The sequence below is a fragment of the Pseudomonas sp. LBUM1647 genome, assembly GCF_059716175.1.
In genome coordinates, this window is record NZ_CP166809.1 from 1541429 (window position 1) to 2464174 (window position 922746).

Genomic DNA, 922746 nt, shown 5'->3' on the forward strand with positions numbered 1-922746 from the left:
CGTGATGATCGTCAACGCAACGATCGCCACCGGAAAACACCGACGCGCCGGTAATCTCATTCGTCATTACGTGTGGCCGTTGGGCGGGTTTATCGGCGTGGGCGCGGTAGTTGGCGCCGTAGCGGCGATGTGGGCAAGTGGCGAAATGATCCGCTATGCCTTCATCGCGTACCTGGCCGTGACCATCGCGGATTGCCTGTTGCGACGCGGCTTTCTTACAGCGTCCGATACCGCCATTCCACGGCGATTGGGAAGGGCAGAAGTGTCTGGCGGCGGCGTAGGAATCGGCACCATCGCCACGTTTCTCGGCGTAGGCGGCAGCGTCATGACCGTGCCGTTACTGCGGCGCTGTGGATTGAGCATGTCCCAGGCGACGTCCATGGCCAATCCGCTCAGTTTGCCCGTGGCGCTGGCCGGGACGCTGACTTACATGGCGATGGCCGGCTTCACCGAGTTTGATCTTGGGCCGTGGTTTGTCGGTTATGTGGATGTGCTGGCGTTTGCGGTTTTGACGTTGGGGTCGCTGGTGGGGATTCGGCTGGCCACGCCGTGGATTGGGCGGATACCGGATCGAATGCATGCGCGGGTGTATATCGGTTTGCTGGTGGTGGTGATGATCAGCCTGTGCCTGAGTTGAATGTTATCGGCGCGTAGCTTTCCATCGCTCGAACGATGCTTCGCCTCTTGATACCCGATCCGGAAACGCCCTGACGCTTGATGACGTGTTGTAGGTGGGCCAGGGCAAGCCACTGCAATCCGGTCATTCACCAGCTTCCGTAGGGGATGCCGTACTTTTCGATATAGCGTTTGGAATCTTCTTCCAACGAGAAATAGCTGCCATGGGAGAGCCCTAACCCAGGCCCCTTGGGTTCAATCTCGGCTTTGCTGCGTGCAACTTTGATTGCTCGTCGGCACTCATCCAACGCCCACACTTGCACTACACCGCCGGGGGCAATGCCTATCTGTATAGAAGCTGATTTATCCAGGAAAGCTGCCTCTGGAACACTTGCGCACTCCTTGGTCAATGCATCACGCATGATCTGTCTAGCTTCTTCCGGAATTTCAACCCAACCTTGATAGGTTTGAGGTTCGACTAACGATTGCCAGCGAACATAGATCCGTACCGGAAGCTTGGCACTCTTTACATCCCTCTCGGTGCCGCCGCCAGTCACCAGCCAACCATTAGCCCCTGGCATGCCATTTTTCCTTCCGCCAGAAGCTACGCCACTGCCTATTCGACGATAGAGAGTCCCATGGGTATCAATTGTGGCAGCGTCCTCAACCCATGCGTCCATTGCGTAAGGAGTAACAAAACCCAGCGCCCACGGCCCGGCGTCGGGGTCTGAACGCCCCAACGGCTCGCCCGACGCTTGGCAACCGCTCACAAAAAAAGCCCCCAACAAGATCCATAGTGTTCGCAAGATTTTCGACTCCTAGTCAGGTACATGGGGATGTTGTACGCGGATCCCGTCCGTGGTTGGGGAATTAAAGTAGAGTAAACCTGCGCTGGTTCGAGGTGTTGAACCTTGCAAATTTGTCGGTGGGTTCCAACTGGCCGAATTGTGAATGTACTTCAGTTTAAGCAATTGCTCCTCGGCGGGCGTTGTACTGTAGTCACCCGCCACAAAGCGGTCACTCAATGCTTGAAGCTCAGATGGGATGGCATAGGTCGGGTACTGCTCATCAAGGTCCTTAAATCGAACTCCCCGTTGTTTCGCCAACTCATACATGACCCGCAGGTATACCCGTGACAACTCGCCTCGCACTGGGCGCTTGAGCTGTAACGCCGCATAGACCCGCTTGTTTGGATTCAAACGGTCTTGCTGAGACGGAGGCAAGCTTCGAACGTAGGGGGTCACGATCTCCAGCATATTGGACGGCCAGCCTTTGGCCTCCCACTGCGCCTTCACCCGTTGAGCGTCCCGGTAGATCGATGTGTATTTCACGTCTGTCGTGGTGGGAACATCCAGCGCCTGCATCGGGCTAATCAGCAGGTTCTCTTCTGATTCAGGAAAGTACCCGCCGCCAAGGTCCGAGTGGACACCGGGCAATGTGATTTCCAGGTGATCGGGTTTTACTCGGGTCAAGGCGAAGTTGGCACGGATTTCATCCCGGGCAGCCAATTGGACGACATTCGGAAACAAGCTGCGAGGTAAGTACAGTTTGAGCCCTGGTTGTGTTTGGCTACGTATATAGCCCAGGTTGGCCAAACCGCCTACTGACGGTACGGTATCAAACAAGCCGATAAAACTCATTTGGATATCGTGCTGGTACTCAACGTTATAGGTTTGGTGGAAAGCCCCACGAAATATCTTGGAGATATTGCCCAGCGGACCATTCTGTCCCCGCGCGACTTCGTTGGAGAAATGTCGTGCAGCCGCTGCACCCCTGCTGAAGCCAAACGTATCGAACATTAAGTTAAGGATTTTTGAATCGGGATAGGTTTGGGAAAAGTCAAAGATAGCTCGTCCGATTTTTTAAATGCCTCATCTACCTTCGCAGTTACCCCCATCGCACCGCGCCCCATCCCGGCCCCAAGCATACTATCGGGTTGACCAGATGATGTGCCTATACCATCCACATAGACCGTTTCAAATCTTAGATGTAATGCCCCCTCATCCAGAGTATCGCGAGAGGAAAAATACAAATCGCTCAGCTTCTTGATGTTCGACTCATCGTTTGCATAACTGCTGTCTGGGTCGGACATATAGGGTTTACAACTGGCGTCCAGATCTTCGGGCTTGATGGCGTGGCTAGCGCCACATAGCAGTCCCATTTCACTGTTGTTTGCATTGTTCAGCGTGCCATCGAAGAACACGCCAATGCGCAAGGTGATACCCACCGGTTTCTCTTCATTCAGCTCTTCTTCCTCTTCTTCCTCCTCTAAAGCCGAGTCATCAGCAGCTACAGTCGGCGCTGAGGTAGGCGCCGTACATCGACCGGGGGTTGGTAGCTGGAAGGCTCAACTAGATGCGCAGGCATAGGACTAAACGACGAAAAAGGCGCAGGTGTGAAGCTGTTGCCGATGATAATGCTCGATGACCCACTCGTGATGGTGTCGCCATGCGTTCCTTGCGAGCCGGTGACCAGCGCGGCCTGGCCATTGATCTGTACCGAGGACATGGCAGCCGTGGTCAAGATACTGCCGCAGGTGGTGCAGTCAGTTACCCGGGCAGCGGGGAGTCCATCAAAAAACACATTCGGTGACCCGGATTCGATGGCTGATCCACCACAGCGGGGACAGCTCACAGTATCGGACTTGCGTGCAGCAGGCTTGCCAGACATTTCGATATCCATATCAGCATTCATAGAGGCAGCACCTTACCCGCACCCATGAATAGAAAACAATCAGACGTTTCCCAAACTTGACTACGTAAATAGCTCGCGTCCAGGTGTCCGGCCACGTTGCATTGAAGTTGCCTTGACGCTGAATTATTTATCCGCCAGCCCCGGCGCTTCCCGAACAATGAAGTGATCCAGGTTCTCAATATTGGCACTGAACACCCCGAACGTCTGATCGGGGTTTTTCTTGCTCGGCACCTGCTTCAACTCCGGCGTCACACCATAAAAGAAGCAATACAACTCTTTCCCGCTCTCACTGGCATGCTTGATCTCTTCCAGAAACGCTTTGCGCTTGCGGTAGTTGTCGATCAGCTTTTTGCTCAGGTAAACGTTGACTGAATAAGGCTTCTTCTTCACCTCGTCCGCTTGCTTGAACCAGACCTTTTGTTCGAAATCGATACGAAAGCTCTGCGTGTAATCCTTGATCTCCTTGATCTTGCCCCAGTAAATCAGCCCCTTGTTGTCCTGCAGATACTCGATCTTCTTAAAGAACGACCCATAAAGCGCCGTGTGCTCACCAATCTTCAGCGGCATGCGCTTGAGCAGCTCCTTGTCCTCGAAGTTCGACACAAAACACTCCACCGGATGGGCGAAGACACTGGTCTTTTCCGGTGCTGATTCGCGGCTCGGGTGTTCGACGACACTGGCTGCTGAAGAGGGTTTCGGATCGTCCCGCATCACGTCAGCCGCCACCGCCGGGTTCGACGGCTTACGCACATACTCACGCCGCGTCAGCAACAACTCCGACGGGAAGTGCTCCTCGCGACTGTCATCCGTTTCCGCGCCGTCCGCGTCCACACCTGACGCCGACGCCTTGAGACTGACATAAGGACAATCCGCAACATGCCGAGTGCTGGGCGTGTTCTTGAAGTGCGGGGTGCGCACGTAATTCACGTTCTTGGCGTTGAACGTCGTCAACACATTTGCCGCATCGAAGGCCAAACGACAGGCGTCGTTGGGGCACTGGAAGTGCTCCTTGGCGGAATCGAACTCTATCGTCTCGTCGAAATTCAAATCGCGCACGTCATAGATCGACAGCTTGTCGTCGAGGCTGAGGCAGTAGGCGAGGTCGAATTTCATGGCGGGCTCGGGTCCTTGAGTGGGGAAGGGTATTAATAGCGGGAGGCGCGTGATGGCGCACCTTTTAATTCATATTAGTCGTGCCAACACCTTCATTTTCCGGACGATGTCATAGCCCGGTGAGAATAGTAGGCGCGACATATTCGCCACCGTTGCTCTCGAGATTCTGGTTCGAGCTGATCGAGAGAGCTTTCCGTTAATCGTGTAGGAGAATTCTCTAATTTTGGTAATCTTCATCCTCTGATAAGAGGATGAGTGGATGCCAGCTGTCATTGCCGAAAATGATGAATCGAAGTGGGCCGATGAAACTGGGGTCCGATATCACTTCCCGAAACAGTACCGAGCAATTCTGACCGAAGGAACGGCGGTGCTGTATTACAAAGGGAAGATGACAAACAAGGCTTTTTCGGATCAGCGTTTGAGTACCAACCCTCATTATTTTGGTGTTGCTCGAATCGGAAAGGTTCATGCGGATGAGAACAGCACGCAAGGTGATTTGTTCGCTGTCATTGAGGGCTTCAGACCCTTTGAATCTGCAGTTCCGATCAAGTTCGACGGGGAGTACCTTGAGCAGATTCCAGTAAAACTGAAAAGTAATTACTGGCGTAATGGTGTCCGGTTAATTGACCAAATGGTGTTTGACGACATCTGTTCCCATGCGGTGCTGAAGTTGGAGCAGGTCGACGATTTCAGCCTAATCGATAGTGCGCAGGAGTTTGAGACTAGTGTTATCGGGACTGAAGGGAAAAAAATCACCTTTTACGGTGTGAGGTATGAGCGCTGTCCAAAGCTTAGGCTTCAGGCAATCGCTATTCATGGGCTTCGATGCAAAGCCTGCGATTTTGACTTCGAGAAAGCGTATGGCGCGCATGCAAAAGGCTTTATTCATGTGCACCATGTGAAGCCCATTTCCGAATTTGACGAGGACCAGGTTGTCGATCCAGCGACTGACTTGGTCCCACTCTGTGCAAATTGCCACGCGATTGTTCATAGGAAACCCCAACAGTTGCTGAGCGTTGAGCAACTGAAAGGCCTTCTCAATGGTCGATGGGTTTTCGACGATTTAACCTAAGCGAATGCTTCGACGAATGAAACATTTGCACGACCCTCCGCCACCAAGGCTCAACCACCGTCACCCGTTGTTGCGGCTGATCGTGCAACAGGTAGGGCATGTCTCGCAGCCGAATCCAGCCTTCATCCTGCCAATGCAACAGACTCAACGACATCTCTGGCCAGTTCAGCAAACTCAACATCGGCCGATCTGCATGCTTCGATTGCCCCGCATCGCGCAAGGCCGGGACGACTTGATGGGTCAACCACTCACGCAATAAGCGATTCCCGGGTACGTAGTGATACACCAATAACGCATAAGCACCGGATTCGCTGAGCATTAGTCGCTTCTCAGATTGTCCGTAGTACTCAATCAGCAACGTATGCCGCTGATCCTCGTCCAGTTTGTTGACCACACGATCACTTAGGTGGAAGCCCATTAGGCGACCGAGATCGCGGGCGCAGATCCATGGCTGGTTTTCCAAAAGGAGGGCATGGAGGTGGAGGTTGTGGCGTGTGAAGCGTGTTGGAATGATCGGATCAGGCATGTCCGATCTCCGAGAAGGAGGATGAGCAGAGTGGTCTTTGTGTCGGCATATCCATTACCTCTACGTGTGAATTTTGAGAGGGCCAAAACCCGACGTAGAGGACTTAAGGAAATCCCAACAAGCATTCTCTTCAAACACAAAGTCGTATGTCTTTTAGGCATGCGCGATCACTGTGTGATTGAGTAGCTTCCACGTTGGGCGTTTCTTAGGCACCTGCAATGAAGCTTAGAGGTGCTTTGAAAGCGCATCAATGCAGAAGCGGCTGTAAGTGCTGTAGGAGTTTTAGCGTCGTAGCGTAGGGGGTGGAAAAAAGGATTTTAATTCCCCAATAAAAAAGCCCCGATCAGATCGGGGCTTTTTATGTTTTCGATTTGTCGATTCAGATTGCAATCGTCAAATCGTGGCGAGCTTGGAAATCAATCCCAGCTAAGCGCACCACCGGTTTGGTATTCAATAACCCGAGTCTCAAAGAAATTCTTCTCTTTCTTCAAGTCCATAATCTCGCTCATCCAAGGGAACGGATTCGTAGTCCCCGGATACTCTTCCTTCAACCCAATCTGCGACAAACGACGGTTAGCGATGAACTTGAGGTAGTCCTCCATCATCGCCGCATTCATCCCCAACACCCCGCGAGGCATGGTGTCGCGCGCGTATTCAATCTCCAGCTGAGTCCCCTGCAGAATCATCTGCGAAGCTTCTTCCTTCATTTCAGCATCCCACAGGTGTGGGTTTTCGATTTTGATCTGGTTGATCACGTCGATGCCGAAGTTCAGGTGCATGGATTCGTCGCGCAGGATGTATTGGAACTGCTCGGCGACGCCGGTCATTTTGTTGCGGCGGCCCATGGAGAGGATCTGGGTGAAGCCGCAGTAGAAGAAGATGCCTTCCAGAACGCAGTAGTAGGCGATCAGGTTGCGCAGCAATTCTTTGTCGGTGTCGACGGTGCCGGTTTCGAACTTCGGATCGGAGATCGAACGGGTGTATTTGAGGCCCCAGGTGGCTTTTTTCGCGACCGATGGGATCTCGTGGTACATGTTGAAGATCTCGCCTTCATCCATGGCCAACGATTCGATGCAGTACTGGTAGGCGTGGGTGTGGATCGCCTCTTCGAACGCTTGGCGCAGGATGTACTGGCGGCATTCCGGGTTGGTGATCAGGCGGTACACGGCCAGTACCAGGTTGTTGGCAACCAGGGAGTCGGCGGTGGAGAAGAAGCCGAGGTTGCGCATCACGATGCGGCGCTCGTCGTCGGTCAGGCCTTCCGGGTCTTTCCAGAGGGCGATGTCGGCGGTCATGTTGACTTCTTGCGGCATCCAGTGGTTTGCGCAGCCGTCCAGGTACTTCTGCCAGGCCCAGTCGTACTTGAATGGCACGAGTTGGTTGAGGTCGGCGCGGCAGTTGATCATGCGCTTTTCGTCGACCGCCACACGGGCGGAGGCGCCTTCGAGTTCGGCGAGGCCTTCGGCGATGTCGAGGTTGTCCAGGGCAGCTTTTGCACGGGCGATTGCGGCGGAGTCGGACGCGGTTACAGCGCGGGCTTCTTGAGCCGCGACGCCGCCAGCGGTGTCGAGGCGGTCCATGTTGGCTTCAGTTGCGTGCCCAGCGTTGGCGCCTTTTACAACGGTTTCGCCGCTGTCTTCTTTGTCGAATTCGTCCCAGCTCAGCATGACGTGTCGTCTCCTGCGTGAGGGCCAGATGCCCGTGTGAAAACTGATAGGTTGGTTTTTCACACGACCGTACTGGCCGCGTTGGATAGCGTTTTTTGCAGCGGTACACGCAGGCAAATAAACATAATTTTGTACGGGGTTCCGAGAGCCTCTGACGGGCGCAGAAATCGATGAAGACTTCGGCGTGGGCTTCAGACTGGCTGTTATCCCTGTAAGGGAATATTGCAGGCCCGTTTAAGGCGGCATTATAGGGAAATTTTTGCGGTCGTGGTGGGGCGAATCCGCGCATGGAGCGGACGAGACGGAGGGTTTTTCGGTCGGAGCGAGGGTTTACAGGGCTTTGGCTGGATGTCGCGGGTGCAGATTTTTTTTCATAAATTGTAGCGGGCAATTTTTTTGTTCAAAAAACAGCCAAAAAATTGCATGTTTCACTACATGTTGTGTTTTGAGTCGGTTTTCGAAGGCCCTAGACACAACTAGGCCCGACCGAAGTCGGGCTGTAACGTCACGCTACATGATCAGCTGAAGCGAGCGGCACCCACGTGATCTGCGCCATCGGCAGCCAGTTTGGCAGCGCCGGTGTGATCAAAACCGTCAGAAGCGAGTTTGGCAGCGCCCGTGTGGTCGGAGCCATCGGAGGCGAAAGACGCCGAGCCGGTATGGTCGTAACCGTCAGAAGCGACAGCCGCTTGTGTGGTGTAAGTAGCCGAGCCAGTGCGGTCGTAGCCGTCAGCGGCGAAGGTGTTAGCGGCCAGGACAGAGAGGGTCAGGGCGAGGATCAGTTTGGTTTTCATGGTAGTGGCTCCAGGTTCGTTGGCGTTTTGTGCCTTGGGTGTGGAATTGATACTACGCCAGCTAATTTGATTAAAAAGCGCAAATAAACGCTTAAATCAATCGAATAAAACGATATGTAAGGTTTGGCGCTTCATCTGCCTTAATAGCGGGCGGGTGGGTCGAACCTTGGGAGAGTGAGAGCGGGTGATTAGCCGTTAGAGCAGCCGTTACCCATAACGCTGTAGCGCAGAATGTGGCGTTGACCTTTGGAGTCGTCGTATTCCATTTTCGCCGGAACAACTTCGCAGACGTTCGGGATTTCGCTCATGGAGATAACTTTGGCGATGTCCAAGTGAGTGGAGTAAGTGTATTCCTCGATGGCGGGTTGCTGCTGCGCGACATCAGTCGGGACCTCGTCTGCCATGGCGGTTGCGCACAGGCTGCTGAGGGCCAGAACTAATAAAGCTTTCATTTCAGATTTACCTTTTAGAGGTCGAATGGGGTCACGCAACCTTTTTGGGGTTGCGTGTAGAACTTAAGTACTGGTTTTGGATTAACTGCCTTCGTGGGGGCTGCAACTTGGTTAATCACGTTGCCTGGTTGGCGAGGCTGATTTTAGGCGTGGGGTTTACATTCATATAGGCGTGCTTTTGATAAACACTATTGGCAGATCCTGTAACAATCCTCGAAAAGCGACCTTTGGCTCGCTGATGAAGCCAATTTAATAAATGCCCAAAGCCCCTGAAATCACCGCCCTTGAGCGTGTTGGAGAGGTATAGCTACATTTTGTAGGGGCTTGTTACTACCATCGTCGAATGGTTCTATAGGCCCGGCCCGGCTACAACTGGGTCATACAAAAACAACTATTCCACCGAGGTAACAAAGATGAGTGCGGCTTCTCTGTATCCCGTTCGTCCCGAGGTTCTGGCTAACACGCTGACTGATGAGGCGACCTACAAGGCCATGTACCAGCAGTCCGTCGTTAACCCGGACGGCTTCTGGCGCGAGCAAGCCAAGCGCCTCGACTGGATCAAGCCTTTCACCACGGTGAAACAGACTTCTTTCGACGATCACCATGTCGACATCAAATGGTTCGCCGACGGCACCCTGAACGTTTCCTACAACTGCCTCGACCGTCATCTGGCCGAGCGCGGCGATCAAGTCGCGATCATTTGGGAAGGGGATGACCCTGCCGAAAGCCGCAACATCACCTACCGCGAGCTGCACGAACAAGTCTGCAAGTTCGCCAACGCCCTGCGCGGCCAGGATGTGCACCGCGGCGACGTGGTGACTATCTATATGCCGATGATCCCCGAAGCCGTGGTCGCCATGCTGGCGTGTACCCGGATCGGCGCGATTCACTCGGTGGTGTTCGGCGGTTTCTCGCCGGAAGCCCTGGCGGGTCGGATCATCGACTGCAAATCCAAAGTGGTGATCACCGCTGATGAAGGCGTTCGTGCCGGCAAGAAGATCCCGCTCAAGACCAACGTCGACGATGCGCTGACCAACCCGGAAACCAACAGCATTCAGAAAGTCATCGTGTGCAAGCGCACCGGTGGCAACATCAAGTGGAACCAGCATCGCGACATCTGGTACGAAGACCTGATGAAGGTGGCAGGCAGTGTCTGCGCGCCGAAAGAGATGGGCGCTGAAGAAGCGCTGTTCATCCTTTATACCTCCGGCTCGACCGGCAAGCCGAAGGGCGTGCAGCACACCACCGCCGGTTATCTGTTGTACGCGGCGATGACTCACGAACGCGTGTTCGATTACCGTCCGGGCGAAGTCTACTGGTGCACCGCCGACGTCGGCTGGGTCACCGGCCACAGTTACATCGTCTACGGCCCGCTGGCCAATGGCGCGACCACGCTGCTGTTCGAAGGCGTGCCGAACTACCCGGATATCACCCGGGTGGCGAAAATCGTCGACAAGCATAAGGTCAACATCCTCTACACCGCCCCCACCGCCATCCGCGCGATGATGGCGTCGGGCAAGGCCGCCGTTGAAGGCGCCGATGGCAGCAGCCTGCGTCTGTTGGGTTCGGTCGGTGAGCCGATCAACCCGGAAGCGTGGGACTGGTACTACAAGAACGTCGGCCAGTCCCGTTGCCCGATCGTCGACACCTGGTGGCAGACCGAAACGGGCGGCAACATGATGAGCCCGCTGCCGGGTGCGCACGCGCTCAAGCCGGGTTCTGCTGCACGTCCGTTCTTCGGCGTGGTGCCGGCATTGGTGGACAACCTGGGCAACATCATCGAAGGCGTTGCCGAGGGCAACCTGGTGATTCTCGATTCGTGGCCAGGCCAGGCGCGGACGCTGTATGGCGACCATGACCGTTTCGTCGATACCTACTTCAAGACGTTCCGCGGCATGTACTTCACCGGTGACGGTGCGCGTCGTGACGAAGACGGCTACTACTGGATTACCGGTCGCGTGGATGACGTGCTCAACGTGTCCGGTCACCGCATGGGGACCGCCGAGATCGAAAGCGCGATGGTCGCCCACCCGAAAGTCGCCGAAGCAGCCGTGGTCGGTGTTCCGCACGACATCAAAGGGCAGGGCATCTATGTCTATGTCACTTTGATCGGTGGCGAAGAGCCGAGCGAGCAACTGCGTCTGGAGCTGAAAAACTGGGTGCGCAAGGAGATCGGCCCGATTGCTTCGCCGGATGTCATCCAGTGGGCGCCGGGTCTGCCGAAAACGCGTTCGGGCAAAATCATGCGCCGGATTCTGCGCAAGATTGCCACGGCCGAATACGATGGGTTGGGGGATATCTCCACTCTGGCGGATCCTGGTGTGGTGCAGCATTTGATTGATGAACACAAGATCATGAATGTTGCGTAAGTAGAGGTTCTTGAGTCATCGAAGCCCCGTCAGGTGTTGAGCCTGGTGGGGCTTTTTGTTGGAAGATCAAAAGATCGCAGCCTCGTTTCACTCGACAGCTCCTACAGGGGGGGGGCGATCCGTGTAGGAGCTGTCGAGTGAAACGAGGCTGCGATCTTTTGATGTTGATCTCTAACCAATATTTATCGGCTCACCCGTAGGACCCTTCCCACTGTTACCCACGACCGTTCAAGTTACTGAATGTGTAACCGCGCGCACGGATGCGGGGCATTGGGAAACGCAAAGCCCCATCATCGGGTCGCTCCAACCCCAATAAAAAATAAGACCCAACGCTATGCTTGCCGGATTAGAAGGGTTTGCCAATAATAGGCCCGCAATTTGCAGCATAGATCGGTTCACTGTCTTTTGCTCTTGCATGAATTTGCAAGGCTGTCAACGCGTCCAAGCGGCTTTCTCGGTGCTTCTGTAATTAGTTGTCGCATTGAAGAAATATCGGCTTCGGGCCTGTCGTTAGAATGCCGATCACTCGCTCGTTGTTGCTCGCGTTGAAAAAAGCGCGCGATACCTACGACGCAGCACCGCTTTGCGGTTCCACTCATTCGCATATTGGGCTATCGCTCACTCTGCCGTTTTTAGCCCTTTACCGATGGAGTCCCAAGATGAAGAAACTCGTGCTGCTTGGCGCCCTGGCACTGTCCGTGCTGTCCCTGCCGACTTTCGCCGATGAAAAGCCTCTGAAAATTGGTATCGAAGCGGCTTACCCTCCGTTCGCTTCCAAAGCGCCGGACGGCAGCATCGTTGGTTTCGACTACGACATCGGCAACGCTCTGTGCGAAGAGATGAAGGTCAAGTGCGTTTGGGTCGAGCAAGAGTTCGACGGTCTGATCCCGGCACTCAAAGTGCGCAAGATCGATGCGATCCTGTCGTCCATGTCGATCACTGAAGACCGCAAGAAGTCCGTGGACTTCACCAATAAGTACTACAACACTCCGGCTCGCCTGGTCATGAAGGCCGGCACTCCAGTCAGCGACAGCCTGGCTGAGCTCAAGGGCAAGAACATCGGCGTGCAACGTGGTTCGATCCACGAGCGTTTCGCCCGTGAAGTCCTGGCCCCGCTGGGTGCCGAGATCAAGCCTTACGGTTCGCAGAACGAAATTTACCTCGACGTCGCAGCTGGCCGCCTCGACGGCACCGTGGCAGACGCTACGCTGCTGGATGACGGTTTCCTGAAAACCGACGCTGGCAAAGGTTTCGCCTTCGTCGGCCCAGCCTTCACCGACGTCAAATACTTCGGCGACGGCGTGGGTATCGCGGTTCGCAAGGGTGACGCGCTGAAAGACAAGATCAACACCGCGATCACCGCCATTCGCGAGAACGGCAAGTACAAGCAAATCCAGGACAAGTATTTCGCCTTCGATATCTACGGCAAGTAACACGTCCCGGCGACAAGTCCGAAATGGCGCAAGCAACAGGATCTCTGAGGTTTGCGCCATTTTTTCATCCCCCTTTTCGAGGACCTGAATCATGTTGAAAGGCTACGGGGCTGTCATCCTCGATGGCGCATGGCTGACGCTTCAGCTCGCCTTGTCGTCCATGGTCTTGGCCATTGTTCTGGGTCTGATCGGCGTTGCGCTGCGTCTGTCCCCGATTCGCTGGCTGGCCTGGCTGGGCGACCTGTATTCCACGGTGATCCGCGGTATTCCCGACCTGGTGCTGATCCTGCTGATTTTCTACGGTGGTCAGGACCTGCTCAATCGCGTCGCGCCGATGCTCGGTTTTGACGACTACATCGATCTGAACCCGTTGGCCGCCGGTATCGGCACCCTGGGCTTCATCTTCGGTGCGTACCTGTCGGAAACCTTCCGTGGTGCCTTCATGGCGATCCCGAAAGGTCAGGCAGAAGCCGGAATGGCGTACGGCATGAGCAGTTTTCAGGTGTTCTTCCGGGTGTTGGTGCCACAGATGATTCGTCTGGCGATTCCGGGTTTCACCAACAACTGGCTGGTACTGACCAAGGCCACCGCGCTGATTTCGGTGGTAGGTCTGCAAGACATGATGTTCAAGGCCAAGCAGGCGGCAGATGCCACCCGCGAGCCTTTCACCTTCTTCCTCGCAGTGGCGGCAATGTACCTGGTGATCACCAGCGTCTCGTTGCTGGCATTGCGTCACCTTGAGAAGCGCTACTCGGTAGGCGTAAGGGCGGCTGATCTATGATCTTCGACTACAACGTCATTTGGGAGGCCCTGCCGCTGTACTTCGGCGGCCTGGTGACCACCCTCAAATTGCTCGCGCTGTCGCTGTTCTTCGGCCTGCTGTGCGCGTTGCCGCTGGGCTTGATGCGTGTCTCGAAAAACGCGGCCGTCAACATGAGCGCCTGGCTCTACACCTACGTGATCCGCGGCACACCGATGCTGGTGCAGCTGTTTTTGATCTACTACGGTCTGGCGCAGTTCGAAGCGGTGCGTGAAAGCTTCCTCTGGCCGTGGCTGTCCAGCGCCACGTTCTGTGCGTGCCTGGCCTTCGCGATCAACACCAGCGCCTACACCGCTGAAATCATCGCCGGCAGCCTGCGGGCCACGCCGAACGGTGAGATCGAAGCGGCCAAGGCGATGGGCATGTCGCGCTACAAATTGTACAAGCGCATCCTGCTGCCGTCGGCCTTGCGCCGGGCACTGCCGCAGTACAGCAACGAAGTGATCATGATGCTGCAGACCACCAGTCTGGCGTCCATCGTGACCCTGATCGACATCACCGGTGCCGCGCGCACGGTTAACGCGCAGTTCTACTTGCCGTTCGAAGCCTACATCACCGCCGGTGTGTTCTACCTGTGCCTGACGTTCATTCTGGTGCGGATGTTCAAACTGGCCGAGCGCCGCTGGCTGGGCTATCTGGCCCCGCGGAAGCACTGATATGGAACGCATCGATCATTCATTGCCGTGGAGCCACCTGGGCAGCGAACGCCAGATTTCGGTGTTCTGTTTCGGTAATAGGGAGCGCAGTGGCGGGCGCAAGGCCTACATTCAGGCCAGCCTGCACGCCGATGAATTGCCGGGCATGCGTACGGCTTGGGAGCTGAAAAAGCGCCTGACCGAACTCGAAGCCCAAGGCTTGCTCAACGGCGTGATCGAACTGGTGCCAGTGGCCAATCCACTGGGCCTCGGCCAACTGCTTCAGGGCAATCATCAAGGGCGTTTTGAGGCGGGCAGCGGCAAGAATTTCAACCGGGATTTCGTCGAGCTGAGCGCGCCAGTGGCCGCCGAGCTGGAAGGGCACCTGGGTGATGATCCGCACGCCAATATTCAGCTGATCCGTCAGGCCATGAGCGATGTGCTCGCCGCATTGCCGCCAGCCGCCAGTCAGTTGCAAGGCATGCAGCGCATTTTGCTCAGCCATGCCTGCACCGCTGACGTGGTGCTGGATCTGCATTGCGATGCCGAAGCGGCGCTGCACATGTACGCCTTGCCGCAACACTGGCCGCAATGGCGTTCGTTGGCCGCGCACCTGGACGTGAAGGTGGGGTTGTTGGCGGAAGATTCCGGCGGCAGCTCCTTTGACGAAGCCTGTTCGCTGCCATGGTTGCGTCTGTCGCGTCAGTTTCCTGATGCGCAGATTCCCTTGGCCTGCCTGGCAACTACCATTGAATTAGGTGGTCAGGCCGATACCGGTCGCGCTGAAGCCTGCGCTTACGCCGAAGGCATTCTGGCGTTCCTCGCCGAGCAAGGCCTGATCAGCGGCGAATGGCCAAAACCTGCGCAAGATGCTTGCGAAGGCATGCCGTTCGAAGGCACCGAATTACTGTTTGCGCCACACCCTGGCGTGATCAGTTTCTTGCGTAAACCCGGTGAATGGATTGAAGCCGGCGATGAGATTTTCGAAGTGATCGATCCGTTATCGGATCGGGTCAGCACGGTGTGTGCTGGTACGTCCGGGGTGCTGTTTGCCATTGAACGGCTGCGTTATGCCCAACCCGGTTTCTGGCTGGCCAAGGTGGCGGGGCGCGAAGCGCTGCGTCACGGGCGCTTGCTCAACGACTGACTGACTGTTTTTGTGAGAACCGACCGCATGTACAAACTTGAAGTCCAAGACCTGCATAAACGCTATGGCAGTCACGAAGTGCTCAAGGGCGTGTCCCTGAAAGCGGCGGCTGGCGATGTGATCAGCATCATCGGCTCCAGTGGCTCCGGCAAAAGTACCTTCCTGCGTTGCATCAACCTGCTGGAGCAGCCGCACGCGGGCAAGATTCTGCTCAACAACGAAGAGCTGAAACTGGTCGCCAACAAGGACGGCGCGCTGAAGGCGGCCGACCCGAAACAGCTGCAACGCATGCGTTCGCGCCTGTCGATGGTGTTCCAGCATTTCAACCTGTGGTCGCACATGACCGCGCTGGAAAACATCATGGAAGCGCCGGTCCACGTGCTCGGCATGTCCAAGGCCGAAGCCCGCGAGAAGGCTGAGCACTACCTGAACAAAGTCGGTGTGGCGCATCGTAAAGACGCTTACCCGGGCCACATGTCCGGTGGCGAGCAGCAGCGTGTGGCGATTGCCCGTGCGCTGGCGATGGAACCTGAGGTGATGCTGTTCGACGAACCGACGTCGGCGCTCGACCCGGAGCTGGTCGGCGACGTGCTGAAAGTCATGCAGGCACTGGCGCTGGAAGGCCGGACCATGGTGGTGGTGACGCACGAAATGGGCTTCGCCCGTGAAGTGTCGAACCAGCTGGTGTTCCTGCACAAAGGTGTCGTCGAAGAAAGCGGCAACCCGCGTGAGGTGCTGGTCAACCCACAGTCCGAACGTCTGCAACAATTCCTCTCGGGCAGCCTGAAGTAAACCGAACTCCCGTTGCGCACCGGGATAGTGCATGCTTCGCAATCTAGAGGCTGGCCCCGATCCCCTGTAGGAGCTGCCGAAGGCTGCGATCTTTTGATCTTGATTGTTCAAATCAAAAGATCGCAGCCTCGTTTTACTCGACAGCTCCTACAGGGAGGGCGACAAGCCCGCTCCCACATTTGATCGTTGTTGGTTTTGAGATTTGCGTTCATTTACGGGCTAGCATTGGCCCATGCCTTCATCACTGTTTTCGTTTCGGATTGCCCGCTATGACTGCCCATCGAATTGGTTTCCTGATTTGGCCCAGCACTAAAGCACTGACGCTTGCGCTGGCTGAGGAGGCCTTGCGTGTTGCCCAGCGTGTGCATCCGGACGTTGTCTACGAACTGTCGTTTTTGCAGGCCGAACCGCCGACCGAAGGCGCCTGGCAATTGCCGGGTGAGCCGTGGGCCGGCAAGCTCGAAAACTTCCAGAAACTGTTCCTGCTCGCCGATGAGCCGCCGACCACGCTCGCGCCGGCGCTCAGCAGTGCGCTGAAACAATTGGTGCGTGCTGGCTGCGTGATTGGCGGTTTGTCTGCCGGTGTTTACCCGTTGGCCCAGCTGGGTTTGCTCGACGGTTATCGCGCTGCCGTGCATTGGCGCTGGCAGGACGATTTCACCGAGCGCTTCCCGAAGGTCATTGCCACCAGTCATTTGTTCGACTGGGATCGTGATCGTCTGACCGCGTGCGGCGGCCTGTCGGTACTCGACTTGCTGCTGGCCGTGCTGGCCCGCGACCACGGCGCCGAACTGGCCGGTGCGGTATCCGAAGAGCTGGTGGTCGAGCGCATCCGCGAGGGTGGCGAGCGCCAGCGCATTCCGCTGCAGAACCGTCTCGGTTCCAGCCATCCGAAGCTCACCCAAGCGGTGTTGCTGATGGAAGCCAACATCGAAGAGCCGCTGACCACTGACGAAATCGCCCAGCACGTGTGCGTGTCCCGTCGGCAGCTGGAGCGGATCTTCAAGCAATACCTCAACCGTGTGCCGAGCCAGTATTACCTGGAACTGCGCCTGAACAAGGCCCGGCAAATGTTGATGCAAACCAGCAAGTCGATCATCCAGATCGGCCTGTCGTGTGGCTTCTCCTCGGGGCCGCATTTCTCCAGCGCCTACCGCAACTTCTTCGGTGCCACGCCGCGGGAAGATCGCAACCAGCGGCGCAGCAGCAGCCCGTTCGAGTTGTCGTCGGTGCCCTCGGAGCGTGGGTGACAGAGCAGCCACGCCACCTGCTGAAGGTTGATTTATTCCTCCATGTCGGAGCCTTCAGAAGTCGAGATATTCATCTCTCCTCGATTGATCACCTCTTCCACGCCAAAGTCCATGCCCGTGAGCTCGAAGTAACCGATCAGCCGTAGCAGGCTCTCTTCGGAAAACCGATTACCTCGAAAACTGATGTTTTCAGCGACTTCCACCGGCAGTTCCAGCACATCGCTGGGGACTTCGGTGATGGCGTTGCCACTGAGGTCGGCCCAGTCCAGCTCTGTCATTTGCAGCAGGCCGTGCGGTATTTCGGTGATACCGGTGTCATTCAGCAGTACGGTAGCGAGCTCCATCATCTGACTCAGGTCAGGCGTTTGTCCCAGGGGGTTGTGGGCCAGATCGAGATAATCGAGCTGTTCCATTCCCGCCAGCGCACTTGCCGATTCCGCTGACAGTCTGACGCGACACTCAGGGAGCGACAGCGACCGCAGTTGACCCATCTTGAACACAGCATCGGGAATGTTGCCCAGATTACAGTCGCGAAGCTTGAGGCTTTTGAGGTTGGGGAAAGACTCCAGAAAATGCCCGGCGCGGGTCACTCCGTCGGCGCTGCGTAACTCCAGCGATGTCACATGACTGAAGTCGGCGTTCAGGGTAGGCAGGTCGCCGTTGATGCGGGATTCGAAAACGAGTTCATAGGTGGGCTCCAGCGCCTCATTGAAATCATCCAGTTCGCTTTCATGCCGCCAGCACTGCTCCAGTGTCTGTTTGAACTGGTCGCGGTTCATGTGCTCGACAAGCTGTTGTTGGGCGGTGAACGGTGCGCCCGTCAACGGGTGTTGGGCCGGAAGGTTGGCGGTCCATGCCGCCAAGTCGTTGCTCAGCTGTGCCAACTCCGCCTCAAGGTTTGCCAGCTCGATTCGGCCGTCTGCCAGTGTGCCTGCCAGTTCATAGACAAACTCGCTCGCCTGTTCGACCTCCAGGCTCGGGTACAGCGCCATGACTCGGTTGATATCTGCCTCGGGGGCATAGATACCCAAGTCGTATGAGCTGTCGAAGTAGTGATGCTTGATCAGTTGTCGGGCGTTGTCCGAGAGCGGATTGTGCGTCAGGTGTATTGCTTGTTTGGTGTACACCGGGCTTTCGAATAATTGCGAAGGCAGCTCACTGATCCTGTTGTGTAGCAGCTTGGCGGTATCAAGTTTGGGGTGGCGAATTACGCTGTCGGGAATGTCGGTCAGGCCGGTACGGCTCAGGTCCAGGTGAACAAGCTCAGGCATGGATTCGACACTGGGCACCATAGTGAACGGGTTCTGGTACAGATCCAGCAAGACCAGCTTGTTCAATGAAGAAAGTTTCGCCCAGTTGGCTGCATCGAACCTGATTGCGCAATCGCTTAACACCAGCGCATCAAGGTCCGTCATTCGAGGAATGGCCTCGGGGAGGGAGGTCAGGGAAAAGCGTTTTAAATCGAGGCGGCGCAAGCTGGTGAAGCGCTGAAGAAACTCGGGAACACCCTGCACAGCATGACTGCCTTCAAGGGACAGCAATGACACATGGGGGAAATCGGCCGTCAGCGTCGGTAGATCGCCAAGAATGGGCTCGGCAAATTTGAGTGCATAGCGCGGCGTGTCATCCGGGCCATTGAAGTCCTGCTCTGATTGTCGGCGCCAGGTTCGCTGGATTTCCTGGGCCAGCAGCCTGCGATTGTGTCGAGCGACCTGCCGTTCCAATTCGTTCAAGGAGGCTCGGGTTTGCGGGTGAACAGTGGGCGAGTCATTTATCCAGGTGTTCAGGTCCTGCTGCAGTCGCGAGAGCTCGCTGGACAGGCGTGAGAGCGCCATGCGAGCGCCGTCGGGATGCGTTTGTAACTGGAGAACAACAGACTGGAGTTCCTCCTCGGAAAGGCTGGGGTAAACCTCGCGAACACGGTCGTTGAGGGACGGCGTCGGGAAGTAACTGCGCCGGTATCCATCCGAGCCGCCAGGCAAGCGCATGGTCGTCGGGTCGTAGAACGGTTTTCGATTGGGATTTTTTGCGAACAGCTTGCGTAGTGCCGGTTGGTCCAGGGCATGTTCGGTGATGTGTTGTTTGAGTGTCTGAGCATCAGTGATCGATGGGCTCAATGCATTACGCTGTGCTTGCGGCAACGCTTGAAAGAGTCCCTGATAAAAATCACCGGGCGCCGATTCATTGTCTTGATAAACCTGATAGGTACCGTCTTCGGCGCGCACCAGTGTTTTCAGGATTGGCGCATCGACCTGACCAATGCTGTCGCGCACAAGACCGTCATGGGCGTAATCCCTCACTTCAATACGCAGCTCGGCGGGAAAACCGGGCAGCGAATTCAGGCTTTGCAAGGCCAGTCGGTGGGTGTCGGTGTTGTCCAGAATGTCGGAATAAAGGCCTTCACAGGCTCGGGTTGCGCGTACGGCCTCCATGGCTTTTAGTGCTGCCTCCTTGAGCCGTTGGGGCGCGCGACCGTTGTGCAGCTGGCGTAATTCGGTCCCGGTTGCATTGCTCACCAGCTCTTGCGCGACATCGGTCGGCAATCCATGCACGTCGTCGAGCAGTCGCTGAGGGGGCTGATCATTGGTTTTTTCCTGTGCTCGATAGCGTGTCTCGAACAGCGATTTGTCGTGCTTTCGGGCGAGTTCGGCCGTTAGTTTTCTGAAGGCTCGCGTTTGGGTTTCCGGTGCCGGCATTGGCGTGTCGACAGGCCAATCGTCGTAGCTGGTCAGCAATTGATGTTGCAGGATCAGATCGGCCTTGCGATAGCGCTCGGGTTGGTCGCTGCCGATCTGTTCGATAAAGGTTTCGATGTCCCGGTTGATCCTGAAGCGCTTGATCGTGTCTGTCAGCAACGAAGGCGGGCGATAATGTTCGACATGCATTTCGCGCATTACGTTGTCGTGGTAACCGCTGACCCGCAGGATCTGTTCGCGCTCGGCACTGGTGAACGACTCGACGCTATGGCCGAGGCGGCGCATGACCTTTTCCCGGTCCCAGTTCAGCGGTTGCTCCAGTTCTGTGTGCCAGGCGCCGTGGTTGTTATGCAGCAGAGGTGGCTGATAAGCATCGGTTCGGTTCGGATGCTCAATCTGAAACGTGCCTGGCACGCGGGCGGGCTTCACGCCATACAGTTTTCCCTCCAGTGGCAGCAGCGTCTTGCCCTCGTTTTGATAGAGACCGAGATGATCGGGCTTTGCTCCTTCGGGCAAAATGAGTGCTTGTTCGTAAGGCTTGAGATCCGGCTTCCAGTAGCGGGTTTTTCCTTCGGGCGTTGTGATGGGTTTGAGTGGGTCGACAAGCGCAATAGCTTCAGGAGGGAGCAGACGGCTGAGGGTCCGGGCCGCGATGGCGCCGCCCACCGCAAATGTCCCCACCTGAACCACCGTTTCGACGAACGTCATCAGATGCCCGAACGCTTCTGTTTTCAGCCCTTCAGCCAGGTCCACGATGCCTTCGAAGGTTTCGTCGAGTAACTGGTAGGCCATGTAGCCCAGCATCAGTTCGCCAAGAAACGGGACGAACGGCAGCGCAACGAACGTCGCGATTTCAGGGATTGTCGAGGCCACTTTGCTGAAGGCATTCCACAATGCCCATCGCGCGTTGCTGTCGGCAGTGGCGGTGGAGACGGCGAGCGTGCTTGCATCGTTGAGGATCTTGTTCAGCTGTCGCTGATAGAGATGGTTCCACAGGTCTGCTCTGAACGGGATCGCCGAAAACCGCAAATCAGGCTTGTCGATGGGCGTTTCGCGCCAGCTCGGCAGTGGGTCGCCCTGTCGGCGTTGATGCCAGGTCGCTCTCTGGAGGCGACGGTTGAGGTCCGCGAAAAAATGTCCTCTTTCCTTGTGGTCGACGAAACGACTGAAGAACGTTTGATAAGCGGGCGAGCGCAGTTTGCGGGTCAGCTCGGCCATGAACGCCAATGTGTTCGGGTATTCCTTGAGAGGCTGCTCTGGATCATCGGGAATGTAGGCAATGATCCGTGTTGCCGTGCGTGCGCGCTCCAGGCTCGCCGCGAAAATGACAATTCCGGTCAGCGAGGAGGACATCATTGTCAGGTCGTGACCATACAGCGGCTGCCCATCCAGTCGAGCACCCGAACGCCCTTCCAGAATGCGCAGGATCGAGAGATGGGCATCCGCTGGAATATCCTTTCGGATTTGCGCCATCTGCAGCGCAGATTTGAGTGCTGTTTTGTGCGAGCCGATCACCTTCGATTTCAACACCGCGCCGGCCACCGGGTTGGACGGTCCCAGATTGTCTTTGAGGTAAGCGTTGTACCGGGCGCCGATATCCAGTTCCCGGCATAACCGGGTAAAGGCCGGGATAGTGAGCTTTTTCTTGACCGCCGGCAGCGTATCGAACTGTCCTGTGGGCGAAGGTTTGGTGATGAACGTCGAGGCTGGCTCGTAAGCCCCTGCCGCTGTTTCCGATTCCTGAAAGTTATGCAGGGCGGCGTCGAGCATCGACACGGTCCAGGTGCGCGCGGCGCCAGTCTTGATTCCGAAAAGCGGCACGGTTTGAGGGATGTACAGGCGCAGGAAGGTGGTTTTGACGTCCAGATCCAGGTCAAACCGGGTTTTCAGGGCGTCGTTCAGCAGCGGTTCGGCAAAGGCTTGTGCGCTTTGCAGCTTCGACAGCATTGAGTCCAGACGATTTCGATGGGTCCAGTGTTCCTGACTGATCTTTTTCAGCGACTGGTGCTGCTGGGGTGTTGCGGTGCCATGCCAGTCCGGCGTCATAAACGTGGCGTTCTTGAGAGCTCGGTGTGTACTGGACGATGCTTCTAATACCCAGGCTGGCAGATTGTTGAACAGGTGATGGTAGTGATCGTCCGGTTGCGTAGCGGATTCACTGCCTCCAGTAGTGGAAAGGCGATCGTTCTCGTATTGGCTCATGCGCTATTCCCTTAGCGTTTTGGATGAGCCGCCAGCAAAACAGACGATGATCGGTTCCGTGCGGTACATATTTACCGCACTGCTCGACAAGCCTGCCTATAACCTGTCCCGGCGGTTTAAACTGCGCCTTTGCGACCCTATATGTCGCATTGCCGTAAACCCGGCTGAAACCGGGGTTTGCGCTATAAGAAGTTGTCGCTTGGCGGCAAGGCCGGGCTGAAAACTGTCCTTACAATCCCCCCATCGCTCGCCAGTTTCAGGCGAGTGTTCCTCATCAGGAGACTCCGATGTCCGTTGAGCACGCTGCGGTACAACGCGCCGATTTCGACCAGGTAATGGTTCCCAACTACGCGCCTGCCGCATTCATCCCTGTGCGTGGCGCCGGTTCCCGCGTCTGGGACCAGTCTGGCCGCGAGCTGATCGACTTCGCCGGCGGGATTGCCGTTAACGTATTGGGCCATGCGCACCCGGCGCTGGTCAGTGCCTTGACCGAGCAGGCGAACAAGCTGTGGCACGTCTCCAACGTCTTCACCAATGAGCCGGCCTTGCGCCTGGCCCATAAGCTGATCGACGCCACGTTTGCCGATCGCGCGTTCTTCTGCAACTCCGGCGCCGAAGCCAACGAGGCCGCCTTCAAGCTGGCCCGTCGCGTCGGTTTCGATCGTTTCGGCAGCGAGAAGTACGAAATCATCGCCGCGCTCAACAGCTTCCACGGTCGTACCCTGTTCACCGTGAACGTCGGTGGCCAGTCGAAGTATTCCGATGGCTTCGGTCCGAAGATCACCGGTATCACCCACGTGCCGTTCAATGATCTGGCCGCTCTGAAAGCCGCTATTTCCGACAAGACTTGTGCCGTGGTGCTCGAACCGATCCAGGGCGAGAGCGGCGTGATCCCGGCTGAACTCGAGTACCTGCAAGGCGCCCGTGAACTGTGCACCGCGCACAACGCGCTGCTGATTTTCGACGAAGTGCAAACCGGTATGGGCCGCAGCGGCAAGCTGTTCGCCTACCAGCATTACGGCGTGATCCCGGACATCCTGACCAGCGCCAAGAGCCTGGGCGGTGGTTTCCCGATCGCCGCGATGCTGACCACCGAAGACCTGGCCAAACACCTGGTCGTCGGCACTCACGGCACCACCTACGGCGGTAACCCGCTGGCGTGTGCTGTCGCTGAAGCCGTGATCGACGTGGTTAATACCCCTGAAGTGCTGGCCGGCGTCAACGCCAAGCACGACAAGTTCAACGCCCGCCTGGAACAGATTGGCGAGAAGTACGGCCTGTTCACCCAGGTCCGTGGTATGGGCTTGTTGATCGGTTGCGTGCTGAACGATGCCTGGAAAGGCAAGGCCAAGGACATCTTCAACGCCGCTGAAAAAGAAGGCCTGATGATTCTGCAAGCCGGCCCGGACGTGGTTCGTTTCGCGCCAAGCCTGGTGGTTGAAGACGCCGATATCGATGCCGGTCTCGACCGTTTCGAGCGCGCCGCGGCCAAACTGACTCAAGCCTGATAGGCCCTTCGGCGCCTGAGTTTCAGGCGTCGAAACAATTTTTGTTCCAGACCGGACCAAATGTGGGAGCGAGCCTGCTCGCGAAGAGGGCCTGACAGCCAACATCTTTGTTGACTGACAGGACGCAATCGCGAGCAGGCTCGCTCCCACAGTGTCTCAGTGATCTGTCTGGACTATTTCCCTCAAAGAGTTTTATGAGAAAGGAGTGACACCATGCTGGTGATGCGCCCCGCGCAAATGGCTGATCTGGGCGAGGTACAGCGTCTGGCTGCGGACAGCCCGATTGGTGTCACTTCCTTGCCGGATGACGTTGAACGCCTGAGCGACAAGATCGCGGCAAGCGAAGCCTCGTTCGCCGCCGAAGTCAGCTTCAACGGTGAAGAGAGCTATTTCTTCGTCCTCGAAGACACCGCCACCGGCAAACTGGTGGGATGCTCGGCCATCGTTGCGTCGGCCGGTTATTCCGAGCCGTTCTACAGCTTCCGTAATGAAACCTTTGTGCACGCTTCCCGCGAGCTGAAGATTCATAACAAGATCCACGTGCTCTCCCAGTGCCACGACCTGACCGGCAACAGTTTGCTGACCAGTTTCTACGTGCTGCCGGAGCTGGTGGGGTCGGCTTGGTCGGAACTCAACTCCCGGGGTCGCTTGCTGTTCGTGGCCAGCCATCCGGAGCGTTTTGCCGATTCTGTGGTGACCGAGATCGTCGGTTATAGCGATGAGAATGGTGATTCGCCGTTCTGGGATGCCATCGGTCGTAATTTCTTCGACCTCAACTACGCCGCTGCCGAGCGTCTGTGCGGTCTGAAGAGCCGGACGTTCCTGGCCGAGCTGATGCCGCATTACCCGATCTATGTGCCGCTGCTGCCGGACTCCGCTCAAGAGGCGATGGGCCAGGTGCACCCACGGGCGCAGATCACCTTCGACATCCTGATGCGCGAAGGCTTCGAGACCGATCACTACATCGACATTTTCGACGGCGGCCCGACCCTGCACGCCCGTGTTTCGGGGATCCGTTCGATCGCCCAGAGCCGAGTAGTCCCGGTGAAAATCGGCGAGCCAGTCAAAGGTGCCGGTCGTCAGTACCTGGTGGCGAATGCCCAGTTGCAGGATTACCGCGCCGTTTTGCTTGAGCTCGATTACGCGCCGGGCAAACCCGTGACCCTGGATGTTGAGGCGGCCGAAGCCTTGGGCGTCGGTGAAGGTGCCAGCGTGCGCCTGGTGGCGGTTTAACGTCTGCTGCTACGCCTGGAAAGTTTGCTTGGAAAGAATGCCTAAAAAGCAGCGAGTTTCACGGGTGGCGCAAGCGGCCCGTTTGAGGAGATAGCATGATCGTTCGTCCCGTACGCAGCAGCGATTTACCCGCTCTGATCGACCTGGCCCGCAGCACCGGCACCGGCCTGACCACCTTGCCGGCCAATGAAGAGCGTCTGGCCCATCGGGTCGGCTGGGCCGAGAAGACCTTCCGCGGCGAAGCCGGGCGGGGCGATGCAGACTACCTGTTCGTGCTCGAAGACGATGACGGCCGCGTGGTGGGTATTTCCGCTATCGCTGGCGCCGTTGGTCTGCGTGAGCCTTGGTACAACTTCCGGGTTGGCCTGACGGTCAGCGCTTCGCAAGAGCTGAACATCTACCGCGAAATCCCGACGCTGTTCCTGGCCAACGACCTGACCGGTAACTCCGAGCTGTGCTCGCTGTTCCTGCACGCCGACTACCGCACCGGCCTCAACGGCCGCATGTTGGCCAAGGCTCGGATGCTATTCATCGCCGAGTACCCGCAACTGTTCGGCAACAAGATCATCGCCGAGATGCGCGGCATGTCCGACGAAGCCGGGCGTTCGCCGTTCTGGGAAAGCCTGGGGCGTCACTTCTTCAAGATGGAATTCAGCCAGGCTGACTACCTGACTGGCGTGGGCAACAAGGCTTTCATCGCCGAACTGATGCCGAAATTCCCGCTTTACACCTGCTTCCTGTCGGAAGATGCGCGCAACGTGATCGGCCAGGTTCATCCGGACACCGAGCCGGCGTTGGCCATGCTCAAAAGCGAAGGTTTCAGCTATCAAGGCTACGTCGACATCTTCGACGCCGGTCCTGCGGTGGAGTGCGAAACCGGCAAGATCCGTGCAGTGCGCGACAGCCAGGCGCTGGTGCTGGCCATCGGCACGCCGGGTGACGACGCCACACCGTTCCTGATTCATAACCGCAAGCGCGAAGACTGCCGGATCACTGCTGCTCCTGCACGTTTCGCCGCCGGTACGCTGGTGGTCGATCCGCTGACCGCCAAACGTCTTCAACTCAACGCCGGCGATCAAGTGCGCGCCGTTCCGTTGTCCGCTGCCAGGGAGTCGAAATAATGAATTCGCTATACGTCGCAGGTGAATGGCTGGCCGGCCAAGGTGAAGCCTTTCAGTCGCTGAACCCGGTAACCCAACAAGTGCTGTGGGCCGGCGAAGGCGCTACCACTGCTCAGGTTGAATCGGCCGTGCAAGCCGCGCGCCAGGCATTTCCGGGCTGGGCCCGACGTACTCTGGAAGAGCGCATCACCGTGCTGGAGGCCTTTGCCACCGCGCTGAAGAACAATGCTGACGAACTGGCTCGCACCATCGGTGAAGAAACCGGCAAGCCCTTGTGGGAAGCGGCGACCGAAGTCACCAGCATGGTCAACAAGATTGCGATCTCGGTGCAGAGCTACCGCGAACGTACCGGCGAGAAGAGCGGCCCATTGGGCGATGCCACCGCCGTGTTGCGCCACAAGCCACACGGTGTGGTCGCGGTATTCGGGCCTTATAACTTCCCTGGTCACCTGCCGAACGGTCACATCGTGCCGGCGCTGCTGGCCGGTAACAGTGTGCTGTTCAAACCCAGCGAGCTGACGCCGAAAGTCGCCGAACTGACGGTCAAGTGCTGGATCGAAGCCGGTCTGCCGGCAGGCGTGTTGAACCTGCTGCAAGGCGCTCGCGAAACCGGTATCGCCCTGGCGGCGAACCCGGGCATCGATGGCTTGTTCTTCACCGGCTCCAGCCGCACCGGCAATCACCTGCATCAACAGTTTGCCGGTCGTCCGGACAAGATCCTCGCGCTGGAAATGGGCGGTAACAACCCGCTGGTGGTTGATCAGGTTGCGGACCTCGATGCTGCCGTTTACACCATCATTCAGTCGGCGTTCATTTCTGCCGGTCAGCGTTGCACCTGCGCCCGCCGCTTGCTGGTGCCGCAGGGCGCCTGGGGCGACACACTGCTGGCGCGTCTGGTGGCGGTCAGCCGTACGATTGAAGTCGGCGCGTTTGATCAGCAACCGGCACCGTTCATGGGCTCGGTGATTTCTCTCGGCGCTGCGAAAGCACTGATGGATGCGCAGGAACATCTGCTGGGTAACGGCGCAGTAGCATTGCTGGAAATGACTCAACCTCAAGCTCAAGCCGCCTTGCTGACCCCGGGCATTCTGGACGTCACGGCAGTGGCTGATCGCCCTGACGAAGAGCTGTTCGGCCCGCTGCTGCAAGTGATCCGCTACGCTGATTTTGAGGCGGCGATCGCTGAAGCCAACGACACCGACTATGGCCTGGCGGCCGGTCTGCTGTCGGATTCCGAAGCGCGTTATCAGCAGTTCTGGCTGGAAAGCCGTGCGGGCATCGTCAACTGGAACAAACAGCTGACCGGTGCTGCGAGCAGCGCGCCATTCGGCGGTGTCGGCGCCTCGGGCAACCACCGCGCCAGCGCCTACTACGCGGCAGATTACTGCGCGTACCCGGTTGCTTCGCTGGAAACTCCGAGCCTGGTGATGCCTGCGACCCTTACGCCAGGCGTGAAAATGGCGTAACGCCCATTCGCGGGCAAGCCCGCTCCCACAGGATTTGCGTCGGACACAAAGTGTGTGAACACCTCCGAACCTGTGGGAGCCGGGCTTGCCCGCGATGGCCGCGACCCGGTCGCACTGAACAGTTAGTTACTGATGCCTATAACAACAGATTCTCGTGGAGCCTCGCTGATGAAATCCTATGAAGTCAATTTTGACGGTCTAGTGGGGCCGACCCATAACTACGGCGGTTTGTCCTACGGCAACGTCGCGTCCCAGAGCAATAGCCAGCAGTCTTCGAACCCGAAGGAAGCCGCGCTGCAAGGCCTGGCGAAAATGAAATCGCTGATGGAAATGGGCTTTCAGCAGGGCGTTCTGGCGCCACAGGAACGCCCGGACGTGGCAGCCCTGCGTCGCTTGGGTTTCAGCGGCACCGACGCTCAGGTGATCGAGCAGGCGGCTAAAGATGCAATGCCGTTGCTGGTGGCCAGTTGCTCGGCGTCGAGCATGTGGGTGGCCAACGCCGCCACTGTCAGCCCGAGTGCCGACACTGCGGATGGCCGTGTGCATTTCACCGCGGCTAACCTGAACTGCAAATATCACCGCAGCATCGAACACCCGACCACCAGTCGCGTGCTGGGGGCGATGTTCGCTGACCAGAAGCACTTCGCTCACCACGCCGCCTTGCCGGCCGTGGCACAGTTCGGTGACGAAGGCGCAGCCAACCACACCCGTTTCTGCCGTGAATACGGCGAAGCGGGCGTCGAGTTCTTCGTGTTCGGTCGCAGCGCGTTCGACACCCGTTACCCGGCACCGCAGAAATACCCGGCACGCCAGACCCTCGAAGCCTCCCAGGCGGTTGCCCGCCTGCACGGTCTGAGCGATGACGGCGTGGTCTACGCTCAGCAGAACCCTTCGGTGATCGATCAGGGCGTGTTCCACAACGATGTGATCGCGGTGGGCAATGGCGAGGTGCTGTTCTATCACGAGGACGCGTTCCTCGACACCGAGCAGATGCTGGCCGAATTGCAGAGCAAACTCGCTAAAGTCGGTGGGAAATTTCAGTCGGTCTGCGTACCGCGTTCCGCAGTCACCGTGGAAGACGCTGTTCGGTCCTACCTGTTCAATAGCCAACTGCTGTCGCGTCCTGACGGCACGATGCTGTTGATCGTGCCGGAAGAATGCCGTGGCAACGAGCGTGTCTGGCAGTACCTGCAAGGTTTGACCAGCTCCGGCGGCCTGATCCGCGAAGTGAAAGTGTTCGATTTGAAGCAAAGCATGCAGAACGGCGGCGGCCCGGCTTGCCTGCGACTGCGCGTCGCGCTCAACGAAACCGAACTGGCGGCCGTCAACCCAGGGGTTATCATGACGGCACCGTTGTACGGCACGCTGACCGAATGGGTCGACAAGCACTACCGCGACCGCATGACCGAAAACGATCTCGCGGACCCGCAATTGCTGCTTGAGTGCCGGACGGCACTGGATGAACTGACGCAAATCCTTAAACTGGGCGCGGTTTATCCATTCCAGATCAATTGAACGTCGAGAGCGTAAAAAACATGAGCGATACCCTGCAGCTGATCCTTGAAGACACCGACGGCACGCAACTGGAAACCTCCTGCACCCGCGTCGCGGTCATGTGGCAAGGCAAAGAGCTGTGGATTCAGCAAGACGGCCGCGGCCAATTGCTGATCGGCGTGGACGTCGAAGAAGGTGACGCTGAATACGCAAACCTGCTGCTGCGCCCATTGGCGACTAATCTGGTAAGTCTGCAACTGGAAATGGAACCGGCTGAAGTCGGTGACGAAGACCACGTGCACGGCCCGGATTGCGCGCACGACCACTAAGGAAACCGCTCTATGCTCGCCCTCGGCAAACTGCTTGAACTGACCCTCGCCGGCCGCGAACCGGCGGAGAAGACTCAACTGACTGTCGAAGGCGTGCGCATGCGCTGGTTGAGCGAAGGTGCGCTGGAAGTCCGGCCACCTGAAGCCCGCGACAACGGCCTGGACCTGCTGCTATCGGCCGGCATCCATGGCAACGAAACAGCGCCGATCGAGTTGCTTGATCGCCTGTTGCACGACATTGCCCGCGGCGATCTTAAGCCCCGCGCACGTATTCTGTTCCTGTTCGGCAACCCGGAAGCGATTCGCAAAGGCGAGCGCTTCATCGAGCAGGACGTCAATCGGCTGTTCAACGGCCGTCACGAACAAAGCAGCGGCTCCGAAGCCCTGCGCGCGTGTGAACTGGAGCGGCTGGCGGCGAGTTTCTTCAGCCTGCCGGATCGCAACCGTCTGCACTACGACCTGCACACGGCCATTCGCGGTTCGAAAATCGAACAGTTCGCGCTGTATCCCTGGAAAGAAGGCCGTCAGCATTCACGCCTGGAACTGGCGCGCCTGCGTGCCGCCGGCATGGAAGCAGTGCTGCTGCAAAACAAGCCGTCCATCGTTTTCAGCTCCTACACTTACGACAAACTCGGTGCCGAGGCTTTCACGCTTGAGTTGGGCAAGGCGCGGCCATTCGGGCAGAACGACGGGGTCAACGTCGATCTGCTGGAAACCCGCCTCAAACAGATTATCGAAGGCAACGAGCCGGCCCAGACCGAAGAGGCGCTGGACGGTTTGCAGCTGTTTAGCGTGGCGCGAGAAATCATCAAGCACAGCGATAGCTTTCGCCTGAACCTGCCAGTGGACATCGAGAACTTTTCGGAGTTGGAAGTGGGTTACCTGCTGGCCGAAGACATCGCCCAGACCCGGTGGATCATTGAGGAGGAGGGTGCCCGGATCATCTTCCCGAACCCCAAGGTCAAGAACGGCCTGCGCGCCGGCATCCTGATTGTGCCGACTACCGACGAAAACCTCGCCTGACAGCGATCTCAAGCTCACCATAAAACCCATGTGGGAGCGAGCTTGCTCGCGATAGCGGTATATCAGTCAACATAGTCCTCGACTGACAGTCCGCCATCGCGAGCAAGCTCGCTCCCACAGGTTATTCGGTGTTTAGACGGCTACCGCACGTGGCTCGCTACGACGCAACGCACGCATCTTGTGCAACGTATCCGCGCACGTCTTCGCCGCTTCCTGGCCCTTATGCACAAAGTGCTCGAAGAAGAATTTCTGATGTTCTTCGCCGGCATGGAAGTGGTGCGGGGTCAAAACCACCGAGAACACCGGCACTTCGGTTTCCAGCTGAACTTGCATCAAACCGCTGATCACCGACTGGGCGACGAATTCGTGGCGATAGATACCGCCGTCGACTACCAGACCCGCCGCGACGATGCCGGCATAACGACCGGACTTGGCCAGTAGCTTGGCGTGCAGCGGAATTTCAAAGGCGCCGCCGACTTCGAAGAAATCGATCTCCGACTCCTGATAACCCTGAGCAATCATTTCGGCGACAAAGCCTTTACGGCTCTGATCGACGATTTCCTTGTGCCAGCAGGCCTGGATGAACGCAACGCGCTCGCCCTGATGGTTTTTGCTTTTGCTATCGATTGCGGTGGGTTGCATGTTCTGACTCCTGTTTATGTAAAAAACAGGGCATATGAATCGAATGGGATTTAAGGGTACGCACGCTCGCACGAATGCCTGCGGACGGCCCTTTGGCGCCAATCCCGTTCTCTCTTCATCCGGACTATGACCGTCGGCCCCGGGATCACACCGGGTCTGCTGACCTTGCCAACATCACAGCCATTGCCGTGCCTGTCGCCAAGCGCTCGCGGGCTATGCGCATTGCGCGCAATTACCGCCGGTGGGGAGTTGCACCCCGCCCTGAGAACGTTTTGCCGCCAGATTGTTTGGCGGCGAAGCGTTTTTAACACATATTTCTCACCTGTGCATTGCTGCTATCTGATGATTGCTATCGACTTTTTCGTCGGTTCTAGAAGCCTTTTCCTACTCAAGGGTTGATTATTCATCGGCATGACCGCAGTAATTCCTGACTGAAAGGGATTTTCCCTGCTTACCGAGGCCAGATTCATGAGCGTTATCGATCTTCGCAGCGACACCGTCACCCAACCGACCGCAGGGATGCTCGACGCGATGGCCACTGCGGCCACCGGTGACGACGTTTACGGCGAAGATCCGACGGTCAATCGTCTGGAAACCGAGCTTGCAAATCGGTTGGGTTTTGCTGCGGCGCTGTTTGTTCCGACGGGCACCATGAGCAATCTGCTGGGCTTGATGACCCACTGCGAACGCGGTGACGAATACATCGTCGGCCAGCAGGCGCACACGTATAAGTACGAAGGTGGCGGCGCGGCGGTGCTCGGCTCGATCCAGCCGCAGCCACTGGAAGTGCAGGCCGACGGCTCGCTGGACCTGGCGCACGTCGCGGCGGCGATCAAACCGGATGACTTCCACTTCGCCCGCACCCGTTTGCTGGCGCTGGAAAACACCATGCAGGGCAAGGTTTTGCCGCTGGAGTATCTGGCGCGGGCTCGAAGCTTTACCCGTGAACATGGGTTGCAGCTGCACTTGGACGGCGCGCGGCTGTACAACGCGGCGGTCAAGCTGGGTGTCGATGCCCGTGAGATCACTCAGTATTTCGATTCCGTCTCGGTCTGCCTGTCCAAGGGCCTGGGCGCGCCGATCGGTTCGGTGCTGTGTGGTTCGGTCGAGTTGATCGGCAAGGCGCGGCGTCTGCGCAAGATGGTCGGCGGCGGCATGCGCCAGGCCGGGATTCTGGCAGCGGCGGGTTTATACGCGCTGGATAACAACGTTCAGCGTCTGGCTGATGACCACGCCAATTCGCAGTTGCTGGCCGAAGGCTTGCGAGCTGCGGGTTACGAAGTAGAGCCGGTGCAGACCAACATGGTTTACGTGCAGATGGGCGACAAGGCTGAGGCCATCAAAGCGTTTGCCGCCGAACGCGGGATCAAGCTCAGCGCTGCTGGCCGCCTGCGGATGGTCACGCACATGGACGTCAGCCGCGCACAAATCGAGCAGGTCGTCGCGACATTCGTCGAGTTTTCTCGTAACTGATAGCGTTAGCGGTCCAATTGACCGTTTCTATCGTATAAACACGCTGTACCCCGCGCGCTGGGCCGATATAATGCGGCCCTTTGCCGTCGCTTCGTCTGTTGACGTTTCGCACAGGCCTTTGGCCGCAGCCTCCGTGGAAGAACCTAATGAAAAGCGCAGAAATCCGTGAAGCCTTCCTTCGCTTCTTCGAAGAGCAAGGCCACACCCGTGTAGCCTCCAGCTCTTTGATTCCGGGCAACGACCCAACCCTGCTGTTCACTAACGCGGGGATGAACCAGTTCAAGGACTGCTTCCTGGGCCAGGAAAAACGCGCGTACACCCGCGCGGTCAGCAGCCAGAAATGCGTGCGCGCCGGCGGCAAGCACAACGACCTGGAAAACGTCGGTTATACCGCCCGTCACCACACATTCTTCGAAATGCTGGGTAACTTCAGCTTCGGTGATTACTTCAAGCGCGATGCGATCACCTACGCCTGGAACTTCCTGACGTCCGACCAGTGGCTGAACCTGCCGAAAGAAAAGCTCTGGGTCACCGTCTACGCCAGCGATGACGAGGCCTACGACATCTGGACCAAGGAAATCGGTGTTCCGGCAGAGCGCATGGTTCGTATCGGCGACAACAAAGGCGCGCCGTACGCGTCCGACAACTTCTGGACCATGGGCGATACCGGCCCGTGCGGTCCTTGCACCGAGATTTTCTACGATCACGGCGCCGACATCTGGGGCGGCCCGCCGGGCTCGCCGGAAGAAGATGGCGACCGTTACATTGAAATCTGGAACAACGTGTTCATGCAGTTCAACCGCACCGCCGATGGCGTGTTGCACCCGCTGCCAGCGCCGTCGGTCGATACCGGCATGGGCCTGGAGCGGATCAGCGCCGTGCTGCAACACGTTCACTCGAACTATGAAATCGACCTGTTCCAGAGTCTGTTGAGTGCATCGGCCAAGGCCATCGGTTGCACCAACGACAATCAGGCGTCCCTGAAAGTCGTCGCCGACCACATTCGCTCGTGCGGTTTCCTGATTGCCGACGGTGTGCTGCCGTCCAATGAAGGCCGCGGCTACGTGCTGCGCCGGATCATTCGTCGCGCCTGCCGTCACGGCAACAAGCTGGGCGCCAAGGGCAGCTTCTTCTACCAGATCGTTGCGGCACTGGTCGCCGAGATGGGCGAAGCCTTCCCTGAGCTGAAATCCCAGCAGGCGCACATTGAGCGCGTACTGAAAGCTGAAGAAGAGCAGTTCGCCAAGACCCTGGAGCAGGGCCTGAAAATCCTCGAGCAGGATCTGGCCGATCTCAAAGGCGACGTGGTGCCGGGCGACGTAGTGTTCAAGTTGTACGACACCTACGGTTTCCCGATGGACCTGACCGGCGACATCGCTCGCGAACGCAGCCTGACCATCGACGAAGAAGGCTTCGAGCGCGAAATGGAAGCCCAGCGCGTCCGTGCCCGTTCCGCCAGCTCCTTCGGCATGGACTACAACAGCCTGGTCAAGGTTGATGTGGCCACCGAATTCACCGGCTATGAAGCGACTAAAGGTTCGGCGAAAGTCGTTGGCCTCTATAAAGATGGCCAGTCGGTCGACGTGCTCAGTGAAGGGGAAGAGGGTGTGGTTGTACTGAACCAGACGCCGTTCTACGCTGAATCCGGCGGTCAGATTGGCGACTGCGGTTACCTTCAGGTCGGCAATGCACGCTTTGACGTACGCGACACCACCAAAACCGGTGGCGCATTCTTGCATCACGGCGTGCTGGCGTCGGGCAGCCTGACCATCGGCGCGCCGGTAGAAACTCATGTTGATGCTGAAGTGCGTCATGCGACTTCGTTGAACCACTCGGCGACTCACTTGCTGCACGCGGCATTGCGTCAGGTGTTGGGCGAACACGTTCAGCAGAAAGGCTCGTTGGTCGACAGTCAGCGCCTGCGCTTCGACTTCAGCCACTTTGAAGCCATCAAGCCTGAGCAGCTGAAGGCGCTGGAAGACATCGTCAACGCCGAGATTCGCAAGAACTCCGAAGTTGAAACCGAAGAAACCGATATCGAAACCGCCAAGCAGAAGGGCGCGATGGCGCTGTTCGGCGAGAAGTACGGCGACAATGTGCGCGTACTGAGCATGGGCGGTGATTTCTCCGTCGAGCTGTGCGGCGGTATCCACGCCAACCGTACCGGCGACATCGGCTTGTTGAAGATTATCAGCGAAGGCGGTGTGGCCTCCGGCGTGCGTCGTATCGAAGCGGTCACCGGCGCCGCGGCGCTGGCATACTTGAACGCTGCTGAAGAACAACTCAAGGAAGCGGCCAATCTGGTCAAGGGTAGCCGCGACAACCTGATCGACAAGCTGTCGGCTGTGCTGGAGCGCAACCGTCTGCTGGAGAAGCAACTCGAGCAGTTGCAGGCCAAGGCTGCCAGCGCGGCGGGCGACGATCTGTCGGCTTCTGCTCTGGATGTCAAAGGCGTGAAAGTGCTGGCCGTGCGTCTGGACGGTCAGGACGGCAAGGCGCTGCTGGCGCTGGTCGATCAACTGAAAAACAAACTCGGCCGCGCAGTGATCCTGCTCGGCAGTGTCCATGAGGAAAAGGTCGTTCTGGTTGCAGGCGTAACCAAAGACCTGACTGGCCAACTCAAAGCCGGTGATTTGATGAAGCAAGCCGCTGCGGCAGTGGGCGGGAAGGGCGGTGGTCGTCCAGACATGGCGCAAGGCGGTGGTACTGACGCTGGCGCACTGGATGCGGCATTGGCCCTGACTGTTCCATTTGTAGAGCAGGGTTTATAAGGCAGTGTGTCCGGCCCGCAGTCTAGTGGCGGGCCAGAATGCTGTTTGAGTGATTATTTGGGCGCCCTTCATGGGCAGAGGCGGCTTTGAAATGGCTTTGATCGTACAGAAATTTGGAGGCACCTCGGTCGGCACTGTCGAGAGAATCGAGCAGGTCGCCGACAAGGTTAAGAAATTCCGCGATGCCGGCGATGACCTGGTGGTTGTGCTGTCTGCAATGAGCGGCGAAACCAACCGTCTGATCGATCTGGCCAAGCAAATCAGTGGCGACGGCCAACCGGTTCCGCGTGAGCTGGACGTGATCGTCTCCACCGGTGAGCAGGTGACGATTGCACTGTTGGCCATGGCGCTGATCAAGCGCGGCGTGCCTGCGGTGTCTTACACAGGCAGTCAGGTGCGGATTCTGACGGACAGCGCTCACAATAAAGCGCGTATCTTGCAGATTGATGAACAGAAGATTCGTGGCGACCTGAAGGCCGGTCGTGTGGTTGTTGTCGCCGGTTTCCAGGGCGTCGACGAGCACGGCAACATCACCACCCTCGGTCGTGGCGGTTCCGACACCACCGGCGTGGCGCTGGCGGCAGCCTTGAAGGCTGACGAATGCCAGATCTACACCGATGTCGACGGCGTCTATACCACCGACCCGCGTGTGGTGTCCGTGGCTCAGCGCCTGGACAAGATTACCTTCGAAGAGATGCTGGAAATGGCCAGCCTCGGTTCCAAGGTGTTGCAGATCCGTGCCGTGGAATTCGCCGGCAAGTACAACGTTCCGCTGCGCGTACTGCACAGCTTCAAGGAGGGTCCGGGCACCCTCATTACTATTGATGAAGAGGAAACCATGGAACAGCCGATCATTTCCGGCATCGCTTTCAACCGCGATGAAGCCAAGCTGACCATCCGTGGCGTGCCAGACACCCCGGGCGTTGCGTTCAAGATTCTCGGCCCGATCAGCGGCGCGAACATCGAAGTCGACATGATCGTGCAGAACGTTGCGCACGATAACACCACCGACTTCACCTTCACCGTGCACCGCAATGACTTCCAGGCCGCGCAAACCGTGCTGGAAAACACCGCTCGCGAGATCGGTGCCCGTGAAGTCGTTGGCGATATCAAGATTGCCAAGGTGTCGATCGTCGGTGTCGGCATGCGCTCCCACGCAGGCGTGGCCAGCCGCATGTTCGAATCCCTGGCCAAGGAAAGCATCAACATCCAGATGATCTCGACTTCGGAGATCAAAGTCTCCGTAGTGATCGAAGAGAAGTATCTGGAACTGGCTGTGCGCGCTCTGCACACGGCTTTCGAACTGGACGCACCGGCCCGTCAGGGCGAGTGATGCGTTAACCGAAGGGCGCGGTCTGACCGCGCCCTTTTGTTTTTTTGAATGGCGCGACTCGAGGCTGTTCTTTTGCTCGCGCTAGTCAATACTCAGGCATGTAGGGCTGCGATCGTTCAGGTTGTAGGTCGAGTGCCTTTTTTTTGCAGACTGTTGTCCCTGAAATGAAATGCGTGAGGAGAAAGGTATGCTGATTCTGACTCGTCGGTGCGCAGAAAGCCTGATTATTGGTGATGGCGAAATCACCGTGACCGTGCTCGGCGTCAAAGGAAATCAAGTGCGTATCGGTGTCAACGCCCCGAAAGAGGTTGCGGTCCACCGTGAGGAAATTTACCTGCGTATAAAGAAAGAGAAGGACGAAGAACCAAGCCATTAATTTTTATCGTTTTTTATGTTTGCAAACGGGGAAGAAGCTGGTTAATATACGCCCCGTGTTGCGGAGAGCTGGCCGAGTGGCCGAAGGCGCTCCCCTGCTAAGGGAGTACACCTCAAAAGGGTGTCGGGGGTTCGAATCCCCCGTTCTCCGCCATTATTTGCGTAGTACGTTGTAATCTAGCTTCTTCGGTAAGTGTTTGAAATTACTAGAAAAAGTGCTTTACATAGAGATTAAACGGCCTATAATGCGCGGCAACAAATGCACTCGTAGCTCAGCTGGATAGAGTACTCGGCTACGAACCGAGCGGTCACAGGTTCGAATCCTGTCGAGTGCACCATTTAAGAGTTGTTTGCAGTAATGTGAATGACTTGGCTTCAACCAGTTGTGATCTGGTATAAAAACACAAATGCACTCGTAGCTCAGCTGGATAGAGTACTCGGCTACGAACCGAGCGGTCACAGGTTCGAATCCTGTCGAGTGCACCAAACACCAAAAAGCCCGCGTTTAACGCGGGCTTTTTGCCGTCTGGGATTTGGCTTTTCCTTTGGTGCATCCTCTCTCATCGAACTCGACGTGTGCGCTACGACCTCGCTGGGTGTTGTAACGGTAGCTCGTGGCTGAATTGCGAATACTGATCTTGTCTGGCTTGCCAAGGGCGCTCTCGACGTCCTGCTGACTCATGCCGGCGACAACCCGCTGATTGATGATCGCTTCGCGGCGCTCTCTGGCGCTGATGAGGTTTCCACATTTGTCCTCGGTCTTGCCGACGACAGTCGGGTCTCTCCTTTTGATTTTCATGCCTGATGTTTCGCGATTCTCGGCTTCCGGCATGAGAGCGGTCACGCTGCCCAGGGTGAAGGTGCGGACATCCTGAAGCGAAAGGCTGTCTCCGGCCTTGCAGCTCAACGTAGTGAAGGTAATGCGCCCGTCGGCCGCCTCGCAGCGGTGAACGGTCGTGGCAAGCGCCCAGGGCGACGGGCAGAGCAGGGTGATCAACAAAAAACAAAATGCATTGGATGGCATTAAACGTCCTCCGTGACGGTCCAACTCAAGGGTAGTCGTTACGTTTTTCAGCTGTGGTGTGTTTTCTTTTCAGAATGAGTCGTCGCAGTTTTAGAGATCAGGACTGCACTCAGCTTTGTCTTGCAACCGCTTGTTTCAGCCACGATTTTTTAACGTTTAAAACCGTCGGGCGGTGTATCATTGCGCCCGTCAGCCCCGCCGGGGCTTGTGGAATACCTCCATGGACTTACCCAGTAGTTACTCAGTACCCCGTTTTTCCAATCATGAATTGACTGATTGATCCTTCCGGCGTGCCCCGCTGCTGGGAGTGGAGTTCGCCTATGTCTGAAGTTGAAGTAAAGAAAACGCAGGAAAGCTTGCAGGACCGCCTCGCTCAAGTTGTTGAGCTGCTGCAGCGTCAGCGGGTGGTCGAAGACCTGACTCATCGCCAGGAAGGTCCGCATCACGACCGGGTCGAGAACCTGGTTCACCGGCAAAACCTCGTCGAGTTGCAACGCAAGCTCGATGATCTGCACTCCGCCGACGTCGCCTACATCCTTGAAGCCTTACCGCTGGGCGATCGTCTGACGCTCTGGCAATTGGTCAAGGCCGATCGCGACGGCGACATTCTGCTCGAAGTATCCGATTCTGTTCGTGAAACGCTGATCGCCGATATGGACGATCACGAGCTCCTGGCTGCGGCCAAGGACATGGACGCCGACGAACTTGCTGACCTGGCCTCCGAGCTGCCGCGCGACGTCGTCCACGAGCTGATGGAAACCCTCGATGGTCAGCAGCGAGAGCGCGTACGCTCTGCGTTGTCCTACGACGAGGATCAGGTCGGTGCGCTGATGGACTTCGAGATGGTGACGATCCGTGAGGACGTCAGTCTCGAAGTGGTTTTGCGTTACCTGCGCCGCCTCAAAGAGCTGCCCAGCCACACGGACAAATTGTTCGTGGTCGATTACGACGGTGTGCTCAAGGGCGTGCTGCCAATCAAGCGTTTGCTGGTAAACGATCCGGAAAAACAGGTTTCCGACGTCATGGCCAGCGACCCGGTGAGTTTTCACCCGGACGAAGACGCCTATGACGCTGCTCAGGCGTTTGAGCGTTACGACTTGGTCTCGGCGCCTGTGGTCGACAAGAACGGCAAGCTGATCGGCCGTCTGACCATCGATGAAATGGTCGACCTGATTCGTGAAGAGAGCGAAAACGAAGTTCTCAACATGGCGGGTCTGCGCGAAGAAGAAGATATTTTTGCGTCAGTCTGGAAATCCCTACGTAACCGTTGGGCCTGGCTGGCCGTGAATCTGATCACCGCGTTTATCGCATCCCGGGTGATTGGTCTTTTCGAAGGCTCCATCGAGAAATTGGTGGCGTTGGCGGCACTGATGCCGATCGTGGCGGGTATCGGTGGTAACTCGGGTAACCAGACGATCACCATGATCGTACGGGCCATGGCGCTGGATCAGGTCAGCACCGGCAATACTTCGCGCCTGATGCGCAAGGAGTTGGCGGTAGGCTTGATCAATGGTTTGGTGTGGGGCGGTGTGATCGGCGTCGTCGCCTATCTGCTGTATGGCAGTTGGTCTCTGGGGGTAGTGATGACCGCTGCCATGACGCTCAACCTGTTGCTGGCGGCATTGGCGGGGGTATTGATTCCCATGACTCTGGCGCGGCTTGGGCGCGATCCAGCGATGGGTGCCAGTGTGATGATCACCGCCATGACGGACAGCGGCGGGTTCTTCATCTTTCTCGGGTTGGCGACGATCTTCCTGCTCTGACTTATCGACATCAGAAACCCGCCAATCGGCGGGTTTTTTATGCCCGAATTTCAGGCAAAAAAAAGCCAGCGATTAAGCTGGCTTGAACTTTCGGATGAAATCAGGAAGCGTCTGCGGCCATTTCGGCATCATGCGCAATCAGCGAAACAAGAGCGTTCTGCTGACGGTGGGAGAGTTGGCGGAAGCGTTGCAGCAGTTCACGTTCGTGCAATGACAGCTCCGGGCTGTCCAGGCGCATGCTCAATTCTTCGCCCAATGCGCCTTCCTGAATAAGGCTTTGCTCAAGGCGCGCGATGATTTCGGAGTTCATGCTGCGATGATGATTGCGAGCCACCTCGGCAATGCGTTCACGCATTCCGTCTGGCAGACGTACGACGAACTTGTCAGCCGTACGGCTGGAATAAATTGCCTGTTTCAATGGGCGCATATATTTAACCGGTTAGTTCAGGGGAGCGGTTCTCGGGATTGGCCGCAGGATGTCTGATAGGACAAGCGGTCTGGCCAAATGTTCAACCTGAATTGATAAAGGCTCGCATCATGCCTCAAAGTAGCCAGTTCGTTGGCGTCAATTCTGTGACAAATATTGAACTGGATAAAGGCGTTATGCCAGCACCAATTATCAGAAATGCGGACTGGTTTGAAAAGTTTGCGCTGGTCCGTATTACTGACCGCCTCCTCTTGCCCGACAGGTGATGTCCTGGGACGCCTGAAGGCGCATGCTGTGCAGATTCGATCAGTGTTCCTTACTTGTACAGGATAGTGGCAATTGGCCGATTTACTAGGGGAAGACATGCAGTGCAAGGTGATTTCAAGATGGATGGCAGGCTGATTTACTTGATGGGGCCTTCTGGGTCCGGCAAGGACAGTCTCATCGAAGCCGCTCGAGAGCCGTTGCAGACGCTCAATTGTGAAGTGGTGCGTCGGGTCATCACGCGTTCGGCCGAATCAGTGGGCGAAGATGCGATTGGCGTTTCCCGGGAAGAGTTTGAGCAACACAGAGTCGAGGGCGATTTCGCGCTGTGCTGGAACGCCAATGGCCTGGATTACGGTATTCCGATCGAAATAGATCAATGGCTCAATGACGGTCGGCATGTCTTGGTCAACGGTTCTCGCGGCCATCTGGCTCAGGCGCTGCACCGGTATCCAACGCTGTTGGCGGTTCTTTTGACGGTCAAGGATGAGGTCCTGCGAGAGCGCCTGCTGCGCCGTGGTCGCGAGAGTTTTGCGGAGATTGAAGCAAGGCTGCATCGCAATGGGTTATTCACGGCAGAGGGTTCAAACGGAGATACGCGGATCCATCGACTCGACAATTCAGGTGAACTGACCACCACAGTTGCCAATCTGCTGGATCTGTTGAGGATTAACGCAGTACCGGATCGAACTTGATTTTGCGCCCGGCAATCAGCGCCAGCACAAACAGCGCACCGAACACGCTGCTGGCGATCAAAGGCAGGGTGAGGACCGTATCCTGGACCACTGACAGATGAAGAATGCCGCTCAGTAAGGCGAGGATGAAAAACCCTGCGGCTGATTTGGACATGCGGTGCTCCTGATGGGGTGATTCAAAATACCAAACGTTCTGAAGACTGAGCCGGCAGCAAAATGCCCTCCTGGCTCACCTCTTGGCTGACAAAGCTGCGCTTGTCGCTCATAACCGCCAGTTGAGGTGCTCTTTGCACCTGAAGGTAATGAGGCATGCGCTGAGCAACCAGCTCTACACCGCTCTCGGGGACAAAATGAAAACCCAACAGAACCGCCAGAGCGATCGCGTTCGCGAGTAAAAGAGTGCTGTTCATGAAGCTTGCCTCTGATGTTCTTCGAGAACAGCTAAAGCAGCCCGCATGCCAAGAGTCTAACGGTAATTAAATCCTTTAAAAACAATGAATTAAGATATTTCACCGAAGTGCCTGCATTGCATTTTGCAATGATGGCATTTTGCGGTGATGCAATTTGCACGGTAAACAAAGCCACGCTTCTGCGAGGCGTCTGCCTACACTTAAAAAGCCCAACGGACGACATGACAAAAGCGGGCCTGCCCGTTAACATGCACGCCGTCCATCGCACCGCGTTTCTTTGTGGTCGATCTGTGTCTCAGTAGCTCAATTGGATAGAGCATCCCCCTCCTAAGGGGAAGGTTGGCAGTTCGAACCTGCCCTGGGACACCATTAATTCGTACCTCTTCGGTCACCTTCTGACAGGGCATGTTCTCCTCGTCAGCAGGTAGCACCAAGAGGCAAAAAAGCCCCGCCGGGCAGTTCTCCGGCGGGGCTTTTTTGATTCTGTTGTCGCGGCTAGTTGAGATTGTCCCCTTCGACTTTGCCAATCGAAATACTCGCCTCGGTCATTCGCCGTCGTCCATTGACCTGATAACTACGTTCGACACCCTCGAAATCAGGTCTGCGCAGTACAAGTTGCGCAGATAGCCCATGCCTGGCGCTGTAGCCTCCAAACCAATCCATCATTCTCCCGATAAAGCACTCGTTACCGATCACGACACCTGTGTCGCCGACGATTTCGAACGTGTAATGTCCCGGGCCGAAACCGTAATAAGCACCTTCACCTTCTCCGTTCGGGGGGATGGGGCAAAGGGGTTGGCGATGGTCGCCAATGTCTTTGGCTTCGGTTTTGCTCACGTTGCTCAATGCTTGAGTGAGCGTTTTGTGTAGGGCAGGGCTCAAGGTAGTGGTAGCGCCACTGCCTTCGTCTTTTTGAGTCTTGGGGATAGACAGCTGATAGCGGTAGTTAACGATCACTGTGGGGACTACGTCGTTAAGCTTCAGCGGATTGAGGAGGTAGAGGTGGTCCTCACCGTAGTAGCTGTTTCGGTAGGCTGCATAAACGTTGTCACGCACTTTTATCCAGTCGACTGATTGGTTCGCGCCGCGATCATTGATAGAGAAAAGAGCGCTGCCAGAGCTTGTTTCAGGGTCGAAAACAGCTGTCCTTCTGACGAAAATCTCCCCAGTGCGGCGATACGTTTCCACATAAGAAAACAACCCCGTGCCACCGGTGTAAGTATCGACGACAAGATCCCGCAGTCCATCGCCGTCCAGGTCCATCAAGGTGTACGAGCTGTTACCGGACTCGCCAGCCGCCTCAATTTTAGAAGCGCTCAGAGCCCGCCATTCGTCCTGTGTGACGCCCTTTGGGGTGGTCTTTGGAAAGTGAGTTTCGTCGGAGGAGCTGTCGTCATCCGCGACGTCTGAAAAGGTGCTGGTGCCCGTTTTGATCGCGAGGCCGTCGAGTACCTTCTCTAACGGAAACTCTGCAGCGCCATGACTGGCTGCTTGAATGGATTGTCGCAGGTCTTCCAGCACAGGTTTATAGGCGACGGCTACACTGCGTTGCGCTTGTAATGACCGCAGGCGCTCGCGGTAGCTCTGGTCGAGGCACTCTATGTTTTCTGCGCACTGATCGCGGGTTTTCAGCCAGATACGCTGCGCTTTGCGCAATTCGGGCTGTGCCTGGGGGATGGCGTCGATCAACTCGCGGTAAGTCGATCCCATTTGGGTATCCAGCCCGTACAGATCTGTATTCGCACAAAGGGTCTTTTCAACGGGACTTGCTGCTTTTGTACAGTCCATTCCAGTCGCCAGTGCCTGCTGGGTCAATAGCAGGGCACAAGCGGACAACATGTAGCGTCCTTTGATGTACACAGTAGAAGTGCCTTGAATTTATGGGATTAGTGCAATCGCCATGGTAGCCGCCGCAGCTTCAGGAGTGCGACATCGAAAATCGTTTGAGGCATGAAATAGCCCCGCCAGACATTGTCTGTCCTGCGGGGCTTTTTTACGTGTAATCACCCGACGACCTACATGGAAAGTCAGTCATTGCTGTGCCTTACTCCAGACACAACTCATGGAGCGACGTCGATGCGGCGTAGAGGCACAAAATTCTGGTTATGGACCAACACGCAGTTACCCCTCCATACGCATGAAGAGGTACTCAGTAATGGGCTGCACATCGAGGTGCAGGCACGGGTCAGTCATGAGGGGATTGCCCAGGTATTTATAGGTGTCTACGGCACCAATGGCTGGGCTGTTGGCGAGGAGGTTCATGACCGGCACGTCGGTGAGCATTACTGCGTGGCCTTGAAGTGGGGCGCTCAGCGAGCGAGGGAGATTGTCGCAGACACCCTGGAGTTCGTCGCGCCGCACCGGGTGCAGTTGACCTTGAGTCCGGTGATTACCGATGAGTCGGAACTGGCCCTGCGGCGGATGGAAATGACCGAGCGCGAGTCTTTGAAACTCAGGTCCGACGATGCCTGGTCGGAGTACCTGGCCGCCAAGGCAGCCATGCTGGCGCTGATGCGCTCAACCAAAGTCGATCCTAAGGTCTGGGCTGATCACAAGGAGCGGCTCAGGCAGGCCATCGATCGACGAGCCTGCGTACAACGCGCCTATCTGCGCTGACCCTGTCTCAGGTCTAGGAGCGTCGCAGACTCTCAATGGTTTCGATCAGCTCATCGTAGGACACCGGTTTTCCAATGTGCTGGTCAAAACCCGATTGCCGTGATTTTTGAATGTCGTTAAGGGCGCCATAGCCCGTCAGTGCAATGGCCGGCACATCCTTGACCAGCGGCAACTGACGCAATGCGCTTATCAGCTCGTGGCCGTTCATGACCGGCATGCCCAAGTCAGAAATGATCAGGTCAAAGCGCGTGCTTTTTGCGGCATCCAAAGCCGCCACCGGACGGTCGAACGCAATCACTTGCGCGTCTTCCATTTCCAGCAGCATTTTCAAGGTTTCCAGTACATCGGCGGAGTCGTCGACCAGAAGGATCGTCAAACCGCTCAGCCTGCCAGAGGATTCTTCGACCTGAGTCGGGGATTGCGGCTCATCTTTGATATGGGACAAGGGCAGATAAACCGTGAAGGTACAGCCTGTTCCCACCCCGGCAGAGTTCACCTCAACCGTTCCCCGTTGGGCTTCGGCCAACTGGCGGACCAGTGACAAGCCTATTCCCAGGCCTTCACGGTTGTGGCTGACGTGCTGCTTTTCAGCCTGGCTGAACAGGTCGAACACGTGATCGAGGTTTTCGGGTGCGATGCCGGCACCGTTGTCTTTGACGTCCAGCCGCGCCATGTTTCCAACCTGGCTGGCGATCAATTGCACGTGGCCATTGGAGGGCGTGAATTTCAGCGCGTTATTTACCAGGTTCCAGATAATTTGCTCCAAGCGTGTCGGGTCGGCGTGGACCATCAAGGCGCCTGAAGGCACGAGCAGTTTGACGGTGGCATCGTGTCGGTCGCTTAGCACGACGGCATGAATGTCGCGCAACACACCGGCCAGATCCACGGCGATGGGTTTCAGTTTGAGTTTGCCGGTGCGCACCCGGGCAACATCCAGCAGATCATCGATGATCCGTGTCTGGCTGTTGACGGCGTCGCAGATGGTGTTGACGGCCTTGGCGGCCGGCGCCACCGACTTGGTCACCGGCAAGCGACGCAGTAGTTCTGCATTGAGCTGAATCAGGTTCAACGGATGCTTGAGTTCGTGGGACATGACCGCGAAGAACTCATCCTTGAGGTAATTGGTGTTGCGCGTTTCGGCCAGTTGTTGGCTCTGTTCTTCATGCTGGCGTTTATGGCCGGTCAGGTCGCGAGCGATTTTGACGTAGCCCTTGAGATTGTCGCCGCTGAGCAAGGTCACCTCGCCGCTGCAAAAGAAGCGGCTGCCGTCCTTGCGCAGATGCCAGCGCTCGTCTTCGCTGCGGCCATGGGTGCGCACCGACTGCAGTTCGTTTTCAGGCACGCCGGACGCACGATCTTCAGCCGAGAAAATGAAGTCGTAATAGGCGCCCTCGGTCTCGGCCTTGCTGTAGCCGAAGATCAATTCGGCACCTTTGTTCCAGGTGGTGATCAAGCCCTGCTCATCAAGGGTGATGATGGCGTAGTCGCGAGTGCTTTCAGCGACCAGGCGCATACGTTCCTCGCCCAGTCGCAGCTCTTCTTCAGCCGCCCGACGTTTGGTGATGTCGATGAACGTCAGCACGGTGCCGTCGATGTGGTCTTCGCTGGAACGATAGGGCAGCAGCCGGGCGATGTACCAGCGGTTGTCAGTGCTGCTGACTTCGCGTTCGATCATGTTCAACGAATCGAACACCTGCGCCGCGTCTGCGACCAGGTCCTCGTAATGCAGGCGATGGGTAATGTCGAGCAAGGAGCGCCCGGTATCCACCGGCAACATGCTGAAGATGTCAGTGGCGCGTGGGGTGAACCACTTGATGCGCATGCTGCGATCGACAAACACAGTGGCGATGTCGGTGGAGGCAATCAGGTTGGTCAGGTAGTCGTTGATCTTGTCGGTTTCTTCGACTTTGGTTTTCAGCTCGTAGTTGACCGTCAGCAGCTCTTCCTTGCTGGTCTCCAGTTCTTCGGTGGCCGAGCGCAGTTCTTCGTTGATCGCCTGCATTTCTTCGTTGGAAGCCTTGAGCTCTTCGCTGGAGACTTCCGATTGTTCGATGGTGTCCTGCAAGTGCAGCTTGGTGCGTTGCAGTTCGCGCTCAAGGTTGGACAGCACCTGGCTTTCGGTCTGTAGCACGGTGGTGGCCGCACGTTCGGAAGGGTCGACCTCGACTTCTTCGAAAATCACCAGAACGTATTCGCCGTCCGATTCTTCATCCTTATAAGGGTGGGCGATCAGATCAATCAGGTAACTGCGCTCATCACGCTTGATCGGCACTTCGCGGGACTTGACCGGCAGGCCGCTCTGCTGGACCTGGAACAGCGTAGTGCGAATTTCCAGGCGCAGTTCCGGAAGAATCAGCGTCAGCAAGTTGCGCGACAATTCGCCGCCAACATGACGCAGGAATCGCCCGGCACTCTCGCTCATGTGCAGGATGTCGGCGTTGGCATCGACGATCACGCTCGGTGGTGCGGACTGTTCGAGGGCGCGTTGATGGATATCGGCGAACGACAGTTTGCGTGGCGCGCTGCTTTGCGGGACCTGTTGAGAAGTGTTGGTCCGCACATAGCCGCCACGCGGCATGGTCGGTGTGCGCCGACTGTTGGCCGTGCCGGTCTTGGCGCGGAAGATCCGGTTGCGTTTATCCACCGGGGCGAACAAATCGGGGCACGCGTCCGCGCTCTCGGAAGAACCGAGGAACAGGAATCCGCCGGGACGCAGGGCAAAGTGGAACATCTGGAGAATTTCGCGTTGCACTTCGCGGTCCAGATAGATCAGCAGGTTGCGGCAAACAATCAGGTCGATCTGCGAGAAGGGCGGGTCGGACAACAGGCTGTGCTTGGCGAACAAGACCTTTTCGCGGATTTCCTTGCGGATCCGATAGTGATCGCCTTCCTTGATGAAGTAGTGGCGCAGCCGCGAGGGTGGTACATCGGTGATGATCGCTTGTGGATACAGGCCGGCCCGGCCGACGCTGATGGCGCGTTCGTCGATGTCGGTGGCGAACAGCTGCATCGACGCCGCACTGGCGTCCAGTTGCAATTGATCGTTGAGCAGCATTGCCAGGCTGTAGGCTTCCTCGCCCGTGGAGCAGCCCGCGGACCAGACGCGGATTTCTTCTTTCTCGGGTTGTGCGGACACGACAGCGCTGACCAGTTGCGGCACAACATCTCGTTCGAGGGCTTCGAAAGCCTCCCTGTCACGGAAGAAGTTGGTCACGCCGATCAGCATGTCGCCCAGCAGCGCCTTGGTTTCTTCGGGGTTAGCTTGCAAATAATGGTAGTAGGCGCTCAGGTCCGGCTGTCCGGTGACCTGCATCCGGCGTTCGATCCGGCGCAACACGGTGGCGCGTTTGTAGTGCTTGAAGTCGTGACCGGTGCCGGTGCGCAACTGAATCAGGACGTCGCGCAGCACTTGTTCGGCAAGTGCTGCGTCGCGCTCGGACACCGCAGCAATGGTTTGCAGTTCCGGATCGTTGGCGGTGGGCAAGCAGATTTCCCTGGAGTTGCGCCATAGCTCCAGCAGTTTTTGCGGCATTTCCACTACGGGCAGCACCAGGTCAACCATGTGGGTTTCGATGGCGGCGCAAGGCATGCCATCGAATTCGGCGTCTTCCGGTGCCTGGACCAGTGTGATGCCACCTTGTTCCTTGATCCGTGACAAGCCCACAGCGCCGTCCGAGCCGGTGCCCGACAACACCAGGCAGAAGGCGCGCTCGCGGTGCACATCGGCCAGGTCACGGAAGAACAGATCGATGGACGCGTGGCGACCTTCGCGCGGGTCTGTGGCGCTGATCTCCAGAAAGCCATCGTTCATTGCCAGCCGTTGCGCCGGTGAAATGACGTACACCCGGTTTTTCTCGATGGCCACCGTTTCGGTCACCTGCAGAACCGGCATCTTGGTCGATTCCTGGATGATCTTGTCAGCGATGCTCTGGTGGTCGGGCGACAGATGGAGAATGATCACGAACGCCATGCCATTGTCCTGGGGCATGTTTTCAAAGAACAGTTTGATCGCTTGCAGCCCGCCCGCCGACGCACCGATGCCCACCACCGGAAAGTCCAGGGTGCTGGGGCTCAGGGCCTTTCGCTCGGGAGCAGGGGCCGAGGGGGTGGGAGTGGTCATACCGTTGCCTTTGGCAAGGGGAAACGCCTCGAATTCAAGTGGGGTGAGGTGCGCTGTAACAAATCAGAGTAATCCCGTTTTTCAATAACACCTTCAAATATTTAGCGCGTACTGAGCGGTATGACTTCTCAAGGGAACGCCACTACTGGCCGATAACCCGAACAGTCATGGTCTTCTTCTTAAATTGCCTGGAAATCTTCGATGCTGTCGTATCACCAAAAGCGTTTTTTGATCGTCGATGATTTCTCGGATTTCCGCAGTTCCGTCAGGTCCATGCTGCGCGAGCTGGGCGTCAAGGATGTCGACACCGCCGATTCCGGTGAGCAGGCGCTGCGGATGTGTTCGCAGAAGGCCTACGATTTCATCCTGCAGGACTTTCACCTGGGCGATGGCAAGAAGAACGGTCAACAGGTGCTTGAAGACCTGATGATCGAGAAGCTGATCAGCCATGAGGCCGTGTTCGTCATGGTCACCGCCGAGACCAGTCAGGCGATGGTGCTCAGTGCGTTGGAACACGAACCCGATGCGTACCTGACCAAACCGTTCAACCGTTCCGGCCTGGCTCAACGCCTGGAGCGGCTGGAGCAACGCAAGACCTTGCTCAAGCCGATTCTGCAGGCCCTTGACCGGGGCAAACCGGTTGAAGTGCTTAATGCCTGCATCGCCCTGTGCAAGCAAGACATCCGCTACTCGCCGTTGTGCCTGCGCTACCGCGCCGATGCCTTGCGCGACCTGAATCAGAACGAGGCGCTGGAGCGTCTCTACGACGGCATCATTGCTGATCGACCGTTGCCGTGGGCGTTTGCCGGGTTGGGCAAGTTGCTGTTCAAGCGTGGCCAGGTCGCTCAGGCCAAAGGCGTCTACGAAAAAGCCCTGAAAGTGTTCCCGATGATGCCGGCGCTCTACGACGGCATGGCCGATGTGTTGGTCGCCGAAGGCGACACCAAGGCGGCCCAGCGTGTGCTGGAAGAGGCGATCCGCTTGTCGCCACTGGCGGTGCGCCGGCAAGCGCTGCTGGGCAAGTTGGCGATGGCCAACGAAGATTTTGAAACCGCCTCCAAAGCCTATCGCCAGGCTGTGGCGCAGGGCGCGCAGTCTCGTTTCAAGGATGCGGAGAGCAACCTTGGCCTGGCCCATGCCTTGATCAGTAAAGGCAGCGAAAAAGGTCTGGATACCCGGACTCGACTGGAAATCAACACAACGCTGAGTGCGGTGGCCAAGGAAAACCCTTCCGACCCGGGTCTGCAGATTCGTGCGCGATTGATGAAAGCCACCAGCCTGCTGCTCAACGATGCCGAAACTGCCGAGAAGCTCACCGAGCAGGCGATGATGCGCCTCGATGGCATGGAACAGTTCATGAGCGCCGAAGCGGCGCTGCTGGTGGCCAAGCAACTGCAGATGCTCGGCCAGGCCAGCGCCGGTGCCTCGATGTTGAAAAACTGCGCGGAAATCTACGGCGATGACCCGACGGTGATGAAGGGCATCGCCAAGTTGACCGACGATCCGACCATCCTCAACTCCGGCAACGCCGCTGCGGACCTCAACCGTCAGGGCGTGCGGGTGTACAAGACCGGCAACCTGGTGGAGGCGCGGCAGGTGTTCCGTAAAGCCCTGGCGCTGCAACCCAAGAACATCAGCATCGCGCTGAACATGGCGCAGTCGCTGCTGCACGGCACCGACACCAATGTCCCTTCGGCGGAGCTGGAGGAATGTCGGACGTGCCTGAAAATGGTCGGCCTGATGCCCGACACCGATGCGCGTTTTCCCCGTTATCAGAAGTTGCGAAGCAAGGTGTTTGGCGAATGAACGACAGCGAACAGGCACTCGATTTTTCCACGGTGATTGCCTCCACCGTGCACGACATGAAGAACTCCCTGGCGATGCTGATGCAGGCCCACAGCCAATGGTTGGCGCGCTTGCCGGATCCGCAGCACCACACCCCGGAGCAGGGCGTGATCGAATTCGAGTTCGCGCACCTCAATGGCATGCTCGTGCAGTTGCTGGGGTTGTACAAACTCGGGGTCAACCAGATGCCGTTGCAACCGGCCTACCATGAACTGGATGACTTCATCGAAGCGCAATTGGCCTGCCACCAGGACGTGTTCGCCAGTCGCGGCATCATGGCGACCTATGAAGTGGACCCGTTGAGCCCTCTGGGTTTTTTCGACCGGGAGCTGATTGCTTCGGTGCTGGGCAACAGCATCAACAACGCCATTCGTTACGCCCGCCACGCGGTGTTGATCAGTGTCAGCGATGAAGCCGGGCAACTGGTGCTGACCGTCAACGACGATGGCGAGGGTTATCCACCCGAGATGATCGAGCGTCAGGCCGATTACGTGCAGGGCATCAACCACAGCAGCGGAAGCACTGGCCTGGGCCTGTACTTTGCCGGGCGGATTGCCGCACTCCATCAACGCAACGGCGTGGGCGGACGCACCGAAATCAGCAATGGCGGCCCGCTGGGTGGCGGGGTGTTCAGCCTTTACCTCCCCTGATGGGAACGTCCCCCGTAGGAGCTGGCAAAGCCTGCGGTCTTTTGATCTTGCCTTTAAACAGCAAAGTCAAAAGATCGCAGGCTTCGCCAGCTCCTACTGGATTGTGGTGTCCGTAAATCAGAGGTGTTCAGCCAATGACTTTCTTTTTGTGCGCTGCTTGATATTCCGAACAGGCGGAGCCTATTTTGTACGGGTCGCCGTTCGCGGCTCGCACACCAACAAAGGATTGCGTCATGACAACCGATGGCCATCGCTCACTCGCACAGCGATTGACGGGCATTGATGAGATTGAATGTGTCACGCCGGATTTGAATGGCGTACCCCGTGGCAAGGTAATGACCGCCGAAGGCTTTCTCGAGGGGCGGCGTTTGCAGATGGCGCGGGGGGTGCTGCTGCAATGCATCATGGGCGGATATCCGCCAGCGCGCTTTTACGGCAGCGATGATGGCGACCTGGCGCTGGTGCCCGACCCTGCACAGATCCATCGCTTGCCGTGGAGCCAGCAGCCGCGAGCCTTGGCCATTTGCGATGCGGACGAGCTGACAGGCGAAAGCTCGTCTCTGTCGACCCGCGGCCAACTCAAAGCCGTGATCGCGCGTTACGCGGCCCTCGGCCTGGCGCCGGTGGTGGCGACCGAGCTGGAATTTTTTGTGTTTGCGCCCAACAACGATCCGACTCAACCGTTCCAGCCGCCGCTGGGCCTGGACGGTCGTCGCGAAGACGGCCATTCGGCGTTCAGTATCAGTTCCAATAATGGTTTGCGGCCGTTCTTCAGCGAAGTCTACGCCTGCATGGCGGCCCTGGGCCTGCCGCGCGATACCTTCATGCACGAGATGGGCGTCAGCCAGTTCGAGATCAATCTGCTGCACGGCGATCCGCTGCTGCTGGCCGACCAGACTCTCCTGTTCAAACATCTGCTTAAAGAAGTCGCGCTCAAGCATGGCCTGACCGTGGTTTGCATGGCCAAGCCGCTGGCGCACACGCCGGGCAGTTCGATGCATATTCACCAGAGCATCATCGAGATCGGCAGCGGGCGTAACGTGTTCAGCGACAAGGCTGGAGAGCCGACCGCGACCTTCCGTCATTTCATCGCGGGTCAGCAGGCCGGCATGGCGGATTTCACCGCGTTGTTCGCACCGAACGTGAACTCGTATCAGCGCTTGTGCCATCCCTACGCATCACCGAATAATGCCTGCTGGTCCCACGACAACCGTGCGGCCGGATTGCGTATTCCAGCCAGTTCGCCCGCCGCTCGTCGGGTCGAGAACCGCTTGCCGGGGGCTGATGCAAATCCTTACCTGGCGATCGCCGCCAGCCTTGCCGCAGGGTTGTATGGCATTGAACACAAACTGGAGCCTAGCGAGCCGATCCAGGGTGAGTTCGAAGTGCCGGACAATCTTTCGTTGCCGTGTACCTTGCATGCTGCTCTTGAGCGTCTGAAACGTAGCCAATTGGCGAAGGAACTGTTTGGCAAGGAGTTCATCGAAGGCTACATCGCCTCGAAGACCATGGAGTTGACCAGCTTCTTTGATGAAATTACTCCCTGGGAGCGGCGTGTTTTAGCGGCCCAGGCCTGACGATCCATCGTCTTCGGGCTATCTTTTCGGGTAGCCCGATTCTCACTGCAAGGAGCCGCTCGGAACGCCGATGCGCCAAATCTGGAAACCCTTTCGAGCGCTTTATTTTGCCTCGCTGATGATGTTGATCGGCTCTGGCCTGTTGAGTACTTACCTGGCCTTGCGCCTGGCCGCCGACCACGTCGACAGCCTGTGGGTCGGTGCGTTGATGGCAGCCAACTATTGCGGCCTGGTGCTGGGTGGCAAGATCGGCCACCGGCTGATTGCCCGGGTCGGGCATATTCGCGCCTATTCAGCCTGCGCCGGGATTGTCGGCGCGGCGGTGCTGGGCCATGGCCTGGTGGACTGGTTGCCTGCCTGGATCTTCCTGCGGGTGATTGTCGGCCTCGGCATGATGTGCCAGTACATGGTCATCGAAAGCTGGCTCAATGAGCAGGCCGAAGCGTCGCAGCGCGGCACGGTGTTCAGCGGCTACATGATCGCCTCGTACCTGGGGCTGGTGCTGGGTCAGTTGATTCTGGTCATGCACCCGGGCCTGGGTCTTGAGCTGCTGATGCTGGTCGCCTTGTGCTTCGCGCTGTGCCTGGTACCGGTGGCCCTGACTCGCCGGATTCACCCGGCGCCGTTGCACCCGGCACCGATGGAGCCGCGGTTCTTCATCAAACGCGTGCCGCAGTCGTTGAGCACGGTGCTGGGGGCGGGGCTGATCATTGGTTCGTTCTACGGTCTGGCACCGCTGTATGCCTCACAGCAGGGGTTGTCCACGGAGCAGGTCGGTCTGTTCATGGGTAGCTGCATTTTTGCGGGCTTGCTGGTGCAATGGCCGTTGGGCTGGCTGTCCGACCGTTATGACCGGGCGCTGTTGATCCGCTGTTTTGCGCTGGTCCTGGCGCTTACCGCGTTGCCGCTGGCAATCATGCAACAGGTACCGCTGGAGATTTTGTTTATCACCGGGTTCTGCTGTTCGCTGGTGATGTTCTGCCTCTATCCGCTGGCGGTGGCATTCTCCAACGACCACGTCGAAGGTGATCGTCGGGTGTCCCTGACAGCGATGCTGTTGGTGACCTACGGTGTCGGCGCCAGTATCGGGCCGCTGGTGGCCGGGGTGCTGATGAAGCTGTTCGGCAGCCACATGCTCTATGCCTTCTTCAGCTTCTTCGCGTTGGTGCTGGTGTGGCGAATTCGCCCGAAAGCGGTGACCAACCTGCATGTGGTCGACGATGCGCCGCTGCATCACGTCGCCATGCCGGACAGTATGTCGAGTTCGCCGTTGGTGGCTTGCCTTGACCCCCGTGTCGATGAGCAGGTGGTTCAGGATCAGATGCAGAACCCGATCAACCCTGAGCCGGACCCGGAACCTGAATCAGAGCCCGAAACCGATCCGCCGCCCGAAGACCCTGATGCACCTCGCGAGCAAAGTTTTACCGAGGCCAGGCCTTAAGCATAAAAACACCGCATAAAAAAACGGGCAGTCACCGCAAGGGACTGCCCGTTTCTATTGACGCGCCTTATTACATGTCGTCTTTATCGAAGCGCCGCGCTTCGCGCTGAAGCTGATAGACGAACCGCTCGACCTGCCGCTGCACCAGCCCGCTCATGTTGTGAAAGCGTACGCCGGCGAAGGTGGTGGAGATTCTTTCTTCGAAGTGCAGGTAACGCAGCTCGACGGGTGCCGTCATGTTGCCAAAGGGCAGGGCGGCGATGAAGCGGTCATAGACCTGGCCCAGTTGCAGGCTGCCCGTGATGTCGCCTTCGAAGCGCAACTTGCAGCCGGTGGCGGAGATGTCCAATAGCTTGCCGCTGATCGGCGACTTGAGCTTTTCACCGCCCAGATCGACGTTGACCAGTTGTGCCAGCTTCAATGCTGCGCGGAATGCATTACGACGCTGGTGGTAAACCACCTCGGCGGGCAGGGCGCCACGGTAGCAGCGACCGCCACCGGATTCGTCGATGGTCAACGGGCCGTTGCTTTCCCAGGCAATACGCACGCCGTCGTGAAAGCCTTCGACCTTGAACGGTTCGCCGGCCAGCAGGAAGCGTTCACCGTCGCGGGGAATCATTTCGTCCAGGGCAATCATGTTGCTGTCACGGTCAATGTCCACCAGATAACTCTGGAAGCGCTGGCTGCGCTCATGGAACGTGATGATCAGCGGATCATGGCTGTCTTGCAGCTGGCGCAGGTTGCCGGAGATCTCCAACGGCGTGGTGAGCACCTTGGGTGGCTGCGGAGCATCTTCCGCGCTTAAGGCATTGAACACGGTTCATCAATCTCCAGACAAAATATGACTACTACTGGCTAGCATATTGCCAGCATGTTTCGCGTCTTGATAGTGCGCACTTTTCAGCAGCCTCAAGCCTGACTGAGCGGGCGCGGCTTCGCAAGCATGGAGGTTGATCCGCGTGCATCATAGAGCGCTGGCGGCTCGCCGCCGTTGAGGATTTTCAGCTGATTGGCCGTCGCGGCCTGCTGCACCAGGATCGACTGGCCATTCTTGACGTTGGCCGCCTGGCACTGAGCCAGAAGATCGGTCAATACATCACTCTGCTCCAACAGCTGATCGCCAATGCTCGAATGGCTGGCAAGTTGCTCCAGTCCATCGCGATTGGTCGGCAGGTTGAGGCTGGCGAGGATTTCACTGCGCTTGCGGCCATGCTGATCGAGCAAAATGATCAATGCCTGTTTCTGCGCCAGAATCTCTTCGAGCAGTGGCATGTCGCGACCGTGCAAGGCGAGGGACTCGGTTTGCAGTAACTCCAGCAAGTGCTGTGCTGGAGCGAAATCGTCGGTGATCAGTTGCAGTAAATTAGTGTCGTGCATGGCTGGCCTTGGGTTTTAAGCGTCCAAAAGCCTGGCGCAGGCCTTGGCCTAGCGCTGGGCTTCGAAGTTGAGCAGTTTGCTGGCTACACGGTTGCTGTCGACTTTGTAGCTGCCATCGGCAATCGCTGCTTTCAACTCGGCCACGCGGGCGTTGTCGACGGCAGGCTGATCGCGCAGCTTGTCAGTGACCTTCTGCAACTGTTGAGCCTCATTGCTGAGATGTACCGATTCCCCGCTTTTGACGGTACTGGCCTGTTCGGCCGGGGTATTCAGCGGCGTGGATTTGCCGGCTTCGGCGGTTTCCTTTGCTGCGCTGGTACGTGTACTACCGGTAAGTGACGAGGAACTGTTCAAACGGCTGAAATCGATGACCATGACAAAAAACCTCTGGGTATTTGGACGCTTGCCATGTTTTCGGCCATACCCGGAAAAACTTTAGGCCCAATTATCAATGAGCTTGCGCGCGTCAGCGCTTGCCCTGCATAGGGCACAGTCTAGGGAACAGTCGAGCGGCGCGCCAGTGTTCTACATGGCCACTTCCACCTGGCCGGGTGCGGTGACTTGCGCCTTGATGACCCGCTGGGAGTTGAGGTTTTTCACCCGAATCTGTTCGCGCAAGCCGCCGTTGGACAGCGCTTCACCCGGCATGCGCACGCTCAGCGTTCCACTGCGGGCGGTAATCACCACCTGGTCGCCCTTGCTGATGACTTCTGCCTGTTCAATGTGCACCAGGGTCATGACCTGGTCGGCGACCATTGGTCGGGTAAGCTTCTGCCCAATCGCCTGGTCGACGGAAGTCAGGTAACCCTGGCTGATCAGACTGATGTCACGCTCGCGCAGGGTCACATCCTGGGGCTCGACGATACCGGCGCGTCGCAGCGGGCGGGTGGTGGTCACAATGTCGCGAAACAGGCGCACTTGAGCGGGTACGAAGACCGTCCAGGGCGACGCGCCCTCGCAGCGCACCTTGACCGTAACCCGGCCCAGCGGCGTGGCCGGGCTCTCCAGGGACGCTGTCAATTCCTTGTCGCACATGGGCATGCGCAGCCGCGGATCAAGCTGCTTGACCTCGATCTCGTAGCGGCCTTCCGTTTGACTGGTCGCCAGATAGTCTTCTACGGTGAATTCAAGAAAGCCCTGAGTGACGCCGATAAGCATGTCAGGCAAGGTAACCGCGTCAGCAAGGGCAGGGCAGCCAGCGTTGAACAGGCAGACGGCCGACACCACGCAAAGCAATTTGCGGGCGTTTGATGTCAGGCGTCGGAAAAATGTCGGTTCTGTGTTCATAAGAGTTAAAAAGCAAGCGCCGTGCCGTTTAGTGATGAATGCGCGTCGCAACACACTTAAGCGTTGGTGTAGGAGTCTGTGCATGGCTGGTGTAATGGATGCGGTAAACCAGCGCACGCAACTGGTAGGGCAGAATCGCCTTGAGCTGTTGTTGTTCCGTCTCGACGGCCAGCAGCTGTATGGGATCAACGTGTTCAAGGTTCGGGAGGTGCTGCAATGCCCGAAACTGACGCTGATGCCAAAATCCAGTCCTGTCGTGTGCGGTGTGGCAAATATTCGGGGGGCGACCATTCCGATTCTTGATCTGGCCATGGCGACCGGTTCCGGTGCGCTGAAAGATCAAAGCAATCCCTTCGTGATCATCACGGAGTACAACACCAAGACCCAGGGTTTCCTGGTGCGGTCGGTGGAACGCATCGTCAACATGAATTGGGAGGAGATTCATCCGCCACCCAAGGGCACGGGACGCGATCATTACCTGACGGCTGTGACTCGGGTCGACAATCAGTTAGTCGAAATCATCGACGTCGAGAAAGTGCTGGCAGAAGTGGCGCCGACACCGGAAGCGATTTCCGTTGGCGTGGTGGATGTCGAAACCCAGCACAAGGCGCTCTCTTTGCGAGTACTGACGGTCGATGACTCGTCGGTGGCGCGCAAGCAAGTGAGCCGTTGCCTTCAAACGGTCGGTGTCGAAGTGGTGGCGTTGAACGACGGTCGGCAAGCGCTGGATTACCTGCGCAAGCTGGTCGACGAGGGCAAGAAGCCGGAAGAAGAGTTCCTGATGATGATTTCCGACATCGAGATGCCGGAGATGGACGGGTACACCCTCACGGCCGAGATCCGCAACGACCCTCGCATGCAAAAGCTTCACATCATCCTGCATACTTCGTTGTCGGGTGTATTCAATCAGGCGATGGTCAAGAAGGTCGGTGCCGATGACTTCCTTGCCAAATTCCGTCCTGATGACCTGGCATCCCGGGTAGTCAACCGGATCAAAGCAGCAGACATCAGCTAGGGGCCTTCTGCCCCTAACGGTTAATACGATTTAAGAGGCGGCATCTTTGTCTACGGGTAATTTGGATTTCGAACAGTTCCGGGTCTTCCTGGAAAAAGCCTGTGGCATTTTGCTCGGTGAAAACAAGCAGTACCTGGTCTCGAGCCGTCTCAACAAACTGATGGAACAGCAAGGCATCAAGTCCTTGGGTGAGCTGGTCCAGCGCATCCAGACCCAGCCGCGCAGCGGTTTGCGCGAGATGGTGGTGGATGCCATGACCACCAACGAAACCCTGTGGTTTCGTGATACCTATCCGTTTGAAGTCTTGAAGAACAAGGTGCTGCCCGCAGCGATCAAGGCCGCCCCTGGCCAGCGTCTGCGGATCTGGTCGGCGGCCTGTTCGTCGGGTCAGGAACCCTATTCGCTGTCGATGTCGATCGATGAGTTCGAGCGCGTGAACATGGGCCAGTTGAAGATGGGCGTGCAGATCGTTGCCACCGACCTGTCCGGCACCATGCTGACCAACTGCAAGACCGGCGAGTACGACAGCCTGGCCATCGGCCGTGGCCTGTCGCCCGAGCGCCTTCAACGTTATTTCGACCCGAAAGGGCCGGGACGCTGGGCCATCAAGGCGCCGATCAAGAGCCGGGTGGAGTTTCGCTCGTTCAACCTGCTGGACAGCTACGCGAGTCTCGGCAAGTTCGACATCGTGTTCTGCCGCAACGTACTGATCTACTTCTCCGCCGAGGTGAAGAAGGACATCCTGTTGCGCATTCACAGCACGTTGAAGCCGGGCGGTTATCTGTTCCTCGGTGCTTCCGAGGCACTGAACGGTTTGCCGGATCATTACCAGATGGTCCAGTGCAGCCCGGGGATCATTTACCAGGCGAAGTGATTCGTTGGCGTCATCAAAAAAAAGGGAGTCCTCAGGGGCTCCCGTTTTTTTTGCCAGCTCATTCCTCAAACCCACCGCCCATTCCCTGTAGGAGCGAGCCCCGTGGCGAGGGGATTTATCCCCGTTGGGCTGCGAAGCGGCCCCGGCATTTCAAAGTAAAACCGCGTTTACGACTGCTTCGCAGCCGAACGGGGATAAATCCCCTCGCCACGGGGTCAGGTGGTGTTCTACAGACCGTGTAAAGCGGCAGAAAAGCGGCAGGCGGCGGAAATCGGTTGCCGCTTTTCTGGCATTGCCACATTGCCACTGCCCGCAAAGCCCCGGTTTACGGCCTTTTTTTCAATTGGCACGACGCTTGCTATGTCCATGTTACGAAAAATCAGGTCACCCGAAGGTTTCCGACATGAGCATCAGCTTCGATAAAGCGCTCGGTATCCACGAACAAGCCCTGGGCTTCCGCGCTCAGCGTGCCGAAGTCCTGGCCAACAACATCGCCAACGCCGACACCCCGAACTACAAGGCTCGGGATCTGGACTTCTCCAAAGTGCTCGCCGCACAGAACGAGAAGACCAAGAGCGGATCTTTCGCCTTGAACATGACCAACAGCCGTCATATCGAAGCCGAAGGCCTGGGCAATGGCGACGAGTCGCTGATGTATCGCACGCCGATGCAACCGTCGATCGACCAGAACACCGTGGACGCCCAGCTGGAACAGTCGAACTACGCGGAAAACGCGGTCAACTTCCAGGCCAGCTTCACCCTGCTCAACAGCAAATTCAAAGGGCTGGTGTCAGCCCTTCGTGGAGAGTAAGTCATGTCTCTAGCCAGTGTTTTCAACATTGCCGGTAGCGGCATGAGTGCCCAGACCACTCGCTTGAACACCGTCGCCAGTAACATCGCCAACGCCGAGACCGTCTCGTCGAGCATCGACCAGACCTACCGTGCACGGCACCCGGTATTCGCCACCATGTTCCAGGGCGGTCAGAGCGGCGGCAGCGATTCGCTGTTCCAGAACCAGGACGCGGCCGGTCAAGGCGTGCAAGTGCTGGGCGTGGTCGAAGACCAGAGCAACCTTGAGGCGCGCTACGAGCCGAACCATCCGGCGGCCGACGCCAAGGGCTACGTCTACTACCCGAACGTCAACGTGGTGGAAGAAATGGCTGACATGATTTCCGCGAGCCGTTCGTTCCAGACCAACGCCGAAATGATGAATACCGCCAAAACCATGATGCAGAAGGTCCTGACCCTCGGTCAGTGATAAGGGGCGACTCAGATGAGTGTTACCGATACCACCAGTGGTTTGAGCCTCAAGGACATCCTGGCCAACTCCTCGATCAAGACCAACACCAGTGCCGACGGCCTGGCGGCGGCAACGAACAGCGCCACCGGCAAAAAGGCCCTGGGCAAGGACGCGTTCATGCAGTTGCTGGTGACGCAACTGAAAAACCAGAATCCGCTGGAACCGCAGGACAACGGCGAGTTCGTCGCCCAGTTGGCCCAGTTCAGTAGCCTGGAAGGCATCACCACGCTCAACGATACCGTCAGTGGCCTGGCAAGCAATTACAACTCGTCCCAGGCATTGCAGGCATCGTCGCTGGTCGGGCGTTCGGTTATTGCACCGGGCGACAAGTCGGTGGTCGATACCTCCAAGAGTTTCAGCGGCACCATTGCCGTACCGGCGTCGGTGGACCCGGTCAAGGTCAAGATCACCGATGCCGATGGCAAGGTTGTCCGCACCATCGACCTGGGCAGCGAGGTCGCCGGTACTTCCACTTTCATCTGGGACGGCAAAAACGATGCAGGCGAAGTGGCCAAGGCGGGTACCTATACCTTCGGCGCTACGGCGACCTACGACGGCAAGGCGACCTCGCTGGTGACGTACCTGCCGGCCACCGTCAACAGCGTGACCATCAGCCAGACGGGCGGCGAGTTGATGCTCAACCTGGCCGGGGCCGGCAGCATCGCCCTGTCCAAAGTACAAACTATTGGTATGTAGAGCCGACTAACACGGCACAAAGGAGTGGAATATGTCTTTCAATATCGGCCTTAGCGGTCTCTATGCAGCCAACAAACAACTGGACGTGACCGGCAACAACATCGCCAACGTCGCGACCACCGGTTTCAAATCGTCCCGTGCGGAATTCGAAGACGTTTACTCGGCTACCAAGCTGGGTTCCGGCAGCAAAACCATCGGTAACGGTGTGCGCCTGGCCAACGTTTCCCAGCAGTTCACTCAGGGCGACGTCAACAACACCGGCAACGTGCTGGACATGGGTATCAACGGTTCCGGCTTCTTCGTGCTGAGCGAGAACGGTTCGATGTCCTACACCCGTGCCGGTACGTTTAAGGTCGACAAGGACGGTTACGTCACCAATAGCGATGGGTCTGCGCGTCTGCAGGGTTATGGCGTGGATGCCAATGGCAAGATCCTCAATGGCGTTTTGACTGACCTGCGCATCGATACTTCGAACCTGGCGCCAAAAAACACCTCCACGGTTTCGTCGACGATCAACCTGAACTCCACAGCTCCCATCATCAACCAGACTACCAATCCGTTTGACCCGTCCAAGGAAGCGTCCTTCACCAAGCAGTTCAGTACCCCGATTTACGATACCCAGGGTAACCAGCACATCATGGATCAATTCATGGTCAAGACGGGTGACAACACCTGGAAGACCTACACCCTGATCGAGGGTCGCAACCCGGATGGCAGCGATCCTACTCTTGCCGCTTCCCTTCCAGTCGCTTCAACCATGAACTTCGACAGCTCCGGCAAGCTGACTTCGGTCACCACACCGGTTGTTCCAGCGACCGTTCCGCCATCCGTGACAACCAGCCCTGACCTGAAGGTCACCGGCTGGATTCCGGGTACCGTGACCAATGGCACGTTCAAGGCCAACGGCGCTGCCTCCGGCGTCATTACGGTCTCCATGGACAAAACCACGCAGTACAACGCTGACACCGCGCGTTCGATTCCTTCGCAGAACGGCTACGCCACTGGCCAGATCACCAACCTGACCATCGACACCAGCGGTGTCATGCTGGCCAACTTCAGCAACAGCCAGACCAAGCCCATCGGCCAGATCTCGCTCGCCAGCTTCACCAACGAACAAGGTTTGCAACCGGTAGGCGGCACCAGTTGGAAAGAAACCTATTCGTCGGGTATCCCGGGCTACGATGCGCCGAACACCGGTACCTTGGGCGAGATCCACTCCAACTCCCTGGAAGAGTCCAACGTCAACCTGACCAATGAACTGGTCGACCTGATCAAGGCGCAGAGCAACTACCAGGCGAACGCCAAGACTATCTCGACTCAGAGCACCATCATGCAGACCATCATTCAGATGACCTGATGCGGGTTGGCTGAAAGCGCTGCACAAAGAGCCCCTCAATCGAGGGGCTTTTTTTGTGGGCTGGATAAAGATCAAAAGATCGCAGCCTCGTTGCACTCGACAGCTCCTACAGGTGAACGCGGTTTTATGTAGGAGCTGTCGAGTGTAACGAGGCTGCGATCTTTTGATCCTGCTTCCTCGGAGGCAAAAGAAAACCCCCGACAATCCAGAGGACTGTCGGGGGTTTCGGGTTACCGGCTCAGCTTATTGGCAAGCTTCGCAATCCGGCTCGTCGATGGCGCAAGCCTTCGGCACTGGAGCAGGGCCGGCAGGTGCTGCCAGGACCGAATCTTCACCGTGGTTGCCGCCGCTGGAAACAGCGTTCAGCTTGCCGGTGTTGATAGTCGACTTCTCGGTGCTGGTCGCGGCCAGGGCACGGAGGTAGTAAGTGGTTTTCAGACCACGGTACCAGGCCATGCGGTAGGTCACGTCCAGCTTCTTGCCCGATGCGCCAGCAATGTACAGGTTCAGCGATTGAGCCTGGTCGATCCACTTCTGACGACGGCTTGCCGCGTCAACGATCCACTTGGTGTCCACTTCGAAGGCAGTCGCGTAGAGCTCTTTGAGTTCTTGCGGGATGCGCTCGATCTGTTGCACCGAACCGTCGTAGTACTTCAGGTCGTTGATCATGACCGAGTCCCACAGACCGCGAGCTTTCAGGTCGCGAACCAGGTACGGGTTGATCACGGTGAATTCGCCCGACAGGTTCGATTTCACGTAGAGGTTCTGGTAGGTCGGTTCGATCGACTGCGATACGCCAGTGATGTTGGCGATGGTCGCGGTCGGTGCGATGGCCATGATGTTGGAGTTACGAATGCCTTTCTGCACACGGGCACGAACCGGTGCCCAGTCCAGGGATTCGTTCAGGTCAACGTCGATGTACTTCTGGCCACGTTGCTCGATCAGGATCTGTTGCGAATCCAGCGGCAGGATGCCTTTGGACCACAGCGAACCCTGGAACGTCTCGTAGGCGCCGCGCTCGTCGGCCAGATCGCAGGAAGCCTGGATCGCGTAGTAGCTGACCGCTTCCATCGACTTGTCGGCGAACTCGACGGCAGCGTCGGAACCGTACGGAATGTGCTGCAGGTACAAAGCGTCCTGGAAGCCCATGATGCCCAGACCGACCGGACGGTGCTTGAAGTTGGAGTTCTTCGCTTGTGGCACCGAGTAGTAGTTGATGTCGATAACGTTATCGAGCATGCGAACGGCGGTGTTCACGGTGCGTTCCAGCTTGGCGGTGTCGAGCTTGCCGTTGGTGATGTGGTTCGGCAGGTTGATCGAGCCCAGGTTGCAAACGGCGATTTCGTCCTTGTTGGTGTTCAAGGTGATCTCGGTGCACAGGTTCGAGCTGTGAACCACGCCGACGTGCTGCTGCGGGCTGCGCAGGTTGCACGGGTCTTTGAAAGTCAGCCATGGGTGGCCGGTTTCAAACAGCATGGACAGCATTTTGCGCCACAGGTCTTTGGCCTGGATGGTCTTGAACAGCTTGATCTTGCCCGGGTACTGCGACAGGGCTTCGTAGTACTCGTAACGCTCTTCGAAGGCTTTGCCGGTCAGGTCGTGCAGATCCGGTACTTCGGATGGCGAGAACAGGGTCCACGGGCCGTCATCGAAGACGCGCTTCATGAACAGGTCAGGGATCCAGTTGGCCGTGTTCATGTCGTGGGTACGACGACGATCATCGCCGGTGTTCTTACGCAGTTCGATGAACTCTTCGATGTCCATGTGCCAGGTTTCCAGGTAGGCACAGACAGCGCCTTTGCGCTTGCCACCCTGGTTAACGGCGACGGCGGTGTCGTTTACTACTTTCAGGAACGGGACAACGCCCTGGGATTTGCCGTTGGTGCCCTTGATGTACGAACCCAGTGCACGAACCGGGGTCCAGTCGTTGCCCAGGCCGCCTGCAAATTTCGACAACATGGCGTTGTCGTGGATTGCGTGGTAGATGCCCGACAGGTCATCCGGCACGGTGGTCAGGTAGCAACTCGACAGCTGTGGACGCAGGGTGCCGGCGTTGAACAGGGTCGGGGTCGACGACATGTAGTCGAAGGACGACAACAGGTTGTAGAACTCGATCGCACGGTCTTCTTTGTTCTTCTCTTCGATCGCCAGGCCCATGGCCACGCGCATGAAGAAGATTTGCGGCAGTTCGAAGCGGATTCCGTCCTTGTGGATGAAGTAACGGTCGTACAGGGTTTGCAGGCCCAGGTACGTGAACTGCTGATCGCGCTCGTGGTTGATCGCCTTGCCGAGTTTTTCCAGGTCGAAGGTAGCGAGGACCGGGTTCAGCAATTCGAATTGGATACCCTTGGCGATGTACGAAGGCAGGGCCTTGGCGTACAGGTCGACCATTTCGTGGTGAGTCGCGCTCTCGGCGACTTCCAGGAAGTTCAGGCCTTCGGCACGCAGGGTGTCCATCAGCAGGCGGGCGGTCACGAACGAGTAGTTCGGCTCACGCTCGACCAGCGTACGGGCGGTCATCACCAACGCGGTGTTGACGTCGGTCAGTGCCACGCCGTCGTACAGGTTTTTCAGGGTTTCGCGCTGGATCAGGTCGCCGTCGACTTCTGCAAGGCCTTCGCACGCTTCGGTAACGATGGTGTTCAGGCGGCCCATGTCCAGAGGAGCAAAGGTGCCATCGGCGCGGGTGATGCGGATCGACGGGTGAGCGTTGACTGCTTCTTCGGCCGGTGCGTGGGCGGCGCGTTCTTTCGAACGACCGTCACGGTAGATCACGTAGTCGCGTGCCACTTTCTGCTCGCCAGCACGCATCAGGGCCAGTTCGACCTGGTCCTGGATTTCTTCGATGTGGATCGTGCCGCCCGATGGCATGCGACGCTTGAAGGTCGCGGTGACTTGTTCGGTCAGACGGGCAACGGTGTCGTGGATTCGCGACGAAGCGGCAGCGGTGCCGCCCTCAACTGCGAGAAACGCTTTGGTGATGGCGACGGTAATCTTGTCATCGGTGTAAGGAACGACAGTGCCGTTACGCTTGATCACGCGCAGTTGGCCAGGCGCGGTGGCGGACAGATCCGAAGTCGAATCAGCGGCCTGCGGCAAGGTGCCCTGCGGGTTCTCGCGAGTTGTGTCGGTTTGCATGGGGGGTTGTCTCCACATTCTCTATGTTTGTTTGGGCACCATCTGGGTGCCCACCGTTCCGTCCTGAAGCACTACAACCGGCGAGGGGCCGGGCATACCAACTTCGGGACAGATCAGGAAGGGGCAATTGGGGCGCCGCTTCCATGCCGAAGTCTTTGGTCCCAGGCCTTGAACCTGAAACCGGGATCCTTTTGGGTGACAGTAATTGACTGCAACACCCGTACCGTTAACGCCGTTTTCGGCTCAAAAACAGTAGCCATCCGCACGCGCGGTTTGGTCTTTCGAAAATACGTTTGGTTCAACCGGACAGAGGCAATAAAAGCGCTTGAAATCGGTGTCTGGTTTGTGTTTGGTTTTTTACGCAAAACCCTACATGTAGGGTTTTTTTGGCGCCGGGGTACAAGATAATGCGTTTTGGGGGGTGTTGCAACGTACTACCTGTGGATAAACCTGTGCGTAAATTGTGTGTGAAAGGTGGAACGGGCGTGTAGGCCGCGACCTAGCTGGAGCGGACCGTTTTTCACTGATTTTCACCGATTGAAAACAGTCGCTCGGGTTTTTAAGGGCGCGAACCCTATCACAAAAATCCGGGTTGTCCGAACGCATTTACCGGCTTGTGTTCTTGGCGAGCGGCGTTTATACAATCGGCCAATGCAGATGCATTCTTATCCTCCCCAATCATTACAAAAAGACGGGTGGATCCTTCCTTATTAAGTGTTGTTGGCAAGCAGAGGTCACCGTGGAGCAAGAAGCCTGGCAGGTATTGATTGTCGAGGACGACCAGCGTCTGGCCGAACTGACCCGCGACTACCTGGAAGCCAATGGTCTGCGCGTATCGATCGAGGGCAACGGCGCCCTGGCCGCGGCACGGATCATCAAGGAGAAACCGGACCTGGTGATCCTCGACCTCATGTTGCCGGGCGAAGATGGCCTGAGCATCTGCCGCAAGGTCCGCGACAAGTATGATGGCCCGATCCTGATGCTCACCGCCCGCACCGACGACACCGATCAAATTCTTGGCCTGGACCTGGGCGCCGACGACTACGTGTGCAAACCGGTTCGCCCCCGTCTGCTGCTGGCACGCATCCAGGCCCTGTTGCGACGCAGTGAAACTCCTGAAGTGGCGCCGGAAAAACAACGGCGTCTGCAGTTCGGTCCCTTGGTGGTCGACAACGCATTGCGCGAAGCCTGGCTGAACGACAACGGCATCGAACTGACCAGCGCCGAGTTCGACCTGCTCTGGCTGCTGGTGGCCAACGCCGGGCGCATTCTGTCCCGGGAAGAGATTTTCACTGCATTGCGCGGCATTGGCTATGACGGCCAGGACCGTTCCATCGACGTGCGCATCTCGCGCATTCGCCCAAAAATCGGCGATGACCCGGAGCATCCGCGGCTGATCAAGACCGTTCGCAGCAAAGGTTATCTGTTCGTTCCTGAAGCCTGCACGCTGTGAACTCGATCTTCCTGCGCATCTATGGCGGCATGTGCGCGGCGCTGATTCTGGTGGCGGTACTCGGCGTGCTGGCCTTGCACCTGCTCAACCAGGTGCGCGGCGAGCAATACCGCGAACGCCTGGCCCACGGCACATTCTCGCTGATGGCCGACAATCTGAACCCGATGAACGAAACCGAGCGCCACCGTGCCTTGCTGGTATGGGAGCGGTTGTTGGGGATTCCGCTGGCGCTGAAGACGTTTGCCCAGACCGACCTCGACCTCACCCAGCGCACCCGCGTGCTGCACGGTCAGGCGCTGGTGGAGCAGACCGGTCCGCATGCGGCGAAGGTTTACCGGTTGGTCAGCGACAAGGAACAGCTGGTGCTGACCGGCGAAGTCCAACAGATCAGCGAACAACTGGCCCGGGCGACTATTTACCTGCTGGCCGATGAACTGGTGCGCTACCCGGTGGCCGAGCAGCCCGAGCGCCTGGCGCAGTTGAAGCGCGACAAAGGGTTTGGTTTTGACTTGCGGCTGGTGAAGGTCGAACAGGCGGACATGGACGAGGACCAGAGTCGCCGGGTGTCCGAGGGCGACACGGTGATGGCGCTGGGCAAGGGCGGCGATTCGATCCGGGTGTTTGCCGGCATGGTCGGTACGCCGTGGGTGCTGGAAATCGGCCCGTTGTATCAGATGAATCCTTATCCGCCGGAGTGGCTGGTACTGATTGCCGCCCTGGGTTTGAGCCTGATCGGTTTGATCGTCTATTTGTTGGTGCGCCAACTTGAGCGCCGCTTGCGTGGCCTGGAAGCGGCCGCCACGCGCATCGCCAAGGGCAGCCTGGAAACCCGCGTGCCGGCACGCGGCGCGGACTCGGTGGGTCGGCTGGCTTCGGCGTTCAACGGCATGGCCGAGCACTTGCAGCAGTTGCTGGCGATTCAGCGTGAGCTGGTGCGCGCCGTGTCTCATGAGCTGCGCACACCCGTGGCGCGGTTGCGATTTGGTCTGGAAATGATCGGCTCGGCCACCACGCCGCAGGCGTTGGAAAAATACTGTGAAGGCATGGACCACGACATCGAGGATCTCGATCGCCTGGTGGACGAGATGCTCACCTACGCACGTCTGGAACAGGGTTCACCGGCGCTGAATTTTCAGCGGATCGATCTGGATGCGTTGGTCAATCAGGTGATCGAAGAACTGGCGCCGTTACGCGCCGAGGTCACGGTGCAGCGCGGTTTGTGTTTGTCCGCCGCTGACAACGACGACGCCTGGGTCGAGGCCGAGCCGCGCTACCTGCACCGGGCGTTGCAGAACCTGGTGAGCAACGCCATGCGCCACGCTCAATCACGGGTGACCGTCAGCTATCAGGTGGGGCAGCAGCGCTGTCGGGTGGATGTCGAGGATGACGGCCCGGGTGTGCCGGAAACGGCCTGGGAGAAGATTTTCACACCATTCCTGCGCCTCGATGACAGCCGCACCCGCGCCTCCGGTGGGCATGGGTTGGGGTTGTCCATCGTGCGGCGAATCATCCATTGGCATGATGGCCGGGCGTTGATCAGCAAGAGCAAAAGCCTGGGCGGGGCGTGTTTCAGCCTAAGCTGGCCGAGGAATCAGGAGAAACGGTGAGATTTTTGGTGTCTGTTCTGGCCTCATCGCGAGCAAGCTCGCTCCCACATTGGATCTGTGCAACACCACAAATCCCTGTGGGAGCGAGCTTGCTCGCGATGGGGCCCTCACAGTCGCTACAAATCTTCAGGCCTTGATGCTGACCAGACTCAACAACTGCCCATCCACCACCCCAAACTGCGCATCCAACTCAGTGCCATTGCACCATTCGCTGGACAGATCAGTCAGCAACCGCAGCCGCACTTCACCGCTCTCGGTCCACTCCAACACTTCAGCGTGCTCGAAATAAAAGCGCTGCTGAACGATCGGATACAGCGCCTTGAACAGGCTTTCCTTTACCGAAAACGTCAGGGTCACCAGCATCGCCAACTGATCGCGACGGCCAGCAGTCATGCGTTGCAACTCGGGCGGGGTGAGGATTTCCCCGGCCAGTCGCTCTGCCCGTTCAGGGTTGAGCAGATTTTCCAGGTCCATCCCCAGGCCGCGCCAGTGAGCTTTCTTCGCGACAATCGCCGCGGCCCGGCCGGTGCTGTGGGTAATCGAGCCCGTGATGTGCGTCGGCCATACCGGTGCCCGGTCCTCGCCGATGGCCGGGATAAAGCTCAGCCCTTCCAACTGTTGCAACGCCGCCCGAGCGCAAACCCGCCCGGCGAGGAACTCAGCCTGACGCTTGGCGACCGAACGCTGAATGCTCGCCGGCGGCTCGATGGCGCTGCGCTGGAAATCATCGCTGGCCAGTTGCAAGGTATCGAAGTGAGTGCTCAACAGCACCGTATCGGGCAGCGCAAACGGCAGCGGCCAATGGGCATCGAGTGGGGTACAACAGACGGGTAGGGCGGGGGCGCGATTCATGTCGGGCATTTTGCCGGGTTGCTCTCAGGCTGGGTAGTAGCAACGGCTTTTGTGGCGAGGGGATTTATCCCCGTTCGGCTGCGCAGCAGTCGTAAACCCGACGATCGCAGTTTCTCTGCTGAAATGCGGTTGCAGGTTTTGGGGCCGCTTCGCAGCCCAACGGGGATAAATCCCCTCGCCACAAGGTTCACTGATCAGGCAAAGATTTTCTTGAAGAACGCCTGCATGTCCGCCCAGGATTTTTCATCCGCTGCTTTGTTATAGCCAATATCCGGCCCGGCATGATCGCCATGGCTCAGACGATCCGCATCAGGATTACTGAACCCATGCTTGGCACCTTCAAGGCTGACGAACGTGTAATCAGCCCCAGCCTTGTCCATTTCAGCCTTGAAGGCCGCAACGTTATCCGCCGTTATCATGCTATCCAGAGCGCCATGTTCGACGAGGATTTTTGCTTTCACGCTACCCGGTGTGGCAGGCGTCTTGGTCGCCAGCGCACCGTGAAAACTCACCACGCCCGCCAGTGGCAAACCCTGACGTGCCGCATTCAGCACTACACCGCCACCGAAGCAATAACCGATAGCAGCGATTTTGTTCGGGTCGGTTTGCGCCTGTTTCTTCAACAGATCGAGCCCCGCCTGGAACCGCGCACTGGATGCCACGCTGTCTTTCAGCGCTGCCTGCATGAAGGCCATGGCGTCCTTGGGATGCTCAGTGTTTTTGCCATCGCCATACATGTCGATGGCCAGCGCGCTGTAGCCCAGACCGGCGAGGTCACGGGCGCGACGCTTGGTGTACTCGTTGAGCCCCCACCATTCGTGCACCACCACAACGCCAGGACGTGCGCCTTTGATGGCGTCGTCATAGGCGAAGTAGCCGATCATCTTGGTGCCGTCAGCACTTTGATAGGGGATTTCCTGAGTCTTGATAGCGGCTTGGCTGAGCCCGCTCAAGGCCAGTAATACGAGGGCGAGGAAAATACGCATCGTCGGATCTCCTGCAGAAAAGTCATCAAACCAGCCGAGTCGATTTGATTCAGCTCAGGTTCAGAGTGCGTTCAGGGGGAGTTCAGGGCGGGGTGAGTAACCTTGCCCCGTACCCAAATAGCACATAGCGCATAAGGAACTCCCCTATGACTGGCTTCAAAAAACTGCTTCTGGCTTTCACTGTCCTGAGCGCGAGTACCGTAGCTTTCGCTTCCGACGACAATTTCGCCAGCCTTACTTTTGGACAGACCAGCGACAAGGTCAAAAAGTCCCACGCCCTGAACGACAACCTCAACAGCCCGAACGCCGACGGCGTGATCGGCAAGGACAACACCTGGGGTGTACGTCTGGGCCAGCAAAACAGCCAGGGCCGCTACTACGCCACTTACGACAACGTGTCGGGCTCGCACAATGGCATTAAACTGCGTCAGGAAAACCTCTTGGGCAGCTACGATCTGTTCTACCCGGTGGGCGGCAGCACCAAGCTGTTCGGCGGCGCCACGGCCGGTTTGACCAAAATGACTCAGGAGTCGCCAGGCTTCAGCCGCGACAGCGACATCGGTTACGCCATCGGCGGCCAGTTGGGTGTCCTGCAACAGGTTTCGCAAAACACCTCGGTGGAACTGGGTTACCGTTACCTGCGCAGCAACGCCAGCACCGAGATGAGCGAGCGCGGTGGCAGCAAACAGGGTTCGCTGGACCTGACCAGCAGCGCCCAGACCTACCTGTCGGCGAACTACGCTTTCTAAGAAGCGTTCCGCGAAAGGCCTGCGCCGGATCAACCCAAGCGGCTGATCCGGCGTCGCCATGTTAGCCATCGAGGTACGCGTGCCTCTGGAGATGTTGATTTGCGTAGGAGAGCGTTATGAAACTGCTGGTCGTCGAAGATGAAGCGCTGTTGCGCCATCACCTGCAAACCCGCCTGACGGACAGCGGCCACGTGGTCGAGTCCGTGGCCAATGCCGAGGAGGCGCTGTACCAGACCGAGCAGTTCAACCATGACCTGGCGGTGATCGACCTCGGCCTGCCGGGTATGGGCGGGCTCGACCTGATTCGTCAACTGCGCTCGCGCGGCAAGACCTTCCCGATCCTGATCCTCACCGCGCGCGGCAACTGGCAGGACAAGGTCGAAGGCCTCGCCGCCGGCGCCGACGATTACGTGGTCAAGCCGTTCCAGTTCGAAGAACTCGATGCCCGGCTGAACGCGTTATTGCGCCGTTCCAGCGGTTTCACCCAGTCGACCATCGTTGCCGGGCCGTTGCTGCTGGACCTCAATCGCAAACAGGCGTCCCTCGACGAACAACCGCTGGCGCTGACCGCTTACGAGTATCGGATTCTTGAGTACCTGATGCGGCATCACCAGCAAGTGGTGGCCAAGGACCGCTTGATGGAACAGCTCTACCCGGACGACGACGAGCGCGATCCGAACGTGATCGAAGTGCTGGTCGGCCGTCTGCGCCGCAAACTTGAAGGCCCGGCCGGCTTCAAACCGATCGATACCGTGCGTGGCCTCGGCTACCTGTTCAATGAGCGCTGCACTTGATTCGTTCCCTTCGTGTCCGGTTGATGCTCGCCGCCACGATCCTGGCGGTGTTGTTCATGCTGGCGTTGCTGCCGGCGATGCAGGGCGCGTTCAGCCTGGCGTTGCAGGACTCGATCGAACAGCGCCTGGCGTCAGACGTCACCACGCTGATCTCCGCCGCCCGGGTGGAGAACAACCGCTTGCAGATGCCGGCGCAGTTGCCCGATGAGCGTTTCAACCTCACTGACGGCCGTTTGCTTGGCTACATCTATGACCGCGAAGGGCATCTGGTCTGGCGCTCGAAGGGCACCCAGGAAGAGCACATCAACTACAAACCGCGTTACGACGGACGCGGTAACGAGTTCGCGAGAATCAGCGAAGCCAACGGCCAGGAATTCTTCGTCTATGACGTCGAGGTCAAATTGCTCGGCGGCAAGAGCGCGGCGTTCAGCATCGTCGCGCTGCAACCGGTGCGTGAGTACGAAGCCACCCTCGAAGGCCTGCGGGAAAATCTTTATCTCGGATTCGGTGCCGCCTTGCTGGTGTTGCTCGCGCTGCTGTGGATCGGCCTGACCTGGGGCTTGCAGGCGTTGCGCCGGCTCAGTCAGGAACTGGACGAGATCGAAAGCGGCACCCGCGAAAGCCTCAGCGAACAACACCCGCGCGAACTGCTGCGCCTGACCGGCTCCCTCAACCGCTTGCTGCACAGCGAGCGCGAACAACGCAGCCGCTATCGCGATTCCCTCGACGACCTGGCCCACAGCCTGAAAACCCCGCTGACCGTGCTGCAAGGCGTCAGCGAAGACATGGCCCAGCGCCCGGCCGATCGCGATCAGGCCTGGGTGCTGCAAACCCAGATTGAACGCATGAGTCAGCAGATCAGCTATCAACTGCAACGCGCCAGCCTGCGCAAAAGTGGTCTGGTGCGCCATCAAGTGCGCCTGCGCCCGGTGCTGCAAAGCCTCTGCGACACCCTGGACAAGGTCTACCGCGACAAACGCGTGCGGGTCGCCTTCGACCTGCCGGAGCAGTGTTACGTGCCGATCGAACAGGGTGCGTTGCTGGAAATGATGGGCAACCTGCTGGAAAACGCCTATCGCCTATGCCTGGGTGAAGTGCGCATCAGCGTGCGCGAAAGCCTTGGCGGGGTTGAGTTGTGTGTTGAGGATGATGGGCCGGGTGTGCCACCGGATCAGCGAGCGCGGATTCTGCAAAGGGGTGAACGGCTGGATCGACAGCATCCGGGGCAGGGGATTGGGTTGGCGGTGGTGAAGGACATCATTGAGAGCTACAGCGCGAAGCTGACGCTGGGGGATTCGCCGATGGGTGGGGCGGCGTTTCGGATTCATTTTTCCGTGGTTTGAGATCGGTGCGTGACCGAAAAGATCGCAGCCTCGTTTCACTCGACAGCTCCTACAGGGTTTGGCGTGCACCTGTAGGAGCTGTCGAGTGAAACGAGGCTGCGATCTTTTTATCTTAAACGGCGGTGTTTAAAACACATCTCCAGACACTCACTCCGGCTACACATCCTTGCGCCGCTGCCTACGACTGCGCCAGAATCCGCCGGCTTGTGCGCCTGGGGCGTGGGCTCTATCGTTTCCCTGTCGCTGACTATCAGCGATCGGGTTTAGCAGCTCGGGTCATCTCTAGACGTACAGCGTCCGCCGTTGATGTTATGGCGGCTTTGCGTGGGGCACTTCGGTGCGCCGGGTTCTAGAGTCCTGGTCTGCTAACCCGCGTACAGCCGCCACCCCTTTTTCGTTTAGCAGCGATGCGTAGCGGCTCCATCACTCTAGGAGCTCAAATGTTCAAGATCACCCCAAGTCCGCCAGAAACCGACGACGTTTCCCCGCACGAAACCCCCGATTCCAAAAAACTCAACGAAGCCGCCGACCGCGCCCTCGATCACTACCTCAACCCGGCGGCCCACATCAAAGCCACCCCGCGCACACCCGGCACCATGTTCATCGTCAACCCGGAACTCGATACCGAAACCCTGCTGGCCCACGCGTGCGAGTCGCTGGCCTCGGCCAATGTCATGACCATGGACCTGGCGGATCATATGGAGGGGCCGAGTCGCAATTCGCTGTTGGGTATTGCACAAATCATCATGCTGGGCGAACTGGCGGTAAATCGGGCGCTGGATAACATCGATCCACAGTAGTCGTTCGGTCAGGTAGACCGCGTCATCGTTCAATCGCGAGCAGGCTCGCTCCCACATTTGGATCAGATGGGTTCACAAAATGGTGTGTGCACAGCAAATCTATTGTGGGAGCGAGCCTGCTCGCGAAGGGGGCAGTCAATTCAACCGGAGATTCAGTTCTCTTGCGCGCGGTAGGCCCCCGGCGTCAACCCGGTCCATTTCTTGAACGCCCGGTGAAACGCTGAAGGTTCGGAAAACCCCAGTTGCTCGGCAATCTGCTGCAACGACAAATCCGCCCGCCCCAGGTGATAAATCGCGATGTCCCGGCGCAGCTGATCCTTCAATTCCTGAAAACTCGACCCTTCTTCACGCAAATGCCGACGCAAGGTCTGCGGGCTGATGTGCAAGTGCGCGGCCACCGCTTCCAGGTCTGGCCAGTGTGAACTGTCGCGGCTGAGCAACCTTCGCAACTGGCTGCTCAAACTGTCACCGTCATCCGGGCGCGACAACAGGTCGGCGGGGGAGCGTTCGAGGAAATGTTTGAGTGTCCGTTCGTCCTGCAGCAGTGGCATGTTCAAGTAGCGACTGTGAAACAGCAGACTGCTCTGGGCGCTGGAAAACTCCATCGGGCAGGGGAACAGCAAATCGTATTCGGCGCCGTGCTCGGGTTTCGGGTAGCTGAACGTCGCCTGTTCCAGCCGAATGCGCTGGCCAATCAGCCAGCTGCCGAGTCGATGCCACACCATCAGCTGGCTCTCGGTGAGGAAGTGGTCCGGGTCGCGGAACTGCGAATCGTCGAGGCTCAGGCGAATCATGTCGTCTTCGCGGGTCAGGGTCAGACGCGGACCGTCCGGGAATAAGCTATAAAACAATAAGCCGCGATGGAGTGCTTTCTCCAGATTGCGGCAGTGGATCACCGCATGGCACATCATCGCGAAGCTGCCGGTTTTACTCGGAACCGGCCCGAAGCCCAGGTATTCGTCGTCCAGTGCCAACCACAGTCCCTGGATCAATCGGGTGAATTGTTCAGGCGCGATTCTCGCTCGTGGCTCTTCAAGCAACTCGGGGCTGATGCCGAGTTGTTGCAGCAGGTTCGAATAGTCATAACCCAGCCGCCGTGCGCCACCGAGGGCGGCACGGGCGAAATGACTGGCGATGGTGCGTTCGCGCATAGAAGGCAAGTCCGTCCATTGAACGGCGGATGGTAGCCGTGGTGCCTGATGATGAACAAGGCGGATATCCGCCAATTTGTAGGACGAGGTTTGGTCGATGGGCGGAAATCCGCCACTTTGCCGTAACCGCTTGGTGACAAAGAAAAACCTGCAACCCTTGATGTCAAAAGGCTTGATGGCGATTTGACGAAGGTGGCACGGGCCTTGCGATACAACCCGCAGATGCCTGCCGTTGCGCAGCTCGACAAAACAAATCCCTCCAGTGCAGGAGGGTTCGCAATTGAAGTGTCTTTGGCAACAGATGGATGTTGTCACCGGGCACTCTTGAGGAACTTTGCAATGACGACTCGTCAGCCACTGTACAAATCCCTGTATTTCCAGGTGATCGTTGCTATTGCCATCGGCATCCTGCTCGGTCACTTCTACCCACAGACCGGTGTAGCCCTCAAGCCGCTGGGTGACGGGTTCATCAAACTGATCAAAATGATCATCGCCCCGATCATCTTCTGCACCGTCGTCAGCGGTATCGCGGGCATGCAGAACATGAAGTCGGTCGGCAAGACCGGCGGTTACGCGCTGCTCTACTTCGAAATCGTATCGACCATCGCTTTGCTGGTGGGTCTGGTGGTGGTCAACATCGTGCAGCCGGGTGCCGGCATGCACATCGACGTTGCTACGCTGGATGCCTCCAAAGTCGCTGCTTATGTAGCGGCCGGTGCTGATCAAAGCGTTGTTGGCTTCCTGTTGAACGTGATCCCGTCCACCATCGTCGGCGCTTTCGCCACGGGCGACATCCTGCAAGTGCTGATGTTCTCGGTGATCTTCGGTTTCGCCCTGCATCGCCTGGGTGCCTACGGCAAGCCGATCCTGGACTTCATCGATCGCTTCGCCCACGTGATGTTCAACATCATCAACATGATCATGAAGCTCGCGCCACTCGGTGCCTTCGGTGCCATGGCGTTCACCATCGGTGCCTACGGTGTCGGTTCGCTGGTGCAACTGGGTCAGTTGATGGCGTGCTTCTACATCACCTGCCTGGTGTTCGTGCTGGTGGTGCTGGGCGGTATCGCTCGCGCTCACGGCTTCAGCGTGCTGAAAGTGATTCGCTACATCCGTGAAGAGCTGCTGATCGTGCTGGGTACGTCTTCTTCGGAATCGGTGCTGCCACGCATGCTGATCAAGATGGAACGTCTGGGCGCGCAGAAATCCGTTGTGGGTCTGGTGATCCCGACCGGTTACTCGTTCAACCTCGACGGTACTGCGATCTACCTGACCATGGCGGCGGTGTTCATTGCTCAGGCAACCGACACCCACATGGACATCACTCACCAGATCACCCTGTTGGTGGTGTTGCTGCTGTCCTCCAAAGGCGCTGCGGGCGTGACCGGTAGTGGGTTCATCGTGTTGGCGGCCACCTTGTCCGCCGTTGGTCACTTGCCGGTTGCCGGCTTGGCGTTGATCCTCGGTATCGACCGCTTCATGTCCGAAGCCCGTGCCCTGACCAACCTGGTCGGTAATGCTGTTGCCACCCTGGTTGTCGCCAAGTGGGTCAAGGAACTGGACGTCGACGTGATGCACGCCGAACTGGCTTCTGGCGGTCGCGGCATCTCCGACGAACGCGTAGAAGACGACCTGGGCGTGGCCGAAGGCCCAACCCCAACCAACGTCAAATAAGACGGTTGCACTGAAAAAAACCCGCTTCGGCGGGTTTTTTCATGCCTGGGATTTGAGCTCAACGGTCAGCGCATCTGACGCATAAGGTGATTGCTGCAAGGGCGTTGCCTGCCTAGTCTGGAGGCATCGTTTACGGAGAACGCACATGCTCGGTCCACTGGCATCACTCAAGGTTCTGGATTTCTCGACACTGCTGCCGGGGCCGTTCGCCTCGTTGTTGCTGGCTGACATGGGCGCCGAGGTGCTGCGCATCGAATCGCCAACGCGCATGGACCTGCTGCGGGTTTTGCCGCCTCACGATCAGGGCGTCTCCGCCAGCCACGCCTACCTCAATCGCAACAAGCGCAGCCTGGCGCTGGACCTCAAGCAGCCTGAGGCGCTGGAGGTGATCAAGCAGTTGCTGCAGGAGTACGACATCGTGCTGGAGCAGTTCCGCCCCGGCGTGATGGAACGATTGGGCCTGGGTTATGAAGCCTTGAAGGCGATCAATCCGAAACTGATCTACGTGTCGATCACCGGTTACGGCCAGACCGGCCCCTACAAGGACCGCGCCGGCCACGACATCAACTACCTGGCGCTGGCGGGGCTAGCGAGCTACACCGGCCGCGCCGACAGCGGGCCGCTGCCGTTGGGCATGCAAGTGGCGGATATCGCCGGTGGCTCGTTGCACGGGGTGATCGGGCTGCTGGCGGCGGTCATCGCCCGGCAGCAAACCGGGCAGGGGCAGCATCTGGATGTGAGCATGACTGACTGTGTGTTCAGCCTGAACGCCATGGCCGGCGCTGGGTATCTGGCCTGTGGCGTGGAGCCGGGAAGGGAGGATCAGATGCTCAACGGTGGCAGTTTCTATGACTATTACCGTTCCCGCGATGGGCGCTGGTTCTCGGTGGGCAGTCTGGAACCCGCGTTCATGAAACAACTGTGTGCGGCGCTGGGGCTGGAGGAGCTGGAAACCTTGGGGTTATCGCCGGAACCGGCCTTGCAAAAGGCGCTGAAGAACGCGCTGAGGATTGAGTTCGAGACGCGCGATTTCGCCGAGTTGTGCGCGTTGTTTGCCATGTTGGATGCGTGTGTCGAGCCGGTGTTGAGTTTGGGCGAGGCGGTGCGGCATCCGCAGTTGAAGGCGCGGGCGCTGGTGACCGAAGTGCCACGGGGTGACGGGACGACTCAGGCGCAGATGGCGTGTCCGTTGAAGTTTTCAGAGGGGTTGCCCGAGCCGAAGCACACTGGCGCCGCGCTGGGACAGCATACGGATCAGGTGTTGGGGGAGCTGGGGTTTAGTGCCGAGCGGATCGAAGCGTTGCGGCGTGCCAAGGTGGTTGTGTAGCGTCTGATCAGACGCCTTCGCGAGCAGGCTCGCTCCCACACTGGATTTATGTCACGCCGAAGATCCCCTGTGGGAGCGAGCCTGCTCGCGAAGTGGCCAGATCAAACAACACAAACCTGACCTACTCGACCCGCATTTCCCCACTGAACACCAACGTGCTGCGGCATCGGCGACACAAGTACCGCCGCCCCTGTCTCACCAAGCCATGGCGCTGGGCGGAAAACGGGAAGTCACTGTCCGCACACGGACACTTGTAGATGTAGCGGGTCACGCTGCGGCGTTTGACGTCATAGGTGTGGCAGCGATTGGGTGGCAGCTCGTACACGCCGCGCATGATCAGTTGCCACTCTTCGCCATGCGGCTGGATGCGGTCGCCGAACAGTTGATGGGCGATCAGGTGCGCAACCTCGTGGGCCACGGTTTGCTTGAGGAAGTCTTCGGTGTTTTCCCGGTACAGCTGCGGATTGAAGCGCAGCAGGTTCTCGTGCAAATGCGCGACACCGGCTTTTTGCCCGCGCAGCTTGAGGCTCACCACGGGGCGTTTGAAAGGTCGTTTGAAAAAGGATTCGGCTAGTTGGTAACAGTCTTCGACGCGGGTATTGAGTTGCTCGGGCATGCTTGATGGATCTCCAGAGACGTCGAGTATGCCGCAACCCTCGAGAGTTGCGAATCGCCGAGGCGCCGAATGGTCGTCACCGTTTTCTATCCTTGAACATTAGAAGGCCGCCTTGCGGCGGCCTGTGTTGGCAGATCTTGTTTTTGGGTGAAGTGTTGCTAATTGGTGTAGACCGGCCCCACGCCGAGTCCCCAGACAATTACAGTGAACGCCATGATGGCCACCAACACCACCAGGCCTACAGCAAGCACCGAACTTGAAAAAAGAAATCCCTCGTCTGATGGAATGTTCATGAAAGTGGGTAGCCCCACATACAGCAGGTACACCGTGTAGCAGATGGCCGCGGTGCCGACGATCATCCCAAGCCACATGTGTGGGTACAGCGCCGCCAGACCGCCGATAAACAGCGGTGTCGCGGTGTAGGTCGCAAATGCAACGCAGCGTGCCAGACTCGGGTTGGCGTCATAGGTACGAGCCATCCAGTGGATGAACGCGCCCATTACCGCCACACCGCCGAGCATCGCCAGGTACGACATGACCGTCATCCATATCGCGCTTTCCACCGTGAGCATCACCGGTGCGCGACTGCCAATGACCCAGCCAACCTGAGTGGTGCCGATAAACGCGGACACCGCGGGGATCGCCGCCAGAATCAGGGTGTGAGTGAGATACATGTGGCTGATGCTTTCCTCCTGATCGCCACGAATCTCTTTCCATTCTTGGTCAGGGTGGGTGAAGAGCCCCACTACGTGATGGATCATGCCAGTCACTCCTCTTGTTTTTACCGTCGCCCCCCAGTGGAGCGCCTACGGGCCAAAGTGGCCGAGTAAGGAAAGGTCTGGATATGTGTGTGACCTTATGTCGCAGTATAGAAAGGTCTTAACGACGCAGGTTGCAGGGCTTTAGAGCAAATTGCGCTGTAAACCCCTGGCTTAATCGCGGTTATGACTTGTAGGAGCTGCCGCAGGCTGCGATCTTTTGATCTTCGGCAATTTCTGTGCTCATCGAAGATCAAGATCAAAGATCGCAGCCTGCGGCAGCTCCTACGGATCGGTACGATCTTTTGATCTACCGGCGATTTGCGTAAAATGCCGGCCTTTCGTCACACCTCACGGATTTCGCGTCATGGGCACTCTTACGGTCAACCAGAACAAACTGCAAAAGCGCCTTCGCCGCCAGGCCGGTGAGGCTGTTGCCGATTTCAACATGATTGAAGACGGCGACAAGGTCATGGTCTGCCTGTCCGGTGGCAAGGACAGCTACACCATGCTCGACGTGCTGATGCATTTTCAGAAGGTCGCCCCGATCAAGTTCGACATCGTGGCCGTGAACATGGACCAGAAACAGCCGGGTTTCCCTGAGCACGTGCTACCGGCCTACCTCAAAGAGTTGGGCATTCAGTATCACATCGTCGAGAAAGACACCTACTCGGTGGTCAAGGAGCTGATCCCGGAGGGCAAGACCACCTGTTCGCTGTGCTCGCGCCTGCGTCGCGGTACGCTCTACACCTTCGCCGACGAAATCGGCGCGACCAAGATGGCCCTCGGTCATCACCGCGACGACATCGTCGAGACCTTTTTCCTGAACATGTTCTTCAACGGTTCGCTCAAAGCCATGCCGCCGAAGCTGCGCGCCGACGATGGCCGCAACGTGGTGATCCGTCCGCTGGCCTACTGCAACGAAAAAGACATCCAGGCCTACTCGGACTTCAAGCAATTCCCGATCATCCCGTGCAACCTCTGCGGTTCTCAGGAAAACCTGCAACGTCAGGTGGTCAAGGACATGCTTCAGGAGTGGGAACGCAAGACGCCAGGCCGCACCGAAAGCATTTTCCGCAGCTTGCAGAACGTGATCCCGTCGCAGCTGGCAGACCGCAACCTGTTCGACTTCACCAACCTGCGTATCGACGAGACTGCTGCATCGCGGTTCGTCAACGTCGTCAACCTCTGACACAAATTGTGTGGGAGCGGGCTTGCTCGCGAAGGCGGTGTTTCAGGCAACTAAGTTGTCGACTGACACTCCCTCTTCGCGAGCAAGCCCGCTCCCACAAAGTTTTTCGTTAACCTCAGGAGAGGGCATGCGCGATTACAAGTGGCTGCACGAATACTGTCTGAACCGCTTCGGTTCGGCAGCTGAACTGGAAGCCCATCTGCCCGTTCCGAAAACCCCGGCGCAATTGCGCAAGATCAGCGACGACCGCTATCTCTCGACCATGGCGCTGCGCGTCTTCCGCGCCGGGCTCAAGCACAGCCTGGTGGACGCCAAATGGCCAGCGTTCGAAGAGGTGTTCTTCAAGTTCGACCCTGAGAAAGTCGTGCTGATGAGTGCCGAACACCTTGAGCGTTTGATGCAGGATGCGAGGATCATTCGTCACCTGGGCAAACTCAAGAGCGTGCCGCGCAATGCGCAGTTCATTCTGGATGTGGCGCATGAGAAGGGCAGCTTCGGCGCGTTGATCGCCGATTGGCCGGTCACGGATATCGTTGGGTTGTGGACCTACCTGAAAAAGCGCGGTCATCAATTGGGCGGGTTGTCGGCACCGCGGTTCTTGCGGATGGTGGGCAAGGATACGTTTGTGCCGAGCTACGACGTGGTCGCGGCGTTGAATGCGCAGAAGATCGTCGACAAGGTGCCGACCAGTCTGCGGGATCTGGCCACGGTGCAGGGCGTGTTCAACCAGTGGCATGAAGAGAGTGGTGGACGGCCGATGAGCCAGATATCGATGATGCTGGCGTATACCGTCAATCATTAAAATTGGGGTTGAGGTCAAAAGATCGCAGCCTTCGGCAGCTCCTACAGAGATTGGCGTAGGAGCTGCCGAAGGCTGCGATCTTTTTGATCAGGCGACGCTGATCTCGCCCTCGCCAGCAAGCTTGCGGTTCAACTGAAACCGCCACCGCACATACAGCAGCGCCGAGCAGAACACCGCCAGGCTCGCGCCCATCTCGAGCAAACCAAACAGCTGCCGGTTCGGGTCATACGCCGCCAATGCGCCCTTGATGAAATACAGGTTCACCACAAAACACATCCATGAATGCCCGCGCGCGCTGCCGATAATCATCCCCGGCGCCAGCAACAGCAGCGGCACCAGTTCGATCAGCAGAATCACCCACGGCCGGGCGCCGTGCAGGTCGGCGACCACCAGGTAGTAGGCGCACAGCAAACCCACCAAACCGAAGTAACACAGCAGGCTGATGACACGCATCGCCCGAACCCGCGGTTCGAGCCATTCGATGGAGGGCAAAATCTTCGGCTTTTTGGCCACGTCAGTTCCCCAGTTTCTGTGCAGTCTTCGCCAAGCGCAGGCCCAAGGCCCGACACAGCGCGACTTCATGTTCATCCAAGCCGCTTTTGCCATCGGCCCCGGCGTGATGGCTGGCGCCGTAAGGCGTGCCGCCGCCACGGGTTTCCAGCAGGGCCGATTCGCTGTAAGGCAGTCCGGTGATCAGCATGCCGTGGTGCAGCAACGGCAACATCATCGACAGCAGCGTGGTTTCCTGGCCGCCATGCAGGCTCGCGGTGGAGGTGAAAACGCCAGCCGGCTTGCCCACCAGAGCGCCGGTCAGCCACAGGTTGCTGGTGCCGTCGAGGAAGTACTTGAGCGGCGCCGCCATGTTGCCGAACCGGGTCGGGCTGCCCATGGCCAGGCCCGCGCAGTTCTTCAAGTCGTCGAGGCTGGCGTACAGCGCGCCTTCGTCCGGAATGTCCGGTGACACGGCTTCGCACTCGGTAGAGATCGGCGGGACCGTGCGCAATCGGGCTTCAAGGCCGGCCTGCTCGACACCCCGGGCGATCTGCCGGGCCATTTCATTGGTCGAGCCGCTGCGGCTGTAATACAGAACCAGAATGTACGGCGCACTCACGGCAGCAACTCCAGTACATTCTCCGGCGGACGTCCGATGATGGCTTTGTCGCCGACTTCCAGAATCGGTCGCTCCATGAGTTTCGGGTTGGCGGCGATGGCGGCGATCAATTGCGCCTCGTTGAGGCTGTTGTCGGCCAGGTTGAGGGTTTTGTACTCGTCCTCACCGGTTCGTAGCAGTTGCCGGGCGCTGATACCGAGCTTGGTCAGAAGGCTCTGGATTTGCGCAGCGTCCAGCGGGGTGTCCAGGTAGCGGACCACTGTCGGGGTCAGGCCACGGGCTTCGAGCAGTTCGAGCGCACCGCGGGATTTCGAGCAGCGCGGGTTGTGATAAAGCGTCAGATCGGTCATGTGCGGTTCGCATCTTGCGTAAGGTGACGGCTATTCTAACTGTGCAGCGCGTAATCCAGAACCTTGGGAGGCGATGGGTCGCAGGCGCATTCAATTTTGAACAAGGGATACGACATGACTAGGCGACTGGCAGCGGCATTGGCGATCATCGGTACGTTATTGCTGGGGGGCTGTGGTAACGACTATGGCATCGACCAGAGCGGCCAGAAAGTCGCCGCCGACCGTCTGGACAAACAATGGCTGGTGCTCAATTACTGGGCTGAATGGTGCGGGCCGTGCCGGACCGAGATCCCGGAATTGAACAGCCTGGCCGATCAGCTCAAGGACAAGAAGATTGGTGTGTTCGGGGTCAACTTCGACAATATGCAGGGTGAAGAGCTGAAAAGCGCCAGCGAGAAGTTGGGGATCAAGTTCACCGTGCTGGCCTCTGATCCGGCCGATCTTTTTGAGTTGCCGCGCAGTGAGGCGTTGCCGGTGACTTACATCATCGATAACAAGGGCAAGGTAAGGGAACAGTTGATGGGCGAGCAGACGGCGGCGGGGGTGATGGCGAAGCTTGAGGCATTGCAGGCGAAGAACTGAGTGCTCCTACCTGTGGCGAGGGGATTTATCCCCGTTGGACTGCGCAGCAGTCCCTTTTTTGGGGTCGCTTCGCGACCCAACGGGGATAAATCCCCTCGCCACAATGGATCAACCCTCTTCAAGCCACCAACGCAACGGCTTGCCTTCTGCCGGCCAGAAGCGCATCTGGTCGATCGGCGAGACGTCCCAGCGCTGAACGTTTTCCAACGCCTGGAGGAAGCGCTTTTCCTGCTCCATCAACGCCGGCGCGCACAGTTTGCGGGTGCTGCCGACCTTGCCGAAGCTCAGCTTGTCGCCTTCCAGGGTGTACGGCGCGAACCAGTGGTTGCAGCCGCCGTTGCCGTAGGCCCGACCGTCTTCACCGAGGGTGACGGTCAGGTGGCTGTAATCCATCAACGGACGTTCGCCAATCCACTCCAGAATGTAGCTGCGGTTCTGTTGCAATTGCACCGGCTCGGCGGCGCAGCCCAGCAGGCTGGCGCCAACCATAGCGGTCAGAGCGAGGCGTTTCATCACGCAGGCTCCTGGCATTTCGGGCACAGGTGCTTTTCGCCAAGCGTGGTCCAGCCCAGTTCGGCGATCCGTGCGGTGGCAGCAGGCTTTTCAGCCTTGTTGCCCAGCTTGGCGTCGACCGCGAACTCGAAGCTAAGCTCTTTGGCGCAGCTGTCGCAGTTGACTTTCCAGGTGTGGATCGCCAGTTCACCGAACACCGGACCACTGGCCACCGCGACCCATTGGCCGGGCGGATTGATCAAGTGGCGAACCGTTTCGACGGTCAGGCGCATGGACAAGTCCTTGGCGCCTTTGAGGGTCACTACCAGCACGTCGTTGTTACGAATCGAGCCGCCGTTGCCGGTGACTTGATAACGCCCCGGCACAAGGGCGCGGCATTCGGTGAGGGTGTGTTGCGGGTTCATCAGGCTATAGCGGAAATCGTGTTCGACCATGGGTCCTCCAAATATGCGCGGCATGCTAGCACGGACATCAGCGCAGCATGGCGCGGGCGTATGACCTTCGATCTGGTTCAGTCACCCATTACCAGATTCGCAGGCGCGCCCGCCGCCCAGGCGGCGATGTTAAGCAGGGTGGTCGCGGCAATCGCGCCCAGGGCTTCGCGGGTCAGGAAGGCCTGGTGAGCGGTGATGATCACGTTCGGAAAGGTCAGCAGCCGCGCCAGCACATCGTCCTGCAGCGGCAGGTCGGAACGGTCCTCGAAGAACAGCTGTGCCTCCTCTTCATACACATCCAGCCCCAGATAACCCAGCTGACCGTCCTTCAACGCGTCGATCAGCGCCGGGGTGTCCACCAGACCACCGCGGCCGGTGTTGATCAGCATCGCACCCGCTTGCATGTGCGCCAGTGACTCACGATTGATCAAGTGTTTGCTTTGTTCGTTGAGCGGGCAGTGCAGGCTGATGATCTGCGACTCGGCCAGCAGTTCCGGCAGGCTCAGGTAACGGGCGCCGAGGGCTTCGACTTGCGGGTTGGGGTAAGGGTCGTACGCCAGCAATTGGCAGCCAAAGCCGTTCATGATTTTCGCGAAGGTCGCGCCGATCTGCCCGGTGCCGACCACGCCGACGGTCTTGCCCTCGAGGTCGAAGCCGGTCAGCCCGTGCAGGCTGAAATCCCCTTCGCGCGTGCGGTTGTAGGCGCGGTGCAGGCGTCGGTTGAGCGCCAGGATCAGCGCCACCGCATGTTCCGCCACCGCGTGGGGCGAGTAGGCGGGGACTCGCACAATCGCCAGCCCCAGACGCTTTGCCACTGCCAGATCGACATGGTTATAACCGGCCGAGCGAAGGGCGATCAGGCGTGTGCCGCCCGCGGCCAGGCGTTCGAGCACCGGCGCGCTGAGGTCATCATTAATGAAGGCACAGACCACTTCGTGATGCTCCGCCAGCGCCACCGTATCAAGGCTCAGTCGCGCCGATTGAAAGTGCAGCTCGATACCGGCGGGCAGATCGGCGCTTAGAAAACTGTCGCGGTCGTAGGTCTGGCTGCTGAAAAGAATCATACGCATGCGGTCCTCCTGGAAAATTTCACGCTTTTCACGCTTTTCACGCTTTTCACGCTTTTGTAGCAGCTGGCAAAGCCTGCGTTCGGCGACGCAGTCGTCGTAAAATCAGGCGCTGCGGTCTTTCAGGTAAACCGCGTTTACCGGATTTACGACGACTGCGTCGCCGAACGCAGGCTTCGCCAGCTGCTACAGAGTCCGGTGAGCTTAGCGCTGAGGGTGTTCGGCGCCATTGTGTTGCATCAAGCATTTATACGGGCATGGGCGGCCAGGCGATTGATGGCCCGGTCGAGGTCTTCCAGTGCGCTGGGGGCTTTCGGGTCCTGTTGCTTGAGCAGGGTTTCGCTGCGCTGGCAGGCAGCGCGCAGTTGCGGGACGCCGCAATAGCGCGTCGCGCCGTGCAGGCGGTGGACGCGCTCGATCAGGGCGTTATGGTCGTTGGTTTCCCGGGCGAAGCGAATCGCCTCGCGATCGGCTTCCAGCGACGCCAGCAGCATTGCCAGCATGTCCGCGGCCAGATCGGCCTTGCCGGCGGCCAGGCGCAAACCTTCTTCGTGATCGAGCACCTGCAACTCATGACCGCCACCGTGGCTGTCGCTGGAGCGCTCCGGCCCATGATTGCGCAGCGCGAGGCCGGTCCACTTCAGCACCACCTGGGCCAGCTGCCGTTCGCTGATCGGTTTGGTCAGGTAGTCGTCCATGCCGCTTTGCAGCAACGCGCGTTTTTCGTTGGCCATGGCGTGAGCGGTGAGGGCAACGATTGGCAGCGGTGTGCAATGCCGCTCACTTTCCCACTGGCGAATCGCTTCAGTGCTTTGCCGCCCGTCCATGCCGGGCATCTGAACGTCCATCAGCACCAGGTCGAAGGTTTCGGTCTGCACTGCCTTGACCGCCGCGTAACCGCTTTCCACCGCGAGGACTTTGGCGCCCATGTCTTCGAGCAGGGTTTGCACCAGCAGCAAGTTGGCCGGGTTGTCGTCGACACACAGCACTTTTGGCGCACGACTGGACACCGGTTCGCCGGGTTCGCTGCGGTGCTGACGCGGGTTGACCAGGTCGGACAAGGCCCGCCGCAGCTTGCGGGTGCAGGCCGGTTTGGCCTGGAGCTGGCTGTGCGGGTTGGGCACCGAGAGGTGGAACAGCGTCTGTTCGGTGGTCGGGCACAACACCAGCACCTTGCAGCCCAGGTGTTCGAGGTCCCAGATGTGCTGGTTGAGGCGCTCTGGTGGCATGTCGTTGCTGGTGATGCCGAGCACCGCCAGGTCGATCGCCTGATCGGTCTGATGCGCGCCGGTCACGCCATTAGTCAGGCTTTCCAATGTATTGAACGGGGTGACGTCGAGGCCGCAGTCTTCCAGTTGATGCTGCAACGCCTGACGGGCCAGTTCGTGGTTTTCCAGCACTGCCACCCGACGCCCGAGCAACGGCGGACCGGGCAGGTCTTCGGCGTCGTCGCGGGTTTTGGGCAGGCTCAGGCTGATCCAGAATTCCGAGCCTTCACCGGGCGTACTGTCGACGCCAATCTCACCGCCCATCTGTTCGATCAGGCGTTTGGAAATCACCAACCCCAGACCGGTGCCGCCAGGTTGCCGCGACAGCGAATTGTCAGCCTGGCTGAAGGCCTGGAACAAGGCGCGCACGTCCTGGTTCGACAGCCCGATGCCGGTGTCCTGAATGCTGATGCGCAGTTGCACGCTGTCTTCGTGCTCTTCTTCAAGCATGGCCCGGGCGACGATGGTGCCTTCGCGGGTGAACTTGATCGCGTTGCTGACCAGGTTGGTGAGGATCTGCTTGAGCCGCAGCGGATCACCCACCAGCGACAGCGGCGTATCGCGATAAACCAGGCTCACCAGCTCCAGTTGCTTGGCATGGGCGGCCGGGGCGAGGATGGTCAGCGTGTCCTGGAGCAGGTCGCGCAAGTTGAACGGAATATTGTCGAGCACCAGTTTGCCGGCCTCGATTTTCGAGAAGTCGAGAATCTCGTTGATGATCCCCAGCAGGCTGTCGGCGGACTTTTCGATGGTGCCCAGATAGTCGAGCTGGCGCGGGGTCAGCTCGCTTTTTTGCAGCAGATGCGTGAAGCCGAGAATGCCGTTGAGCGGCGTGCGGATTTCATGGCTCATGTTGGCCAGGAACTCGGATTTGATCCGGCTGGCTTCAAGGGCTTCCTTGCGCGCCAGGTCCAGTTCGATGTTCTGGATCTCGATGGTTTCCAGGTTCTGGCGCACGTCTTCGGTGGCCTGGTCGATGCTGTGTTGCAATTCTTCCTGTGCGTTCTGCAGGGTGCCGGCCATGCGGTTGATGCCGGACGCCAGTGTGTCCAGCTCCTGGCTGCCGAGGGGCGGCAGTCGGGTTTCCAGATGACCGTCCTTGAGTTGCGCCACCGCTTGCTTGATCTGACTCAGCGGCCGATTGATGCTCCGACCCATGCGCAACGCCAGTAACGCCGCACCGGCCAGGCCTGCGCCGATCAGCAGCAGGCTGGCGAACAGGCTGCGGTAACCGCGTAGCAGCATGCCGTTGTGGGACAGTTCGAGTTCGACCCAGCCCAACAGGCGGTCGGCTTCTTCGGGAATCAAGTCACCGGCCAGATTGCGGTGCTTGCCGAACACCGGCAGCAAGTAACGCGTCGCGTCATTGCCGCTGCGGCGCAGCATCTGCGAACTGTTGCCGACCGGCGCCTGATTGAGCATGGTCGGGCCGGCATGGGCCAACAGGGAGCGGTCGGGCGCGAGGAACGATACGGCGCGAACGTCCGGTTGCTCCAGCGATTGGGTGGCAATGCGTTCCAAAAGCTCGGTGTTCTTGTGGCCCATGGCCGGGGCCACCAGGGGCGCCAGTTGTTCGGCGATCATCTCGCCACGCTGCATGAGCTGGGTTTGCAGGTCGGATTGCTGCATCCAGGTGAAATAGCCGCCCAGAACCAAGGCCATCAGGCTGGTCGGCAACAGGGTCAGCAATAGCACGCGGCCTTTAATTCCCAGTTTCTTGAGCACGCATCTCTCCTGCATCCAGCGAATTAATGACCTGCACGTACGTCCAGCACGCGCCACCTGCGCAGTGTAGCGATTTGCAGGCGGGCAATCTTCGTAAAATTGATGTCGGCATTCGTCGGCTGGATCGCCACTTTTACCTCACGGGCAAACCTTGTGTTGCCCGCAGCGAGGCAATCTTGAATAATCGCCAACTGAGAATTATTTGCAGATAGTCATGACTCCCATCACTGCCAGCCATCCTCGTATCCTGTCTATAGAAGACGACCTCGTACTCGGTGCTTATGTTCATGAGCACCTGGGGCGCTGCGGTTTTCAGGTGACGTGGTGCCAGAACGGTCTGGAAGGCTTGACCATCGCCCGCCAGCAAGCCTTCGATGTGGTGCTGATGGATATTCTGCTGCCGGGCCTGGACGGGCTGAATGTACTGACGCAGTTGCGCCAGAGCCATTCCACCCCGGTGGTGCTGATGTCGGCGCTCGGTGCCGAGGCGGATCGCATCAGTGGTTTTCGGCTGGGCGCCGATGATTACCTGCCCAAACCTTTCAGCATGGTCGAGTTGCGGGTGCGCATCGAAGCGATCCTGCGGCGTGTCGCGCTCGACCGCCGGCCAGCGCCGGCACCGATTGCCCCTTCGGCGGACAGCCTGCGTTTCGACGATGAATGCTGTGATGTCTTTTATGGCGAACACGCTGCCGGCCTGACCCGCAGCGAATACCGGTTGCTGGAAACGCTGAACCGCAATGGCGATGAAGTCCTGAGCAAAGCCTTCCTTTACCAGCATGTGCTGCAGCGCGGTTACGCGCCCCATGACCGCAGCCTCGACATGCATATCAGTCAGATCCGCCGCAAGCTCAAGGCCGTCGGTTACGTCGAGCGCGAAGTGCGCACGGTGTGGGGCAAGGGTTACGTATTGAGTGCTGTCGATGAAGTGGACTGACCTGCCGGGCAGGCATTCGCTGTTCTGGAAACTGGCGTGTTTGTTGGTGGCGTTCTGTCTGCTGATGATCTGGCTCAGTTGGTCCTGGGGGCGCTACATGGAACAGAAAAACCTGTTCCTGTCCGACGAGGCGCGGGGCACGCTGACGCGCTACGCCGCCGAGGCCGAGCAGGTGTGGAATGAGCGCCAGGGTGCGGGCATCGATGCCTGGTTGCAGAGCGTCGGGCATCGCGAGTCGACATGGGTCGGTGTGATTGGCGGCGATTTGCAGTCATTGAGCAGTTACCCGCTGACGGAAAAAGAAACTCAGCGCCTGACCTTTTTACGCGGTCTGGACTGGCCGACTAGTCGCCATACCAAAGGTTTGCCGTGGTTGAGAGTGCCGTTTCCCAACGATCCGTCCGTTGGCAGTCTGGTGATCGAACTGCCCCAGCGTTTCGTACCTGGGCACTACCGGGTGTTCTGGCGGGTGATCACCAACGGGGTGATTCCCGGTCTGTTCACCTTGCTGTTGTGCGTCGGTCTGTATCGGTTGCTGGTCGTGCCTTTGAACAGTCTGCGCGAACAGGCCAATGCCTGGTGTGCCGACCAGTTGAACGTGCGGTTGTCGAGCCGCATCACCCATCGCCCGGATGAGCTGGGTGAACTGGGCCGGGCCTTCGATCACATGTCCGAGCGCCTGCAAAGCACGGTGGCCCTGCAACAACAACTGCTGCGCGACCTGTCCCACGAATTGCGCACGCCACTGAGTCGCCTGCGGGTGGCCAGTGAAAGCGAGCAGGGGTTGACGCAATTGCGCGAGCGCATTGGCCGAGAGGTCGATGGCATGCAGCGTTTGGTGGAAGACACTCTGCAACTGGCCTGGCTCGACACCGAGCGCGCGCCGCTGCCCGAAGAATCGATCCAGGTTCAGGCGTTGTGGGAAATGCTCACGGAAAATGCCTGCTATGAAAGTGGCTGGCCGGCGAGCCAGTTGCAGTGTGCGGTGGATTCGTCCTGCTGGGTGCGCGGCCATCTCAATACGTTGGCTCAGGCGCTGGAAAACATCCTGCGCAATGCCATTCGTCATTCACCGCAGGGCGGCGTTGTGCGCCTTGGTGGGCAGCGTGATGGCGATTTCTGGCATGTGTGGCTGGAAGATGAGGGTGGCGGGGTGGCAGAGGCAGATCTTGAGCGGATCTTCTGTCCGTTCATTCGACTCGACGGTTCACGGCCGGGGGATGGCGGGTTCGGGTTGGGGTTGAGCATTGCGAGGAATGCGGTGCAGCGGCAGGGTGGGAGTTTGTGGGCTGAGAACACTGAGTCCGGGTTGCGGCTGAATATGCGGTTGGTGGCTGATATTGATGGCGTTAGTGATGACGCTTTCGCGAGCAAGCTCGCTCCCACAGTGGAAGTGTGTCGGCCACAAATTGTGTGATCAACCCTGATCCCTGTGGGAGCGAGCTTGCTCGCGATAGCGATCTCACATCTGCCACAAAATACGGCCTTATTCCCATAAACCATAAGCACCGTACTTTGCGTGATATGGCCTGCGAAGGTTTGCCGGTATGATAGGCGCCCCCGCAGTCTGGATTGCGAATTACGCCATGACCTTGCAGTACCCAACCATCGCCGATTGCGTCGGCAACACTCCGCTGGTCCGTTTGCAGCGCCTGCCCGGCGCCACCAGCAACACCCTTTTGCTCAAGCTCGAAGGGAATAATCCGGCGGGTTCGGTCAAGGACCGTCCGGCGCTGTCGATGATCACCCGCGCCGAGTTGCGCGGGCAGATCCACGCCGGCGATACGCTGATCGAAGCGACCTCGGGTAATACCGGGATTGCGTTGGCCATGGCCGCCGCAATCAAGGGTTACAAGATGATCCTGATCATGCCGGACAACTCCAGCGCCGAACGTAAAGCCGCCATGACGGCCTATGGCGCCGAGTTGATCCTGGTCACCCAGGAAGAAGGCATGGAAGGCGCTCGCGACCTCGCCCAGCGCATGGAAGCCGAAGGCCGTGGCAAGGTGCTGGACCAGTTCGCCAACGGGGATAACCCTGAAGCGCACTACACCACCACCGGCCCGGAAATTTGGCGTCAGACCGAGGGCACCATCACCCATTTCGTCAGTTCGATGGGCACCACCGGCACCATCATGGGTGTCTCGCGGTACTTGAAAGAGCAGAACGAAGGCGTGCAGATCGTCGGCCTGCAACCGATGGAAGGCTCGGCGATTCCGGGCATCCGTCGCTGGCCGCAGGAATACCTGCCGAAAATTTATCAGGCCGATCGTGTCGACCGTATCGTCGACATGGCGCAAAGCGAAGCCGAGGACGTGACCCGTCGTCTGGCCCGCGAAGAAGGCATTTTCTGCGGCGTGTCCTCGGGCGGTGCCGTGGCAGCCATGCTGCGTCTGTCCAAAGAAGTTGAAAACGCGGTGATCGTCGCGATCATCTGCGACCGTGGCGACCGTTACTTGTCGACCGGCATTTTCGACGCGCCCAACTGATGGCCAAGCAAGAGAGAGGCCTGCGCTTCCAGCCCACCGGCGGCAGCAAGACCCCGCAAATTCCGACTGGCAAAAAGCAGCGCTTGAGTATTGAGCGCCTGGCTAATGACGGTCGCGGTATCGCGTTTTTTGAAGGTCGCACCTGGTTCGTCATCGGCGCATTGGCCGGTGAAGAAGTCGAAGCACGCGTATTGGGCGCCCACGGAAAAGTGGTCGAGGCGCGCACTGAACGGGTGTTCCAGGCCAGCGAGCTGCGCCGCCCGGCACCGTGTCCGCATGCCGGTCGCTGTGGCGGTTGCAGCGTGCAACATCTGCCGCACAACGAACAACTCGCCCTGAAACAGCGCATGCTCGCCGAGCAACTGTCCAAGGTCGCCGGTGTCGAACCCGAAGAGTGGGCAGCGCCATTGAGCGGTCCGGAATTCGGTTACCGCCGTCGTGCCCGAGTGGCGGTGCGCTGGGACATGAAGGCGAAAAAACTCGAAGTCGGTTTCCGCGCGGCGGGCAGTCAGGACATCGTTGCGATCAACGAATGCACGGTGCTGGTACAGCCCTTGCAATCGATCATGACCCGCTTGCCGGAAATGCTTCGGCGCTTGAGCAAACCTCAGGCGCTGGGGCATGTGGAGTTGTTCAGCGGTTCGTCGCTGGCGGTGTTGCTGCGGCACATGGCGCCGCTGTCCGACGCCGACATGACGATCCTCAAGGATTTCTGCGCGTTCCATGAAGCCCAATTGTGGCTGCACGGCGACGGGGAACCGCAACCGGTCGAGGCTGACCAGTCGTTGGGTTATCGACTTGAGCAGTGGGATTTGAACCTGGCGTACCGGCCAGGGGATTTCATCCAGGTCAACGCCGGGGTCAACGAAGCGATGATCGCTCAAGCGTTGGAATGGCTGAAGCCTACGGCGGAGGAACGAGTTCTCGATCTATTCTGTGGTTTGGGTAACTTTGCGTTGCCGCTGGCCAAAGTCGTTCGCGAAGTGGTGGCGGTGGAAGGTGTGCAGGCGATGGTCGAGCGAGCAGCCGCGAACGCTGCTAGCAACAATCTTCATAATGCGAAGTTTTTTCAGGCCGATTTATCCCAGCCTTTGACCGATGCCGAATGGGCGCGCGAAGGCTTTTGTGCGGTACTCTTGGACCCACCGCGTGACGGTGCTTTCGAGGCAGTGCGCAAGCTTGCGTCCCTGGGCGCCAAACGGTTGGTGTATGTGTCGTGCAATCCGGCAACTCTGGCGCGCGATACGGTCGAATTGATCAAGCAGGGCTACCGGTTAAAACGTGCCGGGATTCTCGATATGTTTCCTCAGACGGCACATGTCGAGGCCATGGCGTTATTTGAAGCGAGCTAGGACGGCTCGTCTGGTCCGACTGGCCCGCCCGTGCAGCCGCGTACCGGCCCTGATGTGGGCGCACGGGCAACGAAGGTCAGCGATTTGACGCATTGAATCTGCGTCGTAGGGAAGGTAAGCAAGATGGTACAGGTGAGAGCACACCAGCCGATCAACACCGACGGCAGTATCAATCTCGAGGCTTGGCTCGATCACGCGGTCAGTGTCGATCCGGCACTGGATCGCGAAGCCTTGAAGGAAGCGTGCGAGTTTGCTCGTGCGTCTGAACAACAAGCCAATGCGGCGAAAAACCTGTGGTCCGAAGGGACCTCGAGTTTCCGCACGGGCCTTGAGATCGCCGAGATTCTCGCCGACCTCAAACTCGATCAGGATTCGTTGGTTGCCGCGATCCTGTATCGCGGCGTGCGCGAAGGCCAGATTGAATTGCCGGCGATCAGCCAGCGCTTCGGTCCGGTGGTCGCCAAACTCATCGACGGCGTGTTGCGCATGGCGGCGATCAGCGCCAGCCTCAGCCCCCGTCAATCCCTGGTGCTGGGCACGCAGGGCCAGGTGGAAAACCTGCGCAAGATGCTGGTCGCCATGGTCGACGACGTTCGCGTCGCGCTGATCAAACTGGCCGAACGCACCTGTGCGATCCGTGCGGTGAAAACCGCCGATGACGAAAAACGCAACCGCGTCGCCCGTGAAGTCTTCGACATCTACGCGCCTTTGGCTCACCGTCTCGGTATCGGTCACATCAAGTGGGAGCTGGAGGACTTGTCCTTCCGTTACCTCGAACCCGATCAGTACAAGCAGATCGCCAAGTTGCTGCACGAGCGGCGTCTGGATCGCGAGCGCTTCATCGCCGACGTGATGACTCAGCTGAAAAATGAATTGCAGGCCACCGGCGTCGATGCCGACATCAGCGGCCGGGCCAAACACATCTATTCGATCTGGCGCAAAATGCAGCGCAAGGGTCTGGAGTTCAGCCAGATCTACGACGTGCGCGCCGTTCGCGTGCTGGTGCCGGAAATGCGCGACTGCTACACCGCGCTCGGTATCGTCCACACCCTGTGGCGGCACATCCCGAAAGAATTCGACGACTACATCGCCAACCCGAAAGAGAACGGCTACCGCTCGCTGCACACCGCGGTGATCGGCCCCGAGGGCAAGGTGCTGGAAGTGCAAATCCGCACCCACGCCATGCACGAAGAAGCCGAGCTGGGCGTTTGCGCGCACTGGAAGTACAAGGGCACCGACGTCAAATCCGGCTCCAACCACTACGAAGAGAAAATTTCCTGGCTGCGCCAGGTCCTCGAGTGGCATGAAGAATTGGGCGACATCGGCGGCCTGGCTGAACAGCTGCGGGTCGATATCGAGCCGGACCGGGTCTACATCTTCACCCCGGACGGTCACGCCATCGACTTGCCGAAGGGCGCGACGCCGCTGGACTTCGCCTACCGCGTGCACACTGAAATCGGTCATAACTGCCGTGGCGCGAAGATCAACGGGCGCATCGTGCCGCTCAACTACAGCCTGCAAACCGGTGAACAGGTCGAGATCATCACCAGCAAGCACGGCACCCCGAGCCGCGACTGGCTGAACCCGAACCTGGGTTACATCACCACCTCGCGGGCACGGGCGAAGATCGTTCACTGGTTCAAATTGCAGGCGCGCGATCAGAACGTCGCCGCCGGTAAAACCTTGCTGGAGCGCGAACTCAGTCGTCTCGGTCTGCCAGCGGTGGATTTCGACAAGCTGGCCGAAAAGGCCAACATGAAAATGGCCGAAGACATGTTCGCCGCGTTGGGCGCAGGCGATTTGCGTCTGGCACAACTAGTGAACCTGGCGCAGCAACTGGTTGAACCGGAGCGCGGCAACGAACAGCTGGAACTGATTCCACGCAAGGCCACCGGTTACAAACCGGGCAAGCGCGGCGACATCCAGATCCAGGGTGTGGGCAACCTGATGACCCAGATGGCCGGCTGCTGCCAGCCGCTGCCGGGGGATGCGATCGTCGGTTACATCACCCAGGGTCGTGGCGTGAGCATTCACCGTCAGGACTGCGCCTCGGTGCTGCAACTGGGCGGGCGCGAGCCCGAGCGGATCATCCAGGTCAGCTGGGGGCCGGTGCCGGTGCTCACCTATCCGGTGGACATCATCATCCGCGCCTACGACCGGTCCGGCCTGCTGCGTGACGTTTCGCAAGTGCTGCTCAACGAGCGGATCAATGTGCTGGCGGTGAACACCCGCTCGAACAAAGAGGACAACACCGCGTTGATGTCCCTGACCATCGAGATTCCGGGGCTGGATGCACTGGGGCGGTTGCTGGGGCGGATTTCCCAGTTGCCGAACATCATCGAAACCCGCCGTAACCGTACGCCGTAAGCGGTGATCGGTCCCCTGTAGGAGCTGCCGAAGGCTGCGATCTTTTGATTTTCAAGAGCAAGATCAAAAGATCGCAGCCTTCGGCAGCTCCTACAGGGATGTGATTTGTCTGATGCACCGCTAACCGAGAAGATTGATGTATTCACTTGAAGACTTGCTGCACCTGATGAGCCGTCTGCGCGACCCGCAGTTCGGCTGCCCGTGGGACATCAAGCAAACCTACGAAACCATCGTCCCGCACACCCTAGAGGAAGCCTATGAAGTCGCCGACGCCATCGAGCGCGGTGACTTCGATCACTTGCAGGGTGAGTTGGGGGATTTGCTGTTCCAGGTGGTTTATTACAGCCAGTTGGCACGGGAAGAAGGGCGATTCGAATTCGCGGGTGTCATCGACAGCATCACCCGCAAGTTGATTCGCCGTCATCCGCACGTGTTTCCTACCGGTGATCTGTACGCGCCGCTGGATGTTCCGCGTCTGAATGAAGATCAGGTCAAGCAGCGCTGGGAAGAGATCAAGGCTGAAGAACGGGCGGAGAAATCTTCGGCGCCCGAACAGCTGTCCTTGCTCGACGACGTACCAGCAGCACTGCCGGCATTGTCTCGCTCGGCGAAGTTGCAGAAGCGCGCGGGGCAGGTCGGGTTCGACTGGCCTGACGCCTTGCCGGTGCTCGACAAAGTGCGCGAAGAGCTCGATGAAGTGCTCGAAGCCATGGCCGACAATGACTCGGTAGCGATTGCCGATGAAGTCGGTGATTTGTTGTTTTCCGTGGTCAATCTGGCGCGTCATCTCAAGGTCGATCCCGAAACTGCACTGCGTGGCGCCAACAGCAAGTTCGAAAGACGCTTCCGTTTTATCGAACAGGCATTGCGCGACACCCACCGTCCCATAGAAGATTGCACCCTCGAAGAGTTGGACGCCTTGTGGGGCGAAGCCAAACGTCAGGAAAAGAATTTGCCCAGCTGCGGTTGAGCAGTTGCCTAAGTGAGTAATAAGCACCATGAGCATTTCCCTTCGCGACCAGTTGCTCAAAGCAGGGCTGGTCAACCAAAAGCAGGCCAAACAGGTCGGCAAAGATAAGCAGAAGCAGCAGCGTCTGGCCCACAAAGGTCAGATCGAACTCGATGACTCCCAGCAGCGTGCCGCCCAGGAAGCCATGGCCGAGAAGGTCAAGCGCGACCAGGAGCTGAACCGTCAGCAACAGGAGAAGGCCGAGGCCAAGGCCCGCGCCGCCCAGGTCAAGCAATTGATCGAAGTCTCGCGTCTGCCGAAGCTGACGACCGAGGACTACTACAACTTCGTCGACGACAAGAAGGTCAAGCGCATCTCCGTCAACACCCTGATGCGCAACAAGCTCAGCAGCGGTTCGCTGGCCATCGTGCATCACGCCGGCGGTTATGAAGTGATCCCGCGTGAGGCGGCCCTGAAGATCCAGGAGCGCGATCCACAGCGTATCGTGCAGCTGAATGTGAAGACCGAAGAAGTCGCTGTCGAAGACGATCCGTACGCGGCCTATCAGATCCCGGACGATCTGATGTGGTAAGCCGTTAAAGGCTGCAACAACGACAAACCCCGCTCATGGCGGGGTTTGTCGTTTTCAATGCTGTCATTGCTTATGCGGATTGGAGCTCTCGTTGCTGCTCCAGTTTTTCCAGTTCGGCCTTGTAGCTGTGGGCATCGGTTTCGGAGTGGAACATCCCCACCAGCATGTCTTGTTGGTGCACGTCCCAGATCCGGATACCGGCGGCTACGCCTTCGTGGGACTTATGTGAATCGTCGCGTTCAGTTACTTTTACAGTCATCTGCTAGCTCCAATCTCTGTTATCTGCAGCAAGGCGTGTGCAGGACTCCGTTATATGTTTGGTTAGCCTGCTAAGTAAACGACTGAGTTTGGTAACGGACTTTTGCGAGTTTGGTAAAAGTCCTGCAGCCCGCCAAACACGCGACATTCGGTCGCAGGGCATTGAGTTTCATGACAAAAGCTTCATGTTCGTGACGCAGTCCATGAAGACACAAAACCTGTAGGAGCTGGCGAAGCCTGCGATCTTTTGACTTTGATAATCACAAACAAAATCAAAAGATCGCAGGCTTCGCCAGCTCCTACAGATGACCGTAGTGAAGCCATTTTTTCAGGCACAAAAAAACGCCCCGAACCAGTCGGGGCGTTTTTATGTGCAGCGAAACGGGGAGGTATTACTTACCTGCCCAGCGCTTCAGTACCAGCGTAGCGTTGGTGCCACCGAAGCCGAAGCTGTTGCTCATCACGGTGTTGATGGTGGCGTCTTCACGAGTCTTGGTCAGGATCGGCATGTCAGCCACTTCCGGGTCCAGTTCGTCGATGTTGGCGGAACCCGCCATGAAGTTGCCTTCCATCATCAGCATGCAGTAGATCGCTTCGTGAACGCCGGCGGCGCCCAGGGAGTGACCCGACAGGCTCTTGGTGGAGCTGATGGCCGGAGCCTTGTCGCCGAACACTTCACGCACACCTTTCATTTCCATGACGTCGCCGACCGGAGTCGAGGTGCCGTGGGTGTTCAGGTAGTCGATCGGAGCGTCAACGGTGGACATGGCCATCTGCATGCAGCGGATGGCGCCTTCGCCGCTTGGGGCAACCATGTCGTAGCCGTCGGAGGTCGCGCCGTAGCCAACGATTTCCGCGTAGATCTTCGCGCCGCGGGCCAGAGCGTGTTCCAGCTCTTCGACCACGACCATGCCGCCACCGCCGGCGATGACGAAACCGTCACGCTTGGCGTCGTAGGCACGGGAAGCTTTCTCCGGGGTTTCGTTGTACTGGCTGGACAGTGCGCCCATGGCGTCGAACAGGAACGATTGGCTCCAATGCTCTTCTTCACCGCCGCCGGCGAACACGATGTCCTGCTTGCCCATCTGGATCTGTTCCATGGCGGTACCGATGCAGTGAGCACTGGTGGCGCAGGCAGAAGCGATGGAGTAGTTCAGGCCCTTGATCTTGAACGGCGTGGCCAGGCAAGCGGAAACGGTGCTGCTCATGGTCCGCGTAACGCGGTATGGGCCGACGCGCTTGACGCCTTTCTCGCGCAGGATGTCCAGCGCTTCCATCTGGTTCAGCGTGGAGGCGCCACCGGAGCCGGCGATCAGGCCGGTACGCGGGTTGGAGACTTGCTCATCGGTCAGACCGGAGTCGGCGATGGCGTCTTTCATGGCCAGGTAGGCGTAAGCCGCCGCGTGGCCGACGAAGCGATAGATCTTGCGATCGATCAGCTCTTCGAGGGGAAGGTCAATGGAGCCGGAAACCTGGCTACGCAGACCCATTTCGGCATATTCCGGGTTGAACCGGATGCCAGGGCGGCTTGCACGCAGGTTAGCGGAGACGGTCTCTTTGTCATTGCCCAGGCACGAAACGATGCCCAGACCAGTGATAACGACGCGGCGCATGCGGATAACCCTTAGAAGTTTTCAGTGGAGGTGAAAACGCCGACCCGAAGGCCTTCGGCGGTGTAGATCTCGCGGCCGTCGACGCTGACCGAACCATCGGCGATGGCCAGGTTCAGCTTGCCCTTCAGTACGCGCTTGATCTGAATGTTATAGGTTACTTTCTTGGCGGTCGGCAGAACCTGACCAAAGAATTTCACTTCGCCCGAACCCAGGGCGCGACCGCGGCCCGGCAGACCTTGCCAGCCGAGGAAGAAGCCGACCAGTTGCCACATGGCGTCGAGGCCCAGGCAGCCTGGCATCACCGGATCACCTTCGAAGTGGCAGGCGAAGAACCACAGGTCCGGAGTGATATCCAGCTCGGCGACCAATTCACCCTTGCCGTACTTGCCACCCTCGGCGCTGATATGGGTGATGCGATCCACCATCAACATGTTCGGGGCGGGCAGTTGTGCGTTACCTGGGCCGAACAGCTCACCGCGACTGCAGCGCAGCAGGTCTTCCCGAGTAAAGGCGTTTTGTTGGGTCATGCGAGCTCCTCAATAGTCCCATGCGGCAGGTGGGGCAAATCTTCCCGGCCGATCGAAGCGTTCATGCCTCGAGTCAGCAGCCTACTCATAGACTATTGCGTTGTGGTGAAAGTCACAGCACCAAGGACATGAATGTACACTTGTGCACTGAAATTATTATTCAAGCCCCTTTTCGAGCCTGTTCGGGTGCCTAAGACTGCCGCACTTTCGCCTTCCGCGCCAGTCGCAGATAGCCGAAAGGCCTGCACTACTGCACCCAGCGCTGCAGAATCTGCTGCAAATCTGTGCGTTTGAAGGGCTTGGCCAGGTAATCGTTCATTCCCGCCGATAAACAGGCTTCGCGGTCACCCTGCAAGGCGTTGGCGGTCAGCGCGATGATCGGCAAGTCTGTGCAGCCGGGCAATTGGCGAATCTGTCGGGTGGCCTCGTAGCCGTCGATGATCGGTAGCCGGCAGTCCATCAGAATGGCTTCGAAAATCAGACTCTCCGCACTGCGCACTGCCTGGGCGCCATCGGTGACGACGCTGACAGTAAAGCCCAGACTGCGCAACATTGCTTCGATGACCGTCTGATTGACCGGATTGTCTTCCACCAGCAGCACGTTGCGCCCTTCGCCATCACCGTTGCCGGTCGGTGCGCGCAGCGCCCGCACGGGCAGCGTCTGTTTATAGAGCGCCAGCGGGATTTCCAGGGTGAACACCGAGCCGCGACCTTCCTCGCTCTGGGCGCGCAACGTGCCGCCCATGCGTTCAGCCAGCGTGCGAGCAATCGGCAGGCCCAGCCCGGTGCCACCGTATCGCCTCGAAATAGAACTGTCGGCCTGCTGGAAGGCGTTGAACATCAATTCCAGGCTTTCAGCCGAGATTCCAATCCCGCTGTCGCGCACAGTGCAGGTGAACCACAGCAGTTCGTGATCCAGCGACTGCCATTGCGGTTCGATGCAGACGCGGCCCTGTTCGGTGAATTTCAGCGCATTGCCGATCAGGTTGACCAGGATCTGCCGGATCCGCGTCGGGTCGCCCTGCACCTGCAACGCGCGCATGTCGTCCGGAATCGACAGTGCCAGGTCGAGCCCGCGTTGCACGGCGCCATGCGAGAACGACTGGGCGCAACTGCCGATCAGGTCGGCGAGGTTGAATGGAATGTGCTCCAGCTCCAGTTCCGAACGCTCGATGCGCGAGAAATCCAGAATGTCGTTGATGACTTTGAGCAGGTGTTCGGTGGACTCCGAGGCAAGCGCCGCGTATTCGACCTGCTCCTCGGTCATCTCGGTGGTTTCCAGCAGTTGCAGCATGCCCAGCACGCCATTCATCGGCGTGCGCAGTTCATGGCTCATCATCGCAAGGAAATCGGATTTGGCGTTGTTGGCTTTTTCCGCTTCCTCGCGAGTCTGAATCAACTGCGCCATCGCTTGATGCTGTTCGCGACTGGCTTGTTCGAGCCCGTTGGCGAGGTTGTTGATGTGTTGCGACAGCGCGCCCAGTTCAGTGTCGTCGACGATCGGCAGCGGCGTTTTGTAGTCGCCGTCCTGAATCGCCTTGACCGCGTTGCCGATGTCGCGGATCGGTTGCGACAGGCTGCCGGCCAGGCGCCGGGCGAGCAGAAAAGTGAACAACAGGGCGAACAGCGCCAGGATCCCGGCCTTGAGCAGGATTTCCTGCTGACGCTGGCTGAAGGCGTCATTGGACAGGCCGACGATCACCCGACCCAGATAATCCTCGGTGGGTGCCGTGTTGGCGACGCGGCTGCCCTGCAGGAAATCATTGTGCAGCTGGATTCGTTGCAGCCGCACCGGGGCCTGGAACACTTCGACCTGGTGCGAGCGGTTGTGGGTTTCCGACGGTTGCTCGACGTACACCAGAATCCGGTTGGCGCTGTCCTGGACTTCCAGAAAGCGCACGTTGGGCGTGGCCAGGGTGGCCTTGAGCAAACTGTCGAGCACCTCGTTGTTGCCCGAGATCACCCCGTATTCGGTGGCCGGCGCCAGTTGGTTGGCGATCAGTTGCCCGGTGTGATTGAGCTCCTGACGCAAGTCCTGGATCCGCACGAAGGTGAAGAAACTAATCAACAGCAACGTCAGCAACAGGGCAGGGCCGAGGCTGATGATTTGTGTGCGGGTGTTGATGTCCCAACGGCGACGGAAGGTCATGGGCGATTTTCTCCTTCGGCCAACTGTGTTGCGACAGACGCTTCATTCATCTGTTCAATACCTAATGAACGAGCCACTTGCGGGTTGCTTAAGACTTTGAAGCGTTGCGGGTAGTGCGTGCGTGGCCATGTGGCCGGTGGCCGGTCGAGCAGTTCGTCGAGTATCGCCAGCCAATCGCTCTGATCGCTGTAGGTGCTGGCCAGGCTCCCGGCCCTGACGAACCCGGCGTTAGGGCCGATCAGCGCCAATTGCCGGGCATAGCTGCTGAGCAACAGGTTTTTCGCGGTTTTCGGGTTGTACAGGTCGGGGTCGTCGAGGCCCAGCAACACGTCGCTGTTCTTCAGCAAGGTCTGCAGGGGCCGGCTGTCATTGGTGTTATCCCAGCGCTCGGGGACCACCTCAAGGCCCAGGGAGTGGGCGGCCTGATGCAATTCTTTCAAAAGGAATTCGCTGTGGCTGTCGAAGAGCACGCCGACCCGTTTGGCCTGCGGCAGCAGCAGTCGGGTCAGGCGCAATTGTCGGTCCAGGGGCGGGTCGCTCCAGAGCAGGCTGAGGTGCGGGGGCAGGGTGGTCCCCAGATGCTGACGGGCTTGCAGGCGGCTGATGCGCAGCACTAGCGTCGCCGGGCCCTGGGTGTCTTGCAGGCGCCAGTCGAGGCTCGGCAGGTCGAGCAGAATCAAACGGGTGCCGGCGGGCAGTTTGCCTGGCGCCGGCAGACTGGCCAGTGGCTGGAAGTGCACGTTATCGGCAGGCCGCAAGTCGCTCAGGGCCTGGGTGAAGGATTGCATGCCCGGGCTGTCCTCGGCGCCGGTCAGCAAAATGTCCGCGGCGCTGGCTTCCAGGCTGCTCAGCAGTCCGGCAAGCACCAGGCACAACCCGGCCAGCAGGCGGCCAAGGATTGGCGTCTTGCGTGACGGGCTATAGAGCATCTTAGAACGCCAGCTCTGCGCTGAAGTAAAGCACCCGGCGCTCGTCGTAGTTGTTGTCGACGAAGGTTGTGGGCTGGCTGTCGAGGCGTTGCTGGAGCACACCGGCCAGTTCCAGGCTGGCCTTGCCCAGGCCGATGCGTTTGGCGATGCGCGTGTCGACCCGTTCGAAGCGGTAGCCGTTCAGGGCATCGTCACCATAGTAGAAGAGCGCGCTGTTCCAGCCATGGCCCCAGTTGCGCAGCCAACCGGCGGAACCGCTGTTTCGAGCAGTCTGTTGTGCATCCTGCGGGTTGCTCGCCTCGGCATCGACGTAGGCATACGTCAGGCGCAGGCGATCGGCGCTGCTGATTCTCCAGTCGAGCTGGGTTTCTGCCCCGGAGAAGCGCGCGCTGTTTGAGTTGCTGGCGATGTACTGATTGTTGCGCAGCGGTTCGCTGATCATCCCGGTGATTTCGTCGTAGAACAGCTTCACATCGACCGCCAGCCCCACTTCGGCAAAGTAGCCGTTATAGCCCAGCTCCCGGGAGCGCATGTGTTCCTGTTCGAGGTCGCCGGGGCCACGGGTCTTGACGAAATAACGGGCACTGGACTGGCCATAGGCGCTGGGCCGCAGGTTCTTTACCTGATAGCTCCAGTTGACGTTGTTCTCGAACATGTCCGGCGAGCGGATGGCTTCCGAATACACCGCCCGCAGGCCATGGCGCGGGTTGATCAGGTAGTTGACCGCCACCCGGGGGGTGAGCGAACTGCCGATCAATTGCGTGTCTTCGAACATCGCACCGCCTTGGAGCAACCAATGCTCGGTGACGCGCCACTCGAGTTGGCCGAACGCCCGCCAGGTGGTGTCGTCGAGGGTGCCATTGAAGTAGGTCTCGGAATCTGCCCGGTCGTAACGATAGTTCATGCCGCTGACCAGCCGCAGACTGTCGGACAGGCTGAGGGTGTCCTGTAATTCGAGGTCGTAGCGCGATTCCCGGGTGCTCTGGTCAATATCGCCACAGAGGGTTTGCCGGGCGCCGTTTCGCCATTGGTCGAGCACTTGATTGGCCAATGCGCGTTGGGCTGGGTCACCTGCGGGCGCGCCGGGGCCGGTGTAGCGCTCCATGTTGCGCGCCAGGCGTTCGGTGTAATTCGGGTTGAGCTGCCAGAGCTCGGTCAACTGCGGGCTGAACGAGACCTCGGCATCGCAGGCACGCCAGGTCTGCTGACGATCCCAGTGCTGCGCCGAACCCTGGATGTAAAGGCTGTGATCGGGATTGATGTCGAGGTTCCAGCGCAGCGAGCCGGCATAGTCCTTGGCGATGACGTCAGAATTGTTCCCCGCAGCGGTAATCCCCGAGAAGACCGGGCGGTAGGTATACGGCCGCTGGTTGCTCCCGTCCTTGGCATTCAATTGCCAGTCGATGCTCTGGTTTTCAGTGAGCGTCTGGCTGACGGCGAGGTTGAAGCGGTTCAAGCGGCGGCTGTCGCGGTAGTCGGCGCCATTGCGGTCCGAGTCGAAGCCGTCGTCTTGCTGGCCGGACAGTGACAGGCGCAGGTCGCCGCCGTCCCAGCCCACGCCCTGGCTGGCGTAAAAGTCGTCGATACCGCGCTGCCCACGGGTGACCTTCATTCGCGTGCCGTGGCTGTTGGCCGGGTTGCGCGTGATGATGTTGACCACCGCCATCAGCGCATTGGCGCCATAGCTGACGGTGTTCGGGCCGCGGAAAACTTCGATGCGTTCGATGTCTTCCAGGGCCACCGGAATGTCACTCCAGTCCACCGTGGCCAGGCCTGCGCGGTACACCGAACGGCCGTCGATCAACATTTGCAGGCGTCGCGCTTCGGTCGCATTGGTGCCGTGATAGTTCACCGCCGCCTGGTTGCCGTTGATGTTGCCAACCATCATTCCCGGCACTAGTCGCAGCAACTCACTGATGTCCCGGGCGCCACTGGCGTTGATCAGTTCGCTGTCGATCACCGTCATGCTCCCCGGTACCGCGGCCGGCGACTGCTTGAGTCGCGTCGCGGTCAATACTTGCGGCAGCGGCTCGCTGTCGAGGAACAAGTCGTCGGCGAGCAATGGCGAGCTGAAAATCAGCGCCAGTACCAGCGGCGAGCGAGGTGAAGGGGAGCCAAACGACACAACACATCCTTGATAGCGAACAATTGGCGCGCATGTTAACCGAGCGCAATGACTTTTCCAGTCACGTTGTGGGCATTTTCCTCGGTTTTCTTGGTCTTCTTCCTACAAGTGTCGGTAATTGATGCGGGGGCTGGCCGCCACTGGGCCGCTCCGTATAATGCCGACATCGCCACTGGTATGGATTAACGGATTGCATATGACTGAACAGCGCCCAATTGCGGTCCTGGGAGGCGGAAGTTTTGGTACCGCCGTGGCTAACCTGCTGGCCGAGAACGGGCATCAGGTCCGGCTGTGGATGCGTGACCCTGAGCAGGCCGAGGCCATTCGGGTCAATCGCGAGAACCCGCGTTACCTCAAAGGCATCAAGATTCTGCCGGCCGTGGAAGCGGTTACCGATCTGCTGGCCACTCTGCAAGCCTGCGACCTGTGCTTCGTCGCACTGCCGTCCAGCGCGCTGCGCTCGGTATTGATGCCGCACGCCGAACGTTTGAGCGGCAAATTGTTGGTGAGCCTGACCAAAGGCATCGAAGCCCACACCTTCAAGTTAATGAGCGAAATCCTCGAAGAGATCGCCCCGCAAGCGCGCATCGGCGTGCTGTCCGGGCCGAACCTGGCCCGTGAAATCGCCGAACACGCGCTGACTGCCACGGTGGTCGCCAGCGAAGACGAAGAACTCTGCCTGCGGGTCCAGGAGGCGTTGCACGGTCGGACCTTTCGCGTGTACGCCAGCGCCGACCGCTTCGGCGTGGAGTTGGGCGGTGCGCTGAAAAACGTTTACGCGATCATTGCCGGCATGGCGGTGGCGCTGGGCATGGGTGAAAACACCAAAAGCATGTTGATCACCCGGGCGCTGGCGGAAATGACCCGCTTTGCGGTGAATCAGGGCGCCAACCCGATGACCTTCCTCGGTTTGGCGGGCGTCGGCGATTTGATCGTCACCTGCTCGTCGCCGAAAAGCCGTAACTACCAGGTCGGATTCGCCCTCGGCCAGGGTTTGAGCCTGGAAGATGCAGTGACGCGCCTGGGCGAAGTCGCTGAAGGCGTGAACACCCTCAAGGTGCTCAAGGCCAAGGCTCAGGAGGTGGGCGTGTACATGCCGCTGGTCGCCGGGCTGCATGCCATCCTGTTCGAAGGGCGCACGCTGGAGCAGGTGATCGGTCTATTGATGCGTGCCGAGCCGAAAACCGACGTCGACTTTATTTCCACCAGTGGTTTCAACTAGGCATCAGGGAGAGCGAGACATGAACGATCCGAAAACAGAGGACAAGTACGAATCCATCCTGCTGCGAGTGTTGTGGATGATCGTCTATGTGCTTGTCTGGCAAGTGGCGCAATTCATCCTTGGCGCCGTGGTATTGGTTCAACTGATCTATCGTTTGATCTATGGCGCCCCAAGCGCCAGCCTGATGAATTTCGGCGACAGCCTGAGCCAGTTTCTGGCGCAGATCGGTCGATTCGGCAGTTTCCACAGTGACCAGAAGCCCTGGCCGTTCGCCGACTGGCCGACGCCGCGTACACCGGAAGGTGAAGCTCCGCACACCGTGGCGCCTGCACCACATCCGGCCCGAGATGAGGAGCCCAAGCTATGAAACTCTGGATACTGCGTCATGGTGAAGCCGAGCCACACGGTACTCGCCCGGACTCCGAGCGGACCCTGACCGTCAAGGGTCGTGAAGAGGTGTTGCGCACCGCGGCAGAGTTGATCGGTAAGCCGCTCACTGCAATTTATGCCAGTCCTTACCTGCGAGCGCAGGAGACGGCAGAGATTGTGCGTGCAGCGCTGAATTTCGCGCCGGAGATTCGCACTGTCGAATGGCTGACACCCGACAACCGCCCGCAAGCGGTGGCGGAGCAGTTGGTGTCTGTGGATCACGCGTTGCTGGTCAGTCATAACCCGCTGGTGGGCAACTTGCTGGGTTACCTTCAGCATGGACATGTGCAGGACCCGGAAGCGGTCCGCACCGCTGGCCTTGCGGAGCTGGAAGGCGACTTGCCGCTGGCCGGCGCGATGAAGCTCAAGGGCATCAAGCACCCTTGAAAGCAAAAGATCGTCCGAACGCGGCCCGAGCCTTCGGCAGCTCCTACATGGGTTTCGCATTCCCCTGTAGGAGCTGCCGAAGGCTGCGATCTTTTGATCTTGTTTTTGCCGACAAATAATTAACCAAGCAACTGCTTGGTTGACTACGCTTGCTCCAGACCAGAAATAAAGGAGCGAGTCGCATGCCTGCTGCTTTTCGTTTGCCGCTGGACGTTTTCTACGAGCGCGAGGCCCGTCATCCCCGTCAGCGCTTTCTGGTCCAGCCCGTGGGCGACGGACAGGTCGAAACGCTGACCTGGGAAGACGTCGGGCATCAGGCTCGCTGCGCTGCGCATTGGTTGCGCGCGCGCGAATTGCCCCAAGGCAGCCACATCGCTCTGATCTCGAAAAACTGCGCGCACTGGATCATCGCCGACCTGGCAATCTGGATGGCGGGCCACGTGTCGGTGCCGCTCTACCCGAACCTCACCGCCGAGACCGTGGCCCAGGTCCTTGAACATTCCGAAGCGGCGCTGGTGTTCATCGGAAAACTCGATGACTGGCCTGGAATGTCTCGCGGGGTCAGCCCTGATCTGCCAACGATCAGCCTGCCGTTGCATCCGCCTGGTACTTTCGACTACAGCTGGGCCGACCTGCAAAAGAGCTCACCGATCCAGGACGATCCCAAGCCGTCCGCCGACCAGTTGGCGACCATCATTTACACCTCCGGCACCACCGGCATGCCCAAAGGCGTGATGCACAGTTTCGCCAATCTGGGGTTTGCCACCACTCGCGGCACGCAGTTGTTTGGCTTGAATGAGTCGGATCGGCTGCTGTCCTACCTGCCGCTGTGCCATGTCGCCGAGCGGATGTTCGTTGAACTGGCGTCGATCTACACCGGGCAAACGGTGTTTTTTGCCGAGAGCCTCGACACCTTCCTGGCCGATTTGCGCCGTGCCCGACCGACCGCGCTGTTCGGCGTGCCGAGGATCTGGACCAAATTCCAGATGGGCGTGTACAGCAAGATCCCGGCAAAGCGCCTCGACTTCCTGCTCGGCCTGCCAATCATCGGCAAGCGGGTTGGCCACAAAGTCCTGGCCGGGCTTGGGCTGGATGCCTTGCGCATCGCCTTGTCCGGCGCCGCGCCAGTGCCGCAGACCTTGCTGCTGTGGTACCGCAAACTGGGGCTGGATGTGCTGGAGGTCTACGGCATGACCGAAAGCTGCGGCTATTCGCACGTTGGCCTGCCGGGTCAGAACAAACCCGGCTGGATCGGCAAGCCCTGCCCGGAGGTCGAGGTGCGGATCGCTGAGTCGGGGGAGGTCATGGTGCGCAGCGGCGCAACCATGCTCGGGTACTTCAAGGAGCCTGAGAAAACCGCTGAAACCATTACCGAGGACGGCTTCCTGCGCACCGGTGACAAGGGTGAGGAAGACGCCGAAGGCAACCTGCGCCTGACCGGGCGACTGAAAGAAATATTCAAGACCAGCAAAGGCAAATACGTCGCCCCGGCACCGATCGAGAATCGTCTGGCGGAGCATTCGCGCATCGAGCAGGTGTGCGTGGTGGGTGATGGCCTGAGTGCACCGCTGGGTTTGTGCGTGCTCTCGGCGGTCGGTCAGCAGGACGCCAGCGGAACGGCGCGGGCGGGCCTGCATTCAAGCCTGGAAAAACTGTTGGAGGAGGTCAACGGCGTCCTCGACAAACACGAACGCTTGCATCGATTGGTGGTGGTCAAGGACAGCTGGGCGGTGGAGAACGGCTTTCTGACGCCGACCCTGAAGATCAAACGTAACGTGATCGAAGCGGCCTACGGTGCCCGCTTCGAAGAATGGAGCGAGCGCAGTGAAGCGGTGCTGTGGCAGGATTGAGTCACGAATAAAACCAACAAAGGAAAGCAACAATGAGTCTGTGGCGTACCACTCCCAACGTCGAGCAGTTGAACGCAATCCAGAAAAACACCATCGGCGAAGTACTGGATATTCGCTTCGAAGCCTTCGACGACGAGTCCCTGACCGCGAGCATGGTCATCGACCATCGCACTCACCAGCCTTACGGCTTGCTGCACGGCGGCGCCTCGGTGGTGCTGGCCGAAACGGTCGGCTCGATGGCCAGTTACCTGTGCATCGACGCCAGCAAGTTTTACTGCGTGGGCCTGGAAATCAACGCCAACCATTTGCGCGGCTTGCGCAGTGGGCGGGTCACGGCGTTGGCCAAGCCGATTCACATTGGCCGCACGACGCATGTCTGGGATATCCGTTTGACCAGCGATGAGGGGAAGGCCAGTTGTGTGTCGCGGTTGACCATGGCGGTGGTGCCATTGGGTGAGAATCCGCCGGGGCGTTGATGTTTCAAAATCAAAAGATCGCAACCTGCGGCAGCTCCTACATTTAACTGCGTACATCCTGTAGGAGCTGGCGAAGCCTGCGATCTTTTGATCTCGCGACATCCCTTACCACCATTCCTGGCAGTTATGGTCATTGCTGTAGGACGTCGTCTTACGGACAATCAACCCTTGTTTTCGTTGATGGATCACCGGTATGTCGCAACAGATATTTTTCGCCCACGCCAACGGTTTTCCCTCGGGCACCTACGGCAAGTTGTTCGCGGCGCTGGCGCCCGAGTATCAGGTGACGCATCTGCAGCAGCACGCCCACGACCCGCGTTTTCCGGCGGACGACAACTGGTACAACCTGGTGGACGAGCTGATTCATCACCTCAAGCAACAACCGGAACCGGTGTGGGGCGTCGGCCATTCCTTCGGTGGCGTGCTGCATCTGCACGCGGCGTTGCGCTGCCCCGAGCTCTATCGCGGCGTGGTGATGCTTGATTCGCCGGTGCTGACCCGCGCTGATCAATGGGTGATCCGCGCTGCCAAACGCTTCGGTTTCATCGATCGCCTGACCCCGGCCGGCCGTACGTTGGGACGTCGGGAAGAGTTCGCCGATCTGGAAGCGGCCCGACTCTATTTCGCTGGCAAAACCCTGTTTCGCAGTTTCGACCCGGAATGCTTCGACGCTTACCTGCAACACGGCTTGCACAAGGTGGGTGACAGGTTGCGCCTGCGCTTCGACCCGGCCACGGAAATCAGTATCTACCGTGGCGTTCCGCACACCAGTCCCGGCCGCACACGGCAACTGAAAGTGCCGCTGGCGGTGGTTCGGGGGCACAAGAGCCGGGTGGTGATGCGTCATCACGCAAGCCTCGTGGGGCGCTTGCCGATGGGCGAGTCCCTGACCATGCCTGGCGGCCACATGTTTCCCCTCGAACGTCCCCAGGACACGGCCACGCTGCTGAAGAATCTGTTCAGCCGTTGGGAAGGTCGCCGCCAACAGGATTGCGCATGAGCAACGTCGTTGAAGAAGTTCGCCTGAGCTTGCCGCACATCGAGTTGGCAGCGCACTTGTTCGGCCCCGAAGACGGCATGCCGGTGATCGCCTTGCATGGCTGGCTGGACAACGCCAACAGCTTCGCCCGGCTGGCGCCGAAGCTCAAAGGCTTGCGCATCATCGCGCTGGACATGGCCGGTCACGGTCATTCCGGGCATCGGCCGACCGGTGCCGGTTACGCACTGTGGGACTACGCCCATGACGTGCTGCAAGTGGCCGAGCAATTGGGCTGGAAGCGCTTTGGGCTGCTGGGGCATTCCATGGGCGCGATCGTTTCGCTGGTGCTGGCCGGTTCGTTGCCGGAGCGGGTGACCCATCTGGCGTTGATCGACGGCATCATTCCTCCTACAGACAAAGGCGAAAACGCTGCCGAACGGATGGGCATGGCCCTGCAAGCGCAGCTGGATTTGCGGGAGAAGCGCAAACCGGTCTACAACACCCTCGACCGGGCCATCGAGGCGCGCATGAAAGGCTTGGTCGCTGTCAGTCGCGAAGCCGCAGAACTGCTGGCCCAACGTGGATTGATGCCGGTGCCGGGCGGTTATACCTGGCGCACCGATAACCGCCTGACCTTACCGTCGCCGCTGCGTCTGACCACCGAACAGGCGATGGCCTTCGTCCAGCGAGTCAGTTGTCCTGCAAAACTGGTGGTGGCTGCCGACGGCATGCTCGCCAAACATCCCGAGTTGCTGGAGCGTCTACCCTTTAGCCGTGAACAGCTGCCTGGCGGCCATCATTTACACCTGAATGACGAACCCGGCGCCGACCTTGTCGCAGACTGTTTCAATCGGTTGTTCGCCGTTCCTTGACTTGCGCCGGGCAACTGTCGAGGCTGGGCGGGTTGAAATGGGAGACAACCATGATAGATCTCTACACCGCTGCGACCCCGAATGGCCACAAGGTCTCTATCGTGATCGAGGAACTCGGCCTGCCCTACACGGTGCACGCCTTGAGTTTCGACAAAAAGGAACAGAAGTCCGAGGGCTTCCTAAAGATCAATCCCAATGGCCGGATTCCGGCGATTGTCGACCGCGCCAACGGCGATTTCGCCGTCTTTGAATCCGGCGCGATCCTGATTTACCTGGCTGAACTGAGCGGCAAACTGCTGCCAACAGACCCCAAGGGGCGTTCAGTGGTCTTGCAATGGCTGATGTTCCAGATGGGTGGAATCGGCCCGATGCAGGGTCAGGCCAACGTGTTTTTCCGTTATTTTCCGGAGAAACTCCAGGGCGCCATCGATCGCTATCAACATGAAACCCGCCGCCTCTATGAAGTGCTCGACACGCGCCTGCAAGCCGTGGAGTTTCTGGCCGGTGAATACAGCATTGCCGACATTGCCACTTATCCGTGGGTCCGTGGCCATGAGTGGTCCGGTGTCGAGGTCGACGGTTTGCCGGCCCTGCAGCGCTGGATGGCAACCATGGAGGCGCGTCCGGCGGTACAGCGCGGTTTGCTGGTGCCTGAGCGCATCGATGACGCCAGTATCATCAAGGGTGCCCAGGCCATGCTGATCCGATGAGTCTATCCATGCGTTCATTCAGTCTGCTGGCGCTGTGTTGCTTCAGTCCGCTGTTATTTGCCGCCGATGTCCCGGGCAGTCAGGACCTGCCGATCGTGCCGCGTATGGCCGATGCGCAGATCGTTGACTATCGTCCGGTCGCCGAACTTGAGCGGATCTATCCACTGGGCTCGATCCGCAAAATCAGCGGCCAGTTGCGCTTTGACGGCCAGGTCGCTGCCCGAGGGCAAACCACTTCGGTAACCTACGAGTTGCCACCGGAGCATTCCTCCACCGAGGCCTTCACCGCCGCGCGTGAAGCCTTGCAGAAGCAGGACGCCCAGTTGCTGTTCTGGTGCCAGGCCCGTGATTGCGGTGAAAGCAGCCTGTGGGCCAATGATGTCTTCGGCAATGCCAAGCTTTATGGCGCTGATGATCAGCAAGCATATTTGCTGTTGCGCCTGGCGGCCCCACAGGACAACACGCTGGTGGCGCTTTACAGCATCACGCGCGGCAATCGAAAAGCGTATCTGCACGTCGAACAGTTTGACGCCGCCGCGCCGCTGGGTGACTTGCTGCCGACTTCTGCAACCTTGCTTCGAGAGCTCAAAAGCACCGGTGAACTCGATTTCCCCAAATTGACCGGCGATCCTGACGATACCTGGTTGCGCCTGATCTCTCGTGGGCTGAATCTGGACACCACGTTGCGGGTCAGTGTTTCCGGGCCGAAGGCCGAAGCCTGGCGACAGGCACTGATCGGGCAGGGTGTGCGTACCGCCAGGATGGAAGCGGGTAGCGTCGAAGGTGCTGGCTTGCACATCGAACTGTTGCGATAAGCTTTATCAGGCGAACGTACAAGCTACGTTCGCCTACTCTTTTGCGGACTGACTTTTTTCGAGATTTAGATGATCAATAACGATCGGCTGTTGGTGCAGATCCTGCTCCTGGTGCTGTTTGGCGCGAGCTTCTGGGTGATGGCGCCGTTCTGGTCGGCGCTGTTCTGGGGTGCGGTGCTGGCGTTTGCCAGTTGGCCGCTGATGCGTTTGCTGACGCGTTTGCTCAACGGTCGCGAATCTCTGGCGGCCGCAGTGCTGACGCTGGGCTGGATGTTGCTGGTGGCGTTGCCGTTGGTTTGGCTGGGGTTCAACCTCGCGGACCATGTGCGCGATGCCACGGCGTTCATCAAGGATGTGCAGGTGGACGGGCTGCCGGAAGCGCCGACCTGGCTGGGCAGTATTCCCTTGGTGGGCGAGCGGCTGGTGGGAGTCTGGAACAGCATCGATCAGCAGGGCGCGGCGATGATGCTGGCGGTCAAACCTTATCTGGGCCAGGTCGGCAATTGGTTGCTGGCGCGCAGTGCGCAGATTGGCGGCGGGATACTTGAGCTGACGTTGAGTATCGTCTTCGTGTTCTTTTTCTACCGTGACGGGCCGCGTCTGGCGGCGTTTGTTCATGGGTTGTTGGAACGTCTGATTGGTGACCGTGCCGGGTATTACATTGAATTGGTGGCGGGCACGGTGCAGCGGGTGGTGAACGGCGTGATCGGGACGGCGGCGGCCCAGGCGGTTCTGGCGTTGATCGGGTTTTTGATTGCCGGGGTGCCCGGGGCGCTGGTGTTGGGGATCGTCACGTTTTTGTTGAGCCTGATCCCGATGGGGCCGCCGCTGGTGTGGATTCCGGCCACGGCCTGGCTGGCCTGGAAGGGTGAGTACGGGATGGCGGTGTTTCTCGGAATTTGGGGGATGTTCATCATCAGTGGCGTCGACAACGTGCTCAAACCGTACCTGATCAGCCGGGGCGGTAATTTGCCATTGGTGATTGTCCTGCTCGGGGTGTTTGGCGGGCTGATTGCCTTCGGGTTTATTGGCTTGTTCATCGGCCCGACGTTGTTGGCGGTGGCCTACAGCTTGCTGAACGACTGGAGCAAGAGTCAGGCTCGGGTTGAGGATCGCCGGCCCTGAGATTTTTGTTGGAGATTAGGGCCTCTTCGTCGGAACGCCGCCCGGAGCAAGCTCGCTCCCACATTGATTTTGTATCGATAACAAATTATGTGATCAATGCAGATCAACTGTGGGAGCGAGCCTGCTCGCGATGCTTTTGACTTAGGTCGCGACGTTCAGGTATTTACCCACGGTCGCCACGTTGTCGAGCGAGTACTGCTTGCTCAGGTTGGCGATCATTTTGTTCAGGGCTTCGGTCACGTTCGACTGATCGGTGGAACTGTCGGTGTTTCGCTCGCGGCCGGCTTGTAACGCCGCTTTCAACTCGTCGCTGCTGACGCCGCCACTGCTGTCGCTATCCAGCACTTTGAGCAACGCAGCGCTGGTATCGGTGCCGGTCGATGAGGTGCTGCTGGTCTGCAACGCGCTGGTCAGTTCGGTGGCGGTGACACTGCCGTCGCTGTCCGCATCGAGCTGGCTGAACAGTTCCTCGCTGGACACTTGTTGAGGTGGCGGCGGAGGAGGGGCGAGGCTGGCGGCGAGTTCGTCCTGGCTGACGGAGCCGTCTTCGTTCTTGTCCAGAGCCGAGAAGATTTCTGTGCTGTCGGCGCTGCTGCCGGCGTTGGCCAGGCCGTTGCTCAGTTCATCGCTGCTGATGGCGCCGTCACCGTCGGCGTCCAGGGCGCTGATCAGCGCGTCAGCCAGTTCGGTGTTCGGTGCCTGGTCCCGTGGCGGTGGCGGTGGCGGGGCCATCGCGGCCATTTCTTCGCTGCTCAGGCTGCCGCTTTCGTCGCTGTCCAGGTCGGCGAAATTCTGGCTTAGGCTGACCAGTAGGCCGTCGTCGGTTTTCTGCGACAGGGCGCTCTTGAGTTCATCCTGATCCACCGCGCCATCGCTGTTGCTGTCGAGTTTGGCGAGCAATTCTTTCTGAAATTGCTGACTGCGGGCGGAGCTGGTTGTGGTGCTACTGGTGCTGGTATAGCTCGTGTAACTGCTGACGCTACCGATCATTGCGCTCACTCCTTGGAATGGATAACCGGTGGGTGCACCGGCTTATGCAGCCTCAAGGGGCAAGTTGTCGCGGGTATGTGAGGTTTGTACCGAACGGTACACAGAGCACGACGGATCCTGTAGCAGCTGGCGAAGCCTGCGTTCGGCTGCGAAGCAGTCGTGAAATCAAGCGCTGCGTTCTTTCAGATTTATCGAGGAGGAAAATTGACGACTGCTGCGCAGCCGAACGCAGGCTTCGCCAGCTGCTACACGGATCGAGGTAACCGTATAACGGCGGTCAAACCACCACCGGGCGTTTCTTCCAGGCTCAACTGTCCGCCCAGGCGTTCGGCCGCCTCGCGGGCGATGGTCATGCCTAGCCCGACCCCGCCGGAGTTGCGGTTGCGCGAACCTTCCAGGCGAAAGAACGGCTCGAACACAGCTTCACGTTTATCCGCCGCAATACCCGGCCCATGGTCGATGACCCGGATCACCAGGGTTTCGCGCGTGTCTTCGAGCGTAATCATGGCCTGCCCGGCATAACGCAGGGCATTGTCCAGCAGGTTGTTGATGCACGAACGCAAGGCCATCGGCTGCACTTGCAACGGTGCGCAGTGGCCGCTGGTGAGCACATCGGCGCCCTGGTCCTGGGCGTTTTCACTCAGGGATTCGACCAGCGCCTGCACGTCCATCCATTGCAGGACCTCACTGGTGCGCTGCTCGTGCAGGTAGGTGAGGGTGGCGTCGAGCATGCTGATCATGTCGTCCAGATCCTGACGCATCTGGCCTTGCAGCTTGTTGTCGTCGATCTGCTCCAGCCGCAGCTTGAGCCGCGACAACGGCGTGCGCAGGTCGTGGGAGACGGCGCCCAGCATCCGCGAGCGTTGCTGCACTTGTTCACGAATGCGTTGCTGCATCTTGTTGAAGGTGTGTGCCGCTTGCCGTGCTTCCCGTGGGCCGGACTCATCCAGAGGCGGGCTGTCGAGGTTTTCGCTCAGTCGCTCGGCCGCATCGCTCAGGCGCTGGATCGGCCGGCTCAGCAGTTTGGCGCCGTACCAGGCGGCGATGATCAGCGAGACCAGCTGAAAGGTCAGCGGCACCAAGGGGCCGCCGAACCACGGCCGCGGTGGCCGATTTCCGAAGCGCGGGTCCATCGGCGGGCGCTGTCCGTCGAAGTTTTCGGAAAACCCCGGCGGCGGAGGGGGCGGCGGCGGGCCGTAATAGTGAAACCAGAAAAACGCCAACAAGTGCGCCAGGATGATCGCCACCAGCAGCATGCCAAACAGGCGGCCGAAGAGCGTATCGAAGCGCGCACGCATCAGCCGATGTCTCTGGCGTCGAACAGATAACCCTCACCGCGAACGGTTTTGATCAGTTGCGGGGCTTTGGGGTCATCACCGAGTTTCTGGCGCAGGCGCGAGACCAGCAAGTCGATGCTGCGATCAAAGGCTTCGATCGAGCGACCGCGAGCAGCATCCAGCAATTGTTCGCGGCTGAGTACCCGGCGCGGACGTTCGATGAACACCCAGAGCAAACGGAACTCGGCGTTGGACAGCGGCACCACCAGGCCATCAGCGGCGATCAATTGGCGCAGCACGCTGTTCAGGCGCCAGTTGTCGAAACGGATGTTCGCCCGTTGTTCGGTGCGATCGTCGCGTACCCGGCGCAGGATTGTCTGGATGCGCGCCACCAATTCTCGCGGTTCGAACGGCTTGGCCATGTAATCGTCGGCACCCAGTTCCAGGCCGATGATCCGGTCGGTGGGTTCGCAGCGGGCAGTGAGCATCAGGATCGGGATGTCCGATTCGGCGCGTAGCCAGCGGCACAGTGACAAACCGTCTTCGCCGGGCAGCATCAGGTCGAGCACCACCACGTCGAAATGCTCCGCTTGCAGCGCCAGGCGCATCGCGGCGCCATCGGTGACGCCGCTGGCGTGAATGTTGAACCGGGCCAGATAGTCGATCATCAATTCGCGGATCGGGACGTCATCGTCGACGATCAGGGCGCGAATGCTCCAGCGTTTGTCGTCGCCGGGCGCTTTTTGATCGTCGTTCACAGGTGTGTGGAGGTTGTGCATGCGTGCGTTCATCTGCCAGGTAGGCTGCCAACCACAAAGATGGGCTGCGAGGTTGTGGTTTCAGCATAGGCGTCCGGCCCGGAGGCGGGAAGTGCTGTAGGACGTGTTGCGGCTGCCGAAGGTAACGTTGAAGGGTGTTGCAGGCGTGTCATGTGTGTATCTGACTCGACACAATGGGTGCAAGGGCTAGTCTTGCTTGAGCCGCCTCGACGAATTACCGATCATCGGGTCCCGCAGAGGCGCTGGTTCCGCTACAATGCGCGCCGATTTCGACCTGCCTGAGAGCCCACTCATGTCCGCCTGCCAGACTCCTATCATCGTCGCCCTGGATTTCCCCACCCGTGACGCCGCACTGAAGCTGGCCGATCAGTTGGACCCGAAGCTGTGCCGGGTCAAAGTCGGTAAAGAACTGTTCACCAGCTGCGCTTCGGAAATCGTTGGCACCCTGCGTGACAAGGGTTTCGAAGTGTTCCTGGACCTCAAGTTCCACGACATCCCGAACACCACCGCCATGGCCGTCAAGGCGGCTGCGGAGATGGGCGTGTGGATGGTCAATGTGCACTGCTCCGGTGGATTGCGCATGATGGCCGCGTGCCGCGAAGTGCTCGACCAGCGCACCGGTCCGAAACCACTGCTGATCGGCGTGACCGTGCTGACCAGCATGGAGCGTGAAGACCTGGCGGGTATAGGTCTGGATATCGAGCCGCAGGAGCAAGTGTTGCGCCTGGCCGCGTTGGCGGAAAAAGCCGGGATGGACGGTCTGGTTTGTTCGGCTATGGAAGCCCAGGCCCTGAAATCTGCGCACCCGTCGTTGCAACTGGTGACCCCGGGGATTCGTCCAGCGGGCAGCGCCCAGGACGATCAGCGCCGCATTCTGACGCCGCGTCAGGCGCTGGATGCCGGTTCCGATTATCTGGTGATCGGCCGTCCGATCAGCCAGGCCGCGGATCCGGCCAAGGCGTTGGCAGCTGTGGTTGCCGAACTGGCGTAAAAAGATCGCAGGCTGCGCCAGCTCCTACAGGGGAATGGGATCCCGTGTAGGAGCTGCCGAAGGCTGCGATCTTTTGTTTTACGGCTTTTAAACCTTCAGCACCAACTTCCCGAAATTCTCGCCGCTGAACAACTTCATCAGCGTCTCCGGGAACGTCTCCAGTCCTTCAACAATATCTTCCTTGCTTTTGAGTTGCCCCTTGGCCATCCAGCCGGCCATTTCCTGTCCGGCGGCGGCGAACTGCGCGGCATAGTCCATCACCACAAAGCCTTCCATCCGGGCGCGGTTGACCAGCAACGCCAGGTAGTTGGCCGGGCCTTTGACCGCTTCCTTGTTGTTGTACTGGCTGATGGCACCACAGATCACCACCCGCGCCTTCATGGCCAGGCGACTCAACACCGCGTCGAGGATATCGCCGCCGACGTTATCGAAATACACATCGACACCTTTCGGACATTCGCGCTTGAGGCCGGCGTGGACGTCTTCGTTTTTGTAATCGATGGCACCGTCAAAACCCAGTTCGTCGATCAGGAACTGGCACTTGTCCGCGCCCCCGGCAATGCCGATGACGCGGCAACCTTTGATCTTGGCGATCTGCCCGGCAATGCTGCCCACTGCGCCGGCCGCGCCCGACAGCACCACGGTGTCGCCAGCCTTTGGCGCGCCGACATCGAGCAGGGCGAAATAGGCGGTCATCCCGGTCATGCCCAGCGCCGACAGATAGCGGGGCAGAGGCGCCAGTTTCGGATCGACCTTGTAGAAACCTCGTGGCTCGCCGAGGAAGTAATCCTGCACGCCCAGGGCACCGTTGACGTAGTCCCCGACCACGAAGCCCGGATTATTCGAGGCAACGACTTTGCCTACGCCCAATGCGCGCATCACTTCGCCGATACCGACCGGCGGGATGTAGGACTTGCCCTCGTTCATCCAGCCACGCATGGCCGGGTCCAGGGACAGGTATTCGTTTTTGACCAGAATCTGACCCGCAGCCGGTTCGCCGACTGGCACTTCTTGATAGGTAAAGGTCTCGCGGGTTGCCGCGCCCACCGGACGTTTGGCGAGCAGGAACTGGCGATTGGTCTGGGTTGTCATGACAGGCACTCAAGATGAATGAAGCCTTGTTGATAGACCTTCATGATCGATGCCGCAAGTTTGGCTGATGCGGCGAATGCACATCGATCCAGTGCAGTGATAGTCAAACCGGCGGTTTTATCACTGTTACTCATGGGCACCCAACCGGCCTCCTGATAGTGCTGCCGCACCGCGGGCCCTTGTGGCTAGATTGAGAATACGCGATCCCCCGCATCTTCTCTTCGAGGACATAACAATGAGCATGACGTTTTCTGGCCAGGTCGCCGTGGTGACGGGCGCTGCCAATGGCATTGGCCGCGCGACCGCCCAGGCATTCGCTGCTGAAGGCTTGAAAGTGGTAGTGGCCGACTTGGACGCGGCGGGTGGTGAGGGCACGGTAGCGCTGATTCGTACAGCTGGCGGTGAAGCCACCTTCGTGCGCTGCAATGTCACGCTGGAAAGCGATGTAAAAAATCTGATGGACGAGGTGGTCAATACCTACGGCCGTCTCGACTATGCCTTCAACAATGCCGGCATCGAGATCGAGAAAGGCAAGTTGGCCGAAGGCACGGTCGATGAGTTCGACGCGATCATTGGCGTCAACGTTAAAGGCGTCTGGTTGTGCATGAAGTATCAGTTGCCATTACTGCTGGCCCAGGGCGGCGGTGCGATCGTCAACACCGCATCGGTAGCTGGCCTTGGGGCTGCGCCGAAGATGAGTATTTACGCGGCGTCGAAACATGCGGTGATCGGCCTGACCAAGTCGGCGGCTATCGAATACGCCAAGAAAAAGATTCGGGTGAACGCGGTGTGTCCGGCAGTGATCGACACCGACATGTTCCGCCGTGCCTATGAAGCCGACCCGAAGAAAGGTGAGTTCGCCAATGCCATGCACCCGGTCGGGCGCATCGGCAAGGTCGAGGAAATTGCCAGTGCGGTGCTGTACCTGTGCAGTGACGGCGCAGCGTTCACCACGGGGCATTCGCTGGCGGTGGACGGTGGCGTTACGGCGTTCTGAAACCAGGCACTGCAACGTAGGAAAAAACCCGCATTTGTGCGGGTTTTTTTTCGGTTCCTTAAAGGTGCCGGGGCAATGTGTTTCAAATGGTTAGAACTGAGGGTTTTGGGGGCGTTGTCGCACAGCTGATCGGCCGATCCTGTGATTAACTGTTTCCCGCAAAACGGACAGGAGTTTGCTTGCTCATGGAGTTGAGAATCGATCGACAGGCATTGGTGCCGGTCGTACAGCAAATCGTCGACGCGTTAGCCAGCTGGCTCCGTCGTGGCGAGGTGCCGCCGGGGACGCGTTTGCCTTCTGTGCGGCAAATCGCCCGGATCAATTTGCTCAGTCAGTCCAGCGTCGTTGAGGCCTGTGAGCGTCTGGTGGCTCAAGGGGTGCTCGCGTCGCGTCATGGCGCCGGTTTCATAGTCGCCATGCCAGCGCTGGCCGCTCAGGGGCAACAGGATTGCCCCCGGTTCGAGGGGGCAGAAGTGAAGCAGGGCGGCACCTCGGGCGAACTCAAACTGGGGTGCGGCGGACTGCCCGAGAGCTGGCGCGAAACTGACGACCTGAGCTACGCGATCCGTCAGGTCAGTCGCTCCGACATGGCCGGCCTGTTCAACTACAGCACGCCGCTGGGCCTGCCAGCCTTGCGCCAGCAGATTCACAAACGGCTGAAACAGCTGGATATCGTGGTGGAGGAAAGCCGGATCCTGACAACGGCGGGGGCCAGTCAGGGGCTGGACCTGATCGTGCGGACCTTGTTCAAGCCGGGTGATTGCGTGGTGGTGGAGAATCCCGGTTATTCCTTGCTGTTCGATTTGCTCAGGCTGCACGGGATCAGCATGATCGAGGTGCCGCGAACCCCGCGCGGGCCGGACGTTGAAGCGCTTGAGGCGCTGCTGGTTAAGTACAGGCCCTGCGGGATCTTCATCAATAGCTTCTATCACAATCCCACTGGCAGCAGCCTGGCGCCGGCGGTGGCGCAGCGGGTTCTGCAACTGGCCAAAACTTATGGCCTTCTGGTAATCGAAGACGATGTCTATGCGGATTTTCACAGCGGCCCCGGTACGCGCCTCGCTGCGTTAGGTATCGATGACAACGTGATCTACGTCGGCAGCTACTCCAAAACCCTCAGCAGTTCGTTACGGGTCGGTTTTGTAGTGGCCGGCGCCGGGGTTATTTCGCAACTGGCCGAGGTCAAGATGATCAGCAGCATGGGCGCTTCACGGTTTTGCGAGTCGGTGTTGGCCAGCCTGTTGGCCAGCGGCGCCTATCGCAAATTGGTCCAGCGCCAGCGCCAGCGTTTGAGCAGTGACAGGGAGGCGGCGTTGCAAGTGCTTGAAGACGCCGAGTGGGAGGTGTTCGGCAAGCCGGTCGGAGGCCTGTTCATCTGGGCGCGATCGCGGATGTCCGACTACGCTCAGGTGCGCAAACAAGCCCAGCGCTTCGGTGTCCTGTTGTCTTCTGCGACGGCATTCAGTCCCACCGCAGAGGCCAATGACTGGCAGCGTATCAATGTGGCCTATGCCTGTGATCCGCGAGCCCGGGCGTTTTTTCAGGCCACCGCTCTGGATCGACCTCAAGCGTTCTGAAAACGACGTGAGCGTAGCTTTTTGCCATTATTCCGACGCCAGAGACTTGTGTTGACACAGGCCCGTTGCGAATCTGCGTCAACAGACTATGTCAGGGGACTAAGTGCAATGATTTCGGCCGTGCAAGGACGTTTTGCCAACCTCGGTATGGCGAAAAAACTGGGTGTCGGGTTTGTACTGGTGCTGCTGTTGACCGCCTTGGTGGCGGCCATCGGCGTATGGTCCCTGCAAACCATCAGCCAGCGCTTCGACGGGCTCAAGCAGATGTCGTCGCTCAACAGCGGTTTGCTCAAGGTGAGACTGCTCGAGCAGGAATACGCCTTGCACGGCAATCCGAAAACCGCCGATGCCCTGCACGAGGGCGTTGACGGCCTGATCGCCCTGGCAACCCAGTTGAAAGCGGCGTCTGCGGCCAACGTGCCGGTGATGAATGACGTCGAGCAGTCCCTGGGGGCTTACCGCAAGGCCTTTGACGAGTTCGTCTCGCTCAGCCAGGCCAAGGACCTGGCACTGGAAATGGCCAGTTGGTCGGTGTCCAGCGTGGCCAATAACCTCGACGTGTTGCAGGCCGGGCTGGCCGATGACGGCGCTTATACCTTGAAGGAGTCCGAAGGCAAGGACGGTGGTCAGTTTATCGAACAGGCCAATCAGGTCAGCCAGGTGTCGCGGTTGATGTTGCAAGCCATGAACGAAGCGCGTGTGCGCCTGGACCTGAGCCGCAAGGGCGACGACAGCGCAGGGCAGGGCAAGATCGAGCAGGCCGACCAGGCACTGACCCAGGCCGAGCAGCTGAAAACCACGGTCAAGGATGAGGGTTACCAGACGGTCCTCAATGAAGTGGTCGGACACATTGGCGGATTCAGCGAAAAACTCGCTGAGTACACCGGCCTGCTGGCGCAGGAAAAAACGGTCTATGAGCAGCTGCATCAGCGCGCCGCTCAGGTGGTGGCGCGGGTGGATCAGGCCTATGTCGCCGAAGACCAGTCAATGCAGGCGGAGCTGAAAAAGAACTCGCTGCTGATCATCGGTTCCTCGGCGCTGGCGCTGCTGGTCGGGCTGATTGCGGCCTGGGTGATTACCCGGTTGATCGTGGCACCGCTGCGCAGTGTGATCCGTGTTGCTCAACAGATTGCCTCTGGCGATTTGAGTGCAACGGTTGAAGTGACCCGTCGTGATGAGATCGGGCAGCTGATGCAGGCCATGCAGCAGATGGGCGCGGGGCTTAGCAGTATTGTCAGCGGTTTGCAGGCGGGTATCGAACAGTTGGCCAGTTCGGCGCAGTCGCTGTCGGCGGTGACCGAGCAGACCAACCTTGAAGTCAGCAGCCAGAAGGAAGAAACCGAACAGGTTGCTACCGCGATGAATCAGATGACCGCCACCGTGCACGACGTTGCGCGTAACGCGGAGGAGGCTGCCCAGGCGGCGCAGACGGCCGACGGCAAGGTTGAAAGTGGTCAGCAGGTGGTGCGCCAGAGCATGGCGCGGATCGAACAGTTGGCGGATTCCGCCACCTCGGCCAGTTCGAGCATCGAAAGTTTGAGTGCCGAGATCCAGAACATCGGTACGGTGCTGAGCGTCATCAAGAGTGTGGCTGAGCAAACCAATCTGTTGGCCCTCAACGCCGCGATCGAGGCGGCTCGAGCCGGCGAGCAGGGCAGGGGCTTTGCGGTGGTGGCCGATGAAGTGCGGGCACTGGCCAAGCGCACTCAGCAATCGACCGAGGAGATTGAACGACTGGTGAGCGCCTTGCGCTCGGCGGCTCAGTCTTCTGTTCAACAGATTCAGAACAGTGGCGAGCTGGTGAAGCTGGCGGTGAGTGATGCGTTGCAGACTGAGAGTGCGCTGGGGAGTATCGCGGCGGCAGTGTCATTGATTCAGCAGATGAACCAGCAGATTGCAGCGGCTGCCGAGGAGCAGAGTTCAGTGGCCGAGGAGATTAATCGCAGCGTCACGAGTATTCGGGCCAGTGCGGATCAGTCTTCGTTAGCGATGCAGGGGAATGCGGCTTCCAGTATTGAGTTGGCGCAGTTGGGGGTTGAGTTGAAGGGGATGGTGGGGCACTTTCGGCTCTGATTTTTGATTGGGTACATATCCGTTGCTGCGGTAACGGCCACTTAGGGTTTCGCCCTTACGGCGACTCACTTTTTTTTCAAACGCCAAAATAAAGTAAGCAAAAAAAGGCTCGCCCCGAGCGTCCGGCCCCTCGCTTAGGCTCGGCGTTCCTTCGTTCCGGTATCCATCCGGGGACACTGCCCTCCGGTCTGCTTCGCGACGACCTACATGCAGCGTGTTCGACTGCGTCGAACGGCGCTGCGCGCCACTCCCCGGATGAACACCTCCACTCAGCCTCCCGAAGGGGCGGGTAGATCAAAAGCGGTCCGAGGCGGCCTACCGGCCGACCTATCTTTTCTGTGTGTGCTCCCCATCAAACTCAACGCAAAAAAAAGCCACCTGTCTAGGTGGCTTTTCTACTTTTTGTAGATCAGTCGTAGATCACTTTTTTCTTCCAGTCCGCATCGGCCTCGACGTCTTTGAGGCCTTCGGTCAGCTGGTTCACTTCGCCTTCTACCGGGGCGATGTTGTCCATGACTTGTGCGTTGGCGCGAGCCAGGAGTTTTTCCAGGTATTCCAGCTGTTCGGCGTAGACCTGGGGTTCCTGTTGTTTGCGCAGGTATTGCACGCCGCGTTCGAATGCCAGGCGGGCCTGGCCGGGCTGGTTCTGTTGCAGGGCGTGCTGGCCAAGATTGTTGAAGAATTCGATGTGCAGCAGGACCAGGATGTGGCGAACTTCGCGGATCCAGCGTTTGGCTTCGTTGGTCGGCAGGAAGCCGTCCTGTGCAGCGCGAGTGATTTGGCCGTGCAGGGCTTCGAGCAGGAAGCGTACGTCTTTGGCTTTGGCTTCGGTCTGGATCGGTGCCGGCGGGTTGTTGACCGGGATCGATTCGCCCTGGCCGACCAGGGCGCTCAGTTCGCCGATCCGTGCCTTGAGGTTGGAGCTGGTTTTTTCCAGATGGAGCAGGCGTTGGCAGACGTTCAGTTCCAGACGGGTCAACAGCAGCTTGAGTGCCGGTGTCATCAACTGGCCGGGGAAGGTCTCGGTGATTTCGCCGCAACGACGCAGACGATCGTTGAGCTCAACCTTGGCGCGGGCCTTTTCCAGCTTATTGTTTTCCACCACATGGTTCATGTAGCCAATGGCGATCAATAGTGCGATCCCGGCTACGACTAGCAGGGTGATCATGAGTGGTGTCACCGGTAAGACCTCTTTATGGGGTTCGCGTGCGAGTGTAGTGGCTTGGCATGGGGACGCATAGCGCCGCTCGGCGAGTTGAATCGGCTACTGCACTGCCTGTATCGGCCGCGTTCCTGCTTATATAAGTAATAGCGTGCGAGGTGCACATTGCCATCATCTTTGGCGTGGGTGGACTATAACGTCTTGGCGGGTGTCAGAATATAGGCGTCAAACGCCGGGCGACGGAAATGCCGGATTAGTGTCTCAAAGCAGGGCGAAGTCATTGATTTAAATAAATTTATATCTGGGGGTTGACGACCCCTCAATCCATCCATAGAATGCGCGCCACTTACAGCGTAAAGCACACAGCGAAACGCGGTAGGGAGTGAATGTTGTACGTGTGTCCCCTTCGTCTAGTGGCCTAGGACACCGCCCTTTCACGGCGGTAACAGGGGTTCGAGTCCCCTAGGGGACGCCAATGCGGGAATAGCTCAGTTGGTAGAGCACGACCTTGCCAAGGTCGGGGTCGCGAGTTCGAGTCTCGTTTCCCGCTCCAATTTTAAACAGTGTTGCTTTCGGGCAGGGCTGAGTGAAACCAGAACCGGTATCTTCGGATGCGGATTTGGGCACTGAAATACACACCATGTGTTTCAGTTAGCGTGTCCCCTTCGTCTAGTGGCCTAGGACACCGCCCTTTCACGGCGGTAACAGGGGTTCGAGTCCCCTAGGGGACGCCATTTGCGGGAATAGCTCAGTTGGTAGAGCACGACCTTGCCAAGGTCGGGGTCGCGAGTTCGAGTCTCGTTTCCCGCTCCATATTTAACGAAAACGCCGCTCAGCAATGAGCGGCGTTTTTGTTTGTGTGTAATCCATAAAAAAGGACCTTAAGAGGTCCTTTTTTTGTTTGTGTTGGAATCAACCCATCGGACCCGCCTGAACAGCGGGTCCGAAAGAACATCAGAGTTTCGGCAACTGCCCGATGCGCCCCATCATCTCCGTCACGATCTGCAGGTCCAGCAGGAACTGGTCGACGGTCTTGAACTCGTTGTCAGTGTGGCCGGTGTACTTGACCTCGGGCCGTGCCAGGCCGAATTGCACGCCATTGGGCAGCTCATGCACCGAGGTGGCGCCGGCGGAAGAGCCGAACTTATGTTCCATGCCCAGGTTTTCAGTGGACACAGCCAGCAACGCCTTGACCCACTCACCTTCAGGATTGCGATACATCGGCTCGGCAATCGAGTAGTCGAAGGCCACCGCAACGTGGGTCTTTTTGCTCCAGGCGCCAAGCTTATCGGCAATTTCGGTCTTGAGCGTTTCCGGGGACTTACCTTTCGGTACCCGCAGGTTGACTGCGAGCTTGAAGGCTTTATCGTCCATCCCGACATAGGTCAGGGAAGCGGTCAGCGGTCCCATGAAGGCATCGGAAAAACCGACCCCCAATTTCCCACCCAGGTAATCCAGCCCCCAGTTGTCGGCAGCGTAGCGGGCGGCGTCGGTGATGTGGTTGTGCTTGAGCGCGACCTTGCCGTCGAGACTGTTGATGAACTCCAGCATCCTGGCCACCGGGTTGACGCCGGACTCGGGCTCGGAGGAGTGGGCGGAGACGCCGGTGACCGTCAGCTTGACGTCCTTGCCATCGACCTTGGCGGTCACGTCGAAGTTGCCGCCATTGCGCTTGGCATAATCAGCCCCGGCCTTCTGCAAACTGGCGGCCAATTCAGCGGGCTTGTCGCTCAACAGGATGGCAACGGAAGTCGAGGGAATCTGGTTGGTGGCCATGCCGCCGGTCATCGAGATGATTTCAGCGCCCTTGCCCTCTGCCTTGCGCTTGGCGAAGTTCGCCATGACAGTGCCGTAGCCTTTCTCGGCGATCACCACCGGGTAGCCACCATCCAGCGCCAGGTTGTAGTTGGGTGTCGGGTTGTTTTCGAAGTAATAGGGGATGGCGTCGCCGGTGGTTTCTTCGGTGGTGTCGACCAGCAACTTGAAATTCCTGGCCAGCGGCAGCTTCTCTTCCTTGATGACCTTCATGGCATAGAGCGCCACCACGATGCCGTTCTTGTCATCCTCGGTGCCGCGGCCATACATGCGGTCGCCGATCAGGGTGACCTTGAACGGATCGAGTTTGGTGCCGTCTTTCAGGACCCAGTTTTCTGGTGTCACGGGTACCACGTCGGCATGGGCGTGAATGCCCACGACTTCATCGCCACTGCCTTCGAGGGATATTTCATAGACACGATTGTCGATGTTACGGAAGTTCAGATTGAAGGCCTGGGCCAGGCCCTTGATCTTGTCGGCGATCTTGATGAATTCGGGATTGTCGTGCTGGGCAACACCGTCCACGCGAAAGGTCGGGATGGCCACCAGCTCGCGCAGGGTCTCGGTGGCGGCGCTGCCGTACTTAACGCGTGCATAGAGGCCGAGCAGGCGATGGATCTCGTTCTGCTGTTCGGGGGAAAGGGTCTTGTTGTCGAGAAAGGCACTGATGGCCGGGCCGAGGTCGTCGGTTTTGCCAAGGTCGCTTTTGGCCAGGCCTCCCAGGAACTGCCTGAAATCCGTTACCGATGCGTCGCTGAAGGTCTTGAGGATGGCCGCGCTCTGTTGCGGGGTGATGTTAGCGTGCGCGGTCAGGGTGAACGACGAAAGGCTGGCCAGTATCAGGGTCGACGCGGCCAGGTACTTGAGTGAGAAATTCATTGCGGGGGGCATTCCTTTGCAGGCGTTTGTGAGAAGTTTCTGATCGATGGGGCAAGAAAACGTTCCCAAACTAACACCACGAGTGAGCAGTACGGGAGTCCCTGAAGTGAGATCTGTCGCACAGAAATGCAAAAGCGACGCGGAAACGAAAAAGGCCCGCCAGTCGACTGAGCGGGCCTTTTGCATGGGCGAAGGTTTTACATCGACAGAATCAGGCGCCCGGCGAACAGGATCAGAATCACCCCCATGGTGCGTTCGAACCAGTGCCCCATGCGCATAAACAGCAGGCGTACCCGAGCACTGGAAAAGAACAGCGCGACGATCACAAACCACAGCGCATTCACAAAACACATCCAGATTCCGTAAAGCGCCTGGATCTTCAGTGGCGTTGTGGCGCTGATGATGGTGGTGAAGATCGCCAGGAAAAACAGTGTGGCTTTCGGGTTGGTCGCGTTGGTCAGGAAGCCGGTGGTAAATGCCTTCAGCAACGTTTGTTCTACGACCGGTTCGTCAGGCTTGTCGCCTTCCAGTACGGTCTTGGGTTTGCTGCGCAACAGGCTGACACCGAGGTACAAAATGTAAGCGCCACCCACAACCTTGGCCACCGTCAGCAGCCAAGGTGTCGTGTGCATCAGCGCGCCGACGCCGAGCAAGGTGTAAAGCACATGCACGGAAATGCCCGCGCCGATGCCCAGCGCCGTGCAAATCCCGACCAGTCGACCGAAACGTACGCTCTGACGGATGGTCACTGCGAAGTCCGGTCCGGGTGCAACCACGGCCAGAAAGTGGATAGTTGCCAGCGCCAGAAACTCGCCCAGGTAATTCGAAAGCATCTCAACTCCAGAAAGTAAGGGGTGAAGCATTGCCGCGATAGCCGACAAAGAACGAAAGGCTCAAGCGCGGATCAGCCACACCCGGTGTCACCGAGTGCATGCAGCGCGAATTGAACATGATGAAATCACCCGGCTCGGGAAGAATCTCCAGGGTCGGAGTCCCGAGCAGAGCCGGATCGATTCCGTAACTGTCGCCACGCATTTCGTCGAACTGGTCCGGGGAGATGTCGTGGTCCCACATCTGCAGTGCACCGCCTTCGGCGGGCATGTTCAGGTAAACATTGCAGGCGAACTGCGCTTCCAGGCTCTTGGCCTGGTAACTGTCCGGGGCGTCCTTGGCGAAAATGTCGTGGTGGGCCAGAAAACAGATCCCGGGTTTCACCACCCGGGACAGCCCGACATACATCTTGCGACCGTAGAGATTTTCCAGGTGCGCACCCGCCGGCCAGGACTCGTCGAGCATGCAGCGCAGGGTGTCGACGGGGGACGAATAGGGCGCACACCGGTTGCGTAATTCCGCAATGTTGCGGGTGGCGCGTTCGAAATAATCTTCGATCAGCAGCGGCTGGTTTTCGGCTTCATAAAACGCCATGCCGATGCGACCGATGCTCGGCGCATTGATATAGCCTTCGAAGCCCGGGGCGAGGATCTTGTCGCCAATCTGAATCGCCAGCGCCTTGGGCAACAAACCTTTGACGCGGATGGCGAGGACTTCTTCGTTGGCCAGTTTTTTTATGCACGTCTCATCGAGACGCTCGACGTCAAGCATCATGTCTTAGGTCCATCTATCAGATAGTCAACAGAACCTGCGACCGCAGGTTCCCCCGGCGTCAGGCGATGACAGGAACATCGCCCAAATGCTCAATCCACGCTGTAGTGGACTGACAGCGTTCCCTTCTTCAGTGAAAGGGACGTGATCGTGACCGTGCCCAAATCCTTCAGGCTGCGTACATGGGTGCCGCCGCAGCCGTAGGCGGGCAGTTCACCGAAACCGATTTCCCGGGCGCCTTCACGCATCGACGTCAGGCGCGGCAGGTCATTGGCGATCCACTGCTCGATGCCGCGCTGAATCATCTCGGCATCAACCTCTTTTGCCGACTCTGCCGGTTTGAATTGCACGCGTCCTTCGCCCGGCCAGTGATGAGCCTTGATCGGCATCCAGCCCATGGCCTGGACGAAGTGGCCGATCAGGTGGCCGGCGGAATGCATGCGTGAATTGAACTGACGGCGTTGTTCGTCGACCCGAATCTGAGTCATGCCCGGTTTTACCGGATGGTCGACGAAATGAATGATCCGGTCCGGATCCTGAACAACCCTCAGCACCCGGCTTTCGCCGATCCAGCCGGTGTCAAAGGGTTGTCCACCGCCTTGGGGATGAAACAACGTGGCGCGCAGAACCACGGCAAATTCGTTCTCGTGGGGCGTGCAATCCAGGACTTCCACATTGGCCTTGAGGTCATCACTATGGAAAAAGAGGCGAAGCGTCATAGTCCATGCCCTTATTAACTATTCTATTTTTTATTATATGAAGCGTGGAATTGCGTGATAATCCATTCAAACATCAAAGGACTGTTGCGTTGTGAGCATAAATCTTCCACTGCCGCTGCTCGGTGAAATGGCGATTTTCGTCAAGGTAGTCGAGACCGGCAGCTTCTCCGAGGCAGCTCGCCAGTTGGGCTCTTCACCCTCGGCGGTCAGTCGCAGCATTTCGCGTCTTGAGAAGGCGCTCGCCACCCGTTTGCTGCAACGAACCACGCGCAAGTTGCGCTTGAGCGACGGTGGCGAAGAGGTGTTCAAGCGTTGCCAGGAGATGGTCAGCGCAGCCAAGTCGGTGATGGAAATCAGCGGTCAGTTCACCCATGAAGCAGAAGGACTGGTGCGAGTCAGCGTGCCGAAGGCGGTGGGGCGGTTCGTGATTCATCCTCATATGCCGGAATTTCTGCGGCGTTACCCCAAAGTGGATGTGGAGCTGTTGCTCGAGGACCGCCAGGTGGATTTGATCGACGACAACGTTGATCTGGCGATTCGTATTACTGATCGGCCACCCGCTGGACTGGTCGGGCGGCAACTGCTGACCATCGATCATTTGCTCTGTGCAACCCCGCAATACCTGGCCGAACACGGCACACCGACCCACCCTCACGACCTGCTCAACCACAGCTGCATCTACCTGGGCGAAACGCCGAGCGATGCACGCTGGAAATTCAAGAAAGGCACCAAGGCTGTCACCGTTGGCGTGCGCGGACGTTATGCGGCCAATCACACCGGCGTGCGGTTGGGCGCAGTGTTGCAACACATCGGGATTGGCAGCCTGCCGTACTTCACCGCACGTTATGCGCTGGAGCAGGGGCTGATCGTGCAGGTGTTGCCGGACTGGATCTTTCTGGCGTCATACCACGGCGGTGCCTGGCTGCTGCATTCGCCAACCCGTTATCTGCCGCCGAAATTACGGGTGCTGATCGACTATCTGGTGGAGTGCCTGGAGAAGGAGCCGACATTGAGTAAGCCGGGTAAGCCAAGTGCATTGAGCAAGGTCGCGGCAGAGTATGAGTTGCCCGAGAGTGATGGGTTATTTTAAAGCAAGATCAAAAGATCGCAGCCTGCGGCAACTCCTACATTAGAATTGCGCTCACCCTGTAGGAGCTGCCGCAGGCTGCGATCTTTTGATCTTTGCGGCTAGTAAAAAAGGCCCGCATATTCAACCATGCGGGCCTTTTGCATTTCTGACCGAGGATCAGTGCTTGCTGTCGTCTTTCGACATCGCCAGCAGCTGTTTTTCCTGGTTCCAGTCGAACGGTTCGTCGTTTTGTTCAGCTTCGAAGCGACGTTCTTCCAGCGCCTGGTACAAGTCGATTTCATCGTCGGGCATGTAATGCAGACAGTCACCGGCGAAGTACCACAGCAGGTCGCGCGGGACCAGGTGGGCGATTTGCGGGTAGCGGGTGATCACCTGGCACAGAATGTCCTGGCCCAGGTATTGGCTTTCGATCGGGTCGACCGGCAGCAACGCACGCAGTTCGTCGAAGCGCTCCAGGAACAAGGCATGGCTTTCTTCGGGAACCTGTTCGGCCTCACCTACGGCGACCAGGATGCTGCGCAGGTGGTCGAGCAAGACAAGATGATCGGCAACGACATTGGACACGAGATAAGTCCTCAAGAGCAAAACGGGCGCGGGAGTATAAAGCTCTCGCGCCCTTTTTTACACGGTAAGCGGGATCAGCGGACCTTTCCTTTGCCCAGCGCCAGTTCCTTTTTGTCGAAATCATCGACATCAATCACCTTGCGCCGCGCCGCTTCGGCGTCACGCAGGGTCTGCGCTTCCACGGGCTGCAACACGCCAGCCTCAAGCGCTGCATCGATGACGGGTTCCCCGGCGACCGGTTTGACCTGGCCGCTTTTGAGCGCGACATGAAGCTTTTTCCGCAGCGGTTGCGCGGCACTCAGCAGGTTACACGCATGCTGCAGGGCGCCAACCGGGTCATCCGTGGATTGCGGCCGGTAGCAACCGCCGAGCAACTCTTCCAGGGTCGGATCGCCCTTGGCGCGGCCGATCACCGCGGCCACTTCGGCGCCGAGTTTGTCCGATGGCCCTTTGTGACGACGGCCGAACGGGAACACGATCACCCGTAACAGGCAACCCAACACCTTGTTCGGGAAGTTGGTCAGCAGTTCATCCAGCGCTCGTTCCGACTGACCCAGGCTTTCTTCCATGGCCCAGGTAAACAGCGGTGCCATGTGCTCCGGTGAATCGAGGTCGTGGTAACGCTTGAGTGCGGCGGAGGCGAGGTACATGTTGCTGAGCACATCCCCCAGACGTGCCGACAGACGTTCGCGTCGTTTCAATTCGCCGCCCAGCAGCATCATGCTCAGGTCAGCGAGCATGGCGAATGCAGCAGCCTGGCGGTTGAGGGCGCGGAAGTAACCCTGGCTGAGCTTGTTGCCTGGCGCGTGTTCGAAGTGACCGAAACCAAGGTTCAGCACCAGCGTGCTGGCGGCGTTACTCACGGCGAAACCGATGTGCTTGAGCAGCAGGCCATCAAATTCGGTGAGTGCCTGGTCCTTGTCTTCACGACCGGCGAGGGCCATTTCCTTAAGCACGAATGGATGGCAGCGAATCGCGCCCTGACCGAAGATCATCAGGTTGCGCGAGAGAATGTTCGCGCCTTCCACGGTGATGAAAATCGGCGCGCCGTTCCAGCTGCGACCGAGGTAGTTGTTAGGCCCCATGATGATTGCCTTGCCGCCATGAACATCCATGGCGTGGCTGATGCACTCGCGGCCGCGTTCAGTGAGGTGGTACTTGAGAATCGCCGACAGCACCGATGGCTTCTCGCCCAAATCCACCGCATTGGCCGTGAGCATCCGCGCGGCGTCCATCATCCAGGCGTTGCCGCCGATACGGGCCATAGCTTCCTGAATACCTTCGAAGGCCGACAGTGGAACGTTGAATTGTTCGCGGACCTGAGCGTACTGGCCGGTCACCAGGCTGGTGAACTTGGCGGCGCCGGTGCCGACCGCTGGCAACGAAATCGAACGCCCGACCGACAGGCAGTTCATCAGCATCATCCAGCCTTTGCCGAGCATTTCCTGGCCGCCGATGAGGAACTCCAACGGTACGAACACATCTTTGCCGGAGTTCGGGCCGTTCATGAATGACGCGCCCAACGGCAAGTGACGGCGACCGATTTCAACACCGGCGGTATCGGTCGGGATCAACGCCAGACTGATCCCCAGGTCTTCCTCCTCACCCAGCAGGTGATCCGGGTCGTAGGCCTTGAACGCGAGGCCGAGCAGGGTGGCGACCGGGCCAAGTGTGATGTAACGCTTCTCCCAGTTCAGGCGCAGGCCCAAGGTTTCCTTGCCTTCCCATTCACCTTTGCAGATCACCCCGGTATCGGGCATGGAGCCGGCATCAGAACCGGCCAGGGGGCCGGTCAGTGCAAAGCACGGGATGTCATCGCCGCGCGCCAGTCGTGGCAGGTAGTGGTTGCGTTGCTCGTCGGTGCCGTAATGCAACAGCAGTTCGGCCGGGCCGAGCGAGTTGGGGACCATCACGGTAGAGGCAAGGTCGCCGCTGCGGGTCGCCAGTTTCATCGCCACCTGGGAGTGGGCATAGGCGGAGAAACCTTTGCCGCCGAACTCCTTGGGAATGATCAGGGCGAAGAAGCCGTTTTCCTTGATGTAGGCCCAGGCTTCGGGAGGCAGGTCCATGGTTTGACCGATCTGCCAGTCGCTGACCATGGCGCAGAGTTCTTCGGTCGGGCCGTCAATAAAGGCCTGTTCCTCTTCGCTCAACTGTACTTTTGGATAGGACAGCAGTTTGTTCCAGTCCGGGCGGCCGCTGAACAGTTCACCGTCCCACCACACCGTGCCGGCATCGATCGCATCGCGTTCGGTTTGCGACATCGGTGGCAGGGTTTTCTGGAACCAGCTGAACAGCGGCGCACTGAAATATTTACGACGCAGGTCTGGCAGCAACAAGGGCGCTGCAACAGCCGCGATCAACACCCAGAAAACCAGCAGCAACCAGCCTGGCGCGCGGCTGAAAGCGCCCATCGCCACCACGTAAACGGCAACGACGCACAGGGCGGGCAGCGGGGCGACACGACGGTGGGCTAAATAAGCAATCCCGACAACCAGAACCAGTATCCACAACAGCAGCATATTTAATCCTCCGTGAAACCAGGGCAAAACCAACTTTCAGAGCTTAGACGGCATCCGCAAAACAGGGTGGTCAGAGCGATGTGATTGAATTCGTGGGAAACCATGGATGAGTTTTGTAGGCCCGGTGGGCAACAGGCCGGGGAAATCGTTCGTTGGGCGGGTGGCAAAGCGTTCATGTTTGGCCGAAACGTCGTTATCTCTGTGCTGAACGTGTCGCTAGACTCGTGGCTTCCCCAGGAGATTGTCCTCATGCACGAGTATCTGAGTCCCGGCCGGTTCATCGATAGTGACCACCCGTCGGTGGTGGAGTTCGCCGAAAAACATCGCGGCAGCCGTCGCGATCCTCTAGAGCAGGCGATCAATCTCTATTACGCCGTGCGCGAAGCCGTGCGTTACAACCCTTACACCTTCAGTCGCGACCCGGATACCTTGCGCGGCAGCTATGCGCTGGCAGCGGGGGAGAGTTATTGCGTACCCAAAGCCACGTTGCTGGCAGGTGCAGCCCGGCATTGCGGGATTCCCGCGCGGATCGGTCTGGCGGACGTGCGCAATCATTTGTCGACGCCGCGGTTGCTCGAGTTGCTCAAGAGCGACGTGTTCGCCATGCACGGCTATACGGAGCTGTATCTGAACGGCCGCTGGGTAAAAGCCACGCCAGCGTTCAACCAAGGCTTGTGCGAACTGTTCAATGTCGCACCACTGGAATTCGACGGAATCAACGACAGCGTTTTCCATCCATTCAATCGCGACGGCGAGCAATTGATGGAATACCTGATCGACCACGGCCAGTTCACCGACGTGCCTGAAACGTTCTTTTTCGAGCACCTGGAGAAGTGCTATCCGCATCTGTTCAGCGACACACTGCCCGTACTGCTGGGTGACATGCAGAGCGATTTGAGTCGCGCCTGATCCGGCGTATGCTGCCTGCGCATTCATCCATAAAGAGGCGGTCATGCTGAAGATCTGGGGTCGGAAAAACTCGTCGAATGTCAGAAAACCTTTGTGGGCCGCCGAGGAGCTGGGCCTGGCTTATGAAGCCATCGATGCGGGCGGCGCCTTTGGTGTAGTCGATACGCCGCAGTACCGCGCGATGAACCCCAATGGTCGCGTGCCGGTGATTGACGACGAGGGTTTCGTGCTGTGGGAATCCAACGCCATCGTGCGTTACCTGATGGCTCGCCACGCCAACGGCACCGCCTGGTATCCAGAAGATCTGCAGGCCCGGGCCTCTGCCGACAAGTGGATGGACTGGACCACTTCAAGTTTTGCCGGGCCGTTCCGCACGGTGTTCTGGGGCGTATTGCGCACCCCGGAAGACAAGCAGGACTGGCCGGCCATCAACGCCGCGATCAAGGAGTGCGATGGCCTGCTGTCCATGGCTGATCAGGCGCTGGCGACCCAACCCTACCTTTCCGGCGATGAGATCGGCATGGGCGACATTCCTCTGGGCAGTTTCATTTATGCCTGGTTCGAGATGCCGATCGAGCGCGCGCCGCAGCCTCATCTGCAAGCCTGGTATGCACGCCTGAAACAGCGTCCGGCGTATCAGAAAGCGGTGATGACCGCGTTGACTTAATACTCACTATCGACACACTTGACTGTACTTGTGTGGCGGTGACAAGCACCATTGCGCTCGTGCGCCGCGGTTGTATTAGTCGCCGCCCGCCCTTATTTGTCCCTTTCTTCCCTTCTTGGTGCGTAAATCCGATATGAGTTCCGCTCTGTCCATCCGGCAGCTAACCAAAACCTACGGCAACGGTTTCCAGGCCCTGAGTGGTATCGATCTGGACGTCGCCGAAGGTGACTTTTTCGCCTTGCTCGGCCCTAACGGCGCCGGCAAATCCACGACCATCGGCATTCTCTCGACCCTGGTGAACAAGACCAGCGGGACGGTGAATATTTTCGGTCACGACCTGGACAAGAATCCTGCGCAGCTCAAGCGCTCCATCGGCGTGGTGCCTCAGGAATTCAACTTCAATCAGTTCGAAAAAACTTTCGATATCGTCGTGACCCAGGCTGGTTATTACGGCATCCCGCCGAAAATCGCCAAGGAACGCGCCGAGCAGTACCTGACCCAACTGGGCCTGTGGGACAAACGCGATACGCCGTCGCGCTCACTGTCTGGCGGAATGAAGCGTCGACTGGTGATCGCCCGTGCGCTGGTTCACGAACCGCGCCTGCTGATCCTCGACGAACCGACGGCGGGTGTGGACATCGAACTGCGTCGCTCGATGTGGACGTTCCTCACCGAGCTGAACAAGAAAGGCATCACCATCATCCTCACCACCCACTACCTGGAAGAGGCTGAGCAGTTGTGCCGCAACATCGGCATCATCGATCACGGCACTATTGTCGAGAACACCAGCATGAAACAGTTGCTCGGCCAACTGCATGTGGAAACGTTCCTGCTCGACCTCAAAAACACGTTGCAAACCGCGCCGCAATTGCTCGGTTACCCGACCAAGCTGCTCGACAGCCACACCCTTGAAGTTCAGGTCGACAAGGCCATGGGCATCACCGCGCTGTTCACCCAATTGGCGCAGCAGAACATCGAAGTGCTGAGCCTGCGCAACAAAACCAATCGCCTTGAGGAGTTGTTCGTGTCCCTGGTGGAGAAAAATCTGTCGAAGGTGGCAGTATGAGTTCCGAGCTGCAACCCAACCTCGTTGCCCTCAACACCATTGTTTACCGAGAGGTCAAACGCTTTACCCGGATCTGGCCGCAGACGCTGCTGCCGCCGGCCATCACCATGGTTCTGTACTTCGTGATCTTCGGCAATCTGATCGGCCGGCAGATCGGTGATATGGGTGGTTTCACTTACATGGAGTACATCGTGCCGGGGCTGATCATGATGTCGGTGATCACCAACTCCTACGGCAACGTGGTCTCGAGTTTTTTCGGCAGCAAGTTCCAGCGTTCCATCGAAGAGTTGATGGTGTCGCCAGTGTCGCCCCATACGATTCTGATCGGCTACACCCTGGGCGGCGTGCTGCGCGGCTTGATGGTCGGGGTCATCGTGACGCTGCTGTCGCTGTTCTTCACCGATTTGCAGGTGCATCACTTGGGTGTGACCATTCTGGTGGTGGTGCTGACGGCGACGATCTTCTCGCTGCTGGGCTTCATCAACGCCGTGTTTGCGCGCAACTTCGATGACATCTCGATCATCCCGACGTTCGTGCTGACACCGCTGACCTACCTGGGCGGGGTCTTCTACTCGATTTCCTTGCTGCCACCGTTCTGGCAGACCGTGTCCTTGGCCAACCCGGTGCTGCACATGGTCAACGCTTTTCGTTACGGCATTCTTGGCGTTTCGGACATCAGGATCAGCGTGGCGATCACCTTCATGCTGGTGGCGACCGTGGTGTTGTATATCGGTTGCGCACGGCTGCTGGTCAGCGGTCGCGGGATGCGTACTTAAGGAAGACCGAGTCGCCTGCATCGTCGGAACGCCGCCTGGACCAAGCTCGCTCCCACATTGGATCTATGCCGTAACGAAGAACCCCTGTGGGAGCGAGCCTGCTCGCGAAGGCGTCAGCCCAAACACCACAAAAAACGGCCTCCAAAAATGGAGGCCGTTTTGCATTTCTACATCCGGTTTTTCTTGCGCCGCTTCCACTGCCGCCCGACCCACCAGCGCCAGTACATCATGGTCAGGCAATAGGCGAGGGCGCCCAGTACCAGCCCCATCACTACTGAGCCGAGCAAAAACGGCTGCCAAAGAGTCGAGAGTTCGCCGCTGATCCATTCCCAGGTCAGCTCGTCCGGCAAATGGCGGGTGGGAACGTCCATCAGCCAGGCGCCGGTCTGGTAAGTGCAGAAGAACACCGCCGGCATGGTGATCGGATTGGTCAGCCAGACCAGGCTGACCGCAATCGGCATGTTGCCGCGCACCATGATGGCGAGAATGGCGGCGACCAGCATCTGCAACGGAATCGGCAGGAACGCCGCGAACAGACCCACCGCCATGGCCCGTGCGACGGAATGGCGGTTGAGGTGCCAGAGGTTCGGGTCATGCAGCAGGGTGCCGAGAAAGCGTAAGGATTTGTGTTCCCTGATGCTGGTCGGGTCTGGCATGTAACGTTTGAATAAGCGCCGGGGCATAAGGCTTCTCGGTCGGTTAAGGCGGCAAGTATGTCTGGATTCTATGAACCGCCCATTCAGACTTTGTGACAATTAATAACGATGCCCGTGCGGTTAGGCGGCTATGCCTAGGAGAGGACTCTCAAGGACGGGCGTATGCGCACAGGGATGATGGCGCTGGCGTTGGGTCTGTTGATCCTGCGTTTTTTACCGGTATTACCGCCGGTCTGGTTATGGATGTTGCTGCCGGTAATCGGTTTGATGTTGCTGCCGTTTCGCAGCTATCCACTGGCATTTTTGCTGTTCGGCTTCAGTTGGGCAGGCGCGAATGCACAGTGGGCGCTGGATGATCGGCTGCCGATGAGCCTCGATGGCGAAACCCGTTGGGTCGAAGGTCGGGTGACGGGATTGCCCCAGAACAATGAGGCCGTCGTGCGTTTCGAGTTGGCGGACGCCCGGTCGCGACACGGCAAGGTGCCGCAACTGATGCGCCTGGCCTGGTATGACGGGCCGCCGGTCAACAGCGGCGAACATTGGCGACTGGCGGTCAAGTTGAAGCGTCCTGCGGGGCTGCTCAATCCCCATGCCTTCGATTACGACGCCTGGCTGTTGGCGCAACGCATCGGCGCTACCGGGACGGTCAAGGCTGGCGAGCGGCTCAAGGAAGCCCAATGGGCCTGGCGCGACGGCATCCGTCAGCGCTTGCAGTCCGTGGATGCCCAGGGGCGAACGGGAGCGCTGACGGCGTTGGTGCTGGGGGATGGCGCCGGGCTGAGTCGGGAAGACTGGCAGGTGCTGCAAGACACCGGCACCGTCCATCTGTTGGTGATTTCCGGACAACACATCGGGTTGTTGGCAGGGCTGGTGTATCTGTTGATCGCCGGGCTGGCCCGTTATGGCCTATGGCCGAAACGCCTGCCTTGGCTGCCGTGGGCCTGTGGACTGGCGTTCGCGGCCGCTCTCGTTTATGGGCTGCTGGCCGGTTTCGAGGTGCCGGTGCGGCGGGCCTGCGTGATGATCGGCCTGGTGCTGTTGTGGCGCCTGCGATTTCGTCACCTCGGCGCCTGGTGGCCGCTGTTGCTGGCGCTCGACGGTGTTTTGCTGCTGGATCCGCTGGCGAGTCTGCAACCGGGTTTCTGGCTGTCGTTCGCGGCGGTGGCGGTGTTGATCTTCACCTTCGGTGGTCGGCTGGGCCCATGGCGTTGGTGGCAAACGTGGACCCGCGCCCAATGGCTGATCGCGATTGGTCTGTGCCCGTTGCTGCTGGTGCTCGGGTTGCCGATCAGTCTCAGCGGGCCGGTGGCCAATTTGCTCGCGGTGCCGTGGATCAGTCTGGTGGTGCTGCCTCCGGCATTGCTGGGTACGTTGCTTTTACCCCTTCCTTACGTGGGCGAAGGGTTGCTGTGGTTGGCAGGAGGTTTGATCGACCTTTTGTTCAAGGGCCTGACGCTGATGGCCGGGTACTTGCCCGCGTGGGTGCCGGTGGCCATCCCGTTGTGGATATGGGCACTCGGCTCACTCGGTGCCTTTCTACTATTAATGCCTCGAGGTGTGCCGTTTCGCGCGTTGGGTTGGCCGATGCTGCTGTTGCTGGTTTTTCCACCCAGGCAGGTCTTGCCTGAAGGCATCGCCGAAGTCTGGCAGCTGGATGTCGGCCAGGGTTTGGCCATCCTGGTGCGCACCCGCCATCACACATTGTTGTATGACACCGGGCCGCGTTTCGGCGATTTCGACCTGGGCGAGCGGGTGGTGCTGCCGGCACTACGCAAACTGGGCGTGGAGGGGCTCGATTTGATGCTGATCAGCCATGCTGACGCCGATCATGCGGGCGGCGCCCGGGCCGTTGCCAATGGCCTGCCGGTGAAACGGGTGGTCAGTGGCGATCCCCAGGCGCTGCCGATCGAGTTGCAGGCAGAAGGCTGCGAGAGCGGCAAGCAATGGGTCTGGGATGATGTGAGGTTCCAGCTCTGGCAATGGTCTTCGGCCCGCGACAGCAATCAAAAATCCTGCGTCCTGCAGATCGAAGCCAACGGTGAGCGTCTGTTATTGACCGGTGATATAGACGCCGCAGCCGAGCGGGCGCTGCTTGACAGTCCACTGGCCGTCACCACGGATTGGTTGCAGGCTCCGCACCACGGCAGTCGCAGTTCGTCTTCGATGGTGTTGCTTGCCGCGTTGCAGCCCCAAGCGGTGTTGATCTCCCGCGGCCAGGGCAATTCATTCGGTCATCCCCATCCCACGGTCGTCGCGCGCTATCAAAAGCGCGGCATGTCGATTTATGACAGCGCCGAACAGGGTGCCATCCGTCTGCAACTGGGACGCTTCAAACCGCCATGGACGATGCGTCAAGAACGGCGTTTCTGGCGCTCTGCGCAGTAACCCGGAGTGATTAAAGACCGACTGGATGCGACATCACGGTCTTCGGTGCGCTCACCCCCTATGTTAGAGTGGCGCACTTTTTCGAGGGGACTGTCACTGTGTGGGAATTGGTCAAATCCGGCGGATGGATGATGATACCGATCATTCTGAGTTCCATCGCAGCCATGGCGATCGTCGCCGAACGTCTCTGGACCCTGCGAGCCAGCCGTGTGACCCCGGAGCATTTGCTCGGGCAGGTCTGGGTCTGGATCAAGGACAAACAACTCAATAAAGACAAACTCAAGGAACTGCGCGCCAACTCGCCGTTGGGCGAGATCCTGGCCGCTGGCCTGGCCAACTCCAGGCATGGTCGCGAGATCATGAAAGAGTGCATAGAAGAAGCCGCCGCGCGAGTGGTTCACGAGCTCGAACGCTACATCAATGCGCTGGGCACCATCGCCGCCATGGCCCCGTTGCTGGGTCTGTTGGGGACGGTGTTGGGCATGATTGATATCTTCAGCGCATTCATGGGTTCGGGCATGACCACCAACGCTGCCGTGTTGGCCGGTGGTATCTCCAAGGCGCTGATAACCACAGCCGCAGGCCTGATGGTCGGCATCCCGGCGGTATTCTTCCACCGGTTCCTGCAACGCCGGATCGATGAGCTGGTGGTGGGCATGGAGCAGGAAGCGATCAAACTGGTCGAGGTGGTACAGGGTGACCGCGATGTTGACCTGAATGGGGGCAAAGCGTGAAATTCCGCCGCAAGCAACGGGAGAATGTGGACATCAACCTCGCGTCGCTGATCGACGTGGTGTTTATCCTGCTGCTGTTTTTCGTTGTCACGACCACGTTTACCCGTGAAACCCAGTTGCGCGTCGATCTGCCGGAAGCGGTCAGCGGTTCACCTGCCGAAGACCAGCAGGTCAAGCATCTGGATGTTGCCATCAGTGCTGAGGGCGTATTCTCGGTGAACAACCAATTGTTGCCGAAAAACGATCTGGCCACGCTGATGGACGCGTTGCAGAAAGAATCCAATGGCGACACCAACCTGCCGCTGTCCATCAGCGCCGATGGCAAGACCCAGCATCAGTCTGTCATCACCGCCATGGACGCCGCCGGTAAACTCGGTTTCAGCCACCTGCGCATGACCACTGTCGAGGCGGCGCCGCCCGCGCCCTGATGGCCATGTCCGATCGCTTGCTCGCCGCGTGGTACCAAGGTCATCCGGCCCTGAAACTGTTGCAGCCGCTGGAGTGGTTGTATCGGCGCGTGGTCATGAACAAGCGCAAGCGTTTTCTGGCGGGGGAGGGCGAGATCTATCAACCGCCGGTGCCGCTGATCGTAGTCGGCAACATCACCGTCGGCGGCACCGGCAAGACGCCGCTGATTCTGTGGATGATCCAGCACTGCCAGCGCAGCGGTTTGCGGGTTGGGGTGGTTAGCCGGGGTTATGGCGCCAAACCGCCGCAATTGCCGTGGCGGGTTGAGGCGGATCAAAGCGCCGATATCGCTGGTGACGAACCGCTGTTAATCGTCCAGCGCACTGGCGTTCCGTTGATGATCGACCCGGACCGTAGCAGCGCTGTCAAAGCCCTGCTGGCGAGTGAACCACTGGACCTGATCCTGTCTGACGACGGCATGCAGCATTACCGTCTGGCTCGCGACCTTGAACTGGTGTTGATCGATGCAGCCCGAGGTTTGGGCAACCAGCGCTGCCTGCCCGCCGGGCCGTTGCGTGAGCCGGCCGAGCGTCTGCAAAGCGTCGACGCGGTGCTCTACAACGGTGCCGATGCCGATCGCGACGGCGGTTTTGCCTTCCAGCTTCAACCCACCGAACTGGTCAATCTGCACAGCGGCGAGCGCCGTCCCCTCGACCATTTTCCCGCTGGCCAGGCGCTGCACGCCGTGGCCGGGATCGGCAATCCGCAGCGTTTCTTCACAACCCTCGAAACGCTACACTGGCAGCCAGTCCCGCATGCGTTTGCCGACCACGCCGAATACAGCGTGCAGGCCTTGAATTTCACACCGTCATTGCCGTTGGTGATGACCGAAAAGGACGCGGTGAAGTGCCGTGCCTTCGCCGCCGCCGATTGGTGGTACCTGGCGGTCGATGCTGCGCCATCGCCGGCCTTCGTGGCCTGGTTCGATACGCAGCTGATGCGTCTGTTGCCGGCTCGTCTTTTGCCTTAAATCCGTTTTTATCCAGGGAATGCTCATGGACACCAAATTGCTCGATATCCTCGCTTGCCCGGTCTGCAAAGGCCCGCTCAAGCTCAGTGCCGACAAAACCGAGCTGATCAGCAAGGGCGCAGGTCTCGCTTACCCGATTCGCGACGGCATCCCGGTGATGCTCGAAACCGAAGCCCGCACCCTGACCACCGACGAGCGTCTGGATAAATGACCACAGCCTTTACCGTTGTCATTCCATCGCGTTACGCCTCCACCCGCTTGCCGGGCAAACCGCTGCTGCTGATCGCCGGCAAGCCGATGATCCAGCACGTCTGGGAACAGGCGAGCAAAAGCAGTGCTCAGCGCGTGGTGGTTGCCACTGACGATGCGCGTATCGTCGAGGCCTGCAACGGGTTTGGCGCTGAAGTGGTGTTGACCCGCGAAGATCATAATTCCGGCACCGACCGTTTGGCCGAAGTCGCCGCGAAACTGGGCTTGGCGCCCGACGCGATTGTGGTCAACGTTCAGGGTGACGAACCGCTGATCCCGCCGAGTGTGATCGATCAAGTTGCCGCCAACCTGGCCGCCCACACCGAAGCGCGCATGGCCACGCTGGCCGAGCCGATCGAAGACGTGGAAACCCTGTTCAATCCCAACGTGGTCAAGGTAGTCAGCGACCTTAATGGTCTGGCGCTGACCTTCAGTCGTGCCACGTTGCCGTGGGCCCGGGACGCGTTCGCCAAAAGCTGCGAGCAATTGCCGGAAGGCGTGCCGTATCGTCGGCACATTGGCATCTATGCCTACCGCGCCGGTTTCCTGCATGACTTCGTCAGCTGGGGCCCGTGCTGGCTGGAAAATACCGAATCCCTGGAACAACTGCGTGCCCTGTGGCACGGCGTGCGGATTCACGTCGCCGACGCCTTGATCGCGCCGCCAACCGGCGTCGACACCGTCGAAGACCTTGAGCGCGTTCGTCGCCTGCTGGAGGCCTGATGCGGGTTTTGTTTGTCTGCCTGGGCAACATCTGCCGTTCACCCACGGCCGAAGGCGTGCTGCGGCATAAACTGCGCGAAGCGGGGCTGGCCGATCAAATCGAAGTCACCTCCGCTGGCACCGGTGACTGGCACGTCGGCAAGGCCCCGGACAAGCGCAGTCAGGCGGCGGCCAAGCTGCGCGGTTATGACTTGTCCGCTCAGCGCGCCCAGCAAGTGTCCCGCGCCGATTTCGCCACCTACGACCTGATTCTGGCGATGGACCACAGCAACCTGCGCAACCTCAAGGCCTTGCAACCGGCCAAGGGCAAAGCCGAGCTGGATCTGTTCCTGCGTCGCTACCAGTCGGAAATCGATGAAGTGCCGGACCCGTACTACGACGGCGACCAAGGCTTTGAGCAGGTGCTGGACCTGATCGAGCGGGCCAGTGATTTGCTGGTGATCGAATTGAAGGGACGGTTATGAGTTTGCAGGTTCAACCCCGGGTTTCGCTCAAGCCGTTCAACAGCTTTGGTGTCGACGTTCAGGCCCGGCTGTTTGCCGAAGCCCACAGCGATGCAGACGTGCGTGAAGCCCTGGCTTATGCGGTGGAACATGACGTGCCGCTGCTGGTGATTGGCGGTGGCAGCAACCTGCTGTTGACGGCCGATATCCAGTCGCTGGTGCTGCGCATGGCCACCCGCGGGATTCGCATCCTGAGCGATGACGGCAACAAGGTCGTGATCGAAGCCGAGGCGGGCGAGCCTTGGCATCCGTTCGTGCAGCACACCTTGGCGCAGGGTTTGTCGGGGCTGGAGAACCTCAGCCTGATTCCCGGCACCGTCGGTGCGGCACCGATGCAGAACATCGGTGCTTATGGCGTGGAGATCAAGGACGTGTTCGCCGGCCTGACCGCGCTGGATCGCCAGACCGGCAAACTGCGGGACTTCACCCTGGAAGAATGCAACTTCGCCTACCGCGACAGCCTGTTCAAACAGGAACCGGGGCGTTGGTTGATCCTGCGGGTTCGTTTCATCCTGGACCGCGCCGCGCACTTGCATCTGGAGTACGGCCCGGTGCGTCAGCGCCTGACTGAGCAAGGTATCGATCATCCGACCGCCACCGATGTCAGCCAGGCGATTTGCAGCATCCGCAACGAAAAGCTTCCGGACCCGGCAGTGCTCGGCAATGCCGGCAGCTTCTTCAAGAATCCTTTGGTGCCAGCGGCGCTTGTCGCACAACTCAAAGGTGAGTACCCGGATCTGGTGGCCTACGCGCAGCCTGACGGGCAGATGAAACTGGCGGCGGGCTGGCTGATCGAGCGGGCCGGCTGGAAAGGTTTCCGTGACGCCGATGCCGGCGTTCATAAATTGCAGGCGTTGGTGCTGGTCAACTACGGCAATGCGACCGGTCTGCAATTGCTGAACCTGGCGCAACGCATCCAGAAAGACATTTCAGAACGCTTCCATGTCGACCTGGAAATGGAGCCCAATCGGTATTGAGGCTGCGCTTTCAAGACTGATTTCAAAGCCCTGCACATGTTTAACGGTGCAGGGCTTTTTTGTTAATGCTGGGTTAACTTAGCCACCTAACGATGCAAACGTTTGCTCCATCAAAGGCCCGATGCAGACGCTACCGTCCGCATAAGAGAGCCTCATTAGCCTGAGCCGATCTGCGTGATGCCAACCGCCAACCCCAGGCGGCAGATTGCTCGACCCCATAACCAATAACTATGCGGGCGTGCCCATGATTACCCTGAAACTCAATGGTCAAGACCATCAACTCGATGTCACCGAGGACATGCCGTTGCTCTGGGCGATCCGCGACGTGGCCGGTTACAACGGCACCAAATTCGGCTGCGGCATGGGCCTGTGCGGTGCCTGCACCATCCATATCGAAGGCGCCCCGGCGCGCAGTTGCATCACGCCGATCGGTTCAGTGGTCGGCCAGAACGTCACCACCATCGATAACCTGCACGCCGACCCGGTCGGGCAAGTCGTCCAGCAAGCCTGGCTCGACACCGCCGTGGCCCAGTGCGGTTTCTGTCAGGGCGGGCAGATCATGTCGGCGACAGCGCTGCTCAAGACCAACCCGAACCCCAGCGACGAACAGATCGAAGAAGCGATGGTCGGCAATATTTGCCGCTGCGGCACTTACAACCGCATCAAGACCGCCATCCGCCAGGCATCCACTCACCTGAAGGAGGCCAAGGCATGAGCCAGTTACCGAATGATTTCGCGCTGAGCAACCTCAGTCGTCGCGGTTTCCTCAAAGGCGTTGGCGCCACCAGTGCGCTGGTACTGGTGGCGAGCTGGGGCTGGCAAGACGCTTTCGCTGCCGAGAAAGAGAAGAAATTCGGCGCCGATGGCATGCCCAACGGCTGGATCGACGATCCCAAGGTATACGTCAGCATTGCCGCTGACGGCATGGTGACTGTGGTCTGCAACCGTTCAGAAATGGGCCAGGGTGTGCGCACCAGCCTGACGATGGTGGTGGCCGATGAACTGGAAGCCGACTGGGCGATGATGAAGGTGCAACAGGCGCCGGGCGACGAAGTGCGCTTCGGCAACCAGGACACCGACGGCTCGCGCAGCATGCGCCACTGGTACGAGCCGATGCGTCGCTGCGGTGCTGCCGCGCGGACCATGCTTGAACAAGCGGCTGCCGAACAGTGGAAAGTGCCGGTCAGCGAATGCCACGCGCAACTGCATAAAGTCATCCATAAACCGACCGGTCGTGAACTGGGGTACGGCGCTTTGGCCGCCGCTGCCGGTGCGTTGGCAGTGCCGGCGCGTGACAGCCTGCGACTCAAGCAGCCGTCGGAATTCCGCTATATCGGCAAGGAGGACACCAAGGCGATCGACGGTGCCGACATCGTGAATGGCCGCGCCATTTATGGTGCAGACGTACATTTCGACGGCGTGCTCTACGCCACCATTGCGCGCCCTGCGGTATACGGCGGCAAGGTCAAGTCCGTCGACTCCAGCGCCGCGATGAAAGTCCCGGGAGTGATCAAGGTCGTGCAGATCGAAGGCAGTCCGCTGCCGTCGGCGTTTCAGCCGCTGGGTGGCGTGGCCGTGGTGGCCAGCAATACCTGGGCGGCGATCAAGGGTCGCGAGGCGCTGAAAATCGAATGGGACGATGGCCCCAACGCCAGTTACGACTCGATCGCCTACCGCAAGGAAATTGAGGCAGCATCCCTCAAACCCGGCAAAGTGGTGCGCAATACCGGCAACATCGACGAGGCCATGGGCAGTGCCGACAGTACGCTCGAAGCGTCCTATTACCTGCCGCACCTCACGCAAGCACCCATGGAACCGATGGTCGCCATCGCCCGCTTCAAGGACGGTGTGTGCGAAGCCTGGGCCCCAAGCCAGGCTCCACAAGTCACCCGCCAACGAATTGGCGAACGCCTCGGCATTCCGTTCGATAACGTCACCTTTAACGTCACCTTGCTCGGTGGTGGTTTCGGTCGTAAATCCAAATCGGACTTCATCATCGAAGCCGCGATCCTTGCCAAGGAATTCCCCGGCAAGGCAGTGCGGGTGCAATGGACCCGTGAAGACGACATTCACTGCTCCTATTTCCACACGGTGTCGGCCGAGTACCTGAAAGCCAGCCTGAACAAGGACGGCCTGCCGTCCGGCTGGTTGCACCGCACCGTGGCGCCGAGCATCACCGCGTTGTTTGCGCCGGGCATGAACCATGAGGCGGCCTTCGAGCTGGGCATGGGCTTTACCAACATGGCTTACGCGGTTCCTAACGTGCGCCTGGAAAACCCGGAAGCGACGGTCCATACCCGCGTCGGCTGGTATCGCTCGGTGTCGAACATTCCTCACGGTTTTGCGATTCAGAGCTTTGTCGATGAACTGGCGCACAAGGCCGGCCAGGACCCGCTCAAGTACCAGATCAAATTGCTTGGCCCGGACCGGCAGATCGATCCGCGCACCTTGAGCGAAGAGTGGAACTACGGCGAATCGCCCGAACGGTATCCGATCGACACCGCACGGCTGCGCACGGTGCTGGAAACCGCTGCCAAAGCTTCCGGTTGGGGCCGCGAGTTGCCCAAGGGCCGAGGCCTGGGTCTGGCGGTGCATTACAGTTTCGTGACCTATGTGGCGGCGGTGATTGAGGTTGAAGTCAAAGACGACGGCACGTTGATCGTGCACAAGGCCGACATCGCGGTGGATTGCGGTCCGCAGATCAACCCCGAGCGGATTCGCTCGCAGTTCGAAGGCGCCTGTGTCATGGGCCTGGGCAACGCGGTGCTGGGGGAAATCAGCTTCAAGGACGGCAAGGTCCAGCAGGACAACTTCCACATGTATGAAGTGGCGCGCATGTCGCTGGCGCCGAAGGAAGTTGCGGTTCATCTGGTCACGCCGCCAGGCAATGTGCCACTGGGCGGTGTCGGTGAACCAGGCGTGCCACCGATTGCGCCAGCGCTGTGCAACGCAATCTTTGCCGCCACCGGCAAGCGCATCCGCAACCTGCCGGTTCGCTATCAGCTGCAAGGTTGGCAGAAGGCGCAAGCCTGATGGACAGCGTCGATCTGAACGTCCTGCGCAGCGTGCTCGAATGGCGCCGCGCCGGTCAGCGGGTGGTGTTGTACAGCGTGGTCCAGACCTGGGGTACCGCGCCGCGGGCACCTGGCGCCATGCTGGCCTTGCGTGAAGATGGTGTGGTGATTGGCTCGGTGTCCGGTGGTTGTGTCGAAGACGATTTGATTGCCCGGCTGCACGACGGTCGTATTCCAGCCGATGGGCCGCCGGTGCAATTGATCACTTACGGCGTCACCCGTGAGGAAGCGGCACGCTTCGGTTTGCCGTGCGGCGGCACCTTGCGCCTGACCGAGGAACGGGTCGGTGACCCGACGTGGGTTGCCGAATTACTGGCGCGCTGCGAGGCGCATGAAATCGTGGCTCGCTCGCTCAGTGTCGAGACGGGTGAAGTCATGCTGCAACCGGCTGACAAGACGGATGTGCTGACGTTCGATGGCAAGACGTTGCGGGCCATTTACGGTCCGCGTTGGCGGATGTTGCTGATCGGTGCGGGGCAGTTGTCCCGTTATGTCGCCGAGATGGCGCGGCTGCTGGATTTCGAAGTGCTGATCTGCGATCCGCGCACCGAGTTCGTTTACGGCTGGGAAGAGCAGCACGGGCGCTTTGTCTCGGGCATGCCCGATGACGCGGTGCTCAGCATCCAGACTGACGAGCGTACGGCCATCGTCGCGCTGACCCACGATCCTCGCCTCGATGACATGGCGCTGCTGACGGCGCTGGATTCCAGGGCGTTTTATGTCGGTGCGCTGGGGTCGCGGGTCAACAGCTTGAAGCGCCGGGACAACCTCGCTCAGCTAGGCTTGTCACAAGAGGCTATCTCTCGGCTGCACGGCCCGATCGGTTTGCACATTGGCAGCCACACACCGGCGGAAATCGCCTTGTCCCTGCTGGCCGAAATCGTGGCGATCAAGAACGGCGTCGAACTGAAGCAGAAGAAGCTGTTGCAGGAGGTGGTATGAGTGAGCCCATCGGCGTCATTGTGCTGGCAGCGGGGCAGGGCAGTCGGTTTAGACAGGAGGCCGGTGCCGAGAAGGACAAGCTGGTGGCGGATTGCACGGGGCGCGAGGGTGCTGTTCATTCGATGATCGAGCAAGTGCTGGTGAATTTGCCGGCTTCCCTTGAGAAGCGCGTCCTGGTGACGACTGTGGATCGACCGCAAGTGATCCGCATGGCCAAGGCGTATGGTTGCGAGATTGTGCTGATCGAATCGACCGGCATGGGCGACAGCATCGCGGCCGGGGTGGCGACGTGTCCGCAGCTCGGCGGCTGGCTGATTGTGCTGGGGGATATGCCGTTTGTCCTGTCATCGAGTATCGAGCAGGTGCTCGCGGGGATTGCTGATGATTGCGTCAGTGTGCCGGTGCATGAGGGAACGTTTGGGCATCCGGTGGGGTTCGGGCGAACCTTCGGCCCAGGATTGATGGCGTTATCGGGTGATCATGGGGCCAAGCCGTTGTTTGCGCAGGCGAGGTTGGTTGAGGTAGCTGTGGATGATGCTGGCGTGTTGTGGGATGTGGATGTGCCGGAGGCGCTGGTCTTCAAGTAAACCTCTCTAACCTGATGGTTCCCCGGTGAAGCATGAGGAACGAGCCAATGAGTACTGAAAAGCCCTGCAGCGCCAAGAGTGTTGCAGGGCTTTTTTGTTAATGCCGGGTTAACTCCGCAACTTGAGCATCCAGGCGTTTTTACCTTAAAGGCCTATCAGCCTGAGTCGATCTGCGTGACACCCACCGCCAGACCCGGGCGGCAGATTGCTCGACCCCATAAACTTAAAAATAGGCTGGCGTGCCATGAATACTCTGATGCTCAACGGTCAAGATTACAAAATGGATGTTCCGGACGAGATGCCACTTTTGTGGGCCATTCGCGATGTGGCAGGCGGCCATCTCGGCACCAAATTCGGCTGCGGCATGGGCCTGTGCGGCGCCTGTACGATTCATATCGACGGCCAGCCTGCACGTGCGTGCATTACGCCTCTCAGTTCCGCGAACGGACAGAATGTCACCACGATCGACGAGCTGCACAACGACCCGATTGGCCGGATGGTCCAGCAAGCCTGGCTCGACACCGCCGTGGACCAGTGCGGTTATTGCCAGGGCGGGCAGATCATGTCCGCCACTGCGCTGCTCAAGGCCAATCCGTATCCGGGCGACGAGCAGATCGAAGAGGCGATGATTGGCAACATCTGCCGTTGCGGCACCTACAATCGCATCAAGATCGCCATCCGCCAGGTCTCCACCCGCCTGAAGGAGGCCAAGGGATGAGCCGGGTACCGCATGATTTCGTCCTGAATAACCTCAGTCGGCGTGGTTTTATCAAGGGCGTCGCCGTCAGCGGGGCCTTAGTGCTGGCGGCGAGCTGGGGTTGGCAGAACGCATTTGCTGAAGCAAAACAGAAGAAGTACGGCGCCGACGCGATGCCCAATAGCTGGATCGATGATCCCAGGGTTTATGTCAGCATCGCCACCGACGGTACGGTCACGGTGATCTGCAACCGTTCGGAGATGGGACAGGGAATCCGTACCAGTCTGGGGCGAGTGGTCGCTGACGAACTTGAGGCTGATTGGGCGAAGGTCAACGTGCAGCAGGCACCGGGCGACGAGCTGCGCTACGGCAACCAGAATACGGACGGTTCGCGCAGCATGCGCCACTGGTACGAGCCGATGCGTCGCTGCGGTGCCGCCGCGCGGACCATGCTCGAACTGGCCGCCGCCGCGCAGTGGAAGGTTCCGGTCGGCGAATGTCGCGCCCAACTGCACAAAGTCATTCACCAACCGACGGGGCGCGAGCTGGATTACGGCACCCTGGCCGCCGCTGCCGGAGCGCTGGCAGTACCGGCTCGTGAGAGTCTGCGGCTCAAGCAGCCATCGCAATTTCGCTACATCGGAATAGAGTCGAGCGCTGCCGTCGATGGTGAGGACATTGTCCGTGGCCAGGCCACTTATGGGGCAGACGTGCATTTCGAGGGAATGCTTTTCGCTACCGTGGCGCGGCCCCGGGTGTATGGCGGAAAAGTGAAGTCCGTCGATGCCAGCGGCGCAATGAAAATCCCCGGCGTGATCAAGGTCCTGGAAATAGAGACGCTTCCATTGCCGTCCGGATTTCAGCCGTTGGGTGGAGTGGCGGTGATCGCCAATAACACCTGGGCGGCGATCAAGGGGCGCGATGCACTGACAATCGAGTGGGATGACGGCCCCAACGCCGGTTACGACTCAGTCGCCTATCGCCAGCAATTGGAGGCTGCCGCCTTGCAGACGGGCAAAGTAGTGCGCGACAGCGGCAATGTCGAAGACGCAATGTCGAATACCGATAACACGTTGCAAGCCACGTACTACATGCCTCACCTGGCCCACGCCCCCATGGAACCCATGGTCGCTGTTGCCCGTTTCACTGAGATGGGCTGCGAGGTCTGGGCACCGGTTCAGTCACCTCAACGGGCACGGGATACCGTCGCCGAGCGCCTGGGGATTTCTGTTGAAAACGTAAAGATCAATGTCACGTTGCTGGGGGGCGGTTTTGGTCGGAAAGCCAAGCCGGACTACGTCATTGAAGCCGCGATTCTGGCGAGGGCCATGCCAGGTAAAGCGGTGCGTGTGCAATGGACCCGGGAAGACGATTTGCACTTCGGCTATTTGCATACCGTATCGCTGCAATACCTCAAGGCCAGCCTGGGCAATGACGGTCTGCCGTCCGGCTGGTTGCACCGCACGGTGGCGCCGAGCATGACGGCCTTGTTTACGCCGGATGTCGTTAACCAAGGCGCGGCAGAACTGGGCATGGGCTTCAAGAACATGGCCTACGCGATCCCCAACGTGCGCCTGGAAAACCCCGAGGCAACTGCCCATACCCGCGTGGGCTGGTATCGCTCGGTGTCGAACATCCCCCATGGCTTTGCGATTCAGAGCTTTGTCGATGAACTGGCGCACAAGGCCGGGCAGGACCCGCTGAGCTACCAGATCAAATTGCTCGGTCCGGACAGGCAGATCGATCCGCGCACCTTGAGTGAGGAGTGGAACTACGGCGAATCCCCCGAGCGTTATCCGATCGATACCGGGCGCATGCGCACGGTGCTGGAGATCGCCGCCAAAGCCGCCGGTTGGGGTCGCAAGTTGCCCAAGGGCCGAGGCCTGGGCCTGGCGGTGCATTACTGTTTTGTCACCTACGTGGCGGCGGTGATCGAGGTTGAAGTCAAAGACGACGGCACGCTGATCGTGCACAAGGCCGACATCGCGGTGGATTGCGGTCCGCAGATCAACCCGGAACGGATTCGCTCGCAGTTCGAAGGCGCCTGCGTCATGGGCCTGGGCAACGCGGTGCTGGGCGAGATCAGCTTCAAGGACGGCAAGGTCCAGCAGGACAACTTCCACATGTACGAAGTAGCCCGCATGTCGCTGGCGCCGAAGGAAGTCGCCGTGCATCTGGTGACGCCGCCGGGTGAAGTGCCATTGGGTGGAGTGGGCGAGCCGGGTGTGCCGCCGATTGCGCCGGCGCTGTGCAATGCAATCTTCGCCGCTACCGGTAAACGTATTCGTAACTTGCCGGTTCGTTATCAACTGCAGGGTTGGCAGGCGGCGTAAACCTGATTCAGGACTAGTCACAGACATAAAAAAAGCCCCGCCTGGATCACCAGGCGGGGCTTTTTAGTGGCCGATGGAATCAGACGAGAGGTTTAGGCTCGTGTTCTTTTTCCAGGGCTTGCTCGTGTTGCTCTACCGCTTCCTGAACGGAGCGCGGTGTTTCGTCGATCACCGATTCAGCTGGTTCGGCAGCAGCGACTTCAGCAGCCGGGGCAGGTGCAGCCTCGACGACTTCAGCGACAACCGGTGCAGCTTCGACAGCAGCCGGAGCAGCTGCGGCAGCCAGTTCGGCTTCTTTCTGCAGACGCTCGGCTTCACGCTTGCGGCGACGCACTTCACGTGGGTCGTTCGGCGCACGGCCACTTGGCGTCAGGGCGCTGACAGGGGCGGCTTCGACTTCCGGTGCGGCCACTTCGGCAACAACCGGCGCTTCAACCACCGGAGCAGGCTCGGCAGCAGCAACCACTGGCTCGGACACCATGGCCTCGGCTTCTGGCGCTTCGGCGGCGGCAGGCTCGGCAACCCAGTTGAACGCGGTTTGCTCTTCGCGAACTTCACGGACAGCTTCGGTTACTGTTTCGGTGGCTGTTTCGGCAGCCGGTTCTGCGGCAACTACTGGCTCGGCGGCAGCTTCAAATACAGGCTGTGCTTCCCGAACCGGGGCCACTTCGATTTCCGGAGCGGCGGTGGCTTCGACCGGCGTCGTTGCTTCAACCACTGGCGCTTCCACTGGAGCAGTTTCCAGGGTGGCGGCAGTCGCGCGTTCCGCTTGCTCGTTAGCCTGTGCTTCGGCTGGAGCGCTGATCACGGTGCTGGCAACGGCTGCGGTAACAGCCAGGCCGGCGGCCAGATCGGCAGCGCTTGGCGCTTCGTTGGTTTCGGCAGCTTCGTTACCTTCGGCGGACTCGGATTCTTCCGAACCTTCGATCACATTACCGTTGGCATCGCGTTGACGCTCGCGACGGTTGCTGCGACGACGCTGGCCACGGGAGCGGCGGCGTGGACGATCGCCTTCGGCGCCGTCCTGACCGTCTTCCTGCAGTTGCTCTTCGTTGGTAACCAGTTCTTCTTCGGCAACGGCGGCGGTAGCTTGCTCGGCACGTGGCTGACGTTCTTCACGCGGTGGGCGTGGAGCACGTTCTTCACGTGGCTGACGGGCTGGACGCTCTTCAGCGGTAGCAGCGGCGGCCGGAGCGGCATCCAGAGGCTCACGCAGTTCACGAACCGGACGCTCTTCACGATCGCCACGTGGCTTGCGATCTTCGCGAGGAGCGCGCGGTGCACGTTCTTCACGAGGGGCGCGTGGTGCGCGCTCTTCACGTGGAGCACGTTCTTCGCGGGCGACTGCTACTGCTGGCGTTTCTTCGCGGGCTTCACGTGGCTCACGCGGTGCGCGCTCTTCACGCGGTGCACGTTCCTCACGAGGCTTGCGTTCTTCATCGCGGCGACCATTACGGTTGCGGCTCTGCTGACGACCGTTGCGACGCTCTTCGTTGCGGGCCGGACGCTCGGTAGTTGCTGGTTTTTCAACCACAACCGGAGCGGCTGGCTCTTCCTTGGTCGCGAACAGGCTGACCAGCGACTTCACCAGGCCTTTGAACAGGCTTGGCTCTGGCGCGGCGGCCGGTGCGGCAACCGGTGCGGCAGCGACGACTTCGGTCGGAACCGGAGCGTTGGCGCGGGCCGGAGCTGTCTTGACCGCGGCTTCCTGGCGAACCAGGGTGCGGGTCGCAGCGGCTGGCTGGACTTCTTCCACTTCGGCAGCGGCAGCAGCGATTTCGTAGCTGGACTGGCCGACCGCGGCTTCCGGGCTGTCATCGCGCAGACGCTGAACTTCGAAGTGCGGCGTTTCGAGGTGATCGTTCGGCAGAATGACGATGCGGGCACGGGTGCGCAGTTCGATCTTGGTGATCGAGTTGCGTTTTTCGTTGAGCAGGAACGCTGCGACCGGGATCGGCACTTGTGCGCGAACTTCGGCAGTGCGGTCTTTCAGGGCTTCTTCTTCGATCAGGCGCAGAATCGCCAGCGACAGCGATTCAACGTCACGGATGATGCCGGTGCCGTTGCAACGCGGGCAAACGATGCCGCTGCTTTCGCCCAGCGATGGACGCAGGCGCTGACGGGACATTTCCAGCAGGCCGAAGCGCGAGATGCGACCGACTTGCACGCGAGCGCGGTCGGCTTCCAGGCATTCGCGGACTTTCTCTTCCACGGCGCGCTGGTTCTTGGCAGGGGTCATGTCAATGAAGTCGATGACGATCAGGCCGCCGATGTCGCGCAGGCGCAACTGACGGGCGATTTCTTCGGCGGCTTCAAGGTTGGTCTGCAGAGCGGTTTCTTCGATGTCGCTGCCTTTGGTGGCGCGCGCCGAGTTGATGTCGATGGACACCAGGGCTTCGGTCGGATCGATAACGATGGAGCCGCCGGAAGGCAGTTCAACGACGCGCTGGAAAGCGGTCTCGATCTGGCTTTCGATCTGGAAACGGTTGAACAGCGGAACGCTGTCTTCGTACAGCTTGATCTTGCTGGCGTACTGCGGCATCACCTGGCGAATGAAAGTCAGGGCTTCGTCCTGGGCTTCAACGCTGTCGATCAGCACTTCGCCGATGTCCTGGCGCAGGTAATCGCGAATGGCGCGGATGATCACGTTGCTTTCCTGGTAGATCAGGAACGGCGCGGAGCGATCCAGCGAGGCTTCTTTGATGGCGGTCCAGAGTTGCAGCAGGTAGTCGAGGTCCCACTGCATTTCTTCGCTGCTGCGGCCCAGGCCGGCAGTGCGAACGATCAGGCCCATGTCGGCTGGAGCAACCAGACCGTTCAGGGCTTCACGCAGTTCGTTGCGCTCTTCACCTTCGATGCGACGGGAAATACCGCCGGCACGCGGGTTGTTCGGCATCAGAACCAGGTAACGACCGGCCAGGCTGATGAAGGTGGTCAGGGCTGCGCCCTTGTTGCCACGTTCTTCTTTTTCGACCTGAACGATGACTTCCTGGCCTTCGCTCAGGACGTCCTTGATGTTGACGCGGCCTTCTGGGGCTTTCTTGAAGTATTCGCGGGAGATTTCTTTGAGGGGCAGGAAGCCGTGGCGCTCAGAGCCGAAATCGACAAAGGCAGCCTCAAGGCTTGGTTCGATGCGAGTAATCCGGCCTTTATAGATGTTGGCCTTTTTCTGCTCGCGTGCACCGGATTCGATGTCCAGGTCGTAGAGGCGTTGGCCATCTACCAGTGCAACACGCAACTCTTCGGGTTGAGTTGCGTTAATCAGCATTCTTTTCATGTAGTACCGTCGGTTTCCGGGCTGCCGGAAACGGCGTTCGGCACACACGACTTCTCATGGTCGGTGTCAGGTGCGTCAGGAGTGGTTGGACACTCCAGTGTCTAGCGAACCCCGACCAATTGGGCCGGCGTCGCGACGTACGCGTCCTGCTTGCTGTGGCTACTTAAGCACTCAGTCAGGAGGAGGAATCAACCAGCGGCTGTGGACGAGATGAAGCGTCTTGATAAAGCCTATTGCTACACAGTCCAGCGGTTGTGCATCTCCACCCTACACGTATCCCTGATAATTCGGGTGCTGCCGCGCGCAGAATCCGCAGCGGGTTGGCATTTACCGTGAGCTCCGAAAGGGGAGGTCACGCATCATGGCTAATTTAGGCGTTGTTTCCGAAGCGTTCGCTCGGGGTTGTTCGAAGTTGACTGCACTTTGTGAACTGGCCGTGAATATTTGCTCGCAAGGCGAGTGAAAACTCTGCTTTGCGGCATGCTTCAGGCCTCATGTCACCTGCGCTCGTTACAACTGCAAACTCTACCGTTTCGTAGCGAAAGCCCCGTAGGACGGCCTCTCGTCCTCGTGAATTGCGTTGGTCAGGGCCGGTTTTTGACCGTTAGTCCGCTGTCCAGGCCACTTTTGGCGGCGTTCGCGACTATAGCAGCAATGATTAAGTGCTTCAATTCCATAAAAAATTGTTATCATCCGCGCCATGACGACTACTGCCCCTTCGACCCCAGCCGTACAACTGCTGGAGGTCTCGCCGGAATATGCCGGCCAACGTATTGATAACTTCCTTCTCGCTCGGCTCAAAGGCGTGCCCAAGACCTTGATTTACCGCATTTTGCGCAAAGGCGAAGTGCGAGTGAACAAAGGTCGGATCAAGCCCGAATACAAGCTGCAGGCGGGCGATATCGTGCGCGTGCCACCGGTTCGCGTGCCTGAGCGCGACGAGCCGGTGCCGCTGGCACAAGGCCTGCTGCAACGCCTCGAAGCCTCGATCGTGTTCGAGGACAAGGCGTTGATCGTGATCAACAAGCCTTGCGGCATCGCGGTTCACGGTGGCAGCGGCTTGACTTACGGGGTGATCGAAGCCTTTCGTCAGTTGCGTCCCGATTGCAAGGAGCTCGAACTGGTTCACCGTCTCGACCGTGACACCTCCGGCCTGCTGATGATCGCCAAGAAGCGCAGCATGCTGCGTCACTTGCACACGGCATTGCGCGGCGATGGCGTCGATAAGCGCTACATGGCGCTGGTTCGCGGCAACTGGGCGGCCTCGATCAAGCAAGTCCGGGCGTCGCTCGGCAAGAGCAACCTGCGCTCCGGCGAGCGTATGGTCGAGGTCGACGAGGAGGAGGGCAAGGAGTCCGTGACCGTGTTCAAGGTCCTGCGTCGTTTTGGCGACTTTGCCACCCTGATCGAAGCCAAGCCGATTACCGGCCGGACTCACCAGATCCGCGTCCACACCTTGCACGCCGGGCATTGCATCGCTGGCGATACCAAGTACGGCGATGAAGGCTTCAGCAAAGAGATTCGTGACCTGGGCGGAAAGCGCCTGTTCCTGCACGCCTACATGCTGACCGTGCCGCTGCCTGATGGTGGTGAGCTGAAGTTGCAGGCGCCGGTCGACGAGATGTGGGCCAAAACCGTGGAGCGATTGAGTGCGCCCATCTGATTACAAGCTGCTGATTTTCGATTGGGACGGCACTCTCGCCGACTCCATTGGTCGGATTGTCGAGTCGATGCATGTCGCGTCCGAGCGCTCCGGCTTTCAGTTGCGCGATGATTTTGCTGTCAAGGGCATCATCGGTCTGGGCTTGCCGGAAGCGATTCGCACGTTGTATCCGGAAATCGGCGACGACGAATTGGTGGTCTTCCGTCAGCACTATGCTGATCACTACATCGCCTCGGAAGCCGTGCCTTCGCCGTTGTTCGAAGGTGTGGTCGAGTCGATGGAGGCGTTTCGTGCCGAGGGTTATCACTTGGCGGTCGCGACCGGCAAGGCTCGTCGCGGGCTGGATCGGGTGCTGAAGTCTCACGGCTGGGAAGATTATTTCGATATCACCCGCGCGGCCGACGAAACCGCCAGCAAACCCCATCCGCTGATGCTTGAGCAGATCCTCGCTCACTGCGAGGTTCGCCCGGAGCAGGCGCTGATGGTGGGCGATTCGTCCTTTGATTTGCAGATGGCGCGCAACGCCGGCATGGATTCGGTGGCCGTCAGCTATGGCGCGCAATCGATCGAGGCGTTGAAAATATTCGAGCCGGCACTGGCCATTGATCGTTTTTCAGAATTGCATGCCTGGCTGAGTCAGCGGGCTTAATAGGTTTTTGCTGGGGTAGATGTCATGACCGACGAATGGAAAGCGCCCGCCAAGGCAAGCGCAGAGAGCGGTGACGAGAAAAGCTGGAAGCTGCTGGAAAAGACCCTGCTGGCCGGCGTGCAGGAACAGCGCCGGTCCCGTCGCTGGGGGATTTTCTTCAAGCTGCTGACCTTTGTGTACCTGTTTGGCGCGTTGATCCTGTTCACGCCGCTGATGGACATGGAGAAAGTTGCCACCCGCAGTGGCAACTACACCGCGCTGATCGACGTGACCGGCATGATCGCCGACAAGGAGCCTGCCAGCGCTGACAACATCGTCGGCAGTCTGCGTGCGGCTTTCGAGGACGAGAAGGTCAAAGGTGTCGTCCTGCGCATCAACAGTCCGGGCGGCAGTCCGGTGCAGTCGGGTTATGTGTATGACGAAATTGTCCGTCTGCGCGGCTTGCACCCGGATACCAAGGTGTACGCGGTGATCTCGGATCTGGGCGCTTCCGGTGCTTATTACATCGCCAGTGCGGCGGATCAGATTTACGCCGACAAGGCGAGCCTGGTGGGTTCCATTGGTGTGACGGCGGCCGGTTACGGCTTTGTCGGCACCATGGAGAAGCTCGGCGTCGAGCGTCGGACTTACACGTCGGGCGAGCACAAGTCGTTCCTCGACCCGTTCCAGCCGCAGAAGCCTGAGGAGACTCAGTTCTGGCAGGGCGTGCTGGATACGACACACCAGCAGTTCATCAATAGCGTGAAAAAGGGCCGTGGCGACCGTCTCAAGGACAAGGAGCATCCGGAGCTGTTTTCCGGGTTGGTCTGGAACGGGGAGCAAGCGTTGCCGTTGGGCCTGATCGATGGCCTGGGGAATGCCGGTTCGGTGGCGCGTGACGTGATCGGCGAGAAAGAGTTGGTGGATTTCACCGTTCAGGAATCGCCGTTCGATCGCTTCTCGAAAAAACTCGGCGCCAGTGTCGCTGAGCAATTGGCGATGTGGATGGGCTTTCACGGTCCGTCGTTGCGCTGATTTTCTGGCTGCATAAAAAAACCGGCTTTTGCCGGTTTTTTAAGTCAAAAGATCGCAGCCTCGTTTCACTCGACAGCTCCTACATTGAAATGCGTATCTCTTGTAGGAGCTGTCGAGCGAAACGAGGCTGCGATCTTTTGATCTTTAAGGTATCTGCACGCCTTCGGCCAGCAACATGTCCACCAGGCGAATCAATGGCAGGCCGATCAGGCTGGTGGCGTCAGGGCCTTCGGTGCTTTGAAACAGGCTCACCCCCAAGCCTTCGGCTTTGAAGCTGCCAGCGCAGTCGTAGGGCTGTTCGGCGCGCAGGTAGCGTTCGATGCGTGCGGTGTCGAGTGTGCGCATGTTCACCGTGAACGGCACGCAGTCGACCTGGCAATCGCCGGTCTGGCTATTGAGCAGTGCCAGGCCGGTGAGGAAGGTCACGCTGGCACCGCTCGAGGTCAGCAATTGTTCGCGGGCCTTTTCGAAGGTGTGGGGTTTGCCGATGATCCGATCGCCAAGTACGGCGACCTGGTCGGAGCCGATGATCAGGTGAGCGGGGTGGCTGCTGGCCAGCGCGCGTGCTTTTTCCTCGGCGAGGCGCTTGACCAACGCGATGGCGGACTCGCCCGGACGATGGCTTTCGTCGATATCCGGCGAGCTGCAGGTAAATGGCAGCTGCAAGCGGGCCAGCAATTCCCGGCGATAAACCGAGCTTGAAGCGAGTAATAAAGGCAGCATGCGCATCTCCAAAAGACAGGCACGAATTCTAGCGAGGCTTCCAAGTGACGGACAGGGCTGAATTTCCTTTGACATGGCTGGGGGCATCCCTATAATGCTGCGCCTATGTTGAATGACCCGATTCCACCTCACGTTGACCCGCGCAAATTGGCTGATCGTGGCACCACCCTTCAAGGTGAACTGCTGCTGGCCGATTTGGAGAGACTCTGCGACCCGCTTTCCGATACTGTCGGTACGGTGCAGGCTAAATTCGTTTTTGAACGAGATGAACGTAAGTCTGTGGTAATCCACAGTTTTATCGACACCGAAGTCAAAATGGTTTGCCAGCGTTGTCTTGAGCTGGTCACCCTGCCGATCCATAGCGAATGCAGTTATGCTGTGGTGAAGGAGGGTGCGAATACCCAGTCGTTGCCGAAAGGTTATGACGTGCTGGAACTGGGCGAAGATCCTTTGGATCTGCAGTCACTGATCGAGGAGGAGCTTCTGCTCGCCTTGCCCATTGTGCCTGCTCATCATCCGGAAGAATGCCAGCAGCCGGCGGGTCTCGATGAGCCCGAACCGAGCGAGGACGAGGTAACGCGGTCCAACCCGTTCAGTGTATTGGCGCAGTTAAAGCGTGACCCAAACGTTTAGGAGTTAATCAATTATGGCTGTTCAGCAGAACAAAAAATCCCGCTCTGCCCGTGACATGCGTCGTTCGCACGACGCCCTGACGGCAAGCACTCTGTCTGTAGAAAAAACCACCGGTGAAATTCACCTGCGTCACCACGTATCGCCAGAAGGCGTATACCGTGGCCGTAAAGTGATCGACAAGGGCGCTGACGAGTAATCACTTGTCTGCTCAAGTCATCGCGATTGACGCAATGGGCGGGGACTTCGGTCCCCGCAGCATTGTTCAGGCCAGCCTTGCTTGTCTGTCTGCTACGCCCTCGCTGCACCTGACCCTCGTCGGTCAACCCTCCCTTCTTGAAGAATTGCTCTCTGGCCAATCGGCTGTGGATCGCTCGCGTCTGTCGATTGCTCCGGCGTCCGAAGTCATCACCATGGACGAAAAACCTGCCCAAGCCCTGCGCGGCAAGCCCGACTCGTCGATGCGCGTGGCGCTGGAGTTGCTGCGAGACGGCAAGGTCCAGGCCTGCGTCAGCGCCGGCAATACCGGTGCGCTGATGGCGTTGTCGCGGTTTGTGCTCAAGACCTTGCCGGGCATAGATCGGCCGGCAATGGTGGCGGCGATTCCGACGCAGAAGGGTTATTGCCAGTTGCTCGACCTGGGCGCCAATGTCGATTGCAGCGCCGAGCATCTATTGCAGTTCGCTGTGATGGGGTCGGTGGCGGCGGAAACCCTGGGCATCGTGCGTCCGCGAGTGGCGCTGCTGAACATCGGTACCGAAGACATCAAGGGCAATCAGCAGGTCAAGCTCGCTGCAACATTGTTGCAAAGTGCCCGTGGTATCAACTACATCGGTTTTGTCGAAGGTGACGGTGTGTACCGTGGCGAGGCGGATGTGGTGGTCTGTGACGGTTTTGTCGGCAATATCCTGCTCAAATCCAGCGAAGGCCTGGCAACCATGATTGCCGCGCGCATCGAAGCCTTGTTCAAGAAAAACCTTGCGTCGAAAGTGGTCGGTGCTTTGGCATTGCCGCTGATGAAGCGCTTGCAAGCTGATCTGGCGCCTGCGCGGCATAACGGTGCAAGCTTCCTCGGGTTGCAGGGAATTGTGGTGAAAAGCCATGGTTCGGCGGGGGTTCAGGGCTTCCAGAGTGCGATTCAGCGTGCCTTGATCGAGATCCAGGAAAACCTGCCGGAACGCATTCACGGTCGTCTTGAGGATTTGTTGCTTTAGGCGTTTTCGTCGGACAATGCTTAAATGTGACCGCTCAGTTCAATTTGCCATCCAACTGTCAGTTTCTTGCGTCCCCCAAGCGGGACGTCAATTCTCCGACGACAAGATCATTAGGGGCTTGTTACATGTCTGCTTCCCTCGCATTCGTCTTTCCGGGACAGGGTTCGCAGTCCCTCGGCATGCTGGCCGAGTTGGGCGCGCAACATCCGGTTGTCCTCGAAACATTCAAAGAAGCTTCCGATGCTCTGGGTTACGACCTGTGGGCACTGACCCAGCAAGGGCCGGAAGAGCAACTCAATCAAACCGATAAAACCCAGCCGGCCATTCTGACCGCCTCGATTGCCTTGTGGCGTCTGTGGCTGGCTGAAGGCGGCGCGCGTCCGGCTTATGTTGCCGGTCACAGCCTGGGTGAATACAGCGCTCTGGTCGCTGCGGGCAGCCTGAGCCTGGGCGACGCGGTGAGGCTGGTTGAATCCCGGGGCAAGCTGATGCAGGAAGCCGTTCCGGCCGGGCAAGGTGGCATGGCCGCCATTCTCGGTCTGGACGATGCTGATGTGCTGGCAGCCTGTGCCGAAGCGGCGCAAGGCGAAGTGGTCAGTGCGGTCAACTTCAACTCCCCTGGCCAAGTGGTCATCGCCGGTGCCAAGGCGGCGGTCGAGCGCGCCATCGAAGGCTGCAAGGCCCGTGGTGCCAAACGCGCCATGCCGTTGCCGGTCAGCGTGCCGTCCCATTGCGAGCTGATGCGTCCGGCGGCCGAGCGTTTCGCCGAGTCGATCGCAGCGATCAACTGGCAGGCGCCGCAGATTCCAGTGGTTCAGAACGTCAGCGCCAATGTGCCGGCCGATCTGGAAACCCTCAAGCGCGATCTGCTCGAGCAGCTTTACAAGCCTGTACGCTGGGTCGAATCGGTTCAGGCGCTGGCCGCCAAAGGTGCTACCCAGTTCGTCGAATGCGGCCCTGGCAAAGTGCTGGCTGGCCTGAACAAGCGTTGCGCCGAAGGCGTGTCGACATCCAACCTCAATACCCCCGACGCCTTCGCTGCCGCTCGCGCAGCGCTGGCCTGAATCAGGAGAAGCCTGCATGAGTCTGCAAGGTAAAGTTGCACTGGTCACTGGCGCGAGCCGCGGTATCGGCCAGGCTATCGCCCTGGAACTGGGTCGTCAGGGCGCCATCGTTATCGGCACCGCGACGTCTGCCTCGGGTGCCGAGCGCATTGCGGCAACCCTGAAGGAAAACGGGATTCAAGGCACTGGCCTGGAACTCAATGTTACCAGCGATGAGTCCGTTGCGGCAGTGCTGGCGAGCATCACATCGCAGTTCGGTGCGCCGGCGATCCTGGTCAACAATGCCGGTATCACCCGCGATAATCTGATGATGCGCATGAAAAATGACGAATGGCATGACGTCGTCGATACCAACCTGAACAGTCTGTTCCGCCTGTCCAAGGGTGTTTTGCGCGGTATGACCAAAGCCCGTTGGGGACGAATTATCAGTATTGGCTCGGTTGTGGGTGCCATGGGCAACGCAGGCCAAGTAAACTACGCAGCCGCCAAGGCCGGTCTGGAAGGTTTCAGCCGTTCACTGGCGCGTGAAGTCGGTTCGCGTTCGATTACGGTAAACTCGGTGGCCCCTGGGTTCATCGACACCGATATGACCCGCGAACTGCCCGAGGCACAGCGTGAAGCCTTGCAGACGCAGATTCCGCTGGGCCGTCTGGGGCAAGCTCAAGAGATCGCGTCTGTGGTCGCTTTTCTTGCATCCGACGGTGCGGCTTACGTTACTGGGGCTACAATCCCGGTGAACGGCGGGATGTACATGAGTTAAATGTGACGGGTTGCTTCAAAAAAATGTCATACGAGCTGTCTAAAATCCGTTATAAAGCTGCAATCTATTTATAGGCAGAGGGTCGTCGGGTTTGAGGAGTGAAGCTTTCAGTTGAAAAACTGAAAAGTCTTTCTATACACTTACCCACTGGCCAGCTGCCTGAATTTGTCCATTAGGAGTGAAAACAAGGTATGAGCACCATCGAAGAGCGCGTCAAGAAAATCGTTGCTGAGCAACTGGGCGTTAAAGAAGAAGAAGTGGTCAACACTGCTTCCTTCGTTGAAGACCTGGGTGCCGACTCCCTTGACACCGTTGAGCTGGTGATGGCTCTGGAAGAGGAATTCGAGACCGAAATCCCTGACGAAGAAGCTGAGAAAATCACTACTGTACAAGCCGCAATCGATTACGTTACTAACCACCAGGCTTAATAGCTTGTAATCGTTGCTTGCTGTCATGGAAAAACCGCACTGCCATCACGGCGTGCGGTTTTTTCTTTAGGCCTGATGCAAAGTCGTCATTTGAAAAAGGAGAGTGCTGTGTCGCGTAGACGCGTCGTAGTCACCGGTATGGGTATGTTGTCGCCACTGGGCACGGATGTGCCGAGCAGTTGGCAGGGCATTCTGGCTGGCCGCAGTGGCATTGGTCTGATCGAACACACCGACCTTTCTGCCTATTCCACCCGTTTTGGCGGCTCGGTAAAGGGCTTCAATGTCGAGGAATACCTGTCGGTCAAGGAAGCTCGCAAGCTCGACCTGTTCATTCAATACGGTTTGGCCGCAGGTTTTCAGGCAGTTCGTAACGCCGGTCTGGAAGTCACCGACGCCAACCGTGAGCGCATCGGTGTGGCCATGGGGTCGGGTATTGGCGGACTGACCAATATCGAAGAAACCAGCCGCACGCTGCATGATTCCGGCCCACGACGGATTTCTCCGTTTTTCGTGCCTGGCTCGATCATCAATATGATTTCCGGTTTCCTGTCCATCCATCTGGGTGCACAGGGACCTAACTACGCCATCGCCACCGCGTGTACCACCGGTACGCACTGCATCGGCATGGCGGCACGCAACATCATGTACGACGAAGCCGACGTGATGATTGCCGGCGGCGCTGAAATGGCAGCTTGCGGTCTGGGCATGGGCGGCTTCGGTGCCTCCCGCGCACTGTCGACCCGCAACGACGAACCGACCCGTGCCAGCCGTCCGTGGGACAAGGGCCGTGATGGCTTCGTGCTGTCCGACGGTGCCGGCGCTCTGGTTCTGGAAGAACTGGAACACGCCAAGGCCCGTGGCGCGACCATCTACGCCGAGCTGATCGGCTTTGGCACCAGTGGCGATGCCTACCATATGACTTCGCCTCCTGCCGACGGCGCCGGTGCTGCACGTTGCATCACCAATGCCCTGCGCGACGCCAAGATCAATGGCGACCAGGTCCAGTACATCAACGCCCACGGCACTTCGACCTCGGCCGGCGACCTCGCCGAAGCCTGTGCGATCAAGTCGGTGTTTGGCGATCACGCTTACAAGCTGGCGGTCAGTTCGACCAAGTCCATGACCGGTCACCTGTTGGGTGCGGCGGGCGCGGTCGAGGCGATCTTCAGTGTGCTGGCGATCAACAGTCAGGTAGCGCCGCCGACCATCAACCTTGATGAGCCGGACGAAGGTTGCGACCTCGATTTCGTACCGCATACCGCGCGCAATATGGATATCGATGTGGTGTTGTCCAACTCCTTCGGGTTTGGCGGTACCAACGGCTCGCTGGTGTTCCGCCGGTTCGCTGACTGATGGACAGCTGGGTCGACGGTCAGCCGGCTGACGCTTTGTCGCTGAAGGATCGCGGCCTGGCTTACGGTGATGGTCTGTTCGAGACCATTGCCGTGCGCAACGGCGCTCCGGTGTTGCTGGATCGGCATCTGGTGCGTTTGGTCAAAGGTTGCCATCGGTTGGCAATTAATCTCGATCATGCGGCTGTCTGCACAGAGTTACTGACCTATGCCCAAGCGTTGGGCGAAGGTGTGCTCAAACTCATCGTCACGCGTGGCGAGAGCGCGCGCGGTTATGCGTCCGATCCTTCGGCTCAGGCGCGACGCATCATGCTGGGCAACCCACCTGCGGTTTATCCTGCTGCCAATGCGGAGCAGGGCGTTCGCCTCTTTCCCTGTGCGACGCGGCTTTCCAAGCAGCCTCTGCTCGCCGGGCTCAAACACCTGAACCGTCTTGAGCAGGTCATCGCCCGCTCCGAATGGCAAGACACCGATCATGCCGAAGGCTTGATGCTCGATCAGGCCGGGCGCGTCATTGAAGGCGTGTTCAGCAATCTGTTCCTGATTCGCGATGGCGTACTGATCACAGCTGATTTGAAGCGCTGTGGCGTTGCCGGCGTGATGCGTGCCGAATTATTGTTTCAAGCCGAGTCATTGGGGATCCCCACACAAATCACCGACATCACCCTCGATCAGCTGCAATGGGCTGATGAAGTCTTTGTCTGCAACAGCGTGTATGGCGTTTGGCCGGTGCGCGACTATGCCGCACTGAGCTGGCCGGTTGGTCCGCTCACCCGTAAACTCCAAACCATTGCCCGCGCGCTACTGGATGCTTGATACGTGAGACGTAAATTCTTGCTGTTGCTGGAAACCGGATTGGTTTTGGCAGGGCTGTGTCTGGGCGCTTCCGCCTGGAAAATCCATTCGGCGCTGGAACAGCCGCTGAACATCACTCAGGAAGAACTGCTGGAGGTGCCAAAAGGCACGACACCGACCCGCACCTTCTATCGACTCGAAGCCGATGGCGTCATCAAGGATGCTTTCTGGTTGCGTGTGTATTGGCGCTTCAATCTTGCCAAACAACCGTTGCACAAGGGCGAATACCGCATGCAGCCCGGCATGACCGTCGAAGGCCTGATTGACCTGTGGAAGCGCGGGGAAATGGTTCAGTACAGCCTGACCCTGGTCGAGGGCTGGAATTTCCATCAGGTCCGCGCTGCTCTGGCCAAGGATGAAAAACTCGAAAAGACCCTCGACGGTTTGAGTGATAGCGAGGTGATGGACAAACTCGGCCACAGCGGGATTTTTCCGGAAGGGCGATTCTTCCCTGACACCTATCGCTTCGTGCGCGGCATGACCGATGTCGAGCTGCTGAAAAAAGCCTACGACCGCCTCGACGAAGTCCTTGCCAAGGAGTGGAGCCAGCGGGCCGCTGATGTGCCGTACACCGAACCCTATCAGGCGCTGATCATGGCCTCGCTGGTGGAGAAGGAAACCGGCGTGCCGCAGGAGCGCGGGCAAATCGCTGGCGTGTTCGTGCGTCGCATGGAAATGGGCATGCTGCTGCAGACCGATCCGACCGTGATCTACGGCCTCGGTGATCGTTACACCGGCAAATTGACTCGTGCTCATCTCAAGGAAGCGACGCCGTACAACACCTACATGATTTCGGGACTGCCGCCGACCCCGATCGCCATGGTCGGCCGCGAAGCGATTCATGCAGCGCTGAATCCGGTGGCTGGCAATAGCCTCTATTTCGTTGCTCGTGGTGATGGCAGCCACGTGTTCTCCGATGATCTGGACGCGCACAATAACGCTGTGCGTGAGTTCCAGATCAAGCGCCGTGCCGACTACCGCTCCAGCCCCGCGCCCACCACGGCGCCAGAGGCGACGGATGAGCAGGCACCGATTCCGGCTGCTTCGCCCGACACAGCCCCCGAGGCTTTGCCGCAAGTGCCACCGCAGGAGCCTGCTCAGGCGGCGCCACCAGAACCGCAAGCGCCTGACCCGTCGCCATCACCGGAGCCGGCGCAAGAACCCGCTCAAGAACCCGCAGCCGCACCCGCGCCCGAATCGGATGCAACCGCTCCGCAAAGCCCGCAATGACTCTGACTAAGGACTGCCTGTGACTGGCTTGTTTATTACCCTGGAAGGCCCGGAAGGGGCCGGCAAGAGCACCAATCGCGAATACCTGGCCGAGCGCTTGCGCGCCGCTGGTATCGAGGTCGTGCTGACTCGCGAACCAGGCGGTACGCCGTTGGCCGAGCGGATCCGCGAAGTGCTGCTGGCGCCGGTTGACGAAGTCATGAACCCCGACACCGAGTTGCTGTTGGTGTTCGCCGCGCGAGCCCAGCATCTGGCCGAGGTGATTCGCCCGGCACTGGCCCGCGGTGCGGTGGTCCTGTGTGATCGCTTTACCGATTCGACCTATGCCTATCAGGGGGGCGGTCGAGGCCTGTCGCTGGAGCGCATCGCGACTCTGGAAGCCTTCGTCCAGGGCGATTTGCGCCCGGACCTGACGTTGATTTTCGATCTGCCGGTGGAAGTGGGCCTGGCCCGCGCCAGCGCTCGCGGTCGTCTGGATCGCTTCGAACTCGAAGGCCGAACCTTTTTTGATGCGGTGCGCAGTGCTTTCCTCAAGCGTGCTGAAGCGGATCCTGCGCGTTATGTCCTGGTCGATGCCGCCCAGCCGCTGGCGCAGGTTCAGCAGTCACTGGATGCCTTGCTGCCACGTCTGCTGGAGTTGACCCGTGGCTGAAGCCTATCCGTGGCAGGACAGTCTCTGGCAGCAGTTGGCCGGTCGCAAGCAACATGCTCACGCCTATCTGCTCCATGGCCCCGCCGGGATCGGCAAGCGCGCGCTGGCCGAGCGCTTGATGGCCAGTTTGCTGTGCCAGCGTCCGAGTGCCGCCCACGATGCTTGTGGCGAATGCAAATCCTGTCTGTTGCTCAAGGCCGGCAGTCACCCTGACAACTACATTCTGGAACCGGAAGAAGCCGATAAGGCGATCAAGGTCGATCAGGTTCGTGATCTGGTCAGCTTCGTGGTTCAGACCGCTCAGATGGGCGGTCGCAAAGTGGTGCTGATCGAACCGGCGGAGTCGATGAACGTCAACGCCGCCAACGCCTTGCTCAAAAGTCTTGAAGAACCTTCCGGCGATACCGTTTTGCTGTTGGTCAGCCACCAGACCAGTCGTCTGTTGCCGACCATCAAGAGCCGCTGTGTGCAGCAGGCTTGTCCATTGCCGAGCGAAGCCATGAGTCTTGCGTGGCTGGCGAAGGCTTTGCCGGACTGCGCGGAAGAAGAACGCGTCGAACTGCTGACCCTGGCCGCCGGTTCGCCACTGGCCGCCGTCAACTTGCAGGCCCAGGGCGTGCGTGAGCAACGGGCGCTGGTGGTCGATGGCGTGAAGAAGTTGCTCAAGCAGCAACAGTCACCGACGCAACTGGCCGAAGGCTGGAATGCGATTCCGCTGTTGCTGTTGTTCGACTGGTTCTGCGACTGGTCGAGCCTGATACTGCGCTATCAGCTGACTCAGGACGAAGAAGGCCTGGGACTGACGGACATGCGCAAGGTGATTCAGTACCTGGCGCAGAAAGCTGGCCAGGACAAAGTCCTGAATATTCAGGACTGGATCCTTGCCCAGCGCCAGAAAGTGATGAGCAAAGCCAACCTCAATCGGGTGTTGTTGCTGGAGGCGCTGTTGGTGCAATGGGTGGGTTTGCCTACCCAGAAGTGACCGTCTGTGCTTAGTATCCTGTCTCGCAAATACTGTTTGTGACACGGGACACTAGACACTGAGCATCAGCAACGGAGGTCAGCATGAATGAACTCGTCAATCCGGGGCCGCGCAACGGCATTTTGTCCCTGACGATCAAGGACAAGTCCGTGCTTTACGCGGCCTACATGCCGTTCATCAAGAACGGTGGCCTGTTTATCCCGACCAACAAGAGTTACAAGTTGGGCGATGAGGTATTCATGCTGTTGAACCTGATGGACGAGCCGGAGAAGATTCCGGTCGCCGGCAAGGTCACCTGGATCACCCCAAAAGGTGCGCAGGGCAACCGGGCCGCCGGGGTCGGCGTACAATTCAACGATGGCGACAATACCGCGCGCAGTCGAATCGAAACCCATCTGGCCGGAGCCCTGAAGTCCGACCGTCCCACTCATACGATGTAAGTTGCAGCCCTTTTATGCTCGTAGATTCCCATTGCCACCTTGATCGCCTCGACCTCGCCGCCCACGACGGCTCTCTGGATGCTGCACTTGATGCGGCCCGTCTGCGCGGGGTAGGGCACTTTCTGTGTATCGGCGTCAGCGTCGAGAATGCCGCCGACGTCAAAGCCCTGGCCGAGCGTTACAACGACGTCGACTGTTCGGTTGGCGTGCATCCGCTGGATGTGCAACCAGGCGCCGCGCCAGCACTGGATTGGCTGTTGCGCGAACTCAACCACCCGCGTGTGGTGGCGATCGGTGAAACCGGTCTGGATTACCACTACGAGCCGGAAGCAGCGGAGTTGCAGCAGGAGTCGTTTCGCCTGCATCTGCAAGCGGCACAGCACACGGGCAAACCGGTGATCATCCACACCCGTGGTGCCCGTGCCGATACGTTGAACCTGTTGCGCGAAGCGGCGCTGCCCCAGGCTGGCGTTCTGCATTGTTTCACCGAAGACTGGGACATGGCCAAAGCGGCGCTGGACATGGGGTATTACATTTCCTTGTCCGGGATTGTCACTTTCCGCAATGCCGACGCTCTGCGTGACGTCGCCAGTAAAGTGCCGGCTGACCGATTGCTGGTGGAAACCGACTCGCCTTACCTGGCGCCAATCCCTCATCGCGGCAAGCCGAACCTGCCGCAGTACGTGCGCGACGTTGCGGAATTTCTGGCAATGTTGCGAGGTGAGCCCTACGAGCGGTTTGCCGAGCAAACCACCGAGAATTTCAAGCGACTGTTTCCGCTGGCGCACGTGAAAGGTTAAATCGCAGGCAAAAAAAACCCGGGTTCTGGGGGGTGAATCCGGGTTAAGACCATTAGGAGTAAAACAAAGGCACGCGGTCCGTTGGTACCTATATCGGCGCAACACTTGGGGGAGATGTCCCGCCGACATTTGAAGTATTGATCAGTATTGCGCCGAGTCCAGTTTACCGGCGCCGGTTTTTAAACAAATTTGGAATACGGGCGCTTCGGTTGAGTTCTCATTAATCTGCGAGGCTGCCGGAATTCATCAAGAAACACATATATGGTCGGATGATCCGTGCATTTTTGCGCAAGTTAGGCATAATACGCGGCTTCGAATTTTGACCCCTACAGACCTTTTCTTATGCACAAAGAACCTCGTAAGGTCCGTGAGTTTCGTCGCCGCGAGCAAGAAATTCTCGATACCGCGCTCAAGCTGTTCCTCGATCAAGGTGAAGACAGTGTCACCGTCGAGATGATTGCTGATGCCGTCGGTATCGGCAAAGGCACGATCTACAAGCACTTCAAATCCAAGGCCGAGATCTATCTGCGCCTGATGCTCGATTACGAGCGCGATTTGAACGAGCTGTTGCATTCGGCCGATGTCGACAAGGACAAGGAGGCCCTGTCCCGGGCCTACTTCGAATTCCGCATGCGCGACCCTCAACGCTATCGGTTGTTCGATCGCCTGGAAGAAAAGGTGGTCAAGGGCAATCAGGTGCCGGAGATGGTCGAGGAGCTGCACAAGATTCGCGCCTCGAACTTCGAACGCCTGACCCTGCTGATCAAGGGCCGGATCAGCGAAGGCAAGCTCGAAGATGTGCCGCCTTATTTTCATTACTGCGCATCCTGGGCGCTGGTGCACGGCGCCGTGGCGCTGTATCACTCGCCGTTCTGGAGCAATGTGCTGGAAGATCAGGAAGGTTTCTTCCAATTCCTGATGGACATCGGCGTACGCATGGGCAACAAGCGCAAGCGCGATAGCGACACCCCGAACAGCTGAGTCCATACAGTTCGCCTTATCGCGCCGTGATATTCACACCATGGCGCAGTACCGCAGGAATATACTCAGGCATAGGACTTGCTAAAACTTGATTTGTGAGTCAAGTTTTAGCGGTCCGAATATTCTTCCGCCGGAGTAATCCATGATCGTTGACCGTCAAGGCAGGCGTTTTCGCAATTTGCGAATCAGTCTGACTTCAGCCTGCAATTACGCTTGTACCTACTGCGTGCCCAACGGCAAGCGGTTGGTCGCTGCGCAGGATGAATTGTCGGCCGAGGCCATGGCGCGTGGCGTGGCCTATCTGATTGAAGCAGCGGGCATTGAGCGTTTGCGCATCACCGGCGGCGAGCCGCTGGTCAGCCCCAAACTCGAAACCTTCATGACCGCTGTCGGGCAGATGGGCCTGGCGGATATCAGCCTGACCACCAATGGTCAGCTGCTGACGAAAAAGCTGCCACTGCTGGTGGACGCCGGCATTCGTCGCATCAACGTTTCCCTCGATACCCTGGATGCCAGCGCCTTTCGCAGCATTGCCCGTGGCGGCGATCTAGCGACGGTGCTCGACGGTATGGATCAGGCCAGCGCCGCCGGCCTGAAGATCAAGGTCAATATGGTGCCGCTGCGTGGGCAGAACCTCGATCAAGTGATGCCACTACTCGATTACTGTCTGGAGCGCGGCTATGAGCTTCGCTTCATCGAGTTGATGCGCATGGGCCATCTGGCCAGCGATTCCAATGCTTTCCTGCAACAGTTTGTCAGCCTGCAGCAGTTGCTCAGCTTGATCGGCGAGCGCTACGAGTACCTTCAGGCCGATGCGCCGGTAGACGCCACCGCCGTGCGTTACGAGATTCCGGGGCAGGGCTACTTCGGCGTTATCGCCAACGAAAGCGTCCCTTTCTGCCGCACCTGTTCGCGGCTGCGTCTGTCCTCCACGGGCTGGCTGCACGGCTGCCTGTCGTCGAGCAACCGCCACTATGTCGGCGATCTGCTGGACAAACCCCGGCATCAAGCCTTGCCCGCCTTGCAGAGACTCTTGGTGAAAGCCTTGGGTGATAAGCAGGAAGTGGCATTTTCCGGTGGCGCGACCATCATGAAAATCATCGGCGGCTGAGCTGGCCTCATCGCGAGCAAGCTCGCTCCCACAGGTCCTGTGCCAACCCTGTGGGAGCGAGCCTGCTCGCGATGCGATCTGTGAGGCGCTGCTGATCCCGAGCTGGCGCGGAAGCTGCATCCAATGGCCATTCGCCGGTTTTCCGTCACCGGCCTCTGGAGGGTAGGATGCGTAGCCTGGTTTTGCTGCTGGCCGTTTTGGTGCTTGGTGGCTGCATGAATGTCAGCGATCTGGCTGAAGGGACTCGCTACCACATGAGCGACGCGGGGTTGCTCGACCATAGCGACAGCCGCCGTGTGAATAACCTGCGCATCCAACCGGACTCATTCGTCTATATCGCCCAGGGCGCTTTTGTGCCGCCAGGCAGCACTGTCTACCCACGACCTAACGTGATCGCCGAAGTCGCCTTCGATGGCTTTGTCGAATACTTTCCCATGGTCCGCCGCGCCCGTGCCCCGGAAGGTCTTGATCAAGCCATGGGCGAAGCCCGTGCCGCCGGTGCCCATTACCTGCTCTATACCCGGTTCGCCAAGTCTGATGACCGTATCGGCAACTCGGACGAGTGGCTCGATCAGGAAGCCCTGGATCGCCTCGGTATCGATGGCGGCGTGATTCAGATCATGTTGATCGAGACCAGCACCCAGTATTTGATTGATACTGCACGCATCAAGAGTCGTGGCGGTTTACTGACGTTCCACGACAAAAAGCCAGAAGACCTGATGGGCCCGCCGCTGGAACAATACGCGCGCAGCCTGCTGGGGCTCAGCGACCAGTAATTCAAAAGGAGAACGCCATGAGTGGCCCGCAAAAAGCCAACGATCTGTTGGGGCAAATCCCCAAAACCAAAGGCTTGCCGCCGGTCCACCTGTGGAACCCCGATTTCTGCGGCGACATCGACATGCGCATCGCCCGTGACGGCACCTGGTATTACCTGGGCACGCCGATCGGGCGCAAGCCGATGGTCAAGCTGTTCTCCACCATCATTCGCCGCGATGGTGACGATTACTTCCTCATTACCCCGGTCGAGAAAGTCGGCATCAAGGTCGACGATGCACCCTTCGTGGCGATTGCCGTGGAGGTCGAAGGCGAGGGTGAATCCCAGGTCCTGCGCTTCACCACCAATGTTGACGAGACCGCCGAGGCCGGCAGCGAACACCCCATGCGTGTGGTGATCGACCCGGTCACGCAGGAACCTGCGCCCTACGTGCATGTGCGCACCAACCTCGAAGCCCTGATCCACCGCAACGTGTTCTACCAACTGGTGGAGCTGGCCGTCACCCGCGAGATCGACGGACAGCGCTGGCTGGGTGTGTGGAGCGGCGGCGAGTTTTTCCCTATCGGGCTTGAGCCGTAATCGGTAAAAAATGTGGGAGCAAGCTCACTCCCACATTTGTTTTGTATTGGCTCTAAAAATTCAAATTGACACTCAATCGTATGATGATTAGCGTGGACACCCATCGCGAACGGCTTTGTGCCGTCCCTGAATTGAGGTGTCCATGTCCAGCAGTTTTCATGCGTCGACGGTCGATTGGCTGGGTTGCTGGATCGCCACGGGGCAGGTCAAGCCGGGTGAGACGCTAAAGGTCGAAGCCGACCTGGGCGAACAACTCGGTGTCAGCCGCACCGTTATCCGCGAAGCCATCAAAACCCTGGTCGCCAAGGGCATGCTCGAAGTCGGGCCGAAGGTCGGCACGCGGGTGTTGCCGGTGCGCCGCTGGAACCTCTTCGATCCACAAGTCGTAGGCTGGCTGTCACGCAGCGGCTTGCCGGAAAACTTCGTCGACGACTTGCTCGACCTGCGCCGCACCATCGAACCCATGGCCGTGCGCTGGGCTTGCGAGCGCGCTACCGTCGAGCAGGTTCACGCCATCCTTCAGGCTTACAACGCCTTGGAACGGGCAGTGGACAGCGGCGTCGATTACAACCGTGCCGATCAGTTCTTCCACGAGTGCATCCTCGCTGCCAGCCACAATCAATTCATCGAACAAATGGTCCCGGCCCTTGGCGCGCTGTTGGCGGTGTCTTTTGAAGTGTCCGCCGCCGACCCGGACGAACTGCGCCGCACGCTACCGATTCACAAAGACATGGCCGAGGCCATCGCCGCCCGGGATGCCGCGCGAGGTGTCTGGGCCTGCATGACCCTGATCGATAACGCCGACCTGGCCATCAAGCGCTTCTACCCGCAAGTCATGGCTGACAAAAAGGCCAGTTGATCACACAAATCCCCTGTGGGAGCGAGCTTGCTCCGGGCGGCGTTCCGACGATGGGGTCATTACATTCAACATCAATGTTGCCTGTTATACCGCCATCGCGAGCAAGCTCGCTCCCACATAAAAACAAGAACAATGCAGGAGGTTTCATGACGTGGACTGCGGTTACCGAACACCGGGCACGACTGGGTGAGGGCCCATTCTGGGACGCGCCAACCCAGGCGCTGTACTGGGTTGATATCGCCGGTCGACAGGCGCTGCGGCTGATTGGCGCCAACGTGCAGATCTGGCAGATGCCCGAGCATGTGTCCGCCTTCATCCCCTGCGAAAGCGGCGATGCGCTGGTGACGTTGAACAGCGGTGTGTATCGACTCGATCTGGATTCCCCGGGCCTGGAGCCGCGACTGACCTTGCTCTGCGTCGCCGATCCGCAACGCGGCAATCGCGCCAATGAAGCCCGCTGCGATGCTCAGGGCCGGCTCTGGCTCGGCACCATGCAGAACAACATCGGCGAGCAGGGCGAAGACGTGCCCATCGTGCGGCGTTCCGGTGGCCTGTTTCGCATCGATCGCGATGCTCGGGTCACGCCGTTGCTTCGAGGGTTGGGCATCCCGAACACGTTGCTGTGGAGCGACGACGCGACCACCGTGTATTTCGCCGACAGCCTCGACAGCACGCTCTACCAGTACTTCATCCGCACCGACGGCAACCTCGACCCGGCCCAGGTCTGGTTTGGGCCCCATGAACGTGGCGGCCCTGATGGCTCGGCGATGGATGCCGAAGGTTACATCTGGAACGCCCGTTGGGATGGTAGTTGTCTGCTCAGGCTGACCCCGGACGGGCAGGTTGATCGCGTGATCGAACTGCCAATCAGCCGCCCCACCAGTTGCGTATTCGGCGGTGAAGACCTCAAAACCCTTTACATCACCAGCGCCGCGAGCCCGCTCAACCATCCGTTGGACGGCGCGTTGCTGTCGATTCAAGTCGATGTGCCCGGAAAAACCTGTACTCGGTTTGCGGGATAGATCCCAAAATATGGGATGTAAAATTATATATTGAGATTATTTGGCGGTCGGGTTTATAGTCGGCTCCATCAGTTACACGCACTCACACTTAAAAAAACAAAACAGGTGAAGTGATGCAGCGATTTTCCAAAAAGCCTTTTGACCGGACATCGACAGATGCCCGGTTTTTTTCGTACCTTCAAAAAGGAGTTTTGACCCATGGCTGAACCTCTTTCCTTGCCACCGGTGCCCGAACCGCCGAAGGGTGAGCGCCTGAAAAACAAGGTCGTGCTGCTGACCGGTGCTGCTCAGGGTATCGGCGAGGCGATTGTCGCGACCTTCGCTTCCCAGCAGGCCAAGCTGATCATCAGCGATATCCAGGGTGAGAAAGTCGAAAGAGTCGCAGCTCACTGGCGCGACAAAGGCTTTGATGTTCAGGCAATCAAGGCTGACGTTTCCAACCAACAAGACCTGCACGCCATCGCCAGACTGGCGATCGAGCTGCACGGTCGGATCGATGTGCTGGTCAATTGTGCCGGGGTCAACGTGTTCCGCGATCCACTGGAAATGACCGAGGAAGACTGGCGCCGCTGCTTCGCCATCGACCTCGACGGCGCCTGGTATGGCTGCAAAGCGGTGCTGCCGCAAATGATCGAGCAGGGCATCGGCAGCATCATCAACATCGCCTCGACCCATTCCACTCACATCATTCCGGGCTGCTTCCCGTACCCGGTGGCCAAACACGGTTTGCTCGGCCTGACCCGCGCTCTGGGCATCGAGTACGCGCCGAAGGGCATTCGCGTTAACGCCATCGCGCCGGGTTACATCGAAACCCAGTTGAACGTTGATTACTGGAACGGTTTCGCCGACCCGCATGCCGAGCGTCAGCGTGCCTTCGATCTGCATCCACCGCGTCGCATCGGCCAGCCGATTGAAGTGGCCATGACCGCCGTTTTCCTGGCCAGCGATGAAGCGCCGTTCATCAATGCCTCGTGCATCACCATCGATGGTGGTCGCTCGGTCATGTACCACGACTGAGTTAATCGGGTTTCAGGCGCGGAACTACGTCTGAAATCCAATCATCATACGATATGACTATTAGCTGCACAGTTTGATTGGCTTTCAAATAACGCTCAAAAAAAATAACAAGGAGTCAGCTTATGAATCGTCGTCGTGGGATCCGTTCCCTGTGCTGTGCCGCTTTGGCGGTCACCGCGGTCAGCCTGAGCAGTTCGTTGCTGGCGGCCGAGGAAGTGAAGATCGGTTTTCTGGTCAAGCAGGCGGAAGAGCCCTGGTTCCAGACCGAATGGGCATTTGCCGAAAAGGCCGGGAAAGAGAAGGGCTTCACCGTCATCAAGATCGCCGTGCCGGACGGCGAGAAAACCCTCTCGGCCATCGACAGCCTCGCCGCCAACGGTGCCAAGGGCTTTGTGATCTGCCCGCCAGACGTATCCCTCGGCCCGGCGATCATGGCCAAGGCCAAGCTCAACGGTTTGAAAGTCATCGCTGTCGATGACCGCTTCGTCGATGCCAGCGGCAAGTTCATGGAAGACGTTCCATACCTCGGCATGGCAGCGTTCGAAGTCGGCCAGAAGCAGGGCAGCGCCATGGCCACCGAAGCGAAGAAACGTGGCTGGGAATGGAAAGACACCTACGCGGTGATCAACACCTTCAACGAACTCGACACCGGCAAGAAACGCACCGACGGTTCGGTCAAAGCGCTGGAAGACGCCGGCATGCCGAAAGACCACATTCTGTTCTCGGCGCTGAAAACCCTCGACGTACCCGGCAGCATGGACTCCACCAACTCGGCGCTGGTCAAACTGCCGAGCGCGGCGAAAAACCTGATCATCGGCGGCATGAACGACAACACCGTGCTGGGCGGCGTGCGCGCCACCGAGAGCGCCGGTTTTGCCGCGGCCAATGTGATCGGCATCGGCATCAACGGCACCGACGCCATCGGTGAATTGAAGAAGGCCAACAGCGGCTTCTTCGGCTCGATGCTGCCGAGCCCGCACATCGAGGGCTACAACACCGCGAGCATGATGTACGAGTGGGTCACCACCGGCAAAGAACCGCCGAAGTACACCGCGATGGACGACGTGACGCTGATCACTCGCGAGAACTTCAAGCAGGAACTGGAAAAGATCGGCCTCTGGAACTGAGGACCGGTTGATTTCATCGGTGGCCCTGGCGACGGGGCTGCCTGATCTGTGTGAAGAGGTGGGTTATGCACGCGCAATCAAAAACACAACAACACAATGCCGGCGGCAGCTTGCGCTTCAACGGGATCGGCAAGACCTTTCCCGGGGTGAAGGCGCTGGATGGCATCAGCTTCGTCGCCCACCCGGGGCAGGTTCACGCCTTGATGGGCGAGAACGGCGCCGGCAAATCGACCCTGCTGAAAATTCTCGGCGGTGCTTACACCCCGAGCAGCGGCGACCTGCAGATCGGCGAGCAGGCGATGGTCTTCAAGTCCACCGCCGACAGCATCGGCAGTGGCGTCGCAGTGATCCATCAAGAGCTGCACCTGGTCCCGGAAATGACCGTGGCAGAGAACCTGTTCCTCGGTCATCTGCCGGCCAGTTTCGGCCTGATCAATCGCGGCGCGTTGCGGCAACAGGCATTGGCCTGCCTCAAGGGCCTGGCCGATGAAATCGATCCGCAAGAGAAAGTCGGGCGCCTGTCCCTCGGTCAGCGGCAACTGGTGGAAATCGCCAAGGCCTTGTCCCGTGGTGCGCATGTGATCGCGTTTGATGAACCGACCAGCAGCCTCTCGGCGCGGGAGATTGATCGTTTGATGGCGATCATCGGTCGCCTGCGCGACGAAGGCAAAGTGGTGCTTTACGTCTCCCACCGCATGGAAGAGGTGTTCCGCATCTGCAACGCGGTGACGGTGTTCAAGGACGGTCGCTTTGTGCGCACGTTCGAGGACATGAGCGAACTGACTCATGACCAGCTGGTGACCTGCATGGTCGGTCGCGACATTCAGGACATCTACGATTACCGCCACCGTCAACGTGGTGCGGTGGCGCTCAAGGTCGACGGTTTGCTGGGACCTGGTTTGCGTGAGCCGGTGAGTTTCGAGGTGCACAAAGGCGAGATTCTCGGGCTATTCGGTTTGGTCGGCGCCGGTCGCACGGAGCTGTTCCGCATGCTCAGTGGCCTTGAGCGCAACACCGCCGGCCGCCTGGAATTGCGCGGTCATGAACTGAAGTTGCGTTCACCCCGCGATGCGATTGCTGCCGGGATTCTGCTGTGCCCCGAGGACCGCAAGAAAGAGGGCATCCTGCCGCTCGCCAGCGTCGCCGAGAACATCAACATCAGCGCCCGCGGCGCCCATTCCACCTTCGGCTGCCTGTTGCGTGGCCTGTGGGAGAAGGACAACGCCGACAAGCAGATCAAGGCGCTGAAAGTGAAGACCCCCAACGCGGCGCAGAAAATCATGTACCTGTCCGGCGGCAATCAGCAGAAGGCCATTCTCGGCCGCTGGCTGTCGATGCCGATGAAAGTCCTGCTGCTCGACGAACCGACTCGCGGCATCGACATCGGCGCCAAAGCCGAGATCTACCAGATCATCCACAACCTGGCCGCCAGCGGCATCGCGGTGATCGTGGTCTCCAGCGACCTGATGGAAGTGATGGGTATTTCCGACCGCATCCTGGTGCTCTGCGAAGGCGCGATGCGCGGCGAGTTGTCTCGCGCAGAGGCCAATGAATCCAACCTGCTGCAACTGGCTTTGCCGCGCCAACGCGCTGACGGCGTGGCGAACTGAGAGGTGACTATGACAATTCAAAACAACGCTTTGCCCACCCAGCGCAAACCCCTGGACCTGCGGCGCTTTCTAGATGACTGGGTGATGCTGCTGGCGGCCGTCGGGATCTTCGTGCTCTGCACCTTGCTGATCGACAACTTCCTCTCGCCGCTGAATATGCGCGGCCTTGGCCTGGCGATTTCGACGACGGGGATTGCCGCTTGCACCATGTTGTATTGCCTGGCGTCCGGGCACTTCGATTTGTCGGTGGGGTCGGTGATTGCCTGCGCCGGCGTGGTCGCAGCGGTGGTGATGCGCGACACCGACAGCGTGTTTCTCGGTGTGGTGGCGGCGCTGTTCATGGGGCTGATCGTCGGGTTGATCAACGGCATCGTGATCGCCAAGCTGCGGGTCAATGCGCTGATTACCACGCTGGCGACCATGCAGATCGTTCGCGGCCTGGCTTACATCTTCGCCAACGGCAAAGCGGTGGGCGTGTCGCAAGAGCAGTTTTTCGTCTTCGGCAATGGCCAGTTGTTGGGTGTGCCGGTGCCGATTCTGATCACCATCGTTTGCTTCCTGTTTTTCGGCTGGTTGCTGAATTACACCACCTACGGGCGCAACACCATGGCCATCGGCGGTAACCAGGAAGCGGCGCTGCTGGCCGGGGTGAACGTTGACCGGACCAAGATCATTATCTTTGCCGTGCACGGGTTGATTGGGGCGTTGGCCGGGGTGATCCTGGCTTCGCGCATGACGTCCGGACAGCCGATGATTGGCCAGGGTTTTGAGCTGACGGTGATCTCGGCGTGTGTATTGGGCGGGGTGTCGTTGAGCGGCGGGATTGGCATGATTCGGCATGTGATTGCCGGGGTGCTGATTCTGGCGATCATTGAGAATGCGATGAACCTGAAGAATATCGATACGTTTTACCAGTATGTGATTCGGGGTTCGATCCTGTTGTTGGCTGTCGTCATCGACCGATTGAAACAGCGCTGAGATCAAGATCCACCCCTCCCAACCCTCTCCCCAGTGGGGAGAGGGGAAAGGGAGCAGATCTATGTCGCTTCTAAAACCTGAGTTCGACTCGGACTTTCAGGTCGCAGTAAATCTAAAATCCCCCTCGGTCAGCCCCCTCTACCCCTTGGGGAGAGGGTTGGGGTGGATTCACCTGACACCACACGCCTCCGAACATCCCACCTCCCGTCACTTCCCCAAAATATCCCTTGCCCGCCCAACCCCGTTTCGGGTATCTCTTTGTACATGATTAGACAGGTACGATTTGACAAGAAACAACGGGTGGTCGACGAACTCATCCGGCGCATCGAAAGCGGCCTCATGGAGGACGGCTTTCTGTTGCCGGGCGAGCATCAATTGGCTCAAGAATTCAAAGTCAGCCGCGGCACGCTGCGCGAAGCCCTGGCTGAATTGAAACGGCGCAATTACATCGCGACGCAAAGCGGGGTGGGTTCCATCGTCACCTTCGACGGCGTGGTGCTCGATCAGCGCAGCGGCTGGGCCCAGGCCCTGGCTGACAGCGGGGCGCTGATCAATACCGAAGTGCTGCGGTTGGAGGCGGTCACCCGTCCCGACCTGTTGCCGCGTTTCGGCACCGACCAATTCATCACCCTTGACCGTCGCCGCCGTTCCAACGAAGGCAAGCTGGTCTCCCTTGAACGCTCATTGATGCCCGCCACCGGAGGCCTGGAAAGCCTGCCGCGGGTCGGCCTTATCGACAACTCCCTGACCATCACCCTGGCCGCCTACGGCTATATCGGCGAGCGCGGCGATCAATGGATCGGCGCCGAGCCCTTGAACGCCGAAGACGCCGAGCTGCTCGGCCGTCCGGAAGGCACGGTGTTCCTCAAGGCCTTGCGCACTACCTACGACCGGCAAAACCGCTTCATGGAGCAGGTCGAAAGCTTGCTCGATCCGGTGCATTTTCGCCTGCACCTGCAGTTTGGAGAGTCAAAATGACCGCGCTCAATCGTGCATTGGGCGCGTTCTACGGACTGGCCCTGGGCGACGCGCTGGGCATGCCGACCCAATCCCTGAGCCGTGCCGAGATCAAGGTGCGCTTCGGCGAAATTACTGACCTGGAAGACGCAGGCCCCGATCAACCGATCGCCGCCAACATGCTCAAAGGCTCGATCACCGATGACACCGAACAGGCGATTCTGGTCGGCCAATTGCTGGTTGAAGGCGAGGGTCGGATCGAACCGTCGCTGCTAGCCCAACGATTGATCGAATGGGAAGCCGCAATGCAGGCCAAGGGCTCGCAAGACTTGCTCGGCCCTTCGACCAAACGTGCCATCGAGATGATCCTCGCCGGCCACTCGCCGGAGGAGGCGGGGCGCTACGGCACCACCAATGGCGCGGCAATGCGCATCACGCCGGTCGGGATCGCGGCGGATGTCGCCAACCCTGAACGATTCATCAACGCTGTCGTGCAGGCTTGCCAAGTCACCCACAACACCACGCTGGGCATTTCCAGTGCGGCGGCGGTGGCGGCGGTGGTTTCGGCCGGTATCAACGGCATGGACCTGGGCGAGGCGTTGAACCTCGGCCAGCAGATCGCTCAGCAAGCTGAAAGCCACGGTTACTGGGTGGCTGGCGGACGCATCGCCTCGCGCATCAGCTGGGCGCGGACCATCAGTGTCGACAGCGACAAGGCATTGCTGGCGGATTTGATGTACGACGTGATCGGCACTTCGGTGGCTTCACAGGAATCGGTGGTGGTCTCGTTTACCCTGGCCCAGCAAGTGGCCATTGGTGAAATGAACGCCTTTGAAGCGCTGTGCATGGCCGCGAGCCTTGGCGGCGACACTGACACCATCGCGGCGATTCTCGGTGCCATGCTCGGCGCCTGCCTGGGGCTTGAGAGTTGGCCGGCGGCGATGATCGACAAGGTCAAAACCGTTAACGATCTGGAGTTGGAACCGTTGGTAAAAGGGCTCCTCGCCCTGCGCTGAGGTACGCATTCCCCCTGTAGGAGCTGCCGAAGGCTGCGATCTTTTGATCTTGATTTTCAGCGGCTAAAAGGCCGCCGAGATCAAAAGATCGCAGCCTTCGGCAGCTCCTACAGGGGGGGCATAGGCCTTCCGATATCTTAATTGCCCACAACCACAACAAAGGCAACAGGAGCATTCACATGAGTTCATCAAACGCCGGGCAAAGTGCCGGGCAACTGGAAACCCGTGGCATCGAACCGGTGCCGGAAGCGGAGTGCAACGGTCATCCGCTGCAGCTGTTCTGGGTCTGGTTTGCTGCCAACATCTCCATCCTCGGCTTGCCGTTGGGTGCGACCCTTGTAGCCTTTCGCGGCTTGGCGATCTGGCAGGCGATCATAGTCGCGATCCTGGGTGCCGCCGGTTCCTTCGCGGTGGTCGGGATCATCTCCATTGCCGGTCGCCGTGGTCGCGCACCGAGCCTGACGTTGTCGCGAGCGATCTTCGGTGTACGCGGCAACATCGGCCCGACCCTGGTCTCGCTGATGTCGCGTCTGGGCTGGGAAACCGTCAACACCACCACCGCCGCGTTCGTGTTGCTGTCGCTGTGCTCGATCCTGTTCGGCTCACCGGTAGAAGCCAAAAGCGCACCCGTGCTGACGTTGATCTTCATTGCGATTTTCGTACTGCTGACCCTGTCGGTGTCGGGCCTCGGTCACGCCACTTTGCTGGTGATCCAGAAGTGGGCGACCTACGTGTTCGGCGCGCTGAACATTCTGGTCGGCGGTTTCCTCTGCGCCACCATCGACTGGAGCGCGGTGTTCAATGCCACGCCGGCACCGCTGAGCGCAATGATCATCGGCGTCGGCACCATGGCTGCCGGCACCGGGATCGGTTGGGCCAACGCCGGTGCCGACATGTCGCGCTACCAGCACCGCAGCGTCAAAGCTGTGCGCCTGGTAGCGTCGGCGGCGTTCGGTGCGGGGATTCCGCTGGTGCTGCTGATCAGCCTCGGTGGCCTGCTGTCAGTGGGCAACAACGACCTGGCCTCGGCCACCGATCCGATCATCGCGATCCGCGACATGCTGCCGACCTGGATGGCCGTGCCGTACCTGATCACCGCGTTCGGCGGGTTGCTGCTGTCGAACAACCTGTCGGTGTATTCCGCCGGATTGACCACGCTGACCCTCGGCCTGAAGGTCAAACGCGTCTACGCGGTGGTGGTGGACATCGTCGCGATCTTCGCCGGCTCGATCTATTTCATGCTGATCGCCGACAGTTTCTACGGCCCGTTCATTACCTTCATTTCGCTGCTGGCCGTGCCGATCACCGCGTGGGTCGGGATCTTCGTCGTTGACCTGATCCATCGTCATTACTACAGCCCCAAAGACCTGCTGGACGTCAGCCCGAGCAGCGCTTACTGGTACAGCGGCGGTGTCGAGTGGCGCGCCTTCGGTGCGTGGGCATTGGCGATCGCGCTGGGCTTCAGCTTCACCACCATCGGTACGACCGAACAAACCGTCTGGTTCCGCGGCTTCCTGTCCGACTCCTGGCTGGGCCATAACGGCCTCGGCTGGATCGTGACGTTCCTGGTGGCGGGTGGCATTTACTTTGTACTCGGCGGCGCCAAGGATCGCCGCGCCGCGTTGACCGAGAATGCTCATGCCTAGATTGCTGCACACCGGCCAGGTCATGATCGACCTGGTCATGGCCGTGGATAAACTGCCGCATTCAGGTGGCGACGTGCTGGCGCAATCCGCCAGTTTCGAGGCTGGCGGCGGCTTCAATGTGATGGCTGCCGCCCAGCGCAATGGTTTGCCGGTGGTTTACCTCGGTCGCCACGGCACCGGCCGTTTCGGAGATCTTGCCCGTGAGGCGATGAAGGCTGAAGGCATTCGGATCGGCATCACTCACCGCGCCGAACGGGATACGGGCTTGTGTGTCGCGTTGACCGAAGCCTCGGCCGAGCGCAGTTTCATTTCCTATATCGGTGCCGAAGGTGAGCTGACGGCCGAGGATTTGGCCAGCGTGCCGGCGGAGGCGGGAGACTATGTCTACGTCAGCGGCTACAGCCTGCTGCATGGCGGCAAAGCCCAGGCGCTGGTGGATTGGGTGCTGGATTTGCCGCGAGGGATCAACGTGGTGTTCGATCCGGGTCCGCTGGTGGATTCGCCGGATGAGCCGTTGATGCAAGCCTTGCTGGCGCGTATCGATCTGTGGACCAGCAACAGTGTCGAGGCGTTGAAGTTTACCGGTGCGCCGGACATTGCCGAGGCGTTGAACCGGTTGGCCGATCATCTGCCGGCCGACGTGTTGATGGTGGTGCGTGACGGCCCGCGAGGGTGCTGGATCAGCCAGCGTGGAGACCGCCAGCATGTGCCGGGTTTCAAGGTTGAGGCGGTAGACAGCAATGGCGCGGGGGATGCGCATGCCGGGGTGTTTGTGGCCGGGTTGGCGCAAGGGTTGGTACCGGTTGACGCGGCGCGGCGGGCTAATGCGGCTGCGGCGTTGGCGGTGACTCGGTGGGGGCCGGCGACTTCGCCGGGGACTGCTGAGGTTGACGCGTTAATCCGTAAGACTTTCGGTGCCTGATCGGCCGCCATCGCGAGCAAGCTCGCTCCCACAGGGATTTTGTGTCGTTCACAGACCCAATGTGGGAGCGAGCTTGCTCCGGGCGGCGTTCCGACGATGGGGCCATAAGATTCACCATCAATCCTGACCTTACCCGGTCGCAGCCGCGCACGACTGCGACCTGATTCGTCTAGTTAAACGTCCAGCTTGCGCGCCGCCTCAACCCCTGCGGCACTGAGTTTGATCGGCAGGTTCAACGAGTGCTCACCGGCCTCGTTGCAGATCACATGACCATGCTGGATCAATCCACGATCCTGCAGCGTGGCGAGGGTGCTGGCCACGACTCTCTCCCCCCGGTAATTGTCCAGGACCTCTTTGCCCAAGCCGCTTGGATGGGCATGTAGCAGACGGGTCAGGACTTCGTTCTCAAGGTTTTTATCGGCGTTCATGGTTACCTCTTCATGGATGTGGATAGGTCCATTTAATTAGAGTCCTTACCTGATGTTGGTCCGCCCCCGATTTGGATTGGTGCCTGATGAACGACGAACGGTCTAGGCCTGCTGCAACGCTTTGCTGGTAACGGTTCGGCGCCAGACCAGCCGGCCGACGCTGATCAGCCAATTCAATACAGCAACCGCCAACACCGTGAGCAACAACGTCGCCATCCCCTGTTCCACGATGATTTTCCCGGCCAGCAACGGGAAGCCAAACACGCCAATAAAGTAGGACAGGCTGAACAGCAGCAAGGATTGCGCGGTGGTGCCGTTCGGTGCCTCGTTGGCCGCGAGGCCATTGATCACCGAATAGGTCAGCCCGTAACCGACCCCGAGCATCACCGCCGCCAGCACGTAGCTGAACCCGTCGTCGACGACAAACCCGAACATCAGGATCGAGCCCATCATCAAGCCCGACAGCAGGCAGGACGCCCGGAACGGGTCGCGCTTGACCACGAAACCGGCGATCAACATTCGGCTGCTGATCGCTGCGCTCATGAAACCGAGAAAGAACAGTGAATAGTCGAGTGAACGCGCCGCCGCGTAACTGGTTTGAAAACTCGACAGACCGCCGAAAACGCACCCACCGAGGCCGACCATGATGATCGGGAACACCGCTCTGGACGACAGCACTTGCGCCGCTGCACGCCATGAAATTCGTGACACTGCTGCCGAGTGGGCCGGCGCTTTTTTCAGCTGCGAATCCAATCGCCAGAACAGCAGCACACCGATCAGGCTGGCCAGCGCCGCGAGGTAAAACGCCGCGGTGATCGGATACCCGAGCGCACTGGCAGCGCGACCTAACAAGGGACCGCTGCCGATCCCGGTCATCATGCTGCCCGACAACAGCGCAAAGTATTTCGCGCGTTGGGCAGGCGTTACCAGACTCGCCACAATGATCGGGCCGAGGGTGTAGAACACGCCCCAACCCAGCCCCAGCAAGAGTCCGAAAAACAACAGCAGATTGCCAAAGCCTGGCGCCAGGGCGAAGCCCAGGCTGGCGGCCACCAGCAGAATGCCGAACAGCGCAATCGAGCGCGCCGCGCCGAGCAAATCGGACAAGTGCCCCGAGACGATTACTGCTGCAAACGTACTGAGCATCGCCGCCGAAATCACACTGCCGGCATCGTGCTCGTTGCCGCCGCGGGAACCGATCAACAACGACAGCAAAAAGGTCGAGCCATAGGACAGCGACAGCAAATAGCTGGCCAGGCAAAACAGGCCGAACAATCTGCTGGAGACTTGGGGTGTTGCACTAGGCATGACGCGGTTCCTTGACCCGATAGAAGAGAGCTTCATCTATCTATCACGCAAGGTGCTGATGTTAGGTCTGAGGTTATCGATTTCAGGGTTAGTGGTGGCCGGAGTAAAGCCTTCAGCAGGCTCCAATTTCTTCCTTGAACAGCTCCATGAAACCCTTCAACCGTTCGTGGCGAGTCTGTGCCAGGCGCTGGCCTGTTGTCGTCTGGAATCCATCCGCCAGGTGCAGCAGTTTGGTTTGGAAATGGTCGAGGCAAAAACGTTTGTCATCGTACTCGCGGTCCTTCGCCTCGGGATCCTCTGGGTCGTACAACGCGCTGCCCATACGACCAGCGATGTAAAAGGTTCGCGCCACGCCGAGCATGCCAAGGGAGTCGAGGCGGTCGGCGTCCTGCATGATTTTGGCTTCGAGCGTGGTCGGCGCGATGTTGGCGGAAAAACTGTGCGCTTCGATGGCATGGGCAACCGCGCTGACTTTTGCGTCTGGCCAAGCCATGTCCGCCAACAATTTCGATGCCTTCCCGGCGGCCAGCCGCGACGCCTGAGAACGCAGCGGCGAGTTCTTCTCTACCGCCACACAATCATGCAGAAGCACCGCCGCGAGCAATACCTCAAGATCGCCTCCTTCTTCAGCGTGAAGCGTACGCACGTTGTGCCAGACCCGCTGCAAGTGCGACAGATCATGAGCGCCATCTTCCGACGGCTCCAGCGCGTGAGGCAGCAGTTGCGCAGCGAGGAGTTGCAGTGGCGCGAAAGCATCAGTGTTCATAAACATCCTGTTAAGTGAAAACGTCGTTTGCAGCGACATGCTCCATGGATCAGCTTTGAATTTCCAGTGTGACGAGCGCCGCTCGCCGCCTTAGTATGGCGTTTTCCACTTTTGACGAAGGCACGTCCATGACGATCGAGATCCGCCCGGCGACCCCGAGCGATGCACCGCAAATCCTCGGGTTCATCACTGAACTGGCCGACTACGAACGTGCCCGCCACGAAGTCATCGCCAGCGTCGCCGACATCGAGCGCAGCCTGTTCAGCGAAGGCGCCACCGCCCACGGGCTGATCTGCCTGCGCGATGGCTCGCCAATCGGCTTTGCGGTGTTTTTCTTCAGCTATTCCACGTGGCTCGGCAGCAACTGCCTGTACCTCGAAGACCTCTACATCACCCCCGAACAACGCGGTGGCGGCGCGGGTAAAACCTTGCTGCGTCACCTGGCGAAAATCGCCTGCGCCAATGATTGCGGTCGATTTGAGTGGAGCGTATTGGACTGGAATAAACCGGCGATCGAGTTCTACAAGTCGTTGGGTGCGCAGCCGCAGGAAGAGTGGGTTCGGTATCGGATGGATGGGGCGGTGTTGCGGGAGTTTGCCGAAGGCTAGATCGCAACCGACGTCTATTAAAGATCGCAGCCATCGGCAGCTCCTACACCTATCCGTAGGAGCTGCCGAAGGCTGCGATCTTTTTTTGACTTCATCTCAATATATGGGATCAATATTTATATATTGAGATTTAAGCGCGTACGGGTTTATAGTCCAGCTCACTCACTGCCAATAAACAAAACAGGTGAAGCGATGCTGGCGCAATTGATCGCGCTCGATTGGGGGACAACCTCATTACGTGCTTACAAACTCGCCGCAGGTGGCCAGGTGCTCGAACAGCGTTCGCTGTCGTCGGGGATCATGCAGCTGCCGAGGACGCCGCGAATGATCGCGGGTCAGGAATGTGCCGACGGTTTTGAACTGGCCTTCGATGAGGCCTGCGGTGACTGGCTCGACGCGCAGTCCGATTTGCCGGTGATTGCTTGCGGCATGGTCGGCAGCGCACAAGGCTGGCGTGAAGCGGCTTACCGCGATACGCCGGCGAACGTCGCCAATCTCGGAATCTCCCTACAAACGGTTCGCAGTCTTCGCGGTGTCGATGTGCACATCGTGCCGGGCGTGATTCAGCGTTCGCGCTTGCCGAACGTGATGCGCGGCGAAGAAACCCAAGTGCTCGGCGTGCTGCAGAATCTACCGGCCGAGGCGGGCGGTGATCTGTTGATCGGCCTGCCGGGCAGTCATTCGAAATGGGTGGAAGTGGCCGACGGCTGCATCGTGCATTTCGATACCTTCATGACCGGCGAAGTCTTCGCCGTGCTCAGCGAGCACAGCATTCTCGGGCGCACCCAGCAAAAGGGCGCGTCCTTCGATGGCCACGCCTTTGATCGTGGTGTGCAGGTGGCTCTATCGACGGATGGCGAGATCGGGCCGTTGTCGACATTGTTCAGTGCCCGCAGCCTCGGGTTGACTGGCGAACTCAGCGCCACCGCCCAACCTGACTACTTGTCCGGTCTGTTGATTGGCCATGAACTGTCAGCGTTGGCGACTGTTCAGCGCCGCCGACGCAACAGCGTTCATCTGCCTTCGATCATCCTCATTGGTAATGCCCAACTCTGTGCCCGTTACAGCCGGGCGCTCGACGCCTGCGGTTTTGCGCGGGTGACCCTGGCCGAGCAGGCCACCGAACGCGGCTTGTGGCAGTTGGCGGTTGCCGCCGGACTGATCACACCCAACCCATCCCGTTAAACCTGACTGGAGGTCTGACATGCTCAAGCAAGCATTGGCGCAAAACGGTCTGATCGCGATTTTGCGTGGCCTGCGCCCGCAAGAAGCGGCAGCCATCGGCGAAGTCCTTTACGCCGCCGGATTTCGCGTCATCGAAGTGCCGCTCAATTCCCCTGAGCCGTACGAAAGTATCCGCATCCTGCGCAGTACCTTGCCCGCCGATTGCCTGATCGGCGCCGGCACGGTGTTGACGCCGGAGCAGGTCGAGCAAGTGAAAGCGGCGGGCGGTCAGGTGATCGTCATGCCGCACAGCGATGCCAAGGTGTTGCGGGCAGCGAAAGCGGCTGGGCTATTCCTGTCGCCGGGTGTGGCCACGCCGACTGAAGCATTTGCGGCATTGGCCGAAGGGGCGGACGTACTGAAGATGTTCCCGGCCGAGCAGATGGGCCCGGCAGTCGTCAAAGCCTGGCTCGCTGTTCTGCCTGCGGGAACGATTCTGGCGCCGGTCGGCGGGATCACGCCGGACAACATGCAGGTGTTTATCGATGCGGGCGTCAAAGGCTTCGGCCTCGGTTCCGGGTTGTTCAAACCGGGAATGACGCCTGAGGAAGTGGCGGTAAACGCCAAGGCTTATGTCGCTGCATGGAACGCTCTGCGTTAAGACTTTTTGGCGCCGAGCGCGCTACATCTATAAGAGCTGCACTTATAAAAAGAGAGCACAAGATGAAAATCACCAAACTGACCACCTTCATCGTTCCGCCGCGCTGGTGCTTCCTCAAGGTCGAAACCGACGAGGGCGTGACCGGCTGGGGCGAACCCGTGGTCGAAGGCCGCGCCCACACCGTTGCTGCTGCCGTTGAAGAATTGTCCGACTACCTGATCGGCAAAGACCCACGCAACATCGAAGACATCTGGACCGTGCTGTACCGCGGCGGCTTCTACAGGGGCGGCGCAATCCACATGAGTGCGCTGGCCGGTATTGATCAGGCGTTGTGGGACATCAAGGGCAAGGCCCTGGGTGTGTCGGTCAGCGATCTGCTGGGCGGTCAGGTGCGGGACAAGATTCGCGTCTATTCGTGGATCGGCGGCGACCGGCCGGCGGACACCGCTCGCGCCGCGAAAGAGGCCGTCGAACGTGGTTTCACTGCGGTGAAAATGAATGGCACCGAAGAGCTGCAATTCCTCGACTCCTTCGAGAAAGTCGATCTGGCCCTGGCCAACGTCGCCGCCGTGCGCGATGCGGTGGGCCCGAATGTCGGCATCGGCGTTGACTTCCATGGCCGGGTGCACAAGCCCATGGCCAAGGTGCTGATGAAGGAACTCGACCCGTACAAACTGATGTTCATCGAAGAGCCGGTACTCAGCGAAAACTACGAAGCGCTGAAAGAATTGGCACCGCTGACCAGCACCCCGATTGCCCTCGGTGAGCGGCTGTTCTCGCGCTGGGATTTCAAGCGTGTGCTCAGCGAAGGTTACGTCGACATCATCCAGCCGGACGCGTCCCACGCCGGCGGAATCACCGAGACCCGCAAGATCGCCAACATGGCCGAAGCCTACGACGTGGCGCTGGCGCTGCATTGCCCGTTGGGCCCGATTGCACTGGCGGCGTGTTTGCAGCTGGATGCGGTTTGCTACAACGCGTTCATCCAGGAACAGAGCCTGGGCATTCATTACAACGAGAGCAATGACCTGCTGGATTACGTCAAGGATCCGCGGGTGTTCGACTACGACAAGGGCTTCGTGAAAATCCCGAATGGCCCGGGCCTGGGGATCGAGATCAACGAGGAATACGTCATCGAACGCGCGGCCGTCGGCCACCGCTGGCGTAACCCGATCTGGCGCCATGCCGATGGCAGTTTTGCTGAGTGGTGAGTTCTCCCTGACCCACCGCAAATCCCTGTGGGAGCCAGCCTGCTGGCGATTTGGTCGGCACCCCCAGCATTCTTGGTGACTGACACACCGCTATCGCCAGCAGGCTGGCTCCCACAGTTTGATCTCCATGGACAGGGAGATTTGCGGCAAACCCCGATTTCACATCGACCTCAATAAACATAAGAAGAGGCATTCCCCATGCAACCGCAAACCCTCACCGGGCAGGCGTCGTTGGTGACGCCCAGTCGCAAGCGTTTTTTCATCATGGTGCTGCTGTTTATCACCGTGGTGATCAACTACCTGGACCGCAGTAACCTGTCGATCGCCGCTCCGGCGCTGACCAGCGAACTGGGCATCGACCCGATCCACGTCGGGCTGATTTTCTCGGCATTCGGCTGGACCTACGCTGCCATGCAAATCCCCGGTGGCTGGCTGGTGGATCGGGTTCCACCGCGGATTCTTTACAGCGTCGCGCTGCTGCTATGGTCGATCGCTACCGTCATGCTCGGCTTCGCTGCCAGCTTCATCGCACTGTTCGTGTTGCGCATGGCAGTCGGTGCACTGGAAGCGCCGGCGTACCCGATCAACAGCCGTGTGGTCACCACCTGGTTCCCTGAGCGCGAACGCGCCACGGCCATTGGTTTCTATACTTCCGGGCAATTCGTCGGTCTGGCGTTCCTGACGCCGGTATTGGCCTGGCTGCAGCATCAATATGGCTGGCACATGGTGTTTGTCAGCACCGGTGCGGTGGGCATTCTCTGGGCAGTGATCTGGTACGCGGTGTATCGCGAGCCACGGGATTTCAAAGGTGCCAATGACGCCGAAATCGAGCTGATCCGTGAAGGTGGCGGGCTGGTGGATATCCAGGCTGAACAAGCCAAAGTGAAAGCCAAATTCAGCTGGATAGATCTCGGCATTGTGCTGACCAAGCGCAAGTTGTGGGGCATTTATCTCGGCCAGTTCTGCCTCAACTCGACGTTGTGGTTTTTTCTGACGTGGTTCCCGACCTACCTGGTGAAATATCGCGGTATGGACTTCATCAAGTCCGGCCTGTTGGCGTCGCTGCCGTTTCTCGCCGCCTTCGTCGGTGTGCTCTGTTCCGGGTTCTTCTCCGACTGGCTGATCCGTCGCGGCTACACCGTGGGTTTCGCCCGCAAGTTGCCGATCATTGGCGGCCTGCTGATTTCCACCTCGATTATCGGCGCCAACTTCGTCGAGTCGACACCGCTGGTGATTGCCTTCCTCGCGTTGGCGTTCTTCGGTAACGGGTTGGCTTCGATCACCTGGTCGCTGGTGTCAACGTTGGCTCCGGCGCGATTGCTCGGGTTGACCGGTGGGGTGTTCAACTTCATCGGCAACCTGTCGGCGATTACCACGCCGATCGTCATCGGTTTCCTTGCAACCGGTGATTCGTTCGCTCCCGCGATCACCTATATCTCGGTTCTGGCGTTGATTGGCGCGCTTTCCTACATCTTGCTGGTCGGCAAAGTCGAGCGTATCAAGTTGTAGTGGCGGCATTCGGGCGACCATAATGCCGCCCGTTCACTCGCTCAACGGTAAAGGCTGGATATGCAGGAAGACGCCCAAAAAATCGCCAAGGACGCCGCACCGACCGGCACCCAGACACTGCTTCGTGGTCTGGGTGTGGTTCAGGCCGTGGCCAGTGGCGCCCGCGATCTCAAGGAAATCGCCCGGCTGATCGGCACGACGCGCAGCACCACCCATCGTCTGGCCAGTTGCCTGGTGGACGAGCGTTACCTGCGTGTGGTGCCGCAGGTCGGTTATTTGCTGGGGCCGAAGCTGATCGAGCTGGGTTTCCAGGCGCGTGAAGAATTGCCGCTGGTCACATTGGCCGGGCCGTATCTGGATGAGTTGTCGGCGTTGACGGGTGACACCATTCACCTGGCAATTCGTGAAGGCGACGAAGTGCTGTACCTGCACAAGAATCCGGGACGCAATGGCCCTGAAATGCGTTCGCGGGTTGGCCATCGCATGCCGTTGGCACGCACCGGGATCGGCAAGGCGCTGATGCTCGATGACACGCAGGAAGAATGGCAGCGGCTGTACGAAGTCAGCTTGCCGGCGGGTGGGAAAAATCAGTTCTGGCCGCAGCACCCGGAGCAGTCCTGGGAGCAGTTTCAGCAGCGCATGGTCGAGTATGTGGCGGGCGGTTATGCATTCGACCTGGAAGATAACGAACCGTCGATCCGCTGTGTGGCGGCGCCGATCCGTGATGCCAGCAAACGCATCGTTGCCGGCATCAGCATCGCCAGCACTGTGCCGTACATGCCGCTGGAGAAAATGGCCGAGCTGATTCCCCTGATCAAAGGGGTCACGGCTCGGCTTTCGGCGGAGCTTGGCGCTAAGGTTTAGACCTTCAGCGTTGTCATGTCGATCACGAAACGGTACTTCACGTCGCCGGCGATCATACGGGCGTAAGCCTCGTTGATCTGGCGGATGTCGAGCATTTCGATGTCGCAGGTGATGTTGTGCTCGGCGCAGAAATCCAGCACTTCCTGGGTTTCGGCAATACCGCCGATCAGGGATCCGGCGAGCACCCGACGGCCCAACACCAGTTTGGCCGCATGGACTGGCGGATCGACCGGTTCGATCAGGCCCACCAGAATGTGCACGCCGTCGAAACGCAGCGTATCGAGGTAGGGGTTGAGGTCGTGCTGCACCGGAATGGTGTCCAGCAGGAAGTCGAAATGTCCTGCGGCGGCCTTCATCTGTTCGGCATCGGTGGACACGATCACGTGGTCCGCACCTTGGCGACGACCTTCTTCAGCCTTGCTCGCCGAGCGGGTGAACAACGTGACTTCAGCGCCCATCGCCTTGGCGAACTTGATGCCCATGTGGCCGAGGCCGCCCATGCCGAGAATCCCGACCTTGTCGCCCGCCTTCACGCCGTAGTGCTTGAGCGGCGAGTAGGTGGTGATACCGGCGCAGAGGATTGGCGCGGCGCTGGCCAGGTCGAGTTTCTCGGGAATGCGCACCACGAAGTGTTCGCTGACCACGATGCTGTCGGAATAACCGCCCATGGTGTTGCTGCCATCGACGCGGTCCGGGGTGGCGTAGGTCATGGTCGGACCTTCGAGGCAGTATTGTTCGAGGTTCGATTGGCAGGCTTCGCAGCTGCGGCACGAATCGACCATGCAGCCGACGCCAACCAGATCGCCGACTTTGTGCTTGGTGACATTCGCACCGATGGCGGTAACTTTGCCTACGATCTCGTGGCCGGGCATCAGTGGGTAAACGGCAATGCCCCACTCGTTGCGTGCCTGGTGGATGTCGGAATGGCAGACGCCGCAGTAGAGAATATCGATCGCAACGTCGTCGGCCCGAGGGCTGCGGCGCTCGAATTGCACGGGGGCGAGGGGAGTGGTGGCCGACTGGGCGGCGTATCCGATGGCGGTGTACATGATGAACCTCGCAAAAGCTGTGACGGGTGAGGTGGCGCATTCTGGGCGCCGCACCGGCCACCGGCCATGGCGATTCCTCCGGGTGTCATGCCTAATCCTCCGGCATCAGCCTTCAATGGGTCGCATTGGCCATCAGACCTGCGATGATGCTTTCATCCCTATTTCCGCGACTTTTTTGTGAAGAGCCCTCATGTTGTTGACCCGTCATCTGGATGCCAATGCCACGCTGGTTTCGCTGATTCAGCCTTTGACTAATCGCGACGGTTTCGCGCCCACGGCGTTGCCGGGTGTGCAGGTTTTGCGGGCCAGTTGTGATGTGGCTCGCGGCCCGCAGATTTACGAGCCGAGTCTGGTCATCATCGCCCAGGGCAGCAAGTTGGCGTATCTGGGGCCGCGTACGCTGGAGTACGGCGCCGGGCATTATTTGATACAGGCATTGCCGGTGCCGTTCGAATGCGAGACGTTTTCAGCACCCGATGGCCCGATGTTGGGCGTTTCCATCGCCATTGACCGGGTGTTGCTCGGTGAGTTGGTCTTGGCCATGGGGCTGGCGCCGGGGCGTAGTATTGCGGCGCAAACGCCAGAGTCCATGACCTCGGCGGTGCTCGACGATGCGATGCGTGGTTGTGTTGAACGGCTGTTGCGTTGCCTGCACGATCCGCTGGAATGCCAAGTTATGGGGCAGGCGCGATTGCGCGAGTTGTTGTTCGTCGCCTTGCGTGGGCCGCAAGCCGATGTGTTGCGGGCGCTGGTCGAGCAACAGGGGCAATTCGCCCGGATCGCGGCATCGCTCAGCCATTTGCATGCGCATTACACCGAGCCCTTGAATGTCGAGACGCTGGCCAGTTGCGCGAACATGAGTGCGTCGACCTTTCATGAACATTTCAAACGCAGCACGCTGCTGTCGCCAGTGCAGTACTTGAAGCGCTTGCGCTTGCTCAAGGCGCAGACGTTGCTGGTGGCCGAAGGTTTGGGCGTGGCGCAGGTGGCGCATCGGGTCGGGTATCAAAGTACGTCGCAGTTCAGTCGCGAGTACAAGCGCTACTTCGAGCGTAGCCCTGGCGACGAACGCGCTGCCTGACAGGCAACAAAAAGGCCCCCGTTCGGGAGCCTTGATGTTCAGCCGTTCGACTTACATGTTCGGGTAAGTCGGGCCGCCAGAGCCTTCCGGCGCCACCCAGGTAATGTTCTGTGCAGGGTCCTTGATGTCGCAGGTCTTGCAGTGAACGCAGTTCTGGGCGTTGATCTGGAAGCGCTTCTCGCCGTCTTCCTTGGTCACCACTTCGTACACGCCGGCCGGGCAGTAACGCTGGGCAGGCTCATCGTAGAGCGGCAGGTTCTTGGCGATCGGGATGCTCGGGTCGGTCAGCTTCAGGTGGCACGGCTGCTCTTCTTCGTGGTTAGTACCCGAGATGAACACCGAGCTGAGTTTGTCGAAGCTGATCTTGCCGTCCGGTTTCGGGTAGTCGATCTTCTTGCAGTCGGCCGCAAGCTTGAGGCAAGCGTAATCCGGCTTGGTGTCGTGCAAGGTGAACGGCAGCTTGCCGCCGAAGATGTTCTGGTCGAGCCAGTTGAAACCGCCGCCGACGATGGCGCCGAACTTGTGGATCGCCGGGCCGAAGTTGCGGCTGGCGAACAGTTCGTCGTAGAGCCAGCTCTTCTTGAACGCGTCGACGTAGGTGGTCAGTTCTTCGGTGCCGTCCTTTTCAGCGAACAGCGCTTCGGCCACCGATTCAGCGGCGAGCATGCCGGACTTCATCGCGGTGTGGCTGCCTTTGATCTTGGCGAAGTTCAGGGTGCCGAGGTCGCAACCGATCAGAGCGCCGCCCTTGAAGACCATTTTCGGCAGTGAGTTCAGGCCGCCTTTGCTGATGGCGCGAGCGCCATAGCTGATGCGCTTGCCGCCTTCCAGGTACTGCTTGAGCACCGGGTGATGCTTGAGGCGCTGGAACTCGTCGAACGGCGACAGGTAAGTGTTGCTGTAGGACAGGTCGACGATCAGACCGACTACGACCTGGTTGTTTTCCAGGTGATAGAGGAAGGAGCCACCGGTGTTCTCGGTGCCCATGATGTCCAGCGGCCAACCGGCGGTGTGGACTACCAGGCCTGGCTGATGCTTGGCCGGGTCGATTTCCCAGATTTCTTTCAGGCCGATGCCGTAGTGCTGGGCGTCGGCATCGCTGTCGAGGTTGAAGCGCTTGATCAGTTGCTTGCCGATATGGCCGCGGCAACCTTCGGCGAACAACGTGTACTTGCCACGCAGTTCCATGCCCGGGGTGTACAGGCCTTCTTTCGGATGGCCTTCGCGGTCAACGCCCAGATCACCGGTGATAATCCCGCGAACCACGCCGTTCTCGTCGAACAGCGCCTCCTGAGCGGCGAAGCCGGGGTAGATTTCCACGCCCAGGTTCTCGGCCTGCTGGGCCAGCCAGCGGCACAGGTTGCCCAGGGAGATGATGTAGTTGCCTTCGTTGTGCATGGTCTTGGGCACAAAGAGGTCAGGAATTTTCTGCGCGCTGTCAGCGTTCTTGAGAACGAAGATGTCATCGCGGGTGACTGGCGTATTCAGCGGGGCGCCGAGTTCTTTCCAGTCCGGGAACAATTCGTTCAGGGCGCGTGGTTCGAACACGGCGCCGGACAGGATGTGAGCACCGACTTCGGAGCCTTTTTCGACCACGCAGACGCTGATTTCCTTACCGGCTTCAGCGGCCTTCTGCTTCAAGCGGCAGGCGGCGGAAAGACCAGCGGGGCCGGCACCGACGATGACCACGTCGAATTCCATGTATTCGCGTTCCACAGGTTATCTCCTACTCAAGGCTCAACAGTTTTTTTTCTAATTGGAGGTTTGGTGTCGCATCCATGAATCCCTGCGCAATGCAGGAAGAGGACAATCGATGAGCCACCTTTCTCTCTAAGGTGGCGCATTATATCTACACCACTCCTAGCGTCCAATACAAACGTTTGTTTGAATCGGCTCAAAGCCAGAGAAATCAAAGTCACGCGGCTTATGACTGGCCATTTTGCCGTATTGACCGGAATAGGCGTTCCGGTCAAGATACGGTCGGTTTTGCGCTCGCCGTAGGCTGACTGTTGGTATCAAGAGCACCTCTAAAGACAGGGCGATGGCAGTACAAGGTGATGCGTAGCGCAGGTTCTGGCGTGCAGTTTACACGCCGCGATAATGAATGACTCGTCAGTCACCACTGACGAACGGTCATCTTCATCGTGAGCGCTTGTCACTTGACACCTTTGCCAGCGTTTTTAGAGGTGCCCTTGCGCCGATGAGCATCAAACCGCCAGGTTCGCCTAGGCGACTTTCTTTTCACCGGAGAGTAACGAGGAATCCATGAAGGTTCTTGTAGCTGTCAAACGCGTTGTGGATTACAACGTCAAGGTTCGCGTCAAGGCGGACAATTCCGGCGTCGACCTCGCCAACGTCAAGATGTCGATGAACCCGTTCTGCGAAATCGCAGTGGAAGAAGCCGTACGCCTGAAAGAGAAAGGTGTTGCGACTGAAATCGTCGTCGTCTCCATCGGCCCGTCCACCGCTCAAGAGCAACTGCGCACCGCGCTAGCTCTGGGTGCCGACCGCGCCATCCTCGTCGAATCCGCTGAAGACCTGACGTCGCTCGCCGTTGCCAAGCTGCTCAAGGCTGTTGTCGACAAGGAACAGCCTCAGCTGGTGATCCTTGGCAAACAAGCCATCGACAGCGACAACAACCAGACTGGTCAGATGCTCGCGGCATTGAGCGGCTACGGTCAGGGTACGTTCGCCTCCAAAGTCGAAATCAGCGGCGACACGGTTGCCGTGACTCGCGAAGTCGACGGCGGCGCGCAGACGGTTTCCCTGAAACTGCCGGCTATCGTCACCACCGACCTGCGTTTGAACGAGCCGCGCTACGCGTCCCTGCCAAACATCATGAAAGCCAAGAAGAAGCCTCTTGAAGTGCTGACTCCGGACGCTTTGGGCGTTTCCACCGCCTCCACCAACAAGACCGTGAAAGTCGAAGCGCCAGCTGCACGCAGCGCGGGTATCAAGGTCAAGTCGGTGGCTGAACTGGTCGAGAAACTGAAAAACGAAGCGAAGGTAATCTAAATGACTATCTTGGTTATTGCTGAACACGACAACAAAGTGCTGGCCCCGGCCACGCTGAACACCGTGGCTGCCGCCGTTAAAATCGGTGGTGACATCCACGTTCTGGTTGCAGGTCAGGGCGCTGGCGCCGTGGCTGAAGCCGCTGCGAAAATCGCTGGCGTGGCTAAAGTGCTGGTGGCCGATAACGCCGCCTACACTCACCAACTGCCGGAAAACGTTGCGCCGCTGGTGGCCGAGTTGGGCAAGGGCTACAGCCACATCCTGGCTGCCGCGACTTCCAACGGCAAAAACATCCTGCCGCGCGTTGCCGCTCAGCTGGACGTTGACCAGATCTCCGAGATCATCTCGGTCGAAAGCGCTGATACCTTCAAGCGCCCGATCTACGCCGGTAACGCCATCGCAACCGTTCAGTCGAACGCTGCGGTCAAAGTCATCACCGTGCGTGCTACCGGTTTCGACCCGGTCGCTGCTGAAGGTGGTTCGGCGGCTGTTGAAGCCGTTGCAGCTGCTCACGATGCTGGTATTTCCAGCTTCGTCGGCGAAGAACTGGCCAAGTCCGATCGTCCGGAACTGACCGCTGCCAAGATCGTCGTTTCCGGCGGCCGCGGCATGCAGAACGGCGACAACTTCAAACACCTGTACGCCCTGGCTGACAAGCTGGGCGCTGCCGTCGGTGCTTCCCGCGCCGCGGTCGACGCAGGTTTCGTACCCAACGATATGCAGGTCGGTCAGACCGGCAAGATCGTTGCTCCACAGCTGTACATCGCCGTCGGTATCTCCGGCGCGATCCAGCACCTGGCCGGCATGAAAGACTCCAAAGTGATCGTTGCGATCAACAAGGACGAAGAAGCGCCGATCTTCCAGGTGGCCGATTACGGCCTGGTGGCAGACCTGTTCGAAGCAATCCCTGAGTTCGAGAAGCTGGTCTAATCCAGCGGCCTGACTTATAAAGAGCCCGACCTTTTGGTCGGGCTTTTTTTTGTTCCGGATTTGAGTGGGAGAGTGTCGCCATGGATCTGCGCCGCGTTTACGGCTGGTCATTGCTGCTGGGGCTGACGGTATTGCCGGCGCTGTCCGTCGCCGCGGGCAAGTGCGAACGCCTGGTGGTGACCGGCAGCCCGGACGCGCCGCCGTACCTGTGGCAAGACCCGAAAAACCCCAAGCACCTGATTGGCGCCAGTGCTGACCTGTTGCAGCAAGTGGCGGGGGAGTTGGGGATCAAGGTCGAACTGCTTTACGCCGGCAAACGCTCTCAGGCTCTGGACGAAGTGCGCAGTGGGCGAATGGACATGCTGGCGGATGCGTCATTGACGGTCAGTGAACTGGAATCCCTGGATTACATTCATCCTCCGTTACTGGAGAACGATTACCTGGTCTGGACCCGCAAAGACTCGACGCTGGTCTACAACGAAGCACAGGACCTTCACGGTCATCCCGGCGCATTGTCGGAAAAGTCTCGTATGACCCCAGAATTTGGCGTGTTCGCCGAGCAGCAATTGACGCTCGCACGTACGCCTAACCTGACCCAGGCCTTTCAGAAATTGCTGCTGGGCGAGGTGGAATTTGTCCTTGCCGGACGCTACTCGGGCATGGCGGCCGCGCAGACACTTAACTTGGCCAATGACCTGATCGTCCGTCCACAACCGATCGACAAACCCGGCCTGTTCCTCGCGGTTTCCCACAACTCCGCCTGCAACGATCCGTGGTTGCGCGGACAGCTGGCCAAAAAGATGACAGAATTGCCCGCGTCCGGACTGACGGAAGCCGTGCTGCAACGCAATATCGAGCGCTGGAAGGCGCAGCTCTCACAACCGCAGCAACAACCTGTCAGTACCCCAAAACAGTAGGGATTTTTAGTGAGTATTCGACCTCTTTTCGCTGCCCTGGCCGTTCTGGCTCTGGCGGGTTGTGCAGCCGACCCGGCGCCGAATGAACAAATGCGCCTGACCGAGCAGGCACTCGAACAGGCCAAGGCCGTGGGCGCCACCGCCGCCGACGTGCCGGAAATGAAACTGGCCGAAGACAAGTTCAACCGCGCCAAGGGCAGCATGAACGACCAATCCTTCAAGAACGCGCGCATGCGGGCCGAGCAGGCCGAGCTGGATGCGCGTCTGGCCGAAGCCCGGGTTCTGACCCTCAAGAGCGAGGAGCAGTTGAACGTGCTTAATACCCGCATCACTCGCCTGCGCAAGCAACTGGGAGATGCCCAATGAGCCTCAAGACCAAAGCCCTGGGCGGTTTGATCCTGGCAGGCTGCGCCAGCCTCTATGGTTGTGCCGGTCAGCACAGCGAGGCCGCATTGCAGCAGGCCAGTACTGACTTTCAGAAGGTCAAGGAAGATTCCAACGTGCTGCGAATTGCGCCCAAGGACGTGATTCGCGCCGGTGAGTCGCTGGCCCGCGCCGATCGTCTGTCCAGCTATTGGGGCAGTGGATCGGACGTGCTGCATTACGCTTACTTGAGTGAGCGCTATAGCGAAATCGCGCGCGAACACACCAATCAGGTGCTCAACGAAGAACGTGCGGCGAAGCTCGAACTGGAGCGTCAGCGCCTGCAACTGGCCCTGCGCGAATCCAAACTGCTCAGCGTGCAGCAGCAGGGCAAGTGGCTCGAAGAACAGATTGTCGCGCTGGCGACCACCCAGACCGACCGCGGCCTGGTGATGACCTTGGGCGACGTGCTGTTCGACACGGGCGAAGCGGAGTTGAAAAACTCGGCGAACCGCGTGGTGTTGAAGATCGTGCAGTTCCTGCAGCTCAACCCCAAGCGCGTGGTGCGCATCGAAGGTTACGCCGACAGTACCGGCGGCAAGCAGGAAAACCTCAAGCTGTCCCGTGACCGTGCGCAATCGGTGGCGGACGTGCTGATGGATTTGGGCATCGACGATAAACGTATTCAGGTCGAAGGCTACGGTGATGAATATCCGGTCGACGTGAACGCCTCCGAACGGGGACGTGCACAGAATCGTCGGGTAGAAATTGTGTTCTCTGACGAAAAAGGCCAGCTAGGCGCTGCCCGGTAGGAACTGGCGGAGCCTGCGATCTTTTGATCTTTCGCTTGAAACTCAAGTGGACGTGGAAAGATCGCAGCCTCGTTTCACTCGACAGCTCCTACGCAGCTCCTACAACCCGGTCTGCCCGTCAGCGCCGGGTTTTTTTACGCCTGCTAATCCACTCACAAAACAGTACAGTTTTTGCTGACACTGCACTGTACGGTCGACTATTGTGGCAACTGTCCCCGTACACTTCTAAACTGTTCCGGTATTGTTTCACACAAGAATAAAATGCCCGTGAAATCGAGTGCTGCGTCATGACCAATCTCTTGCTCTACCAACGTATTGCTCAACAACTGGCCGAAGACATCCGCCGTGGCGTCTATCAACCGGGGGAGCGCGTGCCTTCTGTGCGCAAGATGAGCTCGCAGCTCAACGTCAGCCATGCGACGGTGTTGCAGGCTTACGCCAACCTCGAGGATCAGGGGCTGATCCGCGCCCGGCCGCAGTCCGGTTACTACGTGCACCAGACCCCGGCCCTGACCGCGCCGACACCGGACATCGCCCGGGTCGAGCGTCCAGGTCTGGTCACTCGCAGCAGCATCATCCAACAAGTTCTGGTCGAATCCCGCCGCGAGGGTGTGTTTCCCTTGGGCGCGGCGGTACCGAGCGTTGATTATCTTCCGGTGCGGGCGCTGCATCAGCAACTGGCCAAAGTTACCCGTTTCCATAGCCCGCGGGCGTTCAGCTACATGTTCAGCCCGGGTTTCGAACCGTTGCGCCGACAAGTGGCGATCCGCATGCGCGATGCCGGCGTGGTGGTCGATCCGTCGGAAGTGGTGATTACCCACGGCTGCGTTGATGCGTTGCAGATGTCCCTGCGCGTGCTGACACGCCCGGGCGACCTGATCGCCGCCGAGTCGCCGACCTACTACGGTTTGCTGCAACTGGCTGACCTGCTGGGTCTCAAGGTTATCGAGATTCCGAGCGATCCGGCCACCGGTATGAGCCTCGAAGCCCTGCAGCTGGCGGCCAACCAGTGGTCGATCAAGGCGCTGGTGCTGACCACGCGTCTGAGCAATCCATTGGGCGGCACCATGCCCGAAGAGCGGCAGAAGCAACTGCTGCGGCTGGCCTCGGATTTCGATATCCAGATTGTCGAAGACGATATCTACGGCGAACTGATGTTCGAGCAGGGTCGCACCAAATCACTTAAAGCCTACGATCGGCTGGATCGGGTGATCTATTGCTCAAGCTTCTCCAAAACCCTGTCGCCGGGCGTGCGGATTGGCTGGATGATTGCCGGCAAGTACCAGCAGGAAATCCAGCGTTTGCAGACCTTCAGTACCCATTCGGCCTGCAGCGTCACGCAAATGGGCATTGCGGCGTACCTGGAGAACGGCGGCTACGACCGGCATTTGCGCTACATCCGTCAGGAGTACCGCAAGAACCTCAGCGCTTTCCAGCTGGCGGTGCAGCAATACTTCCCGGAAGGCACGCAGATGACCCGGCCGACCGGCGGCTTCATTCTGTGGGTCAGCCTGCCGGGGCGGGTCAACACGCAGGAGCTGCACGTTCGTGCGTTGCAGCAGGGCATCAGCATCGCGCCGGGGCTGATTTTCAGTAACACCGAGCAGTTCAACCACTGCATTCGGCTGAACTGCGGCACACCCTGGAATCGTGAAGCCGAACGTGCATTGATGACCCTGGGCATGCTCGCCACCCAGCTCTGTCAGGAGATGGTCGGCGGCTTTTGAGGGGGCGGGCAGGATATTCCTGCCCGAGCTTGTCATGTCGCGTGCAACAGGCGAGCATATGGCTCCTGCCGTTTGTACCGTTGGGTCCATGAAGCCGATTTTTCCCGCCGTCTGGCTATCGATCTGCCTGCTGATGACCTTCCAGGCCGAAGGTGTATTAGCGGCTTCCGTTCAAGAAAAACCGGCAACCAGCGCCACTTCGAAAAAACCAGCACCGGTCAAGAAAGCCGCGCCGGTCAAAAAGAAAGCGGCCAAGGTGAAAAAGCGACCGCCGATTGTCTCCAAGTCCAAATCCGCCAGTGAGATCGTGAAAACCAAGCTTCCTTCGGCCGACCTGGACTTGAGCCTGCCCCAAGACATGGCCGAGGAGCTGAAACCGATCGGCACGGTACCGTTGCCACGGCACGATGCAGTATTGCCGCAAATGTTTGGTGACAAGGCTGGTCCGTTTCAGCTCAACGGGAGGCTGATCAGCAACGAAATGCAGTTGCAACTGCGCAATGAAGAGCGCCATGAAGTCGAAGGCGCAGCCCTGGAATTCGAGTTCAAACGATAATTTCTTCCCGTCCGTGACCCGCTGGCCAGACGCTTTGTCGGAGACTGGTCAGTCACGCTCGTTTAAGCGAAAAAACCCGGGGCCAGGCAATTTTAAACAAGCGTTTTAGCGGTTACCCTGTGCCACGTCCTTTAACACATCGCCCGTCGAGGAGCTCGTCGTCATGAAATGCCGTGAAGGCTGTGGCGCCTGTTGCATTGCCCCTTCCATCAGTTCACCGATTCCCGGTATGCCCAATGGCAAAGCCGCTGGCGAACGCTGCATACAACTCTCTGCCGAAAACCTGTGCAGTATTTTCGGTAAACCGGAACGGCCGGCCGTTTGTTCGGCGTTTGAGGCCAACGTCGAGGTCTGTGGCAGCAGCGATGACGAAGCAATCAAATTGCTGGGTTGGTGGGAGGAAATGACGGCGGCGTGATGTGTTCAACGAACGGATCTTCAACAATAAGGAATAAGACTATGGGTTCGCTGCAACGTATGGCTGTGCTGTGTGGTTTGACGGTTTTGCTGGCTTCCACGGCTGCTCAGGCAGAAGACTGGAAAGTTGCCAAGAATGAAGACGGCATCAAGGTTTCCTTGAGTGAAGTGGCTGGCTCCGATTACAAGGCTTACCAGGGCGTCACCCTGATGAAGACCACCATGGCCAAACTGCGGGCGTTGCAGGAAGACGTGCCAGGCGCTTGCGTCTGGATTCACGAATGCAAAACCCAAAAATTGCTTAAGCACGAGGGCGATCAGAGCTGGACCTACACTCAGTTCAATACGCCTTGGCCCGTTACCGCGCGTGATTCGGTGTTGCATGTCACCACCACCGAAGGCGCCGATGGCAGTCTGACTCGCAAACTTGAAGGCGTGCCGAAATACCTTCCTGAAGAAAAAGGCTTTGTACGGGTGACCAAGGTTGATGGTTTCTGGAAGTTTGTGCCCAAGGGCGATCAGATTGAAGTGACCTATCAGGTGCACACCGAGCCGGGCGGTAGCATACCGTCGATGGTGGCCAACAAGTTTGTGGTGGATGCGCCGTTTAATACTTTGAAAGCCCTGAAAGAACGCGCTGAGAAGTAATCGATTCGCTCTTTTGATAAAACGCCTCGACTGGTTCGGGGCGTTTTCTGTTTGGTAGGGCGGTTTATTTGATCGGGGGCATATCCGTTTCTGCGGTCACGGCCGCTTAGGGTTCCGCTCTTACAGCGGGTCACTTTGAAAAGCCCAAAGTAACCAAAGGCTTTTGCCCCGTTCGTTCGGTGCCTCGCCCAGGCTCGGCATGCCCTCGCTCCGGTCCTGCTCCGTGGGCCCGCCGCCATCGGCCATCCATGGCCGGGGGCGGCTAACCCGGCATCCATGCCGGGTTGCCCACTGCGCAGAACCTCCACTCGGCCTCTCGAGGGGGCGTACACCGCAAAAGCAAAAGCGAGGCGGCCTACCCGGCCGGCCTGGGCTCAAGCGCATGCGTTCCCCTGTAGGAGCTGTCGAGCGAAGCGAGGCTGCGATCTTTGATCTTGCCGTTGCTGTTGCTGTTGCTGTTGCTTCAGATCTGCCGCCCCTTTCCCGGAGCAACGCCGGAGTGAGGGCATGCCGAGCCTAGGCGAGGCACCGAATGGCGGGGCAGGAGCCCTTGGTTACTTGGGGCTTTTCCAAGTGACTCGCTGTAAAAGCGAAACCGCCAGTCGCCGTTACCGCAGAAACGGATATGCCCCCGAACTAACCGGCATCAGAAGCAGGGGGACTTTATTTTGTTTCCGAATATACGTTGCACGAAATTTTCACAAAGCCTCCAAGACAATTCGCCCGCGCCAAACATGCCGGACAGTAATCAATGGCAATGCCGCGGGTGATCGTGCAACATTTGCGCACCGCGCAAGCCCCGGGGCCGAGTACTGGCCAACAGAGGGCAAGGCGCAGCTGTATTTTTGAAACTTCAACTTCCAATGGGTCCTAAAACGACATGGCAAACCCGGACGCCCTGAGTCAGCAGCGAGCTTCTAGTCGCCTGCTGCAACCGACCGTCAAATCGCATCTGGCCTACACGCTGCTGTGTGCCCTGGTCATGATGGTCATGTTCAGCCTGCTGCGCGTTGCGCTGCTGGTTTACAACCGCGAGATGATCCTCGACACCCCGGCTTCGACCTTTCTCGAAGCGTTCGCCAACGGTCTGCGTTTCGACCTGCGCCTGGTGGTCTACCTCAGCATTCCATTGCTGCTGGCGCTGTTCAGCGCCCGGGCGATGGCCGCACGCGGATTCTTCCGGTTCTGGCTGACCATTGCCTCGAGCATCGCCCTGTTCCTCGGCCTGATGGAGATGGACTTCTACCGCGAGTTCCACCAGCGCCTCAACGGCCTGGTCTTCCAATATGTAAAGGAAGACCCGAAAACCGTGATGAGCATGCTCTGGTACGGTTTTCCGGTGGTTCGCTACCTGCTGGCCTGGGCCGTGGGCACCTTGATCCTGACCCTGGCGTTCAAGGGTGCCGACCGCGCTACCCGTCCTCGCGGCCCGTTCAGCGGCGGCAGCATTGGCACCCGCCAGATCGCCCCGTGGTATTCGCGCATCGCGGTGTTCGTGGTTTGCCTGCTGGTCTGCGTGGTCGCTGCTCGTGGCACGCTGCGTCAAGGCCCGCCGATGCGTTGGGGTGACGTCTACACCACCGACTCGAACTTCGCCAACCAGTTGGGCCTCAACGGCACCCTGTCGCTGGTCGAAGCGGCCAAAAACCGGATGTCCGAAGATCGCGACAACATCTGGAAGGCCACCCTGCCACAGCCTGAAGCGCAGAAAGTCGTGCGTGACATGCTGGTGATGGCGGACGACAAACTGGTGGATGCCGGAACCGCAGCCGTGCGTCGCGACTACACGCCGCCGGCCGACAAGACCCTGCCGATCAAGAACGTCGTCGTGATCCTGATGGAAAGCATGGCCGGTCACTCGGTGGGCGCCTTGGGTGCACCGGGCAACATCACGCCGTACCTCGACAAATTGTCGAAGGAAGGTCTGCTGTTCGACCGCTTCTTCTCCAACGGCACCCATACCCACCAGGGTATGTTCGCCACCATGGCCTGCTTCCCGAACCTGCCAGGTTTCGAATACCTGATGCAGACGCCGGAAGGCAGCCACAAATTGTCCGGCCTGCCGCAATTGCTCAGTGCCCGTGACTATGACGACGTGTACGTCTACAACGGCGACTTCGCCTGGGATAACCAGTCGGGTTTCTTCAGCAACCAGGGCATGACCAACTTCATTGGTCGTAACGACTTCGTGAACCCGGTGTTCTCCGATCCGACCTGGGGCGTGTCCGACCAGGACATGTTCGACCGTGGTCTGGTAGAGCTCAAGGCGCGGGAAAACGGCAAGCCGTTCTATGCGTTGCTGCAAACCCTGTCCAACCACACGCCATACGCCTTGCCGACACCATTGCCTGTTGAGCGCGTGACCGATCGCGGTAGCCTGAACGAGCATTTGACCGCTATGCGCTATGCGGACTGGGCGCTGGGCCAGTTCTTTGAAAAGGCCCGCAAGGAGCCGTATTTCAAGGAAACCCTGTTTGTGATCGTCGGCGACCACGGTTTTGGCAACGAGCGTCAGATCACCGAAATGGACCTGGGCCGCTTCAACGTGCCGATGCTGATGATCGCACCGGGCATCCAGGAAAAGTTCGGCGAGCGAGACCATACCGTGGGCACGCAGATCGACATCGTGCCGACCATCATGGGCCGTATTGGTGGCGAAGTGCGTCATCAGTGCTGGGGCCGCGATTTGCTCAACCTGCCTGAAGGCGACACTGGTTTCGGCGTGATCAAGCCGTCGGGAAGCGAGCAGACCACCGCCATCATCACGGCTGATCAGATTCTGGTGCTGCCGAAGGAAAAGGAAATGGCGCCGAAGATGTACCAGTACGAACTGGGCGCGATACCTCACGCCGAGATCGTTCCGGATGCACCGCGTACCGCTGAGCTGAAACTCAAGCTCGAAGCGTTCCTGCAAACGGCGACCAAGAGCCTGATCGACAACACCGCCGGTGTGGTTGACGGCAAGCCGGACTAAGTCTTGATGCAATAAAAAAGAGGCCCTTGAAAAGGGCCTCTTTTTTTTGCCTGTTAAACCTTTAAATCTTGCCGAGCAACAGCAGGATCAACAGCACCACCAACACCACGCCGATGATACCCGACGGGCCATAACCCCAGCTTCTGGAGTGCGGGAAGACCGGTAAACCACCTACCAGCAGGAGGATCAGAATAACGATAAGAATTGTGCCCATGTCTATTTCCTTGTTGGAAGTGTTCTGGAATTACCTGCCCTTTAACTGTCAACCGGGATGCTAAAAAACCAGGCTGCTTACAAAATCCGACTGTCGCACACGATAGAAAATTCCAAGTTTTTTTAATGTTTTTCGAAGAAAGGCTTATTTCGTTTTTAATGAGTCTAGTTGGTTCAGGCGCTGCCACGGTTTGCTCGGGCCATTCAGCAATCTGATGGAGCGTGGGTCGGGCATTGTCCTTCGCTACACTCGATGCATCTTCCCCGGAACAACAAGGCTGTTTGCTATGCAAAATCGCATGATGATCACTGGCGCGGGCTCGGGCTTGGGTCGCGAAATCGCGCTGCGCTGGGCGCGTGAAGGCTGGCAGCTGGCCTTGTCGGATGTCAGCGAACCCGGTCTGCAGGAAACCCTGAAATTGGTTCGCGACGCCGGCGGCGACGGTTTTATCCAGCGTTGCGACGTGCGCGATTACAGCCAGCTGACCGCTTTCGCCCAAGCCTGCGACGAGAAACTCGGTGGTATCGATGTCATCGTCAACAACGCCGGCGTTGCCTCGGGCGGGTTCTTCTGTGAACTGTCCCTGGAAGACTGGGACTGGCAGATCGCGATCAACCTGATGGGCGTGGTCAAGGGCTGCAAGGCCTTCCTGCCGCTGCTGGAAAAAAGCAAAGGCAAGATCATCAACATCGCGTCGATGGCCGCCCTGATGCAAGGCCCGGCCATGAGCAACTACAACGTGGCCAAGGCTGGCGTGGTGGCGTTGTCCGAAAGCCTGCTGGTCGAACTGGCGCAGCAGGAAATCGGCGTACATGTGGTGTGCCCATCGTTCTTCCAGACCAACCTGCTGGACTCGTTCCGTGGCCCGACGCCGGCCATGAAGGCCCAGGTCGGCAAGTTGCTGGAAAGCTCGCCGATCACCGCAGCCGACATTGCCGATTACATCTATCAGCACGTCGCCGCCGGCGAATTCATGATCCTGCCCCACGAACAGGGCCGCATGGCCTGGGCGCTCAAGCAGAAAAACCCGCAACTGCTCTACGACGAAATGACCGTCATGGCCGACAAAATGCGCGCCAAGACCAAACAAACCGCAGGTTGAGCTTGCCCCTTACACAAAACCATCGTTAGGGTGGCCGCCATCGGCCATCCTCGCGAGACTTTTGCATGCTCAATTACCTGTGGTTTTTCCTCGCCGCGCTGTTTGAAATCGCCGGCTGTTTCGCCTTCTGGATGTGGCTGCGCCAGGGTAAAAGCGCCTGGTGGGTCGTACCGGCTCTGCTCAGTCTGACCTTGTTCGCGCTGTTGCTGACCCGCATCGAAGCGACCTACGCCGGTCGCGCCTATGCCGCTTACGGTGGCATCTACATCATCGCGTCGATCGGCTGGCTGGCGGTGGTCGAGCGGATTCGTCCACTGGGCTCGGACTGGCTCGGCGTGGCGCTATGTGTGATCGGGGCCAGCGTCATCCTTTTCGGCCCGCGCTTCTCCGCTTCCTGAAGGATCGGTCTTTCATTCAATGGGTTTGTAGGACGTTTCCATAGGAGCTGTTCGGAGTGCGCTGTAGGGCGGGACTGATTTGCTGCCGTCGCATTGAAGCCCCACTCAGTGCAGGGCATCTTCAGGGTTCGATAACCCTGAAGGACGAATGCCATGCTTGTACTCAGTCGCGTTGTGGGCGAGTTGATTTCCATCGGTGACAACATTTCCGTGCGCATTCTTGCCGTCAATGGAGGCAGTGTGCGCTTCGGTGTCGAAGCGCCGCAGAACGTCAACGTGCACCGGGCCGAGGTCTACGACCGCATCCAGCTCAAACGGGCGAAAAACAAAGGACGCTGAGGTCTCAGTCGAACAGGTGCTTGGGCACATCGTGTTTGAGCATCAACTGGCATTGCTCGCTTTCCGGGTCGAAGACAATCAGCGCCTGGCCCTTGGTCAATGCCTGGCGAACACGCAGAACACGGGTTTCCAGCGGCGTGTCATCGCCATTGTCCGTACCGTCACGGGTCACGAAATCCTCGATCAGGCGGGTGAGGGTGTCGACTTCAAGTTGGTCGTGGGGGATCAGCATAGGCACCTCGGCTAAACAATGGCGCGATGCTACGGCGGTTCAACGCACAGGACCAGTAGGAGCTGCCGCAGGCTGCGATCTTTTGATCTTTTGATCTTTTGATTTTCAGCGATGCAACTGACGCCAGAAGATCAAAAGATCGCAGCCTGCGGCAGCTCCTACGATTTTGCGTTCGCTTTAGCTCTCCGACCGCTGCCCTACGAGGCTATCCACCGACGGCACCCGCGTATCGCTTTCCATCTGTGTGTCATGTTCGATCTGATGACTGAACCGGTCCAGCGACCCTTTGGCAGGTTGTGCATCGCTGGCAAACACCGGCGGACTCAGAATGTAGGCGCCGAGCAACCGACTGAGCGCAGCGAGGCTGTCGATGTGGGTGCGTTCGTAGCCGTGAGTGGCGTCGCAGCCGAAGGCGAGCAGGGCGGTGCGAATGTCGTGCCCGGCGGTGACCGCCGAATGAGCATCGCTGAAGTAGTAGCGGAACAGGTCGCGACGAACCGGTAACTCGTTGTCACTGGCCAGGCGCAGCAGATGCCGCGACAGGTGATAGTCATAAGGTCCGCCGGAGTCCTGCATTGCCACGCTCACGGCATGTTCGCTGGAATGCTGGCCCGGCGCGACCGGGGCAATGTCGATGCCGACGAATTCGCTGACGTCCCACGGTAACGCCGCCGCGGCGCCACTACCGGTTTCCTCGGTGATGGTGAACAGCGGATGACAGTCGATCATCAGCTCTTCGCCGCTGTCGACGATCGCTTTCAATGCCGCCAGCAATGCGGCAACGCCGGCCTTGTCGTCGAGATGTCGGGCGCTGATGTGGCCGCTTTCGGTGAACTCAGGCAAAGGGTCGAAGGCGACGAAATCACCGACGCTGATGCCCAGCGAGTCGCAATCGGCACGTGTGGCGCAATAGGCGTCCAGGCGCAGCTCGATGTGATCCCAACTGATCGGCATTTCATCCACGGCGGTATTGAACGCATGCCCGGAAGCCATCAGCGGCAGCACGCTGCCACGGATTACGCCGTTGTCGGTAAACAGGCTGACCCGGCTGCCCTCGGCAAAACGGCTGGACCAGCAGCCGACAGGCGCCAGGGTCAGACGACCGTTGTCCTTGATCGCGCGAACCGCCGCGCCGATGGTGTCGAGGTGGGCGGAGACCGCGCGGTCGGGGCTGTTTTTCTTGCCCTTGAGGGTGGCGCGGATGGTTCCGCGGCGGGTCATTTCAAAGGGAATGCCCAGTTCTTCAAGCCGCTCGGCGACGTAACGCACGATGGTGTCGGTGAACCCGGTCGGGCTGGGAATGGCGAGCATTTCCAGCAGGACTTTTTGCAGGTAGTTCAGATCCGGTTCTGGAATGTTGCTGGTCATGGAAACTCCTGATGAGTTGAGGCCATCGATGGTTCCGATGAGGGGGAAAATTTGGTGCCTGACCTGACGCCTTCGCGAGCAGGCTCGCTCCCACAGTGGAGTGCGGTCAAATGTGGGAGCGAGCCTGCTCGCGAAGGCGCCAGTCCAGGCACTACATCACTAAGAAACCGCCGGCTGACTATGCGGAAACAACAAATCCACAAACCGCTCAGCCGTCGGCTGCGGCTCATGGTTGGCCAACCCTGCGCGCTCATTGGCTTCGATAAACACATACTCCGGCTGATCGGCAGCAGGCACCATCAGGTCGAGCCCGACCATCGGAATGTCCAGCGCCCGCGCCGCTCGCACTGCTGCATCCACCAACGTCGGGTGCAGGATCGCCGTCACATCCTCAAGAATCCCGCCGGTATGAAGATTCGCCGTACGCCGTACGAACAGATGCTCACCGGCCGGCAGAATGCTGCTGTAGTCGTAACCGGCAGTATTCAATGTGCGCTCGGTCTCATGATCCAGCGGGATCTTGCTTTCACCGCTGGTAGCAGCTTGACGACGCCGGCTCTGCGCTTCGATCAGCGCACCGATGGAATGCTGACCATCGCCCACCACTTCTGCCGGTCGGCGAATGGCCGCGGCGACCACCTCAAAACCGATCACCAGAATCCGCAAGTCGAGACCTTCGTGGAAACTCTCCAGCAGCACGCGACTGTCGAACTGGCGAGCGGATTCGATGGCTTGCTGGACCTCTTCGATGCTCCGTAAATCCACCGCGACGCCTTGGCCCTGTTCGCCATCCAGCGGTTTGACCACCACCCGTTCGTGCTCATCGAGAAACGCCAGATTGTCATCGGCATTGCCGGCCAGTTGCTGCGACGGCAAGTTCAAACCGGCGGTCTTGAGCACTTTGTGCGTCAGGCTTTTGTCCTGGCACAACGTCATGCTGATGGCGCTTGTCAGATCGCTGAGGGATTCACGGCAACGTACGCGACGACCGCCATGGATCAAGGTGAACAGGCCGGCATCGGCGTCATCGACTTGCACTTCGATGCCTCGGCGGTGAGCTTCCTCAACGATGATCCGTGCATAAGGATTGAACTCGGCTTCGGGACCCGGGCCGAGAAACAGTGGCTGATTGATGCAGTTTTTGCGCTTGATGGCGAAGGTCGACAGGTTGCGAAACCCCAGCTTGGCGTAAAGACTTTTCGCCTGCCGGTTGTCGTGCAGCACGGACAGGTCCAGGTAACTCAGCCCACGGCTCATGAAGTGCTCGATCAAATGCCGCACCAGCACTTCACCGACGCCCGGTCGCGAACATTGCGGATCGACCGCCAGGCACCACAGGCTGCTGCCGTTCTCTGGATCGTTGAAGGCCTTGTGGTGATTGAGGCCCATGACGCTACCGATGATCGCGCCGCTGTCCTCATCTTCGGCCAGCCAATAGACGGGGCCACCCTGATGGCGTGGGGTCAGCAAGTTGGCGTCGATCGGCAGCATGCCGCGCAACTGATACAGCTGATTGATCGCCTGCCAGTCCGCATCACTCTGGGCCCTGCGGATGCGAAAACCGCGAAACACCCGAGTGGACTGGCGGTAGTCGCTGAACCACAGGCGCAAGGTGTCGGACGGGTCGAGAAACAACTGGGCCGGCTCCAACCCCAGCACTTGCTGAGGCGCAGCCACGTACAGGGCGATGTCGCGTTCACCGGTGTGCTCGTTGAGCAGCTCTTGGGCCAGGCTCGCCGCATCCGGGAAGGTATGGCCGATCAGCAACCGGCCCCAGCCGCAGTGCACGGCAATCGGTGCGGCGCCCAATTCACTGCCGTCTTCGGCCAGGCGTGCCTGCAAGCGTTCGTAAGAGGGCGCCTGACCGCGCAACAAGCGTTGGCTGTAGGCCGTGGCGTGGGGTTTCATCGATCAGATTCCTTGTTCACTGAGCCACAGGTTCAGCGCCGCCAATTGCCACAGCTTGGAGCCGCGCAATGGGGTCAACTGGCCTTGCGGATCGGTCAGCAGGCGGTCGAGCATCTCTGGCTTGAACAGTCCGCGATCCTGACTCGGATCGAGCAGCAGTTCGCGCACCCAGTTCAGCGTATCCCCCTGCAAATGCTTCAGGCCCGGCACCGGGAAGTAACCTTTCTTGCGATCGATCACTTCACTCGGAATGACCAGTCGCGCGGCTTCTTTCAAGACTTGCTTGCCGCCATCCGGCAGTTTGAATTTGCCCGGCACGCGGGCCGACAATTCCACCAGGCGATAGTCGAGAAACGGCGTACGCGCTTCCAGGCCCCAGGCCATGGTCATGTTGTCGACGCGTTTGACCGGGTCGTCCACCAGCATGATCGTGCTGTCCAGACGCAGGGCTTTGTCCACCGCTGCATCGGCACCTGGCTGTGCGAAATGTTCCTTCACGAAGTCGCCAGCGGCGTCATTCGCTGTCAGCCATTTCGGCTGCACGGTGGCGGCGTAGTCGTCGTAACTGCGGTCGAAAAACGCATCGCGATAGGCCGCGTACGGATCATCGGCACCGTCGACTTGTGGGTACCAGTGATAACCGGCGAACAACTCGTCGGCGCCCTGGCCGCTTTGCACCACCTTGCAATGCTTGGCCACTTCACGGGACAGCAGATAGAAAGCAATGCAGTCATGGCTGACCATCGGCTCGCTCATGGCGCGGAACGCCGCAGGCAGTTGCTCGATGATCTCTTTTTCGTCGATGCGCAATTGGTGATGCTGGGTCCCGTAGTGTTTGGCGATCAGGTCCGAATACTGGAACTCGTCGCCGCGCTCGCCGCCGGCATCCTGGAAACCGATGGAGAAGGTCGACAGGTTTTCAACACCGACTTCACGCAACAGACCGACCAGCAGGCTCGAATCCACACCGCCCGAAAGCAGAACACCGACATCGACCGCCGCACGTTGACGGATCGCCACCGCGTCGCGGGTGCTGTCGAGCACACGGTCACGCCAGTCTTCGAGTGTCAGATTCATCTCGTCGGCGTGTGGGCCGTAGGGCAGGGTCCACCAGGTTTTCTGTTCGGTGGTGCCGTCCGCTTCGATGCGCATCCAGGTCGCCGGTGGCAGTTTTTCGATGCCGGCCAGCAAGGTGCGCGGGGCAGGGACCACGGCGTGGAAATTCAGATAATGATTGAGCGCCACCGGATCGAGGATCGGGTTGATGTCGCCGCCCTTGAGCAGCGCTGGCAGCGTCGAGGCAAAGCGCAGGCGCTGACCGGTGCGCGACAGGTACAGCGGCTTCACGCCGAGACGGTCGCGGGCGATGAACAGACGTTGGGCATCGCGCTCCCAAATGGCGAAGGCGAACATGCCATTGAGCTTGGGCAGCAGCGCTTCGCCCCAGGCGTGATAGCCCTTGAGCAGCACTTCGGTGTCACCACCGGAATAGAACGCGTAACCAAGGCTTTCAAGCTCGGTGCGCAGTTCGGGAAAGTTGTAGATCGCGCCGTTGAAGGCCAGGGACAAGCCCAATTGGTTGTCGACCATCGGCTGCGCCGAGCCGTCCGACAGGTCCATGATTTTCAGGCGACGATGGCCCAGGGCAATCGGCCCCTGGCTATGAAAGCCCCATGCGTCAGGGCCGCGAGGGGCCAGGTGATGGGTGATTCGCTCAATGGCTGCAAGGTCTGCAGGTTGATGATCAAAACGTAACTCGCCAGCTAATCCGCACATAAAGTCCTTACCGGTTTTTCCGTTGGGGAGGGTCAATCGATACCGCGCCAAAAACGGCGGGTACTCAGAAACTGACCCGGCTGAATCCCCGGAGTTTTAGACCGATAAGTTATAAGGCGCGCCGTCAGACTTTTCCGCGGATTAACTGGCGCACGGCGAAACGGTTGGGGTGGCAGGCCTCGGCGACCATTCTGGGGAGGGGCAGCGGTTCGTTTTCGACCCATGCCGCGAGCAATTCACCCGACAGTGGCGCGGTGATCAGGCCGCGAGAACCGTGGCCGCTGTTGACGTAAAAACCCTCAAGCCACGGGCAGGGAATGTCCGGTACTTGCCGGGCGTCCTTGCTCAGTACGGCGTAGGCATCGGCGAAGGCCACTTGCTCAGCCAACGGGCCAACGATCGGCAGATAGTCCGGACTGGTGCAGCGGAACGCGGCGCGTCCTTCAAGCTGTTGCGGGTCCAGTGCCTGTGCATGCAGTCGCGTGGCCAGGTCGGGGGAGATCTCCTCGAGCAAAGCCAGGTTGCCGAGGTGTTCGGCTAGGGTTGGGGTCAGGTCCTCGCTCTTGAAGTCGAAGCTGGCGCCGAGGGTGTGTTCGCCCAGTCGAGCCGGCGCCACATAGCCTTCGGCACAAACGACGGTGGCCAGGCTCTGGCTTTCAGGGGTTTGCGCCAGTCGGGTGATCTGGCCACGAATGCGTTTGAGGGGCAGCTCGGCGCTGTGTGGAAAACGCTTGATCTCGGCGGCACCGGCCAAAATCACCACAGGGGCACTGGCCAGCAAATCATCACCGTCCCAGGCCTGCCACTGATCATCAACCTTGCGCAGTTCCAGGACATCGCGATGGGGCATCCACTGAATGTTCGCCGAAGACGCCTGCCAATGGCACAACGCTGGCGGATGAACCCAGCCGCCCTCCGGGAAGAATAATCCGCCGTGCTCCAGGGCGATGCCGGCCTGAATCTGGGCTTGCGGTTGATCGAGCAAGTGCACCAGGTCTGGCGAAAAGGCGGCGGCCAATTGCGCCTGACGTTCGGCTTCCTTGGCGTTGAAGGCCAGTTGCAAGACCCCGCAATCGTCCCAGTCGACGCCCCGTTGCAAATGTTCAAGCAAGCGCCGGGTGTGACCGAAACCACTGACAATCAATTGCGATAACGCCGTACCGTGGGCCGAAAGCTTGAGGTACAGCACGCCCTGAGGATTGCCCGAGGCTTCTTGCGCCAGCGCATCGTGACGCTCCAGCAGACTGACTTGCCAACCCCGCGCCGCGAGACTGGCGGCCGTGGCGCAACCGGCCAGGCCGGCGCCGATCACCAGTGCCCGACGTTCGCCGGTCAGTGGCGTCGGGCGCGCGAACCATGGTTTGGCCGCGGCGGGCGCCGGGACTTCTTCAGGCCAGCCGAGAAACACGCCCCGCAAAATCTCCCATTTGTGGCCGATGCCGGGCGTGCGCTTCATCTTGAAGCCCGCCGCATTCAGCAGGCGGCGCACCCAACCGGTGCTGGTGAAGGTGCTGATGGTCGAACCGGGGGCCGCCAGACGCGCCAGTTCGGCGAACAGCTCGGCGGTCCACATGTCAGGGTTTTTCGCCGGGGCAAAACCGTCGAGAAACCAGGCATCGATCTGCGCGTCGAGTTGTGGCAATTGCTCCAGCGCATCGCCGATCAGCAGGGTCAGGGTCACGCGGCCGTTGTCCAGCACCAGGCGCTGGAAGCCTTGGTGGATTGCGATGTATTGCGTCAGCAGTTGATCGGCAAACGGTTTGAGCTCCGGCCACAAGGCCAAGGCACGCTGTAGATCGGGCAGGCTCAGCGGGTACTTTTCGACACTGACAAAATGCAGCCGCGCTCCGGCCACCGCGTGCTGCTCGAACAACTGCCAGGCGCAAAGGAAATTCAGCCCGGTGCCGAAACCGGTTTCGCCAATCACCAGTCGACCGCCGGCTGGCAACGCAGCGAAGCGTTCACGCAAAGCGTTCTGTTCGAGGAACACGTAGCGGGTTTCGTCCAGCCCCGACAGATCGGAAAAGTACACATCATCGAACACCCGCGAACGCGGGAGCCCTTGGTCGTCCCAGTCGAGCTGGGCGTGGGGCAATACAGGTTTCATGGCAGGCTCGGCAACGGCAAGGCGGCCATTCTAGCCGATCGCCGGAGCGGTGCTTGATCCATGGCAAGTGTCAGGTTGGGGGCGTCAGGGACAATCGTCACTTTTGTGAAGAGAGAGCGCTTTCTGTGGCGAGGGGGCTTGCCCCCGTTCGGCTGCGTAGCAGTCGTGAAATCAGCAAACGCGGTTTGCCAGGCAGACCGAGTCGTTTGGCTTCAGGGCCGCTTCGCGACCCAACGGGGCGATGCGGCGTTCCGACAAGCCCCCTCGCCACAAAAGCCCAAACCACAGGGAATTTTCTCTGCTGACTATCGGCCCAATCCGCTAGTCTTGCTCAATCCTGGAAGGAGCCGTCCCATGTTCGAATCCGCCGAAATCGGTCACGCCATCGACAAAGAAACCTACGACGCCGAAGAGCCGGTCCTGCGTGAAGCCTTGCTCGAAGCGCAGTTCGAACTTCACCAGCAGCGCCGCTTTCCGGTGATCATTCTGATCAATGGCATCGAAGGCGCCGGCAAGGGCGAGACGGTCAAGTTGCTCAACGAATGGATGGACCCACGCTTGATCGAGGTCCGCACGTTCGATCAGCAGACTGACGAAGAGCTGGCGCGGCCACCGGCCTGGCGCTACTGGCGGATGCTCCCGGCCAAGGGCCGCATGGGGATTTTCTTCGGCAACTGGTACAGCCAAATGCTGCAAGGCCGGGTTCATGGCTTGTTCAAGGACCCGGTACTGGATCAGGCGATCAACCAGTCCGAGCGTTTTGAAAAAATGCTCTGCGACGAAGGCGCACTGATCTTCAAGTTCTGGTTCCACCTCTCCAAGAAGCAAATGAAGGCGCGGCTCAAGGCCCTGGCGGATGACCCGCTGCACAGCTGGCGCATCAGTCCACTGGATTGGCAACAATCGAAAACCTACGACAAATTCGTGAAGTACGGCGAACACGTGTTGCGCCGTACCAGTCGCGACTACGCGCCTTGGCATGTGATCGAAGGGGTGGACGCTCATTACCGCAGCCTGGCGGTGGGCAAGATCCTGCTCGAAGGCCTGCAAAGCGCTCTGAAGCGGCCCAGGATTCACCCCGCCAAGGTCAGCGCCGCGCCCTTGGGCAGCAGCATCGATCAGTTCAACCTGCTCGACAGCCTCGACATGACCCAGCGCCTGGACAAGGACGATTACGAAGAACAATTGATTACCGAACAGGCACGATTCTCCGGCCTGATGCGCGACAAACGCATGCGTCGGCACGCCTTGGTGGCGGTGTTCGAAGGCAATGATGCGGCAGGCAAGGGCGGGGCGATCCGCCGGGTCGCGGCGGCCCTCGATCCGCGTCAGTACAGCATTGTGCCGATTGCTGCACCCACTGAAGAGGAGCGGGCGCAGCCGTATCTGTGGCGGTTCTGGCGGCATATCCCGGCCAAGGGCAAGTTCACGGTGTTCGATCGTTCGTGGTACGGGCGGGTGCTGGTGGAGCGCATCGAAGGCTTCTGTCCACCGGCGGACTGGTTGCGGGCCTACAGTGAAATCAATGATTTCGAAGAGCAGATCGCTGAGGCCGGAGTGATCGTGGTCAAGTTCTGGCTGGCCATCGACAAGCAGACGCAACTGGAGCGTTTCCAGGCCCGGGAAGAAATCCCCTTCAAGCGTTTCAAGATCACCGAAGATGACTGGCGCAATCGTGACAAATGGGACGATTACCGCGCGGCGGTCGGCGACATGGTTGATCGCACCAGCACTGAGATTTCGCTCTGGACACTGGTGGAAGCCAATGACAAGCGCTGGGCGCGGGTCAAAGTCCTGCGCACCATCAATCTGGCGCTGGAAGAGGCTTTCGAAAAATCCGACAAACACGACAGGAAAGTGAAACAGCACAAGAAGTGAGCGATGGTTACGCATACGCGGGGTGAATGATTGTCGCGGTCGGTAATGCAGTGGACTTATGCTCGGTCCACTCCCAACCGACAACAACAATGAGGTATGCCATGCGTGAAGTGGTGATCGTCGACAGCGTGCGGACCGGCCTGGCCAAATCCTTTCGCGGCAAGTTCAACCTGACCCGTCCGGACGACATGGCGGCCCACTGCGTCAATGCGCTGCTGGCGCGTTCGGGCATCGATCCGGCCAGCGTCGAGGACTGCATCGTCGGTGCCGGTTCCAACGAAGGTGGCCAGGGCTTCAACATCGGTCGCAACATCGCGGTGCTGTCGCGCCTGGGCACCGGCACTGCCGGCATGACCCTCAACCGTTTTTGCTCGTCGGGCTTGCAGGCGATTGCCATCGCCGCCAACCAGATCGCCTCGGGTTGCAGCGACATCATCGTCGCCGGTGGCGTCGAGTCCATCAGCCTGACCATGAAAAGCATCAACACCGACAACCTGATCAATCCGTTGCTCAAAGAGCAGGTGCCCGGCATCTATTTTCCGATGGGCCAGACCGCCGAAATCGTCGCTCGTCGTTACAACGTCAGCCGCGAAGAACAGGATCTGTACGCGCTGCAAAGTCAGCAACGTACCGCTCAGGCTCAGGCCGATGGATTGTTTGACGATGAAATCGTGCCGATGGCGGTGAAGTATCGCGTTGAAGACAAGGCCACCGGTCAGGTGCAGATCCTTGACGGCATCGTCGATCACGATGACTGCAATCGCCCGGGCACCACCCTGGAAAGCCTGGCGGGATTGAAACCGGTGTTTGCCGAAGACGGTTCGGTGACGGCGGGCAATTCTTCGCAGCTGTCCGATGGCGCGTCGATGACGCTGGTGATGAGCCTGGAAAAAGCACTGCAACTGGGGTTGAAGCCCAAGGCGTTCTTCCGTGGTTTCACCGTGGCCGGTTGCGAGCCGGATGAAATGGGTATCGGCCCGGTGTTCTCGGTGCCGAAGTTGCTCAAGGCCAAGGGTTTGCAGGTTGCCGACATTGATCTGTGGGAACTCAACGAAGCGTTCGCCTCGCAATGCCTGTACAGCCGCATTAGGTTGGAGATTGATAACGACAAGTACAACGTCAATGGCGGCTCGATTTCCATCGGCCATCCGTTCGGCATGACCGGCTCGCGTCAGGTCGGGCATCTCGTGCGTGAATTGCAGCGCCGCAACGTGCGTTACGGCATCGTCACCATGTGTGTGGGTGGCGGAATGGGTGCGACCGGGTTGTTTGAAGCGGTACGTTAAGACTGCAAGAATTGTGTTGCCTGGTTAACCGCCATCGCGAGCAAGCTCGCTCCCACATTGGATCTATGTCGCACATCAGATCACTGTGGGAGCGAGCTTGCTCGCGATGGCAGCGCCGCAGTCTATAAGCTCATACGCAAAAGCAGCATCCGCTCAATGTAAGCCTGTACCTCCCGCGCCAACTTCTCCGGGTTTTCGAACGGCCCCTCCAGGGTGTTTTCCCGGGTGCTGAAATACAAATTCCCATTCACGCGACACACCCGGTCACAGCGAAAGTGAGTGGCGGGGGCATTGTCCTGGGCGCGCTTGCCGTACATGGCGATCTCCTTAGGAATGTTCCTGTTGGCGAATCCCATGAGCTTATGCATGAACCACTTGCAACGCCTGGCCAACCGATCGACGGCATAGCGCCAATTTAATGGTGCGACCTGCACAGTTTCATTCGCGGCCAACGCCCAACTGTCCCTGTGTGCCGAGCGGCGCTAAGCCTAGAATGACCTTTCTCGCCACTTGGCTTCGGGGTTCGCAATGCACATTTCATCGGGTCGCTGGGTTTACGGTCTGTTCCTGGCCTTGGTGACCGCGCTGCTGTGGGGAATCCTGCCGATCAAACTCAAGCAAGTGCTGCTGGTGATGGACCCGGTGACGGTGACCTGGTTTCGCCTGATCGTATCCGGCGGCTGCCTGTTCATTTATCTGGCGGCGACCAAACGCCTGCCGAGCCGCAAAGTGTTGGGGCCGCGCGGAGGCTGGTTGGTGTTGATGGCGGTGCTCGGCCTGGTGGGCAACTACGTGCTGTACCTGATGGGCCTGAACCTGCTTAGCCCCGGCACCGCGCAACTGGTGGTGCAGATGGGCCCGATCATGTTGCTGATCGCCAGTCTGTTTGTGTTCAAGGAACGGTTCAGCGTGGGGCAGGGGATTGGCCTGCTGGTGCTGTTGATCGGCTTTGCCCTGTTTTTCAATCAGCGGCTCGCCGAGTTGCTGACCTCGCTGACCGATTACACCGCCGGCGTGCTGTTGGTGCTGTTGGCGTCCACGGTCTGGACGTTCTACGCCTTGGGCCAGAAGCAATTGCTCACGGTGTGGAATTCGCTGCAGGTGATGATGGTGATCTACCTGTTCTGCGCGATGTTGCTGACGCCGTGGGTGCATCCGCTGGAAGCGCTGCAACTGAGTCCGCTGCAAGGCTGGCTACTGCTGGCGTGCTGCATGAACACCCTGATCGCCTATGGCGCGTTTGCCGAGGCTCTGGCGCATTGGGAGGCATCGCGGGTCAGTGCAACGTTGGCGATTACGCCGTTGGTGACGTTTGCTGCGGTGGCTGTGGCCGCGTGGATGTGGCCGGACTATGTGCATGCCGAGACGATCAATGGTCTGGGTTATGGCGGGGCGGTGCTGGTGGTGCTGGGGTCGGCGCTGGTGGCGTTGGGGCCTTCGTTGATTGCGGGGTTAAAGGCCCGTCGTGTTCGGATGGCTTGAAGATCAAAAGATCGCAGCCTTCGGCAGCTACAGAGACCGGTGTAGGAGCTGCCGAAGGCTGCGATCTTTTTGCGTCACTTTAAATCTAACCTTTGGCACCCGCCTCCAGCATATTCTCCGGCCTTACCCACGCATCAAACTCTTCATCCGTCAGATACCCCAACTGCAACGCCGCCTCACGCAAGGTCAGCCCTTCGGCGTAAGCCTTTTTGGCGATCTCCGCCGATTTGTCATAACCAATGTGCGGATTCAGCGCTGTCACCAACATCAACCCACGCTCCAGATGTTCAGCCATTTTCTCTGCATCCGGTTCCAGGCCGGCGATGCAATGCTGCTGGAAGTTGCTGCAGCCATCGCCCAGCAGGCGGATCGATTGCAGCAGGTTGTGGATGATCACCGGTTTGAACACGTTCAGTTGCAGGTGCCCCTGACTCGCTGCAAACCCGATGGCGACGTCGTTGCCCAATACCTGACAAGCAAGCATCGATAGCGCTTCGCACTGAGTCGGGTTGACCTTGCCCGGCATGATCGAGCTGCCCGGTTCGTTGGCCGGCAGTTTGACTTCGGCGAAGCCTGCTCGCGGCCCGGAGCCCAGCAGGCGCAGGTCGTTGGCGATTTTCATCAGGGTCACGGCGAGGGTTTTCAGCGCGCCGGACAGCGTGGTCAGCGGCTCATGGCCAGCCAGGGCGGCGAATTTGTTGGGTGCGGTGACGAACGGCAGGCCGGAGAGGGCGGCCAGCTCGGCAGCGATGGCTTCGCCAAAACCGTGGGGCGAGTTCAGCCCGGTGCCGACCGCGGTGCCGCCCTGGGCCAGTTCACAGACGGCCGGTAGCGCGCTGCGGATCGCCCGCTCGGCGTAATCCAGTTGCGCGATGAACGCCGACAGTTCCTGACCGAAGGTGATCGGCGTTGCGTCCATCATGTGGGTGCGGCCGGTCTTGACCAGTTTCATATGCCGCGCGGACAGCTCGGCCAATCCGCCCGACAGTTCGTTGATCGCCGGCAGCAATTGCTGTTGCACTGCCTGGGCTGCCGCGATGTGCATGGCGGTCGGGAAACAGTCGTTAGAGCTCTGGGAGCGGTTGACGTGATCGTTAGGGTGAACCGGCGACTTGCCGCCGCGAGCATTACCGGCCAGTTCGTTGGCGCGACCGGCGATCACTTCGTTGACGTTCATGTTGCTCTGGGTGCCGCTGCCGGTCTGCCAAACCACCAGCGGGAACTGGTCGTCATGGCTGCCGTCGAGCACTTCGTCGGCGGCTTGTTCGATCAGCCGGGCGATGTCGGCGGGCAGGTCACCGTTGCGGTCATTGACCCGCGCCGCGGCTTTCTTGATCAGCGCCAGGGCATGCAGCACCGCCAGCGGCATTTTTTCGTTGCCGATGGCGAAGTTAATCAGCGAGCGTTGCGTCTGAGCGCCCCAGTAGGCTTCATCCGGGACTTCCACCTGGCCAAGGCTGTCGGTTTCGATACGGCTCATCATGCACACTCCTGTAGGTCTGATAGCGCAGTTTAGGCCGTGATCGCCGGCCGTGGTTCCATCAGTCTGGTTTTTGACCATTCAACCCCTCTAAATCAGGCCAGACAAGGCTTGGGGTTGAGTGACACACTTTTTTAGGTGCAGAATGGTCGCCCTTGGGGTAATGACCTCGCCTGCTAGAAAAGGAAACTCGATGACTCGTCTTCGTGCCATCTGTACCGCGGTTGCACTGGTTTGCGCCAGCGGCCCTGTTTTTGCCGATACTGCCAGCCACAACGCCAGTGCCGAAGCTTTCCTGACCCTGGCGCACGCTGACAAATTGGGCACTCCGGTGTACATGCAAGTGCAGCAAATGTTCGCTCAACGCTTTGAACAAACCAAAGCCCCTGCGTCGAAAAAAGCCTTGCTGGAAACCTACCAGGCCAAAGCCAACGCCGCGCTGGACCAAGCCATTGGCTGGAACAAGCTGAAGCCGGACATGGTCAAGCTCTACACCACCAACTTCAGCGAATCCGAGCTGAAAGACCTGGTCGCGTTCTACCAGTCGCCACTGGGCAAGAAAGTCCTGGAAAAAATGCCGCAGCTGACTCAGCAATCGGCCCAGATGACTCAAGCCAAGCTGGAAAGCGCCGTGCCTGTGGTCAACAAACTGCTGGCTGACATGACGGCCGAGCTGGAGCCTAAAGGCGCCGCCGCTCCAGCCAAGAAAAAGCCTTAAGCGGAGTTCGGTATGACCATGCAACAACGCATCGAATCGACGCTGGGCCTGTTGCAGCCGCAGCATCTGCAAGTGCTGGATGAAAGCCACATGCACAGCCGTGGGTTGCAGACTCACTTCAAGGCCGTGGTGGTCAGCCAGCAGTTCGAAGGGCTTAACCGGGTCAAGCGTCACCAAAAAGTCTACGGCACGCTCGGCGAGCTGATGGGCGAGTTCCATGCGTTGGCGCTGCATACCTACACGCCAGAGGAGTGGGCACAGATCGACGCGGCTCCGGCCTCGCCGACCTGTGCTGGCGGCAGCAAGCATTAAGCATCGGTTTTTTGCTAGAATCCGCAACGCGCCGCTCACCCGGCGCGTTTTTTTTCGCATCCGGTTCACCCCTTACGAGGGTAGCCACCTGGAGAATCACCCATGACACAACAGATTGTCGTGGCGGCACTGTATAAGTTCGTCACCCTGGAAGATTACGTCGCCCTGCGCGAGCCACTGCTGCAAGCGATGGTCGACAACGGCATCAAAGGCACCCTGCTGATCGCCGAAGAAGGCATCAACGGCACAGTGTCCGGCAGCCGCGAAGGCATTGACGGGCTAATGGCCTGGCTCAAGAACGACCCACGCATGGACGACATCGACCACAAAGAGTCGTACTGCGACGACCAGCCGTTCTATCGCACCAAGGTCAAACTCAAGAAAGAAATCGTCACCCTCGGCGTCGAAGGCGTGGACCCGAACAAGAAGGTCGGCACTTACGTCGATCCAGAGAACTGGAACGCGCTGATCAGTGATCCGGAAGTGCTGTTGATCGACACTCGCAACGACTACGAAGTCTCGATCGGCACCTTCGAAGGCGCCATCGACCCGAAGACCACCAGTTTTCGCGAATTCCCCGACTACATCAAAGCCCATTTCGACCCGGCCGTGCACAAGAAAGTCGCGATGTTCTGCACCGGTGGCATTCGTTGTGAAAAGGCGTCGAGCTATATGCTCAGCCAGGGCTTCGACGAGGTTTATCACCTCAAGGGCGGCATTCTGAAGTACCTCGAAGAGGTGCCGCAGGAAGAAACCAAATGGCAGGGCGACTGCTTCGTGTTCGATAACCGCGTGACCGTTCGTCACGACCTCAGCGAAGGCGACTACGATCAATGTCATGCCTGTCGTACACCGATCAGCGTCGAAGACCGCACATCCGAGCATTACGTGGCCGGCATCAGTTGCCCGCATTGCTGGGATAAGCTGAGCGAGAAGACCCGTCGCAGTGCCATCGACCGGCAAAAGCAGATCGAACTGGCCAAGGCTCGCAACCTGCCTCATCCGATCGGCTACAACTACAAGCAAACTCCTTCCGAGGCTTGAACCATGTCTGCGCAACGCCTGCTCTATGTGATGGACCCGATGTGTTCCTGGTGCTGGGGCTTCGCGCCGGTGGCCAACGCGCTGGTCGAGCAGGCGCAAGCAGCGGGGGTGGATGTGCACCTGGTGGTGGGCGGTTTGCGTACCGGCAGCGGCTCCGCGCTGGAGCCGACCACCCGGCGCTACATCCTTGAGCATTGGCAAGCGGTCACCGAAGCCACGGGTCAACCGTTCAAGCTGGAAGGCGCGTTGCCCGACGGGTTTGTCTACGACACCGAACCTGCCTGTCGGGCGCTGGTGACCGCGCGCAGCCTGGCGCCGGATTGCGCGTGGAAACTGCTCGGGCTGATTCAGCACGCGTTTTACGCCGAAGGGCGCGATGTCACGCATGCCAGTGTTCTGGTGGAGTTGGCAGAGCAGGCCGGTCTGCCGCGTATCGAGTTCGCCGCCGCGTTCGACCGTGCCGATCAGCACGCCGCGACGGCGGCCGATTTCACCTGGGTCCAGGACCTGGGCATTGCCGGTTTCCCTACCTTGCTGGCTGAGCGTGATGGTCAATTGGCGCTGTTGACCAATGGCTATCAGCCGCTCAGCGTATTGTCTCCGTTGCTCGGCCGCTGGCTGGAGCGCGCTGCCTGTGCATGATCTGCCCGACGATGCGCCAGCTCCTTCGCGTGTCGACCGTCTGAGCTGGGCGGAAATCCGTCGCCTGGCGCTGCATCACAAAAAATCCCTGTGGATCGCCAACGGCGTGGCGGTGCTGGCAACCCTGTGCAGCGTGCCGATTCCCTTGCTCTTGCCGTTGCTGGTCGACGAAGTGCTGCTGGGCCACGGCGACGCCGCACTGAAGCTCATGAACCACGCATTGCCCGAAAACTGGCAGAAAGCCGCGGGCTACATCGGCCTGATGTTGCTGGTGACGCTGGGACTGCGGTGCGCCGCTTTGCTGTTCAACGTCGTGCAGGCGCGGTTGTTCGCGGCGCTGGCCAAAGACATCGTCTACCGCATCCGCGTGCGGCTGATCGAACGGCTCAAGCGCATTTCGCTGGGTGAATACGAAAGCCTGGGCAGCGGCACGGTCACCACGCACCTGGTGACCGACCTGGACACGCTGGACAAATTCGTCGGCGAAACCCTCAGTCGTTTCCTTGTGGCCATGCTGACCCTGGTCGGTACCGCCTCCATCCTGATGTGGATGCACTGGAAGCTGGCGTTGCTGATCCTGCTGTTCAACCCGTTGGTGATCTATGCCACCGTGCAGTTGGGCAAACGGGTCAAGCACCTGAAGAAACTCGAGAACGACAGCACCTCGCGCTTTACCCAGGCACTCACCGAAACCCTCGATTCCATTCAGGAAGTGCGTGCCGGCAACCGTCAGGGCTTTTTCCTTGGGCGCCTGGGTCAACGCGCCCGGGAAGTGCGCGATTACGCGGTGAACTCGCAGTGGAAAACCGATGCCTCGAACCGTGCCAGCGGCTTGCTGTTCCAGTTCGGCATCGATATTTTCCGTGCGGCGGCGATGCTCACCGTGCTGTTTTCCGACCTGTCCATCGGCCAGATGCTCGCGGTGTTCAGCTACCTGTGGTTCATGATCGGTCCGGTGGAACAGCTGCTCAATCTGCAGTACGCCTATTACGCGGCCGACGGCGCGCTGTCGCGGATCAACGAGTTGCTGGCCCGGGCCGATGAGCCTGAATACCCGGGCGGTGTCGACCCGTTCAACGGTCGCGAAACCGTGGGCATCGAAGTCCAGGGATTGAGTTTCGGTTACGGCGACGAGCTGGTGTTGAACCAGATGAACCTGTCGATCGCCCCCGGCGAAAAGGTCGCGATTGTCGGCGCCAGCGGTGGCGGCAAAAGTACTCTGGTGCAGTTGCTGCTGGGCCTGTACACGCCGCTCGCCGGGACGATCCGCTTCGGCGGCTCGACCCAGCAAGAGATCGGCCTGGAAACCGTGCGGGAAAATGTCGCCGTGGTCTTGCAACATCCGGCGCTGTTCAACGACACCGTGCGCGCCAACCTGACCATGGGCCGCGAACGCAGCGACGAAGCCTGCTGGCAGGCTTTGGAGATTGCTCAGCTGCACCACACGGTTCGTGAGTTGCCCAACGGCCTGGACAGCATCGTCGGACGTTCCGGCGTGCGCTTGTCCGGCGGGCAGCGCCAACGCCTGGCGATTGCGCGGATGGTGTTGGCCGAGCCCAAAGTGGTGATCCTCGACGAAGCCACCTCAGCGCTGGATGCAGCCACCGAATACAACCTGCACCAGGCGTTGGCGCGGTTCCTGAGCAACCGCACCACGCTGATCATTGCGCACCGGTTGTCCGCGGTGAAGCAGGCTGATCGGGTGCTGGTGTTTGATGGCGGACAAATTGCCGAGGATGGCGACCATCAGCAGTTGATTGCTGATGGGGGGTTGTACGCCAAGCTTTATGGGCATTTGCAGCAGCACTAGCCAATGCGCACAGCAGCACATCGCTCAAGGGCGATGGAGTGCGGGTCCGATTACAAGCGATAGAAAGAAGGGCGGGGCGGTATATAGATCGGTGAGGGAAAGTCTTGCCGTGGAGCTGTTATTTCCTTTGTTTGTCTGCTGCGCTCCAAAAAAACAGCGACTTATAGACACTTCCTCGCAGCGGGAGCGGCTACTCGCTTGCCGGGATCAAGAACGCACCCTAGTCTAGCTGTAGCGATCACGTTGGATGATGATCTGGCAGTGCTAAAACAAGGGACCTCATGAATCAAGCGCGGACTCTCGGAACGCCACGGTTGTTGGGCATCGTCTGGCCATTTATTGCCGTCGTGTTATTTCAAGCCTTGCTGGGTGGTGTCAGCCTGTATGTTCTGTCGGCGGTTCGCGGCTACGTTGCCGGTGAAAGCCTGTGGTCCAAAGGCCAAAAAGACGCCATCTATTACCTCAATCTCTACGCCGACAACCGCGACGAGACGATTTTCCTCAAATACCAAAACGCCATCGCCGTACCGCAGGGGGGCCACGAGTTGCGTGTGGCGCTGGATCATCGGCCACCGAACATCGAAGCGGCACGGGTGGCGATTCTAAAGGGGGGAAATCACCCGGATGACGTCTCCAGTGTGATCTGGCTTTACCTCAATTTCCGGCACTTCAGTTACCTCGAAAAAGCCATCGACCTTTGGACGGTGGGCGACGCGTACCTGGTGCAACTCGATGACGTTGCGAAGGAAATGCATCAGCACATTCCTGTCAATCACGCCGCCGAGGCTGACATCAAGCGCTGGAAAGACCAGATATTCGCCATCAACGATGGTGTGACACCGGCGGCGAAAGCCTTCAGCGATGCCTTGGGCGAAGGTTCACGGGTGATCCTGCGGCTGCTGCTGGTGACCAACCTCGCCACCGCCCTGGGCTTGATTGCGCTGGCCTTGATGCGCACCCACAAACTGCTCAAGCACCGCAATGCGTTCGCCGAGGCCCTGCAGTTGGAGAAGGACCGAGCGCAGATCACCCTGCAATCGATTGGCGATGGCGTGATCACCACGAATGTCGAAGGCGCGATCGCCTACATGAACCCGGCCGCCGAGGCGCTGACCCACTGGAAGGCCGAACAGGCGACGGGTTTGCCGCTGGCGGCGCTGTTCAATCTGCTGGACGAGAGCGCTCAGGCCGATGGCTTCACGCTGATCGAGCATATTTTGAGCGGACAGCTCAGTAGTGGCAGCGAACACTCCAAATTGATTCAGCGCCTGGATGGCAGCACGGTTTCGGTCACCCTGGTCGGTGCGCCGATCCGCAATGCCGGCAAGGTCAGCGGCACGGTGCTGGTGCTGCACGATATGACCCAGGAGAGACAGTACATTGCCAATTTATCCTGGCAGGCGACCCACGACGCCTTGACCGGGCTCGCCAACCGCCGCGAGTTCGAATATCGCCTGGAGCAGGCGCTGCACATCCTGACGCGGCAGTCGGGGCGCCATGCGCTGATGTTCCTCGATCTGGATCAGTTCAAACTCGTCAACGATACCAGCGGCCATGCGGCCGGTGACGAGTTGCTGCGGCATATCTGCGCCTTGTTGCAATCCGGTTTGCGCGAAGGCGATACCCTGGCCCGGTTGGGTGGCGACGAGTTTGGCATCCTGCTGGAGAACTGCGCCCCGGAAGCCGCTGAGAAAATCGCTGAGAGCCTGCGGCAGACCGTGCAGAACCTGCACTTCGTCTGGAAAGGCCGGCCGTTCGTGACCACTGTGAGCATCGGGCTGGTTCACGTCGCTCAGAATCCGACCACTCTCGAAGCCTCGCTACGCGCTGCTGATATGGCTTGCTACATGGCAAAGGAAAAAGGCCGTAATCGGGTTCAGGTCTATCACGCCGACGATTCGGAACTGTCCCTGCGCTTCGGCGAGATGGCTTGGGTGCAGCGCTTGCACATGGCGCTGGAAGAAGACCGCTTCTGTCTGTACGCCCAGGAAATCGCGCCCCTTGGTCATATCGAGAAGGGCGGTGGACATATCGAAATTCTGTTGCGCCTGCATGACGAAGCCGGACGCATGATTTTGCCCAACAGTTTTATTCCGGCTGCTGAGCGTTATGGTCTGATGACGTCCCTTGACCGCTGGGTTGTACAAAACGTTTTCAAGATCATTGCCCAATGCATAGCCGAACAGCACAAAGGACCATTGGCCATGTGTGCGATTAATCTGTCAGGCACAACTATCGGAGATGAGGCGTTTCTGCACTTCCTGCGTGAACAGTTTGTTACTTACTCCATACCGCCTGAAATGATTTGTTTTGAAATCACTGAAACCAGTGCTATTTCCAATCTCGGAAGTGCAATCAGATTTATTAATGAACTCAAAGGTTTAGGTTGCCACTTTTCACTGGATGACTTTTGCGCCGGAATGTCCTCATTCGCATACTTGAAACATTTACCTGTAGACTTCTTGAAGATCGACGGGAGTTTCGTAAAGGATATGCTGGACGACCCGATTAACCGCGCCATGGTCGAAGTGATCAATCACATCGGTCATGTTATGGGTAAGCGTACGATTGCCGAGTTTGTTGAAACACCCCAGATCGAGCAGGCATTGCTGGAGATCGGGGTGGATTACGCTCAAGGGTATGTTATTGAACGCCCGCATTTGTTTACCTGCGACAGTTTACAAAGTCGTCCAGCCAGGCCTCAGCCTTTGTTGTTCAAGGCGCCTGGCACGTTCCGTTGAAATCTCTTGCTGATCCTTAATAATCACAATCAAAAGGAGCTCGACAGTGATCGACACATTCAACCGAACCGGACCACTCATGGAAGCTGCAAGTTATCCCGCCTGGGCTCAACGCCTGATCCAGGATTGCAGCGAGAGCAAACGCCGGGTTGTCGAACACGAACTGTATCAGCGTCTGCGTGATAACAAACTCAGTGCAAAGACCATGCGCCAGTACTTGATTGGTGGCTGGCCGGTAGTCGAACAGTTCGCGTTATATATGGCACAGAACCTGACCAAGACTCGCTTTGCCCGCCATCCAGGTGAAGACATGGCACGTCGCTGGCTGATGCGTAACATACGCGTCGAATTGAACCATGCCGATTACTGGGTGCACTGGAGCCGTGCTCACGGTGTCAGCCTGGAAGATTTGCAAGCGCAAAAGGTTGCCCCTGAACTTCACGCCTTGAGCCACTGGTGCTGGCACACCAGTTCGTCGGATTCGCTGATCGTTGCCATTGCCGCCACCAACTACGCCATTGAAGGTGCGACCGGGGAGTGGTCGGCGCTGGTCTGTTCCAGTGGCGTCTACGCGGCATCATTCCCCGAGGAAGATCGCAAGCGGGCCATGAAGTGGTTGAAGATGCATGCCCAGTACGACGATGCCCACCCGTGGGAAGCCCTGGAAATCATCTGCACGCTGGCGGGCATGAACCCAAGCAAATCCCTGCAAGTGGAATTGCGTCAGGCGGTCTGCAAGAGCTACGACTACATGTTCCTGTTCCTGGAGCGCTGCATGCAGCTTGAGCATGCGGAAAAGGCTCCTGTCGCGCGTGGACGCATGGCGATGGCCGAGAGCTGATCGTTTAATACACGCCATTGAAAAAGCCTGCTCCCCCTGTCTGTATCGAAAGGGGGGCGGGCTTTTTCGTAATGACAGCAATCAGTCAGGCGCTGATCTTCAGCCCGACCAGCCCGGAAATGATCAATGCCACGCTGGCGAGCCTGAACAGCGCCATGGATTCACCAAACAGAATGATCCCGGCAATTACCGTCCCGACCGCACCGACACCCGTCCAGATCGCGTAGGCCGTGCCCAGCGGCAATTCCTTCATGGCAAGGCCCAGCAAGCCAAGGCTGATGGCCATGGCGGCAACGGTCAATGCGGTGGGGAGAGGGCGGCTGAAGCCATCGGTGTATTTCAGGCCGACGGCCCAGCCAACTTCGAACAGGCCGGCGAAAAACAGAATGATCCAGGACATGAGAGACCTCCATCGATTGACGGGGTCGTCCCCAGATTAATGACTCGATCGAGCCGCGAGGTCGTCCTCGCGTTGCACAATAGAGTGCCCATCATTAACCCGAGGATCAAGTTTTCGGATCAGTCGATAGCCTGCTGCGCCGCAGTTTTCCGATCTTCTTTCTCGCTCATCCGGCGGAAATACGTCGAGAGCAGCGCCCCGGAGATGTTGTGCCAGACGCTGAACAACGCACTCGGCACCGCCGCCAGCGGTGAGAAGTGTGCACTGGCCAGGGCCGCACCCAACCCGGAGTTCTGCATGCCGACTTCCAGCGCCAGGGATTTACGCTGGGCCAGTGGCAACTTGAACAGCCTCCCGGTGAAGTAACCCAGCAGATAGCCGAAGCTGTTATGCAGCATCACCACGGCCATGATCAGCAGGCCGGATTCGGCAATCTTCGCCTGGCTGGCGGCCACCACGGCTGTGACGATAATGACGATGCTCACCACCGAGATCAGCGGCAGCACCTCCACCGCGTGGCGAACCCGATCACCCAGCAGACGCTGGGCAACCACGCCAAGCACGATCGGCAACAGCACCACTTGCAGGATCGACCAGAACAGCTCCATGAACGACACCGGCAACCAGGCTGAGGCCAGCAACCAGATCAGAGCCGGAGTCAGCAGCGGGGCGAGGAGGGTGGTGACAGCGGCGATGGCCACCGACAGCGCCAGATCGCCGCGGGCCAGCCAGGTCATCACGTTCGACGAGGTGCCGCTAGGGCAGCAGCCGACCAGGATGACGCCGACAGCGATCTCCGGCGGCAAGTGGAACGCCTGGCAAAGCAACCACGCCACACCGGGCATGATCACGAAATGCGCAACCACGCCCAGGGCCACGCGCCATGGATGGCGAGCGACTTCGGCGAAGTCTTCAAGTTTGAGGGTCAGGCCCATGCCGAACATCACCAGGCCCAACAGCGGCACGATCGCGCCCTTCAGGCCGATGAACCAGGTCGGTTGCAGGAACGCCACGACGGCGAAAATCAGTACCCAGTAAGCGAAGGTGTTGCCGACAAAACGACTCAATGCAGCCAGTGCGCGCATGGCCTGATCCTTATTATTCAATACCAACACAGATCCAATGTGGGAGCGGGCTTGCTCGCGAAGGCGTCATAACATTCAACATCGAAGTCGACTGTCAGTCCGCTTTCGCGAGCAAGCCCGCTCCCACATTAGTAGACATCACAAGCCTTTAGATCCCCTGCGGAGTCTCTTCGCCGCCCAGCGCTTCAACCAGCGCCGGCAGGAAGTCGCCGAAGGTCAGCATCATCAGGGTGAAGCTGGCGTCCAGTTGGCCGAGGGCTTCTTCGCCACCGTCCTGTTCCGCCTGGTCTTGCAGCAGGTCTTCGAACTTCAGGCGCTTGACCACCATCTTGTCGTCAAGCACGAAAGACAGCTTGTCTTGCCAGGCCAGCGACAGCTGAGTGACCACTTTGCCGGTGCTCAGGTGCAGCTGGATTTCTTCGCTGGTCAGGTCCTGGCGCTTGCAACGCACGATGCCGCCGTCTTCGTGGGTATCACGCAGCTCGCACTCGTCCAGCACGAAGAAATCGTCCGCGGCTTTCTGGGTGGTGACCCATTCAGTCATGGTCGCGGTAGGGGACATCTTCACGGTCAGCGGACGTACCGGCAGCGTGCCGATGACTTCACGCAGGGTGGACAACAGGTCTTCGGCACGTTTCGGGCTGGCCGAATTGACCAGGATCAGGCCCTGTTTCGGCGCGATAGCAGCGAAAGTCGACGAACGACGAATAAAGGCGCGCGGCAGGAAGGCCTGGATGATTTCATCCTTGATCTGATCGCGTTCCTTTTTGTAGACCTTGCGCATTTGTTCGGCTTCGATCTCTTCGACCTTTTCCTTCACCGCGTCACGCACGACGCTGCCCGGCAGAATGCGCTCTTCTTTACGCGCGGCGATCAGCAGGAAGTCGCCGCTGATGTGCACCAGCGGAGCATCTTCGCCCTTGCCGAATGGCGCGACGAAACCGTAGGTGGTCAACTCCTGGCTTGCACATGAACGCGCCAGTTTGGTGGCCAGTGCAGTTTCCAACGCCTCGGCATCAAAAGGCAGATCTTGGGTCAGGCGATAGATAAGCAGGTTTTTGAACCACATGGGGCGAGTCTCTCCTTTATACAAAGGGGGGCATTATTCTCTTCGCGGCGCCATAGGCCAACCCTTCTCTAAGCCTTTGGAAGGCCTGAAAAAATTAATTAAAAAAGTGCTTGCCAGAGATGTGGTCGCTCCGTAGAATGCGCGCCACACCGAAAGTGAAGGGTGATTAGCTCAGCTGGGAGAGCGTCTGCCTTACAAGCAGAATGTCGGCGGTTCGATCCCGTCATCACCCACCATTCGCTTCCAGTGTTACGCGCAGCGGTAGTTCAGTCGGTTAGAATACCGGCCTGTCACGCCGGGGGTCGCGGGTTCGAGTCCCGTCCGCTGCGCCATATTCGGTTATCTGGAACGCTAAACGCCAGGTCACCACGGAAAAGCCCGCTTAACGCGGGTTTTTTTCTGTCCAAAGTTTGTAAGTTGTTCCTGCAGGTCGCGTCGTTTTATGGGTTTTCAGATTTTTTGAAGAATTATTCAATTAAATCAACACTTTATGAAAATCTGTGGCACAATGCGCCCCGCAACGAAGGTAAAGGGTGATTAGCTCAGCTGGGAGAGCGTCTGCCTTACAAGCAGAATGTCGGCGGTTCGATCCCGTCATCACCCACCACTTACTTTCAACGCTACGCGCAGCGGTAGTTCAGTCGGTTAGAATACCGGCCTGTCACGCCGGGGGTCGCGGGTTCGAGTCCCGTCCGCTGCGCCATATTAGGTAACCTGGAACGCTGAACGCCAGGTCACCACAGAAAGCCCGCTAAATGCGGGCTTTTTGCTGTCTGGGGTTTGGCCTCTGCCGAGGCTCCACCCAGAAAGCGACCTTTGGGTCGTTTTTTTCGTTCTGCCTTCTTATCGTTCGGCGTTGCGGCTGTGCCGGTAGTCGCTCACGGCTTCATACACCGCTTTGCGCAACCGGTTGATGCCGCCAATGGGGCGATGAGCCTCAAGGCCAAACCACGGGTTGAATGACTGGTTATCGCATTGCACGTTCAGCGCAGGCGTATCAAAGTCCTGGGCGGGTACTTTGATCCGCGCCACGGTCTCGAACAGGGCATCGCTTTGCTGCCACTCAATGCTCGTGTCTTCGATCGGCATGTACTTGGCCGGGTCCTGGCGCTGAATCTGCAGGACGAAGCAGGCCTGCATCCGGTCGGTCGACAGTTGCTGGTTCAACGCATTGCGCAGGAAGTTCGGCAACTTCTGGTTTTGCGCAGGCAGGGTGTAAGTCGGGCAGCTTGCCGGATCGGGCATGACGCGGAACTTGGCATTGGCTTCGCCGAATTTGTAGGGCGAAACCGAAAAGTAAGTCGTCTGAGTCGGGCTTTCCGGGGCGGGTGAAAGTGTCGCCAGCGCGATAAACAAATGGCGAACCTGCCAGGTCTGCGGGTCCCAACCTGGAAAGAACGCCATCAGCTTCTTGCCGTCAGCCTGTGCGGCTACATTCTGACGATACTCGGCGACATCACTGACGAAGAAATTCGGATGGCTGAACATCACGAAGTCCTGTTCACCACGACTCTGTTGGTCATGCAGCAGTTGTTTACCGGGCACATCGATCAATTTGATCGCCATGCCCCGTGCATCGCGGATGCTGTCGAACTGCGGGTAGGCATTGCCGTTGGACAGCCGCATCGTCGCTTGCCAGGTTTTGCCGGGTTCGCTGAACACACCCAGACGCAGTTCGCCCGCCAGATCCGGCAGCACCTGAACCTCGGCCTTCACGCAGCCATGGGCCTTGGCATGGGCGTCGCGCAGGTAGCGAGTGCTTTCACGGTGCTGATCGACGATGCGCACGGCGGTCTGGATGATGTCTTGGGTCATCGCTGATTCGCCATCCGGAATCAGTTCTTCAGCCGAAACCGGGCCGCTGTGCTGCCAGGCGAACCACGCCGTGGCCAGCGCCCAGCCGAGCAATCCAAGGCCCAGCAACCACAGCAGGGTTTTGCCGAGAAAAGCGCCAAAACGCATCCAGAGTCTGCTCATGGCAATTGTGCCTCCAATGGACCGCCCAACACTTTCAGATACTCCAGTAGCGCCCAGCGCTCTTCCGGCTGCAGCAGGCGACCGATGACGCCATTGCCACGCTCGCCTGCCCGGAATTCATGGCCGCTGTTGTGATTGCCGGTGATGCGCGTGTCGAACAAAAATCCATTGGTGAAAGCCTCGGTGCGATAGCCGAGGTGACTCGGGTCGTACTCGAAAGTGCCCTTGTAGAAGGTGGTTGCACGTTCATCCTGGGGCGAGAGCAGCTGATAAATGCTCGGCACCGAACCGTTATGCAGAAACGGTGCGGTGGCCCAGATTCCCGCCAATGGCCGCGCCTTGTAGGCGCGCAATTCGCGCACGCCAATCGGCAGGCCGAAGCCATCCATGCCCGGTCGTTCTGCCGTAGGAATGTTTGCTTCACGGAAGGCCCGGTTTCCGACGAAAGCGGTGACGTAGGCCAACCCTTTAGCCGATGAGAGCTTGCTCAAATCCAGCGATTCAGTGGGCGTCGGCTGCAACTGAACATCCAGCTGCGCCAGCTCTGCCGGGTCCCATTTCAAGGCTGTGAGGTCGAAGCGATGGTCGGCGATGTTATTGGCCGCGCCCGGGTCTGTGCCGATGAACTCCACGGGCAGCATTTTCAATTGTTGCACCCAGCGCCCGTCGCTTTGGACCGATCGAGGTACATGGCAGCCGGCGCAGTTCTCGGTGAATAATTCGCGACCTTTTGCGGCCTGGGTTTTGTCGATGGCGCCCAGCAGTTCTTCCGGCCAGGCCGGTGGTTTGAGCCGTTGCAGGGTTTGTTCGATCAGGTGCAGATCGCGCAAGCGGACACTGGACGGATAACGGGCGTCTCCTTTAAGCGGTTGGCCGTTAGCGTCGAAGAAATTCAGCGTGGCGCCCACCCCCAAGGCCTCGCCGATGTTGCGGGCCATCGGTTGCTGCGCCGAACCGTTCCACTGCACCCAGTCGAAGGTCCACATGTCCCACAGTTGCGGATAGTCGACCGGAGCGTTGGCGACGCGGTAGTTGGCGGGGGAAATCGCATCGCCAAAACTGGCGTTGGCAATGCGCCCGAAAGCGTCGGTGCGGCCGGGGCCTTCTTCGGTGGGATAGAGCCCGCGATGGGTGTCGTTCCAGGCCACCTTCAAGAAGGTGTCGAGCGAGACTTTGACGTCTTTGCGCAGTTGTTGATGCCGGGCCTCGTAGTCCTGGCCCAATGCGTTGCGTGCGAAACGTTCGAATTTCCACGGGTTGTAGTAAGTCGACGTCAGACTCGCTACCAGCGCTTGCCCGAAACTGCCGCCGCGCAACGTAGGAACGCTGGATGGCAGAACGTGCTGCGCCGAACCGCCATCGATGCGCACGGCCTGGCCGTTAAAGCGCAGTTCGCCGGTGTGGCAGGCGGCGCAGGTAATGTCCAGAAACTCGTCCTGGCTTCCAGGGTTTTGATGACGGGCAAAACCCACGGGCAGATTGCCGGGGTTGTTCGGTGTGGGTCTCTGGCTGGGGTCGATCAGAAAACCGAAGCGGGCGAGGTATTCGGGAGCGGCGAATCGCTGTTGCGAGAACGGTAGTTCGAGGGCCTTGAACCAGTCATAGCGCAAGCCTTTGACCTGAGTGCCCTGGGGCGTGAAGTAGTAAATCTCGCGGTCGGTGGCGCTCCATTGCTCCAGGTAGTGCACCTGCTGCACAGGTGACCAGGCCGGCAGTTTCGGGTTGGCGACGTAGTACAGAGCCACGGCGAGGCCCAGCCCCAGCAGAACTGCGAGCAGAACCAGCAAGCGGATGAAGAGGCGCAAGATAAACGTCCTTGTCGATTTATAGCTCCCTTATGCCTCAGCACCTGAGGTGCGGCAAGTGGCCATTACGCCAGATGCTGGGGGATCCGGTATCGGTCTCTGTGAGCGCAAGATGACAGAAGCTTCATCATCCCATTCCCGAAATGCGTTAAAACACCTGAACTTATCAGAAGTTTCCTGCTCTCATGCCGGTAGCCATTGGTCGTGGCCGCCTGATAAGCTCGCGGCTTTATTCGATTGCCCTTTAGGCGCATGAACAAGGAAATAGCATGAAACAGCATCGGTTGGCGGCGGCGGTGGCCCTGGTTAGCCTGGTACTTGCGGGTTGTGATTCGCAGACCAGCGTAGAGCTGAAAACCCCGGCGCAAAAAGCTTCCTACGGGATTGGCCTGAACATGGGCAAGAGCCTGGCTCAGGAAGGCATGGATGATCTGGACTCCAAAGCCGTAGCCCAAGGCATCGAAGATGCCGTCGGCAAGAAAGAACAGAAGCTGAAGGATGACGAGCTGGTCGAAGCCTTCGCAGCACTGCAGAAGCGTGCTGAAGAGCGTATGGCCAAAATGAGCGAAGAGTCGGCATCCGCTGGCAAGAAATTCCTCGAAGACAACGCCAAGAAAGCCGGTGTAACCACCACTGCTTCGGGCCTGCAGTATGAAGTGGTCAAGAAAGCTGATGGCGCACAGCCTAAGCCGACCGACGTAGTGACCGTTCACTACACCGGCACCCTGACCAACGGCACCGTTTTCGACAGTTCCGTCGAGCGTGGCAGCCCGATCGATTTGCCGGTTAGCGGTGTGATTCCGGGTTGGGTCGAAGGCCTGCAGCTGATGCACGTTGGCGAGAAGTACAAATTGTACATTCCTAGCGAACTGGCTTACGGCGCCCAAAGCCCAAGCCCGGCGATTCCAGCCAACTCGGTGCTGGTATTCGACCTGGAACTGCTCGCAATCAAAGATCCAGCAAAACAAGACGCCGCTACCAAGTAATCAGCGTCTGCTCTAAAAACAACGCCTCGCTTATGCGGGGCGTTGTTGCATCTGGCGTTCAGGGAAGGTAAACAAAGCGAACGGATGCTGTAGGCTGGAGTCATAGCCATTGAGGACGCCCGTGCTAGCCGCGCCAGAGCGCCAAGTCAATGAAATCTTGGGTTTTTTTATGTGAGTAAAAAACGCCCGATCTGAGTTAGGCCCTTATGAAACGGGGCTTTCAGCCGTGAAAAGCAGCTCTGTTCACAAGGTTATCCACAATTTGTGTGGATAACATTTCAGTGGGAGGAAATGATGAAAACACCCTGGAGTTTCGCTCGTTTCCTGCCTCTGGCCGGACGCCTGCTCGCGCGTGGACGTTTGCCGACCTTGCTCTTCGCGGTGGCCAGCAAAGGTGCCAGCCAGGGTAACCGGCTGGGCAAGCTCAAGGATGATCTACGCCTGTTGCAGGCACTCTGCCTGGCTTACTGGCGCGGTGAGTATCGGGCCATCAGCCCCAAAGCCCTGATATCGGTCGTGGCTGGCCTGATGTACTTCCTTAGTCCGGTGGATGCCATTCCGGACTTCATTCCAGTGTTCGGCATGCTCGATGACATCGCGGTGCTGGCGTGGCTGATGAAAGTTCTCGACGACGAACTCAACGCCTTTCGCGCCTGGCGCAAGCGTCAGTTGCCGGAAAAGCTTGCAGTGGTCGAACGCCTGCCCGATACCCCGGAACAACTTCAACTTCAGGGGCCGAAAAAAAAACTGAACTGATTCAATCTCATCCATAGATTGATACCCCCGCGACCTTGGCCGCTGTTAGGATTACACTTCTAGGGAAAAGTGCCGACTCGCTAAGTGTTGTTGTCCTACGGGGTAGTCATGGATATTCAGATAATTACACGCGAAGGAGAGCCCGAGTATGCGGTTCTGCCATGGGCTCAGTATCAGGCTCTACTAAAAGCAGCAGGCATCAATGAACAACCGCCGCGGGTCGCCCCAGAGCGTCACGCGGCAACACCAGACCAGATTCTTCCGGGTCTGGATCAACTACGCAGTTTGCGCGAAGGGAAGGGCATCGCCATCGAGGCGTTGGCCCGCACGGTAGGCATCAGCCCGTCTTATCTGGCCTTGATCGAAAGTGGCGAGCGTCTACCCGACGCTGCGATTCGCCGCAGCCTGGCCTGGGAATTGACGGTGCCAGGGTGGAGGGATGAATCGTGAGCGTACGCATCAGTCGTCAACATTGGGACGGGTTGCTGGGTGAACTGGATCAGGCGCGTCGCCAGCGTCATCTTTTGACATACCGGGCGTTGCTCGAACGTTTGCAACTGCCCACACCGGCCATGCAAACCCTGACCGCCGCGCTTGAACATCTGGCCGCGCTGGACGCCAAGGCCGAGCAGCCATTGCGTAGTTCGCTGGTGATCAGCCAGGGCGCCAGCCGCCTGCCGCGCACCGGATTCTTTGAATGTGTCGAGCGATTAGGGCGTTTCTCCGGCCCTTCCGATGGCATTGCCGCAGCGTCCTGGCATGCCTCGGAAGTGGTGCGGGTGTTCGAGTACGAATACCCCGAATCGGCAGAGGCCTGAGTGTTTCTACGACTCAAGGCGAAGGCCAGTTACTGGCTGGCGCGTAGGCTGTTTCACTGGTCATGGTTTGTGCGCCAACCGCGTGGCTGGAGCTGGCTCGAAGGCCAGTTCGCACGCATGGCGAACCTGGGTGATGTTGGCGCCCAGAGCTTCTATGGCCACATCCTGACTTTTCGCGGTGTCGGCCTTGGCGCTCGCGAAGAGGGAGTGCGATTGCTGCGCCTGGCGGCGTTGGCGGGGGATGGCAAAGCGGCGTATCAGGTGGGCGTGATTAGTCTGGCGGGGACGCCGAGCAAGGCGCCGGATGCGGTTGAAGCTGCGCGGTTTTGGGAGATGGCCGCCAAAGCAGGACATCCGTTGGCCGAGCTTAAACTGAAAGAGTTGGCGTCTCGCGGTTCCGAGGCGCCGCCCCCAGTCTGAGTTGAATGATCGTTCCCACGCTCTGCATAGGAATGCAGCCCGTGACGCTCTGCGTCAAATCGGTGTCAGGCTCGACACCGGTGGTGGGGCTGGAACGCAGAGCGTCCCTTGAGGCATTCCCACGCAGAGTGAGGGAACGATCAGGATCAGCAATCACCGCTGCCCGACGAGCAATTCTTCTTCGGCTTCAGGCACCGCCAAACTATCGATCACATGCAGGCTATACCCCGGCACATTCTTCGCGTGATGCTTGGCCTGCAATGCCATCTCCGCCGACTGGCTTGCATCGAGTTGTCCACAGGCCTGTGGATGTAAATGCACCACGCCGCTCGACAGTGATAATGAAAAAAGGGACGGATCTGGGACGGATCTATTTTTCAGAAGGGAACGGAAAAACAAAATCGTCCCCTTTTTTAATTGGCCAATAGCGGGTATTTAGATGTGTCTACGAAGTTAGCGGCGGTTCAAGTAAATCGAAATCTCGTTAAGCGCCGAAGTTAAAAGCGATAGAGATTCGTGGTCTCGCCCCTTCAAAACGTTGTACTGAATGCATTAGCCACGATGGAAACATGATAAAAGTTCCACTTCTGGCGGCACAGGTAATACTAAAGCCGGCAGTAAGGCAATCTTCGACTCTCATTCGCAGAGCAGGGTTGTATGTCGATGCAACCATGCCGCGCGGGTCTATAAACTCTAGATCACCTCCAATTGCCGGATCATCCTCCCGGCCGCCGGCATCGACCCAGTAAACCCCTGACCAAAACGCACCAGGGTGCCCATGAAGTGAATTGCTGTGGCCGGCCTCGTTAACGTTTGCCCACGCGTTGAGTTTCCATTCGAAACTGGGCTCGGTTAATCCGTATTGCTCACTATGAACCGCGGTAAGTTGAATGGCGAACTCTGTGGCAAACCTCACTAAAGCATCGCACGCTTCCCCTCCCCATTTAGGGAAATCGTTCGTGGACTGCCAGCCGCCGTCATTGCTACGCTGCGTGCCGCCGCGATCTTCCGCCATACGACTTGTGACTATAGCTTTCAGCTCAGCATTGAGTCTTTCTGCGTCGGGGTACTGGATACTTGCCAAAGGGGTTGCGAACAGTCGTCGAATTTTTATCAGTTCAGGATCTCCTCCAAGCTTCGCGAGTTGCGAAAAACTATACCGGACGAAATTTATGGCTGATGTAAACCTTTGTTAATATTTGCGAAGTTGATCACTCACTTACACCGAGGCCAACCCTATGACCCGAAACTTGCGCTTGCCCGGTGAGGGTCAAGACGGTATCTACAGGGTGTACGCATTTCAATGTAGGAGTTGCCGAAGGCTGCGATTTTTTTTGTGGTGATCACCGGTGCCCGGCCATTAGCGTTTCTTCGACTGCCGGCACTGCCAGGCTATCAATTACATGCACGCTATACCCCGGCACGTTCTTCGCGTGATGTTTGGCCTGTGACGCCATCTCCGCCAATTGGCTGGCATCGAGTTGTCCACAGGCCTCGGGATGCAAATGCACCACCCCAATCGATAGCGACAACAACGGAAACTCTTGCCGCACACCCTGGCGATTAGGCGCGATAAAGCATCCAGCCTCCAAATGTTCGGCGCGATAGAAGCGCCGGCACTGGCTGTGGAAATCGTCGAGTAACTGGTTCAGGCGTTTGCGCCAGTCTTCCGGGCCGAGTACCAGCAGGAAGTCATCGCCTCCGATATGACCGACAAAGTCGCGGGAAGGGTCGACGCGATCATTCAGGCATTGCGCCAGGCATAGCAGGACTTCATCCCCACGGCCGTAGCCGTAGATGTCGTTGAAGGGTTTGAAACTGTCGATGTCGACGTAGCAGATCACCGACTCCCGTTGCTGTTGCAGTAGCCGCGTCAGGCATTGCTGAATCGGCACGTTGCCCGGCAACAGGGTCAGCGGGTTGGCGTAACGGGCTTGCTGGATCTTCAGTTCGGTAATCAGTTTGAGTACGTCGATCACTCGGCCCAATCCCAAGTAACCGCCGTTAAGGGTGATGATGAAGTCTTCTTCGATGCGCTGCCGCGCGCGGCTGGTGATCAGGCGACTCACTTGTTGCAACGACTGGCTCATCTCAACGGCGAGGAAGTCATCACTCATTAAACGGCTGATCGGCTTGCGGGCGAACAGGTCGGTGGCAAAAGGCTTGAGCAGTGCATCGGAGAGCGAATGCCGGTGGACGATGCCGCAGGGCTGACTTTGCTCGTCGAGTACCGCCAGGGAGTTCAGGTTGGCCTGGCGGCGAAAGGCTTCCAGGACGGTGGCGGTCGGGGTATCGCGACCCACTGCCGGTTGGTCATTGAGCAGGGCGCTGAGGTCACTGCCTTCATCGTTTAACGCCACGGCGGAGCTGTCGTGTTTGGGCATCATCGCTCGGGCATCCCGGGGCGGTTGCTCTTGAGGCCGACAGAGCAGGTAGCCCTGGACCAGATCGACGCCCATCTCGGTCAGCACCGCGAGTTCTTCCGGCAGCTCGATACCTTCTGCGATCACTTGCGCCCGTGAGGCTTTGGCAATTTGCAGGATCGAGCCGACGAATTCGCGCTTGAGGGCATCCTGGTGAATGCCGTCGATGAAGTGTCGATCAATCTTCACGTAGTCCGGACGCAATTCGGACCACAGCCGCAAACTCGAATAGCCTGCGCCCAGATCATCCAGAGCAATGGAAAACCCCATCGCTCGATAGTGATGCAGAGCGGTTTGTAGCAGCTCGAAATCGTCGGTTGGGGTTTGTTCCGTCAGTTCGATCACCACCTGACTCGGCGGTATGCCGAAATCCTGCAGCAGTTGCAGGGTGCGCCCGGGTTGGTGGGCGGCTTCGAGCAGGGATTCAGGGGAAACGTTGAGGAACAGTTTGCCGGGCAGTTGCTGCTCATTGAAACGTCGGCAGGCGCTTTGACGGCAAGCGATTTCCAGCTCGCTCAGGCGGCCAGCCTGACGGGCGACGGCGAACAGTGCGAGGGGGGAGTGCAGTGGACTGTTGGAGGGGCCGCGACTAAGAGCTTCGTAACCGAGAATGCGTCGCTCAGAGAGGGAAATGATCGGCTGGAACAAGCTGTGCAAACCGCTTTGAGCCAGTATGGAACTCAAAGCACTCAGCTGTTCTGTGGTGGTCATGGCTTTCTCTGGCGATAAAAAAAGGACTGGGAGCACCTCTTGGATAAAGAGGGCTCCCAGTCCTTTATTTCACGACAGAATGATGACTGTTTGATGACGCTCCGGGGAGCGTCAGCATTAAATTGCCATCATCTTGCTTGTAACAACTTAGTGCTTGGCTACCGTGGTATTGAGTTTCAGGTAGTCCAACAGAATCCGCCCTGTTTCGCTCAGGTAGGCATCGTCTTCCGGTTTGGTCTTGTCCGGCTCGGCCGCAATAGCATCCTCGTCTTCTTTCTTCAGCTCTTTGAGCGGCTCTTCACCCTTGGCCTTGCGACGGATGTTTTCCATGGCAAGTTGCTTGGCTTCGATATCGGCGTGTTGTGCACGACGATCGGCTTCATTGAGGCTGACGGTTTTTTCCGCCATCAGTTTCTGCGCCAGGGCCAGTTTGTCGCGGATGAACACGAACTCCGCGTCTTTGGCCGAGCGTACGTCATGCTCGGACTTGAGCTGCGAGATGTACGGCTTGAACGGGTCGACCGCAGGCTTGATGGCCGCGCGGATGGTGTCCCACGGCATGGCTTCAGGCAGTGCGCTTTCGCCGATTTCCTTGGTGTCGATGATCGACGGGTAATCGATGTCCGGCAGTACGCCCTGATGCTGGGTGCTCTGGCCGGAAACCCGGTAGAACTTGGCCAGGGTCAGTTTCAGTTCGCCATGGTTCAGCGGCTGAATGGTCTGCACGGTGCCTTTACCGAAGGTCTGGCCGCCAATGATCAACGCGCGGTGATAGTCCTGCATGGCGCCGGCAAAAATCTCCGAAGCCGAGGCAGACAAGCGGTTGACCAGCAACGCCATCGGCCCTTTGTAGAAGGCACCCGGGTTTTCATCTTCCAGTACATCGACCCGGCCATCGGCATTACGCACGAGAACGGTCGGACCTTTGTCGATGAACAGACTGGTCAGCTCGGTAGCTTCCTGCAGGGAACCGCCGCCGTTGTTGCGCAGGTCGATGACCACGCCGTCGACCTTGTCTTTCTGCAACTCGGTCAGTAGTTTCTTGACGTCGCGAGTGGTGCTCTTGTAGTCCGGGTCGCCAGCACGGAAAGCCTTGAAGTCCAGGTAGAAGGCCGGGATCTCGATGACGCCGAGCTTGTAGTCCTTGCCGTCCTGTTTCAGGTTGAGGACCGACTTCTTCACCGCCTGGTCTTCAAGCTTCACCGCTTCGCGGGTGATCGGGACGATCTTGCTGGTCTGGTCGTTCGGCGCATTGCTGGCCGGGATCACTTCCAGGCGCACCACGGTGCCTTTCGGCCCACGGATCAGCTTGACCACTTCGTCCAGGCGCCAGCCGACCACGTCGACCATCTCTTTGTTGCCTTGGGCAACGCCGATGATCTTGTCGGCCGGTGCGACTTGCTTGGTCTTGTCGGCCGGGCCGGCAGGCACCAGACGCACGACTTTCACCTGGTCGTTGTCGCTCTGCAACACGGCGCCAATGCCCTCGAGGGACAGGCTCATGTTGATGTCGAAGTTCTCCGCGTTATCCGGCGACAGATAGTTGGTGTGCGGGTCGTAGGACATGGCGAAGGTATTGATGTACGCCTGGAAGATATCTTCCGGACGGGTCTGGTCTAGGCGCGCCAATTGGTTCTTGTAGCGCTTGGTCAAGGTTTCCTGAATCTGCTTGGAGTCCTTGCCCGCGATCTTCTGCCGCAGCACTTCGTCCTTGACGCGTTTGCGCCACAGGTCGTCGAGTTCTGCGGTGGACTTGAGCCAAGGGGCGTCCTTGCGATCGATCAGCAAGGTTTCCTTGGTGGTGAAGTCGATCTTGTCGACGCCTTTGTTCAGCTCGGCAAGGGCGAAGTCCAGACGCGCTTTGACGCGGTCCAGGTAGCGCTTGTAGATGGTGAACCCGGCATTCAGGTCGCCGCTTTTGAGGAAGTCGTCAAACTGGGTTTTCCACTTGTCGAATTCTGCAATGTCGCTGGCCATGAAGTAGCTGCGCGACGGGTCCAGCAGCTTGAGATAGCTGTCATAGATGATCACGGAGCGCGCGTCATCGAGCGGCGGCTTGCTGTAGTGATGGCGCTTGAGCAACTCGACGACGTTCAGGCTGGCGATCACTTCGTCACGATCAGGCTGAAGCTTGTCCCAGCTATTGGCTGCAAACGAATTGGTCGACATCGGCAACAGACCGATACCAATGAATAGGGCTAGGGCGGTGCTGGGGAAAAAATGCTTCATGCTGATTCGACGCGGGGACAATTGATCACGCATATTAGGCCGTCTTTGAATTCGCCGGTACCACCAGGTTCTGTACGAAAACTGCCTGCTAGATTTCGTATAGGCCCCAGGGCCGGTCGCATAATGCAAGAAAGCCCGGCGCTACAGCTACGGGCTCAGTCCAGACTCACTATGGAGGCACTGTGAAAGCATTGCAAGGCGTTGAAGGTCAAGTGGAGTGGGTTGAAGAGCCCAGTCCTACATGCGATGTAGGACAAGTTCGGATTCGAGTGGCGGCTGCGGGTCTCAATCGCGCCGATTTGTTACAGAAGGCGGGTCTTTATCCGCCACCGCCGGGAGCCAGTCAGGTACTGGGTCTTGAGTGTTCGGGGGTAATCAGTGAGGTGGGGGCTGGCTCGTCCTGGCAAGTCGGGGATCGGGTTTGCGCCTTGCTGGCCGGGGGCGGGATGGCCGAGGAGGTAGTTGTCGACGGACGGCATGTGTTGCCGGTTCCCGAAGGTTTGTCCCTGGCGGAGGCAGCAGCGCTGCCAGAAGTGTATGCGACCGTTTGGCTGAATTTGTTTCAACTGGCTGCGCTCAAGCCGGGTGAGAAAGTTCTGCTGCACGCCGGAGCAAGTGGAATCGGTTCAGCTGCCATTCAGCTGTGCAAGGCGTTTGGTAACCCGTGCTGGGTCAGCGTCGGTTCCGCCGAGCGTCTGGCTTACTGCGAAGCGCTGGGGGCCCAAGGTGGGGTCGTGCGCAACGGGGATCTGGACAGCTTGAGCGACCTGGGGCCGTTCGATGTGATTCTCGACCCGGTGGGCGGCAACTACGCCGCGTTGAATCTGAAACTGCTGGCGCGCGATGGTCGTTGGGTACTGATCGGCCTGATGGGCGGTCGTGAGGCCCAGCTGGATCTGGCGCAGGTGCTGGCCAAGCGCGTGCAGTTGTTGGGTTCTACCTTGCGCAGTCGCGACGATCAGTTCAAGGCGGATCTGTTCAGCGATCTCAGCCAACATGTCTGGCCGCTGTTTGCCGAAGGGCGTTTAAGCCCGCAATTGGCCAAGACCTTTCCGATCAAGGACGCCGAAGCGGCGTTTGCGGAGTTGGCGACTAATAAGGTGTCGGGAAAGTTGGTGTTGGTGATCGACGAAAACCTCACCTGATAACACCGAACCTGTGGCGAGGGGATAAATCCCCTCGCCACATGGCTCGCTCCCGCAGGGAATTGAGTTTACTTCCAGAGGTGGATCGGCCAGCCGGCCTTTTCGGCGTGCTCAAGCAGCACCGGATCCGGGTTTACCACGTGTGGGAAATCCACCTTCAGCAGCAACGGCAAATCATTGCGTGAGTCCGAGTAGAAACTGGCGCCCTCAAGGTTTTCCTCTTCCGCATCCAGCCATTCCAGCAAACGTGTGATCTTGCCTTCGCGGTAGGTCAGCGTGCCAACGGTGTTGCCGCTATAAACCCCATGTGCCACTTCCAGTTCGATGCCGAGAATCTCGTCAATGCCCAAACGATCGGCAATCGGTCTGACCAGGTGCGTGCCCGACGCCGAAATCACCAAAATCCGATCACCGGCCTTGCGATGGGCCGCAATGGCTTTGGTGGCGTCACTGAAAATGATCGGCTCGATGAAGTCTTCCACCCAAGGCCCTACCAAATGGTCGACCTCTTCCGGCGTGCGCCCGATCATCGGCTCCAGGCTGAAGGTCATGTATTCCTCCATCCGCAGTTTGCCGTGGCTGTAGGCGTCCATCAGTTCGTTGTTCTGACGCATGAACGACTCGGGATCGACCCAACCCAGGCGGCCCATTTGCTCGCTCCAAAGTGTGGCGCAGTCGCCGTGGATCAGGGTTTCGTCCAAATCAAAAATTGCCAGGGCCATCAGTGCGGTTCTCTCTTCAACATCAGCAAAGTCATCAGGCTACCTCACACAGGGCCGTTGGATCGATGGAAAGCGCCAGACGCTGACCATCGGGATGCAAATCGGCCGCCGAGCGGTTCAGCACATCCACCACCAATTCCACGCCCCGGGCTTCGACCCGGTAGCGAATCACGTTGCCCAACAGGCTGTGGCTGCGGATTTGTGCGTCGAGTTCGCCGTTGAGGCTCAGCTCGATGGCTTCCGGGCGAATCGCGATGCGGTGGGTAATCGTTCGCTGCAGCAGTTTTGTGGCGCTGTCGGCGTCCAGCAGGTTGTAGTTGCCGATGAAACCTGCGGCGAAGACATCGATGGGTGCGGTGTAAAGGGTCTGGGCGTCGCCGCTTTGTACGATCTTTCCCTGATTCATCAAGAAAATTCGGTCGGACATGGTCAGGGCTTCTTCCTGATCGTGAGTGACGAAGATCGTGGTCAAGCCGAGTTCACGCTGGATCTGACGGATCTGTTCGCGCAAGTGCTTGCGAATCCGCGCATCGAGGGCCGACAGCGGTTCATCCAGCAACAACAGGCGAGGCCGGGTCACCAACGAGCGGGCGAGGGCGACTCGCTGGCATTGGCCGCCGGACAGTTGATGCGGATAACGCGCGGCGAAGTCGTTGAGCTCCACCAGTTTCAGTACTTCGGCAACACGCTTGCGGCTGTCGTCGGCATTGACCTTCTGCATGCGCAAACCAAAGGCGACGTTCTGTTCAACGGTCATGTTCGGAAACAGCGCGTAGCTCTGGAACACCATGCCGATCCCGCGTTTCTGCGGGCTCAACGGAACGAGGTCCTGGCCATCGAGGAGGATTTTGCCGCCATCCACCGAGGTCAGCCCGGCGATGCAGCGTAGCAGTGTGGACTTGCCGCAACCGGACGGGCCGAGGAGGGTGACGAACTCACCCTTCTGGATTTCACAGTTGATGTCGCTGAACACCGTGGTGCCCGCGTAGCTTTTCAGTAGGTGTTGGACGCTGACGAAGCTCATTGGCTTTTGTCCTTGTTCAAGATATTGGCAGCCCAGGTCAGAACCAGCACAAAGAAGAAATAGGAAATCACCAGCGCACTGGTGAAGTGGCCGCTGCTGTTGCGCATGTTGTTGAGGTAGACCTGCAGGGTTTCGTAGCGGGTCCCGACGAGGATATTGGCGAACACGAACTCACCGAACAGGAACGAGAACGACAGCAGCAACGCCACCATCAAACCTTTGCGCAAGTTTGGCAGCACCACTAGGAACGCCGCTTGCCAGGTGCTGGCACCGAGCAGTTGGGCGGAGTCCATCAGGTCTCGCAGGTTGATCGCTTGCAGGTTGTTGGTGATTGCCCGGTACATGAACGGCAGCGCCACGGTGAAGTAGCAACCGATCAGAATCCACGGCGTCCCGACCATCGCGAACGGCCCGGAACCGTAGAGTTGCAACAGGCCCACCGACGACACCACCGGCGGCACCGCGAAGGGCAGCAGGATCAGGATGTTCATCAGCGCATCGAGTTTCGGGAAGTGGTAATGCACCACAAACAGCAACGGCAGAATCAGCACCACCGACAGAATCAGCGAGCCGACGCAGACCAGCAGCGATTGGCCGAACGAATGGAGAAAGCGCGGGTCGCTCCACAGCTCCACGTACCATTTAACGGTGAAGCCGCTGGGCAGAATGGTCGCCGACCAACTGCTGGCGATCGAGTAGATCAGCGTCCCGAGCAATGGCAGCAACAGGATGGCAAACAGCAAATACACCACCATCCGGTGATAGACACCGACGGGACCCAGTTCAGCGCGAGACATGGTAGCTCCTCTTCAACAGCAGCTGATGCACGATGGTCACCAGGGTCATCAACGCCACCAGCACCACAGCCAGGGCACTGGCCAGGTTCGGGTCCAGGGAAATGTCCCCGGAAACCATCGCCGCGATGCGGATTGGCAGCACGTTGAAGTTGCCGGTGGTCAGGGCGTACACCGTGGCGTAGGCGCCCAGGGCGTTGGCCAGCAGGATCACAAACGTACCGAGCAGCGCCGGAGTCAGCACTGGCAAACCGATGTACCGCCAGTACTGCCAGCCATTGGCGCCGAGCAGCGCGGCGGATTCACGCCAGTCTTCGCGCAGGGCATCAAAGGCCGGGTAGAGCAGCAACACGCCGAGCGGGATCTGGAAGTAGGTGTAGAGAATGATCAGCCCGGTTTTCGAATACAGGTTGAAGTCCTGAATGATCCCGGCCTGCTTGAGCATGATGGTGAAGCTGCCGTTGAAGCCCAGCAGAATGATGAACGCGAAGGCCAAAGGCACGCCGGCAAAGTTGCTGGTCATGTTGGCGAAGGCGTTGACGAAGTTGCGCAATTTCGAGTCGACCCGGCGCAAGGAATAGGCGCCGAGCACCGCGATGATGATCCCGAACACGCTGGACCAGAAACTGATCTCGAGGCTGAACTGGATCGCCTGCAGATAGAACTTCGAATTGAAGATCCTGGTGAAGTTGGCGATGCCCCAGCCGAACTCTTCCGATTGCAGGCTGTTGATCATCACCCAGGACAACGGGGCGATCTGGAACACGATAAAGAACAGTGCAAAAGGCACCAGACACAAGGCTGCCAGCCATTTTCCGCGCGTCATGGTGTTCACTTGAGCAGCTCCTGGCACACAGGTTTGTCGTGGGCCACACCCAGCAGTTCGCAGACGGTGCCGCAGATTTCAATCTGTTTCGGTGCGGCGTTGGCATTGAAGCTGAAAGCGTCGCCGAGGACGAATAGCGGTACTTCGCGCTCTTCCGGCAGCAGGCCGTTGTGAGAACGGTCGTTGTTCATGCCGTGGTCGGCGGTCACCAGCACCTGATACCCGGCGTCGAGCCAGGTGTGCAGGTAGTCGGCCAGAATAATGTCAGCCGAGCGGGCGCTGTTGCGGTATTGCGGGGTGTCGAGGCCGTGCTTGTGCCCGGCGTCGTCGATGTTCATGGGGTGGACCAGTAAAAAGTTTGGCGCATGACGCAGGCGCAGGTTTTCGGCGTCGGCGAACAGGTGCGAGTCCGGGTAGTGATCGCTCCAGTAGAAATGACCGTGCTGGATTGGCAGGTCCGGGTCGTCGGTGTGTCGATCCCGCGCGGCAATAAACGGCGAACGGTTATACAGCTCGCTGACCCAGTGATAGGCCGCGGCGGCGGTTACAAGGCCGGCATCGCTGGCGTAGTGATAGATGCTGCGCTGGTTGGACAGGCGCGAGACATTGTTGTGAACGATTCCACTGTCGATCGGCGTGACGCCGGTCAGGATGCACTCGTAAAGCGGACGGGACAGCGCCGGCAGTTCGCACTCCAGTTTGTAGAGCGCCGCGCGTCCTGCGCCGACATAAGCCTGCAGGTGCCCCATGGCGTGACGGGCGACCTCGTAATTGAGGCCGTCGAGCACGACAAGGATGACGTTGTGCTTCATAGGGGCTGGAACTCCGAAAAGCGAAACTGGATCTGATCGTCGTAGGAGCTGGCGGAGCCTGCGATCTTTTTGCTTTCACTTGAGTGTTGAGTGAAAGATCAAAAGATCGCAGCCTGCGGCAGCTCCTACGGATACATCATTGCTTCATATTGACGATGACTTCTTCCTGCCACTTCTGAGGAAGGGCTTTGGAGGTTTTCTCCCAGGCATCTGCGTCCTTGATCGGGGTCACGCCTTTGTACTGCTCGTTAGGCAGCAACTGGGCCTGAACCTCAGGCGGCAGTGTCAGATGCTCGGCGCGGATCGGACGGGCGTTACCGCGTGCCAGATTGGTCTGGCCGGCGTCGCTGAAGATGTATTCGCGGGCCAGTTTGGCGGCATTCGGGTGCTTGGCGTATTTGTTGATGATGGTGGTGTAACCGGAAATCACCGAACCATCGGATGGAATCAGCACAGTGTAGTCATCCGGGTTGACCATTTTGGCCTTGTAGCTCAGACCGTTGAAGTCCCAGACCACGCCGACTTCGATTTCACCCTTTTCCATGGTGGCAATTGTCGGGTTGGCCATCGACAGGCGCCCTTGCTTGGCGATCTCGGAAAACAGATCCAGCGCCGGCTGGAGGTTTTTCTCATTGCCACCGTTGGCGAGCGCGGCAGCCAGAACGCCGTTGGCGGCTTGGGCAGCGGTGCTCACATCACCGATGGAAACCTTGTATTTGCCGTTCTTGAGGTCAGCCCATTTGGTCGGAGCGTCGGAGCCGTGCAGCAACTTGTTGTTGACGATGAACGCGATGGTGCCGGTATAGGCGAGCGCCCAGTTGCCGTCCTTATCCTTTGCCCAGCTCGGGATCTGATCCCAGGTGCTTGGCTTGTACGGTTGTACAACGCCTTGCTTCACCGCGATCGGGCCGAACGCTGCACCGACATCACCGATATCGGCAGTGGCGTTGTCTTTTTCAGCGGCGAACTTGGCGATTTCCTGGGCCGAGCTCATGTCGGTGTCGATGTGTTTCAGGCCGTAGTTCTTGGCCAGGTCATCCCAGGTGCCTTTCCAGTTGGCCCAGTTGTCGGGCATGCCGACGCTGTTGACTTCACCTTCCGCTTTCGCCGCGGCTTCCAGGGTTTTCAAATCGCTATCAGCCGCCATCGCGGCGGTACACATGGCAATGGTCGAGCCTAACAGTGAGGCCAGGAAAAGCTGTTTCATCCGAAGCTCCTTTGGGCGTTTTCAACGCTGCGATTGCGGTTGTGTTGGTCTAGGTCAGCAATACCTGAGCCAATTTAGGCGCCTCTGATGACATTTTGATGTCGACGACCGGTCGGCCTATATTTTTTGAGCTGCAATGCTCAGGCTTCGGAGTAAGCGTAGACCATGGCTAATAGGCTGATATAAAAGGACTTGGCCGTGAAATTGCAGGTGTCTGGATCAACCGTTCGGCGGCTTTGTCATCTGTCAGTCATGTGCAGTGCCTAGGCTTGTCGGGAGTTGAGGGAACCGGTTTGAATCGCGGTTCCGCCCCGAAACAGTGCTGGTCTAGTCCAGATAGGTAACGTTGATGCGCATCGAGACAACCAAAGCGGTGACAGCCATCGGGCAGGTTCTGCAGGAACAGCTCGACCATGGCCTGTTGGCGCCCGGGAGCAAACTGCCGGCCGAGCGCAAGCTTAGTGAGTTGTTCGGTACCACGCGGATCACCGTGCGAGAAGCGTTGTTGCAACTGGAAGCCCAGGGGCAGATTTATCGGGAGGAGCGCCGTGGCTGGTTCGTGTCGCCACCGCGCCTGGCCTACAACCTGATGCAGCGCAGTCACTTTCACGCGATGGTCAGTGCACAGGGGCGGGTGCCATCCACCGAGGTGATTTCCGCGCGGTTGCAACCGGCGTCGGCAGCGGTCTGTGCCTGGTTGCAGTTGCCGGCGTTATCCAGCGTGATTCAGATTTGTCGGGCGCGGCGGATTGATGAGCGGCTGGTGTTGTACGTGGAGCACTATTTGAATCCGCAGTTTTTTCCGGGGATTCTGGATTTCGATTTGAATCAGTCGATTACCGAGCTGTACGCGCGGCATTACGATTTGCACTACGGGCGGGTGCGTTTCGAGATTGTGCCGACGGCGTTGTCGGTGGATGCGGCGGCGGCTTTACGGGTGTCGGTGGGGAGCCCGGGGTTGCGCATCGCTCGGGTCAATTACGATCAGCATGAGCGGTTGATTGATTGTGACCTGGAGTTTTGGCGGCACGATGCGATTCATGTCGGCGTTGATGTAGTCTGAGCCTGGCCGCCACAGGTTGAGCTTATCCGAAGCGGTAAATGTCCATGCCCAAGGCCCCCATGGTGAATCCCTTGTGGGTCACGCTGAAATGTCCTCCGGCGCCGCGGGCAAAATACAAAGGCAACAAATGCTCATCACTCGGATGGTTGCGCACGGCATTCGGTGCTTGCTGACGGTAATCGTGCAACGCGGTTTCGTCGTTGGCAGCGAGTTTTTCGATCATCCAGTCACGAAATGCCTGGGCCCAGGGTTCGACGCTTTCTGTGCCGGCGTGCCAGTCCAGTTCGCGCAGGTTGTGGGTGATGCTGCCGGAACCGATCAGCAGCACGCCGTGTTCGCGCAGACCGGCCAGGGCATGACCGACGCGGGTCTGCAGGGGCGGGCCGCCGCTGGTGGGCAGCGAGACTTGCACCACGGGGATATCGGCTTGTGGATACATCAATGACAAGGGCACCCAGACACCATGGTCGAACGGCCGTTCGGCGTCGATGCGTGCGGGCAGGCCATCGCTCTTCAGCAGTTCGACAACCTCTGCGGCCAATTGCGGATTGCCGGGCGCCGGGTATTGCACGTCGAATAACGCCTGCGGAAACCCGCCGAAGTCATGCCAGGTTTCAGGCTGAGGATTGCCGCTGACCAGCAACTCATTGCTTTCCCAATGCGCAGAAACAATTACGATGGCTTTGGGTTTCGGCAATTCTGCGGCCAGGCGAGCGAGGGCGGGCCCGCTGGCGCCCGGTTCCAGTGCCAACATGGGGGAGCCATGGGATATGTACAGGCTGGGGAACATGAATGAGCTCCTGAGGGGTAAGATGGCATCATCTTCAGTCAGATCATTGATCTAAATCTAATATAAGTTTTAGGGTCTTTTGATCGAATTTTCGGGATTAATTATGCAGCCGGAGTTTTGGCACAAGCGGTGGACGTCGAATCAGATCGGCTTTCACCTGCCGGAAGTGAATCCATATCTGCAACGGTACTGGCTGCAGCTGGGCCTGGAAGAGGGCTCGCGCGTACTGGTGCCGCTATGCGGGAAAAGCCTGGATCTGCTGTGGCTGGCGAAATGCGGTCACGAGGTGTTGGGCGTCGAGTTGTCGGAAAAAGCGGTGGAAGACTTTTTTCACGAGCATCAATTTGATCCGGACGTCAGCGACCAAGGCCCCTTTACTGTCTATCGGGCGGGCTCGATCGAGATCTGGTGTGGTGATTTCTTCGCGTTGACGGCCGGCGATGTCGCCGATTGCAGTGCGCTGTACGACCGCGCTGCGTTGATCGCCTTGCCACCGAAGATGCGGGAGCAATACGCCGAGCATCTGAAGCGGATTGTGCCGAAGGATTCGCTGGGGCTGCTGATTACCCTGGATTACGATCAGGCACAAATGGAGGGGCCGCCCTTTGCAGTGCTGGATGATGAAGTGCAACGGTTGTTCGGTGCTTCGTGGGAGTTGAAGATTCTGGAGGACCAGGACGTTCTGGGCGAGAGCTGGAAGTTCCTGGAAAGCGGTGTTACGCGGCTTGAAGAGCGGGTTTATCGCTTGATGAGTTGATGGAACAGCAAGGCACAAAAAAGGGGCGATCAGATGATCGCCCCTTTTTGTATCACCGCAAAGCTATCAGCCCCGACGACGCAGTGCGTCGATGCGCTCTTCCAGCGGCGGGTGGCTCATGAACATGCGGGCGAACCCTTGTTTGATGCCACCGTTGATGCCGAAAGCAGTCAGGGTGTCCGGCATGTGCACCGGCAGGCCCTGTTCGGCACGCAGGCGTTGCAGGGCGCCGATCATTGCGGCGGTGCCGGCCAGACGTGCACCGGCTTCGTCTGCACGGAATTCGCGTTTACGCGAGAACCACATGACGATGGCGCTGGCCAGAATGCCCAGAACCAGTTCGGCGAAGATGGTTGCCACGTAGTAGGCGATGCCCTGGCCTTCTTCGTTCTTGAAGATCACCTTGTCGACAAAGTTGCCGATGATCCGTGCGAAGAACATCACGAAGGTATTCACCACGCCCTGGACCAATGCCAGTGTGACCATGTCGCCATTGGCTACGTGGCCGATTTCGTGGGCCAGAACGGCCTTCACTTCATCTGGCGAGAAACGCTCGAGCAGCCCTTGGCTGACCGCGACCAACGCGTCGTTCTTGTTCCAGCCGGTGGCAAAGGCGTTCGCCTCGTAGGCCGGGAAAATACCGACTTCGGGCATCTTGATCCCGGCTTCCCGGGACAATTGCTCGACGGTTTGCAGCAGCCATTGCTCGTGACGTGTGCGCGGCTGGCTGATGATTTGGGTGCTGGTGCTCATCTTCGCCATCCACTTGGAGATGAACAGCGAGAACAGCGAACCGGCGAAACCAAAGACCGCACAGAAAATCAGCAGCTGATTGAGGTTGAGATCAACCCCGTTGGCCGCCATGAACCCGTTGAAGCCGAAAAGGCTCAGGGTGATGCTGGCAATCAGCACGACCGCCAGGTTAGTGGCCAAAAACAGCAGGATGCGCATCATGGTTGTAGAAATCTCCTCATGCTAAAGATGTAGCGTACTGCGGGGTATATAAGGTGCTGACCCGGGCTATTCAACCGGGTGACTATTTCAAACTGTGTCCTACGGCAACAGTCTAGCTGTTTGAAGGGCGTTTCCGACGTCGATGCGGGAAGCGTTTGTCAGCCAATTAGCGTCGTAAGCCCCGCCGTTGTTAGACGCGAGCACGCAACGAGTCATCAGTCAGCGATTGAAGAAGCGATGTTTGGCAGGGCGCAAAGAAATGTTGCTGAATCAATCACCGTGCGACTTGCGCAAGCGTCGCACGGTGACAGGCAGGTTATTGACGGTAGGACTTGAGGAAGTTGCCGATACGTCCGATGGCCATGTCCAGTTCGTCCACACGCGGCAGGGTCACCACACGGAAGTGGTCCGGCCATGGCCAGTTGAAGGCCGTACCTTGAACCACCAGCAGCTTCTCCGAGAGCAGCAGGTCGAGCACGAATTTCTCGTCGTTATGGATCGGGCAGACTTTCGGGTCGATCCGTGGGAACGCATACAGCGCGCCCATTGGCTTGACGCAGCTCACGCCGGGAATGTCGTTGAGCAGTTCCCAGGTGCGATTGCGCTGTTCCAACAGTCGTCCGTTGGGCAATATCAGATCATTGATGCTCTGGTAGCCGCCGAGGGCGGTCTGGATCGCATGCTGGCTCGGCACGTTGGCACACAGACGCATGTTGGCCAGCATGTCGATGCCTTCGATGTAGCTCTGGGCGTGGTGTTTCGGGCCGGAAATGGCGATCCAGCCGGAACGGAAGCCGGCCACGCGATAGGACTTGGACAAACCGTTGAACGTCAGGCACAGCAAGTCCGGCGCCAGCGAGGCTGTGCAGATGTGCACGGCATCGTCGTACAGAATCTTGTCGTAGATCTCGTCGGAAAAAACCACCAGGTTGTGCTGACGGGCCAGTTCCAGCATGCCCAGCAGGACTTCTTTCGAATACACCGCGCCCGTCGGGTTGTTCGGGTTGATGATCACCAGTGCTTTGGTGTTCGGGGTGATCTTGGCCTTGATGTCGGCCAGATCCGGCCACCAGTTGGCCTGCTCGTCGCACAGGTAATGCACCGGGTTGCCGCCCGACAGGCTCACCGCGGCGGTCCACAGCGGGTAGTCCGGGGCCGGCACCAGCACTTCGTCGCCGTTGTTAAGCAGGGCCTGCATCGACATCACGATCAGCTCGGAAACGCCGTTGCCCAAATAGATGTCTTCAATGCCGACGCCTTCTACCTGCTTTTGCTGGTAGTACTGCATCACGGCCTTGCGGGCGCTGAACAGACCTTTGGAATCGCTGTAGCCCTGAGCAGTCGGCAGGTTGCGGATGACGTCCTGGAGGATTTCATCCGGCGCTTCGAAACCAAAAGGCGCCGGGTTGCCGATGTTCAGCTTGAGGATGCGATGGCCTTCCTCTTCCAGGCGTTTGGCGTGCTTGAGCACTGGGCCGCGAATGTCGTAGCAGACGTTGGCGAGCTTGTTCGATTTGCTGACCTGCATGGCGATGTGTTCCCGAAAATGAACGATCCAGGCGGCGTATGAACGACCGTACTGGGAATCCTGCGTATTCACACAGGCCTGACGCCTTGAGAGGCAGCACCCATAAATCCGTTTGAATGCGCGTGGTCTGGCTGCCAGACTGGCGTTTGACGAGGCGCAATCATACGTGCCGCCCGATCCGTGGAAAAGGTACAGATCGGGCTTTTTCAACTGCTGAGGTGTGACGATGGAAAAGTTGGAAAAAACCCTGGAAGAATGGCGGGCGATGCTCGACCCGGAGCAGTACAACGTTTGCCGCCTCAAGGGCACCGAGCGACCGTTCTCCGGCAAGTACAACGACAGCAAGGTCGACGGCATTTACCACTGCATCTGCTGCAACGAACCGCTGTTCGACTCCAAAACCAAATTCGACTCCGGCTGCGGCTGGCCGAGCTTTTATGCACCGATCGGCGACAGCGCCATGGTCGAGATCCGTGACGTCAGCCACGGCATGATCCGCACCGAAGTGGTCTGCGCCAAATGCGATGCGCACCTGGGGCACGTGTTCCCGGACGGCCCGCCGCCGACCGGCCTGCGTTATTGCATCAACTCGGTGTGCCTGGACCTGGTGCATCGCGGGTAGGAGCTGCCGAAGGCTGCGATCTTTTGATCTTTGCTTGAGATTTAAAAGAGCCAGATCAAAGGATCGCAGCCTTCGGCGGCTCCTACAGTTGGTCGGCAATTGATTTATTAAATTGCACACAATTCAATTGCTCGCTATGTTTGTCTCATCTTCCCTCATTTAGAGTCCGAACCATGAGCGACAATCTGCTGAGCATCCCTTGCACCACCATCAAGGGTGAGCAAAAGACCCTGGCGGATTTCGCCGGCAAGGCCGTGTTGGTGGTCAATACTGCGAGCAAATGCGGCTTCACTCCGCAGTACAAAGGCCTTGAAGAGTTGTGGCAGACCTACAAGGATCAAGGTCTGGTGGTGCTGGGCTTTCCGTGTAACCAGTTCGGCAAGCAAGAGCCAGGCAACGAAGGGGCGATTTCCGAGTTCTGCGAGTTGAACTTCGGCGTCAGTTTTCCGCTGTTCAAAAAGATTGAAGTCAATGGCGCCGGTGCCCATCCGCTGTTCGTTCAACTGAAAAAGCGCGCGCCGGGTGTTCTGGGTTCCCAAGGCATCAAGTGGAACTTCACCAAGTTTCTGATCGGCAAGGATGGCCAGCTGGTCAAGCGCTTCGCCCCCGCGACCAAGCCGCAGGACCTGACCCGCGAGATCGAAGCCCTGCTCAAATGAACACCTTGTCAGTCGATTCCCTGAAGCTTGACAGTCAACTGTGCTTCAAACTGTACGCCGCTTCCCGTGCGGTGATCCGCGCCTACAAGCCGATGCTCGATCAGCTCGGCCTGACCTACCCGCAATACCTGGCGATGCTGGTGTTGTGGGAATGGCAGGAGGCAGCCCCAGAGCAGCCGACGGTCAAGGCGTTGGGCGAACGCCTGGCGCTGGATTCCGGCACGCTGACGCCGTTGCTCAAGCGTCTTGAGCAACTGCAACTGGTTCAGCGTCAGCGCTCGGCGCGGGACGAGCGTGAAGTACATTTGAGCCTGTCGCCAACCGGCAAGGCTTTGCGTGATCAGGTCGGGCCGCTCAAGGCTCGTCTGTTATGCGACAGCGGTGTGGATCTGGATCGCCTGAATGATCTGCGCGATGGCCTTGATCACCTTTTGGGGCAAATCAAAGCACTGTCGTAGTAGGGACCCACAAGTCCAGCAGGGCAGCCAACTCTTCCCGGCGGAAGGGTTTTGCCAGGTAATCGCTCATGCCTGCCGCACGACAGCGTTCGCGCTCTTCGGACATGGCGTTGGCGGTCAGGGCGACGATGGGCAGCTGTGGCCAGCGTCCGCTGCGACGGATTTGCCGACTGGCCTCGTAGCCGTCCATCACCGGCATGTTGCAGTCCATCAGCACCAGATCGAATTCACTCTGCTCCAGCTGATCCAGCGCCTCACCACCGTGACCGGCGACAATCACCTCGCAACCGAGTTTTCCGAGCATCCCCTTGGCCACCAGTTGGTTGACCGGATTGTCCTCCACCAGCAGCACGCGTCCGCGTCGTTGTGGGGAGAGGGCGTCGAGCCGGGCACCGTTGATCGTGTTGAGTTCCGGCTGCAGGGTTCGCCGCAGTGTCTGGTACAGCGCGTTGCGCGCCAGAGGCCGCGCCTGTTGTTGCAAAGGGGCGAGGGCGATGGCTTCTTCGCTGGGCATGAAACTGCCGTAAGCGGTGACCAGCAGAATGGGGGCTGTACACGAGGGGCGCAGGCCAAACAGGCATTCGGGGCAATCGGTAATCAGTACATCCGGGTTCAGGCCCAGCAACGAGTCATCGATGGAACGCTGCTCATAGTCGAGCCCCCAGCCGGGCAACACACTGTTCAACAGTTCTGCCAGACCACTGCTGGCGGCGGTGATGGCGATGACCTTGCCCTGTAAAGAGGCCGGGGCAAGGGCGCGGGTGTGGCTGGGCAGCGGCAGATCCGCACAGAACTGGCTGCCGAAGCCTGCTTCCGAGCTGATGGTGAGGCGCCCTTGCATGGCTTCGCAGAGGTTGTAGGTCAATGCCAGACCCAACCCGGTCCCGCCGAATTGCCGGGTAATGCCGGCACCCGCTTGCGTGAAGGGCTGGAAGATCTTGACCTGGGCGTCCTGGGCGATACCGATGCCGGTGTCGCAGACTTCGATTCTGACGCCGTCTCCGAACGTCGACAGGCGCACATCGACCCGACCGAAACGGGTGAACTTGAGGGCGTTGGACAACAAGTTGCTGACGATCTGTCGGACCCGGGTCGGATCCCCGAGCACCAGGGCCGGAAAGTGCGGGTCGATCAGGCAGCTCAGCTCGACACTCGGCGCGGCGTTTTGCGATAGCAGGTTGGCGGTGTCCTCGATCAGCGAACCGAGGTCGAACGGAATATGTTCGAGCTCCAGTTGGCCGGCATCGAACTTCGACAAATCGAGAATATCGTTGAGCAGTTCCACCAGTACTTTGCCCGAGTCATGGGCGATGGACAGTTGTTGTTGCTGCTCGGCATTGAGCGGGCCGTCCAGGGACAGCGCGATCATCCCCAGCAGGCCATTGAGCGGCGTGCGGATCTCGTGGCTCATGTTGGCCAGGAACACCGAGCGCGCTTCGGCCATGTCCAGGGCGGTGCTGCGGGCGACTTCAAGCTCCTCGTTGGATTGGCTGAGCCGGGAGTTGATCGCCTTGAGTTCCGCAGTGCGGGCCGAGACGATGTTCTCCAGTTGCCCGAGGTAGTCGGTCAGGCGGTTTTCCGCGTTGCGTCGCTGTTGGATTTCGGTGGCGATGTTTTCGAATTGCTGATTGGCAACCTTGACCAGTACACCGATTTCATCGTTTTCATGGTCCGTCGGACACTCCAGCGACGTCAACTCCGTACTGCGCGGGTCGCGACTGCTGAGTTCACGGATGACCCGCACCAACGGCTTGGTCAGCATCACGTAGAACAGCGCCAGCAGGATGCCGGTCAGCAGCAGGCTGCGAGCGAAGCCATTGAGCAGGGTCACCTCGGCCCGACGCAGGAACCGGTTGCCGAATGAATAGGTGTCGACGTCCAGACGCAGGGTGCCGAGGGATTCGGTTGGCAAGTGATCCAGGTAGAGACGGTCTTCGAACTGCCGGTTGGCGCCGAACAGAAAGTCGCTGATCACCCGATAACCGCTTTGCACACCCGGGCGTTTGACGTTGGCGAGCACGGTATTGTTGTTGTCGGTCAATTGCGCGCCGATGATCGCCGGCGAGCGCAACAGGCCCAGGGTCAGTTCCTGAGCGAGTTCGGCGTCGATGTTGTAGGCGATACGGGACGCGGGATTATGGCTGATTTCCAGCAAAGACAGGATTTCGCGGTTGATGGAGGCGTCTTCACTGGCATAATCGATGCCTATTTGCAGCAGACTGAGCAGTGTGCCCAGAATGAAACCGACCAGCACAGTAAGCCTGGCTTGCTTGTAAGACAGCCGGTTGGTGAACTTGATATCCATGGGGTGTTGAACCACTTCCGTTTCCCTTCGCTGCTCAAGCATAGTCGATCATGCATGGATACCGATGTTCTCGCGAGCCCTTGTACAAAGGGATGAACCGGACACCGAACGCTGTGTTTCGTCGCTGTATCGCCATCATTACTGTGAACGTGCCCGAGGAGAAGACGTGGATTCCCGATTAAATGCTTTTCTTGAACGCGCCGATGCCGTTTTGGCCCGTATCGAACCGCTGCTGCCAGCACCTCGGCAAACCATCGACTGGACTCACTGCCTCGCCGCGCGCTGGCAACGTGAGGGCCGCAGCGGTTTTCTGTTGCCGCTGCAAGTCAGCCTCGACACGCGTTTGACCGACCTGATCGGTGTAGACCGTCAAGTGGAGCAACTGGGGCGTAATACCCTACAGTTCCTCGACGGCATGCCGGCCAACCATGCGCTGCTCTGGGGCTCGCGTGGTACCGGTAAATCGTCGCTGGTTCGCGCCTTGCTGGCCGAACACGCCGAAGCCGGTTTGCGCTTGATCGAAATCGAGCGCGATCACCTGGCGGACTTGCCGCGTATTGTCGAACAGATCGCCAAGCTGCCCCAGCGTTTCGTGCTGTTCTGCGATGACCTGTCGTTCGAGTCGGGCGAGGGTGACTATCGCGTGCTCAAGAGCGTGCTCGACGGTTCTCTCGAACAGGCCCCGGATAACGTTTTGCTGTACGCCACGTCCAACCGTCGCCATTTGGTGCCGGAAAAGGAAAGCGATAACGAAAACTGGAAACGCGTTGACGGCGAACTCCATCCCAGCGAGGCGGTGGAAGACAAGATTGCGCTGTCGGATCGTTTTGGATTGTGGCTGTCGTTCTATCCGTTTACTCAGGAGCACTTCCTCAACGTCGTCGAACACTGGATCGGTCAACTGGCCGACAAGGCGGGCCTTAAGTGGCAGCGAGACGAAGAACTGGACATCCTCGCGGTGCGCTGGGCTACGGGCCGCGGTAATCGCAACGGACGTTGCGCGTATCAATTTGCCCGCTATTGGGTCGGGCTGAAGTTGTTGGAGCACAAGGCATGATTGATTTACAAAAGAGCGGCCAAGGCCTCGAAGGCTATGGCATGTTGTGGGCGCAATTGGAGTCATTGCTGGCGGACGAGCGGGATTTTATTGCCAACGCCGCGCAGTTTTCTGCGTTCCTGTACAACCAGCTCGATGACCTGAACTGGGCCGGTTTCTATCTCAATCGCAACGAAGAACTGGTGCTTGGCCCGTTTCAGGGACAAATCGCCTGCGTGCGGATTCCGTTCGGTCGGGGGGTGTGCGGCGCGGCGGCGGCCACCTTGCAGACCCAGTTGGTCAAGGACGTGCACGCGTTCCCCGGACACATCGCTTGCGACAGCGCGTCGAACAGCGAACTGGTGGTGCCACTGGTCAAGGACGGTCGCCTGATCGGCGTACTGGATCTCGATAGCCCGAAACTGGCACGTTTTACCGCTGAAGATCAGGCCGGTATCGAGCAATTGGCGGCGATTTTCCTGCGCCTGACCGACTGCTGATCATGCCCGCAAGCCTGCCTTGACCAGCAGGCTTGTCGGATCAACCGCATCGATCTGTTGGGGATCGAGGAATCGATCGGCGTACTGCAAGTAGATTTGCGCGTTGATGAACAGCCCGAACAACTCAGGATCGATGTGGGCATCCCGGCACATCGTGGCCATGATGCCCAGCGCTTCGCTCAACGACTTGGCTTTCTTGTAGGGGCGATCGGCGGCGGTCAGTGCTTCGAAAATATCGGCAATCGCCATCATCCGCGCCGGCAGGCTCATTTCTTCGCGCTTCAACTGTTTGGGATACCCGGTGCCGTCCATTTTCTCGTGGTGGCCGCCGGCGATCTCCGCGACGTTGGTGAGGTGGCCGGGGAAGGGCAGGTGGCTGAGCATCAGAATCGTCTGCACCATGTGGTGATTGATGATGTAACGCTCCTCGCGGGTCAGGGTGCCTCGGGCAACGCTCAGGTTATAGAGCTCGCCCCGGTTGTACTTGTAGCGCGGCACATCGAGCTTGAACCCCCACGGATTGTCCTCCGGAATCAGTTCGGCTTCGGGCCGTTCGAACAGATGCTCGGGTTTGTCCGCCAGCAATGGCTCGCTGACCGGCAGTGTCGGTGCCGGAGTCCGCGCCTGACGCCGGTTCTCTTCCCAGGAAACACCCAGCCGGTCATCCAGGGTTCGGATCCAGGTGCGTTGGGCGATGCTGCGCAGGCGTTGCAGATCGGTCTCAGCCATCGCCTCGCCACCCAGGTTGCAGCGGGCAACGAACGCGAAATCATCGTCCAGCGCTGCCAGCGTGGTGTTGCGCAGTTCGGCCAGGTGCTGCTCTTCACCGCCCAGGGCCATGGCTTGCCAATAGCTGATCCAGGCATCGCGCTTGAGCACTTCGAAGCGGGTGCGGATTTCGTGAATACGGTCGTTTAGGGTTTCCAGCTTCGTGGCTTTATCGACCACGTATTCCGGGGTGGTGACCTTGCCGCAGTCGTGCAGCCAGGCGGCGATGTGCAGCGCTTCCCATTCATCTTCGGTGGGTTGATAGCCACTGAAGGCCGGGTCCTGGCTGGCCGCGGCGGCTTGGGCAAGCATCAGGGTCAGCGCCGGCACTCGCTGGCAGTGACCGCCGGTGTAGGGGCTTTTGGCGTCAATTGCACCCGCCAGCAGTTGAATGAAGGAGTCCAGCAGTTGTTTTTGTTTGGCTTGCAGACGCTGACTTTCAATACTCACGGCGGCTGCACCGGAAACGGCCTGGAGGAACGCGATGCGGTCCGGACGAAGTTTCTCCAGATCGCTCTGATTGCCGGTATCGGCCAACAGCAGGATCAGCAGGCCCACGGTTTCGTTATGACGATTGTGCAGCCGAATGCCGATCAGGTGAACGCGCGGACACTCCAGCGCAAGCAACACCTTCTGCAAATCCCCGGCTTGTTCAAAACCAAGCGTGGTGACGACGTTGTCGGCATTCGACAGCTGTTGTAGCCATGCAGGGCTTTGCGGAGACTGGAGTTCGTGTCCTCGAAGATCAAATGACGGCAATGCCCGTGAGGTGCCGTTGACGACCAGACCATGGGGCTCCATGCGATCGCCATCACTTTCGCGCAGGTAGATCAGACCGGCCTGGGCCTGGCCGATTTTCACGGTTTCAAACAACACCCGTTCCAGCAAGGGGGCGAAGCGGGTCTCGGCGCTCAGGCTGTCGGTGATCTGGAAAAAACTCGCCAGGGTGTCTTTCATGCGCGTCATCGACACGCTCAGTTGGTCGACTTCGAGCACGGGAGAGCGACGTGAGGCCGGAAAATTGAAGTCGAAACTGCGAACTGCATCGGCCTCCCGCACCAGCGCGCGCAGGGGTTTGACCAGAATCCGCGAGGTCAGCCAGCCCAGCGGCAGGCACAGTAACAGCGTGGCCAGGGTAATCAACGCGCCTTGCCAGCGCATGCGGTAGGCATCGACGAGTAACTCATCTTCCGGCACCAGCAGCGCCAGTTGCAGTCCCTGGGGGCCGCCTTCCTGCATGCTGCTGCGGGCAACGATCCATTGACGACCGGCGACATCCAGGCGATTACCTGCGGGGGGATTGTTGAGCAATGCGCCAAGGCTGGGGCTCAGGTCGGCGGCTTTGATCAGGCGGGCAGTCTGATCGTCGATGATCAGTTTGCTGCTGTCGGGATACGCGATGGCATTCCCTTCAGCATCGAACAGCACAATGTCGGTACTCGGAGTCACAACATGTTTGGCCAGGGTTGCGGAGAGCTCCACCAGGGTCAGATCGGCACCCATGACCGCCTGTTCGCCACTGCGCCGGGCCAGGGTAGTGCCGACATTGTGGGTGGAGAAAAAGATGTAGGGTTCGGTGGTGATCTGATCGCTGTCGCTACGGGCGTTGGCATACCAGGCGCGGGTTCGCGGATCGTAGGTTTCGTCGGGGTTGTCCTGGCGGCTGACGAGGGCCAGATCCTGATCGAAAAACAATGATTGGGAGCGGACCTGACCGCTGTTGCCTGTTTGCTCAATGCTCCACACCTGATAAGCCGCAGTATCCGGTGCCTTGAGGAGCGTTTTCAGGTCGGGGGTTCGCAAGGGTCGAACCATGAAGAAATCACCGTTGCCATAGCCCAGATACAACGAGGCCAGGTCGGGGTTGTCCTTGAGCGACTGGCTGAAGGGTTTGAGCAGTGCCAGGCGTTGCTCAAGGTCAGGTGCCTGAGTCGCCGGGTATTCCGCCAGCAGGGACAGCAGATGGCGAATCGGCTCATAGGTGGCGTGCAGGTCGAGGCGGACGTCCTGCTCTATGCGGTTGAAGAGTTGTTCACTGCTGGAAAGAATGATCTGCGTGGTTTGCCGGTAGTTGAAAACGCCCAGCACCACGCCAGTCAGCAACAGCAGGAAAGTGAACATCACGCTGATATGGACGTGCAGGGGGAACCGACGTTGATCCGGGCGCAGTGGGCTGGGCATTGCAGGTCTCTCCATGATGGTTAACGCACTGCTCAGCGTCCAAGCATAGTTAAGGCTCTGTCATTCTGCTTTTGTCGTTTTGGCCGATCTGTTGCTGCAATGCTTGCTCCAATTCGAGCATGGCGCGCTCTATAGCCTTGCTGCAATCGGCCACTTCGTCGTGATGAAACACTTCATGGCAGGCCTTTTCCATCGCCTCGCAGCTGTCGATCACCCGGGACGCCTGGACGATTCGGGCGGCGCCCTTGATTTTGTGGGCGACGTCGAGAAATGGCTGAGGTTCTTTGGAGGGGGACAGCGCCAGCAGTTCTTGTCGGTCCAGACGGTTGCTGTTCAACAGTTCGGTCAACAATCGCTGGTCCAATACCGGATCTCCGCCGGTCAAAAGACGCAGTCCTTGCAGGCTGAACGCGGGATCGCGGACAGTTGGCCTGATACCTTCAAACCACTGACTCAAGGCTGTCAGGGTAAGGGGCTTGAACAGGCAGTCGTCCATCCCGGCTTGTTTGCAGCGTTGTATTTCTTCCGGTTGTGCGTTGGCGGTAAAACCCAGCACGGTACAGGGCGGGCGGTGCGTTTCTTGTTCATGTCGGCGAACGGCGCGGGCCAGTTCGTATCCGTTCATGATCGGCATGTTGCAATCGACAATCACCAGATCGAACGGCTCAGCTTCCCATGCCTGAAATCCCGCCTGGCCATCCGGGGCGACGCTGAATCGGTGGCCCAGAAACTCCAGTTGCTGGCACATAAGCAAGCGATTGGCGGGGTGATCGTCGACCACCAGAACATTCAACGGGGGCGTCGTGGTGCGGATTTGCGCTTCAGCAGTCTCCGGCATCTGTACGAGTGGCAGTGTTGCCAGGTGCAACGACACCTCGACGTGAGTACCGACACCCGGCTGGCTGCTCAATTGCAAGCTGCCGCCCATCATTTCGCACAGGCTGCGGCTGATCACCAGCCCAAGCCCCGCACCGCCTCTGGCTGACTGCCCGGAGTGATCGGCCTGAGCGAAAGGTTCGAACAACCGCCGCTGATCCTGTTCACTGATCCCTATGCCGCTGTCGTGAACCTGCAACAGCATCCGGACCCGCTCAGGCTCGGCGGTTGGGTGCAGGTCGACGATGATCCTGATTTGGCCGCGCTCCGTAAACTTGATGGCGTTGCTCACCAGGTTGGACAGCACCTGTTTGAAGCGCATCGGGTCCAACAGGACATCAAACCCCGGATTGGCAGGGCGGAATTCCAGCAGCAGCCGGAGACTTTTCTGGCGCGCCAGTCCATCGAAGACCCGCACCACCGAGGCCACGATTTCACTTGGATTGACCCGTTCAGGGCTCAGGCTCAGCCGTCCGGATTCAATCCGTGCAATGTCGAGAATGTCCCCGATCAGCTCCAGCAGGTCCTTCGCCGAGTTGTACGCCACATCGATGGCCGGGCGATCCGGGTGCTCATGATCGATGCGTTTCAGCGTGAGTTCGAGCATGCCGATGACCGCATTCATCGGGGTGCGGATCTCATGGCTCATGGTCGCCAGAAAAGTGGTTTTGGCACGGTTGGCTTCATCGGCGCGCTCTTTGGCATAGCGCAGATCATCGAACAGTTGCCGCCGTTCACTGATGTCGATCCAGCCGCCGATGATGCCTTGTACTTCACCGCTCGAATCGCGGTAGGGAAGAATCCAGTGGTAAATCGTCAGCCTGCGGTCGCCGATGTGCAGCGCGCGATCGAGAATCAGCGGTATGCCCTCGGCCACGACGCGCTGGTAATCGGCCTGATATTCCCGGGCTTCGAACGCATTGCTCATATTGCCTTGCATGACGCCTTTACCGATGACGTCTTCACGTCTCGCACAGAAGGCTTCCAGGTAACTGTCGTTGCAGCTTTGCAGCAGTCCCTGACGATCGCGGACGTAAATGGGATGAGGCGTCCCGTTGACCAGTGATCGCATGAATTCGAGTTGATCGTTCAATGCACGCTCGGCTGCCTGACGCTGCTTTATCTGGCGACGCATGTAAGCGTTCCAGGCAACGGAAATCAGCAGCAGCACCCCGGCACCGATGACGATTTGGTAGAACAGTCGGTGATAGTTGCGCCAGGTACTTTGCGAGGACGCCGAATAGCCGCGCCAACGGCTGTTGATGATGCCCAGTTCTTCCGGAGCAATACTCAGCAGTGCCTTGTTGAGGATGGCGTTCAGTTCTTTGGCATCTCGGCCTGTGGCCAGGGAGAACGCGGCCTGCCGGGTGCCGATGGTGGTACTGATTTGAAGGGTGTGCTCGAAGAGCTGCGATGAGATGAAGTAGTTGGCAATCACCAGTGAATTCACCGCACCTTCTGCCTTGCCCTCGGCCAACAACTCCACGGCGCTGAACGTGTCCGGGGTTTCAATCAGCCTGATCCGGGAACTCGCTGCGCAGGTAATCCACCAGGGGATTGCCTTGGGCAATTGCCAGGCGCTTGTCCTGCAACTGCGCAAGGCTTGTCGGGCTGTTGGCGGCTTTGCGAGTCAGCAGGACAAAGGAGTTTTGCAGATAGGGGCGGGTGAAGTTCAGCGTCATTTCACGTTGGGCGCTGGGGAGCAGGGCGGCGATCAAGTCGACCTTATTGTCCCTGATCTGCTCGATCATCTCGTCATCACTGCGGCTGCGACGGACGTCGAAGCGCAAACCGGTGCGCAATCTGATCAGCTCGAGCAAGTCCGCGGTAACCCCACGAAAGTTGCCATCACTGTCGAAAAACGTCAGCGGCGCAAAAGCCTCATTGACCACCACACGCACTACCGGGTGTTGTGCCAGCCAGCGTTCTTCGTTGTCGGTGAGTTGCAGTTTTTGATCGGTGAGAAGCATGTCACTGCCGGCACTCCAGCGTTTGGCAATGTTGTCTCGTTCGCTGGTGGGGATGGCCATGAGTATTGCGTTGATGATCCCGAGCAGTTGCGGGTTGTTCTTGTGCACGGCAAAGCTGAAACCGTGTGCTTCGTGTTTGCCGAAGTTGGCCATGCGGATGTTGTTCAGATACCCCTTGTTGATCATGTAATGGGTGGAAATGGTGTCACCCAGAAAAACGTCAGCCTGGTCGAAGGCAACGGCATTGATCGCATTCTGGTAGGACGGAAAGGACGTGATGATCGCCCTCGGATACATTGCCTTCACCTCCTCCTGCCGCAAATAGTGATACACCATGCTCAGGCGCAGACCGGCCAGGCCATCGGTCAAGGATCTGGTTTCACCTTCGCGTGTCACCAGAACCGGCTGGTCCACGGCGTAGGGGGTGGAAAGTACGATGTCAGCGTTGTGGGCTTCGAATCCATTGGCGGTCCCCAGCAAATCGATCTCGCCGTTTTCGAGTGCCTCTATAGCGGCCTCCCGGGACGAAAATCTCAGAACCTTGATTAGCAAACCGGTTGTTTTGCCGAGGATGCCCGCGTAATCGGCGGTAAAACCTTCGTAATCGTGACCACTGATGGTCAGGTCGAAAGGGGGGTAGTCCGGGGCTGACGTGCCCAGGATCAGTTCCCGTTTATGCTCAATCCATTGTCGTTGTGCGTTATCCAGTTGGACTTCCTGGTGTCCGGCCATTGAGCGACTCATCAGGGTGTAGTTCTCGCTGACGGTCTGCGCAGCGGCCACTGAGGCGGTCAGGCATAATCCTGCGGCTATGAGTGTCAGATAATCCTTTATACGACTGGGCATCCTGTTTCTCACACTAACGCGTTACGTTTTGCCATATCGATGAGTTCAACCAGGGATTTGGCTTTGAGTTTCTGCATGAGGCGTTTTTTATAAGTGCTGACAGTCTTGTTGCTAAGAAACATGCCTTTGGCAATTTCCTTGTTGGTTCGGCCTTGGGCAAAGAGTTGCAATACCATCAGTTCCCGGTCATTGACTGACTTGAACAGTTCCAGGTCGGCGAATCGCGCGTCATCACAGCGGACAGGATTCAAGGCCTGACTTGGGAAATAGTTGTAACCTGACAATACGGCCTTTATAGCGCTGACCAGTTCACTCAGATCTTCCTGTTTACACACATATCCCGATGCGCCGGATTGCATGCAGCGAATACCGAAAAGTGTCGGGCACTGTGCTGTTAACACCAATGTTTTCAGGCGGGTACTCATTGCGTTGAAACGGGCGAGAACTTCCAACCCGTCCAGTTTGGGAATGCTGATGTCGAGAATGACCAGATCAGGCATGCATTCGCGAACCATCTGCATGGCGTCGACCCCATTATCAGTTTCGCCGACGACTTTGTAACCTTCATGTTCAAGCAACATTCTGACGGCAAGGCGGATGACCGGGTGATCGTCGACAATAAAAACGGAGTTCATAATCAAATCCCATACGAGCTCTAATAAAGCGCGCACCTTAGCTCAGATAGTTGAGGCGACGCATGAGCTGACGGACCTGCAGCGGCAATATAGGAACAATCCTACAGCTGAAGAAGAATGGGACTACGTATCAACTAGGTTTTTTATGAAGAAGGGTAAAGGTTGTTGATAATTAATCGAGAGGTTGGAAGTATTTAATTGTAAGTTTTGAGTTGTGTTCTGGCTGAATTTTTAGTGCGTTTGGTGTGCAATTTTTTACAATGAGGCCAAGGTCAACAAGTTTCTAAATTCGGATTGTTTCAGCGGTTTGATCAAGTACCCCAACAATGGCAGTCCGTGTTCGTTAGCCTTTTTTTCAAGTTCATCCAGTTCGGCGGATGTCAGGCTACTTAACAGTATGGCCTGTCTAATCATCCCCCGGTGGCTGGCGAATTCGACCAGATCAAGCCCGGAGAGGTCGGGCAGACATTGATCGCACAAAAGAATATCAAATGGTTGCACAGCCTTGAGCATTTGTTGCAAGGCGCCATCGGCACTGTCGGTAGTGGTCAGTTGGGTGAAACCGTAACTCTCAAGCAGATATTGAGTGGCCCGGAGTTGGAAGGGATGATCTTCCACCAGCAAGATGCGCAGATCGTCTTTGAACATAGGAGTATTCACGCTTCTTCTGTCGAGCTGAAGGAAGCGAGATTATTTCGCGAGGTTACCGAATAATCGATCAGTTAGCTCAGCGCATGTTGTAGGGGGATTCGGCGAACGTTGAGTGCACTTGGGTTTTGAGAGGCAAATCAACCATTGCAGGCGGCAATGGCTGATCACCCAGGTCTCATCAGTGGCTCGAACGACCGGTCATCTCCAGCGCCATTTCGCTGGCATAGCTGTCGGTCATGCCGGCGATGAAATCAATCATCCGTAGAAACGAGGCGTGCAATGGGCCGTGGGGATCGGGCGCATTGTTACCCAACAGGTCGAGGACTCGGCGACTCTTGAAGGACGGCGTTCGACCGTTATGCTGTTCCAGTGCCGCACCGCAGAAGGCGTTGAGCAAGATTTCCAGCGTGGTGTAGGCGCCGATTTCATGCAGGGTCTTGCGCTTGTCCTGGAAGATTTTTTTGCGCGCCATGTCCTTGGCATTCAGTACGCATCGCTTGGCAGGGCCGTGCATGTGCTCCACCAGATCGCCGGGCAGCGTGCCGGCCAGCAACGCGTCCTGTTGCTCGACAAAGGCCCGTGCTGCGGCGTTGGTCAGGTGTTCAATGGCTTTGCCTCGCAGGATCGCCAGTTTGCGCCGGCGCGAATCCAGTGGACCAAGCTGGCGATAGGTTTCCGGCAGATCGTCACCCACAAGGTCCAGCAACAGGGACTCGACTTCGGCGTACTCCAACAACTCCATTTCCAGACCGTCTTCCAGATCGATCAGCGCGTAACAGATGTCATCGGCAGCCTCCATCAGATACACCAGCGGATGGCGCGCCCAACGCTGCTCCTCGAGTTGCGGCAAGCCGAGTTTATGGGCGATTTGTTCCAGAAGCGGCAATTCGCTCTGATAGCAGCCGAACTTGTGTTTCTTGTAGCCCAGTGAATCCGCGTGTTTTGCCGTCCATGGATACTTCAGATAAGTACCCAGCGTGGCGTAGGTCAGCCGGGTGCCGCCGTCGAACTGGTGATACTCCAGCTGGGTGAGTACCCGGAAGCCTTGGGCATTGCCTTCGAAGTTGAGGAAATCATTGCGTTCGACTTCGCTCATTGCATCCAGCCAGCCACGGCCGGCGGCTTGCTGGAACCAGTGGCGAATTGCGTCTTCGCCGGAATGGCCGAAGGGCGGATTGCCGATGTCATGGGCCAGGCAAGCCGATTGCACCACCATGCCCAGGTCGCTGGGCTCGCACCAGTCGGGCAGGGCGCTGCGGATGGTTTCTCCGACGCGCATGCCCAGCGAACGGCCGACGCAGCTGACTTCCAGCGAGTGGGTCAGGCGCGTGTGGATATGATCATTGCTGGTGACCGGATGGACCTGGGTCTTACGCCCGAGGCGGCGAAACGCGCCCGAGAAAATGATCCGGTCGTGGTCTTTGTGGAAAGGACTGCGGCCGAGTTCTTCCGGGCTGTGCAGAGGCTTTCCGAGGCGTTCGCGGGTAAGCAGGGTTTGCCAATCCAAGGCGGGTTCTCTCCGTCAGGTGTTTGATTGCTTAAGCTTCCGGGTTCGCGTCCGGACCTGCAAGCGGAACTACAGCCCGGCGGCGTCGATATCGATGAGCAGCAGTCGTTCGCCGTTGTCGAAAAATTGCCCGGCGGTGAGGCAGTACTGGTTGGTGGTGGCATCGCGGTAAGTATTGGAGAGCGTCAACCTGCGCTCATCCCAACCCTCTGCCAGCAGGTGGTAGAAGTAGGGGCGCCATGACCAGTTGTGGCCCAGGTAGCGATTGTCGGCCTCCCAGCCGTTGTTGCGCCATTCAAGGTTGGGCGTCAGCTGCGTACCGTGGCGGTCGCATTGATAGAAGCGCAGCAGCCAGGGAAATGCATCCAGTTGTGGCAAGGCGCTGAGTGGCGCGCGGGCCTGAGCCCATGCTTGCAGGATGGTCATCAGCTCGCTGAGTTGCTGGCGCATGATCATCAGGCGACCGCGCTCAGCCAGCTTCTGCTGAACATAGCGCTGACGCAGTTGCGCGAAGCGCTCGACAAAGGCGTCCGTGGCAAAGAAATCGGTTTGCGCCCGGGCGAACAGAAAACCCTGAACGTAGCGCGAACCGCACTCCAGGGCAAAACTCAGTTGAGCTTCGGTTTCCACCCCTTCGGCGATGATCCAGCAACCGGTTTTCTCCGCCATTTGTGCCAGCGCCTTGACCACGTCGCTGCTCGGTCCACCCAACGCTGCGGCCTGGAACAGGCGCATGTCGAGTTTGAGAATGTCCGGTTGCAGGGCCAGTACGCGATCAAGCTGAGAGTAACCGGCACCAAAATCATCGATGGCGATCCTCGCGCCGGCCTGTCGGTAGCGCGCCACGACGTCGGCCAGGCGCTGAATATCGCCCCCCAGTTCGGTGATCTCGAAGACAATGCGTTGCGGGTCGACGTTGTGCCTGCTCAATTGCTTGAGGCTCGGTAGAGCCTGGTCCTGTCGCAAGCGGTTGATCCAGCGTGGCGATATGTTCAGGCTCAGAAACCAGTCCGAGGGCGCTTCATGCAGGCGGCTTAGCGCGTTATCGCGGATCTGGCGATCCAGACGGCGCAGCGCGATGGCGGGCGTTCGCTGGTCGGCGAACAGCGGCCCCACCGAGGTCAGTTGACCGTCGGCCTGGCGCAATCTTCCCAGCGCCTCGACACCAGCGATACGGCCGGTGGCGGTATCGATGAACGGCTGAAAACAGGCGAGCGGTTGCCCGTCGATCACGAGGCCTCCTTGGTCAGGTCTTGTTATTGGATAAAACCTGTTCACCGGTCAGGCACGCAGGATTGAACCCCTCGATAAAGAGGTTCAATCCCGATGTTGCAAGAATGTAGCCAGATAGTGGCCTTAGTTGTGACGCGAAGAGCCTTGCATGACCAGCTTGATCAATGGCCCCAGTGTGGTGCCCAGACGAACCAGTCGAGTGACGCTGCTGACGCCACCGCTCTTGGCGCCCTTGCCCGTCAGAAAGCCCAGCAAGGTGACGGCTGCCACGCCCCAGAGTGGAGCGTGCTTGATGCCGAAGCCATCATGCAGGTTCTGCGTCATCCCGCGCACACGCTGTAAGGGTTGCAGCAATTCCCGGGATTCGTGGCGAATTTCCTGGCGATGCATTTCCATGCGCAGGCGAATCAGCGCCTTGCGCATTTCAGTGCGCGAGCTGTTGTGAGGCAGTTCAGGCAGGCTCATGGCAGCAGGCGCTCCCGATCGTTGGCCAACTCTTCCAGGGTGCCGTGGAAGGGCGAAGATTCATCGAAAATCGCCGCTCTCAAGCGCATCGCACAGAAAATGGCCGCAAGTGTGTAGAAAACACAGAGCCCGATGATGGCCGCCAGTCGATAGGTGTCCCAAAACAGGATCATCACCAGCGTCGACAACCCCACCAGCAACAGCAAGGCAAAAACCAGCGCCAGGCCTGCGAACAGCAACAGGCTTACCGTGCGGGCTTTTTGTTCCTGCAATTCGATGCCGAACAGTTCGACATGGCTGTGCAGCAGTCCAAGAAACGCGGCACCCAGGCGCCGCGGTGAGGAGCTTGGGCCCGTTGCGGACGAGCCGGATTCGCCGATCGCCATATCAGCGCCGAGTGGCCAGCAAGCCAATCAGGAAACCAACCCCGGCCGCGATCCCGACCGATTGCCATGGGTTGGCCTGGACATAGTCTTCGGTGGCGGTAACGGCGGCCTTGCTGCGTTCGCGCAGGGAGTCTTCGGTCAACTTCAAGGTTTCGCGCGCACGCAGCAGACTGTCGTGGATTTGCTCGCGCAACTCATCAGCCTGATCGCCGGCCAACGTTGCGGTGTGTTCCAGCAACCGTTCGGTGTCGCTGACCAGCGTCTGAAAATCGTTCATCAGGATTTCTTGAGCAGTCTTTGCCTTGATACTGGCCATGGGTGGATCTCCGTAAGTGGCTTCTGAATCGTTCGAGTATGAGCCTTGCGCGAAGGTTCAGTACAAATGACTGGTACAACTTTTGCTACGTCGTGGTGCGTCTGCCTGCACCGTTGCGCTGTTGCTGGGCAGGATTCGAGCAAAACCTTATCTCAAATAATGAAAACTCGCGCAAAGGTTCCAGCCTTGTGCGCCAAAGCGACTCATCGGGATCAATCTGCTGATCCCGGCAAGGTGCAACTTGGTGCATGAATTGTCTGTGCGAACTGCTTTAGTGCTTTTTTAGCCTTCAGGTCTGCCAACCCCATGGAAAATCTGCAAAGCGCTGTGGACAGTCTGGTCCATAGCTCCAATACGTTGTTCATTCTGATCGGCGCGGTCATGGTGCTGGCGATGCACGCCGGTTTCGCCTTTCTTGAAGTCGGCACGGTTCGACAAAAGAACCAGGTCAATGCCTTGTCGAAGATCCTCAGCGATTTCGCCATTTCGACCCTGGCCTACTTCTTTATAGGCTATTGGATTTCCTATGGGGTGACCTTCATGCAACCGGCGGCGGTGATCAATGCTGATCATGGCTATGGGCTGGTGAAGTTTTTCTTCCTGCTGACCTTTGCTGCGGCGATACCCGCGATCATTTCCGGCGGCATCGCCGAGCGTGCCCGCTTCGTCCCGCAGCTGTGTGCAACGGCACTGATCGTGGCGTTCATCTATCCGTTCTTCGAGGGCATGATCTGGAACGGCAACTTTGGCCTGCAAGCCTGGTTGCTGGAGCACTTTGGCGCCAGCTTCCATGATTTCGCCGGCTCGGTGGTGGTCCATGCCATGGGGGGTTGGCTGGCTCTGGCGGCGGTGTTGTTGCTCGGGCCGCGCAATGGTCGTTATCGCGAAGGGCGACTGGTGGCGTTCGCGCCCTCGAGCATTCCCTTTTTGGCGCTGGGGTCGTGGATCCTGATCGTTGGCTGGTTCGGTTTCAACGTGATGAGCGCGCAAACCTTGCAAGGTGTCAGCGGACTGGTGGCGGTGAACTCGCTGATGGCCATGGTCGGCGGCACCGTGGCGGCACTGATCGTCGGGCGCAATGACCCGGGCTTTCTGCATAACGGCCCGCTGGCCGGACTGGTGGCGATCTGTGCCGGTTCCGATCTGATGCACCCGGTGGGCGCGCTGATCACTGGCGTCATCGCCGGCGCATTGTTTGTCTGGTGTTTCACTGCGGCTCAAGTCAAATGGCGCATCGACGATGTGCTGGGGGTTTGGCCGTTGCATGGTTTGTGTGGCGTCTGGGGCGGAATCGCCTGCGGCATTTTTGGCCAAAGTGCGTTGGGTGGGCTGGGCGGCGTGAGTCTGATCAGCCAGTTGATCGGCACTGCGTTGGGGGTGGTTGTGGCGCTGGCTGGTGGCTTTGCCGTGTATGGCGCGATCAAGGCGTTCCATGGTCTGCGCCTGAGTCAGGAAGAAGAGTATTACGGCGCTGACTTGTCGGTGCACAAGATCGGCGCTGTGAGCCAGGACTAGGTTTCTTCGTCGTCAGCGCCAGGATAGAAACCGTGCAACAGACGATAGCGGTCGTGGCGTATCTGGTCGGCCCGCTCCTGTACCTGATGCGCGGGTAATCCCAGCATGATCAGCGCGTGGGAGGCGAGCATCAGGCTCGACTCCAGCAGTTCAGGCACGACTTCGCTGGCGCCGGCTGCCTTCAACTCGGCCAGTTGGCTGTCGTCGCGTGTGCGCACCAGAATCGGCACGGTCGCGTTGAGTCGCCGCGCTTCCTTGAGGATCAGCAATGCGATGTCGGTCTGGTCCACGGCGATGACCAGCAGCCTGGCGCGCTCCAGCCCTATCGCAACCAGCAGTTCACCGCGACGTGAGTCGCCATAATGCACACAGGTTTCACCCACGGCGGCTTCGTGGACACGCACCGGATCAGTATCCAGTGCGATGTAGGGTTGCTGCGCGTTGCGTAGTGCGCGTCCGATTGACTGACCTACACGACCGTAGCCACATATAACGACATGGTTGTGTAACCCGGCATTGAGCGCGCTGATTTCTTCAAGTTTTGCTTCTTCGTTGGGTTTGCGGTGCAGGCGTGCGGCGACGTGGGGTGCGGCGCGCAGCAACACCGGCGTGACGAGCATTGAACAAAAGGTCGCCGCCAGCAGCAGGCCGCCAAAATCCGCGGGCATCAGTTTGTTCTGCTGCATCTGTGCCATCAGCGCAAAGCAGAACTCGCCGCCCTGGGCCAATGCCAGGCCGCTGCGCCAGGCGGTTTCGCCATCGCTGCCACGCCATTTGACCAGCAGCGCAACGACGCTGCCCTTGAGCAGCAACAGCCCCAGGGTCAGGCCGAGAATCAGCAGGCCGTGGCTGGCGAACAACTGCAAGTCGATCAGCATGCCGATACTGACGAAGAACAGCCCGAGCAGGATGTCGCGGAACGGGCGGATGTCGGCCTCGATCTGGTGCCGGTAATGGCTTTCCCCCAACAGCATGCCGGCGAGAAACGCACCCAGGGCAGGGGAGAGGCCGAGCAGGTGCGTCAGCCACGCCGTCAGCAGAACAATGACCAGCGCCAGTAGCACGAACAGTTCCGGGGAACGGGCAGCCGCCACTTCATGGAACAGCCGCGGCAGCAACCAGCGACTGGCCAGCAGCAGGCCGACGAACAATACGACGGTTTTACCCAGCGTCAGTGGTAGCGCCCAATACCAGGCTTGATCGCTGCTACCAGCGAACACGGGCACCAGGGTCAGTAGCAATACCGCCACGACGTCCTGGAACAGCAACACGGCAATGGCATTCTGGCCGTGACTGCTGAAAATCTCGCCGAGACTGCTCAACTCTTTACTAACAATGGCCGTGGAAGACAGCGACAGGCCGGCGCCGAGTAACAGCGCAGGCGTGATCGGCATGCCGAGCAGCATCAGCAAACCACCTAGCAGTATCCCGGAGCACAGCACCTGCAGACTGCCAAGCCCAAACACCACTCGGCGCAACACGAGCATCTTCGACAGGGAAAATTCCAGCCCGAGGGAGAACAGCAGGAACACCACACCCAACTCGGCGAGGTCCGGCAGCTCTTCGCTTTCATTCACCCAGTTGAATGCGGTTGGCCCGATCATCAGTCCCACGCACAGGTAGCCCAGCACCGGTGGCAATCGCAGGCGCTGGAACAGCGCAATCACCACCAGGGAGGAGGCGAGGATGATCAACAGGTTGGCGAACACGAAAAACTCCGGTGATGGGCGCTGGCAATTCAAGCGTAGAGGCAAATAATCCGTGAGCATCGCGCAATGGGTATTGAAGACGACTGATGTGCGTCAGCGTATTGCCGCGGCCCGTTGCCGTTCATGGCTCAAGGGTAGAGTATTCAATGGCTCGACGGCTTTTCGGGGCGGGCCTAGAATAGTCACTTAATTTTTTCGGTTGAGCGCTCATGCTTCCTGAATGTCAGCTGTTCGGCACCCTTGGGTGTCATCTCTGTGAAGTCGCCGAAGCCATGCTGATGGAATTTGTCGAGCGCGAAGGTCTGCTGGTGGAGCTGGTGGATATCGCTAACGACGAAACATGGTTCGAAGCTTACAGTCTGCGTATTCCGGTGTTACGACGGGTCGATACCGGTGCTGAGTTGGCCTGGCCTTTCAGTGCCGAGCAAGTGGTGGCACTCCTGCGTTGATCGGTTTTTGTGGCGGCGAATTTCCCGCCTGTCGAACTTTGCGATTGATCCCCTTGGCTTTACCGGTCGCGTTCGGATACTGTATGCGCATACAGTTATTCGTAATGCCTGCCTTGTCGTCCCTGGTTTTCGGGTTTGACCAGGCAGTCCGGGCGTGAGAGGGATGAATCGTGGTCAATGTCGAACAATTGAAGAACAGCGTGAACCGGATGTCGGCGGATGTGGTGCGCGAGGCGGTCCTCGAGTTGCGTCTGGATGGCCTGGTGACAGAAGGAAAAACCCCCTTCAATAAACTGCATTTCAATACCTGTTTCGCCGAAATCGAAGCCTTGTTCCAGCGCGCGGGCTATCACCGGCAGTTGGATGTCGTGGGCTATCAGGGTTTGTTGTATGCGCTTTATGACCCTGGTCGATGGGAGGCGGTCGATGTGCTGCGCTGGCTCAAGGAGTTCACCGAAGCGGCAGCGCGCACGCAGATACCGGCTTGAGGATTCTCTTCTAGGTTCGTTCCGGCCGCTGTTGGATAATGCCGCCCTGTATTGAGGGTTAGAACTTTCGTATGTCCACTTCATCTTTTTCTGCTGCACACAACCAGGCCAGCACGCTCTACTTGCCGCCTGGTCCGTGGCAGACCGTACTCGATTGTCTGTGCGAACACTTCAGCGCCATCGGTCGTGAACAATGGCTGGACAGAATCGCTCGCGGTCGTGTCCTCGACGGTCACGGGATGCCGATCGCCCTTGATCTGCCTTACAAGGAAGGCTTGCGGATTCATTATTTCCGTGAGGTGCCGGACGAAAAGCCGATCCCGGTGGTTGAGTCGATTCTGTACGCGGATGAGCATCTGGTCGTGGCGGATAAACCGCATTTTCTGCCAGTGACCCCGGCGGGTGAATACGTGGAGCAGACCCTGTTGCGACGGCTGATTCGTCGACTCGATAACCCGCATCTGGTGCCATTGCATCGCATTGACCGGCATACGGCGGGGCTGGTGCTGTTTTCCGCCAACCCTCAGAGCCGTTCTGCCTATCAGTCGTTGTTTCCTACGCGGCAGATCGAAAAGCGCTACGAGGCAATTGCCCAAGCGTTGCCTGAACTCTCTTTTCCATTGGTCCATAAGAGTCGCCTCGTCGATGGTGAGCCTTTCTTCCGCATGCAGGAAGGTCCGGGCGTCAGCAATACCGAAACGGCTATCGAAGTCAGGGAGAAGAATGGTGATCTCTGGCGTTATGCGCTTTACCCGGTGACGGGCAAGAAGCATCAGTTGCGGGTGCACATGACAGCCTTGGGCGCCAGCATCTGCAACGACCCGTTTTATCCGCACGTACTCAAGGATATTGAGGATGACTATGCCAATCCTTTGAAACTGCTCGCTCAGGGGTTACGGTTTGTGGACCCGGTCACCGGTGAGGAAAGAGCATTCGAAAGCACCATCACCCTGCAGTGGTGATCACGAGGTTCAGCGAATCTGCTGATCTTCAGCCACGAAAAAGCCCGCATAAAGCGGGCTTTTCCATATCCGGTTGTCACCGCAAAAATTACAGCTCTTTAACGGTACGAACCTGATCCTTGTTGATGCGGGTCTGCTTGCCATCCAGTTGTTCGAATTCGTAGAAACCCGAATCCTTATCGAACTTTGGCGCGTCGACAGCCTGGATTTCTCGACCGTCATTCAAGGTGATCACTGTAGGCGATGCGCAACCGGCGAGGGTAGCGAGGCCCAGTGCGAGCATGAAAGTGGCGAGGGTCCGTTGAGTCATGAGTGTGTCTCCGAATATGAATTCTTTTGGTTACTGAGCTTGAGACGTGTACAGCGCGTGCAAGTTCCTTCTCCTGTCAGTCTGACACAGAGTTGTGGGCACTTAACAGTTCTGGTGTGTTGAGGTTGGCCAGGCGTGGATCATTGTCGGGGCATTGCAGGGCGGTAGCGCCCAGTTTGCGCATGAGGCGACCCGGGCTGCGTTCGCCGTCGTTCCAGGCACTGTCGAAATCGGCCGAGAGTGCCACGGGGATAATGCACAGCAGAGGTTCCCAATGTTCGCCATGGCGCAGCATCAGCGGTTCGTCCGGGTGCTGGCTGGCGGAGTCGCGCATGCTATTGAGCAGCGCGGCGTCTATGCGTGGTACGTCACAAGGCAGCACCAGCAAATGCGCATGGCGGGCGGCCTTCAGGCCTGCGCGAATACCGGCCAGGGGGCCAGGAAAGTCGCCTTCATCGTCATGAACCAGCTGGTCGGCGTAGGGCGCGTACTTTTCCAGGTTTCTGTTGCAGGAGATGATCAGGTCATCGCTCAGTGAACGGGTTTTGCGGTGCAAGTGGGCAATCAATGGCTCGCCGTGCCATTCCAGCAGCCCTTTGTCCTGACCGCCCATGCGTTGGCCACGACCACCTGCCAGGAGCAGAATGGAGCAGGGCGGCAAATGTGTATTCGAGGTCATGGCAGGTCTCCATGGGGGCGGCGAAAAAATGAGGCGCTGTGATATAACACCGGGCTGTTTCTCCTACAACTGGATGAGCCTATGAAAGCCAAGGCTGATGTACCTTTCGCACCGCTCAACATCGCGGTGCTGACGGTCAGCGATACCCGTACCCTGCAAACCGATACCTCAGGCCAGGTCTTCGTCGACCGTTTGAGCGCTGCCGGCCATAACCTGGCAGCCCGGGTTCTGCTCAAAGATGATCTCTACAAAATTCGCGCGCAAGTCGCCAACTGGATTGCCGACGATGTCGTGCAGGTGGTGCTGATCACTGGCGGTACCGGTTTCACGGGACGCGACAGCACTCCGGAAGCGGTGAGTTGCCTGCTGGATAAACAGGTCGACGGTTTTGGTGAGCTGTTCAGGCAGATATCTGTGGCGGATATTGGCACCTCTACTGTTCAGTCCCGTGCCCTGGCCGGCTTGTCCAATAGCACGCTGGTCTGCTGTTTACCGGGTTCGACCAATGCCGTGCGCACCGGTTGGGATGGCATTCTTGCCGAGCAGCTGGATTCTCGGCACCGCCCGTGCAACTTCGTGGCTCACCTTAAACAGGCGGCACCCTGTGAATCCCGCGGGTAAGCCAGGCAAGACCGGCAGTTTGTTGGCTGTCGAGGTGGCGCTGGCTCGCTTGCTGGCAATGGCCGAAGCCTCACCGATTCGTGAGCGTGAACGCTTGCCATTGGCGCAGGTTCAGGGCCGGGTGCTAGCCGATGACCTGGTCTCGACGCTTGATCTGCCACCTTGGCCCAACAGTGCCATGGACGGCTATGCCTTGCGCGTGGCCGACTGGATTGGAGAGCCACTGGTGGTCAGCCAGAAGATTTTTGCCGGTCAGGCTCCGGAGCCCTTGAAGCCTGGCACCTGTGCACGAATCTTCACCGGTGCGCCAGTGCCCGCCGGTGCTGATTGCGTCGAGATGCAGGAAAATACCGAGGTTCAGGCGGATGAGCGGGTATGTTTCACCGAAACCATGACCCCCGGACAAAACATTCGTCCTCAAGGCCAGGAAGCCACTGTTGGTGAATTGATTCTGCCAGCCGGAACGCGCCTCGGGCCGATCGAACAGGGGTTGGCTGCATCGCTGGGATGCGCAGAGCTGGACGTCATTCGCAAGGTTCGCGTTGCTGTTCTGTCCACCGGGGATGAACTGATTGAACCGGGTCAGGCTCTGGGGCCGGGACAGATCTACAACAGCAATCGAGTGTTGCTGTGCAGTTGGTTGCAGCGCCTGGGCTGTGAGGTGATCGATGCCGGAATTCTTCCGGATGATTTAGCGACCACCCGCACTCAACTGGGTGAATTGAAAGATGTCGATCTGATCCTTTCCACCGGTGGTGTCTCGGTGGGAGAGGCTGACTTTCTGGGCATTGCCTTGCGTGAAGAGGGCGAGTTGACGTTGTGGAAACTCGCCATCAAACCCGGCAAACCGCTGACATTCGGGCATTTTCGCGGCGTACCTGTGATTGGTTTGCCTGGCAATCCGGCTTCAACGCTGGTGACCTTTGCTTTGTTGGCAAGGCCCTATCTCTTGCGCCGACAGGGTGTAAAAGAGGTTGAGTCCCTGAAGTTTCAGGTGCCTGCAGGGTTTGCATGGCCAAAAGCAGGCAATCGACGCGAGTACTTGCGCGGACGTCTGGAGAATGGCCGGGCAATTATCTACAGGAATCAAAGTTCTGGTGTACTGCGGAGCGCTGCCTGGGCGGATGGTCTGGTTGAGGTGGTGGAGGATCGCACGCTGATCGAAGGTGACTACGTGGGCTTCATCCCGCTGAGCGAAGTCCTGAGCTGACTCCTGCCGCTGGCTTACTGCGCAAACCCGGTTGATCGAACCGGGTTTTGCGTTCATGGCTTACCCTTGGTGAGCCAGGAGTGTCACGAGCTGGTCGAAACGGCTATTGGCGATCCAGGCCAGAACCCCGATGACGACGGCTGTACCAATAGCCGAATAGGCGAGCCGGTGTTTTATGGATTTGAGGTCACTACGGACTTCATCCATGTCTCGTCGGATGTATTTGAGGTGTGCCTCCAATTCAACGACGCGAGATTCCATAGCAGCTTCTCCAATGGGCTTTGCGCTGTTTTTGAATTCAGCTTGATGATTGGCGCGTTTTTCTGCGAACGGTGCAACCGGAATGACCGGTGACCTGATCTCTTGGCTTTGCATGGCACGTCCCTGTGTAGTTCCTGCTGATGTTTGATAACTGCAGGCGCCAAGGTGTACCACTCGCACTGGTCGGTCAATTGAGCCGATTCCTCATGTTTTGTAAGAAAAAGTCCCGCCTTGTAGGACGCCCTATGGCTCGACTTCAAATAATTCAAATTCTTGCGACTTTTATGTGGCGAGATGAGGTCAACATCTTCCATACGGAATTCAATCATGGGAGTGACAACTAATGAGCGAACGCAAGGCGCTGTTGATTCTGCATGGCAAGCAAGCGCTCAACGAGGCGGTTCGTTCTGCCGTTGCGGACAAGCGCAAACAGGGTTGGGAGCTGGCCGTTCGAGTGACCTGGGAAGCGGGCGACGCACAGCGTCTGGTAGATGAAGCGCTGGCGGCAGGCTACACGCAGATCATCGCCGGTGGCGGTGACGGTACCTTGCGTGATATTGCCGAAGCCTTGGCGGCGCATTCGACGAAGGCCAGTCTGGTACTGATGCCCTTGGGGACCGCCAATGATTTTGCGCGTGCCGCCGGCGTGCCTCTGGAGCCCGCGCAAGCGCTGGAACTTCTCGACATTGCACCGAGCGCCATTGATCTGGGGGAGGTCGGCGGGCAGGTGTTCCTGAATATGGCCACGGGCGGTTTTGGCAGTCAGGTCACGGCAAACACCTCGGAGGACTTGAAAAAAATCCTCGGGGGCGCGGCTTACCTGTTCACCGGTTTATCGCGCTTCAGTGAGTTGCATGCAGCCTATGGCGAGTTGCAGGGGCCTGATTTCCAGTGGAGTGGCGAGCTGTTGGCATTGGGCATCGGCAATGGCCGACAGGCCGGCGGTGGACATGTGTTGTGTCCAGAAGCGCTGGCTGACGACGGTCTGCTGGACATCAGTATTCTGCCTGCGCCGCAGGAAGTCGTCGGCACCTTGAAAACCCTGCTGGCCGATGGCTTCGGCATCGACAACATGTTTGTACGAGTCCGGTTGCCATGGGTCGAAATCAAGGTCTCGGAAGGCCTCTACATCAACCTCGATGGCGAACCTCTGGAAGGTGACAACTTGCGTTTCTCGACACGTCCAGCGGCACTGCGCGTGCATTTACCTGAAAACTCGCCGCTGCTGGGGTCATCGCAATTGATCAATCATCCAGGCTGATGATCTGCTCGCGCACGGCGAACAGCACCAGGCCCGCCACATCGTAGATCTGCAAGCGCTTCATGATCTGCGAGCGGTGGGTTTCAACGGTCTTGATGCTGAGGCCCAGGCCATTGGCAATTTCCCGGGTGGATTTTCCGCGAACGATCAGCCGAAGGATTTCCAGCTGACGCGCCGTCAAGTTGTGTGAGTCTGCAGGTTCCGGCTGGTTTTTCTGAGTTCGGGTCAGCGCCTGGTTGATGACGGTGTGGGCGATGGCCGGGCTCAGGTAGCGTTCGTTGTTACGCAAGGCATCCAGGGCATGTTCGAGCTCGGTGGCCGTGGTGTCCTTGAGCAGGTAGCCATGTGCACCGGATTCCAGTGCCTGCATGATGAGTGCTGGATCAGTGTGCATCGACAGGATCAGCACCTTGCTCTGCGGGCGTACTCGCTTGAGTCGCAGCAATGCGTCAAGGCCACTGGTTTCCTTCATGGAAATATCCAGCAGGATGATGTCGGGGGACAGTTGCTCGACCATCTCGAGCAACTGCGAGCCGTCATTGGCCTCACCGATTACCGCGTAGCCGGGAATATCCAGCACCAGAGCGCGCACGCCTGCCCTGATAAGCGAGTGGTCATCCACCAGAAGTAAGTTACAAGTCAACGCATAACCTTATTCGTACTGGCCCGTTCGAGCGCACGAGGCGCCCAGGGGAAGAGTGCTTCGATTTGAGTGCCTTTGCCCGGCTCGCTGGTCACGCTCAGAGTGCCTCCCAGCTGATTGATCCGTTCCGACATCCCTGCCATTCCACGTTGCCCCTCACGACCTGGATCGGTCGCTGGCGCGAATCCCAGGCCATCGTCACTGATCAACAGTGTCAGGCCCTGAGGTAGACGTTGCAGGCGGACCAACAGATTTTTCGCTTCGGCATGGCGCAATATATTGGTCACCGCTTCCTGAGTGATTCGAAAGGCAGCCAGCGTCATTTCCTCCGGTATACCTGCCAAACGCTGATGGCATTCCAGGCTCCAGTGCACCGGCGTGTTGGCCAGCGTCTTGAGTAAATGCGCCCGCAGACTGGCTTCCAGCCCGAGACTGGTCAGTTGCCTCGGATTGAGAATGGCCGATACGTCTCGCACTTTGGTCAGGGTTTCTTCCAGCGTGTCACAGAGCACCGAACATTGTCCCTGTAGTTCTTCAGGCATTCGGCGCTTGAGCCAGTCGCTTTGAAGTTTTGCCGCAGTCAGCAATTGGCCGATGTCATCATGCAGTTCCCGACTGAGCCGGTGACGTTCGTTTTCCTGAACCTCCAACAGTCGGTCAGCCAACTCCTGGGGTTGAAACTTTATCGACTTGCGCGAAAGACAATGCTGCACCCAGACGCAGGCCAATGCGGCGATATTGAGTACCAGCAGACTCAGCGGCAGGCGAATGGACAGGCTATAAATCAGCAGGCTGCCAAGCGCCGAGCAGGTACACAACACAAGCGTGACCAAGCGCGCGTTTTTTGGGGAGGGTGGCCTTAGGGTGATTGACTTGAGGCTGGCGTACATAGCGGATGGAGCCAATGGATGTTCGCTGCGGGAAGACCGGTCATCGTGGATGACGGGTCTCTGTCTGGAGTCACTCTGCCATTAATTGACGTCAACTAATGGGCGGCATAATACCACTTAAGATACCGTTGGTCGCGTTTGGTATATATGTCTGCAGAGTCAGGAAACAAGAGGTTATGGAAGGCAGTTCCATAATGGAAAAAGTTGGGTGGCAGGATTGGTTTATTGCTTTCGAGTTGTCGTTAGCAGGTATGAAATATTTAATTGCGACATGACCTCGTTAACGTTAAAGAGGCGGTCATGGCAATAAAAATTCGGAGCGCCGCATAGTGCTCCGATAAGTTCAGGCTTGCCGACCCGAAAAGGAAACGAGTGTGAACGGTTTGGAATTAGCGGGGGGCTGAAACTGACTGTGTCCGACCTGAAAGGCGAAGGCTTCGATCAGGGAGGTCTGTTCACTGTCATCAAGGCTGAGTTGGCCGGTCTTCTGATCAATAAGCTCGAGTTGCCAGGCGATCAACGTCAGGCAATCTTTCAGCGCATCCAAGGCCTGGTCGTGCAAGTCCATGTGATTCTGGGCGTGGCTCAGCAAACCATGAATGAGCAGCGAAAACTCCGAAACGGCTGCCAGAGCCAGCGCATCAGCCTTGTTGGCCAGTTTGAGCAGGGTGCTAAGCATGCAGTCGATGGCGTCCTTGTCATTGCTGATCAGTTGCAAATGACTCAGGCATTCCTCGGTTTTAACCAGGAGTGTCTCTGCTTCGACGAGAAACTCCGGGAGCCGTTGAGCCCACTCTTTACGATCGTTCGGCATGCTTATCTCCACAACGTCATGTCAAATGAGGGGATGTCGTGTGTGTCGACGGGGACGATCAGAGTCCCCGCATTGCCATGCCGTCGTGAGATCGCGCGCCGGCCTGCCTGGGTGCAGGCTGGGGAATTCGATAGGGTGGATGGCCACTTACCTGCGATCGCACACAAAAGCCTGACTCCGTTCATGCAATGAGAATGGCGTCACATTAATGGCTATTGGATATTGCGAATATCAGGTTGGACCTGATTGCTACTAGGGGAATCCCTTACACGGGGGAACCAGCCGAACGAAACGAGGTCTCGCGGCAGGCAATGGGGCAGATGAAATCGCCTGGCCAGTAAAGCATGATGTTAATGTGACATCAACGTTTGGTCGTGGCATTTTACACGGGGGTCAAGGTCCGGCAAAAACAGCCGATAACCCCCTTTAGTGAATTCATCAGAACAAGCCCAGGAGTCATTGATGGCCGGCATTCTCGACACGGTAGACCAACGCACGCAACTGGTGGGTGAGAATCGCCTGGAAATTCTCATGTTCCGGCTGGCCGGACGGCAATTGTTCGCGATCAACGTCTTCAAAGTGCAGGAAGTGCTGCAACTGCCGAAGCTGACCCTGATGCCCCAGCGTCATCCGTTTGTCTGCGGTGTGGTTAATTTGCGTGGCCAGACCCTGCCGGTGATCGACCTGTCCCAGGCCATCGGTATGCGTCCGCTGGTGCCAAGCCCGACCAGTACGATCATCGTCACCGAGTACAACCGTTCGGTGCAGGCGTTCCTGGTCGGTGGTGTGGACCGTATCGTCAACATGAACTGGGAAGCCATTCTGCCGCCGCCGGCCAGCGCCGGTCGTCAGCATTATTTGACGGCCATCAGCAAGGTCGACGATCAGTTGGTGGAAATCATCGACGTCGAAAAAGTCCTGGCGGAAATCGTCCCGTACAACGCCAAGGTATCGCGCGACAAACTCGACGATCCGGTTCTGGAACGCGCCCGTGGCCGTGAAGTGTTGCTGGTAGACGACTCGAACGTTGCCCTGTCGCAATTGCGTGACACCCTGGGTCAGTTGGGCGTGAAGATGCACATCGCCAGCGATGGCTTGAAGGCACTGAACATGCTCAAGGCCTGGGCCGATACCGGTGTGAACATGACCGACAAACTGCTGATGATCTTCACCGACGCGGAAATGCCGGAGATGGACGGCTATCGCCTGACCACGGAAATCCGCAACGACCCGCGTCTGCGTGGCCTTTATGTGGTTCTGCATACCTCGTTGTCCGGCAGCTTCAACGACTCGATGGTGAAGAAGGTCGGCTGCGACAACTTCCTCTCCAAATTCCAGCCGGACAAACTCGTCGATGTGGTGCGCCAGCGCTTGATGCTCGATGAAGTGCCTGCCTGATAACGGTGCAGGCTGACCTGAAGTCAGCCTTTGATTCGGCGATCAAGCTCGTATAGGGTGGCGTTTTTGCCCACCAGGGAGCTGGCCATGTTGCGTCTGAGCGCGCTTTATCGTTATCCGTTGAAATCCGGCAAGGGCGAGACCCTGCAGCAGGTCAGCCTCGACAAGCTGGGCCTGAACGGTGATCGACGCTGGATGCTGGTGGACGAGGCCAGCGGGCGCTTTCTGACTCAACGTGCAGTGGCGCAGATGAGTCAGCTGTCGGCGTTGTGGAATGCCGACGGTGGCTTGACCCTCAGTGCGCCGGGCCGCTCACCGATCGATATCGCCTTGCCTGCCAGCGACGCGGAACTGCGTGGCGTGACCATTTGGCGCGATACGTTGCGTGTGCCGGATGCCGGTGACGAGGCGGGTGCCTGGGTCAGCGAATTCATTGGCAAACCGACTCGCCTGGTACAAGTACCTCTTGATCGCGCACGGACCACTCAGGCCGGCTACGGCAAGGATGACGATCAGGTGGCCTTCGCCGATGGCTTTCCGCTGTTGCTGATCGGACAGGCCTCACTGGAGGACTTGTCGCAAAAAGTCGGGCGCCCGCTGGAAATGCTGCGCTTTCGGCCCAACCTGGTGATCGAGGGCAGCGAGGCGTATGCCGAAGATGGCTGGAAGCGTATCCGCATCGGCGATGTCGAGTTCCGCGTGGTCAAGTCGTGTTCACGTTGCATTCTGACCACCATCGACCCGCAAACCGGTGAGCGTAGCGAAGATCGCGAACCTCTGGCCACGTTGCAGAAATACCGTGCCGAAGCCGATGGTGCGATGTTCGGGCAGAACCTGGTCAACGACAGCAATGGCCGACTTGAAGTCGGTATGCCGGTGACGGTTCTGGAATAAGACAATCTGGCTGACTGCCCTTGAACAAAAAGTGCCCGTGTCCAAGGACACGGGCATTTTTTTGTCGCTGTGAAAACCCAGGGGTTTAGCCGCGGTATTCGCACAGGTAAGCGGTGTCGACGGCCACTTTCAGCTGGAACTTGCTGTTGGCGGGCACGTTGAACTGGCTGCCGGCGGCGAAGGTTTCCCAGTCGCTGCTGTCCGGCAGTTTGACGGTCAGGGCGCCGGACACCACGTGCATGATTTCACGCTGGCTGGTGCCGAATTCGTATTCGCCCGGTGCCATGACGCCGATGGTCGCAGGACCTTCAGCGGTGCCAAAGGCGATCGACTTGACGGTGCCGTCGAAGTACTCGTTGACTTTAAACATGGGCGATTCCTCGAAAAGGGCTGAAAAGGGCCGGCCAGTATGCACAAGGGGCCCCGCGCCGTCACCTCTCCAAAGGAGGGAAAATATGCGGTAACAGACGCGCCGTATTGCGCGCATCCTCCAGCGCCCGGTGTTGCTGGCCATTGAATTGCAGGCCAGCCAGTTGCAGGGCGCCATTGAGCCCCAACGGACGCTCCAGTCGATGGGCCTTGGCAAAGCGCTGTTTGAGGTTGATGTGCGGCACGCGGCTCAGGGCGCTGTCGAGTTGCAGGCGCTGCCATTCCTGAAGCAGTTGCTTGCGATCGTAATCGCCCCAACTGACCCAGCCTTCCAGGTGCGAATGATGTGGCCCGAGCCACTGCTCGAACGACGGCCAGACCTCGCTCAACAGCTCGGCCATATCGACGTTGGCCTGAGTAATGTGCGTCAGCTCCCGGCAAAACGGCGTCAGCAGGGGCCGCCGCAATGGCCGCACGAAGCGCTGGAAATGATCCACTTCACGCCCCTTGCGGTCCACCAGGGTGGCGCCGATTTCGATGACTTCCATTTCCGTTACTGGCCAACCACCCTCATCGGTGGTGGCTTCTAGATCAATGACCAGCCAGTGAGGCATCGCAGGGTTCCTGGTATCCGCGTCCTGATAGGGCTTGAGCGTAGCCAAACCCGGCGGATCCGCCTAGCGGCTTATTCGACCTCCAACAAAATCTGACGATTTTTCACCTGGTCACCGACCCTGACCTGCAAGCGTTTGAGCACGCCGTCGATGCCCGACTTGAGCGGATGCTCCATTTTCATCGCCTCCAGCACCACCAATAACTGGCCTTTACTGACCGGGCTGCCCTCAGTCACCAGCACGTCGACGATCGCCCCGTCCATCGGAGCCTTGAGGGTGCCGGTGCTGACGCTGGCCTGGCTGTTGACCACGGCCTGCGTCCGGTCCTCCAACCGCACACTGCCGGGACGGGTGAACAGCCAGAGTTGTCCTGCCTCGAGACGATAAGCATTACGTCGCCGGATACCGTTGATTTCCAGGCTGGCCCAGCGTCCATCGCACTGGATGACCTTCAATTCAAAGGGCGTTGTGGCGACTTGAATCCGATACGGTTCACCCGGCACAGCGTTCAATTCCACTGACCACTCCTGATCCTCAAGGCCGATTCGATAGTGCAACGGCACGCTGGCGTTGTTGCGCCAACCGGCCAGTGGCGCGTGATGAACCTGCGCCGAGGCCTGATAGAACAGCGCAGCAGCGATGGCCAGTTCTTCGGCGCTCGGCACATGCGCATGCAGGCAAGGATGCTCGGAAAAGTGTGCCGGGATGAACCCGGTGCTGAACTCGCCACTGATGAACTGCGGGTGTTCGAGCAGGCTGGCGAGCAAGCGCTGATTGCTTTGCACGCCGAGCAGCACGCTGTCCTGAACCGCCCGCAGCAATTTGCGCCGGGCTTCTTCGCGGGTGGCGCCGTGGGCGATGATCTTGCCCAGCATCGGGTCATAAAATGGGCTGACTGTCTGGCCTTCGATCAAGCCATGATCGATCCGCACGCCGCTCTGCAACGCAGGCTCCCAGGCGGTGATGCGACCGGTCTGTGGCAGAAAACCGTGTGCCGGATCTTCGGCGTACAAACGGACTTCCATGGCATGGCCGTTGAGCTGAACCTGCTCCTGGCGCAAGGGTAGCGGCAGTCCTTCGGCGACGTGCAACTGCCAGGCCACCAGATCGAGGCCGGTGATCAATTCGGTCACCGGGTGCTCCACCTGGAGTCGGGTGTTCATCTCCAGAAAGTAAAACTGCCCACGCGCATCCAGCAGGAACTCGACAGTGCCAGCGCCGACGTAATTCACTGCGCGCCCCGCCTTGAGCGCCGCTTCACCCATGGCCTGACGCAACTCGGCGTTCATCACCGGGCAGGGCGCTTCTTCGATGACTTTTTGATGGCGACGCTGGATCGAGCAATCGCGTTCGCCAAGGTAGATAAGGTTGCCGTGCTGGTCGCCGAACAGTTGAACTTCGACGTGACGCGGGTCGATCAGCGCTTGCTCGAGAATCAGTTCGTCACTGCCAAACCCGTTCAGCGCTTCGGAGCGGGCGGTTCGCAGTTGTTCGAGCAAATCATTGGCCTCGTGCACCAGGCGCATGCCACGCCCGCCACCGCCGGCACTGGCCTTGATCATCAGCGGATAGCCGATGTCTGCGGCTTCGCGGCTCAGGGTGGCGTCGTCCTGTTCTTCGCCCTGATAACCCTTGATGCACGGCACACCGGCATCGAGCATGGCGAGTTTCGACAGGCGTTTGCTGCCCATCAGTTCGATGGCTTCGGGGCTGGGGCCAATAAAGGTGATGCCGGCATTCTGGCAGGCGCGGGCGAACCCGGCGTTTTCCGAGAGGAAGCCGTAGCCTGGATGGATTGCGTCAGCACCCGTGCGCCGGGCGGCGTCGAGAATGGCCGGGATATTCAGATAGGACTGCTGCACCGGTGCCGGGCCGATGCTCACGGCTTCGTCAGCCAGCTGCACATGCAGCGCATCGGCGTCGGCATCGCTGAACACCGCGACCGTGCGATAGCCCAGAGCCTGGGCGGTGCGCTGGATGCGGCAGGCGATTTCACCGCGGTTGGCGATCAGGATTTTGCTGAAGGCGGGCATTGGGTCTTCTCTGGAGTTGTGCGGTGAAAGTGATGGCCTCTTCGCGAGCAAGCTCGCTCCCACAGGGGAATGCATTTCAAATGTGGGAGCGGGCTTGCTCCGGGCGGCGTTCCGACGATGCTTTTAAAGGGCCCAGCCCGGTTTACGTTTCTGCACGAAGGCCATGGTCCCCTCAATACCTTCAGCCCCGGTCACCGCCTCGCTGAACCAGTCGGCCGCTTCATCCAGCAACGCATTCGATGGCTGTCCGGCACTCGCGAGCAAGAGTTTTTTGGTCGTCGCATTGGCCTCAGGCGCGCAGCACAACACATGGGCCAGAATTTCATCGAGACGCTCGGCCAACGCTTGCGCGTCATGCTCGACAAAATGCACCAACCCCATGCGTCGTGCCTGTGTGCCATCGAAACGTGCCGCGGTCAGCGCCAGTCGACGCGTCTGGGTCAGGCCGATGCGCTGCACCACGAACGGCGCGATTTGCGCCGGCAGCAGACCGAGGCTGGTTTCCGGCAGACCGAATTGCGCCTGATGATCGGCCAAGGCGACGTCGCTGACGCAGGCCAGCCCAAAACCACCGCCGAGCACCGCGCCTTGCAGCACCGTGATCACCACTTGTGGTGCGTGTTGTACCTCTTGCAGCAGCGCACCGAATGCGCGATTCAAGTCGCGATACGCGCTCGGGCCTTGAGCGCGTGCGTTGGCCATGTCCTTGATGTCGCCACCAGCGCAAAAATGCCCGCCCGCACCACCGATCACCAGCGCGCGAATGGCTCGGTCGTCACGCACCGCCGCCAGCACCGCACGCAGTTCGGCGACCATCTGCAAGCTCATGGCGTTGCGGCTTTCGGAGCGGTTGAGGGTGATGTGCAGGACACCGTTATGCGGTTCGAGCAGCAAGGTCTGGCAAACCGGCAAAGTGCTCATTTCTTTTTCCCCGGCAGGATGCCCATGAGTTTGCAGATGATCCCCAGCATGATTTCGTCGGCACCGCCGCCGATCGACACCAGCCGCACGTCACGGTAAGCGCGGGCCACCGGGTTGTCCCACATGAAGCCCATGCCGCCCCAGTATTGCAGGCAGCTGTCGCTGACTTCCCGGCCCAGCCGTCCGGCCTTGAGTTTGGCCATCGACGCCAGACGGGTGACGTCCTGGCCTTTGATGTATTGCTCGGTGGCTTGATAGACCAATGCCCGCAGGCATTCGATTTCGGTTTGCAGTTCGGCCAGGCGGAAGTGGATGACCTGATTGTCGATCAGCGCATTGCCGAAGGTTTTGCGCTCCTTGCAGTACTCGATGGTGCTGTCGACGCAGTACTCCAGGCCCTTGATCATGTTTGCCGCGCCGAACAGCCGTTCCTCCTGGAACTGCAGCATCTGCATCATGAACCCCGCGCCTTCATGGCCGATGCGGTTGCGTTGCGGCACGCGCACGTTGTCGAAAAACACCTGGGCGGTTTCTGAACTGCGCATGCCGAGCTTGTCCAGGTGCGAGCTGAGGCTGATACCAGGGGTGTTCATCGGCACCATGATCAGCGATTTGTTGATGTGCGGTTTGTCGTCCGAGGTGTTGGCCAGCAGACAGATGAAATCGGCACTCGGTGAGTTGGTGATCCACATCTTGCTGCCGTTGATCACGTAGTCGTCGCCGTCCTTGCGGGCGGTGGTTTTCAAACCGGCCACGTCGGAACCAGCGCCGACTTCGGATACACCGATGCAACCGACCTGCTCGCCAGTGATCGCCGGACGGAGAAACTCTTCGCGCAGTTCATCGGAGCCGAAACGCGCCAACGCCGGGGTGCACATGTCGGTCTGTACGCCGATGGACATCGGAATGCCGCCGCAGTGGATGGTGCCGAACTCTTCAGCCGCGACGATCGAATAGCTGTAATCGAGCCCCATGCCGCCAAACTTTTCCGGTTTGGAAATCCCCAGCAGGCCGAGGTCCCCGGCCTTGCGGAAGATCTCGTGGATCGGAAAGCGCCCGGCCTTTTCCCATTCCTCGACGTGAGGATTGATCTCGTGATCGACGAATTGGCGGACGGTGCGGCGCAGTGCTTCGTGTTCCTGGGTGAAGATCATTTTTTATTGTTCTCCTGAGCGCCCTTAGAAACGGGCTACGCCAAAACTGTTGGTTTGCAGCGGCCACACGTCGGCTTCATGACAGATATCCAGCAAGTACCCGAGCAAGGTCCGGGTATCCCGCGGATCAATCAACCCGTCGTCCCACAAACTGGCGCTGCCATAGAGTGCGGTGGACTGGCTGTCGAGTTTCTGCGCGGTGACTTGTTCCAGCATGTCGAGCATTTTCGGGTCGGGCACCAGGCCGTCCTTGGCCTGCTTGGCCTCGGTGACGATTCGCAGCACTTTGCCGGCCTGGGCGCCGCCCATCACCGCCGTGCGGCTGTTGGGCCAGGCAAAAATGAAGCGCGGGTCGAGGCCGCGGCCGCACATCGCGTAGTTGCCGGCGCCGTAGGAGCCACCGACGACGATGGTCAGTTTAGGCACCCGGGCGTTGGCCACCGCTTGAATCATTTTCGCGCCGTGTTTGATCACGCCTTGCTGCTCCGACTCGGTGCCGACCATGAACCCGGTGGTGTTGTGAAAAAACAGCAGCGGCGTCTGGCTTTGGTCACAGAGCTGAATGAACTGCGCCGCCTTGCTCGCACCCTTGGGCGTGATCGGCCCATTGTTGCCAATGAACCCGCAGGCGCGGCCTTGAATCTGCAAATGGCCGCAGACGGTTTGCTGATCGAACTCACCCTTGAATTCGAGAAAGTTAGAGCCGTCGGCAATCCGCGCGATGATTTCGCGCACGTCGTAAGGTTTTTTCGCGTCGTCCGGAATCAGCCCGAGCAACTCGTCGATGGGGTAGAGCGGTTCTTCCCACCGACGTTCGGGTACCCAGGGCAACTGATCATTCCACGGCAACAGGCTGACAATCTCGCGCACCTGGCGCACGCCATCGGCATCGTTCTCGGCCAGGTATTCCGCGGTGCCGGCGATTTGCGCATGCATCTCGGCGCCGCCCAGTGCTTCATCGGTGGCGACTTCGCCGGTGGCAGCCTTGAGCAGCGGCGGGCCGGCCAGAAACAGCTTGGCCTTACCACGCACCACCACCACGTAATCCGACAACCCCGGCTGATAGGCGCCGCCCGCCGTGGCCGAGCCATGGACTACGGTGATTTGCGGCAGGCCCATGGCCGACATCCGCGCCTGATTGGCAAAGCTGCGGGCACCTTCGACGAAAATCTCCGCCGCGTAATTGAGGTTGGCGCCACCGCTTTCGGCCAGGGTAATGACCGGCAGTTTGTTCTCCATGGCGATCTGTTGCAGGCGCAGGGATTTTTTCAAACCGCTGGGGGAAATGGTCCCGCCCTTGATCGCACTGTTGTTCGCCACCACCAGTGCCCGCACGCCGGACACGTAGCCGATCCCGGCGATCAATCCGCCGCCTGCGGAGCTGCCATCTTTGTCGTCGTGCAGCTTGTAGCCGGCGAGGCTCGCCAGTTCGAGAAACGGTGCGCCAGGGTCCAGCAGCAGATTGAGGCGTTCGCGGGGCAACAATTGGCCGCGCTTGTCAAACCTGGGTTTTGCTTCGGCCGCCTTGTTCAGCAGGTTCTGTTCGAGCTGGCGGACGTGCTCGATGCCGACCAGCATCGCAGCGCGATTGCGCGCGAACTGTTCGCTGAACGGGTCCACTTGCGAATGAATCACCGGCATGACTTATTCCTTATCCTTGAGGACGTCCGGCAAGTAGGCGCGATGGAAGCCGTTATACGACTCGCTGATCTGCGCCTTGTGTATCGGCCAGGCGCGCCCGCCCAGGCTGGCGGCGCCGTCGATGCGCAAGGTGCTGCCACTGACAAAAGCCGCGGCCGGGCTAAGCAGGAAAACGATTGCCGCGCTGACTTCCGATTCGGTGCCGATGCGTTTCAGTGGAACGTGCTCACGCAACGTCGGGATCACCGCTTTGAACGCGCCTTCGTAGGTGTCCATGCCACTGGACGCGATCCAGCCCGGCGCCACGGCGTTGACTCGCACCCCGGCATAACCCCATTCGAACGCGGCAGTCTTGGTGAGGTTGTCCATGCCCGAACGCGCCGCACCCGAGTGGCCCATGCCGGGCATGCCGCCCCACATGTCGGCGAGCATGTTGACGATGGCGCCGCCGTGCGTGCTCATGGACTGGTTGAACACTTCCCGGGCCATCAGGAAGCCGCCCATCAGGTTGGTGCGCAACACCGTGTCGAAACCTTTTTGATTGATCGATGCCAGTGGTGACGGGTACTGCCCGCCGGCATTGTTGACCAGACCGTGAATCGGTCCGTGCTTGCGGATCAACTCACTGACCACATGCTTGACCGCTTCTTCCTCACGAATATCGCAGACCATCCAGTCAGCCTTGCCGCCATCTTCGGTAATCTCGGCGGCGACGTTTTTCAGCTTGTCAGCCTTGCGCCCGAGCAGCAGCACATGGGCGCCGAGGGCCGCCAGTTCGTGCGCGGTGCAACGGCCGATGCCGCTGCCGCCACCGGTGACGATGATGTTTTGGCCTGCAAACAAATCGGCTTTGAAAATCGAATCGTAAGCCATGGCGACAGTCCTCTAGTTGACCTGGTCGGCGATGCGCTGAGGCACCGGTATCTGGATTTCCAGCAGTTGCTGGGCGAAGGCTTTGCCTTGCGGATCGATCCGCAGGCTGGCCACGCCACCGCCTCCCAGGGCGTTTTCCAGCAGAAAATTAAGGCTGTGGGTGCCCGGCAGGTACCAGCGTTCGACACGTCCGTGGATCGGGTCGAGGACATGACTCATCCAGTCGACGATCACTTCCGGCGTCAAGGCTTCGGCAATCCACGGCAGGTACTCCGGCTCACGGGCCATGACGCCGATGTTGCTGTGATTGCCCTTGTCACCGGAGCGCGCCACGGCGAGTTTGACCAGGGTCACGCTGGCATCGGCCCGGCCTGAGGGTTTCGGTGGGGCGCACGCCACGGGAAGGTCGGCGGTGTCGAGTACATCAACGGCGGGCAGGGCGCAAGGGTGGCGCTGGCCCTTGAGATCAATTTCCAGCGTGCAGGCGGTTTTGTCGATAAGGAACGAGAACAGCCGGATCAGCGGATACACCGTCGGCCGTCCACCGACAATCCCGGTCAGTCCCGGCGCCATGCCGGTGGCGGCCTGGGCGATCTCACGGGAGAACACAATCAACGCCTGTTTACCCGGATGGCGCACCGCGAGTTTGATCACCACTTCGCGGCTGTCCTGACGCTGACCGTGGGGGCCGTAAGTGGCTTCGCTGCCGAGCAGTTCGATGTTCACTTCGCTGTAGGGTGGCCAACCGCGCTGGCTGAAGATGTCCGACGTCTTGTTGATGATGGCTTCGCTGACTCGACGCGCCTTGTCGACCGCATCGATCCCGGCGATCAGGCAACTGGCGGTGCAGCGGAAACCGTCCGGGTACGTCGCGCTGACCTTGTACTGATCGGTCGGCGGCAAGCCTTTTGCGCCGTGCACCTGAACCGCATTTTTGCCTTGTTGCACGAGTTTGACTTCAGTGAAATCGCAGACCACGTCCGGCAGCAGATAGGCCTGCGGGTTGCCGATTTCATACAGCATCTGCTCGCCGACCGTCAGGGGGGTGACCAGTCCGCCGGAGCCTTCGGGTTTGCTGACGATGAACTGGCTGTCGGCGCTGACTTCGACGATGGGGAAGCCGATGTGTTCGTAGTCGGGCACCTCGCGCCAATCGGTGAAGTTGCCGCCGGTGCACTGGGCGCCACATTCGATGATGTGCCCGGCCAATGCGGCTTGGGCGAGTTTGTCGTAGTTGTGCCACGACCAGCCGAACTCATGCACCAGCGCGGCGCTGACCACGGCGCTGTCGACCACGCGCCCGGTGATGACGATGTCGGCGCCCAGACGCAGGGCTTCGACGATGCCCGGTGCGCCGAGGTAGGCGTTGGTCGAGACACACATCGGCGGCAAGGGCGCGCCGCTGAACATTTCATGGATACCGCTGCCGCCCAGCTGTTTGAGCTGCGGCTGCAGGTCATCGCCCAGCAGCACGGCGATTTTCAGCGCCACTCCGGCCTTGTCACAGACCGCTTGCAGGGCGGCGGCGCAGGCTTGCGGGTTGACCCCGCCGGCGTTGCTGATGACGCAGATTTTCTGTTCGGCCAGTTGACCCAACAGCGGGCTGAGGACTTCAATGAAGTCGCTGGCGTAACCGGCCTGGGGATCTTTCATCCGCGCGCCGGCCATGATCGACATCGTAATTTCGGCCAGATAATCGAAGACCAGATAGTCCAGACGCCCACCTTCCACCAGTTGCGCGGCGGCGGTCGAGGTGTCGCCCCAGAAGGCGCTGGCGCAACCGATGCGGATTGTTTTGGGCACAGTCAACTCCATAGCCACCTCCGATAGAAGTGCATCGAGACTACCAAGCAAGCGCTTGGTTTGTAAACGGCTTAACTATCTTCAGCCCGAGCGCTTGCTTGGTCGCGCCGGCCAGCTTAAATTGCCCGCGCAACCCCGCAGTTTTAGCGGCGAGCGGCGTATTTGATTGATCGACTGTAGGAGAGAACGGGTGGACGAGCAAAAAGCCCTGAGGGTGATGCGCGAATTGGTCGACAGCGGCCAATTGACCGACCCGGACAGCGCCCGCGGCAAACTGCTGCAAGTGGCGGCTCACCTGTTCCGCAACAAAGGTTACGAACGCACCACCGTGCGCGATCTGGCCGGCGCCGTGGGGATTCAGTCCGGCAGTATTTTTCATCACTTCAAAAGCAAGGACGAGATCCTGCGGGCGGTGATGGAAGAAACCATTCGCTATAACACTGCGTTGATGCGTGCAGCCCTGGCGGAAGCCGGCAGTGTGCGCGAGCGGGTACTGGCGCTGATTCGTTGTGAGTTGCAGTCGATCATGGGCGGCAGCGGCGAGGCCATGGCGGTGTTGGTGTATGAATGGCGCTCGCTGTCCGCAGACGGGCAGGCGCAAGTCCTGGCGCTGCGCGACATTTATGAAGAGCTCTGGCTACAGGTGCTGGGCGAGGCCAAGGAGGCCGGCTTTATCCGCGGTGATGTGTTCATTACGCGTCGTTTCCTGACCGGTGCGTTGTCCTGGACCACCACCTGGTTTCGCGCCGGCGGCAGCATGAGCCTCGATCAATTGGCCGATGAGGCATTGATTCTCGTGCTGGAAGAAAAACAGTAGGTTTGTTTTGAATCAGAAGGAAACTGGCTAAGTGGCCGAAACCGCCTAGCTTGAATGCATTGAAGCGTATTTTTTTGGGGAGTGGGTTGTTTTGATGTCTTCGCCAATTCGGACGGCTTCGCGGCTTTTGCTGGCGACGCTTGCGGTGTTATGCGTGGTTCCATCCCAGGCCGCACAGCTGGTGCGGGTCGGCGCCGCACATTTTCCCCCTTATACCGTGCGCCCGGAATCCGGTGCTGACACCGGTTTGCTGCCGCAGCTGGTCGAGGCACTCAATGCCTTGCAGAACGACTATCAGTTTGTGTTGGTGCCCACTTCCATTCCCCGGCGTTTCGGTGACTTCAAGCAAGGCCGGGTGGACATGGCGATTTTCGAGAACCCGGACTGGGGCTGGAAGGACATTCCGCACACCACCGTCGACATGGGGCTGGAAGACGCCGAGATTTTTGTCGCGCAACGCCAGCCCGATGGCCAGCCGGTTCGTCAGCAGAATTATTTTGCCGACCTCGCCGGCAAGCGTCTGGCGCTGTTCAGCGGCTATCACTACGAATTCGCCAACTTCAATGCCGATCCAAAATTCCTCGCGCAAAACTACGGCGCAACGCTGACATATTCCCATGACAGTAACCTGCTGATGGTGCTGCGCGGGCGTGCCGACGTTGCCCTGGTGACACGCTCTTACCTGAGCGATTACCTATTACGCAACAAGGAAGTCGCTGATCAATTGCTGGTGTCCCAACGTATCGATCAGGTCTATCACCACTACGCCATCCTCCGGCCGGCCGCACCAATCAGTGGCGAGGCATTTGGCAAGTTGCTGCAAGGGTTGCGGGACAATGGCCAGATGCTGAAGATTTTCGATCCCTACAAGATCGCCGTGGTGCTGGTCCCGGGTACCTGAGATCGCACCACAGGTCGCGTATTTACCGACTTCTCTTAAATTTCCCGCACTGGCTCACGTCACCTCGTTGAACTGTCGACGATTAACGTGAGCCCGACCCATGTCTACTCTGAATGACCTGACTGCCCTGGCCTTGCCGACAGGAAGCCGTCTTGTAGCTGATGAAACCGAAAGCCGCCTGTGCCTCAGCCTTGAAGGGCAACCGCTGATTCAGTTGCGTCTGACTCGCGAGCCCGCGCTGCAAGTGCAAGTAGAAGAGCGCTTCGACCACGCCGACAATCGGGCCGTCTGGGCGGCCTGTTATTGGCTGTTTGCCCGTGACCTGGCCTGCCAGCGCCTGACCTGGCATCTCGATGAAGCCCCCACCGAAGCATTGCTCAGCGGGTTGCTGATCCCTGACGAAATCGTCGGCCAGTATCGTTGCGAACGCACGCTGTTCTGGCAGTTGCCTCAGCCTTGGCTGGGCGCGTCAATGACACCGAGTTATCCGCAGCAACTGGTCATCAGTGGCGGCAAGCGTCATCCGCTGCGGCCGGTGAAACCGCGCGGTGAAGTCTACCGGCGTTTTGATGCGCGCCTCGGTGCCTGGATTTCCCTGCGCACGGTGGACATCGACCTGGACTTGGCACGTTTCAATCGTTGGCAGAACAGCCCGCGCGTGGCGAGTTTCTGGCAGGAGGAGGGCAGCCTCGAGCAGCATCGCGAGTACTTGAGCAAACTTGAAGCCGATCCCCACACCTTGACGCTGATCGGTTGTTTCGATGATCAGCCGTTCGCCTACTTTGAAGCCTATTGGGCCAAGGAAGATCGCATCGCGCCGTTCTATGACGCCGGCGATTACGACCGCGGTATTCACATGCTGGTGGGTGAAGAAAATCACCGTGGCCCGCACAAGGTGGCGAGCTGGTTATCGGCGTTGACGCATTACCTGTTTCTCGACGATCCACGCACTCAGCGAGTGGTTGCCGAGCCTCGCGCCGACAACGCGAAGATGATCGGGCATATGCAGAACCAGGGTTTTCACTGCGAGAAAGCGTTCGACTTCCCGCACAAGCGCGCGGCGTTGATGGTGCTGGGGCGTGAGCGGTTTTTTGATCGGTGCAAGTTGGCGTGATCCGGGGTTAAGCCTAAAAGATCGCAGCCTTCGGCAGCTCCTACATGGGATTGCGTACACCCTGTAGGAGCTGCCGAAGGCTGCGATCTTTTTTATGAAACCGGCAAGGTTTCAGCGACGAGCAAAGGTATCCACACGACTGCCCGACACCTTGCGGCAGTGCACCAGCGCATCGCGAATCATGAAGTTCACCAGGGTCGGCGAGACGCCAAGCTCCTTGGCGATGTCCTTTTGCGGCACGCCGTGCAGGCGGTACATCTCGAAGGCGTAGCGGGTGCGGCTGGGCAGCTCGGTCAGCGCGTCGGCGATGTGTTCCAGCGTCGAGAAGTTGATGTGCGAGGTTTCCGGCGAAGCGCCTTGAATCACCACGTTCAGGCCTTCCTCTTCAGGGCCCGAATACTTCTGCTCCAGCGCCTGTTTGCGGTAGTGATCGATCGCCAGGTTGCGCACGATCTGGAACAGGTAGCTGAGCTGAGCCTTGAACGAGGACGTGATCTGCGGCGCGGATTGCAGCCGGAAGAACGCATCCTGCACCACGTCTTCAGCACGCGACCGGCAGCCGGTAATGCGGGCTGCAATCTTGACCAGAATCAGTCGATTGTCGACGAATGCCTGAAGTAGCGGTGAATCGCACCTGCTTGTGGACACTTGTTCCGTCATGGAAATCACCTTGCTGCAAATAGGTTCGTGGGACGGCAAGCGGGGGCTGAGCCGTCCAACACATCGAGCGACAAATTATGCTTAATGATAATGATTGTCAAATGAGAAAGAGAACTAATGCTCTGCAAAGGTGCAGAGTGAGAACTGCGACACGCTGACGCACTTGGCCCTGTTGGGTTTCAAGCCTGCGGACTAATTATTTCAAGACGTCAACCGTTCTCATTGGTGAATGGTTCCGGGTAGCGGCTGCGGCCAAAACAGCATTCCCAAGCCTTGCGCGGTCGGCGAAGACCGCGTCCTGCACGCCTCGAAGGGGCGTGACGTCAGAAAACCGATTTCACTTGCAAGCCGAATTCAGGCAGGAAACCTCATGACCGACGCGTTCGAACTCCCCAGCACACTGGTCCAAGCCCTTCAGCGCCGAGCGGCCCTGACGCCGGATCGGGTGGCCTTGCGTTTTCTTGCCGAAACCCAGGATCAGGCTGTGGTGCTCAGTTATCGCGAGCTGGATCAGCGGGCGCGGACCATAGCTGGCGCGTTGCAGGCCGAGGCTGCGTTTGGCGATCGCGCGGTGCTGCTGTTTCCCAGCGGCCCGGATTACGTCGCGGCGTTCTTCGGCTGTCTGTACGCCGGTGTGATCGCGGTACCGGCCTATCCGCCGGAGTCGGCGCGTCGTCATCATCAGGAGCGTCTGCTGTCGATCATCAGCGATGCCGAACCGCGTTTGCTGCTGACCAGCGACGCTCTGCGCGATGCGTTGCAGCAAATAGAGGGCGCGCCGCCGTTGCTGTGTGTCGATACGCTCGACAGTGCATTGGCCGAACATTGGGTGGCGCCGAACCTTACAGACGACCACATTGCGTTTCTGCAATACACCTCCGGCTCCACCGCGTTGCCTAAAGGGGTGCAAGTCAGCCACGGCAACCTGGTGGCGAACGAACTGCTGATTCGCCACGGCTTCGGCATCGATCTGAATCCTGACGACGTGATCGTCAGCTGGCTGCCGCTGTACCACGACATGGGCCTGATTGGCGGTCTATTGCAGCCGATTTTCAGCGGTGTGCCGTGCGTGTTGATGTCGCCGGCGTATTTCCTCGGCCGGCCGTTGCGCTGGCTGGAAGCGATCAGCGAGTACGGCGGCACCATCAGCGGTGGGCCGGACTTTGCCTATCGGTTGTGCAGCGAGCGGGTCAGTGAATCGGCCCTGGAACGCCTCGACCTGAGCGGCTGGCGCGTGGCGTATTCCGGTTCCGAACCGATTCGCCTCGATACGCTGGAACGCTTCGCCGAGAAGTTCTCGGCCTGCGGTTTCACCCAGGACAGTTTCATGGCGTCCTACGGGTTGGCCGAAGCGACGCTGTTCGTGGCTGGCAGCCCTCGCGGTCAGGGCATTGGCAACCTGCGCGTAGACGATCAAGCCCTGGCACAAAACCGTGCGGAGCCAGGCGAAGGCAGCCCGATCATGAGTTGCGGCATCAGTCAGCCGGATCACGCGGTGCTGATTGTCGATCCAACAGCGCTCAACGAGTTGGCTGACAACTCGGTCGGCGAAGTCTGGGCCGCCGGGCCAAGCATCGCCCACGGTTACTGGCGTAACCCGGAGGCCAGCGCCAAAACCTTCGTTCAGCACGCTGGCCGTACCTGGCTGCGCACCGGCGATCTGGGCTTTATGCGCAACGGTGAACTGTTCATCACCGGGCGCCTGAAAGACATGTTGATCGTACGCGGTCACAACATTTATCCACAGGACATCGAGCAAACCATCGAGCGCGAAGTGGAGGTGGTGCGTAAAGGTCGTGTCGCCGCTTTTGCCGTGAACATCGAGGGTCAGGAAGGCATTGGCATTGCGGCGGAAATCAGCCGCAGCGTGCAAAAAATCCTCCCCCCCGACGCCCTGATCAAAGCCATCCGCCAAGCCGTGGCCGAGGCGTATCAGGAAGCGCCAAGCGTGGTGGTGCTGCTCAATCCGGGCGCGTTGCCCAAGACCTCCAGCGGCAAACTGCAACGCTCGGCATGCCGCAATCGCCTGGCGGACGGCAGCCTCGACAGCTATGCACTTTTCCCGTCGACGGTCACCGATAGCGTAGGGAAAACCGAAACGGGTTCTGAGCTGCAAACCTTGATCGGCCAGATCTGGTGCGAACAGCTGAGCGTCAAACAGATCAGTGCCGACGATCACTTCTTCCTGCTGGGCGGCAACTCCATCGCCGCCACTCAGGTAGTCGCACGTCTGCGCGAAGCACTCGGTCTGGAACTGAACCTGCGCCTGCTGTTTGAAGCGCCGACCCTTGGCGCGTTTGCCGCCGCGGTGGCTCAGCAACAGCAGGACGGCGGACTCGCCCAAGGCGCGATCACCCCGCTGTCGCGCACCGAAGCCATGCCGCAATCGCTGGCGCAAAACCGTCTGTGGATCACCTGGCAATTCGACCCGCAGAGCAGCGCCTACAACATTCCCGGCGCCTTGCGCTTGCGCGGCGAGCTGGATGAAGACGCCTTGCGCGCCAGTTTCCAGCAGCTGATCGAGCGTCACGAATCCCTGCGCACGCGGTTCTTCGAACGTGATGGTGTGGCGCTGCAACAGGTCGATGCAGCGAGCGAATTCAACCTGCAACTCATCGATATCAGCGACCTGCCGGTTGCCGAGCGTGAAGTCCGTGCGCAGCAGATCCGAGAAGACGAAGCCCGTACTCAATTCGATCTGGAGAAAGGTCCACTGCTGTGGGTGACCCTGGTGCGCCTCGATGATGAGGACCATCAACTGTTGGTGACGATGCACCACATCATCGCCGACGGCTGGTCGCTGAACGTGCTGATCGACGAGTTCTCGCGCCTGTATGCCGCCGCGTCACAAGGACAAAAGGCGACACTTCCGGTATTGCCGACCCAGTACGCCGATTACGGCAGCTGGCAGCGTCAATGGCTGGCGCAGGGGGAGGGCGAGCGTCAGCTGGCGTACTGGAAAGCGCAATTGGGCGTTGATCATCCGACCCTGAGCCTGGCCACTGATCATCCGCGTTCGGCGCACCACATTCACACGGCTGCCCGCCATTCTGTGAAGCTGGGCGCGACTCTGAGCGATGCCATTCGCCAGACCGCCCAGGCCCATGAATCCACTTCGTTCATGCTGTTGCTCGCCGCGTTCCAGAGCCTGTTGCACCGCTACAGCGGCCAACGCGACATCCGCATCGGCGTGCCGAACGCCAACCGTCCGCGCCTGGAAACCCAAGGGCTGATCGGCTTCTTCATCAACACCCAGGTGCTGCGCGCCGAGTTGGATTCGCAGCTGCCATTCGTGGAACTGCTGGCGCAAACCCGTCAGGCCGCATTGGGCGCGCAAGCGCATCAGGATCTGCCGTTCGAACAATTGCTCGAAGCCTTCCCGCAAGCCCGCGAACAAGGTTTGTTCCAGGTCATGTTCAACCACCAGCAACGGGACTTGAGCGCACTGCGTCGCCTGCCTGGACTGCTGGCCGAAGAGCTGCCGTGGCACAGCCGCGAAGCCAAGTTCGACCTGCAACTGCACAGCGAGGAAGACCGAAATGGTCGCCTGAGCCTGTCCTTCGACTACGCCAGCGAACTGTTCGACGTGGCGACCATCGAGCGTCTGGCCGAGCATTTCAGCAACCTGCTGCGAGCCGTTTGCGAACAGCCCCAAACCACCATCGGCGATCAGCAACTGCTGACCCCGTCCGAGCTTGATCAGCAAGCATCGTGGAGCGCTGCACCGTGTACGCCGGCCAGCGTTTGGCTGCCGGAATTGCTCAACGAACAAGCACGCCAAACCCCTGAGCGCACTGCGCTGATGTGGGACGGTGGCGCCATGGACTTTGCCGAACTGCACACCCAATCCAACCGCCTGGCCCATTACCTGCGCGACAAAGGCGTCGGCCCGGACGTCTGCGTGGCCATTGCCGCCGAGCGTTCGCCGCAGTTGCTGATCGGCCTGCTGGCGATCATCAAGGCCGGTGGCGCCTACGTGCCACTGGACCCGGATTACCCGGCTGAACGCCTGGCCTACATGCTCAGCGACAGCGGCGTCGAGTTGCTGCTGACTCAAACCCAATTGCTTGACCGCTTGCCGGCCACCGATGGCGTCAGCGTGATCGCCATGGACGCCTTGCCTCTGGAGAGCTGGCCGAGCCACGCACCGGGTCTGCACTTGCACGGCGACAACCTGGCGTACGTGATTTACACCTCCGGTTCCACCGGCCAGCCGAAGGGCGTCGGCAACACCCACGCAGCCCTCGCCGAGCGCCTGCAATGGATGCAGAACACCTATCGCCTGAACGACACCGACGTGCTGATGCAAAAGGCGCCGATCAGTTTCGACGTGTCGGTGTGGGAGTGCTTCTGGCCGCTGATCACCGGTGCACGCCTGTTGATTGCCGGCCCCGGCGAGCACCGCGATCCGCACCGCATCGCGCAACTGGTTCAGCAATTCGGCGTGACCACGCTGCACTTCGTACCGCCGCTTCTTTCGTTGTTCATCGATGAACCGCTGACCACCGAGTGCACCAGTCTGCGCCGCGTATTCTCCGGCGGCGAAGCCTTGCCTGCCGAACTGCGCAATCACGTGCTGGAACAACTGCCCGCCGTGCAATTGCACAACCGCTACGGCCCGACCGAAACCGCGATCAACGTCACCCATTGGCACTGCACAACCGCCGATGGCGAACGCTCGCCGATTGGTCGTCCGCTGGGCAATGTGCTGTGCCGCGTGCTCGATGAGGCACTCAATCCCGTTCCGGCCGGTGTGCCGGGTGAACTGTGCATCAGCGGTATCGGTCTGGCCCGTGGCTATTTGGGCCGTCCAGGCCTGACTGCAGAGCGTTTTGTCGTTGATCCATTGGGCGAGCAGGGCGCGCGTTTATACCGTACCGGCGACCGCGCGCGCTGGACCGCCGACGGCGTGATCGAATACCTCGGCCGTCTCGATCAGCAGGTCAAACTGCGCGGCTTCCGTGTCGAGCCGGAAGAAATCGAAGCACGATTGCTGGCGCAGGACGGCGTCGCTCAAGCCGTGGTGCTGGTGCGCGAAACGGCGGCTGGCGGACAGTTGATCGGTTACTACACCGCAACCGATTCCACAGAAGATGTTGATGCTCAAACCGTACGCCTGAAAGCTGCGCTGGCCGCCGAGTTACCGGAATACATGGTTCCAGCGCAGCTGATGCGTCTGGACGAAATGCCCCTGAGCCCCAGTGGCAAACTCGATCGTCGCGCCTTGCCGGAACCGCAATGGCAAGTGCGCGAACATGTTGAGCCGGTTACCGCGCTGGAACAACAAATCGCCGGCATCTGGCGTGAAGTATTAGGCCTCGCGCAAATCGGTCTGCGCGATGACTTCTTCGCCCTCGGCGGCCATTCCTTGCTGGCCACGCAAATCATTTCCCGCACTCGTCAGGCCTGCGACGTCGAATTGCCGTTGCGAGCACTGTTCGAAAACAGTGAGCTGGGCGCGTTTGCCGAACAGGTTCAACTGATCCAGGCCAGCGGCAACACCAACCAGCAACCGCCGATCGAGAAAGTCGACCGCCGCCAACCGGTGCCGTTGTCCTATTCCCAGCAGCGCATGTGGTTCCTCTGGCAGATGGAACCGGACAGCCCGGCTTACAACGTCGGCGGCATGGCGCGGTTGCGCGGAGTGCTGGATGTCGGGCGGTTCGAGGCGGCGCTGCAAGCGCTGATCATGCGTCACGAAACCCTGCGCACCACCTTCCCGAGCGTCGACGGCGTGGCCCGGCAACAGGTGCATCCGGATACCGGGATGTGCATGGAGTGGAAGGATTTCTCCGCGCTGGACGCCGCCACCCGCGAGTGGCAGGTGCAGCAACTGGCCGACGATGAAGCGCACCAGCCGTTCGATCTGGAAACCGGACCCCTGCTGCGCGCCTGCATGGTCAAGACCGCCGAGCAGGAGCATTACCTGGTGCTGACCCTGCACCACATCGTCACCGAAGGTTGGGCGATGGACATTTTCGCCCGGGAACTGAGCGCGCTCTACGAGGCCTTCGTCGATGACCTCGAATCGCCGTTGGAGCCGCTGCCGGTGCAATACCTGGATTACAGCGTCTGGCAGCGCCAGTGGCTGGAGTCCGGCGAACGTCAACGGCAACTCGACTACTGGACCGCGCAACTGGGTCGCGAACATCCGCTGCTGGAATTACCGGGCGACCGTCCGCGTCCTCCCGTGCAAAGCCATCAGGGCGAACTGTTCCGTTTTGATCTGAGCGATGATCTTGCCGCGCGCGTTCGTGCCTTCAATGCACAAAACGGTCTGACCCTGTTCATGACCATGACCGCCGCGCTGGCCGTGCTGCTTTACCGCTACAGCGGCCAGACCGACCTGCGCATCGGCGCGCCGGTGGCCAACCGGATTCGTCCGGAAAGCGAAGGGCTGATCGGTGCGTTCCTCAACACCCAGGTGTTGCGTTGCCAGCTCGACGGGCAGATGTCCGTGGGCGAGTTGTTCGAGCAGGTTCGCCACACCGTGATCGAAGGCCAGTCCCACCAGGACCTGCCGTTCGATCATTTGGTGGAGGCTTTGCAGCCACCGCGCAGCGCGGCGTACAACCCGTTGTTCCAGGTGATGTGCAACGTGCAGCGCTGGGAATTCCAGCAGAGCCGCACACTCGCCGGCATGACTGTCGAGTACCTGGCCAACGATGCGCGAGCAACCAAGTTCGACCTCAATCTGGAAGTCACCGACCTCGACCATCGCCTGGGTTGCTGCCTGACCTACAGCACCGATCTGTTCGATGAACCACGCATTGCGCGGATGGCCGGGCATTGGCGCAACCTGCTGGAAGCGCTGCTGGCCGATCCACAACAACGCCTCAGTGAGCTGCCGCTGCTGGAAGCCACCGAACAGCAACACCTGCTCGACAGCCTCGGCGTCGAGCCGGGCGAACATCGCCTCGACCAGTGCATTCATCACCTGTTCAGCGAGCAGGCCCTGGCGCGTAAAGATGCGCCTGCCCTGACCTTCGCCGGGCAAACCCTGAGCTACGCCGAGCTCGACAGCCGGGCCAATCGCCTGGCCTGGATGCTCCGTGAGCGTGGCGTCGGGCCGCAGGTTCGGGTGGGTCTGGCGCTTGAGCGTTCACTGGAAATGGTCGTCGGTCTATTGGCGATCCTCAAGGCCGGCGGCGCCTACGTGCCGCTGGACCCTGAGTACCCGCTGGATCGTTTGCACTACATGATCGAAGACAGCGGCATCGGTTTGCTGCTCAGCGATGCGGCGATGTTCGAAGCGCTTGGCGAGCTGCCGCCAACCGTGGCTCGCTGGTGCCTCGAAGAGGACGCCGCCACACTGGCCAACTACCCGGCCAGCGAGCTGCCGTTTATCAGCCTGCCACAACATCAGGCGTACCTGATTTACACCTCGGGCTCTACCGGCAAACCGAAAGGCGTGGTGGTGTCCCACGGTGAAATCGCCATGCACTGTCGCGCCGTGATCGAGCGCTTCGGCATGCGCCCGGATGACTGCGAGCTGCATTTCTATTCGATCAACTTCGATGCCGCGACCGAGCGTCTGCTGGTGCCGCTGTTGAGCGGTGCGCAGGTTGTCCTGCGCGCTCAAGGCCAGTGGGACGCGGAAGAAATCTGCGGTCTGATTCGCCGTCACACCATCAACATCCTCGGCTTCACCCCAAGCTACGGCAGCCAGTTGGCGCAATGGCTGGCGACTCAGGGCGAAACCCTTCCAGTGCGCATGTGCATCACCGGCGGTGAAGCCTTGACCGGCGAACACCTGACGCGAATTCGTGCAGCGTTCAAGCCGAGTCTGTTTTTCAACGCTTACGGCCCGACCGAAACCGTGGTCATGCCCCTGGCCAGTCTGGCGCCCGAGCAATTGGAAGAAGGCCTCGGCAGCGTGCCGATCGGCAGTGTGATTGGCGCGCGCGTGGCCTACATCCTCGACGCTGATCTGGCGTTGGTGCCGCAAGGGGCGACGGGCGAGTTGTACGTCGGCGGCGCCGGTCTGGCACAGGGTTATCACCAGCGTCCGGGTATGACGGCCGAGCGTTTTGTGGCTGATCCGTACGCCGCCAATGGCGGGCGTCTGTACCGCACCGGCGATCTGGTGCGCCAGCGCGCCGACGGTCTGGTGGAATACCTCGGACGCATCGACCATCAAGTGAAAATTCGTGGTTTCCGCATTGAACTGGGCGAAATCGAAACCCGTCTGCTGGAACATGAATCGATCCGTGAAGCCGTGGTGCTGGCGCTGGATGCACCGAGCGGCAAACAACTGGTCGGCTATCTGGTGACTGAAGTCGCCGGGCAAGACGAAGCGCAACAAGCTGCACTGCGCGAAGCGCTCAAGGCGCACCTCAAATCGCAACTGCCGGATTACATGGTGCCGACGCACCTGATCCTGCTCGCCAGCATGCCGCTGACCGCCAACGGCAAACTCGACCGCCGTGCATTGCCGGCACCGGACCCGGAGCTGAACCGTCAGCATTACGTGGCACCGAGTAACGAGCTTGAACTGACGTTGGCCGCCATCTGGTGCGAAGTGCTGAACGTCCTGCAGGTCGGCCTCAACGACAACTTCTTCGAACTGGGCGGCGATTCGATTCTGTCGATCCAGGTGGTCAGCCGTGCGCGGCAGCAGGGCATTCACTTCAGCCCGCGTGACCTGTTCCAGCACCAGACCGTGCAGACCCTGGCCGCTGTGGCGACCCGCACCGAGCAGGTCACGGCCGAGCAAGGTTTGCTGACCGGCGAATCACGGTTGACGCCGATCCAGCACTGGTTCTTCGACACCGACATCCCCCAGCGCCAACACTGGAACCAGGCGTTGCTGCTGGAACCTACCGTAGCATTGGAACCTCATCGTCTGGAGCAAGCGCTGCTGGCAGTGATCGAACAGCACGACGCCTTGCGTTTGCGCTTCTCTGAAATTGCAGGCCAATGGCAGGCCGAGCACCAGGCGATTTCCGACGCGCCGGTGTTGTGGCAAGTGCGTGTTTCGTCCATGGACAAATGCGCGGCACTGTTCGCCGATGCCCAGCGCAGCCTCGACCTTGAGGAGGGGCCGCTGATGCGCGCGCTGCTGGTCGATGGTCCTGAGGGGCAACAGCGGCTGTTCATCGCCATTCACCACTTGGTCGTGGATGGGGTTTCGTGGCGGGTGTTGCTGGACGATTTGCAAACGGTGTATCGCCAACTGGACGCGAGGCAGTCGGTAAAACTGCCAGCGAAAACCAGTGCCTTCAAGGACTGGGCCGCACGTTTGCACGCGTATGCCGGCAGCGAATCCCTGCGTGAAGAACTGAGCTGGTGGCAGTCACAACTGGCCGGTCAAAGCGTTGAGTTGCCGTGTGATCGCCCCGAGGGTGGTCGGCAGAATCGTCATGCACAAACCGTCAGCGTGCGCCTCGATAGCGAGCGCACCCGGCAATTGTTGCAGCAAGCGCCAAGTGCCTATCGCACCCAGGTCAATGACTTGCTGCTGACCGCGTTGGCCCGCGTGCTGTGCCGCTGGAGCGGTCACGAATCGGCGCTGATTCAACTCGAAGGCCACGGTCGTGAAGCACTTTTCGACGAGATCGACCTGACCCGCACCGTAGGCTGGTTCACCAGCGCTTATCCGCTGCGGCTGATGCCGGAAAACGAGCAGGGCGCCTCGATCAAGGCGATCAAGGAACAACTGCGCGCGGTGCCGCACAAAGGTCTGGGTTATGGCGTGCTGCGTTATCTCGCCGATGACTCGAGCCGGCAGACCATGGCGGCCTTGCCGGTGGCGCCAATCACCTTCAACTACCTCGGTCAATTCGACCAGAGCTTTGGCGCGGACGCCTTGTTCCGTCCTCTCGATGAAGCGGTCGGTGCGGCCCATGATCCGCGTGCGCCGCTGCCCAATGAGCTGAGCGTCGACAGTCAGGTCTATGGCGGTGAACTGGTGCTGCGTTGGACCTTCAGCGCCGAACGCCACGACCCGCAGACCATCACTGAATTGGCAGGCGCCTATCTCGGCGAATTGCAGAGCCTGATCGAGCATTGCCTGCGCGACGATGCGGGAGGCCTGACGCCGTCGGACTTCCCGTTGGCGAAACTGACCCAGCCACAACTCGACGCTTTGCCCATTCCTGCCGCCGCTATCGAAGACGTCTACCCGCTAACGCCGATGCAGGAAGGCATGTTGCTGCACACCTTGCTGGAACCGGGCACCGGCCTCTACTACATGCAGGATCGCTACCGCATCAACAGCGAGCTCGACCCGCAGCGTTTCGCCGAAGCCTGGCAAGCGGTGATCGCCCGTCACGAAGCCTTGCGTGCGTCGTTCTGCTGGAACGTCGGCGAAGACATGCTGCAAGTTATCCACAAGCCGGGCAGCACGCCGATCGAGCCTCTGGACTGGACGGCAATCGCCGAAGCCGAGCAGGAGCCGACGTTGCAGGCGCTGCTCAAAAGCGAGCGCGAGGCCGGGTTCGATCTGCTCAATCAGGCACCGTTCCACCTGCGCCTGATCAAGGTCGGCGCGGCGCGCTACTGGTTCATGATGAGCAACCACCACATCCTCATCGATGCCTGGTGCCGTTCGCTGCTGATGAACGATTTCTTTGAAATCTACACCGCCCTCGGCGAAGGCCGGGACGCGCAGCTTGGGCTTGTGTCGCGTTATCGCGACTACATCGGCTGGCTGCAACGCCAGAGCCTGGCCGAGGCGCGGCAGTGGTGGAAAACCAACCTGCAAGGCTTCGAGCGCACCACACCGATTCCGAGCGACCGGCCGTTCCTGCGCGAACATGCCGGCGAAAGCGGCGGCATGATCGTCGGCGACCGCTACACAAGGCTCGATGCCCGTGACGGCGCGCAACTGCGCGAACTGGCTCAGGCCCATCAGCTGACCATCAACACCTTTGCCCAAGCGGCGTGGGCGTTAGTGCTGCGCCGTTTGAGCGGTGATCGCGACGTGCTGTTCGGCGTCACGGTGGCCGGGCGTCCGGTGGACATGCCGGAGATGCAGCGCACGGTCGGGCTGTTCATCAACAGCATCGCGCTGCGGGTGAAAATGCCGGAAGACGATCAGCGCTGCAGCGTTCGTCAATGGCTCAGTGGCTTGCTCGACAGCAACATGCAACTGCGCGAGTACGAATACCTGCCCTTGGTGAGCATTCAGGAAAACAGCGAACTGCCCAAGGGCCAGCCGCTGTTCGACAGCCTGTTCGTGTTCGAAAACGCCCCGGTGGAAGTCTCGGTGCTGGACCGTGCGCAGAGCCTCAACGCGACCTCGGATTCGGGCCGCACCCACACCAACTTCCCGCTGACGGCGGTCTGCTATCCGGGCGATGACCTGGGCTTGCACCTGTCTTACGACCAGCGTTATTTCGATGAGTCGACCGTCGAGCGCATGCTCGGTGAGTTCAAGCGGTTGCTGCTGGCACTGGTCGAAGGTTTCCACGGCGACATGGCCGATCTGCCGCTGCTGGGTGCCGAAGAACAGGACTTCCTGATCCACGGTTGCAACCAGAGCGAACATAATTATCCGTTGGAGCAGAGTTACGTCGAACTGTTCGAGGCCCAGGTTGCTCAGCATCCGCATCGGGCTGCCGCCAGTTGCCTGGATCAGCAGCACAGCTACCTTGAACTGAACGAGCGCAGTAACCGTCTCGGTCATGCCTTGATCGCCGCTGGTGTGAGGCTGGATCAACCGGTGGCGTTGCTGGCTGAACGTAACCTCGACCTGCTGGGCATGATCATCGGCAGCTTCAAGGCTGGGGCGGGTTATTTGCCGCTGGATCCGGGGCTGCCGAGCCAGCGTCTTAGCCGGATCATCGACCTGAGCTGCACGCCGTTGCTGGTTTGTTCTCAGGCCTGCCGCGAGCAAGCGCTGGTGCTGCTGGATGAGTTCGGTTGCGCCAACCGGCCGAAGTTGTTGGTCTGGGAAGAGGTACAGGCGAGCGATGTTTCGGTTGCCAACCCGGGCCTCTACAGCGGCCCGGACAACCTCGCCTACGTGATCTACACCTCGGGCTCCACCGGTTTGCCGAAAGGCGTGATGGTCGAACAGCGCGGCATGCTCAACAACCAGTTGAGCAAGGTGCCTTACCTGAACTTGAGCGATGCCGATGTGATCGCCCAGACCGCCTCGCAAAGCTTCGATATTTCGGTCTGGCAGTTCCTCGCCGCACCGCTGTTCGGCGCTCGGGTGGACATCGTGCCGAACACCATCGCCCATGATCCGCAAGGGTTGCTGGAGCATGTGTCGGCCCAGGGCATTACCGTGCTGGAAAGCGTGCCGTCGCTGATTCAGGGCATGCTCGCCCAGGAACGCATGAGCCTCGACGGCCTGCGCTGGATGCTGCCGACCGGTGAGGCAATGCCGCCGGAGCTGGCGCGCCAGTGGCTGCTGCGCTACCCGGAGATCGGGCTGGTGAATGCTTACGGTCCGGCGGAATGCTCGGACGACGTGGCGTTCTTCCGCGTTGACATGGCGTCGACGCGCGGCAGCTATCTGCCGATTGGTACGCCGACCGACAACAACCGTTTGTACCTGCTCGACGGCGCGCTGGAACTGGTGCCTTTGGGTGCGGTGGGTGAGTTGTGCGTCGCGGGTACCGGTGTCGGCCGTGGCTACGTCAGTGATCCGTTGCGCACCGCTCAAGTGTTTGTGCCCAACCCGTTTGGCGCGCCCGGTGATCGTCTGTATCGCACCGGCGACCTGGCCCGTCGGCGCAGTGACGGCGTGCTGGAATACGTCGGGCGGATCGACCATCAAGTGAAGATCCGCGGCTACCGCATCGAACTGGGTGAAATCGAAGCGCGTCTGCACGAGCGACCGGAAGTGCGCGAAGCGGCGGTCGGTGTACAGGAAGGGGTCAACGGTAAGCATCTGGTCGGCTATTTGGTAGCGGCTGATTCTTTGATCAATCCAACCGAGCGACTGGAACGCATCAAGCAACGCCTGCGCGCGGAACTGCCGGAATACATGGTGCCGCTGCATTGGTTGTGGCTTGAGCGGATGCCGCTGAACGCCAACGGCAAACTTGATCGCAAGGCACTGCCGGTGCTGGAGATCGGCCAGTTGCAGAGCCAGAACTATCAGGCACCGCGCAATCAGCTGGAGCAGACGCTGGCGGATATCTGGGCCGAGGTGCTGAAGGTCGAAAAGGTGGGGATTCGCGACAACTTCTTCGAGCTGGGCGGGCATTCATTGCTGGCGACGCAGATCGCTTCGCGGGTGCAGAAAGCCCTGCATCGTGATGTACCGCTGCGGGCAATGTTCGAATGCAGCACGGTGGCGGAGTTGGCTGAATACATCGACGGATTGGCGGCGAGCGACATCACCGGGGAGAAGGTGGATCGCCTCAATGACCTGATGGCGGAGTTGGAGGGGCTTTGATTCTCTAGCGTCTGTGAAGGCCCCTTCGCGAGCAAGCCCGCTCCCACATTTGATCTGTGTACGCAGGACTAATGTGGGAGCGGGCTTGCTCGCGAAAGGGCCGCCGGAAGCACCAAAAAGTTGACTGTGGAACGACTCCGGCACAGTCTGCCTGCTCCATTTTTTGCGAGAGGAGACAGTCAATGCCCTTCGTTACGGTTGATGGACAACCCCTTCACTACATTGATCAAGGCACCGGCCCTGCCGTTCTGCTGGCCGGCAGTTATCTGTGGGATCAGGCCATGTGGGCGCCGCAGATTGCCGCTCTGTCGCAGCAATATCGGGTGATCGCTCTGGACCTGTGGGGCCACGGTGAATCCGGGCGGATGCCCGAGTTCACACACTCGCTGGATGACATTGCGCGCCAGGCACTGGCGCTGCTCGATCACCTGGACATCGACCGTGTCACGTTGGTCGGTCTCTCGGTCGGCGGCATGTGGGGCGTGCGTCTGGCGCTGTCGGCACCGCAGCGCATCAACGGTCTGGTGCTGATGGACACCTACGTCGGCGTCGAACCCGAACAGACTCGCCAATACTATTTCTCGCTGTTCAAACAGATCGAAGAAACCGGCGTGATCGCACCGCAGCTGCTCGATATCGTCGTGCCGATCTTCTTCCGTCCGGGCATCGATCCGCAGTCGGCGCTGTATCAGGATTTCCGCGCCAAACTGGCCGCACTGCCGTCGGAGCGTCTGCGCGAGAGCATCGTGCCGATGGGGCGGATTACGTTTGGGCGGGATGATCTGTTGCCGCGTCTGGGCGAATTGAATCCTGACACCACGCTGCTGATGTGTGGCGATCAGGACAAGCCGCGGCCGCCGTTGGAGACAAGGGAAATGGCCGAGCTGATCGGTTGCCCATCTGTGCTGGTGCCGGAGGCGGGGCATATCTCCAATCTGGAGAATCCGCAGTTTGTCACCGAAGCGCTGCTGTCATTTTTGTCTAAGCGGAATCCGGCGTAGCGTTTGAGAAAAAGATCGCAGCCTTCGGCAGCTCCTACAGGAGGACGCGCACTCTGTAGGAGCTGCCGAAGGCTGCGATCTTTTGATCTTGCTTACTTAGGCCCGAGAATTTGCACCAACTTGTCCGGCGACGGCGCGCCTTGCTGTTGTTGCAGCTCGCCCTTGTCGTCCATGTAGAAAATCGCCGGGGTGGCCTGCAGCTCCAGGTCTTCCATCAACTGCATGTTGGCCGCCAGTTTCGCCTGAATCGCCGGGGGCACGTTTTTCAGGGCTTTTAGCGAGCTGTTCTTGCCGGACTTCTCATGGTCTTCCAGGGCTTTCTGCGGGTCCTTGGCGGCCAGCAGCGCAGCCGATTTCCCCGGACTGTCTTCGCGGATGATGCCGACCATGATGTGCCGCAGCTGCACCTTGCCAGCCTTGACCCATGGTCGCGCCTGTTCCCAGAACACGTTGCAATAAGGGCAGTTCGGATCGCTGAACAGGTACACGATCCGCGGTGCATCTTTCTTCCCGTCGCCGATCCAGTTGCTGGTTTCCATCTTGCCCCAGACTTCCTTGGACATCGGTGCGTAAACCAGCTTCTGCAACGGCGCGCTGCTCAGGTCGTTGCCGTCGGCATCGTACAGATTGCCGAGCAGCACGTGCTTGCCATCCGGGGTCAGGTACAACGCTAAGCCACGGTTTTGGTACTGCGCCGCATAACCGCGCAAGCCGTCGGGTGCGTCGAATTGGCCGACGATTTTCGCGCCCTTGGCTTCGATTTTCTTGATCGCTTCGGGTAATTCTTCGGCGGCCTGCACCGACGGTAGATGCAGCAGGGCAGCGCCCAGGGTCAACGTCAGCAGGTGGCGGAGGCGGGGCATGGCAGTTTCCTTGAAGAGGTGGCCGGTGCGGCAGGATTCGGGGTGTCGAAGTTTTCCAGGGCGCGGGCCAGGCTGGCTTCCGACAGCTCACCCAGATGGCTGCCCAGCAGGCGACCGTCGGGGCTATAGAACAGCGTAGTCGGCAACGCCATGGAGCCGACGGCCTGGCCCAATCGGCCACTGCCGTCGAACAGCACGTTGGACAGGCTCAGGCCCTGGGTTTCCAGAAAAGTACTGACGCTTTGCATGCTTTCAGCCTGATTGACGAACAGGAACGTCAGGTCCGGGCGGTGTTGCTGGGCGTTTTCCAGCACCGGCATTTCCCGACGGCACGGCGGACACCAGGTGGCCCAGAGATTGATCACCAACGGGCCGCCCTTATAGTCCGCCAATTGCACGGTTTCACCGGCGGCATTGCGCAGGGTAATTTCCGGCAGGCGTGTGCCTTGTTCGTAAAGGGTCAGGGAGAAGGTCGCCAGCAGCCAGAACGCCAGGCCGCTGGCCACGCCAAAGCCCAACGGCCGGCGCAAGCCCGGACGACGCCAGCCTCGATACAACGCGGCCAGCAGCAGTACGATCACGCCCGGCCAGGCGAGGAAACCGCCGTCGCGCAGGTCGATGATCTGCCAGAGGTCATCGCGATAGTGCGCCCAGTAAACGGCCACGAAGCCGACCCGGGCGGCCAGCATGCCCAGCAGGAACAGACTGAACAGCACCGACTCCGGATTCTCGCCGCCGCGCTTGGCCACCCGCCAGCCGATGAAGGTCGCCAGCGCCAGGGCGCTGATCAGCAGCAGGTGATTAAGCGCGATGGCAAAAGTGCCGAGGGTAAAGGTCAGCATTAACGGGCGTCTCGGGTAGTGGTCCAGCGTTGCAGGAAGGTGCCGGCATCGACCTCGCCGGTGATGCGCTGGCTGCGACGCTCGATGCCGTCGGCGCCGATCCACAACAGGCTCGGTGGCCCCGGCACTTTATAACGGCCGAGCAGTTCACGGCTGGCGGCATTGTCGGCGGTGACGTCCAGCCGTAGCAAGCGCACATCGCTCAAGGCTTGCAGTACGTGAGCTTTGCCGAACACCTGTTTTTCCATGACCTTGCACGACACGCACCAGTCGGCGTAGTAGTCCAGCAGCACCCACTGGCCTTGACCCTGGGCCGCGTCGAGCTCCCGTTGCAGAGCTGCCGGGTCCTTGATCGTGGTGAATGCGTCGTGGCCGACCGGGTTTGCGGCGCTGCTCGAGTTTGAAGCGCTGTAGACCTGCAATGGCTTCAACAAGTCGTCGCCGCCGCCGGCGGCACCGATCATCAGCAGGCTGCCCCACACACCCAGCAAGAGTGAGCTGGCGCCGAACACATGGGCTACGCGACTGAAACCTTCCGATTGCTTCCAGGCGCTGTACGCGGCAATCAGCAGCAAGGCACCGCACAAACCAATCCACAGTGATTCATCCAGCACCGGACGCAACATCATCAACGCGGTAGCGAGGAACAGGAAGCCGAACACACCTTTGAGCAGGTTCATCCATGCGCCGGGTTTGGGCAGGAAGCGATTGCCGACGGTGACCAACAACAGCAGCGGCACCCCGATGCCGATGCCCATGGCGAACAGAATCAGCCCGCCATGCAGCGCATTGCCGCTTTGAGCGATGTAGAGCAAGGCGCCCGCCAGCGGGGCGGTCATGCACGGGCCCACCAGCAAACCGGACAAGGCCCCCAACACACCGGCGCCGAACAGGCTGCCGCCGCGCTGATTGCGCGAGACGTTTTCCAAACGATCACGCACGGCCACCGGTAGTTGCAGCTCGAAGAAACCGAACATCGGCAACGCCAGCAACACAAACACAGCCGCGAAACTGCCCAGCAACCAAGGGTTCTGCAGCAAAGCCTGAAGGTTCGCGCCCAGCAGCGCCGCCAGAACGCCCATCGCCGCATACACCAGCGCCATGCTCACGACGTAGCTGGTGGCCAAGGCGAAACCGCGCTTGGGCGTGGCGCCACTGCCGACGATCAATCCGCCCAGAATCGGCAGCATCGGCAGCGAGCAAGGCGTGAAGGCCAGCAACAGACCCAGACCAAAGAACACCAGCAAGCTCCAGCCCAGCGCCCGTTGTTGCAGGCCGCTGGCCAGGGCTTGGTCCGGTGCTTCGTTTGTCGCAGCGATAGCGGATGTGCCGCCCAGATCAACGACCTGAGTTTGCGGCGGATAACACAAACCGGCGTCGGCACAGCCCTGGAAGCCCACTTTGATTTGCCCCGTGGCGCCAGCCGGGATCTTCAGTTCCAGGCCTTGGCGATAGACCTGCTGTTCGCCGAAGAACTCATCGCTGTGCGACTCTCCATCAGGCAAGGCAGGTTTGTGTTCCGCGGGCAAGCCATCGAATTTCAGGCGTTGCTGGTAAAGGTAATAACCGTCGGCGATCTGCCAATAGAGTTGGGTCTCACCGGATTCAAGACGTTCGGAGGTGAAGATGAACGCCTTACCGACGGGAAGAAAATCGGGTTTTGTCGCGAACGGATCAGTCCCTGCCTGGGCCGCACCCGAGATCAAGAGAACCAAAAATAGAAACAGTCGACGCATGGGTAAGCCTTATCCCTGTGCAAGTGAGATGCAGGATGGGAGGCGGCGATTAACCGATGATTAACCACAGTGGCCTTGTGGCAATGGCGCTTGCGGCATAATGTCCGCTTAATCGGCCACCGGCCTAATCACCTTTTTTCAACAGGTCTCACCATGCACGTACTGGTTTGCGAAGACGACGAGTTGATCGCCAGCGGCATTGTCGCCGGCCTCACCGCTCAGGGCCTGACGGTAGAGCATGTCGCCACCGCATCGTCTGCCCGGGCGATGCTCAAGGTCGCCGAGTTCGATGTGATGGTGCTCGACCTCGGTCTGCCCGATGAAGACGGTTTGAAGCTGCTGCAGCAGTTGCGACACAGCGGTCTGGAAATCCCGGTGTTGATTCTTACCGCCCGGGATTCAGTCACCGACCGCGTCGACGGCTTGCAAGCCGGCGCTGACGATTACTTGCTCAAGCCTTTCGACCTGCGCGAACTCGCAGCGCGCCTGCATACCCTGCTGCGACGGGTGGCGGGGCGCAGTGTCAACCTGATCGAGCACGGTCGCCTGACTTACGACCCAAGCAGCCGCGAAACCATGCTCGGCGGCCAGCCGGTGGACCTTTCCCGTCGTGAGCAGTCGCTGTTGCAGGCCTTGCTGCATAACCGGGGCCGGGTGCTGTCCACCGAGCAACTGAAAGACAGCGTTTATGGTTTTAACGATGAGCTGGAAAGCAACGCGCTCAATGTGCATATCCATCACCTGCGGCGCAAACTCGGCAATAGCATTGTCGAGACGGTGCGCGGCCTGGGCTATCGTCTGGGGCCGGCCGATGGCGGAGAGGAATTGAAAAAGTGATGAGCCTGCGTTTGCGCCTGAGCCTGACACTCGGCGCCGCTTTTGCCCTGATCTGGGCCTTGGCTGCGGCCTGGATGCTCAGCGACCTGCGCAATCAGATGATGTTTTCCCTCGACCAGCGGCTGGTGGCGTCGGCACGCATGGTCGCCGGCCTGATGGAGCAATTGCCGGCGTTGCCGAGCAAGGGTGAGGGCACCCATTTCAGCGCTGAACAACTGAACCTTCCCGGCGGCATGGCCTGCCAGGTCAGTTCATTGCGCGGCGAAATCCTCGCCCGCAGTCACACCGATCCGCAACAAACCCTGGAAGCCGAGAAAATGGGCTTTCACGACCAGATGATCGACGGCGCACCGTGGCGCAGTTTCACCCTGGCCCGCGGCGACGTGCGCATCACCACCGCCGACCGGCAGATCGAGCGTGAGGCGCTGAACATGTCGATTCTGCTGGCGGCTTCGGTGCCGGTGGGCGTGGCGTTGCTCGGCTGCCTGTGCCTGCTGTGGCTGGGGATCGGCCAGGGGCTGGCGCCGCTGAATCGCATGCGCGATGCCTTGATGCGCCGCAGCGCCGATTCTCTCGAACCCTTGCAAATCCAGCCGCTGCCCAGCGAACTGCAACCGTTGCTGGACACCCAGAATCAGTTGTTCCAGCGCATCGGCAAGACCATCGAACGGGAACGCCGTCTGACCGGTGACGCCGCCCATGAATTGCGCAGCCCGCTGACGGCGATCAAGACCCACCTGCAAGTGGCGCGCATGACCGACGGCGCGGCCCGGGATCAATCCCTGGCCCGGGCCGAAGAGGGCGCCGATCGCCTGCACCGGACCCTTGAGCAATTGTTGTTGCTCGCGAGGGTCGAGGGCAGTCTGTCGTTCGATGATGGCGTGCAATGCAGCGCCGAGCAGGTGGCGAAACTGGCGATTCAGGACGCTGCCAGCGGTGATCGTCAGCGGATCAAATTTCAGATGCCGCCGAAAATCTCTCACGCCCCGGTGCAAATGCCCGCGGTGCTGTCGATTGCCGCGCTGCGCAACCTGCTGGACAACGCGCTGCGGCATACCCCGGGCGACGGCGCGGTGGAGTTGAGCCTGCAAACCACCGGCAACCGCGTGCAGTTTGTGGTTCGCGACCATGGGCCGGGCATTGCCGAAGACGATCTGCAACATTTGACTCAACGCTTCTGGCGCAACGGCCAGAGCACCGGCTGCGGTCTGGGTCTGGCGATTGTCCAGGCGATCGTCCAACGCTGCGGTTGTACGTTGCATTTCGACAGTCGGCCGGATGGGTTGCGGGTTGAGCTGACGATGCCGTTGCAACCTATCTAACAAACACCACGAACCCCTGTAGGAGCTGTCGAGTGAAACGAGGCTGCGATCTTTTGATTTTGCTTTTGATCTCGAGTGAGTCCGGAGAAAAAATCAAAAGATCGCAGCCTCGTTTCACTCGACAGCTCCTACAGTGAATCTGTGTTGCACATCAAATGTAACTTCTCTCCATTGGCATTCGAGCCGTTACCGGCGCTATCGTCCCCGGCAGCTTTTTCTCAATGGATTGAGGTAACAGCGCCATGGATGCACCCCTACACATTTGCAAGGCAACCCCCGCCGACGCCGGCATCATCAGCCGGATCGTCGAGCGATCCATTCGCGTGGGTTGCGCGCTCGACCATCGCAACGATCCGCTAACCGTCGCCACCTGGACCCACAACAAAACCATCGAACACGTGCAGCCCTGGCTGACCGACCCGCGGTTGTACCTGAACATCGCCCTGTTGCAGGACAAACCGGTCGGCGTCGCGATGGCGGCGATCAGCGGCAAGGTCGCGTTTTGTTACGTGCAACCGGAATGGTTTCGTCGCGGGGCCGGGCAAGCGCTGGTGCGCGACCTCGAAGCCTGGATGACCGATCAGGGTTTGCGCCAGGCACGACTCAACAGCACCCGCACCAGTGAAGCGTTTTACCGTCATCTGGGTTACCAGCCTTGCGCCGAAACCTTCGCCGTAGCCGGGCTCCACGCCATTCCCATGCACAAAGCGCTGACACCCCCTTCATAGAAAGCTGATCGAGGGTCTAAATCCTCGGCGCCCTGATGCGTTTCCAGAACAGGAAAACCTTATTGAGGGGTCGAGAGATGTCAGTCGCTACCAGCCTTATGGAAGATCAGTCGGCCCGGATCACTCCGGCGCCGACCGAGACGCTTTATCAGTTCAACGAATCGCCGCTGCTGTCCCGTCAAAATCAGCAGGAATCGAATGCCCGCAGCTATCCGCGACGCATTCCCCTGGCCCTCAAACGTGCCAAGGGCATTTATGTCGAAGACGTCGAAGGCCGCCGTTTCATCGACTGCCTGGCCGGCGCAGGGACGTTGGCTCTTGGGCACAACCATCCGGTGGTAATCGAAGCGATCCAGCAAGTGCTGACCGATGAACTGCCACTGCACACCCTCGACCTGACCACCCCGGTCAAGGATCAGTTCGTTCAGGACCTGTTCGGTTTGCTGCCGCCGGCGTTGGCCTCTGAAGCCAAGATCCAGTTCTGCGGCCCGACCGGCACCGACGCGGTGGAAGCCGCGCTGAAACTGGTACGCACCGCCACCGGACGCAGCACCGTGCTGTCGTTTCAGGGTGGTTATCACGGCATGAGCCAGGGCGCGCTGAGCCTGATGGGCAGTCTGGGGCCGAAGAAACCCTTGGGCGCCTTGCTCAGCAGCGGCGTGCAGTTCATGCCGTATCCCTACGATTACCGCTGCCCGTTCGGGCTCGGCGGCGCGCAAGGTGTGAAGGTCAATCTCAACTACCTGGAAAACCTGCTCAATGATCCAGAAGCCGGCGTGCAATTACCCGCAGCGGTGATCGTTGAAGTGGTGCAAGGCGAGGGTGGGGTGATCCCGGCCGATCTCGACTGGCTGCGTGGCTTGCGGCGGATTACCGAAAAGGCTGGTGTCGCGCTGATCGTCGACGAGATTCAGAGCGGTTTTGCCCGCACCGGCAAGATGTTCGCCTTCGAGCACGCCGGGATCATTCCCGACGTGGTGGTCATGTCCAAAGCCATCGGCGGCAGTTTGCCGCTGGCGGTGGTGGTCTATCGCGACTGGCTCGACACCTGGCTGCCGGGCGCCCATGCCGGAACCTTCCGCGGCAATCAGATGGCCATGGCCGCAGGTTCTGCGGTGATGCGTTACCTGACCGAACACAAGGTCTGCGAGCACGCTGCCGCCATGGGCGAACGCTTGAGCGAACACCTGCGCATCCTGCAACGGGACTTCCCGCAGCTGGGTGATATTCGCGGTCGCGGCTTGATGCTGGGTGTTGAACTGGTCGATCCATCTGGCGAGCCGGATGCGCAAGGTCATCCACCTATATTCGGCCGTCTGGCGCCGCTGGTGCAGCGTGAATGCCTCAAGCGCGGTTTGATCCTCGAACTGGGCGGCCGTCATGGCGGCGTGGTGCGTTTCCTGCCGCCACTGGTGATCACGGCGGCGGAAATCGATCGGGTAGCCGAGATTTTCGGCAGGGCCATGGCTGCTGCCACCGCCAGCCTCTAAATTTCTCAGCCTCTGACACGTTCCTTCTACATAACGGCTGCGCACGCAGTGCAGCCCACCCTACAACGATGGAGAAACACCATGACTTCAGTATTCGACCGCGAGGACATCCTCTTTCAGGTCGTGGTCAACCACGAAGAGCAGTACTCGATCTGGCCCGACTACAAAGCCGTGCCTGCAGGCTGGCGCACAGTGGGCAAGAGTGGCCTGAAAAAGGAATGCCTGGCTTACATCGAAGAAACTTGGACTGACATGCGTCCGCTGAGCCTGCGCCAGAAGATGGAAGAACAGGCGGCTGTGGCTCACTGAGTCACCGCGCAAAAAGAAGCCCGCTGAACCGGTAAGGTCAGCGGGCTTTTTGTTGAGCATTAAAAGATCGCAGCCTCGTTGCACTCGACAGCTCCTACAAGGGATTCGCGAAAACCTGTAGGAGCTGTCGAGTGAAACGAGGCTGCGATCTTTTGATCTTAGGCCGATGGCTTGCCGCTCAACCCCTTGATCAGCAAATCCACATTCCCCTCCAGCTCGGTCACCGGATCCGCCGCATCCACACTCAACACCACCAACCGACTCCCTGCCTCGGCAATCACCGCTTTCACCGCCTCCGACGGTTGTCGATGATGCAACACCACCGCCACGTCATTGTCCTTGAGCGTCGCACCCAATTGCTTGAGCGCTTCAGGTGTCCACTCGGCATCCGGCCGCGCATCGAGGCCGATCAGCTCCAGGTTGAGGCCGCCAACCAGATAGCCAAAGTGATCGCTCAGGCTCATCACGCTGAGGTTGTCGGCACTGGCCAGCCGCGCTTCGCTATCGGCGCTGAACTTGAGCAAGCGCTGTTTGAGCGCCGCCAGGTTGGCCTCGATCTTCGGCTTGGCCTCGGGCGCCAGGCGCACCAGGTCCGCCGCCATGACGTCCGCCATCCGCCCCATGTTGTTGCTGGAAAACCACGGCTGACTGTTCAACCCATCGACCTTGTTGCCAGGCTGCACGGCGATGCCGGGCAGAGCGCCGTCCACCGGGCGCGCGGCGTCGACTTCGACGATGCGGATGTTGCTACGCCGGGAGATCGGGTAAAGCGGATCATCCGCCCACAGCGAGCGCAGACCAATCACTGCATCGGCGTCGGTCGCCAGTTTGGCCAGCGCCGGAGCACCACGACCTGTGAAGTACGCGGTCTGACGGCTGCCGGGCAGGTTCGCCGGCGCGGCACGTTCAAGGTTGACGTCGGTGCCTTTGAGCAAGACTTCACCCAGACCATAAGTGATCGGCAAGGACGCCAGCACGCGCAGCGGTTTGGCGCTGTCAGCTGCAAAGGTTGTGTTGACCAGCCCGCACAAGGCTACGGCCAGGGTCAGTTGACGCAGAGAGAAAGACATTTATCCGAGATTCCCTTTCAGACTGGGGACAACGCCACGCGCAATGGCGGCGAGAGCGAAGGCGATACCGGCCACCAGAATGATCGCGGCGCCGGACGGGATAGGCAGGTCGAAGACAATCGGCGCGAGAATCCCGAACAGCGTGCTGACCGTGGCGATCAGCACCGAGCACCAGAAGAAGCCCTTCAGCGACTGACTCAGCAATCGCGCAGCTGCCGCCGGAATCACCAGCAGAGCACCGACCAGAATCGCGCCGATGACTTTCACCGCCGCTACGGTGATCAGGGTCACCAGAATCACAAACAGATAATCCAGCGTCTTCACTGCCACGCCACGCACGGCCGCCAGTTGCGGATTGAAACTGGCCAGCATGATGCGGTTGTACAGCGGCAAGGCCAACGCCATGACCAGCGAACCGACGATGGCCAACACCAGCAAGTCATTGCCGTTCACCGTCAACACCGAACCGAACAGCACGTTTTCCAGGATGTGCACGTTGATCATGCCCGCCAGAATCAGCAGCAGACTGGCACCCAGCGCCAACGACACCGACAGAAACACACCGATCAACGTATCCGGCGCCAGCCCCGTGCGGTTGCGCAGGTAGTTCAGCAAGATGCCGAACAACAAGCAGTAGCCGAACAGACTGCCGTAAGGCCCGGTGTACGGTTCGCCCAGCAGAATGCCAATGGCCACGCCGGTCAACGCCGCGTGGCCTACCGCTTCAGAGAAAAATGCGAAACGCTTGACCACCACCAACGTACCCAAACCGCCCAGCACTGGGCCGATCAGCAAGCCGGCGAGCAACGCGTTGACCACAAATCCATAGGCCAGCGCCTCGGGCAGATAACCCGACGAGGCCCAGCCCTGGACCATCAAACGAAAGGCTTCGTAACTCATCAGGCAACGCTCCGTGGATGGGTCGAAAACAGGGTCAGCAATCGCTCCGGAGTCAGTGCCTGTTTCGGCGTGGCATCGAACAGCACCCGGCGATTAAGCCCTGTGACCCGATCCGCCAGACGACCCACGGCTTCCAGATCATGCTCGATCCACAGCACGGTGATGCCGCTCTGGCGCCAGTCACCGAGCAGCCGTTCGAACACCTGAATTCCCGCCTCATCCAAAGCCGACATCGGTTCATCCAACACCAACAATTGCGGCGCCGGAATCAGACCCTGGGCCAGCAACACCCGCTGGCGTTCACCGCCCGACAACGCACCCATGCGCCGCTTGCGTTTGTCCTGCATACCGACCCGTTCCAGCGCTTCGCCAATCGCGGCGGCGTAGTGCTTGCTCAATCCGAGGAACGCCGGACGCCGCTGGCACATCGCGGCCATGAAATCATCGACGGTCATCGGCAAACCCCGATCGAATTCCAGGGCTTGAGGCACGTAGCCGATGGTTCCCGGTGTGCCGGGCCATTGCAGACTCAAGCGACCCTGATGCGGCATCTGCCCGAGCAAGGTCTTGATCAGCGAACTTTTGCCGCCGCCGTTGGGGCCGACCAGCGCATGCACGCTGCCGGGCTGGACCTGAAAAGTGACGTTGTCGAGGATCGTCGTGCGACCCAGCGTCAGGCTGACCTCCGCAAAATCCAGCGTCGGCCCGCAAACCTGTGGGAGTGACGGTGCGACGATTCGACTTGCTCGCGAAGAGGGAGTGTCAGTCGACATCAATGTTGACTGACCCGCCGCTTTCGCGAGCAAGCCCGCTCCCACAGGGGATTCGCTGATGGTTTCTTTTGCAGTCATGCGCCCGACTCCTGAATCGCCCGGACCACCGTGTTGAGGTTGCCGGTCATTTCTTTTTCGTACTTGTCGGCGTTGTACTCGCCATAGGAAATGTGCGACAGCGGGTACAGCTTCACCCCGGATTCACGCTGGATGGTGTCGACGTAGGTGGACGGGAAATCCATCTCCGAGAAGATCACTTTCACGTCCAGTTCGCGCAGTTGATCGATGGTCTTTTTCAGCTGACTCGGGCTCGGCTCGATGCCGTGGGCCGGTTCGACCACGGCGGTCACTTCCAGGCCGAATTCGCGCAGCAAATAATCGTAAGCCGCGTGAACCGTGGCCACTCGCAGTTCGGCGTTCGGTGCCTGGGTCAGCTTCGCCAGGGCATCAGCGCGCATCTGCCGCAGGCGTTTGCCGTAGGCGCGGGCGTTCTGGGTGTAGGTCTTGGCGTTGGCTGGATCGAGCTTGCCCAGTTCCCGGGCGATGTTGTTGACCTGGGCAATCGAGGCGCTGATCGACAGGAACGTATGCGGGTTGACGACCTTGCCGGCACCACGAGCGGCAGTACCGGTGGCGGCCAGCAACGGCACGTTTTCGTTGGCTTCGATCACCGAGATGTTCGGGGTTTCGCTGGCAGCGATCATGCGGTCGGCAAAGTCGTCATGGCCGACGCCGTTGAGCACGACCACGTCCAGACCGCTGATGCGCTTGATGTCTTCGGCGCGTGGCTCGTAGGCATGCGGGTTGAAGCCGGCCGGAATCAGCGGCACCACCTCGGCCTTGTCACCGACGATGTTCGCCACGTAGCTGTAATAAGGGTGCAGGGTGATGCCGATGCGCAGGCGCTTGGCCTCGTCGGCACTGGCCAGCGGGGTCAGCAGACAAGCCAGTAAGCCGACCAACATCAGGCGCAAGAAAGAACGTTGAGATGAAATAGGCATGGGAAAGCGGTCTTCTCTCGGGTGAAGGCGAGGGTTCAGTGCCGGTGCTGGCGGGTCACGCCGGCATCGAATTGCGCGACGATCTGCTGCCAGCCGGCGCTTTCCAGCGCGGCGTCGGTAAGGTCGGTTGGGGCCGCGAGGGCTTTGCCGCGGTTGAGCCAGACGTCCGGAGCATCGTCGTCAGCGGTCAAGCGCATCAGAAACGAACCCGCCACGGTGGGCGTCTGGCTCTGGCCGAAGTAAGCCTTGGCGTCGAGCAATTGCCAGGCATGACCGCCGCGGCTGACGGAACTGGCGTCCTGGGCGAACGGCGCAAAACCCTCATCGGCGAGGGCTGCGGGGGCGGGCAGGGCCTGTTGCTCCTGACGCAGCAGGTGAATTTCGTCGAGCGTCACCCGCAGGTCGGCGTAGATGCCTTGCTCGGACGCGCTCAAGTCACGGCGGGCATCCAGTTGATGGCTGCCAACGCTGCTGACTTCCTGAGACTCTCCGCGCCAGGCGACCACCGAGCCGGCAACCGCGAGGATCATCAGGCATAACAGCAACACATAGAGGGTTTCATGGCCGGCACCGGCCGGGCGGACGACTTGCGTGGTTGGTGTACTCATGGGGCTTCGATGTCCGCTTGATCGATCTCGACGACGTGGCCGGGACCGGCATCGAACAGCACGTAGAACTCGGCGCCGGGCTTCTTGAAAGTCAGGGTCGAATCGGCGCCGAGCTTGCCCGGCACCAGGATGGTTTCGTCGTAGCCGATCACGTCCAGGGTCACCCCCGGCGCGCCGCTGCCGTCGGAGAAACCGCCGGTGCATTTGATCTGCTCGGCGTCGATGGCTTTGCATTCGCACATCGGGTTGTGGGCCAGGGCGCTGGCGCTGAAACCGGCGCAGAGCACCAGCAGCGCGGCGCTCAGAGGACGTATAACGTTGATCATGGTTTGCCTCCTTGTTGGTTCAGCCAGGCGAGGGTGACCGGGGATGCCTGGCTCAGGGGGATGGAGGCCTGATGCATTGCGCCATCCCAGCCTTCCATGGTGATCCACAGCTCGGCGTCGGCTTTGGTTTTCTCGGAGATCGGCAACATCGCGCCCATGCGGTACGGCGTGCCGAAGAAAATCACCCCGGCAGCGCGCAGGCTGCGCGGTTTGCCAATGCGCAGGTACGTCGCCTTGACCTGATCGCGGCAGCTGTCGCACAGCGCCGCGTTGAAGTTCTTCATGTAACCGGCCGGGCCATCGAGCCTCGGTGCTTCGTTGCGCAACTCGGCCAGGCGCAGGCTCCAGGGCCCTACCTGAACCTCGCCGATTTCCCGCTCACCCAGGCCGGTGTCACCGCGAAACAGCGCGGCGTCGGCGAAGTACTTGGGCATGAACCCCAGCGGCACCAGCAACAGCAGAACGTTGATGTGGAAGCGCCATTTGTGCCAGAAACGGCTCAGTTTCGAAGCCGGTTTATCAGCGATGAACAGACTCATTGGCTGACCTCCGTGGTTTCATGGCTCGCGGCCGGAGCCGTCTCACTGCGCGGGCGTTTGTTGCTGCGTTTGAGGGCATTGGCCGTGGCGAGGGCGGTACGCTTGGTCCAGATCAACAGGCCGCTGAGGACCATCATGCTCAGGATCAGGCCGAAGATGAACCAGATCAGTTTGATCCAGATGCCGCCGAAATCCCCGGTGTGCAGCGGACGCATGGATTCGGTCACCAGCTCCAGGCCGGAACGGTCCGACAACAGGCGGGTGGCGGCGATGTCACCGGTATACGGGTTGATGTCCGCGGTCTGGAACATCAGCGGATACCAACTGCGTCCGCCTACCGAGAGGTAGCTATAGGCATTGGCGGGCAGGCTGACAAAGCTGTCGTCCAGTCCGGGAATACGTTCCTTGGCTTCGCGGATCGCCGTCTCCAGGCTGATCATCGGCGCCGGCGAACCGTCGGCAGTCAGCGGGACACTTTCACGCGGAGCCACGGCCGCCACCGGCGCGGTGGAAATCGAAATCTGGTTGTCGAACATGAACGCCTGAATCAGGAACCAGGTGCTGGTGATGGAAATCACCGCGATAAACCAGATCGACCAGATGCCGCTGAGGCGGTGAAAGTCGCCCCAGAAAATCCGCGCACCGTGACGAATGCGTAAAGTCGGTCGCAAGAATCCTTTCCAGAAGCGCTTGTAGACCACCAGCCCGGTGACCAACGAAGCCAGCAGCGGCAAGCTCAGGAATGACACTAGGTACCAGCCCCAGCTGTAACCGTTGGTGAACGGCACCAGCCACCAACCATGCAGTGCGCGGGTAAACGCCTTGAAATTGAATTGCGGGGCAGTGCCCTGAATGACGCCGCTGTAGGGGTTGACGTAAACCGTCACCGAGCGACCGTCGGGGTAGCTGACGTCCACGTCGAGGGCGAAGTGCGATTCATCGGGCCGACTGATGCCTTCGACCAGCGTGTTCGGCTCCGCTTTTTTGATCGCGGCAATGATCTGGTCATAGCTGAGCAGTGGCGCATGGTCCGAGGGTTGGCTGGCGCGCATTTGCGGGTTGGCCAGCCAGACGATTTCCTGGCTGACCACCGCCAGGGTGCCGGTTACACAGACGATCAGCACGAAAAACCAGATCGGCAATGCCAGCCAGCTATGGACCAGAAACCAGAGTTTTGAACGGGATTTCTTCGACATGATTAAAGGTCTTGTTTCGATGGGAGGGCCTCTGCTGCGGGCTTCCCAGCGATGAGGTCCATGAAAGGCCGGCCGTGGCTTTTGCCTACGCGGGCCGACTGCATCTAAATAAGACGGATGAGCATCGAAAATCCCGAAGGGGGATATGAAAGAAAATGTTTCGTATTGCAATGAAGCCTGCCCTCTGTGGGAGCGAGCCTGCTCGCGATAGCGCTTTGACATTCAGCATTGAAGTTGACTGACCCAACGCCATCGCGAGCAGGCTCGCTCCCACAGGTGATCTTGGGTGTTCACAAATAATGTGTTCGCAGAAGATCCCATGTGGGAGCGAGCTTGCTCCGGGCGGCGTTCCGACGATGAGGCCAGATCAGGCCCCAAAGATTTCAACCCTGTTTAAACATCTCCCGCGCCCGCTGCTCAATCTGCTCCTGCGTCAGATCCTCCTTGCGCGTGGCCAGAAACCACAGATGCCCATAGGGATCCTTCAAGGTCCCCGAACGGTCGCCATAAAACTGATCCTTGACCTCGGAAACCACCGTGCCACCAGCGGCAATCGCCTGTTTATACGACTTGTCCACATCGTTCACATACAGATGCAGCCCTACGGACGGCGACTTGTCCGGATTGCTCAGCGGACCCTGATCGCAAGGCGTGCCAAGCATGATCGGGCAATCGCCGATACGCAGTTCGGCGTGGCCGATGCCGCCATCGGGCATGGACAGGCGCATGACTTCGGTGGCGCCAAAGGCTTTCTTGTAGAACTCGATGGCTTCGGCCGCTTTTTGAATGCCCAGATATGGGGTGATGCTGTGATAACCCTCTGGAATGGGTTTGACGCTCATGATGGTTCTCCCTGTTTTTTGTTTTGGGATGAAGGTGGTCCTTCGCCGATTTCCAACCTATGAAGAGTAGTAGGAGCTGCCGAAGGCTGCGATCTTTTGACCTTGGCAGCGGTGCGGCCGACGAAAAATCAAGTTCAAAAGATCGCAGCCTTCGGCAACTCCTACAGGGTGTAAGGCATAACAACGCCACTGTTCAGCCATCAACAGCGAAACAGCAGATTGCTCTTGCTCGTTATCTTGAGATCGCGAAAATACCGCTGAACTCCCCGAAAACATTGGCTCGGACGGTCAGGCACAGAAGCTGCAATGCCCTCTGGTAAACATTGGTGCCGAGAGACTTGTATGCCTGAATCTGCCGTTTATCCGATCAACCCACCGGCCGCCCATCGGATCGCCGACGAAGCCGAAGCCCTGCGGGTCGCCGAACAGGTCGCCGCGATCCTGCTGGAGCAAGACGCCGAGCGCGACCGCACCCGCCAAGTGCCGGCCGAGATCGTTGATCTGTATTCCAACAGTGGTTTGTGGGGCATCAGCGTGCCGAAGGAGTTCGGCGGTGCGCAGGTGTCCTATGCGGTGCTGGCGCAGGTCATCGCGATCATCTCGGCGGCCGATCCGTCCCTGGGGCAAATCCCGCAAAACCACTATTGCCTGCTGGAAGACATTCGCTTGCAAGGTACGCCTGAGCAGCAAACGCACTTCTTCGGGCTGGCGCTGCAAGGTCACCGCTTTGCCAATGCCTTGTCGGAAACCGGCGGCAAGAACGTGCAGGATATTCAGGCGACCCTCCGCCGTTTCGGCGACGGCCATGTGATCAACGGCCGCAAGGGTTATTGCACCGGTTCGCTCTACGCCCACTGGCTGGCGGTGCTGGCGCTGGACGAAGAGCAGAAGGGCCAGTTGGCCTTTGTCGAGCGCGGCACCAAAGGGCTGGTGATCGTCGACGACTGGGACAGCATCGGTCAGCGCACCACCTCCAGCGGCACGGTGCTGGCCGAAGATCTCCACGTCTCGGCGTTCAATCTGTTCCCGACGTATCGCTCTTATGAAACACCCACCCTGGCGGGCCCGTTCGCGCAGTTGACCACCGCCGCCATCGACGCCGGCATCGCCCGCGCGGCCCTGCGCGACACCATCACCTTTGTTCAGCAATTCGCTCGACCGTGGATCGACGCCGGAGTGGAAAAGGCCAGCGAAGATCCGCTGACCATCATTCAGGTCGGCGGCCTGGAGATTCGTCTGGAAGCGGCCGAAGCCTTGCTGGAACGCGCCGGTTGGGCGCTGGATGCCGCACGTTCGGCACCTGATGAAGACAACGTCGCGCAAGCCTCCTTGGCCGTCGCCAAAGCCAAAGTGCTGACCACCGAAATCGCCATCGAAGCCAGCAACAAACTCTTCGAACTCGGCGGCACTCGCTCGACCCTGAGGAAACACAACTTCGACCGCCACTGGCGCAACGCCCGGGTCCATACCCTGCATGACCCGGTGCGCTGGAAGTACCACGTGGTCGGCAACTGGCTGCTCAATGGCGTCAAACCACCGCGCCACGACTGGTCCTGACCATGGCCGAGTGGTTGAAAAACATCTATTGGGCCGACATCGCCCAGGCCTGCCTCGACACCTTGAGCATGCTCGGCGCCGCCCTCGGTTTTACCGTGCTGCTGGGGTTGCCGCTGGGCGTGGTGCTGTTCCTCACCGGCAAGCGCCAATTGCATGAAGCGGTCGGTGTGTATCGGGTGCTGTCGGTGATCGTGAACATGCTGCGTTCGCTGCCGTTCATCATTTTGCTGATCGTGCTGATTCCCCTGACCACGTTGCTGGTGGGCACCTCCCTCGGCGTGCCGGGGACGATCCCGCCGCTGGTGGTGGGTTGCACGCCGTTCTTCGCACGTTTGGTTGAAACCGCCTTGCGCGAAGTCGATCGCGGGGTGGTGGAAGCGACTCAGGCCATGGGCGCCAACACGTGGCAGATCATCCGCCATACCTTGTTGCCCGAAGCGCGGGGAGGCTTGCTGGCGGCGGTCACGGTGACCGCGATTGTGCTGGTGGATTACACGGCGATGGCCGGGGTGATCGGTGGCGGTGGTCTTGGCGACCTGGCGATCCGCTACGGCTATCAGCGTTTTCAGACCGACGTGATGGTGGTCACCGTGGTGCTTCTGCTGATCCTGGTCCAGGCCCTGCAAATGACTGGCGACCGATTGGTGGCGCGCTACAGCCGACGATAAAAATGCGATTCAACCATTAAAGAAACGGCCCAACGTCCGCCCCACGACGGCCACTCAATCTGCCTAGGAGCACACCATGAAAAAGACCCTGGCCATTCTGGCTGCCGTCCTGTCGTTCAACGCTCACGCCAACGAAAAACTCATCGTCGGCGCCACCCCGGTGCCGCACGCGGAAATCCTCGAATTCGTCAAACCGACCCTGGCCAAGGAAGGCGTGGACCTGGACATCAAGGTTTTCACCGACTTCATCCAGCCCAACCAGCAACTGGCGTTGAAGAACCTCGACGCCAACTATTACCAGTACCGACCGTTCCTCGATGACTTCAACAAAACCCGCCATACCGATCTGGTGCCGGTGGTCGGTGTGCACATTGAACCGTTTGGCGCTTACTCGACCAGGATCAAAAGCATCGCCGAACTTAAGGATGGCGCCACGGTGTCGATTCCCAACGATCCGGTGAACACAGGTCGCGCACTGGTGCTGTTGCACGAAGCCGGCCTGATCAAGCTCAAGGACCCGAGCAACACCCTGGCGACTCAACGGGACATCATCGAAAACCCCAAGCACCTGAAAATCCGTGAACTGGAAGGTGCATTGCTGGCGCGTTCGGTGAGCCAGGTGGACCTGGCGTTTGTCTTTGCCAACTACGCACTGGAAGCGGGGATCGATACCAACAGCGCGTTGATCGTCGAGAAGGGAAAGAGTTTGTACATCGAGTTTCTGGTCGCGCGGCCGGACAACATCAATGATCCAGGCTTGCAAAAACTGGCCAAGGCGTTGAATTCCGATGAGGTTCGGCAGTTCATCCTGACTCGCTACAAAGGACAGATTGCGCCGGGGTTCTAAGGCCACATACTCAGTGACTGAATGAACTCATTGTGGCGAGGGGGCTTGCCCCCGTTGGGTCGCGAAGCGGCCCCTAAACCGGAGAAAGCGGTGCTTCAGACAGACCGTGCAAGCCGATTTTACGACTGCTGCGCAGCCGAACGGGGGCAAGCCCCCTCGCCACAGGTGTGGGAGCGATCACTCGAGCAGCTGCGCCCCCGGCCCTTGCTCCCCCAGCACATCGCCAAAGTTGCGCAACGGACATGCTTCCATCGACAAACACCCACAGCCAATGCAGCCATTGAGCTTGTCCCGCAGCAAGGTCAGCTGATTGATCCGCTCATCCAGATCCCGACTCCACTGCGCCGACAACACCTTCCAGTCCGCCGCCGTTGGGGCGCGGTTATCCGGCAGGGACTTGAGCGCCTCACCAATCTCCGCCAACGGAATACCCAATCGCTGAGCCACTTTGATCAACGCCACCCGCCGCAACACTTCCCGGGGATAACGCCGCTGGTTGCCTTGGTTGCGATTACTTTTGATCAAACCCTTGGATTCGTAAAAGTGCAGTGCCGTGACCGCGACGCCGCTGCGCGCAGCCACTTGGCCGACGGTGAGTTCTTTATGCAGATTTTCCGAGGTGATCATTTAAAAAATGCCCCTTGACCTCAAGTTAACTAGAGGTTTTACCCTGCAAGCCTTCGGATCGCAAGATCCGGCTTACAGGTCAGTGGGGACTCTTCATGCAACTGTCAGAGAAAAATCGCAGCTTCACCCAATTGATTGAATTCGAGATTGAACCCCATCAACAGCCCGCACTGGTGTCGGCGCTGTCGAAGCAGACCGAGCGTCTCGCCCAGGGTTACAGCGGTTTTCTGAGTGCCAGCATCCAGGCCAGCGGCGATGGCCGGCGGGTGCTCAACTACCTGCAATGGCAAACACGCGAGGCGGGAGAGGCCGCGTTTAAAAGCTTTGAAAGCGGCGAGCAGGATTTCTGGCAACTGATCCGTGCCCATCAGGCGAAAACCGTGACCTTCGGCTCGTTCCAGGTGCTGCACAGCCTGGAACGCAGCCACGACAACGCGCTGCACTGCAATCTGGTGGGTTAGATCGACAGCTGCATGACACGCTCGCCCTGAAGGTTTTCCGTGGGGCGGCGCTTGTTCACGGCCAGTTCGCCAATCTTGATCAGTCGCGTGCGGGTTACATTGCGGCTCAACCCCAGCAGCGCAGCGGTGTGCACCTGGTTGTAATGGCTGAATCGATAAGCGGCTCGCAGCAACGCGTCTTCGACTTTCTCGTGCAGCGCTCCGGCCTGTTCTTCGAAGAGCTTTTGAAAGGCCCGATCGAGCAGGGCTTCCGGTGAGTCGTCGACGTTGCTGTGGTAATCGTCCTGACGCTCGATGCGCATGTTCGACAGGCGCAAGTCGTCGCGTTCGATCACGCCGTTACGGCAGATCAGCAGCGTGTGGTGAATGACGTTTTCCAGTTCGCGGATGTTGCCCGGCCAGCTGTAGCTGCGCAGTTTCAGTTCGGCCTCTTTGCTGATGGTGATGGTGCCGTAGCCGAGGCGCTGGCTGTAGGCTTCGACGAAATGTCGGGTCAGCGGCAGGATGTCGCCGGGGCGGTCGCGCAGCGGGCTCAATTCCAGGCTGACCACGTCGAGGCGGTAGTACAAATCCTCACGGAAGTGCCCGGCGTTGATGGCTTTCTCCAGTTGCACGTTGGTCGCGGCCAGCACGCGCACGTTGATGGGAATGCTCTTGCGCGAACCCAGTCGCACCACTTCGCGCTCCTGCAACACGCGCAACAGCTTGACCTGAATCGCCATCGGCAAGTCGCCGATTTCGTCGAGGAACAACGTGCCGCCATCGGCCTCCTCGAACCAGCCGGCCTTGGCGCTCAACGCACCGGTGAAGGCGCCTTTTTCATGGCCGAACAGCTCGGCCTCCACCAAAGATTCGGAGAACGCGCCGCAGTTCACTGCCACAAAAGGCCGGTTGCGCCGGGCGCTGAGGTTGTGGATATGCCGCGCCACCAGCTCCTTGCCGGTGCCGGTCTCACCGATGATCAGCACGCTGGCTTCACTCGGTGCGACTTGTTGAATGTGGGCGAGCAAGGCCTGGGATTTAGGGTCTTCGAACACCTGCGCCGTGGCGCGGATCGAGGTGGCCAGAGCGGGCGAGGGTGGTAAGGTCAGCAGTTGCATGGGCAGGCTCCATGAATAGAAGGCTATGAATAGAAAGTCGGAATCGGCAGGGACTGGTTGAGCGCCCAGTCACCCAGTTCATGGAGTTTGTAATCCACCGGGTCGTGCAGGGTTTGCGTGCGCAGGTTGCGCCAGTGGCGATCCAGTCGCAGTGAGGCATGGGTCGAACGGGCGCCGGTCACTTCGAACAACCGGCTACAGAGTTCCAGACCGTTGCGGGTGGCAGCGACCTTGGCCGTGGCGATGGCGTTAGCGAGGTGTCCACGTTCTTCGGCGCTGAGGTTCGGGCCTTTCGCCCAGGCCTTGTCGAGCAGCCCGGCAGCGCGCTCCACCAGCAGTCGAACACTTTCGAGGGCGACCCAGAATTCGCCGTAGTGGCCGAGGACATAAGGATCCTGACGCACATCCTGAGCACTGGATTTGTGCCAGGGACGGGTCTCGGTGAGGGTGTATTGCCGTGCTTCTTCGAAGGCACCCTCGGCGATGCCGAGAAACATGTGGGTGAAGGTCAGCTGGGCAATCAACGGCCGCAGGCAGGCGAATGGCGTACTCAACGGACCCGGATCGAGCAGCAATTCCGACTCTTCGACCCGTACCCGTTCGAACGTCGCGCTGCCGCTGTCGGTCTGGCGCTGGCCCATGTTGTTCCAGTCGTTGTGCAAGGTGATGCCGCTGCGGCCGCTGGGAATCGCGGCGATCAACAGCTTGCCGCCAGCGCTTTCGTCCACCGCCGAGGCGATCAGCATTTCCGAATCGCTGGCGCCGGAGCAGAAGCTTTTCTTGCCGGAAAACTCACGCCAGCCACCGAGGTTTTTCACCACGGTGCGGGTGTCCAGCGGGTTGAGGGCGTTGCCCCAGAACCAGTTCTTGCGCGCGGTCTGTTCGAACCATGGCTGCCACTGCTCGGGTCGGGCGAACAGGCGCACGGTGGCGAGCATCAGGTGATGGAAGCCGAAGACATGGGCAATCGAACTGTCGACCTTGGCGAACTCGCGCACGATGGTCAGGGTTTCACTCCAGCTGGCGCCTTGGCCGCCGTACTGGGTGGGAATGCTTAAGGCGAGCAGACCGCTGTGGCGCAAGGCGTCACGTTCGGCTTTGGGCGTACCGCCACGTTCATCGCGCTCGACAGCGGTCAGGGCAAACTCGGCCGCCAATCGGCGAGCGGTCTGCAAGGGGGATATCAGGGCGCTTTGCGGCTTGGCAGTCACACGGAATTTCCTATATGTCGATGGACCACCGTAGGAGCTGCCGCAGGCTGCGATCTTTTGATCTTGATCTTTAACATCAAAAGATCGCAGCCTCGTTTCACTCGTCAGCTCCTACAGGGTCGGGGCGGATCCGGCGGGCAGGATCAGGCTTTGGCGTGAGCCGGCAGCACATCATTGGCAATCATTTCGCCAAACGGTCCGGTGAGATTAGTGACGCCGCGCCCCGCAAGGCTGGCGTACGGCTCAGGCAACAGCGGGAACACCAGCTCGGCAAAACGGTAAGCCTCTTCGAGGTGCGGATAGCCGGAGAAGATAAAGCTCTCGATCCCCAGATCTGCGTACTCCTTGATTCGCGCCGCCACTTGCTGCGGATCGCCCACCAACGCCGTCCCGGCACCGCCACGCACCAGGCCGACACCGGCCCACAGGTTGGGGGAGATTTCCAGGTTGTCACGACGGCCGTCATGCAACGCGGCCATGCGCCGCTGACCTTCGGAATCGAAACGCGAGAACGACTTCTGCGCGGCCGCGATGGTCTCGTCGCTGATGTGCTCGATGAGTTTATCCGCGGCTTTCCAGGCCTCTTCGGCGGTCTCGCGAACGATCACGTGCAAGCGAATCCCGAACTTCACCGTGCGACCGTTTCGCGCTGCACGTTCACGCACATCGGCCAGTTTTTCCGCCACAGCGGCCGGTGGTTCGCCCCAGGTCAGGTAAACATCAACCTGCTCGGCCGCCAGTTCATGCGCTGCCTCGGAAGAACCGCCGAAGTACAGCGGCGGATAAGGTTTTTGCACCGGCGGATACAGCGCCTTGGCGTTCTCCACTTGCAGGTGTTTGCCTTCGAAATCCACCGATTCGCCTTGCAGCACCCGACGCCAGATTTGCAGGAATTCGTCGGTCACTTCGTAGCGTTCGCTGTGGTCGAGGAAGATGCCGTCGCCACGGTTTTCATCCGGGTCACCGCCCGTGACCACGTTGATCAGCAAGCGGCCATTGGACAGTCGATCCAGTGTCGCGGCCATGCGCGCCGAGACCGTTGGCGAGATGATTCCCGGCCGGATCGCTACCAGATAACGCAGGTGTTCGGTCAGCGGCACCAGCGCCGAAGCAATCACCCACGAATCCTCGCAGGAGCGCCCGGTGGGAATCAGTACACCGTGGTAGCCAAGGCTGTCAGCCGCCTGGGCCACTTGTTTCAGGTAGTTGAGTGTCACCGGGCGAGCGCCCTGAGTGGTGCCCAGGTAATGGCCGTCGCCGTGAGTCGGCAGAAACCAGAAAACATCCATGAAGAAATCCTTAAGCGATTTTCAGCAGATTTTTGGGGTGCACGCCAAACAACGGCGCGGCGCGTTCTGCAGCCAGTTGTATGCGGGCCTTGAGAAGTTCACTGGTTATTTGGTAATTGGAGAAATCGGCTTCGGTGGCATAGACGCCAATCGGCAAGGTCAATGCCTGGAAGAAGCTGAACAGCGGTCGCAACTGGTGATCGAGCACCAGTGCATGACGCTCGCTGCCACCGGTGGCGGCCAGCAATACCGGCGTGTCAATCAATGCATTGAGGTCGATCAGGTCGAACAGATGCTTGAGCAGTCCAGGGTAGGAACCGCGATAAACCGGCGCGGCGACGATCAGCAGGTCGGCGTTCTCGATCGCTTGCAGCTCGGCTTCGATCTCGGCGCTCAATTCCTGACGGGACAGCGCGGCGCCCAACGGTCGGGCGATGTCGCCCAGTTCGATCAGCTTGCTTTCAATCGGCAATTGCTCGGCCAGTTGCGCCAACAGCGCCTGGGTCAGCACCAATGTGCGGGACGGACGCCATGTACCGCCGGAGAGGGCAACGACTTTCAATGGACGCGACATGATCAGTTCCTTTTTAAACAGTTGCTCAGGGAGCAGTGAGTAGTCACTGACAGAGAGCAAGAGCTGTACCAATCCCTCGGAGCCCCGATTTACGGGGCTTTCAGCGCGTTGGCCGGTAGACGCTGTACGAATGGCAGAGCTGTTTGTTGAATGACTGTTGCCTGGCAAACAGTTGCTTGGGCAACAGTGCGTGAAGCGATGACAGTTGTTATAAAGACTCCGTGTTATTCCGTAAAAGACCTTAAATTAATATTTATAGATCGTTTGGAGATATAAGGCGCTCTACCTGAGCGGCATCAGTCAAAGTCGATAGCCACTATCGAGAGCGTTGATTTCTGCTGACCGGATGCCCGGCGTAGCCTGTGTTCATTGCCTCGAACCCAGATGTCAGGACGCTCACAATGAAACCACTAATCGCTACTTTCTTGCTGCTTGCGGTCTCCGTACTCGCCGGATGTGCCAGCCATGTTTCCCCGGAATTACGGCCGTACACCGCGGAAGAAACCAGGGAATTGGCGCTTGAGGAGCTGAATCGTCGAGGTTTGTCCTTCGACGAGTACCACGCGAAGAAAGCCGAATTGCTCGGCCAACCACAAAAATCGTTCAGTTTCGACAAACAAGGCGAGATGAACGCCGAACGTGCTGTACAGCTTCACGGTCGTCCTAGCTGATCGAAAACTGTACCGCTTGAAGTTTCACGCAACTGTCCATGGGTTTCCCTGAAGGCATGCGATAGGGTCAACACCTGACTGACCCCGATGGACTGCCACCCATGACGCTCTCGCTCGATTTGCTGCTGGGCTTTGCCCTGTTTGCACTTGTTACCTCGATTACTCCCGGCCCCAACAACACTATGTTGCTGGCATCGGGTGTGAACTTCGGCTTTAACCGCACCATCCCCCACATGCTTGGCATCACCTGCGGCTTCTTTGTACTCGTCGTCGCGGTAGGTTTTGGCTTGGGCGCAGTGTTTCAAACCTATCCTTTGCTCTATAGCGTTTTGCGTTACGTCGGCGCGGCGTATTTGTTGTATCTGGCGTGGAAAATCGCCCATTCGGGACCGGTTTCCGAGAGTGAAAAGGGCGAGAGCAAGCCGATCAGCTATTTGGGTGCCGCAGCGTTTCAGTGGGTCAATCCCAAGGCCTGGATCATGGCCATCGGTGCCATCAGCACCTACACGCCAATGCAGGGTTATTTCACCAACGTGATCGTGATTGCGGCCGTGTTTGCCTTGATCAACCTGCCGAGCGTCAGTGTCTGGGCAGGCTGCGGCACGTTGTTGCGCAACGTGCTGAAGGATCGCCGCTGGTTGCGGCTGTTCAACTGGGGCATGGCCTTGCTGCTGGTGGCTTCGCTGTATCCGTTGTTGCTCGAAAGCTTTCACTGACGCATTGCTTCAACCGGTTGCCCGATGCCTGTTAAGCTCGACTTCAGGAGCGTTCCTACGCACTTTTAAATGAAGTTGTTCTTCTTTAACGGCCTCCGATCAGGTATTTCTAACGCTCTGAACGATCGGCGCAGCTCACGAGGCTGCGCTTTGACGTATCAGTGACGAGCCTCCTGATCCCGGAACATGCTCTGCGAGTTTTCTATGAATAAACGTCCTCTGTATTTCGACTACGCCGCCACCACGCCGGTGGATGAGCGGGTCATCAAGGTCATGGTCGAGTGCCTGGGTTTTACCGGCAACTTCGGCAACCCAGCGTCCAGCTCCCATGCGTTCGGTCAACAAGCCCGGCAATCGGTCGAGCAGGCGCGGCGTCAGGTCGCCGAACTGGTCGGCGCTCAGGCGGACCAGATTGTCTGGACCTCCGGCGCCACCGAATCGAACAACCTCGCGCTCAAGGGTGTGGCCCAGGCTCGCGGCGTTTCTGGCGGCCACATCATCACCAGCCAGATCGAACACAAAGCGATTCTCGACACGGCGAAGCAGTTGCAGGACGCCGGTGTTGCGGTGACCTATCTGGTGCCTGACGCCGAGGGTCTGATTACCCCGCAAGCGGTCAGCGAAGCGATGCGCGAAGACACCTTTCTGGTGTCGCTGATGCTGGTCAACAATGAGTTGGGCACGGTCAACGACATCTCGGCCATCGGCGAAGTCGTGCGTGCACGCGATGCGTTGTTCCATGTCGACGCGGCTCAAGGTGCAGGCAAAGTGGTGATCGACCTGGCCCGGTTGCCAGTGGATCTGATGTCATTTTCCGCCCACAAGATTTACGGCCCCAAAGGCATCGGCGCGCTGTACGTCGGGCCGCGCGCGCAGCAGCGTGTGCAGGCGCAGATTCACGGCGGTGGTCACGAGGGCGGTTTGCGTTCCGGCACCCTGGCGACTCACCAAATCGCTGCCATGGGTGTGGCGTTCGCGTTGGCGGCCTCTTTGTTCGATGAAGAGAAAGCCACGATCGTCCGGTTGCGCGAACGCTTGCTCGAACAGCTGCTGAGTATTCCCGGCGTTCGTCTCAATGGCAGTCCGACCCAGCGCATCCCTCATACCTTGAGCCTGACCTTCAACGAAGGCGAGTTCAATTCCGCGGCGTTGAGCACCTCGATCGCGTTTTCCGCGACCTCGGCCTGCAACTCCGCCAGCAATGCGCCCTCCCATGTGCTGCTGGCCCTGGGGCATGACGCCCGCTCGGCGAGTCGCACCATTCGCTTGAGTCTCGGCCGGTTCACCACCGAGCAGGACGTCGACCAAGCGGTACACCTGATTAAAGCGGCCTGCGCCAGTGCTCCGGCATTTTGGCAATAAGGTCTGAAAGTGTCGGCGTTGATCGGCACTCAACAATAATGATGAAGTGATTAGCAGGAGACATGATGAGTACGCAGCCTTCGATCAATGGATCGGTGCCCCAACGCCTGGCGCAAACCCGCGAACTGATGAGCCGGGAGGGCATTCATGCTCTGCTGGTGCCGTCGGCCGATCCGCATCTTTCGGAATACCTGCCAGGTTACTGGCAGGGGCGGCAATGGTTGTCGGGCTTCCATGGCTCGGTCGGCACGCTGATCGTTACGCCGGACTTTGCCGGCGTCTGGGCCGACAGCCGTTATTGGGAACAAGCGACCAAGGAGCTCAAAGGCAGCGGGATCGAACTGGTCAAGCTGCAACCGGGTCAGCCCGGCCCGCTGGACTGGCTGGCCGAGCAAACCCCTGAAGGCGGCGTCGTCGCGGTAGATGGTGCGGTAATGGCCGTGGCTTCGGCGCGTACGTTGGGTGGCAAGCTCGAAGAGCGCGGCGCACGTCTGCGCACCGACATCGATGTGTTGAACGAAGTCTGGAGCGACCGTCCAACGCTGCCAAATGAACCGATCTATCAACACCTGCCGCCTCAGGCGACGGTCAGCCGTGGCGAGAAACTGGCCAAGCTGCGTGAGGTTTTGAAAGATCGCGGTGCCGACTGGCATTTCATCGCCACCCTTGATGACATCGCCTGGCTGTTCAACTTGCGCGGCGGTGACGTGTCGTTCAACCCGGTGTTTGTTTCCTTTGCCTTGATCAGCCAGCAGCAAGCAACTTTGTTCGTTGCGTTGAGCAAGGTCGATGCCGAGCTGCGCGCGATCCTCGAACAGGACGGCGTGACCCTGCGCGATTACAGCGAAGTGGCCGCCGCCTTGCGCGCTGTACCGAGCGGGGCGAGTCTGCAAGTCGATCCGGCGCGCGTCACCGCCGGCTTGCTGGATAACCTGGATAACGGCGTGAAGCTGGTCGAAGGCCTGAACCCGACGACGTTGGCCAAATCGCAGAAAAGCCTGGCCGATGCTGAGCACATTCGCCAGGCCATGGAGCAGGACGGCGCGGCGCTGTGCGAATTCTTCACCTGGCTGGACACTGCGTTGGGTCGTGAGCGCATCACCGAACTGACCATCGACGAACACCTGACGGCGGCGCGTACCCGACGTCCGGGGTATGTATCACTGAGCTTCAACACCATTGCCGCGTTCAACGCCAATGGCGCGATGCCGCACTACCACGCCACCGAAGAAGAACACGCGGTGATCGAAGGCGACGGTCTGTTGCTGATCGACTCTGGCGGCCAGTACCTGGGCGGCACCACTGACATCACGCGGATGGTGCCGGTCGGTACGCCGACCGATGAGCAGAAGCGCGATTGCACGCGGGTGCTCAAAGGCGTGATTGCGTTGTCCCGTGCACAATTCCCTCGTGGCATTCTCTCGCCGTTGCTCGATTCGATTGCCCGCGCGCCGATCTGGGCTGAAAGCGTTGATTACGGTCACGGCACCGGTCACGGCGTCGGCTACTTCCTCAACGTGCACGAAGGCCCGCAGGTCATCGCCTATCAGGCCGCCGCTGCACCGCAAACCGCGATGCAGCCGGGCATGATCACTTCAATCGAACCGGGCACTTACCGTCCGGGCCGCTGGGGTGTGCGGATCGAGAACCTGGTGTTGAACCGTGAGGCGGGCAAAAGCGAATTCGGTGAATTCCTGAAGTTCGAAACCCTGACCTTGTGCCCGATCGACACTCGCTGCCTGGAACCGTCGCTGCTGACTGACGACGAAAAGCAGTGGTTCAACGCCTACCACGCCGAGGTGCGCCAGCGCTTGAGCCCGTTGCTCGACGGCGCAGCCCTTGAGTGGTTGAACACCCGGACTGCGGCTATTTGATCGGTTTGAGTTCAGGCGCTTCTTCGAGCGCCTGGCTCATGTAGTCGACAAAGGCTTTGACCCTGGCGGATTGGCGACGATTCGCCGGGGACACGGCATGAATCGGCAGTGACTGTGCGCTGTATTCCAGCAGAATCGCGGTCACGCGTCCCGCCTTCAAGTCCTCGCTGAACAGCCAAACCGGCGACAGCGCAATCCCCAATCCCCCTAATACCATCTCGCGGATTGCCTCGGAGTTGTTGCTTTGTGCGTTGCCCTTGATTCGCACTTCGTGACGTTGTGCCTCTCTCTCGTAAACCCATAGGTTCTGACTGTTCAGCAGGTTGAACAGCAGACAGTTGTGTCCGCTTAATTCTTCGGGCGTTTGCGGGTGGCCGTGTTGTGCAAGGTAGTCGGGCGCTGCGACGGTCACTCGGTGGGTGGTGCCGATGTGGCGGGCAATCAATCCGCTGTCGTTCAACTCGCCGATTCTGAACGTGACGTCCAGTCCTTCACTGACCAGGTCCTGATTTTGATCGCTCAGTTGCAGATCAATCTGCACTTGTGGATGTTTTTTGAGGAATGCCGGCAGTCGCGGAGCAATCTGCAAGCGCCCGAAACTCACGGAAGATCCGATTTTCAGGTTTCCGGCAACAGCTTCGCTGCCGGAGTGAAACTGTGTTCTGCGGCGTCTACGGCCGCCAGAATTTGTCGACATTCGCTGTAGTACCGCTGACCTTCGTCGGTCAGGGACAGTTGTCGGGTGCTGCGGGAAATCAGCTTCCCACCCAGCTCAGTTTCCAGTGCTCGCAGCACTTTGCTAATGGTCGGCTGACTGGTCTGCAATTCCCGGGCGACGGCAGAAAAGCTGCCTCGTTCGACAACGCGAACGAAGATCGCCATTGCATTGAGTTTGTCCACGGGATTTCTCATTGATGCCAAATGGGCATGGTCACTATAGCTATATAGCGTCTTATCGGCATGAGTGAGGGGGAGGAAGATTAATCCCACAGCCACCTCTGACGGGAAATTGCGAAATGACTGACTCACTTGAAATGCGCGCTCTGATTGTTGATTCGGCCAACGGGCCTTTACGCTTGGCTTCCATTCAACGGCCCGAGCCTGGAGCCGGTCAGGTATTGGTCAGGATCAAGGCCAGTGGGGTGAACCCTTTGGATGGAAAGATTCGGTCGGGTCAGGCTGCTCATGCGCGCCAGCCGCTGCCGGCGGTATTGGGTATTGATCTTGCGGGAACTGTGGAGGCATTGGGGGAGGGTGTCTGCGGATGGCTATTGGGTGATGAGGTCTATGCGATGGCCACCGGCATTGGCGGTGCGCAGGGTTCACTGGCTGAATACGCCGCCGTCGATGCACGACTGCTGGCGCGCAAGCCAGTCAATCTGAGCATGCGAGAGGCGGCGGGGTTGCCGTTGGTGCTGATCACGGCGTGGGAAGGATTGGTGGATCGTGCGCGGGTGCGGGCGGGTCAGAAAGTGCTGATTCACGGTGGTGCGGGTGGTGTCGGGCATGTGGCTGTGCAAATTGCCCGGGCTTTCGGTGCTGACGTGTTTGCCACCGGGTCGGCCGGGCAGCAGGCGATCATCGAAGGGTTCGGTGCGAAGTTTATTGATTATCGAAAATCTTCGGTTGAGGAGTATGTGGCTGAGCACACGGCGGGGGAGGGCTTCGACATTGTCTACGACACGGTGGGTGGTGAGACGCTGGACGCTTCATTCAAGGCTGCTCGGGTCTACGAGGGGCATGTGGTGAGTTGTCTTGGATGGGGGCAGCACAGTCTTGCACCGCTCTCGTTTCGTGGGGCGACTTATTCAGGAGTGTTTACCTTGTTGCCGTTGCTGACTGGCAAAGGGCGTGAGCACCATGGGGAGATACTTCGGGAGGCTGCGCAGTTGATCGAGGCGGGTCGGTTGAAACCGTTGCTCGACCCTCGGCAGTTCACCCTGCAAACCGCCGAGGCCGCCCATGAGCTGCTCGTTTCGGGAGCTGCGCAGGGGCGGTTGGTTGTCGAGATTTAACTCAGGGCTTCAAGGACGAAGTCCAGGCGATCCTGGCCGAAGAACAGCTGATTATCGACAAACATGCTCGGGGCACCGAATACGCCCCGTTGCACGGCTTTCTCGGTGTTGTCCTTGAGAGTGGCTTTGACTTCCTCGTCGGCGGTCAGGGCCAGCACCTCATTTGGATCGAAACCGTTCTGTGTCAGTACTGACGCGACGGTCGCCAGGTCATCGAGGCTGCGGCCTTCAACCCAGAGGGCGTGAAACAGGCAGTCGATGAACGCCTGAAAGCGTTCGGGATGGCGCAACTGCATGCCGGTGACGGCGCGCATCAGCATCAGGGTGTTGATAGGGAATTGGGGATTGAACTTCAGTGGCACGCCATAGCGCTTGGCATAGCGGTCCAGGTCTTGAAACATGTAGCGGCCCTTGGCGGGGATGGTCGCGGGGGAGGCGTTACCTGTGGCTTTGAAGACGCCGCCCAGCAGGATGGGTATGTAGATCAACTGGCTGTCGGTCCGCTCGCAAATCTTCGGCAGCTGGGTATAGGCCAGGTAAGTGGCGGGGCTGCCGAGGTCGAAATAGAACTCCACGGTTTTGCTCATGGTCGATGCGCTCTGTTTATTATTGTTGGGGAGGGCTTACCAGCGTTCGCTCCAGGGGCGCAGGTCCAGCTCGAAGGTCCATGCGTCACGGGGCTGGCTGTGCAGGTACCAATAGTTCTCGGCAATGTGCGTAGGATTGAGAATACCGTCCTGGTCCTTGGTCGCGTACTTTTCGGGGAAGCTCTCGCGGATAAAATCGGTATCGATGGCACCGTCCACTACAACGTGGGCGACGTGAATGTTCATCGGCCCTAGTTCACGTGCCATGCTTTGCGCAAGGGCACGAATCCCGTGCTTGGCGCCGGCGAACGCCGCAAATCCTGATGCCCCACGCAGGCCGGCGGTAGCACCGGTGAACAGGATAGTCCCGCGTTGACGCTTGGCCATGCGCTTGGCCACTTCACGAGCGTTGAGAAAGCCTGAGAAGCAGGCCATTTCCCAAATCTTGAAATATTTGCGCGCGGTTTCTTCGAGAATGCTGCAAGGCACATTGGCGCCGATGTTGAAAACGAACGCTTCGATTGGTCCGATCTGGCTTTCAATCTGCTCGACTAACGCAATCACGTCCTCTTCCTTGCGCGCATCGCAGGCAAACCCGTGGGCTTCACCGCCGTCGGCCTTGATGGCGTCCACCAACGGCTGGAGTTTGTCCGCGCTGCGGCGGGTGACACAAGCCACAAATCCTTCCTGCGCAAAGCGTTTTGCAATTGCGCCGCCGGTGGCATCCCCTGCACCTACAACCAGTACGACCTTCTTGTTATTCATGGGTAGATCCTTTTGATAAACGATCGTTAACTAAACGAACGTTATGCTACGATTCGGCAAGCGTCAAGGCGATCAATCCTGAGGGCAAGGCAATGCGTTACTCGGCCAATCACAAACTGGAAACCAAAGAGAAACTACTTGAAAGCAGTGCGGTGTCGGCCAAGAAATCTGGTTTTTCAACGGTTGGTGTCGACGGTTTGATGAAGGCGATCGGTTTGAGTGGCGGGGCTTTCTACAGTCACTTTTCGTCGAAGGATGAGCTGTTCGCTTCAATCGTCGAGCGTGAGCTGTCTCAAAGCCTGGAGCGTTTAGGGGCGGTCCAGAATCCTGAGAGGTTCCAGCGCTGCCTGAAACACTACCTGAGCATGGCCCATGTCGAGCACCCGGAATCCGGTTGTGCTTTGCCGGCATTGGGGGCTGAGATTGCACGTTCAGACCTGATGATTCGTCAGCAGGCGGAGAACTGGATTTGCCGGCTTCAGAAGAGTTGGGCGCAAGTTCTGGAAAGCGACAGCCTGGCCTGGGCGATTCTGTCGCAATGTATCGGTGCGTTGGTCATTGCGCGAATGCTGGCCACGCCAGACATCCAGCGCGCGGTACTGAAGTCCAGTTACGATGAGATTGGCCGCCAGATCGCAGGTCCACGAACCTGACAAGGCGGCATCAATCTATTTGCAGATGACGATCATGCTGCGGCTGGTATAGCCTGCCGGGTTGAGGCCGAACGGGTAATCGCCTGGTTCTTCCACAGCGTCCCCTGACTTGGCGATGACTTTGTAACCTTTGGGTGCGCACGAGTTGGCAGCACTGGTGTAGCACTTGTCCCAGGATGACGAGAGCCCGGAACAGTTGATATGCAGCCCTCTCTTGCCGTGTTTTACCTGGGTTTTCGATGTCGCCGCGCAGCCCGCAACGGCAAGTACGGCGATCAGTATCAAAATTCGTTTCATTACTGTCCTTATAGCGTCCCCGGATCTTTGCGCCCGGGTCTGGCTGCATTCGCTTTCGCTTGAAGCGTTCTGATATCCCTATCTGAAAAATCCATGTCTGGCACTGGGTTACGGGCCTAAACATGGCCTAATTGCGCGGCAAATACCAGACCCTCGTCAAATCCTGTCTCAATCTGCAGCGACAGCAGGCTTGGCCGTACTCCCCATCGTCATGGTCGCGCCTATGGAAGCCAGAATGATGCACATGATGGCCATCCATTGTGACAGTGAAAGGTACTCATGGAGAAACAACAGGCCTGACAGTGCGCCGATCGCAGGTTCAATGCTCATCAACGTGCCGAAGGTCCGGGTAGGGATTCGGGTGAGGGCGACCATCTCCAGCGTGTAGGGCACGGCGGTCGACAGAATGGCGACCGCGATGGCCACGGGGATCAGTGAGGGAGTGAGCAGCGCGGCGCCAGCATGGACGATGCCGATAGGGGCTACAAAAAGTGCCGCAATCATCACCCCCAGTGCCGCGGTCTGCACCCCATTGTCGGCGCCGGCCTTTTGGCCGAACAGAATGTACAGCGCCCAGCAGACACCTGCGCCCAATGCATAACCGGCGCCTACCAGATCGATCCCCGCGGTCGTTTCTCCCATAGGTATTAACAGCAGCAAGCCGACGGCTGCCAGGGCGATCCACAAAAAGTCGATCGCGCGACGTGAGGCGTAGATGGCTACCGCCAGTGGGCCGGTGAATTCCAGCGCAACCGCGATACCGAGGGGGACGGTTTGCAAGGACATATAGAAGAGGAAGTTCATGCCGCCCAACGCCATTCCGTAGACGATGACGGTGCGCAGGGATTTTGCGGTGAGCTTCGCTCGCCAGGGGCGCAGTATCAACATCATGATCACGCTGGCGAAGATCAGCCGCAGGGTGGTGGTCCCTTGCGCACCGATAATGGGGAACATGCTTTTAGCAAGGGAGGCTCCTGACTGGATTGATGCCATGGCTATCAATAGCAGGCCAACCGAAAACAGGGTCGAGGCAAGGCTGCGAGGTTGGTCATTCATGGCGTGGCATCGTCCGAAGTAGGAAGCGAGAGTGTTGTTGGGCAATATACTGCGCATTCATGGTGGGCGCGTCTATATATAAGCGGCGATTTTGAGCATCCTTATATAAAAGTGTAATTAAGGGTTGACGGCAGATTCTGGAAGTCTATAATTTGCCCCACTTCCGGCGCAGTCGAAACGGAAAACTCCTTGGTAAACAATGAGTTACGCAGTTTTCGACAGCGAGTTGCTTCAGGTCATCGAAGCCCAGAAGGAGTTGAAAGAGCGGGGTTGTTTGGCTCTTTTAACGATTCGATCTTCTCGGTCGAAAGCGGTGTAAAAGAGGTGTTGACAGCAGCGAGTAACGCTGTAGAATTCGCCTCCCGCTAACGAGAGATCGGAAGCACAAGTGGTTGAAGTTGCAAAGGAAACTTTGAAAACTTCGAAAAATAACCGCTTGACAGCAACAGAGGCTGCTGTAGAATGCGCGCCTCGGTTGAGACGAAAGATCTTAACCAACCGCTCTTTAACAACTGAATCAAGCAATTCGTGTGGGTGCTTGTGGAGTCAGACTGATAGTCAACAAGATTATCAGCATCACAAGTTACTCCGCGAGAAATCAAAGATGTAACCAACGATTGCTGAGCCAAGTTTAGGGTTTCTTAAAAACCCAAAGATGTTTGAACTGAAGAGTTTGATCATGGCTCAGATTGAACGCTGGCGGCAGGCCTAACACATGCAAGTCGAGCGGCAGCACGGGTACTTGTACCTGGTGGCGAGCGGCGGACGGGTGAGTAATGCCTAGGAATCTGCCTGGTAGTGGGGGATAACGCTCGGAAACGGACGCTAATACCGCATACGTCCTACGGGAGAAAGCAGGGGACCTTCGGGCCTTGCGCTATCAGATGAGCCTAGGTCGGATTAGCTAGTTGGTGAGGTAATGGCTCACCAAGGCGACGATCCGTAACTGGTCTGAGAGGATGATCAGTCACACTGGAACTGAGACACGGTCCAGACTCCTACGGGAGGCAGCAGTGGGGAATATTGGACAATGGGCGAAAGCCTGATCCAGCCATGCCGCGTGTGTGAAGAAGGTCTTCGGATTGTAAAGCACTTTAAGTTGGGAGGAAGGGCATTTACCTAATACGTAAGTGTTTTGACGTTACCGACAGAATAAGCACCGGCTAACTCTGTGCCAGCAGCCGCGGTAATACAGAGGGTGCAAGCGTTAATCGGAATTACTGGGCGTAAAGCGCGCGTAGGTGGTTTGTTAAGTTGGATGTGAAATCCCCGGGCTCAACCTGGGAACTGCATTCAAAACTGACAAGCTAGAGTATGGTAGAGGGTGGTGGAATTTCCTGTGTAGCGGTGAAATGCGTAGATATAGGAAGGAACACCAGTGGCGAAGGCGACCACCTGGACTGATACTGACACTGAGGTGCGAAAGCGTGGGGAGCAAACAGGATTAGATACCCTGGTAGTCCACGCCGTAAACGATGTCAACTAGCCGTTGGGAGCCTTGAGCTCTTAGTGGCGCAGCTAACGCATTAAGTTGACCGCCTGGGGAGTACGGCCGCAAGGTTAAAACTCAAATGAATTGACGGGGGCCCGCACAAGCGGTGGAGCATGTGGTTTAATTCGAAGCAACGCGAAGAACCTTACCAGGCCTTGACATCCAATGAACTTTCCAGAGATGGATTGGTGCCTTCGGGAACATTGAGACAGGTGCTGCATGGCTGTCGTCAGCTCGTGTCGTGAGATGTTGGGTTAAGTCCCGTAACGAGCGCAACCCTTGTCCTTAGTTACCAGCACGTAATGGTGGGCACTCTAAGGAGACTGCCGGTGACAAACCGGAGGAAGGTGGGGATGACGTCAAGTCATCATGGCCCTTACGGCCTGGGCTACACACGTGCTACAATGGTCGGTACAGAGGGTTGCCAAGCCGCGAGGTGGAGCTAATCCCAGAAAACCGATCGTAGTCCGGATCGCAGTCTGCAACTCGACTGCGTGAAGTCGGAATCGCTAGTAATCGCGAATCAGAATGTCGCGGTGAATACGTTCCCGGGCCTTGTACACACCGCCCGTCACACCATGGGAGTGGGTTGCACCAGAAGTAGCTAGTCTAACCTTCGGGAGGACGGTTACCACGGTGTGATTCATGACTGGGGTGAAGTCGTAACAAGGTAGCCGTAGGGGAACCTGCGGCTGGATCACCTCCTTAATCGACGACATCAGCTGCTCCATAAGCTCCCACACGAATTGCTTGATTCATTGAAGAAGACGATAAGAAGCAGCCCGAAATTGGGTCTGTAGCTCAGTTGGTTAGAGCGCACCCCTGATAAGGGTGAGGTCGGCAGTTCGAATCTGCCCAGACCCACCAATTTTGTGTGGGAACCTGTAGAAATACGGGGCCATAGCTCAGCTGGGAGAGCGCCTGCCTTGCACGCAGGAGGTCAACGGTTCGATCCCGTTTGGCTCCACCACTAACTGCTTCTGTTGTTGAAAGCTTAGAAATGAGCATTCCATCCTGGTGATGGTGAATGTTGATTTCTAGTCTTTGGCTAGATCGTTCTTTAAAAATTTGGGTATGTGATAGAAAGATAGACTGAACGTTACTTTCACTGGTGACGGATCAGGCTAAGGTAAAATTTGTGAGTTGCTCTTTATGAGCAAGCATCGAATTTTCGGCGAATGTCGTCTTCACAGTATAACCAGATTGCTTGGGGTTATATGGTCAAGTGAAGAAGCGCATACGGTGGATGCCTTGGCAGTCAGAGGCGATGAAAGACGTGGTAGCCTGCGAAAAGCTTCGGGGAGTCGGCAAACAGACTTTGATCCGGAGATGTCTGAATGGGGGAACCCAGCCATCATAAGATGGTTATCTTAAGCTGAATACATAGGCTTAAGAGGCGAACCAGGGGAACTGAAACATCTAAGTACCCTGAGGAAAAGAAATCAACCGAGATTCCCTTAGTAGTGGCGAGCGAACGGGGACTAGCCCTTAAGTGGCTTTGAGATTAGCGGAACGTTCTGGAAAGTACGGCCATAGTGGGTGATAGCCCTGTACGCGAAAATCTCTTAGTCATGAAATCGAGTAGGACGGAGCACGAGAAACTTTGTCTGAATATGGGGGGACCATCCTCCAAGGCTAAATACTACTGACTGACCGATAGTGAACTAGTACCGTGAGGGAAAGGCGAAAAGAACCCCGGAGAGGGGAGTGAAATAGATCCTGAAACCGTATGCGTACAAGCAGTGGGAGCCCACTTTGTTGGGTGACTGCGTACCTTTTGTATAATGGGTCAGCGACTTATTTTCAGTGGCGAGCTTAACCGAATAGGGGAGGCGTAGCGAAAGCGAGTCTTAATAGGGCGTCTAGTCGCTGGGAATAGACCCGAAACCGGGCGATCTATCCATGGGCAGGTTGAAGGTTGGGTAACACTAACTGGAGGACCGAACCGACTACCGTTGAAAAGTTAGCGGATGACCTGTGGATCGGAGTGAAAGGCTAATCAAGCTCGGAGATAGCTGGTTCTCCTCGAAAGCTATTTAGGTAGCGCCTCATGTATCACTGTAGGGGGTAGAGCACTGTTTCGGCTAGGGGGTCATCCCGACTTACCAAACCGATGCAAACTCCGAATACCTACAAGTGCCGAGCATGGGAGACACACGGCGGGTGCTAACGTCCGTCGTGAAAAGGGAAACAACCCAGACCGTCAGCTAAGGTCCCAAAGTTATGGTTAAGTGGGAAACGATGTGGGAAGGCTTAGACAGCTAGGAGGTTGGCTTAGAAGCAGCCACCCTTTAAAGAAAGCGTAATAGCTCACTAGTCGAGTCGGCCTGCGCGGAAGATGTAACGGGGCTCAAACCATACACCGAAGCTACGGGTATCACTTAGGTGATGCGGTAGAGGAGCGTTCTGTAAGCCTGTGAAGGTGAGTTGAGAAGCTTGCTGGAGGTATCAGAAGTGCGAATGCTGACATGAGTAACGACAATGGGTGTGAAAAACACCCACGCCGAAAGACCAAGGTTTCCTGCGCAACGTTAATCGACGCAGGGTTAGTCGGTCCCTAAGGCGAGGCTGAAAAGCGTAGTCGATGGAAAACAGGTTAATATTCCTGTACTTCTGGTTATTGCGATGGAGGGACGGAGAAGGCTAGGCCAGCTTGGCGTTGGTTGTCCAAGTTTAAGGTGGTAGGCTGGAATCTTAGGTAAATCCGGGATTCTAAGGCCGAGAGCTGATGACGAGTTACCCTTTGGGTGACGAAGTGGTTGATGCCATGCTTCCAAGAAAAGCTTCTAAGCTTCAGGTAACCAGGAACCGTACCCCAAACCGACACAGGTGGTTGGGTAGAGAATACCAAGGCGCTTGAGAGAACTCGGGTGAAGGAACTAGGCAAAATGGCACCGTAACTTCGGGAGAAGGTGCGCCGGTGAGGGTGAAGCATTTACTGCGTAAGCCCATGCCGGTCGAAGATACCAGGCCGCTGCGACTGTTTATTAAAAACACAGCACTCTGCAAACACGAAAGTGGACGTATAGGGTGTGACGCCTGCCCGGTGCCGGAAGGTTAATTGATGGGGTTAGCTAACGCGAAGCTCTTGATCGAAGCCCCGGTAAACGGCGGCCGTAACTATAACGGTCCTAAGGTAGCGAAATTCCTTGTCGGGTAAGTTCCGACCTGCACGAATGGCGTAACGATGGCGGCGCTGTCTCCACCCGAGACTCAGTGAAATTGAAATCGCTGTGAAGATGCAGTGTATCCGCGGCTAGACGGAAAGACCCCGTGAACCTTTACTATAGCTTTGCACTGGACTTTGAATTTGCTTGTGTAGGATAGGTGGGAGGCTTTGAAGCGTGGACGCCAGTTCGCGTGGAGCCAACCTTGAAATACCACCCTGGCAACTTTGAGGTTCTAACTCAGGTCCGTTATCCGGATCGAGGACAGTGTATGGTGGGTAGTTTGACTGGGGCGGTCTCCTCCTAAAGAGTAACGGAGGAGTACGAAGGTGCGCTCAGACCGGTCGGAAATCGGTCGTAGAGTATAAAGGCAAAAGCGCGCTTGACTGCGAGACAGACACGTCGAGCAGGTACGAAAGTAGGTCTTAGTGATCCGGTGGTTCTGTATGGAAGGGCCATCGCTCAACGGATAAAAGGTACTCCGGGGATAACAGGCTGATACCGCCCAAGAGTTCATATCGACGGCGGTGTTTGGCACCTCGATGTCGGCTCATCACATCCTGGGGCTGAAGCCGGTCCCAAGGGTATGGCTGTTCGCCATTTAAAGTGGTACGCGAGCTGGGTTTAGAACGTCGTGAGACAGTTCGGTCCCTATCTGCCGTGGACGTTTGAGATTTGAGAGGGGCTGCTCCTAGTACGAGAGGACCGGAGTGGACGAACCTCTGGTGTTCCGGTTGTCACGCCAGTGGCATTGCCGGGTAGCTATGTTCGGAATAGATAACCGCTGAAAGCATCTAAGCGGGAAACTAGCCTCAAGATGAGATCTCACTGGGACCTTGAGTCCCCTGAAGGGCCGTCGAAGACTACGACGTTGATAGGTTGGGTGTGTAAGCGCTGTGAGGCGTTGAGCTAACCAATACTAATTGCCCGTGAGGCTTGACCATATAACACCCAAGCAATTTGTGAACTCGAAAGAGGCCAGATTGCGGTGTGTGAAGACGAAACGAACCGAAAGTTCGAGATACTCACAAAACACCAAACTATCGCATACCCATTCGCTGGAGCGTGATCCGTAAGGAGAACGACCTGGCTACCGAATTTCTTGACGACCATAGAGCATTGGAACCACCTGATCCCATCCCGAACTCAGCAGTGAAACGATGCATCGCCGATGGTAGTGTGGGGTTTCCCCATGTGAGAGTAGGTCATCGTCAAGATTAAATTCCGAAACCCCTATCTGCGTATGCAGGTAGGGGTTTTGTTTTGTCCGCAGGAAAGTGGCGTGGCGAAAAAGGGATAGTCCATCGGCTATCCCAGGTTCCAGCAGCATCGTTAGTGAAACTTCGGCAGAACGTATTCAGCGATCTCTTCAATAACCTCGGCAACCGGTCGCTCGCTACGACGCAGATGCAAGCCAACGTGCTGCACACCTGCTTCACGCAAAGCCTGGAGCTCATCGATCAGTGCCAGCCTCCCGCAACTGCCGCCAAAACGCACGCGTCGCATCGGTGCATGAGGATTGGCCGCCAGATCCAGGTGAACGAAGCTGATGTAGGGTTTATCGCCACCGACCTCTCGCCACAGTCCCACTCGGCGCCGATGTTCCTCCGGAGTACCAGGGTAGGCGAGCCAGCCGTCCATGTGTTGGCCGATCCACGCAGGGGATTGCTGACCAAGACCTGCGACCAACAATGGTACTGGCTGATCTCGCTTCGGTAACAGGCGAGCACCTTCCGGCAAGCGTCCTTCACCTTGGCTGCGCAACAACTCGACCGTATCGCGAAAGATCTCTCCCCGCTGATCGTAGTCCACACCAAACAACGGATACTCCATTGGTCGGTCGCCACTGGCCACACCCAGTAGCAGACGTCCATCACTCAGTTCATCAACACTGTTGGCTGCCTTGAGCGTTAACCAAGGTTGGCGTAGCGGTAATACAACCGCCGCTGTACCCAGCATGATGTTGTCGGTGATCCCTGCCAGGTAGCCGAGGTAGGAAAAGGTTTCGAACACCTGTGCCGCATCACCAAAATTGGGATCATAAACCGGCACATCGCGTACCCACAAAGCGCCGAAACCAGCCTTGTCTGCGAGGCGCGCCATAGCGGCGTGCTGCTTCAGGTCCGGAACACCAAAAGGCCGGTCTTCGGCAATCCGCAACCGCTGCCCATCGCTGGACCAATCATTATCCAGCGGCAGTTCAAGCCCAATGGAAAATCCATTGGAGCCCAGTAAACGTTGAAATCGTGGATGCATGAAAAGACTCCAAAAAAACATAACGGAATGACATACACCCAGTATCTACAGGCCCTCCTTCAAGAAAAATGCATGAATGGGAATATCAATCTTGAGCAAAACGCACGAGTCATAAAGAAACCGAACGACGTTTTAGTCTTCAAGGACAACCGTTAGAGGAAATCGCACTAAAGTGACCGTCCGGTTTTTGGTATGGTGCAGCTCGTTTTTTAACGGACTGATTACAAGCCTACGGATCGGCACCCCCCTTTACAGTCAAAGAGCTGCTGCAGAAATGCCCCAACCGATACCGATCAAGGACCACGAAAAAGAGACGCGCCTGGTCAACAAAAGACTGATGGCTTGCGCCCTGTTCGTTGTCGTCATTACCTGTGCGCTGGTGGTGCGCCTGTATGTCCTGCAGGTGGTCGAATTTGACTATCACTCTACGATCTCAGAAAACAATCGCGTCCATGTCCTGCCGATCACCCCCACGCGCGGATTGATCTATGACCGCAACGGTGTAGTTCTTGCGGACAACCGTCCCAGCTTCAACCTGACCATCACCCGTGAACGCGCCTCCGATGTCAAAGAGGAACTGGATGAAGTGGTCAGCCTCCTGCACTTGCCGACCGAAGACCGCTCGTTGTTTGACAAGGCGATGAAGCAGGCGCGCCATCCATTCGTGCCGGTCACCTTGTTCTACGAACTCAGCGAAGAACAGATCGCCGTGTTGGCGGTCAACGAGTTCCGTCTGCCGGGGATCGACGTAGAGCCACAATTCGTTCGCCACTACCCGATGGGCGCGCACTTTGCGCATTCGATCGGCTATGTCGGCCGCATCAACGAGAAAGAGTCCAAAGCCCTGGACACGGTGGAATACCGTGGCACTCAATCCATCGGCAAGACCGGCATCGAAAAATTCTACGAGTCGCAATTGCACGGCCAAGTGGGTTACGAAGAAGTCGAAACCAACGCTCAGGGCCGGGTCCTGCGAGTGCTCAAGCACACCGACCCGATCCCCGGCAAAAACATCGTACTGAGCCTCGACGTCAAACTTCAGGAAGCCGCCGAGGAGGCCTTGGGTGATCGTCGCGGTTCGGTGGTCGCACTCGATCCGTCGACCGGCGAAGTACTCGCGATGGTCAGCAAGCCGAGTTTCGACCCGAACCTGTTCGTTACCGGGATTAGCTTCAAGGAATACGCAGCGCTCCACGACTCGATCGACCGGCCGCTGTTCAACCGCGTCCTGCGCGGTCTCTACGCACCGGGTTCGACCATCAAGCCTGAAGTGGCCATTGCCGGCCTCGACGCCGGCGTCGTTACCCCGCAGACCCGAGTCTTCGACCCCGGTTATTACCAACTCCCGGACTTCGATCACAAATACCGCAACTGGAACCACAGCGGCGATGGCTGGGTGGACATGGATGCGGCGATCATGCGCTCCAACGACACCTATTTCTACGACCTGGCCCACAAGCTGGGTATCGATCGCCTGCATGACTACATGGCCATGTTCGGCCTCGGCGAGAAAGTCTCGCTGGACATGTTCGAAGAGTCTGCCGGCCTGATGCCATCGCAAGCCTGGAAGCGTGCCACGCGCCGTCAGGCATGGTTCCCGGGTGAGACCGTGATCCTCGGCATCGGCCAGGGCTACATGCAGGTCACGCCCCTGCAACTGGCCCAGGCCACTGCACTGATCGCCAACAAAGGTGTCTGGAATCGCCCGCACCTGGCCAAAACCGTGGACGGTGTTGCGCCAGTGGATGAGCATCCAATGCCGAACATCCTGTTGAAAGACCCGCGTGACTGGGAGCAGGTCAACCACGGCATGCAAATGGTGATGCACGACGCTCGCGGGATTGCCCGGGCGGCAGCGGCGGGTGCCCAGTACCGTATCGCGGGCAAGAGTGGTACCGCGCAAGTGGTGGCGATCAAGCAAGGCGAGCGCTACAACCGGGCGAAAACCCTTGAGCGCAACCGCGACAACGCCCTGTTTGTCGGTTTTGCCCCGGCCGAACATCCGAAGATTGTCATCTCGGTGATGATCGAAAACGGTGAGGCCGGCGGTCGAGTCGCAGGTCCCGTGGTGCGGCAGATCATGGATGCCTGGTTACTCGATCAGGACGGCCACCTGAAGCCGCAATACGCTACACCGAGCAAAGTGCCGGGCGACCCTCACGTCTAAACGATCAAGGCTTCACAGCACAGGCTCACGAATACTGAGCATGTGCTGGAAGCTTTCGAGGAACACGGTTTCGGCCTGACTCATCTTCTGCTCACGATTCCACAACAGCTGGATATCGAAATCCACCACCCCATCTTCCGGCGGTAAACGCCAGAGCAAACCTTGCTCGACATCCCTTCGTACCAGGTGCGTCGGCAGGCAGCCAATGCCGAACCCTGAACAGATCAAGCGATAAATTTCTTCGAAACTCGTCGATGACGCGACGATCTTGCCGGTAAAGCCTTGCTGGTCGCGGAACAATGTCAGGGGTGAAAGATTGCCCCCGAGTTGGTCACTGGTGAAGCTGACAAAATTCTCCGCCGCGAGCTGTTCCAGGGTCAGATTTTCTTGCCCAAACAACCGATGACGCTGCCCGCAGAAGTACGCATAAGTCTCACGAAACAGTACTCGCTGCTCCAGCCGCGGCTGCGGTAAACGGCACAGGCCGACACCAATGGTCGCCGTCTTTTGCAGCAGTGAACTGATGATGTTCGAGCTACCCATCACCTCGACTTCAAACTCGATTTTCGGATGGGTTTCGTGGAAATCGGCGAGGAACTCGTCGTAATGTCGTGCCTGCACGCCGCTGACGGTAAGGATGCGAACCTTGCCGACCACGTCGTCGTTACGACTCTCCACCACTGTGCCCAGTCGTGAAATATCGCCGTAAATGTCCGCCGCAATGCGCAGGACTTCTTCCCCGGTTTCCGTCAGATCAAACCGTCGCCCGCTGCGGGCAATCAACACACATTCCAATTGTTCCTCCAGCCGTTTCAGTGCCTGGCTGACGGCTGACTGCGTGATGTGCAATCGCGCGGCGGCCCGGCTCATGCTGCCTTCCTGGCCGATCACCAAATAGGTGCGTAACAGGTTCCAGTCGAGGCGGTCATTCAGAAAGCGGCGACCGACCCAAGGGTTAGAAGTGGAGGGCATAAAAACTCCATGTAGTAGCAAGGCTAATAGTAAAGATAAGAATTTGAAAATTGACTAATCCTGGCACGGAAGCGATAAAGCTAACAAGCGCCACAGAGTGCAATCCGTAAACAGCCTTCAGTACCTGCCCAAAACTATAAATACACAGGGTCCTTGCATGCACACTACCCCTCAACCGCGTCGAGCGGCGGCGGCAGCCTTCATTGGCACGACCATCGAGTTCTACGACTTCTACATCTATGCCACGGCGGCAGCGCTGGTGCTCGGGCAAGTGTTCTTTCCCAGCCACGACCCGGTGATGAGCACCCTGGCAGCGTTCGGCAGTTTCGCCGTCGGCTTCATCGCTCGCCCAATGGCCGGCATGGTTTTCGGTCATCTGGGTGATCGCCTGGGTCGCAAGAAAATGCTGCTGGTGACCATGGCGCTGATGGGTTTGGCGACCGCCGGCATCGGTCTGTTGCCCAGCTACGCCAGCGTCGGCATCTGGGCACCGGTCGGTCTGATTGTGCTGCGTTTGATCCAGGGCATTTCCGTCGGTGGCGAGTGGGGCGGGGCGGTGCTGATGGCCAGCGAGCACGCACCGGCCAAGCGCAAGACTTTCTATGCATCGTTCGCTCAACTCGGTAGCCCGGCGGGTTTGCTGCTGGCCTTGATCGCTTTTCGCTTGGTGACATCGCTTGAGCCAGAGGACTTCCTCGCCTGGGGCTGGCGTCTGCCGTTTCTCGCCAGCGGTGTATTGATGATGGTCGGCCTGATGATCCGTTCCGGCGTCCACGAGTCGCCGGAGTTCGCCAAGGCCCGGGACAATAACGAGACTTCCAAGTACCCGGTGAAGGACGTGATCCGCACCTGCTGGCGACAGATCCTGTTTGCTGCCGCCGCCGTGACCATCGGTTCGGCCGGGTTCTTCTTTACCAACACTTTCATGATCACCTACGTCACCCAGTACCAAGGCATCGCGCGCTCGACGATTCTCGATTGCCTGTTCCTGGTAACCGTCATTCAGCTGCTCTCGCAACCACTCTCCGCGTTGCTGGCCGAGCGCATCGGCGAAGGCCGCTTCCTCAAACTCGTCGCGCTGCTGTGCATGGTCACGCCGTACCCGATGTTCATGCTGGTGGGCACACAGAACATTGTGCTGATGACTGTCGGCATCGCTCTGGCGGTGGTGATTCTCTCGGCGCTGTACGCGGTGATCGCCGGTTACATGACCCAGGCGTTCCCGGTGCACCTGCGCTACTCGGGCATTTCTATCGCCTACCAACTCAGCTGCGCGCTGGCCGGCGGCACCACGCCGCTGATCGGCACGCTGCTGGCGAGCAAGTTTTCCGGACAATGGTTGCCGTTGGCGGTGTTCTTCACCTTGCTCTCGGCCCTGTCCTTGATCGGTGTTTGCGGCCTGGCCCGCCTGCGCGCCAACCCGGTCGTCACCCACGCTGCTAAAGAGGTGTATTCGTGAGTAAACCTGAACACATCGGCCCGGTTGAATGGCAAGCCCGTTGCGAGCTGGCTGCGCTGTATCGCCTGGTCGCGCACTTTCGCATGACCGACCTGATCGACACCCACATCACCCTGCGTATTCCAGGGCCAGAGCACCATTTTCTGATCAACCGCTACGGGGTGATTTTCGACCGCATGCGTGCTTCGGACCTGGTGCGTATCGATCAGGACGGGCGAGTCGTTGACCCGGAATATGAAGGTCATCGGGTCAACGCCGCCGGCTTCGTCATTCACTCGGCGATCCACATGGCCCGCCCGGACCTCAACTGCGTGATCCACACCCACACAGCCGCTGGCATGGCGGTCGCCGCGCAGAAACAAGGCTTGCTGCCGATCAGTCAGCACGCGCTGAAGTTTTACGGCAAGTTGGCGTATCACACCTATGAAGGCATCGCGCTGTCGCTGGATGAGCGCGAGCGTTTGATTGCCGATCTGGGGCCGCACCGGGCGATGATCCTGCGCAATCATGGACTGTTGGTCGGTGGTTTTGGAGTGGCCCAGGCGTTCCAGGAGATTCACTTCCTGGAGCGTGCCTGTCAGGCGCAAGTTGCGGCGTTGTCCGGTGGTTCGGCGTTGCATTACCCGTCCCCGGAAGTCTGTGCGCACACCGCCGAGCAGTTTGACCGCGATGAGCAGGACAACATCATCGACCTGGCCTGGGAGGCCGCCCTGACCTTGATCGAATCCCAGCGTGAGTCCTACTTATCGTGAAAACCGTCACCAATACCGTGGTTCTGCTGTCCCGCGACAGTCTTCTACTCAAGCAATTGCAGGCCGCATTTGCCCGCAGTGCGCCGCAACTCAAGGCAGTCCTGGCCGATGATCCGCAGGCTGCCAACGCGCAGATTGCCGCATGCTGGTTTCCCTTGCCGGGCAGCCTCACCGCATTGCCGAACCTGCAAGTCATCCACTCGGTGGCCGCCGGTATCGATCACCTCGATCACGACCCGTCGTGCCCGGATCTGCCGATCTGCAGAGTGGTCGATCCCGGTCACCGCCAAGGCATGACCGAGTACGTGCGCTGGGCGGCGATTCACTATCACCGCGGCTTCGATCAGGTGCTGTTGCAGCAACAGGACCAGCGTTGGGAGCGGCCGCTGCAACGGGCGGCGGGGCAGTTCAAGGTCGGTGTGATGGGGCTTGGGTCGTTGGGCAGCGCCATTGCCCAGGACCTGGCCGCCGCCGGTTACGACGTTCGTGGTTGGGCGCGTCGCAGCAAGGATTTGTTGGGCGTACAGACGTTCGCCGGAGCGGAAAAACTGAACCCGTTTCTCGATGGATTGGAGTTGCTGATCAACCTGTTGCCGCTGACCAGCGAAACCCGCGGCATCCTCGGCAGCGCAACGTTCGAGCGGCTCGCCAATGGCGCCGCGCTGGTCAATTGTGGTCGCGGCGGTCATCTGAATATCGACGACCTCGAAAAAGCCCTGGCTCGAGGAAAACTGCGCGGTGCGTTGCTGGATGTTTTCGAACAAGAACCGCTGCCGGTCGATCACCGTCTCTGGACAATGCCCGGCGTCACCATCACTCCGCACATGGCGTCCGCGGCCTCCCACGACTGTATCGCCGAACAAGTAGCAGAGAACTTTCGCCGTTTGAATACCGGTGAACCGTTATTGAATTGTGCGGACCGAACACTCGGTTATTAATAAGAAAGTGCCTTGCGAGCTCGCCCATTGAGTTGGGCGCTATATAACAACAATCCCTCACTTCGAACGTTTTACTGCCAGTTAAAACAATTAAATACGAGTTCTTGATGAACTCCTGGAGACAGTAATGAGCGATCTATCGCCTGTAGAAAAGTCCGGCGCACCTCCGGAAGTTGCAATCAGCATGAAGAAAGTGGCCGTGGCCAGTGTGATTGGTACCACGGTGGAATGGTACGACCTGTTTGTTTTCGCCACGGCTTCGGCGCTGGTGTTCAACAAAGTGTTCTTTCCGGATTTCGATCCGTTGATCGGTACATTACTGGCTTTCGGTACGTTTGCTTCGGCCTACCTGGCCCGGATTGTCGGCGCAGCACTGTTCGGTCATTTCGGTGACCGCTTGGGACGCAAGTCGATGTTGTTGGTTTCACTGTTGACCATGGGTGCCGCTACGTTCGCCATCGGGTTATTGCCCAATTACGCGGCCATTGGTATCTGGGCGCCGATCCTGTTGTTGCTGCTGAGGGTGATTCAAGGCCTGGCGTTGGGTGGCGAGTGGGGCGGTGCGGTGCTGATGGCGGTGGAACACGCTCCCGCCAACAAACGCGGCTTGTACGGCTCTTGGGTACAGATCGGCGTCCCGGCCGGGACCATGATTGCCAACCTGGCCTTCCTGCTGATTGCCGCGTGGCTGTCCCCTGAAGACCTGTTGGCCTGGGGCTGGCGTATTCCGTTCCTGGCCAGCGTGCTGCTGATCGCCGTGGGCTTGTACATCCGTTTGAACATCTCTGAAACCCCGGCCTTCAATAAGGTCAAGGAAGCCGAGGTGCAGGTGAAAATGCCGCTGGCGGAAGTGTTTCGCAAGTACTGGAAACAAGTGGTGCTGGGCGGGATCGCCACCATGTCGACCGGGGCGTCGTTCAACATCATCGTTGCCTTCGGCCTGACGTACGGCACGCAGAATCTGGGGTTCAGCCGCAGCGTGATGCTCGGCGTGGTGTTGCTGTCCTGCGCCTGGTGCATCGTTATGTTGCCGGTGTTCGGCGCGCTGTCGGACCGCTACGGACGCAAGCCGATCATCGTCGCCGGCATCGTGGCCGAAGCGTTGGTCGCGTTCCCGATGTTCTGGTTGATGGACACCAAAGAGTTGCCCTGTGTGATCTTCGGCTACCTGCTGTTGATGACTGCCTTCGCGGCCAATTACGGGCCGATCGCGACCTTCCTTGCCGAACTGTTCGGCACTCGGGTGCGCTATTCCGGGTTGTCGATCAGCTACATGTTGTCCGGCCTGCTTGGCAGTGCGGCAACGCCCATCGTCACCACCGCATTGCTGGCGGCGACCGGCAAAGGCTCTTCGGTGGCCTGGTACATGATCGGTGCGGCGTTGATTTCGTTGGTGGCGCTGTTGTTGCTGACCGAGACCTTCAAGCGAGACATCAGTGAAGTCCCGGCGGCAGTGCCGGCCAACGAGCCAGCCCTCGGCAAACCTGTCAAATCGGCCGCCGCCTGATTAATGGAGTTCAACAACATGCGCAGAATCCAGTCAGCCCCGGGCTTCATCGGCCCGGTCGGCCCATACTCCCAAGCGGTGGTCAGCGGCCACCTGGTGTTCACCGCCGGGCAGATTCCGGCCCAGAGCGGGCTCGATGACCAACCCGCCCATTTCACCGAACAAGTGCGGCAAACCTTGCGCAATCTGGAGGCGATCCTGATTGAAGCCGGGTCCGACTTCAGCCACGTGATCAAGGTCAACGCGTACCTCACCGATCCCGCACAACTGGAGCCGTTCAACGCGGTGTATCGCGAGTTCCTCGGCCATGCGCCGCCGGCCCGCACCACAGTGTGCGTGGCGCTGTGGGGCGTGTCGCTGGAAATCGATTGTGTTGCCGAGTTGATCGCCAAGGAGGCGCAACATGGATGAATCACAGCTGATCGAGCAGCTCAACGCGGTGAGCTTTCCGACCCTCGGGCATTTTCTCGAGGAGGGCTTTGCCGACTCGCAACTGCGGGCCATGGTGCCCAATGTGAAACTGGTCGGCCGCGCGCTGACCCTGAAACTGGTGGGCGCCGATGCTATTGCGGTCAACCAGGCGCTGGCGCTCATCCAGCCCGGCGATGTGCTGGTGATCGACACTGATGGCGACTGGCAGCACGCACCCGTCGGCGCGGTCACCAGTTGCGCGGCGCGCTGCGCCGGTGCGGTGGGCATTGTGGTGGACGGCGCGGTGACCGACTTGCTGGAACTGCGTGAAGCCGGGTTACCCGTCTTCGCCCGCGGCACCAGCCTGCTGACCACCAAGCTGCATGGTCGCGGCGACAGCCAGATCAACCAGCCAATTCACTGTGCCGGCGTCACGGTACATCCCGGGGATTTCGTGCTGGCGGACGACAACGGCGTGCTGTTTCTCGATCCGGCCACCGCACAAAACGTCATCGAGCGTGCGCTGGCATCAGACCGGGCAGAACCGCAACTGTTGACCCGGTTAATGGCGGGCGAGCCGGTGTCCAGTGTCTTGAGTATCAAACTTTCTTAATGATCGGCAGCCAGCCTGAAAACTGGCTGCTCAGGAACTTCAAAATCAATGAACAAACAACCGTTGGCAATGATTGCGATCGGCAGTGCGCTATTCAGTCCGTTGAGCATGGCGGACTTTATCAAAGACAGTAAAGCGACCCTCGGGATGCGTAACTATTACTTCAATAACGATAATCGCGATGGCGCCGCGAACCCTTCCAGAACCGAAGAGTGGGCTCAGGGTTTCATGCTCAACTATCAGTCCGGATTCACCGAAGGCACTGTCGGCTTTGGTGTCGATGCGTTAGGCCTGCAGGGTATTCGCCTGGACAGCGGTGACGGTCGTCATGTCGGCAGTTCGATGATCCCCGACGATGGCAACGGCGCAGCCGAGCAATGGTCGCGTTTCGGCGCAACGGCAAAGATGCGCTTTGCCCAGACTGAAATGCGTTACGGCACGCTGACGCCGAAGTTGCCGATTCTGCAGGCCAATGACGGACGGCTTCTGCCACAAACGTTCGAGGGTGGGCAGATCGTCTCCAATGACTTCGAGCGTCTGACCCTGACCGGTGGTCATCTCGAACACGCCACGGGCCGCGGTTCCAGCGACAGCACCGGTCTGGCCGTGGCCGGCGGCACCCGGGAAAGCAACGCGTTCAATTTTGCCGGTGCCGATTACAAGGTCACCGACGCGCTTCTGGCGCAGTACTACTACGCCAATCTCGAGGACTATTACCAACAGCATTTCGCCGGTCTGGTTCACAACCTGACACTGGGGGATTTCGGCGCGCTGAAAACCGATCTGCGCTACTTCAAGACCTCCGCCGACGGTGCCAATGACTCGGCCACCGGGCGGGCCAGCGGCTACCGCACCAGTGGCTATACGCAGAACGGCGACGGCAAGATCGACAACAACACCTGGAGCCTGGCGTTCACCTGGAGCATCGGTGCTCATGCGCTGATGGCCGGTTATCAGCAGGTGTCCAGTGACAGCGGATTTGTGCAGCTCAATCAGGGTGGTTTGCCGGACAAAGGCGCTGGAGGCGCTAGCGTCTACCTGCTGACCGACCGCTACATCCAGAACTTCACCCGCGCCGGAGAGCGTACCGGTTTTGCCCAATACAGCTACGATTTCGCCGCCCTTGGCGTGCCGGGGCTCAAGGCTTCGGCGATGTACCTCTCAGGCAGCGGAATTAAAACGGTGGCCGGACCTGAGCAAGAAGAATGGGAGCGGGACCTGAGCCTCGATTACGTGATCCAGAGCGGCCCGTTGAAAAACGTTGCCCTGGGTTGGCGCAACGGCATGTCGCGCAGTGAAGCATCGCGGGATGCGGACCAGAACCGCCTGGTGGTCAGCTACAGTCTGCCGTTGTTCTGATCGGGCAACTCAGTCCAGCAAGCACTGTTGCAGGCTCTCGAGGAAGATCGTCTCGGCCCGGCTCATGCGCTGTTCGCGATTCCACAGCAAATGAATGTCCACATCGGCAATCCCTTCGTGGGGCGGCAGGCGCCAGAGCAATCCGGCGTCGACGTCCGCCGCCACCACGTGCTCGGGCAAACAGCCGATCCCGTACCCGGCGATCACCAGTCGCCGGACTTCTTCCAGGCTCGGTGATGAGGCGACTATTCGCCCGCTGAAGCCTTGCTGATCACGAAAAATCGTCAGCGGCGAGAGCATGCCGCCGATCTGGTCGCTGGTGAAACTGACGAAGTTCTCCCGCTGCAAATCCCCTTCGGCAACGTTCTGTTGGCCGAACAGTGCATGGTGTTTGCCGCAGAAAAACGCATAGCGCTGACGCAGGAACAGCCGTTGTTCTAGGCGCGGTTGCGGGCGGCGATTGAGGCTCAGGCCGAGGGTCGCGGTTTTTTCCTGCAAGGCGCTGACGATGTCGGAGCTGCGCATCACGTCGACTTCCAGATCCACTCGCGGGTGCTGGCGATGAAAGTCCGCGAGGAAGTCATCGAAGCGCTCCGAAAAGATCCGACTGATGATCAGCAATCGAACCTTGCCGATCACTTCGTCGGCCGGTTGCTCCAGCACGCTGCTGACCTGGGACATCTGCCCGTAGATTTCCCCGGCCAGTTCGAAGATCTGCTCGCCGACTTCGGTCAGGGCAAACCGTGGCCCGCGACGGGCGATCAGTTGTCGGCCCAGTTGCTCCTCCAGACGCTTGAGCGCCTGGCTCACCGCCGGTTGCGTCAGGTGCAGGCGGGCGGCGGCGCGGCTGATGCTGAGCTCCTGACCGATCACCCGGAAGGTGCGCAGCAGGTTCCAGTCCAGACGGTCATTGAGCAGACGTTGTACATCGCGTTCGGCCATGGCGGCTCTCGATTATAAGCTGACGTAATAGTCCGCATAATAAATAGAAAATTGACTAATCATAGCCCCGAGACGATAAATCATCTCCAGACAGGCGCCGTCAGAGCGCCTTGATTTTGCAGTTTCACTCCTGCCAAAAAAATAACCAAAGGAGACCGACCCATGAAGCCCCAAGCTTCTCCTCAGCCGCGCCGTGCGGCAGCCGCAGCCTTTATCGGCACCATGATCGAGTGGTACGACTTTTACATTTATGCCACCGCCGCCGCGCTGGTATTCGGCGCGCTGTTCTTCCCCTCCGACGACAAACTGTTCAGCACCATGGCCGCCTTCGGCACCTTCGCCGTGGGCTTCTTTGCGCGGCCGTTGGGCGGGATTATCTTCGGCCATATCGGCGACCGCATCGGCCGCAAGAAGTCGTTGATCATCACCTTGCTGATGATGGGCGTGGTCACGGTCTGCATCGGCTTGCTGCCGACCTACGCACAAATCGGCGCAGCGGCGCCGGTGCTGCTGATTCTGCTGCGCATCGTCCAGGGCATCGCCGTCGGTGGCGAGTGGGGCGGGGCGGTGTTGATGGCCGGCGAGCATGCGCCGAAAGGTCGACGCAACTTTTTCGCATCCTTTGCGCAGCTGGGCAGCCCGGCCGGTTTGATCCTGTCGTTGCTGGCCTTCAGCGCAGTCACCCGTCTGCCAGAAGAAGACCTGATGAGCTGGGGCTGGCGTCTGCCGTTCCTCGCCAGTTCGTTGCTGCTGCTGGTGGGCCTGGCGATCCGCCTGGGCGTGAATGAGTCGCCGGAGTTCCTCGCCAGCCGCGAACTGGCCCGCAAAAGCACACGCAAGGAGCAGGCACCAGTCATGGAAGTCCTGCGTACCGCGTGGCGCCCGCTGCTGCTGTGCATTGGCGCCAACACCCTCGGGATCGCCGGGGTGTATTTCACCAACACCTTCATGATCGCCTACACCACCCAGCAACTCGAGCTGCCGCGCTCGCTGATTCTTGAGTGCCTGTTTGTGGTGGCGATCATTCAGTTCTGCATTCAACCATTGGCGGCGTGGGTCGCAGAGAAAATGGGCGCCACCCGATTCCTGTGCCTGATGTCGTTGCTGGCCATGGCCTCGCCGTACCCGATGTTCGTGCTGGTCAGCTCGGCCCAGGCGCCGCTGATCATCCTCGGCATCGCCCTGGCGGTGGTGTGCATGGCGTCGTTCTACGCGGTGATCGCCGGTTACGTCAGCGGCATGTTCGAGACCCGCGTGCGCTACACCGCGATTTCGTTGGCCTATCAGATTTGTGGCGCCGTGGCCGGTGGCCTGACGCCGCTGATCGGCACCTTGCTGGCGCACAAGTTCGCCGGCCAATGGTGGCCGATGGCGGTGTTCTACAGCCTGATTGCCGCGACTTCGCTGATCTGTGTCCTGTCCCTTGCCCGTCGCCATGCCAGCGCTGAACGCCTCGAAATGGCCAACGCTTAATTAACGAATTCCCAGGAGTAACTCATGTTGAAAATTAATGGTGAACGCCTCTGGGCGAGTCTGATGGCCATGGCCGAAATCGGCTCCACCGCCCGTGGCGGCAGCTGCCGCCTGGCGCTGAGCGATGAAGACAAGGCCGGTCGTGAATTGTTTTCCCACTGGTGCCGCGAAGCCGGCATGACCCTGAGCGTGGACGCCATCGGCAACCTGTTCGCCCGCCGCGCCGGCACCGACCCCGATGCCGCGCCCGTGATGATGGGCAGCCACCTCGACACCCAGCCTGAAGGCGGGCGTTTCGATGGCGTCTACGGCGTACTCGCCGGCCTGGAAGTGGTCCGTTGCCTGAATGACCTCGGCATCCAGACCCGCAAACCGCTGGAAGTGGCGGTGTGGACCAACGAAGAAGGCGCACGCTTCACCCCGGCGATGTTCGGCTCGGCGGTGTTCACCGGGATCATGCAACTGGACGCAGCGCTGGCGGTGCGTGACATCGACGGCATCAGCGTTGCCGAGGCGTTGCAGCGCACCGGTTACGCCGGCGAACGCCCATTGGGCGGCGCGGTGGATGCGTACTTTGAAGCGCACATTGAGCAAGGTCCGATCCTCGAAGACAACGCCAAAAGCATTGGCGTGGTCAGCGGCGGCCAGGCAATTCGCTGGCTGGATGTACGCGTCGAAGGCATGGCCGCCCACGCCGGCACCACGCCGATGCCGCTGCGCAAAGATGCCCTGTATGGCGTGGCGCGGATGATCCAGGCCATCGAAAGTCTGGCCACCGATTTCGCCCCCGAGGGCCTGACCACCGTGGGCGAGTTGAGCATCAACAAGTCCTCGCGCAACACCATTCCGGGGCTGGTGAATTTCACCGTCGACCTGCGTCATCACCGCGACGAAGCGATTGAGGCCATGGAGCAACAAGTCCGCGAGCGGCTTCAGGCGATTGCCGATAGCCGAGGCTTGAACCTGACGATTACGCCTCACTGGATCAGCCCGGCAACACCGTTCGATGCCGATTGCGTGGCGGCCGTGCAGCAGGCAGTGGACGCGCTGGGCTACGCTCAGCAATCGATTGTCAGCGGCGCCGGGCATGATGCGATTCATCTGGCGCGGTACTGCCCGACGGCCATGGTGTTCATTCCTTGCGTCGGCGGCTTGAGCCATAACGAAGCTGAAGACGTGTTGCCTGAAGACGTGCGTCAGGGCTCCGATGTGTTGCTCAACGCCGTGCTGGCCCGTGCCGGTGTCATTCTTTAAGAACAGAGCTACGAACACAAAACCTGTGGCGAGGGGATTTATCCCCGTTGGGCTGCGCAGCAGCCCCAAAACCTGAGCCCGCATTTCTTCATGCATAACGCATCAACTGATTTTGCGACTGCTTCGCAGCCGAACGGGGATAAATCCCCTCGCCACAACTGACAGGAATTTATCCCATGCGCAGTTTTTTCCACCCCGAACAATTGCTTCACCATCCACGCAGCTACTACTCCCGTGGGCAGATGCGCACACCACAGGAAGTGCCAGAGCGGGCTCAGAGATTGGTCCAGGCGTCGCACTCGCTGGGCTTTAAAGTCGAGCAACCGACCGATGCCGGGCTCGATCCGTTGCTGGCAGTCCACGGCGCGCCGTACCTGACGTTTTTGCAGGAAGCGCATCAGCGCTGGAAGGAAATTCCCGAGGATTGGGGCGACGAGGTGATGTCGAACATCTTCGTCCGCGAACCCAATGCCCTGCGCGGGATTCTCGCCCAGGCCGCCCGCTATCTGGCGGATGGCAGTTGCCCGGTGGGTGAGCAGACCTGGCGTTCGGCCTATTGGTCGGCGCAAAGCGCTATCGCCGGCGCTCAGGCGTTGCTCGATGGCGAGCCGGCGGCTTACGCCTTGTGTCGCCCACCGGGTCACCATGCCCGGGCCGAGGCCGCTGGCGGTTTCTGCTATGTGAACAACGCAGCGGTGGCAGCGCAGGTTCTGCGTGGCGGGTTTGCGCGAGTCGCGGTGCTCGACACCGACATGCACCACGGTCAGGGGATTCAGGAGATTTTCTACGACCGCGATGACGTGTTCTACGTCTCGGTGCATGGCGATCCGACCAACTTCTATCCGGGTGTTGCCGGGTTCGCTGATGAGCGGGGTGCCGGGAAGGGCGAGGGCTTCAACCTCAACTTGCCGATGGCGCATGGCGCCAGCGAGGCGGATTTCCTGGGGCAATTGGACGTGGCATTGGCGGGGGTGAAAGACTTCGGCGCCGAGGTGCTGGTGCTGTCCCTGGGGTTCGATATTTTCGAGCTGGATCCGCAGAGCAAAGTGGCGGTGACCCGTGAAGGGTTTGCGGTTCTTGGGGAACGGATTCGCAGCTTTGGGTTGCCGTGTTTGATCGTGCAGGAAGGCGGGTATCACCTGGAGAGTCTGGAGGATAATGCCCGGGAGTTTTTTGTTGGGCCAGAGGTTTGGGTACGCCGATAAATCAGTGTGCTCGCGAAAAGATCGCAGCCTTCGGCAGCTCCTACAGGTGGAATTCGATACCCCTGTAGGAGCTGCCGAAGGCTGCGATCTTTTTTGCCCGAAAGGCAAACGCTCTACGGCACTTGCCATCGCCCTGACGTTAACGTAAAGATTGCGGCAGGGCGCTGATCTTAAAAAAGCGCAGGGCGGACCGATCCGGAGCGCTTGATGACGCTAATAAAAACAACTCCTCCCACACTTCACCGCGAAGCCCGGCTGGCCCGGGAAAAGCTCCATCTCGAGGGCGAAGTCCCCGATGGCGTGTTGCGGGCGGAAATCGATGCCTCATGGCGACGTAGCCTGAGCCATGGCGTGCATTTCAACGCCAAACACGAGCTGGCGCTGGAATCGAGCGCGAGCCTGGACGTGCTGTTGGCGAGCAATCGGCTGCTGATCGATGCGGCATTGCCGGCCATCGATTACCTGGCCGAACGTCAGGGCAAGGAAGGGCTGATCATCCTTGCCAATTCCGACGCCACTATCCTCGCTGCCGAAGGTCGCGCCGACCGCTTCAGGGGCAGCGGCCTGCAAGACATCACCCTCGGCGCCTGCTGGAGCGAAGCCGCTCGCGGCACCAACGCGTTGGGCACCGCACTGGTGGAAGCCCGGCCAACGATGATCGATTGCGGTGAGCATTACCTCGATCGCCTGACCGATTTCTCCTGCACCTCGGTGCCAGTTTATTGCCCACAAGGCGACATCCTCGGCGTACTCGACCTGACGCGCGAAGGCCCGCTGGGCCGCGTCCACGACAGCACCGCGTTGCTGGCCATGGCCGTCAGCCAGATCGAAAGCCGGGTGTTCAACGCCAGTTATCCGGACGAGATCGTCCTGGCCTTCCACAGCCGTCGGCAATACCTCGAATCCCCTTGGCAAGGTCTGTTGGCGGTGAGCCTTGGCGGGCAGATTCTCGCGGTCAGCGCCCAGGCCTGCCAGTTGCTACATGCCGAACGTTCGGCGCTGGTCGGTCGACGCTGTGAAGAGTTCCTGGGCGTCGATGGCTTGCAACTTCTGTCGCGCTTGCATCAGGGCGGTGTTGGCAGTCTGCAAACGGCCAAAGGCGAGTTCTTCTACAAAACCCTGCGTGCGCCGCAGCGTTCGATCAACGTCAGCACGCCGCCGCGCAGCACCGCGAAAACCGCCAAAGCACAACCGGATCTCGAATCCCTGGCCGGCAGCAATGTCCGTTATGCCAGAGCCTTGCGCATGGCCCGTCAAGGCCTGGCCAATGAGCTGCCGGTGTTGCTGCTGGGTGAAACCGGCACCGGTAAGGAAGTCATCGCCCGCGCCCTGCACATGGCCGGTACCCGCTGCGACAAACCCTTTGTCGCGGTGAACTGCGCGGCGATCCCCGAAGGCCTGATCGAGTCGGAACTGTTCGGCTACCGCGAAGGCGCGTTCACCGGCTCCCGTCGTGGCGGCATGATCGGTCGTCTGCAACAGGCCCATGGTGGCACCTTGTTTCTCGACGAAATCGGCGACATGCCGCTGGCCTTGCAGGCCCGTCTGTTGCGGGTGTTGCAGGACCGTAAAGTGGCACCGTTGGGCGCTGGCGAAGAGCAAGACATCGACGTCGCACTGATCTGCGCCACGCACCGTGACCTCAAGCGACTGGTCGAAGACAAACACTTCCGCGAGGACCTGTTTTATCGGGTCAACGGCATCAGCGTGATGCTCCCGGCCTTGCGCGAGCGTGAGGATTTCAGCGGTCTGGTCACTCGCCTGCTGACCAAACTGGATGCACCTGCGATGGTCCTGCATGACGATTTGAACCGCTTGCTCGGCGGCTATCACTGGCCGGGCAACATCCGCCAACTGGAAATGGTTTTACGAACGGCGCTGGCCATGCGCGAACCGGGGGACACCGTACTCACCCTCGACCACTTGCCCGACAGCATGCTCGACGAGTTGAGCGCCAGCGAACGTCCTCAGGCCGGCAGCATTCGCGAGAATGAACTGGAGCTGATTCGCCAGTCCCTGGACACTCACCAGGGTAACGTCTCGGCCGCCGCCGACGCCTTGGGCATCAGCCGCGCGACCTTGTATCGCAAGCTCAAACAGTTGCGCTCGTGATGCAGCGCCTGATCGTTCGGCTGATTGACAGCCAAAACCCCGAAGCCCTGCAAGCGGCCTTGCGCTGGCTCTACAGCTTCGTACGGCCCCATCGTCTGGCGATTGCCGGGTTGCTCGGGTTATCGGTCTGCGCCTCGTTGCTGGTGTTGGTCCAGCCTTGGCTGACCAAGCTGCTGATCGACGACGGTTTGCTCGCGCGCAACTTCCCGATGCTGGTGCTGATTGCCGGGCTGATGATCGTGGCCGGGTTGCTCGGAACGGGGTTGTCGGGGATCAACCGTTACCTGCACACGCGGCTGTCCGGGCGGATTCTGTTCGCCCTGCGCGATGACCTCTATCGGCATTTGCAAACCCTCTCGCCGAGTTTCTACGGGCAGCGCCGGATCGGTGACCTGATGTCGCGCCTTGATGGCGACGTCGCGGAGATCCAGCGCTTTGCCGTGGACTCGTTGTTCTCGGCGGTATCGAGCGTGATCGGTCTGGTCTGCGCCGTGGCGATGCTGCTGACCCTGTCGTGGAAACTCTCGTTGCTGGCGCTGGTGCTGATTCCCCTCGACATGCTCTGGCTGCGCTGGATGCGGCGCAAGGTCGAGCGCGATGTGCGGCAATTACGTGAGCGTTCGGCGGACATGTCCTCGTTCATGGTCGAGACCTTGCCGGTGATGAAATTCATCCAGTCTGCCGGCCAGCAACAGCGTGAATCACGGCGCCTGGAGACACTGGGCCAAGGCTACATGAGCCAGTTGCTGCGCCTGCAAGTCACTGAGTTTTTCACCCAGGCGGTGCCGGGCACACTGACGTCTCTGTCCCGTGCCTGCGCGTTCCTGATCGGCGGATATTGGGTGGTGCAGGGGACTTGGCAACTGGGCGCGCTGATCGCGTTTTCCACCTACCTGGGCATGGCCGTCGGACCGGTGCAGAGCCTGCTGGGCCTCTATGTCGCGGTCCAACGAATGACCGTCAGCCTCGGGCGCGTGATGGAGTTGCGCGGCGAAGAACCGACCGTTCTCACACCAGTCACGCCGCAGCCGATGCCGACCTCCGGTGAACTGCGTTTTGACAATGTGCACTTCAGCCATCCCGGTCGCCCGACCACCCTGCGCGGCATCGAAGCGCGAATTCCCTACGGTTTGAAAGTCGCCCTGAGCGGCGGCTCCGGGGTCGGTAAATCGACCCTGATCGACCTGCTGCAACGGCACCACGATCCGCAGTCCGGCCGCGTATTGCTGGGAGAGGTCGATCTGCGCGAACTGGACCTGTTCCAGTTGCGTCGGCGGATTGCCGTGGTCAGTCAGGACATCGTGCTGTTTCGCGGCAGCCTCGCCGACAATCTGGCCTACGCGGTGCCGGACGCCAGTCGTGAAGCGATTGCCGAAGTGGCGCGACTGGCGCAACTCGACAGCCTGATCGAGTCTTTGCCCGAAGGCCTCGACAGCCCGTTGGGCGAACGTGGTCAGCAATTGTCCGGCGGGCAGAAACAGCGCATCGCCATCGCCCGGGCGCTGTTGCAGGATCCATTGATTCTGGTGCTGGACGAAGCGACTTCGGCGGTGGATGAAGCCACCGAGCGCGAAGTCATCGAAGCCATTGATCGTCTATTTGCCGGGCGTACTCGCATTCTGATCAGCCATCGTCCTTCGACGCTGGCGGATGCTGATTTGCGCTTTGAATTGCTCGATGGCGTGCTCACTTCAAAAACGGTGCTGCATGAAGCCTGAACTGCGAATTGGCGTGGTGGACAGCGGTCACTCGGCGGCGCAGCGAGTGCAAGTGGTCGCCGGGCGGCGCTTCTCGTTGCTGGCGGATGGCCTGGCCGAAAGCGACTTGCGCGACGATCCGCTGGGCCACGGCAGTGCGGTGGTCGAGGCCATCGGTCGACGGGCGCCTTCGGCGGTATTTTGCGTGGCTCAGGTGTTTGATCAGCGCGGGGTCACCAGCGCGTTGCAGATCGCTACGGCGATTGACTGGCTGGTGGCGCAGGACGCTCGGCTGATCAATTTGAGCCTCGGTCTGCGTCAGGATCGCAGCCTGTTGCGTGAAGCCTGTGCCGCGGCGGTAGCGCGAGGTGTTTTGCTGTGTGCGTCCAGCCCGGCGCAGGGCGAGGGCGTGTTCCCGGCGAATTATCCACAGGTGCTGCGAGTCACCGGCGATGCCCGTTGTGCCGAACAGGAATGGTCGTGGCTCAACAGCGCTCAAGCGGATTTCGCCGCGTGTGTGCATGGCACCTATCCGGGGCAGTCCGGCGCCAGTCTCGGCTGTGCGGCGTTGAGCGGGCACATTGCGGGTTTCCTGGTTGAACATCCCGAGGCGAGCAACGAGCAAGTCATCGAGTGGCTGCGGGAGAATGCCCGTTATCGCGGCCCTGAACGGCGCTTCGGACCATGATTTTGATTCTTGGCGCAGGGCCCGCGGGAGCGGCGGTTGCCTTGGGTTTGCGTCGGCTCGGTTATCCCGTGACGCTGGTCAGCGAATGGCGGCGGTTTGCGGCGCTGGAAGGCGTTTCCATTCGGGTGCTGGAGGCCTTGCGTAGCGCCGGACTTCATCAGGCACTGGCGGATGCGGCGCTGCCATCTCAGCGGCAGGTGTCATGGAACGGTCAGCAGCATGCGCAGAACATCGAATTTTTACTGGATCGCCCGAGCTTTGATCGAGGCCTGCGCGAGGATCTGCGCCTGGCGGGCGTTGAGCTGATCGAAGGCCGAGTGCTGACGGTGCAGTCATCGGTTTCGGGGCATCGGATCGAGGTCGAAGGGCGCGAGGCGCTGCTGGCGGATTTTCTGGTTGAGGCGCGTGGGCGTCAGGCACCAGCGCTCGGCAAAGGCCTGCGCGGGCCGGAGACGGTCAGCCTGCTCAATCGCTGGCAAGGCACGCCGGGCAGCACCGCCAGCGCGGTGGAAAGCCTTGAGGACGGCTGGGCCTGGATGGCCCGGCGAGCCGACGGTCAGTGTTACTGGCAATGGACGGTGGACGTGGCCAGTGCTGAATTGCCGGGCAAGGCGATGTTGCTCGACTACTGTCGTGAGCGACGTCAGGGTTCGGCGTTGGCGCGGGCGTTTTTCGGTGCCGGGCCGGAAACTGACCTGCAACTGCATGCCCGCAGCAGCACCGCGATTTTGTGCCCGCAGGTCTGTGGCGATACCTGGATTCGGGTCGGCGATGCGGCGATGGCGGTGGATCCGCTGTCGGGCAACGGGATTTTTCAGTCATTGTCCTCTGCGTTACAGGCGCCGACGGTGATCAACACGTTGTTGCGCAAACCCGAGCGAGCGGCGCTGGCTCAGCGCTTTCATCAGCAACGGGTGGAGCAGTTGTTTTTGCGTTTTGCGCGGATCGGGCGGGATTTTTATGCCGATGAGCAGCGTTGGTTGCAGCAGCCTTTCTGGCTTGCACGGCGGCAGTGGCCGGATGCTGAGGTGGCGCATGCCGAGGCGGATTTTTCCTCGTTGAGGATTGAACGCGCGCCGGTATTGCGCGATGGATTTGTGGATGAGGCTGAGGTGGTGATCACGGCGGATCAGCCGCTGGGGATCTGGCATGTGCAAGGGGTTGAGTTGGCGTCGTTGGTGCGGCGGTTAGGTTGCGAGCCTGCGGATCAGGTTTTGGCGGGGTTGACGGTTGAGCAGAGGCGGGTGGTCAGGAGTTGGTTGTTGAGTCAGGGATATCGTCCCCTCACCCTAACCCTCTCCCCAGAGGGTAGAGGGGACTGACCGTGGGTTTCTGTAGATTTGCTGCGACCTGAGATGCCGAGTTGAATTCAAGTTTTGAAAGCGCAGGAGATCGGCTCCCTTTCCCCCTCTCCCCATTGGGGAGAGGGCTGGGGTGAGGGGTGGATCTTAAATCCAACACCAATCCATCCCCCCAAAACCTACAACTTTATCAACACCGACTTCAATTCGGTGTAATGCTCAATCGCCGCATACCCCATCTCCCGCCCAACCCCCGACATTTTGTAACCACCAAACGGCAACGCCGGGTCCAGCGCACTATGACAATTCACCCACACCGAACCCGACTTGATCCGCGGAATCATCCGGTGCACCGCCGCCAAATCGTTCGACCAGATACTCGCCCCAAGCCCATACGGACTGTCGTTGGCCATGCGCAATGCATCGGCTTCATCATCGAACGGAATCGCCACCAGCACCGGCCCGAAAATCTCCTCTTGCACCAGCGAGTGCTTCTGATCGACATCCACAATCACCGTCGGTTTGACGAAAAACCCCGGCCCAAACTGCTCGCCACCGCAAGCGATCGTCGCGCCACTTTCCCGGCCCTTTTCGATGTAACCGTAAACCCGCTCCTGCTGACGCGCCGAGATCAGCGGGCCCATGTCGACACTCGGGTCCAGGCCATTGCCCAGTTTCATTGCGTTGGCGATGTCGGCGATGTCCGCCACCACATTGTCGAAATGCTTACGCTGCACATACAGCCTGGAGCCTGCGCAGCACACCTGGCCCTGATTAAAGAAAATCGCGCTGGCGGCGCCAGCTGCGGCGGTCTTCAGGTCGGCGTCGGCCATGACGATAGTCGGTGATTTGCCGCCCAGTTCCAGGGTCACCCGGGTCATGGAATCCATGGCGATCTTGCCGATCTGCTTGCCCACGGCGGTGGAGCCAGTGAAGGTCAGCTTGTCCACCAGCGGATTGTGGGTCAGGGCAGAACCTGCAGTGATGCCGGTGCCGGTGACCACGTTGAACACGCCTTCGGGGTAACCGGCTTCCAGCACCAGCTCGGCGAGTTTCAGCGCGGTCAGCGGGGTTTCGTCGGCGGGTTTGAGCACCACGGTACAACCGGTGGCCAGGGCCGGGCCGAGTTTCCAGCAGGCCAGCAGCAGCGGGAAGTTCCAGGCAACGATGGCGCCGACCACGCCCACCGCTTCGCGGCGGATGAAACTGTGGAATTGATCGTTGGGCATCAACGGCAACGACACTTCAACGCTGGAACCTTCGATCTTGGTTGCCCAACCGGCCATGTAGCGCAGGAAGTCGATGGACAGTTGCACGTCCATCACCTGGGCTACCGCCGCGCTTTTGCCGTTGTTCAGGCATTCCAGCTGCGCCAGCAGTTCGGCGTCGCGCTCCATCAGGTCGGCGAGTTTCCACAGCAGGTTCTGCCGCTCCCGAGGCCGGGTGCGGGTCCAGGCCGAATCATCGAAGGCCTGACGGGCGGCGAGCACGGCGCGGTCGACATCCTCAGGTGTGGCCCGTGGCACGACGCACAGCACTTCGCCGGTGGCCGGGTTGTGCAGGGGCATGGTCTGGCCGTCGGCGGCCTCGACCCAGTCGCCACCGATGAGCATGCGCGGGGCGCGCTGGATGAACGCCGAGGTGGCAGGAAGCAAATAAGGGAGGGGCATGGCGAGACCTCTTGTTGTTCGTGAGAACAGAGGTTTCGCAATGGCTGTGCCAAGTACGCTGAAAGGCAAGACAGCCCTTGGTCGGCGGGGTTTTTGGGCACTTAAGGGAATCGCGGACGGCGTGAGGTTGTTGCAAATTGCGACAACTGTGAGACGACGAGCAACCGGGTGGCGACCTTGAGGCCCCCACTAATGAGGATTAGAATTTTCAGGCTCGGTGGGTGAAGTGACGAACCGTTCATCCGGCAATACATCTGGCGTGAGGGAGGTAGCGATGTTCCTTTCAACCCTGGAAATTCAAAACATCATTGAACACAGCTTTCTGCCGTCGGTTTGCACGTGCAACATGGAGGCAGACCAGTCTCTGACGATTCGGGTCTGTGATTGCATGACCGGCAAAGTGGATCTGGTGGCGACCCATGTTCCCCTGTGGACGCTGGACAGTCCCCATGCGATCGCGTCGCTGGTAGCGGACATGCGGCACGAGATCGACGTGCACAAAGGCGTTCACCCCACCTTTAACACCTGAACCGGCGTCACGCCGCACCGTTGGAAAGCGGTGCGGCCTGCGCCGATTATTCAGGCTGCAAGTTTCCGGGAAATTTCTTCGAACGTGTTGCCATCCACGGCAGCCAAAAGCTTTCTGTCGTCCTTAAGTGTCGCTAGAAAAGTCACTTCGGTTTCCTTGCCGGCCACCATGAACCCGGCAATTGCGCCGATGGGCCCCAACAGCATGGCCCCGGCCACGCCAAAGCCGATGGCATCCTTGATGTTGTTGATCGAATCCTCGTTGGCCACTTCCACGCACTTGAACGATGAGAGCGGGAGGGTAATGCCGGGCCATGGGTGAAGCGACGTTCTGAGGGTGAAAACGCCGTCTCTATACTCTCCATCACCCTGCAGAAAGTCCCCCGCCAGGACAGTGATGCTTGCCATTTTTTTATCCCCTGGTGGCAATCGGTGAACAACCATTTCGCGCTTGCAGAGGATCGGCGTCAATCGTCGGCCGATGAGCTGTTCCGGTCAGGCCATCTATGCTGTCTCAGACTGCAACACGTGTCGCGATATTAGACGCAGGTGATCTCGTTCAGCGATGCCGCAACGTATTAATTTTCTCGCAACTCCTTGATTAAAAAGCTAATCGGCAAGCTGGCACGCTCCGTGTATTGCTCATCGCAGACGTTTCTCTTGCCTCCGTCAGCGGTGCGCCGCCGACGGCAGAAACCATAAAAACGATAAGCCACAAAAATAAGAAAGCACCGTGCGAGGTTCGACGTTGATGAAGAGAAAACTCCGATCAGGCCTGAGTGCCAGTCTGCTGGCCGTGGCCGCTTGTGTGGCGCTGCATTCGCCTTACAGCCTGGCAGCCCGCGACGCTCAGACCCTCCTCAAGGAAACCTGTCAGGGCTGTCATACCCCCGAAGCCGATAACGCCCTGAGCCGCATCAGCCACCAGCGCAAAACCCCTGAAGGCTGGCTGATGAGCATCGCCCGCATGCAAACCATGCACGGTTTGCAGATCAGCGATGACGACCGCCGCACCCTGGTCAAATACCTGGCCGACACCCAAGGCCTGGCCCCCAGCGAAACCGATGGCGTGCGTTATGCGCTGGAGCGTCGACTCAATACCGTCGAGAAATTCGACGACCAGACCAGCCAGATGTGCGGCCGCTGCCACTCCGGTGCGCGGGTCGCCCTGCAACGGCGTCCGGCCCAGGAATGGGAGCGTCTGGTGAACTTCCACCTCGGCCAATGGCCGTCCCTGGAATACCAGGCGCTGTCTCGTGATCGCGACTGGTTCGATCTGGCTCGAAAAGACATGGTGCCGCTGCTGGCCAAGCGTTATCCGCTGGACAATCCGGCCTGGAAAAAATGGCTGAGCACCGCGCCGAAAGCCGAAGCGCTGGTGGGCGACTGGAGCTTCAGCGGCCACTTGCCGGGCAAGGGTGAATTGGCCGGCGTGATGAGCGTCACGGCCGATGGCAGCGACACGTTCAAGGTCAGCGTCAAAGGCCAATACGCCGATGGCAGCCCGTTCAACGGCGATGGCAGCGCGATTCTCTACACCGGTTACGAATGGCGCGGCAACGTGACCATCGACGGCGTGACCATGCGCCAGGTGTTCGCCGCCCAAGGCAACGCCATGCAAGGTCGGATGTTCGAGGCCGAACATGATGAGCGGGGTCTGGACTTCGTCGCCGCCAAACAGGGTTCGAGTCGTTTGCTGGCGGTGCAGCCAGGTTATCTGAAGGCTGGCACCGAAACTGAAGTCACCCTTGTCGGCAGCGGTCTCACCGGCAAACCGAACTTCGGCAAAGGCGTGGAAGTGGTCGAAGTCATCGAGCAGAGCCCGGAGCGCATCAAGGTCAAACTCAAGGCTGCCGCCAATGCTCAACCGGGTCTGCGCAACGTCACCGTCGGCACGCTGAAGGGCCCGACCCTGTCGGTCTACAGCAAGATCGCCGAAGTCAAAGTCGTGCCCGAGTTCTCGGTGGCACGGATCGGCGAGGGCGGTGGTTCGACGCCGAAAGTCCAGGGCCGTTTTGATGCCGAAGCCTGGGGCAAGGGCACCGACGGCAAGCCGTATCGCATCGGCGTGTTCCCGGCGCAGTGGTCGGTCGAAGCGTTCGACGACCGCGCCAAGGAAGACGAGGACGTCAAGTTCGCCGGCACCATGCAGGCTGACAGCGGCGTGTTCACACCGGGCGATGCCGGGCCAAACCCGCAGCGCAAAATGTCCACCAACAATGCCGGCAACCTCAAGGTGATCGCCGCCATCGACGATGCAGGGAAATCCCTGACCGGCGAAGGCCACATGATCGTCACCGTGCAACGCTGGAACAATCCAACCATTCCATGAGTTGGCTGATCTCAAACGATTCAGACACTTTTTCGGAATGACCGCAGGCCCCGTAAAACGGGGTTTGCACAGGAGGTTGCAATGGGCGCTATTTTGAATCTGGTTGAGCGGAATCTGCACGAAGTGCACGTCGATGCCGACCGCATGCTGTTTCACATTCCCAGCAGTTCGCTGTTCGCCAGCGATGAGCTGACCGGCACCATCATCGATACCTTGCGCGGTCCCGGCTGTTCGTCGGATGACCTGATCCAACGCCTGGCCGCTCGCTTCAACGGCGAAGAAATCACCGAGACCCTGCGCGAGCTGATGGCCCTGGAACTGGTCAGCGACGGCTCGCCGCTGACCCCCGACATCGGCACCAAACGGGTCGAGCGCACGGCGATCAACACCGTGGTGCTCAACGTCAACACTGGCTGCAATCTGAGCTGCACCTACTGCTACAAGGAAGACCTGGACAAGCCGTCGGCCGGCAAGAAAATGGACGTCGAAACCGCAGTCGCCTCAGTGGAAATGCTGCTGCGCGAATCGCCGGACGAAGAGCGTTTCACCGTGGTGTTCTTCGGTGGTGAGCCGCTGAGCAATCGCAAGCTGATCGAGTACATGGTCGATTATTGTGAAAAGCGTTTCCGCGAGGCCGGCAAGTTCGTCGAGTTCGTCATGACCACCAACGCGACGCTGCTCACCGAAGAAACCGTGGACTACCTCAATGCCCACCGTTTTGGCCTGTCAGTCAGTATCGACGGACCGAAAACCGTGCACGACCGCAACCGCATCACCGTGGGCGGGCAGGGCACTTACGACGTGGTGCGGCGCAAGGCTGAAATGCTGCTGTCGCGCTACAACAGTCGTCCGGTCGGTGCCCGCGTCACCTTGACCACCGGCGTCACCGACGTCGAAACCATCTGGGATCACCTGTTCAACGAACTGGGTTTTGCCGAGGTCGGCTTTGCCCCGGTGACCTCCGGCGACATCAGCACCTTCAACCTGTCCAGCGACGAGCTGATCGAAGTCTTCGCCAACATGAAGAAACTCGGCCGGCGTTATCTGGAAGCAGCACTGGAGCACCGCAACATCGGCTTCTCCAACCTGCACCAGTTGATCACCGACATCCACGAAGGCCACAAAAAAGCCCTGCCGTGCGGCGCGGGCCTGAAGATGCTGGCGGTGGATCACAAGGGCGAATTGAATCTGTGCCACCGCTTTACCGGTTCGAGCCTGCCGACCTTCGGCAACGTTCACAGCGGTGTGAAGCAGGTGGAGTTGAACGACTTCCTGTCCCAGCGCCTCGACCGTACCAACACCGGTTGCGAAGACTGCCAGATCCGCAATCTCTGCTCCGGCGGCTGCTACCACGAGAGCTATGCCCGTTACGGCGACCCGACCCACCCGACCTATCACTACTGCGAACTGATGCGTGACTGGGTCGACTTTGGCATCGAGGTCTACACCCGGATCATGGCGCACAACCCTGCGTTTATCAGCAGCTACATCACTCCGCGCAAGGCTCACTGATATGAAACATCTCAAGGCAATCAATAATAAAGCGCTGAAACTCGATGAGGCCGCGGCCGAAAACCGCATCGAAGAAGTGGTGGCGATGAGTTCCGTCGCCGGCTGCGCCTCGACCACCGACCCGGGTTGGGAAATCGACGCGTTTGGCGGTGTGTCGTCGCTGTGCCAGCCGATGGAAGCCGACCTTTACGGTTGTTCCGACCCTTGCTGGTGGCCGGCCCAGGTGCCCGACATGATGAGCACCTACCCGGACTGGAACAAGGATGCCCAGGCGTCCAACGACAACTGGCGCAACCTCGGGACTGTCTTTCCCAAAGACAAGTGATCGGACCTCAGAAGGATTTCAGCATGCTTACTGTCAAAGCCTGCGGCCTGGCCGCGTTTGCCGTCCTGAGCGCCTGTTCGCTCACTGTTCTGGCCGACGAAAACACTGCACTGCAAGACGGTCACGAGTACATGGTGACCACCAATTACCCGAACAACCTGCACGTGCTCGACCTGGCCACGGATACGTTGTTGAAGACCTGCAAAATGCCGGACGCCTTCGGTCCCGGCACCGTTCAGTTGTCGCCGGACCGCAAGACCGCTTACGTGCTGAACAATCACTACGCGGATGTCTACGGCGTTGAACTCGACAGCTGCAAACAGGTGTTCCACGCCAGCATCACCCAGAAACCAGGGGAGAAAGCGAAGTCGATGTTCGCCTTCACCCTCAGCCACGATGGCAAGGAACTGTTCACCATTGCCAACCCGACGTTGATGCGGAGCGACCGCTACGAAGTGCAGCAACCGCGGCTCGATGTGTACGCCACCGACGCCGGCATGGACGCCAAACCCGTGCGCAGTTTCCCGGCGCCACGGCAGTTGACCATCATGCAGAGCGGTGACGACGGCACGCTGTATGTGGCCGGGGCGGATGTCTACAAGGTCGATGTGAAGACCGGCAAGTTCGACGTGCTGATCCCCAGCCGCCACTGGAAACGCCCGAACTACAGCGCGCCGGACGTGCTTTACGTGTGGAACCAGCAGACCTATCGCCATGACTTCTCGCTGCTCTACACCGCGGCGAAATTCAAGGACAAGAAGCAGGACCCAGCGACTGCCGAGTACCTCTACGGGCTATTCAGCATCGACCTGAAAACCGGCAAGACCGAAACCACCGACTTCGGCCCTCTGACGGAAATCTACTTCAGCGGCATGCGCTCGCCCAAGGACCCGAACCTGATGTTTGGCGTGCTGAACCGCTTGGCGAAGTACGACATCAAGGAGAAGAAAATGCTTCAGGCAGCGACGCTGGATCACTCCTACTACTGCATTTCGTTCAACAAGGACGGCAGCAAGATTTATCTGGCCGGGACGTTTAACGATGTGGCGATCTTTGATCCCGAGACCATGAAGCAGATTGGCAGCATCAAGTTGCCGGGTGGGGATATGGCGATTACGACGGCGCAGGTGTTTGTTCGGTAACGGCGCAGCCTGAGCTGACGCTTTCGCGAGCAGGCTCGCTCCCACAGTGGATCTCAGTGTGATCACTATTGTGTGAACATCATTGAACCCTGTGGGAGCGAGCTTGAAGACACCGAAGCATCAAACCCCAGGCACCGGACAACTCATATCCCCCTCCTGACACTTCAAGTAATTCTTGAAAGTCTCCACCCGCGCCTTGGTCAATCCAGTCACACAGTTGCTGTAGATCAGCGGATACACACTCCCGCCTTCCACCCCGGCACTCGAGAACTTGCACTCGGCATCCCGAAACGCAATCCACGAACGCTGCGCCCCGATCAGCAGCTTTTTGCTTTCGGGGTTGCTCTTCAAACGCTCATTGATCTGCTGGTAAAGCGCATTCAACTCCTTGTCCGCCGTCTTGTGCTGCTGCGCCGCGCACTCATTCATCGTCGCCTGATCGGTGGCGTTGTCGCAGTCCACCGCATAAGCGGCGGTGGTGAAAAGCAGAGGCGTCAGCGCCAGGAGAAAGCGTGGGTGCATGGGGGTTCTCGCTGTGACGTGGAAAGTTGAGGTGCAGTGTAGCGAAGCGGGTGGTCAACCAATAATGAAGTCTGGCGCAAACTCTGTGGCGAGGGGGCTTGCCCCCGTTGGGGTGCGAAGCGCCCCCAAGCAGCTCCCTCTCCACAGAGGTTATGGCCTGTTCGGGGATTTGTGTCTGTGTGCAGCCACCAGCAAAGCGTCAGCCGTGGCTTCGATGTCTTCACGCCAATGTAACTTCTCCAGCCAACGGTCGGGAATGGCCTGCACACCGTAATGAGCCCCGGCCAACTGGCCAACGATGGCGGCAGTGGTATCGGCGTCGTCGCCCAGGTTGGCGGCTTTCAGGATGGCGGCTTCAAAGCTGTCAGTCTGATGAAAGCACCACAGGGCCGCTTCCAGTGAAGCAACGCAGTAACCGCTGCCATGGATTTCGCGTTCAGGTTTGCCGAAATAATCGCCTCGCGCGATGGCGGCCACTTTGGGTTCCAGGTATGTCGTTTCTGACAAGCTGAGCACTTCTGCCTTGGACGCGCCTTGCAACGCTCGGTGGATCAGCTCGGCGAACAACTGACAGCATTCGATCGCTTCCGGTGCGGCGTGGGTGGTTCGCGAACTGTTGGCGGAAAATGCCAGGATCCGGTCGCGATCGGGAAAGTAATACAGCACCACTGGCACCAGGCGCATCAGCGAGCCGTTCCCGGCCGTGCGGGGATCGGTGGAGCCGGCGAACGGTTCGCCGGTTTCCTGATAACGCGTCAGGGCGTCGCGTACGGTTATGCCAATGTCGAAGCATTCACCCGTTGAGCTTAGATAACCCCATTGCCACCAATTCAAGTAACGCCCCATCTGGTCGGCCGCCTCGAAGCCGTTTTTGCTCAGCAGGCTTTCGGCCAGGCACAGCGCCATCGAGGTGTCATCGGTCCATTGCCCGGGTTTCAGATTGAAAGGGCCGCCACCCACCATGTCGGTCAGGGGCTTGAACGAGCCGCGTGGCTGGAATTCGACGCTGGTGCCAACGGCATCACCGCAGGCCAGGCCCAGCAGGGCTCCGCGATAACGCTCCATGAGTGAAGGCTGCATGAATCTTCCTTGTCTGAGTCAATTTCGCGTTTAACGTTAGCAGTTTCGGTCTACTGATTTTTGTCTTCATCCAGCAGTTACACTTCGAAATGCAGCTGAATACTTCGTCAGGGTTGATTGCGATACCCGATTGATACAACTTTAGGGTTGGTCTTGTGGTCTTACAGGCCTACTGTTCAGTACAGGAGGTGACTTATGAATCCAGCATCAGATCGCATCGAAAGGAAGATCCTGCTCAAAACGCCGCGCTCGCAGGTCTGGCGCGTGCTGGCCAATGCCGAAGCCTTCGGACAGTGGTTTGGCGTGGCGCTGGAGGGCAAGCGTTTTGTCGCCGGTGAATGGACCCAGGGGCAGATTACGTACCCGGGTTATGAACACTTGCTGTGGAACGTACTGGTGGAGCGGGTCGAGCCAGAACGGGTGTTTTCGTTTCGCTGGCACCCGTATGCCGTGGAGCCTGAGCTCGATTACTCCCAGGAACCCACCACGCTGGTGAAGTTCGAGCTCGAAGACATGGATGAAGGCACTTTACTCAAGGTCACCGAGTCCGGTTTCGATCACATCCCTCAGACGCGCCGACTCAAGGCGTTCCGCATGGACAGCCGCGGTTGGGATGAACAGATGAACAACATCGAAGAGTTTCTCAAAGTCAGTGCCAAGGCGCGCGAGCGTCAGGAAGAGTGATGGCTGCATGTTCGAACCTTGGCTGAAACGCTGGGCGCTGGTGCCGGACGGTGAACCGATCATCACGCCCGGCAGTCGTTTGTTGCCGGTGCGCATGGGTGATGTGCCGGCGATGTTGAAGATAGCTGTCGATGCCGAAGAAAAGTTCGGCAATCTGTTGATGAGCTGGTGGGGCGGCGAGGGCGCTGCCCGCGTCTATGCCCATGACGGTGACGGGTTGTTGATCGAGCGTGCCATGGGCCAGCGATCGCTGATGCACATGGCACTCAACGGTCAGGACGACGAAGCCAGCCAGATACTGTGTGCGACATTGGCGCGCCTGCACGCGCAGCGGCCGTCGCCACCACCGCCCCTGGTTCCATTGGCGCCATGGTTCAAGTCGCTTCGTTTGGCGGCTGAACAGTTTGGCGGCCCTTATTCCCTCAGTCTCGCCGCTGCCGAAGCCTTGTTGGCCGAACCGCAGGACGTCGTGGTGCTGCACGGCGACATGCATCACGACAATGTTCTGGACTTCGGCCCGCGGGGTTGGCTGGCCATCGATCCCAAGCGAGTGATCGGTGAGCGCGGATTCGATTACGCCAACCTGATTTGTAATCCCGACTTGCCGACGGCGACTGATCCGCAGCGTTTCCACAGGCAGATAGCGGTGGTGGCTGACGCCGCCGGCCTCGAGCGTCGACGGTTTCTGCAATGGGTATTGGCGTTTGCCGGATTGTCGGCGGCCTGGTTTCTTGAGGTTGACGACGCCCTGGCGGCCGAAGGTCAGCTGCAGGCCGCGAAACTCGCGGCTTCAATGCTCGATACCTGAGCCGTCTAAGGGTTTTCGGAAGGGCGGCTATAGCGAATGTCCTACGCGCGATGGTAGCTATGTCGTCTATTGCACATTGGATCCGAAGCGTAATCTAGCCTCATCAACCGAAGCACAGGAAGTGCTCGGGATCACGGATGATCGACCATAAGCAAGGAATCGCTGCCGACAGGGAGTCGTAATGGTCTTGGGAAAAACCCGCTTCGGCGGGTTTTTTTTCGCCTGTCGAAAAGGACTTGGCAGATGAGTCTCGTGTAGCAACCTTTGGCAGCGGCTACAGGAGAGGGCTTAAAGGCTGGAATGGTCAATGGCTTACACCAGAGCGCTGGTATGTCCTCTGTTTACGCATCGCCGACGCGTTTATTCTGGATCCATCAACTGAGTCGCAGGATGCACTCAGGATCACGGATGATCGACCATAGGCCTGGATGGCTGCTGACAGGGTGTCGCAATGGTCTTGAGAAACCCGCTTAGGCGGGTTTTTTTATGGGCGATGGAAAATTCCCGGCGCATCATTTTGCCGGGGGACCGGCAGCCAGGTACTTGGCTGCCGGTCGGGATGGATCAGCGTGCTGACAACTGATCGAGTTTCGCCGCCACACGCTCGGTGATTTCCGAGCGCAGTTTCAGTGACCCGGCAGCACGTTTGCGGGCCTCTTCCAGGACGCTGACCGGAGCCGTCTCAGGGCTGCCCGACGCAAACGGCGGTGCCGGGGCATATTCCAGCTGCAACTGCACCAGCTCTGCCGTGTCCTTATCGAACAGCTCCGCGGCCAGGGTCAGGGCAAAATCGATGCCCGCTGTGATCCCGCCACCGGTTAGAAGATTGCCGTCGCGCACCACCCGATCCGTCACCGGGATCGCCCCCAAAGGCACCAGCAATTCGTGATAGGCCCAGTGAGTGGTGGCGCGTTTACCCTTCAGAAGACCCGCCGCACCAAGCACCAGCGCGCCGGTACACACCGACGTGACGTAACGCGCGGTGGCGGCCTGCGCTTTGATGAAGGCCAGCGTCTCTTCATCCTCCATCAACGGCCCGACGCCACTGCCGCCGGGAACGCAGATCACATCCAGCTTCGGGCAATCGGCGAACGTGGTGGTCGGTTTCAGCACCAGTCCCGTGCTCGCGGTGACCGGCACCAGATCCTTCCAGATCAAATGCACCTTCACGTCCGGCAGCGAGGCCAGTACGTCGTAAGGGCCGGTGAGGTCCAGTTGTTGAACCTGTGGAAACAACAGAAAACCGATCTGCAACGTCATGGCATTTTTCTCATGAAGTGGGTGGACGGCTTCACTTTAGGCTCGTAGGATTTGGCGTATACGCCAATAACCCCACGAATTACGCCAATCATGCCGAAGACCATTCACGTGCTCGCCTTTGCCAATGTGCAACTGCTCGACGTCACCGGGCCGTTGCAGGTGTTCGCCTCGGCCAACGATATTTCCCGCCAGCAAGGTTTTCCGCCACCTTATGCGCCGTCGGTGATTGCAAGCGGCGGCGGAGTGGTGATGTCGTCGGCGGGGCTGGCGCTGTTGGCCGAGCCGTTGCCCGAGGAGGGCAGTGACACACTGATCATTGCCGGTGGCTGGGGCGTTTACGACGCGGCGCAAGACGAACCACTGGTGGCGTGGGTACGTGAACACGCGACGGGGTGTCGACGGGTATCGTCGGTGTGCACCGGGGCATTTTTGCTGGCGGCCAGCGGCTGGCTCGATGGCCGGCGGGTGGTCACTCACTGGACCCGTTGCGAGCAGTTAGCGCAGCAGCATCCGCGGCTGCAGGTTGAACCCAATCCGATTTTCATCAATGACGGTCCGGTCTGGACCTCGGCCGGGGTCACCGCCGGTATCGATCTGGCGCTGGCCATGGTGGAAGAGGATCTCGGCCGCACGATGGCCCTGGAAGTCGCGCGGCAACTGGTGGTGTTCCTGAAACGTCCCGGCGGGCAGTCGCAGTTCAGCGTGACCCTCTCTTTGCAAAAGGAAGGCAACCGTTTCGACGAACTTCATGCCTGGATCAGTGAAAACCTCACCAAGGATTTGGGCATCCCGACCCTGGCCTTGCAGGCCGGCATGAGCGAACGCAGCTTCGTCCGCCACTACCGCGCCGACACCGGCCAGACGCCGGCCCGGGCCATCGAACTGATTCGGGTCGAGACCGCCCGACGTTTGCTCAGCGATACCGGCGTGCCGATCAAACGGGTGGCGATGCAATGCGGATTCGGTAGCGAAGAGACGCTTCGACGCAGTTTTCTGCGGGCCATGGGCGTGACCCCGCAGGCCTATCGCGAGCGTTTCAGCGTCAGCCCTCCAACAGATCCAGTAACGCTCTGACCGTTGCTTCGGGCGCTTCTTCAGGAATGTTATGCCCGACACCCGCCAACACTCGCCGCTCATAACACCCGGTGAAATGGGCGATGTCTTCGTCTATCTCCGGTGCCGGTCCGACGCCATCGTCGGCACCGCACAGGGAAATCGTCGGTACGTTGATCGGCGGCTGTCGGGTCAGCGCTTCTTCGATCCACTCCAGCGCCGGCTCGCCGGGCGCGTACATGAACCGGTGGCGGTAGGAGTGAATCACCACCTCGACGAAATCCGGATTATCGAAGGCCGGTGCGCTTAACGGATACAACTCAGGGCCTTTGGTCCAGGTGGGTGACCACAACGTCCAGAGCAATTCGCACAAGGCCCGGCGATTTTTCGTCAGGCCTTCGACGCCGCGTGGCGTGTGGAAATAGTACTGATACCAGAGGCGGTGTTCGGTTTGCGGGTCCAACGGTTCGGTGGAGTGGGGAATGTTCTGAAGGTTGTAACCGTCGCCGGTCACCAGGCAACGAACCCGCTCGGGCCATAGCGCCGCCACGATGCACGCCGCCCGACCGCCCCAGTCGTAGCCGCACAAGGCGGCTTGTTGAATCGCGAGGGCATCCATCAAATCCAGCAAATCCTGGGCGAGAGCGGCTTGTTGTCCGGAGCGCAAGGTGCCGGGATTGTTGAAACGGGTCGGGCCGTAACCGCGCAGGTAGGGGACGATGACGCGGTAGCCCTTGGCGGCGAGGGCTGGGGCGATTTCGTCGTAGGCGCGCGGGGAGTAGGGGAAGCCGTGGAGGAGGATAACGGGGTCGCCGGTGGTGGGGCCGTGTTCTTCGTAGGCGAGAGACAACGCGGGAGTTTTGGTGAAGTGGATCAGCGCTTCAGTGTTCATTCGACACTCCCGAGAGGTTGTTCTTGCCGATTTCCTAGACTTCGATTTCCGCCACCTGATTAAAGTACTTCGACCGATCCGGCGTAAACGTCACCACCATTTTTGTCCGCGAACAGGTCAACGCCCGTTCTTCACTCAGATCGATATCCAGATCTTCCCCACGCAACCCTTGCCACTGAGCGAGGTATTTGAGGGATCCGTATTTTTCGAGTTTCTTCAGGCTACGGCTGACTCCACCTTTCCAGCCCAGCACCGGCAGTTCGCCGGCAAGGCAGCGTTGGGCGAGTTCGGGGAATCGGGCGGCGCGTTGGCGGCCGATCTCCCAGCATTTGATCAGGCCTTTGTCGTGGGCTTCCCACAATTCGTCGCGGTTCAGGCCGGACCTGAGTGGGGTGTCTATGCTGCGGTGGATGCGCTGGGTCATTCTGCTTCCTTGAATTCGGGTTTTGTTGGACAGCTCCGCTGTACCCGTTGACGGTGGATGGTAGGGGGGGATGTAACGGCTGGCAACAAAGGATTTTCGGGTGGTTGAGGCGGGTTTTGTTTATGAAATGTAAGACTTTGGCCTACACAAAACCTGTAGCAAGGCGGCAACTCGGTCTCACGGCTGCCAGAAATTCTTCTCCCCACTCAATTTCCGATCCAGAAAACTCGCCGCACTGATCAGCGCCAAATGCGTCAGCGCTTGCGGTGTATTCCCCAGGTGCCGCGCCTGGCTATCGAACTCTTCAGCGTACAACCCCAGCGGGTTGGCGTACCTCAACAACTGTTCAAATTCCAGATGCGCCTTTTCCACGCGGCCGGCGCGGGCCAAACATTCGACGTACCAGAACGAGCACGCGGCGAAGGCGCCTTCGGTGCCGTCGAGGCCGTCGATCCGGGTGTCGTCATTGCGATAGCGGTAAACCATTCCATCGCGCACCAGATTCCTTTCGATGGCATCGAGGGTCGCGAGCCAGCGCGGGTCTTTGGCGCTGACGAAGCGCACCAGTGGCATCAGCAGCATCGAGCCGTCGAGGGCGGTGCCGCCAATGTGCTGGACGAAGTGCCCGCGTTCTTCGTTCCAGAAGTTTTCCCAGATGTCAGCGTGGATCGCCTGTCGGGTCTGGTCCCAGCGGGCGAACGGGGCGGGCAGTGAGCGTTTTGAGGCGAGCCGAATGGCCCGGTCCAGTGCGACCCAGCACATCAGCCGCGAGTGCAGAAAGTGATGCTGTTCGCCGCGCATTTCCCAGATGCCGACGTCCTTTTGCTCCCAGGTTTCGCAGACCTGATCGACCACTTCCACAACGTGTTTCCAGCCTTCATGGGAGATGGCGTCGCCGTATTTGTTGACCAGGTACACCGCGTCCATCAGTTCGCCGAAGATGTCGAGCTGGACCTGGTCGTAAGCCTGATTGCCGATGCGCACCGGTGTTGCGCCGCCATGGCCGGAGAGGTGCGAGAGTTCGGTTTCCGGTAATTCCTGGCGGCCGTCGATGGCGTAGAGGATGTTGAGTTTCATGGACTTGCCGTGGCAATCGCTGACCCGCCCGCGCAGCCAGCGCATGTAATCATTGGCTTCCTGAACGAAGCCCAGGCGCATGAACGCGTAGACGGTGAACGAAGCGTCGCGAATCCAGGTGTAGCGATAATCCCAGTTGCGCTCGCCGCCCGGCGTTTCCGGCAGGCCGAAGGTGGCTGCGGCGAGGATTGCGCCATGTTTGCGCGAGGTCAGCAGCTTCAGCGCCAGGGCCGAGCGATTGACCATTTCCCGCCAGCGGCCGCGGTAGTTGGATTGGCTGATCCAGTCGCGCCAGAACTTCAGGGTCCGCTCCAGGCATATCGTGGCGGCGCCTTCCTTGAACCGCGGGTCGTCGATACCGCCCAGCATGAATTCGGCGCTCTGGTCCTGTTCGAGGGTGAATTCGGCGACTGCCGCATGGCCGTCTATACGCAAAACCTGATCCGAAGACAGACGCATAGACGGCTGATCGGCAGCCTCGAAGGTCACGTCCTCTTCATCCATGCGCGCGCGGGTCTTGGCGCGAGCGTAGTCATGACGCACGGCGCAACGCATATGAAACGTTGCTTGGCCGCTGACCACACGCACCCGGCGCATCAGCACCGGCGTGGCATCTTCGCTGTCGCCGATGGGCAGCAGGTCGGTGACTTCGACGACCGCGCGGTCGCTGAGCCAACGGGTTTGCAGCACATTGGTGTCGGGTAGATAAATCTGCTCGCGGCGAGCGTCGGGTAAATCCGGGGATAGTTGGAAAATCCCGGCCTCAGGCGTGTCCAGCAGTGAGCAGAAGATCGACGGGCTGTCGAATTCCGGCCAGCAGAAAAAGTCCACACTGCCCTTGTCGTTGACCAGTGCCGCGCTGCGCATGTCGCCGATGATGCCATGGGCATCGATAGCGCTTTGTCGTTCGGGATGATGATCAGCCATTGCCGCGAAACTCCGGATAAAGGCTCATGCCGCCGTCGATGAACAGGGTGGTGCCGACGATGTAGTCGGAGGCATCGGAGGCGAGGAAGACCACCGCGTTGGCGATGTCCTCGACATCGCCGATCCGGCCATAAGGAATGAGTTTGAGCAGGTCCTGCTCGTGGTCGCCGTCGGTGGCGGCGCGATTGATCGCCGTGCGAATGGCGCCCGGCGCGATGCCGTTGATGCGAATGCGCTGGTGGCTGACTTCCTGGGCGAGGGTTTGCATCAGCATGTCGACGCCGCCCTTGGACGCGGCGTAATTGACGCGACCGGCCCAGGGAATGCGCTGGTGCACTGAACTCATGTGGATGATTTTGCCGGCGGCCCGGGACACACCTTCACGAATACCTTGCCGGTTGAAAATTCGCAGGGCGGCGCGGGCGCAGAGGAACTGGCCGGTGAGGTTGACGCCAATCACCTGGTTCCAGTCGGCGAGGCTCATGTCCACGGCCGGTGCGTCTTTCTGCATGCCGGAGTTGGCGACCAGAATGTCCAGAAAACCGAAGGCTTCGAGGGTTTGTGCGAATAACCGTTCGACGTCTTCTTCTTTGGAGACGTCGGCGCCAATGGCGATGGCGCGACCGCCTTCAGCATTGATCTGGCGGGCGAGCTCCTCGGCGGGGGCAGCCTGGGAATTGTAGTTGATCACCACAGCGGCACCGGCGGCGGCCAGGGCCTTGGCCGCGCCGGCACCGATGCCGGAACTGGCACCGGTGATCAGGGCGACTTGTTGGTCCAGAGAAATGTGCATGAAGGTTAAAGCCTTGAGTCGAGGGCTTAACTAGCTGACTGGTTTGCGCGGTAGAGAGTTCAGCTGCAAGGTCAAAAGATCGCAGCCTTCGGCAGCTCCTACAGTGGAATGCGATCTCCTGTAGGTGCTGCCGAAGGCTGCGATCTTTGATCTTCAAGGGCTTCACATTCAACCAACAATTGGCTGCTTTCCCCTCAACCAGCGTTTATGGCAACTTGCAGGCCCTTGTTGAGACCTGCACCTATGGCAAACCCTTACCGCGAGCTGTTCAAAGCCCCAGGCAGCAGCGCTTTTGTGCTGGCCGGCATGATCGCGCGCATGCCGATTTCCATGACCGGCATCGGCCTGATCACCATGCTTTCGCAGCTGCAGGGCGGGTATGGATTGGCCGGTGCAGTGGCCGCCACGTTTGCCCTCGCCACGGCGTTTTGTGCGCCGCAGGTTTCGCGGCTGGTGGACCGTTTCGGGCAGCGCCGGATCTTGCCAGTCTCGGCGTTGATTGGGGGCGGGGCGTTGTTGCTGGTGTTGCTTTGCACGCGCTTGCAGGCGCCGAACTGGACGTTGTTTGTGTTCGCTGCGCTGGCCGGTTGCATGCCGAGTATGTCGGCGATGGTGCGGGCGCGCTGGACCGAGGTGTATCGCGGCCAACCTGAGCTGCAAACCGCTTATGCACTGGAGTCGGTGCTGGATGAGGTCTGTTTTATTGTCGGGCCGCCACTGTCGGTGGGGTTGTGCGTGGTGGCGTTCCCCGAGGCCGGGCCGTTGGCGGCGTTGCTGATGCTGGCGATCGGGGTGACGGCGTTTGTGCTGCAACGTGACACCGAGCCGGCGATTCATCCTCATGAAGACCATCATCAGGCCTCGATCATTCGTTCCAGCGAGATTCAATTGCTGATGCTGTTGATGGTCGCCATGGGCACCATCGTCGGCGTGGTGGACGTGGTCAGCGTGGCGTTCGCCCAGCAGCAGGGCCAGCCGGCGGCGGCGAGCATTGTGTTGTCGGTGTATGCCATCGGTTCGTGCCTGGCCGGTTTGGCGTTCGGGGCGTTGCGCTCGAAACTGCCGTTGCCGCAACTGTTCCTGTACGGCGGGGTGGCGACGGCGGTGACCACGCTGCCGTTGCTGCTGGCGACGAACATTCTCGGGCTGTCGCTGGCGGTGTTCGTCGCCGGGTTGTTCTTTGCGCCGACGCTGATTGTTGCGATGGCCTTGGTGGAACGCATCGTGCCGCCGGCCAAGCTCACTGAAGGCCTGACCTGGCTGGTGACCGGGTTGAGCATTGGCGTGGCGATCGGTGCGGCCAGTTCCGGGTGGCTGATCGATGCATTTGGGGCGCGCAGCGGGTTCTGGGTGGCGATTGCGGCTGGCGCCGTGGTCCTCGGTTCCGCAGTGCAAAGCTTCCGCCACTTGAAATGATCACTAAATGTGGGAGCGGGCCCTGTGGCGAGGGGATTTATCCCCGTTGGGCTGCGGAGCGGCCCCGGCATTTCAAAGTTAAACCGCATTTACGACTGCTTCGCAGCCGAACGGGGATAAATCCCCTCGCCACAGGGCCCGCTCCCACAGGGTTATCGGTACGACTAATTCCCCTCGGCGCTCATCCGTTCTCTTAACAGACAACTTTTCGAGGTAAGCCCGGTGACCCAGCTGACATTGCTCTGCCTGCCCTATTCGGGCGCGAGTGCCATGGTCTACAGCCGCTGGCGGCGCAAACTGCCGGAGTGGCTCAAGCTGCAACCCGTGGAACTTCCGGGGCGTGGCGCCCGGTTTGGCGAACCCTTGCACACCGATATGCGACGCCTGGCGCTGCAACTCGCGCAGGAACAAACAGCCACGCTCAAGGCACCGTACGCGCTGTTCGGTCATAGCCTTGGCGCGTTGCTCGCCTGTGAGATGGCCCATGCGTTTCGCTCGCTGGGCTGTCCGGAACCGGTGGCGCTGTTCGCTTCGGGCACCGCCGCGCCGACCCTGCGTGCCGACTATGACCGGGGTTTCGCCGAGCCCAAAACCGATGCCGAATTGATCGAGCAATTGCGCACCCTCAACGGCACCAGTGAAGAGGTACTGGCCAACGACGAGCTGATGAGCCTGACGCTGCCAGTGCTGCGCGCGGACTTTCTATTGTGCGGACGTTTCGAACCGCAACAGCGGTCGTTGCTCAAGTGCCCGATCCATGTGCTCGGCGGCAAGGCTGACCGCGCCACCACTGAGCAGCTGATCGGCTGGAGCAAGGAAACCCGTGGCAGTTTCTCGGTGGACATGCTCGCTGGCGGTCACTTCTTCATCCATGAGCACGAGGCCAAGGTGTTGCGGGTGATCAAGGATCAGCTGGAAGTTCACCATCGGCGGCATGCCATGGCGGCTGTCGGTTAGCCCAATCTCAAACATCACCCAACCCCACATTTTGATTTGCAGCAGCTTCACTATCCTCGCCATACCCCTCCTTTCTGATACTTGTTCTCATTCGCTAATTTTTCCGGTCTGCATTCGTTTTATAGGGACGACGTGCCTTTGTGCTTCCCGCCACTGATCCGGATGCTAAGAAATGAATGCTGAAGACTCCTTGAAACTTGCTCGCCGGTTTATCGGGTTGCCCCTGGAAAAGCGCCAGATGTTCCTTGCGGCCTTGCAAAAGGAAGGCATTGATTTCGCCCGGTTTCCGATTCCTGCCGGCGTCGAAGCCGAGGATCGCCAGGCGTTGTCGTACGCCCAGCAGCGCATGTGGTTTCTCTGGCAGCTGGACCCGCAAAGTGGCGCCTACAACCTGCCGGGCGCGGTGCGTCTGACCGGGCAGTTGAACCTGCCCGCGCTGGAGCAAGCGTTTGCCAGCCTCGTTGAACGTCACGAAACCCTGCGCACGGTGTTCCAAAGCCAGGCTGATGACACCTTGCTGCAAGTGCCGGCCAGCGCGCCGTTGGTCATCGATCATGTGGATTTCAGCGCGTTACCGGCTGCGGAGCGCGAACGGGCAGTCGCCCAAGCGGCCGAGCAGCAATCCGTGCTGCCGTTTGATTTGGCAACCGGCCCATTGTTGCGCGTCACCTTGCTCAAACTCGCCGAGCAGGAACACGTCCTGCTGCTGACCCTGCACCACATCGTTTCCGACGGCTGGTCGATGAACGTGCTGATCGACGAATTCATCCGCTGCTACGACGCCTTCGAAGCGGGCGCACAGCCACAACTCGCGCCATTGCCGATCCAGTACAGCGACTATGCGTTGTGGCAACGCCGCTGGCTGGAGGCGGGCGAACAGGCGCGTCAACTCGACTACTGGCAGGCGCAACTGGGCGACGGGCACCCGGTGCTGGAACTGCCCACCGATCATCCGCGCCCGGCCATGCCGAGCTATCGCGGCACCCGTTACGAGTTCGCCGTCGACGGTCAGTTGGCCGAGCAACTGCGGGCCACGGCGCAGAAACACAACATCACCCTGTTCATGCTGCTGCTCGGTGCCTTCAATGCGCTGCTGCACCGTTACACCGGGCAGACCGACATTCGCGTCGGCGTGCCAATCGCCAACCGCAACCGCGCCGAGATCGAAGGCCTGATCGGCTTCTTCGTCAACACCCAGGTGCTGCGCACCCAGCTCGACGGCCAGACCCGCGTCGACGACCTGCTGCGCGCCATCAAGGAAACCGCCCTCGGTGCCCAGGCCCATCAGGACCTACCGTTCGAGCGCCTGGTCGAGGCGCTGAAACTGGAGCGCAGCCTCAGCCACACGCCGCTGTTTCAGGTGATGTACAACCACCAGCCGCAGGTCGCGGACATTTCCACGGTCAGCACCGCGTCCGGTCTGGCGCTGGGCGTGATCGAGTGGGAAGGGCGCACCACCCAGTTCGATCTGACCCTGGATACCTACGAAAAGGGCGGCAAGCTGCACGCCGCGCTGACGTATGCCAACGACCTGTTCGACGCGGCGACCATCGCTCGCATGGCGCAGCACTGGACGCATTTGTTGCAGGGCATGGTCAGTGATTCGCAGCAGCGCATCAGTGATTTGCCGCTGCTTGAGCGCGCGGAATACCAGCGCATCGTGCATGACTGGAATCGCGCTGACGAAAGCTTCCCGCAGAACCTGTGCATTCATGAGCTGATCAGCCAGCAAGTCGCCGCGAACCCGACCGCATTGGCGGTGACCTTTGCCACGAAGCAGCTGACTTACTCCGAGCTCGACAATCAGGCCAATCGCTTGGCCCACAAGCTGATCGAGCTGGGCGTGGGGCCGGAAATCCGGGTCGGTGTGGCGATGCAACGTTCCGACAACCTGTTGGTGGCGCTGCTGGCGGTGCTCAAGGCGGGCGGTGCTTATGTGCCGTTGGACCCGGATTATCCGGCCGAACGCGTTGCCTACATGCTTGAAGACAGCCGCGCTTTGGTGTTGCTGACCGAGCAAGCTGTCGCCGCAACATTGAACGTGCCGGCGGATACGCAAGTGTTGCTGATGGACGATACGGAGTGGGCCGCTTATCCAAGTAGTGCGCCGATGACTCGCGTCACACCAGACAACCTCGCCTACGTGATCTACACCTCCGGCTCCACCGGCAAGCCCAAAGGCGTTGCCATCGCCCATCGCAATGTGCTGGCGCTGATCGACTGGTCGAAATCGGTCTACAGCCGCGAAGACATTCAAGGGGTTTTGGCCTCGACGTCGGTGTGTTTCGATCTGTCGGTGTGGGAACTGTTTGTCACCCTGGCCAATGGCGGCTCGGTGATCATCGCCCGCAATGCCCTGGAATTGCCGAGTCTGCCGGCCCGGGATCAGGTGCGCCTGATCAACACCGTGCCGTCGGCGATCAATGCGTTGCAGCGCGACGGGCAGATCCCGCCGAGCGTGCGCATCATCAACCTCGCCGGCGAACCGTTGAAACAGAGCCTGGTGGACGCGCTGTATCAGCAGTCGACGGTCGAGCATGTCTACGATTTGTACGGTCCGTCGGAAGACACCACCTATTCGACCTGGACCCGTCGCGAGGCCAAGGGCCGCGCGAACATCGGTCGGCCACTCAAGCACACCGCCAGCTATTTGCTCGATGCTGACCTGCAACCGGTCCCGCAAGGCGTGTCCGCCGAGCTGTTCCTGTCAGGCGCCGGCATTACCCGCGGTTACCTGGCGCGACCGGGCATGACCGCCGAAAAGTATGTGCCGAACCCGTTCTCCAGCAACGGCGAGCGCCTGTACCGCACCGGCGACCTGACCCGTTATCAGGCTGACGGCACGTTGCAATACGTCGGTCGCATCGACCATCAGGTCAAGGTCCGTGGTTTCCGCATCGAACTCGGTGAAATCGAAGCGCGGCTGTTGCAGCAGGACGGCGTGCGCGAACTGGCGGTGTTGGCGCAGGACGGCGTCAACGGTCAACAACTGGTCGCGTACATCGTGCCGGCCGATCTGGCGTTGCTGAGCGATGTCGATGCTCAAGCGACCCTGCGTGAAACTCTCAAGGCCGCTCTGCGCCAACATTTGCCGGACTACATGGTCCCGGCGTTTCTGCTGTTCCTCGAACAACTGCCGCTGACCCCCAACGGCAAACTCGACCGCAAGGCCCTGCCGGCGATTGACGGCTCTGCGCAACAACGCGAACACATCGCCCCGCGCACTGCGATGGAAAAATCCCTCGCGGCGATTTGGCAGGACGTGTTGGCCATCGACAACGTTGGTCTGGAAGACAACTTCTTCGAACTGGGCGGCGACTCCATCGTTTCCATGCAAGTGGTCAGCCGTGCGCGTCAGGCCGGCATCGTGTTGAGCCCCAAAGTCCTGTTCCAGCACCAGACCGTCCGCAGCCTGGCCCAGGCCGCCCGCAGCGGCGAACAGCCGCTGATCGATCAAGGTCCAGCGGTTGGCGCGGTGGCGTTGGCGCCGGTGCAACAGTGGTTCTTCGAGCAAGCCATCCCCGAGCGTCAGCACTGGAACCAGTCGCTGCTGCTGGTGCCGCGCGAGGCGTTGAACGTCGAGATGCTGGATCGCGCGTTTGAGCAATTGCTGACCCATCACGACGGTCTGCGCCTGCGTTATGAACAGACCGCCGAAGGTTGGCAGCAAGCCTACGCTGCGCCGACCACTGAGTCGGTGTTGTGGCAGCGTCAGGCCCAATCGGTCGAAGAACTCAACGCCCTGTGCGACGAAGCCCAACGCAGTCTCGATTTGCAAAATGGCCCGCTGATGCGCGCGCTGCTGGTCTCGATGGCCGACGGCACTCAACGTTTGCTGCTGGTCATTCATCACCTGGCGGTGGACGGAGTTTCCTGGCGCGTGCTGCTGGAAGATCTTCAACAGTTTTACAACGGCGGAAACGCGTCGTTGGTGAAAACCAGCACCTATCAACGCTGGGTCGCCCGTCTGCAAGCCCATCTTCCAGCCTTTGAAAACAGCCTCGGTCACTGGCAAACCCAACTGCGCGACGCAGCATCCGATCTGCCATGCGATCGCCCAACCGGCGCGCTGGAAAACCGCTTCGAACACAAACTCGAACTCAAACTCGACGCCGAGCAAACCCGCAAACTGCTGCAACAGGCCCCGGCGGCCTATCGCACCCAGGTTAACGACCTGCTGCTGACCGCCCTGGCGCGGGCGGTTTGCCGCTGGAGCGGGCAGGGCAGCACGCTGATCCAGCTCGAAGGCCATGGCCGTGAAGACCTGTTCGACGACATCGATCTGACCCGCACGGTCGGCTGGTTCACCAGCCTGTTCCCGGTCAATCTGATGCCGTCCAGCGATCTCGGCGCTTCGATCAAAACCATTAAAGAACAACTGCGCGCTGTGCCGGACAAAGGCCTCGGCTACGGCGCGCTGCGCTACCTCGGCACCCCGGCGATTCGCGCCGAACTGGCGGCGTTGCCGCAACCGCGCATCACCTTCAACTATCTGGGGCAGTTCGACCGTCAGTTCGACGACGCGGCGATGTTTGTACCGTCCACAGAAGGCAATGGTGTGGCCCAGAATCCATCGGCCCCATTGGGCAACTGGTTGACTGTCGAAGGCCAGGTCTACGGCGGCAAGTTGTCGCTGAGCTGGGGCTTCAGCCGCGAGATGTTTGACACAGCGACCATCCAGCGTCTGGCGGACGATTACGCGCTGGAACTCAACGCGTTGATCGATCACTGCTGTGCCGTTGAAGCGCCGCAAGCCACACCATCGGACTTCCCGTTGGCGCGCATCAGTCAGGTGCAACTCGATGCACTGCCGGTTGCTGTTTCGACCCTCGAAGACCTTTATCCACTGTCGCCGATGCAGCAGGGCATGCTGTTCCACACCCTGTACGAACCCGAAGTCGGCGCCTACATCAGTCAGTTGCGCCTGGACATTCAAGGCCTCGATCCGCAGCGATTCGCTCAGGCCTGGCAAACCGCGCTGGAGCGTCACGACATCCTGCGCAGCAGCTTCCACTGGCAAGGCCTCGACACCGCGCACCAGGCGATTGTCCGCCACGTCGCGTTGCCGCTTGAAGTGCTTGAAGCGACCGACACCGATGCGCTGGCCGACGCCGAACGCGCCGAAGGTTTTGAACTGGGCAGCGCGCCGCTATTTCGCTTGAAGCTCGTCCGCACGGGTGCCAATGACTGGCACCTGATCTACACCAGCCACCACATTTTGATGGACGGCTGGAGCAACGCACAGTTGCTGGCCGAAGTGATCCAGCACTACGCCGCCGGGCAGTCGCTGCCGGCGCCGACCGGGCAATACCGCGATTATCTGGGCTGGTTGCAGCAGCAATCGGCCGCCGCCGGCGAGCAGTTCTGGAAAGCGGCATTGGCACCGCTCGAAGCGCCGACATTGCTGGCCGAAGCCTTGCGGCCGCCGGTGGGCGCCGAGGGCAGCGAGGAATACCGCGTCGCCCTCGACAGCCGCGCGACCCAGCGTCTGGCCGAGTTCGCCCGTCAGCAGAAGGTCACCCTCAACACCTTGCTGCAAGCGGCCTGGAGCCTGTTGCTGCAACGCTACACCGGTCAGGATTGCGTGGTGTTCGGCGCCACCGTGGCCGGGCGTTCGGCGCCGCTGCCGGGGATCGAAGAGCAACTCGGCTTGTTCATCAACACACTGCCGCTGATCTGCGCGATCAAGCCGGATCAAACCGTCAGCCAATGGCTGGGCGAGTTGCAAGGGCTGAACCTGGCCATGCGCGAGTTCGAGCATGTGCCGCTTTACGACATTCAGGGTTGGGCGGGGCAGCAGGGTTCGGCGCTGTTCGATAGCCTGCTGGTGTTCGAAAACTTCCCGGTGGCCGAGGCGTTGAAACAGGGCGCGCCGGCCGGGTTATCGTTCGGCAACCTGCACAACCACGAACGCACGCACTATCCGCTGACCCTGGGCATCGAATTGGGCGAAGGCTTGAGCCTGGATTTCAGCTATGACGCGGCGCGATTCAGTGCGGCGCAGGTCGCTGAGTTGTCGGCCAATTTGCAGTATCTGCTGACGCAATTGGTTGCGCTGCCGGACGCGGCATTGGGCGCGCTGGAGTTGCTTGATGAGGCCGGAAAAAATGCTGTGCTCGTTGTCAGCCAACCGGCTGTAGTTGAGTTATCCACAACACTTTTGGCGCACGAACAAATCGCCGCCCAGGCTGCCGCTACGCCACAGGCATTGGCGTTGCAGGTCGACGGTCAATCCCTGAACTACGCCCAGTTGAATGCCCAAGCTAACCGACTGGCTCATCGCCTGATCGACAATGGCGCCGGTCCGGGCAAGCGTGTCGGCCTGGCGCTGTATCGCGGCCCGCAACTGATCGTCAGCCTGCTGGCCGTGCTCAAAACCGGTGCGGCCTATGTGCCGCTGGACCCTAAATACCCGGCTGAGCGCCTGGCCTACATGATCGACGACAGCCGTCTCGACGTGCTGCTGTGCGAGTCCGGTCTGCTGGAAGACGTGCCAGGCGTGCGTCGTCTGAGCCTCGAAGACAACGCCGGCTACTCCGACAGCAATCCGCCAAACCACGCGCTCGCCGACGACCTGGCCTACATCATCTACACCTCCGGTTCCACCGGCCAACCCAAAGGCGTCGCCATCGCCCATGCCGCGCTGCGCGAGTTCTGCCAGACCGCCGCCGACTATTCGCTGCTGTCGGCGTCGGACCGCGTGTTGCAGTTCGCGACCTTCAGTTTCGATGGCTTCGTCGAGCAATGCTTCCCGGCGTTGTGCGTCGGCGCGGCGTTGATCATGCGTGGCGATGACTTGTGGGACGCCGGCCGACTGGCCGCCGAAATCGTCCAGCAAGGCGTGACCGTGGCGGATTTGCCGGCCGCTTACTGGTACTTGCTGGCCCGCGAATGCGCGAGCGGTGTGGTACGCAATCTCGGTGAGTTGCGCCAGGTTCATGTCGGCGGCGAAGCGATGTCGGTCGAAGGTTTGCGCTTGTGGCATCAGGCCGGTTTGAGTCATGTGCGTTTGCTCAACACCTACGGCCCGACCGAGGCGACCGTGGTGTCCAGTGTTCATGAGTGCCATCTCGAAGATGCCAGCGACGCGTTTGGCATCCCGATCGGTCGAGCCATCGCGGGTCGGGCGCTGTATGTGCTGGACGCTGCCGGTCAACTGCTGCCAAACGGTGGCGTTGGCGAATTGTGCATCGGTGCCCCAGCAAGCCTGGCGCAAAGCTACTTCGACCGCCCGGCGCTGACCGCTGAACGTTTCCTGCCGGACCCTTTCGCCCGTGAGTCGGGTGCGCGGCTGTACCGCAGCGGCGACCTGGCGCGCTACAACGCTGAAGGGAATCTGGAATACGTCGGTCGCATTGACCATCAAGTGAAGATTCGCGGTTTCCGCATTGAAATGGGCGAGATCGAAGCCTGCCTGCAAGGCCGTGAGGACGTGCGCGAAGCGGCGGTCATCGCTCAGGACGGTACGCAACTGGTGGCGTATGTCGTGGCCAGTGGCGCGGTGGTTTCAGAGACGGAATATCTGGAAGGCCTGAAAGCCGTCTTGCGTCAGTCGCTGCCGGAATACATGGTGCCGAATCACCTGATCCTGCTGGCCAAACTGCCGCTCAACAACAACGGCAAACTCGATCGCAGAGCCTTGCCGCGCGCTGAAGCGGGCGATGCACAACGTGACTTCGTGGCCCCGACCGAAGGGCTTGAAACGCAACTCGCGCTGATCTGGCAGGACGTGTTGCAGGTCGAACGCGTGGGCCGCGACGACAACTTCTTCGAGCTGGGCGGCCACTCGTTGCTGGTGCTTCAGGTGATCTCTCGGGTGCGTCAGCAGTTGCAACTCGAACTGTCTGTAAGCAGCCTGTTCTCCGCGACGAATCTGGCGGAATTTGCCGAGCGTGCCGCACTGGCGAACGCCAGCGGCCAGCCGACCCTGCAACGTGCGCCGGTCGATCAGCCACACATTCTGTCTTACGCCCAACAGCGCCAATGGATTCTCTGGCAGCTGGACCCACAAAGCTTGGCCTACAACATTCCCGCCGCGCTACGCCTCAAGGGATCGCTGAACCGCGAAGCCCTGCGCGAAGCCTTCACTCAACTGCAGGCCCGTCACCAAACCCTGCGCACAACCCTTGAGCAGGACGGCCAGCAGGCGCGTCCGGTGCTGCACGACAATCTGGCGCTGCAACTGGATGAACGCACGCTCGATCAGTCGTCGATCGACAATGCCGTCGCCGAAGAAATCGCCCGGCCGTTCGACCTGCGCAACGGTCCGCTGTGGCGCGTGTTGCTGCTGCAAGCAAACACCGACGAACACGTGCTGGTGCTCACCGTGCACCACATCGCTGCCGATGGCTGGTCGATGCAGGTCATGGTCGATGAGTTCAGTGCGCTGTATCAGGCGGCCGTCGAAGGCAAGGCTGCGAACCTGTCGAGTCTACCGGTGAACTACAGCGACTACGCCCGTTGGCAGCGTGACTGGCTGGAGGCCGGGGAGGGCGCACGCCAACTGACGTGGTGGAGCGAGCAACTGGCTGGCAGCCAGACACCGCTGGAATTGCCGAGTGAACTGACCCGTCCCGCCCGTCGCACCGAGCGTGGCGCCAGTCTAGTGTTGAACGTTGATCGCGAATTGCTCGCCGGTTTGCGTCATCGTGCCCAGGAGCAGCAGGTGACCTTGTTCATGCTGTTGCTGGCGAGTTTCCAGACCTTGCTGCATCGCCAGAGCGGGCAGTCGAGCATCAGCGTCGGCGTGCCGAGCGCGGGGCGTTCGCGCCTCGAAACCGAAGGCCTGATCGGCTTCTTCATCAATACCCAAGTGCTGCGTGCCGAGATCGATGGTCAGCAGTCCTTCAGCACCTTGCTGCAACAAGTCAAACAGGTTGCCTTGGGCGCTCAGGCCAATCAGGACTTGCCATTCGAGCAGTTGGTCGATGCCTTGCAACCTGACCGCAGCCTCAATCACAGCCCATTGTTCCAGGTGCTCTACAACCATCAGCAGCAGTTGGGTGAGAGCGTCGAGCGCACGGTTGCCAACTTGCAGGTCGAGCGCCTGCAATGGCAGCAACACACCACGCAATTCGATCTGGTGCTCGATACTCAGGAGCTGGGCGAAACGCTGGACGCCAGCCTGACCTACGCCACTGATTTGTACGACGAGGCGTCGATGAACCGCCTCGCCGAGCAGTGGCTGAACCTGCTGCGAGCCGTGGTCGAAGACCCGCAGCAACGGGTTTCCGAACTGCCATTGCTCAAAGCAACACAACGCGATGCGTTGATCCAGCACTGGAACCCGACGTTCCAGGCGCAACCACCGTCGCCAGCCTTGCACCACTTGTTCGAAGTTCAAGCCGCACAACGGCCGAACGCAATCGCGCTGGTCTACGAAGGCGAGCACCTGACTTACGCCGCGCTCAACGCTCAGGCCAACCGACTGGCGCGCAAACTGCGTGAGCAGGGCGTCGGCCCAGAGGTGCGCGTCGGCATCGCCACCGAACGGGCGATGCCGCTGGTGGTTGGCTTGCTGGCGATTCTCAAGGCGGGCGGCGCCTACGTGTCGCTCGATCCGCAATACCCGGCCGAGCGCCTGAGCTACATGATCGAAGACAGCGGCATCACGTTGCTGTTGACTCAACAACACCTGATCGACGGCTTGCCGGCCCGCGACGGCGTGCAGGTGCTGAGCCTGGAGTCGTTGCAACTGGAGGCCTTCAGCGCCGACAACCTGCCAGCGCTGGCAACCCCGGACAACCTCGCTTACGTCATCTACACCTCCGGTTCCACTGGCCGGCCTAAAGGCGCATTGCTCAGCCATGGCAACGTCGGGCGTTTGCTGACCGCCACCGCTGCCGAGTTCAACTTCGGCCCGGACGATGTCTGGACGCTGTTCCATTCCTACGCCTTCGATTTCTCGGTGTGGGAGCTGTTTGGCTCGCTGTGCACCGGCGGGCGTCTGGTTATCGTGCCGTATTACATCAGTCGCGAGCCGCAAGAGTTCCATCGCTTGCTCTGTGATGAAGGCGTGACGGTGTTGAACCAGACCCCGACCGCGTTCCGCCAGTTGTTGCCGATTGCCTGCGCCAGCGAGCGAAACCTGGCGCTGCGTCAGGTGATTTTCGGCGGCGAAGCGTTGGAAGTCGCGAGCCTGCGTCCATGGTTCGAGCGCTTCGGCGACCAACAGCCAACCCTGGTCAACATGTACGGCATCACCGAAACCACGGTGCACGTGACCTACCGCGCCATCCGCCTGGCCGACCTCGACGGCAAGGCCCAGAGCCCGATTGGCCTGCCGATCCGCGACCTGCGCTGGTACCTGCTCGACAGCCAGTTGCAACCGGTGCCGGTGGGCGTGGCGGGCGAGTTGTACATCGCCGGCGCCGGCCTGGCGCGGGGTTATCACGGCCGTTTCAGCCTGACTGCCGAGCGCTTCGTGCCGAGCCCGTTCGAGGCCTCGCAGCGCCTCTATCGCAGCGGCGACCTGGCCCGCCAGCGTGCTGACGGCAGCATCGATTACCTCGGCCGGATCGACCAGCAAGTGAAGATCCGTGGCTTCCGCATCGAACTGGGCGAAATCGAAGCCGCGCTGCTGACGCAACCGGGCGTGCGCCAAGCGGTGCTGAGCGTGCATACCGGCGACGGCGGCCCGCAGCTCTGTGCCTACGTCGTGGCCGAGCAAACCCCGCATGACCCAATCGCCTGGCGCGACAACCTGCGCGCTGCACTCAAGGTCGATCTGCCGGATTACATGGTGCCGAGCCACTGGTTGCTGCTGGATGCCTTGCCGCTGACCGGCAACGGCAAGCTCGACCGCAAGGCCTTGCCGGTGCCCGATGCCCAGGAATGGCAGCGACCGTTCGAAGCCCCCGAAGGCGATCTCGAACAGCAACTGGCAGCCATCTGGGCCGACGTGCTGGGCGTGGCGCAAATCGGCCGACGTGACAACTTCTTTGAATTGGGCGGGCACTCGCTGCTCGCCGCCCAGGCCAGTGCCCGCGTGGAACTGGAACTGGGCATCGAGCTGCCGCTGCGCGCGCTGTTCGAATCCACCGACCTTCAGGCTTATGCCGCCATGGCCGGGCAACACGCCCCGGCTGACAACGATGCACGTCTTGATGTGCTTGAGTCGCTTCTCGACGAGATGGAGATCAACTGATGGAACACACCACTGCCCAGCGTATCGCCACCCGCTTCGCCGGCCTGCCTGCGGACAAGCGCCGCGAGTTTCTGCAACGCATGCAAGAGCAGGGCGTGAGTTTTGGCCAACTGCCGATTCCGCCCGCCGCCGAGCCGCAAGCGACGTTTGAACTGTCGTATGCGCAGCAGCGCCAATGGTTCCTCTGGCAGCTTGATCCGCAGAGTTCTGCCTACAACATTCCAGCCGCCCTGCGTTTGCACGGGCCGCTGAATGTCGCGGCGTTGCAGCAGAGTTTCGACGTGCTGCTGGAGCGGCATCAGAGTTTGCGCAGCCGTTTCGTCGAGGATGACGGTCAGGTGGTGCAGACACTGGCCGAGTTCACGTCGCTGCCGATCGAGCAGATCGACCTGCGCGCACAACCTCAGGAGCAGCGCCTCGATCTGGCGATGAAAAGCGTCGAGCAGGAAATCGCCCGACCATTCGATCTGCAGCACGGTCCGCTGTTGCGGGTCAGCCTGTTGCAGCTCGATGCCGAAGACCACGTTCTGTTGCTGACCCTGCACCACATCGTCACCGATGGCTGGTCGATGGGCGTGTTGGTGGAGGAGTTTTCCCGGCTCTACGCCGCGCATTGCCAAGGGCAGAATGCGGCGTTGGAAGCGTTGCCGATTCAGTATTCCGATTACGCCCTGTGGCAGCGCCGCTGGATGGAGGCGGGGGAGCTGGAGCGTCAACTCAACTGGTGGCGCGAGACCCTCGGCAGCGAACAACCGCTGCTCGAATTGCCCACCGACCGTCCACGTCCGGCGCAGCCGAGTCAGCGCGGTGCGCGTCTGGATTTCGCCCTTGATGCGACCTTGGCCAGCGGTCTGATGAGCCTGGCCAAACAGCGCGGCGTCACGCCGTTCATGCTGTTGCTGGCGAGCTTCCAGGCCTTGCTCTATCGCTACAGCGGTCAGTCCGACCTGCGCGTTGGCGTGCCGATTGCCAACCGTAATCGCGCGGAAACCCGTGGCCTGATCGGCTTCTTCGTCAACACCCAAGTAATGCGTGCTGAACTGGATGGACGTCTGCCATTCAGCCAATTGCTCGACCAGACCCGCGCCGCTTCGCTGGATGCCCAGGATTATCAGGACTTGCCGTTCGAGCGTCTGGTGCAGGCGCTGCAAGGTGAACGCAGCCTCAGCCACAGCCCATTGTTCCAGGTGATGTTCAACCACCAGCAAGCCAAACCGGCGGCGGTCAGCGGTTTGCTCGCCGGTCTGCGCGTCGAAGCGCTGAACGCCACGGCGCACACCACGCAATTCGATCTGCAACTGGACACGCAGGAAGAGGGCGACAAGCTGTTCGCCAGCCTGACGTACGCCACCGATTTGTTCGATGCTGAGCGCATCGAGCACCTGGCTCGTCACTGGCGCAATCTGTTGGCCGGAGTACTGGCGAACCCGCAATGCCCGCTCGCCGAATTGCCGCTGCTGGACGCCGACGAGCGCCTGCGCATTCTGGATGACCTCAACGACACCGCTCAGGACTATCCCGGCGAAGTCTGCGTGCAGCGGCATTTCGAAGCGCGTGCCGCTGAAAACGGCGAGGCTACGGCGCTGGTGTTCCAGGGTCAGAGCCTGAGTTATGCCGAGCTGAACCTACGCGCCAACCGCTTGGCCCATCACTTGCGCGCCCAGGGTGTCGGCCCGGAAGTGTTGGTGGGGATTGCCTGCGACCGCTCCTTCGAAATGGTCGTCGGCCTGCTGGCGATTCTCAAGGCTGGCGGTGCGTATGTGCCGTTGGACCCGGAATATCCGCTCGATCGCCTGAGCTACATGATCGAAGACAGCGGCATTTCGCTGTTGCTGACCCAGGCACATCTGCTGGCGAAACTGCCGACGCCGGATAACGTGCGCACCTTGTGCGTGCACGCCGAGGCCGATTGGTTGAGCGATCTGCCAGGCACTGATTTACCGAACCTCGCCATCGCAGAAAACCTCGCTTATGTGATTTACACCTCCGGTTCCACCGGCAAACCCAAGGGCGCGGGCAACCGCCATGTGGCGTTGCATAACCGTCTGGAGTGGATGCAGGAAGCCTACAACCTGCTGCCGAGCGACCGCGTGCTGCAAAAAACGCCGTTCAGTTTCGACGTGTCGGTGTGGGAGTTTTTCTGGCCGCTGATGAAGGGCGCAACGCTGGTGATTGCCGCACCGGGCGAACATCGCGATCCGCAACGCCTTGCTGCGTTGATCGTCGAGCAGGCGATCACCACGCTGCACTTCGTGCCGTCGATGCTCTCGGCGTTTATCGGTGCCGACGAAGCGCTGGCCTGCACGTCGTTGCAACGGATCATTTGCAGCGGTGAAGCGCTGCCGATGGAGCTGCAACGCCAGACCCTGCGCAGTCTGCCGCAAGCGAATTTGTACAACCTGTATGGCCCGACCGAAGCGGCCATCGACGTGACCCACTGGACCTGCGTCGAAGAAGGGCGCGACAGCGTGCCGATCGGCCGCCCCATCGCCAACCTGCGCACCTGCATCCTCGACAGCGAACTGCAACCGTTGCCGCTGGGCGCGGTGGGCGAGTTGTACCTGGGCGGTGTCGGCCTGGCTCGCGGTTATCACCGCCGTGGCGCGCTGACTGCGGAGCGTTTCGTGGTCGACCCGTTTGGCAGCGGCGAGCGTCTGTATCGCACCGGTGACCTGGCGCGCTATCGCGCTGATGGCGCCATCGACTACTGCGGGCGTATCGACCACCAAGTGAAGATTCGCGGTTTGCGCATCGAACTGGGCGAAATCGAAGCGCGCCTGCAAGAACATGCCGACGTGCAGGAAGCCGTGGTGCTGGCCCTCGACGGCCCGAGCGGCAAGCAATTGGTCGCGTACCTGGTGCCGCAAGATCGAGCCTTGGTCAGCGCCGATGCCGAGCAGCAAGGCGCATGGCGCGAAACCCTGAAAAGCCATTTGCTGGCGAGCCTGCCGGACTACATGGTGCCGGCGCAGACCGTGCTGATCGAACAAATGCCGCTGAGTCCGAACGGCAAACTCGACCGCAAACGCCTGCCTGCGCCGACCGCACAGGTCAGCCAACGCGCCTTCGAAGCGCCACGCAGCGAACATGAACAGGTGCTGGCGCAGATCTGGCAGGACGTGTTGGGCGTGGAGCAGGTCGGGCGTCAGGACAATTTCTTTGAACTGGGTGGCGACTCGATCATTTCGATCCAGGTGGTCAGCCGTGCCCGTCGTGCCGGCCTGAGCCTGCAACCGCGCGACCTGTTCCAGCAGCAGACTCTGCAAGCGCTGGCCGCTGTGGTCAAAGAACAGGCGGCACCGCTGGCGCAACAAGGGCCGGTGGACGGTGTGCAAAAACTCACGCCGATTCAGCGCTGGTTCTTCGACGAACCGATCCCGCAACGCGCGCACTGGAACCAGGCCGTGCTGCTGACTCCACGCGAATCCCTCGAATTGCCGCGCCTGCAAGCCGCGCTGCAACGTCTGCTTAAGCAGCACGACGCGCTGCGTTTGCGCTTCAGTCAGGTCGATGGTCAATGGTCGGCGCGCTATGTCGGGGCCGACAGCGCCGACGTGATCGACATGCTCTGGACCGCCCGCGTGGCCAGCGACGCGTCGCTGGAATCGGTGTGCGACGAAGCCCAGCGCAGCCTCAGCCTGCAAGACGGCCCGCTGCTGCGTGTGGCTTTGATTGCTCAGGCCGATGGTTCGCAGCGTTTGCTGTTGGTCATCCACCATTTGGCGGTGGACGGTGTGTCCTGGCGGGTGTTGCTGGAAGATTTGCAGGCCGCTTACCAAGGGCAAGAGCTGCCGCCGAAGACCAGCGCCTTCCAGGCCTGGGCCTACAAACTCGATGCTTATGCGCGCTCCGAAACCGCTGCCGGCGAATTGGACTGGTGGCAGGCGCAACTGAGCGTCGCCAATGATTCGCTGCCAGCCGCCAACGCTCAAGCCAGTCAGGCCGGGCATCTGCGCCAAGGCGTCAGCATCGGCCTGGACCGCGAGCAGACCCGCCAGTTGCTGCAACAGGCGCCAGCGATCTACCGCACGCAAGTCAACGACCTGCTGCTGACCGCATTGGCCCGCACCCTCAGCCGCTGGACCGGCCACGCGTCGGCGCTGATTCAACTCGAAGGCCATGGCCGCGAAGAGCTGTTCGACGACATCGACCTGACCCGCACCGTCGGCTGGTTCTCCAGCCTGTTCCCGGTGCGCCTGACGCCGGCCGCCGACCTCTCGGGGTCGATCAAGGCGATCAAGCAGCAACTGCGCGAGATCCCCGGCAGAGGCATGGGCTACGGCCTGTTGCGCTACATGGGCGATGCCGCGACCCAAGCGGCGTTGGCCGCGTTGCCGCAAGCGCGTGTGACGTTCAACTACCTCGGCCAGTTCGACCAGAGCTTCGCCGAGGACGCACTGTTCACCCCGGCTCGCGAATCCAGCAGTGCCGCGCAATCGGCGGACGCACCGTTGCCGAACTGGCTGTCGGTGGACGGCCAGGTGTATGGCGGAGAACTGAAACTCGATTGGACTTTCAGCCGCGAATGCTTCGATCAGCGTGAGATCGAAACGCTGGCCGCGGACTTCCGCAGCGAGTTGCTGGCGCTGATCGCCCATTGCCTGAGTGAGGGCGCGGGCGGCGTGACCCCGGCGGACTTCCCGCTGGCGCGCCTGACCCAGGCGCAACTCGATGGCCTGCCGGTGCCGCCGGCGCAGATCGAGGACCTGTACCCGCTGTCGCCGATGCAGGCCGGTTTGCTGTTCCATAGCCTGTACGAATCCGACTCCGGTACGTACGTGAACCAGCTCAGTGTCGAAGCCCGTGGGCTCGATGCCGAACGGCTGGGTCGCGCCTGGCAAGCGGTGCTCGACACCCATCCGATCCTGCGCAGCAGCTTCCACTTCCCCGACGGCTTCGAAGCACCGGTGCAATTGGTCCATCGTCATCTGCAATTGCCGATGACTTGCCTCGATTGGCGCACCCGCACCGATCAGGCCGAAGCGCTGGTTCAACTGATCGACAGCGAACGCTTGCAGCTCGATTCGACTCGCGCGCCGTTGATGCGTTTGACCCTGGTGCGACTCGACGATGAGCGTCAGCAACTGATCTACACCCACCATCACTTGTTGCTCGATGGCTGGAGTAACTCGCTGCTGTTGAGCGAAGTCCTGCAGCGTTACGCCGGGCAAGAAGTGCAGGCGCCGATTGGGCGTTTTGCCGATTACATTGGCTGGCTACAACGTCAGGATGCGCAGGCTGACGAACTGTTCTGGCACGAGCAACTGGCGACCTTGGACAACCCCACCTTGCTGGCGCAGAGCCTGGCCCATGGCGACAGTAAAAACCTGTCGACGGCAGAGTTCGCCGACCATCGCCAGACCTTCGATGTCGCCACCAGCAAACGCTTCAGCGAGTTTGCCCGTCAGCAAAAGGTCACCCTCAACACCTTGGTCCAAGGTGCCTGGGCACTCTTGCTGCAACGCTACAGCGGTCAACGCAGCGTCGCGTTCGGCGCGACCGTGGCGGGGCGTCCGGTGGACTTGCCGGGGGCTGAAAGCCAACTCGGCCTGTTCATCAACACCTTGCCGGTGATCAGCAGCCCGGACGCCGTTGAAAGCGTCGGCCAGTGGCTGACCCGCTTGCAGGCGCAGAACCTGGAATTGCGTGAGCATGAATTCACCGCATTGGGCGACATTCAGCGTTGGGCCGGGCGTGCCGGCGAACCGCTGTTCGACAGCCTGCTGGTGTTCGAAAACTTCCCGGTGGCCGAAGCCTTGCAACAGGGTGCGCCCGCCGGTTTGAGCTTCTCGATCCCGCAGAACCATGAACGCACCAACTTCCCGCTGACGCTGGCGGCCACTGCCGAAAGCCAGCTCAGCCTGAACTGGAGCTACCAGTGCGCCCACTTCAGCAGCGAAGCCATTACCCGTATGAGTGAGCATTTGGCCGCGCTGCTGGCGGCGATGGTCGCCGCGCCACAGGCTGCATTGAGTGAACTGGATCTGCTGACCGCGCCAGAGCGCGCACAGCAGTTGGTCGAGTGGAACCCAGCGTTTACCGCGGCGGAAAACCCGCTCTGCGTGCATCAGTTGATCGAGGCCCAGGCCGTTGTCCGTCCGGACGCCACGGCACTGATCTTCAACGACCTGGAATTGAGCTTCGACCAACTTAACCGCCGCGCCAACCAATTGGCCCATCGCCTGCGTGAATTGGGGATCGGCCCGGAAGTGCGGGTGGGCCTGGCGATGCAGCGCTCGCCGGAGATGATCATTGGCCTGCTGGCGATCCTCAAGGCCGGCGGCGCTTACGTGCCGCTGGACCCGGCGTACCCGGCCGAGCGCCTGCGTTATCTGATGGAAGACAGCGGCATTTCGCTGCTGATCAGCCAATCGTGGCTGCGAGAAAAACTGCCCTTGCCGCAAGGCTTGTCGGTGCTGGAAATCGACCGCGAACCGCTGGCGTCCATGGCGGACACCAACCCGGTCAACCTGACCTGCGGCGAAAACCTCGCATACCTGATTTACACCTCGGGCTCCACCGGACGGCCAAAAGGCGTCAGCGTGGCCCATGGTCCGTTGGCCATGCATTGCCTGTCGATCGGCGAGCTGTACGGCATGACGCCGGATGATCGCGAACTGCAATTCGCCTCGATCAGCTTCGACGGTGCTCATGAACGCTGGCTGACACCGTTAGTGTTCGGTTCTGCGGTGATGCCGCGTGACGACGAGTTGTGGAGCGTGGAGCGCACCTGCGCCGAGATCGAAAAGCACGGCATCACCATCGCCTGCTTCACCCCGACCTATTTGGCGCAGATCGCCGATTTCATGGGCGAAGCGGGGCGTGATCTGCCGATCCGTTCCTACACCCCGTGCGGGGAAGGGATGGCCAAGCATGCGTTCGACGAGGTGCAGCAAGTGCTGCAACCGAAGCGCCTGATCAACGGCTATGGCCCGACCGAAACGGTGATCACGCCGCTGATCTGGCTGGCGTATCCGGATACCGAATTCGACTCGGCGTTCATGCCGATTGGCCGACCGGTCGGCAACCGGAGCGCCTACATTCTGGATGGCGGTTTGCAGCCGTTGCCGGTCGGTGTCGCGGGCGAGTTGTACCTGGGCGGCGAGGGCGTTGCCCGTGGTTACCATCAACGTCCGGACCTGACCGCTGAACGCTTCGTGCCGGATCCATTTGTGCCGGGCGCGCGCTTGTATCGCAGTGGCGACCTCGCGCGGTTCCGTGCCGACGGCGTTGTTGAATACCTCGGCCGCATCGACCAGCAAGTGAAGATTCGCGGGTTCCGTATCGAACTCGGCGAAATCGAAGCCTGCCTGCTTGAGCACGAAGGTGTGCGTGAAGCGTTCGTGATCGATCGCGAAGGCCCGGTGAGCCGGCAGTTGGTCGGTTATGTGGTGCCGCGCGATCCGCTCGCCGACGAACACGATTTGCGTGAAGCGCTGACGGTGCACCTGCGCAGTCGTCTGCCGGCGCACATGCTCCCGGCGCACTTGATGTGCCTGGCCGCGTTGCCGCTGACGCCGAACGGCAAGCTCGACCGTCAGGGCTTGCCGGCGCCTGAAGCGTCGCGTCAGCACCACGATCAAGTAGCCGCCGCGTCGCCGGCCGAAGCATTGCTGGTAGAAATCTGGCAGGAACTGTTGGGGCTGGATTCGGTGGGCGTCACCGAGAACTTCTTCGAACTGGGCGGTGACTCGATCATTTCCCTGCAAGCGGTGAGTCGTGCCGGGCAGCGCGGGCTGGTGTTCAGTCCGAAGCAACTGTTCGAGCAACAGACGATTCGGGCTCTGGCCGCCGTCGCCAGCAGCCGTGAAGCGGCGTTGATCGAAGCGCCGAAAGTCCCGGCCTTTGCGCTGGTGCCGCACATCGACATCGCCGCCCGTGAAGGGCTGCAAGACTTGTATCCGCTGTCGCCGATGCAGCAAGGCATGCTCTTCCATTGCCTCGATTCACCGGAGCTGAACCCGTACGTCAACCAGTTGAGCGTGGCGGTGGACGGCTTGCAGGTGCCGCGATTCCGCGCCGCTTGGCAAACCCTGGTCGAGCGTCATGAAGTGCTGCGTGCGGCGTTCCGCTGGCGCGATGGCTTGGCGGATCCGCTGCAAGCGGTGTTCGCCGATGTCGAGCTGCCGATCGAAGAACTCGATTGGCGTGACCGCACCGACACCGAGCAGGCGCTGAGCGAACTGGCGGCTGCGGAACAGGCCAAGGGCTTCGACCTGAGCTGCCCGCCGTTGATGCGTTTCATCCTGGTTCGCCTGGGTGATGACCGTTACCAGATGATCTGGATCTACCATCACCTGCTGCTCGACGGCTGGAGCGCCTCGCGTCTGCTGGGCGACATGTTGCGCCTGTACCACAACGACACTCTGCCGACCCTGACTGGCCGTTACGCCGACTACATTGCCTGGTTGCAACGTCAGGACGGTGCACAGGCGGAAGGGTTCTGGCGCGAGCGCCTGGCGTTGCTCGAGGAACCGACCATTCTGGCCAAGGCCTCGGGGGCTGCGGGTTCCGGCCACGGCGTGATGTACAGCAACCTCGACGCTGAGGCGACGCGCAAACTGCACAGCTTCGCCAAGCGTCAGCGCGTGACCCTCAACACACTGGTGCAAGGCGCGTGGTTGTTGCTGTTGCAACGCCACAGCGGCCAACGCAGTGTCGCGTTCGGCGCCACGGTGGCGGGGCGACCGACCGGGTTGGCCGGTGCGCAGGACATGCTCGGCCTGTTCATCAATACCTTACCGGTGATCCAGACCCTCGATCCGCAGCAACCGCTAGGCGAGTGGCTGCGCGACTTGCAGGATTACAACCTGATGGTGCGCGACTACGAGCACACGCCGTTGTCGGACATTCAACGCTGGGCCGGGCAGGGTGGCCAGGGCCTGTTCGACAGCATCATCGTGTTCGAAAACCATCCGGTGGACCGTGCCTTGAAAGGGGGCGAGGAAGGTGAACTGCGCTTTGCCGAAGTCGGCAGTGGCGGGGTGACCAACTTCCCGATGGACTTGATGGTCAGCGCCAACGAAGAAGGCCTGGAGGTCGAATACCTGTTCCTGCGGGATCGCTTCAGTGAACTGGAAGTGCAGCGGATTCGTGCGCAGCTGGAAGGCTTGCTACGTGCGTTGCCTGAGGATGCTGCTTGTCTGCTCGGCAACATTGGCTTGCCTGAAGCGCGTTTGAGTTTGCCGCAGGTATCAGACGACAACGTCGATTTGCTGCACGCCTTTAATCAGCATGTGCGCACGCAGCCGCAGAAAATCGCCCTGATCTGCGAGGATCGGGAAGTCTGTTATGCGGAGCTTGAGGCGCAGGCCAATGGATTGGCGCAGCAATTGATCGGTCGCGGTATTGGCCCAGAAAGTCTGGTGGCCGTGGCGTTGCCGCGTTCCGAGCGCACCATCGTTGCGTTCCTCGCGGTGCTCAAGGCCGGGGCGGCTTATCTGCCGCTGGACCTCGCGTACCCGGTTGAGCGACTGGCCTACATGTTGAGCGATTCGGCTGCCAGCCTGTTGCTTTGCGACAGTGATCTGGGTGATCGACTGACCCTGGCCGACAGCCCGCCACGGCTGTTGCTTGATCAATTGAGTGTTGCCGACAACGTTGCGTGCCCGGTTTCCCATCCGTTGCCGGGGCACTTGGCGTATCTGATTTACACCTCCGGTTCCACCGGTCAGCCGAAGGGCGTGGCGGTGGCGCGTGGACCGATTGCCCGGCATTGCCGCGGCATCATCGAGCTCTACGAATTGGCACCACGCAGCCGCGAGCTGCACTTCATGTCGTTCGCTTTCGACGGCGCTCAGGAGCGTTGGCTGAGTGTGTTGCTGGCCGGCGGCAGTCTGGTGATCCGCGATGACAGTGTGTGGACGCCAGAGCAAACCCTGGACGTGCTGCAGCGTCACGGCGTCACCGTGGCCTGTTTCCCGCCAGCGTACCTGCAACAGATGGCCGAAGTGGCTGAACGTCTCGGCAATCCACCGGCGGTCGAGGTGTATTGCTTTGGCGGTGATGCGGTGCCGGAGGCCAGTTTCGAGCAGGTTAAACGGGCTCTGCGTCCGCAGCGTCTGGTCAATGGTTACGGCCCGACCGAAACCGTGGTCACGCCGCTGCTGTGGCGCGCCGAGGTCAGCGAAACCTGCGACGCGGCGTATGCGCCGATTGGTCGTGGTGTGGCCGGGCGTGGTTTGTACGTGCTCGACGCCGACCTCAATCCGTTGCCGGTCGGTGTCAGTGGTGAGTTGTACCTGGGCGGCGAATGCCTGGCCCGCGGCTATCACCAGCGTCCGGGCATGAGTGCCGAGCGCTTCATCCCCGATCCGTTCGAGGCCGGTGGCCGCATGTATCGCACCGGCGATTTGGTGCGCCAGCGCGAGTGCGGGTTGATCGACTATCTGGGGCGACTCGACCAGCAAGTGAAGATCCGTGGTTTCCGCATCGAACTGGGCGAAATCGAAGCCCGTCTGCGCGATTGCGCCGGGGTGCAGGATGCCGCCGTGGTGGTGCACGACACGCCGACCGGCAAGCAATTGGTCGGTTATGTGGTGGCTGGCGGTGCTGTCGGTCTTGATCGCCGTTTGAAGGCTGAGCTGCAAGCGCAACTGCCGGATTACATGGTGCCGGCGCGAATCATGGTGCTGGAGCGCTTCCCGCTGTCGGCCAACGGCAAGCTCGACCGTCGCGCATTGCCTATGCCTGAATGGGTGCTCGGCGGTTATCGCGCGCCGCGCAACGCGCTGGAAACGGCATTGACGGCGATCTGGCAAGAGGTGCTCGGCGTGCCGCAAGTGGGCATCGACGACAACTTCTTCGAACTGGGCGGCGACTCGTTGCAGGTGCTCAAAGTCATCTCGCGGGTGCGTAGCCAGCCGCAACTGGGCTTTGAGTTGAAGCTGAGGGATTTGATGCAGAAACCCTGCATCGCCGAACTCAGTGGCTATCAGGCTGCGGAGCCGGCGTCTGCGCCGGACCCATTGCTGGCGCTCAATGCGCGAATCCCCAACGTGCCGGCGCTGTTCTGCCTGCACGCCGGTTTCGGCACGGTGTTCGACTACGAACCGTTGGCTCGCCGACTGGAAGGGCGGCGCACGGTGTACGGCCTGCAATGCCGCATGCTGCTTGACCCGCACTGGCAGGACGAGTCGCTGCTGGCGATGGCGCAGGCCTACGCGCAACGGATTCGCAGTCAGCAGGCCAAGGGGCCGTATTACTTGCTGGGTTGGTCCTTGGGCGGCGCGTTGACGCAACTGGTCGCTCGTGAACTGGAAAACCAGGGTGAGACGGTGGCGTTTGCCGGGCTGGTCGACAGTTACGTGGCCGGTACCGCAGAAGCGGGGGACTGGCGCGAGGACTTGGCAGACTTCCTGACGTTTGTGCTGGGGCTGCCGGTTGAAGAGGCTCAGGCACTGATTGCACTGAAAGCCGCTGGCTTGAATGAGCGCGAGGGTGCAGTCGCGGTGATTGAGGCGGCCATGCACGGCTCCAATGAGCAAGCCGCGTTGGGTGCCGGGGAGCTCACACAGATCTTCGCCACCGGTTCACGGCTCAAGCAACTGGCGCTGGCGCATCGGCAACTGCCGACGATTCAGGTGACCGCACATCGCTGGTGGGTGGCTGAGCGCGACGACGAACGTCGGGTGTTCGAGGCCCAGGTCGGCAGCCACGGCGTTGATCGCTTGTTGGCGGGTGGGCATTACGAGCTGCTGCGCGGTGATGAACTGCTCGATGAGCTTGAAGACCTGTTGGAGCGCCGCTTGGCAATCGCATAAACGGGAGCACCACAGGGTTCCTGTAGGAGCTGTCGAGTGAAACGAGGCTGCGATCTTTTGATCTTGTTTTTTAAGATCAAGATCAAAAGATCGCAGCCTCGTTTCACTCGACAGCTCCTACACAAGCGCCGCTCGATTGAAGATTTTGTATTGACCTCTTTGTGTAAAAGGATTTGTCCCATGACTGTGTTGCCAGAACTTGAAGCATTTCTCGAACTCGCCGAGTTCGGCCGGATGACCGGCAAAAGTCGCGCGATGCATGAACAGTCGCCACAACAGGCGCGGATCGATTTCGAAGCGTCGTCGGGGTTTCTTGATGTGCCGCTGGACAGCGTTGCCTGCGAGGACTTCACCATCGCCGCGCGAGATGGCCACAGCCTGTCGGCAAGGGTGTATCGCGATGGGCAATCGGTCGACGGGTTGCAACCGGTGGTGTTGTATTTCCATGGCGGTGGCTACGTGGTCGGCAGTCTCGATTCCCATGATGCGCTGTGCCGGCGGTTGGCCTCCCAGGGCGGTTTTGCCTTGTTGACGGTGGATTATCGCCTGGCACCGGAATGGCGATTCCCGACGCCGGTACAAGATGCCTGCGATGCGGGGAACTGGCTGGTTCGCGAGGGCGCGGCGCATGGCCTGGACGCAACGCGGGTGGCCGTGGCCGGTGACAGCGTGGGGGCGACGCTGGCCACGGTGTTGTCGATCATGGCCGTGCGTGAGCCTCAGGAACTGGCGTTGAAACCCAAAGCGCAATTGTTGGTGTACCCGGTGACGGATGCCACGACCAAGCGCGCGTCGCATCGGGATTTCGCCGAGGGTTATTTGCTGGAGACGCCGACGCTGGATTGGTTCTATGCGCATTACGGGCGTACGCCAGAGGATCTGGCAGATTGGCGCTGCTCGCCGTTGCTGGCGGAGGATCTGTCGGGTGTGGCGCCGGCGCTGGTGTACCTGGCCGGGCATGATCCGTTGCATGACGAAGGGTTGGCGTATGCCGAGCGGCTGCGTGAGGCGGGTAATGATGTGACGTTGTTGGAACAGCCTGGAATGACCCATGACTTTTTGCGCATGGCGGGGTTGTTGAGTGAAGTGGAAGGGATTCACTCGGAAGTAGCAGGGTGGGTACGTTCGCGGCTTTGATATGACGTGAAAAAAACCGCCATCCCTGGATCAGGGGTGGCGGTTTTTTTGTGTCTGGCAATTGAAGATCAAAAGATCGCAGCCTTCGGCAGCTCCTACAGGGAATCGCATTTCAATGTAGGAGCTGCCGAAGGCTGCGATCTTTTGATCTTGCCCTTGATCTTCAGCCAAAAAAAACGCCCGCATCTCACGACACGGGCATTTTTCATTTCAGCTCACGACTCAGAAATCATACTTTGCGGTGATCTGCAGGTTACGTGGCTCGCCGTAGAACGTGGTGCCGAAGTTGCCCAGGCCCGACATGTATTTCTTGTCGAAGACGTTGTAGGCATTGGCGGTGAAGCTCAGGTGTTCGTCGTACTGATAACGGGTCATCAGGTCCACAAGGGTGTAGCCGCCTTGTTTGAGCATGGTGCTGCCGCCTTCGCCGTTACCCACGTTCGGGCTGTAGCTCTGGCCGTAGAAAGCGCTCTGCCAGCTGACACCACCACCGACGGTGAACTGGTTCAGCGCGCCAGGCAGACGGTAAGTGGTGAACGTACGCACTACGTGTTCCGGTTTGCTGGAGGCCAGCGGGAAACCGAAGATGCGTTGTTCGTCGTCGTCACGGGTACGGGCATAGGTGTAGCCGGCAGTTACGTTCCAGTCCTGCGCCAGTTCGCCGGCCAGTTCCAGTTCCACACCCTTGGTGGTGGCGCCGGAGATGGCTTTGTAAACGTCTTGGCCGGTGCCGACGTCGGTGGTGACGTATTGCGCGACGTTGTCCTGCTCGATCTGGAACAAGGCGAAGCTGGCGTTCAGCTTGCCTTCGAAATAAGCCGCTTTGATGCCGGTTTCGTAGCTGTCGCCTTCAACTGGCTTGAGGGTCGAACCGGTGATGTCCTTGTAGATTTGTGGCTGGTAGATCTTGGTGTAGCTGGCGTAGAGCGAGTAGGTATCGTTCAGGTCATAGACCACACCGGCGTAAGGCGTGACGACGCCATGTTCCTTGTAGCTGGCGTGAGTGTCGCTCTGGGTGCCGCCCGGATAGTAGGAGTAATCCTCGTTGTACTTGAAGGTGCTCAGACGGCTGCCGAGGATGAACGACAGGTCGTCGGTCGGACGCAGGCGGGTGGCCAGGTAAAGACCGTTCTGGCTTTGGGTGCGTTCGTATTTGCCGTTTTTCGGGAATTCCTGTTTCGGCAGGTGACCGTTCCAGTCAAAGATGCTGCCCGGCACCAGTTCGAAAGCGCTGGTGTCGTAGGTCGCACCGGTCTGGCGCGAGTGGGAAGCCATGAAGCCAGCCACCAGTTCATGCTCGCGACCGCCCAGGGAGAACGGACCGGAGACGTTTACGTCAGCGGAGTTCTGCACGCGATGACCTTCCCAGCGACCCCAGTACAGGAAGTTGCCTTCGCCAGTAACGGGGTCAGCGGAGCCACCGCTGGCCGAGGCCAGTTGGGTATCGTGATCGGTGGTTTTCTGGTCAAAGCTGGCCTTGAATTTCCAGTCATTGGCCAGCGCTTGTTCCAGCGACGAGAAGTAGGTGACGCTGTCGAAATCACGACGGCTCCAGTCGGCACCCGGGTTGAAACTGCGCGAGAAATCGGTTCGGCTGCCATCGGTGAAGTACGGCGCGTTACCGGTCCACGAACTGCCGCGTGGCGTTGCACTGGACTTGTCGACGCCAAAGGTCAGCAGGGTGTCGTCGGTCAGGTCGGCTTCAAGAATGCCGTAGTAGATGTCTTTTTTCTGGCTGTAGTGGTCGATGTACGAACCTTTGTCCTGATAGGCGCCAACGAAGCGACCGCGCACGTTGCCCGAATCGGTCAGCGAACCGGAGATGTCGCCTTCGGTGCGGTAGTTGTCCCAGGAACCTGCGGTAGCGCTGACCGAGGCCTTGAAATCCTTGGTCGGTTTCTTGCGGATCAGGTTGACCGTGGCGGACGGGTCGCCAGCGCCAGTCATCAGGCCGGTAGCACCCTTGATGACTTCGATGTGGTCGAGGCTGGCGGCGTCGTCGCTGTTGTTCGGGTTCTCACCGTAAACGCCGTCGTAAGGAATGTTGACGCCGTCGTACTGGAAGTTGGTGATGGCAAAACCACGAGCAGAAAACTCGGTACGGTCACTGTCGTACTTCTGCGACGTGACGCCAGGGGTATTGCGCAATGCGTCGGCGACGCTAGTGACACCGCGGTCGTCCATTTGCTGACGGGTGACCACGGTGACCGATTGTGGTGTTTCACGCAGGGTCAGCGGCAGTTTGGTCGCAGTGGTGGTCGCGCCGGTGGTGTAGGAACCGGTATCTTCAGTGGTCAGGCCCAGGGCCTGGCCGGAAATGGTGGTTGCGCCCAGTTGCAGGCTCGAGCCGCCGCCGGACACCAGGGTGACGGTATTGCCGCTGATCTGGAACGAAATGCCAGTGCCTTTCAGCAGGGCGGCGAGGGCATCGGACGGTTCCAGGGAACCGGACACCGCGCGAGACTTGATCCCTGCAACCTGATCCGGGCTGTAGAGGATTTGCAGATTGGTCTGCATGCCCAGTTCGGTCAGCGCGTTGGAAAGCGATTGACCTGCAATGTTCACTTTTACAGGTGCAGCATTGGCCATCGAGCTCCCCAGCAAGGTGGCGGTCAGCAGTACGCTAGTGAACAGGGTGCGATGCAAAGTCGGGCGCTGTACGGCCAGCGCGAGAGGTGTGCGGCGTGTTTGAGGTCGCATTACTTACCTGAGCTCCTGAAAAAGTGTTGTGCAGAGTTTTTGTTAATAGGAATGATTATTAGACGCAGCGCGAACGTAAAACCGGAAAGAAACCGGGAAAATAAATTTCGAAGAAGTAAAAGTGCACAGAACCTGTGGGAGCGAGCTTGCTCGCGATGACGTTGGATCAGTCGCCATCTATGTTGAATGTGATGGCCCCATCGCGAGCAAGCTCGCTCCCACAGGTCCGCGCAATCGGGTATGAAACGCCGATCAGGCAGGGGCCAGCTCGGTGACGACCCGTCCGCTTTCCATGCGCACCAGTTGGTCCGCCACGTCGAAATAACGGTCATCGTGGGAGATCACGATGATGGTCTTGCCCAGACGTTTAAGGTCCGGCAGCAGCTCGGTATAGAAAATCCGGCGGAAGGTCGGGTCCTGGTCGGCCGCCCATTCATCGAACACCAGCACCGGACGTTCCTCCAGCCAGGCATTGACCAGGGCCAGGCGTTTGCGCTGGCCGGTGGAGAGGTCGGTGGTGGTGAAGTTGCCGTCCTTGACGCTGACCTTGTGCGCGATCTCCAGCCGTTGCAGGTATTTGTTGGCGTCTTCGGGGATGTGCGTATCGCCCTGAACCACGTCATCGAACAGGTAATAGTCAGCAAAAATCGTGGTGAACAACTGGCGATAGTCATCGCGGTTGGCGGCGTCGATCACTTCGCCATTGACGTGGATTGCACCCTGCTGCGGCGTGTACAGGCCCAGCAGCAGTTTGATCAGCGTGGTCTTGCCACACCCGTTCTCGCCGACAATAAAGGTGATGTCGCCTTGCTTGATCGTCAGGTTCACCGGCCCGAGCTGGAAAGGTGCAGCGCCTTCGGCAGCCGGGAAGCTGAAACGCACATCGGCCAGTTTCAGTTCGTGCACCGCTTGCTTGACGTTGCCTTTATCGCTCAGCAGCAGATGAGGTTCCGGGGTGGAAAACTGCTCCGACAGTTCGGCGATGCGGCGGAAAGCAATCTGCGCACGGCTGACGATGGGCAGGGTGCTGATCAAATGCTCCAGCGGGCCTTTCATATAAAGCAGCACCAGCACAAAGCCGCTCATCACGGTTTTGTCGGCACTCGGCCAAAAGGATTGCAGGGCCAGGGCCAGACCGATGACCACGAAGAACAGCATCGAGCCAAACGTCTTGGCGATGACGAAGGTGTTGATGGAACGCACCTGGGTGTTGCAGATGAACTCGGCCGTAGCCTTGATGCCCGAGACGAACATGCGCTGGCGGCGTGGACGATGAATGCGCAGTTCCTTGGCACCTTCGGCAATCGCGTTGTAATGCTTTTGCAGTTCATCTTCGGCCTCCCGGGCGGCCATGAAACCCTGAACACCCTTGCTTTGGGCGTAGGCCTGAATCGCCGTGCCGATCAGGATGGCGGCGACCATGATCAGGAACATTGGCCACGACAGAATGGCCAGGTAGCCCATGCAACCCAGGGTCACGGTGACGGAAATGGCCAGCGGCGCGAAGGCGAAGGCGAAGTCGCTGATGGTGTCGACGTCATGGGTCAGCACCGGGATCAGACGGTGGCTGCGATAGCGCTCGATCTGTTCGATCGGCGCCGAGAGGACTTTTTCACCCAATTGTTTACGCAGCTTGGCGATGATGTGCTGGCCGACATAGTTGGTGCCGATGTCCGAGCAAATCGAACTGGCCAGCGCCAGCAGGCACAGACCGGCGAACAGGGCGACGACGCCTTGGGTCAGGCCGGTGTCCGAATGCAGGGCGTTGTTGATGGTCGCCAGCAATACCGTGACGCTCAGGCCGCCGACCATGCCCAGGAAAATGGACGCGGCGACGATGAGCCGAAAGGGTTTCAACAGGGCGAACAATTCGCCGATGGCGCCACGGGTAGGCTGGGTCATGGAAGACAGTTCCTTGGGTCGTAAAGGCAGATACCCAGTAGAACGTCTGGTGGAAGGCTTAATTTAGAAGGGCACCGACTGGCGGCGGGGCAATGGTCACTGACTCCACACACAACCTTGTAGGAGCTGCCGCAGGCTGCGATCTTTTGATCTTGTTTTAAAAGCAAAGTCAAAAGATCGCAGCCTGCGGCAGCTCCTACAGGGGCACGCGTGTTGGCTTAAAGGTCACGCACGATGCGGAAACCCATCCAGTCGCCGCGCTCTTGCGGGTACTGGCTGTTGCGGTTGCCGGAGCGCGAGAACACCGGCGCTTCCCCCCAGTCGTTGCCGCGAATCCGCACGGCTTCGCATTTGGGCTCGACCCAGGCGCTGCCATCGGTGGGGGCACCGACGTAATCAGGGTGTTCGCAGTCTTCCACCCACTCATAGACATTGCCATGCATGTCGTACATGCCAAAGGCGTTTGGCGGGTAGCTGCCCACTGGCGAGCTGAAGCTGTAACCGTCCGCTGGGCCATAGGTGTTGGCGTGTTTGCTGATGCTGTATTCCTTGCCCTCATCGAACGGGAAGGGGAACGGCCCTTTGCTGCCGCCGCGCGCGGCATATTCGCGTTGGGCCTCGCTGACCATGTGGTACGTCTGCCCGGTTTTTTTCGACAGCCAGGCGACGTAGTTCTTCACGTCATCGAAGTTCATGCACACCGCCGGCTGACGCGGGCTTTGCGGATAGCGCGGCTTGCTGGCGACGCACTCGCGACCCGGCCGGGTGTCGCCGTTGGCGATGGTCACGCCACTCTCGCGCATGTAGCTGTCCCATTCACCGGCGGTGACCTGGAAGCGGCTCATGGCGAACGGCTTGGCGAAGGTCACCTCATGCATCGGACCTTCATCGGGTTCGCGACCGACTTCATCGTCCGGCGTGCCCATGGTGAAGGTGCCGGCGGGCAGCACGACCATTTCCGGGCAGTCCCGGCAGTCCTTGAACACCTTGCCCGGTTGCGCGGGTGCGGCAGCCTGGGCGGCGCCAGGCAGCAGGCCTGCCACGAGTGCGGTCAGGGCCAGTGCCTTGAGCGGCAAGGTCAATTGATCTCGGTTCATGAGTCATCTCGATAAAAAAAACGGGTGTCAGGCCGGGTCCAATGTGGGAGCGAGCCTGCTCGCGATTGGGCCATCACATTCAACATTGATGGTGACTGATCCACCGCTATCGCGAGCAGGCTCACTCCCACAGGGTTCTGCGTCATGGCGTCAGGTGGTTTTGTTCAGCAGCGCCATAAAGCGGTCGATATCGTTTTCGGTGTTGAGCAGGCCGGGGGCGATGCGGATCACCGGGCCGACGTCGCGGTCCACCGAGTCGCAGACCACACGGTTTTCCATCAGCTGGACGGCGACTTGTTCGCAGTCGCGATCCTTGATCCGGAAGAAGGTAAAACCGGCCGACAGGTCCGGGCTCTTTGGCGTCACCAGTTCGATCTGCGGGTGCTCCAGCAAGCGATTTTTTGCATAGGTATTGAGCGCGTGGATGCGCGCCTGCACCTCGGCTTTGCCCAGGTCCAGGTGCAGCTTGAAGGCTTCGTTCAGAGCCCAGCGATGCTCAAAGCTGTGATAGCCGCCGGGGGTCATGATGGTCGAGAAGGTGGTGGCTTCGGAGAACGTCGGGATGGTCGGCGTCACGTCCTTGAGCTCGGCCGAACGGGCGCAGATGATCCCGGTACCGCGCGGGCCGAACATCCATTTGTGGGTGCCGGCGATGAAGAAATCGCAGTGCATGTCGGGGAAGTCGAGGTCCTCGACGCCGAAGCCATGGACGCCGTCGACCACATACAGAATGCGATCTTTTTCCTCGCGGTTACGATTCTGTTCGTCCACCAGTTTGCCGATCTCGCCGATCGGCAGTTTGACGCCGCTGCCCGAGTGCACCCACGTCATACCGAGCACTCGGGTTTCGGGGCGAATGCCTTTGGCAATCGAGCCCAGCACTTCATCCACGGAAATGCTGTGACTGTTCTCGAACAGCTTGAGCTTGCGAACCTTGACGCCGTCCTTTTGCTGGCGATATCCCAGCGCATAGTTCGTCGCGTAGTGTTCGTGTTCGCTGGTGAGGATTTCCTGGTCGGGACGCACATGAATGCCGCCGTAGATCAGTGAAAGGCCTTCGGTGGTGCTGCCGGTGAGGGCGATCTGCTCGGGCTTGGCCTTGAGGTAGCGACCGGCCCAGACGCGTACTTCCTGCTCGCGTTTTTCGGTTTCCCCCAGGTCCCAGTCCATGGCCCGACCGGGGTTACGGTCGAGGTTGGCGCGGTGCATGTCGATGGCGTCACGCACAGGTTTGGGGTGCGAAGTCACCAAAAAGTTGGCGAAGTGCAGGTAATCCGGGTCCTGATTGAACATCTGGCGCAGTTGCGCCCATTTATCCTTCGGCAGCGGCGCCGGATTGGCGGCCAGCGCCGGCAGGTTCACGGCAGCGCCCAAGGGCAGGCCGGCCGCGAGAATACCGGCCTGCTTGAGGAATGAACGACGGTTGGTCATGAGCTCGGTTCGCTTTTGCAAAAGAGGGGGTCAGTTTTTCGCCACAGGCTTGGAGGACTTCTGCACCTGGTCCCAGACTCGCAGGAAGTTGCCGCCCCAGAGCTTGGCGATATCGGCTTCGCCATAGCCGCGACTGATCAGCTCGGCCGTTACGTTGCGTGCCTCGCTGACGTCTTTCCAGCCGTCCAGACCGCCGCCGTCGTTGAAGTCGGAACTGATGCCGACGTGGTCGATGCCGATTTTCTTAACGGCATAGTCGATCGCGTCGCCGTAGTCCTTGAGCGTGGCCTTGGGTTCCTCGTCGACGATGGCGTAGAGCTGGCTGGCGTACTCGCCGAAACGTTGCTCGGACCAGACGGTGATCACCGGATCGCCCGGCATCAGCGCCATCTCCAGGCCTTGCAGCGGTTGCAGGTCGAAGCGTGCGCGCAGGGCATTGAGTTTGTCTTGGGTGGCCTGGCTGAGTGGGCGGATGTAGGTCGGGAAACCGACAATCTGCACCACGCCGCCGCTGTTCTTGATCAGCTGCATTTCTTGATCGCTGAGGTTGCGCGGGATGTCCACCAACCCGCGTGGCGCCGAGTGGGACGCAACCATCGGCGCACGGCTCAGTTGGGCAACTTGCTCCAGGGCCTTGGTCGACATCTGCGAGACGTCGATGATCACGCCGAGGTCGTTGAGGCGGTGCACGGCCTGCTTGCCAATCTCCGAGAGGCCGCCAAGGGCGTCGCGGGAATCGTTGAAAAACGGCAACGGCCGGGATGAGTCAGCCCAGGCGTTATTACCCACATAGCTGAAGCCGAACATGCGCATGCCGCGGGCTGCCCACTTGTCCAGGGCGTTCAGGTCGTTGCCCAGCGGATAGGCGTTGAGCATGCTCATGAAAATCGCGAACTTGCCTTCGCCATGCAGGCGGCGGAAATCGTCGGGGGTGTAAGCGATGGCGACTTGATTGGGGAAGTCGCGAACCATTGTGCTGATGATTTTGTAGCGGGTTTCCTGCTCGAACCGTGCTTCGTCGACGAAACCGGCGGTGGGGCGGTGCGGGGCGTTGGCGCCGTTCCAGATTTCCGGCCAGCCGAAGATCGTCAGGGCCGCGCCGGACAACCGTCCACGCCCGGTTTTGACCAGGTCGAACTGCCCGGTGCCGTCCTTGTCCGCTTCATTGCCGGCGGTGCCGAAGTCCAGCGGGACGGTGACGTGGCTGTCGAAGGAGAGGATTCGCTCGTGCAGCTCATCGGCCTGTTTCATCACCTTGACCGGGTAACCGGGATTGTCCTTGAACCAGTAATCCCAGGCTGCAAAGCCTGCACCGGCGCTGATCGCCAGGGCCAGCGGCAGGCCGATGTAAAGAGCCTTTTTCGAACGTGGTTTTGTCATTGCCGTCTCAGTCAGGTTCGCCGTTGGGGGGCAGGCGCAGGGGCCTTTGCTATCTGGGAAGAACGAGTGGCCGACCAGGGAATTTAGGTCTCCCCCGAAAAGATCGCAGCCTTCGGCAGCTCCTACGGGAGTACGCCGTACCAATGTAGGAGCTGCCGAAGGCTGCGATCTTTTCGGGAGCACCATAAATTTCCGCGGGTAATAAACGTTCTAGCTTGGATAAAGCCTGCTTCATGGCTGACACAGGTAGGGCAATGACGATTTCTCGACGATGGTTCATGGCAGGCCTGGCGCTGACCGGCGCGGCCGTGCCTGCGGCTTTTTATGGGCATCGCGAATGGACGAAACCGGATCCGACGATCACCCCAGGCGAAGCGTCATTCGATGTCGCGGATGTCGCTGGCCAGCACTTGGCGAACACCTTGCGCGGTGTCTGGCAGATTCGTTTCGAGGGGCCTGACGCCGGCATCGAAGGCTTGCCACGGGACGGGCTGGAGGTGTTTCTCGACATCGGCCACAAAGGTCGCGGCTTGAGCGGGTTCCTCGACACCGCCGAGCGTTTGCGTTCGAGCGAAACGCCGCGTTATCGGGTGCTCGGCGATCTGGCCGGCGCCAAACCGGCGCAGTTGAGCTGGCGACTGCTCAGCGCCAACGGCGCAGCGGATTACGAATTCAGCATGGCGCTGGACGAAGTCTGGGCCGGTTTCGGCAACGCCGGCAGCGGCACCCTCAGTGGTCGCGTGTCGAATCTGGACCGTCCGTTGATGTTGACGGCCCAGGACAATCGCTTCATTGCCGTCAAGCGCGTGTTCCCCGAAGCCCGCGAGCGCAGCGGTCTCAATCCGACGTTGCTGGCCTGGCTGGTTTCGCCCGCGCATCGGCTGTTTCACCAGCTATGGCATGCCTCCCGGGACAAATGGCACACCCTGTCCGAAGACAAACGCGGCGCCCTGCGCGGCATTGGCTGGCAGCCTGGCCCGCGGGACAAAGAGCGTGATGCCCGCGGCGCGCGCAAGGATCGTAACGGCTCGGGTGTGGACTTCTTCTTCATGCACCGGCACATGCTCGGCAAGGCGCGCTCCCTGCAGGACTTGCCGTCCTGGCAGCACTTCCCGCTGCCGCAGCCGGAACTGGCGCGTGATCGCGTTGGCTTCGCCCGTTATTTCGACAACCACGACGGCACTGCGCTGCCGCCGACCTGGCTGGCCGACGACGATGCCGAGTACTCGCAATGGGTCAGCGACATCAAGACCGCCGAGACCTACCACAGCAATTTCCAGGTCTGGGAATCGCAGTACCGGGATCCGCGTTATCTGTCGAAATTGACCCTGGGTCAGTTCGGTTCAGAGGTCGAATTGGGGCTGCACGACTGGCTGCACATGCGCTGGGCCTCGGTGCCGCGTGACCCGTCCAACGGTCAACCTGTGCCATTTGCCCGGGATCCGGCGGACTTTTCCGCGCGCTGGTATGCGCCGGAAAACGATTTTCTCGGCGACCCGTTTTCGTCTCATGTAAACCCGGTGTTCTGGCACTTCCATGGCTGGATCGACGATCGACTGGAAGACTGGTTCCGGGCGCACGAGCGCTTTCATCCGGGAGAGGTCAGTCGGCTTGAGGTCAATGGCGTGGCGTGGTTTGCGCCTGGGCGTTGGGTCGAGATCGACGACCCGTGGCTCGGCCCGAGCACTCATGGTTGCAGTACTACGCCGGGGTTACAGACCGGCAAGTCGGTGGAGATGGATCCGGAAACCATGAAGCTGGCGTTGCGGATTACCTTTGGTGATGACGAGAAGAAACTGGCGGATCTTTTCCGCAAGGTGCCGCAGCGGCCTTGGTATGCGCGGCATTTGAAGGCTAAGCCGATCGTCACATGATCGTTCCCACGCGTGGGAACGATCAAAGTTAATCAATAAGACCGCGTTATCGTTCAATCGCGAGCAAGCTCGCTCCCACAGGTTATGTGTCGTGCCTAAATCATGCGGCACACATAAAACCCTGTGGGAGCGAGCTTGCTCGCGATGGCAGATTCACTGGCGCCGCAAATTACAAGGCCTGCCACCCTCCGCCCAACGCCTTGTACAACGCAATACTCGCCTGCAACCGCGACAACCGCAGCTGCACATTCAAATCCTGCGCCGCATACAGCGTGCGCTGTGTCTCCAGTACCGTCAGCAAATCCTCGGCACCGGCCTGGTAACGGCTTTGCGCAATGTCGAATGCCGTCTGCGCCTGGTTCAGCTCTTCACCTTGCCACTGCCGCTGTTCGTCCAGACCGCGAATGCTGTTCAACGCTTTTTCCACATCGGCGAAGCCATTGATGATCGCCCCGCGGTACGTCTCCAGCAGTTCTTCCTGGCGGGCCGTGGCCTTGTCGCGCTCGGCGCTCAGGCGACCATTGTTGAAGACCGGCGCGAGCAGTCCGGCGGTGAGGTTGTAGAAGGGGTTGCGCAGGATGTCGGCGGCGCGGTCGGCGCCGGAGCCAATATCTGCGCTCAGGGTTACGGCCGGCAGCATGGCGGCGCGGGCGACGGTGACGTTGGCCTGTGCGGCGGCCAGTTGTGCCTCGGCGCGGGCGATGTCCGGGCGACGGCTGATCAGTTCACTGGGCACACCGGTAGCGATGGTTGGCCATGACAGTTGATCAAAGCGTTCCCCGCCCATGCTCAATTCCTGAACGGGCCGGCCGAGCAGGGCGGCAAGGCTGATCTGTGCGTCTTGAGCCTGTTGCTGCACCAGCGGCAATTGTCGTTGTTGCGCGGCGACCAGGCTCTTCTGCTGCGCCAGTTCCAACGCAGTCTCCGAGCCTGAGTCAAAACGCGTCTGCACCAGTTTCAAAACATTCTGCGCGTTCGCCAGGTTCAGCTCGGCAATGCGGCTCTGTTCGTGCAAAGACAGGGTTTGCGCGTAGCTGTTGGCCACGCCGCTGAGCAGCGTCAACTCCACTGTCGCCTGATCGAATTCGCTGGCCCGCAAGCCGAATTGCGCACTGTCCCGGGAGGCGCGTTGGCCGCCCCAGAAGTCGACTTCGTAAGTGGCGCTGAGGTTGGCGTTAAAGTAATCGACGGCCTTGTTATCGCCGTCGGCATCGAGCTGGCTGTAGCCGTTGCCGCGCAATAGTTTCTGCCGATTGGCGTTCAGGCCGGCCTTGACCTCCGGCAGCAGAGAGCCGCCGGCAATCACGGTGTCGGCCTGAGCCTGGCGCACCCGAGCGATGGCGGCGGCCAGGTCGTAACTGCCGACGCGGGCCTGTTCGATCAGGCGATCAAGCTCCGGGCTGCCGAACTGCGTCCACCATTGCAGGTTGCTGCGAGCAGCGCTTTGAGTGTGTGGCGATTGCCAGGCGGCGGGCGGCTGGAGTCCGCTGTCCGGGCGCTGGGCGGGACTGCCGCAGGCGCCGAGCAACAGGCAGAGGGTCAGCAGGCTGAGTTGCGGCTTCATGGAGAGATCATTCACTGGTAAGGGCCGTGACCGGGTCGAGTCGGGCAGCTTTGCGGGCCGGCATGAAGCCGAAGACAACACCGGTGACCAGGGCGCAGCCGAAGGCGCCGAGCACCGCTATCAAGGAGAACGCGACGGCGACTTCGCTGAGGATCAGCACGCCGCCGACGATCAGTGCCAGGGCGATTCCGGCGAGCCCGCCGACTACAGAAAGCATCACCGCTTCGGTGAGGAACTGGCGCAGGATATCCCGTTGGCGGGCGCCGGTGGCCATGCGGATGCCGATCTCGCGGGTGCGCTCGCGCACGGTCATCAACATGATGTTCATCACGCCGATTCCGCCGACCAGCAACGAAATCGCGGCAATCGAACCGAGCATCAGCGACAGGGTATTTTGCGTGCGTGCTTCGGCCTGGATCATCGCCGCGTTGTTGGTCAGTTCGAAATCCTTCTTGCCGTTGTGCAGGCGCAACATCAACTGCTCGATGGCTTTTTCCGTCTCTTTGACCTTGCGCGCATCGGCGGCGGCGATGGCCACGTATTCGGGGTTGTGGGTGCCGAACAACCGCACACTCGCAGCGGAGTAGGGGATGGCGATGCGATCGTCGCTGTCGGAGTCGCCTGAACTGGCGCCTTTTTCAGCCAGTACGCCGACCACCTGGAACGGCACGTTCTCGATCAGGATGTACTGGCCGATCGGGTTAGCGACGTCCTTGAGCAACTTGGTTCGCACCTTGTGGCCGATCACTGCCACGGCCGCGGCGTTGCGCTCATCCTCCTGGGTAAAGTAGCTGCCTTCCACCACCGGCCAGTTGAAAATCGCCGGGAAATTGGTGTCGTTGCCGCCGACGTAACTCAAGTGGTCGAGGTTGCCGAAACGCACCCCGGCCTCCTGGCCGTTGACCGGCATGATCCGTGTCACTTGCGGCAGGCTTCCCACCGCCGCAACGTCATCCAGGGTGACGATGCCCAACGGCGTTCGCGGGTTTGGTGACGAGCCACTGAGGTAAATGATGTTGGAACCGAACGCGCCCATTTGCGCCATCACCTGACGCTTGCTGCCTTCACCGACGGCCAGCATGACCACCACCGACGCGACGCCGATGATGATCCCGAGCAACGTCAGCGCGGTGCGAAAGCGGTTGATCCACATCACCCGCCACGCAGCTTGCACCGCATCGACCAGTTCGCCTTTCCAGGCGCCAGTGGCTTCGGAGCCTTCGGTCAGGCGCTTGCGTAAGTCCACCGCTTGCAGCGCGCCAGGGTTGGCTGAAGTTTGTGCCTCAGGGTTGTCGCGGGCGCTGTCGCTGATGATCAGCCCGTCGCGAATTTCGATGATGCGTTTGGCCCGGGCTGCGACTTCGCGGTCGTGAGTGATGAGGATGACCACGTGGCCCTGGCTCGCCAGTTCGTCGAGCAGGGTCATGACCTCGGCGCCGCTATGGCTGTCGAGGGCACCGGTGGGTTCGTCGGCGAGGATGATGTGGCCGCCGTTCATCAAGGCGCGGGCGATGGACACCCGTTGTTGCTGGCCGCCGGAGAGCTGGTGCGGACGATTGCCGGTGCGTGAGGCCAGGCCGAGGCGGTCGAGCAGGGCGGCGGCGCGGGCGTGGCGTTCGGCGGCCGGTAAGCCTGCGTAGATGGCCGGCATCTCGACGTTTTCCTGGGCCGAACCGGACGGGATCAGGTGATAACCCTGGAACACAAAGCCGAAGGCTTCGCGACGCAGCCAGGCCAGTTCGTCGCTGTCGAGTGCGGCGACGTTTTCCCCGGCGAAGCGGTATTCGCCCGAGGTCGGGCGGTCGAGGCAGCCGAGGATGTTCATCAGCGTCGACTTGCCGGAGCCGGAGGCACCGACGATCGCCACGAATTCCCCGGCATGGATCGACAGGTCGATGCCGCGCAACACGTGGACTTCCGGTGAATCGCCGCCGCCGTAGGCTTTGCGGATGTCCTGCAGGTCGATCAGGGGCGTCAGCATTCAGCCGCCACTCCCGTCGGCCGGGCCGATCAACAGGTGATCGCCTTCCTCCAAGCCATCGAGAACCTGCACCCGCAGGCGATCGCTGATGCCGGTGCGTACGTTGCGCTGCTCGATGCGGCCATTTTTGGCGACGACCTGGGCGGTCTGATTGTCCGCTCCAGTGCCCGCTTGCAGGGCTGCGATGGGCGCGGTGAGGACATTTTTCGCCTGCTCGGCGACGAAGAAGACTTGCGTGGTCATTTCCGCCATCAGTGCGTTGTCGGCGTTATCGACGTCGAGCAATACGGTGTACAGCACCACGCGAGCGCTGCCGCTTTTGCTCGAACTGGCCGGGCTGCCGCCGCCCTGGCTGGTCTGGTCCAGCGGCTTGGGCGGCACCGGCAGAATCTGCCGCACGGTGCTGTTCCAGCGACGGTTGCCGCCGCTGAGGGTGGTGAACCAGGCCGTCATGCCGGGTTTGACGTGACCGATGTCGGCTTCCGACACCTCGGCCCAGACGGTCATCGGCGACAACTTGGTGATGCGCAGAATCAGTGGCGTTTGTTGCTGGGCGTTAAGGGTCTGGCCTTCACGGGCGTCGAGTGCAACGACGGTGCCGCTCATGGGCGCATAGATTCGGGTGTAACCGAGTTCCGCCTGATCGCTGCGCAGGCTGGCCTGGGCCTGGCGGATCTGCGCCTGGAACATGTCGATACGGGCCTGGGTGGCGCGCAGTTCAGCCTCGGCGGTCTGCACGTCTTCTTCGCGGGTGGCGCCACCGGCCTTGAGGTTCTGCTGACGCTGGAATTTCTGCCGGGCGAGGTCGTGCTGCGCCCGTTGTTCCTGCAGCTGCGCCTTGAGGTTTTCGATGGAGAAACGCCCAGCGTCGAGTTTGGCCTGTTGCGTGGACGGATCGATCTCCACCAGCAACTGGCCTTCCTTGACCACATCGCCGACTTCCACGTGGATCTTGTGGATCTGCCCGGACGCCTGGGCACCGACGTCGACATAACGTCGAGGTTGCAGGGTGCCCAGGGCCGTGACGCTGCTTTCGATGTCGGCGCGGGTGACCTGAACGGTGGCGAACTGGTCTCGACCGGGCGGGATGATCTGCCAGGCGGCAAAGGCGATAACGGGGATCAGACAAAGTGCTGCAAGCAGGGCGCGTCGGGTCTGTCGGGGACGTTTCATGCAGGGTTCCGGCCAATGAATATCGGCCCGTCGCTCAGCCTGCGCACAAAATCGGGCAACAGCAGAGCGCTGTCGGAGGGCCGACAGAGACGGGGAGCTGTCCTGTAAACGAGGAACGGACCGGGGAATTTAGGCGCGGACATATGGCGTAACACCTGTAGGAGCTGCCGCAGGCTGCGATCTTTTGATCTTTAGCGCGCCCAGTTACGCCGAAGATCAAAAGATCGCAGCCTTTGGCAGCTCCTACTATTTGTCGGGCAAGGTGAAGCAACACTTTAAATCTATATGAGAATTACTATAAATTACGCACCTCGAACTGCCACTATCGTGCCACTGCCCATTTTGGCGGTCGACGATCTGGCTCAAGGACAGAAACCGCACCCCTGCGGCCGGGAGTCATGTTGGAAAACTACTATCGCGAGCTGGTGTGTTTTTTGAACGCCAAGCTGGGCAACCGTCAGGTGGCCGAAGATGTGGTGCATGACGCTTATCTGCGGGTTCTGGAGCGCTCCAGCGACACGCCGATCGAGCAGCCTCGGGCGTTTCTGTACCGCACCGCGCTCAATCTGGTGATCGACGACCATCGGCGCAACGCCCTGCGTCAGGTCGAATCGCTGGAAGTGCTCGACAACGAAGAGCGCTACTTCACCCCATCCCCCCATCACAGCCTCGATCACGGTCAACGCCTGGAGATGCTCCAGCGTGCATTGGCGGAATTGCCCCGGTTGTGCCGCGAGAGTTTCCTGCTGCGCAAGATCGATGGCCTGTCGCACCCGGAGATCGCCGAACACCTGGGTATTTCCCGGGCCCTGGTGGAGAAACACATCGTCAATGCGATGAAGCATTGCCGGGTGCGGATGCTGCAATGGGATGCCCATTGATCCGACCCGATCCAAGCTGCATTAAATTTTTTTTCATTGTCCTCGTTCCCTTCAACAGACGATCTGCTGTCCTGCTCAAGGCCGGTCAGGTCACTTAGGCTTACTCCCCGCTGCTTCGGGGGTTCATCCAGAGGACACTGGAAATGACACAGGCAATTGCATCGCCCATCGTTCACGACCTGATCGGCGTCGGTTTCGGCCCTTCGAACCTGGCGCTGGCCATCGCTCTGCAAGAGCGCGGGCCGAGTCAGGGCGAGCTGGATGTTCTGTTTCTCGACAAGCAGGCCGACTACCGCTGGCACGGCAACACCCTGGTGACCCAGAGTGAGTTGCAGATCTCCTTCCTCAAGGACCTGGTGACCCTGCGCAACCCGACCAGCCCGTACTCGTTCGTCAACTACCTCAAGCACCACGGCCGTCTGGTGGACTTCATCAACCTGGGCACCTTTTACCCGTGCCGCATGGAGTACAACGATTACCTGCGCTGGGTCGCCGGGCAATTTGAAGCGCAGAGCCGCTACGGCGAAGAAGTGCTGACCATCGAGCCGGTGTTGCACAACCAGCAGGTCGAAGCGCTGCGGGTGATCTCGCGCGATACCCAAGGTCAGCAGCACGTTCGCACCGCCCGTTCGGTGGTGGTCAGTGCCGGCGGAACACCGCGCATTCCCGAAGCGTTCAAGGCGCTCAAGGGTGACAGCCGGGTGTTCCACCACTCCCAGTACCTGGCGCAAATGGCCAAGCAGCCGTGCGTGAACAACCAGCCGATGAGCATCGCGATCATCGGTGGCGGGCAGAGCGCGGCGGAAGCGTTCATCGATTTGAACGACAGCTTTCCGTCGGTGCAGGTGGACGTGATCCTGCGTGGCTCGGCCCTGAAACCAGCGGACGACAGCCCCTTCGTCAACGAAGTGTTCTCCCCGGAGTTCACTGATCTGGTGTTCCAGCAGGCGAGCAGCGAGCGCGAGCGTCTGGTCAACGAGTACCACAACACCAACTATTCGGTGGTGGACATCGACCTGATCGAACGCATCTACGGCATCTTCTATCGTCAGAAAGTCTCGGGCATCGCGCGCCATGCGTTCCGCACCCTGACCACCATTGAAAAGGCCACCGCCACCGAGCGCGGCATCGAGTTGGCCGTGCGCAACAACGCCACCGGTGAAGTCACGGTCCGTCATTACGACGCTGTGGTGCTGGCCACCGGTTACGAGCGCCAGATGCACCGCAAACTGCTGGCGCCACTGGAGCAGTACATGGGCGATTTCGAGGTTGACCGTAATTACAAACTGATCACTGACGAGCGCTGCAAGGCCGGCATCTATATGCAGGGCTTCTGCCAGGCGAGCCATGGTTTGAGCGATACGTTGCTGTCGATCCTGCCGATCCGCGCTGATGAGATTGCCGGTTCGTTGTATGACCATGGCAGGGCGCGTGGGCATGGTCGTTCGGTGATGGATTTGTTGTTGGCCACTGCCAGCTGACATCGAGTCGCTTGCGAAAAGATCGCAGCCTTCGGCAGCTCCTACATTGGTATGGTGTACACCTGTAGGAGCTGCCGAAGGCTGTGATCTTTTGATTTTTGTGGCTGGCAGAAACTCAATCCTGAACCCTTCCTGAAGAACCCCGCAATTCTCCCTCCACACGCCTTTGCTTCGTTTACTCTCCAGAAATCGGGGCGTAAGCTTCGCGCGTTTTCAATCAATAGCGGAGACCCACAGTGGGTACTTGTTCGAGTGACAGTAGTCGGCCGGTTTCGATAACCGGCACCTTCCCGGCAAGATAACGCACAGCCTTTTGTGCCGTTGTCTCGCCGAAAAGCGAGCAGCGGCATCCCGATCGCGGCCAGTCCTGGTCCGTGTCCCGACGTCCCTCTCATCGACGCTGAACCGTGCGTGATGTTCGACTTTGTGTCGTGATCGCGGCGTATCGACACGCCTGCTCGACGGTTTCCCGGCTGACCCTGGGGGAACTGCCATGAACCTGACCCTGCTCAAAGAATTCTTCGCCGGATTCCTGCGCACCCGCCACATCGCCCGACACTTCCGTCGCCTGGCGCTGCTGGAAAACTTCACTGACACCACGGTCAGCCGCGAGGTGCCGCCCACCCTGGCGCAAACCCTGGTGAGCGCTGCCAACAGCGACACCGGCCGACTGCTGGACAATCTCGGCAGCCACACCGATGGCTTGAGTGAACTCGAAGCCGATGCACTGCGCGTGCAATTCGGCCTCAACGAAGTCGAGCACGAACAGCCTCTGCCGTGGTGGACCCACCTGTGGCACTGCTACAAAAACCCGTTCAACCTGCTGCTGACCTTGCTCGCGGTCATCTCCTGGCTGACCGAAGACATGAAAGCCGCCATCGTGATTTTCTCCATGGTGGTGCTCTCGACCTTGCTGCGCTTCTGGCAGGAAACCAAATCCAACCAGGCCGCCGACGCGCTCAAGGCAATGGTCAGCAACACCGCCACGGTGTTGCGTCGGGATGCGCAACGTACCGAGCTGCCAATCAAACAGTTGGTACCGGGCGATCTGATCGTATTGTCGGCCGGCGACATGATCCCCGCCGATTGCCGGGTGCTCGGCGCCAAGGATTTGTTCGTCAGCCAGGCCGCGATGACCGGCGAATCGATGCCGGTGGAAAAATTCCCCCGTCAGCAGGACAGTGACACCCGCAACCCGCTGGACCTCGACAACATTCTGTTCATGGGCACCAACGTGGTGTCCGGCACGGCCATGGCGGTGATTCTCACCACCGGCAACAACACCTATTTCGGCGCCTTGGCCCAGCGGGTCGGCGCTACCGATCGCGCACCCACTTCATTCCAGACGGGCGTCAACAAAGTCAGCTGGTTGCTCATCCGGTTCATGTTCGTCATGGCGCCGTTGGTACTGTTCATTAACGGCTTCACCAAGGGCGACTGGACCCAGGCGCTGCTGTTCGCGCTGTCGATTGCCGTGGGCCTGACCCCGGAAATGCTGCCGATGATCGTCACCTCGACCCTGGCCAAGGGCGCGGTGTTCCTGTCGCGCAAAAAAGTCATCGTCAAACGCCTCGATGCGATCCAGAACTTCGGCGCCATGGACGTGCTGTGCACCGACAAGACCGGCACCCTGACTCAGGACAAAATCTTCCTGGCGCGCAATGTCGATGTCTGGGGCAACGACTCCGATGACGTTTTGGAAATGGCCTACCTCAACAGCTACTACCAGACCGGCCTGAAAAACCTGCTGGACGTGGCGGTGCTGGAGCACGTGGAAATCCACCGTGAACTGAAAGTCGGCACCGCGTTTCGCAAGGTCGACGAGATCCCGTTCGACTTCACTCGCCGGCGGATGTCGGTGGTGGTCGCCGAGCGCGATCACTCGCACCTGCTGATCTGCAAGGGCGCGGTGGAAGAAGTGCTGGCGGTGTGCACGCGGGTGCGTCATGGCGTCGTTGATGAAGCGTTAAGCGATGAACTGTTGGCACGGATTCGTCAGGTCACTGCCGCGTTCAATGCCGAAGGCTTGCGCGTGGTGGCGGTTGCAGCGCGGCCGATGATTGAAGGGCGCGATACCTACAGCCTCGCGGATGAACAGGCCCTGACGCTAATCGGTTACGTGGCTTTTCTCGATCCACCCAAGGAAAGCACCGCGCCGGCCCTCAAGGCATTGGCCGCTCACGGCGTGGCCGTGAAAGTGCTGACCGGTGACAACGAACTGGTGACCGCGAAGATTTGCCGCGAAGTCGGCCTGGAGCAGCAAGGCCTGCTGATGGGCAACGACATCGAGCGCATGAGCGACGCCGAACTGGCGGTAGCGGTGGAGAGCACCAACGTCTTCGCCAAACTCACGCCGACGCACAAGGAACGCATCGTGCGTTTGCTCAAGGGCAACGGTCATGTGGTCGGTTTCATGGGCGACGGCATCAACGACGCGCCAGCGCTGCGCACCGCCGATATCGGCATTTCGGTGGACAGCGCCGTGGACATCGCCAAGGAAGCAGCGGACATCATCCTGCTGGAGAAAAGCCTGATGGTGCTGGAGGAGGGCGTACTGGAAGGGCGCCGGACCTTCGCCAACATGCTCAAGTACATCAAAATGACCGCCAGCTCGAACTTCGGCAACGTGTTCTCGGTGCTGGTGGCCAGTGCCTTCATCCCGTTCCTGCCGATGCTGCCGATGCACCTGCTGGTGCAAAACCTGCTCTATGACATTTCGCAGATTGCCATCCCGTTCGATAACGTCGACGAGGACATGCTGAAAACACCACAACGCTGGCAGCCGGCGGACGTCGGGCGTTTCATGCTGTTTTTCGGGCCGATCAGCTCGATCTTCGACATCACCACGTTTGCCTTGATGTGGTACGTCTTCGACGCCAATATCCCGGACCATCAAACCCTGTTCCAGTCCGGCTGGTTCGTCGTCGGGCTGCTGACCCAGACGCTGATCGTGCACATGATCCGCACACCGAAAATCCCGTTCCTGCAAAGCCGAGCAGCGATGCCGCTGATGGTGATGACTGGAATCATCATGGCCGTCGGCATCTTCTTGCCGATGGGACCGCTGGCGCACTACTTCAAATTGCAGGCGCTGCCGTCGCTGTACTTCGTGTTCCTGCCGGTGATTCTGCTGGCGTACATGGGCCTGACGCAGGCGGTGAAGGGGTTCTATATCCGCCGGTTTGGCTGGCAGTAAAGTCAAAAGAGCGCAGCCTGCGGCAGCTCCTACAGGGGATCGCGTACTCCTGTAGGAGCTGCCGCAGGCTGCGATCTTTTCAAACGGACAAGAAGATCCAGGAACTGAATTCATGCAAGCGATCAACAACATCAACCTGACCTCCTTGGTCGACACTCTGCTCAGCCTCAGCGCGGCCTTCATCCTCGGCGGCCTGATCGGTTTCGAGCGCCAGTACCGCCAACGGACCGCCGGCCTGCGCACCAATGTGCTGGTGGCTGTGGGGGCGGCGATCTTTGTCGACATGGCTAACCGCCTCGGTGGTGCCGAAGGCGCCGTGCGAGTGGTGGCCTACGTGGTCTCCGGGATCGGCTTTCTCGGTGCGGGGGTGATCATGCGCGAGGAAGGCAATGTCCGCGGGCTCAACACCGCTGCCACCCTATGGGCTTCGGCGGCGGTGGGGGCCTGCGCCGGCGCCGACCTGCTGCTCGAAGCGCTACTGGGCACGTTGTTCGTACTGGCGGCCAATACCTTGCTGCGGCCGATCGTCAACAACATCAACCGTCAGCCGCTGGATGTGATTTCGGCGGAAGTCACCAACATCGTGTACGTGATCGCCCGGCGCTCGCAACAACAGGCGGTACTGGCCTTGTTAGAGGCAGAGCTTGAGCGCAGCAATTACCCGGCGAGCGATATGGATGTGCACGCGTTCGGCACGGATGAGATCGAAATCGAAGCAACGCTGGCGACAACGTCGGTCGATGGCGATGAACTGGATGCACTGGTGGGGCGGATTTCGACGTCGACGTTGGTGGTGCAAGCGTTCTGGAGTCCGAGTACGACGGAATAGCCGTTCTTTCGATTTTCCTTCTGCCTCCGGAGGAAGCGTCCTGGTTTTTAGGAAAAGTCCTACAGAAAGCTCGATGGGTCTTCCGTAGCCTTGCGCCCTCACGAATCTGACACCCTCCTGGGGGCCCACGTTGTCGAACAAAGCCTTACGTATCCTGATCGCCGACGAGTTGCATTTTCACCGCATGAAGGTCGAGCGACTGTTCAATCAACTCGACTACTACCGGATAGCACCGGTGCACAGCCTTGAAGAGCTGTTGACCCTGGTCGAATACGGTTGCGAGCCATTTGATCTGGTGGTCATCAATGCCTCGCTGGCGGGCGGGGCGTTGAACCTGTTCGATTTTTTCCTTGATAACCAACAGGTTCATCACGCCTTGATCTATGACGGTCAGCAGGCGCAACTGCCGCCCATTCCTGCCTGCGTTCAACAGACGGTCGAGGTGAGCCACGCGACGCTGCCTGATCTGGCGTCCATTGCGCGGCTGATGGCGATCATCGACCCTGGTCTACCGTTCGTCGGTACTGTCATTTCTGTCAGGTAGTTGCGCCCGGTTTTTCATGCAAAAGTCTTTGCGCAGCCGGTGCGTTCAACCGGGCCGGGCTCATGGGCATTGATTGCTCAATCGTCGTTGTTGTTGCACAGGGAGTTGCCATGAAGTCAGTGCTGATTGTGGACGATCATCCGGTGGTTCGCGCCGCAGTCAAAATCGTACTGGTGCAGGAGGGTTTCAAGCAGATATACGAAGCGGCGAGTGGTAATGAGGTCTTGCCGAAGATCCGCGAACACAAGCCTGATCTGGTGGTACTGGATCTGGTGATGCCCTCGCTCGACGGGCTGGATGTACTGGCGCGGATCAAGACCAGCGGGGTGCCCTGCCGAGTACTGGTCTTCACGTCCCAGGAACCCATGTTTTATCAGGATCGTTGCATGCACGCCGGCGCCGCAGGCTATATCGCCAAGTCCAATGACTTGCAGCACTTGCACAGCGCCGTGCACGCCGTGATGGGCGGTTACACCTATTTCGCCCAGCTACCCTCGGCGTCGGTGTCGCTGAACTCGATGCAACTGAGTGAAAAACAGATGATCGATAAACTCTCCGACCGGGAATTGACGATCTTTCAGCATCTGGCCCGGGGCATCAGTAACAAGGCGATCGCTGAAATCATGCACTTGAGTCACAAGACCGTCAGCACCTACAAGACCCGTTTGGTTGGAAAACTCAACGTGGAATCGGCGGTGTACCTGAGGGATTTTGCCAAGCGTAATCATCTGATCTGAGTGAGCCCGATCATGCGCGATTGTTTGTGGGCTCTGTTGCTGTTCTGTGCACTGGGAGCACCGGTGACGGTGGCCGATGAGCCAAAGATTTTGCATGTGTTGGGGCATTCCGCGGTGGAGGGTTATCAGGTCCAGCTGGATGAAAAAGACTGGCGGTGGTTGCGTGGCAAACGAGTCTTGCGCCTCGGGGTGTCGGGGCCGGACTACCCGCCGTTCGAGATCACGCGAAACGTTGATGAGCTGGAAGGCATCACCGCAGACTATGTCGCACTGTTGGGGCAACTGCTGCACGTCAAAATCGAGGTGCTTCGTTACCGCACACGCGAAGCGGCCATGGATGCGCTCAAACGCGATGATCTGGACCTGCTCGGCACGTCCAACAATTACGAAGCGGCCGATCCCGAGCTGACCCGATCCAGTGCCTATGCTGAAGATCAGCCAATGCTGGTCACGCGGCTGGACGAACAGGTGCCCGCCGATCTTGCGGGCAAACGCATCGCCATGGTCGATGACTATCTGCAGGCGCAGACTGTCGAAGCCTTCTATCCCGATGCGAGCTTGCAACGCTACCCCTCGGCACTCGACGCGATCGGGGCGGTGGCGTTCGGGCAGGATGATGTGTACCTCGGGGACTTCATCAGCGCCAATTACCTCATCAATAACAACTACCTCAGTAACGTACGCCTGGTGGGGCCTTCCGGCCTGGACGCCAATCCGTTCGGCTTTGCCTTCAGCCGGGGCAACCCTCGTCTGAAGAGCATTGTCGATAAGACTCTTGCGGCGATTTCCATGGATCAGCGCACGGCCATCGAGCAGCGCTGGAGTGCCGGAAGAGCCAACATGGCGGGTCAAGAGCGAGTACGTTTGAGCGCCATTGAACAACGTTGGCTGGATCAACATCCGACGGTGGAAGTGGGTGCCGTCGAGAACTTTGCACCGCTGACTTTTTACGATGCACAGGGACAACTCAGCGGGTTGACCGCGCAATTGCTGACGCTGATCAGCCAGCGCAGCGGCTTGACCTTCAAGGTGCAGCGGGGTAACTCCCTCGATCAGCAGATCCAGCAACTCAAGGACGGCAAGATCGACGTGTTACCTGTGGTCACGCCCGGTATCGAACGCGAAGTCGAACTGCGTTTCACTCGGGCCTACTTGAGCAATCCGTTTGTACTGGTCAGTGCGACCACCCCGGGAAGCCCCAGGACCCTGGATGATATGGCCGGTAAACGCCTGGCGATTTATCGCGGTCATCCGTTGCTCGGGTTCATCCGCGCTCGGGCGCCCAATGTACGTCTGGTCGAAGTGCAGAGTCCGGCGCAGGGTATGGAATGGGTGATCAAGGGCCAGGCCGACGGGGCAGTCAGCTCATTGATCGTGGCTCGGTATCTGATCACCCGGCAATACCGCGAGCGTCTGCGGATCAGCAGCACCGTGGGTGATGAACCGGCGCGTATCGCTCTGGCCACCAGCCGTGGTGCGCTGGAGTTGCACTCGATTCTGAACAAGGCACTGCTGAGCATTTCGCCCCGGGAGATGGATGAGCTGCTAGCCCGTTGGAGCAATGATGTGGTGGTCGATGACAGCTACTGGCTGCGTCATCGCCAAGGCATTCTCCAGGCGTTTGCCGCTGCGGGCGCTTTGCTGTTGCTCGCACTGGCCTGGATTGCCTGGCAGCGTCGGCAGATCACTCAACGCCAACAACTGCTCGGGCAATTGCAGGAGGCCAAGAGCGCCGCCGACGATGCCAACCGCGCCAAAACCACCTTTCTGGCGACCATGAGTCATGAAATCCGCACACCGATGAATGCCCTGATCGGCATGCTCGAACTGGCGTTGAAGCGAGCGGAAGAGGGCTTCACTGATCGCTCCGCCATCGAAGTGGCATCCAATGCCGCGCAGCAATTGCTGGCGTTGATCGGCGACATCCTGGACATCGCCCGCATCGAGTCCGGGCATTTGTCGCTGACCCCTGAGCGGGCCAATCTACGCACGCTGGTGGAGTCGGTGTGCCGGGTTTTCGAAGGCCTGGCACGGCAGAAGAACTTGCAGTGGCGGGTCGAATTGGCCGAACACAGCGATCGTGACGTGTTAGTCGACCCCACGCGCTTCAAGCAGGTGCTGTCCAATCTGCTGAGCAACGCGATCAAGTTCACCCGTGAAGGTGCGGTGAGTCTGACACTGCGAGTAGAGCCCGGTGTGTCGGGGCATCTGGCAGTCAGTGTACGTATTGAGGACAGCGGCATCGGTGTCAGTGTGGTCGATCAGCAACGACTGTTCAGCCCGTTCGTGCAGGCCGGTAACAGCCAGCAGTCGGGCCACAATGGCTCCGGTCTGGGACTGGTGATCAGCCGCACTCTGTGCGAAATGATGGGCGGCCGATTGCAGCTCGACAGCGTCCTCGGACTGGGTACGCAGGTCGACATCAGCGTTGATCTGATTGCGTTGCAACCGTTGACCTGCGGCGAGTGGGCGGATAGCGGATTGCAGGTGGCCACTCGGCTGCTCACGATTCTGGTGGTCGACGATTACCCGGCCAATCGATTGTTGCTCGCACGGCAGCTGAGCTACCTGGGGCATCGGGTGCTGGAGGTTGAGGATGGCGAGCGTGGTCTTGCGCAGTGGCGCGAGCATGAGCTCGATTTGGTCATCACCGATTGCAACATGCCGGTGGTCAATGGTTATGAATTGGCGGGTGCGATACGCGATGAAGAGCGCGCTAAGGGCTTGCCACCCACGCTGATTCTTGGGTTTAGCGCCAATGCGCAGCCGGAGGAAAAGATCCGTTGCCTTGAAGCGGGCATGGACGACTGTCTGTTCAAACCGATCCGGCTGGCCGATTTGAGTGCCTGGCTGGCGTCCCGATTTGTGAATGAGCCGCCAGCGCCGGCTGATGAGCAAGCAACGTTCGAGATCGACTTGACCGGCCTGGAGCTCTACGTCGGTGAAGACCGGACGCTGATCAATCAGTTGTTGCGCGAACTGGCCGAGACCAATCGCTACGATCGCGATGATCTGCTTGCAGCGCACGTCAGTGGCAATCGTCACCGGCTGCAAGACCTGGCGCACCGCATTAAAGGTGGTGCGCGGATGGTTCGTGCAAAACGTTTGATCCAGTGCTGCGAACATCTGGAGCGTGCCTGCGCCGAAGGGCGCGCGACGTTGATCGACGAGGCCGTTGATCAATTGCAGTACGCCATGGCACGCCTGGATCTGATCCTCCAGAAAGGCGAAGCTTAATCCCAGTGAGGCGCGATGCCTTTGGGGCTGGTCAGTCGATGGCCACGATCAAGACCCGCGATCAGCGCCATGTCGGCGTCGCTCAAGGTCATGGCGCAAGCTTTCAGGTTGCTGGCGAGGTTGGCGCGTTTGGTCGACGAAGGGATCACTGCGTAACCCTGTTGCATGGCCCAGGCCAGGGTGACGTGAGCCGGTGTCGCTTGAAGGCGATCGGCGATCTGCTGGATGACCGGGTCTTTCAGCACTTCGCCGTATGCGAGGGTCATGTACGAGGTGATCTGGATGCCCTGGCTCTGCGCGAATTCGACGACCTTGCGGTTTTGCAGGTAGGGATGCAATTCGATCTGGTTGGTCGCGATGTGTTCGGCACCGACCGCGGCGATCGCCTGTTTCATCAGGTCGACGGTGAAGTTGGACACGCCGATCTGCCGGGTCAGGCCCAGTTGTTTGGCTTCGAGCAGGGCGCCCATGAATTCCTCGACCGGCACCTGATCTTCCGGGGACGGCCAATGGATCAGGGTCAGGTCCAGGTAATCGGTTTGCAGCTTTTGCAGGCTTTCCTTGAGGCTGTCGATCAGGCGATCCCTGGCGAAGTTGGCGACCCAGATTTTGCTGGTGATGAACAACTCGTCACGAGCAATGCCACTGGCGGCGATGGCCTCGCCGACCTCGGCTTCGTTCTCGTAGATTTGCGCGGTATCGATGACTCGATAGCCCAGTTCCAGGCCAGTGCTCACCGAATCGAAGACCACCTGGCCTTGCAGGCGAAAAGTACCAAGGCCGAATGCGGGAATAGACATCAATGACTCCAGGGGTTGCAGTGGGAATGGACACGAGTATCCGCGCCCGCACCCATGAGAAAAACCGCTGGATCGGCAAAGCAATGTTTACCGCAAGTCATGAATCAAAAGATCGCAGCCTCGTTTCACTCGACAGCTCCTACAGAGCACGCAATCCCCCGTAGGATCTGTCGAGTGAAACGAGGCTGCGATCTTTTAATCTTGAGCTCTACCCCCGAGCCTCAAGAATCATGCAGGTGATCGACCCCGTCGCGTACAACCGCCCCTCCACGTCGTAAATCCGCCCCTCGGCCAGCGCCGTCGAGCGCCCCAGATGAACAATCTTGCCCTCGGCCCGCACCGGTCCGTTGGCACCGTTCAGCGCACGAACATAGCTGATTCGCAAATCCAGAGTCCGAAATAAAAACTCCGCCAGCCCATGTCGTTACGCGACCGGTAGCAGCTGGCGAAGCCTGCGTTCGGCTGCGCAGCAGTCGTGAAACCAGACAACGCGGTGTGTCAGGAAAACCTAGTGCTCAGGTTTCACGACTGCTGCGCAGCCGAACACAGGCTTCGCCAGCTGCTACATGGAGTGTGTACGGGCTTCTAAGCAATATCGCTGTGGCTGAATTCCTCGCCCAGAAAGTCGATCAATGCGCGCACCGACGGCAGCAGCCCGCGGCGTGAAGGGAAGATGGCATGCACGATCCCGCATTTGGGTGCCCAGCCCGGTACCAGTTCCACCAGACGGCCCGCGGCAATGTCATCGCGCACCACCACGCTGGGCAGGTGAGCGATGCCGATCCCGGCCACCACGGCGTGACGCAACGCCAACAGGTCATCGGTGACCATTCGTGGCGCATGCCGAATCATCGCGCTGGCGCCGTCCGCCCCAAACAATTCCCACTGATATTCACGTTGCGCCGCGCCCCAGTGCAGGCTCGGCAACCCGCTGAGGTCAGCCGGGGAGGCGGGTGAAGACAGGCGCGACACAAAGGCCGGACTGCCCACCAGGCACTGGGTGCTGTTGCCCAGCACCTTCATCACCATGTCGGTATTTTCCAGCGGCGGAAAGCGCACCCGCAGGGCGATGTCGAACCCCTCGTGGATCAAGTCGACCCGGCGGTTGGTGCTCTCGATGAACAACTCCACCAGCGGGTACTTGAGCATGTAGCGGGTCAGCATCGGCCCGACCCAGGAGTTGAGCAGCGCGGTCGGGCAACTGATGCGCACCAGGCCCTGGGGTTCGGAGCGGTTGCGTTCGATCAGTTCGGCAGCGCTTTCCGCTTCCACGCGCATCGCCAGGCAACGCTGGTAATAGGCCTGGCCGATTTCTGTCAGTGAACAATGCCGGCTGGTGCGGTGCAGCAGGCGTACGCCGAGGCGCTCTTCGAGCTCGGCAATCCGCCGGCTGAGCTTCGACTTGGGCATGTCCAGCGCCCGGCCGGCCGGGGCGAAACCGTGGTGCTCCACCACTTGGGTGAAGTAGTAGAGGGTGTTGAGATCTTCCACCATCGTTCTCCATATAGAACGCTAAGGCTGATTTTTGCAGTCTAGTGCATCAAAGGGTTCAGTTTTAAGCTTTGTCCATCGCGTCACTCACCAGATTCGGAGGCGGAATGAAAAACATCATCGGTATCTACACCAGCCCACGGACCCATTGGGTCGGCGACGGTTTTCCGGTTCGCACGCTGTTTTCCTACGACAACCTGGGCAAACACATCAGCCCGTTTTTGCTGCTCGATCACGCCGGTCCCGCTGAATTCACCCCGACCACCGAGCGTCGTGGTGTCGGCCAGCACCCGCACCGCGGTTTCGAGACGGTGACCATCGTCTACAAGGGCGAGCTGGAACACCGCGACTCCACCGGCAGCGGCGGCAAGATCGGGCCGGGCGACGTGCAATGGATGACCGCAGCCTCGGGGATTCTCCACGAAGAATTCCACTCCGAAGGTTTCGCCAAGCGCGGCGGCACCCTGGAAATGGTTCAGTTGTGGGTCAACCTGCCGGCCAAGGACAAGATGGCCGACGCCGGTTACCAGACGATTCTCGATGGCGACATCCCGAGCATCGCGCTCAAGGACCAGGCTGGCAGCCTGCGCTTGATCGCCGGTGAGTTCGACGGCCATACCGGCCCGGCGCGCACGTTTACCCCGATTGACGTCTGGGACCTGCGCCTCAACGGCGGCAAGTTGCTGACCCTGGACCTGCACGAAGGTCGTAACACGGCACTTGTAGTGTTGCGTGGCACGGTTCAGGTCAACGGTGTGGAACTGGTGCGCGAAGGGCAGTTGGCGTTGTTCGAGCGCAACGGCAATCAGCTCAGCCTGGAAGCCAATAACGACGCCGTCGTGTTGCTGCTCAGTGGCGAGCCGATCGACGAACCTATCGTCGGCCACGGCCCGTTCGTGATGAACACCGAGCAGGAAATCCACCAGGCCTTCGCCGACTTCCAGTCAGGCCGGTTCGGTCAGATGAGCGGTTGAACTTATTGTTGTAACGCTGTGGCGCGCCGGGCTTGTGTGGCTACGCTTGCTTGGCCGCGATTTAACGAACTATCAGATTTCTCTCACGCCGGCCCGTTCGGCATCGATAAAAAGCGAGGATTACTCCCATGACTACTTCTTACAAACGTCTCGACAAGGATAACGCCGCCGTTCTGTTGGTTGATCACCAGGCGGGTCTGCTTTCTCTGGTGCGCGACATCGAGCCGGACCGATTCAAGAACAACGTGCTGGCCCTGGCTGACCTGGCCAAGTACTTCAAGTTGCCGACCATTCTTACCACCAGTTTTGAAACCGGCCCCAATGGCCCGCTGGTGCCCGAGCTCAAAGCGCTGTTCCCGGACGCGCCGTACATCGCCCGTCCTGGCCAGATCAATGCCTGGGACAACGAAGACTTCGTCAAGGCGATCAAGGCCACCGGCAAGAAACAACTGATCATTGCCGGCGTGGTGACCGAAGTGTGCGTGGCGTTCCCGGCGCTGTCGGCACTGGCTGAAGGCTTCGAGGTGTTCGTGGTGACAGACGCTTCCGGCACCTTCAACGAACTGACCCGTCAATCGGCCTGGGACCGCATGTCGGCCTCCGGCGCACAGTTGATGACCTGGTTCGGCCTGGCCTGTGAGCTGCATCGCGACTGGCGCAACGACGTGGAAGGCTTGGGCACTTTGTTCTCCAACCACATCCCGGACTACCGCAACCTGTTTACCAGCTACAACGCCCTGACTAACAGCAAGTAACCCCGGCGCACATCGCCCCTTGTAGGAGCTGCCGAAGGCTGCGATCTTTTGATCTTCTTGGATCGCCAAAAGATCGCAGGCTTCGCCAGCTCCTACAATCCGTGCGATGTTTGCGTCATTGGTCCTTGCTGGAGTTGCTTGATGCTGTCACTGCTTACCGATCATCCGTTGCTCTGCGCGATGGCGTTGGTCCTTATCGATCTTGGGCTGTGGCGCCTGCTCAGTGCCAATGGCAACAACTGGAAACTGGTCGTGCGGTTGGTGATTTTTTCGTTGTTCAGTGTCCTGCTGTTCAACGAAGGTCTGAACCCCATGGAAACGGCGCCCTGGGTCGACAACGTCCCGCTGCACCTGGCGGCCACCGGATTGCAGATCGGCTGGTGGCTGTTCGGTGCGCGTACCCTGACGGTGCTGATCGGCGCGGTGATGATGCAACGGGTCGGGCACACCGGGCGCTTGCTGCAGGATTTGCTCGGCGCGGTGATTTTCCTGATCGCGATCATCGCCGCCCTGGCATACGTGCTCGACCTGCCGGTCAAGGGTGTGCTGGCGACCTCCGGCGCGTTGGCGATCATCGTCGGCCTGGCCTTGCAAAGTACTCTCAGCGACGTGTTTTCCGGGATCGTCCTGAACACCACCAAACCCTATCAACTGGATGACTGGATCTCCATCGACGGCACTGAAGGCCGGGTCACCGATATCGACTGGCGCGCGACGCGCCTGCAAACGGCCCAGGGCAGCATGGCGGTGATCCCCAACTCCCTGGCGGCCAAGGCCAAGATCATCAATTTCAGCCGGCCCAGTGACATTTTCGGCGTATCCATCAGCCTGCAACTGAGCCCGCACGCGCGTCCGCAAACGGTGATCGACGCGCTGGAACGGGCGATGCAAGGTTGCCGTTATCTGTTGAACAAACCGGCGCCGTGTGTCGCGCTGAAAGGCTCCAGCGCCACCGGCGTGGAATACGAAATCAGTGGTTTCGTGGTCTCCATGGACCAGAAACGCATGGTCCGCAATCTGCTGTTCGACCTGGCGTACCGGCACTTGCAGGCCAGCGGTGTCAGCCTGTTGTCGAACGTCGAACCGAACGCACCTGCCAACCTGTCGCGGCCACGGGCATTGCTGGATGCGTCGAATATTTTCTCGACCCTGCGTCAGGAAGAGAAAGAAACCTTCAGCCAGAACATGACCCTGCAAAACTTCCGCGCCGGTGAAATGATCCTGTCGGCGGGGGAGGTCAGCGATCATTTGTTCATCATCGAATCCGGCGTCGTATCGGTGGAGCTGAGCCGTGGTGGGGTCAAGTTCGAGTCCGGGCGCATGGGGCCGGGTGAGGTGATCGGCGAGGGCGGTATTTTGTCCGATACGGCGCTACCGGCGGACTTCAGCGCCAAGACGTTCTGCAGCTTGTACCGGATCGAGAAGGAATACCTCAAACCGTGTCTGGATGCGCGACATGACATCAGCGAAGCGATGAAGGCGTTACTGGATTTCCGGTTGAACAAGGCTCAGACGTTGACTCAGGAAGCGCCTAGGGTTGTGCAGAAGAAGGGATTTTTGCAGTGGCTGCGCAATCGAGCGTAGGGGCTTGAAGGTCATGGGCGCGGGTGCAATCGACTGAGTCGACAGCAGGCGCCGGGCGAACAAGCTGTTCGCCGACCAGGGCACGGTCATGGCTGTTCCAATATTCGAACGGCGCATGTTGCCAAACCATGCCAACGGGGCCGGCGATCAACAGCAAGGCTAGATAAGCCAGGGTTTGTCGACGCGTCAGCGGTTTTTTGTGCACCGACCGCCGCGCTGCGATCCGGGCGCGGCCATGTCCATGAATCTGGGCGAGCAGAAAGGCTTCGCGCGCCTGTTCCGGCATTTGCCACAACATGGATTCCAGGTGCCAACGGGATTCGGAATTCGGCGAGGTAGCAGGTGGCACAGGCATTTCGGATGAGGACGACATGGGCAGGAGGTACTCGTTTCCGGCGTCCCGGCCGCGTTATCAGGAATGAGTCGCATTCTAGTGGTGTCGGTAGCGTGATGGCAATTACCCATATGGATTATTTTCAACCCCGCCCATTGGCATCCTCAACTTCCCAATAATTGGCTATTTGCTGCCCGTCAGTACGGGATTAACGTAGCTCCACACCCCTTGTGACTGGAGCCCACCATGCAACCGCGTATCGATTTCTACACCGCTTCCCCGGATGCACTCAAAGCCATGATTGCCCTGGAAACCGCTGTGTCAAAGCTGCCTCTGGAAAAGACCCTGATCGAACTGGTCAAGCTGCGTACCTCGCAAATCAATGGCTGCGCGTTCTGCCTGGATATGCACAGCGCCGATGCCCGCAAGGGCGGAGAGGCCGAGCGTCGCCTGTACACGCTGTCGGCCTGGCGTGAAACGCCGTTCTTCACCCCCCGCGAACGTGCGGCGCTGGCCTGGACCGAATCCCTGACGCTGCTGAGCCAGACTCATGCCCCTGACGAAGACTACGAACTGGCCACGGCCCAGTTCACCCCCAAGGAAATGGTCGACCTGAGCGTGGCGATTTCCACCATCAACAGCTGGAACCGTCTGGCGGTAGGCTTCCGCAAAATGCCTCAGGCCTGATTTTTTTTGGAGCAACTCAAAACTCAATGAGCATCCGCACTCGGCGCGGCCGGTGGTTGCACCTTGCGCATCAAGGGCACCATCGCCGTGGCGATGATGAAGCAGACCATGATCATCAGGAACGTATCGCCGTAGGTTTGCGTCTGCGCTTCGCGGTAGGTCAGCAGCCATAGCTGATGCAGGCTGGCGGTGACACCCGCGTCACCGCTTTGGCCGAGGGCGGCGAAGTTGTTGCCGACCTGGGACAGCCATTGGTTGAGTGCTTCATTGGTGCTGTTGAGGTTTTCCGCCAACCGGGTGAAGTGCAGGTTGGTGCGGTCATTGAGAATGGTCGCGCACGCGGCGATGCCAATGGCCCCCCCAAGGTTTCGCATCAAGTTGAACAATCCCGACGCGTGTTTGAGCCGCGCCGGTGCCAGACCACCCAAGGTCAACGTCACCGCTGGCGGCACCGCCAGTTGCTGGGCAATCCCGCGCAGCGCTTGCGGCAGCATCAATTCCTTAGCCCCCCAGTCATGGGTGATCGGGCTGAAATCCCACATCGACAACGCGAACAACCCAAGGCCGAACATCATGATCCAGCGCAGATCGATGCGGTTGGCCAGAAAGGCGTACAGCGGAATCGCCATGATCTGGAACACCCCGGTGGAGAAAACCGCCAGACCAATGTCCAGCGCGCCGTAGCCACGCACCCGACCGAGAAACAGCGGCGTCAGGTAAATGGTGGCGAACAGGCCGATCCCGGTGACGAACGAAAAGAAACAACCAAGGGCGAAGTTGCGGTCTTTCAGGGCGCGCAAATCGACGATCGGGTTGGCCACGTGCAGGGTTCGACCGATGAACGCCAGGCCGGCGAGGCCGCTGATCCATGCCGTGGTCAGAATCGTGCTGTCGCTGAACCAGTTCCAGCGCGGGCCTTCTTCGAGGGTGTATTCCAGGCAACCGAGAAACAGCGCCATGAACACCATGCTCACGTAGTCGGCACCTTTGAGCAGCGACAATTCCGGCTGATCGATTTTCACCAGCATCGGCACCGCCACCGCGACGAAAATCCCCGGCACCAGGTTGATATAGAACAGCCAGTGCCAGGATGAAATGTCGGTAATCCAGCCACCAATTACCGGCCCCAGCGTCGGTGCCAAAGAGGCCACCGCGCCAATGGTTGAAGCAGCGATCACCCGTTGTTTGCCAGTGAAAAAAACGAACGCGGTGGTGAACACCAGCGGGATCATCGAACCACCGAGAAACCCTTGCAGGGCGCGGAAGGCGATCATGCTCTGAATGTTCCAGGCTGCGCCGCAGAGCAGGCTGGCCAGGGTGAAACCCACCGCTGAAGCGCAGAACAGCCAGCGTGTCGAGAACACTCGGGACAGCCAACCGGACAGCGGGATCACGATGATTTCGGCAATCAGGTAACTGGTTTGCACCCACGCCGTTTCATCGGTGCCCGCCGAGAGCCCGCCGCCGATGTCACGCAGCGAAGCGGAGACGATCTGGATATCCAGCAGCGCAATGAACATGCCGATGCACATGGTGGCGAAGGCGAAAACCTTGGTCGCCGTTGCCATGTCGGCGGCATTGAACGGTTGCGCGGGGGCGGCGAGGGCGCGGCTCATGGCGCACTGGCCACGGCTGGCGTTTCAGCTTCTTTGCGAGTGTCCACTTCAGCGGTGACCGACAGGCCCGGACGCAGATGGCCGAGCACGCCATCGGCCGGATCAAGCACGATGCGCACCGGCACCCGCTGAACGATTTTGGTGAAGTTGCCCGTGGCGTTTTCCGGCGGCAGCACGCTGAACTGTGAACCACTGGCCGGCGCGAGACTGTCCAGATGACCGTGGAATTCCTGCCCCGAGAGCACGTCGGCATGAATGATCACCCGTTGCCCCGGTGTCATTCGCGATAGCTGATCTTCCTTGAAATTGGCATCGACCCACAGCCCGCTGGCCGGTACCACCGACAGCAGTTGCGAACCGGCCTGGGCATACGCGCCGACCCGCGCCCGGCGATTGCCGATCACACCATCCACCGGGGCCTTCAGTTCGGTGTAACCCACATTCAATTGCGCCAGATCACGTTCGGCGCGAGCCTGCATCAGTGCGGCGCGGGCTTGCTGTTTCTGGGTTTCGATTACGTTCAGCTGACGCTGGGACGCGAGCAATTCAGCCTGGGCCCGGGCGCTGAGGGCTTGGGCGGTCTTGAAGGTGGCGTTGGCGCGTTGGGCGCTTTCCACCGAGACGGCATTGCTGCCGACCAGTTTTTTGTAGCGAGCATCGTCATCCCGTGAACGGGCGGTTTCGGCACCGGCGGCATCAATCCCGGCGCGTGCCTGGCCGATCACCGCGTGTTGCAATTGTTCGGTGGCATCGAGATTGGCGAGCAGCGCTTCTTCGGCAGCCACCGCACCTTCGGCTTTGGCCAGGTTGGCGCGGTAGTCGCGGGAGTCGAGGCGAATCAGTACATCGCCGGCCTTGACCTTCTGGTTGTCGGTCACCAGCACCTCTTCGATATAACCCGCTACCTTCGGCCCGATCACCGTCACATCGCCGCCGATGTAGGCGTCGTCGGTTTCTTCGATGAAACGGCCGGCGGTCCACCAGTGAGTCGCGTACAGCCCGGCGAACACCAGGGCAGCGATGACCGCAGCGAGCAAGATCAACCGTTTGAGCAGGGGAGGTTTGGGGGTGCTCACCGGGACAGCAAGGTCGGGTTCAAGGCTGGGCATGCTGGTCATGGAGATTACCTGTGGGAAACGGGTCTTTATTACGCATGTAATATGACGTAGGTAATATTTTGTGGCAAATCATTTCTGGTGCCGGTCGTCAGGTGCACGGTCGCCAGCCGGGAAGGTGGGATAGCGGTTGAATCGTGCAGGGCGTAAGAAACATCCGGAAAAAAAGCGTGTGGGCACGGACTTTTGCTGCTTGTGCTAGCGTCAATCGAAGATTTGGAAAAGCGCGTAAAACTGGGATTTTGCCAATGGCGGCTCAAATCGATCCTCAAGGAATTCAAAAATAAAACTCGCAAGGAAGCTCGATTATGCCGCTACAACGGCCCATTTCCTCCTTACCGGCCTATGACACCTTTGGAAATCCCTTTCAGGTGAAAGTCTGCGTCGTACCGATGACTAAAGGGTTAGCGAAACAATGGCATGAAAAGGTTCAGCCTCTCGTTAATAGCAATTATTCACATGATGGCGCGACGGACCGCAGAGTTCGCGCTGATGTTGGATGGCGCTGGCCAACGTATCTAAAACTTGTGGGGATCCATAACTACCTCACCCAGATGCCTGGTAATTGCTCCGAAAAAGGAAAGGCAATGTGCGTTGTTGTTTCGAAAGGTGAGCAAACGTTTCCGATCGGGATGCTTTCCATCGTTCCGAAATTGCATTGCAACGTCGAGGGCGTGGAACGGCAGCGCGCTTTTACTTGGTACCTTTCCGATGCACCGTCAGAAGCTTATGAGCAGTTTTTGGGGCAGCCAGCGGTTCGTGGTGTTGCCAAGGCCCTGATTGATTGCACGATTCAAGCTGCTTTGGACGAAGGCAATGACGGAGAAATGCTGTTGCATGCAGATCCCAAAGGAGGCAGGAAGCTCATCGATTTTTACGAGGCCGGATGTAAAATGCGCCGGCTCTCCCCCAATAACGGCTGCGTCACGGTGGTATGGCGCAGGAATCGCCCAGATGAATATTTCCACTTCAACGGGGCAGATGCTCAGGCATTTTCTTCTCGCTATGACGCACGGCGATAGGCGGTCATGGTTCCACTTTGCGCTACGGACTATCGGGAGGTAGAGTAAATTTTATGAATGATGCCAGACCCCAACTTTCAAAGGCCGAGCTTGCCTACGCGCTTCGCGAGATGAAGGGGTTCAATGCCGATCTGGAAACGCAAAGTGGTTACGAAGCATCCGCGGCGTTGCTCTCTGAAATAATGGCTGACCCCGTTCAGCGAGATCAGCTCGTTGCATTGCTGGAGCAATTTGATGAGTGCGCGGCGCAGCGATCGGATGTTAACTGGGTAAATGATGGTTCACCTCTTGACCTGTCCTCAAGATCATTGGTTCTGGATGATCTTTACTTTGATCTTCCAACGGGGGCTGAAGATGCAAGTCTGATATCGGGCTCTTCCGTTGCTACTGTCAAGAATTTCCTGAGTAAGTACAAAGAGGAAATGTCCGCTTCCAATGGTTTTAGGTATGAGTCTCCCCCGTTGACTTGTGACACCTATATGGCGGTGGCCGAACCACGCTCGTATGAATGTCAGAGGTGTCCGGATCATATTTCTTACGATGCCGAGGCTTGGAGCAAAGTGCTGATTTTAGCGAAACAGAAGTTGCAGGACGAGGCGACGCGCCACACTTCATTTTTATCCCGGCTTGCCCAGGTTTTTAACAGGAATGAGCCGCCGGAATGGGAAGTCGAAAAGTGCCCGATCGCCCGGGACTCTATTTTAGTTATCTTGCATCATGGCAATGATCACGCCTCTATCGGTTTTGTAGGCAGCGGTCAGAGTGCTTATGTCATGGTGTCGATCAACGATACTGCGTTGACAATGAATGAGTCTTTCCTAAATACCCAAAAGTTTGCGTCTCGTATCGCGGATTTTTTTACCGATGCTCCCAAGTCCGGCCACAAAGCCATCCACCATATGCTCAAAGCATTGTGACGTGGAGATCTTCAATCCCCCGCGCTTCTACGAGGGATTGGTGAACTGTTTTTGAGCGGCCAACGTGGCACTGGCCACCGTTAACCCATCTGACCATCCCGACTGCAAACCCCAGGTCGAAGGCGCTGTAGCCAATGATCCGCCCGGTCGCGAGCAGTTCGATGGCGCGCAACAACCGCCATTGCTGTTAGCTCATGCTAATTTGCGGATTAACACGCCAAAAAATCATGTCGATATACATAAAAATTAAGTAACCAGAATATGAGCGATCCGTTTATCAAAAACAGCCTGCCGGATTACACCGAAAATGAGTTTGTGAAATTTCTGGAGGAGATATTTAGAGAGGATGTCGCACCGACCGGCGGGCGAGCCGACGTGCTTGTTTTGCATTTCAATAGAATCGTCGGTCACCCCAGTAAAATGAACTTGATCTATCGCCCTGAGCCGGGGGCTGACACATCTGGTGAGGGCATCACCAAGACTATCAAGGAATGGCGAGCCATCAATGGTCTACCCGGATTCAAAGAGTGAGATTTTCTCGCGCGCGAGAATTCTTCAGTTTTCGTGTGCGGGAAATTTTGCCATGGCAAAGATAGAGCCAGGGTCTGTTGACGTGCTCTCTTCCGCGCTAGATCTCCAGTGAACACAAATTCTGTGTACGACGCTGATCAAATGTGTGAGCGAGCTTGCTCCGGGCGGCGATCCGACGATAGCGGCAAGTCAGTCAGCACTCCCACAGGGACCGCGTAACTGTCGTTTGAAGCGGGTCATCAGTGATGACTGGTTGGAAAATCCCTCGGGAATCCAGCATGGAAATGACAAAAACGGAAATCGGAGACGGTCATTTCGGAAACCTCCCACACCCAGAATTTGAGCTTCCCGGTAGGGTCAACGGCCCGGCACCCTGCCGAGACACCCCAAGGAAGAATGAACCATGACCAGAAAGGCCGTTATCGTTTTCAGCGGCGGACAAGACTCGACCACCTGCTTGATCCATGCATTGCCGATGTACGATGAAATTCATTGCATTACGTTTGATTATGGCCAGCGCCATCGTGCGGAAATCGAAGTGGCGCAACAGCTATCAAAACAGCTTGGCGTGAAGGTGCACAAAGTATTAGACACTTCATTGTTGAGCGAACTGGCCATTAGCAGTTTGACGTGCGACCACATTCCAATTGCAAGGAGTACGGGGAACGGCGTGCCTGATACGTTTGTGCCGGGCAGGAATATTCTGTTTTTAACATTGGCTTCTATTTATGCCTACCAAGTGGGTGCTGAAGCTGTCATCACAGGTGTATGTGAAACAGAGTGCTCTGGTTATCCTGATTGTGGTGATGAGTTTGTAAAGGCTATGAACAAAGCCATTGAGTTGGGAATGGATTATAAGTTGCAAGTTGAGACGCCGCTTATGTGGCTGAACAAGGCAGAAATCTGGGCTCTGAGCGATTACTATAATCGCCTGGATTTGATTAACAATCATACGCTTACTTGTTATAGCGGGATAAAAGGAAGTGGGTGTGCCAGTTGTGACGCTTGTCATCTCCGTGCAAAAGGGATGAAAACATATCTGGAAAACAAAACTGATGTCATGAAAAATTTAAAAATAAAACTTAACCTAAGATAGGCAACATATCATGAGGGGTTGGTTTTCAACCCCCTTGTCTCATACCGCTTGCTTGCCTGGCATGCGCTTTTGAAATAGTGATCTTGCCCCATATGCGGGCAAGATATTAAAAACAGCAAAAAACATTTTTATAACTATCTGAATATAGATAATATTAAGTATGTCGCTATTTTGCATGGAGCCGTAAAATGCAATAAAGCAAAAAATAAAGCTGTCTATTATCACCGCAAAGAAAGTGCTGAAAAATATTCGCAGAAATAGAAATCTGGAGTTCGTGAGTTCTTTTATTCTGCAAAGAAGATACGAGTTCACGTATTCAGAAATTAGAAACGATACGGAGGATGCTACTAAGATGGACGACACATGGCCAATAACCTCGTTATAGGATGCATCAAGTTTCCAGCCGGGTAGTCCCGGAAAGTAAGTCGATGCACCAAGCAAGATCATAATAAAGGTGTTACATGAAAATACAAGAAGGATGGCTTTTTTGGCCAGTCTAAGTCCGTAAAATTCATTTAATAAATCAACGATTAAAAATGTCAGTGGGTACAGAAAAACTCCCGGTGTAACGATAATGTCAAGTTGCTCTAAGTAAACGGGTTTTGCTGCACCAATATTTGCAAAAATGTAAAGCGTAAAAAGTAGAAGGTTTAGTACGACGTACATGGCCCACGATTTTTCATGACGGTCAGTCATTTCATATGCTGTCAACGCCGTCCCGCGCGAATAGAACTTTCTATATATATCCTTTATTTCGGCTTTGTTTAAATTGTCTAGTATGTCGCTTTTCATGAGCTTGCCTAAGTTTACCTTGATGATTTTTCCCGTGGAAATAATCATGATTACTGCAAGCTCTTTGCTGTTTTCAAATCCTAATAGTTTATATTTGCTGTTCTCGACTGCGCTTTTGTCAACCATTAAACCTTTCCTCTATAACTTCTCCTACGGTATAAACGACATCGGAATCAATAAGGTTTTCATTGGTTATAAATAATTTCTTTATTCTTTTGTCGTACATCAGTTTTTCTCTATCGCTATTTGAGACTCCTTTTTTTATTATCAACAGGTCCCCAGGTTCATTGGTCCCACTGATTTCGCTCTCAAGAAGCACGCCGATTAAATTGCACGCCGCACCGAAATAGTATGTCAAGGGATGAAGTGTCGCTAACTCACCAATTCTTTTGTCCAAGCTCTGAATAAGCAAGCTTTCTTTGATTATGGGGACTGCGGCTGGATTCATGTTCCCGTGAAGGGAAATACTACTTTCGATTATCTCTTTCTGCTCAAAATCTATGCTTTCTATTTCTTTATAGGATACTCCGAAAAAATCAGAGATTTTGCGAATTGTAGACTGTTGGACGTTTACAACCTTGCCCTCCAAAATGTTGTATATCGTAGTTCTGGTTAAACCAATGGAGTTGCATAGTGATAGTTGTGTTTCTCCGCGACTTTTTATCAAATACTTAATGTTGTTTTTCAAGTTTTCTATTTTTTCTTTTCTGTGCATTAAAAAATCACCGTTTGTTTATTGCTTGAAAAAATCTCCCCGATACAGCTGGTTAACGATGGTGGTGTTGTTTTCAGAGAGCTCTGCATCCTGAATGCCTGAATTATGTGCAAAATAATGCCGCAAGCACGTTGGCAAACGTTAGATAATGTTTCGTGACGGGACGTACGGGCAAATCAAGGAATTTTCTTACAGAAATGAGGAAGTAATAATGATTTTATGTGTGGCACGGTTTAAAACGGCAGAGCCGTCTATTTTTTTGTAGTCGTCGAATCTAGTGGGGATGTACGAATATTAACCACTTATAATCATTTTTTTGCACAGATGTTCACTTGTTTGATTAACAAAGTTAAATTTATTATTAATGTATTTACCTCTCTAATAACACGCGTACAGTAAGCAGCCTTGTCCCGGCTGGCAGTGTGGGACTTGCATTTTTTAACTTTGCAAGGAGCTCTGTTATGAAAAAATCCGTCACCAAATCCGCGGAATCACCAAACGATTCCCCCAACGACACCGTCGACTCATCCAGTCCCGCCAAAGTCACCGAACAACTCGTCAGCGTGCCCCTGCGCAATCACACACTTCCCAAATCCACCAACTATTTCTTCGCCGTCGTTCCGGATGTCGACACGGAATCCCTGCTCTGTCACGCCTCTGAAACCCTCGCTTCCCTCAGTGTCATGGCCACCGATCTCGCCCGTGAACTGGAAGGCCCTCGTCGCCATGTCATTGTGGGTATTCAGCAACTGTCCGCGCTGGGCGAATTGCTGGTCAATCGAGCGCTGGACAACCTGGAACCGCCCCGGGGATCGTCTGACGTGCCGTCCAACTGCCAACGCTGAATAGTCGTGTGCCTTTACCCAATGGAGGTTTTTCATCATGGATCGATACATGCCTATCACTGGCATCGACTGCAACATCCCATCATTGCTGATCGACACTGAAGCACCACTGGACGTGTTGCATGAAACCGCGGCCTACCGCATTCGTACCGCAACGCAACTGCTGGAGAGCATTGCGTTTGGCGAGGGTGTCCACAGTGAGCTGGCGCGGGTGTTGGTGACTTCACTGCGCGATGGCTGTGATTTGATGGATGTCGTCGGGCGACGATTGCAGGGGCAGGTTTCAGCGTAGAAAAAAGGGCGCCTTTGGGCGTGATGCCAGTCAGTTAAGCAATTTCAGCTGCGCCGCACTTCCTTGTAGCAGCTGGCGAAGCCTGCGTTCGGCTGCGTAGCAGTCGTAAAACCTGAGTTTGCGGTCTTCCTGAAACATCGCATCGTCTGATTTCACGACTGCTGCGCAGCCGAACGCAGGCTTCGCCAGCTGCTACAAGGTTTGCGTTGCGGCTGAAATGGCTTAACTGATCGGCATTATGTCTTTCGGCGCCCATACACAAGGTCACCAGCGGATTGGCAAAGGCGCAAAAACCTGTGTAGCGCCGATCTGGAATCCGTTGCTTCCGGTTAATAGGAAGCATTACTATTCACGCCCCGTCTTCACAGCACACCGCAATGACCCCCAAGCTGCACCGCAGACACGGCTTTTTCGAGCATTACGAAGAGTTGGTCGGGACCTGGACCCGTCGCCTGAGAAATCGTCAGCAGGCTGAGGACCTGACCCACGACACCTTCGTGAGGGTGCTTGAGTCCGATTCGGCGACGGTTGCACAACCTCGGGCGTATTTGCACCAGACCGCACGCAACATCGCGGTGGATGGTTATCGGCGGGAGGATCGGCGGGGCGCCATGGAGTCGGAGGCGGTTGATCACAGTGTGTCGTCGTCCGGCGACCCGGAGCATTTCATGCATGCGATCCAGTTGGCTGACTCCATCGAACGGGCGCTCACCGAGCTGCCGGTCAACTGCCGCAAGGTGTTTGTCTGGCAGAAGATCGAAGGCCTGACCCAGGCCGAAATCGCCGAACGCCTGGGACTGTCCAAGAACATGGTGGAAAAGTATATGATCCGCACGCTGCGGCATCTGCGCGACCGCCTTGACGGATTGCAGCCATGATGTGCGGTGGCTTTTGTAGGAGCTGGCGAAGCCTGCGATCTTTTGGTGGCATTGAAATCGCTGGAGATCAAGATCAAAAGATCGCAGCCTGCGGCAGCTCCTACGTAAGGCAGATCTTCCGTGCCTTCTCATCCCCAGCCAAACAGGAACTTCCATGATGGATACTCGTGATTGTGCGTGCGGGCAAACAACGGTTCGCGACGATGCGGCGCGGTGGTTTGTGCGTTTGCAGGAACCTGCGATCAATGTCGAAGAGTACAGGCATTTCGAAGCCTGGCTGGACGAACACCCTCAGCATCGCGATGAATTCCGGTTGCTCCAGGGTTTGTGGACGGCGGCTGATTTGCTGCCGGCGGCGCGTCTGCAAGCCTTGTGTGAAACCCCTCCAGTGCGCAGGAAACGTCGCCCGCTGGTGCGTTATGCAGTGGCCGCCAGTGTGTTGGCCGTCGCACTCGGGTTGGGGTTGTTCAGCGGTTTGAATCACCCGGCGATCTACACCGCCGAATTTTCCACGGCCCTGGGCGAGCGACGTCATGTGGCGTTGCCGGACGGTTCGGTGATCGACCTGAACAGCCGCAGCCGCGTTCAGGTGCGCTATGAAAACGACCGTCGCAGTATCGAGCTGACGCAGGGCGAAGCGATGTTCAGCGTCGAGCACGACACTCGCCGGCCCTTCGTGGTCGAGGCCGGTAGCGGCAAGGTTACGGTCACCGGCACCCGTTTTGATGTGCGCCGCGACACCGCCCAAACCCGGGTCGTGGTGGAGCAGGGCACCGTCAAGGTTCAGGGTCACGCAGCGGCGGACAGCGATTTCATCAGCCTCACGGCTGGCCTCGGTACGCACATCGATGCCCAGGGCAAAGTGGCCGCTGCCTACGCGGTCAACCCTGCGGAGCTGACCGCCTGGCGTAGCGGCAAACTGGTGTTCACCAACGCCAGACTCAGCGACGTCGCCGAGGAAGTCTCGCGCTATCGGGAGAAACCGCTCACCGTCGGCAACGACAAAGTGGGCAATCTGCGCCTGACCAGCGTGTTCAAATCCGACAACACCGACGCACTGCTCAAGGCCTTGCCGAGCATTCTGCCGGTGGCCGTGCGCACCCTCGATGACGGCAGTCAGGAAATAATTTCAAAATAAATTCAGGTTTTTTTCGAGTTGATCGTCTTCCTGTCCAACTGCAACTGGTTTGCATTAACAGGCGCACACTCTTGCGATCCACAGGACTACGTTCGACGTGAAAAAATCCACCGCTAAAAACAACAAATTACCTTGGTTGCGCCTCGCTCTCGCCCTGGCTGTCACCGCGGCGCTGCCCCAGGCCTTTGCCTCCGACGCGATTCACATCCCGGCGCAACCCCTGGGTCAGGCCTTGAGTGAACTGGGTCAGCAAACCTCGCTGCAGGTGTTCTTCAGCCCTGAGCTGGTCGCCGGCAAACAGGCCCCGGCGGTGGACGGCAACCTTTCGCCAGAAGATGCGCTGCGCCAACTGCTGCAAGGCAGCGGTCTGCAATACCAGATCGACGAAGGTTCGGTCACGTTGATGCCAGCCCCGACTTCGGCTGCCAACGGCCCTTTGGAATTGGGCGTGACCGACATCAAGGTAGTCGGCGACTGGCTCGGTGACGCCGATGCCGCCGTGGTGCAGAACCACCCCGGCGCGCGTACGGTGATTCGCCGTGAGGCGATGGTCGAGCAGGGCGCAATGAACGTCGGCGACGTGCTGAAGCGCGTGCCCGGTGTTCAAGTGCAGGACGCCAACGGCACCGGTGGCAGCGACATTTCCCTGAACGTCGGCGTGCGCGGCCTGACTTCACGCCTGTCGCCACGCTCCACCGTGCTGATTGACGGCGTGCCGGCAGCGTTCGCCCCGTACGGCCAGCCGCAGTTGTCCATGGCACCGATTTCCTCCGGTAACCTCGACAGCATCGACGTGGTTCGCGGCGCCGGCTCCGTGCGTTACGGGCCGCAGAACGTCGGTGGAGTGATCAACTTCGTTACTCGCGCGATTCCGGAGAAAGCCACGGGTGAAATCGGCTCGACCCTGGAAACCTCCCAGCACGGTGGCTGGAAGCACATCGACACGGCGTTTCTCGGCGGCACCGCGGACAACGGCATCGGCATGGCGCTGCTGTACTCGGGCGTGAACGGCAACGGTTACCGTGAACGCAACAACGGCAACGACATCGACGACGTGATCCTCAAGACCCACTGGGCACCCACCGATGTGGACGATTTCAGCCTCAACTTTCACTACTACGACGCCAGCGCCGACATGCCCGGCGGCCTGACCCAGGCGCAGTACGACGCCGATCCGTTCCAATCCGACCGCAACAACGACAACTTCAGCGGACGCCGCAAGGACGTCTCGTTCAAGTGGGCACGGCAGATCGACGATCGTACCCAGGCCGAAGTGCTGACCTACTATTCCGACAGCTTCCGTGGCAGCAACATCGCCGCTCGCGATCAGAAAACCCTCGGCTCGTTCCCGCGTACTTACTACACCTTCGGGATTGAGCCGCGGGTGTCCCGTGTGTTCGACGTCGGCCCGACCACCCAGGAAGTCAGTGTCGGTTATCGTTACCTCAAGGAAGGCATGCACGAAGAGGCGAGCCGCCTGGCGCTGGTCAACAACGAGCCGGTCGCGACCAAGAGCTCGGACGGCCATGTCTATCAGGACCGCACCGGTGGCACTGAAGCCAACTCGGTGTACGTCGATAACAAAATCGACGTCGGTAACTGGACCATCACCCCCGGCATCCGCTTTGAACATATCAGCACCGACTGGCACGACCGCCCGGTGCTCGACACCGCCGGCAAACCGGTGCTGGAAAAGAACCGCAGCATCGAAAGCAACGAGCCGCTGCCGGCCCTGAGCGTGATGTATCACGTGTCGGAAGAGTGGAAGCTGTTCGCCAACTACGAAACCTCGTTCGGCAGCCTGCAGTATTTCCAGCTCGGCCAGGGTGGCGCGGGTGACGAACCGGCCAATGGCCTGGAACCGGAAAAGGCCAAGACCTACGAGGTCGGCACGCGCTACAACAATGATGTGTGGGGCGGGGAAGTGACGCTGTTCTACATCGACTTCGATAAAGAGCTGCAATACATCAGCAACGATGCAGGCTGGACCAACCTCGGCGCGACCACGCACCAGGGCATCGAGGCGTCGGTGCACTACGACATGGCGGCGCTGGACCCACGGCTCGACGGCTTGACCGCCAATGCCGGTTTCACCTACACGCGCGCCGTTTATGAAGGTGAGATCCCGGGCTTCAAGGGCCGTGACCTGCCGTTCTATTCGCGTCAGGTGGCGACTGCCGGCCTGCGTTACGACATCAACCGCTGGACCTACAACCTCGATGCGTTTGCCCAGTCCAAGCAGCGTTCGCCGGGTGTGGCTGTGAACGCTGATGGCAGTTTCAGTGGCAACTACATCACCGAAGGCACCGCGGACGGTCAGTACGGCGACATTCCGGGCTACGTCACCTGGAACGTACGCGGCGGTTATGACTTCGGCGCGACGCTTTCGAACCTGAAAGTCGGCGCCGGGGTGAAGAACGTTTTCGACAAGCAGTACTTCACCCGTTCCAGCGACAACAACTCGGGGATGTACGTTGGCGCACCGCGCACGTTCTTTGTGCAGGCCAGCGTCGGGTTTTAACGGCTGAAGATCAAAAGATCGCAGCCTCCGGCAGCTCCTACAGGATGTACGCCATCCAAATGTAGGAGCTGCCGGAGGCTGCGATCTTTTCGCTTTCAGACCTTCAACACCTTCCCGCCAATGGCCACCGCCACCAGCAACACCGCCATCAACCCGAAGGCAAAACTCAAACTGCTGCCGTGGGCGATAAACCCGATCAAAGCAGGCCCCGCAAGAATGCCCGCATAACCCAACGTGGTAATGGCCGGCACGGCGACGCTTTCGGGCATCACCGTCTGTTTGCCCACTGCGGTGTACAGCACCGGCACAATGTTCGAACAACCCGCCCCCAAGAATGCATAACCCACCAGCGCCGCTTCCCAACTCGGGGCGAAGGTCGCCACAAACAGGCCCGCTGCGGCCGTCAACCCACCGAACACAATCACCTTGGTTGCGCCGAGACGACGCACGATCGAATCACCGGTCAATCGTCCGACGGTCATGGTCAACGCAAACGCCGCGTAACCCAGCCCCGCATAAGCGGTATCGATCCCGCGTTCCTGCGCCAGGAACACCGCGCTCCAGTCGAGCGCCGCGCCTTCGGCGAGGAACACGATGAAACACATCCCGCCGATGAACAGCACGATGCCATGGGGAACGGCAAACGCCGGCCCCGAACTTTCGCTGCCGTAGGGCAATAGGTGCGGCGCGGCCTTGGCCAGGGCGATCAGCAGCATCACGATCACCACCAGCGTCGCCCCCAGCGGTGAAACCCCAAAGCCGAGCAGGGCGCTGACGCCCGCTGCACCGACAATCCCGCCGAGGCTGAACAGCCCATGGAAACCCGACATCATGGTCTTGCCGCTGGCCCGTTCAACGATCACCGCTTGCAGGTTCACCGTCGAATCCACCGTGCCCAGCCCCGCGCCGAACATGAACAACGCGGCAATCAATGCCGGAATCGACGTCACCGTCGCCAATAGCGGTAGGGCCGCACAGATCAGCAACACCCCGGCGCTCACCACCCGGCGACAGCCGAAACGTGTGGCCAGAAGCCCCGCCATTGGCATCGCCAGAATCGACCCCACCCCCAGGCACAACAGCAGCAAACCGAGCGTCCCTTCATCCAGTCCGGCCCGCGCCTTGGCGTAGGGCACCAGCGGCGCCCACGCGGCGATGCCGAAACCGGCTATGAAAAAGGCGATGCGCGTGGACATCTGTTCCAGGCGTCCGGGAACAAATGCGGTTTGAGTGTTGAGGTTGGTCATATCAATCCTTGGCAAAAAACGTCGCGTACAAGGGACACTGACTCACCGGTGAGGGTTCGATCAGCGTCCGCACAAGTTCGCGGTGAGGCAGGGTGACATCCTTGCACAGCCTGACCCTCCATCGCGAGCGCGGGTGTCAGTACCGTTCGCACAATTCGTGCAGGCGTTCGTCCCGCACTTGCAGAATTTCGAACAAACCCAATGCCCGTAACGCCGGCAAAGCCTCGACGATGTCGTGCTCGGCCAGCCGCCGTTGTTCTTCGCTGGCACCCGGATCGGCAAGCCTGCGCGCGTTGATCAAAAAAGCCCCGACTGTGCCTTTGCGCACAGCAATGCCGTTGAATTGGCCTTGGTCGAGATGATCGGGAAGCAGGTCTTCAGCGCGCATAAGGGTGTCCCTTCTTTTGAATGAGTGCTCAGCCTAAAACGCTGTTCATGGCTAAACTGCGTCATCCAGGTCATTCGATAACGTAAAACTGCCAATGGTTAAACCGCTGATATCCACTGAACTGGCGCAGTCTTCCACGGCGGCGCGGGTGATCGCCGTCACTCAGGACAGCCCGGTCGAGCGCCAAAGTGCCTTGCACCAGCATGCCCGCGGCCAATTGCTGGGGGCACGGCGCGGTTTGCTGTCTGTGGACGCGGCTGATCATCATTGGGTGGTGCCGGCCACCCACGCGGTTTGGATTCCGCCGGACTGCCTGCACGGCCTGCGTTCCCACGGCCCGTTCCATGGCTGGAGCGTCTATGTGGCGGCGTCGGCTTGTGCCGAGTTACCGGAGCAGCCGTGCATCATCGCGACCTCGGGCCTGCTCCGAGAGGCCGTCGACCGCGCTGCGACTTGGGGGGAGGGCGCGCTCGATGAGCGACAGGAACGTGTCGCCCAACTCATTCTCGATGAAATCGCCGCAGCGCCCGCCGAACCTTTCGGCCTGCCGCTGCCCCACGATCCGCGATTGCGCCGGATCACCCAGGCGCTGGTCGATGACCTGGCAGACAACCGCTCACTGGAGCAATGGGCGCAGTGGGGCGGTGTATCGGCGCGAACCCTGGCCCGACGCTTCATCAGCGAAACCGGCTTCACCTTCAGCCAATGGCGCCGGCGCGCACGGTTGTTGCGCGCACTGGAGCTTTTGGCGGCAGGGGAGGCGGTGACGATGATTGCGTTGGAACTGGGTTATGAAAACGTCAGCGCGTTTATTGCGATGTTTCGACGCACGTTTGGAGTGACGCCGGGGCGGTATTTTGCTGAGTCGTGAAGGGTTTTATTCGGCGTTATCTTTGGGCCAGCAAATCGCAACCACACCACCGGCCAAGCTTAAGAAAAATAGCACTTTGGCCGCCATGAACGCGACGTCCACGTCACCGGAGACTCTTCCACCGCCGGAGGCTGCGCCAGCGATACCGCCCAGTCCGATCAGTGCACTGAAAATTGAAATGGCCAGCAATATGGCGGCGAGTATTCCGAGTGTTTTACGCATGATGTAACTCCTTAATTGTTGGGTCTTCCATGGGGGATTCGGGTTATAGCGCTGGGCGCCGATCTGGGTGTTCGGCGTCGAAGCCTTGTTTGGGGTGGGCGGGTAGTGGGTGGTCTTTCATGAGGTTTGGGAAGCGTAACTTAGGATTAGCATTAAGTTGCTGCCACAGGTCGGAGTAAAAGTTGTACAGCTTTTCGTTAGGTTGGTAGCCGTAGTTATATATAGGCTGAGGTTGTTCCTCAAATACGCCTTGTAGGTTGCTTAGTCCTATAGTGCTGCCTAGTTCCGCGGCACGTTGATAATAGAATAGAGCGCGTGGTTTGTTTTTCTTCGCGGTATCATAAAAGCTCGCGGTTTTTTCTATGGCGTCTGGATTGTCCTGAGCTCCCGCGCATCGATAGTAACGCTCAGCCATGTCGTCATCCTGTTTGTCCCTAGGGAGCCCAAAAGCAAAGTATTGGCCCAGCTGCACCTGTGCCATTGGATTACCTAGCTGTGCTGCCTGAAACATATAGGAGCTGGCCATGCGTTCCGACTTAAGTACTCCTCTACCATTCTCTACAACTACTGCCCAGTTGTAGTAACCCAACGGAACCTTGAGTTTTACCATCCGCTCGTAGAGATCGATCATCTTGTTTGTGTCTTGTTCAACCCCCGGCTGTCCAGGCCACCCGGTGCGATAGAGCGCCGCCATATTGTGCATGGCCTTCCAATGATCTTTAGCGATGGCTTTGTCGTAAAGACCAACAATTGCTACCCAGTCTTTGACGCCTCGCACTTTCTCCAAAACGCGTGCCTGTTGAAACCAGCTCTCGGCCTTCGCATCCAGCGGCGGGTTGTGGTCTTTTTCATAGGCACAGGTAAAGGTTGGATAGGCCATGGCTGGAGTTCCGCTCAGCAAACTATAAAGAGCGATGCATAAAGCAGCAGATTTTGCGGTAGCCACAGGTCCTCCCGGTGTCGATGTGTCATGAATTAAGAATGTTGAATGACAAGCGAGTCATATTTCCGGTCTACGGTCTGGGTGTTCTGCGTCGAAGCCTTGTTTGGGATGGGCGGGTAGCGGGTGGTCTTTCATCAAATTAGGGAAACGCAATTCAGGGTTGCTATTTAGTTGCTCCCATAGGTCAGAATACAATTCATGAAGCTTTTGATCTGGCTGATACCCAAAGTTATATATTGGTCGGGGTGTAGATTCAAAAGCTCCTTTCAGATTGTTTAACCCTGAAGAACTACCCAGTGATGCGGCGCGTTGATAATAGAATAGTGCGAGAGGCATGTTTTCTTTAGAGATCTTATAAAATGCGGCTGTTTCGATAATTGCATCCTGCGAGTCTTGAGCGCCAGCGCATCGAAAGTAGGGCTCAGCCATTCGATCGTCTTGTTTATCCCTAGGCAATTGGAACGCAAAGTAATTTCCTATGCGCACCTGAGCCAATGGATTGCCCAATTGCGCTGCCTGAAATATATAGGAGCTGGCCATCCGGTCCGATTTCAATACCCCATGCCCGTTCTCGGACACGACAGCCCAATCGTAGTAACCCAGCGGGACTTTGAGCTTTACCATACGTTCATAGAGATCAAGCATCTTGCTAGTGTCCTGTTCAACACCTGGCTGTCCTGGCCAACCCGTGCGATAGAGTCCCGCCAGGTTGTGCATCGCCTTCCAATGATCTTTGGCGATGGCTTTTTCGTAGAGACCGACGATGGTTTGCCAGTCTTTTACGCCTCGTACCTTCTCCAAAGCGCGGGCCTGTTGAAACCAGCGCTCGGCCTCCGCATCCAGCGGCGGGTTGTGGTCTTTTTCATAGGCGCAGGTAAAGGTTGGATAGGCCATGGCTGGAGCTCCGCTCAACAAACTATAAAGAGCAATGCATAAAACAGCAGATTTAGCGGCAGCCACAGGTCCCTTCCAGTGTCGATGTGTCATGAATTAAGGGTGCTGAATGACAAACAAATCATATTTCCGGTCTGCGGTCTGGGTGTTCTGCGTCAAAGCCTTGTTTGGGGTGAGCAGGGAGCGGGTGATCCTTCATCAGATTTGGAAAGCGCAGTTCTGGATCTTCTTTCAGCTGAACTCGTAATTGTTTGTACAACGCATCCTGCTTCTCATCCGGCCGGTACCACATTGCGTCATGAGGGAGTGAGTCCTTATCGAAGATGTCTGCCATCACTAAAGCGGCGCCAGCATGCCCCTGCGATACAGCGATCTGATAAAAACTGAGTGCCTTCGGGTAGTTGTGGGCAACAATATTGTAATAATCGCCTAACTCATAGTTTGCTTGCCCATACCCTTGATCAGCGGCGCACTGTGTAATCTTAAGACCAAGCTCGATATTTTTTGCCTCGTAAATGTAGCGTTTGCCAAGCTCTGTCTGGGCCGCCGGGTTCCCTAGTTTTGCGGCTTTGTTTAGAAACGCGATGCCGTCGGAGGCTGGGTTGGTGACTCCTGTCGTATTACCTATCATTGCCGCCATGTCGTAGTAACCCTGCGGAATATTCAGTTCCACCATCTTCTGATAGAGATCAAGGGCTTTCTGCGTATCTTTTTCTACGCCTCCTGGCCAGCCCGTTCTGTAAAGAGCCGCAAGGTTGTGCATGGCCTTCCAATGATTTCGCTCGGCAGCTTTCGAGTACAGCTCAACAATTCGATCCCAAGGTCTGAGCGTATCGGGTTTGGCCAGCAACGCGGCATCTCGGTACCAAGCATCAGCGTCAGGATCGAGAGCTGGCAAGTTGTCGACTTCATGGACGCATATATAGGAGTCAGACGTAGCCATCGCTGAACCTCCAATGCTGATAGATAAGGCGAACACGAAAAAGAGGGCGAATTGATTCATTAAAAGCGATATCCATCTCATAAATAAATCCATCCTCCTTTTCCACTGAAATCGCACGGCGTGATTACTGAGGCTTGATGCTCTCAGTCAATTTCAAGAACCGCGGAACCACCGCTTCGGGTGGCGGCGTCAGGTCTTTCAGTCCATCGGTGCCTTGCTTGAATGTGAACATCTGCACGGCCATCAATGGACTGGCTAGACCACCGACATGCGCAATGGCAAACCAGGCGCGTTCTTGCTCGCCGGACTCGGGGCGAGGGTCCAGACGCCAGCCTTCAAGGGTGGTCATCCGCTCACCGAAATAGAACTTCTCCATGATCTTCGACTTTTTCCATTTTTCTGCGTTGTAGCCAGGGTTGTGGTCGGTGTCGTAGGTACCTGCAGTGGCTTTGGTTGGGTTGTCTTGCGAAGCGTTGATCATTGTCATGATTACGTTTGGCGTACTGGTGAATCGCAGGCTGTTTTTAATGCTAAAAGCGGTTTTGCCATTGTCATGGATAAAGCCATAGGGCATGCAGATGCCAGGGCTTTTTGGCACATGGTAGAGTTCACGAGGTTCGAAGCGAGCGATAAGCCCTTTTATGTCTTCTGTCGAATTTTTACCTGGAGTGTTAAAGCTAAAATAATAAATGCGATTATTGCGCAAAAGCAAAACTTTAGAAGGAGTGTTTTTGCTGCCAAAGACGTAAGAGTTTGGGATGTTAAGTTTGTGCTCGAGAGTCGTATCTGTGGTTGAATCTTCGAGAACTTTTATATCTTTCTTTAGACTCTCAATGACGTCGGCGCTGTAGTTCATGTCTTGAATGCTTTGTAGTCGGCCTTTCTTGATGTCTATCTTTTCGAGTGCTTCTTTTTTTGATATCTCATTGGTGTGAAGTATTGCATTGCGTTGTGTTTCGAATTCATGAGGTGTGGTAATGTCGCTTACTCGAACGGTAAGGCCACTGTAGTTGTAGGTTAAGTATTCGTTCTCAGAGCTTATATTCTTGCTGAATGTATGGCCGCCACCTTCACTGATTAAGTTGTTGTTGGTGGGGTATGTTGCCCATTCTATCGCTTCTGGTGCGTCGAAAGTATATCGTCCCAAGCATTCTTTTTTAGGTGTGTCGGCGTGAGCAGATCCCATTGTGATGATAAAAAATGCTGCTATTAAATGAAATTGAAATTTCATGAGTTTTTAATCTCGTCACGATCGTCAATGTCGGAACTAGCAAGCACGCGATCACCGTTCTCGTCCAGAATGTTTGCGATGATTGTCATATTTAATCCCGAGTCATTATTTTCTTTCCATGTCCATTTTACTGGAAGGTAGGTGATGAATCCTTTGACTCCGGCCGGCGACGGGTAAGCTTTTACATCACTCAAGCTTTCACTTTCCCAGAACCTTTTTTCATAGGGCATAGGGTCAATTAACTTTCCTCCCGCACCTATGTTGTCAGGATCTCTGTATTCCCACGTGGGCCAGATAGAAGTAGGATGTTTGAGTTTCTTATTTTGAGGGATAAAGCTAAAGCTCTCTTCGTAGGCATCAGTGTTTTGTTTGGCCTGTATCTGGATGGCTCTCCAGGTTTCCTCTGATGCCGGTTGGTCAAGATACTTTTCCAAGTGAGCCGCTGCTGCAACGGAAGAGCTCTTAGTAATGCTTAAACCAAAATGTTTTTTCCAGAGGTCCTTTCGCAGCTTGTTAATAGTTTGCCCAACTTGGTGACTTTCCTTTCCATCAAGCTTGGCAGTTGTAGGGCTACTGTCGCGAACAATAACCGCGAGTTCGGAGTCGCGCCTGCCCCACAAACTGCGATCATTAATGTTCGCGCTTCCCAAAATCGCTACTCGATCATCAGCAATTAGTAGCTTGCTGTGCACGTAAATCTGTTCAGTAACTACCCGGCCATCAAGACTATCCCAAGTGCGCAAATTGAGTAAGGTTAGATACTTTGACCAGTCTTGCTGAGCATATACGGGGTTTTTTTTACTATCTTGACGCTCAATTATCTTCTCCGCCTCTTCCCTCGTGCACTTGCGATCCATCATGGCCTTGATCGCCATATGCCGCTGAATCCGCTTCACCAGACTCTGCTCGCCAAACACCAGACTCTGCATGGTCAGGTGAACCTGGTGCATGAGGTTTAGCACGTTCAGCGCCCCTTCCGGGTGCACCGGTAAAATCATGTACACGTGGAATGGACGTTCCTCCGTGATGGCTCGTCCAATCCGATCAGCCAGGGCTTTGCCGATGCTGTTGGAGAGTTTTTCTTCCTTGCCGAGTTTTTTAGTGAGCCAGCCCTGCGCATTGGTTTGCCAGATAGCGAAGAACCCATCGAGAAACTTTCGAGCCTCTTCATTGCGCTGTTTGCCGATAGCGTTGACTTCCTGCCAGTTGATTTCGGCAAAGTCTTCCTTTTCCAATGCTTTTCGCAGGTTGATTCGCGATACATAGTCCTGCCGCAAACTGGACGGGTCGCGCAGACTGGCCATCGGGCCGGACAATGGTTTGCCAGCAGGTAGCTCCCCCTCATCCCCAAATTCGGTCTGAAAGAACTGGTTCTCAATGTAGATGAAATGCTGCGAACTCGAGATGGCCTGCAACATGGCGCTGTGGCAGTTGGCCTGGACGCCGCCGGTATTGATGCCGGGAGGGACTGGCAGGTGGACGTTGGATTTGCTTCGGCCTTTAGCCTCTTGGGCGGTCATGTTCGCTGAGGCGCTGCGTAACACTTGCACGCTGACGCCGCCGCGGAGCATTTCCGGTGGTGTCGGGAGGGATTGAGGTTGGTTGATCCACACCGGTTTCGGCGTGGGCAGATTCAGTTGGATACGGTTGTTCAGGTCCAGGTGATTGGTCAGTCCGGCATCTTTGGCGAGCATGTTCAGCCATTCCATGACCGCCACGATGACGTTGGTTTTCTCCAGTTTCTTGATGTCGGCAATGTACGCCTGCTGGCCATTCCAGCGGTCGATGAAGTTGCGCGACAAGTCATAGACCGACGGGCCTTCGATACGACTGTGGACATCCTGCCACGGCATGCGCGGCTGATCGTCGGCCAGTCGACTGTAGTCTGAAGAGGCCAGAGGCTGTGGCTCGTGCTCGAGGTAGTAGAACGGTTCCTCGCGGTTTTCCAGGCGGCTCTGCAGCAGCGCATAGAAGTGTCCGAGCAGGGATGTGCCGACTTCGTTGATGTCGTTCAACCAACCCATTTTCTCTGCCGGCAGAGCGTCGTAGCCTTTATCGCAGAACATCGCGATCATCCGGCCCAGGTCGGTGGCGCTCATCCATTTGTTGATCAGCTCATAGCTTTTCAAGCGCAGGGCCGCTTGCAGGTTACCAACGGTGCCTTCGACTTCTCTGATCCAGACTTTCACCTGGCCTTTCAAGGGTTCAGCGATGGGCAGGTTTTCCCAGTTGCGTTTGATCAGCGCCGATATCTGTCGAATAACCGCGTCGGTCAGGTATTTTCTGGTTGAAGCCAACGGGTCGATTGCACCGATCTGTTCCTTGAAGCTGTTGCCGGCCTTGGACATCCATTCGATAGCGGGTGCCGCCGGGCTGGCGAAGAAGTTCTGAATGGTCGCGCCGGCGTTGATGACGCCATCGGTGGCAGGCAACGGTACTTTGACGACGCCCGGCAGGACAGGGACGTGACCGGCCGGCCTGGACAAGTCGAACAGCGTGGCCATCAGCAGGCCGGTGCGGCTGACGTGCTTGTGCATGTCCATCCAGCCCAGGTGCGGGATTCCGGGATTGTAGGCGTCGTTGCCTTGGCGGGAGCGAGCATCGAGGCTGAAGTTGTTGTCATCGCGTCGGCCGTAGGCAAGGTCAATGCCGCCGACGTAGCCGATCTTGTTGTCGATCACTACGCACTTCTGGTGATGGGAAAAGGTCGAGCCCAGGCCTTTCATGTCGCTCTGCTGGATCGCCGGGGTACAGAACGCCCGAGCACCTTTCAGGCCGGCATTGAGTTGAAAGATCGCCAGCATGGTTTCGAAATCATGGGTGCCGACACTCGCCGCCGGACTCAGCCAGGGCATGACGAAGACTTTTAGCGTCGGATTGGCCTTGAGTGCGTTGTGCAGGCATTCCCAAAGGCTTTGTTTTCCATCCAGCGTCACGTCGTAGTTGATCTGCCAACCGGTGATGAAGATGGATTTTGTTGCTCCGGCAATCGCGCCGGCGAGGTCCTTGTAGTAGTCCTCACCTGTGGTGAAAAAACGTACTTGGTTGCCGCTGCGTTTGGGGGCGAATGCAGATTCGTCCTGAATAAAGAAATCCGGCGCATTGACCGCCGGCAGGGCTTTGCCCTCGGCGGTGTTGATCTGGCTGATTTCTTTGTGGCGAATGCCGTTATAAGGCGTTGCGGAATTCGTCATGGTCATCCCTGGCTTGCAGTTGACTGTACAGATCGCCTTCAACGAGCAAATCCTGTTTGCTGCGTTCGTTGTTCGCGGTGCTGATAGTGCGGTGTTTTGTGCTGTCATGAAAGTCCAGCGCGGCGAGGGCGAAGCGCTCCTTGTCAGCCGCCGAGGGCTCTTGGTGAAGCGCGACCGGCACGCGTTGGCCCGGATAACACAGCCACAACGGGCCTTTCTTTGAATAGGCTTCGGATAGCTTGAGGCGTTGCGGCTCATCGATATTGACCCGTCCGTCTTCGCCGGTCTTACCTTCGAGCAGCGGTTTATCTTCGCCGTCCTGAACGATCTTCCAGGAGGTGTGGGCCAATGGGAAACCTTCATCGCCAGGGACGTCAGTCAACTTGATGTCGAAAAAGTACTCCTTTGGCTTGGATTCCAGTTTAGGCGGCACAACCCCGGGTTGGGCCGTTCCCAGCAGATTGCCAGCCGCCGCTGACGGGGCGGGTATCGGCAACACCGGCATCAAAATCGCAATCCCGGAACCATTCCCGGCAGCACCGCCAGCATTGATTTTCACCACCGGCCCAACCACGGTAATCCCGCCGGCATCCAGCTTGATGAAACTCCCGCCAGCCTTGACCGTGAGCTCCATCCCAGCCTCGATCACCATCTTGTCACCCGCTTTAAGGTGAATCTCTTTCCCCGCGCTCATCAATTGCGCAGTACCCAGTTTGATGTGCTGGTTCTGGCCGACAGTGAGGTGATCGTTGGCTTTCACTTCCACTTTGCGATCCGCAATCGTGGTGCGATGTTCTTCAGCTTTGAGCTCGGTGTAAGTGTTCTTCTCCACGGTGTCATGCCGCTCATTCCCAACTCGAATCTTCTGATCATGCTCAACGTTTTCATCCCAATCCCGCTGGGCATGGATGAAGATCTGTTCCGCGCCTTTCTTGTCTTCAATCCGCAATTCATTAAACCCACCACCGCCTGGTGAGCTGAGGGTTTTGAACACGGTGCGAGTCTTGTTCGCCGGCAAGTCGTAGGGAACCTGGTTTTCCTTGTGGTACAGGCAACCGGTCACCACGGGCTGATCGGGGTCGCCTTCGAGGAAGGTCACCAGCACTTCCATGCCGATGCGCGGGATGGCGATGGCGCCATAACGATCGCCGGCCCAGCTCGAGGAGACGCGCATCCAGCAGCTGGTTTTGTCGTCGGCCAAACCTTCGCGGTCCCAGTGGAATTGCACTTTGATGCGGCCGTACTGGTCGCAGTGGATTTCCTCACCTTTGGGACCGGTGACCATGGCGGTCTGGCTGCCGAGCACACGCGGTTTCGGGTGTTGCAGCGCGGGGCGGTAGAACACGTCCCACGGCGTGGCGAGGAAGCGGTTGCGGTAGCCCTGGTGGAAGTCGTCCTTGTTGGCGGTGGTGTCGCTGGTGACCGACTCTTCGAGGACTTGGGGCTGTTTGCCTTCGTGGACGATTTCGGTGAGCAACCAGAGGTCGTTCCACTCGGTGCACGGGTGGTCGGAGAGTTCCAGGAAGTGGCCGCTGACCAAACGCGTCTGATCGCTTTTGCCTTCGGCCTGGCGGTAGTCGGCGCGGTGGCGTTCGAGGGCGCGTTGGCTGAGGAATTTTCCGCGCGCGCGGTCGATGAAGCGGCCGGGGTAATCGTAGTCTTCCAGGTCCGGCGCGTCGCTTTGCGCTTCGGGTTTGTAGGCGGATTCGAGTTGCAGGCGCGGTTTTTCGAAGTCGTAGTCGCGGCGGGTGACGCGGCCGGTGCGGGTTTCCAGGCGTAACTTGAAGCCTTTGATCACCGGCTCGTCGGCGACCATGCCGCTGCCTTGCACATACGCCGTGGGCTGGCCGAGTTTGGGGAACACGGTCTGGTCATCGCCGAATACCAAAAGATGACCTTTGGAACTGTGCTGGAAGTGGTAGTGAATGCCTTCTTCTTCGCATAGGCGCTGGACGAAATGCAGGTCGGTTTCGTCGTACTGCACGCAGTAGTCGCGGTCCGGGCAGGGTTGGCTGAGCTGGAAGTTGTAGGCGTTGCCTTTGATGCCATGCTCGTCGAGGATCAGCGCGATGATTTTCGGCGCCGACATCTGCTGGTAGATGCGCTGGTTGGTGCGGTGGTGCAGGTATTGCAGTTGCGGCACCAGGGAGATTTTGTAGCGGGTCAGGCGTTTGCCGGCATCGCCTTGGGCGATACGGTAGATCTGGCCGTGAATGCCGCTGCCTTTATCGTCCATCGCCAGGAACGCCTGTTTGTGCAGCAGGGTTTCCAGGTCGAGGTCGGGGTTTTCGCTGACCAGTTCCAGATCGAAGCGATACGGCTGGCTGATGCCTTCGGTGCCGGTGAACGACAGCACTTGCAGGTCGCCGACGTAATCTTCGACAGTCAGGCTGAAATGGGTCTGGTTGGCAGGGCTGAACATCTCGGACTCCTTGAGGTGTTGCTGGCGTTCCATGAAGTTCTGCGTCCACGCGAAGGCGTGAACCAGAACCGTGCGGGATCATAAAGGTTAAAAGTTGCGCAAAAAGTTGCGCACATGGGCTGAGAGGGCCGGCCTGCCTGTTCATAGTGGTTTTGATACAAGATGTTTCTTGGCGAAGTGCTATCACTTTCTCCCTGTAAAGGGGGCTTTTTCAGGCTTGAAGCGTGATTGCGGGCCTGCTGAAGCATTAGAGTGGCCACCGCCCCAAGAGATAAAAAAGGACCGGTACATGGCGCAGTTCTACGATGCACGCGGCAATATTTATGGTGTGGTATCTCCCGCAGCGGTGCGTCGCGCCGGTGTCGACTTGCCGACAACGGCTGGCCACGCCGCGGCATCCCGGGCGGCCTGGAGCCGGCAAGCGGTGGATGCATTCTGCGAATGGCCGTCGCATTCGCGTCCCGCCAATGCCAAGTCGCATCGCTGCGATGGCTTACTGATCGGGCCGTTTCAAGACTCGCCACCGTTTGACCTGCTGATCGTCAACACCGACGGCACGCTCGCCGAGCGCAGTGGCAACGGGTTGACGATTTTCTCTCAGGCCCTGAGTGAGCAAGGGCTGCTGCCGAGGGAGGAGGTTTGTTTGCTCAGGGTTCATCACGACAAGGCTGACGCGGTTTCACCGGTGGACACTTCGGTGAAACCGGCCGAGATCGAGGGTGTGAAAGGGTTCTGGCTGGATTTGGGTAAACCCTCATTCGGGCCGGATGCGGTGGGGGCTAAAGGGGTTGAAAGCGTGCGGTTGAACGGTCGCGACGTCAGCCATGTGCAGGCGTTGTCGGCGCTCGATCCCGTCTGGTCTCGAAGCCAGTTCGTGCGCATCGGTAATCCACATTGTGTGACGCTTTTAGAGAGCGCCGATGCATTGCCGGGCAATGAGCAGATGCGCGAGCCGGGATTGTCCGAAGGGCTGACGCGTATCGCTTACGCCATGCCGACCGGGGCAGGGGAGCCGTGTGCTGCTGGAGTGAATCTGCAATGGGCGATGCTTGAGTCAGAAGGGCGAGTCGTCGCGCGGGTATTCGAGCGCGGAGAAGGGCCGACGGCGTCGTCGGGCACCAGCGCCAGTGCGGTGGCCTGCGCCGCATGGCGGGTGGGTTGGGTCAGTGCAGGGGAGGTGAAGGTGGTCATGCCTGGCGGCACGGCGCCGATTTTGTTGGAGGTACAAGACGGTGAGTTGAGTCGGGTCGGGTTGTTTGGTACTGCGCGGTTGATGGGTGATAGTTAGACCGCCATCGCGAGCAAGCTCGCTCCCACATTAGATCTGCTGTGGACACAAATACTGTGTAAGACACAGGTCAAATGTGGGAGCGAGCTTGCTCGCGATGTGGCAAGCCCAATCAACGCAAATCTCAGCTCTGATCGCCGAAGAACTCCACCACCGGCATCTGCCGCTTCATCAACACCTTGCCATCGCGCACCGAATACAGCGGCAGGCCCTGGCTGCGGATCACTTCGTAATCGCTGTCCGCCGACAGAATCAGCAAATTCGCTGGCCGCCCGCGTTCCAGTCCATAACGATCACCCAGGTTCATGGCTTTGGCGCTGTTGTCGGTGACCAGGTCCAGCGCGCTTTGCAGGTTGCGGTAACCGAGCATGTGGCAGATGTGCAGGCCGGCTTCGAGCACCCGCAAGATGTTGCCGTTGCCCAGCGGATACCACGGGTCGACGATCGAATCCTGACCGAAACACACGTTCATTCCCGCTTCGAGCAGCTCGTTGACACGGGTCACGCCACGGCGTTTCGGAAAGTTGTCGAAGCGCCCTTGCAGGTGAATGCTTTCGGTGGGGCAGGAGACAAAACTGATCCCCGAATGCCCGAGCAGGCGAAACAGTTTGGCGCAGTAAGCGTTGTCGTAAGAGCCCATCGCCGTGGTGTGGCTGGCGGTGACCCGTGAGCCCATGTCGCGGCTGCGGGCTTCTTCGGCCAGTACCTCAAGAAAGCGTGAGTGCGGGTCGTCGGTTTCATCGCAATGCACGTCCACCAGGCAACCGGTGCGCTCGGCCAGGTCCATCAGGAATTTCACTGAGCTCACGCCTTGATCGCGGGTGTACTCGAAATGTGGAATGCCGCCGACCACATCGGCGCCCATGCGGATCGCTTCTTCCATCAGCTCGCGACCGTTGCGGTACGACTCGATGCCTTCCTGCGGGAACGCAACGATCTGCATGTCGATCAAGTGACGGCTTTCCTCGCGCACTTCGAGCATCGCCTTGAGCGCGGTGAGCTGCGGGTCGGTGACGTCGACGTGGGTGCGCACGTGCTGGATGCCGTGGGCGGCGAGGGTCTGGATGGTTTTCTTGGCGCGGGTTTTGGTGTCCTCCTCGGTGATGGTCACCTTGCGCTCACCCCAGCACTCGATGCCTTCGAACAACGTGCCGCTCATGTTCCAGCGCGGCTCGCCGGCGGTGAGCGTCGCGTCGAGGTGAATGTGCGGCTCGACGAAGGGTGGCACCACCAGGTTGCCGCCGGCGTCCAGATCATCGGGGCCCAGGGTTGGGGCTTCGGTCTGTCGGGCGATGCTGCTGATCAGGCCGTTTTCCAGGTGCAGCTCATGCAGGCCATCTTGGTTGCGCAGGCGGGCGTTGATGATGTGCATCAGGCGAATCCTTTTATAGATCTTGTAATGGTGCGTTGGCAGTACGGGCACCCAGCACGCCGGTCAGTAACATATACGTTAGCGCGGCAGCGGCAATCCCTACCAGCGGCGCGACCCACGGTGAACTGAACGCAGCGACAGTGCCGACTGCGTAGGCGGCCAAACCGGCCCAGTTGAACGCGGGCAATCGGGCATCGGCCAGACGGGGGTATTGACCACGATAGCGGTAGAAGAAGTCCGCCATGATCACGCCACCAATCGGCGGAATCACGGTGCCCAGCAGAATCAGATAGGGCACCAGCATGTCGTACATGCCGAGCAGTGCCAGCAACGTGCCGATCACCGCGCCAGCCAGGGTCACGGTTTTGCGACGGCCGGTGCGCAGCAGGTTGCAACCGGCGACGGCGAAGTTGTAGATGGTGTTGTCTTGGGTGCTCCAGATATTGAGCAGCAACATCGCCATCGCCGCCATGGCGAAGCCTTGCAACAGCAGCACTTCGACCACGTCCGGTTGCTGGTAAACGATGGCTCCGTAAGCACCGATCAACACCATCAAGCCGTTGCCGATGAAGAAACCGATCAGGCTCGCCAGCACCGCGACGCGTGCTGAACGGGAGAAACGCGTCCAGTTGGTCGCTTGGGTTGCGCCGCTGACAAAGGTGCCGAACACCAAAGTAATGGCAGTCGACCAATCCAGTGTTCCCGTCGGGACTACCGCGAGCAAACCGTCGAGCCCGCCGACCTTCACCGTGGCCACCCACATCGACAGCATCAGCAGCAACATCATCGCCGGTACGGCGATGTACGACAGAATCTCCAGGCCGCGATAACCGACATACGCGGTCGCGCAAAACACCAGTCCGAACAGCACCATCAGCCCGAGAATGGTGCCCTCGCTCAACTCAAAATACTTGCCCAGCACCACGGCGGCAGTGGCTGTGCCCCAGGCGTACCAGCCGATCTGGGTGAAACCGAGGATCAGGTCGCTGAGCTTGCTGCCCACTTCACCGAAACAAAAGCGCCCCATCAACACCGAATTCAGGCCGCTCTTGAAGGCGATGTAGCCCAAGCCTGCGGCGTAGATCCCCAGCAGCAGATTGCCGACGATAATCACTGCCATCATCTCGCCGAAACTGAACGCCACACCCAGCTTGCCGCCGGCAAACATGGTTGCGGTAAAAAAGGTGAAACCCAGCAGCACCATGGCCGTTGAGGCCAGGCCTTTGCGGGCATGCATCGGGACTTCGCTGAGGGGGTAATCGTTGCCGGGATCGTTCTGCGTCATGGGGCGTTCCTTGCTGAATGAGTGACGCGGGGGCGTGTTGCAGTGGTCGTGCCAAGCGTGGGGTGGCGTAGTTATTTATAGCCGAGCGGGGGAGTTTGGCTTGGGGAAGGGCGCGAAAGAGGTGCACCTGAAGGAATAGATGTCCCCTGTGGGAGCGGGCAAGTCGGATCGCCGCACCGCCGCTCCCACAGGGATTTTTGTTTCTTTAGGGGGACAGGTTTTGTGGGAGGAATCGCAGCAACGCCGCGACAATCGCTTCCGGCGCATCTTCCTGCACCAGATGCCCGGCATTCGGAATCGCCTGAAACCGCGACCCCGGAATCATCTGATGCAACGCCTGCCCGCGCTCAATGGGAATCCACTGATCATCTTCCCCCCACAGAATCTGCACCGGACAACGAATCGTCGGGTACAGCCCTTCGGCCTCACGGGTATAACGCTCGTCCATCTGCGCGATCTGCCGATAGAACGCCGCTTGCCCCGGATCGCCGAGCCATGGCTGCACGTAAGGCGCGAGTTCATGATCAGGAATCTCGCGCTTGATCGCCCCGCGAATATAGGTCGGCACAATCGCCCGCTGAATGTAATCGGGCAGGCCACTGAATGCCGCCTCATGTTGACGCACATGTTGCACAAACGGCGATCCCCAGGGCGTCAGCGCCACGGGATCAATCAGCGTCAGGCTGCGGTAGTCCTTGCCGTTCAGCAGATGAGCACGCAGGGCAGTGGCGCCGCCGAAGTCGTGAGCAACCACGTCTGGTCGCTCCAGACCCCAGTGATCCAGCAAGTGAGCCAACAGGTCGTTCTGCACACCCAGTGACACATCGCCGTCGATTTTCTCCGATAGCCCATAACCCAGCAGATCAAAGTAATGCACCCGATGGGTGGTGATGAAGTGCGGCGCAATCCGGTGCCACACATAAGAGGAGAAGGGCGTGCCATGTACGAACACTAACGGTGGGCCGTCACCCCGTACGGCGTAGCGAACGGAGCGCCCGTTGAAGCGATAGGTCTGAGGCAGCGGCCAGTCAGTCATTGGGGGTGTCCTCTTGGCGTGGGGGAGCCAAAAAGCATAGGCATAAAAAAACAGCCATTGAAGGCTGTTTTTATATTCACTGACGAAACGCCTGTCCCTGTGGGGGGCGAGCCTTCGATGGACGCAGAATTAGCACACGGCGCAAATCCCCTGTGGGCTCATCCCAGCGATTTGCTCATGTGCACACGGCGCAGGCCATTCTCTTCGACCCGGTGGGTTTCGACATACCCTCGGCGGGTGTACAGCGCAATGTTTTCGCTCATGGCTTCGTTGGTGTACAGCCGGATTGTTGGGTAGCCCGTGTCGAGTGCATGGCGTTCGGCGAAGTCCAGCAACTGACGGCCATAACCTTGCCCCTTCACCGCCGGGCTGACCGCGATGTTGTCCAGCAGCAAGTACTCTTCCGTGTCGATCAACACCACAAAGCCGCTGAGTGTCTGCTCGTGGGCGAGCACATGGACGCGCCTGGCCAGCACTTGACTGGCATAGTCATCCAGCATCGGTGCGGGTTTGCGGCCGATGCGCTCGATGTAAGGCGAGTAAGCCGCCTCGACGATGGCCTCGATCTGCGCGATATCCTCAAGCGTAGCGGGGCGAATAATCAGTGACATCAGACGGGTTCCTTTGGGCCAAGGATGAGGCCTGACTGTACCGGGGAGGACGGCGAAACGACAGGCATAAAAAAACCACCGTCGCCGGTGGTTCTTTTCAATCGGGTGTTTTTATTCACCGTGATAGATGCAGCCGCTGGTGCACGTCTCGTGGATGCGAATCGCGCTGAGTTCCGGCAGCAGAGGCTTCAATTCTTTCCAGATGAATTTGGCCAGCACTTCACTGGTCGGATTTTCCAGACCGGGAATGTCGTTCAGGTAGTTATGGTCCAGGCGCTCATAGAGCGGCTTGAAGATCGCCTTGATTTCCGAGAAATCGCGGATCCAGCCCGTGTGCGGATCGAGGTCGCCGCTCAGGTGGATCGCCACTTTGAACGAGTGACCGTGCAGGCGGCCGCACTTGTGGCCTTCCGGAACGTGGGGCAGGCGGTGGGCGGATTCGAAGGTAAATTCTTTGAAGATTTCCACAGTGGTTTCAGCTCTGTCAGGTGGCCATCGCCGCGGCGATGTGGGCAGGCGGCGAGTTTAACAGTTTGCGTTTGGCGTTGCGGGAAAACACTGACTAAAGGGTCAGCAAGCGCTCCCCGAGGCGACCGCTGGCAGCCAGTTCGAGGAACTCATCACCCATGCGACGGCTTTCATCCATCGTCGTGCGCCAGTATTTCTGCCGGCTCGGGGCATCGCCCATGAAGCGTTTGAAGTCGTTGCGGTCCGGGAGTTTGCCGTAGGGCAGGCGCGCCAGATATTCCTTCGACGGTGCCAGCAACAGGACATCCTGCAAGCGCGCAGGGCAAGCGCGGCGCCACGGCAGGGTCTTGTCGAACCAGCCGGGAATCACCCGGTCGGTGAAATGCGGATAGAGCACGATGTCGTTGCCGCTGTAGGGCAGGTCGAGGTGATAGTCCAGCAGACCGCCATCGCGAAAAGTCCCGGCACCGGCACCCGGCAAGTCACGCACGCCTTCCATCACCATCGGGATCGAGCCTGATGCGAGCAAGGCTTGGCGCAGATTGCCGGCATTCAGCGCAACGAAGCGCGAGGGGAAATCGTTGAGTGCATTGACCGGCGGTGCCAGGCGCGGATCGTGAATGATCAGCCGCTCGAAATGCCGCGACAGCCGGGCGCGACCGCGCAGGTTGTCGGCGATCACCGATGACAGGCCCAGCCCCAGTCGGCCGCGATGATCGTCCGCCAGCAGACCGTGGCTTTTGACCACCATGATGTTCAGGCGGTAATGGGCGTTGTCCAGAATCGAGGCATCGCGGCCGTCGAGCAGCTCATCGAGCATGCGCCGGGAGCTCTGGCTGATCTGCGCCATGGTCACGCCCTTGGCGAAGTTCTGTTCGGTGTAGAGGTGACCGAGGCGGCGGATACCTTCGGCGGCATCCGGCAGGCACGCGCTGGCGAAGCGCCAGGAACCCACCGACGCACCGATCAACGAGCGCTCCCTCGGTGCCGCCGGCAGCCATTCACCGAACAACGCCAGGTCCAGACCTTGAATCCCCAACGCCTTGGGACCACCGGCGGCACCCGGCAGTGTGCCGACATCGGCGGCGCTTAAACCGTTTTCACGGATGCGCGCCAAGGCGCGAGGGCCAGCCTTGAGCGTCAGCGAGGGGAACTTGATGTGGATAGCGGTCATACCGGTCTCGAATGCAGGCAAGCGGGGGATTATAAACAGGTCAGGCAACGCCACCAGCCCACTGTGGGAGCGAGCTTGCTCGCGATTGCGGTGTATCAGTCGGTATTAATGTTGGCTGGCAAACCGCTATCGCGAGCAAGCTCGCTCCCACAGGTTTTGCGCTGCTCTGCGATGTCGTGTTGCCATCCTCAATGATGGCAATTCAGTTTCAATTAAGTTCGCCCCGTTAAGGTGCACTCCGTAGGCAACACATAAAAAAATACGGAGACACCCAATGAAAACCCTGACTGCCCTGTTCACCGCGTCCATCATCGGCATGACCGCCAGCATCGCCCACGCTCGCGACCTCGGTCCCGACGAAGCCCTGAGACTGCGCGACGCTGGTACCATTGAGTCTTTCGAGAAGCTCAACGCTACCGCTCTGACCAAACACCCTGGTGCCACCATCACCGAAACCGAGCTGGAAGAAGAGTACGGCAAGTACATCTATCAGGTGGAATTGCGCGACCCTCAGGGCATTGAGTGGGACCTGGAATTGGACGCTGTCAGCGGGCAGATTCTCAAGGATCATCAGGATACGTAATGAAGGTAAATCTATGCACCAGCAGTCGAATGGCTCTGGCGCTTCTGGCTTTTTGCTCGGTGGTCATGGCCCGCGACCTGGATCAGGACGAAGCCCTGCGTCTGCGTCAAACGGGCGTGATCCTGCCGCTGGAACAGCTGTTGCAGCAAGCGCTGGACCGCTATCCCGGGGCCAAACTGCTGGAAGCCGAGCTTGAAGAGAAACACGACGTCTATGTTTATGAAGTCGAGTTGCTGACCGCCGAAGGTGTGGTCCGCGAACTGGACCTCGACGCCACCACCGGCCAGTTACTGAAAGACAAGGAAGATTGATCGATGCGTTTGCTTCTGGTGGAAGACCATGTGCCGCTGGCCGACGAACTGATGGCCGGCCTCAACCGTCAGGGTTATGCCGTGGACTGGCTGGCCGACGGTCGGGACGCGGTGTATCAGGGCAGCAGCGAGCCTTATGACCTGATCATCCTCGACCTCGGCCTGCCGGGTTTGCCAGGGCTCGACGTGCTGACGCAATGGCGGGCCGGTGGTCTGTCCACGCCCGTGCTGATCCTCACCGCCCGAGATTCCTGGGCCGAACGGATCGAAGGCCTCAAGGCCGGCGCCGACGATTACCTGACCAAGCCCTTCCACCCCGAAGAGCTGCACTTGCGAGTCCAGGCGCTGTTGCGCCGATCCCATGGCCATGCCAACCAGCCGACGCTCAAGGCTGCCGGACTGCACCTGGACGAAGGCCGTCAATGCGTGACCCGTGACGGCGCCGACATCCAGCTCACCGCCGCTGAATTCCGCCTGCTGCGTTATTTCATGCTGCACCCCGAGCAGATTCTTTCCAAAAGCCACCTCGCCGAACACCTCTACGACGGTGAAACCGAGCGCGACTCCAACGTGCTCGAAGTCCACGTCAACCACCTGCGGCGCAAACTCGGGCGCAGCGTCATCGAAACCCGTCGCGGTCAGGGTTACCTGTTCGGCGGGCAAGCCCAGTGAGGTCGATCCAGCGCCGCTTGAGCCTGGGTTTGATCAGCGTGATGGTGATCGTCGGCCTGGTGCTGGCGCAAACCAGCCTGTGGCTGTTCGAAATGGGTTTGCAGCGCTACCTCGAAGCCGGGCTGCGCAACGACAGCGAAAACCTGCTGGTGGCGCTGGTGCGTGGGCCGCAGGGTTTGCAGCTGGATGAGCGGCACCTGTCGCCGGCCTATCAGCGACCGTTTTCCGGGCATTACTTCCGCATCGATTTTGCCGACAGCCATTGGCGTTCCCGTTCACTGTGGGATCAGGAACTGCCGCGCCTCGACCATCCCGGCCTGCACAGCAACCTGGAATTGGGGCCGGAAGGGCAGCAACTGCTGGTGCTGCGTTCAGACTATCGACGGCTCGGCCAATCGATTTCCATCAGCGTGGCCCAGGATTACACGCCGGTGCGCGAGAGTTTCCAGCGCATGCGTCAAGTCGGATTGGGCCTTGGGCTGGCGGGACTGCTGCTGATTCTGCTGCTGCAACGGATCACCGTGCGCCGCGCCTTGCGCCCGCTGGAAAAGGCGCGTGAGCAGATCGCCCAGTTGCAGCAGGGCCAGCGCTCGCAACTCGATGACCAGGTGCCGGTAGAGCTTGAACCGCTGGTGGCGCAGATCAACCATTTGCTGGCGCACACCGAAGACAGCCTCAAGCGGTCGCGCAATGCGCTGGGCAACCTCGGCCACGCGCTGAAAACCCCGATGGCGGTGTTGTTGAGCCTGGCCTCAAGCGAGAAGCTCGATGCTCAGCCGGAACTGCGCAAGGTGATTCAGGCGCAGCTGGAGCAGGTCCAGCAGCGACTGAATCGCGAACTCAATCGCGCCCGGTTATCCGGCGATGCGTTGCCGGGGGCATTGTTTGATTGCGATGCGGAATTGCCTGGGTTATTGGCGACGTTGAACATGATTCATGGTGAGCATCTTGATCTCAGCTACCGTGCACCGGCCGGTTTGCAACTGCCTTGGGATCGCGAGGATTTGCTAGAGCTGCTCGGTAACCTGCTGGACAACGCCTGCAAATGGGCGGACGCCGAGGTTCGGTTGAGCGTGGTCGAGACCGCCGAAGGGTTTGAGTTAAGCGTGGAAGACGATGGGCCGGGGATTCCCGAAAACCAGCGCGATCAGGTGTTCAGCCGGGGTACTCGGCTTGATGAACAGACAGATGGGCATGGGTTGGGATTGGGGATTGTGCGGGACATCGTCGATACGTGGGGCGGGGTGTTGCGGTTGGAGGAGAGTGAGTGGGGCGGGTTGAAGGTGGTGATTGAGTTGCCTAAGCGTTCAGGCTGAAAACCACCCCTCACCCCAGCCCTCTCCCCAGTGGGGAGAGGGGGAAAGGGAGCTGATCTCCATTGGCTTCTAATCCCGAGTTCGACTCTATTTCCTCGGTCGTAGAATATCTAAAAACCAACTCGGTCAGTCCCCTCTACCCCCTGGGGAGAGGGTAGGGTGAGGGGTGGTTCTCAGACGCGGAATTGATCCATCAAACTCTGCTGTTGATTCGCCAGGCTATTGAGCGACTGACTCACCCGCGCCGATTCATTCGCCTGCCCCGACAACGACTCCGTCACATCCCGAATCGTCGCCACGTTGTTGTTGATCTCCTCGGCCACGGCGCTTTGCTCTTCCGCGGCACTGGCGATCTGCAAGTTCATGTCGCTGATCACCGTCACCGCCTCACCAATCTGCCGCAGTGCCGTCACCGCCTGACCCACCTGTTCGACACTGCCCTGAGCCTGACGATGGCTGTTGTTCATCGAGCCGACCACGTCCTGAGTGCCACTCTGCAACTGCTCGATCACCAGGCGGGTTTCTTCGACAGACTCCTGGGTCCGACGTGCCAGGTTGCGCACTTCATCGGCCACTACGGCAAAACCGCGTCCGGCTTCACCGGCACGAGCGGCCTCGATGGCGGCGTTAAGCGCCAGCAGGTTGGTCTGTTCGGCGATGGCCCGAATCACTTCCAGCACTGAACCGATCTTCTCGCTATTGGCCGCCAGGCCTTCGACTTGGACCATCGCCGCGCTCATGTCGGCTGCGAGGTTGTCGATGCTGGCGGTGGTGCGGTCGATCACGGTCAAACCGCGACGGGTGGCCTGATCCGCATCCCGCGCTGCCTGTGCCGCTTGCGCTGCACTGCGAGCAACGTCCTGGGCGGTGGCGCTCATTTCGTGGGAAGCGGTAGCGACCTGATCCACCTGACGGTATTGCTGCTCCATGCCGGCGCTGGTCTGGGTGGCGATGGCGGACGACTGATCCGCCGTGCTGCGCGCGTCCTGCACCGAGCGTTTGACCTCGGCGATGATCGGTTGCAGCTTGTCGAGGAAGCGGTTGAACCAGCCGGCCAATTGGCCGAGTTCGTCCTTTTTGTCGTAGGCCAGGCGGCGGGTCAGATCGCCTTCGCCGCTGGCAATGTCTTCGAGCATGTGCGCCACGCCCAGGATCGGCTTGGTCACGCTGCGGGCCATCAGCCACACCAGTAACAGCCCAATCAGCGCGGCCAGCACACCCAGACCGAGTTCGACCAGGGTGCCGGCGGTGTTGCTTTCATCGAGTTGCTTTTTCAACGCTTCGGCGGGGCCGACCAGGACTTTCTCCGGCACCTCAAGCAACACGCCCCAGGACTTGCCACCGGGAATCGGTTGGAACGGCGACAGCACTTTGAGTTGTTGATTGTTGTGCAGGCTTTCGGTCTTGCTGCTGGCGGCGAGCATGCGGATCAGCTCGGCACCGTTGGTCTTGTCCACGGTGTCCAGGCGCTGGCTGAGCTTGCTGGCGTCCGGGCTGTAACCGGCCAGCAAACCGACCGGGCTGATGATGCTGACGTTGGTCTGGCCGTCATAGAGCTTCTTGCTCGCACCTTGGCTGACGGCTTGCAGGCTATTGAGGTTGATGTCCACCGACAGCGAAGCGATGACCTTGCCGTTGACCGTCAGCGGGAAAACGATGCTGGTCATCAGCACGTTCTGGCCGTCGATCACGTAGAAGTAGGGTTCGATCACGCAGGGCTTGAGGGTCGTGCGCGGGCAGGTGAACCAGGCGTTTGCCGGTTCGCCGCTGGGGCCGGTGCTGGTGTCGGCCATGTCGCTTTCCGGTAGCGCCATCGACGTCACCTTGCCAGGCGTCGGTTGCGACCAGTACAGGGCGAAACGGCCCTTGTCGTTGCTGCCCAACTCGGCCTGGCCGGCGAACAGATCGTCCTTGCCGTCCAGCGCGTTGGCTTCGAACACCAGCGAGAGGCCAAGCAGTTCCGGGTTGGCTTGCAGGGCTGACTTGACCTGACGCGTCAGGTCTTCACGCAGGTCAAAGGCATCGAGAAAGCGTTTCTCGGCCTGGTCGCGCAGGAATAGCACCTGACGCGAAAAGCCGTGGCCATATTGATAGGCATCCATGAACTGCTGGCGAATCCCCAGCGCCTGGTTTTCACCCTGGGATTCGATCCGGGCCTGGGCCGCTTCGGTGAGCATCTCCATGCTGGATGCTTTCACCATCTGGGAGCTGTGCTCCATGCGATACAGCGAAAGACCCACCAGCAGGGTCACGATGCCGGCCAGGCACAGCCCGGCCAGCAGGGTGATTTTCCATTGAATGGAAAGTTGTCTGAGCGACATGGAGACGTCCTTTATTCGATAAATATCTGAGACTCGGCACTATATCGGCCCCCATTCGGCTTTCTTTATCCCGTTGGCCGAATATCGACTCTTACCCTGTAGGAGCTGCCGCAGGCTGCGATCTTTTGATCTTTACGTCCTTGATGGCGCCGGAAGATCAAAAGATCGCAGCCTGCGGCAGCTCCTACGGGGATTTGTGTTGGCTTTGACAAGGTGGCATCGGTCCGGCACAGTGCGCGCCCTCTAATAAAACCCTCTCATTTAATCCGCTGGCGGCTCTTTGCAGACTGCCGGCCGGACTCTTTCCGTTTGCCTTGAGGTAACGATGATTAATGCTGTAATTGCCGCGGTCGGCGTCATGCTGATCCTCAGTCTGTCCCGCGTGCACGTCGTAATCGCGCTGATCGTGGGCGCCCTGGTGGGTGGTTTGACCGGTGGCCTGGGCATCGACGCGACACTCAAAGCCTTCAACAGCGGCCTCGGTGGCGGCGCGACGGTCGCATTGTCCTACGCATTACTTGGCGCTTTCGCAGTGGCCATTGCCAAGTCCGGCCTGGCCCATGCTCTGGCAGACAAAGCCTTACTGATGGTCGACCGCCAGCACGCCAGCGGTGGCCGTCAGGTCAAATGGCTGTTGATCGGTTTGCTGTGGGTGGTGGCCATCGCTTCGCAGAACATTCTGCCGATACATATCGCCTTTATTCCGCTGCTGGTACCGCCGCTTTTATATGTACTGACCAAGCTGCAACTGGATCGCCGGTTGATTGCCTGCGTCATGACCTTCGGCCTGATTACGCCGTACATGTTTTTGCCCGTGGGCTTCGGCAACATCTTCCTGAATGAAATCCTGCTGGCCAACGTCGCCCGTAGCGGGGTGGACATCAGCGGCATCAACGTCACCCATGCCATGGGGATTCCGGCCTTGGGCATGGTCGTCGGGCTCGCGGCAGCGTTTGTCAGCTACCGCAAGAAGCGCGTCTACGATCTGGAAAAGATCGAGCAAGTCGAACAGGTCGCGGTGCAGTACAACCCGTTGAGCCTGATGGTCGCCGGTCTGGCCATTGCGGTGGCGTTCATCATTCAGCTGTTGCTGGACTCGATGATCATCGGTGCGCTGGCAGGCTTTTTGATTTTTTCGGTGTCGGGGATCGTGAAGTGGCGTGAAACCGACGATCTGTTCACCGAAGGCATGAAAATGATGGCGATGATCGGTTTCATCATGATCGCCGCCTCCGGTTTTGCCGAGGTGATGAAAGCCACCGGTCAGGTGCAGACACTGGTCGAAGCCTCGGCCTTGTGGATCGGCCACAGCAAAGGCATTGGCGCGTTGTTGATGTTGCTGGTCGGACTGTTGGTGACCATGGGCATCGGTTCGTCGTTTTCCACAGTGCCGATACTCGCCGCGATTTTTGTGCCGTTGTGCGTACAGTTGGGTTTCAGCCCGATTGCGATCGTGTGCATCGTCGGTACTGCCGGCGCCTTGGGTGACGCCGGTTCGCCAGCCTCGGACTCGACCCTCGGCCCGACCTCGGGCCTGAACATCGACGGCCAGCATCACCACATCTGGGACACCGTGGTCCCGACCTTCCTGCACTACAACCTGCCGCTGCTGGCGTTCGGCTGGGTGGCGGCGATGGTTTTGTAACCACATTTCCCCTGTGGCCGCGAGCCTGTGTGGTGAGGGGATTTAGCGAAACGTCGCACCGCCCCGTTCGGCTGCGAAGCAGTCGTAAAGCTTTTGGGGCCGCTTCGCAGCCCAACGGGGCGGTGCGACGTTTCGCTAAATCCCCTCGCCACACAAGCCGCTCCCACAAGGGCCGCATTCAACTTTTGATCTGGCGTGCCGTTATAGCCTTTAACCACGCCAATAAAATCAAAAGAGTGAACCGTCATGCGCATGAGCCTGAAGGCTAAAGTCCTGTCCCTTGCCGTCCTCCCGGTGTTGCTCTTTGCGCTGGTCATCAGCCTGACCACGTTGTTCATTCTGCAGGAGCAGGCCCGCAAGGAAGTCGAGGAAACTCGCCAGCGCCTGCTCAGCGATGCCAAGGCGACGCTGCAAAGCTACGTCGCCGTGGCCATGACCACGATCAAACCTCTTTACGATGCGGCCGCCCCCGGTGATGACGCGGCGCGGGCCCAGGTGGTCAAGTTGCTGTCGAGCATCACCTACGGCAAGGACGGCTACTTCTTCGGCTACGACTCCAACACCGTGCGGCTGTTCAAGGCCAACAGCCCTGAAGGCGTGGGCCAAAGCTTCAAGGACAACCGCGATCCGAATGGCGTCTACGTCAACCGCGACCTGGTGAAAGTCGCCAAGGACGGCACCCACTACCTGCAATACAGCTCTGCGCTGCCCGGCAACACCCAGGTGCTGGTGCCAAAACTCGGCTACACCGAATACCTGCCGAAGTGGGACATGGCCGTCGGTACTTCGGTGAACCTTGACGGTATCGAAGCGCAAGTCGCGCTGGTTGAGGCCAAGGTTCAGGAGCGCATGGAAGGCGTGGTGCTGAGCATCGTCGGGATTGCCGTGGTGGTGCTGCTGGTCATCGCCGCTGCCGGGATGTTGCTGGCCAACACCATCCTGCGTCCACTGAACCTGATGAAAGCCAACCTCGATGACATCGCGGCGGGCGAGGGTGATCTGACGCGTCGCCTGACCATCACCAGCCAGGACGAACTCGGCGAGCTGGCCGGCTCGTTCAACCGCTTCGTCGACAAGATCCACGGCCTGGTGCGCCAGATCACCGAAATGACCTCGCAACTGACCGGGCTGGTGAATCAGGTCTCCGATCAGGCGCAGCGCTCGGATCAGGCCATGGAGCGTCAGCGTCACGAGACCGATCAGGTCGCCACGGCGATCAACCAAATGTCCGCCGCTGCTCAGGAAGTGGCGAAAAGTGCGCAAAACGCCGCGGTGGCTGCCCAGCAGACCGACGAAGAAGGCCAGGCTGCCAAGCGTGTGGTGGCCGGCAGCATCGTGAAGATTCATGCACTGGTGGACGACATTCGCAGCAGCGGCGTGTCTCTGGACAGTCTGCAAAAAGACGTGTCGTCGATTGTCAGCGTGCTCGGCGTGATCCGTTCGATTGCCGAGCAGACCAACCTGCTGGCACTCAACGCCGCCATTGAAGCCGCCCGTGCCGGTGAAGCCGGTCGTGGTTTTGCCGTGGTGGCCGACGAGGTTCGAGCGCTGGCCAGTCGCACGCAAATCAGCACTCAGGAAATTCAGGGCATGATCGATCGCTTGCAGGCCGGCACCCAATCGGCCGTGGAAGCGATGCGCCGTTCCAGCGAGGCCGGCGACGGGACGTCGGCTCAGGCCAACGAAGCGGGGGCATCGCTGGACACCATGGCCCAGTTGATCGGCACCATCAATTCGATGAACGCGCAGATCGCCAGCGCCGCCGAAGAACAGACCGCCGTGGCCGAAGAGATCAACCGCAGCGTGCATCAGATCGCTGTGGCCGTGGACAACGTCGCCGACGAAACCCAACTCGGCGCCCAGACGTCCCGCAGCCTGGCCGACCTCGGTCAGCGTCTGGGCAAACTGGTGGGGCAGTTCCGTATCTGAGCCGCGACGCATAACTTGTAGCAGCTGGCGTAGCCTGCGTTCGGCTGCGCAGCAGTCGTAAACTCTGTGCGTGCGGTTTACCTGATACACCGCGCTGCCTGATTTCACGACTGCTTCGCAGCCGAACGCAGGCTGCGCCAGCTGCTACAGGGGGTTACGGCCTGTCCCAGTACGGTACCGTTCCAAAACACTCGACAAAGAAATCAATCACCGTCCGAACCTTCACCGACAACCGTCGACTGCCGGGCCACAGAACGGCAATCTGCTGCGGCTCAAGGCTGTTGGACACCTGATACGCCCCGAGCACGGGCACCAGCGTGCCGTTGCGCACCGCTTCACCAATCAGCCACGACGGAAACATCACCAGCCCCAAGCCTTGCTCGGAGGCCTGGGTCAGGGTGTCGGCGTGGTTGCCGGTGATCGGCCCCTTCACCGACCAGGGCGTCCAGTCCTGCTGATCCTTGCGGAAAAACCAGCGTTGCTGGCCGGTCACGCCCTTGTAGGCCAGGCACTGATGCGCGGCCAGTTCTTCGGGATGTTGCGGCGTGCCGTGACGTTCCAAATAGGCCGGGCTCGCGGCGACTTGAAAACGATGGGGCGCCAGAATCCGCGCCTGCATGCTCGAATCGTGCAGCGGGCCGATGCGAAACAGCAGGTCGGCGCCTTCCTGTAGCGGGTCGACGTAGCTGTCGGTCTGCTGGATATCCAGTTGCAGTTTCGGGTAGCGCTCGCAGAGCTGCCCCAGCCACGGTGTCAGATGTCGCTGACCGAACACCACTGGCGCATTGATCCGCACCAGTCCGCTCGGTTCGCTTTGCTGTTCCTGCAGGGCCTGTTCGGCCTCTTCGAGTTGCACCAGTACCAGCCGCGCGTGATGACCGAGCATGCGCCCGGCTTCGGTGGGCGAGACGGCGCGGGTGTGGCGATACAGCAATTGCTGGCTCAGGGCTTGTTCCATCAATTGGATCTGCCGCGAAATCGAAGAGGGTGCCAGGCCTTCGCGGCGAGCGACTTCGGAAAAACTGCCGTGATCCAGCACCGCTACAAACAGCCGAAGTGCCTTGAATCCCAGTTCGTTTAGGCCATGCATGAGGAATCCTGCTGTGCGAGTTACGCAAAAGTGTTGTCCGGATGCTCCCATTTATCGCAAAGGATCGCCAGCCGATAATTGTGGGAGCGGGCTTGCTCGCGAAAGCGGTCTTCCAGTCAATATTTGTATCGACTGACACACTGCATTCGCGAGCAAGCCCGCTCCCACATGGGTCCGTGTTTTATCTGATGACTGGCAGGTGCTTCTCTATGCAATCTTCTTCAATCGACATCGCTGAAACGCCAGCGACCAAACCGGGGCTGCGACTGTTGCTGCTGCCACTGGTGATTCTGGCCGGCATGGGCCTGTCCGTGGAAGCCGGTTTGCTCGGGCCGCTCGGGGTTCAGGTCGGGCACTTGTGGGCGACCTTGAGCATCTTCGGTGTCGGCTCGGCGATTCTGTTTTTACTGTTGCTGTTCAGCGGTACGCAACAGGGACCGGCCTTGAATGAGCTGCCGCGCTGGCAGTTGATCGGCGGGTTTTTGGGGCCGATGTACGTGATCGTGCTGACCTTGGCCACGCCGCACACCGGCATTGCCATGACGATGATCGCGATCCTGTCCGGGCAGGTCGGCAAAAGCGTGTTGATCGACCACTTCGGCTGGTTCGGCGCTACCCGCAAAAAGGTCAACGGTGAACGTTGGCTGGCCTTGTTGCTGATTGTCGCGGCACTTGTTCTGATCGCTCGGGGTTGATGATGAATCTGATTATTTTGTTGGCGGTGGTCGTGGCCGCCGGTGCGGTGTTGAGTGTCCAGGCGGCGATCAATGGGCGATTGGGCGAAACGGTTGGCGTGTTGCGCAGCAGTTTGTTGACCTTCGTGGTCGGTGCCGTGACCACCGGGCTGCTGATCCTGTTTTTCGAGCCGGCCCATGCCGTGAGTTTGCTGGACGTGCCGAAATGGCAGCTCAGCGGTGCGCTGTTCGGAGTGGTGTACATGATGGTGATGGTTGGCGCGGTGCCGCGGGTCGGCACGGCGGTGGCGACGGTGGCGGTGATCGTCGGGCAACTGGGGATGGGGATGCTGATCGATAACTTCGGCTGGCTGGGCAACCCGGCGATCGAGTTGTCCAGCAGCCGGATGCTGGCGATGGTGTGTCTGGGGCTGGCGTTGGTGTTCATGTATCGCAGCAGCACCCGGCAGGCATAACGCTCACCCCCCGTGTAGGAGCTGCCGCAGGTTCGGGCCGCGTTCGGACGATCTTTTGATCTTGATCTTTGGAAGAGTCGGCATCGCCAAAGATCAAAAGATCGCAGCCTGCGGCAGCTCCTACACTGGTATTACGGTGCGCATTCGTCGCACCGGACGACCACAACAATGGAGTCAGACTCATGATCGACAGTGAAAGTATCTGCGACTGCCCCAAATGCAAATGCAAGCTGGGCGAACATCCGATCGCGCGCCACGGCAAGCACTATTGCTGTGAAGCCTGCGCCAAGCACCACGAACATGGCGAAGAATGTGCCGGCAAGGGCTGCAAGTGCGCCAAAGGCTGACATCCGCCACGCACGGAATGTGGGGCCTATTCGGGCTCCACTTCCAGTTTCAGGCTTTGATCTTCCAGCCGCTCGGTATGGCGGATGATGCCATTGAGGCGTCGTCCATCCACCCTCACCAACACCGTTTTTGCCTGTTCCAGATCTTGCGGTATGGGTGACTGGATGCGTAGCGCGAAGCGGGTCGGGTCATGCTCGACTTGTTCAAGGCCGACCTGACATTCGGCACTTTTGGTGATTCGACCAAACAGCGTATCGAGGCCGTAGTCCAAGTGTGCCGTGCTGGTAAGTTGCGTCGTTGTCATGCGCCGATCCCTCCAAAGGACCAAAGCTGAGCCATCCGTTAATTCGCCGGCCGCCACTTGACGTTTTCTACACCGAACTTCTCCGCCATCGGCTTGCTGGTTTTTTGCACCTTCTCTCGACCGAAGCGAGGGATTCGTCCGACCCCCGCGTCGCAACTTGCCCAATGCCAAGCCTCCGCGTTATCCATCTTGTCCAGGCGGATGATGAAAGACTTGGGCGCGCCATGAAGGGTGTATTCAATGACGAAAAGTTTTGCGTTGTTCATAAAGCCCATATTCCTCCCTGTGGTAATACAAAGATCGTTGGGGATACGGAAAATTCAGTCGAATTGTCAGATGGAGGCCGCCAGTGGCGACAAGGCCGGTGGCTCGTTACCATGCAATCTCTGAAACCCCCAATGATTGCTGCCCATGGCCCTTGCCGCCCCCCCAGACCTGAGTGACACCGATGTGCCCGTGCAACCGCTGGCGCGCACCTATCCGCGCGGCTTGTACATCGAGCCGCATGAGCATGTCTGGGGGCAGTTGCTGTATGCAATGAGCGGGGTGATGTGGGTCGAGACGCCCCATGAAGCGCTGGTGGTGCCGCCGCAACGAGCGGTGTGGCTGCCGCCGGGTGTGCCCCACGGGATTCGCGTGGTTTCGGATTTACAGATGCGCAACATCTACTTGCGGCCCTCATTGGCGGCGACGCTGGACGACACGGTTCAGGTGATCGAAGTCGGCGGACTGCTGCGTGAGCTGATCGTCGGGTTGGTGGAGCAGGGCGACGATGGCGCGCCCGAGTATTACGAAGCGCTGGTCGGCCTGGCGCTGCTGGAGCTTAGGCGAGCCAGGCGCTCGCTGCTGAAAATCCCGTTGCCGGATAATTCCGACCGGCGCCTGATGAACCTGTGCCAGGCGGTCATGGCCGCGCCATCGCTGGACATTGCCTTCGAACAACACGCCGAAAACGCCGGTGCCAGCGTGCGCACCCTGGCGCGGTTGTTCAAGGACGGTTTGGGCATGGGCTTCGCCGAGTGGCGGCGCCAGGTGCAATTGGCGACGGCGGTGGCAGAATTGATCCAGGGCGTGCCGGTCAGTGCGATTGCCCGGGAGCTGGGTTATTCACCGAGCAGTTTCAGCGACATGTTCCGTCGGGAACTGGGTGTCGCGCCTTCGCAATTTTCGGCGAGCCAGCGTCAGCCCCAGCCATAACGAAAACCTGTAGGAGCTGCCGCAGGCTGCGATCTTTTGATCTTGTTTTTAAAGGGCAACATCAAAAGATCGCAGCCTGCGGCAGCTCCTACACGTTTGCCTTGGATCCGGCATTAGCGCTTTGGCCGATATTCAGAAGCACTTGGCCGGTGCTCGTCGCTACCGATCTTTAGACTCTGGCCTACCTTAATTAGCCACGGAGTCTGCCATGAGCTACCTCATTTCATTGGCCATCGGTCTGGGCGTCGGTCTGCTCTACGGCGCACTGGATTTTCGTTCCCCCGCACCACCGGCCATCGCGCTGGTAGGGCTGCTCGGCATGTTGGCCGGTGAGAAGGTGTGGCCAATGGGCCGGCAACTGGTAACTGGCTGGATCTCCTGAACCGTTTATTCATTCGAGGGCAACGCTCATGAAAGCACTGCAATTCGACAAGTCCGGTGACCTCTCGGCCCTGCGCTACGTTGAGGTTCCCACCCCAGTCCCCGGCGCCGATGAAGTGCTGGTCCAGATCAAGGCGGCCGGCCTCAACCCCAGCGATGTGAAGAACGTGCTGGGGCGCTTTCCCTACACCACACTGCCGCGGATTCCCGGTCGTGATTTCGCCGGAGTGGTCGTTGAAGGCCCGCAGGCGCTGATCGGTCAGGAAGTCTGGGGCACCGGTCGTGAACTGGGTTTTTTCGCCGACGGCTCGCACGCACAATTCGTCAAACTGCCGGCCAATGGCGTGGCGCAAAAGCCGACCCATCTGAGTTTTGCCCAGGCTGCCAGCCTCGGCGTGCCATACACCACGGCGTGGGATGCGTTGGAGCGCAGTCTGGTGACGGCCGAAACCCGGTTGCTGGTGATCGGTGGCGGGGCGGTTGGCACTGCGGCGCTGGCGCTGGCCAAGGTGCGTGGCGCTCAAGTACTGGCAGCGGCGCGGCGGCCCGAGCAGGTCAAGGATTTGCAGTCTCAGGGGTATCAGACGCTGCAACTGGATAAACCCGAGGATCTCGGCGCTCAGGTGAATGCCGTGTATGCCGGCGGCGCTGATGTGATTTTCGACACCACCGGTTTTTGGCTCCCGGCCTCGGTCCCGGCGCTGGCCGCATTCGGTCGCATCGCGATCATCGCCGCGCCGGTGGACGGCCTGGTGCAATTGCCGGCCCTGGCGCTGTATCGCAAGGGCGGCTCGGTGGTGGGGATCAATTCGTTGTTGTACGGCGTCCAGGCGTGTGCGGCGATGCTTGATCAGTTCGGCACGTTCTTCAATCAGGGCTTGTTGCCGTTGCCCGAGGGCTTGTTTGAATCGCCGTTGGCCGAAGGTCTGGAGCGGTATGCCGAGGTGAGTCAAGGCAGTGGTGACAAGGTGATTTTGTTGCCGTGATTGACGATTAAAAGATCGCAACCTTCGGCAGCTCCTACAGGTGTACGCCGATGCAATGTAGGAGCTGCCGAAGGCTGCGATCTTTTGATTTTGCTTTATGCCTCGGGAACACCGTTCTCCCACGCCGACCAGTTCTTCAAAATCTCCTGCACCAACGGATTCCCCGTCCGGTACAGGTTCTCCAGCGCCGGTACAAACCCACCTTGATCCGCATACTTGAGCAGGTTATCCACCTCACTCTGGCCCGGCGCCGGCCGATCAAAATCAGAACCCGCACGCACCACCGCCAAACGCTGCACATCCACCAAACCTTCTCGACTCGCCCGCAGCAGCGCTTCATAAGTGGAGTTGTCTTCCTGCTGCGTCGTGCAGTACTCACCTTTGTTATCGGTCAGCAGCCTGGTCCAGACCTCGGCGCGCTCACTCAACCGCGTCCCGGAAAACCAGGTATTGCCCGCGAGCGTGTCGCACTGCGTTACTACCGGCGGCTGATTGGCCGGGGCTGACGGATACTTCATGCGCCACGCGGCCGATTCCTTGCTCTCGCTCAATTGGACTTTGTGGCTGAGGGCAAACGCTTTGGCCTGCAACTTCGGGTTGAGTTCGAAGACTTCGGTCTTGTAATCCAGTGGCGGTTTCTCGTTCGGGCCTTTGGTGTTGATGCCGATATAACCGGTCGGCCAGTCTGTCGGCGCGTCCCGGGAGTCCAGCTCCCATTGGGTGCCGAATTCCACCAGATAATGCGCCCACGCGGTGGTGCCGATGGTCCCGTGTTTCGGGCTGATACCGGCAATCCCGGCGATCAGAAAGTAACTTTTGCGCAGGTCGAATTTCGACGACAACGCCAGGGCCAGGGTCGACGCCGCGGCGTTGGTCTGGCCCATGCCGGTGACCATCAGGCACACCTGCTGACTGTTGCAGCGAACGGTCGGGTACTCGGCGGACAGCCCCGGCACCCGCACTTCCTGCTTGAGTTCCAACCGATCAATCCAGTTTTGCGCCTCGGGGGCGAACATCGTGATCAGCATCACTTTCGGCTGGATCGGCGCTTCAATCGCCCAAGCCGTTGAGGAGAGCAGGGCGGCACAGGCCAGGGAAAGACGCGTCATTGCATGCATAAAACCTCCTGATTCAAACAAGTCTTAAAACTGATAACCAATGCCGGCGTAGTAACCCCAGCCGTCGGAACGGGCGCGAAAGTTACCGTCGCCGAAATTCAATTCGCTGCCATCGTCCCAGTTGCCGCCGTTGTGGAAATAGCGGCCGACCAGGGTGAAACGCAAGTGGGTGAACGAGTACAGCAACACGTTGGTGGCGACGGTGGCGTTGGCGGTGCGAGCCGGGTTGTCCTTGTGCAGGTCCGAGCCGAAGTCGAAGTTGGTGAACCCGATGTAGGTCAGTGACGCGCCGTTGCTGAAGCTACTGATCGGCACGATGTATTTGAGTTGGGCGCGATAGCCGTCCCATGAATACTCGTTGCTGGCACCGTAGTTTTCCCACTGGTAGCGACCATAGAAGTTGGCCGACAGGTTGACCCGCGAATGGGTGTCGATGTCGGTGCCCAAACCGCTGTATAGCGTATTGGCACGGTTGGCGCTGTTGCTGCCGTGGTCGTAGATCCAGTCGAAGGCGACGTACCATTCCTTGAACGGCCCGATGGCCAGGCTGCGGCCGGCGAGGTAATCGATGGAAATCCGCGGTTCGTGCTCCATGAACACCGGCGAGCCGTGGTCCCACACGCCTTTGTCATGGCTGTTGCCGATGTCGAAGATCTTCGGAATGTCGATGTAGCCGTACAACTCGAACGGCCCCTTGCGCCCGAAGTACTCGTATTCCAGGTAGATATCGTCGGCCGGTTGCGGGCCGAAACTGATGTCTTTGCTGCCGATGACGGTCAGGTCCTGATTGAACCAGTCCGAGAGGTACACGCCTTTTTTCGGTGGGCTCGCTTCGGGGCTGAGGCTTTCGCCTTGGGCGGATTCTTCGGCGGGGGCGGGTTGCGCCAAAACGGTGCTGCTGAGTAGTCCTGTAACGCTGGCCAGCAGCAAGGAAACAGCAAAGGTGCGCGAGCAAGTCACGCGGCTGGACGTGCGGTGCATTAAAAGTCCCTTTTCGTGCGGATCGAAGGCCCTGTTCTGCGGGCTTGCGCGGTTATGTAGCGAAAACGCTTGTATCAGCGACTCGCAAACGTTTGCACAAGGCATACCAGTTTTGCTCAAGGAACGGAAAAGGCTAGGGAATTGATAGTTTAATTGTCCTTTCGGTCAAGGATTCGCGGGGCCTCGGCGACGATGACGTTGATGTAGACTCTCGGGCAATGACTTCACAAGGTGTGTCCCCATGAGCGAACCGATTCGTCTGACCCAGTACAGCCACGGTGCAGGGTGTGGCTGCAAGATTTCTCCCCAGGTGCTGGAGGTGATTCTGGCCGGCAGCGGGGCGCAGAACCTTGACCCGAAACTCTGGGTCGGCAACGCCTCGCGCGATGACGCGGCGGTGTACGCCATCGATGAAGAACGCGGCGTGGTGTCGACCACCGACTTCTTTATGCCGATCGTCGACGACCCGTTCGATTTCGGCCGCATCGCCGCCACCAATGCCATCAGCGACATCTACGCCATGGGCGGCGATCCGTTGATGGCGATTGCGATCCTTGGCTGGCCGGTCAACGTACTGGCACCGGAGATTGCCCGGGAAGTGATTCGCGGCGGGCGTTCGGTCTGCGATGAGGCAGGGATTCCGTTGGCCGGTGGGCATTCCATCGACGCGCCGGAGCCGATCTTCGGCCTCGCCGTGACCGGTCTGGTGGAAAAGCGCCACATGAAGCGCAACGACACCGCCACCGCCGGTTGCCTGCTCTACCTCACCAAACCGCTGGGCATCGGCATCCTCACCACCGCCGAGAAGAAGGGCAAATTGCGCCAGGCCGACATCGGCTTGGCCCGCGACTGGATGTGCACCCTGAACAAACCCGGCAGCCGCTTCGGCAAACTCGACGGCGTCACCGCGATGACCGACGTCACCGGTTTCGGCCTGCTCGGGCATTTGGTGGAAATGGCCGACGGCAGCAACGTGACCGCTCGCATCGAGTACGACCGCGTACCGCGTCTGCCGGGTGTCGAGTATTACCTCGACCAAGGCTGCGTGCCGGGCGGGACGCTGCGCAACTTCGACAGCTACGCCAGCAAGCTTGGGCGTCTTCAGGAAATGCACAAACGCGTGCTCTGCGATCCGCAGACCAGTGGTGGTCTGCTGGTGGCGGTCACCCCCGAAGGCAACGAACACTTCCTCAAGGTGGCCGCCGAGCTGGGCCTGACCCTTGAGCCGATCGGTGAACTGATCGAGCGACAGACGAACGCGGTTGAGGTGTTTTGATGTCAATCGAATTCACCGATTACCGCGACATTTTCCTCAACGACCGACCGATGATGGATGCCCGTGCGCCGGTCGAATTTCTCAAAGGCTCATTCCCCGGCGTGATCAACCTGCCGCTGATGAATGACCATGAGCGGCAACGGGTCGGCACTTGTTACAAGCAGCACGGGCAGCAAGCGGCCATTACGCTGGGGCACCAGTTAGTGTCCGGTGAGATAAAAGCCGGGCGCATCCAGGCCTGGGCCGATTTTGCCCGGGCTCACCCTGATGGGTATTTGTATTGTTTTCGTGGCGGTTTGCGTTCGCAGATCGTCCAGCAATGGCTCAAGGACGAGGCGGGCATCGACTATCCGCGAGTGGGTGGCGGCTACAAGGCCATGCGAACCTTCTTGCTCGACACGCTCGATCAGGCGGTTGCCCAGTGTGATTTCGTCTTGCTGGGCGGCATGACCGGCACCGGCAAAACCGAAGTGCTCACGCAGTTGCGCAACGGCCTGGACCTTGAAGGTCACGCCCATCATCGCGGCTCCAGTTTCGGTAAACGCGCCACCGGCCAACCCTCCAACATCGATTTTGAAAACCGTTTGGCGGTGGACGTGCTGAAGAAGCGCGCCCACGGCATCGAGCAGTTTGTACTGGAAGACGAGAGCCGCGCGATCGGCAGTTGTGCGCTGCCGTTGCCGCTGTTTCAGGGCATGCAACAGTTTCCGATGGTCTGGCTGGAAGACAGCCTGGAAGGGCGGGTCGAACGAATCCTGCGCGATTACGTGGTGGACTTGTGTGCCGAGTTCATCGGTGTGCATGGCGATGAAGGCTTCGCGCTGTTTTCCGAGCGCTTGCTGGAGAGCCTGAACAATGTGCAGAAACGTCTGGGCGGTGAGCGCCATCGGCGGATGTTGATTTTGATGGAAGACGCGCTGGCGGAGCAGGCGAGCAGCGGGGCAGTGGACTTGCACCGGGGCTGGATCGAAGGGTTGCTTCGCGAGTATTACGACCCGATGTATGCGTTTCAGCGGGAGAAGAAAGGGGCTCGTATTGAATTCGTCGGGGAGCGGGCTGCGGTTCTTGAGTATCTGCGAGAGCGCGTTTCCCAGCGAGGATGATGTCGTATTTGCCGGCCCCTTCGCGAGCAAGCCCGCTCCCACATTTGATCTTTGTCGTACACAAATATTGTGTTCACTGAAAATCTAATGTGGGAGCGGGCTTGCTCGCGAAGGGGGCTTTGCAGACGCTACAAAACTTAAAGCACTGCCGCCCCTTACGTCGGACAGGTCTCCCGCCCATTATCCAGACCTTGCTTGTAAGCGTGGCTCTGCACACTGGCCTTGCCGTTGTGCCAGGTCAGGGTGAGCACGTACAGCGAGTCGTAGTCGCTGGATTCCCAGTCATCGGTGATGTTCTGTTTCTTGCCGACGGCATCTCCAGCAACCTTGTTGATCAGCTCCGGCAGGTAGCCGTGGGACCAGGCGGTGTAGATGACCGAGTTGTGATACTTGTCGTGGAGCAATTCATCGGCAAGGTCGCTGGTGTCGTTGGCCGAGAAATTGATGTTCACCGGCAAACCAAGCTTGATCGCGCTGGGGCTGATGGTCATCAGGGGACGGATGTAACTGTAGGAATTGTCCAGTTCGCCTTCTTCGACATTGCGTGTCGGGTTGGCGGCAAACACGTAGTTGGCCTTGCCGAATTTTTCCGGCAGCAAGGTGGCCAGGTCGATGGCGCGGTTCAGGCCCTGGCAGTTGAGCTGGCCGAGGCCGCCTTCGGGTTTTTCCGCGTGGCGCAGGAACACCAGCGTCTGGGTGCCGTCCGCCTGTTGGGCGCGGCTTTCGCGGGATTCCAGCGCCAGAAACAACGCGCTGGCTGCCAGCAAGACGGGCAGCAGTAAATAAGCGCGATGTTTGAAGCGGTTGGCGAGTTTCAGAGGGTTCATCATTGAATTAAGGGTTCTTCAGCTCATTTCGTTAAGGCTGACAAACCTTTACACCGCGAATTTCCTGCGTCGGGTGTTTTCCATGTCGTTACGCCGGTCCGTTTTCAAAGGAGGCAGTGCTCAGAGTCCTCTGATGCCCGTTTGGTTCGATTCCGGCGAAGAGCGCAGCAATGTACCGGTAACCTTTAACGGGTTGGAGCACAGGTTATCGACAGGATGTTGCGGATTTATGGACACGTTACACGTGGAGGAGCTGCCGAAGGCTGCGATCTTTTGATCTTGCTCATCAGTAATATTGATAAAGGCAAAAGATCGCAGCCTTCGGCAGCTCCTACATTAAGATCGTCACTCTCAATTTCCTCGTGGATCCTCCCCATGACCGATCTGTCCGCGTTCCCGATTACCCAAAAATGGCCGGCTCAATACCCCGAGTGGATCCAGCTTTACTCCTTGCCGACACCCAACGGCGTCAAGGTGTCGATCATGCTCGAAGAGATCGGACTGCCCTACGAACCGCATCGTGTGGGCTTCGACACCCATGATCAGATGTCCCCCGAATTTCTTTCGCTGAACCCCAACAACAAGATCCCTGCGATCCTCGACCCCCACGGTCCGGGGGACCAACCCCTGGCGCTGTTCGAGTCCGGGGCGATTCTGATTTACCTGGCCGACAAGAGCGGGCAATTGCTGGCCCAGGAATCGGCGGCGCGATACGAGACCATTCAGTGGCTGATGTTTCAGATGGGCGGCATCGGGCCGATGTTCGGCCAACTCGGTTTTTTCAACAGATTTGCCGGCAAGGACTACGAGGACAAACGTCCCCGCGACCGCTACATCGATGAAAGTAAACGTTTGTTAAAAGTTCTTGATGGACGTCTGGAAGGGCGCGACTGGATCATGGGCGAGCGCTACACCATCGCGGATATCGCGACGTTCCCCTGGGTGCGCAACCTGATCGGCTTCTATGAGGCCGGCGAGCTGGTGGGCATCAAGGACTTCCCGAACGTCACGCGGGTGCTGGAGCGCTTTCTGGCGCGGCCAGCGGTGATGCGCGGGCTGGAAATTCCCAAGCAAAACGCTTCGATTTGATCAAGACCAAGGCAGGCCATGCACTCATTCGATTTCAAGCAAGTAGATGTCTTCAGCCGTGTTGCGCTCAAGGGCAATCCGTTGGCAGTGGTGTTCGGCGCCGATGAGCTCAGCGATGAGCGCATGGCGGCGTTCGCCAGCTGGACCAACCTCAGCGAAACCACATTCATACTCGAACCGCGCGATCCTCGCGCCGATTATCGCGTGCGGATCTTCACCACCCTGAACGAATTGCCGTTCGCCGGTCATCCGACACTGGGCACCTGCCATGCGTGGCTGGAGGCCGGTGGGGTGCCCAAGGGCGAAGAGATCATTCAGGAGTGCGGCGTGGGGCTGGTGCGGGTTCGTCGACAAGGGACAGAGCTGGCCTTTCTCGCACCACCATTGCTCAAAACCGGGCCGGTGGAGGCGGATGTGGTGGAACGGGTGCGGCGGGGGCTCAGGCTGGAATCGGGGGCGATTGTGCGCACTCAGTGGGTCGACAACGGTGCCGGATGGTTGGCCGTGATGGTCGAGAATCGCCAGCAGGTGCTGGACCTGCAACCGGATCATTCGCAAATGCTTGGCCTGGCCGTCGGTGTCATCGCGCCATGGCATCCCGAGCGCGATGGTGATGACGCACAGTTCGAAGTGCGGGCGTTCATCTCCTGCGATGGCATGCCGGAAGACCCCGCCACCGGAAGCCTGAACGCCGGAATTGCCCAATGGTTGCTCAGCGAAGGACTGGCGCCGGCGTCCTATGTGGTCAGCCAGGGCCTCACCATGGGCCGCGCCGGACGCATTGAGGTCGAGCAAGTAAACGACGAGATCTGGATCGGCGGCGCGGTGGTGACCTGCATCAGCGGAACCTTGACGCTGTGACCTGTGGGAGCGGGCTTGCTCGCGAAAGCGGTGTATCAGTCAATGCATGTATCGACTGACACGACGCCTTCGCGAGCAAGCCCGCTCCCACAAGGTTCTGTGTTAAATGCGCGCGATTGTTGTTGCGGTAATGCAGTCTTGAGCGATCGAGGTTTGTGCCCTGCGCCTTGCAGGGCATAAGCTTCGCCCCCTACGACTTTCGTCTCGTCCTCCGTTTTTCAGGAACCCCTCATGTCCAGTCAGTTCCCCGAAGCACGTCCACGCCGTTTGCGCCGCAATGCGAGCCTGCGCGGCCTGTTCCAGGAAACCGAGTTCAGCTTGAACGATCTGGTGCTGCCGATTTTCGTCGAGGAAGAGATCGACGACTTCGTACCGATCAAAAGCATGCCCGGCGTGATGCGTATTCCAGAGTCGAAACTGGCGGGTGAGATCGAGCGTTATGCCCGCGCCGGGATCAAGTCGGTGATGACGTTCGGCGTGTCGCACCATTTGGACGGCAACGGCAGCGACACCTGGAGCGACAATGGTCTGGTGTCTCGCATGTCGCGCATCGCCAAGGACGCCGTGCCGGACATGATTGTGATGTCCGACACCTGCTTCTGTGAGTACACCGACCACGGCCATTGCGGCGTGCTGCACAACCATGAGGTCGACAACGACCAGACCCTGCTCAATCTCGGCAAGCAAGCGGTGGCCGCGGCCCGTGCCGGTGCCGATGTGATCGCCCCGTCGGCCGCCATGGACGGGCAGGTGCAGGCCATTCGCCGGGCGCTCGATGAAGCAGGTTTCAGCCAAACCGCGATCATGGCCTATTCGACCAAGTTTGCCTCGGCGCTCTACGGTCCGTTCCGTGAAGCCGGCGGCAGCGCCCTCAAGGGCGACCGCAAAAGCTATCAGATGAACCCGATGAACCGCCGCGAAGCCGTGCGCGAATCACTGATGGACGAGCAGGAAGGCGCCGACGCGCTGATGGTCAAACCGGCCGGCGCTTACCTGGACATCATCCGCGACATCCGTGAAGCCTCGCGTTTGCCGCTGTCGGCGTATCAGGTGAGCGGCGAGTACGCGATGATCAAATTCGCCGCCCAGGCCGGGGCGATCGATGAGGATCGCGTGGTGCGTGAGAGCCTTGGCGCGATCAAGCGGGCCGGGGCTGATCTGATCTTCACTTACTTCGCGATGGACCTGGCGTTGGCCGGGATCTGATCAAGATCAAAAGATCGCAGCCTGCGGCAGCTCCTACAGGAAATTGAGTCCACCTGTAGGAGCTGCCGCAGGCTGCGATCTTTTGATCCTCAGCCGAAAAACGGCCGAATCCCGTGATCCCGGAAGTACCGCTCGATCACCTTGGGATCGGCAGAATTGTCGGCAATCGCCACATACGTGTCCGGCCGCAACAGGTAAAACCCGTTACGCCCCAGGCCTGCCGCTTCAAACGCCGGCCGCCAGTCAAACACATGCAACGGCAAATGATGTTCGTGGCACCAGGCGATCATTTCGTCGCTGGTGTCGCCATACACATGCACCTGCCAGGTCGGACACTTCAGCGATTCGAAATTGTCCCCCTCACCGTCATGAGCCCAGGGCAGGCGGTCGCCACCGTGGACATGACCGGCAACGCCCGTGCTCAATGGCATCCCGCGATAATTCAGGGTGATCTGCGATACCGTGCGAAACAGGAATTCGCGGGACGCCTCAAACGATGCCATTTTCGGAATCACGAACGGCGCCAGACGCGTGCGCAGCAAATCGGCCATGCGCCCTTCGGCCGTGACGAAACTGAACACCCGATCGGTGGTGGCGACTAGTTTTCGGGCAAACGCGATGCGCTCGGTTTCGTAAGTGTCGAGGAGTTTGGCCTCAGCGCCGCCGCTCAACACCGCCGCGAGTTTCCAGGCGAGGTTGATGGCGTCGCCAATGCCGGTGTTCATGCCCTGGCCACCGGCGGGGCTGTGGACGTGGGCGGCGTCGCCCAACAGAAACGCACGCCCGGTTCGAAAGTGGTCCGCCACCCGATGATGCACGCGGTAGGTCGAGAACCAGTTCAGTTGCTCGATCTTTACTTTCATATGCTCGATGGCCCGGCTGCTGACGTCTTCAAATTGCAGGGTGTCGACCTGGTCGGCGCGCTCGTCGCGTACGGTGCCGATCAGACGGGCGCGGCCTTCACCGGCCAAGGGAAACACTGCGAGAAAATCCGCTTCATCGAGATCCACGTGCAGTTCGCCGTTGAACGTCGGCCCGCTGGCTTGCACGTCGGCGACGTAGAAAATCTGTTGGTACGTTCCACCGGGAAATCCGGTATCCAGGGTCTTGCGCACGATCGACCGGGCACCGTCGCAACCCGCCAGATAGCAGGCCTGGCAGGTTTCCTCCTGACCATCGGCCAAGCGCAGATAGGCGGTGATGCCGTCACCGGTTTCCATGAAACTCTCCAGCGCCGTGTTGCGCTCGACCTTGATGCCAAAGGCTTCGAGGCGGTCTATCAGCAGCCGTTCGTGTTCGTCCTGAGGAAAGATTTCGAGGAACGCATAGGGTGTCAGGCCTTCGCCGATGCGGCTCAGCGGCAAGCGCGCCACGGGTTCGCCCTTGACCCAGAAGTTCGCCGCGGCCACTCGATGACCGTTCTGCACCACCGCATTGCTGAGGTCGAGCTGGCGATACAGCTCCAGCGTCCGCGCCTGGACGGCCAGCGCCCGCGACGTGGTTCCGGGTGCCGATGTCTTATCGATGATGCGCACTTGCACGCCAAGTTTGCTCAGCCACAGCGCCAACACCAGCCCGGTCGGGCCGGCGCCGATGATCAGTACGTCGCTACGGTTCATGAGCCTGTCTCCTCGGTGTGTGGCTCAAGTATGGTTCAGCTGGGACGGACGGCCAGGTTGTCTGCCAAACGGAAAAAGGCCCCGCAGCCGTGAAGCTGCGGGGCCTTTTCGTAAAACGGTGGTGATCAGAAGTCGATGGTGCCCGACAACTTCGCCACCCGTGGTTCGCCCTGGGTCAGGTAGCCGCCCAGTGCCGATTCCCAGTATTTTTCGTTGGTCAGGTTGTCGACGCCCAGGCGCACCGTCACGTCTTTCTGCTGGACCTTGAACGCATACCGGGCGCCGGCATCGAAGCGGTTCCAGGTCGGCAGGCTGAGGTTGTTCGCCGCATCGGCGTATTGGCCACCGGTGCGCAGCATCCGTGCGTCCAGCGCTACCCCTTGCAGGCCCGGTACATCCCAATCCACACCCGCGTTGAACTGGAAGGTCGGCACGCCGATGGCGCGGTTGCCGTCGTTGAGACCGCCCGCGGTTTTCTTCAGTTCGGTGTCCATGACGGTCAGGCCGCTGATCAGGCGCAGGCCTTCGATCGGCTCGCCGAAGACGTTGAGTTCGACGCCTTTGTTGACCTGTTCACCTTCACGCACAAAGACCGCCGTGGTGCTGTCGATGACTTGGGTGAAGCCGTCGCTCGGTTGCTCGATACGGTAAACACCGAGGCTGGCGCCATAGGTGCCCATGTCGACTTTCACACCGGCTTCGATCTGTTTGGAGCGGGCGGGCGCAAACGCCTGGTTGCCGTTGGTAACGATGCGTCCGCCCGCCGACGTCGGCGAAGTCGGGCCTTCAGCCAGGCCTTCGATGCGGTTGGCGTAGAGCGACACGTGTTCCCACGGTTTGAACACGATGCCGTAGACCGGCGTGGTGATCGACTCGTCATACTTGGAGGTGCGGGTTCCGGTGCCGTAGGCAAAGCCCTGGACCACCAACTGCTGGCGGCGCAGGCCGACGGTCACCAACAGGCGATCATCGAAGAAACCGAGGGTGTCGGACACCGCGCCGCTGCGCACGAAGGTTTTGCCGGTGATGCCGGGATCGTGCAGGTCGCCACCGGAAAAGCCGCCCTGTGGCGCCGGTGTTTCAACCGGATGGTAGATGTTGTTCGGGTAGCGGGTCAGGTCGAAATCGAAGGCGTTGCGCTGTTCGGTCCAGATCCCGGCCAGGCCGAAGTTGAGTTTGTGGCTGACCGGCCCGGTCTGGAATCGGCCGTTCAGGCCCGCCATGGCGCTGGTGTTGTCTTCGTCATGGGGAATGAACGAACCGCTGGTGGTGGCGTTGCCGAAGTTGTCGGTGAGGGTGGTCGAGTTGTAGCGGCCGACTTCACGGGTGTGCTTGGCGCCGGCTGCCGCGTAGGCGGTCCAGCTGTCGTCCAGGTCGTACTCGGCGCGGAGCATGCCGAAGGTGTCTTCGATCTCGGTGAAACCCCATTTCGGCGCGTAGTTGGTGTCGGCCGACGGCGCATCCCGCACGTGCGTTGCGGTGCCGAGGAACACCGAGTTGCGGCCGGCATTGATGCGTTGCTTCTGGTAGGCGAAGTCGCCGGAGATGCGCAGTGCATCGCCGCGATAATCCAGGCCAATGGCGAACAGTTTGGAGCGCTGGTTTTCGTCGTCGATACCGGTGTCGCCTTCACGCTGGGCCAGGTTGATCCGCGCGCCGAAACGGTTGTCTTCACCAAAGCGCTGACCGATGTCCAGATGCTCACCGACCCGGCCGTCATTGCTGATGTCGGTGGTGAAACGACGCAGCGGCACATCGCCTGCGCGTTTGGGTTGCAGGTTGACGCCGCCACCGATGCCGGAACCGGTCGGGGTCACGCCGTTGATGAACGCGTTCGGGCCTTTGAAGACTTCCACGCGCTCCAGTGCATCGGTGGAAATGATCTGCCGGGGCAGGACGCCGTAGAGGCCGTTATAGGAAATGTCATCGCCATTGAGCGGCAGGCCGCGAATCACGAACAGCTGGGCCTGGTTGGCAAAACCGATGGCCTGACGCACCGATGAATCGTTGAGCAGTACGTCGCCGACGGTTTCGGCTTGCTGGTCCTGGATCAGTTGCTCGGTGTACGAGGCCATGCTGAACGGCACGTCCATGATGTCCTGATTGCCCAACACGCCCAGTTGCCCGCCACGCGCCACCTGACCGCCGGCAAACGCCGGGGGCAGGGCGGATGGCGAGGGGGCTTGGGCGTTGATGTTCACATCGTCCAGCACCAATGCTTTGTTACCGTTTTCGGGCGTTGCGGCATGGGCAGTCACGGACAGGGAGCAAAGCAAGGCGAGAAGCGTCGGGCGAAAGGGAGCGCCGAGTCGGGCTGGAGTGATCATGTTTCATTCCTGACGGCGCACAGCCGATGAGAAAAAGAAAGTAACGGCGCGGGAACTCCTTGCGCAAATGCGACTCCAGGCGCGAATGATAGTTTTTCTCAGTAACGCTGCGCAATCGGTTTGTCATTACGGTGAAGGTAAAGGGGTCGAGAAGGCTTTTGTGGCGAGGGGGCTTGCCCCCGTTGCGCTGCGAAGCGGCGCTGAAACCTGAAAAGGATTATTTCTGACACACTGCGTGTACTTATTTTTTTGCGACTGCTACGCAGCCGAACGGGGCGATGCGGCGTTCCGACAAGCCCCCTCGCCACAGAGAGCAACATGCAAGCCAATCGATTGATGATGAGCGTCGCCGCGCTGCTAGTGCTGGCGGGTTGCGGCACTCAGCGCACGCAAGAGCTCCCTGTGCGCAAGCCTGCCGAGGTCAAGGCTGAGATCGTGCGCCTGCTGCCGGCCAAAACCACCGATCGCCAGGGCTGGGCTACCGATATTTACGCAGCATTTGCTGCCCAGAACATTTATCCGTCCACCCAAAACCTGTGCTCGGTACTGGCGGTCACCGAGCAGGAATCGACCTTTCAGGTGGACCCACCCGTACCGGGCCTGGGCAAAATCGCCCGCGAGGAGATCGACCGCCGTGCCGACAAAGCCCACATTCCCGGCCTGCTGGTGAGCGGTGCGCTGCAGGTGAGTTCATCCAACGGCAAAAGCTACAGCGACCGCCTCAATGCGGCGCGCAGCGAAAAAGAGCTCAGCGCGATCTTCGATGATTTCATCGGCATGGTGCCCATGGGCCGGACGCTGTTTGGTGGCTTCAACCCGGTGCACACCGGTGGGCCGATGCAGGTCAGCATCGATTTCGCCGAGCAACAGGCGAAGGCGTATCCGTACCCGGTGGACGGCTCGATCCGTCATGAAGTGTTCAGTCGTCGCGGCGGCCTGTACTTCGGTATCGCCCACTTGCTCGGTTATCCGGTGAGCTACAAACAACCGCTGTATCGCTTTGCCGATTTCAACGCCGGTTGGTACGCCAGCCGCAATGCCGCGTTTCAGAACGCGGTGAGTCGTGCGTCGGGCATACCGCTGGCGCTGGATGGTGACCTGGTCCGCTACGATTCGATCATGCCGGGCACCACGGAGTTGGCGGTGCGCACCCTCGGCAAGCAACTGGGCATGCGCAATCCGACCATTAGGGACCAATTGGAGGAGGGTAAAAACTTCGAGTTCGAGGACACCCAGCTCTATGCACGGGTTTTCGCCCTGGCCGAAAAGGCGGAAGGTCGGCCATTACCGCGTGCGGTGTTGCCGGGGATTACGCTGCAAAGCCCGAAAATCACCCGCAAACTCACGACGGCGTGGTTTGCCAAACGGGTCGATGAGCGTTATCAGCGTTGCATGGCGCGGGCCGGCAAGTGACCGAGCGCAAAAAACAGGCGTAAAAAAACCCGGCTGATAAGGCCGGGTTTTTCATTGAGTACCGCGGTAAAGCTATTCATTTATGCAGCGCGGCTTTCGATCAGACGATCCGAACCACCTTCGGCAACGCGGTTTTCGATCAGACGGTCGGATCCACCTTCGGCAACACGTTTCTCGATCAGACGATCGGAACCACCTTCAGCGACGCGGTTTTCGATCAGACGATCCGAGCCACCTTCGGCAACGCGTTTCTCGATCAGACGATCGGAACCACCTTCAGCGACGCGGTTTTCGATCAGACGGTCCGAACCACCTTCAGCCACACGACTTTCAATCAGATGATCCGAGCCGCCTTCAGCGACAACCGGGTGAGTAGAAGTAGCGGCGAAAGCGTTAACTGCAAAAACCGAGAAAGCGATGCTGAGGATGAGTTGGCGTTTCATGGTGGTGTGCTCCGGGGTGTAGTTGTTGGGTATGGAGCGGATGTTACGCCGCGGATTTTTTATGAGAACTTCATTGCCGTGATGGTGAACATCGACGGCAATGATAGGAAGGACGACGCACTCCACGCGAGGGTGATATTTCAGATCAACGACTCAGGTGCGCCGGCGAACAAACTTGCGCCACAACCAGACCCACAGCATGAACAGTGGGAAGGCCAGAATCAGAAAGGGCAGGGCATAGCTGACTTTTTCCAGCGCATCGGCGGCGCCATCGGCCAGGTTGTCCAGCAAATTGCTGAACGCTTGACTCAGGTGCGACGAGCGACTGCTGGCGCCGGTCGGCAGGAACGACAGCGTGACCCGATTGGTGTCCAGACGGCGCTGGTGTCCGGCGGCGATCTGGGCCAGGGCTTGCAGGTCGTTTTCGATCCCGGCCTGCTCTTTGCTCAAGGTGATCAGATCCGTGACGCTGATGTCTTTGCGGGTCGCCAACTCATCCAGCCGCTGCTGCTGAGCCTTGAGCCGCTCTTGGCGCCGACGAGTGTCGTCCACGGCATCGGCCAGGTCTTTGGCACTGGTGATTCGTTGACCCAGTTCCCCACCCTTGGCCGCCATCGTGACCAGCGGTTCGACGCCAGCGGGGGCAATGCGCAAAGTGATCTCGGCGCGGCCGGCGCCTTGCTCGATGCGCAGAACGTTACAGGCCCCGAAGCGTGCGGTTTCGCAGGCCTCACGTGTGGTCTGCAAGCGCGGCCCGATTTGCGCCTGGGGCAGCAATAGTTGCAGTTCGTGCTCATAGGCGAGCATGGCGCCACCGCGCCCTTGTTCACCGGCTAGACTGGCCGATGACGAGTGTTCGCTCGGCGAGCAGCCACTCAAGGCCAGGCCAGCCAGAAGAAACCCATAGATACGAAGAAACGGGGCGAGACCGCCATCCTGTTGGCGCATGTTCTTTCCTTGAAGTGTGCAGTAGGGCTTGAACCGCGACGGGTAGTCATGAGTGCGGCCCGGGAGGCGTATCTTACCTGCATCGCCCGGCCCAATGGCAGGGAACGTGCCTCGTGCCCAATCGTCTGCTGACTCTATTTTCGTTTCGCCAGGAGCGCGCGATATGTACCAGCTATACGGACACCAGAACTCCGGCGCTGCCGCGATAGAAGCGGCACTGGAACTTTGCGAAATCCCTTACCGCTTCATCGACGTTGAATCCTCTCCCGAGGCGACCCACGCGCTGGAAAAACTCAATCCGCTCAAGCAGATCCCGACCCTGCAATTGCCCGATGGCAGCGTTCTCACCGAGAGCGCGGCGATTCTAATTCACCTGGGGCTCACGTTCCCCAAATCAAACCTGTTGCCGAAAAACACCGCCGCGCGGGATCAGGCCATTCGCGGACTGGTGTACATCGTCAGCAATTGCTATTCGGCCATTGGCATCATCGACTACCCCGAGCGCTGGTTGGCCGAGGCGGATGAATCGTCCAGGCAAAACCTCATGGCCGGCGCCCGCGCGCGACTGCACAGGAGTTGGGAGGTGTTTGCCGATCAGTTTTCGGGCGATTTGTATCTGGGCGACGAGACGCCGGGAGCCCTGGATGTGCTGGCGGCGGTGGTTTCCAGATGGGCGGGCAGTCGGGAAAATTTACGCAGTGCAAGGCCCGGGTTTTTCGCGTGGCTTACGCGCATCGACCGGCACCCGACATTGGCACCGGTCTTTGCGCGGCATTGGCCGGACTGATCTATTCGCCGCGGATGTACTGCTCCAACTGGCGAATCAATTCAGCCTGTTCGGCGATGGCCTCCTTGACCAGGTCGCCAATCGACAGCAAGCCGATTAACTGGCCGTTTTCCACCACCGGCAAGTGGCGCAGGCGTTTGTCGGACATGATGCCCATGCAGGTTTCGACGGTTTGATGGGTGTCCACGGTGATCACCGGCGACACCATGATGTCTTCGACCGGTGTACCGACGGAGGAGCGGCCCTTGAGCACGAGTTTGCGCGCATAGTCACGCTCGCTGATGATGCCCACGACCTCGCCATTCTTCAGGACCGGCAAGGCGCCGACGTTTTTGGCGGCCATGACCATCAGCGCTTCCAGCACCATTTGATGCGGTGCAATGGTGTGGACTTCATGATTCTGTTCAGCCTTTAACTTCAGCAGTTGGGCGACGGTTTTCATGGCAGTTTCTCAGGTGTTGTCGTTGTCCTTGAAGAATCGTAGACACGGGCGCTGAGGGCAAGGCAGAAAACGGCAGATAACGCGCAAAAAACGCCATTCAGCGGTTTTTCTTCGGAAAACCTCGCAGATTCACCATCGAACCTTGTGGGAGCGAGCTTGCTCGCGAAAGCGGTGTGTCAGTCAATGCATGTGTCGACTGATCCACCGCTTTCGCGAGCAAGCTCGCTCCCACAGGTTACGAGTCGTCAGATCAATCTGCGCTGTGCCTCATCGATGACGCGTAGAATTGCGCCTTGAATCAAATCTTGAGGTTGCAGTGGTGGATTTACAGCGGGGCTTCGTCCTGACCCGGCATTGGCGCGATACCCCGGCCGGTACGGAAGTCGAGTTCTGGCTGGCGACCGACACCGGTCCCCAGCGGATCCGCCTGCCTCATCAACCGTCGGTGGCGTTCATCCCCGCAGCCCAGCGCGAGCAGGCTGAAGCGCTGCTGCGCGGCGAAAAGAACGTCGAGCTGCGGCCGTTGGCGTTGCTGGATTTCGAGCACCGTCCGGTGCTTGGCCTGTATTGCCAGCAGCACGGCCAGTTGATACGCCTGGAAACCGCGCTGCGCAAGGCCGGCGTCGACATGTTCGAAGCCGACGTGCGCCCGCCGGAACGCTACATGATGGAGCGTTTCATCACCGCGCCGGTCTGGTTCAGTGGCACACCGAACGCCGAAGGCCTGCTGCTCGATGCGCAGATGAAACCCGATCCCGACTATCGCCCGAGCCTCAGGCTGGTGTCCCTGGACATCGAAACCACCGCTCAGGGCGAGCTGTATTCCATCGCCCTGGAAGGCTGCGGCGAGCGCCAGGTCTACATGCTCGGCCCGCCCAATGGCGACGACAGCGAGGTGGATTTCCAGCTCGAATACTGCGATTCCCGAACCCTGCTGCTGAAAAAGCTCAACGAGTGGTTCGCACGCCATGACCCCGACGCGATCATCGGCTGGAACGTCGTGCAATTCGACCTGCGCGTGCTCCACGAACACGCCCGGCGCCTGGCGGTGCCGCTGAAACTGGGGCGTGGCGGCGAGGAAATGCAGTGGCGCGAACACGGTAGCCGCAACCATTACTTCGCCTCGGCCGCGGGCCGCCTGATCATCGACGGCATTGAATCCCTGCGCTCGGCGACCTGGAGTTTCCCCTCGTTCAGCCTGGAAAACGTCGCACAAACCCTGCTTGGCGAGGGCAAGTCGATCGACAATCCGTACCAGCGCATGGACGAAATCAACCGCATGTTCGCCGAGGACAAACCGGCCCTGGCCAAGTACAACCTCAAGGACTGCGAGCTGGTGACGCGGATTTTCGCCAAGACCGAGCTGCTGACCTTTCTGCTGGAACGGGCCAGCGTCACCGGTTTGCCGGCGGATCGCAGCGGCGGCTCGGTGGCGGCGTTCACGCACCTTTACATGCCGCTGATGCACCGCCAGGGTTTCGTTGCGCCGAACCTTGGGAACAAGCCTGCGCAGGCCAGCCCCGGCGGTTTTGTCATGGATTCGCAACCGGGGCTGTACGAATCGGTGCTGGTACTCGACTACAAAAGCCTCTATCCATCGATCATCCGGACCTTCCTGATCGACCCGGTGGGCTTGATCGAGGGGCTTAAACATCCCGATGACAGCGAGTCGGTGCCAGGCTTTCGCGGTGCGCGTTTTTCCAGAACCCGGCATTGCCTGCCCGCCATCGTCGCCCGAGTCGCCGAAGGTCGCGAAACCGCCAAGCGCGAACACAATGCGCCGCTGTCCCAGGCCCTGAAAATCATCATGAACGCCTTTTATGGCGTGCTCGGTTCCAGCGGTTGCCGCTTCTTCGACACACGCCTGGCGTCGTCCATCACGCTGCGCGGTCACGAGATCATGCTGCGTACGCGACAGCTGATCGAAGCCCAGGGCCACACGGTGATTTACGGCGACACCGACTCGACCTTCGTCTGGCTGCGCCGTGCCCATGGTCAACAAGAAGCCGCGCAGATTGGCCGCGCGCTGGTGGATCACGTCAACCAGTGGTGGCGCGAGCATGTGCAGCAGCAATACGGTCTGGAAAGTGCGCTGGAGTTGCAGTTCGAAACCCACTACAAGCGCTTTCTGATGCCGACCATTCGCGGCGCCGAGGAGGGCAGCAAGAAGCGCTATGCGGGGCTTGTGACCCGCGCCGATGGCACCGACGAAATGGTCTACAAAGGCCTGGAAACCGTGCGCACCGACTGGTCGCCGCTGGCCCGGCAATTTCAGCAGGAACTGTACCTGCGCATCTTCAATCGCAAACCCTATCAGGATTATGTGCGCGACTACGTGCGCAAGACGTTGGCGGGGGAGTTCGATGATCGCCTGATCTACCGCAAGCGCCTGCGCCGCACCCTCGATGACTATCAGCGCAACGTGCCGCCCCACGTGCGGGCCGCGCGGATTGCCGATGATTACAACGACCAGCAGGGCCGTCCGCGGCAATACCAGAACGGTGGCTGGATCAGTTACGTGATCACCGTCGCCGGGCCCGAACCGCTGGAAATCCGCAGCGCGCCCATCGACTACGACCACTACGTCACCCGGCAACTGCAACCGGTGGCGGACGCCATTCTGCCCTTCGTGGACGACGACTTTTCAACCTTGATTGGTGGGCAGTTGGGCCTGTTTTGAGTCGAGCAGCAACAACGTCCAGTCATCCAGGATGCCGTGGAAATACTGGTCAAGTGCTCGATGAAAGTCGCTGTTAGCGCCGGCAACCTGGGCGAACAGCGTCATGGAAGAGTGAAACTTGAGATCGTCGGGATGGCCGAATATGCCGGCAATCGAGCTTTTTTCGATGTTCAGCACCATTTGCGTGCAGGTGCGCAACCGTGAGCCCAGCAGTGGATGATTGAGGTACGCCGCAGCTTCCTCTTTGGAACGAATGGCAAAGTGGCGGGACATCTCGCTGCCGCCCAATCCTGCGAATTGCGGAAAGATGAACCACATCCAGTGACTGCGCTTGTGGCCGGCGATCAGCTCGGCCTGGACCCGTTTGAACACCGGGTCCTGTGCCTGGATAAAGCGTTGCAGATTAAAGGAATCGTCCTGATCAGTGCTTCTCATGCCGAAGCCCTCTGACAGACTGCGATGGCTCAGACCATGGCCAACCGCTGTTTGCGTTGTGGCGCGCGAAACGCCTGGTCCAGCGCCTCCAGATCCCCAGCCTCCAGTTGCAATTGCGCGGCTTGCGCGTTGAGTTGCACGTGCTCGGGTCGGACCGCTTTGGGGATGGCGATCACACCTTCCTTACGCAGCATCCATGCCAGCGCTACCTGGGCCGGTGTCACACTGTGACGGGCGGCTATTTGTTTGAGCGTTATATGGTTCAGCATAGGCCCACCCTGACCGATCGGACAGTAGGCCATGACCGGCATTTGATGCTGTCGGCTCCAGGGCAGCAGATCAAACTCGATGCCGCGTTCTTCCAGGTTGTAGAGCACCTGATTGGTGGCACAGGCTGGTGAGGCCAGTTCCTTCAGGTCGTCGACATCAAAATTGGAGACGCCCCAGCGACCGATCTTGCCTTCTTCGCGCAGGCGTTCGAAGGCTTCGACCGTTTCTTCGAGGGGATACTGGCCGCGCCAATGCAGTAGGTAGAGATCGATGTAATCGGTATCCAGCCTCCGCAGGCTGCGTTCGCACGCCTGGGGGATGCCTTTGCGGCTGGCGTTGTGCGGGTAAACCTTGCTGACCAGAAACACTTCGTCACGTCTGCCGGCGATGGCTTCACCGACCACTTCCTCAGCGCCGCCCTCGCCGTACATTTCAGCGGTGTCGATGAGGGTCATGCCCAATTCGATGCCAAGGCGCAATGCCGCCACTTCCTGGGTGTGCCGGGAACGGTCTTCTCCCATGCGCCAGGTGCCTTGGCCGATGACCGGTACATTGACGCCGGCCAGTTCGAGGGTCCGCATTCAAACCTCCTTTCTGAATTTCGATCGATACTCCAGTGGGCAGCAGAATAGCCCGGTGGTTCCGTCGAGCACCAGAAAGGAGGTGTCCCGGGTTGCCAACGCTTACGGACCGTCGGCACTGCACTTTTTCAGGAATCAGGGCTCTATCTTTGGCCAGCCTGCGGCGATCCCCACCGCCGGCCCATGCCCAAGTTCAAGAACCCATGGCTCGAGTTTTACCCCGCACCCCCCCACCAATCCGCCGCCATTGCCTGCTGTTGGCCTGCTTGTCGATGCTCGCCGCCTCCGGGTGCAGCCAGCAGCAGGGCAGCGACATCGTTAGCCAGTTCCGCGAAGGCCAACCCCAGGAATTCCTCCAGACCAGCGTCGACCGCATGGCGACCCTGGCGATGCGCGACAACCTCGACAGCCTCTACCTGCTGATGAGCAAGCTTTACCTGCGCAACCCGGACGAGCTGAAAAAATCCGGCTTCCTCGACGCCCGCACCGCTGGCAAGCAAGTGCGCATGGCTATTGAACAGCAACAGCCGCTGCCGACCCTGGGTGGCAAAAAAGACCTGGCAGCGCTGAGTTATGCCATGAGCCCGGAGTTTCTCGGCGACCGCGTCGGTGCCTTCATCTATGCCATCGGCAGCATGCTCGTCACCGCCCACGGCAATCGGCTCGAGTTCTATATGACGGATGCGATCAATCCGACGTTCGTCAGCAACGCTGCCCGCAACATCGAGAAAGCCACCTGGATACTCAGCCAGCGGCAAAACAAAAACGGCGAGCCATTGCTGTTCTCCAACGAAATTTCGGAGGAGGGCAGCAACCTGAGTTTCGCCGTGGAGTTCGGCAAGATCGTCGCGCGGCTGGATCTGCTGACGCAGATGCTGGACGAGCGCTACCGACGGATCGGCTTGAATTACGCGCAGAGTTTGCTGTTTTTGAATTTCTTGCCGGTGCAATGAGCGAAGAAGTGCATAAAGATAGATCGCATCGATATAAGTGGTTATAAGAAAAATCGCTATGCTGCGGGCCAGATTTTTCATGCGTTTTTTGTGGGCGTGTTAATGGAATTCGGTAATTTCGGTTTAGTCGTGGCAGGTCTGGTGGTCGGCTTTATTGTCGGGATGACTGGGGTCGGTGGCGGTTCGTTGATGACCCCTATTCTGTTGTGGTTCGGTGTCAATCCGGCCACCGCAGTGGGGACGGATTTGCTGTACGCGGCGATTACCAAGTCTAGTGGCGTGCTGGTTCATAGAAAGAACAAGAACATCGACTGGGCCATTACCGGTTGGTTGACCCTCGGCAGTGTGCCGGCGGTGGCGCTGACGTTGTGGTTCCTGAGTACCTTGCAAACGTCGCCCGAGGCGATGAACGCGGTCATCAAACAGGCTTTGGGCTTTGTCCTGTTTGCCACGGCGCTGGCGATTTTCTTCAAGAAACGCCTGCTCGATTTCGCCCACAAACGTGCGGGCGGTCATTACAACCCCAGCGGCAACCGCTTGAATGCGCTGACCGTGATCACTGGCCTGGTCCTCGGCACCATGGTTGCCCTGACCTCCATCGGCGCTGGCGCCCTGGGCACCGTCGCGTTGTTCATTCTCTATCCGCTGCTGCCTACTCGCCGCCTGGTGGGCACGGAAATCGCGCACGCCGTACCGCTGACCCTGGTGGCCGGCCTCGGCCATGCGAGCATGGGCAACATGGATTGGCACGTGCTGGGTTATTTGCTGATAGGTTCGCTGCCGGGGATTTACCTGGGCAGCCACCTGACTGGCCGCATCTCCGATGAAGTGCTGCGACCTTGCCTGGCCACGATGCTGGTGCTGATCGGGTACAAACTGGCGTTTTGATTCCGCCCCTCCCAGAAACAAACCCAAAAGCCTGCTGCTGATTCTCAGTGGGCTGCGCACCGCCACAAGGTTGGCTCGAGCACTGCGAGGTGCTGGCGGGCGCGGCTTAGGCCTGGGTCAGAATCTCCAGCAGATGCCCGTCCGGGTCATCGAAGTAAACTCGCCGGCCACCGCCGTAATCGTTGATCTCGTTTGGTCGTTGTTTACCGGGGTCGGCCCACCAGGGTTGCTGTCGTGCTTGCAAGCGGGCGAAGGCCGCATCGAAATCGTCGTCACCGATCAAAAACGCGTAGTGCTGGGAGGCAATCGGAGGGTCATTGTCGTAGAAGTCCAGCGACACACCGTTGTCGAACTTGACGATCAGCATCGGGCCGAAAGGTTCGGGGCTCGGCAGGCCGAGGATGTCTGCCAGATAGTTGGCTGATGTCTGCTTGTCGCGACACCAGACGATGGTGTGGTTCAACTGAGCGCTCATGCACAGGTCCTCACGGCGGATCAGGGCTTGGTTGTTGAGCTGTGAGATTAGCTCAGCCTGTTGCGCAATGACCGCCCTGACCTAAGCTTGGGGCAAGGCGAGACACAATTGCGGTGCGTCACCCGGAACGAACGCCGCGATGCGCAATCATTAGAGCGTGGATATCAAAAGGAGATGCGCATGCTCATCAGGTCATTGACCCTGACTACCCTGCTGGCTTTCGCCGGCCCCTTGTTCGCTGCCGATGACGGCTCACCGCTGGATATAGACAAGGGCAGGGCCCGGCCACTGATTGTTATTGCTCCCAGCACCGTTGACCCGGTTTGGGTGGGCCTGAAAAAGTCGCTGGGCGATCCGGCCAACAAGGAGGGTGTCGCCCAACGCAATATCAGGGTGTACACCGTGCTGAACATGTTCGGTCAGCTCGACGGCAAGGATCTCGGCCAACAGGACACGATGGCACTGATTCGCTCGCTGAAACTCGGTGCGGGAGCGTTGCCCAAAGTCATCCTGGTGGGCAAGGACGGCGAGAAGAAGTTCGAGAGTTCGGGGGATGAATCAAGATCGGTCGATTTGAAGAAAATTTTCGACACCATCGACGCCCTGCCAGCGACCGAAAAAGAAGCCGCAGCACCGACGGTCGCGACGCCCGTTGTAGCGGAACCTGCCGCCAAGGGTGCCAAAGGCGCAAAACCGGGCAAACCGGCGAAGCCTGCCAAACCTCCTGAAATGCCGGATGATTAAACGCAGACTTTTGTAGCAGCTGGCGCAGCCTGCGTCCGGCTGCGCAGCAGTCGTCCACCCAGAATGCACGGTGAGCCTGATGAACCGCAGTGGCTGAATTTACGACTGCTGCGTCCGAACGCGGCCCGAACCGAACGCAGGCTGCGCCAGCTGCTACAAGGATATGTTTACCAGTTGTAGCGATATCCCGCAGTCACTGCCCAAGGTTGCTCGATATCGCTGCCTTTGGTGTAGCCCGCTTCGACGAAGAAGTGATGCCTGTCTGCCGCATTGACCATCACCCCACCCCCGATCTCGCCCCGTGAACCCGGCAGGCGGCTGTCCAGTTTTACCCCGTTGACCTTCACGTGGCTGTCGCCGGCATGTTCGGTGATCCACGTCGCCTTGGCATAGGGTTTCACGGCGATGCCGTTGCCCAGCGCCAGATGGCGCCCGAACATCCCGCCGACACGGCTTTGAACCGAGTTCATCGCATCCTGCTCGACATTCAAACCATTGCTGGCCGTATAGCGCCCGCCGCTGGTGTGCGCCATTTGTAGTCCCATCTGAGTGCTTCGCAGCCGAACGCAGCCTCGCAGGCTCGGCAGCGACTACAAAAAACCGGGTGTTCCGGGGGGAGATGTATCGGCTTCTATTGGTCTCGGAAGTTTCCTGCAAGTCCTGTCGGTTTTTATGAACTGGTTTCTGTCAGAACGCACCGCTAGCCTTCGTCAGCCCACCGCGAAATCGCGGTCGGACGTGGGAGTCCGCGACACTGAGGGATCCAGGGACGAAAAAAACCAATGGCACATAAAGGAGCCTCGTCTGTGAAAAAGTTCAGCAAGCATCAACCGCAAACCCCAACCGATGCCGATCATCCCGATCCCGCGAAGCTGTGTGAAACCGCAAAAGGCGCAGTCACCCAAAGCCCCAGGCGTACCGCCACGACCCAGCAGATTTTCACTGTTGCTCCTGGTGTCGACACACTAACCCTGCTAAATCAGGCCTGCGAAAACCTTGCCTCCCTGAATGTCCTGATTGCGAATTTTGCCGGGAAACTGGAAGGCTCGAACCGCAAAGTACTGCTGTCGATTCAGCAATTGGCGGCGGTCACCGAGTTGTTGGTGAATCAGGCACGGGAAAATCTTGATCCGAGAAGCGATGCATCTGACGCTCAGCCGCCGACTCGGCATTGAGCTGACGCAGTAACGACAATGGGCGACCTCAAAGGGGTCGCCCATTTTTTTGCCTGCTACGAGAAATCGCGTTTCTCGGCTACTTGGCCAGTGCACTCAATATCGTATGAGCAATCTTGATCCGCTCAGGGTTCGGGTAGTTTTTGTTGGCCAGGATCACGATGCCAATGTCTTTCGACGGCACATACGCCACGTAAGCACCGAAGCCGCCCGTTGAACCGGTTTTGTTGATCAATACGTTTTCTGGTTGAGGTTGCGGCGGGGTCAGCCACTGGACTTCGTGAGCCTCCATCGTCATCTGCGTCGAGTTACCCGCCAGCAATTTATCGAGGCTGACCGGATAGTGGTAGAACTCCCAACCCAGCCCCTGAGTCATCTCGCCCACCTTGTAGTAACCGGTATGCGTCGTGGCGATTGCCCGCTGCATCGGATCTTCCAGGCGGGTCGGTTTCATATTCGCCTCAACATACCGAATCATGTCCGCCGCGCTGGTTTTGATGCCATAAGCCTCCGAATCCAGTGCCCCTGGCCCAACCCGCACAGGCTTGTCTTCCTTGTTGTAACCCTGAGCGTAAAGCCCCATTTGAGCCTGCGGCACTGTGAGGTAGGTGTGTTTCAGCCCGAGTTTCGGCAGCAGGGTTTTTTCCATCACCTCATCAAACGGCGCGCCCATGCTTTTGGCTGCCAGATAACCGAACAACCCCAGGCTCGGGTTCGAATACAGCCGATGGGTGCCGGCGGCATAGGTCGGTTTCCACTGCTGGAAATAGCCGAGCATCTTGTCCGGTGCATCGGCATCGTCGGGGAATTGCAGCGGCAGGCCGCCGGCGCTGTAGGTGCCCAGTTGCAGCACGCTGATGGTGTCGAACGCGCTGCCACGCAGTTCCGGCAGCACGCTGCTGGCCTTGTCCGACAGGGACAGTTTACCGGTGGCCTGAACGTAGGCGGCGAGGGTCGCGGTGAAGGTTTTGCTCACCGAACCGATCTCGAACAGGGTGTTTTCAGTAACGGGTTGTGCGCTCTCTTTCGAAGCCACGCCGTAGTTAAAGTAATACGGCTTTCCGTTGACGGTCACGGCCACGGCGATTCCAGGAACGGCCTGGGCTTGCATGACCGGTCGTACGGCGGCATTCACCACCGTCTCGATTTGATCCTGTGCGACGCATTGGCCGGTGGCGAGCAGCGCCACGCAAACGGCGAGAGTTTTCAGCCTATCCATGTTGGTTGGTCCGTCATTGATTCGATTGCGCGCCATTTTAGGGTGTTAAACGCAACGTTCCGAGCGGTTTTTAAACCCGGCCGCCTATAGGCGGGCCGGGCTGATTGTTTACAGGCCAGGCGCGACCGCTGAATCAGCGCACCAGACACGGCCGCTTGTTATCGAACTTCCATCCCGGAATCAGAAACTGCATCGCCACGCTGTCATCCCGCGCACCCAATCCCATGCCTTTGTACAGCTCATGGGCCTTGGCCAGTTGATCCATGTCCAGTTCGACGCCCAGCCCTGGTTTCTTCGGCACCTGCACGCAGCCGCCGAAGATTTGCAGCGGCGCTTTGGTCAGGCGCTGGCCGTCCTGCCAGATCCAGTGGGTGTCGATGGCGGTGATTTCACCCGGCGCGGCGGCCGCGACGTGGGTGAACATCGCCAGGGAAATATCAAAGTGGTTATTGGAATGCGAACCCCAGGTCAGGCCCCATTCATGGCACATCTGCGCCACGCGGACCGAGCCCTGCATCGTCCAGAAGTGCGGGTCAGCCAGCGGAATGTCCACTGATTGCAACTGGATCGCGTGGCCCATTTCCCGCCAGTCGGTGGCGATCATGTTGGTGGCGGTTTTCAAACCCGTGGCGCGACGGAATTCAGCCATGACTTCACGTCCGGAATAACCGTTTTCCGCGCCGCACGGGTCTTCGGCGTAAGCCAGGACGTGATGCTGATCCCGGCACAGGCGAATGGCTTCCTTGAGTGACCACGCGCCATTCGGATCAAGGGTAATGCGCGCGTCGGGGAAGCGTTCGGCCAGGGCGGTGACGGCTTCGATTTCTTCATCGCCACTGAGCACGCCGCCCTTGAGTTTGAAGTCCTTGAAACCGTAGCGGGCGTGGGCGGCTTCGGCCAGGCGGACCACCGCGTCGGCGGTCATGGCTTTTTCGTGACGTACGCGGAACCAGTCGTTGTCGGCGTCCGGTTCGCTGCGGTAGGCCAGGTCGGTTTCGTTGCGATCACCGACATAAAACAGATAACCCAGCATCTTCACTTCATCGCGCTGCTGGCCTTCGCCGAGCAAGGCCGCGACCGGCACGTCCAGGTGCTGACCGAGCAGATCGAGCAGGGCGGCTTCGAGGCCGGTGACGGCGTGGATGGTGATGCGCAAATCGAACGTCTGTAACCCGCGACCGCCGGCATCGCGATCAGCGAAGGTCTGGCGCACTTGATTGAGGATCTTCTGATACGTGCCGATCGGACTGCCCACCACTAATGAGCGAGCGTCTTCGAGGGTCTGACGAATGCGCTCGCCGCCCGGCACTTCACCGACGCCGGTGTGACCGGCGTTGTCCTTGAGGATCACGATGTTGCGGGTGAAAAACGGCCCGTGAGCGCCACTCAGATTGAGCAACATGCCATCGTGGCCGGCCACCGGAACAACCTGCATGCTGGTGATGATCGGGGCTTTGGCGGTTTCTTGTGTGTTCATTGTTATGTCCTTCAAAACAGATGTTCAGGCGTGGTTGGACGCTGGTTTGGCCAGTGCAACGGCAGGTGCGGTTTTCGGTTTGTTGCGTGCGGCGAAGACGATGATCGCGGCAATGATCGAGGTCGCGGCCAGGCCGTACAGCCCGCCCTGAATCGAGCCGGTGCGTTCTTCCAACAGGCCGAACGTCGTCGGCGCGACGAAGCCACCGAGGTTGCCCACCGAGTTGATCAGCGCGATTACGCCTGCCGCGATCCGCGCGTCCAGGTAGGCCTGAGGAATCGGCCAGAACAGCGACGACGCCGATTTGAAACCCAACGCAGCAAAGCAGATCGCAACGAAAGCGAAGATCGGCCCACCGGTGGTGGACATGAACATCCCGGCCGCCGCGATCAGCAGGGCCGCGGCCACCCAGGCTTGTTGATGCTTCCATTTGGCCGACAGCGAAGCGAAGGCGTACATGCCGACGATCGACAGCAACCACGGAATCGAGTTGAACAGCCCGACTTGAATATCGCTCAGGTCGCCCATCTTTTTGATGATGCTCGGCAGCCAGAAGGTCGCGGCGTAGATGGTCAACTGGATGAAAAAGTAGATCAGGCAGAACAGGATGATCTGGCGATCCTTGAGCAGTTTGCCCAACGACGGTTTGATCGGTGTCGCGGCTTCGCGGGCCAACTGCTCATCGTCGATGGCCTTGACCAGCGCGTCTTGTTCGGCGCGGCTCAGCCATTTGGCGTCGTGGGGTTTGGAGTCCAGCCAGAACCAGACGAACACGCACAGCCCGACCGAGAACATCCCTTCAATGAAGTACATCCATTGCCAGCCGTGCATCCCGAAACCGCTGATTTGCAGGAGCAACCCGGACAACGGGCCGGAGATCAGCGAAGCAATCGCCGAACCGCTGAGGAAGATGGCAATCGCCTTGCCGCGTTCAACGCCAGGCAACCAACGAGTGAAGTAATAAATCACCCCGGGAAAGAACCCGGCTTCGGCCACGCCCAGCAGGAATCGCAGGATGTAGAAGTGGGTTTCGTTCTGGATGAAGGCCATGCAAGCGGCGACCAGGCCCCAGGTCAGCATGATGCGGGTCAGCCAGATTCGCGCGCCGACTTTTTGCAGGAGGATGTTGGAAGGGACTTCGAACAGCGCGTAACCGATAAAGAACAGACCGGCGCCAAGGCCGTAGGCGGCAGCGCCGATGCCCAGGTCATGTTCCATGTGGGCGCGGACGAAGCCGATGTTCACGCGGTCGATGTAGTTGACGATGAACATGATCACGAACAGCGGCAGTACATGGCGTTTCACTTTCGAGATGGCGGATTTCAGGACCGAATCGGCGCCATCGTTCATCCCGGATATGGATGTATTCACTGCGTTATCTCCCACTGATTATTTTTATGCGGGGTGTGGCTAGGTGTTGCGATGTTGATAGACATCATACAACTACATGTTTTTGTCCTGCAAGCATCGTCGTCCAGCAAAATTGCGCTCTATAGGCGGTTTTTTATTCTTTTTGCGGTTGCGAGAAGCCTTCGTGGTGGCCTTTGATGCCCAGATTGTTGAGTGTTGTCATACAAGTTGATCGGCGTTTTCCTGAGATTTCTGTCGAGCGCAGTGCTACGATTCCGGTAGCCCTGTTTCCGGATGATCGCCATGCAAGAAGACCTCGACGCGCCTGCCCGCAAGCGCACCCACAACCTGGCCCATGACCTGGTCGCCAAACTGACCCAGAGCATCTTGCTCGGCCAGATGCAGCCCGGTGACAAGCTGCCGTCCGAGAACACGATTGTTCAGGAGCACGGGGTCAGTCGCACGGTCGTGCGCGAGGCGATCTCGAAATTGCAGGCGTCAGGTCTCGTGGAAACCCGGCATGGCATTGGCACCTTTGTTATCGAGCGAGCACCGGAGCAGGGACTGCGGTTGAACGTCGATACCGCGCTGGGGGTGCGCAGCATTCTGGAGTTGCGCATGGGCCTGGAAACCCAGGCCGCCGCGCTGGCTGCAACCCGTCGCACGGATCATCAATTGGCGCAGATGCGTGAAGCGCTGGACGACTATCAAAGCCTGCTGGCCAACAACGACAGCTGCGTCGAAGCCGACAAGCGCTTCCACCTGCTGATCGCCGAAGCCACCGGCAACGTGTGCTTCACCGAAATCATGCAGCACCTGGGCAGCGCCATGATCCCGCGCACCCGCGTCAATGCCGCCGAGCGCGGCGCGGTGGATTTGAGCAAGCTTGGGCAACTGGCCAACCTTGAGCACGAGGCGATTCTCAATGCCATCAAACGCCAGGATCCGGATGCGGCGCGGGCGGCCATGTGGCTGCACCTGACCAACAGTCGCGACCGGTTTTCGGCCGATCGCTGACCACCGTTTGTCTACTCGATAGCACCTCATCCGCGGCCCTGCTTCCAACGAGTACGGCCCAGATTTGCTGGACCTCATCAGTGAGGTGCGTCATGGCTAACGATTCGATGTTCCAGGGTGGAACGCCCAATACCGACCCAACCCGACCCATGCCCGGAACCGACGAGCCGACCATGGATCACGACGCGCCACCCGGCATGGACCCTTCGCGGGACCCGGCCGAGGCCGACACTGATCGACCTGAAGACTGGATGGATCCTGATGCGGCCGAGGACGTGCCTCCGGCAGATGAGCCAACACCGCTGTCCGATGACAGGCGATAAAGAGAAACCCGGCCATTGCGCCTAATGCCAATCAGTTAAGGATTTGAACACCGCTATCCTTGTGGGAGCGAGCTTGCTCGCGATAGCGAACTGGCAGACAACGTATGTGTTGAATGTAAGACCGCCATCGCGAGCAAGCTCGCTCCCACAGGTTCTGCGCCTCAACACAGATCAATCATCAGACGCTAGCCACCTGAACCACCGGCCTGCGTTCCAGATTCAAGGCCAACACGCTGACCAGCACCACCAGTGCTCCCCCAACGATCATCAACGTCGGCCGCTCGCCCAGTGCAAAAGAGGCAATCGCCATGGCGGTCGGTGGAATCAGATACAGCGTCATCGTGGCACGGCTCAAATCCATATGAGTCAGCACATAGGCCCAGGCGAGGTACGCGAGGGCACTTGGAAAAATACCCAGCCCGATGACTGCGATCTGCGCTTCAATCGGAGCACTGATAACCTGGCTGACCAGCCCCGGGAGATAAACCAACAGCAGTAGCGTCCCAAACCAAACCGTGTAACACACCAATGTCAGCCCGTCGTAGCGCCGCGAGTGATGCTTCTGCAAGGCAAAGTAGAAACTCCATGACACCGCCGCTAGCAGGATCAACAAACCATGGGCGTCGATGCTCCCCAGTCCGTGATCACCGGCCACCACAATCACCACGCCGATCAACCCCAGAAGAACGCAGCCCCACCGCCACGCGCTCACCCGGTCCTTGAACACGAAACGCGCCAGCAACGTGCTGAACAACGGCGTTGATTGCGCCAACACACTGGAGGCGCCGGCGCTGACACTTTGCTGGCCGAAGTTCAGCGCGACATGGTGCAGGCTCACGGCAAAGAAACCGAGCGCGAACAGCAGCGGCAGGTCACGCCTGTTCGGCAGGCTTATGCCCCGGAGCACCGCGACCACCGCCATGAATGCCGACGCTAATAGAAACCGCAGCAAGGCCAGATGACCAGGCTCATAGGTCTGCAAACCAATGTGAATGCCGGTCGGTGAGTAACCCCAACAGCCGACCACAAATGCCATGGCCAGGATGAGTTTGACGGGAGAACCGGGGGAGGGCGTGAGTGGCTTCATGATCGGGCACCTGTAGGCGGATGCACCCAGTATCAGAAGCCTGACTGTTCTCCACAACTGACTTATAGTGTGTCAACTATTCACTTTGGGTGATGTATGGAGCTGGCACAGATACGCATGTTCAAGACCGTCGCTGAGGTCGGCAGCATCGCCCGGGCGGCCGAGTTGTTGCATTGCGTGCCGTCGAACATCACGGCACGGATCAAGTCCCTGGAAGCGGAGCTGGGGGTTGCGCTGTTTCTGCGCGAGGGCCGAGGGCTGCGAATCAGCCCGGCGGGGCAGACCTTTCTGGCTTATGCCTCGAAAATTCTCGCCCTGACGGCGGAAGCCAAGCGTGCGGTGGACCCTTCGGCCGAGCCGTCCGGGCCGTTGCGCATTGGTGCCATCGAGTCGTCGGCGACCGGTCGATTGCCGCGTTTGCTGGCGAAATTCCACAAACGTTACCCCGGCGTCGCGCTGGAACTGACCACCGGCACCTGGGGCCAGTTGCTCGACGACACGCTCAATCACCGGCTCGACGGCGCGATCGTCGCAGTGGATGTCGAGCGCTCGCACCTCAAGCGCACGCCGATGTACCGCGAGGAGCTGCTGCTGATTGCCTCGACGTCTCTGGGGCCGGTGCGTGACATCGCGGATTTGCAGGACAAGACCGTGTTCATGTGGCCTCAGGGCTGTCCCTACCGGGCGGCGCTGGAGCATTGGTTGCTGCGGCAGGGGCAGGCGTTGCCGATTGTCAGCCTGGCCAGTTACGGGGCGATTGTCGGCTGCGTCAGTGCCGGGGCGGGTGTCGCGCTGGTGCCAAAAGGCGTGTTTGATCAGTACGCCAAAGGCGCCGGTTGCGAGGGCTATGAATTCCCCGAATTGACCGCCATCGACAACCTGTTTTACTGGCATGAAAACGCCGGGGTTCACCCGGCGCGGGAAGCGTTTGTGGGGATGTTGCGTGAAGAGTTTGCGTAACGGCTTACCTGTGGGAGCGAGCCTGCTCGCGAAAGCGGTTTAACATTCAACAATGATGTTGGCTGAAAGTCCGTCTTCGCGAGCAGGCTCGCTCCCACAAGGTTTTGTGTCGCTTGAGGATATTCAGCTCACGCTGACATCGCGCATCAATAACCCAAACTGCAAATCCACCGCATCCGGAATCGGCAGGTACACGGTGTGCCCATCCCCCGGCGCCACCTCGATCGGCTCGCCTTTGACGTTTTGCAGTTGCTGCAAGTCGAATTGGAAGTTGCCCTTGGGCGTCATCAGTTCCAGGTGGTCGCCCAGACCAAATCGATTCTTCACTTTGATTTCCGCCATCCGGTCACGCCGCTCGCCGGTCAACTCGCCGACAAACTGCTGCCTTTCCGACACCGAACTGCCGTGCTGGTAGTTCTGGTATTCGTCATGCACATGCCGCCGCAGAAAACCCTCGGTGTAGCCGCGCTGGGCGAGGGATTCCAGATCCGTCATCAGACTGCGGTCGAATTCGCGACCGGCCACTGCGTCGTCGATCGCCCGGCGGTAAACCTGAGTGGTGCGTGCGCAATAAAAATGGGATTTGGTCCGGCCCTCGATTTTCAGTGAGTGCACGCCCATCTGCGTCAGGCGCTCGACATGCTGCACCGCGCGCAGGTCCTTGGCGTTCATGATGTAAGTGCCGTGTTCGTCTTCGAAGGCCGGCATCAATTCGTCGGGTCGATTGGCTTCCTGCAACAGGAACACCTGATCGGTCGGGGCGCCGATGCCCAGGGTTGGTTCGGGCTGGAAGGTCTGCACGATCTCGCCGAGCTGGTTTTCCGTGGCCTCTTGCGCCGAATATTTCCAGCGACAGGCATTGGTGCAACTGCCCTGATTGGCGTCGCGCTTGTTCATGTAACCCGACAACAGGCAGCGACCGGAATAGGCCATGCACAAGGCACCGTGGACGAACACCTCCAGCTCCATCGCCGGGACTTGCTGGCGGATTTCGGCGATTTCTTCCAGGGACAGTTCCCGCGACAAGATGATCCGGCTCAAGCCTTGTTGCTGCCAGAACTCGACACTGGCCCAGTTCACCGTGTTGGCCTGTACCGAAAGGTGAATCGGCATCTGCGGATAATGCCGGCGCACCAGCATGATCAGGCCTGGATCGGACATGATCAGCGCGTCCGGCGCCATGGCAATTACCGGCGCCAGGTCTTTGAGGAAGGTTTTTAGCTTGGCGTTGTGCGGGGCGATGTTCACCACCACATAGAAGCGCTTGCCTTGAGCCTGGGCCTCGTGAATGCCGAGGGCCAGATTGGCGTGATCGAATTCGTTGTTGCGCACCCGCAGGCTGTAGCGCGGCTGACCGGCGTACACCGCGTCGGCGCCGTAGGCGAAGGCATATCGCATGTTTTTCAGGGTGCCGGCGGGGGCGAGCAGTTCTGGAGGCAGGAGAGTCATGGCAGAGTCGGTCACAAAAGCCGCCGAGAGTAAGCGGCTTTCCCCAAGGGTTCATTGATCTGGATCTATGCTTGATGAACAAACGGATGGCACTCGCGCGAACCGTGGCGGACTAAGCATCAGGACGCGACATTGTGTCCTTGCGGACTGACATGGATCGGACATGAACGAAGAGACAGTACAAAACAAATCACTGGTGATCTTGCTGGGGCTGGTCACCACCGCGTTCATCTGGATTTTGCTGCCGTTTTACGGCGCGGTGTTCTGGGCGGTAATCCTCAGCATCCTCTTCGCGCCGCTGCAGCGACGACTGCAACTCAGATTCGGCTGGGAGCGCAACGTGACGTCGCTGCTCACCCTGAGTATCTGCCTGGTGATCGCGATTCTGCCGGTGATCGTCCTCAGTATCTTGCTGGTCCAGGAAGGGGCCGCGCTGTACAAGAGCATTGAAAGCGGTGAATTGGACATTGCCGGGTATGTGACGCATTTCAAACACAGCCTGCCGCCGTACTTCCAGCACTTGCTCGATCGGGCCGGGGTTGGCGAGCTGGACGGGCTGCGGGAGAAAATCATCAAGAGTGCGGTGACAGGCAATGAGTTTATCGCCACGCAGGTTTTCAGTGTCGGTCAGGGCACTTTCGATTTATTGGTGAGCTTTTTCATCATGCTCTACCTGCTGTTCTTCTTTCTGCGGGACGGCGCCGAACTGGCACGTAAAGTTCGCGCCGCGGTGCCGCTGCAGGAACACCAGAAACGTCGTTTGCAACTCAAGTTCAATCGTGTGGTACGGGCGACAGTGAAGGGCAACCTGCTGGTGGCGATCACGCAGGGTGCATTGGGCGGTTTGATTTTCTGGTTTCTGGATATTCCGAGCTCGTTGCTCTGGGCGGTGCTGATGGCGTTTCTGTCGCTGTTGCCAGCGGTGGGGGCGGGGATCGTCTGGGCGCCGGTGGCGGCGTTTTTCCTGTTCACCGGGGCGATCTGGCAAGGCGTGGTGCTGGGGCTGTTCGGGATCTTTGTGATCGGCCTGGTGGATAACGTGCTGCGGCCGATCCTGGTGGGCAAGGATACCAAGATGCCGGACTATCTGATCCTGATCTCGACACTGGGCGGTCTGGCGATCTTCGGCCTCAATGGCTTTGTGATCGGGCCGCTGATCGCCGCGCTGTTCATGTCGAGCTGGGCCAGCTTCATCGAAACCAAGCCGCGGGTGCAGCTGCCTTAAGCGCTGAGCTGGCCTTGGCCGATGCGTTGCGACAGTGCCTGGGCGGCCGGCAGCGAAGTGAGCGGACCGCTGATCGGTTCGCCGTCTTGCACCAAGTACCAACAGGCGAGCAATCCTAGCTCTCTGAGCGGTGCGGGAACGGCGCTGCCGATAACGGACATGATTTGAACCTGGGACATAAGTACCTCCATCAATCTATGGAGCTACCTTACGGACCGGACGCCTGAACGGACAATCAACGCTTTCGATAGTCGTCATTGATGCCAATGAGGCTTCGCTTCAGTCGACCACCAGATCCAGCATATGAACCACTTCCTGCTCGTTGAGCAGGCCTTTTCGCACCAGGTTTTCTGCCAGCAGCGAAAGAAACTTGGCGCTGCGATGGCCTTCCAGGTGCTTGAGTTCGGTCAGTGCGTTGTACACCTTGCTGGAAGTGCACAAGCCGACAATGCGGTGCGGGTTTTGCGTGGGCATGAGGTCGTCCTTGTTTTTATCAACCTGTTGTTAACGGACAGATCCAAGATTGCGGACCTGACATGACATAAATATGACCGTTTTCCCCAAAGCGGGGGAAGGGTGGCGAGTCAATCTTGCCAACTTGAACCGCAAAGACTGTCCCGACAGCGACCTTGGCGAGATTTATCCAGACCTCTGCCGACGGACGGTCACAAAAAAGGCCCCGCTGTTGAGACGGGGCCTGATGATTCCGTTACCAGCGGCCATAACCGTGGGGAGGGCCGTAGTAACCGCGCGGTGGACCGTAGTAACCACGGGGCGGACCGTAGTAAACCGGCGGCGGGCCGTAATAGACCGGTTGCTGCACGTAGACCGGTGCCGGCTGGTAATAAACCGGTGGCGGGCCGTAGTAAACCGGTTGTGGCTGAGCGTAAACCGGTTGCTGTACATAGACCGGCCGGTTGCTGTTGATGATGGCCGAACCGACGATGGCCGTGCCAACGATCGCGCCAAATACCGCCGGCCCTTCCCAACCGTGACCGCCGTGACCGCCGCCAGCCTCTGCCTGCCCTGCGATAGCCAGAGCACCGATCAGCAAGGCTACTGTGGGGATTTTACGGATCATGATAGTTCCTCGGTTCTTCGCCCCGGCGCTTGAGTCTGCAATAGACCCAAGGATTGTCGCGGGGATACTTCTAAGACAGCGTTTTTTTCAAAATCAGCACAGCCGTTGGGTAAATTTTGTGTAAGGTCTGTACTCGCTTCTTTACGGTTTAGTGAGGCCGCGTGCAGACACACCGTTATGATCGATCAGACCCGATGGATTGGCTAATCCCGTCCATCTGAAAGTGCTATTCAAGGAGATTTTTCATGCAGATGAACCCCGACAGAGACACCCAGCTGTGCATGTCGCTTTCCGCACGCCCCGGGAATTTTGGCCTGAGGTTTCACAATCATCTGTATGAGCAACTGGACCTGAATTTTTACTACAAGGCCTTCAGCAGTCAGGATCTGCCAGGCGCTGTTGTTGGCATTCGCGCCTTGGGGATTCGTGGTTGCGGCGTGTCGATGCCGTTCAAGGAGGCCTGCATTGCCCTGGTCGATGAACTGGACCCCTCCGCTGCGGCCATTCAATCAATCAACACCATCGTTAACACTAACGGCCACCTCAAGGCTTACAACACCGATTACATCGCTATCGCCCAGTTGCTAGACACCCACCAGGTGCCGAAGGAATTGACCTTTGCCCTGCGCGGCAGTGGCGGCATGGCCAAGGCGGTGGCCAGTGCCTTGCGCGATGGTGGCTACAAAAATGGTCTGATCGTTGCCCGTAACGAGCGTTCCGGACGGGCGTTGGCCGAATCGCTGGGCTATCGATGGCAAGCCGAGCTGGGCTCGGAGCGGCCACAGATGCTGATCAACGTCACACCGATTGGCATGTCGGGCCCCGAGGCCGATCAGCTGGCGTTCGATGTTGAAACCATCGCTGCTGCCGAGACTGTCTTCGATGTCGTGGCAGTCCCCTCGGAAACACCGTTGATTGTGCGCGCTCGTGCTGAAGGCAAGCGAGTGATCACCGGGCTGGAAGTGATCGCGATCCAGGCGCTGGAGCAGTTCGTGCTGTACACCGGCGTGCGGCCGACCGATGAGCAGTTTCACAAAGCCGTGGAATTTGCCCGCAGTGGCCTTGGCTATCCTGCTGCCCAGCAAGCGAAACCGTGACTGAGGTGACTCATGCATCCTGCCATTCTTAATCTGGATCAGGCCGAACTTGAGCCGCTGCCCGAAGCGTTTGCCCCGACGGGAGACACCGCCGACCGCTATCAGCAACGGCAGGCGCGCATCGGCCAGCAACTTGGCGCGCAGAAGCTGGGTTATCGCCTGTACGCGCTGGAACCGGGGATGCGTGGCAGCCCGTTTCACAGTCATCGGGTCAACGAGGAGATGTTTTACATCGTGGCCGGGGAAGGGGAGATTCGCTTGGGCGCCGAGCGCTTTCCCGTTCGCGCCGGTGATGTCATTGCCTGCCCGCCGGGCGGCCCTGAAACCGCGCATCAGATCATCAACACCAGCAGCGGTGAGCTGCGCTATCTGGCGGTCAGCACCCAACAATCACCCGAGATTTGCGAGTACCCGGATTCCGGCAAGTACGCGGTGATGGACGACTTCAAGGTCGACGCCGAGGGCAATGCCTCGGGCTTCGTCGCCGTCGCCAGGCCGGCGGACGGCGTGGATTATTGGGACGGCGAGTAGAAGCACCGCGAACCTAGTGTGGGAGCGGGCTTGCTCCGGGCGGCGTTCCGACGAAAGCGGTATGACAGTCACCCAAGATGGTGAATGTTATGGCCCCTTCGCGAGCAAGCCCGCTCCCACATTCGATCTTTGTTGTTAGTTTATTCGAGGCGGGCCAGACGCTCTTCCAGCGCCGCAATTCGCGCCTCAAGCTCTTCGATCCGCTCAACCGATACGCCGCCACCCGCGCCACGCTCGGTCGGGTTCTGCCGTGCCGCCAGGATTACTTCGATGTCCGCCGGGTCGCCCAAGGCGTGCATGTAGCGGTCTTCACGCTGACCGGCCTGGCGCGGGATCAACAACGCCAGACCTCGAGCAATCAAGCGCTCCAGTTGATGCACGACCTGTTCGGCATCTTCGAAGTCATGCATGCGGCCACTGCGGGTCAGCAGTTCATTGACCGTTTGCGGACCGCGCAGAAACAGCAGCCCCGCAAGAATGACTTGAGCCGGCACCAGTTCCAGCGCCTTGTCGACTTTGTGTTCCCAGCGATCCGCACGACTGCCCATCACCAGTTTGGTAAAGCCGCGTCCTTCGAGGGCGCGCAGGCTTTGGCCGACCTGACCCTGGGTCAGGTTCATCACCGGCTCGCGGCTGGTTTTCTGGTTGCAGGCAATCACCAGCGCATTGAGGGTCAGCGGATAGGTTTCCGGGCTGGTGGCCTGTTTTTCGATCAACGAACCCAGAATGCGGATTTCCGTGCTGTTGAGTCGCGGCTCGTCGGAGGTCGTTTCTTGCTCGGTGCTCATGATTCTGCATTCCTTCCCGGGTTCATGATTTTCTCCTGCTGGCATGCACTTTAGATTGACGTGTGCCAATGGCAACTGAATTCGTCGCCGTGCCTTGGCAATGGTCACAAAACCTAAATCAATCTGTTACGCCATCTTAACAATCAGACGTGCACCGTATGCATGGCTGCAGAGGACTGCGGCTCATCACGGGTACGGCGAAAATTCCTATCGACGACGTCACCGGCCTTATTAATTGTGCAGTGGAGCAAGGCATGAAATTGACGTGGGTATCGACCCGCAATAATGCGCTGATCGGCGCGCGCCCGCTATGACCGTACTGGTCACCGGCGCCGCCGGTTTCATCGGGTATCACACGGTCAAGCGCTTGTGTCAGGAAGGTCTTGAGGTGGTCGGCATCGATAATCTCAACGACTACTACAGCGTGGAACTCAAACACGCACGGCTCAAAGAGCTGAAGCCCTTGCCGGGCTTTCATTTCCAGGCACTGGATATCGTCGACAAACCGGCCTTGATGGCATTGTTCAAGGATCACGGCTTCACAGAGGTTATCCATCTGGCTGCCCAGGCCGGCGTTCGCTACTCGCTGGACAACCCGGACGTGTATGCGCAATCGAACCTGACGGGTTTTCTGAATGTGCTGGAAGCCTGCCGGCACCATCGCCCCGAGCATCTGATTTATGCATCGAGCAGCTCTGTATACGGCACCAACAGCAAAATGCCGTTCAGCGTCGAAGACGCCGTCGATCATCCGATTTCGTTGTATGCCGCCAGTAAGCGTGCCAACGAGCTGATGGCCCACAGCTATTGCCATCTGTATGGACTGAAGGCCAGCGGCCTGCGTTTTTTTACCGTTTACGGACCTTGGGGGCGCCCCGACATGGCGCTGTTCAAATTTACCGAAGCGATCCTCAACGGCAGGCCGATTGACCTCTACAACCAAGGCCAGATGTCGCGCGACTTCACTTACATCGACGACATCGTCGAAAGCATTGCGCGCCTGCGCCCAAGACCGCCGTTATCGGACGGACCTGGCGATGGCGCCAACCGGATCTTCAACATCGGGCGCGGCACGCCGGTGGCGCTGCTGGATTTCGTCGAGTGTCTGGAGTCGGCATTGGATAGGGAAGCCCGGCGCAACTTCCTGCCGCTGCAGGCTGGCGATGTGGTCAAGACCTGGGCGGATGTGTCGGCATTGGCGCAGTGGGTCGATTTCCGTCCACAAGTGACGGTTGAGGCCGGCGTCGCGGAATTTGTGAAGTGGTACCGCCACTTTTATCAGAGATGAAACGTTGGCCCTTGATCATAAAAATCCAGGGTAATAGGGGCCTCTATGAGCCAAGACATATTTGTATCCGTCCTGATTCCGGCAAAGAACGAGGCGAGTAATCTCAAATCGCTGCTCGAAGAAATCCGTATCGCACTGGCCGAGGAGGCGTATGAAATCATCGTCGTCGACGATGGCAGTACTGACGCCTCCTTGCAGGAACTGCGGCAGACCAGGCACAGCGGCCTGAACACATTACGCATCCTGCGCCATGAACGTTCGCTGGGGCAGAGCACTTCGCTCTACCATGCGGCGCTCGCCGCCCGAGGCCAATGGCTGGCCACGCTCGATGGCGACGGTCAGAACGACCCGGCGGATATCCCCGGCATGCTGGCATTAGTGCGCAGTGAGCAGGGTCGCGCCGACCTTCAGTTGGTGGCCGGGCACCGGGTCAACCGTCGCGATACCGCGAGCAAGCGTTGGGCCTCGCGGTTTGCCAACGGGCTGCGCAGCCGGATGCTCAAGGACGCAACACCGGACACCGGCTGCGGGCTGAAACTGATACAGCGGGCGGCGTTTCTGCGCTTGCCGTACTTCGACCACATGCACCGGTTCATTCCTGCGCTGATCCAGCGTCATAACGGCCGCATGATCACCCATCCGGTCAACCATCGACCCCGCACGGCCGGGGTATCCAAATACGGAAACCTCGACCGCGCCCTGGTGGGCATTCTCGATCTGATCGGCGTCTGGTGGCTGATCAGGCGCACGCGTCTGCATGCCCATGCGCAGGAGATCGAAGGATGAACCTGTCCCGCGAAACCCTGTGGCTGGTGGTCGGTTTCAGTGGCCAGATCGCCTTCACCGGTCGCTTTGTCCTGCAGTGGCTGTACAGCGAGTACAAGAAGCGCAGCGTGATTCCGGTGAGTTTCTGGTACCTGAGCATTGTCGGCAGCGCGCTGCTGTTCGCTTACGCCATATACCGACAGGACCCGGTTTTCATCGCCGGTCAGGCGTTCGGCTCCATCGTCTACTTGCGCAATCTGCAATTGATTGCCCGCAGCAAAACCTTGAAGGACTGAACCGTGCGCCGAACCCTGTCACCCAGCGTCGAATGCCTGGGGCTGATGTTGCTTGCTCTTTTATTGGTCGGTGCCGGGTTCGGGCTGCGTCAGCCGCAGAATGTCGACGAGGAGCGATTCCTCGGCGTTGCGCTGGAGATGCTACATAACGGTTCTTGGCTGATTCCGCACCGAGCTGCCGAGATCTACGGCGATAAACCACCGATTTTCATGTGGACGGTGGCGTTTTTCACCTGGATCACCGGAATGCCAGCCATTGCCCTTTATATACCGGGGCTTTTGTCTGCCACCTCGGTCACGGCCATGCTCTATGACCTGGGTCGCCGGTTGTGGAATCAGCAGGCCGGACGAACAGCAGCGCTGTTGTACCTGGCCACGTATCAGACGTACAGCATTCTGCGGACCGGTCAGATCGACAGTTTTCTGATTCTGTTCACCTCTCTGGGCCTGTACGGCCTGGCTCGTCACCTGCTGCTCGGGCCCGCCTGGCGTTGGTTTTACGCGGGTTGCGCGGCCATGGGCATTGGCGTGATCACCAAAGGGGTCGGCTTCGTCCCGGCATTGATGCTGATTCCTTATGCCTACGCGGTGCGCAAAGGCTGGCCTGGGGTGGTGGCCATGCCGGGTGAGGCGCGCAAGTGGTGCCTGGGTTTTTTGGTGGTGCTTGGCGCGGTCGCGATCTGGCTGCTGCCCTTGGCGGTGTCCATCGCATTCAATGGCGCCGCTGACGAAATCGCCTACGCACGGGAAATTCTTCTGCGCCAGACAGCGGGGCGCTATGCCGCCGCGTGGGATCACCGAGAACCGTTCTGGTACTTCTTCGTCAGCGTCATCCCGCAATACTGGATGCCGATGGTGCTGGCCTTGCCGTGGCTCGTGCCCGCCTGGCGCAGGCAGCTGCGCAAGCGCGACGGTCGAGTGCTGGTGCTGCTGGGGTGGGTCGTACTGGTCGTACTGTTCTTCTGCCTGAGCAGTGGCAAACGCAAGTTGTACATCTATCCGGCGTTGCCGGGGCTGGTGCTGGTTGCGGCGCCGCTGATTCCGTGGCTGCTCAAGCGTTGGTTCGGCAAGCGCCCGCGCGGTCGGCGGGTATTCCAGGTGTTGGCCGTCACGTGGTTCACGCTGTGGTTCGCTCGCGGTTTCGTCGATCCGGTCAAGGACGGACCCAATCCCCACGAGGCGCTGATGGCGCAAGCAGCGGCGATGACCCAGGGCGCAGACCTGGTGCTGGTCAACTGGCGTGAGGGTCACTGGTTGTTCGCTCGACAGCCGATTGTGCATTTCGGGATGATCGGCTCCACGGTCGAGCAGGCCGCTCAATGGCTGCGTGAACATCGTCAGGCGTACGCCTTGGTGCCGGATGAACTGCTGAGCCGGTGTTTCAATCCGCAGGCCGCCCGTGAACTGGGGGAAACTTCGCGCGCGCAGTGGTCGATCGTCGGTGCCGATGCCGATAACGGCCGTTGTCATCCCGGACAGCCAGCCAATATCTATCGCTTCACCTGGGACCGCGCATGGCTATAATCGCCCCACGTTTCCCTCCTGTCACAACACGAGACTGCCATGACTATTTCTCTGTACGCCGCTTCCGTCCCGGTTTTCAAACAAATGCTCAACGCCCTGAGCGATGTTTTGAACAAGGCCGAAGCCCAGGCCACCGCCAAGAACATCGACCCAAATGCTTTCCTGCAAGCCCGTCTGTACCCGGATATGTTCCCGCTGATCCGTCAGGTGCAGATCGCCGTTGATTTCGCCAAGGGCGTTTCCGCGCGTCTGGCCGAAGTTGAACTGCCGAAATACGACGACACCGAAACCACCTTCGCCGAGCTGCAAGCGCTGATCACCAAGGTGCTGGCCTTCATCGGCGAGATCAAACCGGAACAGATCGACGGCAAGGAAGGCGTCGAAATCATCACCCGTCAGGGCACGCCGAAAGAGAAGCGCTTCACCGGCCAGGCTTACCTGCTGAGCTACGGCCTGCCGCAATTCTTCTTCCACGTCACCACCACCTACGCACTGCTGCGTCACAACGGTGTGGAAGTGGGCAAGCGCGATTACATGGGCGCGTTCTAAACCTCCCGGATACACAAAAGCCCGCCAAGGTTCTCGCCTTGGCGGGCTTTTTTTTGGTGAATCAAAAGATCGCAGCCTCGTTTCACTCGACAGCTCCTACAGGCTGTACGCATCTCAATGTAGGAGCTGTCGAGTGAAACGAGGCTGCGATCTTTTGATCTTTGTTAAGCCAATCGCTGGGCTTTCTCGTCTTCACCCAGGCAAGCGGCGGCCGTAAACAGTACGTCAGTGGAGGAGTTCAGCGCGGTTTCCGCCGAGTCCTGCAACACGCCAATAATGAAACCAACCGCCACCACCTGCATGGCGATTTCACTGGGGATGCCAAACAGGCTGCACGCCAGTGGAATCAACAGCAACGAGCCGCCCGCCACGCCCGAAGCGCCACAGGCACAGATCGCCGCGACGACGCTCAGCAGGATGGCGGTCGGAATGTCCACGGCGATGCCCAGCGTATGCACGGCGGCCAGGGTCAGCACGGTAATGGTGATCGCCGCGCCCGCCATGTTGATGGTTGCGCCGAGCGGAATCGAAACCGAGTAGGTGTCTTCGTGCAGGCCCAGGCGCTTGCTCAATTCCAGGTTGACCGGAATGTTCGCCGCCGAGCTGCGGGTGAAAAATGCGGTGATGCCGCTTTCGCGCAAGCACGTGATCACCAGTGGATACGGGTTGCGACGCAGCTTCCAGAACACGATGACCGGGTTCATCACCAGCGCCACGAACAGCATGCAGCCCAGCAGCACCGCCAGCAGATGTACGTAGCCGATCAAGGCACCGAAACCGGAGGTGGCGAGGGTCGAAGCCACCAGGCCGAAAATGCCCAGCGGCGCAAAACGGATCACTAATCGCACGATCAGAGTCACGCCGTTAGACAAGTCGCCGAGTACTTCGCGAGTGGTGTCACCGGCATGGCGAATGGCAACGCCCATGCCGATCGCCCATGCCAGAATGCCGATGAAGTTGGCATTCATCAGCGCGCTGACCGGGTTGTCGACCACGCTCAATAGCAGACTTTGCAGCACTTCACTGATACCGCCCGGTGCGGTGACCGCAACGTCGTGAGTCGCCAATACCAGGCTCGACGGGAACAACGTACTGGCGACAACGGCCACCACCGCCGCCGCGAAAGTCCCCAGCAGATACAGAAACAGGATCGGCCGGATGTGGGTTTCCTGGCCGTGCTTATGGTTGGCAATCGAGGCCATGACCAGCACGAACACCAGAATCGGCGCGACAGCTTTAAGCGCCGATACGAAGACTTTGCCGATAAACGCTGTGGACTTCGCCACCTCCGGCGCGAACAGGGCCAGGGCAATCCCGGCGATGAGGCCGATGATGATTTGTGTGACCAGGCTTAAGCGTTTCAGGCGTAACCATAGAGAAGGGGATGGAGCGGTCATAAAACGGCATCTCTGATTTTTTAGGTGCGGGGTATCGCGACATCAATGCCAATCAATGGCCGATGAACAGGGTGTACGTATCGCAGGGCGCGGACTTTATCACAGCGTGGTCTTCATCCTTCAGACCTGTGACGATCTGCCGCCCGCGGGGTCAACGAGATCGGCAGGTTCGTGCAACCCTGATCGGAAACACTCTGTTAATATTCGCCATCCTCATTTTCAAGTCATGCCAGTGGGCCTTCGGGCTATCGCTGGTGTCGTCGTTTTCTGGAGTTCTGCATGCTGTTGCCCATCCTTCTGTTGTCTGCCGCCGGTTTCACGGTGCTGACCACGGAATTCATCATCGTCGGCCTGTTGCCGGCGATCGCTCGAGACCTTGAAGTCACCATCCCGCAAGCGGGTTTGCTGGTGACCTTGTTCGCCTTCACGGTCGCCGCATTCGGGCCGTTCCTGACCGCCTATTTCGCCCGGTTCGAGCGCCGCAAATTGTTCATCTCGGTGCTGATCATGTTCGGCCTGGCCAACACCCTCGCGGCGTTTGCGCCTAACATCGGGGTGATGGCCATTGCCCGGTTGATTCCGGCGCTGGGCTTGCCAGTGTTCTGGGCGCTGGCCAGTGAAACCGCGGTGGACATTGTCGGCTCGGACTACGCCGGCCGCGCCATCGCCAAGATTGGTTTCGGCATTGTTTGCGCCACGGTGTTCGGCATTCCGGTGGGCACACTGATCTCCGATGCGTTCGGTTGGCGCAGTGCCTTCGGCATTCTGGCGGTGATCGCGTTTGCCAAGGCGTTGCTGCTGTTTATCTACCTGCCGAAAACCAATCTGCATCAGCATCAAGTGAGCTTCAGTTCGCAATTCAAAATTTTGCGCAGCCCGCTGATGGTTGGCCATGTGCTGCTGTCGATCCTGGTGTTTAGCGGCATGTTCACCGCTTATACCTACCTGGCGGACATTCTTGAGCGCTTGGCCGGTTTCAACGGCACGGTGGTCGGCTGGTGCCTGATGGGCTTCGGCGCGGTCGGCTTGATCGGTAACTCACTGGGCGGCCGCGCGGTGGATCGTCATCCGTTGATCGCCTCGATGATGTTCTGCTCGTTCATGATCGCCGGCCTGGTGGCGTTGGTGCCGAACATTCACTCGCCGCTGGGTCTGGCAGCGGCGATGGGGATTTGGGGCGTGACTCAGGCGGCGCTGTTCCTGGTCAGCCATGTGCGATTGATGAAGGCTGCACCCGAAGCGCCGGCGTTCGCGGCATCGCTGAACATTGCCGGGGCTAACCTCGGGATCGGCCTGGGCGCCATGATCGGCGGTAGGGTCATCGACGGTGTAGGTCTGCAAGGTCTTGGTTTCGCGGCGGCCGCTTTTATCCTCGCCTCGATCCTCTTGGCCATCGCGCTGATGACCTTCAAGCCCCGCGAAGTCTGCGCCTGACGCCTCACATCTCGGTGAACAGCTCGCGTCGGGCACCTTCGGTAATGGCGACAATGCCGGGGTGCTTGACCTTGCGTTCCACCGAAATGGCGTAGAACGACTCGGTCACCGCGTCGGTCTGGCCAATCAATTCCACGCCGTATTGGCGTATGACCTCATCGGCAATCACGCTCGGGCCGATGAAGATCCCGCTGCCGGATTGGCCGAAAGCCTGCATCAAGGCGCTGTCGTCGAACTCGCCGACGATGCGCGGCTGAATCTGCTGCTCGGCAAACCAGCGCTGCAAACGACTGCGCACCACCGTCTCCGGCCCTGGAATCAGCAGCGGTGCGCCGTGCAGGCTGCGGGGGAAATCCTGACCGTATTGCGCCGCCAGTTCAGCAGTGGCGAAGAAGCTGATCCCGCATTCTCCGAGTTTCTGGCTGTAGCCCTTGATGTCCAGGTGCGAGGGCATCGGGCTGTCGGAGATCACCAGGTCGAGACGCTGGATCGCCAGGTCGGCGAGCAGGCGTTCCAGTTTGTCTTCGCGACAGGTGATGCGCAGCGGCTCGCTCAATTCCATGGTCGGCGCGATCAGGCGATAGACGATGGATTTGGGCACCACATCGGCCACACCTACCCGAAACAGAATCTGTTGTTCGTTGGGCTGTGCTCGCAGCATCAGCTCCAGTTCGCCGCCCAGCTGAAACATTTGCTCGGCGTAGGGCAGGGTCTGACGCCCGGCTTCGGTGAGTTCCAGCTGCCGGCCGACCCGGCGAAACAACTCGATGCCATAGGTTTGTTCGAGCAGGGAAATCTGCCCGCTGATGGTCTGCGGCGTCAGGTTCAACTGCTCGCAGGCGCGCACGATGCTGCCGGTTTTGGCCACCACCCAGAAGTAATGCAGCTGTCGGTAGTTCAGCATGTTGTTGAAATCCCCTGTTCCTATCATCTGTAGGAGCTGTCGAGTGAAACGAGGCTGAGATCTCTTGATCTTGCGCTTTAAAAGCAACATCAAAAGATCGCAGCCTCGTTTCACTCGTCAGCTCCTACGGCCCACGCATGTTTCAAATCTGGATTCGTTAAAACCGAAGTATAACCGCTAAAAATACGAATTTTCCTGAAGTGTTTGCCTCCCTAGAATGCCTCGCTATCAACGGGCCATCGTTTCGACCCGGTTTGTTCTATCGAGGAAAGCATCATGAAGATTAAAACCACGGCACTGTTGATCACGTCTTTACTGGTATTGGCCGGTTGTGACCAGGCTGAAAAAAGCGCTCAGCAACTGATGGGCAAGGCTGCCGAAACCGCCAAACAAGCGATCGACGACACACATAAAGCCGCAGAGCAGGCTATCAGTGATGCCACTGGCGGACTGATCAGCAAGAAAGAACAACCGGCCAAAGAAACGGACAAAACCGAATCTACGTCCCAGGAAATCTAAACCGTCTTAAAAGAGTCAGGACTGACCCATGGAATACCTTTTAGAACTTGCTGCAAGCCCCACCGCCTGGGTTGCCCTGGCTACGTTGATCGTTATGGAAATCGTGCTCGGCATCGATAACCTGATCTTCATTTCTATCCTGACCAATAAACTGCCCGAGCAGCACCGGCAGAAGGCGCGGCGCATTGGTATCGGCATGGCGCTGATCCTGCGACTGGCGCTGTTGAGCACCATCGCGTTCATCGTCCAGTTGACTGAACCTGTGATCGATATCTTGGGCCAGACGTTCTCCTGGAAGGACATGATCCTGATTGCCGGCGGCCTGTTCCTGTTGTGGAAGGCGACCACCGAGATCCATCACAGCATGGATCCTGCGCCGGATGATCCGACGTCGGCCACCTCGACCGTGACATTGGGCTTTGCCGCTGCGATCGGTCAGATCCTGCTGCTGGACATGGTGTTCTCCATCGACAGCATCATTACCGCTGTCGGCATGACCGAGCATTTGCCAATCATGATCATCGCGGTGGTGGTGTCGGTACTGGTGATGTTGCTAGCGGCTGATCCTCTGGCCAAGTTCATCAACGACAACCCGACGGTGGTGATGCTGGCGCTGGGCTTCCTGATCATGATCGGCATGACGCTGATCGCCGAAGGCTTCGGCGCCCATGTACCGAAAGGCTACGTGTATGCGGCCATGGCGTTCTCGGCGACGATCGAGGGTTTGAACATGATGTCGCGACGGTCGAAGCAGAAGCGTTTAGCCGCTGAAGCTTAACTCGCGTTAAACGAAACGGCCGCCTGTGCTCGAAAGAGTCAGGCGGCCGTTTTTGTTTGCGCTACATAGCGGTGTCGTTCAGTGCGCGGTAGCGTGCGGTTCAGCGGTTTTATCGGATTTCGCCACCGGTGTCGACTGAGCCGGATGATGATGCCGGCGGGTAATGCGCAGGACTCCCCATAACATGGCGGCGGCAACGGCCAGCCAGCCAGAAATCAACATCACAATGGTCATTGTCAGGCTCATCAGTGCCTCCTCTTCGCCCTGCTGCGGGCACACACTCTTTGCACATGACAGTCTAGTCGCTGCTGTGTTTCAGGCTATTGACCAAAGGTCGGCCGTGACCAATCAGTTCGCTCTATCGAATGCCATCATCTGCCGCTTAAGGCTATACCGCTGCCGCGCGGCGTCCTATGATCGACGGCCAAGCCGGGAGCGTGAATGCCTGGCGTCTAAATCAAGAGAGTGATGATGGTGCGGGTATTTTCGCGAATTCGATCTTTAGTGCTGGTCGTTGGCTGCGTTGCAGGTCTGGCTGGCTGCGCGGGGAGTGTGGCACCTGAAATCAAGCGCCTGCCGGAGCGAGTCGAGCTCAGTGGCACGTTCTACCGTGGCGTGGCGAATCAGAGTGGGCCGCAAGTACTGGCCAGCATGTTGTCCCAGCAAGGCATTGTGATTACGCCAGGCTTGCTCGAAAAACCGTTGCATTTGCCGGGTGCCGAAGCCCAGTTGCAGCAGAACATGCAGAACCTCGCTCGCGAGTACGGCATGGTCGTCTATCCCCTCGACAGCAATCTGCCTGCACTGTTGACCCAGGTTGCGGCCGGTTACCCGGTAATGGTGCGTTTCACGGAAGGCTCGGCGTTCTGGGCTGAACCGCGTTACGCCATTCTTGCTGGGTACAACCGTCAGAAGCAGACAGTGCTGCTGCGTTCGGGCATGAATCGTCGGGAGTTGATGGGCTTCGGTTCGTTTGAATCGGCGCTCAAGGATGCCGGTGGCTGGGCCGTGCTGATTCAGAAACCGAATCAACTGCCGGCCAATGTCGATCAACAGCGATGGCTCAAGGCCGCGAGCGACCTTGCCCAGGCAGGTCAGGAGCAGGCGGCCGCCAGGGCGAAGAAAGCGCTGAACGCGCCATAAGCCCGTTCGTCATCTGTCGGGCACCCCTGCACGTTGCCGACCTCTAACAAAGTAGGGCCCGGATTTCTCCGGGCCAGACTCAAAGGAGGTGCCCATGGCACATTCCACTACCCCCGTCGGCCCGCACTCGTCTGAGCATTCTTCGGGTGATGAATTGGGCTTCGATCCAGATTCGCCGGACCTCGCCGATCCACAGGTCGATCCCATCGGACCTGCCAAGGCGCCCAGGGATGTGAAGCCGGGCGACAATCCCAAGGCTCCCGCGAAGCCTTACGATCCACTCGCCGATCTGAAACCCTGAGCCTGAGTGAGGTGCGTATGTCTACCGATTCGAGTTTCAACGACAAACGTCCGGACAGCGTTCCAACCACCCCTGAAAATGATATAGATCCCGTGTTGGATCCGGACAGCCCGTTAAGGGATCCTTTGGCCAGGCCTGTGGTTGTGCCGACGGAGCATCCCCACGGCACTAGAGATCCGAGTGCCGGGGACGGCATTCCAGATGACGACCAGATGCCGTTGCCTAATGATTAACACTGGACGAAAAAAAGCCCCGAATAGTCGGGGCTTTCTTTTATCTGTCGTTTAGTTATTTCGACGCTTCAACCACGCCGCTTTGACGATGCTTGAGGTTCTTGTCGGATTTGTACTGCAAGGCTTCAGATGGCACGTTCGTGCCCCTGCCGGTTTCCACCCAGCTGCGAATACGGCTGGCATCGGCAAAGTGTGTGTATTTGCCAAAGGCATCGAGGATGACCAGCGCAACCGGGCGATTGCCCATGCTGGTGACCAGCACCAGGCAGTGACCTGCCTCGTTGGTGAAGCCGGTTTTCGTCAGCCTGATGTCCCAGTTCGGCTTGTTGACCAAATGGTCGGTATTACGGAAACCCAGGCTGTAGTTGGGTTTACGGAACGAGACGGTTTTTTCCTTGGTGGTACTCAGCTCGGTCAACAATGGGTATTTGTGCGCAGCGATCAGCAGTTTGCTCAGGTCGCGGGCTGTGGACACGTTGCGAGGGGAGAGACCGGTGGGTTCGACGAAGTGTGTGCTGGTCATGCCCAGTGCTTTCGCTTTGGCATTCATTGCCGCAATGAACGCGACGTAGCCGCCCGGATAATGATGGGCCAGGCTCGCGGCAGCGCGGTTTTCCGAGGACATCAGGGCAATCAGCAGCATTTCCTTGCGCGGCATTTCGCTGTTGAGTTTCACCCGGGAAAACACACCTTTCATTTCCGGGGTGTCGCTGATGTTGATGGAGATGTATTCGTCCATGTTCTGCCTGGCTTCAACCACGACCAGGCCGGTCATCAGTTTGCTGACGGAAGCGATCGGCACAACCACGTCAGGATTGCTGGCATAGATAACTTTGTTGGTCTGCAGATCCATCAGCAATGCGCTGCCGGAAGCGATCTTCAGTGTTGACGTATCTCGCGGCGCCGAAGTGGTGTCGGCAGCGTTGACCATTGGCGTGGTGAAAGTCCCTGTAAATGCAAAAAATAGGCTCAGGATGGAAAGACGGATTTTCACGCTGGCAGACTCGTTAGGTGTGGATAAGCCGTTCTGTAACGGGTTGTTTCTTTAAAAACGACGCATTTTAGGAGTATGGCTGAAGAACTGTCGATGGTTGATCAATGAACAGGTCAAAGTCCTTGAAAACCCCTACAAACAGTAGGTTTCCGGCGAGTGGTAGTGATTTTAATTCAGGCAAAAAGAACCCCGCCAATGGCGGGGTTCCTTTGTTCGTCGCAGCAATGAAAATGCGAACTCAGCTGTGCAGTGTTTCGGCTGCATACAGCGTGTTTTCCAGCAGGCAAGCGCGGGTCATCGGGCCAACGCCACCCGGGACTGGAGTGATCCAGCCGGCGCGGGGCAGGGCGGTGTCGTAGATCACGTCACCGACCAGTTTGCCGTCTTCCTGGCGGTTGATGCCGACGTCGATCACGATCGCGCCTTCCTTGATCCACTCACCCTTTACCAGCCCCGGCTTGCCGGCGGCGACCACCACCAGATCGGCGCGACCGACGTGGCCTGCCAGATCCTTGGTGAAGCGGTGGGTGACGGTCACGGTGCAGCCGGCCAGCAGCAATTCCATCGCCATCGGACGGCCAACAATGTTGGAAGCCCCGACAATCACTGCGTCCATCCCGTAGAGATCGACACCAGTGCTCTCCAGCAACGTCATGATGCCTTTAGGGGTGCACGGACGTAGCAGCGGAATACGCTGGGCGAGGCGGCCGACGTTATAAGGGTGGAAGCCGTCGACGTCCTTGTCTGGACGAATGCGTTCCAGCAATTTGGAGGCGTCCAGGTGTTCAGGTAAAGGAAGCTGAAGCAGAACGCCATCAATCGCCGGGTCGTCGTTCAGGCGATCGATCAGATCGGTCAGCGCTTCTTGAGTGGTTTCGGAAGGCAGGTCGTAGGCTTGGGAAATGAAGCCGACCTCTTCACAGTCTTTACGCTTGTGCGAGACATAAACCTGAGAGGCGGGATCGCTGCCGACCAGGATCACCGCGAGACCGGGCGTGCGCAGACCTTGCTGGCGACGCTCGTTGACGCGTTTGGCGATCTGCTGGCGCAGGCTGGCGGCGATCGATTTGCCGTCGATTAGTTGTGCAGTCATTGCGCGTGATTAACCATCGAGAGGGGAAAAAAAGAGAACGCATTCTCGCATGTCACGAGGTGAGGGCAAAGGCGCTTGGTCTGCAAATTCCCCTAACCCCTTTAATTAAATGAATTTTTTTTAAAAAAGAGTTGACGACCTTCAGGGTCACCTATAACATTCGTCGCACTTGTCGGGCACAGCCTAGCACTGGTTAAGAAGGTCGAGCAGAGTTGATGTTTAATTCGGTGAGACTGAAAGCACTTAGTTTGTAATCGTCCAAGAATACAGATTAACAAGGCGCCCGTAGCTCAGCTGGATAGAGCATCCGCCTTCTAAGCGGATGGTCGCAGGTTCGAGTCCTGCCGGGTGCGCCATTAGGCAGCTTTGGCACAAGTAACGCAGCATGGCAATATGGTGGGCGTAGCTCAGTTGGTAGAGCACGGGATTGTGACTCCCGTTGTCGAGGGTTCGATCCCCTTCGTCCACCCCATATTTAGAAAGGCGCCAGATTAACAGTCTGGCGCCTTTGCTTTAAAAGCTTGATGCGGATGTGGTGGAATTGGTAGACACACTGGATTTAGGTTCCAGCGCCGCAAGGTGTGAGAGTTCGAGTCTCTCCGTCCGCACCATTACAAGTAGCTATTTAATAGCAGAAAACGGCGCAGCACCTGAAAAGGGCTGCGCCGTTTTTGTTTTAGAAATCTGAATTTTCAAAGCGGCCGCAGGTTCTGGGTCGAGAGGGCGGCTCGGATCGTCGGATTTATGTTTCTCGATGATGCTGATTCGCCCGTTGGTCCCCTTGTGGGGTCGACTGTCAGGGATGGATTGCCGATGCCTTCTATATATAGAAGGATTGGCGCAGAGCCCTGGCATGATTGGCTGTATTTGCTAACAGGGCGAGGCACAACCGTTTGTCCCCGCCTATAAATTGCCTGCTGCTTTTTTACCCGTTTTCAGTAGGGTGACTTCTTGAGTTTGACCCACTAGAATGCATGCCCTTGATTCTGGGGTCGGAAACGGCCGGCTAACGTCTGTGCAACGAGGAATATCCATGCAAGTTTCTGTTGAAAATACTTCTGCTCTTGAGCGCCGCATGAGCATCACCGTGCCGGCTGAGCGCATCGAGACTCAGGTCAACAAGCGTCTGCAGCAGACTGCCCAAAAGGCCAAGATTGCTGGCTTCCGTCCAGGCAAAGTGCCAATGAGTGAAATCAAGCGCCGTTTTGGTGCTGATGCACGTCAGGAAGCGGTCGGCGACGTGATCCAGTCCTCTTTCTACGAAGCTGTCGTTGAGCAGAAGCTGAACCCGGCTGGCGCTCCTTCGATCGAGCCGAAATCGCTGGAAGCTGGCAAAGACCTGGAATACGTCGCGATTTTCGAAGTGTTCCCTGAGTTCACCGTTGCCGGTTTCGAAGGTATCGCGGTTGAGCGCCTGAGCGCTGACGTGGCTGATGCCGATCTGGACAAAATGCTGGAAGTGCTGCGCAAGCAGAACACCCGTTTCGAAGTGGCCGATCGCGCTGCTCAAAACGAAGACCAGTTGAACATCGATTTCGTTGGCAAGGTCGACGGTGAAGTGTTCGCTGGCGGTTCCGCCAAAGGTACTCAATTGGTTCTGGGTTCCGGCCGCATGATCCCTGGTTTTGAAGACGGTCTGGTTGGCGCTAAAGCCGGCGAAGAGCGCGTTCTGAACCTGACCTTCCCTGAGGACTATCAGAACCTCGACCTGGCAGGCAAAACCGCTGAGTTCACCGTGACCGTGAACACTGTTTCCGAGCCAAAACTGCCAGAACTGACCGAAGAATTCTTCGCTCAATTCGGCATCAAGGAAACTGGTCTGGAAGGCTTCCGCACCGAAGTTCGCAAGAACATGGAGCGTGAACTGCGTCAGGCGATCAAATCCAAGGTCAAGAATCAGGTAATGGATGGTCTGCTGGCCACCAACCCGATCGAAGTGCCTAAGGCTCTGCTGTCCAACGAAGTTGACCGTCTGCGCGTGCAGGCTGTTCAGCAGTTCGGTGGCAACATCAAACCTGAGCAACTGCCGGCCGAGCTGTTCGAAGAGCAAGCCAAGCGTCGCGTTGTGCTGGGTCTGATCGTGGCTGAAGTGGTCAAGCAATTCGACCTCAAGCCTGACGAAGCCCGCGTTCGTGAAATGATTCAGGAAATGGCTTCGGCTTACCAAGAGCCTGAGCAGGTTGTGTCCTGGTACTACAAGAACGACCAGCAACTGAACGAAGTCCGTTCGGTTGTGCTGGAAGAGCAAGTTGTGGATACTGTTCTGCAGAAAGCTAGCGTGACCGACAAATCGGTCTCTTACGAAGAAGCAGTCAAGCCGGTAGAAGCTCCACAAGCCGACTGATCGTTTTTGCGGTAAGAAGTACACACCATAAGCCAGCCTTCGTGCTGGCTTATGCGTATTCAAGACATAACTATTTGGGAGTGACTGCAGAGCATGTTCCGTAATTCGTATATTCAGCAGAACTCTGATATCCAGGCCGCAGGCGGCCTGGTCCCGATGGTTGTCGAGCAGTCTGCTCGTGGCGAGCGCGCCTATGACATCTACTCGCGCCTTCTCAAGGAGCGAGTGATCTTTCTGGTTGGTCCGGTAGAGGACTACATGGCCAACCTGATCTGTGCGCAACTGCTGTTCCTTGAAGCGGAAAACCCGGACAAGGACATCCATCTCTATATCAACTCCCCGGGCGGTTCGGTGACGGCGGGCATGTCGATCTATGACACCATGCAGTTCATCAAGCCAAACGTGTCGACCACCTGTATCGGTCAAGCGTGCAGCATGGGTGCGTTTCTATTGACGGCCGGTGCTCCTGGCAAGCGTTACTGCCTGCCGAACTCGCGTGTGATGATTCACCAGCCACTGGGCGGTTTCCAGGGCCAGGCTTCGGATATCGAAATCCATGCCAAGGAAATCCTCTTCATTCGTGAGCGTCTCAACACGCTGATGGCCAAGCATAGCGGGCACACTCTTGAAGAAATCGAGCGCGATACCAACCGCGATAATTTCATGAGTGCAGAAGCAGCGCGTGAATACGGGTTGATCGATGAAGTGATCAGTCAGCGCCCCGCTTAAAATAAGCAGCTCAAAATAGGGTTGGTCGGCGCGTCCGATCACCTGCGGGCTTGAAAAAGCCCGCAATAGCCTTCATCTTGTGTTGCAAGCCTATCGGATTTGGATCGAACGAATGACTGACACCCGCAACGGCGAGGACAACGGCAAGCTGCTCTATTGCTCCTTCTGTGGCAAAAGCCAGCATGAAGTGCGCAAATTGATTGCCGGCCCCTCGGTCTTTATCTGCGACGAGTGCGTCGACCTGTGCAATGACATCATCCGTGAGGAGGTGCAGGAAGCCCAGGCCGAAAGCAGCGCGCATAAATTGCCTTCGCCTAAAGAAATCAGCGGCATCCTTGATCAGTACGTGATTGGTCAGGAGCGTGCGAAAAAGGTTCTGGCCGTAGCGGTGTACAACCACTACAAGCGCCTGAACCAGCGTGACAAAAAGAATGACGATGTCGAACTCGGCAAGAGCAACATCTTGCTGATCGGCCCGACAGGCTCGGGTAAAACCCTGCTTGCCGAAACACTGGCCCGCTTGCTGAACGTTCCGTTCACCATCGCCGACGCAACCACCCTCACCGAGGCAGGTTACGTGGGTGAAGATGTCGAAAACATCATTCAGAAGCTGCTGCAGAAGTGCGATTACGACGTAGAAAAGGCCCAAATGGGCATTGTCTACATCGATGAGATCGACAAGATCTCGCGCAAGTCTGACAACCCGTCGATCACCCGGGACGTTTCCGGTGAAGGCGTGCAGCAGGCCCTGCTCAAGTTGATCGAAGGCACGGTCGCTTCCGTTCCGCCTCAAGGTGGTCGCAAGCATCCGCAGCAGGAATTCCTTCAGGTCGACACCCGTAACATCCTGTTCATCTGCGGTGGTGCGTTCTCCGGTCTGGAAAAGGTTATTCAAAACCGTTCCACCAAGGGCGGCATCGGTTTCAACGCAGAAGTGCGCAGCAAGGAAGAAGGCAAGAAAGTCGGTGAGTCCCTGCGTGAAGTCGAGCCTGACGATCTGGTCAAGTTCGGTCTGATCCCGGAATTCGTCGGTCGTCTGCCGGTACTTGCCACGCTGGACGAGCTTGATGAGGCTGCGTTGATGCAGATTCTCACCGAGCCGAAAAATGCTCTGACCAAACAGTATGCCAAGCTGTTCGAGATGGAAGGTGTGGACCTGGAATTCCGGGCCGACGCTCTGAAATCGGTCGCCAAACGTGCCCTGGAACGCAAAACCGGAGCCCGTGGACTGCGTTCGATTCTCGAAGGTGTATTGCTCGACACTATGTATGAAATCCCCTCGCAGTCCGAGGTGAGTAAAGTAGTGATCGACGAAAGCGTTATAGAAGGCAAGTCCAAGCCACTGTATATCTACGAAAACAGTGAGCCGGCTGCCAAGGCAGCGCCAGACGCCTAAGCGTCACGCTGCTGGAATAAAGAAGGGGCCTTCGGGCCCCTTTGCTTTTTGCGCGTTTTAACACCTTCTTTAAGCTTGTTTTTTTTGAAGGTAGCCCCCATCTTGGTTTCAAGCTCACTTCCATCTGTTTACGGCCTTATGGCCGCCGTAGAGGCGAAATCATGAAGACAACCATCGAATTGCCTCTCCTGCCATTGCGTGATGTTGTGGTTTATCCGCACATGGTTATCCCGCTGTTCGTGGGGCGCGAGAAATCCATCGAAGCCCTCGAGGCAGCGATGACGGGCGACAAGCAGATCCTTCTGCTGGCTCAGAGAAACCCTGCTGACGACGATCCCGGTGAAGATGCACTTTATCGCGTAGGTACCATTGCTACCGTTCTACAGCTGCTCAAGCTGCCGGACGGCACGGTCAAGGTTTTGGTTGAAGGTGAGCAGCGGGGCGCCGTTGAGCGTTTCAGCGAAGTGGACGGCCACTGCCGTGCCGAAGTCTCATTGATCGACGAAGTCGACGCGCCAGAGCGCGAGTCGGAAGTGTTCGTACGCAGCCTGCTGGCTCAGTTCGAACAATATGTGCAGTTGGGCAAGAAAGTCCCGGCTGAAGTCCTGTCGTCGCTCAACAGCATCGACGAACCAGGCCGCCTGGTCGACACCATGGCCGCACACATGGCCCTGAAGATCGAGCAGAAGCAGGAAATCCTCGAAATCATCGATTTGTCGGCCCGGGTCGAGCACGTTCTGGCGTTGCTGGATGCCGAGATCGACCTGCTGCAAGTCGAAAAACGCATTCGTGGTCGCGTCAAAAAACAAATGGAGCGCAGCCAGCGCGAGTACTACCTGAATGAGCAGATGAAGGCCATTCAGAAAGAGCTCGGCGACAGCGACGAAGGCCACAACGAAATCGAAGAGCTGAAAAAGCGCATCGATGCCGCTGGTCTGCCGAAAGATGCCTTGGCCAAAGCCCAGGGCGAACTGAACAAGTTAAAGCAAATGTCGCCAATGTCTGCGGAAGCGACCGTGGTGCGCTCGTATATTGACTGGCTGGTTCAGGTGCCGTGGAAGGCACAGAGCAAAGTGCGACTGGATCTGGCGCGCGCTGAAGACATTCTCGATGCAGACCACTATGGTCTGGAAGAAGTCAAAGAGCGGATCCTCGAATACCTCGCCGTGCAAAAACGCGTGAAGAAAATTCGTGGTCCGGTGTTGTGCCTGGTCGGTCCTCCAGGGGTGGGTAAAACCTCTCTGGCGGAGTCGATTGCTCACGCCACCAACCGCAAATTCGTGCGCATGGCCCTCGGTGGCGTGCGTGATGAAGCGGAAATTCGTGGTCATCGCCGTACTTATATCGGTTCGATGCCAGGAAGATTGATTCAAAAGATGACAAAAGTGGGCGTCCGCAACCCGCTGTTCCTGCTCGATGAAATCGACAAAATGGGCAGCGACATGCGTGGCGATCCGGCGTCGGCGTTGCTGGAAGTGCTCGACCCTGAGCAGAACCACAACTTCAACGATCACTATCTGGAAGTCGACTACGACCTGTCCGATGTGATGTTCCTTTGCACCTCGAACTCCATGAACATTCCACCAGCCTTGCTGGACCGGATGGAAGTGATTCGTCTGCCGGGTTACACCGAAGACGAAAAGATCAACATCGCCGTCAAATACCTTTCGCCAAAGCAGATTACTGCCAACGGTTTGAAAAAAGGCGAGCTGGAATTCGACGCCGAAGCGATCCGCGACATCATCCGCTACTACACCCGCGAAGCCGGTGTACGTGGGCTGGAGCGCCAGATTGCCAAGGTTTGCCGCAAGGCGGTCAAAGAGCATGCAATGGAAAAACGCTTCTCGGTAAAGGTAACTGCCGAGATGCTGGAACACTTCCTGGGCGTGCGCAAATTCCGCTACGGTCTGGCGGAATCTCAGGATCAGATCGGTCAGGTCACCGGGCTGGCGTGGACTCAGGTGGGTGGCGAATTGCTGACTATCGAAGCCGCAGTCGTACCGGGTAAAGGCCAGTTGATCAAAACAGGTTCCTTGGGTGACGTCATGGTCGAATCGATCACTGCGGCCCTGACCGTTGTTCGCAGTCGCGCGAAGAGCTTGGGGATTCCCCTGGACTTCCACGAGAAGCGCGACACGCATATCCACATGCCGGAAGGGGCGACCCCGAAGGACGGCCCTAGCGCCGGTGTGGGCATGTGCACGGCTCTGGTATCGGCATTAACCGGGATCCCTGTGCGCGCGGACGTCGCCATGACTGGCGAAATTACGCTGCGTGGTCAGGTGCTGGCGATTGGTGGTTTGAAAGAAAAACTGCTCGCTGCTCACCGTGGCGGAATCAAGACGGTGATCATTCCTGAAGAGAACGTACGCGATCTGAAGGAAATTCCTGACAATATCAAGCAAGATCTGCAGATTAAACCGGTTAAATGGATTGACGAGGTCCTGCAAATTGCGCTGCAATACGCGCCGGAGCCCTTGCCAGATGTAGCTCCAGAGATAGTTGCAAAGGATGAAAAACGCGAGTCTGACTCTAAGGAAAGAATTAGCACGCATTAGTACGCATTTGCCTGGGTGGCTTGTTGACAGCTTTTTAGAGCCCTTGTTATAAAGCGGCTCTTAAGTGTCTGTAGGCCATTCAGCACTCGTTTTTGCTTTCACCAAAAAACTTAGAATCATACTCAAATAGATATAAGGGGACTTAGAGTGAACAAGTCGGAACTGATTGATGCTATCGCTGCATCCGCTGATATCCCGAAAGCTGCTGCTGGCCGTGCGCTGGACGCTGTAATCGAATCCGTCACTGGCGCTCTCAAGGCTGGCGACTCTGTTGTTCTGGTTGGTTTCGGTACTTTCTCCGTAACTGATCGTCCAGCTCGCATTGGTCGTAACCCACAGACCGGTAAGACGCTGGAAATCGCAGCTGCTAAAAAACCAGGTTTCAAAGCCGGTAAAGCACTGAAAGAAGCTGTCAACTAAATTCGATTCAGGTTTTTGCCTATCCGGGTCGGGGTCATGCCTGACCTGGCAGCGGAGCGATAGTCCAGTCGGCGAGTCGCCGATCCGAGACGCCGAGGCTCGCAAGTTCGAGTCATCGGTCCGCTCCGCCAGTTACGAGAAGGCGCATCCTCGGATGCGCCTTTCTTCTATCCGGATTCTACCCACGCTCCACGGTTGCCTAATTTTGAAGTTCAACCGTTTCTGGGGGACGCATGCTGCAGAATATCAGGGACAATTCACAAGGCTGGATTGCCAAGACCATTATCGGGGTCATCGTTGCACTGATGGCTTTGACCGGTTTCGACGCCATTTTTCAGGCCACTACCCATCGTAATGATGCGGCCAAGGTCAATGGTGAAGAAATCAGCCAGAACGAGCTGAGCCAGGCGGTCGATATGCAACGCCGTCAGCTCATGCAACAGCTGGGCAAGGATTTCGATGCTTCCTTGCTCGACGAAAAAATGCTGCGCGAATCGGCCCTCAAAGGCCTGATCGATCGCAAGCTGCTGCTGCAAGGCGCAGAAAACTCGAAGTTCGCTTTTTCCGAAGCTGCTTTGGACCAGGTGATCCTGCAAACGCCTGAGTTCCAGGTTGATGGCAAGTTCAGCTCTGAGCGTTTCGACCAGGTTATTCGCCAACTCGGCTACAGCCGCATGCAATTCCGCCAGATGCTGGCTCAGGAAATGCTGATCGGTCAGCTGCGCGCTGGTCTGGCAGGTAGCGGCTTCGTCACCGACGCACAGGTTCTGGCATTCGCCCGTCTGGAAAAACAGACCCGCGATTTCGCTTCCCTGAACGTCAAGGCTGACCCGGCGGCTGTGAAGCTGACCGACGATGAAGTCAAAGCCTACTACGACGAACACGCCAAGGAATTCATGACGCCGGATCAGGTGGTCATTGATTACCTCGAGTTGAAGAAGGCTTCCTTCTTTGATCAGGTCAGCGTCAAAGACGAAGACCTGCAAGCGGCGTATCAGAAAGAAACCGCGAACCTGTCGGAACAACGCCGGGCCGCGCACATTCTGATCGAAGTGAACGACAAGACGACCGAAGCGCAAGCCAAGGCCAAGATCGAAGAGATCCAGGCACGTCTGGCAAAAGGCGAGAAGTTCGAAGCTCTGGCCAAGGAATTCTCCCAGGACCCGGGTTCGGCCAACAACGGCGGCGACCTCGGCTACGCAGGTCCTGGTGTCTACGATCCAGCCTTCGAAACAGCGCTGTATGCGTTGGGCAAGGATCAGGTCTCGGCGCCGGTCCGCACCGACTTCGGTTTCCACCTGATCAAACTGTTGGGTGTCGAAGCTCCTGAGGTGCCGACGCTCGCCAGCCTGAAAGACAAGCTGACCCGTGAGCTGAAAACCCAGCAGGTCGAGCAGCGTTTCGTCGAGGCAACCAAGCAACTGGAAGACTCGTCGTTCGAAGCCTCCGATCTGGCTCAGCCGGCGCAGGACCTGAAGCTCACTGTTCATACGTCCAAGCCGTTCGGCCGTGAAGGTGGCGAAGGTGTTGCGGCCAACCGTGCCGTGATCACGGCTGCGTTCAGCCCTGAAGTGCTGGATGAGGGTGCCAACAGCACCGCCATCGAGCTCGATCCGGAAACCGTGATCGTGCTGCGCGCCAAGGAGCACCTGAAGCCTGCGCAACTGCCGCTGGAAAGCGTAGCTGCAAGTATTCGTGTGCAATTGGCCAAGGAGCACGCCAGTGCTGCCGCCAAGACCAAGGCTGAAGAACTGATTGTCAGCCTGCGCGATGGCAAGACTGCGCTGGACAAGGCGATCGACGGCCAGAGCTGGAAAGTGACCCAGGCGGCCACTCGTGGCCAGGAAGGGGTTGACCCAACCGTGCTGCAGGCGCTATTCCGCATGCCCAAGCCTGCCGCCAAGGACAAGCCGACCTTCAGCAGCGTGACCCTGGCCGATGGTAGCCTGGTGATTGTGCGTCTGAACGGCGTGAACGAAGCTGCTGCGCCGACCGAAGAAGAGAAGGCTCAATACCGTCGCTTCCTCGCTTCGCGCATTGGCCAGCAAGACTTTGCGGCCTACCGCAAACTGCTGGAAAGCCAGGCTGAGATCAAACGCTTCTGATGCCTGACTGAGTTTTGCGCGACACAAAGACCCCGGCCGAAAGGCTGGGGTTTTTTATGGGTGAAACGAAAGCAGCGCGGGTTACCCGTCGCCTGAGCATTTACCGTGCGACTTTTTCCTGTAAATGACAGTCAGTAGACTTGTAACTGTTTTAAGACACTAATCGATACTCCGCTAAGCATCGATCTGTTGCACAATACGCCCCGGACCGTTTTCCTCAGGATGTTCAATGTTTAAATCATTTCCCATGCGTGTTGCAGGGCTGGCGTTGGTGCTGGCCGCCGCGGCCGGCTGCTCGTCGAAGAAAGCCCCTATCTATGAGCATGAGAACTTCGATGACTCCGGAACGTTTTCGCGCAGCTACCCGGTGACGGATGCGCAGACGTGCGAAGCCGCCCGTCGGGCGTTGCTCAGCCAGGGCTACATCATCACCAGCTCCGACCCGAAACTGGTCAGCGGACACAAAAGCTTCCAGCAGACCGGCGAAACCCACATGGAGATCAGCTTTAGTGTGGTCTGTGCCGATGACGGCAGTGAGGGGCTCCACGCGACCATGTTCGCCAACGCCCTGCAGGACCGTTATGCGCTGAAGAAGACCAACAACTCCGCCAGCGTTGGTGTAGGCGTGCTGGGTTCTGTGTCGATGCCAATCGGCTCGTCCGACGACTCTATGGTCAAGGTCGCCAGCGAAACCGTATCGTCGCCCAAGTTCTACGAGCGGTTCTTCACCCTGGTCGAGTTGTTCCTGCCGCCGGAAGCGAAAAAGGCCGCGCACATCAAGGATAAGCCGAAACCCGATCTCGGCGTGCCTGAAGCCAAGGCCGCACCGGCTCCGTTGGCGCCGACCCCGGCACCTGCTGCAGAACCTGCGCCGGCACCTGCCGAAGCTGCTCCAGCAGCCTCTGAGCCGGTTGCACCGCCGCCTGAAGCCGCTCCGATTGCTCCGACCGAGAACAGCGAGCCGGCATCGACCACGGAAACGGTCACTCCGCCGCCCCAATCAAGCCTGCCTCCACCCACCGAGCCTATTTCGGCCATTCCTGTATCTGGCCAGTAATCGTGCTCTGACGCTGCGGGATCGGGTCAGACGACAGATCCCGCAGCGGCTTTTAAATTGATCCGCGTCAACCCAGGCCGTTGTCCTACGGCCTGTATCGAAAAAATCCTGTGATAAATTCCTGACGGCCTGCTACGTTTTATTAAGTAGCTGCTGAGCGGCGTGCCTGCGTCATTTTTCTTTCACGTGGGCACTTTATGCTCGGGGCGCTGGTCATTTATTCAGGCGTTTTTTTCAACGAGCTGCGGGGGATTCAAAATGGACGATTATCAAGAAGAGCTGCTCGAGTATCAGGCGTTTGAACTGGACCCGCTGGAACCGGCCGAAGACGCTACCGAGCTGTAAGCGTCAAGCGGATTGGCGATGACTGCGGCGAAACTCGCCGGGAGTCTGGCCGCTCCAGCGTTTGAAGGCCCGTTGAAAGGCTTCGGCTGAAGCAAAGCCCAGCAGGTAGGCGATTTCCCCGAACGCCAGTTCGGTATCGCGGATGTAGGTCATGGCCAGATCGCGACGCGTGTCATTGAGGATTGCGCGAAATTGCGTGCCTTCCTCGGCGAGTTTGCGGCGCAAGGTCCAGGTTGGCAGCTTCAGGCGTGCCGCCACTTCTTCCAGGTCGGGTTCCCGGCCACCATTGAGCAATGGCCCCAGTAACTGAGTGATGCGTTCACGCAGGCTGCGGGTGCGTGTCAGTTGCTCCAGTTCCCGCTCACACAGTTGCAGCAAGTGTCGCCAGGTGCTCGGGCAGTGTTCCGGGTTGCGCTGGGCGAGGCTGGCAAGGCTCAAGCGCAGTTGATTGTGCTCGCAGCCAAACTGGATCGGGCAGTCGCCCAGCACTTCATAAGCCGTGCGGTAATCCGGCTCATCGAACTCGATATCAATGCGTTCGGCCCGCAACGGGGCAGGGCTTATGCTGGACAATTGCTGCAACCAGCCCGCGATGATCGAATCCACCACGAAGCGGTTGTAGGCGTTGTAAGGGCTGATGGAATAAAACCGCAGCCAGGCGCCTTGGGCGTCTTCGTGAAAACTTGATTGACCGCGATAGTTGGAGCCATACAAGGCTTCGAAGCGAATCAGGCACCGTGCGGCCTCTCGCACCGTTGGCGCCTGAGCGGCCGTGACCCCGGCCAGGCCGACCTGGCTCAAGCGACTGAGCTGACCCATGCGCAGGCCAAGTGCCGGGTTGTCGGTCAGTTGAATGGCGCTGTGGCCCAGGCGCATGTAGCGCGGGATCGAGAGCCGGGCGCTCGCTTCGCTCAGGCGAGCCGCGTCGAGACCGTACTGTTCGAGCAGCGGCTGAGGGTCTACACCGTGGCTGCGTACGGCGTCGGCCAGGCTATGAACAAAGCCGACCGACAGATCGCCGAGGCGCATCGGCAACGGTTTCATCGGTTACAACCAGAGGTTCAGCAAACGAGCGCCACGGGCATTGCCGTCGGCGAACTGCTGCCCGTTGCTGCTGAGAAAGCTTTGACCGGCGCTGCCCTGATCCCAGAACTGACCGCGCAGGAACACGCTCATGCCGGCAATTGCCTGGCTGCTGGGCGGTTGAGCGGTGAGTGTCAGACGATGCCAGGCCTGGCCTTCGCTGAGCTCCCCGGCCTTGAGGCTGACGGAACCAGGCGTCGACAGCCCCTTGTAACCGCGCCACGGTTTGTCCCAGGTGCCGCGCCCGATCACAAACGCCGGGACCGCGACGAACTGCGCCCCCTGGTCGTCGAGCTTGCGGTAATTGTCCGGGTACCAGCTGTCGCTGCCGATCAGCACGCCCAGGCGTCCGGCCGGGGTGTCGACGACGTTCAGCGTATGCTCGCCATTGGCGGCGATGACTTCATGTTCATCGAAAATCGGGTGCATCTGGCGCTGGGGTTGGCCGATCGGCAAGCCATCGCGACCGAACACCACGCTGCTGTTGTACAACGCGCCGCGGCCGATTTTCAGGGTGCCGTCGATAATACTGGGCTCGGGTAGCACGATGGAGCCCGCGACCAACGTCACGTGGAACTCTTTCGCCAGGCCACCAAACAGCGCCTGGTAGTCCTTGGCCATGCCTTTGGCCTTCATGCGCAGGTGCGCATCGTCCAGACGTTTGTCGCCCTTGGCGCTGATCAGCGCGCGGACGAACTTCAGGGGGTTGCTGACCGCCAGCCAGTTCATGGCCTCCTTGAGCGTGGTCGCCTGGTACAGCTCATCTTTCTCGCCGCTGACCATCAACCAGGTGCCGACATGTTCGGGCAGGACGACGATGGTTTTTTCATTTAGCAGACCCTGGTCCTGGGCCTTCTGCAAATAAGCCGCCAGCTTGCGGTGCAGGCGCTCGGGGCTTTGATAGTCGGTGGGAAACAGCTCAGGCTGGATGCCCAGCAAGTTGCCGCGATCGGCAGGTGTGCCTTGGTCGACCGCGAGGTTGATACGCAGGTCCGACAGGTAATGACCCACCGGGCGGTCCGCGGCCCACATGGCGTAGGTCGTAAGGGCGGCAATCAATGCCATGGAGAAGGTCAGGTACAGAAGTTTGCGCATGGGGAAACAGTCAACGGCCGTGTGCAGGCATAAGTTTTCATTATGATTAAAATCGATGGCTACAGCAAATCAATGGGTTGGCGGCGAAGTTTCCATCTCTCTTAAAATTAAATTTGCACCTAATGTGAGATTGGTAAGGTTCGTGAGCTCTGGCAGTGAAGACGATACACCTATATGGAGCAAAAAAAATTTACAAGCACGTAGCGACGTACGACTGGTTTGAGTTTGAAATTTTTATTAAACGATATTTCGATCGTTTTTAGTGACTTCTTGCAGATCAGCAGCAGTGCTCAAAGGAGCTAAAGAGCTAAGGTGCAGAGCGGAAGGAGAGGGAAAATTGCAACGGGTGTTATAGGTATTCTAGTTATGATGTTTAATCACAACTCTCAAAGGGCGCTTGGAGTAAAAATTCGCAATCGCTTGTTTTGCTTGAGTTCGACTCACAACAATTTGTCCTTTTATATAATCAGGGTCGGACTCGGTGAGTGCATGGACTTTATTGGTGGCAATCAAACTGGAAATTGCTTTAACAGTGCATCCTGTTTCTGCGCAAAGAAAATTAAGTGTGGTATATTTTTTATAGTGAGCTTTTATTTTATTTAAAGTTTCATTTGAGACAAAATGATTACACCTAAATTCAGTAAATTTTGCGAATCCACTTGAAATAAATCTTGTATAAATTAAATGTTGGCTGCACTTTGCTTTTAGTGCTACTTCCTTCAGTGAGTGGTGATTGTTGCGCCAAATAGTCGCTGCTTCTAAACTATCACCGGTGCAATACTCACGCCCGACTGATCCGCGTGAAGGTAGAGCATGAGATAATTTAAGCAGGCCACAGGCAATCATTGGTTTGATATCTTTAACGTTGACGCGTAATAACTTGGCTGTTTCCGCAAAATTTACCAAGTTATTTGGTCCAAGCGGTTGTTTTATAATGTTAGCTGCCACATCGTTCATCGCATTTAATAGCATCTTTGGTAGATGGTCTCGACGGTATACCGGGATGTTCGTTACGTACGGGGGGGAACCTATTCTCATAGGGGCACAATTTGAAAGTAAGTAATCAATTACTTTGGCGTGTAATGTGGTTCTGGAGCGGATTTCAGATTTTAGGATGTATTTCTCATTAAACTGCCTGACTGAGGATAATGGCGTAAAAAATCCTTCAAACTTATGAAGAACTACTGTTTTTAGTAGTCCGGACTTTAGAAGCCTTCGAACTCTAGCTGGAGTAGTGTGTAGTAATTCGGCGGTTTCGTTGGTGTTAAGTAGCTTGAATTCTGGTGATATGGTCGTAGGTTTAGTAATTTTATCCCAGGTAACAGCATCATGATGCATCAAAGATTCGCACATGTCCGGGCAATTGTACAGTGCTGATTGTGCGTATTCGTTAGCGTAAATGCAGCGTTGTTCAGATTTTAACTGTGTAACGTTTTGTTCGGTTGAAAATACGAATTTAAGTTCTTTTTCGTCGAAGAGTAAATCGCTGCAACAGCATCCGGTAGGGTGCCTAATGGGTCTCGCCTGCTGAGAGGAGAAAAGAAACTCCATACCATATTTGCTTAGAGTTGTATCTTGACTGAGGATAAAAGGGGCAAGCAGGGCACGACGATGTAAAGAAGGAAATTGCTCCTGTAATTTAATAATTTCGTTAAAAAATGCAGTTTTTTTTCCGTTGGCAATATTAACGCAGATCTCCATGAGAAATGAGCGATTATTGGTGGTGGACAAAAATCTAAGTGCATTCATACAAGACATAAGCAGGTCAAAAAAAGCCGCATTGTTCTCATGCATGGCACAATCAATGATTTTACTGAAGTGATCGTGCACAACAGTAGTGGGGGTCATGCGTAGATCAAAGCCACACTCGCAGTAGTAATCGGCAAGTTTCAACCAGTTAAGAGGGGTGCTGCATTGGGGGCATGTATGAATATAATTTTCATTGTGCATTGGGCAAACGTCGGACCAACGAAAAGTGTGCATTTTGTTGAGATAACCAGCGCGGATGCAAGACGGGCATAGTGCCAATTTAACCCGTAGCATAGACGCAGGGTAAAGTACACCGTCGATGCTAATAAAATACCGAGACCCCTCCCGCCTTAATACATGAAACGCACGATTAATTAGCTCTTTATCTTCCAGTGTTAACCTTTCGTGACGCGTAAAAAGGTTGTGAGTTGGGGAGCCTTGCCATAGACGAGAAACATCGCCATGTAGCTTCAATTTGAAGGCCCGATTAAAGACATCAAGATTGTTGAAGCCATTGCATGCTGCCGTGCGGAGTAACATGCTGATCGCGCTTTCATCTTGCTCAGGTATGGGCGTGTGACATAGGCGAAACATGGAGGCACCGATTAATATAAGGCTTTCCTAAGTTGAGCGAGAGACATTTCATAAGGGTTTTTTTTTGTAACTCGCGTTGTAAAGTTGATACGGTCTGCGGTGATTGAAAAGTCAGATGACAATAAATTTTGGTCATCACGTTCTAAGGCATCAGTTAATGCTTCATACAGCAGAGTGCGTATTGAACGCATGTTCCCGCCCGTGAGAGCGTATAGTGCTAACACCATTTTTTCATCGGTTAATGCAGGCATTTTTTTGAACTCCATCGTCCTGGCGATTTCGATAGAAAATGCTCGGATGAGCCTAACAAGATCGTTGTACTCCTCGGGAGAGCCAAGTGTGAATGGATTTAGACGTGCAATATGTGGGAAACGACCAGATAATGCGGAGTGGTATTTAATGATTTCCTCACATACTGGTGTGCCGACTAAAATAACTTCTCCCCTAAATAAATCAGTTAATACTTTTATCCAATCACAAACGCTTTCTTGTGTCCGTATAGCACCTCGTCGTAAAAGGTGTTGGAGTTCATCCAAAAATATGAGCTCCGTTTGGCAACTGGTTAATAATGCCCTCAGCCGATTTTCTAGGGCCCACATAGGTTGGTAAGTGCTGTCTGTTTGGAAGCACTGAAGTAAGGCGACGACTACTCCTTTGATTGTGACGTTGTTAGGAATGATGCAATAGATTGAAGGATAAAGTTCTTGGAGTCCCCCCTTAACTTTCAGTGTCGAAGCTTGATCCAGTTTAGCGATTACATGGTCGCATACACGGGTTTTACCTGTGCCTGGTTCGCCAAGTAACAATGCGCAGCTAGGTTCACCCCTAAGTTTGGTAGCTTGTATTGAGCGGTTGATTGTATTCAATGCCTCTCGAAATTGCGGGTGTGCAATTGTGAATGACTTAAACCGCAATAGTTTTGATTGCGCTTCACTGTTCATTGGAACCACCCTTTAAAAAAAATGTGGGGTAGTCTGTAGAGTCAAATATAGTTAGTGAATGTTGTGATGGTAGCGATGGTGTAGTCCGTTTTTTTTGTGCGGTTTTTTCTTTGTGCGATTTACTTTTGTAAGATTCTATCAACTGGTTAAGTTCATACATTTTCTGGGAGGCTTTACTGCCATCAAAATCTCGTTTTTCATCTTTGAATGCCTGCAAGACTCGTTCATGATCGGAGAGGGTTAAACCATTCTGATAGCCACTGCGAGTCGCGTATGCCGGGTGCCAATCTTTAGGAGTATCGGGATGGGCCACCCATACTGTGCCAAGGTCGCAAGGATTAAAATAAACAAAGGCTTTTTGTTGAGCCGACAGCCGTTCGGCAACTTCGGGTAAGCCAGGCCCTGTCCAAAACAAGTGTTTTGATTGCACCCTGCCTCGAGAGATTCTCAACCGCCACGTGCTTAAGCAAAGTTGTTGAAGATCGTCTGCGGAATAGCGCTCAGCGGGTGGAGACAGCTTTTCCAATTCTTCGCGTTTTTTTGCGGGGCTGGTACCTAGACCCTCATGATAGGTGTTGTGATATACCTCCAGCCACGCGTCAAAGGCGCTGCGCAGCTCGTCAAGTGTCATGCAGGCGCGATCTTCGGAGGGATAGTCACCTAGCGTGAGGTGGTTACTTTTAGTGGTGCCTGGCAGGTTGTTGCAAAAACTAGTATTAACTGTGCCAAAAAAGCGTTCGATGAACGCTTTGGCATCGGGATCCCCTACGGGGACATAATCGATAACAATACCTAGCGTATTGAACGTATTTTGGACCCAGTTGTTAAAAACTTCCGGGCCGTGATCGGTAGTGACACTTGCATATTTACCGTCCCTAATAATTGCGCGGATCGCCGCCCGAATGGTTTTTTCTGCGCAGGGCGCACCTATGTCTATATCATAGCCTGGGCACTCTCGACATGCAGGGTTGAATAACGCTGAAAAGATAGGACGACCGATACAGTTGCCTTGCTGATCGATTACATTAACATTCATGGTCAAGGTGTCATATTGAACGTTGGCGTTAAGATCATTATCGACATATAAATGCCCGCCAAACTTATGGAGCCGCTGCGCAGCTTTCAAGCCCTGTCGTTTACGGGTCACTAGAAAGCGGTCCATCGCTAATATTCTACGTCTAAAAGTTGCGTACGACGGAATTTCAAGAGCTAAACTTTCAAAGTTGGTTCGGCGGTTATTTTCAACTGTTATATGTGACTCTAACAATTTATATGAGTGCATTACGGTAGGGCATTCTCGTTGCAGGTAAGAGGTTTTGATGTAGTGGGTAATGAGTTCTTCCACAAGGTGGGCAGTTCGTTTTACCCGTTTTGAGCCATAGCGTTTGAGTAATGAAAAGGGGTTTCGATTACTCATGCGGTAATTGTGAGTCCACCTCCACACTGATGAGACGCTGGGAGCGTGCAGGTCGCCAATTTTATCAGCTATGCGTCCTATCAATGCCTTGGTGGCATCTTTCGGTAATCGACCTTTCAATACTTTGTTACACGCCTCAATGTATTTAAGGCGATATCTGAAATGCTCCTGTTGTTTGGCGGGTAACGAAACTAATTGTGAGGCCTCGCTCAAATCAGCGGGCGCTCGTTGGTGTTGGACTAAAACTCCTTTCTGTTCCATTGAGGCAAATGAGTCAAAGTCAAGATAGCGGTGATAGTGATGAACTAGCGAGCACAGAGAGATCGTATCGTCTACAATCGAAATAACCTCATACACTTGGCTGTCGAGTGTATACTGTGCACCAATTTTCGGAGTGGTTGTGTCCATCTTTTCGACCCTCAAGTAGGGTGTTCAATGTTATCCGTTTGTTTAAGTTGAAAGTCAAACTTTGGTCGAACATTGCTTTGTAAATGGAGCGTGTGCTAGGTCTGTTACACACTGCAAACAGATCTCCCAGCCTAATCGGATAAGTGATCGCTTTCAGTTGTCTAGCGCAGTCGCCGAGTTCATCTTTGCCTACGTTAAAAGAGTGAAGATACAAGAACTTTAAGTTTCTCAGTATTTCGCCTTTACGAATGGTGCTTTCGTCGGCAAATCTTAATGAATGACCCATGCTACTGAAGTAGTGACTGGCGGCACACAGTTTGGTCTTGACCCGGCTAGAGAGCTTTTCGAAGTTTGCTTTGACTTCGGTGTAATATAGTAATTCGGAAGTTTCTACTAGAAAGTCAGGTGTGTAGTCCTGAATTTCCTCCTTGACGCATATTTTAAACACGCCGGGACAAGCATTATAGCATTCCACTATGGGGTCAAACTCAAGGAGAATGCAATAATCGGCTTCCAGCATGCTATCGCAAACGATTTGTCTCTGGTTCTTCTGAGAGGGGAAATAAACAGAATGTTTACCAAAGTAAGACTTCTTTGGTAGTTCGTTGAGGGTTTGGAAAGTATGCATCAAACACCTCCTTGTTTCTCCTAGTTGTGGCTAAGTGGTGGGCCTGTTTCTGAAAGTCAACTGGCATGAAATATCTAAATGTTCTTCGCTAGTGTTCTAGATCAAAAAAATTCAATAAATTCTACTTATTGCAACCTGTCGCTATTTTGGAAAGAGCGGTAATCGATTGCGATCTTATTAAAATCTCTCATTTATCAAAAATTTTCACTCGCTGATATCCAAGCGGAGAGTGTGGGTGCTCGGTGGCTTGCATGGTGGCGAGGTCGCACTGTTTTCTTCAGCGACGCTCCATTTTGAGTGTTGAGCGCTAGGGTAAAGGTAAACCTTATTGTTCCATTTTTCTATAAGTAAGCGATGAAGGGTGTTGCTCTGTTAAATATGTTGTAAATAGAAGCTGTTACGTAAACTGATGTTTACCTTAGTTGGTAAATAATTTACCTTAGTTGGTAAATCGGTTCTACCATCTCGAGGCCTAACGTGCATCGATCCGAGCTCCGATTTCGAGCGTTTCACCAGGGTGTTGACACTCTCCAAGGAGATAGTGGCACATGTTTGACTGGCGTTGCTGGACCTGCTGATGAGCGGCTTCGTATGGGCTCATGCTTCAAAGGCGCCCGATGTTGTTCCGCTGGGGGGGCAACACCTGGTAATCATTGACGTGTTTTGCTCGGATCAATCAAGGGTTCGGATGCAACCTATGCCTCCGGTACCCCCGTTAGTGAGAGATGCTTCCTGCAGCTGGTTGTTGCAGATGTCTGCTTCGCCGATTCCCATGTTTTAAGTGCCAGAGCTTAGTGTGTTTACGACATATCGAATTTCGCTCACTGTCTCGCTATTTTTTGTTGGCTGATACAAGGTCGCTACTCAGTAGGTATGTGTGTTTTGGTTATCGCTTAATTTTATTTTGTAATGTACCGGGCTTTTGTGGTTGTCGTGCATACTCCTGAATCATTTCGCTCTAAAGTTGTTAGCGGAATATGCATGAAGGCTCAGCTAAGAGGAGAATGTATGGATTATGTTTGTTATGACTGTGCGCGTTGTAAACTGCTTGTAAATCGTCGTGCGCTGCGCTCTATGGCTCAATAGTTAATGGGGGGGTGGGTCTTTAGTTATTACTTTCTCTTAGGTATTTGATAAGACAGCTGCCTGGTTTCTTTCTGTTTTGTAACGCCGCTATTCATTCCATTACTGCTTTGTTGTTTGGGCGAGAAAATCTTTGATGTTGCTACGCATTGATCTGCCGTGCCCATCGATTGTATCTGCTGAGCTGTTCGTTTCCTTGGGATTAAAAACTTTAAGTCCGTATTTAGTCATCAGTGAACTCACGCCACTTTGTTCCATATTGGTCGAGAGTAGCGATGGTTAGCAACGCGCGAAGTTCGACATGTTTATGTGCCGGCGATATGGCAAGGATTTAACATGTTTAAATTTCTTTGGATCCAATTTCGGTTTGGTCGACGGACATGGCGCCATTCACTTGGTACTTACGTTAGATCTGCAATATGTCCGATTTTCGCATTAGGGCTGGTTGGTGTCATTATGCCATGCAGCCCACTTTTTTGAACTGTATTACGTAGCACGTAATTACACTATACAAAGCTGAAAATTATACACCTGTTTGCTAGAGGTACTGACACGGGATAATGGCATGTTACCCCGTGTGATGATCGTTTATCGGGAAAATAGCCGAAAATTCGGTATCATTTGATGGGTAACCAGCGATTATTCCTGGTGTAGACCCTCGCCCAAATTCGCCTCCGTGACGGCTTTACTTATAACCTAGGCTTAATTTTCAAGAAGTTTTGATGCCGATTGGGCGTTTAATACTCCAGCATCGGCAGACGATTAGTTACATACAATAATACGACACCTTGCAAAAGTATGCCGCTGTCTATCCGCCGCGCGGTAAATAGGTGGTCGACGGATGCTTAAGCCGCACGCCCTCACGGTGTTTGCGTGCCTGTGAAGTGGCCTTTTTCGTCGTTTAATGCCTGTTTCGAGCTGAAGGGAAAACCGGATGCGTCATGAGAGGACGCGTCTAGCCTTGAGCTGGGCCAGACTCAAAGGAGGCCTCGACGGCTGAATGGCTGAGGAGGGGTCTGGCAGAAGCGTCCACTCTGGCGACGGACTTCGACGTAGTTATCCTGTGCTTGTTGCCGTATTTAATGCCGCGATCCTCCCGCGGGCGTACACAGGATTCCGGTGGTTTCATTGGCCTCCCGCTTGAAGTATGTTGGACTTCGCTGCCGCATTGATCTAATGACGGCCACCTGATAACGATTGGCCGGACGTGGGTGTACGGTCTTGCTCATCATGGCGTTCCACTCGCGGCGGGTGTCCGAAGATGTCTGATCAGCCTCTGAGATACGGTAGTTACCAGTGGTTTGAAGAAACCGCAGAGGAGCTTCCGCTCAACTCGAGTGAGATCGAGGTGCGGCTGGCCATCGCCGAATTCGTAATTCGGCGGGTTGCGGGGACACCCGTCGGGGAAGAAATTTTCAATGGGTTGTTACAGCTTTTTGAGAATCGATATCCCCAGCACAAAGTGCTTTCGCATTATTTGCTCAGCCCTGGCTACTTGGCTCCGCACGCCGAGGACGTTGAGTCAGAGGCGGAGGAAATCACTTTGGGATTCGGTGCACTCGATGAGCGGCTGATCAATAACTTGCGCCATCGCGATGAAAGCCTGGAACCACCCGGCCAGCTGGCGGGAGTAGGTACGGATCTCCCGCCTCGCGGCACTCGTCGTCGAAAACCGTAAGTCAGCAGTACCGCGAGGGGCATCTTTATGAGTTCTTTATTTCGGTCGATCGCCACCAGGGTGCCGCGTATGTTATCCGCGACTTCAACTGCACCACGTTGCTCTACCCAGTTTGAAAGTTCTAGGATGGCAGCTTCCAGGGCGAGTTAATTTTCATTGAGCTTGGACAACAGAGAAGGCAGCAGGCCTGAGGAGGGCATGGTATTTCCTCCCTGAAGAGAAAAGCGTAGCAGGTCGTGCCGGCCTCCGATGGAATCAACTGCCAGCTGCTGCTTGTGGAAAACGGCCACTGAGGATCGGAAGGGTAGCTCGCGTGAAGCGTTTTTCAGAAACTGGGCTTAACGAGACGTCATGAGTATCCACTGCTGATCGGTGTAATCGGTTTGATCGCTTTTGTCGTTCCGGTTTTCCTCAGCCTCATTGCTGAGGCTGGCAAATCATCTAGTCCTGGGAATGGGAGACGTTTCGCGCCAGATCGCTTTGACCGATTCGGCGGCCAGTTCCAGGCTCGCTCGATCGGCGGTGTACACCGGATCAATAAACCTATCTCCGGCCCGTCGTTGGCGACCAATATCTGTGCGACGCTGGAGTATGCCGACTGCTTGCGGTCTTTGTTCAAATGGTCATCCGTTTAGAAGTTACGGCCATGCACTCTACACATCCGATATCAACACAACGCAGAGAGCCGCGCCCACGCATCAACAATGCTCAGCCGCAACTCCTTGAAGCGTAAAGCGGGAAGATTGTTACCATGACGGTCATAGAGCAAGCGGTAGACGCACTGCAGAAGGCCAGGAAGGTAGTCTTTTTCACCGGCGCTGGCATCTCCGCCGATAGCGGCATTCCCACGTACCGCGAAAAACTGTCTGGTATCTGGGCAGGATACGATCCTAGGGATTTAGAGACGGCCAAGGCCTTTCGGGAGAACCCCGCATTGGTGTGGGGATGGTATCTGTGGCGGCGTCTCCGCGTTGCTCAAGCAGAGCCCAATGCCGCACATCTTGCAATACCGCGCATGGCTAACTCCCAGCGCCAGGTGTCTGTTATCACCCAAAATATTGACGACCTCCATGAGCGAGCAGGCTCGTTAAATGTGGTGCATTTGCATGGCAGTTTGGCAATGCCCAAGTGCTTCGCCTGCCATCGGCCCACGGTTGTGTCACCAGATCCGTCAGCAGTGCCGGATGAGGGTGCTCTGATCGAGCCTCCTAGGTGTCAACGTTGTAACGGCAAAATGCGTCCCGCGGTGGTCTGGTATGGAGAGGATTTGCCAGCCCAGTCTTGGAACACTGCAGTGCACTTGGTGAAGGATTGCGATCTGCTGATCTCAATTGGTACCTCCGGGATCGTCATGCCTGCCGCAGGCCTTCCCGACCTTGCGTTGGCGTCTGGAGCTTCGGTCATTCATGTGAACAAGGTTGACGTTGCAATGAGTGAACCGAGGGAGTTCATGCTGATGGGGGCTGCCGCCGAAGTGCTGTCGATGCTGCTCGAAAGGATAGAGACGGGTAAGTCCAGGAAGCTTGAACTTTGAAGCTGCGTTTCGAACACGCGTATCTGATCTGCCCATTAGACCCCTACAGACGTCAGTAAGGTGTGTTGGCGGACGCTTACGAAAAAGGTTTATAGGGAATTATAGAGTGATTATATGTGGCCGAATCTGGTCGCTTTGTATTGGACTGACGACCTAAACGCGTGGAGGCTTAAATGACGATGCCATTTGAACGGAGCAGGTCCGTCGCACAAACTCATGCTTTCTTGGAGGAACTTGCTCGCGACACAGAAGTGCCCGAACGCGTTAGACAAAACGCTCATTTCCTTTTACGCCACTTTCCCACTAAGCATGATGTTCTCCAGGCTGGCCGAATTGAAGAGCAAGCGAAAAAATTAGGGATAGGTACATTTGGACCCGTTTTTTGCTCCTCAACTGAAGACTGGTAGCAGCCAATCACCGCAGGCACTTCCGACCCACGCTGTATGAAAACGTCTGAAACTGCTCAATCTTATGATCGTCTAGATCATGGTGGGGACGATCATCAAGCGATTCATCTAAGGTGAGACTCGGACGCAGGTCGCCTTGGTGCTGAGGTGCCTGGATTATTACGTTGCCGAAGAAGACCAGCGCAGGTAGTCGACGTTTTCGTCGATGACCTCGATCTGGGTGCACTTGGGTTTGAAGGGTGTTGATCGGAGTTCCGTGCGGCGCTTATGGTGGCTGGTACGATGTGCACACCGCCATGCGGTGCGTGGACGCCGATGCGCCGTTCGGTGACTGGCGGCGCCACCCGCATGACTCAACATTACAGCGCGGCGATGATTTCGTACTGCGCTACGGCCTACGTTTTTACAGCTGTACAACAAGGCCAATTCACCCTTGACGAGAGCGTTTAAACAGGTGTGAGAAACCAAGATTTCTCAAACCTTATGGCGATTTTGGTGCGTGCTAGCTCGAATGGCGGTACGCCGGGGGGCGGTGAGGGGAGTGTTCCACGAAAAGCCCGTGCGGATCCCGGCGATTGCGTCAATGTGCAATCTTGTTTTCGGTGTAGGCTTGAGGCAATTGACGGTGGAAAAAATTTCGTCGGCAGCCTTCAAGCTCAGCGCGGCCAGCCCGTGCACGGTTCTTGAGAGGAGGCAAACATGACGATGCCGAGCGAGCGCACGCGAGCGCTGATTCAGACTCGAGACCTTCTGGTCGAGCTTGCGCAAGATCCCGCGCTTGCAGAGTCCATTCGCCGTCAGGCCCGCCAGCTGTTACGGCATTATCCCCATGCAAACGAGATCCTGCGGGCAGGGCAGCTCGAAGAGCGAAGGGTCGACCGATTGACCGAGCCGTTCCTGAGCTCAAGTATTGATTAGCCGCCTTGGCTACTCATCCTCGGCCAAAAGCCGCTGATCCTGAGCCATTGATACGTATAGGGTAAATGGCTCCCTCGCCTTATCGACCTAGAGCGTTATGGATTTCCACTGGCGCTCAATGGGGCAGTTCCGATTAGACCGGCGTTAGCTCATATTCCATTGGATGGGAAATCATTGGGAGGACGTTTGATGGGCACTTCACCTGCGACTCGACGTCCGGCAAAAAAGAAAGCTGTGTCCCGAGAGGAGGGCATCGCTGCCTTTTGGCGATTCAGTTCCGATCAAGAGTCGCTGACGGATTCGGAGAGGCTGCAGCAAAAAAAGTCGTGTTTCCCGCTGACCTCATCCTTGCTTTTCGCTTGGCCTTCGACCTTCAAGACCGCCACCTGGAAACGTTGCTCAATGCATCAATGTCGACCCTTGAAAGACGGCGGCGCGAGCACAAGAACCTTGATCCTGTCGCCTCCGAGCATTTGGACATAATTGCTACGGTCAGTCACCTGGCAGAGGAGATATTTGAGACACAAGTGACTGCCACACGTTGGATGTCGACACCGAATAAAGCGCTCGGTGGGACTGCACCGATCATGCTCTGCGAAACTGAGATAGGGGCAATCAAGTTCGTCGTGTCCTTCAGGCCCTTGGGTGGGGAGGTCCAGCCTGATCAGGGTAGGGCGAGGCACACACTCACAGAGGTGAGCTTATGTCTTTCACGACTGACCGGAAACCCATAGCTGCCTGTCGCGACTCTTAAGCGTCAGGCGCCAGCCCCGAGAATGTCGTCAAAATACAAGTTTTAGTGGTGGATCATAAAGAAGAATACGTCGGCTATATCCAGTCCGAGATGAAAAAACTGTTTGGGGGCATCTCCCTGCCAGCACATTAATTCCTGTCCCTGGATTGGCCAGCAGCCGTGCAAGTCTGCTTGGAAAAGGCGACTCAATTCATCGCACCCGGCACCGGCCGCTCTTGCTCCAGCCAGTCGAGGAACTCGGAAAAGCCGCTTGAGCGCTTCACCCGCTTTGGATAGACCAGCGTGTAGCGTCCGCCGGTAATGATGCTGCCAGAATGCACTCGCACCAGTTGCTGAGCGAGCAACTCATCGCGTGTGAGAACGGCGTCGACGAGCGCTATGCCCTGACCACATTTCACGGCGACGATGGCGGACTCCAGTGTATCAAACGTCAGATGTGAGTTATCGGGGCCGGTTGAACCAGGGTAGTATTCTTCCCATCGGCGCCAGTCTAGGCGATCCATGCTCGAGTCCACGAGCCGAGCGGTCTTGAGTACTTCTTCCGGGGTTGTCCCGGCGAGCAATACCGGCGAGCACACCGGAATCAGTTGCTCTTCCCACAGTTCCAGCGCTTCGAAGTCGGGCCATGTGGCTGTGCCATACGCGATCATGGCGTCGATCGATTCAAACGCAAAGTCTGGAAAACGGTGATACACCGTGTCGACACTGACGGTCACCTCCGGATGCAGGCGATAGAAGGCCGAAAGCCGAGGAATCAGCCACCGCGCCGCCATGGTCGGATGCGCGCGCAGGCTGACACTTCTTCCCACTGTTGCGAGCATGTGCGATGCATCCGACAGTAGGCCGATGACCTGTTCGGCAACCGGCACCAGTGATTTGCCTTCGTCAGTGAGCACGATCTTGCGCGTGTGGCGCTCGAACAGGCGGGTTTCCAGACGCGCCTCCAGTTGCGCGACCTGCCGGCTGACCGCGCTCTGGCTCAGGTTGAGCTGCTCACCGGCCTTGCCGAAGTTTCCCATCTTCGCAACCGTCAGAAATGCCTGCAAAAGCTCGATGGATGGCAATTGGCGACTCATGTTTTCTATGCGCTCCTAACATGGGATTAATGCAGATACATCACTGTTCTTTCAACGGATCGGGGCACATTCTTAGCTGAAATAAAGACGCCGCGCTACGCGTCATTCTCAACTGACGGTTTTCCTCATGAACATTCCAGAAGCGGCATTGGCCAACGTGTTGGCGTCCCGGGACAACCCTCTGCCTCGTGAAGTCGACGTGGCGATCATAGGTGGCGGTCTGATGGGTTGTGCGTGCGCGTATTACCTTGGCAAAGCGGGCGCGAAGGTTCTTCTCCTCGATAAAAGCGTGATCGCCGGTCAGCAATCGTCTCGCGCGTGGGGTTTTGTTCGCCAGCAATCGCGTGACGAAGCCGAATTGCCACTGATGCAAGCCAGCATCGAGATCTGGCGCTCGCTTGAGCACGAACTCCAGACCGACCTTGGATGGCGCAACGACGGCTGTCTTTTCGTCGCGGGCAATGAGGCCGAACGTGACGGATACGAATCGTGGCTGAGCGTCGCGCGCAGCTTTTCGGTGGATACCGTGATGCTTTCGCCGCGCGAGGTGGTTAAAAAACTGCCGGGTTACGCCGTTCCGCAAATGGGTGGCTTGTTCACCGCCAGTGACGGTCAAGCGGAGCCCACACTCGTGGCTCGCGCCTTCGCGATGCGTGCCCGCGAGCTTGGCGCGCACATCGTCGAAAACTGTGGTGCCAAAGGCATCGACGTCGCCGCCGGCCAGGTCGTGGGCATTGAAACCGAGCGGGGCTACGTGAAGGCGAAAACGGTGGTGTGCGCCGCTGGTGTCACGACGTTCCGCCTGCTGAAGATGCTCGGCATTTCACTGCCGCAGCAGCTGGTGCGGGGAACGGTGGCGCGGACCACGTCCGGGCCAACGCTGAGCGGAATTTCTACGATCGCAAACGGCGTGGGCTTCCGGCAAAGGCTGGATGGCAGCTTCAACATCGCCGACGACGCCCATGTCGACGTCGACATGACGCTCGGCCATCTGCGCGCACTGCATTGGTATGCACCTTCGCTTTGGGCGCATCGAAAATCGTTTCGCTTCAATCTGAACGGTGCGTGCCTGACGGATCTGCACCAGCGCATGCCGTGGTCGGAATCGTCGCGGCTGGGCGCGGGGATTCACCAGCGCAATCCCCTTATCCCACCGAATAACAGGGGGCTCGGAACGGCCATGGCCGCGCTCAAGGACGCGTTCCCCGGGCAGGTGGATACTCAGATCGTCAATCGCTGGGCTGGCACCATCGATGTCTTGCCGGATGGCATTCCCGTCATCGACGCACACACGTCGCCGCGCGGCTTGGCCGTAGCCACCGGATTCTGCGGCCACGGTTTTGCCATGGGCCCAATCGTGGGTAAGACCCTGGCTGACTGGATTGACTCTGGCGATCCGGGACTGGATATGCACCAGCTCCGTCTGTCGCGATTCGCCGAAGGCGACGTCAAGCCGCCTTCTTCGCTGTTCTAGTCGATATCCACATGCCAACGCTCATGCGCCAGCGCTCACGCGCATACCTCACGGGGGAAACACGGTGACCACACAAGACATCTACTACGATCCCGCCTCAGTGGCAGGCAAAGCCCCGCCGATCAGCGACGAAACCGATATTCTCATCGTAGGTGCGGGCCCGGCCGGGCTCGCTGCTGCATTGACCGCCGCCGGCCATGGCCTGCGCGTCACCCTGGTTGACGAAAACCCGGTCCCCATTGAAACCATGGGCGAAGAGGTGCCGCTGCATTTCGGAGGAAGGATGGGCGCTGCGGTTTCCAATCGCAATAGCGTGCTGCAGACCCTTCTTGATGCCCACCCGGAAATTTCCGAGGCGCTTGAAGCCGGTGTCGACGTGCGACTCGGCACGGCGGTATGGGGCCTGTTTCCACAACGACCCACCGCGGCGTGGATCGACGGCGCCGTTGCTGGCCTCGCCGATGACCAGAACGCCTGGCTGCTGCGCTTCAAGCAGGTGATCGTCGCCGCCGGAAGGCGCGACATGGGCCTCGCGTTTGACGGTTGGGATCGCCCTGGCGTAATGGGCGTCAGCGCCGCTCATCGCCTTGCGACTGTTTACGAGGCGCTGGAATGCAAACACGCCGTGCTGGTTGGCAGTGATACGCAAGCACTGGTGTCGGCCCATGCGCTGATCGGCAAGGGCGTGCATATTGCAGCGATCATTGAACAGGCCGGCCAGGTGATCGGCGATCCAGCGCTGCTCCACCTGCTTGTCGAGCAAGGCGCTCAGGTTTTGACGGGGCATGTCATTCGCGAGACGGCCGGGGATGCATTCGGCGTCAAACGCATTACCGCTGTCGCTGTCGACACGGCGGGCAGCCACGTCCACGGATCTTCGAAGGAGATCGAATGCGACACCGTGCTGCTTGGCGTGGCAGCCATTCCCGCGATCGAACTGGTCGAGGCAACAGGCTGTAGCACGTCATTCCAGGCCGAACGCGGTGGCCACGTCCCCGACACGGATTCTTTGCTGCGCACGTCGTTGCCATTCGTTTTGGTGGCCGGCGACTGCGCCGGCGTCTGGGCGTCGAAAAGCCTCGATGACAACATTTCCCGGCGCGAAGGCCGGATCGCCGCGCACACCGCGCTTGTCGCGCTGGGCGCCGACATCGCTCAGAGCGACAACGTTCAGATCGGCGAGAGGCCGATACCCGACGAACCTGTCTGCGATGTTGCCGCCAGTCGCACGGCCTGGGTGCGCGCGTCCACCGTTCATGCACAGAACGAACCTTTCGTTTGTCTGTGTGAAGAGGTGACGGCCAGCGAAATTCTGGCGCTCCAGCCGCCGCGTTATCTTGACTGGACACCCGCCGATGAAGCGTTGGAAAACGCGATGACGGCGCAGCAAAACGGCTCGCCCAACCCGGATGTGACAAAGCGTCTCACTCGGGCTTGCATGGGCCCGTGTCAGGGACGTCGTTGCCGCGAACAGGTGGCGACCTTGCTCGGCATCGGCGCGGGCGTGAGTGTCGACGACATTGCTCTGGCCTCGTTTCGTCCGCCTGTGCGCCCGTTGTCACTGCAACAGGCTGGTCAGATCGAGGAAACGGCGCAGATGCGCAGCCGCTGGGATGCATGGTTTGACATGCCGTCGCAGTGGACGCCGTTCTGGCTGTGCACCGGGCAGCAGACCGTCGCCAAGCGCCCCCAAGACACCGCCCGTCCAACCAACCCACCGCATAATGAGGGCTGACACCATGCAGGGACTTAAGAAATCGTCCACCCGTGCGTCCGTTGTCATCGTCGGTGGCGGCGTGACCGGATTGAGCGCCGCCTGGTGGCTGGCACGCGATGGTATCGATGTGCTTGTTCTCGAAGCAGGCTTGATTGGCTGGGGCGCCTCGGGCCGTAACGGAGGCGGATGCTCGCATCACCACAGTCCGCTCTTTCTCGAAGAACAGCGTCTCTGGCCGATGATGGACGAACTGCTCGGTTATCCGACCGAGTATCGCCCGGATCGCATCAGTATCGATCTCGATGAACACCAGATTTCGCTCGATAAAAAAGTCGTGAATGAAGCCGCTTACTACGGATTGCGCGTCGACGAGCTGGACCCCCAGCAGGTTCGGGAACTCGTGCCCTTTGCCGGCGATAACGTGCTGGCTGGCTACTACTACCATTTCGGCGGCCACGCCAACCCGCACCGCACCCTGCAGGCCTATGCGTGGGCACTGCAGAACCTCGGCGGGCGCGTTCTCGAGCACGCCCCCGTCGTCGAAATCGTCCGGGACGGCGACCGGGTGACTGGCGTGCGCACTGCACAAGACCTGATCACCTGCGACCACCTGGTGATTGCCGCAGGCCCGCATACTGGTGAATTGGCGGCTAAAATCGGCGTAGATATTCCGCTGGTCACCGCGCGCGCCGAAATGATCGTGACCGAACCGCTGCCGTTGATCGAGGTCGGCGGTGTGGATGGCAATGGTTTGTATGGACGGCAAACCCTGCGCGGTAACCTGGCATATGGTGGTGGACCGCACGAATGGGTCGATCTCGCCGATCTGCGCGACACTCGTGCGCAGTCGACACCCCTGCAATGCAATATCGCCAAACGGCTCGCTGAGCTGTTCCCCAAGATCGCTCACAAACGCGTGATTCGCAGTTGGGCAGGGTTCATCGAAAACACGCCGGACGGTCGCCCCGTCATCGATCGTCCCGCCGGGCTGGATAACGTCACCGTCGCGACCATGTCCGGTGTCGGTTTCGGACTCTCGCCGGCGACTGGTCATGCCATTCGCGATCTCGTCGTCGACGGGACATGCAGTTTCGCCGACCTGTCCGTTTGCTCGCTCTCACGTTTTGCGTCCCTAGAGTCTGACTGGCAAGCCATCCAGGGATGGTTGCCGTTACCAGCATCCGGGGCGTAGAAAGATTTATTTAATCCGCACGCAATCGGACCGAACTGTTTCCACCTTTCCTCCATAATAAAAAGGATCGACCATGAAACGAATGCTCCGCAATCTCACTTTGCTGGCCTCTCTCGGTCTGACGTTGTGTTCCTTTACGGCCCCCGCCAGTGCAGCGCAGGATAAGCTGCGTTTTGGTGTTGCCGCGGAGCCTTATCCGCCGTTTCTGGTCAAGACACCCACCGGGCAATTCACCGGCTTCGAGCCCGACCTCATCCGTGCGCTCTGCGAGCAGATGAAAGCCGAGTGCGAAATCAAGGAGGTGGCATGGGACGGCATTATTCCGGCGCTGATCGCCAACAAGTTCGACGTGCTCTTCAACTCGATGGGGATCAGCCCGGAACGTCAGAAGGTCATTGCTTTCTCGCGTCCTTATTATGAGACGTCGGGAATTTTCGTCGCCGCGAAAGACGTCAATCCGACGCTCACACCTGAAGGTCTGAAAGGTAAAGCAATCGGCGTGCAGGGCTCGACGACTAACGCCGAGTTCATCCGGACCGCTTACGGCAAAACCTCGGAAATCCGCATTTACAATACGCAGGACGACTGCAATGCTGATTTGGTGGCTGGCCGTATCGACGTCATGTTCCTCGACAAACTCGGCGACATAGCATTTCTGGAGTCCAAGGACGGGGCGGCGTTCGAAGAAAAAGGGACGGGCAGCGTCAAGATGGACCCGTTGCAATATGGTCTTGGAGTAGGGGCGGGTATGCGCAAGAGTGACACCGCACTCAAGGCGCGAATCGACCAGGCGCTCACGCAATTGCATGAATCGGGCAAGTACACGCAAATATCGCAAAAGTACTTCCCGATCGATCTTTGGCCACAATGAAGTCTGAATAAAGAAGTCTGTGTGAAACTTGCTCGGCGGGTCGGGCTCGTCGAGCTAGCGCTTACGGCAGAACGCGGTCAGTCGAACCTTGCATGACTGACCGCGCCGCTTTTTGAGGGTGTCGCTATCCGCGCTTGAAAGGACTGCTGCGGTTCAGCTGTATTCGTACGCGCCGACGATGAAATTGAAGTGAACCTGGGCTCCCTGGATTTCTCCAGCAGCTTGCACACGCTGTTCAAGGAATTGCCAAGCGACATCCTCAAGCGCGCGAGCGTCACTCAGCCGGGGTGCAGGCGCGGTTAGAAGGTCGGCGGGGTAATTACCCAGATCACCACCGCATCCACATCGCCGGGGTTGCCGTAGCGGTGCTGTTCCTGGCTGGAGAAACTGAAACTATCGCCTTCGTTGAGCTGAAAATAGCGCTCGCCCACCCACAACTCGAAACTGCCCGACAACAGATAACCGGCTTCTTCACCTTCGTGGCTGTAGCTTTGCTGGCTGTACGTGCCCGGCGGGAAGCGCGAGTGGAGCATTTCCAGCTGACGGTTGGGCGGCGGGGTCAGCAACTGGTCGACGATACCGTCCTCGTAATGCACGCTCAGGCGACTGTTTTTGCGCACCACCACACCGTCGTCTTCGGGATTGGTGTTGGCTTCGCTGGCGAAGAACCACTGGATGGTCACCCCGAGGCTGCGGGCGATATTGAACAGCGCCGGGATCGACGGATAGGCGAGGTTGCGTTCCAGTTGGCTGATGTAGCCGGCGGTCAGCTCGCTCAAGTTAGCCAGTTCCGTCAGGGTCATGCCCCGACGTTTGCGCAGGCTGCGAATGCGTGTGCCGAGAAAGTGTTGTTCGGCGATACCGGTTGCGGACTGCGTCGTGCTGTTGTTGCTCATGGTGATTTCCGAACCGGGAAGGGGCTTAAGTTAATTTGCACAATCCCTGTGGGAGCGAGCCTGCTCGCGAAAACGGTGTGTCAGTCAACGTTGATGTTGAAGCTGGCGACCCTTTCGCGAGCAGGCTCGCTCCCACAGGTTTGGTGTTAGCCGTCAAAGTCCCGGAGTATAAACAGCCCTAAAGCTCCCACGCGACTTTCAATCCTTCGTATATCGCTTCTTCAGCGGTGCGCGGTGCCAGGCAATCGCCGATGCGCCGAAACTCCACCAGCCCTTGCAACTCGGCGCCCAGCATGTCCACTGGCTGATGCCCCTGGCACAGCACCAGGGTATCGATGTTTTCCAGCAGCATCGGCTCACCGCTGGCGGTGTGTTGCAAGTAGACGGTGTTGTCATCGCAACCGTACAACCGCGCATACGGCGTGATCGGAATACCGAGTTTGTGCAATTCGCCAGCCAGTTGATCGCGCACGTACAGCGGCAGGTTTTCCCCGCAATGGGTGCCGTTGACCGCCAGTTGCACCTGATGCCCGGCGCGGGTCAGGCGCTCGGCTATGCCGGGGCCGATCCAGTCGCAACGCCAGTCTACTACCACCACGGAGCGGCCGATTTGCACCTCGTCGCGCAGCACCTGCCAGGCATCCACCACCTGCAGTTCGCCGCCGCGTTCGAAGTGCGGCCAGTACGGCTCAGCACCGGTGGCGACAATCACCATGTCCGGTTTTTCCTGTTCCACCAAAGCGCGGTCGACCCGGGTGTTGCGCACCACGCGCACCCCGGCCAACTCCATTTCCCGTTGCAGGTTGGTGCTGGCACCGCCGAACTCGCTGCGCCGTGGCAGCAATTGCGCGAGCAATACCTGACCACCGAGTTGCGAACTGGCTTCGTACAGCGTTACATGATGGCCGCGTTGCGCCGCCACAGCAGCCGCTTTCATCCCGGCGGGACCACCGCCGGCAATCATGATGCGTTTGCGGTTTGTCGCCGGTTGCCGCTGGCCAAAGATCAGCTCACGACCGGTTTCCGGGTGCTGGATACAGGAAATCGGCAAGCCCTTGTGGAAGTGCCCGATGCACGCCTGATTGCACGCAATGCACGCGCGCACGTCTTCGACGTGGCCGGTGTCGGTCTTGTTCGGCATTTGCGGGTCGCAGATCAGCGCCCGGGTCATGCCACACACATCGGCTTGCCCACGGGCGATGATCAGCTCGGCTTCCTGGGGCTGGTTGATGCGACCGGTGACGAACAATGGAATGTTCAGGCTGGCCTTGAACGTCCCGGCCTCCTTGGCCAAGTAAGCCGCTTCAATCGCCATCGGCGGCACGATGTGCACCGCGCCACCCAGCGACGCCGAGGTGCCGGCGACGATGTGCACATAATCCAGTTGCGCTTGCAGCGACTGCACGGCGGCGAGTGATTCGTTTTCGGTGAGGCCTTCAGGGTCACGTTCGTCTGCCGAGATGCGCAGGCCGATGATGAACTGCTCATCGGTCGCGGCACGGATGGCGGCGATGATTTCACACAAAAAGCGCAGGCGCTGTTCCAGTTCACCGTTGTAGCCATCTGTACGGCGATTGACCCGTGGGTTGATGAATTGCGCCGGCAGATAGCCGTGGCTGGCAACCACTTCGACGCCATCGATCCCGGCCTGATGCAGACGCCGGGCGGCAGCGGCATAGCCGGCGACAATCTCGTCGATCATCGTCTGATCCAGCGCTCGTGGCATCACCCTGAAACGCTCATTGGGCACCGCCGAGGCGGAGTAGGCCACGGCCAGCAAACCATCGCTGGACTCCATGATTTCCCGCCCCGGATGGAACACTTGCGACAGCACCAAGGTGCCGTGGGCGTGGCAGGTTTGCGCCAGTTTGCGATAGCCCTCGATGCAGGCGTCGTCGGTGGCCATCAGCACATGAGAGGTGTACCGCGCGCTGTCATGCACGCCTGCCACTTGCAACACGATCAGCCCGGCACCGCCTTCGGCACGCGCACGGTGATAGGCGATCAACTGCTCGTTGACCAGATTATCAGTGGGCATCGAGGTGTCGTGACCGCTGGACATAATGCGGTTTTTCAGGCGCTTGCCTCGTATCTGCAAGGGTTCGAACAGGTGGGTAAAAGCAGGTTTCGAGGTCGACATGGGGCAGGTACTCCAGGCAGGCTGACGCCGAAAGGTCGGGTCGTTGTTATTATTACCCTATAAAAATTTACCCACAGTAAAAAATCAACTTGTTTTTTTACTTTGGCGCGCAGCAGTTATGTTTAACCATGGCGAAGAGCTGGAAAAAGACTGACTGGAGACTGACCACACTCTTGCTGTACAGTCGTTCAGCTCGTAAATACAACGCGGGCCCCGTGATTGAATCCAGGAGCGTGTCGTCATGAATCAGGAAGCCCGTTTTTCTCGCATGGAACCGGAGTTGCGCAAGGCCAATCTGATCGAGGCGACGTTGGTTTGTCTCAAGCGCCATGGCTTCCAGGGCGCTTCAATCCGTAAAATTTCCGCTGAGGCAGGTGTGTCGGTCGGCTTGATCAGCCATCACTATTCCGGCAAGGACGAACTGGTGGCCGAGGCCTACATGGCGATCACCGGGCGCGTCATGACCCTGCTCCGCGAGTCCATGGAACAGGCGGCGCCCAATGCCCGCGAACGGTTGTCGGCGTTCTTCCGTGGTTCGTTTTCCGCCGAATTGCTCGACCCGCAGTTGATCGATGCCTGGCTGGCATTCTGGGGCGCAGTGAAAACTGCCGAGGTGATCAACCAGGCTCACGATCAGTCCTATGGCGAGTACCGCGGCATCTTGCGCAAAGTGCTGATGGAACTGGCGCTGGAAGAGGGCTGGGAGAATTTCGACGCCGATCTCGCCGCGATCGGCCTCAGTGCCTTGCTCGATGGCCTGTGGCTGGAGTCCGGACTCAACGCCGGCACGTTTACCCCGGAGCAGGGTGTCCAGATCTGCGAGGCCTGGGTCGACGGTTTGCAGGCCGGCGGACGGCAGCGTTTTTGTGTGCAGACGAGCAACTGTTGATCACTTGTTCAACAGTGGATACTCTCTGGCGCTGATGCAACAAAACATTCTAATAAGAAACACGCCTTCGGGCCTGTGCAGGACACCAAGCAATGACCCCTCGGGTACTGATCGTCGATGACGATCCGCTGATTCGCGAACTCTTGCAGGCCTATCTTTCCCAGGAAGGCTACGAGGTACATTGTGTCGCCACGGCGGAACTGGCCGAAACCTGCCTCGCCAGTCAGCCCGTGGACCTGGTCATGCTCGATATCCGTTTGCCCGGCAAGGATGGCTTGACCCTGACCCGGGAGCTGCGGGTGCGTTCGGAAGTGGGGATCATCCTGATCACCGGGCGCAATGACGAAATCGATCGCATCGTCGGCCTCGAATGCGGCGCCGATGACTACGTGATCAAACCCCTCAATCCACGGGAACTGGTGTCCCGGGCGAAAAACCTGATTCGCCGGGTTCGGCATGCGCAATCACCGCAGCTCGTGGCGGCTGTGTCCAAACCGGTCAAACAGTTCGCCGATTGGGCGCTGGATACCGATCGCCGGCGTCTGATCGATCCGACCGGCAGTGAAACCCTGCTGACCCACGGCGAATACCAGTTGCTCAGCGTGTTCCTGCGCAACAGTGGCCACACCCTGAGCCGCGACCAGTTGATGGACCAGATTCGCAACCGCGAATGGGTGCCTAACGACCGCTCCATCGATGTGCTGGTTGGCCGCTTGCGACGCAAGTTGCACGACGATCCCGCCGAGCCGCAGTTGATCATCACCATCCACGGCGCCGGTTACCTGTTCACTGCCAGCCTGGCGGCGTGACGGTTGTGAGGCGACTGCTTTGGCTGATGCTGGCGCTTGTGGCCGGCAGTACCCTGGCGGCCGAAAAGGTCCGTTATTGCGATTACCCGGTATACCCGCCGATTTCCTGGAGCGACGGCAAACAGGTTCGGGGTCTGGCGCCGAGCGTGGTGAAAAAGCTGTTCAGTCAATTGGGCTACGAGGTCGAGATCGTGGTGCTGGGCAACTGGAAGCGCTGCCTGCTGGATGCCGCTGAAGGCAGGGTCGACGTGGTGCTGGCGTACAGCAACGCGCAACGGGAACAGAGCATGCTGTTTTCCACGGTGCCGGTGCTGCGCGAAGAAGTTGCCTTGTTCATCAATCGCCAGCACCCGGTGAAATTCGAACGGCTGCAAGATCTGGCCAAATACCGTGGTGGCTTGCTGTTCGGTGAAAGCTACGGCGTGGAATTCGATAGCATGGTCGCGCAAAACAACAACATCGAATGGGTCTCCGACAACCGCCAGAACTTCGGCAAGCTGATTCGCGGGCGCATCGATTTCATTACCCAAGAGCGTCGCACCGGTCAGTTGTACGTCGCCAACCTGCCCGGCGCTCAAGACATCGTTGCCTTGCCCGATGTATTGAGCGTGGATTACCTGCGGGTGGCCGTTTCGCGTCTTTCGCCGCTGGCCACGCATATGCCGCAAATCAATGCGCAGCTGCAGCGCATGGTCGATGCCGGTGATATTGAGCGTCTGCTCAATGAAAGCGAAGTCACCTACCGCGACATGATTAACCTGCCGGCCCACACACAATGATCCGCGCCCGCCCCGGTGGACTATTGCGGCGTCTGCTGCTGTTCATTCTGTTGTTCAGCCTGTGCTTCACCGTGCTGGCTAGCAGCGTACAGCTGTACATCGAATACAGCCGGGAAATGCGCGAGATCGACTCGCGCATGGAGTTGATCCGCGCCGGTTATCTGGCGAGCCTGGAGCGCAGTTTGTGGGATCTGAACCTGGAGCAGTTGAACGTGCAATTGCGCGGCCTGGTGGGTTTTTCCGACGTGGCGCGGGTGCATCTGACCAGCCCGGACTACGACTTGCTACAAGGCAACCCCAACCCGGTGGGGCCGTTGCGCATCGAGCGTTTTGCCCTGGACTATCAACCGCCATCCGGCCCGTTGCGCCAGCTCGGTGAACTGGAAGTCAGCACGGATCTGGGCGCGGTGTATGAGCGCCTGTACGCCACCGGGTTGACCAGTTTGTTGTGGATGGGCGTATTTCTCTGCGGTTTGGCGGTGGCGCTGTCCGGCTTGTTCTATCGATTGGTCACCCGCCACTTGCAAGTCATGGCCGAATTTGCTGGGCGCATCGCCGCCGGTAAATGGCACGAGCCGTTACGCCTGGACAAGCGGCGCAACGCTCAAGAAGATGAAATCGACACCGTGGCCAACGCCCTGGATGACATGCGCCGGGCGATCCTCATTGATATCGACCGCCGGGAAACCGACCGCCTGGCCTTGCAGGACAATCGCGATGAATTGCTGCGCAGGGTCGAGCGGCGCACCGCCAGCTTGATGCGCGCCAAGGACGAAGCCGAAGCGGCCAACCAGGCCAAGTCGCGGTTTCTGGCGACCATGAGTCACGAGTTGCGAACGCCGCTCAACGGCATTCTCGGCATGGCCGAGTTGCTGCGCGGCGCCAGGCTGAATCAGCAGGACAGCAAACGCCTGGATGCCTTGCACAAGGCCGGTGAGGGCTTGCTGGCCATTCTTGATGAAGTGTTGTATTTCGCCAAGTTGGAGGAGGGCGCGAGCCTGCCAGAGCCGGTGAATTTCTCGATTCGCCAATTGCTCGACGAAGTGCTGACCTTGGTGGAACCCGAGGCGTTGAACAACGACACGATTCTCAATTGCCGGGTCGATCAGCGGGTGGCCGAACAACACCACGGCGCGGAGCAATTTTTGCGGCAGGTCTTGAGCAACTTGTTGGCCAATGCGATCAAGTTCACTGAAGGCGGCGAGGTCAGCGTTGAAGTGGGGTTGCTCGCTCAGATTGAAGGGCAGAGCGGGCAGCACTTGCGGCTGAGTGTCACCGATGACGGCATCGGAATTGCCCCGGCGATGCAGGCGAAGATTTTCGAGCGCTTCACCCAGGCCAGCGAGGAAGTGGCGCAGCGCTTTGGCGGCACCGGGTTGGGGTTGGCGATCTGTAAACGTCTGGTGGAGCACATGGGCGGTTGCATCGGTGTCAGCAGCGAAGTCGGTCGCGGTAGTTGTTTCTGGTTCGAACTGCTCTTGCAGCCGGCCAACGATGTCATCAACGTAGCGCCGCTTCCCGAGGTGGACCCGGCGCTGGACATTCTGGTGGTCGAGGATGTGGCGCTCAACCGTGAAGTGGCCGAGGGGCTGCTGCTACGGGATGGGCATCAGGTGTGGCTGGCCATCGATGCTCAACAGGCGTTGGTGCTGTGCGCGACGCGGACTTTCGATCTGATCCTGCTGGATGTGCATCTACCGGGGATGAGCGGCGTCGAGCTATGCTCACAGATCCGTAGCACCGACGGGCCGAATTTCCAGACCCGCATTTTCGCCCTGACTGCCAGCGTACAACCGGCGTTGGTACGCGGTTACCTGAACGCCGGCATGGACGGCATTCTGGCCAAACCGCTGAAGCTGGACAGCCTGCGCCAGGTGCTGGCGGGGCAGACGATTGTCAAAAAACCCTTGGTAGCTGGCGGGACGATCGACTGGCCGTTGCTGCAAACGCATCGCACGTTGCTCGGTGAGCAAAAGGTGCAGGGCCTGCTGGCGTTGCTGCACGACTCGATTCTTCAGCACCGAGAAGCGCTGGACGAAGCAATCGAGGCCGACGATTGCACAGAGGTTGCGCAACTGGCGCATCGCCTGGCCGGCAGCAGCGATTCATTGGGTTTTCGTGGATTGGCCGAGGTATTGCGAAGGCTGGAAACAACGGCGCTGGGCAACGACGAACCGGCGATCCGTGAGCTGGCGCCGACCGTTCAAGCGCAAATACAACGGGCGCAGCAAACCCTGGAAGATCTGTTGCAGCACAGATGAACAAACCGCTCTTACAATATCGTTACGATTTTCTACAACTTAGATCGCTGCGTACAACGCGACCTTACATAGCGTTCCAATAATCGACTCAGCCGCTGCAGCGCGGCCTTCGAAGCTTATTGGAGATAATAATAATGAATTGCCGTAAAGCTGATCCTTCCCCGCGCCATGATCTCCTGTCATGCGCCGCGCACCTCACTGACTGCTGAGGTGCCGACATGAACGAAAGCACTGATCGCAAAGGCATCCAACTGACCCGAGCCCTGAAAAGCCGGCACATTTTCATGCTGTCTCTGGGCGGCGTGATCGGCACCGGGTTGTTCATGGGCTCCGGGGTGATCATCAACCAGGGCGGTCCGGTGGGGGCGATTCTGGCGTACCTCGTCGCCGGTTTCCTGATGTACCTGGTGATGGTCTGCCTGGGCGAACTGTCGGTGCACATGCCGGTATCCGGTTCGTTCCAGACCCACGCCACCCAATACATCGGCCCGGCCACCGGGTTCATGATCGGCTGGGTGTACTGGATGAGCTGGGCCACCACGGTCGGCCTGGAGTTCACCGCAGCCGGGATGCTGATGACCCGTTGGTTTCCGCAGGTGCCAATCTGGTATTGGTCGGCGCTGTTCGTGGTGGTGCTGTTCGGCCTCAACGCCCTGGCGACCCGCGCCTTCGGTGAGGCGGAATACTGGTTTTCCGGGATCAAGGTCGCGGCGATTCTCGGGTTCATCGTGGTCGGCGTGCTGGTGATCTTCGGCGCGATCCCGCTGAGCAGTGGCGCACCCGCGCCGATGATGAGCAACCTGATCGGCGACTCGTTGTTCCCTCACGGCCTGTCGGCGGTGTTCGCGGTGATGATGACCGTGGTCTACGCCTTCCAGGGCTGCGAGATCATGGGCGTGGCCGCTGGCGAAACCGACCAGCCGGAAAAAAGCATCCCGCGCGCCGTGCGCAACGTGGTGTTTCGGGTGCTGATTTTCTATGTGCTGGCGATTATCGTGCTGTCGGCCATCGTGCCGTGGCAGCAGGCGGGGCTGATGGAAAGTCCATTCGTGCAGGTGTTCGACATGGTCGGCATCCCGTACGCCGCTGACTTGATGAACTTTGTGATCCTCACGGCGATTTTGTCGGTGGGCAACTCCGGCCTCTACGCGTCGACCCGCATCCTCTGGGCCATGTCGAAAACCGGCATGGCGCCCAAAGGCCTGTCGGTGCTGAGCAAGCGCGGCGTGCCGTTGCGCGCCCTGAGCATCACTTTGTGTTTCGCCCTGGTGTCGCTGATGACCAGTTTCGTAGCGGCGGACACGCTGTTCATGGTGCTGATGGCGGTGAGTGGCATGTCTGGCACCGTGACCTGGATTGTCATCGCCCTGGCGCAATACAAGTTCCGCAAAGCCTACCTGCGCGATGGCGGCAAACTCAGCGACCTGAAATACCGAGCTCCGTGGTTCCCGGTGCTGCCATTGATGTGCATCACGCTGTGCTGCTCGTTGTTCGTGTTCCTGGCACTGGACGACACCCAGCGCCCGTCGCTGTATTGGGGCTTTGGTTTTATTGCGCTGTGTTATGGCGCGTATTTCGTGTTCCACCGCAAACGCGAGGCGGTGTTGGCGCCGAGTTTGCCGAGCGCTTGATTCCCTGATTTAACGCATACCTTGTGGGAGCGGGCTTGCTCGCGAAGGCGTCATGCCGGTCAACATCAATGTCGACTGACAGACCGCTTTCGCGAGCAAGCCCGCTCCCACAGTTGTTTTGCGGCGCGCATTAGGTGCCCTCATGACGCGACAGCGTTGCCAATCTTCAATGTAGGCAGTTGTTCGAAGTTGTAACAGTTTCAGATAGTGAAGTCAGGCAATTAGTAAATAATCCAATAAATACAACAGTATAGAGACATTTATAGCCAGTTACAGCCCATTCCATCACCAATTGCCGCCTTACTGAACACTCGTTTAGTATGGTCTCAAGTCGCATCACCTCACGCCAACACAATAATTCGAGGACTCGCATGACTACTCACGATTCGCTGCTCAGTCAGGTGGAAGCAGGCGTCGCCTGGATCACCCTTAATCGCACCGCTCAGCGCAACGCGCTGGACATCCCGACGCTGAAAAGCCTGCACGCCTTGCTCGACACTTACAACGCCGATCCTGCGGTCCGCGTTGTGGTGCTGACCGGCAGCGGACGCAGTTTTTGTTCCGGTGCCGATCTGGACGAATGGGCCGCCGCCGAAGCCCGTGGCGCGCTGGAAAGCTACGGCTGGACCGAAACCGCTCATGCCTTGATGACCCGCCTGTACAGCCTGGAAAAACCGACAATCGCCGCCATCAACGGCACGGCCGTCGGCGGGGGCATGGACCTGACCCTGTGCTGCGACTTGCGTATCGCCGCACAATCGGCACGGTTCAAGGCCGGCTACACCAGCATGGCCTACTCGCCGGACGCCGGCGCCAGTTGGCACCTGCCACGGCTGATCGGCGCCGAGCAGGCCAAGCGTCTGTTGTTCCTCGACGAATTGTGGGGCGCCGACCGTGCCCTGGCCGCCGGCCTGGTCAGCGAAGTCTGCCCTGACGATCAACTGCAAACCGTCGCCAGCGAACTCGCCAAACGCCTGGCCACAGGGCCGACCTTTGCCTTTGCCCAGACCAAAAAACTCATGCGCGGAGGCGCCGACCGTAGCTTGCCCGAGCAACTGCAAGCGGAACTGGCCGCCGGCCTGTTGTGCGGTCGCAGCGAAGACGGCAACGAAGCCCTGCGCGCGGCCATGGAAAAACGCCCGGCACGCTTTATCGGTCGTTGAGCCTCGGCACACCTCTATCAGCACACGAACAACAGGTAGCACCATGAATTTCCAACTTACCCAAGAACAAGAAATGTTGATGGACGCAGTACGCAGTTTCGTCGCCAAGGAACTACTGCCCTATGAAGATGAAGTCGATCGCGCCGACGAAGTCTCCCCGGAGCTGGCGGCGCAGATTCGCGGCAAGGCGATCGCCGCCGGTTTCTACGCCTTCAACATGCCGGAAGAGGTCGGCGGTGGCGGTCTGGATTACCTGTCCCAGGCGCTGATCGAGCGTGAGCTTTCCAAGGTGTCCTGGGCGCTGCATGTCTTCGTTGCACGGCCATCGAAAATTCTCATGGCCTGCACCGGCGATCAGGTCGACGACTACCTGTTGCCGTGCATCCAGGGCGAGAAGATCGACTGCTTCGCTTTGACCGAACCGGGCGCCGGTTCCGATGCCAATGCGATCCAGACCCGTGCCGTGCGTGACGGTGACGACTATGTTCTCAACGGCAGCAAGCACTTCATCAGCCACGCCGGCCACGCCGACTTCGCTATTGTCTTCGCTGTCACCGACACCTACGAACACAACGGCCGCAAGCGCAACGCCGTGACCTCGTTCCTGGTCGACCGCGACACCCCGGGCATGACCATTCGCCGTGGCCCCAAGTGCGTGAGCAACCGTGGTTATCACACCTTCGAAATGTTCTTCGACGACTGCCGTGTCCCGGCTTCCAAAGTGTTGGGCGAAGTCGGTAAAGGCTGGGAAGTGGCCAACGCCTGGCTGACTGCCGGCCGGGTAATGGTCGCCGCCAACTGCGTCGGTCAGGCGCAACGAGCGCTGGACGTGTCGCTGCAATGGGCGGCGGATCGCAAGCAATTCGGCCAGCCGATCGGCACCTATCAAGGGGTGTCGTTCAAACTGGCGGATATGGCCACGCAGATCCGCGCAGCGGAACTGCTGACCCTGCATACCGCCTGGAAAATGGACCAGGGCACCATGACCGATGGCGACGCTGGCATGGCCAAGCTGTTTGCCAGCGAAGTGCTGGGGCGCGCGGCCGATGAGGCGGTGCAGATTTTTGGCGGCATGGGCCTGATGGACGAAGGTCCGGTGGAACGTATCTGGCGTAATGCGCGGATCGAACGGATCTGGGAAGGCACCTCGGAAATCCAGCGCCACATCATTTCCCGCGAGCTGCTGCGGCCACTGCTGCGCTGAACGCCCCGGAGAATTCCCATGTCGCCAACGATTCGTGACAACCTCGAACGCATGCTCGCCCCGCGGCACGTGGCGTTTGTCGGTGGCCGCAGCATGGCTCGCGCGCTCAAGCGCTGTGCCGACGGCGGTTACCCAGGGCAAATGTGGCTGGTCAATCCGCAGCACGACAGCCTCGAAGGCGTACCCTGCTTGCGCAGCATTGCCGACTTGCCGTGCGGCCCGGACGCGGTGTTCATCGCGACCAACCGTGAACTGACCCTGACCTGCGTCGCCGAACTCGCCGCCATCGGTACGGGTGGCGCGATCTGCTACGCCTCGGGGTTTGCCGAGACCGGCGCCGAAGGCCAGGCCCTGCAACAACAACTGCTCGGAGCCGCTGGCGACATGGCGTTGCTCGGCCCCAACTGCTACGGGCTGCTCGACTACCTGCACAGCTCCGCGCTGTGGCCGGTGGCCCACGGCGGCAAAGCGGTGGAGAAGGGCGTGGCCGTCCTGACCCAGAGCGGCAACTTCGCCTACAACCTGTCCATGAGTGACCGCTCGCTGCCGGTGGCCTACATGGCCTCGGTCGGCAATCAGGCGCAACTGGGCGTGGCCGAATTGATGGACGTGTTGCTCGATGAACCCCGGGTCACCGCCATTGGCCTGCATATGGAAGGCTTGAAAAACGTACCGGGTTTCGCCCGCGCCGCGCACAAGGCTCTGGAGAAGGGCATTCCGATCATTGCTCTGAAAACCGGCGTGTCGCAGATCGGCGCCGAACTGGCCCTGAGTCACACCAGTTCGTTGTCCGGTTCCGATGCGCTGTACGACGCGTTGTTCGCAAGGCTCGGAGTGATTCGCGTCAGTGGTCCGGTGAGTTTTGTCGAAACCCTGAAAGCTGCGGCCTGCGGCAACCTGCCAGCGGGCAACAGCCTGATCGCGCTGGCCTGTTCCGGTGGCGACGCCGGGTTGATTGCCGATTACTCCGAACGCAACGAACTGAGCCTGCCAAAACTCGACGAAGAACAAGTCGGCGAACTGGCCCAGGTGCTGCCGAGCTACGCCAACCTGGTCAACCCGCTGGATTTCACCACGGCGATCTGGGGCGACGGCGAAGCCTTGAACCGCATGCTCGACAGCGCTCTGCGTACTGAAGCGGATGCGGCGATGCTGGTGCTCGATTACCCGGCGCAATTTACCGGCGAGCGCAAGGAATGTGACCTGCTGCTGGATCTGTACTGCGAGGCGCTGGTGCGTCACGGCAAGACCGGTTTTGTCACCTCGGCCTTCCCCGAGTTGCTGCCGGCTCATGCCCGCGAGCGTTTGCACGGGCAAGGTGTGGCGGCGTTGCAGGGTGTCGAAGATGGTTTGGCGGCCTGGGGTCGTATCGCCGGTTATCAGCGCAATCGTCAGGCGTTGTTGGCATTGGGCGAATCGGCTTTGGTGCCACTCTGTCCGCAGGCGCTGGAAGGCGAAGGGCAGTTGCTAAATGAATGGGATTCCAAGCAGGCCCTGCGCGAGTTTGGCCTGCCGACGCCCAACGGTGTACTGAGCACGCCAGACAAAGCACTGAAGGACGCCGAAGCATTGGGCTATCCATTGGTGCTTAAAGCGGTCAGCGCGCAGTTGCCGCACAAGACCGAAGCGGGTGCCGTGGCACTGAACCTCAAGGATGGTGCCGCGTTAAGCGCTGCCCTGGAAAAAATGCGCGCCAGCATGGCCGCTTACGCGCCTGGCGTGCCTTTCGATCAGTTGCTGCTGGAACCGATGGCCAAGCCGCCGCTGGCGGAGCTGATTGTCGGCATCAAGCGCGAAAACGATTTCGGCCTGGCTTTGGTGATTGGCGCCGGCGGCATTCTGGTGGAGTTGCTCAAGGACAGTCGCAGCCTGTTGCTGCCGACCACCGACGGGGCGATTCGCCAGGCCGTGCTGAGCCTGCGCAGCGCCGCATTGCTGCAAGGTTTTCGAGGGCGCGAAGCGGCGGATCTGGACGCCTTGGTGGCGGCGATCGGTGCGGTAGCCGAATACGCCTGCGAGAACGCCGGACAATTGCTGGAACTTGATGTGAACCCATTGTTGGTCGGCGCCGATGGCACGACTGCGGTCGATGCGTTGATTCGTATCGCACATGCGTGAGGACCTGAACATGCAAAGCAAAACCTTGACGGGTGGCCAGGCGCTGGTGCGTCTGCTGGCCAACTACGGCGTCGACACTGTGTTCGGCATTCCCGGCGTACACACCCTGGAACTGTATCGCGGCTTGCCCGGCAGCGGCATTCGCCACGTATTGACCCGCCATGAGCAGGGCGCCAGTTTCATGGCCGACGGCTATGCGCGGGTGAGCGGCAAACCCGGCGTGTGCTTCATCATTACCGGCCCCGGCGTGACCAACGCCGCCACCGGCATCGGCCAGGCCTACGCCGATTCGATTCCGATGCTGGTGATTTCCAGCGTCAACCACAGCGCCAGCCTCGGCAAGGGCTGGGGTTGCCTGCACGAAACCCAGGATCAGCGTGCGATGACCGCGCCAATCACGGCGTTCTCGGCGGTGGCGTTGACCGCCGAAGACTTGCCGGAACTGATCGCCCGCGCTTATGCGGTGTTCGACAGTGAGCGTCCGCGCCCGGTGCACATTTCGGTGCCGCTGGATGTGCTGTCGGCACCGATTGCCCGCGACTGGAGCAACGACGTCGTGCGTCGTCCGGGTCGCGGCACGCCAGCCTCCACTGTGCTGGACGAAGCGGTAGCCAGGCTGCATGGCGCGAAACGGCCGATGATCATCGCGGGCGGCGGCGCATTGAATGCCGCATCGCAGTTGCAAGAACTCAGCACCCGCCTGGCCGCGCCGCTGTTCACCAGTGTCGCCGGTAAAGGCCTGCTGCCACCGGACGCACCGCTTAATGCCGGTTCGTCGCTGTGCGTGGAACCGGGCTGGAACCTGATCGCCGAGGCCGATGTGGTGCTGGCGGTCGGCACCGAAATGGCCGACACCGATTTCTGGCGCGAACGCCTGCCGCTCAATGCCCAATTGCTGCGGGTGGACATCGATCCGCGCAAGTTCAACGACTTCTATCCGAGCGCCGTGGCGTTGCACGGTGATTCGCAACAGACGCTGGCGGCGCTGCTGGAGCGCCTGTCGCCTGACGTGCGTGATGCCAGTACGGCAATTGCCTCGGTAGCGGCGCTGCGTGAGGCAGTGAAAAACGGTCACGGTCCCTTGCAGTCGATCCATCAGGCGATTCTGCAGCGAATTGCTGCCGAACTGCCGGCCAACGCTTTCATCAGCACCGACATGACCCAGCTGGCCTACACCGGCAACTACGCCTTCGATTCACTGGCACCACGCAGTTGGTTGCACCCGACCGGTTACGGCACCTTGGGTTACGGCTTGCCCGCCGGCATCGGCGCCAAGTTTGGCGCGCCGCAACGTCCGGGGCTGGTGCTGGTGGGTGACGGCGGTTTCCTCTACACCGCGCAGGAACTGGCGACGGCGGTCGAGGAGCTGGACAGCCCGCTGGTGGTGTTGCTGTGGAATAACGACGCCTTGGGGCAGATCCGCGACGACATGCTCGAGCTGGACATCGAACCGATCGGCGTGCTGCCGCGCAACCCGGATTTCGCCGCCCTCGGTCGCGCTTTCGGTTGCACCGTGAACCAGCCGCAAAGCCTGGCCGAGTTGCAAACTGATCTGCGCCACGGTTTCAAACGCAATGGTGTGACCCTGATCGAACTCAAGCATGCCTGTGCGAACTGATTTTCACCTTTGTTTAGCGGGGCTTTTTAAAGGGGCTTCTTTTAAGGGACTTCTTTTGAGGGAACAGGACCATGCGCTTTTCCGATCTGACTCAACGTATCGCCGGTGACGGCGCTGCCGCCTGGGATATTCATTACCGCGCACTGGCAATGCGCGAGCAGGGCGAAGACATCTTGCTGCTGTCGGTGGGCGACCCGGACTTCGATACGCCGCCGCCCATCGTGCAGGGTGCCATCGACAGTTTGTTGTCCGGCAATACTCACTACGCCGAGGTGCGTGGCAAGCGCGCCTTGCGTGAAGCCATCGCCAAACGCCACGGGCAACGCAGTGGGCAACGGGTGACGGCGGACGAGGTCACGGTGCTGGCCGGCGCACAGTGCGCACTGTTCAGTGTGGCTCAGTGCGTGCTCAATCCGGGTGATGAAGTGATCGTCGCCGAACCGATGTACGTCACCTACGAAGCGGTGTTCGGTGCCTGCGGCGCCGTGGTGGTGCCCGTGCCGGTGCGTTCGGAAAACGGTTTTCGCGTGCTGCCCGAAGACGTCGCCAGCCGTATCACCCCGCGTACCCGCGCCCTGGTGCTGAACAGCCCGCACAACCCATCGGGGGCGAGCCTGCCGCGCAGCATCTGGCAGGCCTTGGCCGAATTGTGCATCGCCCACGACCTGTGGCTGATTTCCGATGAGGTTTACAGCGAGCTGCTGTTTGAAGGCGAACACGTCAGCCCGGCGAGTTTGCCGGGCATGGCCGAACGCACCGCGACGCTCAACAGCCTGTCGAAATCCCACGCCATGACCGGCTGGCGCGTCGGCTGGGTGGTGGCGCCATCCTCGTTGTCCGCGCATCTGGAAAACCTGGCGCTGTGCATGCTCTACGGCTCGCCGGATTTCATCCAGGACGCCGCCGTGGTGGCGCTGGAAAGCCAGCTGCCGGAACTGGACGCCATGCGCGAAGCCTATCGCCAACGTCGCGATCTGGTCTGCGAATGCCTGGGCGACTGCCCCGGCGTGCGCGCCTTGAAACCCGATGGCGGGATGTTCGTAATGGTCGATATACGCGAAACCGGGCTCAGCGCCCAAGCGTTCGCTGATCGTTTGCTTGATCGCCATGGCGTCTCGGTCTTGGCCGGCGAAGCCTTCGGTCCGAGCGCGGCCGGTCACATCAGAATCGGGTTGGTGGTGGGGGCCGCGCCATTGCGTGATGCCTGCCAGCGCATCGCCCGTTGTGCTCACGAATTGATGGAGGTTCAGGTACATGCTTAATCACCAATCACTGTTCATTGACGGACGCTGGCAAACCCCGTCGGGGCAAGGTGTCGCCGAGGTGATCAACCCGGCCACTGAGGACGTCGCCGGCAGCGTGCCGCTGGGCGATGAACGCGATGTCGACCTCGCCGTGGCGGCGGCGCGCAAGGCCTTTGGGCCATGGTCACGGACGCCATCGAGTGTGCGCGCCGGGTACATCCGCGCTCTTGCAGAACAAATGCAAACCCGTGCCGACGAAATGGCGGCGGTGATCACCACCGAACTTGGCATGCCGGTGCAATGGAGCCGTTCGGTACAAGTGGACGGGCCGATCATCGGTCTGGAGCAGTACGTCGAACTCGCCGGTTTGATGGACGAAGTGCGCGAGGTCGGCAACTCGCTGGTGATCCGCGAAGCGGTAGGCGTCTGCGCGTTCATCAACCCGTGGAACTATCCGCTGCACCAGCTGATCGGCAAGCTCGGCCCGGCACTGGCGGCCGGTTGCACAGTGGTGGTCAAGCCAAGCCAGGACACCCCGCTGCATGCGTTTTTGCTGGCGCAGATGATCGAGGATATCGGCTTGCCGGCCGGTGTATTCAACTTGGTCAGCGGGCCGGGAGCGAAGGTCGGCGAAGCCCTGGCCAAACACCCGGACGTGGACATGGTGTCGTTCACCGGTTCCACCGGCGCGGGTGTGCGCGTTGCGCAAGCGGCGGCGCCTTCGGTGAAACGGGTATGCCTGGAACTCGGTGGCAAGTCGGCGCTGCTGATCGCCGAGGATGCGGATCTGGACGCTGCCGTGCGCTACGGCGTGCAGGACGTGATGATCAACTCAGGGCAAACCTGCACCGCGTTGACCCGCATGCTGCTGCCCGCCAGCCGTTATGCCGAAGCGGTTGAAATTGCGTTGGAGGAAACCCTGAGCCTGCGCATGGGCGATCCGCTCGATCCGCAGAGCTTCCTTGGCCCGATGTGTTCGGCGGCGCAAAGGCGCACCGTGCTCGATTACATCAAGGTCGGTCAGGAGGAAGGCGCGCGTCTGTTGTGCGGGGGCGACTCGACACCGGGCATGGAGCGTGGTTACTACGTCAGCCCGACGCTGTTCGCTGACGTCAATAACAGCATGCGCATCGCCCAGGAAGAGATCTTCGGCCCGGTGCTGTGCCTGATCCCCTATGCCGATGAGGCGCAGGCGATCCAGATCGCCAACGACTCCCCGTTCGGCCTGTCCAGCGGCGTCTGGGCCGGCAGCACCGAGCGTGCCTTGCAACTGGGGCGGCAATTGCGGGCGGGCCAGTGTTTTCTCAATGGTGCGGCGTTCAACTATCAGGCGCCGTTCGGGGGCTACAAACAATCCGGCAATGGACGTGAATGGGGGGAAGAGGGGCTCAACGAATTCGTCGAAGTGAAGGCGATCCAGATGTGACGGTTGGCGATTTGAACGATTTACGCACCGGGCCATGGTCCGGTGCCTTGCGTGGTTTTGAAGGGTTATTTCATTAGCTTTCGATCAGGGGCAATGCAATGAGCGATAACAAAAACAAGATTACTCAAGCGAACCAAGAATCAAGTTTCCCGCGCCGAGATTTTCTTATAGGGAGCTTGAAGTACAGCGCAACCGCCGCAGCTGTGGCCGGGGCGTTCTCCATGGGCCTGCCATTGGGTGCCTTCGCCGAGGATGCAACACCAAAACCCGGTGGTGTGTTGCGCCTTGGCTTGGCCGGTGGCAGCACCACCGACTCGAAAGACCCCGGCTCCTGGGTTGATACCTTCACCTTTGTCGGTTTCTCGGCGATCTATAACACCCTGACCGAAATTGCCGTCGACGGCACGGCGATCCCCGAACTGGCCGAAAGCTGGACGTCGACCCCGGACGCACGGGTCTGGACCTTCAAATTGCGCCAGGGCGTGACCTTCCACAACGGCAAGGCCCTGACCGCCGACGACGTGGTCGCCTCGATCCAGCATCACCTCGGGGATAAATCCAGCTCGGCGGCCAAAACCGTGTTGGGCGATGTGGCCAAGGTCAGCGCCAACGGCAGCGACAGCGTGGTATTCGAACTGCATTCGGGCAACGCTGATTTCACCTATGTGGTCGCTGATTACCATCTGGTGATCATGCCGAGCAAGGACGGGGTGCCAGACTGGCAGGCGGGTGTCGGCACCGGCGGTTATCGCCTCAAGGACTTCGAACCGGGTGTGCGCATGACCCTGGAACGCAGCCCGGATTACTGGAAACCGGGCCGCGCGCACTTCGCCAGCGCCGAACTGATCGGGATCGCCGATGGCGCCGCGCGAATCAACGCGTTGGTCACCGGGCAAGTGGACGTGATCAACAAGGTCGACCTGAAAACCGTGGCACTGCTCAAGCGCAATCCGAACCTGGTCATCGAAGAAACCAAGGGCGCCCAGCACTACACCTTCCCGATGCTCACTGACAGCCAGGTCTTTCAGAACAACGACGTGCGCATGGCGATGAAGCACGCGATCAACCGCGAAACCCTGCTCGCTTCGGTGCTGTACGGTTACGGTCTGGTGGGTAACGATCACCCGATCCAGCCGGGCAGCCGCTTCATCAACAATGCGCTGGAGCAACGCAGCTACGATCCGGACAAGTCGCGTTTCTACCTGAAAAAGGCCGGCCTGGATTCGCTCAAGGTGCGCCTGCAAGCCTCCGATGCGGCGTACACCGGCGCGGTGGACGCCTCGGTGTTGTTCAAGGAGCAGGCGCGTGCGGCCGGGATCGACATCGATGTGGTGCGCGAACCCTCCGATGGTTATTTCTCCAATGTCTGGATGAAACAACCGCTCACCACCTCGTTCTGGTACAGCAGCCTGACCGCCGACCGCATGTTCAGCATTGGTTACGCCAAGGGTGCGGCCTGGAACGAAACCCACTGGGACAACCCGCGTTTCAACCAATTGCTCAACGCCGCCCGGGGCGAAATGAACGATCCGTTGCGCCGCGAGATGTACAACGAAATGCAGTCGCTGTGCCGGGACGATGGCGGGGCGATCGTGCCGCTGTTCGCCAGTTCCGTGGCGGCTCGTTCCAACCGGGTCATGCACGGTGGGCAGACTGCGCCGTATGGCGAGCTGGATGGACTGCGCGTGATCGAGCGTTGGTGGCAGGCGTAAATCGGGATAGTTAAAACACTGAAGATCAAATGTGGGAGCGAGCAGGCTCGCTCCCACATTAGTTGTGGTGGTCTTCACCAGCGTGCCCAATTCAAGGAACTGCACGATGAAGAGTATTTTCAAGCTGTTGGCGCAGCGTTTGGCATTGGGGCTGTTGTCGCTGTTTGCGGTGTCAGTGATCATTTTTCTCGCGGTCGGCATGCTGCCGGGCGACATCGCCCAGACCATGCTCGGCCAGTCCGCCACTGCGGAAACCGTGGCGGCGTTCCGTGCGCAACTGGGCCTGGACCTGCCACCGCTGACCCGTTTCGGGCATTGGATCTGGCACCTGCTGCAAGGCGACCTCGGCGTATCGCTGGCCAACCAGCGGCCGATCGCCGAACTGGTCGGCACACGCCTGGGCAACACTTTCAGCCTGGCGTTGCTGGCGGCGCTGGTGTCGGTGCCGCTGGCCTTGCTGCTGGGGATGCTCGCCGCGTTGTATCGCAACAGCTGGTTCGACCGTTTGCTCAATACCTCGGCCCTGAGCGCGGTGTCGTTCCCCGAGTTCTTCGTCGCCTACCTCCTGATCCTGTTGTTCGCAGTAAAACTCAACTGGTTTCCGAGCATTTCCAACTTGGCGCCGGACGCCTCCCTCGGCACGGTACTGGAACGTTCAGTACTGCCGGTCGCCACGCTGAGCCTGGTGGTGATCGCGCAGATGATGCGCATGACTCGCGCCTCGCTGATCAACCTGCTGGCCAGCCCGTACATCGAAATGGCCAGGCTCAAGGGTATCAGCCAGTCGCGGATCATCTTCCGTCATGCCTTGCCCAATGCCCTGGCACCGATCGTCAATGTGGTGGCGCTGAACCTGGCGTACCTGGTGGTCGGCGTGGTGGTGGTCGAAGTGGTGTTTGTCTATCCCGGCCTCGGCCAGTTGCTGGTGGACTCGGTGGCCAAGCGCGATATCCCGGTGGTACAGGCCTGCAGCCTGATCTTCGCCGCGACGTACATCCTGCTCAATACCAGCGCCGATGTACTGTCCATCGCCAGCAATCCACGCCTGATGCATCCGAAGGGGTAAGCCATGAGCCTGTTCAAACAATTAGTGCAAGCGCCGCTGAGCGCGAAATTCGGGCTGCTGGTGATCGTGCTGTACATCCTGGTGGCGCTGTTCGCCCCGGTGTTGGCGCCGTTCGGCGAAACCCAGGTAGTGGGCGAGGGCTTCGCGCCGTGGGGCGGGCAGTTCCTGTTGGGCACCGATAACCTGGGGCGAGACATGTTCAGCCGCCTGGTCTACGGCGCACGCAACACCTTGGGCATTGCCTTCCTGACCACGGCGCTGGCGTTCCTGCTCGGTGGTCTGAGCGGGCTGATCGCGGCGATCAAGGGTGGTGTGATCGATCAGGGCCTGTCGCGGGTGGTGGACATCCTGATGGCGATTCCGCAACTGATCTTTGCCTTGTTGATCCTCAGCGTGGTCGGCACCACCGCGACGTCGCTGGTGCTGGTCATCGCGCTGCTGGATGCGACCCGAGTGTTTCGCCTCTCAAGGGCGGTGGCGATGAACGTGGTGGTGCAGGACTTCGTCGAAGCCGCGCGCCTGCGCGGTGAAGGCCTGTGGTGGCTGGTGACCCGCGAAGTTCTGCCAAACGCGGCGGCGCCGCTGATTGCCGAATTCGGCCTGCGTTTCTGCTTCGTGTTCCTGTTCATCAGCGCGCTGTCGTTCCTCGGCCTGGGCATTCAACCGCCCACCGCCGACTGGGGCAGCATGGTGCGCGACAACGCCGTCTTGATCACCTTTGGCGACATCAGCCCGTTGCTACCCGCCCTGGCCGTGGCGTTGATCACGGTCAGCGTCAACTTCGTCGTCGACTGGATGCTGCACAGATCCAGCGGCCTCAAGGAATGCTGAACATGACGACATCCAACACTTTGCTGGAAATCCGCGATCTGCACATTGAAGGTCACTTCGAAGACGCCTGGCATCCGCTGATCAAGGGCATCGACCTGACCCTGCAACGCGGTGAGGTGCTGGGCCTGATCGGCGAGTCGGGGGCGGGCAAATCGACCCTCGGCCTGTCGGCCATGGGCTACACCCGCGATGGCTGCCGGATCACCGGCGGCTCGGTGCATTTCGACGGTATCGACCTGCTCAAGGCCAAACCCGAAGCCCTGCGTAAATTACGTGGCTTGCGCATCGCCTACGTCGCGCAGAGTGCGGCGGCTTCTTTCAACCCGGCCCACAGGCTGATCGACCAGCACGTGGAAACCGCGGTAAAAAACGGCGGCATGAGCCGCGCCCAGGCGATGAGCGAAGCGGTGGAACTGTATCGGGTGCTGCACCTGCCCAATCCCGAGCAGATCGGCCAGCGTTATCCGCATCAGGTTTCCGGCGGCCAGTTGCAGCGGGTGATGACAGCGATGGCGATGGCTTGCCACCCGGACCTGATTATCTTTGACGAACCGACCACCGCGCTGGATGTCACCACCCAGATCGAAGTGCTGGCGGCGATTCGCAATGCGGTGTCGACCTACGGCAGCGCCGCGATCTACATCAGCCACGACCTGGCGGTGGTGGCGCAGATGGCTGACCGGATCATGGTGCTGCGCCACGGCAAACTGGTGGAAGAAGCCGAGACCCGCAAGATGCTCGGCGACCCGCAGGAGGACTACACCAAGTCGTTGTGGGCCGTGCGCAGTTTCCGTACCGAACCCAAGGCCTTGCCGCAGCAGGAACAGCCGTTGTTGGAATTGCGCAACAGCTGCGCCAGTTATGGGCATCAACCGGTGCTGCATGATGTTTCGCTGAAGCTGTACCGGGGCCAGACCCTGGCGGTGATCGGCGAGTCAGGCAGCGGTAAAAGCTCGACGGCGCGTTTGATTACCGGCCTGCTGCCACCGACTGCCGGACACGTGTTGTACGACGGCGAGCCACTGCCAGCGGACTTTCGTCAGCGCAGCAAGGAGCAACTGCGGCGCATCCAGATGATCTACCAGATCCCCGATACAGCGCTCAATCCACGCCAGCGCATCGTCGATATTATCGGCCGTCCGCTGGCGTTCTATCTAGGGCTCAAGGGCAAGGCCATGCGGGCACGTGTCGCCGAGCTGCTGGAAATGATTGAACTGGACCCGGCGACTTTCATGGAGCGTCAACCCCGTGAACTGTCCGGCGGCCAGAAACAGCGGGTCTGCATCGCCCGAGCGTTGGCGGCCGATCCGCAACTGATCATTTGCGACGAAGTCACCTCGGCACTGGATCAACTGGTGGCCGAAGGCGTGCTCAAGTTGCTCAACCGTATTCAGCAGCAACTGGGTGTCGCCTATCTGTTCATCACCCACGATGTCGCCACCGTGCGCGCGATTGCTGATGAGGTACTGGTGATGCAACAGGGCAGGGTGGTGGACCACGGTTCGCGCAGCGCGATCTTCACACCGCCGCACCAGGACTACACCGGGCTGCTGTTCTCATCGGAACCGCAAATGGACCCCGACTGGCTCGACAGTTTGCTGGCCAGTCGCGCCGCCACGAATTCAAACCCTACGCTGGAAAAAGTCTAAGGAATCGCCATGAAAGTACTAATCGTCCACGCTCACCCCGAGCCAAAATCCTTCACCGCAGCCCTGCGTGATCAGGCTGTCGCCACCCTTGAAGCCCAGGGCCATGAGGTGCAGGTCAGTGACCTGTACAAGATGAACTGGAACCCGGTGGCCAGCGCCGACGACTTCTCGTCGCGGGAAAATCCCGAGTACCTGGTGTATGCGCTTGAGCAACGTTTGGGCGTGAAAAGCCAATCGTTGGCGGCGGATATCCACGCTGAACTGGACAAACTGTTGTGGGCCGACCTGTTAATCCTCAACTTCCCGATTTTCTGGTTCTCCGCCCCGGCCATCCTCAAGGGCTGGATCGACCGGGTGCTGGTGTCCGGCATCTGCTACGGCGGCAAGCGCTTCTACGATCAGGGTGGCCTGAGCGGCAAGAAGGCGCTGGTTACCGTCACTTTGGGCGGTCGCGACCACATGTTCGGCGACGGTGCGATTCACGGTCCGCTGGAGGACATGCTGCGGCCGATCCTGCGCGGGACCCTGGCGTATGTCGGGTTTGATGTGCTGGAACCTTTTGTCGCCTGGCATGTGCCGTACATCAGCGACGAGGCGCGCAAAGCGTTCCTTGTGAACTATGCCAAGCGCCTGGAACACCTGAATGACGAGCAACCCTTGGTGTTTCCGAAGCTGTCGCAGTTCGATGAAAAGCTCTATCCACTGAGCCATCCCGTTGCCGTGGATGTCTGAAATGACACTACGCAAAAACGCCACGACTGTCGTAAAAACGACCTGTTTACGCTGAACGCGAACCGTGAGAATTTTTCTGTTGAACGAGTGTTCAGCTTGGTCTATGTTCGTTTCACATCTCTCTCCCGGTTGGTTGCGGGCTTGCGTTTCTTCACTTCGAACGAGGCACTGGCATGCGGTTTTCACCCTTTGTTGAGCGAATCTCAGGGCAAGGCGTTGCTGCCTGGGATATTCATTACGCTGCGTTTGAAGCACGACGCCGTGGCGAGGATGTCATCATTCTTAGCGTCGGTGATCCGGATTTTCCCACGCCCGACTTCATCACCGATGCCGCCATCCAGGCCCTGCGTGAAGGTGACACTCACTACACCGAAATCGCCGGTCGCATGGCCTTGCGCGAAGCCATCGCCGCGCGTTACGGCAAGCTGTTCGATCGCGCGTTGCAAGCGTCAAACGTCATCGTCGTGGCCGGGGCGCAAAACGCACTGTTTGCAGCTTCGATGTGCCTGCTCAATGCCGGCGACGAGGTCATTGCCCTCGATCCGATGTACGTGACCTACGAAGCAACGCTCAAGGCCTCCGGCGCCACGCTGGTGCGGGTGGCCTGCTCGGCGGATGATGATTTCCGCATCGATGCCGCCGTGCTGGCCAAGGCAATCACTCCGAAGACCAGGGCAATGTTCTTCTCCAACCCGAACAATCCCACTGGCGTGGTGATGAACCGCGAAGAGCTGCAAGCTATCGCCGACCTTGCCATAGCCAATGACCTGTGGGTGGTGGTCGACGAAGTCTATGAAAGCCTGACGTTCCAGCGCGACCATCTGAGCCTGGCGGCGTTGCCCGGCATGGCCGAGCGTTGCGTGGTGATTGGCAGTCTGTCGAAATCCCATGCCATGACCGGCTGGCGCATTGGCTGGATCGTTGCCGATCAGGCATTGGTCGCGCATGCCGAAACCCTGGTGTTGAGCATGTTGTACGGTTTGCCGGGGTTTGCCATGGAGGCCGCGCTCAAGGCTGTGCAGGCCCATGAAGAAGTGACTCACGGCATGCGCGATATCTATCGCCGTCGACGTGATCTGGTGGTGGCAGGTCTATCGGATTGCCCGGGGATTTCAGTGCTCAAACCCGATGCCGGCATGTTTGTGCTGATGGATGTGCGCGGCACCGGTCTGACCTCGCTGGAGTTCGCCTGGCGGCTGTTGCGCGAGGCGCGCGTCTCGGTGCTGGACGCAGCCGCCTTCGGCGAACCCGCACAAGGTTTTGTGCGTCTGTCGTTCACCCTCGGTGAAGAGCGGCTGGCCGAGGCCTGTCAGCGTATCCGCGATTTCGTCCTGGTGGTCAACGGCGAAGCGCCGCGGCCCGTCATTGCACGCGTGACCCGTGAAGCCGTGACGGCGCCCGTTGCGGCCCGGACCATGATCGAGGTCGAGCAACTGCACAAACGCTTTGGCAATATCGAGGTGCTCAAGGGCGTGTCCCTGACCGCCCGCGAAGGGGAGGTGATCTCGCTGATCGGCGCCAGCGGCTCGGGTAAAAGTACCTTGCTGCGCTGCATCAACATGCTCGAAGTGCCGGACCAGGGGCGCATTCTCGTGGACGGCGAAAGCATTCACCTCAACCAGACCCGCCCTGGCCTGCCGCTGGTGTCCGACGCCAAGCAGCTTGTGCGCATTAGGTCGAGCCTGGGCATGGTGTTCCAGAACTTCAACCTCTGGCCCCATCGCACGGTGCTGGAAAACCTTATCGAAGCGCCGACCCAGGTCCTGCGTGAAAGCCGTGCCGAAGCCACTGAACGGGCCGAAGCCTTGCTCGAACGTGTCGGGCTTGCAGCCAAGCGTAACGAGTACCCGGCGTTTCTTTCCGGGGGACAGCAACAACGGGTGGCCATCGCCCGTGCCTTGGCCATGCGGCCCAAGGTCATGCTGTTCGATGAACCCACCTCGGCACTCGACCCGGAACTGGTCGGCGAAGTGCTGCGGGTGATCCGCTCTCTCGCCGAAGAAGGCCGGACCATGATCCTGGTGACCCATGAAATGGCCTTCGCACGTGATGTTTCGTCCAAAGTTGCCTTTTTGCATCAAGGGCTGATCGAGGAAACCGGTTCGCCGGATGAAGTGTTCGTACACCCACGCAGCGAACGTTGCCGACAGTTCGTCAACGCTCATCAGACTCGCTAATCCATCATAAAAAGACGGGAAAAGAATCATGGGGAATCGACGATTTGCAAACTGGTTTACCGGCGTGGCCTGCGTAATGCTGGCCGGCATGAGCGCGGCACAGGCTCAGCCGATCAGGTTCGCGGTGGCGGCCGAACCCTATCCGCCGTACACCGAGAAACAGGCCAACGGTGAGTGGAAGGGCTTTGAGGTCGACCTGATCCACAAGCTGTGCAGTGAAATGAAAGCCGAGTGCGAGATCAAGGAAGTGGCATGGGACGGGATCATTCCATCGCTGCTGGCGAAGAAGATCGACGTGATTTTCTCCTCGATGTCGGTGACCGAAGAACGTGAAAAGCAGATCGCTTTCAGCAAGGCCTACTACGACTCAGTGATAGCCGTTGTCGGGCCGAAGGAAGCTTCGGTAAAAAAATACCCCGACGACCTCAAGGGCAAGACCATCGGCGTGCAGAACTCGACGGTGAGCGCCAGCTACCTGAAGACTTACTACGAAAAAATTGCCGACGTTAAGTATTACGACACCCAGGACTCGGCCAACGCCGACATGATTGCCGGTCGTATCGACCTGATGATGGCCGATGGCACGGCCATGGCGGCCTTCGTCAAGACTGCGGACGCGAAAGACCTGGCCTACCTCGGCGCCGTCCCGTACGACCCGATCTTCGGCAAGGGCGTGGGCGCCGGTCTGCGCAAGGGTGACACCGAACTCAAGGCCAAACTCGACAAGGCGATCAAGACCTTGCTGGCGAGCAAGGACTATGACGACCTGTCCCAGAGCTATTTCGGTACCAGCGTGAAGCCGACGTTCTAATGACCTGAATGCAAATCCTGTAGGAGCGTGGCTTGACCGCGATGGGGCCCTTTAGGCCGCCAAAATCATCGCGGGCAAGCCACGCTCCCACTAGGTTCGGTGGTGCTCTTACTGGAGACTGAAATGCCAACGATGTTCGAGATGATCGGTTTCAGCGAACAAGGATGGGGCGGGGCGCTGCTGAAGGGGCTCCTGATGACCCTGCAGATATCGGCCGGGGCCTTTGTGGTCGGGCTGATCGTCGGATTGATCGTAGCCTGCCTCAAATTGGGTGCGCCCAAGCCGATTGCGGTACTGGCGCGTGGTTACACCACATTGTTCCGCGCCGTACCAGAGTTGTTGATGATCCTGTTGCTGTTCTATGTCGGTTCCATGCTCCTCAATTCGTTGATGGAGTGGTTGGGTTACGGCGCAGTGAATGTCAGCGGGCCACTGGCGGCGATTGTGGTGCTGGGATTGGTGCAGGGCGCGTACGCGTCGGAAATTTTCCGGGCGGCGATACAGGCGATTCCTTATGGCCAGATCGAAGCCGGGAAGGCGTTCGGCCTGCACGGCTTTGGACTGTTTCGGCGTGTGACGCTGCCGATCATGGCGCCTTATGCAATGGCGGGGATGTCGAACCTGTGGATCAACCTGATCAAGGATAGTGCGTTGATCAGCGTGGTCGGCACCAACGAGTTGTTGTACACCGCCAAGCAAGCGGCGGGGTCGACACGCCAATATCTGTTGTTCTACCTCACGGCCGCGGCGCTGTACTACGCAGTGACTCTGGTGTCCAACTATCTGTCGGGACGGTTGGAGCGACGTATTCGTCGCTGGATGCCTCTTGTTGACTAAACCGGCTGAGTAAATGAAATGATTCCAGCGTGGGCAGTTGAATACGCATCGTTGTTGATTCGAGGGTTGCAGACAACCATCGAAATTCTGTTGATTTCCTCTGTGTTCGGTTTCGTGCTGGCGGTGCTTGTGGCGCTGGCGCGCATTTCGAAAAACAAAGTGATTGCCAAGGTCAGTCAGTTCTATACCAGCGTGACGCGCGGTACACCGTTGCTGATCCAGATCTACATTTTCTACTACGGCCTGGGCAGCCTGTTTGCGCAGTTTCCGCTGATACGCGGCAGTTTTTTCTGGCCTTATCTGCGCGACGGTTACTGGTACATCGTGTTTGCCCTGGTGATATCGGTGGGGGCGTACGTTGGCGAAGTGATTCGCGGTGGCCTGCTGGCGGTGCCCAAAGGCGAAATGGAAGCCGCTTCGGCGTTTGGCATGACTGCGCGCCAGGCTCTGTTGCGGGTGCGTTTGCCCCGGGCGCTGCGCTTGCTGTTACCGACCCTGGCCGGGGAAACCGTGATGCTGCTCAAATCCACGGCACTGGCATCGACTATCGCAGTGATCGACCTGCTGGGCGCGGCCAACGTGGTGCGGGCCCAGACGCTGCAAGTGTATGAGCCGTTGCTGCTGGTGGCCGGAGTGTACGTCTGCCTGACGTTCCTGATCGAGGCGTTGTTTGCGTTTGCCGAACGGCGGGGAACGCCAGTACGCAGGTCCGCATGATGAATACGCCACGGGTTGACCGCTCGCTACAAGGCATTGGCCTGTGCACTTTGGGCTACGCATTTCTGTCCTTGCAGGACGCGGGCATCAAGTGGCTGGTGGACGATTATTCGGTGTCCACGATCCTGTTCTGGCGCGCGGTTGTGGTGGCGGTCGCTTGTTTGCTGGTGGGTCGCCTGCAATTGGTCCAGCGAGCATGGCGCTCGTCCAGTCGGCGTTTGTTGGTGGTGCGCGGCTTGCTGTCGATCGCCGCATGGCTGATGTATTACACCGCTGCCAGGGACCTGACGCTGGCGGAAATGACCACCCTGTATTTCTCGGCACCGATCATGGTGACGGTGCTGGCGACGGTGATTCTCAAGGAGCGCGTCACCGGTTGGCAGTGGTTCGCCCTGATTATCGGGTTTGTCGGCGTGGTGATTGCCTGTCGCCCCAATAACATGGCCGATCCGTTACCGATTGTTCTGACGCTGTTGGCGGCGATGTGCTGGGCGTTTACCTACATCCAGTTACGCCAGGTGGATGACCAGACCTCGGTGCTGGAACAGATGCTGATCACCAATGTGGTGTTTGTCATCTGCATGACGCTGGCGTTGCCCTGGACCTACACCCCGACACCGACTCACGCCTGGCTAGGCATGATCGGCGCAGGGCTGATGGGCGGTATCGGGCAGTACCTGTTGTTCGCCAGTTTCCAGCGCGCCACCGCGACCGTGCTGGCGCCGTTCGAGTACACAGGGTTGATCTGGGCGTTCCTGCTGTCGAGCCTGATCTGGGGCACGCTAATGGACGTGTCGCTGATGATCGGTGCCGGTCTGATCGCGGTCAGCGGCACCCTGGCGATGATCTTCGGTCGGCACTCGTCACAGGACGTCGTCGGCTCCGAATGCTCCGTGTCGCAGCCCCTTTATCCAGCAACGGCAGATGTAGAGGCCGTTGGCGGGGCTAAAGGTCTCGGGGTTCAGGCACCACTCGATCCAGAGGCCGTCGAGCATCGCCGATAAACCGATGGCGGCGAGGCGGGTGTCGTGGATCGCGAAATATTCGCTGGCCGCCAGATCATCGAGCAACCGGCGCAGCAGGTCGAGGTAGGCGCCGTAGCTTTTTTCGTGGGACTGGCTGACGTGGTCGGAGTGGCGGATCAGGCTCCAGAACACCACCCAGGCATCCAGCAGTTTCGGGTCCATGACCCGCGGTGAAAAAGAACCGACCAGGAATGCATCCATCTTTTGCGCCGGTGTCCCGGCCTGGTGGATTTCGTGGAGCAGGGCAGTAGTGAGCTCACTGGCGAGCTTGTGGTAGGTGTCGGCGATCAGCGCATCGATGCTGCCGAAATGGTGATTGAGCAGGCCAACGGACACTCCGGCCTCGGTAGCGATGCGCCGCACGGAAATCCCGGCGTGGCCATCGCGGACCAGACAGCGCAAGGTCGCGGCAACCAGCAGTTCGCGGCGTTCGTCGGGATCGGCGCGGCGGTTTTTCGGGGCGATGGTAGTCAAAAAAATTCCTTGAAGTAGCTGCTCGTTGGCGAGCTTAGTTGAACAGGCGTTCAATCTCCAGTATCGGCAGCGACGATGTTTAACAGTCATGAAGGGAGGGCAAACACATGGTCCAGGATGTTTCGTTCGACGTACTCAACAATAACGGCGACGCGGTGCAGGTCGGTGCCTGGCGTTTCGTGGGCGACGGCCACGGGCCGAAGGTGCATTTGCAGGCCGGGGTGCATGCCGACGAAATCGCCGGGATGCTGGTCTTGCATGTGTTGATGCAACGTCTTCATGTGGCTCAAGCACAGGGCCGGTTCAAGGGCAGTGTGACCGTGGTGCCACAGGCCAATCCCCTGGGCATCGGGCAGTTTTCCCAGGGGCGGATCCTCGGGCGACATCACGATGCGAGCGGACAGAACTTCAATCGCGGATTCGACCGGTCGGCGGCGATGGAACGACCTTCAACCAACGTTCAGCAGTGGCAAAAAAAACTGGTGCAACTGGCGGCGTCGGCGGACCTGATGCTCGACCTGCACACCGACGACGAAGCGCTGCCATACCTCTATGTACACCGCAGTTTCTGGCCCCGTGGCCGTGAACTGGCGGCGGCGATGAAGATGGACGTGGCGATCATCTGGGACGACGGCGGCGATGGCTCCTTCGAGGAGACCATCATTGCGCCGTGGCTACGCGACGGCACCACCGAAAAGCACATGGCCGCGACCCTGGAGCTGCGGGGGCAGGGCGACGTCAGTGATCGATTCGCCGAGCAGGATGCCGAGGGGCTGTATGCCTGGCTGTGCGCAAATGGGGTCATCGACGATGCGGTATCACCGGCTGACTGGCCCGTCGAAGCCGTGGACATGGGACACATGGAGACCATTCTTGCACCGCAACCGGGGGTGCTGATCTTTGAAAAGGAACTGGGCGATGTCGTCGAAGAAGGACAGCGTTTTGCACGAATCCTGCGTCGACCGGGTGATCCGAGCTCCGAAGTGGTGCTGTTCGCCGAGCAAACCGGGCGCCTGGTCACCTGCTATCGGGATCGTTTCATTTCCCAGGGTATGGGGGTGGCGAAGTTCACTGGCACTCGCTTGTCGCGGAACTGGAGTGGAGGATTGCTGGACCCGAACTAGAACCGGCAGAACCACCCTTTGTGGCAGGGGTAGTGGGGCGACGTTCACGACGGTGAATCATACGCCCCGGTTTATGTTCCTTTTACTGTCCGATCGAGAGGTCAGGAGGCACAATCGCACCACCCTTCATCACCACGGGGAGGGTCTCAAGGATCGAAATATCAGCAATCGGATCGCCGTCCACAGCAATCATGTCGGCGTAGCGACCCACACTGACGGCGCCTACATCCTGTTGCCAATTGAGCAAGTCCGCGGCGACCACGGTGGCGGACTGGATCGCCTGCATCGGCGTCATTCCGTACTTGACCATGTAGGAGAATTGTTTGGCATTCGTACCAATTGGATAGACACCCGCGTCGGTGCCATAGGCAATCTTCACCCCAGCCTTGACCGCTTTGCGAAAAGCCTGACGCTGTACGTCAGTGGTCTCGGTGTTCTTGCGCAAGTACTCCTCCGGCCAGTTTTCCTTGCGACCGACCTCATCGATGTAGTCACCGTTATAGATATCCATCACCAGGTAGGTGCCTTTTTCTTTCGCCATTTTGATGCCTTCGTCATCCAGCAACGATGCATGTTCAACAGATTTCACGCCGGCACGGATAGCGGCCTTGATTCCTTCCGCACCATGGGCATGCACGGTGGCATAGCTTTTGTGAATCTTGGCTTCCTCCACCACTGCGCGCATTTCTTCTTCGGTCATTTCCATTTGACCCGGTTCAGTCCCGACGGCCAGTACCGAGCCGGTTGCCATCATCTTGATGGTGTCCACGCCGTGCTGGAACAGGTAACGGGCTTTCAATTTCGCATCATTGGCATCACGATAAACCCCGACTCGCATATCAGCCGGAATTTCCACACCTGGCGCAAATCCCGTCACTTCCCCACCACCGCCCGCAACGGTGATGTACGCGCCGACCACGTTCATTCTTGGCCCCAGCACCCGGTTAGCGTTGATCGCATCACGAAGTGCGACATCGGTAAAGGCGCGGTAGGTGCCAAGGTCATGCACGGTTGTGAAACCCGCGCGCAACGTTTGATAGGCGTGTTTCGCGCCAATCAGCGCGACATCCTGAGGCGAATGCAGGAGCGGCTCTGCCACGTTGTTGGTCATATCCCAATCGGAGATATGCGTGTGCATATCGATCAGACCTGGCAACACGGTTTTGGTCGACCAATCGATGACTTTGCTATTGGCCGCTGGTGCACTCCACGGCTCCACGGCAACGATGCGCTCGCCCTCCACCTTGATGCGTTGATCGGTCAACACCTTGCCTCGCTCGACATCCACCAGGCGGCCGGCGTGAATGTAGACCGTGTCGGCTTGAGCCGTTAATGCCATCGACGAGAGTGTTACGGCCAACGCAATGCACTTTATTGAAAAGTTTTTCATGTAAGACCTCTTGTTTTGAACGCAGGGACATCTCTTCAAAATAGATCCAGCGGAAACTCCGTGATTATTCTTAGTTGTTTCACGCTGTCTCCGGTAAAGGCATGCTCGGCATAACGTACTCGTATGGACAGATTCTTCAGGGTACCCGTTTCAACTACGGTTTTCAGGTCGATATCTCGCTCTATCTGTTTATCTGCATGAGCGAAATAGGCGTATAGGCCGTCCGGGTCGACTTTCTCATTATCAATATCAAACCCATAGACATAACGAAGCCCAAGTGTTGTGCGCAACCCGCCAGTACTTCCGAAGTCATAGGCATAACCGAGCCCCACTGACTTTTCTCCGGGGCCATTGAAATCCCCATATTGCGAAGAGTTCGCCAGGTAGATGGAGTCCATGTAAGTGCCATCTGAGCCCATCAAATAGTCGAACGGTTGACTGCCGTGTATTTTTTGCAAGGACAACGTGTAAGTGTGCGGGCCGTTTCCATAAGCGGTCGCTAACGACCAGGCCGTGACGTTTATTGCACCGGCATTGGCCTGCCCTTCATCGAGTGAGCGATAGAGGTTGAAATCAAAGCTCAGTGTTTGTTCTGCTTCCAGAGGGAAGGTGTAATTGGCATTGACGTAGAACTGACGCCACAGATCGTCTGCGCGAGACGCATAAAAGGCAACGCTACCCTCATCGACGGGCTGGTACGTCAACCCGGCGTAGTCCACGTCGCCGGCGTCCACCCCGGCGTACCCGGCCATGAACCCCTCGTTGTGATTTGTGGTTGTATAACCTCGGGAGGAATAAAAATGCCCGATATCGATACTGACCTTATCGATATCATCACTTAATAATTGAAAGCCCCTTGTGGTCATCGGCATCAATCTTAAGTCGGGCGTTGCGAACACAGGATTATAAGGACGCAGATCGCCATACTTTATAACCGTGTTCGACCATTTCATCTTTACCGACGCATTCAGTGTAGAGGACTCTGTTCTTTCTCCCTCGCCGTCAGCGGGAAACATTCCCGTGCCCACCGTGCCACGCCCACCGTCCAACTTGTAAGCGGTGTAGGCACTTGCATCAACACCGAATCCGATATCGCCTTGGGTGAAACCGGATTGGTAGTCCAACTGGAAACCCTGTCCCCACCCTCGGGAATCGGGATAATCAGACAATGAGTTTCGATTGAAATACATATTGCGCGCAATCAACTTGGCGGCTCCACCCTCGACAAAACCTTCTTGGGTTTCCTCAGCCTGCGCTTGCAAAGAACTTGCGGACATCGAAAATATAAACAGACCCAACAGTGGACGCTTCTTCATTGGAGGCCTCTGGGCTTTGATTCTTATTGTTTTATAGACGCGCCTGTACAGCTCAGTGGTAATCAGTCTCCTGAAATCAAGCCATACCGGAATGTCTAGAGTCAGCGATCATTTCTACGGTGAGCAATAGCGTGGGAATTTGGTGAAGTATCGAATTCCATGCCGCTTGCAGAAGCTAAAAAAGAGGGGTGAGGCCGGCCCGACAAAGGCTGGCCTCGTACCGGGCTTAAACGGGTTTGAAGCAATAGGCAGCCAGTTTGTTGCCGTCCAGATCACGGGCATACGCAGCGTAGGCATTCGGTGCCCAACCACGTGGCCCAGGGAGGCCTTCACACGTACCGCCAGCGGCCAATGCTGCGGCATGAAACGCGTCGATTGCGGCACGCGTCGGTGCCTCGAAACTGACGGTCACACCATTGCCGACGCTGGCGGGTGCGCCGTCAGCCGGTTTTAAAACGAAAAAAGAAGGTGCATTCTCGCCCCAGATAGAACCGTTGTCTGCGAGGTCTGCGATACGTTTATGGCCAAGTTTGCCCAGCACGTTGTCGTAGAAGCTGCGGGCTTTATTCAAATCATTGGTGCCGACTGTAACGTGGGTAAAGACACTCATTTTTTAGCTCTCATTGATAGAAACGAGGTGGTCGATGTTGGCGCTAAGAATGTGCCCCGTTCATCTGAAACTACAGTGATGTATCTGCATTAATCCCATGTGAAGAGCGCATAGAAAACATGAGCTGCCGACTGCTATCCATCGAGCCAAGGTTGGCACTATCAGAGGAGCCAGATGCAGCGACTAGCTACGCGCGCCTCGGCAGATTTGAAGGACTGCTTTTGGCTGTGGATTCAACCGGTCGTCGCAACACAACTAAATTCTGTGTAAGCAGAAGGAGTGTTGCAGATGAAGCAGAGACCTCGGATCTATTACACCGAAAGCCAGGAAAAGCTGATGTGGGATCACTGGCAGAAAGGCGACTCTCTCCAGCATATCGCCCAACCGGCGACCCCAGGAGGGCCGGCGATGACGCCGGCGCCCTTATTGGTACCGTCGTTTCGCAAACTGATCAACATCACGACGCTTCCAGGAGCAGTTAAAACGACTCAGCAGCCTCTTAAAGTCCTTTGGACGGGGCAAAAAGAGCGGTTTTTACGCCGCTAACGCTTTCATCAAATCAGCGGTGCCGATGATTTTCATGACCCTTTTTAAATTGTAGGCGAGCACGTTCAGACTCATCTCTGCACTGACCCCGTTGAGCTTTCGCGTGAGAAAGTGCGTTGCACCCATCCATTGTTTGAGCGTCCCGAAGGGATACTCAACAGTCCGTTTTCGGGTCCGCATCATTTCCGGCGCGTTGCTCAGCCTGTTCTGCATTTCCTCCAGGACGGCTTCATGCTCCCAGCGTCGAACCCGCCGTTCCGTGCTCGGTGTGCACTGCGGTTTCATTGCGCAACCATTTCGAACTCCAGTAACGATGTTGACTAGCGCTCGACAGATTTACGTGGTCGGCTTGCGGGGTTCAAAAATGTAGCATCAGGACCGTTGGTTCGCTCCTCATATCATGCTGATCAGCAGATCAAGGGCGAGGAACGATCAACCTACGTACTTTCTTGAATTTTTACTCTATGGGCATCAAAGCATCGCCAAATGTCAAAGGCACTTTGTGAAGGAGGGACCAGATGAATAGGGTAGGGAACACACGCCTGGGACATGATCCAACATCGCCTGGCAGGACATCCGTATGGTAAGCATGAGTTGATTTCCTCGATAGAGCGCTCGCCCACAGAAGTGCGGGCGATCCTATTTGATGGCGGTATGATTCTCATACACCAGTGGTGGTCTCACTTTTTTTAATTCTGCCAGAACAGCTCGGCGCAAACTCGTGCCTTAAAACCATTATCGGCATCTTCTGCATCAGTAACTCCTTCGGCGCCACGAGGCCGTACTCGGCGATCAGCCCACGAATCTGATTGGCTTTGGCCGTCCGCTGTTCGATTCAGCCGGCCCGGATGCGATGCGTCGCTTGGATATCTTGTTGCTCAATCGTCTTGATGGCGACGAAACGCATGCTGGGGCGACTCATCGCCTCGCAGATTGCCTCGGCATCGTTGGCGTCGTTCTTGTTGCTCTTGACGTACGGTTTGACGAACTGCGGCGCGATCAGCTTCACCCGAAATCCGCGTGCTTGTAGTTGCCGAGCCCAATGATGCGCACCACCGCAACTTTCCATGCCGATTTCACAGCCAGGTTCGATCTTTTCCAACACCGTTTGCAGCCAGCGATCACGTGGCAGGTGCTGCCGCCAGACGGGTAGCTCGTGACAATCCACGCCGTGGATCTGAAACACGTTCTTGGCCAGGTCGACCCCAATGCGCATAAGCTTCATGTATGGACTACTTCTCACGGTTGACTGTGGTTCGTACTTTCAGTCTGGCACTCAAGATGCCGAAGTGAGGAGGAGTCCATCCCATTGCTTCTGGCCGGTAGCTGCATCTTGGACTCTAAAGCCACTTCCGGTCGCTTCTGGTCGATTTCAGCCTAAGGCAAACCCTTGAAGCTGACCCCCTGCAGCGATCGGTGAACACAAACGGCGCTCTGATCGTCGGTATGTTGCACACTGACGAGCGTTACTGGTCCTGCGCTGCACCCTCCAGTGCCGCGACTATCTGCCTCTCGATGTCCTTCTCATCCTGCCCGCGACCGAAGTGCTTGAGGTAGCGGCCTTGGCTGTCGAGCAGAAACAGGAGGGTCGAGTGGTCCATCATGTACTGGTCCGGCTTGTCTCTGGACGGCACTTTCTTGTAGTACACGTGATAAGCGTCGGTGATGCGGACAATGTCTTGCGCCGAGCCCGTCAAACCGACGAAGTCGCTGGCGAAGTAGCTCACGTATTCCTTGAGTTTTTTGGGCGTGTCACGCTCCGGGTCGATGGTGACGAAGATCGGCCGCACGGTGATGCCCTGCTGTTGTTGCAGTTGCCGACTGATACGGGCCATTTTCGCCAAGTCAGTAGGGCAAATGGCCGGGCAGGTCATGAACCCGAAGTACAGCAACGCCGGTTGGCCAAAGCTGCGTTCGGTGACCCGCTGGCCATTCTGGTTGGTGAGTTGGAACGGCCCGCCGATGTCGGTTCGGGTGGCGGCCATCGTGTTGGCGGCCAGCCCGATCAACAGCATTGCGGCTAACCACTTCATGGCTTAGTAACCCCCCGAATAGGTCAACGCCAGGCCCACCAGTTCAGACATCTGGCCATCTTCTTTCTGGGTGCCGGCGGACAGTCCGAGTTTGATCTGGCCGGTGATGTTGTAGGTCAGGCTCAACTCGTTGAGATAATCCTGCCGATCCGCGCCTCCCGTGGATTCTCGATGCTTGTCGGTGCGTGTCGCGCCCAATGCCCAGTCACCGAAATCGAAGGTCAGCGACGTGGTCAGGTAACGTGTGTCGTTGCCCTGAATCGCGTCTTCGTTCTCGACATCGGCGAACTCGATGAAGGGCACGATATCGAAATAGCTTCCGGCCAGCGTCGGCTCAAGATCCGTACTCGGCGCGTAAGCCCAGATGTAACGAGCTGACGCAATCTTGATGGTTTCATCGGCCGCGCCGCCAAAGGGTGGATCGGATTGCTCTACATCCTCACCCTGTTGGTTAAACATGTAGCCGAACTGCATTTCCAGATAGGGCACCGCCGGGATCGCCAACCAGTTCACCGTCAACGCATAGGAGTCGAGTTTGCCGGTATTCGAAGGACCGCCGTCGGTGCGCTGGAGCTTCTCACCATGGCGCAGGTAAGGCCGGCCGAGAAATGAATTGTCGGCGGTGTAGACACTGACATTGGGTTCGATCATGCCCAGGCGCTGATCGAAAAACCGATACGCCACCGTGCCGCCAAGCATGCCGTCGAGGTCGTAGGTGCTGACGAAATCTTCAGTGTAGAGGCCGGGCGCCTGATCCTGTGCCCGACCGAACGGCACATGGTACTTGCCGACCATGAACGCCGAGTTCGCGTTGTTCTGGTAATAGTTGAGGTCGTTGATCACCAGCCCCACGTCTTCAAAAAAACGTTTCTGCCCCGGTTCAGGCCCGTCGACGGGATTGATCTCGGTGGAAAACTGGATTTGCTGATCGTGTGTGAAGCGAAAGTAGAACGTGGTGTTGATGTCCGGGTAGGCATCCGTGCTATTGCGGTTACCGCCTTGGGGCGAATCGGCATGCACATGGTCAAACTGAAAGGTCGCGTCGTAATCCATGCCGACATTGGGGTACTGCCCGTCATCGGCCAGCGTCGACTCAACGCCGCACACCGTTCCCAGCAACAACACAGCCAAGCGATAGTTGCTCATGGCATCGCCCCTTTTACTTGATGAGCGGCTTGATCAGCGGGCTGGACGCTTTCGGGTCCTGTCCGGTGTTGCGCAGGTAGGAGCACAACTGGTTGTTTTCTCCGTAGAGCCCGCCCAAGGGTTCGAGCTTGACCGCCTGCTCGTAGTCCTCGGGCTTGACCACCTGAATCGCCTGCATCATGCCGCCGTCCTCGTGTTCGAGGATGTGGCAGTGGTAGACGAACTTGCCGAGGATCACCGGATCGCGAAACGGAATTCGCACGGTGATCGATCCCGTGGCGGGGATGAACACATTGTCCCGATAGCCGCTGAACTGCACCGGTATGCCATTGATCTCGGTGACCTGGAAATCCACCTGGTGAATATGAAACTGGTGCAATTCCTGGGACGGGTTGAACAGTCGCCACTCTTCCACGTCGCCGAGCTTGACCGTGGTGTTGACCCGGTCCAGTTCGAAGCGGGTGCCGTTGATCAAGAACGCGTTGGAATCGGTGTCCGAATCCTGAAAGGCGAACTGACGCGTCTTGTTCACCGCGATCTTGCTGAAGTCCTCTGCCGGCGGATAGGCGCTGGTGATCTGCCGGGTCGCAACCCGTTCACCGCTGGAACGCAACACCGCCAGCTTCGTCGCCGGGTAATCATCTCCGGCCGGGCCGGTGTTGCCGGAGCCTGTTTCGATTTCGTAGGAGCCTGCCGGCGGCCCGACCACTAACACGCTGAAACGCGCGGATGGCCCGATCAACACCTGATCGGTGTCGACCCTGCGCGTCACGGTATTGCCGTCGCGCGACAACACTTGCATCGACTGGCCGTTGATGCGAATCCGGAAGTATTGGTTGGCGGCAATGTTGATGAAATGCCAAAGCTGGGTTTCCCCGGGCTTGATGTCGATGATCGGCACTTCCTGGCCGTTGACGGTACGAATCGACGGGGCGCTGGTGATGATTTCGCTGGCGACTTTGCCGGTCAGGGTTTTCTGAAAATTACGCAGAACCAGGACCTGTTCCTTGATGCCCTTGAGTTCGGGGAACGGATCGAGCATGCCGTCGACGAGAATCGGCCCGGCAATCCCGGCGGACACCTGGCGCTGGGAACCACCATGGAAATGGCTGTGATACCAGTAGGCGCCAGGGCTGTGTTCGAGCGGCAGTTTGACGTTGTATTCGCCGACTTGATGGGGCTGGATCACGCGAAAAATATTATCGCCCTCATCCAGAGGCGACACCTGCATGCCGTGGAAATGCAGGTTGGTGATTTCGTCCATGCGGTTATCCAGACGAATCGCCATGGTCCCGCCCGGTCGCGTTCGAATCAGCGGCGAATCGTAGTCGCCGTTGAACACCAGGGAAACGTAACGCTCATTACCGACGTTGACCTGCTGTTCGGCCGCCGTCAGCGTGGCGTGGGTCACACCGCTGGCATCGTAGGTGAATTCGGGATTCTGGCGCAGAGGTTGGGGCGCACGCTCGACGGCATGCTGAGTTGCACAACCGGTCAATGTCAGCGCACAGATGCTCGCGCAGAAGACCAAGAGGCGGACGCTGAAAGCTCTGGCCATGATCGCGACCTTCGGTGGCTTGGCTATGAACTACGCGCGCAGTTCGTCGGTGCGTTGCCCAAGGGTGATCAGAAGACACCGCGCAATGCCACAAGCCAAGGCCGGCGTGGCTTTTAAGGGGGTTGCGCGTAACTTTTCGTAGTGTAGAACAGCGCAAGGGGGGCGCAAGTATTTGGATCCACGAATCGTTACCCAACCGATGAACAGCACTTCTTGATAATCATTGCCGTTACCCATCAGAGGTGTTTCTTGGCTTCCTTATCGATATGCCGGTCATCTTTATGGCGCTCTTTCTCCAATTCCTTGGCTTCTTTATCAATGTCCTTTCCGTCGCGATCGACATCTTTGTCTACGTCACGGACGCCGTCCCTGACGTCTTTCGCGACATCCCCTTCGGCTTGTGTAATGCCCGCGTGACACATCAGGCCCGCAGCCAACAGGGAAGCCACTAGAATTGCATTGAGGGATCGCATTTCAAAGCTCCTTTTTCATCAACGCAGTTGTGTAATTGCGAGATAAAAAATAGATGCAATGAACAAAGATTGCCAACCCGCTGGTCGCGCCTGTGCAGTGATCGACGGACTGCCCTGCAAGCATGTCGCGCAACCTTACGCCGAATATCTGATTGTTCTGGTTCGCAACCCACCGATTTACCGGCTGAGCCTACGCTTCACCTGATCAGATGAAAGGCCCTTTCTCCTATCAGGAATACTTCGTGTGGTGATCAATGTCCGGCAGGAGGACGTGATTCGGCAAAACCTGCTGGCGATCAACGCGATCGTTTATGTGACGACGTGCTTAATTGCTTATTGGGCGCTGCGGACACTCAAGGCTAAACGCAATTATCAACTGGAGCGAATAGCCGACGGGTTGTTTTTGCTCGGGCTGACCTTGACCACCCTTACGAGGGTTCATCACGTTTTCCATGTCGTAAGGGTTAAAACATGCGCTCTAACCCCGTGGCACGACACGCGCTTCACTGTTACTTTCTTCCGCCCCCTAGCGGCTCAATGGGAAGGCTGATGGCCAAAAGAAACCGCTGACGAAAGACTGCTAACGGCCCAGAGTGTGTAAAAACGCTTCATCAAAATTGAAGTTTGCGCATCTATGCGAAATCTGAAAATTATCGGCTGCTCAGCCGATTTAGATTTTTGCGGAGAAACGCGATTTTCAGTCCAACACTGGGCTCCAATCGCGCTGAAAAACGTTTTTACACAACCTCTGCCGGAAGCAACCTGTCGTGAAAAGCAGATTCGGACCGTTACCGTCATTGGGGAGGTATGCAAAATCTTCGCAGTGGCAGCCCGCGATGAGCAATCACTCCGTGCTTCTGCTGCGCAAGGCGCACCAGGTCCAGACGCCACCGCAAAAATCCACGACCCCGAATAGCATCAGCACCGGTTCGCTCAACTGTAACGCTACGAAAACCGTGAAGCTCACCAGCACCAGGGCGCGGGTATAGACGGACGCCCAGTAAACCTCAAGGCATTCACTGCGTGCGGCGAACCAGTAATAGATCCCGATGTTGAAAGCGAGCACGCCGACCACGCGGATCCACACTTCAGATGTCGCTTCCATCCCAAATAGCGTGATGATCAGGTTGGGCACCAGCATGAGCGCCAGTCCCAGCAGCATGAGATAGACCGCGAAGTATCTGAGCGAACGGGCGGCGCGAGACATGGTCTTCCTTAGGGCACGATAGGATGGCAAAGGTTAGCGTTACGCCGAGCGCCGAGCATGTTGGCGGACGTCAATCTGCGTGTGCGAACACGCCGTCCAGTCAGCGACAGGAAGGGTAACTTGCTACGTGCGGGGTCGGCTCCGGTCAGTACAGCAGCGAAATCGAAGAGGCGTTCCTTTTGCCCCCCGCCGTCAGCAGCCGTGCTGGGCGACATGATGACGCCCCGGAAACCAGGGAAGCCGCAACCCGCCACGCCATCGAGGATGCCTTGGTGCGGAGGGTGTTGGGCTACCGTCGAATCATCGGGTCCCGCGACGACGCAGCGCGGCCGGGCTGAAGTATTCGCCATCCGGAATCGCCTGGCCGAAGTCGATGCCGGTCGGCTCCTCGTTGTCCAGGTTCAGCGCGACATAGCGACGCGCCTGCAAGTCATGGAAGGCATCGATAGAGGTCCACGTCGTGGGTAGTTCATAGTGGTTTTTCAGATAGGCCAGCGATACACGCCACAACTCGCCACGGCCGTCATATTGGTCGACCTCCGCCGCTCCCCAACTGTCCTCGTCGAGGAACATCACCCGCTTGGAATAAATGTGTCGGGAACCTGGTTTCAGCGTGCCCTCGACCACCCACACCCGGTGCAGTTCGTAGCGCGTGTATTTCGGGTTCAGATGATTGGGCGTGAGCAGATCCTTGTACTTCACATCAGCCGCAGACAACCGGTAGTTGTTGTAGGGAATGTAGATCTCTTTCTTGCCCAGCAACTTCCAGTTGAAGCGGTCAGGGGCTCCGTTATACATGTCGGTATCGTCAGCCGTGCGCAGACCGTCGGAGGAGGCGATGGGGGTGTCGTAGGCCAGGGTGGGCGCGCGTCGTACGCGACGCTGACCGGCGCTGTAAGCCCAGGCCTGACGCGGTTCCTGGACCTGATCAAGGGTTTCATGAACCAGTGAGGCACTGCCCGCCAGGCGCGCCGGGCTTTTGGTGAAGGCCAGGTAATAAAACATGATGTTGCCCAGGTCGGCATAGCTTCCACCCGGTTGGTAGTACTTGAATAACGCTTCTTGCTCACTGATCACAGGGGTGTAGTCGCCGTTACGCTGAACCGCGGCTTCGGCGGAGCGACGCATAGCGTAAACGCCCCGGTAGCGAGCGATGTGGTTCCACACCGCTTCCACACCGCTTTGCGGGATCGGGAACGGAATGCCGCCAACGGCATCGACGAAGCCATTGCCATCGGCGACCAGTTTCGCCGTGGTGGCATTTTTAAAGGTGTTGTCGTATACCGACTGCGGCGCCGAGCCACTCCGACGGCTGGTATAAACCGGGATCTGGTAAGTCTCGGGATAGTTGTTGAACAGGGCGATCTGCCCGGGTGTCAGGTTGTTCTTGTACTGCTCCAGATTGGCTTTGGTTATGGTGAATAGTGGCTTGTCGTCCTTGAAAGGATCGATGTGGTGTTGCCCCGGCTTGAAGCCTGCCGGCTCCTGCGTTATTCCGCCAGTCCAGGCCGGAATGGTGCCCGCAGCATTGGCCGATTTTTCCGCACCGAATGGCGTCAAGGATGACTTTAGAGTGGCCGCGTCTTGCGGGGAAACCGCCGCCAGCGCGCTGACGCTGGACAGTGCCAGGGCCAACGCGGTACTGACAAGGATGCGCATGTTGCTCATTATTTTTTCTCCGTGAACTCAGAAGGAATACTTGACGTTGAAACCGACGTTGTCGCGGTCGCGCGCAGCGTTTTCCTGCCCGGCGCCATAGAACGAGGTGTACTGCAACTCCGCCTCCAGACTATTCATGTAGGCGGCCTTTAAACCCAGCGTGTAAGCCTTGCGCCCGGCGATGAAATTGCCGGCCTGGTAGGAGTTGCCGCTGAAGTCGTCCTTGTAGACGGCGTAAGGCGAGAGGTTCACCCCGGCGAAGACGTCGTTCCACGTGCCCGTCAACATGACGGTGGCGCCATAGGCGTTGCGGTTGACTTGATCGCTGCGGTCAAAGCCCGAGACATATGCGCCGTTGGAGCGTCCCGAGTAGTAGCGGGTCGACCCGTCGTAGGCTGTGTATTGCAGGCTGCTGCCGCGTATCTGCTCGGCCGCGACCTCGATCACACCCATCAACGAGCTGAACGACAGCGCCGGGCCGAAGTTGTAAAGACTGCCGATGGAGCTGTTGAAAGCCTCCACGCGCTCGTAGTCGTGGATTTGGCCGCCGAGGGCAACCTGCTGCCCGCCGACGTTGACCGTCTGACCACTGACGATCTTCCCGGCCTGGGCCAGCATGTCCCCCAGCAGATCATTGGTAGTGGCGACGCCGATTGGCAGGTTGGGGCGATAAGCGATCTCGCCGAACAGCGAGGCATCGCCCAGCGTGGTGTTGAAGCTCAGGCCGTACATGCGGATATTTTCAACGTATTCGCGCTTGGCCGTGGTCTGGTTGGCCAGGTCCACCGCCGCTGCGCCATTGACCAGGCCCAGTGTCTGAATCGCGTTGGCGTTGCCCGCGGCAGCCGCGTTGATTAGGTTGTTGTACGACGAGAAACCGCCCAAGCCTGCCATCTGGTTCATGTTGACGCCGGCATACGCCGGGTTCAAATCGGCATAGATCACCGGATCCTTGGCGTGGTAGTTGACGAAGTAGAAACCGAACTCGGTCGAGTTGAGCTGCTCGGCGATGTAGTGGAAGGCGGCACCGAACTGGCCATCGTTTTTCGCATTGATGTCCTGGCCGATGTTGGAGACTTTGAAGTAGCCGTTGGGGTCCAGGTAATTGGTGCCCTGCAATCCGGCAAAATGGCTGGCGGCCAGTTGCGGGTAGAGGCGCTGGAACGTTGGGTTGGAGAATGCATTGACGCGGGTATAACCGGTGTTGCCGCCGTCGGCGAACAGGTCGGTCTCGGAGAAAAATGTCCCTACGGGATCGAGACGGGTTTCTTTCCAGTTCCACTGGTAGAACGTGTCCATCGACAGGTTATCGGTCAGGCCGATGTTGAAGCTGACAGCTTCAACCGGCATCAGCACTTCCTTGACCTCGGCGCCCGGCAGGCGGAATTTGGAAGAGTCCACCGGGTTGGTTGTGTTCACTCCGCCACGGTAAAAGAGGCCTTCACCCCAGTTGAACACCTGGCGCCCCAGGCGTGCTGTCACCGGGTGCTCGGCAATGTCCCAGTTGCCGTAGACGTAGGCGTCGAGGATGTCCGCGCGACTGCCGGCAATGTCGCGGGTCTCCTGGGTGAAATGATCGTTCTGCGGATAAGACTGGCTCGGCTGCGCAGGCTGGTTGTGGTCGTAGTAGTTGTTGCGCTTGTCCATGATCTGCGTGTCATAGAACGCGGAACCACGCACGAACAGGCCGTAATTGTCGTAGGTCGCCCCCAAGTCGGAGGTGATCTTGTACACCTCTGAAGCGAGGCCGGGACTGAAATTCCGGTTGCCGTCGTTTGAGTTGACGTCATTGTTGGTCTTGTCCTGGCCTTGCACACGCCACAGCGCGCCGTAGGACACCGTCGTGTCCAATGAGCCGGTGACCTGATTGTCGAGGAAACTGAATTCAGCAGCCCTTGACTGTCCGCTGAGAATCAAGGGGAAAACACAGGCTAGGGCGGACCCGGCCTGCAAGCATCGCTTGCGGGAATTGGATTCCATCTGAACTGCTCCAACGACTGATTATTATTGTTTGCGTCATTAGCCGGGGCGCCACTTTGGCGCCCGGAGGTACTTATCGAAGCGGCGTGTCGCTTTCACATCGTGATGGTTTCCTCCATTCGATCCGCACAGCCGTCAGCGAGCCAGGGTCGCAGGCGAGCGCGATAGCGGTCCCGTACTGACAAGGCGTGCTATCCCCCAGGAAAGCGCGGCCAGCATTAACGTCAGGTGATAGATGTCGAGGCGAGCGATGCCATGCCATTCGCCACGGGCCCCGCCCACCAGTCTGGCAAAGATGAACAGCAGGCTGCCTGCGACTGCCAATGACCAGCGTCGCGAGCGGCCTGGCCAGGCGATGGCGACCAGTGCGAGCAGGTTGCCGGCCAAGGCCAATTGTTCCGGGACCCACAGCAGGACCGCGGCGCTGGCGATCAGCAGCAACCGATGGGGCGTGCGCTGCAAGCAGCCAACGGCGATCAACAGCAGGGCGATGCGTCCGGAAACAGCCGACATGGCTTGATGCGCAGGCTGCACCTGCTCAAGCCCGGCATACACCAGGGCGCCGGCCGTTGCGGTTGCCGCTATGAGCAGGAAGCCAATCGCACGCCAGCCTTGTCGGTCTTTCATGCTGACTGTGCATGCCCAGAGGCACGCGATGCACAGCAGCAGTTCGCAAATCACGCTGGTCATGACTCACGCCTCCACTGGCAACGGACGGCGCAGCGAACGCACAAGCGTACCCAGCAGCACCAGGCTAGCCACACAGAACAGCGTCATTACCCAGGCAATCGGCAAACCCCATTGCAGGTGGGCGATGGCCCCCGGGGTGGCCAACGAGCAAAGCCACAACACTTGCCAGCGACCATGCCCCGGTGCATTTTCGAGGGTGCGCCCCAGTACCCACAGCGAGGCCAGAATCCACGTCGCGCCGAGCACTTGCCAGGGCAGGCTGAGCTGAAAAGCCAGGGCAATGAAACTCAGCCCCAAAGGCATGACCAGCACCATCTGTAGCAAGCAATAGAGCGCAGTTGCGCTGGAAATACGCGGACGGTAGATGCGGAACGCGCTGATGTCATGTGGCGGGTGGGGCTTGAGGCGATGCGCTGCGGCAGGCCTCCAGCCGGGTGGGGCGAACCACATTTTGAAGCGATCCGCCCAGTTGTCCGCCAGCCGGAAATCCTCCAGAAGGCCCAGGTATTTGTGCAGGTTTGCCTTGATCGGATCGAAGGTTTTGAGCTGCCCATGGATGCCATAAATGATCGGCTCCTCGTGCGCCGGCCGTTCCTTGGCAAAGCTGCCGAAGAGGTGATCCCACAGCATCAGGACCCCGCCGTAATTGCGGTTCACGCAGTAGTCGTTCTGGCCGTGATGCACGCGGTGATTGGACGGCGAGGCGAAGCAGTAGTCGAACCAGCCGAGGCTTCCGATATGACGTGTGTGAATCCAGAACTGGTAACCCAACACCACGGCACCGCTGACGATGAACACGGTCGGTGGCAGACCGATGATCGCCAGCGACCAGTAGAAGAACCAGTTAGTGAAAAAACCGGTGCCGGTCTGACGCATCGCGGTCGAGTAGTTGAACTCTTCGCTGGAGTGATGCACGACGTGGGACGCCCAGACCAGATTGGTTTCATGGCCCATGCGGTGATGCCAGTAGTAGCAGAAGTCGTAGCCGATCAGGCCGATGGCCCAGACCCACCAGTGCGAGGTGGAAAGTTCGAAGACAGCGAGGTACTTGTATGCCAGCAAATACAGGCCGATGTTAAGCCCTTTGGCAAAGATGTTCAGAACCTGGCCACCGAGGCCGAGGGAGATACTCGAGAGGCTGTCGCTCAAGGCAAAGGTCTGGCGGCGACGCCAGAAGCTCCAGAGCAACTCCAGCAGAAGCAGCATGATGAACGCGGGGATCGCGTAGACGATGGCATTGGGCATTTTCTGCCTCCTTGTTATGTAGCAAGGAAGCTAACCTGATCCTCGTCCAACGGCTTGACGCTGGGCGTCAGGGTGCATGTTGGATGGCGCCAATTTACTGTTTGGAAATTGTCTTGCGAAAATCCGCCGGCGAAATACCCCGGGCTTGACGGAAGGCATGACTGAAAGCGCTGGCCTGCGAGAAGCCAAGCGTCAACGCGATATCCATGATGCTGGCATCGGTGCTGCGCAGATGATGGTCAGCCAGTTCCATGCGAATGGTCTCCAGCACCTGGGTGAAGCTTTCGCCTTCGGCTGCCAGTTTGCGCTGCAGCGTGCGCGGCGACATGGCGAGGTGGCTGGCGAGGTTTTCGAGGCTGAAGTCGCCGACGGACAGGTTTTCCACCAGCAATGCACGCAGGCGGCCAATCACGGACAACGGCGCGTAGGAGCGACCCAGTTGCACGGTTGCCTCCAGCAACAGACTTTTGTGGGTGCGCGGATCTGCGCCCTGCACCCGGGTTTTGAGCATCGATTCGGGAAATACCAGGGTGTTGCTACGGGCGCCGAACTGCACCGGGCAACCGAAGAAACGTTCGTAGTGGGAAGGGTCCCCTACCGCCGGATGTATCATCGTGACTTCGAGCAAGGGGTCGTTGCTGGCAATCAACCAGCGACCAAAGGAGGCCCACCCAGCCAGTACCGCTTCCTGGTAGAAGGCACAGTAGGGCTCCAGTTCGCTGATGCGCTGGTCTTCTATCAACACGCGGCCGTCGTTGATAGCAATGTGCGTCTGGCTCGACGGGCTATCGAAAACGATCTTGCCGAAACGCCGGATCATGCTCATCGACTCGCCGAGGGTGGCGCTGGTCATCGACACATAGCCAAGCACGCCATAGGTGCCCGGGCGCACCGCTGCACCCACCAGTAATCCGAAATGCGGCAGTCCGCTCATGGACGCCGAAAGCGCCAGCAGTGCTCTGAGTTGATGCATGGGAATGCGCAGAATCGGATCGGACAACCGCTCCCGTTGCAGGCCGATTCTGGCAAGCAACACTTCACCGTCGCAGCCATGCTGCTCGGCGATATCAAGGACGTGATTGACGAAAGCTGCACTGGAAGTGGCGGGACGCATGGGGCACAGAAGTCCGGTGATCCGGTTGGGGCCCGGATTCTAACAGCACGGGCATCGCCACTGCGAGCGACGCCCGTCTGCGAACTAGCCCCGACCCGTAACCGGAATACCGGCACCCGTGACGGCCGATGCCGCGTCCGAAAGCAGGAACAGGATGACCGCTACAAGCTGTGCTGGCGTCACCCAGCGATCATGCTCGGCATCGGGCATGGCGTGGCGATTCTGCGGTGTGTCGATGATGCTCGGCAGCACTGCGTTGACGGTGATTCCCTTGTCCTTGAGCTCTTCGGCGAGGGTTTCGGTGAGACGCAAGACGCCGGATTTGGACGCCGCATAGGCCCCCATTCCCAGCCCGGCTTTTGCCGCTGCGCCGGAACCGATATTGACGATGCGACCATTCGATGACTGAAGGATCAGCGGCAGCATGGCCTTGCTGGCATTCAATGCCGTACGCACATTCAGCTCGAAGAGCCGATCCCATGTTTGTGTTTCGCCATGTTGCACCGTTTCCCAGGCGAAACCTCCAGCCACGTTGACCAATCCGTCGAGCCGACCGAAATGCGCCTGGATACGTCTCGCCACTTCCTCGCAGTCGGCATAAGCAGTCAGGTCGACACCGGGTAGCACAAGCAGCTCCGACGATGAAGGTATCGCCGATGTTGCCTGATCGATCAGGACCACATGGGCGCCTTGGGCCGCAGCCATACGGGTCAGGGTTTCGCCCAGATTACCCAATGCCCCGGTGATCGCTACGACTCTTTGAGAGAGTGAATTATTCATCAATGCTTTCCTTCTTTCTGGTGTGCACACACGCTAATCAGGCCGGTGCTCTGCGTCATGCGTCAGTGCGCCAGATTGATTGCGCTCTCGCGCCAAATTCCAACGACAGCCAGACTGGCCTCCACGTGCATCGTGTTCTTGGCTTAACGTCCACCGGTGAAGCCTGATGGTTCCTCCGGACTCCAGCACCAAGAGCGATGGCGTGCGCCTGTATGAACAATATTTTTGCCCATTTTGGAGGCTCTTAGAGGTGAGCATTGGTCAGCTGATCACGGATCTACTACAGTGGATTCGAAGGTTTTTGCGTTTTGTTGGGAGGCGGCCGCGACCACGCATTCTATTTGTCGCATCATCGATGGAAGGGTTTCAGTATGAGAAATTCTTTAGTCGCCCTAACCCTGACGGTAGCCGCACTGATCAGTGCGCCAGTCATGGCCCAGCGACAAGGGGCTCCAGAGATCCAGAAGATAATGCAGTGCCCATTCCTGCTGCTTTCTGGCTATTTGTCCAGACCGTCATTTCCATGACTTTCGAGGGAAACACGCTCACGTTGAAAGGCGTGGCGGCGCAAACCCTCATGTTTGCTGACCGTCCCGAGCGTATGACGGGCGACGCAGCAACTGGCAAGTTCGTCAGCTTCTGGACTTCGGGCAAGAGTGACTTCGAAAAGGATCCGCCGAATGCCACCCTTTCAGTGACGGTCGAAGGCACACCACAGCTTGCTGTCGTCGGGCTTACCAACCCAAAGCTCAAAGGCGACACCCTGACTTATACCGTGAAGTTGCTTGACGGCACGCCGTCTGTCACAGGCCAACCTGCAACCCTGTTTATTGATTGGTGGTACGGACCGGGCCGGGGGCCACGCCATTACTGGCATGCCGGGCCTTGGGGACTGTACGGTGGTGGCCGTTGCTGGCGTGGACCGTATGGAGGGCTTTACTGCCGGCCGGCATGGGGCTATTGAGACTCGTTGTTTGTCCTTGCGCCGCAAGAAACAGAATCCGATGCCTGAGCAGGCATCGGATTTTCTTTTGCACCGTTGTCTTGATGTTCACTTCACTTGAAAGGCTGAACTGAATCGAGACGGGGGACATTAGTGAATGTTTCAAAACTTGCTCCGATAGTTGAAGTAGCGCTGTTCAGGCGGCGTTTTTTATATAACTACGTAAATGTCATCGTCCATGTGATAAAGCCTGCAACTCCCGTCGTCCAGGTCAGAGCGGCCAGAAAAAGCCCGTCAGTAAATTTTTCCAACAGGTGATTACGGTTAAATTGTCTAGTTCGCAATGACCAGTACGACAGAATCGTTGTGATCAGGTAGAAAATTGCGTTGATCGCAAGCAAGTCATCACCCAGGGTTCCCTCTTTTCTCAACGTGGTCACCACTTGGAAAATCCCGATTACCGTAATGCAGACGCCCACCATTGCGGATGAGGCGACAAAAATATGAACACAGATGTCTTCATTCAGACTGATGGAAGACTTTGTTTCTTTCATGGCATTTTCCCTCGCAGGGGTTAGGAAACCTGATATCAGAAACGCTAGGGCCATCCGTCTGGCCGATACAGATCAACCAAGCCGACGTATCAGCCAGTGTAGCGACTACCTTTCTTTCTTAGACAGATTGCTGCCCATCGCGGAGGGCTGCAACCGAACCAAAGCGTCATCGCCTTCACTGGCGCGGCTCACAACGGCCAGCTAACTGACCGGGGATTGAAAGGTGGGAAGCAGAACTGAAGACAAATACTTGAATACCTTGAGCGGACTGTCTTCAGTTTTTACATTTACTGCTTGGCTTTCGTTTGTTTGAGCGTATCAACGAATGACCCCTGGGCATTTTGAGTACAAGCTTCAATCACCTTTGGTGTCACCGTGAGGGTGCCATCGACATCCATTACGCCATCGACGGGCTTACCTGATTTAGTGAAACCTCGGCAAAAAAAACAGCATTGGGTTGATATTTCTCATCTATCTCCAGGAAGTCTCCACATGTCCACTTTTCGACAGGTTTGGAGGGGGCTTTCGCGGCCACGACCGTCGAGCTGGCAATTATTGCGAGGTAGGCTACAACCATTTGTTTTGCATTAATTGGATTATCCTCGATACAGAGTTGCGTGGTTAAGGATATGAATGTTCGTTAAAAAACATTCATGGGAATTCCCTATAGGTCAAAAAAGGAATTGTGCATGGCAGCCCTTTGGTGATCAACAGTGCGGCCAACTTCAATTATCTGTACTAGGTTGATAGTGACTTCGCTCATGAGCTGGAGAAGCGATATGCTGATTTCAAAGGTGATCGTGCTTTTGGGAATGTGCGTGGTGGCAGAGGTGAGTGCGCTGGAAACACCGTCAGACGTTCAGGCCTGCATTGCCTGTCACGGCGCAAACGGTGAAGGAACGCCCCAAGGCCCAATGCTTGCCGGACTTTCCGCGCCCTACATCAGTGCCCAGATCGAGAATTTCATTGCTGGACGGCGTAGCAATCCAATGATGTCGGCCGTTGCGCAAGGCTATAGCGATGTGAACTTACGCAATCAAGTCGCAGCATATTTCGCCGGGCAGGGCACAACGCCCAAGTTGCGCGTACGTGGCGAGCAAATAGAGACCACGCTTGCTGGGCAACTTTACTACCAGGGTGATCTGCGGCGCGATCTCCCGGCTTGCTACAGCTGCCACGGCCCCAGCGCCATCGGTAGTGGTCCGTTCCCTCGTTTGGCCGGACAACAAGCTGCTTATTTGAAAGAGCAGCTAATGGCCTGGAAACATGGGCAGCGAAGCGGTGATCCCGACAACATGATGGGCAACATAGCTCAGAAGTTGAGCGCGGATGACATAGTTGCATTGTCTGGCTACCTCTCAAGCATTCGATAAGGAGCAGAGGTCGATGACGACATGGCATGTGGTGATGGCGGTGTGGATAGCTTTTCCATTACTGGCGATGGCGGAGGGGCCAGACATGAGTGCCCAAGTTCCGGCACAGGCCAAGGCAGTTACGCCCGTCGACTTCGTACCTCGGGATCTGACAAAGGTCCCCGAAGGAGAATTCGGCGACAAGGTGCGCCGAGGATATGAACTGTTTGTTGACACTCAACAACTGAACGGCAGTTATGTCGGCAATCAACTCAACTGCACCAATTGCCATTTGAGCAACGGCGCAAAAGACTATTCGGCTCCGTTATGGGCAGCCTATCTCGCCTATCCATTATTTCGCGCAAAAGATAATCATGTCGATACTTTTGCAGAGCGCGTCCAGGCCTGTTTCATCTACTCCATGAACGGCAAGGCACCCGCCTTGGGCTCGTCGGAAGTGTTGGCGATATCCGCTTATTCGTACTGGATGCTGATGGGGGGATTGCTTGATAAGTCCGGCATGGCCGACACTCCCGTTCCTGAAATTACTGACAGTGAGTTGCAATCGGGTGGAAACGAGAAAACATTTGAGCTACCTGAGCCGATAGCGCAAAAGATTAAGACTATCGGCCGTCGGAACATGCCTGGTCGAGGGTTCGCAGCTTTGCCGGCATCACAGTCACCGCCTTCTCCTGATCGAGGGCGCCCGGTATACGTTCATTACTGTGCTGTTTGTCATGGCGCGAGAGGAGAGGGCACCGAGATGGGGGGCGTGCCGATCATGCCTGCGCTGTGGGGTGATGACTCCTATAACTGGGGGGCCGGCATGCATCGCATCAATACAGCCGCCCAATTCATTTTCGACAATATGCCGTTGGGAAAGGCTGTACAACTCACTCCGCAACAGGCTTGGGATGTAGCCGCCTACGTTAACAGTCAAGAGCGCCCGCAAGATCCGCGGTTCAAGGGCAACGTTGCCACCACGGCCAAAACGTTTCACCGCGGGGAGCAATGTTTTTATGGGCAAACTGTGGATGGTGCGATTTTAGGGACTGAAGCGCTTCCGCTCACGAAAAAGCCGAAGGACAACTGACAGTTTTTACCGGGCATTGGCGGATGCAGGTTTCAGTTGTTTGAAGGGCTGCTTTTGGCTCAGAGTGTGTAAAAACGCCTTCGCGGACACTTGCTATGATTTCTGAGGATTCATCGCAGGGATCGCCCATGAAGCGCTTTATCCAAGGTGAACATCGAGGCCAAGGCACCTATTTCCCGAGAGCCTCGACGACTACGTCAGCGATACCAATCCGGTGCGCGTAGTCGACGTCTTTGTCGACGAACTCGACCTGGTCAAACTGGGTTTTGAAGGCGTCATACCGGCAGATACTGGCCGGCCGGCTTACCACCCCGCGATCTTCCTGAAGATTTACATCTACGGCTATCTCAACCGCATTCAGTTGAGCCGGCGCCTGGAGCGAGAAGCCCAGCGTAACGTCGAATTGATGTGGCTAACCGGACGTTTGATGCCGGACTTCAAGACCATCGCCAACTTCCGAAAAGACAACAGCAAGGCCATCCGAGGCGTCTGTCGCCAGTTCGTTGTGCTGTGTCAGCAGTTGGGACTGTTTGGAGAACACCTGTTCGCCATCGATGGCAGCAAATTCAAAGCAGTCAACAACCGCGACCGCAACGCCAAACTGAAGCGGCGAATGGAAGAAATTGAATCGAGCATCAATCGTTACCTGACGGCACTCGATGCTGCCGATCGGCAAGAACCAACAGCTTCCGAGCCCAGTGCCGTGAGGCTGGAAGAGAAAATCGCCAAGCTCAAAACTCAAATGAAAGAGCTTCAGGCGATCGAAATCCAGCTCAATGAATCGCCGGATAAACAGGTCGCACTGACCGATCCAGACAGCCGCTCCATGATGACGCGCGGCACGGGAATCGTCGGCTACAACGTGCAGACAGCGGTCGATACTCAGCACCATTTGATCGGTGCCCATGAGGTGACCAACGTCGGTTCTGACCGCGATCAACTCAGCTCGATGGCCCAGCAGGCCCGCGAAGCGATGGCGTCAGAAGCGCTTTCGGTAGTAGCTGACCGAGGTTACTTCAAAAGCGAAGAAATCCTGGCTTGCCACGATGCAGGCATCACCGCCTATGTGCCCAAGCCGATGACCTCTGGAGCCAAAGCAGACGGGCGTTTCAATAACGATGCCTTCATCTATGACGCGGCAAAAAACGAATACATTTGCCCGGCTGGAGAGGCGCTGATCTGGCGCTATACCAACGTTGAAAAAGGCCTGACGTTGCACCGTTACTGGAGTTCGAAATGCCGGGGTTGCGCAATGAAACCGCAGTGCACACCGAGCACGGAACGGCGGGTTCGACGCTGGGAGCATGAAGCCGTCCTGGAGGAAATGCAGAACAGGCTGAGCAACGCGCCGGAAATGATGCGGACCCGAAAACGGACTGTTGAGCATCCCTTCGGGACGCTCAAACAATGGATGGGTGCAACGCACTTTCTCACGCGAAAGCTCAACGGGGTCAGTGCAGAGATGAGTCTGAACGTGCTCGCCTACAATTTAAAAAGGGTCATGAAAATCATCGGCACCGCTGATTTGATGAAAGCGTTAGCGGCGTAAAAACCGCTCTTTTTACCCCATCCAAAGGACTTTCAGAGGTTGTTGAGCCGTTTAGCTGTTCCTCAAAACGTCGTGATGTTGATCAGTTTTCGAAACGAAAGCACGGGCTGCTGACGTCGATACAGAAAACTCAATCTGACGTTTTTACACACTCTGGGCCGAAAGTTGCCGGTCATGAACGTCTGTTTCCGACAACGGCTATTTGCTTTAAGGCCACAAGCCTCTTAAGGCGCTGGCAGCACCCATGCCAACGGTATTGTTTGGATCATCATGTTCGTCAGTCCTAAAAGCTGCCCCCTCAATATGGTAGACCTTCGGTTCTTCCGAAAAATATTCCTCTAAACCCATCATGAACAGCCGATGGTCTTCACTCGCTTCGAAGCCCGGCGTGTGATCTTCGAGTGATTGCCATCTCACTATCAGGTTGAATAGCTCGGGGCTTTCGATCCCTTGCGCGAGCAGGTGGCCGCCGTAACCTTTGGCGCGGCTGAGCAAAGGAGCGACCTCGGCAAATGCACGTCGGAACATTTCAATGCGTTCTTTGTGAACGGGGAGCAGAGCGATCTCATAGATCATGGCGTTCCTCTAAATTGACTTGAACGATTAAAAGTACGCACTTACGAGATGAGCGATGGCTCGACTGCAATCGCGATTTTTCCTTGAATACCGTTGTTGAGACTTTCCAGCCGGGCATGGGCGAGGGGAATGTCGGCAAGCGAATAGACGGCGCCAGCGTGTGGCCGCAGCTGACCGCGCGCTATCAATGCGCTCAACTCATCAAGCTTGCCGCGGTTTTGCCTGGTGAAAACGAAGTGATAACTCGCGTTCTTGCCCCAGGCCTGAACGACGTTTTGTGGCTGTGCAATGTCCACGATCGTAACGACGCGGCCAAGTTGTGCGAGCACGTCGGGGCTACGTGACAATGTGTTGCCGCCGATGGTGTCGAACACAACATCAACGCCGCGGCCACCCGTTTCCCGAATGACGGCGTCAACATAATCTTCTTTTTCGTAGTCGATGATCACATCGGCACCCAAGCTGCGTGCGAACTCAACGTTTGCTTCGCGTACGGTTGTGAACACCCTTGCTCCCATAGCTTTCGCCAGCTGGATCGCGACATGACCGACGCCTCCCGCGCCGCCGTGTACAAGAATGCTTTCCCCGACCCTGAGCGCCGCACGCACGACCAGTGCTTCCCACGCCGTCCCGCCAACCAAGGTCAGGCTTGCCGCCTCAAGATGGCTCAGCGAGGGAGGCTTCTTCCCGATAATGCTTTCGGCAGCGACGTGGTACTCGGCATAACTTCCTGGCCCGTCAAATATTTGCGGGGTGTACCAGACTTCGTCTCCTGGAACGAGGGTCGTCACACCTGGCCCAACTTCTTCGACAACGCCAGATACGTCGTGTCCGGTAATGGCCGGCAGTTGCACCAGTTCGGGATAATCGCCGCGTCGAACCTGGTAATCCAATGGATTGATGGAGGTTGCGTGTACCCGGACCAGGACCTGTCCCGTGTGCGGCACGGGCTTGGGCACGTCGCAGAGTTCGAACGATTCAGGACCGCCAAATGATTTAAGTATCATCGCTTTCATAGTAAATCCTCGTATCGATAAAAAGAAATATCGAGATATCTCGATATATCGCGATAAAAAATTACAGATCTTTCCCAATGATCTCGGCAAGCGCACTGATGGTTGCTTCATTCCGTTTGTAGTAGGTCCACTGACCGATGCGCCTGACTTCGACCAGGCCCACTCGTTGCAACGTGGCAAGATAACCGGACACCGTTGACTGCGACAGTCCGATACCTTCTTGAATACTACTGACGCAGACTCCGACCGTGAGAACGTCACCTTCATCCTGCGGAGGGAAGTTCTTTGCGGGATCCTTCAAACCTTTCAAGATTTCAAGACGCGTAGGGTTTGAGAGGGCTTTGAATATTTCGATCAATTCCATGAGCTGAGGATATCGAGATTTATCGATATGTCAATGCGAAAGATTAGAACAATCTTGAGCTTCGAATTGCCAACGGTTTCGTAGGCTGGACCGAGTGTCTGCTTCTGGCCGTTTTCTGCCTATCGCGACTGACTGAAGTCGACTCAAGTTGCCGGTGGACCGCTGCACCTGTTGAGCCGTGTGGGCCCTGAGATCAGCCAACGAAACCAAGGGCGGCTCATCTGCCTAAACGCATGACCACTAGAAATTTGCATCATCACCCGCAGCTCCCCGTGGCCAGATTCGTCATAGGCGGCTAGAGATCTATAATCGAAATAATGCGATTAGTCGCAACACTTATTCCATGTCTGGCGAATGTGTGGGTGTAAGGCTCACAATCCATCTCGTTCGTAATTCTATAAGTAATCCTACAAGCCAGCGGTGTATCATCTGGCATCCACGCAATAAATTTGTGAGATTGAGTATTAAGTAGCAGCCTGATGTTGAAGTAAGACGGTTAAAGTTCCGATTAATGCCACTGACGCTTTATTTCCTGCCACTGGATTTCTGACACCCACTTATCTGCCACCGGAAAGAAAATATTCTCCTCAGCATCCATATGGTCGTAGTATTTCTTGATGAAGTCATCGATAGTGTCAGCGATTACTCTCGCCTCCTGAGTTGAGTCCTCCAACATCTTAAGCTGTCCAGCAATGCGCTCAAATGCTTGATGATCTCGCTCGATATCCTTGACCCGTTGGTGGATCGGTGCCTCAGTCGCTAGCAGGGCCTGCCGAATAAGCTCTTCATTTTCATGGTGGTGTCGCTCTGCATCACCATGCAAGGCTTCCAGCAGCTTAAACAACAGCTTGCCGTCATCGGCACCAGCGGATTCATGCCTCAACCTCCCCAGCAATCCTTTAATCTGAGTAATTTTGATAGCCACCTCATGATGATATATGTGCAGTTCTTTCAACAAAGCGTTCATATCAAATCCTCAACTACACCAAACCATCACAGCGAAAATATTATTAACCACCCACTCCGAGGATAGCCACACATATCAAATTCCATAACTTCTAATCTTTCCACCCCCAAGCACTCACCAGCGCGTATTAACCTTTTTATTATAGTCTGGCGCAAAACTCTCGCCCCCCAAAATTTGTCACCCTTGGATGAATTTGAAATAACAAGTGAATGTTCATATACGCTTTTGTATTTGCTTAAGGCGACGCTAAACCAACGCCCCTTGGCACACCGAGCACCGTCACCAGCCACCCGCGGGCGCCCTGCAATTGGGTTGCCGAGCAGACCAACCTGCTGGCGCTCAACGCCGCCATCGAAGCGGCTCGGGCGGGGGAGCAGGGGCGAGGCTCTGCCGTGGTCGCCGACGATGTTCGCCCTCTGGCGCAGCCTACAAGGACTTCGACCCAGCGCCTGTAATTTCTTAGGCAAAGCCGACAGGCAACTGTGGGCCGAGAGCTTCCTCTGGCTTTCACGCTTGAGTGGGCGCCTGTATTTCATAAATGCGGGGCATCTGTGTCTATCGAAAGGATCACTGGATGCGTACGGTCCACAGACATCCTTTCATTGATGAGGCAACCATGGACCTAACCGCTGTTCCCTTTGGTACGACTGATTGGTCGACTGTCGAACCTGTCGAGTATGTTGGACAGACGGGTACCGCCTATTGGCGGACCTGCCAGTTTGGTTCGACGCGTGTGAGGATGGTTGAATACAGTCCTGGCTATCTGGCCGACCACTGGTGCTGGAGAGGTCATATCCTGTTGTGCCTGGAAGGCGAGTTGCACACGGAGTTGGAGGATGGTCGTCAGTTCACACTCACCGCGGGGATGAGCTATCAGGTGGGCAGCAACGCTGAGGGACATCGATCTTTCAGCAGTACGGGTGCCAGGTTGTTCGTTGTGGATTAACGCTGGAATTAACCGCTATAGACCCAGACTGTGTGAAAACGCATGCGCCATTTTGAAGTCTGCGTTGCTACGTAAAATCTGCCAGCGTTTGGTTAATCAGCAGGCCGTAAATTTGAGTAGGAACGCGATTTTCGTTGCAGTCCTGACCGTCAAACCTACTTTAAAAAGGTTTCACACAACCTGGACCCAAAGCTGCCTGTCATAGCAGGCATTAACCGGCCAAAAACAGTCACTCCCTTGTAGTAACACGCCTATCTGTTACAGATATCAAGACTGGCGATTGGGCTGCTCGGACTTTTTTACCGAAGGTCCCGAGTTCAACCGAATCCTTTGTAGAACAAGCAGATAGACATGCTGGGTGAGGTTCGACCTCACCTGTACCTATGAACTATGAATTTTCGCTGGCTGACCACGTCGAGGGTAAACATGCGGAGCCTCGATTCTCTCCTTGAGCTTGGCAGCATAGTCCTGAGCACTTTTTTCATGCCGAAACTGCACTCGTCGGATGCCAAAACATACAGACCAAAGAGCTTCGCTTTGACAGGATAGATACTCGACCTTCACTGACATGATCATGTCTCCAAGGTGTGATCCAAGGGTTAAAAATGGATTTCAGCGTTCTTGAGTCCCAAGTCTCGAAGTTCGGCGATCAAGTCATCCAGATGCCCGAAAGACTCGACCTCCTCGTTGTCACCAACCAAGAAGTAACTTCTCCCTGCGTCCTTTTTGAAGAACACAATCCGCTCCTTGGGGTTGGTCGGGTTTGCGATCACATGGGTGTCAAAGGTCACGCCTTCGGCATGTTTGCTTTTCACAGCTTTACGATTCATGTCAGTCACCACGCTACACGCGCTCTCGAAATTTTCTATTTGCAGTGCCCGCCCGTTCAGCCCTATGCGAGTATTCACTATAAACATCTTCGGCCGCACGACGCAGTGGATCAAAGGCTTTTGGTATCCTGCAAGAAATTGGCTCGGAGCATTACCACGCCGACTTCAACACCGCGTTGGCTAAAGCTGTCAGTCACGTAGAGGGTACGTCGACAGGCACGCAGTTTGCTGTCGATGGCCAAGTTGAAGAGAGCCAGATCCCGTGTCTTCTCCGCGAGCTGGAGTCTGACCCGGATGGCCCAGATATCTCTGAATCGGAGCGGGGCTTTCTGCCCTACAAGCTTTCCCTTGTGCCAAGGCTGATGGCGATATTTAGCAATATTGTTCATGGCATGTCCTCCAGGTTGAGGGAGGACAAGGGTGGATCAGTCACAGTGCGTGGTGGTCGCTAACCGACCCAAAGCTGCCCTTCGTGAAGGATGGCTCTTGGCCGATTGGTGTCTTTCACGAAAGGCGTGAAGCGGTCGGTCGTTGCTGACAGAACCCCGTTAACCAATGAACACGCTCATGAGAGTGAAGGCTACCCCCATGGCAAAAATGCAGAGGACGAGCATCAAGGTAAGGATTATCGACACACTAAGCATCGAAATGACTCGCCGGGGAAATGGGGCTAGGGAATCACGATAGCTACAATTCTGTGATTCAGAATCTAAATCGCCCTCAAGTCCTTCATTCACACCGGTTTTGGCCGGTTAGGCCTGCTTTCAACCAAAAAATTTTGAATTCCTATCCCTCCTTGGCGGTTGTGAGGCAAGGTTTTTATCAATTTGTGACGAGCGAAAAGGTTCGGTGACTGAGGCGACGAAGCGGTACGCGCAGGCAGTGGAAGGCGTAGGTGCTGATCGCCATTACGCCAAGCGGCCCGTGACGACTTTTAACCGACCGTCCAGGTCGAGGTGATAACGCTGCAGATCTCGCGCCATGAACAGCTCGCCGGTGAAGAGTGCTGCTGCTTCCTTGTGTACATCTTCGATGGACGGACTTCGCTCGGGATTGCACTGGTAGCGCGCACTGAAGTGGGTAAGAACCAGATTGGGGATGCCTGCTGACTCGGCAAAACGCGCCACGGCGGCGGCGCTGCTGTGCCCGTAATTCTCGCGATTGTGATCGATCAATACCTGAGTGAAAGTAGCCTCATGTACCAGCACATTCGCACCGGCAGCCACCTCTGCCAACAGTTCAGGGGTATCGTTGTCGCCGCAGATAATAATGCGTTGAGCGGGGCGCGCAGGGCGCAAACATTGCTCCGTACGAAATATTCGTCCCGCGTGTTCAACCTCACGTCCATGCGCCAACTCGCCCCACAGCGGGCCACGAGGAATCCCTTCGGCATCCAGGCGTTGAATATCCAGTCGCGGATGAGGATCTGATTCGGCAAAAACATAGCCATGGCAGGGAACGCGATGAGAGAGGGCAACGGTGTTGACCTGAACCTTGCCATTTTGCCAGCCATTGAAGGTTTCGCTCGCGTGCAGATGCAATTCGAAGGGCAGCCAGGATTTGCTGACGGTCAGGCTGAGGCGCACCCAGGGATGTAGCGCAACCGGCATCACTATATCGAGTGGTTCGAGACGTCCCGACATGCCGGCACTGGCCAGCAAGCCGGGTAAGCCGAAGCAATGATCGCCATGTACATGGGTAATGAAGCAACCGCGTAGCTCTCGTAAAGACAGCGGGGTGCGCATCACTTGATGTTGAGTGGATTCACCGCAATCCACCAGATACCAACCCCTGCCAGAGGACTCTATGAGAGCGGTGCCACTCACATTTCGATTTCGGGTCGGAACACCTGATGAGGTACCCAGAAATATGAGATCCATGACCGACTCTTTATTGAATAGATTTGATAATCAGGCAGCGAGTGAAGCGCCGAACAAAATTTGTTCCCACTCTCATGTCTTCGACAGGCTGATCGGGCATTTGGCTCTGTAATACTTCAGTTTCGATGGTTGCTGAAGCGTATATCCACACCGTTTGTCCCTTGCGCTGCACTGGAACGTACTGGGTTACTCCAAAGAAAACCCACTGCCTTGAAGGATATGCTGCGGATGAGCATCTGGTTAACAAGCCTTGAGTCTTTTCGAGACAAAATAGCGGCCGATACCTCGGTACCAAGCTGTGGTGCCACGTCATGCGTCTGTGCCAGCTTCGGTCTTGCGCTTCTCCTCATGGCGCTACGTAAATCCGATACCCGCAACCTGGAAGACGAGCGAAAAAAAACCATCCATGAGGTGGAGCAACTAATGGACGTCATGAAGGCCCACGCCGACAATGATGTACGAGCGTTCAGTGCTTATATCGAAGAGCCACTGGCTGACGCTCAAGGTCATAGTCAGCAGCGAACCCTGGAAGTTACCCTAGGTGCACTCGCTGCAGCGAGAGGCTGCCTTCAAGGCATCGAACTTGCGCAGAGAGGCTTACCCTGTGTGAAGCCATTCTTGCAATGCGATGTGGTCGCCGCCGTCTTGATCATGCACGCAAGCCTCTCGGCGCTATTGCTGAATGTCGATTCGGATGTTGATCAGATCGTACCGTCGGCCAGGAGAACTGAACTGGCACATGACCGCTCCGACCTTCAGCAAAAAGCCGATGCAGTGCTAACTCGCGTCTGGCGTCAGGACAAATCGCTCCTGGCGTGAGCGCATAGGCAAGTCAGCAAGGGCCAATGAATGAGAGTAATCCGCAGCACGACGGTACAAATGTAGAGGTGATCATCATGCACTTGGTCGAGGTCTTCTTACCGCTCAACACCAACGATGGCACACCGCAGCCGATCGAGCTTTTCCGCCGTGTGCGGGAGCATTTGACCGACCAGTTCGGAGGAGTGACGGCGTTCATCCGCAATCCAGCGAAAGGTATCTCGTTACAGGTAGGCAACGAAAGATCAGAGGACGACATCATCATTTATGAGGTCATGGTGGAGGTTGTTGATCGGCTTTGGTGGCAAAGTTACAAACGTGATCTTGAAGAGCGTTTTCAACAGGAAGAAATTTTGATCCGTGCCACCGCCGTGAATCTCATTCGCTAACCCTCGGCATCTCACCCCAAATGCAGTGCATTCGGCAGAACTTCGATCTGCGCCCGAGTGTCCAGACCCTTACACGTTCCGATGGAATGCTTTGTCGGAAATGCTCGATGCACCGTTGAAGGCGAGGAACAACATGACGACAACAACCGACCCATTGCAGTCAATCACCTCAAACGTCTGTCCAGAGTGCTTCTGAAACTAGCCGAAATTCGGTAATTAACAGTTCGCGAGGTGATGGTGGGGTATATTCACGTGATACGTTACTAAAAATATATTAGGTAGAAACAGATCATGGCGGTGACACGGCGATTAGTTTTCGTTATTTTTTTAGCTTTAGGCGTGGTCCCATTGTTTTATTTGCTTTCTCCAGAGACAGCTTCACCGGTTGTCGCAGTGGATGGACGATGTGACGCTGCAAGTTTTCAACTTACAGTGCCTTCATCAGTATGTACGTGGATAAAGCGTAATAAATCCAGTGTTGTTACATTCGGTGTTGAGCTGACAGATATGCGAATAGTCCAGCCAGACATAGTCCGCGGTTCCCATATGATTGTGCGAATAATACCTGTTGAAACTCCGAGTACTCGGGGGCAAACAGCGCTAAAAGGGCTTGAGCCCACGTCTGTGACGGCAGGCCGAAGCGTATACAAGTATCTAGACGGGACCGTTTACCTGCTTCAGGGCATTGACGGAGCGTCCGTTTACATCAGTCGAGGGCTGACGACTTTTGAAGCCGACCGCCTCTACGGAAAAACGATTGAAGTGCGTTACCAATATGATGGCCAACGGGATGACTTTGAGGCGCTGGATACTCAAGTAGTTGAGCTTTTGAAGCGGGTCGATCTTCAGCAAGAGCCTTCTATGTGATGTGAAGAACTTGCTAAAGGATTTCTTTGGCATGCCACAACTTTCTTGTTTGAATGACCGCTTTTGACCGAGGCTGTGTAAAAACGTTTTAGGGCAGGTTTAACGGTCAAAACCAGAACGAAAATCGCGTTCCTACGCGAATTTCAGGTCTGGCTGACTAACCAAGTACTGGCAGATTTTACGTAGCAACGCAGACTTCAAAACGGTGCCTGCGTTTTTACACAGCCTGGGCCGTTAACTGTCACTCAGGCGTCATTAGGACTGCGAGCGTAAGCTTGATGAACTCCTCGTTCTTGTCGATGGTGTCCAAGGCGCCGCGCACGTTGTCGGCGACGTCAGCCGAGCCGCGGGCCTCGACCCAATTGGAAAGCTCCAAGATGGCGGCTTCAAGGGCGAGCTGGTTTTCGTTGATCTTGAATAGCAGGGAAGGGAGTAGGTCTAAATTTGGCATAGCGATTCCTCCGTGAAGAGGTCAGCGTAGCAGTGGCAGTTCTGGTTCGCGTCATTGCCATGTAGTGGGTTACAGCGTTTCTGGTGATCCTGTGATACAGCTAGTGGCCATGTGTCTGCACTTTTCAGCTACCATTGCGCATCTAGGAATAGTTAGCGACTACTCGCACGCGTTGCACATGGAAGGTAATCAATAACATGGATGGTGTGCGTTCTGTACAAGTTATCGCCGTGACCGGCGGAAAGGGCGGCGTCGGCAAGACGACGGTGGCTGTGAATCTTTCATTGGCGCTGGCGAAGTTTGGAAGGCGAGTCGTATTGCTTGATGGCGATCTTGGCTTGGCGAATATCGATGTCCTGTTGGGGCTTTCCACGCAGTACACGCTTACCGATTTAATCGAAGGTCGCTGTGAGCTATCCGATGTACTTTTGCGTGGGCCGGGCGGGATACGAATCGTCCCCGCGGCTTCAGGCATCCAGAGCATGGTGCATTTGTCTCCGACTCAGCACGCAGGTCTGATCCAGGCCTTCAGTGAAATCGGTGACAGTCTCGATGTGCTGGTGATTGACACAGCTGCAGGCATCGGCTCGTCGGTGGTCAGTCTCGTCCGGGCGGCCCACGAAGTCTTGCTGGTGGTCTGCGACGAACCGACCTCGATCACCGATGCCTACGCACTGATCAAACTGCTTAATCGTGATTACGGAATGGACCGTTTCCGGGTGCTGGTCAATATGGTGCAGAGCCCGAATGAAGGTCGCGCGCTGTTCGCTAAATTGGCCAAAGTCACCGATCTCTTCCTCGACGTAACCCTACGGTATGTGGGAGCGGTTCCGTACGATGTATGTGCGCGTAGGGCAGTGCAGAAGCAGCGAGCAGTCTACGAACACTTTCCGCGCTCCAAGTGCGCCGAAGCATTTCAGGAAATCGCTTTAAAGGTCGACGCTTGGCCTTTGCTGACTACCCCCAGAGGGCATATGGAGTTCTTCGTTGACCGACTCGTCCATAATTCGAGAGGGTGACATTTCTCTCCCTGCCGTAAGAGTGGTGCGATTGTGGTGTCCGCTTATGGCCGACTACTGCCCGTCGCTGCTGCGCAACCCATTGAACGCAGGGATTGATTCTATTGATTGATGATTGCTGCCGAACCAAGCACTTGAAGTTGTGCGTATTCAGATGAGGCGGTCGTGAGGGTAAACAACATTTTTCGTGTCGCGCTTGGAACTGACCATTCGTAGGAAAGAGTTTGAATTTGCCCATTTGCGGGAGATTGTGTTTGCTCGTTTTTTACCAGTGTTGAGATAAATGGAGAGGGTGGATTTGCGACCATTCCAGTGAACAGTTTTATAGCGGTCTCAGTACTTGCCCTGCGGACATGCACGGCGCAAAAATTCTTGCCGCTAGGAAGCGCGAGCACAAACGTTCCGTACTTGTCTGGAACAGACCAAGCGTCGCCAGGATTACCTGCCAGGAACAGTGCCGCCTTTTCGGGAGGAAGGCTTGGGATTGGCCTCAGCTTTTCTCGGAGTGCTTCCAGATTTGGAAGGTTCTTCATGCAAAGCGATGCGTAAATTTTGGCGAATGAGTTGGCTTGGTCGTCACCTTCGCTGGCAAGGCAAGCATTCGTACCTAGAGTGATCATGAGTAAGGTGGCGAAAAATCTGGACATGCAAATCCTCCCTGGAGATATCACGATCAAGCTAAGCAGGATTTCAAAAAGTTGCCATCCGAATAATTTGCCTCCGTAAACATGCAAGGAACAAAGGTTCGAGATTCAAATTAAAGAGTCCGCTTTTGGCCGTTCTCTGCCTCATACCTAGCAGTTATAGCTACCCAGTTTGGCTGTTCTGATGTGGGCGAATTCAGACGCCGTACTGCGGGTACGATGCGGCTGGGACCTAGCCTTGGATTCGATGGCGTTCAGCAGAATCCACCCTAAACCCTTGTTGCTTCGACAAACCTTTTTTCACCGCAATGCGCGCCGTTGTTTGCTCGGCGCGCATCACTCTTCGTTTCGGATATGGACATTAGCTTTGTCGATACTTTATCTCCGAACAGTATCGTAATCGTAGGGTTTAGTTCCATAGAAAGAATGGATTTCTGTTGCCCAAGACTCGTCGGCCATATTAGGCCAACTGTCCTTGTCAAAACCTGGTGCATTTTCCAAGCGTTCTTTCTCCACGTTTAGTACGAAGCGCTTATTTACTGTATCGAGTGTCAATGCGTTCCAAGGTACCGCAAACAGTTTTTCTCCCATGCTAAGAAAGCCACCAAAAGATAGAACAGCATAACTCACTCTACCGCTGCGAACATCCAGCATTATTTCCTTAATATCTCCCAAGTCTTCTTCATTATGGTTATAAACATCATTTCCAATGAGAGTATCTGCCCCCATCAGGTCGGGGCCAGGCCCCTGTTCTTCAGAGCCGGCATCTCGTAGGAGGTTGGTTTTGTACATGCCATAGGTATCGCGATCTTCGTAGTTCATTACTAACTCCTATCAGCAATCGTCAATCAATCAGAAAAATGTACCCACCGCCTTGATGGCTGTATTATTGGGAGTCACCCGCTTTCGAAAAAGTTGAATTTTTTTTCTGCCATGACGACGAATGGTAAGTTGGAGTAAAAAATCAATCAACTTTTAATTAGTGCGCTATCCATGTGTGATGCTTGTTTTTATTTTGGGTATTAACCAGATCGATATCATAGATGTTTGGATGAAGCGATTTCTCAATATGACAACTGGTTTGCATATGACTTCATAAATATGATGATTAAGTTTGGGTCGCTACTGCGACCAAACTTATTTGAATGATAGTTAATATAGGGGGAAGTCCAGCAACATCTGGAGCAGGACATAAAATTGGCAGGTGAATGTCTGCTCCTGGCCGTTTTCAGCCTGTCGCGACCGACTGAAAATGAGCCTGCCTGGACGTTGGAATCAATACCCGAGACCAGTGAATGGTCTTCTATCCCTTTAGTACCAGCGACATGTCTGGGTATTTGGCGCACATGAAATCGACGAATGCGCGAACCTTCGGAGCAGCAAGGCGTCTGGACGTGTGCAAGACCCAGAGCTCGGGTTCTACACCCGATACTGTGCCCCATTGGACCAACTCGCCACGGGCAAGCTGGTTCCATGCGATGGACTGTGGAATGAGGGCTGCACCGCCGCCCGCGATAGCCGCATCGCGGATCATCAGTAACGAAGAGAACCGCAATTTTGGAATCGGCTCCAGGACCAAGTGTCCTCCATCGAGTGTCCAGTTCGTGGGCTGGAAATTCAAAGCCACGATGCTAGGAACTGGTCTGATCGCGCCGGGCATTGGCTTAGGTACTTCAGGCGCAGCCACAACTACCAACCGGTCCTTGGCGAAGCACCGGCCGACCAAACTGCTGTCTGGGCTCGGGTTGATCCGAATGGCGACGTCAAATTGTTCCTCGACCAGGTCGACCAGGCGATCCTCCGCCACGACTTCGATTACGACCTCTGGGTAGGCCGCACAGAATTCGGCTCCAATGCGGCCCATCGCAAGCTGGGAGAACAGGACTGGGGCAGCGACACGCAAGCGTCCGCGAGGCGTCGAAACTCCCTCGCGGGCCGCCGTCATGGCTTCGGCCACCTCGCCCAACGGACCTTCGGTTCGAGCCATCAGCATCTCGCCGGCTTCGGTGAGCTTCAGACCGCGAGCGCTGCGCTCGATCAGCCTCACGCCCAGTTGTTCCTCAAGGTCGGAGATTCGGCGCGACAAGGTTGCTTTTGATATGCCGCTCGCACGGCTTGCCTTTCCCAGCCCCTCATTCGTTGCGACGAGCGTGAAATCGATCAGAGCGTTCAGGTTCATGGTGTTCCATTTTTGAAACGACGTATCTATATTTTGACGTCTTCGTTTTGCTAGTGCAACAGATTACCTTCTCGTCATCGGAACTCGATACGAGGAACTGCAATGAGCACTATTCAACGCGTTGTACTGGTCCGGGCATACGGCGGCGCTGACGCCGCGCAAGTGGCCGAGATCGAAAAGCCAGAACCAGGGCAAGGCCAGGTTCTGGTTCGAGTTCGAGCCGCCGGCGTGAACGGCATCGATTGGAAGGTCCGTGAAGGAAATGTGCGAAATGCTTTCCCGCTTCCATTGCCAATAGTACTGGGCGCCGAAATGGCGGGTGTTGTCGATGCTGTTGGCCCCGGTGCCTCTCGCTTCCGTGTTGGCGATCGCGTCATGGGCGCGGTGGGAGGGCTGGGCGCGTACGCAGAATTCGTGACGGTCAGTGACGCGAGCCTCTCCCGTACGCCTGAAGCTCTTGATGACGTCCATGCTGCCGCTATACCCGTAGCAGCCGTGGCGGCCTGGAATAGCCTCCATCATGCGGGGCCGATCCATCCAGGCCAGCGAATCCTTGTTCACGGCGCGGCAGGTGGGCTGGGCGCCTATGCCGTGCAGTTCGCCAAGCAGGCACACGCCGAGGTCTTTGCAACGGCGGGCACGGCTGACCTGGATTATGTGCGCAGTCTCGGCGCCGATCATGTCATCGATTATCAATCCCAACGTTTCGAGGACGTCGTCCGGGACATTGACCTGGTGCTCGACTATGTCGGGGGTGAGGTACTGGACCGATCTTGGCAGGTGCTGACGCAGAACGGCGTCATCGTCGGCACGTCATCCCCCGACATTCTGGCGCGCACGCCGGCGAATCGCCGAGGCCTCTGGTTCATGAACAAACCTGACCCCGAATTGCTAGAGAAGCTGGCCAAGGAAGTTGCCAGCGGCACGTTGCAGTTCAGGATCGGCGAGGTCGTTGGCTTCGCCGACATCCCCAAGGCAATTGAACGCAACCGTAGCGTTTCAGGGACTGGAAAAGTCGTTGCGGACTTCTCTCGCTGATCCACTCCATCTAATCACTGCAGGAGATTCATAATGAGCATTCTCGTTATTGGTGCCACGGGCACCATTGGTTCACTCATCACTCAGGGCCTTGCCGACGCGGGCGCCGAGGTCAAAGCCCTTGTGCGCCAACCTGGTAAGCGGGACTTCCCGGCAGGCGTCACTGAAGTTGTCGCAGACCTTACCGATGTACCTTCGATGCGCGTCGGGCTGTCGTCGGTGCGGACGCTGTTCCTGCTCAACGCCGTTACGCCCGATGAGGTCACCCAAGCCCTCATCACGCTGAACCTCGCTCAGGAGGCTGGCATCGAGCGCATCGTCTACCTGTCGGTGATTCATGCCGACAAGTTCACCAATGTTCCGCACTTCACCGGCAAGCATACGGTTGAGCGCATGATCGAAAGCCTCGACATCCCTGCAACCATCCTGCGCCCGGCTTACTTCATGCAAAACGATCGCATGGTCCAGCAGACGATTCAGAACTACTCGGTATACCCGATGCCAATCGGCTCGGCGGGCGTCTCGATGATAGATGCGCGCGACATCGCCGATGTCGCCGTTGCAGAGCTGCTGCGACGTGACAAGGCATCTTCTGCCCTGGATCGTGTAACGCTGGAGTTGGTCGGACCGCAAGCACTTACAGGTGCCTCCGTGGCGAAGATCTGGAGTTCCGCCCTGAGTCGCGAGATCGCCTACGGTGGTGATGATGTAGCAGCCTTCGAAGGACAAATGGCCTCGTACGGCCCCGCCTGGTTGGCTTATGACATGCGCCTGATGATGGCGGGTATCCAGAAGTTCGGCATGCAAGCAGCTGAAGGAACAGTGGACCGGCTACAGGCCATTATCGGGCACCCGCTGCGCACCTATGAAGACTTCGTCCGCGAGGCCATTGCTGAGGTTTAAACAGCTAGGGCAAGGGGACGGATTTATTTTGGGCCAGTGCGTTGCACCCATAATAAATCTGTCCTCGTTCGGGTTTGAACCCTCTAAAGAGAACACTACTATGAGCAACCAACCTTCCACTCAGTCGAACAACCCGAGCAGAGCTGTCAAGTACACGTCCCTCGGATTACGTCTTGTTGCCGCTGCGGCGTTCCTGGCAGCTGGCGGTGCCAAGCTTGCTGGAGTGCCAATGATGGTCGAGGTCTTCGAACATATTGGCTTGGGTCAGTGGTTCCGTACGGTGACGGGACTGGTCGAAGTAACCGGTGCTATCGCCTTACTGATACCCGTCACCGCAGGACTGGCCGGTCTGCTGCTGGCGGTCACCATGTGCTTTGCTACTTTCACCCACCTGTTCGTTATTGGCGGTAGTCCCGTACCGGCAATCGTGCTGATGCTGATCACGGCGAGTATCGCCTGGCTGCACCGCGCGAGAATCTGGAATCTTATCCGCTCAACGCAAGCCCGACTTTCCGGGAGCTGAAACCATGGCTATGTCCCCAACCAACCTTGATATGAATTCATCACGGCGTATAGCGCAGTACACGCGAGGAACGGTAGGTCATGGACCTATTACCCGTCTAATGAGCCCTTCGGATCTGGGACAGATTCTCAAGCCCTTTGTGTTCCTCGACATCTTTGACGTCAGTGGAGATGCCATCCATGCGATGGCCAGCATGCCTTTGCATCCCCATTCGGGTATAGCCACCGTGACGGTGTTTACAGAGGGTCGGGTGCGCTATAACGATCCGGACAACGGGGAGGGGACTATCGGTTATGGCGGTGTCGAATGGATGCGGGCCGGTGGAGGTATCTGGCATGGCAAAGAGCTGACTGCCGAGGAAGTTCCTCGCATTCAGGGATTTCAACTGTGGATCGCCTTGCCGGCAGAGCTCGAAAACGGTGAGCCTGAAAGTCGCTACATCGAGTCAGTGGGTTCCAATGAGGGCCAGCCTGCTCATATCATCCTCGGCAACTACCAAGGCGTGCAAAGCCCTGTCCCTGCGCCGAAGGACGTCAATTATTTGCTGGTTACTTTAAAGCCAGGAGAGCATTGGGTGTATCAGCCCCCGGCTGGGCACAGTGTCGGATGGCTCGCGCTCGCCAAGGGGGCGCTGAATGCTGGAAGCGTTATTCATGCTGGTGAGATGGTTAGTTTCGACTCCAGCGAGGCACCTATTACCCTACAGGCATCAAGCCGAGAGGACGCAGTATTCGTCTTGGGTTCAGCTGTACCCCATCCGCACCAGTTACACTTCGGATACTATTCTGTGCATACAAGTGCGCAGGCGCTTGAGGCGGGCGAGTGTCGCATAGCCGAGTTGGGTAAGAAGTTGAAGGATGCGGGGGACCGTCGTACAGAGTCGGGGACGATTCCGGTTTTCCGCTGACGGCTTGCAATCCATCGGCGGTTACCGGGCTTATGTCATCTGAATACTGCCGGCATCCCCTGATGGATTTACCTCGCCATTACTTGTCTACAACGTCTTTGATCTTACGGCGCATAAAGGATCTTGATTGATCAGCACGTTCTTTCCAGCGTCCGCTTTTGGCTGTGGATTCAACCGGTCGATGCAACAGATTGGCTGAATCGTTCAGCCGCGTCTCGCGGCGGCCACCTTGTTCACCGCGTCATCCCACGGAGGCGTTGAAGGGAACAGCTCAATCAGAAATGCGATGAATGCTTTCACGTTGGGGCTGCCTCGACGGCTTTCCGGCCACAAGGCGGTGATGGCGAAGCGTTCCACGGAGAACTGCGGGAGGACTGGAATCAATTCTCCACGGCGAACGTAGGGCGCAGCCACATAATGCGGTGAGATACCAATACCGCCCCCTGCGGCCAGTACCGCCGCGACCGCGTCGCTGGCATCAACGGTAAAAGCTGAATCTGGCGTCAGCTCAAGCTGCCTGTCACCCGCCTGATAGGGCCACCGCAAACTTTGCCCTGTACTCTGGTAACGAAAGTTCACGCACTCGTGATCGGCAAGATCCTCAGCAGTGAGCGGTATGCCTTTGCGCTGGAGATATTGAGGTGATGCAAACGCGCCGATTCGATGGGGCCCGAGAGGCCGTGAAACCAGGCGCGAATCCGCAAGGTTGCCCACTCGAACCGCCACGTCGATTCCTTGCTCGATGATGTCTGAATACTGATCTCCGAGCCTCAGATCGATTGCCAGATTGGGGTATTGCTCACGAAACCTGGGCAGTGCAGGCGCCAGGATGTTCAAACCGATGGGCAGCGGGGCAGTCACTTTCAAAACACCTGAAGGCTCGGCTCGGGAAGCGACGGCTGCCTGATCAATGTCTTCTACTTCTCGCAGAATCCGCAGGGCCCGTTCATAAAGGTCGCGCCCCTCCGGTGTGAGAATTAGCGAGCGCGTCGTGCGTGTGAACAGCATCAGCCCGAAATGCTCCTCAAGCCGTTGCACGCTTTTACTGATGGCAGAGGGGGACACCGAGAGGGCTCGCGCAGCAGCGGTGTAGCTGCCCAGCGAGGCCGCTCGTGCAAAGGCGATGAGCCCGGTTAAACGGTCTAAACCAATTTGTTCCTTCATGGCACTAGTAAAGCGACTTCGGCCCCAATTATCAATCTATCTTCATAGCTTTAGTCTCTCTCCATCGAACGCCATTCAGGTGTTCCAGCGGAGACTCATCATGACGATCACTCAAGCAATTCCAACTTCACTCGCCGACCGCACAGTGGTTATCTTCGGCGGCACCTCGGGGATCGGTCTGTCGACTGCCATTCAAGCGAAGGCCTCAGGCGCCAAGGTCATCGTGATTGGCTCGAACGCAGCTCGCGCCGAGCAAGCTGCAAGCGATCACGGTTTGGACGGATGGCGCGCGGCGGACGTGACCGACAACGCTGCTGTCGAAGCAGCACTGTCGGATATTCCCGTCGTCGACCATCTGGTACTGCTCGCCGGTACGTTTGTCGCCGCAACCGTACTCACCGCTGAAGTCGACTATCTGCACCGCGCGTTCGACGAGCGTATCTGGGCTGCGATCAGTGCAATCCGTGCCCTCGGTGACAGGCTCGCAAAAGACGGGTCGATTACCTTCATCTCCGGTTCTCTTGCGGATCGTCCCAATGCCTACGGCACTGCCGTACTCGCAGCTGCATCGGCAGCGATGGAAGCACTGGCTCGCGGACTGGCCCTGGAGCTGGCACCGATTCGCGTCAACACGCTGTCGCCCGGCCCGATCAACACACCGATCTTGGGCAAGGCCCTGGGCGAGGGTCGCGACGCGTTCGTAGCCTCTTTGGAGCAGATTTTGCCTTTGCATCGCCTGGGCACATCAGAGGAAGCAGGGTCGGCAGCCGTGTTTTTGATGACCAACACTTTCATGAACGGCGCCGTGCTCAACATTGATGGCGGCGCACGCCTGGTTTGATCCTGTCCATTAATCTGAGAGCTTATTCATGACCACGCTATTTGATCCCCTGCGCCTCGGCGCGCTCGACCTGCCGCAACGTATTTTGATGGCACCAATGACCCGGGCGCGCGGTACTCGCGACCACATTCCGACCGACATGATGGTGGAGTATTACCGTCAGCGAGCCAGCGCCGGTCTTATCATTTCCGAAGCCATTGGTATCAGCCAACAAGGTTTGGGATGGCCCTATGCGACAGGCCTCTGGCTGGACGAGCAGGTCGCTGGCTGGCGCAAAGTAACCGATGCGGTGCATGCCGCCGGCGGTCAAATCATCGCGCAGCTCTGGCACATGGGGCGTGTTGTGCACCCCAGTTTTCTGGGGGGTGGACAGCCGGTGTCGGCATCGGTGACCACCGCGCCGGGTCAGGCGCACACCTACGCAGGCAAGCAACCCTATACCCCAGCGCGTGCATTACCCTCGGAAGAAATCCCCGCGCTGCTGGAAGACTTTCGCCAAGCAACCCGCAATGCCATGAAGGCTGGCTTTGATGGCGTACAGATTCATGCGGCCAATGGTTACCTGATCGACCAGTTCCTGCGTGACAGCGAAAACTTCCGAACCGATGCGTATGGCGGTTCAATCGAAAATCGAATCCGCTTATTGAAAGAAGTTACGCAAGCGGTGGCGGAGGTCATCGGCACAGATCGAACGGGCGTCCGATTGACTCCAAGCAGCTATGAACAGGGTGTGCGTGACGGTGACCCCGAGCCATTGTTCAAGCGAGCGGCCGAGGTGCTGTCTTCGATTGGAATCGCTCATCTGGAATTACGCGAGCCTCCGCTGGACGGTACATTTGGCAAGTCCGAGCGCCCGCCGCTTGCCGGGGTAATCCGCGAGGTGTTCAGTGGGGTACTGATCCTCAACTCGGACTATGATTTTTCCCGTGCGCAGGCACATGTAGAGGCCGGGTTGGCGGACGCAATTGCTTTTGGGCGGCCCTTCATTGCTAACCCCGACCTTCCTCAACGATTAGCGCGGCAGTTGCCCCTTGCTCACAGCGAAATGAACACCTGGTTTACGCAAGGAAGAGATGGGTATTCGGACTATCCGATGTGGCAGAGCGTTTGAAGATGGCGAATCGAGGAGGGAGTGTCCGCTGATGGCCGTTCACTTTCAGTAGTCACGTCAACGCCTGTTGGTCATACAGCGGCAAGGCAGATGGGGGTAAGTGGATGTCACCTTCCCCCTCTCCACAGAGTTCGAATTCGCCACATTTATCGAGACCAGCCCATAAGAAAGGGCGTTTGATGATGCTTAGGACTGGCGTAGTCGCATGATGGCATCTGTGAGGGTTTGAGAGTTGATATCCAACGTTTCCATAGCTAGCGTTGCGTTAGTGGCGACACTATCTACTCCATTTGCTGAAAGCCACAAAGTAATTTCTTCGATGGCGGCAGCTAGGGCATGTTGGTTGTGCAGGAGTAATGTCAGTGCGTCGGCCGTTGCTATCTTGCTTTCTGAGCTATCCGACATGGCTATCATCCTTGAGTGGTGTGGGAGAGATCCTACTCAATATCGTCGCTGGTTACGATCGGGTTGGTCGTTCACAGACCTACCCAACTCTTTGCATTCGAATGGACCATTCATTTGCACCAAATTTTGACTCGCGCTTTTAAGTCTCGACCGGCAGCAGACGGCCAAAAGCAGCCGCTGGACAGACTAGTCTAATAGGTAGCGTCGCGGTTAAAACCGACAGTGATGTCGCCAGATAGTAGTTAGCCGATTAGTTGGAGGAGTCGCAATGACAAAAATCGATGTGAAATCCCGATTCGAAGCAAAGCTACTTCGTCCGGCAAAGCCTGGTAATGATACGTCGTGGGCGTTCGTAGTACTGCCAAGAGACGCGAGTGAACAGCTTCCGAGGCGAGGAAGGACGACAGTTGAAGGCACAATCAATGGGCACCCTTTCCAGGCAACCCTTGAGCCGGATGGTAAGCTGAGCCATTGGCTGCAGGTAAGTAGAGAGTTACTCGAAGCCGCAGGCGCGGTCGTTGGGGATGTCGTTACACTAGAGCTTACCCCTGTGAAGAAGGAACCCGAGCCTGACATCCCGGCAGATTTTCAGGAGGCACTGGCAGCAACTCCTGAGGCTCTTGAAGTCTGGAAGAATACGACGACCATCGCACGAGTAGACTGGATACACTGGCTTACTTCAGCCAAGCAACTCAAGACGCGCGCAAAACGAATTGGTGATACCTGCGATATGCTTGCATCCGGCAAGAAGCAGGTTTGCTGTTTCGACCAGTCCGGCTACTACAGTAAGGCCTTCCGTGCGCCCGAGGCAGAAAATCATTAAATGGAGCGCCTGGAAAACGAGTTGATTCAATGAGCATTAGAAATGACTGTGTGTGTGTGTATCGACACGATGTCTGATACCTTTCCCGCGCACCTGATCGCGTTTGATCGACGCTGATCCCATCAAGGAAGATAAAAACAATGAAAATATTATTCATCGCTTCGCTAGGAATTTTATCGCTAATTCAAACATCACCATCCTTCGCGGATAATGGTAATGGGAAGAATCTATATTTACAGAGATGTAGCATGTGCCACGGAACAGATCTCAAAGGAACAGGACCATTGGCTAATAAAAGCAATCCTCCTGCACCTGACCTTACAACAACCGCTTTTAAAAAAACGATCAAATGATTATCCGGGCGTTATTGTCTCATCGATAATACTTCGTCCAAACGGGGACTTGATTCCAAAAACTTTGCGAGAGAATGGTATAAAGCTGTCGCCGTACGCTTGGAGGATTAAGGATCTGCGCGATTTGAATCAATACATGAGTGGTGCAATTACAAAATATGCAAAGCAGTAATATTGATTGCCCACACACGTACTTATACTGCCCCCTTTGGCGAATGAGCTATTGAAATGGAAGTCATCTCATGTTTGAGCGTAATAAACTGGTTCCAGAATTAATGATTACCGACCTGGACAGGAGCCTGGCTTTTTGGGTGTCCTGCCTGGGATTCACAGTGGCTTATCAACGCCCGGAAGATGGATTCGCATACCTGGACCTGGATGGTGCCCAAGTCATGCTTGAGCAGGTTGATCCAAAGGCAGGCCAATGGCTGACTGCCCCCTTGAGCAAGCCATTTGGAAGAGGAATCAATCTGCAAATTGACGTGAAGGCAGTCGCACCCGTCATCCGGAAACTGGGCGAGATGGGATGTCCACTGTTTCGAGAGTGCAAAGACACTTGGTATCGAGCCGAAAGTGTTGAAGTGGGCCAGCGCGAATTCATCGTCCAGGATCCCGATGGGTACCTCGTAAGATTGGTCGAGCGTTTGGGCGAACGGCCGGCCTTTTCAATCTGAGCTCAGACGCGGATTCTTCATCCCCGTGCTGCTGGCAGAGGAATTCGCGTATCGCTTCGGCGGTTCGCCTGGCGCTGGTCACCACGAAAAAATGCCCCTCGCCCTGCAGGACGTACAGTTCGGCACGGCGAATGGTGCGGCGCAGGATGTGCGCGTTGTACAGCCGCACCAGGGTGTCGCGTTCGCCGGTGAGGATCAGCGTGCGCTGGCGCAGACGGAACAGCCGCAGCAGGCTGGTCCAGCCGACCAAGGCGGCGAGCTGGTAGTAATAGGTTCGCGGGTTGGCCGTGAGCATGCCGTTCACCACACCGAAGCGCAGCAGCGTCTGTATCGAATTGCGCGAGCCTTCCTGCTTGCGCAGTTTGGCGCTTTTATTCCTGCCAAAAAAATCCAGTATGTCGGCGGACTTCACCAGCATCGCCGGGCCGGCCGAGGTCGCTGCGAGGATGAGCCGGCGCACCATGCTCGGGTAACGCAGGGTGAATTCCTGCGCCAATGCACCGCCCCAACTCACGCCGAACACATCGACCTGGTCGACTCCCAATTGCTTGAGCATCTCGGCGATCAGGTCGGCATGGCGTGGCAGACGCATCGGCCAGCGCGGCATTTGCGATTTTCCGACCCCGGGCACGTCCAACGTTATGGTCCTGAAATCCGCCAGTTCATCGCGCAGGGGATCGAAGGTACGGATCAAACCACCCAGGCCGTTGAGCAACAGCAGCGGTGAGCCTTGGCCGCGGATTGAAACGTTCAACTGCAAGTCTTCAATGGTTAATTTTTGCGTTGTCATGGTTTCCCCCCCTTGGCCTGTTGTTAAGACAGCGTCTGGCGTGCATATGATCCGTGGCCACTTAGACGAGGAAAAATGTTCAACATCACCCGTGATGAAATTAATCAGTTGAACGACTTCGATCTGCGAGAGTTAGCGACTGCTGCCCTTCGTGACAGGCAGAAAACGGCCGATTCTGTTGAAAAAGTCGGGCATGGTTTCCACAGCATAAAAGTACGCGTTTGAGATTGAAATCTTTACTTTTAGCAGAGGATTCGGGACTCAGATTTCGCGTAGCTGCGTGCAAAAAAGGCGTTTTCAGCAATCAGTACGCGAGTAGCTTGGAAGGACCGACTTTTTCAACAGAATCGGCCAAAAGCCGCCATTCAATCTGTCTTCAGTTCCACAAGATACGTTGCTGTTCGACGATGGTTAATCCCTCTGGTCCCTGCGCCCTGCACAAAAGAGATGCGCAAAACCCAGCAGTGCCGTGTCCACGAAACGCTCATTGCTAGTGCCAGCGGGGAACTGCATAACGCCATGTATTACCAGCGACGCCAGTCCGTGCATATGTGACCAGCCAGCAAGGGCAGCTCCCCGTACCTCCCGGCTTTCAACGTCGAGCCTGAGAATCTCCGCGATGATGCGCTTGTTTTCACCAAATGCGTCTTCGCGGGCTACACGAAGCTCCGGGATCATTTCTCCAGAGGCGAATTCAGGGCCGAACATGAGTTGGTAAAGCGCCGGGTTGCTCCGTGCGAAGCTGAAGTAGGCCATCCATGCCTCTCGAAGTTTCTGCTCCTCCGTGGCGGCTAAATCCCTGGCAGCTAGCACCTTGGCAAGTTCTCGAAAACCTTGGGCGGCAAGATGCCCGAGGAGTTCGGCCCGGTTTGCATAGTGGTGATAGGCGGCGGTGGCGCTGACCCCGACCCTTTCGGAAACGGCGCGTAGCGAGAGCTTGGTGGGTCCCACCTCTTCGAGCATTTCCCAGGCGGCACTAAGCAGCAGCGGCGCTAGATTTCCCACGTGGTAGGTATCGCGTGTTCGTACGCTTGTTTTCGCCATCATCTACTCGATTCCAGAAAGTGGTGGGTAGGCCCTACGGGCGGGCGTCTTCATGGCGGAATCCTAACATGGCTAAGTATCTTGACACCGATAAGATACGAGCCTAGCCTCAGCTCACAACAAGTCCAAGGAGAAGCCATGTTCCTCTCGCTTTTCTGATCGAAGATCTCGAATCCTCTTTAGCACCCCACCGCCGGGCAGAGCGTGCATCGGATCGGTATTGCCAATGTTGCATCTGAACTGGACGCCAAGTCGGATCAACCACGGCTCGCGATTGGCCGCGGAGGTCTGATCTGCCTCCCCAGACCACCGCCCCCAACCCAAGTGACCAACAGGAGTTGAAAATGTCTGAACTCAAACTACACCCCCAAGCCACCGTGTCCCTCCAGCGCTGGCACACCATGATTGCGCAAGGCGACCTGAGCGCTTTGCCTGACCTGCTGGACTCGCAGGTCGTCTTCCGCTCCCTGGCGCACACCCCGTATTCCGGAGCGCCCGTGGTATCGACGATCCTCAATACCGTGATTAAGGTGTTCGAGGACTTCACCTATCACCGCGAACTAGCGACTGCCGACGCTCTCAGCGTGGTGCTGGAGTTCAGCGCCCGTGTCGGCGGCCGAGAGCTTAAGGGCATCGATATGATCCGCTTCAACGAGCAAGGCAAGATCGTCGATTTCGAGGTGATGATCCGACCTCTGAGTGGCGCGCAGGCTCTGGGTGAGGAGATGGGGCGGCGCCTGGGCGCTTATCTAGCAGCCAGCAAGAGCTGACCCACGGTGGTCCCAGCTCCTTTAAGGAAAGGAAGCGACCCTGTTTCCTCGGTATGGGTTCGAGGACATGGTGATTGCAGATCAAACGTGATGAGTCTACCGGAGCACGTATACAAGTTCTCATGTTGGGCTCTCGGGCTAATTCAATAGAGTCAGCCCTCAACTCAATACGATTACCCCAGTTTACGGGATGATTGAAGTCACACTCAGCATCCCGTTTTATCTGGCCACTATTGATTTTAGTAGGTTGCTCTTACGGTTAACAGAGGAAAACCATGTCGAGAATAAACGTGATATCCGGTGATTTTCTGGCAGGCGACGCCGAGTTCCAATCAGGTCTGTTCACCTTAAGATCCGTATTAAAACCGTATCTTAAATTAACGATACCCATATCAAACATAAAGGAATTGGAAGCAGCAACCGAAGAAGTCGTAAAAAAACAAGCAAGCATTATTCGATGGAGCCTGGCTAGAGTATTACTTTTAGGGCCGGTCGGGCTAGTTGCAGGTTGGTTGCTACGTGATAAAGAACGGGAAATAACCTTCTTCGCAATGTTTAAGGATGGCCGCTACCTTCTTGCTACAACAGATATCGACACTTACTCCAAGATATCCCAATCCCCACAAGTAACACGCAACCACTTTCCCCCTTCAAAGGCAGCCGCTAAGGCGGCAGGCCATCCTGTCCCTCCAGTGCTGGCACACCATGATTGCGCAAGGCGACCTGAGCGCATTGCCTGATCTGCGGACTCGCACTCGTTTTCCGCTCCCCCATGGCGCGCACCCCGTATCCTGGAGCGCTTTCTCAGAGACAGTTCTGAGTGTCAGCAAAGGGTCGGTTGCTGCCCTTCGCCAAAGGCAGATAACGGCCAAAAGCGGACTCTTTAATTTGAATCTCGAACCTTTGTTCCCTGCATGTTTACGGAGGCAAATTATTCGGATGGCAACTTTTTGAAATCCTGCTTAGCTTGATCGTGATATCTCCAGGGAGGATTTGCATGTCCAGATTTTTCGCCACCTTACTCATGATCACTCTAGGTACGAATGCTTGCCTTGCCAGCGAAGGTGACGACCAAGCCAACTCATTCGCCAAAATTTACGCATCGCTTTGCATGAAGAACCTTCCAAATCTGGAAGCACTCCGAGAAAAGCTGAGGCCAATCCCAAGCCTTCCTCCCGAAAAGGCGGCACTGTTCCTGGCAGGTAATCCTGGCGACGCTTGGTCTGTTCCAGACAAGTACGGAACGTTTGTGCTCGCGCTTCCTAGCGGCAAGAATTTTTGCGCCGTGCATGTCCGCAGGGCAAGTACTGAGACCGCTATAAAACTGTTCACTGGAATGGTCGCAAATCCACCCTCTCCATTTATCTCAACACTGGTAAAAAACGAGCAAACACAATCTCCCGCAAATGGGCAAATTCAAACTCTTTCCTACGAATGGTCAGTTCCAAGCGCGACACGAAAAATGTTGTTTACCCTCACGACCGCCTCATCTGAATCCGCACAACTTCAAGTGCTTGGTTCGGCAGCAATCATCAATCAATAGAATCAATCCCTGCGTTCAATGGGTTGCGCATCAGCGACGCGCAGTAGTCGGCCCATAGCGGGCATTTGAGAATCGTGCGCTCGCAGTCATGTTATGGTTAGAAACTGAAAGGTAATGTACGAAAATCAAACATGGATCTGGTTCAGCTCGCGCCTGCGACATATCACACAACGGACGACTACTGGCAGCTTCTTCGCGCAGGAGATGGCTCAATCTATGTCCTCGTCAACTGCGAGGCGTCTTTTGTGAGTTACGAATGTCTGATTAAGCTCAACGACGAGGAATTGCGCGACTACCAGGGCTTGGGCTGGCTGTCTATTCAGCATTTGGCTAACCGAATCAATTACTTTGTCGATGATTACAACGGTCGACGAATCACGGGACCTTTGCTCGAAGAAGCCATTCAGGCGTCGAAGCACTAGTCATCCCAAGACATCTGGCTAATGTTCGTCAGTCCGCAACTGGATGACGGCTAAGGGTCGTTTTCTGCCTGTTGTGACCGGCTGAAAACGACCCATATCTGCCGGTGAGCAACGGCAGAATTTCGCCGATAGCAGCCTTAGTGTTATTCACCTTAGACCCTGATTGCCAATGACTACAGATAAAAATCCACATGCATATAGCGGTCTTTCGAACTTGTAACGAAAACTCGATCGACTCAGGGTTGTGGAAAATGAAAGATCTACTACTCTGGAAGCAATATGCTTAACGGCAAACAATAAGTCATAATGAACGGTAACAACATGAATCAATATCTATGCTTTAACATGGTGCTGGTTCTATGTTTTTGGCTAAATGCTATCCAGTACTGTTATTCTGATGACTCTTTAAAGTGCTCCGTTATTGATGCTGCTGCCGACAAATGCGGAAATATGATTGATCCTAAAAAAGGACCAGTGGATGACGGATATTCGCCGTCAACTAAAAAAATTAATCATGTTATCCGCCTGATTGCAAAGTCGCAGGCTGGGAAAGATATAATATCTTTTAGGGCTCGACCACCTTCAAAAGATCCTGACAATTATGCGAAGTCCCTCGTTGGGCATATTTTTATGTATTTGGGAAAAGAACTACCAGACGGCACAACAGTTTACTATATGGTCGCTGGTTTCTACCCAGATAAAACAGGTAATGATAAAGTTCCAATATACTCATCAATAATTGGCCCCGGCCACGTAGAGTACGAATTCTCGGACATGGCTAGCTCTGTAAGCTACGACACATATGTAAGCGAGCAACAAGCAAGGATGATAGAGCAAATAGCGGAGAAGTGGGATAATAAAAATTATAACCTGTTTGATCAGAACTGTACAAACATGATTAAGGATGTGGCCAGTTATTTGGGGCTGAAGCTGGGCAATGAAAATTCGAGTCTTGAGTTTCCTACGAATGTTGTTGAAGGGCTTGCTAGATTAAATAATAAATACTCCGCTATTGAGCATCTACAAGGTGAAGCAAAGCGAGGAGAAGCTGTAATAGAAGAGGGAAGAAAAGATCACTTCAAGCACTTTAAAAATGGAGTAGATCAATCGCATCATGTGCCAGGTCGTCCGGGCGCAGCGGATAATTCCACTGTATGGCGCATTCCGCAATCTATGCAACCCGGGGGAAGCGGTGCATCAGGGGCGCGTGGAGGAGACGGATCTGGGGTTCGGGATGGCCCGAGTGGCGACTCAATTGACTGGAGAATGAAATATGAACCGAGGCAATATCCAACTGGTGGCGTTACGGTTTGTACAAGTGACAAGTTTGCTTGCCTATAGTGTCCTGGTTATTGCTGCCGAACCTTTTTTCTCTTCCAGAAGTCAATACTGTCCTATGATTAGCGGGATGCCTTGGAGAGATTATTTATCAGGGAATTTCGACGCCGGCAGCCCATTATATGTCCACATGGTAGGAATAAAATTCATATTTGCTAACCAAGTGCGAGATCCAGTGGCTATGTATAATGTTGATCCCGGAATATGTTACGGGGTGCGCTATATCAAGGAAGCTACCCCTGGATTTCCCAAAGGTTACTTTACATATAGGTTGTATGGATATGAGAGAAAAGAGTCAAATAAGCAGCAGGCAATACTGTCAATGGGGAAATCGGGTCTGGAAGGAAATCCAAATAGGTGGGAGGTTAATATAGATCAACATATTTTTATTTATAATTCTCTCGGCGAGATTTTTGATACTAAAGGAAGAAGAGTAGGTCAGATGTTTTGCTATACGGGAAATGATTGTGGTCAGTACAAGTATTAACGTTGCGTGTGTAAGAGTGTAGGTCATGAGTAATCCAGTGCATCTGATATCGCGGCAATGAAGTGCGCTGGTGTAGCTACCTCATGTAATCGATTTTAGTTGTCTGACCCAAGAGGCAGGTCACAGATCGATCCAGAGTGGAAATTTGGCTCCAAATCTATTGATCTGCTTGGCTTATTTACAGGCCAATAAAGCGTATGGAGAATTTGGTTGGTTTTAATTGGCAAAGCCCTTTGTCGGGCTGGTTTTCGAATAACGGAAGCAGTCTTTTTTTTAGAAAAAAGCGGGATAACAACTAGTTGCCGGTAGCTCCCGCTGCCCAGTGTCAGCTTCGTGTCGGAAGCTGCCCCTCTTGACCGGCGGCTTTTGGCCGATTGCTGTCTGTGGTGAGGGGCTCGGCGCGGATTGAAAACTGACGGACCCTGTCGATCGTGATTTGATCTAGGGCAGGTTGCTGATTTCGAGTCCGGTGAGCCGTGTCCTCCTACTCGAAAGCCAATGGGCGTAAATTGGAAACCTGGGACAGTTTTCAGCCGACAATAGAGCCGTTAACAGGTCAGCTCTCGGTCAGCGGCGACAGCTTGGCCACACCATCTTCATCCACCGATGCCTAATCGCCATTATGCGCAAGAAGTTGCGCACTTATTCCACGAAAAACCCCTCCAACATCGCTGAGAGCCATGCCCGCCGTGGCACTCCAGCCGAGTGCGCAAGAAGTTGCGCAGTACTGCGCAACTTCTTGCGCACTTTGTGGGGTGTCTTCCCTTGAAAATCACTCAAGCGATTGAAAAACCTCGGCCATCCCCCCGGTTTGATTGGTCCTCAACTTTTCTGGCACGCACCTTGATAAGTGTTAGGCACCCACCGGGCGATTTCGCCTCCCGGGCACCCTCATTTATTTAGCAAGGAGCACATCCATGGCTACACCAGCGTACATGTCCGTCACTGGCGAAAAACAAGGTCTGATCACTGCCGGCGCGTTCACCGCCGACTCGGTTGGCAACACCTACCAAGAAGGTCACGAAGACCAGGTCATGGTTCAGGCTTTCAACCACGACGTAATCATCCCGCGTGACCCGCAGTCCGGCCAACCGACCGGTCAGCGCGTACACAAACCAGTCGTGATTACCAAGGTCTACGACAAGTCTTCGCCACTGCTGCAAGCGGCTCTGACCTCCGGCGAGCGCATGAGCGAAATCGTTATCCAGTGGTTCCGTACTTCTGCTCAGGGTACCCAAGAGCACTACTACACCACCAAACTGGAAGACGCGATCATCGTCGCCATCAACAACAAAATGCACAACTGCCAGGACCCGTCGAACTCCCACTTCACGCACCTGGAAGAAGTGCAATTCACCTACCGCAAAATCACCTGGACCCACGAAGTATCCGGTACTTCGGGTTCCGATGACTGGCGTCAGCCGGTCGCCTAAATCAGGCCGACCGTCTCAAGCATCGGCCAGCTCTGCTGGTCGATGTTGTTTTCGCATTTCCAGAACCTATACAACCCCACACTGGTGCGGAAGCCATATACCGCTTTAATCAAGAAATTAAACTGATACCTGACATGTGTGGACTCTTTTTCTCACTCGACACACTCACTATTTTGCTAAGGAACAGTTAAATGCGTCAGAGGGATTTGAAGTTCACTTTTTCCGTGTTGTCAGGGCAAATGGAATTCGAGGTCGTAGAGTTCACGCTGGAGGAAGCCCTCTGTGAGCCTTATCGACTAATAGTCGAGCTGGCCAGCTACAACCCCAACATTGATTTTGGCAAGGTCCTCGATCAGCCAGCATTGCTCACGATCTGGCAAGGCGGCACGGCTGTGCGCCATGTTCATGGATTGGTGTCCAGCTTCACTCAAGGCAAAACGGGGTTCCGACGAACACGTTATCGCGCAGTGGTTGAGCCGCAACTCGCTCGACTTGCCTTGAGCTCTAACTGGCGTATCTTTCAGCAGAAAAATGTGCCTGAAATAATCAAGTCGCTATTGAGCGAACACGGCATTCTCGACTACCAGCAACACATTAACGCCGAACATTTGCCGCGCGAATACTGTGCCCAGGCCGGTGACACGGACCTCTATCTGTTCGATCGGCTTTCCAGTGAGGAAGGCCTGTTCTATTTCTTCAAATGTGATGCGACCACACACACGCTGATTCAGGGTGACAAGCTCTATGTTCAGGAGCGTATTCAGGGCGCTCCGGTGTTGTACACCACTGAACCGGCGGCGGATTCCATACAACCAGTCCTCTACGCGTTCAGTTACACCGAAAACGTACGTTCGGCCGAGCAGACGCAACGCGATTACACATTCAAGCGCCCATCCTTTGATCAACAACAAAACCTCGCCGCTGATGACCTGAAGCATCAGGCCCAGAACTATGAACGCTACGATTATCCAGGTCGCTACAAGGCCAGCGCCGCCGGTAAGCCCTTCACGCAGAATCGGCTACTAGGCCACCGTGGAGACGCTCAAATCGCCATTGTTGAAGGTGACGATCCGCGTTTGATCCCAGGGTTCTCTTTCCAGCTCTCTGGCCATCCCCGAGAAGATTTCAATCGTTGGTGGCGATCGGTAAGGATCACGCACAAGGGCGTGCAGCACGCCAGTCAGCAGGAAGAGTCCGCAGGCGCTGAAATGGGCGTGAGTTACGACTTCACCGCCGAGATCATTTCCGAAGAAACCGAGTGGCGAACTACGCCCCTGCCCAAACCCGTTATTGACGGGCCACAGATTGCTACGGTGGTAGGGCCAGAGGGAGAAGAGATTTACACGGATGAATTTGGCCGGGTGAAAGTCCAGTTTCCGTGGGACAGAGAAGGGAAAAACAACGAATTCAGTTCTTGCTGGGTTCGGGTGTCTCAGAACTGGGCGGGGGCGGATTGGGGCCATATGGCGATCCCACGTATTGGCCAGGAAGTCATCGTCGATTACCTCGATGGCGATTGCGATCAGCCGATCATCACTGGCCGCACGTACCGTGCGACGAATATGCCGCCTTACCAACTGCCCAATCACAAGATTCTCAGCACTATCAAAAGCAAAGAGTACAAGGGGACTCGGGCCAACGAACTGCGTATTGACGACACCACCAAACAGATCAGTGCAGCCTTGATGAGCGATCACGGCAGCACCGCTTTGCACCTGGGTTACCTGACCCATCCACGTCCGAGCGGCGGAGAGCCCCGAGGCGAAGGTTTCGAGTTGCGCACGGATGAACATGGCGCGCTTCGGGCGGCCAAGGGCTTGTTACTCAGTACCGAGGAACAAATGAATGCCAGCGGCGGGCACCTCAATCGAGCTTCTGTGGTTCAGGTCCTGGAGGCGGCGCTGAAACTGGCCAAGGACTTGGGCGACTATGCCCAGGACAATCAGGGCGTGGGCCATGATACCGAACCCCAGAAGACGCTAAGCGATGCGGTCCGCGACTTGGGCAACGGCGCAAACGATGAGTCGGGGAAGAGCAACGGAGGGAAGCCGGCGATTGCCGTGAGCGGTGAGGCCGGTATCGCGGCGGCATCGCCCAACAGCGTCACTGTGGCGGCCGGTGGACACATCGACACTGTTGCCCAACAGAATCAGCAACAGACATCGGGTCAGAAATTTGTCCTAAACGCCGGTACCGACCTGGGGATGTTTGCCCACAGCGGCGAAATGCGTCAGATCACTCACCAGGGCCCAATGCTGTTGCAGGCTCAGAAGAACAACATCCGCTTGGAGGCGGACCAGAGTGTGGAAGTCAGCGCGAGCAATCAGCACGTGCTGATCTCGGCCAAAGAGCACATCACGCTGATGTGCGGCGGGGCTTACATCACTCTCAAGGGTGGCAATATCGAATTGGGAATGCCAGGCAACCTGATCGTCAAGGCGGCCAAACACAGCCTGCTCGGCGCGACCAGCCTGGAAGCGGAGCTGCCAAAATTCAAAGTAGGCGATACCCAGCGACGGTTCATGCTCAAGCAGATCGATGGAAAATCGGCGATGCCTAACATGCCGTACAAAATCACCTTGTCCAGCGGCGAAGTGGTCGAAGGGGTGACCGATGCACAGGGCGCCACGCAGCTGTTGCAGAAGGATGCCATGAACATCGCCAACGTGGCCATGCATAAGCCTCCATCCTCCTGAAACGATTTTCTGGACCACCCATCCGGGCTGCATCAAGGCAAGGAGTATCGATGAGAAAGCTCAACCGCTCTCTGGGCGTATTACTTGGCGCGAGCCTGTCCGTCGGGGCGCATGCCGCCCCGGTAAAGTTCACCGACTACCGTGCTTTCTATCAGTCGTTGGGCGACAACCTGTTTGCGGGGGCTGGGACCGACTTGGCAATGCCTTGCTCGGAATTGCCGAGGCATTGTCTCTGGGTCAATGCCATGCGTCCGGCTTATGAACGTTATGACCAGGCGCTGTGGACTGCGCCGGACGGGTTGCCCCTGAAACCTGTCAAAGGCACACCCGAGATTGTCTTTGATGGAGACGCCCTGGCGATTGGCAAGCAGCGCTGGCCGCTGCGAGACGTCATCAACCTCACACCCCCGGCATGGCGCGTCGGTAACTCCATCGATCCGGAAAACCTGGCGCTGCTCAGGGCTTGGCGCCAGGGCACCTCGGCGTGCCTGGAAATGCAATACGTCAGCAATGGCCGGGGTGATCGCTACACCCAAGTGTTGTTGGTACACGGCCAACACCTCTACGCGTTGCCGCAGTTGTTTGCATCCTGTGCTGCGATTCGCAAGGCGCCACAAAGCCAGTTCAGCTATCCGAACAATTCGTACCTTGGGTCCGAGCAAGAAAACAACCCGGTCGGGCTGCAGATAGATTACTTACTGTCTGATGGCAAAACACCGGTTGCACGCTACCTATTGCACTTCCTAAATCAGGGAGACCCCTTCGTCTTCGAGCCTGAACGCCAATAGGCGGCAGTTTGGTAACCCGACATGACCCTGATAATTTTCAAGGAGGAATTGAGCGATGACTGAAGCTGTCCAGAACAAAAAAATCTGTTCCACGCAATCGATCACCATGCCCAGCGGTGGCGATGTACATCTCATTCCGCCGCCACCGAAGCCTTGTGTGACCATCGTCGTACACGGCGTCAACGATCTGGCCGGGTGCTACGAGCGCATCGAACGTGGCCTGTGCCAAGGGTTGAATGAACGTCTCGATATGCCGCGCACGCTACCCAATGGGGCGAATAATCCGGGATTTCTGATGCCGGCCAGCTACAGCTTGCCCTCCGACGATGACGGCACGGCAATCAACCCCGATGCCGTGTACTTCCGACGAAAGTTCGGTGCCTCCAGTGATGGATGCCAACCACGCAGTGTGGTTGTCCCGTTCTATTGGGGGTTTCGCGAGGAAGAAGACTTCATCCAAAAAACCGAGGCCCACGGTCAATGGCTGGACCGTGACGGTAATCGCCTGGACAAGGCCGGGACCAAGGAAGGAGGTCAGTTCGCCAATGCCACCACCAACCTGCCTGATATGTGGGGCAAGGGCTTCAACGGCATGCTGCTCGGCTTTATCTCGCTCAACAAAATAGGGGGCACAATGACCCACCCCCTGTTTTCAGCCGCCAGCCGTCGCTACATGGTTTTGGCTGCCATGCGTTTGGCCATGTTGATCAAGATCATTCGCAAACGTCATCCGAACGATACGGTCAATGTGGTTGGGCACAGCCAGGGCACGCTCCTCACGCTGTTGGCCCATGCATTCCTCAAAGAGGACGGTGCCAAACCCGCTGATGGCGTGGTTATGTTCAACTCACCCTACAGCCTGTTTCAGCCCAATATGGATAAAGTCCAGAAATGGGGCGGGCAGCAAACGACGGGCGCTCGTATCGCCACGCTTAATGGCATATTGCAATTCATTGCTGGCAGCCCTAATCCGGCTCCGGTGCTGTCGGGCGTGGCGCTTAAAAACATTCAGGGTTACGGGGCTATTGGCGGGCCTGGCTGGACGGGCACCTCAGCGTGTGAAACCACGATCCGCGGGCAAAAGATTACCTTCAACGAACGGGACAATCGCGGCTGTACCTTTCTCTATTTCACGCCCCAGGATCAGGTCGTCGGCCTTAAAAACGTCCAGGGGATTGGCTGGCAGGGGGTTGGTGAAGAGGTTGACGGCCGACCCGCGCGCAAGGTGCTTCCACAACGTTTCCACCAGCGCGTATTTACCCTGCGCAAGCGTAATAGCGAGAAGGAAAAGGTCGGTTCGCATGTGCCTCCTTACGTCTATCTCTTACGTCTGGATAGCGAACACCCTTGGGAAGACACCGGGCTGGGTTTCATGGATCGGTTGCCGAACGGAGGCCTTGACAAGAACGCCAGCGTGATACTGACTGCTCCGCAATTGCCGGTACCAGCGGAGGTGGACTTTTCTACTGACGGTGTCGTTACAGCCCCTGGCGAAGATTCAAAAAGTGGTGTGTACCAGATCAAGAACACCCTGGACCCTGTCGATGCCTCGATCGGCGTGGCCAATGGCGGCTGGGAGCCGGAAGAAGCGCGCCGCAGCCGCCAGGAGACCATGGCAGAGGCATTGGCCTTCAAATATGGACGAGATGTCCAGAGTGTTGAAAAGGCCCGCAATGAAGGCAAGGAAGCCTCTCAATGCGCCCATGTGTTTGTCGCTCGGGCTCAAGGCAATGGCATGGTCCTGATCACTCGTGGAGAAACGCCCTACGAGGCACGCCTGCGTCTGCAAGGTGAGGAATACTCGGAGGCTCAGTCTTTTCACTCTTCCATCCCGAACAATCCTGAACACAGTCGTCAAGTGCTGGCCTATGACGTGGCGATTGGTGCGGGTGAAAGCGTTGATGATGCGACGTTCTACGCGTACCTGTGCCGTGTTGCGGATTGGCGGCTGGATTGTGGGAACACCCGCACCAAAGGCAGGGCCCAGGCTGACGCGGAATTACAGAGTGACGGACCGGATGATGACGTGGAGGCGCTCTATCTTCAGGATGAAAACAAACCGCTGATCGACGCCACGGCGATCTATCGAAAGAGTGGCAAGCCGCCTGACGCCGTGAAGGATCAGATGCCCGCTTTGGTGGCCACGCAGACCCGGACTGAACTTAAGGATGGCGAGCCCATTCGTTTTGGTGGTGTCCCTTGATGCGCAAACTCTTTACGTACCTGTCTTTCACCAGCCTTCTGCTGACCAGTCATCTGGCTCAATCGGCTGAACATTCATTGACGGCTAGCCGTTGCTTTGCCAGCCCGGCTTCGCCCGTGGCTGCCTATACTTCGGCCAAGGAGGCCGCCGCCATGCCTGCTGATACTCGTTACCGCGCCCCTGCCACTTCGCCTCGCCTGGAAACACTCGATGTGCTCAGCATCGGAATGAGCCTTGACGTCTACCGCCAAGGCCAGGCCTGGCAGACCTTGCAAGAACAAAATGCCAAACAATCCGAAGCCCTGCACGTCGGCAGCATCCTGCCCATGGACCCGAAGAAGTACCCGGTAACCGCCGATGACAAGGATGCCGCCTCTGAGAAGAGGGAAGCAGATGCCTTGGAGTTGGGCTTGCGCGATTTCCTGGAGAAATGGTCCATTCCGACCGTAACCGTGGTTCGTGGCTGGAAACCCGATACACCGAATCTGCGCTTTACGCCTGAAAGAACCCAGAAAAGCCTGTCGGTGATGGTCAACGACCTGCGCGGCCCCGCCGGGTTGCACTGGCATCGCATTCGTAATGTGCAGGACGGAATTGTCTGCAGTGATACCCCCGAAAATTTACTGGAGACGCTGTTCCAGACCTTCGAGCGCAATCCCGATCTGCCGGCACTGCTGGTCTACGCCAATGAAGGCTTCAACATGGCCTTGGCGTTGAGCACGAAGGGTAACAAACCCATCGGTCTCGGCACCGGGCCACGGCAACCAGGCGAACTCACCGACTCAATGGTCGCCATGGTCGTCGGCCGTCCCGAGCGCGTCGAATGGCTGCGTTATTACGCCCAGTTCGCGAAGGTGAACGAGAACAAGATCGACCCGGAATTCACCGGTTGGGGCGCACGTAAACCAACGGTGGAGTTCCAGCCGTCGGAGTTCATTCCTCAACCCTGGACCCAACGCGCTTTCGAGCAGTGGGATGCGCTGCCCGTGTTAGCCAAACTGCATCGACCGGTCACCGTGTCGCTGCTACGGCCAGATAACGGAGAACGCCTCAAACGCGAAGCCTTGACCGTAAAACTGGCCGCCGGCTGGAAGACTGCCACGGACGGACTCACTCAAAAACCATCCCGAGTGTTTTTCGATGGCGGCTTGAACACCACGCCACTGGCTGATCTGTTGCCAGCGCTCAGCGCGGCAAACAGCTCGCTTGATCTGCTCGATTCACGAGAGAGTTACGACCTCAGTCAGCGATTGGGTGACACGGGCTCGGCTTCACCTTTCGTGGGCCTCGCGCTGGCCACGATGGCCAGTTACCTGAATGCCGACACCAGCGTGGTGATGCCGATGCGACGCCAGGATCAGGCGACGATCATCGCCGTGACCTCACCAACGCCTGGCAAAAAGCCTTCCGGCAATGATCATTTCGGGGTCACCTTGATGCCACAAACTGCCAGTACTGAGGAGGCGCCTGACATGTCTTCTGCTCCTCCGACGCCTAAAGTGTCGGTCGTGCAGCAGGATCACACACTGGAAGAGTTTCTAGCCGATCAGAAACCAAAATCCAACTGGATGGATGATCTCTAAGAAGTCGTCAGAGGGCCGTTATCACTCGGGGGTAAGCTTGCCCCCGAGTTCCCGCCGCCATTGATGAATGGATTTTGGGCAACCTTGAGGAGTGAACATGGACATCATTCGGCTCGGCGATTCCACCAGTCACGGTGGAACCGTTATTGAGGCTTTCAACCAAACCGATTTAAATGGCAAGCCCATGTCTGGCGTCGGACATAAAGTGGTATGCCCTTTATGCAAAGGGGTGTTTCCCATTGCTCAGGGCAGCGCTCTACTGGATGTGGGTGGTGTTTCGGTGGCGCTCCACGGGATGAAAACCGCCTGTGGGGCGAGTCTGATTGCCAGTAACCCCAAAGGCGACGCCGAGAATTAAACACCTGAAAGAGCGTACGACGGCATTTGTCCTCGCTGCCCTGGCCCAGAAAGAGGGTTGAATCAGCTTTTTTGCTTCGACCCTGACCAGAGCAGGGAAATAAGCGTATGCGAGTCCATTAGACGGTCGTCGGCACTTACCAGGCCTGGAAGAACATGCCATGGATGGTTGGCGCTGCGATGATGATGCAGATGCAGATTGATGTGATAAGGCCAAATGAAAAACCTTCCTACACATCCCACTTTCCATGCGTAAGTCCACTCCTGCCAGCCGGGGGTTACATCGGGCCCGCCACTGTGCTCCGCGATGCTACGGATTTTCTGTAGCAGGGTTCCCAAGGTGGCGAGTGGCACAAACCATAGCAGTGCGATAAGCATCATCGTTTGGGCGCAAGTTTGCCAGGCGATGAAAGATAAGAGAGCGAACCAGATAATGCCCGCAGCGACAATCGGCCGGGTCATCTTCGGTGATGCTCCGCCCGCGTCTCTGTAAGCGCGCAGATTACGCAGCGTATTGATGATGAACAGGTCCCCTAGCAATTGCCTGAGCAATAATTTCCCGCTTAGAGGACTGAATCCCCACGGCTGCTGGTGATAAAGAAAGCGCCGCTCCGGATCTTTCGTCGACCCCGTGTGCTGATGATGCTCGAGGTGCAGAGGCCTATAAAATTCAATGGGAACTGTACCCGGAACACCAATGGCCAGGTTGATCAAAAAGTCATTGATACCGCGATGACGAGTCAGGTGATAGTGAGTCGCGTCGTGGTACAGAATGAAAAGTGCATGTTGGCGCGCGGCAATAATGACGAAAGCCACACAATATAAACGCCAGTCCGAGACATACAGCGCAATGCGCAATGTGACGATGATGCACAACCATTCAAGCAGGATGGCCGCGATGGTGCGCAAATCCACCTTCAGGCGATTCAGCATTATTGTTATAAAACCTGCCCCCCCGCCAATGGTCGCGCCATAGACCACATCGAGCAGTACATGCTGGCCTGTCGTCAACACGGTGATTGCCAGAACCGTGCTCCACAGCGCGAAGATCCATACCTGGCGGACGCACAGATAAGCCAGTACAACGCTGATGGCCACCGGCAATGCAACATGTCCACTGGGCGAGACGGCTAGGGGTGAGTCAACCCTGTAGAACCACGTTAGCCACTGCGAGGTGCTACCCGGGCGCTCTATCATGGTTGGCCAGAACAGGTGGCTCAGCAGGCATGTCCCGGAGGCAAGGGCCGCAGCAAAAAAAACCGGTAGCAGCCAGTCGCGGCGACGCCCTAGCAACACTAGCGCGGGCATGATCAATAAATAGCTAAGGTACAAGGGGAGTGTGTAAGGCAGTTGCGCAATTTGCGCGTCGATACCTCCGGGCTGAATTATCCGTACCGGCCCCATCGGGAAGTGCGTGACGAGAAAATACAGGGTGCCCGTCACAACGGTGTAGACCAGCAGCCAACTAATGGGGCGGGTCACCCCTAAGGCATTAACAGGGCGGTGTGCAACAGTGGATGACATGATCAAGGCGCCTGATTTGTCAGAACAAGTTCAGTTTTACTTCACTACAAGAAGCTGCAAATTTTTCGCAGCTATCTAAAGGTTTCGTGGGCAGACGAGGATGGCGACGAATAGAAGTCTACGTTGCATTGGCCGATTGATCTCGCCAAAATCCATCCCTCTTGCTTCCGATGCTGAAGGTCTCCATGAGTTTGAGTGCAACCTCCGTTGAATGCTCCCATCTGCATCTGAAAGAAATTGATCGGATGTTCGAGATTTATTCTGCGTCCTACTCCGACACCTCGCGAGCAAGGTTTGATGAGGATTTCAAAGAAAAAACCCACTGCATCGTATTACGGGATGGGGGTGAAGTAATCGTTGGATTTACCACGCTCAAACTTTATGAAAAAACCTGGTCTGGCAAACCGATAAGAGTGATTTTTTCGGGCGATACGATCATTGATCGTGAACATTGGGGGAGCCAGCAACTCGCATTCGCCTGGATGCGACTTGCGGGGGAGATCTGGCAGGAGCAGCCTGAAATCCCCCTCTATTGGTTTCTGATCTGCAAGGGTCACCGAACGTACCGTTATTTAGGCGCTATGGCTTTGAACTATTCACCCCGAGCCGGGACGATGACGGATTCTGGAGTTCAGGCGCTGATGGACCACTTGGCGATCGATCGTTTTGGTGAGGCCTATGATCCGAAAACGGGTGTTCTGTCCTTCAAGGTTCCACAAGGTCGGCTGACCACGGAGTTGGCACAGGTTCCTGCTCCTCACCTGCGTCTGGCAAACGTATTGTATTTTCTAGAAAAAAATCCTCGTTACGCATCGGGAGATGAGTTGGTCTGTTTGTGTGAGCTGCAGCCCAATAACTTACGGCCGATGGCTCTGCGCCTGTTTGCTGCCGCTCAACAATCGCCATGCTGATCCGCCAGGCAAACGCCGCGGACAACCTGAAATTACTCGACTTTCAGGCGCAGCGGGCGATGCAGGGTGGCTTGCCGATGCGTTTTGATCGTGGGCCGGACTATTTCGCGCTGCATCGTTGTCACGCCACGGATCATCGAACCTGGATAGCCGAAAGCGAGGTCGGTGAACTGAAAGGCATCGCCAGCCTGGTTGTTCGCGATGGCTACCTTAATGGCGGTATTGAGCCGGTGGCCTATCTGGGGGATCTTCGGCTGGTGCCCGACAGACGCCTGTCAAAGTCGTGGATGGCTGAGGTCAAAGTGCAGCTCGAAGCGTTGGCCCATGAAACGGGTGTTCAGCACGCTTATTGCTGTGTCATTCGCGGCAATAGACTTGCCGCGCACTCGCTTCTGGGGGGGCGGCGAGCCAATCCGCTCATGCTTTCGCACTGGCGCGGCTATAGCAATGTCTCCGTATATGGTCAGCGGGGATGGAGCAGTGCTCCAAGAACGGTGGAAAACGTCCGCATCGTTCAAGCGCAGCCTGGCCATACGGATGCACTGCGTGCATTTCTCGACGGCGAGTCGGTTGGCCAGCCCTTTGGTTGCGTTTTTAGTGAAGCGCAGTTTTCGCGACGCCTGGAAACCTGGCCGGACTTCGGTATCGAGTCATTTCTCTTGGCATTGGACGCGAAAAACAATGTGCTTGGTTGTGTAGCCCCTTGGGATGCGGGGCGTATCAAGCGGGTGGTGGTGGAAAAACTGCCTTTGTCACACCAAGCGCTTCGCCTCGCGTTCAACGCATGTGCTCCGACCTTGGGGCGTCCTGCGATTGCCGCACCTGGCGAGGCGCTGCAGGACACCTATTTGACTCATTTACAGGTGAGGCAGCGAAACCCGCAGATTTTTGCGGCATTGCTGGATGCCGCGTGGGCGCGCCTTCGCGGTCAGTACGCGTTGATGCAGATGTGCCTGTATGACAATGATCCGCTCTGGGTAGCCATGAACCGTTATCGCAGCGTGACCATCCCCATGGACCTGTACACGGCGCCCTGCGTCGGTAGCGCGTCAGCGTTGGCGCCGATGGATGCGGCGCGTATTCCGGGTTTTGAGATCTATCTCGTCTGATTGCCCCGTCCGGGCTTCGTCTCGTGCAAAGTGTTTAACAGCGTCAGCCAAAAACGGGTAGCGTCAAATCCACCTCCGCCCAAAACAGGTTGGCCGTGATCGAGCTGAGGCAGGCAAATCTGCGGCATGCCATCGAGTCGCTGATTGTCGAGGTAAAACTGACCGTCATGTGCCCAGCCTGGTCTCAGTGCATTGAGACGTGCGTGATGAGTGTCAAAACGTGAGCTGGGAGCGCAGGTCCAACTGACGACATGCGCGCAATGCACGTCAGTGGCCAGATGATTGAGCATGTGAGCAATTTGCGGGTCGCGCAGGCTGCTGATGTCTCGTGTGCCATCGGCCACCCAAGGCATTCTTGCAAACACTCGGCGAACGCGATCTAAAGGATACATTTGGACCGGTTGCCGCGCGCTGCAACCCAACACCTCATCCATTACAGGCGACGGACCTGCCGGCGGTTGCACCAACGCAACGCCGTCACACGCCTCGCTCAAGGCACTGTTCTGTAAGAGTGCCGCAAGCGCGTCGAGCCCGCCCTTACTGTGCGCCAACACAACAAATCGTTGCCCTTGCTTGAGTTCGGCAGTCAGTACCTTGTTGATATGCCTTCCTTGAGCCATCACCCCACGCGAAGAGCTTACGGGCATGCGCAGAACTTGATAGTTCGAGTGCCGTAAAGTCTGGACGCAACTTTGAAAACAACGTGGCAACCATTCGGAAAACAGCCCCGCAACCAGCACCACCAACGTACTTCGAGGAAGACGTGGCACTGGGTCATGCCAGCACGAGATAAATTGATCCGTCCAATCAAGGTGTGCAGCAGGCCTCGCCAATTTCGTTGCTGGAAAATGAAGTGGCCATTCGTCAAAGCCTTCTGGCATCCAGGGTTTTTTCCCGGGCAAGGGTGGCCTCATGGCTTGGGCTCAGCGTATTCATCCAGTCTCCGGCGGGCCGCTTCCAAGGCTTCACTGTTGTCGAGCTTATTGGGGTGAAAACCAGGAATGAACCAGGCCAGCCATCTTGGAAATGCGCGGGTAAGCGGGCCAGGATTCACAAACAACCACCATTGCAAGCGCGCCCACCCTCGCCAATTACGGCGTTGCCCATCAGTACCTGCAAGTTGGTAAATGAAATACATCACATCGATTGCGAAGTACGCGGTCATTGTCAGCATGATCCCGCATCGCATCAGGTATCGCCAAAGTGGATTGCGCACAACCAGGCACAGCACGTCGTAGGCGACGGCCTTATGTTCGGTTTCTTCTATGGCATGCCAACGCCATAGCATGGCCATCCTAGAATCGGCACCTTTGAGAACTGCGGGATTTCGCAAAAGCTGATCAGAGAGAATGGCTGTGAAATGCTCCAGGCTGGCGGTCATGACCAGACGAGTAGCTGGCGTAAATCGATTGCCAACCTCTTGTCGGCGTAGCAGAAGTTTTTCCAGCGCCTCAACAGGCGCGCCTTGTGCCTCGAGCAGCTGGTTATACAGCCTGTGCTCACGAATATGCGATGCCTCCTGATAAACAAACTCTTCAACAGCGTTGGAAAGCGAGAGATCTGTTTCTACCTCTTTACGAAAGTGCGTGACGCTATCAATGAAAAGCTTTTCGCCGAGTGGAAACATTATCGATAGGCCATCAAAAAAACGCGTCACGTGAGGCCAGTCCCGATACCAATAACGAGGAATATGCTCATCGAGAGCAAAGCGTACGTTGCGGCGAGAGATTTTTGCGGCAGATGTTTTTGCCGGCGAGCACCAGGATAAAAGGCGTTTGAGATACGACATATCGAAGGATGCGGCCCTGAAAAGCTATAGGCTATCTCTTTTGCCACTGGTCGTGTGAATGGATATTCAAGGTGAATATTAAAAGACGGCCGCGAAAAAACAGCCTGAAACACACCACCTCCAGACATATTTTTGTCGAAAAAATTGATTCAGATGCTTCTAGATAAGGCAACTGGAACGCCGGGTTATCACAGTTCAGTAGTAGTGGCATAGTTGTCAGAGCCCATCTTATTGGCCAATAGGGCAAGCCAGTTGTCGTTAGAGCCGAGGTCAGGGCGTTATACTTTTCACATCCGACTTTCCATGGGACCTCTTATGCGCAGTTCTGGTGATATTTCACCCTCTAGTCGTTACGACGTGGCAAATCTGTGTGTTCTGATGCTGCAGACTTTAGTTTGGGGGGCGACTCTGACCTGGCTGTCATACACGGATGGGGGTTGGCTCAAGTGGCTTGTCCTCATTCCGTTTTGCCTGGTCATGCAAGGTGTCTTCTCGATGATGCACGAGGCCTTTCATGAGTTGGCCCATAGTAAAAAAACGCTGAACTACTTCGTCATGTGGTGGGCTTCAACACTGTTTGGTGCATCGGCCACGCTGATCCATATCAACCATCTTGGGCATCACACGCGTAATCGCACACGTGCAGAACTGGCTGATTTTGCTAGTGCAGACGAGTCGTTGCTGCGCAAGCGAGTTGAATACTATTTCGCGATTCTGGGTGGTATCTGGTTCGCGGCATTTATCGGCAGTCTTTTGTTGCCGTTGCTGCCGGCGCGTATCACTGACAAGTGGTCGCAAACCGCAGAGGTCAATACTTATGCCGCCGCCTTCAAGGATTTCTCCAAAAACGATTTCAGACGTATCCGCCTGGAGGTGATTGCCAGTGTCGCGGTGTGGTTATCGGCCGGTCTATTGCTGGGGTGGACGTGGCATGCCGTGCTCATTGCCTACATCGCTTTTGCATTTTCCTGGTCGTCGCTGCAGTGGGTGTACCACATGCGCACACCCTTGGACGTGGTTGAAGGCGCCTACAACATGAGGGCGCCGCGGCTTGTACGCTGGGCATTTTTGAATTTTAACTACAACCTCACCCATCATCGTCAATCAGCACTGCATTGGCAGCAGATGCATCGGGCATCGAACCTGAACGAGACCCGGCCATTGTGGTTTGGCTGGCTACAGGTTTTCTTGCCGCCCCAGCGTTTACCGGATGACTTGACACAACTCGACAAGACCTACTTCTGATGAGCACCAACAATGGCGTCAAACGCGCGCTGTGGAAAAGTTTTATAGAGAGCGCCCAACCCACGCTTGATCGGTGGCACGAGCAACTTGAGCAACCAGAACTGGCGCAAGAGCGCGTATTGCAGGGATTGCTAAAGGCCAATAGTGATTGCGCGTTCGGGCGTGCCCACAACTTTGCTCATATCTCTAATTCAACACAGTTTCGCGACAACGTACCGATTCACTCTTACTCGCAACTGCATCCCTGGATACAGCGAGCTCAAAATGAATCGGAACCGATTTTGACGTCCCGCCCGCCACTGTTCTTTGAGCGTACAAGCGGTAGCAGTGCGCTGCAGAAAGCGATTCCTTATACGCGCGACTTTTTGTCTGAAATGCACTGTGCTTTAAGCGTCTGGCTTGCGGACATGTACCGTCAAGTCCCAGGGATCAGTCATGGGTCAGGCTATTGGTCAATGTCCCCACCATTGCAAGTGCCAGTGGTTGGCCCTAATGGTATTTCCGTTGGTTCAGCCAGTGATCTGGAGTACTTGAGCGGCAGCAACATTGCCGGATTGGCAGGGACCTTGTTGATTCCAGAGTTTGCCGGCGATCTGTCGCACTGGCGTAAACAGACACTACTTGCTTTGGTGGCAGACGCTGATTTGAGTTTTATCAGTGTGTGGAGCCCTACGTTCTTGACCAGTCTGTTACAGCCAGTATTTGACTGCGAAACAGCTGAAAATGAGCAGACGTTTGCGTGGCTGGACGATGCGCTTCCCGCAGCCCGCAGGTCTGCCTTGCGCCGAGCGAGATCCCAAGGTGTATGCACCGAATTATGGCCACGACTGGCAGCTGTCAGTTGCTGGATGGATGGCCCCAGCCGCAACTACTACACGCAATTGGCGGCGCGCTTCCCTCAGGCGCAATGGTTACCCAAAGGTCTTTTTGCCACCGAAGGTGTGGTGAGCGTGCCATTTGGTGACGAGCCGGGGTGTCCATTGGCGATTGGCAGCCATTATCTCGAGTTTCTCTGCGAAGACGGTTCGCTACGCAATGCACACTCCTTACGCATGGGAGAAAGTGCGCAAGTCCTGCTTACAACCGGTGGGGGCTTGTATCGCTACGCATTGGGGGATCGGGTCCGAGTCGTCGGAATGCTGGGGGCTACTCCGCGTGTAGAGTTTGTGGGGCGTACTACGGTTACCAGTGATCTGGTCGGAGAAAAGCTTGATGAGCAAATCGTGCAAAGCATATTTAACCGTTGCATCACAACCACAGGGGCCGCTTGCCTGATCCCCAATGCTTCGGCTACGCCACCTCATTACCTGGCGCTGGTTGCGACATCTGAAGACCTGGATGCAGGAGCACTGGCGCTGGCTGTCGAGTCGGCACTGTCCAATTCCTTTCATTACAACCAGGCACGCAGCCTTGGGCAACTGGGGCCTCTTCGGGTTCGCTTGCTTAAAGGAGGCGCTGATCTGCTGGCTCAAGTACTGCAACAGGCGGCGGAGTTAAGCGGTATCCGCGCCGGTGACGTCAAACCTCGCCCACTTATCAATCGGCTTGAGACAGCCGAGGCCATTCTCGCTCTGACGGAACGCTCATGTCGGCATCTTTAAATAGCACCCTTGAGGCGCCTTGCGATGGAACCCTCGAACAATGGTATGTGGCTTGCGCTCAGAAAGAACTGCGTAAGAAAAAACCTTACAGGGCAAAAATCCTGGGACTGAACCTGGTGCTTTTTCGTCAGCGTGATGGGCAGGTAGCGGCGTTGCTCGACCAATGCGTGCATCGTGGGACCCGATTGTCCGCAGGCAAAATTTCCGATAATTGCCTCGTCTGTCCCTACCATGGCTGGCGTTACGATGCTCAGGGGCAAGTGGTTCATATCCCGAGTGTCGGCGATAAACAGCGCTCATCAATATCGCGCGAGTATCGGTACAAACAGCGTCATTTTGCGGTGCAGGAACGGGATGGCTTAATCTGGGTATACACCGGCGCAGGTGACCCGCAGGCCAAGCCCTTGTTCAGGCTGCCGGCTTATGATGACAAGCGCTGGCAGTCATATTTCATGATCAACACCTTTGAGGCCGACGTTGGCAGCCTGGTGCAGAACTTCATGGACGTGCCGCATACCGTATTTGTGCACGAGGGCATCTTCAGATCCAGCACGGGTCGTTCGATGGATGCCACGCTCGCGTGTAAAGCGCGGAGCATTGAAGTGACCTATCACGATGACGGGGACAAGATTGGTGTCATGAACTGGCTGAGTAATCCCGACCGCGAGCCGCTGGTTCACACGGATCGTTTTTTTGCGCCCAACGTAACGCGCTGCGACTACCAGTGGGGCGAACGTTCGGCTTTTTTGATCATCAGTCAAATCACGCCAATAGATTCACGTCAGTCGCGCGTCTATACCTATATCGCCTATCGCTTCCGGTTACCCCGCTGGGTACTGCGGATGTTGCGTCCGTTCATCCATCTGTACACCCGCATCGTCATTCGCCAAGACGTGAAAATAATTCAGTCACACCGACAAGGCCTTGATAACGCGGCGGATTTCAAGCCTTCCAATGTGCAAGCGGATGCCATACATGTCGGTGTTGAGCAGTTACTTGCTGCGGTGAGGCGAGGAGAGGATTTGCCATCGGTACAGCATCGTGAAAGCCGGATACGGTTTGAGCTTTGATGGCGGTGCATATAGAACTTGATGTGATTTGGCAGATGGCAGCCAGACGCAGCGCCTTTGCATGGCTTGGTACTTAGCCATGCAAAAGTAGGCATGCAAACCTGTCGGTCGCTGTCGCCGAAAAACCTAGAGGCGATTTACTGCTGCTTGGCGTGCGGCATGGAAAGTGCTTCCAACTCAGTTGGCTTGGCATTACCTTGAAGGTTGGCGGGAGAATGGCCTCGGTCCTCCAGACGGCAGTCGCCTCATCAGTTTCATGATTGATGCTTCCCGTTCAGCTTCGGCATCAATCTCCTCGCTGAGTTCTTTCATCATGGTGCCAAGTCGGGAGAGGAAATGTTTACATTGAATGGGCGCAATCGGTCTGTCCTGCATTTTCTTCACGACTTTGGCTGCCTGAGGCTTCGCCACGTTGCCATACACTCTGAGCTCAGCCTTCAGCTTGTCACGCATGTGGCTCCAGAAGTCCTCAGATTCGAATCGCGCCATCACCAATGCCTCCTTTTCCTCTAACTCGTAAAAGGTAGGAGTAGGACTATCGATAACTTCTAAAAAATCGACGAGATCAAGTGCCGCGGACTCACTACCTTTATTCAGAAGCTTGATCTTTTTGTTAACGGGCAACTGATCCGAGCATGCCATTTCGCAAGCGGGGATCAGATCATCCAACGTCCGTTATTGGCCGATTTCAGCCTATCGCGACTGGCTGAAACCGACCCTAAGCTGTCATCCGCCATTTTGTCGGTGAGGCGCCAGCGTCGGCAACCACCTGCGCCTCATCCGGCGGAACTTATCAATAGAACTGATACCGATACACGGTCGCCGCGCGTCCTGGACCAAGCGTTCCAGCATTTGCTCGACACCTTCGATCACCGTAGGACTGCCTTGCAGCCTTGCGATACGTCAACGCTGTTTTTTACAGCCTCTGGGATGGGCCCGAATCAGCTTCTTTGCCGACAGCTCGCTCATTTAACCGTAAGCACTTGCTCATGACCGACACTTGAAAAGCTCAGGAGGCAGTTCGCTTATGCCCTTGAGTCGGTCTTCAAGAAAGTCGCGCAGCACCCTGACTTTCGTCGAGTAACGTCGATTGGGAAGGTAAGCCATGTAGATTTGATTCCCGGTCAGTGAATTAACAAACCGATATTCAGGTAACACGATTTGCAATTCACCGCTCAAGAGCAGGTCACGCACCAGCCAGATTTCAAATTCTGCAATACCCAGGCCGCCACAGACGGCTTCAAGCAGCAGCTCCGAGTTGTCCGATTGAAGATTGCCTTTGGGAAAAATCGAGTGCTTTGCGTCATCCTTTGTGAAGTACCAATGGGGGTCGCTGTCAGGGTGCAGGTAGATCAGGCAATTATGTGAGCTGAGTTCGGCGGGGGTGGCTGGACGGCCGTTGCGTGTTAGATAGTCGGGTGTGGCACACAGCAATGAATCGTTGCGGCAGATTGGGTAGGCGACCAAGTTCGCCAGATGATTTTCGCCCTCGTGAATATCGAGATCAAAGCCGCCTACGATCATGTCATTGTGGTTGTCGGTCAACCGCAGATCCATTTGGATACCCGGATACATCTGGAGGAATGGCGCGATCAGCGGTGCGAGGAACCGTCTGCCGAATGCCACCGGCGATACAAGTTTCAAGGGGCCGCTGGGCGCCAGGTTGAGGTCGCTGACGACACGCAAGGTGTCGTCCAGATCCGCGATCATCGACAACGCCCGCGCGTGATAGATCTGGCCCGCTTCCGTGAGGGCGACGATGTGCGTGGTGCGGTGCAGCAGGGTCGTGCCCAGGGATTTTTCCAGCGTCGTGATCATGCGGGTCAGGGTTGAAGGGGAGACGTGCATCTCCCGGGCCGCTGCGGAAAAGGTGCCCAATTCGACCACTTTGACCAGTGCTCTCATGACCCCCAGGTGATCGATACGTGCCGTTTCAAACGTCATGTTGGAAGTGGTTGCCTTTGCGCTGGATGCAAAACCGAATTCTGTTTCGCGATATTCCATCAATATTTGACTGAATATAGACTCATTTTTGATCGAAGTGCGCACGTCGTTCATCCTACCGACCACGTATTTGCGATAGGGACTTAGATCCCCTGTAGCGAACTTTGGAGATCGAGATCACCATGGCTTTTCCCGCACACGTTCCATTGGCCATTGCTACCCGAAACGAACATGTGGAGCGCATCCACTGGGGATCGGTGGCTGTCGTTGATAACGAAGGAAGTTTGCTGGCCTATGCCGGCGACCCCGGTTCGATGATGTTTTCCCGCTCCACGCTCAAGCCATTCCAGGCCATTCCGTTCGTCCGGGATGGCGGGGTCGAGCACTTCGGCTTCTCCGATGAACAAGTGGCCATAATGTGCGCCAGTCACTCGGGCGAAACCGCACACGTGAATGCCGTGAGTGGCATGCTCTCAAAAATCCAGCGAGCGTCCACTGACTTGGGGTGTGGTTGCCATCTGCCCGATTTCTACACGGCGGACAATCTGCCGCCCCAGGGTTTTCGCTACGATCAGCGCCATCACAACTGTTCCGGCAAGCACAGCGGTTTCCTCGCGTATTGCCGCCTGCATGGTTTGCCCAACGAAACCTATCTGTCCCCCGAACATGGCTTGCAGCGCGACATCCAGCGGGTAGTCGCGGCGTTGACAGGGGTTGCGGAGAATCAACTCTGGACCGGAGTCGACGGCTGCAACGCACCAAACCTGGGCATGCCGTTGTCGCGCCTGGCCCTGTTGTGGGCGCGGTTGGCCAGTGCCGAGGGGGGTGGTGACGCCAGCCTCGATCCCGTATTGCGACGGCTGTTCGATGCCATGCGCAGCCATCCGGAAATGGTCTCGGGGACCGGTCGCGCCGACCTGGGCATCACTTTGTCTTCGAAGGGTGACTGGGTCGCGAAAACCGGTGCCGATGGTGTGCAGACGGTCGGTATTCGAAGTCGTGGCTTGGGCGTGGCGGTCAAGATCAGTGACGGCGATTTCACCAGCGTGTTCGCAGTGACCATTGCCGTGCTCAAACAACTGGGGGTGCTGGATCAGGACAGCGACAATCCGCTGCTGGCGCCGTGGGCCGATCCGGTGCTGAGAAGTTACAACGGTTCGCGTGCCGGTCAATTGAAAGCCACGGTGCAATTGAAGTTCGTCTAATTCGGGGTGCCTGCCGGGCACGTGTCAGATCTTTGAGGCAGAGCAGAAACCATGCAATCGGCTCAATCGTTCACTCAACAAATGCCTGCCATTTCACTGCGCGCCGTCAACAAGTTCTTCGGCAGTCAGCAAGTTTTGTTTGATGTTGACCTGGAGGTACAGCCTGGCGAGGTGGTGGTGATCATCGGACCGTCGGGCTCTGGGAAATCGACCCTGTGTCGTTGCATCAACCGCCTGGAAACCGTCACCAACGGCGATATCTTTCTGCACGGCGAGCGCCTGCCAGAAGAGGGCGGGGCGCTGGCCAAGATGCGCGCGAAGGTTGGAATGGTCTTCCAGAGTTTCAACCTGTTTTCCCATCGCACCGCGTTGCAGAACGTCGCAATGGGCCCACGCAAAGTTCTCGGCATGCGCGGTGCGGATGCAGACGCATGGGCTTTGCAACTGCTTGACCAGGTCGGCCTGGCACACAAGGGCAAGTCCTATCCCGCTGAATTGTCGGGCGGCCAGCAACAGCGTGTGGCACTGGCCCGGTCACTGGCGATGAAGCCCAGCGTGATGCTGTTCGACGAACCGACCTCGGCGCTTGATCCGGAAATGGTCAACGAGGTGCTCAAGGTCATGGTCGATCTGGCCCGCACCGGGATGACCATGGTGGTCGTCACCCATGAAATGGGCTTCGCACGCTCCGCTGCCGATCGCATCATTTTCATGGACGCCGGTCGGATCGTCGAAAGCGCTCCGCCCGAGACATTTTTCAGCGCCCCTCGCTCGGAGCGCGCCCGCGAGTTTCTGTCCAAGGTCCTTGCACACTGATTCACTTATCAACATCACAAGAACAAGAGATAACAACCATGCGCTTTAATCGAATCGCTTCCCTCGGCATTTCCCTCTTGGCTACCTGCATTTTCGCCTCGTTCGCATCGGCCTCCACCGTTGAGCAGTTCCCGGCTGATTCGACCATGGCCAAGGTCCAGAAGCGCGGCAAGCTGGTCGTTGGCAGCTCGCTCAACACTCTGATGTTTTCCTCTCGCAACCCCATGACCGGGGAGGTCGAAGGGTTCGAGGCTGACCTGGCCCGAATGCTGGCGAAGAAGCTAACCGGTTCCGAAGACAACATTGAATGGGTCAGCACAACACCGGAAAACCGCATTCCGCTGGTCGAAAACAAACGCGTCGACATGGTCATCGCGACCATGACCGTGACCGATGAGCGCAAAAAGGTCATCGGCTTCGCAGGCCCGTACTACCTCGCCGGCCAGGATTCGCTGGTTCGCGCGGATGACGATTCGATCAAAAAGACTGCCGACCTGGATGGGAAGACGGTCTGCGTTCTGAGCGGCACCACCGTGGAGCGCAACCTCAAGCCATTGGCGCCTGCGGCGAAGATCGTGACGTTCAGCGATGCCTCTGCTTGCGTCGAGGGGCTGATCGATAAGCGCTTCGACGCTTACGTCGACGACGGTGCGACGCTGGTCGGTGAGTCCATGCGTCAGCCCGGAAAAATGCGCGTGGTCGGCACGCCGTTCACCGAAGAGCCTTACGGCATTGCCGTCATTAAGGAGGACACGACCTGGCGTGACTGGCTCAACAGCCAACTGAGCGCCTCCATCGAGAATGGTCAGTGGAAGGAAATGTACGGCAAGGATTTGCAAGAGGGACTCGGTGCGCCTCAGGTGCCAGTGATCGAACAGTAAAGAAAAGGCAGAGGTGAGCCTGATGTCTTATATCGAACGCTTCCTGGGGGGCATTGCAGTCAGCGTGCAGCTGACCCTGCTGTCCTTTGCCATTGCGATCGTTCTCGGACTGCTTCTGGCGATCATGAGGGTGAGCCCATGGCCACCCTTTCGCTGGTTTGCCAGCAGTTACGTAGAACTCATGCGGATGATGCCGCTGCTGGCGTTGTTGCTGCTGTTCACGTTCGGCTTGCCGAAGCTGGGCTTCATGTACTCGCTGTTCACCTCGACGGTCCTGGTCCTGGGGCTGTATAGCGCGGCCTGGATCTGTGAGGTGGTGCGATCGGGCATCAACACCGTGCCCATCGGGCAGATCGAAGCAGCCCGCAGTATCGGCATGCGGTTTGACCAGATACTGGGCGAAGTGGTTTTGCCGCAAGCGGTGCAGTCGGTGATCGCCCCGCTGGGCAACCTGTTCATCATTCAGATCAAGGCGTCCGCTATCGGTGCTGCGATCGGTGTCGCCGACATCACCTACACCGCGCAAAAAATCAACTTCGACACCGCCTTGGCCGTGCCGACGTTCCTCGGTGCAATGGCGGCCTATTTCCTGTTGACCCTTCCCGCGGGCCTGTTCTTCCGCGTCCTTGAGCAAAAAATGGCGGTGCTGCGATGAGCGCGGACAATCTGCTCTACGAACCGCCGGGTCCTGTTGCAAGGCGGCGGAACCGGATCATCTCGGTGGTTGGCGTGGTCCTGTTGTTCTGCTTTATGTACGCGGTCGGGCATCGCCTGGAGGCGAGTGGTCAGTTCGATGCCCATCGCTGGAAAATCTTCCTGCATCCGGGCACCTTGAAGTTCCTGTTTGACGGACTGATGGCGACCTTGCTGGCTGCGGTGATCAGTACGGTACTCGCCTTCAGCCTCGCCGTACCTCTGGCGATGGCGCGGTTGTCGAACCGATTTTGGGTGCGCACGCTGGCTGCGGGCTACATCGGTTGTTTTCGCGCGGTACCGCTGCTGTTGCTGATTCTGTTTACCGTCATCCTTCTGCCTTCGATCGGGTTGCACTGGTCGGCCTTGGGCTACCTGATTTTCGGCATGGTGCTGCATCACAGCGCGATGACAGCGGAGGTTGTACGTGCGGGCATTCTTTCGTTGGGGCGCGGGCAGAAGGAGGCCGCGCTTTCCATAGGCATGCGCGATCATCAAGCGATGATGTGGGTGGTATTGCCACAGGCGCTAAAGCTGATGTTGCCAACGCTGGTCAGTGCCGTTCTGGCAATCGTCCAGGACACGTCTCTGGGGTACATCATTCCGTATGAGGAATTGTTGCGACGTTCACAGCAGATATCGAGTTTCGCGCCGCAGTCGCTGTTGCAATCGGCGTTTATTGTCACGGTGATGTACGGGTTTGTCAGTGCGTTGCTGTTGGCACTGCGTCGCTGGATTGAACGTCGGCAGGCTTATGATTCTCGCGGTCAGCGAACGAAGACCGCTATCACGGAGGGCAACTTTGGCGCAGCGGTTGAGGTTGCTCCAGTCATGCAGTCGGGACTGCGGTCTGCGCCTGATCGAATGTCGGGACGGGATCAATAGCAGGGTTATCTTTTCAGCACTGTTCATTCCGTCAGTCCGCAAGACCGGAGCCGTTTGCTCTGATACCCGGTTCTTCCAGCGATTTGATGGCGGGCGGCACAGGCGAAGACGTGATGTCCGGGGCAGGGGGCTTTTCAACTTGGGTGATGGAAAAGACACCGTTATCGAGACAGCAGGTTATGGATATGCCGATATTCTGCGACCTTATTGGAAGTGACACTTCAAGCATGACTGTCAGATTCGCGATGCTTGTCCCATCTGGTGCTGAAAAAGAACCGTGATCGTGATGACTAGGCTGGTGCTGGGTAATCGGAGGTTGGGTCAATAGGGAGTGACTTCTGTTGGCCGATTACTGCCTGTCGCGATGTGTCTGAGATGCTTGCCATTTAAAAACTAATGATTTCATTTTATTTTCTAAAGACCACTGAAGACTGTGTAGACCGTAATTGCGATAGTCTGTGTAAACCAAAAGTTTATAGTGGCGCTTATGGAAACCTTCAGCAGTATCGAATGCTTTGTGCGCGGTGCCGGGGGTCGGCTGTGTCGCCAAGGCCGCTTTAGGCATCAGCGATACCATATGCAGGGCCAAGAGTGTCACCCCAAGCTGGAGGTGTGCTTCGGGGTGCCGCTGTCCAGCGCCGCATCGAGGTTATTCCTCTAGCAATGGCTAGACATCAGGACATAAAACATTGCACACACGGGGCCTATGCTGGCCTGTAACATTTCCGCGACACGGCTGGCTATGGTTGGCTGATTCCATTCTTAATGAAAAGTATTCCAATCGTAGTGAAAACTCATGGCAGGATTCGCGACTAGGGTAGGGCGCATGCCGGCACTTGCCAAGGGGCGCTGCACATTTGGATCAATAAGTTGTCAGTTACGGTCATTGAGCGGCAGCGCCGCGACTCTTAGTCTGTCCAACATGACTGACGGGGGCCGAAGAGCTCCTGCACTTTTTCCGTGATCGCTCGATGTGGAGTTACCGATGGCCGCCGCTCATTACCCGCACCTGTTGGCCCCGCTGGACCTGGGTTTTACCACGCTGCGCAATCGTACCCTGATGGGTTCGATGCACACCGGTCTTGAGGAAAAGCCCGGCGGTTTCGAGCGCATGGCGGCGTACTTCGCCGAACGTGCCCGTGGCGGCGTTGGCCTGATGGTCACCGGCGGTATTGGCCCGAACGACGAGGGCGGGGTGTACTCCGGCGCAGCCAAATTGACCAACGAGGAAGAAGCGCTCAAGCACCGGATCGTCACCCGCGCGGTGCACGAGGCGGGCGGCAAGATCTGCATGCAGATCCTTCACGCCGGTCGTTATGCCTACAGCCCGAAACAGGTCGCGCCGAGCGCCATTCAGGCACCGATCAACCCGTTCAAGCCTAAAGAGCTGGACGAGGAAGGCATCGAGAAGCAGATCAGCGATTTCGTCACCTGTTCGACCCTGGCGCAACAGGCCGAGTACGACGGCGTCGAGATCATGGGCTCCGAAGGTTATTTCATTAACCAGTTCCTCGCCGCCCACACCAACCACCGTACTGACCGCTGGGGCGGCAGCTATGAAAACCGCATGCGCCTGCCGGTGGAAATTGTCCGCCGGGTGCGTGAAGCGGTCGGCCCGAATTTCATCATCATCTTCCGCCTGTCGATGCTCGATCTGGTGGAAGGCGGTAGCAGCTGGGAAGAAATCGTGACCCTGGCCAAAGCCATCGAGCAGGCTGGCGCGACCATTATCAACACCGGCATTGGCTGGCACGAAGCGCGGATTCCGACCATCGCCACCAAAGTGCCACGCGGTGCGTTCAGCAAAGTCACCGCCAAGCTGCGTGGCTCGGTGAGCATTCCGCTGATCACCACCAACCGTATCAACACCCCGGAAGTGGCCGAGCAGATTCTGGCCGAAGGCGATGCCGACATGGTCTCCATGGCGCGGCCGTTCCTCGCCGACCCGGACTTCGTCAACAAGGCCGCGGCCGGTCGTGGCGATGAAATCAACACCTGCATTGGTTGCAACCAGGCCTGTCTGGACCACACCTTCGGCGGCAAGTTGACCAGTTGCCTGGTGAACCCGCGCGCCTGTCACGAAACCGAACTCAATTACTTGCCGGTGCAGCAGATCAAGAAAATCGCGGTGGTCGGAGCCGGCCCTGCGGGTCTGTCCGCAGCGACTGTGGCCGCCGAGCGTGGTCATCAGGTGACACTGTTTGATTCGGCCAGCGAAATCGGCGGCCAGTTCAACATCGCCAAGCGTGTGCCGGGCAAGGAAGAGTTCTTTGAAACCCTGCGTTATTTCAACCGCAAACTGCAGACCACCCATGTTGAGGTGTGCCTGAACACCCGCGTCGACGTCGCGCAGTTAGTCGAAGGCGGTTACGACGAGATCATTCTCGCCACCGGCATCGCCCCAAGAACCCCAGCGATTCCGGGTGTCGAGAACGCCAAGGTGCTTAGCTACCTGGACGTGATCCTTGAGCGCAAACCGGTGGGCAAACGCGTCGCGGTGATTGGTGCCGGTGGTATCGGATTTGATGTGTCGGAGTTCCTGGTTCACCAAGGCGTGGCCACCAGCCAGAATCGCGAGGCGTTCTGGAAGGAGTGGGGCATCGATACGCATCTGGAAGCGCGCGGCGGTGTCGCCGGCATCAAGGCTGAGCCTCATGCACCGGCGCGTGAAGTGTTCCTGCTGCAACGCAAGAAATCCAAGGTCGGCGACGGCCTCGGTAAAACTACCGGCTGGATTCACCGCACCGGCCTGAAAAACAAGCAGGTACAGATGCTCAACAGCGTCGAGTACCTGAAGATCGACGACGAGGGTTTGCACATCCGCATCGGCGAAACCGGCGAGCCGCAAGTGCTGCTGGTGGACAACATCGTGATCTGCGCCGGTCAGGATCCGCTGCGTGAGTTGCAGGATGGCCTGGTGGCGGCCGGGCAGAACGTGCATTTGATTGGCGGCGCGGATGTGGCGGCGGAGTTGGATGCCAAGCGCGCGATCAACCAGGGTTCGCGACTGGCTGCTGAGTTGTAATCAACACAGGCCCTGTGGCGAGGGGGCTTGCCCCCGTTGGGGTGCGCAGCGCCCCCTGAAATCTTACTGACATACCGTAGCGTCTGATTCACGACGGCTACGCCGCCGAACGGGGGCAAGCCCCCTCGCCACAACGGCTGTTAAGATGCCGGCTCTTCACCCAGAGCCGGCATCGATGCTTCTCCCGCCCAACGAATGGCTACCCCAGGCACCCCTCGACCCCCTTCATCTTGATTGGCTCGCCCGATCAAGCATCGAAGTCGCAATTCTGCGCCTTGACCAGATCGACCCTCTGATCAGTGGCAACAAGTGGTTCAAACTCATCGAGCACCTGAAAGCTGCTGACCGGATCGGTGCCAAAGGCATCATCAGTCTGGGCGGTGCCCACTCCAATCATCTGCATGCACTGGCCGCGGCGGGCAAGCGATTCGGTTTTAGCACCGCTGGCCTGCTGCGTGGTCATCCGCAAGAAACGCCAACGGTAAAAGACTTGCAGGCGTTTGGCATGCAATTGCATTGGCTGGGTTATGGCGGTTATCGAGCGCGGCACGAGCCGGGTTTCTGGCTGCCATGGCAGGCGCAGTATCCCGATCTGCATCCGGTGCCGGAAGGTGGTGGCGGTTTGCAGGGAGCAAAGGGTTGCATGCCACTGAGGACAATGGTCAGCGAGCAACTGAACGGTCTGGGCTGGAGCGACTACGACGGCTGGTGGTTGGCCTGTGGAACGGGCACGACCCTGGCCGGTCTGGTGCTGGCCGAGGCGGGCGAACATCCGGTGTATGGTGCGCTGGCCGTGCCCGACGATCATGGGGTTGCGCAGCAGGTCGAGTTGATTGTGCGGGAGGCGGGTCTACAGGATCGCGCTTATGAATTGTTCGATGCCTGCCGTGGCGGCTTTGCCAAAGTCGATCCGCTGTTGCTCGAATTCATCGATCAGACCGAACAGGCCAGCGGTATTCCCCTTGAACCGCTGTACACCGGCAAAGCCCTGTTGGCGCTCAAGCAGCAAGTAGAAGCGGGAAGATTCGAAAAGGGCACGCGCCTGATCTTCGTCCATACCGGCGGTTTGCAGGGCCGCCGGGGGTTCCAGTGAGTGGCTGGATTCACCCGCGCTTGGGCATCATCCGCAGCAAAGTGTTATCGCCCACGACATAGTGGTGATAAATCCCCGCCACGGCGTGCAGGCCGATCAGCCAGTAACCAATGGTGCCGCCGAGTTCATGCCAACCCTGAATCTGCTTGGCCAACGCCTTGTCCTCTGCGACCAGCAATGGCAGGTCGAAGCCGTAGAACATCACTTGATGACCCTTGGCGCTGGTGACCAGCCAGCCCAGAATCGGCATGGCGATCATAAAAATGTACAGCGCCCAGTGCATCAGTTTGGCCAGCACGGTCTGCCAGTGAGGCGAGGCCGGGAAGATTTGCGGTGCCGGGCCCAGGCTGCGAGCAAACAGCCGCAGCCAGACCAATACAAACACCGTCAAGCCCAGCATAAAGTGCGATTCGGTGATCAGCGACCGGCCGCCACTGCCTTTTGGAAAAATTCCGCGAAATTCGATGCAGGCGTAAACCAGCGCCAGCAGGACCAGCATCAACCAATGCAGCGCGATCGATACGGTGCTGTAGCGTGAGTCGGAATTCTTCCAGGGCATACGGTGTTCCTCACAGGTCAGGTCGAGCCACCGTTCTTGTTCGACGGTGTGCTTTAACTGTAATCCGCTTTGGTGGATTTGCCTGTGGCTATTTGGGCGTTCAACGCTCTGGATCAGGTGGTCGGCCCAAAAAAAAACGCCAGTTCCGTTAAGGAGCTGGCGCTTTTTTTATGCAGCGACAGGCGCAATCAGTTGGTTTGCGGCATCTCGCCCTTGGCCAGGCGCTGGTTGATATCGGCGATCACTTCCGGCAAATCGGTGATGGTGTCGATCATGTAGTGCGGCCGCGAACCTTCGAACATCCCGTGGATGCGCTTGCGTTCGCTGTCCAGTTGATCGCTGCCGAGGGCGCGGTAACCTTCGTAGTCCAGGCCCAGCGCATTGCCCGAGCAGATCAATGCCACGGTCCACATGCCGGCTCGACGACCTTCGAGAATGCCCGGCACGGTGTCGTCGATCTTCACGCAGGCCGCGACATCATCGATGCCCAGCGCAATCACGTTGGCCAGTGCCTGGGCGGGCCATGGGCGACCGTTGGGCACTTCGTCGGTGGCAACCACGTGGTCGGCGATGTAACCGTTGGTGGCGGCCAGTTCGACAACCTTGTCCATGACCTGTTTTGGATAGCCGGAGCAGGAACCGATCTTGATCCCTTGCTGGCGAAGATTGGCGATGGTGTCCAGTGCGCCCGGGATCAGCGCCGAGTGCTCGGCGATTTTCTCGATTTGCAGGGGCATGAAGCGTTTATAGATGGCGGTGACGTCATCGTCGGTCGGCGTACGGCCGAACACCGCGCGATAACGCTCGGCGACTTCCGGCTGATCGCACAGGGTGCGGATGTGGTCCCACTTGCCCATGCCCATCGGGCCGCGGGCTTCTTCGATGGAAACCTGGACGTCGAACTCGGCGAAGGCTTCGACAAAAATCTGTGTCGGTGCGAAGGAGCCGAAGTCGACCACGGTGCCGGCCCAGTCGAGGATGGCGGCTTGCAGCTTGGTTGGGTTTGCGTAGTTCATGTCTCAAATCCTGTAGGTGGGAAATGGTGATCTCTGTAGGAGCTGTCGAGTGAAACGAGGTTGCGATCTTTTGACGTTGCCTTTGTAAAACAGGATCAAAAGATCGCAGCCTCGTTTCACTCGACAGCTCCTACAAGTCGTCGTGAATCAGATTTCGAGGACTTCCATCTCGCGCAACACTTCGGCGATCGCCGACACGGCCGCGTGCATCTCGGCCTGGTTGACGTGCCCGATGCAGCCGACGCGGAAGGTTTCGACCTGGGTCAATTTGCCGGGGTAAAGGATGAAACCCTTGGCCTTGACGCGTTCGTAGAATTCCTTGAACTGGTAGCGCGGATCTTTCGGTGCGTGGAAGGTTACGATGATCGGCGCCTGAATCTCGGCGGGCAGGAAGCTGCGCAGCCCCAGTTTGGCCATGTCATCGAGCAGCACTTTGCAGTTGTTGGCATAGCGCTGATGCCGGGCGGGCAAACCACCTTCTTCGTTGTATTGCAGCAGGGCTTCGTGCAACGCCGCGACCACGTGGGTCGGCGGAGTGAAGCGCCATTGGCCGGTCTTGGCCATGTAGGTGTGTTGATCGAAAAGGTCCATCGCCAGCGAGTGCGAGTTGCCGGCGGCATTCGCCAGCGCTTCTTTGCGAGCGAAGACAAAGCCCATTCCCGGAACGCCTTCCAGGCATTTGCCCGAGGCGGCGATCAGCGCGTCGAACGGCACCTGTTGCGCGTCGATCGGCAAGGCGCCAAAGGAGCTCATGGCGTCGATGATCAGGCGTTTGCCGTGTTGCGCGATGACGTGGGCGATTTCCGGCAGCGGGTTGAGGATCCCAGTGCTGGTTTCGCAGTGAATCAGCGCGATGTGGGTGATGCTGGCGTCGGCGCGCAGCAGACGGTCGACGTCGGCGGCGGTGGTCGGTTCGTCTTCAGCGGTTTCGAAGGTGCTGAAGGAGCGGCCGAGCACTTCGCAGATTTTCGCCAGGCGTTTGCCGTAGGCGCCGTTGATCAGCACCAGGACTTTGCCGTCGCGAGGCACCAACGTGCCGATCGCCGCTTCGACCGCGAACGTGCCGCTGCCTTGCAGGGGCACGCAGTGGTGGCTGTCGCCGCCGTTGATGATCGCCAGCAGTTGTTCGCACAGGCTGGCGGTCAGTTGATTGAAGCGGTCATCCCATGAACCCCAGTCGACCATCATCGCCTGACGGGTGCGGGCCGATGTGGTCAGTGGGCCGGGGGTGAGCAGGATGGGTTCGGCGGTACTCATTCTCGTGTCCTCGCAATCGATGGGATGAAGCTACGGGGCTTAAATTGCAATTTGCCGTGCTATCAATCAAATTGTTTGTTGTTATGCCAGCCATCAGTGAGGGTTATTCATGAATCTGTTCCAGCTCCGCGCATTCGATGCGGTGGCCCGCGAGGGCAGCTTCACCCGGGCCGCCGCGCGACTGTTCATCAGCCAACCGGCGGTCACCGGGCACATCAAGGCGCTGGAGGAGCATTACCAGATCACCCTGTTGCGGCGCACCGCTCGACGGGTGGAGCTGACGGAGGAGGGCACCAAACTGGCCGCGATCACCCGGGCAATGTTCGGTCTGGCCGAAGAGGCGCAGGTGATGCTCGAGGCCAACCGGCAGTTGCTGACCGGGCGTCTGGAGGTTGCGGCGGATGGGCCGCACATGGTCATGCCGATGCTCGCCAGTTTGCGGGCGCGGTATCCCGGCATTACCGTGAACCTGCGGCTGGGCAATGCTCAGGAAACCTTGGCAGCGTTGCTGTCGGAGCATGCCGACGTGGCGGTGCTGACCGAGGTCGAACCGCGCAAGGGGCTGCATTTGCAAGACTTAAGCGAATCACGGATTTGTGCGCTGGTGCCCGACGGTCATCCCTGGGCGCAGATGTCCAAGGGGGTGCCGCTCAAGGCGCTGGATCAGGTGATCATGGTGTTGCGCGAGCCAAGTTCGATCACCCGGCGCACCTTCGACGAGGCGTGCGCGAAGGCGTTGGTCAGTCCACGGGTGTTGCTGGAGCTGGACAGTCGCGAGGCGGTGACTGAAGCCGTCGCCGCAGAGTTGGGGGTCGGCGTGGTGTCATCGGTGGAGGTTAGCCATGACCCGCGGGTGGCGGCGGTGCCGATTCTTGGTGAAGGGTTGGTTAACCGACACATGATTGGGTGCATGGAACGGCGGCGGGATTTGCGCTTGATTCAGGCGTTTTTCGAGCTGGCGCCGAATCTGAATTGACCGCGCAGTCTCTGTAGGAGCTGTCGAGTGAAACGAGGCTGCGATCTTTCCCGGTTCACTTGAGTCTCAAGCGAAAGGTCAAAAGATCGCAGCCTCGTTTCACTCGACAGCTCCTACGGGGAGAGGCTTTCGCGAACCATCTCCAGAAACGTCGCCACCACCCGCCGCGAACTCTGCTCGCGCAAGCACACCAGCGTCTCGGTCAATCGCCGTTTGCAATCGGTAATCGGCAACGCGCAAACCCTCGAATCCGCACCGAATTCGGCAGCTGAAACAACACCAACACCAATCCCCACCACCACCGCTTCACGCGCCGCTTCCCGACCTTCAACCTGAATCGCCGGACGAATGCGAAACCCGGCCTGAGCCATTTCTTCTTCCAGCGTTTGCCGCGTCACCGAGCCGATTTCCCGCAGCACCAAAGGCGTGTCATCCAGATCCGCTAGGCAAATCGACTCACGGTTGGCCCACGGATGATTGCACGAAACGAACGCCACCATCGGGTCGTTGCGCAGCGGCAACGAGATCAGACGTTCGTCACTCACTTCCCGGCCCAGCAACGCCAGGTCGGCCTGATAGTTGAAAAGCCGAAACAGCGATTCGTCGGTGTTGCCGGTTTCGATCTTCACACTGATGCCGGGGTAGCGTTCGCAGAACCGTGCGATCTGCGGCAGCACATGCACCGGTGCATCGACGGCGAGAATCAGACTGCCGGTCTGCAGTGCCTGGGACTCCTGAAGTAACTCTTGAGCCTCGGCCTCGATGACGAACAGCCGCTGAGTAATGCTCAGCAACCGCTCGCCCAGATCGGTCAGGCGTACCGAGCGTTTATTGCGGTGGAACAGCAGAACACCGAAACGCTCTTCGAGCTTGCGCACTTGGTCGGAAATCGCCGGTTGCGTGAGGAATAGCCGCTCGGCGGCTTTGGTAAAGCTTCCGTGCACGGCCACGGCATGGAAGGCTTTGAGCTGGGCGTGGGAAACCGACATCGAAATCTCCAGTAACAAGCTGAGCTTATATTGGAAATACGATAAATCGATTTCACTTATTAATCAGTAATTGTTTTTATCGACCTCAGCCCCGGTGACTGGTCAGTCAAACAGCGTCGGCGGCCATGAGCCTGTGCGTGCAACAGCAGGACTCATCTGACCGATATCGCCAAAGGGAAGCTGCGATATCGAAGTGCTCAACAATAAAAAAACAGGCGTTATTTCTCAATTTCTGCCGGCACACTCACACCCTGAGGTCAGAACCACAATGAACAAGCACATCGGCACTATCAAGCGTTGGCGCGTGCAGATCTTCGCGATCACCTAGCTCGCTTACGCCGCTTTCTACTTCACCCGCAAAGCTTTTTCCGTGGCAAAACTTGGGATCGCCGAAGACCCCACCTTCATGCTCGACAAAATGGCCATGGCCAACCTCGACGCCATCTACCTCACGGCTTACGCCATCGGGCAATTCACCTGGGGCATCCTGGCCGACCGCTTTGGCCCAAGGGTCGTGGTGTTTGGCGGGTTGCTGATTTCAGCGGCGGCAGCCTTGGTGATGGGCAGTTTTGCGACGTTGCCAATCTTCGCTACCTGCATGTTGATTCAAGGATTTGCCCAGTCCACCGGCTGGTCCGGGCTGTGCAAGAACCTCGGCAGTTTCTTTCCCGCCGAACAGCGCGGGCGGGTGCTGGGGTTGTGGAGTTCCTGCTACGCCTTTGGTGGGTTGGTGGCTTCGCCGTTCGCTGGCTGGTGGGCGTATACGCTGATCGGCACCTGGCATGCGGCGTTCTTTTCCAGTGCGGCGGTGGTTGGGCTGGTCGCCGTACTGTTTTTTATTTTTCAGCGCAACAAACCCGAAGACGTTGGCTTGCCAGCGGTGGAACCGGAGCCAGAACTGACGGCGCAAGAGGCCGATGCGCAAAGCAAGATCAGCATTCTGGAACCGTTAAAAGAAATTCTGCGCAACCGCACCGTGCTGGTTCTGGGCCTGGCGTACTTTCTGCTGAAGCCGGCGCGCTACGCGATTCTGCTCTGGGGGCCGGTGATCGTCTTCGAGCAGATGCCCTCGGTGGGCAAGGTCGGCGCGGCAATCATTCCGACCGCGTTTGAACTGGCCGGGTTGCTCGGGCCGATTCTGCTGGGGCTGGCGTCGGACAAACTGTTCGGCGCCCGACGCATGCCGGCGTGTGTGCTCAGCCTGTTGGCGTTGACTGTCACTCTGGCCTTGTTCATGGGAGCCCTGCATACCGGCAGCGTGATGCTGGTGGTGGCGCTGCTGTTCGTCATGGGCCTGACCCTGTATGGACCGGACTCGATGATCAGCGGCGCGGCCGCGATCGATTTCGGCACCGCCAAGGCGGGCGCCACAGCGGCCGGTTTCGTCAACGGTTGCGGCTCAGTCGGGGCGATTCTCGGCGGATTGCTGCCGGGCTACTTCGACTCGGTCACCGTGTTCATCGTCTTCGCCGGCTGCGCGATGTTTTCAGCCCTGGTGCTGATCCCGCACTGGAACAGCCGCCCGGCTGGCCTGCCTGCCAAAAGCGCCTTCGTGCCTAACCAACCGATCACCGTAAAACCTCTGCGTACTTAAGGATTGACCCATGAGACCTTTCTGGCTGGAGCAAGCGCTGGCGGCCGAGTCTGCGGCGGCGGCAGGCAAGGCCGACAAGGGCTGAGTGTCAGGGCGTGAGGTCCGAGCGATTGACCAGCCAATCGAGCAGCAAGTGGCTATCGCGGCGTGGCGCGGGAACAGGCCGAGTGCGCGGGTGATGGCCCATGCCGACACACAGCACCGGCCGGTCCGGGTCGCTGTCGAGAAAACTGATCAGAACGTCGCTGCCGGCCTTTGGCAGGCTGGACGGGTCAATCCGACCGTCCGGCGCTGCAAGGGCCACCGGTAGCCAGAGACCGGCAGATTCAAGCGGATCTGATTCCACCGTTGGCCACAGTCCAACCTGTATTCGACCTCGATCATCCAGCGCCGCCGGCTGCCCAGCAGGGCCCTGCACCCGGGCGGGCTGATAGCCCGGGATGCTCGGCCTGGCCTGTCTGAGCGCCGGCCTGAAGACCGTTGACCAGGGAATGGCGGTGAACTGATTGCGGTAATGGCGGACAGTGACGGGTTTGTCGGTGGCAAGAATCGAGGGTTGTTGCCCCTGATGTCGGGTTTCGGTGAGCAGCCACTGATCGTTGAAATTCGACAGTGGATGTTCTGACACTTGCACTATCCGTGCGCTGCGCAGTGCGCTCTGGTTGCTTTGACCGTGGATCTGCAGGTGCTGGCAACGCAGACGTTCCAGTTGTCGTCGGCTCAACTGATCGTGATGGATGTGCTCGGCCGCGGGCCGGACCATCACTGGCAATGGTTTGCTGAAAGCGTGGTTGGCCGCTCCCTCGTCGGGTTTTTGCGAGCCACGGTTCCTGGCCTCCAGTCGTGAGGGAAAGGGCGGCGAGTCATGGCGCTGGAACAACTCACTGATCACCGGCACGTCACTGTCTTCGGGCGCGTTGCCCTGGAAAGGCGTAAGGACTGGTTCTTGGGGGAAACTCAGGCTGTCATCCGCCAGGACCAGCACATGCCCGTTGCGCTGATGTTCGAAGTGATAGTGAATGCCTTCTTCTTCACACAGCCGTTGCAGCAATGCCAGATCGCTCTCCTCGTACTGAATGCAAAAAGGCCGGACGGGATAGTGTCCGTTGGATAGTTCGAAGCGATAGCTCCCCTCGGGCACATCATGTTCCTCCAGCAGTTGGCGCAGGATCATCGGTACGCTGAGGTGATGAAAGACGCGGCGTGAACGCTGCCGGTCGAGCCATTGAAGGTAGGGCACCAGCACCAGTTTGTAGCCGATCCGGTGTGGGCCGCGATGCTCGCGACTGGCACTGTGAAGGACGCCGTGAATACCCTGGCCCTCCATCAGGCTGAGGAACACCGGCTGTTGCAGCAATCGGTCGAGATTCATGGCCGGCGCGAGGCCGATCACTTCGATGTCGAATCGATAAGGTTGGTTGAGGGCTTCTCGGCCACTGAACTGCAACACCTGCAAACTCAAATCGCCGTCGAGGAGTGTCAGGGTGAAAGGACTTTCCTTGTCGTTGTGCATCGAACGCGCTTCTGCCATGGAATACGGGCGCAGAGGGTACGTAACCACAGCCCTTTATAGTCACCGCAAATTGAAGTTTCAGAATCGCCCTACAACTGCCGGTGAAGATGTCGATTCGTCATGCGGGTGAACAGGGTGGAATTTTTGGTCGATTGCCAACTTTAGGGCGTATAAACTTGCGCCATGCGTCGGCCAATAGATGTCTCGGCGCCACAGATCAAGAGAGTGAGTAATGGGCGCACAGTGGAAGGTTAAACACAAAGAAGCGGCATCTAACGCCAAGGGCAAGATCTTCGGCAAACTGGTAAAAGAAATCACCATCGCTGCCCGCAACGGTGCCGATGTCACTACCAACGCACACCTGCGTCTGGTGGTTGAACAGGCCAAGAAAGCCTCGATGCCCAAGGAAACCCTGGATCGCGCCATCAAAAAAGGCGCGGGCCTGCTGGGTGAGACCGTTCAGTACCATCGCGTGACTTACGAGGGTTTCGCTCCGCATCAGGTGCCGCTGATCGTCGAATGCGTGACCGACAACGTCAATCGCACCGTCGCTGAAATCCGCGTTGCGTTCCGCAAGGGCCAATTGGGCGCCTCCGGTTCGGTAGCGTGGGACTTCAACCATGTCGGCATGATCGAGGCGTCCCCGGACAGCCCGGACGCCGATCCGGAAATGGCCGCCATCGAAGCCGGCGCCCAGGATTTCGAGCCGGGCGAAGAAGAGGGCACGACCCTGTTCCTGACCGAGCCTGCGGACCTGGACGCGGTGCAGAAAGCCCTGCCTGAGCAAGGGTTCACCGTGTTGTCGGCCAAGTTGGGTTATCAGCCGAAAAACCCGGTCAGCGGTCTGAGCGATGAGCAGATGGCTGAAGTCGAAGCCTTCCTCGAAGGCCTCGATAACCACGATGACGTGCAGGACATGTTTGTCGGGTTGGCGGGTTAAACCGCTTCGAGCGTGTGATGACCTGTGGCGAGGCTCCTCGCCACAGGTTTGTGTTGGCTTCCAGTGGTTGAGGCCAATACCGTCAGCGCCTGAACAAGCTCGCTGAACCCCGGTCGCGTCAGCACCTGCGGCTGACAGCAGCGCTGCTGCAATTGCTCCAGCTGCACACGACCTTCATCGCTCAACCCCGAGTCGATCCGCTCCAACAATTCCCCCAGCAAAACACCAAACGCCCGTACCTCGATCCGTTGCAGCGCACGGCTTTCAAGGCTGTCCGAGGTGGCATGGAAAGACGCGGCGCCAAAATCCCCCAGCAGGCAATCACCGTGCTCATTCCACAAAATGTTGTGGCCATAGAGGTCGCCGTGGGTGATGCCATGTCGGTGCAAATGTTCGGCTGCCGAGGCGATGCCACAGGCGATGCGCAATGCCACGCCAGCGCTGAACCGGGTGTCGTTGGCGTAAACGTCGCGGGTACATGACGCCAGGCTCGGCAGCCCGGACAGATTGCGATAGCTCGGATCGATCAATTGCATCACCAGCCCGGCCTGGGCTTCTGGATGCCCGACGACGCGCCCTTCAACCCGGATCAGGTTGGGGTGACTACCGGCGGTGATGCAGGCGTTCATTTCGTGCAACGGCGAGCCGTCACTGGTCATTTCGCCTTTGTAGAGTTTGACGGCGACCTGTGTGGCCGGTTGGCCCGGTCGATCCCAAATAGCCCGATGAATCACCCCTGACGCGCCTTCGCCCAGTTGCTGCGCCAGACGCAGTTCAGACCAGGGAATGCGGGGCGTGGCTTCGAGAGCGGCTGCATCGGCTTCGGTCTCCAGCGGGTTACCGGCGTACGCCAGCCAGGTCAGGCTCGGCAGGGACAGCAGCCACTCGGGCAACTCGGTCAACCGGTTGGCGGCGATACGGATCAGTTCGAGTCGATGGCAATGACGCAAGCTCTCCGGCAAACGTTGCAAGCGGTTGCCAGCAAGCATGAGTTTTTGCAGGTGCGGGCGTTCACCCAGCTCGGCCGGCAGTTCAGTGATGCAGTTATCGGTCAGGATCAGCCAGCGCAGCAACGGTGGCAGGGCCGCGCCTGGCACGCGCTCGATGCGGTTGGCCTTGAAGCCGACCATCGTCAGTGCGGCGCATTGGCCCAGGCAGTCGGGCAGTTCGGTGAACAGATTGTCCGAGCAGAACAACACGCGCAAACGGGTCAGGCGGTGCAAGTCGTCCGGCAGACTGCTCAAGGCATTGCCGCTGAGGTCGAGGACTTCCAGCGAGTCCGCCAGGTCGAAGATTTCTCGCGGAAACTCCGTCAGGCCGCCGGTGAGGTCAAGGCGGGTAATGCCCGACAGTTGGCCGGCGCGCAGTTGGGCAAGGGTATCCATGAGCAGATTCACTTTGATCGGGAGGAGGGCGCGGAGGCCTGGAAACGGGCGACATGATACCGGCAAAGGCCGGGGACGTGTCAGACCGGATCCCTGACTTCGACCAACTGCCCCAACCGGCTGCGCGTGCGCGCCAGATCGATGGCATCGCCGCCCAGGCTTTCGCGCAAAGACTTCTGGCCGAGCAGAATCAGGTGCTTGTCCTGGTCGTACAGGACGTCGACCAGATTGATGAAGCGCTGCTGGGCGGCGATTGAACACTCGGCAAGGTTGGGCAATTCCTCGATGAACCAATGATCGAAACGTCGGCACAGCTCCAGGTAATCCATGACCGCTGTGGGGTGGTCGCACAGATCGCCGAAGGTGAAACCGATGGTTCGCCCTTCGCAGTGTCGGGCTTGAAGGTGCCGTGTTCCGACGGAAAGCTGAATGGCCGGCGCGTCGCGTTCGGGCAGGTTCAACGACTGACGCTGCATCGCGGTGGCGGGCCAGACGTACTGGCCCTGGGTAAACAGCTGCTGGGCATGGGTTCTGACCTGACTGCGGTAGTCGTGGGGGCCGCCGACTTCCATGACCTGCATGCGAGCGTTGATCAGGTCGATCACCGGTTTGAAGCGCGCGTGGTACAGCGGGTTGGGCAGGAGGCCTTCCGGTGGGTAATTGGAAGTGACCAGCAGCAGGATGCGTCGGCGGAACAATGCCTTGAACAGGCGGGTGATCAGCATCGCGTCGCCAATGTCATGGACGTGAAACTCATCGAAACACAGCACCCGGCAATCGCGCAGCTGTTCATCGAGGGTGGTTTCCAGCGCATCGGGGTGATCGCGATGAGTGAACATTCCTTGGTGAAGGTGCGCAAAAAACTCATGAAAATGCAGGCGCTGTTTTTCCGCGATGGGAATGGCCTGGAAAAAACCGTCGAGCAGCCAGCTCTTGCCGCGACCCACGGCGCCGTGCAGGTAAAGGCCGGGGAGCGTTTTTGCCGAGGTGCCCGGCAGCGCTGCGGCGTGTTGCGCCATGCAGTCGATGACGCGCAGTTGGCTATGGCTGAGGGTGTAACCCTGGGTGTGGGCCTTACGGTGGAAGTAGTCGTGGATGGCTCGACCGGTGCCGCTGTGACCGGCGGATGCAGCCGATGACTTGCCGAACAAGCGGCGTAGCGCAGGCCAGCGTGGTGTGAGTCGCGAACGGTTTGGCGGTCGAACGGCCACTGTGATTTCACCCCGTAATCTTCATGCCGGCTCCCCGAGCGGCGGCATAGTGTAACCAGAGGGGGGATTTTCATTCCAGTTGTGTCGATGAAGCCTGTGTGGCGAGGGAGCTTGCTCCCGCTGGGCTGCGAAGCAGCCCCAAAACCATGAAAGCGCGGTGTTTCAGACACACCGCGTTGAATGGGTTACGACTGCTGCGCAGCCGAGCGGGAGCAAGCTCCCTCGCCACAAGGTTTTCGGTGGTGAGAGTCGCCCAGATGATTACCGCTCGATACTGCGATTCCACCGCGCATTCCATGCCGGGCGCTGTTCGTTGACCTGATCCCAATCGATCGCAATGGCCGTGGTCAGGTACTGCTTCATCGCCTCGACCTGACCGCGGGTTTTGTCGGTGGTCGGGGTATTGGGGTTGGACGGGATCTGGTCGCCATCTTCAAGCGCGGCAGCCTGAGCTTCAGGTGTCAGCAAGAAGGCGGCAAGTTTCTGTGCCAGTTCCGGCTGAGTGTTGTTGGCGATGGCACATTCGGCCACGTTGAGCACCACGGCGCCTTCCTTCGGTTGCGCATACTCCACCGGCATGCCCTTGAGTTTCAGGGCGGTGACCTGGGTCGGCGTCAGCGGGAACAGCGCGGCTTCGTCGGTCTGAAGCATTTCGGAAATCTTCGCCGAGCTCGGAATGTACTCCAGCACGTTGCGCCCGACGGTGTTCGGCCAAGCCTTGAAGCCTGGCTCGACGTCGGTTTCGCTGCCGCCCTGAATCCGGTTGAACATCAGGAACCCGTGCAGGCCAAAGGTCGAGGACGCCATTGACTGGAACACCAGTTTGTCTTTGAAGCGCGGGTCGGCCATGTCCATCCACGAGGTCGGCGCGGTCCAGCCTTTCTCCTTGAACAGACGCGTGTTGTACGCCAGCCCGGTCACGCCGAGGCTGACCGCCACCGCTTGATCCTTGATGCGGCCCTTGGCCGGAATCTGCGCCAGCGGTGCGCTGTCTTCGAGTTTGTCGCACAGCCCCATGGCGATGGCGCGGTACATGATGCCGTCGTCGAGGAACATCACGTGCATCTGCGGGTTGCCTTTGCTGGCCTGGACCTTGGCCAGAATATCGGCGGAGGTGCCGGGCACGATCACCACTTTGACGTTATTGGCCTTCTCGAAAACCGGCAGCACCTTGTCGGCGTAGAGCCGCTCCATGGTCCCGCCGTTCATGCCCAGGTAAAGCGTCGGTTCGGCCTGGGCCTGGCTGACCGTGAGCAGGGCGCCCAAGCAAGAGATACCGAGCAGTGCAGTGCGTTTGACGTTATTCATTAGCGCGACCTTCCTCTATCAAGCAACGGAGATGGAGTGAAACCGGGTGATGGAAAACGCATCCAGCGACGTTTTTGAGGCGCCGCTGCAGATGATTTCGGTGAGTGCCTGGCCCACCGCGGGGCCGATCTGAAAGCCCGCACCGGCAAAGCCGAACGCGTGCAACAGACCGGGTTGAGTGCCACTGTGGCCGATCACCGGTTGGCGATCGGGCAGGTAACCTTCGGTGCCGCTCCAGGTGCGAATCGCCTGGGCACCTTCAAGAAACGGATAAAGCTCGACGGCCTGACGCAGGATCTCGATTACCGCGTGCTGGCCCGGCCGGGCGCGAGCGTCGTCGAGGGCAAAACCCTGACCGCCTCCCAACACGCAATTGCCGCGCGCGACCTGCCGGGCATAGATACCGCCGCCCTCGACCCCAGTGCTGGCATTCATCACCAATGGCAAGGGCTCGGTGACCAGCATCGCCGGGTGCCCGGCGTGCATCGGCACGCCCTCACCGAATTGTTCTGCCAGGCTGCCGGCCCAAGCCCCGGCGCAATTCAGCAGCCAGGGCGCCTGCAACTCCAGACCGGTTTGCGTGCTGACGCGAAAGCGTTGACCGTCGTGTTCCACCGCCGTCACCGGGCATTGTTCATGGACTTGTGCGCCATGTCGCCGCGCCGCCCGGGCAAACGCCGGGGAGACCAGTCGCGGGTTGGCATGACCGTCATCGGGGCAAAACGAGGCACCGACCGCCACCTCACCGACCCACGGAAAACGTGCGCGTAATTCACTGCGCTCAAGCACCTGCAAATCGAGGCCAAAGCCCCGGCTGCTGGCGGCATAGTCTTGCAAGGCGTGCAGATCGTTGAGGCTGCGGGCCAGTTTCAAGTGACCGCTGCGCTGATACTCACCGTCGATGCCAATCAGCTGCGGCAGCTGCCCCCAGATGTCGTGGGCCCGCTGCGACAGCGGCAGTTGCGAGAGTGGTCGCCCCTGGCGCCGCACGCCGCCGTAGTTCACGCCGCTGGAATGCGAGCCGCAAAAATCCCGCTCCAGCAGTGCAACGCGACGCCCGGCCTTGCTCAAAAAGAGAGCGGCCGAGGCACCGACAATGCCACCGCCAATGATGACGGCATCGACCTCGATCATGATTCGACCTCCAGGCCAAACGGCAGGGGTTTGATGGGGGCCTGAGCCCGCAGTCGACCGATGTCGGACACGCAGCGCTGGCTTTCGCAGGCAATGATTTCCGCGGCGGCGGCCCCACACATCCGTCCCTGACAGCGCCCCATGCCGACCCGGCAATGCGCCTTGACCCGGTTGATCTCCCAATGACCCTCGCGCACCACTTGGCGGATGTCGCCGGCCCGCACTTCTTCGCAGCGGCAGATCATCACGTCATTCGGGGCATCGGCGGCCCAATGCTCGGGAAAGATGAAGGCCCGTTCCAGACCTTGGCGGAAGGTATCGATCCGTCCCAGCGCCTGCTCCAATTGCGCCCCACGTTGCGGCGGGATCAGGTAACCGATGTCTTCGAGCAACGCCAGGGCCGCGCGTTCGCCGGCCATTTCGGCCGCGTCGGCGCCCATGATGCCGGCGCCGTCACCGGCCAGGTAAACCTCGGCGACACTGCTGCGACCGGCGCTGTCGCGTTGCGGCAGCCAGGCGCGGTTGAGCGGGTTCCAGGTGAATTCACAGCCGAGCAGGTCGGCGAGTTGGGTTTCACTGCGCAGGCCGTGGGCGAAGGCGACGGCGTCGCACTCCAGATGCTGATTGCCCTTGGCGTTGCGCCAGGTCAGCGATAGCACACGTTGTTCGCCGTTGATGTCTGTGAGGCTGGCACCCTGATGCACCGGGATGCCGTGGGCGGTCAGCCAGCTGCGGTAATAGATGCCTTTGGCCAGGGTGGCCGGTTGCGAGAGCAGGCCGGGCAGGGCGCGTGCCTGAGCGCTGAAGGGCGAGCTGTCGAGCACCGCGACCACCTTGGCGCCGGCCTTGGCGTATTGATACGCCACCAGGTACAGCAGCGGCCCGCTGCCGGCGAACACCACCCGTTCACCAATGGCGCAGCCCTGAAACTTGAGGGCGATCTGCGCTGCGCCGAGGCTGTAGACCCCCGGAAGTGTCCAGCCTGGCACCGGCAGAATCCGGTCGGTGGCGCCCGTGGCGACGATCACGCGGGAGAACGCCAGCCGCGCGGCACGGCCTTCATGCAAGGTGTCGAGCGCGCCGTCCTCGGCGTTCCATACCAACGTCTCGGGACGGTAATCGAGTTGCTCGCGCAGCGCGTCGATCGTCTGATGCAACGCGTTGGCCTTGCCGGCTTCGAAGCCATACAGCTTGACCGGCGAGCGCTTGAAATTTGCCGGTTGGCGACGATAAATCTGCCCGCCACCGCGCGCGGCTTCGTCCAGCAGCACCGGGCGAACGCCATGGGCGACCAATGTTTGCGCGGCACGAATCCCGGCCGGACCGGCGCCGATGATGATCACGGAATTCATATAGCCCCCATGAAATTCAAGATCAAAAGATCGCAGGCTTCGCCAGCTCCTACAGGAGATCGCGTTCGGCGTAGGAGCTGCCGAAGGCTGCGATCTTTTGGGAGCCCCGGATAAATGACCGTCATATGCTGCGCCCCGGTTCGCGGCTGATCTGCTGCCCGGCTTCGAGCAACGTCGAGCAGGCGCGCACGCGCCGACCATCGCCCAGTCGAACCCAGCAGTCCTGACAGGCACCCATCATGCAAAACCCGGCGCGGGGTTCGGCGCTGAAGTCGCTGCCGCGCAAGTGTTCGCTGCAGGTCAGTACCGCCGTCAGCAAGGTGTCGCCGAGCATGCCGGTGGCAGGTGTGCCGTCGAGGGTAAAGTCCAGGGCCGGGCGGTCGCCTTCGGCCAGTCGTTTCAGCAGAGCCATGGCGCCCTCATTGTTTGCCCACCAGAACCCGATCAAGGCCGTAGACCCGGTCGAGCAAAATCATCGTCAGCGCGGTCAGCGCAATCACCAGTGCCGACACTGCCGCCATCATCGGATCGATGGATTCGGTGGCGTACACGTACATCCGCACTGGCAAGGTTTGCGTGGCCGGCGAGGTGACGAAAATCGACAGCGTGACCTCGTCAAAACTGTTGATGAACGCCAGCAGCCAGCCACCGGCCACCCCCGGCAGAATCATCGGCAAAGTGATTTCCCGAAACAGGGTGAAGCGCCCGGCACCGAGCGATTGCGCGGCGTGTTCGGCGCTGCGATCCAGGCCGATGGCCGACGCCAGTACCAGCCGCAGCACGTACGGTGTGATCACCAGCACATGGGCGAAGATCAGCCAGGCGAAGCTGCCGTTGACGCCCATCAGCGCAAACAAGCGCAGCAACGCAACACCCAGCACCAGGTGCGGAATGATGATCGGCGACAGGAACAGGCCGTTGAGAAAGTCGCGTCCGGGGAACTCGAAGCGGGTGATCGCCAGCGCCGCCGGCACCGCAATCAACGTCGCCAGACTGGCCGCGCAAAACGCCAGGATCAGGCTGTTGTAGAACGCGTCGACAAAGTCAGCACGCTCGAACACCGCGCGGAACCAGCGCAGGGAAAACTCCGTGGTCGGCAGGCTCAGGGTGTTTTCCGGGGTGAAGGCCACAAGGCAAACCACCACCAGCGGCGCCAGCATGAATAGCACCACCAAGGTATGGAACAGCAGGGCGAAAGGACCGTTCTTGGACATGACGAGTTATCCCAATGACTTCTTGTAGCGGCCTTCGATCATCCGGTTCCACGACAGCATGATCAGCAGGTTGAGCAACAGCAGGGCCACGGCAATGGCCGCGCCCATCGGCCAGTTGAGCTCCGACAGGTACTGGTCATAGATCAGCGTGGCGACCATTTTTATCCGACGTCCACCGAGCAGGCCGGGAATCGCAAAAGAGCTGGCGGCGAGACCGAACACAATCAACGTGCCGGAGAGCACACCGGGCATGATCTGCGGCAGCACCACTTGGCGCATCACGGTGAAGTGGCTGGCGCCGAGGGACATCGCGGCCTGCTCGGCGGCCGGGTCGAGTTTTTGCAACGAGGTCCAGACCGGAATGATCATGAACGGCAGCATCACGTGGACCAGCGCAATCACCACCGCGAACGGCGTGTAGAGCAGTTTCATCGGCGAGCCGCCGAAGGCTTGCAGGGTCTGGTTGACCAGGCCGTCGGCACCGAGCAACAGGCTCCAGCCGAAGGCGCGCACTACCACCGAAATCAGCAACGGGGTGAGGATCAGAATCAGGAAAATCGAGCGCCATGGCGCGCCCATGCGGCTGAGGATGTAGGCCTCGGGCACGCCGATCACCACGCAGAGCAGGGTGGTCAGGGCGCTGATCCACATCGTGCGCAGAAAGATTTCGTAGAAGTACGGATCGCCGAGCAAGCTGCTGTAGTGGTCGAGGGTGTAGGCATCGCCATTGATCCCCGAGCTGTAGTCGAAGACGTTGAACGACAGCACCAAAGTCAGCAGCAGCGGGATAACCAGCAGGCCGAAGTACAAGGCCAGGGCCGGTGCCGACAGCCAGTAACCCTGGCGTCCGTGGCGAATGGCGACAAGCGTACTCATGCCGGCACCTCGTCGACACTCAGTACCCGCAGCAACGTTGCGTCCCAATCGAGCCCGACCGCCGTGCCTTCGGTCAGCGGTGCCGAACCGTCGTTGCGGCGCACCACGCTGAGTTCGCCCAGGGTCGTCGACACGCCATAAAGCCATTGGCTGCCGAGAAAGAAGCGGCTGACGATGTTGCCTTGCAGACGACCCTGACCTTTGTCCCGCAGATCGATTTTTTCCGGACGCAGGCTCAAGGTCAGTTCGCCGTCGCCACGGCTGCACACCTGAACAACACCGGCGCTGTCCCGCTCGCCCGGCAGCAGATTGGCCTTGCCGACGAAACCGGAAATGAACTCGGTGCGCGGGTGTTCGTAGAGGGTGTAGGGCGCGTCGATCTGGGTGATGCGCCCGGCCTGCATCACCACCACCCGGTCGCTGATGGACAGCGCTTCGGACTGGTCGTGGGTGACCATCAGCGTGGTGATCCCGACTTCGCGCTGGATGCGGCGGATCTCGAATTGCATCTCTTCGCGCAGGTTGGCGTCGAGGTTGGACAGCGGCTCATCGAGCAGCAGCACCGGCGGCTCGATCACCAGGGCCCGAGCCAATGCAACGCGTTGACGCTGGCCACCGGAAAGCTCCCGGGGGTAACGCTCGGCATGCTGGTTGAGGCGTACCAGTTTCAGCACCCGGTCCACCCGCTGCTGCAACTCGCCGTTGGCCACTTTGCGCATCCGCAGGCCGAAGGCGACGTTGTCTTTGACGGTCATGTGCGGGAACAGCGCGTAACTCTGGAACACCACGCCCAGACCACGGCTGGCGGGTCTGGCGTGGGTGATGTCGCGACCGTCCAGCACAATGCGTCCGCTGCTGACTTCGACGAAGCCGGCGATCATTTGCAGGGTGGTGGTTTTGCCGCATCCGGAGGGGCCGAGCAGCGAGACGAACTCGCCTTTCTCGACCGAGAGGTTGGTAGCAACGACGGCGTCGATCTCACCGTAACGTTTGCCGAGTCCTTCAAGTTGCACAAAAGCCATAACTGCGCTCCACCTGAGATTGTTATGCGTCGCCCGAAGGCGCGCTTTTTTGTATGGGCAGATACGAAAAGGTCTTGCTGGGTGCGTTGGCGCTCGACTTCTGTCGGCTGCCGCTGTTGTTCGAATCGCCCCTGTCTGGACGCAGAGTAGGACGAAGAATAGGATGGGCTCAATGGCCTATTTCACTGAAGCGATGACTATTTTCAGTTTCATTCGGTGAGTAAATTAATACTCGAGAAAGCCCATGACAGATTCCATTGAGCGGAATGAAAGCAAAAGTGATGTCGGTGTTGGCGCAGTCTCCAGACTGTTTGCCGTGCTGCGCAATCTGGGTGACACCGTCGAGGGGGGGGAGCGGGTGACGCAACTGGCCCAGCGCATTGGCCTGTCGCAACCGACCACCCACCGTTTGCTGCGCAGTCTGATGGATGAGGGCATGGTCGAGCAGGATGCGCGCAGCAAACGCTATCGTCTGAGCCTGGAGTTCTTTGCGCTGGCGGCCCGTGCCGGGAACACCGGGAACCTGCGCGAACTGGTGCGTCCGGCGTTGCTGCGGCTGTCGGCGTCGTTGGGGGATTCGTTGTTCTTGCTGGCGCGCAGTGGTTTTGATGCGATCTGCCTGGACCGTAGCGAAGGGCCGTTTCCGATCCGCACCTTTACCGGTGACATTGGTGGGCGGGTGGCGCTCGGCGTGGGGCAGGGCAGCCTGGCGATTCTGGCGTTCCTGCCGGAAGAAGAGCGCGACACGGTGATTCACTACAACTTGCCGCGGCTCAAGGATTTTCACCTGTACGACGAGGTGTTCCTGCGCTCGGAAGTTGAGAATGTTCGCAAGCTCGGTTATGCCGGGCGCAACACTGGCGTGTTGCAGGGCATGGCCGGGGTGGCGGTGCCGATTCTGGATCGTGAAGGGCGGGCCGTGGCGGCGTTGAGTGTGGCCACCGTCAGTGATCGCTTGGGACCGGATCGCTTGCCGACCGTGGTCGAAATGCTCAAGCGCGAAGCAGCGCTGATCGGGCCGCGGATCAATCCGTTCGACCCGTTGCTGCGTAGGCCTTCGCAAGTGTTCGGGCAGGGTTGAAAAGATCGCAGCCTGCGGCAGCTCCTACACAGATTTTGAATTCCCCTGTAGGAGCTGCCGAAGGCTGCGATTTTTTGATCTTTTAAAACCGTACCGTCTGCTTCAGCATCTGCGCCGCCGGCGTATCCGTCGGGCTGACCATCGCGTAGTTGTACCCGCCCCCCGACCAGTACTCGGCCTGCAACTCGCCATCGCTGCGACTGCCCCTGGGCAACAGGTAGTTTTTCGGACCCGGTGGGCGGACGTAGAAGCTGACTTTATGGCCGCTTTGATCCTCGTAGACCACCATCGCCGCTGGCCCTTGCTCGGTGCTCAGCAAGCGTCCGCTGACCGGTTTGAAACCGGCGCCCGAGAGGTCAGGCAAGCGATTGGCCTGAGTGAAATAGCGGTCGAGCCAACCCTGCATGTCACCGTCATCGCTGACTTTGTAGTCGGCCGGCAAGATGCCTTGCTGGGCAATCAGGCGATAGGCCTGCAGGGCATCTGTCATCGGCGGCGTGGCACTGATGAGCGTCATCTCCCGGGCTTGCCAACCGCCGAATCCGCCGACGCTGACCGCGATCAGCAACACGGCGGCGCTGGCCAGGTGACGGCGGGATTGTCGTTTGAGGCGTTGGCGAATCAGCGCCGGGTCGAGGTTCGGGTTGGCCGGTTGCTGCAGGGCGCCGCTCCATGCCGTGCGCAGTTGCTGGGCGTCCTGCTGCCAGGCACGCACTTGGGCAGCCACTTCAGCGTTGCTGGCCAGAAAAGTCTCTACCAGACGTCGGTCGGCATCGCTGAGTTGTTGGTCGACGTAGGCGTGCAGGTCACGCTCGCTTGGGGGCAGGCTGATCATTTGAGTCTCCGCAGAGAAGGGCGGGTGATTTCGCCGTCGCTTAACTGGCGCAAGGCTTGACGGGCACGGGACAGGCGGGACATCACGGTGCCGGTGGGGACGTCAAGAATTTCGGCGACCTCTTTATAACTCAAGCCCTCGACCGAGACCCAGAGCAGTAGCGCGCGTTGTTCGGTGGTGAGCTGGTCGAACGCTTGCAGCGTCGATTGGGCGATCACGGTGCGTTCCACCGACGGCTGTGAATCGTCACGCCCGGTAAAGAATTCGAGCATCCGCGCATAACGCCGGGAGCGCCGGTGAGCATCGAGAAACTGTCGATACAGAATCGAAAACAACCAGGCGCGCAAGTCGCCCTCGGGGCGTTTGTCGCCCCAACTCGACAGCGCGCGCTCAAGGCAAGACTGCACCAGGTCGTCGGCGCTGCTGGGGTTGCGCGTCAACGACACGGCAAACCGGCGCAATCTGGGAATAATTTCTCTCAGTTGTTCGTCGATATCGTTCATGAAGTTCTGACTAGTCACTACGCTGTGGACTAGGAAGACGCCCGGCATTGGAGGTTATTCCACGCCTGAAAAAATAAACACAGCGTGATGGAATAAACCACCGTGGGGTTCGTCTGCTTGATCCTTCTCACTTGTGGCCGATGGCCCTGGAGTCTTTCATGGTAGATCGCGCATCACCGCCAACCCGGCCACCGCTGAGTACCGCAAGTTTGATGTTGCGTCTGGCCGGCATTGCCGTGGTCGTCGCCGTTGTGGCCGGGGCTTTTGCCTACGTCAACGGCACCTTTGACCCACAGCGCTTGACGCCTAAAAAGCTGATCAATGTGCTGGAGACCAACAACGGCGTGCACCCGGGCTTCCGGCGTAACCACTCCAAAGGCGTGTGCGTGATCGGACATTTCGAGAGCAGCGGTGAGGCGCGCAGCTATTCCAGCGCTCAGGTGTTCAATGTAGCGCGGACCCCGGTGGTCGGGCGTTTCGCATTGCCGGCCGGTAATCCTTATGCGCCGGACAACAGCGTGCCGATCCGCAGCCTGGCGTTGCGATTCACCCAGGCCAACGGCCAGCAGTGGCGCACCGGGATGAACAGCATGCCGGTGTTCCCGGTGGGTACGCCCGAAGCGTTCTACCAATTGCAGCAGGCCCAGTCGCCGGACCCGACCACCGGCAAGCCGAACCCCACTGCGGTGCCGGCGTTCTTCGGCTCGCATCCGGAAGCTGCACCGTTCCTGGCCTGGATCAAAACTGCCAAGCCGTCGGCCAGTTACGTGACGGAAACCTACAACAGCGTCAATGCGTTTTACCTGGTGAACGCTGCGGGACAACGGCAGGCGGTGCGCTGGAGCATGGTGCCATTCGCTCAGGATGCCGCGGGTGCTACGGCGCCTGAAGGGGGTGAATTCCTGGAGAAAGACCTGGTTCAGCGCATTTCCGCAGGGCCGCTGCGTTGGCAGTTGAACATCACGCTGGCCAACCCTGGCGATCCGGTCGACGACGCCAGCAAGGCCTGGCCCGAAGGTCGCAAAGTGTTGAACGCCGGCACCCTGGTACTCGAAAGCACCCAGCCGCAACTCAATGGCGAATGCCGTGACATCAACTACGACCCGCTGGTACTGCCCGCCGGCATAGAAGGTTCCGACGACCCATTGCTCGCCGCTCGTTCAGCGGGGTACGCCACTTCCTACTTGCGTCGTACCAGCGAAGTCAGCCAGTTGCCCGCTGCTAATAAACAGGAGTCTCATCAATGAGTGCTCAACCGAACCACTTCGCGCCTTTAGCGCGATTGCTGCACTGGCTGATGGCGCTGATGATCATTGCCATGCTGTTTATCGGCGCGGGCATGGCCGCTTCGGTGTCCGAGCGTCATGAGTGGCTGATTCATCTGCACAAACCCTTGGGCGTCGCGATTCTGCTGTTGGTGATCGTGCGCCTGGCCGTGCGCTTTTCCACTCAACAGCCACCGCTGCCGGCGGATCTGCCGGGTTGGCAAGCGCTGGCGGCGAAGGCTTCGCATGTCTTGTTGTACGCCTTGATGTTGATCCTGCCGCTGCTGGGTTGGGCGATGATTTCGGCGGCGGGGGATCCGGTGATGCTGAGCAGCTCATTACAGTTGCCGTCAATCGTACCGGCGAATGCGCAGGTGTTTGCGTTCCTGCGCAAGGCTCACGGATATCTGGCGTATTTGTTGTTCCTGACGGTGCTGCTGCATTTGGCGGCGGCGTTGTTTCACGGTTGGGTGCGCCGCGATGACGTGCTGGACAGCATGTTGCGGGGGAAGGATCGCGGCTAAAAGATCGCAGTCTGCGGCAGCTCCTACAAAGATTCGTGCGGTTCACACGATCGGCGTAGGAGCTGGCGAAGCCTGCGATCTTTTGATTCTGCGCATTCAGCGCAAGGTATCGACCATGTCAGCCACGGTCGTCAGCACATCCTTGCCCAACTGCTTCGAGCGCTTGCCAGACCAGCCGGTCAGCGCATTCGGCGCATCGTTGTTGTCCTTGAAGGGCATTTCGAGGGTCAGCGACAGGCTGTCGAATTTCTCGCCGACGCTGTTGCACGCCAAGGTCATGTTGGCTTTGCCCGGTTCGTCGCGGGTGTAGCCGTGCTTGGTCTGGAAGTCCTTGGTCAGGTGCTTCAGATGGCTGCGGAATTGCTCTTCGAGTTTTTCGATCCGTGGCGTGTAACCCGGGTTGCCTTCGCAGCCGGCGGTGAACACGTAGGGGATTTCTTCATCGCCATGGATATCGAGGAACAGGTCCACGCCGTACTTTTCCATTTGCTGCTGAACGAACAGCACTTCCGGGCTGATTTCCTGGCTGGCGCTCTGCCAGGCGCGGTTCAGGTCCTGGCCCATGGCGTTGGTGCGCAGGTGACCGTGGAAAGCGCCGTCCGGGTTCATGTTCGGCACCAAATACAGATCGGCGCTGGTCAGCAGTTTGTTCAATACCGGATCGTCGTGTTTTTCGAGACGTTCGATCACGCCTTCCATGAACCATTCGGCCATGTGTTCACCGGGATGTTGCTGGGCGATGATCCAGACCTTGCGTTGACCTTCGGCGCCCGTGCCTTTACGCAGCAGCTGGATGTCTCGACCTTCGACGCTTTTGCCGGTGGCCAGCAGTTCGGTGCCAGCCTTGGCCAGCGCTTGCTCGATCAGCCAGTCATGGCGACCGCGGCTATAGGGTTCGAAGTAAGCAAACCAGGCGTGGGTGGCGGTGGCCTCAAGGCTGAAGCGCAGGCAGTCACCTTCGAAAATGGTCGGCACCCGGAACCAGTTGACGTGGTCGTAGGACGCCACGGCCTGATAACCATCCCAGGCTTTGTTGTAGGAGGACTTGCTGGCATTGTTCAGACGAAACCAGTGTTCCTGACCGACGTGCAGACCGCTGGCCTTGAAGTGGAACCACTGAAAGTGCTGGCTGCGGGTGTCTGGCTTGATGGCCAGCAGGGCTTGCAACGGATTGCTGATGTCCAGCACTTCAATGTTGCCACTGTCGAAGTTGGCACTGATGTCGAAAGAGGATTTAGCCACGGTCATAGTCGATTCCTGAATATGATTTTATGGCTGTTACTTTACACGCTGGGAAGGGAAAAACCGGGGGAAATTCTGGGATGAAGCGGGGGGCGTCCTCCTTGACGCCGACGCAGCTTAGAGACTGTGCAATTGATTCTCAAGCGCTATTTTTGATTAGTTTGGGCCAATGATGCCGGGCTTCTCTTGCCAACGGATATTCGTTTGATATCATCCGCGTCATTCGAATTTGCAGCACCTAAAGACTTCATTAGCCTGAAGGTAAAGCCAGAATAACTGGCAAAAAAAAGACCCGGCAAAAAGCCGGGTCAAAAACCGTGATTAGCCTGATGAGGAGATAGTCCAGGAGACCGACCTAAGGTCACTTGGACAATCGACCGATCTCGCGACCAGCTGCATGCAATAATAATCATTCTCGTTTGCAAGTCAAATGTTTTTATCTGCGCGATTGGAAAGTTCTTTCCCGTCCTCCTTGCAAGCACCCTAGTCTCATCCGTTCTGATCGCCCTCCAGAGATCGATCCACCATCGCCTTGGCCATGTCGATCATGTGCACCGCCGAAAACGCCAGGTCCCGACTTGCGCCCTGCAAATTGCTGGCTGACTCGTGCGCGATGGCGGCGGCACAACGTAGCAAATCCGTGGCATGGACCAGCGCCTCTTCGCAGCTGATGTTGCGGTTTACGTCAAAGAAACGTTCTTCGACCACTTCCTCTGAAACAGCTGGTTTCAAGTAATAGTCCAGCGCTCGTTGCGCGGCGGCAGAGCCTTTGGGCGAGGTGAGGGAAGTGTCGATTTGCATGTCAGGCAGGTCGTTGCAGGGGATGGACATGGCGATGGCAAACTCCGTGATAGATTCAGATCCGTGAACCAATCCTAGTACGTACTGTATTTATGACGAGAGATTAAATACTACAATTTGTGTTTTGACGGCCGGAGGCGCCCACGTATCGTGCCGCACATGGATAAATGGATTGAATTGGTCAAGGCCAAGATGAGTGAACTCAAAATCACTCAAGAAGAACTCGCAGATCGCCTCGGGATGTCTCAGGGCGGCGTCGGCCACTGGCTGAACAAACGCCGCGATCCTGGCGTCGTCAACATGAACCGTGTGTTGAAGGCGCTGGGCATGGACTTTCTCGAAGTGGCGTTGGTGATCCGCGAACCACTCGTCTTGGAAGAGGAGGAAATGCCCCTGACGCTCAAGTACAACCCGTACTTCCGCTACCCGGTCAGTGACTGGAAGGAGTCGGCGCAACTGCGTGATGGCGAGCTGACGGTGTACCGCAAGGAGGAACGCTTCGAACTGACCGACTACCACGCCCAGGGCCCGGCTTTCTGGCTGAGTGTGGTAGGCGATGCGATGACCGCGCCTACTGGCATCAGCATCGCCGAGGGCATGATGATCCTGGTGGACCCGGCCATTGTGCCGGAGCCCGGAAAGCTGGTGATCGCCCAATGGCCCGACAGCGCCGAGGCGACCTTTCGCAAACTGATAGAAGAGGGCGGGCAGCGTTACCTGGTCCCGCTCAATCCGACGTATCCGAAAGCCCTTTACACCGAAGAGTGCCGAATTATCGGCGTGGTGGTTCAGGCGACAGCCAGGTTCTAATCAGATCGGTCCTCGCAAGACGTAGGACCGATCTACATTTCATGCTTCTTCAAACTCGACCAACGCACTGCCTTCGCTGACCATCTCGCCTTCCTGGCAATACAGCGCCTTGATCACCCCGGCGTGTGGTGCACGAATGCTGTGCTCCATCTTCATCGCCTCCAGCACCACCAACTGCGCCCCGGCTTCGACCGTTTGCCCGGCTTCAACCAGTACCCGCACGATGCTGCCATTCATGGGGGCGGTCAGCCCACCGTGATGGCTGTGACTGGCCTCGACGGCGCTGATCGGGTCGTAGGACTCGATGCGGCGCAATTCACCTTCCCATTGCAGATACACAACGTCGCCCCGACGGATTGCCCGATGCTGGCGGCGCAGGCCGTTGTGCTCGGTCAGCAGTTGCTCGCCCTTGAGTTGAGCGGTGTGGGCATCAGCGTCGGCCAATGTCAGCGCACGATCCTGACCTTCACAACTCAAATGCAGGGTGATTTCTGTCGGCAGTCCGGCACGGAAACCATTGCTGTTGGCCCAAGGCGAAACCGGGTCATCGGCACGGGTCGTACTCGGCTGGCTTTGGGCAAACGCCTGGGCGGCGGCTTGCCAGAATTCGTCACTGAGGTCCGAGGCGGCTGGCAGCAGTTCTTCCTGATAACGCGGAATGAACCCGGTATCCAGTTCGGCCGCAGCAAACGCCGGATGGCCGACGATCCGGCGCAGGAAGTTGATGTTGGTCTTGAGCCCGCCAATGGCAAATTCATCGAGCATGCTCAGCAGCCGCAGTCGCGCTTGTTCACGATCCTCGCCCCAGGCAATCAATTTGCCGAGCATCGGGTCGTAGAACGGTGAAATTTCATCGCCTTCTTCGACGCCACTGTCCACCCGCCGTCCCGGACCTTGCGCGGATTCGCGATACAGCTCCAGTCGACCGGTCGCCGGCAGGAAATCATTGCCCGGGTCTTCGGCATACAACCGCACTTCGATGGCATGGCCGATCAGCGGAACCTCGGCTTGAGTCATCGGCAGCGCTTCGCCACGGGCCACACGAATCTGCCAGGCCACCAGATCGAGGCCGGTGATGGCTTCGGTGACCGGGTGTTCGACTTGCAGACGTGTGTTCATCTCCATGAAGAAGAACTCACCCCGCGAATCCAACAGAAATTCCACGGTGCCGGCGCCGACATAACCGATGGCCTGTGCCGAACGCACGGCGGCTTCGCCCATGGCGCGACGCAGTTCCGGGCTCAAGCCTGGAGCGGGTGCTTCTTCAACGACTTTTTGGTGCCGACGCTGGATCGAGCAATCACGTTCGTTGAGGTACAGGCAGTTGCCGTGCTGATCGGCAAAGACCTGGATTTCCACGTGACGCGGTTTGAGCAGGTACTTCTCCACTAGCATCCGCGAATCACCGAACGAGGATTTCGCTTCACGTTGGGCCGAGGCCAGGGCTTCGGCCAACTGGCTGACGTCCTCGACCACTTTCATGCCTTTGCCGCCACCACCCGCGGTGGCCTTGAGCAGCACCGGATAACCGATGCGTTCGCAGGCGTCGCGGAAGGTGTCGAGGTCCTGCGCCTCACCGTGATAGCCGGGCACCAGCGGCACGCCGGCGGTTTCCATCAAGGCTTTGGCCGCGGATTTGCTGCCCATCGCGTCGATGGCCGAGGCGGGCGGGCCGAGGAAAATCAGGCCAGCTTCTTCGATAGCACGGGCGAACCCGGCGTTCTCGGAAAGAAAGCCATAACCCGGATGAATCGCCTGAGCGCCACTGGCCTTGGCCGCGGCGATCAGTTTGTCGATTTGCAGATAACTGTCAGCGGCTTTGCTGCCACCGAGGTCGACGCGGATATCCGCTTCGCGGCTGTGTCGGGCGTCACGGTCAGTGGCGCTGTGCACGGCCACAGTGGTCAGGCCCAGGGCTTTGGCGGTGCGCATCACCCGGCAAGCGATTTCGCCGCGGTTGGCCACCAGCAGGGTGGTGAGAACAGGTGCGCTCATCAACGCGGCTCCTTGGTGGTGGTTTCGGCTTGCCAGCTCGGCGGACGTTTTTGCAGAAAGGCCCGCAAGCCTTCCTGACCTTCGGGGCTGACGCGGATGCGGGCGATGGCGTTTTCGGTGTAGCGGCGTAGCGCCGGGGTCAGCGCGCCGTGGCCTACTTCACGCAGCAAGTCCTTGCTGGCGCGCAGGGCGGCCGGGCTGTTCAGCAGCAGGTTGTCGATCCACTGTTCGACTTTTTGCTCCAGCTCAGCAATCGGATAACTCTCCGACAACAAGCCGATTTCCCGTGCTCGTTGCCCGCCGAAACGCTCGGCAGTCAGCGCGTAGCGACGTGCCGCGCGCTCGCCGATGGCTTGTACCACGAACGGACTGATCACCGCCGGGGCCAGGCCGATGCGTACTTCCGACAGGCAGAACTGCGCGTCATCGGCGCCGATGGCCATGTCGCAGCAACTGATCAGGCCCAGCGCACCGCCGAATGCAGCGCCTTGCACCACCGCCAGCGTCGGGACTTTCAGCTTGGCGAGGTTGTACATCAACTCCGCCAGTTCCCGGGCGTCGTCGAGGTTGGTGTGGTAATCGAGTTCGGCCGATTGCTGCATCCAGGCCAGATCCGCGCCGGCGCTGAAATGCTTTCCGCGTCCCCGCACCAGCAGAAACCGCAGACTGGCATCGCTCGACACTTTGTCCAGCGCGAGGATCAGTTCGCGGATCATTTCGGCGTTGAAGGCGTTGTTCTTTTCTTCGCGGCTGAGCCACAGGGTCGCAAAACCACGCGGGTCGCTCAGCAGTTCGAGGGTATTGAAGTCGCTCATATATATCCGTCTCCACAAATCTTGTGGGAGCGGGCTTGCTCGCGAAGAACGATAACGCGGTGCATCAGATAAACCGCGGTGAACCCTTCGCGAGCAAGCCCGCTCCCACAGAAAATCACATCCGGAACACGCCGAAGCGGCTCTGTTCGACAGGCGCATTCAGCGATGCCGACAAGGCCAGGGCCAATACATCGCGGGTTTGCGCCGGGTCGATGACGCCGTCGTCCCACAACCGGGCGCTGGAGTAGTAGGGATGACCCTGTTCTTCATACTGGTCGAGGATCGGTTGCTTGATCTCGGCTTCCTGCTCGGCGCTGAAACTGTGACCACTGCGCTCGGCCTGCTCGCGTTTAACCTGCACCAAAACCCCCGCAGCCTGCTCGGCGCCCATCACGCCGATGCGTGCGTTCGGCCACATCCACAGAAAACGTGGATCGTAAGCCCGGCCGCACATGCCGTAGTTACCGGCACCGAAACTGCCGCCGATGATCACGGTAAATTTCGGCACCTTGGCGCACGCCACGGCGGTCACCAGTTTCGCGCCATGCTTGGCGATGCCGCCGGCCTCGTATTTCTGGCCGACCATGAAACCGGTGATGTTTTGCAGGAACAGCAACGGAATGCCGCGCTGACAGGCCAGTTCGATGAAGTGCGCGCCTTTTTGCGCGGCTTCGGCGAACAGAATGCCGTTGTTGGCGAGGATCGCAATCGGGTAACCGTGCAAGTGGGCAAAGCCGCACACCAGGGTCGTCCCGAACAGCGCTTTGAATTCGTCGAACACCGAACCGTCCACCAACCGCGCAATCACTTCTCGCACGTCGAACGGCTGCTTGGCGTCGGCCGAGACTACGCCGTAGAGCTCGTCGCTGTTGTAGAGCGGGGCGATGGGCGTGCGCTGTTGCACTTCGCCGAGCTTGCGCCAGTTGAGGTTGGCGATACTGCGCCGCGCAATGGCCAAGGCGTGTTCGTCGCTCTCGGCATAATGGTCGGCCACCCCGGAAATCTTGCAATGCACATCGGCCCCGCCCAGGTCTTCGGCACTGACCACTTCACCGGTGGCGGCTTTTACCAGCGGCGGACCGGCGAGGAAAATCGTCGCTTGCTCGCGCACCATGATTGCTTCGTCGGCCATGGCCGGCACGTACGCGCCACCGGCGGTGCAGGAGCCCATGACCACCGCGATTTGCGGGATGCCCATGGCGCTCATATTCGCCTGGTTGAAGAAGATCCGCCCGAAGTGCTCACGGTCCGGGAACACTTCATCCTGACGTGGCAGGTTGGCGCCGCCAGAGTCCACCAGATAGATGCACGGCAAACGATTCTGCTGGGCGATGGTTTGGGCGCGCAGGTGTTTCTTCACGGTCAGCGGGTAATACGAGCCACCTTTTACGGTGGCGTCGTTGGCGACGATCATGCATTCGACGCCTTCCACACGGCCGATCCCGGCAATCACGCCAGCGGCGGGAACGTCTTCGCCATAGACCTCGTAGGCCGCCAATTGGCTGATCTCGAGAAACGGCGAACCCGGATCGAGCAAGCGATTGATCCGTTCACGGGGCAGCAGTTTGCCCCGCGAGGTGTGGCGCTCTTGCGCCTTCGGGCCGCCACCTTGCTGCACTTTAGCGAGCAGGGTGTGCAGGGCGTCGACCTGTTTGAGCATCGCCGCGCTGTTGGCCGCGAACTCCGCCGAACGGGGGTTGAGCTGGGTATGCAGGATAGCCATGGACAGCTCCGTTTAGCGGGTTTCGTTGAACAGTTCGCGACCGATCAGCATGCGACGGATCTCACTGGTGCCGGCGCCGATTTCGTACAGCTTGGCGTCACGCAGCAGACGACCGGCCGGGAATTCGTTGATGTAGCCATTGCCACCGAGAATCTGGATCGCGTCGAGGGCCATTCGGGTCGCGCATTCGGCGCTGTAGAGGATTACTCCGGCGGCGTCCTTGCGGGCGGTTTCGCCGCGTTCGCACGCTTGCGCTACCGCATAGAGGTAGGCGCGGCTGGCGTTGAGTTGGGTGTACATGTCGGCGACCTTGCCCTGGATCAGCTGGAATTCGCCGATGCTTTGGCCGAACTGCTTGCGGTCGTGGATGTACGGCACGATCAAGTCCATGCAGGCCTGCATGATCCCGGTCGGGCCGCCGGACAGGACAACGCGTTCGTAATCGAGGCCGCTCATCAGCACTTTCACGCCGCCGTTGAGCACGCCGAGGATGTTTTCTTCCGGTACTTCGACGTCGTCGAAGAACAGCTCGCAGGTGTTGGAACCGCGCATGCCAAGCTTGTCGAATTTGTTGCTGCGGCTGAAGCCTTTGGAATCACGTTCTACGATGAACGCGGTGATGCCGTGGGGGCCTTTTTCCAGGTCGGTCTTGGCGTAGATCACGTAGGTGTTGGCGTCTGGGCCGTTGGTGATCCAGGTTTTGCTGCCGTTGAGCACGTACTTGTCGCCGCGCTTGTCGGCGCGCAGTTTCATCGAAACCACGTCGGAACCGGCGTTCGGCTCGCTCATGGCCAAGGCGCCGATGTGTTCGCCGCTGATCAGTTTGGGCAGGTATTTGGTTTTCTGTTCGTGGTTGCCGTTGCGGTTGATCTGGTTGACGCAGAGATTGGAGTGCGCGCCGTAGGACAACGCGACCGAGGCCGAGCCGCGACTGATTTCTTCCATGATCACCACGTGGGCCAGGTAACCCAGGCCAGCGCCGCCGTACTCTTCCGGCACGGTGACGCCCAGCAGGCCCATGTCACCGAATTTGCGCCACAGGTCAGCGGGGAACAGGTTGTCGATGTCGATTTGAGCGGCGCGCGGGGCGATCTCCTTGGCGACGAAGGACTGAACCTGATCGCGCAGCATGTCGATGGTTTCACCGAGGGCAAAGTTCAGGGATGGGTAGCTCATGGGTCACCTTTTGGCTTTTTTGTAGGGTAGGGAGGGCCGTGATTTGGTTCTCACCTTTACGTTAACGTAAGCCTGTGACGAATGGCTGTCAATCACCCTTTACGTTAACGTCAACTTGAGCGAGAGTAGAGCCAGTTCTGAATGATCGGGGCTAGCCATATGCCTCGTTCCAACAACCCACTAATAAAGACAATAGGGGTCGTCATGGATCAACCCAGTGCAAGCCCGCAGCGCAGCTACACCCGTGGTTCCCAGGACAAAGCCTTGCTGGCGATGACCATCGGCCAGGCATTCGATAACACCGTCGCGCAGTACCCGACCGGGGAGGCGCTGGTCGTGCGCCATCAACAGTTGCGTTACACCTGGCAGCAACTGGCCGAAGTCGTGAACCTGCACGCCAGAGCTCTATTAGCGCTGGGCTTGCAGGCCGGTGACCGCCTCGGCATCTGGGCGCCAAACTGCGCCCAGTGGTGTATCAGCCAGTTTGCCAGCGCGAAAATCGGCGTGATCCTGGTCAACATCAACCCGGCCTACCGCAGCTCCGAACTCGAATATGTATTGAAGCAATCCGGTTGCCAATGGCTGGTCTGCGCCGGTGCCTTCAAGACCTCCGACTATCACGGAATGCTGCAAGGTCTCGTTCCCGAGCTGGCTGAGCACTCCATCGGAAAGTTGCAGAGCGAACGACTGCCGGAGCTGCGCGGTGTCATCAGCCTTGATGCTTCGCCGCCATCGGGTTTCCTGCCGTGGTCGCAATTGACCGATCTCGCGGGGAGCGTGTCGGCCGAGCAGTTGAGCGAACGTCAACACAGCCTGCATTTCGACCAGGCGGTCAACATCCAGTACACCTCCGGCACCACCGGTTTCCCGAAGGGCGCGACCCTCAGTCACTACAATATTCTGAACAACGGTTACATGGTCGGCGAAAGCCTAGGCCTGACCGCGAGTGATCGTCTGGTCATCCCGGTGCCGCTGTATCACTGCTTCGGCATGGTCATGGGCAATCTCGGCTGCGTCACCCACGGCAGCACCATGATTTACCCCAACGATGCGTTCGATCCACTGCTGACCCTGACTACCGTCGCCGAAGAAAAGGCCACCGCGCTTTACGGCGTACCGACCATGTTCATCGCCATGCTCGATCAGCCCAAGCGAGCTGAATTCGATCTGTCGAGCCTGCGCACCGGGATCATGGCCGGGGCGACCTGTCCGATCGAGGTGATGCGCCGGGTCATCAGTGACATGCACATGAGCGAAGTGCAGATTGCCTACGGTATGACGGAAACAAGTCCGGTGTCGTTGCAGACCGGTCCGTCAGACGAACTGGAATTGCGCGTCACCACCGTCGGCCGAACTCAGCCGCAACTGGAAAGCAAGATCATCGACGAGGCGGGCAACCTGGTGCCGCGCGGCACTATCGGTGAGCTGTGCACTCGAGGCTACAGTGTGATGCTCGGTTACTGGAACAACCCGCAAGGCACTGCCGAGGCTATTGATGAGGCGGGCTGGATGCACACCGGCGATCTGGCGAGCATGAATGACGAAGGCTACGTGTGCATCGCCGGGCGTAACAAGGACATGATCATCCGCGGTGGTGAGAATATTTACCCGCGGGAGCTGGAAGAGTTCTTCTTTACCCATCCGGCAGTCGCGGATGTGCAAGTGATCGGGATTCCGTGCTCGCGGTATGGCGAAGAGATTGTCGCCTGGATCAAATTCCATCCGGACCACAGTGCTACCGAGCAGGAGCTGCAAACGTGGTGCAAGGAACGCATCGCGCACTTCAAGACACCGCGTTACTTTAAATTCGTCGATGAGTTTCCGATGACTGTGACGGGGAAGATCCAGAAATTCCGGATGCGCGAGATCAGTATCGAGGAGCTCAAAGCGATACCGTAGGAGCTGCCGAAGGCTGCGATCTTTTGGGCTTGGCGCAAAAGGATCAGATCAAAAGATCGCAGGCTGCGCCAGCTCCTACAAGGCTGCGATATTTTGGAAAAACCCAAACGCCAGAAAGCACAAAGGGGAGCCGAAGCTCCCCTTTAATTTTGTCGTTGCGCGTGCTCTTTTTTTATTATTGAGGGGCGGTCTGTTTTTGTTTTTGGAAACCGTGACCCTTTACCGCTGTTTTTGTCGATCCCCATCCGGGATCAAGAGCAAACGTATTTTTTTGAGCGCTGATCTACTTTTTCGCTAAGCGATCCAACCAGTTCGGGAGCTACCTGAAGGTAGTTTTATTGTTCTCTGCCCGGTTGCGGGTTACTCCGAAAAGCACCCTGAAAAGCACATCCTCTCCAAAAAAATCTGTTAGCTGCGTCTCTGCCGTGTTGTTTTTGTTATGTCAGAGTCGTTACGTCTTATTTTTATTAGGTTTGCCGCTTTTTTTGTTCTTGTTATGCAATAGAGATAGCAGAAGCCGTGCCAACTTTTAAAAAGCCTTTAAAATCAACGTATTAAGTTTTTATCGGATTTTTCGTCCAGTAAAAACCCGACAATTTGTTTCCGTGTTACTCGCTTGCGCCCCACGTTTCAGACGCAGCGGTAACACCCGGACACATCCGCGCACTCACTGTGCGCTACGAGCCTTGGCCACGCGCGAACCGGTCGCGCGCCCCAGCACCGTGCAAATCTGCTGACCCGCCAGAATCAAGGCGTCCAGGTCGATACCGGTTTCGATACCTAGGCCGTTGAGCAGGTAAACCACGTCTTCGGTGGCGACGTTACCGCTGGCGCCCTTGGCGTACGGGCAGCCGCCGAGGCCGGCGATGGAGCTGTCAAACACCGAGATGCCTTCCAGCAGACTGGCGTAGATGTTGGTCATGGCCTGGCCATAGGTATCGTGGAAGTGCCCGGCCAGTTTTTCACGGGGTACGTCGGCCGACACCACGTCGAACATCTTGCGGGTCGCGCCAGCGGTGCCGGTGCCGATGGTGTCGCCCAAGGAAACTTCATAGCAGCCCATGGCGTAGAGCTCGCGAGCGACTCGAGCGACTTGTGCAGGCGCAACGTTACCTTCGTAAGGGCAGCCCAGCACGCAGGACACGTAACCGCGCACGCTGATCCCGTGTAGCCTGGCGGCGTCCATGATCGGAACGAAACGCTCCAGGCTTTCGCTGATCGAGCAATTGATGTTGCGCTGGGAAAACGATTCCGACGCGGCGGCGAAGACCGCGACTTCCTTGACCCCGGCCGCAATGGCGTCTTCAAACCCGCGTAGGTTGGGGGCGAGTGCACCATAAGTCACGCCAGGCTTGCGCTGGATCTGCGCGAAGACGTCGGCGGAACCGGCCATTTGCGGTACCCATTTGGGCGACACAAAACTGCCGACTTCTATATAGCCGAGGCCAGCGGCGGTCAGCGCGTCGACCAGTTGCACCTTGTCCGCAACGCTGATGGGTTGGGCTTCGTTTTGCAGACCGTCGCGTGGGCCGACTTCGACCAGGCGTACGTGAGTGGGGAGGGACATGGGATTCGACCTGTGCTGATTGTCTGAATACTCGGAGAACCCTGTGGGAGTGAGCTTGCTCCCACAGGGGATTGTGTTGACCTACTGAACCGTCTGCTGGTTTTTGATGGTCTGTTCCAGCGCCTGGGTGCACCGCTCCTGCGCGGTGTCCAGTTCCAGCTTCATCTGTTCGATGTCGAGCATTTGCTGCTCGAGCTGTTCACGACGTTCGGCGATTTTGGTCAGCATGGTTTGCAGCTGTTTCTGATTGCCGCCGGTGGGGTCGTAGAGTTCGATCAACTCGCGGCATTCGGCCAGGGAGAAACCAATGCGCTTGCCCCGCAGGATCAGCTTCAGGCTGACCTTGTCACGGGGCGAGTAGATGCGTTCCTGGCCGCGTCGCTCGGGGCTGAGCAGGCCTTGCTCTTCATAAAAGCGAATGGCCCGGGTGGTGATGTCGAGCTCGCGGGCGAGGTCGGAAATGCTATAGGTCTGGCTGCTCATGGAAGCGCTCGAAAAAGGTCATGGCGCTAAGCTAATGGCAGGTTGACGTTTACGTCAAGGCCGAAAAGATCGCAGCCTTCGGCAGCTCCTACAGGGGAACTCAAATGCCATGTAGGAGCTGCCGAAGGCTGCGATCTTTTGATCTTTGTTCAACCCGGCTGTTTGTCGAGCTTCTTCTCATGTGCCGTCACCTGCTGGCACAACTCGATCATCTGCTCGCGCATCCAGCGGTTGGCCGGGTCCTGGTCGGTGCTTTCGTGCCAATAGAGGTGGGTTTCTACCGGTGGCACATCGTTGACCGGCAGGTTCACCGAGTACAAATCATGGCGACGGGCAAAGCGTTCCGGCACGGTCATGACCATGTCGGTCTGCTGCAACACCTGGGATGCCATTAAGTAGTGCTGAGATCGCAGGGCGATCTTGCGCTGGATGCCCATTTTGCCCAAGGCCAGGTCGACATGGCCCAGACCGCTGCGGCGACTGGAGATATGGATGTGGGTCAGCGACAGGTAATCGTCGAGGGTGAACTTTTCTTTGCCCGCCAGCGGATGGCCCTTGCGCATGGCGCACACGTAACGGTCTTCCATCAACTTGACGTGGCGCACTTGCGGGTCAGTGTTGAGGGGGGCATCGACGGCGAAATCAAGGCGCCCGGCCGCCAGCTCCTTGGTGGTTTCGCGGCGCTTGGACAGGAAGCTTTCGATGATCACCGTCGGCGCCAGGCGCCGCAGGCGCTGGAACAGTGCTGGCAGGATCACCGCTTCGGTGAGGTCGGTCATGCTGATGCGGTAGGTCTTGACCGCCTGCAACGGGTTGAAAATACGGCTTTCCTGCACCGACACCCGCAGCAGGGAGAGGGCGTTGCGCACCGGCCCGATAATGTTCTGCGCCATGGGCGTCGGGACCATGCCCTGAGCGGTACGCACGAACAATGGATCATTGAAGGTCTCGCGCAGACGGGCCAGAGCGTTCGAGACCGCCGGTTGAGTAATGCCGACAATCTGCCCTGCACGGGTCAGGTTGGCTTCGGTGTAGATCGCGTCGAAGACGATGAAAAGGTTGAGGTCGACCTTGCTCAGATTCATTGCGCTGCACTCTTATTGTTGGGCTCTCGATCAGCCGATCATATATCGGTGATGAATGTTAATACACGCCGAGAATAGGCTAGGTAAATTTTCGTAGCTGTTCTAGCATCGATTGCATGACCTGAACAACTCATCAAAACCCTCCGTTAAAAGGTAGAGCTGCCCATGGATTTCGCTTATTCGCCCAAGGTGCAAGAACTGCGTGAGCGCGTGACCGCGTTCATGGACACCTACGTTTATCCCGCCGAAGCGGTGTTCGAGCGCCAGGTCGCCGAGGGCGATCGCTGGCAGCCGACCGCAATCATGGAGGAGCTCAAACTCAAGGCCAAGGCTGAAGGTTTGTGGAATTTGTTTCTGCCTGAGTCCGAACTCGGCGCCGGCCTGACCAACCTCGAATACGCGCCGTTGGCAGAAATCATGGGCCGTTCGCTGCTGGGCCCCGAGCCGTTCAACTGCTCCGCGCCCGACACCGGCAACATGGAAGTGCTGGTGCGCTACGCCAATGAAGAACAGAAGCAACGCTGGCTCGAACCGTTGCTGCGCGGCGAGATCCGCTCGGCGTTCGCCATGACTGAACCGGACGTGGCCTCGTCCGACGCCACCAACATGGCCGCCCGCGCCGTGCGTGATGGCGACGAGTGGGTGATCAACGGCAAAAAATGGTGGACTTCAGGTGCCTGCGATCCACGCTGCAAGATTCTGATCTTCATGGGCCTGAGCGATCCTGACGCGCCGCGTCATGCGCAGCACTCGATGATTCTGGTGCCGGTGGATGCCCCGGGCGTGAAGATCGTTCGTCCGCTGCCAGTGTTCGGTTACGACGACGCACCCCACGGCCACGCCGAAGTGCTGTTCGAAAACGTCCGCGTGCCGTACGAAAACGTCCTGTTGGGCGAAGGCCGCGGCTTCGAAATTGCTCAGGGTCGCCTTGGCCCAGGTCGGATTCACCACTGCATGCGTTCAATCGGCATGGCCGAACGTGCATTGGAACTGATGTGCAAACGGGCGGTAACCCGTACTGCGTTCGGTAAACCTTTGGCACGTCTGGGCGGCAACATCGACAAAATCGCCGATTCGCGGATGGAAATCGACATGGCGCGCCTGCTGACGTTGAAAGCGGCGTACATGATGGACACCGTCGGCAACAAGATTGCGAAAAGCGAAATCGCTCAGATCAAGGTTGTCGCACCGAACGTGGCCTTGCGGGTGATCGACCGGGCGATCCAGATCCATGGCGGGGCAGGGGTGTCCAACGATTTCCCACTGGCCTACATGTATGCGATGCAACGCACCCTGCGCCTGGCCGACGGCCCGGACGAAGTGCACCGCGCGGCGATCGGCAAGTTCGAGATCGGCAAGTACGTGCCTAAAGAAATGATGCGCAGCAGCCACTGATAATGTGGGAGCGAGCAAGCTCGCTCCCACAGGTTCGGTTCGTCAGTCGACCATTGGCAACCCGTAGAAAGCTCGCGCACACGCCGTGCTGTGAGCCGCCAGATCTTCCTCGCTCTCCCCGCGATGCAACGCCACTTCCCGCAACACTTCGGTCAGATACGCCGGTTCGTTGCGACCATTCTTCGGCTTGGGTCGCAGACTGCGCGGTAACAGATACGGCGCATCGCTCTCCAGCATTAACCGTCCCCGCTTGATCTCTTTCACCAACGGATGCAGGTGCGTACCCCGGCGCTCATCACAAATCCAGCCGGTGATACCGATGTGCAAATCCAGATCGAGGTAACTGAACAGCGCCTTCTTTTCGCCAGTGAAGCAATGCACCACGGCGGCCGGCAACTGATCACGGTAATCGCGAAGGATCTCCAGCAAGCGCTGACTGGCATCGCGCTCGTGGAGGAACACCGGCAATTGCAGCTCGACCGCCATCGCCAGATGCTCTTCGAGGACTTTTTCCTGCTGCGGGCGCGGCGAGAAATCACGATTGAAATCCAGCCCGCATTCACCGACCGCCACGACGTTCGGCTCCTTGAGCAAACTGCGCAGACGTTGGGCGCTGTCGGCGTTCCAGTCGCTGGCGCAGTGGGGATGAATGCCGGCAGTGGCGAACAGCCGTTGAGCCGTTTCGTCCAGTTGCCGGCACAGTTCCAGCGCCTGCTCGCTGCCCTCGACACTGGTGCCGGTGAGCACCAATTGGCAGACCCCGGCAGCGTAGGCGCGGTCGAGTACAGCCTGGTGTTTGTCGGCAAAACTGGGGTTGGTCAGGTTGACGCCGATATCGATGAGTTGCATGGTGCTACCTCGGACCAAAGGCCGGAAAGCATATCAGAGCTGTAGATTTATAAGAAAAGCCAAGAACTACAACGAGTTATAGCTGTCTCTTGATGCCGCGAGACAGGTCAGGGTGGCTTGGGTGCCATCACTGTGCCAGTCTTTCGCACTTTGCCAGCGCTCACGGCGCTCTGTTTCTGTCGTTCGATTTCATGAAAATTCTTGAAGTCGGCCCAGTATTCTTTCTGGAGAGTGGATGACACGTCCCTCGGTTTTGCTACTGCTGTGTTGTTCGTTGCTGCTGCCGATGCCGGCGGTTGCACGTCTGGCCGGGCCGCTACAAGCCGTGCCTGCGACCAAAGCGCGCGACTTGGCGGAAATCCGCAGCAGTCGTGTGTTGCGGGTGCTGGTCAACCAGAGCCGCAACAGCTCCGGCGAAGTTCAGGGCCAGGCCATCGGTGTTGAATACCACCGCTTGCGTGCCTTCGAGCAGTACCTCAACGGTCACGCCCGTGACGGTCAGGAAATTACCCTCAAGATCATTCCCAAGGGCAAGGATCAACTGATCGGTGCTTTGCAGCGCGGCGAGGGTGATCTGGTCGCGCCGGGGGAACTGCTGGACCTGCAACCGGGCCACGCGGTCAGCACCAGTGAACCGATTGCCAGCAACATCCCGTTGATATTGGTCGGGATCAAAGGCGAGCGACGTTACACCCGTCTCGAACAACTCTCTGGCAAGACCCTGGCGCTGCCCACCGGCAGTGCCGCCGGGGACGCGGTCAGCCAGATCAATCAAAAGCTCGCGCTGCTTAAACTGCCACCGGTGACAATCGAGTGGGTCGATCCCAGTCTGGCGGTCGAGGACGTGCTGGAGATGGTCCAGGGCGGAATCTTTCACCTGACGATCGTCGAGCAACCCATTGCCGAACGCTGGGGCAAGATTCTGCCCAAATTGCGTTTCGATCGGCAGGTGCTCATCAGTGAGCCGGGCGAAGAATTTTGGTTCGTGCGCCGCGACGCCTCAATGTTGCGGGCGAGCATTGATCGCTTCCTGACCGGTTACAAAAAACCATCGGATCAGGATGCCGCGTTCCTGCGGATCTATCGACGTCTGTATCAAGTGCACTATCCATTGGCCAAGGCTGATCGGCAGCGCCTCGAGAAACTTCGACCGGTGCTGCAGAAACACGCTGAAGCCCAAGGCATGGACTGGTTGAATCTCGCGGCCCTGGCGTTCAAGGAATCGGCCCTGCAACCCAACGCCCGCAGTGGCAGCGGCCCTACCGGCCTGATGCAGATCACCCCGTCCGCCGCCCAGCGGGTGGGAGTCAACAACATTCAGAATCTCGACGCCAATGTGCAGGCCGGGGCGAAGTACCTGGCGATGATCCGCCGCAAGTTCTTTGCCAGCCCCAAACTCAACGAGCGCGAGCGCATGGCGTTCGTGCTGGCGGCCTACAACATGGGGCCGGAGCGGGTACAGGGCATGCGTGCCGAGGCTCGTCGGCGCGGTTTGAATCCCAATCAGTGGTTCTTCCAGGTCGAACGCATCGCCATGGAGCAGGTGGGAATGGGCGCCGTCAGCTATGTTAATAGCGTGAACAAGTATTACCTGGCGTTCGATCGGGAGCGGGAGTCGTTGGAGCCCCAAGGGCAGAAAGTTGCCTCACGCAAATAATCGAATAAACTGATTGTAATGGCGCATTAATTGCGCTTTTAACATGAAATTTACTGATTAATATAGCGGCCAACCAACACACACTGACAACGGATGACACAGCATGAGCACACTGATCAACAAGGTACTGTTTACCCGCGCTGGCTACGGCCTGACTGTCTTGCGGATCTTCGTCGGCATCGTCTTCGCTGCCCACGGCTCGCAGAAACTTTTCGGGGCGTTCGGTGGTTACGGTCTGGCCGGAACCGCGCAGTACATGGAAAGCATCGGCCTGGCGCCGGGCTATCTGATGGCGACGCTGGCGGGCGGTACCGAGTTCTTCGCCGGTCTGGCATTGATCATTGGCTTGCTGGTTCGCCCGGCAGCCCTCGGCCTGGCCTTCCTCTCGCTGGTGGCAATCTTCTCGGTGCACCTTCCTAACGGACTGTTCATGGCCAACAACGGTTATGAATTCGCCCTGGCCCTGCTCGGTGGCAGCATCGCGGTGCTGATCGAAGGCGCCGGCAAGCTCTCGGCTGACCGCGCTATCGCTGGCTGACCGCTCTGGCTCAATGAAAAGGCCCGCATTGCGCGGGCCTTTTTGTTGCTCGTCATTCTTGACACTGTCCGGTCAGCTTCTCTAGGATGCTGCCCATGCGCCGATTTAAACAGCTACTTGCGGGGCGCCAGGTGACTCATTCAGTTGCCGATAGAAGCTTGAAACAGGCTTCGAAATACCGCTAAAGCGCTGGTTCGGTGTTGCCTCTCACCTGCCATGCAGACTTTTGAGGCAGAGACACGACACAATGAATGCACTAAGCCCTGTTATACGCCCCGCGCCGATCACGGCACACCTCACCCAGCGCAATCCAAAAATCCTGCTTGGCGGCAAACATCAGCCGACACTTTTGCGTTATCTCGATGGCTGGCCACGTCGCACCGGTGGGCCTGCGGCCTTCCTGATCCAGTTTGTCGAAGAGGGTGAATCGCTGGCTCGATTTGCCAGCGACAGTTTCGATCTGGCGGTGATTCAATCGCCCAGCCTCGAGGACGCGCCTGAAGTGATCAAGCAGCTGACGCGCGTTGCCCGACAGGGACTGATTACCCGACGTTGAGGCTCAGCCGCGCTGGGGCTCAAAGATAGTCGATCGCCACGATATACACGCACTGCTCACCGGTCGGTGTCTGGACCCGAACCTCGGCGTCCAGCGCCTTGCCGATCAGGGCGCGGGCCAGCGGCGAATCGATGCTGATCAGACCTTGTTTCAAGTCCAGCTCATCTGGCCCGACGATGCGATAGCGCGACTCTTTGCCGTCCTCGTCTTCAATCGTGACCCAGGCGCCAAAATAGACCTTGTTCGGATCGCTCGGTTTTTCGCTGACGACTTTGAGCGCTTCCAGTCGCTTGGTGAGAAAACGTACGCGACTGTCGATCTCTCGCAGCATCTTTTTGCCGTAGGTGTATTCGGCGTTTTCCGAGCGATCGCCCTGTGCTGCGGCCTCGCTGACTGACTGTGTCACCTGCGGCCGCCGAACATGCCAGAGCTCATGAAACTCGGCCCGCATCCGCGCTTCACCTTCGGGGGTGATCAGCGCGGTGCCAGCGGTGCGGGGAGGGCGATAACGGCTCATGGCAACTTCTTGTGGTAGAGAGAGCTTGAGTCTATCAACCCTCGCGCAAGACTGTCAGGGGGCTGGCGTTCAGCGCACGGCGCGTACCAAACACACCGGCTCCCCCGATTAGCACCGCACCGATCAGTGGCAGCACCAACAACCACGGATGCGGGTGCCACGGCAGGTCGAAGGCGTAGCGGTAGAGCACCATACTCACCAGTTCCGAACCCAGCGCTGCCAACAATCCGCTGACCGCCCCCAGCAAACCGAACTCGATCCGCCGGGCCTTGACCAACAGTTGCCGCTCGGCCCCCAGCGCTCGCAACAAGGCGCCTTGGCGAATGCGTTCATCGAGCGTCGCTTGCAAGCCTGAAAACAACACCGCCATCCCGGCCGCCAACACGAACAACAGCACGTATTCCACCGCCAGGGTGACTTGGGCGAGGATGCTGCGCAGCTGTTCGAGCAAGGCTTCGACTTGCAAGATGGTCACCGCCGGGAAGGCTCGCGACAGATCCACGATCTGCTGATCATGTCCGGCCGCCAGATAAAAACTGGTCAGGTAGGTCGCCGGCAGATCCTTCAGTGTGCCGGGCTGGAAGATCATGAAGAAGTTAGGCTGGAAGTTGTCCCAGTTGATGTCCCGCAGGCTGGTGACTTTCGCTTCGCGATTGACGCCACCCACGGTAAACACCATGTGATCGCCGAGCTTGAGCTTCAGGCTTTCGGCGACTTTGCCTTCCACCGATACGCCGGGAATTTCGTCCGGCGTCTGTTCGGCCCACCAGTTACCCGCCGTGAGTTTGTTGCCCGCCGGCAAATCCGCCGCCCAGGTCAGGCTCAGGTCGCGCTGGATCGCTCGATCACCGGCCGAATCCTTGCTGACGATTTCCCGTACCGGCTCGCCGTTGATGCTGATCAGTCGCCCCGGCACCACCGGGTACAGCGGCGCCGATTGCGCCGACAATTCGATCAGGCGATCGGTGAACGCCTGTTTGTCCGCCGGCAGGATGTTCAGCGCGAAATAGTTGGGCGCGTTTTTCGGTAGCTGGTTCTGCCAGGTGTCCAGCAACTCGCCGCGCAGCAATGCGATCAGCGCCATGGACAGCAGAATCAACCCGAAGGCCAGGGATTGCCCCGCGGCCGCCAGTGGATGACGCAGCAATTGGCCCAGCCCGAGGCGCCACGGCAAAGAGGCGCGCGCCAGCATTCGGCGCAGACTCTTCAGAAGCAGCAACAGCAAGCCGCCAAGGATCAGCGCTGCGATCACGCCACCGCCGAGCAGGGCGAACGTTAGCAGCAGGTCCAGGCTCAGGCGCCACATGATCAGCCCGAGGGCGCCCAATGCCGCGCCGTAAACCATCCAGGTGCTGGAAGGAATCGGCAGCATGTCCCGACGCAATACCCGCAATGGCGGAACCCGGCCCAGTGCCGCCAGTGGCGGCAAGGCAAAACCGGCCAGCGCCACCAGTCCGGTTCCAATCCCGGCAATGGCAGGAAACAGACCGCCCGGTGGAACGTCGGTGGGTAATAAATCATGCAGCAGCGCGAACAGACCCAGTTGTGCGAACCAGCCGATCAGCGCGCCGCTGATGCTGGCGAGCAGTCCGAGCACCGTCAGTTGCAAACTGAACAGCACCATGGTTTCCCGTCGGGACAGCCCCAGGCAACGCAGCAATGCACTGGCATCGAACCGGCGGGTGGCGAAGCGCGTCGCCGACAGCGCTACCGCCACACCCGACAGCAGAACAGCCACCAGACTGGCCATGTTCAAGTAACGCTCGGCCTTGCCCAAGGCGCCGCCGATCTGTCGGTTGCCATCACGGGCATCCTGCAAACGCTGGTTGGCGGCCAGGCCGGGTTTGATCAATTGACGATAGGTTTCCAGCGCCTCGGCTTTACCGCGCCAGAGTTCGCGGTAACTGACCCGACTGCCGGGTTGCACCACGCCGGTCGCGGCGAGGTCGCTGAGGTTGATCAGCACGCGCGGCGTGAGGCTGTAGAAGTTGCCGGCACGGTCCGGTTCGTAGGTCAGCACTCGCGCCAGTTTGAGGGTTCGAATGCCGACGTCGATGCTGTCGCCGATCTTCAGGTCCAGCGCGGTCAGCAGTCGTGCTTCGACCCAGGCTTCACCGGGTTTCGGTCCGCCACCGGGTTCTTCCGGGGCGAAGGGCGCCGGGGCGCTTTTCAGTTCGCCACGCAGCGGATAAACGTCGTCGGCCGCCTTGATGCTGGACAGCTGAATGCCGTTGTCAGTGGCGATGACGCTGGAGAATTCCACCACCTGAGCGTGTTCGAGGCCCAGCTCCGTGCCGCTTTTAATTTGTTCGGGCCGTGCCGGTGAACTGCCTTCGAGCAACAGGTCGGCACCGAGAAACTCGGTGGCGCGCAGCATCATGGCACCGTTCAGGCGGGCGCCGAAGTAACCGATGGCGGTACTCGCCGCCACGGCCACCAACAAGGCGAAGAACAACACGCGCAACTCACCGGCGCGGGCGTCGCGCAGCAGTTGGCGGATGGCGAGACTGAACAGGCGCAACAGCGGCAGGCGTGCCATCAAACCTCCAGAGGCGGGACGAGCAGGCCGGCGTCAAGGCGGATCAGGCGCCGGCAGCGATGTGCCAGGCGTTCATCGTGGGTCACCAGCACCAGGGTCGTGCCACGTTCCTGATTGAGTTCGAACAGCAGATCGCTGATGCGCTCGCCGGTATGGCTGTCGAGGTTGCCGGTGGGTTCGTCGGCGAACAGCACATCGGGTTCGGCGGCAAAGGCTCGGGCAATGGCCACGCGCTGCTGTTCTCCGCCGGAGAGCTGGCGGGGCGAATGGGTCAGGCGTTGACCCAGCCCGACGCGTTGCAGCAGTTCGGTGGCGCGCTCACGGGCGTCCTTGCGCCCATCGAGTTCCAGCGGCAGCATGACGTTTTCCAGGGCGTTGAGGCTGTCCAGCAGCTGGAATGATTGAAAGACAAAACCCACATGTTCGGCGCGGATGCGCGCCCGTTGGTCTTCATCGAGATTGCTCAGGGCTTGACCAGCGAGCGTGACTTCACCGCTGCTCGGCAGATCGAGACCGGCGAGCAGGCCCAGAAGGGTGGATTTGCCGGAACCGGAGGCACCGACGATGGCCAGACTGTCGCCCTTGTTCAGTTTCAGGCTGAGTTCGTGCAGGATGGTCAGTTCACCTTCCGCGCTGGGAACCACTTTGCTGAGGTTCTTCGCGGTGAGAATGCTTGCGCCCATGGAGAATCCGATGCGTGTGTGGTTTTTGAGTGCTGGCCTGGCCTTGATGTGCATGGCCCAGAACGCAGCGGCGGGTACAGTCCTGATCGTTGGCGATAGTATCAGCGCGGGTTTCGGGCTGGATACCCAGTTGGGATGGGTCACCCTGCTTGAGCAACGGCTCAAGCGCGAAGGTTTCGACGATAAGGTGGTCAACGCGTCCATCAGCGGCGACACCAGTGCCGGAGGCCAGGCGCGCCTGCCCGCGCTGCTTGCAGAGCATAAGCCGGAGTTGGTAATCCTCGAGTTGGGCGGCAACGATGGCCTGCGTGGATTGCTCCCAACGCAATTGCAACAAAACCTTGCAGCAATGATCGACAGCTCCCGCGCCAGTGGCGCCAAGGTGCTGCTGCTCGGCATGCAATTGCCACCCAACTACGGCGTTCGTTATACCGAGGCCTTCGCGAAGGTCTTCAGCACGCTGGCCAACGAGAAAAAGATCCCGCTGGTGCCGTTTTTTCTCGAAGGCGTGGGCGGTCATCCGGACTTGATGCAAGCCGACGGCTTGCACCCGACTGTCGGGGCTCAGGGCAAGTTGCTGGAAAATGTCTGGCCGACGCTGAAACCGCTGCTTTGACGCTTTTCTAGTGGCGGTGTTTCGGCTAAGGTGGCGCCCCCGATTTGGAGCCCCCGATGCCACGTCCTGCCTGGTCCCTTTTTGCCTACCAACTGATCGAGCCTGACGAACAGCTGGATCTGTTCGCCTGCCAGGAAGTGCGGGTACATCTGGTGACCCGTCAGCTGGAGCTGGGCGGCTCGGCGGACCGGACCTTGTGTGGCAGCCTGCTGCCAGCCCAACCGCGCTGGTCGAGCGTCGACCGCCGAGTGTTCCAGGACCAGCGCCTGTGCTCGCTGTGCCGGGCCATTCTGGAATCGCAAAAACGCGGCACATCGCCGATCTGGCCGGAACTGCGTTTCGAGCTTTAGATCTCGATAGATTGCTTGCTATCGGTCAACTCCCCGATTTTCCAGATGCCGGTGTACAATCCCGTTTTTATACCCTTGTCGATCATGCGAAGGATTTTCCGGATGTTGCCGCGCTTTCCTGCCGTCACCCGCTACCTGTCTCTCGCCGCCCTCTGTGTGGCGGGTCCCGTAGCAGCATTGGAGCTGCCCCTGCCACCGCCCGGTGAAGACATCATCGGTCAGGTCCAGGTGATCAAGGCCAAGTACGAAGATACCTTCGCCGACCTTGGCACCACCTACGATCTGGGTTATTCGGAAATGGTCGCGGCCAACCCTGGCGTCGATCCATGGCTGCCGGGCGCTGGCACCGAAGTGGTGCTGCCGACGCGTTTCATCCTGCCACCAGGCCCGCGTGAAGGCATCGTCATCAACCTGGCCGAGTACCGCCTCTATTACTTCCCGAAAGGCCGGAACGTGGTGTACACCTTCCCGCTGGGTATCGGCCGTGAAGGCTGGGGCTCGCCGATTGCCCATACCAGCATCACCGCCAAGACGCCGAACCCGACCTGGACCCCTCCAGCGTCGATCAAGGCCGAGCACGCCGCCGATGGCGATCCGCTGCCGAACGTGGTGCCGGCCGGCCCGGACAACCCGCTGGGGCCGTTCAAGTTCACGCTGGGCACGCCGGGCTACCTGATCCACGGTTCGAACAAGAAGTTCGGCATCGGCATGCGCACCAGTCATGGTTGCTTCCGCATGTTCAATAACAACGTGCTGGAAATGGCGGGCATGGTGCCGGTAGGCACGTCGGTGCGCATTATCAGCGACCCGTACAAGTTCGGTGTCAGTGGCGGCAAGGTGTATCTGGAAGCGCACACTCCGCTGGACGACAAAGGCAACCCTTCTGTGGTCGACAAACACACCGCGGTGATCAACGCGATGCTCAAGCGTGAGGACATCACCAACAACCTGCGCATGAACTGGGACGTGGTCCGCGACGTGGTTGCCGCCGAAGATGGTCTGCCGGTGGAAATCGGAGTGCCGAATTCCTCGGCGCCGATGGTGACGAGTGCGCCGATCGACCCGTTGCAGTAATGCTTGAAAGGAACCCGCCGATGCTGACCGCGTCGGCGGGTTTTTTATTGCCGGTAGGAAATGGCGGGCAATAAAAAAGCCGACCCAAAATATGGGTCGGCTTGATAACAATCCCGAAGGATTATTACTTGCGGCTAGCTTTGTCCAGCATGCGCAGAGCACGCTCGTTAGCTTCGTCAGCAGTCTGTTGTGCTTTTTGAGCAGCAGCCAGAGCTTCATCAGCTTTACGGTAAGCTTCGTCTGCACGAGCCTGGGAGCGAGCTGCTGCGTCTTCAGTAGCGGTCAGACGTGCTTCGGTTTCTTTCGATACGCTGCTGCAACCGGTAGCCAGAACTGCGGCCAGAGCCAGAGCAGAGAATTTCAGAACGTTGTTCATCGTGTTCCCCTTCAAGGACTTTCTATTAAGTTAGCTGTCTCCTCAGAGTGAGGAAATAGCCGGCGTACATACTACCCATTACTTGTCGTAAGTAAACTGACGTAAAGCAGGAAGCCAAAAAAATTGTAGGCGTTGATTCTTTTTCGAGCAACTTTTAACTGCATTGTTTAAAAAATATCCAGCTGGGAGGCCCGAGCTGAGCGAGCCGCCGAAGGAAAAGTTCCGCGCGCTCACAGCTCTTTTCCGAGTCTTGGCTAAAGTCTGTCTAGATGGATTCGTCCACACTTTTGTTCGGATTTTGCGTGGCGCCTCTCATATCTTTCTCCATGTTCAGGTGACTTTAACAAAGGGCGCTCGTCTTAAGTCTCAACATCCGGCAATGTTCAGGCTGTCGGCCTTAAGATATCTTGGTCGAGCCGTCTCTGCGTAACCCGGAGCAGCACCCCCGCCACCAGCGTGATGACGAGCGTACCTTGAGCATTTTTGCCTAATGGTGCCTACTATTTGATACGTGCTCGGTTGCGCGAGATTGGTGCAGTTCTTCTCGGTGTCCATTCAGGCACGGGGTGGCGTAGATGTTCCTTCGCCGGAAAAACATCGGTAAGGTAGGGGTCAGAATTCCAGACCCGCGAGGAGTAGTGATGAGCGAGGCGTTGTCCATCCACCATGACCAGGCTGGTCATCAGTTCGAGACCAATGTGGACGGTCATCGTGCCTACCTGACCTATATGGATCTGGGGAAACAGACCCTGGATATCTATCGCACCTTTGTGCCCAACGCGCTGCGTGGTCGCGGCATTGCGGCAGCCTTGACCGAGAAGGCGTTGGAGTACGCTGAAGAAATGGGTTACACCGTCATTCCATCGTGTTCCTACGTGGAACGCTACATGGAGCGCCACCAGCGGCATGCAGCCAAGCTGAGCCAGTAACCTTTCACAGAATCGAACGCATAAAAAAACGCCGGGTCCAGCCCGGCGTTTTTTTGTGCGGCGAAAAGTGATCAGCTGCGATCGCGTTTCGGCAGTACGTCCTTGAGCTTGGCATGCATGCTGCGCAAGGTGTTTTCGGTGGCGGACCAGTCGATGCAGGCATCGGTGATCGACACGCCGTATTGCAGGTCGGCGAGGTCTTTCGGGATCGCCTGGCAGCCCCAGTTCAGGTGACTTTCGACCATCAGGCCGATGATCGACTGGTTGCCTTCGAGGATCTGGTTGGCGACGTTCTCCATCACCAGCGGTTGCAAGGCCGGGTCCTTGTTGGAGTTGGCGTGGCTGCAATCGACCATGATGTTCGGCTTGATCTTCGCTTTGTTCAGCGCTTGCTCGCAGAGCGCGACGCTGACCGAATCGTAGTTCGGCTTGCCGTTGCCACCGCGCAGTACCACGTGACCATAGGCATTGCCCTTGGTGGTGACGATCGACACGCCACCTTCCTGGTTGATGCCCAGGAAGCGGTGAGGGCTGGAAACCGATTGCAGGGCGTTGATAGCGACCGTCAAGCCGCCGTCGGTGCCGTTCTTGAAGCCGACTGCCGAGGACAGGCCGGAGGCCATTTCACGGTGAGTCTGGGATTCGGTGGTGCGCGCACCAATGGCCGACCAGCTGATCAGGTCCTGCAAGTACTGCGGGGAGATCGGGTCGAGGGCTTCAGTTGCGGTCGGCAGGCCCATCTCGGCCAGGTCCAGCAACAATTTACGACCGATGTGCAGACCGTCCTGAATCTTGAAGGAGTCGTCCAGGTACGGATCGTTGATCAAGCCTTTCCAGCCGACGGTGGTGCGTGGCTTCTCGAAATACACGCGCATGACCAGATACAGGGTATCGGACACTTCTGCCGCAAGCGCCTTCAGGCGCTCGGCGTATTCGTGGGCAGCCTTGATGTCGTGGATCGAGCAAGGCCCGATGACAACAAACAGGCGGTGGTCGGTGCCATCAAGAATGTTGCGAATGACTTCGCGGCCTTTGGTGACAGTGCGCAGGGCAGCGTCGCTCAAAGGGATATCACGCTTGAGCTGATCGGGAGTGATCAGCGTCTCGTTGGAGGCGACGTTTAGGTCGTTGATCGGTAAATCAGCCATCGTTTACTCGTCAGGTCACGGGTGCCGGCCGCCAGCGAACCCGCGCGGCGGAGCACAGCAAATTAAGCGCGTCGGGGAGCAGAACCTTAGCGCGTTACACCGTGGCTCGACAATGGGCAGACACCGGTTTAATCCAGCACAACCTGCGCAAATGCCCTGCGAACCGTGTCGTGAGAGAACTCGTCGGCATGCTCCTGGACCCATTCGAGGGCCAGGGCCTGAGTTTCCTGCAGATCGTCATGCGCGTCATGCAGGCGGCAGTAACGTTCGATCTGGCACACCTGCTCGCCCATCCGGGCACTGAACATCATCTGTTCGTCAACAAAGGCAATGCCTACCAGATAGCCGCGCTTGCGTCGCAGGCACCAGGCGACATAGCCCAGAAAACGCATGTCGGGGTTCAAGGTCGGCATGCGAACTTCCAGCGCCGTACCGTGGCGCCACGCCCGGTGATAATTGCAAGCCATGCCCCCGAGGCTGATAGTGTGCAGCTGTTGCCGTGAAATACACTCAGGTTTGAGCAACGTTAATTCAACGGGCACATCGTCAGGGTGAGGAATAAAACGTCCCATGAACACGGACTCCATGTGTCGGCCATCTGACATTGTTCCACCCAGTATAGTGGTCGAATTGGAACTGACTGATTTCGACGCCGACCAACGGCTGCTGGCGATGAGCGGTGTGTCGCTGGTCATTTTCACCAGCGTCGGCTGCGCCAGTTGCCGTTTTGCCCGTGAGCAATTGCCACGACTCGATCTGGACGTCGATCGGCTGTGCTGGATTGATGCCGGGAACAATGGCGGGGTGGTCGAGCGTTATCAGGTTTTTTATTTGCCGGCGCTGTTTGTGGTGCGCGACGGTGAATTCTTCGGGGCACTAAAATCGCGCCTGACCCGCACCGAGCTCAATGAAGCTTTGGGTCAGGCGTTGAGTCGAATTGCAGAGGAGTTGCCATGATGGGGGCAGTGACCAAACCGACAATCGGTATTATCGGAACCGGCGCGATCGGCGGTTTCTACGGGTTGATGCTGGCGCGTGCCGGCTTCGATGTGCATTTTCTGTTGCGCAGTGAGTTTTCGGCGGTGGCCGAACGCGGGTTGAAGCTCGACAGTGCGGTGCATGGAGCGCTGACGTTGAATCCGGTTCAGGCATATTCGACGGCCGAAGACATGCCGCCCTGTGACTGGTTGCTGGTGGGCGCGAAAACCACCAGTAACGCGCAGCTGGCGCCAGCGATCATTCAAGCGGCTGCGTCCGGTGCGAAAGTGCTGCTGATGCAAAATGGCCTGGACGTTGAAGACAGTCTGCGAGCGTTGCTCCCTGATTCGCTGCACGTGCTCGGTGGGCTCTGCTATATCTGCGTTCATCGCGACGGACCAGGCGTCATCACCCATCAGGCGCTCGGCGCGGTGAATGTTGGCTATCACAGTGGCCCTGCAGCTGATGAGCAGGCGCGCATGGCGATTGTCGAGGAGGGCGCCGGGCTGTTTCGCACCGCCGGCATCGATTCCCAAGCCATGGCGAACCTGCATCAGGCGCGCTGGCAAAAACTGGTCTGGAATATCCCCTACAACGGTCTGTCGGTTCTGCTCGGGGCAAGCACAACGCCGTTGATGGCCGATGCCGACAGTCGGGAACTGATCAAGGCTCTGATGGCGGAAGTGGTTCAGGGAGCAATCGCCTGCGGTCACGACGTACCGGCCGGTTATGCCGATCATCTGTTCATGGTGACCGAGAAAATGCCGGACTATTGGCCGAGCATGTACCACGATTTTCTGCAAAAACGACCGCTTGAGCTGGACGCGATTTACGCCCGGCCACTGGCGGCAGCCAAGGCCGCAGGGTGCGAGTTGCCGCGAATCGAAGCCTTGTATCGCAGTTTGAGTTTTGTCGATCGACGTAACACCTGAGTCGATCATCCTGAGGGGGAAGGGCATGGCAAAAACTATCGACGACAAACTGGTGCTGGCGATTTCTTCGCGTGCGCTGTTCGATCTGAGCGAAAGCCACAAGGTCTATCTGTCGAGCGGTGTCGAGGCCTATCGGCAATATCAGATCGAACACGAAGACGAAATCCTCGAGCCCGGTGATGCATTCCCGTTGGTACAAAAACTCCTCAACTTGAACACCAGCCTCGGCCGCGCCCGGGTCGAGGTGATCCTGGTGTCGCGCAACAGTGCCGACACCGGCCTGCGGGTTTTCAATTCGATCCACCACTATGGCCTGGCGATTTCCCGTGCGGCGTTTGTCGGCGGACGCAGTCCTTATCCGTACCTCAAGGCGTTTGGCTGCGACCTGTTTCTCTCGACGCATGCCGAAGACGTGCGCAGTGCACTGGATGCCGGGTTCGCTGCGGCGACCATTCTGTCGGGTGGCGCCAGCCGTGCAGCCAGTGATGAACTGCGCATTGCTTTCGATGGTGACGCGGTGCTGTTTTCCGACGAATCGGAGCGCGTTTATCAGTCCGGTGGTCTGGAAGCGTTTCAGGCCAGCGAGCGTGAAGCCGCCCGCGAGCCTTTGCGTGGTGGGCCGTTCAATGGTTTCCTCGCCGCCCTCAATCTGTTGCAACGAGAATTCCCGGAAGACGCTTGTCCGATTCGCACCGCCTTGGTGACGGCGCGGTCGGCGCCCGCCCACGAGCGAGTGATCCGGACCTTGCGCGAATGGGACATTCGTCTGGACGAGTCGCTGTTTCTCGGCGGCCTGACCAAGTCGGCGTTTCTCGAAGCCTTTGCTGCTGACGTGTTTTTCGACGATCAGGCTGGTCATTGCGAGTTGGCCCGCGAGGTGGTCGCCACCGGCCACGTGCCGCATGGCATAAGCAACGAGCTAAAGGTTTAAGCCCACGGTTCAACGCGTTACGCGGGACGTCGTACTCGCCAAGGCACTGCTAAGCTGAATCAATCTCCGCCATGTTGGCACTCGAGGAGGTCATATGATTCATTCGATGCTGTACGCCACTGACCTCGGCCTGTACGCACCTTTGGTAATGCAGCATGCCTTGGCGCTGGCGCGCACATTCAATGCCGATCTCTACGTGGTGCATGCCGTTGAACCGATGGGGCTGTTTGCCGAGTCGGTGCTTCAGAGTTACCTCGATGAGCAGTCGTTGAACGAGTTTCACAGCCAAGGCTTGAACACGGTGATTGCCAACATCGAGCAGCGGGTACTCGACAGCTTTCGTGAAGAATTGGGGGATGAAGGGTCGCAGGACCTGGAGCGGATCAAAGCAGTGCGGGTGCTTCAGGGCGATCCGTCACAGGTGATTCTCGACCAGGCGCAGAAACTCTCCGTGGATTTGTTGATCGTAGGTAGTCATAGCCATGGTGCTGGCGCGGAAACGCCTTTGGGCCGGACTGCAGCGCGGGTGCTGCAACTGTCTCGGGTACCGGTCTATCTGGTGCCGCTGGTGGAACGTCGTCGCCAAGGGGATCGGTAGTGTCCTGCCTCGCAAATACTGTTCCTCTTTTAACGGCGTCTGTTTCTGCCATGCTGCGTTGCCGCTCCTCGCCATAGCGGGCTATGACTCGTCGCGGCGCCTTGCCTGGCAGCAACAGCCACTCGTCAAAAGAGGAACGTATTCACGAGGCAGGACACCAGAACACGAATAGTGGCAGTTTGATAAAAAAGTTCTAGATTTATTCTTCAAACCATTAATATAGTTATATACCGTCGCTGATGCCCGTGGCGTCTACCTGCTTTGAGGGATTCATATGAAGCTTCAACAATTGCGCTACATCTGGGAAGTGGCGCACCACGACCTCAACGTTTCCGCTACAGCCCAAAGCCTTTACACGTCGCAACCGGGCATCAGTAAGCAGATCCGTCTGCTGGAAGACGAATTGGGGGTTGAGGTTTTCGCTCGCAGCGGCAAGCACCTGACCCGCGTCACCCCGGCCGGCGAGCGCATTATCACCACCGCCGGCGAGATCCTGCGCAAGGTTGAAAGCATCAAGCAGATCGCCCAGGAATTCTCCAACGAGAAGAAAGGCACCCTGTCGATCGCCACCACGCACACCCAGGCGCGTTATGCGTTGCCACCGGTGATCAGCAATTTCATCAAGCAGTACCCGGACGTTGCCCTGCATATGCACCAGGGTTCGCCGATGCAGATCGCTGAAATGGCCGCTGACGGCACCGTCGATTTCGCCATCGCCACCGAAGCGCTGGAGCTGTTCGGTGATCTTGTGATGATGCCGTGCTATCGCTGGAACCGCTGCGTGGTCGTGCCTCAGGGCCACCCGCTGACCAAGCTATCGAAGCTGACCCTCGAAGCCCTGGCCGAATACCCGATCGTGACGTACGTATTCGGTTTCACCGGTCGCTCGAAACTCGACGAAGCTTTCAGTCATCGCGGCCTGACGCCGAAAGTGGTGTTTACCGCCGCCGACGCCGACGTGATCAAGACTTACGTTCGCCTGGGTCTGGGCGTGGGTATCGTGGCGAAAATGGCGGTCGATGCCAAACTCGATAGCGACCTGGTCATGCTTGATGCCAGCGATTTGTTCGAATCCAGCATTACTAAAATCGGTTTCCGTCGCGGCACCTTCCTGCGTGGCTTCATGTGCGACTTCATCGAGAAGTTCGCCCCGCACCTGACCCGCGAAGTCATGGCCAAGGCCATCCAGTGCCACAACAAGCAGGAACTGGAAGAGCTGTTCGACGGCGTCGAACTGCCGGTGCATTGATCTCCCGCGTTAGACCACCTCGGTAACAGAAAACTGTTGCCGAGCGCCCGCCACCAGAATCTCCACCTCGTCCCCTTCGAACTTGCCCAGCAGACTCTTGCCCAGCGGTGAGCGAGGGGTGATGACGGTAATCCATTGCCCCACCACGTCGACCTTCAAACCCGCTGCGTCGGGGGCCAGAAACAACCATTGCTCACGACCCTTTTCATCTTCCAGACCGAGCAGGGCACCGACTTCGATACCGCGTTGATCGTCGTAAGGCCGCAGCGTCAGGTTCTGGCAAAGCGTCAGTGACTGCCTGATTTCTTCCACTCGTTTGGCTTGCCCGGCTGCCAGATAAGACGCCTCCAGACCCAGCGTGTCGTACTTGTTCTCAGCGATGTTTTCTTCGTGGGTCGCGGTTTCGTAAGCGGTTTGAGCGGCACGCTCGGCTATGTCGAGGTCGATCCGCAGCTTGTCGAGAATCAGTTGGTGGACGGTCGGCTTGTGCATAGAGAGCTTCTTGATCAATCGCAGAATTGCTGGACGTTGGCGCGGCTTTTTTCGCTTGGTGCAGTCTTGTCCTGTTGCAACCAGAACTGGCATTTGGGGTTCGATAAATTGCGGTTGTTGCTGCGCGCCTGATCAAGCCTTTGCTGCTGCTCGTTCTTGCGCAGGTTCTCTTCGTACTGTTCGAACAACGGACTCTGCGGTGGAATATCCGGTGCCGGTTGCACCACCACCGGTGGCTTGGCCAGTTGCTGCACGGCTTCAGCCACGGGCGCCAGCTGTTCGCTGAACAACAGTCGGGAGGCGAGCCAGCACGTCAGCGCGATCGCGATAAACCCCAGCCACACACCCAGGGCAATGCTGCCGGTCAGTTGCAAGGCGTTGAGCTGGATCGGCAACGGGCGGCGCGGGTTGGGACGGTAGGGCATGGCTGCCTCCTGGCGGGTGGTCGCGGGCGAGTGGCGATTGTCGCATGAAGATTAATCGCCGTCGGCTCTTCTGCACGGGGTAATTTATGAGGACAATCGGTGCCTTTGCCAACGGAAGCCTGGAATGCCTGAAATGAAAGCCCGCTGGGATATTTTCTGTGCGGTGGTCGACAACTTTGGTGACATCGGCGTGACCTGGCGTCTGGCCAGACAACTGGTGGCCGAACACTCGGTGATGGTGCGTTTGTGGGTCGATGATCTGCGGGCCTTCGAACGCTTGTGCCCTGAAGTTGACATAAACGCCTCACAGCAATGGCAGCAGGGCGTCGAAGTGCGTCAGTGGACGGCCGACTGGCAGCCCACTGAAGCCGCTGATGTGGTGATCGCCGCGTTCGCCTGCCAATTGCCGAGCGCTTACATGGAGGCCATGGCCGAGCGGGAAAAACCGCCGCTGTGGATGAATCTCGACTATCTGAGTGCCGAGGACTGGATCGTCGGCTGCCACGGCTTGCCGTCGGTGAAATATAAGAGCGTACAAAAATTCTTTTTCTTCCCTGGGTTTCAGAAGGGCACCGGTGGCTTGCTGCGTGAAAGCGGATTGCTTGAGCGTCGTCAGCAGTTTCAGCAAAACCCCGAAGCCCAGCGAGAATTCTTGCAAGGCTTAGGGATTGATCGTGCGCAAGGTGCGCAGTTGATCTCGCTATTTGCCTACGAAAATAATGGGCTGACCAGCTGGCTCGATGCAATGGCTGCCGACTCGACGCCCACTCATCTGCTGGTGCCCGAAGGTCGGATTCTTGGGGATGTCGAACGTTGGCTCGGTGTGGACGGTCTAGCTGCCGGCGCACTGCATGTGCGCGGTGAATTGACCGTGCAAGTGCTGCCGTTCGTCCGACAGGATCAATATGACCTGTTGCTGTGGTGCTGCGATTTCAATGCCGTGCGCGGCGAAGATTCCTTTGTCCGCGCCCAATGGGCGGGCCGGCCACTGCTCTGGCACATCTATCAGCAGGACGAAGACATCCATCTGGACAAGCTCGACGCCTTCCTCGCTCTGTACACAAAAAGCCTGTCCGAGCCTGCCCGCGAGGCGATCAGCGGTCTTTGGCGGGCGTGGAATGCGGGTGACAATATGACCGGGCACTGGCAATCGACCCGAAAACACTGGCCAGAACTGCAAAAACACGCCGAAGCGTGGTGTCTGGAACAGGCTTTGCAGGCAGATCTTGCCGCAGCGCTGGTACAGTTTTATGTAAATTGGATATGATACGCGGCCTAGATTTTTGTAAATCCCATCCAAATTCGGATATTCGCAATGAAAACTGGTAAAGAACTGAAACCCGGTACCGTGATCCGTCTCGAAAACGATCCTTGGCTGGTTCAGAAAGCTGAATTCACCAAGTCTGGTCGTAACAGCGCGATCATGAAGACCAAGCTGAAAAACCTGCTGACCGGTTACAAGACCGAGATCGTTTACAGCGCCGACGACAAACTGGACGACGTAATCCTCGACCGCAAAGAAGCGACCCTGTCCTTCATCAGCGGCGACACCTACACGTTCATGGACACCACCGACTACACCATGTACGAGCTGAACGCTGAAGACATCGAAGCCGTTCTGCCTTTCGTTGAAGAAGGCATGACCGATGTTTGCGAAGCGATCTTCTTCGAAGAGCGTCTGGTTTCCGTAGAACTGCCGACCACCATCGTGCGCGTAGTTGACTACACCGAAGGTTCGGCTCGCGGCGACACTTCCGGCAAGGTGATGAAGCCTGCCAAGCTGAGCAACGGTACTGAGCTGCAAGTTGCTGACTTCATCGAAATCGGTGACAAGATCGAGATCGATACCCGCGAAGGCGGTTCCTACAAAGGCCGTGCTAAATAAGCACTGCTTCAGGAATGAAAAAGCCCGACCATTGAGTCGGGCTTTTTTGTGGCCGAAGATTAAGATCAAAAGATCGCAGCCTCGTTTCACTCGACAGCTCCTACAGGGGAATACAAAACCCATGTAGGAGCTGTCGAGTGAAACGAGGCTGCGATCTTTTGCTTTATTTCAGGTGTTGCTTCAGCTCTTCAGAGGCTTGCAACATCGCCGAGCGCACCGCAGGCACCTGGCTCACCACGTTAAGCAAACCATAGTCGTGGATCATGCCGTTGTAGCGCACTGCGGTGACCGGCACCCCAGCTTCGTCGAGTTTGCGGGCGTAGGCTTCGCCTTCATCGCGCAACACGTCGGCGCCAGCGGTCTGCACCAAGGCAGGTGGCAGGCCCTTGAGTTGCGCAGTGGTCGCCCGCAGCGGCGAGGCGTAGATCTCGTTACGCTGTTTGGCGTCGGTGGTGTAGTTGTCCCAGAACCACTTCATCATGTTTTTGGTGAGGAAGTGTCCCTCGGCAAACTGGTTGTAGGACGCCGTTTCGAAGCTGGCGTCAGTCACCGGCCACAGCAGCACCTGGAACCTGATCGCCGGCGTGCCCTTGTCTTTGGCCATCAGCGCAACCACGGCCGCCATGTTGCCGCCGACGCTGTTGCCGGCCACGGCCAGACGTTTGCCGTCGACGTTGATCTCTTTACCGTGTTCGGCCACCCATTTGGTTGCGGCGTAAGCCTGGTTGATCGCCACCGGGTAATGCGCTTCCGGTGACGGGGTGTAATTGACGAACACCGCTGCCGCCCCCGAACCGGTAACCAAGTCCCGAACCAGACGTTCATGGGTCGGGAAATCCCCCAGCACCCAGCCACCGCCGTGAAAGAACATGAACACTGGCAGCGGACCTTTGACCCCGGCCGGCCGGACGATGGTCAGGTTGAGCGGTTGGCCGTCGACTTGAATGGTTTTCTCGCTGACATCGGCTTTTGGCAGCGTCAGTTTCACCCCGGCCTGCGCGCCGACCAGCACGGCGCGGGCTTCGTTAGGCGTGAGTTGTTCCATCGGTTTGCCGGTGCCGGCATTCAGAACGTCGAGGAACGCCTGGGTGTTGTGTTCAACACCCTCACCTGCAAACGCGATGTTAATGGACAAAGCGAGAAGGGTACCGGTCAAGACTTTACTGAAAGTACGCATGTTCGTTTCCTGGTTCGGGCCTGGGAATCAGCGGTTAGACGGTAACGTGCAGGCGCACATCGACGTTGCCACGGGTGGCGTTGGAGTACGGGCAGACCTGGTGTGCAGCGTCGACCAGGCTTTGTGCATCGGCTTGTTCAAGATCCGGCAAGCTGATGTGCAGGTCGATGTCGAGGCCGAAACCGCCAGGGATCTGGCCGATGCCGACATGGGCGGTGATCGAAGCGTCATCCGGGATTTTGCGTTTGGTCTGACTGGCGACGAATTTCAGTGCGCCGATGAAACAGGCGGAGTAACCGGCGGCGAACAGTTGCTCAGGGTTGGTCGCTGCACCGCCGGCACCACCGAGTTCCTTCGGCGTGGCGAGTTTGACGTCGAGGATGTTGTCGCTGGAAACCGCACGACCGTCACGGCCGCCGGTGGAAGTTGCGATAGCGGTGTAGAGAGTTTGCATGGTGTGAGCCTCATTCGGGTTTGGGTATTTTGCGCTAAATGTTTGCGCGCTAAGTAAGTGCGGAATAAATGTAGCTCGTTAATATTTAGCGCGCAATATAAATTTCGAAGAGGTTGTTATTTGAGAGCTGGACGCTGATTGGATGTGCTGAGTTAGAGCGGTCGCGGCAGGATTTTCAGAGGAGGATTTTTTTGACGGGGTGGGGGCGAGGTGGGAGGGACACCACAAAACCAATGTGGGAGCGAGCTTGCTCGCGATGGCGGTGTGTCAGCTAACATCATTGCTGAATGTCGCACTGCAATCGCGAGCAAGCTCGCTCCCACAGGGGATTTGTGATGGTTCGGAGATCAGAGGCTGTCTTGCAGATTGCTGCGCAGCTCTTGAAGTTCGTTTTGCAGCTTCTGCAGATGCTCCAGCGTCTGACCGCTGGCGGCGAGTATGCACTGCGGAATGTCACGGGCTTTGTCCCGCAGCGCACGACCTTTTTCGGTCAGCTCGACAATCACCACCCGTTCGTCTTCCCGACTGCGGGTGCGACTGAGCAGGCCTTCGACTTCCAGGCGTTTCAGCAGCGGGGTCATTGAGCCAGGATCGGTCAGCAGTTGCGTGCTGATTTCGCCCACGGTCAATCCATCCTTTTGCCACAACACCATCATCGCCAAGTATTGCGGATAAGTCAGGCCCAGCGCTTGCAAGAGCGGCTTATAGACCTTGGTCATCAGCAGCGAAGTGGAATGCAGGGCGAAGCAGATCTGGTTGTCCAGCAGCAGCTCTTCGTAGTTATCCGGGGTGTTGCGCTCGGTGGTCATTTCGAAGCCTTGATCAGTGATCGTCATAAATCTAGCGGGCGAATCTTTAATGCACCAGACAATTCTAGCCTAGTGCCGGTCGAGGGTACTTTGCAGGGCCAGATCCCACGGCGGGATCGGGCTGAAGCGGGTTTTCAGGTATTCCAGCAACAAGCGGCTGCGGGGATTGGGTTGTTGCTCAAGACGCAAGGCATAAATGCCGGTCGTTTCCGGTGGTGGCAGGCCGTGTTCGCAGAACAGCGGAAGCAGTTCACCGCGTAACAGGTATTCGCTGGTCAACCAGGTTGGCAAGTGTGCGATACCCAGCCCGGCCAATGCGCCGCAGACTAAAGCCTCGGCGTTGTTGGCACTCATGCGGATGCGCGCAGGGCGGTGCAAGTGCATCTGCCCGTCCCGCTCGAAACGCCAGGCGAACGGCGGAGCCAAGCCATCCCAGTCGAGCCCATCATGCTCAATCAGCTGCACCGGATCGGTCGGCACACCACGCCGTTGCAAATACTCGGGGCTGGCACAGGCGATGCGCACCATGCTCGCCAGCGGCGTGGCCACCAGCCGGGTATCGGCCATTTGCCCGGCGCGCAGCACCAGATCGACTTTGCCCAGATTTAAACCCTGCATGTCGACGAAGCTGTCGATCAGGTGCAGTTGCACGTCGAGGCCGGGGTAGAGCATCAGAAAATCGGCAATCACCGGTGCCAGATGTCGCCGTCCGAATGCTGCCGGTGCATCGATCCGAATCAAGCCTTCAGGTGCGCTGCTCAAGGATACCGCCTCAGCCCGAGCCAGCCTCAGTTCAGCAACGATCCGCCGCGCGCGCTCGGCAAACGCCAAACCCGCCGGCGTAGCGCGCACTGCGTGGGTGCTGCGAATGAACAACTGACTGCCGACGGCGTTTTCCAGGCTGTCGATGCGCCGCGCCACTGCCGAAGGGGTCAGCGGGTGGCGGCGGGACGCGGCGGAAAAACTGCCGGTTTCCAGCACGTCGAGGAACAGACCCAGTTGTTCGGTCAATTGATTGGGGTTCATGGTGTCGTCTGCGCTTGTGCGAAGTTGGCACAGCCATTGTGCGTTGCTGTGCGTTTCCCCGCCAGCGCCGACTGCGTAGGATGAATAGCCTGACGTGAAGGGAAAATCGCCTGTGATTGAGTTTTTGATGTACCTGGTGTTTGGCGCCGCCCTGGGAACTCTCGGTGGGTTATTCGGCATTGGTGGTGGTTTGATCGCGATTCCGCTGCTGGGCGTGTTGTTCGGCCTCGATCAGCAGATTGCCCAAGGCACGGCGCTGGTGATGGTGGTGCCCAACGTGATGCTGGCGCTGTGGCGTTATCACCAGCGTAATCGCATTGAATTACGTCACGCGCTGCCATTGGCTTCGATGGGGTTCTGTTTTGCCTGGATCGGCTCGATCTGGGCGGTGGGTATTGATGCGCAAACCATGCGCGTCGGATTTGTCGCGTTCCTGATTGCCCTGTCGGCCTACAACCTGGTGCGAATGTTCGCTGCCAACGCGCCGGCGTCTGCGCAGATGAATTACTCATGGCCATGGCTGGGCGTGCTCGGCGCCGCCTCCGGCACCATGGGCGGGTTATTTGGCGTGGGTGGGGCGGTGGTGGCAACGCCGGTGCTGACCAGCCTGTTCGGCACCAGTCAGGTAGTTGCGCAGGGTTTGTCGCTGGCGCTGGCGTTGCCGAGCACGGGTGTCACGCTGGTGACTTACGCGGTGCACCATCAGGTGGACTGGATGATCGGTCTGCCCTTGGCGGTCGGTGGTCTGATGAGCATCAGCTGGGGCGTGAGGATCGCCCACGCACTGCCAGAGCGACTGTTGCGCGGGTTGTTCTGTGGGTTCCTGGTGTTCTGCGCGGTGATGCTCGCCCTTAAAGTTTGAAGCCTTCGACGATGTGTTCGGCCAGGCACTCAGTGATCGGCGAAGGGTTGTGCAGGTTGCGCACCAACATGATGCTGGCCTCGGGCAGAATCGGCAGGTCTTCGGCTTCACCGAGTATGCGCATGTCGGGCGTGATCAGGCTTTCGAGTTGCGCGGTGACGGCCAGTCCGGCGCTGACAACCGCCATGATCGCCGACAGGCTGTCGCTGTTGTACGCCACGCGGTAATCGCGACCCATGGCGTCCAGCGCATTGCAGGCCCATAAGCGGCAGAAACAATCACTGTTGAACATCGCCAGTGGCAGCGGTGTTTGCTCATGGGCGCTGAAGCATTGTGCCTCGGCCCAGACAAAATGCTCCTTGCGCAATAATTGGCCGATCTCGTTGCCCGGTTCGCGGGTGACGATGGTCAAGTCCAGGTCCTGGCGCAACAGCAATTGTTTTGATGATTCGCAGTGCACCTCGATCTGGATCAGCGGATACGTCTGGGCAAATCGCCGCAGAATCCCCGGCAAAAAACGCATCACGTAATCGTCCGGCGTTCCGATGCGCACCATGCCGACCATGTGCGGCTCGCGCAAGGTATTGAACACCTCACTGTGCAGCTTGAGGATGCGCCGGGCATAGCCGAGCAACACCTGGCCCTCCGCCGTCAGCCGCACCTGCCGTCCGTCGCGCTGGAACAATTGACGCTGCACCACATCCTCTTCCAGCCGCTTCATCTGCATGCTCACGGCGGACTGAGTGCGGTTGACCAACTCGCCGGCCCGGGTAAAACCGCCCTGGTCGGCAATGGCGACAAAGGTGCGCAGCACTTCGGTGTCGATACTCGGGTAGGCAGACATTCATCAATCTCCGAGATGTGTTACATCAGAAACATTCGTTGGATTGATCTTAGCCCCGGCGCGACACTTGAGCCATCCAAACGGAGGGTAACAAGATGAAAGGTCAAAAAGGTTATGTCGACGTAGAAAAACACTCGGTGCACCTGATCTCCGATTTGCTGCACAAATTCAATCGCTGGTACGAACTGCACCGTGAACGTGAAATGTTGGCGGGCATGAGTGATGAAGCGTTGAAGGATATCGGGCTCAGTCGTGCGGATGTCGAGCACGAGGCCATCCGCCCATTCTGGGATGACCCGATGCACAAATGAGTCATACACAACTACACAAACCGTCTCCCGGTGAGGTAGGTTGCGAGCAGACAAGGAGATGCTCATGCGCGCAACACTGTCCTTTTCCATCAAACAGGCTCGGCGTCTGGCGCTGGCCGCCCAAGGGTTCAACGGGCGCCAGCCGCCAGCCGCGATCAAACCGGTTCAGCTCAATCGGCTGATTGAACGGCTGGGCATTCTGCAGATCGATTCGGTCAATGCGTTGGTGCGTTCGCACTACCTTCCCTTGTTTTCCCGCCTCGGCAATTACTCATCCGACTTGCTCGACCAGGCTGCCTGGAGTTCGGGCCGGCGGCGCACGCTCTTCGAATATTGGGGGCATGAAGCCTCGTTGCTGCCCTTGTCGATGTACCCGTTGATGCGCTGGCGCATGCTGCGCGCGACCCGTGGCGAAGATATCTATCAGCAACTGGCACGTTTCGGGCGTGAGCAGCAGGACACGATCCGCCGGGTGCTGGCCTCTGTTCAGGAGCTGGGCGCGCTGGGTGCCGGAAGCCTGTCGACCCGTCAGGAACGGGCAGGGCCCTGGTGGGACTGGAGCGCGGAAAAGCATGCGCTGGAATGGTTGTTCGCCGCCGGTGAAGTGACCGTGGCCGGGCGGCGCGGGTTCGAGCGGCTTTATGATCTGCCGGAGCGGGTGATTCCTTCGGCGATTCTTGCGCAGCCGCTGCTGAGTGAGGCCGAGGCCCAACGCGGCCTGTTGCTGCATGCCGCGACAGCGTTGGGCGTCGGAACAGAAAAAGACCTGCGGGATTACTTTCGCTTGAGTCCCGGTGATGCCCGTCCGCGCCTGGCGGAACTGGTGGAGGCGGGTGAATTGCTGAGCTGTAAAGTCCAGGGCTGGCGGCAACCGGCCTATTGTCTGCCTGAGCCGAAAATGCCGCGCAAGGTCGAAACCAGCGCCTTGCTTTCACCCTTCGACTCACTGATCTGGGAGCGCAGTCGCACCGAGCGCCTGTTCGATTTTCGCTATCGGCTGGAGATCTATACGCCGCAGGACAAGCGGGTCTACGGCTACTACGTGTTGCCGTTTTTGCACAATGAACGGATTGCCGCTCGGGTGGATCTGCGCGCCGAGCGGGCGTTGGGCAGGCTGGCGGTGCACGCTGTGCATGAGGAAGAACCGGGGCTGGATGACGAGGGAATGCTGGCGTTGGCGGTCAATCTGCGGCGAATGGCGGATTGGCTGGGGCTTGAGCGGGTTCAGTTGAATTGTCCGCGGGCGAGTGCGGCGCGGTTGAGGGTGGCATTGGCACAGATTGGCGGTGACTGAGCGGACGCCTTCGCGAGCAGGCAGTCTCCCTTGTAGGAGCTGCCGAAGGCTGCGATCTTTTGGCGGTCTGGAATCAAAACAAGATCAAGATCAAAAGATCGCAGCCTGCGGCAGCTCCTACACTCAGCGCCGGACTTGCTTCAGGGTTTCAGCAATCAAAAACGCCAACTCCAGCGACTGATCAGCATTCATCCGCGGGTCGCAATGGGTGTGATACCGATCCGACAACCCGTCTTCCGTAATCGGCCGCGCACCACCAATGCATTCGGTGACATTCTGCCCGGTCATCTCGATGTGGATGCCGCCGGCATACGTGCCTTCCGCTTCATGAACCTGGAAGAACTGCTTCACTTCGCCAAGGATCTGCGCAAAGTCGCGGGTCTTGTAGCCGCTGCTGGCCTTGATGGTGTTGCCGTGCATCGGGTCGGAACTCCACAGCACTTGCTTGCCTTCGCGTTGCACGGCACGGATCAGTTGCGGCAGGTGATCGCCGACCTTGTTCGCACCCATCCGCGCAATCAGGTTCAGACGGCCCGGATCGTTATCCGGGTTGAGCACATCGATCAGGCGAATCAGGTCTTCGGGGTTCATGCTTGGGCCGACTTTGACCCCGATCGGATTGTTCACGCCACGCAGGAACTCGACGTGAGCGCCGTCGAGCTGACGGGTGCGGTCGCCGATCCACAGCATGTGCGCCGAGCAATCGTAATAATCGTTGGTCAGGCTGTCGCGACGCACGAAGGCTTCTTCGTAGTTCAGCAGGAGCGCTTCGTGGGCGGTGAAGAAACTGGTTTCGCGCAGTTGCGGCGAGCTGTCCATGCCGCAGGCGCGCATGAACGCCAGGGTTTCATCGATGCGATCGGCCAGGTGGCTGTACTTCTCGGCCAGCGCCGAGTTGGCGATGAAGTCCAGGTTCCACTTGTGCACCTGATGCAGGTCGGCAAAACCGCCCTGGGCGAAGGCGCGTAGCAGGTTCAGGGTCGCGGTGGACTGGTGGTAGGACTGGAGCAAGCGCTCCGGGTCCGGCACGCGACTTTTTTCGTCGAAGCCGATGCCGTTGACGATGTCGCCACGGTAGGCCGGCAGGGTCACGCCGTCGATGGTTTCGTCGTTGGCCGAACGTGGCTTGGCGAATTGCCCGGCCATGCGCCCGACCTTGACCACCGGGCAACCGGCGGCGAAGGTCATGACGATCGCCATTTGCAACAGGACTTTAAAGGTGTCGCGGATTTTCGCGGCGGAGAACTCGGCGAAGCTTTCGGCACAATCGCCGCCCTGCAGCAGAAACGCGCGGCCCTGGGTCACTTCGGCAAACTGACGGCGCAACTCCCGGGCTTCACCGGCAAACACCAGCGGCGGATAACTGGCCAGCGTTTGCTCGACGTGCAGCAAATGCGCTGCGTCGGGGTAATGGGGTTGTTGCTGGATCGGCAGGGCGCGCCAGCTGTCAGGGCTCCAGGGTTGGCTCATCACGTTCTCTAGTGTTTTACGCTCGGACTGTCATGTTATCAGCAATTAGTGCGTGACCTGTTCCCGTCGCTTCACGGACAATCGCGCTTTTGCCGCGCCACTCCGCGGTTTTAGTACGTTGCCGGGCACGGCGACGATCAGGAGACGAAATGACTGAGGAGCGCGTCGAGCATCTGCTCGCCGAGGTACAGGATGAGTTCGGCGTGATTCGCGTGCTGGAAGTGGCTGATTACCGTTTTCTCGAGTTCGGTGATGCCATCGAACAGAGCTGCGTGTTCACGGCTGACCCGAGCTGGCTCGAATACGATTACACCCGGGCGATGCTGATTGGCGCGTTGTGCCACGAGCAGCCGGAAAGCGCGCTGTTCCTCGGCCTCGGTGCCGGCACCCTGACCCAGGCCTGCCTCAAGTTCCTGCCGCTGGAAGACGTCGAAGCCATCGAGCTGCGCCCCGACGTACCGCGCCTGGCCATTGAATACCTTGGGCTGGATGACGATCCGCGGCTGTACATCCGGGTGGGCGATGCGCTGGAACTACTCGATACCGCTGAGCCGGCGGATCTGATTTTCGTCGACCTCTATACCGATGTCGGGCCGGGTGTCGGGCATCTGGCGTGGAATTTCCTGGAAAACTGTCAGAAACGCCTGAATCCGGGTGGTTGGCTGGTGATCAATCAGTGGGCCACCGATGATGGCAAACCATTGGGCGCCGCATTGTTTCGCGGGCTCTATCACCGGCATTACTGGGAACTGCCGGTGAAGGAGGGCAATGTGATTCTGCTCGTGCCTTCGGAGCTGGATCAGGAACTGGACATGGACGGCTTGACCGCCCGCGCCGAAGGGCTGGCGCCGCGTTTGGGGTATTCGTTGCAGTCATTGATCAAGGCAATCCGCCCGGCGACCTGATGCGATGAGGTCACCTGTGGCGAGGGGATTTATCCCCGTTGGGCTGCGAAGCAGCCCCAAAACCATTCAACCCGGCGGTAACTGCTAAACCGCATCAGCCTGATTTTACGACTGCTGCGCAGCCGAACGGGGATAAATCCCCTCGCCACAGGTGGGCAGTCAGCAGCCTTTGAAGACGCCGGGCCGCTTCTCGATCATCGACCGCACGCCTTCCTTGGCATCCTCGCTGGCCAGCAACTTCTTCACCAGCGGTGGCAATCCCTGCGCCGCCGCTGTTTCCCCTTCATAACGCGCCTGTCTTGCAGACATCAACGTCGCCTGAACCCCAAGCGGCGCCTGCCGGGCAATCCTCTCAGCCAACTCCATCGCCCTCGGCAGCAAATCCTCGCTCGCCATGACTTCCTGCACCAATCCCAGGTGCAACGCGTCATGGGCGTCGAATTCATCGCCGGTCAGCAACCAGCGCATGGCGTTGCCCCAGCCGGCGACCTGATGCAGGCGCAACGTGGCGCCGCCGAACGGGAAGATCCCGCGTTGCACCTCTTTCTGGGCGAAGCGGGTGTTGCTGGCGCACAGGTTGATATCGGCGGCCAGCATCAATTCGATACCGATGGTCAGGCAGTAGCCTTGCGCGGCGACAATCACCGGTTTGCTGACCCTGGGCCCGGCGAACACACCCCACGGATCACAGCCGCCGGGCGGCGCTTGCCAGCCTTCGGCCAGTGCCGCGCTGGCACTGACCAGATCCAGCCCTGCGGTGAAATGCTCACCATGTCCGAACACCACCGCCACCCGTGCCTCGCTGTCGGCCTCGAACTCGCCATAGGCCAGGCTCAGTTCATTGAGCAGGTCGAGATCGAAGGCGTTGCGTTTGGCCACCCGATCCAGGCCGATCATCAGGACATGACCGTGCCGTTCACGGCTCACACGACTGGAGCAGGGCTGATTCATGGTGCTTTTCCTCGGGCGGGAAGGGGGTGTCAGACGGCAGGTCTGCGTCACAAGGGTGAACCGTTTTAGCGCGATCGTCAGCAGGGCTGGGCCTTGGAAAAATAGACCGTTGCCCGATTATCCGCAAAGCGTGTGACAGAACGCTGTACACGGCAGTTTTCCGACAAATAAAGCTCCCTTTTTGAGCGAATTCCGGTATAGTGCGCGCCGGCCTTTAACCGGGCCGCGTTTAGGTAGCGCAATTTCCCGAAGTCAGCTTCGGCTGCACGTCCGCACAGCGGACTCTCCCTTGACGAATCTTTTTCATTCATTCGTTTTCGCAAATCCCCGCCGACAAAGCAGCCAGGGCGACTCTTGAGTCTTACACGGCATGCGCAGCTTTGGAGCATGGGTCTTTGCGGATGCACTTAGAGGCAGACCCATGACCCAGGAAACCGGCGGCTTCGCCGCTTTTAATCTTAATCCGAATATTCTTGCAGCCGTCATCGCGACTGGCTACGAAGAGCCTTCGGCTATTCAGCATCAATCGATCCCGATCATCATGGCCGGTCACGACATGATTGGTCAGGCGCAAACCGGTACGGGTAAAACCGCTGCGTTCGCCCTGCCGATCCTGCATCGCATCGATCCTGCTAAGCGCGAGCCGCAAGCCCTGATCCTGGCGCCAACCCGTGAGTTGGCGCTGCAAGTAGCAACCGCTTTCGAAACCTACGCCAAGCAAATGCCGGGCGTTACCGTTGTGGCCGTTTACGGCGGCGCCCCTATGGGTCCACAACTGAAAGCAATCCGTAATGGCGCACAGATCGTTGTCGCCACTCCGGGCCGTCTGTGCGACCACCTGCGTCGTGACGAAAAAGTGCTGTCGACCGTGAACCACCTGGTTCTCGACGAAGCTGACGAAATGCTCAAACTGGGTTTCATGGACGACCTCGAAGTTATCTTCAAGGCCTTGCCTCCAACCCGTCAGACCGTATTGTTCTCGGCCACCTTGCCGCAGTCGATCCGTGCCATTGCCGAGCGCCATCTGCGCGATCCGCAACACGTGAAGATCCAGACCAAGACTCAGACCGTTACCGCGATCGAACAGGCTCACCTGTTGGTTCACGCTGACCAGAAGACCTCGGCTGTATTGAGCCTGCTGGAAGTTGAAGACTTCGATGCCCTGATCATGTTCGTGCGCACCAAGCAAGCGACCCTGGACCTGGCCAGTGCTCTGGAAGCCAAAGGCTACAAAGCCGCTGCGCTGAACGGTGACATTGCTCAGAACCAGCGTGAGCGCGTGATCGAATCCCTCAAGGATGGTCGTCTGGACATCGTTGTGGCGACCGACGTTGCTGCTCGTGGTCTGGACGTTCCGCGCATCACTCACGTGTTCAACGTTGATATGCCGTACGACCCGGAATCCTACGTTCACCGTATCGGCCGTACCGGCCGTGCCGGTCGCGAAGGTCGTGCACTGCTGCTGGTGACTCCGCGTGAGCGCCGCATGCTGCAAGTGATCGAGCGTGTAACCGGTCAGAAAGTTGCCGAAGTTCGCCTGCCGGACGCTCAGGCTGTTCTCGATGCCCGCATCAAGAAACTGACCAACAGCCTGTCGCCGCTGGTGGCTGATGCCGAATCGACCCACGGTGATCTGCTCGATCGCCTGACTGCCGACATCGGTTGCACCCCGCGTGCACTGGCCGCTGCTCTGCTGCGCAAGGCAACCAATGCTCAAGCGTTGACCCTGGCTGCAATCGAGAAAGAACGTCCACTGGTGCCGAACAACGCACCGCGTGGCGATCGCCCAGAGCGTACCGGTGATCGTCCGGACCGTGGTGATCGTGAGCGTCGTGCTCCGGTTCCATTGGCCGAAGGTCGTGCTCGTTGCCGTACCGCGCTGGGTGCGCGTGATGGTATCGCTGCCAAGAACCTGCTGGGCGCTATCCTCAATGAGGGTGGTCTGGCTCGCGAAGCAATCGGTCGCATCCAGGTGCGTGACAGCTTCAGCCTCGTTGAGCTGCCGGAAGATGGTCTGGAGCGTCTGCTGACCAAGCTGAAGGACACTCGCGTTGCCGGTAAGCAATTGAAGCTGCGTCGCTATCGCGAAGATTGATCCGCTCTCGGGCTGATTGATCGAACATAAAAAATCCCCGACTGGTTCGGGGATTTTTTTGCCTGCCGTTTGTAGCCGCTGCGTTGTGGCGAGGGGATAAATCCCCTCGCCACAACGCAGCTGCTGCAGGGTTACTCCGTTACCGACCCGCCGCCCGCAGTGATCACTTGCACGCTCATGCGTGGCGTCGCCAGGTCGAGCCCGGCTTCGTCCAGATGCCGTTTGAGCGACAGGTTGAACGCTCGGGACACTTCCCATTGCTTGATCGGTGCGGTCTTGAACCGGGCACGAAGAATCGCGTTGCCTGACTCGAAACTCTCGACACCCTGTATTTCCAGAGGCGACCAGATATTGCGCCGTTGCAGTGGGTCGGTGCGCATCTTCTGGCCGACGTCGCGCATCAGTTTGATCGCGTTATCGATGTCCATGTTGGAAGGTATCGCCACCCGGAAAATCGCGTAGCCGAATTCCCGGGAGTAGTTCTTGATGCTTTTGATTTCGCTGAACGGAATGGTGTGGACGATGCCGTCGATGTCCCGCAGGCGCACGGTGCGAATCGTTAATCCTTCGACGGTGCCCAGGTGGCCGCCGACGTCGACGTAGTCGTCGATGGCCAACGAGTCTTCGATAATGATGAACAGTCCGGTGATCAGGTCCGCCACCAGTGACTGTGCACCGAAACCGATGGCCAGACCGATCACGCCGGCACCGGCCAGCAATGGCGTGACGTTCATGCCCATGTTCGCCAGGGCGACGATCAGCGCAATGATGAAAATCGCCACGAACAAGACGTTGCGGATCAGCGGCATCATCGTCTGCGCGCGGGCATTTGCCAGGCCTTTGCGCGAGCGGGTGAGGGCGTGGTGCACGGCGGTGTCGCTGAGAATCCAGATCAGCCAGGCAAAAATCAGCGTGCCGCCAAGGCTGAACAGTTTGACGCTGACTTCATGGCCTTCGCCTTCGGTGAAGCGGATCAGCGACATGCCCCAGACCCGCAGGCCGAGTTCGATGAACGCCAGCCACACCACCAAGTGGGCGAGGGTGTAGAAGAAGCTTTTCAGGCGATCCGAATACAGTGCATGACGCTTCACACTGCGCTGTGGTTTGAGTGAATGGCGGCGCACCAAGCCGTTGATGACCATGCACAACACCAGCAGCACCGTGCAGATCAGTGACTGGCGTAGCGCAGTGCTGGTATCGCCGGCCGAGACGAACGTGGCGAACAGGGAAATACCCACCAGCACCAGCGCCGGCATGTACCAGAAGGTCCCGAGAATCTCGATCGTGTCGCTAAGGGCGCGGCGGGTCAGGCGTCGGGACAGCGGTTGGTTGCGGATCAAGTGGGCGATGGGGCGACGGAACCGCAGGATGAACAGCCCCGTGGACAATGCCGCCAGTACGTTGGCGACCGTCGCGGCGGTGTGCGCCAGATGAATGCCAAGGCTTTCGACCAGTCGCGGATCGCTCAGGGCTTCACCGAAGGCGGCGAAACTGCCGATCAGCCACAGCGGCCGAAAGGCTTGATGCCGCAGGATGTACAGGGCGCGGTGGCGGTGTGGGCCGTCAAGCACCGAAAAGGCGATCACGCAGATCGCCGAAAAACAGGTGCCAACCACCAGCGCATAAGCCAGCACCATGGCCAGGCTTTTGCCCAGTGACGAGGGCAGGGCGTAGCTCATGTAGACCGTCATCACCAAAGCAATCAGCCACGGCCCGAGTTTGCGCAGGGCGAAGCGCAACATGTCCAGGGCCTTGGGGTGCTGCGGCAGTTCTTCGGTCAGGCCGAAGCGCATCCGCACCCGGTGGCTGACCCAGATCAGCGCGGCGGCCAGCAAACTCCAGAGCATCAGGATCATGGCAAAGGCAAAGATGATCGGCAGCCATTCATTGGCCGGCAGCACCAGCGCTGTCAGTTCATCCTCAGCCAGTTTGAACTCTTCGGACCAGCGAGTGAGAGGGCTGTCCGCGCCGGAAAACTGTTTTTCGAAACTGGCGAGGGTGCCACCGATCAATCCCAGGACGCCTACTTCGGTGACCGGCTGGGCCTTTTTGGTGACATCGCGCAGCTTCTTCAAATCCGCCAGCAATTTGGTGCGTTGCTGATCGTTTTCCAGCGACTTGATGACTTCGTCCAGGGATTGCCCCAAGGGCTCTTGCGCCTCTGGCTGTTTTGCCGAGCTGTTGAGCAGGCTGGGCAAGCCGACCGCCTGGGCGGGTGCCATCGGCAGCAGCGTCATGAGGCAGACAAGGAATAAAAACGGCAGGGCAGAAAGACGAGCGAGCACTAGGCGGTCAACCTCGGGGTGAGCGGATCGACCGAGTGTACGAGCCCGTCAAAATCAATGCGAGCCAGAGGGGAGGATTTATTCGTTGAGTTTGGCGAGGATCTTGAAAATCACGGTGGCGAGGATCATCAACATGCCGATCCACATCGCGAACACGCCGACGTTCTTGTCACGAAAATTGAAGCCGATTGCCAGCATGATCATCCCGGCAAGAATCGGAATCAGCATGGCGTGGAACGAAGACAACGAGATCATGAGCGACTGCCTTGTCGTAGGGGATGTTTTAAAGTTTAGGTCGATTTCGAATTGTAGGAGCTGCCGAAGGCTGCGATCTTTTGATATTGCTTTTAAAAACAAGATCAAAAGATCGCAGCCTTCGGCAGCTCCTACAGAGGCGCGATTGTTTTAGGGGTTAGGGCAGCTCGCGGCAGGCGTAAAACGCGCTCAGCACTTTGACCAGGTGCGCCAGGTCATGGCTGCCGCACAGTTCACGGATCGAGTGCATGGCGAAGGTTGGCAGGCCGATGTCCACGGTGCGCACGCCCAGGTGGCTGGCGGTGATCGGGCCGATGGTCGAGCCGCAACCCATGTCGCTGCGCACCACGAAGCTCTGTACCGGCACTTCTTCGGCCATGCACAGGTGGCGGAAGAACCCGGCGGTTTCGCTGTTGGTGGCGTAGCGCTGGTTGCTGTTGACCTTGATCACCGGGCCGGCGTTGAGTTTCGGGCCGTGGTTGGCATCGTGCTTGTCGGCGTAGTTGGGGTGCACGCCGTGGGCGTTGTCAGCCGAGACCAGCAGGGATTTCTGAATGGTGCGCACGAATTCATCGCCTTCAGGCAGCAGGCGACGTAGCGTCTGCTCCAGCATCGGGCCATCGGCGCCGCAGGCCGAGCAGGAACCGACTTCTTCGTGGTCGTTGCAGACCAGCACGCAGGTTTCGTCGGTTTCGGTGGTCAGCAAGGCTTGCAGGCCGGCATAGCACGACAGCAGGTTGTCCAGGCGCGCCCCGGCAATGAAGTCGCCATGCAGGCCGATGACCGCAGCGCTTTGGGTGTCGTAGAAGCTCAGCTCATAGTCGAGCACCACGTCGGCGTTCAAGCCATGTTCGCGGGCGAGTTGATCGGTGAGCACGGCGCGGAAGTCCACGCGCTCGTCACCGGCAAATTGCGCAAGGATTGGCGGCAGTTCGGTCTGGGCGTTGATCGCCCAGCCCATGTTGGCTTCACGGTTCAGGTGAATGGCCAGGTTCGGGATGACGGCGATCGGCGCCTTGAAGTCGACCAACTGGCTCTCGACCTTGCCGTCACGGCGGAAGGTCACGCGGCCGGCCAGGGACAGGTCACGGTCGAACCATGGTGCCAGCAGTGCGCCGCCATAGACTTCGACGCCCAGCTGCCAGAAGCCCTGACGTTGCAGTTCCGGCTGGGGTTTGACCCGCAGGCACGGGCTGTCGGTGTGCGCGCCAACCAGGCGAATGCCGCCGTGCAGGGGCGAATGACGGCCCATCTTGAACGCGACGATCGACGAGTCGTTACGGGTGACGTAGTAACGACCGTTGGCTTCGGTTGTCCATGGCTCGCGCTCGTCAAGGCGTTGATAGCCCGCCGCTTCCAGGCGCTGAACAAGGCTGGCGGTGACATGGAATGGGGTAGGGGAGGCCTTGAGGAAATCGATCAGGCCTTGGTTCAACTCTTCGCGCATAAGTAGCTCCAGACAGCAATGGCGCAAGTTTAACGTATTGGCTCACGGCATTGCAGAGACAATGCCGTTCGACGTGCGCCAGCTGCCGATTGGCGAAGAGGATGAGTCAACCGGTGATCAGCTTGCCATTGAGGAACACTTCGCGACGTTGCTTGCGGCCGACATATTCATGTTTGCTCGCGAGGTACACCTCGTTGAATTTTTCCTTCGAGATACCCGGGATCTGTCGAATGTATTCGTCCACCAGTCGGTCATAGGCGGCTTCGGTGATCAGCTTGTAGATGTCCCGGCGATAGAAGAAGCCCAGTTGAAAACCCAGGGTTTCGCTTTGATGGTTTGTCTGCCCGGCAAAGCAGTTTTCAAAGTCGATGGCTTTGAGCGGAGTCTGTGGTGTTTCCGGGATCATGATGTTGCCAGCCCAGAAATCCATGTGCGTGATGTTCTTCCGGGACAGGGCGCTCAGCAATTCGAAGGCGTCGAGAATGAATGTTTCGACGTTGTCCGGGTTGCGTTTAAGCCATTGCACACCGTCGATGTGATCGTCGAGCAGGCGCGTGATAATGAAATACTCCTGGGTTAGCCCCAGTCGGTCCTTGGTATAACCGAACCCTTGCAGCGGCGGCATTTGCACGCCACGGCGTTGTGCTTCGAGCGTATTGATCAACTCTTCCAGCGGCCAGTCGAATCGGCCATTGCGCTGTGGTTTGCCAAAGGTGACCCGCACTTTTGCCTTCAGGGTGTCCAGCGGCTGGACCTTGGCAAACAGTGGCGTATCGCCGGAGGCCAGCGGTGCACTCGCACGGGTGAGCTTGTGGGCACGTCGTTTGTGTATGAGCTGTTCAAGCGCCTGTTGTGCTTCGGCTGAAGGCTGCTCGCTAAGGTGCAGCGTGGTGTTGAACAGGCAGAAGGTGAACGGGTAGTCGTCTTGGAGTGTCTTGTTGCTGAGCACGAGTGCTTCCTGCCTGATATCAAAGTGCCGTTATTTTACGTTTCATTACAAATTCATGACAATATTTTCACGCCATTTTCACGTCTATTTGTAACAGGAAATAAAAAAGCCCTTCGATGGAAGGGCTTTTTTGGGTTCGGCGGTTTCTTAAAACGGGGCAGGACACTCGAAGCGCAAGCGCTCGCCGCTTTGCGGGTGAGTGAAGCTCAGCATGCTCGCATGCAAACAGAGTCGTGGCCAGGCGGCCAGTGCTTGCTCGTGGGCATACAGCCCGTCACCCAGCAGTGGGTGGCCGATGGAAAGCATGTGCACGCGCAACTGATGGGAGCGGCCGGTGATCGGCGTCAATTCGACACGACACCAGTCGCCGCAACGCTCCAGTACGCGCCAGAAGGTCAGGGCGTGTTTGCCGAATTCATGGTCCACCACATGGCGTGGCTTGGTCGGCGGGTCGTAGCGCAAGGGCAGATCGATGCTGCCACTGTCCAGTTCCGGTTGTCCCCAGCACAGGGCGGTGTAGGCCTTTTCGGTTTCGCGGTCGTGAAATTGCCGAGACAGCTCGCGATGCGTGTCCGGATCACGGGCCAACAGGATAATGCCGGAGGTTTCCCAGTCCAGACGATGGACGATTCGCGCTTCCGGGTAGCCGTTTTCCTGCAGGCGGGTAATCAGGCAGTCCTTGTTGTCATCGGCCCGGCCAGGGACGGAGAGCAGCAGGGTCGGTTTGTTCACCACCAGTACGGCGGCGTCCTGATGGATGATGCGGATGTTGGACAGCGGCATTAAAACAGCCTCGTAACAAACGCCAACGGCGGCTCAGAACCTTCATTGTCCCCTGTAGGAGCTGCCGCAGGCTGCGATCTTTTGATTCTGCTTTTAAAACAAGATCAAAAGATCGCAGCCTGCGGCAGTTCCTACAGGGGCTCAAAGATTCTGAGCCGCCGTGGCTCCTGTCTGATCGACTAGCGGTCAGGCAGGGTGATATTGAGTTCCAGAATCGAGCAGCTGCCCTGGTTTTCCAGAGCGACGTGCACGTCATCGGACCCGATATTGACGTACTTGCGGATGACCTCGACCAATTCCTTCTGCAAGGCTGGCAGGTAGTCCGGTGTACTGCGTTGGCCGCGTTCGTGCGCCACGATGATCTGCAGACGCTCTTTCGCTACCGACGCGGTGCTGACCTTTTTGCTGGCACGAAAGAAGTCAAAAAGATTCATTATCTACCTCCAAACAGGCGCTCGAAGAATCCCTTCTTCGTTACATCGAGAAAACGATGCTCCACGGTTTTGCCCAGCAGACGATCGACCGCATCGCTGTATGCCTGACCGGCATCGCTCTGGTCGTCGAGAATCACGGGCACGCCCGAGTTGGAAGCTTTGAGTACCGCTTGGGATTCCGGAATGACACCCAGCAGGGCGACCGCCAGAATCTCTTTGACGTCTTCGACGCCGAGCATCTCGCCGTCACTGACTCGTTGCGGGTTATAGCGGGTCAGCAGCAGGTGTTCCTTGATCGGGTCTTCGCCCTTTTCCGCACGGCGCGATTTGCTGGCCAGCAGGCCGAGCATGCGGTCCGAGTCACGAACCGAGGACACTTCCGGGTTGGTCACGATAATCGCTTCGTCTGCGAAGTACATGGCCAGGTGAGCGCCTTTTTCGATGCCGGCCGGAGAGTCGCAGACCACGTATTCGAAGTCTTCTTTCAGCGCCATCAACACTTTTTCCACGCCTTCGACGGTCAGCGCGTCTTTGTCGCGGGTCTGACTGGCGGCCAGTACGTAAAGGTTTTCCAGGCGTTTGTCTTTGATCAAGGCTTGTTGCAGGTTGGCTTCGCCGTTTACCACGTTGACGAAGTCATACACCACGCGGCGCTCGCAACCCATGATCAGGTCGAGGTTACGCAAACCGACGTCGAAGTCGACGATAACTGTTTTGTGACCGCGCAGTGCGAGGCCGGTACCGATAGCAGCACTGGTGGTGGTCTTACCCACACCACCCTTGCCGGATGTAACCACGAGAATCTTGGCCAAGGTGTTTCACCCCTAAGGAAAAAGGACATTTAGCCCCTGAAAAACATCTCTAGAAAAACTACTGCAGTCGGACAGCCTTGGCTGGAATTCGGTCCAGAACGGCGCTTACCTCGGGTAAACACTGCTTATGGCCTTTTTCCTACTTCGTTTGAGCCGTTTTCGCTACGTTTTAGAGATGTTTGGAAAATGCGGCAGTATCCGTTAAAGCCGAATGATGTTCAACACATCGCCCGACAGGCTGACCTGTACGCCCGCGCCCCACAAAGGGTCGCGACGCAGATCCTCCGAAACCTTGTAGTGGCCTGCGATGGAGACCAGTTCAGCGCTCATTTGCTGACAGAAAATCCTGGCTTTCGTGTCGCCTTTGACGCCGGCCAACACTCGACCACGCATCGGGCCGTATACATGGATGTTCCCGTCGGCGAGAAGTTCCGCCCCCGGGCTGACCGACGAGATCACCACCAGATCGCTGCCCTGGGCATAAATCTGCTGCCCACCGCGTACGGGCGAGGTGATGATCTTCGTTGGCTTGATAGTCGGCTCCGGCGGTTTTTCCGGTTTTTTCTTGACCTGGCCTTCGAGCGGGTCCAGCGGGCGCTCACGGGCGCCGGACGGTGGCAGCACCGGCAGGTCGACCGCGATGGCCGCGGCGATGTCTTCGATGCGGCTGGCACGGATCGCCAGGGTGCGCAGGCCATGCTGGCGGCAGACACGCATCAGGCCGGGCAGATCGACGGCACCTTCGCTGGCCGGGAGTTTGTCCAGGGCCAGCACCAATGGCGCGTTACTAAAGAAGTTAGGCGCCTGGGCAACCTTGGCGGCCAGTTGACGATCGAGGTTCTCGAGGTCGTTACGGGCCAGTTCCAGCACCGTAATGGCGAGCATGCTGCCTTTCAGCTGGAACACGGGATCTTGGTCTAGCGGTTCGGTTTGGCTCATGGTCGGCATACAACGACTTGTCACTAAAAGTGCCGAGACTTATAACGAGAACGCCCGCAAGCCGCAAGCCGGGTCTAACGATGTAGAATGCGCGGCCATTGTCTTTCCGGAACCTTTAATGGATCGCCCGCGTTTTCGAAAAACATTTCTTATGCCGCGTTTCTGGCCACTGTGGTGTGGCTTGGGGCTGTTGTGGCTGATTGTGCAGCTGCCGTATCCGGCGTTGCTGTCGATCGGTCGCGCCCTGGGTGCATTGATGTATCGAGTAGCCGGCGACAGACGGCGCATTGCCAAGCGCAATCTCGAACTGTGTTTCCCTGAAAAAACCGCTGCCGAACGCAAGCGCCTGCTCAAGGAAAACTTCGCCTCAACGGGCATCGCGTTTTTCGAAATGGCCATGAGCTGGTGGTGGTCGCGCGAGCGTCTGGCGAAGCTGGCCCATATCGAAGGGTTGGAACATCTGAAAAAAGCCCAGCGCGACGGCAAAGGCGTGATCCTGATGGCCGTTCATTTCACCACGCTGGAAATAGGCGCGGCATTGCTCGGCCAGCAGCACACCATTGATGGCATGTACCGCGAACACAAGAATCCGTTGTTCGACTACGTCCAGCGCCTGGGGCGCGAGCGGCACAACGTCGATTCGCTGGCGGTGGAGCGCGACGACGTGCGCGGCATGCTCAAATTGCTGCGGGCAGGCCGGGCAATCTGGTACGCACCGGATCAGGACTATGGCGCCAAGCAAAGTATTTTCGTGCCGCTGTTCGGGATTCAGGCCGCGACCGTCACTGCCACCAGCAAGTTTGCGCGGTTGGGCAAGGCGCTGGTGGTGCCGTTCACTCAGGAACGTCTGGCGGATGGCAGCGGTTATCGACTGGTGATTCATGCACCGCTCGAAGGTTTCCCCGGCGAAACCGAAGAAGCCGATTGCCTGCGGATCAACCAATGGATCGAAGGCGTCTTGCGCGAGTGTCCGGAGCAATACCTCTGGGCTCATCGTCGCTTCAAGAGCCGTCCCCCGGGTGAGCCGAAGCTGTACGCAAAACGCGCTTGAACCACCGATCCCTATAAGCACCATGGAGTGTTGCGATGAGTCCTGCTGAACCGGTTACAGGGTTGATTCTTTCCGGCGGCGGGGCTCGGGCGGCCTATCAGGTGGGTGTGCTGGCGGCAATTGCCGAGCTGTTGCCGGTCGGCGCGAGCAATCCGTTTCCGGTGATCGTCGGCACCTCGGCCGGCGCAATCAACGCGGTCAGCCTCGCCAGTGGGGCGATGGATTTTCGTGGTGCGATTCAACGTCTGACAGCCTTCTGGCAGGGCTTTCGCAGTCATCTGGTGCTGCGCAGCGACTGGCCGGGCGTGATCCACCAGGCCAGCCGTTTTGTCAGCCACAGTTTGCTCGGTATTGGCGCTTCGGTGCCGGTGGCTTTGCTCAACAGTTCGCCGCTGCGCGGATTGCTCGACGACAAACTGCAGATGAGCGGGATTGCCGAGGCCATTGCACAGAAGCAGTTGCAGGCGGTTGCGGTGACCGCGTTCGGCTACGAGTCCGGTCAGGCGGTGACCTTTTATCAGGGCGGCGGCACCATCAATGCCTGGTTGCGCCATCGGCGAATCGGCGTCCCCACGCAATTGACCGTCGATCACTTGCTGGCCAGTTCAGCCATTCCGCTGTTGTTTGCGCCAGTGAAAATCGGTGAAGAGTATTTCGGCGACGGCGCGGTACGTCAGTCGGCACCGATCAGCCCGGCGCTGCACCTGGGCGCCAGCCGGGTGCTGGTAGTGGGCGTCAGCGGCAACCCCCGCGGCGTCGACCCGGAACAACCGCTGCAACGCGCCTACACCGGCCAGCAGCCGAGCCTGGCGCAGATCGGTGGACACATGCTCAACAGCACGTTCATTGACAGCCTGGAAAGCGACATTGAGTTGCTGCAGCGGCTCAATCAGTTCAGTCATCTGCTGCCCGATGGCACGCCGACGCGCGCGCTGGGTGTGGCGCCGGTAGATGTGCTGGTGATTTCGCCGAGTCAGCCAATCGATGAGATTGCGGCGCGGCATCGGCAGGAGTTGCCGGCGGCGCTGCGTCTGTTTCTGCGCGGGCCGGGGGCGACCAAGACGAGCGGGGCGGGGGTGCTGAGTTATCTGCTGTTCGAGGCGGGGTATTGCAGCGAATTGATTGATTTGGGGCGACGGGATGCGTTGGCCAAGCGGGATGAGTTGTGTCGGTTTTTGGGGTTGTCATAAAGCAAAGATCGCAGGCTGCGCCAGCTCCTACATTGGAATGCATATCCCTGTAGGAGCTGCCGAAGGCTGCGATCTTTTGACTCTAAATCAGAAGTGAACCTTGACCAGGAAGCTGGTTACGCTCTGATCGGTTTTGAAGCCCTGACTGTCTTCAATACCGTACTTGTTTTTCCAGTAGTCATACTCGACGCCGACGTACAACTGCTTTTCGCCAAGATTCAGCGCCTTGCCCAAGTCGTATTTGACCTGTGGATTGAAGTGCAGGTTGGCGTGGTATTCGCCTTTTTTGTTGACGTCGTTGTCGACCACCCAGTCCATGAAACCGTCGATCAGGATGTTCGAATCACCCACCGGGATGGTGTAGGACCAGACCGGAGTGACCTGCCAGATATTGTCACCTGGGCGGTCGCCTTCGGTATGACGGTTGTAGAAGTTCAGCTGGAAGTAATCGAAGCCCGGGATCGCCAGGTCAAAAGCAGGACCGACCAGGTAGGACTCGGTATCGTCTTCACCGAACTCGTAAGTCATGGCCAGCAACACGTCTTTGATCGGGCCGAACTCGAGTTTCTGATCGAAGATCTTGCCGAACGAAAGGCGCGGGCTGATTTCACCGTAGTAGGTGTTCTCACCGGCGAAGGAATCTTCCTTGCCGTTGTAGAAGATCTTGTCGACGAACATGAAGTTGTCGCCGTATTTCCAGCCATCGACGTGTTCGAAGGTCACCGTCTGCTGAATGCGCGGGTTGACCTGGAAGTCCTTGCCATACAGGTAGGTCAGGCTGTTGTTCTGCCATTGCAGCAAGTCGCCGGCCATGGCCTGGCCCCCGGCCAGCAAAGATCCCGCCAGCATCAGGCTAGTGCACGTACGTTTCATTCGGTTGCTCCCAAAAAGTAGGTGGTTCCACGTTATTTTTCTAAGGTCGGCGCTCTGGTGTGGCGCCTTTTCTGTAGCTGTAAAAAATCATCCAATCGGTCAGCTTCAGTGCTGTTAGCAAGAGCTGAGCCAAGGCTTTTGAAAAGCCAAAAAACTCCCGTTCGGCGGCTCAAGAGCAGTCGATTGAGAGTGGTTTTGGAGTGCCTTGGTACCGTCCAGCGCCGGGATAAGTTGGCTTTCTGGTCAGGAATTAAATCCGGGCTTTTTTTTAGACCAGATTCGGGCGGCCGCGGAGAATACTGACTCCTTGGCCAGGTCTCAAGTGCCCCGCAACAGCGCACCGACGACAGGTTTGGAGCACGGTTGCGGGCCATCTTAAAAGTGCACCTTCACCAGCAGGCTGGTGGTGTTCTCATTAGTGTCGAGGTTGGCGTTGTTTTCGATGCCGTATTTGTCTTTCCAGTAGCTGTATTCGACGCCGACGTACACCTGTTTCTCCCGCCAGCCCAAGGCCTTCCCCAGGTCATATTTGATCTGCGGGTTCAAGTGCAGGTTGGCGTGGTAGGTGCCATGTGAGTTCTGGTCGTTATCCACGACCCAGTCGATGTAGCCGTCGATCAACAGGTTCGAGTTGCCCAATGGCAGGGTGTAGGACCAGGCCGGCGTGATCTGCCAGACATCGTCGCCGGGACGCGAACCTTCGGTCTGGCGATAGTAGAAGTTCAAGGTGAAAAAATTGAAGCCCGGTACCGCGAGGTCGAAACCGGGGCCGATCAGATAGGCCTCGGTGTCGTCTTCGCCATTCTCGTAGGTCATGGCCAGCAGCACGTCCTTGATCGGGCCGAATTCGAAACGGCGGTCAAGGATTTTTCCGAAAGACAGGCGCGGACTGAACTCGCCGTAATAGGCGTGAACGCCTTTGTTCCGGTCTTTCTCGCCGTTGTAGTAAGTGCTGTCGACGAACAGGAAGTTGTCGCCGTACTTCCAGCGGTCGGCGTGCTCAAAGGTTATCGTCTGCTGGATCGACGGGTTGACCGCGAAATCCTTGCCATACAGATAGCTCAGGCTGTTGGTCTGCCACAGCAGTAAATCGCCGGCCATGGCCTGACTGGCGGCCAATAGACCACCGCCTAACAGCATGTTTGTCTGTGTGCGAATCATCTGTTGCTCCCTCTTGTTTTTATTGTTTTGTGGCGAGGGGATTTATCCCCGTTTGGCTGCGAAGCAGTCGTAAAACAGGCGAATGCGGTTTGCTTGAGAGAATGCTGGGGCCGCTTTGCGACCCAACGGGGCGGTGCGACGTTTCGCTAAATCCCCTCGCCACAGAGGTTCGATCAGTGCGGGTGGGCGTGGCAGTCGTTGATGGCCGCGCGTTCGGCGCCGCCGAGGATGTTGAACAGCAGGTTCAGCGACAGCGCACTGAGCGTGGCCATGGCGATTCCGCTGTGGGTGATCGGGCTCATCCACATCGGAAGGTGCGCGAAGAATTCCGGACGGACCACCGGGATCAGCCCCATGCCGATGCTCACCGCCACCAGCAACTGGTTGCGACGGTCGCCGATGTCGGCTTCCTGAAGAATCTTGATGCCGGTGGCGGCGACCATGCCGAACATCGCAATCGCCGCGCCGCCCAGTACGGCGGGTGGAATCGATGCCACCAGAAACGCCGCTTTCGGCAGCAAACTCAACACCACCAGCAAACCGCCGGCGACGATGGTCACCGAGCGGCAACGCACGCCGGTCATCTGCACCAGGCCGATGTTCTGCGCGAAAGAGGAGTGGGTGAAGGTGTTGAAGAAACCGGCGAAGAACGAGGCGCCGGCATCACACAACAAACCGCGACGCAGCATCCGTGGGCAGACGTCCTGACCGGTAATTTTGCCCAGCGCCAGGAACATCCCGGTGGACTCGACGAAGATGATCACCACCACCAGGCACATGGACAGGATCGGTGCGAGTTCGAATTTCGGCATGCCGAAATGCAGCGGGGTCACGAATTGCAGCCACGGCGCCTGGGCCATGCCGCTCAGGTCGACCATGCCGATCAGGCCGCAGAGTACGTAACCCAGGCACATGCCGATCAGCACGGAAATGTTGACCCAGAAACCGCGCATGAAGCGATGGACCAGCAGAATGGTGGCCAGCACCAGCGCGGCGATGGCCAGGTAAATCGGTGAACCGAATTCAGCGGCGCCCGCACCGCCGCCAGCCCAGTTGACGGCCACGGGGAACAGCGACAAACCGATCGAGGTGATGACTGTTCCGGTCACCAGAGGCGGGAAGAAGCGTACGACTTTGGACATGAATGGCGCGATGATCATGCCGAAGAATCCGGCGGCGATGGTCGCGCCGAAGATCCCTTGCAGGCCGATGCCAGGCATGCCGGCCATTGCCACCATACTGCCGACAGCGGCGAAACTGGCGCCCATCATCACCGGCATGCGGATGCCCATGGGGCCGATGCCCAGCGACTGCACGATGGTAGCGATCCCGGCCACCAGCAGGTCGGCATTGATCAGGAAGGCGATTTCTTCACGACTCAGGCCAGCGGCCTGTCCGATGATCAGCGGCACCGCGATGGCTCCGCCGTACATCAGCAGAACGTGTTGCAGGCCGACCAGGATCAATTGCAAAAGGGGTAAACGCTGAATGGCGGGTGCGTCGGGGATGCGCGCTTCGGATAGCTCGGACATGCAACACCTCGGATCTTTTTTATTCTTGTGATTTTTTGTATCAGGGGACCTGTGGCGAGGGAGCTTGCTCCCGCTGGACTGCGTAGCAGTCCACTTCTTCTTAGGTAGAGAATGGGGCCGCTTCGCAGCCCAGCGGGAGCAAGCTCCCTCGCCACAAAAGCCCGCTTGTCACAGGCTTTTGTGTTGCTTAGTTGGTTGGAGCTCCCTGAACAATCCACGCGCCGATCAGGTCACGTTCCTGCTGGGTCATCTGGGTGATGTTGCCCAGTGGCATGATCTGGCTAGTGACCGCTTGAGCCTGGATGCGTGCAGCGTTCTGACGGATCTGCTCGGGGGTATCGAACATCACGCCAGCCGGTGCAGCACTGAACAGCGGGCTGGTCGGTTTGGCAGAATGGCAAACCGCGCAACGCTCCTGGATCACGCTGTGAACCTTGTCGAAACCGGGGCCGGCGTTGGACGCCTGAGCCGGTGCAGCGGCAGGCGCAGCAGGTTTCGCCGCTTCAGGTTTGGCACCGCCACCAAGGGCAGTTTCCGGCAACGGCTGGTACTCGATGGTGCCAGGCGCCTTGGCCACTTCAGGCGCGCTGGGCATCTGCGCCGGGCCAGTCACGTAAGCCAGGCAGATCATGCCCACTGCCGCAACGGGCAGGGTCCAGGCAAATTTGTGGCTGTCATGACGGGTGTTGAAGTAGTGACGCACCAACACCGCCAGCACCGCGATCCCGGCCAGGATCAGCCAGTTATATTGGCTGCCGTAGGTGCTCGGGAAGTGGTTGCTGATCATGATGAACAGCACCGGCAAGGTGAAGTAGTTGTTGTGACGCGAACGCAGCAAGCCTTTGGCCGGCAGCGCCGGATCCGGCGTGCGGTTTTCGGCAATCGCGGCAACCAGTGCGCGCTGCGCCGGCATGATGATGCGGAACACGTTGCCGACCATGATGGTGCCGATGATCGCGCCGACGTGCAGGTACGCACCGCGACCGCTGAACACTTTGCTGAAGCCGTAAGCAGCGCCAATGATCAGCACGAACAGGATGAAGCCGAGCAGGGCAGGGCGTTTGCCCAGGGCCGAGTCGCAGAGGAAGGAGTAGACGAACCAGCCGACGAACAACGAGGCAATGCCCAGTGCGACCCCTTCAGGGCCGGTCAGGCTGCTGCCCGGTGCCAGCAGGTACAGCGTCGGGTTGGAGTAGAACACCACGCACAGCAGCGCGATCCCCGACAGCCAGGTGAAATAGGCTTCCCATTTGAACCAGTGCAGGTTGTCCGGCATGGTCGGAGGAGCCAGTTTGTATTTTTCCAGGTGATAGATACCGCCGCCGTGGATCGCCCACAAATCGCCCGCCAGACCACTTTTCGGGTTGACCCGATTAAGGTTGTTTTCCAGCCAGACGAAATAGAACGACGCACCGATCCAGGCCACGCCAGTAATCATGTGAACCCAGCGCACGCTCAGGTTCAGCCATTCCAACAGATGTGCTTCCACAGTCTTTACCTCTCGCCTGTCACTCTGTTGTCGAGTGATCAGACCTTCTCTTATTGGTGGGGGGCAAGGATCAAACGCTCATCCTCTTTGAAAAAATGCTCATCGCAGTTATTGCCTGTGCCACTGCGATCAACCACCAGGAAGTCATCCCGCTTTTCGATCGTCAGCACCGGATGGTGCCAAACGCCGCGATGGTAATTAATGCCCTGCCTGCCGTTGGTGACGAAGGCGCGGACCAAGCCTGATACAGGTTCATCGCCAAGTGGCGCGACCACGATCAGAAAAGGGTTGCCGAGCAGCGGAATGAAAGCCTGGCTGCCCAGCGGGTGACGCTCCAGCATGCTGACGGTCAGCGGCATGTCCTGCGCGTCGGCGCGGAAGATGCTGATGATCGCGTTGTCCTCTGGCGTGGCGGTTTCCACCGTCGCCAGTTTGTGAAAGCGCATGGTCGAACCGTTGTTGATCATGAAGTGATCGCTGCCGTCGGTTTCGATCACGTCACCGAAAGGGGCGAAGGCTTCTTTGGTCAGCGGTTCAATCGTCAATGTGCGCATGCTGGTCTTCTTACCTTGAGTTCTGTGTTGTTTGTTCTATTGCTATCGCTGGCAGGCCAGCTCCCACATTTGGAATGCATTCCCCTGTGGGAGCCAGCCTGCTGGCGATTGGGTTCGGCGCTTATTTAGCGACCTTGCCGAGAACGCGCAGGCGGCTCACACCACCATCCGGGAACACATTGAGGCGGATGTGGGTGATCGGCCCCAGCGCCTTGATCTGCTCGGCGAAGGTGTGTTCGGCGTGCATTTCCAGTTTCTGCGCTGGCAGCAGTTCACGCCAGAACAGCGATTGGGTTTCGATCTGGCTGTCGGTACCGCCCTTCACGAACGCGCCCTGGATCGAGCACGTGTCCGGGTAGTTGCCCTTGAAGTGCAGGGTGTCGACGATGACTTTTTCGATCTCGCCGGCATGACCCAGCGCGACGATGACCCAGTCATTGCCTGGCGTACGGCGACGTGCAGTCTCCCAGCCGTCGCCCATGTTGATGCCACGGCCCGGGTTGAGGATGTTGCTCATGCGACCGAAGTGTTCGTCGGAGCAGGCGAGGGCGCGGCCACCGTTCAGGGCTGCTGCCAGGTCAACTTGCTCGTTGTCGCCCACAGCGGACCAGTCGCGGAACGGAATACCGTAAACACGCAGGCGGGCCACGCCACCATCCGGGTAGATGTTGAAGCGCAGGTGGCTGAAGGCCTGGTCGTTGTTGATTTCGTGGAAGTGGTGGCTGTTGCCTTGCAGCTCGACGGCCGACAGCACTTCAGTCCACTGGGTGCTTTCGTCCGGCTCGCCCGAGGCCAGGAAGCACGCTTCCAGAGAGGCCGACGGCGGGAAGTTGCCGGTGAAGAATGAAGTGTCGATGTCCACACCTTTGATCGAACCTGGTACGCCCAGGCGGATCACGGCGCTGTCGTAGCCTTCGAAGCGTTTGCGGCGCGACTCCCAGCCGTCCATCCACTTGCCGTTGTCATCGAACACGCCTTCTTTCCACACAGCCGGGGTCGGCTGGAACAGGCGGTTGGCATCAGCGAACCAGTCATCGGTGACCGAGATGATTTTGGTGCCCAGACGGGCGTCGGCCAGGTTGACGAACTTCTCGAAAGGTACGGCGTAAGCTTTCATTCTTCTTGTCTGCCTTTAATTAGTTGGCTTGGGATGCTTGCGGTGCCCTGGGCGATGTATGCGTTCAATGTCGCTCGGGCAAGGCTCGCTATAGGGTCAGTAATCGGAACAAGGCGATCTTGTTGATCTCCGCCAGCGCGCATTTGAATTCGGTATCGGCCGAGTTGTGAATGCGCGTTTCGAACGCCGCGAGGATCTGATGCCGGTTGCTGCCTTTTACCGCCATGATGAAGGGAAACTTGAACTTGGCCTTGTAGGCGTCGTTCAGCTCGGTGAAGCGCTGGAACTCTTCGGCCGTGCATTGGTGAATACCGGCGCCAGCCTGTTCATTCGTGCTGGCTTCGGTCAGTTGGCCCTGCACGGCAGCTTTGCCGGCCAGGTCCGGGTGAGCGTTGATCAGTGCCAATTGGCTGGCGTGATCGGCGCTCAACAGGATGTCGCTCATGCGCTGGTGCAGGGTTTCGATCTCGTCGATCGAAGCGTCCTGGCCCAGGTCGAAGGCCTTCTCGGCCACCCATGGCGAATGTTCGTAGATGTCGGCGAAAGCGGCGACAAACGCGTCGCGGCTAAGGGTCGACGGCTTCAGGGTTTGGAAGTGGCTCATTTTGCGGCCCCTTGGTACGGGTGGGTTTCGTGCCAGTGGCGAGCGATGTCGACGCGACGGCTGAACCACACCTGTTCATGACTTTTAGCGTATTCGATAAAGCGTTTGAGCGAGGCCAGACGCGCCGGACGGCCAATCAGACGGCAGTGCAGGCCGATCGACAACATCTTCGGTGCTTCGGCGCCTTCGGCGTACAGCACATCGAAGGCGTCTTTGAGGTATTCAAAGAAATCATCGCCCTTGTTGAAGCCCTGAACCTGGGTGAAGCGCATGTCGTTGGTGTCCAGGGTGTACGGAATCACCAGGTGCGGCTTGCCGGTCGGGTTGTTCGGTTCCCAGTAGGGCAGGTCGTCGTCGTAGGTGTCGCAGTCGTAGAGGAAACCGCCTTCTTCCATCACCAGTCGACGGGTGTTCGGACCGGTGCGGCCGGTGTACCAGCCCAGTGGGCGCTCGCCGGTGATTTCGGTGAGGACGCGGATCGCTTCGAGCATGTGCTCGCGTTCTTGGGCTTCGTCCATGTACTGGTAGTCGATCCAGCGATAGCCGTGGCTGCAGATCTCGTGGCCGGCATCGACCATCGCACGGATCACGTCCGGGTGACGCTGGGCGGCCATGGCCACGGCGAAGATGGTCAGCGGAATGTCGAATTCCTTGAACAGTTTCAGAATCCGCCAGACGCCGGCACGGCTGCCATACTCGTAAAGGGATTCCATGCTCATGTTGCGCGCGCCTTGCAGCGGCTGCGCCGAGACCATTTCCGAAAGGAAGGCTTCGGATTCTTTATCGCCGTGCAGGATATTGCGCTCGCCGCCTTCTTCGTAATTGAGCACGAAGGACAAGGCGATGCGGGCATTGCCCGGCCAGTGTGGGTGAGGAGGGTTACTGCCGTAACCGATCAGGTCGCGTGGGTAGTCAGCGCTCACTGCAGTCTTCCTTCTTATTCGATCGACTTGTTCAAGGTCAGGGTTGTGTGGCGGCCTGGCGATTTGATGACAGGCTGGCGTCACAGCGATGGGCTGATTGTATACAACTTTATATCCACTTTGTAAGCCTGTTTTTTTGCATTTTTCACGGACTGTCATCTTCACATGTTATTGCAAGAAACCTGCCTGATTGGTCAGCTAATGGATGGAAGGTCCTCTGGCCCTATGGCTCGGTGGCAGATTCGGCGGGAATCCACGAATAACGGGTATAGCGGTAAATATGTTGTTTTTATTGTGTACAATTTTTTTGAAAAGTGTCTTAATCAGTCGCTCGCCGCAGCGTTTCGTGCTCCGAATCGGTGCGGTCTCCTTTTCAACTGACTTTGGGAGGCGCGAGGTCTGACTGCTCCACGCAGGCAGGCGCGCAGAATCAATGGGACGTTTGACTACTCACGTTTTAGACGCTGCACACGGTTGCCCGGGCAGCTCGATCAAGGTCGAGTTGTATCGCGTTGAAGGTTCGCAGCTGGAACTGGTGGCCACAGCAGTCACTAACAGCGACGGCCGGGTCGATGCACCGCTGCTGCAAGGTGATGACTACCGTTCCGGGGTCTATCAGGTTCAGTTTCATGCGGGCGATTACTACCGCGCCCGTGGCGTTCAGATGCCAGAACCCGCGTTCCTGGATGTGGTGGTGCTGCGGTTTGGCATCTCTGCGGAACAGGATCATTACCACGTGCCGTTGCTGATTTCGCCGTACAGCTATTCGACCTACAGAGGAAGCTAGGACTTTCCCCCCCAAAATCCTGCGCATATAGCTTCTTTGGTCTTTCGCCCGCTCACACTGCGGGCTTTTTTTTGCCTACCTGAAAGTCAAAAGATCGCAGTCTCGTTGCACTCGACAGCTCCTACAGGGGAATGCGTTCTGCTGTAGGAGCTGTCGAGTGCAACGAGGCTGCGATCTTTTGACCTTAGCGGCTCAACAACGAAGCCGCACCTGCACCACCAAACAACCCCGCACTCACCCGGTTAAACCAGCTCTGCCCCTTGCCGCTGCGCAGGTACCGCGCCGCCCCGTGGGCACCCAGCCCATAAGCCAACTTGCACAGCAAATCCAGCACGGTCCAGGTCGCAATCATCACCAGCAACTGCGGCAGGAATGGTTGCTCTGCACTAAGGAACTGCGGGAGGAAAGCGGCGAAGAACAGAATGTCTTTCGGGTTGCTGGCGCCCAACATGAACGCGCGCCCGAACAGGGCGCGAAAGCGTGGTACTGGCGCAGCCTGGGGCACTTCAGCGCCGTGGGAGGGCAGGCGCGATTGCTGCCAGCTCTGCCAGGCCAGGTAGAACAGGTACAGCGCACCGACGATCTTCAAGGCGCTGAAAAGCTGTTCCGACGCCAGCAGCAAGGCGCCCAAACCCAGCGCCGACGCACTGAGCAAGCAGATCGACGCAATCACGCCACCCAGAAACGCCGGGTAAGAACGACGCAATCCGTAATTCAGACTGTTGCTGATCATCAGCAAAGACAGTGGCCCCGGGATCAGGATTACCACCAGCGCAGCGCCGCTGAACAGCAGCCAGGTTTCCAGACTCATCACTTTCCTCCATTTGCACAAAAGCCTCACCCGACGGGGTGAGGCTGTTTTGAAACACTGTTTTTGAAACGTAGACGGCTTACAAGAAAATGAACTTGGCGATGAAGATCGCGCAGAGCACCCACAAACTGATGGAAATTTCCTTGTGCTTACCGGTACAGGCTTTCAATACCACGTAAGTGATAAAGCCCAGCGCGATGCCGTCGGCGACCGAGAAGGTGAGGGGCATCATGATCGCGGTAACGATCGCCGGAATGCTGTCGGTCGCTTCGTCCCATTCAATGTGCGCCATGCCGCCCATCATCAGCATCGCCACATAAATCAGCGCACCGGCGGTTGCGTAAGCGGGGATCATGCCAGCCAGCGGTGCGAAAAACATTGCCGCAATAAATAGCACACCTACGGTCACGGCGGTAAGACCAGTCCGACCACCAGCGGCTACACCCGCGGCACTTTCCACGTAGCTGGTGACCGGCGGAACACCGACCATCGCACCGAATACGCTGGAAGCACTGTCGGCTTTAAGGGCGCGGGAGAGGTTTTCGATCTTGCCATCCGCGTTCACCAGGCCGGCGCGCTGGGCGACGCCCATCAAGGTGCCGGCGGTGTCGAACATGTGCACGAAGAGGAAGGCCAGCACCACGCTGATCATGCTGACGTTGAACACGCCGGCGATGTCCATGGCCATCCAGGTCGGTGCCAGGCTCGGCGGGGCGGACATGATGCCCTCGTAGTGCACCAGGCCCAGCCCCCAACCTGCCAGGGTGACGGTGATGATGCTGATGAGGATCGCGCCGAACACTTTGTGGTAGCTGAGTACGGCGATCATCAGGAAGCAGATGGCGGCCAGCAGCGGGCCAGGTTCGCGCAGGGAGCCGAGCTTGATCAGGGTGGCCGGGCTGTCGACCACGATGCCCGCGGTTTTCAAGCCGATCAGCCCCAGAAACAAGCCCACACCGGCACCCATGGCAAAGCGCAAACTCACCGGGATGCTATTGAGCAGCCATTCGCGGATCCGGGAAAAAGTTAGAAACATGAACAACACACCGGAAACAAATACCGCGCCAAGGGCGGTTTCCCAGTTGTAACCCATGGTGCCGACCACGGTGTAAGTGAAGAAGGCGTTGAGGCCCATGCCCGGCGCCAGGCCGACCGGCCAATTGGCGTACAGACCCATCAACAGGCAACCCAGCGCGGCGGCGATGCAGGTGGCGACGAACGCGGCACCGTGATCGATCCCGGCGTCGGCCATGATGTTGGGGTTGACGAAGATGATGTAGGCCATGGTGATGAAGGTTGTCAGACCGGCAATCAACTCGGTCTTCACCGTGGTGCCATGCAAGCTGAGTTTGAAGATGCGCTCCAGCCAGCCATTGCGTAATGGCGGCGAGAGTTCCAGCGTCGGGGCTTCGGATTTGCGGCTTTCCACAGCGAATACTCCTCAAGAGTTTTATTGTTATTTCCAGGGCCGGACCCATGAGGGTGGCAGCGGCCCTTTGAGGCACTTGCGAATTTGTTGACCGCTTGGTCAGGAACTCGCACGAAGTGGATTATGCTTTTGTATACAAATAAAGCAAATAATGTTTTTGATTTTGTAGACGAAAAGTTTGGCAATAGGGATATATCGCCTGTTAAGACGTCATCGCGAGCAAGATCAGTTACGGCAAATGCAACAGGCAGACGCTCAGTCAGCATTCACTTGGTTTTTTCCTAAAGCCATGTTCACCACCAACCACCCATCCACCGCCGCTTCCCCTGCCTCGGCAAACACCCGGTCCAGCAATTTCACCTGCTCACGCCGCAATGACTGCTCGAAACGCGCGCCATCGTCGGTCAGCTCCAGCAGCCGCTTACGCTTGTCGGTCTCGGACGCGACACTGTTCACCAGATGCATTTCCACCAATTGACGCAGCGGAATGTTCAGCGCCTGCTTCGTCACCCCGAGCAACGCCAGCAGCTCCTTGACGCTCAGGTTCGGGTAGCGCGCGATGAAAAACACAATGCGTTGATGCACCCGGCTCAAGCCACGACGCTCGAGCATTTCGTCGGCTTTCGCGGTGAACGCCTGGTAACCGAAGAAAAACGCTTCCATCGCCTGTTGCTGAGTAGCGGGGTTTTTAAGGTCAAGCATATTGACGTATCCGTTCGGTCTGCCGTAGTTTCGGTCAACAAGTTTGACTCATTTTCCTCAGGCCTCGCTACCGGTGACCCCATGGCATTTTCCGAACGTGTCTCGCGCCTTAAAAGTTCTTTGATCCGTGAAATCCTCGCCGCCGCCCAGCGCCCGGAAGTGATGTCGTTCGCCGGTGGCTTGCCGGCCGAAGCCATGCTGCCAAAAGTCGAGTGGGCCGACATGCCGCTGTCCATGGGCCAATATGGCATGAGCGAAGGTGAGCCAGCGCTGCGTGAAGCGCTGGCAGCAGAGGCGCGGGCGCTGGGCGTACCCTGCGAGGCGAGTCAGGTGTTGGTGGTCAGCGGTTCCCAGCAAACCCTCGATCTGGCGGCCAAGCTGTACATCGACAACGGCACCGAGATTTTGCTCGAAGCGCCGACTTATCTGGCAGCCTTGCAGATTTTTCAGCTGTTCGGCGCCGACTGCATCACTGTCCCGATGGAGGCTGACGGCCCGAACCTGGCGCAACTTCGAACTCGACTGGAGAAACACAAACCCGCCTTCATCTACCTGATCCCGACTTTTCAGAATCCTTCGGCCGTGCGCTACAGCGAAGCCAAGCGCGATGCTGTGGCAGCCTTGCTGGATGAGTTCGGAGTGACCTTGATCGAAGACGAGCCTTACCGCGAGCTGACCTTCGACGGTGGTAGCGCCACGCCAATTGTCAGTCGCTTGAAAAAGGCCAGTTGGATCTATACCGGCACCGTGTCGAAAACCTTGCTGCCCGGACTGCGAGTCGGTTATCTGATCGCCAGTGCGGATCTCTTTCCGCACTTGCTGAAACTCAAGCAATCGGCCGACCTGCACACCAATCGTGTGGGCCAGTGGCAAGCGCTGCAGTGGATCGGCACCGACAAATTCCAGCATCACTTGAGCGAACTGCGGGACTTCTACCGGGTTCGTCGGGACGCGTTCCAGTCAGCCCTGAAAACGCATTTTGCGGATTTGGCGGACTGGAACGTGCCGCAGGGCGGGCTGTTTTTCTGGTTGACTCTCAAGCAGCCGCTGGACACGCGTACGTTGCTCAAGGCTGCACTGGCAGCGGATGTGGCGTTTATGCCGGGCGAACCGTTCTTCCCTGAACCGGACAACAATCCGGGGCATTTGCGTCTGAACTTCAGCCACATCGACCCGGCACGGCTGGACGAAGGGCTCAAGCGGCTGGCAGCGGTGCTGCGTCAGGCCCAGGCGGCAAAAGCAGCTTGAGGCTGCTGGTGCGAAGGGTGCAAAAACAAATAAACCGGCCAATGGGCCGGTTTATTTTTGTCCGAAAGCTGTTGTGCTTCAGGCTGCGGCAAACCGCTTGTCCAGATAATCGATGATCACCTTGGACTCATACATCCAGGTCGTCTGGCCATTCTCTTCGATGCGCAGGCACGGCACCTTGATCTTGCCGCCCTGTTCCAGCAGGGCCTGGCGATCCTGTTCGTTGTTCTTCGCGTCGCGCAACGCCACCGGCACGTTTAAGCGGCGCAGGGTGCGGCGGGTTTTCACGCAGAACGGGCAGGCGTGGAACTGATAAAGGGTCAGGTCCTTGGCGGCCGTGTTGACCTGAGCCTGAACCTCGGCAGGGCGCTGTTTTTTGCCCGGACGGGTGATGAGGTCGATGAAAATGATCAGTTGGCCAAGGCCGACACGAAGCGCTTTTACGAACACGGTATAAGCCTCACAGGGGCAAACGAAGGCGCGCAGCTTACCTGATTTTCGCGGGCGAAAAAAAACCGGCGATGAATGCCGGCTTTCTTCGTGCTGCGAATTACTTGATCAGGCTGAGAAACTCGCTGCGAGTGGCGGCGTTTTCGCGGAACTCACCCAGCATCACCGAAGTGATCATCGACGAATTCTGTTTCTCCACACCGCGCATCATCATGCACATGTGCTTGGCCTCGATCACCACCGCAACGCCCAGGGCGCCGGTGACTTGCTGGACCGCATCGGCGATCTGGCGGCTGAGGTTTTCCTGGATCTGCAGGCGGCGGGCGTACATATCGACGATCCGCGCGACTTTCGACAGGCCCAATACCTTGCCGCTCGGGATGTAGGCGACGTGAGCCTTGCCGATAAACGGCAGCAGGTGGTGTTCGCACAACGAGTAGAGCTCGATGTCCTTCACCAGCACCATTTCGCTGTTGTCGGAGCTGAACAAGGCACCGTTGGTGACCTCTTCCAGTGTCTGTTCATAACCGCGGCAGAGGTACTGCATGGCTTTGGCGGCACGTTTTGGCGTGTCGAGCAGGCCCTCGCGGGAGACGTCCTCGCCCAATTGGCCGAGAATCGCGGAGTAATTCTGTTCCAGTGTCACAGAGGCTGATTCCATACGGGTTTCAGAGGGGTACTGTTTCTGTCTGTACCAATTGTGTACCAATCAAGCTCTTTTCAATCTTCCCGAGCCACCCCAGTCGGTGCTGGCGTTGATCCATCGGGTGTAGGTCGATAGCAATATCTGAACGCTATGACCGAGCTGAGTGGCAATAAACGCGGGGTTCATCCCCGACATGGGGCACATGGTAGCGTATGTGTGCCGGCAGTTGTATTGCCGGCGGGCGCGAATCCCCAAATCGGTCATTTCGGGTTTGCGCATTCCGCTACACCCTGTCGCCAAGGTGCAGCAGTGATGCTTCCCTGAAGCCTGTTTTGCTCATCAGGCCGAGCAGGTCGTATCAGGCGTGAGTGATCGACAGATCGCTGATGACGCAGGCAGAACCGTCTTGCGGGTCGGTGGTGTCGGAGTAATCGACCTGATTGTACACGCCACCGTGGAAGGCGAGTGTTTTCGTATCCCAGGTGTTGTCGAGGCGCATGATCGCGGAAGTGGATTTGACGCCGTTACAGCTAGCCGATACAGAGACGGCGCCGCTCGAATTGGCGTGAATGTTGATTTTGAAAAGTGCACCGAGCGGCACGTTCTCCAAAATCGTCGAGTTGACCGGATCGTCCTGGAGGTAACTGGTTCGGAACCCCATGGTGATTTTTCCTTTGTTCCAGAACACCTTTACCGGAGGTCGCTCTGAATCCTTCACATGGATCTGGCCGATCACGACTTTCTGCAGCGAGTTGACCTTCGTCAGCCGCATTTCTTGTCGGTTCCAGTGGTCCGCTGCGCTGGAGAACAGCCAGTAACCTGGCTCTTTCCACTCGCAGCGGGTTCGTAGCGTGCTCTTGCTCGAGGCTCCAAGTGTCGGCGCCGTCATCTGCAGCGAACCATCGTCAAGCATTGAGATGACGTCGGGGCATTCGATCAGTGCGCGCCAGCCGATGAGCTCAAGCGCAATCGGGTTGGTGTCGGAGATTGGAAGCGGGGTAGCGATGGTGAAGTTGCTGATGTCTACAGTCATGGTTTTTGCCTCAGTCCATTGATGTCGCTTTTTGCTCTGGTGAGCCTTGCGTTTGATGCAGGCCTACATCCCACTGCCCACTCGGTGAATGGGCAGAAGTGATACTTGGCAGCTTCCGATCGATTTCCCGTTGGCTTGAATACAAATATGGGTATTCCCATATTTTGTGTCAATGGGTATTCCCATATTTTATTCCGTGGCTATATTCCAGATACAAAAAAAGCCTGCGCTTGGCGGGCTTCTCTTGAATGGGCGTCGATTTGTCGTATTGCACGTCATGGCACTGGACGCTCCCGAATCACCGCAACTCAGTTCACCGTGAATACATCGCCCACCAAAAGATATGGCCCAGGATCGCAAGCTGCTGCTCCTGGATCTCGGCGAAGGTGTAGTCCTCGTCCGGATGCTCGTCACGGTTGAAGCTGCGCAGGCGGATACCACTGGGCAGTCGGTAGACCTGTTTCACGCGGAGCTGGCCGTTGTGATTGATCGCGTACATGTCGCCGTCGACGATGTCGCCCAGCGAGTTCTCTCCGACGTTCATGCCAACGGTAGCGCCGTCGCGCAGTACCGGGAGCATGCTGTTTCCGCTCACCACCACGCACTTGGCGTTGTTGAACTGCACGTTGTTGTGACGCAGGTCTTTCTTGAAGAAACGCAGCCTGGCGCTATCGTTTTCTGCGATCACGAAACGGCCTGAACCGGCCGCCAGCTCAACTTCACGCAGGAAGGGGACATAAACCTCGTCGTCATCCAGGGGCGTGCTGTCGTCCCAAGGCTGGATGTCTGACATTGAAGCGCTCGGAGGGGGGCGATTCAACGGAACAGCATCGGACACCCCTTTAAGCATGTCACCGACACCTTCAGCCAGCCACATCGGTGAAACGCCACACACTGAAGCGATCTGGGCAGCAAAGGCTGTTGCCTTCGATTTCCCGCGCTCGAGGTCGGAGATTGAGGTTTGCGTCAGGCCTGCGCGCGCGGCAAGCTCGGTCTGATTGAGCTTGGCGTATTGGCGGGCTGCTTTGATTCGTTCTTTAAATTCCATCTGCGAAGTATTACGGGAGCTCCCATATCATTGCAAATCGTTATCCCGATAATTTGCCAGGCGACAGCTTTACTCGTCGCGACCTTCCATCATGGTCCGTTTGAGCATCACGTAAACCGCTCCGGCGCCGCCGTGTTTCGCTTGGCATGAGGTGAAGCCGAGCACTTGTGAATGTTGGCGCAGCCAGGTGTTGACGTGGCTTTTGATCATCGGCCGCTTGCCGTCCAGACGCACAGCCTTGCCGTGGGTGACGCGCACGCAGCGGATTTCGAATTTGGTCGCTTCGGCCAGAAACGCCCAGAGGGTTTCCCGAGCCTTTTCCACGTTCATGCCATGAAGGTCGAGGCTGCCTTCGAACGGAATCTGTCCGATCTTGAGCTTGCGTATCTGGCTTTCCTGAACACCGTCACGCGCCCACATCAGCTCGTCTTCCGGGCCAACATCGATGACGAACTGATCGGACAGCCCGTCAACGGTGGTGGCATCGGTGCGCACGGTGGCGGCCTGACGCAACTTGGCGATTTGCGCGCGGTCAGCTTTGGGTTTACCGGTTTCGGCGCGATCGTGTTTGATCGGCTTGACGCCTTGGATCGCGCTTTTGAACAGGGAAAAATCGTCGTCTTGCATGTCAGCCTCCGCGAAGGGCGGCCAGTTTACCCAACTCGAGGCGAATGAGGCGCGAGAAAACGCGCAACGCTCGGCTCAGTCGTGCTTTTTCATCAAATGCGGGGAGATGTTCAGCTCTTGCGACTGCCGTGAGCGGCGACGGCAGCGACGCCAGAGCCATACGCCGAGGTACAGCACGAACAGGCCAATCGCCAGAATCACTGCCGAACCGACCCGGTTGGTATTCAACTCGCCCAGGGCGGGCGCGTGACCAAGCAGGCTGGCGGCACCGGCCATCGCCAGCAACACACCGGACATCGACAGTAAGGCAGCAAATGCCGCGCCGATTCGAAAACGCCAGTTGCGTTGGCCTTTGGGCCGCAAGCGGCGAGCGTCAAAACCATCGGATAACTTCATTCCGACCTTCCTCAATGGGTATCGGCCCTTCGACCGGGAGTTGACCGGGATGTTCCTGAGGCTAAGACAATTACAGCAAATGATAGGCTTTTGCGGATGAGCGGCGGAATGGACCGCTCATCGAGCGTCGATCAGATCAGTTCATGAGTCAGCGCGAGGGTGGCAAAGTTGTCCGCCATGATCGCCATTTCAGTCTGCTGAACGTGGTCTGCGCTCAATACGCCGCCCTTGTAAGGCAGGTCACGAGTGGCGCAGGCGTCTTCCACCAGCGTGCAACGAAAGCCCAGGTTCTTCGCGGCGCGTACCGTGGTGCTGACGCTGGAGTGGCTCATGAAACCGCATACGATCAGGTCCAGCGAACCGAGATTCTGCAGGCGGTCCAGCAGTTCGGTGCCGTGGAACGCACTCGGTAGCAATTTACCGATGATGGTTTCGTCGCCCTGTGGTTCCAGCCCCGGGATGAACTCACCGCGCTCACCTTGTGGATCGAACAGCCCACCGACGGTGCCGAGGTGGCGGACATGGACGATCGGCCGGCCGGCTGCACGGGCAGCGGCCACCAGTTGCTTGATGTTCGCGACGGCAGCATCCATGCCGCTCAAGGCCAACGGGCCGCTGAGGTATTCTTTCTGGGCATCGATGATGACAAGGGTCGCATGGCTCAGAACGGCAGCTGCATAACCGCGGCCGCTGAGTTGAAACATCGTTTTTGGAACGGACATTCTGGGGCTCCTTCGGGTGGGGCTTTTGCGACATTGTCCTCTGGCTGAGCGCTTCTGTGAATCGCTACCATCGTAGGCGCCGTCTTTGCTGGCTCGCAGCCTTGTCAATAGGCCCGTTTTGTTCAATAGCCGGCCGAAAAAATAGAATAGTCCTACATTCGCCCCAGTAGTTTTCCCGCGTCGTCGAGACGCGTTTTGGCTGTTAGAATCGCCAGTCGTTTTTTTTGGAGTTTGCCCCGTGATCACTTCCCGACTTCGTACCCTGCGTGACCATATCCGTTGGGCCGTCAGCCGCTTCCATGGGGAGGATCTATTTTTCGGCCATGGGACCGATAACGCCTGGGACGAAGCGCGTCAGTTGGTGTTGGGTGCCTTGCACTTGCCGTGGGAAATCGCCGACAGCTACCTCGACTGCAATCTTGAAGAGGACGAGCTGGTCAACCTGCAACGTCTGCTCAAACGCCGTATCGAAGAGCGTGTTCCTACCGCGTACTTGTTGGGGGAAGCGTGGTTCTGCGGCATGTCGTTCATTGTTGATGAGCGCGTATTGATCCCGCGTTCGCCGATTGGCGAACTGATCGAAAAGCGTTTCGAACCGTGGCTGGGCGCCGAACCAGCGCGCATTCTCGACCTGTGCACCGGTTCCGGTTGCATCGGTATCGCCTGTGCCTACGAGTTCCAGAACGCCGAAGTGGTGCTGGCCGATCTGTCGTTCGAAGCGCTGGAAGTGGCCAACCAGAACATCGAGCGCCATGGCGTCGATGAGCGGGTGTACACGGTGCAGGGCGACGGGTTCGATGGTTTGCCGGGTCAGCGTTTTGACTTGATCGTGTCGAACCCGCCTTACGTCGATGCGGAAGATTTCGCTGACATGCCGGACGAATACCAGCACGAACCGGAGCTCGGCCTGGCCTGCGGTGATGATGGTTTGAACCTGGTGCGTCGCATGCTTGCCGAAGCGGCGGATCACCTGACCGAGAAGGGTTTGCTGATTGTCGAAGTGGGCAACAGCCAGGTTCACGTCTCGGCGCTGTACCCGGAAGTCGACTTCGCCTGGCTCGATTTCGAGCGCGGCGGGCATGGCGTGTTCATGCTGACGGCGGAACAGTGCCGTGATCATCAGGCGCTGTTCGCTTCCCGCGTCTGACTGAACTGGCTTCTGTGGCGAGGGGATTCATCCCCGTTGGACTGCGCAGCAGTCCCTCTTTTTGGGGCCGCTTCGCAGCCCAACGGGGATGAATCCCCTCGCCACAAAAAGCTGTTATCGGTGTGTAGCAATCCAGATCAACAATCCTGCCTGAAACACCGCAAACGCCACCAGACAGGTAATGGTAAAGCGCAACCCGGCGTCTTCGCGCTTGTACTTGCTGACTTTTTCTTCGTGTTTCTTGAGTTTGACTTCCTGCTCGGCCAGATTTTGCTCGGCTTGCTGGAGCATCTGGGCTGCCTCAAGAATTTCCACGACCTGCAATTTTTCCGTACTCCAGTCACCCAACAGGTCGCCGACCTGCACTTCTTTGACGCTGCCCTTCAAATGCTGGGCGTCGGCGTAGATCACGTCGAAACCATGCATCCGCAAAAAGTGATCGCGGCGCAGGCGAGTGTCTTCGTTCAGCGCATCCTTGTTGTTCAGGTCGGTGCCGTCGACGGTGTAGCCGGGCCATCTCTTTTTCGCCCAGGTAATGCCCTGAGCGGCCATGAAACGGCCAATGCCACGGTTCATCGGTTCGATCTGCAAACCGCTGTCAGGCCCGAAATGCACGCGCTTGGTGGCGTGATCGACCCACACGTCCAGATGATTCTGTTCCTTGCGCACGCGCTGGCCGGGCAGCGAAATGCTCATGCGCATCAGGCTGTGTTCCTTGTTGTTGCGTTCGGCGTAACCGAACTCAACAAAGCGCAGCGGCCGTCCACCGGTGTTGCGGTCGGTTTTCAATGGCGCCAGACGGAGCATCTTGTGGTGCTCGGCGTGGACGTCCGCCCACGGCAGCTCGACCACTGGTGGTGCGTCTTTTTCAACAGTGGTGTCGGGTGAAGTCTGGGTATCAGTCATAACGGCGAGATCCTGTCCAAGCTCTGCTTGCCGCCAGTCATAGCGCTGGCGACAAAGGCTTATCGGCCGTTTTTTTCAGGACTGGAGGGGTAGGGGGCGTTCTCAATCAGTTTTCACGCCCTAACACCGCTTAACTGGTGCGAAGTCCGTCAATAAACCCGAGGATTCGCGTGCCGAGTTCGGCCGCCAGTGGCAATTGCGGATCTTTGTAAGAGGCCAATTGCCGTTTTACATCGTTGGGCACGATGCGCATCACGTGGTTCATGCCTTCGATCAGCGCCAGCTCGGCGTCCGGTTTGGCGGCCTTCAACAGCCTGGCGTCACCGACGCCGACCTGGATGTCGTTGCTGCCCTGGATGATCAGCGCCGGCATCTTCAGCTTGGCGAACGCCGCCGCCGGGTCTTGGCGGAACAATGAAATCAGATACGGCTGCACGCTCGGGCGGAAAATCACCTGCAACTGCGGCGGCACGTTGTCGTCGGTGTGGCCGGCCTTGAGGCTGTCGAGCAGTTCATTGCTGCGCAGCATCAGCGGTGGCGGCAGGCGATTGCTCAATTGCTGGCGCAGCACCTGATCGATCGGCCGAGCGCTGCCGGACATGGAAATGACTGCGGCGGCATCCAGGCTCGGCGCCGCGAGGCTGGCGATCAAGGCGCCTTCGCTGTGGCCCAGCAGGATCAGTTGGCCAAAGCGCGGGTCGGCTTTGAGCTTCTGGCCCCAAGCCTCGGCGTCGGCCACGTAGGCGTCAACCGACAGATTGCGTTCATCCGGGGTCGCCGCAAGGCTCGCCGCCACGCCGCGTTTGTCATAACGCACGCTGGCGATGTTGTGTTTGGCCAGTACCCAAGCGAGACGCTTGAGGCTGTCGTTGCGTCCGCCGTCGGGGTTGTTTCCGTCACGATCCGTAGGGCCGGAGCCGGAAATGATCAGGACAACCGGTACCGGTGTGTCGGACTTGGGCAGCAATAACGAGCCGAAAAGCTCGCCGGTGCCGGTGTCCAACGTGATCGGGCGTTGCAGGACAGTGGCCTGTACAAAGCCGGTAAACAGGGTAAGGCTCAAGGCTATAACTCGCAGCATCATCACGCCATCATGAACAAGATGCCGGTTGGACTCGCAGGCACCCATAAGGTTCGAGGATGAACTAGTTGGGTAGCCTGCGTATACTGGCGCGCATTACGTATTTGGTTCGAATTCACGGAGCGTCCTGCATGTCCGGCAATACCTACGGCAAGCTGTTCACTGTCACCACCGCGGGCGAAAGCCATGGTCCGGCGTTGGTCGCCATTGTCGACGGCTGCCCGCCGGGCCTGGAGATCTCTCTGGAGGATCTGCAGCGTGACCTGGATCGCCGCAAACCCGGCACCAGCCGCCACACCACCCAGCGCCAGGAAGCCGACGAAGTCGAAATCCTCTCCGGCGTATTCGAAGGACGCACCACCGGTTGCTCCATCGGCCTGTTGATCCGCAACACCGACCAGAAGTCCAAGGACTACTCGGCGATCAAGGATCTGTTCCGCCCGGCCCACGCCGACTACACCTATCACCACAAATATGGCGAGCGCGATTACCGTGGCGGCGGTCGCAGCTCGGCCCGTGAAACGGCCATGCGCGTGGCAGCCGGTGCGATTGCGAAAAAATACCTGGCCACTCAGGGCATCGTCATTCGTGGCTACATGAGCCAGCTCGGCCCGATCGAAATCCCGTTCAAGACTTGGGATTCGGTGGAAGAGAACGCTTTCTTCAGCCCTGATCCGGACAAGGTCCCGGAACTGGAAGCCTATATGGACCAATTGCGTCGCGACCAGGATTCGGTTGGCGCGAAGATTACCGTCGTAGCCGAAGGTGTGATGCCGGGCCTCGGCGAGCCGATCTTTGACCGCCTTGACGCCGAACTGGCCCATGCGCTGATGAGCATCAATGCGGTCAAAGGCGTAGAAATCGGCGCCGGTTTCGCCAGCGTTGCCCAACGCGGCACCAAGCACCGCGATGAAATGACCCCGCAAGGTTTCCTCAGCAACAACGCGGGCGGCATTTTAGGTGGCATTTCGTCGGGTCAGCCGATCGTCGCGCACCTGGCGCTCAAGCCAACCTCGAGCATCACCACGCCGGGTCGTTCCATCGACATCCATGGCAACCCGGTGGAAGTCGTCACCAAGGGTCGCCACGACCCGTGCGTCGGCATCCGCGCCACACCGATCGCCGAAGCGATGATGGCCATCGTGCTGATGGATCACCTGTTGCGTCACCGTGGGCAGAACCTGGACGTGCGCGTGAGCACGCCGGTGCTGGGTCAGCTTTAAATGGCTGGCCTCATAGCCGCTGCGGTTTGATGGCTGTGGCGGCGCTCCCGTACTGGCGGCTCTCCAGTTTCTATTTGTTCTATTTCGCCTTGCTCGGTTCGACGGCGCCGTTTCTGGCGCTGTACTTCGATCACCTGGGCTTTTCCAGCGCGCGCATCGGCGAGCTGGTGGCGATCCCGATGCTGATGCGCTGCGTGGCGCCGAACATCTGGGGCTGGCTCGGGGATTACACCGGCCGACGCCTGGCCATCGTGCGCTTCGGTGCAGTCTGCACGCTACTGACGTTCTCGCTGATTTTCGTCAGCAAGACCTACGCCTGGCTGGCGATGGTCATGGCCTTGCATGCGTTCTTCTGGCACGCGGTGTTGCCGCAGTTCGAAGTGATCACGTTGGCGCACTTGAAGGGCCAGACCAACCGTTACAGTCAGATTCGGTTGTGGGGTTCCATCGGTTTCATCATCACCGTGGTCGCCCTTGGCCGATTGTTCGAATGGCTCAGCCTCGACATTTATCCTGTGGCGCTGGTGCTGATCATGGCCGGCATTGTCGTCAGCAGCCTGTGGGTGCCCAACGCTCAACCGGTTCAGGGTGAACGACCGGCGGGGGACGGTTTTCTCAAGCAGTTGCGCAGTCCCGGGGTGTTGGCGTTTTACGGTTGCGTAGCGCTGATGCAATTGAGCCACGGTCCGTATTACACCTTTTTGACCTTGCACCTTGAGCGCCTCGGTTACAGCCGTGGGTTGATTGGTATGCTCTGGGCCGTCGGCGTGGTCGCCGAAGTCTTGATGTTTCTGGCCATGAGCAAAATCCTCGCGCGCTTCTCCGTGCGTCGGGTGTTGCTGGCGAGTTTTCTGCTGGCGGCGTTGCGTTGGTTGTTGCTCGGTTCGTTCGCTGAGTTCCTTTGGGTGCTGTTGTTTGCCCAGGTGCTGCACGCGGCGACATTCGGCAGCTTTCACGCGGCTGCCATCCAGTTCGTGCAACGTAGCTTCGGCGCGCGCCAACAAGGTCAGGGCCAGGCGTTATACGCCGCACTGGCCGGCACCGGCGGCGCACTGGGCGCGTTGTATTCCGGCTATAGCTGGAATGCCCTCGGCGCCACATTGACCTTTAGTATTGCCAGTCTCGCAGCCCTGGCGGCTGCCGTTATCATTGCGACACGTATGCAAGAGGACCGGCCATGAGCCTCACCCGTGAGCACCTCGCCCAGGAAATCATCGATGCCGGGCGTTTTCTGTATGGCCGCGGCTGGTCGCCGGCCACCAGCAGCAACTACTCGACGCGCCTGTCGCCGATGCAAGCGCTGCTGACGGTGTCCGGCAAGCACAAAGGCCAACTCGGCCTCGACGATGTGCTGGCCACCGACCTGTCCGGCAATAGCCTGGAACCGGGCAAAAAGCCGTCCGCCGAAACCCTGCTGCACACCCAGCTCTACAACTGGCGCCCGGAGATCGGCGCGGTGCTGCACACGCATTCGGTGAACGCCACGGTGCTGTCGCGCCTGACGCCGCAAGACTTCGTCGAGTTCGAAGACTACGAACTGCAAAAAGCCTTCAGCGGTGTGTCGACCCACGAATCCCGGGTACGTGTGCCGATTTTCGACAATGATCAAGACATTGCGCGCCTCGCCGCCAAGGTGCAGCCTTGGCTCGACGCCCATCCCGATTGCGTCGGCTACCTGATCCGCGGCCACGGTCTCTACACCTGGGGCGCGCGCATGAGCGATGCACTGCGGCAGATCGAGGCCTTTGAATTTTTGTTCGAGTGCGAGTTGAAGACGCGCTCGCTCTCGAACCATAAAGCATGAACCGTTAAGGAGTTGCCCTGATGAGCAGCCTGTCCGTTTACCACGTCTCAAGCCCTGACTTGCCTAACAAGGTGCTGACGCATTTCGAAGACATCGCCTCGACCCTGGGCGAACAAGGCGTGCGCTTCGACCGTTGGCAAGCCACGGCGAAAATCCAGCCCGGCGCCAGTCAGGAAGAAGTGATCGCCGCGTATCAGGAGCAGATCGACAAACTGATGACCGAACGCGGTTACATCACCGTCGACGTCATCAGCCTGAACAGCGATCACCCACAAAAAGCCGAATTGCGCGCCAAGTTTCTCGACGAACATCGCCATGGCGAAGACGAAGTACGATTTTTCGTCGCCGGCCGTGGCTTGTTCACCCTGCACATCGACGATTACGTCTACGCGGTGCTTTGTGAGAAGAACGACCTGATCTCAGTACCGGCCGGCACCCCGCACTGGTTCGACATGGGCGAGCATCCGCATTTCGTCGCGATCCGTCTGTTCAACAACCCTGAAGGCTGGGTGGCTAATTTCACCGGCGAAGACATCGCCAGTCGCTTCCCGCGTCTTGAGGACTGAGGCGATGCCGATCAAAGCGATTCTCACCGACATCGAAGGCACCACCAGCGCGGTGAGTTTTGTGTTCGACGTGCTGTTTCCCTACGCCGCCAGACACTTGCCGGATTTTGTTCGCCAGAACGCCGCGCGTTCGGATGTTGCCGAGCAACTGGACGCTGTTCGCCGGGATACTAATGAACCGAACGCCGACGTCGAGCGGGTCATCAAGATCCTTCTGGGCTGGATCGCCGAAGACCGCAAAGCCACGCCGCTGAAAGCGTTGCAAGGCATGGTCTGGGAACAGGGTTATCAGGCCGGAGAGTTGAAAGGCCACGTTTACCCGGACGCCGTTGAAGCGCTCAAACGCTGGCATCAGGAAGGCTTCAAACTGTTTGTTTATTCGTCCGGTTCGATCCAGGCTCAAAAGCTGATCTTTGGTTGCTCGGAAGCGGGTGATCTGTCACCACTGTTCAGTGGCTATTTCGACACCACCTCGGGGCCCAAGCGTGAAGCGAAGTCCTACGAGCGCATTACCCAGGCCATTGGCCTGGACGCTTCGCAGATCCTGTTTCTGTCCGACATCGTCGAGGAACTGGACGCGGCGCGCACAGCGGGAATGGCTACGTGCGGGCTGGCCCGAGAGGGTGGGGAGTTGGCAGGGCATGTGACCGTCGACAGTTTTGCGCGGATCGATCCTGCCACGTTCTAAGCATCGATACACAAACCCTGTGGGAGCGAGCTTGCTCGCGATAGCGGTGTGCCAGGCGACATTTCTGTTAACTGATCCACCGCTATCGCGAGCAAGCTCGCTCCCACAGGGGATTGCGTGATTCCAGAAACAACTCAGGCCGTGAAGCGAAAGCTCTCACGGCCTGTTTGTTTACAGCATCGGAACGGTTTAAACCGAGTGATACGTCGGCAGGGCAAAGCGCTGCTGGCTTTGCAGCATGGAAATCTGCGGCAGTTCGCTGGCCTGTTCGGCGATGTCACGGCGAATGGCACTGATCACCCAGGACAGCTGATCTCCCGCATGCAATTGCTGGTAGGAAATCGAGCGTTTGAAGACTTTGCCGTCGGTGCTGCTCAAGGTCAGCAGAATGCCGCCGTCCGGACGTGGCTGGGTGTTCACTTCGAAGTTGGAGAACAGGGACGAAAATTTTTCTTGGATCAGGCTCATGGCTATCAGCTCCGTTAGCTCTTGAATGGCAAGCATGCAGAGGTAGTTGCAGTGATTGTGCCAGCACCTTATTTTTTAAAAATCCTTATATATCAATTAGTTAGTTTTTCAGTGCTTTTGCACTTTCGTGCAATCTGCATGAATGGCCATCGTGCATCCTGCATTTTGCGTGGTCGACATCGATTCGATGGAACCAATTGCCCGGCGCAAGCTCACGATTTCGAATGCCGCAGACGTGGATACAAATCATTTCAAAAACCGCGTGTACAGCTCAGGAACCGCTGACGTATTTTCGGCCTCAATCAACGCCGCCCGAACAATAAAAAGATCGACCGGGAGCCACCATGAGCCGCACGCCGCACGACACGATTACCTGGGGCATGATGCTCCGCAAGCTGCCTTCCATTGCCAAAGCCATTCCTCGCGTGGTGAAGGGCATGAAAGCCGCCAACGTCAAGGACCCGACCCAACCGTGCGGCCTGGGCTGGAGCTTCGAGCAAGCGACGTTGCGCAATCCCGATGGCCCGGCATTGCTGCAGGGCGAGGTGGCGCTGACGTATGCTCAGGTCAACCAATGGGCCAATCGCATTGCCCATCATCTGATTGCCCAAGGCATCCGAAAGGGCGATGGGGTGGCGATCTTTATCGAGAATCGCCCGGAACTGTTGGTGACGATTCTGGCGGTGGCCAAGGTCGGCGCGATCAGTGCCTTGCTCAATACTTCGCAGACTCGCGATACCCTGGCTCACAGCCTGAACCTGGTGGCACCCGCGGCGATCATTGTCGGAGAAGAGCTGGTGCCGGCGTTTTCGGCGGTTCGTGAACGGGTGTCGATCGAGGCGGCGCGCACCTGGTTCGTCGCTGATCGAGACACCTTCAGCCATCCGGGCATTGCGCCCGACGGGTTCATCAACCTGATGACCGCCAGTGCCGACATCTCCAGCGCCAACCCCGCCAGCAGTCAGCAGGTTTTTTTCGACGACCCTTGTTTCTATATCTACACCTCAGGGACCACCGGCTTGCCCAAGGCCGGGGTGTTCAAGCACGGCCGCTGGATGCGCAGCTCCGCAAGTTTCGGGCTGATCGCCTTGGATATGCGCCCGGAGGATGTCGTCTATTGCACCTTGCCGCTCTATCACGCCACCGGGCTGTGCGTGTGCTGGGGTTCGGCGATCAGTGGCGCCTCGGGTTTTGCCATTCGCCGCAAGTTCAGCGCCAGTCAATTCTGGAACGATGTGCGCAAGTACCGCGCGACTACCCTCGGTTACGTCGGTGAATTGTGCCGCTACCTGGTGGATCAACCGCCCAGCGCCGACGACAGCAAGCACCGCGTGACGAAGATGATCGGCAATGGCCTGCGCCCCGGCGCGTGGGGCGAGTTCAAGACACGTTTTGCGGTGAATCACATCTGCGAGCTGTACGCCGCCAGCGACGGCAACATCGGCTTCACTAACATCCTCAACTTTGATAACACCGTCGGTTTTTCCCTGATGTCATGGGAGTTGGCGGCGTACGACCACGACAGCGGTGCGCCAATTCGGGATGCCAAGGGCTTCATGCGCAAAGTCGCCAAAGGCGAGCAGGGGCTGTTGCTGGCGAAGATCGACGACAAGGCGCCGCTCGACGGCTACACCGATCCGCAGAAGACCGAAAAGGTTGTGCTGCACGACGTGTTCGAGAAGGGTGACCGTTACTTCAATACCGGTGACCTGCTGCGCAACATCGGTTTCGGTCATGCGCAGTTTGTTGACCGTTTGGGTGATACCTTCCGCTGGAAGGGTGAAAACGTCTCGACCACCGAGGTCGAGAACATCCTTCTGCAACACCCGAATATTTCCGAAGCCGTTGCCTATGGCGTGGAAATCCGCAACACCAACGGGCGTGCGGGGATGGTGGCGATTACGCCAGCCGAGTCCCTGGCGACCCTGGACTTCAGCGAACTGCTGGCTTTCGCCCGTGAGCAAATGCCCGCCTATGCGGTGCCGTTGTTCCTGCGGGTGAAGGTGAAAATGGAGACCACCGGCACGTTCAAATACCAGAAGACCCGCCTCAAGGACGAAGCCTTCGACCCCGGCAAAACCGGCGATGATCCGATCTACGCCTGGCTGCCGGGGACCCAGACTTACGTGCAGGTCACTCCGCAGTTGCTGGCGGATATTCACGGCGGCGCTTTTCGTTATTGAATGCAGCGCTATTGAATGTGGCTATGGCCTTCCATGAGAAAAAAGAAGTGACAGCCTCGGGGCTGCTCGGGAAACTGTCGGCTTTGCGAATAACAGAACGTGGAGTCCCCAATGTCAGACCAAAGCCGCCAGATGTCCCCCGAAGAAGCCGCTGAATTTGCCGAACAGGTATTCAACAAAGCGCGCGAGGGCGATGCGGCCATGATGGCTGCGCTGTTGACCAAGGGCCTGCCGCCGAACCTGCGTAACCATAAGGGCGACACCTTGCTGATGCTGGCTGCTTACCACGGTCATGTGGAGACGGTAAAAGTCCTGCTCGAACACAAGGCCGACCCGGAAATCCGCAACGACAACGGCCAGAGCCCGATTGCCGGCGCGGCGTTCAAAGGTGACCTGGCGGTGGTCAAGGCACTGGTTGAAGGCGGCGCGCAGGTGGAAGGTTCGTCCTTCGACGGTCGCACTGCGCTGATGATGGCGGCGATGTTCAATCGCGTGGAAATCGTCGACTACCTGATCAGCAAGGGCGCCGACCCGCAAGCCAAGGACGCCAATGGCGTCTCTGCGCTGGATGCGGCCAAGACCATGGGCGCGGTGGACACCACGGCGCAGCTTGAGAAATTGCTCGGCTAACGGCTCAAGGAATACTTGAGACAAACGAAAAACCTGTGGCGAGGGGATTTATCGGAATGCCGCACCACCCCGTTCGGCTGCGAAGCAGTCGTCAATCCGGTTAACGCGCTCTTCCTGAGAAGAATAGGTGACTGGGATGGGGTGGCTACGCCACCCAACGGGGATAAATCCCCTCGCCACAGATAAATCCCCTGCCACAGATAATCGCCCTGCACACTGGTAAATCCACTGACCACAGTGTGGTCGGCCTGAATCAGGCGGGTCTCAATACACCCAAACCTCAACCCGCCGATTCTTGATTCGCCCCTCATCCGCGCTATTGGCGGCCACTGGCATCTCGGCGCCAAAACCACGAATCTCGCGAAACACCACACCGCTTTTCACCAGTTCCCGCCGCACCGCCATGGCGCGCAGTTTCGACAGCAGATCGGCCCGCGCCGGATCACTTTTGGCGTCGCCAAACCCCACCAGCGTCACCTGCCGATTGGTCTTGTCACGTTGCTTTATATAGTCGAGTACCCGCGACAGGTCCTGCCGGGCCTTGTTGTCCAGCGTCGCACTGCCTTCTTCGAAACGGAAATTCACGGTCAGTCGCTGGGCGTGACGGCTGAGCGCCTGATAACCCTCGGGCATCAGCGCGTTCGGTGTGACGGTCATGGCCTGGACGGTCTGGGCGATAAAACCATTGGCCGCGACAATCGCCTGACCCTTGCTGCTTTGGGCGAACGCCACCAGTGCTTCGGCCCAGGGATTTTTCCCATTGGGCGGCAGGTAAAAGAACAGCCGACGGGACAGCGGATAGTCTTCCGTGGCAATCAGGCTGTTGAGCGGCAACATGGCTTGGGATTGGCCATCGGCAATCGCCACGGCTTTGGCCTGACGCACGTAAGGCAGGCCGATGAAGCCGATACCTTGCGGGTCGAGGCTGACTGCGTCGGACAATTGCTCGCTGGATTCGAAACGTTTCGCAGCGCTGCTCAGCGTTTTCCCACGACGGCTGAGGACCAATTCCTTGAACGTGTCGTAGGTGCCCGATTGGTCATCCCGCGCATAGAGATGAATCGTCCCACCGCTGCCGCCGAGCTCTTCCCAGGTTTTTGCCTCGCCGCTGAAGATTCGCGCCAGTTGTTCGGTGTTCAGTTCACTCAACGGATTTTGCGGATGAAGGATGATCGCCAGGCCATCGATGGCGATGACCTGCTCGGCGCCGGCGCTTTTAAAGTCGCCCAAGCGTGCAAGGTCTGCCCGTTCGCTGTCCTTGATCGGGCGCGAGGAGGCGGCGAGGTCGGCGGTAGCAGTTTTCAGGGCGGTGAAACCGGTGCTGGAACCGTGGGCCGCGACGTCCACCGCGACCCGGCGGCCTTGAACGGTTTCGCCGATGACGCGCAGTTCGTTGGCTTTGTCCGGGGCTTCGCTGTGAATCTTGAGCAGGCCCTGTTCGCGCATCAATCCCTCAACCAGCGCCGGGCCCAATGCCGCGCCAATGGTGTTGGAACCCTGGATGCGCAGCACCGGGGCAGACTCGGGCGTCGGCAACGCGCCAGCCGACGCCGTCAGCGGCAGCCAGGCGCACAGCATCAACAGGAACAACACGCGCAGCGTCATGCCAGCACCTTATAAGCCAAAGGAAGTGCCGGGAGAATAAGTCAGTAAGGTTTCTGAAAGATGACAGATCAAAAGATCGTCCGAACGCGGCCCGAGCCTTCCGCAGCTCCTACAGGGTGTACGCCGACCCATTGTAGGAGCTGCGGAACGCTGCGATCTTTTGCTTTTAGCTCAGCTCAAGCCAGATCGGCGCATGATCCGACGGCTTTTCCATTCCACGCAATTCGTAATCCACACCCGCATCCTTCACCCGTGGCAACAACCCATGGGACGCCATGATCAAGTCAATCCGCAGCCCACGCTTGGGCTCATCCTCAAAACCGCGGCTACGGTAGTCGAACCAGCTGAAACGGTCGGCCACCTCGGGGTTCAAGTGACGGAAGCTGTCCACCAGGCCCCAGTTCTTCAAACGGGCCATCCACTCGCGTTCTTCCGGCAGGAAGCTGCATTTACCGGTTTTCAGCCAGCGTTTCATGTTGTCCGGGCCGATACCGATGTCGCAGTCTTCCGGGGAAATGTTCACGTCGCCCATCACCACCACCGGCTGATCGTTGCGGAACTGGCTTTCCAGCAATTGCTGCAGATCGCTGTAAAAGCGTTCCTTGGCTGGGAACTTGGTCGGGTGATCGCGGCTTTCGCCCTGTGGGAAATAGCCGTTCATGATGGTCACCGGCACGCCATTGGCGTCGGCGAACGTGCCCCAGATGAAGCGGCGCTGAGCGTCTTCTTCATCGGTGGCGAAACCTTTGTGCAGCGCGATAGGTTCCTGACGCGAAAGCAGGGCCACGCCGTAATGACCTTTTTGACCGTGGAAATACACGTGATAGCCCAGCGCCTGAACCTCCGCCAGCGGGAATTGGTCGTCGTGAACCTTGGTTTCCTGCAGTCCGATCACATCTGGCTGATGCTTTTCGATCAGCGCCGCCAGCTGATGGGGGCGAGCGCGCAGCCCGTTGATGTTGAAGGAGACGATCTTCATGGTCGGCAGTCCTGGCAAAAGGGCGATGCTAGCTGACATGTAGGAATGGGGCCAGTGTGGGGTGAGGGGATTCACTGTGTTCTATCAGATCTATATTGGCAGTGCGGGCCTCTTCGCGAGCAGGCTCGCTCCCACAGGTTAGGAGTCTGGTCTATACCTGTGGGAGCGAGCCTGCTCGCGAAGACGGCTTAAGCAGCAACACTGATTCGGATCAGAAAGGAACTGTGCCAGCGCTATAGGCTCGTAACCAGAAGAGCGCAGTCATTTGAGCTGTGCCCCGGGGAGAAATACCGTTATGCCCGAAACCTCGACCGTCATCGCCGATATTCACATGCTCGACAGCGGCTATTCCCGCGAAGCACGTTCGCTGTTGTACCAGGCTTACCGGCATGAGCCGACGTTCGGCTACCTGTTCGAAGCGGAGCGTCCCGGTTATGAACAGCGGGTCCGGGCCACCGTGCGCGAACTGGTCAAACAACACTTTCTTCAGGACTTGCCGGCCATCGGCCTGCTGGTCAACGACCGGTTGATCGGCATCGCGCTGATCGCGCCGCCGCAACGTCGCCTTGGCATCACAGAGAGTTGGGCCTGGCGTCTGCGCATGGTGCTCAGTACCGGGTTTCGCTGTACCCGTCGCTATCTCGAGTATCACGATGCCGTGATGGCTTGCGTGCCGTCCGACTCGGTGCACCTGCTGCCGTTGCTGGGGGTTCATCCGCAATTCCAGGGCAAGCACTTTGGTGAACAATTGCTGCAAGCGGTGCACAACTGGTGCGCGGTGGATGAGCACTCCGAGGGCGTAATCCTCGATACCGGGAATCCTCGTTATCTGGAGTTCTATAAGCGTCAGGGCTATGAGGAAATCGGTGAGGTCGCCGTAGGACCGATTCGCGAGCACGTCTTTTTCCACGCCAATCCGCAGGTGTTACAAACAGCAACGGCATAAAGGTAGAACTTTCACCGCACACCAGGCTCTATCACGCTCCCAAGCTCGTGATAGCATCCGCGCCTATGAAGTTTCCAGGAAGAATTACCAGCGGCGTGCTGATGCTGATCACCAGCTGCGCGGCGCTGGCGCAAAGTGAATTGGATGTTCGGATCAAACCGTCCAACGATGAACTGAAAGCCAATATAGAGGGCTATATCGGCAGCCTCGGCGATCGTGACGAGGAAGCCTTGCTGCGCTTCAGTCGTGGCGCCGAAGAACAGGCACGCAAGGCCGCCCAGGCCTTGGGTTACTACCAGCCGCAGATCGACTCGGATGTGAAGGGCGGCAAGACGCCTCGCCTGGTGCTGAACATCGATCCCGGCGAGCCGGTGCATTTGCGCAACGTCACTATTCGCATCGACGGCCCGGCCGCCGCACTCAAATCCTTCCGTGTACCCAAAAGCAATGCGCTGAAAACCGGCGCAGTGCTCAACCATGGCCATTACGAAGACGCCAAGCGCCTGATTCAGAATCAGGCCTCGCGCTACGGTTTTTTCAGTGGTTATTTCAGCAGCCAGAAATTGTCGGTCGACCCGCGAGCCGGCGTTGCCGACATCGAACTGATCTACAACAGCGGCCCGCGTTATTCACTGGGTAAGGTCAGTTTCGAAGGTGACACGCCGTTCGACGAAGACCTGCTGCGGCGCATGGTGCCATTCAACACGGGCGCGCCTTATGACTCCGAACTGATCGCCGAGCTCAATCAGGCCATGCAATCGAGCGGCTATTTCGAAAGCGTGCGGGTGGATGCGGCGCCGACGGAGTCCAAGAACGACGTGATCCCGGTGGACGTCAAACTCGAAACCCGCAAACCACGGACCATGGGTCTGGGACTGGGTTATTCCACCGACGTCGGCCCACGGGTCAAGGCCAACTGGACCCGGCACTGGGTCAACCCTCAGGGGCACAGCTATGGCTGGGAGACCGAAGTCTCGGCGCCCCGACAGAACGTCGGTGTGTTCTACGACATTCCCCTGGACCCGCCGCTGACCGACAAACTGCGGTTCGCCGGTGGCTATCAAAATGAAGAAATCGCCGACAAGGACTCCCTCAGCAAACTGCTGACCGTCGGCCCCGAGTGGCACAGCAAGCTGCCCAGTGGTTGGCAGCGGGTGGTGTCGCTCAAGTGGCAGCGCGAGGAATACAGGCTCGGCGACGACTCGGGGCTCAGCACGTTGCTGATGCCTGGCGTCAGCTATTCCTACCTGAAAAGCGACAATCGCATCGACCCGCACAACGGCTATCGCCTGGAGTTCGAGACCAAAGTGGCCAAGGAAGGTTTGGGCTCCGACACCAACCTGCTTTACGGCACCGCGTTGGTGAAAGGCTTGACCACGGTCTTCGACAAACACCGCTTCCTCGGTCGGGTGCAGGTCGGCGGCAGCGCCACCAACGGCTACAAATCGGTACCGCCGTCGTTGCGCTTCTTCGCCGGTGGCGATCAGAGCGTGCGCGGTTACGACTATCAAAGCCTGTCCCCGGAAAACTCCGAGGGCGACCGCATCGGTGGCCGCTACATGATCGCCGGCAGCGTCGAGTATCAGTACTCCATCGCCGAAAAATGGCGGGTCGCGACCTTCATCGACCAAGGCAACTCCTTCAATACCCTCGAACTGCCGGACCTCAAGACCGGCGTCGGCATCGGTGTGCGCTGGGTTTCTCCGGTAGGGCCGATACGCCTCGACCTGGCCCATGCGATGGACGACGACGGCGGCATTCGACTGCACTTTTCCATGGGGCCTGAGCTGTGAATCGTGGTTTGAAAATAACGCTGCTGGCGATTCTGGCGCTGCTGATGCTGGTCGTCCTGACCGTGGCCACAGTGCTGGGCACGGCAACCGGCAGTCGCTGGGCGCTGGGGTTTGTGCCGGGTTTGACCGTCGAGAACTTCCAGGGACGTTTGGGCGGACAGTGGAGTGCCGACCGTGTGTTGTGGCAGCAGGACAGCAGTCGGGTTGAGCTGAACAAGGTGATTTTCGCCTGGTCGCCGCTGTGTCTGACGCGCATGACTCTGTGCATCGAGCAATTGAAAGCCGATCAAGTCAGCCTGCAATTCCCGCCAGGCACCGATGAAGACAGCAGCGGCGATATCGAGCTGCCGGATCTGAAGTTACCGTTGGCCATCGAATTGGGTGATGTCCAGGTCGGCAGCCTGCTGTTCAACGGCAGCGAAGAACTCAAGGGCCTGCAACTGGCGGCGCACTGGACGGCCAAAGGCTTGCAGATCGATTCCGTTCATTTGCAAAGGGATGACCTGAGTCTGAATCTTTCAGGCCTGCTGCAACCCAGCGGTAACTGGCCGCTCAAGGCGGAAGGCAAACTGACCCTGCCAGCCCCCGGCACCGGGCCTTGGACGCTGGCGCTGAAAGTCGACGGCGATCTGCTGAAAACCCTCAACCTTAAAGCCGACAGCAGCGGTTACCTGAACGGGCAACTGACCGGCGAACTGCAACCGCTGGTGGAAAACCTGCCGGCCAAGGTGCGGATCACCGCTGACGGCTTCAAGCCCGGCGCCGATCTGCCGGACACCTTACAACTCAACCAACTGGAACTCACCGGCGACGGCGACCTGAAAAACGGTTACCAACTGCAAGGCAACGCCACATTGCCCGCAGAAGTCGGCCCGGTCGCGCTGGTGCTGCAAGGCAAGGTTGACGCCAATGGCGCACAGATCGCCGCGCTGGACCTGACGGCCAACGACAAGCAAAGCCTCAAGCTCACCGGGCAACTGGACTGGAGCAAGGGCTTCAGTGCCGACGCAAAAATCGACTGGCTGGATTTTCCGTGGCATCGCCTCTATCCGCTGATCGACGAGCCAGAAGTGGCGTTGCGCAGTTTCAACGGTGAAGTTTCCTACACCGACGGCAAGTACATGGGTCACTTCAACGCCGCACTCGACGGCCCGGCCGGGGCGTTCAGCCTGACCAGCCCGTTCAGCGGCGACCTGACGAAAATCTACCTGCAACAAATTCAACTCGAAGCCGGGCAGGGCAAGGCCGAAGGGCACCTGAACCTGCAATTCGCCGACGGCATTGCCTGGGACACGGCGCTGGACCTTTCAGCGATCAACCCGGCGTATTGGGTCGCGGAGTTGCCGGGCATCCTGGCCGGACCGTTGCGCAGCAAGGGCGAGATGAAGAATGAAAAACTCAGCCTGACTGCCGACCTCGATCTCAAAGGCAAACTGCGCGGCCAACCGGCAGTGATCCAGGCCAAAGCCGATGGCGGTGGCGAGCAATGGAATCTCAGCGCGTTGCAAATTCGCCTCGGCGACAACAGCATCAACGGCAAGGGCCGCCTGCAACAGAAGCTCGCCGGTCAGATCGATATCAAGCTGCCGCGCCTGGCTCAGCTGTGGCCGCAACTGCGCGGTCAGCTCAATGGTCGCGTCGATGTCGCCGGGACACTCAAGGCCCCGCAAGGCAAGCTCGGGTTGCAAGGCACGCAACTGGCTTTCGAAGACAATCGCCTGCAAAGCCTGAATCTGGACGCCACCCTCGACAGCGCGCAGCGCGCGAAAATCGACCTCAAGGGCAGCGGCATCCAGGCGGGTGAGACGTCACTGGGCACGCTGATCGCCAGCGGTCAGGGCGATATCAAAAACCAGAAACTCACCCTCGACCTGCAAGGGCCGAAGCTGAAGCTCGCGCTCGGCCTCGACGGCAATCTGGACAAAGGCAATTGGCGTGGGCGCCTGGCCAGCGGCGATATCCAGGCCGGCGGTCAAGACTGGAAACTGCAAGGTCCGGCGAAGCTTGAACGGCTGGCGGACGGCAAGATCAATTTTGGCGCTCACTGCTGGACATCCGGCCCGGCCAGCCTGTGCGGTGAGGATCAGCGTCTGATGCCTGAGCCGAAGCTGCGTTATCACCTCAAACAGTTCCCGATCGACAGCCTGGCGCAGTGGTTGCCCAAGGATTTCGCCTGGAAGGGACGACTCAACGCCGACCTGCAACTGGACCTGCCGGCCAGTGGCCCGAACGGCCAGATCAGCGTCGATGCCAGCGGCGGCACGTTGCGCATCAAGGAGAAGGACCAGTGGCTGGATTTCCCGTACCAGACCCTGAAACTCAACAGCAAACTCACGCCCAAGCGCATCGACACTGACCTCACTTTCGTCGGCGGCAAGCTCGGTGAGCTTATGCTCCAGGCGCAGATCAATCCGTTACCGAAGGACAAGCCACTGACCGGCTCATTCCGTTTGAATGGACTGGACCTGTCGGTAGCGCGGCCATTCGTGCCGATGGTCGAGAAACTGACCGGACGCTTGAATGGCAGCGGCACGCTCGCAGGTACGCTGCTGGCGCCGCAGGTCAACGGTAATCTGTTGCTCAGCGACGGCGAGATTTCCGGGCCTGAACTGCCGATGGACCTCGAAGCGCTGCAACTTCAAGCCGTGATTGCTGGCGAAACCGTGCAGTTGAACGGCGGCTGGAAAAGCGGCAAGGCCGGGCAGGGCACCTTGAACGGCAACATCGCCTGGGGTCAGGCGTTGGTGGTGGATCTGGCGCTCAAAGGCACGCAATTGCCCGTCACCGTCGAGCCTTACGCCAAGCTGGAAATGGCGCCGGACCTGAAGATTTCGGTGAAGGACGACAAACTGGCGATTGCCGGCAAGGTGCTGGTGCCGAAAGGCGAGATCACCGTGCGCGAGTTGCCGCCGTCGACGGTCAAGGTGTCCGATGACACGGTGATCGTCGGTCAGCAGACCGAAGAGGGCAAACCCCCGATGGCCATGGCGATGGACATCGATGTGGCGGTCGGTCAGGACAAACTCAGCTTTGCCGGGTTTGGCCTGACCGCCAACCTGCAAGGTCATGTGCACATCGGCGACAACATGGACACCCGCGGCGAGCTCTGGCTCAACGATGGGCGTTATCGTGCCTACGGTCAGCGATTGACGGTGCGCCGGGCGCGTTTGCTGTTTGCCGGCCCGATCGATCAGCCGTATCTGGACATCGAAGCGATTCGCCAGACCGACGACGTGATCGCCGGCATTCGCCTGAGCGGCAGTGCCGAGCAGCCGACGACCCAGATCTTCTCCGAGCCGGCGATGAGCCAGGAGCAGGCGTTGTCCTATCTGGTGCTGGGGCGTCCGCTGAGCACCAACGGTGAGGACAACAACATGCTGGCTCAAGCGGCCCTCGGGTTGGGCTTGATGGGCAGTTCGGGGGTGACCAGCGGCTTGGCCAAGAACCTGGGGATTCAGGACTTCCAGCTCGACACCCAGGGCAGCGGCAATGCAACCAGCGTGGTGGCCAGCGGCAATATCTCCGAGAAGCTCAGCCTGCGTTATGGCGTTGGCGTGTTCGAGCCGGCCAACACCATCGCCCTGCGTTACAAACTGAGCAAGAAGGTCTACCTCGAAGCGGCGGGCGGCGTGGCCAGTTCGCTGGACATCTTCTACAAGCGGGATTTCTAACCCCTTCAAGATCAAAAGATCGCAGGCTTCGCCAGCTCCTACAGGTGTACACAAGAACCTGTAGGAGCTGGCGAAGCCTGCGATCTTTTTGCTTTTGCGACCCACCATTTATCAACTAAATAGAAAGCAGCCTAACTATTGCGTTGACATTCGCTGCCTAGGCAGTAACATCTCGACATACATTCTCTGCCTAGGCAGCTAATTGGTGGTCAGATGAAACATTTCACCCCAGACGCATTCCACACTTGCCATCTCGGCCTCCTGCTCGGGCGCGCGGCGCTGCTCAAGGACCGGATCATCGACACGCACATGGAACCCCACGGCATCACCGCCGCGCAGTTCAAAGTGCTGATCATCATGGCCCAGTTCGGCGTCGATACGCCGGCTGAGCTGTGCCGTCACCTGTCGCTGGACAGCGGTTCGATGACCCGCATGCTCGACCGTCTGGAACAGAAAGGCTTCCTCGCCCGCCAACGCTCCGAAGCGGATCGCCGTCAGGTTCAGTTGGTGCTGACCGAGCAAGGCCAGCAGTTGACTGACCGCCTGCCGGAGATCGGCGCCGACGCCATGAATGAACTGGCCGGCGCGATCACCCCAGAGGAATTGAAAACCCTGGAACAGATCCTGAAGAAAATCTTGGTGGCAGCCGGTGATTCGATCACCCTGCTGCGGGTAGGTGACAAATGAGCAGTAAAACCCTGCGGACCGGCCTGAGCCTGGTGCTGGCGGCCATGACCCTCGCGGGTTGCGCCAGCTACAGCGGCCTGGCCACTGAAGGCGTGAGCCTCGATGCGAAAAACCTCAAGGCCGGACAATCCCTCAGCGGTGTGACCCTGTCACCCGCGGCCTGGCCGAAAAGCGACTGGTGGAAAAGCCTCGGCGACCCACAGCTCGACGGCTTGATCCGCGAAGCCCTGCACGACAGCCCCGACATGCAAATCGCCGACGCCCGCGCTCACCAAGCCAGCGCCGCCGCCTATGCCGCCGATGCCGCACGCATGCCGACCCTCGATGCCAGTGCCGGCGTCAGCCGTTCGCGTCTGGCCCGGGATCAGGACCCAAGCGGGCAGGGTGATACCTACTCCACCGTGCGCAACATCAGTGCCAGTTTCAATTACAACTTCGACCTCTGGGGCGGTCAGCGTGATGCCTGGGAAGCAGCACTGGGTCAGGCCCGTGCTGCCGAAGTCGATCAACAAGCCGCTCAGCTGACATTGTCCGCGGACGTGGCTCGCGCTTATAGCGATCTGGGTCAGGCGCATATCGTCTATGACCTGGCCAGTGAAGACCTCAAGCGCACCAAACAAATGCTCGACCTGAGCCAGCGTCGCCTGAGCTCGGGGATCGACAGCCAGTACCAGTTCCAGCAAACCGAGAGTCTGGAAGCCACGTCCGAAGCCAGCCTGATCGACGCCGAAAAACGCCTGCAAAGCGCGAAAATCGCCTTGGCCGTCTTGCTCGGTAAAGGCCCGGATCGCGGCAACGAAATCGCCCGGCCGAAAATCCTCCAGGCCAGCGCTGTCGCGTTGCCATCGGTACTGCCGGCCGAGTTGCTCGGTCGTCGTCCAGACCTGGTGGCTGCGCGTTGGCGGGTCGAGGCGGCGAGCAAGAACATCGACGCCGGCAAAACCCAGTTCTATCCAAACTTGAACCTTAGCGCTGCGGCCGGTGCCGAATCTTTGCTGGGCGATGCGATGTTCGGTTCCGCCAGTCGCTTCTTCAATATTGCGCCGACGATCTCGGTGCCGATTTTCGACGGCGGCCGCCTGCGTGCCGACCTCGATTCCCGCGACGCCGATTACGACCTCGCGGTGGCGCAGTACAACAAAAACCTGGTGAAAGCCCTGGGTGATGTCAGCGACACCATCAACCAGTTGCGCGACATCGGCCGGCAGATCGGCGCTCAGCAGCACGCCACCGACATTGCCCAGGATTCTTACAACACCGTGGTCCAGCGTTACGGTTCCGGCATCGGGAATTACCTGGACGTGCTCAGCATCGAGCAGCAATTGCTCCAGGCCCAGCGTCAGCTGGCCAACCTGAATGCCGAGCAGATCGACCTGTCGATCCAACTGATGCAGGCGCTGGGCGGCGGCTTCCAGGGCGAAACCCTGACCGCAGCCAACGCAACCCCAGCCACGCAGCACAACTAATTCAAGGTATTTGTCATGGCTACTGCCGATACAACCCCTGCTCCAACTGATAAAGCGTCTGACAACGCTGAAGACACCAGCAATTCGCGCAAACGCAAAGTCATGCTGGTAGTGCTCGCGATCGTGGTGATCCTCGCCGGTGTCGGCGTCTGGGGTTATCACGAATTCTACGGTCGCTGGAACGAAAGCACCGACGACGCCTATGTGAACGGCAACGTGGTGGAAATCACTCCGCTGGTCACCGGCACCGTGGTCAGCATCGGTGCCGACGATGGCGACCTGGTTCATGAAGGTCAGGTGCTGATCAACTTCGACCCGAACGACGCCGAAGTCGGTCTGCAAAGTGCCCAGGCCAATCTGGCCCGCACCGTGCGTCAGGTTCGCGGCTTGTACAGCAACGTCGACGGCATGAAAGCCCAGGTCAACGCCCAACAGGCTGAAGTGCAGAAGGCTCAGGACAACTTCAATCGCCGGAAAAACCTCGCCGCGGGCGGCGCGATTTCCCAGGAAGAACTGTCCCACGCTCGAGACGATTTGACCTCGGCGCAAAACGCCCTGGCCAACGCTAAACAGCAACTGAAAACCACCAGCGCGCTGGTTGATGACACCGTGGTGTCGTCGCACCCGGACGTGATGTCCGCTGCCGCGCAATTGCGTCAGGCTTACTTGAACAACTCCCGCAGCACCTTGATTGCGCCGGTCACCGGTTACGTGGCCAAGCGCTCGGTACAACTGGGCCAACGCGTCCAGCCGGGCACCGCATTGATGGCGGTGATCCCGCTGGATCAGCTGTGGATCGACGCCAACTTCAAGGAAACCCAGCTGCGTGACATGCGCATCGGTCAACCGGTGGACATCCAGGCCGACCTCTACGGCAGCGACGTGAAGTTCAGCGGCACCATCGACAGCCTCGGCGCCGGTACCGGCAGCGCGTTTGCCCTGTTGCCTGCGCAGAACGCCACCGGTAACTGGATCAAGATCGTCCAGCGGGTGCCGGTGCGGATTCACATCAACGCCGAAGAACTGGCCAAGCACCCGTTGCGGGTCGGCCTGTCGACTCAGGTCGATGTGAACCTGCGAGACCAGAGCGGCCCGGTGCTGGCGCAACAGCCGCCGCAAAAGGCCTCGTTCAGCACCAATGTGTATGACCGTCAGTTGGCCGAGGCCGACGCGATGATCACTCAGTTGATCCATGACAACAGCGCTGCGGTCAGCAAAACCGTCCAGCGCTGACACCGACCCTGTGTGGCGAGGGGATTTATCCCCGTTCGGCTGCGAAGCAGACGCCAGCTCATTAATGCGATTGGACTTTGAAGTGCTGGGGCCGCTTCGCGACCAACGGGGATAAATCCCCTCGCCACACAAGCTCCCTCACCACAAGGCTCGCTCCCACAAGGTCGGCTGCGTCTGTAACAGGCGCCGTGCCAGCCCAGTTCCAAAGGATTCGCGATGAGCAATAACGCCTCTTTCACGCCGCCCAGCCTGATGCTCAGCACCATCGGCCTGTCGCTGGCGACCTTCATGCAGGTGCTCGACACCACCATCGCCAACGTGGCGCTGCCGACGATTTCCGGCAACCTCGGAGTGAGTTCGGAGCAGGGCACTTGGGTGATTACCTCATTCGCGGTGAGCAACGCCATCGCGCTGCCGCTGACCGGTTGGCTCAGCCGGCGCTTCGGTGAGGTGAAGCTGTTTCTCTGGGCGACGATTCTGTTCGTGCTGGCTTCGTTTCTGTGCGGTATCTCGACCTCGATGCCGGAGTTGATTGGCTTTCGGGTGCTTCAGGGGCTGGTGGCGGGTCCCCTGTACCCGATGACTCAAACACTGCTGATTGCCGTCTATCCGCCCGCCAGGCGCGGCATGGCCCTGGCATTGCTGGCGATGGTCACGGTGGTGGCGCCGATTGCCGGTCCCATCCTCGGCGGCTGGATTACCGACAGCTATAGCTGGCCGTGGATCTTCTTTATCAACGTGCCGATCGGTGTTTTCGCGGTGATGGTGGTGCGCCAGCAACTCAAGGCGCGGCCGGTGGAAACCAGCTACCAGCCGATGGATTACGTCGGTTTGATCACCCTGATCATTGGCGTCGGTGCCTTGCAGGTGATCCTCGACAAGGGTAACGACCTGGATTGGTTCGAGTCGAACTTCATCCTCATCGGCGCGGCCATTTCAGTGATAGCGCTGGCGGTGTTCGTGATCTGGGAAATGACCGACAAACACCCGGTGGTCAACCTGCGGCTGTTCGCTTACCGCAACTTCCGCATCGGCACCATCGTGCTGGTGTTGGGTTACGCCGGGTTCTTCGGGATCAACCTGATTCTGCCGCAATGGCTGCAAACCCAGATGGGTTACACGGCGACCTGGGCGGGGCTGGCGGTGGCGCCGATCGGTATTTTGCCGGTGCTGATGTCGCCGTTTGTCGGCAAATACGCACACAAATTCGACCTGCGGCTGCTGGCCGGCCTGGCGTTCCTGGCGATTGGCCTGAGCTGCTTCATGCGTGCCGGGTTTACCAACGAAGTCGACTTCCAGCACATCGCCCTGGTGCAGCTGTTCATGGGGATTGGCGTGGCGCTGTTCTTCATGCCGACCTTGAGCATTCTGATGTCGGACCTGCCACCGAGCCAGATCGCCGACGGCGCGGGCCTGGCGACGTTCCTGCGGACGTTGGGCGGCAGTTTTGCGGCGTCGCTGACCACGTGGATCTGGATACGCCGGGCCGATCAGCACCACGCCTATATGAGTGAAAGCATCAGCACCTATGAGCCGGCGACCCGGGATGCGTTGAACAGTCTGGGCGGGGCGAGCAATCCGGCGTATGCGCAGCTGGATCATGTGCTGACCAGTCAGGCGTACATGCTCTCCACCGTGGATTACTTCACGTTGCTGGGGTGGGCATTCATGGGCTTGATTGTGCTGGTGTGGCTGGCGAAACCGCCGTTTGCGGCGAAGGCAGGGCCTGCGGTCAGCGGCCACTGACCCACCGCGGTCAAATTGTAGGAGTGAGCCTGCTCGCGATAGCGGTATCACATTCAACAACTTTGTTGACTGATACACCGCTATCGCGAGCAGGCTCACTCCTACAGTGGGATTTGTGTTTGGCAGTTAGTTAGCGGGTGCTGCGAGTTGTGGCGGCGGGGCGAAGTCGAACGGCGCCAGCGCAAACCCTTGCTCATCCACCTGCAACGCCCAGCCCTGACGATCCCAATCCCCCAACACAATCCGCTTGGCCGCCTGCTCGCCAATCTGCAACTTGTGAATGGCCGGGCGATGGGTGTGCCCATGGATCAAGGTCTTCACGCCATAGGCCTGCATGATCCGCGGCACTTCTTCCGGCGTGACATCAACAATGTCATTGGCCTTCATCCGCGTCTGCGCACGGCTTTCACTGCGCAGCTTGCGCGCGAGTTTATGGCGAGTCCGCAAAGGCAAGTGCCGCAGGATGAACAGGGTGATCGGGTTTCGCAGGTAGCGACGCAGCTTCATATAAGCCTCGTCGCGGGTGCAGAGGCTGTCGCCGTGCATCAACAACACCGGCTCGCCGTAAAACTGCACGACACTCGGGTCCTTCAGCAACGTGCAGCCGGCCTGTTTGCAAAAGGCCTGGCCAAGCATGAAGTCGCGATTGCCGTGCATCAGAAAAATGGCCGTGCCGCTGTCGCTAAGATCGCGCAGGGCCTGGCAGATGGAACGCTGGAACGGCGTCATGGCATCGTCGCCAATCCACGCCTCGAAAAAGTCGCCCAGGATGTACAACGCACTCGCCGAGCGGGCGCGTCCGGCGAGCAAATCCAGAAACGCCCGGCTAATGTCCGGGCGCTCCTCTTCCAGATGCAAGTCTGAAATCAGCAGTATCACTCAATGATCTCGGCTTTCTCGATGATCACGTCTTCTGCTGGCACGTCCTGGTGGCCGGATTTCATGGTGGTGGAAACACCTTTGATCTTGTCGACCACGTCGGTGCCTGCAACGACTTTGGCGAATACCGCGTAGCCCCAGCCCTGAGTGGTCTTGGCGCTGTGGTTCAGGAAGCTGTTGTCAGCCACGTTGATGAAGAACTGGGCGGAAGCCGAATGCGGCTCCATGGTGCGTGCCATGGCAACGGTGTACTTCTCGTTCGGCAGGCCGTTGTCGGCTTCGTTCTGGATGCTTGGGCGCTTGTCTTTCTTTTCTTTCATGCCTGGTTCGAAACCGCCGCCCTGGATCATGAAGTTACCGATGACGCGGTGGAAAACAGTGTTTTCGTAGTGACCGGCTTTGACGTACTCGATGAAGTTGGCAACGGTCAGCGGTGCCTTTTCAGCGTTCAGTTCCAGGACGATGTCGCCATGGTTGGTGGTCAGTTTGACTTGGGTCATGATCGGTACTCTTGATATGAATTCGTGGGTTTAGGGGCATTACGGCCCTCAACCGGTCCGGCCAACAGCAGCCAAGATGCGCAGTTTAGCGTGACAAGCGCGAATTTCGAGGCTGTTTTTCATTTGCATCCGATTAAATGCAGCCGTTTTCGGGCCTGCTCTGTCAGCGACTTGACGGCATCGGCTATGATAAGCCCCTTTGTTTTAACCGCCGCTTTGATTTGGCCAACTGGCCGCGCACTTGTACGTTCAAGGATCCTATGAGCAAGCCCACTGTCGACCCTACCTCGAATTCCAAGACCGGCCCTGCCGTGCCGGTCAATTTCCTGCGCCCGATCATCCAGGCGGACCTGGACTCGGGTAAGCACACGCAGATCGTCACCCGTTTCCCGCCTGAGCCCAACGGCTACCTGCACATTGGTCACGCCAAGTCGATTTGTGTGAACTTCGGCCTGGCCCAGGAATTTGGCGGCGTCACGCACCTGCGTTTCGACGACACCAACCCGGCCAAGGAAGACCAGGAATACATCGACGCGATCGAAAGCGACGTCAAATGGCTGGGCTTCGAATGGTCCGGTGAAGTGCGCTACGCCTCGCAGTATTTCGACCAGTTGCACGACTGGGCCGTTGAGCTGATCAAGGCCGGCAAGGCCTACGTCGATGACTTGAGCCCTGAACAGGCCAAGGAATACCGTGGCAGCCTGACCGAGCCGGGCAAGAACAGCCCATTCCGCGATCGCTCCGTGGAAGAGAACCTGGACTGGTTCGCCCGCATGAAGGCCGGTGAATTCAAGGATGGCGCACGCGTGCTGCGGGCCAAGATCGACATGGCCTCGCCGAACATGAACCTGCGCGACCCGATCATGTATCGCATCCGTCACGCTCACCACCACCAGACCGGTGACAAGTGGTGCATCTACCCGAACTACGACTTCACCCACGGTCAGTCGGACGCCATCGAAGGCATCACCCACTCGATCTGCACCCTGGAATTCGAAAGCCATCGTCCGCTGTACGAGTGGTTCCTCGAGAACCTGCCCGTGCCGGCGCAGCCGCGTCAGTACGAATTCAGCCGTCTGAACTTGAACTACACCATCACCAGCAAGCGCAAGCTCAAGCAACTGGTCGATGAAAAGCACGTTCATGGCTGGGACGATCCGCGCATGTCCACGCTGTCCGGCTTCCGCCGCCGTGGTTACACGCCGAAATCGATCCGCAATTTCTGCGAAATGATCGGCACCAACCGTTCCGACGGCGTGGTCGACTTCGGCATGCTCGAATTCAGCATCCGTGACGACCTCGACCACAGCGCCCCGCGTGCCATGTGCGTGCTGCGTCCGCTGAAAGTCGTGATCACCAACTACCCGGAAGGCCAGGTAGAGAACCTCGAACTGGCGTGCCACCCGAAAGAAGACATGGGCATGCGCGTTCTGCCGTTCGCCCGTGAGATCTATATCGACCGTGAAGACTTCATGGAAGAGCCGCCCAAAGGCTACAAGCGCCTGGAACCTGCTGGCGAAGTGCGTCTGCGCGGCAGCTACGTGATCCGTGCCGACGAAGCGATCAAGGACGCCGATGGCAACATCGTCGAACTGCGTTGCTCGTATGACCCGGAAACCCTGGGCAAGAACCCTGAAGGCCGCAAGGTCAAAGGCGTGGTGCACTGGGTGCCGGCTGCGGCCAGCGTCGAGTGTGAAGTGCGTCTGTACGATCGCCTGTTCCGTTCGGCCAACCCTGAGAAGGCCGAAGACAGCGCCAGTTTCCTGGACAACATCAACCCTGACTCGCTGCAAGTCCTCACCGGTTGTCGTGCTGAACCCTCGCTGGGCAATGCACAGCCGGAAGACCGTTTCCAGTTCGAGCGCGAAGGTTACTTCGTCGCGGATATCAAGGACTCGAAACCAGGTGCTCCGGTATTCAACCGTACCGTGACCTTGCGTGATTCGTGGGGCCAGTGATTCAAGGAACATAAAGTGCTTACGATCTACAACACGCTCACCAAGAGCAAAGAAGTCTTCAAGCCTCTGGATGGCAACAATGTGCGCATGTACGTCTGCGGGATGACCGTGTACGACTACTGCCACATTGGCCACGGCCGCAGCATGGTCGCGTTTGACCTGGTGACCCGCTGGTTGCGGTTCAGCGGTTATAACCTGACTTATGTGCGCAACATCACCGACATTGAAGACAAGATCATCAATCGGGCCAAGGAGAACGGCGAGCCGTTCGATGTGCTGACCGAGCGCATGATCACCGCAATGCACGAGGACGAGGCGCGCCTCAATATCCTCAAGCCGGACATGGAACCGCGGGCCACCGATCACATCGCTGGCATGCAGACCATGATCCAGACCCTGATCGACAAGGGTTACGCCTACGCCCCGGGCAATGGCGACGTGTATTACCGCGTCGCCAAGTTCATGGGCTACGGCAAGCTGTCGCGCAAGAAAATCGAAGACCTGCGCATCGGCGCGCGGATCGAAGTCGACGAGTCCAAGCAGGACCCGCTGGACTTCGTGCTGTGGAAGGGCGCCAAGCCGGGCGAACCGAGCTGGCCTTCGCCTTGGGGCGACGGTCGTCCGGGCTGGCACATCGAGTGCTCGGTGATGTCCACCTGCTGCCTCGGCGAGACCTTCGACATTCATGGCGGCGGCAGCGACCTTGAGTTCCCGCACCACGAAAACGAAATCGCCCAGAGCGAAGCGGCCACCGGCAAGACCTACGCCAACGCGTGGATGCATTGCGGCATGATTCGCATCAATGGCGAGAAGATGTCCAAGTCCTTGAACAACTTCTTCACCATTCGCGACGTGCTGGAAAAGTACCACCCGGAAGTCGTGCGTTACCTGCTGGTGTCGAGCCACTACCGCAGCGCAATCAACTACTCGGAAGACAACCTCAAGGACGCCAAAGGCGCACTCGAGCGTTTCTACCACGCGTTGAAAGGCCTGCCGAGCGTCGCGCCTGCTGGCGGCGAAGCCTTCGTCGAGCGCTTCACCCAGGTGATGAACGACGACTTTGGCACGCCGGAAGCGTGTGCGGTGCTGTTCGAGATGGTTCGTGAGATCAATCGTCTGCGTGAGAGCGATCTCGATGCGGCGGCGGGTCTGGCAGCGCGCTTGAAGGAATTGGCGAGTGTGCTGGGTGTGTTGCAACTCGAAGCGGATGACTTCCTGCAGGCCGGCGCTGAAGGGCGGGTTGATGCGGCTGAGGTTGATGCGTTGATTGCCGCGCGTCTGGCGGCTCGTGCTGGTAAAGACTGGGCCGAATCCGACCGCATCCGCGACCAGCTCACCGCCATGGGCGTGGTGCTGGAAGACGGGAAGGGTGGGACGACCTGGCGATTGGCTGACTGATTGCTGCGTTCGTTACAAACAAAACCCGCCTTGTGCGGGTTTTTGTTTGGTTCAAGATCAAAAGATCGCAGCCTTCGGCAGCTCCTACAGGATTATGTTCGCCCACAATGATGCGGTTGGACGCGTACCTGTGTAGGAGCTGCCGAAGGCTGCGATCTTTTGATCTTCGCTTTTAACCTTCCAACTGGCGCAACCGCTTGTAAAGGGTATTGCGACTAACCCCAAGTCGCCGAGCCAAATGCGAAATATTCCCCCCAGCCGCCTGCAACTGCCGATTCAAGTCCTCGGCATCATTCAAATCCACCGCCAACGGCTCCGACAAATCTATCGGCTCCATCTCCAAATCAACAAAGAAATCATCCGGTAAATGCTCCGGCCGCACGGGTTGTTCCTCGGCCATGGCCAGCGCCACCTGCATCACGCTGCTGACCTGCCTTAAATTCCCCGGCCACGGGTGGCGGCCGAACAACTCCAATACCTCTCTGCTCAAACCCGCCCATTGGCTCGGTTCGCGGTGCTGTTCCCACAGACGTTTGAACAAGGCCTCTTTATCACTGCGTTCTCTTAACGGCGGCAGTTCCAGGGTCAAACCACCAATCCGGTAATACAAATCCTCGCGGAAGCGCCCCAACTGAACCTGCTCGCGCAACGAGCGGTTGGTTGCCGAAATAATCCGGATATCCACCGGGAACAACTCGCTGCTGCCTACTGGTTGCACGCAACGCTCCTGCAACACTCGCAGCAGCCGAGCCTGAGTCGGCAACGGCATATCGCCGATTTCATCAAGGAACAGGGTGCCTTTGTCGGCCTTGCGAATCAGCCCGATGCTGCCTTTCTGATTGGCACCGGTGAACGCACCTTTCTCGTAGCCGAACAGCTCGGATTCAACCAATTCGGCGGGGATGGCTGCACAGTTGACGGCAATGAAGGGTTTTTTGCTCCGAGAGCTGGCCTGATGCAGGGCTTTGACGAAGACTTCCTTGCCGACCCCGGTTTCGCCGTGGATCAACAACGGAATGTCTTTTTCCAGCAACCGCTCGGCCTGGCGCACGGCTTTTTCCACGCGGCTGTCACCGAAATGCAGGGTATTGAGGCTGATCGCGGCCGGTGTCGCCACCGTGGCTTCGACAAACAGCCGCGCCTGAATCACTGTCTGTTTCGGCCGCTTCAACAGGCACTGGAAGCGGTTGCGTCCTGAGGTTTGCAAGGCGAAGGGCAGGCCGTCCGGCTGGTTCAACAACTCCAGCAGCGAGACCTTGAACAGGCTTTCGACACTGACCCGCGACAGACTGATGCCCAGCAGATTGTCAGCCCTGCGGTTGGCAGACAGCACCTGGCCGGTTTCGTCAAAGATCAGCAGCCCGGCCCATTGACTGTCGAGGTTGTTCAGCCCGGTGTTGAAGGTCAGCTGGAAATGCTGTCCATGGAACAGGTTGAGGATCAGCCGGTTTTCCACGGTCTGACTCATCATCTTGACCATGCCGAGCGTGTGGGACGGCGGCAGGTAGCTGTCGCTGGACACATCCAGCACCGCGATGACCTTGCGTTCGGCATCGAAAATCGGTGCGGCGGAGCCGGTCATGAAACGGTTGGCCTTGAGGAAATGTTCATCGTGCTCGATGTGCACCGCCTGCTCGCAGGCCAGGGCGGTGCCGATCGCATTGGTGCCGCTGCAGCGTTCCATCCAGCTGGCACCGGCGCTGAAACCGCGGGTCAGGTTCGGCTCGATAAAACGCTGGGTGCCCCAGGACGTCAGCACTTGGCCCTGATTGTCGGCGAGCATGATCAGGCAGTTGGAGTTGCTGAGGATGTTCTCGTAATACGGCAGGACTTCCTGGTGAGTGGTTTGCACCAGTGAGTGCTGGCTCTCCAGCAATTGCGCAATACCCTCGGCCGGCAACTGATCAAACGCCGGTGCGCTCTGATGATTGAGGCCGAACGCGCGGCATCGGGACCAGGAGTCCTGGATGATGGCGTCGTGGGAGAGCGGCAAGGCGGGTGCGGCCATGGCAGTCGATCTCTGAGCAAGCTTTTATTGTTTTTATGGAATTTCTGCCCACCCACGATCCCCCGTAGGAGCTGCCGTAGGCTGCGATCTTTTGATTTTAAGCGTCTGAACATACGCCGAAGATCAAAAGATCGCAGCCTTCGGCAGCTCCTACAGTGACCGCGTACATCGAGGCGGGCCAAGCAAAAGCATCCGTAGAGTGTTGTTCACTATTGTTCATTGTCAACCGCCGGGTTGTTCAATTGTTCAGTCGCGGTTGTTCATTTCTGTTCAGCAACGAACGCAGTTTTTCTTCCATTTTCAGGATTTTCAAGCCGGATCAACGGCTTGCAATTTCTGGCACGAATGTCGCTCTGTAGCTCCGGTCGCTTGACTCCAATAATAAAAAGGCCGAGCCATGTCATTAACCCTGGAGCACGTCAGCCGCACCGTCGAGGGCCAGACCTGGATCGACGATGCGTGCCTTAGTTTCGAAGCCGGATCCTTCAACGTTTTGCTCGGGCGCACGCTGTCCGGCAAAACCAGTCTCATGCGCCTGATGGCCGGTCTGGACAAGCCCGACAGCGGCCGCATCCTGATGAACGGCGTCGACGTCACCCAGCGCCCGGTGCGTTTGCGCAATGTGTCGATGGTCTATCAGCAGTTCATCAACTACCCGACCATGACGGTGTTCGAGAACATCGCCTCGCCCTTGCGCCAGGGCGGTGTGTCCAATGAGCTGATCCAGAGCAAAGTGCTGGAAACCGCCAAGATGCTGCGCATCGAGAAATTCCTCCAGCGCCATCCGCTTGAACTCTCCGGTGGTCAGCAACAGCGCACGGCGATGGCCCGGGCGCTGGTCAAGGATGCCGAGCTGATTCTGTTCGACGAACCGCTGGTGAACCTCGACTACAAACTGCGCGAAGAACTGCGTCAGGAAATGCGCGAGCTGTTCAAGGCTCGCCACACCATCGCCATCTACGCCACCACCGAACCCAACGAAGCCCTGGCGTTGGGCGGCACCACCACCATTCTTCACGAAGGCCGGGTGATTCAGAGCGGCAAGTCTTCCGAGGTTTATCACCAGCCGCAAACCGTGCTGGCGGCAGAGCTGTTCTCCGAGCCGCCGATCAACCTGATGCCGGGGCGTATCGCCGGCAATGAAGTCAGCTTCGCCAATTTCGTGCACTTCCCGCTCAACGTCGATTTGCGGCCGGTGGGCGAGGGCGAGTTCCGCTTTGGCGTACGGCCCAGCCATATTTCGCTGGTGCCGAGCAACGATGATGACCTGGAACTGGCAGTGACCGTCGAGGTGGCCGAGATCAGCGGGTCGGAAACCTTCCTGCACGTGCGCAACGAACATTTCCTGCTGGTGCTGCACTTGCCGGGCGTCCACGAATACGACGTCGATGCGCCGATTCGCATCTATATCCCGACCCATAAACTGTTTGTCTTCGATACACAGGGGCGGCTGGTCCAGGCGCCCGGTCGCCGTATCGCGAGGGTTGCCTGATGGCCGAAATCCGCTTGCAGCACCTTGCCCACAGTTACACCCGCACGCCGACCGGCCCCGAGGATTACGCGATTCGCGAAATGGATCACGTCTGGGAGCAGGGCGGTGCCTATGCCTTGCTCGGGCCTTCGGGCTGCGGCAAGTCGACCTTGCTCAACATCATTTCCGGATTGCTCAGTCCGTCCCAGGGCCAGGTGCTGTTCGACAGCAAAGTGGTCAACGACCTGACCCCCGAGAAGCGCAACATCGCCCAGGTTTTCCAGTTTCCGGTGGTCTACGACACCATGACGGTGTTCGACAACCTGGCCTTCCCGCTGCGTAATCAGGGCATGGCCGAGGCGAAAATTCACAGCAAGGTGCAGGAAATCGCCGAAGTACTCGATCTCCAGGCACTGCTGAGCAAGAAGGCGCGCAACCTCACCGCCGATGAAAAACAGAAAGTTTCCATGGGCCGCGGGCTGGTGCGCGATGACGTGTCGGCGATCCTCTTCGATGAGCCGCTAACGGTGATTGACCCGCACCTGAAGTGGAAGCTGCGGCGCAAGCTCAAGCAGATCCACGAGCAGTTCAACATCACCATGGTCTACGTCACCCACGATCAACTGGAGGCCTCGACCTTTGCCGACAAGATCGCGGTGATGTACGGCGGGCAGATTGTGCAATTCGGTACGCCGCGAGAACTGTTCGAGCGGCCGAGCCACACCTTTGTCGGCTATTTCATCGGCAGTCCGGGGATGAACCTGATCGAGGTTCAGCCGCAGCCAGGCGGTGTCGGTTTCGCCTCGACTCATTTGCCACTTTCCGATCCTCAACAGAAACGCATCGCCGAGTCCGAGTGGAAAACCCTGAAAGTCGGTATCCGTCCGGAGTTCGTGCACGTGTGGGACGAGCCGTTTGATGAGGCGATGCAGGCACAGGTCGTACACGTCGAAGACCTTGGCACCTACAAGATCATGACCCTGAACCTCGACGGCGCCCCTTTGAAAGTGCGCTTGGCCGAAGACAAGCCAGTGCCTGAGGGAACCGCCTACATCAGCTTCCCGGCTCAATGGTTGATGGTGTATGCCGACGAATATCTCTTGGAGACGTAGCCATGAACAAGGTGCAGAACAACAAGGCCTGGTGGCTGGTGTTGCCGGTGTTTTTGCTGGTGGCGTTCAGTGCGGTGATCCCGATGATGACGGTGGTCAACTACTCGGTGCAGGACATCTTCGACCAGTCCAGCCGCTACTTCGTCGGCGCCGACTGGTACAAGCAAGTGCTGCTCGATCCGCGCCTGCATGACTCATTACTGCGCCAGTTCATCTACTCCGGCTGTGTGCTGCTGATCGAAATCCCGCTGGGCATCGCCATCGCCCTGACCATGCCGACCAAGGGTCGCTGGTCGTCGCTGGTGCTGATCATTCTGGCGATTCCATTGCTGATTCCGTGGAACGTGGTCGGCACCATCTGGCAGATCTTCGGTCGGGCGGACATTGGTCTGCTCGGCGCCAGCCTCAAGGCCATGGGTCTGAACTACAACTATGCGGCCAACACCATGGACGCCTGGGTCACGGTGCTGGTGATGGACGTCTGGCACTGGACGTCGTTGGTGGCGCTGTTGTGTTTCTCGGGGCTGCGGGCAATTCCGGACGTGTATTACCAGGCGGCACGGATTGATCGGGCATCGGCCTGGGCGGTTTTCCGACACATCCAGTTGCCCAAGCTCAAGAGCGTATTGCTGATCGCGGTGATGCTGCGGTTCATGGACAGTTTCATGATCTACACCGAGCCGTTTGTGCTGACCGGTGGCGGTCCGGGGAATGCCACGACTTTCTTGAGTCAGACCCTGACGCAAATGGCGATCGGGCAGTTCGACCTCGGCCCGGCGGCGGCTTTCTCGCTGGTGTACTTCCTGATCATCTTGTTGGTGTCCTGGCTGTTCTATACGGCCATGACTCACTCTGACGCCAACCGCTGAGGTCTGCCATGAGCAAGCGTCTTACCCCTATGAAAAAAGTGATTCCACTGCTGATTTACATCCTGTTCCTGCTGGTGCCGATCTACTGGCTGCTGAACATGTCCTTCAAGAGCAACACCGAAATCCTCAGCGGCCTAACGTTGTTTCCGCAGGATTTCACCTTCGCCAACTACAAGGTGATCTTCACCGATCCGGCCTGGTACACCGGTTACCTCAACTCGCTGTACTACGTGAGCCTGAACACGGTGATTTCGCTGAGCGTGGCATTGCCGGCGGCGTATGCGTTCTCGCGCTATCGGTTCCTCGGTGACAAGCACCTGTTTTTCTGGCTGTTGACCAACCGTATGGCGCCGCCGGCGGTGTTCCTGTTGCCGTTCTTCCAGCTGTATTCCTCGATCGGTTTGTTCGACACCCACATCGCGGTGGCACTGGCTCATTGCCTGTTTAACGTGCCGTTGGCGGTGTGGATCCTCGAAGGTTTCATGTCCGGGGTGCCCAAGGAAATCGACGAAACCGCCTACATCGACGGCTACAGTTTTCCCAAGTTCTTCGTGAAGATTTTCGTTCCGCTGATTGGTTCCGGGATCGGTGTGACGGCGTTTTTCTGCTTCATGTTTTCCTGGGTCGAGCTGCTGCTGGCGCGAACCCTGACGTCGGTCAACGCTAAACCGATTGCAGCGGTGATGACGCGCACGGTCTCGGCGTCAGGCATCGACTGGGGCGTACTGGCGGCGGCGGGGGTGTTGACCATTCTGCCGGGCATGCTGGTGATCTGGTTTGTTCGCAACCACGTGGCCAAGGGCTTTGCCCTGGGCCGGGTCTGAGGAGCTGATGATGGAATGGATGAGTTGGACCGGCCCTACGGCGGCATTCTTCAGCGTCATTGCCTTGATCCTGGTGGGCATGACGACCTGGGAACTGCGTTCGCCGAGCATTCTTCGGCGTGGTTTGTTGCCGATTGCCACCACCCGTGGCGATCGGTTGTTTATCGGTCTTCTCGGCAGCGCCTACCTGCATTTGCTGGTAATCGGCGTCACCGACTGGAGCATCTGGGTTGCGTTCGCGTTGTCCCTGGTGTGGCTGTTGGCTGTGATGCGTTGGGGCTAGTCGAATCGCTCGGCAAAGTTGCTCCGAAACCCTAAAAGGAGGTCTCTATGTTCGACAAAAACAATAAGCTGCGACATAGCGTTTCATTGGCAGCCATGCTGGCGCTCAGCGGGTTGAGCGCTGCGGCCTGGGCCGATGCCTATGAAGACGCGGCCAAGAAATGGATTGGCAGCGAATTCAAACCGTCCACCCTGACCGAAGCCCAGCAGCTCGAAGAGCTGAAGTGGTTCATCAAGGCGTCCGAGCCGTTTCGCGGGATGAGCATCAAGGTGGTCTCGGAAACCATCGCGACCCACGAATATGAATCCAAAACGCTGGCCAAAGCCTTTACCGAGATCACCGGGATCAAGCTGACCCACGACTTGCTGCAGGAAGGCGACGTGGTGGAAAAGCTGCAGACCCAGATGCAATCGGACAAGAACATCTATGACGGCTGGGTCAATGACTCTGACCTGATCGGCACGCACTTTCGCTACGGCAAAACCGAATCGATCACCGACCTGATGGCCAACGAAGGCAAGGCCTACACCTCGCCGACCCTGGACATCAAAGACTTCATCGGCATCTCGTTCACCACCGCGCCGGACGGCAAGATCTATCAGTTGCCCGACCAGCAGTTCGCCAACCTCTACTGGTTCCGCGCCGACTGGTTCGAACGGCCAGAGCTGAAAGCCAAGTTCAAGGAAAAGTACGGCTACGAATTGGGCGTGCCGGTGAACTGGTCGGCCTATGAAGACATCGCCAAGTTCTTCAGCGAAGACGTCAAGGAAATCGACGGCAAGCGAATCTACGGGCACATGGACTACGGCAAGAAAGACCCGTCCCTGGGCTGGCGCTTTACCGATGCCTGGTTCTCCATGGCCGGTGCTGGCGACAAGGGCATTCCCAACGGCTTGCCGGTGGACGAGTGGGGCATCCGCGTCGAGGACTGCCATCCGGTCGGCTCCAGTGTGACCCGCGGTGGCGACACCAACGGCCCGGCGGCGGTCTATGCAACCACCAAATACGTCGACTGGCTGAAGAAATATGCGCCACCGGAAGCGGCGGGCATGACCTTCTCCGAATCCGGTCCGGTGCCGTCCCAGGGCAACATCGCCCAGCAGATCTTCTGGTACACCGCGTTTACCGACGACATGACCAAACCGGGCTTGCCGGTGATGAACGCCGACGGCACGCCGAAATGGCGCATGGCACCGTCGCCGCGCGGGCCGTACTGGGAGGAGGGCATGAAACTCGGGTATCAGGACGTGGGCTCCTGGACTTTCATGAAGTCCACGCCTGAGAAGCAAAAACTCGCGGCCTGGCTGTACGCGCAGTTCGTGACCTCGAAAACCGTATCCCTGAAGAAAACCATCGTCGGCCTGACGCCGATCCGCGAGTCGGACATCAACTCGCAAGCCATGACCGACCTGGCACCGAAACTCGGTGGTCTGGTCGAGTTCTATCGCAGCCCGGCCCGTGTGCAATGGACCCCGACCGGGACCAACGTGCCGGACTATCCGCGCTTGGCGCAACTGTGGTGGAGCCACATCGCCGAAGCCGCCAGCGGCGAGAAAACCCCGCAACAGGCGCTGGATGGTTTGGCCAAGGATCAGGACGCGATCATGACCCGTCTGGAACGCTCGAAGGCGCAAGCCACCTGCGCACCGAAAATGAACCCCGAGCGCGACGCGCAGTACTGGTTGGACCAACCGGGTGCACCGAAGCCGAAACTGGCGAACGAGAAGCCTAAAGGTGAAACCGTGAGCTATGCCGAACTGCTGAAATCGTGGGAGGCGGCGCGTAAGTAACGTCTGAGCTGTGAAACGCAAACGGCACCGAGAGGTGCCGTTTTCTTTGGCGCCTGATCCATTGCAATCGCGAGCAGGCTCACTCCCACAATGAGCCGCGGTGTTCACAGCATTTGTGACTGGCACAGCTCTTGTAGGAGTGAGCCTGCTCGCGATTGCAGTGTGTCAGGCAACAAGGGTGTTGACTGACCAGGCGCCTTCGCGAGCAAGCTCGCTCCCACAGGTTTCAGTGGTGTTTGCAAACCCGATCACTGTGGGAGCCGGGCTTGCCCGCGAAGGGCCGGCCCGGACATTGGAGGTCTGGAGCCTGACACCTCAGTGCGCCACCCCCTCAACCGCAGGAAATCCCAACCTGAACACCGTCATCGCCCCCGGCAAGCTCTTCACCTCGGCCACCCCCTGATGCAGGCTCATGATCGACCGCACAATCGCCAACCCCAGCCCGGTGCTGCCCTGTGAACGCGAGCGGCTGCTGTCGACCCGGTAGAACCGATCAAACAGGTGCGGCAGATGCTGTGCCTCAATCCCCGCGCCAGGGTTGCTGACCAGCAACGAAACCTGGGTCGCGCCCCGCTCAATCAGCAGCGTCACGGTTTTCCCGACCGGGCAGTGGCGCAGCGCGTTGGACAGCAAATTCGAGATCGCCCGTTGAATCATCAACCGGTCACCCATCACCCGCGCACTGCCGACCACGTTCAGATGGATCTGCTTGTCCTGCGCCGACAGGGAAAACATCTCGGCGACTTTCCAGGCTTCTTCTTCCAGGGCAACCGACTCGAACGGCGCGAGCGCCGACGGGTGACTGACCTGTGCCAGAAACAGCATGTCCGAGACAATCCGCGCCACGCGCTCCAGCTCTTCAGTGCAGCAAACCAGCACATCCTTGTACTCATCCACGCTGCGCTCGCGGGACAACGTCACCTGTGCCTTGCCCATCAAATTGTTGATCGGCGTACGCAGCTCATGCGCCAAATCATCAGAGAACTGCGACAGCTGCTGCACACCGGCGTCGAGGCGGTGCAGCATGAAGTTGATGCCCTGCGCCAGTTCGCTCAGCTCCTGGGGCATGTTCACCACCGACAGCCGATGATCCAGATCCTGGGTCGAGACCATCGCCGCCACTTTGCGAAATTCGCGCATCGGCGCCAGACCGCGCTGGACCGCGCCCCAGGCACTCAGTCCGATAAAGATCAGCAGCAACGGCAAGGCAATCAGGGTCGAGCGCAGGTAGGCGCTGAGCAAGGCCTCATCGTGAGCGTTGTCCATCGACAACAGCACCGGGACGCGGGTGCCGTCCTTGAGGCTGATCAGCCTGGACGCCGTGAGGAATTTCGCCCCCTTGGCGTCAGTGCTGGTGGTGTATGTCAACTCGTCGCTGACTGCCCGCACCGCCTTCAATTCAAGTCGCGGATCGGCCATGCCGGTGCCGGATTTGAGCAGTGGTGTGCGCAGGTTGCTGTGGTCGTAAATCGTTAGCGTGAGGTTGTCATGCCCCATGACCTGATCAAGCAGGATGTGCGGTTTCGTCCTGATTTCGCCGGTGTAGGTGTACAGCGACAGGCTGTGTTCAACCTGCTCCATCTTCTTTTCCAGACTGTCCCTGGATAACGCGTTCAGCTCATGGGTCAGGGCGAAATACGCCAGGATCGCCAGGAACACCACCAGCAGCGCGCCGAGAATACTGACCGTCAGCCCCAGCCGCATCGACAGGCTGGCCGGCTTCATTCCCGCGACTCCAGCACGTAGCCGACACCGCGCAGGGTATGGATCAACTTGTTGTCGAACGGGTCATCGATCTTCGCCCGCAAACGCCTGATCGACACTTCGACCACGTTGGTGTCGCAGTCGAAGTTCATGTCCCACACCAGCGAAATGATCTGGGTACGGGTCAGCACTTCGCCGGACTGGCGCATCAACAGATGCAGCAGGGCGAACTCCTTGGTGGTCAGGTCGATGCGCTGTTCGCCACGAAACGCACGATGACGGCCAGGGTCGAGTTCCAGGTCGGCGACTTTCAGTACCTGCGGCACCGGGATGTGCTCGCTGCGGCGCATCAAAGTGCGCACCCGTGCCAGCAATTCCGGAAACTCGAACGGCTTGAGCAGATAATCGTCGGCGCCCAGATCGAGGCCACGAATCTTGTCAGCCAGGCGACCGCGCGCGGTGAGCATCATCACCCGGGTGGAGTGAGTGCGCCGCAGTTGTTCCAGCACTCCCCAGCCGTCCAGTTCCGGCAGGTTCACATCCAGAATGATCAGGTCATAAACCTGTTGTTGCGCCAGATGCAATCCATCCGCGCCATTGGCAGCGTGGTCAACGATATAACCACTTTCCGTCAGTCCCTGATGTAAGTATTCGGCAGCTTTAAGCTCGTCCTCGACGACAAGGATTCGCATGATCAATCACCACTTTCATTGAATGGATATTTAATTAAGGTGGCCGGGAAAGTTGTTGTTTTTGTAAGGGCTTCCGGGCGGGTTTGAATAACAAACAACTATTTCCCTACAGCGTTTTCTCCGTTTGCAGGCGTGCAAGGTAAAGGCTGTAGTGACTACAGAGTCAACCGATAACTCGGTGTTGAGGCTTTAAAACCGCAGTCTGCGACAGCCTGTCGCAGCGGGCGGGAACAAAAATCCATCTGCCTCATGAGAGCTGAATTGAAACAAGTACTGTTCAGCGGATGACGGCACATCATTTGTTTCTATGTATTGCTAGTTAGGTGTTTGCACTTTGCATGCTAGAGCAAAACAACTTGGCGCAACCGTGGATAACGGATTTGTAATGTTTCAGTCACCTTGTCGATAAGTTCAAAACCCTACCGTGGCGGCATCGAAGATTCTTGATTAAAGGAAGTACTCCATTGCCCGGTTTAAGAGAACTGACGGCGCGGTCACGCCTGAAAAAAACTGCGTGGGTGGTCATGGTCAGCGGCGGTTTGTTGCTGGTCGGCGTGCCTCTTGCGAATGCATCGACCCTGACCCTCGATCAGGCCCTGCAAACCGCATTCGCCGGCAACCCGGATCTGGCAGCGGCGCAATGGGAAATCGGCATCGCCGAAGGTGACCGCCAGCAGGCCGGTCTGATCCCCAACCCCGAAGTGTCGTGGGAAGCCGAGGACACCCGCCGCGATTCGCGCACCACCACAGTGATGCTCAGCCAGCCGATTGAACTGGGCGGCAAGCGCGGCGCGCGGATCGATGTCGCCAGCCGCGCCCAAGACGCCGCCGGGATCGAACTGGAGCGCAAGCGCAATGCCTTGCGCGCCGATGTGATTCAGGCGTTCAACAGCGCCCAGACCGCGCAACAACGCTTGCAGTTGTCCCGCCAGTCGCTGCAACTCGCCGAACACGGTTTGCGCGTCGCACAAGGACGCATCGAGGCGGGCAAGTCGTCGCCGGTCGAAGGCACCCGTGCGCAAGTGCAACGCTCCGAAGTGCGCCTGGAACTGAGCCGCGCCGACCGCGATCAGGCCAACGCCTATCAGCAATTGGCGCAGGTCATGGGCTCACCGTTGCCAACCTCGACCACCGTGCAAGCGGCCACGCAAAGCCTGCCGACCGTGCCACCGCCGCCCCGATTGCTTGAGCGCCTGAATGAGACCGCCGAATTGCGTCTGGCCAAATTGCAGATCGATCAGCGCGAAGCCTCATTGGGTCTGGAAAAGTCGCAGCGCATTCCCGACCTGACCGTGAGCATTGGCAGCCAATACAGCGAAACCGAGCGCGAGCGTGTCAACGTGGTCGGGTTATCGATGCCGATTCCGCTGTTCAACCGCAATCAGGGCAACGTGCTGGCGGCTGCGCGCCGCAGCGATCAGGCACGGGATCTGCGCAACGCCACTGAGCTGCGTTTGCGCACGGAAATCCAGACCACCCTTGAGCAATGGCAGACCGCCAACGGCGAAGTCGAAGCGTTCAACCAGACCATCCTGCCCGCCGCGCAAAGTGCGGTCGACAGCGCCACGCGCGGCTTCGAAATGGGCAAGTTCGGATTCCTCGACGTGCTCGACGCCCAGCGCACCCTGATCAGCGCCCGCAGCCAATACATCCAGGCCGTCAGCGAGGCGACGGATGCGCGAGTACGCATCGAACGCATCTTCGGCGACCTCACCGTCAGCCCTTGAATTTCATCTTTTAGATCACTGCGCGATGACATGGCGCAGAGGAGTTTCCATGGAAAAAAAACTGATCGTAGTTGCTGCGGCGACGTTGGCGCTGGGCATTGGTATTGGCTCGATGTGGCCGGGCAATGCGTCCATCGACGCTCACGCCGATGAAGCGGCGGAACACGCCGATCATGCTGAAGAAGGCGCTGCAGCCGACGGCGAACATACAGAAGAAGGGCACTTGAAGTTGAGCACCGAACAGATCACAGCGGCGGGCATTCAATTGGCCGAAGCGCGGGCGCAGAACATCAGCCTCGGCTTGCCGTTCCCCGGTGAAGTGCGCTTTGACGAAGACCGTACCGCGCACGTGGTGCCGCGCGTCCCCGGCGTGGTCGAGTCGGTGTCGGTCAATCTCGGGCAGTGGGTGAAGAAGGACCAGTTGCTGGCGGTGATCGCCAGTCAGCAGATCTCCGATCAGCGCAGCGAACAGGCTGCCGCACAGCGTCGCCTGACCTTGGCGCGCACCACCTACGAACGCGAGAAAAAACTTTGGCAGGACAAGATCTCCGCCGAGCAGGATTTCCTTCAGGCACGTCAAGCATTGGAAGAAGCCGAAATTGCCCTGACCAATGCCCGGCAAAAAATCAGCGTACTCAGCGGCAGCGTGGTCGCCACCGGCGGCAATCGCTACGAATTGCGCGCGCCGTTCGACGGCGTGGTGGTGGAAAAACATCTGACGCCGGGGGAGGTGGTCGATGAAACCACGGCGGCGTTTACGCTCTCCGACCTGTCGCGGGTGTGGGTGACGTTCGGCGTTTCGCCCAAGGATCTGAACAAGGTGCAAGTGGGCAAACCGGTCACCGTCAGCGCCCCGGAACTCAATGCCGAAGTCGCCGGCACCGTCGCCTACGTCGGCAGTTTGCTCGGTGAACAGACCCGCACTGCAACTGTCCGCGTGACCCTGGAAAATCCACAAGGCTCGTGGCGCCCCGGTCTGTTCGTCACCGCGCTGGTTGCTACCGACAGTCGCCAAGCCAAGGTCGCCGTACCTGAAATCGCGATCCAGACCGTCGAGGACAAACCCACGGTATTCGTGCGCACCGACGACGGCTTCAAGGCGCAGTCGGTGGAACTGGGCAGTCGCGCGGCCGGTTTGGTGGAAGTCACCCAAGGGCTGGAACCGGGCGTGCAAGTCGCCAGTGCCGGTAGCTTCGTCCTCAAATCGGAATTGGGCAAAGCCTCGGCCGAGCACTCTCATTGAAGAAGCACGCTGAAGGCTCCCACTGATCCGTCACCCTCGACCGGAAGGTTCTCATGTTCGAACGCCTGATCCAGTTTGCCATCGAGCAGCGCATCATCGTGCTGCTCGCCGTTCTGCTCATGGCCGGCCTCGGCATCGCCAGTTATCAACAGCTGCCGATCGACGCCGTGCCCGACATCACCAACGTCCAGGTACAAATCAACACCGGCGCGGCCGGGTTCTCGCCGCTGGAAACCGAACAGCGCATTACCTTCCCGATTGAAACCGCCATGGCCGGTCTGCCGGCGCTGGAGCAGACCCGTTCGCTGTCGCGTTCGGGGCTGTCGCAGGTCACGGTGATCTTCAAGGACGGCACCGATCTGTTCTTCGCCCGGCAATTGGTCAACGAACGTTTGCAGATCGCCAAGGAGCAATTGCCCGAAGGTGCGGAAGCGCTGATGGGGCCGATTTCCACCGGGCTTGGCGAGATTTTCCTGTGGACGGTGGAGGCGCAGGAAGGTGCGCTCAAGGACGACGGAACGGCCTACACGCCGACCGACCTGCGGGTGATTCAGGACTGGATCATCAAGCCGCAATTGCGCAACGTGTCCGGTGTGGCCGAGATCAACACCATCGGCGGATTCGCCAAGGAGTACCAGATCGCCCCCGACCCGAAACGGCTGGCGGCTTACAAACTGACCCTCACCGATCTGGTCACGGCGCTGGAGCGCAACAACGCCAACGTTGGCGCCGGTTACATCGAGCGCAGCGGCGAGCAGCTGCTGATTCGTGCGCCCGGGCAAGTGGCAAGCACAGACGACATCGCCAATATCGTGATGGCCAATGTCGACGGTACGCCGATCCGGATCAAGAACGTCGCGACCGTAGACATCGGCCGCGAACTGCGTACCGGTGCCGCCACCGAAAACGGTCGCGAAGTGGTGCTTGGCACGGTGTTCATGCTGATCGGCGAAAACAGCCGAACGGTCTCCCAGGCAGTGGCTACCAGGCTTGAACAGATCAACCGCTCCCTGCCCAAAGGCGTGATCGCGGTTCCGGTGTATGACCGCACGCACCTGGTGGACAAGGCCATTGCCACGGTGAAGAAGAACCTGGTGGAAGGCGCGATTCTGGTCATTGCGATTCTGTTCCTGTTCCTGGGCAACATCCGCGCGGCGTTGATCACCGCGATGGTCATTCCGCTGTCGATGCTGTTCACCTTCACCGGCATGTTTACCAACAAGGTCAGCGCCAACCTGATGAGCCTCGGCGCCCTCGACTTCGGCATCATCGTCGACGGCGCGGTGGTGATCGTCGAAAACACCCTGCGACGGCTGGCCCATGCGCAGCAACATCACGGGCGTTTGCTGAGCCGTTCCGAGCGTTTCCACGAAGTATTCGCGGCGGCCAAAGAGGCGCGCCGGCCGCTGATTTTCGGCCAGTTGATCATCATGGTGGTGTACCTGCCGATCTTCGCCCTGAGCGGTGTCGAAGGGAAGATGTTCCACCCGATGGCCTTCACTGTGGTCATCGCGCTATTGGGCGCCATGCTGTTGTCGGTGACCTTTGTTCCGGCGGCCATCGCGCTGTTCGTCACCGGCAAAGTCAAAGAAGAGGAGGGCGTGGTCATGCGCGGCGCGCGGCGGGTGTATGCACCGGCGCTGGCCTGGGTGATGAGCCATCGTGCGTTGGCCGTGGGCATGGCACTCGGGGTGATTGCGTTTAGCGGCGTGGTGACCAGTCGCATGGGCAGTGAGTTTGTGCCGAGCCTCAGTGAGGGCGATTTTGCCTTGCAAGCGTTACGCGTGCCGGGCACCAGTCTGACCCAGTCGGTGGATATGCAGCAGCGTCTGGAAACCCTGATCCTCGGCAAAGTGCCGGAGGTCGAGCGCGTGTTCGCCCGTACCGGCACCGCCGAAATCGCCTCCGACCCGATGCCGCCAAACATCTCCGACAGCTACGTGATGCTCAAGCCCAAAGAGCAGTGGCCGGATCCGGGCAAGTCCCGCGAGACCCTGATGGCCGAACTGCAACAAGCGGCCGCGACGCTGCCGGGCAGCAACTATGAACTGTCGCAGCCGATCCAGCTGCGTTTCAACGAGCTGATCTCCGGCGTGCGCAGCGACGTGGCGGTCAAGGTGTTCGGCGATGACATGGCAGTGCTCAACGCCACGGCGGCGAAGATTGCTGCTGCCATGCAGAAGGTCAGTGGCGCGTCCGAGGTCAAGGTCGAGCAGACCACTGGCCTGCCGGTGCTGACCATTAACATCGACCGCGACAAGGCGGCGCGTTACGGGCTCAACGTCGGTGACGTGCAAGACACCATTGCGGTGGCGGTCGGTGGGCGCCAGGCGGGGACGTTGTACGAGGGCGATCGGCGTTTCGACATGGTGGTGCGTCTGTCCGATGCCATGCGCAAGGACATTGAGGGCCTGTCGGCGCTGCTGATTCCGGTGCCAGCGCTGCTCAGTGGCGCGACCGACCAGATTGGCTTCATCGCCCTCAAGGAGGTCGCCAGCCTTGATCTTGTGCTGGGGCCGAACCAGGTCAGCCGCGAAAACGGCAAGCGGCTGGTGATCGTCAGTGCCAATGTTCGCGGGCGGGATATTGGCTCCTTCGTTAAAGAGGCCGGCGAGGTGATCGAGCGCGATGTTCAGGTTCCGGCGGGTTACTGGACCAGCTGGGGTGGGCAGTTCGAGCAGCTGCAGTCGGCGGCCAAACGCTTGCAAATCGTGGTGCCGGTGGCATTACTGTTGGTCTTCGGCCTGTTGTTCATGATGTTCAACAACCTCAAGGATGGCTTGCTGGTATTCACCGGGATTCCGTTCGCCTTGACCGGTGGTGTCATGGCGTTGTGGCTGCGGGACATTCCGCTGTCTATCTCGGCGGGCGTGGGGTTTATTGCGCTGTCGGGGGTGGCGGTGCTCAACGGACTGGTGATGATCGCGTTCATCCGCAACCTGCGCGAGGAGGGGCGCTCACTCAGTGATGCGATCAACGAAGGAGCGCTGACGCGTCTGCGGCCGGTGTTGATGACGGCGCTGGTCGCGTCCCTGGGCTTCATTCCTATGGCCCTGGCAACCGGCACCGGTGCGGAAGTGCAGCGTCCGCTGGCGACGGTGGTGATCGGCGGGATTCTGTCTTCGACCATTCTCACGCTGTTGATATTGCCTGCGTTGTATCAGCTAGCCCACCGACGCGACGAAGACGCAGCTTCAACTAAGTAGGTGATCCCCCTGTGGGAGCGAGCCCTGATTCAACAGAATGGGGGCCACATAACGGATATGTAATCTCCACGCCACCGTCACGAAAGGTTCGGATTGTTACCTTGATCCCGTCAGTTAATTTAACGAGGAATCAAACATGAAACTTGCACAACTGAGTGCGTTTGCAGTGGCGTTGGTGATGTCTTCTGTGGTCCTGGCTGAAGGCGGCGGCGACAGAACTTTCGAAAAAATGATGACGGCAAATGAGCGCTCGATGGAGCTGTTTGTAGCCAAAGAACAGGCCCGCGACCCAGTCGTTGTGAATGAAAAGAAGGACGACAAGACCAAAGATTTGTAAGTGTGTCGCACTCGAATAAGCCCGTCATCGATTGCCGATGCCGGGCTTTTTTATGAAGGTATTGAACATGAAATTTATCAAGTTGATGACGTTCGCCGGCGTGATGGCGATGTCTCTGAATGTGCTGGCTGAAGGTGGCGGCGACCGGACGTTCGAGCGCGCGCTCAGTGCCAACACCAAAGCCATGGAGCAATTTGCGGCCAACCAGGGCAAACCGGCGCCGGTGGTCAAGGATTATGAATACGGGATGAAGCTGGACGTGGTGAAAGTGGTGAGTGTTGTCCGCCCGCAAGTTGCCTGTGCTGTAGTCCCCACCGCAATGACCTACGAAGACTCGAAGGGCCAACTCAATACCATCAAATACACCGTGGCAGGCGATTGCCGAAAACGCGGTGGTTAACACCGCTTTCCTCTCTGTAAACGCGGTAATTGACATCGGATCCCCCTGTAGGAGCTGCCGAAGGCTGCGATCTTTTGATCTTGATCTTGAACAGCAAAATCAAAAGATCGCAGCCTTCGGCAGTTCCTACAAATTCTCAATCTACGCACATAAAAAAGGCGCCCCGAAGGACGCCAAAAGATTCACCTCTTACCAAAGGAGCAAGGAGCTTCTAAAGGTGAATTTGGTTAAACAGCGAAGTCAGAGAATGGCTAACGGGTACTCGACAATCACCCGCACCTCATCCAGATCCGACTCAAACGCCGTGGCGCGGGTGTTGGCCTGGCGCAAGCGCAGCGACAGATCCTTCATCGAACCGCTCTGCACCACGTATTTGACTTCGATATCACGTTCCCAGCGCTTCTGGTCGGTCAACGGGTTACCTTCGGCATCGCGGCGCATGTACACCGCGTTGGCGTTGGAATAGTCGGCGTCGGTGCCACGGGCGTAACGGGTCATGAACGACAAACCCGGCACGCCATAGCTGCTCATGTCGAGGTCGTAGCGCACCATCCAGGAACGTTCTTTGGGCGAGTTGAAGTCGCTGTACTGGATGGAGTTGTCGAGGAAGATCGAGTCGGACTGGCGCAGGTAATCGAAATCGTCATTGCCGTTGTTGCGCTGATGCGACAGCGCTACGGAATGCGCACCGAGTTTCACCCCGACCCGGCCGCTCCAGATGTTGTTGTCGAACTGGCCGAGCAGTTGTTTGCCTTCGTCGACAGCCTTGTAATAGTTCAGGCCGCCAAACAGCGACAGGTCATCCGATAGCGGATAGGTCCAGGCAGTGCCGGCGTAGTACTGATTCCAGGCATCCTTGAGGCGGCTGGAGTACAGGCTGAAACTGAGGTTCTTGTTCAGTACATAGTCGCCGCCGCCGTAAGCGATCCACGGCGAATTAACCGGGCCGGCATAAAACGTGGCGAAGTTCTCGCGCATGTCGCTGGACACTGGTTGGCTCATCGCATGCAACCGACCGCCCTGAACCGACAGACCCTCGATGCTGGTGTTGACCGCCGTCACACCGCGAAAGCTCTCCGGCAGCAATCGCGAGTCACCTGCCGCCACCACCGGGTTGGCCGGGAACACGTCACCGACCTTGACCACCGTATCGAAGGCTCGCACTTTGGCGGCGCCACCAATCTTGGTGTACTCATCCCGCGCCTTGCCATCACTGTTGACTGGCAGCACATCAAACGAACTGCGACCACCGTTGCGCCCGTCACCGGTGTCGAGCTTCAAGCCGATCATCGCAAACGCATCGACACCGACGCCGACAGTGCCTTGGGTAAACCCGGATTCGAACTTGCTGATCACCGCATGGGCCCAGGCTTCGGAATAACCATTGCCGGTGGGGCTGGACTGGCCGTTGCGGTGATCACGGTTGAAGTAGAAGTTACGGTTGAGCACCGTCAGGCTGCTGCCCTCGATAAACCCTTCGGGTTTATCATCCGCCATCACCATGGACGGTCCGGAGCCGACCACCACCGCTAAAGCGGCCATCGACATTTTTGTATTGTTAACCATCAATCACTCCTTGGGTTCGGCAGAACGGGAACGTGCTTCGGCGTGGGTTTTATTGTTCGGCGGAGAAGGCCCGCCGGCATGGTCGCCGGGTGACATCGTTGCAAGCTGCGGATAACGCCAAGGTGATGCGGGAATTACAATTTCGTTATGTGGGTGGCACGCCAAGCCATGCGGGTGCACCTCTGAAACCTGTGGGAACGAGCTTGCTCGCGAAACGGAGTGTCAGGCAATGATGATGTCGACTGACCTGACGCCTTCGCGGGCAAGCCACGCTCCCACAGTGATCCGGGGTGGCCACAGAATTAGCGAACGGCACACAACCTGTAGGAGTGAGCCTGCTCGCGATAGCGGAATGTCAGGCAATGACGATGTTGAACATGCCGACGCCATCGCGAGCAGGCTCGCTCCCACATTGGTCAGGGTGGGTCTGATAGATCCATGTACGCAGATGTGGCTTCTACCTTTCGTAGGTATCTAGCTGGCTGTCTGACAGAGAGGTATCGATGTCATTTGGAAATACGAGTTTGCCCTTCATGGCGCCGATCCGTTTAACACGCGTTTTTTCCAAGGTGATTTTGCCTTGGCGTTCTTTGGCTAACGCATCGAGGCCATCCATCAACTCTGAAAAAATAGTCCGCTTCATGGTTCTTGGATCTCCACTCGATAGGTGATCTTCAAATTTAGCGGCAAATGCCTTCTGCGGAATGTCAGCCATTGCTCACCGCTTTGCAGGCAAATTCCTAGAAAGGAGAGGGCATTGAAGATCAAAAGATCGCAGCCTTCGGCAGCTCCTACAGGGTGTACGCCCTCCCAATGTAGGAGCTGCCGAAGGCTGCGATCTTTTGATCTTGAATCCCACAAACGCAAAAACGGCACCCGAAGGTGCCGTTTCTGTTTTCTACCGAGAGTCGCTTAAGCGATCAACCCGCCAACCCCGCCTGTTGAACCAGGATCAGCAACGGCTGCGGATACAGACCGAGGAAGAACGCCAGTGCAGCGATGGCCAGCAGCATCACGCCGCCTGCACGTTGTTCCCAGTGCAGTTGCGCATCGTGGCGACGCAGGTTCGGTTCGATCAGGTACAGGGTGACCATCACACGCAGGTAGTAGAAGACGCCGATGGCGCTGCCCAGTACCAGGGAACCGACCAGCCACCATTGGTGCGACTCGACACCGGTAGCGATGATGTAGAACTTGCCGATGAAGCCCGCGGTCAGCGGGATACCGGCCAGGGACAGCATCATCACGGTGAGTACGGCGGTCAGGTACGGACGGCGCCAGAACAGGCCGCGGTATTCGTACAGGGCATCCGCGTCACGGCCGTTATACGGCGAGGACATCAGGGTGATCACGCCGAACGCGCCGAGGCTGGTGATCACGTAGGTGACCAGGTACACGCCGATGGCTTCCACGGCCAGACCCTTGCTCGCCACCAGGGCGATCAGCAGGTAACCGAAGTGAGCGATGGACGAGTAACCCAGCAGACGCTTGAGGTTGCTCTGGGTCAGTGCCAGCAGGTTACCGAACAGGATCGACGCGATGGCGATGATGGTCAGCACGTCGCTCAGTACACCGCTGCTCGCCGCGGGCGAGATCTGGAACAGACGCACCATCACCGCGAACACAGCGACTTTGGACGCGGTGGCCAGGAACGCGGCCACCGGTGCCGGAGCACCTTCGTAAACGTCCGGGGTCCAGAGGTGGAACGGTACCAGCGACAGCTTGAACGCCAGACCGATCAGCATCATGCCCAGGCCCAGTTGCGCCAGTGAGCTTGGCAGGCCGGTGGCCGCGAGGGCCTGGCCGATACCGACGAAGCTCAGGCTGCCGGAGTCGGCGTAGAGCAGGGCCATACCAAACAACAGGAACGCAGAACCGGCGGCCGACAGCACCATGTACTTGATACCGGCTTCCAGCGAACGCTTGTTGAAGAAGGCATACGCCACCAGACCGTAGACCGGTACCGAGAGCAGTTCCAGACCGATGAACAACCCGGCCAGGTGCTGCGCGCTGACCAGTACCAGGCCACCGGCGGCGGCCATCAGGATCAGCAGGTAAAGTTCTTCACGGTTGCCCGGGTAACCCGAACCGCCATCGCCGAGGTAGGCGTGGGCGAGGGTCACACAAGCGAGGGTGGCGACCAGGATCAGCGCCATGTACAGGCAAGCGAAGGTGTCGATCTGCAGCAATGGAGTCACGGCCAGAGGCGCGACTTTCAGGGCTGGCAGGATCGACAGCAACGCCAGGTTCAGACCCGCCACGGAAATCAGGAAGGTCTGCGAGTGGTTGCGGCGCCAGGCGATTGCCAGCATCACCACGATGATCGTGGCGCTGGTGATCAACAACGGCGCAAGCGCGATAAAGTGTTGAGTCGTGAATTCCATAGCGCTCTTACCGGGCCGAAGCGAGTTGAGTGAAGGCGGTGCCGAGCCATTGCTGCACGCCATGCATCGTCGCAGCAGAGGTATCGAGGAACGGTTGCGGGTACACGCCGATGTAAATCAGCAGCGCCGCCAGACCGACCACCATGATCAGTTCGCGACCATCCATGCCATGCAGCACCGCGTCCGATTTGGACGGGCCGAAGTAGGCACGGTGGATCATGATCAGCGAGTAGACCGAACCGAACACCAGGCCGGACGTCGCGATGATAGTGATCCATGGGGCGGCCGGGAACGTGCCGATCAGGATCAGGAACTCACCCACAAAGTTACCGGTACCCGGCAAGCCCAGGGACGCGGCTGCGAAGAACAGGCTGACGGCTGGCAGGTAAGCGATCTTCGACCACAGGCCACCCATCTCACGCATGTCACGGGTGTGAGTGCGCTCGTACAGTTGACCACTGAGGATAAAGAGTGCCGCCGCCGACAGACCGTGCGCCAGCATCTGCATGACCGCGCCCTGCAGTGCCAGTTGGCTGCCGGAGTAGATGCCGATCAACACGAAACCCATGTGGGAAACGGAGGAGTAGGCGATCAGACGCTTGATGTCGGTCTGGGCGAAGGCCAGGAACGCACCGTAGAAGATCCCGATCAGACCCAGGGTCATGGCGATCGGCGCGAACTCGGCCGAGGCATTCGGGAACAGCGGCAGGGCGAAACGCAGCAGACCGTAAGCCGCCGTCTTCAACAAGATACCGGCCAGGTCGACCGAACCCGCGGTCGGCGCCTGGGCGTGAGCGTCAGGCAACCAGGAGTGGAACGGCACCACCGGCAGTTTCACCGCGAAGGCGATGAAGAAGCCGAGCATCAGGATGTACTCGGTGGTCAGCGACATCTTGGTTTTCAACAGGTCGGCGTAGTTGAAGGTAATCACGCCGGTGTCGTTGAAGTTGACCAGGACCAGACCCAGGATCGCCACCAACATGATCAGGCCGGAAGCCTGAGTGAAGATGAAGAACTTGGTCGCCGCGTAGATCCGGGTTTTCTTGCCGTCCGAAGAACTGTGACCCCAGAGCGCGATGAGGAAGTACATCGGCACCAGCATCATTTCCCAGAAGAAGAAGAACATGAACAGGTCGAGGGCGAGGAACACGCCGACGACACCGCCCAGGATCCACATCAGGTTCAAGTGGAAGAAGCCAACGTGACGCTGGATCTCTTTCCACGAGCAGAGTACCGAGAGGATACCCAGCAGACCGGTCAGCAGGATCATCAACAGCGACAGGCCGTCGAGGGCCAGGTGCACGCTGATGCCGAAGCGCTCGATCCAGATGTGCTTGAACTCAAGCACCCAGGTCGGATCGGCGCCAGGTGCCGGAGCAAATGAATAATTACCGTGGGCCCACAGCCAGAGGCCGAGCGCGAGTTCCAGGGTCATGGTCAACAGCGCAATCCAGCGGGGGAGGGTAGCGCCGAAGCGCTCACCCATCCAGCACAGCAGGCCGCCGATGAAGGGGATCAGGATTAGCCAAGGCAGAATCATGACGGGCTCAATTCCTTTCGCAAGTTCGCAAGGTTCATATCAGACCGCTACCAGCACGATGGCGCCGATGACCAGCACGGAGCCGGCTGCCATCGATGCCGCGTACCAACGCAGTTGACCGGTTTCGGTACGGCTCAGGGCGGTGTGACCACCTTTGGCCATACGCGGGATCAGACCGATGGTCTGGTCGAGCGGGTCTCTGCGCAGTGCGTGGCTGATCGCAAGGTATGGCTTGACGAACAGTTTGTCGTAGATCCAGTCGAAGCCCCAGGCAGCGAACCACCAGGCCGAAAGGAAGCGGCCGATGCCGCTGTTGGCGATTGCAGTGACGAAACGACGCTTGCCGAGGAACAGCAGCGCGGCCAGCAGGATCCCGGCCAGGGCGATGGCGCCCGACGCGATTTCCAGACTGTGCTTGGCTTCGCCGCCGGCATGGCCGACGCTTTCCGGCAGCACGCCGTGCAGCGGTGGAACGATCATCGCGCCAATGGCGGTAGACAATACGATCAGCACCGACAGTGGCAGCCAGTGAGCGATGCCGTGACCGGCGTGCGCTTCGGTCTTCGCTTCACCGTGGAACGCGATGAAGATCAGGCGGAAGGTGTACAGCGACGTCATGAACGCACCGACCAGACCTGCGTAAAGCAGACCGTGGTTGCCGCTGGCGAACGCTTCCCAGAGGATTTCGTCCTTGGAGTAGAAGCCTGCGGTCACCAGTGGCAGGGCAGACAATGCCGCGCCGCCGACGATGAAGCTGGCGTAGGCCAGTGGCAGTTTCTTCCACAGGCCGCCCATCTTGAAGATGTTCTGCTCGTGGTGGCAGGCAACGATCACCGCACCGGATGCAAGGAACAGCAGCGCCTTGAAGAAGGCGTGGGTCATCAGGTGGAAGATCGCGCCATCCCATGCGCCAACGCCCAAGGCCAGGAACATGTAGCCGATCTGGCTCATGGTCGAGTAGGCGAGGATACGTTTGATGTCGGTCTGAACCAGTGCGGCAAAACCGGCGAGGACCAGGGTGACACCGCCGACAACGCCGACCAGGTGCAGGATATCCGGCGCCAGGGCAAACAGGCCGTGAGTACGGGCGATCAGGTAGACACCGGCGGTCACCATGGTTGCGGCGTGGATCAGTGCCGAAACCGGAGTAGGACCGGCCATCGCGTCCGCCAGCCAGGTTTGCAGCGGCAGTTGCGCGGATTTACCGACAGCGCCGCCCAGCAGCATCAGGGTCGCCATGACCATCCAGAAGTCGCCAGCCTGGAATTTCTGCGGCGCCAGAACCAGCAGCTCCTGGATGTTCAGCGTGCCCAATTGTGCAAACAGGATGAACAGGCCGATGGCCATGAACACGTCGCCGATACGGGTCACGATGAAGGCTTTCAGTGCCGCGTTACCGTTGTTGCGGTTGCTGTAGTAGAAACCGATCAACAGGTACGAGCACAGGCCTACGCCTTCCCAACCGAAGTACAGGAACAACAGGTTATCGCCCAGGACCAGGAACAGCATGCTGGCGATAAACAGGTTGGTGTAGGCGAAGAAGCGCGAGTATCCGGCTTCACCGCGCATGTACCAGGACGCGAACAGGTGGATCAGGAAGCCGACGCCGACCACCACACCGAGCATGGTCAGGGACAGACCATCCAGGTACAGCGCAAAGTTAGGCGTAAAGCCTTCCACCGCCATCCACTGCCACAACACCATGGTGTAGTGACCGCCGTCAGGTGGCGCGACGTTGAATTGCCAGATCACATAAGCCGTGACGATGGCCGACAAGCCGATGGAACCGACGCCGATCAGCGCCGACAGGTTTTCCGAAAAGCGGCCGCGTGAGAACGACAGCAGCAGGAAACCTATGAGAGGGAATACGAAAGTCAGATAGAGAAGATTCATCCGCGCATCTCGCTGGCAGCGTCGATATCGAGAGTGTGGAAGCGGCGATACAGCTGCAACAGAATCGCCAGGCCAATACTGGCCTCGGCGGCTGCCAGGCTGATCACCAGGATGAACATGATCTGTCCATCTGGCTGCGCCCAGCGGCTACCGGCAACGATGAAGGCCAGTGCGGAGGCATTCATCATGACCTCCAGGCTCATCAGCACGAAGAGAATGTTGCGGCGGACCATCAGGCCGACCAGACCGAGGCAGAACAGGATGCCGGCGACCGCCAGACCATGCTCCATAGGGATAGCAGGCATCGTCATTGCTCCTTGGCTTCGTTGCGGCCCAAGTGGAACGCCGTGACGGCTGCGGCGAGCAGCAACATCGAGGCGAGTTCGACCACCAGCAGGTAAGGACCGAACAGGCTGATGCCTACGGCCTTGGCGTCTACGGTGGTGTGGCCGATGGCCTGGCCGCTGTCGTGGCTGAACAGTACGTACAGCAGTTCAACCAGCAGCAGGGTGCCGAGCGCGACCGGGCCGAGCCAGATGCCGGGCTTGAGCCAGACGCGCTCTTGCTGAACCGAGGCGGGGCCCAGGTTCAGCATCATCACCACGAACACGAACAGCACCATGATGGCGCCAGCGTAGGCGATCACTTCCAGCACACCGGCAAACGGTGCGCCGAGGGCGAAAAAGGTCATCGCCACGGCAATCAGCGAAATGATCAGGTAGAGCAGGGCGTGCACAGGGTTGGTGTTGGTGATCACGCGAAGCGTGGACACAACAGCGATACCCGATGCGAAATAGAAAGCGAATTCCATCTTTCTTCCTTAAGGCAGCAAGCTCTTCACGTTGATCGGTTCGGCTTCATTCTGCGCGGCGCCTTTCGGCTTACCGGCAATCGCCATACCTGCAACACGATAGAAGTTGTAATCAGGGTTTTTGCCGGGGCCGGAGATCAGCAGATCTTCTTTCTCGTACACCAGGTCCTGACGTTTGAACTCGGCCATCTCGAAATCCGGTGTCAGCTGGATCGCGGTGGTCGGGCAGGCTTCCTCGCAGAGGCCGCAGAAAATGCAGCGCGAGAAGTTGATACGGAAAAACTCCGGGTACCAGCGACCGTCATCGGTTTCAGCTTTCTGCAGCGAGATGCAACCGACCGGGCACGCCACGGCGCACAAGTTGCAGGCTACACAACGCTCTTCGCCATCAGGGTCGCGGGTCAGCACGATACGGCCACGGAAGCGCGGCGGCAGGTACACCGCCTCTTCCGGGTATTGCAGCGTGTCGCGCTTGCGGAAGGCGTGGCCGAAGATCATCACCAGGCTGCGAAGCTGGGTGAAGAAGCCATGCACGATGTCAAATATGTACTTCATGATTCTCTATCCTCACTGAGCCGCGACGGCGGGCGTGTTGAGCAACACGATCGCAGCGGTCACCAGCATGTTGACGAGGGTCAGCGGCAGGCAGAACTTCCAGCTGAAATCCATCACTTGGTCATACCGTGGGCGCGGAATCGAGGCGCGCAGCAGGATGAAGAACATGATGAAGAACGCGGTTTTCAGTGCGAACCAGATGAACGGGATCTGCGGCAGAATGCCGAACGGACCGTGCCAGCCCCCGAAGAACAACGTCACCAGCAGCGCCGAAATCAACACGATGCCGATGTACTCACCGACGAAGAACATGCCCCATTTCATGCCGGCGTATTCAATGTGGTAACCGTCGGCCAGTTCCTGCTCCGCTTCCGGCTGGTCGAACGGGTGACGGTGAGTCACGGCGACGCCGGCAATGAAGAACGTCAGGAAACCGAAGATCTGCGGGATGACGAACCACAGGTTCTGGGCTTGATATTCAACGATGTCGCGCATGTTGAACGAGCCAACCTGGATCACGATGCCCATCAGCGACAGGCCCATGAACACTTCGTACGACACGGTTTGCGCCGAGGCCCGCAAGCTGCCCAACAGGGCGAACTTGTTGTTACTCGACCAGCCGGCGAACAGCACCGCGTAGACCGACAGACCGGCCATGGCGAAGAAGAACAGGATGCCGATGTTGATGTCCGCCACACCCCAGGTCGGGGTGATCGGGATGATCGCGAAGGCAATCAGCAAGGCGCTCATGGCCACGACCGGCGCCAAGGTGAAGATCACTTTGTCGGCGAACGGCGGGGTCCAGTCTTCCTTGAAGAACATCTTGATCATGTCGGCCGCGATCTGGAACGCGCCGAACGGGCCGACGCGGTTCGGACCGTAACGGTCCTGCCAGAGGGCGAGCAAACGACGCTCGACCCAGCTCAACAGCGCGCCGCACACCACCACAGCGAGCAGAATCACGATGGCCTTGAGGATCGCGATGATCACGTCAATCACTTCAGGCGTGAACCAGGTCATTGAGCTGCCTCCTGCAGACCGTCAACGGATTTGCCAAAGATCGCCGGCGGAATGCCCGCAATACCGGCCGGCAATGCGACCAGGCCGGCACCCAGCTCTTCGTTGATGCGCAGCGGCAGACGCAAGGTCTGGCCAGCAACACTCAAACTCAGCAGAGCGCCGTCATTGACACCCAAACGGTCGGCTTCGGATTTGGCCAGCGACACGTAAGCGGCCGGGATGCGTTCCTGAACCGGTGCGGCTTTGGAAGAGTTCTCTTCGCTGCCGAACAGGTGGAAGAACGGCACAACCTGCCAGGTGCCCGGAGCCGGGTTGAACGCGCGAGGAACACTGGCGAACCAGTTCAGCGAGTCACCGGTGCTTTCGATCAGGCGAGTGCCCGGGTCGCCAGCGCGGATGTGACCACCGACTTCGTCCTGGAACTTGTTCCAGGCTTGCGGCGAGTTCCAGCCCGGCGACCAGGCGAATGGCACTTGCTGACGCGGTTCGACCGAGCCCGAGTAACCTTCCATGGAGAACGAGAACGCCGTGTCGTTGTCCTGGGAAGTACGCGGTTCGTGCACGCTGATGTCGGCGCGCATGGCGGTACGACCGGAGTAACGCAGCGGTTCGCGAGCCAGTTTCAGGCCTTTGATGCGGAACGCGGCGGACGGTGCGGCGCTGACGATGCCGGCCAGTTGCGGAGTGCTTGCAGCACAGGCAGCGGTGACGTGGTCCAGTTGGGTCCAGTCGATCGGCTGGTTCAACAGGGTGGCGCGCAGGGCATGCAGCCAGCGCCAGCCTTCGTGAACCATGATGCTTGCGTCGAGGTAAGTCGGGTCGAAGACCTGGAAGAAGCGCTGGGCGCGGCCTTCCTGGCTGACCAGCGTACCGTCGCCTTCAGCGAAGCTGGCCGCTGGCAGAACCAGGTGCGCGCGATCGCTGGTGGCGGTCTTCTGATGGTCTGCCACGATCACCACTTTCGCGGCGTTCAGGGCAGCATCGACCTTGGCTTTGTCGGTACGGGTGTACAGATCGTTTTCCAGCACGACGATGGCGTCGGCCTTGCCGTCGATCACCGCTTGCAGGGCTGCGTCGACCGATTCACCACCGAGCATGGCCAGGCCGAGGCTGTTGGCCTCTGGCACGATCAGGCTGATGGAACCGTTCTTCTCGCGCAGCTTCAGGGCTTTGGCGATGTTTGCCGCGGCTTCGATCAGCGCCTTGGAACCCAGCGAGGTACCGGCAATGATCAGCGGACGCTTGGCGGCGAGCAGGGCGTCGGCAATGCGCTTGGCCAGTTCCAGAGCTTCAGCGTCCAGGCCTTCAACGGCAGGCGCGCTGGCGTCGAGGGCGTGAGCCACGGCGAAACCGATGCGGGCCAGGTCGTCTGGCGCGGCGTGAACGCATTCTTCAGCGATGTCGTCGAGCTTGGTTTCAGCCAGGCTGGCAATGAACAGCGGGTTCAGAGCGTTCTGACCGATGTTCTTCACGGCGGCGTCGAGCCAAGGCTGAACGCGCATGGCGTCGGCCATGTCTTCGGCTTTGCCTTTGACCGATTGACGCAGGGACAGGGCCATGCGCGCAGCGGTCTGGGTCAGGTCTTCACCGAGGACGAAGATCGCATCGTGGTCTTCGATGTCGCGCATGTTCGGGATCGGCAGCGGGCTGTCTTTGAGCACCTGCATGACCAGACGAATGCGTTCCAGCTCGGCGGCTTCGATACCGGAGTAGAAGTGCTCGGCGCCGACCAGTTCGCGCAACGCGTAGTTGCTTTCGAGGCTGGCACGTGGCGAACCGATACCGACGATGTTGCGACCGCGCAGCAGGTCGGCCGCTTTATCCAGCGCTTCGTCGAGGGTCAGCTTGGCGCCGTTGGCCAGCAATGCCTGACGCGGGCGATCCTTGCGATTGACGTAGCCATAGCCGAAACGGCCACGGTCGCACAGGAAGTACTGGTTTACCGAACCGTTGAAACGGTTTTCGATACGACGCAGTTCACCGTAGCGTTCGCCCGGGGAGATGTTGCAACCGCTGGAGCAGCCATGGCAGATGCTCGGCGAGAACTGCATGTCCCACTTACGGTTGTAGCGCTCGGAGTGAGTCTTGTCGGTGAACACACCGGTCGGGCAGACCTCGGTGAGGTTGCCGGAGAACTCGCTTTCCAGGGTGCCGTCTTCAACGCGACCGAAGTACACGTTGTCGTGGGCGCCGAATACACCGAGGTCGGTGCCGCCAGCGTAGTCTTTATAGAAGCGCACGCAGCGGTAGCAAGCGATGCAGCGGTTCATTTCGTGGGAAATGAACGGGCCCAGTTGCTGGTTCTGGTGGGTACGCTTGGTGAAGCGATAACGGCGCTCGTTGTGGCCGGTCATCACCGTCATGTCTTGCAGGTGGCAGTGACCGCCTTCTTCACAGACCGGGCAGTCGTGAGGGTGGTTGGTCATCAGCCATTCAACGACGCTGGCGCGAAACACTTTCGCTTCTTCGTCGTCAATGGAGATCCAGCTGCCGTCGGTGGCGGGGGTCATGCAGGACATGACGATCCGACCACGCTTGTCGTTTTCGTCGGTGTACTGCTTGACCGCGCACTGGCGGCAAGCGCCAACGCTGCCTAGGGCTGGGTGCCAGCAGAAATAAGGGATATCGAGGCCTAGCGACAGACATGCCTGTAACAGGTTGTCTGCCCCATCGACTTCGAGCTCTTTGCCGTCTACGTGGATAGTGGCCATGGTTCAAAGTTCTTCGTTGGCCCGGTGTCAGCGGGCGTGGCTAATGGAATCTTGTTATTCGCGTGAATCAACACAGCCGTTCAAGGCGTCATCACACGAGAAGGCGAAGGGCACGGACCCTTCGCCTTTTTTAAGCGTTTACGCGCCGACTACGATCGGCCTTGCCAGAGGCGGGACGACGGCGCTGGTAGGCGCGATGCCGGCTTCGAACTCATGGCGGAAGTATTTGATTGCGCTGCCCAACGGCTCCACGGCGCCCGGTGCGTGAGCACAGAAGGTCTTGCCTGGGCCGAGGAAACCGACCAGACCCAGCAGGGTCTCGATATCGCCGGCTTGCCCTTCACCGTTCTCGATCGCACGCAGCAGCTTGACGCTCCACGGCAAACCGTCACGGCACGGGGTGCAGAAGCCGCAGGATTCGCGGGAGAAGAACTCTTCCATGTTGCGCAGCAGGGAAACCATGTTGACGCTGTCGTCCACCGCCATGGCCAGGCCGGTACCCATACGGGTGCCCACTTTGGCGATGCCGCCGGCGTACATTTGTGCGTCCAGGTGTTCCGGTAACAGGAAACCGGTACCGGCGCCGCCAGGCTGCCAGCACTTGAGCTTGTAACCGTCGCGCATGCCGCCGGCGTAGTCTTCGAACAACTCGCGACCGGTAACGCCGAACGGCAACTCCCACAGGCCCGGGTTCTTGACCTTGCCGGAGAAGCCCATGAGCTTGGTGCCCATGTCTTCACTGCCTTCGCGCGCCAACGATTTGTACCAGTCCACGCCGTCGGCAATGATCGCCGGCACGTTGCACAGGGTTTCAACGTTGTTCACGCAGGTCGGCTTGCCCCACACGCCAACGGCGGCAGGGAAGGGCGGCTTGGAGCGCGGGTTGGCGCGGCGACCTTCGAGGGAGTTGATCAGTGCGGTTTCTTCACCGCAGATGTAACGCCCGGCGCCGGTGTGGACGAACAGCTCGAAATCGAAGCCGCTGCCCAGAATGTTTTTACCCAGCAGGCCCGCTGCCTTGGCTTCTTCCACGGCACGGTTCAGGTGCTTGGCGGCGGTGGTGTATTCGCCACGCAGGAAGATGTAGCCACGGTAGGTTTTCAGCGCGCGAGCACTGATCAGCATGCCTTCGATCAGCAGATGGGGCAGTTGCTCCATCAGCATGCGGTCTTTCCAGGTGTTCGGCTCCATTTCATCCGCGTTGCACAGCAAGTAGCGGATGTTGATGGATTCGTCTTTAGGCATCAGGCCCCACTTAACACCCGTGGGGAAGCCTGCACCGCCGCGACCTTTAAGGCCGGCGTCTTTCACGGTCTGGACGATGTCGTCCTGAGCCATGTCGGCGAAGGCTTTGCGCGCAGCCGCGTAACCGTTCTTGGCCTGGTACTCGTCGAGCCAGACAGCTTCGCCGTCGTCACGCAGACGCCAGGTCAGCGGATGAGTCTCGGCCGACCGCTTGATGCGGTTGGCAGGACCGAAGGAAGTCAGGGTCATACGTAGCCCTCGAGCAATTTGGCGACGCCGGCAGGCTGCACATCACCGAAAGTGTCGTCGTCGATCATCAACGCCGGCGCCTTGTCGCAGTTGCCGAGGCAGCAGACCGGCAGCAGGGTGAAACGACCGTCGGCGGTGGTCTGACCCAGGCCGATGCCCAGATTGCTCTGGATTTCGCTGACCACGGATTCATGGCCGCCGATGTAGCAGACCATGCTGTCGCAGACGCGAATGATGTGACGGCCTACTGGCTGACGGAAGATCTGGCTATAGAACGTCGCCACGCCTTCAACGTCGCTGGCCGGGATGCCGAGAATTTCGCCGATGGCGTAGAGCGCGCCATCAGGTACCCAGCCACGTTCCTTCTGGACGATCTTCAGGGCTTCGATCGACGCCGCGCGCGGGTCTTCGTAGTGATGCAGCTCGTGCTCGATGGCCGAGCGCTCGGTTTCGCTCAGGGCGAAACGGTCTGTCTGGATAAGCGTGCTGTTCATGCTTAGCGGTCCACGTCGGCCATAACGAAATCGATACTACCCAGGTACGCGATCAAGTCCGCGACCATGCTGCCTTTGATCACCGAAGGGATCTGCTGCAGATGCGGGAAGCTTGGGGTGCGAATCCGGGTGCGGTAGCTCATGGTGCCGCCATCGCTCGTTAGGTAATAACTGTTGATGCCCTTGGTCGCTTCAATCATCTGGAAGGATTCGTTGGCCGGCATGACCGGGCCCCACGAAACTTGCAGGAAGTGCGTGATCAGGGTCTCGATGTGCTGCAGGGTGCGCTCTTTCGGCGGCGGCGTGGTCAGCGGGTGATCCGCCTTGTACGGGCCTTCCGGCATGTTGCGCATGCACTGCTCGATGATCTTCAGGCTCTGGCGCATTTCTTCGACACGCACGATGCAACGGTCGTAGGCATCGCCATTGGCCGCCAGCGGCACTTCGAATTCGAAGTTCTCGTAACCGGAGTACGGGCGAGCCTTACGCAGGTCGAAATCGCAACCCGTCGAACGCAGGCCGGAACCGGTGACACCCCATTCCAGGGCTTCTTTGGTGTTGTAGGCGGCGACGCCGATGGTCCGGCCACGCAGGATGCTGTTGTCCAGTGCGGCTTTCTGGTATTCGTCCAGACGCTTTGGCATCCACTCGATGAAGTCTTTCACCAGTTTTTCCCAGCCGCGCGGCAGGTCGTGAGCGACGCCACCGATGCGGTACCAGGCCGGGTGCAGACGGAAGCCGGTAATGGCTTCGATCACCGTGTACGCCTTCTGACGGTCGGTGAACGTGAAGAACACCGGGGTCATGGCGCCGACGTCCTGGATGTAAGTCCCCAGGAACAGCAGGTGGCTGGTGATCCGGAAGAACTCGGCCATCATGATGCGGATGGTGTCGACCTTGTCCGGAACCTTGATCCCGGCGAGTTTCTCGACCGCGAGCACGTACGGCAGGTTGTTCATCACGCCGCCGAGGTAGTCGATACGGTCGGTGTACGGAATGAAACTGTGCCAGGACTGACGCTCGGCCATCTTCTCGGCACCACGGTGGTGGTAACCGACGTCCGGCACGCAGTCGACGATCTCTTCACCGTCCAGCTGCAGAATGATGCGGAACGCACCGTGCGCGGAAGGGTGGTTAGGACCGAGGTTGAGGAACATGTAGTCCTCGTTCGCACCAGAACGCTTCATGCCCCAGTCTTCAGGCTTGAAGCGCGCGGCTTCTTCCTCAAGCTGTTGCTTGGCCAGGGTCAGGCTGAACGGGTCGAACTCGGTGGCGCGGGCCGGGAAGTCCTTGCGCAGCGGGTGACCTTCCCAGGTCGGCGGCATCATGATGCGGGTCAGGTGCGGGTGACCGGCAAAGTTGATGCCGTACATGTCCCACACTTCACGCTCGTACCAGTTGGCGTTCGGCCAGATGCCGGTCACGGTCGGCACGCTGAGGTCGCTCTCGGACAAGGCGACCTTGATCATTACGTCACTATTACGTTCGATCGACATCAAGTGATAGAACACAGTGAAGTCGGCGCCGCTTGGCAGCCCTTGACGCTTGGTGCGCAGACGCTCGTCCACGCCGTGCAGGTCATAGAGCATGACGTACGGCTTGGGCAGGTTGCGCAGGAAGGTCAGGACTTCGACGAGTTTGGCGCGGGCAACCCAAAGCACCGGCATGCCGGTGCGGGTAGGCTGGGCGGTGAACGCCTCGGGGCCAAAACGGTTGTTCAGTTCGACGACCACATCCTGGTCGTCTGCCTTATAAGGCGGGATGTACAGAGCACTGCCTGTAGTCATGGTTATTTATCGCTTTCGGTCAACGTAAAGAATGAAGCCAGTGTCTCGTTCTATTAAAGAAGCAGATCTGGATCAGACTTCGTCGGGGCTGCGCAGGTTGGTGACTGCGATTCGCTGTTCGCGGCGCTGTTCCTTTTGCGAAGGCATCTCGGCGCGGTACACGCCTTGATCGCCGACGACCCAGGAAAGCGGGCGACGCTCCTGTCCAATCGACTCTTGCAAGAGCATCAAGCCTTGCAGAAAAGCTTCAGGGCGGGGCGGGCAGCCAGGCACGTAGACGTCCACGGGCAGGAACTTGTCCACCCCTTGAACGACAGAGTAGATGTCGTACATGCCACCGGAGTTGGCGCACGAACCCATGGAGATAACCCACTTAGGTTCGAGCATTTGCTCGTAGAGACGCTGAATGATCGGCGCCATCTTGATGAAGCAGGTACCGGCGATAACCATGAAATCCGCCTGACGCGGCGATGCCCGGATAACCTCGGCGCCAAAGCGCGCGATGTCGTGGGGCGCCGTGAAGGCGGTGGTCATTTCCACGTAGCAGCACGAAAGACCGAAGTTGTACGGCCACAGGGAGTTCTTGCGCCCCCAGTTGATCGTGCCGTTAAGCACGTCTTCGAGCTTGCCCATGAAAATGTTTTTGTGAACTTGATCTTCTAACGGATCGGAAACGGTTTCCCGCTCGCCAATCGGATACTGCTCGTTAGGAGCATCGGGGTCGATCCTGGTGAGATTGTATTGCATTGCCAAAGCCTCATTGTTTCAGCTTCGCCTGCCGCTTGCGACGAGCTTCCGGAGCCCAGTCAAGGGCGCCCACTCGGAACAGGTAGACAAGACCTGCCAACAGAATTGCTATGAAAACGAGAGCTTCGACGAATCCGGTCCAGCCGCTTTCGCGGACGGACACAGACCAGGCAAAGAGAAAAAGGGCTTCGATATCGAAGATCACGAAGAGCATCGCGACCAGATAGAATTTGGCTGAGAGCCGCAAGCGGGCGCCACCTGTGGGTAGCATGCCGGACTCGAACGGTTCGTTTTTGCTGCGGCCCCAGGCTTTTGACCCGAGGAGGCTGGAGACGCCGAGCATGAAGGCGCAAAGGCCGACGACGCCCAGAAGGAAAATGGCAAAGCCCCAGTTGTGGGCCATGAGTCCTGTCGCTTCGGGCATGCTGGTAATCCTTAACAGAGAGCAAAGGTCTCTGAGCTTGAAAAGAAATAAAGCAGTGACGATATGTCGCAGCAATCAATCCCGCTGATTTTATGGCACAACACCGTGCAAGTAAAATTCCTATAGCGAAATTATTTATAGGAATAAGGACATAGCACACCTCCAAAGCCCCGCAGCCCATGCGGTTCGGGCATTAGCCGGGATTTCATCAATTATGTTTTGTAGGGAATGTAACGAACATAGTTGCGGCTAAATGATAATCAATATTGTTTGGATCGTTTTTTAAACTGTTTAACGGGTGGGTGGCCGGGAAGTTGTCTTATATGCGCGTTATTGCAAGTAGCGAGCGGGGTCGTTTTACCGTGTTTTCCTGATCAGGAAACTGCTCTGAATCAGGGTTTTTGCCCGGACAGCCGTCGTCCCGTAGGAGCTGTCGAGTGAAACGAGGCTGCGATCTTTTGATCTTGTTTTTGAAAAGCAAAATCAAAAAATCGCAGCCTCGTTTCACTCGACAGCTCCTACAGGGGTTTCTGGTGTTGGTGAAATCACAGGCAAAAAAAACGCCCCGAACCAGTCGGGGCGTCAGATGTGCGGCGTTGCGGTTAGCTTTCTATTCGGTCCGCAACGGCCGTTTGCTCAGGTGAAGCAGATCAGTGGAACTGTTCTTCTTCAGTCGAACCGGTCAGCGCGGTCACCGAAGACGAGCCACCTTGAATCACGGTGGTCATGTCGTCGAAGTAGCCGGTGCCCACTTCCTGCTGGTGAGCCACGAAGGTGTAACCCTTGGCAGCGTCAGCGAACTCTTGCTCTTGCAGCTTCACGTAGGCAGTCATGTCGTTACGGGCGTAGTCGTGCGCCAGGTTGAACATGCTGTGCCACATGTTGTGAATGCCGGCCAGGGTGATGAACTGGTGCTTGTAACCCATGGCGGACAGTTCGCGCTGGAACTTGGCGATGGTCGCGTCGTCCAGGTTTTTCTTCCAGTTGAAGGAAGGCGAGCAGTTGTACGACAGCAGTTGGTCCGGGTATTCCTTTTTGATCGCTTCGGCGAAGCGACGAGCCTCGTCCAGATCCGGCTTGGCGGTTTCGCACCAGATCAGGTCGGCGTACGGTGCGTAGGCCAGGCCGCGGGAGATCGCTTGGTCGAGACCAGCGCGCACTTTGTAGAAACCTTCCTGAGTACGTTCGCCAGTCACGAACTCTTTGTCATACGGGTCGCAATCGGAGGTCAGCAGGTCAGCCGCGTTAGCGTCGGTACGAGCCAGAATGATGGTCGGCGTGCCGGCAACGTCAGCCGCCAGACGAGCAGCGGTCAGCTTCTGTACAGCTTCCTGGGTAGGAACCAGTACCTTGCCGCCCATGTGGCCGCATTTTTTCACGGAAGCCAGTTGGTCTTCGAAGTGAACGCCAGCGGCGCCTGCTTCGATCATGCTTTTCATCAGCTCGTAAGCGTTCAGTACGCCGCCGAAACCGGCTTCGGCGTCAGCCACGATTGGAGCGAAGTAGTCGATGTAGCCTTCGTCGCCCGGGCCTTTGCCGGCTTTCCACTGGATCTGGTCAGCACGACGGAAGGAGTTGTTGATGCGCTTGACCACGGTTGGAACCGAATCCACCGGGTACAGCGACTGGTCCGGGTACATCGATTCGGCGGAGTTGTTGTCCGCCGCGACTTGCCAGCCCGACAGGTAGATCGCCTGGATACCGGCTTTAACTTGTTGTACAGCCTGGCCGCCGGTCAGGGCGCCCATGCAGTTGACGAAATCTTTCTCTGGACGGAAGGACGGCTTGGCGCCTTGGGTTACCAGGTTCCAAAGCTTCTCGGCGCCCAATTTTGCAAAGGTGTGCTCAGGTTGAACCGAGCCACGCAGGCGGACGACGTCAGCAGCGGAGTAAGCGCGTGTCACGCCTTTCCAGCGTGGGTTTTCAGCCCAATCTTTTTCGAGGGCTGCAATTTGCTGTTCGCGTGTCAGTGCCATGGAGATAAACCTCGTCGCATAGGTCTGGGTGGAAAATTCCTGCTCCTGCCAAATACGCATTAGAAGCGTAAAAGGCTGCTCGCTGACCAGAAGCTTAGGTGGTCAAGTCGGATTCGGCGGGGATGGCGACGGGATGAACGATGGGCTCGAGGGGAAGTGAGCAGGTAAGGGCGAACTGGCGAGCGCATTCGGGCGTCGTGGGCCTTGGTACGAACTTCAGTGTGGAGCCGGGTTACCTAATACGCTTCCGTCCCTCGGGACAACTTCGTTCCAGTCGGCAACCTCGTCAAACACACCTTGTGGGCGGTACAGACACGAAGCGGCTCGCGGGGTAGGTGCGAACGGCGCCTCGAAGGCCCTTGCCAGGGCCCCTGATTAGCGGGAGCGAGGCCATCATGCCTTTGCTTTTTTGTATCGTCAAACGTTTTGTAGTGCTTTTTTTTAGGCACTACATCTTTGGTCTAATACGACTAATCAGTCAGTTTTCGGTGGTTTAGTCCAAAGTATCGACTTTCACCCGCAGGGTCATGTCATCGCGACCCTGAGTCGAGTAGCTGCGGGTCTGGCCCTGTTTGTCGGCCTGAGTCTGGCGGTTTACGCCGGCCAGGGTGATCCATTCACCCAGTCGTCCCGTGACAGTTGTGTCGGTACTTTGCACATTCACTACATCGGGACGTTCCTGGCTCATGCGGTCACGATTGGTACTGATCGCCAAGTGAACGATGTCTCCGGTGACGCTGGCGGTGACGTAGAAACCCTGGGTGACGTTGCGGTATTCGGTCTGGCTTCGCAGATCGCCGTAGGAATCGGTCTGAGTGCTGGTGAGCGGAACGCTTTGGCCGACCTGAATCAGTGCCGGTGCGCCTTCACTGGCCTGAATCTGCTGGATGCCGCCATCGCGGCTGTCGGTGCTGCGATTGATGATGCGGGTCTGGCTCGGCTTGGCGCCGTTGACCGAGTAACCCTGGTCGCCCTGGAAGTTGTTTTCGTTGGTGTCGACGGTGATCAGCAGGCGCTTGGGTTGGGTGTCGAGTTGCGTAATCAGGGCTTTAAGTTCGTCGATCTTGCGCTGATCGGCATTAACAATCAGTTGGTTGCCGTAGGCGCTGACCTGGCCATCCTTACCGATGAAATCCTGGGCCATCGGCAGCATGTCGGCACTGGTGCGGTAGTTCAAGGGCACGATCTCGGTGGCGGCCATGACCGAAAAACTGCAGGCCAGCAGCAGCGTGGTGAGCAGGGTGCGTAGGGACATATCCGTTATCTCCGACATCTTGAAGTGTTGATATTGCCAGTTTGTCGGCCCGGCGTGGGGCAAGTTGAATCGTAGACAGCAAAACGCCCCGGCATCCGAAGATGGCGGGGCGTTTTGTGGTGTTCTTTCAGGCTTTTGTGGCGAGGGGATTTATCCCCGTTCAGCTGCGCAGCAGTCGTCAAAACGTCGGATGCGGTACACCTGATGCGCTGTGGTTAGAGATTTTGGGGTCGCTTCGCGACCCAACGGGGATAAATCCCCTCGCCACAGATTAATCCCCCACCACAGGTATCAGGCCGAGTGCCGCACCATGTCCACATGCGGAATGCCTGCTTCCAGGAATTCTTCACTGACCAGGCTAAAGCCCAAGCGCTCATAGAACGCCGTGGCTTGTACCTGTGCGCTCAGCATCTGCTGCTTCAGTCCGCGCTTCTCGGCTTCACCGATCACCGCTTGCATCAGCGCATCGCCGACTTTCAATCCGCGCCAGTCTTTCAGTACCGACACCCGGCCGACGTGGCCGTCGGGCAGCAGGCGGGCGGTGCCAATCGGAAAGTCGCCTTCGAAGGCCAGAAAATGCACCGCCGTTGCGTCATCGGCATCCCATTCCAGCTCGGGCGGAACGGATTGCCCGGCGATGAACACCGTCTCACGAATGCGCCGGATCTCGGCGTTGTCCTTTTGCCAGTCTGCGACACGTACGTGAATTTTATTCATCAGCAAACCCCAGGCTTCCTTGCTTGACCAGTTCGCACAGCAAGCCGCGACCGTCTTCGTCGTTCAGCCAGTCGCCGAGGTTGTCGGTGTGCAGGGCGTCAGCGGCGCAGATCAGCTTCAGCAGCTCGCGCAGTTTGCCCGGCAGGTAACGGCTCTGGCCGCTGGCGAACAACAGCAGGTCGTCATCGACTTCGGACCAGGCCATGCGCGCGCTCGGGTTGCGAATCAGCACGGCGCCCTGTTCCAGGCTCGCGAGGAAGTCTTCTTCTTCGACTTCTTCGGGGCCGACGACCAGTTCCGGGTAGCGCGGCTCGGTCATGTACTGGCCGAACCAGGTCAGCAGCAGGCGCTCATCGCTCATGTGCTCGGCCAGCAACGCTTTCAGGCGATCAAGGGCGTCGTGCTGAATCTGGTGTGGATCGACCGCCGGCAGGGCGTCGGCATCGGTGTAGCGCTCTTCGTCGGTCAGGAACTGGCTAAGGAAGTCGGTGAAATGAGTCAGCACTTCAGAAGCGCTCGGGGCGCGGAAGCCGACCGAGTAGGTCATGCAGTCATCAATCGCAACGCCGCAATGGGCCAGGCGCGGCGGCAGGTAGAGCATGTCACCCGGCTCCAGAACCCACTCATCGGTGGCTTCGAATTCGGCGAGGATGCGCAGGTCCGCGTGTGGCAGAAGCTTGCTCTCGGAATCGCACATCTGACCGATTTTCCAGTTGCGCTTGCCGTGACCTTGCAGCAGGAACACATCGTAGTTATCGAAGTGCGGGCCGACGCTACCGCCCGGAGCAGCGAAGCTGATCATCACATCGTCAACGCGCCAGCTCGGCAGGAAGCGGAAGTTCTCCAGCAGTTCGCCGACTTCTGGCACGAACTGGTCGACTGCTTGAACCAGCAGGGTCCACTCGGTTTCCGGCAGTTTGCTGAATTCGTCTTCGGCGAACGGGCCGCGGCGCAATTCCCATGGACGCTCGCCGTGCTCGATCACCAGGCGCGATTCAACTTCTTCTTCCAGCGCCAGTCCGGCCAGTTCGTCAGGATCGATCGGGCTTTCGAAATCAGGGATCGCCTGGCGGATCAGCAGCGGTTTTTTCTGCCAGTAGTCGCGCAGGAATTCGCGCGCCGTGATGCCACCCAGAAGTTGAAGAGGAATATCAGGATTCATGTGTAACCTATTGAAAAAATGCACTTTTCAGACGGGAATAAAAACGCCCGGCGCTGCCGGGCGTCTCAAAAGGGTAAAACGGTCGATCAGATGCGTTTGGCTTGCTCTACAGCGTTGCCGATGTAGTTCGCCGGGGTGAGCAATTTCAGCTCGGCCTTGGCAGCCGCTGGCATGTCCAGACCGTCGATGAAAGTTTGCAGCGCTTCAGGGCTGATGCCCTTGCCACGGGTCAACTCTTTCAGCTTTTCGTACGGGTTTTCGATGTTGTAGCGGCGCATCACGGTCTGGATTGGCTCGGCCAATACTTCCCAGCACGCGTCCAGGTCGGCAGCAATCTTCTGAGCGTTGAGCTCCAGTTTGCTGATGCCCTTGAGGCTGGCTTCGTACGCGATCACGCTGTGGGCGAAGCCGACACCGAGGTTGCGCAGTACGGTGGAGTCAGTCAGGTCACGCTGCCAGCGGGAGATCGGCAGCTTGCTCGCCAAATGCTGGAACAGTGCGTTGGCGATGCCCAGGTTGCCTTCGGAGTTTTCGAAGTCGATCGGGTTGACCTTGTGCGGCATGGTCGATGAACCGATTTCGCCAGCGATGGTGCGCTGCTTGAAATACCCCAGGGAGATGTAGCCCCAGATGTCGCGGTCGAAGTCGATCAGGATGGTGTTGAAGCGCGCGATCGCGTCGAACAGCTCGGCGATGTAGTCGTGTGGTTCGATCTGCGTGGTGTACGGGTTGAAGCCCAGGCCCAGCTCGTCTTCGATAAAGGCGCGGGCGTTCTCTTCCCAATCGATCTCAGGGTAGGCCGACAGGTGAGCGTTGTAGTTGCCGACAGCGCCGTTGATCTTGCCCAGCAGCGGAACGGCAGCGACCTGAGCGATTTGACGCTCCAGACGGTAAACCACGTTCGCCAGCTCTTTGCCCAGGGTGGTCGGCGAAGCCGGTTGACCATGGGTGCGCGACAGCATTGGCACGTCAGCGAAACGGATGGCCAGTTCGCGGATGGCGTCGCAGGTCTGGCGCATCAGCGGCAGCATCACGTCATCACGGCCTTCGCGCAGCATCAGGGCGTGGGACAGGTTGTTGATGTCCTCGCTGGTGCAGGCAAAGTGGATGAATTCGCTGACAGCGGCCAGTTCCGGCAGCTTGGCCGCTTGCTCTTTGAGCAGGTACTCGATGGCTTTGACGTCGTGATTGGTGGTGCGCTCGATCTCTTTGACACGCTCAGCGTGCTCCAGAGCGAAGTTTTCCGCCAGGGTGTTCAGCACAGCGTTGGCTTCGGCGGAGAACGCCGGCACTTCGCTGATGCCAGGGTGAGCGGCCAGGCGCTGGAGCCAGCGCACTTCAACCAGAACGCGAGCACGGATCAGGCCGTATTCGCTGAAAATTGGGCGCAGGGCCTGGGTTTTGCCGGCGTAGCGGCCGTCAACAGGGGAAACCGCAGTGAGCGAAGAAAGCTGCATGGGGTGTTCTCGGACAGTCGGGCAACGAAATGGGGCGCGTATCATACATGAAAAAATCCGTCGGTCCGTTGCCAACTGACCAGCGTCTTACGCGTTACAAATTACAAAAGGTATTGCGGGCGCGGTTCAGCTGCTGCGCATCAGCGGGTAAAGCTCTTTCAGCAACTTGCGACGGCTGATCACCAGCTGCCAGCGATGACCGCCCAGCTGCCGCCACAGGCGCGCCGATCGAATCCCGGCCAGCAACAGGGCGCGGATCTTCGAAGCGTTACTCGGTTGTTGCAGGTTGCGCATGTCGCCATGGACCTGAATTCGCTGGCGCAGGGTGCTCAGGGTGTCCTGGTACAACGCACCGCAGGCAGCAATGACGTTTTCGTGCGCCGGGCCGAAGTGCTCGACCTGGGACTGAATCTGCGGCAGACGCTTGCCGATTACGTCCAGCATATCGTTGCGTTTGGCCAGCTGGCGCTCCAGCCCGAGCATCGCCAGCGCATAGCGCAGCGGTTCGCGCTGAAGGGTGCTTGGGTCGCGTTCCAGGGCGCCGATCAATGCGCGGTAACCTTCACGCAGATTGATGTCGTCGCCGCCGTACACTTCCAGGGTGTCTTTGGGGTCGCGAATCAGCAGGCTGCCGAGCATGCACGTCAGGCCGGCTTCGGCGGTCTGGCCGGTCTTGGCGATCTTGTCGACCAACACGGCGGCGAGGAACACGCCGCCCAGTGCTGTCAGTTGCTCCTGAGTCGGGTTCATTGCTGCTCGCCTTGAGCCGTGACTTTGCTGGTCCACGGCTCCGCGACTTCAATCACGCCGCCGCCGAGGCAGATTTCACCGTCGTAGAACACCACGGACTGGCCTGGGGTGACCGCGCGTTGCGGGTCATCGAAGGTCGCGCGGTAGCCGGTGGCAGTTTTTTCCAGCGTGCATGGCTGGTCGCTTTGGCGATAGCGGACTTTAGCGGTCAGCCGGCGCGGTTCGCTCAAGTCGATCGGGTTGACCCAATAGATGTCTGAAGCGAGCAGGGCGCGGGAGAATAGATACGGATGGTCGTTGCCCTGGCCAACGATCAATTCGTTGTGTTCCAGGTCTTTGATCAGCACGTACCAAGGCTCGTCACTAGCGTCTTTCAAGCCGCCAATGCCCAGGCCCTGACGCTGGCCGATAGTGTGATACATCAAGCCGTGGTGACGGCCGATAACTTCACCTTCGGTGGTCTTGATCTCGCCTGGCTGGGCCGGCAGGTATTGTTTGAGGAAGTCGCTGAAGCGGCGCTCGCCGATAAAGCAGATCCCGGTGGAATCCTTTTTCTTCGCGGTGGCGAGTTCGTGTTTCTCGGCAATCGCGCGCACTTCGGGTTTTTCCAGCTCGCCGACCGGGAACAGGGTCTTGGCGATCTGTTCGCCGCCGACGGCGTGCAGGAAGTAGCTCTGGTCCTTGTTCGGATCCAGGCCCTTGAGCAGCTCGGTGCGACCGTCGATGTCACGGCGACGCACGTAGTGACCGGTGGCGATCAGGTCGGCGCCGAGCATCATGGCGTAGTCGAGGAACGCCTTGAACTTGATCTCGCGGTTGCACAGGATGTCCGGGTTCGGCGTGCGACCGGCCTTGTATTCGGCCAGGAAGTGCTCGAACACGTTGTCCCAGTACTCGGCGGCGAAGTTGGCGGTGTGCAGCTTGATGCCAATCTTGTCGCACACAGCCTGAGCGTCCGCCAGGTCATCCATGGCGGTGCAGTATTCCGTTCCATCGTCTTCTTCCCAGTTCTTCATGAACAGGCCTTCCACCTCATAACCCTGCTCGATCAGCAGGAGAGCGGAAACGGAAGAGTCCACGCCGCCGGACATGCCGACAATGACGCGCTTCTTTTGTGTGTCAGAAGGGGCTGGATCACGCATAGGGATTCAATGAGTGTCTTGAAAAAGGACGCGATTCTAACAGGCCGAAGCCCGCAAGGCTAAAGAGAAGGGCGGATCAGTTCGAGGCCGAAGCGTTTGCCGTCCAGATAATCATCAATACAGCGGATGATCAGCTCACTGCGCCAGTTTGCGCGCTGTGCCAGCAGTTCGTCACGCGTCAGCCATTTTGCGCCGACGATACCGTCGTCCAGCTGATAGTCGGGGTGATGTTTCAGCGGTTTTGCGGTGAAGCAGACCCGCTGGTAAGTCACGCCGTTGCTCGGGGCTGTGTAGAGGTAAATGCCCACCACGCCGGTCGGCTCGACGTCCCAGCCGGTTTCTTCGAGGGTTTCACGCACGGCGGCTTCGATCAGGGTTTCGTCTGGGTCGAGGTGACCGGCGGGTTGGTTGAGCACCGTTCGTCCGCCCTTGGATTCTTCGACCATCAGGAAGCGGCCGTTGTCTTCGACGATGGTGGCGACGGTGATGTGGGGTAGCCAATCCATGAAGCTTCCTCAAATGTTGAATATTGGAACATTGAAACCCTGTGGGAGCGAGCTTGCTCGCGATAGCGGTGGGTCAGTCAATATCAGGGTTGAATGATAAACCGCTATCGCGAGCAAGCTCGCTCCCACATTGGGTCGGTGTGAAGGCCGCAAACACAAACCCCGGCACGAGGCCGGGGTTTGTGATGTTCCCTTACAACCTTAAACCAGCGCAGCGATCGCGGCGTTGAAGGTGTTGCTCGGGCGCATGGCCTTGCTGATCAGCTCGGCATTGGCGTGGTAGTAACCGCCGATGTCCACTGGCTTGCCCTGAACGGCGTTGAGCTCGGCAACGATGGTTGCTTCGTTCTCGGTCAGGGTTTTGGCCAGTTGGCCAAACTGCGCTTGCAGTGCAGAGTCTTCGGTCTGGGCAGCCAGGGCTTGAGCCCAGTACAGCGCCAGGTAGAAGTGGCTGCCGCGGTTGTCGATGTTGCCGACTTTACGCGATGGCGACTTGTTGTTGTCCAGGAACTGGCCTGTGGCCTGATCCAGGGTCTTGGCCAGCACCAGCGCTTTAGGGTTGTTGTAGGTAACACCCAGGTGCTCAAGGGAAGCGGCCAGGGCCAGGAACTCACCCAGGGAATCCCAGCGCAGGAAGTTTTCTTCCAGCAGCTGCTGAACGTGCTTCGGTGCCGAACCGCCAGCGCCGGTTTCGAACAGACCGCCGCCATTCATCAGCGGAACGATCGACAGCATCTTGGCGCTGGTGCCCAGTTCCATGATCGGGAACAGGTCAGTCAGGTAGTCGCGCAGTACGTTGCCGGTCACCGAGATGGTGTCCTTGCCTTCGCGAGTGCGGCCCAGGGTGAAGGCCATCGCGTCGACTGGCGACATGATGCGGATGTCCAGGCCGGACGTGTCGTGATCCTTCAGGTAAGCCTGAACTTTCTCGATCACTACACCGTCGTGGGCGCGCATTGGGTCCAGCCAGAAGATCGCTGGAGTTGCGCTTGCGCGAGCACGGTTGACGGCCAGTTTGACCCAGTCCTGGATCGGCGCGTCTTTGGTCTGGCACATGCGGAAGATGTCGCCGGCTTCAACCGACTGTTCTAGCAGCATGCGGCCAGCGCCGTCGGAAACCCGAACTACGCCGTTGGCCTTGATCTGGAAAGTCTTGTCGTGAGAGCCGTACTCTTCGGCTTTTTTCGCCATCAGGCCAACGTTTGGCACGCTGCCCATGGTGGTTGGATCGAAAGCGCCGTGCAGCTTGCAGTCTTCGATCACCGCCTGGTAGATGGTGGCGTAGCAGCGATCCGGGATCACAGCCTTGGTGTCGTGCAGCTGACCGTCGGTGCCCCACATTTTGCCGGAGTCACGGATCATCGCTGGCATCGAGGCGTCGACGATAACGTCGCTCGGCACGTGCAGGTTGGTGATGCCTTTATCGGAGTTGACCATGGCCAACGACGGACGAGCGGCGTAAACCGCCTGGATGTCCGCTTCGATCTGCGCTTGCTGCTCAGCCGGCAGGGCTTTGATGCGAGCGTACAGATCGCCGATGCCGTTGTTCAGGTTGAAGCCGATCTGCGCCAGCACATCAGCGTGCTTGGCCAGTGCGTCTTTATAGAACTCGGCAACGATCTGGCCGAACATGATCGGGTCGGAGACCTTCATCATGGTGGCTTTGAGGTGAACCGACAGCAGCACGCCTTTTTGCTTGGCGTCTTCGATCTCGGCAGCGATGAAGCTGCGCAGAGCGTTTTTGCTCATGACTGCGCAATCGAGGATCTCACCGGCTTGCACGGTGGTTTTTTCTTTCAGGACGGTGGTGGTGCCGTCTTGAGCGATCAGTTCGATTTTGACGGCGTCAGCGGCGTCGATCAGGGCAGCTTTTTCGCTACCGTAGAAATCGCCGGTGCTCATGTGCGCGACGTGGGACTTGGAGTCCGCAGCCCAGGCGCCCATTTTGTGCGGGTGCTTGCGAGCATAGTTCTTGACCGACAGCGGTGCACGACGATCGGAGTTGCCTTCGCGCAGAACCGGGTTCACGGCGCTGCCCTTGATCTTGTCGTAACGCGACTTGGCGAGCTTGTCGGCGTCGCTGGTCACGGTTTCCGGGTAGTCAGGCAGTCCGAAGCCCTGGGCTTGCAGTTCCTTGATCGCGGCTTGCAGTTGCGGAACCGAGGCGCTGATGTTCGGCAACTTGATGATGTTGGCTTCAGGCGTAACGGCCAGGTCGCCCAGTTCGGCGAGGTGGTCGGCTACGGCTTTGTCACCCAATTGCTCGGGGAAGCTGGCCAGGATGCGCCCTGCAAGAGAGATATCGCGGGTTTCCACGGCGATATCAGCGGAGGCGGTGAAGGCCTCTACGATAGGCAGCAGTGAATAGGTGGCGAGGGCGGGAGCTTCGTCGGTGAAGGTATAGATGATCTTCGAGCGGGTGGGCATATTCGGATTAACTCTCTCTTCTTTGCTAAAGCGTGCGCAGAAAAACTCGAGGGGCGCCGGGTAAGCGCGTTCGTTCAAAGTCATCCATGAGCCGAATGTCGAGATTTCTTCGCGGTGATGTTGGGTGCATCAGTCGAGCGTCAAGCGGGTGGACTGCGGTAACAGTCCGGCTTTTTCGGGCCGTGGGTCTCGTAGTAGAGCAGTCGGCCGTCGTGACTCTGTGGTCAGCGGGCTGCATTATACATAGGTAGCTGGCAATCTGCCGATGGTTCATATGCAACGATTCTCGTCCATTGGTCTAAAGGTCGCAGGGGCGAGTGGGGCGTAGAGTCTTGCACCGTGCTTGAGTTTGGCGCTTTTCCCTTTGCTTTCAGGCTTGTACGTCGCGAACTGTGCAGCTTTGCGGCAGATGGTTGGAACATAGGGTTTGCGTGCCGATTTAACTGGGGTACGCTCGAACGAAGCCAGATGTTCAATCCAAACAATGGAGTTCAGCATGGGATACAAGAAGATTCAGGTTCCAGCAGTCGGCGACAAAATCACCGTCAACGCGGACCATTCTCTCAATGTTCCTAACAACCCGATCATCCCCTTCATCGAAGGTGATGGTATTGGCGTTGATATCAGCCCGGTCATGATCAAGGTTGTCGATGCTGCTGTTAAGAAGGCTTACGGCGGCGAGCGCAAAATTTCCTGGATGGAAGTCTACGCCGGGGAGAAAGCGACTCAGGTTTACGACCAGGACACCTGGCTACCCCAGGAAACCCTGGACGCAGTTAAAGATTACGTGGTTTCCATCAAGGGCCCTCTGACCACCCCGGTCGGTGGCGGCATCCGTTCCCTGAACGTGGCCCTGCGTCAGCAACTCGACCTTTATGTCTGCCTGCGCCCTGTGCGCTGGTTCGAAGGCGTGCCTAGCCCGGTCAAGAAGCCAGGCGACGTCGACATGACGATCTTCCGTGAGAACTCGGAAGACATCTACGCCGGTATCGAGTGGAAAGCCGGTTCGCCGGAAGCGACCAAAGTCATCAAGTTCCTTAAAGATGAAATGGGCGTTACCAAGATCCGTTTCGACGAAAACTGCGGTATCGGCATCAAGCCGGTTTCGCTGCAAGGCACCAAGCGTCTGGCGCGAAAAGCTCTGCAGTATGTGGTCGACAACGACCGCGACTCGCTGACAATCGTGCACAAAGGCAACATCATGAAGTTCACCGAAGGTGCCTTCAAGGAATGGGCCTACGAAGTAGCGGCTGAAGAGTTCGGCGCGACCCTGCTCGATGGCGGTCCGTGGATGCAGTTCAAAAACCCGAAAACCGGCAAGAACGTTATCGTCAAAGATGCCATCGCCGACGCCATGCTCCAGCAGATCCTGCTGCGCCCGGCCGAATACGATGTGATCGCGACCCTGAACCTGAACGGCGACTACCTCTCCGACGCCCTGGCGGCCGAAGTGGGCGGTATCGGTATCGCACCGGGTGCCAACCTGTCCGACACCATTGCGATGTTCGAAGCGACCCACGGTACTGCGCCGAAGTACGCTGGCAAGGACCAGGTCAACCCGGGCTCCCTGATCCTGTCCGCAGAGATGATGCTGCGTCACATGGGCTGGACCGAAGCAGCTGATCTGATCATCAAAGGCACCAACGGCGCGATTTCCGCCAAGACCGTGACCTATGACTTCCACCGTTTGATGGAAGGCGCGAAACTGCTGTCTTCGTCTGCGTTCGGTGATGCGCTGATTTCGCACATGTAAGCGAAATCCAGGCAATACACTCTCAAGCCTAAAAAAAGCCGCCCGACTCAAGTGATTGAGTCGGGCGGCTTTTTTATGACTGGATGGTAAGTGCGATCTCAGGCCGTAACGGTCTGTTCACCAGCGGGAGCGGTGACTGCCTGAGCATCAACAGGCGCGCTGATGTTCACGGCATGCAGGCCTTTTGGGCCCTGAATGATCTCAAAGACGACGGCTTGCCCGGCTTTCAGGGTTTTATAACCGTCCATCTGGATGGCCGAGTAGTGGGCGAACAGATCTTCGCTCTTGCCTTCCTCATTGATGAAGCCGTAACCCTTGGCATTGTTGAACCATTTGACCTTGCCGCTGACCTTGACACCTGACATACCCATATCCCTCTGCAACAGACTCCATCACTGGAGTATCATCCAGTTCATCCGCAGTCATTTCCTGGAAATAAGATTGACTCCGCGGACCTTTTTTACCCACTGTGGGCTCTATTGGTTGTAACACCGTTTTCCCGATAGTCAAGGTGACCGGGCAGTCGGAGTTGAAATCGACGATGGCCGCCCCCACCACTGTATTCGCACAACTGACGAACCTTTCTTTCCATGCATGCAATCAGCCAGATTCGACTAACATTCAATCAGGATCGCCCTGATTCACACGACGACGATTCCGCAGGCATTGCTGTTCAGGAGGCAAAGCCTGCTTTACAGGCGCCGCCGATGTACAAGGTGGTTTTGTTTAATGATGACTACACACCGATGGATTTCGTCGTCGAAGTGCTCGAGGTGTTTTTTAACCTGAATCGCGAGCTGGCGACCAAGGTCATGCTGGCCGTCCACACAGAAGGACGGGCAGTATGTGGAGTGTTTACCCGCGACATCGCCGAGACTAAGGCCATGCAGGTCAACCAGTACGCCAGGGAAAGCCAGCATCCGCTACTCTGTGAAATCGAGAAGGACGGTTAATCGCCGACCACTTGGGTATGAGGTGAAGCTATGTTAAACCGCGAGCTCGAAGTCACCCTCAATCTTGCCTTCAAGGAGGCTCGATCGAAACGTCATGAATTCATGACCGTCGAACACCTCCTGCTGGCCCTATTGGACAATGAGGCTGCCGCCACCGTTTTGCGTGCCTGCGGCGCAAACCTCGACAAACTCAAGCACGATCTGCAGGAGTTCATCGACTCCACCACGCCATTGATCCCCGTTCATGACGAGGATCGTGAGACCCAGCCAACCCTGGGCTTCCAGCGTGTTCTGCAACGTGCTGTCTTTCACGTACAGAGCTCGGGCAAACGCGAAGTGACTGGCGCCAACGTACTGGTCGCGATCTTCAGTGAGCAAGAGAGTCAGGCAGTGTTCCTGCTGAAACAGCAGAGCGTTGCGCGCATCGATGTCGTCAACTACATCGCACACGGCATTTCCAAAGTGCCGGGGCATGGCGATCACTCTGAAGGTGAGCAAGATATGCAGGACGACGAGGGCGGTGAGTCTTCATCTTCAGGCAATCCTCTGGATGCTTATGCCAGCAACCTCAACGAACTTGCGCGCCAGGGTCGTATCGATCCATTGGTAGGTCGTGAGCTGGAAGTCGAGCGCGTCGCACAGATCCTGGCGCGTCGTCGCAAAAACAATCCGCTGTTGGTGGGCGAAGCAGGCGTGGGTAAAACCGCGATTGCCGAAGGCCTGGCCAAGCGCATTGTCGACAACCAGGTGCCGGACTTGCTGGCCAACAGCGTGGTGTATTCCCTCGATCTGGGCGCCTTGCTGGCCGGAACCAAGTACCGCGGCGATTTCGAGAAACGCTTCAAGGCGTTACTCAATGAGCTGAAAAAACGTCCGCAGGCGATCCTGTTCATCGACGAAATCCACACCATTATCGGTGCAGGTGCCGCATCGGGTGGCGTCATGGATGCCTCGAACCTGCTCAAACCGCTGTTGTCGTCGGGTGATATCCGCTGCATAGGTTCGACCACGTTCCAGGAATTTCGCGGGATCTTCGAGAAGGATCGTGCCTTGGCACGACGCTTCCAGAAGGTCGATGTGTCGGAGCCTTCGGTAGAAGACACCATCAGCATCCTGCGCGGCTTGAAAGGGCGTTTCGAAACGCACCACGGCATTGAATACAGCGATGAAGCCCTGCGTGCGGCGGCTGAGTTGGCCTCACGCTACATCAATGACCGGCACATGCCGGACAAGGCCATCGACGTCATCGACGAGGCGGGTGCCTACCAGCGCCTGCAACCGATCGAGAAGCGCGTGAAACGCATCGAAGTGCCTCAAGTCGAGGACATCGTTGCGAAAATCGCGCGGATTCCGCCTAAGCACGTCAACAGCTCCGACAGAGAGCTGCTGCGTAACCTTGAGCGTGACCTGAAGCTGACAGTATTTGGCCAGGATGCCGCAATCGACTCACTCTCGACCGCGATCAAACTGTCCCGTGCCGGCCTCAAGTCGCCTGACAAGCCTGTCGGTTCGTTCCTGTTCGCAGGGCCGACCGGTGTCGGTAAAACCGAAGCGGCGCGTCAGCTGGCCAAGGCGTTGGGCATCGAACTGGTTCGCTTCGACATGTCCGAGTACATGGAGCGCCACACCGTATCGCGTCTGATCGGTGCGCCTCCAGGCTATGTCGGGTTCGACCAGGGCGGTCTGCTGACCGAAGCCATCACCAAGCAGCCTCACTGCGTGCTGTTGCTCGATGAGATCGAGAAGGCGCATCCGGAAGTCTTCAACCTGCTACTGCAGGTGATGGACCACGGTACGCTGACCGATAACAACGGGCGCAAGGCGGACTTCCGTAACGTGATCGTCATCATGACGACCAACGCCGGTGCCGAAACGGCAGCTCGCGCTTCGATCGGTTTCACCCATCAGGACCACTCGTCCGATGCGATGGAAGTGATCAAGAAGAGCTTCACGCCAGAGTTCCGCAACCGTCTGGACACCATTATCCAGTTTGGTCGCCTCAGCCATGAGGTCATCAAAAGCGTGGTGGACAAGTTCCTTACCGAGCTTCAGGCGCAGCTGGAAGACAAGCGCGTGCAGCTGGAAGTGACGGACGCGGCGCGCACCTGGTTGGCAGAAAGCGGCTACGACACGGCAATGGGCGCTCGACCAATGGCGCGTTTGATTCAGGACAAGATCAAGCGTCCGCTGGCGGAAGAGATTCTCTTTGGCGAACTGGCCGACCATGGTGGTGTGGTTCACATCGATCTCAAGGACGGCGAGCTGACCTTCGATTTCGAGACCACGGCTGAAATGGCCTGACAGTTATCGCAAGAAAGCAAAAGGCGCCGAAAGGCGCCTTTTTGCTGTCCGCCAGATGTGCGCCGATCCCCTGGTAGGAGCTGCCGAAGGCTGCGATCTTTTGATATTCGCTTTAAAAGCAAAATCAAAAGATCGCAGCCTTCGGCAGTTCCTACGCAAGCAGGTTGCGCGGGTCGTTAAATCCCAGGCAAACAAAAACGCCCGGCATAAACCGGGCGTTTTGTATTGACTTGATTAGCGAGCGCGGTAAGTGATGCGCCCTTTGCTCAAGTCATAGGGCGTCAGCTCGACGCGCACTTTGTCACCGGTAAGAATACGAATGTAATTCTTGCGCATCTTGCCGGAAATATGCGCGGTTACGACGTGCCCATTTTCCAACTCCACACGAAACATGGTGTTGGGCAGGGTGTCGACGACAGTGCCTTCCATTTCGAAGCTGTCTTCTTTCGACATGCAGTAAAGCCCTCGGTGTCCAATGAATGGCCCGGTGCAACTGCGCCAGGCAAAAGCGGCGTGCATTGTGCCCGAAAAATGGGGTTTAAGCCAAGGGGTTTACGGCTTGCTCTAGTTCAGGATGACCCAGCGCTGATTAATCAGCAGTTCGATAGGGCGATATTGAGTCTTGTAACTCATCTTTTTGCAGTTTTTGATCCAATAGCCCAGATAGACGGCTTCCAGCCCCAGACGCTGAGCCTCGGCGATTTGCCAGAGAATCGCATAACGCCCCAGGCTGCGGCGTTCTTCCGCGGGCTCGTAGAAGGTGTAAACGGCCGACAGACCGTTCGGCAGCAAGTCGGTGACGGCCACTGCCACCAGTCGTCCTTCGAGGCGGAATTCGTAGAATCGGGAAAACGGCAGGTCACGTACCAGGAACGTCGCAAACTGATCGCGACTCGGCGGGTACATATCGCCATCGGCGTGACGCTGTTCGATATACCGCTGATAAAGGTCGAAATACTCTTCGCTGAATTGCGGCTTGGCAGGGCGCACCTGCAGGTCGACGTTGCGTTTGAAGATGCGTTTCTGCTGGCGGTTGGGCGAAAATTGCGCCACAGGGATGCGCGCCGGTACGCACGCATTGCAATTCTGGCAATGAGGCCGGTAAAGATGATCGCCGCTACGACGGAAACCCATTTCAGACAGGTCTGCATAGACATGCACATCCATGGGCTGACTAGGATCGAGAAACAGGGTCGTGGCCTGCTCCTCGGGCAGATAACTGCAAGAGTGGGGCTGAGTGGCATAGAACTTCAAACGCGCCAACTCGGTCATGATCAACCCTCGGGATAAGCTTTTGAATAAGTGTAAGCCACTGGCGCAAAAGTCGCTCAGCAAACCCAGGTGGCGCTGCTGGGCCGGTCCAGATGCTGCGCAAGGTAGTCGGCAAACTCGCGGCGGGGAATCGCTCGGGCGCCGAGGCTGTGCAGATGGTCGGTCGGCATCTGGCAGTCGATCAGTACAAAGCCTGAGTCTTTCAGATGTCGGACCAGTGTGGCAAAGCCATATTTCGAGGCGTTATCGGCGCGGCTGAACATGGACTCGCCGAAAAACAGCTGACCCATCGCCAGGCCATAGAGCCCGCCGACCAGTTCGCCCTGGTCCCAGACTTCCACCGAATGGGCGTAGCCACGCCTGTGCAGTTCGAGGTAGGCGTTCTGCATGGCTTCTGTGATCCAGGTCCCGTCGGCGTAATCCCGTGGCGCGGCGCAAGCGCAGATGACCGCGGCAAAATCCTGATCAAAGGTCACTTGATAGCGTTGCTGGCGCAGCAGTTTGTTCAGGCTGCGCGAGACATGCAGTTCGTCGGGAAACAGTACGGTGCGTGGATCCGGCGACCACCAGAGAATTGGCTGGCCTTCCGAAAACCACGGAAAACAGCCGTGGCGATAGGCCTGAATCAGGCGATCGGCGGACAGATCCCCGCCCGCGGCCAACAGCCCGTTGGGATCGCGCATGGCTTTTTCCAGGGGCGGGAAGGTCAGGGTATTGCGTTGTAACCAAGTCAGCATGGCATCCGGGCTTGCAGAAGGGGAGGGCAGTGGTGGGCGGGTGGGCCCACCGTGAAGTGTGCCGTCAAACGACTGGAATGTCGTCGAGATACTTCTCGGCGTCCAGCGCGGCCATGCAGCCGGCCCCGGCAGACGTCACGGCCTGGCGGTAAACGTGATCGGCCACGTCACCGGCGGCAAACACGCCCGGGATTTCGGTGCTGGTAGCGTCGCCTTCGCTGCCGCCCTTGACCAGCAGGTAGCCGTCACGCATTTTCAGCTGACCCTCGAACAGGTCGGTGTTGGGTTTGTGGCCAATAGCGATGAACACGCCGGTCAGCGGCAATTCACTGGTTTCGCCAGTGTGGCTGTCCCGCAGGCGGGCGCCGGTCACACCGCTGGCATCACCCAGCACTTCATCCAGATTCTGGTTCCAGTGCAGGCGGATATTGCCTTTGGCGGCTTTTTCGAAGAGCTTGTCCTGAAGAATCTTCTCCGAGCGCAACTTGTCGCGGCGGTGAATCAGATGAACTTCCTTGGCGATGTTCGACAGGTACAGCGCTTCTTCAACCGCCGTATTGCCGCCGCCAACGACTGCGACCACCTGATTGCGGTAGAAGAAACCGTCGCACGTCGCGCAAGCCGAAACCCCTCTGCCGGCAAATGTCTCTTCCGATGGCAGCCCCAGGTATTGCGCCGAGGCGCCGGTGGCGATAATCAGCGCGTCACAGGTGTAAGTGCCACCGTCGCCGATAAGTTCGAACGGGCGCTGTTGCAACTTGGCGGTGTGGATGTGGTCGTAGACGATCTCTGTATGAAAGCGCTCGGCGTGTTTTTGCATGCGTTCCATCAGCACCGGGCCGGTGAGACCTTCGACATCACCGGGCCAGTTGTCGACTTCGACGGTGGTGGTGAGCTGGCCACCTGCCTGTATGCCGGTAATGACAACGGGATTGAGGTTGGCGCGGGCGGCATAAACGGCTGCGCTGTAACCGGCAGGGCCGGAACCCAGAATGATCAGGCGGGAATGCTTCGCTTCGCTCATAAAAACACCTCATAAGCCTTTGTCACAAAAGAGAATGCATGCTCAAATTGAACCGCGAGTAATGTGCTGTTGGCTATGCTACACCTTGGGTTTCAAGCATGGCATCGGACGAACAAACCCGTACAATGCCTGCCTGTTACAGTGCTTGTAATAAAATAAGCGGTACGCGCCGTGTTTATAAAAACCGGAGCGTAGTGTTAAAAGTAGTCCCAGTTACGCCTGTTAACTTTTTTACCTGCCTGGATTGGGCAGTTTTTTATAGTCATTCAACAGATGGACGCGCCACAGGCGCAGGAAAAGAAGCGTTTTGAAGAAATCCACCGCAGCACCAAAAACAGTCGTTCCGCTCTGGCGCCAGCAATTGCACTACCGGCTCAAGGAAGGTGCATTGATCGCCATCGGCGGCTTGTGCCTGTTCCTGATGATGGCCTTGTTGACCTACGGTAAGGACGATCCGGGCTGGAGCCATAACAGCAAGATCGACGATGTGCAGAACTTCGGCGGACCGGTCGGCTCCTACAGCGCCGATATCCTGTTCATGGTGTTGGGTTACTTCGCCTACATCTTCCCGCTGTTGCTGGCGATCAAGGCTTATCAAATCTTCCGCCAACGCCACGAGCAGTGGGAGTGGAGCGGCTGGCTGTTCTCCTGGCGCCTGATCGGCCTGGTGTTTTTGGTGCTCTCGGGCGCGGCCCTGGCCCATATTCATTTCCACGCCGCGACCGGTCTGCCGGCCGGCGCTGGCGGCGCTTTGGGCGAAAGCCTCGGTGATCTGGCCAGGAACGCCCTGAATATCCAGGGCAGTACACTGTTGTTCATCGCGTTGTTCCTGTTCGGCCTGACGGTGTTCACCGACCTGTCGTGGTTCAAAGTGATGGACCTCACCGGCAAGATCACCCTCGACCTGTTCGAATTGTTCCAGGGCGCGGCCAATCGCTGGTGGGCGGCCCGTGTCGAGCGCAAACAATTGGTTGCGCAGTTGCGTGAAGTCGATGATCGCGTGCATGACTTGGTCGCGCCGACCGTCACCGACAAACGCGAGCAAGCCAAGGTCAAGGAACGCCTGATCGAACGTGAGCAGGCCCTGAGCAAGCACATGTCGGACCGCGAGAAGCAGGTGCCGCCGGTGATTGCCCCTGCGCCGCCCAAGCCAGCGGCGCCCAGCAAGCGCGTGGAAAAAGAGAAACAGGCGCCGTTGTTCGTTGACAGCGCCGTCGAAGGCACCTTGCCGCCGATCTCGATTCTCGACCCGGCAGAAAAGAAACAACTCAATTACTCGCCTGAATCCCTGGCTGCGGTTGGCCACTTGCTGGAAATCAAGCTCAAGGAATTCGGCGTCGAGGTTTCGGTGGATTCGATTCACCCGGGCCCGGTGATTACCCGTTACGAAATCCAGCCTGCGGCCGGCGTCAAGGTCAGCCGCATCTCCAATCTGGCGAAAGATCTGGCCCGTTCCCTGGCCGTGACCAGCGTGCGTGTGGTGGAAGTCATTCCGGGCAAGACCACCGTCGGTATCGAGATCCCTAACGAAGACCGCCAGATCGTGCGCTTCTCCGAAGTGCTGTCGACCCCCGAGTACGACAACTTCAAGTCGCCGGTTACTTTGGCCCTGGGTCACGACATTGGTGGCAAGCCGGTCATCACCGACCTGGCGAAAATGCCTCATTTGCTGGTAGCCGGTACGACCGGTTCCGGTAAATCGGTGGGCGTGAACGCGATGATCCTGTCGATCCTGTTCAAGTCCGGCCCGGAAGACGCCAAGCTGATCATGATCGACCCGAAAATGCTTGAGCTGTCGATCTACGAAGGCATTCCGCACCTGTTGTGCCCGGTCGTGACCGACATGAAGGACGCCGCCAACGCCCTGCGCTGGAGTGTGGCGGAGATGGAGCGTCGCTACAAACTGATGGCGAAAATGGGCGTGCGTAACCTGTCGGGCTTCAATGCCAAGGTCAAGGAAGCCCAGGACGCCGGTACGCCGTTGACCGATCCGTTGTACAAGCGCGAAAGCATTCACGACGAAGCGCCGCTGCTGACCAAGCTGCCGACCATCGTGGTGGTGGTGGACGAATTCGCCGACATGATGATGATCGTCGGCAAGAAGGTTGAAGAACTGATCGCCCGTATCGCCCAGAAGGCGCGTGCGGCCGGTATCCACTTGATTCTCGCGACCCAGCGTCCGTCGGTTGACGTGATCACCGGTCTGATCAAGGCCAACATTCCGACGCGTATGGCGTTCCAGGTGTCGAGCAAGATCGACTCCCGGACCATCATCGATCAGGGCGGCGCCGAACAACTGTTGGGCCACGGTGACATGCTTTACATGCCGCCGGGCACCAGTCTGCCGATTCGTGTCCACGGTGCCTTTGTGTCCGATGACGAAGTTCACCGGGTGGTCGAAGCCTGGAAACTGCGCGGCGCGCCGGAATACAACGACGAGATTCTCGCCGGTGTCGAAGAGCCGGGTAGTGGCTTTGAAGGCGGCAGCGGTGGCGACGAAGACAGTGAATCCGACGCGCTCTACGATGAAGCGGTGCAGTTCGTACTGGAAAGCCGTCGCGCGTCCATCTCTGCGGTTCAGCGCAAGCTGAAAATCGGCTACAACCGCGCCGCACGCATGATCGAAGCCATGGAAATGGCCGGGGTCGTGACGTCCATGAACACCAACGGTTCGCGTGAAGTCCTGGCTCCGGGCCCGGTACGCGACTGAATTGATTGAGACGCGGTGGCGTAATGACGCGCTATCGCCCCCCCACGAATGTTATGAGGACTCCCATGCGTCTTATCCGCATGCTGTTGCTGCCGGTTTTGGCTTTGACCACGCTCTCGGCCCACGCCGATGACAAGGACGTGGCGCGTCTGACCCAATTGCTGGAAAAATCCCAGACCCTGACCGCGCGTTTCTCCCAGCTGACCCTCGACGGCAGCGGCACCCAGTTGCAGGAAACCGCGGGTGAAATGTCCTTGCAGCGTCCTGGCTTGTTTTACTGGCACACCAACGCGCCGGCCGAACAAACGATGGTCTCCGACGGCAAGAAGGTGACGTTGTGGGATCCGGACCTGGAGCAGGCCACCATCAAGAACCTCGATCAGCGCCTGACCCAGACCCCGGCGTTGCTGCTGTCCGGTGACGTGTCCAAGATCAGCCAGAGCTTCGACATCAGCGCCAAGGAAGCCGGTGGCGTGATCGACTTCACCTTGAAGCCGAAAACCAAGGACACCCTGTTCGACAGCCTGCGCCTGTCGTTCCGTAACGGTTTGGTCAATGACATGCAGATGATCGACAGCGTCGGTCAGCGCACCAACATCCTGTTCACCGGCGTGAAGGCCAACGAGCCGATCCCGGCATCCAAGTTCAAGTTCGACATCCCGAAGGGTGCCGATGTGATCCAGGAATAAGAGCAGTACATAGAACCTGTGGGAGTGAGCTTTTGTGGCGAGGGGATTTATCCCCGTTCGGCTGCGCAGCAGTCGAGAAACCATTGCATGCGGTACTCCTGATACACCGCATTAGTAGATTTTGGGGCGGCTTCGCGGCCCAACGGGGCGGTGCGACGTTTCGCTAAATCCCCTCCCCACAGGTTTCCAGCAGGCTTTAGAGAGTCGTATTAACCCGAGGTTTCGCAAGTAGTGATGGACCTGTTTCGCAGTGCCCCGATTGCTCAGCCCTTGGCCGCCCGTTTGCGTGCGGCCAATCTGGACGAGTACGTCGGTCAGGAACACCTGCTCGCTCGCGGCAAGCCTTTGCGCGAAGCCTTGGAGCAGGGTGCCCTGCACTCGATGATTTTCTGGGGCCCGCCGGGTGTGGGCAAGACCACCCTGGCGCGGCTGCTGGCGGAAGTCTCGGATGCGCACTTCGAAACGGTTTCGGCGGTACTGGCCGGCGTGAAGGAAATCCGTCAGGCGGTGGAAATCGCCAAGCAACAGGCCGGGCAGTACGGCAAGCGGACCATCCTGTTCGTCGATGAAGTGCACCGCTTCAACAAGTCCCAGCAGGATGCGTTCCTGCCGTACGTCGAAGACGGCACGCTGATTTTCATCGGTGCAACCACTGAAAACCCCTCGTTCGAACTCAACAATGCGTTGCTCTCCCGAGCCCGCGTCTACGTGCTCAAAAGCCTCGATGAAGCGGCACTGCGCAAACTGGTGCATCGCGCGCTGACTGAAGAGCGTGGCTTGGGCAAGCGGCAACTGACCCTCAGCGATGAAGGTTTCCAGATGCTGCTGTCGGCCGCCGATGGTGATGGCCGGCGTCTGCTCAACCTGCTGGAAAACGCCTCGGACCTGGCTGAAGACAACAGCGAGATCGGCGTCGATCTGCTGCAAAGTCTGCTCGGTGATACCCGTCGGCGTTTCGACAAGGGCGGCGAAGCGTTTTACGACCAGATCTCTGCGCTGCATAAATCCGTGCGCGGCTCCAACCCCGATGGTGCGCTGTATTGGTTTGCGCGGATGATCGACGGCGGTTGCGATCCGTTGTACCTGGCCCGGCGCGTGGTGCGCATGGCCAGCGAAGACATCGGCAACGCCGACCCGCGCGCCTTGAGCCTGTGCCTGGCGGCGTGGGAAGTGCAAGAGCGCCTCGGCAGTCCCGAAGGCGAACTGGCGGTGGCTCAGGCCATCACCTATCTGGCTTGCGCGCCGAAAAGCAATGCGGTGTACATGGGTTTCAAAGCGGCCATGCGCAGCGCCACCGAGCACGGCTCGCTGGAAGTGCCGCTGCACCTGCGCAACGCGCCGACCAAGCTGATGAAGCAATTGGGTTACGGCGATGAATACCGTTACGCCCACGATGAGCCTGACGCCTATGCCGCTGGCGAAGACTATTTCCCGGAAGAACTTGAGCCACAACCGTTCTATCAGCCCGTGCCCCGTGGCCTGGAGCTGAAGATCGGTGAAAAGCTCAATCACCTCGCGCAACTTGACCGTCTAAGCCCCCGGCAGCGGAGAAAATAAGTGATTCCTTTGGTCATTGCGGTCTCCGTTGGCGGTATCGCCGGGACACTGTTGCGCTTTGCCACCGGCAATTGGGTCAACGCTAATTGGCCGCGGCACTTCTATACCGCGACGCTGGCCGTTAATATCGTCGGCTGTTTGCTGATCGGCGTTCTATACGGTCTGTTTTTGATACGCCCGGAGGTGCCGATCGAGGTGCGCGCCGGGTTGATGGTCGGCTTCCTCGGGGGGCTGACGACTTTTTCATCCTTTTCACTGGATACGGTGCGTCTGCTGGAAACCGGGCAAATGCCGCTGGCTATTGTCTATGCTGCCATCAGCGTATTCGGCGGGCTGCTCGCTACCTGGGCTGGCCTGTCCTTGACCAAACTTTGATAACGAGAGACCGACATGCTCGATTCCAAACTGTTACGTAGCAACCTTCAGGACGTAGCGGACCGCCTGGCATCCCGTGGCTACACGCTGGATGTTGCGCGCATCGAAGCGCTGGAAGAACAGCGCAAGACCGTCCAGACCCGCACCGAAGCACTGCAGGCAGAACGTAATGCGCGCTCCAAATCCATCGGCCAGGCCAAGCAGCGCGGCGAAGACATCGCACCGCTGATGGCTGACGTCGAGCGCATGGCGAACGAGTTGAGTGACGGTAAAGTCGAGCTGGATGGGATTCAGACCGATCTGGATTCAATCCTGCTCGGCATCCCGAACCTGCCGCACGAATCCGTACCGATCGGTGATGACGAAGACGGCAACGTCGAAGTGCGCCGCTGGGGCACCCCGACCGCGTTCGATTTCCCGATTCAGGACCACGTCGCCCTGGGCGAGAAGTTCGGCTGGCTGGACTTCGAAACCGCCGCCAAGCTGTCCGGCGCCCGTTTCGCCCTGTTGCGCGGCCCGATTGCTCGTATGCACCGCGCCCTGGCGCAGTTCATGATCAACTTGCACACCAGCGAACACGGTTACGAAGAGGCGTACACGCCTTATCTGGTTCAAGCGCCGGCGCTGCAAGGCACGGGTCAGCTGCCGAAGTTCGAAGAAGACCTGTTCAAGATCACTCGCGAAGGCGAAGCCGATCTGTACCTGATCCCGACCGCTGAAGTGTCGCTGACCAACATCGTCGCTGGTGAAATCGTCGATTCGAAACTGCTGCCGATCAAGTTCGTCGCCCACACTCCGTGCTTCCGCAGTGAGGCGGGTGCCTCGGGTCGCGATACGCGCGGCATGATCCGTCAGCACCAGTTCGACAAGGTTGAAATGGTCCAGATCGTTGAGCCGTCGACTTCGATGGAAGCGCTGGAAGGCCTGACTGCCAACGCTGAAAAAGTCCTGCAATTGCTCGAGCTGCCTTATCGCACCATTGCGCTGTGCACCGGCGACATGGGCTTCAGCGCGGTCAAGACCTACGACCTGGAAGTGTGGATCCCGAGCCAGGACAAATACCGCGAGATTTCGTCGTGCTCCAACTGCGGTGATTTCCAGGCCCGTCGCATGCAAGCGCGTTTCCGCAACCCGGAAACCGGCAAGCCTGAGCTGGTTCACACCTTGAACGGTTCCGGCCTGGCGGTCGGTCGTACCCTGGTGGCGGTGCTGGAAAACTACCAGCAAGCCGACGGTTCGATCCGTGTGCCAGACGTGCTGAAACCGTACATGGGTGGCCTTGAGGTTATCGGCTAAATGGACTATCTGCCGCTGTTCCATAACCTTCGCGGCAGTCGTGTCTTGGTCGTCGGCGGGGGGGAGATTGCCTTGCGCAAATCCCGCCTGCTGGCCGAAGCCGGTGCGCTGCTGCGGGTGGTCGCACCTGAAATCGAACCGCAGCTGCGCGAACTGGTTGCCGGCAGTGGTGGCGAGTGTCTGGTGCGAGGCTACGTTGAGTCGGACCTGGACGGTTGCGGGCTGATCATCGCCGCCACCGACGACGAACCGCTGAACGCACAAGTTTCCGCTGATGCCCATCGGCGTTGCGTGCCGGTCAACGTGGTGGATGCGCCGGCCTTGTGCAGCGTGATCTTCCCGGCGATCGTCGACCGTTCTCCTTTGATCGTAGCGGTCTCCAGCGGTGGCGACGCGCCGGTGCTGGCGCGGTTGATCCGCGCCAAACTGGAAACCTGGATTCCTTCCACCTACGGTCAACTGGCCGGCTTGGCAGCGCGGTTTCGCAGCCAGGTCAAACACCTGTTCCCGGATGTGCAGCAGCGTCGGGCGTTCTGGGAAGATGTATTTCAGGGTCCGATTGCCGACCGACAACTGGCTGGGCAGGGCGCCGAAGCCGAGCGCTTGATGCTGGCGAAAATCAATGGCGAAGCGCCTGTAGCCACCGGCGAAGTTTATCTGGTGGGCGCCGGCCCGGGTGATCCCGACCTGCTGACCTTCCGTGCCTTGCGTCTGATGCAGCAAGCCGATGTGGTGCTGTATGACCGCTTGGTGGCGCCGGCGATTCTGGATTTGTGCCGTCGCGATGCCGAACGGATTTACGTCGGCAAGCGTCGCGCCGATCACGCTGTGCCGCAGGATCAGATCAACCAGCAATTGGTGGATTTGGCCAAGCAAGGCAAGCGGGTCGTGCGGTTGAAGGGCGGTGATCCGTTCATCTTCGGTCGCGGCGGTGAAGAGATCGAAGAACTGGCGGCCCATGGCATTCCGTTCCAGGTGGTGCCGGGTATTACGGCGGCCAGCGGTTGCGCGGCGTATGCGGGAATTCCGCTGACGCACCGCGACTACGCGCAGTCGGTGCGTTTTGTCACCGGGCACTTGAAGGACGGTTCCACCGATTTGCCGTGGGCCGACCTGGTCGCGCCGGCGCAAACCCTGGTGTTTTACATGGGGCTAGTGGGCTTGCCGATCATTTGTGAACAGTTGATCAAGCATGGTCGCGCAGCGGATACGCCAGCGGCGTTGATCCAGCAGGGCACCACGGTCAATCAGCGGGTGTTTACCGGCACGTTGGCCGATTTGCCAAGTCTGGTGGCGGAGCATGAAGTGCATGCGCCGACGCTGGTGATCGTTGGGGAAGTGGTGCAATTGCGCGAGAAACTGGCGTGGTTCGAGGGCGCTCAGGCGCAGGTCTGAGTTCTGCGTTGCTTGTTGGAAAAAGATCGCAGCCTTCGGCAGCTCCTACAGGGGATCGCGTAATCCTGTAGGAGCTGCCGAAGGCGGCGATCTTTTGATCTTAATGCTTCTGCCAAACTCCTTTCCCGCTCAACCGCTCCCGATCATGCGGCGCTGTGAAGTCCTGCGCCGGCCCTTTAGGCACGATCCCGGTCGGATTGATGGTCTTGTGGCTGCCGTAGTAGTGATTTTTGATGTGTTCGAAATCCACCGTCTCGGCAATTCCCGGCCACTGATAAATCTCCCGCAGCCAGTTCGACAGGTTCGGATAATCGGCAATCCGTCGCAGGTTGCACTTGAAGTGCCCGTGATACACGGCATCAAAGCGAATCAACGTGGTGAACAGCCGAACATCAGCCTCGGTCAGGTATTCACCCGTCAGGTAGCGATTGGCACCCAACAGATGTTCCAGCCGAGCAAGCTCCTCGAACAACTCATCGAACGCCTCTTCATAAGCCTGCTGCGACGTGGCAAACCCTGCGCGGTACACGCCATTGTTCACCGCCGGATAAATCCGTTCGTTCAGCGCGTCGATCTCGCCCCGCAGCGGCGCCGGGTAGAAGTCCAGGTCATTACCCGTCAAATCATCGAAGGCGCCATTGAACATGCGGATGATCTCCGCCGATTCATTGTTGACGATGCGATTCTGCAGTTTGTCCCAGAGCACCGGCACGGTGACGCGGCCGGTGTAGTTGGCGGTATCGGCGGTGTAGCGCTGGTGCATGAAATTGAAATGATCGAGCTTGTCCCCGGTCGATCCGAGGTTCTGGTCGAAGGTCCAGCCGTTTTCCAGCATCAGCCAACTGACCACTGACACATCGATCAGGCTTTCGAGTCCTTTGAGTTTGCGCAGGATCAGCGTGCGGTGAGCCCACGGACAGGCGAGGGACACGTAGAGGTGATAACGACCGGCCTCGGCCGCAAAGCCACCGACACCGGTCGGGCCAGGCTTGCCGTCGGCGGTCAGCCAGTTACGACGCTGCGCTTGTTCACGCTGGAACGTGCCGTCCTTGCCGCTTTCGTACCACTGGTCATGCCAGCGACCTTCAACTAACAAACCCATGTTCAAGACTCCTCAACCAATAAGCGTTGGAGAGGAGTCTATTCGCATAGGTTCGATAAAAAAGCGCAAAGGTTGGGCGCTTATGATCGGTTAAATCGATTTGTCCCGAGCGTCCCAATACTGCTGGGCGGTTTCGAAGGCTTGTTCGCGGGCTTGGCCGAGGCCGCGCAAGGCCAGGGCCATGGTCGAGATCAGCGCCATTTGCGGATAGCTGTCGACTACGTCGCCACGCCACACCGCTTTGAGATGCTCGGGATCGAGGGTGGCCGGTTTGACGTGGCGTTGTGCCGACAGCTGCGGCCATTCCTCGTCCCAGCTTTCGCCGCCAGTGGTGCCGTACAAGTGACTGTCGGCGTCCGGGTTGATCTCGATTTCGCCGCCATCGCCCTTGATCACGATTGTGGTGTCCCCGAGCAAACCGCTGGCATCGCGATGCACAGCCTGGTAGCCGGGATGGAAAATGCTTTGCAGACCACAGCGGGCACTCAACGGGTTGAGAATCCGGGTCAGGGAATGGATCGGCGAGCGCAGGCCCAGCGTATTGCGCAGGTCGATCATTCGTTGCAACTGCGGCGCCCAATCCACCAGCGGCATGAAGGCCAGACCGCCGTTATCGAGTGCCACACCCACTTGCTGCCAGTCGCGGCACAACGGAATCCTCAACTCATCCAGCAATTGTTCGCTATAGAGCCGACCCGCCGTGTGCGCGCCGCCGCCATGCATGAAGACGCGCACGCCATTTTGCGCCAGGCATTTGGCCGCCAGCAGATACCATGGCAGATGGCGCTTCTTGCCGGCGTAGGTTGGCCAGTCCAGATCCACATTCAACGTCGGTGCCTGCAAACGTTCGCGCAACGCTTCGGTAAAACCCGCCATTTCCTCAGCGCTTTCTTCCTTGTGCCGCAACAACATCAGGAACGCGCCGAGCTGGGTGTCTTCGACCTTGTGGTCGAGCACCATGCCCATGGCTTCGCGGGCTTCTTCGCGGGTCAAGTCGCGGGCGCCGCGTTTGCCCTTGCCGAGAATGCGCACGAACTGGGCGAACGGGTGTTCGGCGGGTGTTTCGAGGTTCAGCGCAGGGTAGTCGGTCATAAGCAATTCGTCGGTTTGGGCAGGCCCGCCAGTTTCGCGGCGAGTTTGGCAGGGGTGCCTTTGAACAGTCGGTTCAGGTGCAGGCTGTTGCCCTTGTCCGGGCCGAGCTTTAGCGCGGTGTACTTGATCAGCGGACGAGTGGCCGGCGACAACTGGAATTCGGCATAAAAACTGCGCAGGAGTTCGAGGATTTCCCAGTGTTCGGGGCTCAACTCGATGTCTTCGGCGGCGGCCAGGGCGCTGGCCACGTCGGAGGACCAGTCGCTCAGTTCTATCAGGAAACCGTCCTTGTCCAACTCGATGGCGCGTGCGCCGACCGTCAGGGAGTTCATAGCCAACTGTTGACCTTGTCGTAGTGAATCGACAGCTCGACGAAGGCCGGGTAATCGATGGCCTTGGCCGTGTCAGGAATCTCCAGCGCGCGAGCCTGGGCGTCTTCGGCCAGTACGAACAGTTTCAGATTGCGGGCGTTCAGCGCATTGAACGGCGCGGTGCCTGGTTGCAACGCATAAACCGCGTCGCCAGCCAGCAGAAGCGCATCGTCAGCGCCCATCAAGCGCAGGCAACTGGTCAGGCGATCGTCGCCGAACGGGGAATGAGACAACACATGCAAAGTCGACATCAGAGGGTGATCACCTGGTCGTAACGGTCAATAAGTGCGGTGATTTCGTGGGCGGCCAGCACCTGCGCTTCTTCCAGCGACAAGCCGGCCGGGTTCAGACCCCGTTCCGCAACGCTGTCGCCACAGACAAACAGCTCGTCGACACCGAACATCGGCAAGGCTTGCAGGTTGGCGCTCAGGTCTTTCTGCTGGAGGGCCTTGGCATCCTGTTTCGCGGCGAGCTGGAACACCCCGTCATCGAGAAACAGCAGGCCGATCGGCAGATCAAAGGCACCGCCGGCCAGCACGATGTCCAGCGCTTCCCGCGCACTCGGCCCGGACCAGGGCGCCTGACGGCTGATAATCAGCAAGGATTTAGGCATCTCACGCGCCTCCGAAACAGATCAGGCGGTCGGCGTCCTGCACCGCGTCATGCAACTGGCCGAGTCCGGACAGTTCCCACGGCGCGCCCACCGCAATGGCTTCACGCTGATAGCGCCCGGCTTCTTCTTCGTTCAACACGCCACGACGCAGGGCGGCCGCGATGCACACGACACCGTCCAGTTGATGCTCGGTGACGAAGTTGCGCCATTGCTTGGGCAAATCCTGCTCATCCTGCGGCGTGACCACGCTTGCGGAGGCGTTGTAGACGCCGTCCTGATAGAAAAACAGCCGGACAATCTCATGCCCACCGGCCAGCGCGGCCTGGGCGAACAGCAGGGCGCGGCGCGAGGAGGGCGCATGGGCAGCGGAAAACAGCGCGATGGCGAACTTCATGACGGACTCGATCAGTAAAACTGCGGCCATGATAATGCTTTATCGCCGGGGCGGCTAAATGGGTTTTCCCTGGGGACCGAGTCGCCCCCATCGCGAGCAAGCTCGCTCCCACAGGTTTTGCGGTGAAGCTACAATCTTCGGCATCACACAAATCCCTGTGGGAGCGAGCTTGCTCGCGATGGCGGACTGACCGGCGCCGCTCAGCGTGGCATATACCCCAACTGCCAACGCCGCGGGATTTTCAGAGACAGCAGCCCGACCACGCCGGCCAGCAGACCACTGACAAACAGGGCCCTGAGCCCCAAGTGATGTTCCAGCAAGGCGCCGAGTACCGCGCCGGCAAACATCCCGGTCCAGGGGATCAGTTGCACGCGCCAACCGTTGCGCCGTTCGCCGAGCATCCAGCGTCCCAACCCACGGCCGAAGCGCGACAGGGCGCCGGTGACGTAGGTCAGGCCGACCGGCAGTCCGTTCACTTCTTCCACGGCGGCATTGAGCATGCCCATGGCGATGATCGCCGCCAGTAGCGCTGGCAATTGTTCATCGTAGGGCCAGGCAGCGGCGCCGCAGAGCAGCGTGGCGATGCACAGCAGCAAGGGCAACGCCCGACGGCCGCCGAGGCGGCTGACGACAATCCCCAAGGCGTTGCCGATGATGAAGGTGCCGACGAGGATCACCAGGCGCAAGGTCAGGCCCAGGTCGCCGTCGCTGATGGCGACGGCGAGGCGGGTGGTGTTGCCGCTCATGAACGAGACAAAATCGCCGCTGGCCATGAAGCCGATGGCGTCGGTCATGCCCGCGAGCACCGAGAGGCTGGCCACCAGCGACATGCCGATGCGTCCGCGCCATTTGCGGGTATGCAGATGGCCTGGACTGGCGCGATCAGTTGAGAGGGATGGCAACATCAGCGAAGGTCGTCCTCAGGTAGCGGCCGAAAGGGTCACTTACTCAATCCATATAACTCGCAATACTCCAGCCAGTCCATGCCGGCCATCTCGGCCACTTCCTTATGCACCTCCAGGCGCTGTGCCTGATAGTCTTCGGGTGTCGCGGCGGTCAGTTGCAGCGTCAGCTCCCAGGCAAACAATCCCAGGCGTTCGGCCTCGGCTTCGAAGGCTTCATGCAAGCGTTCGTCGCGGTACTGCGCCGCAGTCTCGCCCTTGGCCTGAGCCAACAACGGGTTGAGGTTGTCGAGTTCTACGCGCAGTTCAGGGCGCTCATCGAGAAACTTCTTCAGCGCTTGCTCGTGTTGCTGTTCGGTTGCCGCCATGGTCGCTCCTTGAGGCTGGATTACGAAGACTGCTTCTTGCTGGCCTTGGCCGCTGCTGCCAGGCACTCGAGGGCAAACTGCTCGGGATACGTCATTTGAATCGGCGTGGTTTCACCTTTGACGGTTCTTTCGCCGTCGAGGATGTAACGAATCCGCTTGTCGGTGACACCAATTCGCTTGGCAATCCAGGACGGTGTCTGACCGATCTGGCTGATCAGTTTGTCGGCATATTCAGCGGTCGGTTTGTAATATTCGGCGTTGGGTGTCATGACCTTTCCAGAAAATGAGCCCGGAAAAACGGGCGATGCAGTGTTAATGGCGCGACAGGGTGCGCGAATCGTCACTCGGTGTCGCGGTATAAATGAAGTAAAGCAGAACGATACGCCGTGCTGCGGTGATACAGTCCGCTTTTTCTTGATGAGCGAACGCAATGCGAATTCTGATGGTGGCGCTGGCCGTAACGTTGCTGGCCGGTTGCGCGGGCTCGGTGATGAACGACGCCCGCACTGGAACCCCGTACAAAACCCTGACGTCGGATAAACCGGAAAAAGTCGTCGCCCAGTGTGTGCAGTTTTCCTGGCAGGACGAGGCGGTGTTCGGTGTCGATGCTGGCGCGTATTTACAGCCTGGCGAGAAGGGCGGCACCACCGTTTACACGCGCTCGGCGGAGTCCTTTGTGGACGTGAAGACTGACGCTTCCGCCACCGTGCTGAATTATTACGCGCAGCATGACGATTTTGTGGCCAAGCGCCGACTGGCGGCGTTGGCGACCTGCCTGTAAGCAAGATCAAAAGATCGCAGCCTGCGGCAGCTCCTACAATGGGCAGGCGAACACCCTGTAGGAGCTGCCGCAGGCTGCGATCTTTTGGCGGTGCCAGCGATCAAACGTTTGTCAGGCGCTTCTGAAAAAAGAAGCGCTTGTGGCCAGGCGGGTAGTCAGCGATCTGGCCTAACTCGCTGTAGCCGAGCTTCCTGTAGAACTCTGGCGCCTGGAAGTCGAAGGTGTCGAGCCAGATTCCGATGCATTCCTTTTCCCGTGCCAGGTCTTCAGCCATCTGCATCAGCTTCGTACCCATGCCCTGTCCTCGGGCCTGTTCCGGTACCGACAGCAGGTCGATGTACATCCATTGGTAAAACACTCGACCGTGAAGCCCACCGAGAATCTCGCCGCTTTCGTCACGCACCAGCAAGGCAACGGGCTCCTGAGTCGAGACGCCGGCTTTTGCGGCGTTATAGGCGCGCAACGGCAGCAGGATCGCCTGGCGCTCTTCATCCGTGGGGTTTTGCGACCGTTCGATTCGCAGGGTCATCAGCTATTTCCTTATGGCCAAGGTGGAAAACATTTCCAAGACTATCGCGGCACCTGGTCGTTGTTCCAGTCTTCAGGTGGAACTGTCGTTCGCGCGCAGATGTCTAGCCTAAACAGCGTCATTCCTGAACGCGGCCTATGAGGACACTCCGTGAATATTTTCGAAGCCTTGCGCGAAAGCCACGACCGCCAACGCACCTACGCCGATGCGCTGATCCAGACCAGCGGCGACACCCCCGAGCGGGTCGAGGCTTACAAGCAGCTCAAGTCCGAACTTCAGGCCCACGAAACCGCTGAAGAGCGGCATTTCTATATTCCGCTGATGGAGTTCGATAACGGCGTCGACCTAAGCCGTCATGCGATTGCCGAACATCATGAGATGGACGAAATGATGGAAGAACTCGACGAAACCGAGATGTCCAGCCCCGCCTGGCTGGCGACCGCGAAGAAGCTCGCCGAGAAGGTCAATCACCACCTGGAAGAGGAAGAGCAGAAGTTCTTCCAGATGGCCGGCAAGTTGCTCGACGACAAACAGAAAGAGACGCTGGCGGGTCAGTATGAGAAGGAATACAAGGCTCAACTGTCTTAGCGCCAGGCTTTCGTTTTCGCCTAAGATGTGCGCCTTCTGACGAAAAAAGGATGCGTTGTCATGTCGAACACAGCCGAGCGGGTCAACCTCATCGAGTCTCAGGTGTTGTCCCACGACTGGTACCTGCTCAAGAAAATCACCTTCGATTACCAGCGCAACAACGGCGAATGGCAACGCCAGACCCGCGAGGTCTACGACCGTGGTAACGGCGCGGCGATTCTGCTGTTCAACCGCGAAAAGAAAACCGTCGTGCTGACCCGGCAATTCAGGTTGCCGGTGTTCGTCAACGGCCACGATGGGTTGCTGATCGAAGTGGCGGCGGGGCTGCTCGAAGGTGCGGCGCCTGAAGAGCGCATCCGCGAAGAAGCGGAGGAAGAAACCGGTTATCGCGTGCACCATGTGCACAAGGTATTCGAGGCCTACATGAGCCCTGGCTCGGTGACCGAAAAGCTGCACTTCTTCATCGCCGAATACGACGCCGCTTCCAAGGTCAGTGATGGCGGCGGACTGGAGGAGGAGACCGAGGAGCTGGAGGTGCTGGAATGGAAATTCGACGACGCACTTGAGGCGTTTTATCGCGGGGAGATCTGCGATGCGAAGACCATCATGCTGCTGCAGTATGCGGCGATGAAAAACATCTTCGCCGCCGTTTAAGAGGCACCCACAACCCCTGTAGGAGCTGCCGCAGGCTGCGATCTTTTGATCTTCAGAGTCTTCAAGAGCACCGAAGATCAAGATCAAAAGATCGCAGCCTGCGGCAGCTCCTACAAGGTCAAAAGCCTTCCAGTCGTCCAGTCCCACCCCATTGCCCGCCCTCCAGCATCAGCAGCCGTTCCTTTGCCTCAAGTCCACCGGCAAACCCGGTGAGTTTCCCCGAAGCGCCAATCACCCGATGACACGGCGCAACAATCGAAATCGGGTTCTTGCCATTCGCCGCACCCACCGCCCTCACAGCACTGGGATTGCCGATCTGCCGGGCAATCTCGCTATAGCTGCGGGTCTCACCAAACGGAATGGTCAGCAACGCCGCCCAGACCTTCTTCTGAAACTCCGTCCCGGCAAAATCCAGTTCCAGGTCGAAACGATTGCGCGTGCCCGCAAAGTATTCCCGCAGCTGCTGAGCGGTACGCATCAGGATCGGATTATCCGGCGCCTCGCGCATCGGCCCAAGCCGCACCCGGTCGGGTTTGTCGTTTTCCCAGAGGATGGCTGCCAGGCGTGAGCCGTTCGCGACCAGCTTCAGCTCGCCCACCGGAGAGGCGAGGGTGATAAAGGTGTAACTCATGCCGGCGGACTCCGTAAAAGTGCTGAGCAGTCGCCAAGCATACTGCCTCGACGGGGAGGCGCAATACGCAATCCCAGCCATACTTGCCTGTGCTCTTGAAGCCTTCCCTCTGTTTTTTTACAGAGCCTAAAAACAAAAAGAGACCGACTCATGAAGTTCGAACCTTTTGCCAAATCGCTGATTGCGACCTCATTGGCGCTCAGCTGCCTCAGTGCTTACGCGGCCTCCGTGGCGCCGGTTGCGGCCGAAAACGGCATGGTCGTCACCGCCCAGCATCTGGCCAGTCACGTGGGCGTCGATGTACTCAAGAACGGCGGCAACGCCGTCGATGCCGCGGTAGCGGTCGGTTATGCGCTGGCGGTGGTTTATCCCGCGGCGGGCAACCTGGGCGGCGGCGGTTTCATGACCATTCAGTTGGCGGACGGGCGCAAGACCTTCCTCGACTTCCGTGAAAAAGCCCCACTGGCCGCCACCGCCAATATGTACCTCGACAAGGAGGGCAACGTCGTCCCTGACCTGAGCACCCGTGGCCATCTGGCCGTTGGCGTGCCGGGCACCGTGTCCGGTATGGAGCTGGCGCTGAAGAAATACGGCACTAAACCGCGCAAGGAAGTGATCGCTCCAGCCATCAAACTCGCCGAAGACGGTTTTGTGCTGGAGCAGGGCGATGTTGAGTTGCTGGAATATGCCACCGACGTGTTCAAGAAGGACATCAAGGATTCCGGTGCGATCTTCCTGAGCAACGGCGAGCCGATGCAGGTCGGTCAGAAACTGGTGCAGAAGGATCTGGCGAAAACCCTGCGGGAAATCTCCGAGAAGGGTGCCGACGGTTTCTATAAGGGCTGGGTGGCCGATGCCATCGTCACTTCCAGTCAGGCCAACAAAGGCATCATCGCCCAGGCCGACCTCGACAAGTACAAAACCCGCGAATTGGCGCCGATCGAATGCGATTACCGCGGCTACCACGTGGTTTCAGCGCCACCGCCAAGCTCCGGTGGCGTGGTGATTTGCGAGATCATGAACATACTCGAAGGCTATCCGATGAAAGACCTGGGCTATCACTCGGCCCAGAGCATGCACTACCAGATCGAAGCGATGCGTCACGCCTACGTGGACCGCAACAGCTACCTGGGCGACCCGGATTTCGTGAAAAACCCGATCGCCCATCTGCTGGATAAAAACTACGCCACCAAAATCCGCACCGCCATCGATCCGCAAAAGGCCGGTGTGTCCCGCGAGCTCAAACCCGGCGTAGCGCCCCATGAAGGCAGCAACACCACCCATTACTCCATCGTCGATAAATGGGGCAACGCGGTTTCGGTGACCTACACCCTGAACGACTGGTTCGGCGCCGGCGTCATGGCCAGCAAAACCGGGGTCATCCTCAACGACGAAATGGACGATTTCACCTCGAAAATCGGCGTGCCAAACATGTACGGTCTGGTGCAAGGGGAGGCCAACGCCATCGCGCCCGGCAAGGCGCCACTGTCGTCCATGAGCCCGACCATCGTCACCAAGGACGGCAAAGTGGTGATGGTCGTCGGCACCCCCGGCGGCAGTCGCATCATCACCGCGACCTTGCTGACCATGCTCAACGTGATCGACTACGGGATGAACATCCAGGAAGCGGTCGATGCACCGCGTTTCCACCAGCAGTGGTTGCCGGAAGAGACCAACCTGGAGACCTTCACCACCAGCCCTGATACGGTGAAGATGCTCGAAAGTTGGGGCCACAAGTTTGCCGGGCCACAGGACGCCAACCATGTGGCGGCGATTCTGGTAGGCGCACCATCGCTGGAAGGCAAACCGGTGGGCAAAAACCGCTTCTATGGGGCGAACGATCCACGTCGTAACACTGGGTTGTCGCTCGGTTATTGAGGGTTGTTTTTCAAAGGGGACGGATCTATTTTTCGTCCCCTGATCCACTGACTTTTCAAGGAAGGGACCATGGCTACCGCACTGCTGATCATCGACGTCCAGCGCGCCCTGTGCACTGGCGAGTACGCATGTTTTGAGATCAAGCGCGTTATCGAGAACATCAACGACCTCAGTGCCAAGGCTCGCGAAGCAGGCATCCCGGTCATCCTCATCCAGCACGAAGAAAAGGGCGACCTGCTGCAACACGGTTCCGAAGGCTGGCAACTGGCCGAAAGCCTGAAGACTTCGCCGCAAGACCTTCGCGTGCGAAAAACCAATCGAGACTCGTTCTACCGGACCCACTTGCAAGCCCAATTGCAGGATTTGGGCACCGATCGCCTGATCATCTGCGGGCTGCAAACCGACTATTGCGTCAACGCCACTGTCCGCCAGGCCCTGAACCTGGGCTATGACGTAGTGCTCGCCGCCGATGCGCATTCCACCGTCGACAACGGCAACCTCGCCGCCGAAGACATCATCACTGAGCACAACGCAGACCTGGCGCACTTGACGGGGCCCGTGGCGCGGATCGACGTTATCCCGACCAGCGAAATCCGGATCTGAAACGGGTGAGGGGCTTGCTCCCGTTGACGCTTACACGGCCCCGAAAATGTCGATCAATTCAGTCAAAAAAGCACTCACCAAATCCCGCTGACGCGCCGAATGCCTGACCGCCGCATGAAAGCCGACCTCATAGCGCAGCAGCTCAGGATTCAGCGGATGCAGCTGTCCCAGCTGTTCATGCTTCGCCGCATAGTGCTGCGGCAGAAACCCCAAATGCTGGCCCGACAGAATGAGCAGGGCGGCGCCGTCCATGCTGTCCGTGAGCACCGTCAGGCGTTCAATCGAAGTGGGTGCCGGCATTTCCGGCAAAGGATGGCTGGGCCATACCCAATCGTAATCGCTGACGTCATCCCGGGTCAGCTCGCCCACTTGCTCGAAAAGCGGATGAGTGGGGGCGCAGTAGGCGATCTGGGTTTCCTGGAACAACGCAAAGTAATCAATGTTGGGCAGGCGGTGCCAGAAATAGCCGATCGCCAGATCGATATGGCCGTTGATGATTTTCTCTTCCAGCAGCGATGACGACAGCTCTGTGAAATGGAAATACAGCCCTTCATGCCGGGACCGTAATCGTGCAATGGCCAAGGCGATTTTCTTGTTGGCAACCGGATCGATTTGACCGAGCAGGCCGATATTGATGTTGCCCGACACCTTACGATTGATGTGCTGGACTTCAACCCGGAACCCTTCGGCAGCCGCCAGTAACCGACGGGCCGCCTCGACAAACTGGCTGCCTTTGGGCGTCACCGAAAATCCACCGCGCCCGCGTTCGCAAAGACGAAACCCCACCCGCGCTTCCAGCGTCGCCAATTGCGCACTGATGGTGGGTTGAGTGGTATTGAGCGCCGTTTGCGCGGCCGAGATCCCGCCCGCCTCAACGACGGTCAGAAATACCCGGATCAAACGCAGATCTAGCTCCGATACAGTTCCCAGCATGCGTGCTCCCGATACTCACTTACATAGACGTGGATCTATGTGAACAGTGTGCCTGCGATATTTTACAGCCCTGACCAACGCCCTACATTGCGATGAAACCGGCGCTTTGCCCATAAAAACAACAATTACCAGCATAGGAACACGCATATGTCAGGGTCCCCTCAATCTGCGCACGCCATCGAGGCGAGCAGCGGGTTGGCCATTGAAGGCCACTCGATCGATTACATTCCGGAAAACGAACGTCACGCCAAGCTCAGCAGCCAGGGCCCTTTCTGGTTTCTAGGCAACTTCCACTTCTTCACCATCTCCATCGGTTTTGTCGGCCCAAGCCTTGGCTTGTCGGCGCTATGGACGATGTTGGCCGGTGCGCTGGGCATCATGTTTGGGACCATTTTCATGGCGTTTCATGGCTCGCAAGGTCCGGAAATGGGGCTGCCGCAAATGATTCAGTCGCGTGCGCAGTTTGGTTATCGCGGGGTGATCCTGGCCTTGATGGCGACGATGTTTGTGTTCGTCGGTTTCAACGTGGTGAACATTTCGCTGATCATGAACGGCCTCGAGCATGTGTTTGGCATCGACCCGACCATCGTCGCCATTGCGGTGGTGCTGATCGGCGCGCTGCTGTCGATTTACGGCCACGACCTGATGCACAAAGCCTTCAAGTGGGCGTTGCTGGCCACGTTGCCGCTGTATGCGCTGGTCACCATCGCCTTGATGTTCGGCGCAGGCCAGGAGGGCGTCACCCCGGCGACCGACCTGGGTTTCAGCTGGATTGCCTTTGCCACGCTGTTTGCCATTGGCGCGAGCTACAACATTTCCTATGCGCCTTATGTCTCCGACTATTCCCGTTACCTGCCGAAAAACACCAGTCGGCCAAAACTGATCGCCGCCGTATTCATCGGCGCGTCATTGTCGGGCGGCTGGATGATCGGCCTCGGGGCCTGGCTTGCGCAGCAGCTCAAAGCGGCGGATGCGCTGGTGGCGCTGAACCAGGTCGGTTCTTCGATGATTCCAGGCCTGGGCAATGTGTTGGTGATTGTCTCGGTGGCGGGCTTTCTGCCGATCATCGCGCTCAACACCTACAGCGCTATGCTGACGTTGCTGACGGGTGTGGATTCGATCAAAAAAATCACACCGACACCTCGCGCCCGAGTGATGTCGATCTCCGCGATCAGCGTCATTCTGTTGACCTGTGTGCTGTCGATCAAAGGCGATGGCATCGCCCTGTTGAACACCTTCCTCGTGTTGCTCCTGTACTTCCTCGTACCGTGGACCGCGGTCAATCTGGTGGACTACTTCTTCGTGCGCAAAGGCCGCTACGCGATCCCGCATTTCTTCACGCCGAAGGGCATTTACGGCGCCTGGCAATTTCGCGGCATCGTCTCTTATCTGATTGGCTTCGCCGCCATGGTGCCGTTCTTCTACATCTTTGATGCGGCGGCCGGCAAAGAGGTGTTCGTCGGGCCGCTGGCGCGGATGCTGGAAGGCGTGGATATCGCCTGGCTGGTTGGCCTGGTGGTCTCGGGCCTGACGTACTACCTCCTCAGCCGTTCGATAGACCTTGAGTACGAAGGCCGGATCATCGACTCGATTACCGAGAGCGACATTGTTTCCATGGCTCATCAGCCTGTGGAGGAGGGGCGTTGAACAGCGCAAAAAATACCGTGGTCGCCTGCTGCCAACTGGCGCCGAAAATAGGCGACCTCGCTTACAACCGGAAGCTGACCGAACGAGCGATTCGCTCGGCGGCTTACCAGGGTGCCCAGGTGGTGGTGCTACCCGAACTGATCCAGAGCGGCTACTTGTTTGCCGACCGCAGCGAAGCCCTGTCCCTGGCGGAAACTGTCGAAGGGCCGACCTTGCTTCTGTGGACGGCGCTGGCCCGGGAATTGAACATCGTGGTGGTGGGGGGATTCTGCGAGCGGTTAGCCGGCGATGAACTGGCCAACAGCGCGGCGATGATCGATGCCCAAGGTCTGCGCGCCGTGTACCGCAAGGCGCACCTCTGGGATGGCGAGAATGAAATCTTCAGCGCCGGCAACGACGCGCCGCCGGTTGTAGAAACCGTTCATGGCCGGATCGGCATGCTGATTTGCTACGACCTGGAATTCCCCGAGTGGGTGCGACTCCCGGCGCTGGCCGGTGCGGACCTGCTTTGCGCACCGGTCAATTGGCCCGATGGGCCACGGCCGCAAACCGAGCGTCCGGCCGAAGTTGTGCGAGTCCAGGCCAACGCCTCGGTCAACCGAATGTTCATCGCCGCGTGTGATCGGCATGGTCATGAACGTGGGGTCAGCTGGGTGCAAGGCTCGGTGATCGTCGATGCCGATGGCTACCCTGTGGCAGGGCCGGCGGAGCAGGGTGGCGAGCAGATTTTGTTGGCGACGCTGAATCTTGCCGAGGCGCGGAACAAGCGAATCAGTGCGCGTAATGATTTGCATCGGGATCGGCGGTCGCAGTTGTATGGGTTGAGTAGTTTGGTTGAGTAATGCGGGTGGACGTTTTGTGACGCAGGGGTAGAGCAGGCGTCCGCTTTCGACAGCCGATAGCCGTCTGTCGTCAGCAGATTCTTTGGCCACCAGCCTTTCCTGTGAGCCGCGAGGGGGCGAACGAAAGTAACGTTCGCAGGACCTCGCGGCTGACCTCGGTTGTTTTCAGAAACGGCGTTGAACAAGCCTTTGTAATAGCGAGGTCCGGGGTCACAACACCACGGCACTCATCACTCAGAGGCGAGCGCGGCGTCACTCCTCACCGGTTGGGTGTCAGCGGCCGTCCGGCGACCCACCTTGAACCATGCCGCGTACAACGCCGGGACGAAGAAAATCGTCAGCAGCGTCGCCACGGTAAGGCCGCCCATGATCGCAATTGCCATCGGACCCCAGAACACACTGCGCGTTAGCGGGATCATTGCAAGCACGGTGGCCAGCGCCGTCAGCATCACCGGACGGGCTCGGTGAATGGCGGCATCCAGCACCGCGTTCCACGGGTCTCGCCCTTCGGCGATCTCGATTTGTACTTGATCGATCAGGATCACTGCGTTGCGCATGATCATGCCACCCAGTGCGATGATGCCCAGGATCGCAACGAAGCCCAGCGGCGACTGGAACACCAGCAGCGCCGGCACCACGCCGATCAGGCCCAGCGGTGCGGTCAGCACTACCATCCACATGCGGGAGAAGTTCTGCAGTTGCAGCATAAGTAGCACCAGGATGGTGATCAGCATCAGCGGGGCCACCGCGAGTAGCGCTTTGTTGGCCTTGTCACTTTCCTCAACCGCTCCGCCCACATCTATGCGGTAACCGGTCGGCAGCCTGGCTTCGATATCCTTGAGCAACGGCTGGATTTCCTGCGTCACCGATACACCCTGCTCACCATCCTTCACGTCGGCACGCACCGTGATCGCCATGTCGCGATTGCGGCGCCACAGTACCGGCTCTTCCAGTTCAGCGCGCACCTGTGCGACTTGCGACAGCGGCACCACCGTGCCCTGGCGCGTGTAGAGGTTAATGTCTTTCAGTGAGTCGAGGTTCAAGCGTTCCTCTGGCACGGCACGGGCCACGATGTCGATCAGGTCCTCGTGCTCACGTAGCTGCGACAAGGTTGCGCCGTTCATCACGGTCTGGGTCGCCAGCGACACATCGGCTGGCGTGAGGCCCAGCGCGCTCGCCTTGTCCTGATCAAGCTCCACTTTCAGCGTGCGCACAGGGTCGTTCCAGTCGAGCTGGAGGTCACGCACCTTTTGGTTGGACGCAACCACCTTCTCCACGTCGCGGGCGATCTTGCGCACCACTTGGGTATCGGGGCCTACGACGCGGAACTGCACCGGGTAACCGACAGGTGGTCCCAACTCGAGCCGGGTCACGCGCACCCACGCCTGTGGGAATTGGTGGTCAGCCGAGGCCACCAGCCGCGCACGTACCCGCTCGCGTGCATCCAGGTCCTTAGTCATCACAACGAACTGGGCAAATCCAGGATTGGGCAGCTCGGGGTTGAGCGAGAGATAGAAGCGCGGCGCGCCGGCGCCGGTGTAGGCGGTATAGAAACGCACGTCTTCGTCCTTCGCCAGGATCTCCTCCATGTGCTTGACCTGCTCGGTCGTCGCGGCGAACGAGGAGCCTTCCTTGACGCGCAGGTCAATGACCAGTTCAGGACGCGAACTGTTGGGGAAGAATTGCTGCGGCACTAGCTTGATACAGGCCAGAGCAAGCGCCAGAGCGCCAACCGTCGCACCGATGACCACCCAGCGGCGCTCAATGGCGGTGTCGATCAGGCGGCGTAGGCTGCGGTAGAACTTGGTGTCGTGCGGATCAGCGTGCTGGTGCGTGCCCAAGTCGTTGGGCAGCATTTTGACCGCCAGGTACGGTGTGAAGATGCCGGAACAGATCCACGAGAACAGCACCGCGGCGCCAACGATCCAGAAAATGCCACCCGCGTACTCGCCGGTGGTGGACTTCGAGAGGCCGATCGGCAGGAAGCCCACGACCGTGATGAGTGCCCCGGTCAGGCGCGGCATGGCGGTGGACTGATAGGAGAAGGCGGCCGCCTTCACGCGGTCCATGCCGGTTTCCATCTTCGCCACCATCATCTCGATGGCGATGATGGCGTCATCCACCAGCAGTCCCAACGCGATAATCAGTGAGCCGAGCGAGATGCGTTCGAGGTTCCAGCCCATCGCCAACATCACCAGCGCCACGCCGCCCAGCACCAGCGGCACTGTGGCCGCGACCACGAGGCCTGCGCGCCAGCCCAGGCTGGCCAAGCTCACCGCAATCACGATGATTAGCGCCTCTGCCAGCGCACGCCCGAAGTCCAGGATTGCATCCTTCACCGTGGTTGGCTGGTCAGCCACCAGCTCCAGCTCCACGCCGTGCGGAAGTTCTGACTGGATCTTGGCGACTGCCGTGTCCATCGCCTTGCCAAGGTCCACGATGTTGCCGTCGCTGGTCATTGTGATGCCGAGCATCAGCACTGGCTGGCCGTTGTGGCGTACCGTGTAGGTCGGCGGATCCTCGAAGCCACGTGTAACGGTCGCGATGTCGCCGAGCTTGATCAGCCGGCCGCCCGCGGAGATGGGCACATTGCGGATAGCCGCTTCGCTGGCGAATTGGCCGCTCACGCGCACCATGACGCGGTCGCCGCGGGTGTCGATCTGGCCTGCGGGCACCATGGCGTTCTGGCTCTTGAGGCTTTCGGCAATGGCCAGTGGTGTGATGCCCAGCGCGGCCAGGCGCTCGTGCGAGAACTCGACGTAGACACGCTCGGCCTGCTTGCCGATGAGATCGATCTTCTTGACCATCGGCACCTTCAGCATCTGGCGCTTGATGTCCTCGGCCGCGTGCGACAGGTCAGCGTGACCGACGCCGTCGCCCTTGACCGCGTACATCAGGCCATACACGTCGCCGTATTCGTCATTCAGGATCGGGCCGATCACGCCGTCAGGCATCTCGAGGCTCAGGTCGTTGAGTTTCTTGCGCGCCTGGTACCAGGCTTCGCGTTGGTCAGCCTTGGAAGTGCCGCCGCGCACGGTGAGCGTCATGCCTGCATAGCCTTGCCGCGCGTAGGTGACCACCTTCTCGAAGTTGTCGATCTGCTCGAATTTCTTCTCCATGCGGTTGAGGACCTGGTCCTGCAACTGCTGGGCAGTGGCGCCCGGCCAGATGACCATGGCGGTCATGGAAGGCACGGAAAAGTTCGGATCCTCGAGCTGACCGAGCCGGGTGAAGCTGAAGGCGCCGGCCGCCGCGACAATGAGGAGCATGAACAGAACGATGGCGCGATGGCGCAGCGCCCAGTCGGTGAGGTTGAAATTGTTCATCGGGTGGCCTGCTGCGTGGTATTCGCGTCAACGATCGCCGTGCCGGGGAGGGCGACCGTCAGTCCGGACGTCATCTTCTGGACGCCGGCGGTGACGACCAATACGCCAGCCTGCGGCCCGGAGACGAGCACCTCGTCGTTGCGATAGCCCCAAACGGCCACACGCTCCAGTTCGACGACGCCTGCCGGATCCTTGCCCGTGGGCGTGACCACCCACAGCGCCGGTTCGCCACCGCTTTGCGTCAGTGCCGTGGCTGGCACCGCCGCTACCGAGACACTGGTCATCTCACGCTCGGCCTTGACCGTGGCGGTGGCGCCCAGCGGCAGCGCCTGCACCGGCTTGAGCCGCGCGCGATAGGTGCGCGTCTGCGTTGCAGCCTGCGGCGACAGCTCGCGCAGCGTGACATCGAAGATCTCGTTCGGCGCACTGGCCAGCGAGGCCTTGAAGCGCGCGTCCTTGAACACGGACAACTGATCCTCGGGCACGTCGATGACGATCTCGGATTCGCCCGGATTCGCGATCGAGACAACCGGTTGCCCCTCCGGTACGACCTGTCCGGCCTCAAAGCGGACAGCCGTGACGACGCCGCTACGCGAGGCGCGCAGCACGGTGTACTTGAGCCGGTTGCGCGCGAGTTCGAGCTTTCGCGCCTCGGCCTCTGCGGTTGCATGCGCGGTTTGGGCATTGGTATGCGCGCGTTCGTCGTCGGCCGCACTGACCGAGCCGTCAGCCTTCAGGGCGGTCAGGCGCCGGTGGTCCGAGTCGGCTTGGCGCGTCTGCTCGACGGCAACCGACCACTGTTGTCGCGACGCTTCCTCAGCGAGGCGGTAGTCGGCGTCATCCAGTACAGCCAGTACGTCGCCTTCGCGCACAAACTGGCCTACCTCGACCTTGCGCTGGGCGACCTTGCCGCCCACGCGGAAGGCCTGGTCGACTTCATGCCGCGATTGCACGGTGCCCACGTAGCGACTGATGTCGCGGGCATTGTCGTAGCTGATTTTAACGGTGCGTACAGGTCGTGGTGCCTGCACGGTCGGCTGGTCCGGGCTACACGCGCAAAGCATGACGGCGACGGCCAAGGCGCCGGCCGCAGTAAGGGAGGTTTTCAAGGCGGTTCCTCTTTGTAAAACGGCAGTTTCTTAGGAAAGTGGTGGCCGGTCGGCTTCGGTGGCTGCGGTGGCTGCGGTGGGGGTGGCGGGTTGTTCGAATACCTGCCAGCCCCCGCCCAGTGCCTTATAGAGCTGCACGCTATTGATCAGCAGGCGGGTGTTGCTTTCGTTGGAGTTCAAGCGTGCCGCCAGGCGCGCGCGCTGCGAATCCAGCAGTGGCAACAGGTCGATCTGCCCGCGGTTGTAGAGCGACTGGGCGCGGTTCTGCGCAGCCTCGGCGGACGCGGCGGCCAATTGCAGCGACCCGGCGCGGCGCCGCTCCTGCGCCAGCGTGACAAGGGCGTTCTCCACATCCTCGAGCGCCCGTACGATGCCGTCTTCGGCGCGCAGCAGCGCCTCTTTTTGAGCACTTTCGGCAGCATCATTGATTGCTTGCGTGCGCCCGGCGTTAAAGAGCGGCATCGCCAGCAGGCCCGCCACGTTGGTGAAGCGCGCAACGCCGAGATCGGCGCCGTTCAGGCTCAAGCCCTGGCGGCCGAAGGAGGCATCGAGGAACAGCCGCGGAAACCACTCGGCCGCGGCCTGCTTGCGGCGCGCATTGGCTGCATCGAGCTGCGCCATCAGCGCCAGCACGTCAGGTCGGCGTTGCAGCAGCTCGGCGGGCTGGCCCGGCTTGGCCTCGGGCACCACTGTCACATCGCTAATCGAAGTCTGGATGTTCGCGGTATTGAAGGACTGGTCGGCAATCAGCACCGCGATACGATGGCGCGACACAGCCACCTGCGTTTCCAGCGGCGGAATCTGCGCCCGCGCCGACAAGGCGTCGGTCTGCGCACGTTCGACGTCGAAGGCAGATGCCAGCCCCACCTGCTGGCGAGCGGAAACCAGACGCAGCGTCTCGTCCTGCATCGCTGAGATGGCGCGCAGCGTCGCGACCTGGCGTTGCGCGCCGACCAGTGTGAAGTAGTTGCTGACGACGTCGCTCATCACCAGCAGGCGTACGCCGCGCATGCTGTGCTCCGCGGCCAGCGCATCGGCATCGGCCGCCGCTGCGCCGGCGCGCAGGCGGCCGCTCAGGTCGAGCTCCCACGAGACGTCCAGGCCCGCACTGGTGGTCTTGGTATCCGGATAACCCTGTTTCGTGGCCGAGCTGTAGCCGCTGCTGCGATCACTGCCGGAGGCGGATGCGCCGACACTCGGGAACAGCCATGAACGGCTGACCGTTTCGCCGGCACGCGCGGCGCGCAGGCGCTCGGCGGCAATCTTGACGTCGCGATTCTCGCGCGCTGCCCGGCGCACCAGATCCGTCAGCACGGGGTCGTGGTAGACCTCCCACCATGCCGCCTCGGGTTCCATTTCGGAGGCCGTGCTCGTGGAGAAGTTGCTCGGCAGTTCTACCGACGGCGTGAGCACCTCCGTGGAGCAACCGTTCAAGACCAGGGCAACAGACGCGGCGAGCGCTGCCCCCATGACGACGCTGACCACGCGTTTGGCATATTGCAGGGGCGTCTGCCCGTTGCGGGTCAACAGATGGGAAGTTGGAAGTCGCGACATCGGATTGGACTCGTAAAGATTCGAGGTTGCATCAGCGTAGAGCCCGGGGTGCGCGAAGTCGTCAGCGAAGGGTCGCCGTTCGGTCGCCATATCGGGCTCTCATTCAGGTTGGAGACGTCACTCGCCGTCGGCATCCGCCGCGTGCTCACCGGCCGCGGACGCGAGGTCTGAGGCAATCGACTCCAGCAGCTCTTCGGCGGACGAGAACTCGCACTGACGCCCGGTGACCAGATTTTCGAGGCGGCCCACGAGGGCCCCGGGCGTGGCATCGCTACGCAGCTTCACTACGTACGAGCGGCGGCTCGGGTACTTGGATTCAGGGTTCAGGCTCATGGCAGACCAGGGGATCAGGAAGTTCGGCGACAGCGTAAGCCGCCCCCTGGGTGGAGTCATAAGCGAAAGGTCGGAATTCGGTCGGGAGTGCCCGCAGAACAGAGGCAGCGATCACCGGAACGCTGGTGGTCACGCGGTTTCCAGCCCACGTTGCGTGGGCGCGATCTAAGTCCACCAGGCATGAAGGGTACGTCTTGTCGCTTCAAGTCGACTGGGCAGCCTGAAGCAGTGAGCGCGCACGTTTCACCAGTTCGGTTCCGTGAGTTTCAGGCAATTGCTCAATCAGCGTCGACAATGCCTGGCCGTCCTCGGTCGCAGCCTTGTGGTGTTCGCACAACTCCACCAGCGCTTGCAGCTCCAGCCACGGTGCCTCCTGGGATCGAGCCTCCTCAATTGCGCGCCGCACCGCAGCGCTGCCGGCGTCCAACCGACCCTGCGTTCGCGCGATCGCTGCCTCCAGAAGCCATAGCTGCGGCAGGTACACGCGCTCGCCCAGTTCCTCTGCCACCCGCAGTGCTTCCTGTAGTTCGGCTTGTGCTGCATTGCAATCACCTGCCAGCAGCAACGCCTCGGCGGCGTAACCGAGTACCTCGCTGGCACCGGAGCGCATGCCGAGGCCGGTGTGCTCTTCGTAGGCCTCACGGATGCGACGGTAGCCGTCGCGCGGTGCACCGTTGCGCGCGTCAGCCCAGCCGCGCCACCAGCGGCAAGCCGTCCGCCCCAGCGCGAGCGAATACTCATCAACTAACTTTTGCATATCGTCAGCCAGCGCTGCTACACGCACATGGTTCCCTATCCTCACCTCGATCAACACCTCCTGCCAGGCGGCGACCAGCCAGGTCATGGGCTGGCGCAACGCCTGCGCGCGAACCCGCGCCTGCTGCCTGTGGACTCGGGCTTGCTCAAACAGACCAGAACGCACGAGTTCTATCGCCAGCATGCCGTGCAGCATGACCTGAGGATCAGCCGCAAAAATATCGTTCGTCCCGATGTCCAGTGGCTCAGCGATCGCGAGGGCGCGCTCTAACCAACGGCGAGTCGTCTGCGTGCGTCCCTGGAGGTGATGCACCTCGCCCTGCACGATGCACGCCGCCAGCCTGAGCTCTTGATCATTTGCGTCGCAGGAGAGGGCTTCGGCACGTTCCGCCACTTCCAGCGCCAGCGCATAGTCGCCGCGCAGACCGAGCAGATAGCCGAATCCGTGCAGCAGGCGACCACGCATTGGGTGCTCGGGTACATCCGCCAGCAGCATGTACGCACGTTCGAAGGCGCTCTTGGCTTCGCTGCCGACACCGAACCGGTGGAAAGCCGAAACCCCTTGCAGCGTGGCCAAGGTAATTTCGAGCGTATCGCGCTCCGTCCCTTCTGGTGCCTGCATGAGCAGGACCAAGGCGCGTTCAGTGAGGCCGTAGCTCAAGTCCGGGCTGAAGTGCAGCAACGCGGCTTCCGCGGCTTCGGCGTAGTAACGCAGCGCAATCATTGGCTGCCGAGCCCGATCGAAGTGCATTGCCAGCTCCGAGGCCGCAACCGGTACGCCGACCGCGCGCTCGCGTTCGAGGGCAGTGCCAACCTGGCGATGGAGCTGGGTGCGCAATGAGCGCGGCGTGCGGTCGTACAGCACCTGGCGGAAAAGCGCATGTCGGAAAGAGTGGGGTAGCTCTTCCGTCTCTTCACCTTCCGTGGTCCGTGACCGTATGAGCCAAACCTGCTCGCGAATCAGCTCTTCACAGGCGTGGGCCACCGAAGCGAGGTCGCGCTCGAGGGCCAGTGAAACCGTCTCGATTCGGAATTCGACCCCGCACACCGCAGCGACCGAGAGCAGCGCACGCTGTTCCGGCCCAAGCCTGGCAATATAGTGATCAATGATGGCTGCGAGGTTTTCGGGAACCGCCAGATCCGCAAGCCGAGCCTCGATGGTGGCATCGTCGTCCGTTGGGTCCATCACTTCACTGATGACTGACGATACGAACAGCGGCACACCGTCAGTGCGCTCGTGCAGGGCACGCACGAAGGCTTCATCGCACGCCAGCGAGGCCGAACGCAGCGCCACATAGTCAGCGACCTCGGTTTCCGAGAACGGATCGAGCACCACTTCCTCGCACAGACGTTGCAGGCGCAGTTCGTGGCGCAACGAGCTGAGGGGATGATCGAGTGCAACCACCTCGGCGAGGCGGAAGCTCGACAGCCACATCAGCCGCGTGCCGCCACGTCGCCGCGCCACATAGTTGATGAGCTGGACTGTCGCCCGATCGCTCCAATGCAAGTCTTCGGTCACCAGCAACAGCGGTCGCTGCTCCGTGTAGCGGTCCAGCAATTCGCCCATTTCCCGGAGCATGCGGTCCGGGCCGATGCCGGCAAGCTCGCGCCGCAACGCGTCGCGCTCCGCCGTGGTGCTCAGCCACGGCAGTTGCAGCAGCCAGGTCGGCGCCACGGCGCGCAGCAGCGCCGGCAGGGTGGGGTCGTTGCGGCACAGATCGGCTAGCGCCTCCAACACCGGCAGGTACGGCTCGCCGGTGCCGTAGTGTTCTACGCAATGGCCGCGTGCGCAGGCGATGCCGCCAAGGCTGGCGAGGAAGTGTTCGATTAACGTGGTCTTGCCAATCCCCGGCTCTCCAGCGAGCCAGACCACAGCACGCTGGCCGCCATCTGCCCGCTCCCACGCCCGCTGCAGTCTTGAGATCTCGTCGGTGCGACCGATGAATGGCGGTGACGGATGCGCGCCGGCCGCCGGCACCGTCGCGGATGCTGGCGGCATCGAAGGTGCAGGTGAGGGCGCGGCGATGAAGCGATAGCCGCGCCTCGACACGGTCTCGATATAGCGGGGCTGTTTGGGGTCGTCGCCCAGCACCTTGCGCAGATCGCTGATGGCCGTCTTCAGCACCGAATCGCTGACGAACCGATGCCCCCACACGGCATCAAGCAAGGCGTCCTTGGTCACTAGCGATCCCGGCTGGCGTGCAAGTACGCACAGCAGTGTGAATGGCGTTGGCGCCAACGCCACGGCTTCTCCGTTACGTAACAAGCAGGCGTTGGCTTCGTCGAGTTCGAACTCGACGAAGCGGAGCTGGACTGGATTCGGTTGAGGCTGCGGACGCGCCACGATTGATTCCTAAAACTAAAACATGGTTGTGCGCTGTGAGGCTTGGCATCTGGCCCAATACTGAAAACCGTATTGCCGGGCTTTCTGGTCCTGTCTACCAGCAGCTTCTTGAGCCGACTGTTTTCCAGTCTCGGCTCCAACGCCTTGAGCCCTTGACGTCAGCCACACGCGCTCGACCTGGGGCCGTTCTCCAATAACAACGCTGATCGGCTCTGAAGCCAAGCCTCATCGGTCGGAAACTGGTACACGCGTGAATTCACGCCTCGAGCTTGCGGCATTCATCGCTTCGGCCCGGACTCGATTCGCAAGCCCCTGACACCTCGGTTTTCCTCTTGTCGTGGCCTGGTAATGATCCCGAAAATTTAATGACAAGAACATCAATATTGAAATTAGTTTCAATATTGAATACCTTGACCCTGCCTGACGATGAGACCTGCGTGCCTCACGACTTCAATCACAACAAGGGCTCAATATGAACAACAACAAGAAAGTTTCCGAATTGCCTCCCTCCGCCGTCGACGTGCTGGTCATCGGTAACGGTCCGGTAGGTGCAACAATCGCGGCACTGCTCGGCCGCTATGGGGTAACGACCCTGGTACTGGACAAGACCCATGAGGTCGTACTGATGCCTCGTGCCATTGCTCTGGACAACGAGGCGCTGCGCATCCTGCAACTCGCCGGTTTGTCGGAAGACGCTTTTGAGAAGATCGTTATCCCCGAAGTGAAGATGCACTCCCCGGTACTCGGGCAATTCGGTCGAGCCAATACTGAGGGGTGCATCGACGGCCATCCGAAACTTGTGACGTTCTATCAACCCGACCTCGAACACGCGATGCGCAGCCAGGTCTCCCGGCTGAAGTCAGTGACCAGTCTTGGTGGCTTCGAGCTTGAGAGTCTGGTTGAGGAGTCGGATTGCGTCGTCGCCTCCGTACGGGATCAGAATGGGCAATCGCATTCCGTTCGCGCCCAGTACCTGGTCGGTGCGGATGGCGCAAGCTCCAGGGTCAGGGCACTGATTGGCCAGGAGTTCGAAGGGCAGACCTATGCGGAAGATTGGCTGATTGTCGATGTCATGAACCGGCATAAGTCAGCGATTGATCACATTGAGTTTCTCTGTAATCCGCAGCGCCCAACGCCGCACATGCCCGCACCCGGCGGCAGGGAGCGTTGGGAGTTCATGCTGCAACCCGGTGAATCCCGGGAAGAGCTGGAAAGCCCGGAAAGCATAGCCCGGCTGATCGCACCATGGATCAACCCGCAGGAGTTGCAAATCGAGCGCAAGGCGGTGTATCGATTCCACGCGCGCTGCTGCAACAGATTCAGCAAGGGACGCATCTTCCTCGCCGGCGACGCAGCGCACATCACCCCTCCTTTTGTCGGGCAAGGCCTCGTAGCGGGACTTCGAGATGGCGCCAACCTTGCCTGGAAACTGGCCTGGGTCCTTCGCGGCCATGCCGCGCCTGCAATACTCGATACCTATGACGTAGAGCGCCGCCCCCATGCCCAGGCGATGATCAATCTGGCGAAACTCATGGGCCGCATGGTGATGCCCAAGAACAAGATCGCAGCTTTCTTTATCCACGGCCTGATGCGCATGCTGGCGTTGACTCCCGCTACCAGGAAATACTTCGAACAGTTGGACATCAAGCCGAAGAACACCTTCAAACACGGCCTGTTCATGCAGCATTGCCGGGGCGACAAACTGGTACGTGGCAGCCTGTTTCCCCAAACCTGGATTCGCACCATGCAAAAGCAAATCAAATTGAGCGACGATGCTCTTGGAGACAACCTGACCCTGGTTGGATTCGGTGTTGACCCGTTGTCCCTGCTAACCACTGAGCAGATCGTTTCCTGGGAAAAAATGGGAGGCCACTTCTTAGAGGTCAGAACGCGCGGCCAACGCTCCGGCGGCAGCTGTGACTTCATCGAAGACATGAACCATGACATCCTGCCGCTGGCCCCTAAAGGAACGCTCGTCGCGGTTCGTCCCGACCGGATCATCATGCACCACGCCCCTGGCGCAGAGGCAGGCAGTCTCCTTCGTGACTGTCGGGGCCTGCTGGCTAGCGTAGACGCCACGCCTGATAGCGTTTCCGTTACCATCAACGAGCCCACTAGATTGCGAGCTTGATAATGCCTTCCCCCATTCTTCCTTTAGAAGCGACTGCGCCACAACCTCTCACGAGAGGCCACAAGAAGCGTGAGCGCACCCGTCGCGGCCTGGTGGACGCGGCATTGCGTCTTGTCGCACGTAAGGAGGTGGGGGAGATCGCGCTGCTCGAGGTCGCCGCGGAAGCAGCGGTATCCAACGGCACCATCTACAACTATTTTCGAACGCGCGACGAAGTACTCGAGGCGGTGGGCATCGCCATGGCCGCCGAGTTTTCTGACGCCATTTCCGTCTTGAACTCTGACGTGCAGTGCGGTGCGCAGCGGCTTTCGATTGGCGTTCGCATGTTTGTATGTCGGGCCGCCGCCGACCATCAATGGGCGAATGCGCTGCTGCGCATCATCCATTTCGACCAGGCAATGCGCTCGCGTTTGGCGGACCATGTACTGGGCGATCTGCGTGAGGGGCTGCGTGCGGGTACTTTTGCTTACGTGGACGAAGGGGTCGCCCTGGACATCGTCTTATCATGCACAACCGGAGCAATGCGCTCAGTTGTCGAGGGACGCGCAGTGGCAGAGCACGATCTGCGGGTCGCCGAAATGGTTCTCCAGGCTCTGGGCGTAACACCTGCCAGAGCCAGGAGAATCGCCTGCAAGCCGCTACGCACCTGATCTGATGTCATCCTTGATCCGCTAGGCTTGATCAATCCATTGCCGATAGCTCTTCGCCTGGCGGCGAGACTTTAGCTGATTGCCGATCAATGCCATGAGAGGCGACGTCCTGGGTTTTGTCCGTTTCCCTTGACTCAGCAAGCCGAGCTGCTTCTTGATCACCGACGCCACTGCAAGCGATGCCAGCGCCTTGTTCTTCCAGCGGACGACGATGGGCTCCACTTCGGTGTCCTGACCTGCCATCCACTGGCTTGGCAGGGTCGGCTCGATCGCCAACGCAGTGGCAAGCCCCACCATCGACACCGAGCCGCTCACCACGCGCTCTGCCACCTCCTTTCTACGCACGCCGCCGGTGACCATCAGCGGCATGCGCGCTATTTCTCCTATTTTCTCCGCGAACTCGAGAAAGTACGCTTCTCGAGCCAAGCGGCTGCCATCGCGGGTCTGCCCCTGCATTGCCGGGCTTTCATAGCTGCCACCCGATAACTCGACCAGGTCGATCGCCTTGGTGTTAAGCATTTCCACCACGCGAGCCGCATCCTCGGCATCGAAACCGCCGCGCTGAAAGTCCGCGGAATTGAGCTTCACCGCGACGCAAAAGGTCGGTGCCACTCGCTGACGTATTGCGTCGATGGTTTGCAGGAGAATTTGCGCACGATTTTCCAGGCTACCACCCCAGCGGTCGCTACGCCGGTTGGTCAAGGGCGAAAGGAATTGGCTGAACAGGTAGCCATGCGCTGCATGAATCTCCACGCCGGTGAATCCGGCACGCTCGGCTAACGCTGCGGCATGGGTATAGCGTTCAATCAGCTCTTCGATCTCCTGCTCATCCAAGGCCCTGGGCGGCACAAAAGCCTTTGATAGTCCGGGAATGTCGACAGCAACCGCGGAGGGCCCCCGTGCCGATTGCCCCATTGAAGCCAACAGCTGCCGTCCGGGATGATTGATTTGCATCCAGGCCTGGGCTCCGCGACTGCGGCAAGCATCGGCCCATAGGCTGAATTTGCCCAGGTTCCGATCGTCCTCGAGCACTACGCCAGCGGGTCCGGTCAAGGCGTGGCGGTCAACCATGACGTTGCCAGTGATGATCAGGCCGGCACCACCCTCCGCCCAACGCCGATAGAGCTTAACCAGCGCTTCCCCCGGAGCGTGATCCTCATTGGCAAGGTTCTCCTCCATGGCAGCCTTGGCGATTCGGTTTGGAATCACCGCGCCGTTAGGCAATCGAAGCGGTTTGAAGAGCTTTGAGCTGGTCATGTTCTGTCCTTCAGCTGGTAAAAGTCGGCCAGCATAATTGAACATGCGTGTTCAATTATGTCAATGTGAAGGGTTTTTGTTGATCCGGCGACATCGATCCTAGTATCCAGATTATTGGGTTACAGGCCGGTTTTCAGACAGAAAAACCAAACCGCTTAAAAATATGGTTGACGTAAAATGAACACGAGTGTTCAATCGGTCCATAAGGTAATCCTGGAGAGAGAACCGTGGAATCCCTGAATCCAACACAGCGCCGTATTCATCAAGCTGCCTTTCGCCTATTCGCCGAGAGAGGCACCTCACAAGTGAACATCCTTGACCTCGCGCAAGAGGCAGGCGTGGCGCGCGGAACGGTTTATAGCAACATCGACAGCATGGAAAGCCTGTTCGAGGCGGTCGCCAGCCATCTCGCGAGGGAGATGCATGAGCGCGTCAACAAGAGCTTCGACTCCCTCTCTGATCCCGCTCATCGCCTTGCCAATGGCATTCGATTCTTCATTCGCCGAGCGCACGAAGACTCCCAGTGGGGCGCGTTCATCCATAAATTCGCCATGAGCAATTCTGCGTTGCGCGAAATGTTCAGCAGCCAAGCGACTAAGGATCTTCTGAGCGGGCTTACCACTGGGCGCTACACGTTTCAGCAGGAGCAATTGCTCTCAGTACTGACGTTGATATCGAGCAGCGTCCTGGGCTCAATTTTCCTGGTACTGGAAGGCCACAGAACGTGGCGCGAATCGGGCTCTGACACCGCCGAGCTGGTACTGCGGGCACTAGGTGTGCCGCCGGAGGAGGCGCGTGCGCTGGCAACCAAAGAGTTGCCGGCACTTCCGACTCTCGACTGAGCGCTTAACCGACTTAATTAGATAACACCCCTGGTTTTCCAGGGGTTCGGGACAGCTTTGCCCTAAAAACCCGGAAAACAAGAACAATGAACAACAAAAACGAATTGCACCGGTTGGCGACACCACACCCCGCGCGGCATCCGCAGCCGACGGTAAAGGCCCAGGATCTGACTCACCTGATCTTTCAAAGGCCGGATTTGAATGAGGCGGCGCGTTTCCTGACCGACTTCGGCCTGACGGTCAGTCGGCAGAACGCCGATACGCTCTATCTACGAGCCACCGATGCCACTTCATATTGTTACCGTGTCCATCGTGCCGAACATGCACGTTTTATCGGGTTCGGACTTGCAGTGCAGTCCCTGGAAGATCTGGAAAAGCTCACTCGAATCCCGGGGGCGTCATCGGTAGAGAAGTCGGAACATCCTGGCAAAGGGTATTACGTCAGACTGACTGATCCGTCCGGTTTCATTGTGGAAGCCGTGTGCGACCAGACGCCAGGCAAGACTCTGGCACATAGAGCTCCTCTCCACTGGAACCTGGTGCACGAGCAACCGCGAGTCAACGCCACGCAGCGCCCGCCGATTGCTCCCCCTGAAGTACTCAAACTGGGTCACATCGTCATTGAAGTGGCCGACTATCAAGCGACCTGTGCCTGGTATACGCAGCATTTCGGGTTTATTCCCAGCGATGTGCAGGTACTCCCCGACGGCACGCCTATCGTCACTTTCATGCGCCTTGATCTCGGTGATATTCCCGCGGATCACCATACGCTCGCGATTGCGCAAGGGTTCATGGCTACCTACAGCCATAGCGCCTATGAAGTCGTCGATGCAGACGCCGTGGGTATGGGGCAGCGCGTCCTGCGGGAGCGGGGTTGGGAGCACTCATGGGGAATCGGCCGACACATTCTGGGCAGTCAGATCTTCGATTACTGGCAAGACCCATGGGGCGATAAGCACGAGCATTACTGCGACGGGGATATTTTCACCGCCACTCGGCCGACGGGCATTCATCCGGTAAGTCCCGAGGCAATGGCCCAGTGGGGGCAGCGCATGCCCAAGAGTTTTACAAAACCCAAGTTGAACCTGACCAATGTGCTTCTGCTGATCCGCAACCTGCGACGCAGCCCGGACCTAACCCTTCGCAAGTTGCTAACACTCATGCGGATGTTCGGGTAGAGCTGCCGCCATGTCGGACAACTCAACCCGGTTTGGCCGGCGGGACGTGCTTAAAGCCGGCGCTTTGATTGCTGGCAGTGCGTGGGTCTACACCGTTGCCAGCCCGCCTTCAGAACAACACCACAGTTCCCACGCCACCGAACGCGGGACAAACGCCGCTCCAGGAGTACCTTCAATGTCTGCTGTACACGTAGTCCGCTTTGAATTTCAGAACGGTATCCACTGGGGCGTGCTTCGCCAGGGCCGTATCACGGTTGTCCCCGGTGTTTTTGAAACGACCGGTGACTTCATTAGCCAGAACAGTCTCGATGACCTCGCTCAACTGAAAGGTTCGGAGTTGGAAGAGGGCGACGTAAAACTGCTGTCGCCGGTGACCCGTAACCAGCAGTTTGTCTGCCAGGGTGCCAATTACCGTCAGCACATGATCGAGTCAGGCATGGATCCTGATGCGAAGAAATTCAACATGATCTTCACCAAGGCGACGAGTTGCCTGGTGGCGGCTGACAGCGACTTGATCAAGCCGCGCCACGTGCGCTTCCTTGACTACGAGATCGAACTGGGTCTTGTGATGAAGCGCTCGATCACCGGCGCAATTGCTGTCACCGACGCCAATCTGCATGAGTTCATCGCCGGCGTCGTTATTGTCAATGACTACTCGGCGCGTGACATTCAGATTCCCCAGATGCAGTTCTACAAGGGCAAAAGCTACCGCACTTTCGGCCCGGTCGGCCCGTACCTGTGCCTTCTGGATGCCAAGAATATGCATTACCTGAAAGAACTGCAGCTGCGCCTGACAGTCAACGACCAGGTACGACAGAACGACAGCACGGCAAATCTGGTTTACGGCCCCGCTGAAACCCTGACCGAACTTTCCGCCTTGCAAGATCTCGCCGTTGGGGACTTGATCGCCACTGGTACGCCTGCCGGCTGCGCTCTAACGATCCCTTCGCCCGGCAAAATGCGCATTGCAGCCCTTTTGCCAGAAGCCACCAAGTGGAAGCTTTTCCTCAAGGCACAAGAGAGCCGGACGCAGTACCTCAAGGCCGGTGACGTGGTCGAGGCGCGCATTCGCAGCGCGGATGGCGTGATCGACCTGGGCGTGCAACGCAACCGAGTCGTAGAGGAAGCCTGACAATGATGGTGCGATCTCTGAACGACATTGAAAATATCGAGCAGGTCCCGTTGGCGGAACGTGGCTTGGCTTCCAGCACCTATGAAGCGCTGAAACGGACAGCCGAGCTGAGCCCCAACGCGCCTGCACTGAGTTTCTTCGCCGACGCTGCCAGCTTCCGGAACACCCACCACTGGAGCTATGCCGAACTCGTCGAAGATATCACTCGCGCGGCGAATGCCTTCCACGACCTGGGCATTACCCCGGGTGAAGTGCTGGCCTTCATCCTGCCCAACCTGCCGGAAACCCACTTCACCATCTGGGGGGGGGAAGCGGCCGGTGTCGTCATGGCGATCAATCCGCTGCAAGAGGCCAAACAGATGGCTGCCTTGCTACGTGCCGCCAAGGCCAGCGTGGTAGTAACGCTCGCACCGACGCCAGGCAGTGAGCTGTGGCTTAAGCTGGCCTCCCAGTTGGATCAACTTCCCGAGATCAAGCATGTCGTTTGGGTTGGCATGGGACCCTATGTTGATGTAGCTCAGCGTGAATCGCTTGAATCCCTGGCACAGAAAGAACGTGAATTGCACAGGGGTGCCACGATTCAAGAATTACGAACGTTAATGGATGCTCAGCCAGGTACGCACCTGAAGAGTGCTCGGCTGTTCCGCCCTGAAGATCGTTCCTCTTACTTCTGCACCGGCGGTACCACCGGACTGCCCAAGATTGCGATGCGTACCCATGGGGCGGAGGTCTTCAACGCGTGGGCCATGGCCACGCACATGCAACCACATGGGAGTGGTCAGGTCATTTTTTGTGGGTTGCCGCTGTTCCATGTAAATGCACAGCTGGTGACAGGCCTGATGCCTTGGACCCAAGGTGATCATGTCATCCTCGGCACGCCGCAGGGTTATCGCGGTGAGGGTGTGATCCCACGCTTCTGGGAGATGGTTGAGCACTTCGGCATCAACTTCTTCTCCGGCGTTCCAACCGTCTATTCCGCACTGTTGCAAAACGAGCTGGAAGGCCGCGACCTGTCCAGCCTTCGTTATGCCATGTGTGGTGCCGCGCCGATGCCGGTCGAACTTTTCCGGGAGTTCGAAGGCCGGACCGGGGTGAAGATCCTCGAAGGCTATGGACTCACGGAAGGCGCGTGCGTCTCCTCGGTTAATCCACCCCATGGCGAGCGCTACATCGGCTCCATCGGTATACGGATTGCCTACCAGGGCATGCGCGCAGTCATGCTCGATGACGCTGGAGAGTATTTGCGCGACACCGACATCGACGAAATTGGCCTGATCACCATCACGGGTCCGAACCTGTTCGAGGGCTATGTTGAGGAAAGCCATAACCGGGGCCTGTGGATCGAGATCGATGGTCAGCGTTGGCTGAATACGGGCGATCTGGGTCGCCAGGATGAAAATGGCTACTTCTGGCTGACCGGGCGCAAAAAGGAGCTGATCATCCGCGGCGGCCACAATATCGATCCCAAACAAATCGAGGAGGCTTTGCAGGCCCACCCAGCGGTGGCGTTGGCGGCTGCCATCGGCAGCCCGGACGCCTATTCGGGTGAAGTGCCGGTCGCCTACGTACAACTGCGACCAGGCCACGACTGTACCGTCGAAGAACTTGAGCAGTTTGCTCAGCGACACATCAGTGAGCGGGCGGCTATTCCCAAGCGGATCGAAATCCTCGAAGCACTGCCATTGACGGCGGTTGGCAAAATCTTCAAGCCCGCCTTGCAGCAGCGCGAAGTGACCCGAGTAGTTTGGCAGGAAGTGGAACGTATGTGTCTGAAGGGCATCGAGGTCGAGGTTATACAGCATGAACAACGTGGATTAGTCGCGTGCATCCGGGCCGGGAAAGATAAAGAGTCCCTGGCCCTCCTTCTTGGTCTCTATAGCTTTCAGGTGGAGTGGCTCAAATGATCCTGACTTCGTAAGTTCGGCACCCCGGCCCTGGTAATAGTCAGCCAGGGCCTGTTTCACAACTTCGATCAACTCCAACCGGCACTGCCAAGTGCACCGGAAGGCGAAGCTTTGCCTGCGCACCAATCAATAAAAACAATACGAGGTGGGAAATGAAACTGAGCAACCGTGCAACCCCGTGTCTCTCAGCTGTGCGAGAAGTGTCTTCCTGGATTAAATTGACAGGTGCCGCGGCAATACTCAGCGTTTCCACAAGCGCGGGGGCCAATGGCATTGCCTTGAACGAGCAAAGTGCAAGTAGTGCGGGTACTGCTTATGCGGGAAGGTCATCTTCCGCGCTGGACGCCAGCACTATCTTTGGAAATCCTGCAGGTTTGACCAAATTGAAACGTACTGAGATTTCCGGCGGAGCTGCGGTCGTCTCGGTGAGCGATGACATCAGTAATGCGCAGAGTAGCGCCCGAGGAACGAATGAAGGGGACTCGGTCCCTTTGGGAGTCGTGCCCTTCGCTTATATGTCGACGCCACTTGATGATCGCTTTTCGATTGGTCTGGGCCTCTATGCGCCAAGTGGTTTGATCAATGATTACGAGAGCACTTTTCAGGGGCGCTACCATGGTTCCTATAGCACGACCAAGGAAGTAACCCTGCAGCCGACCATTGCTTATCGGATCAATGATTACGTGTCCATTGGTGGTGGACCGACCATAAACCGTTTCAATGCAAAGCTTCAGAATTACCTGGCCACCGGCGCCTTGAACAACGGCGAGGACACACTGGTCACCATCAAAGGCGATGACACGGCACTTGGCTACAACGTAGGCATCTTGGTTGACTTTACTGAGGCAACCAGTTGGGGGATTAACTATCACTCGAAGGTGGACTATGAACTCGAAGGGCATACTGAGGTTTCTGGCTCCCCGAGCGTTATCCCGCTGGACGGAAAGTATGACAACAAGATTGACCTCACTATGCCCGAATCCGTGGACACGTCTATCACCCATCATTTCAATAGTCGCTGGACGGGCTACCTGGGGACCACCTGGAAACGTTGGAGCCGGATCCAGAAGGTCGAGGCAGTCAACAGCGGTCTTTCCCCCGTGGGCCAGGCGGCTGGCATGGGACATGTGATCGAAGAAATGAACTGGCGCGACACTTGGAGCACCGCAGTTGGCGCCTCCTATCAATTGAACCAACAATGGCTGCTGCGCGCAGGCTACGCCTACGATCCTTCGCCAATCAGAAATGCCGATCGCAGCGTGCGCATTCCAGTTGGGAATCGCCAAGCCGTGACCTTGGGCGGTGCTTATTCGCCGAATTCCGATCTGACCATAGACTTTGCTTATGGTTATCTCTGGGATTCCAAAGTCTCGGTAAAGCAGGCGAACAACTCCGGTCTTCAACCGGAATACAGTGCCAACTACGACAATAGTGCGAATGGAGTTTCAGTGCAGGCTACCTATCGGTACTGATCGACACGACTCCATTTTTAATAGAGTCGATTTTCGCTAGCCTTCTTTAAGGTTCACCTTTAATCGTTAATCAACTATCCCAACGGGGGTGATGCAGTTCTATTTGTCTATCCGCACCCACTACCGCGAATACTTTCGCGGTAGTGGACGTTTTCCATTTCATTACTTCCAATCCATCGAGATTGCCACGTGAACCTACTGAATCAGCCCAAATTTTCGACCAAGCTTTTGACCTCGTTCGTCATCTGCGCCCTGATCACCCTCGTCGTGGGTGGGTTGGGAATGGTGGGGATCAACCGTTTGGCCATTGCGCTGTCTTTAACCTTTTCCAACAGCCTGGTGTCAGTGGGCAACATCAACGAGACCATGACCAGCCTGGTCGCTCACAACCGCGGGCTTTACCGGTTGCTTGACGCTCACGCCGGCGATGTGTCCGAAGCGGACAAGGCGCGTGTTCGCCAGAACCTGGCGACGGATCTGGCTCGGGCAGAAGATGCCTTCGCGACCTACCGTGCCACACCTCTGGCGGTTGATGAGCGGGCAGCGGGGGACAAGTACAAAGCACTGTGGCCCGGTTATGTGGCAGGTGCACGGAAGGTTATTGAGTCGGTGGACGTCGGCGATCTTGCGCAGGCACGCAATCGCCTGAACGCGCTGTCGGTTGACGTGTTCATTCATGCCCGCGATCACCTACGGGCCATGATCGATTCGAACAAGCGGCAGATCAAAGAAAGTGCCGAGGGTGCGCAGGAACTCGAAGCCAGCTCAATGCTGATCCTGTTGGTCGGGATCGTGATCGCCTTTGTGGTGGCTGTCGCTCTGGGCATTCTGATTACGCGTATGATCACTCGCCCATTGGCGGTGGCGGTCGCCAGTGCCCAGCGCATTGCCGGTGGCGATCTGACCCAGCGCATTTCCACTACCCGGGGTGATGAAGCGGGGCAACTGCTTAATGCCTTGGCGGACATGCAGGGCGGCTTGAAACACACCATTGCGCAGATCGCCAGCGCCTCGAATCAGTTGGCCTCGGCCGCCGAAGAGCTGAGCGCTGTGACCGAGGAAAGTACCCGGGGCCTGACGCGGCAGAATAACGAAATCCAGCAGGCGGCCACCGCTGTCAATGAAATGACTGCGGCCGTCGAGGCCGTGGCGCGCAACGCCGTGTCGACCTCCAAGGCCTCTAAAGCCGCGGCCGAAGACGCTGCTCATGGCCGCAGTCAGGTCGACCAAACGCTCATGGGCATCAGCACCATGATGGAAGAGATCACCGAGTCGACCGAAACGGTGACTGAACTGGCCGGGCACATTCGGGAAGTCAGCAAGGTACTGGACGTGATCCGCAGCATTGCCGAACAGACCAACCTGCTGGCGCTCAACGCTGCTATCGAAGCCGCCCGTGCTGGCGAACAGGGACGCGGATTTGCGGTGGTGGCCGATGAAGTGCGGGCGCTCGCCCACCGTACCCAAGCCTCGACCGTAGAAATCGAAGGCATGATCAGTACCGTGCAATCGGGCGCTAATGGGGCCGTCACTGCCATGGGTAAGAGCCTGTCGCTGGCCACCAACACCCAGGAAGTGGCCCGGAGCGCCGGGGCAGCGCTGGAGAAGATTACAGACAGGGTCGTCACCATAAACGAGCGCAATCTGGTGATCGCTTCGGCGTCCGAAGAGCAGGCCCAGGTCGCCCGTGAGGTGGACCGTAATTTGCTGAACATCCAGGACCTGTCGACCCAGACCGCTGCGGGTGCCAATCAGACCAGCGCTTCCAGCCAGGAACTGTCGCGGCTGGCCGTCTCTTTCAATGCCCTGGTCACTCAATTCAAGCTTTAAGGTCGGAGGACGACTTCACGTCGGCCACTGGCCCATGGGCATCACCAGAGTATCTGTAGACACAGCGAGGGCCTTGATACTGGATGGGCTGACGGCGCCGAGTGCTAGCCGAATCGTATGAGGCACACTGCGCTGAAGTCGAAAACGAGTCGGCCGCGAGGCGGTCATCCAGAAGCTTGTGAGCTGTGGCATTTCGACATGGCACTAAAGCGAATAAAACGATTGAAAAAAACCTCTATAAGCTTTAAGCGAGAAGCTGGCCGGCACATTGCTAGCAAACAGTACGTGAGTATCGCCAGTTTCTGGCTCAGGGAGCGCTGATGAGTGTTCGTCCATTGACCGACTCCCCGCGGCAATCGAACGATTGCGACGTTGTTGCCTCTCAACAAAAAGGGATCTCGGATACCGTCGGCATGGCCTGCGCCGGCACCCAGGACACGATTGAGCATTTGCTGGACTCGGCGCGCAACTGGGCCCATACCACCGCGTGGGTGGTTTACCGCGCCGGTGAACAACTGCATTTGGTCGGACAGGGCGACGCCCTGGAGCAGTGGCCGTCAATCGTTGCCAATGACGAGTTTGAAGCCTTTTGTCTGACCCGGCGCTTGCACCGCTGGCCGGCCGGTCGAGGCGAATGTGTGCTGGGTTGGTTACTCGCGCCAGTCGACGATGCCGCGGACCCGACGCTCGCCGAGTTCGCCCAGCGCCTGGGCGTTGAGGTGCAGGCCAATACCCTTGCCCGTGCGCAGATTACTCAACGAGTGCTGTATGAAATTACCTACCTGGCCAGTTCGACCCGCGACCGGTCAGTGTTTCTGGTGGGGGTTCATCGGCTGCTGGCTAGCCTGATCGACGCCGAGAACTTCTATCTCGCGCTGTATGACCCGCACACGGGCAAGATGGATTACCCGTATTACGTCGACATCATTGATGTTGAAGCCCTGGAATCCGAGAACTACGAATACCTCGACCCTTCGCACTTGTCGTTGACCGCCCAGGTGTTGACCACTGGCCAGCCGCTGCTGATCGACGCCGCCGGCATTCATGCGGCTCAGGCCGAGGGGCGTTTCTACTGCGTGGGTGACTGTCCGGAGTTCTGGATGGGCGCACCGTTGAAAAACGCCTCGGATGACGTGTTTGGCATGCTGGCGATGCAGGTCTACGACGTGTCCCGTATCTACAGCGCTGAAGACCGCGCGCTGTTCCTGGTGGTGGCCCGCCACGTGGCCATGGCGCTGGACCGGATTCTGCACCGCGCGGACCTGGAAGAGACGGTGATGCGTCGCACCCTGGAGCTGTCGGCACTCAACGACGCATTGAGGCAGGAAGTGGCAGAACGCGAGCGTGCCGAACATCTGCAGAGTGCGCTGTTCCAGATTGCTGAACTGTCGAGCCAGCCCGGCGACATGGCCGAGCTGTTTCAAACCTTGCATGGCATCGTCGGTGATCTGCTGTTCGCGCAGAACTTCTACATTGCGCTGTTCGACGACGGCACCAGTGAAGTGACCTTTCCGTATTACGTCGATGAGCGTCAGACGGTCCGCCCGGAGGCACGGCGTGGGAGCCGGGGTCTGACCGAATACGTTATCCGTCAGCGTCGACCTTGTTTGATTGACGCCGACGAGGCTGAGCGATTGACGACGCACGGTGAAATAGAAGTCGCCGATGTGTATTTCCGCTCCTACTCCTGGCTGGGCATTCCATTGTTCGATGGCGATGTAGTGCGTGGCGTGCTGGCGGTGCAAAGCTATACCTCGCAGGTGCGCTATACCCTGCGTGACCAGGAACTGCTGACGTTCGTGTCGCGACACATCGACACCGCGTTGTCGCGACGCACCGCCGCCGAAGCGATCCATGCTGCCAACCTCATGCTGGAAGCCCGGGTGCAGAACCGCACTCGCGAGCTCGATCACGCCAATGCCAAGTTGCAACACGAAAACTCCCATGATGCGTTGACCGGGCTACCGAATCGC

The 922746-nt window shown here is 58.8% G+C and carries 812 protein-coding genes, 17 tRNA genes, 3 rRNA genes, 20 pseudogenes and 1 riboswitch (2 of these 853 only partly in view); of the genes and pseudogenes, 471 read left to right on the forward strand and 381 right to left on the reverse strand.

Going from position 1 to position 922746, the window contains the following annotated elements; all coding sequences use genetic code 11:
• A protein-coding gene (locus ACA059_RS06935; RefSeq protein ID WP_497633211.1) for a sulfite exporter TauE/SafE family protein crosses the window boundary here: on the forward strand, nt 1-637 show its 3' portion. It extends 179 nt beyond the left edge of the window; 637 of the gene's 816 nt are visible here — the last part of the coding sequence; its start codon lies beyond the left edge, outside the window; it ends in the stop codon at nt 635-637.
• Nucleotides 638-764: 127 nt separating this feature from the next.
• On the opposite strand, the gene ACA059_RS06940 is transcribed toward ACA059_RS06935, so the two are convergent.
• From ACA059_RS06940 to ACA059_RS06960, 5 genes are all read right to left on the reverse strand, one after another.
• Nucleotides 765-1421, reverse strand: a complete 657-nt coding sequence (locus ACA059_RS06940; protein WP_140895161.1) for a DUF2931 family protein — start codon at nt 1419-1421, stop codon at nt 765-767.
• Between the two features lie 12 nt (nt 1422-1433).
• Nucleotides 1434-2414, reverse strand: coding sequence for a phospholipase effector Tle1 domain-containing protein (locus ACA059_RS06945; protein WP_497633212.1), 981 nt, complete (start codon nt 2412-2414; stop codon nt 1434-1436).
• On the reverse strand, nt 2414-2842 hold the full coding sequence (locus ACA059_RS06950) for a hypothetical protein (RefSeq protein ID WP_497633213.1): 429 nt from the start codon (nt 2840-2842) through the stop codon (nt 2414-2416). The genes ACA059_RS06945 and ACA059_RS06950 overlap by 1 nt, the downstream gene beginning before the upstream one ends.
• A 62-nt stretch (nt 2843-2904) precedes the next feature.
• A complete protein-coding gene (locus ACA059_RS06955; RefSeq protein ID WP_497633214.1) occupies nt 2905-3309 on the reverse strand; it encodes a PAAR domain-containing protein in 405 nt (134 codons plus the stop codon).
• A 123-nt stretch (nt 3310-3432) separates the two neighbouring features.
• A complete protein-coding gene (locus ACA059_RS06960; RefSeq protein ID WP_497633215.1) occupies nt 3433-4422 on the reverse strand; it encodes a hypothetical protein in 990 nt (329 codons plus the stop codon).
• Between the two features lie 259 nt (nt 4423-4681).
• Between ACA059_RS06960 and ACA059_RS06965 the strand changes: the two genes are divergently transcribed.
• Nucleotides 4682-5494, forward strand: coding sequence for an HNH endonuclease (locus ACA059_RS06965; RefSeq protein ID WP_497633216.1), 813 nt, complete (start codon nt 4682-4684; stop codon nt 5492-5494).
• Here ACA059_RS06965 and ACA059_RS06970 read toward each other — a convergent pair.
• The 4 genes from ACA059_RS06970 to ACA059_RS06985 form a co-directional block, all read right to left on the reverse strand.
• Nucleotides 5460-6020, reverse strand: coding sequence for a BRO-N domain-containing protein (locus ACA059_RS06970; RefSeq protein WP_497633217.1), 561 nt, complete (start codon nt 6018-6020; stop codon nt 5460-5462). The genes ACA059_RS06965 and ACA059_RS06970 overlap by 35 nt on opposite strands.
• Nucleotides 6021-6436: 416 nt before the next feature.
• Nucleotides 6437-7687 (reverse strand): ribonucleotide-diphosphate reductase subunit beta, encoded by a 1251-nt coding sequence (locus ACA059_RS06975; protein WP_150657174.1) that lies wholly within the window; start codon nt 7685-7687, stop codon nt 6437-6439.
• A 518-nt stretch (nt 7688-8205) separates the two neighbouring features.
• The gene (locus tag ACA059_RS06980; protein ID WP_140895157.1) at nt 8206-8481 is read right to left on the reverse strand and encodes a hypothetical protein; all 276 of its coding nucleotides are present in this window, start codon (nt 8479-8481) and stop codon (nt 8206-8208) included.
• A gap of 188 nt (nt 8482-8669) precedes the next feature.
• Nucleotides 8670-8933, reverse strand: coding sequence for a DUF2790 domain-containing protein (locus ACA059_RS06985; RefSeq protein ID WP_038979415.1), 264 nt, complete (start codon nt 8931-8933; stop codon nt 8670-8672).
• Between the two features lie 413 nt (nt 8934-9346).
• On the opposite strand from ACA059_RS06985, the gene acs reads away from it, so the two are divergent.
• The 7 genes from acs to argR all read left to right on the forward strand — a co-directional run bounded on the left by acs (nt 9347) and on the right by argR (nt 17379).
• Nucleotides 9347-11302: an acetate--CoA ligase gene (gene acs / locus ACA059_RS06990; protein WP_497633218.1), complete on the forward strand. Its 1956-nt coding sequence runs from the start codon at nt 9347-9349 to the stop codon at nt 11300-11302.
• Nucleotides 11303-11961: 659 nt separating this feature from the next.
• A complete protein-coding gene (locus ACA059_RS06995; RefSeq protein ID WP_008154331.1) occupies nt 11962-12735 on the forward strand; it encodes an ABC transporter substrate-binding protein in 774 nt (257 codons plus the stop codon).
• Nucleotides 12736-12826: 91 nt separating this feature from the next.
• On the forward strand, nt 12827-13516 hold the full coding sequence (locus tag ACA059_RS07000; protein ID WP_008154330.1) for an ABC transporter permease: 690 nt from the start codon (nt 12827-12829) through the stop codon (nt 13514-13516).
• Nucleotides 13513-14211 carry an ABC transporter permease gene (locus ACA059_RS07005; protein WP_046045453.1) on the forward strand — a complete coding sequence of 233 codons (699 nt, stop codon included), beginning with the start codon at nt 13513-13515 and terminating at the stop codon, nt 14209-14211. The genes ACA059_RS07000 and ACA059_RS07005 overlap by 4 nt, the downstream gene beginning before the upstream one ends.
• Before the next feature lies 1 nt (nt 14212).
• Nucleotides 14213-15337, forward strand: coding sequence for a M14 family metallopeptidase (locus tag ACA059_RS07010; RefSeq protein ID WP_497633219.1), 1125 nt, complete (start codon nt 14213-14215; stop codon nt 15335-15337).
• 27 nt (nt 15338-15364) lie between these two features.
• Entirely contained in the window at nt 15365-16129 is a 765-nt protein-coding gene (locus ACA059_RS07015; protein WP_008154324.1) for an ABC transporter ATP-binding protein, read from the forward strand.
• A gap of 269 nt (nt 16130-16398) precedes the next feature.
• Nucleotides 16399-17379 (forward strand): transcriptional regulator ArgR, encoded by a 981-nt coding sequence (argR, locus tag ACA059_RS07020; protein ID WP_046045451.1) that lies wholly within the window; start codon nt 16399-16401, stop codon nt 17377-17379.
• Between the two features lie 32 nt (nt 17380-17411).
• On the opposite strand, the gene ACA059_RS07025 is transcribed toward argR, so the two are convergent.
• Entirely contained in the window at nt 17412-22277 is a 4866-nt protein-coding gene (locus ACA059_RS07025; RefSeq protein ID WP_497633220.1) for a dermonecrotic toxin domain-containing protein, read from the reverse strand.
• A 287-nt stretch (nt 22278-22564) separates the two neighbouring features.
• On the opposite strand from ACA059_RS07025, the gene ACA059_RS07030 reads away from it, so the two are divergent.
• The 7 genes from ACA059_RS07030 to astE all read left to right on the forward strand — a co-directional run bounded on the left by ACA059_RS07030 (nt 22565) and on the right by astE (nt 30451).
• Complete coding sequence (locus tag ACA059_RS07030; protein WP_497633221.1) at nt 22565-23785, forward strand: aspartate aminotransferase family protein; 1221 nt, start codon at nt 22565-22567, stop codon at nt 23783-23785.
• A gap of 213 nt (nt 23786-23998) precedes the next feature.
• Nucleotides 23999-25018 carry an arginine/ornithine succinyltransferase subunit alpha gene (gene aruF, locus ACA059_RS07035; RefSeq protein WP_497633222.1) on the forward strand — a complete coding sequence of 340 codons (1020 nt, stop codon included), beginning with the start codon at nt 23999-24001 and terminating at the stop codon, nt 25016-25018.
• A 95-nt stretch (nt 25019-25113) separates the two neighbouring features.
• Nucleotides 25114-26139 carry an arginine N-succinyltransferase gene (gene astA, locus ACA059_RS07040; protein ID WP_497633223.1) on the forward strand — a complete coding sequence of 342 codons (1026 nt, stop codon included), beginning with the start codon at nt 25114-25116 and terminating at the stop codon, nt 26137-26139.
• Nucleotides 26139-27605 carry a succinylglutamate-semialdehyde dehydrogenase gene (gene astD / locus ACA059_RS07045; protein ID WP_497633224.1) on the forward strand — a complete coding sequence of 489 codons (1467 nt, stop codon included), beginning with the start codon at nt 26139-26141 and terminating at the stop codon, nt 27603-27605. Before astA ends, astD begins: the two co-directional genes overlap by 1 nt.
• Before the next feature lie 168 nt (nt 27606-27773).
• Nucleotides 27774-29120, forward strand: coding sequence for an N-succinylarginine dihydrolase (gene astB, locus ACA059_RS07050; RefSeq protein WP_497633225.1), 1347 nt, complete (start codon nt 27774-27776; stop codon nt 29118-29120).
• Between the two features lie 20 nt (nt 29121-29140).
• On the forward strand, nt 29141-29428 hold the full coding sequence (locus ACA059_RS07055) for a hypothetical protein (RefSeq protein ID WP_033056735.1): 288 nt from the start codon (nt 29141-29143) through the stop codon (nt 29426-29428).
• Between the two features lie 12 nt (nt 29429-29440).
• Nucleotides 29441-30451: a succinylglutamate desuccinylase gene (gene astE, locus ACA059_RS07060; RefSeq protein ID WP_497633226.1), complete on the forward strand. Its 1011-nt coding sequence runs from the start codon at nt 29441-29443 to the stop codon at nt 30449-30451.
• Between the two features lie 132 nt (nt 30452-30583).
• On the opposite strand, the gene ACA059_RS07065 is transcribed toward astE, so the two are convergent.
• Complete coding sequence (locus ACA059_RS07065) at nt 30584-31093, reverse strand: 6,7-dimethyl-8-ribityllumazine synthase (protein ID WP_007943897.1); 510 nt, start codon at nt 31091-31093, stop codon at nt 30584-30586.
• 102 nt (nt 31094-31195) lie between these two features.
• A riboswitch (FMN riboswitch) is annotated at nt 31196-31366 on the reverse strand.
• Nucleotides 31367-31561: 195 nt separating this feature from the next.
• Here ACA059_RS07065 and ltaE point away from each other — a divergent pair.
• The 7 genes from ltaE (at nt 31562) to ACA059_RS07100 (ending at nt 37531) form a co-directional block, all read left to right on the forward strand.
• Complete coding sequence (gene ltaE / locus ACA059_RS07070) at nt 31562-32566, forward strand: low-specificity L-threonine aldolase (protein ID WP_497633227.1); 1005 nt, start codon at nt 31562-31564, stop codon at nt 32564-32566.
• 146 nt (nt 32567-32712) lie between these two features.
• Nucleotides 32713-35337 (forward strand): alanine--tRNA ligase, encoded by a 2625-nt coding sequence (gene alaS, locus ACA059_RS07075; RefSeq protein ID WP_497633228.1) that lies wholly within the window; start codon nt 32713-32715, stop codon nt 35335-35337.
• 91 nt (nt 35338-35428) lie between these two features.
• Nucleotides 35429-36670, forward strand: a complete 1242-nt coding sequence (locus tag ACA059_RS07080; protein WP_497633229.1) for an aspartate kinase — start codon at nt 35429-35431, stop codon at nt 36668-36670.
• 187 nt (nt 36671-36857) lie between these two features.
• Nucleotides 36858-37046: a carbon storage regulator CsrA gene (gene csrA / locus ACA059_RS07085; protein ID WP_002554426.1), complete on the forward strand. Its 189-nt coding sequence runs from the start codon at nt 36858-36860 to the stop codon at nt 37044-37046.
• A gap of 62 nt (nt 37047-37108) precedes the next feature.
• Nucleotides 37109-37199: transfer RNA gene (locus ACA059_RS07090), tRNA-Ser, on the forward strand.
• Between the two features lie 107 nt (nt 37200-37306).
• Nucleotides 37307-37383 (forward strand) — tRNA-Arg (locus tag ACA059_RS07095).
• A 71-nt stretch (nt 37384-37454) separates the two neighbouring features.
• A tRNA-Arg gene (locus ACA059_RS07100) sits at nt 37455-37531 on the forward strand.
• Nucleotides 37532-37550: 19 nt separating this feature from the next.
• On the opposite strand, the gene ACA059_RS07105 is transcribed toward ACA059_RS07100, so the two are convergent.
• The gene (locus ACA059_RS07105; protein ID WP_497633230.1) at nt 37551-38069 is read right to left on the reverse strand and encodes a cell envelope protein SmpA; all 519 of its coding nucleotides are present in this window, start codon (nt 38067-38069) and stop codon (nt 37551-37553) included.
• Nucleotides 38070-38389: 320 nt separating this feature from the next.
• Here ACA059_RS07105 and mgtE point away from each other — a divergent pair, with 320 nt between their 5' ends.
• Nucleotides 38390-39832 (forward strand): magnesium transporter, encoded by a 1443-nt coding sequence (mgtE, locus tag ACA059_RS07110; protein WP_497633231.1) that lies wholly within the window; start codon nt 38390-38392, stop codon nt 39830-39832.
• Between the two features lie 100 nt (nt 39833-39932).
• Here mgtE and ACA059_RS07115 read toward each other — a convergent pair whose 3' ends face one another.
• Nucleotides 39933-40259: an Arc family DNA-binding protein gene (locus tag ACA059_RS07115; RefSeq protein ID WP_003178899.1), complete on the reverse strand. Its 327-nt coding sequence runs from the start codon at nt 40257-40259 to the stop codon at nt 39933-39935.
• Between the two features lie 386 nt (nt 40260-40645).
• Between ACA059_RS07115 and phnN the strand changes: the two genes are divergently transcribed.
• A complete protein-coding gene (gene phnN / locus ACA059_RS07120; protein ID WP_497634633.1) occupies nt 40646-41218 on the forward strand; it encodes a phosphonate metabolism protein/1,5-bisphosphokinase (PRPP-forming) PhnN in 573 nt (190 codons plus the stop codon).
• Here the strand turns inward: phnN and ACA059_RS07125 are convergent.
• On the reverse strand, nt 41193-41372 hold the full coding sequence (locus ACA059_RS07125) for a PA3371 family protein (RefSeq protein ID WP_497633232.1): 180 nt from the start codon (nt 41370-41372) through the stop codon (nt 41193-41195). The genes phnN and ACA059_RS07125 overlap by 26 nt on opposite strands.
• A 22-nt stretch (nt 41373-41394) precedes the next feature.
• Nucleotides 41395-41628 carry a hypothetical protein gene (locus tag ACA059_RS07130; protein WP_497633233.1) on the reverse strand — a complete coding sequence of 78 codons (234 nt, stop codon included), beginning with the start codon at nt 41626-41628 and terminating at the stop codon, nt 41395-41397.
• A gap of 292 nt (nt 41629-41920) precedes the next feature.
• On the opposite strand from ACA059_RS07130, the gene ACA059_RS07135 reads away from it, so the two are divergent.
• A tRNA-Arg gene (locus ACA059_RS07135) sits at nt 41921-41997 on the forward strand.
• A gap of 126 nt (nt 41998-42123) precedes the next feature.
• Here the strand turns inward: ACA059_RS07135 and ACA059_RS07140 are convergent.
• Nucleotides 42124-43467, reverse strand: coding sequence for a lysozyme inhibitor LprI family protein (locus tag ACA059_RS07140; protein ID WP_497633234.1), 1344 nt, complete (start codon nt 43465-43467; stop codon nt 42124-42126).
• A gap of 237 nt (nt 43468-43704) precedes the next feature.
• Here ACA059_RS07140 and ACA059_RS07145 point away from each other — a divergent pair, with 237 nt between their 5' ends.
• Nucleotides 43705-44244: a hypothetical protein gene (locus ACA059_RS07145; protein WP_497633235.1), complete on the forward strand. Its 540-nt coding sequence runs from the start codon at nt 43705-43707 to the stop codon at nt 44242-44244.
• 13 nt (nt 44245-44257) lie between these two features.
• Here the strand turns inward: ACA059_RS07145 and ACA059_RS07150 are convergent, their stop codons facing one another.
• Nucleotides 44258-48364 carry a CheR family methyltransferase gene (locus ACA059_RS07150; RefSeq protein ID WP_497633236.1) on the reverse strand — a complete coding sequence of 1369 codons (4107 nt, stop codon included), beginning with the start codon at nt 48362-48364 and terminating at the stop codon, nt 44258-44260.
• 201 nt (nt 48365-48565) lie between these two features.
• Here ACA059_RS07150 and ACA059_RS07155 point away from each other — a divergent pair, with 201 nt between their 5' ends.
• From ACA059_RS07155 to ACA059_RS07170, 4 genes are all read left to right on the forward strand, one after another.
• Nucleotides 48566-50170 carry a response regulator gene (locus tag ACA059_RS07155; RefSeq protein WP_497633237.1) on the forward strand — a complete coding sequence of 535 codons (1605 nt, stop codon included), beginning with the start codon at nt 48566-48568 and terminating at the stop codon, nt 50168-50170.
• Nucleotides 50167-50859 carry a sensor histidine kinase gene (locus tag ACA059_RS07160; RefSeq protein ID WP_140676506.1) on the forward strand — a complete coding sequence of 231 codons (693 nt, stop codon included), beginning with the start codon at nt 50167-50169 and terminating at the stop codon, nt 50857-50859. Before ACA059_RS07155 ends, ACA059_RS07160 begins: the two co-directional genes overlap by 4 nt.
• Nucleotides 50860-51194: 335 nt before the next feature.
• Nucleotides 51195-52436 carry a glutamine synthetase family protein gene (locus tag ACA059_RS07165; RefSeq protein WP_497634634.1) on the forward strand — a complete coding sequence of 414 codons (1242 nt, stop codon included), beginning with the start codon at nt 51195-51197 and terminating at the stop codon, nt 52434-52436.
• 70 nt (nt 52437-52506) lie between these two features.
• Nucleotides 52507-53877, forward strand: a complete 1371-nt coding sequence (locus ACA059_RS07170) for an MFS transporter (RefSeq protein ID WP_461999576.1) — start codon at nt 52507-52509, stop codon at nt 53875-53877.
• A 70-nt stretch (nt 53878-53947) separates the two neighbouring features.
• Here ACA059_RS07170 and ACA059_RS07175 read toward each other — a convergent pair whose 3' ends face one another.
• The 4 genes from ACA059_RS07175 to flgA form a co-directional block, all read right to left on the reverse strand.
• Entirely contained in the window at nt 53948-54694 is a 747-nt protein-coding gene (locus tag ACA059_RS07175) for a flagellar brake protein (RefSeq protein ID WP_223432459.1), read from the reverse strand.
• Nucleotides 54695-54786: 92 nt separating this feature from the next.
• Nucleotides 54787-55254, reverse strand: a complete 468-nt coding sequence (locus ACA059_RS07180; RefSeq protein WP_074879179.1) for a flagella synthesis protein FlgN — start codon at nt 55252-55254, stop codon at nt 54787-54789.
• A 48-nt stretch (nt 55255-55302) separates the two neighbouring features.
• Nucleotides 55303-55629 carry a flagellar biosynthesis anti-sigma factor FlgM gene (gene flgM, locus ACA059_RS07185; protein ID WP_497633238.1) on the reverse strand — a complete coding sequence of 109 codons (327 nt, stop codon included), beginning with the start codon at nt 55627-55629 and terminating at the stop codon, nt 55303-55305.
• Nucleotides 55630-55779: 150 nt separating this feature from the next.
• Nucleotides 55780-56541, reverse strand: coding sequence for a flagellar basal body P-ring formation chaperone FlgA (gene flgA / locus ACA059_RS07190; protein WP_497633239.1), 762 nt, complete (start codon nt 56539-56541; stop codon nt 55780-55782).
• 82 nt (nt 56542-56623) lie between these two features.
• On the opposite strand from flgA, the gene ACA059_RS07195 reads away from it, so the two are divergent.
• The 6 genes from ACA059_RS07195 to flgE all read left to right on the forward strand — a co-directional run bounded on the left by ACA059_RS07195 (nt 56624) and on the right by flgE (nt 61783).
• Nucleotides 56624-57556, forward strand: a complete 933-nt coding sequence (locus ACA059_RS07195; RefSeq protein WP_497633240.1) for a chemotaxis protein CheV — start codon at nt 56624-56626, stop codon at nt 57554-57556.
• 46 nt (nt 57557-57602) lie between these two features.
• Nucleotides 57603-58430 carry a protein-glutamate O-methyltransferase CheR gene (cheR, locus tag ACA059_RS07200; protein WP_008147958.1) on the forward strand — a complete coding sequence of 276 codons (828 nt, stop codon included), beginning with the start codon at nt 57603-57605 and terminating at the stop codon, nt 58428-58430.
• Between the two features lie 403 nt (nt 58431-58833).
• Complete coding sequence (flgB, locus tag ACA059_RS07205; RefSeq protein WP_008147960.1) at nt 58834-59241, forward strand: flagellar basal body rod protein FlgB; 408 nt, start codon at nt 58834-58836, stop codon at nt 59239-59241.
• Nucleotides 59242-59244: 3 nt separating this feature from the next.
• Nucleotides 59245-59688, forward strand: a complete 444-nt coding sequence (gene flgC, locus ACA059_RS07210; protein ID WP_046046514.1) for a flagellar basal body rod protein FlgC — start codon at nt 59245-59247, stop codon at nt 59686-59688.
• A gap of 15 nt (nt 59689-59703) precedes the next feature.
• On the forward strand, nt 59704-60426 hold the full coding sequence (flgD, locus tag ACA059_RS07215) for a flagellar hook assembly protein FlgD (protein WP_497633241.1): 723 nt from the start codon (nt 59704-59706) through the stop codon (nt 60424-60426).
• A 31-nt stretch (nt 60427-60457) separates the two neighbouring features.
• Nucleotides 60458-61783 carry a flagellar hook protein FlgE gene (gene flgE / locus ACA059_RS07220; RefSeq protein ID WP_497633242.1) on the forward strand — a complete coding sequence of 442 codons (1326 nt, stop codon included), beginning with the start codon at nt 60458-60460 and terminating at the stop codon, nt 61781-61783.
• 243 nt (nt 61784-62026) lie between these two features.
• On the opposite strand, the gene ACA059_RS07225 is transcribed toward flgE, so the two are convergent.
• The gene (locus ACA059_RS07225) at nt 62027-64921 is read right to left on the reverse strand and encodes a ribonucleoside-diphosphate reductase subunit alpha (RefSeq protein ID WP_497633243.1); all 2895 of its coding nucleotides are present in this window, start codon (nt 64919-64921) and stop codon (nt 62027-62029) included.
• A gap of 739 nt (nt 64922-65660) precedes the next feature.
• Here ACA059_RS07225 and ACA059_RS07230 point away from each other — a divergent pair.
• Entirely contained in the window at nt 65661-66374 is a 714-nt protein-coding gene (locus tag ACA059_RS07230; RefSeq protein WP_497633244.1) for a response regulator, read from the forward strand.
• Nucleotides 66371-67981 (forward strand): ATP-binding protein, encoded by a 1611-nt coding sequence (locus ACA059_RS07235; protein WP_497633245.1) that lies wholly within the window; start codon nt 66371-66373, stop codon nt 67979-67981. Before ACA059_RS07230 ends, ACA059_RS07235 begins: the two co-directional genes overlap by 4 nt.
• A gap of 126 nt (nt 67982-68107) precedes the next feature.
• On the opposite strand, the gene ACA059_RS07240 is transcribed toward ACA059_RS07235, so the two are convergent.
• Together ACA059_RS07240 and ACA059_RS07245 are read right to left on the reverse strand one after the other, a co-directional pair.
• Nucleotides 68108-68833 (reverse strand): 4'-phosphopantetheinyl transferase family protein, encoded by a 726-nt coding sequence (locus ACA059_RS07240; RefSeq protein WP_497633246.1) that lies wholly within the window; start codon nt 68831-68833, stop codon nt 68108-68110.
• Nucleotides 68834-69027: 194 nt separating this feature from the next.
• A complete protein-coding gene (locus tag ACA059_RS07245; RefSeq protein ID WP_497633247.1) occupies nt 69028-69819 on the reverse strand; it encodes a dienelactone hydrolase family protein in 792 nt (263 codons plus the stop codon).
• A gap of 146 nt (nt 69820-69965) precedes the next feature.
• On the opposite strand from ACA059_RS07245, the gene ACA059_RS07250 reads away from it, so the two are divergent.
• From ACA059_RS07250 to ACA059_RS07265, 4 genes are all read left to right on the forward strand, one after another.
• Complete coding sequence (locus tag ACA059_RS07250; protein ID WP_123368760.1) at nt 69966-70568, forward strand: hypothetical protein; 603 nt, start codon at nt 69966-69968, stop codon at nt 70566-70568.
• A 116-nt stretch (nt 70569-70684) separates the two neighbouring features.
• Nucleotides 70685-71362: a response regulator gene (locus tag ACA059_RS07255; protein ID WP_008029360.1), complete on the forward strand. Its 678-nt coding sequence runs from the start codon at nt 70685-70687 to the stop codon at nt 71360-71362.
• Nucleotides 71359-72705 carry an ATP-binding protein gene (locus ACA059_RS07260; protein WP_497633248.1) on the forward strand — a complete coding sequence of 449 codons (1347 nt, stop codon included), beginning with the start codon at nt 71359-71361 and terminating at the stop codon, nt 72703-72705. The genes ACA059_RS07255 and ACA059_RS07260 overlap by 4 nt, the downstream gene beginning before the upstream one ends.
• Before the next feature lie 440 nt (nt 72706-73145).
• Nucleotides 73146-73505: a DUF6124 family protein gene (locus ACA059_RS07265; RefSeq protein WP_497633249.1), complete on the forward strand. Its 360-nt coding sequence runs from the start codon at nt 73146-73148 to the stop codon at nt 73503-73505.
• A 152-nt stretch (nt 73506-73657) separates the two neighbouring features.
• On the opposite strand, the gene ACA059_RS07270 is transcribed toward ACA059_RS07265, so the two are convergent.
• Nucleotides 73658-74656 (reverse strand): AraC family transcriptional regulator, encoded by a 999-nt coding sequence (locus ACA059_RS07270; protein ID WP_497633250.1) that lies wholly within the window; start codon nt 74654-74656, stop codon nt 73658-73660.
• Nucleotides 74657-74995: 339 nt separating this feature from the next.
• On the opposite strand from ACA059_RS07270, the gene ACA059_RS07275 reads away from it, so the two are divergent.
• Together ACA059_RS07275 and ACA059_RS07280 are read left to right on the forward strand one after the other, a co-directional pair.
• Nucleotides 74996-76330, forward strand: a complete 1335-nt coding sequence (locus ACA059_RS07275) for a dicarboxylate/amino acid:cation symporter (RefSeq protein WP_497633251.1) — start codon at nt 74996-74998, stop codon at nt 76328-76330.
• A 145-nt stretch (nt 76331-76475) separates the two neighbouring features.
• Complete coding sequence (locus ACA059_RS07280) at nt 76476-77657, forward strand: CaiB/BaiF CoA transferase family protein (RefSeq protein WP_497633252.1); 1182 nt, start codon at nt 76476-76478, stop codon at nt 77655-77657.
• Nucleotides 77658-77778: 121 nt separating this feature from the next.
• On the opposite strand, the gene ACA059_RS07285 is transcribed toward ACA059_RS07280, so the two are convergent.
• Nucleotides 77779-78273 carry a SprT family zinc-dependent metalloprotease gene (locus tag ACA059_RS07285; protein WP_033055255.1) on the reverse strand — a complete coding sequence of 165 codons (495 nt, stop codon included), beginning with the start codon at nt 78271-78273 and terminating at the stop codon, nt 77779-77781.
• A gap of 158 nt (nt 78274-78431) precedes the next feature.
• Nucleotides 78432-79034: a Yip1 family protein gene (locus tag ACA059_RS07290; protein ID WP_008147981.1), complete on the reverse strand. Its 603-nt coding sequence runs from the start codon at nt 79032-79034 to the stop codon at nt 78432-78434.
• Between the two features lie 364 nt (nt 79035-79398).
• Between ACA059_RS07290 and ttcA the strand changes: the two genes are divergently transcribed.
• Together ttcA and ACA059_RS07300 are read left to right on the forward strand one after the other, a co-directional pair.
• Nucleotides 79399-80223, forward strand: coding sequence for a tRNA 2-thiocytidine(32) synthetase TtcA (ttcA, locus tag ACA059_RS07295; RefSeq protein ID WP_497633253.1), 825 nt, complete (start codon nt 79399-79401; stop codon nt 80221-80223).
• Nucleotides 80224-80350: 127 nt separating this feature from the next.
• Complete coding sequence (locus tag ACA059_RS07300; RefSeq protein ID WP_074879137.1) at nt 80351-81025, forward strand: DNA-3-methyladenine glycosylase I; 675 nt, start codon at nt 80351-80353, stop codon at nt 81023-81025.
• Between the two features lie 87 nt (nt 81026-81112).
• On the opposite strand, the gene ACA059_RS07305 is transcribed toward ACA059_RS07300, so the two are convergent.
• The 3 genes from ACA059_RS07305 to arsC are packed head-to-tail and all read right to left on the reverse strand — an operon-like array spanning nt 81113 to nt 82486.
• Nucleotides 81113-81538 carry a DUF2069 domain-containing protein gene (locus ACA059_RS07305; RefSeq protein ID WP_111451701.1) on the reverse strand — a complete coding sequence of 142 codons (426 nt, stop codon included), beginning with the start codon at nt 81536-81538 and terminating at the stop codon, nt 81113-81115.
• A 1-nt stretch (nt 81539) separates the two neighbouring features.
• On the reverse strand, nt 81540-82136 hold the full coding sequence (gene wrbA / locus ACA059_RS07310; protein WP_497633254.1) for an NAD(P)H:quinone oxidoreductase: 597 nt from the start codon (nt 82134-82136) through the stop codon (nt 81540-81542).
• Nucleotides 82133-82486 carry an arsenate reductase (glutaredoxin) gene (gene arsC, locus ACA059_RS07315; RefSeq protein WP_497633255.1) on the reverse strand — a complete coding sequence of 118 codons (354 nt, stop codon included), beginning with the start codon at nt 82484-82486 and terminating at the stop codon, nt 82133-82135. Before arsC ends, wrbA begins: the two co-directional genes overlap by 4 nt.
• A 114-nt stretch (nt 82487-82600) precedes the next feature.
• Here arsC and ACA059_RS07320 point away from each other — a divergent pair, with 114 nt between their 5' ends.
• Nucleotides 82601-83068 carry a TlpA disulfide reductase family protein gene (locus ACA059_RS07320; RefSeq protein WP_497633256.1) on the forward strand — a complete coding sequence of 156 codons (468 nt, stop codon included), beginning with the start codon at nt 82601-82603 and terminating at the stop codon, nt 83066-83068.
• A 108-nt stretch (nt 83069-83176) separates the two neighbouring features.
• Here the strand turns inward: ACA059_RS07320 and ACA059_RS07325 are convergent, their stop codons facing one another.
• The 4 genes from ACA059_RS07325 to ACA059_RS07340 form a co-directional block, all read right to left on the reverse strand.
• Nucleotides 83177-83581: an META domain-containing protein gene (locus ACA059_RS07325; RefSeq protein ID WP_134422728.1), complete on the reverse strand. Its 405-nt coding sequence runs from the start codon at nt 83579-83581 to the stop codon at nt 83177-83179.
• On the reverse strand, nt 83581-84015 hold the full coding sequence (locus ACA059_RS07330) for a hypothetical protein (RefSeq protein WP_462036012.1): 435 nt from the start codon (nt 84013-84015) through the stop codon (nt 83581-83583). The genes ACA059_RS07325 and ACA059_RS07330 overlap by 1 nt, the downstream gene beginning before the upstream one ends.
• 77 nt (nt 84016-84092) lie before the next feature.
• A complete protein-coding gene (locus ACA059_RS07335) occupies nt 84093-85085 on the reverse strand; it encodes a 2-hydroxyacid dehydrogenase (protein WP_497633257.1) in 993 nt (330 codons plus the stop codon).
• Nucleotides 85086-85321: 236 nt separating this feature from the next.
• A complete protein-coding gene (locus ACA059_RS07340; protein WP_497633258.1) occupies nt 85322-88075 on the reverse strand; it encodes a response regulator in 2754 nt (917 codons plus the stop codon).
• Nucleotides 88076-88289: 214 nt separating this feature from the next.
• On the opposite strand from ACA059_RS07340, the gene ACA059_RS07345 reads away from it, so the two are divergent.
• From ACA059_RS07345 to ACA059_RS07375, 7 genes are all read left to right on the forward strand, one after another.
• Nucleotides 88290-89012 (forward strand): response regulator transcription factor, encoded by a 723-nt coding sequence (locus ACA059_RS07345; protein ID WP_497633259.1) that lies wholly within the window; start codon nt 88290-88292, stop codon nt 89010-89012.
• The gene (locus ACA059_RS07350; RefSeq protein ID WP_497633260.1) at nt 88999-90429 is read left to right on the forward strand and encodes a sensor histidine kinase; all 1431 of its coding nucleotides are present in this window, start codon (nt 88999-89001) and stop codon (nt 90427-90429) included. The genes ACA059_RS07345 and ACA059_RS07350 overlap by 14 nt, the downstream gene beginning before the upstream one ends.
• A 169-nt stretch (nt 90430-90598) precedes the next feature.
• The gene (gene cysM / locus ACA059_RS07355; RefSeq protein ID WP_140667392.1) at nt 90599-91501 is read left to right on the forward strand and encodes a cysteine synthase CysM; all 903 of its coding nucleotides are present in this window, start codon (nt 90599-90601) and stop codon (nt 91499-91501) included.
• Entirely contained in the window at nt 91501-92853 is a 1353-nt protein-coding gene (gene rlmD, locus ACA059_RS07360) for a 23S rRNA (uracil(1939)-C(5))-methyltransferase RlmD (protein ID WP_497633261.1), read from the forward strand. Before cysM ends, rlmD begins: the two co-directional genes overlap by 1 nt.
• Before the next feature lie 123 nt (nt 92854-92976).
• Entirely contained in the window at nt 92977-95220 is a 2244-nt protein-coding gene (gene relA / locus ACA059_RS07365) for a GTP diphosphokinase (protein ID WP_497633262.1), read from the forward strand.
• A 136-nt stretch (nt 95221-95356) separates the two neighbouring features.
• Nucleotides 95357-96190 carry a nucleoside triphosphate pyrophosphohydrolase gene (gene mazG / locus ACA059_RS07370; RefSeq protein ID WP_497633263.1) on the forward strand — a complete coding sequence of 278 codons (834 nt, stop codon included), beginning with the start codon at nt 95357-95359 and terminating at the stop codon, nt 96188-96190.
• Nucleotides 96191-96218: 28 nt separating this feature from the next.
• On the forward strand, nt 96219-96761 hold the full coding sequence (locus ACA059_RS07375) for a DUF2058 domain-containing protein (protein ID WP_497633264.1): 543 nt from the start codon (nt 96219-96221) through the stop codon (nt 96759-96761).
• Nucleotides 96762-96831: 70 nt separating this feature from the next.
• On the opposite strand, the gene ACA059_RS07380 is transcribed toward ACA059_RS07375, so the two are convergent.
• The 6 genes from ACA059_RS07380 to ACA059_RS07405 form a co-directional block, all read right to left on the reverse strand.
• Complete coding sequence (locus ACA059_RS07380; RefSeq protein ID WP_095132420.1) at nt 96832-97020, reverse strand: hypothetical protein; 189 nt, start codon at nt 97018-97020, stop codon at nt 96832-96834.
• Nucleotides 97021-97411: 391 nt separating this feature from the next.
• Nucleotides 97412-98632: a beta-ketoacyl-ACP synthase I gene (fabB, locus tag ACA059_RS07385; RefSeq protein ID WP_497342922.1), complete on the reverse strand. Its 1221-nt coding sequence runs from the start codon at nt 98630-98632 to the stop codon at nt 97412-97414.
• 11 nt (nt 98633-98643) lie between these two features.
• Entirely contained in the window at nt 98644-99159 is a 516-nt protein-coding gene (fabA, locus tag ACA059_RS07390) for a 3-hydroxyacyl-[acyl-carrier-protein] dehydratase FabA (RefSeq protein ID WP_140667384.1), read from the reverse strand.
• 247 nt (nt 99160-99406) lie between these two features.
• The gene (locus ACA059_RS07395) at nt 99407-101308 is read right to left on the reverse strand and encodes an ATP-binding protein (protein ID WP_497633265.1); all 1902 of its coding nucleotides are present in this window, start codon (nt 101306-101308) and stop codon (nt 99407-99409) included.
• Nucleotides 101305-102237, reverse strand: a complete 933-nt coding sequence (locus ACA059_RS07400) for an ABC transporter substrate-binding protein (RefSeq protein ID WP_497633266.1) — start codon at nt 102235-102237, stop codon at nt 101305-101307. The genes ACA059_RS07395 and ACA059_RS07400 overlap by 4 nt, the downstream gene beginning before the upstream one ends.
• Nucleotide 102238: 1 nt before the next feature.
• The gene (locus ACA059_RS07405) at nt 102239-104362 is read right to left on the reverse strand and encodes a TonB-dependent receptor plug domain-containing protein (protein WP_497633267.1); all 2124 of its coding nucleotides are present in this window, start codon (nt 104360-104362) and stop codon (nt 102239-102241) included.
• 196 nt (nt 104363-104558) lie between these two features.
• On the opposite strand from ACA059_RS07405, the gene ACA059_RS07410 reads away from it, so the two are divergent.
• From ACA059_RS07410 to ACA059_RS07455, 10 genes are all read left to right on the forward strand, one after another.
• The gene (locus tag ACA059_RS07410) at nt 104559-105584 is read left to right on the forward strand and encodes an NAD(P)H-dependent glycerol-3-phosphate dehydrogenase (RefSeq protein WP_497633268.1); all 1026 of its coding nucleotides are present in this window, start codon (nt 104559-104561) and stop codon (nt 105582-105584) included.
• A 19-nt stretch (nt 105585-105603) separates the two neighbouring features.
• Nucleotides 105604-105951, forward strand: coding sequence for a DUF4389 domain-containing protein (locus tag ACA059_RS07415; protein WP_008148033.1), 348 nt, complete (start codon nt 105604-105606; stop codon nt 105949-105951).
• On the forward strand, nt 105948-106400 hold the full coding sequence (sixA, locus tag ACA059_RS07420) for a phosphohistidine phosphatase SixA (protein WP_497633269.1): 453 nt from the start codon (nt 105948-105950) through the stop codon (nt 106398-106400). Before ACA059_RS07415 ends, sixA begins: the two co-directional genes overlap by 4 nt.
• Nucleotides 106401-106582: 182 nt before the next feature.
• Nucleotides 106583-108250: an AMP-binding protein gene (locus ACA059_RS07425; RefSeq protein ID WP_497633270.1), complete on the forward strand. Its 1668-nt coding sequence runs from the start codon at nt 106583-106585 to the stop codon at nt 108248-108250.
• A gap of 32 nt (nt 108251-108282) precedes the next feature.
• On the forward strand, nt 108283-108726 hold the full coding sequence (locus ACA059_RS07430) for a hotdog fold thioesterase (RefSeq protein WP_497633271.1): 444 nt from the start codon (nt 108283-108285) through the stop codon (nt 108724-108726).
• Nucleotides 108727-108919: 193 nt separating this feature from the next.
• Nucleotides 108920-109726 carry an alpha/beta fold hydrolase gene (locus tag ACA059_RS07435; protein ID WP_497633272.1) on the forward strand — a complete coding sequence of 269 codons (807 nt, stop codon included), beginning with the start codon at nt 108920-108922 and terminating at the stop codon, nt 109724-109726.
• Nucleotides 109723-110577 carry an alpha/beta hydrolase gene (locus tag ACA059_RS07440; RefSeq protein ID WP_497633273.1) on the forward strand — a complete coding sequence of 285 codons (855 nt, stop codon included), beginning with the start codon at nt 109723-109725 and terminating at the stop codon, nt 110575-110577. The genes ACA059_RS07435 and ACA059_RS07440 overlap by 4 nt, the downstream gene beginning before the upstream one ends.
• Before the next feature lie 50 nt (nt 110578-110627).
• Nucleotides 110628-111287 (forward strand): glutathione S-transferase family protein, encoded by a 660-nt coding sequence (locus tag ACA059_RS07445; RefSeq protein ID WP_497633274.1) that lies wholly within the window; start codon nt 110628-110630, stop codon nt 111285-111287.
• A gap of 8 nt (nt 111288-111295) precedes the next feature.
• Nucleotides 111296-112102, forward strand: a complete 807-nt coding sequence (locus tag ACA059_RS07450; RefSeq protein WP_497633275.1) for a DUF4892 domain-containing protein — start codon at nt 111296-111298, stop codon at nt 112100-112102.
• Nucleotides 112103-112171: 69 nt separating this feature from the next.
• Nucleotides 112172-113227, forward strand: coding sequence for an AI-2E family transporter (locus tag ACA059_RS07455; RefSeq protein WP_095132397.1), 1056 nt, complete (start codon nt 112172-112174; stop codon nt 113225-113227).
• 141 nt (nt 113228-113368) lie between these two features.
• Here the strand turns inward: ACA059_RS07455 and xopAW are convergent, their stop codons facing one another.
• The 3 genes from xopAW to ACA059_RS07470 all read right to left on the reverse strand — a co-directional run bounded on the left by xopAW (nt 113369) and on the right by ACA059_RS07470 (nt 116273).
• Nucleotides 113369-114217, reverse strand: a complete 849-nt coding sequence (gene xopAW / locus ACA059_RS07460; protein ID WP_497633276.1) for a XopAW family type III secretion system calcium-binding effector — start codon at nt 114215-114217, stop codon at nt 113369-113371.
• Between the two features lie 245 nt (nt 114218-114462).
• A complete protein-coding gene (locus ACA059_RS07465) occupies nt 114463-115515 on the reverse strand; it encodes a sensor histidine kinase (protein ID WP_497633277.1) in 1053 nt (350 codons plus the stop codon).
• A complete protein-coding gene (locus tag ACA059_RS07470; protein ID WP_497633278.1) occupies nt 115515-116273 on the reverse strand; it encodes a response regulator in 759 nt (252 codons plus the stop codon). The genes ACA059_RS07465 and ACA059_RS07470 overlap by 1 nt, the downstream gene beginning before the upstream one ends.
• 292 nt (nt 116274-116565) lie before the next feature.
• On the opposite strand from ACA059_RS07470, the gene pyrF reads away from it, so the two are divergent.
• Nucleotides 116566-117264 carry an orotidine-5'-phosphate decarboxylase gene (pyrF, locus tag ACA059_RS07475; RefSeq protein ID WP_178122744.1) on the forward strand — a complete coding sequence of 233 codons (699 nt, stop codon included), beginning with the start codon at nt 116566-116568 and terminating at the stop codon, nt 117262-117264.
• 87 nt (nt 117265-117351) lie between these two features.
• Here the strand turns inward: pyrF and ACA059_RS07480 are convergent, their stop codons facing one another.
• A complete protein-coding gene (locus ACA059_RS07480; protein ID WP_497633279.1) occupies nt 117352-118356 on the reverse strand; it encodes an NADP-dependent oxidoreductase in 1005 nt (334 codons plus the stop codon).
• The gene (locus ACA059_RS07485; protein WP_497633280.1) at nt 118353-118490 is read right to left on the reverse strand and encodes a hypothetical protein; all 138 of its coding nucleotides are present in this window, start codon (nt 118488-118490) and stop codon (nt 118353-118355) included. The genes ACA059_RS07480 and ACA059_RS07485 overlap by 4 nt, the downstream gene beginning before the upstream one ends.
• A 101-nt stretch (nt 118491-118591) precedes the next feature.
• Between ACA059_RS07485 and ACA059_RS07490 the strand changes: the two genes are divergently transcribed.
• The 4 genes and pseudogenes from ACA059_RS07490 to ACA059_RS07505 all read left to right on the forward strand — a co-directional run bounded on the left by ACA059_RS07490 (nt 118592) and on the right by ACA059_RS07505 (nt 123003).
• Nucleotides 118592-119353: an SDR family oxidoreductase gene (locus ACA059_RS07490; protein ID WP_497633281.1), complete on the forward strand. Its 762-nt coding sequence runs from the start codon at nt 118592-118594 to the stop codon at nt 119351-119353.
• Nucleotides 119354-119538: 185 nt separating this feature from the next.
• Nucleotides 119539-120930 carry an aminotransferase-like domain-containing protein gene (locus ACA059_RS07495; protein WP_497633282.1) on the forward strand — a complete coding sequence of 464 codons (1392 nt, stop codon included), beginning with the start codon at nt 119539-119541 and terminating at the stop codon, nt 120928-120930.
• A 987-nt stretch (nt 120931-121917) separates the two neighbouring features.
• Nucleotides 121918-122142, forward strand: a pseudogene (locus ACA059_RS07500) (HAMP domain-containing protein); the annotation flags it as partial.
• Nucleotides 122140-123003, forward strand: a complete 864-nt coding sequence (locus tag ACA059_RS07505; RefSeq protein WP_375154723.1) for a methyl-accepting chemotaxis protein — start codon at nt 122140-122142, stop codon at nt 123001-123003. The pseudogene ACA059_RS07500 and the gene ACA059_RS07505, both read left to right, overlap by 3 nt.
• Before the next feature lie 409 nt (nt 123004-123412).
• Here ACA059_RS07505 and ACA059_RS07510 read toward each other — a convergent pair whose 3' ends face one another.
• Nucleotides 123413-124171, reverse strand: a complete 759-nt coding sequence (locus tag ACA059_RS07510; RefSeq protein ID WP_497633283.1) for a hypothetical protein — start codon at nt 124169-124171, stop codon at nt 123413-123415.
• Between the two features lie 393 nt (nt 124172-124564).
• Between ACA059_RS07510 and ACA059_RS07515 the strand changes: the two genes are divergently transcribed.
• The 4 genes from ACA059_RS07515 (at nt 124565) to ACA059_RS07530 (ending at nt 124978) form a co-directional block, all read left to right on the forward strand.
• Nucleotides 124565-124640, forward strand: a tRNA-Glu gene (locus ACA059_RS07515).
• Nucleotides 124641-124642: 2 nt separating this feature from the next.
• Nucleotides 124643-124718, forward strand: a tRNA-Gly gene (locus tag ACA059_RS07520).
• Between the two features lie 105 nt (nt 124719-124823).
• A tRNA-Glu gene (locus ACA059_RS07525) sits at nt 124824-124899 on the forward strand.
• A 3-nt stretch (nt 124900-124902) separates the two neighbouring features.
• A tRNA-Gly gene (locus tag ACA059_RS07530) sits at nt 124903-124978 on the forward strand.
• Nucleotides 124979-125119: 141 nt separating this feature from the next.
• On the opposite strand, the gene ACA059_RS07535 is transcribed toward ACA059_RS07530, so the two are convergent.
• The 4 genes from ACA059_RS07535 to ACA059_RS07550 all read right to left on the reverse strand — a co-directional run bounded on the left by ACA059_RS07535 (nt 125120) and on the right by ACA059_RS07550 (nt 129180).
• A complete protein-coding gene (locus ACA059_RS07535; protein ID WP_497633284.1) occupies nt 125120-126859 on the reverse strand; it encodes a dipeptidase in 1740 nt (579 codons plus the stop codon).
• A 197-nt stretch (nt 126860-127056) separates the two neighbouring features.
• Nucleotides 127057-127692 carry a LysE family translocator gene (locus ACA059_RS07540; RefSeq protein WP_033056907.1) on the reverse strand — a complete coding sequence of 212 codons (636 nt, stop codon included), beginning with the start codon at nt 127690-127692 and terminating at the stop codon, nt 127057-127059.
• Between the two features lies 1 nt (nt 127693).
• Nucleotides 127694-128464, reverse strand: coding sequence for a 2OG-Fe(II)-dependent halogenase WelO5 family protein (locus tag ACA059_RS07545; RefSeq protein ID WP_497633285.1), 771 nt, complete (start codon nt 128462-128464; stop codon nt 127694-127696).
• 89 nt (nt 128465-128553) lie between these two features.
• The gene (locus tag ACA059_RS07550) at nt 128554-129180 is read right to left on the reverse strand and encodes an alanyl-tRNA editing protein (RefSeq protein WP_497633286.1); all 627 of its coding nucleotides are present in this window, start codon (nt 129178-129180) and stop codon (nt 128554-128556) included.
• Between the two features lie 91 nt (nt 129181-129271).
• Here ACA059_RS07550 and ACA059_RS07555 point away from each other — a divergent pair, with 91 nt between their 5' ends.
• The gene (locus tag ACA059_RS07555; protein ID WP_497633287.1) at nt 129272-130270 is read left to right on the forward strand and encodes a LysR family transcriptional regulator; all 999 of its coding nucleotides are present in this window, start codon (nt 129272-129274) and stop codon (nt 130268-130270) included.
• Between the two features lie 156 nt (nt 130271-130426).
• Here ACA059_RS07555 and ACA059_RS07560 read toward each other — a convergent pair whose 3' ends face one another.
• Complete coding sequence (locus ACA059_RS07560) at nt 130427-130834, reverse strand: PA2817 family protein (RefSeq protein ID WP_008152400.1); 408 nt, start codon at nt 130832-130834, stop codon at nt 130427-130429.
• Nucleotides 130835-130908: 74 nt separating this feature from the next.
• Nucleotides 130909-133356 carry an acyl-CoA dehydrogenase gene (locus ACA059_RS07565; protein ID WP_497633288.1) on the reverse strand — a complete coding sequence of 816 codons (2448 nt, stop codon included), beginning with the start codon at nt 133354-133356 and terminating at the stop codon, nt 130909-130911.
• A 249-nt stretch (nt 133357-133605) separates the two neighbouring features.
• Between ACA059_RS07565 and ACA059_RS07570 the strand changes: the two genes are divergently transcribed.
• The 4 genes from ACA059_RS07570 (at nt 133606) to ACA059_RS07585 (ending at nt 136774) form a co-directional block, all read left to right on the forward strand.
• Nucleotides 133606-134265, forward strand: coding sequence for a transglutaminase-like domain-containing protein (locus ACA059_RS07570; RefSeq protein ID WP_497633289.1), 660 nt, complete (start codon nt 133606-133608; stop codon nt 134263-134265).
• A gap of 43 nt (nt 134266-134308) precedes the next feature.
• Entirely contained in the window at nt 134309-134932 is a 624-nt protein-coding gene (locus ACA059_RS07575) for a glutathione S-transferase family protein (protein ID WP_497633290.1), read from the forward strand.
• Between the two features lie 133 nt (nt 134933-135065).
• Complete coding sequence (locus ACA059_RS07580) at nt 135066-135998, forward strand: ABC transporter ATP-binding protein (protein ID WP_497633291.1); 933 nt, start codon at nt 135066-135068, stop codon at nt 135996-135998.
• Nucleotides 135995-136774 (forward strand): ABC transporter permease, encoded by a 780-nt coding sequence (locus ACA059_RS07585; RefSeq protein ID WP_462031844.1) that lies wholly within the window; start codon nt 135995-135997, stop codon nt 136772-136774. Before ACA059_RS07580 ends, ACA059_RS07585 begins: the two co-directional genes overlap by 4 nt.
• A gap of 167 nt (nt 136775-136941) precedes the next feature.
• Here the strand turns inward: ACA059_RS07585 and ACA059_RS07590 are convergent, their stop codons facing one another.
• On the reverse strand, nt 136942-137457 hold the full coding sequence (locus tag ACA059_RS07590; RefSeq protein ID WP_497633292.1) for a DUF2062 domain-containing protein: 516 nt from the start codon (nt 137455-137457) through the stop codon (nt 136942-136944).
• 135 nt (nt 137458-137592) lie between these two features.
• Between ACA059_RS07590 and ACA059_RS07595 the strand changes: the two genes are divergently transcribed.
• The 14 genes from ACA059_RS07595 to ACA059_RS07660 all read left to right on the forward strand — a co-directional run bounded on the left by ACA059_RS07595 (nt 137593) and on the right by ACA059_RS07660 (nt 152072).
• Complete coding sequence (locus ACA059_RS07595; RefSeq protein ID WP_497633293.1) at nt 137593-139815, forward strand: DNA internalization-related competence protein ComEC/Rec2; 2223 nt, start codon at nt 137593-137595, stop codon at nt 139813-139815.
• Between the two features lie 98 nt (nt 139816-139913).
• Nucleotides 139914-140549, forward strand: coding sequence for a flagellar polar localization protein PocA (pocA, locus tag ACA059_RS07600; RefSeq protein ID WP_033056924.1), 636 nt, complete (start codon nt 139914-139916; stop codon nt 140547-140549).
• A complete protein-coding gene (gene pocB, locus ACA059_RS07605; RefSeq protein ID WP_407012595.1) occupies nt 140546-140977 on the forward strand; it encodes a flagellar polar localization protein PocB in 432 nt (143 codons plus the stop codon). The genes pocA and pocB overlap by 4 nt, the downstream gene beginning before the upstream one ends.
• A complete protein-coding gene (gene lpxK, locus ACA059_RS07610) occupies nt 140977-141987 on the forward strand; it encodes a tetraacyldisaccharide 4'-kinase (protein ID WP_497633294.1) in 1011 nt (336 codons plus the stop codon). The genes pocB and lpxK overlap by 1 nt, the downstream gene beginning before the upstream one ends.
• A 25-nt stretch (nt 141988-142012) precedes the next feature.
• Nucleotides 142013-142198 carry a Trm112 family protein gene (locus ACA059_RS07615; protein ID WP_007945752.1) on the forward strand — a complete coding sequence of 62 codons (186 nt, stop codon included), beginning with the start codon at nt 142013-142015 and terminating at the stop codon, nt 142196-142198.
• Entirely contained in the window at nt 142195-142959 is a 765-nt protein-coding gene (gene kdsB, locus ACA059_RS07620) for a 3-deoxy-manno-octulosonate cytidylyltransferase (RefSeq protein ID WP_497633295.1), read from the forward strand. Before ACA059_RS07615 ends, kdsB begins: the two co-directional genes overlap by 4 nt.
• Complete coding sequence (locus tag ACA059_RS07625; RefSeq protein ID WP_497633296.1) at nt 142959-143423, forward strand: low molecular weight protein-tyrosine-phosphatase; 465 nt, start codon at nt 142959-142961, stop codon at nt 143421-143423. The genes kdsB and ACA059_RS07625 overlap by 1 nt, the downstream gene beginning before the upstream one ends.
• Complete coding sequence (gene murB / locus ACA059_RS07630) at nt 143420-144439, forward strand: UDP-N-acetylmuramate dehydrogenase (protein WP_497633297.1); 1020 nt, start codon at nt 143420-143422, stop codon at nt 144437-144439. Before ACA059_RS07625 ends, murB begins: the two co-directional genes overlap by 4 nt.
• Nucleotides 144440-144683: 244 nt before the next feature.
• Nucleotides 144684-145154 (forward strand): (2Fe-2S)-binding protein, encoded by a 471-nt coding sequence (locus tag ACA059_RS07635; protein ID WP_008152370.1) that lies wholly within the window; start codon nt 144684-144686, stop codon nt 145152-145154.
• A complete protein-coding gene (locus ACA059_RS07640) occupies nt 145151-147472 on the forward strand; it encodes a xanthine dehydrogenase family protein molybdopterin-binding subunit (RefSeq protein WP_497633298.1) in 2322 nt (773 codons plus the stop codon). The genes ACA059_RS07635 and ACA059_RS07640 overlap by 4 nt, the downstream gene beginning before the upstream one ends.
• Nucleotides 147472-148455 carry an XdhC family protein gene (locus tag ACA059_RS07645; RefSeq protein ID WP_497633299.1) on the forward strand — a complete coding sequence of 328 codons (984 nt, stop codon included), beginning with the start codon at nt 147472-147474 and terminating at the stop codon, nt 148453-148455. Before ACA059_RS07640 ends, ACA059_RS07645 begins: the two co-directional genes overlap by 1 nt.
• Nucleotides 148452-149042 carry a nucleotidyltransferase family protein gene (locus ACA059_RS07650; RefSeq protein ID WP_497633300.1) on the forward strand — a complete coding sequence of 197 codons (591 nt, stop codon included), beginning with the start codon at nt 148452-148454 and terminating at the stop codon, nt 149040-149042. The genes ACA059_RS07645 and ACA059_RS07650 overlap by 4 nt, the downstream gene beginning before the upstream one ends.
• A gap of 244 nt (nt 149043-149286) precedes the next feature.
• A complete protein-coding gene (locus ACA059_RS07655) occupies nt 149287-149760 on the forward strand; it encodes a (2Fe-2S)-binding protein (protein WP_497633301.1) in 474 nt (157 codons plus the stop codon).
• Entirely contained in the window at nt 149757-152072 is a 2316-nt protein-coding gene (locus ACA059_RS07660) for a xanthine dehydrogenase family protein molybdopterin-binding subunit (RefSeq protein WP_497633302.1), read from the forward strand. Before ACA059_RS07655 ends, ACA059_RS07660 begins: the two co-directional genes overlap by 4 nt.
• Nucleotides 152073-152151: 79 nt before the next feature.
• On the opposite strand, the gene rne is transcribed toward ACA059_RS07660, so the two are convergent.
• On the reverse strand, nt 152152-155349 hold the full coding sequence (gene rne / locus ACA059_RS07665; protein WP_497633303.1) for a ribonuclease E: 3198 nt from the start codon (nt 155347-155349) through the stop codon (nt 152152-152154).
• A gap of 700 nt (nt 155350-156049) precedes the next feature.
• On the opposite strand from rne, the gene rluC reads away from it, so the two are divergent.
• The 3 genes from rluC to ACA059_RS07680 are packed head-to-tail and all read left to right on the forward strand — an operon-like array spanning nt 156050 to nt 158675.
• A complete protein-coding gene (rluC, locus tag ACA059_RS07670) occupies nt 156050-157012 on the forward strand; it encodes a 23S rRNA pseudouridine(955/2504/2580) synthase RluC (RefSeq protein WP_046049069.1) in 963 nt (320 codons plus the stop codon).
• Nucleotides 156999-157661: an HAD-IA family hydrolase gene (locus tag ACA059_RS07675; protein ID WP_497633304.1), complete on the forward strand. Its 663-nt coding sequence runs from the start codon at nt 156999-157001 to the stop codon at nt 157659-157661. The genes rluC and ACA059_RS07675 overlap by 14 nt, the downstream gene beginning before the upstream one ends.
• Nucleotides 157662-157685: 24 nt before the next feature.
• Complete coding sequence (locus ACA059_RS07680; RefSeq protein ID WP_497633305.1) at nt 157686-158675, forward strand: S49 family peptidase; 990 nt, start codon at nt 157686-157688, stop codon at nt 158673-158675.
• Between the two features lie 144 nt (nt 158676-158819).
• On the opposite strand, the gene ACA059_RS07685 is transcribed toward ACA059_RS07680, so the two are convergent.
• Entirely contained in the window at nt 158820-159398 is a 579-nt protein-coding gene (locus ACA059_RS07685) for a Maf family protein (RefSeq protein WP_497633306.1), read from the reverse strand.
• 105 nt (nt 159399-159503) lie between these two features.
• Here ACA059_RS07685 and ACA059_RS07690 point away from each other — a divergent pair, with 105 nt between their 5' ends.
• From ACA059_RS07690 to ACA059_RS07820, 27 genes are all read left to right on the forward strand, one after another.
• Entirely contained in the window at nt 159504-160031 is a 528-nt protein-coding gene (locus tag ACA059_RS07690; RefSeq protein ID WP_004371317.1) for a YceD family protein, read from the forward strand.
• Between the two features lie 13 nt (nt 160032-160044).
• Nucleotides 160045-160227: a 50S ribosomal protein L32 gene (rpmF, locus tag ACA059_RS07695; RefSeq protein WP_008152339.1), complete on the forward strand. Its 183-nt coding sequence runs from the start codon at nt 160045-160047 to the stop codon at nt 160225-160227.
• Nucleotides 160228-160231: 4 nt separating this feature from the next.
• Nucleotides 160232-161242 (forward strand): phosphate acyltransferase PlsX, encoded by a 1011-nt coding sequence (gene plsX / locus ACA059_RS07700; RefSeq protein ID WP_081757410.1) that lies wholly within the window; start codon nt 160232-160234, stop codon nt 161240-161242.
• 125 nt (nt 161243-161367) lie between these two features.
• On the forward strand, nt 161368-162306 hold the full coding sequence (gene fabD, locus ACA059_RS07705) for an ACP S-malonyltransferase (RefSeq protein WP_497633307.1): 939 nt from the start codon (nt 161368-161370) through the stop codon (nt 162304-162306).
• 16 nt (nt 162307-162322) lie between these two features.
• Nucleotides 162323-163066 (forward strand): 3-oxoacyl-ACP reductase FabG, encoded by a 744-nt coding sequence (gene fabG / locus ACA059_RS07710; RefSeq protein ID WP_095132058.1) that lies wholly within the window; start codon nt 162323-162325, stop codon nt 163064-163066.
• A 191-nt stretch (nt 163067-163257) separates the two neighbouring features.
• Nucleotides 163258-163494, forward strand: coding sequence for an acyl carrier protein (gene acpP / locus ACA059_RS07715; RefSeq protein WP_003442511.1), 237 nt, complete (start codon nt 163258-163260; stop codon nt 163492-163494).
• Between the two features lie 108 nt (nt 163495-163602).
• Nucleotides 163603-164847 carry a beta-ketoacyl-ACP synthase II gene (fabF, locus tag ACA059_RS07720; RefSeq protein WP_010461853.1) on the forward strand — a complete coding sequence of 415 codons (1245 nt, stop codon included), beginning with the start codon at nt 163603-163605 and terminating at the stop codon, nt 164845-164847.
• Nucleotides 164847-165662: an aminodeoxychorismate lyase gene (gene pabC, locus ACA059_RS07725; RefSeq protein WP_497633308.1), complete on the forward strand. Its 816-nt coding sequence runs from the start codon at nt 164847-164849 to the stop codon at nt 165660-165662. Before fabF ends, pabC begins: the two co-directional genes overlap by 1 nt.
• A gap of 3 nt (nt 165663-165665) precedes the next feature.
• Entirely contained in the window at nt 165666-166931 is a 1266-nt protein-coding gene (gene mltG, locus ACA059_RS07730) for an endolytic transglycosylase MltG (RefSeq protein WP_497633309.1), read from the forward strand.
• 19 nt (nt 166932-166950) lie between these two features.
• A complete protein-coding gene (tmk, locus tag ACA059_RS07735; protein ID WP_123364800.1) occupies nt 166951-167583 on the forward strand; it encodes a dTMP kinase in 633 nt (210 codons plus the stop codon).
• Nucleotides 167576-168565 (forward strand): DNA polymerase III subunit delta', encoded by a 990-nt coding sequence (locus tag ACA059_RS07740; protein ID WP_497633310.1) that lies wholly within the window; start codon nt 167576-167578, stop codon nt 168563-168565. Before tmk ends, ACA059_RS07740 begins: the two co-directional genes overlap by 8 nt.
• An 83-nt stretch (nt 168566-168648) precedes the next feature.
• A complete protein-coding gene (locus ACA059_RS07745; protein ID WP_033056958.1) occupies nt 168649-169005 on the forward strand; it encodes a PilZ domain-containing protein in 357 nt (118 codons plus the stop codon).
• Between the two features lie 14 nt (nt 169006-169019).
• Nucleotides 169020-169805 carry a TatD family hydrolase gene (locus tag ACA059_RS07750; protein ID WP_497633311.1) on the forward strand — a complete coding sequence of 262 codons (786 nt, stop codon included), beginning with the start codon at nt 169020-169022 and terminating at the stop codon, nt 169803-169805.
• 342 nt (nt 169806-170147) lie between these two features.
• Nucleotides 170148-170786, forward strand: coding sequence for a TetR/AcrR family transcriptional regulator (locus ACA059_RS07755; protein ID WP_497633312.1), 639 nt, complete (start codon nt 170148-170150; stop codon nt 170784-170786).
• Nucleotides 170787-170928: 142 nt separating this feature from the next.
• Nucleotides 170929-171897: a GTP 3',8-cyclase MoaA gene (locus ACA059_RS07760; protein WP_497633313.1), complete on the forward strand. Its 969-nt coding sequence runs from the start codon at nt 170929-170931 to the stop codon at nt 171895-171897.
• A gap of 167 nt (nt 171898-172064) precedes the next feature.
• Nucleotides 172065-172673, forward strand: coding sequence for a DUF4823 domain-containing protein (locus ACA059_RS07765; RefSeq protein ID WP_497633314.1), 609 nt, complete (start codon nt 172065-172067; stop codon nt 172671-172673).
• A gap of 17 nt (nt 172674-172690) precedes the next feature.
• A complete protein-coding gene (locus ACA059_RS07770; RefSeq protein WP_497633315.1) occupies nt 172691-173251 on the forward strand; it encodes a DUF1285 domain-containing protein in 561 nt (186 codons plus the stop codon).
• Between the two features lie 142 nt (nt 173252-173393).
• On the forward strand, nt 173394-174110 hold the full coding sequence (locus ACA059_RS07775) for a FadR/GntR family transcriptional regulator (protein ID WP_046049087.1): 717 nt from the start codon (nt 173394-173396) through the stop codon (nt 174108-174110).
• Between the two features lie 146 nt (nt 174111-174256).
• A complete protein-coding gene (locus tag ACA059_RS07780) occupies nt 174257-175132 on the forward strand; it encodes an SMP-30/gluconolactonase/LRE family protein (protein WP_497633316.1) in 876 nt (291 codons plus the stop codon).
• A 198-nt stretch (nt 175133-175330) separates the two neighbouring features.
• Nucleotides 175331-176149 carry an SDR family oxidoreductase gene (locus ACA059_RS07785; RefSeq protein WP_497633317.1) on the forward strand — a complete coding sequence of 273 codons (819 nt, stop codon included), beginning with the start codon at nt 175331-175333 and terminating at the stop codon, nt 176147-176149.
• A gap of 122 nt (nt 176150-176271) precedes the next feature.
• Nucleotides 176272-177276, forward strand: a complete 1005-nt coding sequence (locus ACA059_RS07790; RefSeq protein ID WP_497633318.1) for a substrate-binding domain-containing protein — start codon at nt 176272-176274, stop codon at nt 177274-177276.
• 65 nt (nt 177277-177341) lie between these two features.
• A complete protein-coding gene (gene araG / locus ACA059_RS07795) occupies nt 177342-178886 on the forward strand; it encodes an L-arabinose ABC transporter ATP-binding protein AraG (RefSeq protein WP_033056976.1) in 1545 nt (514 codons plus the stop codon).
• 9 nt (nt 178887-178895) lie between these two features.
• Entirely contained in the window at nt 178896-179864 is a 969-nt protein-coding gene (araH, locus tag ACA059_RS07800; protein WP_033056977.1) for an L-arabinose ABC transporter permease AraH, read from the forward strand.
• A 264-nt stretch (nt 179865-180128) separates the two neighbouring features.
• Nucleotides 180129-180842, forward strand: a complete 714-nt coding sequence (locus ACA059_RS07805) for a GntR family transcriptional regulator (RefSeq protein ID WP_008152295.1) — start codon at nt 180129-180131, stop codon at nt 180840-180842.
• A complete protein-coding gene (locus tag ACA059_RS07810; protein WP_497633319.1) occupies nt 180839-181837 on the forward strand; it encodes an ADP-ribosylglycohydrolase family protein in 999 nt (332 codons plus the stop codon). Before ACA059_RS07805 ends, ACA059_RS07810 begins: the two co-directional genes overlap by 4 nt.
• 179 nt (nt 181838-182016) lie before the next feature.
• Nucleotides 182017-183483, forward strand: a complete 1467-nt coding sequence (locus ACA059_RS07815) for a purine-cytosine permease family protein (RefSeq protein WP_497633320.1) — start codon at nt 182017-182019, stop codon at nt 183481-183483.
• On the forward strand, nt 183476-184405 hold the full coding sequence (locus ACA059_RS07820; protein WP_497633321.1) for a PfkB family carbohydrate kinase: 930 nt from the start codon (nt 183476-183478) through the stop codon (nt 184403-184405). Before ACA059_RS07815 ends, ACA059_RS07820 begins: the two co-directional genes overlap by 8 nt.
• A 173-nt stretch (nt 184406-184578) precedes the next feature.
• Here ACA059_RS07820 and ACA059_RS07825 read toward each other — a convergent pair whose 3' ends face one another.
• The 3 genes from ACA059_RS07825 to ACA059_RS07835 form a co-directional block, all read right to left on the reverse strand.
• The gene (locus ACA059_RS07825) at nt 184579-184833 is read right to left on the reverse strand and encodes a hypothetical protein (RefSeq protein ID WP_033056985.1); all 255 of its coding nucleotides are present in this window, start codon (nt 184831-184833) and stop codon (nt 184579-184581) included.
• 102 nt (nt 184834-184935) lie between these two features.
• The gene (locus ACA059_RS07830) at nt 184936-186141 is read right to left on the reverse strand and encodes an MFS transporter (protein ID WP_497633322.1); all 1206 of its coding nucleotides are present in this window, start codon (nt 186139-186141) and stop codon (nt 184936-184938) included.
• 112 nt (nt 186142-186253) lie between these two features.
• Nucleotides 186254-186907: an HD domain-containing protein gene (locus ACA059_RS07835; RefSeq protein WP_497633323.1), complete on the reverse strand. Its 654-nt coding sequence runs from the start codon at nt 186905-186907 to the stop codon at nt 186254-186256.
• 128 nt (nt 186908-187035) lie between these two features.
• Here ACA059_RS07835 and ACA059_RS07840 point away from each other — a divergent pair, with 128 nt between their 5' ends.
• From ACA059_RS07840 to ACA059_RS07865, 6 genes are all read left to right on the forward strand, one after another.
• On the forward strand, nt 187036-187515 hold the full coding sequence (locus tag ACA059_RS07840) for a GNAT family N-acetyltransferase (RefSeq protein WP_458511708.1): 480 nt from the start codon (nt 187036-187038) through the stop codon (nt 187513-187515).
• Nucleotides 187516-187707: 192 nt separating this feature from the next.
• Entirely contained in the window at nt 187708-188700 is a 993-nt protein-coding gene (locus tag ACA059_RS07845; protein WP_497633324.1) for a 2-dehydro-3-deoxygalactonokinase, read from the forward strand.
• A gap of 19 nt (nt 188701-188719) precedes the next feature.
• Nucleotides 188720-189340 (forward strand): 2-dehydro-3-deoxy-6-phosphogalactonate aldolase, encoded by a 621-nt coding sequence (locus tag ACA059_RS07850; RefSeq protein WP_095132093.1) that lies wholly within the window; start codon nt 188720-188722, stop codon nt 189338-189340.
• Nucleotides 189341-189402: 62 nt separating this feature from the next.
• A complete protein-coding gene (gene dgoD, locus ACA059_RS07855) occupies nt 189403-190551 on the forward strand; it encodes a galactonate dehydratase (RefSeq protein ID WP_008152275.1) in 1149 nt (382 codons plus the stop codon).
• Nucleotides 190552-190749: 198 nt separating this feature from the next.
• The gene (locus ACA059_RS07860) at nt 190750-192060 is read left to right on the forward strand and encodes an MFS transporter (RefSeq protein ID WP_123364820.1); all 1311 of its coding nucleotides are present in this window, start codon (nt 190750-190752) and stop codon (nt 192058-192060) included.
• A 60-nt stretch (nt 192061-192120) separates the two neighbouring features.
• Complete coding sequence (locus ACA059_RS07865; protein ID WP_497633325.1) at nt 192121-192924, forward strand: IclR family transcriptional regulator; 804 nt, start codon at nt 192121-192123, stop codon at nt 192922-192924.
• Here the strand turns inward: ACA059_RS07865 and ACA059_RS07870 are convergent.
• On the reverse strand, nt 192921-193973 hold the full coding sequence (locus tag ACA059_RS07870) for an NAD(P)-dependent alcohol dehydrogenase (RefSeq protein WP_497633326.1): 1053 nt from the start codon (nt 193971-193973) through the stop codon (nt 192921-192923). The two genes, ACA059_RS07865 and ACA059_RS07870, sit on opposite strands and share 4 nt — an antisense overlap.
• Nucleotides 193974-194163: 190 nt before the next feature.
• Between ACA059_RS07870 and ACA059_RS07875 the strand changes: the two genes are divergently transcribed.
• Complete coding sequence (locus tag ACA059_RS07875) at nt 194164-195054, forward strand: AraC family transcriptional regulator (RefSeq protein WP_497633327.1); 891 nt, start codon at nt 194164-194166, stop codon at nt 195052-195054.
• Between the two features lie 51 nt (nt 195055-195105).
• Here the strand turns inward: ACA059_RS07875 and ACA059_RS07880 are convergent, their stop codons facing one another.
• Nucleotides 195106-196770, reverse strand: coding sequence for an electron transfer flavoprotein-ubiquinone oxidoreductase (locus ACA059_RS07880; RefSeq protein WP_497633328.1), 1665 nt, complete (start codon nt 196768-196770; stop codon nt 195106-195108).
• A 549-nt stretch (nt 196771-197319) separates the two neighbouring features.
• On the opposite strand from ACA059_RS07880, the gene ACA059_RS07885 reads away from it, so the two are divergent.
• The 10 genes from ACA059_RS07885 to ACA059_RS07930 all read left to right on the forward strand — a co-directional run bounded on the left by ACA059_RS07885 (nt 197320) and on the right by ACA059_RS07930 (nt 207413).
• Nucleotides 197320-198069, forward strand: a complete 750-nt coding sequence (locus ACA059_RS07885; protein WP_056745417.1) for an electron transfer flavoprotein subunit beta/FixA family protein — start codon at nt 197320-197322, stop codon at nt 198067-198069.
• Entirely contained in the window at nt 198070-198999 is a 930-nt protein-coding gene (locus ACA059_RS07890; protein ID WP_123364825.1) for an electron transfer flavoprotein subunit alpha/FixB family protein, read from the forward strand.
• A gap of 80 nt (nt 199000-199079) precedes the next feature.
• Nucleotides 199080-199916, forward strand: a complete 837-nt coding sequence (locus tag ACA059_RS07895) for a substrate-binding periplasmic protein (protein WP_497633329.1) — start codon at nt 199080-199082, stop codon at nt 199914-199916.
• A gap of 9 nt (nt 199917-199925) precedes the next feature.
• The gene (locus ACA059_RS07900) at nt 199926-200282 is read left to right on the forward strand and encodes a DUF4398 domain-containing protein (RefSeq protein WP_008147008.1); all 357 of its coding nucleotides are present in this window, start codon (nt 199926-199928) and stop codon (nt 200280-200282) included.
• The gene (locus tag ACA059_RS07905; RefSeq protein WP_123364827.1) at nt 200279-201091 is read left to right on the forward strand and encodes an OmpA family protein; all 813 of its coding nucleotides are present in this window, start codon (nt 200279-200281) and stop codon (nt 201089-201091) included. Before ACA059_RS07900 ends, ACA059_RS07905 begins: the two co-directional genes overlap by 4 nt.
• A gap of 287 nt (nt 201092-201378) precedes the next feature.
• The gene (locus ACA059_RS07910) at nt 201379-202818 is read left to right on the forward strand and encodes an aminotransferase-like domain-containing protein (protein WP_008146981.1); all 1440 of its coding nucleotides are present in this window, start codon (nt 201379-201381) and stop codon (nt 202816-202818) included.
• Nucleotides 202819-202906: 88 nt separating this feature from the next.
• Nucleotides 202907-203374 (forward strand): translation initiation factor 2, encoded by a 468-nt coding sequence (locus ACA059_RS07915; protein WP_497633330.1) that lies wholly within the window; start codon nt 202907-202909, stop codon nt 203372-203374.
• Nucleotides 203375-203537: 163 nt separating this feature from the next.
• On the forward strand, nt 203538-203792 hold the full coding sequence (locus ACA059_RS07920) for a YkgJ family cysteine cluster protein (protein WP_497633331.1): 255 nt from the start codon (nt 203538-203540) through the stop codon (nt 203790-203792).
• A 41-nt stretch (nt 203793-203833) separates the two neighbouring features.
• Nucleotides 203834-204439, forward strand: coding sequence for an START domain-containing protein (locus ACA059_RS07925; RefSeq protein WP_497633332.1), 606 nt, complete (start codon nt 203834-203836; stop codon nt 204437-204439).
• Nucleotides 204440-205319: 880 nt separating this feature from the next.
• Nucleotides 205320-207413, forward strand: a complete 2094-nt coding sequence (locus ACA059_RS07930; RefSeq protein WP_497633333.1) for an LTA synthase family protein — start codon at nt 205320-205322, stop codon at nt 207411-207413.
• 61 nt (nt 207414-207474) lie between these two features.
• Here the strand turns inward: ACA059_RS07930 and ACA059_RS07935 are convergent, their stop codons facing one another.
• Nucleotides 207475-207633 carry a DUF3309 family protein gene (locus tag ACA059_RS07935; protein ID WP_169858239.1) on the reverse strand — a complete coding sequence of 53 codons (159 nt, stop codon included), beginning with the start codon at nt 207631-207633 and terminating at the stop codon, nt 207475-207477.
• A gap of 280 nt (nt 207634-207913) precedes the next feature.
• Here ACA059_RS07935 and ACA059_RS07940 point away from each other — a divergent pair, with 280 nt between their 5' ends.
• From ACA059_RS07940 to csrA (ACA059_RS07950), 3 genes are all read left to right on the forward strand, one after another.
• Nucleotides 207914-208729 (forward strand): SDR family oxidoreductase, encoded by an 816-nt coding sequence (locus tag ACA059_RS07940; RefSeq protein WP_497633334.1) that lies wholly within the window; start codon nt 207914-207916, stop codon nt 208727-208729.
• 65 nt (nt 208730-208794) lie between these two features.
• The gene (locus ACA059_RS07945) at nt 208795-209127 is read left to right on the forward strand and encodes a YnfA family protein (protein ID WP_074878904.1); all 333 of its coding nucleotides are present in this window, start codon (nt 208795-208797) and stop codon (nt 209125-209127) included.
• 153 nt (nt 209128-209280) lie between these two features.
• Nucleotides 209281-209466, forward strand: coding sequence for a carbon storage regulator CsrA (gene csrA / locus ACA059_RS07950; RefSeq protein ID WP_348123277.1), 186 nt, complete (start codon nt 209281-209283; stop codon nt 209464-209466).
• A 4-nt stretch (nt 209467-209470) separates the two neighbouring features.
• On the opposite strand, the gene ACA059_RS07955 is transcribed toward csrA (ACA059_RS07950), so the two are convergent.
• The 5 genes from ACA059_RS07955 to mnmC all read right to left on the reverse strand — a co-directional run bounded on the left by ACA059_RS07955 (nt 209471) and on the right by mnmC (nt 216857).
• Entirely contained in the window at nt 209471-209698 is a 228-nt protein-coding gene (locus ACA059_RS07955) for a YheU family protein (RefSeq protein ID WP_003199186.1), read from the reverse strand.
• Nucleotides 209699-209875: 177 nt separating this feature from the next.
• Complete coding sequence (locus ACA059_RS07960) at nt 209876-211066, reverse strand: osmoprotectant NAGGN system M42 family peptidase (RefSeq protein WP_497633335.1); 1191 nt, start codon at nt 211064-211066, stop codon at nt 209876-209878.
• A gap of 159 nt (nt 211067-211225) precedes the next feature.
• Nucleotides 211226-212974 (reverse strand): N-acetylglutaminylglutamine synthetase, encoded by a 1749-nt coding sequence (gene ngg, locus ACA059_RS07965; protein ID WP_497633336.1) that lies wholly within the window; start codon nt 212972-212974, stop codon nt 211226-211228.
• Nucleotides 212975-212977: 3 nt separating this feature from the next.
• Nucleotides 212978-214750: an N-acetylglutaminylglutamine amidotransferase gene (locus tag ACA059_RS07970; protein WP_497633337.1), complete on the reverse strand. Its 1773-nt coding sequence runs from the start codon at nt 214748-214750 to the stop codon at nt 212978-212980.
• Nucleotides 214751-214874: 124 nt separating this feature from the next.
• Nucleotides 214875-216857 (reverse strand): bifunctional tRNA (5-methylaminomethyl-2-thiouridine)(34)-methyltransferase MnmC2/FAD-dependent 5-carboxymethylaminomethyl-2-thiouridine(34) oxidoreductase MnmC1, encoded by a 1983-nt coding sequence (gene mnmC / locus ACA059_RS07975; RefSeq protein ID WP_497633338.1) that lies wholly within the window; start codon nt 216855-216857, stop codon nt 214875-214877.
• Nucleotides 216858-217211: 354 nt separating this feature from the next.
• Between mnmC and pap the strand changes: the two genes are divergently transcribed.
• Together pap and ACA059_RS07985 are read left to right on the forward strand one after the other, a co-directional pair.
• A complete protein-coding gene (gene pap, locus ACA059_RS07980; RefSeq protein WP_497633339.1) occupies nt 217212-218735 on the forward strand; it encodes a polyphosphate:AMP phosphotransferase in 1524 nt (507 codons plus the stop codon).
• Nucleotides 218736-218836: 101 nt separating this feature from the next.
• Nucleotides 218837-220021: a thiolase family protein gene (locus ACA059_RS07985; protein ID WP_497633340.1), complete on the forward strand. Its 1185-nt coding sequence runs from the start codon at nt 218837-218839 to the stop codon at nt 220019-220021.
• 122 nt (nt 220022-220143) lie between these two features.
• Here ACA059_RS07985 and ACA059_RS07990 read toward each other — a convergent pair whose 3' ends face one another.
• On the reverse strand, nt 220144-220338 hold the full coding sequence (locus ACA059_RS07990; RefSeq protein WP_497633341.1) for a DUF6316 family protein: 195 nt from the start codon (nt 220336-220338) through the stop codon (nt 220144-220146).
• A gap of 211 nt (nt 220339-220549) precedes the next feature.
• On the opposite strand from ACA059_RS07990, the gene ACA059_RS07995 reads away from it, so the two are divergent.
• A complete protein-coding gene (locus ACA059_RS07995) occupies nt 220550-221503 on the forward strand; it encodes a DMT family transporter (protein ID WP_497633342.1) in 954 nt (317 codons plus the stop codon).
• An 85-nt stretch (nt 221504-221588) separates the two neighbouring features.
• On the opposite strand, the gene ACA059_RS08000 is transcribed toward ACA059_RS07995, so the two are convergent.
• Nucleotides 221589-222983, reverse strand: a complete 1395-nt coding sequence (locus tag ACA059_RS08000; protein ID WP_123368995.1) for a class II fumarate hydratase — start codon at nt 222981-222983, stop codon at nt 221589-221591.
• 193 nt (nt 222984-223176) lie between these two features.
• Here ACA059_RS08000 and ACA059_RS08005 point away from each other — a divergent pair, with 193 nt between their 5' ends.
• The 7 genes from ACA059_RS08005 to ACA059_RS08035 all read left to right on the forward strand — a co-directional run bounded on the left by ACA059_RS08005 (nt 223177) and on the right by ACA059_RS08035 (nt 231091).
• On the forward strand, nt 223177-223701 hold the full coding sequence (locus tag ACA059_RS08005) for a DUF2059 domain-containing protein (RefSeq protein ID WP_149629281.1): 525 nt from the start codon (nt 223177-223179) through the stop codon (nt 223699-223701).
• Nucleotides 223702-223713: 12 nt separating this feature from the next.
• Entirely contained in the window at nt 223714-224013 is a 300-nt protein-coding gene (locus ACA059_RS08010) for a BolA family protein (RefSeq protein ID WP_008151216.1), read from the forward strand.
• A gap of 102 nt (nt 224014-224115) precedes the next feature.
• Nucleotides 224116-225057 carry an oxygen-dependent tRNA uridine(34) hydroxylase TrhO gene (gene trhO, locus ACA059_RS08015; protein WP_150744462.1) on the forward strand — a complete coding sequence of 314 codons (942 nt, stop codon included), beginning with the start codon at nt 224116-224118 and terminating at the stop codon, nt 225055-225057.
• A gap of 39 nt (nt 225058-225096) precedes the next feature.
• Nucleotides 225097-225699 carry a DsbA family protein gene (locus ACA059_RS08020; protein ID WP_177338865.1) on the forward strand — a complete coding sequence of 201 codons (603 nt, stop codon included), beginning with the start codon at nt 225097-225099 and terminating at the stop codon, nt 225697-225699.
• Nucleotides 225692-227509, forward strand: a complete 1818-nt coding sequence (locus ACA059_RS08025) for an ABC transporter ATP-binding protein (RefSeq protein WP_497633343.1) — start codon at nt 225692-225694, stop codon at nt 227507-227509. The genes ACA059_RS08020 and ACA059_RS08025 overlap by 8 nt, the downstream gene beginning before the upstream one ends.
• Nucleotides 227510-227790: 281 nt before the next feature.
• A complete protein-coding gene (locus ACA059_RS08030; protein ID WP_497633344.1) occupies nt 227791-230250 on the forward strand; it encodes an EAL domain-containing protein in 2460 nt (819 codons plus the stop codon).
• Nucleotides 230251-230329: 79 nt separating this feature from the next.
• Nucleotides 230330-231091, forward strand: coding sequence for an iron-containing redox enzyme family protein (locus tag ACA059_RS08035; RefSeq protein ID WP_497633345.1), 762 nt, complete (start codon nt 230330-230332; stop codon nt 231089-231091).
• A gap of 85 nt (nt 231092-231176) precedes the next feature.
• Here ACA059_RS08035 and sugE read toward each other — a convergent pair whose 3' ends face one another.
• The 3 genes from sugE to rdgC form a co-directional block, all read right to left on the reverse strand.
• Nucleotides 231177-231491: a quaternary ammonium compound efflux SMR transporter SugE gene (sugE, locus tag ACA059_RS08040; RefSeq protein ID WP_008151200.1), complete on the reverse strand. Its 315-nt coding sequence runs from the start codon at nt 231489-231491 to the stop codon at nt 231177-231179.
• 119 nt (nt 231492-231610) lie between these two features.
• A complete protein-coding gene (locus ACA059_RS08045) occupies nt 231611-232576 on the reverse strand; it encodes a bile acid:sodium symporter family protein (protein ID WP_497633346.1) in 966 nt (321 codons plus the stop codon).
• Between the two features lie 148 nt (nt 232577-232724).
• Nucleotides 232725-233645, reverse strand: coding sequence for a recombination-associated protein RdgC (gene rdgC / locus ACA059_RS08050; protein ID WP_046049133.1), 921 nt, complete (start codon nt 233643-233645; stop codon nt 232725-232727).
• 160 nt (nt 233646-233805) lie between these two features.
• Here rdgC and ACA059_RS08055 point away from each other — a divergent pair.
• The 4 genes from ACA059_RS08055 (at nt 233806) to ACA059_RS08070 (ending at nt 234348) form a co-directional block, all read left to right on the forward strand.
• A tRNA-Val gene (locus ACA059_RS08055) sits at nt 233806-233881 on the forward strand.
• Nucleotides 233882-233900: 19 nt separating this feature from the next.
• Nucleotides 233901-233977, forward strand: a tRNA-Asp gene (locus ACA059_RS08060).
• 199 nt (nt 233978-234176) lie between these two features.
• Nucleotides 234177-234252 (forward strand) — tRNA-Val (locus ACA059_RS08065).
• Between the two features lie 19 nt (nt 234253-234271).
• Nucleotides 234272-234348, forward strand: a tRNA-Asp gene (locus tag ACA059_RS08070).
• A 140-nt stretch (nt 234349-234488) separates the two neighbouring features.
• Here the strand turns inward: ACA059_RS08070 and ACA059_RS08075 are convergent.
• Both ACA059_RS08075 and ACA059_RS08080 read right to left on the reverse strand, forming a co-directional pair.
• Entirely contained in the window at nt 234489-235622 is a 1134-nt protein-coding gene (locus ACA059_RS08075; protein WP_497633347.1) for a catalase family protein, read from the reverse strand.
• On the reverse strand, nt 235619-237427 hold the full coding sequence (locus ACA059_RS08080) for a di-heme-cytochrome C peroxidase (protein ID WP_497633348.1): 1809 nt from the start codon (nt 237425-237427) through the stop codon (nt 235619-235621). Before ACA059_RS08080 ends, ACA059_RS08075 begins: the two co-directional genes overlap by 4 nt.
• Before the next feature lie 269 nt (nt 237428-237696).
• Between ACA059_RS08080 and bamJ the strand changes: the two genes are divergently transcribed.
• The 5 genes from bamJ to ACA059_RS08105 all read left to right on the forward strand — a co-directional run bounded on the left by bamJ (nt 237697) and on the right by ACA059_RS08105 (nt 240407).
• The gene (gene bamJ / locus ACA059_RS08085; protein ID WP_497633349.1) at nt 237697-238413 is read left to right on the forward strand and encodes a BamJ family beta-barrel-assembly machinery protein; all 717 of its coding nucleotides are present in this window, start codon (nt 237697-237699) and stop codon (nt 238411-238413) included.
• A gap of 294 nt (nt 238414-238707) precedes the next feature.
• A complete protein-coding gene (locus tag ACA059_RS08090) occupies nt 238708-239169 on the forward strand; it encodes a YkvA family protein (RefSeq protein WP_497633350.1) in 462 nt (153 codons plus the stop codon).
• 108 nt (nt 239170-239277) lie between these two features.
• Nucleotides 239278-239619 carry a helix-turn-helix domain-containing protein gene (locus ACA059_RS08095; protein WP_123369006.1) on the forward strand — a complete coding sequence of 114 codons (342 nt, stop codon included), beginning with the start codon at nt 239278-239280 and terminating at the stop codon, nt 239617-239619.
• Nucleotides 239616-239987, forward strand: a complete 372-nt coding sequence (locus tag ACA059_RS08100) for a hypothetical protein (RefSeq protein ID WP_059401930.1) — start codon at nt 239616-239618, stop codon at nt 239985-239987. The genes ACA059_RS08095 and ACA059_RS08100 overlap by 4 nt, the downstream gene beginning before the upstream one ends.
• On the forward strand, nt 239988-240407 hold the full coding sequence (locus tag ACA059_RS08105; protein WP_497633351.1) for an SEL1-like repeat protein: 420 nt from the start codon (nt 239988-239990) through the stop codon (nt 240405-240407).
• Nucleotides 240408-240560: 153 nt separating this feature from the next.
• On the opposite strand, the pseudogene ACA059_RS08110 reads toward ACA059_RS08105, so the two are convergent.
• The 4 genes and pseudogenes from ACA059_RS08110 to ACA059_RS08125 all read right to left on the reverse strand — a co-directional run.
• Nucleotides 240561-240749, reverse strand: a pseudogene (locus tag ACA059_RS08110) (diguanylate phosphodiesterase); the annotation flags it as partial.
• A 142-nt stretch (nt 240750-240891) separates the two neighbouring features.
• Nucleotides 240892-241581, reverse strand: coding sequence for a TIGR02466 family protein (locus ACA059_RS08115; protein ID WP_497634635.1), 690 nt, complete (start codon nt 241579-241581; stop codon nt 240892-240894).
• Between the two features lie 169 nt (nt 241582-241750).
• Nucleotides 241751-243541, reverse strand: a complete 1791-nt coding sequence (locus ACA059_RS08120) for a bifunctional diguanylate cyclase/phosphodiesterase (protein ID WP_497633352.1) — start codon at nt 243539-243541, stop codon at nt 241751-241753.
• Between the two features lie 147 nt (nt 243542-243688).
• On the reverse strand, nt 243689-245770 hold the full coding sequence (locus ACA059_RS08125; protein ID WP_497633353.1) for a carboxy terminal-processing peptidase: 2082 nt from the start codon (nt 245768-245770) through the stop codon (nt 243689-243691).
• A gap of 182 nt (nt 245771-245952) precedes the next feature.
• On the opposite strand from ACA059_RS08125, the gene ACA059_RS08130 reads away from it, so the two are divergent.
• Nucleotides 245953-246915, forward strand: coding sequence for a zinc-binding dehydrogenase (locus ACA059_RS08130; protein WP_497633354.1), 963 nt, complete (start codon nt 245953-245955; stop codon nt 246913-246915).
• Between the two features lie 68 nt (nt 246916-246983).
• On the opposite strand, the gene ACA059_RS08135 is transcribed toward ACA059_RS08130, so the two are convergent.
• From ACA059_RS08135 to ACA059_RS08160, 6 genes are all read right to left on the reverse strand, one after another.
• On the reverse strand, nt 246984-247637 hold the full coding sequence (locus ACA059_RS08135) for an HAD family hydrolase (RefSeq protein ID WP_008145849.1): 654 nt from the start codon (nt 247635-247637) through the stop codon (nt 246984-246986).
• 34 nt (nt 247638-247671) lie between these two features.
• A complete protein-coding gene (locus ACA059_RS08140) occupies nt 247672-248661 on the reverse strand; it encodes an ABC transporter ATP-binding protein (RefSeq protein ID WP_497633355.1) in 990 nt (329 codons plus the stop codon).
• Nucleotides 248658-249458 carry an ABC transporter permease gene (locus ACA059_RS08145; protein ID WP_497633356.1) on the reverse strand — a complete coding sequence of 267 codons (801 nt, stop codon included), beginning with the start codon at nt 249456-249458 and terminating at the stop codon, nt 248658-248660. Before ACA059_RS08145 ends, ACA059_RS08140 begins: the two co-directional genes overlap by 4 nt.
• The gene (locus ACA059_RS08150; RefSeq protein WP_497634636.1) at nt 249445-250281 is read right to left on the reverse strand and encodes an ABC transporter permease; all 837 of its coding nucleotides are present in this window, start codon (nt 250279-250281) and stop codon (nt 249445-249447) included. Before ACA059_RS08150 ends, ACA059_RS08145 begins: the two co-directional genes overlap by 14 nt.
• Before the next feature lie 5 nt (nt 250282-250286).
• Nucleotides 250287-251093 (reverse strand): alkaline phosphatase family protein, encoded by an 807-nt coding sequence (locus ACA059_RS08155; protein ID WP_497633357.1) that lies wholly within the window; start codon nt 251091-251093, stop codon nt 250287-250289.
• A gap of 136 nt (nt 251094-251229) precedes the next feature.
• Complete coding sequence (locus tag ACA059_RS08160; RefSeq protein WP_497633358.1) at nt 251230-252300, reverse strand: ABC transporter substrate-binding protein; 1071 nt, start codon at nt 252298-252300, stop codon at nt 251230-251232.
• 349 nt (nt 252301-252649) lie between these two features.
• Between ACA059_RS08160 and ACA059_RS08165 the strand changes: the two genes are divergently transcribed.
• Entirely contained in the window at nt 252650-253363 is a 714-nt protein-coding gene (locus ACA059_RS08165) for a UTRA domain-containing protein (RefSeq protein WP_008145862.1), read from the forward strand.
• 22 nt (nt 253364-253385) lie between these two features.
• Here ACA059_RS08165 and ACA059_RS08170 read toward each other — a convergent pair whose 3' ends face one another.
• Nucleotides 253386-254153: a DODA-type extradiol aromatic ring-opening family dioxygenase gene (locus ACA059_RS08170; protein WP_497633359.1), complete on the reverse strand. Its 768-nt coding sequence runs from the start codon at nt 254151-254153 to the stop codon at nt 253386-253388.
• Between the two features lie 103 nt (nt 254154-254256).
• Here ACA059_RS08170 and ACA059_RS08175 point away from each other — a divergent pair, with 103 nt between their 5' ends.
• Complete coding sequence (locus ACA059_RS08175) at nt 254257-254910, forward strand: thiopurine S-methyltransferase (RefSeq protein ID WP_497633360.1); 654 nt, start codon at nt 254257-254259, stop codon at nt 254908-254910.
• Between the two features lie 66 nt (nt 254911-254976).
• Here the strand turns inward: ACA059_RS08175 and htpX are convergent, their stop codons facing one another.
• A complete protein-coding gene (gene htpX / locus ACA059_RS08180; protein WP_008145865.1) occupies nt 254977-255864 on the reverse strand; it encodes a protease HtpX in 888 nt (295 codons plus the stop codon).
• A 316-nt stretch (nt 255865-256180) separates the two neighbouring features.
• On the reverse strand, nt 256181-257392 hold the full coding sequence (locus ACA059_RS08185; RefSeq protein ID WP_415760804.1) for a pyridoxal phosphate-dependent aminotransferase: 1212 nt from the start codon (nt 257390-257392) through the stop codon (nt 256181-256183).
• 226 nt (nt 257393-257618) lie between these two features.
• Between ACA059_RS08185 and msrB the strand changes: the two genes are divergently transcribed.
• The 3 genes from msrB to ACA059_RS08200 all read left to right on the forward strand — a co-directional run bounded on the left by msrB (nt 257619) and on the right by ACA059_RS08200 (nt 259131).
• Nucleotides 257619-258014: a peptide-methionine (R)-S-oxide reductase MsrB gene (gene msrB, locus ACA059_RS08190; RefSeq protein ID WP_497633361.1), complete on the forward strand. Its 396-nt coding sequence runs from the start codon at nt 257619-257621 to the stop codon at nt 258012-258014.
• Between the two features lie 173 nt (nt 258015-258187).
• Nucleotides 258188-258673: a glutathione peroxidase gene (locus ACA059_RS08195; RefSeq protein WP_008002671.1), complete on the forward strand. Its 486-nt coding sequence runs from the start codon at nt 258188-258190 to the stop codon at nt 258671-258673.
• Nucleotides 258670-259131 (forward strand): MarR family winged helix-turn-helix transcriptional regulator, encoded by a 462-nt coding sequence (locus tag ACA059_RS08200; RefSeq protein ID WP_008145868.1) that lies wholly within the window; start codon nt 258670-258672, stop codon nt 259129-259131. The genes ACA059_RS08195 and ACA059_RS08200 overlap by 4 nt, the downstream gene beginning before the upstream one ends.
• Here the strand turns inward: ACA059_RS08200 and ACA059_RS08205 are convergent.
• Complete coding sequence (locus tag ACA059_RS08205; protein WP_497633362.1) at nt 259115-261436, reverse strand: hybrid sensor histidine kinase/response regulator; 2322 nt, start codon at nt 261434-261436, stop codon at nt 259115-259117. The genes ACA059_RS08200 and ACA059_RS08205 overlap by 17 nt on opposite strands.
• A gap of 166 nt (nt 261437-261602) precedes the next feature.
• On the opposite strand from ACA059_RS08205, the gene ACA059_RS08210 reads away from it, so the two are divergent.
• Nucleotides 261603-262493, forward strand: coding sequence for an ATP-binding protein (locus ACA059_RS08210; protein ID WP_140683416.1), 891 nt, complete (start codon nt 261603-261605; stop codon nt 262491-262493).
• Nucleotides 262490-262972, forward strand: coding sequence for a GAF domain-containing protein (locus ACA059_RS08215; protein WP_497633363.1), 483 nt, complete (start codon nt 262490-262492; stop codon nt 262970-262972). Before ACA059_RS08210 ends, ACA059_RS08215 begins: the two co-directional genes overlap by 4 nt.
• On the opposite strand, the gene ACA059_RS08220 is transcribed toward ACA059_RS08215, so the two are convergent.
• From ACA059_RS08220 to ACA059_RS08260, 9 genes and pseudogenes are all read right to left on the reverse strand, one after another.
• Nucleotides 262973-265921 carry an HD domain-containing phosphohydrolase gene (locus ACA059_RS08220; RefSeq protein WP_497633364.1) on the reverse strand — a complete coding sequence of 983 codons (2949 nt, stop codon included), beginning with the start codon at nt 265919-265921 and terminating at the stop codon, nt 262973-262975.
• Between the two features lie 49 nt (nt 265922-265970).
• Nucleotides 265971-269613 (reverse strand): annotated as a pseudogene (locus ACA059_RS08225) (transporter substrate-binding domain-containing protein).
• A gap of 8 nt (nt 269614-269621) precedes the next feature.
• Nucleotides 269622-270248: a response regulator transcription factor gene (locus tag ACA059_RS08230; protein ID WP_046049241.1), complete on the reverse strand. Its 627-nt coding sequence runs from the start codon at nt 270246-270248 to the stop codon at nt 269622-269624.
• A gap of 255 nt (nt 270249-270503) precedes the next feature.
• The gene (locus ACA059_RS08235) at nt 270504-270896 is read right to left on the reverse strand and encodes a response regulator (protein WP_056742438.1); all 393 of its coding nucleotides are present in this window, start codon (nt 270894-270896) and stop codon (nt 270504-270506) included.
• 181 nt (nt 270897-271077) lie between these two features.
• Nucleotides 271078-272406, reverse strand: a complete 1329-nt coding sequence (locus ACA059_RS08240) for a deoxyguanosinetriphosphate triphosphohydrolase (RefSeq protein ID WP_056742437.1) — start codon at nt 272404-272406, stop codon at nt 271078-271080.
• A gap of 69 nt (nt 272407-272475) precedes the next feature.
• Nucleotides 272476-273639 (reverse strand): EAL domain-containing protein, encoded by a 1164-nt coding sequence (locus ACA059_RS08245; RefSeq protein ID WP_497633365.1) that lies wholly within the window; start codon nt 273637-273639, stop codon nt 272476-272478.
• Nucleotides 273640-273762: 123 nt separating this feature from the next.
• Nucleotides 273763-274104 (reverse strand): hypothetical protein, encoded by a 342-nt coding sequence (locus ACA059_RS08250; protein WP_497633366.1) that lies wholly within the window; start codon nt 274102-274104, stop codon nt 273763-273765.
• A complete protein-coding gene (locus tag ACA059_RS08255) occupies nt 274101-274490 on the reverse strand; it encodes a phage holin family protein (protein ID WP_282481321.1) in 390 nt (129 codons plus the stop codon). Before ACA059_RS08255 ends, ACA059_RS08250 begins: the two co-directional genes overlap by 4 nt.
• A gap of 1 nt (nt 274491) precedes the next feature.
• On the reverse strand, nt 274492-274806 hold the full coding sequence (locus ACA059_RS08260; RefSeq protein WP_017340000.1) for an ElaB/YgaM/YqjD family protein: 315 nt from the start codon (nt 274804-274806) through the stop codon (nt 274492-274494).
• A 306-nt stretch (nt 274807-275112) separates the two neighbouring features.
• On the opposite strand from ACA059_RS08260, the gene ACA059_RS08265 reads away from it, so the two are divergent.
• A complete protein-coding gene (locus tag ACA059_RS08265) occupies nt 275113-276321 on the forward strand; it encodes an ammonium transporter (RefSeq protein ID WP_134419154.1) in 1209 nt (402 codons plus the stop codon).
• On the opposite strand, the gene ACA059_RS08270 is transcribed toward ACA059_RS08265, so the two are convergent.
• Nucleotides 276318-278030 (reverse strand): cation:proton antiporter, encoded by a 1713-nt coding sequence (locus tag ACA059_RS08270; protein WP_497633367.1) that lies wholly within the window; start codon nt 278028-278030, stop codon nt 276318-276320. The genes ACA059_RS08265 and ACA059_RS08270 overlap by 4 nt on opposite strands.
• A 209-nt stretch (nt 278031-278239) precedes the next feature.
• Between ACA059_RS08270 and ACA059_RS08275 the strand changes: the two genes are divergently transcribed.
• From ACA059_RS08275 to ACA059_RS08285, 3 genes are all read left to right on the forward strand, one after another.
• Nucleotides 278240-278479, forward strand: a complete 240-nt coding sequence (locus tag ACA059_RS08275; RefSeq protein ID WP_497633368.1) for a glutaredoxin family protein — start codon at nt 278240-278242, stop codon at nt 278477-278479.
• 170 nt (nt 278480-278649) lie between these two features.
• Entirely contained in the window at nt 278650-278967 is a 318-nt protein-coding gene (locus ACA059_RS08280) for a hypothetical protein (RefSeq protein ID WP_008145883.1), read from the forward strand.
• 71 nt (nt 278968-279038) lie between these two features.
• Nucleotides 279039-279929, forward strand: a complete 891-nt coding sequence (locus tag ACA059_RS08285) for a pseudouridine synthase (RefSeq protein WP_497633369.1) — start codon at nt 279039-279041, stop codon at nt 279927-279929.
• Nucleotides 279930-280017: 88 nt separating this feature from the next.
• On the opposite strand, the gene ACA059_RS08290 is transcribed toward ACA059_RS08285, so the two are convergent.
• Both ACA059_RS08290 and mobA read right to left on the reverse strand, forming a co-directional pair.
• On the reverse strand, nt 280018-280239 hold the full coding sequence (locus ACA059_RS08290; RefSeq protein WP_033059146.1) for a YgdI/YgdR family lipoprotein: 222 nt from the start codon (nt 280237-280239) through the stop codon (nt 280018-280020).
• A 76-nt stretch (nt 280240-280315) separates the two neighbouring features.
• Complete coding sequence (gene mobA, locus ACA059_RS08295; RefSeq protein WP_497633370.1) at nt 280316-280918, reverse strand: molybdenum cofactor guanylyltransferase MobA; 603 nt, start codon at nt 280916-280918, stop codon at nt 280316-280318.
• 81 nt (nt 280919-280999) lie between these two features.
• Between mobA and moaB the strand changes: the two genes are divergently transcribed.
• Nucleotides 281000-281539, forward strand: coding sequence for a molybdenum cofactor biosynthesis protein B (moaB, locus tag ACA059_RS08300; RefSeq protein ID WP_497633371.1), 540 nt, complete (start codon nt 281000-281002; stop codon nt 281537-281539).
• The gene (locus tag ACA059_RS08305) at nt 281523-282749 is read left to right on the forward strand and encodes a molybdopterin molybdotransferase MoeA (RefSeq protein WP_497633372.1); all 1227 of its coding nucleotides are present in this window, start codon (nt 281523-281525) and stop codon (nt 282747-282749) included. The genes moaB and ACA059_RS08305 overlap by 17 nt, the downstream gene beginning before the upstream one ends.
• Nucleotides 282750-282809: 60 nt before the next feature.
• Here the strand turns inward: ACA059_RS08305 and ACA059_RS08310 are convergent, their stop codons facing one another.
• On the reverse strand, nt 282810-283124 hold the full coding sequence (locus ACA059_RS08310; protein WP_497633373.1) for a hypothetical protein: 315 nt from the start codon (nt 283122-283124) through the stop codon (nt 282810-282812).
• A 229-nt stretch (nt 283125-283353) separates the two neighbouring features.
• Here ACA059_RS08310 and yegS point away from each other — a divergent pair, with 229 nt between their 5' ends.
• Complete coding sequence (gene yegS, locus ACA059_RS08315; RefSeq protein ID WP_497633374.1) at nt 283354-284271, forward strand: lipid kinase YegS; 918 nt, start codon at nt 283354-283356, stop codon at nt 284269-284271.
• On the opposite strand, the gene ACA059_RS08320 is transcribed toward yegS, so the two are convergent.
• From ACA059_RS08320 to ACA059_RS08330, 3 genes are all read right to left on the reverse strand, one after another.
• Nucleotides 284255-284914: a response regulator gene (locus ACA059_RS08320; RefSeq protein ID WP_497633375.1), complete on the reverse strand. Its 660-nt coding sequence runs from the start codon at nt 284912-284914 to the stop codon at nt 284255-284257. The genes yegS and ACA059_RS08320 overlap by 17 nt on opposite strands.
• On the reverse strand, nt 284911-285804 hold the full coding sequence (locus ACA059_RS08325) for a sensor histidine kinase (RefSeq protein ID WP_497634637.1): 894 nt from the start codon (nt 285802-285804) through the stop codon (nt 284911-284913). The genes ACA059_RS08320 and ACA059_RS08325 overlap by 4 nt, the downstream gene beginning before the upstream one ends.
• Before the next feature lie 343 nt (nt 285805-286147).
• Entirely contained in the window at nt 286148-286618 is a 471-nt protein-coding gene (locus tag ACA059_RS08330; protein ID WP_497633376.1) for a hypothetical protein, read from the reverse strand.
• Between the two features lie 462 nt (nt 286619-287080).
• Here ACA059_RS08330 and ACA059_RS08335 point away from each other — a divergent pair, with 462 nt between their 5' ends.
• Nucleotides 287081-288016: a chemotaxis protein CheV gene (locus tag ACA059_RS08335; protein WP_046049189.1), complete on the forward strand. Its 936-nt coding sequence runs from the start codon at nt 287081-287083 to the stop codon at nt 288014-288016.
• Between the two features lie 87 nt (nt 288017-288103).
• Nucleotides 288104-288910, forward strand: coding sequence for an MOSC domain-containing protein (locus ACA059_RS08340; RefSeq protein ID WP_497633377.1), 807 nt, complete (start codon nt 288104-288106; stop codon nt 288908-288910).
• An 85-nt stretch (nt 288911-288995) separates the two neighbouring features.
• On the opposite strand, the gene ppnP is transcribed toward ACA059_RS08340, so the two are convergent.
• The 8 genes from ppnP to ACA059_RS08380 form a co-directional block, all read right to left on the reverse strand.
• On the reverse strand, nt 288996-289280 hold the full coding sequence (gene ppnP / locus ACA059_RS08345; protein WP_007940055.1) for a pyrimidine/purine nucleoside phosphorylase: 285 nt from the start codon (nt 289278-289280) through the stop codon (nt 288996-288998).
• Between the two features lie 61 nt (nt 289281-289341).
• Nucleotides 289342-289893 (reverse strand): 3'-5' exonuclease, encoded by a 552-nt coding sequence (locus ACA059_RS08350; protein ID WP_497633378.1) that lies wholly within the window; start codon nt 289891-289893, stop codon nt 289342-289344.
• A gap of 71 nt (nt 289894-289964) precedes the next feature.
• On the reverse strand, nt 289965-291926 hold the full coding sequence (locus ACA059_RS08355; protein ID WP_497633379.1) for an acetyl/propionyl/methylcrotonyl-CoA carboxylase subunit alpha: 1962 nt from the start codon (nt 291924-291926) through the stop codon (nt 289965-289967).
• Nucleotides 291927-292049: 123 nt separating this feature from the next.
• Nucleotides 292050-292847 (reverse strand): enoyl-CoA hydratase/isomerase family protein, encoded by a 798-nt coding sequence (locus ACA059_RS08360; protein WP_497633380.1) that lies wholly within the window; start codon nt 292845-292847, stop codon nt 292050-292052.
• Complete coding sequence (atuD, locus tag ACA059_RS08365; protein WP_483841231.1) at nt 292844-294001, reverse strand: citronellyl-CoA dehydrogenase; 1158 nt, start codon at nt 293999-294001, stop codon at nt 292844-292846. The genes ACA059_RS08360 and atuD overlap by 4 nt, the downstream gene beginning before the upstream one ends.
• Nucleotides 294002-294025: 24 nt before the next feature.
• Entirely contained in the window at nt 294026-295642 is a 1617-nt protein-coding gene (gene atuC, locus ACA059_RS08370; RefSeq protein ID WP_497633381.1) for a geranyl-CoA carboxylase subunit beta, read from the reverse strand.
• A gap of 3 nt (nt 295643-295645) precedes the next feature.
• On the reverse strand, nt 295646-296515 hold the full coding sequence (locus ACA059_RS08375; RefSeq protein ID WP_415757360.1) for an SDR family oxidoreductase: 870 nt from the start codon (nt 296513-296515) through the stop codon (nt 295646-295648).
• A gap of 12 nt (nt 296516-296527) precedes the next feature.
• Complete coding sequence (locus ACA059_RS08380) at nt 296528-298318, reverse strand: acyclic terpene utilization AtuA family protein (protein WP_497633382.1); 1791 nt, start codon at nt 298316-298318, stop codon at nt 296528-296530.
• A 190-nt stretch (nt 298319-298508) separates the two neighbouring features.
• Here ACA059_RS08380 and ACA059_RS08385 point away from each other — a divergent pair, with 190 nt between their 5' ends.
• The 3 genes from ACA059_RS08385 to ACA059_RS08395 all read left to right on the forward strand — a co-directional run bounded on the left by ACA059_RS08385 (nt 298509) and on the right by ACA059_RS08395 (nt 301150).
• Nucleotides 298509-299135, forward strand: a complete 627-nt coding sequence (locus ACA059_RS08385; RefSeq protein WP_008145910.1) for a TetR/AcrR family transcriptional regulator — start codon at nt 298509-298511, stop codon at nt 299133-299135.
• Between the two features lie 94 nt (nt 299136-299229).
• Entirely contained in the window at nt 299230-300036 is an 807-nt protein-coding gene (locus ACA059_RS08390) for a substrate-binding periplasmic protein (protein WP_497633383.1), read from the forward strand.
• Nucleotides 300037-300136: 100 nt separating this feature from the next.
• The gene (locus tag ACA059_RS08395) at nt 300137-301150 is read left to right on the forward strand and encodes a GNAT family N-acetyltransferase (RefSeq protein WP_497633384.1); all 1014 of its coding nucleotides are present in this window, start codon (nt 300137-300139) and stop codon (nt 301148-301150) included.
• A gap of 111 nt (nt 301151-301261) precedes the next feature.
• Here ACA059_RS08395 and ACA059_RS08400 read toward each other — a convergent pair whose 3' ends face one another.
• On the reverse strand, nt 301262-301810 hold the full coding sequence (locus tag ACA059_RS08400; protein WP_008145913.1) for an RNA polymerase factor sigma-70: 549 nt from the start codon (nt 301808-301810) through the stop codon (nt 301262-301264).
• Nucleotides 301811-302180: 370 nt separating this feature from the next.
• Between ACA059_RS08400 and ACA059_RS08405 the strand changes: the two genes are divergently transcribed.
• Nucleotides 302181-315164, forward strand: a complete 12984-nt coding sequence (locus ACA059_RS08405) for a non-ribosomal peptide synthetase (RefSeq protein WP_497633385.1) — start codon at nt 302181-302183, stop codon at nt 315162-315164.
• 182 nt (nt 315165-315346) lie between these two features.
• Nucleotides 315347-316165, forward strand: coding sequence for an alpha/beta fold hydrolase (locus tag ACA059_RS08410; protein ID WP_497633386.1), 819 nt, complete (start codon nt 315347-315349; stop codon nt 316163-316165).
• A 92-nt stretch (nt 316166-316257) separates the two neighbouring features.
• Here the strand turns inward: ACA059_RS08410 and dsbG are convergent, their stop codons facing one another.
• Genes dsbG through dsbD form a run of 3 tightly spaced genes read right to left on the reverse strand, consistent with a single transcriptional unit; the run spans nt 316258 to nt 319606 of the window.
• A complete protein-coding gene (dsbG, locus tag ACA059_RS08415; protein WP_497633387.1) occupies nt 316258-317028 on the reverse strand; it encodes a thiol:disulfide interchange protein DsbG in 771 nt (256 codons plus the stop codon).
• The gene (locus tag ACA059_RS08420) at nt 317004-317870 is read right to left on the reverse strand and encodes a TlpA family protein disulfide reductase (RefSeq protein ID WP_497633388.1); all 867 of its coding nucleotides are present in this window, start codon (nt 317868-317870) and stop codon (nt 317004-317006) included. The genes dsbG and ACA059_RS08420 overlap by 25 nt, the downstream gene beginning before the upstream one ends.
• Nucleotides 317870-319606: a protein-disulfide reductase DsbD gene (gene dsbD, locus ACA059_RS08425; RefSeq protein WP_497633389.1), complete on the reverse strand. Its 1737-nt coding sequence runs from the start codon at nt 319604-319606 to the stop codon at nt 317870-317872. The genes ACA059_RS08420 and dsbD overlap by 1 nt, the downstream gene beginning before the upstream one ends.
• Nucleotides 319607-319759: 153 nt before the next feature.
• Here dsbD and ACA059_RS08430 point away from each other — a divergent pair, with 153 nt between their 5' ends.
• From ACA059_RS08430 to ACA059_RS08450, 5 genes are all read left to right on the forward strand, one after another.
• Complete coding sequence (locus ACA059_RS08430; RefSeq protein WP_497633390.1) at nt 319760-320443, forward strand: response regulator; 684 nt, start codon at nt 319760-319762, stop codon at nt 320441-320443.
• Nucleotides 320440-321765, forward strand: a complete 1326-nt coding sequence (locus ACA059_RS08435) for an ATP-binding protein (protein WP_497633391.1) — start codon at nt 320440-320442, stop codon at nt 321763-321765. Before ACA059_RS08430 ends, ACA059_RS08435 begins: the two co-directional genes overlap by 4 nt.
• A 242-nt stretch (nt 321766-322007) precedes the next feature.
• The gene (locus ACA059_RS08440) at nt 322008-322493 is read left to right on the forward strand and encodes a GNAT family N-acetyltransferase (protein WP_497633392.1); all 486 of its coding nucleotides are present in this window, start codon (nt 322008-322010) and stop codon (nt 322491-322493) included.
• A 77-nt stretch (nt 322494-322570) separates the two neighbouring features.
• Nucleotides 322571-323983 carry an aspartate aminotransferase family protein gene (locus ACA059_RS08445; RefSeq protein ID WP_497633393.1) on the forward strand — a complete coding sequence of 471 codons (1413 nt, stop codon included), beginning with the start codon at nt 322571-322573 and terminating at the stop codon, nt 323981-323983.
• An 81-nt stretch (nt 323984-324064) separates the two neighbouring features.
• Nucleotides 324065-324292 (forward strand): MbtH family protein, encoded by a 228-nt coding sequence (locus ACA059_RS08450; RefSeq protein ID WP_008152757.1) that lies wholly within the window; start codon nt 324065-324067, stop codon nt 324290-324292.
• A 158-nt stretch (nt 324293-324450) separates the two neighbouring features.
• Here ACA059_RS08450 and ACA059_RS08455 read toward each other — a convergent pair whose 3' ends face one another.
• The 9 genes from ACA059_RS08455 to ACA059_RS08495 all read right to left on the reverse strand — a co-directional run bounded on the left by ACA059_RS08455 (nt 324451) and on the right by ACA059_RS08495 (nt 331547).
• On the reverse strand, nt 324451-325362 hold the full coding sequence (locus ACA059_RS08455; protein WP_497633394.1) for a metal ABC transporter substrate-binding protein: 912 nt from the start codon (nt 325360-325362) through the stop codon (nt 324451-324453).
• The gene (locus tag ACA059_RS08460) at nt 325363-326262 is read right to left on the reverse strand and encodes a metal ABC transporter permease (RefSeq protein WP_497633395.1); all 900 of its coding nucleotides are present in this window, start codon (nt 326260-326262) and stop codon (nt 325363-325365) included.
• Complete coding sequence (locus ACA059_RS08465; protein WP_497633396.1) at nt 326262-327113, reverse strand: metal ABC transporter ATP-binding protein; 852 nt, start codon at nt 327111-327113, stop codon at nt 326262-326264. Before ACA059_RS08465 ends, ACA059_RS08460 begins: the two co-directional genes overlap by 1 nt.
• On the reverse strand, nt 327110-328036 hold the full coding sequence (locus tag ACA059_RS08470; protein WP_497633397.1) for a metal ABC transporter substrate-binding protein: 927 nt from the start codon (nt 328034-328036) through the stop codon (nt 327110-327112). The genes ACA059_RS08465 and ACA059_RS08470 overlap by 4 nt, the downstream gene beginning before the upstream one ends.
• A 35-nt stretch (nt 328037-328071) precedes the next feature.
• Nucleotides 328072-328644 (reverse strand): DUF6162 family protein, encoded by a 573-nt coding sequence (locus ACA059_RS08475; RefSeq protein WP_497633398.1) that lies wholly within the window; start codon nt 328642-328644, stop codon nt 328072-328074.
• Complete coding sequence (locus ACA059_RS08480; RefSeq protein WP_429510747.1) at nt 328641-328970, reverse strand: hypothetical protein; 330 nt, start codon at nt 328968-328970, stop codon at nt 328641-328643. The genes ACA059_RS08475 and ACA059_RS08480 overlap by 4 nt, the downstream gene beginning before the upstream one ends.
• Complete coding sequence (locus ACA059_RS08485) at nt 328967-329509, reverse strand: PA2404 family protein (RefSeq protein WP_497633399.1); 543 nt, start codon at nt 329507-329509, stop codon at nt 328967-328969. The genes ACA059_RS08480 and ACA059_RS08485 overlap by 4 nt, the downstream gene beginning before the upstream one ends.
• Nucleotides 329506-330705 carry a PepSY-associated TM helix domain-containing protein gene (locus ACA059_RS08490; RefSeq protein ID WP_497633400.1) on the reverse strand — a complete coding sequence of 400 codons (1200 nt, stop codon included), beginning with the start codon at nt 330703-330705 and terminating at the stop codon, nt 329506-329508. Before ACA059_RS08490 ends, ACA059_RS08485 begins: the two co-directional genes overlap by 4 nt.
• 383 nt (nt 330706-331088) lie before the next feature.
• A complete protein-coding gene (locus ACA059_RS08495; RefSeq protein WP_497633401.1) occupies nt 331089-331547 on the reverse strand; it encodes a VOC family protein in 459 nt (152 codons plus the stop codon).
• Nucleotides 331548-331889: 342 nt separating this feature from the next.
• Here ACA059_RS08495 and ACA059_RS08500 point away from each other — a divergent pair, with 342 nt between their 5' ends.
• The 3 genes from ACA059_RS08500 to ACA059_RS08510 all read left to right on the forward strand — a co-directional run bounded on the left by ACA059_RS08500 (nt 331890) and on the right by ACA059_RS08510 (nt 334619).
• Nucleotides 331890-333104: an SfnB family sulfur acquisition oxidoreductase gene (locus tag ACA059_RS08500; RefSeq protein ID WP_497633402.1), complete on the forward strand. Its 1215-nt coding sequence runs from the start codon at nt 331890-331892 to the stop codon at nt 333102-333104.
• A 2-nt stretch (nt 333105-333106) separates the two neighbouring features.
• Complete coding sequence (locus tag ACA059_RS08505; protein ID WP_033059210.1) at nt 333107-333772, forward strand: methionine ABC transporter permease; 666 nt, start codon at nt 333107-333109, stop codon at nt 333770-333772.
• Between the two features lie 76 nt (nt 333773-333848).
• On the forward strand, nt 333849-334619 hold the full coding sequence (locus ACA059_RS08510) for a MetQ/NlpA family ABC transporter substrate-binding protein (RefSeq protein WP_415773827.1): 771 nt from the start codon (nt 333849-333851) through the stop codon (nt 334617-334619).
• A 177-nt stretch (nt 334620-334796) separates the two neighbouring features.
• On the opposite strand, the gene soxR is transcribed toward ACA059_RS08510, so the two are convergent.
• The gene (soxR, locus tag ACA059_RS08515) at nt 334797-335246 is read right to left on the reverse strand and encodes a redox-sensitive transcriptional activator SoxR (protein WP_497633403.1); all 450 of its coding nucleotides are present in this window, start codon (nt 335244-335246) and stop codon (nt 334797-334799) included.
• A gap of 95 nt (nt 335247-335341) precedes the next feature.
• On the opposite strand from soxR, the gene ACA059_RS08520 reads away from it, so the two are divergent.
• The gene (locus tag ACA059_RS08520; RefSeq protein WP_497633404.1) at nt 335342-335707 is read left to right on the forward strand and encodes an antibiotic biosynthesis monooxygenase; all 366 of its coding nucleotides are present in this window, start codon (nt 335342-335344) and stop codon (nt 335705-335707) included.
• On the opposite strand, the gene ACA059_RS08525 is transcribed toward ACA059_RS08520, so the two are convergent.
• The 4 genes from ACA059_RS08525 to msuE form a co-directional block, all read right to left on the reverse strand.
• Nucleotides 335704-336807, reverse strand: coding sequence for a sigma-54 interaction domain-containing protein (locus tag ACA059_RS08525; protein WP_201182558.1), 1104 nt, complete (start codon nt 336805-336807; stop codon nt 335704-335706). The two genes, ACA059_RS08520 and ACA059_RS08525, sit on opposite strands and share 4 nt — an antisense overlap.
• Nucleotides 336808-336830: 23 nt before the next feature.
• Nucleotides 336831-338018 (reverse strand): acyl-CoA dehydrogenase family protein, encoded by a 1188-nt coding sequence (locus tag ACA059_RS08530; RefSeq protein ID WP_497633405.1) that lies wholly within the window; start codon nt 338016-338018, stop codon nt 336831-336833.
• Nucleotides 338019-338161: 143 nt separating this feature from the next.
• Nucleotides 338162-339307 carry an FMNH2-dependent alkanesulfonate monooxygenase gene (ssuD, locus tag ACA059_RS08535; protein WP_497633406.1) on the reverse strand — a complete coding sequence of 382 codons (1146 nt, stop codon included), beginning with the start codon at nt 339305-339307 and terminating at the stop codon, nt 338162-338164.
• A 10-nt stretch (nt 339308-339317) separates the two neighbouring features.
• Nucleotides 339318-339881, reverse strand: a complete 564-nt coding sequence (msuE, locus tag ACA059_RS08540; protein ID WP_283181095.1) for an FMN reductase — start codon at nt 339879-339881, stop codon at nt 339318-339320.
• 401 nt (nt 339882-340282) lie between these two features.
• Here msuE and ACA059_RS08545 point away from each other — a divergent pair, with 401 nt between their 5' ends.
• The 4 genes from ACA059_RS08545 (at nt 340283) to ACA059_RS08560 (ending at nt 344504) form a co-directional block, all read left to right on the forward strand.
• Nucleotides 340283-340552, forward strand: a complete 270-nt coding sequence (locus ACA059_RS08545) for a hypothetical protein (protein ID WP_283181094.1) — start codon at nt 340283-340285, stop codon at nt 340550-340552.
• A gap of 101 nt (nt 340553-340653) precedes the next feature.
• Nucleotides 340654-341268 carry a LysE family translocator gene (locus ACA059_RS08550; RefSeq protein WP_497633407.1) on the forward strand — a complete coding sequence of 205 codons (615 nt, stop codon included), beginning with the start codon at nt 340654-340656 and terminating at the stop codon, nt 341266-341268.
• A gap of 204 nt (nt 341269-341472) precedes the next feature.
• Complete coding sequence (locus tag ACA059_RS08555; protein WP_497633408.1) at nt 341473-342630, forward strand: cysteine desulfurase family protein; 1158 nt, start codon at nt 341473-341475, stop codon at nt 342628-342630.
• A gap of 65 nt (nt 342631-342695) precedes the next feature.
• Complete coding sequence (locus tag ACA059_RS08560) at nt 342696-344504, forward strand: aminopeptidase P family protein (protein ID WP_497633409.1); 1809 nt, start codon at nt 342696-342698, stop codon at nt 344502-344504.
• Here the strand turns inward: ACA059_RS08560 and ACA059_RS08565 are convergent.
• Nucleotides 344497-345416: pseudogene (locus ACA059_RS08565) on the reverse strand (LysR family transcriptional regulator). The gene ACA059_RS08560 and the pseudogene ACA059_RS08565 sit on opposite strands and share 8 nt — an antisense overlap.
• Nucleotides 345417-345520: 104 nt before the next feature.
• Between ACA059_RS08565 and ACA059_RS08570 the strand changes: the two are divergent.
• Nucleotides 345521-346519, forward strand: a complete 999-nt coding sequence (locus tag ACA059_RS08570; RefSeq protein WP_497633410.1) for a zinc-dependent alcohol dehydrogenase family protein — start codon at nt 345521-345523, stop codon at nt 346517-346519.
• Here ACA059_RS08570 and ACA059_RS08575 read toward each other — a convergent pair.
• Together ACA059_RS08575 and ACA059_RS08580 are read right to left on the reverse strand one after the other, a co-directional pair.
• On the reverse strand, nt 346516-347106 hold the full coding sequence (locus ACA059_RS08575) for a 2-hydroxychromene-2-carboxylate isomerase (protein WP_497633411.1): 591 nt from the start codon (nt 347104-347106) through the stop codon (nt 346516-346518). The two genes, ACA059_RS08570 and ACA059_RS08575, sit on opposite strands and share 4 nt — an antisense overlap.
• 36 nt (nt 347107-347142) lie before the next feature.
• Nucleotides 347143-347871 carry an SDR family oxidoreductase gene (locus ACA059_RS08580; RefSeq protein WP_497633412.1) on the reverse strand — a complete coding sequence of 243 codons (729 nt, stop codon included), beginning with the start codon at nt 347869-347871 and terminating at the stop codon, nt 347143-347145.
• Nucleotides 347872-347963: 92 nt separating this feature from the next.
• Between ACA059_RS08580 and ACA059_RS08585 the strand changes: the two genes are divergently transcribed.
• Complete coding sequence (locus ACA059_RS08585) at nt 347964-348524, forward strand: TetR/AcrR family transcriptional regulator (RefSeq protein ID WP_497633413.1); 561 nt, start codon at nt 347964-347966, stop codon at nt 348522-348524.
• A gap of 15 nt (nt 348525-348539) precedes the next feature.
• Here the strand turns inward: ACA059_RS08585 and ACA059_RS08590 are convergent, their stop codons facing one another.
• Both ACA059_RS08590 and rhtA read right to left on the reverse strand, forming a co-directional pair.
• Nucleotides 348540-348821 (reverse strand): hypothetical protein, encoded by a 282-nt coding sequence (locus tag ACA059_RS08590; RefSeq protein ID WP_008156219.1) that lies wholly within the window; start codon nt 348819-348821, stop codon nt 348540-348542.
• A 168-nt stretch (nt 348822-348989) separates the two neighbouring features.
• The gene (rhtA, locus tag ACA059_RS08595; RefSeq protein ID WP_497633414.1) at nt 348990-349877 is read right to left on the reverse strand and encodes a threonine/homoserine exporter RhtA; all 888 of its coding nucleotides are present in this window, start codon (nt 349875-349877) and stop codon (nt 348990-348992) included.
• A gap of 661 nt (nt 349878-350538) precedes the next feature.
• Here rhtA and ACA059_RS08600 point away from each other — a divergent pair.
• From ACA059_RS08600 to rrf, 5 genes are all read left to right on the forward strand, one after another.
• Nucleotides 350539-352077 (forward strand): 16S ribosomal RNA (locus tag ACA059_RS08600).
• A gap of 82 nt (nt 352078-352159) precedes the next feature.
• Nucleotides 352160-352236: transfer RNA gene (locus ACA059_RS08605), tRNA-Ile, on the forward strand.
• 27 nt (nt 352237-352263) lie between these two features.
• A tRNA-Ala gene (locus ACA059_RS08610) sits at nt 352264-352339 on the forward strand.
• A 249-nt stretch (nt 352340-352588) separates the two neighbouring features.
• Nucleotides 352589-355480: ribosomal RNA gene (locus ACA059_RS08615) — 23S ribosomal RNA — on the forward strand.
• Between the two features lie 157 nt (nt 355481-355637).
• Nucleotides 355638-355753, forward strand: a 5S ribosomal RNA gene (gene rrf / locus ACA059_RS08620).
• Together the 16S, 23S and 5S rRNA genes with 2 tRNA genes alongside form the textbook arrangement of a ribosomal RNA operon.
• A 115-nt stretch (nt 355754-355868) precedes the next feature.
• Here rrf and ACA059_RS08625 read toward each other — a convergent pair.
• Nucleotides 355869-356792, reverse strand: coding sequence for an LLM class oxidoreductase (locus ACA059_RS08625; protein WP_497633415.1), 924 nt, complete (start codon nt 356790-356792; stop codon nt 355869-355871).
• Between the two features lie 274 nt (nt 356793-357066).
• On the opposite strand from ACA059_RS08625, the gene mrdA reads away from it, so the two are divergent.
• Nucleotides 357067-358959, forward strand: a complete 1893-nt coding sequence (gene mrdA / locus ACA059_RS08630) for a penicillin-binding protein 2 (RefSeq protein ID WP_497633416.1) — start codon at nt 357067-357069, stop codon at nt 358957-358959.
• A gap of 12 nt (nt 358960-358971) precedes the next feature.
• On the opposite strand, the gene ACA059_RS08635 is transcribed toward mrdA, so the two are convergent.
• Complete coding sequence (locus ACA059_RS08635; RefSeq protein ID WP_497633417.1) at nt 358972-359931, reverse strand: LysR family transcriptional regulator; 960 nt, start codon at nt 359929-359931, stop codon at nt 358972-358974.
• Between the two features lie 157 nt (nt 359932-360088).
• On the opposite strand from ACA059_RS08635, the gene ACA059_RS08640 reads away from it, so the two are divergent.
• The 7 genes from ACA059_RS08640 to ACA059_RS08670 all read left to right on the forward strand — a co-directional run bounded on the left by ACA059_RS08640 (nt 360089) and on the right by ACA059_RS08670 (nt 366970).
• Entirely contained in the window at nt 360089-361390 is a 1302-nt protein-coding gene (locus ACA059_RS08640) for an MFS transporter (protein WP_497633418.1), read from the forward strand.
• A complete protein-coding gene (locus ACA059_RS08645) occupies nt 361387-362142 on the forward strand; it encodes a class II aldolase/adducin family protein (protein ID WP_497633419.1) in 756 nt (251 codons plus the stop codon). Before ACA059_RS08640 ends, ACA059_RS08645 begins: the two co-directional genes overlap by 4 nt.
• Entirely contained in the window at nt 362139-363080 is a 942-nt protein-coding gene (locus ACA059_RS08650) for a 2-hydroxyacid dehydrogenase (RefSeq protein ID WP_497633420.1), read from the forward strand. Before ACA059_RS08645 ends, ACA059_RS08650 begins: the two co-directional genes overlap by 4 nt.
• 127 nt (nt 363081-363207) lie before the next feature.
• On the forward strand, nt 363208-364587 hold the full coding sequence (locus ACA059_RS08655; protein ID WP_497633421.1) for an MFS transporter: 1380 nt from the start codon (nt 363208-363210) through the stop codon (nt 364585-364587).
• 18 nt (nt 364588-364605) lie between these two features.
• Nucleotides 364606-364998, forward strand: a complete 393-nt coding sequence (locus ACA059_RS08660; RefSeq protein ID WP_033061193.1) for a RidA family protein — start codon at nt 364606-364608, stop codon at nt 364996-364998.
• Entirely contained in the window at nt 364991-365611 is a 621-nt protein-coding gene (locus tag ACA059_RS08665) for an RraA family protein (RefSeq protein WP_497633422.1), read from the forward strand. The genes ACA059_RS08660 and ACA059_RS08665 overlap by 8 nt, the downstream gene beginning before the upstream one ends.
• A 48-nt stretch (nt 365612-365659) precedes the next feature.
• Nucleotides 365660-366970 (forward strand): OprD family porin, encoded by a 1311-nt coding sequence (locus ACA059_RS08670; protein WP_497633423.1) that lies wholly within the window; start codon nt 365660-365662, stop codon nt 366968-366970.
• A 9-nt stretch (nt 366971-366979) separates the two neighbouring features.
• Here ACA059_RS08670 and ACA059_RS08675 read toward each other — a convergent pair whose 3' ends face one another.
• Nucleotides 366980-367912, reverse strand: a complete 933-nt coding sequence (locus ACA059_RS08675; protein ID WP_033061190.1) for a LysR family transcriptional regulator — start codon at nt 367910-367912, stop codon at nt 366980-366982.
• A gap of 162 nt (nt 367913-368074) precedes the next feature.
• Between ACA059_RS08675 and ACA059_RS08680 the strand changes: the two genes are divergently transcribed.
• The 7 genes from ACA059_RS08680 (at nt 368075) to qhpG (ending at nt 377663) form a co-directional block, all read left to right on the forward strand.
• Nucleotides 368075-369385, forward strand: a complete 1311-nt coding sequence (locus ACA059_RS08680) for an MFS transporter (protein WP_497633424.1) — start codon at nt 368075-368077, stop codon at nt 369383-369385.
• A 24-nt stretch (nt 369386-369409) separates the two neighbouring features.
• The gene (locus tag ACA059_RS08685) at nt 369410-370639 is read left to right on the forward strand and encodes a Zn-dependent hydrolase (protein ID WP_497633425.1); all 1230 of its coding nucleotides are present in this window, start codon (nt 369410-369412) and stop codon (nt 370637-370639) included.
• 176 nt (nt 370640-370815) lie between these two features.
• Nucleotides 370816-371844, forward strand: a complete 1029-nt coding sequence (locus tag ACA059_RS08690) for a histone deacetylase family protein (protein WP_497633426.1) — start codon at nt 370816-370818, stop codon at nt 371842-371844.
• Nucleotides 371845-372051: 207 nt separating this feature from the next.
• Nucleotides 372052-373956, forward strand: a complete 1905-nt coding sequence (locus ACA059_RS08695; RefSeq protein WP_497633427.1) for a sigma-54-dependent Fis family transcriptional regulator — start codon at nt 372052-372054, stop codon at nt 373954-373956.
• Nucleotides 373956-375674 (forward strand): ABC transporter ATP-binding protein, encoded by a 1719-nt coding sequence (locus ACA059_RS08700; RefSeq protein ID WP_497633428.1) that lies wholly within the window; start codon nt 373956-373958, stop codon nt 375672-375674. Before ACA059_RS08695 ends, ACA059_RS08700 begins: the two co-directional genes overlap by 1 nt.
• Nucleotides 375664-376341 carry a subtilisin-like serine protease QhpE gene (qhpE, locus tag ACA059_RS08705; protein ID WP_497633429.1) on the forward strand — a complete coding sequence of 226 codons (678 nt, stop codon included), beginning with the start codon at nt 375664-375666 and terminating at the stop codon, nt 376339-376341. The genes ACA059_RS08700 and qhpE overlap by 11 nt, the downstream gene beginning before the upstream one ends.
• Nucleotides 376338-377663 carry a flavin-dependent monooxygenase QhpG gene (gene qhpG / locus ACA059_RS08710; protein ID WP_497633430.1) on the forward strand — a complete coding sequence of 442 codons (1326 nt, stop codon included), beginning with the start codon at nt 376338-376340 and terminating at the stop codon, nt 377661-377663. Before qhpE ends, qhpG begins: the two co-directional genes overlap by 4 nt.
• Before the next feature lie 158 nt (nt 377664-377821).
• Here qhpG and ACA059_RS08715 read toward each other — a convergent pair whose 3' ends face one another.
• On the reverse strand, nt 377822-379312 hold the full coding sequence (locus tag ACA059_RS08715) for an aldehyde dehydrogenase family protein (RefSeq protein WP_497633431.1): 1491 nt from the start codon (nt 379310-379312) through the stop codon (nt 377822-377824).
• Nucleotides 379313-379586: 274 nt separating this feature from the next.
• On the opposite strand from ACA059_RS08715, the gene ACA059_RS08720 reads away from it, so the two are divergent.
• Nucleotides 379587-379841: a DUF1652 domain-containing protein gene (locus tag ACA059_RS08720; protein WP_497633432.1), complete on the forward strand. Its 255-nt coding sequence runs from the start codon at nt 379587-379589 to the stop codon at nt 379839-379841.
• Between the two features lie 50 nt (nt 379842-379891).
• Here the strand turns inward: ACA059_RS08720 and ACA059_RS08725 are convergent, their stop codons facing one another.
• Entirely contained in the window at nt 379892-380248 is a 357-nt protein-coding gene (locus tag ACA059_RS08725; protein WP_497633433.1) for a hypothetical protein, read from the reverse strand.
• A gap of 343 nt (nt 380249-380591) precedes the next feature.
• Between ACA059_RS08725 and peaA the strand changes: the two genes are divergently transcribed.
• The 4 genes from peaA to peaD all read left to right on the forward strand — a co-directional run bounded on the left by peaA (nt 380592) and on the right by peaD (nt 385151).
• Nucleotides 380592-382172 carry a quinohemoprotein amine dehydrogenase subunit alpha gene (gene peaA, locus ACA059_RS08730; RefSeq protein ID WP_497633434.1) on the forward strand — a complete coding sequence of 527 codons (1581 nt, stop codon included), beginning with the start codon at nt 380592-380594 and terminating at the stop codon, nt 382170-382172.
• Nucleotides 382173-382253: 81 nt separating this feature from the next.
• On the forward strand, nt 382254-383684 hold the full coding sequence (gene peaB / locus ACA059_RS08735; RefSeq protein ID WP_076028106.1) for a quinohemoprotein amine dehydrogenase maturation protein: 1431 nt from the start codon (nt 382254-382256) through the stop codon (nt 383682-383684).
• A 1-nt stretch (nt 383685) separates the two neighbouring features.
• Nucleotides 383686-384009 carry a quinohemoprotein amine dehydrogenase subunit gamma gene (qhpC, locus tag ACA059_RS08740; RefSeq protein ID WP_008027961.1) on the forward strand — a complete coding sequence of 108 codons (324 nt, stop codon included), beginning with the start codon at nt 383686-383688 and terminating at the stop codon, nt 384007-384009.
• Between the two features lie 23 nt (nt 384010-384032).
• Nucleotides 384033-385151: a quinohemoprotein amine dehydrogenase subunit beta gene (gene peaD, locus ACA059_RS08745; RefSeq protein WP_497633435.1), complete on the forward strand. Its 1119-nt coding sequence runs from the start codon at nt 384033-384035 to the stop codon at nt 385149-385151.
• A gap of 120 nt (nt 385152-385271) precedes the next feature.
• Here peaD and ACA059_RS08750 read toward each other — a convergent pair whose 3' ends face one another.
• Complete coding sequence (locus ACA059_RS08750) at nt 385272-385673, reverse strand: lysozyme inhibitor LprI family protein (RefSeq protein WP_497633436.1); 402 nt, start codon at nt 385671-385673, stop codon at nt 385272-385274.
• A 150-nt stretch (nt 385674-385823) separates the two neighbouring features.
• Nucleotides 385824-386753, reverse strand: a complete 930-nt coding sequence (locus tag ACA059_RS08755) for an ADP-ribosylglycohydrolase family protein (protein ID WP_497633437.1) — start codon at nt 386751-386753, stop codon at nt 385824-385826.
• 195 nt (nt 386754-386948) lie between these two features.
• On the opposite strand from ACA059_RS08755, the gene ACA059_RS08760 reads away from it, so the two are divergent.
• On the forward strand, nt 386949-387437 hold the full coding sequence (locus tag ACA059_RS08760; RefSeq protein ID WP_282480961.1) for an SRPBCC family protein: 489 nt from the start codon (nt 386949-386951) through the stop codon (nt 387435-387437).
• Nucleotides 387438-387444: 7 nt separating this feature from the next.
• Entirely contained in the window at nt 387445-388245 is an 801-nt protein-coding gene (locus ACA059_RS08765) for an aminoglycoside phosphotransferase family protein (RefSeq protein WP_497633438.1), read from the forward strand.
• A 564-nt stretch (nt 388246-388809) separates the two neighbouring features.
• Here ACA059_RS08765 and inhA read toward each other — a convergent pair.
• A complete protein-coding gene (inhA, locus tag ACA059_RS08770; protein WP_497633439.1) occupies nt 388810-389505 on the reverse strand; it encodes an isonitrile hydratase in 696 nt (231 codons plus the stop codon).
• 90 nt (nt 389506-389595) lie between these two features.
• Here inhA and ACA059_RS08775 point away from each other — a divergent pair, with 90 nt between their 5' ends.
• Nucleotides 389596-390579, forward strand: coding sequence for a GlxA family transcriptional regulator (locus tag ACA059_RS08775; RefSeq protein ID WP_497633440.1), 984 nt, complete (start codon nt 389596-389598; stop codon nt 390577-390579).
• On the opposite strand, the gene ACA059_RS08780 is transcribed toward ACA059_RS08775, so the two are convergent.
• From ACA059_RS08780 to ACA059_RS08795, 4 genes are all read right to left on the reverse strand, one after another.
• The gene (locus ACA059_RS08780) at nt 390548-391450 is read right to left on the reverse strand and encodes an alpha/beta fold hydrolase (protein ID WP_497633441.1); all 903 of its coding nucleotides are present in this window, start codon (nt 391448-391450) and stop codon (nt 390548-390550) included. The two genes, ACA059_RS08775 and ACA059_RS08780, sit on opposite strands and share 32 nt — an antisense overlap.
• Nucleotides 391451-391484: 34 nt before the next feature.
• Nucleotides 391485-391874, reverse strand: coding sequence for a hypothetical protein (locus ACA059_RS08785; RefSeq protein ID WP_497633442.1), 390 nt, complete (start codon nt 391872-391874; stop codon nt 391485-391487).
• Nucleotides 391875-392051: 177 nt separating this feature from the next.
• Complete coding sequence (locus ACA059_RS08790; RefSeq protein ID WP_497633443.1) at nt 392052-393878, reverse strand: glycoside hydrolase family 15 protein; 1827 nt, start codon at nt 393876-393878, stop codon at nt 392052-392054.
• Nucleotides 393871-394671, reverse strand: a complete 801-nt coding sequence (locus ACA059_RS08795) for a glucose 1-dehydrogenase (RefSeq protein WP_497633444.1) — start codon at nt 394669-394671, stop codon at nt 393871-393873. Before ACA059_RS08795 ends, ACA059_RS08790 begins: the two co-directional genes overlap by 8 nt.
• Nucleotides 394672-394914: 243 nt before the next feature.
• Between ACA059_RS08795 and ACA059_RS08800 the strand changes: the two genes are divergently transcribed.
• The 5 genes from ACA059_RS08800 to ACA059_RS08820 all read left to right on the forward strand — a co-directional run bounded on the left by ACA059_RS08800 (nt 394915) and on the right by ACA059_RS08820 (nt 421089).
• On the forward strand, nt 394915-396087 hold the full coding sequence (locus tag ACA059_RS08800; protein WP_497633445.1) for an MFS transporter: 1173 nt from the start codon (nt 394915-394917) through the stop codon (nt 396085-396087).
• Between the two features lie 222 nt (nt 396088-396309).
• Nucleotides 396310-397044 (forward strand): thioesterase II family protein, encoded by a 735-nt coding sequence (locus ACA059_RS08805; protein WP_497633446.1) that lies wholly within the window; start codon nt 396310-396312, stop codon nt 397042-397044.
• 172 nt (nt 397045-397216) lie between these two features.
• Nucleotides 397217-408190: an amino acid adenylation domain-containing protein gene (locus tag ACA059_RS08810; protein WP_497633447.1), complete on the forward strand. Its 10974-nt coding sequence runs from the start codon at nt 397217-397219 to the stop codon at nt 408188-408190.
• Entirely contained in the window at nt 408190-419952 is an 11763-nt protein-coding gene (locus ACA059_RS08815) for a non-ribosomal peptide synthase/polyketide synthase (RefSeq protein ID WP_497633448.1), read from the forward strand. The genes ACA059_RS08810 and ACA059_RS08815 overlap by 1 nt, the downstream gene beginning before the upstream one ends.
• 180 nt (nt 419953-420132) lie before the next feature.
• Complete coding sequence (locus tag ACA059_RS08820; protein WP_497633449.1) at nt 420133-421089, forward strand: alpha/beta hydrolase; 957 nt, start codon at nt 420133-420135, stop codon at nt 421087-421089.
• Nucleotides 421090-421311: 222 nt separating this feature from the next.
• Here ACA059_RS08820 and ACA059_RS08825 read toward each other — a convergent pair whose 3' ends face one another.
• From ACA059_RS08825 to pvdM, 5 genes are all read right to left on the reverse strand, one after another.
• Nucleotides 421312-423789 (reverse strand): TonB-dependent siderophore receptor, encoded by a 2478-nt coding sequence (locus ACA059_RS08825; RefSeq protein ID WP_497633450.1) that lies wholly within the window; start codon nt 423787-423789, stop codon nt 421312-421314.
• Between the two features lie 252 nt (nt 423790-424041).
• Nucleotides 424042-425691, reverse strand: a complete 1650-nt coding sequence (locus ACA059_RS08830; RefSeq protein WP_497633451.1) for a cyclic peptide export ABC transporter — start codon at nt 425689-425691, stop codon at nt 424042-424044.
• A 218-nt stretch (nt 425692-425909) separates the two neighbouring features.
• Entirely contained in the window at nt 425910-426788 is an 879-nt protein-coding gene (gene pvdO, locus ACA059_RS08835) for a dihydropyoverdine dehydrogenase (RefSeq protein WP_497633453.1), read from the reverse strand.
• 150 nt (nt 426789-426938) lie between these two features.
• The gene (pvdN, locus tag ACA059_RS08840) at nt 426939-428219 is read right to left on the reverse strand and encodes a pyoverdine-tailoring periplasmic protein PvdN (protein WP_497633454.1); all 1281 of its coding nucleotides are present in this window, start codon (nt 428217-428219) and stop codon (nt 426939-426941) included.
• A gap of 30 nt (nt 428220-428249) precedes the next feature.
• The gene (gene pvdM, locus ACA059_RS08845) at nt 428250-429599 is read right to left on the reverse strand and encodes a pyoverdine-tailoring dipeptidase-like protein PvdM (RefSeq protein WP_008152233.1); all 1350 of its coding nucleotides are present in this window, start codon (nt 429597-429599) and stop codon (nt 428250-428252) included.
• Between the two features lie 254 nt (nt 429600-429853).
• Between pvdM and pvdP the strand changes: the two genes are divergently transcribed.
• Entirely contained in the window at nt 429854-431473 is a 1620-nt protein-coding gene (pvdP, locus tag ACA059_RS08850) for a pyoverdine maturation tyrosinase PvdP (protein WP_497633455.1), read from the forward strand.
• Nucleotides 431474-431642: 169 nt separating this feature from the next.
• Here the strand turns inward: pvdP and ACA059_RS08855 are convergent, their stop codons facing one another.
• Genes ACA059_RS08855 through ACA059_RS08865 form a run of 3 tightly spaced genes read right to left on the reverse strand, consistent with a single transcriptional unit; the run spans nt 431643 to nt 436191 of the window.
• Nucleotides 431643-433037, reverse strand: a complete 1395-nt coding sequence (locus tag ACA059_RS08855) for an efflux transporter outer membrane subunit (protein WP_497633456.1) — start codon at nt 433035-433037, stop codon at nt 431643-431645.
• A gap of 7 nt (nt 433038-433044) precedes the next feature.
• Nucleotides 433045-435018, reverse strand: coding sequence for a MacB family efflux pump subunit (locus ACA059_RS08860; RefSeq protein ID WP_497633457.1), 1974 nt, complete (start codon nt 435016-435018; stop codon nt 433045-433047).
• A complete protein-coding gene (locus tag ACA059_RS08865; RefSeq protein WP_497633458.1) occupies nt 435019-436191 on the reverse strand; it encodes an efflux RND transporter periplasmic adaptor subunit in 1173 nt (390 codons plus the stop codon).
• Nucleotides 436192-436589: 398 nt separating this feature from the next.
• On the opposite strand from ACA059_RS08865, the gene ACA059_RS08870 reads away from it, so the two are divergent.
• The 7 genes from ACA059_RS08870 (at nt 436590) to ACA059_RS08900 (ending at nt 447096) form a co-directional block, all read left to right on the forward strand.
• Nucleotides 436590-437072: a sigma-70 family RNA polymerase sigma factor gene (locus tag ACA059_RS08870; RefSeq protein WP_046048427.1), complete on the forward strand. Its 483-nt coding sequence runs from the start codon at nt 436590-436592 to the stop codon at nt 437070-437072.
• 143 nt (nt 437073-437215) lie between these two features.
• Nucleotides 437216-438553, forward strand: coding sequence for a lysine N(6)-hydroxylase/L-ornithine N(5)-oxygenase family protein (locus ACA059_RS08875; protein ID WP_497633459.1), 1338 nt, complete (start codon nt 437216-437218; stop codon nt 438551-438553).
• A gap of 493 nt (nt 438554-439046) precedes the next feature.
• Complete coding sequence (mgtA, locus tag ACA059_RS08880; protein ID WP_497633460.1) at nt 439047-441749, forward strand: magnesium-translocating P-type ATPase; 2703 nt, start codon at nt 439047-439049, stop codon at nt 441747-441749.
• A 112-nt stretch (nt 441750-441861) separates the two neighbouring features.
• Nucleotides 441862-442578 (forward strand): MgtC/SapB family protein, encoded by a 717-nt coding sequence (locus ACA059_RS08885; RefSeq protein WP_497633461.1) that lies wholly within the window; start codon nt 441862-441864, stop codon nt 442576-442578.
• Nucleotides 442579-442708: 130 nt separating this feature from the next.
• Entirely contained in the window at nt 442709-443122 is a 414-nt protein-coding gene (locus ACA059_RS08890; RefSeq protein ID WP_497633462.1) for a response regulator, read from the forward strand.
• Nucleotides 443123-443232: 110 nt separating this feature from the next.
• A complete protein-coding gene (locus ACA059_RS08895; RefSeq protein ID WP_497633463.1) occupies nt 443233-443859 on the forward strand; it encodes a response regulator in 627 nt (208 codons plus the stop codon).
• A 12-nt stretch (nt 443860-443871) separates the two neighbouring features.
• Nucleotides 443872-447096: a transporter substrate-binding domain-containing protein gene (locus ACA059_RS08900; protein WP_497633464.1), complete on the forward strand. Its 3225-nt coding sequence runs from the start codon at nt 443872-443874 to the stop codon at nt 447094-447096.
• Here ACA059_RS08900 and dkgB read toward each other — a convergent pair.
• The 3 genes from dkgB to ACA059_RS08915 all read right to left on the reverse strand — a co-directional run bounded on the left by dkgB (nt 447093) and on the right by ACA059_RS08915 (nt 449390).
• Nucleotides 447093-447896, reverse strand: a complete 804-nt coding sequence (gene dkgB / locus ACA059_RS08905) for a 2,5-didehydrogluconate reductase DkgB (protein WP_497633465.1) — start codon at nt 447894-447896, stop codon at nt 447093-447095. The genes ACA059_RS08900 and dkgB overlap by 4 nt on opposite strands.
• Before the next feature lie 208 nt (nt 447897-448104).
• Complete coding sequence (locus ACA059_RS08910) at nt 448105-448311, reverse strand: PaaI family thioesterase (RefSeq protein WP_497634638.1); 207 nt, start codon at nt 448309-448311, stop codon at nt 448105-448107.
• 170 nt (nt 448312-448481) lie between these two features.
• Nucleotides 448482-449390: a LysR substrate-binding domain-containing protein gene (locus tag ACA059_RS08915; protein WP_150656449.1), complete on the reverse strand. Its 909-nt coding sequence runs from the start codon at nt 449388-449390 to the stop codon at nt 448482-448484.
• A 104-nt stretch (nt 449391-449494) separates the two neighbouring features.
• Between ACA059_RS08915 and ACA059_RS08920 the strand changes: the two genes are divergently transcribed.
• The 3 genes from ACA059_RS08920 to ACA059_RS08930 all read left to right on the forward strand — a co-directional run bounded on the left by ACA059_RS08920 (nt 449495) and on the right by ACA059_RS08930 (nt 452700).
• Nucleotides 449495-450361: a pirin family protein gene (locus ACA059_RS08920; RefSeq protein WP_497633466.1), complete on the forward strand. Its 867-nt coding sequence runs from the start codon at nt 449495-449497 to the stop codon at nt 450359-450361.
• Between the two features lie 128 nt (nt 450362-450489).
• Nucleotides 450490-451116, forward strand: coding sequence for an isochorismate family cysteine hydrolase YcaC (gene ycaC / locus ACA059_RS08925; RefSeq protein ID WP_033061120.1), 627 nt, complete (start codon nt 450490-450492; stop codon nt 451114-451116).
• Nucleotides 451117-451257: 141 nt separating this feature from the next.
• A complete protein-coding gene (locus ACA059_RS08930; RefSeq protein ID WP_497633467.1) occupies nt 451258-452700 on the forward strand; it encodes a mechanosensitive ion channel domain-containing protein in 1443 nt (480 codons plus the stop codon).
• On the opposite strand, the gene ACA059_RS08935 is transcribed toward ACA059_RS08930, so the two are convergent.
• Nucleotides 452648-453073 carry a hypothetical protein gene (locus ACA059_RS08935; protein WP_497633468.1) on the reverse strand — a complete coding sequence of 142 codons (426 nt, stop codon included), beginning with the start codon at nt 453071-453073 and terminating at the stop codon, nt 452648-452650. The genes ACA059_RS08930 and ACA059_RS08935 overlap by 53 nt on opposite strands.
• Nucleotides 453074-453280: 207 nt before the next feature.
• Here ACA059_RS08935 and ACA059_RS08940 point away from each other — a divergent pair, with 207 nt between their 5' ends.
• Nucleotides 453281-453721: a carboxymuconolactone decarboxylase family protein gene (locus tag ACA059_RS08940; protein ID WP_497633469.1), complete on the forward strand. Its 441-nt coding sequence runs from the start codon at nt 453281-453283 to the stop codon at nt 453719-453721.
• 23 nt (nt 453722-453744) lie between these two features.
• On the opposite strand, the gene ACA059_RS08945 is transcribed toward ACA059_RS08940, so the two are convergent.
• Together ACA059_RS08945 and ACA059_RS08950 are read right to left on the reverse strand one after the other, a co-directional pair.
• Nucleotides 453745-455337 carry a DHA2 family efflux MFS transporter permease subunit gene (locus ACA059_RS08945; protein WP_497633471.1) on the reverse strand — a complete coding sequence of 531 codons (1593 nt, stop codon included), beginning with the start codon at nt 455335-455337 and terminating at the stop codon, nt 453745-453747.
• Nucleotides 455334-456455, reverse strand: coding sequence for an HlyD family secretion protein (locus ACA059_RS08950; RefSeq protein ID WP_497633472.1), 1122 nt, complete (start codon nt 456453-456455; stop codon nt 455334-455336). Before ACA059_RS08950 ends, ACA059_RS08945 begins: the two co-directional genes overlap by 4 nt.
• Nucleotides 456456-456760: 305 nt before the next feature.
• On the opposite strand from ACA059_RS08950, the gene ACA059_RS08955 reads away from it, so the two are divergent.
• Complete coding sequence (locus ACA059_RS08955; protein ID WP_497633473.1) at nt 456761-457474, forward strand: hypothetical protein; 714 nt, start codon at nt 456761-456763, stop codon at nt 457472-457474.
• A gap of 53 nt (nt 457475-457527) precedes the next feature.
• Nucleotides 457528-458391, forward strand: a complete 864-nt coding sequence (locus ACA059_RS08960) for a hypothetical protein (protein ID WP_497633474.1) — start codon at nt 457528-457530, stop codon at nt 458389-458391.
• Here the strand turns inward: ACA059_RS08960 and ACA059_RS08965 are convergent.
• A pseudogene (locus ACA059_RS08965) lies at nt 458378-458578 on the reverse strand (hypothetical protein); the annotation flags it as partial. The gene ACA059_RS08960 and the pseudogene ACA059_RS08965 sit on opposite strands and share 14 nt — an antisense overlap.
• Before the next feature lie 74 nt (nt 458579-458652).
• Between ACA059_RS08965 and ACA059_RS08970 the strand changes: the two are divergent.
• Both ACA059_RS08970 and queC read left to right on the forward strand, forming a co-directional pair.
• A complete protein-coding gene (locus ACA059_RS08970) occupies nt 458653-458922 on the forward strand; it encodes a bacteriocin immunity protein (protein ID WP_497633475.1) in 270 nt (89 codons plus the stop codon).
• Between the two features lie 403 nt (nt 458923-459325).
• The gene (queC, locus tag ACA059_RS08975) at nt 459326-460018 is read left to right on the forward strand and encodes a 7-cyano-7-deazaguanine synthase QueC (protein ID WP_497633476.1); all 693 of its coding nucleotides are present in this window, start codon (nt 459326-459328) and stop codon (nt 460016-460018) included.
• Between the two features lie 39 nt (nt 460019-460057).
• Here the strand turns inward: queC and ACA059_RS08980 are convergent, their stop codons facing one another.
• Together ACA059_RS08980 and ACA059_RS08985 are read right to left on the reverse strand one after the other, a co-directional pair.
• Nucleotides 460058-460936 carry a queuosine precursor transporter gene (locus ACA059_RS08980; RefSeq protein ID WP_497633477.1) on the reverse strand — a complete coding sequence of 293 codons (879 nt, stop codon included), beginning with the start codon at nt 460934-460936 and terminating at the stop codon, nt 460058-460060.
• Nucleotides 460929-461525, reverse strand: a complete 597-nt coding sequence (locus tag ACA059_RS08985) for a helix-turn-helix transcriptional regulator (protein WP_497633479.1) — start codon at nt 461523-461525, stop codon at nt 460929-460931. Before ACA059_RS08985 ends, ACA059_RS08980 begins: the two co-directional genes overlap by 8 nt.
• Before the next feature lie 461 nt (nt 461526-461986).
• On the opposite strand from ACA059_RS08985, the gene ACA059_RS08990 reads away from it, so the two are divergent.
• From ACA059_RS08990 to ACA059_RS09010, 5 genes are all read left to right on the forward strand, one after another.
• Complete coding sequence (locus ACA059_RS08990; protein WP_497633480.1) at nt 461987-462370, forward strand: DUF6124 family protein; 384 nt, start codon at nt 461987-461989, stop codon at nt 462368-462370.
• Between the two features lie 37 nt (nt 462371-462407).
• On the forward strand, nt 462408-462662 hold the full coding sequence (locus tag ACA059_RS08995) for a hypothetical protein (RefSeq protein WP_033061103.1): 255 nt from the start codon (nt 462408-462410) through the stop codon (nt 462660-462662).
• A 377-nt stretch (nt 462663-463039) separates the two neighbouring features.
• The gene (locus ACA059_RS09000) at nt 463040-463540 is read left to right on the forward strand and encodes a sigma-70 family RNA polymerase sigma factor (protein WP_497633481.1); all 501 of its coding nucleotides are present in this window, start codon (nt 463040-463042) and stop codon (nt 463538-463540) included.
• Nucleotides 463541-463694: 154 nt separating this feature from the next.
• Entirely contained in the window at nt 463695-464678 is a 984-nt protein-coding gene (locus tag ACA059_RS09005) for a FecR family protein (RefSeq protein ID WP_497633482.1), read from the forward strand.
• A 97-nt stretch (nt 464679-464775) separates the two neighbouring features.
• On the forward strand, nt 464776-467199 hold the full coding sequence (locus tag ACA059_RS09010) for a TonB-dependent siderophore receptor (protein ID WP_497633483.1): 2424 nt from the start codon (nt 464776-464778) through the stop codon (nt 467197-467199).
• A 95-nt stretch (nt 467200-467294) separates the two neighbouring features.
• Here ACA059_RS09010 and ACA059_RS09015 read toward each other — a convergent pair whose 3' ends face one another.
• Both ACA059_RS09015 and ACA059_RS09020 read right to left on the reverse strand, forming a co-directional pair.
• A complete protein-coding gene (locus ACA059_RS09015; protein WP_497633484.1) occupies nt 467295-468446 on the reverse strand; it encodes an MFS transporter in 1152 nt (383 codons plus the stop codon).
• 136 nt (nt 468447-468582) lie between these two features.
• Nucleotides 468583-468834 (reverse strand): hypothetical protein, encoded by a 252-nt coding sequence (locus ACA059_RS09020; protein WP_497633485.1) that lies wholly within the window; start codon nt 468832-468834, stop codon nt 468583-468585.
• Nucleotides 468835-468928: 94 nt separating this feature from the next.
• Between ACA059_RS09020 and ACA059_RS09025 the strand changes: the two genes are divergently transcribed.
• On the forward strand, nt 468929-469705 hold the full coding sequence (locus tag ACA059_RS09025; RefSeq protein WP_497633486.1) for an AraC family transcriptional regulator: 777 nt from the start codon (nt 468929-468931) through the stop codon (nt 469703-469705).
• Between the two features lie 6 nt (nt 469706-469711).
• On the opposite strand, the gene ACA059_RS09030 is transcribed toward ACA059_RS09025, so the two are convergent.
• The 7 genes from ACA059_RS09030 to ACA059_RS09060 all read right to left on the reverse strand — a co-directional run bounded on the left by ACA059_RS09030 (nt 469712) and on the right by ACA059_RS09060 (nt 479554).
• The gene (locus tag ACA059_RS09030; RefSeq protein WP_415757262.1) at nt 469712-469927 is read right to left on the reverse strand and encodes a hypothetical protein; all 216 of its coding nucleotides are present in this window, start codon (nt 469925-469927) and stop codon (nt 469712-469714) included.
• A 43-nt stretch (nt 469928-469970) separates the two neighbouring features.
• Nucleotides 469971-470873, reverse strand: coding sequence for a tetratricopeptide repeat protein (locus ACA059_RS09035; RefSeq protein ID WP_497633488.1), 903 nt, complete (start codon nt 470871-470873; stop codon nt 469971-469973).
• Between the two features lie 54 nt (nt 470874-470927).
• A complete protein-coding gene (locus tag ACA059_RS09040) occupies nt 470928-471764 on the reverse strand; it encodes a tetratricopeptide repeat protein (protein WP_497633489.1) in 837 nt (278 codons plus the stop codon).
• A 121-nt stretch (nt 471765-471885) separates the two neighbouring features.
• A complete protein-coding gene (locus ACA059_RS09045; RefSeq protein ID WP_497634639.1) occupies nt 471886-472707 on the reverse strand; it encodes a tetratricopeptide repeat protein in 822 nt (273 codons plus the stop codon).
• 124 nt (nt 472708-472831) lie between these two features.
• The gene (locus tag ACA059_RS09050; RefSeq protein WP_497633490.1) at nt 472832-473938 is read right to left on the reverse strand and encodes a hypothetical protein; all 1107 of its coding nucleotides are present in this window, start codon (nt 473936-473938) and stop codon (nt 472832-472834) included.
• On the reverse strand, nt 473935-477132 hold the full coding sequence (locus ACA059_RS09055) for a phospholipase D-like domain-containing protein (protein ID WP_497633491.1): 3198 nt from the start codon (nt 477130-477132) through the stop codon (nt 473935-473937). Before ACA059_RS09055 ends, ACA059_RS09050 begins: the two co-directional genes overlap by 4 nt.
• Nucleotides 477107-479554, reverse strand: coding sequence for a type VI secretion system Vgr family protein (locus tag ACA059_RS09060; RefSeq protein WP_497633492.1), 2448 nt, complete (start codon nt 479552-479554; stop codon nt 477107-477109). Before ACA059_RS09060 ends, ACA059_RS09055 begins: the two co-directional genes overlap by 26 nt.
• A 289-nt stretch (nt 479555-479843) precedes the next feature.
• On the opposite strand from ACA059_RS09060, the gene ACA059_RS09065 reads away from it, so the two are divergent.
• Nucleotides 479844-480842 (forward strand): diaminopimelate epimerase, encoded by a 999-nt coding sequence (locus tag ACA059_RS09065; protein ID WP_497633493.1) that lies wholly within the window; start codon nt 479844-479846, stop codon nt 480840-480842.
• A gap of 124 nt (nt 480843-480966) precedes the next feature.
• On the opposite strand, the gene codA is transcribed toward ACA059_RS09065, so the two are convergent.
• The 6 genes from codA to ACA059_RS09095 all read right to left on the reverse strand — a co-directional run bounded on the left by codA (nt 480967) and on the right by ACA059_RS09095 (nt 486788).
• Nucleotides 480967-482214, reverse strand: a complete 1248-nt coding sequence (codA, locus tag ACA059_RS09070) for a cytosine deaminase (protein ID WP_497633494.1) — start codon at nt 482212-482214, stop codon at nt 480967-480969.
• A 13-nt stretch (nt 482215-482227) separates the two neighbouring features.
• Nucleotides 482228-483499: a cytosine permease gene (gene codB, locus ACA059_RS09075; RefSeq protein WP_497633495.1), complete on the reverse strand. Its 1272-nt coding sequence runs from the start codon at nt 483497-483499 to the stop codon at nt 482228-482230.
• Nucleotides 483500-483704: 205 nt separating this feature from the next.
• A complete protein-coding gene (locus tag ACA059_RS09080) occupies nt 483705-484535 on the reverse strand; it encodes an alpha/beta fold hydrolase (RefSeq protein WP_497633496.1) in 831 nt (276 codons plus the stop codon).
• A gap of 158 nt (nt 484536-484693) precedes the next feature.
• Nucleotides 484694-485146, reverse strand: a complete 453-nt coding sequence (locus ACA059_RS09085) for a GNAT family N-acetyltransferase (protein WP_497633497.1) — start codon at nt 485144-485146, stop codon at nt 484694-484696.
• A gap of 111 nt (nt 485147-485257) precedes the next feature.
• The gene (gene queD / locus ACA059_RS09090) at nt 485258-485614 is read right to left on the reverse strand and encodes a 6-carboxytetrahydropterin synthase QueD (protein WP_008152165.1); all 357 of its coding nucleotides are present in this window, start codon (nt 485612-485614) and stop codon (nt 485258-485260) included.
• A gap of 94 nt (nt 485615-485708) precedes the next feature.
• Nucleotides 485709-486788: a patatin-like phospholipase family protein gene (locus ACA059_RS09095; protein WP_497633498.1), complete on the reverse strand. Its 1080-nt coding sequence runs from the start codon at nt 486786-486788 to the stop codon at nt 485709-485711.
• Nucleotides 486789-487062: 274 nt separating this feature from the next.
• On the opposite strand from ACA059_RS09095, the gene ACA059_RS09100 reads away from it, so the two are divergent.
• Genes ACA059_RS09100 through ACA059_RS09115 form a run of 4 tightly spaced genes read left to right on the forward strand, consistent with a single transcriptional unit; the run spans nt 487063 to nt 489670 of the window.
• Nucleotides 487063-487371: a PepSY domain-containing protein gene (locus ACA059_RS09100; RefSeq protein ID WP_497633499.1), complete on the forward strand. Its 309-nt coding sequence runs from the start codon at nt 487063-487065 to the stop codon at nt 487369-487371.
• A 29-nt stretch (nt 487372-487400) separates the two neighbouring features.
• The gene (locus tag ACA059_RS09105; protein ID WP_497634640.1) at nt 487401-487682 is read left to right on the forward strand and encodes a PepSY domain-containing protein; all 282 of its coding nucleotides are present in this window, start codon (nt 487401-487403) and stop codon (nt 487680-487682) included.
• A gap of 3 nt (nt 487683-487685) precedes the next feature.
• The gene (locus ACA059_RS09110; RefSeq protein ID WP_497633500.1) at nt 487686-488354 is read left to right on the forward strand and encodes a response regulator transcription factor; all 669 of its coding nucleotides are present in this window, start codon (nt 487686-487688) and stop codon (nt 488352-488354) included.
• Nucleotides 488351-489670 (forward strand): sensor histidine kinase, encoded by a 1320-nt coding sequence (locus tag ACA059_RS09115; protein WP_497633501.1) that lies wholly within the window; start codon nt 488351-488353, stop codon nt 489668-489670. Before ACA059_RS09110 ends, ACA059_RS09115 begins: the two co-directional genes overlap by 4 nt.
• A 173-nt stretch (nt 489671-489843) precedes the next feature.
• Here the strand turns inward: ACA059_RS09115 and ACA059_RS09120 are convergent, their stop codons facing one another.
• The gene (locus ACA059_RS09120) at nt 489844-490599 is read right to left on the reverse strand and encodes a methyl-accepting chemotaxis protein (protein WP_403145802.1); all 756 of its coding nucleotides are present in this window, start codon (nt 490597-490599) and stop codon (nt 489844-489846) included.
• Nucleotides 490600-490701: 102 nt separating this feature from the next.
• Nucleotides 490702-491991: pseudogene (locus ACA059_RS09125) on the reverse strand (cache domain-containing protein); the annotation flags it as partial.
• Between the two features lie 328 nt (nt 491992-492319).
• Between ACA059_RS09125 and ACA059_RS09130 the strand changes: the two are divergent.
• Together ACA059_RS09130 and ctpM are read left to right on the forward strand one after the other, a co-directional pair.
• The gene (locus tag ACA059_RS09130; protein ID WP_497634641.1) at nt 492320-493636 is read left to right on the forward strand and encodes a Na+/H+ antiporter family protein; all 1317 of its coding nucleotides are present in this window, start codon (nt 492320-492322) and stop codon (nt 493634-493636) included.
• 252 nt (nt 493637-493888) lie between these two features.
• Nucleotides 493889-495565, forward strand: a complete 1677-nt coding sequence (gene ctpM / locus ACA059_RS09135; RefSeq protein WP_497634642.1) for a methyl-accepting chemotaxis protein CtpM — start codon at nt 493889-493891, stop codon at nt 495563-495565.
• A 154-nt stretch (nt 495566-495719) separates the two neighbouring features.
• On the opposite strand, the gene ACA059_RS09140 is transcribed toward ctpM, so the two are convergent.
• The gene (locus ACA059_RS09140; protein ID WP_497633503.1) at nt 495720-496655 is read right to left on the reverse strand and encodes a LysR family transcriptional regulator; all 936 of its coding nucleotides are present in this window, start codon (nt 496653-496655) and stop codon (nt 495720-495722) included.
• Nucleotides 496656-496864: 209 nt separating this feature from the next.
• Between ACA059_RS09140 and ACA059_RS09145 the strand changes: the two genes are divergently transcribed.
• The 3 genes from ACA059_RS09145 to ACA059_RS09155 all read left to right on the forward strand — a co-directional run bounded on the left by ACA059_RS09145 (nt 496865) and on the right by ACA059_RS09155 (nt 498152).
• On the forward strand, nt 496865-497350 hold the full coding sequence (locus ACA059_RS09145; RefSeq protein ID WP_497633504.1) for a DMT family transporter: 486 nt from the start codon (nt 496865-496867) through the stop codon (nt 497348-497350).
• Nucleotides 497350-497805 carry a DMT family transporter gene (locus ACA059_RS09150; protein ID WP_497633506.1) on the forward strand — a complete coding sequence of 152 codons (456 nt, stop codon included), beginning with the start codon at nt 497350-497352 and terminating at the stop codon, nt 497803-497805. Before ACA059_RS09145 ends, ACA059_RS09150 begins: the two co-directional genes overlap by 1 nt.
• Before the next feature lie 182 nt (nt 497806-497987).
• On the forward strand, nt 497988-498152 hold the full coding sequence (locus tag ACA059_RS09155) for a metallothionein (protein ID WP_497633507.1): 165 nt from the start codon (nt 497988-497990) through the stop codon (nt 498150-498152).
• 26 nt (nt 498153-498178) lie between these two features.
• Here the strand turns inward: ACA059_RS09155 and ACA059_RS09160 are convergent, their stop codons facing one another.
• The gene (locus ACA059_RS09160; RefSeq protein ID WP_497633508.1) at nt 498179-498457 is read right to left on the reverse strand and encodes a hypothetical protein; all 279 of its coding nucleotides are present in this window, start codon (nt 498455-498457) and stop codon (nt 498179-498181) included.
• A gap of 38 nt (nt 498458-498495) precedes the next feature.
• Nucleotides 498496-498723 (reverse strand): DUF6555 family protein, encoded by a 228-nt coding sequence (locus ACA059_RS09165; protein WP_008152143.1) that lies wholly within the window; start codon nt 498721-498723, stop codon nt 498496-498498.
• A 145-nt stretch (nt 498724-498868) separates the two neighbouring features.
• Here ACA059_RS09165 and ACA059_RS09170 point away from each other — a divergent pair, with 145 nt between their 5' ends.
• The 3 genes from ACA059_RS09170 to ACA059_RS09180 all read left to right on the forward strand — a co-directional run bounded on the left by ACA059_RS09170 (nt 498869) and on the right by ACA059_RS09180 (nt 501021).
• Nucleotides 498869-499654: an AraC family transcriptional regulator gene (locus ACA059_RS09170; protein ID WP_497633509.1), complete on the forward strand. Its 786-nt coding sequence runs from the start codon at nt 498869-498871 to the stop codon at nt 499652-499654.
• 208 nt (nt 499655-499862) lie between these two features.
• Nucleotides 499863-500036 (forward strand): DUF1427 family protein, encoded by a 174-nt coding sequence (locus ACA059_RS09175; protein ID WP_497633510.1) that lies wholly within the window; start codon nt 499863-499865, stop codon nt 500034-500036.
• 28 nt (nt 500037-500064) lie between these two features.
• Nucleotides 500065-501021, forward strand: a complete 957-nt coding sequence (locus ACA059_RS09180; protein WP_497633511.1) for a quinone oxidoreductase family protein — start codon at nt 500065-500067, stop codon at nt 501019-501021.
• Between the two features lie 95 nt (nt 501022-501116).
• On the opposite strand, the gene ACA059_RS09185 is transcribed toward ACA059_RS09180, so the two are convergent.
• Nucleotides 501117-502139, reverse strand: coding sequence for a purine-nucleoside phosphorylase (locus ACA059_RS09185; protein WP_497633513.1), 1023 nt, complete (start codon nt 502137-502139; stop codon nt 501117-501119).
• A 24-nt stretch (nt 502140-502163) separates the two neighbouring features.
• A complete protein-coding gene (locus tag ACA059_RS09190) occupies nt 502164-503120 on the reverse strand; it encodes a nucleoside-specific channel-forming protein Tsx (protein ID WP_497633514.1) in 957 nt (318 codons plus the stop codon).
• 241 nt (nt 503121-503361) lie between these two features.
• On the opposite strand from ACA059_RS09190, the gene selD reads away from it, so the two are divergent.
• Both selD and mnmH read left to right on the forward strand, forming a co-directional pair.
• Nucleotides 503362-504396 (forward strand): selenide, water dikinase SelD, encoded by a 1035-nt coding sequence (selD, locus tag ACA059_RS09195; RefSeq protein ID WP_497633515.1) that lies wholly within the window; start codon nt 503362-503364, stop codon nt 504394-504396.
• Complete coding sequence (gene mnmH, locus ACA059_RS09200; protein ID WP_497633516.1) at nt 504396-505499, forward strand: tRNA 2-selenouridine(34) synthase MnmH; 1104 nt, start codon at nt 504396-504398, stop codon at nt 505497-505499. Before selD ends, mnmH begins: the two co-directional genes overlap by 1 nt.
• A 155-nt stretch (nt 505500-505654) precedes the next feature.
• Here the strand turns inward: mnmH and ACA059_RS09205 are convergent, their stop codons facing one another.
• Nucleotides 505655-506329, reverse strand: coding sequence for a histidine phosphatase family protein (locus tag ACA059_RS09205; protein WP_497633517.1), 675 nt, complete (start codon nt 506327-506329; stop codon nt 505655-505657).
• Nucleotides 506330-506701: 372 nt separating this feature from the next.
• Between ACA059_RS09205 and ACA059_RS09210 the strand changes: the two genes are divergently transcribed.
• The 3 genes from ACA059_RS09210 (at nt 506702) to hemB (ending at nt 509482) form a co-directional block, all read left to right on the forward strand.
• Complete coding sequence (locus ACA059_RS09210; RefSeq protein ID WP_497633518.1) at nt 506702-507415, forward strand: glutathione S-transferase family protein; 714 nt, start codon at nt 506702-506704, stop codon at nt 507413-507415.
• 18 nt (nt 507416-507433) lie between these two features.
• The gene (locus ACA059_RS09215) at nt 507434-508276 is read left to right on the forward strand and encodes a PhzF family phenazine biosynthesis protein (RefSeq protein WP_497633519.1); all 843 of its coding nucleotides are present in this window, start codon (nt 507434-507436) and stop codon (nt 508274-508276) included.
• A 231-nt stretch (nt 508277-508507) separates the two neighbouring features.
• Nucleotides 508508-509482, forward strand: coding sequence for a porphobilinogen synthase (gene hemB, locus ACA059_RS09220; protein ID WP_497633520.1), 975 nt, complete (start codon nt 508508-508510; stop codon nt 509480-509482).
• Between the two features lie 89 nt (nt 509483-509571).
• On the opposite strand, the gene ACA059_RS09225 is transcribed toward hemB, so the two are convergent.
• Nucleotides 509572-511101, reverse strand: coding sequence for an FAD-dependent oxidoreductase (locus ACA059_RS09225; protein WP_497633521.1), 1530 nt, complete (start codon nt 511099-511101; stop codon nt 509572-509574).
• Nucleotides 511102-511226: 125 nt separating this feature from the next.
• Nucleotides 511227-513428, reverse strand: a complete 2202-nt coding sequence (locus tag ACA059_RS09230) for a TonB-dependent receptor (protein ID WP_497633522.1) — start codon at nt 513426-513428, stop codon at nt 511227-511229.
• A gap of 318 nt (nt 513429-513746) precedes the next feature.
• Between ACA059_RS09230 and ACA059_RS09235 the strand changes: the two genes are divergently transcribed.
• Nucleotides 513747-514841 (forward strand): DUF1615 domain-containing protein, encoded by a 1095-nt coding sequence (locus ACA059_RS09235; RefSeq protein ID WP_497633523.1) that lies wholly within the window; start codon nt 513747-513749, stop codon nt 514839-514841.
• Nucleotides 514842-514921: 80 nt separating this feature from the next.
• Here ACA059_RS09235 and ACA059_RS09240 read toward each other — a convergent pair whose 3' ends face one another.
• Together ACA059_RS09240 and ACA059_RS09245 are read right to left on the reverse strand one after the other, a co-directional pair.
• A complete protein-coding gene (locus ACA059_RS09240; protein WP_497633524.1) occupies nt 514922-515284 on the reverse strand; it encodes a hypothetical protein in 363 nt (120 codons plus the stop codon).
• A 153-nt stretch (nt 515285-515437) separates the two neighbouring features.
• Nucleotides 515438-516232: a DUF4349 domain-containing protein gene (locus ACA059_RS09245; protein WP_497633525.1), complete on the reverse strand. Its 795-nt coding sequence runs from the start codon at nt 516230-516232 to the stop codon at nt 515438-515440.
• Nucleotides 516233-516395: 163 nt separating this feature from the next.
• Between ACA059_RS09245 and ACA059_RS09250 the strand changes: the two genes are divergently transcribed.
• On the forward strand, nt 516396-517019 hold the full coding sequence (locus ACA059_RS09250; protein ID WP_497633527.1) for a glutathione S-transferase: 624 nt from the start codon (nt 516396-516398) through the stop codon (nt 517017-517019).
• A gap of 1 nt (nt 517020) precedes the next feature.
• Here the strand turns inward: ACA059_RS09250 and ACA059_RS09255 are convergent, their stop codons facing one another.
• A complete protein-coding gene (locus ACA059_RS09255; protein WP_123366129.1) occupies nt 517021-517461 on the reverse strand; it encodes a CBS domain-containing protein in 441 nt (146 codons plus the stop codon).
• A 319-nt stretch (nt 517462-517780) separates the two neighbouring features.
• Here ACA059_RS09255 and ACA059_RS09260 point away from each other — a divergent pair, with 319 nt between their 5' ends.
• The gene (locus tag ACA059_RS09260; protein WP_497634643.1) at nt 517781-520141 is read left to right on the forward strand and encodes a DNA polymerase II; all 2361 of its coding nucleotides are present in this window, start codon (nt 517781-517783) and stop codon (nt 520139-520141) included.
• Here the strand turns inward: ACA059_RS09260 and ACA059_RS09265 are convergent.
• Complete coding sequence (locus ACA059_RS09265) at nt 520106-520576, reverse strand: DUF1810 domain-containing protein (protein ID WP_497633528.1); 471 nt, start codon at nt 520574-520576, stop codon at nt 520106-520108. The two genes, ACA059_RS09260 and ACA059_RS09265, sit on opposite strands and share 36 nt — an antisense overlap.
• Before the next feature lie 29 nt (nt 520577-520605).
• Nucleotides 520606-521427, reverse strand: coding sequence for an aldo/keto reductase (locus tag ACA059_RS09270; protein ID WP_497633529.1), 822 nt, complete (start codon nt 521425-521427; stop codon nt 520606-520608).
• 203 nt (nt 521428-521630) lie between these two features.
• On the opposite strand from ACA059_RS09270, the gene ACA059_RS09275 reads away from it, so the two are divergent.
• Together ACA059_RS09275 and ACA059_RS09280 are read left to right on the forward strand one after the other, a co-directional pair.
• Nucleotides 521631-522380: a hypothetical protein gene (locus ACA059_RS09275; RefSeq protein ID WP_497633530.1), complete on the forward strand. Its 750-nt coding sequence runs from the start codon at nt 521631-521633 to the stop codon at nt 522378-522380.
• 102 nt (nt 522381-522482) lie between these two features.
• Nucleotides 522483-523268: a sulfite exporter TauE/SafE family protein gene (locus ACA059_RS09280; RefSeq protein ID WP_046047606.1), complete on the forward strand. Its 786-nt coding sequence runs from the start codon at nt 522483-522485 to the stop codon at nt 523266-523268.
• Between the two features lie 106 nt (nt 523269-523374).
• Here ACA059_RS09280 and ACA059_RS09285 read toward each other — a convergent pair whose 3' ends face one another.
• Nucleotides 523375-523743, reverse strand: coding sequence for a VOC family protein (locus ACA059_RS09285; RefSeq protein WP_497633531.1), 369 nt, complete (start codon nt 523741-523743; stop codon nt 523375-523377).
• Nucleotides 523744-523923: 180 nt separating this feature from the next.
• Here ACA059_RS09285 and ACA059_RS09290 point away from each other — a divergent pair, with 180 nt between their 5' ends.
• Nucleotides 523924-524487 (forward strand): DUF4174 domain-containing protein, encoded by a 564-nt coding sequence (locus ACA059_RS09290; RefSeq protein WP_497633532.1) that lies wholly within the window; start codon nt 523924-523926, stop codon nt 524485-524487.
• A gap of 167 nt (nt 524488-524654) precedes the next feature.
• Here ACA059_RS09290 and ACA059_RS09295 read toward each other — a convergent pair whose 3' ends face one another.
• Nucleotides 524655-525032: an autotransporter outer membrane beta-barrel domain-containing protein gene (locus ACA059_RS09295; RefSeq protein ID WP_497633533.1), complete on the reverse strand. Its 378-nt coding sequence runs from the start codon at nt 525030-525032 to the stop codon at nt 524655-524657.
• 261 nt (nt 525033-525293) lie between these two features.
• Here ACA059_RS09295 and ACA059_RS09300 point away from each other — a divergent pair, with 261 nt between their 5' ends.
• Entirely contained in the window at nt 525294-525662 is a 369-nt protein-coding gene (locus ACA059_RS09300) for a DUF6124 family protein (protein ID WP_497633534.1), read from the forward strand.
• Between the two features lie 79 nt (nt 525663-525741).
• On the opposite strand, the gene ampC is transcribed toward ACA059_RS09300, so the two are convergent.
• The 3 genes from ampC to ACA059_RS09315 form a co-directional block, all read right to left on the reverse strand.
• Nucleotides 525742-526881: a class C beta-lactamase gene (gene ampC / locus ACA059_RS09305; protein ID WP_497633535.1), complete on the reverse strand. Its 1140-nt coding sequence runs from the start codon at nt 526879-526881 to the stop codon at nt 525742-525744.
• A 133-nt stretch (nt 526882-527014) separates the two neighbouring features.
• Nucleotides 527015-528358, reverse strand: a complete 1344-nt coding sequence (gene gudD / locus ACA059_RS09310; RefSeq protein WP_497633536.1) for a glucarate dehydratase — start codon at nt 528356-528358, stop codon at nt 527015-527017.
• A 24-nt stretch (nt 528359-528382) separates the two neighbouring features.
• Nucleotides 528383-529729: an MFS transporter gene (locus ACA059_RS09315; protein WP_497633537.1), complete on the reverse strand. Its 1347-nt coding sequence runs from the start codon at nt 529727-529729 to the stop codon at nt 528383-528385.
• A 282-nt stretch (nt 529730-530011) separates the two neighbouring features.
• Here ACA059_RS09315 and ACA059_RS09320 point away from each other — a divergent pair, with 282 nt between their 5' ends.
• Entirely contained in the window at nt 530012-530725 is a 714-nt protein-coding gene (locus tag ACA059_RS09320; protein WP_497633538.1) for a FadR/GntR family transcriptional regulator, read from the forward strand.
• 92 nt (nt 530726-530817) lie between these two features.
• Nucleotides 530818-531048 carry a hypothetical protein gene (locus ACA059_RS09325; RefSeq protein ID WP_497633539.1) on the forward strand — a complete coding sequence of 77 codons (231 nt, stop codon included), beginning with the start codon at nt 530818-530820 and terminating at the stop codon, nt 531046-531048.
• A 178-nt stretch (nt 531049-531226) separates the two neighbouring features.
• Here the strand turns inward: ACA059_RS09325 and ACA059_RS09330 are convergent, their stop codons facing one another.
• A complete protein-coding gene (locus ACA059_RS09330) occupies nt 531227-532135 on the reverse strand; it encodes a DMT family transporter (RefSeq protein ID WP_497633540.1) in 909 nt (302 codons plus the stop codon).
• A gap of 96 nt (nt 532136-532231) precedes the next feature.
• On the opposite strand from ACA059_RS09330, the gene ACA059_RS09335 reads away from it, so the two are divergent.
• Nucleotides 532232-533095, forward strand: a complete 864-nt coding sequence (locus ACA059_RS09335) for a LysR substrate-binding domain-containing protein (protein ID WP_497633541.1) — start codon at nt 532232-532234, stop codon at nt 533093-533095.
• Between the two features lie 123 nt (nt 533096-533218).
• On the opposite strand, the gene trhP is transcribed toward ACA059_RS09335, so the two are convergent.
• Nucleotides 533219-534544 (reverse strand): prephenate-dependent tRNA uridine(34) hydroxylase TrhP, encoded by a 1326-nt coding sequence (gene trhP, locus ACA059_RS09340; RefSeq protein ID WP_497633542.1) that lies wholly within the window; start codon nt 534542-534544, stop codon nt 533219-533221.
• A 163-nt stretch (nt 534545-534707) separates the two neighbouring features.
• Between trhP and ACA059_RS09345 the strand changes: the two genes are divergently transcribed.
• Nucleotides 534708-535769: an AI-2E family transporter gene (locus tag ACA059_RS09345; protein WP_497633543.1), complete on the forward strand. Its 1062-nt coding sequence runs from the start codon at nt 534708-534710 to the stop codon at nt 535767-535769.
• On the opposite strand, the gene ACA059_RS09350 is transcribed toward ACA059_RS09345, so the two are convergent.
• The 3 genes from ACA059_RS09350 to ACA059_RS09360 all read right to left on the reverse strand — a co-directional run bounded on the left by ACA059_RS09350 (nt 535766) and on the right by ACA059_RS09360 (nt 536850).
• Nucleotides 535766-535948 carry a hypothetical protein gene (locus ACA059_RS09350; RefSeq protein ID WP_095128871.1) on the reverse strand — a complete coding sequence of 61 codons (183 nt, stop codon included), beginning with the start codon at nt 535946-535948 and terminating at the stop codon, nt 535766-535768. The two genes, ACA059_RS09345 and ACA059_RS09350, sit on opposite strands and share 4 nt — an antisense overlap.
• Before the next feature lie 100 nt (nt 535949-536048).
• A complete protein-coding gene (locus ACA059_RS09355) occupies nt 536049-536243 on the reverse strand; it encodes a hypothetical protein (RefSeq protein ID WP_003179723.1) in 195 nt (64 codons plus the stop codon).
• Nucleotides 536244-536478: 235 nt separating this feature from the next.
• Nucleotides 536479-536850: a hypothetical protein gene (locus ACA059_RS09360; protein WP_046054168.1), complete on the reverse strand. Its 372-nt coding sequence runs from the start codon at nt 536848-536850 to the stop codon at nt 536479-536481.
• A gap of 245 nt (nt 536851-537095) precedes the next feature.
• Here ACA059_RS09360 and ACA059_RS09365 point away from each other — a divergent pair, with 245 nt between their 5' ends.
• On the forward strand, nt 537096-537947 hold the full coding sequence (locus tag ACA059_RS09365; RefSeq protein WP_497633545.1) for a shikimate 5-dehydrogenase: 852 nt from the start codon (nt 537096-537098) through the stop codon (nt 537945-537947).
• A gap of 12 nt (nt 537948-537959) precedes the next feature.
• Nucleotides 537960-538478 (forward strand): cupin domain-containing protein, encoded by a 519-nt coding sequence (locus tag ACA059_RS09370; RefSeq protein WP_497633546.1) that lies wholly within the window; start codon nt 537960-537962, stop codon nt 538476-538478.
• A gap of 140 nt (nt 538479-538618) precedes the next feature.
• Here ACA059_RS09370 and ACA059_RS09375 read toward each other — a convergent pair whose 3' ends face one another.
• The gene (locus tag ACA059_RS09375) at nt 538619-539266 is read right to left on the reverse strand and encodes a YceH family protein (RefSeq protein ID WP_497633547.1); all 648 of its coding nucleotides are present in this window, start codon (nt 539264-539266) and stop codon (nt 538619-538621) included.
• Nucleotides 539267-539576: 310 nt separating this feature from the next.
• On the opposite strand from ACA059_RS09375, the gene ACA059_RS09380 reads away from it, so the two are divergent.
• From ACA059_RS09380 to ACA059_RS09400, 5 genes are read left to right on the forward strand one after another with little or no spacing between them, the layout of a single operon-like run.
• Entirely contained in the window at nt 539577-540554 is a 978-nt protein-coding gene (locus ACA059_RS09380) for an NAD-dependent epimerase (protein ID WP_497633548.1), read from the forward strand.
• Between the two features lie 45 nt (nt 540555-540599).
• Nucleotides 540600-541340, forward strand: a complete 741-nt coding sequence (locus ACA059_RS09385) for a glycosyltransferase family 2 protein (protein WP_497633549.1) — start codon at nt 540600-540602, stop codon at nt 541338-541340.
• Nucleotides 541337-541615, forward strand: coding sequence for a lipid-A-disaccharide synthase N-terminal domain-containing protein (locus ACA059_RS09390; protein WP_076028031.1), 279 nt, complete (start codon nt 541337-541339; stop codon nt 541613-541615). The genes ACA059_RS09385 and ACA059_RS09390 overlap by 4 nt, the downstream gene beginning before the upstream one ends.
• A gap of 3 nt (nt 541616-541618) precedes the next feature.
• Nucleotides 541619-543139, forward strand: coding sequence for an ArnT family glycosyltransferase (locus ACA059_RS09395; RefSeq protein ID WP_497633550.1), 1521 nt, complete (start codon nt 541619-541621; stop codon nt 543137-543139).
• A 39-nt stretch (nt 543140-543178) separates the two neighbouring features.
• Nucleotides 543179-543688, forward strand: coding sequence for a DUF1993 domain-containing protein (locus tag ACA059_RS09400; RefSeq protein WP_497633552.1), 510 nt, complete (start codon nt 543179-543181; stop codon nt 543686-543688).
• Nucleotides 543689-543852: 164 nt separating this feature from the next.
• Here the strand turns inward: ACA059_RS09400 and sstT are convergent, their stop codons facing one another.
• On the reverse strand, nt 543853-545085 hold the full coding sequence (gene sstT / locus ACA059_RS09405) for a serine/threonine transporter SstT (protein WP_497633553.1): 1233 nt from the start codon (nt 545083-545085) through the stop codon (nt 543853-543855).
• A 279-nt stretch (nt 545086-545364) separates the two neighbouring features.
• Between sstT and ACA059_RS09410 the strand changes: the two genes are divergently transcribed.
• Nucleotides 545365-546519, forward strand: coding sequence for an MFS transporter (locus ACA059_RS09410; RefSeq protein WP_497633555.1), 1155 nt, complete (start codon nt 545365-545367; stop codon nt 546517-546519).
• A gap of 4 nt (nt 546520-546523) precedes the next feature.
• On the opposite strand, the gene nhaR is transcribed toward ACA059_RS09410, so the two are convergent.
• Nucleotides 546524-547423: a transcriptional activator NhaR gene (gene nhaR, locus ACA059_RS09415; protein WP_008148408.1), complete on the reverse strand. Its 900-nt coding sequence runs from the start codon at nt 547421-547423 to the stop codon at nt 546524-546526.
• Nucleotides 547424-547699: 276 nt separating this feature from the next.
• Here nhaR and ACA059_RS09420 point away from each other — a divergent pair, with 276 nt between their 5' ends.
• Nucleotides 547700-547942, forward strand: coding sequence for a hypothetical protein (locus tag ACA059_RS09420; RefSeq protein ID WP_497633556.1), 243 nt, complete (start codon nt 547700-547702; stop codon nt 547940-547942).
• Between the two features lie 28 nt (nt 547943-547970).
• Nucleotides 547971-548720 carry a TerC family protein gene (locus tag ACA059_RS09425; protein WP_282480869.1) on the forward strand — a complete coding sequence of 250 codons (750 nt, stop codon included), beginning with the start codon at nt 547971-547973 and terminating at the stop codon, nt 548718-548720.
• A 78-nt stretch (nt 548721-548798) separates the two neighbouring features.
• On the opposite strand, the gene ACA059_RS09430 is transcribed toward ACA059_RS09425, so the two are convergent.
• Entirely contained in the window at nt 548799-548966 is a 168-nt protein-coding gene (locus ACA059_RS09430) for a hypothetical protein (protein WP_497633558.1), read from the reverse strand.
• Nucleotides 548967-549133: 167 nt separating this feature from the next.
• On the opposite strand from ACA059_RS09430, the pseudogene ACA059_RS09435 reads away from it, so the two are divergent.
• From ACA059_RS09435 to ACA059_RS09445, 3 genes and pseudogenes are all read left to right on the forward strand, one after another.
• A pseudogene (locus tag ACA059_RS09435) lies at nt 549134-549863 on the forward strand (peptidase C39 family protein).
• Between the two features lie 94 nt (nt 549864-549957).
• Nucleotides 549958-550164, forward strand: coding sequence for a DUF6021 family protein (locus tag ACA059_RS09440; protein WP_027925384.1), 207 nt, complete (start codon nt 549958-549960; stop codon nt 550162-550164).
• A gap of 17 nt (nt 550165-550181) precedes the next feature.
• The gene (locus ACA059_RS09445) at nt 550182-550397 is read left to right on the forward strand and encodes a hypothetical protein (RefSeq protein ID WP_497633560.1); all 216 of its coding nucleotides are present in this window, start codon (nt 550182-550184) and stop codon (nt 550395-550397) included.
• 55 nt (nt 550398-550452) lie between these two features.
• Here the strand turns inward: ACA059_RS09445 and pbpG are convergent, their stop codons facing one another.
• Together pbpG and folD are read right to left on the reverse strand one after the other, a co-directional pair.
• Nucleotides 550453-551391: a D-alanyl-D-alanine endopeptidase gene (gene pbpG, locus ACA059_RS09450; RefSeq protein ID WP_497633562.1), complete on the reverse strand. Its 939-nt coding sequence runs from the start codon at nt 551389-551391 to the stop codon at nt 550453-550455.
• A 238-nt stretch (nt 551392-551629) separates the two neighbouring features.
• The gene (folD, locus tag ACA059_RS09455) at nt 551630-552484 is read right to left on the reverse strand and encodes a bifunctional methylenetetrahydrofolate dehydrogenase/methenyltetrahydrofolate cyclohydrolase FolD (protein ID WP_123366162.1); all 855 of its coding nucleotides are present in this window, start codon (nt 552482-552484) and stop codon (nt 551630-551632) included.
• Between the two features lie 279 nt (nt 552485-552763).
• On the opposite strand from folD, the gene ACA059_RS09460 reads away from it, so the two are divergent.
• The 10 genes from ACA059_RS09460 to ACA059_RS09505 all read left to right on the forward strand — a co-directional run bounded on the left by ACA059_RS09460 (nt 552764) and on the right by ACA059_RS09505 (nt 563093).
• Nucleotides 552764-552840 (forward strand) — tRNA-Arg (locus ACA059_RS09460).
• A gap of 40 nt (nt 552841-552880) precedes the next feature.
• Nucleotides 552881-552956: transfer RNA gene (locus tag ACA059_RS09465), tRNA-His, on the forward strand.
• A 54-nt stretch (nt 552957-553010) separates the two neighbouring features.
• A tRNA-Leu gene (locus tag ACA059_RS09470) sits at nt 553011-553095 on the forward strand.
• Between the two features lie 422 nt (nt 553096-553517).
• A complete protein-coding gene (gene tig / locus ACA059_RS09475; RefSeq protein WP_046047576.1) occupies nt 553518-554828 on the forward strand; it encodes a trigger factor in 1311 nt (436 codons plus the stop codon).
• Between the two features lie 93 nt (nt 554829-554921).
• Nucleotides 554922-555557: an ATP-dependent Clp endopeptidase proteolytic subunit ClpP gene (clpP, locus tag ACA059_RS09480; protein ID WP_046047575.1), complete on the forward strand. Its 636-nt coding sequence runs from the start codon at nt 554922-554924 to the stop codon at nt 555555-555557.
• A gap of 112 nt (nt 555558-555669) precedes the next feature.
• Nucleotides 555670-556953 carry an ATP-dependent Clp protease ATP-binding subunit ClpX gene (gene clpX, locus ACA059_RS09485; protein WP_007946893.1) on the forward strand — a complete coding sequence of 428 codons (1284 nt, stop codon included), beginning with the start codon at nt 555670-555672 and terminating at the stop codon, nt 556951-556953.
• A gap of 161 nt (nt 556954-557114) precedes the next feature.
• On the forward strand, nt 557115-559511 hold the full coding sequence (gene lon, locus ACA059_RS09490; protein ID WP_027926069.1) for an endopeptidase La: 2397 nt from the start codon (nt 557115-557117) through the stop codon (nt 559509-559511).
• A 147-nt stretch (nt 559512-559658) separates the two neighbouring features.
• Complete coding sequence (locus ACA059_RS09495) at nt 559659-559931, forward strand: HU family DNA-binding protein (protein WP_002552737.1); 273 nt, start codon at nt 559659-559661, stop codon at nt 559929-559931.
• 233 nt (nt 559932-560164) lie between these two features.
• Nucleotides 560165-562036: a SurA N-terminal domain-containing protein gene (locus ACA059_RS09500; RefSeq protein WP_497633563.1), complete on the forward strand. Its 1872-nt coding sequence runs from the start codon at nt 560165-560167 to the stop codon at nt 562034-562036.
• A 229-nt stretch (nt 562037-562265) separates the two neighbouring features.
• Nucleotides 562266-563093 carry a DUF2242 domain-containing protein gene (locus ACA059_RS09505; RefSeq protein ID WP_497633564.1) on the forward strand — a complete coding sequence of 276 codons (828 nt, stop codon included), beginning with the start codon at nt 562266-562268 and terminating at the stop codon, nt 563091-563093.
• Between the two features lie 348 nt (nt 563094-563441).
• Here the strand turns inward: ACA059_RS09505 and ACA059_RS09510 are convergent, their stop codons facing one another.
• From ACA059_RS09510 to ACA059_RS09535, 6 genes are all read right to left on the reverse strand, one after another.
• Nucleotides 563442-564482 carry an AraC family transcriptional regulator gene (locus ACA059_RS09510; protein ID WP_497633565.1) on the reverse strand — a complete coding sequence of 347 codons (1041 nt, stop codon included), beginning with the start codon at nt 564480-564482 and terminating at the stop codon, nt 563442-563444.
• 3 nt (nt 564483-564485) lie between these two features.
• The gene (locus tag ACA059_RS09515) at nt 564486-565616 is read right to left on the reverse strand and encodes a carbon-nitrogen hydrolase family protein (protein WP_497633566.1); all 1131 of its coding nucleotides are present in this window, start codon (nt 565614-565616) and stop codon (nt 564486-564488) included.
• Between the two features lie 360 nt (nt 565617-565976).
• Complete coding sequence (locus tag ACA059_RS09520; RefSeq protein WP_497633568.1) at nt 565977-567464, reverse strand: hypothetical protein; 1488 nt, start codon at nt 567462-567464, stop codon at nt 565977-565979.
• Nucleotides 567465-567970: 506 nt separating this feature from the next.
• Entirely contained in the window at nt 567971-568900 is a 930-nt protein-coding gene (locus tag ACA059_RS09525) for a TniB family NTP-binding protein (protein WP_497633570.1), read from the reverse strand.
• Entirely contained in the window at nt 568890-570725 is a 1836-nt protein-coding gene (locus tag ACA059_RS09530; RefSeq protein ID WP_497633571.1) for a TnsB C-terminal domain-containing protein, read from the reverse strand. The genes ACA059_RS09525 and ACA059_RS09530 overlap by 11 nt, the downstream gene beginning before the upstream one ends.
• Nucleotides 570667-571353, reverse strand: coding sequence for a hypothetical protein (locus tag ACA059_RS09535; RefSeq protein ID WP_497633573.1), 687 nt, complete (start codon nt 571351-571353; stop codon nt 570667-570669). The genes ACA059_RS09530 and ACA059_RS09535 overlap by 59 nt, the downstream gene beginning before the upstream one ends.
• Nucleotides 571354-573697: 2344 nt before the next feature.
• Here ACA059_RS09535 and ACA059_RS09540 point away from each other — a divergent pair.
• From ACA059_RS09540 to ACA059_RS09565, 6 genes and pseudogenes are all read left to right on the forward strand, one after another.
• The gene (locus tag ACA059_RS09540) at nt 573698-574114 is read left to right on the forward strand and encodes a hypothetical protein (RefSeq protein WP_497633574.1); all 417 of its coding nucleotides are present in this window, start codon (nt 573698-573700) and stop codon (nt 574112-574114) included.
• Nucleotides 574115-574865: 751 nt separating this feature from the next.
• A complete protein-coding gene (locus ACA059_RS09545) occupies nt 574866-575648 on the forward strand; it encodes an SIR2 family NAD-dependent protein deacylase (protein ID WP_497633575.1) in 783 nt (260 codons plus the stop codon).
• Between the two features lie 179 nt (nt 575649-575827).
• Nucleotides 575828-576055: a BPSL0761 family protein gene (locus tag ACA059_RS09550; protein ID WP_497634644.1), complete on the forward strand. Its 228-nt coding sequence runs from the start codon at nt 575828-575830 to the stop codon at nt 576053-576055.
• 136 nt (nt 576056-576191) lie between these two features.
• A pseudogene (locus ACA059_RS09555) lies at nt 576192-576295 on the forward strand (hypothetical protein); the annotation flags it as partial.
• Nucleotides 576296-576754: 459 nt separating this feature from the next.
• Nucleotides 576755-576973, forward strand: a complete 219-nt coding sequence (locus ACA059_RS09560; RefSeq protein WP_497633577.1) for a BPSL0761 family protein — start codon at nt 576755-576757, stop codon at nt 576971-576973.
• Between the two features lie 545 nt (nt 576974-577518).
• A complete protein-coding gene (locus ACA059_RS09565) occupies nt 577519-577707 on the forward strand; it encodes a hypothetical protein (RefSeq protein WP_497634645.1) in 189 nt (62 codons plus the stop codon).
• 205 nt (nt 577708-577912) lie between these two features.
• Here the strand turns inward: ACA059_RS09565 and ACA059_RS09570 are convergent, their stop codons facing one another.
• Nucleotides 577913-578803 (reverse strand): LysR substrate-binding domain-containing protein, encoded by an 891-nt coding sequence (locus ACA059_RS09570; protein WP_497633578.1) that lies wholly within the window; start codon nt 578801-578803, stop codon nt 577913-577915.
• Between the two features lie 127 nt (nt 578804-578930).
• On the opposite strand from ACA059_RS09570, the gene ACA059_RS09575 reads away from it, so the two are divergent.
• The 4 genes from ACA059_RS09575 to ACA059_RS09590 all read left to right on the forward strand — a co-directional run bounded on the left by ACA059_RS09575 (nt 578931) and on the right by ACA059_RS09590 (nt 584057).
• On the forward strand, nt 578931-580277 hold the full coding sequence (locus ACA059_RS09575) for an NAD(P)/FAD-dependent oxidoreductase (protein WP_497633580.1): 1347 nt from the start codon (nt 578931-578933) through the stop codon (nt 580275-580277).
• 64 nt (nt 580278-580341) lie between these two features.
• A complete protein-coding gene (locus ACA059_RS09580) occupies nt 580342-582012 on the forward strand; it encodes an FAD-dependent oxidoreductase (protein ID WP_497633582.1) in 1671 nt (556 codons plus the stop codon).
• A complete protein-coding gene (locus ACA059_RS09585) occupies nt 581900-583186 on the forward strand; it encodes an NAD(P)/FAD-dependent oxidoreductase (protein WP_497634646.1) in 1287 nt (428 codons plus the stop codon). Before ACA059_RS09580 ends, ACA059_RS09585 begins: the two co-directional genes overlap by 113 nt.
• Nucleotides 583187-583259: 73 nt before the next feature.
• Nucleotides 583260-584057 carry a transporter substrate-binding domain-containing protein gene (locus tag ACA059_RS09590; protein ID WP_497633584.1) on the forward strand — a complete coding sequence of 266 codons (798 nt, stop codon included), beginning with the start codon at nt 583260-583262 and terminating at the stop codon, nt 584055-584057.
• 299 nt (nt 584058-584356) lie between these two features.
• Here ACA059_RS09590 and ACA059_RS09595 read toward each other — a convergent pair whose 3' ends face one another.
• Nucleotides 584357-584953, reverse strand: a complete 597-nt coding sequence (locus ACA059_RS09595; RefSeq protein WP_497633585.1) for a cupin domain-containing protein — start codon at nt 584951-584953, stop codon at nt 584357-584359.
• Nucleotides 584954-585131: 178 nt separating this feature from the next.
• Entirely contained in the window at nt 585132-587093 is a 1962-nt protein-coding gene (locus ACA059_RS09600) for an oxidoreductase (RefSeq protein WP_497633586.1), read from the reverse strand.
• Nucleotides 587094-587334: 241 nt separating this feature from the next.
• Here ACA059_RS09600 and ACA059_RS09605 point away from each other — a divergent pair, with 241 nt between their 5' ends.
• The 21 genes from ACA059_RS09605 (at nt 587335) to ACA059_RS09705 (ending at nt 613771) form a co-directional block, all read left to right on the forward strand.
• The gene (locus ACA059_RS09605) at nt 587335-587982 is read left to right on the forward strand and encodes a TetR family transcriptional regulator C-terminal domain-containing protein (RefSeq protein ID WP_497633587.1); all 648 of its coding nucleotides are present in this window, start codon (nt 587335-587337) and stop codon (nt 587980-587982) included.
• A gap of 92 nt (nt 587983-588074) precedes the next feature.
• Nucleotides 588075-588791 carry a response regulator gene (locus tag ACA059_RS09610; protein ID WP_497633588.1) on the forward strand — a complete coding sequence of 239 codons (717 nt, stop codon included), beginning with the start codon at nt 588075-588077 and terminating at the stop codon, nt 588789-588791.
• 26 nt (nt 588792-588817) lie between these two features.
• Nucleotides 588818-589570, forward strand: coding sequence for a substrate-binding periplasmic protein (locus ACA059_RS09615; RefSeq protein WP_497634647.1), 753 nt, complete (start codon nt 588818-588820; stop codon nt 589568-589570).
• On the forward strand, nt 589567-591831 hold the full coding sequence (locus tag ACA059_RS09620; protein WP_497633590.1) for an ATP-binding protein: 2265 nt from the start codon (nt 589567-589569) through the stop codon (nt 591829-591831). The genes ACA059_RS09615 and ACA059_RS09620 overlap by 4 nt, the downstream gene beginning before the upstream one ends.
• Nucleotides 591832-592049: 218 nt before the next feature.
• Nucleotides 592050-593462, forward strand: a complete 1413-nt coding sequence (locus ACA059_RS09625; protein ID WP_497633591.1) for an amino acid permease — start codon at nt 592050-592052, stop codon at nt 593460-593462.
• 371 nt (nt 593463-593833) lie between these two features.
• Nucleotides 593834-594625, forward strand: a complete 792-nt coding sequence (locus ACA059_RS09630; RefSeq protein WP_497633593.1) for an enoyl-CoA hydratase/isomerase family protein — start codon at nt 593834-593836, stop codon at nt 594623-594625.
• A 43-nt stretch (nt 594626-594668) separates the two neighbouring features.
• Entirely contained in the window at nt 594669-595829 is a 1161-nt protein-coding gene (locus ACA059_RS09635) for an acyl-CoA dehydrogenase family protein (protein WP_497633594.1), read from the forward strand.
• A gap of 18 nt (nt 595830-595847) precedes the next feature.
• On the forward strand, nt 595848-597947 hold the full coding sequence (locus ACA059_RS09640) for an acetate--CoA ligase family protein (RefSeq protein ID WP_497633595.1): 2100 nt from the start codon (nt 595848-595850) through the stop codon (nt 597945-597947).
• A 10-nt stretch (nt 597948-597957) separates the two neighbouring features.
• On the forward strand, nt 597958-599565 hold the full coding sequence (locus tag ACA059_RS09645) for a 5-guanidino-2-oxopentanoate decarboxylase (protein WP_497633596.1): 1608 nt from the start codon (nt 597958-597960) through the stop codon (nt 599563-599565).
• Nucleotides 599566-599636: 71 nt separating this feature from the next.
• On the forward strand, nt 599637-600827 hold the full coding sequence (locus ACA059_RS09650; protein ID WP_497633598.1) for a pyridoxal phosphate-dependent aminotransferase: 1191 nt from the start codon (nt 599637-599639) through the stop codon (nt 600825-600827).
• Nucleotides 600820-602235 carry an aldehyde dehydrogenase family protein gene (locus ACA059_RS09655; protein ID WP_497633599.1) on the forward strand — a complete coding sequence of 472 codons (1416 nt, stop codon included), beginning with the start codon at nt 600820-600822 and terminating at the stop codon, nt 602233-602235. Before ACA059_RS09650 ends, ACA059_RS09655 begins: the two co-directional genes overlap by 8 nt.
• 98 nt (nt 602236-602333) lie before the next feature.
• A complete protein-coding gene (locus ACA059_RS09660; RefSeq protein ID WP_497633600.1) occupies nt 602334-603947 on the forward strand; it encodes an ABC transporter substrate-binding protein in 1614 nt (537 codons plus the stop codon).
• A 106-nt stretch (nt 603948-604053) separates the two neighbouring features.
• The gene (locus ACA059_RS09665) at nt 604054-605013 is read left to right on the forward strand and encodes an ABC transporter permease (RefSeq protein ID WP_497633602.1); all 960 of its coding nucleotides are present in this window, start codon (nt 604054-604056) and stop codon (nt 605011-605013) included.
• Between the two features lie 3 nt (nt 605014-605016).
• Nucleotides 605017-605844, forward strand: a complete 828-nt coding sequence (locus ACA059_RS09670; protein ID WP_497633604.1) for an ABC transporter permease — start codon at nt 605017-605019, stop codon at nt 605842-605844.
• Nucleotides 605845-605846: 2 nt separating this feature from the next.
• Nucleotides 605847-607493: an ABC transporter ATP-binding protein gene (locus ACA059_RS09675; protein ID WP_497633606.1), complete on the forward strand. Its 1647-nt coding sequence runs from the start codon at nt 605847-605849 to the stop codon at nt 607491-607493.
• Nucleotides 607494-607502: 9 nt separating this feature from the next.
• Nucleotides 607503-608225 (forward strand): NAD(P)H-dependent oxidoreductase, encoded by a 723-nt coding sequence (locus tag ACA059_RS09680; protein WP_497633608.1) that lies wholly within the window; start codon nt 607503-607505, stop codon nt 608223-608225.
• A gap of 173 nt (nt 608226-608398) precedes the next feature.
• Nucleotides 608399-610402, forward strand: a complete 2004-nt coding sequence (locus tag ACA059_RS09685) for an aminotransferase class I/II-fold pyridoxal phosphate-dependent enzyme (RefSeq protein ID WP_497633609.1) — start codon at nt 608399-608401, stop codon at nt 610400-610402.
• A 28-nt stretch (nt 610403-610430) separates the two neighbouring features.
• A complete protein-coding gene (locus tag ACA059_RS09690) occupies nt 610431-611213 on the forward strand; it encodes a transporter substrate-binding domain-containing protein (RefSeq protein WP_497633611.1) in 783 nt (260 codons plus the stop codon).
• Nucleotides 611214-611336: 123 nt separating this feature from the next.
• A complete protein-coding gene (locus ACA059_RS09695; RefSeq protein ID WP_449646112.1) occupies nt 611337-612050 on the forward strand; it encodes an ABC transporter permease in 714 nt (237 codons plus the stop codon).
• Between the two features lie 18 nt (nt 612051-612068).
• Complete coding sequence (locus ACA059_RS09700) at nt 612069-612767, forward strand: ABC transporter permease (protein WP_497633612.1); 699 nt, start codon at nt 612069-612071, stop codon at nt 612765-612767.
• Complete coding sequence (locus ACA059_RS09705; RefSeq protein ID WP_497633613.1) at nt 612767-613771, forward strand: DMT family transporter; 1005 nt, start codon at nt 612767-612769, stop codon at nt 613769-613771. The genes ACA059_RS09700 and ACA059_RS09705 overlap by 1 nt, the downstream gene beginning before the upstream one ends.
• Here the strand turns inward: ACA059_RS09705 and ACA059_RS09710 are convergent.
• A pseudogene (locus tag ACA059_RS09710) lies at nt 613727-614356 on the reverse strand (TetR/AcrR family transcriptional regulator); the annotation flags it as partial. The gene ACA059_RS09705 and the pseudogene ACA059_RS09710 sit on opposite strands and share 45 nt — an antisense overlap.
• A gap of 17 nt (nt 614357-614373) precedes the next feature.
• Between ACA059_RS09710 and ACA059_RS09715 the strand changes: the two are divergent.
• Nucleotides 614374-615390: a M14 family metallopeptidase gene (locus tag ACA059_RS09715; protein ID WP_497633614.1), complete on the forward strand. Its 1017-nt coding sequence runs from the start codon at nt 614374-614376 to the stop codon at nt 615388-615390.
• Nucleotides 615391-615472: 82 nt separating this feature from the next.
• On the opposite strand, the gene ACA059_RS09720 is transcribed toward ACA059_RS09715, so the two are convergent.
• From ACA059_RS09720 to ACA059_RS09730, 3 genes are all read right to left on the reverse strand, one after another.
• A complete protein-coding gene (locus ACA059_RS09720; protein WP_497633615.1) occupies nt 615473-616780 on the reverse strand; it encodes a Xaa-Pro dipeptidase in 1308 nt (435 codons plus the stop codon).
• Between the two features lie 35 nt (nt 616781-616815).
• Nucleotides 616816-618096: an OprD family outer membrane porin gene (locus ACA059_RS09725; protein WP_497633617.1), complete on the reverse strand. Its 1281-nt coding sequence runs from the start codon at nt 618094-618096 to the stop codon at nt 616816-616818.
• Nucleotides 618097-618322: 226 nt separating this feature from the next.
• Complete coding sequence (locus ACA059_RS09730; protein ID WP_497633618.1) at nt 618323-618706, reverse strand: VOC family protein; 384 nt, start codon at nt 618704-618706, stop codon at nt 618323-618325.
• Nucleotides 618707-618994: 288 nt separating this feature from the next.
• Here ACA059_RS09730 and ACA059_RS09735 point away from each other — a divergent pair, with 288 nt between their 5' ends.
• Nucleotides 618995-619252, forward strand: coding sequence for a hypothetical protein (locus ACA059_RS09735; RefSeq protein ID WP_497634758.1), 258 nt, complete (start codon nt 618995-618997; stop codon nt 619250-619252).
• On the opposite strand, the pseudogene ACA059_RS09740 reads toward ACA059_RS09735, so the two are convergent.
• Nucleotides 619241-619568, reverse strand: a pseudogene (locus ACA059_RS09740) (transposase); the annotation flags it as partial. The gene ACA059_RS09735 and the pseudogene ACA059_RS09740 overlap by 12 nt on opposite strands.
• A gap of 26 nt (nt 619569-619594) precedes the next feature.
• Between ACA059_RS09740 and ACA059_RS09745 the strand changes: the two are divergent.
• Nucleotides 619595-619705, forward strand: a pseudogene (locus tag ACA059_RS09745) (hypothetical protein); the annotation flags it as partial.
• A 319-nt stretch (nt 619706-620024) separates the two neighbouring features.
• Here the strand turns inward: ACA059_RS09745 and ACA059_RS09750 are convergent.
• The 5 genes and pseudogenes from ACA059_RS09750 to ACA059_RS09770 all read right to left on the reverse strand — a co-directional run.
• A pseudogene (locus ACA059_RS09750) lies at nt 620025-620477 on the reverse strand (IS110 family RNA-guided transposase); the annotation flags it as partial.
• A 241-nt stretch (nt 620478-620718) separates the two neighbouring features.
• Complete coding sequence (locus ACA059_RS09755) at nt 620719-621285, reverse strand: SCO family protein (RefSeq protein WP_497633619.1); 567 nt, start codon at nt 621283-621285, stop codon at nt 620719-620721.
• Between the two features lie 3 nt (nt 621286-621288).
• Nucleotides 621289-622431: a hypothetical protein gene (locus tag ACA059_RS09760; protein ID WP_497633620.1), complete on the reverse strand. Its 1143-nt coding sequence runs from the start codon at nt 622429-622431 to the stop codon at nt 621289-621291.
• A 13-nt stretch (nt 622432-622444) separates the two neighbouring features.
• Nucleotides 622445-623989: a multicopper oxidase family protein gene (locus ACA059_RS09765; RefSeq protein ID WP_497633621.1), complete on the reverse strand. Its 1545-nt coding sequence runs from the start codon at nt 623987-623989 to the stop codon at nt 622445-622447.
• A 236-nt stretch (nt 623990-624225) separates the two neighbouring features.
• Nucleotides 624226-624462: a hypothetical protein gene (locus ACA059_RS09770; protein WP_497633622.1), complete on the reverse strand. Its 237-nt coding sequence runs from the start codon at nt 624460-624462 to the stop codon at nt 624226-624228.
• A gap of 244 nt (nt 624463-624706) precedes the next feature.
• Between ACA059_RS09770 and ACA059_RS09775 the strand changes: the two genes are divergently transcribed.
• On the forward strand, nt 624707-625012 hold the full coding sequence (locus tag ACA059_RS09775) for a hypothetical protein (protein ID WP_497633623.1): 306 nt from the start codon (nt 624707-624709) through the stop codon (nt 625010-625012).
• A gap of 294 nt (nt 625013-625306) precedes the next feature.
• Here the strand turns inward: ACA059_RS09775 and ACA059_RS09780 are convergent, their stop codons facing one another.
• The 7 genes from ACA059_RS09780 to ACA059_RS09810 form a co-directional block, all read right to left on the reverse strand.
• Nucleotides 625307-625669, reverse strand: a complete 363-nt coding sequence (locus ACA059_RS09780; protein WP_497633624.1) for a hypothetical protein — start codon at nt 625667-625669, stop codon at nt 625307-625309.
• A gap of 300 nt (nt 625670-625969) precedes the next feature.
• On the reverse strand, nt 625970-627337 hold the full coding sequence (locus tag ACA059_RS09785; protein ID WP_497633625.1) for a DUF1329 domain-containing protein: 1368 nt from the start codon (nt 627335-627337) through the stop codon (nt 625970-625972).
• 18 nt (nt 627338-627355) lie between these two features.
• Nucleotides 627356-629308: a DUF1302 domain-containing protein gene (locus ACA059_RS09790; protein ID WP_497633626.1), complete on the reverse strand. Its 1953-nt coding sequence runs from the start codon at nt 629306-629308 to the stop codon at nt 627356-627358.
• Nucleotides 629309-629443: 135 nt separating this feature from the next.
• The gene (locus tag ACA059_RS09795) at nt 629444-629998 is read right to left on the reverse strand and encodes a hypothetical protein (RefSeq protein ID WP_497633627.1); all 555 of its coding nucleotides are present in this window, start codon (nt 629996-629998) and stop codon (nt 629444-629446) included.
• A gap of 3 nt (nt 629999-630001) precedes the next feature.
• Entirely contained in the window at nt 630002-631243 is a 1242-nt protein-coding gene (locus ACA059_RS09800; RefSeq protein ID WP_497633628.1) for a sterol desaturase family protein, read from the reverse strand.
• 94 nt (nt 631244-631337) lie between these two features.
• Nucleotides 631338-632357, reverse strand: a complete 1020-nt coding sequence (locus ACA059_RS09805; RefSeq protein ID WP_497633629.1) for an AraC family transcriptional regulator — start codon at nt 632355-632357, stop codon at nt 631338-631340.
• Nucleotides 632358-632441: 84 nt separating this feature from the next.
• Nucleotides 632442-633137 carry an SDR family NAD(P)-dependent oxidoreductase gene (locus ACA059_RS09810; protein WP_497633630.1) on the reverse strand — a complete coding sequence of 232 codons (696 nt, stop codon included), beginning with the start codon at nt 633135-633137 and terminating at the stop codon, nt 632442-632444.
• A gap of 475 nt (nt 633138-633612) precedes the next feature.
• On the opposite strand from ACA059_RS09810, the gene ACA059_RS09815 reads away from it, so the two are divergent.
• Entirely contained in the window at nt 633613-634101 is a 489-nt protein-coding gene (locus ACA059_RS09815) for a hypothetical protein (protein WP_497633631.1), read from the forward strand.
• A gap of 197 nt (nt 634102-634298) precedes the next feature.
• Here the strand turns inward: ACA059_RS09815 and ACA059_RS09820 are convergent, their stop codons facing one another.
• Nucleotides 634299-634634 carry a hypothetical protein gene (locus tag ACA059_RS09820; protein ID WP_497633632.1) on the reverse strand — a complete coding sequence of 112 codons (336 nt, stop codon included), beginning with the start codon at nt 634632-634634 and terminating at the stop codon, nt 634299-634301.
• Nucleotides 634635-634921: 287 nt separating this feature from the next.
• Nucleotides 634922-635211: pseudogene (gene hdeA / locus ACA059_RS09825) on the reverse strand (acid-activated periplasmic chaperone HdeA).
• Nucleotides 635212-635413: 202 nt separating this feature from the next.
• Between hdeA and ACA059_RS09830 the strand changes: the two are divergent.
• The 3 genes and pseudogenes from ACA059_RS09830 (at nt 635414) to ACA059_RS09840 (ending at nt 638628) form a co-directional block, all read left to right on the forward strand.
• Nucleotides 635414-636007 (forward strand): c-type cytochrome, encoded by a 594-nt coding sequence (locus ACA059_RS09830; protein WP_497633633.1) that lies wholly within the window; start codon nt 635414-635416, stop codon nt 636005-636007.
• Between the two features lie 13 nt (nt 636008-636020).
• Nucleotides 636021-637079, forward strand: coding sequence for a c-type cytochrome (locus tag ACA059_RS09835; RefSeq protein WP_497633634.1), 1059 nt, complete (start codon nt 636021-636023; stop codon nt 637077-637079).
• A gap of 128 nt (nt 637080-637207) precedes the next feature.
• A pseudogene (locus ACA059_RS09840) lies at nt 637208-638628 on the forward strand (IS1182 family transposase).
• Nucleotides 638629-638835: 207 nt separating this feature from the next.
• Here ACA059_RS09840 and ACA059_RS09845 read toward each other — a convergent pair.
• The 4 genes from ACA059_RS09845 to ACA059_RS09860 all read right to left on the reverse strand — a co-directional run bounded on the left by ACA059_RS09845 (nt 638836) and on the right by ACA059_RS09860 (nt 641551).
• On the reverse strand, nt 638836-639204 hold the full coding sequence (locus ACA059_RS09845; protein ID WP_497633635.1) for an antibiotic biosynthesis monooxygenase family protein: 369 nt from the start codon (nt 639202-639204) through the stop codon (nt 638836-638838).
• 41 nt (nt 639205-639245) lie between these two features.
• The gene (locus ACA059_RS09850) at nt 639246-640220 is read right to left on the reverse strand and encodes a zinc-dependent alcohol dehydrogenase family protein (protein ID WP_497633636.1); all 975 of its coding nucleotides are present in this window, start codon (nt 640218-640220) and stop codon (nt 639246-639248) included.
• Between the two features lie 61 nt (nt 640221-640281).
• Nucleotides 640282-640584, reverse strand: coding sequence for an ArsR/SmtB family transcription factor (locus ACA059_RS09855; protein WP_017338400.1), 303 nt, complete (start codon nt 640582-640584; stop codon nt 640282-640284).
• Between the two features lie 508 nt (nt 640585-641092).
• Nucleotides 641093-641551, reverse strand: coding sequence for a hemerythrin domain-containing protein (locus ACA059_RS09860; protein ID WP_497633637.1), 459 nt, complete (start codon nt 641549-641551; stop codon nt 641093-641095).
• 311 nt (nt 641552-641862) lie between these two features.
• Between ACA059_RS09860 and ACA059_RS09865 the strand changes: the two are divergent.
• Both ACA059_RS09865 and ACA059_RS09870 read left to right on the forward strand, forming a co-directional pair.
• A pseudogene (locus ACA059_RS09865) lies at nt 641863-642003 on the forward strand (methyl-accepting chemotaxis protein); the annotation flags it as partial.
• 164 nt (nt 642004-642167) lie between these two features.
• Complete coding sequence (locus tag ACA059_RS09870) at nt 642168-642497, forward strand: DHCW motif cupin fold protein (RefSeq protein WP_497634648.1); 330 nt, start codon at nt 642168-642170, stop codon at nt 642495-642497.
• 599 nt (nt 642498-643096) lie between these two features.
• Here the strand turns inward: ACA059_RS09870 and ACA059_RS09875 are convergent.
• The 3 genes and pseudogenes from ACA059_RS09875 to ACA059_RS09885 form a co-directional block, all read right to left on the reverse strand.
• Nucleotides 643097-643327, reverse strand: a complete 231-nt coding sequence (locus tag ACA059_RS09875) for a hypothetical protein (protein WP_497633638.1) — start codon at nt 643325-643327, stop codon at nt 643097-643099.
• 203 nt (nt 643328-643530) lie between these two features.
• Nucleotides 643531-643716 (reverse strand): annotated as a pseudogene (locus tag ACA059_RS09880) (integrase); the annotation flags it as partial.
• A 519-nt stretch (nt 643717-644235) separates the two neighbouring features.
• Nucleotides 644236-645207 (reverse strand): ribonuclease Z, encoded by a 972-nt coding sequence (locus ACA059_RS09885; RefSeq protein WP_497633639.1) that lies wholly within the window; start codon nt 645205-645207, stop codon nt 644236-644238.
• A 228-nt stretch (nt 645208-645435) separates the two neighbouring features.
• Here ACA059_RS09885 and ACA059_RS09890 point away from each other — a divergent pair, with 228 nt between their 5' ends.
• From ACA059_RS09890 to ACA059_RS09900, 3 genes are all read left to right on the forward strand, one after another.
• Complete coding sequence (locus ACA059_RS09890) at nt 645436-646026, forward strand: cyclodeaminase/cyclohydrolase family protein (protein WP_497633640.1); 591 nt, start codon at nt 645436-645438, stop codon at nt 646024-646026.
• Nucleotides 646027-646052: 26 nt separating this feature from the next.
• Complete coding sequence (locus ACA059_RS09895; RefSeq protein ID WP_497633641.1) at nt 646053-646415, forward strand: hypothetical protein; 363 nt, start codon at nt 646053-646055, stop codon at nt 646413-646415.
• A 291-nt stretch (nt 646416-646706) separates the two neighbouring features.
• Nucleotides 646707-647282 (forward strand): hypothetical protein, encoded by a 576-nt coding sequence (locus tag ACA059_RS09900; RefSeq protein WP_497633642.1) that lies wholly within the window; start codon nt 646707-646709, stop codon nt 647280-647282.
• Between the two features lie 241 nt (nt 647283-647523).
• Here ACA059_RS09900 and ACA059_RS09905 read toward each other — a convergent pair whose 3' ends face one another.
• The gene (locus ACA059_RS09905; protein WP_497633643.1) at nt 647524-647733 is read right to left on the reverse strand and encodes a hypothetical protein; all 210 of its coding nucleotides are present in this window, start codon (nt 647731-647733) and stop codon (nt 647524-647526) included.
• A 197-nt stretch (nt 647734-647930) separates the two neighbouring features.
• Between ACA059_RS09905 and ACA059_RS09910 the strand changes: the two genes are divergently transcribed.
• On the forward strand, nt 647931-648752 hold the full coding sequence (locus tag ACA059_RS09910; protein ID WP_415760614.1) for a MinD/ParA family protein: 822 nt from the start codon (nt 647931-647933) through the stop codon (nt 648750-648752).
• A gap of 101 nt (nt 648753-648853) precedes the next feature.
• Here the strand turns inward: ACA059_RS09910 and ACA059_RS09915 are convergent, their stop codons facing one another.
• The 3 genes from ACA059_RS09915 to ACA059_RS09925 all read right to left on the reverse strand — a co-directional run bounded on the left by ACA059_RS09915 (nt 648854) and on the right by ACA059_RS09925 (nt 651575).
• On the reverse strand, nt 648854-649399 hold the full coding sequence (locus tag ACA059_RS09915; protein WP_497633644.1) for an NMCC_0638 family (lipo)protein: 546 nt from the start codon (nt 649397-649399) through the stop codon (nt 648854-648856).
• A 375-nt stretch (nt 649400-649774) separates the two neighbouring features.
• Nucleotides 649775-650218, reverse strand: coding sequence for a PRC-barrel domain-containing protein (locus tag ACA059_RS09920; protein WP_149631315.1), 444 nt, complete (start codon nt 650216-650218; stop codon nt 649775-649777).
• A gap of 481 nt (nt 650219-650699) precedes the next feature.
• A complete protein-coding gene (locus ACA059_RS09925; RefSeq protein ID WP_497633645.1) occupies nt 650700-651575 on the reverse strand; it encodes a LysR family transcriptional regulator in 876 nt (291 codons plus the stop codon).
• Nucleotides 651576-651677: 102 nt separating this feature from the next.
• On the opposite strand from ACA059_RS09925, the gene ACA059_RS09930 reads away from it, so the two are divergent.
• The 4 genes from ACA059_RS09930 (at nt 651678) to ACA059_RS09945 (ending at nt 654946) form a co-directional block, all read left to right on the forward strand.
• Nucleotides 651678-652613 carry an NADP-dependent oxidoreductase gene (locus ACA059_RS09930; RefSeq protein WP_140894593.1) on the forward strand — a complete coding sequence of 312 codons (936 nt, stop codon included), beginning with the start codon at nt 651678-651680 and terminating at the stop codon, nt 652611-652613.
• A gap of 33 nt (nt 652614-652646) precedes the next feature.
• A complete protein-coding gene (locus ACA059_RS09935; RefSeq protein ID WP_497633646.1) occupies nt 652647-653516 on the forward strand; it encodes an NmrA/HSCARG family protein in 870 nt (289 codons plus the stop codon).
• Nucleotides 653517-653616: 100 nt separating this feature from the next.
• Nucleotides 653617-654039: a DoxX family protein gene (locus tag ACA059_RS09940; protein ID WP_497633647.1), complete on the forward strand. Its 423-nt coding sequence runs from the start codon at nt 653617-653619 to the stop codon at nt 654037-654039.
• 4 nt (nt 654040-654043) lie between these two features.
• Nucleotides 654044-654946: a pirin family protein gene (locus tag ACA059_RS09945; RefSeq protein ID WP_140894596.1), complete on the forward strand. Its 903-nt coding sequence runs from the start codon at nt 654044-654046 to the stop codon at nt 654944-654946.
• Nucleotides 654947-655150: 204 nt separating this feature from the next.
• Here ACA059_RS09945 and ACA059_RS09950 read toward each other — a convergent pair whose 3' ends face one another.
• The gene (locus tag ACA059_RS09950) at nt 655151-656110 is read right to left on the reverse strand and encodes a LysR family transcriptional regulator (RefSeq protein WP_140894598.1); all 960 of its coding nucleotides are present in this window, start codon (nt 656108-656110) and stop codon (nt 655151-655153) included.
• A 100-nt stretch (nt 656111-656210) separates the two neighbouring features.
• On the opposite strand from ACA059_RS09950, the gene ACA059_RS09955 reads away from it, so the two are divergent.
• Both ACA059_RS09955 and ACA059_RS09960 read left to right on the forward strand, forming a co-directional pair.
• Nucleotides 656211-656951, forward strand: a complete 741-nt coding sequence (locus ACA059_RS09955) for an SDR family oxidoreductase (protein WP_140894599.1) — start codon at nt 656211-656213, stop codon at nt 656949-656951.
• Between the two features lie 28 nt (nt 656952-656979).
• The gene (locus ACA059_RS09960) at nt 656980-658062 is read left to right on the forward strand and encodes an alkene reductase (RefSeq protein ID WP_140894600.1); all 1083 of its coding nucleotides are present in this window, start codon (nt 656980-656982) and stop codon (nt 658060-658062) included.
• Between the two features lie 186 nt (nt 658063-658248).
• Here ACA059_RS09960 and ACA059_RS09965 read toward each other — a convergent pair whose 3' ends face one another.
• Nucleotides 658249-658467: a hypothetical protein gene (locus ACA059_RS09965; RefSeq protein ID WP_497633648.1), complete on the reverse strand. Its 219-nt coding sequence runs from the start codon at nt 658465-658467 to the stop codon at nt 658249-658251.
• A gap of 268 nt (nt 658468-658735) precedes the next feature.
• Here ACA059_RS09965 and ACA059_RS09970 point away from each other — a divergent pair, with 268 nt between their 5' ends.
• The 3 genes and pseudogenes from ACA059_RS09970 (at nt 658736) to ACA059_RS09980 (ending at nt 660317) form a co-directional block, all read left to right on the forward strand.
• A complete protein-coding gene (locus ACA059_RS09970; RefSeq protein WP_497633649.1) occupies nt 658736-659290 on the forward strand; it encodes a YdeI/OmpD-associated family protein in 555 nt (184 codons plus the stop codon).
• Nucleotides 659291-659430: 140 nt separating this feature from the next.
• A pseudogene (locus ACA059_RS09975) lies at nt 659431-659815 on the forward strand (c-type cytochrome).
• A 70-nt stretch (nt 659816-659885) separates the two neighbouring features.
• Nucleotides 659886-660317: a bleomycin resistance protein gene (locus ACA059_RS09980; protein ID WP_497633650.1), complete on the forward strand. Its 432-nt coding sequence runs from the start codon at nt 659886-659888 to the stop codon at nt 660315-660317.
• Here the strand turns inward: ACA059_RS09980 and ACA059_RS09985 are convergent.
• The gene (locus ACA059_RS09985) at nt 660241-661107 is read right to left on the reverse strand and encodes an alpha/beta fold hydrolase (RefSeq protein WP_497633651.1); all 867 of its coding nucleotides are present in this window, start codon (nt 661105-661107) and stop codon (nt 660241-660243) included. The two genes, ACA059_RS09980 and ACA059_RS09985, sit on opposite strands and share 77 nt — an antisense overlap.
• 75 nt (nt 661108-661182) lie before the next feature.
• On the opposite strand from ACA059_RS09985, the gene ACA059_RS09990 reads away from it, so the two are divergent.
• Complete coding sequence (locus ACA059_RS09990) at nt 661183-661332, forward strand: hypothetical protein (protein WP_497633652.1); 150 nt, start codon at nt 661183-661185, stop codon at nt 661330-661332.
• Between the two features lie 186 nt (nt 661333-661518).
• On the opposite strand, the gene ACA059_RS09995 is transcribed toward ACA059_RS09990, so the two are convergent.
• Complete coding sequence (locus ACA059_RS09995) at nt 661519-662151, reverse strand: TetR/AcrR family transcriptional regulator (protein ID WP_497634649.1); 633 nt, start codon at nt 662149-662151, stop codon at nt 661519-661521.
• Nucleotides 662152-662495: 344 nt separating this feature from the next.
• Between ACA059_RS09995 and ACA059_RS10000 the strand changes: the two genes are divergently transcribed.
• The 12 genes from ACA059_RS10000 to ACA059_RS10055 all read left to right on the forward strand — a co-directional run bounded on the left by ACA059_RS10000 (nt 662496) and on the right by ACA059_RS10055 (nt 675772).
• A complete protein-coding gene (locus ACA059_RS10000; RefSeq protein WP_497633653.1) occupies nt 662496-662921 on the forward strand; it encodes a nuclear transport factor 2 family protein in 426 nt (141 codons plus the stop codon).
• Nucleotides 662922-663196: 275 nt separating this feature from the next.
• Nucleotides 663197-663661, forward strand: coding sequence for a hypothetical protein (locus ACA059_RS10005; RefSeq protein ID WP_497633654.1), 465 nt, complete (start codon nt 663197-663199; stop codon nt 663659-663661).
• Nucleotides 663662-663918: 257 nt separating this feature from the next.
• On the forward strand, nt 663919-664464 hold the full coding sequence (locus tag ACA059_RS10010; protein WP_497633655.1) for an NMCC_0638 family (lipo)protein: 546 nt from the start codon (nt 663919-663921) through the stop codon (nt 664462-664464).
• 131 nt (nt 664465-664595) lie between these two features.
• Complete coding sequence (locus ACA059_RS10015; protein WP_415765021.1) at nt 664596-664886, forward strand: hypothetical protein; 291 nt, start codon at nt 664596-664598, stop codon at nt 664884-664886.
• 321 nt (nt 664887-665207) lie between these two features.
• A complete protein-coding gene (locus ACA059_RS10020; RefSeq protein WP_497633656.1) occupies nt 665208-666227 on the forward strand; it encodes a hypothetical protein in 1020 nt (339 codons plus the stop codon).
• Nucleotides 666160-666711: a hypothetical protein gene (locus ACA059_RS10025; protein ID WP_497633657.1), complete on the forward strand. Its 552-nt coding sequence runs from the start codon at nt 666160-666162 to the stop codon at nt 666709-666711. The genes ACA059_RS10020 and ACA059_RS10025 overlap by 68 nt, the downstream gene beginning before the upstream one ends.
• Before the next feature lie 917 nt (nt 666712-667628).
• A complete protein-coding gene (locus ACA059_RS10030; protein ID WP_017338154.1) occupies nt 667629-668144 on the forward strand; it encodes an Hcp family type VI secretion system effector in 516 nt (171 codons plus the stop codon).
• A 191-nt stretch (nt 668145-668335) separates the two neighbouring features.
• On the forward strand, nt 668336-670840 hold the full coding sequence (locus ACA059_RS10035; RefSeq protein ID WP_497633658.1) for a type VI secretion system Vgr family protein: 2505 nt from the start codon (nt 668336-668338) through the stop codon (nt 670838-670840).
• A gap of 50 nt (nt 670841-670890) precedes the next feature.
• Entirely contained in the window at nt 670891-671628 is a 738-nt protein-coding gene (locus tag ACA059_RS10040; protein WP_497633659.1) for a hypothetical protein, read from the forward strand.
• Nucleotides 671629-671683: 55 nt separating this feature from the next.
• Nucleotides 671684-673831, forward strand: a complete 2148-nt coding sequence (locus ACA059_RS10045) for a T6SS effector phospholipase Tle3 domain-containing protein (protein ID WP_497633660.1) — start codon at nt 671684-671686, stop codon at nt 673829-673831.
• On the forward strand, nt 673831-675414 hold the full coding sequence (locus ACA059_RS10050; protein ID WP_497633661.1) for a type VI lipase adapter Tla3 domain-containing protein: 1584 nt from the start codon (nt 673831-673833) through the stop codon (nt 675412-675414). The genes ACA059_RS10045 and ACA059_RS10050 overlap by 1 nt, the downstream gene beginning before the upstream one ends.
• 97 nt (nt 675415-675511) lie before the next feature.
• On the forward strand, nt 675512-675772 hold the full coding sequence (locus ACA059_RS10055) for a PAAR domain-containing protein (protein ID WP_497633662.1): 261 nt from the start codon (nt 675512-675514) through the stop codon (nt 675770-675772).
• Nucleotides 675773-675834: 62 nt separating this feature from the next.
• Here ACA059_RS10055 and ACA059_RS10060 read toward each other — a convergent pair whose 3' ends face one another.
• Complete coding sequence (locus tag ACA059_RS10060) at nt 675835-677295, reverse strand: fatty acid desaturase (protein WP_497633663.1); 1461 nt, start codon at nt 677293-677295, stop codon at nt 675835-675837.
• A gap of 185 nt (nt 677296-677480) precedes the next feature.
• Between ACA059_RS10060 and ACA059_RS10065 the strand changes: the two genes are divergently transcribed.
• Nucleotides 677481-678206, forward strand: coding sequence for a hypothetical protein (locus tag ACA059_RS10065; protein ID WP_497633664.1), 726 nt, complete (start codon nt 677481-677483; stop codon nt 678204-678206).
• A complete protein-coding gene (locus ACA059_RS10070) occupies nt 678200-679315 on the forward strand; it encodes a hypothetical protein (protein ID WP_497633665.1) in 1116 nt (371 codons plus the stop codon). Before ACA059_RS10065 ends, ACA059_RS10070 begins: the two co-directional genes overlap by 7 nt.
• Here the strand turns inward: ACA059_RS10070 and ACA059_RS10075 are convergent.
• Together ACA059_RS10075 and ACA059_RS10080 are read right to left on the reverse strand one after the other, a co-directional pair.
• The gene (locus ACA059_RS10075) at nt 679303-680217 is read right to left on the reverse strand and encodes a lipase family protein (RefSeq protein ID WP_497633666.1); all 915 of its coding nucleotides are present in this window, start codon (nt 680215-680217) and stop codon (nt 679303-679305) included. The genes ACA059_RS10070 and ACA059_RS10075 overlap by 13 nt on opposite strands.
• Before the next feature lie 8 nt (nt 680218-680225).
• A complete protein-coding gene (locus ACA059_RS10080) occupies nt 680226-681104 on the reverse strand; it encodes a metal-dependent hydrolase (protein WP_497633667.1) in 879 nt (292 codons plus the stop codon).
• 315 nt (nt 681105-681419) lie between these two features.
• On the opposite strand from ACA059_RS10080, the gene ACA059_RS10085 reads away from it, so the two are divergent.
• From ACA059_RS10085 to ACA059_RS10095, 3 genes are read left to right on the forward strand one after another with little or no spacing between them, the layout of a single operon-like run.
• On the forward strand, nt 681420-682349 hold the full coding sequence (locus tag ACA059_RS10085; protein WP_497633668.1) for a fatty acid desaturase family protein: 930 nt from the start codon (nt 681420-681422) through the stop codon (nt 682347-682349).
• Complete coding sequence (locus ACA059_RS10090) at nt 682349-683950, forward strand: GH3 family acyl-acid amido synthetase (protein WP_497633669.1); 1602 nt, start codon at nt 682349-682351, stop codon at nt 683948-683950. The genes ACA059_RS10085 and ACA059_RS10090 overlap by 1 nt, the downstream gene beginning before the upstream one ends.
• Nucleotides 683935-685020: an aromatic ring-hydroxylating dioxygenase subunit alpha gene (locus ACA059_RS10095; protein WP_497633670.1), complete on the forward strand. Its 1086-nt coding sequence runs from the start codon at nt 683935-683937 to the stop codon at nt 685018-685020. The genes ACA059_RS10090 and ACA059_RS10095 overlap by 16 nt, the downstream gene beginning before the upstream one ends.
• Before the next feature lie 192 nt (nt 685021-685212).
• On the opposite strand, the gene ACA059_RS10100 is transcribed toward ACA059_RS10095, so the two are convergent.
• Nucleotides 685213-685689, reverse strand: coding sequence for a hypothetical protein (locus ACA059_RS10100; protein ID WP_497633671.1), 477 nt, complete (start codon nt 685687-685689; stop codon nt 685213-685215).
• 318 nt (nt 685690-686007) lie between these two features.
• Entirely contained in the window at nt 686008-687078 is a 1071-nt protein-coding gene (locus ACA059_RS10105; protein WP_497633672.1) for a LysR family transcriptional regulator, read from the reverse strand.
• A gap of 68 nt (nt 687079-687146) precedes the next feature.
• On the opposite strand from ACA059_RS10105, the gene ACA059_RS10110 reads away from it, so the two are divergent.
• From ACA059_RS10110 to ACA059_RS10140, 7 genes are all read left to right on the forward strand, one after another.
• The gene (locus ACA059_RS10110) at nt 687147-688169 is read left to right on the forward strand and encodes an asparaginase (protein ID WP_497633673.1); all 1023 of its coding nucleotides are present in this window, start codon (nt 687147-687149) and stop codon (nt 688167-688169) included.
• 51 nt (nt 688170-688220) lie between these two features.
• Nucleotides 688221-688985 (forward strand): amino acid ABC transporter ATP-binding protein, encoded by a 765-nt coding sequence (locus ACA059_RS10115; RefSeq protein WP_497633674.1) that lies wholly within the window; start codon nt 688221-688223, stop codon nt 688983-688985.
• Nucleotides 688986-689023: 38 nt separating this feature from the next.
• Complete coding sequence (locus ACA059_RS10120; RefSeq protein WP_497633675.1) at nt 689024-689866, forward strand: glutamate ABC transporter substrate-binding protein; 843 nt, start codon at nt 689024-689026, stop codon at nt 689864-689866.
• A 22-nt stretch (nt 689867-689888) separates the two neighbouring features.
• On the forward strand, nt 689889-690521 hold the full coding sequence (locus ACA059_RS10125) for an amino acid ABC transporter permease (protein WP_339552300.1): 633 nt from the start codon (nt 689889-689891) through the stop codon (nt 690519-690521).
• Nucleotides 690518-691444 (forward strand): amino acid ABC transporter permease, encoded by a 927-nt coding sequence (locus ACA059_RS10130; protein ID WP_497633676.1) that lies wholly within the window; start codon nt 690518-690520, stop codon nt 691442-691444. The genes ACA059_RS10125 and ACA059_RS10130 overlap by 4 nt, the downstream gene beginning before the upstream one ends.
• A 985-nt stretch (nt 691445-692429) precedes the next feature.
• The gene (locus ACA059_RS10135) at nt 692430-694469 is read left to right on the forward strand and encodes an oxidoreductase (protein WP_497633677.1); all 2040 of its coding nucleotides are present in this window, start codon (nt 692430-692432) and stop codon (nt 694467-694469) included.
• A gap of 175 nt (nt 694470-694644) precedes the next feature.
• Nucleotides 694645-695562, forward strand: a complete 918-nt coding sequence (locus tag ACA059_RS10140; RefSeq protein WP_497633678.1) for a 1-aminocyclopropane-1-carboxylate deaminase/D-cysteine desulfhydrase — start codon at nt 694645-694647, stop codon at nt 695560-695562.
• Nucleotides 695563-695572: 10 nt separating this feature from the next.
• Here ACA059_RS10140 and ACA059_RS10145 read toward each other — a convergent pair whose 3' ends face one another.
• The 3 genes from ACA059_RS10145 to ACA059_RS10155 all read right to left on the reverse strand — a co-directional run bounded on the left by ACA059_RS10145 (nt 695573) and on the right by ACA059_RS10155 (nt 698394).
• Complete coding sequence (locus ACA059_RS10145) at nt 695573-696121, reverse strand: cytochrome b (protein ID WP_497633679.1); 549 nt, start codon at nt 696119-696121, stop codon at nt 695573-695575.
• Between the two features lie 188 nt (nt 696122-696309).
• Nucleotides 696310-697137 (reverse strand): phosphonoacetaldehyde hydrolase, encoded by an 828-nt coding sequence (gene phnX, locus ACA059_RS10150; RefSeq protein ID WP_497633680.1) that lies wholly within the window; start codon nt 697135-697137, stop codon nt 696310-696312.
• A 147-nt stretch (nt 697138-697284) separates the two neighbouring features.
• A complete protein-coding gene (locus ACA059_RS10155; protein ID WP_497633681.1) occupies nt 697285-698394 on the reverse strand; it encodes a 2-aminoethylphosphonate--pyruvate transaminase in 1110 nt (369 codons plus the stop codon).
• Between the two features lie 109 nt (nt 698395-698503).
• On the opposite strand from ACA059_RS10155, the gene ACA059_RS10160 reads away from it, so the two are divergent.
• On the forward strand, nt 698504-699370 hold the full coding sequence (locus tag ACA059_RS10160) for a LysR substrate-binding domain-containing protein (protein ID WP_497633682.1): 867 nt from the start codon (nt 698504-698506) through the stop codon (nt 699368-699370).
• A gap of 113 nt (nt 699371-699483) precedes the next feature.
• On the opposite strand, the gene ACA059_RS10165 is transcribed toward ACA059_RS10160, so the two are convergent.
• On the reverse strand, nt 699484-700359 hold the full coding sequence (locus ACA059_RS10165) for a LysR family transcriptional regulator (RefSeq protein WP_497633683.1): 876 nt from the start codon (nt 700357-700359) through the stop codon (nt 699484-699486).
• Between the two features lie 268 nt (nt 700360-700627).
• Between ACA059_RS10165 and ACA059_RS10170 the strand changes: the two are divergent.
• Nucleotides 700628-701953 (forward strand): annotated as a pseudogene (locus ACA059_RS10170) (MFS transporter).
• An 88-nt stretch (nt 701954-702041) separates the two neighbouring features.
• On the opposite strand, the gene ACA059_RS10175 reads toward ACA059_RS10170, so the two are convergent.
• On the reverse strand, nt 702042-703466 hold the full coding sequence (locus tag ACA059_RS10175) for a type VI secretion system Vgr family protein (RefSeq protein ID WP_497633684.1): 1425 nt from the start codon (nt 703464-703466) through the stop codon (nt 702042-702044).
• 232 nt (nt 703467-703698) lie between these two features.
• Between ACA059_RS10175 and ACA059_RS10180 the strand changes: the two genes are divergently transcribed.
• The gene (locus ACA059_RS10180) at nt 703699-704406 is read left to right on the forward strand and encodes a YebC/PmpR family DNA-binding transcriptional regulator (protein WP_497633685.1); all 708 of its coding nucleotides are present in this window, start codon (nt 703699-703701) and stop codon (nt 704404-704406) included.
• On the opposite strand, the gene ACA059_RS10185 is transcribed toward ACA059_RS10180, so the two are convergent.
• From ACA059_RS10185 to ACA059_RS10225, 9 genes are all read right to left on the reverse strand, one after another.
• A complete protein-coding gene (locus tag ACA059_RS10185) occupies nt 704403-705791 on the reverse strand; it encodes a protein kinase (RefSeq protein WP_497633686.1) in 1389 nt (462 codons plus the stop codon). The two genes, ACA059_RS10180 and ACA059_RS10185, sit on opposite strands and share 4 nt — an antisense overlap.
• A gap of 80 nt (nt 705792-705871) precedes the next feature.
• Nucleotides 705872-707002: a cell division protein ZapE gene (zapE, locus tag ACA059_RS10190; protein WP_497633687.1), complete on the reverse strand. Its 1131-nt coding sequence runs from the start codon at nt 707000-707002 to the stop codon at nt 705872-705874.
• A gap of 261 nt (nt 707003-707263) precedes the next feature.
• Complete coding sequence (locus ACA059_RS10195) at nt 707264-708310, reverse strand: ABC transporter substrate-binding protein (RefSeq protein ID WP_497633688.1); 1047 nt, start codon at nt 708308-708310, stop codon at nt 707264-707266.
• A gap of 18 nt (nt 708311-708328) precedes the next feature.
• Nucleotides 708329-709444: an NAD(P)/FAD-dependent oxidoreductase gene (locus ACA059_RS10200; RefSeq protein WP_497633689.1), complete on the reverse strand. Its 1116-nt coding sequence runs from the start codon at nt 709442-709444 to the stop codon at nt 708329-708331.
• Nucleotides 709441-710796: an FAD/NAD(P)-dependent oxidoreductase gene (locus ACA059_RS10205; protein WP_497633690.1), complete on the reverse strand. Its 1356-nt coding sequence runs from the start codon at nt 710794-710796 to the stop codon at nt 709441-709443. The genes ACA059_RS10200 and ACA059_RS10205 overlap by 4 nt, the downstream gene beginning before the upstream one ends.
• Before the next feature lie 121 nt (nt 710797-710917).
• Nucleotides 710918-711208 carry a (2Fe-2S)-binding protein gene (locus ACA059_RS10210; protein ID WP_497633691.1) on the reverse strand — a complete coding sequence of 97 codons (291 nt, stop codon included), beginning with the start codon at nt 711206-711208 and terminating at the stop codon, nt 710918-710920.
• 7 nt (nt 711209-711215) lie between these two features.
• Complete coding sequence (locus ACA059_RS10215) at nt 711216-712010, reverse strand: ABC transporter permease (RefSeq protein WP_218535719.1); 795 nt, start codon at nt 712008-712010, stop codon at nt 711216-711218.
• A 6-nt stretch (nt 712011-712016) separates the two neighbouring features.
• Complete coding sequence (locus tag ACA059_RS10220) at nt 712017-712886, reverse strand: ABC transporter permease (protein WP_497633692.1); 870 nt, start codon at nt 712884-712886, stop codon at nt 712017-712019.
• A complete protein-coding gene (locus ACA059_RS10225; RefSeq protein WP_497633693.1) occupies nt 712883-713908 on the reverse strand; it encodes an ABC transporter ATP-binding protein in 1026 nt (341 codons plus the stop codon). The genes ACA059_RS10220 and ACA059_RS10225 overlap by 4 nt, the downstream gene beginning before the upstream one ends.
• Nucleotides 713909-714152: 244 nt before the next feature.
• Here ACA059_RS10225 and ACA059_RS10230 point away from each other — a divergent pair, with 244 nt between their 5' ends.
• Nucleotides 714153-714989, forward strand: a complete 837-nt coding sequence (locus ACA059_RS10230; protein ID WP_497633694.1) for an IclR family transcriptional regulator — start codon at nt 714153-714155, stop codon at nt 714987-714989.
• 82 nt (nt 714990-715071) lie between these two features.
• Here the strand turns inward: ACA059_RS10230 and ACA059_RS10235 are convergent, their stop codons facing one another.
• Entirely contained in the window at nt 715072-715824 is a 753-nt protein-coding gene (locus tag ACA059_RS10235) for an anti-sigma factor family protein (protein ID WP_497633695.1), read from the reverse strand.
• Complete coding sequence (locus ACA059_RS10240) at nt 715821-716327, reverse strand: RNA polymerase sigma factor (RefSeq protein WP_095128906.1); 507 nt, start codon at nt 716325-716327, stop codon at nt 715821-715823. Before ACA059_RS10240 ends, ACA059_RS10235 begins: the two co-directional genes overlap by 4 nt.
• Before the next feature lie 158 nt (nt 716328-716485).
• Here ACA059_RS10240 and ACA059_RS10245 point away from each other — a divergent pair, with 158 nt between their 5' ends.
• Entirely contained in the window at nt 716486-717574 is a 1089-nt protein-coding gene (locus tag ACA059_RS10245) for a catalase family peroxidase (protein WP_497633696.1), read from the forward strand.
• On the forward strand, nt 717571-718116 hold the full coding sequence (locus ACA059_RS10250; RefSeq protein ID WP_056740290.1) for a cytochrome b: 546 nt from the start codon (nt 717571-717573) through the stop codon (nt 718114-718116). Before ACA059_RS10245 ends, ACA059_RS10250 begins: the two co-directional genes overlap by 4 nt.
• Nucleotides 718117-718212: 96 nt before the next feature.
• Here the strand turns inward: ACA059_RS10250 and ACA059_RS10255 are convergent, their stop codons facing one another.
• Nucleotides 718213-719364 carry a M14 family metallopeptidase gene (locus tag ACA059_RS10255; RefSeq protein WP_497633697.1) on the reverse strand — a complete coding sequence of 384 codons (1152 nt, stop codon included), beginning with the start codon at nt 719362-719364 and terminating at the stop codon, nt 718213-718215.
• 483 nt (nt 719365-719847) lie between these two features.
• Nucleotides 719848-720189, reverse strand: coding sequence for a DUF6124 family protein (locus tag ACA059_RS10260; protein WP_458510487.1), 342 nt, complete (start codon nt 720187-720189; stop codon nt 719848-719850).
• Nucleotides 720190-720318: 129 nt separating this feature from the next.
• On the opposite strand from ACA059_RS10260, the gene ACA059_RS10265 reads away from it, so the two are divergent.
• A complete protein-coding gene (locus ACA059_RS10265; RefSeq protein ID WP_497633698.1) occupies nt 720319-720969 on the forward strand; it encodes a LexA family protein in 651 nt (216 codons plus the stop codon).
• A gap of 39 nt (nt 720970-721008) precedes the next feature.
• On the opposite strand, the gene ACA059_RS10270 is transcribed toward ACA059_RS10265, so the two are convergent.
• From ACA059_RS10270 to ACA059_RS10285, 4 genes are all read right to left on the reverse strand, one after another.
• Nucleotides 721009-722964 (reverse strand): acetyl/propionyl/methylcrotonyl-CoA carboxylase subunit alpha, encoded by a 1956-nt coding sequence (locus ACA059_RS10270; protein WP_497633699.1) that lies wholly within the window; start codon nt 722962-722964, stop codon nt 721009-721011.
• Entirely contained in the window at nt 722964-723779 is an 816-nt protein-coding gene (locus ACA059_RS10275) for a gamma-carboxygeranoyl-CoA hydratase (protein WP_497633700.1), read from the reverse strand. The genes ACA059_RS10270 and ACA059_RS10275 overlap by 1 nt, the downstream gene beginning before the upstream one ends.
• 115 nt (nt 723780-723894) lie before the next feature.
• Entirely contained in the window at nt 723895-725502 is a 1608-nt protein-coding gene (locus ACA059_RS10280; RefSeq protein WP_095128910.1) for a carboxyl transferase domain-containing protein, read from the reverse strand.
• A gap of 12 nt (nt 725503-725514) precedes the next feature.
• The gene (locus ACA059_RS10285) at nt 725515-726678 is read right to left on the reverse strand and encodes an isovaleryl-CoA dehydrogenase (RefSeq protein ID WP_497633701.1); all 1164 of its coding nucleotides are present in this window, start codon (nt 726676-726678) and stop codon (nt 725515-725517) included.
• 204 nt (nt 726679-726882) lie between these two features.
• Between ACA059_RS10285 and ACA059_RS10290 the strand changes: the two genes are divergently transcribed.
• Nucleotides 726883-728577: an AMP-binding protein gene (locus ACA059_RS10290; protein ID WP_497633702.1), complete on the forward strand. Its 1695-nt coding sequence runs from the start codon at nt 726883-726885 to the stop codon at nt 728575-728577.
• Nucleotides 728578-729244: 667 nt separating this feature from the next.
• Here ACA059_RS10290 and ACA059_RS10295 read toward each other — a convergent pair.
• The 3 genes from ACA059_RS10295 to ACA059_RS10305 all read right to left on the reverse strand — a co-directional run bounded on the left by ACA059_RS10295 (nt 729245) and on the right by ACA059_RS10305 (nt 731712).
• The gene (locus ACA059_RS10295; protein ID WP_497633703.1) at nt 729245-730144 is read right to left on the reverse strand and encodes a hydroxymethylglutaryl-CoA lyase; all 900 of its coding nucleotides are present in this window, start codon (nt 730142-730144) and stop codon (nt 729245-729247) included.
• Nucleotides 730145-730225: 81 nt separating this feature from the next.
• A complete protein-coding gene (locus ACA059_RS10300) occupies nt 730226-730627 on the reverse strand; it encodes a MerR family transcriptional regulator (protein WP_056740306.1) in 402 nt (133 codons plus the stop codon).
• Nucleotides 730628-730776: 149 nt separating this feature from the next.
• Complete coding sequence (locus tag ACA059_RS10305) at nt 730777-731712, reverse strand: LysR family transcriptional regulator (protein WP_497633704.1); 936 nt, start codon at nt 731710-731712, stop codon at nt 730777-730779.
• A gap of 165 nt (nt 731713-731877) precedes the next feature.
• Between ACA059_RS10305 and ACA059_RS10310 the strand changes: the two genes are divergently transcribed.
• Nucleotides 731878-733107, forward strand: coding sequence for an acyl-CoA dehydrogenase (locus ACA059_RS10310; RefSeq protein ID WP_033057213.1), 1230 nt, complete (start codon nt 731878-731880; stop codon nt 733105-733107).
• Between the two features lie 42 nt (nt 733108-733149).
• Here ACA059_RS10310 and ACA059_RS10315 read toward each other — a convergent pair whose 3' ends face one another.
• Nucleotides 733150-733956 (reverse strand): TatD family hydrolase, encoded by an 807-nt coding sequence (locus ACA059_RS10315; RefSeq protein ID WP_347803610.1) that lies wholly within the window; start codon nt 733954-733956, stop codon nt 733150-733152.
• Nucleotides 733957-734191: 235 nt separating this feature from the next.
• Between ACA059_RS10315 and ACA059_RS10320 the strand changes: the two genes are divergently transcribed.
• From ACA059_RS10320 to ACA059_RS10330, 3 genes are all read left to right on the forward strand, one after another.
• A complete protein-coding gene (locus ACA059_RS10320) occupies nt 734192-735613 on the forward strand; it encodes an MltF family protein (RefSeq protein WP_497633705.1) in 1422 nt (473 codons plus the stop codon).
• 103 nt (nt 735614-735716) lie between these two features.
• A complete protein-coding gene (locus ACA059_RS10325; RefSeq protein WP_497633706.1) occupies nt 735717-736151 on the forward strand; it encodes a DoxX family protein in 435 nt (144 codons plus the stop codon).
• Between the two features lie 247 nt (nt 736152-736398).
• On the forward strand, nt 736399-736707 hold the full coding sequence (locus ACA059_RS10330) for a hypothetical protein (protein ID WP_046056997.1): 309 nt from the start codon (nt 736399-736401) through the stop codon (nt 736705-736707).
• Between the two features lie 19 nt (nt 736708-736726).
• Here ACA059_RS10330 and greB read toward each other — a convergent pair whose 3' ends face one another.
• The 3 genes from greB to ACA059_RS10345 are packed head-to-tail and all read right to left on the reverse strand — an operon-like array spanning nt 736727 to nt 740446.
• Nucleotides 736727-737224, reverse strand: coding sequence for a transcription elongation factor GreB (gene greB / locus ACA059_RS10335; protein WP_008148506.1), 498 nt, complete (start codon nt 737222-737224; stop codon nt 736727-736729).
• A 34-nt stretch (nt 737225-737258) separates the two neighbouring features.
• Complete coding sequence (locus ACA059_RS10340) at nt 737259-739763, reverse strand: ABC transporter permease (RefSeq protein WP_497633707.1); 2505 nt, start codon at nt 739761-739763, stop codon at nt 737259-737261.
• Nucleotides 739763-740446, reverse strand: a complete 684-nt coding sequence (locus ACA059_RS10345; protein WP_008148510.1) for an ABC transporter ATP-binding protein — start codon at nt 740444-740446, stop codon at nt 739763-739765. Before ACA059_RS10345 ends, ACA059_RS10340 begins: the two co-directional genes overlap by 1 nt.
• Before the next feature lie 10 nt (nt 740447-740456).
• Here ACA059_RS10345 and ACA059_RS10350 point away from each other — a divergent pair, with 10 nt between their 5' ends.
• The 3 genes from ACA059_RS10350 (at nt 740457) to ACA059_RS10360 (ending at nt 742486) form a co-directional block, all read left to right on the forward strand.
• Complete coding sequence (locus ACA059_RS10350) at nt 740457-741062, forward strand: arylesterase (protein WP_497633708.1); 606 nt, start codon at nt 740457-740459, stop codon at nt 741060-741062.
• Nucleotides 741063-741118: 56 nt separating this feature from the next.
• Nucleotides 741119-741412, forward strand: a complete 294-nt coding sequence (locus tag ACA059_RS10355) for a hypothetical protein (RefSeq protein ID WP_003226812.1) — start codon at nt 741119-741121, stop codon at nt 741410-741412.
• Between the two features lie 102 nt (nt 741413-741514).
• On the forward strand, nt 741515-742486 hold the full coding sequence (locus ACA059_RS10360) for a L,D-transpeptidase family protein (RefSeq protein WP_283180932.1): 972 nt from the start codon (nt 741515-741517) through the stop codon (nt 742484-742486).
• Nucleotides 742487-742610: 124 nt separating this feature from the next.
• On the opposite strand, the gene oprI is transcribed toward ACA059_RS10360, so the two are convergent.
• On the reverse strand, nt 742611-742862 hold the full coding sequence (gene oprI, locus ACA059_RS10365) for an outer membrane lipoprotei OprI (protein WP_002553018.1): 252 nt from the start codon (nt 742860-742862) through the stop codon (nt 742611-742613).
• Between the two features lie 641 nt (nt 742863-743503).
• On the opposite strand from oprI, the gene ACA059_RS10370 reads away from it, so the two are divergent.
• Complete coding sequence (locus ACA059_RS10370; protein ID WP_008057026.1) at nt 743504-743791, forward strand: GNAT family N-acetyltransferase; 288 nt, start codon at nt 743504-743506, stop codon at nt 743789-743791.
• A gap of 71 nt (nt 743792-743862) precedes the next feature.
• Here the strand turns inward: ACA059_RS10370 and ACA059_RS10375 are convergent, their stop codons facing one another.
• Both ACA059_RS10375 and ACA059_RS10380 read right to left on the reverse strand, forming a co-directional pair.
• Nucleotides 743863-744939: a 3-deoxy-7-phosphoheptulonate synthase gene (locus ACA059_RS10375; protein WP_149629382.1), complete on the reverse strand. Its 1077-nt coding sequence runs from the start codon at nt 744937-744939 to the stop codon at nt 743863-743865.
• Nucleotides 744940-745067: 128 nt separating this feature from the next.
• Nucleotides 745068-745511, reverse strand: coding sequence for a PilZ domain-containing protein (locus ACA059_RS10380; protein WP_497633709.1), 444 nt, complete (start codon nt 745509-745511; stop codon nt 745068-745070).
• Here ACA059_RS10380 and ACA059_RS10385 point away from each other — a divergent pair.
• From ACA059_RS10385 to cysB, 5 genes are all read left to right on the forward strand, one after another.
• The gene (locus ACA059_RS10385; protein ID WP_497633710.1) at nt 745510-745896 is read left to right on the forward strand and encodes a thioredoxin family protein; all 387 of its coding nucleotides are present in this window, start codon (nt 745510-745512) and stop codon (nt 745894-745896) included. The two genes, ACA059_RS10380 and ACA059_RS10385, sit on opposite strands and share 2 nt — an antisense overlap.
• Nucleotides 745893-746849: a putative 2-dehydropantoate 2-reductase gene (locus tag ACA059_RS10390; protein ID WP_497633711.1), complete on the forward strand. Its 957-nt coding sequence runs from the start codon at nt 745893-745895 to the stop codon at nt 746847-746849. Before ACA059_RS10385 ends, ACA059_RS10390 begins: the two co-directional genes overlap by 4 nt.
• Nucleotides 746850-746874: 25 nt before the next feature.
• Nucleotides 746875-747780 carry a 5'-nucleotidase gene (locus ACA059_RS10395; RefSeq protein WP_497633712.1) on the forward strand — a complete coding sequence of 302 codons (906 nt, stop codon included), beginning with the start codon at nt 746875-746877 and terminating at the stop codon, nt 747778-747780.
• 94 nt (nt 747781-747874) lie between these two features.
• Entirely contained in the window at nt 747875-748378 is a 504-nt protein-coding gene (locus ACA059_RS10400) for a universal stress protein (protein WP_123366214.1), read from the forward strand.
• Between the two features lie 274 nt (nt 748379-748652).
• Nucleotides 748653-749627 carry an HTH-type transcriptional regulator CysB gene (cysB, locus tag ACA059_RS10405; protein ID WP_008148549.1) on the forward strand — a complete coding sequence of 325 codons (975 nt, stop codon included), beginning with the start codon at nt 748653-748655 and terminating at the stop codon, nt 749625-749627.
• A 9-nt stretch (nt 749628-749636) separates the two neighbouring features.
• On the opposite strand, the gene ACA059_RS10410 is transcribed toward cysB, so the two are convergent.
• Both ACA059_RS10410 and ACA059_RS10415 read right to left on the reverse strand, forming a co-directional pair.
• The gene (locus tag ACA059_RS10410) at nt 749637-750119 is read right to left on the reverse strand and encodes a GreA/GreB family elongation factor (RefSeq protein WP_129436979.1); all 483 of its coding nucleotides are present in this window, start codon (nt 750117-750119) and stop codon (nt 749637-749639) included.
• Nucleotides 750120-750133: 14 nt separating this feature from the next.
• Complete coding sequence (locus ACA059_RS10415; RefSeq protein ID WP_497633713.1) at nt 750134-750544, reverse strand: hypothetical protein; 411 nt, start codon at nt 750542-750544, stop codon at nt 750134-750136.
• Nucleotides 750545-750668: 124 nt separating this feature from the next.
• Here ACA059_RS10415 and earP point away from each other — a divergent pair, with 124 nt between their 5' ends.
• Complete coding sequence (gene earP, locus ACA059_RS10420; RefSeq protein ID WP_497633714.1) at nt 750669-751811, forward strand: elongation factor P maturation arginine rhamnosyltransferase EarP; 1143 nt, start codon at nt 750669-750671, stop codon at nt 751809-751811.
• 48 nt (nt 751812-751859) lie between these two features.
• A complete protein-coding gene (locus ACA059_RS10425; protein WP_028619992.1) occupies nt 751860-752429 on the forward strand; it encodes an elongation factor P in 570 nt (189 codons plus the stop codon).
• A 163-nt stretch (nt 752430-752592) separates the two neighbouring features.
• On the opposite strand, the gene ACA059_RS10430 is transcribed toward ACA059_RS10425, so the two are convergent.
• The 4 genes from ACA059_RS10430 to ACA059_RS10445 form a co-directional block, all read right to left on the reverse strand.
• Entirely contained in the window at nt 752593-753606 is a 1014-nt protein-coding gene (locus ACA059_RS10430; protein WP_497633715.1) for an alpha/beta hydrolase, read from the reverse strand.
• A gap of 34 nt (nt 753607-753640) precedes the next feature.
• Nucleotides 753641-754060, reverse strand: a complete 420-nt coding sequence (locus ACA059_RS10435) for an organic hydroperoxide resistance protein (RefSeq protein ID WP_497633716.1) — start codon at nt 754058-754060, stop codon at nt 753641-753643.
• 347 nt (nt 754061-754407) lie between these two features.
• Nucleotides 754408-754869, reverse strand: coding sequence for a MarR family winged helix-turn-helix transcriptional regulator (locus tag ACA059_RS10440; RefSeq protein ID WP_497634650.1), 462 nt, complete (start codon nt 754867-754869; stop codon nt 754408-754410).
• Between the two features lie 69 nt (nt 754870-754938).
• A complete protein-coding gene (locus ACA059_RS10445; RefSeq protein ID WP_497633717.1) occupies nt 754939-755895 on the reverse strand; it encodes a LysR family transcriptional regulator in 957 nt (318 codons plus the stop codon).
• A 112-nt stretch (nt 755896-756007) separates the two neighbouring features.
• Here ACA059_RS10445 and ACA059_RS10450 point away from each other — a divergent pair, with 112 nt between their 5' ends.
• Nucleotides 756008-756757, forward strand: a complete 750-nt coding sequence (locus ACA059_RS10450; protein WP_436274361.1) for a sulfite exporter TauE/SafE family protein — start codon at nt 756008-756010, stop codon at nt 756755-756757.
• Here ACA059_RS10450 and ACA059_RS10455 read toward each other — a convergent pair.
• Nucleotides 756747-757601, reverse strand: coding sequence for a LysR substrate-binding domain-containing protein (locus ACA059_RS10455; RefSeq protein ID WP_134099215.1), 855 nt, complete (start codon nt 757599-757601; stop codon nt 756747-756749). The genes ACA059_RS10450 and ACA059_RS10455 overlap by 11 nt on opposite strands.
• Before the next feature lie 95 nt (nt 757602-757696).
• Between ACA059_RS10455 and ACA059_RS10460 the strand changes: the two genes are divergently transcribed.
• Nucleotides 757697-757912: a DUF1127 domain-containing protein gene (locus ACA059_RS10460; RefSeq protein WP_074878333.1), complete on the forward strand. Its 216-nt coding sequence runs from the start codon at nt 757697-757699 to the stop codon at nt 757910-757912.
• A gap of 64 nt (nt 757913-757976) precedes the next feature.
• The gene (locus tag ACA059_RS10465) at nt 757977-759206 is read left to right on the forward strand and encodes a winged helix-turn-helix domain-containing protein (RefSeq protein ID WP_497633718.1); all 1230 of its coding nucleotides are present in this window, start codon (nt 757977-757979) and stop codon (nt 759204-759206) included.
• Nucleotides 759207-759329: 123 nt separating this feature from the next.
• Here ACA059_RS10465 and ACA059_RS10470 read toward each other — a convergent pair whose 3' ends face one another.
• Complete coding sequence (locus ACA059_RS10470; protein WP_008031425.1) at nt 759330-760676, reverse strand: class II 3-deoxy-7-phosphoheptulonate synthase; 1347 nt, start codon at nt 760674-760676, stop codon at nt 759330-759332.
• A 149-nt stretch (nt 760677-760825) separates the two neighbouring features.
• On the opposite strand from ACA059_RS10470, the gene ACA059_RS10475 reads away from it, so the two are divergent.
• Nucleotides 760826-761581: a spermidine synthase gene (locus ACA059_RS10475; RefSeq protein ID WP_497633719.1), complete on the forward strand. Its 756-nt coding sequence runs from the start codon at nt 760826-760828 to the stop codon at nt 761579-761581.
• 159 nt (nt 761582-761740) lie between these two features.
• On the opposite strand, the gene ACA059_RS10480 is transcribed toward ACA059_RS10475, so the two are convergent.
• Entirely contained in the window at nt 761741-762532 is a 792-nt protein-coding gene (locus ACA059_RS10480) for a crotonase/enoyl-CoA hydratase family protein (protein ID WP_497633720.1), read from the reverse strand.
• Nucleotides 762533-762953: 421 nt separating this feature from the next.
• Here ACA059_RS10480 and ACA059_RS10485 point away from each other — a divergent pair, with 421 nt between their 5' ends.
• The gene (locus ACA059_RS10485; RefSeq protein ID WP_129436966.1) at nt 762954-764627 is read left to right on the forward strand and encodes a DEAD/DEAH box helicase; all 1674 of its coding nucleotides are present in this window, start codon (nt 762954-762956) and stop codon (nt 764625-764627) included.
• Nucleotides 764628-764758: 131 nt separating this feature from the next.
• On the opposite strand, the gene ACA059_RS10490 is transcribed toward ACA059_RS10485, so the two are convergent.
• From ACA059_RS10490 to minC, 8 genes are all read right to left on the reverse strand, one after another.
• The gene (locus tag ACA059_RS10490) at nt 764759-766912 is read right to left on the reverse strand and encodes a mechanosensitive ion channel family protein (RefSeq protein ID WP_497633721.1); all 2154 of its coding nucleotides are present in this window, start codon (nt 766910-766912) and stop codon (nt 764759-764761) included.
• A 78-nt stretch (nt 766913-766990) separates the two neighbouring features.
• Nucleotides 766991-767167 carry a hypothetical protein gene (locus ACA059_RS10495; RefSeq protein WP_165353224.1) on the reverse strand — a complete coding sequence of 59 codons (177 nt, stop codon included), beginning with the start codon at nt 767165-767167 and terminating at the stop codon, nt 766991-766993.
• A gap of 157 nt (nt 767168-767324) precedes the next feature.
• Complete coding sequence (locus ACA059_RS10500; RefSeq protein ID WP_497633722.1) at nt 767325-768614, reverse strand: M18 family aminopeptidase; 1290 nt, start codon at nt 768612-768614, stop codon at nt 767325-767327.
• Nucleotides 768615-768720: 106 nt separating this feature from the next.
• Nucleotides 768721-769563, reverse strand: coding sequence for a protein kinase family protein (locus ACA059_RS10505; protein WP_497633723.1), 843 nt, complete (start codon nt 769561-769563; stop codon nt 768721-768723).
• A 147-nt stretch (nt 769564-769710) separates the two neighbouring features.
• On the reverse strand, nt 769711-770346 hold the full coding sequence (locus tag ACA059_RS10510; RefSeq protein WP_008146175.1) for an RluA family pseudouridine synthase: 636 nt from the start codon (nt 770344-770346) through the stop codon (nt 769711-769713).
• Between the two features lie 179 nt (nt 770347-770525).
• Nucleotides 770526-770780, reverse strand: a complete 255-nt coding sequence (minE, locus tag ACA059_RS10515) for a cell division topological specificity factor MinE (protein ID WP_007898843.1) — start codon at nt 770778-770780, stop codon at nt 770526-770528.
• A complete protein-coding gene (gene minD / locus ACA059_RS10520; RefSeq protein ID WP_129436963.1) occupies nt 770780-771592 on the reverse strand; it encodes a septum site-determining protein MinD in 813 nt (270 codons plus the stop codon). Before minD ends, minE begins: the two co-directional genes overlap by 1 nt.
• A 201-nt stretch (nt 771593-771793) precedes the next feature.
• Nucleotides 771794-772531, reverse strand: coding sequence for a septum site-determining protein MinC (minC, locus tag ACA059_RS10525; protein ID WP_497633724.1), 738 nt, complete (start codon nt 772529-772531; stop codon nt 771794-771796).
• A gap of 118 nt (nt 772532-772649) precedes the next feature.
• Here minC and ACA059_RS10530 point away from each other — a divergent pair, with 118 nt between their 5' ends.
• Nucleotides 772650-773582, forward strand: a complete 933-nt coding sequence (locus ACA059_RS10530; protein ID WP_497633725.1) for a lipid A biosynthesis lauroyl acyltransferase — start codon at nt 772650-772652, stop codon at nt 773580-773582.
• A 35-nt stretch (nt 773583-773617) separates the two neighbouring features.
• Nucleotides 773618-774772 carry a patatin-like phospholipase family protein gene (locus ACA059_RS10535; RefSeq protein ID WP_497633726.1) on the forward strand — a complete coding sequence of 385 codons (1155 nt, stop codon included), beginning with the start codon at nt 773618-773620 and terminating at the stop codon, nt 774770-774772.
• 87 nt (nt 774773-774859) lie between these two features.
• Here the strand turns inward: ACA059_RS10535 and ACA059_RS10540 are convergent, their stop codons facing one another.
• The 8 genes from ACA059_RS10540 to puuE form a co-directional block, all read right to left on the reverse strand.
• Entirely contained in the window at nt 774860-775645 is a 786-nt protein-coding gene (locus ACA059_RS10540; RefSeq protein WP_497633727.1) for an outer membrane protein OmpK, read from the reverse strand.
• A gap of 375 nt (nt 775646-776020) precedes the next feature.
• The gene (locus ACA059_RS10545) at nt 776021-776806 is read right to left on the reverse strand and encodes an outer membrane protein OmpK (RefSeq protein ID WP_415767072.1); all 786 of its coding nucleotides are present in this window, start codon (nt 776804-776806) and stop codon (nt 776021-776023) included.
• A 173-nt stretch (nt 776807-776979) separates the two neighbouring features.
• Nucleotides 776980-778338: a nucleobase:cation symporter-2 family protein gene (locus ACA059_RS10550; protein WP_497633728.1), complete on the reverse strand. Its 1359-nt coding sequence runs from the start codon at nt 778336-778338 to the stop codon at nt 776980-776982.
• A 187-nt stretch (nt 778339-778525) separates the two neighbouring features.
• Entirely contained in the window at nt 778526-779827 is a 1302-nt protein-coding gene (locus tag ACA059_RS10555) for a urate hydroxylase PuuD (protein WP_497633729.1), read from the reverse strand.
• A gap of 50 nt (nt 779828-779877) precedes the next feature.
• Complete coding sequence (locus ACA059_RS10560) at nt 779878-780381, reverse strand: ureidoglycolate lyase (RefSeq protein ID WP_007960046.1); 504 nt, start codon at nt 780379-780381, stop codon at nt 779878-779880.
• Between the two features lie 121 nt (nt 780382-780502).
• A complete protein-coding gene (gene alc, locus ACA059_RS10565) occupies nt 780503-781498 on the reverse strand; it encodes an allantoicase (RefSeq protein ID WP_131062432.1) in 996 nt (331 codons plus the stop codon).
• Between the two features lie 88 nt (nt 781499-781586).
• On the reverse strand, nt 781587-782102 hold the full coding sequence (uraD, locus tag ACA059_RS10570) for a 2-oxo-4-hydroxy-4-carboxy-5-ureidoimidazoline decarboxylase (protein ID WP_497633730.1): 516 nt from the start codon (nt 782100-782102) through the stop codon (nt 781587-781589).
• Entirely contained in the window at nt 782099-783025 is a 927-nt protein-coding gene (gene puuE / locus ACA059_RS10575; protein ID WP_059404690.1) for an allantoinase PuuE, read from the reverse strand. Before puuE ends, uraD begins: the two co-directional genes overlap by 4 nt.
• A 433-nt stretch (nt 783026-783458) precedes the next feature.
• On the opposite strand from puuE, the gene uraH reads away from it, so the two are divergent.
• Nucleotides 783459-783812, forward strand: coding sequence for a hydroxyisourate hydrolase (uraH, locus tag ACA059_RS10580; RefSeq protein ID WP_497633731.1), 354 nt, complete (start codon nt 783459-783461; stop codon nt 783810-783812).
• 184 nt (nt 783813-783996) lie between these two features.
• Here the strand turns inward: uraH and ACA059_RS10585 are convergent, their stop codons facing one another.
• The 3 genes from ACA059_RS10585 to ACA059_RS10595 form a co-directional block, all read right to left on the reverse strand.
• Nucleotides 783997-784623 carry a LysE family translocator gene (locus tag ACA059_RS10585; protein WP_497633732.1) on the reverse strand — a complete coding sequence of 209 codons (627 nt, stop codon included), beginning with the start codon at nt 784621-784623 and terminating at the stop codon, nt 783997-783999.
• Nucleotides 784624-784702: 79 nt separating this feature from the next.
• A complete protein-coding gene (locus ACA059_RS10590; protein ID WP_497633733.1) occupies nt 784703-786052 on the reverse strand; it encodes an NCS2 family permease in 1350 nt (449 codons plus the stop codon).
• Nucleotides 786053-786307: 255 nt separating this feature from the next.
• Nucleotides 786308-786754 carry a MarR family winged helix-turn-helix transcriptional regulator gene (locus tag ACA059_RS10595; RefSeq protein WP_497633734.1) on the reverse strand — a complete coding sequence of 149 codons (447 nt, stop codon included), beginning with the start codon at nt 786752-786754 and terminating at the stop codon, nt 786308-786310.
• An 81-nt stretch (nt 786755-786835) separates the two neighbouring features.
• Between ACA059_RS10595 and ACA059_RS10600 the strand changes: the two genes are divergently transcribed.
• The gene (locus ACA059_RS10600) at nt 786836-788002 is read left to right on the forward strand and encodes an aminotransferase-like domain-containing protein (RefSeq protein WP_497633735.1); all 1167 of its coding nucleotides are present in this window, start codon (nt 786836-786838) and stop codon (nt 788000-788002) included.
• A gap of 78 nt (nt 788003-788080) precedes the next feature.
• Here the strand turns inward: ACA059_RS10600 and ACA059_RS10605 are convergent, their stop codons facing one another.
• The 7 genes from ACA059_RS10605 to ACA059_RS10635 form a co-directional block, all read right to left on the reverse strand.
• Nucleotides 788081-788452: a glutathione S-transferase N-terminal domain-containing protein gene (locus ACA059_RS10605; RefSeq protein WP_497633736.1), complete on the reverse strand. Its 372-nt coding sequence runs from the start codon at nt 788450-788452 to the stop codon at nt 788081-788083.
• 100 nt (nt 788453-788552) lie between these two features.
• Nucleotides 788553-789098, reverse strand: coding sequence for a GTP cyclohydrolase I FolE (gene folE / locus ACA059_RS10610; RefSeq protein ID WP_462005733.1), 546 nt, complete (start codon nt 789096-789098; stop codon nt 788553-788555).
• Nucleotides 789099-789456: 358 nt separating this feature from the next.
• Nucleotides 789457-790131 (reverse strand): polysaccharide lyase family 7 protein, encoded by a 675-nt coding sequence (locus tag ACA059_RS10615; RefSeq protein ID WP_497633737.1) that lies wholly within the window; start codon nt 790129-790131, stop codon nt 789457-789459.
• A gap of 313 nt (nt 790132-790444) precedes the next feature.
• Nucleotides 790445-791179 carry an XRE family transcriptional regulator gene (locus ACA059_RS10620; protein ID WP_497633738.1) on the reverse strand — a complete coding sequence of 245 codons (735 nt, stop codon included), beginning with the start codon at nt 791177-791179 and terminating at the stop codon, nt 790445-790447.
• Between the two features lie 69 nt (nt 791180-791248).
• A complete protein-coding gene (locus tag ACA059_RS10625; RefSeq protein ID WP_497633739.1) occupies nt 791249-791806 on the reverse strand; it encodes a Smr/MutS family protein in 558 nt (185 codons plus the stop codon).
• A gap of 75 nt (nt 791807-791881) precedes the next feature.
• Nucleotides 791882-792202: a hypothetical protein gene (locus tag ACA059_RS10630; protein ID WP_497633740.1), complete on the reverse strand. Its 321-nt coding sequence runs from the start codon at nt 792200-792202 to the stop codon at nt 791882-791884.
• Between the two features lie 131 nt (nt 792203-792333).
• Nucleotides 792334-792924, reverse strand: a complete 591-nt coding sequence (locus tag ACA059_RS10635; RefSeq protein ID WP_497633741.1) for a cysteine hydrolase family protein — start codon at nt 792922-792924, stop codon at nt 792334-792336.
• Nucleotides 792925-793162: 238 nt separating this feature from the next.
• Between ACA059_RS10635 and prmB the strand changes: the two genes are divergently transcribed.
• Nucleotides 793163-794071 (forward strand): 50S ribosomal protein L3 N(5)-glutamine methyltransferase, encoded by a 909-nt coding sequence (prmB, locus tag ACA059_RS10640; RefSeq protein WP_497633742.1) that lies wholly within the window; start codon nt 793163-793165, stop codon nt 794069-794071.
• 114 nt (nt 794072-794185) lie between these two features.
• Here the strand turns inward: prmB and ACA059_RS10645 are convergent, their stop codons facing one another.
• Together ACA059_RS10645 and ACA059_RS10650 are read right to left on the reverse strand one after the other, a co-directional pair.
• The gene (locus tag ACA059_RS10645; protein ID WP_497633743.1) at nt 794186-794977 is read right to left on the reverse strand and encodes a hypothetical protein; all 792 of its coding nucleotides are present in this window, start codon (nt 794975-794977) and stop codon (nt 794186-794188) included.
• 130 nt (nt 794978-795107) lie between these two features.
• The gene (locus tag ACA059_RS10650; RefSeq protein ID WP_497633744.1) at nt 795108-796106 is read right to left on the reverse strand and encodes an alpha/beta hydrolase; all 999 of its coding nucleotides are present in this window, start codon (nt 796104-796106) and stop codon (nt 795108-795110) included.
• 83 nt (nt 796107-796189) lie between these two features.
• On the opposite strand from ACA059_RS10650, the gene aroC reads away from it, so the two are divergent.
• The 5 genes from aroC to mtnC are packed head-to-tail and all read left to right on the forward strand — an operon-like array spanning nt 796190 to nt 800339.
• The gene (gene aroC, locus ACA059_RS10655) at nt 796190-797281 is read left to right on the forward strand and encodes a chorismate synthase (protein ID WP_497633745.1); all 1092 of its coding nucleotides are present in this window, start codon (nt 796190-796192) and stop codon (nt 797279-797281) included.
• Nucleotides 797282-797310: 29 nt separating this feature from the next.
• Nucleotides 797311-798462, forward strand: coding sequence for an MFS transporter (locus tag ACA059_RS10660; RefSeq protein WP_497633746.1), 1152 nt, complete (start codon nt 797311-797313; stop codon nt 798460-798462).
• Nucleotides 798459-799085 (forward strand): methylthioribulose 1-phosphate dehydratase, encoded by a 627-nt coding sequence (locus ACA059_RS10665; RefSeq protein WP_497633747.1) that lies wholly within the window; start codon nt 798459-798461, stop codon nt 799083-799085. The genes ACA059_RS10660 and ACA059_RS10665 overlap by 4 nt, the downstream gene beginning before the upstream one ends.
• Nucleotides 799086-799105: 20 nt before the next feature.
• Complete coding sequence (locus tag ACA059_RS10670; protein ID WP_497633748.1) at nt 799106-799651, forward strand: 1,2-dihydroxy-3-keto-5-methylthiopentene dioxygenase; 546 nt, start codon at nt 799106-799108, stop codon at nt 799649-799651.
• A gap of 4 nt (nt 799652-799655) precedes the next feature.
• Complete coding sequence (mtnC, locus tag ACA059_RS10675) at nt 799656-800339, forward strand: acireductone synthase (protein WP_497633749.1); 684 nt, start codon at nt 799656-799658, stop codon at nt 800337-800339.
• Nucleotides 800340-800528: 189 nt separating this feature from the next.
• On the opposite strand, the gene ACA059_RS10680 is transcribed toward mtnC, so the two are convergent.
• Nucleotides 800529-800807: a DUF3509 domain-containing protein gene (locus ACA059_RS10680; RefSeq protein WP_497633750.1), complete on the reverse strand. Its 279-nt coding sequence runs from the start codon at nt 800805-800807 to the stop codon at nt 800529-800531.
• A gap of 344 nt (nt 800808-801151) precedes the next feature.
• Here ACA059_RS10680 and ACA059_RS10685 point away from each other — a divergent pair, with 344 nt between their 5' ends.
• Together ACA059_RS10685 and ACA059_RS10690 are read left to right on the forward strand one after the other, a co-directional pair.
• Nucleotides 801152-802990, forward strand: coding sequence for a long-chain-acyl-CoA synthetase (locus tag ACA059_RS10685; protein WP_497633751.1), 1839 nt, complete (start codon nt 801152-801154; stop codon nt 802988-802990).
• Between the two features lie 111 nt (nt 802991-803101).
• Nucleotides 803102-803620: an ankyrin repeat domain-containing protein gene (locus tag ACA059_RS10690; protein WP_497633752.1), complete on the forward strand. Its 519-nt coding sequence runs from the start codon at nt 803102-803104 to the stop codon at nt 803618-803620.
• Nucleotides 803621-803884: 264 nt separating this feature from the next.
• Here ACA059_RS10690 and ACA059_RS10695 read toward each other — a convergent pair whose 3' ends face one another.
• On the reverse strand, nt 803885-805225 hold the full coding sequence (locus tag ACA059_RS10695; RefSeq protein ID WP_497633753.1) for a substrate-binding domain-containing protein: 1341 nt from the start codon (nt 805223-805225) through the stop codon (nt 803885-803887).
• Nucleotides 805226-805391: 166 nt separating this feature from the next.
• Nucleotides 805392-806204, reverse strand: a complete 813-nt coding sequence (gene xthA, locus ACA059_RS10700) for an exodeoxyribonuclease III (protein ID WP_497633754.1) — start codon at nt 806202-806204, stop codon at nt 805392-805394.
• 295 nt (nt 806205-806499) lie between these two features.
• On the opposite strand from xthA, the gene ACA059_RS10705 reads away from it, so the two are divergent.
• From ACA059_RS10705 to ACA059_RS10735, 7 genes are all read left to right on the forward strand, one after another.
• Nucleotides 806500-807150 carry a GNAT family N-acetyltransferase gene (locus ACA059_RS10705; RefSeq protein ID WP_046047485.1) on the forward strand — a complete coding sequence of 217 codons (651 nt, stop codon included), beginning with the start codon at nt 806500-806502 and terminating at the stop codon, nt 807148-807150.
• Between the two features lie 65 nt (nt 807151-807215).
• Nucleotides 807216-808943 (forward strand): autotransporter assembly complex protein TamA, encoded by a 1728-nt coding sequence (locus tag ACA059_RS10710; protein WP_497633755.1) that lies wholly within the window; start codon nt 807216-807218, stop codon nt 808941-808943.
• Nucleotides 808940-812614 carry a translocation/assembly module TamB domain-containing protein gene (locus ACA059_RS10715; protein ID WP_497633756.1) on the forward strand — a complete coding sequence of 1225 codons (3675 nt, stop codon included), beginning with the start codon at nt 808940-808942 and terminating at the stop codon, nt 812612-812614. The genes ACA059_RS10710 and ACA059_RS10715 overlap by 4 nt, the downstream gene beginning before the upstream one ends.
• Nucleotides 812615-812827: 213 nt before the next feature.
• Nucleotides 812828-813301, forward strand: coding sequence for a MarR family winged helix-turn-helix transcriptional regulator (locus tag ACA059_RS10720; protein WP_134422670.1), 474 nt, complete (start codon nt 812828-812830; stop codon nt 813299-813301).
• A complete protein-coding gene (locus ACA059_RS10725; protein WP_497633757.1) occupies nt 813298-814767 on the forward strand; it encodes an efflux transporter outer membrane subunit in 1470 nt (489 codons plus the stop codon). The genes ACA059_RS10720 and ACA059_RS10725 overlap by 4 nt, the downstream gene beginning before the upstream one ends.
• A 15-nt stretch (nt 814768-814782) precedes the next feature.
• Nucleotides 814783-816000, forward strand: a complete 1218-nt coding sequence (locus ACA059_RS10730) for an HlyD family secretion protein (RefSeq protein ID WP_497633758.1) — start codon at nt 814783-814785, stop codon at nt 815998-816000.
• 216 nt (nt 816001-816216) lie between these two features.
• The gene (locus tag ACA059_RS10735) at nt 816217-817746 is read left to right on the forward strand and encodes a DHA2 family efflux MFS transporter permease subunit (protein ID WP_497633759.1); all 1530 of its coding nucleotides are present in this window, start codon (nt 816217-816219) and stop codon (nt 817744-817746) included.
• A 126-nt stretch (nt 817747-817872) separates the two neighbouring features.
• On the opposite strand, the gene lpxH is transcribed toward ACA059_RS10735, so the two are convergent.
• Complete coding sequence (lpxH, locus tag ACA059_RS10740) at nt 817873-818625, reverse strand: UDP-2,3-diacylglucosamine diphosphatase (protein WP_497633760.1); 753 nt, start codon at nt 818623-818625, stop codon at nt 817873-817875.
• Entirely contained in the window at nt 818622-819125 is a 504-nt protein-coding gene (locus ACA059_RS10745) for a peptidylprolyl isomerase (RefSeq protein ID WP_128869400.1), read from the reverse strand. Before ACA059_RS10745 ends, lpxH begins: the two co-directional genes overlap by 4 nt.
• A 260-nt stretch (nt 819126-819385) precedes the next feature.
• Here ACA059_RS10745 and ACA059_RS10750 point away from each other — a divergent pair, with 260 nt between their 5' ends.
• Together ACA059_RS10750 and cysS are read left to right on the forward strand one after the other, a co-directional pair.
• Nucleotides 819386-821083 carry a glutamine--tRNA ligase/YqeY domain fusion protein gene (locus tag ACA059_RS10750; RefSeq protein WP_497633761.1) on the forward strand — a complete coding sequence of 566 codons (1698 nt, stop codon included), beginning with the start codon at nt 819386-819388 and terminating at the stop codon, nt 821081-821083.
• Between the two features lie 15 nt (nt 821084-821098).
• A complete protein-coding gene (gene cysS, locus ACA059_RS10755) occupies nt 821099-822481 on the forward strand; it encodes a cysteine--tRNA ligase (RefSeq protein ID WP_475269212.1) in 1383 nt (460 codons plus the stop codon).
• A 172-nt stretch (nt 822482-822653) separates the two neighbouring features.
• Here the strand turns inward: cysS and ACA059_RS10760 are convergent, their stop codons facing one another.
• Nucleotides 822654-824489 carry a sigma-54-dependent Fis family transcriptional regulator gene (locus tag ACA059_RS10760; RefSeq protein WP_497633762.1) on the reverse strand — a complete coding sequence of 612 codons (1836 nt, stop codon included), beginning with the start codon at nt 824487-824489 and terminating at the stop codon, nt 822654-822656.
• A gap of 397 nt (nt 824490-824886) precedes the next feature.
• Between ACA059_RS10760 and ACA059_RS10765 the strand changes: the two genes are divergently transcribed.
• Genes ACA059_RS10765 through ACA059_RS10790 form a run of 6 tightly spaced genes read left to right on the forward strand, consistent with a single transcriptional unit; the run spans nt 824887 to nt 830838 of the window.
• The gene (locus ACA059_RS10765; protein WP_415757106.1) at nt 824887-825981 is read left to right on the forward strand and encodes an ABC transporter ATP-binding protein; all 1095 of its coding nucleotides are present in this window, start codon (nt 824887-824889) and stop codon (nt 825979-825981) included.
• Nucleotides 825981-827072: an ABC transporter ATP-binding protein gene (locus ACA059_RS10770; RefSeq protein WP_497633763.1), complete on the forward strand. Its 1092-nt coding sequence runs from the start codon at nt 825981-825983 to the stop codon at nt 827070-827072. The genes ACA059_RS10765 and ACA059_RS10770 overlap by 1 nt, the downstream gene beginning before the upstream one ends.
• A 2-nt stretch (nt 827073-827074) precedes the next feature.
• Nucleotides 827075-827941, forward strand: coding sequence for a carbohydrate ABC transporter permease (locus ACA059_RS10775; protein ID WP_129436920.1), 867 nt, complete (start codon nt 827075-827077; stop codon nt 827939-827941).
• A gap of 29 nt (nt 827942-827970) precedes the next feature.
• On the forward strand, nt 827971-828765 hold the full coding sequence (locus tag ACA059_RS10780; RefSeq protein ID WP_415760795.1) for a carbohydrate ABC transporter permease: 795 nt from the start codon (nt 827971-827973) through the stop codon (nt 828763-828765).
• 10 nt (nt 828766-828775) lie between these two features.
• Complete coding sequence (locus ACA059_RS10785; RefSeq protein ID WP_008146061.1) at nt 828776-829048, forward strand: DUF2160 domain-containing protein; 273 nt, start codon at nt 828776-828778, stop codon at nt 829046-829048.
• 47 nt (nt 829049-829095) lie between these two features.
• The gene (locus ACA059_RS10790; RefSeq protein ID WP_497633764.1) at nt 829096-830838 is read left to right on the forward strand and encodes an ABC transporter substrate-binding protein; all 1743 of its coding nucleotides are present in this window, start codon (nt 829096-829098) and stop codon (nt 830836-830838) included.
• Nucleotides 830839-831153: 315 nt separating this feature from the next.
• Here ACA059_RS10790 and ACA059_RS10795 read toward each other — a convergent pair whose 3' ends face one another.
• Nucleotides 831154-832563, reverse strand: coding sequence for a heavy metal sensor histidine kinase (locus tag ACA059_RS10795; protein ID WP_497633765.1), 1410 nt, complete (start codon nt 832561-832563; stop codon nt 831154-831156).
• Nucleotides 832560-833234, reverse strand: a complete 675-nt coding sequence (locus ACA059_RS10800; RefSeq protein WP_497633766.1) for a heavy metal response regulator transcription factor — start codon at nt 833232-833234, stop codon at nt 832560-832562. The genes ACA059_RS10795 and ACA059_RS10800 overlap by 4 nt, the downstream gene beginning before the upstream one ends.
• Before the next feature lie 464 nt (nt 833235-833698).
• Between ACA059_RS10800 and ACA059_RS10805 the strand changes: the two genes are divergently transcribed.
• The 5 genes from ACA059_RS10805 (at nt 833699) to ACA059_RS10825 (ending at nt 840147) form a co-directional block, all read left to right on the forward strand.
• A complete protein-coding gene (locus ACA059_RS10805) occupies nt 833699-834961 on the forward strand; it encodes a TolC family protein (RefSeq protein ID WP_497633767.1) in 1263 nt (420 codons plus the stop codon).
• 49 nt (nt 834962-835010) lie between these two features.
• Nucleotides 835011-836204, forward strand: coding sequence for an efflux RND transporter periplasmic adaptor subunit (locus tag ACA059_RS10810; RefSeq protein ID WP_497633768.1), 1194 nt, complete (start codon nt 835011-835013; stop codon nt 836202-836204).
• Nucleotides 836205-836257: 53 nt separating this feature from the next.
• Entirely contained in the window at nt 836258-839410 is a 3153-nt protein-coding gene (locus ACA059_RS10815) for a CusA/CzcA family heavy metal efflux RND transporter (RefSeq protein ID WP_497633769.1), read from the forward strand.
• 136 nt (nt 839411-839546) lie between these two features.
• Complete coding sequence (locus tag ACA059_RS10820) at nt 839547-839747, forward strand: co-regulatory protein PtrA N-terminal domain-containing protein (protein ID WP_497633770.1); 201 nt, start codon at nt 839547-839549, stop codon at nt 839745-839747.
• A gap of 67 nt (nt 839748-839814) precedes the next feature.
• On the forward strand, nt 839815-840147 hold the full coding sequence (locus ACA059_RS10825; RefSeq protein ID WP_497633771.1) for a DUF2790 domain-containing protein: 333 nt from the start codon (nt 839815-839817) through the stop codon (nt 840145-840147).
• Between the two features lie 240 nt (nt 840148-840387).
• Here the strand turns inward: ACA059_RS10825 and ACA059_RS10830 are convergent, their stop codons facing one another.
• The 24 genes and pseudogenes from ACA059_RS10830 to ACA059_RS10945 form a co-directional block, all read right to left on the reverse strand.
• A complete protein-coding gene (locus ACA059_RS10830; protein WP_497633772.1) occupies nt 840388-841713 on the reverse strand; it encodes an OprD family porin in 1326 nt (441 codons plus the stop codon).
• A 550-nt stretch (nt 841714-842263) separates the two neighbouring features.
• Nucleotides 842264-842356: pseudogene (locus ACA059_RS10835) on the reverse strand (transcriptional regulator); the annotation flags it as partial.
• A gap of 277 nt (nt 842357-842633) precedes the next feature.
• Nucleotides 842634-844097 (reverse strand): NADH-quinone oxidoreductase subunit NuoN, encoded by a 1464-nt coding sequence (nuoN, locus tag ACA059_RS10840; protein ID WP_283180873.1) that lies wholly within the window; start codon nt 844095-844097, stop codon nt 842634-842636.
• Between the two features lie 7 nt (nt 844098-844104).
• Entirely contained in the window at nt 844105-845637 is a 1533-nt protein-coding gene (gene nuoM / locus ACA059_RS10845) for an NADH-quinone oxidoreductase subunit M (protein ID WP_497633773.1), read from the reverse strand.
• A gap of 39 nt (nt 845638-845676) precedes the next feature.
• Nucleotides 845677-847530 (reverse strand): NADH-quinone oxidoreductase subunit L, encoded by a 1854-nt coding sequence (gene nuoL / locus ACA059_RS10850; RefSeq protein WP_497633774.1) that lies wholly within the window; start codon nt 847528-847530, stop codon nt 845677-845679.
• Complete coding sequence (nuoK, locus tag ACA059_RS10855; RefSeq protein ID WP_007946416.1) at nt 847527-847835, reverse strand: NADH-quinone oxidoreductase subunit NuoK; 309 nt, start codon at nt 847833-847835, stop codon at nt 847527-847529. Before nuoK ends, nuoL begins: the two co-directional genes overlap by 4 nt.
• Nucleotides 847836-847837: 2 nt before the next feature.
• Nucleotides 847838-848341, reverse strand: coding sequence for an NADH-quinone oxidoreductase subunit J (nuoJ, locus tag ACA059_RS10860; protein ID WP_008146049.1), 504 nt, complete (start codon nt 848339-848341; stop codon nt 847838-847840).
• Nucleotides 848342-848350: 9 nt separating this feature from the next.
• Nucleotides 848351-848896 (reverse strand): NADH-quinone oxidoreductase subunit NuoI, encoded by a 546-nt coding sequence (gene nuoI, locus ACA059_RS10865; protein WP_019648466.1) that lies wholly within the window; start codon nt 848894-848896, stop codon nt 848351-848353.
• A 12-nt stretch (nt 848897-848908) separates the two neighbouring features.
• On the reverse strand, nt 848909-849916 hold the full coding sequence (gene nuoH / locus ACA059_RS10870) for an NADH-quinone oxidoreductase subunit NuoH (protein WP_497633775.1): 1008 nt from the start codon (nt 849914-849916) through the stop codon (nt 848909-848911).
• Nucleotides 849913-852627, reverse strand: a complete 2715-nt coding sequence (gene nuoG / locus ACA059_RS10875) for an NADH-quinone oxidoreductase subunit NuoG (RefSeq protein ID WP_282480700.1) — start codon at nt 852625-852627, stop codon at nt 849913-849915. Before nuoG ends, nuoH begins: the two co-directional genes overlap by 4 nt.
• A gap of 138 nt (nt 852628-852765) precedes the next feature.
• Nucleotides 852766-854121 carry an NADH-quinone oxidoreductase subunit NuoF gene (gene nuoF / locus ACA059_RS10880; protein WP_017339604.1) on the reverse strand — a complete coding sequence of 452 codons (1356 nt, stop codon included), beginning with the start codon at nt 854119-854121 and terminating at the stop codon, nt 852766-852768.
• Entirely contained in the window at nt 854118-854615 is a 498-nt protein-coding gene (gene nuoE, locus ACA059_RS10885) for an NADH-quinone oxidoreductase subunit NuoE (protein ID WP_008146039.1), read from the reverse strand. Before nuoE ends, nuoF begins: the two co-directional genes overlap by 4 nt.
• Nucleotides 854616-854617: 2 nt before the next feature.
• Entirely contained in the window at nt 854618-856402 is a 1785-nt protein-coding gene (gene nuoC / locus ACA059_RS10890) for an NADH-quinone oxidoreductase subunit C/D (RefSeq protein WP_497633776.1), read from the reverse strand.
• A 72-nt stretch (nt 856403-856474) separates the two neighbouring features.
• Nucleotides 856475-857149, reverse strand: a complete 675-nt coding sequence (locus ACA059_RS10895; protein WP_008146035.1) for a NuoB/complex I 20 kDa subunit family protein — start codon at nt 857147-857149, stop codon at nt 856475-856477.
• 10 nt (nt 857150-857159) lie between these two features.
• On the reverse strand, nt 857160-857573 hold the full coding sequence (locus ACA059_RS10900) for an NADH-quinone oxidoreductase subunit A (RefSeq protein ID WP_003223812.1): 414 nt from the start codon (nt 857571-857573) through the stop codon (nt 857160-857162).
• A gap of 650 nt (nt 857574-858223) precedes the next feature.
• Nucleotides 858224-859549 (reverse strand): isocitrate lyase, encoded by a 1326-nt coding sequence (gene aceA, locus ACA059_RS10905; protein WP_282377694.1) that lies wholly within the window; start codon nt 859547-859549, stop codon nt 858224-858226.
• A 493-nt stretch (nt 859550-860042) separates the two neighbouring features.
• Nucleotides 860043-860804, reverse strand: a complete 762-nt coding sequence (locus ACA059_RS10910) for a secretin N-terminal domain-containing protein (RefSeq protein ID WP_497633777.1) — start codon at nt 860802-860804, stop codon at nt 860043-860045.
• Between the two features lie 291 nt (nt 860805-861095).
• Complete coding sequence (locus tag ACA059_RS10915; protein ID WP_497633778.1) at nt 861096-861521, reverse strand: GNAT family N-acetyltransferase; 426 nt, start codon at nt 861519-861521, stop codon at nt 861096-861098.
• Nucleotides 861514-862683, reverse strand: coding sequence for a ribosomal protein uL16 3-hydroxylase (locus tag ACA059_RS10920; protein WP_497633779.1), 1170 nt, complete (start codon nt 862681-862683; stop codon nt 861514-861516). Before ACA059_RS10920 ends, ACA059_RS10915 begins: the two co-directional genes overlap by 8 nt.
• An 86-nt stretch (nt 862684-862769) precedes the next feature.
• Nucleotides 862770-864140, reverse strand: a complete 1371-nt coding sequence (gene purB, locus ACA059_RS10925; protein WP_008146027.1) for an adenylosuccinate lyase — start codon at nt 864138-864140, stop codon at nt 862770-862772.
• Between the two features lie 126 nt (nt 864141-864266).
• Complete coding sequence (gene hflD, locus ACA059_RS10930; protein WP_497633780.1) at nt 864267-864890, reverse strand: high frequency lysogenization protein HflD; 624 nt, start codon at nt 864888-864890, stop codon at nt 864267-864269.
• Nucleotides 864887-866032: a tRNA 2-thiouridine(34) synthase MnmA gene (gene mnmA / locus ACA059_RS10935; protein ID WP_497633781.1), complete on the reverse strand. Its 1146-nt coding sequence runs from the start codon at nt 866030-866032 to the stop codon at nt 864887-864889. Before mnmA ends, hflD begins: the two co-directional genes overlap by 4 nt.
• 59 nt (nt 866033-866091) lie before the next feature.
• Nucleotides 866092-866538 (reverse strand): NUDIX hydrolase, encoded by a 447-nt coding sequence (locus ACA059_RS10940; RefSeq protein WP_497633782.1) that lies wholly within the window; start codon nt 866536-866538, stop codon nt 866092-866094.
• A gap of 201 nt (nt 866539-866739) precedes the next feature.
• Nucleotides 866740-868965, reverse strand: a complete 2226-nt coding sequence (locus tag ACA059_RS10945) for an NADP-dependent isocitrate dehydrogenase (protein WP_497633783.1) — start codon at nt 868963-868965, stop codon at nt 866740-866742.
• A 496-nt stretch (nt 868966-869461) separates the two neighbouring features.
• Between ACA059_RS10945 and icd the strand changes: the two genes are divergently transcribed.
• Entirely contained in the window at nt 869462-870718 is a 1257-nt protein-coding gene (gene icd, locus ACA059_RS10950) for an NADP-dependent isocitrate dehydrogenase (protein ID WP_010458895.1), read from the forward strand.
• Nucleotides 870719-870816: 98 nt separating this feature from the next.
• Here the strand turns inward: icd and cspD are convergent, their stop codons facing one another.
• Nucleotides 870817-871083 (reverse strand): cold shock domain-containing protein CspD, encoded by a 267-nt coding sequence (cspD, locus tag ACA059_RS10955; RefSeq protein ID WP_149630304.1) that lies wholly within the window; start codon nt 871081-871083, stop codon nt 870817-870819.
• Between the two features lie 225 nt (nt 871084-871308).
• On the opposite strand from cspD, the gene clpS reads away from it, so the two are divergent.
• Together clpS and clpA are read left to right on the forward strand one after the other, a co-directional pair.
• Entirely contained in the window at nt 871309-871671 is a 363-nt protein-coding gene (clpS, locus tag ACA059_RS10960) for an ATP-dependent Clp protease adapter ClpS (RefSeq protein ID WP_046032480.1), read from the forward strand.
• Nucleotides 871672-871701: 30 nt separating this feature from the next.
• Entirely contained in the window at nt 871702-873972 is a 2271-nt protein-coding gene (clpA, locus tag ACA059_RS10965) for an ATP-dependent Clp protease ATP-binding subunit ClpA (protein WP_497633784.1), read from the forward strand.
• 234 nt (nt 873973-874206) lie between these two features.
• Here clpA and infA read toward each other — a convergent pair whose 3' ends face one another.
• The 4 genes from infA to trxB all read right to left on the reverse strand — a co-directional run bounded on the left by infA (nt 874207) and on the right by trxB (nt 877005).
• Entirely contained in the window at nt 874207-874425 is a 219-nt protein-coding gene (gene infA, locus ACA059_RS10970; protein WP_002553999.1) for a translation initiation factor IF-1, read from the reverse strand.
• 111 nt (nt 874426-874536) lie between these two features.
• The gene (locus ACA059_RS10975) at nt 874537-875244 is read right to left on the reverse strand and encodes an arginyltransferase (protein ID WP_497633785.1); all 708 of its coding nucleotides are present in this window, start codon (nt 875242-875244) and stop codon (nt 874537-874539) included.
• A 56-nt stretch (nt 875245-875300) separates the two neighbouring features.
• A complete protein-coding gene (aat, locus tag ACA059_RS10980) occupies nt 875301-875981 on the reverse strand; it encodes a leucyl/phenylalanyl-tRNA--protein transferase (RefSeq protein ID WP_497633786.1) in 681 nt (226 codons plus the stop codon).
• Nucleotides 875982-876045: 64 nt separating this feature from the next.
• Nucleotides 876046-877005, reverse strand: coding sequence for a thioredoxin-disulfide reductase (trxB, locus tag ACA059_RS10985; protein WP_497633787.1), 960 nt, complete (start codon nt 877003-877005; stop codon nt 876046-876048).
• A 307-nt stretch (nt 877006-877312) separates the two neighbouring features.
• On the opposite strand from trxB, the gene ACA059_RS10990 reads away from it, so the two are divergent.
• The 6 genes from ACA059_RS10990 to cysG all read left to right on the forward strand — a co-directional run bounded on the left by ACA059_RS10990 (nt 877313) and on the right by cysG (nt 885027).
• The gene (locus tag ACA059_RS10990; RefSeq protein ID WP_129436899.1) at nt 877313-879715 is read left to right on the forward strand and encodes a DNA translocase FtsK; all 2403 of its coding nucleotides are present in this window, start codon (nt 877313-877315) and stop codon (nt 879713-879715) included.
• 65 nt (nt 879716-879780) lie between these two features.
• On the forward strand, nt 879781-880404 hold the full coding sequence (gene lolA / locus ACA059_RS10995) for an outer membrane lipoprotein periplasmic chaperone LolA (RefSeq protein ID WP_008154853.1): 624 nt from the start codon (nt 879781-879783) through the stop codon (nt 880402-880404).
• 234 nt (nt 880405-880638) lie between these two features.
• Entirely contained in the window at nt 880639-881961 is a 1323-nt protein-coding gene (locus ACA059_RS11000; protein ID WP_027925133.1) for a replication-associated recombination protein A, read from the forward strand.
• Nucleotides 881962-882336 carry a fluoride efflux transporter CrcB gene (gene crcB, locus ACA059_RS11005; RefSeq protein WP_497633788.1) on the forward strand — a complete coding sequence of 125 codons (375 nt, stop codon included), beginning with the start codon at nt 881962-881964 and terminating at the stop codon, nt 882334-882336.
• Between the two features lie 15 nt (nt 882337-882351).
• On the forward strand, nt 882352-883632 hold the full coding sequence (serS, locus tag ACA059_RS11010; RefSeq protein ID WP_497633789.1) for a serine--tRNA ligase: 1281 nt from the start codon (nt 882352-882354) through the stop codon (nt 883630-883632).
• Entirely contained in the window at nt 883633-885027 is a 1395-nt protein-coding gene (cysG, locus tag ACA059_RS11015; RefSeq protein ID WP_497633790.1) for a siroheme synthase CysG, read from the forward strand.
• Nucleotides 885028-885127: 100 nt separating this feature from the next.
• Here cysG and ACA059_RS11020 read toward each other — a convergent pair whose 3' ends face one another.
• The 9 genes from ACA059_RS11020 to ACA059_RS11060 form a co-directional block, all read right to left on the reverse strand.
• Nucleotides 885128-886129: a glutathione S-transferase family protein gene (locus ACA059_RS11020; protein ID WP_497633791.1), complete on the reverse strand. Its 1002-nt coding sequence runs from the start codon at nt 886127-886129 to the stop codon at nt 885128-885130.
• A gap of 90 nt (nt 886130-886219) precedes the next feature.
• On the reverse strand, nt 886220-887221 hold the full coding sequence (locus ACA059_RS11025) for a glycosyl transferase family protein (RefSeq protein ID WP_497633792.1): 1002 nt from the start codon (nt 887219-887221) through the stop codon (nt 886220-886222).
• Nucleotides 887218-887553, reverse strand: a complete 336-nt coding sequence (locus ACA059_RS11030; RefSeq protein ID WP_497633793.1) for a TusE/DsrC/DsvC family sulfur relay protein — start codon at nt 887551-887553, stop codon at nt 887218-887220. Before ACA059_RS11030 ends, ACA059_RS11025 begins: the two co-directional genes overlap by 4 nt.
• Complete coding sequence (gene tusB, locus ACA059_RS11035; protein ID WP_497633794.1) at nt 887550-887843, reverse strand: sulfurtransferase complex subunit TusB; 294 nt, start codon at nt 887841-887843, stop codon at nt 887550-887552. Before tusB ends, ACA059_RS11030 begins: the two co-directional genes overlap by 4 nt.
• The gene (tusC, locus tag ACA059_RS11040) at nt 887843-888205 is read right to left on the reverse strand and encodes a sulfurtransferase complex subunit TusC (RefSeq protein ID WP_140894217.1); all 363 of its coding nucleotides are present in this window, start codon (nt 888203-888205) and stop codon (nt 887843-887845) included. Before tusC ends, tusB begins: the two co-directional genes overlap by 1 nt.
• 1 nt (nt 888206) lies before the next feature.
• Nucleotides 888207-888599, reverse strand: coding sequence for a sulfurtransferase complex subunit TusD (gene tusD, locus ACA059_RS11045; RefSeq protein WP_497634651.1), 393 nt, complete (start codon nt 888597-888599; stop codon nt 888207-888209).
• A 200-nt stretch (nt 888600-888799) separates the two neighbouring features.
• A complete protein-coding gene (locus tag ACA059_RS11050; protein ID WP_497633795.1) occupies nt 888800-889504 on the reverse strand; it encodes a YoaK family protein in 705 nt (234 codons plus the stop codon).
• A gap of 35 nt (nt 889505-889539) precedes the next feature.
• Nucleotides 889540-889869: a DUF6388 family protein gene (locus tag ACA059_RS11055; protein WP_403137533.1), complete on the reverse strand. Its 330-nt coding sequence runs from the start codon at nt 889867-889869 to the stop codon at nt 889540-889542.
• A gap of 20 nt (nt 889870-889889) precedes the next feature.
• The gene (locus ACA059_RS11060; protein WP_008154823.1) at nt 889890-890138 is read right to left on the reverse strand and encodes a hypothetical protein; all 249 of its coding nucleotides are present in this window, start codon (nt 890136-890138) and stop codon (nt 889890-889892) included.
• A gap of 161 nt (nt 890139-890299) precedes the next feature.
• Between ACA059_RS11060 and ACA059_RS11065 the strand changes: the two genes are divergently transcribed.
• A complete protein-coding gene (locus tag ACA059_RS11065; RefSeq protein ID WP_134422608.1) occupies nt 890300-890650 on the forward strand; it encodes a hypothetical protein in 351 nt (116 codons plus the stop codon).
• Between the two features lie 100 nt (nt 890651-890750).
• Here ACA059_RS11065 and ACA059_RS11070 read toward each other — a convergent pair whose 3' ends face one another.
• Nucleotides 890751-891179, reverse strand: coding sequence for a GNAT family N-acetyltransferase (locus tag ACA059_RS11070; protein WP_497633796.1), 429 nt, complete (start codon nt 891177-891179; stop codon nt 890751-890753).
• Nucleotides 891180-891329: 150 nt separating this feature from the next.
• Here ACA059_RS11070 and ACA059_RS11075 point away from each other — a divergent pair, with 150 nt between their 5' ends.
• The gene (locus ACA059_RS11075) at nt 891330-891767 is read left to right on the forward strand and encodes a hemerythrin domain-containing protein (protein ID WP_497633797.1); all 438 of its coding nucleotides are present in this window, start codon (nt 891330-891332) and stop codon (nt 891765-891767) included.
• A gap of 60 nt (nt 891768-891827) precedes the next feature.
• Nucleotides 891828-892421: an NUDIX domain-containing protein gene (locus ACA059_RS11080; protein WP_497633798.1), complete on the forward strand. Its 594-nt coding sequence runs from the start codon at nt 891828-891830 to the stop codon at nt 892419-892421.
• A 118-nt stretch (nt 892422-892539) separates the two neighbouring features.
• Here ACA059_RS11080 and ACA059_RS11085 read toward each other — a convergent pair whose 3' ends face one another.
• Nucleotides 892540-893052, reverse strand: a complete 513-nt coding sequence (locus ACA059_RS11085) for a methylated-DNA--[protein]-cysteine S-methyltransferase (RefSeq protein ID WP_497633799.1) — start codon at nt 893050-893052, stop codon at nt 892540-892542.
• Between the two features lie 150 nt (nt 893053-893202).
• Between ACA059_RS11085 and ggt the strand changes: the two genes are divergently transcribed.
• Nucleotides 893203-894930, forward strand: a complete 1728-nt coding sequence (gene ggt / locus ACA059_RS11090) for a gamma-glutamyltransferase (RefSeq protein WP_497633800.1) — start codon at nt 893203-893205, stop codon at nt 894928-894930.
• 69 nt (nt 894931-894999) lie between these two features.
• Nucleotides 895000-895533, forward strand: coding sequence for a cysteine hydrolase family protein (locus ACA059_RS11095; RefSeq protein ID WP_497633801.1), 534 nt, complete (start codon nt 895000-895002; stop codon nt 895531-895533).
• A gap of 30 nt (nt 895534-895563) precedes the next feature.
• On the opposite strand, the gene ACA059_RS11100 is transcribed toward ACA059_RS11095, so the two are convergent.
• Nucleotides 895564-896466 (reverse strand): LysR family transcriptional regulator, encoded by a 903-nt coding sequence (locus ACA059_RS11100; protein WP_140894216.1) that lies wholly within the window; start codon nt 896464-896466, stop codon nt 895564-895566.
• Nucleotides 896467-896613: 147 nt separating this feature from the next.
• Between ACA059_RS11100 and ACA059_RS11105 the strand changes: the two genes are divergently transcribed.
• Entirely contained in the window at nt 896614-898113 is a 1500-nt protein-coding gene (locus ACA059_RS11105) for a purine-cytosine permease family protein (protein ID WP_497633802.1), read from the forward strand.
• Nucleotides 898110-898955 carry a nitrilase family protein gene (locus tag ACA059_RS11110; RefSeq protein WP_497633803.1) on the forward strand — a complete coding sequence of 282 codons (846 nt, stop codon included), beginning with the start codon at nt 898110-898112 and terminating at the stop codon, nt 898953-898955. Before ACA059_RS11105 ends, ACA059_RS11110 begins: the two co-directional genes overlap by 4 nt.
• Nucleotides 898956-899185: 230 nt before the next feature.
• Here the strand turns inward: ACA059_RS11110 and ACA059_RS11115 are convergent, their stop codons facing one another.
• The 5 genes from ACA059_RS11115 to ACA059_RS11135 form a co-directional block, all read right to left on the reverse strand.
• Nucleotides 899186-902281: an efflux RND transporter permease subunit gene (locus ACA059_RS11115; RefSeq protein WP_497633804.1), complete on the reverse strand. Its 3096-nt coding sequence runs from the start codon at nt 902279-902281 to the stop codon at nt 899186-899188.
• Nucleotides 902278-903390 carry an efflux RND transporter periplasmic adaptor subunit gene (locus ACA059_RS11120; protein ID WP_497633805.1) on the reverse strand — a complete coding sequence of 371 codons (1113 nt, stop codon included), beginning with the start codon at nt 903388-903390 and terminating at the stop codon, nt 902278-902280. The genes ACA059_RS11115 and ACA059_RS11120 overlap by 4 nt, the downstream gene beginning before the upstream one ends.
• A 30-nt stretch (nt 903391-903420) precedes the next feature.
• Entirely contained in the window at nt 903421-904944 is a 1524-nt protein-coding gene (locus ACA059_RS11125; protein ID WP_497634652.1) for a TolC family protein, read from the reverse strand.
• Nucleotides 904945-905061: 117 nt separating this feature from the next.
• Nucleotides 905062-905277, reverse strand: a complete 216-nt coding sequence (locus ACA059_RS11130) for a hypothetical protein (protein WP_497633806.1) — start codon at nt 905275-905277, stop codon at nt 905062-905064.
• A gap of 202 nt (nt 905278-905479) precedes the next feature.
• Nucleotides 905480-908377, reverse strand: a complete 2898-nt coding sequence (locus ACA059_RS11135; protein ID WP_497633807.1) for an AAA family ATPase — start codon at nt 908375-908377, stop codon at nt 905480-905482.
• Nucleotides 908378-908849: 472 nt separating this feature from the next.
• On the opposite strand from ACA059_RS11135, the gene mhpA reads away from it, so the two are divergent.
• Nucleotides 908850-910508: a bifunctional 3-(3-hydroxy-phenyl)propionate/3-hydroxycinnamic acid hydroxylase MhpA gene (mhpA, locus tag ACA059_RS11140; protein WP_497633808.1), complete on the forward strand. Its 1659-nt coding sequence runs from the start codon at nt 908850-908852 to the stop codon at nt 910506-910508.
• A 2-nt stretch (nt 910509-910510) separates the two neighbouring features.
• Nucleotides 910511-911158, forward strand: coding sequence for a TetR/AcrR family transcriptional regulator (locus ACA059_RS11145; protein ID WP_497633809.1), 648 nt, complete (start codon nt 910511-910513; stop codon nt 911156-911158).
• Between the two features lie 21 nt (nt 911159-911179).
• Here the strand turns inward: ACA059_RS11145 and ACA059_RS11150 are convergent, their stop codons facing one another.
• Nucleotides 911180-912415, reverse strand: coding sequence for an NADH:flavin oxidoreductase/NADH oxidase family protein (locus ACA059_RS11150; protein ID WP_497633810.1), 1236 nt, complete (start codon nt 912413-912415; stop codon nt 911180-911182).
• Nucleotides 912416-912642: 227 nt separating this feature from the next.
• Here ACA059_RS11150 and ACA059_RS11155 point away from each other — a divergent pair, with 227 nt between their 5' ends.
• From ACA059_RS11155 to ACA059_RS11190, 8 genes and pseudogenes are all read left to right on the forward strand, one after another.
• Complete coding sequence (locus ACA059_RS11155) at nt 912643-913257, forward strand: TetR/AcrR family transcriptional regulator (RefSeq protein ID WP_497633811.1); 615 nt, start codon at nt 912643-912645, stop codon at nt 913255-913257.
• An 86-nt stretch (nt 913258-913343) separates the two neighbouring features.
• Nucleotides 913344-914435 (forward strand): VOC family protein, encoded by a 1092-nt coding sequence (locus tag ACA059_RS11160; RefSeq protein WP_497633812.1) that lies wholly within the window; start codon nt 913344-913346, stop codon nt 914433-914435.
• A gap of 175 nt (nt 914436-914610) precedes the next feature.
• Nucleotides 914611-915567: a fumarylacetoacetate hydrolase family protein gene (locus ACA059_RS11165; protein ID WP_497634653.1), complete on the forward strand. Its 957-nt coding sequence runs from the start codon at nt 914611-914613 to the stop codon at nt 915565-915567.
• 2 nt (nt 915568-915569) lie between these two features.
• Nucleotides 915570-917471: an acyl-CoA synthetase gene (locus ACA059_RS11170; RefSeq protein WP_497633813.1), complete on the forward strand. Its 1902-nt coding sequence runs from the start codon at nt 915570-915572 to the stop codon at nt 917469-917471.
• A gap of 152 nt (nt 917472-917623) precedes the next feature.
• Nucleotides 917624-918943, forward strand: coding sequence for an outer membrane protein transport protein (locus ACA059_RS11175; RefSeq protein WP_497633814.1), 1320 nt, complete (start codon nt 917624-917626; stop codon nt 918941-918943).
• Between the two features lie 189 nt (nt 918944-919132).
• Nucleotides 919133-919915: pseudogene (locus ACA059_RS11180) on the forward strand (MCP four helix bundle domain-containing protein); the annotation flags it as partial.
• Nucleotides 919910-920773 carry a methyl-accepting chemotaxis protein gene (locus tag ACA059_RS11185; RefSeq protein ID WP_497634654.1) on the forward strand — a complete coding sequence of 288 codons (864 nt, stop codon included), beginning with the start codon at nt 919910-919912 and terminating at the stop codon, nt 920771-920773. The pseudogene ACA059_RS11180 and the gene ACA059_RS11185, both read left to right, overlap by 6 nt.
• A gap of 320 nt (nt 920774-921093) precedes the next feature.
• Nucleotides 921094-922746 carry the 5' portion of a sensor domain-containing phosphodiesterase gene (locus ACA059_RS11190; protein WP_497633815.1) on the forward strand. The gene runs 1245 nt beyond the window's last position, so the window shows 1653 of its 2898 coding nt (coding positions 1-1653); its start codon is at nt 921094-921096; its stop codon lies beyond the right edge, outside the window.

Bases quoted from the DNA above. Each gene is read 5' to 3' on its own strand.
- ACA059_RS08010 (WP_008151216.1), top strand. From the start codon at position 223,714: ATGACCATGCAACAACGCATCGAATCGACGCTGGGCCTGTTGCAGCCG.
- ACA059_RS08725 (WP_497633433.1), bottom strand. From the start codon at position 380,248: ATGGCAAGCATCACTGTCCTGGCGGGGGACTTTCTGCAGGGTGATGGA.
- ACA059_RS07505 (WP_375154723.1), top strand. From the start codon at position 122,140: ATGGGCGCGGGGCTTAGCAGTATTGTCAGCGGTTTGCAGGCGGGTATC.
- ACA059_RS08955 (WP_497633473.1), top strand. From the start codon at position 456,761: ATGCCGCTACAACGGCCCATTTCCTCCTTACCGGCCTATGACACCTTT.
- ACA059_RS08545 (WP_283181094.1), top strand. From the start codon at position 340,283: ATGAAACCACTAATCGCTACTTTCTTGCTGCTTGCGGTCTCCGTACTC.
- greB (WP_008148506.1), bottom strand. From the start codon at position 737,224: ATGAGCCGTTATCGCCCTCCCCGCACCGCTGGCACCGCGCTGATCACC.
- lon (WP_027926069.1), top strand. From the start codon at position 557,115: ATGAAGACAACCATCGAATTGCCTCTCCTGCCATTGCGTGATGTTGTG.
- ACA059_RS07055 (WP_033056735.1), top strand. From the start codon at position 29,141: ATGAGCGATACCCTGCAGCTGATCCTTGAAGACACCGACGGCACGCAA.
- ACA059_RS08340 (WP_497633377.1), top strand. From the start codon at position 288,104: ATGTTGCGTCTGAGCGCGCTTTATCGTTATCCGTTGAAATCCGGCAAG.
- fabB (WP_497342922.1), bottom strand. From the start codon at position 98,632: ATGCGCCGCGTCGTTATCACTGGTCTGGGCATCGTTTCGTGCCTGGGC.
- ACA059_RS09665 (WP_497633602.1), top strand. From the start codon at position 604,054: ATGAAGAGTATTTTCAAGCTGTTGGCGCAGCGTTTGGCATTGGGGCTG.
- dgoD (WP_008152275.1), top strand. From the start codon at position 189,403: ATGAAAATCACCAAACTGACCACCTTCATCGTTCCGCCGCGCTGGTGC.
- ACA059_RS07300 (WP_074879137.1), top strand. From the start codon at position 80,351: ATGCGCGATTACAAGTGGCTGCACGAATACTGTCTGAACCGCTTCGGT.
- ACA059_RS08580 (WP_497633412.1), bottom strand. From the start codon at position 347,871: ATGAATAACAAGAAGGTCGTACTGGTTGTAGGTGCAGGGGATGCCACC.
- ACA059_RS07785 (WP_497633317.1), top strand. From the start codon at position 175,331: ATGGCTGAACCTCTTTCCTTGCCACCGGTGCCCGAACCGCCGAAGGGT.
- ACA059_RS07835 (WP_497633323.1), bottom strand. From the start codon at position 186,907: ATGAACACTGATGCTTTCGCGCCACTGCAACTCCTCGCTGCGCAACTG.
- ACA059_RS08430 (WP_497633390.1), top strand. From the start codon at position 319,760: ATGCACGTACTGGTTTGCGAAGACGACGAGTTGATCGCCAGCGGCATT.
- ACA059_RS09965 (WP_497633648.1), bottom strand. From the start codon at position 658,467: ATGTCGGATAGCTCAGAAAGCAAGATAGCAACGGCCGACGCACTGACA.
- alc (WP_131062432.1), bottom strand. From the start codon at position 781,498: ATGAAAGCTTACGCCGTACCTTTCGAGAAGTTCGTCAACCTGGCCGAC.
- ACA059_RS09180 (WP_497633511.1), top strand. From the start codon at position 500,065: ATGAAAGCACTGCAATTCGACAAGTCCGGTGACCTCTCGGCCCTGCGC.
- ACA059_RS11145 (WP_497633809.1), top strand. From the start codon at position 910,511: ATGCCTTCCCCCATTCTTCCTTTAGAAGCGACTGCGCCACAACCTCTC.
- ACA059_RS08810 (WP_497633447.1), top strand. From the start codon at position 397,217: ATGAATGCTGAAGACTCCTTGAAACTTGCTCGCCGGTTTATCGGGTTG.
- ACA059_RS10620 (WP_497633738.1), bottom strand. From the start codon at position 791,179: ATGGAATTTAAAGAACGAATCAAAGCAGCCCGCCAATACGCCAAGCTC.
- ACA059_RS10235 (WP_497633695.1), bottom strand. From the start codon at position 715,824: ATGATCAGCCTGCCCCCAAGCGAGCGTGACCTGCACGCCTACGTCGAC.
- ACA059_RS08500 (WP_497633402.1), top strand. From the start codon at position 331,890: ATGCCTGAATCTGCCGTTTATCCGATCAACCCACCGGCCGCCCATCGG.
- ACA059_RS09515 (WP_497633566.1), bottom strand. From the start codon at position 565,616: ATGCGCAAACTTCTGTACCTGACCTTCTCCATGGCATTGATTGCCGCC.
- ACA059_RS08935 (WP_497633468.1), bottom strand. From the start codon at position 453,073: ATGTCGTCCTCATCCGAAATGCCTGTGCCACCTGCTACCTCGCCGAAT.
- ACA059_RS10000 (WP_497633653.1), top strand. From the start codon at position 662,496: ATGTCTGAACTCAAACTACACCCCCAAGCCACCGTGTCCCTCCAGCGC.
- pvdP (WP_497633455.1), top strand. From the start codon at position 429,854: ATGACGATTTCTCGACGATGGTTCATGGCAGGCCTGGCGCTGACCGGC.
- ACA059_RS08640 (WP_497633418.1), top strand. From the start codon at position 360,089: ATGCACACTACCCCTCAACCGCGTCGAGCGGCGGCGGCAGCCTTCATT.
- nuoF (WP_017339604.1), bottom strand. From the start codon at position 854,121: ATGACCCTGACTTCCTTCGGTCCTGCCAACCGCATCAAGCGGTCGGCC.
- ACA059_RS10495 (WP_165353224.1), bottom strand. From the start codon at position 767,167: ATGATCTCGTTGTCTTCGTTCCACGCCATGCTGATTCCGATTCTTGCC.
- ACA059_RS07010 (WP_497633219.1), top strand. From the start codon at position 14,213: ATGGAACGCATCGATCATTCATTGCCGTGGAGCCACCTGGGCAGCGAA.
- ACA059_RS09820 (WP_497633632.1), bottom strand. From the start codon at position 634,634: ATGAAAGAAACAAAGTCTTCCATCAGTCTGAATGAAGACATCTGTGTT.
- ACA059_RS09430 (WP_497633558.1), bottom strand. From the start codon at position 548,966: ATGAGCCTGACAATGACCATTGTGATGTTGATTTCTGGCTGGCTGGCC.
- astD (WP_497633224.1), top strand. From the start codon at position 26,139: ATGAATTCGCTATACGTCGCAGGTGAATGGCTGGCCGGCCAAGGTGAA.
- ACA059_RS08765 (WP_497633438.1), top strand. From the start codon at position 387,445: ATGTTCGAACCTTGGCTGAAACGCTGGGCGCTGGTGCCGGACGGTGAA.
- uraD (WP_497633730.1), bottom strand. From the start codon at position 782,102: ATGAGCCACTTCCAAACCCTGAAGCCGTCGACCCTTAGCCGCGACGCG.
- folD (WP_123366162.1), bottom strand. From the start codon at position 552,484: ATGACTGCACAACTAATCGACGGCAAATCGATCGCCGCCAGCCTGCGC.
- ACA059_RS08045 (WP_497633346.1), bottom strand. From the start codon at position 232,576: ATGCGCGCACTGGCTGCATTGAGTCGTTTTGTCGGCAACACCTTCGCT.
- ACA059_RS10025 (WP_497633657.1), top strand. From the start codon at position 666,160: ATGAACCGAGGCAATATCCAACTGGTGGCGTTACGGTTTGTACAAGTG.
- ACA059_RS10825 (WP_497633771.1), top strand. From the start codon at position 839,815: ATGAAATTTATCAAGTTGATGACGTTCGCCGGCGTGATGGCGATGTCT.
- ACA059_RS08485 (WP_497633399.1), bottom strand. From the start codon at position 329,509: ATGAGTCTGTTCATCGCTGATAAACCGGCTTCGAAACTGAGCCGTTTC.
- oprI (WP_002553018.1), bottom strand. From the start codon at position 742,862: ATGAACAACGTTCTGAAATTCTCTGCTCTGGCTCTGGCCGCAGTTCTG.
- ACA059_RS08550 (WP_497633407.1), top strand. From the start codon at position 340,654: ATGACGCTCTCGCTCGATTTGCTGCTGGGCTTTGCCCTGTTTGCACTT.
- ACA059_RS10480 (WP_497633720.1), bottom strand. From the start codon at position 762,532: ATGAATCAGCCCTGCTCCAGTCGTGTGAGCCGTGAACGGCACGGTCAT.
- ACA059_RS08670 (WP_497633423.1), top strand. From the start codon at position 365,660: ATGAACAAACAACCGTTGGCAATGATTGCGATCGGCAGTGCGCTATTC.
- ACA059_RS10775 (WP_129436920.1), top strand. From the start codon at position 827,075: ATGAACAAGGTGCAGAACAACAAGGCCTGGTGGCTGGTGTTGCCGGTG.
- ACA059_RS07810 (WP_497633319.1), top strand. From the start codon at position 180,839: ATGACCGCGCTCAATCGTGCATTGGGCGCGTTCTACGGACTGGCCCTG.
- ACA059_RS07080 (WP_497633229.1), top strand. From the start codon at position 35,429: ATGGCTTTGATCGTACAGAAATTTGGAGGCACCTCGGTCGGCACTGTC.
- ACA059_RS09030 (WP_415757262.1), bottom strand. From the start codon at position 469,927: ATGCGTAAAACACTCGGAATACTCGCCGCCATATTGCTGGCCATTTCA.
- ACA059_RS07910 (WP_008146981.1), top strand. From the start codon at position 201,379: ATGACCAATCTCTTGCTCTACCAACGTATTGCTCAACAACTGGCCGAA.
- ACA059_RS10040 (WP_497633659.1), top strand. From the start codon at position 670,891: ATGAGAAAGCTCAACCGCTCTCTGGGCGTATTACTTGGCGCGAGCCTG.
- ACA059_RS08350 (WP_497633378.1), bottom strand. From the start codon at position 289,893: ATGCCTCACTGGCTGGTCATTGATCTAGAAGCCACCACCGATGAGGGT.
- ACA059_RS09005 (WP_497633482.1), top strand. From the start codon at position 463,695: ATGATGGATACTCGTGATTGTGCGTGCGGGCAAACAACGGTTCGCGAC.
- astE (WP_497633226.1), top strand. From the start codon at position 29,441: ATGCTCGCCCTCGGCAAACTGCTTGAACTGACCCTCGCCGGCCGCGAA.
- ACA059_RS09990 (WP_497633652.1), top strand. From the start codon at position 661,183: ATGTTCAACATCACCCGTGATGAAATTAATCAGTTGAACGACTTCGAT.
- ACA059_RS07575 (WP_497633290.1), top strand. From the start codon at position 134,309: ATGCTGAAGATCTGGGGTCGGAAAAACTCGTCGAATGTCAGAAAACCT.
- ACA059_RS07270 (WP_497633250.1), bottom strand. From the start codon at position 74,656: ATGCGCGAACGCACCATCGCCAGTCATTTCGCCCGTGCCGCCCTCGGT.
- flgB (WP_008147960.1), top strand. From the start codon at position 58,834: ATGAGCATCAGCTTCGATAAAGCGCTCGGTATCCACGAACAAGCCCTG.
- ACA059_RS08570 (WP_497633410.1), top strand. From the start codon at position 345,521: ATGACTGACTCACTTGAAATGCGCGCTCTGATTGTTGATTCGGCCAAC.
- ACA059_RS07790 (WP_497633318.1), top strand. From the start codon at position 176,272: ATGAATCGTCGTCGTGGGATCCGTTCCCTGTGCTGTGCCGCTTTGGCG.
- flgC (WP_046046514.1), top strand. From the start codon at position 59,245: ATGTCTCTAGCCAGTGTTTTCAACATTGCCGGTAGCGGCATGAGTGCC.
- ACA059_RS07570 (WP_497633289.1), top strand. From the start codon at position 133,606: ATGCACGAGTATCTGAGTCCCGGCCGGTTCATCGATAGTGACCACCCG.
- ACA059_RS08945 (WP_497633471.1), bottom strand. From the start codon at position 455,337: ATGAGCCGCGCCCTCGCCGCCCCCGCGCAACCGTTCAATGCCGCCGAC.
- ACA059_RS07510 (WP_497633283.1), bottom strand. From the start codon at position 124,171: ATGATCACCCTGCTAGTCGTAGCCGGGATCGCACTATTGATCGCCATT.
- ACA059_RS10175 (WP_497633684.1), bottom strand. From the start codon at position 703,466: ATGCACAACGACAAGGAAAGTCCTTTCACCCTGACACTCCTCGACGGC.
- alaS (WP_497633228.1), top strand. From the start codon at position 32,713: ATGAAAAGCGCAGAAATCCGTGAAGCCTTCCTTCGCTTCTTCGAAGAG.
- ACA059_RS07495 (WP_497633282.1), top strand. From the start codon at position 119,539: ATGGAGTTGAGAATCGATCGACAGGCATTGGTGCCGGTCGTACAGCAA.
- ACA059_RS09535 (WP_497633573.1), bottom strand. From the start codon at position 571,353: ATGCATACTTTCCAAACCCTCAACGAACTACCAAAGAAGTCTTACTTT.
- ACA059_RS07865 (WP_497633325.1), top strand. From the start codon at position 192,121: ATGCAGGAAGACGCCCAAAAAATCGCCAAGGACGCCGCACCGACCGGC.
- ACA059_RS10455 (WP_134099215.1), bottom strand. From the start codon at position 757,601: ATGTCTGCCTACCCGAGTATCGACACCGAAGTGCTGCGCACCTTTGTC.
- atuC (WP_497633381.1), bottom strand. From the start codon at position 295,642: ATGCCGGTGATTCATTCGCAAGTGGACCCGTTCAGCGAACAGTTCGCG.
- trhP (WP_497633542.1), bottom strand. From the start codon at position 534,544: ATGACTCTCCTGCCTCCAGAACTGCTCGCCCCCGCCGGCACCCTGAAA.
- ACA059_RS09365 (WP_497633545.1), top strand. From the start codon at position 537,096: ATGCAGATGAACCCCGACAGAGACACCCAGCTGTGCATGTCGCTTTCC.
- ltaE (WP_497633227.1), top strand. From the start codon at position 31,562: ATGAGCGTTATCGATCTTCGCAGCGACACCGTCACCCAACCGACCGCA.
- sstT (WP_497633553.1), bottom strand. From the start codon at position 545,085: ATGACCGCTCCATCCCCTTCTCTATGGTTACGCCTGAAACGCTTAAGC.
- ACA059_RS11125 (WP_497634652.1), bottom strand. From the start codon at position 904,944: ATGTCGCGACTTCCAACTTCCCATCTGTTGACCCGCAACGGGCAGACG.
- ACA059_RS08885 (WP_497633461.1), top strand. From the start codon at position 441,862: ATGCAAGCGATCAACAACATCAACCTGACCTCCTTGGTCGACACTCTG.
- ACA059_RS10110 (WP_497633673.1), top strand. From the start codon at position 687,147: ATGGCTTTTCCCGCACACGTTCCATTGGCCATTGCTACCCGAAACGAA.
- ACA059_RS07660 (WP_497633302.1), top strand. From the start codon at position 149,757: ATGAGCCGGGTACCGCATGATTTCGTCCTGAATAACCTCAGTCGGCGT.
- atuD (WP_483841231.1), bottom strand. From the start codon at position 294,001: ATGATCTTCACCCAGGAACACGAAGCACTGCGCCGCACCGTCCGCCAA.
- cysM (WP_140667392.1), top strand. From the start codon at position 90,599: ATGACCTTGCAGTACCCAACCATCGCCGATTGCGTCGGCAACACTCCG.
- ACA059_RS08095 (WP_123369006.1), top strand. From the start codon at position 239,278: ATGGATATTCAGATAATTACACGCGAAGGAGAGCCCGAGTATGCGGTT.
- ACA059_RS10005 (WP_497633654.1), top strand. From the start codon at position 663,197: ATGTCGAGAATAAACGTGATATCCGGTGATTTTCTGGCAGGCGACGCC.
- ACA059_RS07955 (WP_003199186.1), bottom strand. From the start codon at position 209,698: ATGCTGATCCCCCACGACCAACTTGAAGTCGACACCCTCACCCGCCTG.
- ACA059_RS07615 (WP_007945752.1), top strand. From the start codon at position 142,013: ATGGACACCAAATTGCTCGATATCCTCGCTTGCCCGGTCTGCAAAGGC.
- phnX (WP_497633680.1), bottom strand. From the start codon at position 697,137: ATGAACTACGCAAACCCAACCAAGCTGCAAGCCGCCATCCTCGACTGG.
- ACA059_RS11185 (WP_497634654.1), top strand. From the start codon at position 919,910: ATGCAGGGCGGCTTGAAACACACCATTGCGCAGATCGCCAGCGCCTCG.
- ACA059_RS11165 (WP_497634653.1), top strand. From the start codon at position 914,611: ATGTCTGCTGTACACGTAGTCCGCTTTGAATTTCAGAACGGTATCCAC.
- ACA059_RS09280 (WP_046047606.1), top strand. From the start codon at position 522,483: ATGGAATTCGGTAATTTCGGTTTAGTCGTGGCAGGTCTGGTGGTCGGC.
- ACA059_RS09000 (WP_497633481.1), top strand. From the start codon at position 463,040: ATGACCCCCAAGCTGCACCGCAGACACGGCTTTTTCGAGCATTACGAA.
- ACA059_RS09685 (WP_497633609.1), top strand. From the start codon at position 608,399: ATGCGGTTTTCACCCTTTGTTGAGCGAATCTCAGGGCAAGGCGTTGCT.
- sugE (WP_008151200.1), bottom strand. From the start codon at position 231,491: ATGTCCTGGATCATTCTGTTTTTCGCCGGCCTGTTCGAAGTTGGCTGG.
- ACA059_RS09675 (WP_497633606.1), top strand. From the start codon at position 605,847: ATGACGACATCCAACACTTTGCTGGAAATCCGCGATCTGCACATTGAA.
- ACA059_RS10340 (WP_497633707.1), bottom strand. From the start codon at position 739,763: ATGGCACGCCTGCCGCTGTTGCGCCTGTTCAGTCTCGCCATCCGCCAA.
- ACA059_RS07490 (WP_497633281.1), top strand. From the start codon at position 118,592: ATGAGCATGACGTTTTCTGGCCAGGTCGCCGTGGTGACGGGCGCTGCC.
- ACA059_RS07125 (WP_497633232.1), bottom strand. From the start codon at position 41,372: ATGTCCAAATCAGCCGCAGGGTTTTTCATCCTCGCCTTACTGAGCGGC.
- ACA059_RS09345 (WP_497633543.1), top strand. From the start codon at position 534,708: ATGAACGAAGAGACAGTACAAAACAAATCACTGGTGATCTTGCTGGGG.
- ACA059_RS09660 (WP_497633600.1), top strand. From the start codon at position 602,334: ATGAGCGATAACAAAAACAAGATTACTCAAGCGAACCAAGAATCAAGT.
- ACA059_RS10370 (WP_008057026.1), top strand. From the start codon at position 743,504: ATGAGCGAGGCGTTGTCCATCCACCATGACCAGGCTGGTCATCAGTTC.
- argR (WP_046045451.1), top strand. From the start codon at position 16,399: ATGACTGCCCATCGAATTGGTTTCCTGATTTGGCCCAGCACTAAAGCA.
- ACA059_RS11050 (WP_497633795.1), bottom strand. From the start codon at position 889,504: ATGTTGCCATCCCTCTCAACTGATCGCGCCAGTCCAGGCCATCTGCAT.
- ACA059_RS09235 (WP_497633523.1), top strand. From the start codon at position 513,747: ATGCAAGCCAATCGATTGATGATGAGCGTCGCCGCGCTGCTAGTGCTG.
- ACA059_RS10685 (WP_497633751.1), top strand. From the start codon at position 801,152: ATGAGCCGCACGCCGCACGACACGATTACCTGGGGCATGATGCTCCGC.
- ACA059_RS08760 (WP_282480961.1), top strand. From the start codon at position 386,949: ATGAATCCAGCATCAGATCGCATCGAAAGGAAGATCCTGCTCAAAACG.
- ACA059_RS11085 (WP_497633799.1), bottom strand. From the start codon at position 893,052: ATGAGTTACACCTTTATCACCCTCGCCTCTCCGGTGGGCGAGCTGAAG.
- ACA059_RS09085 (WP_497633497.1), bottom strand. From the start codon at position 485,146: ATGTCACTGATTATTCGCCCCGCTACGCTTGAGGATATCGCGCAGATC.
- ACA059_RS09650 (WP_497633598.1), top strand. From the start codon at position 599,637: ATGCGCTTTTCCGATCTGACTCAACGTATCGCCGGTGACGGCGCTGCC.
- ACA059_RS07970 (WP_497633337.1), bottom strand. From the start codon at position 214,750: ATGTGCGGATTAGCTGGCGAGTTACGTTTTGATCATCAACCTGCAGAC.
- ACA059_RS09955 (WP_140894599.1), top strand. From the start codon at position 656,211: ATGACGATCACTCAAGCAATTCCAACTTCACTCGCCGACCGCACAGTG.
- ACA059_RS08220 (WP_497633364.1), bottom strand. From the start codon at position 265,921: ATGCCCAGCCCACTGCGCCCGGATCAACGTCGGTTCCCCCTGCACGTC.
- ACA059_RS06985 (WP_038979415.1), bottom strand. From the start codon at position 8,933: ATGAAAGCTTTATTAGTTCTGGCCCTCAGCAGCCTGTGCGCAACCGCC.
- ACA059_RS07545 (WP_497633285.1), bottom strand. From the start codon at position 128,464: ATGATGCTTGACGTCGAGCGTCTCGATGAGACGTGCATAAAAAAACTG.
- ACA059_RS10470 (WP_008031425.1), bottom strand. From the start codon at position 760,676: ATGAGCCAACCCTGGAGCCCTGACAGCTGGCGCGCCCTGCCGATCCAG.
- ACA059_RS07745 (WP_033056958.1), top strand. From the start codon at position 168,649: ATGAATGAACTCGTCAATCCGGGGCCGCGCAACGGCATTTTGTCCCTG.
- ACA059_RS09755 (WP_497633619.1), bottom strand. From the start codon at position 621,285: ATGAAGTGGTTAGCCGCAATGCTGTTGATCGGGCTGGCCGCCAACACG.
- ACA059_RS08635 (WP_497633417.1), bottom strand. From the start codon at position 359,931: ATGCCCTCCACTTCTAACCCTTGGGTCGGTCGCCGCTTTCTGAATGAC.
- ACA059_RS09390 (WP_076028031.1), top strand. From the start codon at position 541,337: ATGAACCTGTCCCGCGAAACCCTGTGGCTGGTGGTCGGTTTCAGTGGC.
- ACA059_RS07645 (WP_497633299.1), top strand. From the start codon at position 147,472: ATGGACAGCGTCGATCTGAACGTCCTGCGCAGCGTGCTCGAATGGCGC.
- ACA059_RS09205 (WP_497633517.1), bottom strand. From the start codon at position 506,329: ATGATGAACCCTCTGAAACTCGCCAACCGCTTCAAACATCGCGCTTAT.
- ACA059_RS07960 (WP_497633335.1), bottom strand. From the start codon at position 211,066: ATGACCAGCAACATTCCAGAACCGGATCTGAACTACCTGCAAAAAGTC.
- ACA059_RS10760 (WP_497633762.1), bottom strand. From the start codon at position 824,489: ATGGCCGCACCCGCCTTGCCGCTCTCCCACGACGCCATCATCCAGGAC.
- ACA059_RS07535 (WP_497633284.1), bottom strand. From the start codon at position 126,859: ATGAATTTCTCACTCAAGTACCTGGCCGCGTCGACCCTGATACTGGCC.
- ACA059_RS09140 (WP_497633503.1), bottom strand. From the start codon at position 496,655: ATGCATGGCCTAAACGAACTGGGATTCAAGGCACTTCGGCTGTTTGTA.
- ACA059_RS09950 (WP_140894598.1), bottom strand. From the start codon at position 656,110: ATGAAGGAACAAATTGGTTTAGACCGTTTAACCGGGCTCATCGCCTTT.
- ACA059_RS10720 (WP_134422670.1), top strand. From the start codon at position 812,828: ATGAAACATTTCACCCCAGACGCATTCCACACTTGCCATCTCGGCCTC.
- ACA059_RS08290 (WP_033059146.1), bottom strand. From the start codon at position 280,239: ATGACTCAACGGACCCTCGCCACTTTCATGCTCGCACTGGGCCTCGCT.
- ACA059_RS10245 (WP_497633696.1), top strand. From the start codon at position 716,486: ATGGTAGATCGCGCATCACCGCCAACCCGGCCACCGCTGAGTACCGCA.
- ACA059_RS10120 (WP_497633675.1), top strand. From the start codon at position 689,024: ATGCGCTTTAATCGAATCGCTTCCCTCGGCATTTCCCTCTTGGCTACC.
- ACA059_RS07375 (WP_497633264.1), top strand. From the start codon at position 96,219: ATGAGCATTTCCCTTCGCGACCAGTTGCTCAAAGCAGGGCTGGTCAAC.
- ACA059_RS11030 (WP_497633793.1), bottom strand. From the start codon at position 887,553: ATGAACTCCCTGACGGTCGGCGCACGCGCCATCGAGTTGGACAAGGAC.
- sixA (WP_497633269.1), top strand. From the start codon at position 105,948: ATGAAACTCTGGATACTGCGTCATGGTGAAGCCGAGCCACACGGTACT.
- ACA059_RS10400 (WP_123366214.1), top strand. From the start codon at position 747,875: ATGATTCATTCGATGCTGTACGCCACTGACCTCGGCCTGTACGCACCT.
- ACA059_RS08660 (WP_033061193.1), top strand. From the start codon at position 364,606: ATGCGCAGAATCCAGTCAGCCCCGGGCTTCATCGGCCCGGTCGGCCCA.
- ACA059_RS07160 (WP_140676506.1), top strand. From the start codon at position 50,167: ATGAACGACAGCGAACAGGCACTCGATTTTTCCACGGTGATTGCCTCC.
- ACA059_RS09060 (WP_497633492.1), bottom strand. From the start codon at position 479,554: ATGTTCAGCCCTGCCAACCAGACCCATTTCAGCCTGACTGTCGAAGAT.
- pyrF (WP_178122744.1), top strand. From the start codon at position 116,566: ATGTCCGCCTGCCAGACTCCTATCATCGTCGCCCTGGATTTCCCCACC.
- ACA059_RS08075 (WP_497633347.1), bottom strand. From the start codon at position 235,622: ATGAGCAGACTCTGGATGCGTTTTGGCGCTTTTCTCGGCAAAACCCTG.
- araG (WP_033056976.1), top strand. From the start codon at position 177,342: ATGCACGCGCAATCAAAAACACAACAACACAATGCCGGCGGCAGCTTG.
- ACA059_RS09190 (WP_497633514.1), bottom strand. From the start codon at position 503,120: ATGCACCGCACGTCCAGCCGCGTGACTTGCTCGCGCACCTTTGCTGTT.
- infA (WP_002553999.1), bottom strand. From the start codon at position 874,425: ATGTCGAAAGAAGACAGCTTCGAAATGGAAGGCACTGTCGTCGACACC.
- ACA059_RS08510 (WP_415773827.1), top strand. From the start codon at position 333,849: ATGAAAAAGACCCTGGCCATTCTGGCTGCCGTCCTGTCGTTCAACGCT.
- ACA059_RS10205 (WP_497633690.1), bottom strand. From the start codon at position 710,796: ATGAATTCCGTGATCATCATCGGCGCCGGTCCGGCCGGGATTCGTGCC.
- ACA059_RS08445 (WP_497633393.1), top strand. From the start codon at position 322,571: ATGTCAGTCGCTACCAGCCTTATGGAAGATCAGTCGGCCCGGATCACT.
- nuoG (WP_282480700.1), bottom strand. From the start codon at position 852,627: ATGGCCACTATCCACGTAGACGGCAAAGAGCTCGAAGTCGATGGGGCA.
- yegS (WP_497633374.1), top strand. From the start codon at position 283,354: ATGAGCGAACGCAAGGCGCTGTTGATTCTGCATGGCAAGCAAGCGCTC.
- ACA059_RS09935 (WP_497633646.1), top strand. From the start codon at position 652,647: ATGAGCATTCTCGTTATTGGTGCCACGGGCACCATTGGTTCACTCATC.
- aroC (WP_497633745.1), top strand. From the start codon at position 796,190: ATGTCCGGCAATACCTACGGCAAGCTGTTCACTGTCACCACCGCGGGC.
- peaA (WP_497633434.1), top strand. From the start codon at position 380,592: ATGAAGAGAAAACTCCGATCAGGCCTGAGTGCCAGTCTGCTGGCCGTG.
- ACA059_RS08950 (WP_497633472.1), bottom strand. From the start codon at position 456,455: ATGACCAGCATGCCCAGCCTTGAACCCGACCTTGCTGTCCCGGTGAGC.
- ACA059_RS09065 (WP_497633493.1), top strand. From the start codon at position 479,844: ATGGCGCAGTTCTACGATGCACGCGGCAATATTTATGGTGTGGTATCT.
- ACA059_RS07875 (WP_497633327.1), top strand. From the start codon at position 194,164: ATGTTGTTGACCCGTCATCTGGATGCCAATGCCACGCTGGTTTCGCTG.
- soxR (WP_497633403.1), bottom strand. From the start codon at position 335,246: ATGATCACCTCGGAAAATCTGCATAAAGAACTCACCGTCGGCCAAGTG.
- ACA059_RS09570 (WP_497633578.1), bottom strand. From the start codon at position 578,803: ATGAGTCGCCAATTGCCATCCATCGAGCTTTTGCAGGCATTTCTGACG.
- ACA059_RS10180 (WP_497633685.1), top strand. From the start codon at position 703,699: ATGGGCGCACAGTGGAAGGTTAAACACAAAGAAGCGGCATCTAACGCC.
- ACA059_RS08560 (WP_497633409.1), top strand. From the start codon at position 342,696: ATGAGTACGCAGCCTTCGATCAATGGATCGGTGCCCCAACGCCTGGCG.
- ACA059_RS09505 (WP_497633564.1), top strand. From the start codon at position 562,266: ATGTTTAAATCATTTCCCATGCGTGTTGCAGGGCTGGCGTTGGTGCTG.
- ACA059_RS10265 (WP_497633698.1), top strand. From the start codon at position 720,319: ATGGATAAATGGATTGAATTGGTCAAGGCCAAGATGAGTGAACTCAAA.
- ACA059_RS10945 (WP_497633783.1), bottom strand. From the start codon at position 868,965: ATGCCCACCCGCTCGAAGATCATCTATACCTTCACCGACGAAGCTCCC.
- ACA059_RS07995 (WP_497633342.1), top strand. From the start codon at position 220,550: ATGCACATTTCATCGGGTCGCTGGGTTTACGGTCTGTTCCTGGCCTTG.
- msuE (WP_283181095.1), bottom strand. From the start codon at position 339,881: ATGTCGCGTCCATTGAAAGTCGTTGCCCTCTCCGGCGGTACATGGCGT.
- ACA059_RS09370 (WP_497633546.1), top strand. From the start codon at position 537,960: ATGCATCCTGCCATTCTTAATCTGGATCAGGCCGAACTTGAGCCGCTG.
- ACA059_RS08005 (WP_149629281.1), top strand. From the start codon at position 223,177: ATGACTCGTCTTCGTGCCATCTGTACCGCGGTTGCACTGGTTTGCGCC.
- ACA059_RS08230 (WP_046049241.1), bottom strand. From the start codon at position 270,248: ATGAACTCCGTTTTTATTGTCGACGATCACCCGGTCATCCGCCTTGCC.
- ACA059_RS08150 (WP_497634636.1), bottom strand. From the start codon at position 250,281: ATGACGCGCGGAAAATGGCTGGCAGCCTTGTGTCTGGTGCCTTTTGCA.
- ACA059_RS07590 (WP_497633292.1), bottom strand. From the start codon at position 137,457: ATGCCCCGGCGCTTATTCAAACGTTACATGCCAGACCCGACCAGCATC.
- ACA059_RS07350 (WP_497633260.1), top strand. From the start codon at position 88,999: ATGAAGTGGACTGACCTGCCGGGCAGGCATTCGCTGTTCTGGAAACTG.
- ACA059_RS08255 (WP_282481321.1), bottom strand. From the start codon at position 274,490: ATGGCGATCGGCGAATCCGGCTCGTCCGCAACGGGCCCAAGCTCCTCA.
- ACA059_RS07250 (WP_123368760.1), top strand. From the start codon at position 69,966: ATGACTGGCTTCAAAAAACTGCTTCTGGCTTTCACTGTCCTGAGCGCG.
- clpP (WP_046047575.1), top strand. From the start codon at position 554,922: ATGTTCCGTAATTCGTATATTCAGCAGAACTCTGATATCCAGGCCGCA.
- ACA059_RS10410 (WP_129436979.1), bottom strand. From the start codon at position 750,119: ATGCACAAGCCGACCGTCCACCAACTGATTCTCGACAAGCTGCGGATC.
- ACA059_RS07920 (WP_497633331.1), top strand. From the start codon at position 203,538: ATGAAATGCCGTGAAGGCTGTGGCGCCTGTTGCATTGCCCCTTCCATC.
- ACA059_RS10300 (WP_056740306.1), bottom strand. From the start codon at position 730,627: ATGAGCAGCCAGACCTATAGCATTTCCGACCTCGCCCGCGAGCTCGAC.
- ACA059_RS08195 (WP_008002671.1), top strand. From the start codon at position 258,188: ATGAGCGACAATCTGCTGAGCATCCCTTGCACCACCATCAAGGGTGAG.
- ACA059_RS07225 (WP_497633243.1), bottom strand. From the start codon at position 64,921: ATGCAAACCGACACAACTCGCGAGAACCCGCAGGGCACCTTGCCGCAG.
- ACA059_RS11055 (WP_403137533.1), bottom strand. From the start codon at position 889,869: ATGGCGGCAACCGAACAGCAACACGAGCAAGCGCTGAAGAAGTTTCTC.
- msrB (WP_497633361.1), top strand. From the start codon at position 257,619: ATGGAAAAGTTGGAAAAAACCCTGGAAGAATGGCGGGCGATGCTCGAC.
- ACA059_RS07815 (WP_497633320.1), top strand. From the start codon at position 182,017: ATGAGTTCATCAAACGCCGGGCAAAGTGCCGGGCAACTGGAAACCCGT.
- nuoN (WP_283180873.1), bottom strand. From the start codon at position 844,097: ATGGAATTCACGACTCAACACTTTATCGCGCTTGCGCCGTTGTTGATC.
- tusB (WP_497633794.1), bottom strand. From the start codon at position 887,843: ATGTCGACTTTGCATGTGTTGTCTCATTCCCCGTTCGGCGACGATCGC.
- ACA059_RS10260 (WP_458510487.1), bottom strand. From the start codon at position 720,189: ATGTCCATCCCCTGCAACGACCTGCCTGACATGCAAATCGACACTTCC.
- fabD (WP_497633307.1), top strand. From the start codon at position 161,368: ATGTCTGCTTCCCTCGCATTCGTCTTTCCGGGACAGGGTTCGCAGTCC.
- ACA059_RS07540 (WP_033056907.1), bottom strand. From the start codon at position 127,692: ATGCTTTCGAATTACCTGGGCGAGTTTCTGGCGCTGGCAACTATCCAC.
- ACA059_RS07640 (WP_497633298.1), top strand. From the start codon at position 145,151: ATGAGCCAGTTACCGAATGATTTCGCGCTGAGCAACCTCAGTCGTCGC.
- ACA059_RS10165 (WP_497633683.1), bottom strand. From the start codon at position 700,359: ATGTCGGTTTCCCACGCCCAGCTCAAAGCCTTCCATGCCGTGGCCGTG.
- ACA059_RS08330 (WP_497633376.1), bottom strand. From the start codon at position 286,618: ATGCCGAACGATCGTAAAGAGTGGGCTCAACGGCTCCCGGAGTTTCTC.
- minC (WP_497633724.1), bottom strand. From the start codon at position 772,531: ATGAGCCAAACCGAACCGCTAGACCAAGATCCCGTGTTCCAGCTGAAA.
- ACA059_RS07130 (WP_497633233.1), bottom strand. From the start codon at position 41,628: ATGAACAGCACTCTTTTACTCGCGAACGCGATCGCTCTGGCGGTTCTG.
- ACA059_RS10705 (WP_046047485.1), top strand. From the start codon at position 806,500: ATGCCCGAAACCTCGACCGTCATCGCCGATATTCACATGCTCGACAGC.
- ACA059_RS10730 (WP_497633758.1), top strand. From the start codon at position 814,783: ATGGCTACTGCCGATACAACCCCTGCTCCAACTGATAAAGCGTCTGAC.
- ACA059_RS10475 (WP_497633719.1), top strand. From the start codon at position 760,826: ATGACTGAGGAGCGCGTCGAGCATCTGCTCGCCGAGGTACAGGATGAG.
- ACA059_RS10665 (WP_497633747.1), top strand. From the start codon at position 798,459: ATGAGCCTCACCCGTGAGCACCTCGCCCAGGAAATCATCGATGCCGGG.
- ACA059_RS07480 (WP_497633279.1), bottom strand. From the start codon at position 118,356: ATGACAACCCAGACCAATCGCCAGTTCCTGCTCGCCAAACGTCCGGTG.
- ACA059_RS09095 (WP_497633498.1), bottom strand. From the start codon at position 486,788: ATGACCGCTATCCACATCAAGTTCCCCTCGCTGACGCTCAAGGCTGGC.
- ACA059_RS10900 (WP_003223812.1), bottom strand. From the start codon at position 857,573: ATGCCCGAAGCGACAGGACTCATGGCCCACAACTGGGGCTTTGCCATT.
- ACA059_RS11080 (WP_497633798.1), top strand. From the start codon at position 891,828: ATGTCGAACACAGCCGAGCGGGTCAACCTCATCGAGTCTCAGGTGTTG.
- ACA059_RS09725 (WP_497633617.1), bottom strand. From the start codon at position 618,096: ATGAAGAAGCGTCCACTGTTGGGTCTGTTTATATTTTCGATGTCCGCA.
- ACA059_RS08870 (WP_046048427.1), top strand. From the start codon at position 436,590: ATGTTGGAAAACTACTATCGCGAGCTGGTGTGTTTTTTGAACGCCAAG.
- ACA059_RS09890 (WP_497633640.1), top strand. From the start codon at position 645,436: ATGAGCATCTGGTTAACAAGCCTTGAGTCTTTTCGAGACAAAATAGCG.
- ACA059_RS08715 (WP_497633431.1), bottom strand. From the start codon at position 379,312: ATGCCCCTCCCTTATTTGCTTCCTGCCACCTCGGCGTTCATCCAGCGC.
- ACA059_RS10790 (WP_497633764.1), top strand. From the start codon at position 829,096: ATGTTCGACAAAAACAATAAGCTGCGACATAGCGTTTCATTGGCAGCC.
- ACA059_RS10275 (WP_497633700.1), bottom strand. From the start codon at position 723,779: ATGAGCGACTTCAATACCCTCGAACTGCTGAGCGACCCGCGTGGTTTT.
- ACA059_RS10375 (WP_149629382.1), bottom strand. From the start codon at position 744,939: ATGGCTGATTTACCGATCAACGACCTAAACGTCGCCTCCAACGAGACG.
- ACA059_RS10750 (WP_497633761.1), top strand. From the start codon at position 819,386: ATGAGCAAGCCCACTGTCGACCCTACCTCGAATTCCAAGACCGGCCCT.
- ACA059_RS09170 (WP_497633509.1), top strand. From the start codon at position 498,869: ATGGCCCTTGCCGCCCCCCCAGACCTGAGTGACACCGATGTGCCCGTG.
- ACA059_RS10765 (WP_415757106.1), top strand. From the start codon at position 824,887: ATGTCATTAACCCTGGAGCACGTCAGCCGCACCGTCGAGGGCCAGACC.
- ACA059_RS09940 (WP_497633647.1), top strand. From the start codon at position 653,617: ATGAGCAACCAACCTTCCACTCAGTCGAACAACCCGAGCAGAGCTGTC.
- ACA059_RS06995 (WP_008154331.1), top strand. From the start codon at position 11,962: ATGAAGAAACTCGTGCTGCTTGGCGCCCTGGCACTGTCCGTGCTGTCC.
- ACA059_RS07025 (WP_497633220.1), bottom strand. From the start codon at position 22,277: ATGAGCCAATACGAGAACGATCGCCTTTCCACTACTGGAGGCAGTGAA.
- ACA059_RS08215 (WP_497633363.1), top strand. From the start codon at position 262,490: ATGATTGATTTACAAAAGAGCGGCCAAGGCCTCGAAGGCTATGGCATG.
- ACA059_RS08685 (WP_497633425.1), top strand. From the start codon at position 369,410: ATGTTGAAAATTAATGGTGAACGCCTCTGGGCGAGTCTGATGGCCATG.
- ACA059_RS08830 (WP_497633451.1), bottom strand. From the start codon at position 425,691: ATGACCCAGCCTACCCGTGGCGCCATCGGCGAATTGTTCGCCCTGTTG.
- ACA059_RS09875 (WP_497633638.1), bottom strand. From the start codon at position 643,327: ATGAATCGTAAAGCTGTGAAAAGCAAACATGCCGAAGGCGTGACCTTT.
- ACA059_RS08915 (WP_150656449.1), bottom strand. From the start codon at position 449,390: ATGGTGGAAGATCTCAACACCCTCTACTACTTCACCCAAGTGGTGGAG.
- ACA059_RS09055 (WP_497633491.1), bottom strand. From the start codon at position 477,132: ATGACGAATTCCGCAACGCCTTATAACGGCATTCGCCACAAAGAAATC.
- ACA059_RS08165 (WP_008145862.1), top strand. From the start codon at position 252,650: ATGCGCATCGAGACAACCAAAGCGGTGACAGCCATCGGGCAGGTTCTG.
- ACA059_RS09735 (WP_497634758.1), top strand. From the start codon at position 618,995: ATGAAGCAGAGACCTCGGATCTATTACACCGAAAGCCAGGAAAAGCTG.
- clpX (WP_007946893.1), top strand. From the start codon at position 555,670: ATGACTGACACCCGCAACGGCGAGGACAACGGCAAGCTGCTCTATTGC.
- ACA059_RS10830 (WP_497633772.1), bottom strand. From the start codon at position 841,713: ATGGTTAACAATACAAAAATGTCGATGGCCGCTTTAGCGGTGGTGGTC.
- hflD (WP_497633780.1), bottom strand. From the start codon at position 864,890: ATGAACCCGACTCAGGAGCAACTGACAGCACTGGGCGGCGTGTTCCTC.
- ACA059_RS08525 (WP_201182558.1), bottom strand. From the start codon at position 336,807: ATGCAACTGCTGACCTTACCACCCTCGCCCGCTCTGGCCACCTCGATC.
- ACA059_RS08395 (WP_497633384.1), top strand. From the start codon at position 300,137: ATGTCTACTCTGAATGACCTGACTGCCCTGGCCTTGCCGACAGGAAGC.
- ACA059_RS07930 (WP_497633333.1), top strand. From the start codon at position 205,320: ATGGCAAACCCGGACGCCCTGAGTCAGCAGCGAGCTTCTAGTCGCCTG.
- ggt (WP_497633800.1), top strand. From the start codon at position 893,203: ATGAAGTTCGAACCTTTTGCCAAATCGCTGATTGCGACCTCATTGGCG.
- ACA059_RS11065 (WP_134422608.1), top strand. From the start codon at position 890,300: ATGCGAATTCTGATGGTGGCGCTGGCCGTAACGTTGCTGGCCGGTTGC.
- ACA059_RS10035 (WP_497633658.1), top strand. From the start codon at position 668,336: ATGCGTCAGAGGGATTTGAAGTTCACTTTTTCCGTGTTGTCAGGGCAA.
- ACA059_RS10695 (WP_497633753.1), bottom strand. From the start codon at position 805,225: ATGACGCTGCGCGTGTTGTTCCTGTTGATGCTGTGCGCCTGGCTGCCG.
- rne (WP_497633303.1), bottom strand. From the start codon at position 155,349: ATGAAAAGAATGCTGATTAACGCAACTCAACCCGAAGAGTTGCGTGTT.
- ACA059_RS09795 (WP_497633627.1), bottom strand. From the start codon at position 629,998: ATGACCAGCGTGATTTGCGAACTGCTGCTGTGCATCGCGTGCCTCTGG.
- ACA059_RS08585 (WP_497633413.1), top strand. From the start codon at position 347,964: ATGCGTTACTCGGCCAATCACAAACTGGAAACCAAAGAGAAACTACTT.
- ACA059_RS08900 (WP_497633464.1), top strand. From the start codon at position 443,872: ATGCGCGATTGTTTGTGGGCTCTGTTGCTGTTCTGTGCACTGGGAGCA.
- ACA059_RS08460 (WP_497633395.1), bottom strand. From the start codon at position 326,262: ATGAGTTACGAAGCCTTTCGTTTGATGGTCCAGGGCTGGGCCTCGTCG.
- ACA059_RS07825 (WP_033056985.1), bottom strand. From the start codon at position 184,833: ATGAACGCCGATAAAAACCTTGAGAACGAAGTCCTGACCCGTCTGCTA.
- ACA059_RS08405 (WP_497633385.1), top strand. From the start codon at position 302,181: ATGACCGACGCGTTCGAACTCCCCAGCACACTGGTCCAAGCCCTTCAG.
- ACA059_RS07415 (WP_008148033.1), top strand. From the start codon at position 105,604: ATGAACGATCCGAAAACAGAGGACAAGTACGAATCCATCCTGCTGCGA.
- ACA059_RS11160 (WP_497633812.1), top strand. From the start codon at position 913,344: ATGAACAACAAAAACGAATTGCACCGGTTGGCGACACCACACCCCGCG.
- ACA059_RS08780 (WP_497633441.1), bottom strand. From the start codon at position 391,450: ATGAACACTGAAGCGCTGATCCACTTCACCAAAACTCCCGCGTTGTCT.
- araH (WP_033056977.1), top strand. From the start codon at position 178,896: ATGACAATTCAAAACAACGCTTTGCCCACCCAGCGCAAACCCCTGGAC.
- ACA059_RS08020 (WP_177338865.1), top strand. From the start codon at position 225,097: ATGTGTTCCTGGTGCTGGGGCTTCGCGCCGGTGGCCAACGCGCTGGTC.
- gudD (WP_497633536.1), bottom strand. From the start codon at position 528,358: ATGAACACACAAGAAACCGCCAAAGCCCCGATCATCACCAGCATGCAG.
- nuoJ (WP_008146049.1), bottom strand. From the start codon at position 848,341: ATGGAATTCGCTTTCTATTTCGCATCGGGTATCGCTGTTGTGTCCACG.
- ACA059_RS09980 (WP_497633650.1), top strand. From the start codon at position 659,886: ATGTTTGAGCGTAATAAACTGGTTCCAGAATTAATGATTACCGACCTG.
- ACA059_RS09970 (WP_497633649.1), top strand. From the start codon at position 658,736: ATGACAAAAATCGATGTGAAATCCCGATTCGAAGCAAAGCTACTTCGT.
- ACA059_RS10270 (WP_497633699.1), bottom strand. From the start codon at position 722,964: ATGAGCGCACCTGTTCTCACCACCCTGCTGGTGGCCAACCGCGGCGAA.
- ACA059_RS09985 (WP_497633651.1), bottom strand. From the start codon at position 661,107: ATGACAACGCAAAAATTAACCATTGAAGACTTGCAGTTGAACGTTTCA.
- ACA059_RS07685 (WP_497633306.1), bottom strand. From the start codon at position 159,398: ATGCTGCCTTTATTACTCGCTTCAAGCTCGGTTTATCGCCGGGAATTG.
- ACA059_RS09225 (WP_497633521.1), bottom strand. From the start codon at position 511,101: ATGAACCGTAGCGACGTACTGATCATCGGCGCCGGCCCGACCGGGCTG.
- ppnP (WP_007940055.1), bottom strand. From the start codon at position 289,280: ATGTTTAAAGTCAACGAGTACTTCGACGGCACCGTCAAGTCGATCGCC.
- ACA059_RS09510 (WP_497633565.1), bottom strand. From the start codon at position 564,482: ATGAAACCGTTGCCGATGCGCCTCGGCGATCTGTCGGTCGGCTTTGTT.
- ACA059_RS09560 (WP_497633577.1), top strand. From the start codon at position 576,755: ATGACGATGCCGAGCGAGCGCACGCGAGCGCTGATTCAGACTCGAGAC.
- ACA059_RS09830 (WP_497633633.1), top strand. From the start codon at position 635,414: ATGCTGATTTCAAAGGTGATCGTGCTTTTGGGAATGTGCGTGGTGGCA.
- pap (WP_497633339.1), top strand. From the start codon at position 217,212: ATGTTCGAATCCGCCGAAATCGGTCACGCCATCGACAAAGAAACCTAC.
- ACA059_RS09670 (WP_497633604.1), top strand. From the start codon at position 605,017: ATGAGCCTGTTCAAACAATTAGTGCAAGCGCCGCTGAGCGCGAAATTC.
- ACA059_RS09995 (WP_497634649.1), bottom strand. From the start codon at position 662,151: ATGGCGAAAACAAGCGTACGAACACGCGATACCTACCACGTGGGAAAT.
- ACA059_RS09900 (WP_497633642.1), top strand. From the start codon at position 646,707: ATGGCGGTGACACGGCGATTAGTTTTCGTTATTTTTTTAGCTTTAGGC.
- ACA059_RS10140 (WP_497633678.1), top strand. From the start codon at position 694,645: ATGCTTCTCCCGCCCAACGAATGGCTACCCCAGGCACCCCTCGACCCC.
- tusC (WP_140894217.1), bottom strand. From the start codon at position 888,205: ATGCCTAAATCCTTGCTGATTATCAGCCGTCAGGCGCCCTGGTCCGGG.
- ACA059_RS10745 (WP_128869400.1), bottom strand. From the start codon at position 819,125: ATGACCCAAGTCAAACTGACCACCAACCATGGCGACATCGTCCTGGAA.
- ACA059_RS10350 (WP_497633708.1), top strand. From the start codon at position 740,457: ATGCGTGTGTGGTTTTTGAGTGCTGGCCTGGCCTTGATGTGCATGGCC.
- aruF (WP_497633222.1), top strand. From the start codon at position 23,999: ATGCTGGTGATGCGCCCCGCGCAAATGGCTGATCTGGGCGAGGTACAG.
- ACA059_RS07580 (WP_497633291.1), top strand. From the start codon at position 135,066: ATGAGTTCCGCTCTGTCCATCCGGCAGCTAACCAAAACCTACGGCAAC.
- ACA059_RS09785 (WP_497633625.1), bottom strand. From the start codon at position 627,337: ATGAGCAACATGCGCATCCTTGTCAGTACCGCGTTGGCCCTGGCACTG.
- ACA059_RS09165 (WP_008152143.1), bottom strand. From the start codon at position 498,723: ATGAACAACGCAAAACTTTTCGTCATTGAATACACCCTTCATGGCGCG.
- ACA059_RS09800 (WP_497633628.1), bottom strand. From the start codon at position 631,243: ATGCCCAATGCCATCGTCTACGCGATCCCCGCGTTCATCATGCTGCTT.
- trxB (WP_497633787.1), bottom strand. From the start codon at position 877,005: ATGAGCGAAGCGAAGCATTCCCGCCTGATCATTCTGGGTTCCGGCCCT.
- ACA059_RS07750 (WP_497633311.1), top strand. From the start codon at position 169,020: ATGCTCGTAGATTCCCATTGCCACCTTGATCGCCTCGACCTCGCCGCC.
- ACA059_RS10210 (WP_497633691.1), bottom strand. From the start codon at position 711,208: ATGGCTCTGCTGAAACGACTGGCCGAAGGCGACCGCCCGGCCCTGGAC.
- ACA059_RS10710 (WP_497633755.1), top strand. From the start codon at position 807,216: ATGAAGTTTCCAGGAAGAATTACCAGCGGCGTGCTGATGCTGATCACC.
- ACA059_RS08355 (WP_497633379.1), bottom strand. From the start codon at position 291,926: ATGCCCGCCTTCAGCAAAATCCTGATCGCCAACCGCGGTGAAATCGCC.
- ACA059_RS10090 (WP_497633669.1), top strand. From the start codon at position 682,349: ATGAGCACCAACAATGGCGTCAAACGCGCGCTGTGGAAAAGTTTTATA.
- lpxK (WP_497633294.1), top strand. From the start codon at position 140,977: ATGGCCATGTCCGATCGCTTGCTCGCCGCGTGGTACCAAGGTCATCCG.
- earP (WP_497633714.1), top strand. From the start codon at position 750,669: ATGCCTGAAATGAAAGCCCGCTGGGATATTTTCTGTGCGGTGGTCGAC.
- ACA059_RS08175 (WP_497633360.1), top strand. From the start codon at position 254,257: ATGCAGCCGGAGTTTTGGCACAAGCGGTGGACGTCGAATCAGATCGGC.
- ACA059_RS08665 (WP_497633422.1), top strand. From the start codon at position 364,991: ATGGATGAATCACAGCTGATCGAGCAGCTCAACGCGGTGAGCTTTCCG.
- ACA059_RS09565 (WP_497634645.1), top strand. From the start codon at position 577,519: ATGTCGACACCGAATAAAGCGCTCGGTGGGACTGCACCGATCATGCTC.
- ACA059_RS07550 (WP_497633286.1), bottom strand. From the start codon at position 129,180: ATGACGCTTCGCCTCTTTTTCCATAGTGATGACCTCAAGGCCAATGTG.
- ACA059_RS09550 (WP_497634644.1), top strand. From the start codon at position 575,828: ATGCCATTTGAACGGAGCAGGTCCGTCGCACAAACTCATGCTTTCTTG.
- ACA059_RS07650 (WP_497633300.1), top strand. From the start codon at position 148,452: ATGAGTGAGCCCATCGGCGTCATTGTGCTGGCAGCGGGGCAGGGCAGT.
- ACA059_RS10460 (WP_074878333.1), top strand. From the start codon at position 757,697: ATGAAAGGTCAAAAAGGTTATGTCGACGTAGAAAAACACTCGGTGCAC.
- ACA059_RS07905 (WP_123364827.1), top strand. From the start codon at position 200,279: ATGAGCCTCAAGACCAAAGCCCTGGGCGGTTTGATCCTGGCAGGCTGC.
- ACA059_RS10215 (WP_218535719.1), bottom strand. From the start codon at position 712,010: ATGTCCAAGAACGGTCCTTTCGCCCTGCTGTTCCATACCTTGGTGGTG.
- pvdN (WP_497633454.1), bottom strand. From the start codon at position 428,219: ATGACCAACCGTCGTTCATTCCTCAAGCAGGCCGGTATTCTCGCGGCC.
- ACA059_RS09110 (WP_497633500.1), top strand. From the start codon at position 487,686: ATGCGTTTGCTTCTGGTGGAAGACCATGTGCCGCTGGCCGACGAACTG.
- ACA059_RS11060 (WP_008154823.1), bottom strand. From the start codon at position 890,138: ATGACACCCAACGCCGAATATTACAAACCGACCGCTGAATATGCCGAC.
- ACA059_RS09600 (WP_497633586.1), bottom strand. From the start codon at position 587,093: ATGTCGACCTCGAAACCTGCTTTTACCCACCTGTTCGAACCCTTGCAG.
- ACA059_RS08655 (WP_497633421.1), top strand. From the start codon at position 363,208: ATGAGCGATCTATCGCCTGTAGAAAAGTCCGGCGCACCTCCGGAAGTT.
- astA (WP_497633223.1), top strand. From the start codon at position 25,114: ATGATCGTTCGTCCCGTACGCAGCAGCGATTTACCCGCTCTGATCGAC.
- nhaR (WP_008148408.1), bottom strand. From the start codon at position 547,423: ATGCTGAACTACCGACAGCTGCATTACTTCTGGGTGGTGGCCAAAACC.
- nuoL (WP_497633774.1), bottom strand. From the start codon at position 847,530: ATGAATCTTCTCTATCTGACTTTCGTATTCCCTCTCATAGGTTTCCTG.
- ACA059_RS08990 (WP_497633480.1), top strand. From the start codon at position 461,987: ATGAAAAAATCCGTCACCAAATCCGCGGAATCACCAAACGATTCCCCC.
- nuoE (WP_008146039.1), bottom strand. From the start codon at position 854,615: ATGAACAGCACGCTTATCCAGACAGACCGTTTCGCCCTGAGCGAAACC.
- dsbD (WP_497633389.1), bottom strand. From the start codon at position 319,606: ATGCGTCGACTGTTTCTATTTTTGGTTCTCTTGATCTCGGGTGCGGCC.
- rluC (WP_046049069.1), top strand. From the start codon at position 156,050: ATGACGACTACTGCCCCTTCGACCCCAGCCGTACAACTGCTGGAGGTC.
- tusD (WP_497634651.1), bottom strand. From the start codon at position 888,599: ATGAAGTTCGCCATCGCGCTGTTTTCCGCTGCCCATGCGCCCTCCTCG.
- ACA059_RS09385 (WP_497633549.1), top strand. From the start codon at position 540,600: ATGAGCCAAGACATATTTGTATCCGTCCTGATTCCGGCAAAGAACGAG.
- ACA059_RS07180 (WP_074879179.1), bottom strand. From the start codon at position 55,254: ATGCACGACACTAATTTACTGCAACTGATCACCGACGATTTCGCTCCA.
- ACA059_RS08030 (WP_497633344.1), top strand. From the start codon at position 227,791: ATGAATCAAGCGCGGACTCTCGGAACGCCACGGTTGTTGGGCATCGTC.
- pvdO (WP_497633453.1), bottom strand. From the start codon at position 426,788: ATGAACCGAGATCAATTGACCTTGCCGCTCAAGGCACTGGCCCTGACC.
- ACA059_RS08205 (WP_497633362.1), bottom strand. From the start codon at position 261,436: ATGGATATCAAGTTCACCAACCGGCTGTCTTACAAGCAAGCCAGGCTT.
- ACA059_RS07465 (WP_497633277.1), bottom strand. From the start codon at position 115,515: ATGCGTGCGCGCTTCGATACGCTCTTCGGCCGCCTGTTTGGCATGCTG.
- ACA059_RS08000 (WP_123368995.1), bottom strand. From the start codon at position 222,983: ATGAGCCGTATCGAAACCGACAGCCTTGGCCAGGTGGAAGTCCCGGAT.
- csrA (WP_002554426.1), top strand. From the start codon at position 36,858: ATGCTGATTCTGACTCGTCGGTGCGCAGAAAGCCTGATTATTGGTGAT.
- ACA059_RS09850 (WP_497633636.1), bottom strand. From the start codon at position 640,220: ATGAAAGCGATGATACTTAAATCATTTGGCGGTCCTGAATCGTTCGAA.
- cysG (WP_497633790.1), top strand. From the start codon at position 883,633: ATGGACTATCTGCCGCTGTTCCATAACCTTCGCGGCAGTCGTGTCTTG.
- ACA059_RS10320 (WP_497633705.1), top strand. From the start codon at position 734,192: ATGACACGTCCCTCGGTTTTGCTACTGCTGTGTTGTTCGTTGCTGCTG.
- ACA059_RS10305 (WP_497633704.1), bottom strand. From the start codon at position 731,712: ATGAATCTGAGCAAGGTCGACCTCAACCTTTTCATCGTCTTCGACGCG.
- ACA059_RS09230 (WP_497633522.1), bottom strand. From the start codon at position 513,428: ATGATCACTCCAGCCCGACTCGGCGCTCCCTTTCGCCCGACGCTTCTC.
- ACA059_RS09100 (WP_497633499.1), top strand. From the start codon at position 487,063: ATGAAAACCCTGACTGCCCTGTTCACCGCGTCCATCATCGGCATGACC.
- ACA059_RS08250 (WP_497633366.1), bottom strand. From the start codon at position 274,104: ATGAGCCTGCCTGAACTGCCTCACAACAGCTCGCGCACTGAAATGCGC.
- ACA059_RS09700 (WP_497633612.1), top strand. From the start codon at position 612,069: ATGATTCCAGCGTGGGCAGTTGAATACGCATCGTTGTTGATTCGAGGG.
- ACA059_RS08800 (WP_497633445.1), top strand. From the start codon at position 394,915: ATGGCAAACCCTTACCGCGAGCTGTTCAAAGCCCCAGGCAGCAGCGCT.
- ACA059_RS07625 (WP_497633296.1), top strand. From the start codon at position 142,959: ATGCGGGTTTTGTTTGTCTGCCTGGGCAACATCTGCCGTTCACCCACG.
- flgE (WP_497633242.1), top strand. From the start codon at position 60,458: ATGTCTTTCAATATCGGCCTTAGCGGTCTCTATGCAGCCAACAAACAA.
- ACA059_RS08675 (WP_033061190.1), bottom strand. From the start codon at position 367,912: ATGGCCGAACGCGATGTACAACGTCTGCTCAATGACCGTCTGGACTGG.
- aat (WP_497633786.1), bottom strand. From the start codon at position 875,981: ATGCTGACTTGGTTACAACGCAATACCCTGACCTTCCCGCCCCTGGAA.
- ACA059_RS08325 (WP_497634637.1), bottom strand. From the start codon at position 285,804: ATGTACGCCAGCCTCAAGTCAATCACCCTAAGGCCACCCTCCCCAAAA.
- mnmA (WP_497633781.1), bottom strand. From the start codon at position 866,032: ATGCGTGATCCAGCCCCTTCTGACACACAAAAGAAGCGCGTCATTGTC.
- mgtE (WP_497633231.1), top strand. From the start codon at position 38,390: ATGTCTGAAGTTGAAGTAAAGAAAACGCAGGAAAGCTTGCAGGACCGC.
- ACA059_RS10380 (WP_497633709.1), bottom strand. From the start codon at position 745,511: ATGGGACGTTTTATTCCTCACCCTGACGATGTGCCCGTTGAATTAACG.
- ACA059_RS09895 (WP_497633641.1), top strand. From the start codon at position 646,053: ATGAATGAGAGTAATCCGCAGCACGACGGTACAAATGTAGAGGTGATC.
- ACA059_RS09780 (WP_497633624.1), bottom strand. From the start codon at position 625,669: ATGTCTCGCGCCGCCCGTTCGCTCAGATACTTCGCGGTCTATCTCATG.
- ACA059_RS07760 (WP_497633313.1), top strand. From the start codon at position 170,929: ATGATCGTTGACCGTCAAGGCAGGCGTTTTCGCAATTTGCGAATCAGT.
- ACA059_RS08865 (WP_497633458.1), bottom strand. From the start codon at position 436,191: ATGAAACGTCCCCGACAGACCCGACGCGCCCTGCTTGCAGCACTTTGT.
- ACA059_RS07240 (WP_497633246.1), bottom strand. From the start codon at position 68,833: ATGAATCGCGCCCCCGCCCTACCCGTCTGTTGTACCCCACTCGATGCC.
- ACA059_RS09705 (WP_497633613.1), top strand. From the start codon at position 612,767: ATGAATACGCCACGGGTTGACCGCTCGCTACAAGGCATTGGCCTGTGC.
- ACA059_RS07690 (WP_004371317.1), top strand. From the start codon at position 159,504: ATGTTGAATGACCCGATTCCACCTCACGTTGACCCGCGCAAATTGGCT.
- ACA059_RS07280 (WP_497633252.1), top strand. From the start codon at position 76,476: ATGCTCGGTCCACTGGCATCACTCAAGGTTCTGGATTTCTCGACACTG.
- ACA059_RS09920 (WP_149631315.1), bottom strand. From the start codon at position 650,218: ATGAACTACGAAGATCGCGATACCTATGGCATGTACAAAACCAACCTC.
- ACA059_RS08930 (WP_497633467.1), top strand. From the start codon at position 451,258: ATGCTGTCACTGCTTACCGATCATCCGTTGCTCTGCGCGATGGCGTTG.
- ACA059_RS10060 (WP_497633663.1), bottom strand. From the start codon at position 677,295: ATGTCATCCACTGTTGCACACCGCCCTGTTAATGCCTTAGGGGTGACC.
- ACA059_RS08125 (WP_497633353.1), bottom strand. From the start codon at position 245,770: ATGAAGCATTTTTTCCCCAGCACCGCCCTAGCCCTATTCATTGGTATC.
- ACA059_RS08750 (WP_497633436.1), bottom strand. From the start codon at position 385,673: ATGCACCCACGCTTTCTCCTGGCGCTGACGCCTCTGCTTTTCACCACC.
- ACA059_RS09765 (WP_497633621.1), bottom strand. From the start codon at position 623,989: ATGGCCAGAGCTTTCAGCGTCCGCCTCTTGGTCTTCTGCGCGAGCATC.
- ACA059_RS07335 (WP_497633257.1), bottom strand. From the start codon at position 85,085: ATGCGTATGATTCTTTTCAGCAGCCAGACCTACGACCGCGACAGTTTT.
- ACA059_RS09860 (WP_497633637.1), bottom strand. From the start codon at position 641,551: ATGAACGCTTTGTTGAAAGAACTGCACATATATCATCATGAGGTGGCT.
- ACA059_RS11095 (WP_497633801.1), top strand. From the start codon at position 895,000: ATGGCTACCGCACTGCTGATCATCGACGTCCAGCGCGCCCTGTGCACT.
- ACA059_RS10595 (WP_497633734.1), bottom strand. From the start codon at position 786,754: ATGCTTGACCTTAAAAACCCCGCTACTCAGCAACAGGCGATGGAAGCG.
- qhpE (WP_497633429.1), top strand. From the start codon at position 375,664: ATGAAGCCTGAACTGCGAATTGGCGTGGTGGACAGCGGTCACTCGGCG.
- ACA059_RS10135 (WP_497633677.1), top strand. From the start codon at position 692,430: ATGGCCGCCGCTCATTACCCGCACCTGTTGGCCCCGCTGGACCTGGGT.
- purB (WP_008146027.1), bottom strand. From the start codon at position 864,140: ATGCAGCTTTCTTCGCTCACTGCGGTTTCCCCTGTTGACGGCCGCTAC.
- ACA059_RS10010 (WP_497633655.1), top strand. From the start codon at position 663,919: ATGTCCAGATTTTTCGCCACCTTACTCATGATCACTCTAGGTACGAAT.
- ACA059_RS08440 (WP_497633392.1), top strand. From the start codon at position 322,008: ATGGATGCACCCCTACACATTTGCAAGGCAACCCCCGCCGACGCCGGC.
- ACA059_RS09020 (WP_497633485.1), bottom strand. From the start codon at position 468,834: ATGCGCGCTGAAGACCTGCTTCCCGATCATCTCGACCAAGGCCAATTC.
- ACA059_RS09290 (WP_497633532.1), top strand. From the start codon at position 523,924: ATGCTCATCAGGTCATTGACCCTGACTACCCTGCTGGCTTTCGCCGGC.
- ACA059_RS09330 (WP_497633540.1), bottom strand. From the start codon at position 532,135: ATGAAGCCACTCACGCCCTCCCCCGGTTCTCCCGTCAAACTCATCCTG.
- ACA059_RS09695 (WP_449646112.1), top strand. From the start codon at position 611,337: ATGCCAACGATGTTCGAGATGATCGGTTTCAGCGAACAAGGATGGGGC.
- ACA059_RS09810 (WP_497633630.1), bottom strand. From the start codon at position 633,137: ATGAATAATTCACTCTCTCAAAGAGTCGTAGCGATCACCGGGGCATTG.
- xopAW (WP_497633276.1), bottom strand. From the start codon at position 114,217: ATGATCGGTAGCGTCAGCAGTTACACGAGCTATACCAGCACCAGTAGC.
- ACA059_RS10145 (WP_497633679.1), bottom strand. From the start codon at position 696,121: ATGCCCTGGAAGAATTCCGACTCACGCTACAGCACCGTATCGATCGCG.
- mtnC (WP_497633749.1), top strand. From the start codon at position 799,656: ATGCCGATCAAAGCGATTCTCACCGACATCGAAGGCACCACCAGCGCG.
- mazG (WP_497633263.1), top strand. From the start codon at position 95,357: ATGTATTCACTTGAAGACTTGCTGCACCTGATGAGCCGTCTGCGCGAC.
- ACA059_RS09050 (WP_497633490.1), bottom strand. From the start codon at position 473,938: ATGAAATTTCAATTTCATTTAATAGCAGCATTTTTTATCATCACAATG.
- mnmC (WP_497633338.1), bottom strand. From the start codon at position 216,857: ATGAAACCTGTATTGCCCCACGCCCAGCTCGACTGGGACGACCAAGGG.
- ACA059_RS10435 (WP_497633716.1), bottom strand. From the start codon at position 754,060: ATGCAAACTCTCTACACCGCTATCGCAACTTCCACCGGCGGCCGTGAC.
- ACA059_RS09720 (WP_497633615.1), bottom strand. From the start codon at position 616,780: ATGAAAAACTTTTCAATAAAGTGCATTGCGTTGGCCGTAACACTCTCG.
- ACA059_RS08695 (WP_497633427.1), top strand. From the start codon at position 372,052: ATGACGCTAATAAAAACAACTCCTCCCACACTTCACCGCGAAGCCCGG.
- ACA059_RS09355 (WP_003179723.1), bottom strand. From the start codon at position 536,243: ATGCCCACGCAAAACCCGCACCGCATTGTCGGCTTGTGCACTTCCAGC.
- ACA059_RS10915 (WP_497633778.1), bottom strand. From the start codon at position 861,521: ATGAATAAAATTCACGTACGTGTCGCAGACTGGCAAAAGGACAACGCC.
- ACA059_RS10920 (WP_497633779.1), bottom strand. From the start codon at position 862,683: ATGAATCCTGATATTCCTCTTCAACTTCTGGGTGGCATCACGGCGCGC.
- ACA059_RS10050 (WP_497633661.1), top strand. From the start codon at position 673,831: ATGCGCAAACTCTTTACGTACCTGTCTTTCACCAGCCTTCTGCTGACC.
- ACA059_RS10130 (WP_497633676.1), top strand. From the start codon at position 690,518: ATGAGCGCGGACAATCTGCTCTACGAACCGCCGGGTCCTGTTGCAAGG.
- ACA059_RS08785 (WP_497633442.1), bottom strand. From the start codon at position 391,874: ATGACCCAGCGCATCCACCGCAGCATAGACACCCCACTCAGGTCCGGC.
- ACA059_RS07275 (WP_497633251.1), top strand. From the start codon at position 74,996: ATGACGACTCGTCAGCCACTGTACAAATCCCTGTATTTCCAGGTGATC.
- astB (WP_497633225.1), top strand. From the start codon at position 27,774: ATGAAATCCTATGAAGTCAATTTTGACGGTCTAGTGGGGCCGACCCAT.
- ACA059_RS09845 (WP_497633635.1), bottom strand. From the start codon at position 639,204: ATGATCTATGAGATCGCTCTGCTCCCCGTTCACAAAGAACGCATTGAA.
- ACA059_RS11025 (WP_497633792.1), bottom strand. From the start codon at position 887,221: ATGACCGACTACCCTGCGCTGAACCTCGAAACACCCGCCGAACACCCG.
- ACA059_RS07330 (WP_462036012.1), bottom strand. From the start codon at position 84,015: ATGGTCGAACACGATTTCCGCTATAGCCTGATGAACCCGCAACACACC.
- ACA059_RS08400 (WP_008145913.1), bottom strand. From the start codon at position 301,810: ATGACGGAACAAGTGTCCACAAGCAGGTGCGATTCACCGCTACTTCAG.
- ACA059_RS07470 (WP_497633278.1), bottom strand. From the start codon at position 116,273: ATGCACAACCTCCACACACCTGTGAACGACGATCAAAAAGCGCCCGGC.
- ACA059_RS09025 (WP_497633486.1), top strand. From the start codon at position 468,929: ATGGTTAAACCGCTGATATCCACTGAACTGGCGCAGTCTTCCACGGCG.
- ACA059_RS08520 (WP_497633404.1), top strand. From the start codon at position 335,342: ATGCAACTGTCAGAGAAAAATCGCAGCTTCACCCAATTGATTGAATTC.
- ACA059_RS09335 (WP_497633541.1), top strand. From the start codon at position 532,232: ATGGAGCTGGCACAGATACGCATGTTCAAGACCGTCGCTGAGGTCGGC.
- ACA059_RS10325 (WP_497633706.1), top strand. From the start codon at position 735,717: ATGAGCACACTGATCAACAAGGTACTGTTTACCCGCGCTGGCTACGGC.
- ACA059_RS09945 (WP_140894596.1), top strand. From the start codon at position 654,044: ATGGCTATGTCCCCAACCAACCTTGATATGAATTCATCACGGCGTATA.
- ACA059_RS09525 (WP_497633570.1), bottom strand. From the start codon at position 568,900: ATGAACAGTGAAGCGCAATCAAAACTATTGCGGTTTAAGTCATTCACA.
- ACA059_RS10785 (WP_008146061.1), top strand. From the start codon at position 828,776: ATGGAATGGATGAGTTGGACCGGCCCTACGGCGGCATTCTTCAGCGTC.
- ACA059_RS09790 (WP_497633626.1), bottom strand. From the start codon at position 629,308: ATGGAATCCAATTCCCGCAAGCGATGCTTGCAGGCCGGGTCCGCCCTA.
- ACA059_RS09500 (WP_497633563.1), top strand. From the start codon at position 560,165: ATGCTGCAGAATATCAGGGACAATTCACAAGGCTGGATTGCCAAGACC.
- ACA059_RS10545 (WP_415767072.1), bottom strand. From the start codon at position 776,806: ATGATTCGCACACAGACAAACATGCTGTTAGGCGGTGGTCTATTGGCC.
- ACA059_RS07635 (WP_008152370.1), top strand. From the start codon at position 144,684: ATGATTACCCTGAAACTCAATGGTCAAGACCATCAACTCGATGTCACC.
- ACA059_RS09380 (WP_497633548.1), top strand. From the start codon at position 539,577: ATGACCGTACTGGTCACCGGCGCCGCCGGTTTCATCGGGTATCACACG.
- selD (WP_497633515.1), top strand. From the start codon at position 503,362: ATGAGCGAACCGATTCGTCTGACCCAGTACAGCCACGGTGCAGGGTGT.
- ACA059_RS10070 (WP_497633665.1), top strand. From the start codon at position 678,200: ATGCTGATCCGCCAGGCAAACGCCGCGGACAACCTGAAATTACTCGAC.
- ACA059_RS10810 (WP_497633768.1), top strand. From the start codon at position 835,011: ATGGAAAAAAAACTGATCGTAGTTGCTGCGGCGACGTTGGCGCTGGGC.
- ACA059_RS07565 (WP_497633288.1), bottom strand. From the start codon at position 133,356: ATGCTGCTGTTGTGGATACTGGTTCTGGTTGTCGGGATTGCTTATTTA.
- ACA059_RS11150 (WP_497633810.1), bottom strand. From the start codon at position 912,415: ATGACCAGCTCAAAGCTCTTCAAACCGCTTCGATTGCCTAACGGCGCG.
- ACA059_RS09630 (WP_497633593.1), top strand. From the start codon at position 593,834: ATGACTACTCACGATTCGCTGCTCAGTCAGGTGGAAGCAGGCGTCGCC.
- ACA059_RS09275 (WP_497633530.1), top strand. From the start codon at position 521,631: ATGGCTCGAGTTTTACCCCGCACCCCCCCACCAATCCGCCGCCATTGC.
- ACA059_RS10645 (WP_497633743.1), bottom strand. From the start codon at position 794,977: ATGACTGATACCCAGACTTCACCCGACACCACTGTTGAAAAAGACGCA.
- ACA059_RS08455 (WP_497633394.1), bottom strand. From the start codon at position 325,362: ATGTCTTTCTCTCTGCGTCAACTGACCCTGGCCGTAGCCTTGTGCGGG.
- ACA059_RS09715 (WP_497633614.1), top strand. From the start codon at position 614,374: ATGGTCCAGGATGTTTCGTTCGACGTACTCAACAATAACGGCGACGCG.
- ACA059_RS09265 (WP_497633528.1), bottom strand. From the start codon at position 520,576: ATGAGAAGCACTGATCAGGACGATTCCTTTAATCTGCAACGCTTTATC.
- ACA059_RS07430 (WP_497633271.1), top strand. From the start codon at position 108,283: ATGAGTCTGTGGCGTACCACTCCCAACGTCGAGCAGTTGAACGCAATC.
- ACA059_RS08235 (WP_056742438.1), bottom strand. From the start codon at position 270,896: ATGTTCAAAGACGATCTGCGCATCTTGCTGGTGGAAGATCATCCCTTC.
- aceA (WP_282377694.1), bottom strand. From the start codon at position 859,549: ATGGCACTGACACGCGAACAGCAAATTGCAGCCCTCGAAAAAGATTGG.
- ACA059_RS07145 (WP_497633235.1), top strand. From the start codon at position 43,705: ATGCGGCGTAGAGGCACAAAATTCTGGTTATGGACCAACACGCAGTTA.
- phnN (WP_497634633.1), top strand. From the start codon at position 40,646: ATGGATGGCAGGCTGATTTACTTGATGGGGCCTTCTGGGTCCGGCAAG.
- ACA059_RS08825 (WP_497633450.1), bottom strand. From the start codon at position 423,789: ATGCGACCTCAAACACGCCGCACACCTCTCGCGCTGGCCGTACAGCGC.
- clpA (WP_497633784.1), top strand. From the start codon at position 871,702: ATGTTAAACCGCGAGCTCGAAGTCACCCTCAATCTTGCCTTCAAGGAG.
- peaD (WP_497633435.1), top strand. From the start codon at position 384,033: ATGCTTACTGTCAAAGCCTGCGGCCTGGCCGCGTTTGCCGTCCTGAGC.
- ACA059_RS07770 (WP_497633315.1), top strand. From the start codon at position 172,691: ATGAGTGGCCCGCAAAAAGCCAACGATCTGTTGGGGCAAATCCCCAAA.
- ACA059_RS07320 (WP_497633256.1), top strand. From the start codon at position 82,601: ATGACTAGGCGACTGGCAGCGGCATTGGCGATCATCGGTACGTTATTG.
- flgM (WP_497633238.1), bottom strand. From the start codon at position 55,629: ATGGTCATCGATTTCAGCCGTTTGAACAGTTCCTCGTCACTTACCGGT.
- ACA059_RS08185 (WP_415760804.1), bottom strand. From the start codon at position 257,392: ATGCAGGTCAGCAAATCGAACAAGCTCGCCAACGTCTGCTACGACATT.
- ACA059_RS10015 (WP_415765021.1), top strand. From the start codon at position 664,596: ATGGATCTGGTTCAGCTCGCGCCTGCGACATATCACACAACGGACGAC.
- ACA059_RS10020 (WP_497633656.1), top strand. From the start codon at position 665,208: ATGAATCAATATCTATGCTTTAACATGGTGCTGGTTCTATGTTTTTGG.
- ACA059_RS10540 (WP_497633727.1), bottom strand. From the start codon at position 775,645: ATGAAACGTACGTGCACTAGCCTGATGCTGGCGGGATCTTTGCTGGCC.
- ACA059_RS09655 (WP_497633599.1), top strand. From the start codon at position 600,820: ATGCTTAATCACCAATCACTGTTCATTGACGGACGCTGGCAAACCCCG.
- ACA059_RS10160 (WP_497633682.1), top strand. From the start codon at position 698,504: ATGAATCTGTTCCAGCTCCGCGCATTCGATGCGGTGGCCCGCGAGGGC.
- ACA059_RS10030 (WP_017338154.1), top strand. From the start codon at position 667,629: ATGGCTACACCAGCGTACATGTCCGTCACTGGCGAAAAACAAGGTCTG.
- ACA059_RS07755 (WP_497633312.1), top strand. From the start codon at position 170,148: ATGCACAAAGAACCTCGTAAGGTCCGTGAGTTTCGTCGCCGCGAGCAA.
- ACA059_RS08480 (WP_429510747.1), bottom strand. From the start codon at position 328,970: ATGATCAACGTTATACGTCCTCTGAGCGCCGCGCTGCTGGTGCTCTGC.
- uraH (WP_497633731.1), top strand. From the start codon at position 783,459: ATGGGACGTTTGACTACTCACGTTTTAGACGCTGCACACGGTTGCCCG.
- ACA059_RS08035 (WP_497633345.1), top strand. From the start codon at position 230,330: ATGGAAGCTGCAAGTTATCCCGCCTGGGCTCAACGCCTGATCCAGGAT.
- ACA059_RS10255 (WP_497633697.1), bottom strand. From the start codon at position 719,364: ATGACCGTGGCTAAATCCTCTTTCGACATCAGTGCCAACTTCGACAGT.
- codB (WP_497633495.1), bottom strand. From the start codon at position 483,499: ATGACGCAGAACGATCCCGGCAACGATTACCCCCTCAGCGAAGTCCCG.
- ACA059_RS09870 (WP_497634648.1), top strand. From the start codon at position 642,168: ATGGACCTAACCGCTGTTCCCTTTGGTACGACTGATTGGTCGACTGTC.
- ACA059_RS09325 (WP_497633539.1), top strand. From the start codon at position 530,818: ATGGCTAACGATTCGATGTTCCAGGGTGGAACGCCCAATACCGACCCA.
- ACA059_RS07105 (WP_497633230.1), bottom strand. From the start codon at position 38,069: ATGCCATCCAATGCATTTTGTTTTTTGTTGATCACCCTGCTCTGCCCG.
- ampC (WP_497633535.1), bottom strand. From the start codon at position 526,881: ATGGATAGGCTGAAAACTCTCGCCGTTTGCGTGGCGCTGCTCGCCACC.
- ACA059_RS09915 (WP_497633644.1), bottom strand. From the start codon at position 649,399: ATGTCCAGATTTTTCGCCACCTTACTCATGATCACTCTAGGTACGAAT.
- ACA059_RS08720 (WP_497633432.1), top strand. From the start codon at position 379,587: ATGTTCCTTTCAACCCTGGAAATTCAAAACATCATTGAACACAGCTTT.
- ACA059_RS09155 (WP_497633507.1), top strand. From the start codon at position 497,988: ATGATCGACAGTGAAAGTATCTGCGACTGCCCCAAATGCAAATGCAAG.
- ACA059_RS07150 (WP_497633236.1), bottom strand. From the start codon at position 48,364: ATGACCACTCCCACCCCCTCGGCCCCTGCTCCCGAGCGAAAGGCCCTG.
- cysB (WP_008148549.1), top strand. From the start codon at position 748,653: ATGAAGCTTCAACAATTGCGCTACATCTGGGAAGTGGCGCACCACGAC.
- ACA059_RS09120 (WP_403145802.1), bottom strand. From the start codon at position 490,599: ATGGAGCAGCAATACCGTCAGGTGGATCAGGTCGCTACCGCTTCCCAC.
- icd (WP_010458895.1), top strand. From the start codon at position 869,462: ATGGGATACAAGAAGATTCAGGTTCCAGCAGTCGGCGACAAAATCACC.
- ACA059_RS09400 (WP_497633552.1), top strand. From the start codon at position 543,179: ATGACTATTTCTCTGTACGCCGCTTCCGTCCCGGTTTTCAAACAAATG.
- ACA059_RS06945 (WP_497633212.1), bottom strand. From the start codon at position 2,414: ATGTTCGATACGTTTGGCTTCAGCAGGGGTGCAGCGGCTGCACGACAT.
- ACA059_RS07265 (WP_497633249.1), top strand. From the start codon at position 73,146: ATGTTCAAGATCACCCCAAGTCCGCCAGAAACCGACGACGTTTCCCCG.
- ACA059_RS07165 (WP_497634634.1), top strand. From the start codon at position 51,195: ATGACCGCCGAAGGCTTTCTCGAGGGGCGGCGTTTGCAGATGGCGCGG.
- ACA059_RS09520 (WP_497633568.1), bottom strand. From the start codon at position 567,464: ATGACCCCCACTACTGTTGTGCACGATCACTTCAGTAAAATCATTGAT.
- ACA059_RS09445 (WP_497633560.1), top strand. From the start codon at position 550,182: ATGTCTACCGATTCGAGTTTCAACGACAAACGTCCGGACAGCGTTCCA.
- ACA059_RS09540 (WP_497633574.1), top strand. From the start codon at position 573,698: ATGTCTGATCAGCCTCTGAGATACGGTAGTTACCAGTGGTTTGAAGAA.
- ACA059_RS07585 (WP_462031844.1), top strand. From the start codon at position 135,995: ATGAGTTCCGAGCTGCAACCCAACCTCGTTGCCCTCAACACCATTGTT.
- ACA059_RS07015 (WP_008154324.1), top strand. From the start codon at position 15,365: ATGTACAAACTTGAAGTCCAAGACCTGCATAAACGCTATGGCAGTCAC.
- ACA059_RS08200 (WP_008145868.1), top strand. From the start codon at position 258,670: ATGAACACCTTGTCAGTCGATTCCCTGAAGCTTGACAGTCAACTGTGC.
- ACA059_RS08160 (WP_497633358.1), bottom strand. From the start codon at position 252,300: ATGAAACAGCTTTTCCTGGCCTCACTGTTAGGCTCGACCATTGCCATG.
- ACA059_RS07170 (WP_461999576.1), top strand. From the start codon at position 52,507: ATGCGCCAAATCTGGAAACCCTTTCGAGCGCTTTATTTTGCCTCGCTG.
- ACA059_RS09590 (WP_497633584.1), top strand. From the start codon at position 583,260: ATGAAACGAATGCTCCGCAATCTCACTTTGCTGGCCTCTCTCGGTCTG.
- ACA059_RS07990 (WP_497633341.1), bottom strand. From the start codon at position 220,338: ATGTACGGCAAGCGCGCCCAGGACAATGCCCCCGCCACTCACTTTCGC.
- ACA059_RS08995 (WP_033061103.1), top strand. From the start codon at position 462,408: ATGGATCGATACATGCCTATCACTGGCATCGACTGCAACATCCCATCA.
- ACA059_RS08505 (WP_033059210.1), top strand. From the start codon at position 333,107: ATGGCCGAGTGGTTGAAAAACATCTATTGGGCCGACATCGCCCAGGCC.
- murB (WP_497633297.1), top strand. From the start codon at position 143,420: ATGAGTTTGCAGGTTCAACCCCGGGTTTCGCTCAAGCCGTTCAACAGC.
- ACA059_RS10385 (WP_497633710.1), top strand. From the start codon at position 745,510: ATGAACACGGACTCCATGTGTCGGCCATCTGACATTGTTCCACCCAGT.
- ACA059_RS08815 (WP_497633448.1), top strand. From the start codon at position 408,190: ATGGAACACACCACTGCCCAGCGTATCGCCACCCGCTTCGCCGGCCTG.
- ACA059_RS08090 (WP_497633350.1), top strand. From the start codon at position 238,708: ATGAAAACACCCTGGAGTTTCGCTCGTTTCCTGCCTCTGGCCGGACGC.
- ACA059_RS07195 (WP_497633240.1), top strand. From the start codon at position 56,624: ATGGCTGGTGTAATGGATGCGGTAAACCAGCGCACGCAACTGGTAGGG.
- ACA059_RS07890 (WP_123364825.1), top strand. From the start codon at position 198,070: ATGACTATCTTGGTTATTGCTGAACACGACAACAAAGTGCTGGCCCCG.
- mgtA (WP_497633460.1), top strand. From the start codon at position 439,047: ATGAACCTGACCCTGCTCAAAGAATTCTTCGCCGGATTCCTGCGCACC.
- ACA059_RS09270 (WP_497633529.1), bottom strand. From the start codon at position 521,427: ATGCGGACCCTCGAACTGGCCGGCGTCAATGTACCGGTCATCGGCCAA.
- ACA059_RS08690 (WP_497633426.1), top strand. From the start codon at position 370,816: ATGCGCAGTTTTTTCCACCCCGAACAATTGCTTCACCATCCACGCAGC.
- ACA059_RS10330 (WP_046056997.1), top strand. From the start codon at position 736,399: ATGAATGCACTAAGCCCTGTTATACGCCCCGCGCCGATCACGGCACAC.
- xthA (WP_497633754.1), bottom strand. From the start codon at position 806,204: ATGAAGATCGTCTCCTTCAACATCAACGGGCTGCGCGCTCGCCCCCAT.
- ACA059_RS07830 (WP_497633322.1), bottom strand. From the start codon at position 186,141: ATGCCTAGTGCAACACCCCAAGTCTCCAGCAGATTGTTCGGCCTGTTT.
- ACA059_RS08410 (WP_497633386.1), top strand. From the start codon at position 315,347: ATGCCCTTCGTTACGGTTGATGGACAACCCCTTCACTACATTGATCAA.
- ACA059_RS08795 (WP_497633444.1), bottom strand. From the start codon at position 394,671: ATGCACATTTCTCTGGACCAACAAGTCGCCCTGATCACCGGTGCCAGT.
- ACA059_RS07115 (WP_003178899.1), bottom strand. From the start codon at position 40,259: ATGCGCCCATTGAAACAGGCAATTTATTCCAGCCGTACGGCTGACAAG.
- ACA059_RS10115 (WP_497633674.1), top strand. From the start codon at position 688,221: ATGCAATCGGCTCAATCGTTCACTCAACAAATGCCTGCCATTTCACTG.
- ACA059_RS10155 (WP_497633681.1), bottom strand. From the start codon at position 698,394: ATGAGTACCGCCGAACCCATCCTGCTCACCCCCGGCCCACTGACCACA.
- ACA059_RS10360 (WP_283180932.1), top strand. From the start codon at position 741,515: ATGTTGCCGCGCTTTCCTGCCGTCACCCGCTACCTGTCTCTCGCCGCC.
- ACA059_RS07805 (WP_008152295.1), top strand. From the start codon at position 180,129: ATGATTAGACAGGTACGATTTGACAAGAAACAACGGGTGGTCGACGAA.
- ACA059_RS09595 (WP_497633585.1), bottom strand. From the start codon at position 584,953: ATGAGCAACAACAGCACGACGCAGTCCGCAACCGGTATCGCCGAACAA.
- ACA059_RS07680 (WP_497633305.1), top strand. From the start codon at position 157,686: ATGACCGACGAATGGAAAGCGCCCGCCAAGGCAAGCGCAGAGAGCGGT.
- ACA059_RS09160 (WP_497633508.1), bottom strand. From the start codon at position 498,457: ATGACAACGACGCAACTTACCAGCACGGCACACTTGGACTACGGCCTC.
- ACA059_RS07395 (WP_497633265.1), bottom strand. From the start codon at position 101,308: ATGACCTTCCGTCGCCGTTGGGACATCAACACCCGCACACAAATCATC.
- ACA059_RS07380 (WP_095132420.1), bottom strand. From the start codon at position 97,020: ATGACTGTAAAAGTAACTGAACGCGACGATTCACATAAGTCCCACGAA.
- ACA059_RS10125 (WP_339552300.1), top strand. From the start codon at position 689,889: ATGTCTTATATCGAACGCTTCCTGGGGGGCATTGCAGTCAGCGTGCAG.
- ACA059_RS09605 (WP_497633587.1), top strand. From the start codon at position 587,335: ATGAATCAGGAAGCCCGTTTTTCTCGCATGGAACCGGAGTTGCGCAAG.
- ACA059_RS10600 (WP_497633735.1), top strand. From the start codon at position 786,836: ATGGCATTTTCCGAACGTGTCTCGCGCCTTAAAAGTTCTTTGATCCGT.
- ACA059_RS07450 (WP_497633275.1), top strand. From the start codon at position 111,296: ATGCGTTCATTCAGTCTGCTGGCGCTGTGTTGCTTCAGTCCGCTGTTA.
- ACA059_RS08450 (WP_008152757.1), top strand. From the start codon at position 324,065: ATGACTTCAGTATTCGACCGCGAGGACATCCTCTTTCAGGTCGTGGTC.
- ACA059_RS08490 (WP_497633400.1), bottom strand. From the start codon at position 330,705: ATGTCGAAGAAATCCCGTTCAAAACTCTGGTTTCTGGTCCATAGCTGG.
- ACA059_RS10195 (WP_497633688.1), bottom strand. From the start codon at position 708,310: ATGAATAACGTCAAACGCACTGCACTGCTCGGTATCTCTTGCTTGGGC.
- ACA059_RS09150 (WP_497633506.1), top strand. From the start codon at position 497,350: ATGATGAATCTGATTATTTTGTTGGCGGTGGTCGTGGCCGCCGGTGCG.
- ACA059_RS10535 (WP_497633726.1), top strand. From the start codon at position 773,618: ATGAGTCCTGCTGAACCGGTTACAGGGTTGATTCTTTCCGGCGGCGGG.
- mnmH (WP_497633516.1), top strand. From the start codon at position 504,396: ATGTCAATCGAATTCACCGATTACCGCGACATTTTCCTCAACGACCGA.
- ACA059_RS08465 (WP_497633396.1), bottom strand. From the start codon at position 327,113: ATGACTGCAAAAGAAACCATCAGCGAATCCCCTGTGGGAGCGGGCTTG.
- ACA059_RS08970 (WP_497633475.1), top strand. From the start codon at position 458,653: ATGAGCGATCCGTTTATCAAAAACAGCCTGCCGGATTACACCGAAAAT.
- cspD (WP_149630304.1), bottom strand. From the start codon at position 871,083: ATGTCAGGTGTCAAGGTCAGCGGCAAGGTCAAATGGTTCAACAATGCC.
- ACA059_RS08265 (WP_134419154.1), top strand. From the start codon at position 275,113: ATGGAAAATCTGCAAAGCGCTGTGGACAGTCTGGTCCATAGCTCCAAT.
- ACA059_RS10690 (WP_497633752.1), top strand. From the start codon at position 803,102: ATGTCAGACCAAAGCCGCCAGATGTCCCCCGAAGAAGCCGCTGAATTT.
- ACA059_RS09925 (WP_497633645.1), bottom strand. From the start codon at position 651,575: ATGAACCTGAACGCTCTGATCGATTTCACGCTCGTCGCAACGAATGAG.
- ACA059_RS09575 (WP_497633580.1), top strand. From the start codon at position 578,931: ATGAACATTCCAGAAGCGGCATTGGCCAACGTGTTGGCGTCCCGGGAC.
- moaB (WP_497633371.1), top strand. From the start codon at position 281,000: ATGAAAGCCAAGGCTGATGTACCTTTCGCACCGCTCAACATCGCGGTG.
- ACA059_RS10650 (WP_497633744.1), bottom strand. From the start codon at position 796,106: ATGGGTGCCTGCGAGTCCAACCGGCATCTTGTTCATGATGGCGTGATG.
- ACA059_RS08625 (WP_497633415.1), bottom strand. From the start codon at position 356,792: ATGCATCCACGATTTCAACGTTTACTGGGCTCCAATGGATTTTCCATT.
- ACA059_RS09625 (WP_497633591.1), top strand. From the start codon at position 592,050: ATGAACGAAAGCACTGATCGCAAAGGCATCCAACTGACCCGAGCCCTG.
- ACA059_RS08790 (WP_497633443.1), bottom strand. From the start codon at position 393,878: ATGGCTGATCATCATCCCGAACGACAAAGCGCTATCGATGCCCATGGC.
- ACA059_RS11170 (WP_497633813.1), top strand. From the start codon at position 915,570: ATGATGGTGCGATCTCTGAACGACATTGAAAATATCGAGCAGGTCCCG.
- acs (WP_497633218.1), top strand. From the start codon at position 9,347: ATGAGTGCGGCTTCTCTGTATCCCGTTCGTCCCGAGGTTCTGGCTAAC.
- ACA059_RS10485 (WP_129436966.1), top strand. From the start codon at position 762,954: ATGACCCAGGAAACCGGCGGCTTCGCCGCTTTTAATCTTAATCCGAAT.
- ACA059_RS08285 (WP_497633369.1), top strand. From the start codon at position 279,039: ATGTCCACTTCATCTTTTTCTGCTGCACACAACCAGGCCAGCACGCTC.
- ACA059_RS08820 (WP_497633449.1), top strand. From the start codon at position 420,133: ATGACTGTGTTGCCAGAACTTGAAGCATTTCTCGAACTCGCCGAGTTC.
- ACA059_RS11000 (WP_027925133.1), top strand. From the start codon at position 880,639: ATGGACCTGTTTCGCAGTGCCCCGATTGCTCAGCCCTTGGCCGCCCGT.
- ACA059_RS10285 (WP_497633701.1), bottom strand. From the start codon at position 726,678: ATGAGCTACCCATCCCTGAACTTTGCCCTCGGTGAAACCATCGACATG.
- ACA059_RS10430 (WP_497633715.1), bottom strand. From the start codon at position 753,606: ATGCGTACTTTCAGTAAAGTCTTGACCGGTACCCTTCTCGCTTTGTCC.
- ACA059_RS10780 (WP_415760795.1), top strand. From the start codon at position 827,971: ATGAAAAAAGTGATTCCACTGCTGATTTACATCCTGTTCCTGCTGGTG.
- nuoK (WP_007946416.1), bottom strand. From the start codon at position 847,835: ATGCCTGCTATCCCTATGGAGCATGGTCTGGCGGTCGCCGGCATCCTG.
- ACA059_RS07775 (WP_046049087.1), top strand. From the start codon at position 173,394: ATGTCCAGCAGTTTTCATGCGTCGACGGTCGATTGGCTGGGTTGCTGG.
- ACA059_RS10795 (WP_497633765.1), bottom strand. From the start codon at position 832,563: ATGAAGCCGGCCAGCCTGTCGATGCGGCTGGGGCTGACGGTCAGTATT.
- ACA059_RS09420 (WP_497633556.1), top strand. From the start codon at position 547,700: ATGAAGATTAAAACCACGGCACTGTTGATCACGTCTTTACTGGTATTG.
- rdgC (WP_046049133.1), bottom strand. From the start codon at position 233,645: ATGTGGTTCAAAAACCTGCTTATCTATCGCCTGACCCAAGATCTGCCT.
- ACA059_RS08920 (WP_497633466.1), top strand. From the start codon at position 449,495: ATGAAAAACATCATCGGTATCTACACCAGCCCACGGACCCATTGGGTC.
- ACA059_RS10095 (WP_497633670.1), top strand. From the start codon at position 683,935: ATGTCGGCATCTTTAAATAGCACCCTTGAGGCGCCTTGCGATGGAACC.
- ACA059_RS10770 (WP_497633763.1), top strand. From the start codon at position 825,981: ATGGCCGAAATCCGCTTGCAGCACCTTGCCCACAGTTACACCCGCACG.
- ACA059_RS08895 (WP_497633463.1), top strand. From the start codon at position 443,233: ATGAAGTCAGTGCTGATTGTGGACGATCATCCGGTGGTTCGCGCCGCA.
- ACA059_RS09960 (WP_140894600.1), top strand. From the start codon at position 656,980: ATGACCACGCTATTTGATCCCCTGCGCCTCGGCGCGCTCGACCTGCCG.
- ttcA (WP_497633253.1), top strand. From the start codon at position 79,399: ATGGGCACTCTTACGGTCAACCAGAACAAACTGCAAAAGCGCCTTCGC.
- qhpG (WP_497633430.1), top strand. From the start codon at position 376,338: ATGATTTTGATTCTTGGCGCAGGGCCCGCGGGAGCGGCGGTTGCCTTG.
- ACA059_RS10910 (WP_497633777.1), bottom strand. From the start codon at position 860,804: ATGTCCCTACGCACCCTGCTCACCACGCTGCTGCTGGCCTGCAGTTTT.
- ACA059_RS10975 (WP_497633785.1), bottom strand. From the start codon at position 875,244: ATGACCGAGTTGGCGCGTTTGAAGTTCTATGCCACTCAGCCCCACTCT.
- ACA059_RS09610 (WP_497633588.1), top strand. From the start codon at position 588,075: ATGACCCCTCGGGTACTGATCGTCGATGACGATCCGCTGATTCGCGAA.
- ACA059_RS10250 (WP_056740290.1), top strand. From the start codon at position 717,571: ATGAGTGCTCAACCGAACCACTTCGCGCCTTTAGCGCGATTGCTGCAC.
- ACA059_RS07595 (WP_497633293.1), top strand. From the start codon at position 137,593: ATGCGCACAGGGATGATGGCGCTGGCGTTGGGTCTGTTGATCCTGCGT.
- lolA (WP_008154853.1), top strand. From the start codon at position 879,781: ATGCGTCTTATCCGCATGCTGTTGCTGCCGGTTTTGGCTTTGACCACG.
- rhtA (WP_497633414.1), bottom strand. From the start codon at position 349,877: ATGAATGACCAACCTCGCAGCCTTGCCTCGACCCTGTTTTCGGTTGGC.
- ACA059_RS07445 (WP_497633274.1), top strand. From the start codon at position 110,628: ATGATAGATCTCTACACCGCTGCGACCCCGAATGGCCACAAGGTCTCT.
- ACA059_RS08475 (WP_497633398.1), bottom strand. From the start codon at position 328,644: ATGAGTACACCAACCACGCAAGTCGTCCGCCCGGCCGGTGCCGGCCAT.
- ACA059_RS09295 (WP_497633533.1), bottom strand. From the start codon at position 525,032: ATGGGACTACAAATGGCGCACACCAGCGGCGGGCGCTATACGGCCAGC.
- ACA059_RS10055 (WP_497633662.1), top strand. From the start codon at position 675,512: ATGGACATCATTCGGCTCGGCGATTCCACCAGTCACGGTGGAACCGTT.
- ACA059_RS07655 (WP_497633301.1), top strand. From the start codon at position 149,287: ATGAATACTCTGATGCTCAACGGTCAAGATTACAAAATGGATGTTCCG.
- rpmF (WP_008152339.1), top strand. From the start codon at position 160,045: ATGGCTGTTCAGCAGAACAAAAAATCCCGCTCTGCCCGTGACATGCGT.
- ACA059_RS10585 (WP_497633732.1), bottom strand. From the start codon at position 784,623: ATGAGTCTGGAAACCTGGCTGCTGTTCAGCGGCGCTGCGCTGGTGGTA.
- ACA059_RS09620 (WP_497633590.1), top strand. From the start codon at position 589,567: ATGATCCGCGCCCGCCCCGGTGGACTATTGCGGCGTCTGCTGCTGTTC.
- ACA059_RS07440 (WP_497633273.1), top strand. From the start codon at position 109,723: ATGAGCAACGTCGTTGAAGAAGTTCGCCTGAGCTTGCCGCACATCGAG.
- dkgB (WP_497633465.1), bottom strand. From the start codon at position 447,896: ATGTCTATTCCCGCATTCGGCCTTGGTACTTTTCGCCTGCAAGGCCAG.
- ACA059_RS10625 (WP_497633739.1), bottom strand. From the start codon at position 791,806: ATGCAAGACGACGATTTTTCCCTGTTCAAAAGCGCGATCCAAGGCGTC.
- ACA059_RS10895 (WP_008146035.1), bottom strand. From the start codon at position 857,149: ATGCAATACAATCTCACCAGGATCGACCCCGATGCTCCTAACGAGCAG.
- pvdM (WP_008152233.1), bottom strand. From the start codon at position 429,599: ATGACAAAACCACGTTCGAAAAAGGCTCTTTACATCGGCCTGCCGCTG.
- ACA059_RS08860 (WP_497633457.1), bottom strand. From the start codon at position 435,018: ATGCTGACGCCCCTGATCGACCTGCAGGACATCCGCAAAGCCTACGGC.
- ACA059_RS07850 (WP_095132093.1), top strand. From the start codon at position 188,720: ATGCTCAAGCAAGCATTGGCGCAAAACGGTCTGATCGCGATTTTGCGT.
- ACA059_RS10560 (WP_007960046.1), bottom strand. From the start codon at position 780,381: ATGCGCACATTGACGATTGAACCGCTGACCAAAGAAGCCTTCGCCCCT.
- ACA059_RS07485 (WP_497633280.1), bottom strand. From the start codon at position 118,490: ATGAGTAACAGTGATAAAACCGCCGGTTTGACTATCACTGCACTGGAT.
- ACA059_RS11020 (WP_497633791.1), bottom strand. From the start codon at position 886,129: ATGGGTTTGTTAGTTGAAGGTCGCTGGCATGACCAGTGGTACGAAAGC.
- ACA059_RS09240 (WP_497633524.1), bottom strand. From the start codon at position 515,284: ATGAAACGCCAACTCATCCTCAGCATCGCTTTCTCGGTTTTTGCAGTT.
- ACA059_RS10500 (WP_497633722.1), bottom strand. From the start codon at position 768,614: ATGCGCGAAGAGTTGAACCAAGGCCTGATCGATTTCCTCAAGGCCTCC.
- ACA059_RS08980 (WP_497633477.1), bottom strand. From the start codon at position 460,936: ATGGTTGACAAAAGCGCAGTCGAGAACAGCAAATATAAACTATTAGGA.
- ACA059_RS07030 (WP_497633221.1), top strand. From the start codon at position 22,565: ATGTCCGTTGAGCACGCTGCGGTACAACGCGCCGATTTCGACCAGGTA.
- ACA059_RS10045 (WP_497633660.1), top strand. From the start codon at position 671,684: ATGACTGAAGCTGTCCAGAACAAAAAAATCTGTTCCACGCAATCGATC.
- ACA059_RS10615 (WP_497633737.1), bottom strand. From the start codon at position 790,131: ATGACTGTAGACATCAGCAACTTCACCATCGCTACCCCGCTTCCAATC.
- ycaC (WP_033061120.1), top strand. From the start codon at position 450,490: ATGACTACTTCTTACAAACGTCTCGACAAGGATAACGCCGCCGTTCTG.
- ACA059_RS10550 (WP_497633728.1), bottom strand. From the start codon at position 778,338: ATGTCCGAGCTATCCGAAGCGCGCATCCCCGACGCACCCGCCATTCAG.
- ACA059_RS09680 (WP_497633608.1), top strand. From the start codon at position 607,503: ATGAAAGTACTAATCGTCCACGCTCACCCCGAGCCAAAATCCTTCACC.
- ACA059_RS09245 (WP_497633525.1), bottom strand. From the start codon at position 516,232: ATGCGCCAACAGGATGGCGGTCTCGCCCCGTTTCTTCGTATCTATGGG.
- ACA059_RS07945 (WP_074878904.1), top strand. From the start codon at position 208,795: ATGCTCAATTACCTGTGGTTTTTCCTCGCCGCGCTGTTTGAAATCGCC.
- ACA059_RS06960 (WP_497633215.1), bottom strand. From the start codon at position 4,422: ATGAAATTCGACCTCGCCTACTGCCTCAGCCTCGACGACAAGCTGTCG.
- ACA059_RS10295 (WP_497633703.1), bottom strand. From the start codon at position 730,144: ATGTCCCTCCCCACTCACGTACGCCTGGTCGAAGTCGGCCCACGCGAC.
- ACA059_RS10315 (WP_347803610.1), bottom strand. From the start codon at position 733,956: ATGCAACTCATCGATATCGGCGTCAACCTGACCAACCCCAGTTTTGCC.
- ACA059_RS08680 (WP_497633424.1), top strand. From the start codon at position 368,075: ATGAAGCCCCAAGCTTCTCCTCAGCCGCGCCGTGCGGCAGCCGCAGCC.
- ACA059_RS07400 (WP_497633266.1), bottom strand. From the start codon at position 102,237: ATGCTCTATAGCCCGTCACGCAAGACGCCAATCCTTGGCCGCCTGCTG.
- ACA059_RS09885 (WP_497633639.1), bottom strand. From the start codon at position 645,207: ATGGATCTCATATTTCTGGGTACCTCATCAGGTGTTCCGACCCGAAAT.
- ACA059_RS10510 (WP_008146175.1), bottom strand. From the start codon at position 770,346: ATGCCGCTGTCCAACATCCGCATCATCCATCAGGACGCCGCCGTACTG.
- dsbG (WP_497633387.1), bottom strand. From the start codon at position 317,028: ATGCCCCGCCTCCGCCACCTGCTGACGTTGACCCTGGGCGCTGCCCTG.
- ACA059_RS09320 (WP_497633538.1), top strand. From the start codon at position 530,012: ATGCAAGAAGACCTCGACGCGCCTGCCCGCAAGCGCACCCACAACCTG.
- ACA059_RS11105 (WP_497633802.1), top strand. From the start codon at position 896,614: ATGTCAGGGTCCCCTCAATCTGCGCACGCCATCGAGGCGAGCAGCGGG.
- ACA059_RS07915 (WP_497633330.1), top strand. From the start codon at position 202,907: ATGAAGCCGATTTTTCCCGCCGTCTGGCTATCGATCTGCCTGCTGATG.
- nuoM (WP_497633773.1), bottom strand. From the start codon at position 845,637: ATGATTCTGCCTTGGCTAATCCTGATCCCCTTCATCGGCGGCCTGCTG.
- ACA059_RS07840 (WP_458511708.1), top strand. From the start codon at position 187,036: ATGACGATCGAGATCCGCCCGGCGACCCCGAGCGATGCACCGCAAATC.
- ACA059_RS09805 (WP_497633629.1), bottom strand. From the start codon at position 632,357: ATGCGTCCCGCCACTTCCAGTGCAGCTTTCGTCAATCACGTCCTTGAT.
- ACA059_RS10395 (WP_497633712.1), top strand. From the start codon at position 746,875: ATGGCAAAAACTATCGACGACAAACTGGTGCTGGCGATTTCTTCGCGT.
- ACA059_RS07155 (WP_497633237.1), top strand. From the start codon at position 48,566: ATGCTGTCGTATCACCAAAAGCGTTTTTTGATCGTCGATGATTTCTCG.
- rlmD (WP_497633261.1), top strand. From the start codon at position 91,501: ATGGCCAAGCAAGAGAGAGGCCTGCGCTTCCAGCCCACCGGCGGCAGC.
- ACA059_RS07925 (WP_497633332.1), top strand. From the start codon at position 203,834: ATGGGTTCGCTGCAACGTATGGCTGTGCTGTGTGGTTTGACGGTTTTG.
- ACA059_RS08140 (WP_497633355.1), bottom strand. From the start codon at position 248,661: ATGAGCTTCGTCAGCGTCCAACACCTACTGAAAAGCTACGCGGGCACC.
- ACA059_RS10820 (WP_497633770.1), top strand. From the start codon at position 839,547: ATGAAACTTGCACAACTGAGTGCGTTTGCAGTGGCGTTGGTGATGTCT.
- ACA059_RS08375 (WP_415757360.1), bottom strand. From the start codon at position 296,515: ATGGCTTACGATTCGATTTTCAAAGCCGATTTGTTTGCAGGCCAAAAC.
- csrA (WP_348123277.1), top strand. From the start codon at position 209,281: ATGCTTGTACTCAGTCGCGTTGTGGGCGAGTTGATTTCCATCGGTGAC.
- serS (WP_497633789.1), top strand. From the start codon at position 882,352: ATGCTCGATTCCAAACTGTTACGTAGCAACCTTCAGGACGTAGCGGAC.
- ACA059_RS07410 (WP_497633268.1), top strand. From the start codon at position 104,559: ATGACTGAACAGCGCCCAATTGCGGTCCTGGGAGGCGGAAGTTTTGGT.
- ACA059_RS09640 (WP_497633595.1), top strand. From the start codon at position 595,848: ATGTCGCCAACGATTCGTGACAACCTCGAACGCATGCTCGCCCCGCGG.
- ACA059_RS09350 (WP_095128871.1), bottom strand. From the start codon at position 535,948: ATGTCCCAGGTTCAAATCATGTCCGTTATCGGCAGCGCCGTTCCCGCA.
- ACA059_RS06955 (WP_497633214.1), bottom strand. From the start codon at position 3,309: ATGAATGCTGATATGGATATCGAAATGTCTGGCAAGCCTGCTGCACGC.
- ACA059_RS08495 (WP_497633401.1), bottom strand. From the start codon at position 331,547: ATGAGCGTCAAACCCATTCCAGAGGGTTATCACAGCATCACCCCATAT.
- ACA059_RS10085 (WP_497633668.1), top strand. From the start codon at position 681,420: ATGCGCAGTTCTGGTGATATTTCACCCTCTAGTCGTTACGACGTGGCA.
- ACA059_RS09250 (WP_497633527.1), top strand. From the start codon at position 516,396: ATGTACCAGCTATACGGACACCAGAACTCCGGCGCTGCCGCGATAGAA.
- ACA059_RS10280 (WP_095128910.1), bottom strand. From the start codon at position 725,502: ATGGCTATCCTGCATACCCAGCTCAACCCCCGTTCGGCGGAGTTCGCG.
- ACA059_RS09645 (WP_497633596.1), top strand. From the start codon at position 597,958: ATGCAAAGCAAAACCTTGACGGGTGGCCAGGCGCTGGTGCGTCTGCTG.
- ACA059_RS08260 (WP_017340000.1), bottom strand. From the start codon at position 274,806: ATGGCCAGTATCAAGGCAAAGACTGCTCAAGAAATCCTGATGAACGAT.
- ACA059_RS10355 (WP_003226812.1), top strand. From the start codon at position 741,119: ATGCCACGTCCTGCCTGGTCCCTTTTTGCCTACCAACTGATCGAGCCT.
- ACA059_RS09080 (WP_497633496.1), bottom strand. From the start codon at position 484,535: ATGACTGACTGGCCGCTGCCTCAGACCTATCGCTTCAACGGGCGCTCC.
- ACA059_RS10940 (WP_497633782.1), bottom strand. From the start codon at position 866,538: ATGGATTGGCTACCCCACATCACCGTCGCCACCATCGTCGAAGACAAC.
- bamJ (WP_497633349.1), top strand. From the start codon at position 237,697: ATGAAACAGCATCGGTTGGCGGCGGCGGTGGCCCTGGTTAGCCTGGTA.
- ACA059_RS07005 (WP_046045453.1), top strand. From the start codon at position 13,513: ATGATCTTCGACTACAACGTCATTTGGGAGGCCCTGCCGCTGTACTTC.
- ACA059_RS09615 (WP_497634647.1), top strand. From the start codon at position 588,818: ATGCTGGCGCTTGTGGCCGGCAGTACCCTGGCGGCCGAAAAGGTCCGT.
- mhpA (WP_497633808.1), top strand. From the start codon at position 908,850: ATGAACAACAACAAGAAAGTTTCCGAATTGCCTCCCTCCGCCGTCGAC.
- ACA059_RS10220 (WP_497633692.1), bottom strand. From the start codon at position 712,886: ATGAGTACGCTTGTCGCCATTCGCCACGGACGCCAGGGTTACTGGCTG.
- ACA059_RS08555 (WP_497633408.1), top strand. From the start codon at position 341,473: ATGAATAAACGTCCTCTGTATTTCGACTACGCCGCCACCACGCCGGTG.
- ACA059_RS11130 (WP_497633806.1), bottom strand. From the start codon at position 905,277: ATGAGCCTGAACCCTGAATCCAAGTACCCGAGCCGCCGCTCGTACGTA.
- ACA059_RS10800 (WP_497633766.1), bottom strand. From the start codon at position 833,234: ATGCGAATCCTTGTCGTCGAGGACGAGCTTAAAGCTGCCGAATACTTA.
- htpX (WP_008145865.1), bottom strand. From the start codon at position 255,864: ATGATGCGCATCCTGCTGTTTTTGGCCACTAACCTGGCGGTCGTGCTG.
- inhA (WP_497633439.1), bottom strand. From the start codon at position 389,505: ATGACGTTGCAGATCGGTTTTCTGTTGTTTCCACAGGTTCAACAACTG.
- peaB (WP_076028106.1), top strand. From the start codon at position 382,254: ATGGGCGCTATTTTGAATCTGGTTGAGCGGAATCTGCACGAAGTGCAC.
- clpS (WP_046032480.1), top strand. From the start codon at position 871,309: ATGCATGCAATCAGCCAGATTCGACTAACATTCAATCAGGATCGCCCT.
- ACA059_RS09730 (WP_497633618.1), bottom strand. From the start codon at position 618,706: ATGAGTGTCTTTACCCACGTTACAGTCGGCACCAATGATTTGAATAAA.
- codA (WP_497633494.1), bottom strand. From the start codon at position 482,214: ATGCACATCATCAACGCCCGCCTGCGCAACCAAGATGGCCTGCATGAG.
- ACA059_RS08360 (WP_497633380.1), bottom strand. From the start codon at position 292,847: ATGAGCACTTTGCCGGTTTGCCAGACCTTGCTGCTCGAACCGCATAAC.
- ACA059_RS08960 (WP_497633474.1), top strand. From the start codon at position 457,528: ATGAATGATGCCAGACCCCAACTTTCAAAGGCCGAGCTTGCCTACGCG.
- ACA059_RS07765 (WP_497633314.1), top strand. From the start codon at position 172,065: ATGCGTAGCCTGGTTTTGCTGCTGGCCGTTTTGGTGCTTGGTGGCTGC.
- ACA059_RS10680 (WP_497633750.1), bottom strand. From the start codon at position 800,807: ATGAGCCTGATCCAAGAAAAATTTTCGTCCCTGTTCTCCAACTTCGAA.
- relA (WP_497633262.1), top strand. From the start codon at position 92,977: ATGGTACAGGTGAGAGCACACCAGCCGATCAACACCGACGGCAGTATC.
- ACA059_RS08275 (WP_497633368.1), top strand. From the start codon at position 278,240: ATGCTTCCTGAATGTCAGCTGTTCGGCACCCTTGGGTGTCATCTCTGT.
- ACA059_RS10105 (WP_497633672.1), bottom strand. From the start codon at position 687,078: ATGAACGACGTGCGCACTTCGATCAAAAATGAGTCTATATTCAGTCAA.
- mobA (WP_497633370.1), bottom strand. From the start codon at position 280,918: ATGACCTCGAATACACATTTGCCGCCCTGCTCCATTCTGCTCCTGGCA.
- ACA059_RS08775 (WP_497633440.1), top strand. From the start codon at position 389,596: ATGCCGAAGACCATTCACGTGCTCGCCTTTGCCAATGTGCAACTGCTC.
- queC (WP_497633476.1), top strand. From the start codon at position 459,326: ATGACCAGAAAGGCCGTTATCGTTTTCAGCGGCGGACAAGACTCGACC.
- ACA059_RS08940 (WP_497633469.1), top strand. From the start codon at position 453,281: ATGCAACCGCGTATCGATTTCTACACCGCTTCCCCGGATGCACTCAAA.
- kdsB (WP_497633295.1), top strand. From the start codon at position 142,195: ATGACCACAGCCTTTACCGTTGTCATTCCATCGCGTTACGCCTCCACC.
- mrdA (WP_497633416.1), top strand. From the start codon at position 357,067: ATGCCCCAACCGATACCGATCAAGGACCACGAAAAAGAGACGCGCCTG.
- ACA059_RS09255 (WP_123366129.1), bottom strand. From the start codon at position 517,461: ATGAAAACCGTCGCCCAACTGCTGAAGTTAAAGGCTGAACAGAATCAT.
- ACA059_RS10815 (WP_497633769.1), top strand. From the start codon at position 836,258: ATGTTCGAACGCCTGATCCAGTTTGCCATCGAGCAGCGCATCATCGTG.
- ACA059_RS10240 (WP_095128906.1), bottom strand. From the start codon at position 716,327: ATGAACGATATCGACGAACAACTGAGAGAAATTATTCCCAGATTGCGC.
- ACA059_RS10735 (WP_497633759.1), top strand. From the start codon at position 816,217: ATGAGCAATAACGCCTCTTTCACGCCGCCCAGCCTGATGCTCAGCACC.
- ACA059_RS09375 (WP_497633547.1), bottom strand. From the start codon at position 539,266: ATGAGCACCGAGCAAGAAACGACCTCCGACGAGCCGCGACTCAACAGC.
- ACA059_RS10440 (WP_497634650.1), bottom strand. From the start codon at position 754,869: ATGACCACCGAGCGCAACACCCCGGATAACTACGAAGAGCTGCTGCTG.
- fabA (WP_140667384.1), bottom strand. From the start codon at position 99,159: ATGACCCAACAAAACGCCTTTACTCGGGAAGACCTGCTGCGCTGCAGT.
- minE (WP_007898843.1), bottom strand. From the start codon at position 770,780: ATGAATCTTTTTGACTTCTTTCGTGCCAGCAAAAAGGTCAGCACCGCG.
- ACA059_RS09210 (WP_497633518.1), top strand. From the start codon at position 506,702: ATGACCGATCTGTCCGCGTTCCCGATTACCCAAAAATGGCCGGCTCAA.
- ACA059_RS11070 (WP_497633796.1), bottom strand. From the start codon at position 891,179: ATGACCCTGCGAATCGAACGGTCGCAAAACCCCACGGATGAAGAGCGC.
- ACA059_RS09185 (WP_497633513.1), bottom strand. From the start codon at position 502,139: ATGCATGCAATGACGCGTCTTTCCCTGGCCTGTGCCGCCCTGCTCTCC.
- flgD (WP_497633241.1), top strand. From the start codon at position 59,704: ATGAGTGTTACCGATACCACCAGTGGTTTGAGCCTCAAGGACATCCTG.
- ACA059_RS09855 (WP_017338400.1), bottom strand. From the start codon at position 640,584: ATGGAATTGATCGAAATATTCAAAGCCCTCTCAAACCCTACGCGTCTT.
- ACA059_RS09905 (WP_497633643.1), bottom strand. From the start codon at position 647,733: ATGCCAAATTTAGACCTACTCCCTTCCCTGCTATTCAAGATCAACGAA.
- ACA059_RS09690 (WP_497633611.1), top strand. From the start codon at position 610,431: ATGGGGAATCGACGATTTGCAAACTGGTTTACCGGCGTGGCCTGCGTA.
- ACA059_RS09215 (WP_497633519.1), top strand. From the start codon at position 507,434: ATGCACTCATTCGATTTCAAGCAAGTAGATGTCTTCAGCCGTGTTGCG.
- ACA059_RS10345 (WP_008148510.1), bottom strand. From the start codon at position 740,446: ATGGGCGCAAGCATTCTCACCGCGAAGAACCTCAGCAAAGTGGTTCCC.
- ACA059_RS09835 (WP_497633634.1), top strand. From the start codon at position 636,021: ATGACGACATGGCATGTGGTGATGGCGGTGTGGATAGCTTTTCCATTA.
- ACA059_RS10310 (WP_033057213.1), top strand. From the start codon at position 731,878: ATGGATTTCGCTTATTCGCCCAAGGTGCAAGAACTGCGTGAGCGCGTG.
- ACA059_RS07870 (WP_497633326.1), bottom strand. From the start codon at position 193,973: ATGTACACCGCCATCGGATACGCCGCCCAGTCGGCCACCACTCCCCTC.
- ACA059_RS09360 (WP_046054168.1), bottom strand. From the start codon at position 536,850: ATGATCCGTAAAATCCCCACAGTAGCCTTGCTGATCGGTGCTCTGGCT.
- tig (WP_046047576.1), top strand. From the start codon at position 553,518: ATGCAAGTTTCTGTTGAAAATACTTCTGCTCTTGAGCGCCGCATGAGC.
- ACA059_RS09425 (WP_282480869.1), top strand. From the start codon at position 547,971: ATGGAATACCTTTTAGAACTTGCTGCAAGCCCCACCGCCTGGGTTGCC.
- ACA059_RS06975 (WP_150657174.1), bottom strand. From the start codon at position 7,687: ATGCTGAGCTGGGACGAATTCGACAAAGAAGACAGCGGCGAAACCGTT.
- ACA059_RS07285 (WP_033055255.1), bottom strand. From the start codon at position 78,273: ATGCCCGAGCAACTCAATACCCGCGTCGAAGACTGTTACCAACTAGCC.
- ACA059_RS10630 (WP_497633740.1), bottom strand. From the start codon at position 792,202: ATGAAGTTATCCGATGGTTTTGACGCTCGCCGCTTGCGGCCCAAAGGC.
- ACA059_RS09045 (WP_497634639.1), bottom strand. From the start codon at position 472,707: ATGGCTACGTCTGACTCCTATATATGCGTCCATGAAGTCGACAACTTG.
- ACA059_RS09040 (WP_497633489.1), bottom strand. From the start codon at position 471,764: ATGGCCTATCCAACCTTTACCTGCGCCTATGAAAAAGACCACAACCCG.
- ACA059_RS10725 (WP_497633757.1), top strand. From the start codon at position 813,298: ATGAGCAGTAAAACCCTGCGGACCGGCCTGAGCCTGGTGCTGGCGGCC.
- ACA059_RS07255 (WP_008029360.1), top strand. From the start codon at position 70,685: ATGAAACTGCTGGTCGTCGAAGATGAAGCGCTGTTGCGCCATCACCTG.
- ACA059_RS10080 (WP_497633667.1), bottom strand. From the start codon at position 681,104: ATGTCGTATCTCAAACGCCTTTTATCCTGGTGCTCGCCGGCAAAAACA.
- ACA059_RS11100 (WP_140894216.1), bottom strand. From the start codon at position 896,466: ATGCTGGGAACTGTATCGGAGCTAGATCTGCGTTTGATCCGGGTATTT.
- flgA (WP_497633239.1), bottom strand. From the start codon at position 56,541: ATGAACACAGAACCGACATTTTTCCGACGCCTGACATCAAACGCCCGC.
- fabG (WP_095132058.1), top strand. From the start codon at position 162,323: ATGAGTCTGCAAGGTAAAGTTGCACTGGTCACTGGCGCGAGCCGCGGT.
- ACA059_RS07895 (WP_497633329.1), top strand. From the start codon at position 199,080: ATGGATCTGCGCCGCGTTTACGGCTGGTCATTGCTGCTGGGGCTGACG.
- ACA059_RS08170 (WP_497633359.1), bottom strand. From the start codon at position 254,153: ATGTTCCCCAGCCTGTACATATCCCATGGCTCCCCCATGTTGGCACTG.
- ACA059_RS08335 (WP_046049189.1), top strand. From the start codon at position 287,081: ATGGCCGGCATTCTCGACACGGTAGACCAACGCACGCAACTGGTGGGT.
- ACA059_RS10290 (WP_497633702.1), top strand. From the start codon at position 726,883: ATGGATCAACCCAGTGCAAGCCCGCAGCGCAGCTACACCCGTGGTTCC.
- nuoC (WP_497633776.1), bottom strand. From the start codon at position 856,402: ATGACTACAGGCAGTGCTCTGTACATCCCGCCTTATAAGGCAGACGAC.
- ACA059_RS10225 (WP_497633693.1), bottom strand. From the start codon at position 713,908: ATGGCTTTTGTGCAACTTGAAGGACTCGGCAAACGTTACGGTGAGATC.
- ACA059_RS08590 (WP_008156219.1), bottom strand. From the start codon at position 348,821: ATGAAACGAATTTTGATACTGATCGCCGTACTTGCCGTTGCGGGCTGC.
- ACA059_RS10425 (WP_028619992.1), top strand. From the start codon at position 751,860: ATGAAAACTGGTAAAGAACTGAAACCCGGTACCGTGATCCGTCTCGAA.
- ACA059_RS09635 (WP_497633594.1), top strand. From the start codon at position 594,669: ATGAATTTCCAACTTACCCAAGAACAAGAAATGTTGATGGACGCAGTA.
- ACA059_RS08985 (WP_497633479.1), bottom strand. From the start codon at position 461,525: ATGCACAGAAAAGAAAAAATAGAAAACTTGAAAAACAACATTAAGTAT.
- ACA059_RS07845 (WP_497633324.1), top strand. From the start codon at position 187,708: ATGCTGGCGCAATTGATCGCGCTCGATTGGGGGACAACCTCATTACGT.
- ACA059_RS08390 (WP_497633383.1), top strand. From the start codon at position 299,230: ATGTCTTCGCCAATTCGGACGGCTTCGCGGCTTTTGCTGGCGACGCTT.
- ACA059_RS09440 (WP_027925384.1), top strand. From the start codon at position 549,958: ATGGCACATTCCACTACCCCCGTCGGCCCGCACTCGTCTGAGCATTCT.
- ACA059_RS10530 (WP_497633725.1), top strand. From the start codon at position 772,650: ATGGATCGCCCGCGTTTTCGAAAAACATTTCTTATGCCGCGTTTCTGG.
- ACA059_RS09285 (WP_497633531.1), bottom strand. From the start codon at position 523,743: ATGAGCGCTCAGTTGAACCACACCATCGTCTGGTGTCGCGACAAGCAG.
- ACA059_RS07345 (WP_497633259.1), top strand. From the start codon at position 88,290: ATGACTCCCATCACTGCCAGCCATCCTCGTATCCTGTCTATAGAAGAC.
- ACA059_RS10635 (WP_497633741.1), bottom strand. From the start codon at position 792,924: ATGTCCGTTCCAAAAACGATGTTTCAACTCAGCGGCCGCGGTTATGCA.
- nuoI (WP_019648466.1), bottom strand. From the start codon at position 848,896: ATGAAGTACATATTTGACATCGTGCATGGCTTCTTCACCCAGCTTCGC.
- ACA059_RS06980 (WP_140895157.1), bottom strand. From the start codon at position 8,481: ATGAAAACCAAACTGATCCTCGCCCTGACCCTCTCTGTCCTGGCCGCT.
- ACA059_RS08875 (WP_497633459.1), top strand. From the start codon at position 437,216: ATGACACAGGCAATTGCATCGCCCATCGTTCACGACCTGATCGGCGTC.
- ACA059_RS08120 (WP_497633352.1), bottom strand. From the start codon at position 243,541: ATGACCACCACAGAACAGCTGAGTGCTTTGAGTTCCATACTGGCTCAA.
- ACA059_RS07000 (WP_008154330.1), top strand. From the start codon at position 12,827: ATGTTGAAAGGCTACGGGGCTGTCATCCTCGATGGCGCATGGCTGACG.
- ACA059_RS10185 (WP_497633686.1), bottom strand. From the start codon at position 705,791: ATGGATACCCTTGCCCAACTGCGCGCCGGCCAACTGTCGGGCATTACC.
- ACA059_RS11115 (WP_497633804.1), bottom strand. From the start codon at position 902,281: ATGAACAATTTCAACCTCACCGACTGGGCGCTGCGCCATCGCGCCATC.
- ACA059_RS10670 (WP_497633748.1), top strand. From the start codon at position 799,106: ATGAGCAGCCTGTCCGTTTACCACGTCTCAAGCCCTGACTTGCCTAAC.
- ACA059_RS09015 (WP_497633484.1), bottom strand. From the start codon at position 468,446: ATGACCAACCTCAACACTCAAACCGCATTTGTTCCCGGACGCCTGGAA.
- ACA059_RS08470 (WP_497633397.1), bottom strand. From the start codon at position 328,036: ATGCCTATTTCATCTCAACGTTCTTTCTTGCGCCTGATGTTGGTCGGC.
- trhO (WP_150744462.1), top strand. From the start codon at position 224,116: ATGACACAACAGATTGTCGTGGCGGCACTGTATAAGTTCGTCACCCTG.
- qhpC (WP_008027961.1), top strand. From the start codon at position 383,686: ATGAAACATCTCAAGGCAATCAATAATAAAGCGCTGAAACTCGATGAG.
- ACA059_RS09175 (WP_497633510.1), top strand. From the start codon at position 499,863: ATGAGCTACCTCATTTCATTGGCCATCGGTCTGGGCGTCGGTCTGCTC.
- acpP (WP_003442511.1), top strand. From the start codon at position 163,258: ATGAGCACCATCGAAGAGCGCGTCAAGAAAATCGTTGCTGAGCAACTG.
- ACA059_RS10415 (WP_497633713.1), bottom strand. From the start codon at position 750,544: ATGCCCTACCGTCCCAACCCGCGCCGCCCGTTGCCGATCCAGCTCAAC.
- pabC (WP_497633308.1), top strand. From the start codon at position 164,847: ATGGACAGCTGGGTCGACGGTCAGCCGGCTGACGCTTTGTCGCTGAAG.
- ngg (WP_497633336.1), bottom strand. From the start codon at position 212,974: ATGAAACCCCACGCCACGGCCTACAGCCAACGCTTGTTGCGCGGTCAG.
- ACA059_RS09410 (WP_497633555.1), top strand. From the start codon at position 545,365: ATGCTGTTGCCCATCCTTCTGTTGTCTGCCGCCGGTTTCACGGTGCTG.
- ACA059_RS07065 (WP_007943897.1), bottom strand. From the start codon at position 31,093: ATGCAACCCACCGCAATCGATAGCAAAAGCAAAAACCATCAGGGCGAG.
- ACA059_RS10390 (WP_497633711.1), top strand. From the start codon at position 745,893: ATGATGGGGGCAGTGACCAAACCGACAATCGGTATTATCGGAACCGGC.
- ACA059_RS08855 (WP_497633456.1), bottom strand. From the start codon at position 433,037: ATGAAGCCGCAACTCAGCCTGCTGACCCTCTGCCTGTTGCTCGGCGCC.
- ACA059_RS09760 (WP_497633620.1), bottom strand. From the start codon at position 622,431: ATGAGCAACTATCGCTTGGCTGTGTTGTTGCTGGGAACGGTGTGCGGC.
- ACA059_RS07140 (WP_497633234.1), bottom strand. From the start codon at position 43,467: ATGTTGTCCGCTTGTGCCCTGCTATTGACCCAGCAGGCACTGGCGACT.
- ACA059_RS06970 (WP_497633217.1), bottom strand. From the start codon at position 6,020: ATGCCTGATCCGATCATTCCAACACGCTTCACACGCCACAACCTCCAC.
- hemB (WP_497633520.1), top strand. From the start codon at position 508,508: ATGTCCAGTCAGTTCCCCGAAGCACGTCCACGCCGTTTGCGCCGCAAT.
- ACA059_RS10230 (WP_497633694.1), top strand. From the start codon at position 714,153: ATGACAGATTCCATTGAGCGGAATGAAAGCAAAAGTGATGTCGGTGTT.
- ACA059_RS08135 (WP_008145849.1), bottom strand. From the start codon at position 247,637: ATGGCCCTGGCAATTTTTGATTTGGACGAAACCCTGATCCACGGCGAC.
- ACA059_RS08755 (WP_497633437.1), bottom strand. From the start codon at position 386,753: ATGCAGCCTTCACTCATGGAGCGTTATCGCGGAGCCCTGCTGGGCCTG.
- ACA059_RS07290 (WP_008147981.1), bottom strand. From the start codon at position 79,034: ATGATCCATCACGTAGTGGGGCTCTTCACCCACCCTGACCAAGAATGG.
- ACA059_RS07860 (WP_123364820.1), top strand. From the start codon at position 190,750: ATGCAACCGCAAACCCTCACCGGGCAGGCGTCGTTGGTGACGCCCAGT.
- ACA059_RS09770 (WP_497633622.1), bottom strand. From the start codon at position 624,462: ATGCGATCCCTCAATGCAATTCTAGTGGCTTCCCTGTTGGCTGCGGGC.
- ACA059_RS07455 (WP_095132397.1), top strand. From the start codon at position 112,172: ATGATCAATAACGATCGGCTGTTGGTGCAGATCCTGCTCCTGGTGCTG.
- arsC (WP_497633255.1), bottom strand. From the start codon at position 82,486: ATGACCGATCTGACGCTTTATCACAACCCGCGCTGCTCGAAATCCCGC.
- ACA059_RS07985 (WP_497633340.1), top strand. From the start codon at position 218,837: ATGCGTGAAGTGGTGATCGTCGACAGCGTGCGGACCGGCCTGGCCAAA.
- ACA059_RS10065 (WP_497633664.1), top strand. From the start codon at position 677,481: ATGAGTTTGAGTGCAACCTCCGTTGAATGCTCCCATCTGCATCTGAAA.
- ACA059_RS07425 (WP_497633270.1), top strand. From the start codon at position 106,583: ATGCCTGCTGCTTTTCGTTTGCCGCTGGACGTTTTCTACGAGCGCGAG.
- ACA059_RS08420 (WP_497633388.1), bottom strand. From the start codon at position 317,870: ATGCTGACCTTTACCCTCGGCACTTTTGCCATCGCGCTTAATCACCTG.
- ACA059_RS07940 (WP_497633334.1), top strand. From the start codon at position 207,914: ATGCAAAATCGCATGATGATCACTGGCGCGGGCTCGGGCTTGGGTCGC.
- ACA059_RS10660 (WP_497633746.1), top strand. From the start codon at position 797,311: ATGGCTGTGGCGGCGCTCCCGTACTGGCGGCTCTCCAGTTTCTATTTG.
- ACA059_RS08700 (WP_497633428.1), top strand. From the start codon at position 373,956: ATGCAGCGCCTGATCGTTCGGCTGATTGACAGCCAAAACCCCGAAGCC.
- ssuD (WP_497633406.1), bottom strand. From the start codon at position 339,307: ATGGATGTTTTCTGGTTTCTGCCGACTCACGGCGACGGCCATTACCTG.
- ACA059_RS08155 (WP_497633357.1), bottom strand. From the start codon at position 251,093: ATGAAGCACAACGTCATCCTTGTCGTGCTCGACGGCCTCAATTACGAG.
- ACA059_RS08575 (WP_497633411.1), bottom strand. From the start codon at position 347,106: ATGAGCAAAACCGTGGAGTTCTATTTCGACCTCGGCAGCCCCGCCACT.
- ctpM (WP_497634642.1), top strand. From the start codon at position 493,889: ATGAGCCTGAAGGCTAAAGTCCTGTCCCTTGCCGTCCTCCCGGTGTTG.
- ACA059_RS07325 (WP_134422728.1), bottom strand. From the start codon at position 83,581: ATGAAACGCCTCGCTCTGACCGCTATGGTTGGCGCCAGCCTGCTGGGC.
- ACA059_RS09545 (WP_497633575.1), top strand. From the start codon at position 574,866: ATGACGGTCATAGAGCAAGCGGTAGACGCACTGCAGAAGGCCAGGAAG.
- ACA059_RS09930 (WP_140894593.1), top strand. From the start codon at position 651,678: ATGAGCACTATTCAACGCGTTGTACTGGTCCGGGCATACGGCGGCGCT.
- ACA059_RS09910 (WP_415760614.1), top strand. From the start codon at position 647,931: ATGGATGGTGTGCGTTCTGTACAAGTTATCGCCGTGACCGGCGGAAAG.
- ACA059_RS10465 (WP_497633718.1), top strand. From the start codon at position 757,977: ATGCGCGCAACACTGTCCTTTTCCATCAAACAGGCTCGGCGTCTGGCG.
- ACA059_RS09145 (WP_497633504.1), top strand. From the start codon at position 496,865: ATGCAATCTTCTTCAATCGACATCGCTGAAACGCCAGCGACCAAACCG.
- ACA059_RS08310 (WP_497633373.1), bottom strand. From the start codon at position 283,124: ATGCAAAGCCAAGAGATCAGGTCACCGGTCATTCCGGTTGCACCGTTC.
- ACA059_RS08145 (WP_497633356.1), bottom strand. From the start codon at position 249,458: ATGTCTCGCGCTGAACTGGGTCCCGTCGGTGTCTATCACCGGATGGTG.
- ACA059_RS07885 (WP_056745417.1), top strand. From the start codon at position 197,320: ATGAAGGTTCTTGTAGCTGTCAAACGCGTTGTGGATTACAACGTCAAG.
- ACA059_RS09105 (WP_497634640.1), top strand. From the start codon at position 487,401: ATGGCTCTGGCGCTTCTGGCTTTTTGCTCGGTGGTCATGGCCCGCGAC.
- ACA059_RS07820 (WP_497633321.1), top strand. From the start codon at position 183,476: ATGCCTAGATTGCTGCACACCGGCCAGGTCATGATCGACCTGGTCATG.
- ACA059_RS09530 (WP_497633571.1), bottom strand. From the start codon at position 570,725: ATGGACACAACCACTCCGAAAATTGGTGCACAGTATACACTCGACAGC.
- ACA059_RS06965 (WP_497633216.1), top strand. From the start codon at position 4,682: ATGCCAGCTGTCATTGCCGAAAATGATGAATCGAAGTGGGCCGATGAA.
- ACA059_RS07435 (WP_497633272.1), top strand. From the start codon at position 108,920: ATGTCGCAACAGATATTTTTCGCCCACGCCAACGGTTTTCCCTCGGGC.
- ACA059_RS11175 (WP_497633814.1), top strand. From the start codon at position 917,624: ATGAAACTGAGCAACCGTGCAACCCCGTGTCTCTCAGCTGTGCGAGAA.
- nuoH (WP_497633775.1), bottom strand. From the start codon at position 849,916: ATGACCTGGTTCACGCCTGAAGTGATTGACGTGATCATCGCGATCCTC.
- ACA059_RS10200 (WP_497633689.1), bottom strand. From the start codon at position 709,444: ATGATCGAGGTCGATGCCGTCATCATTGGCGGTGGCATTGTCGGTGCC.
- ACA059_RS10445 (WP_497633717.1), bottom strand. From the start codon at position 755,895: ATGAACCCCAATCAATTGACCGAACAACTGGGTCTGTTCCTCGACGTG.
- ACA059_RS07780 (WP_497633316.1), top strand. From the start codon at position 174,257: ATGACGTGGACTGCGGTTACCGAACACCGGGCACGACTGGGTGAGGGC.
- ACA059_RS07245 (WP_497633247.1), bottom strand. From the start codon at position 69,819: ATGCGTATTTTCCTCGCCCTCGTATTACTGGCCTTGAGCGGGCTCAGC.